This window comes from Symbiobacterium ostreiconchae, assembly GCF_055396975.1.
In genome coordinates this window covers 1,192,769-2,107,902 of the sequence record NZ_AP042454.1, presented here as the reverse complement: position 1 = coordinate 2,107,902, position 915,134 = coordinate 1,192,769, and the positions used below count along the sequence as shown (strand labels likewise).

Here is a 915,134-nt window from a genome sequence, read left to right as displayed (position 1 = left end):
GACCCGGTACCAGTCCCCTTCCCGGCCGAGCACCGTCGCCCACTGGTCGTAACCGAGCCCGCCGACGATCTCGTATTCGGTGCCCGGCCCCGACCGGACGTTGAGGCCGTCGTGGTCGATCGGGCGCAGCGTGGCAGCCTCGGCAGGGACAGACGACACCAGGACGAGCAAGAACGCTGCGGCGGCGACTCGCTTCACAGCACTACACTCCTCAATTAGCTTTATATCAAAATAGACGGAGCCAGGTCCGTCAGGTTCCATCCCTTACATACTTCGACAGCCTTCACCAAAACCTTTCCGCTGCAGGCCGGCGAGCCCCGTGCTTACGGCGCGGCACGCGGCCGCCGGTGCGCCCGCCAGGGGGGATCAGCCCGGTGGTGCTGCGGCCCGCGGCACTGCACTGGCACAAAAGGGCTAACGGGCAGGGCGGCGTCCACACCAACGGCTCATTCTGCCATAGACTGTGAAAAACATCACATGCCCTTGCCGGCACGGTGTGCGAACGTAGGGAACCGAACAGGAACCGTTCATGAAGGAGTTGAGGCCCTGTGTTCTGCAACCAGTGCGAGATGACGGCCCACGGCACCGGCTGCACCAAGGTCGGCATCTGCGGCAAGGACGAGAATATCCAGGCTCTGCAGGAGAACCTGATCTACGCCCTGAAGGGCATCGCGGCGTACACCTACCACGCCCGGGAGCTGGGGTACACGGACCCGGAGATCGACGCCTTCTTCGCCGAGGCGCTGTACGCCACCCTCACCAACGTCAGCTTCGACCTGGGCCACTTCCTGCAGCTCAACATGAAGGCGGGCCAGATGACCCTACGGGCGATGACCATGCTGAAGAAGGCGCACACCGAGCACTTCGGCGAGATGGTGCCCACGCAGGTGCCCACCGGCACCGTGGCGGGGCCGGCCATCGTCATCACCGGCCACAACCTGAAGGCGCTCTACGAGCTGCTCAGGCAGACCGAAGGGACGGGCATCAACGTCTACACCCACTCCGAGATGCTGCCCGCCCACGCCTACCCCGGCCTGAAGCGCTTCCCGCACCTGGTGGGCAACCTGGGCGTCGCCTGGTGCGACCAGAAGAAGCTCTTCGCCGAGTTCCCCGGTGCGATCGTGGGCACCTCCAACTGCGTGCAGATCCCGCTGGCGTCCTATAAGGACCGCATCTTCACCGTGGGCGCGAGCCGGCTGCCGGACGTGCCGCACATCGAGACCTGGGACTTCACGCCCGTCATCGAGAAGGCGCGCTCGCTCCCGCCCTGCGAGGACCGGCCCGGCGAGGTGACGCTCACCACCGGCTTCGCCGACACCAACATCCTGCCGATGGCCGACAAGATCCTCGCGGCCGTGAAGGCGGGCAAGATCCGGCACTTCTTTGTGGTCGGCGGCTGCGACGCGCCGGGCTCCCTGGGCAACTACTACCGGGAGTTCGTCCGGCAGACCCCGCCTGACACCGTCGTCCTCACCCTGGCCTGCGGCAAGTTCCGCTTCAACGACCTGGACCTGGGCACCATCGACGGCATCCCCCGCCTGCTCGACCTGGGCCAGTGCAACGACGCCATCGCCGCCATCCGCATCGCGGCCGCCCTGGCCGAGGCCTTCGGGTGCGAGGTCAACGACCTGCCGCTCTCCATCGTCCTCTCCTGGATGGAGCAGAAGGCGGTGGCCGTGCTCATGAGCCTGCTCTCCCTCGGGATCAGGGGCATCTACCTGGGGCCGAAGCCGCCGGCCTGGATCACGCCCGGCGTCCTCCAGGTGCTCCGGGAGCAGTTCGACCTGCGCCTCACCACCACCCCGGAGGCAGACCTGAAGGCGCTGCTGGGCTAGACGGCGGCCGCGCCGGACAGGCGCCGCCGCACGCGGCCCGGCGCACCAAGCACGAGCGCGGGAAGGCTCGACCTTCCCGCGCTCGTTTTCGTGCCGTCGGATCTGCCGGAACCGGCCCTTAGTCGTCCGGATGACCGTAGTGCTTCGTGATGCTCTCCACGGAGTCGCCCTCGATGACGTACAGCGCGTTGGCGCTCTTCAGCCGGATGACCCGGTTGTCGTAGTCGAACTCCGTATCGCCGACGTGAATCTCAAACTGCGAGCCACCCGAGGTCTTGATGATGATCTCGCCCCAGCTCTTCAGTTCCTTTTCCACGAACTCCATCTTCACTGCGGCTCAACTCCTTTCCGTTGGTGGCGCCGTGGATGTGCATCTACTACGACCATCTTACTACCAAATCTTGAACGGTTCAAGGCAAACCCCCCACGGCACAAGGGTAGTTTGCCCAGATTCGCAGGGGCCAACCACCAACGGCGCGCGCACGGCGCTCAGCGCGCCCCTTCCAGCGCCAGCAGGCGCCGCTTCACCTCGGGGCCGCCCATGTTGTACTGGCCGATGCTCCCGTCCCCCCGCACGACGCGGTGGCAGGGGATGAGCAGCGGCACCGGGTTCCGGCGCAGGGCGCTCCCCACCGCCCGGGCCGCCCGGGGCCGGCCGACGGCGGCCGCCAGCTGGGCGTAGGTGCGGACCTCGCCCCGGGGAATGGAACGGCAGGCCGAGAGCACCTCCCGGGCGAAGGGGCTGAGCGGCGAGAGGTCCACCGGGCCGCGGTAAGGCTCGCCGTCCAGCCAGCCCTCCAGCATCTGCGCCAGTTCCTCCCTGCGGCGGTCGTCGCGGACCGGGGTCTTTCCGGTATAGGCCCGGCAGCGGTCCCGGAACGCCTCATCGCTGGTCTCCTCGCCCGACAGGCAGGCGATCCCCAGCGCCGTCCAGGCCACGTAGATGGGTCCGAAGCTGGTGTGGCACCGTGTGTACTGCATTGCGCTGCTCCCTCCGTATCGTCCAACTGTCCGGCTGCGGCGCCCCGGGCGGTCAGGACGTCAGTCCGCCCCTGCGGCGCCCCGGACCCGCTGGATCTCCGCCACCGCCTCCGGGTTCTCCAGGGCCGAAAGGTCGCCCAGCTCCAGCCCCAGGTAGGCCGCCCGGACCACCCGGCGCATGATCTTGGCATTCCGGGTCTTGGGCAGGGCCCCCACGAAGAGGACCGCCTCGGGCATGAGCGGCCGGCCCATCTCGCGGCCCACCCGCTCCCGCAGCGCTTCGGCCAGGCCGGGGTCAGCCGGGACGCCCGGGCGCAGCACGACGAAGCAGACCGGGGCCGTCCCCTTCACCGGATGGGGCACGCCCACGGTGGCCGCCTCCAGCACCCGGGGGTCGCCCACCAGCACCGACTCGTACTCCGCCGGCCCGACCCGCTTGCCGGCGACGTTGATCGTGTCGTCGGAGCGGCCGTGGATGTACCAGAACCCCTCCTCGTCCACCGACGCCCAGTCGCCGTGGACCCACACGCCCTCGAACCGCCGCCAGTAGGCCTCCAGATAGCGCTCAGGGTCTCGCCAGAAGCCGCGGGTCATCCCCGCCCACGGGGCGGTGATGGCGAGCTCCCCCACCTGCCCGGGCGGCGCGGGCCGGCCCTGGTCGTCCAGCACCGTCGCCGCCATGCCGGGAACGACGGCGTTGAAGGAGCACTCCTTGATGGGCCGGATGGGCACGCAGCCCAGGATGCCGCCGGAGATCTCGGTGCCGCCCGAGTAGTTGATCATCGGGCAGCGGCCGCCGCCCACGTGCTCGACGAACCAGCGGTACGGCTCCGGGTTCCAGGGCTCGCCCGTGCCGCCGAGCACCCGCAGGCTCGACAGGTCGTGCCGCTTCACCCAATCGGTCCCCGCCGGCGCGAGCGCCCGGATGACGGTGGGAGAGAGCCCCAGGTGGGTGATGCCGTGCCGCTCCACCATGTCCCACAGCCGGTCGGGAGCGGGGTAGTCCGGCGCGCCGTCGTAAAGGAACACCGTCGCGCCCAGCAGCAGCCCGCCGTAGATGAGCCAGGGGCCCATCATCCAGCCCAGGTCGGTGAACCACATGATCAGGTCGCCGGGCGCCACGTCGAAGCAGTGGGCCATGTCCTGCGCCGCCTTGACCGGGAAACCGCCGTGCACGTGCACCGCGCCCTTCGGGCGGCCGGTGGTGCCCGACGTATAGATGATCATGCAGGGGTCCTCGGGGTCCATGCGCTCCGTCTCGAACCGGGCCGGCTGACCGGCGACCAGCTCGTGATACCACAGGTCCCGGCCGGGGGACCACGCCACGTCGGCGCCGGTCCGCCGCACGACCACCACGTGCTGCACAGACGGGGCCTGGGCGGCCGCCTCGTCGGCCACCGCCTTCAGGTTCACCGGCCTTCCGCGCCGGTAGAACCCATCCGCCGTGATCAGAAGCCTCGCCTCGCAGTCGGCCAGCCGGCTGGCCGCCGCGCCGGGCGCAAAGCCGGAGAAGATGGGCGTGAAGATGGCGCCCAGGCGGGCCAGGGCCATCATCGCCGCGACCGCCTCCGGGATCAGCGGCAGCATGATGCCCACCCGGTCGCCGCGCCCGATGCCCAGGCGGCGCAGGGCATTCGCGAGCCGGTTCGACTCAGCCCACAGCTGCCGGTAGCTCCAGGTGCGGACGGTCCCCTCCTCCCCCTCGTGGATGACGGCGAGCTGGTGCGGCCGCGTGCGGAGGTGCTTGTCGACGGCCTCGTGGGCCAGGTTCATGCGCGCCCCCCGGAACCAGGCCGCCCACGGGGCCCCGCCGGAAAGATCCAGGATCTGCTTCGGGGGCTCGTACCACTCGATCCCGATGTCCTTGACGGCCTCTCCCCAGAACCAGGCCGGATCGGCGGCCGCACGGGCCTGCAGCGCCTCCAGACTGTCCACGCCGCACGCGGCGAGAAACCGGGCGATCCGTGATGCTTTCAGCCAGGTCTCATCGGGCCGCCAGACGTACTCCGACATGTCATCGCCCACCTCCCCTAAGTCCTGCATAAACAATTTTGGCGCTTCGACGCGAATTCCTACAGGAAGCGGCCGGTTTTCGCAGACAGGGAAGGTGGATGCCGGGGAACCAGAGACTTCACGTTGAACCGTTAGCGAATAGAGTCATATAATTAAGTTGTAATCAAATCCCGGAACGGAGCGATGCCATGACGCTGCAGGCCACGACACCGGCCCTTCCGGCGAGCCGGGGCAGGCGCGCCGCGCGGCGACCGGCCCTGGCCCTCCTCTGCACGGCGCTGGTCGCGGCCGGTGCCCTCCTCTGGTGGGCCGCCCCCGGGCTGCTGGCCCCTGTGGCCGATTTCGAGCAGGGGCCCGGCGGCACCGCGGCCTACGTCGCCGTGGCGATGCAGATCCGCGAGCAGTCTGCCGCCTTCTGGACAGGCGGCGACGTTCACCTTCGCCTGAACGAGGCGGAGGTCAGCGGCATGCTCTCCTCCGCCCTGCTGAGCGGCGGTTCGCCGGAGGGCCCGCTGGCGCGGGTACGCGGCGGCGTGGACGACGGGGTCATCCTGGTGGAGGCCGTGCTGCGGCCGCCGCCCGGGCAGGTTCCGGACCGGCTTTCGGGCCCCGTCGGGCTCCGGCTGCGGCTGGCGCCCGAGGTCGACGAGACGGGGCTCATCCAGTTCCGGATCACCCAGGCGCACCTGGGGAAGGTGCCCGTGTCGCCGGCGCTGCTCCGGCTGGCCGGCCGGGCGGTCCGGCCGCAGTGGCAGGGCTACGACGCCCGGGAGGCCGCGTTCATCCTGCCGATCAGCGACATGATCTCCCAGGCCCTGGGCAGGCGCATCGAGATCCGCTCGTTCGCCGCCGAGGCCGGACAGCTTCGCCTCACCATCGCCATGCCCGAGTTTTGAGGCCGTGCGCGGGGCTCGCCCCGTTCCGGGCCTTCGGTGTGCAGGGCAACGCCCGCCGGGCGCCGAATTTCCCGGGGGAAGCCCGGCCTCCGGCGGGACCGCGGGAGGCCCGCAGGCCGGCCCGGGGCTAGTTGAGAAGCCCCCTCCGCATCGCTTCCGCCACGGCCTGCGTCCGGTTCTGCACGCCCATCTTGTCGAAGAGCAGGTTCATGTGCCGGCGCACGGTGCGCTCGCTGAGGTATAGCCGGTTGCCGATCTCCGCGTAGGACGCCCCCTCGGCCAGCATCCGGAGCATGGTGATCTCCTCCTCCCGCAGCGCCTCCTCCCCCCGTCCGGCCAGCTTCCCGGCCAGCGACGGGTGGATGACCACCCCGCCCTGGGCGGCGGTGCGCACGGCGGAGGCGATTTCAGCGAACGAGGCGGTCTTGGGGATGTACCCGCTGGCGCCCAGCGCGAGCGCGGACCGGACCAGCGCCGCGTCGGCGTAGGTGGAGAGCACCAGGATCGCGGGCGGGTCGCTGCCCTGCAGGATCTGGCGGGCCGCGTCGAGCCCGCTGCCGTCGGTCAGCTTCAGGTCCAGGAGGATCACGTCCGGCCGCAGCCGTCCGGCCAGGGCCACCGCCTCGGCGACCCCGGCGGCCTCGCCGACGACCTGCATGTCCGCGTCGCTCTCGATGAGCTGCCTGAGCCCTTCCCGCACCACGGTCTGGTCTTCCACCAGCAGGATCCGCAGTCTCACGGCGTCCACCTCCGGGCAGTCGAAATGGCACCCGAGAGCAGTTCTCAACAGCACCATCTTAACATAAGGAGGTACAGCCCGACCATGCGCTGGTCCGACGTCCCGGTGGAGAACAAGGCGCAGATCGCCTGGGGCGCGCTGGTGGTCATCTACCTGCTCCTCGCCCAGCGGCCCGAGCTCATCAAGCCGCCGGTCGCGGCCGTCTTCCTGCTCTCGGCGGCGGCCGCCTTCCTGGAACTCTGGCTGAGAGCCCGCGGCTGGCCGCACCTCCTCTGGTACGACTGCATCGTCTGGTCGGTGCTCCTGACGGCGATGGTGGTGGTCACCGGCGGCCGGGGCTCCGAGGTCTGGACCGCCTACATCCTCATGTCGCTCACGGCCCCGGTGGTGCTGAGAAGGGTGGCCCCGTACATCCTGCTGGGCGTCAACGTCACCGCCTACGGCCTGATCTACCTCCTCTACGACCCCTTCGGCGTGCCGCTGGACTGGGGGCTCTTGTTCCTGCGCATCGGCACCATCTTCCTGGTGGCCTATGTGGTCGACCGCTCCACCGCCCGGGAGCGCCAGTCCCACGCCCGGGCCGTTGCCCTGGCCCGCAGCCGGGTAAGCGAGCTGGTCCAGGCGCGCGATGCGGAGCGCCGGCGCATCGCCAACGACATCCACGACTGGCTGGGCACCGGCATCATCGCGCCGCTCCGGCGGCTGGAGATCGCTGCCCGGCAGCCGGATCTCGACGGCTGCCGCCGCCACGTGGAGGAGGCCGCGGACTCGCTCCGGTGGGCCCACGCCGAGCTGCGCCGGCTCATGGAGAACCTGCACCCGCACCTGCTGGAGCAGATGGGGCTGGCGGAGGCGCTGCGGGCCTACCTCCTCGACTGGGGCGAGGAGCACGGCGTGCGCGTCCACTACGACCTGAAGCCGGGGCCGGAGCCGCCGGCGGATGTGGCCCTGGCGCTCTACCGCATCCAGCAGGAGGCGCTCAACAACTGCGCCAAGCACGCGCACGCCACCCAGGTCTGGGTGGCGCTGGAGCTCGGCCCGGACCGGGTGCGGCTCTCGTTACGCGACGACGGCCACGGCCGTCCCGGCCGCCCGGGCCGGGGGATTGCGGGGATGCAGGAGCGGGCCGCCGCCTTCGGCGGGACGGTGGCCGTTCACGGGCAGCCGGGCCGCGGCACCACCGTCACCGCCGACCTGCCGCTCAGGGCAGGCGCAGCAGCGGCTCCAGCACCGGCAGAACCGTTCTGACCACGAGGGCGTAACCCTGCGCCGTGGGGTGGATGCCGTCGCGCTGGTTCAGGTAGGGCGAGCCGGCCACGCCCTCCAGGAAGAAGGGGATGAGAGGCAGGCCGTACTCGTCCGCCAGATCCGTGTAGATCCGGGCGAAGGCCGCCTCGTACTCCGGCCCGTGGTTGGGCGGCGCCCGCATCCCCGCGAGCACCACGGTGGCCCCCGCCTCCTGCAGGCGCGCGATGATGGCCGCGAGGTTCTCCCGCACCTCGGTGACCGGCCGGGCCTGCATGCCGTCGTTGGCTCCCAGCTCCAGGATGACGATCTCGGGCTCGTGCTCCAGCACGGCCTCCACCCGGGCGAGGCCTCCGGCCGTGAGCTCCCCCGAGACGCCGGCGTTGACCACCCGGTAGCGGTACCCCAGTTCGTCCAGGACCGCCTGCAGCTGGCTCGGGTAGTTCTGGTCGGGATCGACGCCGAGCCCCGCCGTCAGGCTGTCGCCGAACGCCACGATCACCGGCCAGCCGGTGCGGTCCAGCGTCGGATCCGGCGAAAGCACCTGGGGTGCGGCGTCCCGGGCCATCTCCGCGGCGGGCGCGAACAGGGCCAGCTTCGGGTCCGGCCGGGGGCGGTGGGCCTGGAACAGCAGCAGCGCGGCGAGGCCGGCGATTGCGAGCAGCACCAGGGGGGTGCGGCGCACGGGCGTCGCCTCCTTCGTGCGGTCATCAAGTTTAGGGTGCCCATGAGGAAAACCCGCGCCGGATGGCGAATCCTGTCACAAGGCGGTGAGACCGGTGTTCACGTTCACGCCCCAGGCGGCTCAGAAGCTGAACCAGATCATGCAGGAACGGGGCGGCAACCTGGCCCTCTCGATCGTCGCCGACCCCGAGGTGACCGGCGGCATGTGGCGGCTCACCCTGGTGCCGCGCCGGCCGACGACCCCGGTCGTCGACGGCGTGCCGGTGGAGGCCGACCCGCACGCGCGTCGGCTGCTGGACGGCGTGATCATCGACTGGGTGATGACGCCCGACGGACCGGGCCTCGGCATCTACGACCGGAACCTGGTGGACAACGATCCCCGGCGCCGCGGCAGGCTTTGACACGGTGCTGCCCGGTTGACACAGACGGCATTGGTTCGTATAATGGATGAGTCACATGCGCCCGTAGCTCAGCAGGATAGAGCAGCAGTTTCCTAAACTGTTGGTCGGGGGTTCGAGTCCCTCCGGGCGCGCCAGGAAGAAAAACCGAACGACTCCAGGATTTCGGGGTTCAGCCCCGGGAATCCTGGAGTCGCTTTTTTCCAGTCTTACAGCGGCGGAAGACCGGTCTAGAGGATGTACTCGGGATCTTCCCTGCCCGTAGCCAGCTGGCCGATGAGCCGGTCAAGCTGCCTGTCGTCCGCCAGCGCCCCCATCACGGCCGTGGCGACCGTCGGATCCTGCGCACCCCGGGTCACCGCCGCGACGCCGAGCCGGAAACCTTCCCGCTGCCCGGCGAGGAAGGCGAGCACGCCGAAGGCGCGGGCGAAGTTCCAGTGCAGGTTCGCCGCGGCATCGATGGCCGTGCGCCATTCCTCGTTCAGCGGGCCGTGTGCCTCGGTGCGGGCACGCAGCTCATCCAGGATGCGGTACACCTCCTCGTACTCCCGGCCGAAGTGCTGTTCCACCTGCCAGAGAGCGACCTGCAGGTGTGCCGCCTCGCTGCTGGTCAGCCTGCGGTGGGGAACGCGATCTTCCACGTCCAGAGGGGGCACGCCGACCTCGAAAAACGGCTGCTCATAGGCTTGAAGCTCCGCCGGCCGCAGGCCGGCGACGTGCTCGCGCGTCAGCGCATTCGCCATGTCTACGGCGACCTCCTTCGTGGCCACATCTGGATAGGGAAGCCGGGCGGGGCCGGGGCGCGAGACTCCCGGCTCCCGCCTCACGCTGCTAGCACCCGCTGCCGGCGGGGGGTGGAGGCCCACCGCTGCCGCCGTTGCAGGCCGAAGCCCTATCCACATCCAGGGCAGAGGCTAGCGCCATCAAGAGGATGAGCACTGCCGCGACCACGAGAGACCGCCGCTTCACGGGAGGAGTCACCCCCTCTCCGGCCCCGATTGAGCAGCAGAACGTACACCAGAACTTGCCACCGCTGCCGGACCGCAAGTCTTGCGGCGGAAAGGAGGAAGGCGGTTGCCTCACTCCGCGCGCCCAGGGCCCGCAGGGCCTGTGCGACCAGGAGGGCAACAGCCGCCGCGTCTGCACAGTCAAAGGCCAGCCGGCCGGGCGCCGCCAGCGCCTGCCGGCCCACACGGACCGCCTGCTCCAGCTTGCCTTCCGCGCTGAGGATGGCCGTCAGCGCCGAATCGTGGAGGTACGCGCGCGCAGGGGGAAACTCGCTGCGGTCAGACAGGCAGGCCCGGGCGGCCTCGGGCCGGCCGATGCGCGCCAGGTTGAAGGCGAGCATCGACGACACCACCGCGACCTGCTCCCACATGCCGCACCGTGCGAAGCCGTGCAGCGCACGCCGGTACCAGGCGACGGCTTCGTGGTAGCGCCCGCGCTGGTAGCAGGCGATGCCGAGGGCCTGCTCCACCCACGGGGTATAGGGTTCTGCCTCAGGGACTCCCTCGGCCAGCGAGAGGTAAACGGCCGCGAAGCGGTGGGCGAGCGCGCTCCGGCCCATGTCGGCGGCGATGGTCGCGGCCTTGGCGTAGCCCCAGAGCCGAAGGCTGCTGCCTTCGGGAGCCAGAGCGATCACCCGCCGCGCGTGTCGGAGCGCCTCGGCCCAGCGCCCCTGCTGCTGACGCGCGTGGGCCAGTTCCGCATGAACTCGGACGGCGTTCGCCAACCTGTCCACCTCCCTCACCACGCCCCGAAGGGCTGCACCACCCGCATGCCGGCGGTGTCGACCACGCAGTAGTCGGGCATGCGGATCCGGGCCCAGTCGTCCGGATCGACCCGGCTTTGCCCCTGCAGCCGGCTCAGGTACAGCGATAGCACGATGCCATGGGACACCACGACCAGGTCCCGCCCGCGGGCCGACTCGATCAGACGGTCGATCGCGCCGCTGAAGCGGGCCAGGGCGTCCGCGGCCGTCTCCCACCCGTCGGCGGCGGGCTTCTCCGGTTGCCGGAAGGCCCGGACGACCACCTCGGCGTGGTTCGCGACAAACGAGCCCTTGCGCAGCTCGCCCAGCGCGCCGACGGTCTCCGGCGGGGGAAGGCGGTGGCGGCCGGCGATGTGCGCGGCCGTCTGAGAGGCCTTCGGTTCGGCGCTGCTCACAATGCGGCAGGCCGAAGCCCAGTGGGGCAGACCGGCGAACTGTTCAAGGAGCGGTACACCGGCGGGATCGAGATCCCACTCGGAAGGGGGCCGGGCGGGATCCACCACCGGTCTGGCGTGTCTCACCAGGAACAGGCGCCCCATCGCGCAGCCCCCCTTGCCTGGGCCCTGTGCGGGTGAAACCCATCGGGACGGTATTCGGTAGGATATTCGCGATTTTATCTGTAGACGTGTCGAAAAACAAGAAGGTTCGCTCACATTGAGGCCGCTTTCTGGGCGCGCTGCACCACGTTCTTCGTGCTGCTGTAGCCGCCGACGGCGGCCAGGGCGATCAGCAGGCCGGCGCCCACCGCTGTGGCCCACTGGCCGGGTTCGAATCCTACCGCCACCCACCCGAGCGCCTGGCCGATCACCAGGGCAGCCACCGGCGCGGCCACCTGCCGGCGGGCCTCAAACCACGGGATGCGCCGGAGCAGGGCCACCAGCGCCGTCGTGACCGCAGCGAAGGTGAGCACCCGGGACAGGATCGCCTCGGGCAGGAACGCGGCCAGCGCCTCAAAGAGCACCTGGAACTCGTTCACAAGACCCCCTCCCCTGAAAGCGGCCGAGCCCGCCACCGGGGTTCCGAAGGCGGGCTCCGGGCAGGTCCAGTGCCGCTGCGTTCTGAAAAGTATTTTAGCGCGAAAACATGAGAAAAGGGAGCGGCCGCTGCAGGCCACTCCCTGAACTCTCTCTCGCTGTCGCTTACTTGCGAACGAGGTCCGCCTTCGGCGACCACTCCTGCCAGACCTTGCCGACCAGATCGGGACGAGGCCGCAGGGTCTTGCCGCCAGGCTGCCAGCCGGACGGGCAGACCTCGGTTCCGCCCGATGCGCGCACGTGCTGGAACGCCTTCAGCTGGCGGATCAGCTCATCCACATTGCGCCCCACCGACGGTGTGAGGATCTCCGCGGCCTGGATGATGCCGTCGGGATCGATGATGAAGCGCCCGCGGATGTCCACGCCGCCCACCTCGTCGTACACGCCGTAAACCTGACCGATGGCCCCACTCGCGTCCGAGAGCATCGGGTAGGGTATGCCGCCCTCCACCATCTTGGAGAGCTCCTCCTCGTGCCAGATCTTGTGGACGAAGTGTGAGTCCGTGGAGACCGCCAGAACCTGAACGCCGAGCGCCTTCAGCTCGTCATAACGTGCGGCAACTGCCGACAGTTCCGTCGGTCATACGAAGGTGAAGTCACCGGGGTAGAAGCAGAGGACGACCCACTGCCCCCTGAACTCAGAAAGCTGGTACGCCTTGAACTCACCCTGGAAATACCCTTCAGCCTTGAAATCGGGCGCCTCATGGCCCACTCTTGCCGTCGTCACGTCACTCCTCCTCTCGGACTTCTCTTCATTCTCCGGAGCGCGCTTCTCGGGCCGGATCACCCCGATCCCCGGGGTCCGCTTACCGCAGGAAACCGTCTCAGGCACAGGGGTCACCTCCTTTCTACTGATCCCTATAATAATACAAGTCGAACCGTTCGTGAATAGTGTTTTAGAATGATTCTACTTCTGTAATCGAATATTTTTGGTTACGAGATGGCCCCCGTCCTGTCCTCCCGGACAGGACGGGGGCCCTTGCGCTACACGCTGATCGCCCCGGCGCGGAAGTCGCTGCCGCCCATCTTGACGTTGACCACCGTCACCCGGTCCGCGGCCAGCGCCTGCCGCATCGCGGGGCCGATCTCCTCCGGGCGCTCCACCCAGATTCCGTACCCGCCCAGGGCCTCGGCCACCCGCTCGTAGCGGGTGTAGTCCAGCGCCGTGGCGGGGGCCCGGTCGGGGCCGAACATGTCCACCTGGCCCCGGCGGATCTGGGTCCAGGCGGCGTCGTTGCCGATCACCACCACGAAGGGCAGGTTCTGCCGCACCGCCGCCTCCACCTCCATCAGGTTCAGCCCGGCGGTGCCGTCGCCCAGCAGCAGGACGACCGGCGTGTCGGGATGCGCCAGCCGGGCCGCCATGGCATACCCCATCCCGACGCCCAGCGTGCCCAGCGGGCCCGGATCCATCCACCCGGCCGGATAGCGCCGCACCCGCAGGACGTTGGCCGCGGTGGCCACGAAGTCGCCGCCGTCGCCGATGAGGATGGCGTCCTCCGGCAGGGCCCGGTCGACCTCGGCGCAGAGGCGCAGGGGGTTGATGGGGACGGCATCGCTGGTGAGGTCGGGCTGCATCTTCCCCAGACGCCGCTCCTCCTCCGCCGCCAGCTGCTCCAGCCACGCCTGCCGCGCGGGCCGGTCGGCGCCCAGGTCGCCGTGGGCCAGGAGCTGGGCCATCACCGTCCCGCTGTCGCCGGGAATGGCCACTGCCGCATCCCGGTTGCGGCCGGGTTCCGCCGGGTCCAGGTCGACGTGAATCAGCTTGCAGTTCTCGTGCCACACCGGGGCCCCGCCGTAGCCCAGCCGGAAGTCCAGCGGGGTGCCGAACACCAGGGCGACGTCGGCCTCCGCCAGGGCCGCCTTGCGGGACCGCGCCCAGCGCGGGGGCAGCAGCCCCCGGGCCATGCCCGACACGTAGACGGGCGCGCCCACCTTCTCGGCGAAGGCGCGGGCCGCCTGCCAGTTGGGCGACCAGCGAATCTGGCTCCCGATGAGCACGACGGGCCGGTCCGCCTGCCGCAGCAGCGCGGCGGCCTCGGCCACCCGGTCCGCGTCCCCCGGCATCGCCGGCCGGCCGGGGTAGGGGGCCGGCAGGCGGACGTCGCCGTTCTCCCACGGGGCGAAGAGGAGGTCCAGCGGCATCTCCAGGTAGACCGGACCCGGAACGCCCGACATCGCCGTCCGGAACGCCCAGGCCACCAGCTCCGGAATGCGCGCCGGATCGGTGATGGAGACCTGGCCCTTGGTGATGGGGCGGACGACGGAGAGCAGGTCCATCTCCTGCAGCGCCCCCTTGCCGGACAGGCTGCGCGGCCCCTGGCCCCCGATCACGACCATCGGCGACTGGGCGCGAAAGGCGTTGGCGATGCCGGTCACCGCGTTGGTCACCCCCGGACCGGCCGTCAGGATGGCGACCCCTGCCCGTCCGGTCAGGCGGGACCAGGCGTCGGCCGCGAACGCCGCGGTCTGCTCATGCCGGACGTCGACCACGCGGATCCCCTCGTCCAGGCAGCCGTCGTAGATGGACATGACGTGGCCGCCGCAGAGGGTGAAGACGACGTCGACGCCTTCATTCCGCAGCGCCCGGGCCACCAGCTTCCCCGCATGACCAAAGCTCATTTCCCGCTCCCCTTTCAAACTTCGTACATGACTGACTATTCTTCATGGCCGGCGCCGTTCCTGTCCGCGTCCTGTCAGACCTGCCAGGATTCGCTGCCGTCCGCCACGTATGGGGCAGAGGCGGTCCACGCACACTTTGGGCAGCCTTGCGAAGCACGCAGTAAGGGGGATGGACATGCACCGCACGTGGACCCCGAAGGGCCTGCGGCTCGCCGCGCTGGTCCTGCTGACGGCCTCCCTGACGCTGCGCGCCGGGGCGGCGGCCGAGGCGCGCGTGGTGGAGCGCAACGACGCCGCGCCCGTCAGTGCGTCGCTGCAGCCCAACCTTCGGCCGATCTACTCGGCCAAGACCGATGAAAAAGTGGTGGCCCTCACCTTCGACATCTCCTGGGGAAACCAGATGGCGCCCAAGGTGCTGGAGGTGCTGCGCGCGGAAAAGGTGCCGGCCACCTTCTTCCTGTCGGGACCCTGGGCGAAGAACCACCCGGAGATCGTCAGGCAGATCCAGGCGGACGGCCACCAGATCGAGTCCCACGGCCAGGCGCACGTCGACCTGAACACCCTGGGCCGTGAGGGCGCGGCGAAGAACATCGCGGCGGCCCACGCGATCCTCAAAGAGCTGACGGGCCGGGAACCCACCTACATCCGGCCGCCCAACGGCGCCTTCAACGAGGCCTCCGTCCAGGCGGCCAAGGACCTGGGCTACGCCACGGTCATCTGGTCGGTGGACTCGCTGGACTGGAAGAACCCGGGCGTCGACCGCATCGTGAACCGCACCGTGCGCCTCACGCACCCCGGGGCCATCATCCTGATGCACGCCAGCGACTCCTGCAAGCAGACCGACCAGGCGCTGCCGGCCATCATCCGGTCGCTGCGGGAACAGGGGTACCGCTTCCTCCTGCTGGACGAGCTGATCCGGACCTACGGCGTGGACATGAACGGGCACATCCGCGTCCTGCGCTGAGATCCGGAGAGCGCGGGGAACCGCGACGCGCCCCAGCCCGTCTAACGGGAGGATGCGGCGCCGTCTGCGCGTTTGACGGGACAGGCTGTCGCTGGTAGAGTGGTCTCGTGACCGCGGCGCCGCCGCGGGTGTGTGAGTCCAACCCGGGAGGGTTCCTGGTGCTCAACTGGACCGCTGCGTTGAAGGTCATCGGCATATCGGCCGTTCCGTTCCTGGAGCTGCGCCTGGGCATCCCCGTGGGCATCGTCAGCGGGCTGGAGCCGGCCTGGGCCATCGCGCTCGGCATCGTGGGCAACGCGCTCCAGGTGCCCCTGATCATCTTCATCATGTACATGCTCCGGCGCATCGCCCAGCAGATGCCCTGGGCAGCCCGCGCGCTGGCGCGCATCGACCGCACCGCGGAGCGGCACCAGGACAAGGTGCGGCGCTGGGGCTGGGTCGGCCTGGCCCTCCTCATCGGCATTCCGATCCCCGGTACGGGCCTGTGGACGGGGGCGGCCCTGGCCAACCTGATGCGGATGCCGGTAATGCTCACGGCGATGTCGATGACGGTGGGGGTGGTCGTCGCCGGCCTGCTGGTGGGCGCCGTGACGACCGGCGCCATGGCGGTCATCGACCTGTTCTGACAGTTGGATGAGACGCGCGGGAGGGGGGGCCGGTGCAGCCCCCCTCCCGTTATGCGTATGCGACCGCCAGGAAACCTACCACACCGCCGGTGACGGTCGCAAGCAGATTGACCAGGTCGTTGCCCACGACCGGCCGCCCCCGGTGCAGCCGGGTGGGGCTGCCGCAGCTGTGTGTGCGCCGCTCCGTCTCCTTCCGGCACCGCGGGCACCAGTAGATGCCCTGCACGGTCGCCCCCAGGAGCGAGTCCAGGAACGAGCCGGCGAGGCCGGCCAGCGTCACCCAGGGGAGAAGGCGCCACCCCAGCGGGCCGGCCAGGGCCCCGACCAGCCCGATGAGCAGCCCCCCGCCCACGGCGGCCAGCGTACCGTGGAGGGAGACGGCGCCGCTGGTCCCCGGCGACACCCGGCGGAAAGTGGTGACGAGCCGGGGCGGCGTGTGTGACAGGACCCCCAGCTCCGTGGCCCAGGTGTCCGCCGCGGCCGCAGCCAGGCTGCCCAGGACGGCGCCCAGCCACGCGGCGTCGCCGGTGGCCGCGTGCGCGACGGCCGCTACGGCGGCCACGCCGCCGTTGGCCAGCGCCTGGCCGAGGTCGCGCGTGCCGGTCTTGGCGAAGTCGGCCTCAACCGCCGCCTTGCGCTGCCGGAAGAGCCTGGAGAGCAGGCTGCCCGAGACGAAGAACGCCACGAGTGCCAGCCCGCCCGGCCATCCGCTCAGGCCGAAGACGGCAGTGCCCGTGAGGATGGCGCCGAGCACACCGCTGGGCGTCAGCGCGCCCTTCAGCCAGGCGGCAAGCCCGATCAGGGCGGCCAGCAGGGCGCCCAGACCCAGAGCGGGCAGCAGCGGCGTGATGTGGTGCAGGCCGACCCAGAGCACGAGGCCCGTGCCCAGGGGCACCCACAGGTTGTCCCGCCCCTTGATGCCCAGGGCCTCGGCACAGGCCGCCGCCACGGCGGCCAGGACGGCCAGGCCCGCCAGCGCCTTCGGCGCCAGCTCCGGCGAGAGGATGCGGAGCACCGCGAGGAGGGTCGCCAGGGTGACGGCGAACATGGTGACGGAGCCCTCCAGGCTCTTCACCCGGCCTTCCACCGTGGCGTAGCGCCGCCTGCCCAGCCGCAGGCCCACCGTGGAGGCCATGGCGTCGCCCAGCGTCATGGCGAGCACGCCGCCGGCCAGGGCCGCGGGCTCGTCCCAGGCCAGCAGCACCAGCAGGGCGAACGAGACGGCGAACCAGACGGTCCCCAGGTTGTCAGCGTCGGCCTCGACCGCACCCAGGAGCCGCCGGCGGTGGATGATCCAGTTGAGGGCGGCAGAAACGGCGGGCGGCACCGCCGCCAGGTACCGGTTTTCAAACGCCAGCAGCGTGCCGATGACCCACAGCCCCGCGCCCACGTGCACGATCTTGCGGGCGATGGGCCGGGGCAAGCCCAGCCGGTATCCGGCCTCCCCCACCGCCACCACGCTGCCCACATAGGCAAATGCCGCAAGTACTGCCCAGAGGTCGCCCATCCTGCATTCCTCCTCGCTCCGACAGGAGAACTTCGCTCCAGGTCTGAAACATACCTTCAGGGAATGGCAATGGGCAACCTGAATGCGGTGCGCAGGACACCGAGTACCTATCGTTTGGAAAGGCAGGGTTGGTCGCGATGATGTGGAGAACGCTGCTCGATCTGTTCATCGGCTTCGGCCGCGCGACGCTGCTGGGGTTCGGCGGCGGGCCGTCCATCGTTCCGCTGTACGAGCACGAGGCCGTGGAGGTCTTCAACTGGGTCACCCGGGAGGAGTTCGGCACGGCGCTCGCCATCGGCAACGCGCTGCCCGGTCCGATCGCGACCAAGCTGACCATGTACATCGGCTACCGGGTGGCGGGATGGCCGGGGGCCATTGTGTCCCTGATCGCCGTCACGCTGCCCGTCGGCCTGATCATGATCGCCCTGGCGGGGCTGCTGCTCCGGTTCAAGGACAGCCCGGTCCTGAAGGGCATGGTCGCCGGCATCCGGCCGGTGGTCTTCGTGATGCTGGCCATGCTGGCGTGGGACTTCGCGGCCTTCGCCTTCCAGCCCCGGGGCACCGGGCCGCTGAGCTGGCTGCCTTTCGGCATCGCCGCCGCGTTCTTCATCTCCGTGCAGTACCTCAAGCTCTCCCCGATCTACGGGGTGCTGGCGTCGCTGGCGATCGGCGCCCTCTTCCTCCGCTAGCCGCGGCCGGCGCCGCCGCGCAGAAGTTTTTCCGGGGGCAGCAGGGTTCTGACGCCCGAAGGCGAAGAGGTATGCCGGGTCCCGTGACTCTCATTTAGGAGGCTGTCAGACTTGGCCGTTGTGAGCATTTTCGTTGGGAATCTGCCCTGGGCTACCACGGATGAGGATCTGCATGAGCTCTTCGCCCCGTACGGGGAGGTGCTGCGGTCGAAGATCGTGCTGGACCGCGAGACCAACCGCAGCCGCGGGTTCGGGTTTGTCGACATGGAGGAGGAAGCGGCCGCCCGGGCCATCGAGGCCTGGAACGGCCAGCCGTACAACGGCCGTGTCCTGACAGTCAACCTGGCCCAGAGCCGTCCCGCCCGCAGGTAACATCACCAGCCATCACAGCGGCGCCCCCGCGCATCGGGGGCGCCGCTTCTGTGCGGTTGGGGGGCCGGGTCACCACGGACGTCGGGGGCCAGGTCCTCAGGGACGTCGGGCCGGGTCCCCAGTGACGTCGGGGGCCAGGTCCCCCGTGATGTCGGGAACCGGTGGCCCCCGGGAGCCTCGGGGTCAGCTGTGCGGGGGCCTTTCCGCGGCCAGCCTGCGCGCCAGCTCCGCCTTCTGCTGCTCGTACCCGGGCCGGCCCAGCAGGGCGTACAGGTTCGCCTTGTACGCCTCCACGCCGGGCTGGTCAAAGGGGTTCACCCCCAACAGGTACCCGCTGATGGCACAGGCCTTCTGGAAGAAGTAGAGCATCTGGCCGTAGTGGTAAGGCGTGAGCTCCGGAAGCGTGAGCGTGAGGTTGGGCACCCCGGCCTCGGTGTGGGCGAGACGGGTCGCCAGGAAGGCCATCCGTCCCAGGCGGTGCAGCGTCTGCCCGCGGAGGTCGTCCAGCCCGTCGGCGGTGCCGCCCTCCGGCAGCGGGATGTCCGCGGACGGACGCTCCACGTGTACGACGGTCTCGAACAGGTGCCTCGGGCCGTCCTGGATATACTGGCCCAGCGAATGCAGGTCGGTGGTGAACACTGCGGCTGCGGGGAAGATGCCCTTGCCGTCCTTGCCCTCCGACTCGCCGAAGAGCTGCTTCCACCACTCCGCCGTCATGCGCAGGGCCGGCTCGTAGGTCACCAGCAGTTCCGTCGTCCGCCCCTTGTGGTACAGGGCGTGCCGGGCGGCGGCGTACTGGTAGCAGGGGTTCCGGGCCAGGTCGGGCTCGCGGCAGGCGGCCGCCGCGGCCGCCGCGCCGGCGATGAGCTGTTCGACGTCGATACCGGCGGCGGCGATGGGGAGAAGCCCCACGGCCGTCAGTACTGAGTAGCGGCCGCCGATGTCGTCAGGGATGACGAACCGGGTGTAGCCTTCGGCGTCGGCCAGCTGCTTCAGGGCGCCCCGGGCTCGGTCGGTCGTCACGTAGATGCGCCGCCGGGCGCCCTCCTTGCCGTACCGGCGTTCCATCCAGGCGCGGAAGAGCCGGAAGGCGAGGGCGGGCTCGGTGGTCGTCCCGGACTTGGAGACAACGTTCACCGAGACCTCCTTGCCCTCCAGCACCTCAAACAGCTCCGTCAGGTAGCGCGGACTCAGGTCCGTGCCGGCCCAGAAGATCTGCGGCCCCCCGCGCCGCTCCGGCGGGAGCAGGTTGTGGAAGGTGTGCCCCAGGGCCTCCACAGCCGCACGGGCCCCCAGGTAGGATCCGCCGGTCCCGATGACCACCAGCGCGTCGGACTGGCTCCGGATGCGGGCGGCCGCGTCCCCGATGCGGCGAAGCTCCTCCCGGTCAGCGCGCTCGGGCAGGTCGAGCCAGCCGGCAAACTCAGCCCCCGGCCCTGTCCGCTCGTGGAGCATCCGGTGGGCGATCCGGACGTGCTCCTCCAGGTACGCCAGTTCGTGGGGCTGCGGACCGGCCGGGGACGGCGAGATGGAAAACTGCAGCGCAGACGTCACGGCGACCGCCTCCGAATGACGGTATTCCCTTTCAGATTATAGGCCTGCCGCAGCGGCGGGGCCAACCCGGGGCATCTGCTGTCTGCGGGCCCCACCCGGGGCACCCGGCGTCAGAAGGTGACGGCGAGGATCGCGTCCGGCCGCACGAAGGTGGCGCGCCCCTCCCCGTCCACCAGGACGACGGGGTCGGCCAGGATCAGTTTCCCGGTGCGCAGCCGCGCCCCCACCTGGAGGGTCACCTTCCGCCCCCGGAGCCCGGCCAGCAGGTCTGCGAGGGCATCGGCGCAGGGGCCCCGGCTGTCATTGCGGCCATCGTTGCGGCCGGCGTGGTGGCCGCCGTCGCTCTGCCGCGGCGCGGCCGGCGCCCGCGCCGGCCCGGGCCCCGTCTGCCGCCGGGCGACCCGCATGCTCCTCCGGGCAAAGCGGCAGGCGTTCTGCATTCAGCCCACCTCCCTTTCCCGTCCCGCTCCTGACACACATGGGCAGGAACGCATACTGTAAACCTGGGAGAGCTGTGCCCGGGCTCTCTCAGTCGGTGTATGAGGAGGCGTCGGAACATGCCTCAGAACGGGACCATCCGACGGCTGCTGGAGGACCTGCGGGGGGGCGGGTTCAACACGAGCCTGGTCGTGGACGGCGTCGTGATCAGGCGCCAGAAGGTCGTGGCCTTCGAAAACGACGTCGTCTATACCGTGAACCGGAACGGCCTGGCCCGCGCCACCCGGATCGAGCGGATCGATAGTGTAGACTTCTGAACTTCGAGGCCCGATCCCCGATGCGCCTCACTGCCGGAGACGCGCATGGGGCATGGACGCACTGGGGGGAGCCCGTTCAGGCTCCCCCCGTGCAAACCAGGGCAAAACCGGCGGTTCGAAGCGCCCCGCCCAGCCGGTGGGTTCGTGCCGTCGGTTCTGCGCTGGTTTCAGTTGCGGTAGCGGTACACGATGCGCCCCCGCGTCAGGTCGTACGGGCTCAGCTCCACCGTCACCCGGTCGCCGGGGACCACGCGGATGAAGTGCCGGCGCAGCTTCCCGCCCAGGTGGGCGATCACCTCCGGCTGATTCTCCAGGTCAAGCTTGACGGTGAAAAAGCCGTTGGACCGGGGTTCGACAATCACGCCATCCACCTCGATCATGTCCGACCTCGCCAATACACATCACCTCCTTCCTCTGCTATTATAGTCGCATTCCCGCGATCCGTCATCCGCACATCCGGCAAATTCCATGTCAGGGGATTGCTGGGCCGGCTGCTGCGAATCTGCCTTGTCGGGTGATTCTGCTGCGTGCTACAATGTTCAACGCGAATCTTGTCGGAGGGGGTTTCACCCTTGGGCCGAAAGTGGGAGAATATCAAGCGTTCGAAAGCGAAACTGGACCAGCAGCGAGGGGCAACCTTCTCCCGCATCACGAAGGACATCATGAAAGCCGCCAGAGAGGGAGGGCCGGATCCGGAGAGCAACTTCCTGCTCAAAGCGGCGCTGGCCGCCGCGCGCAAGGCGAACATGCCCAACGAGAACATCCAGCGGGCCATCGCCCGGGGGGCCGGCCTGGACAGCGCGGAGCGGCTGGAGGAGATCGTGTACGAGGGCTACGGCCCCGGCGGCGTCGCCATCATGATGAACATCGTGACCGACAACCGGAACCGCACCGCGGGCGAGGTGCGCCACATCTTCTCCAAGCACGGCGGGTCGCTCGGTGAGACCGGCTGCGTCGGCTGGATGTTCCGAAAGCGGGGCGTCATCGAGATCGACCGCTCCGAAACGCAGATCGGCGAGGACGACCTGATGATGATCGCCCTGGACGCCGGGGCAGACGACCTGGTCACCACGGAGGAGGCCTACGAGATCTACACGCCTCCCGAGTCGCTCAACCAGGTGCTGAAAGAGCTGGAAGCCGCGGGAGTCCCGGTGGAGAAGGGCGAGATCGCCATGGTGCCCACCACGACGGTCAACGTGACGGGTGAGGCGGCCGACCAGCTCCTCCGCCTCCTGGAGCTACTGGAAGACCACGACGACGTGCAGAACGTGTATACAAACGCAGAAATCAGCGAAGGGTAGTGCGGCGGCGACCCCGCAGACAGCGGGGCGCCGCCGTTCCGCTTGTGCACGGCCCGCGGCGGCGCCGGGACGCACGATGCGCTGTCCGGTCTGCGCCCGCGCCGGAGCTCACGACGCGCCTTCCGGCTCTCGCCCCCGCCGGAGCAGCAGCGGCTCCCGGCCCGTGCGCCACACCACCTCGGCCAGCGCCGCCACCACCTCGGGCGCCACGTGGGGCTCCTGCAGCACGGCCACCGCCGGCGGGGCCAGGGGGGGACTGAAGAAGCCCAGGCTGATCACCCGGTCGGGCCGGCTGGTGGCCGCCGCCAGATAGGCGGAGGAGATGGTGGGCGAGCAGGTGGCCAGGATTGCGTGCGCTGGGGCGAGGCTGTCCAGCCTGGCAAACAGCTCCCGCTTCGCCGGCAGGTCGGCCGGCGAAGCCTCGATGACCAGGTCGGCGTCGGCCACGGCCACGTCCAGTACGGCTTCCAGCCGCACCCGCACCCGGGCCAGCTGCGCCACGGCAGCCGCCCCGCCGCCGTCGCACTCCAGCGCGTTCAGCCGGTCCTGCACCCGGCGACCGGACTCCGCCAGGCCCGCCGGGTCGGGCTCATACAGACAGGTGGCGTACCCCGCCCGGGCCATCAGCGCGGCGATCTCCACCCCCGCCGGGGTGCCGCCGACCACCGTGATCCGCTCCATCATCGTCCCCCGCCCCCTTCTCGGCCTTTGTCCGCCTTCAACCCATACACAAAACACAGGTATGCACCAAAGTACAGGTTATGCCCACCGTCCTCACACAAAGGACCCGTTTGTGGCAGGTGCGGAACCCACGTGCAGGAGTCCAGAAGTTTCTTGTGGTATCCAGTTCATTGCCAAAACACGCGCGCCTTCGGGCGCTGCAGAAGGAGGCAGACCATGAACCGATTGATGCGGCTCCTCTCATCGGGAATCGTAGCGTTAATGGTCTCGGTTCTCGCGCTGCCGGCCGGCGCGCACGCCGCTCCGGTCGTCCGTGCCGGGGTCACCGACTGCGACCTCGGGGACCACTGGGCAGCCCCCTATGCCTGCGAACTGATGGCCAACGGTATCATCGAAGAGGATGCAGCTGAAATCGACCTGAACGCCCCCCTGGCCGCGCCGGCCTTCCGCGCGCTGCTGGAGCGGGCAGGCGCCTCCCTGACCGACGACGCTGAGGGTCCGCTCACCCGGGGCGAGGCCATGCGGATGCTGGCCCAGGCCGTGGCCGGCGACCAGCTGGACGGGGCGGACCTGCGTGTGCTGGACGGCTACGCGGATGCGGCTGTGGCCGATGAGGAGACGCGCGAGGCGCTCGCGTTCCTGCTTCTGCGCGGCGTCGTGCTGGGCCGCGACACGGGCGAACTGGACCTCGACGCGCCGATCACCCTCGGCGAGGCCGCCAAGCTGATCAGCCTGGCCGTGCCGGAGATCCTGCCCGAGGGCACCGACAAGATCAGCCTGCTGGTGTACAGCGACTTCCACGGCCGTCTGGAGCCCAACGGCGCCGAGATGGGCGCAGCGCGCTTCACCACCGCCATCGCCGGCCAGCTGCTGAAGAACCCCAACACCGTGCTGATCGACGGCGGCGACACCTTCCAGGGCACCCCCATCTCCAACCTGGTGGACGGCGCCTCGGTGCAGGAGTGGCGGAACAAGGTCGGCGTGACCATCGCCACCCTGGGCAACCACGAGTTCGACTGGAGCCAGCCGACGCTGCAGGGTCTGCTGCAGCAGGCCGAGCATCCGGTGATCTCCGCCAACATCTTCTTCGAGGGCACGCAGGAGCGGCCTGAGTGGCTGGTGCCCAGCACCACGCTGGAGGTGGCCGGCTACAAGATCGGCTTCATCGGCATCACCACCCCGGAGACCAAGGGCATCGTGCTGGCTGCCAACGTGGAGGGGCTGGAGTTCGCCGATCCGGCCCCGGTGATCGACGCCGAGGCGAAGGCCCTGCGTGAGGCGGGCGCGGACCTGGTGGTCGTCGTGGCCCACGGTGCGGCCGACCAGGGCGACGAGCCCCTCGAGGTCGAGGGCGAGGTCGCGGAGTGGATGGCCCGCGTGACGGAGCGGGTGGACGCGATCACGGGTGGCCACTCCCATGAGCAGGCCGCCGGGTTCGTCCTGGACGCGAACGGCAACACCGTGCCGGCCGTGCAGTCCGGTCCGCACAGCACGGGCCTTGCCCGCATCGACCTGTACATCAACCGGGCCGACAAGCAGGTGATCCGGGCGGCCGTCGACGTGTGGAATCCGCACGAGGCGCTGGCGCCGACCCCGTGGGCCGCGGACCTGGTCGCCAAGTGGGCCGCCGAGATCGAGCCGATCAAGGCCCGGCCGGTCGGCAAGCTGGCGCACCAGCTCACCCGCACCTATGAGCAGTCCGGCGAGAGCGTGCTCGGCGACTTCATCACCGACGCCATGCTGGCCGGCGCGCCGGGGGCGCAGATCGCCGTCCACAACGGCGGCGGCATCCGGGCGCACCTCACCCCGAACGAGGAAGGCCTGGTCACCTGGGGCGACTTGTACACCACCAGCCCGTTCGGCAACACCCTGGTCCTGGTCGACATGAAGGGCAGCGAGCTGAAGGTCCTGCTGGAGCAGGGGCTGGAGGGCTACGTGAAGCGGCTGCTCAACCAGGGCGGTCCCCGGCCGCTGCAGGTCTCCGGCATCACCTTCAAGTGGGACTACAGCAAGCCCGAAGGCGAGCGGGTGCTGGAGATCAACTTGGCTGACGGCACGCCGGTCGACCCGGATGCCACCTACAAGGTGGTCGTGAACAACTTCATGGCGTCGGGCGGCGACGGCCTCGCCATCCTGGCGGAACTGACCGACAAGCAGATCGATCTCGGCATCGTCCTGCTGGACGCCCTGGTCGACTACTTCAAGGCCCTGGCCGCCGACGAGCCGCTGACCTACGAGCTGCAGAACCGCATGGAAGTCCTCAACATGCCCGAGGACCTGCGGCTGCCGCCGGAGTAAGCAGTACGAACTGCGGGGCTGTCACGGCAACTGCCGTGACAGCCCCTTCCGTTTACCGGTAGTTGACGAATTGCAGCTCCAGCCCGAAGTCCTGCGACCGCAGGAGCTGGATCACCGCCTGCAGGTCGTCCTTCTTGGGGCCCGAGACCCGGATTTCGTCGCCGCGGATCTCGGCCTTCACCTTCAGCTTGGTCGCGCGGATGGCGGCGGTCATCTGCTTCGCCTTGTCCTGCGGGATGCCCTGACGGAGCGTGATCACCTGGCGCAGCATGCCCCCCGCCGCGTCCTCCACCCGGCCGTACTCCAGGGCCCGGAGCCCCACCCCGCGCCGGACCAGCCGGGTCTGCAGGATGTCGAGGACGGCCCTCAGCTTCATCTCGTCGTCAGCCAGGATGGTGATCTGACCCTTCTTCTCGTCCAGGTCGACCGTGGACTTCGACCCCCGGAAGTCGTAGCGCGTCTTCATCTCCCGCTGGGTCTGGTCCACGGCGTTGACCACCTCCGCCATGTTGACCTTGGACACGACATCAAACGAATAGTCAGCCACAGAAGAACACCTCGTGAGACCATAGATTGCCTTGTATGTTACCACATCCGTTCAGGCGTGGGGACGTGCGTCTTCTCCCTGCGCATCGCCGGGCAGGTACTGCCACCCGTCGCTCTGCGCCGCCTCCGGGCCGCGGGTCGGCTGCCGCCACCGGTCGCCCTGCACCGCCTCCGGGCCGCCGGACGACCGCTGCCACCCGTCGCCCTGCGCCGCCTCCGGGCCGCCGGGCGGGCGGGTCCGGCCGTCATCCTGTGCTTCCGGTTCCTCCTCCAGACCGGGATACGGGTTCACGTGCACCAGGACGTCCCTGCATCCGGGCACGGCCCGCATGATGGCCGCCTTCACCCGCTTGCCGATCCGGTGCCCCTCGGCGACGGTCAGCCCGCCGTCCACGCTCACCTTGCACTCCGCGTAGATCCCGGGGCCGAACACCCGGGCCTTCAGCTCTCCCACCCTCTCCACGCCGGGCACGCGCAGGGCCGCCTGCCGCATGGCGGCCATCGTCGCCGGGTCCGGCGCCCGGTCCATCAGGTCGTGTACCGCGTCCCAGTAAAGACCGATGCCCATGCGCAGGATCAGGCCCGAGACCAGCAGGCCCATCAGGGGGTCGAGCAGGGGTAGCCCGAACCGGCCCCCCAGCGCACCGGCCAGGGCCGCCACGGAGGCCAGCACGTCGGTGCGCTGGTTGGCGGCGTCCGCGAGCACCGCCTGGCTGCCCAGCCGCCGTCCCAGCCGGGTCAGGTAGCGGGCAAGGACCTCCTTGGCCGCGATGGAGATCCCGGTGACGACAGCGGCGAGGAGGCCGACCGGCTCTCCCCCCGCCCGCAGGGCCTGCAGCGCGCCGGCTCCGGTGGCCAGCCCCGCGAAGATCACGATCATGCCTACCAGCTTGGCCGCCACCGGCTCCGCCTTCTCGTGGCCATACGGATGGTTCCGGTCGGGAGGCAGGGCGGCGATGCGGCTGCCGCCCAGCACCACCAGCGTGGCCAGGATGTCGGTGCCCGAGTTGGCCGCATCGGCCAGGACCGCCGCGGAACCGGCCAGGAACCCGGCGATCCCCCGGGCCACGGTGAGGCTGAGGTTGACCGCGATCGTGAGCCACCCCGCCCGGTTGATCAGCTGTCGCCGTCTGTCCCCCGAAATGCTGGACGCCAAAGGGCCCCCTCCCTTCCGCCTTAGTATGCGCCGGCGGAAGAGCGGGGGCCCGGCCAGGGTTGCGTTTTACATCGCCCGGAGGGCCTGATCCAGATCCGCGATGAGGTCGGCGACGTCCTCCAGACCCACATGGATGCGCACAAGGCCCGGGCTGGGCCACTGAGCTTCGGGCGCCTTGTGCATCGCGCCGATGACCGGCAGGAAGACCAGCGACTCATATCCGCCCCAGGAGACGCCTAACTTGAAGAAGCGCAGGGCGTCCACGAAGCGCGACGCCTGCTGCAGGTCCCGGGTGTCCAGCTCGAAGGAGAGCAGGCCCGACGCCCCCCGCATCTGCCGGAGCGCGAGCTCGTACTGCGGGTGAGACGGGTGGCCGGGATAGTGGATCCGGGCGACCCGGGGGTGGCCGGCCAGAAACTCCGCCACTTTGGCGGCGTTGACCTGGTGCTGCCGCATGCGCACCGGCAGCGTGCGCAGCCCGCGGCCGATCAGCCAGGCCTCGAAGGGGCCGATGATGCCGCCGAGCAGCGGATACTCGGTTTCGCCGATGCGGCGCAGCCGCTCCGCCGAACCGAGGATGGCCCCGGCCAGCACGTCCGAATGGCCGCCGAAGTACTTGCTGCCCGAGTAGACCACAAGGTCGACGCCCAGTTCCAGCGGGCGCTGCAGCAGCATGGTGGCGTAGGAGTTGTCGATGATGGTGACGATCCCGTGCCGGCGGGCCACCGCCGTCACGGCGGCGAGGTCCTGGAGCTTCATCATGTTGGACGATGGCGACTCCAGGTAGAACAGGCGGGTGTTGGGCCGCACAGCGGCCTCCCATTCGGCGGGATCGCGCCCGTCCACCAGCGTGGCCGACACGCCGAAGCGGCTGAGGTATCCGGTGATGAACGCCTTCGCCGGACCGTAGGCCGTATCCACGCAGACCACGTGGTCGCCGGCCTGCACAGAGGACAGGATCGCGGCGGAGATCGCCGCCATGCCCGAACCGAAGAGCCGGCAGGCCTCCGCGCCTTCCATGGCCGCCAGCTTCTCCTCCACCACCCGCACGGTGGGGTTCCGCCGCCGCGTATAGACGTAGTGCTCCTGCTCATCTGCAAACGCCGCGATGGCGTCGGCGACGGACGGAAACACGAATGTCGAGGTCTCGAAGATGGGCGGCGATGCGGCGCCCATGAAGCTGAACGGGTCGTCGCCCGCATGTGCGGCCAGGGTGTCCATACGGCGGCTCGGAACCGGGGCAGATCTGTGCATGGCTGCTCGCTCCTCATCCCGGAAAATCGAGGATGTAAGTATTTTCGACAACTCCACCGAACGTTCCTGCGCGGCGCCGCATCCCCCACCCCGGCGGCCGTCCGCCGTCCCGGTGCAAGCGACGGTGCGGGGGGATGCGCCCATCCCGCCGTTTCGGGCATGCTAATGCACGGCCTCACTCTGATTGGGAGGTGCCAGGCATGTCCGAAGTTCTGCCACCTGAGGTCCGGAAGCAGATCGACGAGTGGGAGACCCGGCAGCGGTACAACCCGGCGGAGGTGGAGAAGGTGGAAGGGAACCTGCGGATGACCAAAGTCCGCCGCACGGTCCCGATCACCCAGCATCACTACTCCAACCACCCGGGCGAGACATCCCAATAGGTAGGCCGCGTGGAGGGGGCGCAGGCCCCCTCCGTCGCTGCGGTGTGAGGCGTCGGCGCCAGGCCTTCACCGGCGCTGACCCGCAGACCACGCGTCACCGGCGGAGCCGGCGGGCCGCGGGATCCTGCCAACGCGCACTTATCCGGGAAAAACCCGCAGGTACCCCTTCCGCAGGACCACTTCCCAGCGCTTCTCCTCCGTCAGGTTCAGCCGCTCGTACACGTAACCCGGCAGCCTCACCTGCAGTTCCACCCCCGGCGGGTCTGACCGGAACAGCAGCAACACATCGCCGCCGTAATCGATCTCGGCCACGATCTCCCCCGCCAGCACGTTGCCCCCCGGCCTGCGAAGCGGCCGGTCCTTCCTCACCAGCATGACGTGCTCCGGGCGGATCGCACAGATAACCCGCTGACCCGGAGACACGTCCGCGGCCGGGGCCTCCAGTTCGTGGGCGCCGATGCGGACCTGGGTCGCGGACGGGCCGGCTGCGGCCACCACCCCCTCGAGCCGGTTGAGGAAGCCCATCTGAACGGCGGCGCCCAGGGTCGCGGGCGATTGGAAGACCTGCTCCCGCGGTCCGGCCTGCACCACCCGGCCGGCCTCGTACACCGCGATGCACCGGCTGAGGGCGTACGCCTCCTGAAGCTGATGCGTGACCAGCAGGGTCGGGATCTGCAGCTCGGCCAGCAGGGCGAGGAGCTGACCGTACAGCGTCCGCCGCGTCGCGTCGTCCAGCGCGGCGAACGGCTCGTCCAGAAGCAGCACCTCCGGGCGGGTGACCAGCGCCCGGGCGAGGGCGACCCGCTGCTGCTGCCCCCCTGAGAGTTCACCCGGGCGCCGCCCCTCGAGGCCTTTCAGCCCGACCCGGGCGACGGCAGAGGCGGCACGCTCCAGCCGCTCGCCCCGGGGCAGCCGGTGCAGCCCGTAGGCGACGTTCTGCAGCACCGTCATGTGCGGGAAGAGGGCGTACTGCTGCGGCACGTAGCCCACCCGGCGGGCCTGCGGCGGCAGGTGGATGCCCGCTGCGGCGTCGAACAGCGTCCTGCCGCTGAGCCGGATAACGCCCCGGTCCGGGCGGATGAGCCCGGCGACCGCCTGCAGGGTCAGGCTCTTCCCGGAGCCCGAAGGACCGAACAGAGCGGTGATATACGGCCCGGCGTGCAGATCCACCTGAAGGTGGAAACCCCCGATGCGCTTCTCGATCTGGCAGGTCAGCATGTCACCGCCTCCCCCCGTCCCCGATGCGCGCCAGCAATGCCAGGACCCCGACGCTCACCAGGCTGATCAGGAGCACCAGCTGGTTGGCCAGCGAGTACTGGCCGGCCTGCACCGCATCGTAGATCGCGACCGAAAGGGTCTGGGTCCGGCCGGGGATGTTGCCCGCGACCATCAGCGTCGCGCCAAACTCGCCCATGGCGCGGGCGAAGGCCAGCACCGCCCCGGCCAGAATGCCCCGCCACGCCAGCGGCACGGTCACTGTAAAGAAGATGGCCGCCTCCGACCGGCCCAGCGTCCGTGCAGCCGCTTCCAGGGCCGGGTCCACCGCCTCGAACGCCGCCTGGGCCGAGCGCACGACCAGCGGGAACGACACGATGGCGGCTGCCAGCACCGCGGCCTGCCAGGTGAAGACCAGGCTGATGCCCCACCCCTCCAGCAGCCGGCCCAGGGGGCTCTGCCGGCCGATGAGCAAGAGCAGGTAGTAGCCCAGCACCGTGGGCGGCAGGACCAGCGGCAGCGTGGTGAGGGCCGAAAGCAGCCCCGGCAGCGGCAGGCGCCGGCGGGCCAGTCCGTAAGCCAGGGGTACCCCCGGAAGCGCGGCAAGCAGGGTGGCCAGGACGGCCACCCGCAGCGAGAGGATCACCGGGAACCAGTCGATGGCGCTCCAGTCCGCCAAGGTCATCACTCCGCCGGAAGTCCGAATCCGTAACGCTCCAGCACCGCCCGGCCCTCAGGACCCGTGACCAGGTCTGCGAAACGGCGCGCCTCATCCGCCAGCGGGCTTCCGGCCACCACGGCCAGGGCCTGCTCCAGCGGCGAATGCAGCGACGGGTCCACCGGGACGCAGGTGATCTCGGGCACGCCGGCCAGCGAGTGCGGCACCAGGCCGGCGTCGGCGTTGCCGGTCTGGACGTACTGCAGAGCCTGCCGGGCGTTCTCGGCCAGCACAAGCTTGGGCTGGAGCGCTTCCCACAGCCCGGCGCTCTCCAGCGCCTCCCGGGCCGCGCGGCCGTACGGGGCGTGGTTCGGGTTGGCGATGGCGATGTATCCGACCGCCGGGTCCAGCAGGTCGGTCAGCTCGTCAGCCTCCGTTCCCGCCCGGGTGCTCGCAGCCAGCACCAGGTGGCCGAGGGCGTAGACCCGGCGGGTCTCGGGAATGAGCGCCCCGGCCTCGATCAGCTGGTCAACGTAGCTCACATCGGCTGCGGCAAACAGGTCGACGGGGGCGCCGTTCTCGATCTGGCTGGCCAGGTTGCCGCTGGCCCCGAAGGTGAACGTCACCTCCACCCCTGTCCGCTCCGCATAAAGCTGCCCGATCTCCGCAAAGGCGTGGTACAGGTCCGAGGCCGCGGCGACGGTGAGGGTGCGGGGCGCGCCTCCCGGGGCGCCGGGGCCCGAGCCAGATCTGCCGTCCGCGGGACCGCCCCCGGCCGGTCCCCGCGGTGCACAGCCCGCGGCCAGGGCGAGCAGGATCAGGAGGATGGAGAGCCAGCGTCGGCTTCCGCGTGGCAGCATGCCGCGTCTCTTCCTTTCGCCGCGAAGTCTCTGCTGTCACGATACCACAACGAGCCCCTCCGGACACGTCACGAGCGTGCCAGTACCCGGCTAGAGCCGGCGCCCGAGCCCCCCGGCACCGTTCCGCCGGAGCCACGCGGCCCTCCGCCCGCATAGGCTGACCCGAGGTGGTCCTCGTGCACATCACGCCCGTCTACCGCGATGTCCTGCTCAGCCTGGAGGCAGCCGAGCTGGGCTCACCTCTGTGGCCGGCTTTCTACCACATGGCCTACCTCCCCCACCGCGCCTACTTCGACGGCTTGGCAGACACGTACGGCCCGCTGCTGCTGGGACAGGGGGGACTTCCCGGCATCCTCGCCGGTCAGGCGCCGGCGCTCCGGCAGGCGCTGCGTCCGGCCCCCGGCTACCGCATGGAAGAGCGGGTGCGGTCGATCATGACCGCGCTGGGGCCGCGGCTGCCCGGACCGCTGCCGCGCGTCTTCCTGGCGACGCTGTTTTTCGCCGCCCCGGCCGCGACGATCGCGGTAGAGGGCCGGCCGGCCATTGCGCTGGGACTGGAGCGCTTCTCGCCCGCCCCGCCGGCGGGCCCGAAGTTCTGGTACCACCCGGACGAGGTGGAGGAGATGATCCCGCATGAGGCCGCGCACGTCGTCCGGATGGAGGCCCTCGGCCTGCCCGTTTCGCCCCAGGACCTCACCCTGCTGGACATGGTGATGCTGGAAGGGACCGCCCTGCTGTTCACGGATCTCCTGCTGGGCCGGGAGACCCTGGCGACGTTCCTGGACCCGGCCCGCCTGGCCTGGCACCGGGCACACGACAGCGAGGCGGTCGCCGCGGCCGCCCGGGAGTTCAACACCGGGGGGCTGGCCGCCTTTGCCCGCTACTTCGCCGCCACCGCGCCGATCAGCGGATACTGGGTGGGCTACTCCCTCTGCCGGCGCTATCTGGAGCGGTACGGCAAAGCGGCGATGCCCGAGCTGCTCTGCCTGCCCTCGGCAGAGATCCTGCGCCGCCTGCAGTGATCCCGATCCGCACCGCGGAGGGCGTGCGCCCGGGGGCTCGGGACCGAAGGCCGGCGAATCCCGGGTTGAGATGGGTCCGGCAGGCCGCTATACTGGGGAGGTGAAAGGGGGGCCTTCTCCGTGGCCGGTGATCGTTGGAAGGGCGCCACAACCGATCGGGGGAAGCCGCGGGTGTACATCCAGCAGTACCTCGATCTGAAGCTGCCTGAGGAGCGCTACAAGCGGATCTGCCAGGAAATGGGGCTGGAGAAGCCCTTTACCGAGGAAGCGGCAACCGCCGTGATGGAAGCGTTTCTGGAGGACCTGGCCGACGGGTCCCAGTGCGACACGGTGCACCTGCACCGCGCCGAGGGCGACGTCGTGCTCATGACCGTCGTCTCCTTCCCCTACAGCCAGGCGACCTACGACCGCATGATGGCGGCCTACCTGGCGAAGAAGTCCCTGGGACAGGCGGAATAGCCCACCCGCGACGAGGAGTCGCACGCTCCTCGCCGTTCTTTTTTGGAGACAAGAACCCCTGTCATGCTGTATGATAGCGGGTAGGTGGCCCGACCATCAGACCATTGTCGCCAGCTCCACCTCAGACTCCTCCAGGAAAGGAAGGCGAAACCGTGCTGAGTCCAGAAGTTCTCGCCGCCCTCAAGGCAGCGGTGGGCGAACCCTGGTGCCTCACCAGCAAGGCCGACCTCATGGCCTACTCCTACGACGCCACGCCGCTCTACCAGCGGCTCCCCGACGTGGTGGTCCTGCCCGCGACCACCGAGGAGGTCGCCGCGGTCATGCGGGTCGCCCATGCGCACCGCATCCCTGTACATACCCGGGGCGCCGGCACCAACCTCGCCGCGGGCACCGTGCCCGCAGGCGGCGGCATCGTCATGTCCCTCAACCGCATGAACAAGATCCTCGAGATCGACCAGGAGAACCTGACGGCCACCGCGCAGGCCGGCGTCATCACGGCGGACCTGCACAGGGCCGTGGAGGCGGTCGGGCTCTTCTACCCGCCCGATCCCGGCTCCATGACCTCCTCCACCCTGGGCGGCAACGTCATGGAATCTGCCGGCGGGCTGCGGGGCCTGAAGTACGGCGTCACCAAGGACTACGTCATGGGGATTGAGGCCGTCACGGCCGACGGCCGCATCTTCCGCGCCGGCGGCAAGAACGTGAAGGACGTGGCCGGCTACGACCTGATCAAGCTGATCTGCGGCTCGGAGGGCACGCTCTGCATCGTGACCGAGGTCACCCTGAAGCTGTTGCCGATGCCCGAGACCAAGCGCACGGCCCTGGCCATCTTCCCCGAGGTGGAGGCGGCCGCCCGCGCGGTCAGCCGCATCATCGCCGCGCGCATCATCCCCTGTACCCTGGAGTTTATGGACAACGGCACCATCCGCGCCGTGGAAGATTACGTCCACCTGGGCCTTCCCACCGACGCGGCGGCGCTGCTGCTCATCCAGCAGGATGGCCCCGCCTCCGTGTGCGACAACGATATCGCCCGCATCGCCGAGATCTGCCGGGAGGAGGGCGCGACGCGCGTGGAGCACGCCAGCGACCCCGCCGAGCAGGACCGGCTCATGCAGGCCCGCCGCTGGGCGCTCTCGGCTCTGGCCCGGCGCAGGCCCACCACCATCCTGGAGGACGCAACGGTGCCCCGGAGCAAGCTCGCCCCCATGGTGGCCGAGATCCAGCGCATCGCGCAGAAGTACCAGCTCGACATCTGCACCTTCGGCCACGCCGGCGACGGCAACCTCCATCCGACCTGCATGACCGACGAGCGGAACAAGGAGGAGATCGAGCGGGTCGAGCAGGCCTTTGCGGAGATCTTCGCGGCCGCGCTGGAGCTGGGCGGCACCATCACCGGCGAGCACGGCGTGGGCGAGGCCAAGTCGCCGTACCTCGAGTGGAAGGTCGGCCCGGTGGGCATCGACCTCATGAAGAACATCAAGAAGGCCTTCGACCCGCTGGGCATCCTGAACCCGGGCAAGATGTTCGCCGGCGAGACCCGCAAGCGGGTGGTGGTCCGCCAGTGAAGGCCTATATCTCCGAGGACATGGTCCTCAACTGCATGCGCTGCGGGTTCTGCCTGCCCGCCTGCCCCACCTACCGGTACAAGCAGGTGGAGTCGGCCAGCCCGCGCGGCCGCATCGCGCTGATGCGCGCGGTCATGGAGGAGAAGCTGGACATCCTGGACATCGCCGACCCGCTGGACGCCTGCCTCGGGTGCCGCGCCTGCGAGCCCGCCTGCCCGGCCGGCGTCTCTTACGGCGCGATCCTGGAGCAGGGGCGCGCGCAGCTGGCCGAGGTCCGGCCCCTGCCCGGCATCGTGCGCTGGGCCTACCGCTACCTGCTGGGGACGCCCGGCGGCATCAAGTTCTCCGCCTGGGCGCTGTGGCTCTATCAGAAGCTGGGCCTCCGCAGCCTGGCCCACGCCCTGAACCTGGTGGAGAAGATCGGCGGCAAGGGCATGGCCGACATGGAACGGGCCATTCCGCCCGTGGCCTCCCCGGCCAGGCGGGCGGCGCGCAGGCCTGTGTACCCCGCCGCCGGCAACCGCCGCTACCGGGTCGCCTTCTTCCTCGGCTGCCTGTCGGACATCGTCTTCTTCGAGACCAACCAGAACGCGATCGACGTGCTGACCCGCCTGGGCTGCGAGATCGTCGTGCCGAAGGGCCAGGGCTGCTGCGGCGCGGTGCACAGCCACGCGGGCGAGCACGCGATGGCCGTGGAGCAGGCCAAGCGGAACATCGCCGCCTTCGAGAGAAGCGGCGCCGACTTCATCGTGGGCACGGCCGGCGGCTGCGGCGCGGCGCTGCGGGAGTACGACAAGCTGCTGGCCGACGACCCGGAGTGGGCCGAACGCGCCCGGGCCTTCTCCTCCCGGTGCCGCGACTTCTCCGAGCTGGTGGAACAGCTGGGTCCGGTCCCGATGGGCGACATGACGGGCACCTACACCTACCAGGACTCCTGCCACCTGCGCAACGTGCAGAAGGTGGCCGCCCCGCCCCGCAACCTGCTGAAGTCCATGCCCGGCGCCCGGTTCGTCGAACTGCCGGAGGCCGACCGCTGCTGCGGCGCCGCGGGCACCTACATGATCACCCAGGCCCTGCTCTCCGACCAGATTCTGGACGACAAGACGGAGAAGGTCGCCGGAACTGGCGCCTCGACCCTGGTGGTGGCCAACACCCCGTGCCACCTGGAGATGCTGGAGGGCATCGCGCGCGCCGGCCTTTCGGACAAGGTACAGGTGCGCCACATCGCCGACGTGGTCGCCGAGGCCGTGCGCAAGGCCGAATCTGCCGGCGGGAAGCCGTAAGCGATCCGAAAGGGCGGTTCCGCCAGCCATGGCGAAACCGCCCTTTCCTATTCCTCCGGCTCTGCCGGGGGTTCCTCCAGTACTTCGGGAAGCGGCTTGCGCCCCATCATGCCCTCGTGCAGGCCGTGGTACCAGCGCACCTCGGGCTCGCCCGGCCGCCAGCAGAGCAGCACCTCCTGCCCGTCGATGATGGCCGGGAAATCTACGAGGTAGCCGCCCTTGAGCTCGCCGCCCAGCTCACGGATCCGGTCACACTGACCCTGGGAGAGGATCCGTAGGAAGTCGAGCTCCGCCTCCTCCTTCAGGAAGGTGTAGGTGTCCACCTGGTCGTCCCGCCGCCGGGCTTCCACCTTCCGCTGCCTCAGCCGCCAGTCCTTTTCCTGGATCTCGGCATCCAGGCGCCTGAGGTACGCGATGATGCGCTCCAGCTCGGGAATGAGACGGTTCACTTCAGCCGGCGTAAAGTAGCGGTTTCCCATACCCATCCCCACCTTCCCTCGGCGCTCGCGCACTCTGTTTACGCGCATTATACGGAGTTCGAAGGGAAGAAGTCAAACACTTGATATGGCTGGTCCCTTCCGGTGTCAAACCTTCCAAGTAGACAGTACCAGTCCGGGCGGACGGTCCGTCCAAAGAAGAGGTGGGCCCCTGGGGTCCGCCCCGATCGCGCCCCAGCAGGCGGCGAAGTCGTGACACGGAAAGGCGGTGACCACGGGTGTCCGTGGACAAGGAAAAGATTCAGCAGGCGGTCCGGATGATCCTGGAAGCGGTGGGCGAGGACCCTGACCGCGAGGGACTGCTGGAGACGCCGCGGCGAGTGGCTGATTTCTACGAGGAGGTCTTCGCCGGGCTCCACCGGGACCCGGCTGAGCGGCTTTCGGCGATCTTCAACGAGGACCATGAAGAGATGGTCATCGTTCGGGATATCTCCTTCCAGTCGATGTGCGAGCACCACCTGCTGCCCTTCTTCGGCAAGGCGCACGTCGCCTACATCCCCCGCAGCGGGCGCGTGGTCGGGCTCTCCAAGCTGGCCCGCGTGGTGGAGGACTTCTCCCGGCGGCCCCAGCTGCAGGAGCGGCTGACCTCGCAGATCGCCGACCTCCTGATGGAGCGGCTGAACCCGCAGGGCGTCCTGGTCGTGGTGGAGGCCGAGCACATGTGCATGACGATGCGGGGCGTGCGCAAGCCCGGGAGCACCACGGTCACCTCCGCGGTGCGGGGCGTCTTCCAGACCAGCGAGGCCACCCGGGCCGAGGCGATGTCGCTCATCCGGGGCTCGAAGTGAGAAAAACCAGCCACTCCCTCTGCAGCCCGTGGGCTGCAGAGGCTTTTTCTTTTCCACCAACACCCTCCGCAAGAGACGGAACCCGATTATGGCAAGCCCCGTCCAATCACATAGTGATATGGTTATTGAGGTGACACACCTTGCCAATACGGAACAAGCTGGCGGCGCTGCTTACTGCGACAACCCTGCTGGTCAGCGCTGCACCGGCCGTCGCCGCCGATGTGCAGCCGCTCTCCCTCTACGTGAACGGACGGGAACTCTACCTGCCGCAGACCCCCATCCTTCAAGACAACCGCGTGCTGGTACCCATGCGGGCGTACCTGGAGTCGCTGGGCGCCGAGGTCGGCTGGGAGCCGCCCAACCTGGTCACGGCCGCGCTGGGCGGCCGCACCGTCTCCCTGCGCATCGGCGAGCGCACCGCGCTGGTGGACGGCCAGCCGGTAGAGCTGGACGTGCCGGCGCAGCTCATCGCGGACCGCACCTACATCCCCCTCCGCTTCCTGTCGGAAGGGCTGGGGGCGGAGGTCGGGTACGACGGCGCCACGCGCACCGTGACGGTGAACCTCGCGCCTCCGCGCCAGCTGGAGGTGATCGACGGGCCGCTCAACGTGCGCCAGGAGCCGAGCACCAGCGCGCCGATCCTGACGACGGTGCCGCTGGGCACGCGGCTGGAGATCGTCAGTGAGGAGCCCGGAGCGGAGTGGACGGAGGTCGCGCTGCCGGGCGGCGTGCGCGGCTGGGTCGCGAACCGGTACACCCGCCATCTGGACAGCCAGCCGGTGGTGGAGCCGCTGCTGGCGCTGCTGGAGGACCGGGCCTTCCTCCAGGCCGGCGGGAAGTGCATCGGGGCCGTGCCCATCATCCAGAACCTGACGTTCGTCCCGCTGGTGGAGGCGGTTGAGGCCCTGGGAGGCTCGGTCAGCCGGACCGGCGACGGCACGGCGATCGCCGCCGAGCTGAACGGCCGGAGGCTGGTCCTCATCCCCGACTCCACGACCGCCACCCTCGACGGCGAAACGGTCACCCTCACCTCGGCGCCGATGCTGGTCGGCGGCCGGCCGCTGGTCGCGGCGCGCGACATCGCCGACCACCTGGGCGTGCCGCTCACCTGGTCCAACCCCACCCGGACCGCCACCCTCGGCCCGGCCGGCGGCACCACCTGTGTGCCCGACGTGGCGGCCCCCGCGTACATCCTCGTCGACGTGGCCTCCGGAGCCGTGCTCAGCGAGCACAACGCCCGCACACCCCGGGCGATCGCCTCGACCACCAAGATCATGACCGCCCTGCTGGCCGTCGAGCACGGCAACCCGGATGCGGTGGTCACCGTGAGCTGGAACGCCGCCAACCAGCCGGGCACCAGCGTCTACCTGCAGACCGGCGAGCAGCGCACCCTGCGTGAGCTGCTCTACGGGCTCATGCTGGTATCCGGCAACGACGCCGCCGTCGCCATCGCCGAACACCTCGCCGGCACCGAGGAGGCGTTCGCCCAGTGGATGAACGGGCGGGCCGCCGAACTGGGCGCCCGCAACACCCATTTCGTCACGTCCTCCGGGCTCGACGACTGGGTGAACCCGTACTCCACCGCCGAGGACCTGGCCCGCATCTCCCGGGCCGCGCTTCACAACCCGCTGTTCCGGGCCTACATGTACCCGCCGCAGTGGACGATTCCCGGCCCGTATGGCAACCGCCAGCTCACCAACAGCAACCTGTTCGTGCTGCGCTACCCGGGCGCCACCGGCGTGAAGAACGGGTGGACGGAAAAGGCCGGCTACACCCTGGTGGCGTCGGCCTGGCGTGACGGCCGGGAGGTCATGCTGGTGCTGCTGGGTCACCAGAGCCGGAGCGGGCTCTATGCGGAGGCGTACAGCCTGATGGATCACGGCTTCGTCCTGGCCGATCAGACGTGGCTCCTCAAGTAGACGCATCCAAAAGCCGCCCTCCCGCAGCACAGGAGGGCGGCTGTTATGTGCCTTCAGACCAGTTCACGGGTCGGCTCGACGAGGCGCGCGCCGGGAGGGGCCAGCCTGCAGCGGCCGGGGCCATCCACTCTGACGAGGACGGGCTTGAGCACCGGGCGCCCCCCGATCAGCCCCTGGACGCTGACCTCCAGGAGACCTGCAAAACCCGGGTTGGCATAGCTGAACTCCGCCGCCGCGACGAGCGGATCACACGGCGTCTGGATGTGCGCATCAGCCGGCCAGCGGGTGGGTGTCAGGCGCTCGAAGTAAGACACGTCCATCTCTCCTCTCCGCGACCTCGGCAGGGTCTACTTCGCCAAACATCGGCCCGCTCCTGCCTGTCCAAAGGGCCCAATGCGCGCGTCCGAAGAGAATCTGTGCGCGGGTACCGAACGGACCCGCGTATCTCCATCAGCCCATCGAAAAGAGCTGCTTCATCCGCTTGACGTTGGATCGGCTGACGATCACCTCGGAGTGCTCCTTGTCCTTCAGTTTCAAAATATACGCGCCGTTGAAGTACGGGCTGATCTCCTTCACCTGGAAGATGTTCACCAGGTACGAGCGGTGGCTGCGGAAGAACTGTGACGAGGGCAGCCGCTCCGTCAGTTCCTGCAGGGTGTGGCGCGTCAGGTAGCGCTCGGAATAGGTCTGGACATAGACGTTGTAGCCTTCTGAGAAAATGTAGACGATCTCATTCAGCGGCAGCGGGATCTGCTTGTCATCCTTCTCGCACATGAGGAAGGTCAGCGGCGGCTTGCTCTCCTCCTGCGCGCGGTCCGCGGCCTCGCCCGCCTCCGGCCGGCCCTCGCCCGCGGCGCCCGCCTTCGCGTCCCGCAGGCGCTGAATGGTCTCGGCCAGCCGCTCGCCCTCGATGGGCTTCAGCAGGTAGTCCGTCGCCGGGATCTCGAAGGCCGACACGGCGTAGTTCTCGTAAGCGGTCACGAAGACGACCTTCGGCACGACGGCGCGGCCCTTCAGGCTCTTGGCCAGCTCGATGCCGGTCATGCCCGGCATCTGCACGTCGAGAAAGATGACGTCGTAATCCAGCGCGTTGATCAGTGCCATGGCCTCGCGAGCGTTGGTCGCCTCACCGATGACCTCGACGTCGGGGAACTGGCTGAGCTGGTACCGCAGCTCCATCCGGGCCGGGTATTCGTCATCCACGATCAGGGCCCTCAGCACCATTGGCAACCTACGCTCCTTCTCCGCTGGGACTCTCGCTTCACCATTGTAGACGACGGACATGTGAACGCCAAGGGTTGTCACGTGAAACGCGGCTCAATCCCCCAGAGATGCCTGGCGGAGGGGGATGCGCAGCCGGATGGCCGTGCCCCGCCCGGGGGAGCTGCGGATGCGCAGCCGGTACTCGGAACCGTAGAGGGAGATCAGCCGCTCGTTGACGTTGGTCAGGCCCAGCCCCATGTTGGTGCCGAAGCCCTCCTCGAAGACCCGGCGCTGCGTCTCCCGGTCCATGCCGATCCCGTTGTCGGCGATCAGGATATGCAGGTGGTCGCCGACCTGTCGCGCGCGGATGCCCACGACGCCCGTGTCCTCCTTGGGCGCCAGGCCGTGCACGATCGCGTTCTCGACCAGAGGCTGGAGGGTCAGCACGGGAACGGAGGCGCCGGTGACCCGGGGATCCACCTTCAGCTTCACCTGGAGCTTCTCGCCGAAGCGGGCCTTCTCCAGGGAGAGGTAGATGTTGATGTACTCCAGCTCATCCTGGAAGGTGTTCATGTTGCCGCGGGTGGTGAGCGACCGGCGGAAGAACTGGGCGAGGCTTACCAGGAGCTCCCGGGAGCGGTCCGGATCCGTGCGGGAGAACATGATGATGGTGTTCAGCACGTTGAACAGGAAGTGCGGTCGGATCTGCGCCTGCAGCGCCTCCAGCCGCGCCCGGACCACCAGCTGCCGCTGCCGCTCCGACTCCGCCAGCTCCATCTGGATGCCCAGGAGCGCCGCGATGCCCGCGGCCAGCCGCACGACGTAGGTGGGCAGTGGCGCCTGGGTTGCCCGGTACAGCTTGAACGTGCCCACCACCTTCCCCCGGAACTTCAGGGGCGTGACGACGGCGGCCTTCAGGGGATGGGGGCAGCCGGGCTCATCGCAGGTAAGGACCCGCGGATCGTTCACCACCTTGGCCTCGCCGGTCTCCAGCACGTAGCGGGTGGCCCCGGTGAGAATGGGACCGCCCTGCTGGTGCCGCCGGCAGCCCACGCCGGAGAAGCCGAGGATCACCTTGTCGTCGGTGATGGCCACGGCGTCCATCTCCGTGATCTGCCGGATGATCTCGCAGATCTTCTGGGCGGACTCGAAGTTGAGCCCCTGCTTCAGGTAGGGCATGGTCTCCTCGCCGATGCGCAGCGAGGTGTCGAAGCTGGTGATCGACTCGAGAATGGCCGGGTTGAGCGACTCCTCGTCCTCGTGGCCCCGGAGCAGCAGCACCGCCAGGACCACCTGCGTGATGACCACCAGCGCCGCCCACTCCACCGCGTAGGGCGGACGCGCCCACACGAGCCAGACCAGAACCGCCCCGCCCACCGCCAGCGTGGCGAAGACCTGCGCCCGTGTCCTGCGGTTCATCCACGTGCACCTCCGTTCGCGAAGCCGCCGGCCCTGCCGCCTACGCCGCGGTGCGGGGACCTCCGGCACGTGTGCAGCGGTGCGGAAACCCGCCCCCAGGTACGCACGCAGCGGTGCGGAACCCCGCCTCCGCCAAGCACGCGGCAAGGCGGGGAATATCGCTCCGGCACGCTTTATCGTCAAAAAGAACATAAACTTGATATGTCTCTAATTCTCTTTCAGGCCGCTGGCGCCTGCCGCGCCCAAGAGGAGGACTGCGAGACCGTGCGTGCAAAGCCCCCGACCTACCGGCCGCCCACCGAGGTCGTCCCCGGCATCTTCCTGGTCCCGATCCCGATCCCCATCCCGCTGCGGTACGTGAACTGCTACCTGCTGCGGGACCCGTCCGGCTGGACCCTGGTGGACACCGGCTTTCACGACAGCCTGGCATTGGACGCCTGGCCCCGCGCCCTCGCCGACCTGGCCATCCGGCCGCAGGACATCCGGCAGATCGTCCTCACCCACTACCACCCGGACCACGTGGGGGCGGCCGGCTGGCTCCAGCAGCTGACCGGCGCGCCGGTCTTCCTGCCGGAGACCGAGATGGAGCAGTTCCAGCGCTTCTGGGCCGACGAGACCGGCAGCATGGCAGAGCGGCTCACCGCCATGTGCCTGGAAGAGGGAATGGACGAGGCCACGGCCCTCGCCCTCGGCCGGCATCACCTGCAGCAGGTGGAGCGGGTCCGGCCGCTGCCCGAGCTGCGCCCGCTGCCGATCGGCAGCCAGATCGCCATGGGCGGCGGCACCTGGGAGGTGATCTGGACCCCCGGCCACTCCGACGGCCTGGCGGTCTTCTGGGATGCGCGGCGGTCGATCCTCCTGGCCAACGACATGCTGCTCGCGGGCATCACGCCCAACGTGTCCGTCTGGCCCGGCAGCCGCCCCGACCCGCTGGCCGACTACCTGTACTCCCTGCGCCGGGTGGAGGCTCTGGGGGCGAAAGTCGCCCTTCCGGGGCACCGGGCGCTGATCCACGACGTGGCAGGGCGGGCCCGGGAGATCGCCGCGCACCACGTCGACCGGCTGGCGAAGGTCGCTGCGGCCGCCGACGCCGCGCCGGGCGGCGCCACGGCCTGGGAGGTCTGCCGCCGAATCTTCCCGGTCGAGGAGCTGACGCTGCACCAGATTCGCTTCGCCTTGGCCGAAACCCTGGCGCACCTGGTGTACCTCTGCAACCAGGGCCGGCTGCGGAAAACGGGGATGCATTACCGGGCTGCCGCGTGAGCGCCGCGGCCTCCGCGGGCCAGGGCGCCCGGCCCGAAAACATCTGGGCCGGCGGAAAGCTCCGCCGGCCCGTTGCGGTGCCGTCTCCTAATGCGCGCAGCCGCCGCTGCCGCACGACCTGGGGGCGCCGCCCGCGTTGGCCGTACGGAAGGACTGGCCACAGCTGCAGCTGGTGACCGCGTTGGGATTGTTGATCGCGAAACCGCCGCCCATCAGGCTGTCCACGTAGTCGATCGTCGAGCCATCCAGGTAGGGCAGGCTGGCCGGATCGATGACGACCTTGATCCCGTCGAACTCGCCCACGTTGTCGTCAGGGCGCGGGTTTCGCTCCAGGGCCATGCCATATTCGAAGCCCGAGCAACCGCCGGGACGCACCAGCACACGCAGGGCCAGATTCTCACCCTTGGACTTGATGATCTCCTTCAGCCGGGTCGTGGCCTTATCGGTCAGGGTAATGTTCACCGTTTTTTCCCTCCTTCACTCCCGTGACCCCTCGACTCCCCTGTACGATCCGCTACGAATCAACTATATGCCATCGCGCGGCGGATCGCAAGGATTCCTCTCTACCTGTTGAGACGTCAGCCTGCACCCGGGCGGTGCGGCCTGCCTCCGGTCCACGGCGACCGGTCCGGCATCTGCGTGTGGGTCGTTCCAGCCGCCTTTTCCCTGATTGGTATCAGGTGTATAGTAGTAGACGTCAGTTCCCGATCACCCCACCGGCAAAGGAGATGACTATGACCCCCATCGCGCTCACCCTCGCCATCCTCGGCACGGCGCTGCTCGCGGGGCTGGTGGGTTCCATGCTGGGGCTGGGCGGCGGCATCATCATCGTACCGGCCCTGACGCTGCTGTTCGGGTTCGACTTCCGCACGGCGGTGGCCGCCAGCGCCGTCTCTATCATCGCCACCTCCACCGGGGCGGCGGTCGCCTACCTGCGGGACCATATCACCAACACCCGCGTCGGCATGTTCCTGGAGGTCGGCTCCACGCTCGGCGCGCTGACCGGCGCCTTCATCGCCGGCTACCTGCCCGTCCGCTTCCTCTTCCTCCTCTTCGCCGTCCTCATGGCGTACTCGGCCTGGACGATGTTCCGGGCCCGGAAGTCCGAGCTGCCCGGGCACGTGGAGCCGGACAAGCTGTCGCAGCGGCTTCAGCTGCGCGGATCCTACTACGACCAGGCCCTCGGACGCACCGTCACCTACCACGCCACCGGCGCCCTGCCCGGCCTGTTTCTCATGTACGTCTCGGGAGCCTTCGCCGGGCTTCTGGGAGTGGGCGGGGGACTGTTCAAGGTGCCGGCGATGGATATGGTCATGAAGCTGCCGATCAAGGTCTCCACCGCCACGTCCAACTTCATGATCGGCGTGACGGCGGCGGCCTCCGCCACGGTCTACTTCGTCCGGGGCGACGTGAAGCCGCTGGTGGCCGGGCCCGTGGTCCTGGGCGTGCTGCTCGGGGCGCTCCTGGGCTCCCGGCTGATGATGCGGCTCAAAGGCTCGACCCTCCGCCTCCTGTTCGTCCCGCTGCTTGTCTACGTGGCCGTGCAGATGGCGTGGAAAGGGGTGACGTACTGAGTGGACAGCCTGGACACCCGTGATCATGCGGTCTCCCAGGACGTGGAACGGGTCGAGCTGGCGGTCGCGCGCCTCCTGCGGGTGGGCACCGCCGTGGCGGCCACGCTGATCGCCTCCGGCCTGGTGGTCGTCCTCTTCCAGCTTCCGCTCGCCATCGGCCCCCAGCTGGTGACGGCGGGCATCATCGCCCTGGTCTGCACGCCGCTGCTGCGCGTGGCGGCGGCCATGGTCATCTACCTGCGGCTCGGCGATGTGGTCTACGGGCTCATCTCCCTGGCCGTGCTGCTCTTCGTCTTCGCCGGCATGCTGATCGGCGAGGGCCGCTGAAGCACATCGATACACCGCGCCCACCGGCCGTGAAGCCGGTGGGCGTGTTCTATTCCTCTGCATCCGTAAGCGTGGGATATGCCCGCAGGATGTCCGTCCGGCTCAGCAGCCCGACCAGGCGCCCGGGGTCGTCGGGCGCCACCACCGGCAGCCGGCCGATGCCGTGCCGCACCAGCAGGAGCGCCGCCTCGGCAAGCGTCTGGTCCGGCGTCACGGTGACCAGGCTGCGGGACATGGCCTCGTTCACCGGCGTCTCCAGCCGCCGCTCCAGCGGCACGTCCCGGACGTCCTTCAGGGTGATCATCCCCACCAGCCGCCCCCGCTCGTCCAGCACCGGGTAACCGCCGTGGCGGGTCTCCCGCATCAGGGCGATGACTTCTTTCAGGGACATGCCCGTCCTGGCGACGGTCACCGGGTGTGCCATGGCCTGCTCCACCCGGACGTCCCGCAGGTCCTGCACCTGCCACGGCAGCAGGATCCCCTGTTCCGGCAGGTGCAGGGTGTCGATGGAGTAGGGGTTGATCCGCTGGCTGAGCACGGCCGCGACGCCGCACGCCAGCATGGCGGGCAGTGCAATGCGGTAGTCGCGGGTGATCTCGAAGATGAGCGTCAGGGCGGTGAGGGGCGCCTGGGTCGCGCCGGCGATCATGGCCGCCATACCGACGACCGCGTAGGCCCCGGGCTGCACCGCCACCCCCGGCAGCGCGAGGGCCATCAGATGCCCGTAGACGCCGCCGGCCATCGCACCCAGGAACAGCGCGGGGGTGAAGGTGCCGCCCGTCCACCCGCTCCCGCTGGTCAGGGCGATGGCGACCAGCTTGCCGCCCAGGAGCGCCGCGAGCGCCAGCAGCGGGAGGCGCCCTTCCAGAGCCTCCTGGATGGTGTCGAGGCCGGGCCCCAGCGTCTGCGGCAGGAGCAGTCCCAGCAGCCCGAACAGGATGCCGCCCAGGGCGGGTCTCAGGCTCTCCGGGATGCGAGCCAGACGCCGGCCCGCCTCCTCACTGCCGTAGATTGCGGCGATGTAGAGCCGGGAGAGCGGGGCGATGAACAGGCCGAGCCCCAGGAAGAGGGGGATCTGCCAGGGATCCTGCACGGAGTAGGCCGGGATGGGGAAGGGCGGCCCGCCGGACAGGTACCGGGAGAGCACCGCGGCCACGGTCGCGCCCAGCGCCGCCAGGGCGAAGGCCCGGGAGGAGAACTGGATCAGCACGATCTCCATCGCGAAGAAGGTGCCCGCGATCGGCGCGTGAAACGCCGTGGCGATGGCCGCTGCCGCGCCGGCCACAACCAGCGCCCGGCGCCACTGGGGCCGGATGGGCAGGAGCTGTCCCAGAGCCGAGCCGAGTCCGGCGCCGAGGAGCACCACGGGCCCCTCTCGGCCCAGCGAGCCCCCGGCGCCCAGCGTGAGGATGGACGCGGCCGTCTTCAGCAGGGTCGAGACCGGGCGAAGCCGGCCCTCTCGGCGCGCCAGGGCCAGGATCACCAGCGGGATCGCATGATGCCGGTCGGCGCGCGGGGTCAGCCGCCTGACCCCGGCGTGCGCCAGCCCCAGCAGGGCCGGGAAGAGCAGGAACGCGGACCATCCGGGCAGGCCGGCGGAGCCGAGCCAGCCCGGAAGCTGTGCATAGCCCAGGGTGAAGAGGCGGTTGACCAGCCACTCGAAGAGGCGGACCGCAAAGGCGGTGAGACCGCCGGTCAGCATCACCAGGAGCAGCAAAATGACCGCGGCCAGATCAGACGACCGGACCGGCGCCATCAGCTGACGCCAGTCCGGCCTGGGAACCCTATCGCGCATTGCCAACGGACAACCTCCCCACACTTTCCCATTCTGCATGCAGAAAGCAAGGGCAGGACCGTCTCCTGTCTCGCCAGACTCACGAGTCTCCCGGGGCGGGATCCGCCCCGGCTTTCCCTGCAGCGCCGGTTACGCCGTTACCGGCCCCCTTCCCCCCCGGGGTCGGCGCCGGCTTCCGTCGGGGTTCCGCCCGCCGAAGTGCCGTCCGGCGAAGCCGGGTCCGCGCCAGCCGAAGTGCTGTCCGGCGGCGCTGGGTCAACGCCTGCCGGAGGGCCATCTGGTGAAGCCGTGTCAGCGCCCGCCGGAGGGCCATCTCGTGAAGCCGGATCAGCGCCCGTCGGAGGGCCATCTGCCGAAGCCGGATCAGCGCCCGTCGGAGGGCCGTCTGCCGAAGCCGGATCAGCGCCCGTCGAGGTGTCGGCGCCCGGTTCGGAGCCGCCGCCCGCCGCGGCGGACGCAGCGCTGCCAGCCACCTGCGCGGCCAGCTCAGCGCCACCCTGCATGTACGCGCTGACGATGCGGGTGATGTCCGCAAGCGCCACTGCCGCAGCGGCCTCATTCACGCCCGAACTGAAGATCGCAATCGCAAAGGGCCGCTCCGGCAGGAAGACGACGCCGATGTCGTGCACCATCGCCGGCAACGTGCCGATCTTGTGCGCCACGGGCACCCCCGCAGGGGCGCCGGCTGCGATGCGGTCGGTGAAGACGGTCTGGGTCAGCAGCCCCATGAGGATGCGGTAGAGCTCACCGTCCGGCTCCGCGGCCCGGCGGTACGCCAGCTCCATGTACCGGGCCATATCTCGGGGCGTCGTGGCCCGGCGGCCGGTAGCCAGGTTCGTCACGGCGCCGCCGAGCTCCCGCATGTACGCAAACACGTTTTCGTCGCCGAAGTGGCGCAGGAGCATGTTAGTGGCGATGTTGTCGCTGACCGTCAGCGACAGGTCGACCAGCTCCGCCACCGTGTAGCAGTCACCGGGAATCGCCGCGTGGAGAACGCCGGTGCCGCCCTCCCAGTCCTCCGGGACGTAGTAGACAGGCTCCGCCAGGTCGGCCTCTCCTCTCTCGACCAGGGAGAAAACGTACATGGCCAGCGGCACCTTGAAGGTCGAGGCCGCCACGAAAACCTGGTCGCCCCGCACCGCGGCTGTCGCACCCGTCGCCAGATCGGTCACGGCCACGCCGTACGTGCCGTTCAGAGTGGCCAGGTAGGCCTCCAGCACCGGTTCGAGGCCGCCCAGGGCATCGGGCTCGGGCGTGGCCGCCGTTCCCAGGTACACTAAGGCTTCGCCCGCCGCGGCAGCCCGGGCAAAGGGGATCGCCCTGGTGCAGGTGCGCGGCGCCCGCTGCACGGCCGGCTTCGCTTCGGACTCGGAGAGGGCGTCGGAGTCAGGCTGTCCGGTCCGGGTGTTGGTCGCAGCTTCCCGCTGGGGTGGGCGGGGACGGCCCGCTTCGGCCATTGCGGCCGGGTCGGTCTCCGTCCGGCGGTTCACCGCTGTTACGGGGGCGGCGTCCTCGGTCTGCCCGTGCGCCGCGTCCCGGGCGGCGTGCTGCGCCGGCGGCGCCGCAGGCGCCGCCGGCAGCCTTGCAGCGGCCGCCAGGAGCGTGGCGACCACCGCGATGATCAGCAGCAGGCGGAACGCGTGAAACACGCCTCTGGGCCTGTGACCTGCCATACGCCTTCCCCATCCCTATACACAAGGTTTGACTCCATACTACACCTTGTGTATACATCGGGATACGCGAAATTTCAAGGTTGCGGCCAGGCGGCCGCGTGCCACAGGCGGCGAGGCGCCGCTCAGACAGGGGCCGGCACTCCCTGCGTCCTCACATCCAGCCGCGGCGATCACCAGCGAACCACCGCCGCAGCCGGCAACCTTTCGCCCCCGGAGCGCCCAATCACAACGGCCTCCGGGGACGGCTCAGCGAGGTGAAAGGTGCAGCGCTTCCGCCGACGGCTGCTCCACCTCGAGGTGCAGAACGGCGGCCACCAACCCCACCGGGAGGTATACCTGCCCGTCACAGAACACGGCGTGCGCCGTGATCACCTCGCCGTTCAGCACGGCTGACCGGATCTCCGCCCGGGCCCCGCGAAAGTGGACCGAGAGCACGTCATCGGTGCCCAGCAGGCTCACGGTCCGCCCGCTCTCATCCCAGTACACATGGGCTGCGCGGTCCACCAGCCCGCGCAGCGGCACCAGCGCCTCCCCCTCCGGGGACGTGTAACCCGTGCCCCTGTGCAGGCTTCCTCCGGTCCCCCGGACCGCTACCGCCACAGGGGTCAGGCCGGTGAGCGGGGCGCAGCCCGCCTCCGGTGAACCCGCCGCCCCCAGTCCGCCCCCGAGGCGCGGCACGAGCGCGCCAAGGGCCAGCATAACCGGCACCATGATGCCCGCCCCCATGTGCACCCAGGCCCTGCCCCGGGGGCGCTCGGCGACCTGAAAGCCTCGCCTCCGCCCGTGTTCGTCCACCCTGCTCCCTCCGTCACGGCGACCAGATGCCTCTATTTTACCTGGTTTCTATATTCTTCCGGTATAGGCGCAGTTGGCAGGGTTGACGAATCCGCGTCGGCGGCCGTGGCCCGGCACGCTGTGCAGAGTACGCCAAGGTGCGGGAGAACGGCCGGGTCATCGTCACCGAACTGGCCGCGGGCTGCTCCCGCCGCGCCTCCGAATGGGAACCGCAGCTTTTACACATGCAAGAAGGCCGCGGGCTCGTGCCCGCGGCCTTCGCCGCATCGACGCTTTCGCCTACCGCCGCACCAGGAGATCGGTGACCACCGTGTCCCCCGGCGTGAGGCGGATGATCGGTGTCATGTCCATGGCATGGGTGAGTGAGCCGCCGAAGGTGCCCGACGCCGGCCGCACCCGGAGCCACGCCCAGGTGGCCCCATTCGGCAGCGACTGCTCGATCCGGTAGCGGCCGCTGGCGTCGGTCAGGGCCGAAGTGACCTGCCCGCTGCCCTCCAGCACCAGCTCCACCCGCACGCCGGCGACGGGCTGCCGGTTCTGATCCAGCACCTGCCCCTCGACCACGGCGGTCTCCTCATAGATCATCACGGCCTTCGTCAGGGTCTGGCCGGGCGTCGGGAGCTCACGCAGCACGACGCCGCCCTGGCTGTAGCCTTCGCCCTCCACCAGCAGCAGGCCCAGGGATGCCGACGACACGTCGGCCTTCAGCGAGAAGTAGCCGTCGCTCTCGGCCTTCGTCTCCGCGACCACCTCGCCGTCCAGGCTGAGCCGGACCGCCGCACCGGCGACGGGCTTGCCCTGGAGGTTCACCACCACGCCGTCCAGCGTGGCCGTGCCCGGGATCAGCCGCACGGTGGGCAGGGCCTCACCCTGAAGCAGCGCCTCGGTCACGTTGATCTGCCCCGACGGCAGGTAGCCCTCCGCCTTCACCTGCAGCGCGGCCCAGCTGGTGTTCGCCGGCACCGTGCCCAGCCGGTACCAGCCGGAGCTGTCGGTGCGACGCTGGGCCACCACGGTGCCGTCGGCCAGCACGAGCGCGACCTCGGCCCCCTGCACCGGACGGCCGAACTGGTCCACCACCCGCCCGCTGGGCTCGGCCGTCTCCGGATTCAGGGTCACCGAGAGAATCGCCTGGCCCATGAACGGCACGTGGAATGTCACCGACCGCTGGCCCATCACCGTGACCTCACGGGTGGTGATGTAGCCGTCCTTGCTGACCCGCAGCATGTACGGCGCCGTGACGGCCCCGCCGTCCTCGCTGGCCTCCACATGCGGGAAGGTGAAGCGCCCTTCCGCATCGGTGGTCGCCGACTTCTCCACCCGGCTCCGGCGGATCAGCTCCACCGTCGCCCCCTCCACCGGCTGCCCGGTGGGGCTCAGCACGGTGCCGGTCACCGAGGACTGGCGCAGCGCCTGCTCGGCGAAGGACTGCGCCACGACCGACCGCTCCACCTTGCCGCCGGGGTTGACCGTGAACCAGTCCGTCGTGGCCAGGTCCACGTGGTCGACCGTCAGGTTGTCGATGGCGTCGTGCGCCACCAGCATGTACCGGTGGCCGGCCCCCGCCGGGACCTGCTCAAAGCGGAAGCGGCCCTGCTGGTCCACCTTCGCGCTGGCCACCTCGCCGAAGCCCTCCCGCATCAGCACCATCTCCGCCCAGGGGATGGGCCGACCCGACGCCGTCATCAGGGCGCCCTCGATGGTCGCTGTGGCCGGGTAGAGCGTGATCCGGTTCAGGCCGGAGTAGTCCAGGTACCCGCCCGAGAGGACCTGTTCGGCCTCGGTCTCGACCGGCGTGTACCCCGGCATGCTGACCCGCACCCGGTACGTGTCAGACGGCAGGTCGGTCCGGATGGAGAAGCGCCCCGTCGTGTTGGTCTCGGCCGCGCCCACCACCACGTGCTCGCCGCGGATCAGCTCCACCTTCGCACCCGCCAGCGCCCGGCCGGTGCCGCCGTCGATCACCTGGCCGGTGGCGGTGATCGTCCCCTGCTGCAGCGAGATCGCCTCCACCGTCACCCGGCCGCGGCTCACCGACACGCTCTTCTCCACCGGCGCCTTGCCGTCGGCCGAAACCAGAACGGTATACGCGCCGGGGGCCAGATCCCGGGCGATCCAGCGCCCGGCCTGCGCCTCGCCCCCGGCCACCACGCGCCCGGCGCTGTTCAGGAGCGTCACGCGGGCGCTGGCCCGGCCGTCGGCGTCACGGACGAAGACCTGCAGCTCGCCGCCCACCGGCTCCAGCGTGATGATGCGCACGCCGCCCTGGGCCGGGTCGAACCAGCCGGTCTCCTGCACCTCGTAACCCGGGGCGGTGGCGCGGGCCTGCCACAGCCGCGTGCGGCCCGATGCGAGGGGCACCCGCAGGAGCCCGTCCGCGCCGGCCGTCTGGACCGTCACCAGGCCGTAGCCCAGTTCGTAGACCTCCACCGTGGCCGAGGGCACGGGACGCCCGGCTGCGTCGGCGACGCGCAGCAGCACCTCGGTCGCCGCCTCCTGGGCCGCCGCGGGCAAGACCACCGAAGCCACGAGAAGGAGACTGGTCAGAAGGGACACCATCCTGCGCCGGATCGCCCCGGCGGAACTCCTACCATAACGGTTCACGCGCTCATCCTCCTTACTCATAGCGCAGGGCCTCAATAGGATCGAGCCGGGCCGCCTTCGAGGCCGGATAGACGCCGAAGATCACCCCGACCAGGGCAGAGAAGCTCAGGGCCAGAATCGCCGTGGGAAGGTCGATCAGCATGGAAACGCCCATCGCCCGGCCGACCAGCCACACGGGCACGGCGGCGAAGGCCACGCCGATCGCCCCGCCCACCATGCAGATCACCACCGACTCGATCAGGAACTGCGTCATGATGTTGCCGTAGGTGGCCCCAATCGCCTTGCGCAGGCCGATCTCGCGCGTGCGCTCGGTGACCGAGACCAGCATGATGTTCATGATGCCGACGCCGCCCACCAGCAGGGAGATCGCGGCGATGGAGGCGATCAGACCCGTCAGAAGGCCGGTGACGGTGGTCAGGGCCGCCGTCATCTGCTCCATGCTGAAGCCCATGTAACTCGCCCCGTTGTTGATCTTCCCGAGCAGGGCGACGGCGTCGTCCATGACGCTCTGGACGTCGGCCCCCGGGCGCACCTTCGCCACCACCATCCAGGAATCGGTGCTCCCCGTCATGCGGTGCACCGCGGCCACCGGCAGGTACAGGGCGGGATCCTGCATCCCCATGCTCTGCGAGAGCGCGCCCGTGGTGTTTTCCACGCTGCCGATCACCTGGTGGGTGAGCCCGTTGATCTTCAGGCGCTCGCCCACGGGGTTGTAGTTGCGGTCGCCGAAGAGCCGGGTCACCGCGTCCCTGGACAGGACGGTCACGCGGGCGCCGCCCTTCATCTCCTCCTCGGTGAACCAGCGGCCCTCCAGGACCTTGACGTTCACCACCCGTTCAAAGCCGGGGGAAACGGCGTAGGCGTAGGTGGAGAGCGACTCCTTCTGCCACTCTGCCCGAACGCCGATCGTATCGCCGCTGATCACGGCCTCGATGTCGGGCAGCATGGCCTCCAGCTGCTGCATGTCCCGCTCGCTGATCGGCTCCATGCGACTCAGCGCGTCGGTGGAAGTGGCCGAACCCGGAATGATGTAGAAGACGCCCGCACCGAGCCCCTGCAGCTCGCCCAGCACGGCCGCTTCGGTGCCGCGGCCGATCGCCACCACGGCGATGACCGACCCGACGCCGATGATGATGCCGATCATGGTGAGGATCGACCGCAGCTTGTTGGCGAGCAGGGCCTCCCAGGCGACCCGGAGGGTTTCGAGGATGTTCATTCCTCGGGCCCTCCCATCGTCGCAAGCCGGTCCACCGCCCGCACGGGATTGGCCACGGGCTCATCGCTGACGATCTTGCCGTCCCGCAGCCGGATGACGCGGTTCACGTGCTCGGCCACGTCGGGCTCGTGGGTGACGATGAGCACCGTCGCCCCCTCCGCGTGGAGCTCCTGGAACAGGGCGAGGATCTCCTCACCCGTGCGGGAGTCCAGGTTGCCGGTGGGCTCGTCGGCCAGGATGATCGACGGCCGCGTCACCAGCGCCCGGGCGATGGCCACGCGCTGCCGCTGGCCCCCGGAGAGCTCGTTCGGGCGGTGGTGGATCCGGTCGCCGAGCCCCACGCGCTCCAGGGCCTCCCGGGCACGCCGGCGGCGCTCCCGGGCGCCCACGCCGGCGTACAGCAGCGGCTGCTCCACGTTGCGCAGGGCCGACATCCGGGGCAGCAGGTTAAACGTCTGGAAGACGAAGCCGATCTGCCGGTTGCGCACCCGGGCCAGCTCCGACTCGTTCCTGGCGGTGATCTCCCGCCCGTCCAGGACGTAGGTCCCGCTGGTCGCCCGGTCCAGACAGCCGAGGATGTTCATCAGGGTCGACTTGCCGGAGCCGGAGGGGCCCATGATGGCCACCAGTTCGCCGGCGTGGATCTCCAGGCTCACGCCCCGCAGGGCGTGGACCTCGGTGCTGCCCATCTTATAGACCTTGGTCACATTTTCAAGCTTGATCATCGGGTTTTCCCCCAAGTCTCGTCCACCTCCTCCACCCGAACCGCGTCTCCCTCCTTCAGGGAGTTGATCAGCGTAAAGGGGCTGACGACGACCTGCTCACCCTCCGTGAGCCCCTCGAGGATCTCGATCTCGGTCTCGGTGCGGAGCCCGGCCACGACCGTCCGCACCCGGACGGTGAAGTTCTCCACCACCAGCACGCTCATCTCGCCGTTGTCGGTGCGCACCGCCGCCGCGGGGACGACGATCGCGTCATGCCGCTCGGCCGTGGCGATGGTCACCTCGGCGTTCAGGCCCGCCCGGAGCATCCCGTCGCGGTTGACCACCTCGCCCTCTACGGGGAAGTACGGCGATCCGGTGGGCGTCACGGTCGCCTGGGCCGCTACCCGGGTCACCCGGCCCTCGAACCGCTCACCCGGCGCGGCGTTGGTCTCCACCGACAGCGGCTGTCCGGCCTCCAGCTTCGTGATGTCGAGCTCGTCCACCTGGGCGGTCACCTTCAGCACGTCCAGGTCGCCGATGGTGAGGAGCACCTGGGTCTCCTGCGCGGGCATGCCGTCCTGAATGGCCACGGCCAGGACCGTGCCCGCGGCCGGGGCGGTGAGTTCCGCCTGCGCGAGCTTCTGCCGCAGGGCGTTCAGGCTGGTGCGCGCCGCCTCCAGCTCAATCTCGGCCGCCCGCACCTGCTCGGCCAGCGTGCCGCCGCTCTGGGCCTCCATCTCCGCCAGCTGCAGGGCGATGCGGGCCGCCTCCACCTGGCTTACGGCCAGCTGCACCGCCACCGCGTTCTCGCCGCTCACCCGGGCGTACTCGGCCTCTGCGGCGGCCAGCTCGTCGTAGGCCGCCCGCAGCTGGGCCGCGGCCTGCTCGGCCGCTTGCTGGCTCTGGCGCAGGACCTCGTCGTAGGCCGCCCGCGCCTGTTCATAGGCGGCGCGCAGCGCCGCACTGGCCGGATCGGCCTGGTAGGCCTTCTCCGCATCCAGCAGAGCGGCCCGCGCCGCGGCCAGTTTGTCGGCCCCCTCGGCGCTCTTGTTCTGCAGCGTCGTCACGTTCAGGCGGGCCTGCTCCAGCCGGGTGCGCAGCACGTCGTCCTGCCGCAGGACCGCGGCGAGGTTGTCCTCGGCCTGGAGCAGCTGGGCCCGCGCCTGGGCCAGCCGCTGGTTAAGCTGCAGCGGCGCCTCCTGCTGCTGGAGACGGAGGGCCGCCAGCGACGACTCCATCCGGGCCACCTGGGCCTCCTGCGCCGAGACCTGCAGGGCCAGGTCGTCGGAATCCAGGACCGCAAGCACCTGCCCCGGGGCCACCCGGTCGCCGATGCCCACCTTCAGGGCCACGGACCGGGTGTTGAAAGGCGCACGGATTTCGTGCACATCCCTGGCCTCCAGAATGCCCGGGGCGATGACCTCCTGCAGCAGGCTGCCCCGCTGCACGGTCTGCACCCGGACCTGCGGAGCGCCGGAGGGCCCCTGAACGGCTCCCCCCCGCCCCGATGCGGGCGTGTCACGGTCGATCAGGTTGAAAGCGAAAAGTCCGGCCACCGCTGCGAGGAGCGCGGCCGCGATCAGTACCTTACGCTTCACACCGGCTCCTCCTTAGTTCATGGTCATCATCAGCGAGGCGCTCACGGCAGCCGACCCCATCTGGAACAGGGTGGTCATCACGAAGAGCGCCACGGGCAGGATCCACCCCTTGCGCGGCTCACGGCCGAACAATGAGGCGAAGCCGATGCCCAGCAGGACGTAGTACCACAGGTGCAGCGGGTTGAAGGCGTGCAGCAGGGCCGCCAGGACCGGACTGGCGGTCTCGGGCAGGAGGACGGCCGGGCTCAGGTCGAACTCCAGCCGCCCGGTGATGCCCGTGAAAACGCCCATCAGGAGCGTGAGGATGGCCAAGGGCAGACGGGCGTAGCCGACCATCCCGAAGTAGGACGTGAGGGGCACGCCGCCGCCCTGGAACTGGCCGAAGAACATCGCAACGAGGGAGATGACGAAGCCTGCGACCCAGGGACCGGCCAGCGCGGAGCCGACCAGCCCGGCCCCCGCGCTCCACTGCATGACGGTGCGCATCGTTTCAAAGTCGGCCTGCTGGCCCGGGGGCATCGCGGCGAGGGAAGCCTGCAGGGCCAGGTCCAGCGTAGGACGGTAGGCGAAGACCATGTAGACCAGCCCCGCCAGCATGTGCACCACATAGGGGGCCAGGACCGGCGGCTTCTCCGCCATGGCCCGGAACGTCTCTCCCGGATCCGTAAGGACGCGCAGCACCGCCCGCCAGGGCGAGATGCGCGGTCCGGCGCCGTTGTTCATCACGGACTCGCTCACGCTGTCAACCTCCTTATACGACGTACAGGAAAAGGCACAGGTTTCCCCGCTTACTTCCGTTGATGAGACCCTCTGATGGGCAGAAATGGTTCTCTCGTAAGGTAAAACGGTTCACCTCTTTCTGTGAGGGTTCGACGTGAACAAATGGAAAACCCCCTTCACGGCAGAAGGGGGTGAACCGCAATCGGCGTTCAGGCTCTCCAGGGAATGGCCGCGAGCACCAACCCGAGCGAAGCGGCATAGGCCCAGAAGCCGGCCGCCGGCACCGAGCGCACCTGCCGGCGGCGGCCGAAGTGCGCCACCAGCATGGCCAGCACCATCGTCACCGGGTGGATGAAGGCGAAGAAGGCGTTGAGCCTCCAGCCCGTCTCCAGCGTCCAGATCACCAGGCCGATCAGCACCTGCACATCCAGGGCCAAGGTGTACAGAAATCCGGTCCGGCCGCCCCATCCTTCCTGGCCCCGGTCGCCGGCCAGCCGGGCGCCCACCAGCGCCGCGACCGCGCCGACCAGAACCACCCAGCGCATCACGCTGTGCGCCAAAATCAGGCCGAACATCAGAAGACCTCCCATTACTTTTTTGTTGCTTTTCTTCTCCCTCGCGGCTGCTTCCTCCTGCTGCACCGCCATGTTCGCCATGGCAGGAATTGTGCATAAGTATAGAGAAAACTGGCGGAGCAGAGGGGGGATTCACATGGGGAACACGGCCAGAACGCTGGACTGCCGGGAAGTGGCGGCAGCGCTGGACCGGCACCTGCGGACCGACACGTTCCCGCTGGGCATCCGGGTGTTCCGCGGCGGGGAACCGCTGCCCGACCGGGTGCGCCGCCCGTGGCGCGACATGGGAATCAAGATCGCCATCTGCCAGGGCATCGGCATGGCCCGCCGCTACGGCTGGGCGGTCGCCATGGGGCCTGAGGACCTGAGCTGCCCCATCGCGCAGGTGGCCTTCGGCTTCAAGCCGGCGATCCCGTACTACACCGAGGGCAACCTCGCGGCGGGCATGTACGTGGAGACGTGCGCGCAGGGCGCCCTCACGGAGCAGGAGATTCCCAAGTTCGCGCCGGAAGAGGCGGGCACGGTGGTGGTGGCCCCGCTCTCCCGGTGCACGTTTGAGCCCGAGATCCTTCTGATCTACGGCAACTCGGCCCAGGTGATGCGGGCGGTCACCGGCGCGCTGTGGAAGACCGGCGGTTCGGTCACCTCCACCACCAGCGGCCGGGCCGACTGCGCCGACATCGTCATCCGCACGGCCCGGGAGGACAGGCCCCAGTTCATCCTGCCCTGCCTGGGGGACCGCATCTTCGGGCAGACCCAGGACCATGAGATGGCGTTCACCATCCCCTGGCCGCAGGTGGGCGACCTGCTGGAGGGGCTGGAGGGCACCCACAAGGGGGGCGTGCGCTACCCGATTCCCACCTTCCTGCGGTACACGCCCGAGTTCCCGGCCACGTACCAGGAACTGCAGCGCCGCTGGGACGAAGGGGAGGAGACGTAGCCGGCTCGGGTTCAGGCTGCTGAGCCCCTGCATGTTCTGGCTTGTCCTGCTCCTGCTGGCAGGCGGCATCTCGGCCTTGGCCCGGCTCCCCTGGATCGGCGGCGTCATCGTCACCGCCGCCGGCATCGTCATGTCCGGCCCCTGGGTGTTCCGCGGGATGCCCCTGCCGCTCGTGGTGCTCTACCCGCTGATCGGCACGGCGGCGGGCACGGTCGGGCTGGCTGCCCTGCAGCGCCCCCGGCGGATGGCGCGGCCCCGGGACGCGATGGAGGCTGAGGAGCACGGCTCCCCAGCCTCACTTCTTGTCCCGGTCCAGGTCGATGAACGCCAGCGTGCAGCGCGACAGGCAGATCAGCCTGCCCTCCTCGTCGGTGATGCGGATCTCCCACACGCTGCTGGTGCGTCCGATGTGGGCCGGCGTGGCCACCGCCCGCACCGTGCCCTCGCGCTTGGCCCGGATGTGGTTGGCGTTGATCTCCATCCCCACGACCGTGCGCCCTTCTCCGGCGTTGAGCGCCGCCCCGATGCTGGCCACGGTCTCCGCCAGCGCCGCGGAGGCGCCGCCGTGGAGCAGCCCCATGGGCTGGCGGGTCCGGTGATCCACCGGCATCGTCGCGACCACCCGCTCCGGCGAGACCTCCTCCAGCACGATGCCCAGCGAGTCCAGCAGGGTGCCGCCCGTGTACGGTGTCAGGTCCATGTGCATCTGCTCCCTCCCCATCGTTGGATCATCAGGTTCGCCGCCCGGGGCCGGACACCCTCTTTCGACGATCCCAAAATCTATGCAGAACGAGGCCCGGGAACGCATCCCGGGCCCCGTTGCCTCCGCGCACCTGCTCAGGCCTCCCCATCGGGCGGCGGCAGCTCGCTCACCCCGTCTGCCCGGCCCATCTCGCCGTTCGACTCCCAGCGCGGCACGGGCGGCTGCCACCCGGGGCCGGAGCCGCCCACCTCCGCCCGCCTCACGGGCCAGCCCGGAACCTCGCCGGATTCCTGCCAGTCCACCCCGCTGAGTACCGCCTGCGCCGGCTGCTCCATCTGCTGGTAGAAGCGGTCCAGGTGCGGGAGCGTCCGGCCCATCAGCTGCACACCGCTCAGCGACCGCACCTCCTCGTCGCCCAGGAACCGTTCCAGGGCCTGCTGGGCCCCCTCGTAGCTCTGCCGGATCAGCTGCACCTGGTCGATGATCCCGCCGACCACATCGGGCGTGGCCCGGCCCGACAGCGCGTAGCGCAGCAGACCGCCGAGCGCGGTGGTGCCGTACAGGCCCATCATCATGTGCTGACTCAGATCCTGAAAGTGCGGGGCGCCCGCCGCCTGGCGGGCGGCGAGCCAGTGCGCCGCGTACGCCGCCTGGATTTCGGGCTGGGCCGCCTGAAGCAGCCCCTGCATGCGGGACATGGAACCGGCCACCTGCGCGGGAAGCCGCATCGGGCCTCCCATGGGCATGGGCATGGACACCTCGTGCGACACCTCCGGAAGGCTTTACAGAACTGCAGCCATCCCCATCTTATGTCGCCCGGGGCCCCGCACACCCCTCATGCCAGAATCTTCCGGACCTGGAACTCAGTCCGCGACGCGCCACCGGCGGCCGTGCCGGTCCACCACCAGCGCACCGCCTTCCGGCGCGGGCAGGACCTGCGCCCAATCACCCGCCTCCGCGGGCAGGATCCGCCGCGCCGCCGCCCCCGTGGCGAGGTCGAACCGGATCACCATCCGCTCGGGCGCCGTCACCAGGATGAGCCGCGCGTCCCCCCGCTCGCTGAGCAGGGCCGCCTGCACGGTCCCGGCCTGCCCCGGCAAGCCGCGGACTACCGTCGCCTCCTGCACCACCCTTCCCCCGCGGATGCGCACGGCCTCGACCCCCCGTCCGGGCTGCCCGGCGCGCAGCAGGAGCCAGACCGAACCGTCCGGCGCCGGCGCCACGTGGCGCACCCGGGCGAGCAGGCCCTCCGCCAGGGGGTAGCTCACCACCTTGCCGCCGGCGACGCGGTAGAGGCGGCTCGCGTCCACGGCCCAGAGCCCGCCCGCTTCATCCGGGGCGCCGTGGGTCGCCTGCCCGGAGAGGGCGTACCGCTCCAGCCGGCCGTCCCCCGCTGCCGCGAGCAGGTCCGTGCCCCGGCTGAACCAGAGGCGGCCGTCGTCCGCCACCGCCAGGGCGACGATGGGTTCGTCGCCGGACGCGATCTCCCGGACCTGGCCCGCGGCCAGCCGGTAGAGGCGGTAAGTGCCGCGCCCGTCCACGGCGCTCAGCCAGGCCGCCTGTCCCGGCGCCGGCAGAAGCGTGTAGCCCTGAAGGTCCACCTTCAGGGTGTAGCGGTGCCGGCCGTCGGAGAATGCGGGCCGCGCCGGGGCGCCTCCGTCGAGCGTCCACGTCGGTTCGCCCGGGGCGGGGTACCGCCGCGCGCCGGGCGCGGGTTCCTCCGACGTCGGCACGGCGTTCAACAGGAGGGCCGCGCGGATGCGCTGGACCATCACCAGGGCCTCTGCGCGCGTGGCGGTGCGGTCCAGGCCCACCGACCCGTCCGCATAGCCCTGCAGGATGCCCAGGTGGATGGCCTCGGCCGCCCAGGCCTGCAGCCAGTCGGGATAGGCCGCGGCGTCGCTGGCCGCAAGCGCGCGCTGCCCCACCAGGTCTTCGTGTCCCAGCGCACGCACGGCGGCCATGACGATCTCGCGGCGCGCAGTGGGCAGATCCGGCGCCAGCCAGCCTGCATAATCGGCGGGGTTGAGCACACCCGCCGCCACGGCGGCCTGCAGCTGCCCCTGGCGCGCCGACCAGTGGTCAGGCGCATACGGCGCCGCATCGCCGGGCCGCGGCGTGAGGCCCAGCGCGCCGGTCAGCAGGGTGAAGAACTCCGCCCGGGTGATCGGCTGATCCGGCCGGAAACTGCCGTCGGGAAAGCCGGAAATGTATCCTGCAGCAACGCCCGCGGCGATCTCGGCACGCGCCCAGTGGCCGGCGGTGTCCCACAGCACGGCCCCCTGCGTGGCAGGCGGCGCCGCGAACCCCAGCACGGCCAGGGCCGTCAGCGCCGCAGCTGTGCGTTTCAGGTGCTTCATCGTCATGCAGACCTCCCGTCCACATGACGAAGCCTCCGGGGCTTTCGTTTGCGCGTTCAGGCCGGTGGCAGAATGTACCGCGGCACTCTGCCAGATCAGACCACAACGCCGCCGTTGGGCGAGATCACCTGGCCGGTGATGAAGCCGGCGCCGGGTCCCGCGAGGAAGCGCACCAGCGCCGCCACCTCCTGCGGCGTGCCCAGGCGCCCCACCGGCACTTTGCTCAGCCACTCCTGCAGGTCGTCCCCCTGCAGGAAGCTGTTCATCTCGGTGTCGATGGCGCCGGGGGCCACCGCGTTCACGGTGATGCCGAAGGGGCCCACCTCCTGCGCCAGCGCCCGGGTGAAGCCGTTCTGCCCCGCCTTCACGGCCGAGTAGGCCACTTCCCCGGCCGCCCCCGTGATGCCCCAGATGGACGAGACCGTGATGATCCGCCCGTACCGCCGGGCCAGCATGTGCGGCAGCGCCGCCCGGGTGCAGGCGTACATCCCCGTCAGGTGCACCGCCAGCAGGTCCTGCCACTCGGCCGGGGTGGTGTCGAGAAGCAGCTTCTCGAGGGCCGTTCCCGCGTTGTTGACGAGCACGTCGATCCGGCCGAAGCGGCGGACCGTTCCGGCCACCGCGCGCTCACAGGCGGCCGGGTCCCGGACGTCCACCTGCACCGGCTCCGCCTCCCCGCCGGCCGCGCGGATGGCCGCCACTACCGCCTCCGCCTGCGCGCGCTGCCGGTGGAAGGCGACCATCACGCCGGCGCCGGCGGCGGCGAGCTCCAGCGCGATCGCCCGGCCGATGCCGCGGGAGGCGCCGGTCACCAGGGCAGCCTGGCCCGCCAGCTCCCTTACGGGCTGCACGGCCGGGACCGGGCGCCCTTCCTTCATCGGGTGCCGCTCCGTCACCGGGTGTTTCCTCCCTCGCCCAGCAGCGCCAGCAGGCCCCGCAGGTCGCTGACGGAGATGACCTCATGCCCCGTGGAGATGCCCGTGCGGTTCACCCACACCGGCGTGAGGCCGGCCGCCTGCGCGCAGGGCACGTCGTCGCGCACAGCCGCCGCGCAGTAGAGCGCCTCGCCCGGCGCGCAGTCCACCTCGGCCAGGGCGTCCCGCAGCAGCGCCGGGTCCGGCCAGGGCAGACCGGCCGCGGCCGAGGGGCGGATGAGGTCAAAATATCCTTCGAGCTCAAACTCGGCCAGGAACCGGGCCAGCGACGGCGCCCACCGGCCCACCGCGCCCATCAGGTACCCGCGGCGGCGCAGCTCGGCGAGGACGGGCAGCGTCTCTGCGTAGAGCGACCACCATGCCGGGTAATCGTCCCGGGCAGCGCCCAGCCTGCGCAGGACGGCGGGATCCGGCTCATCCCGGCCCAGCAGGGGCAGGAGCGCCGTCCACAGGGTCCGGTGGAATGCCCTCTCCTCCTCCGGGGTGCGCACCGCCCGACCCGCCGCCTGCACATCAGCGGGCAGCTTCGCCAGGGCCTCAGCCACCTGGTCCCGGCTCGCGGCGATCCCCTCCGCCTGCAGGATGCCGGCCAGCAGATCCGGTTCGTCGGGGCCGTAGGCCAGGGCCTGCGGGGCAAAGAACAGCGCCTTGATCACGTGCGCCGAACCTCCTCTCACGTTAGCTTTCTGCGCCGGGGCGGACCCGCCCTGCAGGAACCGCGTCTGACCGCCACGAACCGGAATCGGGGAAAGGAGAGTGAGCACGTGCGCTTCCGTCCGGACAAGCGCCCCTCCAAGTGGGGGGCCACGGCCGCCATGGTTGACCAGCAGCGCGCGGAGGCCGTGGTGGAGGCCCTCGCCGCCCTGGAGGGGACCCCCTTCGACGCCGTCATCCGGCTGTCGGACCTCACGGAGATCAAGGGCTACCGCTACGTCCTGCTTCAGGTCAGTCTCGACTTCGCCCATCCCCACTTCCCGCGGATCGCCGACGCCCTCGAAGAGATGGGCGGCTCGGAGTTTCAGCTGATCGTGGTGGAGACGCCCGAAGGCTCGGTCTACCTCATCGTCGACAAGCACAACCTGCCCGACGAGGAGATGCGCGCCGATCATCCCCTGCTGCGCCGGCTGGCCGACTGGCTGGGGGCCGCCCTGGCGTTTCCGGCCTGACCGGCGGTGGTGAGCTTGCTGCAGATGAAAAAGAATTTGCGCGGATCCTCGTGAAGAATCTGCCCATTATGGCTGACTGTGTGTTATACTCGCATGTGGATAGATACAAAGGTCCTGTTCCTGAACCACAGCCAGTCATAAAATGATTAGGCAGATAGGGGGATGACGGCAACCGTGTCCGGCACGAAAGAGCTTTTCGACGTGACCCTGATCGGTGCAGGGCCCACAGGTCTGTTCGGGGTGTTCTACGCAGGCATGCGCGGCATGAAGACCAAGGTCATCGAGGCGCTGCCCGAGGTGGGCGGTCAGCTGGCCGCGCTGTACCCGGAAAAGGACATCTTCGACGTCGCAGGATTCCCCAGCGTCAGCGCCAAACGTCTGGTCGAGCAGTGCAAGGAACAGGCAGACCGAGCCAACCCGGACGCCACCTACGTCTTCAACCAGCGGGTCGACAAGCTCACCAAGCTGGAGGATGGCACGTTCGAACTGGTCACCCATACCGGCGAACGGCACTACAGCAAGGCCGTCATCATCACCGCCGGCATTGGTGCTTTCGAACCGAACCGCATTCCCAACGAGTCCGCCCGGGAGTACGAGGGGAAGGGCGTCCTGTACAGCGTGACGAACCTGCCTCAGTTCCAGGGCAAGAAGGTCCTGGTCATCGGCGGCGGCGACACGGCCGTGGACTACGCGCTGATGGTCGAGCCGCTCGCCGAGGAGGTCACCCTCATTCACCGGCGCGACGGGTTCCGGGCCCACGAGGAGTCGCTGAAGAAGCTGGCCGCCTCGCGGGTGCACGTCAAGGTGTTCTACGAGCTGCGCCGGGTCGAGGGCGACGGCAACTGGGTCAAGCGGGCCACCATCTTCGATAACCGCACGGGCGAGGAGACGACCCTCGACGTCGATTACGTGATCATCGGCACCGGCTTCAAGGCCTCGCTGGGCAGCATGCTGGAGTGGGGCCTGGCAATCGAGAACAAGCGGCAGATCGTCGTCAACTCCAAGGGCGAGACCAACATCCCCGGCGTATACGCCGCCGGCGACATCTGCTGGTACCCGGGCAAGATCCGCCTGATCGCCACGGGTTTTGGCGAGGTGGCCACCGCGGTCAACAACGCCAAGGCCTACATCGACCCGGGTTCGGCCGCGTTCCCCGGCCACAGCTCGGAGCAGCGGAACAAGTAGCCGGGCGATGCCCGATCACGCTTCGGACGCAGGCTCTCTACGCATCGGTAGGGAGCCTGCGTCTGCGCCTGGGGCCGGCCTCGCCGCCCGGTGTGCATCGCCTGCCGCCGGGCGTGCCGGGAGGGGCGGCCCGGGTCCGGCTGCCCGGTGTGCACCATCTGCCCCGGCCCGGGGTCCGGGCGCACGGTGCGGAAGCACCCGACCCGGGCACCCTAAGGGTGGAACGGGGATGAAAGGAAGTAAGGACGACGTGCGCCTGAAGACGACACCCGAGGACTTTGTGGTGCGGGAGGCCGTGGACCTGCACATCCGCCCGAAGCCGGCCCGCTACCGGGTCTACCTGCTGGAGAAGAAAGGCTGGAATACCGCCGACGCGATCTCCGCCATCGCCCGGGAGCGGCGGCTGCCCCTTTCCCGCATCCGGTACGGGGGAAAGAAGGACCGGCACGGCCACACCTGGCAGTATGTGACCATCGACGACCCCGCCGACCACTCCCTGGAGACGCCCGGGTACCGGCTCAAAGCGGTGGGGTACGCCACCGAGCCGATGAGCCCAGGTCGGGTACTGGCCAACCACTTCGAGGTCACCGTGCGGGAGCTCCGGCCCGACGAGGCCGCCCGCCTCGCCGCCGGCGCCCGCCGGGTTGCCGCCGAGGGCTTCCCCAACTACTTCGACGACCAGCGGTTCGGCAGCTACGACCGCGAGCGCGGGTTCATCGCGGAGCACATGATCCGGGGCCGTTGGGAACAAGCGCTCCAGATCGCCCTGACCCACATCTACCCCGGCGAGAAGCGAAAGGCAAAGGCGCGCAAGCGCCGCCTGCTGGAGGCCTGGGGCAACTGGTCCGCCTGCCTCAGCCTGGCCGAGACCGCCTTTGAGCAACGGTGCTTTGCGCGGCTCCAGGAGAACCCCGCCGGTTTCCGCGAGGCCCTGGCCACGGCGCGGCGGGAGGAGTTGGAGATGTGGCTCTCGGCCTACCAGGCATTCCTGTGGAACGAGGTGCTCCGCCACCTGGTCGCCGATGCGGCCGGGGAGGGCGAGGCGCCCGCGGAGGTGCCAGGCGCCGCCGGGCCGTATCGCTTCGCCCGGCCGACGCCCGCCCTGCGTCAGATGGTCATCCCGCTGCCGGGGAGGCACATGCGCTTTCCCGCCCCGGAGGCCGGCCTGGTCCTGGAGGATGTGCTCCGGGAACGCCGCCTCCGCCCCGCCCAGCTCGAGGCGGAGCTGCTTCCGGGCCTGTTCCTGAAGAGCTCGCCCCGGGCGGCGTGGGTGATCCCCCGCTCCCTGCAGGTGGAGGAGCCGCAGCCGGACGAGCGCTATGCGGGCTGCCGGCGGGTCACGCTCCGGTTCACGCTGCCGGGAGGCGCCTACGCGACCATGCTCATCAAGGCGGCTGCTCTCTGAGCGCGCGGCGGGGAGCCCTTGTTGTAAAACGATGTGCCTACCGCCTCCTTCTATAGCAGAAACACGAACAAAGGGGGAAGATTCTATGGGAGTTGCGCCTTACGGTGATTACACCACTCAGCAGAAGGTTGCGGACATGTACAACCTGGGATGGCCGGGAGTGGCCAGCCACGATGGGCTCGGTACACGCTCGGCTCCGTACACGGAAGATCTGGGGACAGCTTACCAGGTAGCTGTAGCCATGGCCTACGCAAAGCTCTCGATGTGGTGGCTCTCCTTCTGGACGATCAGCGGACCGACTGGCGGGGACAGCTGGTACAATGCTGGTTACAAGGCCGGCACGTACGTTGCCAACGTGTTCAAGCAACTGGTCAAGGTTCCAAACTATGTCATCTTGGATGCTGAGGGCTATAATGGAGCACCGAGCAGCGCTCAGCAGTGGAGGGATTTCACCAACGGTTGGGCTGCTGGCCTCGCAACGTACGATGTGCTGAAGAACAGGGTCGCATTCTACTGCAACCAGTGGGAGTGGCGACGTCCCAGCCGCCGTGGAATTTCGTGGCGGCCTTTTTCTTCGTTTTTAGGCCGTTTGCACGGCGCTGGATGCTTCTGGAGCGGCGTGTCTACTTAGGGCTTCCGACAGCATTGGGAGCTGGCGGTATCCCTTGATGCGCCGGAAGCCCTTCTCCGCTTCCAGGAGGCCCGCGGCAGTCCAGCGCAGCACCTGCTGGCCGTTCCGCCAGCGCTTGACGTTGCGGCTAGCCATCCGTACCTTCTCGAAGGCGGACTCGATGGGGTTCGTGGAACGGAGAGTCTTGCGCAGCGCCTCGGGCAGTTCCAGCCGCAGGACGGTCAGGGTCTCCTCGAGCCCCTCGCGCAGGCTGGCGGCGGCGCCCGGATACTTGTCGTCCAGGGTCTTGGCCAGGCTGGTGAGAGCAGTCCGGGCCTTCTCGTAGTCCGTCTCCCTCCAGGCTTGCTCCAGCTTGCGGCTGACCCACGCGCGAGCCTCGTCCGGCAGGTGGTCCAGCACGTTGCGCTTTTTGTGAACTTGGCATCGCTGCACGGTCGCCCTGGCACCCAGCACGTCCCGCACGGCAGCCCTGAGGGCCTTGGCCCCATCTATCACCACCAGGATGCCTCCGTCCACCCGCAGGCCGCGTTCCACCAGGTCTGTTAGCAGGGCGCGACAGACGGTTGCGTTCTCGGTAGCCCCTTCCCAGAGGCCGAGGATCTGCTTTTGCCCGTCGTCCGTGATCCCCAGTGCGACCACCACGGTGTGGTCTGCGACTTCGATCCCGTCCAGCATCAGCACCAGGTAGCGCTGATCACCAAGCGGCCTCGCCAGCAGCTCAGCCAGTGCCTTGCGTGTGGCCGCCACGAAGTGCCGGCTTACGCTGCTCTTGGACGTAGCCACGGCCGGCAGATCGTCGCCCACCGGCTCCAGGCCATGATGGTAGCGCCGAGTGGAGAGGCCATGAAGCATCCGTTCCAGGGCGGCCTGCGTCAGCAACTGCTCATCCTGGAAGGCTTCGTAGCTCGAGAGCCTGACCTCCTGTCCGTCCTTCGTCCGCACCCGAGGCCGCTGGATGGGTACCTTCCGTCCCCCCAGCACCACCCGCCCCTCCTCGGCACCGTGCCGAAAAGCCTTTCGATTGGGGTTGTGCTTGCCCTTGGGGCCGACGATGGCCGTCACCTCTGCCTCCATCATGGAGCGCAGTACGTCAAGCCCCACAGCGACGGCCAGGGCCAGCAGACCCTCCTTGGCTGCTCCCATGAGGGCATGCAGCGTCACCTGCACCTGCTGGGGCAACCAGGGCTGTTTGTCCACCTCCAGCATCTGGCGCTTCTTGGTCTTCCCGCGGTACAATGACATCAGTGGCGGCAACCTCCTTCCTACTGTCCACCCCCGTTATACCAAACGGGGCTTGAGGGCCGCCACTTTGAATTTCCACGATTTTCGGGACAACGCCAGTGGGAGTACCAGACCTACTCGCTCTCGTCTCTCAGCCTGCCAGCCTTCGTAGCCATCAGCCCGATCCTCAACAACGAGCCGTTCGTTTCCGGGAGCAACATCAAAGGTTTCTGCGCATATTACGCCGAGTGCCCGTTGAAGCCGTATGTTGACAAGATCGAAAGCTGGGGCAAGCCCTACAATACCGTTCAGATGAGCAACAGGGGTCTGCCCACGTGTGGCCCCCGGTCCACCTAAGTTGCACCAAATATTACGTACCGCCACCCGGGATGTTCCCATCCGCGGGTGGCGGTCGATTACTTCGGTCGATTACTTTGGACGTTCGATTGCGTCGAGCCAGGAATTTCCGCCATCGTCACTGCGTAGAATGGCAGTCTTCCTATGCTCGCTATCACTCACGACCAGCCAGCCTGTTTTCGTATCCACAAACGAAATATCAACTGTCGGCTTGCGAGGGTCGCCAATGGGGATCTTATCGCTTGCGACAGGTGCTTCTCCAATGGTGACGCGTACCACCTCCAGGTGGCCAGCAGCCGGTGAGTAGACCGCCACCCAGGCAGTGTCGGCCCACGCATCAAAAGCGACCGGATACCCACCGGGGCCTTGCGGAGCCCCTGGCGCTTCCACCTCAAACGGCCACGGCCAGTCACCGATCAGTTGAGGTATCCAAGTCTGGCCCGCATCAGTTGTGCTGTAGAGGACATAGGGCTCCTGGGATCCGGCGCCCTGACCAAGAGAGAACAGAACCCAGCCGGTGTTCTCCGTTGTAAAACGCACAAAGGTGTGGCCCAGCCACTTGTCGGGTTCAGGAAGCGTGAGTTGCGCGCTCCACGATTTCCCGCCATTGCGGGTGTGCCAGATCTTTCCCTCCCCAGCTGCCCATCCTTCTTCCTCACTTACAAAGTCCAGGTCGGCAAGAGCAAGAGGCGAGCCGATCCTGTCCCAGGTCGTGCCACCGTCTCGACTGACGAGAAGGCCGTTTGCATCGGTTGCGACCACATGACCCGGACTTACGAAATCAACGGCCCGCAGCGACACTCCTGGAATCTCTGCCGTGACCCAGTCCTTTCCGCCGTCTTTCGTGCTAAGAACGGTAGATGCCTGTGTAAGGGCCAAGCCGTTTTGAAAATCCAGAAACTCCACCCGGATGACCGGGGCCTGGCTGGGGAGCTGATGGGTCCATGTCCTGCCACCATCTTCGGTGTACCAGATCCCGTCCGTAGCACCGATCCAGCCATGGGTTTCGTTCACAAAAGCAGTTGCAGTGGGGACCGATGGAATGAAGGCATTCCTATACTCGTTCTTCTCTCCAGAGACATCGTCTCTTGCTCGGCTGCACCCCGCAAACATGAGTGTTAACATCACGGCAAGTAACAGCCTTGCGATCCTGACCACAGTTATACCCTCCCTCACTCCTCTTTCAGATAAGACTAACGACAGATCTGACGGAAACGTTACACACGGCAGACCTCACTCCAACTGTCACCAAATGAAAGTGTCACGGCCGGACGAAATTTCACCCATGTAGGCCGACTGAAATTTCCCCACCCCTTGCAGCAAGGCTGGAATCACCTCCTTACAGGCACGCGTAGATGTCTACCTAGCGCTCAGGGTCACGGTGGGCAGACGGGTAAGGCGCAAAGAGACCTGCTCGCTTCTTCTCTTTCAACCTGATGTAGACACCGCCCCTTGCCAGGGATTCGGTGTCTCTGATTGCGCAGGCGCTGCCGGAGGCGCCGCCCCCGCAGGTAGTTCAAGGGCGCGGCGACGAGCTTGCGCACCAGCGGCATCACGCCGCCTCCCATCTCCCACGCGTGGAGCCCCTCGACGAAGTGCTTGACGGCCACGGCCGGGAGGCCCACCAGGTTCTCCTGGCCGAGCGTCCCCACCCCCTCGTGGTGACCCAGGGAAGCGAACTGGCCGCGCAGGCGGAACGCAAAGGGCTGCTCCGGCTGGCCGCTCAGCCGCCGCAGGATGTTCTCGGCCGCCGCCTTTCCCATTTGCACGGCTGCCTGGCCCGTCGGCGGGACCTCGCGCCCCGAGACGGGATCGGTGAAGGAGGCCGCATCGCCGATCACGTAGATGCGGTCGTCGCTGACACTGCGCAGGAAGGCATCGACCCTGGCCCGGCCGCGCCCGCCCAGCTCCAGTCCGGCCTCCGCCAGCAGCGAGTGCCCGCGCACCCCGCCGGCCCAGACCAGGAGGTCGTAACCGATCTCGCGGCCGTCCTGCAGGTAGACGTGCGTCGCATCGGCGGTGACGATGGGGCTTCCGGTCACGAGCCGGATGCCCTTCTCCTCCAGAATCCGCCGGGCGACGCGCACCAGGTCGGGGGGGAAGCCGGCCATGATGTCAGGCGCCGCCTCCAGGATGGTCACCCACAGCCGCCCGGGGTGCTCGTCGGCCAGCTCGGCCGCGAGTTCCACGCCGGTCAGCCCGCCTCCCACCACCAGCACCCGCGCCGAGTCGCCGCCGCCGTCATCCCGTGTGTTCGCCCGCTGGTCCCCCGCACCGGTTTCCACCAGCGCGCGCACCCGCTCCCGCACCTGCCGCGCGGCGTGCGGGCTGCCGATGGTGAGCGCGTGCTGCGGGATGCCGGGCAGCCCGAAGTACTCGGGTTCGCTGCCCAGGGCGAAGACCAGGAGGTCGTACACCAGCGGGCCGGAGATCTTGAGCTCCACCCGCCGTTCGGCGGGGCGCAGCCCGGCCACGTGGTCGATGACCAGCCGTCCGGGCGGTGCGACCAGCCGGCGGAGGGGAATGCGCACCGTATCGGGGTCGTGGCCGGCCGCATAGGTGTGCAGTTCGGTGGTGAACCAGTGATAGCGGTCGCGGCTGACCAGCACCAGGTCGTGGCTCCGGGGCAGGCGATCCTGCAGTTCGAGGAAGCACGTCAGCCCGGCGTAGCCTGCCCCCAGCACCACCACGCGCCGCTTGGCATTCGCAGGCTGTTCGGTCAACGTCCGCACCTCTTCATCGCGGTCATCGCTTCTTAGTCTGCCCGGGCGTAATGCCGCCACCCCGGATGCACATTCCGCCAGAGCTCCCAGCCAACTCCCAGACTGCCCGCGGGGGCTGCTGCCCAAACTAAGACCGGTCCCGATGAGACTCCAACAACCCTTGCGAGGAGGAGTTTCAGGATGGCGAAGGGTACGCAGCCTGGCGGGAACAACAACACCGCGCAGCACGCTGCCCAGCGGAACTCGGCTTCGATGCAGCGGGCGGCCGGCAAGGCCAACCAGACCAACTACGAGTTCGGCTCGCTGGGCGGCGGCCAGCAGGCCGGCCAGCAGTCGGGCGCCCAGCTCTCGGGCAGCAACATCACCGGGGTCAGCGGCGCCCAGCATGCGGCCAAGCGCAATAACGCCTCCATGCAGCGTGCGGCCCAGAAGTCCAACCAGTAACGGGATCCGCGCAGGGCACCGGCTGCTCCTGGCAGCCGGTGCCTCTGCGCGCTTGCGCGGGCTCGCCGCGGCGTGGTATAAAAGTGAATGAGCGCTCACTTTTATTGAAAGTGAGGAGGGGGCTCCCGCCCCCTCCTCACCTCCACCCCCTGCCGGTGGATACGTTTCTGCCACGGGTCAGGCCGGCGGAGCCGGCCCTCCCCGTGAAGTCTCCGGGGTGCCAATTGGCTCTCGTGAGGGGAATCCTGTCCCCTCCTCACCTCCACCCCCTGCCAGTGGACACGTCTCTGCCACGGGTCAGGCCGGCGGACCCGGCCCTCCCCGTGAAGTCTCCGGGGTGCCAGTTGGCTCTCGTGAGGGGAATCCTGTCCCCTCCTCACCTCCACCCCCTGCCGGTGGACACGTCTCTGCCACGGGTCTGGCCGGCGGAGCCGGCCCTCCCCGTGAAGTCTCCGGGGTGCCAATTGGCTCTCGTGAGGGGAATCCTGTCCCCTCCTCACCTCCACCCCCTGCCAGTGGACACGTCTCTGCCACGGGTCAGGCCGGCGGACCCGGCCCTCCCCGTGAAGTCTCCGGGGTGCCAGTTGGCTCTCGTGAGGGGAATCCCGCCCCCTCCTCACCTCCACCCCCTGCTGGCCGGCGAAGCCGGCCCCCCGTGAAGTCGCCGGGGTGCCAGTTGGCTTTCGTGAGGGGAATCCTGTCCCCCAAAAGTTCTGAAGGGGTTGAGTGCGGTGCCCAAGGTGAGTCCGGCCCACAAGGAGCGGCGGCGCCAGGCCATCCTCAACGCCGCCCTGGAAGTCTTCATCACCAAGGGCTACCAGGCCGCCACCGTGGGCGACATCGCCCAGCAGGCCCAGCTCAGCGTCGGCGCCATCTACCGGTACTTCCCCACCAAGGCGGACCTGATGCTGACCCTGGTGCGTGAGCGGCTGGGCCGGGCGCCCGAGTTGTTCGCCCGGCTCACCGAGCGCGTGGACGACCCGTGGGAACGGCTGGTGCGCTGCGTCGAACTGTTCACCACCGCCCTGCGGGTGCGCCACCCGGGCACCGGCCGGCTGCTGCTGGTCACCATGGCCGAGGCCGTGCAGCACGGCGAGATCCGCCAGGCGCTTCACGACCGGTTCGCCGGGCTGGTGGGGTACGTCGCGGGCGTCATCGCCGAGGGCGTCGCCCGCGGGCGGTTCCGGCAGGATGTCGACCCGCAGCGCGTGGCCGCGCTGCTGCTGGCCATGGCGGACGGGGTCGCCATCTACTGGGTGACCGGAACGCCGCAAGTGGAGCTGAACGCCATGGGGCAGAGCCTGCTGGCGATGCTCCGTTCCTATTTGCTTCCTGAACCCCTGTAGGAGGAGTGAACGGTATGGAACGACGGGTAGTGGTCACCGGACTGGGGCTGATCTCGCCCCTGGGCAACAGCGTGCAGGCCAACTGGGAAGCGGCGGTGGCGGGCCGTTCGGGGATCGGCCCGATCACCCGGTTTGACGCGTCCCGCCTGTCGACCCGGTTCGCCGGCGAGGTACGCGGCTTTGACCCGGCAACGGTGATGGATCCGAAGGAGGTCCGTCGGTACGATCCCTTCATCCACTACGCCCTGGCCGCCGCGGCCGAGGCGGTGCAGGACGCGGGCCTCACCTTCGAAGGCGAGCTGGCCGAGCGCACCGGCGTCGTGTTCGGCAGCGGCATGGGCGGCCTGGAAGGGATCGTGGAGAACGCGCTGATCCTGCAGGAGCGCGGCCCCAGGCGGATCTCGCCCTTCTTCGTTCCCCGCTGTATCATCAACAGCGCCGCCGGGCTGATCTCGATGAAGTACGGCGTGTACGGGCCCAACTACGGCACCGTATCGGCCTGCGCCTCGGCCGGGCACGCCATCGCCGACGCCATGCACATCATCCGGCGGGGCGATGCGGACGTGATGATCACCGGCGGCACCGAGGCCACCATCACGGAGCTGGCGTTTGCCGGCTTCAACTCCGCCAAGGCGCTCTCGACCCGGAACGATGATCCCCAGGGGGCCTCCCGCCCCTTCGACGTGGACCGGGACGGCTTCGTGATGAGCGAGGGCGCGGGCTGCCTCGTGCTGGAGGAACTGGAGCACGCCAAGCGGCGCGGCGCCCGGATCTACGCCGAGCTGGCCGGCGCCGGCATGTCGGGGGACGCCTACCACATCACCGCCCCGCATCCTGAGGGGCTGGGCGCCGTGCTGGCGATGAGGGGCGCCCTGCGCAGCGCCCGCCTTAATCCGGAAGACGTGGGCTACATCAACGCGCACGCCACCTCCACCGACCTGGGCGACGTGCAGGAGAGCAAGGCGATCGAGCAGGTCTTCGGCGACCACGCCCGCAAGCTGGCGGTCTCGGGCACCAAGTCCATGCACGGCCACCTGCTGGGGGCGGCCGGCGCGATCGAGTCGATCCTGACGGTCCTCTCCCTCCACCACCAGGTGCTGCTGCCGACCATCAACCTGCACCAGCCCGATCCGGAGTGCCGGCTGGACTACGTGCCCCACACCGCCCGGGAGGTGCGGGGCGTGCAGGCCGCGCTCTGCAACAACTTCGGCTTCGGCGGCACCAACGTGTCGCTGGCGTTCCGCCGCTTCGCCTAGCGCCGCTGCGCCGGGCGCGGTCACGTCCGGCGCAGCACGGCCTACCGCCCCTCCGCCGCCCGGATGCGCCGCATGATCGACGGGTGGGAGTAGCTCAGCAGCTCCACCAGCGGCGGCGGCGACACGTCACCCGGGTTGGCCCGGGCCAGCTTCTGGAAGCTCTGCACCAGCGCCCTGGGGTTCTGCGTGAGCTCCAGGGCGTATCTGTCTGCCCGCACCTCCGCCCGGCGGGAGAGCGCCGCCTGCGCCGGCCCGCCGGCGATGTCGCAGAGGCTGAGGAAGAGCATGAGCAGGGCGAGGCCCCGGGGCGCGTGGGGCGCCTTCAGCCCCAGCGGAGAGACGTCCCGCATCGCGCCGAGCATCCAGGCCGCCAGGCCCATGGCGGCCGCGTTCAGCACCGCCTGCAGCGCCCATCCCCTGAACAGGTCGCCGTGCACGGCGTGGGAGAGCTCATGCGCCAGCACCGCCTCCACCTCCGCCGGCGACAGCTCCCGGAGCAGGGTGTCGTAGAGCAGCACCTGCTTGGTGGGGCCGATGCCGGCGACCATCGCGTTGATCCGGCTGGACTCCTCCCCCACCCGCAGTTCGGCCACCTTCTCCACCCGCACGCCCGCCCGGTCAGCCAGCCCCTGGATCATCGCCAGTACCTGGGGATCGGTCACGGGCCGCACGGGGTGGAAGAGGGGAAGCAGGAGCACGGGATAGAGCACCGCCAGCAGCAGGCTGTATCCGGCCATGACCAGGCTGGCGCCCGCCCACCACCGTCGGGGACTCCGCCGGATGAGGGCGTAGAGCGCCAGCCAGAGCAGCACCGAGATGACCAGCCCCACGGCCTCCCCCAGCAGGTGATCGCCCAGCCAGGCCCAGGCGCTCTGCCGGGTGAGGCCGTAAGCGCGCTCGTGGGCATGGCCCAGGTAATACGCGAAGGGAAGCTCCACCGCGGCGGTGACGGCTCCCGCCCCCACCGCCACCCACGCGACCTGCCGCGGCCACCGGCCCCGACCGCGCGCCTCCCATCGGGCCAGCAGCCGGGTCCCGGCCGGGTGGAAGCAGAGCAGGGCGAGGGCGCCGAGGGATGCCAGGGTCTTCAGGCTGGCGGCCAGCCGGGCCTCCCTGGCGAAGCGGCGCCCCTGCTCCAGCAGGGCTTCCGGGAAGTAGTTCAGGGCCTCTCCGTCCAGCGGGCGCGGCTCCAGCGTGGCGAAGAGGAGCAGCAGGATGAGCCCCGTCCCGACAGCAAGCAGCAGAGTCCAGAGCCCCTTCAGGGCCAGGGTGGGCTCACGCACGGGCAGCCACCTCCGGGGAGTCCGAGTCTACCCCCTCTCTATGCGGCTCGTCCCCCGGGATAGACGCGCCGGCCCGATGGGCGCCCGGATCGTACGGACCGGGCCTCGCCCCGGCCCGTGGCTCAGTCGGTCGGCGGCGGGGATCCGTGCGGTCGGACGGGCTCGACCGGTACCTCGGGCTGGCCCGGAACGCCCTGGCGAACAGGTTCGCCGGCCATCCCGGGCGGACCCGGCGCGTCCGGCACGTCGGGCACCGCCCGCACCCGGTCGATGCGGTGCCCGTCCATGCGCTCCACCCGCAGCCGCCATCCGCCGAGGGCCACCTCGTCGCCCTCGGAAGGGATGGCGCCCAGGTTGTACAGGATGTACCCCGCCAGGGTCTCGTACTCGGGGCTGCGGGGGATGGAGATGCCCAGCCGCTCGGCCACCTCGTCGACCGGATCGCCCGCGTCCAGCTCCATCTCGCCCTGCTCCGGTCCCTGCACCGGCTCGTCCGCGATCTCCCCGATGATCTCCTCCAGCAGGTCTTCCATGGTGACCAGCCCCGCCACGCCGCCGTACTCATCGACGACCACGGCCAGTTGCTCGTCGGCGGCCTGCATCTCCTTCAGCAGGCTGAGGGCCGGCTTGGACTCCGGCACGAACCAGGCGGGGCGCATGACGTCCGCCACCCGGCGGCCGTCCGCCTGCACGCCCACGTGCCGCAGCAGGTCCTTGACGGTGACCATGCCGACGATGTCGTCGTAGTCTTCCCGGTAGACCGGGTAGCGCCAGAAGCCGTGGCGGCGGACCTCGGCCAGCGCGGCGGAGAGCGGGTCGTCCTGGTGCAGGCAGGCCATGTCCGTGCGCGGGACCATCACCTGCCGCACCGTGCGGTCGCCGAAGGAGAAAACGCCGGCGATCATCCGCTTCTCCGCCTCCTGGAGCCCCTTGTTCTCGGCGACGTAGAGCCGCAGCTCCTCTTCCGAGATGGACGGCTCCGCCGGCTCGGCCCGGCCGCCCAGGAGCCGCACGACCAGGTTGGTGGATGCGGTGAGCAGCGCGACGAAGGGCCGGGTGAGCCGGGCGATCAGCACCACCGGGCGGGCCACCAGCAGGGCGACCCGCTCCGGCGACTGCAGCGCGATCCGCTTCGGCACCAGCTCCCCCAGCACCAGGGTGAGGTAAGAAAGGAGCAGCGTCACCGCGACCACCGCCGCGCTGGCGGCCACGGCCGGACTGAGGCCCAGCCGCTGCAGCACTGCGCCCAGGTCCGCAGAGAGGCCGACGGCCGCGGAGGCGCTGGCCAGGAAGCCCGCCAGCGTGATCCCCACCTGGATCGTCGCCAGGAACCGGCTCTGGTCCTTCATCAGCTGGAGCACCGCCCAGGCCGCCTGGCTGCCCTGCTCGGCCAGCTGCCGGATGCGGACGGGCCGGGCGGAGACGACCGCGATCTCCCCGGCTGCGAAGAACGCGTTGATCAGGATCAGGCCGAAGATCAGCCCCAGCGCCCGCCAGTGCTGCACAGCCGTCCCTCCGGGTGGCTACGATCCCGACGCGGCCGCCTCCTGGCGCACGCGCTTCAGGGCGGCGCTCCAGGCGATGAGCTGATCCAGCATGGTGTTGAGCGCGGGCAGATGCATCTCTTCGTTGGGCTTGAACACCTTGAAGTCCTCAAAGTCGGTGAACAGGGAGAGCGACACCTGCTGCCGCACGTCGGCCACCTGCAGCTCCGCCATGATGGCGCGCAGATTCTCGATGGCCCGCGCGCCGCCCAGGCTGCCGTAGCCGACAAAGGCTGCCGCCTTGTTGTTCCACTCCAGGTACAGATAGTCGATCGCGTTCTTCAGCGCTCCGGATGTGGCGTGGTTGTACTCCGGCGTGACGAAGATGAACCCGTCCAGGGCGTCAATCTTCTCGGACCAGCGACGGGTGTGCTCGTGCTGGTAGTTCTTCCCGAAAGACGGCGGCACCGGCTCGTCGTACATGGGCAGGTTGAAGTCCTTCAGGTCCACGAGTTCGAACTCGGCGTCGGTCCGCTTGCGGGCGTGCTCGTACACCCAGCGGGCCACGGCCTCGCCGTTGCGCCCCGGGCGCGTGCTGCCGATGATGATCCCGATTCTGACCACGGTCTTTCCCCCTACGTACTTCTCCTGGCGGAACCTGGTCCACGCCCTTCAGGGTATGGTCGCTCGGGCACCCCGCACGGCGGGGTCCGCCCCGTACGGGAACAGTGTCACCGGCGCAGGTTGCCGATATGCGTTCAGGCGGGGCCTGCCGTGGCCCCGCCTGAACGCTCTTCCTGCATCGTTATGCCGTCGTCCGGGAAGCCCCCTCGTTGGCCGGGCAGTACCGGCCAAACCAGCGGAGGATCCTGTGGAACCGGTCCACCCGCAGCACCGGCGGCCCCTGCCGGGTCAGGTCGTGGTTCGACCGGGGATGGCGCACCAACTCCGTGGGCGCCTGGCCGTAGAACTTGATCGCCATGTAGAACTGCTCCGCCTGCTCGATGGGGCAGCGGTAGTCGAACTCCGAGTGCATGATGCAGATCGGCGTCCTGACGTTCTTCACGTAGGCCAGGGGGGAGATCCGCCAGAGCGCCTGCACCCCCTCGGGCGACCAGGGGTCCTCCACCTTGTGCTGGATCTGATTGAAGAACGGCCCGAAGTCCGGGGTGCCGCTGAAGGAGACCCAGTTGCAGATCGAGCGGTGGGTGATGGCCGCGGCGAAGCGGTCTGTCTGGGTCACGATCCAGTTGGTCATGAACCCGCCGTAGGAGCCGCCGGTGACGGCCAGCCGCTTCTCGTCCACCCAGCCGAAGGTGAGGACGTGGTCCACGGCGTCCATCAGGTCGTTGAAGTCCCGGTTGCCGTAGTCGCCTCGGACGGCATCCACGAAGGCCTGCCCGTAGCTGGTGGAGCCCCGGGGGTTCATGAAGAGCACGGCGTAGCCCGCCGCGGCCAGAAGCTGGATCTCCTGGTAGAAGGCGTGCCCGAAGCAGGTATGCGGCCCGCCGTGGATCTCCAGCACCAGCGGGTACTTCGTCCCGTCCTCAAAGCCCACCGGCTTCATGAGCCAGCCATGCAGATCCCAGCCGTCCCGGGCCTTGAAGTTGAGCTCCTGCACCTCCGGCCACTCGATCTCGGCGAAGAGCTTCTCGTTCACGGCGGTGAGCCGCCGCTCCTCGCCCGTGACCATGTCGTACACGTAGATGTCGCCGATCTCGAACATGGATCCGGCCACGAAAGCCAGCCGCCGACCGCTGCGGTCGAAGGTGCCGCCGTAGATCTCCCGCTCGCCCCCGACCAGGATCTGCGGCCGGCCGCCGCTGGTCGGGAAGGCGCAGACCGAGCACGCGCCGCGCACGACCACGGGCAGATAGATCCTCTGGCCGTCCGGCGACCAGGTGAACGTCACGCCCCCGCCGCCGGGCCGGACGTCGGCGCCGACGCTGTTGCCGATCTCCAGGTCGTGGTGCGTCAGGATCCGGGGCTCGCCCCCTTCTGCCGGGTAGAGGTAGATCCGGGGCAGCGTGGCGTTCTGGAACTCATTTTCGTGGCCGATGGCGGCCAGCGTTGCGCCGTCCGGCGAGAAGCGGGCGGCGTGGAACGGGCCGATGCCGCCGGTGACGTTCCGGGGCGCGAACGCGGCCTCGGCCTCCTCGGCGGCCTTCCGGAGCCGTTCGGACAGGGCCTTCGCCTCTTCCTCTCCGGGCTCCTCCGCCCCGGGCTCCGGCGGGGCCACCGACGCCCGGGCTGCAGGCGAGTCAGGATCCGGCACCGGCGTGATGAAGATGTCCCGGATCCGGAAGGACTCGTCCGCGGTCCGGTTGGCGGCGAAGGCGATGAACCGGCCGTCAGGCGACCACGCGGCGCCGCCGTGGTCGTAACTGCCCCAGGTCACCTGCACCGGCTTGGGCATGGGCTCATCCGGGGCCGGGACGGGCACGACCCAGATCTGCGCCCAGCGATCGGGCCGGATGCCGCCCGCGTCGCTGCGCCAGCGCATGATGGTGAACGTGCGGGCCTCATCCTTCGCCTTCTTCTCCTCCGCCTTCTTGTCGGCCTCGCTCTTGGACCGGGTCAGCAGGTCCCGCCGGTCGTCGGGCCCCACGGCGGACGTGAACGCGATGTACCGGCCGTCGGGGGACCAGACCGGGTCGCCCGCCCCGTGGCGCATCTGGGTGAGCTGCCGGGCCTCGCCGCCGTGCCGGTCGATCAGCCAGATCTGCCGGTCGCCGCCCCGGTCGGAGACGAAGGCCAGGGTGCGGCCGTCCGGCGACCAGCGGGGCGACGTGTCGTTCTTGGGCCCCCGGGTGAAGGGCACGGGCTGGCCTCCGCTCGCCGGCACCAGCCAGATGTGCGAGCGCGGCTCCTTCGATTCGGGGTCGATGTGCGTGCGGACGAATGCGACGACCTCGCCGTCGGGCGAGATCTGCGGGTCGCTCACGGTCACGAACCGGTAGAGGTCCTCCGGAACCAGGCGTCGCTTCGGTGCGGGCAAGGTTGCATCCTCCTTTGCGGGGAACTCCCTCTCTTTCTTAGGCAGCCGCCCGCTCGCTCCCTGCCCGGGCCGGGAACTGTTACTCCGGCCGCCCGCCGCGCGGACTTGCGTCCGCCCGGCGGCCCTGCGCTCCCAGCCGGCCTGCGTTTCGGCGGCCTTGCGCTCCCAGCGGCCCTGCGCTCCCAGCCGCCCTGCGTTCCCGGTCGTCCTGCGTTTCCTGCCGCCCCGCACGCCCCGCGACCCTGCGCTTCCGGCGGCCCTGCGCCCCCCCGGCGGCCGGGGACGGCGGGGGGAAAGAGGGTTGGCGCCGCGCCGAGTCGAAGTGGCTGGGGTGCCGTGCATACCCCCACTTCACCGGGAACTTCGAAAGGAGAACCGCACGTGACGGAAAGACGATTCCCTGCCACGTTCCTGGAGCGCCCTAACCGCTTCGTCGCCCGGGTCCGCCTGGAGGACGGGCGGGAGGTGCGGGTGCACGTGGCCTCCTCGGGCCGCATGAAGGAGCTCTTGCTGCCGGGGGCGGCGGTGATCGTGGCCCTGCGGGACGACGCACCTGAACCGGAGCGCCCGGCAGCTGACACGCCCGGGCGCAAGACCGTCGGCAGGCTCCTCATGGTCCGGACCGGCGCCACCTGGGTCTCAGTGGACACATCCCTGCCCGGCCGGCTCTTTCACCGGGCGGTGGCCGAGGGGACCTGCCCCCCGTTTGCCGGCTATACCGATGTGCGACCGGAGTACCGCTACGGCGACAGCCGCATCGACTTCCTGCTGATGGCGCCGGACCGGCCCCCGTGCCTGGTGGAGGTGAAGTCGGTCACCTCCGTGCTGACCGACGCCCACGGGGTCCGGGTGGCCCGCTTCCCCGACGCGCCGACGGCCCGCGGCGCCCGCCACCTGGGCGAACTGGCCGGGGCCGTGCGGGAGGGGTACCGGGCGGCCGTCTGCTTCATCGCGCAGCGCAGCGACGCCCAGGCGTTCGGGCCGTGGGACGAGATCGACCCGTTCTTCGGCGAGACCCTGCGGACGGTGGCGCAGGCCGGGGTGGAGATCCGCGCCTTCGTCATGCACGTGGCGCCGGAAGGCGCGGTGCTGGGCGGGGAGCTGCCTGTGCGGCTGGACCGCTGAGACCGGGACACGGCCCGTCCAGACGGCCCCGAACCCTTTCCCACCGGGGCGGTGTGATCAGTTTTGGGTGTCGATCAGTAACAACTAAAGTGCTCTCATGGCATAATAAGGGCAAAGCCTTTTCTTGGCATCTCAGCAGCCGGAGGTAGCTCCCATGCGCAGAAGGATCCGTTCCCGTATTGCCCTGAAGCTCCTGGCCTCGCCGATCGTCCTCATCGCGCTCCTGATCGGCATGGGATTCGTGAGCCGGCTCACCACGCAGACGGTGCTGCGGGAGCTGGCCGCCATCGACCAGAGCTACGCGCTGGCCATCGGGGCCCAGGCGCTTCAGGCCGACCTGCTGCGGGAGGCCAGCGGTATCAGCAACTACGTGCTCTACCGCGACTCCCGCGACTTCGCCGAGTACCTGAACGCCAACAAGCGGGTGGGGGACACGCTCGCCCAGCTGCTGAACATGGCGGAGGACGAGGCCGTCCGGCAGCAGCTGCAGGGCATCCAGGAGGCGCACACGGCCTACGTCGACGCGGTCGAGAGAATCCGGAAGGAGCTCCGGGGCCGCAACGACTCGCAGGCGATCGTCATCATGCGGATGGACGCCGTTCCGGCGATGACGAAGATGACCGCGGACGTGGACAGTCTGGTGGCGTCCCTGACCGAAGGGGCCTCGTCTGATCTCTCGGGCTCCCGCACGCTGGCCCGCTACATGGATATCGGCGTGATTGCGGCCTCCGTCGCTGCGGTGGTCGCGGGCGTGGCGGTGGCCCTGGTGATGTCCCGCAAGCTCAGCCGGCCGATCCGGCACCTGGCGACGGCGGCGGCGGAGATCGCCGCCGGCAACCTGACCGATCAGGAGCTGGCCATCACCACACGGGATGAGATCGGCGACACGATCCGCGCCTTCAACGAGATGGCACGGAACCTGCACGACGTGCTGCTCAGCGTGAGCCAGAGCGCCGAGTCGGTGAAGGCCGCCTCCGCGGCGCTCTCCGGCTCCGCCCGGTCCTCGGCGGAGGCCGCGGCGGCCTCGGCCAGTGCGATCGCGCACGTGGCGGAGGGTGCGTCCCGGCAGGCGCAGGAGACGGCCGAAGTGAGCACGACGGTGGCGCGGCTGCAGGAGGTGGTCGGCTCCCTCGCCGAGGCTGCGGCCCGGTCGGTGTCCGACATCCAGCAGGCGACCGAACTGCTCAACAAGATGGCCGCGGGACTGGACCAGATGGCGCAGCGGGTCTGGAGCACCGCCGAAGGCGCCTCCCTGGCCATGGAACAGGCCCGGTCCGGCGCCCAGGTGGTGGAGCGGACGCTGCACGAGATGGCGGCCGCCGACGAGGTGGTGGCCCGGGCGGCCCAGCGCCTGAGGGAGCTGGCAGACCTCTCCGGCCAGATCGGCAGCATCAGCGGGGCGATCGGGGAGATCGCCGACCAGACCAACCTGCTGGCCCTGAACGCGGCCATCGAGGCCGCGCGGGCCGGCGAGCACGGCCGGGGGTTCGCCGTGGTCGCGGATGAGGTGCGGAAGCTGGCTGAGCGGTCGGCGGCCTCGGCCGAGGAGATCACGGCGCTCATCGGGCGGATCCAGCAGGGCACCGCCGACGCCGTGGCGGCCATGGAGGCCGGTACGGCCAGACTCGCCGCGGGCAACCAGCTGGCCGCCGAGGCCGGCGACTCCCTGGAGACGATACTGGAGGCCGTGCAGAAGGCAACAGCCAACATGGAGGACGCGGCCCGGGAGGTGGACAGGGTCAAGGCGATGTCCGCCGAAGCGCTGGCCACCTTCCAGGCGGTGGCCGGGACAGTCCGGTCCAACAGCGAGGCCAGCGGGGAGCTGTCGGCCGGCACGGCGCAGGTGTCCGCGGCGGTGAACCGCATCGCCCAGGTGTCGCAGGAGAACGCCGCGGCCGCCGAACAGGTAGCCGCCTCGGTGGAGGCGATGAACACCTCGGCCGATCAGGTGGCGGAAGCCGCGCAGCAGCTGGCACAGACGGCGGAGGCGCTGGAGGCGCAGGTGAAGCGGTTCCGGATCTGACGTTGGCGCGCTGCTCCAGGCGCCGCCGGAACGGTGCCGGATCCGACGTCGGCGCGCCGCTCCAGGCGCCGCCGGAATGGTTCCGAATGTGACGTCGGAGCACCGCGCCAGGCGCCGCCGGAGCGGTGCCGGATCAAGTGTAGACGGCGGGAACGGCCCACAGAGACCGTTCCCGCCTTTTTCGCTGCGTCATCCCTGCCCCGCCTCGTCGCCCTCCTTCCGCGGTGCCCCGTCCCGCTCAGGCCTCACCGCCAGCGCCGCTCCCCGCTGCTGCCGGTCCCCGTTCCGGGCTCTGCGATATGTCTGCGCTTCCATCCCGCCGGATGAGCCGCCACGTGCCGAACTCGTACTCCGGGACGGGCGGGGGCGGTGTGTCATACGCCGGAGCCCCGGGTGTACCTGCCGCCTCCGCCTGCGGCGGGACTCCCCCTGTCCTTCCCGGGGGGGCCGGGGAGGCCGGTGGCGCCAGGGGCCCCGCTGGTGCCGGTTGCTCCAGGGGCCCCGTGGGGGCCGGTTGCACCGCGGACGCCGTCTCCCTGAGCGCGGGGCGCAGGATGATCACATCGCCATGGGTCACCCGGCGCACAGCCGAAACGCCTTCTCCTCTTGACCTCGCCACGCCGGACTCACCTCCGCTCCAGTCTATGACCGCCCCGCTCGGGCGCCGCGCGGGTCGATTTTTCTGATCTTGACTTTCTTTGACCTTGGGTGCTAGAATGGTGCTGGCAGGGGAGTGGGAAGGGATTCCCAGCCCTGCCCACTACACAACAGAAAGGGGTATGGCGAATGTTCTACCCGATGCGTCAGTGGAACCCGTTCGACGTGTTCGACCGGATGCTTTCCCAGTGGCAGCAGCACGTCCTGGGTAGCCTCTGGCCTGCCGTACCCTCTCTTCCTTCCCTGGATCAGATGGACGTGCAGCAGGGCGATCAGGACGCCGTGATCCGGATCGAAGTGCCGGGCATCAGCCCCGAGGACCTGTCCGTGACCGTGGACGGGAACATGCTCACCATCCGCGCCGTTCACCGCGCCATCCCGATGGGCGGTGAGGAAGGCGGTGCGCAGGGCGTGGCCACCTACCAGCGGTCCTTCACGCTGCCGCCCAGCGTCGACGCCGACAAGATCACCGCCCGCTACCACCACGGGGTGCTGGAGATCCGGCTGCCGCGGACCCAGGGCCAGGGCGGCCGGCAGATCCCCATCGACCTGGCGTGACCCGCCTCTAGGATCCCGGAACCCGGACTGAAGCGGCCCGCCCCTCATCAGGGGCGGGCCGCTTTCTATTCCTCCGGCACCCGCAGCACCGTCAGGTACCCGCCGTCGAAGAAGGCCACGTGCCGGCCGTCGGGGCTCGCGGTCAGCTCCTGGATGGCACCCTGGGCCAGGATGCGCTCCTCCTCGCCCCGCTGGTTGAACAGAACCAGCTCGTTGGGCAGCAACTGCCCCGTCAGGGCGGCCCGTCCACCGGCCACCAACTGTGCGCCCTCCACCGACCACGTCCCGCTCAGGTCCACCAGAGCACCGCCGCCCAGGGGGACCCAGCCGTAGCCCGCGCCGTCCGACGGCCGCGCCCAGGCCACCAGCGCCGCCTCATCCGCGACGCCCAGGATCACGATCGTCACGTCCCCCTCCACGGGGTCGCCCATGGGCGCAATCGTGCCCGCCTCCAGGTCGATCAGGCAGGGCCGGGGCCCGCGGAGCCGGGTCGTCTCATACCCCTCCCACGGACCGTCCAGCCGGACGGTGGTCCGCTCGCCGCAGACGACCGCCAGCCGCTCACCGTCCGGCGACCACACCGGGTGCGCGTAGAACGTGAGCCCGTCTATGGCGAAGTAGGTCACCCGGCCGGTCTCCGGGTCCAGCACTCCCACCCGCTCCCCGTAGGGCGGCTCCTCCCACTCCTCCGGGATGCGCGGGTAGAAGAGGTCCGCCGGCACCGAGAGGAAGGCCAGGCGCTTCCCGTCCGGCGACCAGACGCCCCGGTGGCTGTAGTAGCCGGGCTCGGCGAAGGTACCTGCCGGGTTGCCGTCCCGGTCCAGGAAATAGAACCCCGGCACCGGGTCGGTGCGGACGGACTGGACCAGGAAGCGGCTGCCGTCCGGGGACCAGGAATCGAACATATGACTGCCGCCGAAGTTCGGCGCCTGCGGCTCCGATACGGCCCCGGTCTCCCGGTCGACGAAGGTGCGGTCGAAACCGTGGAAAGAGTACACCACGGCGCGCCCGGCGTCAGGGCTCAGCAGCAGGTGCCAGCGGTCCCAGTACGGCAGATCTTCCGGATCGTGGCCCGGACCGGGCTCCAGGCCGCCTCCCGCGAGCGACACCGCCCCGTAGCGCGCCTCGCCCCCGGCCTTGGCGTAAACCCAGACCGCGTCCGGGCTCAACCACCACGCGCTCCCTGACTCGTCGAACGGGCCCAGCCGGAAGCCGCCGGGGATCTCCTCCCGCACCGGCGCTCCCGGACTGCCCGGGTCCTCCGCCCCGGCCGGGCCCTGAGCCGCCTGCGGTTCCTGACCCGCAACGGCCGGCGGTTCCTGACCCGTCGGTTCGGGCAAGCCCGCCGCCCCGGGCGCACATCCGGCCATGAGCGTCATCAAGCCAACCAGGCAACCCGCCAACCACCGCCGCATCACGATCACCCCTTCTGAAAGGTTGGACGGTTCGGGGGAGTGTGCGGGTTCCACCGCACCCCGCGGTGGTCGTCGCCGATCCCGTCTGCCCCGTGCAAGGTCGAACTGCGACGGATTTCCACTTGTGGCCCGGGCGAAGTGGAAATCTGCCGCACTTCGGCGGCGGTCCAGCCGCATCCCGAATCGTAGATAGGTGAAGGAGTCGTCCCGGAAGACCAACTGCGATGGATTGCCACTTGCGGCACGGACGAAGTGGAAATCTGCCGCACTTCGACGGCGGCCCAGCCGCATCCCGAATCGTTGATAGGTGAAGGAGTCGTCCCGGAAGACCAACTGCGACGGATTGCCACTTGCGGCCCGGACGAAGTGGAAATCTGCCGCACTTCGGTGGCGGCCCAGCCGCATCCCGAATCGTTGATGAATGAAGGAGCCCGCGTCGGCCACCGCGCAGCCGCAACCCAGATGGTCATGGACACGCCAGGCGACTGGCCCGCCCCGGCCGGCGCGTGTACAATGGCAGGAGAACCACCGGGCAAAGGGGAGGGGTTGGCCGTGCAGCCGATCACGGTGTTCTACGACGGTTGGTGCCCGCTCTGCACAGCGGCCCGGCAGCGGCTGGCCCGGCTCGACTGGCTGGGGCGGCTGGAGTTTGTGTCCATCCGGGACCCGGGCGTGGCCGAGCGAGCGGGTGTGGCGCCGGAGCGGCTCGCAGCCCGGCTGCACGTCCACAACCCCCGCACGGGACGCTGGGCGGAGGGCATCCGGGCGGTCGCCGCGATCGTCGCGCGCCTCCCCCTCCTCTGGCCGCTATGGCCGGTGCTGGTCCTGGCCGGCGTCACCGGGCTGGGGCAGCCCCTCTACGACTTCATCGCCCGCCGGCGGGCGATCGTGCCGGCCGGGCAGTGCGACGAGGCCGGCTGCCCGCTGCCGGGCCGGTGACAGCCTCCCAAAACAGACCAACCGACCCTCCCGCTCAGAGGGTCGGTTGATTTTGTCATCGCAGCTGCGGCCCGACGGTGCCCGTAGCCCGGTCGGCCTAGCCCTGCCTCCTGCGGCGGTCGCCCGCCTCGCGGATCACCCGGTCGTAGACGTCCACCAGCCGGTCGATCTCCTCCTCCGTGATCACCAGCGGCGGGGTGATCATCAGCGTGTCCCGGTACGGGGCGATGCCGGTGATCACGCCCTCCCGGAGGCAGCCGGCCTCCACGTCGAACCGGAAGGCCCGGTCCCCCTCCGGGAATCGTTCCCTGGTTTCCCGGGCCCGCACCAGCTCGGCGGCCACCATCAGCCCCCGGCCCCGAACCTCGGCGATGTAGGGATTCTCCCGGGCGATGAGCGCCTCCTTCAGCCGTTCGCCCATGCGGGCGGCCCGCTCGGCCAGCCCCTCCCGCTCGAGGATGGCGATGTTCTCCATCGCCACGGCGCAGGAGACCGGGTGGCCGGCGTAGGTGAACCCGTGCTCGAAGGGGAAGTCGGCTTCGGCGATCGCCTCGATCACGTGGTCGCCGACCAGAACCGCCCCCAGCGGAAGGTAGCCGCTGGTGAGCCCCTTCGCGGTGCACATCAGGTCCGGCACGACGCCGAACTGCTCGCAGGCCCACATCGAGCCCGCGCGGCCGAATCCGGTCATCACCTCGTCCAGGATCAGCAGCACCCCGTACTTGTCGCAGATCTGCCGCACGTGCTTCAGATAATCCCCGGGGGGCACGATGATGCCGCCCACCCCCATGATCGGTTCGGCCAGGAAGGCCGCGACCGTCTCCGGCCCCTCGGCGAGGATCCGCTCCTCCAGAAGGGCGGCGTACTTGCGGCCCGCCTCCGGGTCGTCGGCCCGGTACGGCCCTTCGAAGGTGTCCGGCGACGGGATGTGGACGAACCCCGGGACCAGCGGCCCGTAGTAGGCCCGGTGCGCCTCGAAGGCCGTTGCGGAGAGCGCCCCGAGGCTGTTGCCGTGGTAGCCCAGGTCCAGGCAGATGATCTTGTGGCCGTCCGCCCGCCCCCGCGCCCGCTGGTACAGCCGGGCGATCTTCACGGCGGTCTCCACCGATTCGGCCCCGCCCAGGGTGAAGAACACCTTCCCCAGCCCCTCCGGCGCGAGGGACGCGAGCTTCGCGGCCAGGCGCACCGCCGGCTCGTTGGAGTACTGGAAGTAGGTGTGGTAGTACATCAGCCGCTCCATCTGGGCCGCGGCCACGGCGCCCAGCTCACGCCGGCCGTAGCCGATGTTGACCAGCACCATGCCCGCCTGCGCGTCCAGGTAGGCCCGGCCGTCGACGTCCCAGATGGTCGACCCCTCGGCGCGGGTGATGACCGTCGTCCCCTTCCGGGCCAGCTCCCGGAAGCGGACCTCGTTGTGGATGAGGTGGCGCAGGTCCAGCTCTTTCAAATTCATGTGATCGCCTCCTGTACGAAACCCGGGCACCGGGACCCATTGTACCCCGGCCTCCGGCGACGGGGCCGGCGGCCGCCCCGGAGGCCGGCTGAAACGGGAAGCCGATCCTGCCCCGTCCAAGTCGGGTGAGCCCTGCTCAGCAAACACGGCAGTCAAGGAGGATGCAGACCGATGTCCCTGCCCACTGATGTCGCACAGCTCATGCAGAGCTTCGCCTCGGGCCTCAGGCTGGTGCTCGGCGAAAAGCTGCTGGGCGTCTACCTGGGCGGGTCGGCCTCGCTCGGGGATTACTGCGCCGGGAGCAGCGACCTGGACTTCCTGGTCGTCACCGACGGGCACCTCTCCCCGGAGGAGCTGGACGCCCTGGCCATCTTCCACCGGGAGTTCCTGACGGCCTACCCCTCCGCCCGCCGGCTGGAGGGGGACTACGCGCCGCGGGCGTGCATCATCCCCGAGGGCACGACGGTCCCGGTGCCCCGGTGCAAGCGGGGCGCCTTCGTGCCGCACGTGGACCAGGTGATGCTCTCCGCCGACAACATCTGCAACATGCGGGAGAACGGGATCGCCTTCTTCGGGCCGCCGCCGGCCGAGGTGCTCCCGCCGGTCAGCCCCGAACAGGTGCGGGCGGCCGTGCGGGCGATGCTGGCCGAGCCGCCGAAGCCGGCGCTGCGGCCCGACGAGCAGGCGGACGAACTGCTGGACCTGCTCCGCTCCCTGCGCGCCCTGGAGACCGGGAAGCCGACCACGAAGGCGCAGGGCGCCGAATGGGCGCGCCAGAACCTGGAGCCCCGGTGGCACCCGGTGGTCGACGCGGCGCTGGCGGTCCGCCGGGGCAGCCCCGCGGCGGGCTGGGACGAAGGCACGGCCCGCGCCGCTGCCGAGCTGCACCGGCTCCTGCGGGAGCGGTACGTGAGCACGGCGCCGCAGCTCTCCTGACCGATCCCGCTGCTAATCCGGAAGCCTTCCCCCGAACCGCTCCAGCAGGAGCTCCTCCGGCGTGAGGGCCGGCTGGGCGACGAAGTGCACGACCCGCCACCGCGCGCCCCGGGCGGCGATGGCCGGCGCTGCGGCGGGCAGGGCCGCCAGCGTCCGCTCCACCGCATCCGAGTGGTCCCTGCCCGGCAGGGCGGGGTGGATCCGCATCAGGTTGTACAGCTCACCGCCCGGCTCCGTCTCGGGGCGCGCGGCCGGGATCTCCTGGACCTCGTACCGGGCCGGCTTGTAGCCGGCCCCTTTCAGCGTCCCTTCCACGGACCGCTGGTTGGGCAGCCGGTCGACGCCCGGGAGCCCCCGGCGCAGCAGCCCCTGCCGGTGCAGCTCCTGCAGGAACACGTACTGCGGCGTCACCTGGTCCCGCAGGACGTTGAAGTAGGTGCCGGAAAGGGAGAAGCAGAAGCGCCCGGCGGGCTGGATCCGGTTCCGCCAGGCCCGGAGCACGCCTTCCGGGTCGCGGAATGAGAGCAGGGCGAGGTTGCAGATCACCCGGTCCACCCTGCCGGGGACCAGGTCGGCGGCGGCAGCGGGGTCGACGGCATGGTACGCCACGGCCCGGTCGCCGATCCGGGCGCGGGCGGCGGCGATCAGCGACGGGTTCGGCTCCACCAGGATGAGCTCCAGCCCCTCCGGCACCAGATCCAGCGCCGCCAGGCTCGTGAGCCCCGTGCCGGCCCCCAGGTCGACGACGGTCATCCCCGGCCGCAGATCCGCCAGCTCGCAGAGGCGCCGCGCCGAGTCCCGGTAGAGCGCCATCTGCGCGGCGATACCGTGTACGTATTCCCCCCAGTCGGCCATCCTCAACCCTCCTCCGCGATGAGCGCCCGCAGCGCGCGGTAGAGCCGCAGCTTCTCCGCCAGGGGCTCCCGGCTCCGCCCGCTGGGCGAGGCCGCCACAAAATCCAGCACCCCGGGAATCACTGACTCCGGCTGCAGGCCATACACCACCCGCCGGCGGCCGGTCAGCGCCGCGTAGATGCCCTTGCCGTTGTAACAGGCGACCCGGGGCCGGTACCGGGCCAGCTTGGCGAGCAGCTCCCCCCGCCCGGCCCGCAGTTCGGCCGCGGTCAGGTCGCCGCTGGACCGGGTCGACCGGCCCACCAGATCGGTGAGACCGTATCCGAGGTCCAGCAGCGCCGCGTCCTCGTGCGGGGCGTAGAGCCGCTCCGTCAGCCCGGCCTGCCAGAGGAGCCAGTAAAACCGGTTACCCGGATAGGCATAGTAGTGCCCCTCCCGGGCCGAGGTCTCGCCGGGGTTGAAGCCGACGAAGACGACGCGGAGCCCCGGAGCCAGGTAGTCCGGCAGCGCCCGGATCACGCCGGCTCACCCCCGCCCGGGGCACCGCCGGGGCCCTCCTCCTCGTCCAGCCCCGGCAGCTCCAGCGCGTCGAACTGCGAGGTGAGCCACTGCACGTGCTCCCGCACCGCCTCGTCCTGCATCAGCACCGTCCAGGCCCGCCGGGCGGCCTCGACGAACGCCGGGTCCAGTTCGTCCACCCGGTAGAGCTCCGGCAGCGGGCAGAGCCCCCGGGCCAGGAAAGAGTAGCGCATCTCCAGCTCCCCGTCGGGGCGCAGGTATGGCCAGAGCGGGTACGTGCGGCACTCGAAGGGGCGCTTGGCCCGGTCGCAGAGCCGGGTGCACTGCAGGAAGGGGACCGCGTCGAAGCGCGCCTCCCAGGACGGGGCGAACTCGTACTCGCGCGTGGAGTGGAACTGCCAGCGCGTGAAGTCCTCCGTGCCGTCGAAAAGCGGCAGTTCGCCGGGAACCAGGTACACGCCCTCGTCGGGGCCGAAGTCCGTGCAGCAGCGGTGGCCGCAGAGGGTGCCGCAGTCAAAGGGCAGCGGCGTCACGTCGGCCAGGAGCCGGCGGGCCTCGGCGATCAGCCGCAGGTCAACGCCCATGAACATCCCCCCGTTTCCTGCACTGTACCACATTCAGAGGCTTGCGTCGCCACGGTTGTGGTAGGATGTACTTGCAGTTTGCGCAGAGGAGGATGTACGGACATGGCCAACCTCGGATTCATCGGACTCGGTCGCATGGGTCGGCACATGGCGCGGAACCTGATCAAGGCCGGACACACCGTCACACTGTACAACCGCACCACATCGGTGGTGGACGAGCTGGTGGCCGAGGGCGGACAGCGGGCCGCCGGCCCGGCGGAGGTGGCCCGGAACGCCCGCGTGCTCTTCACCTGCCTCTCCACGCCGGACGTGGTGGAGAGCATCCTCAGGCAGGCGCTGGAGGGCGCGCAGCCCGGCGACATCTTCGTCGACCACTCCACCATCGGCGTGCGGGACGCCAGGCGCATCGCGGCGATGTGCGCGGAGAAGGGCGTGCAGTTCATCGATGCCCCCGTCTCCGGCGGCCCCTGGGGTGCGGAGGCCGGGACGCTCACCATCATGTGCGGCGGCGACAAGGCGGCCTTCGAGGCGGTCCTTCCCTACCTGCAGATCGAGGGCAAGCAGATCCACCACCTGGGGCCAGTCGGCGCCGGGTCCGTGGCCAAGCTGTGCAACAACCTCCTGGTCGGCATCCACACCGCGGCGATGGCCGAGGCCTTCGTGCTGGGCACCAAGGCGGGCGTGGATCCCAAGGCGCTCTACGAGATCATCTCCGGAGCGACCGGCCACTCGGCGCAGATCGCCCGCAACATCCCCCAGTTTGTCTTCCCCGGCAAGTTCGACGCGGCCTTCTCCATCGACCACCTGCACAAGGACGTGGCGCTGGCGGTCGAGCTGGGGAAGGACGAGAACGTCCGCATGGTCCTGGGCGCCGTCACGCAGCAGCTGCTGGAGGAGGCCCGTGCGGCCGGCTACGGCAGCGCCGACCAGGCCGCGCTGATCCGTCCGCTGGAGGACCTCGCCGGTGTGAAGGTGCGCGCCGGATCCTGAAGCGTATCAGCGCCTTGTGTCCCATGGAAACCCCCGGGTCCCGTCCGGCCCGGGGGTCTCCCATGCTCCGGGTTCGCTGCGGGCAGCCGCTAGTGCCCGAGGTGTTCGAGGTATTTGTCCGTCGCCTTGAGGCCCGTGCCGGTCAGCACAACCACCACGCTGGATCCGGCGCCCGCCAGGCCTTGCCCGAACAGCTGTCGGACCGCGGCAGGGGCCGCAGCGGCGGTGGGCTCCGCGTAGATCCCCTTCTCGGCCAGCGTGCGGGCCATCGACCAGATCTCCTCCTCAGTCACCGCCAGGGCAACACCTTCGCTGTTGTACAGGGCTTCCAGGATGCTCCTGCCCTTCACCGGCCGGGCGATGACGATGCCCTCGGCGGCGCTCTCCCGCTTGTCCACGGCGGGGACGTCGTGCAGCCGCTGTTGCCACGCCTGGACCACCGGGGCGCAGGCGGCCGCCTGCACGGCGGCGATGCGGGGCATCCGGGGGATGAGGCCGGCCTTCAGCAGGTCGGTGAAGCCGAGGTAGAGCCCCAGCACGAGGCTGCCGCCGCCGACGGGCGCAACCACCCAGTCGGGCGCCTGCCAGCCCCGCTGCTCGCAGATCTCGTAGGCGAGGGTCTTCAGGCCGGCGACGAAGTACGGGCTCCAGTTGTGGCTGGCGTAGAACGTCCGGCCGGCCGCCTCCAGGGCAGCCCGGGTCGTCTCCTCCCGGGAGCCGTCCACCCTGACGAGGTCGGCCCCGTACATGCGGATCTGCGCCGTCTTTCCCGCCGATGTGTAGGCCGGCACGTAGATGTGCGCCGTGATGCCGGCCCGGCGCGCGTAGGCCGCCACCGAGGCGCCGGCGTTGCCGGAGGAATCCTCCACGATCTCGCGCACGCCCCACTCCCTCAGCTTGCTGATCATGACCGCCGAACCGCGGTCCTTGAACGACCCCGTGGGGTTGAGAAAGTCCAGCTTCAGGAAGACGGGCTGGTCGAACAGCGCGTCGGCGACGAGCGGCGTGTACCCCTCGCCCAGCGAGACCGCATGCTCGCTGCGCTCGAGGCCCAGCGCTTCGTGGTACCGCCAGAGGGTGTGAGGACGGCGGGCCAGGTCGTCGCGGCGGAACATCCGGCCGGACTGCAGCAGCAGGTAGGCGCCGCACGCGCAGCGCCAGCGGGGCTCGGTCTCCGGGTACGTCTGATGGCAGTGACTGCAGGTGAGCATTTTCTCCCTCCTAGTGCACGGGTTCAGTCCTGGCCGCAGCCCAGGCGTCCCAGCCGTCCAGCACACCGGGGTCCTCGTCGCCGGTGAGCACGCCCGCCAGCGGCCCCAGCCACGCGGCCCAGGGATGGCCCCGCTCCCGGGCGATCGCCACGTGGGGCCCCAGCTGAAAGCCCGGCGAGCGGACGCCCGCCTCCAGCAGCCGGCGCAGGCGGCGCAGCGCCTCCGGCCGCCGGGCGGCGTCGCCGTGGACCACCTGGTAGAACCACACCTCCGCCGCGTCGGCGGCGGGCCGCTGCAAAGCCGGGTGACGCAGGCACGCCCCCAGCATCCGGCGCCCCTCTTCCTCCTCCCCGCCCAGCAGCAGCACGCCAGCCAGGTTGGCCATGATCGCCCCGTTGCCGGGGTAGGCCTCCAGCGCCACCCGGTAGAGGTCCGCGGCGTCGGCGTACGCCTGCTTGACGTCGGTCAGGAAGAGGGCGTACTTGAAGAGGGCATTCCGGTGCAGGGGCGCCACCTCCAGCGCCCGCTGGTACAGCGCCTCCGCCCGCCCGTGCTCGCCCCGCACCTCCGTCAGGAACGTCGCGTAGTTGGTCAGGTTGCCCGGGTGGAGGGGGTTCACCTCCAGGGCGCGCCGGTAGTAGCGCTCGGCCCGGTCTGCGTCCCCGGCCACGTGCTCCAGGAAGTCGGCGTAGTCGCCCAGCAGCGCTGGATCGTTGGGGCTGAGGCGGAGGGCGGCGCGGTACTGGGCTTCGGCCTCGTCGTACCGGCCGCGCACGGTTTCGAGAAACACGGCGTAGTTCCAGCGGGTTCGGGCGTCCTCCGGGTCCCGGACAAGGGCCCGGCGGTAGTAGGTCTCCGCCAGGTCGTACCGGCCCCGGAACCGCTCCAGGAAGAAGGCGTACCGTCCGAGCATCCGGGCGCGCGATCGCATGCGGTCACCTCCTCCCGGGACGTTGCGGCGGTCCTGTCCGGGACCGCCGGACTTCAATACATTATCATACACCCGTCACGGTGGACGCACACGATTCTGGTTTGCTCACTCGCCACGCTGAACACTGCGTGGCATTCTCCGTTTGACATAACGAGGCGTTCTGGTCGACCTGCACGGCCACCCCACCCGACCGCCGCGGTGGCAGCAGGCGGTTTTCGTGCCTGGACTCAACTGCAGGGGTAACGCCCCCGTAGGCACCGTTGAGACAATAGTAAAGGGGCCTTCGTTCGGAGGCCCCGATACGCGTCAGATCTCGGGCGGGTCGATCCCCTGCATGCGCATCAGCATGAAGATCTGGCCCCGGTGGTGGATCTCGTGCTCCATCACGTGGTAGATCACCCAGTCCATCGTCGCCCAGGGCATGTCGGGGTAAGGCATCGGCAGCTTCTGGCCCAGCTGATTGACCGGCGTGTCCTTCAGCCACTCGACGGTGACCTGGTGGATCTCGGCCCAGTACGCCAGCAGGCTGTCCAGATCAGAGAAGCGGCCGTACTCCCAGCGCGCCTCCCAGGGCACCCGTCTCAGGGCGTTGCGGTAGATCCAGATCCACTCCGCCAGCACCATGTGCTCGGCGAGCTGCCAGGCGCTGGAGTGCCAGCCCTCCGGCTTCCAGGCCAGCTGCTCCGGGGTCATGCGCCGCAGGGCGCTCACGGTGAAGGGGCGCAGATCAGTCTCCCAGTGCCGATACAGGTCAAAGGCCAGCATGTCGTGCCCTCCCTCCGAACGTGGCTACCGTCCGCCCAGGTACGCTGCGGCCGCCCGCCGGTCCCGCGCCGAGGCCGCGGCCGCCCCGGCCAGCGGGATGCGGCCCGTCCCCACCAAGCACGCCCAATGGACGGTGCGCAGGGCCTGCCGGGCATTCTGCTCCACCAGCAGGACGGTGGTGCCCTCTTCATTGATTTGCCGGATGAGCCGGAATACCTCCGCCACCACCAGCGGAGCCAGGCCCATGGCGGCGCAATCGCCCTCGCCGTTGGCGCCGGTCAGGGTATGGTTACGGATCGTGGACGGCCTCCCACGCGGCGGCCGCGATGCGTTCAATGGCCCGGTCGGCCTGGTATTCACCACCCCCGTAGGTCAGCACCACCAGGACGTAGGGCCGTTCGCCCCAGACGATGGCCCCGTCGTGGTCGTAGCCGGCGTAGGTGCCGAACTTGTGGGTGACCAGGTCGGGCCGGGGCGTGCCGGCCCGGATGCGTCCCGTGTAGGTGACCCTGCGGAGCGGCCGGAGCAGCTCCTCCGCCAGCCCGGGCTTCTCCTGGCTCAGTTCCCACAGGCGCAGCCACCAGGCGGCCTCGTCCGCGGCGCTGACGGGGGTGGAGCCCTCCTCCGTGCGGGTGACCGGCCCGCCCATCTCGGTGGTGCACGCCAGCAGCCCCTCCCACGTGAGGGTGCGGGCCAGCATCTTGACGGCGACGTTGTTGGACGAGATCAGGGAGCGGTCGACCAGGTTGCGGACGGTCCACCGGCTCCCGAAGGCCGCCGTGGCGAAGTTCCCCGCCCCCACAGGCTCCCAGTCCGCCTCCGTGTAGGTGATCAGACTGTCCCACGCCAGCTCCCCGGCCTCGATGGCCTGGAGCACGCAGAGGGTGACCGGCAGCTTGAAGGTGGAGGCAGGCAGGTACGGGTCGCGGGCGCGGAACTCGTAGCGGCTCCCGGTGGTGAGGTCCACCGCCACCACGCTGATCCGCCCGGGAAACTCGGCTGCGATGGCATAGACCGTCTCGTGCAGCCCCTGCCACGGCTCCGGGACGACGGCCGGCGGATCGGGCAGGATCGGCTCCACGGGTTCCACGTGCATCGGCTGGTAGTCCGCCAGCGGGTGCGACGCCGGCGGCAGCCCGGAAGCGGATGCCGCGGGCGCGGCCTGCCCGCGGGCCGCCCGGGCATCGGCGGCCTGTGCGCCACCGGCGTGTGCACCACCGCCCGGCGCGCCATCCGCCCGCGCCCTCACCGTGGGCGCATCGCCCGCCGGAGCCCCATCCGGCGGTTTGGAGGCCCTGTACACGGGGCCCTCCTCCCCTTCCCCCGCCTGGCCGACCGGCCCCGCGGGAGCCGCAGCAGCCACAGGGCCTGCGGTCTCCGGCCCGTCCGCCGGCGACGACGCGACCGCGGCCGGCTCCGCCGGCTGCACGAGCAGCCAGACGGCGCCGACCGCCGCCAACAGTCCCAGCACACCCCAACAGACGCCCAGGATCACCGCCCGACGCACGCGCTGCCCACCTCTGACCTCGTTCTCTCTGTTCCCTCTCCTAAGACGCCGACGTGGTCCCCAGGGTTGCGGGCAAATGCTGAGTATTCTGATTACATAAATAACAGAAAAGGGCGGTCGCCAGGACCGCCCTGCTCGCCGTATCCTTTAGGAACCAGGCTTCACCCAGCTGTCGGTGTTCTTCATCTCGGCGCCGGGATGCAGCCGGTTGAACTTGGCCGTCAGGCTCTCGACGTCGTCGACGTGATCCTCATCGGGGACGATGCACTCGACCGGACAAACGGCCATGCACTGAGACTCGCTGTAGAAGCCGTAGCACTCGGTGCACTTGTCAGGATCGATGACGTAAATGGTATCGCCCGGGCTGATGGCCTCGTTGGGGCACTCCGGTTCGCAGGCGCCGCACGAGATGCACGTATCGATAATCTTTACGGCCACGGATCTTCTCCTCCTTTGAGGCGCACGCCGACATAGCTGTGGTGTGCAGCCCGAATGGTTACTTAGCCCCTCAAACCCCACATGGGTATGCAAAACACACTATAAGGATACCGTTCGGGCCCGTAGCAGTCAAGGCCGCCGGGGGCTGTTTTCTGGATGAGAATGGTTATCAACGGCGGACGGCGCGCCCCTCAGCCTCCCTCGGACGGGCGCAGGATCACCACCTGGTCCCCCTCGGCCAGTACCCGGTCGGGCGCCGCGTTCCGGCCGTTGATCAGCGTCACCAGGTCCGGCTCCGCCAGCCCCACCAGCGCGGGCAGCTCCGCGACCGTGGTCCCGGCGGGCACCGAGGCCGTGCCGGTCCAGCGGCGGGCACCCTGCAGCGGGACGTACACCTCCAGGTGAACGGTCACCTCTCCTGCCATATGGCATCCAGCTCCTCCTGCGGAATGTCGAAGACCGCGTTGTGGGGCGGCAGGGGCACCTCCCGCATCCACTCGGGCAGCCGGTCGGTCTCCGGTCCCAGCCCCGCCCGCCGGTTGAAGGCCACCTCAGTCCGAATGGTGGAGAGCGCCAGCGCGCGCAGTTCCTCTGCCGACACCTCCGTGCCATGGCGGGCCCGGATCAGCTCCAGAAAGTGGGCTTCGTGGGGCATGTAAGCCGCCCGGGAGAAGCTGCACATGCCCAGCGCATCCAGCATGGCCGCAGTGATCTGCAGCTCCCGGCTGAGCGCCACCTTGCCGGCCGGGTCGAGATGGTCCACCCGGGCGCCGATGGTGTTGCCGGCCGTGTGGTCGGCCCCCATCGGGCTGGTCGCGTAGGTGACGCCGTTGCCCTTGATGACCCGCGGGTCATAGGCGGCCATCGCCTGGCCCTTCACGACGGGCACCTCCCGCACGCCCAGCACGCGGCCGACCGTGGCCGCGCCGGCGCCGATCAGACGGCCCACCGGCGTGCCGCGCCGCATCTGGTCGAAGAGGTCGAGCACGCCGTCGACGTCGCCGAAGGGCAGCAGCCCGCCCGCCATCGCGACCCCGATGGCCGCGCCGGTCTCGATGGTGTCGATGCCCAGGTCGTTGCACGCGTGCACGAACCGGGCGATCGCGTCGAAATCGAAGATCTCCAGGTTCGCCCCGAGCAGCGTATTCGACTCGAACTCCATGGCCGACGTGACTTCGCGGCCCTCGGGGTCAGCCCAGGTGTTGGAGCACTGAATCGCGCAGCCGGTCATGCACGCGTGGCTGACCTGCCCGCCCCGCTCCCGGATGAGGTCGGCCATCAGGATGCCCGTGATCGCCTCGGCGGCCTCGTCCTGTCCCCGGCTGAAGCTCCGGATGGGCAGGCCGCCCAGCTTGTTCACCAGCTCCAGCGTGGCCGCGGTGCCGAAGTTGCGGTACCGGGCGATGGCCGGGCTTTCCTTCAGCTCCTGCAGGTAGGGCCGGGTGTGCGCCCGCCAGGCCGCCGGGTCAGCCATCTCCGGCACGGCCCCGGCGCCGGGATCCAGCACCACCAGCGCCTTCAGCCCCTTGGCGCCCATCACGGCGCCCAAGCCGCCCCGGGCCGCGACGCGGCTGGGCCGCCCTTCCGGGTCCGTGGCGGCGATCCCTGCGACGTTCATGCGCATCTCGCCGGCGGGGCCGATCAGGGCGAGGGCGGACCGTCGCCCGAACCGGGCCAGCAGCCGCTCCGCCGCGGCGTAGCTGCCCAGGCCGACCAGATCGCCGGCGGGCTCCAGCCGGCAGCCCTCCGGCCCGACCACGGCGATGTACCACGCCCCCGGCGGCGCTGCGCCCTCGACGACCACCGCGCGGATGCCCCACTGGGCCAGCCGCAGGGCCGTGTTGCCGCCCGCGTTCGCCTCCTTGATTCCGCCGGTGAGCGGCGACTTGGCCCCGGCCGAGAGCCGGTTGGAGCTGGACAGCACGGTCCCGGAAAGCAGGCCGGGAGCCAGCACCACCCGGTTGTGCGGCCCCAGCGGGTCGCAGAGCGGGTCGACCTCATCCGCCACGATGCGGCTCGTGAGGGCCCGCCCGCCCAGCAGCCGGTACTCGCCGGGCAGCGGCTCCAGGCGCGCTGTCCCCTTCGTCATGTCGATTCGCAGGATCTGTTCCACGACCGTTGCGCCTCCCTCCTGCCGCCAGAATTCGGCGGCAGGAGGGAGACTTCCTCTTCTACACCGCCATTCCGGCCTCCAGCGCCTTGCGGTTGGCTTCCTCGGTGCCGCGGGGCACCGTCTCCAGCACTGCCGCCGCCAGCGCCTCGTCGCTGACCAGCCGGCAGATCCGGTTGAGGACCCCCAGGGCCACGATGTTGGCCGTGATCGCCCGGCCCGTGGCCTCCCGGGCCAGGCGGGTGATCTCGACCCGGTGCACCTCGCCGTCCACCGCCGGCACGGTGTGCACGAACTGCGGGTCGACGATGAAGGTGCCGCCCGGGCGCAGCTTCGTGTGGAACTTGTCGGCGGCCTCCTGGGTCATCGCCAGAATCACGTCCGCCTGCGTCACCTTCGGAAAGTCGATGACCTCCGTATCCAGGATGACCTCGGCCCGGCTGGCGCCGCCCCGGGCCTCCGGCCCGTAGGACTGGGTCTGGGTGACCTCGTAGCCGTCGCGGATGCCCGCCTTGGCGAGGATGATGCCGGCCAGGATCATCCCCTGTCCGCCCGAGCCTGTCAGCATGATCTGCTTCACTGCCGGCCACCTGCCTTCCCGATGACGGCGTCATACAGCTTCGTGTACTCGGGCCGCGGCTGGTGCCACAGCTCGCCCACCACGATCTTGCCGGCCAGCTCCTCCGCGGTCATGGAGGCCGCCCGGCTGGCGGGCACCGACCGCTCCTGCATGATCTTCATCATGTTGAACGCGTCGCCCATTTTGTTCTTCCGGCCGAAGTAGGTGGGGCACTGCACCACGGCCTCGATGAAGGAGAACCCGTCGTTCTCCAGCCCCTTGGCGATCAGCCGCTCCAGCTGCCGGGCCTGGTAGCTGGTGGACCTCGCCACGTAGCTGGCGCCCGCCGCCCGGGCCAGCTCGCACAGGTCGAACGGGGTGTCGATGTTGCCGTAGGGCGCCGTGGTGGCGTACGCCTCGGTCGGCGTGAGCGGCGAGTACTGGCCGCTGGTCATGCCGTAGATGGTGTTGTTGAAGCAGACGCAGGTGATGCCGATGTTGCGGCGGGCGGCATGGATGAGGTGGTTGCCGCCGATGGCCGCGGCGTCGCCGTCGCCGGAGATGACGATGACGTTCAGGTCGGGGTTGGCCATCTTGATGCCGGTGGCGAACGCCAGCGCCCGGCCGTGGGTGGTGTGCAGCGTGTCGAAGTCCAGGTACCCCACCGCGCGGGAAGAGCAGCCGATGCCGCTGACGATGACCGTGTTGTCCTGAGAGAGCCCCACCCGATGGATCGCCCGGATCAGGGCCTGAAGCGCGATGCCGTGCCCGCAGCCGGGGCACCAGATGTGCGGGAGTTTGGCCTGGCGCAGATAGCGCTTGACGGGGACCTTGCCTGCAATCGCCACCTCAGAACACCTCCTCGATCGCGGTGAGGATCTCGCCCGGGGTGAGCGGCTCACCGGCCACCTTGTTGACCGGCACGACCCGCGTGCCGCCGCGGGCGGCGCGCTCCACCTCACGCGCCATCTGTCCCAGGTTGAGCTCGGGCACGATGACGGCCCGCTTCCCCGCCACCGCCGCACGCACCCGCTCGTCGTGGAACGGCCAGAGCGTGACCGGCCGGTAGAGCCCGGCCCGAAGCCCCCTCGCCCGCGCCTCCCGCACCGCCCGCCGCGCCGCCCGTGCGGTGCCGCCGTAGGCGAAGACGACGACCTCGGCGTCTTCCACCAGCAGTTCCTCGGCCTCGCAGATTTCGTCCAGGTGGTCCGTCACCTTGCAGGTCAGCCGGCGCACCGCGGCCTCCACCACCCGGGGATTGCTGGTGGGGAAGCCGTCCTCGCCGTGGATCAGGCCCGTGACGTGGAACCGGTAGCCCGTGCCAAAATCCGGGACGACCGGCACGCCGTCGGGGCCGGGGCGGTACGGTCTGTGCTCTCCGGGGGGCAGGCTGGGCCGCGCCCGGTCCACGATGGTCAGCTCCGCCGGATCGGGCAGCTCCACCGACTCCCGCAGGTGGCCGATGATCTCGTCGGCCAGCAGGATGACCGGCATGCGGAACCGCTCCGCCAGGTTGAAGGCCCGCACCGCCAGCCGGTAGGCCTCGCCGACCGAGGCCGGGCACAGGACGATCGCCGCATAGTCGCCGTGGGCGCCGTAGCGCGCCTGCATCACGTCGCCCTGGGCGGGGGCCGTGGGCAGGCCGGTGCTCGGCCCCTGCCGCTGCACGTTCACGACGACGCACGGCACCTCGGCCTCGGCGGCGAAGCCCAGGTTCTCCTGCTTCAGGGAGAAGCCGGGGCCGGAGGTGGCGGTCATGGCCTTGCGCCCCGCGAGCGAGGCGCCCACCACCGCCGCCATCGAGGCGATCTCGTCTTCCATCTGGATAAACCGGCCGCCGGCGGCGGGCAGGCGCTCGCTGGCGAGCTCGGCGATCTCGGTCGACGGGGTGATCGGGTAGCCGGCGAAGAAGCGCATGCCAGCCGCAATGGCGCCCTCCACGATGGCCTCGTTGCCCTGCATGAGGACCTTTCTGCGGGTCGGTGCCGCCGGGCTAGACATGCAGGCTCACCTCCTCCAGCTCCGAGACGTCGATGGCGAAGTCCGGACAGTAGATCTCGCAGTTGAGGCAGCCAGTGCACTGCTCCGGGGCATTTGCGAAGGCCTTCTGCCGGTCGTCCAGCGCGAGCACTTTCTTGGGACAGACCTGGATGCAGATTTCGCAGCCCTTGCAGTATGCGGTGTTGATGACGATGGAAAATCTTCTGGGCTTGCTTGCCATCGGTCCTCCTCCAATCCACCGTTCTCCTCACCATCGTAATCAATCCGCCTCTGCAAGTGGTGCCTATTGACTTGATTAAGCCGACAGGTTCAAACGGTGGCACTTTCGGCGCACGTCGTGACCACATCAGCAAGTGATTTCTTTTCGTCATTCCGCATATTTGCGGCGTTAAGTACAATGCGCGTAAGGCGATTCGCGACTGTCCTATGCCGGACCTATTGGCCCCGACCACCCACCCGGCATCCGACGCAGACGTCTGGCCACCCCATCCACACACACGGCCGCAGTTTCCGGACGTGTGCACCCTCAAACAGGCTTCCGCAGCCGGCCGGGCCGGCTGCTCGATAGCAGCAAGCCATCATGCTTTGGAGGTGCTCGGATTTGAAGAAGTGGCTGAGTATCCTGGTGGCCTTCCTCCTGCTGTTCGGTGTCGGCTTCCTCTGGACCCCGTCGGGGGACCTGTCCGTCGAAGGACAGCGTGCCCTGGGCATCGCGCTGTTCGCCATCGTCATCTGGTTCACGCAGGCGATGAGCGACGCGGTATCGGGAATCTTCATCGTCTTCCTTCTGGCGGTGACCGGGGCCGTCTCGCTGAGCGGATCCCTCGCGGGGTACTCCAATACGTCCCTGTGGCTCATCGTCATCGGCTTCGTCATGGCGGCGGCCATGGAGAAGACGGGGCTCTCCCGCCGCATCGCGCTGCAGATATTGCGCGCGGTGGGGGGCCGGAGCATCGCCACCTACTGGGCCGTCTTTGCGGTCATGACGGTGCTGACCTTCCTGGTGCCCTCGATCACGGCCCGCACGCTGCTCATGCTGCCCATCCTGCTCGGCATCGGCGAGGCGTTCGGCGCGAAGGAAGACAGCAAGCTCATGCGCGGCCTGCTGTTCATCGTGGCCATCGCCGGCACGGCGCTCTCCATCGGCGTCCTGACCGCCCACGTCGGCAACCCCACCACCGCCGCCTTCATCGAGGAGGCCACGGGGCAGTACATCGGCTGGGCAACCTGGTTCAAGTACGGCTTCCCGCCCGCGCTCATCCTGGGCATCATCTTCGTCTTCATGATCATCTGGCTGTGGCGGCCGGAGCACGAGGATCTCGGCGGCGGCATCACGTATCTGGAGGAAGAGCTCCAGAAGCTGGGGCCCACCACCCGCGACGAGATCTACGTGCTCCTCGTCTTCCTGGCCACCGTCATCCTGTGGGCCACCGACTCCTTCCACGGCATCAAGGCCGTGGTCGTGGGCTTCGGCACCATGGCCGCCCTGCTGCTCCCGGGCGTGGGGCCCATCACCTGGAAGGAAGCCCAGGCCCGGGTACCGTGGAACGTCTTCATCCTTTACGGCGCCGGCCTCTCCATGGGCAGTGCGCTGTCCTCGTCCGGCGCGGCGAAGTGGCTGGCCAGCGTGGGCCTCTCGCCGATCGCCGGCCTGCCCCTGACCATCCAGGCGGTCTGCCTGATCTGGCTGGTGACCGCGCTGCAGGTCTTCTTCACCGGCGGCGGTCCCAAGACGACGGCGCTCACCCCGGTCATCATCGCCCACGCCGCGGCCATCGGCGTGAACCCGCTGTTCCTGGCTCTGCCGCTGGGCCTGAACATGCACCACCAGTACATGCTGCCGGTGTCCAACATGCCCAACGCCGTGATCACGGGCACTCCGTACATCCCCATGAAGGACCTGCTGAAGACCGGCGTCCTCGCCAGCATCGTGGCCTGTATCTTCTTCTCCCTGGTGGTCTTCACGTACTGGTCCTGGCTCGGCCTGTTCTGATAACCAAAGGATGAGGAGGCATTCCGGTGACGGCTGGACTGGCATCTGATCTGCGCCGGCTCCTGACCCCGGAGCAGGTGCTGGACTCGGCGGAAGACCGGTTCCTGTACGCCTATGATGCGACCAGCACCAAGGTGATGCCCGACGTCGTCGTGCTCGCCCGCTCGGCTCAGGACGTGTCGGCTGTGATGAAGTACGCCACGGAGCACGGGGTCCCGGTCGTGCCCCGGGGCGCCGGCTCAGGGCTCTCGGGCGGTTCGGTCCCGGCGAGGGGCGGCATCGCGCTGTCCCTGGCCCCGATGAACCGCATCAAGGAAATCGACCTGGCCAACATGGTGGCCGTCGTCGAGCCCGGCGTCATCGTCGGCGACCTCCAGAAGGCGGCCGACGAGGCCGGCGTCTACTACCCGCCCGACCCCGGCAGCCAGGCTTACTGCACCATCGGGGGCAGCATCGCCGAGAATGCGGGCGGCATGCACTGCCTGAAGTACGGGGTCACAAAGGACTACGTGATGGGCCTGGAAGTCGTGCTGCCCAGCGGCGACATCGTCCACCTGGGCGGCAAGCAGATCAAGAACGTCACGGGCTACAACCTCGTGCAGCTCTTCGTGGGCTCGGAGGGCACCCTGGGCATCATCACCGAGGCCATCCTGAAGCTCATCCCCAAGCCCCGGGCGAAGAAGACCATGCTGGCCATCTTCGACCAGCTGGATACCGCGGCCGAGGCCGTGACCGGCATCCTGCACGCGGGCGTGATCCCGGCCGCGCTGGAGATCATGGACAACCGGTCGATCGTCGCAGTGGAGGACTACCTGAACCTCGGGCTGCCCCGCGACGCCGAGGCCATTCTCCTGATCGAGGCCGACGGCATGCCGGAGGCGGTGGAAGCCGAGGCCGCCACCATCGAGCGGGTCTGCCGGGGTCTCGGCGTGCGGGAGTTCAAGACCGCCCGCAACGCCCAGGAGTCCAACGATCTGTGGAAGGCCCGCCGGGCCATCTCGCCGGCCATCTCCCGGCTGCGCCCGACCAAGATGGGCGAGGACATCAGCGTGCCCCGCAGCGCCATCCCGGAGATGGTGCGCCGGGTGCAGAAGATCGGCGACGAGTTCAACCTGCCCATCGTCATCTTCGGGCACGCCGGCGACGGCAACCTGCACCCCAACATCCTCACCGACCGGCGGGATCCGGTGGAGATGGAGCGGGTGGAGAAGGCCATTGCTGCGATCTTCGACGCGGCGGTGGAACTGGGCGGCACGCTGAGCGGCGAGCACGGCATCGGCCTCAGCAAGCAGCCCTTCCTGGGCAAGGCGCTGACCCCCGAGACGATCAACCTGATGAAGACACTCAAGCAGGCGCTCGATCCGCGCGGGGTGTTGAATCCGGGCAAGATCTGGGGGTGAGGATCGTGCAGATTACAGACCTGGCGGGACTCTACCGCTGCAACAAGTGCGGCACCTGTACGACGATCTGCCCGCTCTACACCCACACCCAGCATGAGGGCATGGCCGCGCGCGGCAAGGTCGCCCTGATCGAGGCGGTCGTCGACGGCACGCTCCAGGTGACGCCCGCGCTGCGGGACCGGCTCTCCGACTGCCTGCTCTGCGGAGCCTGCCAGAAGAGCTGTCCCTGCTCGGTGCCCACCACCGACCTCTTCCTGGAAGCCCGGGCCGAGGTGGCCAGACAGCTTGGCCTTCCTCTCTTCTCCCGGGCGGCCCTCACCGGCCTCGGCTCCCCCGCGCTGCTGAACCTCGGCACCTGGGGCGGCGCGCTGCTGCAGAAGATGGGGGCCCTCGGCTTCGCGCCGCCCATCGCCCGGCCGCCGTACCAGAGCCGGCGGCTGCCGTCCGGACCCGAGACCGGGGCCAAGATGCGGATCGCTTACTACGCCGGCTGCATGATGAACTTCGTGTACGCCGACGTGGCCGAGGCCACGCACCGGGTGCTGGTGCACAACGGCTACCGGGTGGAATCGCCTAGGGTACAGTGCTGCGGCATGCCCAACCGCTCGATGGGCGACCACGAGGGGGCGCTGCGGCACGCCCGCCACAACGTGGACGCCCTCACGGGCTACGACGCCATCGTGACCGACTGCGGCACCTGCGGCTCCATGCTGAAGGCGTACGGCCGGCTGCTGGCCGCAGACCCGGAGTACGCGGAGAAGGCCAGAGCGGTCTCCGGCCGGGTCTACGACGTCGCCGAGTTTCTGGTGAAGTTCGGTTACCGCGAGCCGGAGCGGAAGGTGGAGGCCCGGGTCACCTACCACGACTCCTGCCACATGGTGCGGGAGCAGAAGGTGGCGGCGCAGCCGCGGGAGATCCTGAAGTCGATCCCCGGCGTCTCCTACGTGGAGATGAAGGGCGCGGACGTGTGCTGCGGCGGAGCCGGTTCCTTCGCCTTCACCCACCCCGAGCTGGGCCGGAGAGTCGGGGCCACCAAGGCCGCGCACATCGCGGCCACCGAGGCGGAGGTCGTGGCCACCGGCTGCCCGAGCTGCTCGATGCAGATCGCCGCCTCGCTGCGGCAGGCCGGCGTGGACGCGGCGCTGCGCCACCCCGTGGAGCTGCTGGCCCGGTCCTACGGCCTGATGGGCGAGTAGGGGCCTGAGGAAACAGAAACGGCGCCCGGTTTCCCCCGGCGGGAGATCGGGCGCCGCCTCGTATCCGGCTATGCGCTGCACCCCGACTGGCGGCATCCGGGCGGGCGCCATCCCGACGCGCCGCTCCCGATCCACTAAGCGAGCCTGCCGTCCTCCGGCCGCAGCCGTATCGCTCCCCAGATCCCGCCCGCCGCCGCAGGGAAGGAGGCGGCGAAGGCCAGGGCGTAGAGCGGCCGGCTGGTCGCCGGCACCAGGTCGGCCACAAGGCCGTGGGCGAACAGCGCGGCGACCATGGCGACGGAGCCCGCGCCGAAGAGCCGGAACGCCCAGCGGCTGGCCGGGCCGCGCACGGCGGCCATCGCGCCCAGGAGCGCGCCCGAGACCACCAGCAGCAGCTTCAGGTGCAGGAAACCGATGACCAGGTTGCGGTTCAGGGCCCAGTCTGACCACACGGGCAGCAGGGGTGCGAACTCCAGCACGGCCTTGACCGCCAGGCTGAGCCCCGCCAGCCGCCACCAGGGCCGGGCGCGCTCCGGCAGCGGCAGCCGCCGGGCGAAGCCCAGGAACGCGAGCTGCACCAGGCCCAGCAGCGCGCCGGCGACGAGGGACACCGGCACCAGCGGCCCCTCCAGCCCCCGGGGGATGAGCATGCGCAGGGCGGCCGGGCCGTTCAGCACGAGGGCAGCGAGGGCCAGCCTGGAAAGGAGCGGCCTGCCCTCCCCCCGCACCCCGGCCAGGGCCAGCACGATGCCCATCAGCCCTGCCTCCAGCCAGCCGTCGCCGAAGTACTGCAGGAAGAGGTAGACGCCGGCCTGGTAGAGCAGCGGGAACGCGCCGTCGAGCACGGCCTCGGAGAGGATGACCAGCGTGGTGCCGGAGATGGAGAGCAGCAGCAGGAGCACCGCCGCGCCCAGCAGGCAAAGCGGGCCCGGCCACCGGCGCACCGGCACCCCCCGCACCTCCCGCCAGAAGACGACGGCGAAGAGGACCCACAGCACTTCGTTCAGCGTGGCGAAGGCGATGGAGGGACCGTTGTAGCCCCACAGGGCGAAGGTCACGAGCGCGCCGCCCACCGCCCACGGAGAAAGGCGCAGCAGCCAGGTCAGGGGCCGGGACTCGGCCACCGGCCGGCCGGTGAAGCGGGGCAGGACGTGCAGGATGAGCCCCATCAGCCCGAGGCCCGCCCAGCCGAAGTAGGCGGTGTGGCTGTGGGCGTGGATGAGATCGCCCCAGTAGAAGGGGCCCGGGGTGTAGAGCCAGACGAAGGCCGAGCGGATGAAGACGCCCAGGGGCAGCACCGCCGCCAGCCACCAGGATGAAGCGCGGAGCAGGACGTTGGCCGCGTGCATAGGCGTAGACCTCCTGTCGGGACGTACGCTTTGCTTTGACAATACCCAGATTCCGCCGGTCCGCCCCGTGACGAAGGTCACCGGACACGAGAAAGCCCCCACCGGTGTGGTGGGAGCCTCCGGCGGTCACTTCACCGACAACCGGTTGCGCTGGGGCTCGGCGATGAGGCCCCACGTCCGGAGCGACTCCAGCATGCCGTAGATCTGAATCACCGGCATGACCAGTGCGCTGATGAAGAAGGTCGTCCGGAAGAGGGACGGGTCGGCGTAGAAGGCGACGACCAGCAGGTTCATGCCCAGATAGCCCACGAGGGTGAGGCCGAGGACGCCGAAGTACGACAGGAAGAAGAGTGCGGCGCCCAGGCGGCGCATCCCGGAGAGCAGGGCCAGCACGGCCGACATGGGCACGACCAGCATCAGGAACGCCAGGGCGACCTCGTACGCGGCGCCCGGCCGCCCGGAAAGGCCGACGGTGCTCGCCGCGTGCACCGCGGCGGCCGCCACGTGGAGCACGAGCAGCGGCAGGAGATCCCGCACCGTTTTCCAGCCCATGACCGATCGCCCCCTCGCCGCGCGCCGCGGCCCTGCTGGGCTCAGTATAACCCTCGGGCGGCGCCGCTCCCATCGGTGCCCCCTGTGATTTGCGGCGCCTGCGGGCTGGAGCGGATGCCCTACGACGGGAACAGTAGCGGCCGCCCCGCTCGGGGCGGCCGCAGTAGCCCGAAAGAATCAGGCGAAAAGCTGTTCCAGCTTGGGGCCGAGGTTCTGGAGTCCCTTGTCTCCCGCGGCCCGGAAGAAGAGGTTTCCCTGGGCGTCGAAGAGAAAGAAGGCAGGGACGAACTGGTTCTGGAACGCCTGCGCCAGGGCATGCCGGTGGTCGAGCAGCACCGGCTGCGTCATGCCGTACTGCTGGATGTCGCGCTCGACCTTGGCCGTGTCGAGGTCGCCCTCCTCCTTGGGCATGTGGATGGCGACCACCTTCAGCCCCTTCGGCCCGTACTGGTCGCGGTACTGCGACACCTGGTCCATGACCTCGTGGCAGATGTGGCAGGACACCGCCCAGAAGTGGACCAGCGTCGGATGCCCGGCCAGCGAACCGGGATCGAAGCCTTCCGCGTTGTAGGAGCCCGTCGCCCCTTCGAGGGGCGGCATCGGGCTGCCAAGGCGCATGGGCATGGAGCAGGCCTCCTTCGTTACGCCTGGAGCAGGGCGTCGCCGGGCTTCCAGTTGGCCGCGCACAGGCCGCCGGCCTGCAGGGCCTCGAGCACGCGCAGCACCTCATCCACGTTGCGGCCGATGTTGTTGTCGTGGACGACCTGGTAGCGGACGATGCCCTCGGGGTCGATGATGAACAGGCCGCGCAGGGCCACGCCCTCCTCCTCGATCAGCACGCCGTAGGCCTTGGAGACCTCCTTGGTGATGTCGGAGGCCAGCGGGTAGTTGACGGGGCCGAGGCCGCCCTCCTCACGCGGCGTCCGGATCCAGGCCCGGTGCGAGTAGATGGAATCCACCGAGACGCCGAGGATCTCGCAGTCGAGGTCCTTGAACTCCTGGACGCGGTCGTTGAACGCCGTGATCTCCGTGGGACACACGAAGGTGAAGTCCAGCGGATAGAAGAACAGGACGAGCCACTTGCCCCGGTAATCGGCCAGGCTGACGGTCTGATCGAGATTGTCCAGGTCCTTGGTGGACAGCATCGTAAAGTCAGGAGCCGGCTTGCCAACCAGTCGCATGCAGCTGAGACCTCCTTGCAAATTAGAATCAATCTAAGGGACTCCGTCTTTGTGACGCCGCGCTCATGGGAAGAGTTACGTCTTGAATGTTACGACTTTATCAAGACAGGCCCACGGTCGTCGACAAGCGCGGCGCCAGACCCAGTATCTCCATTGTTGATCTTTGCCATACTGCTGTTGTGGAAAGGAGCTAGCCGACATGACGACGAGAGCGCTGGTGATGGGAGGCGGCGGCGTGCTGGGCATCGCCTGGATGGTGGGGCTGGCCGCCGCCTGGAAGGAGGCCAACGTGGACCTCGCGCGGGCCGACCTGGTGGTGGGCACCTCGGCCGGCTCCGTGGTCGGCACGCTGATCCGGTACGGGATCGACCCGGCGCAGCTCACCGCGCTGGTGGAGGCGGGCATGGGCCTCCCGCCGAGCGCGGTGGCCAAGGTGGCGACGGGGGTCGGCCTCACCGAGGCGGAATGGGTCGGGCTCTTCCAGGCGCCCCTGGGCGACGCGCCGTGGCCGCCGCAGCCCCTGCGCATCTCTGCCGTGGACGTGGAGACCGGCGAGGCCGTGATGTGGACGCGCGACTCGGGCGTGCCCCTGGCCCGCGCCCTGGCCTCCAGCTGCGCCGTGCCCAACCTGCTCCCGACGGTCGAGATCAACGGGCGCCGCTACCTGGACGGCGGGGCGCGCTCGGGCACCCACGCCGACCAGGCCGCCGGATTCGAGCGGGTGCTGATCGTCGCGCCCATGGGCGTGCCCAAGTACCCGCTGGGCCACGAGATGCTGGAGAAGGAACGGGCCGCGCTGGAGGCCGGCGGCTCCCGGGTGATGGTGGTGCTGCCCGACGCGGCGACCTTGCAGGTCTTCGGCGACAACCTGATGGATCCCGCCCGGATCTTTGAAGCCCTGACGGCCGGACGCCGCCAGGGCGGGGAGTTGGCCGGAGCCGTCAGGGCCTTCTGGGACGCGAACTAGGACCCGGCCGCCAGCGCTTCTCCGGCGGCCGGGGTGAGCCTGTATGGGGTACTACCGGACGATCAGTACCGGGCACGGCGCGGTCCGCAGGACCTTGTCCGACACGCTGCCCAGCAGGAGTTCCTTGATGGGGCTGAGGCCGCGGCTGCCCATGACGATGAGGTCGACCTCTTCCAGCCGGGCGTAATCGACGATCTCCTCGGCCGGTTCGCCCACCTGCACCTCGGTGACCACCTGCGACTCGGGCAGGCCGAGCGCGGAGACGGCCTTCCGCAGGATAGGCTCACCGGTGCGCCGGATCAGGACATCCATGGGCACTTCGGGCGTCACCTTGTTCCCGAACTCATCGGTGGCGTAATAGGCGCGGGGGACATGCGCCACGTAGAGGCAGATGACCTGCGCGTTCTGCAGCGCGGCCAGCTCCCCCGCTATCCGGGCGGCATGCAGGGAACTCTCACTGCCATCGGTCGCGAGCAGGATCTTTTTCACGACCCATCGCCTCCTCCATATACACGGTCGGGGTGCCGCGCCCCACCGGTACAGCACGATTCTTCTGTCTGAATCATAGCCGTGCCGTGGGGTAGACTGGAATCGTTCGTTGGACTGATTCCAATGTAGACTAATTTCCGGACTAATCCAAGTCACAAGAGAGCGAAAAAGACCACCTGTCTGCACAGGTGGCCTTCCTATTCTTCGTTACCGCGTCGGCGGTTCGCCGGCCAGCCCCGTCCGGATGGCGTACCCTACGGCCTCCGAGCGGTTGCGCAGATGCAGCTTCTCGAGAATATGCCGCATGTGGTTTTTCACCGTGGACTCGGCCACGTACAGCTTGGCCGCGATCTCCTTGTAGGTCAGGCCGGTGGAAGCCAGGCGCAGGACCTCAATCTCCCGGGGCGAGAGCTGCTGACCGGGCTGCTTGCCTGCGGTCGTGGCGCGCGGCTGGCGGAACTCCTTCAGCATCTTGGCCGCCATGACCGACGAGATGGGCGCCTCGCCGGAGATGGCCGCGCGCAGAGAGGAGACCAGTTCCTCAGGCCCCAGGTTCTTCAGCAGGTAGCCGTCCGCGCCGGCCTTGATGGCCTCGAAGAGGTCCTTGTCGATCTCCGAGACCGTGAGGATGACGACCTTGAGATCCGGGTACATCTGCTTCAGCTTCTTGGTCGCCTCCACCCCATCGAGCACCGGCATGTTGATGTCCATCAGCACCAGATCAGGCTTGAGCTTGGGTACCAGCTCCAGGGCTTCCTGACCGTTCGATGCCTCGCCGACGACCTCAAGATCGCTATTCGAAAGGACACTCAGTACACCCTTCCGAAGCATGAGGTGATCATCTACGATCAAGACTTTCATCGTTCGGGTGCCCTCCTCTCCATCTAGACTTTATCACGACAGGGGATACCGGACAACCGATCCCACGCCCTAGTCGAAAAGTTGCGGTCGAGCCATTTTGGCTACTTCAATGACTATTATAGCCTAGTCTTACCCATTGTGTTAGGCGGCTACTCGCGGGCCGCGCACACAAACGGGGGATACTAAGCGCGGACGTTCATGTCACCCTGGCCCGACGCGGGTTCGCACGAAACGGCGCAGAACCGTGTCCTCGCACACCCTGCAACGCACGGGAGGAGGCGGAAACGTGTTCAACGAGCTGCAGCTCAAGCTGTTGAACGGCCGCACCATCTCCATTCACGTAGAACCGGGGTTTGACGTGGACGACCTGGAGTACCTGCCGGGCCTGCGGGCCGTGTCGCTGGGCAACCTGACGGTGCTGTACGAGGGGCTGGTCTACGACGTTCGCCCCCAGCGCCGGCTGACCGTCCACGTCACGGCGCCCGGCCTCACGCGCTGAAGAGCGCCCGCTGGCGCAAGTGGCCTGCTGCCACTTGCGCCTTTCCGGTCCCGCTGCGGGATCAGATCTCGTCAAGCGGCAGCAGGCCGCTCTTGATGGCGAACTTGGTGAGCTCGACCGCGTCATGCAGGTCGAGCTTTTCCATGAGATTCGCCCGATGCGCCTGCACGGTCTTGATGGAGATGAACAGCCTCTCGGCGATCTGTTGGTTGGTCAGGCCGTGGGCGATGAGGGTCAGCACCTCCCGCTCCCGTTCGGTGAGCTGGGCCAGCTGCGCCTGGGCCTCTGAGGCGCCGCGGGGCGCCGCGGCCGGCCCCGGCGCGTTCTCCTGCTCCTGAAGGTTGTCCATGACGGTGCGGGCGACGTCCGGATGCAGGATCACCTGCCCCGAGGTCACCGCCTTCAGCGCCGAAACCAGCTCCTGCGCGGCGGCCCGCTTCAGCACGTAGCCCGCGGCGCCCGCCCGCAAGATGGGCAGCACGTACTCCTCGCTGTCGTACATCGAGAGGATCAGCACCGGCAGATCGGGGTGGCGCTTCTTGAGCTCCTTGGTGGCCTCGATGCCATTCATGCGCGGCATGGCGATGTCCATCAGCACCGCGTCGGGCTTAAGCTTTTCCACCATGTCCAGGGCCTCGACGCCGTCCTGGGCCTCGCCGATCACCTCCACCTCGCCGCTGGCGGAGAGCAGATACCGGATGCCCTCCCGCAGGATGGCGTGATCGTCAACCAGCAGCACACGAATCGGACTCAACGCACGTCCCCCCCTCTGCGATCGGGAACCGTCACCCTCACCGTGGTCCCCCGGCCCGGTGCGGACTCCACCACGACCTTGCCCCCGACGAGGGCAGCCCGTTCCTGCATGCCGAACAGGCCGAGCCCCCGGTCCCGCACCGGCTGCCCCACGGTCTGCACCACATGGAATCCCTTGCCGTCATCGATCACCAGCCCCGTGATCGCGCCGTGCTCCCGGTAGAGCCGCACGATGACGGTGCTGGCTTTCGCATGTTTCACCACATTGGTGATCGCTTCCTGCATGATCCGGAACAAAGCGGTCTCCAGCTCCTCGGGGAGCCTCGAGCCGAGGCCGCTCACCTGGAAGTCGGCCTCCAGTCCGGCGGGCAGCACCCGGTGGTGGATGAACCAGCGCAGGGCCGGGACCAGTCCCAGGTCGTCCAGCACCGACGGGCGCAGGTCCATCATCAGCCGCCGGGTCTCGTCCAGGGTGCGCTGCGCGACCTCCTTGGTCAGGCGCAGCCGCTCCCGCAGGGCCTCGTCGATGCCGCTGCCGCCGGCCAGCTGCTCGATGGCCTCCAGGTTGACGACGATGGAGGTCAGCGACTGCGACGTCTCGTCGTGCAGTTCCCGGGCGATGCGCTTGCGCTCCTCCTCCTGCGCCCGGAGGATCTGTGCAGCCACGGCCTGCCGGTGCTCCGCCAGCCGGTCGAGCATCAGGTTGGCCATCTCGGTGACCCGGGCGATGTCGGGGTCCCCGGGCACCATGGGCACCCGGGCGGAGAAGTCGCCGCGCCGCACCTTGTCCAGCGTCGCGTGCAGGGTGAAAAGCGGGCGGAAGGCTACCCGGAGCAGGGCGTAGTTGACGCCCAGCGACACCGCCAGGCCGACGGCGATCAGGCCGAACTCCCAGATGGGCGAGTGCACCTGGCTGTTCCAGAAGTGGGTCGCGATGAGCACCGCACAGATCGAGCCCATCACGACGATGGCGGCGTTGGCCACCAGCACCTTCGTGAACAGGCTGGTCCGGCTGTGAAGGTACGAGAGCAGCCGCATCTAGACCTCCGCGACCCCCAGTGCGCACCCGGGCCCGGGCGTGCGGTTCACGCCGGCGCCGGCGATCTCTGCTTTCCGCGTCACATCGCTCACCCTTTCCTCTCACCACCGCTCGGGCTCTACGAGGGGCGCCTTAGATCACGGACCGGATCCGCGCGCCTGTCGAACCCGTGTCGATAGCTCAAAAGTCTACATTCGCTGCTTCTCGCGCCGATCCCTTCCCCCGGTTCATGCGTGAAATATGAAAACGAGGTAGTAGATACAAGTATTCACGCAACACGGCGGCGGTAGACCCTGCCCCCGTCTTTTTTAGTACTTTCTCTAACCCTGCCCAAGGTTATCGCAATACTCGTGTAAGCCTCCTGCAATTCTTCGCTGGTACCCTGAACGGTAAAGCCACCCATCGGGAGGGATCTGTGTGACGAAGCGCTGGTGGATCATCGGCACCGTCGCCGCCGTCGTCGTTCTTGCGCTCCTGGCCGGTCCGACAGCCCTCACCGCGACCGGTGCGGAGCCTGCGACCTGCGCCGCCTGCCACAGCATGCAGGAGTTCCGCGCGACGCACGCCGAGTCCGTTCACGCCGCCGTCTCCTGCTCCGAGTGCCACCTGCCCCACGGGGCCGCCTCGATTCCGGCCAAGTACGAGAAGGGCATCAAGCACGTGTGGGCGACCATCACGGGCGACGCCAACATCGAGCTGAAGCCGGAGGACGAGAAGATCCTGCTGGACAATTGCATCGCCTGCCACATCTACACCGACCACGTCCAGGCCCCGGAGAACCGCGGCTGTCTCAACTGCCACTTCGACGACCCGCACGGCGTGAGGGAGGATCGGAGATGGTGATCAGCGGCCTGGTGTTCCAGTGCGATCCGGGCCGGACCGAGGCCGTCCTGGCCCGGCTGACCCGCATGCCGGAGCTTTCCGACATCACGCCGGGAGGCCAGCCCGGCTGCCTGGTGGGCGTCCTGGAATCCCCCAGCACGGAGGCGTCGGTGGAGGCGGTCAACCGCCTGCGCGCCATTCCCGGCGTCTACGCCGTGATGCCGACCTATATTCGCGCCGTTGAGGAGGATGGGACATGCAGCTCTCCCGCCGTGCTTTCGTAAAGGCATCGGCCCTCGCCGCGGCCCTGGCGGCGGCCGGATGCACGCCCAAGCCCGTTGCCCCGAAGGAGAACCCTGAAACCGAAGGCGCCACGTGGCACAAGACGGTCTGCCGCTACTGCGGCGTCGGATGCGGCGTCATGGTCGCCGCCAAGGACAACCGGGTGGTCGCCGTGAAGGGCGACACGGAGCACCCGGTCAACAAGGGCCTGCTCTGCGTGAAGGGCTACTACCTGGACCGGATCATGAACACCGAGGAAGGCCGGATCCTGAAGCCGCTCATCCGCAAGAACGGCCAGCTCACCGAGGCCTCGTGGGACGAGGCGCTGGACCTGGTGGCGGCGAAGTTCCGCGAGGCCGTCGACCAGTACGGACCCGATTCGGTCGGCTTCTACGGCTCCGGACAGAATCTGGCGGAGGAGACCTACATCGCCAACAAGCTCTTCAAGGGCTGCATCGGCACCAACAACGTCGAGGGCAATCCCCGCACCTGCATGGCCTCGGCCGTGGCCGGCTTCCTCTCCACCTTCGGCAAGGACGAGCCGATGGGCAACCTGGACGACATCGAACATGCCGACACCTTCTTCATCATCGGCTCCAACACCGCCGAGGCGCACCCCATCGTCTACTCCCGGATCACCACCCGCAAGCAGACGGGCAAGGACGTCAAGGTTATCCTGGCCGACCCGCGCCGGCACCGGGTGGCCGACATCGCCGATATTTTCCTGCCCTTCCGGCCCGGCAGCGACCTGGCGCTGCTGAACGCCTTCGCCCAGGTGATCGTCGAGGAGGGCCTGCACGACGCCGACTTCATCGAGCGCCACACCAGCTTCAGCGACGGCAGCAACCCGATCACTTTCGAACAGTATGTCGAGTTCCTGCAGGACTACACCCCGGAGAAGGTCGCCCCGATCACGGGTCTGTCGCCCGACGAGATCCGCACGGCGGCCCGTGAGATCGGCGCCCGGGGCCGCAAGACCATGTCCCTGTGGTGCATGGGCATCAACCAGCGCACCGTGGGCACCTGGCTGAACAACGCCATCTACAACCTCCACCTGCTGACGGGCAAGATCTGCCAGCCGGGCAACAACCCCTTCTCGCTCACCGGGCAGCCCTCCGCCTGCGGCTCCGTGCGTGAGGGCGGCGGCCTGTCCCACCTGCTCCCCTGCGGCCGCCAGGTGGTCAACGAGCAGCACCGCAAGGAGGTCGCCGCGGTGTGGGGCGTCGACTACACCCGCATGTCGGACAAGGTCGGCTACCACACGGTCGAGATGTTCCGGGCCGCGGGCGACGGGCGCATCAAGGCGCTCATGGTCTGCTGCACCAACCCGGCCCACTCGCTTCCCAACCTGAACGCCGTGCGGGCGGCCTGCGAGAAGACCTTCCTGGTCGTCCTCGACGCCTTCCACAACCGCACCACCGAGCTGGCCGACGTCGTGCTCCCGGCCGCCCTCTGGTGCGAGAAGGAGGGCATCTACGGCAACACCGACCGCCGCACCCAGCACCTGGCGAAGGCCGTGGAGCCCAAGGGCGAAGCGAAGCCCGACGTCTGGATCCTGCTGGAGATCGCCAAGCGCATGGGCTACGCCGAGTACTTCAGCCACTACACCTCCAACGAGGTGATCTGGGAAGAGTTCCGCAAGATGGGCGGCGGCAGCACCGGCTACGACTACGCGCCCTACGAGCGGTACCGGCAGGAGCGGGGCATCCGGTGGCCGGTGAACGACAAGCAGCCGGCCGGAACGGGCCAGCGGTACGTGGAGGGCGACGACCCCTTCGTGCCCGAGGGGAAGGGCCTCTACTTCTACGGCAAGCCGGACGGCAAGGCGGTCATCTACGCCCGGCCGCACCGGGACCCGGCCGAGATGCCGGACGACGAGTACCCCTTCTTCCTCTCCACGGGACGTATCCTCGAGCACTGGCACACCATCACCATGACCAAGCGGGTGCCCGAGATCATGAAGGGCGCGGGCGAGTTCTACTGCGAAATCCACGAGGAGGACGCCGCCCGGCTGGGCATCCGGAACGGCGATGAGGTGAGGCTGACCTCCCGCCGCGGACAGGTCATCGCCACCGCGCGCATCGGGGGTCGTGCGGTCCCGCAGAAGGGCATGGTCATGCTGCTCATGCACGATGACCGCATCGAACGGCTCGCCAACTTCCTCACCAACGACGCGGTCGACGAGACCTCCAAGCAGATGGAGTACAAGGTCTGCGCCGTGCGGGTGGAGAAGGCGTAAGCGGTGAGGGCCATGGTGAAGAAGATCGGGTGGCGCAGGCTGCGCCTCGCCACCCAGGCCCTCTTCTGGGCGCTCTTCCTGCTGCCGCTCCTCGGCTTCCCCTGGTTCCGCGGCACCTACGTCGGCTCCCGCTTCCTAGGCGTACCGCTGACCGACCCCTTCGCCGCGGCGCAGGTGCTGGCAGCCGGGGGCGCGCGGCTGGCGGCGGCGGCCGCACTCGGCCTCGTGCTGGTGGCCCTCCTCTACCTGGTGCTGGGCAGGGCCTTCTGCGCCTGGGTCTGCCCCCTGGGCAGCCTGCTGGAGTGGCTGGACGGGATCGGCGGGAAGCTCCTGCCCAACCGCTGGCACGCCCGCCGCGCCGCCTGGCCCCGCTGGAGCCGCTGGGCCGCCGCCCTCCTCCTCCTGCTCCTCTCTGCCCTCACGGGCCAGGCCCTCTTCGAGTGGATCTCGCCCCAGGCCACCCTCATGCGCTCCCTGCTGTTCGGCCTCGGCCTGCAGCTCACCATCGTCGCCGCCGCCCTCCTCTTCGACCTGTTCGTGCTGCGGCGGGGCTGGTGCCGCTCGGTCTGCCCGGCCGGAGCCTTCTATTCGATCCTGGGCCGCTGGGCCCTGCTGCGGGTAGGCCACGACCGCGCCGCCTGCGACCGGTGCGGCAAGTGCATCCAGGCCTGCCCCATGAACGGCCGGGAGACCCTCCTGGAGACGGTCTCGGGCAGAGGGCCGGCGCAGGCCGATCCATGGATCTGCGCCAATTGCGGCAGCTGCATCGACGCCTGCCCGCAAGGCGCACTCCGGTTCACCCCGGCGTGGGCGGTGCAGAAGCCGCAGGAGCCGGCCCGGAACGCGGGGTACGACCGGCGCCAGGCGCTGGGCCTGCTGGGCGGCGCCGTGGTGGTGGCCGGGGTCAGTGTGGCCCGGCCGCTGCTGGCGGCCCCTGCGCAGCAGCGCCTGCTCCGGCCGCCCGGGGCCCTGCCCGAGGCGTTCTTCCTGGGGCTCTGCCTCCGCTGCGGCCAGTGCGCTCAGGCCTGCCCGCGCTCGGCCGTCCGGATGGGCGGTCTGCAGCACGGGCTCGCCATGGGCACCCCCTACATCGTCCCCCGGGAGACGGCCTGTGACCTCTGCGGCGACGAAGAGCCTGCCTGCGCCGCCGTCTGCCCCACCCAGGCGCTCCGCCTGGAGCCCGGGGAGCCGGTGCGGATGGGCAGGGCCGTCATCGACGCCGAGCGCTGCCTCGCCCACCACGGCGACGTCTGCCGCAGCTGTTTCAACGCCTGCCCGCTGCGGGGCGAGGCGCTGGTTCTGGAGGGGGCTATGCGGCCTGCGGTCGACCCGGCGGTCTGCACAGGCTGCGGGCTATGCGAGGAGCACTGCATCCTGGAGCCCGCCGCGATCCGCATCGTGCCGCTGAATGAATGAGCCACATGCACCGGGGGAGGGGGGAGACCCCCTCCCTCTGCGCATAGGAATTCCGTGCGGCCGCGGCGAATGTCGCACGCCGGAACCCTGGAGGAGGTGGGCGAAGGCATGACGGATCCGGTCCGTGCGCTGACGGCGCTGGTAGAAGGTTTCTCCGGCACGATGGGGGTGTGGGCCCGGTCGCTGCAGACGGACGAGATCATCCAGGTGGGGGCGGCCGAGGAATCGTTCCCCAGCGCATCGACGATCAAGCTGGCGATCTTCTACGAGATGATGCGCCAGGCCGGCGAGGGGAGGCTGGACCTGGACGAGATGCGGGAACTCCGGGCCGAGGACAAGGTGCCCGGCTGCGGCGTGCTCCGGGACCTGACGCCGGGGATCCGGCTTCCGCTGCGGGACCTGGCCACGCTCATGATGACCATCAGCGACAACACGGCCTCGAACCTGTGCATCGACGCCGTGGGCATCGAAGCGGTCAACCGGGCGATGGACGCGCTGGGCCTGACGGGACTGCGACTCCGGTGGAAGTTCTTCGGCGCGCCCTCGGGCCAGCCGGTCAACTCGGCCGTGCCGGCGCAGCTCGGCCGGCTCATGGACATGATCGTCCGCCGGGAGGTGCTGAACCCGGAGGCCTGCGACCGCATGCTGGCGGTGATGAAGCAGGTGCAGAGCCCCTACGCCGCCCGCTACCTGCCGGGGGCCTCGCAGTACGACCGGCTGCCCGACGGGCCCGGCCCGATCATCGCCGCCAAGTTCGGCAGCATCACCGGCTGCCGCCACGAGGTCGGCGCGGTCTGGAAGGGCGGCCGGGGCTTCGTGTTCTGCGTGATGACCAAAGACTGCAAGGACGAGCGGCGCATCGAGGACAACGAGGGCGTGCTGGCCGTCGGCCGCGCCGTCGAGATCCTGTACCGCCGCTTTATCGGCTGATGCTGCCGCACCCCGCCGCGCGGAAGGGGGCCGCTTCGGCGGCCCCCTTCCGCGCGCCCCGGTCGGTTACGCCTTCTTGCGCTCCCGGGGCTGAACGACCACGTCGACGAGGCCGTACTCCTTGGCCTCCTGCGCCGACATCCAGCGGTCGCGCTCCGAGTCCTCCTTCACCTTCTCCAGCGGCTGGCCGGAGTGCCGGGCGATGATCTCCGCCAGCTTCTCCTTGGTGTGCAACAGCTCCTTGGCCGTGATCTCGATGTCCGTCACCTGGCCCCCGATGCCGCCCTTCACCCACGGCTGGTGGATGAGGATCCGGGCGTGGGGCAGGGCGTACCGGGTGCCCGTCCCGCCGGCCAGCAGCACCGCGGCCATGGAGGCGGCCATGCCGATGGCGTAGGTGTTCACCTTCGGCTTGATGTGCTGCATGGTGTCGTAGATCGCCAGGCCGGCGCTGGTGATGCCGCCCGAGGAGTTGATGTACATGTTGATGTCCTTGTCGGGATCGTCGCTCTCCAGGAACAGGAGCTGTGCCGTGACGGCGTTGGCCACCTGATCGTCGATGGCGGTACCCAGGAAGATGATGCGGTCCTTGAGCAGGCGGGAGTAGATGTCGTAAGAACGCTCGCCCCTGCTCGTCTGCTCGATGACAATCGGAATCAGCGGGCTCATCGCAAACTCTCCTTTTTACCGGGGCTCATCGGGCCCCGCGCTTCTCACATTCTACGACTTCGAACTGTCCGCCGGAGATCCTGCCGGGCCGGCGGTGACGATCGTCAGCCGTTCGGGCACCAGATGGCGGGCCGCCGCCTCCCGGAGCGCTTCCGGCGTGAGGGCGGCCACCTGCTGCGGGTAGCGTTCCAGCCAGTCCAGGCCCAGACCGAAGCGCTCGATCTCGGCCAGCCGCGCCGCGATGCGCTCCGGCGACTCATGCTGCACGGCCGGGTAGCCGCTGAGGAAGTCCTGCAGCGCCTCCAGCTCCGGCAGCGGTACAGGCTCGGTCGAGAGCCGCCGCAGCTCGGCGAGCACCGTCTCCAGGGCGAACTCCAGCCGGGCGGGATTCACGCCCAGGTGGGCGGACCAGGAACCCGGGCCGCTGGTGCCGCCGAACAGGGCGTACTGGTAGTAGGAGAGGCCGTGGCGCTCCCGCACGTCACGGAACAGGCGGCTGACCGCCGGCGTGCCGTTGCCGCCGAAGAGCGTGGCCAGCACGTCCAGGGCCAGGTAGTCGGGGTGACTCCGGTCCACCAGCGGCCAGCCCAGGGCGATGTCCGTCTGGGTCTTGCCCGCCAGGGGGACGTGCACCCTGCCCCCCTCAGGCGGCGGCACGGGCGGGATGGCCACCCGGCCCTTCCCGCCCCGCCAGCCGGCGAAGGCCGCCTCCAGCGCTTCGGTAACGGCATCGGGGTCAACGTCCCCGACCACGGTGATCACCGCGTCCGCCGGCCCGTAGTGCGTCTCGTGGAAGCGCTTCAGGTCATCCACCTGCAGGCCGGTCAGCGTCGCCTCCGTGCCGCCGATGGCGTGCCGGAAGGGGTGTCCCTCGGGGTAGATCCGCTCCATGAGCCGGCGGGCCGCCACCGCCCGGGAATCGTCCTCCGACCGCCGCCACGCGACCACCATCTGCGTGCGCAGCCGCTCCATCTCGTCGGCCGGGAAGGCAGGCCGGCAGACGACCTCGGCCAGCAGCCCCAGCCCCTGGGCCAGGTCCTCCGGCAGGCACTTCAGCGAGGCGACGGCGGTCTCCCGTCCGGCGTCGACCCGGAGCGACATCCCCTGGGCGTCGGTGATGACGGCCAGCTCCTGCGCGGTGTAGGAGGCGGTGCCGCGGGTGAGCAGCCCGGCCACCAACTGGGCCAGCCCCGCCTTCTCCGGCGGTTCGTGCACCGCCCCGGCCTCCATCTGCACCCGCACGAAGACGCTGGGCACCGCAGGGGCCGGAAGGAGCAGCAGCACGGCGCCGCCGGAGAGCCGCCGCCGCACGACGCGCTCAGGGGCGAGCACGGGGCGGGCAGACCCGGCCTGGGGCCGGGGCACCGGCCGGTCGGCGGGCTTCTGGTACTCGGGCGTGGTGCCCGCAGCCTGCGCCGCGTCCGGTAAAGCCGGCGGCTGCGATGCGGGCCCGGCCGTGGGTGCCGGCGCCCGGGCTGGCTCCGGCCCGGCGGGCGCCCCGTCCTCCGGCACAAAGTGGGCCACGGTGCGCCGGCGGGGGTCCAGATACGTCCTGGCGGCACGCAGCACGTCTGCCGGGGTGACCGCCTCCAGGTCTTCGAGGGCGCGGTCGAACCGTTCGACGCCGCGGGTGAGGGCCGTGCTGCCCAGCAGGACGGCCTGGTTCATCGCGGACTCCAGGGTGTACAGCCAGCTCGCGCGCAGCTGTTTCTTGGCCCTGACAAACTCCTCTTCGCTGACCTCGCCCTCCCGGAGGCGCTCCACCTCACCGAACAGCGCCTCCTCCAGCTCGGCCAGCGAAACCGAGGGCGCGGGCGCGGCCGAAAGCATGAAGAGCCCCGCGTACTGCAGCGACCGCACGTAGGCGCCGGCGGCCACGGCCAGGCCCGTGTCGATGAGGCGGCGGTGCAGCCGGCTGGAACGGCCCATCGCCGCGCCGGTGGCCGAACTGCTGCCGGAGAGCAGCGCGGCCAGCACCGTCAGGGCCGGCTGGTCGGCGTGTGCCGCCTCGGGGATGCGGTACCCCGCCTGCAGGATGGGGTGGGGCCCCGGGCGCCGCACGGTCAGCCGCCGTTCGGCTTCCTGACCGGGCTCCGCCAGAGCGGGCCGCTCCACGGGTTCCCCGGCCGGCAGGGGGCCGAAGTGGCGCTCGGCCAGGCGAAGCACCTGCTCTGCATCCACGTCGCCCACCACCACCAGCGAGGCGTTGCTGGGCCGGTAATAGCGCCGGTAGTGCGCAGCGAGGGCCTCGGCCGTGGTCGCGCGGATGTCGTCCTTACTGCCGATGATGGCATGGCGGTACGGGAGCACCTGAAACGCCGCGGCCATGAAGGCCTCGTTCAGCCAGAAGGAGGGATGGTTCTCGGCGCCCTCCCGCTCGCTCACGATGATGCCCCGCTCCCGCACGGTGAGGTCGGGGTCGAAGGTCATGCCGACCATGCGGTCGGCCTCCACCTCAAAGGCAAATGCCAGATGCTGCGCGGGCAGGACCTCGTAGTAGGCGGTGTAGTCATACGAGGTGAAAGCGTTCCACATGCCCCCGCGGCGCTTCACGCCCTCTTCCAGCACGCCGTACGGGAAGCGGGGCGTGCCCTTGAACATCATGTGCTCCAGGAAGTGCGACAGGCCGGTCTGCCCGGGCCCTTCATCCCGGCTGCCCACGCCGTACCAGACCATCGAGGTCACGACGGGGGCCTGCCGCATCTCCCGGATGTACACCTTCAGCCCGTTGGGCAGCTCAGCGACGCGGGTCGGTGCGATCTGGTAGCCCATCTGCCCCCTCCTCTACTCTCCGCGGACGCGGGTGCGCCTGTCGGCCCACCAGACGACGCCGAGCACCGCAGCCAGCAGAAGCAGCATGCTCATGCCGGATCCCAGGGCAGACCACACGTAGGGGTTGCCCGCCGTCTGCCGGAAGTACTGGATCAGCGCGACCGCAAACAGTGCGAGGACCAGAAGGCCGATCACCTTGCGGAACAGATTTTTCAGCACGGGCTCACGCCCCTCTTTACCTAATATTTCCCGGAATTCCTCTGGAAATCCCGTCACCGGTCCGCCGGATCGAACAACCGGCGGTCGTTGCTTATTAAGACGCCCGGGCATTCCGGGCGGATACCCACGCCGACACGCCAGCGTGACACGCAGAACCCCAGCGGGACCGGCCTCCGGACCGTCCGCTGGGGCGCTCGAACATCACGGTCTGCCCTTCACGACCAGGAGTTCCCGCCAGCGCTGCACCCGCCCGATCAGCCGCTCCTGGCCCACCCCGGTGTAGAGCCGTTCCAGGTTGCTCAGCATCCGGTAGAGGATCACGCGGGTGCTGCACGGGGCCAGGACCCGCTCGGGCGCGGTCACGCCCCGGCGGGCCAGGATCCGGGTGAGCGTCTCGTACCGGTAGATCTGGCCCTGGTTGAAGCAGTCGACGTAGGCGGGCTGGTCGGCCTCCGCGTACAGGGCGAGGAAGTGATCGGGCATGGCCACGCCGTAGACCGGCAGGCCCACCCGCTGACCGACGAGGATGTACACCGCCGCCAGCGCAATCGGCACCCCCCGCCGCCGCTCCAGCACGCTGGGGAGATAGTGGTGCTCGGGGTTGGTCAGATCGCCCGCCCGGAACCGCAGGTTCTCGAAGAGCACCTCGCCCATCGCCCGCAGGCCCCCCACCGCCGGCATGTGCGCCCGCACGGTGCCGGCGACGGCGTCGAGGAACGAGGCCACAGACCGCTCCCGCTCCTCGGCGCCGCCCAGCGCAGCCAGGAGCATGCAGCCCTCCTCCAGGCTGAGGGCCTCGTCGTCCTGCTGGGAGAAGCGGCGCCACCGCTCTTCCACCGCCGCGACGCGCAGCTCTTCCAGCAGGGCGCGCGCCCGGCCCCTGAGGCGCGGCTCCGGGTGGTCGAACACGGCCTGCAGGAAGGGCACGGCGGCCTCGCCCGCGCCCAGGAGCTCGTCCCAGGCCGCCCGGAAGACGGCCTCCTGCTCATCGCCGAGCAGGCTGACCAGCGCGCGGAGCTCACCTTCGGTTCGCATAGGGCCTCAGCGCTCCTCCACCTCGACGTTGTACTGCTCCAGGAACTCAATCACAGCCCGGGTGATGTGCGTCGGGGTCGAGGCGCCCGAGGTGACGGCGACTTTCCGCTTCCCCTTCAGCCAGGCCGGATCGATCTCATCCACGCTGTCCACCAGATGGGCCTCGCGGGCGGCCAGTTCCTGGGCCACCTGCACCAGCCGGTTGGAGTTGTTGGAACGCCGGTCGCCCACCACCAGCACCAGGTCGGCCTGCGGCGCCATCTTCGCCACCGCCTCCTGTCGCTGCTGCGTGGCCAGGCAGATCTCGTTGTATACCTCCGTCTGCGGCCACCGGGCCTTCACCTGGTCCATCAGCGCCCGGGTATCCCACTGCGACAGCGTCGTCTGATTGGTGACCGCGAGCTTCTGCCCGGGGCTGAACGTCAGCGCATCCAGGTCCTCCGCCCGCTCCACCAGGTGCACGTGGCCGGGGGCTACCCCCACCGCCCCCTCGGGCTCAGGGTGCCCCTTCTTGCCGATATAAATGACCTCGTACCCCCGGCTGACCAGCTCGGCGATGAGCTCGTGGGTCCTGGTCACGTCGGGGCAGGTGGCATCGACCACGTGGAGCCCCTTCTCGCGGGCCCGGATCTTGACCGCGGGCGACACGCCGTGGGCGGTGAAGATGACGGTCCCGGATTCGATCTGCTCCAGCAGGCTGAGCCGATCGTCGCCGTCCAGCGTGATCACGCCGAGCCGGTCCATCTCCTCCACCACGTGGCGGTTGTGCACGATCTGCCCCAGGACGTATATGGGCCGGGGGACATCCGGGTCCCGGGCCACGCGCCGGACGAGCTGTATGGCGCCGACGACGCCGTGGCAATACCCTCGCGGGGTAATCTTGATTACTTCCATGGAACGCCTGTCCTCCCATCCGGCCGGAGATGTTACGCAAGCCCGCCGTGGCAGAGGCTGCTACGGCGGGCTGCTGTCTGCGGTCTTAGTGATGGCCGTGTCCGTGGCCGCCCTCCGGGGCGTCGGACGGCTCGGTCTTCCCGTTGATCGACAGTGCGAAGATCACGATGACCGAGGCGACGATCCAGCCGATGACCCACAGCCAGAAGTTCACCGGAACCCCCCCTACTCGCCGGAGACTCGCACACTGCGACTCTATTCTCCCCCAGGAGAGGGGCTTTGGCAAGTCCCCGGTTCCGGCGGGCAGGTCAGGGGGTCAGGGGGCCAGGGGCCGGACCTTCAGCCCTTCGGCGGTAAGGAGCAGCAGCCGGTCGTCGGAGACGGCCACGTCCACGGGCCAGTCGGACAGCCGCTCTGCGTGACGCTGCCGGCCGGACTCGTCAATCACCCACATCGCCGGACCGTCCGCAGCCGCGACCACGATCGCCGTCAGGTCACCCCGGGCAGAACCGGAGGCCAGCAGAATGCTTCCGTCCACCACTTCCGCCAGCCACACCGGCGCCCCGCTGTCCGGCTCCACCCAGACCGCCTGCTGCAGGTTCCAGGCCAGCACGCCGCGGCCGCCGGCGAGGGTCCGCATCCAGGCAGGCGCGACCGGGAACCTCCAGACGGGGTGCCCGGTGCGGTCGTACACCGTGCTGCCCACGGCCACCTGCCGGCCATCAGCCAGGAAGCCGAACGCCTCACCGTCCGGGGCCACCGGCTGATCCAGCAGGAGCTGCCCGCCGGCGTCGTAAAGCATCAGCCGAGGTTCCCGCGGAGAGCCTGTGAGGAGGCCGAGGGTGCCGTCGGGCGCCAGCGCCAGCGCAGAGGGGCGCAGCCCGGACAGGGTGAGCACCGGCACATCCGCATCGTACACCCGAATGCCGCCGGGGTCCGCGACCGCCGTGCGGTCACCGTTCACCGCGACCAGCTCCGGAACCGTGGCCACCCGGAGCGCGCCTGCCGGGCGTCCCTCCGCCGTGAAGCGGAGCACGGCATCGGGGGTGACCACCGCCGACTCCCCTGCCGGCCCGTAGACGACCGCGGCCGGCGGCTGGTCGATGGGCGTCTCGGACACCGGGTTCCCGTGCGCGTCCACGACCTGAACCGAGCTGCGGCCGTAGACCACCACGCCGCCGTCGGGCAAAGGCTGCACATGCAGCGGCGCAGGAGACGCCGCCTCCATCGCCCCCACGGAACTGTCCTGCGCAGGCGGGATCTGTCCCGAAAGCGCGACGCTCTTGTCCTCCAAGTTGAGGTATACGTGCCAGGTGCCCCGGCTCTTGTCCGTCAGGGCCGGAAGATCCTCGGCCCGCAGGCTCACCTTGAGGGCGGACGTGACGGTCCCGCGGGCTTCGCCCTTCGAGGACGCAGCGGCTGCCTGAATTTCGTCTCCCGGGGCGGCGCTGGCAGCCACCTGGGCTTCGCCTTCGGGGGCGCCGGCCGCCGTCAGGTTCGCTTCGCCAACTTCGGGCAGCGCGTCGAGCCTCCCCTGAGGCGGGGCGGTCATGGTGCGGAACGGCCCGGCGGATTCCCCGCCGCCGGCTGCCGCAGCCGAGTCGCTGTCCGCCTCCTCGGGCACAGCAACGGAGGCCACACCCGCTCCCGAACCGGTCGTCAGCGGCTCCTCGGTTGCCATTCGCGGCCAGAGGTTGACGGCCAGCACGAAGGCCGCGGCCGCGGCGGCGAACCAGTAGGCCGGCCTGAGGCCTTTCAGCGGGGAGGAAACAGGAGTGGCCTCGGGCTCGCCTTCGCTGGCAATGCGCTCCAGCACGGCCTTGCGCATGGCCGGGGTGAAGGTCCAGCCTGCGAGCGACCGGTCGAACTCGTCCTTGATCACCTGCCGCAGTTCCTTGTCGATGTCGCTCACCGGGCCACACCCCCTTTCTGCAGCATCTCTTTCAGCATCGCCCGGGCTCGGAAGAGCCGGGTCTTGACGGTGTTCTCGTTCTGGCCCGTCACCTCGGCGATCTCCACCGTAGTGAGGTCGTGGTAGTAGTACAGGATAATGACTTCCCGGTATGCGGCGGAAAGCTGCATCACGTAGCTCATCAGCCGTTCCCGCTGATCGCTGAGGACGACCGCCTCCTCGGGATCCTCACCCGTGCTCTCCGGCTCGACGGGCGTTCCCGCCGCCCGGGGGTCGTCCGTCGGCAGCAGCCGCCGCCACCACGCGCTCCGGGCCTTGTCGCGGCACAGGTTGACCGTGATGCGGTACAGCCAGGTATAAGCCGAGCTCTCGCCCCGGAACGACTCCCAGTTGCGGTAGGCCTTGATGAAGACCTCCTGGGCCACGTCCTCGGCGAGATGCCGGTCTTTCAGGTAGGAATAGGCAAGATGGAGTACCTTCGTGCCGTACTCCCGCATCAACTGGTCGATCGCGGCCGCTCGATCGGCTGGCAGGGCTGCCCTATCGAACTGCGACATGGAGGCGTCTCCCTTCGCGTGGATCAAATCCTCAGTTTGACGAAGGTTTACGCCACGCGGTTGCCCGGCACCTGCCTCAGCCGGCCTTTCACCAAGACAGACGGATGCATCGGCCTGTCCCGTTTCATGCTGGCAGGAATCCCGTCGCGGACCGCCCAATTGTTAGCGAAACGAACCATTGGGAGGGGAGTGTCTGTGACCAGCCGCCGCAAGCTCCAGGCCGAAGACTTGCTCGCCATCAAACTGGCCGGGGACTGCCAGATTTCACCCGACGGCACCCGCGTGGCCTATGTGCTTCAGGAGATTGACAAGACGAAGAATGAGTATACCTCCGCCATCTGGGTGGCCCGGGAGGGGGCGGATCCGGTCCGCTTCACGGCCGGGCCGAAGGACACGCAGCCCCGCTGGTCCCCCGACGGACGGCACCTGGCCTTCATCTCCAACCGCAGCGGCTCCAACCAGCTCTGGCTGCTGTCCATGGACGGCGGCGAGGCCCGGCAGCTCACCCGGATCAGAGGCGGGGTGCAGAACCCCGTCTGGAGCCCCGACGGGCGCACCATCGCCTTCACGGCCAACCTGACGGAGGCGGGGCTGCAGCCGGAGGGTGAGGATGCGGAGGAGCAGGATCTGTTCCGGAAGTTCACCAGGGACGTGAAGGTGATCACGCGGCTTCACTACAAGATGGACGGCGTGGGCTTCTACACCGACGAGCGCAAGCACATCTGCGTGGTGGACATCCACGGCGGCGGGCTCAGGCAGCTCACCTCCGGCGACTTCAACCACCTGGATGTGAGCTGGACCCCCGACGGCCGCGGGCTGCTCTTCGCCGCCAACCGACGGGCGGACCGGGACTGGTATCCGGGCCACGTCGATCTGTGGTACCTTCCCCTTCCCGGAGGCGAGCCCGGGGGCGTTTCGGGAGACGGCGAGCCCGAACGCCCCTCCCCTGGCGCCGTCGACCGAGCCCTGGCCACGTCGGAAGACGGCGCACCCGAACGCCGCTCCCCGGGTGCTGTCGACCCCGCCCTGGCCACGCCGGACGACGGCGCACCCGAACGCCGCTCCCCGGGTGCTGTCGACCCGGCCCTGGCCACGCCGGAAGACGGCGAGCCCGAACGCCGCTCCCCGGGTGCTGTCGACCCGGCCCTGGCCACGCCGGACGACAGCGCTCCTGAACGCCGCTCCCCGGGATCATTCGAACCCGTGCGACTCACTCCGGGGGACGGGAGCCTCACCTGCAGCGGCCCCGTCGCCTCCCCCGACGGCCGGTTGGTCGCCTTTCTCGCCAGCGACCCGGAAGAGTCCGGCTACGGCCTGACCGGCCTCTACGTGCTGGATCGGACCACGGGCGAAATCCGCCGGCTCGCGGCCCAGCTGGACCGCCCCTTCCGGAACGAGGCGTCCCAGGACCTCGTCGCGCCCACCGGCGGACGGCTCTACTGGTCTCCCGACGGGAGGTGGATCTACGGCCTCGTCTCCGACGCCGGGCAGGTGCATCTGGTGCGGGTCGGCGTGACGACGGGCGCCGTCGTACCCGTCACCGGGGGCGACCGGGTCATCCACGCCTTCTCGCTCACGCCTGACTGCCGCCGGGCCGCCCTGGCCTTCGCCACTCCCCGTTCGCCGGGCGACATCTACCTGGCGCGGCTGGACGAACCGGACCCTTCTCCGCCCGTGCCGTCGGCGGGCACGGTGCTGCGGGGCGGCGGCGTGCGGGAGGTGCGGCTGACGGCGCACAACGATGCGCTGCTCGGGGAGTTGGAGCTGACGGTCCCCGAGCGTTTCCAGGTCACCGCAGGCAAAGGTGAGCCCGTCGTGGACGCCTGGATCCTGCCCCCCGTGGGCCGGGAGGATGGGAAAAAGTACCCCGCGGTGCTGGAGATCCACGGCGGACCCATGTCCATGTACGGCGCGAACTTCTTCTTCGAGTTTCACTGGCTGGCCGCGCAGGGGTACGCCGTGGTCTACGCCAACCCACGGGGGTCGCAGGGATACGGACACGACTTCTGCCGGGCGATCCGGGCTGACTGGGGGAACCGGGACTACGCGGATGTCATGGCCGCCATCGAGGCGGCGGTGGAACGCTACCCGTATGTGGACGGCGACCGGCTTGGCGTCGCCGGCGGTTCGTACGGGGGCTTCATGGTCAACTGGATCGTCAGCCACACCGACCGGTTCCGGGCCGCCGTGACGATGCGCTCCGTCGTCAACCGCTGGTCCGCCATGGGCACGTCGGACCTGGGTTACGACCGGCTGCGACAGTTCGGCGTGGAGAACTGGTGGGAGGTGGACAACCTGGGGCCGTTCCTGAAGCAGTCGCCCCTCGTCCACGCCTCACGCATCAACACCCCGCTGCTGATCGAGCATCAGGAAGACGACATGCGCTGCCCCATCGACCAGGCGGAACAGCTGTATGCGGCGCTGAAGTACCAGCGGAAGCCGGTGAAGTTCGTGCGGTACCCCGGGGAGTCGCACGGGATGAGCCGCACGGGGAAGCCCTGGCACCGGGTCCACAGGCTGAAGATGATCGCCGAGTGGTTTGCGGAGTATCTGTAGGCGTACCGACCCCCGACCGGAAGGCTCCGGTCGGGGGTTTCGCACGGGCATCGGCGCGCCGCCCGTGGGGGGGCTGCACGCCGCGCGTCCCTTGGGGAACGGAGGTTGCCGCGCGGGGGCTAGTCCGCGGGGCTTTCGACGCGGGGCTGGCAGATCCCCGCCCGCCCGTCGGGACAAAACGCGCAATCCGTTGGAGACAGGCGCGGAGAAAGGGCCCTTCCCGCGCCCTCCCCTTGATACCGAAGCCTCTGAGGGCGCTGTATCCACCGACAAGCGGCGGCTGGCCCGCTCAGTTGCCTCAAAATGATCCTGCGCCGCCGCTGGGGACGGCCGGAGACCGCCTGCAGGGGACCAGTCTCCAAAGGATTGCGAGTTCCGGGCCTGCAATGCGTCGGGAGCGCCCTCCGGGGCCTGTGATGCGTGATCGAGAGCACCAGGGACCCCTCCGGGGCCTGCGGTGCGTCGAGAGCGCCAGGGATGCCTCCGGAGTCTGCGATGCGTCGAGAGCACCAGGGATCCCTCCGGAGTCTGCGATGCGTCGAGAGCACCAGGGATCCCTCCGGAGCCTCCGGTGCATCGAGAGCACCAGGGACCCTCCGGGGCCTGCGGTGCGTCAAGAGCGCCAGGGATGCCTCCGGGGCTTGCAGTGCGTCGAAAACGCCAGGGATCTCTCCTGAGCCTGCAATGCGTCGGGAGCGCCAGGGACCCCTCGGGGGATGGCGGCCCCGCGTTGACCAGCGATGCCACGCCTCCGCTGACGATGTCGCTGCCGGCTGCGCGTGGATGCGGCCGTCATCCGCCGTCGACCACATCCTCCCCACCACAATCACATGCCGGCTCAGGGCCTGCTTTCCCGTGCAGGCCTGCGAACCTCGGCGGCCAATTCACCGCAGGTCCGATGCACAGGCAGATGAACTGGCAGGAAAGGCCTCGCCAGATCCAGCGCAGGTCCACTGCACCGACAGTCAAGAAGATCTGAAAGGCTTCGTCAGCTCACCGCAGTTTCGTTGCACAGACAGGCGAAAAGGCCTCGCCAGATCACGCTGGTCCACCGCGCAGACAGGCGACAAGGCCTCACCAGATCCCGCTGGTCCGCTGCGCAGACAGGCGATGTATCCCGAAAGGTGTCGCCAAGCCTGCAGCGAGGGCGGATGGTGAGGGCCCCCAGGAAGGAGACCCGGCTCGTCTCCCTCCGCCCCGCCGGGTGCAGCTGCGGCCAAACTCGCAAGTCGTTGGAAATAACCCCGCAAGACCTCCCTCGGGGCAGGTCCTCGGCCGAACATACCCTCCCGTGGCATCCAGTGACTGGCCTTTTCGCCGAGTTCACCTCCCGTCCAGCCCGCCCCACATTCCTGAACGGCCTCTCAAAGCCTGAGTCTCCAACGACTTGCGCGTTTGCCCGGGGACAGCCGGGGCGGCAACCCGAACAGAATAGAAAATCCTCCCAGAACAGGAGGAGAATAGGTGTTCGGTGGCGAATTCCAGATTCGGGAGGGGTGATCATGGAGGCGCCGTCGAACAACCGCCTGCTTCAGACAAAGCCGCTGGAAGTGCGCGTTCCGGACCTCCTGTGGAAAGACCGCAGCCTGACGGAAGGAGCCCGCTACCTCTGGTGCTACCTTTGGATGCTCCGCGACACGCAGCGGAAGTTCACCTTTGCGGAACTCCGCCGGGGGACAGGGCTCAGCCAGCGCAGCGTGCTTCGGCACCTCGACGCGCTGGCGAACCGGCTTTGGCTGCGGTACACCCGCACCGGCCGCTCCGTGCAGGTGCAACCCCTCTGGCCCCGGTCGTCCAGGTACATCGTCCTGGTCGACGATCTCCTGCTGGATCACACGCTGCCGCACGCCGCCAGGTGGGTGTGGGGCGTCATCCGCCGGCTGGGCCGCCGGTTCAGCTATCGGATGCTGATGAAGCACACCGGGTACTCCCACAACAGCCTGACCAAGTACCTGCGCCTCCTCCGAAGCAAAGGCTACCTCTCCGGAACGGTCTGCAGGGTGGGCAGGCGAAAGGCCTTCGACTACACCTCCGGAAACCCGGCGGAAGAACGGCGGTTGGCTGCGCTGGAAAGGTTCGAAAAGAGCAAGTCGCTGGTCGAGCAGTGGAAGGCCTACTCGTGGGGACAGTTCCTGTTCGCGCGCAAGGTGGAGATGCTCACCGGCGCGGTCGTGATCGAAAACGGGGCCGCCAGCTGCCTGGACAACCCCGAGACCGGCGGACGTATGCAGTTCGACCTGTTCTTGCCCAAGTACCACGTGGCGCTGGAGTTTCAGGGGCCCCAGCACACCCGCCTCACGCACCGCTTCCCCGACGAGGCGCAACTGCGCGCCCAGCAGCGCCGGGACGAACTGAAACGCCAGTTGAGCCGGGAAGCCGGCATCACGCTGATCGAGGTGTTCCCGGAGGACCTCAGCTTCGAGCGCCTGGCGGAACTGCTCCATTCGGCGGGGGTGCCGCTGCGCCCGATTCCGGATGAACAGCGGTACGTCTACCAGGCGCTGCGCCGCCACGCTGGAAAATACCGGGCAGCGGTCCTCGGGAAGCGGGCGGTTTGACGCCGCTGTCGCGTGCTATGCCTCCGGCTCCGGCCCGTCCACCTCGGGGATCATCGCGGTGCGCGCCCCCGGGCGGGGCTCCGCGGCGCCGCGCTTCACGAAGAAAGTGGCCAGTGCCTTGGCAACCAGCGTCCCCTGGATGTCCTCGATGTCCACTTCTCCCACCGCCGTGAGCCCGCCTACATGCAGGGTCCGGGCTCGGGCCAGGAGATCGCCGCGCGCCGGCGCAAGGAAGTTGATCTTCATTTCAATCGTCGCGACTGCGTCGCCTGGCCGCAGGGCGCTGCGCAGCGCCGTGCCCAGCGCCGCGTCTGCCAGCGTGCACAGCGCGCCTCCGTGCACCATGCCCAGGTTGTTCTGCGTGTGATCACTCGCGGGCATGCGCACGACGCTCCGGCCGTGCCCGGCTTCGACCACCTCGGCTCCGATCACCTCGCGGAACGGGATCCGCGCCATCTCCACGTCTCTCCTCTTCGGTACAAGAAATGTTCAGGTCACATCTTACCTAGCCGTCCGCGCACTGGCAACCCGCACGGGCCGCCCGGACCGGGCATGGGATGAAAAGGCCGGGCCACCGCCCCGGCGTAACCGCATCTCGACCCCAAATCGGCTTCCGCGCGGCCCCACCGTTTCCCCAACATGGCCTGAGCGTGGCCTCAGCACGCCCCCAGCATGCCCTGAGCGTGGCCTCAGCACGCCCCCAGCATGCCCTGAGCGTGGCCTCAGCACGCCCCCAACATGCCGTGAGCATGGCTCAGCACGCCCCCAGCGTGGTCCAGGCTTAACCCCATCTTGACCCCTCCTCGGCCGCAACGTGACCTCAGGGCGTCAGTGTGGCCTCAACGCGGTCCCAGCGTGGCCCCAGTCTGAACCCCAGCTTAACCCGGCTTCACCCCCAGCCCGACCCGGGACTCATCTCAGGATCGCGTCCGGGCCGCCCCCACTGGCGCCGGTCACCTGGACAACCACGCGATACGGCACGCAGACGATCATGTCGCCGGGCAGCGAGATCCACCCTGTGAGCACGCAGACCTGGTCCGGACAATCGGCCTCGCGCACCCGCACGGCGCCGCCGGCGACCTCGACGACGAGGTGCCCGCCCGTGGGTTCCACGGGGTAGACGCCATCCTGCGTCAGATCCAGCGTCCGCCAGGTGTTGCCTGCCACCGTCACCACGGCCTGCGCGGGTGCGCGTCCCGCATCCGGCCCCCCGGTACGGCCCACGACGAGCAGCAGGGCAAGGGCCACGACACCCCCGGAGAACACCAAGTCGGCGGGCCGGAGGAGGAGAGGACGGCGCTCCCCGGCAGCCAGACTGCCCGATGCGCCTGCGACCATGGGGAGCGGCGCCTCCAGCGCCCCGGCCGTGCGCAGCCGGCGCAGGAGGAGCCCGACGAGAATCCCCGTCAGCACTCCGACGAGCGGGCCCAGGAGGAGAAGCGGCGGCAGCAGGAGCAGAACGCCAGGGGTGGCGGTCACGGCGGCGGCTGCGGCGAGCTGGCCCACGTGATGAGCGACGGCACCGGCTGCGCTGACGCCGGCGGGCCCGAAGCGGCGGCTGCGGGAGAACAGCACCATCGACGCCCAGGCCAGCAGCCCGCCCGCGCCGCCGACGAAGAAGGCTGGGCCGAAAAAGGTTCCGGCGAAGATCTGGGTCAGGACGAAACGGGAGACCCATACAGCAAAGCCTGCCCCCGGCCCGTCCAGGGCGAGGGCAGCCAGTGTGGTCGCGTTCGCCAGCCCCCACCGGACCCCAGGCACCGGGGCCGGCGGCGGAACCTGGCGTTCGATCAGGGCGAGCGCCAGACCTGCAGCCGTGAGGAGCCCGAGCCGGGTCAGCTGGCGCGTGGTGAACCGGCGCATCCGACCGCGCCCCATACCTCTACTCCCATTCAGCTCGGCCACCCCCCGCTCGGACAGGTCTGTGCGCTCACGTCGCTCCCCCGGCAGCCCACAGGTCTGGGCGCTCACGCCGCTCCCCCGGCAGCCCACAGGTCTGGGCGCTCACGCCGCTCCCCCGGCAGCCGACAAGTCTGGGCGCTCACGCCGCTCCCCCGGCAGCCCACAGGTCTGGGCGCTCACGTCGCTCCCCCGGCAGCCCACAGGTCTGGGCGCTCACGCCGCTCCCCCGGCAGCCGACAGGTCTGGGCGCTCACGCCATTCCCCCGGGGCCGGAAGAATTTTACACCCGCAGCACTCGCCGTTTCCTCGGCAAGATGCACGGGTTCTCGCAACTCGGAAGGACCGTCGCCACCGCAACGCGGACGTGCCGTCGCGACTGAAGCCCGCACGTGCCGCCGCAACCGCGGCCCTACCATTCCCCCGGCGTGAGCTGCGCCAGGCCGGCCATGCCCGGGGTCATCCGCACCTCGCCGGCGTCGCTGACCAGGAGCCCCTCGACGCCGTGTTCCACGAGGAAGCGGTACCCCTCCTCCATCCCGAGCACGAACGCCGCGGTCGCATAGGCGTCGGCCAACTCGCCCCGGGCGGCGACCACGGTGACGCTGGCCATCCCCGGCGCCGGGTACCCGGTGGCGGGGTCGAGGATGTGGTGGTAGCGCACGCCGTCAAGCTCGAAGAACCGCTGGTAATCCCCCGCCGTGTCGGCGAACCCCGCCTCCAGCGAGAGCGTCGCCAGAAAGCCCTGCGGGTCCCGGGGGTGCTGAACCGCGATGCGCCACGGGCCGCCTTCCGGCCGCTCCCCCAGCAGCGCGATGCTGCCGCCCAGCTGCACCAGCGCCGCCCGGACGCCGGCCTCCGCAAGCCGATCCCGCGCCATGCGGGCGGCGAGCCCCTTGGCCACCGCCCCGAACTCGACCTGCATCCCGGGCCTGGCGAGAAAGAGCGTGCCGGCCTCCGGGTCCACGTGCAGGTCGCGCCAATCGACCAGCGCCCGGGCGACGGCCAGTTCCTCCTCGCCCGGCAGCCGGCCACCTTCGCCGAATCCCCACGCAGCATACACCGGCCCGATGGTCGGGTCAAAGGCGCCCCCGGACTCCCGGGCCACCTGGAGGGCGATCTGCGCCAGCTCCAGGGTCTCGGGCGCGACGGCCACAGGCCCGGACCCGGCCGCGGCGTTCACCCGCGCCACGTCGCTGTCGGCCCGCCCGGGGTGCCACAGCGATTCCAGCCGGGCGATGAGTTCCATGGCCGCGTCGGCCGCGGCCCCGGCCTCACGCCGGCTGGCGTAGACCACCACCCGCACCGGCGTGTCCATCAACAGGGCCGTGCGCTCCACCCGCTCCGTCCGGCCCTGCCACAGCACGAGCAGCAGCGCCGCGGCCGCCAGTACCGCCAACGCCGGCCGGGCTGCCAGCCACAGTGCCGGCGGAAACGGGCGCCGCCGGGCCGTGACCGCGCATCTCCTTCCCCGCACGGCGCATCACTCCCCAAGGAAGGCCTACACCGCCTCGACCACCGGCAGGGGATGCGTGAGGACGATGCACTTGGTCGGGCACTTCTCCGCGCAGATCCCGCATCCGTCGCAGCCGGCGGGATCGATGTAGGCGACGTTGTTCACCAGCGAGATGGTCTTCTGCGGGCACTGGCGCACGCACAGGCCGCAGGCGATGCACCCGGCGCTGCAGACCTTGCGCACCTGCGGACCCTTGTCCAGGTTCCGGCAGGAGACCACGGTGGCCTGCGAGACCGGCACCAGGGCCATGATGCCCTTGGGACACGCCTGCGTGCAGATGCCGCACCCGGTGCACTTCTCCCGGTCCACCACCGGAAGGCCGGCCGCCTCGTCCATGGTCAGGGCGTCGAACGGGCAGACCTTCGCACAGGTGCCCAGGCCGACGCAGCCAAAGGAGCAGGCCTTCGGTCCGCCGCCGGGCATGAGCGCCGCGGCGCGGCAGTCGTCGATGCCCTGGTACAGATAGGATCGCCGGGCTTTGGCGTCGCTACCCACGCAGTGGACGTGGACCACCAGCCGCTCGCCGGCGTCGGCCTCCAGCCCCAGCACCTCCGCCACCGCCGCGGCCGTGGACGGGCCGCCCGCCGAGCACGCGTCGGGCTTCGCCTCGCCCTTCACCAGGGCCGCAGCCAGGCCGTCGCAGCCGGGAAAGCCGCAGGCGCCGCAGTTGGCGCCGGGCAGCCGCTCCCGCACCGCCGCCACCCGCTCGTCGGGCGGAACGGCGATCTTCACAGCCACGAAGGCCAGGCCGGTGCCCAGAACCAGTCCCGCGCCCCCGAGCACAAGCACTGCTGTCAACATGCTGTATACACCTCGCTTAGAAGAGGATCCCGCGGAACAGCCCCTGGAATCCCATGAACGCCAGTGCCATCAGGCCGGCCGCGACGAAGGCGATGGGCATGCCCCGCATCGCGGGCGGGATGTGCAGGCCTTCGATCCGCTCCCGCACGCCGGCAAACAGCAGGGTGGCCACGGTCCAGCCGATGCCGGAGGCAAACCCGTTCACCACCGACGCCATGAAGCCGTAGTCCTGGCTGATGTTGAGCAGGGCGGCACCCATCACCGCGCAGTTGGTGGTGAGCAGCGGCAGGAAAATGCCCAGCGCCGCATACAGCGGCGGGCTCACCCGCTGAATGACCATCTCCACCGACTGTACCAGGGCGGCAATGACCAGGATGAAGGCCACCGTCTGCAGGTAGCCGAGGCCCAGCGGCTCCAGCAGGAGATGCTGCAGCGGCCAGGTGATGGCCGAGGCCAGCGTCATCACGAAGACGACGGCGGCGCCCATGCCGTAGACCGTCTCCAGCTTGCTCGAGACGCCGAAGAACGGGCACAGGCCCAGGAAGCGGGAGAAGATGTAGTTGTTGATCAGAATGCCGCCGACGAGGATGGCCAGAATCTCCATTTAGACCGCCTCCCCCTCTCCGCCGCCGGTGTTGCCGGCCGAACCGCCCGCCGCCGCAGCCGCGCCCGCCGGCTGCGCCCGCAGCACCCGCGCTTGCTGACGCTGCTGCAGCCACGCCAGGCCGGCCATCAGGAACCCGATGACGAAGAACGCGCCGGCGGGCAGCAGCATCACCACGACCTCCAGCGGGAGGCCGCCGCCCAGAAGGGCGATACCGAACAGCTTCAGGTTGCCGGTACCCAGCAGCTCGCGCACGCCGCCGATGGCCATGAGCGAGACGGTGAAACCCGCGCCCACGCCCACCGCGTCGGCCACCGAGAGCAGCGGACCGTTCTTGGAGGCGAAGGCCTCCGCCCGGCCGAGGATGACGCAGTTCACGACGATCAGCGGGATGAAGATGCCCAGGACCGCGTGCATGTCGGGCAAGAAGGCCTTCATCATCATGTCAACCACAGTGACGAAGGTGGCCACGATGACGATGTACACCGGGATGCGCACCCGGTCCGGGATCACCTTGCGCAGCAGGCTGATGAGGAGCTCCGAGCAGGCCAGGACGAAGATCACGGCCAGCCCCATCCAGAAGCCGTTCTCCATCGCGGTGGTGACGGCCAGCGCCGGACAGAGGCCCAGCAGCAGCCGGAACGGCGGCGCCTGCCGGATGCCATCTCGGAGGACCCCCGGGAACGTCAGCTTGGAAGTCGTCTCGTTCACGGCCTTCACCTCCCGGTCTGAATCTGGCCGGCGGCGTCGAGCGCCGCGTTGACGCCGTCGAGCACCGCCTGGGACGAGATGGTGGCGCCGGTGATGGCCTGGATCTCATTCCCGGCGGGGGGCTGGTTCTTCACGAGCCCGATCCCCGGGCTGAGGCCCAGGAACTGCTGCAGGAACGCGGGCTCGGCCGCCTTGCTGCCCAGGCCCGGCGTCTCGCCGGTCGCGCTCAGGATCTTCAGCTGGTGCACCGTGCCGCCGGACTCGACGCCGACCAGCATCACGATCGGCCCGCCGTACCCGCCGGGCGCCGCCTGCACGACGACGCCCACAGGCTGCCCGGAGGCGTCAAATCCCCGCCAGGCCGCCTGCACCGCCTTGCCCGCGTCGTCCAGTTCCGCGGCCGGCACCGCCGCGAACGAGGCCGCTTGCGGCAGCACCTGGGACAGGCCCTCCTGCAGGGCCCGGGCCTCCATCTCGGCGATGATGGGCGCGGTCACGCCGTTCACTCCGGCCAGGGCCGCCCCGGCAACGGCGGTGACCACGAGCAGCGTCAGGATCATGCGCAGAGCCTCACGCACGACCTTTCACCCCCCCGAAGGGCGCCGGAACGATGAAGCGGTCGATCAGCGGCGTCACGACGTTCATGAGCAGGATGGCAAACAGCACGCCCTCCGGATAGCCGCCGTAGAGGCGGATGAGAGCGGTGATCAGGCCGCACCCGACCGCGAAGATCCAGCGGCCCTTCGGCGTGATGGGCCCGGTCACGTAGTCGGTGGCCATGAAGAACGCACCCAGAATGGCGCCGCCCGCCAGCAGGTGGTACAGCGGGTCACCCGTGAAGAGTCCGCCCTGCCCGCCCAGCATCCAGGAGAGGGCGGCCAGGGTGCCCAGGAAGCCGGCTGGGATGCGCCAGTCAATCACCCGCCTGGCCAGCAGGTAAGCCGCCCCGATGAGCAGGAGCAGCGCCGACGTCTCGCCGAGCGATCCGCCCACTGTACCCAGGAAGAGGTCACGGTAGGAAGGCAGGGGACCCGCCAGCACCTCCGGGGCGAAGGGATTGGGCAGCACCGCCAGCGGCGTGGCCGTGGTGACGGCGTCGAAGGGGCTGGTCCAGGTGGTCATCGCCGCCGGGAAGGCCGCCAGCAGGAAGGCCCGGGCCGCCAGGGCCGGATTGACGAAGTTGTGGCCGAGGCCGCCGAAGGCCACCTTGACCACGGCGATGGCGAAGGCGGCGCCTACCACCGGCAGCCAGGGGGGCGAAGCGGGCGGCAAGGTCAGCGCCAGCAGCAGACCCGTCACCAGCGCCGAGCCATCCCCCAGGGTGGAGGGCTTGCCCATCAGCCGCATGCAGCCCCACTCGGTCAGCGCGGCGGCGCCCATGCTGAGTGCGATGACCAGCGCGGCTCGCCAGCCGAAGAACCAGATCGCACCGAGGGCGGCCGGCGCCAGAGAGATGAGGACGTCCCGCATGATGTGGCTGGTGGAGACGCCGGCCCAGAGGTGCGGACTTGACGCGACCAGCAGTTCGCCGGTTTCGGTCTTGCTCATACGCTATCCCCTCCCTGCACGGGCGCGGCGCCCGAGTTCGGATTTGGCCAGCCGGATGGAATGCACCAGCGGACGGCGGGCCGGACAGACGTAGCTGCAGCTGCCGCACTCCATGCACGCCCGCACGTGGTACCGTTCCGCCGCCGCCCAGTCCGACGCCAGGGCAGCGCTGCAGAGCTGGGCGGGCAGCAGGCCCATGGGACAGGCCTCCACGCAGCGCCCGCAGCGGATGCACGGGCCCGCAGGGGTTTCATCCAGGTCCTCCGGGCCCAGCAGGATGACCGAGCCCGTGGTCTTGGTGACCGGGACGTCCAGATCCGGCTGGGCGATGCCCATCATCGGGCCGCCGGCGATGACCCGCGCCAGCGTACCCGTCAGGCCGCCGGCGGCCTGCACCAGGTCGACGAAGGACGTGCCCAGCGGCACCCGCCAGTTGCCCGGGCTGGCCACCCGGCCGCTGACGGTGACGATGCGGTGGGTGAGCGGGCGGCCCTCAGCCAGGGCGACGGCCGCAGCGGCGGCGGTGGCGACGTTCTGCACCACCACGCCCACATCCAGCGGGATGCCGCCCACCGGCACGGCCCGGCGCAGCAGGGCCCAGACCAGCATCTTCTCGGCGCCCTGGGGGTACCGGACCGGCAGGACCTCCACCGAGATGGCGGGATCGCCCGCGACGAGCTGCGCGAGCTTCGCGGCGGCGTCGGGCTTGTTGGCCTCGATGCCGATAATGCCGCGTCTGGCACCGCTGGCCCGCATGAAGAGCCGCAGCCCCAGCACGACCTGCTCCGGATGCTCCAGCATGAGCCGGTGGTCCGAAGTGATGGCCGGCTCGCACTCCGCGCCGTTGAGAATGACGACGTCGGGCGGCGCCTCCGGCTTCGGGGTCAGCTTGACGGCGGCCGGGAAGCCGGCGCCGCCCATGCCGACCAGCCCCGCCTGCCGCACGCGGTCACGGATAAAGGCCGGGTCCAGCGACTCGGGGTCGAGGTCCCAGCCCAGCCCCTCGGGGAGACCCTCCCAGGGCTGGTCCTCGGGCGCCGCCTGGATGACCACGGCCGGCTCCACCCGCCCGGCGGGCGTAAGCCGCGGCTCCACCGCCACCACCGTGCCGCTGACGCTGGCGTGCACCGGCGCCGACACCGGGGCCTCTGCGTCGCCGACGGGCTGTCCCAGGGCCACCTGGTCGCCCTTTTTCACCAACGGCTGACAGGGCGCCCCGATATGCTGCCGCAGGGGGATGACGACCCGCTCCGGCCGCGGCAGCGGCTGCGTGGCGCAGGCCGCCGTGGTCTTGCGGGCATCGGGATGCACGCCCCCGCGAAAGCGGGCCCACAAATTCATGCGTTACGCCTCCCTCTTCGAGATGGGTTTCGGTGATGCGAACAGACGATGAACCTTCCTCGGTCTCAGGAGGGATCGCCGATCGGTTCCTGTATCGAGTGCGGACACCCCGCGCCGGCACCGCCGACGCTGACGATGCGGGCGCGCCGGCCGCGCTCCAGCACGGCTACGGCCCCGTAGGCCAGCGCGCCCCCGGCCAGGGCCGCGCCCAGGGCCGGCAAGGGCGCACCGCCGAACGCCGCGTTGCCAGCAAAGAGCCCTGCCATGAAGCCCGCCAGCGGCAGCAGGTACGCCAGCGCCACCGCACGGGCCGGAGACGGCAGGGCCACGTCCACCAGAACCGTTTGCCCCGGCTGCAGCGGAGACGGCGCTTCCGCCAGCAGGTACCTTCCGCTGCCGCCGAACCGGGCCGAGCAGTCGTGGGTGCAGGCAGAACAGGCGCTCAAGGCGATCTGCACCTGTGCAATCCCGTCTCGCCACCGCACCACGGTTCCCTGCAGCTCCACGGAGAACCACCTCGCCTCTGTCAGGCCGTTCCAGGGACCTGCAGAATACTTATTGCCCTTATATTTTCAACCTCGGAGGTAACGCGGGTCAACGCGACCTCTCCCCCATCCTGCAGTAGGCACAAGGGCCGCGCGGCACCGCCGGCAGACGGTTCGAAAGTGCTATAGACAAAAAGAAAGGCGCCACTCCGGTGGACGCCCAAGGAGGAGAATGGCCAGGTATATCCGTTTGGCGCGGGTCGAGCACAAGGATGGCGCCCAGCCTGCGCGCCTCAGCCGGTCAGTGAGTGCGGGAGTGCCGTTCACCGCGCGCGTCTCAGCCGGTCGGTGAGTGCGGGAATGCCGTTCACCCTGCGCGTCTCAGCCGGTCGGTGAATGCGGGAGTGCCGCTCAGCCCGCACGCTTCAGCCGCTCGGCGACCGCCCGGTGCAGGGCGGCGCGATAGGTGAAGAGGCCCCGGGGCGTGGCCAGCATCGCCTGTGCGATGGGACCGCAGAGCGCATCCAGCGATCCCCAGGCCACGGCCGAGATCTCCCCGGGGTCCCGGGTCGCCGGCTCCCCGTCTGCCTCGGCCAGCACCACGTGGGTGGTCCAGGGCTGCTCGCGGTCCCCGTCCGTGAAGGTGACGTGCACGCGCAGGAGGTACCGGGTGACGCGCACGTACAGGCCGGTCTCCTCCAGGGCCTCGCGCGCCGCGCCGGCGGCCAGTTCCTCTCCGGGCGCCACGCCGCCGCCCGGGGCGCGCCAGATGCCCGGCGGGTAGTTGTGCTTCCGAATGAGCGCGATCTTTCCGGCCGGGTTGAAGATGAAGAGCGTCACGTCGTGCAGGCGAGTCTGGCCTCGGGTAGAGGAGACCACCATGTCCATTTCGGCGGGCGTGATGGGGAACCGCCAGGTCAGAACGTCCGGCCTGCCCAGCGCCGCCTCCGCCCGGATCAGGACCTCACCGGTCAGGTGAGTCATGGTTCCATCGCCACCTTCCACTGGATTGCGCCCCGCGCAGGGTCCGGCGCCCTGACCCTGTCGTCGACCTGAAACCGTCGCCGCTCTGAGCCCGTCGCCGCCCTGAACCCGACGGCGCTCTGAGCCCGCCGGCGCCCTGAGCCCGTCGCCGCCTTGAACCCGACGGCGCTCTGAGCCCGCCGGCGACCTAGAGATCCGCCGGCCAGGTGCCCGAGCGCAGGGCCTCGCCGTACCGGTCGGGATCCGCGTAGAAGTCCCGCTCCCGGGCAGCCGCGACCGCGGCGTCCACGTCGTAGGGCACCCGCCGCAGCTCGAACCGGGACCGGGCGGTGTCCAGCACGGCGTAGGAGGCCCGGCCGTCGCCGTCCAGCGAGAAGCCGACGGCGCCGGGGTTGGCCAGCCAGCGCCCCTCAAACCGGAAGGCGTAGGGCTGGTGGACGTGGCCGGCGATGATCCAGTCGGCCCGCTCGCCCTGCAGCAGCGGCCGGATCTCCTCGGCGCCCATGGTGGGGACGATGCCGTTCATCGCGTCCTGCGGGGACGCGTGGACGAAGAGCACCGTCTGGCCATCGGCCTCCAGCCGGTGGGAGAAGGGCAGCCCGGCCAGGTAGTCCAGGTCCTCGTCGGTGAGCCGCGCCAGCGGCCAGGCGAGGCTGGGCGGAAGCGCCTCCGGGAGCGCGAAGCCATCCGGAAGCGGCCGCTTCGGCGTCCGGCCCGCGGCCATCACCAGGAACAGGTCCGTATTGCCGTGGATGCAGGGGATGCCCAGCTCGCGGATGCGCCGGACGCACTCGGCAGGCTGCGGCCCCTTGAAGGCCAGGTCGCCCAGGCAGACCATGGCGTCCGCCGACTCCGGCCCGATATCCGCCAGCACCGCCTCGAGCGCCGCCAGGTTCCCGTGAATGTCGGAGATGATGGCGATGCGCACAGCGACACCTCGCTTTCAGACACTTATTCCAATGGTAAGGCTCCTGTCCCGGGCGGGCAAGCCAGAAATCGCCTGGGGCAGGCGGGAATTCGGCCCGAACAGGGCGAACAGGATGAAACCGAGAAACCGACATGGGGAGGGCGAACGTGACGACACGGGAACGGGCCGCCGCCCCGTCCGGACAGGACCGGGCCGCTGCCGGCGAAGGTTACAAGTGGATGGTGCTCATCGTGGCCGGCACCAGTGCGTTCATGAGCGCGCTGGACGGCAGCATCATCAACATCATCATCCCGCAGATCCAGGCCCAGTACCAGGCCACCATGGGCGACGTGAGCTGGGTCTCCACCGTCTACCTAGTGACCATCTCGTCCCTCCTGCTCTCCGTCGGCCGGCTGGGCGACATGTGGGGCTACAAGCGGGTCTTCGGGTCGGGGTTCATCGTGTTCGGCCTGGGTTCGCTGCTCTGCGGCCTCGCCCCCACGCTGCCGGCACTGATCGCCGGCCGGCTGGTGCAGGGGGCCGGCGCGGCGATCATGATGGCGCTCTCGCCGGCCCTGGTCACCACCACCTTCCCCGGCCGGGAGCGGGGCCGGGCGCTGGGGCTCCAGGCGACCCTCACCTACACCGGCCTCACGCTGGGCCCCAGCCTGGGCGGGTTCATCTCGGGCCGGTGGGGCTGGCACTGGGTCTTCCTGATCAACCTGCCCGTCGCGGCGATCGGGGCGACGCTGGCCTTCACCCGGCTGAGGCCAACGGAGCGCCGGCCCGGCCAGCGCTTTGACCTGGTTGGCGCGCTGCTCTTCGCCTCGGGGCTGGCCTCGGTCCTGCTCGCGCTGAGCCAGGCCGAGACCTGGGGCTGGGGCGACCTGCGCACCCGGCTGCTCCTCGCCGGCGGCGCCCTGCTGCTCCTGCTCTTCCTCTGGCAGGAGCGGCGCGCCGCCCAGCCGATGCTTCCGCTGTGGATGTTCCGGGTGCCGGCCTTCACCGGCGGGGTCGCCGCGGCGCTCCTGCAGTTCTCCGCCACGTTTGTCCTCACGTTCCTGCTGCCCTTCTACCTGCAGCAGTTCCGCGGGCTCAGCCCCAGCGCCGCGGGGGCCGTGATGACGGCGCAGCCCGCCGCCATGGTGGCCGTGGCCGGGCTGGCCGGCTGGCTCTCCGACCGGATCGGCACCCGCATCCCCGCCACGGCGGGCATGGCCGCCATCGCCTGCGGGCTCTGGCTGGTGTCCCGGGCCGGCGCCGCGACCCCGGTCACGCAGGTGGCGCTCTGCCTGGCCCTGATCGGCCTGGGCGCCGGCTTCTTCAACCCGCCCAACAACAGCTCCATCATGAGCGCTGCGCCCTGGGACCGGCAGGGGGTGGCGGCCGCCCTGCTGGCCGCGGCCCGCAACGTGGGCATGGTCACGGGCATCACCATCGCCAGCACCCTGTTCGCCCACCTGAGCCAGCGCATGGACTTCCTCGCCGCCTTCCGCACCACACTGGCGGTCCCGGTGGGCCTGGCGGTGACCGGCGCCCTGCTCTCGCTGGTGCGGCCGACGGTGGCGAAGGATGCCGACAAATAGCCGGCGGTCTGGCGACCGCCGGCCGTTGACGCTTACTTAATGATGGTGACCTTTCATGTTCTGGCGCGCCCAGTCCAGGGCCAGGAGCAGGCCCAGGAGGAGCTGTGCACCCTTGCGCAGCCAGATCTCCTCGGGAAACAGCCCGGTCTGCACGAGCTGCAGCATCGCCCAGGAGAACGGGCTGAAGTAGAGCAGCGGGTCCGCCAACCGGATGGCGAGGTAGGAGATGCCCCACCACACCAGGGCGACGCTCAGGCCGGCCCGCAGGCTGATCCGCCGCGACAGCGACAGGACCACGCCCATGAGCAGTGCGGCGGGTCCCAGCGCCAGGAGCAGGTCCGGCGAAGGCGCCGGCACCGCCACGAGGAGGAGCAGCCACAGGACCACCCAGGCGAGCCGGTACACCCAGACGAAGTGGCCCGCACGGGAGCCGGCCAGCACCACCTCGCCCATGCCGTGCTGGTCCAGGCTGAGGAGCACGACGGCGATGGCGGGCCCGACCAGCGGCAGCAGGAGCTCCAGCGCGGCGGCGTTTTCGGGGCTCGTCGCATCAAACCCGGCGAAGCGCAGGAGCAGCACCGCCAGGGGCACCAGCCAGGCGAGGCCGCGCCGGCCGTGGAAGAGCACGCGGGCCTCCCGCAGGAAGTTCAGGCTCATTTCTACCCTCATGGCCTCGCCCCCACCACCTGGAGCGCCGGGTCGCGCAGCAGGCGCAGGTAGGCGTCCTGCAGCCGCTGCGCCCCGGTCCTGGCCAGCAAGTCCGGGGCGGGACCGGCGAAGAGGATACGCCCCTCGTGCAGCACCACGGCCGTGTCGGCCAGTTGGGAGACCTCCGCCAGCAGGTGGGTGGAGATGAGCACCTGCGCACCCCGCTCGGCAAGGCCCCGCACCAGGGTCTGGAAGCGGTCCTGCTCCTCGGGGTCCAGGCCGGCCGTCGGCTCGTCCATCAGGAGGACCTGGGGGTCGCTCAGGAGGGCCTGCGCCAGGGCCAGGCGCCGGAGCGTGCCGCCGGAATAGGCCCCCGCCGCCTGGTCGGCCACCCGGCTCAGCCCCGTCTGCACCAGGCACCGGTCGATTCTCTCGGCCTCCACCACGTCCCGCAGGGCCCCGAGGTACTGGAGCACCTGCCGCCCGGTCAGGTCGCCCGGGGGCCGGAAGTGCTGGGGGACGTAGCCGATCCGGGTGCGGGCGTACGCCGGCTCGCGGACGATGTCCCGGCCGTGCAGCAGGATCTGCCCCCGGGTCGGCCGGAGCAGGGTCACCAGCAGGCGCATCAGCGAGGTCTTGCCGGCGCCGTTGGGGCCCAGGAGGCCGATCACGCGGCCTTCCAGCTTCAGGTCGAGCCCGCTGAAAATTCGCTTGCGCCCCAGCGTGAGTGAAACGTCTCGGAGCTCATAGGTCAGCATCTACTCCGCCTCCCTCGGGTGCTGCAGTTTCGCCAGCCGTCCGGCGATGTAGCGCTCGTGGCCCTGCTCCTCGCCCGCCTCCCAGTGGCGCAGGACCAGGCAGGCGTCGAGGGCGCTGAACTGATGGGGCTGGTGAAACGCCGGGTTCCACCGGTGCAGCATGCTGAACAGCACTTCGTGCTGGCGCTCTTCTGCCGCCGCCACGGTCGGCCCGTCAAACTGGTACTGTTCTGCCGCCAAAGCGGGAGCTGAGACGACGCCGTCACCGGGCAGGGCAGAAAGATCGCGGGGCGAAAGATCGATGGGCCGGAACCGATCCCCCCAGGCAAGGCGCCCGAGTTCGTCGTCAGGGATGTCCCACGCCAGTGCGCCCTCGCAGGCGCCCGCGGAGGAGGTCGTCCCGGTGGCCATGTAGTGCTCCAGGAAGGCCAGCAGCGGCCGGATCTCCCTTTCCTGCCCGCCGGAGAGGAGCCAGAGCGCCAGGTAGATCCGCGCCGGCCGGTTGACCGGCAGGGGCTCGGTGAGCTTCACAGCAATCGACAGCCGGTCCGCGACGCGGAACTGGCGCAGCAGGTCCTCGTCGACGATCAGGTTGGACCCGTCAACGAAAGTTTCGACCGGGTACGAAAGGAGGTTGAAGTCGGGAAGCACCCAAACATCTGCGATGCCCGTTTCCCAGGGGGCCTGCTCAATCCACGACCGGACGGTGCGGTAGACGGGCAGGAGTTCGTCCGGCACCGGCTTCCCGGCCGGCCGGTACAGGACCCCGGTCCCGGTCGCCAGCGCTTCCATGCCTGCTTTCGCCGGGACCGGGGCGGACGCGGACCTGTGGGTGACCGGATAGCGCGTTTGGATCGCACCTGTGAATGCCACTTCTGCGGGTACGGGATCGGCAACGGCCAGGTAGAGCGGCAGGCCCCCCCAGCAGAGCAGGGTGAAGGCGGCCGTGCCGGCGCGAAACGTGCAGCGATGCACTCGCTGCACCGATGCGGCCAAGCCGAGGAGCCCCAGGAAGCCCAGGAGGAAAGCACCCACCCAGCCTGCGGCGCTCACGAAGCCGACCCCCCAGGGATTCATCGGACTCACAATGGCCGCGTCGGTCAGCACCAGGAACCGGGCCATTTCCGAGACCTTTTCGGGGAGCCGGGGGGCGAACGCCACAATCCAGGTGAGCAGGGGGAGGGCGAAGGCGCCCCACGGGCTCCGGGTCGCCGCGATCCCCGCGGTGGCCAGCCCGGTCCAGACCAGCATGGTGGCGGCACTTCGGGCCAGGTAGGCCACCGCATAGGGCCAGCCGGACCAGGTGAAGGGCTGCCCGATCTGATGGACCAGGCCCACCCCGCACACACCGAGGCCGATCGCCACCACCGCTGCCAGGGCGCCGCCCAGCGCCCGCGCCGCCAGGGGGCCCAACTCGTGGTCGGTGCGCAGTTCGACGACCTCATCCAGCGCCTGATCCAGACGAGCCAAACGCCAGAGCATCAGCGACGCGACGAGCGGCCCCAGCAGGGTGCTGAGGCCGTAGACGTGCCGGCCGAACTCCCCGACCGACAACCACCCGGCCGAGGAGCCCGGGTTCAGGTCGAGTCCGACGGCAGCAAAGGCGAGGAACGCACTCATGAGGAAGTCGGGGCTCCGCAGGGAATGGGCGGTGTAGCCTTGCAACAGGCGGGTGAAAGTGCGAACGGACATCATGGGTTGCAGAGCACTCCCCTTCTCAGGCACATGAAATCCCTTCCTCATGGGAAGGGGGACACGAGAGCCAACATCGGCGACCCCTCGTTTCCCCTTCGGCACAACGATTACCGCAGGTAAGCATGCTGCAAATTGCAGGTATACCGGTAAAGGAGCAGGTCCTTGAACTCATTCCTGCAGGGGCTGCAGCGGCTCTTGGAGTGGAAATGGGGGACACGAGAACCAAGGCAAACCGCGCCTCGCATCCCCTGTCGGAACATGGGTTATCGCGGACAAAGTTTGCTAGGGATCGCATGCACAGCTCATGTAGAGCTCGTCCCGGAACTCATTCCTTGTCTCGCAAATCCCCGAAATGGAATCGCAGCAGACTCTTGACCTCCGATATCGATCGTAATAATGTCCCTTTTGTGGTTCAAATAGGCAAGCGAATGGGGCACTCTTGCAGTAAGTGTTCGTGTACTGCCAAGGCGACCAATCACCGCAAACCCAGCTCTGCGGAGTAACACCGTAATCGGTCATCCCGTCAGACTCGGTTGCTGTAGCCGGACCACCCAGCCCTGCGACCAGCAACAGCGACAGGAACCCGGCCATCAGAGCCCTTCTCATCGACACACCGTTCAACTTCCCCAAACTGTAGCGTTCATGGTGAGTCTAAATAATCCCGTTTCAGGAGGAGCAGAACCTGCTCCAGATCCTCCCTGGGCGTTGATGCAAGATGGATTGTGCACATGTAAATCTACATTGTATTCTGATTGCAGTCAACAGTGCTAAGGCCGTAGCCGGAAAATCATCTCACAGCGAAATGACCGACAGATCGGATGGGAGGTGCGCCGTATGCCCCTCGAGACCTTCCACCCGGCGGTGCGGGCCTGGTTCGAGGAGCGGTTCGGCCGGCCCAGCCCGCCCCAGGCGCAGGGATGGCCCGCCATCGCCCGGGGCGAGAACGTGCTCATCCTCGCCCCCACCGGCTCAGGCAAGACGCTGGCCGCCTTCCTGAAGTGCCTGGACATCCTGTACCAGCAGGGCGTCCGGCGGGAGCCCGGGGTCCAGGTGCTCTACATCTCGCCGCTGAAGGCGCTGAACAACGACATCTACCGCAACCTCGAAATCCCGCTCGCCGGCATCGAGGCCAAAGCGCGGGAGCTGGGCCTGCCGCTCCCCCACCTCACGCACGCCGTCCGCACCGGCGACACGCCCCAGCAGGAGCGGAAGGAGATGCGGCGCAACCCGCCCGACATCCTCATCACCACCCCCGAGTCGCTCTACCTGCTGCTCACCTCCCGCTCCCGCGACATCCTGCGCACGGTCCGCTACGTGATCGTCGACGAGATCCACGCCCTGTGCGGCAGCAAGCGCGGGGCGCACCTCTCCCTCTCCCTGGAGCGGCTGGAAGCCCTGCTGCCCAGGCCGCCGGTGCGCATCGGCCTCTCGGCCACGGTGCGGCCGCTGGCGGAAGCGGCCCGCTACCTGGGCGGGACCGACCGTCCCGTGACCATCGTGGACGCCGGTGCGCCCCGGGCCCTGGACCTCCGGGTGGAGGTGCCGGTGGACGACATGCGGACCCTGCCCGAGAACTCCCTCTGGCCCGCGATCCACCGGCGGATCCTGGACCTGGTGGCGGCCCACCGGGCCACCATCGTCTTCGTGAACAGCCGGGGGCTGGCCGAGCGGCTCGCCGGCCAGCTGAACGCGCTGGCGGGCCGGGAGGTCGCCCGGGTCCACCACGGGTCCATGAGCCGGGAGGCCCGGGAGCAGGTGGAGGCGGAGCTGAAGGCGGGGCGGCTGCCGTGCCTGGTGGCCACCTCCTCGCTGGAGCTGGGGCTGGACGTGGGCGCCGTGGACCTGGTGATTCAGGTCGAGTCGCCCGGCACCGTGAGCCGGGGACTGCAGCGGGTGGGCCGCGCCGGCCACGCCCTGGGGGCAGTCGCCAAGGGAAGGCTCCTGCCCAAATACCGGGGCGATCTGCTGGAGACGGCCGGCATCGTGCGGGAGATGCGCAGGGGCGAGATCGAGGAGACCCGCGTCCCCACCGGCGCCCTGGACGTGCTGGCCCAGCAGATCGTCGCCATGGCGGCGATGGACGAGTGGCGGGTGGACGACCTGCTCGCCCTCGTCCGCCGCGCCTGGGGCTACCGGGACCTGACCGGGCAGCAGCTGCACGGGGTGCTGGAGATGCTGGCCGGCCGCTACCCGTCCGAGGAGTTCCGGGAGCTCAGGCCCCGCATCGTCTGGGACCGGGAGGCCGGGATCATCCGGGGGCGGGAAGGCGCCCGCGCCCTGGCGGTGCTCTCGGGCGGCACGATTCCCGACCGGGGATACTACGCGGTCCACCTGGAAGGAAGCGGCGTGAAGCTGGGCGAGCTGGACGAGGAGTTCGTGTACGAGTCCCGGATGGGCGACGTCTTCCTGCTGGGCAGCGGCACCTGGCAGATCCGGGCGATCGAGCACGACCGGGTGGTGGCCGCGCCCGCGCCCGGCCGGATGCCCCGCATGCCCTTCTGGAGAGGCGACGGCTTCGGCCGGCCCTTCGAGCTGGGGCGGAGGCTGGGCGCCTTCACCGGCGAGGTGGCCGCCCGGCTGGAGGACCCGGGCGTGTACCAGTGGCTGCAGGAAGCGTGCTGCCTGGACGAGCGGGCGGCCCGGAACCTGGTGCAGTACCTGCGGGACCAGATCGCCCACACGGGGCTGGTGCCCACCGACCGGCGGCTGGTGCTGGAAAGTTTCCCCGATGAGCTGGGCGACCAGCGGCTGGCGCTCCTCTCCCCCTTCGGCGGTCGGGTCAACACCGCCTGGGGAATGGCGCTGCGCGCCCGCATCCGGCAGGTGCTGCAGCTGGAGGCGGAGGTGACCGCCAGCGACGACGTCATCCACATCCGGCTGCCCGGGGCCGACCGGCCGCTGGACCCGGCGGACCTGGTGCGCCTCGACCCGGACGAGGCGGCGGAGCTTCTCCTGCAGGAGGTGGGCTCGACGCCGCTTTTCGGCGCGCACTTCCGCATGAACGCGGGGCGGGCCCTGGTGCTGCCCCGCCCCCGCCCGGGCAAGCGCCGCCCCTTCTGGCTCCAGCGGCTGAAGGCGGCCGATCTCCTGCAGGTGGCCCGGCGCTACCCCGACTTCCCCCTGGTGCTGGAGACCTACCGGGAGGTGCTCCGCGACGTGCTGGACCTGGAGGGGCTGCGCCAGGTGCTGACCGACCTGGCGAGCGGGGCGATCGAGCTGGCGGTCGTGGAGACCGACTCCCCCTCCCCCATGGCCAGCCAGATCCTGCTGCAGTTCGTGGCCGAGTACATGTACGAAGGCGAGGCCCCGAAGGCCGAGCGGCACGGGGCCCTGCTGGCCCTGAACCGGGAGTTGCTGGACGAGCTCCTCGGAACCGGCGCTCTGCGGGAGCTGCTGGACCCCGGGGCCATCGCCGCGGTCGCCGCCCGGCTCCGGGGACGGGCCGAGGGCTGGCGCCCCCGGAACCCCGACGAGGTGGAAGACCTGCTCCGCCGGGCGGGCGACATGACCGAGGCGGAGCTGGCAGCCGCCGGGGTTCCTGCCGAGTGGCTCGCCCGGCTGGAGGCGGAGCGGCGGGCCGTGCGCCTGCCCGCCGCAGGCGGCGCTGCCGGCGACTCCGGCGCGGGCGGCGCTGGCTCCGGTGAGGGCACCGCGGGCCCCCGGGAGGACACTGCGGGCTCCGGGGAGGGCGCTACGGACCCGGGGGCGGGCGCCGCGGGCAGCCGGGAGGACGCCGCGGGCTCCGGGGCAGACGCCGGGACGTTCGGCGGGAACCGCTGGGTCCACGCGGACGACGCCCCCCTCTACCGGCACCCCGGGGCCGACGTGGCAGCGGTCGTCCGGCGGTACGCCCGGACACACGGCCCCTTCGGGCCCGAGGCGGTGGCCCGGCGGTACGGCCTGTCCGTCCCGGCCGTCGCCGCGGCCGCGGAGGCGCTGGTGCGCGCCGGCGCGCTGGCGGCCGGCGAGTTCACCCGGGGCGCCGAGGGCCGGGAGTACTGCGACCGTGAGGTGCTGCGGCAGATCCGCCGGCAGACCCTCGCCATCCTGCGCACCCAGGCGGAGCCGGTGGACGGCGCCGCCTACGCCCGGTTCCTGCTGCACCGGCACGGACTGGCTCCCCTGGACCGTTCCGGCGGGGGCGGGCCGCCCTGGGGCGTCTCGCCTGAGGGAGTGCCGCCCGGGGGCGTCTCGCCCGGAGGAGTGTCGCCCGGGGGCGTCTCGCCCGGAGGAGTGTCGGCCGGGTACGCGCCGGACGGACCGGCGCCGGACCGGCTGCTGCGTGCGCTCCGCCGCCTCCAGGGCATCCCGCTGCCGGCCGGGCTGTGGGAACGGGAGATCCTTCCCCGCCGGGTGCCCGGTTACCAGCCGCTGTGGCTGGACCAGCTCCTGGCCGCGGGGGAGCTGCACTGGGCGGGCGCGCCCGGCGGACGCGTCGCCTTCTATCTGCCCGATGAGGTGCCGCTGTTTGCGGACCGGCTGACGGCCTCCCCTCCCGAGCCGCTCACCCCCGCCCAGGCGCGGGTGCTGGCGGCCTGCCAGTCCGCCGGCGCGGCGTTCCTGGGACACATCGCACGGCTGGCCGGCCTGACGCCGGCCGAAACGCTGGAGGCGCTGTGGGCGCTGGTCTGGATGGGCGTCGTGACCAACGACACCTTCGCCCCGGTGCGGGAGGTGCTTCGGCCCGGCCGGGCTGCCCGGCGCCCCGGGCGGCCTGCGCCCCGGCTGCGGGGCGGCACGGGCCGCTGGTGGCCCACCGCCGCCCTGGCGGAAACCGGCACCGCAGACCCGGCGGAGATCTACGCCCGGCTGCTGCTGGACCGGTACGGCGTCGTGGCGCGGGAGACCGTGGCCGCCGACGAGGGCCCGCTTTCCTGGGGCGAGGTGCTGCCGTGCCTGCGGCGCATGGAGTGGCGCGGCGAGGTCCGGCAGGGCTACTTCGTCGCCGGCCTGACCGGGGTGCAGTTCGCCCGGGCCGATGCCGTGGAGCAGCTCCGCCGGGCGAGAGACCTGACCGGCGCCCCGCCGCTGCTCCTGAACGCTGCCGACCCGGCCAACCCCTACGGAACCGTCCTCCCCTGGCCGGAGGGGGAGCGGCTCGCACGCCTGGCCGCCAACTACCTGGTGATGGTGGACGGACGGCCCGTCCTGGGCGTGGAGCGCTACGGCCGGCGGCTGGTCCCGCTGGCCCCGGTCCCGGAGGAGCAGCTCGGACCGGTGCTGGCGGTCCTGCCCGGGCTCCTGAAGGCGCCCGCGGCCGCCCGGCCGGTGCGGCGGATCGAAGTGCACCAGTGGGCCGACATGCCGGTCCAGCAGAGCCCCGCGGCCGGCCCGCTGCGCGCCCTGGGCTTCGAGCCCTCGCCGCGGGGGCTCGTCTACTACGGATAGCTGCGGATGCAGCCGCACAGGCAGGCAGAGGGGACGGCCGCGGGGAATCCTGAAACCCGCGGACCCCAGCCGCCCGAGCGGCACCGATGAGGAGTGGTGAACAAGTTGCGACTGGCCACCAGGCTTCTGCTCTCCCTGAACAGGCTCTTCCCCCCGCCCGTGCACCCGTTCAACCTGGCCAACCAGGGCACGATGCGCTACGCCGACTGGCAGTTTGAGCGGGGGCATCTCACCCTGGCGCACTACCGGCCCTTCCTCTCCCCGGAGGAGATCATGCGGGACAAGACCGTGCTGGACATCGGCTCGGGCGCGGGCGGAAAGACCCTCTACTACGCCACCCTGGGCGTGAAGAAGATCTACGGCGTGGACGTGGTGCCCCACTACGAGCACGAGGCCCGGGCGATGGCCGAGGAGAAGAACCTCTCCGACAGGGCCGAGTTCCTCACCGCCGACGCCACCGCCCTGCCCTTCCCGGACGATTACTTCGACGTGATCATCGCCAACGACGTCATGGAGCACGTGGCCCAGCCCGAGGCGGTCCTGCGGGAGGCTTACCGCGTGCTGAAGCCCGGCGGCCGGTTCTTCACCAACTTCCCGCCGTACTACCACCCCTACGGCGCCCACCTGTCCGACGTCATCGGCATCCCCTGGGTCCACGCCTTCTTCAGCGAGCCGGTGCTGATTGAGGCCTACCGGGAGCTGGTAAAGAACCTGCCGGACGCCGAGATGCGGCTCCGGCTGCGGCTGGGCGACCCCGAGACGAACCGCACCCGGATCACGTACATCAACCGCATGACCATCAAGCGGTTCCGGCAGATCGTGGAGGCGTCGCCCTTCAAGATCGCCCACTGGCGGCTGGTCCCGCTGCGCAGCTTCCTGCGCCCCCTGGCCGCGGTGGCGCCGGAGTTCTTCATGAAGGCCGTGGTCTGCATCCTGGAGAAATAGGTCGCGGGCCGGGCGCGGCGCTGCACAGGAAAGGCTCCAGGCCCTCCCCCGGCGGGAGGGCCTGGAGCCTGCCGCGCATCACCTGCCGTGCTCACACCTCCGGCGCGGCGTGCCGGGCGAGCGCCGCCTTCAGCCGCGCCGCCGTGATGCCGTAATGGGAGTCGTACCACACCGCCCGGCCGTCCTTGATCAGCAGGGCCTGGGGCGACTGGTGCGGCACCCCCACCCGGCCCGCCAGCGCGAGCGACACGGGCCGCTCCTGGATCACCCGCACCCAGAAGTGCGCCGCGCGGCCGGCCTCAGGGCTGGCAAGAAAGGCCTGCCACTCCCGGTGGGCCGCAGCCGAGATGGGGCACCGGGTGGAGTGCTTGAACACCAGCACGGGCTGCTTCCGCGACGCCTCCAGCACCGCCTCCACATCCGCCCGCGTCAGCATCTGTCTCGCCTCGGCCAAGCGTCCACCTCCTCATGTATCCTCCGGCACTCTCCCCCAGTCTATGACGTGCCGGCGGCCGCGGCCTGTGCGGCGGGGTGCTGACGGGGCTGGTCGACGGACCAGAGGGAGACCTCGGGGCTGCCGACGGCCTGCCGGGTGGTGTCGGCCCAGACCTCCTGCAGCCGCTGGACGTCGGCCGGGGTGAGGTACGGGTCGCGGCCCGCCTCGTAATCCCGCAGGGCCTGCTCCACCGCCACCACCCGGTACCGCTGCTGACCGTCAGCCCGATAAGGGTGCACCCAGGTGGGCACGAACGAGACCTGCTCGATGCGGGTCACGCCGTCCGCCTTGGCCACGTCGATGAGCAGCATCAGCCCGGCCTCCCGGTACAGCCCCTCCTGGTTGGAGATGAAGTTGCCCAGGCTGTAGATCACGGCCCGGGGGAGGTCACGGCCGAACTCGTCCCGCACCTGGCGCACCTCGATGGGCTGGATGACGTGCGGATGGCTGCCCAGCACGACGTCTGCGCCGGCCTGCAGCGCCACGTCCACGTAGTAGCGCTGGTCGTCGTTGGGCTCACGGGCGTACTCCTCGCCGAAGTGCAGCGCGACGACCACCAGGTCCACGTCCTCCCGGGCCCGGGCCCGGCGGATGTCGGCCGGCATCCGCTCATCGTCCACCAGGTTGACCGACCAGGGCTCGGGCAGCGGGATCCAGTTGGTCGTCGCGGTGTAGGCCAGCACCGCCACCCGGATGCCCGGCGCGGCCTCCACGACCAGGATCTCCTCCCGCTCCTCGGGCGTGCGGGCCGTGCCCGTGTGCGGCATCCCGTACCGCTCCAGGGCCTCGTGGGTCTTCTCGATGCCGAACGTCAGGTAGTCCAGCGAGTGGTTGTTGGCGTGGGTCAGCACGTCGAATCCGACCCGCTTCAGATCCCGGGCCAGCTCCGGCGGCGTGTTGAAGCTGGGGTAGCCGGCCCAGGGGTAGTCGGGGCCGGTAAGCGTCGTCTCCAGGTTGGCGATGGCCAGGTCCGCGGCCTCGATCCACGGGCGGACCGGCTCGAACAGGGGCGTGAAATCCCAATCGCCGTCCGGCAGCGCCGACGCGTAAACCAGGGGCAGGTGCATGAGCAGGTCGCCCACCGCCAGCAGGCGGGCGGTCTGCCGCTGCCCCGCCGCCGGGCCGGGCGGCTCATCCGCGTCCGCCCCGGGGGCCGGATTCGGGCCAGGCGCCCCCGCCTCCGCCCCGGGTGCCGGGTTCGGGCCGGCCCCCGCCTCCGGGCCGGGGGCCGGCCCCGCACCGCCGGCGGGCGGCGCGCCGGGTTCCCCCCGGTCTCCCCCACCGGCACAGCCGGCCAGGATCAGGAGCAGGAGAAGCAGCGCACACCAGGCAGCCCGGCGGCGTTTCCAGGTCAACCGGATCCCCTCCTCGGAATCACTTCAGTCTTAGGACGATGGACGGGCCCCGTTGCGTTCCAGGAAGAGGCAGGAGCCTGGCTCCCCGGTGGGTGGCTCCCCGGCGGGATCCAGGCTCCTCTGCGCGGCGCGGCTCACTCCCGTTTCGGCCAGGCCTCCTGGCATTCGCCCAGGAGCGACAGGATCTCCTGTGACAGCACGATGACCCGGTGTGCTCTCGGCCACGGAGCTCCGGATGGTCTCCAGGACCGCCTGCCCCTTCGAGGCCAGCTCGATGTTCTCGCTGATCTGCCGGGCCAGCCGGCCCGGGAACGCGGAGAGCCGCTCCGGGCGACAGAACATAGGCTGGAGAGAAGATCCTCATGCGAGGTGAGCACCGTGCCTCAGTGCCCGCCAGGATCCTTCCCGTACGCCGTGCAGCCGGGCGACAACTTCTGGACCCTGGCCTGGCGGTTCGGCACGACCCCGCAGGCCATCGCCCGGGCCAACCCGGGGGTCAACTCCTGGGCCCTGCGGATCGGCCAGCCCCTCTGCATCCCGGGCAGGTCGCCCTGGGTCGCGCCGCCGCGCCGCTGCCCCCAGGGATGGGAGACCTACCGCATTCAGCCCGGCGACACCCTGGGCCAGATCGCCTGGCAACGGCAGACCACCGTCGCCAACCTGCTGCGCGTGAACCCGGTCGACCCGCAGAACCTGCGCATCGGGCAGGTCATCTGCGTGCCGGCGCGGTAAGCAAGATGGGGAGGGGCTTCCCCCTCCCCTTCAGCTTAGCCGGCCTCCTGCGCCTCGTACTGCTGGCGGAGCTGCGCGACGACGTTCGGGTCGGCGAGCGTGGTGGTGTCGCCCAGGGCCCGTCCCTCGGCGATGTCCCGGAGCAGCCGCCGCATGATCTTGCCGGAACGGGTCTTGGGCAGGTCCGCGGCGAAGTAGATCTCCTCGGGCCTGGCCAGGGCCCCGATCTTGCTCACCACGTGCTGCTTCAGTTCGTCGGCCAGGTCGGGCGTGCCGCGCCGGCCCTCCTTCAGCGTGACGAAGGCGGTGATGGCCTGGCCCTTCACGGCGTGCGTCCTGCCGATGACGGCCGCCTCGGCCACCAGGGGGTGATCCACCAGGGCCGACTCGACCTCCATGGTGCCGATGCGGTGGCCCGAGACGTTGATGACGTCATCCACCCGGCCGATGATCCAGAAGTAGCCGTCCTCGTCCCACTTGGCGCCGTCGCCGGTGAAGTACACCGCCTCGCCGAACCGGGCGAAGTAAGTGGAGACGTACCGCTGGGGATCGCCCCAGAGCGTGCGCAGCATCGAGGGCCAGGGCGACTTGATCACCAGGTAGCCGCCCGTGCCGGGGGGAACCTCCTTCCCCTCCTCGTTGACCACGGCCATCTCGATGCCGGGGAACGGCCGCGTGATGGAACCGGGCTTGGTGGCCACCACGCCGGGCAGCGGCGTCGCCATGATGGCGCCCGTCTCCGTCTGCCACCAGGTGTCCACGATGGGGCAGCGTTCGCCGCCGATGTGCCTGTGGTACCACACCCACGCCTCGGGGTTGATGGGCTCGCCCACGGTGCCCAGCAGCCGCAGCGACGAGAGGTCGTACTTTTCGGGCCATCCCTCGCCCCAGCGCATGAAGGAGCGGATGGCGGTGGGCGCCGTGTAGAAGATGTTCACGCGGTACTTCTGGACGATCTCCCAGAACCGGCCGCGGTCCGGATAATCGGGCGCCCCCTCGTACATCAGGGTGGTCGCGCCGTTGGCCAGCGGGCCGTAGATCACGTAGGAGTGGCCGGTGATCCAGCCGATGTCGGCGGTGCACCAGTACACGTCCTCGTCCTTAAGGTCAAACACGTACCGGGCGGTGGCCGCGACCTGGGTGAGGTAGCCGCCCGTGGTGTGCAGCACGCCCTTGGGCTTCCCCGTGGAACCGGAGGTGTAAAGGATGAACAGCGGGTCCTCCGCGTCCATCTCTTCCACGGGGCAGGTCACCGGGGCGTTGCGCATGAGCGTGTGGTACCAGTGATCGCGCCCGGGGTGCCAGCCATGCTCCACCAGCGACTCGTGGCCGATGCGCTTGACCACGATCACCTTCTCCACGCTGGGGCAGTCCACGACCGCCTCGTTGACGATTTGCTTCATGCGGATGATGTTGCCCCGGCGCCAGCCGCCGTCCGCGGTGACGACGACCTTCGAACGGCTGTCGTTGATGCGGTCGCGCAGAGCCTCGGCCGAGAAGCCGCCGAACACCACCGAGTGGATGGCCCCGATGCGCGTGCAGGCCAGCATGGCCACCGCCGCCTCGGGGATCATCGGCAGGTAGATGGTCACCCGGTCGCCCCTGCCGACGCCCATCTGCCGGAGCACGTTGGCGAAGCGGCAGACCTCCCGGTGCAGGTCCAGGTAGGTGAGCACCCGCTCGTCGCCGGGCTCGCCTTCCCAGATGATGGCCGCCTTGGTGCGCGTCGGGCCGGCCAGGTGCCGGTCCAGGCAGTTGTAGGCGACGTTCAGCTTGCCCCCCACGAACCACTGCGCGAACGGCGGGTTCCACTCCAGCACCTTGTCCCACCGCCGGAACCAGTGCAGCCGCTCCGCCTGGGCCGCCCAGAACCCCTCCCGGTCCCGGGCGGCCTGCTCGTACAGGCTCTCGTCCGCCACGTTGGCCCGGGCCGCGAAGTCAGGCGGCGGCGGGAAACGCCGGTCCTCGCTCAGAAGCGCCGCAAACTGCTTTCCATCCATCAGCCGAACCCTCCCCCAAAGATCCGGTAACGCCTGCCATAGTTCGTCGGACTATATTCACTTTCCTCTAAGTTCATGCAATCACGAGCCCGGACAGGCACACCGGGGGGGCAGGGCGGGAAACGACAGGGCCTGCACCCCCCGGTGCGGGCGGGTGCAGGCCCTGTCAGACGGCGGCGGGCCGCCGTCACTGCGTCAGCAGGTTCACGATTTCGACGGGCGAGGCGTCCTTGGGGATCTCGAAGGTGCCGGCCTGCAGCCGGGTCTCGACCCCCAGCTCGGCCACGACCGAGAGAAACTCCTCCTCCGACCCGACCAGCCCGGCATCCTTCAGCAGCGCGGCGATGTCCTGCGAGCTGGAACCCATGTCCACCGTGACGGTCACGATGGCCGGCTCCGCAGGCTCCGGCCCCGGCTCAGAGCCGGAAGGCGGCTCCTCCCCGATCCCCGGCTCAGACGCGGGATCCGGGTCCGCGGGCGGCAGCGCCGGCTCCGCTGACGGATCCCCGGCCGCCCCGCCGGGATCCGGCTGGCCCGGTTCCTGGACCACCCCGGTGCCCTGCCCCGGCTCAGGTTCCGCAGAAGGCGCCGGACGGGCGACAAGGGGCAGGAGCAGCGCGGCCACCAGCAGGCCGCCGCCGAAGCCGACCAGCAGGCCCCGCTGGAAGCGCCGGTCGCCGCCCGGAAGGAACCAGGGCCGGTGATCGGGAATCTTGATCAACTCGTCATCGTACTGCACCGGGCTGGTCAGAATATCCCATGCCTCCTGGACGGTGGCCTCCCGGGGAATGCGCTCGGCCTTCTCCGGGCGCCGGCGCGTCGCCGGTCCGCCCCATACGCCGAGGACGATGAGCAGCAAGCCTGCAGCCAACAGGAACCAGATCACAGGAACGACCCCCTGTCGCGTCAGTCCTTGACCCTTTTTCGTTGTACTGGTTCAGAGCAGGATCTGTCAACCGCGGGATGGAATTGGGGGGAGAACAAACAGAGGGAGGGTCATCGGTTGGAGGGCTTCCGTTTCGTCATGGAGCAGCAGGTCGTGTTCCGCGACATTGACATGCTGGGGCACGTCAACAACGCCGTGTACGCCACCTACTTCGAAACCGCTCGGGTCGAGTACTTCCACCAACTCGCCGAGGCGCTGTCCGAACAGTTCTCCTTCATCCTCGCAGAGCTGACGATCACGTACCGGTCGCCCGCCTTCCTCCGGGAGCGGCTGCTGATCGGCACCCGGGTGAGCGAAATCCGGAACTCCAGCATGGTCATCGAAGGTCAGATCATAGAGAAGAACAGCGGGCGCCTGGTGGCCACCAGCCGTGCGGTGCTGGTGCACTTCGACTACGGCCAGCAGCGCCCCGTCCCCATTCCACAGCATCTGCGGGCGCAGATCGCCCGCTTCGAAGGGAAGGACCTATGAGCAGGATCCGATGTGCGACGCGCCTGGCACTGGCCGCGCTGCTGGTGACCGGCTGCGCCGCCGCCCCTCCGGACACCGGGGAGATTTCGACGGCGCCCCGGCCCGTCCCTGCGGAAACGGTGCAAGTCCCAGCTTCTCCCCCCGTGGTGGAGCTGCATCCCGTGCAGGTCCTGCAGGGGGACTTCGCCGTGCTGCGGGTGGACCAGCCCCTGCCCGGCGATCCCACCCTCCACGTGGAAGGCCTCGACGAGCAGCCGAAGCTGTTCCTGCTGGACCGGCAGCCCACCGCCTTCATCGGCATCCCCGCCGCGGCCCGGGTGGGCACCTATCCGGTGCGCCTCACCTGGGACGGGGGGCAGTGGGAGGGCGCCCTGGAAGTGGTGAAGAAGGATTTCACGGTCGACCGGCTGGAGGTGACCGAGGAGCAGGAGCAGATCTACTACGATCCCCGGCAGGCCGAGCAGTGGGAGAAGCTGTACCGGCTGCGGTCCGTCAGCGAGCCGGAGCCGCTCTGGCGCGACGTCTTCCAGCCCCCGCTGGAGGGCGAACTGCGGGTGACCACCTACTTCGGCGAGATCCGCATTGTCAACGGCGTCGAGACCGGCCGGCACAGCGGCATGGACTTCGGCGCGCCGACCGGTACGCCCATCTACGCCCCGGCCCGGGGCAAGGTGGTGCTGGCCGAGGAGTTCATCGTCTCCGGCCGGACCATCGTCATCGACCACGGGCTCAATCTCTTCACCGCCTACTACCACTGCGACGAGCTGCACGTCCGGCCCGGCGACTGGGTGGAGGCCGGGCAGATGATCGGCACGGTGGGCTCCACCGGCTTCTCCACCGGGCCGCACCTGCACTGGACGGCCACCGTGGGCAACACGCCCGTGGACCCGTGGCCGCTCACCCAGGGCGGCGCCGCCGGTCTGTTCACCCGCAGGGGGGACTGACCCGCTGGCTTGAAGTGTCGGGCGCGCAGGTGGTACCATTGGGGCAGCGCCTGTAGGGCGAAGGGGGGATCGCCTTGGAGTGGGGAACTGATCCGCGCGCAGACACCGCCCCGAATCAGGGCAGCGACGAGCGCGAGGCACGGCCGGCCACGGACGAGGAGGTGGAGGCCGCTGTGGAGGCGTTCTTTGCGCGTTACCGCCGGGTTCTGGAGCGGCTGGGCACATGCTGATCTGCCTGACGACGGATCACCTGATCCGGCTGCACCGCCGGATCATCGCGGAGACCGGGGGCCCGCCCGGCGTGCGCGACATCGGCGGTGTGAAGTCGGCTGCCGCCCGCCCGTTCCGCACCTACGACGGCCGGGCGCTCTACACGACCCTGGAGGAGAAGGCCGCCGCGCTGGCCGAGGGCATCTCCCGGAACCATCCCTTCGTGGACGGCAACAAGCGGGTGGCGATCGCAGCAGGGTGCCTGTTCCTGATGCTCAACGGCCGCGAGATCACCGCATCGGAGCAGGAGCTGGAGCAGACCGCCTGGGCGCTCGCGGTGAGAGAGATCGACCTGGAACAGCTGGCCGAATGGTTCCGGCAGCACAGCAGGGAGAAGGCGTACAACTAGGCAGAGGCGGCTGCCGCCCCTCGGGGCGGCAGCCGCCGTTTCACGCGGCCTGATCGAACCCGAAGCGCAGCCGCACCGCGGCCTCCGCGCGGCTGAAGCAGGCGCGGTCCACCAGGATGCCCACGGCAAGGATCACGACGATGACGGCCATCACCTGGGCGGCATCGCCCAGATCGCGGCCCATCGCCAGCAGGTGGCCGAATCCCAGGTTCAGAAAGAGCAGTTCCCCGGCCATGAGGGAGCGCCAGGCGAAGGACCAGCCCAGGCGGAGGCCGGTAAGCAGGGCCGGCAGCGCCGCGGGCAGCACGACCCGGGTGTAGAGCCGCCATCCCCGGGCGCCCATGGTGGCCGCCGCCCGCAGGTAGCCCGGCGGGATGTTGCGCACCCCGGCCTCCGCGGCCGCGGCCACGGCGAAGAGCGCCCCGGCGGTGGTGACGAAGAGCAGGGCGCCCTCGTTCCAGCCGAACCAGAGCACGGCCAGCGGGTACCAGCAGATGGAGGGCATGGACTGCAGCCCCTGCACCACCGGCCCCAGCAGGTCGCTGAGCGTGCGGGACCGGGCCATCGCCAGGCCCAGCACCAGGCCGCCCGCGGCCGAGAGGCCGAACCCCAGGCCGATGCGCTTCATGGTGTGCAGCACCGCCACCGCCAGTTCCATGCTGGAGGCGAGCCGCCACAGCGTCAGCGCAACGTCCTCCGGCCAGGGGAACACGTAGCGGGGCCAGAGGCCGGCCCAGGCGAGGCCCTGCCAGGCGGCGAGCAGCAGCGCAGCCGAAAGCAGGCCGGCCTTCCACCTAGCCATCGCGCAGCTCCTCCTCCATCGCCGCCTCCACGTCGCTGCGCAGGTCGCGGACGAGGAAGGTGCGGATCTCCAGGAGCCGCGGGTCGTCGGCCTTGCGGGGACGGGGATGCTGGAGGGTCACCTCGCGCCGGACGCGCCCCGGCCGGAAGGAGAGCACCGCGATGCGGTCGCCCAGCCGGATCGCTTCCGAGACGTTGTGCGTCACAAAAATGATGGTCTGCCCCGTCCGCGCCCAGATGCGCTGGAGTTCCTCGTGCATCATGTTGCGGGTCTGGGCATCGAGCGCGGCGAAGGGCTCATCCATCAGCAGGAGCTTGGGTTCCAGGGCCAGGGCGCGGGCGATCGCCACCCGCTGGCGCATGCCGCCGGAGAGTTCGTGGATGTAGGCATCCCTGAAGCGGGCCAGCCGCACCATGTCCAGCGCAGCCAGCGCACGCTCCCGCCGCTCAGCCCTGGGTATGTTCTGCAGGCTCAGGCCGAACTCGACGTTGCCGAGGGCGGTCAGCCAGGGGAACAGCGCCCCGTCCTGGAAGACGACCACCCGGTCGGGCCCCGGCCCGGAGATGGGTTCCCCCTCCACCAGGACCTCCCCCGAGTCCGGCTCTTCCAGTCCGGCGATGATGTTGAACAGGGTGGACTTCCCGCACCCCGAGGGACCGAGCAGGCAGAGGAACTCACCCCTCTGCACGCTGAGGCTCACCCGGTCCAGGACCTTCAGCCGCCCGCGGCGGGTCTCGAAGTGCTTGGTCACCGAGCAAACGGCCAGCTCCGGCGGCACCGGCTGAACGGCCGGCTGTCTCATGGAGCCACCTCCTGAAGCAGGGTCAGGTCGTACAGGGAGGTGAGGTCCGGCGGGCGGGCGCCCAGCAGTCCGGCCGCAAAGGCGCGCCCGGCCATCTCGGCCACCGCATCCGGCATCGGGTCCCAGGTGAAGTCGATGCGCGCCCAGGCGGACGCCATCACCTCGTCGCTCAGGGGCCGGCCCTGCAGGTCGGCCAGCGCCTGCTGCACCCGGGCGCGGCTGCCCTCCGGGTCGGCCTGAATCGCCCGGGTGATGGCCGCGTGGGCCTCCAGGAAGCGGCGCACGACGTCCGGATGCCGCTCGAGGAAATCCGGGTGAACAGCCACCAGGGTCGTAGGCACCCTCCCCTCGGGCCAGAGGTCCCGCTCATCGATGGCGAGGACGCCCCCCGCCTCCAGGATCAGCCGGCTGCCCCACGGCTCGGCGACCCAGGCGCCGTCCAACTCGCCCCGGCTGAACAGGGTCAGGATCTCCGCCGGGGCCATGGGCGACACCGCCACGTCGCCGCCCCGCTCGCGGGTGCGCCAGCCCTCCTGCAGGAGCAGGTAGCGCAGGGCGGCGTCCTGGGTGTTGCCGATCCCCGGCGTCGCGAGGCGCGTGCCCCGGAGGTCGTGCCGGTCCACACCCGGCCGGAGAACCAGGACGGATCCGCCCGACGCCGCCCCGGCGATCACCCGCAGGGCGGCGCCGTCTGAGCGCAGGTAGCCCTGAATGGCCGGGGCGGGACCCACGTAGAGCAGATCCACCTCCCCGGCGAAAAGGGCCTGGAGCGCCGCCGAACCCGAAGTGAACAGGCGCGGCCGCACCTCGGCGCCGATCTGGCGCGCGAAGGTGCCTTCGGCCACGCCGAGCACCGCCTGGGCATGGGTCACGTTGGGCATGTAGCCGATGCGGACCTCCCGCGGCGGCGCGCCCGGCTGCCCGGGCCCCTCCCCCCTGGCCGCGCAGCCGGCGAACAGAAGCACAACCAGGAGCAGTGCGATCCATCTATGCATCTGGCGTCTTCGGCCCCCCGAGTGGCTGGACTTCTGTCTGTTCCACTCTATGGACCGCCCGGGGGGAAGGTCCTGTAAGACGCCCGCCCCGGCAGACTTTGGCAAAGGAGGCGCACCATGCGTCGCGGTCCACAGCGAGACTTCACACAGGGCTCCATTCCCCGCCACATCATCCTGTTTTCGCTGCCGCTGTTTGCCGGCAACCTCCTGCAGATGCTGTATAACGTGGTGGACTCGGTCTGGGTGGGCCAGGTGATCGGCAAGCACGCGCTGGGCGCCGTATCGGTCTCCCAGCCCCTCATCTTCGCTCTCATCTCCCTCGTCGTCGGCCTCACCATGGCCACGACCACGCTGGTCGGCCAGTACCGGGGCGCGGGCCAGGACGAGCTGGTGCAGCGGACCATCGGCACCTCCCTCACGCTGCTGGCCTTCCTCGGGGCGCTCGTCGGGGTGCTGGGGGTCGTCTTCCGGTACCCGCTGCTGCGCCTGATCGACACGCCCGAGGAGATCATCCACGACGCCGCCGCCTACCTGGCCATCTTCATGGGCGGCATCCTCGCCCTCTTTCTCTACAACACGCTGGGGGCCATCCTGCGCGGGCTGGGCGACGCCACGACCCCCCTCGTCGCGCTGGCCATCGCGACCGTCCTCAACATCGTGCTGGACGGCGTGTTCATCCTCGGGCTGGGTCCGGTGCCCCCTCTGGGCGTGCCCGGGGTCGCGACGGCCACCGTCATCTCGCAGGGAATCAGCGCCGTCTGGCTGGTGCGCTGGATTCTGAAGAAAACCGACCTGATACGGCTGAGCCGCGATTACTGGCGCGTGGACTGGCGCCTGGCGGGCCGCATCTTCCGGATCGGACTGCCCGCGGGGCTGCAGCAGGCGGTCGTCTCCTTCGGCATGGTCACGGTGACGGCGCTGATCAACAGCTTCGGCCCCGACGTGGTCGCCGCGTTCGGCGCCGCGCAGCGCCTGGACCAGGCCGCCTTCCTCCCCTCCATGTCGATGGGCCTCGCGGTCACGTCGGTGGTGGCGCAGAACCTCGGCGCGGGGAAGCTGGACCGGGTCTCGGCCGCCGTCCGGTGGTGTGCGGGCCTGGGCGTGCTGGTCACCGGCATGGTCACGCTGGTGGCCGTGCTGAAGCCGACGATCCTGATCGCCCTGTTCAACCGGGAGCCCGACGTGCTGGCGGCCGGCAGCCTCTACCTGCGCATCAACGGGTGGAGCTACATCTTCTTCGCCCTGGTCTTCGTGCTGGGCGGCGTGATGCGGGGCGCGGGCGACACCATGGCCACGCTGGTGCTCACGGTCATCGGCCTGTGGGTGGTCCGGGTGCCCGCGGCCTACCTGCTGGCCCGCTCCCTGGGGATGGGGCCGGCCGGCATCTGGACCGGCATCCTGATCTCGGCGGTCGCGAGCTTCCTGCTTCACCTGGGCTACTACGCCTCCGGTCGCTGGAAGCGGAAGGTCGCGGCGCTGCAGCCGGCCACGGCCGGGCGCCCCGAGGGATAGCACGGCGAAACGGCCCTCCCGCTCACCGGGAGGGCCGTTTCCGCGCTGTCCCACGTCCCTTACGCCGCGAGGCGGGGACGGACCTCGTGCTCGAACCGCTCGATGAAGAAGTACAGCAGCAGCGGCTGGCCGAAGATGGCCACGACCAGGGAGCCGACCACCGGCACCAGGGCGATCAGGCCGAAGGCAGCGATGAAGAGCAGCATGATCAGGCCGCCCAGCACGCTGGGGCCGAACTGGGACTTCAGGATCTGGAAGCCCTGCCCCACGGCGCTGCCGACGCTGTAATCGTCGTTGACGATGAGGTACGCCGGGTAGATGAGCAGCACGATGGACGCGGTCGGCCACCAGAGGAGGAAGACCAGCTGCCCGAGCACGGGGATGATGTTCACGAGCGCGCTGACCAGCAGGATCAGACCATAGATGATACCCAGCAGAATCATCTTGCCGAAGTAGCGGACCGCACAGGACCAGAACGTGCCGAGTCCCGCATCCTCGCCGCGGCGGTACGCAGCGACCGCCCCGATCATCCCGCCGTTGGCCATGCCCATGGCCACGACGCCGACGACCATGGCCACGATGAAGAACCCGCCCATGGCCCCCACCATCGCCCCGATCCGCCCGAAGGACGGGTCGAACCCCATGAAATCCATGCTGATCAGGGAGAAGATGACGGGACCCACCATCACCACGCCCAGCACCGCGGTGATGAAACCGGCTGCCACCTGCACCAGCAGCGCACCGAGGCCGACCAGCGCAAACTTCTGCCAGTCATTGAAGTAGCGCTGGAAGATCTGCCCCACATTCACTACGCAGACCTCCTTTGTGGTGTACTGAAGCGCCCTGCGGGGGCTCCCGTACATAGGATTAGTTCGATCCCATAAATGGTTCGCCTTAAATTCGCTAATTTTCCTGCCGATAGATGAGCAATTGCGAAAGTGTGACCATTCGGATGCCCCGGGCCTCCAGTTCGGGCAGCACCTCAGCCAGCGCTGCGGCGGTTCCTTCCCTCCCCACGCCCACGTGCCCGATGCCGATGGCGGCGCCGTGTGTCTCCGCCCATTCGGCGAGTTTGTACAGCTGGGCGGTGACGACCTCCTCGCCGTTCTCATGGTCCAGGAAGAGCGAGCGCTGCATGCAGGGCACGCCCATCTCCACCGCGGTGCGGGGCACCACCGTGTTCTCGGTGGTCATGCTGTCCAGGATGTACTTCCCGTGACGGCGGGCCACCTCCAGCACGGCCCGCACCACGCGCTCGTCCTGGGTTGCGACCGTGCCCATGTGGTTGTTCATCCCGCGGGCCTCCGGCACCGCGGCCAGCCACTCCGCGACCAGCTGCTGGATCTCCTCGTCGGACTGCCGGCCGGAGATGGGCCGGCCCACGTACCACTGCGGATCCACCTGCCCCGCGTCCATGGGCAGGTGCAGGATGACCTCGTGGCCGAGCGCGGTGATGCGGCGCGCCAGCGCCCCGGCGTCGGGCCGGTCAGGCAGGATCGCGAACGTGAGCGGATACGGCAGCGCGAGCATCTCCTCCAGCCCGGGGGCCCCGGTCGTCAGGTCGTCGATGACGATGGCCAGCAGGGGAGGCTGCCCGGGAACCGGGCGCGCGTTGCAGAAGACGGAGCCGTAGCCGCCGTCAGGAGCGAAGGCGGTCACCACCGCCGGGCCCGTCCGGAGCAGCAGGACGGCCACAAACATGAACAGCACCCAAGCCACCTGTGCCCTTTGCACCTGTGTCCCTCCCTCATGAGGAAGTGGTATGCGCGGACGGGCCGTCTATGACCGCCCGAGCTGGCCGGGCTGTCCATCGCTTGCGGTTCCCCCCGGGGTAATGTACAATGGCTGCAGATGAGCATCGCCGGTGTGCGCACGACCTGATGCGGACGCATCAGGTCGTCTTGTACGCCTGCGAAAGAGTTCCGGGAGAGGGGCGTGGTTCGGCATGAGCACCCGGTCCACCGTGATCTATCGTCTGCCGGAAGGCTGGACCCTCAGGAAGGTGGCATCGGCCATGGTGCGGGAATGGCTGCCGCCCTTCAGGGCCGAGCAGCCGGCCAAGTCGGCGCGCTGGGTGATCCAGCCGGTCATGGAAGAGGTCGATGAGGACCAGCCCCCTCTCTGGGAGCCGGGAATCCCGACCGAGGAGTACGAGCGGCGGCTGGACGAGGCGAACCTCCGCTGGTGCGTACGCGCCAGCGCGGGCCGGGGCAAGGGCACGATCCTGGCCCGGTTCGACCGGTGCGAGGACCGGCCGGACGCCTTCGCCGTCACCTGCTCCTCCGATCCCGTGCCCGACTCACTCTTCGATGTGGAGAAGATCCGGGCGCACCTCGGCGACCGGGCCTGCGAGGGGCTGCAGGGGCTGTTTGAAGCGCTGCTTGCAGAAAACGGCTTCACGGCAGTACACTAGACGCCGGAGGTCATCATGACGGGAGCGGGGCTGCCCCTGGTGGGCAGCCCCGATATTGCGACGGCATCTTTCCCCGGGAGGAATGGATACGCTGGTAGAGAGAGACTGGAAGCGGAACACCGCGCTGTTCCTGAGCAGTCAGACCCTGTCCACGCTGGGCACTTCGCTGGTGCAGTACGCGATCTTCTGGCACATCACCCTGACCACGCAGTCCGGGACGGCGACGACCCTCGCCATCATCTGCGCCTTCCTCCCCACCCTGTTCCTCTCCCCGTTCGCCGGGATCTGGGCAGACCGTTACAGCCGCAAGGCGATCATCGCCGTGTCGGACGCCGCCATCGCGGCAGCAACGCTCGTGCTCGCCCTGCTCTTCGCCGCGGGGTACGACTCCCTCTGGCTGCTTTACCTCATGTCGGCGATCCGCGCGTCGGGCAGCGGCGTCCAGACGCCGGCCATCAACGCCCTCATTCCCGACATCGTGCCGCAGGCGCAGCTCACCCGGGTAAACGGCGTGAACAGCAGCATTCAGGCCGGCGTGACCCTGGTGTCGCCCATGCTGAGCGGCGTCCTCTTCGCCACCGCCCCGCTGGAGTGGATCTTCTTCATCGATGTGGCGACAGCCGCGGCCGCCATCGCCATGCTCCTGACGCTGGTGCAGGTTCCGGTCCATCCCCGGGCCCGGGAGGCGCAGCCGTCCAGCTATCTCGCAGACATGGCGGCGGGATTCCGCTACATCGCCGGCCAGGCGTACATCAAGGCGTTCTTCGCGTTCTGCGCCCTCTTCTTCGTGCTGGCGGCGCCCGTCTCGTTCCTGACGCCCCTGCAGGTGACGCGCAGCTTCGGCGAAGACATCCGGTACCTCACCGCCATCGAGGTGGGGTTCTCGCTCGGCATGATCCTGGGCGGCCTTCTCGCCGCGGCGTGGGGCGGCTTCCGCAACCGTGTCCGCACGATGGCGCTGGCCACACTGGGGTTCGGCGCCTGCACCTTCCTGCTCGGCATCGTGCACGATTTCCGGACCTATCTGGCGATCATGGGGCTGAGCGGCGTGGTCTGGCCCCTGTTCCACACGCCGGCCACGGTGCTCCTCCAGGAGAAGGTGGACCAGAACATGCTGGGCCGGGTGTTCGGCGTGATGAACATGCTCACCGCCGCGATGATGCCGCTCGGCATGCTCGTCTTCGGTCCGCTGGCCGACTTCATCCCCATCGAGTCCATGCTGGTGGGCACCGGGATCCTGATGGCCGTGCAGGGCCTCATGCTGCTGAGCAACCGGGTGCTCCTGCGCGCGGGAATCCGGGCGACGTAGGCCGCCCGGATTCCCTTGCGTTATGCATGCGGCTCGCCGTACCCGACGGGGCGTTCAGCCCGCCGGCTGCCTGGATCACGTGCCGCCTGCTGCCTGGCTCCCGTGCCACCGGCTGCCTGGATCCAGCGCCGCAAGCTGCCTGGATCCCGCACCGCCGGCTGTCCCATGCCGCCGGCTGCCTAACCCCCGTAGAACCAGCCGGTGTCCCACATCTCGAGCACCTTGGCGTCGGGGTCGTTCAGGTGCACCGCCACAACCTCCAGCACGAAGACGGTGTGGTCGCCGCCCTGGTACGTGTGGACCACCTTTGCCTCAAAGGCTGCCGGAACACCCTCCAGCAGCGGCGCCCCGGTCTCTCCCTCGGTGAACGGCACGCCGTTCAGGGTGTTCCCCTCCAGCTGGGTGGGCCGGAAGAAGGTCTCGGCCAGGCTCTTCTGGCCGGCCCCGAGGATGTTGACGGCCACGGTGGCGCCCTGGCTCAGCAGGGCATGCAGCCCGCTGTCGGCCTTGACGGCCATCATCACGAGGGGCGGCTGGAACGAGGCCTGGGAGAGCCAGTTGACGGTCGCCGCCGCGGCCTGGTCCCCCTGCTTCGCCGTGGCCACGTACAGCCCGTAGGTCAGCTTGCGCAGGACCTGCTTCTTCACCTGAGCATCCATATGGTCAGTACCCCCAGTTCGCACATACTTCCTTAACATTGTCGTTGCCTGTCCGCGGCGGGATACGGAGGCGCCGACGCGCCCACAATAGGGGAGGATTCACCACACCGACAGGAGGGCCGAGGATGCCAGACAAGCTGCAACTTCCGACCACGCCGGCGGGACAGCTCACCGCCACCATGACCAACCTCGCGAACTTCCAGGGACAGTTCAACCTCGACAAGTCGGGCTACAACCCGAACATGCCGGGGCACGGCACCAACCATGACATGGTCACCCGGCAACAGCCGCGGACGGTCAAGAAGGTGGGCGCCGGCATCGGCCTCCCCTACGAGGTCCGGCTCGAGATGGCGCTGCAGCTGGATGACCACCAGTGCGCCCTGAACGTGGCGCTCCACCAGTACCGCAAGCACCACTGGCTGACCGAGGGCGCCGAGGCGTTCCACAGCCTGCACCACCTGCTGGACGAACACATCGAGAAGACTTCCAAGCACATCGACGATATCGGCGAGCGCGTGGCGCGGCTGGGCGGCGTGCCCACGGCCCATCCCGTCACCCAGCACGAGCTCTCCTACATCAAGCACGAGGTCGAGGGCCGCCACTCCATGCGGGACTTCCTCCGCAACGACCTGGAGCACGAGCTGAAGATCCAGGAGATGCTCCGCAAGACGATCCGCCGGGCGCACGAACTGGGGGACTGGGGCACGGTGGAGGTGCTGGAGGACATCCTGGTCGAGCGGGAGGACCTGGCCTACCACCTCTACAGCGTCCTGGAGGACGACACCCTGGTGCGCGGAATGACCCACCTGCTCGACGGGCAGAACGACATGGCCGGCGACCGGCCGATGCCCCCGGACAGCAAGCTGCAGTAGGGAGGCGGAAGCCAGGTGTCCTGGGACAGGCTGGAACACATCGGTGAGGAACTGCGCCGGATCGGCCACGAGCGGCGGGAGGTCGTCCAGCAGATCATGTCGGCCGCTGAAACCGATTCGACCGAGGCCAGGCAGCTCTACGAGGCCCTGAACGAGCTCAGCGGCGAAGCGATTCAGCTTCTCCAGCAGCAGCGCGCGCTGGTGCGTGAGCAGTTGAATCTGCACTGACCTTGACGGTTTTCAGTTGGTGTAGTATCATGGGATCAGGTCGTTATGCTCGACATAGCATAACGGAATCCAGCGGGCCCCCTACCCACCCCGGGGGTGCCCGCTGGTCGTTTTCCGGGAACCCCTGTCGCTTCGGCACGCGCCCGAAGGACAGGGGTTCCCTATGGTTCACTCGGCGCAATCAGCGCCTGGAAGGGTTTCCCTCCGGTTCATCCGGCGCAGTCAGCGCCCGGCAGGGGCAGCGCCAGGCACGGGCAGCGCCAGGCCGGGGTAGCGCCAGGCCGGGGTAGCGCCAGGCAGGGTAGCGCTGTGCAGGGCTGATTCGCCCTGCACTTCAGTACGCCCCCGGTGGGCGGTAGATCTCTTCCGGGTAGCGCAGCGGCTCGTCGAACGTGAGGTAGTCGATGTTCACCATCATGATGATATACCGCTGACCGGTCTGCGGATCGCTCAGCACGACGTGGTCGCGCGCGGCGTTCTCCACCTCGCCCCGGAACACCCGGGCTGCCCATTCGGGGTTGTTGTCGTAGGTGGCGTAGACTGTTGCCACCTTCCCCCGGTTCATCCGCAGGATGTTCTCCACATAGCTCTGTTCCTGGGGAATCAAGACCTGTCCGCCGTACATCAGCTCCGGGGGCGGGCCCGGCGGCATCATCATCTGCGGGGACAGTCCCGGTGGCACCATCATCTGCGGGGGCAAGCCCTGCGGCATCATCATCTGCGGGGGCAGGCCCACCTGCGGCCCCATCGGCCAACCGGGCCGGCCCATCTGACCCATTCCGCCCATCGGCATCATTCCGCTCAGATCCATCCACCTCACCTAGGAGAAGACTCGTGGGCACGCCTGCGCATCCGCCAGGTAGAAGCAGTGGTTCTTGTACTGGCCCGCCAGCGGCCGTCCCCACCAGGTGGCGGGACACGCCTGTCCAGGGGGCCGGAAGAACCAGAGCGCAAACGTGGCCGGATGCTGCCGTTCACCCCTGGCGTTCCGCTCCGCCAGGCGAATGTCGCGCTCACGGGCGCCCTGCCAGAAGTAGGGCTTGCACACGGCCTCAAACCCCGTCCGGCACTCGGTGGCCAGGTCTCGGTTGATGATGTCCCGCACCGAGCGCAGGCCCTGAAACTCTCCGCAGTTGGCGTAGATGCGATTCGTGATCACGGTGCCGACCATGAACATGCCGAGGTCCCCTTCGCCCTCGGCCTCTGCCCGCATCAGGCGCGCCATCAGTTCCAGGTCTTCCCTCGTGGTTCGGATGCGGCCGATCGCAGGTCCCTCCTTCATACGGGCGTGTGCATTATGGTATGCGGCGGGGACGGTGGCAGGTGAACGCCGGGGGCTGGCCCCGGCCTCACGCCGCAGGAGACGGATGGGGACGGCGCACGGGGACAAAGACTAGAACCGGCCGCGGAAAAGCGAGCTGACAACACCCGAGAGCGTCCCTTTTTCGTCTAAAAAGTTGCGAAACGTCCGGTGCGCCCGTCACCGCCCACCACCCACCGGCAAAGGAGGGGGTTCTCCTGACCACCACGCCCAACCGCCTCATCCACGAGGCTTCGCCATACCTCCAGCAGCACGCGTACAATCCCGTCGACTGGCACCCCTGGGGGCCCGATGCCCTGCAGCGGGCCCGGGAGGAAGACAAGCCGATCTTCCTCAGCATCGGGTACAGCAGCTGCCACTGGTGCCACGTCATGGAGCGGGAGTCCTTCGCCGATCCCGAGACCGCGGCGGTCATGAACCGGCACTTCGTCTGCATCAAAGTCGACCGTGAGGAGCGGCCCGACCTGGACGACATCTACCAGACCATCTGCCAGCTGGTCACCCGGTCCGGGGGCTGGCCGCTTTCGGTCTGGCTCACCCCCGACCAAAAACCGTTCTACGTGGGCACCTAGTTCCCGCCCACCGCGCGCTACGGCCGGCCGGGCTTCAGGCAGGTGCTGCTCGCGCTGGCCCGGGCCTGGCAGGAGAAGCGCGCCGAGATCGAACAAGTCGCCGAGAACTGGGCGCAGGGCATCGCCCTCAGCGACGAGCTCCCGCCTCCCGGCGGCCCTACGCCCGACCGCCGGCTCATCGCGGATGCGGCCCGTGCGCTGGCCAACCGCATCGACCGCGAGCACGGCGGCTTCGGCGGCGCGCCCAAGTTCCCCAACGCTGCGGCGCTGGAGCTGATGCTGCGGCACTGGAAGGCGACCGGCGACGACCTCTTCCTGCGCCTGGTCACCCTGACCCTCCGCAAGATGGCCGAGGGCGGCATCTACGACCAGCTGGGCGGCGGGTTCCACCGCTACTCCGTGGACGCCCGCTGGGCGGTGCCTCACTTCGAGAAGATGCTCTACGACAACGCGGTGCTGCCCCCCGTCTACCTCTCGGCTTGGCAGGCCACCGGCGATCCGCTCTTTCGCCGTGTTGCCGAGGAGACCCTGGACTACGTCCTCCGGGAGATGACCCACCCCGAAGGCGGCTTCTTCAGCACCACCGACGCCGACGCCGAGGGCGAGGAAGGCAAGTACTTCGTGTGGGACCCGCACGAGGTGACTGAGGTGCTGGGCCAGGAACTGGGGCCGCTCCTGTGCCGCCACTACGGCATCACCGAAACGGGGAACTTCGAGCAGACCGGCAAGACAGTGCTGCACGTCGCCGAGCCGGCATCGGCCCTTGCGGCCAGCCTGAACCTGCCTCTGGAGGAGGTGGAGCGCCAACTGGCCGAGGGGCGGCGCCGCCTGCTCGCCGCCCGGGCCCGGCGCGTGCCGCCCTTCCGGGATGAGAAGATCCTGGCCGGGTGGAACGGCCTGATGATCTCGGCCATGGCCAGGGCGGGCCGCATCCTCCGGCAGACCCGGTACACGGAGTCGGCCACGCGCGCGGCCGAGTTCCTGCTCACGCAGCTCAGCGACGGCCAGGGCGGGCTGCTGCGCCGGTACAAGGACGGGCAGGCCGGGATCGCCGGCTACCTGGAGGACTATGCGTTCGCTACCGCCGGTCTGATCGACCTGTACGAGGCCACCTTCGCGGAGCGCTGGCTGCAGGAGGCCCTGCGGCTGGCCGACGAGACGCTCCGCCGCTTCTACGACGGCGCCGGCTCGTTCTTCCTCACGCAGGACGGGGCCGAAACGCTGATCCACCGGCCGCGCGACACCACGGATGCGTCCGTCCCATCGGGCACGGCCGTGGCCGTGATGAGCCTGCTGCGGCTGCAGCCCTACCGGCGCGACGATCGGTTCCGCCTCGTCGCCGAGGACGTCTTCCGCGCCCACCGCGACCTCATGGCGAGAGCTCCCGGCGCCACGGCGTCGCTGTTGCAGGCCCTCGACCTGTACCTGAGCAGCCCGACCGAGGTAACGCTTGTCGGCGAGGCACCCGAGTCCTGGCTGGCGGCACTGGGGCGCAGGTACGAACCCAACCTGGTGCTGACCTGCATCGACGGCCCGCGGGACGACGCACCCATCTGGGCTGGAAAGGCCGCCGTGAACGGCGCCACCGCCTACGTCTGCCGGAACTTCGCGTGCTCGCCGCCGGCCGTCACCTGGCAGGAGCTGGAGAAACACCTCGGCGGGTGACCCGGCGCGGTCCGGGGCGCCGCCCACCCCCTCTCCCTGTGACCGCCGGGCCCGTGGACGCATACACTCTACTGATGGACCCCGCTCACGACCCGAGAAGGAGGTGGCCCTCATGCTCTACGGGTCCAAGTTCCCGGCCACCAAGGTCTCCGGTTTCTCGAAGTTCGTGCCCAGCTACTACTTCAAGATCCTCCCCTGGGGATGGGCCAAGTACGGTATTTAACGCATGACGGGGCTCGCCCGAGCGCAGATTGGCTGCCGGGCAGCCCCGATTCTGTTTCTCTTTCTCGGGAGCGATGAGGCGATGCGGCGTTGCCGGGTGACTCCTCGTCGTGCTGCGGCGCGGGCCGAAATCCTCGTGCCGACGGTGCGGGCCGCGAAATCCTCGTGCCGACGGCGCGGCCCGGGTCGCCTCCGCCGGTTTTCGCGTTTGCGCTGCACGGAGATGTGGAATTTCAGCGGCCGCAACGGCGCTTGCGGCCTCCGCCGACAGCGGCATCCCCCAGCACAGGCGGATGCCGTGGCTCGGGGCCACCTGAACTCCTCAGGGCGGGCCGAAGTCCTCGTGCCGACGGCGCGGCCCGGATCGCCTCCGCCGGTTTTCGCGTTTGCGCTGGACGGGGATGTGGAATTTCAGCGGCCGCAACGGCACCTGCGGCCTCCACCGATGGCGGCACCCCCTGGAACAGGCGCATGCGGTGGTTTCGAGCCACCTGAACTCCTCAGGGCGGCCCGAAATCCTCGTGCCGACGGCGCGGCCTGGGTCGCCTCCGCCGGTTTTCGCGTTTGCGCTGGACGGGGATGTGGAATTTCAGCGGCCGCAACGGCACCTGCGGCCTCCGCCGATGGCGGCACCCCCTGGCACAGGCGCATGCGGTGGCTCGGGGCCACCTGCAATCCTCAGGGCGGCCCGAAATCCTCGTGCCGACGGCGCGGCCTGGATCGCCTCCGCCGGTTTTCGCGTTTGCGCTGCACGGAGATGTGGAATTTCAGCGGCCGCAACGGCGCTCGCGGCCTCAGCCGACGACCGCACCCCCGGCGCAGGCGCATCGGGTGGTTCAGGGCGGCCCGAAATCCTCGTGCCGACGGCGCGGCCCGGGTCGCCTCCGCCGGTTTTCGCGTTTGCGCTGCACGGAGATGTGGAATTTCAGCGGCCGCAACGGCGCTTGCGGCCTCCACCGACGGCGGCACCCCCTGGCACAGGCGCATGCCGTGGCTCGAGGCCACCTGAACTCCTCAGGGCGGCCCGAAATCCTCGTGCCGACGGCGCGGCCCGGGTCGCCTCCGCCGGTTTTCGCGTTTGCGCTGCACGGAGATGTGGAATTTCAGCGGCCGCAACGGCGCTTGCGGCCTCCACCGACGGCGGCACCTCCTGGCACAGGCGCATGCCGTGGCTCGAGGCCACCTGAACTCCTCAGGGCGGCCCGAAATCCTCGTGCCGACGGCGCGACGCGGGTCGCCTCCGCCGGTTTTCGCGTTTGCGCTGCACGGAGATGTGGAATTTCAGCGGCCGCAACGGCGCCTGCGGCCTCCACCGATGGCGGCACCCCCTGGCACAGGCGCATGCCGTGGCTCGGGGCCACCTGAAATCCTCAGGGCGGCCCGAAATCCTCGTGCCGACGGCGCGACGCGGGTCGCCTCCGCCGGTTTTCGCGTTTGCGCTGCACGGAGATGTGGAATTTCAGCGGCCGCAACGGCGCTCGCGGCCTCCGCCGATGGCGGCACCCCCTGGCACAGGCGCATGCGGTGGTTCCGAGCCACCTGCAATCCTCAGGGCGGCCCGAAATCCTCGTGCCGACGGCGCGGCCTGGGTCGCCTCCGCCGGTTTTCGCGTTTACGCTGGACGGGGAAGTGAAAACCGAGCGGTCGCACCGGCAAAGATGGCCCGTCGGCGGCGTCAGCCGGGTCCACCGGTGGCCGGGAAGGTACGGGGTACGGGCTTAGGCTGTGCCGGGCCGCCCTGTCACGCAACGGCGGCGCCCCGAGCAGCTTTCGGCGACGCTGTACCGGCGCACCGCAGCAACTCCGACGACGCTGTGGCGGCGTAGTCGAGCAGCTTCCGCAACGCTGTACCGGCGCACCGCAGCAACTCCGACGACGCTGTGGCGGCGTAGTCGAGCAGCTTCCGCAACGCTGTACCGGCGCACCGCAGCACCTCCGGCGACGCTGTGGCGGCGCACCCGAGCAGCTTCGGCACCGCTATACCGGCGCACGGCAGCAACTCCGGCGACGCTGTGGCGGCGTACCCGAGCAGCTTCGGCAACGCTGTACCGGCGCACGGCAGCAACTCCGGCGACGCTGTGGCGGCACACCGGAGCAGGTGTCAGCGTCACTGTGCGCCGGCCACCCCGGGGCAGCCACTACACGCAGCCGCAGCTGAAGTCGACGACCCGCCGCCCGGGAAGCGTCCTCCAGTTTTCGAGTTAGCGCCGGGCAGCATTGTCAAACTCAGCCGGTCGCGGGCGTGCAGACACGGCGACAGCCTCGTGCATCTGCGCGTGGCCCGAACTTGATCGAACACACCATCGAAGCAACAGAACAACAGATCGGTATCTAGAAGGAATCTGCACCAGACTTGGCGAAAATTCCCTCATGGTGAATGGCATGCGTTTGAGGCTGATCGCCGTTCCGGACCGTCTGTGGGCCGATCGCACGGTGCCCGAAGGCGCGAAGCTCGTCTGGTGCTACATTTCCGCACTGTCGCACCTCCGGACCGAGTTCACGCTGAAGGAGCTGCGCCAGCACGCGGGCATCAGTCTTCCGAGCCTGCACAAGTACCTCGGCGTGCTGTCCCAGAAGGGCTGGCTCATCTACGAGCGGGTGCGACTTCGGGTCGTCCGCTGCCAGGTGATCGGGGAAGAGAGCGGGCCCCGCCTCGTCCTGCCTTCGGACATCCTGTTCGACCACAACCTCCCGCGCGGCGCCTGCTGGACCTGGGGCCTGATCTTCCGGATGGGCGGCAGGTTTGAGTACCGGGAACTGAGGAAGGCCACGGGATACAGCCAGGATACCCTGGGCAAGCACGTCAGGGAGTTGATCGCTCACCGGTGGCTGTGCGGCGGGCCCCGCCGCAAGGCTCGGCGCGTGATCTACACCTTCCGCGGAGCCAATCCGCATGCCCTCCAGCGCGCTCAGGAACTGCGGGAACTGGAGCGCGGCCTGCAGGCTGCCCGGAGTACTCCCGGGTACTCGCAGGGACAGTACATCCTCGCGCGGCTGCTCCGGGAGATGTTCCCGGGGCTGGAGATTCTCGAAAACGTGGAGATCACCGGCCTCGACAACATCGACACCGGTGGACGGCTGCAGGTCGACGTGTACGTCTCCGCGCACAAGCTCGCCGTGGAGTTTCACGGACCCCAGCACGCCGGACCCACGGAACGCTACCCCAGCGTCGAGGAGTTCCATGCACAGCGCAGACGGGACCTCATCAAGCGAGGGCGGTGCCAGGAGATGGGCATCGAACTGGTCGCTCTTTGGCCCAAAGACCTGGGCTGTGAAGGGATCCTGCGGGCGCTCGGTCACCGTCTCCGGTTCAACGGGTTCCGGGAGAGCCGGTGGCACGTGATCCGGTTCCTCGAACAGCGGGCAGAGTGGTACCGGAAAGCGGCCACCAAGGGCCAGGCCGCGGTCTGATGCCGGGCCGGACGATGCGGGCGCGGACAAGCAAGAACCCGCGGCAGTTGTGCCGCGGGATTTGCCGATATACCCCCGAGACTGACTCAGCGATGGCGCCTGACCGCCTCCAGCGGATCGAGCCAGGCCGACTGCAGGGCCGGCGGCAGCGACGCCGCGACCGACGCCGCGGTGACCGCGGCCGAGGCCAGGCCCACCAGCGCCAGCAGGGGCATCAGTCCCAGGTGCCTGAGCGCCTCCCCCGTGGTCGGGATCAGCCACAGGGCGCCGGCGGAAAGCAGGCCCCCTGCCACCGATCCCGCCAGGGCCAGGACAGCCGTCTCCCCCAAGGTGAGGGCCACCAGGTAGCCCCGGGTGGCGCCCATCGCGCGCAGCATGCCCAACTCAGCCCGGCGCTGCCCGACCCGGATAGAGGCCAGCAGCCCCGCCACCAGAGCCGCTCCCAGCGCCGCCACCGCCGCCGCCCGCCCCAGGTGGCGCACCAGCGGCTGCAGGTCCGTCAGCACGCGGCGCGTGGCCTGTTCCCCCACGATCGATTCAGCCTCCGGCAGCGTCTCCAGGAGCGCCGCGCGGGCCATCATCGCCGATTCCCAGAACTCCAGCCGCAGGACCAGGAGGGACGCGCGCGCACCGGCCGGCACGCCGGCGCCGCCGGCCGAGAGATCCACCGCCTCCACGCCCACCAGCCCGTAGATCTGCGCCTCGGCGATCCCCTGCTCCCACCGGGCCACGTCGATCGTCGCCGGAATGGGATCGGTCGCGCCCGTCGCCAGCCACTGCTCGACCAGCCGCCGGTGCTCGGGCAGGGCCAGCACCATGTCCGCGCCCAGATGTTCCAGGCCCCGATCCAGCATGCGGGCCATCCCCTGGAACAGGCTGAGCCCGCCCACCAGCGCCAGCGCAGCCAGGAGGCCCGCCAGCAGGCCGGCGGCGGACTGCCACGGCGAGCGGCGCAGCCCGGCCCAGATCAGGTCCCGAAGCCCGGGCGGGCGACCTTCACGACGCAAGGTGGACCTGCCCCGCGCTCAGAATCAGGTGGCGGCTGGCGAGCGGGACCAACTCCGTGCTGTGCGTGACCATGACGACGGTGGTTCCGGCGCGGTTCTCCTCCAGGAAAAGGTCGACGATCGCGCGCTCCGTCTCCTCGTCCAGGTCCGCGGTGGGTTCATCGGCCAGGATCAGTTCCGGCCGGTTCAGCAGGGCCCGGGCGACGGCCACCCGCTTCTGCTGCCCGCCCGAGAGCTGCCACGGCAGCCTGTCGGCGCAGTCGGGAAGTCCCACCCGCTCCAGCAATTCCAGCGCCCGCTTCCGGTCGCCGCCTTCCCCGGGCGGCAGGAACGAGGCGGGCACCAGCACGTTTTCCAGCACGGTGAGCGTGGGAATCAGGCTGGCGAACTGGAACACAAAGCCGATGTGGCGGGCGCGGAAGCGGGCGCGCTCGGCATCGGAGAGCGCCCAGAGATCCTGGCCCATTACGGTGACCCGGCCCTCGTCTGGCCGGGTCAGCCCGCCCATCAGCGCAAGCAGCGTCGACTTCCCCGCCCCGGAGCGGCCCGTCACGATCACGAACTCCCCGCGGGCGATGCGGCCGCTCAGCGGGGCGACGGCCACCACACGCTGACTTCGGGTTCGATAGGTCTTGGCGACTTCGTAGAGCTGAATCACGTGGCACCTTCCTCCTCTAGCGCGCGTGGATGGCCTCGTGGGGCTCCAGCCGGGCCAGCCGCCGGGCCGGTCCGGCCGCCGCCAGGGCGCCGCCTGCCGCAGCCACGAGCACCACCGCGGCCGCCAGCATCCCCTGCTCGCCCGCCGGCGGGTAGAGGAACGGCAGCGTGTACGAGACCATGATGGCCTCCTTGAAGAGGCCGTAAACCGCGGATCCGCCCAGCACCCCCGCCAGGCCGCCGAGCCCGCTGAGCAGGCCGGCCTCCAGCACCAGGGCGCCGGTCGCCTGTCCGGCGGTCGCGCCCATGGCCCGCAGCAGGCCGATCTCCCGCATCCGCTCTCTGGCGATCGCGAAGAACAGGATGACGAAGAGCAGGAGCGCCACCAGCAGCAGCGAGACCGTCACGGGAAGGAGGCTGGCCATGAGCAGCGTCAGATCGTCAGCCACCGACCGGGCGATCTCGCCGGCGGTGATCACCGTCACCCCGTCCAGGGTGCGCTCGATCTCCGCGGCGACCTGGGCCGCGTCGACCCCCTCCCTCACCTTGACCAGGATGGCCGAGATGTGGCCCTCGGGAATCTCCAGCGGCTCGGTAGCCAGCTCGTGCGAGCGCTTTGCGATCTCCCACACGGCGGGCGCGGGGAGGAAGACCGTCTCGTCCATCCCCATGCCGGTGGGATCGAGGCGGGCCGCCAGGCGGAACGTGGAGCCGTAGAAGAGCAGGGGATCGCCGGTCAGCCCGAGGATGTGGTTGCCCACCAGCACCTCGTCCGGCGCAAGCTCCCGGTCCAGGTTCCGGCGCAGCCAGGGCTTCACCGTGAAGTCAGTGTCCGGGTCGTATCCCACCAGCATGAGATGCCCGGTGCAGCAGGCCGAGGAGGCCAGGGTCTCCACGAAGATCTGGGGCGACGCTGCCTCCACGCCCTCCATCGCCCGAATGGCCTGCAGACGGCTGGCCCCTTCCATATAGAAGGCCGCGGGCAGCCCCATCACCAGGGCGGTGTGGGTCTGCTCCGCCGCGCCCTCGGGCACGACCATCAAATCCGCCCCGAGCCGCTCCAGCCCGCGGCTGACGGCGTAAGACACCCCTCGGCCGATCAGGCCGCCGGCGAACGCGGTGCCCGCCACCACCATGACCGCCAGCAGCACCACCAGCGTGCGGCCCGGATTGCGCAGCAGGTTTCGGGCCGCCAGCCGGAAGATTCCCGGTGTCTCGTTAAACCGCACTCCGCTCCCCCTCCGCCACATCCAGCCTGCGCAGACGCAGGGTCCCCACCAGTCCGGAGAGTACCGTAATGCCGCCCGTCAGATAGGCCCCGGGCTTAAAGCTGAGGTTGCAGATCATCCCGGGCATGGCGCAGGTGGGCACGAGCCACATCGGGATGATGATCATCAGCAGCCCGGCGCCGGCCACGGCCAGCGACAGCCCGCGCGCCGCGTCCGGGAAGAAGAACAGGACCAAGCCGGCAAAGGCCACCAGGGCCCCCACACCCTGGAACGCCCGCTCCGACCAGTGGCACCGCATCGGCATCGTGGCGCCGTTGGCCAGTTCCACCATGTGTCCATGATCCTGGCAGGTGTGCAGGAAGAAGTGTGAAGCCAGCACGGCGCCCACGCCCAGCACGATGAACAGCAGCGGGCGCCAGTCCCAGGTCCGCTTACTCACCCCAAGATCCTCCCCCAAAACGACAGTCATATCGCATAATTCGAGTTTAGTGTGGTTGCCGAAGAGGTTCAATACGCTGAGCGCCGGACACCCCGTGCATAGACTAGGGTCGTGACCGTAGGGCACACAGCATCTCCGCCTTGGGCTGGACCCCGGAGGCACTGGGGGTCCCGGGGCGCATGCACAAAGGCCCCGGCCTCAGAGGAGACCAGGGCCGGACGGGCATGGAAAGCAGCTAGAAGAAGAGCAGGCGGAACAGGAAGTAGACGGCCACCAGGACACCGGCCATGACCAGGACGACGGGCATGAGCACCTGGTATGCGGCGATGATCATCGCCAGCGTGTCGGTCCAGGTGAACCGGGGCAGGTCGTCGTCCTCCGCCTCGCGGCGGCGTTCCGCCCTGCGCCGGGCCAGTTCATCGCCGTCGAAGTTGCGCACCTTCATCCCCTCCCGTCGCCGCCGGCTGCCACGTGCCGTAGAGCAGGCGGTAGCGTCGTTGATCCCGGAGCACGTTGGCCACGTAGTGGCGGGTCTCTGCAAAGGGAATCTGCGCGAGTGTGTCCCGCTCGCCCGTCCACTGCTGGCTGTTGAGCCATGTATACACGTTGGTCAGCCCGCCGTTGTATGCCGCCAGCGCCAGGACGGGATCGCCGGCAAACTCCCCGAGCAGCGCGGACAGATACCAGCAGCCCAGGCGGATGTTGTAGGCGGGGTCGTACAGGTAGGCATCGTCGTACGGCAGCCCCATCTGCTCGGCCACCCAGCGCCCGGTGTCGGGCATGATCTGCATCAGCCCCCGGGCCCCCTGGGGAGACGTGGCTTCAGGCCGGAAGCGGGACTCGGCCCGGATCACGGCGGCGACCAGGTACGGATCGAGGCCGTGATCCTCTGCGCAGTCGGCGATCGCCGGCCGGTAGGCCAGCGGATAGCGCTGGGTGAGCGCGGCCCGCACGCCCAGCACGAGCAGCGGCAGGGCCAGGAGGACGGCCAGACGCCGCCGGATACGGCTCCCCGGCCTCACGGTCCCCCCGCCCGCCCTTCCGCCTCCCGGCCGGCAGCCGGGTTGCTGCCCGAGCCGGCCTCCCGGGTGGCACCCGAGCCGCCCTCCGGGGTGGCGCCCGAGCCGGCTTCCCGGGTGGCACCCGAACCGCCCTCCCCGGTGGCTCCCGAGCCGCCCTCCCGGGAGGCGCCCGAGCCGACCTCCCGGGTGGAGCCCGAGCCGGCTTCCCGGGTGGCGCCCGAGCCTGACTCCCGGCCCGACGCGGCAGCCTGCCAGGCCGCGGCCACCTGCGCCCGGGTCGCCTCCAGCGTGCCCCGGTTGTCGATGACGCGGTGGGCCCGCCGGGCCTTCTCCTCCAGGTCCATCTGGGCGGCGATGCGGGCCTCCGCCTCCTCCGCCGAAAGGCCGCTGCGGGCCATCAGCCGCGCCTTCTGGGTCTCCGCGTCCACGTAGACGACCCAGATCTCGTCCACCATGCGGTCCCAGCCGCTCTCGTAAAGCAGCGGGATGTCCAGGACGACCGCGGTGCGGCCGGCCCGGCGGTGATGCTCGATCTGCCGCCAGATCTCGGCGCGGACGGCCGGATGCACGATGGCCTCCAGGGACCGGCGCCGGCCGGGATCGGCAAAGACGATGCGCCCGAGCGCCTGCCGGTCCAGCGACCCGTCCGCCCGCAGCACCCCGGGGCCGAACTCCCGGACGATCGCCGCAAACACCGGGGTCCCCGGGCGCTGCAGGTCGTGCACGATGGCGTCGGCGTCGATCACGACCGCGCCCATCTCCCGGAGCATGGTCGCCACGGTGGACTTGCCGCTGGCGATGGAGCCCGTCAGCCCGATGATGCGCATCCTAGTCGCCCTCGATGCGGTAGTCGGCGAACTTCTCGAGCGTGGATTCCCGCAGCTCCTTCTCCGTGTACATCTCCACCCGCCACTTGCCGCCGCCCAGCGGCTTGATCGACATCTCGCCGGACACGTTGTAGCCGTCCCAGAGCTTCTTCACCGTATCGCGCATCTCTTTTTCGCTGGGGAACTCGAACACCAGATACTGCACAGGGTTCACCCTCCGAATCGTACTTGGGGGCAGGACCTCACCGGTACCGGCCCGGCGGCTCTGCGGCCACCCGCACGCTGGTGCCCCGCCGGCCCGGCCGGGCGCGCCGGGACGTGAGCGTGACGCCCTCGGGAACCGGCTGGCAGCGCGGGCAGAAGTGGGTCCCCCGCTGGGCCACCGCCACCTTCCGGATGGGCGTGCCGCAGACCGGGCAGGGTTCGCCGGTCCGGTCGAAGACCTGCAGCTCGTCGTACATGTCGCCCTCGTTGCCCTCGCCGTCGCGGTAGAGCGAAAACGTGGTGCCCCGCCGCTCCACCGCCCGCAGGAGCACGCGGCGGATGCAGCCGTGCAGGCGCGCCACCTCGTCGGGGGTAAGCGACCCCGCCGGCCTCGCCGGGTGGATCCGCGCGCAGAACAGGGCCTCGTCGGCGTAGATGTTGCCCAGCCCCGCCACCAGGGCCTGGTTGAGCAGCGCGGCCTTGACCGACGCCTGCCGCCCGGCCAGCAGCGCGGCCAGCACCTCCGGCGTGAACGCCGCCGAAAGCGGCTCCGGGCCTAAGTTCGCCAGCCCCTTCGGTATGCCCTGCCGGTCTGGGCCGAGCAGGTGGAAACCGCCGAACTTCCGCTGGTCCGCGTAGCGCAGTTCCTGGCCGTCGTCCAGGTGGAAAACCACGTGCAGGTGCTTCTCCCGAGGCCGGTCCGGCCCGCACACGTACAGGTGGCCGCTCATGCGCAGGTGGGCAACCAGCAGGAGGGGCCCCAGGTGAAAGAGCAGGTACTTGCCCCGCCGGTCGATGTCCTCGAACAGAGCGCCCTGCAGCTCGGCTGCGAAGGTCCGGGGGTCGGGATGGTAGATCTGGCGGGGGGTGAGGATCTCCACCTTTCGGATGCGCCGCCCGACGACGCGCGGGTGCAAGGTGCGCCGGACCGTCTCCACCTCCGGCAGCTCAGGCATCCCGATCGCCCTCGTACGGCTCCACCGAATACCAGTCCGGCCCGGCCTTGACCTCGACCTTCAGCGGAACGTCCAGCTTCATGGCCCCCTCCATCTCCCGCCGCACCAGCCGGGCCAGCCGGTCCACCTCACCGGCGGGACACTCGAAGACCAGCTCGTCGTGCACCTGCAGGATCATCTTCGCCGCAAGCCCCTCGGCGCGCATGGCCCGCCGCACGGCGATCATGGCCCTCTTCATGAGGTCCGCCGCGGTGCCCTGGATCGGCGTGTTGATGGCCATGCGCTCGGCGTTCTGCCGGATCGTGTAGACCCGGTGCGTGATCTCGGGCAGGGGCCGCCGCCGGCCGTCCAGCGTGGTCACGTACCCCTTCTCCCGGGCCTCCGCCTTCTTCTCCTCCATGTAGCGCCTGACGCCCGCGAACTTGGTGAAATAGGTCTCGATGAACGCCCTGGCCTCCGCCCGGGAGATGCCCACCGACCGGGCCAGGCCGTAGTCCGTCTGCCCGTAGATCAGGCCGAAGTTGACGGCCTTGGCCTGCCGGCGCATTTCCGGGGTGACCTGGTCCATGGGGACGCCGAAGACCTCGGCCGCCGTGCGGGTGTGGATGTCCTGGTCGTGCAGGAAGGCCTCCCGGAGGGCCGGGTCGCCGGAGAAGTGGGCGACCACCCTGAGCTCGATCTGCGAGTAGTCGGCCGACAGCAGCACGTGGCCGGGGCGGGCGACGAAGGCCTTGCGGATGCGCCGCCCCTCCTCGATGCGGATGGGGATGTTCTGCAAGTTGGGATCCTTGCTGGAGAGGCGGCCCGTCTCGGCCACGGTCTGGGCGAAGGTGGTGTGGATGCGGCCGTCCCGGGCGATGAGCTGGCCCAGGGCGTCCACGTAGGTTCCCTTCAGCTTCGTGAGCGTGCGGTAGTCCAGGACCCTGGCCGCGATGGGATGTTCCACCGCCAGCTCCTCGAGGACCTCGGCGTCGGTGGAGTAGCCGCCGCTCTTGGTCTTCTTGCCGTGGGGCAGGCCGAGCTTGCCGAACAGCACCTCGCCCAGCTGCTTCGGGGAGCTGATGTTGAACGGCATGCCGGCCAGTTCGTAGATCTCCTGGCTCACCTGCAGGATGCGCCGCTCCAGCTCCGCCGACATCTCGTGCAGCGCGGCCGGGTCGACGCCGACGCCGGCGGCCTCCATCTCCGCCAGGATGGGCATGAGCGGCAGCTCCACCTCCCGGTAGAGCCGGTCCATGCCCTGCGCGGTGAGCTCCGCCTCCATGCGCCGGCGCAGCTCGGGCAGAACGGACGCCCGGGTCGCCCACAGGTCGGGAGTGTCGCCCGGGGGCAGTTCGCCGAGGCCGTACTGCCGGCAGAGGTCGGACAGGTCGTAGGTCGTGCGGGTGGGGTCAAGCAGGTACGCCGCCAGCGCGGTGTCAAAGGCCGGCTCGGGCGGCTCGGCGCCCCGTCCGTACACCCAGTTGTAGAAGGGCTTCAGGTCGTGGCCGACGAGCCGGGCGCCGGGTGCGAAGAGCTGTGCCGGATCGGCCAGGGCCTCGCCCTCCAGCCACGCGGGCGGATTGCCCACGGCCACGCCCACCGGCCGCGGGCGGCCGGGGTTGCCCGGATCCGTGGTCATCCGGGCCAGTATGGCCGCGTCGCCGGACAGGCACATGGCGCCGGGCCGGTCCACCACCTGCGCGGTGACGATCTCCACCGCCCCGGCCCCGGCCAGTTGGGCGACGGCCTGCGCCTCCGCGCTGCCCTCGGGCGGCGTCACCCGGTTCAGAAGCGACTTGAACTCCAGCCGCTGGAAGAGCGCGTAGGCCTCGGGATAGTTGGGCTCGCGCCGGCGGAGGGCCTCCCGGTCAAAGGCGACCGGCGCGTCCAGGGCGATGGTGGCCAGCGTGCGGGAGAGCTCCGCCTTGTCCCGGTTCTCCCGCAGCCTGGTCTGGAGCCCGCCCTTGATCTGGTCCAGGTGGGCGTACACCCCGTCCACCGTGCCGTACTGCGCCAGCAGCTTCAGGGCCGTCTTCTCGCCGACCCCCGGCACACCGGGGATGTTGTCGGAGGCGTCGCCCATGAGGGCCTTCAGGTCGATGACCTGTGACGGCGTGAGGCCGTACTCCGCCTTCAGCGTCTCGGGGTCGAACCGCACGGTGTCGGTGATGCCCTTCTTGGTCATCACCACCGTGACGCGGTCGCTCACCAGCTGGAGCGCGTCCCGGTCCCCGGTGACGATCAGGGTGTGCAACCCCTGCTCGGCGGCCTGGTGAGCCAGGGTGCCCATGATGTCGTCAGCCTCGTAGTTGTCCACCCGGAACCAGGGGATGTTCAGGGCGGTGAGCACCTCCCTGAGCAGGTCCAGCTGCGGCCGGAACTCGTCGGGCGGCGCCTTGCGGGTGGCCTTGTAGTCCTCGTACATGGCGGTGCGGAAGGTCTGCCGCCCCTTGTCGAAGGCGACCGCGACGTATTCAGGCTGCTCCTCGTCCAGGAGCTTGAAGAGCATGGTCAGAAAGCCGTAGACGGCATTTGTGTAGACACCATCGCTGGTGGAGAAGAGCCGCAGGGCATAGAACGCCCGGTTGGCCAGGCTGTTCCCGTCCAGCAGGAGCAGTTTCTCAGGCTTCGGCATGCAGGTCACCTCTCTGCTGCACCCTCGTAGCTTCACCGGGCGCGCCTGCACTTATTTCAATGCCGTGCCGCAGGAGTCCTTCCCGTCCCCGCCCGGTGCACGGACAAACAGAGAAGGGCCCGTGCGGGCCCTTCGAGCAGCTTACGGCTCACAACTCGTAAGGGCTTCCGCACCGCTGGCGGAAGCCCCCGGGTTCTCCTAGCGCGCAGGCTCTGACCGGAACATCAGCACAATGACGCTGGTCTCCACGGCCTCACGCAGGTTCTTGAAGTTGCCCTGCTCCGTGGCCAGCTGCTCTTCGACCTTGTCGAGCTGCTCCAGGCGCTCCTGGGTGACCTCCCCCTCGAGGCTGGCCACCAGGGCGTCGCGCTGTTCCTTCAGCGCCGCGATGCGGTCCGCCGTCTCGGCGAACTGGCCGGCCAGGTCCTTCTCCTGGACCGCCAGCGCGGCGCCGTAGGCAGAGAGCTCGTCATCCAACAGCGCCACGGCCTCCCGGAACGCCTCTGCGGGCACGGAGATCTGCAGTTCGACCGTGCCGTCCCGCGCGTTCTCCTGCACCTGCCACTCGTCCAGCCGCGCCCTCAACCGCTCGGCCTCAGCGGCGGGATCGGCCACCGTCACTTCGGCCATGGCGGAAAGCTGCAGCTGCGGGGGCAGATCGGCGTCCATCCCGGTCTCGCCGGACATCGACGCGGTCTTCACGCCCCGGCCCGAACTGGTGGGTCCCAGGGGCGCAGGCGCTGCTCCGGGATCTTCCTCACCGGAAGGCAGGGCCGGACCGGTGGGTTCTTCGGCGACCGTCCCCGGCTGGCCGGCGGGCGGATCGCTGGGTTCGTCAACGCTTCCTCCGGTGTTAGACGGCGGCTGCGCTTCAGGCCCGTTCGCCGGATGATGCGCTGGTTCTGCCGTGTCAGATGTGGCGGGCGGTGGCAGTGTGCCCGGCACCTCTTCCGTGCCCACGTGCGGTTCGGGCGCGACCGCGACCGACTCCCCAGGTGGCGGCTCGACCTGCGCGACAGGCGGCCCAACCCGGTTCAGGCCGGCCACGCCGATCACGAAGGCTGCGGCTGCAGCCGCCGGAATCGCCCATCGCCTGAAAGAAGGAAGCCGCGACCGGCCTCGCCCCGCCCTGCGTGCGCTCGCGATGGGCGGATCCTCAGACACCAGGCGCTGGTGAAGCTGCGCGTGGAACGTGGAAGGAACCTCTACGTCATCCAGGGAAGCGACCAGTGCAACCGTCTGCCGGAGGGCGTCCACTTCTGCCGCGCACCAATGGCACCGCCGGAGGTGCCGCTCCACACGCAGCAACTCTCCGCCGGACAACTCCTGATCGATGTACGCGGACAGGAGCGGGCGTACTCCGTCACAGTTCATGGGCTTTTCCCCTCCTAGCCCTGTAGACGACTCTCGGCGACAAAAGTTCCAGGCTCATGAACTTTTCTTTGAGGGCGCCCCGCGCCCGGCTGAGCCGCGACTTCACCGTGCCCAGGTTGAGGTCCAGCGCCTCGGCGATTTCATTGTATGAGTACCCCTGCAGCTCACGCATGACCAGCACGACCCGGTACTCCTCGTCGAGCTCCAGGATGCTCTCCTGAACCGCCCGCTGCAGCTCGACCCGCTCCAGGGCCTGCTCCGGCCCGTCGGCAGTGTCGGCGATCTGCCGGGAGACCTCGCCGTCGTCCATCTCGACGGCCTGATCCAGGTAGGTGACCTTCTGCCGCTTGCGCCTGCGCAGTTCGTCAAGACATGCGTTGTTGACGATGCGGTACAGCCATGTGGCAAAGGAGGAGTCGCCCCTGAAGTCGGCCAACGAACTGTATGCACGAATAAAGGCTTCCTGGGCGATGTCGGAGGCGTCCTCATGATTGCCGGTCAGCCGGTAGGCGATGTTGTACACCGTCTTCTCATGGTGGCTGATCAGCTGCTCGAACGCCTCAACGTCCCCCCGTTTCGCCCTTTCTACCAGGAGTTCGTCGAGGGATTTGGACACCAACTTCACTCCTCCCCCTGTGCGGGGCAATGTTCCAGACGCATTTATGGGGCACGAAGTTCCAACCCTATACTATACCGTGCATCGCGTTCACGCTGCAAAGGTCAGAAGACGGAAGGACTGGGTGCAGGTCTGCGTTTTCGAGGATACTTCGGTAGAAGCGCCCCGTTTCCCTGCGCGCACGGGGGTGTGGCACGATTCGGCAGCGGCGCGTTTCTTGCCAGCCGGTCCCTTGATGTGCTATCATATCGAAGCACTCAGGCCGAAGTGGTGGAACTGGCAGACGCGCTCGACTCAAAATCGAGTGGGGTAACCCCCCGTGCGGGTTCGAGTCCCGCCTTCGGCACCACGTGGCAACAGGGCTGCAGGGTTTACCCCTGCAGCCCGCTTCGCGCAGAGGGGAAGACTCATTTATAGCTACAGTTCCCGACGTTCAGGGCAGAAACGGTCTATAGGGTCTGGACTGTAGATCAAAACTGATCCGCACAAAGGCGCTGGATACTGGTACACTGAAGACATAGTCCCTGAACCCGATCGGGGACCGCCGCGCCCCGGAGATGGAGGGATACACCCATGGCACATATTCTGGTCGCGGACGACGACCTTGACATTGCACGGCTGGTCGCCTTTCAGCTCAAGTACAGCGGCTACGAGGTCACCCTGGCCCACGACGGCACCGAGGCCCTGGCCCGGGCCCGGGAGGCCGCTCCCGACCTGATCCTGCTGGACTGGATGATGCCCGGCATGGACGGCCTGCAGTGCCTCACGGCCCTGAAGCGCGACCCGGCCACCAGCAGCATCCCCGTCGTGCTCATGACCGCCCGCGCCCAGCAGGCGGACGTGCAGGCGGGCATCGCCGCCGGCGCCGCGGCCTATCTGGTCAAGCCCTTCGAACTGGATCACCTGATCCGCACGGTCAAGGAGGCGGTCGGATGAACCAACCGGCTTACCGCTGGGACACCGGCCTTCGGCTGCGGGTCTTCGGCCTGCTGCTCTTCCTGCTCTCCCTGCTGGTCGGGCTGGGGGTCATCCTGACCTTTACCTTCACCCAGCTCAACTCCTTCCAGGAGCGGGCCAGGCTCACCCAGGAGAACGTGCGCCGGGCCGAACAGGTCGCCACGCACTTTGCCGAAGTGACGTCCGCCCTGCGGGGCTACGTGTTCACGGGCGACGAGACCATGCTGGAGCCGTTCGAGCCCAAGATGAACGAGCTCACCGAGCTGCTGTCGGACCTGGAGGCAAGCGTCGCGGCCGACCCCGAGCAGGTCAGGCGGGTCCATGAACTCCGGGGGCTGATCGAGACCTGGCGCAGCCAGGTGGCGGAGCCGGAGATCGAACGCATGAGGCAGGGCTCCCCCGGCGCGGGCAGCATCCTCATGAACGACGGCATCAACTACACCACGCAGATCAACGACCTGCGCCGCACGATCATCGACGAGGAGAACAGCCGCATGGAGGCCGACGTGCGGAGAGCCAGCACGGCCTCGGACCAGGTGGTCCGCGTCACGTGGCTGGCCATCTCGCTGGCGGCAGTCCTGGCCCTGGGCGGCTTCCTCGTCTTCGCCCGGGGCGTCACCCGATCCACCGCCGCCCTGGCCGACGCGGCGAACCGGATCTCCCAGGGCGAGCGCGGGGTCGTGCTGGAAGCCCCGCTGGACGGCGAACTCCAGGTGGTGGCCAACGCCTTCGTGAAGATGTCGGTCACCCTGGCCGAGCAGGAGAAGCAGCTGCAGCAGCAGCAGGAGCAGCTGATCGCCCAGAACGAGGAGTTGCTCGCCCAGCAGGAGTCGGTCCGGCGGCATGCCGAGGAACTGGAGCGGAAGGAGCGCCACCTGAGCCGGCTCCACAGCCTCTCCAGCAAGATGGTGGGCTCCATCGAGATGGACCAGCTCTCCAACCTGATCCTGGACGAGTACCTGGACCTTTACGGGGGCGTGGCCGGCGCGCTGCTCATGGTCGATGAGTATTCCGACCGTCTGCGGGTGGTCGCCGAGCGCTGGCTGTCCCACGACCTGAAGGGGCAGTTCATCCCCCGGTCGGGCCCCATCGCCCGCTGCATCGAGCTGCAGGAGGTCGTGATGGCCCGCTACCCCAACACGCAGACCCGCTTCAAGGTCTGGCTCCAGGAGGTGCCGGTGGCCCAGGAGGTATACGTCCCGCTCGTCCACACCGGCCGGGCGATCGGCGTGGTCGTCATCGCCTTCGCGGAGCCCACGGAACCCGGCGGCGAGGCCCAGGCGCTGTGGCACGCCGTGGCTGGACAAGCCTCGGTGGCGCTCGCCGCCGCCCAGAACCACCTGGAAGTGAAGCGCGCCTTTGCCGCGCTGCAGGACCAGGCGGCGCAGATCGAAATGCTCAACGCCCAGCTGGAAGAGGAGCGCGACCGGGCCTCGGCGCAGCTCGACATCTACCTCTCCATCGTGTCGACCATGCCGGCAGGGGCCTGGCTCTGCGACACCGGCGGAAACTTGCTGGTCTCCAACTCCATGTTCCAGGAGTTCTTCGGCAAGACCGTGCCCGACGAACCCCTGGAGGAGATGCTGAAGCAGATCGCAGCGGTCCTGCCCGAGGGCGATCCGTTCCCCCAGACCGTCCGCGAGCTCATCCACGACCCGTTCGCCGAGGCGGAGGGGCAGCTGCGCCTCACCACCGGCTACACCCTGCAGTGGTCGTCGGCGCCTGTGGGCAAGGGGCAGAGCCGGGTCGGCCGCCTCTTCACCTTCCAGGACGTCACGGAGCTGGCGGAACTGGACCGGCTGAAGTCCGAGTTCGTGAACACGGTCTCCCACGAGCTCCGGACGCCGCTCACTTCCATCATGGGTTACCTGAGCCTGGTGCTGGCGGGCACGGCCGGTCCGCTGCAGGAGCAGCAGCGGGAGTTCCTGGAGGTGGTCTCCCGCAACACCAGCCGGCTGGCCAACCTGATCAACGACCTGCTCGACATCCAGCGCATCGAATCCGGCCGCATGCCCCTGCAGCTCTCGCCCACCTCCCTCGCCAGCGTGGTGACGCAGGTCGCCGAGACCTTCCGGGTACAGGCTGAACAGAAGGGGCTTTCGTTCACGGTCCAGGTGCCGGAGGACGTGCCGCAGATCCAGGCCGATCCGGACCGGCTGACGCAGATCATCTCCAACCTGGTCTCCAACGCGGTCAAGTACACCAAGACGGGCGGCGTCACGATCTCGGTGTCCGCCGTCGGCGACCGGGTGGAGCTGGAAGTGAAGGACACGGGGATCGGCATCTCCCCGGCTGACCAGAAGCGCATTTTCGAGAAGTTCTACCGTGCGGAGCACCCGTACGTGCGCGAGGTGGGCGGCACCGGCCTGGGCCTGCCCATCGTGCGGACGATGGTGGAGGAGCACGGGGCGGAACTGCGGCTGGAGAGCCAGCCGGGCCGGGGTTCGCGCTTTATCGTCAGCTTCCCGGCCCTGAAGGCCGACTCGTGAGACGGGAGGCATGACCCATGGGCGACGACCTGGAAGCCCGGCTGCTGCACGCGTTCATCGACCTGATCCAGGAGCGGAAGGCCGCCGGCCGCCGTGAGCTGGCGGCCACGCACGAGACCATCGCCCGCTGGCTGTCCGATCGCACGGGCCTGGCGGTGACGCCGCGCCACGTGCAGTATCTGACGCTCGCCCTGCGGGACGGTCAGATCATCGACATCGGCGGCGGCGGCATCGGCCGCCCCAACACCTACGACACCCGTGAGGCCGCGATGGGAACCGAGGCCTTCTGGGATCAGGTGGACGCCTTCCTCATGGTCTGGCGCATGCCGGGCCGCGAATCGCTGCGAAAGGCCGACCCCGGCGCCTGAGGGCGCCGGGGTCTGGCGTTTTCGCCCGGCCACCTGCCGTGTCACCATCGCGCACGCCAGACCCACCCTCCGGCGACGGGGACCGCCAGTTTTCGACTTCGTGACCGGGGCGAAAGTGAAAACGCGCCGGTCGCCGGCGGGGGTGCTGGGGTGCGGGGGTTCGGGATTCTGGGGTGCGGAGGCGCTGGGGCCGCGGTGCACCCGGGCACAGGCCCGGGACCGGTGAAACGGCGTGTTCGCGTGGGGTCTTGCGACGCGTCCGGGCATCCGGCGGGGCACGGGCGCACGCCAGACCCACCCTCCGGCGGCGGGGACCGCCGGTTTTCGACTTCGTGACCAGGGCGAATGTGAAAACGCGGCGGTCGCCGTGGCAGGGGTGCGGGGGTGCGGGGGTTCGGGGTTCTGGGGTGCGGAGGCGCTGGGGCCGCGGTGCACCCGGGCACAGGCCCGGCACCGATGAAACGACGTGTTCGCGTGGGTCTTGCGACGCGTCCGGGCATCCGGCGGGGCGTGGGACCACGGCAGACCCACCCTCCGGCGGGGCGTGGGACCACGGCAGACCCACCCTCCGGCGGCGGCGACCGCTGGTTTTCGACTTCGTGTCCAGGGCGAATGTGAAAACGCGGCGGTCGCCAGCGCAGGCTTGGGGTTGGGGATGTCTTGGAGGAGGCAGAACCAGGCGTAAGGCCGGGGTATGACGGCTTCGCGGTGGGTCTGACAGACCCGCCGCGCGTCCGGTTGCGGGGCGTGCGCACTGCGGACGCTCTGGCAACTGGATGAACCGCCAGCATTCGACTTGCGGGATTTGCCCACGTGGAAAAACGCCGATCCGCAGCGCCGGTGTGCAGGCGCTGGGGATCACAACTTGACCCCGGCGCCTGAGTGCGCCGGGGTCCTGTTGTTCAGTCCTTCTTGCTGGGCATGCGCGAAGCCATCCAGTTGACCAGGGCCTCCTCCGAGCGGGTCTGCAGGTACACCCGGCCCGGCCCCGTGAACTCACAGACGAGCCCCTCGCCACTGGCGACCGTGGCGAACCAGCCCCGGCCGGCCTTCTGCACGCTGAACCGCAGGCCATCGCTGAATCCGACCACGTGTCCCGTGTCCACCCGGTACCGCTCGCCGGGGGCAAGTTCCTTCTCGTGCAGCGCGCCGTAGGCGGTGAAGAGCAGACCCCCGGTGCCCCGAACGCGCAGCAGGAAGAGCCCGCCGGAGCCGAAGAAGCCGCGCGCCCCTCCCCACCGGGAATCGATGGTGAGGTCGGCGTCCGCGGCCAGGTAAGCCCCGGACTTCAGGTAGAAGGTCTCACCCTTCAGCTCGACGTAGCCGATGTCGCCCGGCAGCGCGGGCGCCAGGGCCAGCTCGCCGGGACCGCCCCGCGCCTGATACCGGGAGGTGAAAAACGACTCGCCGCCCAGCACCGACCGGCCCAGGGCGCTGAAGAAGCCGCCTTTCATCTCGGTCTCCAACTCCACGGTACTGCTCATGGCGACCATGGCCCCTGCCTCAGCCTGCACCTCCTCGCCCGGTGCGAGATACACCACCGCCAACGAGTAACTGGGCTGGTACCGGATCTCACAGCGCATGGACTCACCCCCCCGGTATCGTCGGATGGTTCCCTCTTCGCCTCACCGTATACCGTTCCTGCCCGCGCATATCGAAAAGGAGACGCTCCTCCGCGCCTGTGGGGCAGCGCCCAGTCCACCTCGGCGCCGGAAGCAGCAAGGGGGGCATTCCGCCCCCCTGTCGATCGCTGCTCGGGCCACAATACGGCACGAGCCGTAACCCGTCACACGAATCCGGGCCGCAACTCGCTACATGAGCCATAACTCGTCATAAGGGCTGCAACTCGCTGCACGAGCCGCAACTCGTTACACGGGCCGCAACCCTTCACACGCACCGATACCCGTCGCAAGGGCCGCAGCTCGTTCCACGCGCGGTACTCGTTACACCAGCCGCAGTTCTTCGGTCCACACCTTGGGCGGCGCCAGCTCCGCGATCTTGCGGGCCGCCTCCAGGTACGCCTGCGCCGCCGGGTGGTCCTCCTTGTCGGCGACGATCGGATCGCCCACATCGGAGCCCAGGCGCACGTCGGCCGTGAGCGGGATCTGGCTCAGGACCTCGCAGCCGAGGCTGGCGGCGAGCGCCTGGCCGCCGCCCTTGCCGAAGATGAAGTGCTTCTTGCTGCACTCGTCGCAGATGAAGTACGCCATGTTCTCGATAACACCTATGATGCGCTGGTTGGTGCGCGTCGCCATGGAGCCGACCCGGGACGCCACCTGTGAAGCGGCGGCCTGCGGCGTGGTCACCAGCACGAGGTCGGTGCCCGGCAGCATCTGGGATACCGAGAGCGCCACGTCGCCGGTGCCGGGCGGCAGGTCGATCAGCAGGTAGTCCAGCTTGCCCCACTGGACGTTCAACAGGAACTGCTCGACCATCTTGCCCAGCATGGGTCCGCGCCAGATGATGGCCTGGTCCTCGTTCACCAGGCTGCCGGCCGAGATGAACGGGATGTCGTGCCCCCAGACGGGCAGCAGCATCTGGTCGTCCAGCGCCTCGGGACGGGACATGTTGCCCATCATGCGCGGAATCGAGAAGCCGTAGATATCCGCGTCGATGATGCCGACGCTGTAGCCCAGCTTCTTCAGCGCGACCGCCAGGTTGACGGTGGCGGTGGACTTGCCGACGCCGCCCTTGCCCGAGGCGATGCCGATGATCGTCGTGCGGGTCGCCAGGGCCATGGTCGACTGGCGCGCCTCGCCGTGGGGCTCGCTGCTGCCCCGCACCTTCGCGGCGACGGCGGCCCGCTCGGCTTCGGTCATGGCGCCGAAACGGGTGGTCACCTGCTCCACGCCGGGCACCTGCTTCAGGGCCGCCTCCACGTCCCGCTCGAACCGGTGCTTCAGCGGGCAGCCCGGCACCGTGAGATTGATGGTCACCGTCACATGGCCGCCATCAATCTCGATATCCTTCACCATGTCGAGTTCGACGATGGACTTGTGCAGCTCGGGGTCGTTGACGACCTTCAGCGCTTCCAGGACCTGCTCACGGGTAATGGACATTCTGTTCGCTCTCCTCCCGGGGGCCCGATACGGGCGATTCGTCAACTCACTGTCTACAGCATACCCGGATTCCGCCACGCTCGGCGTGACGCCAGTCACACCTCGCCACAACCTTTAGACGTGGCGCGGCCGCGGGCAAATACGGGGGCAGGCGCAGTCGTGCACCACCCTGAACACAGGGCACCCACCGCCCGAAACACGGGGGCAGGCGTTACCCGAAACATGGGGCTGACGCCGCCCGAAGCACCGGGCAGGCGCTGCCCGAAACACGGGGACGCACCGCCCGGAACCCGGCAGCATGCACCGCCCGAGGCACGGGGGCACACACCGCCCGGAACGCGGGACCAGGCACTGCCCAAAGCACGGCGGCAGACACCGCACGGAACACGGGAGCCAGCGCTGCCCAAAGCACGGGGACGTACCGCCCGAAAAACGGGGCACGTACCGCTGATCAGCCTTCTCCCTGCAACCGGTCGTGAAACAGCCGCCACAGATCCGGCGCCAGCTTGGGCAGGGCGCCGGGTCGGCCGCCGGGGCCCAGGAAGCCGTGGGTGGTGGTGCCCTCGCAGCAGAGTGTGCCGTCCGCCGCACGGCATATGCGGTAGGCGAAGACGATCCGGGCGGGCGTCAGCCGCTCGATGCGCGTCTCCACGTCCAGGAGGTCGTCGTACCGGGCCGGGTGGACCCACCGGACCTGCGCCTCGGTCACCGGTACCAGGATCCCCCGCCGCTCGAAGTCGGCGTAGGGGGCCCCCCAGGCGCGCATCAGCTCGTTCCGCCCCACCTCAAACCAGACCAGATAGTTCGCGTGGTACACGACGCCCATGGCGTCGGTATCGGCATACCGTACCCGCACCTGCGTCCTGACCAACTCGGCCGCCTCCCGATTCCGCTCCGGTGCTGACACAGGGCAAGCGGCGGCGTGTCCTGCGCCGCCGCTCGTTCCCGTTCCGTTACCCAGTTTACTTGACCGTGGCCTCCCCGCGCAAGACGAGCCCGTGCGCCACATCCAGCGTGATGACCGCGTCGTCGGGGATCTGGCGGGTTGCGCCTTCCGCCCCCACGATCACCGGCTTGCCCAGGGAGATCCCGGCCACCGCTGCGTGGGAGGTCAGGCCGCCCTCCTCGGTGACGATGCCCGCCGCCCGCTCCATGGCCGGAATGAAGTCGGCGTCGGTGAACCGGGTGACCAGAATGTCGCCCTCCTCCACCCGCGCCAGGTCGGCCTCGGACCGCACCACCCGGGCCCGCCCGGTGACCGCCTGCCGCCCGATGCCCGTGCCCTTGGCCAGCACGTCGGCCACCGTGTGCACCTTCAGCAGGTTGGTGGTGCCCTGGACCCCCAGCGGCAGCCCGGCGGTGATGACGATCAGGTCGCCGTTCTTGACGAATCCGGAGATCAGCGCGCCCTCCACGGCCCGCTGGGTCAGGTCCTCGGTGCCCGTCGCCTCGGGGCGGATGACCGGGAACACGCCCCAGACCAGCCGCAGCTGCCGGGCGACGCGCGGATAGGGCGTCACCGCGATGATCGGACAGGCCGGGCGGTACTTGGACACCATGCGGGCGGTGAAGCCCGACGTGGTCGCGGAGACGATGGCCGCGGCGCCCAGGTCGTGGGCGGTGGTCACCGTGGCGTGGGAGATGGCCTCCGTCACGCTGTCCATCCGGCCGAAGCGGCCGCGGGTGGCCAGCCTGTGGGAGTGGTCCAGGGCCGCCTCGGTGCGCCGGGCGATCGTCGCCATCGTCCGCACCGCCTCCACCGGATACTTGCCGGCCGCGGATTCGGCGGAGAGCATGATGGCGTCGGTGCCGTCCATGATCGCGTTCGCCACATCGGAAGCCTCGGCCCGGGTGGGACGGGGCCGGGTGACCATGGACTCCAGCATCTGGGTCGCGGTGATCACCGGCTTGCCCATGGCGTTGGCCCGCTCGATCATCCGCTTCTGCATGAGCGGCACCTCTTCGGTGGGCACCTCGACCCCCAGGTCGCCCCGGGCCACCATCAGCCCGTCGGAGACCTGCAGGATGGCCTCCAGGTTGTCAAACCCCTCCTGGGACTCCACCTTCGAGATGATCTGCTGGTGGCCCCCCGCCTCCTCAATGACCCGGCGGATCTCCAGCACGTCCTGGGCCTTCCGGATGAACGAGCCGGCCACGAAGTCGACGTCCATCTCCACGGCAAAGCGGATGTCCGCGATATCCTTGTCCGACAGCGCCGGCAGCGAGACCTTCGTTCCGGGCAGGTTCACCTTCTTCCGGTCGGAGAGCGTGCCGCCCACGATGACCCGGCAGCGGACCTCGGTGGAGGTCACCTCCACCGCCTGGAACGTCAGGTTGCCGTCGTCCAGGAGCAGGTAGCCGCCCTCGGCCACGTCGTCCACGATCCCCGGATACTGGACCCACACCCGCTTCCGGTTGCCCGTGCACGGCTCCGTGGTCAGGGTGAAGAGGTCGCCCTCGCGCAGCTCGACCTTTCCATCTTCAAACGTGCCGATGCGGATCTCCGGACCCCGCAGATCCACCATGATCGCGACATCCTTGCCCACCCGCCGGCCGGCCTCGCGAATGTGCTCGATCCGCTGCCGGTGCTCCTCGTGGGTCCCGTGGCTGAAGTTGAGCCGGCACACATCGACACCGGCTTCGATCAGCCGCGTCAGCACGTCCAGCTGCTCGCTGGCCGGCCCGATGGTGGCCACGATCTTCGTCTTGCGCAGCATCCCGGTACCTCACCTCGTCGAAATCAAATCGCCAGAATCTCTGCCAGGTCAACCAACTCGTCGGGGATCTCCTTGCGCCGGCCGAACACCTGATCCAACGGCCGCGTCACCAGTTCCTCGTTCTCCAAACCGACGAAGAGCCCGCCCTTGCCCTCGAGCAGCACTTCCGCCGCCCGGGCGCCCATGCGGGAGGCCAGCATCGCATCCAGCGCGGTGGGGGAACCGCCCCGCTGGATGTGCCCGAGGACCATGACGCGCGTATCGTAACCGGTCATCTCCCGGATCTGCTTGCCGACGTCGAACCCGCGCCCGGCGCCCTCCGCCACGATGATCAGGGTGTGCCGCTTGCCCCGCTCCACGCCGCGCTTGAGCCGGGCCACCACCTCTTCGAGGGGCAGCGGCCGCTCCGGGAGCAGGATCGACTCCGCACCGCCCGCCAGCCCCGCCGCCAGGGCGATCCAGCCCGAATGGCGGCCCATCACCTCCAGCACGAAGGTGCGCTCGTGGGAGGTGGCGGTGTCGCGGATCTTCCGGATCGCGTCCAGACAGGTGTTGACCGCGGTGTCGAACCCGATCGTCCGGTCGGTCCCGTAGACGTCGTTGTCGATGGTGGCTGGCACGCCGACGGCGGGCAGCCCCATCTCGGTGAGCCGCAGGGCGCCCCGGAACGAACCGTCGCCGCCGATCACGACCAGGCCCTCGATCCCGGCTGCCCGCGCCTTTTCCAGGGCCTCCTGCTGCCCCTCCGGCGTGAGGAAGTAATCGCTGCGAGCCGTCTGCAAGAAGGTCCCGCCGCGGTGGATGATGTCGCCGACGGAGCTGATCCTGAGTTCCATGAAGTCGCCTGCGATGAGGCCGGCGTACCCGCGGCGAACCCCCACCACCTCCGCGCCCAACGAAATCCCGCGCCGAACCACGGCGCGCACCGCCGCGTTCATGCCTGGTGCGTCCCCGCCACTGGTCAGAACGCCGATCTTGCGAATCCTGGGCACTTTCTATCGTCCCTCCCGGCTGCGTCCGCTTGTCGGTGTGCAGCAGCATCCGGTTGCGCACCGTACAGGCACTGGCCTTAGTATACCCGCCGGCTTTTCCGCCCGGTGGAGCCGTGGCGCACCCCGGATGGCGCGTGCAATGGCAGGTATTCTCCGCGCCGATGCGGTATCTCCTTCTTGGATGGGCAAACTTTGTTAGGTTTGCCTACAGAAGTGGCCGTCAACGTCGCTGGCCGGCCGCCGCGCATCAGGCGCCGGCCGGCCAGACACCCTACGGAGTGAGGTGTTGACCCGTGTCTGACCTGCTGAAGCGCATCGAAGAGGCCCGTGCAGCCGTGGCCGCCCGGGGCGGCGTGACTCCTTCCGTCGGACTCATTCTCGGTTCCGGGCTCGGCGACCTGGCCGACCAGGTGGAGGAGGCCGTGCGGGTTCCGTATACCGAGATTCCCCACTTCCCGGTCTCCACAGCGCCCGGGCACGCCGGCCAGCTCGTCCTCGGACTGCTGGAAGGCAAGCCGGTGGTGGCCATGCAGGGGCGTGTCCACTTTTATGAAGGCTATACCATGGAGCAGGTCGTCTTCCCCGTCCGCGTGATGCGCGCACTCGGCATCGAAACCCTGGTCGTGACCTGCGCCGCGGGCGGACTGAATCCCTCCTTTTCGGCCGGGGACCTCATGCTCATCACCGACCACATCAACACCATGGGACAGGACCCGCTGCGGGGACCCAACGACGAGCGGCTCGGCCCGCGCTTCCCCGCCACCGTGGGCGCCTACACGCCCGAGCTGCGGGAGATCGCCCTGCAGGTCGCCGGCGAGATGGGCATCCGGCTCCAGCAGGGCGTCTACACCGCGATCTCGGGACCGTCGTACAACACCAGCGCGGAGCTGCGCATGCTCCAGCGGCTCGGCGGCGACGCCGTGGGCATGTCCACCGTGCCCGAGGTCATCGCGGCCCGGCACATGGGCCTGAAGGTCCTCGGGATCGCCTGCATCACGGACATGGCCCTGCCCGACGCGCCCGTGCACCTCACCCACGAGCAGGTGCTGGAGGTGGCCAACCGGACCAAGCCCTTGTTCCAGCGCCTGGTGCGGGGCGTGCTGCGCCGGCTGTAGCGCGCCGGTTCAGGGGGCCCCGAACGGCGTCCCCGGTGCGGCGCGCCCGGTGCGGACGCCCGGGCTTACCGGGCGAGGGGATCCGCCAGCAGGTCCATCACCCAGGCGCTGTTGCGGATGATGTGCTGGGCTTCTTCGTACTCCGCCTCCAGCTGCCGCAGCTGGACGTGGACCTCCGCGAGCCACCGGAGCAGCTCGGCGTAGTGCACGGAGTCCGTGGCGGTGGACGTCAGCCGCTGCGACAGCTCACTGGCCCGCGCCCGTGCGCTCGCGAGGCGGGGTTCCAGCTCCTTCAGCCGGGCGATCGCCTGGATGCGCTGTGCGATGAGCTCCGCCGGGGTTCCCGCAGCCGCCCCCCGCGCTGCCCTCGGGGCTTCCGCCGGGACCTGGTGCTGCAGATGCGCCGCCTCGTTGTCGCGCAGGGCCCGCCGTGCCCGCTCCGCGACGCTGTTCAGGGCCTCCTCTGCCTGGGCCATCTCGATCACGCCTCCCCTACCTCGCATTCCCTCTGATGGTATTATATGGATAACCCAACCGCCTGGCAAGGGGGTGATGGGCCTGGAGGATCGCACACTCCCCCAGGCGTTCGTCGCACGCATGGCCGACCTGCTGCAGGACGAGTTCGACGCGTTCGTGGCCACCTATGAGGAGCCCCAGACCCGGGGGCTGCGGGCCAACCGGCTGAAGATCACCCCGGAGGCGCTGGCCGCGCGCCTGGGGTTTGCGGCCGATCCGGTCCCCTGGAACCCGGACGGCCTCTACTGTCCGCCCGGGTTCCGTCCCGGCTGGCACCCGTATCACGCGGCGGGGCTCTATTACGGACAGGAGCCCAGCGCGATGGTGGTCGCTCCCCTGGTCGGGGCGCGGCCCGGCGAACGGGTGCTGGACCTGGCCGCAGCCCCCGGCGGCAAGACGACCCAGCTGGCCGCCCACATGGAGAACCGGGGTCTCCTCGTCGCCAACGAGATCGACCCCGGCCGTGCGCGCGCCCTGGTGGAGAACCTCGAACGGCTGGGCATCACCTGCGCGGCCGTCGTCAGCGAGCGGCCGGAGCGGCTGGCCGCCCGGCTGCCCGGGTTCTTCGACCGGGTCCTGGTCGACGCCCCCTGCTCGGGCGAGGGCATGTTCCGCAAGACGCCCGAGGTCCGCGCCCGGTGGCGCCCCGACATGCCCGCCGCCTGCGCCCGCGTGCAGGGTGAGATCCTGGACAGCGCGGCCGACATGCTCCGCCCCGGGGGCCGGCTCGTCTACTCCACCTGCACCTTCGCGCCCGAGGAGAACGAGGAGGTGCTGCTGCAGCTCCTCACCCGCCGGCCCGACCTGCGCATGGTCCCCCTCCCCGCGGTCCCCGGGATCGAGCCGGCGCGCCCGGATTGGACCCGCGACCCTGAGCGCGCCGCCGCCCTTGGCATCGGGCTGGCCGGGCGGCTCTGGCCCCACAAGGTGCGGGGCGAGGGCCACTTCGTCGCGGCGCTGGAGCGGATCCCGGACGCCGGGGGCGCCCGGCCCCGGATCAAGGGCCGGGAGTGGCAGCGGCCGGCGAAGGAGGCGCTGGCCGCGTACCAGGATTTCTGCCGCCAGTGGCTGACCCCCCGGGCCCGGGAGGTGCTCCCGCCGGAGACGGAGGTGCGCCAGTACGGCGAGTGGCTCTTCGCGCCGCCGGAGGGCAGCCCGGTGCTCAGCGGCCTGCACGTGATGCGCGCCGGGCTGCAGCTGGGGCGCGCCCGGAAGGCCCGCTTCGAGCCGACCCACGCGCTGGCCCTGGCGGTGCGCCCGGAGCACGTGCGGCAGGTGCACGATCTGGCCGCGGACTCGCCGGCGCTGCTGGCCTACCTCCGGGGCGAGACCCTGCCCGCCGCCGGGGAACAGGGCTGGACCCTGATCACGGTGGACGGCTTTCCCCTCGGATGGGCCAAGGCTTCCGGCGGCATCCTGAAGAACCACTACCCCAAGTGGCTGCGGTGGCTCCCCGGCGCGGGGGCGCCCGCAGAGCCGGAAAGCTGAAAACCGCCGGGCAGTCCTGTGCCCGGCGGTTTTCCGTATGTGTCCGTGTGCGGCGCCGTTAGCCCTGCTTCCGCTTCGCGATGCCCATGGTGGTGAGCGCCATCGGGGAGAGGATCTCGTCGATCTCCTCCTCCGTGAGCAGCCCCTTCTCCAGCACGATTTCCCGCACCGGCCGGCCGGTGAGGATGGCCTCACGTGCCACCGCCGAAGCGTTCTTGTACCCGACGATGGGGTTGATGGCGGTCACCAGGCCGACCGACTTGCTGACCATCTCCTCGCACCGCTCCCGGTTGGCCTTGATGCCCCGGACGCACCGCTCGGTGAACAGCCGGACGGCGTTGGCCAGGGAGTCGATGCTGGTGAAGAGGGCGTGGCCCATGACCGGCTCCATCACGTTCAGCTCCAGCTGGCCGGCCTCGGCGGCCATCATGACCGTCACGTCCAGGCCCATGACCAGGAAGCAGGTCTGGTTCAGCACCTCGGCCATGACCGGGTTCACCTTGCCGGGCATGATGGAAGAGCCGGGCTGCATCTCCGGCAGCTGGATCTCGAACAGGCCGCAGCGGGGACCCGAGGCCATGAGGCGCAGGTCGTTGGCGATCTTGGAAAGGGCCACCGCCAGGGCCTTCAGGCTCCCGCTGAGGCCCACGAACGGGTCGAGGCTCTGCGTGGCGTCGACCAGGTTGGCCGGCTGCCGCAGCTCCCGTCCGGTGCTCTCGCTGAGCAGCCGGGTGACCAGCGGCGGGTAGTTAGGATCGGCGTTCAGCCCGGTGCCGACAGCGGTCGCGCCCATGTTGATCTCGCACAGCCCTTCCAGGGCCTGCTCGATGCGCCGGCGGCAGCGCTTCACGGCCGTGTGCCAGGCCTCAAACTCCTGCCCGAGCCGGATCGGCACCGCATCCTGCAGGTGCGTGCGGCCCATCTTCACCACGTCGTCGAACTCCTCGGCCTTGGCGTGGAGGGCCTCCTCCAGGCCGCGCAGGCTCTCGAGCAGCACGTCGGCGCGCTCCATGATGGCCAGCCGCAGCGCCGTGGGGAACGCGTCGTTGGTGGACTGGGCGAAGTTCACGTGGTCGTTGGGCGAGACCAGGTTGTAGTCGCCCTTCTGGCCGCCCATGATCTCGATCGCCCGGTTGGCGATCACCTCGTTGGCGTTCATGTTGGCGGACGTGCCGGCGCCGCCCTGGACGGGGTCGACCGGGAACTGGTCGGCCAGCGCGCCGGCCAGGATCTCGTCACACGCCTGCACGATGGCGTCGGTGACGTTGGCCGGGAGATAGCCCAGCTGGTGGTTTGCCTGTGCTGCCGCCTTCTTCACCTGGGCCAGGCCCCGGACCAGCGCCGGGTGAATCCGCAGGCCGGTGATCTGGAAGTTTTCGAGCGCACGGGCGGTCTGGATGCCATAATAGGCATCGGCCGGAACCTGCTTTTCGCCGAGCAGATCGCGTTCAGTTCGTGTCGCTTGCATTGGGGATCCTCCTTACTCCATCGTTGCCATCATGTTAACCGTTTCTTGTTGAGCGCCCAACAGCCGCCAATGCCTGGTTCAGATCTGCGATGATATCATCGGCGTCCTCCAGACCCACCGATAGTCTGACCAAACCGTCGCTGATTCCGGCGGCCGCGCGGGCCTCCGGCGGAATCACCGCGTGGGTCATGGACGCAGGATGCTGGATCAGGGTGTCTGTGTCGCCCAGAGAGACGGCTACCGTACACAGGTGTACGGCACCCAGGAGAGTTCTCCCTGCCGCGATGCCTCCAATTAGCTCGAAAGAGAGCAGACCCCCAAACCCGTCCATCTGCCTCCTGGCCAGTTCGTACTGGGGCGAGGACTCTAACCCCGGATAGTACACGCGCATCACCAAAGGATGTTCCTCCAGGTACCGCGCCACCCGCAGCGCATTCTCGCTGTGCCGCTCCATGCGCACGGCCAGGGTCTTCAGGCCCCGGAGCAGCAGCCATGCGTCGAAGGGCGACAGGATGCCGCCGAAGTCCTTTAGCGTCGTCTTGCGGATCTGGTTCATGACGCTGGCCGGGCCCACGGCCAGGCCCGCCACGACGTCGCCGTGTCCGCCGATGTACTTGGTGGCGCTGTGCACCACGATGTCCGCACCGTGCTCCAGCGGCCGCTGCAGGTAGGGCGTCATGAAGGTGTTGTCGACCACGACCGTGATGCCGTGCCGGTGGGCCAGGTCCGAAAGGGCGCGGATGTCCGCGAGCCGCAGCGTCGGGTTCGCCGGCGTCTCAAAGAGCAGCAGCCGGGTGTTCGGCCGGATGGCCTGCTCGACCAGGTCGGGGCGGGACGCATCCACCGGGGTGGCCTCCACGCCGAAGCGGGACATCACGTCCATCAGGAAGTCAAACGTGCAGCCGTAGATGGGGCTGCCGAACACCACGTGGTCACCGGCCTTTACCAGCGCCGTCACGACGCCGGCAATCGCCGCCATGCCCGAACCGAACGCCACGGCGGCCTCACCGCCCTCCAGGTCGGCGATCTTCTCCTCCAGAGCCGCCACTGTCGGGTTCCCCAGCCGGGTGTAGATGTACCCGGGTTCGTCGCCGGCAAACCGCGCGGCACCCTGCTCCAGGCTGGCAAAGGCGAAGGTGGAAGTCTGGTAGATGGGGGGAGAAATGGCACCTGTGAGCGGGTCGGGACGCTGCCCGGCGTGGACACACCGGGTGGCCAGTCTCTGCTGCCGGATCCTCTCCATCGCGGAGCACCTCCGTTGGAACCGTTCTTCCATGCCTATGCGGCGGGGTGGTGGAAAGGGTTACGGTGAACGTGTCCGGCCGTGCTCTGGTTGTTGCGCGTGTTATGCCAACTGTACTATGGTTGTGCTATGGATAGAGTAGCCCACAGACCCCTGACGCTCGCCTCTCAGGGACACGAGGGGGTGGTCGATGTGATCACGCCGCAGCCTCCGGCCGCCGGCATCCACCTGCCGCGCCCGCGCGTCAGCGCCCTGCTGTTCGGCGGCCTCTCCCGCCGCCTGACGGTGCTCCTGGCCCCCGCCGGCTACGGCAAGACCACGGCGCTGCGAAGTTTTGTGCGTGAGACGGGGCTCCCCGCCGTGTGGCTGGAGGCGCCCGCGCAGCTCGGGTGGCGCCAGTGCCTGCATCATCTGGCGCAGGGAATCGTGCGCCAGCTGGGCGGCGGCGGGCTGCTCGCCCGCGCGCTTGAAGAAGGCGGGCTCCCGGAGGATCCCCTCCCCCTCCTGCTCTCGGATCTGAACGCCATCGCCGAAGAGCATGTGCTGGTCTTCGACGACTTGCACCGGCTCCCCCCGAACTCGCCCCTCGCCGGCCTGCTCGGCCGGCTGGTGGCGTCTGCGGGCCGGCGGACGCACTTCTTCCTCTCCTCCCGCACGGCCCTGCCCTTCCCGACGGCGCGGCTGAAGGTCACCCAGGCGGCTCTCGAGATCACCGAACTGGACCTCCGGTTCACCCGGGAAGAGGCAGTCGCGCTGCTGACCGCGCTGACGGGCCAGCCGCCGCCCGCCGACGCGCTCGACCGGGCGCTGCAGCTCACCGAGGGCTGGCCTGCGGCGCTGGTCCTGCTCGCGACCGCTGCCGTGCGGGTGGGCGGCCTCTCGGTCATCCCCGCCGTCGATGACCTGGCGACGCCCCTGCCGAGGGACCTGTGCGCGTACCTCGCCGACGAGGTGGTGGGCGGCCTGGAGCCCCGCCTCCGGTCCTTCATGGAGGAAAGCGCCATCCTGGACGTGGTCACGCCCGCCGCGTGCGAGGCCATCCTGGGCCGGCAGGACGCCGAGCAGATCCTCGACCAGCTTACCCGAACGTGCCGGCTGCTGCTGGTGGTCGGGCCGGGCGCCTATCGCTACCATCCATTACTTCAACGTTTCCTGCTGGGGAACCTGCGAGCCCGGGGAGCCGAGGTGCTGAACCGGCTCAGCCGCAAGTGCCTGGTGCCTGGCTGGCTCACCGATCCCGAGCCCGGCCGTCTGAGCCGCGTCGTGGCACAGCTGCCGCCGTCGCAGAAGGCCGAGTACCCCTGGATGGCCCTGTGCGAGGCCCGGTACCTGCTCAGCACCGGACAGGCGGAGCGCTCGCTGGGGATGGGCCGTCTGGCGCTTCATGCTTTTGAGGAGGCCGGCGACCGCCGCGGCGCCTTCTATGCGCACCTGCTGCTGAGCGACTGCCTGTTTCTGCGTTACGACTTTGCGGGGAGCCGGGCGGAACTGGCGCGCGCCGCCGAGGCGCTCTTGCCCGAGTTCCGCGACGATGCGGCGCTGCTGGCCCTGAAGCGCGCACAGCTGGCGTACGCGAGCGGTGCGGACCCCGAGGATGTGGAGGCCCAGCTGCGCAGGGCGCTCGCGCTCTACGTCGAGTCGGGCGACCTGATCGGCGAAGCCGAGGTCTCCGACCGGCTCGGCTTCGTCCGAATCCGCAAGGGCGACTACCGCAGCGGCCTGGGCCTGCTGGAGCGCTCGCACCGCATGCTCCGGTCCGCCGGGGTGCCGGAGCACGAGACGGGCATGAACCTGGCCTGGGCGTACCTGGAGGTCGGCCGGTTCCGCGACTCGGCCCGCCTGAGCCGGCCGCTGGCCACGTCCTCGCGCAAGGCCGTGCGCCGGGCGTACGCGCACGTCTGCCTGCTGAACGCCCACACCCGCCTGGGCGAGTTCGCCGAGGCCGCAGCGCTGGCGCCCGCGGCCAACGCGCTGGTGGAGGAACTCAACCTTCCCCACCTGCGGACGTGGCTCACCGCCTCGCTGGCGGCGCTGTACCGGCTGGCCGGTCAGGCGCCGGTGGCCGCGCCCTTCGTCGGCGAGGCGCTGCAGATGGCCCGCAGCGGCAACCCGGAACACGCGCATCTGCCCGCCCGGCTGGAGGCGGCCATGCTGCATCTATTCTCTACCGGAAACGCGCACGCTGCCGCGGAAATCGCCCAGAATACGCTGGAAACGCTGGAAAGCAGAGCTACCGTCAGGGAGCGGGTGCTGCTCGCGCTCACCCTGGCGGTGGCCCGGTTCCGCACCAGCCGCACCGAATCGCGGCCCGAAGCGGTCCAGACGCTGCAGCGTGCGCTGGCCGAGTGCCAGCTGCGCGGCGCGGACTTCGTCGTGCTGCACGAGTGGCACCTGGCCCTGGCGGTCATCATCTACGGACTGGCCTACGACGTGCAGGCCGCCTACTGCCTGCACCTGCTGAAGTACATGGCCGAGGGCCTGCCCCCCGCCATCCGGCAGGCCGGCATCGCGCTCGGCGGAAGCGAGCTGCGCGCGCTGCCCGCTGCGTGGCAGGCGCTGCCCGACGACGCGTCCCGGAAGCTGCTCGCCTCGCTGTTGACGCCGGAGCAGCGGCAGCGGGTGGCGGTGCTGGCTTCGGGTCCGGCGCCGCTGACCATCCGAGTGCTCGGCCCGCTGTCCGTCCAGGTGGGCAGCACCCCCGTGGACGTGCGGGCGCTGAAGCGCCGCCGCAGCGGCCAGCTCCTGGTCCTCCTGCTGGCGCACGACGGCCCGGTCCCGCGGGAGCAGATCATCGAACGGCTCTGGCCTGATCTCAGCCCCCGTGCGGCCGACACGTCGCTCAGGGTCGCGCTCCACCACCTCCGCCGGCTGCTGGAGCCCCACCTGGGCGGCAGGGTCCGCTCCCGTTACATCCAGGCGGAGGGCGGCTTGATCTGGTTCAACCGGGAACCCGAGGTGTGGGTGGATCTGGACCAGCTCCGGAGCGTGCTGCAGCAGGCTGATGCCGCCCGCGCGGCCGGCCGTCCGGAGGAGGCGGCGCGCCTGCTCGAAGAGGCCTCCCGCCTGTATAAGGGCGACCTGCTGGCGGATGATCCCTATGTGCTGACCGATCTCCGTGACTTCTGGCGGGAGCGCTGCACCGAGGCGCTGGACTGGCTCGGCTACTACTACTGGCTGAACGCCGGCTCTCCGGAGAAGGCGATCCACACCTTCCAGCGCCGGCTGGCGATCGAGGAGTACCACGAGCCCACCCATCAGGCGCTCATGCGCATCTACCTCAGCGCCGGCCAGACAGAGAGGGTGCGGCACCAGTACAAGGTGTGCGAGGCCGCCCTGGCCGTCCACCTGGGCGTGAAGCCCTCCGGGGTGACCGATTCGCTCCTCCGGCTGGCCGTCGCTCTCGAGGAGGACAGGTAGGCGAACAAACCGAGGCCCCCGGCCGGCAGCCAGGGGCCTCGGTTGTGCGTGTCTGCGCGTCGGGCGCACGGCCCGGGATCAACAGCCTGCTCAGGTGAAGCGCGGCACGGAGGGCGCAGATCCGGAGCCGCTCACCTGCGCTGCGGGAGCCGAGACCAGCACCCGGGTCTGGCCCGAGCAGGTCGGACAGACCACCTCATCGCGCTTGCTGTAGGAGACCAGCTCCTCGAAGCGATGACCGCACTTCTCGCACTCAAAGCGATAGAACGGCACCCGATCTCACCTCGCTCCCATCATCGCTCGAACAACAGCTGAAGAAGCCACCAGGCCCCTACCAGGAGCCACACGAATACCCCCGGTCACACCGGCGGCAGGCCACGCCTGCCCTTCTGCGGTACGCCTCAGGTTCCGCTGGTGCAGTTCTGTCCGCGCCGATCCACCGGTTTCCCACCCTTCAACCACTCCGTACGGGGTACGGTATTAAGATACTGTGCGTGTCCCCGCGTGTCAAGCCCCGGGCGGGGTCAGGGCCGCGGCCACCCAGGAATTGTGCGTGGCGCGGTCAGGCCTCCCCCTCCTAGAATTGAACTGATCGATCATCACAGTCGAGGTGTTGTCGTTGGATTCGGTGACCCACCTGCTGATGGGGCACGCGATGGGCGCGCTGGCGGCGGCCGCCGCGCCTGAAGCCGGCCCGGCTGTGTACTGGGCGGCGTTCCTGGGCAACTCCCTGCCCGACATCGACGTGCCCCTGAGCGTGCTCATGCGGCGCGGCATTCAGCTGCACCGCACGTATACCCATACCCTGTTGGGTGCTGCGGTGCTCTCCGCGGCGGCAGCCTGCGCCCTGTCCTCCGCCTTTCCCGAGGCCGGACCGGCGCAGCTGTTCACCTGGACGCTTCTGGGCGCCCTCGCCCACGTGGCGGCCGACTGCCTGAACCTGTTCGGCGCCCGCCCTTTCTGGCCGCTGAGCGGGCGCACGGTGGAACTCGGCGTCCTGCACATCACCGACCCGTGGCTCCTGCTGCTCCTGGGCCTGCCCGCGGCCGGCGCGGGCGTCGGCTGGCTGCCGGCCCGGTGGCTGGGCGGCGCCTTCGTGGCCATGTGGCTCTACGTGGCGGTGCGCTGCCTGACCGCCCGGCGGCTCCTGCGCGGCCTGCTCCAGGCGGGCAGCCTGCGGGCCCGGGTGGTGCCCTGGTTCAGCGGCTGGCGGTACGTGGCAGAAACGGCCGACACCGTGGAGTTCGGCAGGTGGCGCCGCGGCCGGCGCGTAATGCTGGAGAGCTTCCCCAAACGGCAGGATCCGCGGATCGCGGCATCGCTCGGGGATCCGCGGGTCGGGCAGTTCCTGCGGGAATCGGAGTATCCCGTGGCGCTGGTCCAGGAGGGCGAGGTGGTCTGGATCGACGCGCTGCGCCGCCTGCGGGCGGACTTCCGGCCCCTGCGGGTGCCCGTGGAGGCCGAGGCCTGAACCGCGCGACGGGGCCCGGTGGTCTGCCACCGGGCCCCGCAGTCTTTTCCCAACGGATGGCGGGCCGCGCCTCAGGCGACCTCCACGACCTCGTAACCCTCTTCCTCGATCGCGCGCTTGACCGCCTCGATGTCCACGCTGCCCTCAAACCGGGCCTCGCCGATCTCCACCTGCAGGTTCTCGATGCCGGGAATGGCCGACAGGGCCTTCTTCACGCCCATCACGCAGTGGCCACAGCTCATTCCCGCGATCTTCACCGTGGTCATCCGCTGCACACGCTCCCTCCGCACCGGTGTGAATGTACCCCTACGGGGTACGGGTTCTGACATCATCCTAAACCCGAACGGCAGGGCTCGTCAAGCCCGTTCGGGGAGGACTATCCGACCGAAAGCCGTTCCCGGGTCCAGCTGGTCAGCACCCGGCAGCCGGACTCGGTGACGACCACGTCGTCCTCGATGCGCACGCCGCCCACGCCCGGCAGGTAGACGCCGGGCTCGATGGTGATCACGTGGCCGGGCCGAAGCACTCTGCGGTTGCCGGCCACCACGTAGGGCTCCTCGTGGATCTCCAGCCCGAGGCCGTGGCCGGTGCGGTGAATGAAATAGTCGCCGTACCCGGCGTCCTCGATCACGCGCCGGGCCGCCCGGTCGACCTCCTCCAGGGCGACACCCGGCTTCACGGCGGCGACGGCCGCCTGGTTGGCGGCCCGCACCACCTCGTAGACCTGGGCCAGCGGCTCCGGCCACTCCCCGCAGCAGACCGTCCGGGTGATGTCCGAGCGGTAGCCCCGGTACTCGGCCCCGAAGTCCATCAGGACCACCTGGCCGGGCTCCAGCACCCGCCCGCCGGTGGAGCCATGGGGCAGGGCAGATGCCGGGCCGAACAGCACGTGGGTCTCGAAAGCGACCCCGTCCGCGCCGGCGGCAAACATGGCCTCTTCCAGGACCCGGGCGATCTCCCGCTCGGTCACGCCCGGGCGGATCGCCGCGACGGCGGCGTTCAGGGCCGGGTTCAGCATGTCGGCCGCCTGCTGCAGGAGGGCCACCTCGTCGGCGCCCTTGCACTCCCGCAGCCCCGAAATCACCGGGCTGAGGTCGGCCGCCGCGCCGACCAGGGCGGCGGGCCCGAGCCCCAGCGCCCGGGCGATCTGCCGCAGCTGGCCGACGGGCAGGTCAGCCTGCTCCAGGGCGATCCGCCCGTCGCCGGCGCCGGCCCTACGCAGGATCCCGGCCAGCGCCGTAAAGGGGTCCTCACCGTCCTGCCAGGTGACCAGACGGAGGGCGGACGCGGCCCGCACCCCCTCCGCTTCCAGGGCCGGAACCAGCAGCACCGGCTCCCCCTCCGCCGGAATCACCAGCCCCGAGAACCGCTTGCTGGGGTTGGACCAGCCCGTCAGGTAACGCAGGCTGACCGGCGCCGTCACAAGTCCGGCCGCCATCCCCTGCTCCCGCAGGGCATGCTGCACCGCGTCGAACCGGTGTGATCTGCTCTCCATCACGCGCGCCGCCTCCTCGCAGAACCTCCTTGGCAGACTCACGTGCAGGACTGCTTCTGCCCCGGGGGCCGCGGCTCCTGCCGAACAGACCCACCTGCCGGCGCCGCGCCTCCGCCGGTCCGACCCGGCCTGTCCGGCTCACGCCGCGCCCAGGCCCGCCGGTTGACCCGTTGCGGACCCGAAGATAGACTGGTCTCAACGAGGAGGAGACATAACAATGACACATCCCCGCATCCGCCTGCTCGCCCTGGACATGGATGGCACGCTGCTCCGCTCGGACCTGACGATCTCCCCGCGCAACCAGGCGGCCGTGGCGGCCTGCCTGGACCGGGGCGTCGCCGTCGTGCTGGCCACGGGCCGGTTCTACCCGGCCGCGGCGCCCTACCTGGCGTACTGGCCGGGACGGCCGATCTGGGTGGCCGCCAACAACGGCGCCCAGCTGTTTGCGCCGGGAGAAGAGGAGCCGGTCGTCTCGCGGTCGATCGACCGGGATGTGGCACACGAAGTCCTGTCGTGGATCGACGAGCAGGGGCTCTCGGCGAGGGTCTACTTCAGTGACTCGGCCGTGATCAACCGGATGACCGAACAGACCCGGGCCTTCATGCGCCGGCTGGGCGCCCGGTGCCTGCACGCGCCGCAGCTGGCCGGGGCCGTGACGGAGCCGCCGGTCAAGATCGTCCTGATGGCCGACGCGCCCCGGGCGCGCGCCCTGGAGGCGGAGGTCCGGCGGCGGTGGGGCCTCCGGCTGGAGGTGACCAGCTCGGAGCCCACGCTGGTGGAACTCACCGGGCCCGGCGCCACCAAGGGCGAGACGATCCGCGCCCTGGCCGCCCGCCTGGGCATCGACCGCACAGAAGTGGCGGCCATCGGCAACGGGCGCAACGACCTGACGATGATCACCTGGGCGGGCCTCGGGGCGGCGGTGGCCAACGCCGATCCGGAGCTGCTCGCGGCCGCGCCGCAGGTGTACGCCCACCACGACGAGGACGGCGTCAGTGCGTTCATCGAGAGCTTTCTGGGCGGGTAGTTCCCCTTAGCCCAGGGGCACGGATTCGGCACCCAGCGCGGCGATGGTGTCGGCGAGGTCGCCGGAGACCTGCTGCAGCCGCGCCGACAGTTCCCGCAGCTCGGCCTGCGCCTGGACCACCTGGCCCATCTGGTCACGGATCTCCGCCACCATGGCCGAAACCTCTCCGATGCCCCCGGAGATTCTCTCGACCGACGCCAGGGCCTGCTCGGCGGCAGCGGCCATCTCCTCGGAGGACGCGGTGTTCTCCTCCACCACGGCGGCGACGTTCTCCATCGCGCCGGCGATGGACCGCACCCGCTCGGCGTTGGCCTCTATGGCCTCCCGCACGATCTGGTCCACCGCGGCGGCCGCCGTCTGGCTGGCCTCGAGGATCTGGTCCAGCCGCTCCCGGGCCTGGCTGCTCGTCTCCACGCCTTCCTGGGCGAGGACGCGCGCCTCCCGCATGGCCGAGACCGTCTGGTCGATGAGGCTCAGGGTGGTGCTGATGAGCTGGCCGATCTCCTGGGTGGCCTGGCCGGAGCGCTCCGCCAGCCGCCGCACCTCTTCGGCCACCACCGCGAAGCCCCGCCCCTGCTCGCCGGCCCGGGCCGCCTCAATCGCGGCGTTCAGGGCCAGCAGGTTGGTCTGCTCGGCGATCTCGGAGATGGCCGACGTGATGTCGCTGATCGAGCGGGAGTGCTCGCCCAGCCGCTCGACCAGGGCGACGGAGCGGTCGGCGTTTTCGGCGATGCGCTGCACGCCTGCCAGCGTCGCCCGCAGGGCCTCGTCGCCTTCCCGCACCAGCGCGAAGGTGCGCTCGGCTGCCCGGCGGGCCGCTTCGCCCTGTGCCAGGCTCTCGCCCTGGCTCTCGTCGATCTGGCTCACCATGGCCGTCACCCGGTCGATATGGCTAGCCTGCTCCTCCGCGCCCCGCGCGATGCCTTCCGCCGCGCGGGCGAGATCCCCCATCCCGTCCGCCACCTGGGCCGACTGCTCCTTGACCTCGGTCGCGATGGCCGCCCCGCTCTCGGTGCGGGAGGCCACCGCTTCCGCCAGCGAGGCGGTCCGGTCGGCCGAGGCGGCCAGCGAGGCGCTCAGGCGGGCCACGTCGCGGGCCGCCCCGCTGACCCGGAAGGTGGCCGCGCGGACTCGTTCCAGCAAGCCGTTCAGGCTCTCGGCCATCTGCCCCACCTCGTCCCGGGAGGGGGCCGTGAAAGTGGTCGTCAGGTCACCGGCGTCCAGAGCCTGGGCGAAGCTGCGCAGCGGCCGGGTGACCCCGCGTCGGGCCAGCAGCCACGGCAGCACGGCGCCCAGCAGCAGCCCGGCGATGCCCAGCGCGAGGCCGGCCGTGGTGGCGTTGCGGAAGGCGCCGGCCACCTGTTCGAAGTGGCTCTCAGGAATGCCGACGTACGGACTGGCGATGATCTGCCCGTTCAGGTCGGTGAGCGGCGCGTAGATGGTCCGCTGCCAGTGATTCACCACGAAGGCCCGGCCCTGGTACACCTCTCCCCTGCGGATCCGCTCCATGACGGCGTCGGAGTAGACGGTGCCCACCGCCCGCTCCACGGAGTTGGGCCGGCGGACGTTGGTGGTGATGCGGATGCCGTCCAGGGCGATGGTCGCGGTCAGCGGCGTGTCGCCAGGCGAACGGCGCTGCACCTCGTCCACGATCGCCGGGTCGTTGTTCAGGATGTCGGCCACCAGCACCGCGCCGACCAGCCGGCCCCCGGACCGCAGGGGGGCGGCCGCCGCCAGGGCCAGCGCGTCGGTGAGCTGGCTCCCCACCAGCTCGTGCGTGGCCTCCTGGGTCTCTTCGACGTTGATGACCACCTGCTGCCGGACCTCCGCGCGCTCCTGCGCCAGGTCGGCCGCGGCGATCCGCACCGGCGAGGAGATGGCCCGCCCCTGGGCCAGCACCGCGTCCACCAGCCCGCCGATGGAAACCCGGTCGCCGCCCGCGCCTGCGTAGCGGTAGCGCGTGCGTCCGTTGTGGTCCAGCACCAGGAAGATGTCGGCATGGCCTCGCATCGACTGGCCCAGCCGGTCAAGGGCCTGCAGGTCGGCCTCCCCGCCCGCTGCCACACGGGCCAGGGCATCGTTGGCCGACAGGGCGGAGACCGAGCCGAACAGGGCCTGCAGCCTGCCCTCGATGACCGTCTGATGCACCTGCATCGCCAGCTCCAGCGTGGTGTCCGCCTGCCGCTCGATGTCTTGCGTGACGGCGCGATTCAGGTACGCGCTGGTGGCCACGAGGCCGACGGCCGGCACCGAAACGGCCAGCAGCGTGATCAGGATGATCCGCACGGCAATGGACATACTGCCAATACGAATGGGCCGCATCACGATCCCAGTCCTTTCGGGGCACTTTTCAGGTAATCTTCGCCAATGTAACACAGTGATCCTCTTCGACACATAGTTATTTCGGTCTAGGTAAGTATACGAAAGTCGAAAACCCGCCGAAAGGCGGTGTGCGCAAGCGCTAAGGGGACGGACTAAAGGTCCGTCCCCTTGGTACGAATGGCTCTCCGCAGGTCATCCTTTCGGGCCGGTCCCCGGGCAGCGGCCGGTCTCAGTGCGCCGCCCCGCCCAGGTAGGCCTCGCGCACCGCCGGATGCGTGCGCAGTTCGGCTGCGGGACCGGAAAGCACGACCCGGCCGGTCTCCAGCACGTACGCCCGGTGCGCAATGGAGAGGGCCATCGCCGCGTTCTGCTCCACCAGCAGGATCGTGGCCCCGCGCCGGTTGAGCTCGACGATGATCTCGAAGATCTCCTGCACCAGCCGCGGCGCCAGGCCCATGGAAGGCTCGTCCAGCAGGAGCAGCTTCGGCTGGAGCATCATCGCACGGCCCATGGCCAGCATCTGCTGCTCGCCGCCCGAGAGGGTCGATGCCCGCTGGCTCTCGCGCTCTTTGAGGCGCGGGAACCGCTCGTAGACCTCGGCGAGGTTCTTCTGGAACTGGGACGGGCTCACCAGGTACGCGCCGAGTTCCAGGTTCTCCCGGACCGTCAGGTCGGGGAAGACCCGCCGGCCCTCCGGCACGTGGCCGATGCCCATCGCCACGATCTGATGCGCCGGGGTCCGGGTGATGTCGGCGCCCTGAAACTTGATGCTGCCGCTGCGGGGCCGGTTGAGCCCGGAGATCGCCCGCAGCGTGGTGGACTTGCCGGCGCCGTTGGCGCCGATCAGCGTCACGATCTCCCCCTCGTTGACTTCGAGGGAGACCCCGTGCAGGGCTTCAATATTGCCGTACGCGACGTACAGGTCTTCCACCTGCAGGATCATCCGCCCACCGCCTTTCCGAGGTAGGCCTCGAGCACGCGCGGGTCGGACTGGATCTCCGCCGGCGTGCCCCTGGCGATGATCTGGCCGAAGTCCAGCACCACCAGCCGCTCGCAGAGGTTCATGACCAGGCCCATCTGGTGCTCGATGAGCAGCACGGTCAGGTCGAACTGCTCCTTCACCTGGCGGATCAGCTCCACGAGCTCGCTGACCTCCGAGGGGTTCATGCCCGCGGCCGGCTCGTCGAGCAGCAGCACCTTGGGCCGGGTGGCCAGGGCCCGGGCGATCTCCAGCCGGCGCTGCGCGCCGTACGGCAGCGACCCGGCCTTCTCGTGGCGCCGGTCCGCCAGCTTCATCGGCTCCAGCAGCGCCTCGGCCTCTTCCCGCAGGGTCCGCTCCTGGCGGGAGAAGCGCGGCGAGCGGAGGAAGGCGTCGAGGAGGGTGTAGCCGCAGCGGGGATGCATGACGGCCATCACGTTCTCCAGCACCGTCATCTCCTTGAAGAGCCGGATGTTCTGGAAGGTGCGGGCAATGCCCAACTGGGTGATCTGGAAGGGTTTCAGGTTGTTGAGCACCCGTCCCTCCAGCGCGACCTCGCCCGCCGTCGGGGGGAAGACCCCGGTGATGACGTTGAAGACGGTGGTCTTGCCGGCGCCGTTGGGGCCGATGAGCCCGACCAGCTCGCCCTTCTCCAGCTGCAGTTCAAAGTCCACCAGCGCCTTCAGGCCGCCGAAGTGGCGGGATACGTTCCGGCATTCAAGCAGTGCCACTGGCCTTCCCCCCCTTCGCACGGCGCAGGCGCAGCCGGTCCAGGCTGAACTCCCAGCCGCCCATGAGCCCCTGCGGGCGCATGATCATCAGCACGATCAGGACCAGGGCGTAGACCACGCCGCGCCAGTCCAGGAACTGCTGGCCAAGCACGTCGCGCAGCCACTCCTGCAGGAAGACCACGCCCATGCCGGCGACCACCGTCCCGGTGAGACTGCCCAGACCGCCCAGCACGACGATCAGGAGCACGTCAAACGACTTCAGGAACTGGAAGTTGGTGGGGTGCAGGAAGGCGTAGAGGTGGGCGTACAGGCCGCCGGCCAGCCCGGCCATGGCGCAGCCCAGCGTGAAGGCCAGCATCTTGAACCGGGTAGTGTCGATGCCCATGATGTCCGCCGCCACCTCGTCCTCCCGCACGCTGATGCACGCCCGTCCGTGGCTGGAGTGGACCAGGTTGCGGGCGATCAGGATCACCAGCACCGCGGACCAGAACACCCACGGGAAGGTGGTGATGCGGGGGATGCCGGTCATGCCCATGGAGCCGCCGAACAGCTTAGAGATCTTGTCGCTGTTGTCGAACAGGACCTTGACGATCACGCCGAAGCCCAGCGTCGCGATGCCCAGGTAGTCCGACCGCAGCCGGAGGATGGGCAGGCCGATGAGGAAGGCGACCAGGGCCGCGGCGGCCGCGCCGGCGAGCAGGGCGAGCACGAAGTTGAGCGTCGTGCCGCCGTAAGACTTGGTGATGAACGCTGCGACGTACGCGCCGATCCCGTAGAAGGCCGCGTGGCCCAGCGAGAACTGGCCGGCGAAGCCGTAGATCAGGCTGAGACCCATGGCGGAGGTCGTCGTGATCAGCGCCAGGTCGAGGATCATGCCCCAATAGGTGGAGATGATCCCCTGCTTCCTGAGCACGTACAGCACGACGAAGAGGGCGACAACCAGCGCAGCGGAGACGATGCTCTGAATCATGCGGTTGTTGCTCTGCAAGGTCGCCACCCCCTTACACCTTCTCCGGCCCGGCCTTGCCCAGCAGGCCGGCCGGACGGACCAGCAGCACCAGGATCAGCATGGCAAAAGCGACAGCGTCCTTGAAGTCGGTGGTCAGGTAGGCCGCGGTCAGCACTTCAGCCTGGCCCATCAGCACCGCGCCCAGCAGTGCGCCGGGAATGGAGCCGATGCCCCCGAGCACGGCGGCGGTGAAGGCCTTCAGGCCGGGCATGATGCCCATGTACGGCCAGATCTGCGGGTAGGCAGCCGCCCACAGGGCGCCGGCTGCCGCCGCCAGGGCCGAGCCGATCGCGAAGGTGAAGGCGATCACCATGTTGACGTTGATGCCCATCAGCCGGGCGGCGTCCATGTCCATGGATACCGCCCGCATCGCCTTGCCGATCTTCGTGCGGTAGACGACCACCTGCAGGATGAGCACCAGGAGGATCGTGATGCTTACGATCAGCACCTGGATGCTGCTGATGGTCACGCCGAAAATGTTCCACTGCGCGCGGGCGACCATTGCCGGGAACTGGCGGAAGTCGGGGCCGAAGGCGATGCGCAGGCTGGCAAAGTTCTCGAGGAACAGCGACACGCCGATCGCGGTGATGAGCGCGGCGATGCGCGGCGCCCCCTTCTCTCGGAGGGGCCGGTAGGCCAGACGCTCGATCACCACGCCCAATACGGCGCAGACGATCATGCCGATCAGGATGGCGACGGGCCAGGGAATGCCCCGGACCAGTCCGAAGAAGGTGACAAAGGCGCCCACCATGATGACGTCTCCGTGGGCGAAGTTGATCAGCTTGATGATGCCGTAGACCATGGTGTAGCCCACCGCGATCAGGGCGTAGACAAATCCGAGTTGGAGGCCATTGACCACCTGTTCTAGCAACTGGCCCATAGGCCCGCCTCCTTATCAATGCGGTGCGCCAGGGCCAGGCCGCCTTCGGCCGGGCCCTGGCACGAACCTGATTCGCTGCTTACGGGTTGACGGTCGTGACGAACTCGTAGGACTTGTCGGCGCTGACCTTCAGGATGGTCGCGGCCTTGATCGGGTTGCCCTTGTCGTCGAAGGAGATGGAGCCGCCGACCGCCTGGAAGCCCTTCAGGTCCTGGATGGCCTGCCGGATGGCGTCGGTGTCGTCGGTGTTGGCGATCCGGATGGCCTCCAGCAGGATGTTGGTGGCGTCGTAGGTCAGCGCGGCGAAGGAGTCAGGCTTGTGGCCGAACTTGGCCTCGAACTCCTGGACGAACTTCTGCACCGCCGGGCTGGGGTCGTCAGCCGAGTAGTGGGCGGTGAAGTAGTTGCCCGCCAGCGCCTGGAAATCCAGATCCTCGGAGTCCCAGCCGTCGCCGCCCAGCATGGGCACGTCGAGCCCCTTCTCCTTGGCGGCCTTGGCCAGCAGCGACACCTTGTTGTAGTAGTCGGGCAGGTAGAGCATCTCGGGCTGCAGCGCCGCTACGTTGGTCATGACGGCGGAGAAGTCGGTGTCGGCCTCGGCGTAGGACTCCCAGGCCACGATCTGGCCGCCGCCCGCCTCAAACTCGGCCCGGAAGGACTCGGCCAGACCCACCGTGTAGGGGTTGCCCTTGTCGTAGAAGACCGCAGCCGTCTTCACGCCCAGTTCCTCGAGGGCGAACTTGGCCGCCACCTGGCCCTGGAACGGGTCGATGAAGCAGGCCCGGAAGATGTACTCCTTGCGGGAGCCGTCCTCGTTCACCGTCACGCCCTCGGCGGTCGCCGTGCCGGTGATCATCGGGATCTTGTTCTCGTTGGCCACCAGGCTGACGGGAATGGTGACGCCGGAGGTGACCGACCCGATGATGGCCTTGACGCCGTCCTGGGTGATGAAGCGGGTGGCGAGGTTCACGCCCTCCGTGGAGTCACCCTTGTCGTCACCGGCGACGAACTCGATGGTGTAGTCCCCGGCCTTGTACCCGGCCTGCTCCAGCGCGAGCTCAAAGCCCTTCTTGCTGGACTCGCCGAAGGTCTTCACGCTGCCCGTGAGCGGGGCGATCAGGCCGATCTTGATCACCTTGTCCCCGGCGCTCGTGCTGGGACCCGACGAGCCGCTCCCCGTGGACGTGGAGCCCGAAGGACCGGAGTCAGAACCGGAACCCGAGGACGCCCCGCCGCATGCGGAGAGCACGAGCATGGAAACCGCCAGAAGCCCTACGAGAAAGCGCTTCATGCTGACCCCCCTCATCCTGTTTCCCCTCTCTTGTCGTATTTGTCTCCGGATTTCCCGGATATTAGCTAGTGTATATTCTCTGGGGGATCAAAAACTCCTCTAGCGAAAGCCAAAGAGATTTTGGCAAGACACCAAGTTGTCGCGGTGAAAACCATAAAGCCTTACAGCGACAAGGGGTTCACGCCTCGGGGGTTGGCGATTTTCGCTCGGTTTTTTCTATTGCGACAACAGCGCGCCCGTGCGGCCCGGGGTCCGCTACAATCTGCAGCCGCGCCCGCGCAGCCCGGGCGACCGGGCAGGCCGATCGCCTGTGGCCCGCTGCGGAAGAAGCACGGGATCCCCCTCCAGGCGAGGGGGATCCCGTTTCGCGGTTCAGTCCTCCCCCCACACCCGCAGGGGCGGCACCGCGTCGAGCTCGCCCAGCCGGCGGGCGTGCTCGTAATAGGCCACCAGCCCCCGGCGGTAGCGGGGCCCGAACTCGTGGCGGATCAGGTCGAAGTAGTCGTCGACCACGGCGGGCGGCAGCCCCCTGCGGGCCACGGCCTCTGCCACCATGTCCGGGCGGCGGTCCCAGGCGTACTCCTGGGAGGCGTGGAACACCCGCGTGATCCGGCGCAGGGCGGCCGGGTCGGCCTCCGCCAGCTCCCGCCGGGCCACCCAGAGGGCGTAGACCATGGGGTGGCCGGTGAAGGCCTTCCACTCCGCCCCCAGGTCCGCATGGGGGATCTCGGGATGCCGCACGGCCGCCAGCAGGGCGTCGTCGCCGATCAGGAGGGCGGCGTCGTGCTCCGCCAGCATCGCCTCCAGATCCGGCTCCGCCCGCCGGTACACCGGCCGCACCCCGTAGCGCAGCTCCAGAATGATGCGGGTGAGCACCACCGACGTGGCCGAGGCGGTGGTGAGCGCGACGGGGCGGCCGTCCAGCTCCTCCAGCGGCCGGCGGTGGAAGAGCAGGATGGATGCCACCCGGCCGTCGGCGCTGATGGACAGGCCGGGCATGATCACGCAGTCCGCGGCGTGGCGGGCGTACTCGATGCTGGAGATGGGCGTGACGTCCAGCCGCCCCTCCAGGAAAGCCCGGTTGAGGACGGACGGCGGCCCTTTCTGCACGGCCACCTCCAGTTCCACCGCTCCCCGCTCGATGCCGAAGTACACCGGCAGGCAGTTGAGGTAGTCGATGTAGCCCAGCCGGACCGGGGGAGCCTCCGGCGCGGCGGTCGCGGTTCCGGCCGCGGCGTGCCCCGCCCGCGGCAGGGCGGGCGCGGCGCCGGACTCCGGCCGCGGGCCGGTCCCGGGGCGCACCGCCAGGCGTCCCTCCTCCCCGGTCCGGCTCCCCGCCGGCCCGACTGCCCCGGCCCTGAACAAAGGATCACGCATATCGCTTAGCCCTCCCAGTACGTCTCCAGGATCTCGTAGAAGGTGTTGCGCTTCGCCGGGATCCGGCCGGCGTCGCGGATCAGCCGGATGGCGTCGGCCGGTGTGGCGTGGAAGACGGTGCCCGCGGCCGCCACCACGTTCTCCTCCATCATGGTGCCGCCGAAGTCGTTGCAGCCGCAGTCCAGGCTGATCTGGCCGATGCGCACCCCCTGGGTGACCCAGGAGGCCTGGATGTTCGGGATGTTGTCCAGGAAGATCCGGGCCACCGCCAGGGTGCGCAGGTACTCGTAGCTGGACGTGGTCACGCCGTTATGGAGCCCCTCGGCCACCAGCGGGGTGTTGCCCGGCTGGAAGGTCCAGCAGATGAAGGACCAGAAGACCCCGGCGCCGTGCTTCTCGGCGGTCCGGTCCTGAATCTCCCGGAGCCTGAGCAGGTGCTCCACCCGCTCCTCCAGCGTCTCCACGTGGCCGAACATCATGGTGGAAGAGCCCCGCAGCCCCGCATCGGCGATGATCTCGTAGGTCTCCAGCCAGTCTTTGGCCGGATCCTTCAGCGGGGCGATGATGCGGCGGGGCCGGTCGGCCAGCACCTCGCCACCGGCGCCGGGCACCGAGTCCAACCCGGCCTCTTTCAGCCGCTCCACCACCTCCCGCACCGGCATCTTGTACATCCGGGCGAAGTGGCGGATCTCGGAGACCGAGAAGGAGTGGATGGCGATCAGCGGGTAGTGCCGTTTGATGAGCCGGCACATCTCGGTGTAGTACTCGAAGGGCAGCTTCGGGTGGTGGCCGCCCTGGATCAGCACCTGCGTGCCGCCGCCCGCGGCCAGCTCGCCCACCTTCTCCAGGATCTGCTCGTGGCTGAGCACCCAGGCGTCCGGGTCCTTCTCGTGCCGGTAGAAGGCGCAGAACTTGCAGTCGGTGACGCAGACGTTGGTGTAGTTGATGTTCCGGTCGACGACGAAGGTCACGATGTTGTCCGGGTGGAGCCGGCGCGTGATCTCCCCGGCCACCAGGCCCAGCGACCCCAGGTCGCCCTCCCGCATCAGCACGCAGCCTTCCTCGTAGCTCAGCCGGTGGCCGTCCAGGGCCTTGTGCAGAATCCGCTCCACCGCCGGCGTGGGCTCGGGCCTCGCCAGGGCCGCCTGGATCTGCTCCAGTTCGGCGGCACTCGCCCCGGCCAGCTTCGGCTGGGGTCGGCTCGGCTCGGTCAGCTTCGCTCCGGCCTGCTGCGGCCCGGCCGGATTCCGCCCGGCCCGCTCCAGCTGTTCCATCTGCTCCAAGGCTCAAGCCCTCCCTTCCGCTGTGCGCTCGCCGGCGCCTCCGGTCTGCGGCTCATCCAGAAACTGGACCGGCACGGGCCGCCCCCGGCGGCCTCCCGGGTGGAACCGGCCCTCGGCGATGGCCCGCTCAGCCGCGGAGAGGTGTACGGTCTCGGCGGTGTAGCCGTGGATGGCGCCCGCAGCCACCAGGGCAGGGTCGGGTTCCGGCGGGTACTCCCGGATCACCTCATACACGGTGTTCCGCTCGGCGGGGATGCGCCCGGCCTCCCAGATCATGCGCAGCAGCTGCTGCAGCTCGGTGTACTGCGCCGTCTGCGCGCCGGCCATGTGGTAGATCTTCTCCTCCCGCACGGTGCCGTCGATGTCGTTGGCGCCGAAGTGGAGCGCCACCTGGGTGATCGCCGGGGAGCTGGCGATCCAGTAGCTCTTGATGTGGGAGAAGTTGTCCAGCATCAGCCGGCCGACGGCGATCACCCGCAGGTCGTCGTACCCCGTGGGGCCGGGCAGGTGGGCCAGGTGGGTGTTCTCGGGATGGAACCGGAGCGGGATGAAGGCCTGGAAGCCGCCGCTCCGGTCCTGCTGCTCCCGGAGGCGCACCAGGTGGTCCACCCGCTCCTCAGGGGTCTCGATGGTTCCGTAAAGCATGGTGGCGTTGGATTTCAGCCCCAGCCGGTGCGCGGTGTCGTGCACGTGGAGCCACTCCTCCGCCGTCTCCTTCGGCTTGCAGATCTCCTCCCGCACCCGCCGGGCGAAGATCTCCGCCCCGCCGCCCGGCAGGGAGCCCAGGCCCGCCTCCTTCAGGGTCAGCAGCACCTGCTCGAGGGTCAGACCCGAGATGCGGGTGAAGTGGATGAGCTCGATGGCCGTGAAGCACTTCAGGTGCACGTCGGGGCAGGCCGCCTTCACCGCCCGGAGCATCTCCGGATACCACTCCCACGGCAGATCCGGATGGAGGCCGCCCACCATGTGCAGTTCGGTCGCGCCCTGGGCCACGGCCGCCCGCGCCCTGGCGACGATCTCTTCGATGGATAAGGTAAAGGCCTTGGGGCTGCGCCGGCTCTGGCCGAAGGCGCAGAACTTGCAGTGGATGGCACAGACGTTGGAGTAGTTGATGTGGGCGTTGTTGTTGAAGTAGACCCGGTCGCCGACGCGCAGCCGCCTGGCCAGGTTGGCCAGCTGCCCGACGGCGAAGAGGTTCGGGTGGGTCATCAGGGTCACGCCGTCATCGAACGAGAGCCGCTCGCCGGCCACCACCTTGCGGTAGATGGGGGCCAGGCGGGCGTCCAGGGTCCGTTCCAGGAGGCTGCTGCCGCCCATGTCTCCGCTCCTTCCGTTGTGGGGGATGCTTCCTCTACTGTAGCGGGGTTGGGCGTGCGGTGGGGGCCTGCCGACCGTCATTGTCCGTTTTGTGACACTTGTCGTCCGGTCAGGCGCCGGACGCTGCGGCATGATGGGAGGAGACAGAATCCGAGGGAGGAGACGCGGTGAACGGACCCAGGCTTCCCATCCTCACCAACCGGGCAGACACGCTGAAATATGTCAACGGCATTGTGCGGATCCTGGACCGGCGGCGGCTGCCGGAGGAGATCGTCTTCGTGGCCTGCCGGGACTACCGGGAGGTCGCGCAGGCCATCGTGGACATGGTGATCCAGGGGGCGCCGCCCCTGGCCTACGCCGCCGGCTACGGCCTGGCCCTGGCCGCCCGCCAGTTCCGGGACCTGCCTGAGCACGCCTACCGCCAGTCGCTGAAGCAGGCTCACCGGGAACTGCGGTCGACCCGGCCGACCGGCGCGGACATCTTTCCGCTGCTGGACCGGGCACTGGCCCTGGCGCTCTCGGCCATCGATGAGGGGCGTGACCCGGAGGCGGAGATCGTCGCCTTCGTGGACGGGCAGATCCAGGCCGGCGACCGGGCCGCCCGGCTGAGCGGCTGGCACGCGGCCGGACTGCTGGAGGACGGAGACCGCATCCTCACCCACTGCTTCGCCGGCGCCGCCCTGAACTACATGCTCTACTTCGCCCTGCAGGCGGGGAAGAAGATCGAGCTTTACGCCACCGAGACCCGCCCCTACCTGCAGGGGGCCCGGCTGACGGCCGCCCAGGCCCGGGAGATCGGCGTGCCGGTGACCCTGGTGACCGACAACATGCCGGGGTATCTCTTCTATCGAGGGATGATCACCAAGTACGTCACGGCCGCCGACTCCATCACGCTGGACGGCCACGTCTCCAACAAGATCGGCACGTTCCAGTACGCGGTGCTGGCCCACCACTTCGGCGTGCCCTTCATCGTGCTGGGCTACGACGGCCCCGACGCCGACCGGGCCACGGCGGCCGACATCCCCATCGAGGAGCGGGACCCGGAGGAGGTCTTCTACTGCCGCGGCGTGCGCACCGCGGCGGAGGGGATCCGGGGGTACTACCCGGCCTTTGACATCACGCCGCCGCAGTTCGTGAGCGTCATCGCCACGGACCGGGGGCTGTTCACGCCCTGGAACCTGCGGGATTACTTCCAGGCGCCGGAGCCGGAAGAGCCGCATGCGTGAGGTCACGGTGAGGGCTCTCAGCTCGCCCGTCCGGACGGTGCGGGGCCAGACCGCCGACGCGGCCGCGCCGACCGGCGGCGTGCCTGCGGGCCATGCCGGGGTGCACCGGCGGGCCGCTTCGCATCTGTAACCGGGCGATCCGCCCTGAAAGGGAGAATCCAACGATGGAACCCAGACTGCCGGTTTCGGTCGACACCGTGATCATCGGGGGTACCGCTGCGTATCACCTGGCATTCGGCCCGGGCTGGACCGAGCACACGGTGGAAACCCCCTACGGCCCCGCCGGCCCGTTCCGCATCTTCGCCGTGGGGGGACGGCCCGTGGCCTTCCTCAGCCGGCACGGGGGCGACGGGCGGCTGGGGGTGACACCGCCCTTCATTAATTACCGGGCCAACGTGTGGGCGGCCCGCGCGTTGGGCGCCCGGCGGGTGCTGAGCTGGAACAGCGCCGGGTCTATGGTGCGGTCGCTGCCGCCGGGGAGCCTGGCGGTGGTCTCGGATCTGATCGACTGGACCCGCCGGCGGCCGGACAGTTTTGGTGCTTGGTTGCGAGGGGGCGCGCCGGGGGATGCGCCTTCAGCGCCGCTACGCGGGAGGCCCGCCGGGAACACGTCGGCCACGGTCGCCGGAACCACATCCCGCACGGTGGCCGGGAACACGTCCCGCACGGCCGCCGGGAACACGTCCCGCACGGCCGCCGGGACGGCCGTACCTGCCCGGCGCCAGACAGGCGCCTCGACTGCGCTGTTCGACCCCGCCCTCAGGGCGAGACTGGTGCGGGCGGCCGCCGCGTGCGGCCACCGGGCGGCGCCCGGGGCCGTCTACGCCGCCACCGAGGGCGCCCGGCTGGAGACCCGGGCGGAGATCGCCCTCCTGGCCCAGGCGGGGGCCGAACTGGTGGGGATGACGCTGGCGCCGGAGGTCTTCCTGGCCCGGGAGCTGGGGATGGCGTACGGGTCGATCTGCTGGGTCTCCAACTACGCGACGGGCGTGCCTTTCGACGGCCCCGAGCAGCGGCTCTTCGGGCCGGAGGTGGGGCAGCTCATGTTCCGCATCGTGCGGCGCCTGCTGGAGGAGGAGGCGAGCGAGGGTGAGTGAGACGCTGTTCATCATGCCGGAGGAGCTCTGGCCGGAGGGGGCTGGCGGCGGGGCGACCCCTGACCGCACCGGCGGCTCGGATGACGGAAGCCCCGTGGCCGGGCGCGCATGCGGAGGTACGCTTTACGAGACGCCTTACGGTCGGGTGACGCAGCGGGGGCTCGCCCTGGTCCGCACCGCCGACACCGACCCCCGGGCGCTCATCTACGCGGCGAAGGCGGCGGGCGCCGCCGCGGTCCTGGCAGCCGCCCGGGCCGAGGCCGTCAGCCCGCTGCTCGAGCCCGGCGACCTGGTGGTGCCGGCCGACGTGATTGACCTCACCCGCCTCCTCCCTGCCACCTTCTTCGCGGGGAAAGGCTACGGCTTCATCCGGCTCGACCCGCCCTTCTGCCCCGAGCTGTCGGCCGCCTTGTACGCGGCGGCGCGCGAGAAGACCCCCCGGGCGTTCCGAGGGGCCACGTACGTAGGCGTTGACGGGTCCAGGGAGGCGACCGAGGCCGAGCGGCGCATGTACCGCACGTGGGGCGGGGACGTGGTCGGAGCCGGCCTGGTGCCGGAGGCCTTCCTGGCGCGGGAGCTGGAGCTGTGCTACGCGGGGCTGGTCATTGTGGGCGATGCCGAGACGGACCTGCTGCCGGTGCTGGCCCGGGCCGCGGAGCTGGCGCGGCGCCACCGGGAATGTGGCTGTGGCCTGGCAATGGCCGGGGCCCGGGCCCAGGGGCTGATCAGTGAGGACTGGCGGGAGTGGGTGGGGTAGTGGGGAGCTGTTGACTGGGGGGAGATGCGATCCGGAACGATGGGTCGGGGACGCCCCGGAGAGGCTGTCGCCGTCGTTCTCGGATCACAGGTACCGGTGGGGCTGCCGTCGGGTGCTACACCTTCATACGGATCCGTCCACGAACGGCTCGTTTCCTCGTGCCCGGCGCCGTGCTTATGCTGTGCCATCGCCTTCCCGGCACAGGAGGTTCGGCTGTGACGTCAGGAAAGGGCTCCCACCCGCCTGATCGGGTGGGAGCCCTTTGTGGTCTCGCAGAAGCCAGCCCCTCCCGCCCATGGGGATCGTATACAGCGGTGCGGACGAGGAGCGGTGGGACGGCTAACGCCTCGCCCGGCGGGAACGTCCGGTTTTCGACTTCGGCCCCGAGGCGGAAGTGAAAAAGTGGCGGCTCCCAGTACGCGATGGCGAGCGCACCATAAGTACAGCGGTCGTCATGCGGCCCCCCGCCCGACTCAGCACCGGCCCCCCCTCGCGCGCCCCCGAAGGAGACATAACATAGCGACCAGTTTACATAAGCGACACGGCCAGGCGACGAGTAGCGAGACGACTAGCGTTTACCCAGTGGCAACGTCCGGTTTTCGACTTCGGTCCAAAGGCGGAAGTGAAAAAGTGGCGGCTCCGAGACCTCGGTGGCGGATTCAACGGGGATAAGGCAGCGGCAGCATGGGACGCAGTGACACACGCGTGCAGGCCCGCCCCGTGTGCACAACGCCCGAGGCGACATAAGACAACCACCTGGTTTACATAAGCGACATGGGCGGACGAGGAGCGGCGGGACGGCTCACGTCTCGCCCGGTGGGAACGTCCGGTTTTCGACTTCGGCCCGGAGGCGGAAGTGAAAAAGCGGCGGTTCCCAGTCCGCCATGGCGAGCGCACCATAAGTACAGCGGTCGTAATGCGGCCCCCAGCCGGACTCAGCGGCGGCACATCCCCCCTCGCGCACCCCCGAAAGAGACATAACATAGCGACCAGTTTACATAAGCAACACGAGCAGGCGGCGATCTGCGGGACGACTAACGCCGCGCCCAGTGGGAACGTCCGGTTTTCGACTTTGGCCCGGAGGCGAAAGTGAAAAAGCGGCGGTTCCCAGTCCGCGATGGCGAGCGCACCACAGGCACAACGGTCGCGATGCGTCCCCCAGCCGGACTCAGCGGCGGCACATCCCCCCTCGCGCGCCCCCGAAGAAGACATAACATAGCAATCAGTTTACATAAGCGACACGGGCAGGCAGCGAGTGGCGGGACGACGAGCGCGTCGCCCGGTGGAAACGTCCAGTTTTCGACTTCAACTCGATGGCGGAAGTCAAAAAGCGGCGGTTCCGAAACTGCGACGGCAGGAACAGCCGGAATGCAGCGGGAGCGGATACAGCGGGCTCGGATGCACAGGTGTGACTACGATGACCACGTGCCAGTCCCCCCTCCCCCTAGCCCTGCCGACACTGCGCCAACAACACGAGGCTCCCACCCGCCTGATCGGGTGGGAGCCTCACGTCGCTCCGCAGGCTACTCCTTATTCGGCTTCAGCAGGTTCACGATGAGCGCCGTGACCACGGTACCCACGATGATCGCCACGGCGTACATCCCGAGGTTGCCCACGACGTTGCCCATCGGCAGCACCCAGATGCCGCCGTGGGGCACCATGAGCTTGCAGCCGAACAGCATCGAGAGGGCGCCGGTGACCGCCGAGCCGGCCATGATGGCGGGGATGACCCGGAACGGGTCGGCGGCGGCGAACGGGATCGCGCCTTCGGTGATGAAGCTGATGCCCAGCACACCGGCGGCCTTGCCCGCCTCACGCTCCTCGGCGGTGTACTTCTTCGGCGCCAGCAGGGTGGCCAGGAAGAGACCCAGCGGCGGGGTCATGCCCGCGGCCATCACGGCCGCCATGGGCTCGTAGACCTGCGAGGCCAGCAGGCCGGTGCCGAAGGCGTACGCCGCCTTGTTCACCGGGCCGCCCATGTCAAACGCCATCATGGCGCCCAGGATGAAGCCCAGCACCACGGCCGAGCCGCCGGTGAGCCCCGTCAGCCAGTTCTGCAGCCCCGTCATGATCGCCGCCATGGGCTCGTTGAGCACGTACACCATGATGAGGCCCGTGATGCCAACGCCCAGCAGCGGCAGGATCAGCACCGGCTTCATGCCCTCCAGGGTGCGGGGCAGCCGGATCCACTTGTTCAGGTAGTAGACCAGGTAGCCGGCCAGGAAGCCGCCCACGATGGCCCCGAGGAAGCCGGCGCCCACCGAGTTGGCCAGGTAGCCGGCGGCCATGCCGGGGGCGATGCCCGGGCGGTCAGCGATGGAGTAGGCGATGAAGCCGCCCAGGATGGGGACCATGAAACCGAAGCCCGCCTGTCCGCCGATGACGTTGAGGACGTAGGCGAACGTGCCCTCCGTCGCGGCGGCCTCGATGCCGAACATGAACGAGATGGCGATCAGGATGCCGCCGGCCACGACGAAGGGGATCATGTACGAGACGCCCGTCATCAGGTGCTTGTACCAGCCGGTGGCCTGCGCCTTCCGCTCCTGCTTGATCTCCTCCACCTGGGCCACCAGGTCCGGCGCCTTCGCCGTCAGCGCCCGGTCGATCAGCCCGGCCGCGTCCTTGATGGCCTCGCCGACGCTCACCTGCACCAGGGGCTTGCCGGCAAAGCGCGCCGTGTCCACCGCGGTGTCGGCCGCGATGATGACCGCGTCGGCCTGGCGGATATCCTCATCCGTCAGCACGTTCTCGGCGCCGACCGAGCCCCGGGTCTCGACCTTGATCGTGATCCGCTTGGCTGCGGCGGCCTTCTGCAGGGCCTCGGCGGCCATATAGGTATGCGCAATTCCAGTGGGGCACGAGGTAACAGCGACCAGCTTCTTCGCCACGTGGGGCACCTCCCATGCAAGCGTTGCGGGAACACAGGGTCTGCGGGTTACTGGAGGGCGTCGATCACGTCGGCCGGAGTCTCTGCAGTGAGCAGCTTCTGGCGGACATCCTCATGCATGAGCAGCCGGGCCAGCTGCGACAGCGCCTTCAGGTGCAGGTCGTGTGCGCCTTCGGGTGCGGCAATCAGGAAGACCATCCGCACGGGCTCCCCGTCCAGGCTCTCCCACTCCAGCCTGGTCCGGCTGCGGCCGAAGGCGACTGCGGCCCGGCTGACGGCCCCGCTCTTGCCGTGGGGGATCGCCACCCCGAAGCCCACCGCCGTGGTGCCCTGGGCCTCCCGGGACTTCACGGCCTCCAGGTAGGTGTCCAGGTCGCGCACTGCGCCGGTGGCGGCCAGCAGGGCGCCCAGTTCCGCCATCGCCTCCTCGGGCCTTCCTGCTTTCAGATCAAGCGTAATGGTATCCGGTGTGATGAGTTCCCGGATGCTCACCTTTCGTCACCTCCTTCTTCATCACAGCTCAACGCTTCAATGCGCACCCGGGGCAGCAGCGCGTCCACCGCGTCGCGGGTGCAGACCTGCGTACCGTCGAGTCCAGCCGTGGCGGTGCCTGCGGCGGTGGCCAGCCGGAGCGCCTCGGCCAGCGGCAGGCCGCCGCTCAGCGCCACGGCGAAACCGGCGACCATCGAATCGCCGGCGCCGACCGTGCTCCCCGGCCGGATGTCGGGGGGCGTCGCCCACCAGGACTGCTCCGGGGTCACCAGCGCCGCACCCTCGGCGCCGCTGGAAACCACCACCACCTCGGGCCCCCGCCCCAGGAGCTGGCGTGCGCCCTGCACCACGGCGTGCGGCGTTTCCAGGCGCCGGCCCAGCAGCCGTTCGGTCTCGTGCAGGTTCGGCTTGATCAGAGTCGGGCGGGCCCCCAGCGCGGTGCGCATCGGCTCCCCGTCGGCATCCAGGATCGTCGGGACGCCGGCCTGCCGCGCCAGGACAATCAGGTCCCGGTAAATGGTATCCGGCACACCTGCCGGCAGGCTGCCCGCCAGCACCAGCACCGCCGTCTCCGGCAGCCGCTCCTCCACCAGCCGGATGAGGTCCCGCATCTGCCGCCCGGCCACCGTGAAACCGCTCTCGTTGAGCTCGGTCAGCTGACCGCTGCCCGGCTCGACGATCTTCAGGTTGACCCGGGTCTCGCCCGGGACCATCAGGAACTCATGGGCCACCTGCGCTTGCGCGAGGCTTTTCAGAATCAGATCGGCATTTTCCTCGCCCAGGAACCCCAGGACCTGCACCCGGGCGCCCAGGGCCTGCGCGGCCCGGGCGACGTTGATCCCCTTGCCCCCGGGGTCGATGCGGGCCGCCGCCACCCGGTTGGTGGCGCCCGCCGCGAACCCGGGCACGACCAGGGTGCGGTCGATGGCGGGGTTGAGGGCGACGGTCGTGATGGTTTTCAACGTCTAATGCATCCCCTTTACTCGGCGGTGAGAACCTGAATGCCCCGGGAGAGCAGCTCGCCCGCCAGCCGCGGATCCAGGCCCCGGTCGCTGATCAGCATGTGCATGCTGCTCACGGGAGCGACGGCGGCGAAGGCCACGCGCCAGGCCTTGCTGCTGTCGGCCACCACCACCACCTTGCGGGCGGCGGCGATCATCCGCCGCTTGACAGACGCCTCCGCCGTGGTGGGTGTGGTCAGCCCGCGCTCGAGGTCGATGCCATTGGTACCCAAGAAGACGATGTCGGCATTTACCTGTTGCAGCGCGTGCTCCGCGAGCGGGCCCACCAGCGCCAGCGTCCTGCCCCTGACCGAGCCGCCGGTCACGATCACCTCGACGCCAGGCGCATCGGCCAGCTCTGCGGCGACGGGGTAGGCGTTGGTGACCACCGTCAGGTTGCGGCGGTCCTTCAGCAGTCGCGCGATCTCCAGCGTGGTCGTGCCGGCGTCCAGGATGATGGAGGCGCCGTCGTGCACCATGCCCGCCGCCACCCGGGCGATGGCCATTTTCTCGGCCCGGTTCTGGTCGGACTTCTCGGCGTAGCTGGGCTCCGAGAGCGTGGGGTCGGCCGGCACGGCGCCGCCGTGGGTCCGCTCCAGCAGCCCCTCCCGCTCCAGTTCCCGCAGGTCCCGGCGGATGGTGGATTCCGACACGCCGAAGGCCCTGCTGAGATCCTGCACGGTGACCGACGCGCCGCTGCGCACCCGCTCAATGATGCGACGCTTCCGCTCTTCCGGGAACATATGCTCACATCCAGTCGAATTATGATGACTGATCGTGCTCGATTATGCTCAGTTGTAAGTATACGCGATCGCATGGACGCGGTCAATACGCGAGATGGGCGACAAGGCAGAGGCGACCACCCCCGGCTCCGGGGGTGCTCGCCTCTGCCTTCACAACAACGCGGCGCCCGGGACGAAGAGGTCGTCCTGGACGCCGCGCATACCGTGCGCCGCCGGTTGTCCGCGGCATGGGTAGCCCGGCTGCTGGTTGCGCTGGCCACCCAAAAATGAGAAGCCGTTTCAGGTCCTGTACACCGTGATGTGGTACGCCAGGCCCGGGGAGGACAGCCCCGCGCTGGACTTCATGGGCGTCCACCCGCCGACCCTGCAGAAGGGCATTCCTCTGTATTGCCTGGCCCTTTCGTTCCCGCTGCTCCTCCGGGCCGCGGCAGCCCGGCGGAGACAGGCTTATGGCAGGTAGATGCACCGGCCCGATGGCGAGAGGCGTACCTCGTCACGACCCCGCCGCCGCGTTGGAGCTGTCCAGGTACATCTGGTAGTACACCATGGCCGCCAGCACCGCGGCGACCAGGTAGGGTACCCCTTCCACCTGCAGATCGCAATCCTTGCCGGCGACATCGCCGCCTATGCGTCCCCTGAGGAGCCCGTTCCCAGTGGTCAGCCGCATGTCGGCCCCGACGACGCTGCCGCCGATCCGGCCGGTGATCTGGTGGCCGTCCTGCTCCAGGGCGATGTCCCAGCCGACGACGTCGCCGCCCATGCGGCCTGTGCCGGTGTTGCCGCGGATCACGAAGCGCAGATCCCGCCCGTCGAATCTGCCGCCCCAGCGGCCCCGCAGCTCCGCGCCGTCGAACTCAAGCGCCACGTCCTTGCCGATCCAGGCGCCGCCGAAGCGGCCCGTGATGCTCCCGTGCTCGTAGGACACGCGAATGTCGTTGCCCACCCACGCGCCGCCGATACGGCCGGTGACTCTCCCTGCCATGTTCCCGGCCCCCTTCTGCATCGTCCGTCGGTCCACAAAGGGGCTGTCCGCCCGCTGAGGACGGCTCCTGTCCAGATGACGCTCATGACCTCACAGATGGTTCCGCCGGAGGGCGGACTCCACATCAGCTGAGGCGCCCCGGCGCGATCTCCGCGCCGGGCCTCCCAGCCCCGGGGAGGATCGTTCTCTCTGCTCCGGTCAGCGTGCGCAGGCTGCTGCGCCTCAACCCAGCAGGTTGAGGGTGATGTGCGCCGCGGTCGGCGCGATCAGGCTTCGGGTGCGCTGAGCGAGCATCCCGAACGCCAGGCCGATGGCAGCCTGGCTGGCCACGGACAGCGCCAGGCCCGCGCAGAAGTCACCCTGGAACATGGCGGTGTCTGCACCCAGGTGCCACAGCCCGAAGAGCAGGGAACTGACGACCAGGCTCCATTCCTCACCGATGAGCGGGTTCAGCCGGGACTGCAGGGCGCCTCGGAACAGGAACTCCTCCATGAATCCGTTCTGCAGGAAGTTGTCCAGCACGGCATACGGAAGCATGGAAACGGCCCGGGTGTTGCCGAGCGCGGTCCCCACCACCGCCAGGCCGGCCCAGACGATGAGAAAAGGCACCGTCAGGGCCCAGGAGCGATACCCCTGCCGCAGACCCATCTCCGCCGGCCTGACCCCCAGCAACAGCAGCACAGCGCCGGGCAGGACCATGTACAGGACGGGGTTGCGCACCCAGTTGTCGTTTCCGAACAGCCGCCCGCCAGCCCGTTCCAGGGCCTGCTCCAGCGGCGTCCACAGCGGAATCTGCTCCCACCCCGCCGGGGCGACCTTATGGAAGACCATGGCGCTCAGGCCCGTCAGGACGATGATGACGAGGATGACGGCCACCTGCGCCCACAGGGCTGCGCGGCTGTGGCGGGGGGCGTCGCCCTCAGGAGGAGACGGGGCGAGACGGTTCAGCAGGAGGGTGACGAAGAGGAGGGACAGGCCCGCGATGAGCGCGACCGAGACGACCAGGCGGGGGTAGCCGCGCCAGACCAGCGTGGCTGCGGCCACCAGCCACAGCGCCAGGAACGTGAGCCCGGCCGGATGGGTGAGGGCCTTGCGGATCTGACGCCATACCGATGTCCGCGGTGCAGGGTGGGTCCGGTTCGGGGAGTCCAGCATGGAGCACACCTCCTCGCCAGAGAAGACTGCTCGGCCACGCCCTCGGGTTCACCCCCTTCTGCCGGCCTGGGCCACCACACGGCTGGCCGGAGCGGCAGGCCCGCCAGACGTGTCTGGGCTCCCGCCCAACCGGCCGGGTGGGAGTGGCACAGCCACGACCCAGAGGAGCAGCCGGACCATGCCAACGAGCACCCCGCATGCGCAGGGTGCTCGCATCTTGCATCTCTTTGCCCGGCTACCTGCTGAGCAGCGTGCCCACGTACCGGATCAGCTCGTTCGCGCACACCTCGCAGTACCCGTGGTCGTCGATCAGCCGCTGGACCACCTCGTTGATGCGCTTCTGCTGCTCCGGGTCCGGCGTGCGGGTCGACGTGGTGATCTTCACCACGTTCTTCATGTCCGCGAACAGCTTCTTCTCGATGGCCTCCTTCAGCCGCTCGTGGCTGGTGTAGTCAAACTTCAGCCCCTTGCGGGCCAGGGTGGAGATGCGGATCATGATCTCCTCCCGGAAGGCCTTCTTGGCGTTCTCGGTCACGCCGATCTGCTCCTCGATGGAGCGCATCAGCTTCTCGTCCGGGTCCACCTCTTCCTCCGTGATCGGGTCGATCAGCTTCTGCTTGTTCACATACGCCTCGACGTTGTCCAGGTAGTTGTTGAACACCGACCGGGCCGTCTCCTCGAAGGCATAGATGAAGGCTCGCTGGATCTCGTTGCGGGCCAGCTCGTCGTACTCCTTGCGGGCCTCGTAGATGAAGTTCAGGTACTTCTCCTTGTCCTCCCGGGTGATGCCGGTGTGCTGCTCGAAGCCGTCCTTCAGCGCCCGCAGGGCGTCCAGCGGGTTGATGCAGGTGACGCCCTCCCGCACGAGCGCGCTGGAGAGCCGGTTGATGATGTAGCGGGGCGAAATGCCCACCATCCCCTCCCGCGGCGCCTCCTCCTGCAGCTCCCGGATGTCCTTCTGGGTGAAGCCCTCCACCGACTCGCCGTTGTACAGCTTCACCTTCTTGATGAGGCTGAGCCCCGCCTTCTTGGAGGGCTCCAGCCGGGTCAGGATGGCGAACAGCGAGGCGATGCGCAGGGTGTGCGGCGCGATGTGGATGCCCTTCAGCCCCGAGTCGTTGATGAGCTTCTCGTAGATTTTCACCTCGTGGTCTACCTTCAGGTTGTACGGCACGCGAACCAGAATCATGCGGTCCTTTAGCGCTTCGTTCTTCTTATTGTTTACAAAGGCGTTGAACTCGTTCTCGTTGGTGTGGCTGACGATGACCTCGTCGGCGTAGATCATGGCGAACCGGCCGGTCTTGATGGACTGCTCCTGGCTGAGCGTGAGCAGGCCGTAGAGGAACTTCTCGTCGCACTTCAGCATCTCGATAAACTCCATCAGGCCCCGGTTGGCCACGTTCAGTTCGCCGTCGAACCGGTACGCCCGGGGATCGGACTCGGTGCCGTACTGCCCGATGGTCGAGAGGTCGACGGAACCGGTCAGCTCAGATATGTCCTGGCTCTTCGGATCGGACGGCGTGAACGTGCCGATGCCCACCCGATTCTTCTCGGAAAAGGCGATGCGTTGCACGATCACGTCCTCTACCCGTCCGTCGTACTTGTCCTTCACCATCTGCCGGCACGCCGGGCAGAGGTCGCCCTCGATGTAGATGCCGTACTCCTTGCGGATCTCGTCCCGGAGCTCGTGCGGGATCAGGTGCAGCGGTTCCTCGTGCATCGGGCAGCCCTTGATCGCGTAGATGGCGCCCTCCTCGGTGCGGGACCAGCGCTCCAGGCCCCGCTTCAGCAGCGAGACGATGGTCGACTTGCCGCCGCCCACCGGCCCCATCAGCAGCAGGATGCGCTTGCGCACCTCCAGCCGCTTGGCCGCCGAGCGGAAATACTCCACCAGCTGCTCCAGCGGCTTCTCCAGCCCGAAGATCTCGTCGCTGAAGAACTTGTAGGTTTTCTGGCCGTCCGCGTTCTTCTCGACGCCAGCCGACATGATCATGTTGTAAACCCGCGCGTGCGCCAGGTCGGCCACTGCGGGGTTGCGCTTGACGATCTCGAAGTACTCCAGGAAGGTGCCTTCCCAGGCCAGGCGCTGCTCCTCCGCCCTGTGCTGCTCCAGCCGCTCCTTCAGATCCACGGGTACCCTCCTCTCTCCTCACGCCCGCCTCCTGTCAACGGTTGGGATAAAGTATATGAGGGAGGTCTGCTCCCGTGCCACGAAAAAGCGATGGGTCAAGCTTCTGCGGGGTGCGGTGGGCTGCGGCGGGCACAGGGACCCGGGAACGCCAGGAGGGATCGCCTGGTTGACACAGGGACCGCCTTCCGTCAGACTGTTCTCAGCACTCCGGAACGAGGAGGGTCCCCGATGAACCGACGGTGGCCAGGGGCGGCTCTGCCCGCCATCCTCCTGGCGGCCGCCCTGCTGGCCGGGTGCGCCGGCGCGCCGGCCGCGGAGCCCGTGGAAGTGACGGCGCTGATCCCCGCGGACATCCCCCCGGGAATGGAGCCGCAGACGCTGGACGAGGTGCCCTTCGCGGTGGAGCCGACCCTCCGGATCCTGCGAAAACCCGGGACGCCGACGGCAGGGATCGCCGCCGTGAAGATCATGGTCACCTCCCTCGCCGACGAGACGCTGGAGAACGTGCACGCCGCGGTGTGGCTGCCGGAGGAGGTTTTCCGCATCACCCCCAGGGCCCTGCTGGGCACCAACCTGGACCCCGGGATGTGGGACGTCGACCTGACGCCCGAGCAACCCGCGATGGGGCTGCTCACCGAGTTCGATTTCGCGGACTTCAGCCGGCGGGACGAGATCATCGCCGCGTTCAACGGCGACACCCGGGTGCGGATCGTGTGGGACGGCGGCGACGTGCTGTTCACCTTCCCCGCCGAGCTGTGGACGGTGGAAGTGGTCGGGGACGCGGCGCCCTGATCGCTCACGCACCGCCTGCCTGCACGCGCAACGCGCCCCGCGTGCGGCCGCACCGGCCGCACGCGGGGCGTCTGTCTCATCCCGTGTTGTCAGCCCAGCAGCCCGGCCACGCTCTCCAGCACGTAGTCCGGCTTCCAGGGCGAGCTCTCCACCTGCTCACGGCGGGTGATGCCCGTCAGCACCAGGGCCGTGGCCATACCGGCCTCCCGCCCCATGCGTATGTCCGTCTCCAGACGGTCGCCGACCATGATGCACCGATCGGGGGTGAGCCCGAGCAGGTCCATCGCCTCCTGCACGGTGATGGGCGACGGCTTGCCGGTGATCAGTTCCACCTTCTTGCCGGTGACCCCCTCCACCGCGCCGATCATCCCGCCCGCGTCGGCCACCTCGCCGCCGGGCACCGGGCAGGTGCGGTCGGGATGGGTAGCGATAAACCGGGCGCCGTTGCGGATGGCCTGAAGGGCGTCGTTGAGCTTCTGGTACGTGAACTGCCGGTCCCAGGAGACCACCACGTACTCGCAGTCCAGCGGGTCGGTGACCAGCCGGATGCCCCGCATCCTGAGCTCGGCCGCCAGCGGCTCCTCGCCGATCAGGTAGACCCGGCAGCCGGGCGATACCCGGCTCAGGTAGCGGGCCATCACGATCGACGAGTTGAGCACCTCCTCCACCGCCGCCTGGATGCCCAGTCGGTTCAGCTTGGCCGCGTAACTCGCGGCCGGCTCGATGGGCTTGTTGGAGAGGAAAGCGATTCTCGCGCCCCGGCGGCGCAGCTCGGCCAGGGTCTCGGGGGCCCCGGGGATCACCTGGTCCCCCAGGTAGAGCGTGCCGTCCAGATCGAAGATGTATCCGTCGAATGACTTCAACCAGCTTAACCCCCATTGCGCTTCAGGCTCAGCATGAGCACAGGTTCGCTAAGGCCGCCGCAACTCCTGCCCCATAAGATGAAACATCACCTTCACCGGGGGGAAGCTTCTTGCCCATCGCCGTGGCCGGAGCAGGCTATGTTGGCCTGACCACAGCCGTCTGCCTCTGCGAACTGGGACACGAGGTACTGCTCCTGGAGATCGATGCCCAGCGCGTGGCCCGCTTGCAGCAGGGCGAATGCCCCTTTTATGAACCCGGCATGGACCAGCTGCTGCAGCGCCACCTGGGCCGCTCCCTGACGGTAACGACAGCGCTCGATGAGGCCGTGCGCCGCGCCGAGATGCTCATCGTCTGCGTCGGCACGCCGCAGACCGCCTCGGGCGCCCCCGACCTGGGAGCGCTCTGGCGCCTCCTGACCGACCTGCGGGCGCGCCGTCCGGCGCATCCTCTGACCGTCGTGCTGAAGTCAACCGTTCCGCCGGGCACCAACCGCCTGGCACAGCGCCGGCTGGGTCCGGGCTTTGCCGTGGTCTCCAACCCCGAGTTCCTGCGGGAGGGGACCGCCATCCACGACTTCTTCCACCCCGACCGGATCGTCGTCGGCGCTGAGAGTGCGGAAGCGGCCCGGCAGGTTGCCGGCCTGTACCGGGGCATCGAGGCGCCGGTGATCACCACCGGCTGGGAGGAAGCGGAGCTGATCAAGTACGCCAGCAACGCCTTCCTGGCGGTGAAGCTCTCCTTCGCCAACGAGGTCGCGGCGCTGGCCGACGCCCTCGGCGCCGACGGCCTGGCCGTGCTGCGGGGCGTCGGCCTGGACAGGCGCATCGGCAGCCACTTCCTGGCGCCGGGCCCCGGGTACGGGGGATCCTGCCTGCCCAAGGACCTGGCGGGCCTGCTCTGGACCGCCCGCCGCCGGCGCGTGCGCCTGGACCTGCTGCCGGCGGCCCGCCGCGCCAACCTCAGGCAGCGGGCGCGGGTGCTGGCCCGGCTGGGGCCGGTGGCCGGGCGGCGCATCGCCGTCTGGGGCCTGGCCTTCAAGGCCGGCACCGACGACGTGCGGGAGTCGCCGGCGCTGGCGATCGTCCCGGCGCTCCTGGCGCAGGGGGCACGGGTGGCCGCGCACGATCCCCAGGCCCTGCACACCTTTGCCGCAGCCCTGGCCGCCAGCCTGAACCCGGCCGGGGACGGGGAACAGGCGCCCCAGGGGCGCACCGCAGACGACGGGAAGGGGACCACCTGCGGGCCAGGCGGTCTGCCCAACGGGCTTCAGCTGGTCGACGACCCCTGGGAAGCTGCCCGCGGCGCCGACGCGCTGCTGGTGCTCACGGAGTGGCCGGCGTACGCCGCCGCTTCGCCGGCGCAGATCCGGGACGCGCTGGCCGGGGACCTGGTCGTCGACGCCCGGAACCTCTTTGACCCGGAGGCGATGGCAGCCGCCGGGCTGCGGCACATCGGGGTGGGACGGGGCGGCGGGCGCTGATGGACGCCCGTCCCCCGCCCGCCCGGACCGGCGGCGGGGTTCCCGCCCCGGCGGCGCCCGCGAAAACGGGGCTGCCCCGGCGTCATCCCCGATGACGGGCCGGACAGCCCCTTTGCCCTTCCTCAGAACCCGGCGCTGCCGCCGAAACCATCTTCGTCGCCCCCGGCGCCATCGTCGCCGCCGGAGACGTCGTCGTCACCGTCAGCGTCGACGCCGGAGCCATCATCGTCACCCTCGGCGGCGGCGTAACCGCCGGAACCATCGTCATCCCCGTCGGCGTCGCCTTCGTCGCCGGATCCGGCGTCGTCGGCCATGTCAGCCTCCGCGCCCGCCATGTCCGCGTCGCCCTCACCCGACCCGTTGTCGTCGTCCTCGCCGGACCCGCCGTCGTCGCCGGCGTCGTCACCGGACCCGGCATCGCCGCCGGATCCATCATCGTCCCCATCGTCCGCGGCGTCACCGCCGGCCCCATCGTCCCCGTCGGCGTCGTCCTCGTCGCCGGACCCGGCGTCGTCCTCCATGTCGGCCTCCGCGGTGACCACGTCCGCCTCCACTTCACCCGACCCGTCGTCGTCGGCGTCCTCGCCGGACCCGCCATCGTCGTCGGCGTCGTCACCAGACCCGGCATCGCCGCCGCCAGATCCATCGTCATCGCCCCCGGCGTCGTCGTCGCCGTCGGAGCCATCGTCGTCGCCCCCGGCATCCCCGCCGCCGGAGCCGTCATCATCCCCGGACCCGTCGTCGCCGCCGCCCCCGTCGGCATCGGCGCCGGCCAGGTCCGCCTCGTCGCTGCCGGACCCGTCGCCCGACCCGGAACCCGACGCGTCGCCGGAGCCGCTCTCGTCGCCCGAGCCCGAACCGGACCCATCCCCGGAGCCGCTTCCGTCCTCAGCGTCACCGGTCGCCTGCAGCAGGTGCGCCCGAACCGGCTCTTCCGCATAGAGTGATTCCATATCCCGCTTCTCTTCCTCCACCAGGTTCAGCAGACGCTCCATCAGGTTCCCGGACTGAGCCATGTTCGCATCCCTCCGCCGTGGTCATACGGTCCTGCTGCGACCTGACGGTCCATCCTATGCCCGCGCGCCGCGTTACGTCACCTGGCCCAAGTCCTGCGAAGGGTGTGAACCCATGGACTTCTGCGATCTCGACCTGGGGCCGGACCCCTGGCCCCGGCTTGCGGAGGGCAGCCTCACCGGCTCGCTCCGCTGGAACGGGGGGGCCGCGCTGCCGGTCACGGTACGCATCCGCGGGGCACACTCCCGCAAGTTCCCCAAGCGCTCTCTGCAGGTGACCCTCCGGGCGGCACCCCTGCCCGACGAGCCCCCGGCCGGACACACCGTGCGACGCATCCACCTGAACGCCGACTTCGTCGACCCCACCCTGCTCAGGTCGGCGCTCTCCTACACCCTCTTCCCGCTGTTGGGGGTGGACGCGCCCCGGTGGCGGCACGTCCTCCCGACGGTCAGCGGTGAGCCGGCCGGGCTGTACGTCGCGCTGGAATCGGTGGACCGGGATTTCTGCCGCCGGCGGGGATGGACGCCCGGTCCGATTTTCTACGCCACCAACCGCAACGCCAACTTCGGGCTGATCAGCCCCTTCACCCGGACCCTGAAGGAACCCCTGGAGCGGGGCTATCTCCCGGTGGAAGGGGCGGACCCGGAGCCCATCCGGCAGATGCTGCTGGCCGTCAACCTGGCCGACGATGCCTCGCTGATGCAGGTCGTCCACCGGTGGTTTGACCTGGACCGCTACCTGCACTGGGTGATCGGCGCGGTCTTCGTGGGCAACCGCGACGGCTTCGTGCACAACTACGCCCTCTACCTGGAGCCCGAGGAGCAGCGGTTCCGCATCATCCCGTGGGACTACGACGCCACCTGGGGCATCGACATCCACGGGCGGCCCGCCCGGCTGGACCGGGTGCCCGTCACCGGGTGGAACAAGCTGTCCCACCGGATCTTCGCGCACCCGGAGGGACGGCGCCGCTTCCGCGCGGCCTTCCGCCGGGCCCTGGACGGCCCGCTGGCGCCCGACAACGTGCTGCCGCTCATCGACCGGCTGAGCCGGGCGGTGGAGCCGTGGCGGGAAAGGGACCCATACCTGCGCAGGGCCGATTACGCCCGGGAGGTCGACCGGCTCCGCCGCTGGGCCATCGACCGGCGGGCCCTGCTGCTTCGGGAGCTGGCGGCGCTCTGACGGTGACGAGGGGCTGCCCCGGCCGGTTCCGGATGACCTCGCCATCCGAAACGGCCGGGACAGCCCCTCACGCGTTCTACTGCACGATGGAGATGCGGGGCCGCGTCGGTCCGCGGAAGTGCGCGACCGCGGTGCTCACGCGGCGGACCTCCACGGAGGCCACGGCCGCCAGGTCGGTCCGGTCGTAGGCGTCGGCCTTCGTCTCCGGCTGCGGCTCCTTGCGCGCTGCGAACTCCGCGTCCGGCTCGATGTCGGTCTCCAGTCCCGCATCCCACTCCGGCTCCGCTGCCGGTCCGGCGTCCGTCTCCCCGCCGGCGGCGGCTTCCTCGGCGCCGTCCGCTTCGGCCCACGGCTCGAATTCGGGCTCCGGTTCCCACTCGGCGTGAATCTCCTCCACGCTCTCGGAAGAGTCGCTGGTCTCCGAGCTGTAGGCGTCCAGGTCCGCGCCGTCCTCCAGGAGGACGAAGGCCTTCACCCAGAGCCGGGCCATCCCCACCGTCTCGAGGGCGACGTGCATCTCCAGCGTCAGGTGGAACAACCCGTCCCGCACCTCCGCCTCCAGGCACCGTGCGCCCCGCAGCAGGCGGCCGGTGGTCTCGGTTTCTCCGACGACCCGGGCGACCAGCGGCACATCGGCGGGTTCCGCATGTGTGCAGGCGATGCGCTGCACCCGGGTCTCGTCCCCCGCACTGCACCAGACCTCGCAGACGGCGGAAAGGCGCACCTGCGGCCCTTCGGCGCCGTCTTCCACGGTCACCTGCGGGTGGCTCACGTGGACCCCGAGCACACAGTCTGTGCCGTCCGCGGGCGCCGTGTGCGTCCAGACGACCCGGCGGTCGCACCGGCCCACGACGGCACGGGTCATGATCTCCTGCAGCCGTATGCTGGACAAGGGCAATCCTCCTCACGGGCTATGTGTTCGTATCAACCTATGCGGAACGGCGGCGAACTGCTCCCGGCCCGGACACCGGCAGCAGCGGGCCCGCCGGGGGGCCGGCCTCACGCCCGCTGCGCCAGGAGCCACTTATACTGCTGCCACAGGCCGTCCTCCAGGGAGGTCGACGGCAGGAAGCCCACCTCCCGCCACAGCCGCTCGGTGTCGGCCCGGGTCTCCCGCATGTCCCCCGGGGCGGGGGGCAGGTGCTCGACCCGGATGGGCCGTCCCGTAATGGCGGCGATGAGCCGGATCGCCTTCTGGATGCTGACAGCGCTGCCGCCGCCTACGTTGATGGGCACCCCCACCACGGGATGCAGGGCGGCCCGTTGGGTGGCCGTGACGGCATCGCCCACGTAGGTGAAATCTCGGACCTGGCTGCCGTCGCCGTAGATCTGGATCGGCTCGCCGCGCAGCGCCGCATTCAGCCAGCGGCTGAACGCCATGTCAGGACGCTGCCGGGGGCCGTAGACGGTGAAGTAGCGCAGCGCCACCCAGGGAATGCCCGCCGTCCGGCCGTACAGGTCGCAGAGCTGCTCGGCCGCGAGCTTGGTGAGGCCGTAGGGGGAGACTGGGAGGGCCGGCCCGTCCTCCCGGGCCGGCATGGGCGCGTCGCCGTACACCGACGACGTGGAGGCCAGGACGAACTTCTTCAGGGGCCGCCCCCGGAGGGCCTCCAGGAGCCGCTGGGTGGTCTGCAGGTTGCCGGAGAGGTAGGCGGGGAACTGGCTCCAGCTCTCCCGCACGCCCGGCTGCCCCGCCAGGTGCACCACGTACTCGGCGCCGTCCAGGAGCGGCGCCAGGTCCATCGTGAGCAGGTCGCCCTGGACGTCGGCCCCCGGACGGCGGTCCACACCCACCACGTCGTGCCCTGCGGCCCGGAGCGACTCCACCAGGTGCGATCCGATGAACCCCGCCGCGCCGGTCACGAGAAAGCGTGCCACATCTCACCCCTCCAGTACCGCCAGAAGTTCGGCCGCCACCCGGCTCCACCCGAACCGGGCCTCGGCCAGCCGGCGGTTCGCCTCTCCCATCCGCTGCCGAAGGGCCGGGTCATCCAGCAGCGCCCGGATGGCGGCGGCGAACGCCTCCGGGCTGTCATGGGGCCGCACCAGAAGACCGTTCCGCCCCTCCGCCACCACCTCCGCGTTGCCGCCCCGGTCGGTGGTCACGACCGGCAGGCCGCAGGCCATGGCCTCGAAGTGCACCCTGGCCAGCGGCTCCTCCCACTGGGAGGCGCACACGAAAAGATCGGCCATCCGGAAGAAGGCGTCGACCTCCGCGTAGGGCACGTAGCCCATCATCCGCACACGGCCGCCCAGCCCGGCGGCCTGTCGCGCCACCGCCTCTACGTATGCATCGGCGTCGTTGCGCCCGTACCAGCGGGAACCCACGTGCACCAGCACCGCGTCGGGGTGCGTCGCCGCCACCCGCTCCATCGCCCCCAGGACCACGTGGATGCCCTTCTTGGGCGACAGCCTGCCCACCGAAAGGATCACGGGCCGTTCCCCCAGCCCGAGCGCTGCCCGCAGCGCCCGGGAGGCCGGAGACGGACCCGGGCGGAAGCGGTCCAGGTCCACCCCGGAGTAGATGGTGCGGAACTTCCCGGCGAACTCGGCGTAGTGGGCGACGGCGCTCTGCCGGATGAACTCGCTGATCGTCACCACGCCGTCCAGCAGGGCGAGGATCCGCCGCGCCCGCCCCGGAGGGATCCGGTCCGGGGCGAGCATGGCGTTGTGCAGCGACAGGATGAGCCGGGCGCCGGGGGCGGCCCGGGCGATGCGCTCGACGAAGGCCGGGCGGTTGAAGATCTCCACCGCGTCCCAGGACTCCGTCGCCAGAAAGGCGGCCACCCGGTCGGCGTAAGCTTCCGGGCCGTCATCGGCCGCAACCCGGACGAAGCGGGCGCCGCCCGCCTCCTCCGCCTCCGGCAGCGCCGGGTCGGTCCGGCACACCACCGTCACGGCGTGCCGGGCCGCCAGGAAGGGCAGCACGCCGTCGATATACGTCTGGATCGCCCCGCCCCGTACCGGGGGCACCGGCAGCTTCTCCGTGCAGACCAGGGCGATGCGCATGCCTACCCCTGCTCCCAGACGGACCGGATCTCGGACGCCACCCGGTCCCAGCCGAAGTGGGCTTCGGCCAGCGCCCGGCCCCGGCGGCTCATCCGGGCCCGCACGTCGTGGTTGCTCAGCAGGTGCAGGATCGCCCGGGCGAAGGCTTCGGGATTCCCGGGATCCTCCACCACCAGGCCGTTGCCCTGCCCGCGCACCACCTCGGGGTTGCCGCCCCGGGCGGTGGTGATGATGGGCAGCCCGGCGGCCATGGCCTCGTAGTGCACCCGGGCCAGGGGCTCCTCCCACTGGGAGGCGCAGATGAAGAGGTCGCCCGCGGCGAACCACTCGTGCACCTGATCGGCCGGCACGTACCCGGTGGTGTGCACCTTCAGTGGCGCCCGTGCGGCCAGGGCCCGCACGTACGCGACGTAGTCGCTGATGCGGTCCTCGCCGTACCACTTGCTGCCCACGAGGACCAGGCTGGCCTCGGGATACCGGCGTGCGATCGGTCCCATCGCCCGCACGAGGATGTCGGCCCCCTTCTTCGGCGAGAGCCGCCCCACGTAGAGCAGGATGGGGCCCCGCCCCAGCCCGTGCTCGGCCCGCAGTCGCTGCCGGATCCGGCGGGCCTCCGGCGACCAGATCGGCACGAACCGCTCCAGGTCCACGCCGGAGTAGATGGTGCGCCACTTGCCCTTCGCCTCCGGGTAGAGGGCTTCCACCCCCCGGCCGATGAAGTCGCTCACGGTGACGATGCGCTCCACCGCGCCGATGGCCTCCCGGGCCTCTTCGGGACCGATCTTCTCCGGCCGGAACATCTCATTATGAAGGCTGAGGATCAGCCGGGTCTCGGGCAGGACCTTCCGCACCGGCATCACCAGCCGCGGCCGGTTGAACAGGTGGATCAGGTCAAACCGCTGCCCCACCTTGCCCAGCACGCGCACCACCCGCTCCAGGTACTGCGGGAAGGGGCCGCCGGGAATGCGCCAGTACTCGACGCCGTCGCGGATTTCCCGGTCGGGGAGCTCGGGGTCCGCCACGCCCAGCACCGTCACCCGGTGGTCCCGCGCAAGGCGCGGCGCCACCGCGTGGATATACGTCTGGATCGCCCCGCCCCGCACTGGCGGCACGGGCAGCTTCTCGGTGCAGATCATCAGGGTGCGCAAGGGACCGGTCACCTCCTCCGCTTCAGACCCAGCTCCCGCAGGGCCTGCTGCTTGCGCTCGTCGGTGACCAGGAGCCGTTGCAGGGCGGCGACCATGGCGCCGTCCAGCATGTTGGGGTCGTAGAGCACGTCCTTGACCAGCTTGTAGAACTCGTTGGGGAGATACATGTCGATCAGCATCACCTGCATCGCCTCAGGCTCGATGGGGTGCACCTCGTGGTAGGCTCTGATCATCGCCTTCATCCACGTGAGGTCCCAATCGCCCCGGTCGTCCATGGTGCCGGTGATCAGCTTTCTGAGGTCGCGGAAGGCGAGGTCGAAGGCGACGCCGTCCAGGTCGATGATCCAGATCTTGCCGTCGGGCCCCACCTGCCCGTTGGACCAGCCGTAGTCCTGGTGGGCCAGGCCCCAGGCCTGGTCACCGCGGGCGATGAGCTTGCGGTAGGCAGAGGCCTCCAGCATCCGGATCGCCTCGTCGGCCTGAGCCTTGAAGCGGGGCAGTACCTCCAGCAGCAAGGGGCTGGCAGGCATGTCGCGGTACGCGCGGGCCAGGTGCTCGAACCAGTCGAGCTTGGTTCTGAGCTTCTGGTAGACCCGGGGCCAGCGGTGGAGCCGGCTGGCGTGGGCTGCGCCCGGTGGCGGCTGGTATCCCAGCGACTTGCGGTGGAACTCGGCCAAGCCGCTGCAGAGCAGGGCTGCGCCGTCCACCGTGTCCTTCGGGGCCTGTCGCAGCCCCTCGATCCACTCCGCGACGATGAACATGCGGCCGTCAACCACCGTGAAGAGACGCCCGTCGCGGGCCGGCACCAGCGGCGCCACCCGGGCCTTGCGCCGGACCAGGTACTGCTGTGCGCCGATGGAGAAGAGGTTTCGCTCGAAGGGGCGGTGCAGCAGCTTCAGGGCGCGGGGGCCGCGGTTCGTTTCGATCCGCCAGATCGCGCCCCAGCCCTTCTCGGGCTTGGTCGCGGCGACGGTCCATCCGGTGACCTTCATGTCCCAGGCCTTCGCCGCCCGCTCGGCGAGGGCCTGAATCTCCGGCGGCACCGCGAGGTCGGGGTATGCCTCCTCCGCGGCGGGCGTCCGCGGGCGAACGGCCGGGCTCCGGGACGCCATCCGCAGCCGTGCGTCTGCGCTCCGGGGCACCGCGGGACGCCGCCCGACGTCGCCCCACGCGGACGGGTGGCGCCACACCTCGACATCGTCCCACTCCGCCGCACGCCGCTGCGTCTCGACGTCCGACTGCGCTGTGCGCCGCCGCACCTCGACGTCGTCCCCCTCTGCCGGGTGCCGTCCCACCTCGACGTCGTCCCCCTCTGCCGGGCGCCGTCCCACCTCGACGTCGGCCGAGTGCGCCGGGCGCCACCGCACCCTGTCCTCCTCGCGTCCGCGAAGCCGCCCCTCACCATCCTCCGCCTGCGTATCCGGGTGTCCGGTGCGGCTCAGTCTCTGAATGGGCTCGTCGCTCGCCGAACCGATGATCTGCACGCTGCCCGACGCGGGCACGAAGACGCCGGCGCCCGCCGGCACGTAGATGATAACGGGGCTGTTCTTCACCGGGTCACCTCCCATACTCACTGCGGCCGCAGCGGCATCGCGAGGCGGGCATCGTCGCCCACCACCAGGGTGACGGGTCCCGCCGGCCGCGCCGAGACTGACGCGCCGGCGCCCACCACCGAATCGGCGAGACACAGCCCCGGCCCCGCCAGCCGGGAGCCGGGGAGGAGAATGGAGTTCCACACCTTTGCGCCCTCCAGGACTGCGCCATCCCCGATGCTGGTGGACGGGCCGACCTCGCTGTCGGTCAGCCGGCAGTCCGCGCCGATGACCAGCGGCCCCCGCAGCCGCACCCGGCGGAGGACGGCACGCGGTCCGACCGCAACGGTCCCCTCGATTCGCACATCCTCCAGGACGGCCGTTGGATCCACCCCTGGGGTCATGGCGTTCAGCAGCCGGGCGTTGGCCGAGAGCAGCCCGTCGGCGCTGCCGGCGTCCACCCACCAGCCGGTGAGCCGGTGGCCCAGGACGGTGCGGCCATCCTGGATCAGCCGTGCGATCGCGTCGGTGATCTCCAGCTCACCGCGGGCCGAGGGCGTGAGGCCTGCAATGGCGTCATGCACGACGGGCGAAAAGAAATAGATGCCCGCGATGGCCAGGTCCGAAGGCGGCTTCGACGGCTTTTCCACCACCGCGGTCACCCGGCGGCCGTGGAGCGCCGCCACGCCGAACGCCCGGGGATCGGCCACCCGCTGCAGGGTGAGCAGCGCCGCGGGAGCCGCGGTGCGAAACAGGCGCAGGGCGGGGCTCAGGTCCTCGTTGGTCAGGTTGTCGCCCAGGTAGAGCAGGAAGGGCTCTTCTGCCAGGAAGGAGCGGGCGGCGGCCACGGCGTGGGCGATACCGCCGGGCTCGGCCTGCAGGATGACGCTGATCCGCTGCGGAGACCACCGCTGGACGCTCTCAGCCAGCGCCTCCTGGCCGGGGCCGACGACGACCCCGATCTCGTCGAATCCGTGCTTGGCGAGGTAGGCGAAGATGTGCTGCCAGATGGGTCGCCCGGCAACGGGAAGCGATGCCTTCGCCCAGGTGTGGGTCAGGGGCCGCAGCCGGGTGCCGCGGCCTGCGCAGAGAACCAGGGCCCTCACATCCATCCCTGCCTTTCCTCCTTCCACCGTATGCAGCGGAGCCGGGCGAGGTTTACGTAACAGCTGCGGCCCGCGGCGCCAAGGCCGCGGGCCGCAGCTGTTGTGATGCGTCCGGATCGGGTTCGCCCGGGGTGTACGTGCAGGGACAACACGTGCCGGCAGCGGGGGATGCTGCGTGGCGCTCCGGTCCATCCTCCCGGGCAACCCTGCTCGGAGCGTATGGCGGCTGCCGACGTGATCCCAGTTGAACCTCAACATGGGAACCCCAGGTTTTCGACTTCGGCGCCGGGGCCAAAGTGAAAAAGCGGCCTTTCCCACTCGGCTGCGTGGCCGCGCGAAGGTTCTGCACCCCAGCGTCGCCACCGACGGGTACCACCGAGATGACATAACGCGGCCTCTGCGTTGACATTACCGCCGCCGACAGCGACAGCCAACGTGATCCCGGGCCCACCTCAACATGGGAACCCCAAGTTTTCGACTTCGGCTCCGGGGCCAAAGTGAAAAACCGGCGTTTCCCACCCGGCTGCGGGGCGGTGCGAAGGTTCTGCACCCCAGCGTCGCCACCGACGGGTACCACCGAGATGACATAACGCGGCCTGTGCGTTGACATAACCGCCGCCGACAGCGACAGCCGACGTGATCCCGGGCCCACCTCAACATGGGAACCCCAAGTTTTCGACTTCGGCGCCGGGGCCAAAGTGAAAAAGCGGCCTTTCCCACTCGGCTGCGTGGCCGCGCGAAGGTTCTGCACCCCAGCGTCGCCACCGACGGGTACCACCGAGATGACATAACGCGGCCTCTGCGTTGACATTACCGCCGCCGACAGCGACAGCCAACGTGATCCCGGGCCCACCTCAACATGAGAACCCCAAGTTTTCGACTTCGGCTCCAGGGCCGAAGTGAAAAACCGGCGTTTCCCACCCGGCTGCGGGGCGGTGCGAAGGCTCTGCACCCCAGCGTCGCCACCGACGGGTACCACCGAGATGACATAACGCGACCCGTGCGTTGACATAACCGCCGCCGACAGCGACAGCCAACGTGATCCCGCGCCACCTCAACATGGGAACCCCAAGTTTTCGACTTCGGCGCCGGGGCCAAAGTGAAAAACCGGCCTTTCCCACTCGGCTGCGTGGCGGCGCAAACCAACATACCCCCGGCCGACACCCCCAGGGCCGCGCCCCCGACAGCCGCAACGCCCAAAGAGAAGACCCGCGGCCGAAAGACCGCGGGTCACAGGCGATATGTGGTCAGCGTGCGGGCACGTGGTCCTCCGCCCGAACCCAGTAGCGGGTGAGCGCCCTGGCCTCCACCTCCACGGTGACGGCCAGGTCCACATGGATCTGATCCTCCTCCACCCGCACCCCGGTGGTGCGCGGGCTGCCGATGACCCGCAGGTCATACGAAGGGTCGTTCAGCAGATTCCCCCGCACAGCGACCGCAATCGGCTGCACGGTCTGGCACGGGACCCGCGTCACCCGGGTGCCGTCCTGGCCGAGGGACCAGATGTCGACCTCGACCGTGAGCTCGGCCTGCGGCGTCTCGCCCTCCCGGCGCAGGCTGGACGCCACGCGGCCGGGCCGCACCCCCAGGACCTGGACCGCCCCCTCGGCCGGCATGGTGTGGGTCCAGGCGAGGGTGTGCTCGGCCCGCCCGACGACCGCTTCGCTGATGATCTCCAGAAGCATGGGCCACCTCCTCTCCGGCGCGGAGCACGGCTGCGTCTGGTCCAGCGTATGCACCGGGGATGCCCGTCGCCCCACGCCCGCGGCCGTCGTCAAAATTGAACAGAAATCCCGGCAAAGGAGAGGAGTTCCCATGCTGCTGACGCCCCGCCCCGAACTGGAACGCCGTATCGGCCGCCTGCAGGCCCGCCTGCAGGAGCAGGGACTGGATGGCGCGCTGCTCCACAGCACCACCTCGCTCCTCTACTTCACGGGGTCCGCCCAGCAGGGCCACCTCTGGGTGCCGGCAGACGGTACGGCGCGCTATCTCGTCCGCCGGGTGCTGGCCCGGGCCCGCCGCGAGTCGCCCCTGGGCGACATCGAGCCGCTGACCAGCCTGCGCGCCCTCCCGGAACACCTGGGCGGGGCCCGCCGCATCGGGATGGAACTGGACCGCATGCCGGTCGCGCAGTTCGACCTGTACCGGCGTTACCTCCCCGACGTGGAGGCGGTAGACGTGGGCCCGGTGCTCCGCCACCTCCGCGCCGTGAAGTCCCCGTGGGAGGTGGAGCGCATCCGGGCGGCTGCACGGGCGGCGGACCAGACCTACCGGGCGCTCTTCGAGGCGCTGCGGGAGGGCATGACAGAGCTGGAGCTGTCGGTGGTCGGCGAAAGCGCCCAGCGGCTGGCCGGTGCGCAGGGGATGATCCGCTGGCACGCGCACAACGCCTTCGAGTCCCCCGCCATGATGGTGCTGGCCGGCGAGTCGGCCCTCGCGTTCTCCTTCGCCGACACCCCCTTCGGCGGCGAGGGGCTCACCCCGGCAGCCCCCTACGGCGCCAGCCGGCGCGCCATCCGCCGGGACGAGCCGGTCTGCGTGGACTATCCCACCGTGGTGGACGGCTACGTCCACGACCAGACCCGCACCATGGTGATCGGCAGACTGGAGCCGGAGCTGGTCCGGGCCCACGAGGCCTGCCGGGCCATCCTGGACATGATCGCCGCCGAGGCCCGCCCCGGCGCCACCGGCGAGCAGCTCTGGGAACGGAGCGTCGCCATTGCCCGGGAGACAGGGCTGGAGGCGCACTTCATGGGTTGGGGCGACAGCCGGGTGCGCTTCGTCGGTCACGGCGTCGGGCTGGAGCTGGACGAGTGGCCGATCCTGGCCCCGCGCCAGACCACGCCCCTGGAGGCCGGTCACGTGATCGCGGTGGAGCCCAAGTTCTTCTTCCCCGGCTGCGGCGCGGTGGGGCTGGAGTCCACCTTCCTGGTCACCCCCGCCGGGGCGGAGCGGCTCTCCCTCACGCCCGAGGAGCTCGGCGTGAAGGACGTGTAAGCCGACGCCCCGGGTGCACCCCGACTGACCCAGCCAAAAAAGAGCAGAGGCCCCAAAAAAGAGCAGAGGCCCCCCCGGCGGGGGCCTCCTTTGTTGCACACAGGGTGCGCGCCTACTCGGTCACCAGCTCGAGCGGGACGGGGATGTACTCGTCCAGCTGCTCGCCGTTCAGGTACTTGATGGCGGCCTCGAGGCCCAGGCGGCCGATCTCCTTCGGCTTCTGGGCGACGGTGGCGGCCATCCGGCCCTCCTGCACGGCCTTCACCGCGTCGTCGGTGGCGTCGAAGCCCACGACCTTGATCTGGTCGGCCTTACCGGCGGCCTCGATGGCCTCCAGGGCGCCCAGGGCCATCTCGTCGTTGTGGGCGAAGACGGCGACGATGTCAGGGTGCGCCTGCAGGATGTTCTCCATGACCGTCAGGCCCCTGGCCCGGTCGAAGTCGGCGGGCTGGATGGCGACGACCTCGATGCCCTCCACGCCGTCGACGGCCTCATGGAAGCCCTGGCCGCGGTCGCGGGCAGCGGAGGTGCCGGGGATGCCCTCGAGCTCGGCCACCTGGCCCTGGCCGCTGATCAGCTCGACGATGAGCTCGCCGGCCATGCGCCCGCCGGCCACGTTGTCGGAGGCGACGTGGGCGACGACCTCGCCGCCGCTGGCGCCCCGGTCGACGGTGATCACCGGGATGTTGGCGGCGTTGGCCGCCTCGACGGCGGTGACGATGGCGTCAGAGTCGGTGGGGTTGATGAGCAGCGCGTCCACCTTCTGGGTGATCAGGTCTTCCACCTGGCTGATCTGCTTGGCGGGGTCGTCCTGGGCGTCCATCACGATCAGCTTGACGCCTGCGGCGTCCGCCGCCGCCTGGGCGCCGTCGCGCAGGTCGACGAAGAACGGGTTGTTCAGGGTCGAGATGGCGAGGCCGATGGTCCAGGTCTCCTCAGCAGGGGTGGGTTCCGCGGACGGAGCGGGATCGTTGCTGCCGGTGCTGGGGGTCTGGCCCGAAGGCGTCGAGCCACCGCCGGAGCAGGCGGCGAGCAAGCCGATCGTGAGCAGTGCGACGAGCATGCGAGTGAACCTCTTCATGTGACCATCCTCCTGTGTCTATGGCTTTATGTTCGGGGCCTGCCGTCACTTGCGCCGGTCCATGAGCACGGCCAGCAGGATGACGGCGCCCTGAGCCACCTGTTGGTAGAACGACGAAACGCCGAGCAGGTTGAGACCGTTGTCCAGGATGCCGATGATGAGCGCGCCCACCGCGGTGCCCAGCACGCTGCCCTGTCCGCCCGCCAGGCTCGTGCCGCCCACGACCACCGCGGCGATGGCGTCCAGTTCAAACCCGCCGCCGGCGGTCGGCTGCGCCGAGTTCAGCCGCCCGGTGAGGATGGCCCCGGCCAGGGCGCTGGCCAGCCCCGTCAGCACGTAGGTGAACAGCGTCACCCGGGCGACGGGGATGCCCGCGAAGCGGGCGGCCTCCTCGTTGGACCCGACGGCGTAGATGTAGCGGCCCACCGGCGTGTGGTTCAGCATGAGGTAGACCAGCAGGAAGACCACGAACATGATGATGACCGGGGCGGGAATGCGCCACACGTAGCCGGTGCCCATCCAGCGCAGCGCCTCGGGTAGCCCGGAGATGGGCCGGCCGCCGGTGTAGACCAGGGTCAGGCCCCGGGCGATGGCCATGGTCGCGAGGGTGGCCACAAAGGGGGCGACCCGGCCGCGGGTGATGACGATGCCGTTGAACAGCCCCAGCGCGGCGCCCAGCGCCAGGCTGGCCAGCAGCGCCACGGGCCACGGCAGCCCGCTCTTCGCCAGGCCGGCCAGCACGGCCCCGGTGAGGGCCAGCACGGAGCCGACGGAGAGGTCGATGCCGCCGGTCAGGATGACGAGGGTCATGCCGCAGGCGATGACGGCGTTGATGGAGACCTGGCGAAGCAGGTTCAGAAGGTTGGAGACGGTCAGGAACTGGTCGCTGAGCAGCGAGAGCGCCAGCCCCATCAAGATCACGGCCAGGCCGGGGCCCAGCCGGCGCACGCGGTCCTTGATGTGCAAGTTAGCCTGCATTCCGCTTCCTCCCGGTGGCAGCCTGCATGATCTGCTCCTGGTCGAACTCCCCCCGGCTCAACTCGGCGGTCACGCGCCCCTCGTGCACGACCAGGATGCGGTCCGACAGCCCCATCACCTCGGGGAGCTCGGAGGAGACCAGGATGATGCCCATTCCCCGCTGGACCAGCTCGCCCATCAGCCGGTAGATCTCGGCCTTGGCGCCGACGTCGATGCCCCGGGTGGGCTCGTCGAGGATCAGGAGCTTCGGCGACGTGGCCAGCCAGCGGCCCAGAATAACCTTCTGCTGGTTGCCGCCGCTCAGGTTCGTCACCGACTGCTCCCGGTGCGGGGTGCGAATGCCCAGCTCGGCTACGTAGCCGTCCACCAGCTGCCGCTCGGCGCCGGAGCGGATCAGCCCGGCCCGGGTGAGGCTGCGGAGACGGGCGAGGCTTAGGTTCTCCCGCACTGACCGGCCGGTGAGCAGCCCCTGCCGCCGCCGGTCCTCGGGAACCAGCACGAGCCCCCGGCGGATGGCGGCCGCGGCGTCTCCCGGGGGCAGGGGCTTCCCCTCCAGCAGCACCGTGCCGCTTGCAGGCCGGTCGATTCCGGCCACCGCCAGCATCAGCTCGGTCCGGCCGGCGCCCATCAGACCGGCCACGCCCAGGATCTCGCCCCGGCGGACGTTGAACGACACCGGGTGGGAGGAACCCCTGAGGGTCAGGTCCCGCACCTCCAGCAGCGTGTCGCCGGGCGTGACCTCCACCTTGGGGAACCGCTCGGTGAGCTGGCGGCCGACCATGTGGGTGATGAGCTCGTCCGGGGTGACCTCCCCGATGGACCAGCTGCCCACCCGCTGGCCGTCCCGCAGCACGGTCACCCGGTCGCAGATGGTGAAGATCTCCTCCATCCGGTGAGAGATGTACACGATGGCCACGCCGGCGCGGGCGAGGCCGCGCATCACCTCAAAGAGCCGCTCCACCTCCGGCCCGGTCAGGGCCGCGGTGGGCTCGTCCATGATCAGCACCCGGGCGTCCAGGGAGAGCGCACGGGCGATCTCGACCATCTGCCGGGCGCCGACGCCCAGGCTGCCGAGCGTCGCGCGCGGGTCGATCTGCGCGCCCAGCCGCTCCAGCACCGCCGCCGCCCCGCGCGCCATGGCCCGCCAGTCCACCCGGCGGAGGAGGCCCGTCACCGGCGGGCGGCCCAGGTAGATGTTCTCGGCAACCGAGAGATGCAGGGCCTGGTTCAGCTCCTGGTGGATAAAGGCGATGCCGAGGGCCGTGGCCGTCCTGGGCGAGTCGATGACCACCGGCCGTCCGTCGATGCGCACCTCCCCGGCCTCGGGCCGGTAGAGGCCGCCCAGAATCTTCATCAGGGTCGACTTGCCGGCGCCGTTCTCCCCGAGCAGCGCGTGCACCTCGCCGGGCCGCAGGTCGAAATCGACGCCCTTCAGGGCCTGCACCCCGGGGAAGCTCCGGTCGATCCCCCGCATCTCCACGACGGGAGCTGCCGGCATCAGAAGGTCACCCCCGCCCGCAGAATGACGTTGGCGTACGGGGTGCACTCGCCGGTGCGCACCAGTGCGGCGGCCCGGGCCGACATCTGCTTCAGCTCCTCGTGGGAGACGACGGTGACGGGCGTCTCCCCGAGCAGTCGCGCCAGGCCTTCCGAGACGGCCGGGTTCCGTTCGGCCGTCTCCCCGGCCACCACGGCCGCCTCCACCTGCAGTTCGGTCAGGATGGTCTCGACCACATCCAGGAAGGCCGGGATGCCGGGCCTGAGGGCCAGGTCGATGCGCCGGACCCCCGGCGGGCAGGGCAGCCCGTAGTCGCCGATCACCAGCAGGTCGCCGTGGCCCATGCCTGCCACGACTTCAGAGAGCGCCTGATTCAGCAGCGTCGTCTTCTTCATCTTTCCAACCTCCCTGTCCGCAGCAAGGACATGAGCTCGTTCAGCGTCCCCATCGCCGGCTGGGCGCCGGCACGGGTCACCGCCAGGGCGCCGGCGGCCATGCCCCAGCGCACGGCCTCCTCCAGCCCGAGGCCCCGGTGGATCGCCGCAGCCAGCCCGCCCGCAAAGGCGTCGCCGGCAGCGGTCGTGTCCACCACCGGAACCCGGAAGGCGTCGAACCAATGGCCCAGGCCGTCCCGGTACAGGTAAGCCCCCTCGCCGCCCAGCTTGATCAGCACCTGCCGGTAGCCCTGCGCCGCCAGCGCACGGGCGGCTTCCTCCGCGCCGCGCCGGCCCGACACCGGCACGCCGGTGAGCGCGGCCGCCTCGGTCTCGTTGGGGGTGATCAGCCACGTGTTGTGCCGCAGCGACTCCGGCAGCGGCGCCGACGGCGCCGGGGCGGGGTCCAGGATGACCGGCACCCCTGCGGCCGCGGCCAGCTGGGCCGCCCGCACGCAGGCCGGCACCGGCACCTCCAGCTGCAGGAGCAGCACTGAGGCCGAAGCGATCAGCTCCCCGTGGGCCTCCACCAGCTCCGGCGTCACCTCTGCGTTGGCGCCGGCCACCACCACGATCCGGTTCTGGCCCGACGCCTCCACGGTGATGACGGCCGTGCCGGTGCCGGCCGCGGCCGAGCGGGAGACCCCGCCGGTCGCCACGCCGTCCTGCCGGAGGCTCTCCAGCAGCCGGTCGCCGAACGCGTCCTGCCCCACCCGGCCCACCATCGCCACGGGGGTGCTGAGGCGCGCCGCGGCCACCGCCTGGTTAGCCCCCTTTCCACCGGGGAACTGATCGAGCCGCGGGGCGAAGACCGTCTCGCCCGCCGCGGGCGCACGCTCCGGGTTCACCACCAGGTCCAGGTTCAGACTCCCAACCACCACCACTGGCCTATCCAAGCGGCTCCCTCCTCCGGGTCGTCCCGCGCACGATGAGTTCCGGCCTGTACACCTGCCGCCGGCCGGGTCCCGCGGCCTCCCCGCGGATGCGCTCCAGCAGCATGACCATCGCCATGCGGCCCATCTCCCGGGCCGGCTGCCGCACCGTGGTGAGGCCCGGCCGCACCAGCGCGGCCATCTGGATGTCGTCAAAGCCGACGACGGAGAGATCGTCGGGCACGGCGAGGCCCGCCTCCTCGGCAGCCCGGATGACCCCCAGGGCGATCAGGTCGTTGCCGGCGAAGACCGCCGTCGGCCGGGGCGAGCGCCCCAGCAGGACCTGCCCGGCCCGGTAGCCCGACTCGTAGGTGAAGTCGCCCCACACCACGCAGGCAGGGTCGTAGGCGAGGCCGGCCTCCTCCAGGGCGACCCGGTAGCCCTGGCAGCGGTCCTGGCCGGTGCGGGTGGACTGGTGGCCCGCCGCGTGGGCGATGCGCCGGTGGCCCAGCTCGACCAGATGGCGGCACGCGGCCCGCGCGCCGGCCAGGTTGTCGACCAGGACCGTGTCCACCTCGGTGTGGTCCAGCTGCCGGTCCATCACCACCACGGGGATGCCGTCGGCCAGCAGCCGGTCCACCAGCTCACGCCGCTCGGTGGTGCCCACGAAGATGACGCCGTCTACCCGGCGCTCCCGCAGCTTCTGCACGTCGTTGGCTTCCAGCGCGGGGTCGTTGTCGCTGTTGCAGAGAAAGACGGTGTACTCCGCCTCGCTGGCGGCGTCCTCCACGCCCCGGGTGATGAGCGGGAAGAACGGGTTCGTGATGTCCGGCACCACCAGGCCGACGGTGCCGCTCAGGCGGCGCACGAGCCCCCTGGCCAGCTGACTCGGCACATAGCCCAGCTCAGCGGCCGCAGCCAGGACCCGCTCCCTCGTCTCCGCCTTCACGTATCCCGTCCCGTTGAGCACCCGTGACACGGTGGCCACGCCCACGCCGGCCCGCCGCGCGACATCGCGAATCGTCACCGACACGCCTCGTAACTCCTTCGGGAATCGTTTCCACATTACATGATGAAAAGGCTCCAAAAGTGCAGTAAATCCAGTATGGAACCGTTTCCACTTCTACCGATTCGCCCACAAAGAAAAAACTCCTGCTGGCGCAGGAGTCTTTTCCGGATGAACTTTTTAATCATCCCCGGCGGCACTGAGCACCCGGGCGCGGGCGGCCATGAGCTCCGCCCACTCCGCCTCGGCCAGCGGCCGGTCAAACGACCGGAGCTGCGCCAGCCGGAAGCCCAGCTCCTCCGCCCACTGGCGGATCTGCCGGATCATGGGCAGGTTGAGGTCGGTGCCGAGCGAGGTGTCCCGGAAGTGGTGCATGAGCCCGAGAATCATCGTCTCGGCCATGCAGGCGTAGGCGAGCCCCCGCTCGAAGCCGAAGTTCCAGCCCAGGTCGGGCCGGCCGGGCACCTCCACCACCCCGCCATCGATGACCAGGACGTCGGGGCGAGCCCCCCTCACCGCCCGGGAGACGTTGGGCGGGCGGGAGATGTCGCAGACCGCGGCGCCGAACTTCAGGTTGGCCGGCGTCACCAGCTCCTCCGCGGTGGAGGTCGCCGTGAGCACCAGGTCCGCCTCCGGCAGGGCCGCATCGATATCCGTCGTGATCCGGATGGCGCCGGCTTCCTCCAGGGCAAGCACCAGGGGCTCGAAGACCCCGGGAGCCGCCGCGGCCTCTGCCCCGGCGCCGCTCGCCGGAAGCGGCCCCATCTCCTGGAGCCGGGCGCCGATGGTGCCCGGTGCGAAGCGGTGCCCCTCCCGGATGAGGTCCGCCAGGTGTGCGACCATGTCGCCGGCCACCTTCAGCAGCCGCCTGCGGCTGGCCTCGGGCCGGGCCGGGTTGCCGATCAGCACCATCCGGCCGACGCCCTCGGCCAGCAGGATGGACGTCGCCCGGCCGATCGCACCGGTGGCGCCCACCACGGCGATGGTCGCCTCGGGCAGCCGGGTGCCCAGCCGCTCCACCGCCAGGTACATGGCCTCCACGGCCGAGACGACGGTGTACGAGTTGCCGGTGGTGAGCGGCACGCCCGGGTTCCTGAGGTGCAGCCCGCCGCGGGTGACCACCGAGGTGTAGGCCCCCAGCCCCACCAGCTGCGCGCCCCGCGCCTTGGCGATCTCCAGGGCGGCGCGCACCTCAGCGATCGCCTGCGACTGCGGCATGGCCAGCAGCTGGTCGGCGGTGCGGGGCACCACCACGAAGTCGACGAAGACCCGGCGGCCGTTGGCGGCCGTCACACGGCACGAGCCCGCCACGAAGGGCTCCAGCAGGTCGTTGAACCGGTCGGCCATCTCCGCGATCTCCGCCGTGCTGAAGACCTGGAACGACTCGTCCATCTCCGGGTAGTTGCGCCAGTCCACGGGATGCACCAGGAAGGCGACCCGGCCCTCTTCGGGATCGCCGCTGGGCTCCGGCAGCGGCGCCGGTGCCGGGGCGGGCAGGGCCTGCGGACGGGACTCGACCCCCAGCAGGTGGGAGACCAGTTCGGCGGTGTTGCCCTCGGCCAGCGGGACCAGCATGCGCTCGACGGCGTCGATGGCCTCCTGGCACTGCGCCCGCGTGGCGATGAGCGGCGGCTCGATGCGGATGACCGCCGACCCGTTCAGGGTGGGGGCCACCCGGAGGCCGCAGACGTTGAGCAGGTACGAGGAGAGGATCGGCGTCAGGTTCTCCTGCTCCGCCAGCACCCCCAGCAGGCAGGTGCGCCCGTACGTCGAGCGGTCTACGCCGATCTCCAGCCCCAGCATGAACCCGCGGCCCCGCACCCGCCGGAGCACGTGGGGGTAGCGCTGCTGAAGCCGTTCCAGCCCCGCCTTCAGGAAGGCGCCGTTTTCCGCCACCTGGCGGATCAGGGCCCGGTCGTCGCGGGTGAGCAGCTCCAAGGCCCGCAGACCGACGCGGGCGGCCAGGGTGTTCCCCGCGAACGTGGAGGAGTGCTTCATCGCGAACTCCTCGGTGTAGACCTCCTCGGTGCAGAGCATCGCCCCGATGGGAACCAGGCCGCCCCCCAGGGCCTTGGCCAGCACCATCACGTCGGGCGTCACGCCCTCTTCCTCGCAGGCGAAGAGGCGGCCGGTGCGGCCCAGGCCGGTCTGGATCTCGTCCAGGATGAAGAAGACGCCGTACCGGCGGCACAGTTCCTGCGCGGCCCGCAGGTAGCCGGGCGGCGGCTCCACGATGCCGCCCTCGCCCTGAACCGGCTCCACGATGAACCCGGCGAACGCCTCCGGATGCTGGGCCAGCAGCCGCTCCAGGGCCTCCAGATCGCCGTAAGGCACCTTGGCGAAGCCCGGCACGGGCGCGCCGAAGGCGTCCTGGTAGGTCCGGCGATGGGTCGCGGAGAGCGCGCCCAGGGTCTTGCCGTGGAAGGCGTTGTCGCAGGAAATGATGCCCATGCGCCCCGTGGCGGCCCGCACGGCCTTGATGGCCGCCTCCACCGCCTCTGCCCCCGAGTTGGCGAAGGTGACGTAGCGGAGCCCCTCCGGCGCAAGCTGGATCAGCCGCTCCGCCAGCTCCCCCGCGGCCTGCAGGGCCGACGGCTGGACGAAGGAGGGCTCCCCGCTCGCCTCCACCTCATGAAGCGCCGCCCAGATCTCGGGCGGGTTGAAACCGAAGGGCAGGGCGCCGTAAGCGGCGACGAAGTCCAGGTAGCGGCGGCCTTCACGGTCGTAGAGGTAGCACCCCTCCCCCCGGACGAAGCGCTTGTCCATGTTGATCGCTTCCAGGAGCCTTCCCAGGTGGGGGTTTACATATTCTGTAAACAAGTGCACGGAAATCCTCCTAGCGGATCATGATGGTTCAGTCAGGGGCCGGCTGCCGGGATCACACGTCGGCGGCAGTGCTGGCGCCGGCTGCCAGGATCATACGTCGGCGGCAACGTTGGCGCCGGCTGCCGGGATCATCCCCCGGCGGCGGTGTTGGCGCCGGCCTCCCGGAACCGCTCCACCCGCGGGGTGAAGCCGATGCGGTCCAGCCAGTCCTCGTAGTCGGCCGGGCGCATGTCGTCGGCGCGCTTGCCGGCTGCGGCGACGATCAGCCCTTCCATCAGGTTGGTGCCGAACGAGCGGCCGCCCAGGTTCGGCGTGGTGGTGACCAGGGTGGCGACCCCGACCTGCTTCATCCACTCGATGTCGGCCTGGGTGACCGTGTTGGTCAGGATGGTCTTCCCTTCCAGCCGGTCGGGCGCGTACCGGCGGATGTAGAGCCAGTCGCCGGCGATCACATCCGCCCACTGGTAGTACTCGGTGAACCTGGGCTCGTGGCTCTCCTGCTTGGCGCCCGTGGGGTAGAGCCAGGTGAAGGGCAGCTGGGTGATGATCGGCAGGAGGACGCGGGCCAGCACGTGGATGGTGCGGAAGCTGCGGATGGGGACCGGGATCCCCAGGGCGAACATCATGTCGCCGAAGACGATGTCGGCGCCGACCTCCACCAGGGCCTCCGCCATCCCGAAGCGGTCCACCGCGGCGGTCATGAGCACCCGCTTGCCGCGCAGGGGCATCACGTGCTGGTCGACCCACCGCACGGCCCGGCGCTCCAGGGTGTTCTTCAGCCCCGAGCCGTCGACGATGGGCGACCGGACGGCGGCGGCCGCGATGCGCCGGGCGTCCCGGAAGGCATACCGCCGGCCGTTCGCGTGGACATACAGGTCGATGCCGCCCATGCCGAAGGCGTCGACCTTGCCATCCAGTTCCCGGATGAGGGCGATGGCCTTGTCGATGGAGCCGTCGGTGCCGATGCGCTCCACCGTCACCTCCTCGCCCAGCACGGTGACGGTGGCCACGGAGTTGCGCCGGGACGAGCCCAGGCTGACGCTGACGATGCGCTTCACGGGTAAGCCTCCCTTGCGCTCAGCCCTTCAGGCTCCGGATCAGGTTCCGGATCTTCTCGGGGCTGACGTACACATCTTCCGTCATGGGTGAGCGCCCGATCTCGATGCCGATCACGTGGGGGCCGACCAGGGCTTCCACCATCTTCAGCCGTTCGTCCGACCCGATGAAGATGACGGCGTCGCAAGCCCGGGCCCGGGCGATGAGCCGCATCACCTGGTTCAGCAGTTCCACGCCGTTCTGGCTGCGGGCAAAGTCGAGCCGTTCCCGGTCCGACATGAGCAGGATGAAGTCCACGCCTTCGGCCGCAGCCATCTCCGTGAGCTCGGGGCCGTTCGCCACGGGAAAGCCGACGAGGGCGATCTTCTTCCCCTTGCGCATCTCGCCCACCGACTCCAGGCGCGAGATCAGTGTCCGGTCCACGCCCAGGATCTCCGCGGTTTCCTGCTGCGAGAGGCCCTGCGCGCGGAGCTCCAGCATCCGGTCGACCATCCGGTAGATGCGCTCGGGGTTGATGACCTTGTCGCCGATCCGGATGAGCTGCATCGCCCGTCACCCCCTCGTGTGCACAAGATTGTGCTAGCGCCTATTGTACATTCTTGTGCACAGGGCCGCAACCTATTCGCGACGAGTCGGGAAGGGAAGGCCGGATAGCCTATCGAATAAAGAGGAATGATCAAACTGAGAAAGTCCGTGACTGCCACGGGGAGGAAAGGACGGATACCGGATGAAGACTCTGCTGCAGTGGCCTAACTGGGCGCTTTGTGTGATCCTCATCGTCACCGTCATCAACCTGGTGATGAACATCCTGCTGGTCCAGCGGGTCAAGGACGTATACGCCAAGGTCGTCATGCCGCCGCTGCCCTACCGCAACCGGGAGGAGCTGGAGGCCGCGTTCCAGTCGGGCGCGATCGACCGTGCGGAGTACGAGCAGCTGAAGCGGAAGATCTCCTGAGCGGGTCAGGACCATCCCGACATCCTGCAGATGAGGCGACCCCGCCCCGGCGAAGGCCGGGAGCGGGGTCGCTTTCGTCTGCGCGCGCCGGAGGCGCCGCGGGGTGACGGCGCCTCCCGGGAACGCCTCCCTCTGGGGGTGAGGGGGCGTAGGGCCATGACCCCGGCTCGGCCGCGGGGTCTCCCCTCAGGTTTCCCATCTTCTGCCGATCCTATACACCGCCTCCAAGCCCCGTTGACCCGCATCGACGAGATCCCCGCGTCATGGCGCCGGCCGCAGAACCCGGCCCGGCCGCCCGACGGCCTGTGGTTCTTAACCTGTCCTTAACCAAAGGCTAACCAGACCAAAACCCCCGCACAACACCCGGGTGATAGCATCGGTATCGAGCTACGGAAGTACTCGGCCAAGAGCCAGCAGAGAAAGGGGATCGACACAGCCATGAAGCGGACTCTGATGACCACCGCTGCCGCTGCGGCCCTGCTCGCCATGCTGACCGCCTGCGGAGGCCGGGCGAGCAGCAACCCCGGCAGCCAGCCGGGGGCGGGCAATCCGCCCGCGTCCCATCCGGAAACGAACAACCCGGCGCCCTCCAGCAGCGGCGGATCCGCCGGCACCGAGCTCTCGGGAACGGTTACGCTGGACGGCTCCTCCACGGTGGGTCCCATCTCCATCGCCGTCGCGGAGGAGTTTCGCAAGGTGCATCCCAGGGTCGACGTCCCGGTGGGCATCTCCGGCTCCTCCGCCGGCATCGGCAAGTTCGTCAAGCGCGAGGTCGACATCGCCAACGCTTCCCGGCCGATCAAGGAGAAGGAGCTCGAAGAGGCCAGGAACAACGGGCTCGACCCCATCGAGCTTCCGGTGGCCTACGACGGCCTGTCGGTCGTGGTCAACAAGGAGAACGACTTCCTGACCTGCATCACCACCGAGCAGCTCCACAAGATCTGGGGGCCTGAGTCTACCGTGACCCGGTGGAACGAGGTGGACCCGAGCTGGCCCGATGCGCCCATCAAGCTCTACGGCCCCGGCACCGCTTCCGGCACCTTCGAGTACTTCAACGAGATGGTCAACGGCAAGGGCGACGCGTCCCGGTCCGACTTCACCGCCTCAGAGGACGACAACGTGCTCGTGCAGGGCGTGGCGGGCGACAAGTACGCGATGGGCTACTTCGGCTACGCCTACTACGCCGAGAACAAGGACACCATGAAGGCCCTGGCCATCGACGCCGGCGACGGCTGCGTCGAGCCGAACGACGACACCATCGCCGCCGGCTCCTACCCCTTCTCCCGTCTGATCTATATCTACCCCTCCAGGCAGGCCCTGGAGCGGCCCGAGGTCAAGGCGTTCGTCACCTTCTATATGGAGAATGCCGGGGAGCTCGCCGCCCAGGTCGGCTACACGCCGCTGCCTGAGAAGATGTACCAGGACAACCTGGCCAAGCTGAAGTAAACGGTCTCCCTTTCAGTGGCCGCGAGGTCCCGGGGAAGCGCCCGCTTCTCACCGGGACCTCCGGGCCGTTTCCCAAGTGCGTGACGAATCGTGCGGAGGTGGCATCATGTCTGTTACGACAGCGCAGCATCCCCCGGCCTCTGCCGCGGCGGCGCTGGCCCCGGACAGGCGCCGGGCGCGCCAGATCCGAAAGGAGCGTGCGATCGCGGGGCTCCTCCTGGCCGCCGGGCTGGTCTCCGTGGTGACCACGGTGGGCATCGTCCTCACCCTCTTCACCGAGGCGGTCCAGTTCTTCTCCCTCGTTCCGGTCCGGGAATTCCTGACCGACCGGCTGTGGACCCCCACCTTCAGCCCCGCCCACTTCGGCGTCGCGCCGCTCGTGTCGGGTACCTTCATCATCGCCGGCGGCGCCGCGCTGGTGGCCGTACCCCTGGGCCTGGGCAGTGCCATTTACCTGAGCGAGTATGCCCCCGACCGGGTGCGGCGCATCCTGAAGCCGCTGCTGGAGCTGCTGGCAGGCATCCCCACCGTGGTGTACGGCTTCTTCGCCCTCACCTTCGTGACGCCCCTCCTGAAGAAGATCATCCCGGACATCGAGGTCTTCAACGCCCTGTCCGCCTTCATCACGGTGGGCATCATGATCACGCCGATGATCTGCTCAATGTCGGAGGACGCCATGCTGGCCGTCCCCCGGTCCCTCCGGGAAGCCGGTTTCGCCCTGGGGGCCACCCGGCTGGAGGTGGCCCTGAAGGTGGTGCTGCCGGCGGCCTTCTCCGGCGTCGTCTCCTCCGTCATCCTGGCCGTCTCCCGGGCCATCGGCGAGACGATGATCGTGGCCCTCGCCGCGGGCTCCACCCCGAAACTCACCCTGAACCCGCTGGAGTCGATTCAGACGATGACCGGCTACATCGCCCAGGTGGCGCAGGGCGACCTCGAGATCGGCTCGGCCGCTTACACCTCGATGTACGCCGTCGGCATGGCCCTTTTCCTCATCACGCTGGCGATGAACCTGCTCGCCCGGGCCCTCGGCCGCCGCTACCAGGAGGGAGAGCGCGCATGAACCCCGTCGCCGCCCGCCGGCGCCTCCGGCGCCGGCTGGATGCCGCCTCGCACTGGCTCTTTCTGCTGGCGATCGTCGTCGCCCTGGCCGTGCTGGCCATCCTGCTCTGGGACCTGCTCTCGACGGGGCTGCCCCGGCTCAGCTGGTCCTTCCTCACCAGCCACGCTTCCCGCTTCGCCGACAGGACCGGCATCCTTGCCCCGCTGGTGGGCTCCTTCTACGTCATCGTGCTCACCGCGGCCTTTGCACTGCCCGTCGGCGTCGCGACCGCCGTCTTCCTGGAGTTCTACGCCGAGGGCGACCGCCCGTCGCCCCTGCGCCAGAGCCTGACGCAGTTCCTGAAGCTCAACATCGACAACCTGGCCGGCGTGCCGTCCATCGTCTACGGCCTATTCGGCCTGGCCTTCTTCGTCCGCTGGATGCAGTTCGGCCGGTCGATCCTGGCCGCCGCCCTCACCCTGGCCCTCATGGTGCTGCCGGTGATCATCGTGAACACCCGGGAGGCGATCCGGGCCGTGCCCCCCTCCCTGGCCCACGGGGCGTACGCCCTGGGCGCCAGCAAGACACAGGTGATCTTCACGGTCATCCTGCCGGCGGCGCTGGGGGGCATCCTCACCGCCACCATCCTCTCGGTCTCCCGCGCCCTGGGCGAGTCCGCCCCGCTGCTGGCGGTGGGCGCCTGGGTGTACGTCACCAGCCTGCCCAGGACCCCGCTCGACAGCTTCACCGTGCTGCCGGTGCAGATCTACTACTGGGCCGGCATGCCGCAGAAGGCATTCCAGGAGGTCGCCTCGGCCGGCATCCTCGTGCTGCTGGCGCTCCTCCTGAGCCTCAACGGCATCGCCATCTGGCTCAGGAACAAATACCAGAAGAAAGCGGAGTGGTAGCATGGCCGTCGTCCTGGCAAGCCCGGCTGTACAGGACTCTCGCGCGGGCGGCTTCGTCGTACGGAACCTCGACCTCTTCTACGGCGCCCACCAGGCGCTGCATCAGATCAGCATGACGATACCCGAGCGAGCCGTGACCGCCATCATCGGCCCCTCCGGCTGCGGCAAGTCGACCTTCCTGCGCTGCCTCAACCGGATGACCGACCTGGTGCCCGACGCCCGCATCCAGGGCCACGTCAGCTTCCGGGGCGAGGATCTCTACGCCCCCGGGGCCGACCCCATGGCGATCCGCTACCGCATCGGGATGATCTTCCAGAAGCCCAACCCCTTCCCCAAGTCCATCTACGAGAACGTCGCCTTCGGGCCCCGCATCAACGGGTACGAAGGCGACCTGGACGACATCGTGGAGGCCTCGCTCCGGCGGGCGGCGCTGTGGGACGAGGTGAAGGACCGGCTGCGGCAGCCCGCCCTGGCCCTCTCGGGGGGCCAGCAGCAGCGGCTCTGCATCGCCCGGGCCCTCGCGGTGAACCCCGAAGTGCTGCTGATGGACGAGCCGACCTCGGCCCTGGATCCCATCGCCACCGGCAAGATCGAGGAGCTCATGACCAGCCTGAAACAGGAGTACACCATCGTGCTGGTCACCCACAGCATGCAGCAGTCCGCGCGGGTCTCCGACTACACGGCCTTCTTCCTGGACGGCCGCCTGGTGGAAATGGATCGGACGGAGCGGATCTTCTCCGCCCCGTCCGACAGGCGCACGGAAGACTATATCACGGGCCGCTTCGGCTGATTTACTCCCCGGTGTAGTAGAAGCCGTCGTCCGGCAGGCCGCCGCCGATGATCTCCGGGTTCAGCTCTGCCAGCTTGGCGAAGTAGAACTCCACGTCCTCCCGGGCCTCGGCCGCCGGGACGAACCGGAACGGCGTGCGGTCCAGCGAGCGCTCGATGACCGGCGCCTTCAGCCCGTGCAGGTAGGGCTCACCCAACCTCGCCGCATCGGCGGGGTTTTCCTGTATCCAGGCGACGGAGGCCTGCAGCCCCTCCTGGATGGCGGCGATGACCTCGGGATGACCCTCGATCACGTCGGTCACCGCGATGGTGCCCAGCTGCGGGATGGCGGGCTCCCGGCCGGTGACCCGGCCCCACTCCTGCCTGAGCTCAAACAGCTCCCGCACCGGGACGTTGTTCTGCTGCCCCTGCAGGATCGCGGCGGTGGCCACGGGCTCGGGGAGCACCACAGCGTCCGCCTTGCCGGCCATCAGCATCTGCAGGGCCTCGGGGGCGGCCGAGACGTACTGCAGGTCCATCTCCTCCTCCGGCACGCCAGCCAGCTGCGCGACGGTGCGGAAGATCAGGTCGGGGGAGTCGCCCTTGAAGGGGATGTAGACCGTCCGGCCCTTGAGGTCCTCCCAGCCGCCGATGTCCGGATCGGCCGTCAGCACCGAAAGGTGGCCCCACACGACCACGTTGAGCAGCTTGACCGGCAGCCCCTTCTGGTACAGGTTGGCGGCCACGTAGGTGGGCACCACGGCCACCTGCACCGCCCCCTTCACCATGTCGGCCCGCAGCTGGTCCAGGTTCTGGAACGCCTGGAACTCCACCTCGGGGACCAGGTCGGTCAGCCGCTCCTGCGTCGCCAGGTGGGCCAGCAGGATGGAGGGCGGGGCGGCGGGCGCCTGCAGGATCAGCTGCTCAAGCGGCGCCGCGGCCGGTGCGGAATCAGTGCCCTCAGTCGTGGTCTCCTCGGCGGCCGGCGGCGTCTGCGGCTGGTTGACGGGCGGGCTTTCCGCCCCCGGGCGGGCACAGCCGAAGAGCAGGCCGAGGGCGAGCAGACAGGCGATCAGCCTGGGAAGGGTAGATCGTGTGACGCGCATGGGGCATTCCTCCTAGTCGGGATAGGCTGCAGAGACTTGCGGCCAGATCGCGGCCACGGTTCGGTGGACGTAGGCGTCGGCATCGGTGCGCGGGGTGCGCCCCAGCGGCACCCGGGCGATGATGCGGCCCGGCGCCGGCGAGAGCGCGATCAGCGCATCGCCCATGCGAACGGCCTCGGTCAGATCGTGGGTGACGAACAGGGCGGCCACCTGCCGTTCGGCCAGCAGGTCCAGCACCAGCCGCTGCATGTCGGCCCGCAGGCCGGGGTCCAGCGCCCCGAAGGGCTCGTCCAGCAGAAGCAGGTCCGGCTCGATCGCCAGGGCGCGGCCCAGGGCCACCCGCTGGCGCATCCCGCCGCTCAGCTCGTGGGGGTACTTGTCCGCCGCGCCGGCAAGGCCCAGCCGCTCGATGAGGGTCGCCGCCACCCGGCGCTGCTCGGCGGCGGAGGCGCCGTCCGCCTTCAGCCCGAAGGCGATGTTCTGCCAGGCCGTCCGCCACGGAAGCAGGCGCGGCTCCTGAAACACGTAGGCCGGGCGGCGAAACCGGTTCTCCACCCGCCCCCGAGTCGGGGTGATGAGGCCGGACGCGATCTGCAGCAGGGTCGTCTTGCCGCAGCCGGAGCGGCCCACAATCGCCAGGACCTGGCCCGGCTCCAGCCTGAGGTCGATGTCCTCCAGGACCGGGTGGCCGTCGTAGGCGTGTCCGACCCCCGTCATGGTCAGCATTTCAGCCGCCACCTCCTTCCCGGCCCCGCTGCCACGGCTCCAGCCGGCGCTTCAGCGGCCGGAGCAGCAGGTTCTCCATCGCCAGCAGGAGGATGACGACCACGGCGATCCAGGCGAACATGCCGGCCACGTTGAGGTTCACGCGCGCGGCGCCGAGGCCGGCGCCCATCCCCGTGCGGCTACCGGCCATCAGTTCGGCCAGCAGGGCGACCTTCCAGGCCAGGCCGAGACCGGAGACCAGCGCGGGGAACAGGTAGGAGAGCAGGTGGGGCAGGTAGACGTCGGTGACCAGCATGCGCCGGGGCGTGCGGAAGACGGTGGCCATCTCGATCAGGCCGCGGTCGACGGCGCGGGTGCCCTCCAGCGCCGCGGCGAAGATGATCGGCAGCACCGCGACCGTGATGGTGAACACCGGCGCCGAGCTGTTGGCGTCGAACCAGAGCAACGCCACGATGATGAGCGCCACCGGGGGCACGCCCTGAATGGCGGTGACCACCGGCGCCAGCGCCTGCCGGAGCGGCGGCAGCAGCCCCGCCAGCAGGCCGCTCAGGCCGCCCAGCAAGACGGCCAGCCCGAAGCCGGCCAGGGTGCGGACCGTGGTCACGGCCACCGCCGCGACCAGCGTCCCTTCCCGCACGAGGCGCACCAGTTCCCGGGCGACGTCCGCCGGCGTCGGCACCGCCCAGGGCGGGTACTGCCGCGCGGCCGCGTGCCAGACGGCCAGGCTCAGCCCGATGCCGAGCAGCCCCCAGAAGGGGCCGGCTGTCCGCTTCGCCACACGGTCACCTCCCCGCCGCCGTTTCCGTTCTCGCAGATGCCGCCCACGCCGGCCGCCCGGCTCACACGCCGGACACGGCCCGCAGGCCGGGCGTGGCTCGCTGATCGTGCACAGCTCACCCGCTCCCAGCCCCCGGGCGCACACGACCGTGCATGGGCGGGCCCGGGCACCGGTGCACGCCCGACCCCCGGGCGGCCTGCGTGCGTGCGTCAGGCCTCCGCCCAAATTGTAGCGCACCGCACGTCGCGGCTCCAGTGCGGGCATGAACCGGAAGGCCGGGCAGGACCAGGGCGGCCGGCCGGGGCGCTCAGACGGCCATCTCCTGCCAGCGGCCGCGCGTGAACCGGTGCCAGAACAGGATGAGCCGCACGACCCAGTCGCAGGCCGCCGCGATCCAGGCCCCGAACAGGCCCCAGCCGAAGATGTCGATCATCAGGTAGGCCAGGCTCAGCCGCACGCCCCAGCTGCCCAGCAGGGTGATGGCCGCCGCCGCCCGGGTGTCGCCCGCGCCCTGGAGGCCGCCGTTCAGGATCAGCACCAGCCCCATGGGGATGTCGGCCACGGCCGCGACCCGCAGGGCCATGGTGCCCAGGTGGATCACGTCCAGGTCGGTGGTGAAGATGCGCATGTACACCCCGGGAATGAGCAGGAAGCTGGCTGCCACTGCGAGGGTGAAGGCGCCGCCCACCCGCAGACCCTCCAGCATGGCCAGGCGGGCCCGCTCGGGATTCTGCGCGCCCAGCGACTGGCCGATCAAGGTGGCGCAGCTGGTCCCCAGGCCGAAGGCGACCAGCCAGATCAGGTCCTCGACGACGTAAGCGATCTGCTGGGTCGCGATGGCGATGGTGCCCAGCCGGTTGATGAGGATGGCGTAGACGATCATCGACAGGGTGGCGGCGGTGCGCTCGAGCGCCGATGGGGTGGCCACCCGCAGGGTGCGCCAGGCCATGTGCGGGCTGAACCGCCAGAGGGTGCGCCACCGGAGCGAAACCGGCCCCCGGCGGAGGAACAGCACGAGCGCCAGCCCCGCCGAGCCGAGGAAGCGGGCAATGGAGGTGGCCAGCGCCGCCCCCGCCAGCCCCAGGGCGGGGAAGCCGTAGTGGCCGAAGATGAGCGCCCAGTCGAGCACGACGTTCACCACGTTGACCCCGAGGGCCAGCAGCATCGGGATGCGCGTCTCGCCGACGGCCCGCAGCGCGGCAGACATGGTGATGAACCAGTACTGGCCGAGCAGACCGGGCACCAGGATCTGCAGGTAGCGCACGCCGTGCGGGTGAACGTCAGGGGGCGCGCCCATGAAGGTCACGATACGCGGCGCGCCGAAGTAGAGCCCCGCGCCCAGCAGCAGGGCCAGGACAAGGCCCAGCCAGGCGGCGGTGCTGACGGCCCGCTCCACGCCCTCGTCCTCCCGCGCCCCGGTGAGGCGGGACACCAGGGCGATGACGCCGACGCCCAGCGCGCCGGCCACGCCGAAGGTCAGCCAGAGTGGCTGGGTGACCACACCCACGGCGGCCACGGCGTAGGCGCCGACCCGGCCGACGAAGGCCATGTCCACCATCTGGGTGGCCAGGCTGAGCAGCTGCTCCATCGCCGTCGGCCACGCGAGATGGATGAGGTCGCGTCGAACCTGCTGACGCAAGCTCCTCTCTCCTTTTCCGTCGTCTGCTGTGATTGACGGGCCCTGTCGTGTGGAACGGGGTGAGGCACGAGAAAGGACCACCGCGAAGACGGTGGTCATCGCATATCCGGTGGTATAGGCAGTTCGACACTCGAACGTGCATTCCCTGCATGGCGGTGCGCGGCTGTCCGCAGCCTGCGCAGGCCGTGAAGCGGGGACGCAGGGGGTGCGCAGACGCGCCTGCCAGGCGGCGGCACGGACGAGACACGGGTCTGCCGGGGCGGCACACATGGGCCGCCGGATGCGGTACGCATGGGCCGCCGGAGGCGGCACGCGCGGACCCCCGGGACTGCGGAAGGCGCAGCCCCGGGGGTCGGCTCACAGCGGGTTACGGGTTGTTCCGGACCTGCTCGGCGCTGACCGAGAAGGTGACAGACGATGCACTCAGCCCCTGGAACTCGTTGTTGGTGCCGAGCGGCAGGCTGACCTCGAAGGTCAGGGTCAGGATGTCGCCGGGATCCAGCTCGATGGCCGGTCCGCGGAAGGGCTCGCCCTCCTCATCCAGGAAAGCGCTCAGCTTCCCGGCGGCCACTTCCAGTCCGTACTCGTCGGTGACCCGCACGTACAGCTGCTCGGCCAGGGTCTTGTCGGCGTCCTCGGGCATGGTGGCGCTGATCTTGGTCATGCGGGCGGCCAGCGTCCCGACGTTCTGGATCTCAAACCAGCGGACCTGCGTGTCGCCCGGCGCCCACTCGCCGGTGGGGTTCAGCCCCTGGTCGCCGCCCAGGTAGAACATGGGGCCCGGGACCGTGTCGCCGCCGCCGCGCCGGCCGTCAAGCCGGAGGGTGCCGGCCACGAACTCCTGCGAGGAGGGGCCCGCCTGGTCGGTCAGCAGGGCCAGCGTGGCCCCGCCGACGCCGAAGGCCGCGATGGTCGCCCCTGTCGCCAGCAGCAGGTGCAGCTTCCTCATCTTCATGCCGTCACCCCCTTAGTCCAGCGTGACCGTGATCTGGTTGCGGAGCTTGCGGTTGACGTAGACCTGGATGGTCACGGTGTCGCCCGAACCGAGGCCGTACCGCTGCGGGTCGAACGGCACCCGGTAGACGCCGTCCTCGTAGGTCAGGCCGCCGCCGTTCATCACGAAGGAGGTGACGACCGCACCGCTCCCGGCGTCCAGGATGCGCACCAGGGCCGAGGGGTTCTCCGTCGGGATGTCGTTGACCAGCCAGTGGAACTCGATGACGAACCCGTCCGCGGGCTGCACGGGACCGAAGTCATCCGGGAACACGGCCTCGGCCAGCTCGCTGACCACGATCACGTAGGCCTCGTGGACCGTGACGCTGTAGTTGGGCAGGCGCCCCTCGGGATCGTCGAAGTGTACCTTGATCGGGTAGCTGCCCTCCGGCGAGGCGGCTGTGGCGGTGGTCGAGTACCGCACCCGGATCGACTCATCGCCGGCGATCAGGCCCGTCACCGTGCCGGTCAGCTCGGGGTTGTCCTGGCCGATCAGCCGGGTGACGGAGTGCGGTGTGACCACGAGCTCGGCCTTCTGGATCGGGATGACCAGGTCGGCGAAGGCCGGCGCCTCGTCCGCACTGCCCTCAAACTGAGCCCGCAGGATGCAGTCTCCCGCCAGGAGCGGCGTCACCGTCGCGGTACCGTTCTCGGTCGGGCCGACTTCGCAGATGTCCTGCGTCAGCGAGCCGATGTGCGCGGACTCGTGCCTGGCGGTCACGGTGAACGGCTCGTCGCCGTAGGTCACCTGCTCGGGCCAGTCGACGAAGCCGGTGTTGGCGGGCGTGGCGTTGATGCCCACCACCTGCGCCCGGGTGCCCTTGCGGTTCAGGGGATGCAGGAGCAGGAGGCCCTTGGTGCCGTTCGCCTCGTAGTTGGCCCGGTTGTACTCGATCGGCACGCCGTTGCCCGGCTGGGCATCCCAGAAGGGCAGCCCGTCGTACCAGCCGAAGTACGTGAAGTCCAGGCCGGGATTGGCGTAGTCGTAGGTGTACCACGGCGTCTCGTCGATCACGCCGTATGTCCAGTGCTCGGCCACGACCCGCCACTCAAACTTCGTGGTGGTGTCGTCCAGCCCCACGTCCCCAACCCAGACGGGGAAGATGATCACGTTGTTGTTGAACATGCCCGTCTGCAGCCAGGGAGCGAAGTAGAACCCGTTGTTGTACGGGTAGCACCCGTCTTCGACGCACAGGATCATGACGTCGGTGATCTCGTACGAGGCGCCGACCTGGAACAGGGCCCGGGTGTTCACTACGGAGTAGATCTTGTCGCTGCCCTCGGGCCGCACCTGAACCTCGTAGTAAACCTCCTCCGCCGGCGTGGACCGGTCGGCGTGGGTGACGATGCCGAAGTAGAGCTCGCTGTACGACGGCGGGAGCCCCCACGGGATCCAGGCCTGGGAGTCGGTGGTGACGCCGGCATACTGGATCACGGCGGTGATCGCGCTGGGCCCGATGCCGGCAGCCTTGTCGAGGCTGTCCACCGTGCCGACGTGCTGGAGCTCGAACGGAATGACAAACGAGTAGTAGTCATAGGCGGAGAAGTCGCCGGTGTCCAGGCCGGTACCCTCCATGCCCAGGATGGCGAACTCGCTGTCCCCCGTGAACATGAGGCTGTCCTCGGTCATCCGGATGTCAGCCGCAGGCCGGGCGGTCACCCAGACAGGCACCCGCAGGGCCGCGGTGGCGCCGGGAGCGCTGTTGATCGGCCGCAGCAGGATGACGCCGCTGTGCTCCGGGATCCAGGCACGGTCAAAGCCGAACTGGGTCTCCGGGACCGTCGGGTCGTGGGTTGCGCGCATCTGGGCGGCGTCCGCGGTGAGCCGCACCCGGAAGGTGGCAGAGCCTCCGGCAGGCACCGTCACGTCCCCGTCGGGGAAGCTGTACCGCAGGCCTGGAATCTCCGCGAACATGTCCACGCTGGGCCGGTAGGTGACCGAGCGGTTGGTGTGGTTGACCACCTTCACCCGGCGCTCGAAGGTCGCCTGACCCACGACCTCGACGGCGCCGAAGGAGACGCTCACCGCCCCGGGGTCGTCGGCGCTGTAGGCCACCACCTGGTTCGCCACGGCCGCTGCGGCGTCCACCCGGCCGGCGCCGACCCGGGACTGGCCGTAGCGGCTGCCCTTCTGGCCGAGCTCCTCGTAGAGGTCATGGCCGGCGGTGTTCATGACCAGCGCCTTGATCTCCTCTACCGTCCAGTCGGGGTTCTTCTCGCGGAGCAGGGCCAGGATGCCGGCGACGTGCGGAGCGGCCATCGAGGTGCCGCTGAAGGAGACCCCCTCCGTCCCGCTGCCGGCCCACGCCGAGAAGATGGAGACGCCGGGCGCCGAGACATCCGGCTTCAGGGCGTTGCCCTTGCGGGGACCGCGGGAGCTGAAGTCCGCCAGGGTGTCATTCCGCTCCGGAGCGTTGATCGTCACGCGGCCGAGCCACTCGTTGCTCAGCGTCGCCACGACGCCCCGGTCCAGGTTGTCCTTGATGGCCTTGGCGGCCGTGCTGACCGTCAGGATGCTGGGGATGCGGTCGTTGCCGGCGATGGCCGTCGTGAGGAAGGGGCCGGGCTCGGCCATGATGATGCCGACGGCGCCGGCGTCGGCGGCATTATTGGCGCGGGCCGCCGAGCCGCACGGGAAGGTCGCCTCGCCTTCCGGGATCCAGTCGACGAAGACGATCTTGCCTTCCAGCGCCCCCTCAGGCCAGGCGCTGCAGCCGGCGGGGTTGACCGGGTCGTAGACCACCGGCGCCGTGACCGGCTCGGTCATCGCCAGCCAGTTATAGCTCTGGCCGACGGTGCCGCCGTACAGGCCGGCCACGTCTTCGGGGGCGTCGATGCGGAAGCCGTCCGCCACGTCGACGGCGTCAGCCTGCGCCGCGACGCTGATCGCGCGGGTGGCGGTCGACGGGCTGCCGGTGATGTAGAAGACGTCGCCGGAGTTGCCGGCGGAGATGGCGAGAAGCACGCCGGCCTGGGCGGCGTTGTTGGCGGCGCGTGCGCTCGGGTCGTCAGGGCCGCCGAAGAGGGAACCCAGCGACAGGTTGGCGACGTCCATGCGGTCGGAGTAGTCGCCGTCCCCGTTGGGGTCGACCACCCAGTCGAGGGCCTGGACCGTCAGGCCAGTGCTGCCCTCGCACCCGAAGACCCGCAGCGCGTACAGCTCAGCGAGCGGCGCCACGCCGGGGCCGATGCGCATGGTCTCCAGAGGAATGGTGTCGTCATAAGGCCCGGAATACGTCGTGCCGTCCGCATTCACGCCATAACCCGCGATGGTGCCGGCTACATGGGTGCCGTGACCGCCGCCCCTTTCGAGCGGGCAATCCATCGGGTTCGGGTCCGGCTGCGGAGTGTTTCTGCGGGGATCGTCGGAGCTGGCGTCATAGTCGTCGCCCGCGAAGTCCCAGCCGCCGGCCACTTTCACGTTGGGGAAGTACTCGTTGAGCTCGGTCGTGTCCAGCTCGTAGGCCTCGGGCGTGCCGGGACCGCCGAAATTGGTATGGATGTAATCAATGCCCGTGTCGATGACGGCAACCTTGATGCCTTCACCCAGGACGCCGTAGTTCCGCCACACCTCCGGCCCGCCGATGAGCGGTACAGAGCCCACGTGACCCCGCTCGTGCAGTTCCATCACCGTGACGGACTTCACGCCGGGAAGCCGGCGGATGGCCTCGGCCCCCGCCTCGTCCGTGCGCACGGCAATGCCGTTCAGCACGTTCTTCACCTGGTACAGAATCTGGACGCCGCTGCCGGCGCCCCGGAGGGACCGCATCTGCCGGATGACATCGTTCTGGGCGCTGTCGATCTTCCTGAGGTGTTCCTGGGTACGCTGCGTGAGGTTGTGGGTCTGGCCCCGCATACGTGCCTCGGCCTGCATCTCGACCCCGGACGGATCCTCGAGCTCGACGAAGTACTGGCGTGTGCCGCTCGGCCGGATGACCTCCACATTCTGCAACTTGGTGCGTTCCGTTCTCGTGGACTCACCGGTGGAGAAACGCTTTTCGACCGGCACCGCCATCCGCTCCGGATCAGCAGGATTGGCAAACGCCATCCCCGAGCTGACCGAGAGCAGCATGGACGCTGTCATCAGTCCGGACAGCAGTCGCTTCGTCCCACCCATTCACTCCCCTCCTGTCGACGGTATAATCGGATGCACAAGTCACTATAGCCTGTTTATTCGGCTGTTTCAACGAGCAGCTGGCAAATTCACCCATTCGGGTGACCCAGAATCGCGGGCCTCCGCCCGTCCGCTCGTCCAAGACCCTGTCAGAGCGCCGATCAAAGGGGTTTTCGGTGTCGCGCCCATGACTTACAGGTTCATCCCTTCTAACCCCAACAGAGTAATTTGACCATACCTGGACGATTGAAGGGCTGCAGACCACGGCCGCAGGAAGGCGGCTGGCCGCGGCCGGCGCGCGAAAAAGACCGCCGCATCGTCTGCGGCGGTCTCCAAATCAGTTTGGGCAGCGACCTATTCTCCCCCTTGCGGAGTACCTTCGGCCCTGGAGGGCTTAACTTCCGTGTTCGGTATGGGAACGCCCTATCGCCGTCCGCTGCGCGGACGGCTACCGGGCTGCGGCAACCCTTCGGGTTGCCTCCGGGTGATCCCCTCCGGCTCTGACACGCCTGCAGCAGCAGAAGACCGCCGCATCGTCTGCGGCGGTCTCCAAATCAGTTTGGGCAGCGACCTATTCTCCCCCTTGCGGAGTACCTTCGGCCCTGGAGGGCTTAACTTCCGTGTTCGGTATGGGAACGCCCTATCGCCGTCCGCTGCGCGGACGGCTACCGGGCTGCGGCAACCCTTCGGGTTGCCTCCGGGTGATCCCCTCCGGTATCGCCACCCAAAAATTGTGGACTGTAGGTAGGCGATCCTCGGAACCGCCATCGGCAGTTCCTGCGGACGCCTGGGTCCTACCCTCAAAACTGCACAGCGATCTGCACACGCTCCGGCTTCAGCGAAATCAAGCCCTCGGCCGATTAGTACCGGTCCGCTCCACGGCTTGCGCCGCTTCCACTCCCGGCCTATCTACCTGGTCATCTTCCAGGGGCCTTACTCCCTTGCGGGATGGGAGATCTCATCTTCGGGCCGGCTTCGCGCTTAGATGCTTTCAGCGCTTATCCGTTCCGGCCTTGGCTACCCAGCTGTACCCCTGGCGGGATAACTGGTACACCAGCGGGCCGTCCACCCCGGTCCTCTCGTACTAGGGGCAGTTCCCGTCAAATCTCCTCCGCCTGCGATGGATAGGGACCGAACTGTCTCACGACGTTCTGAACCCAGCTCGCGTACCGCTTTAATCGGCGAACAGCCGAACCCTTCGGACCGACTTCAGCCCGAGGATGCGATGAGCCGACATCGAGGTGCCAAACCTCCCCGTCGATGTGGACTCTTGGGGGAGATCAGCCTGTTATCCCCGGGGTAGCTTTTATCCGTTGAGCGACGGCCCTTCCACTCGGAACCGCCGGATCACTAAGCCCGTCTTTCGACCCTGCTCGACCTGTCTGTCTCGCAGTCAAGCCCGCTTCTGCCTTTACACTCCCCGGATGATTTCCAACCATCCTGAGCGGACCTTTGGGCGCCTCCGTTACCTTTTGGGAGGCGACCGCCCCAGTCAAACTGCCCACCTGGCACGGTCCACGACCCCGTTGCAGGGGCCCGTGTTAGAACTTCGATGCTGCGAGGGTGGTATCCCAACGGCGCCTCCACCGAATCTGGCGACCCGGCTTCGCAGGCTCCCACCTATCCTGTACACGCACCACCAAAATCCAATGCCAGGCTACAGTAAAGCTCCACGGGGTCTTTCTGTCCAATCGCAGGTAACCTGCATCTTCACAGGTATTGCAATTTCACCGGGTCCCTCGCTGAGACAGTGCCCAAGTCGTTACGCCATTCGTGCGGGTCGGAACTTACCCGACAAGGAATTTCGCTACCTTAGGACCGTTATAGTTACGGCCGCCGTTTACTGGGGCTTCGGTTCAAAGCTTCGGCCTTCCGGCCTGACCTCTCCCCTTAACCTTCCAGCACCGGGCAGGCGTCAGCCAGTATACGTCGCCTTCCGGCTTAGCACTGACCTGTGTTTGTGGTAAACAGTCGCTTGGGCCTCTCCTCTGCAACCCTCCCCCGCTCTGCGGCGTCTCTCCGCTCACGGTCCGAGGGCCATCCTTCTCCCGAAGTTACGGATGCATTTTGCCGAGTTCCTTAGCGAGGGTTCTCCCGCGCACCTGAGGATTCTCTCCCCGCCTACCTGTGTCGGTTTGCGGTACGGGCACCCCGGGTCTCCCTAGCGGCTTTTCTCGGCAGTGTGGCGTCAGGGGCTTCCCTACTTCAGTTCGGTCGGCATCGCGTCTCACGTTTAGCCCGGCGGACTTCCCTACCGGGCCACGCTACCCGCTTACCCCGGCTCAACCAGCGGCCGGGTCCCCCTAGCCTCCTGCGTCCCCGCATCGGTCAAGCGACCCGTAGGTGGTACAGGAATGTCGACCTGTTTCCCATCGCCTACGCCATTCGGCCTCGGCTTAGGTCCCGACTGACCCTGAGCGGACGAGCCTTGCTCAGGAATCCTTAGGCTTTCGGTGGACAGGATTCTCACCTGTCTTTTCGCTACTCATACCGGCATTCTCACTTCCATGCGCTCCAGCCGTCCTTCCGGTCGACCTTCGACGCACATGGAACGCTCCCCTACCGCGTGAGCAGTGAGATGTGAGTAGTGAGTAGTGGGCTATTGCAACCTCTGCATCAGCGCGTAAATCTGCTTCCCGAGCTGTTCGTACTCGGATATCACCTTGTCCATGGCAGCGATCTCGTACCCGAGATCCCTGGCCAGACTCAGCACGAACATCTCGTTGGCAGACCCCAACGCCATCCGCAAGAAGTGTCGGAAGTCAGCGGCCGACTCGCGCCGACCGAATCCCTCGGCGATGTTCGCCGGTATCGATACGGCTGCGCGACGCAGCTGCTGTCCGAGCTCGAACTGTTCGTGCGCCGGAAAGCTTCGGGTCAGCCGGTGTACCGTCAGCGCCAGCTCATAGCTCCGCTGGTACACCCGCAGATCCCGAAAACTCCGGACCGCACTCACTGCTCACCACTCACCTCTCACCGCTCACACCCGCAGCTTCGGTGTCCTGCTTAGCCCCGAGTATTTATGGCGCAGCGTCATTCGACCAGTGAGCTATTACGCACTCTTTCAATGATGGCTGCTTCTAAGCCAACATCCTGGTTGTCTCTACAACGCCACATCCTTGCCCACTTAGCAGGAACTTCGGGACCTTAGCTGGCGGTCTGGGCTGTTTCCCTCTTGACGACGGACCTTAGCGCTCGCCGTCTGACTGCCGGCCATACTTGCTGGCATTCGGAGTTTGACTGAGTTCGGTAACCGGTAGGGCCCCTAGCCCAATCAGTGCTCTACCTCCAGCAAGCTCACATGCCGACGCTAGCCCTAAAGCTATTTCGGGGAGAACCAGCTATCTCCCGGTTCGTTTGGCTTTTCACCCCTATCCACAGCTCATCCGATAGCTTTTCAACGCTAACCGGTTCGGGCCTCCACGGGGTCTTACCCCCGCTTCACCCTGGCCATGGATAGATCACCGGGTTTCGGGTCTACAGCCACTGACTACGCCCTCTTCAGACTCGCTTTCGCTTCGGCTCCGGGCCTGAGGCCCTTAACCACGCCAGTGACCGTAACTCGCCGGTTCATTCTTCAATAGGCACGCACTCACCCACGTACGGGGCTCGTACTGCTTGTAGGCACACGGTTTCAGGGTCTCTTTCACTCCGCTCCCGCGGTGCTTTTCACCTTTCCCTCACGGTACTGGTTCACTATCGGTCGCCAGGCGTATTTAGCCTTGGAGGGTGGTCCCCCCGGATTCCCACGGGATTCCTCGTGTCCCGTGGTACTTGGGATCCGCCCAGCGGTGCCTCGCCTTTCGCCTACAGGGCTTTTACCTTCTGTGGCGGGCCTTTCCAGACCTCTTCGGCTAGACTCGGCAGCATCGCTTTACGGGCGTCCCGCAACCCCAGCAGCGATGGCTCGCTGCTGGTTTAGGCTCCTCCCCGTTCGCTCGCCGCTACTGAGGGAATCTCGGTTGATTTCTTTTCCTCGCCCTACTGAGATGTTTCAGTTCGGGCGGTGCCCCCCCACAGCCTATGGATTCAGCTGTGGGTGACTGGCCATTACGCCAGCCGGGTTGCCCCATTCGGAGATCCCCGGATCTACGCCTGCTTGCGGCTCCCCGAGGCTTATCGCAGCTTTCCACGTCCTTCATCGGCACCTGGCGCCCAGGCATCCACCGTGTGCCCTTCCCAGCTTGATTTCGCTGAGATGCACGCTTCCCGCGTTGCCTTTGCGTGTGTTCACTGTGCAGTTTTCAAGGTACGACGCTGCTGCAGGGAACCCAAGGTTCCCGAAGCAGCACACGGCGCTGCAAAGCAGCCCGTGGTCCCGTGCGGGAGCGAAGCTCCCGCAGGCACTCACTGAGGGGTTCGAAGATCCTGAGTCAGCAAGCGTGCGGGCCGGAACAGCTCTCACTGCTCACAGCCCACTGCTCACCGCTCATCTCGAACCCTCAAAACTAAACAGTGCAGATTCGGTCCGCCCAGCGGCCGTCAGTTTCCCTCAGCCCGTTTTGATGGGCTGAGGATCGACCTCGGAGTCTCCCCTTCTCAGGGGCTGCGCTCCTTAGAAAGGAGGTGATCCAGCCGCACCTTCCGATACGGCTACCTTGTTACGACTTCACCCCAGTCACCGGCCCCACCTTCGGCGGCTGCCTCCCTTGCGGGTTAGCTCACCGACTTCGGGTGTTGCCAGCTCCCATGGTGTGACGGGCGGTGTGTACAAGGCCCGGGAACGTATTCACCGCGGCGTGCTGATCCGCGATTACTAGCAACTCCGACTTCACGCAGGCGAGTTGCAGCCTGCGATCCGAACTGGGACCGCCTTTCGCGATTGCCTCCCCCTCGCGGGTTCGGGGCGCTCTGTGGCGGCCATTGTAGCACGTGTGTAGCCCAGGACATAAGGGGCATGATGATTTGACGTCATCCCCACCTTCCTCCGGTTTGTCACCGGCAGTCTCGCATGAGTGCCCACCTTGACGTGCTGGCAACATGCGACAGGGGTTGCGCTCGTTGCGGGACTTAACCCAACATCTCACGACACGAGCTGACGACAACCATGCACCACCTGTCTCACCGTTCCTCTCCGAAGAGAGGCACCCCCGCATCTCTGCAGGGTTCGGTGGATGTCAAGCCCTGGTAAGGTTCTACGCGTTGCTTCGAATTAAACCACATGCTCCGCTGCTTGTGCGGGCCCCCGTCAATTCCTTTGAGTTTCAACCTTGCGGCCGTACTCCCCAGGCGGAGTGCTTAGTGCGTTAGCTCCTGCACGAGGGGGGTCGATACCCCTCACACATAGCACTCATCGTTTACGGCTAGGACTACCAGGGTATCTAATCCTGTTTGCTCCCCTAGCTTTCGCGCCTCAGCGTCAGTGACTCCCCAGGCAGCCGCCTTCGCCACTGGTGTTCCTCCCGATCTCTACGCATTTCACTGCTACACCGGGAATTCCACTGCCCTCTAGAGCACTCAAGCCCGCCAGTTTCAGAGGCACCCCCGGGGTTGAGCCCCGGTCTTTCACCCCTGACTTAACAGGCCGCCTACACGCCCTTTACGCCCAGTAATTCCGGACAACGCTCGCCCCCTACGTATTACCGCGGCTGCTGGCACGTAGTTTGCCGGGGCTTCCTCGCCTGCTACCGTCAAACCCCGCCCATTTCCTGACGGGGCCCTTCTTCGCAGGCAACAGAGCTTTACAACCCGAAGGCCTTCTTCGCTCACGCGGCGTTGCTGCATCAGCCTTTCGGCCATTGTGCAAAATTCCCGACTGCTGCCTCCCGTAGGAGTCTGGGCCGTGTCTCAGTCCCAGTGTGGCCGGTCGCCCTCTCAGGCCGGCTACCCATCGTCGCCTTGGTGGGCCGTTACCCCGCCAACCAGCTAATGGGCCGCGGACCCCTCCTCTGCCAGCGCCACTGACTCCAGCGCCTTTTCTCCCAGCCCCATGCGGGACCGTGAGCTTATCCGGTATTAGCAGGCCTTTCGGCCTGTTATCCCAGAGCAGAGGGCAGGTTATCCACGTGTTACTCACCCGTCCGCCGCTGGGCTTCAGGGCCGAAGCCCCGAAGCCCCGCTCGACTTGCATGTCTTAGGCACGCCGCCAGCGTTCGTCCTGAGCCAGGATCAAACTCTCCGTGGAAAGCTTGACTTTGGCTCCTTTGGAATACCGGCTCGCTCGGCTTCCCTCTTCTGCACTGTCTAGTTTTCAAGGTTCGAGATCCGCTGCCGCCGTCAGGCGACAGCTTCACCAGTTTAGCAAGTTCCCGGCGTCGTGTCAACCGGCCAGTTCGTGCCACTTGGCCGTTCCGGCCGGCCCGCCGACAACCAGAGACCATCCTACCAGTAATGCCGACCGGATGCAAGCCCCAGTTGGCAGCCTGCCTGGCAGGAGCGGCGCCGCTGGCGCAGAGCAGACGAGGCCACCCGGACCGGGCGGCCTCGCCCTCGCTGGCGGAGGCGACGGGATTCGAACCCGCGATCTCGGCCGTGACAGGGCCGCATGTTAGGCCTCTACACCACGCCTCCAACAATATAAGGCAGGCGCTCCGCAGAAGCGCCTGTCGCCTTGAAAAGCGACCTGGTGCGCGGTAGAGGGATCGAACCTCTGACCTCATGAACGTCAATCATGCGCTCTCCCAACTGAGCTAACCGCGCATTTCGTTGCGGCGACGCGGACGCCGCCGCGCTGGTGGAGCTAAGGGGAGTCGAACCCCTGACCTCTTGAATGCCATTCAAGCGCTCTCCCAACTGAGCTATAGCCCCAAACCGCTGGAGCGGGTTACGAGACTCGAACTCGCGACCTCCACCTTGGCAAGGTGGCGCTCTACCAACTGAGCTAAACCCGCAGGTTGGCTCCGGCAGTAGGATTCGAACCTACAACCCTCCGGTTAACAGCCGGATGCTCTACCGTTGAGCTATGCCGGAATCTGTGGTTGGGGATCTAGGATTCGAACCTAGACTACCTGATCCAGAGTCAGGCGGGCTACCGTTACCCCAATCCCCAGTCTGCAACAAATCCGATGGCGGAGAGGGTGGGATTCGAACCCACGGTGGCTCATCACCACACCGCTTTTCGAGAGCGGCACCTTAAACCACTCGGACACCTCTCCGGAGAAAGGTGGTGACCCCAAGGGGATTCGAACCCCTGTTTGCGCCGTGAGAGGGCGCCGTCCTAGGCCTCTAGACGATGGGGCCAGCTCTGGTGGACCGCGTAGGACTCGAACCTACAACCTGCCGATTAAGAGTCGGATGCTCTACCATTGAGCTAGCGGTCCGTCCATCAGTGTAGCAGGTATTCTGCCCGTTGTGAAGACCCAAGTTGGCGGAGAGGGTGGGATTCGAACCCACGGTACGGTTTCCCGTACACAGCATTTCCAATGCTGCACCTTCAACCACTCGGACACCTCTCCGGAATCTGGTGGAGCTAAGGGGATTCGAACCCCTGACCTCGTGAGTGCGATTCACGCGCTCTCCCAACTGAGCTATAGCCCCACGAAAGCGGCGCACCGGACCGGTGCAGCCCGGCGACCGTGACCGGCCGCCGCCAGGTGACAGCTTCACCAGTTTAGCAAGCCTCCGGCCGTTCGTCAACCGGTAACCGCATCCCAGCGCTGCCGCCCTGCAGACAACTTCGGAAGCGGACGGCGCCGCTTCCGAAGCGAGGTTGGTTGCGGGGGAGGGATTTGAACCCTCGACCTCCGGGTTATGAGCCCGACGAGCTACCAGACTGCTCCACCCCGCGGTGTTCAGTTGAGCGGGACGCCGCCGCTCCGGCCGGCGGCCCTGTTTCATCCCCGCAGGCAAGTATTGTATCAGCTCCGTTCGGCGCCGTCAACTGTAAATTCGCGGCAGACGGCGAACCGACGCCCGGCTCCCTGCAGCCGCGGACCCGCTGCACGGGGCGTGCAGCGGGTCCGCGCCCCGCACCGTTTGTCGGCACTGTTTCCTGCTCAGAAACTCTGCTCCAGTTCATCCACCAGCGAACCGACGAAGGCGATGGCCGTGCGCATCGGCCCCGGGGTCGAGAAATCGACCCCGGCCATCCGTGCCAGGTCCACGGGCTTCAGTGTGCCACCGGCCTTCAGCACCCGCAGCCAGCGCTCCACGGCGGGCTGGCCCTCGTCCTGGATGGCCTGTGCGACCGCCGTCGCGACAGTGAGTCCCGCCGAGTACGTGTACGGGTAGAGCCCCATGTAATAGTGGGGCTGGCGCATCCAGGTGAGCTTCGCATCCTCGTCGATCTCCACCTCGCCGCCCCAGAACTGCTTCAGGATCTCGCCCTTCGTCTCGGACAGGGTGACGGCGGTGATGGGCGTGCCCTGCTCCGCCAGGGCGTAGATCCGGCGCTGCAGCTCCCCTTCCAGCAGGTGGCGCACGAAGTTGTGGTGGTACGTCGAGAGCAACTGCATGATCACCCATCGGCGCAGGCGGCGGTCATCGGTGCCGCGCAGGATATGCTGGCCGACCAGCAGCTCGCTCAGCGTCGACGGCGCTTCGATGAAAAACGTCGACGGGCGCGCGTTGAGCACCGACTGGTGCCGCTGGGCCAGCGTCAGGTGGCAGGCGTGCCCCAGTTCGTGCGCGAGCACCAGCACGTTTCGCATGGTGCCGGCCCAGGAGATCAGGATAAAGGGATGGACGCCGTAGGGCGACGAACAGAAGGCCCCGGTGGACTTGCCGACGTTGTCACACCAGTCGACCCAGCGGTCCGTCAGCGCGGCGCGGACGATGTCCGCGTACTCGGGTCCCATCACGGCGAGGCCGTCGCGGATGATCTGCGCGCCTTCGGCGAAGCTGACCGAGGGGTTGTACTCGGGATCCAGCGGCGCCTCGATGTCGCAGTAGAGGAGCCGGTCCAGCCCCAGCACCCGCCTGCGCAGCCGGGCGTACCGGCGCATATGCGGGGCGAGCTCGGTCTGGATGACGTCGAGGATGTTATGGTAGACGTCGATGCTGACCTCCTGGGGCTCGAGCAGCATGTGCGCCGTGGACTCGTACCCCCGGAGCCGGGCCAGCACCACGTTCTTCTTCACTTCGGCCGCAAACGCCGCCGCGAGGGTATTCTGGTACCGGCGCAGCCCGGCGGAGAAGCTGCGGAAGGCCGCCCGCCGGATCCCGGCGTCCGCGGAACGCTCCAGGCTCTCCTCGTAGGTGGAGAAGGAGACCGGCACCGTTTTGCCGTCTGCCACAATGGGGTCAAAGCGCATGTCGCCGGCCTGGGCCTGGTTGTAGATGACGTAGGGCGCGCCGGTCACCTCGCTGAGCGCGGCCAGCGCCGACTCCGTCTCGGGATGCAGGGTGTGCGCCCGCCTGGCCAGGACCTGTTCCAGCCAGCGCCTGAACGGCCCGAGGCCGGGCTCCTCGTCCAGGTATCGCTCCACCGTGCCTTCCGGAAGGGCCAGGAGTTCAGACGGCAGGAAGGCGAAAGCCGCGCCCATCTGCGCCATCAGGGCCCGCCCGCGGGCGTTCACGGCCTGGTTGCGGGGATCGGATCCGTCTTCGGCGAAGCGCAGCGATGCGTACGCGGCCGCCCGGGTCATGCGCTCCCGCAGCCGCTCGTACTCCGTCAGGCAGGCCAGGAGCACGCCGGCCCCCTCCCCCAGCCTTCCCCGGTACTGCGTCACGCGGGTCGCGGCCGCCGCAATCTCCTCCACCTCGCGTTCCCAATCACTCTCTGTCGGAAACAGATCGGTAAGCCGCCAGGTCTGTTCCTCGGGAACCTCTGCCCGTGTCCGTCGCTTCGTCACCGCGCTGGGTCCTCCTTTCGGTCGCGGTCGCGCAGTGCGCGGCCCCGATTCGGCGCGGGCATTCAGCCGCGCGCCCCATCTCCCCGCTTGTTTCGCTGCCCAACGCCCCGACGCCTGCACGCGCACCGCATCCGGGCGGCACGCGTGCAGCGGAACGCACCCGGATTGCCGGGTTCCGCACGCCGGCGCCCGAGCCGGCCGCCCCGCCGCGCGCAGGACTGCGCGGCGCGATCAGCGAACTACTGAGGACTGCTTTGCCTACGCACTTCGGAGGTGGCTCCGTGCCGACACGCGTTCTGCTCCTTTCCGCCGAGTTCGGCTCCGGTCACCAGGCCGCGGCAGAGGCCATCGCGCAGGCCTGCCGAACCCTGTCGGCCGACTGTGAGGCTGTCGTGGTGCAGTCCCGCAGCCCGCTGCTGGGACTCGTCGTGCGCGCCTACCTCTGGCAGATCCGGCACACGCCGGGCCTTTACCGGCGGCTGTACCGGCTGCCGCCCGGACGGCCGCTGCGGTGGCTGGTCATCCGGGTGCTGAGCGGGCCCGTCCGGCGCGCCCTGGAGGCGCACCGGCCGGACGTCGTGGTGGGCACCCATCCTTTCCCGGCCGGCGCCGCGCTGCACCTCATGCGGACGTCGCAGCGGCGCCAGGTGCCCGTGGTGATGGCCCTGACCGATTTTGCGCCCCACGGATTCTGGATATGGCCCGGCGTCGCCCGCTACTGTGCGGCGTCGCCGGAGGCGGCGGGTGAGCTCGTCCGCCGCGGAGCCGAGTCCGGCGCGGTCATGGCCACGGGGATCCCCGTGCGCACGGCACTGCTGGAAAGCGCGCGCCGCGGCGACCCCGCACCGGCCGGCGCTGCAGGTTCCGCCTCCCCGCTGCGGCGGGTCCTGGTCATCGGCGGCGGACTCGGCCTGGGGCCCATCGCCAAAGCCGTCGACGCCCTCCTCGGCCTGCCCCGCCGGGAGCTGCGGGTGACCGTGGTCTGCGGCCGGAACGAGGCCCTGCTGGCCCAGATCGGCCGCCGCCACGGCGACGATCCGCGCCTCACGGCCCTCGGGTTCACCCAGGACGTCCACCGGCACATGGCCGCAGCCGATCTGCTGGTGACCAAACCGGGCGGCATCACCTGTGCAGAGGCGCTGGCCCTGGGCGTGCCGATGCTGCTGATCGATCCCCTGCCCGGCCACGAAGAGGAGAACGCCGCGTACCTCGCCTCCACCGGCGCCGCCCGGGTCGTCGGCGCGGCGCACCTCGCGGAAGCGGCGGAAGAGCTGCTCTTCCGCCGCCCCGAACGGCTTCGGGACATGGCCGCTGCGGCCCGGCAGGCCGGCTCCCCCGCCGCGGCCCTGACCATCGCCGCCGAGGTCCTGGCGCTGGCCGATGCGCCGCGCGCCAGGACGGTGAGGATAACGTCTTCATCTTAACCAAACCTTAATATCGGTGCGCTACAGTAGATGGTGGCATGCCCAACCTTGGGGAAGAGGTGACGAAAAACCCGATGGCTCGACTTCGCAGTCGCGGGCTGGCGGCCGTCCTCCTTCTGGCCTCGCTGCTCCTCGCCGGGTGCGGCAGCCGCCCGCAGGCCGATCCCAACGATCCGCTGGCGGGCACCATCACGGCCAGCGGCTCCACCGCCCTGCTGCCGCTCGCCTCGCTGGCAGCGGAGATCTTCATGGAGCAGCACCTGAACGTCACCGTGAACGTCAGCGGCGGCGGCTCGTACAATGGCCTGCAGCAGGTGGCCAGCGGGGCTGTGGACATCGGGAACTCCGACATCCCGGCCGCCGGTGAGCTGGCCGCCGCGCTGGTCGAGCACCGGGTGGCCATCGCCCCGTTCGTCATCATCGTCCACCCGGATAACCCGGTGGACGGCCTGTCCCTGGAGCAGCTGGCCGGGATCCTCACGGGCGAGATCACCAACTGGCGGGAAGTGGGCGGCCCCGACCTGGAGGTGATGGTCGTCAGCCGGCCGCAGTCCTCGGGCTCCAGGGCCACCATCGTCGAGAAGGTGCTGGGGGGCGAGGGCGACATCACCCCCCAGGCCCTGGTGCAGGACTCCAACGGCAAGGTCCTGACCACCGTGCAGTATACCCCGGGGGCGATCGGCTACATCGACGCCTCCTACTACCGGCCGTCCAAGGTGAAGGCGCTGGCGCTGGGCGGCGTGGCCTACTCCCAGGACGCCGTGGAGGCCGGCCAGTGGCCGATCTGGACCTACGAATACATGTACACCAAGGGCGAGCCCGCCGGGCTTGTGCGCGCCTTCCTGGACTTCGTGCTGAGCGAGGAGTTCCAGGAAGAGTACGTGCGCGAGCTCGGCTTCGTGCCGATCACCCAGGAGATTGCACGCTGATCTGCCCGCGCCCCCTGCGTCGGAGGTGTTCCCTGTGCCCGAGCGGATACTCGTCGTCGATGATGAGCCGTCGATCCTGGAACTGGTCGCGTACAACCTGCGCCGGGCAGGATACGAGGTGCTGACCGCGGACAATGGGGAGGACGGGCTGCGCCTGGCCCGGGAGGAGGACCCGGATCTGGTGATCCTGGACATCATGCTGCCGGGCATCGATGGCTTCGAGGTCCTGCGCGCCCTGCGGCGCCACTCCGATCTGCCGGTGCTGATGCTCACCGCCCGGGGCGAGGAGATCGACCGGGTGGTGGGGTTTGAGATCGGCGCCGACGACTACGTCACCAAGCCCTTCAGCCCCCGGGAGCTGACCGGGCGCGTGAAGGCGATCCTCCGCCGCACGCGGCGGGGCGGGGACGGGCCCGACGGGCAGAGCCTGGTGCTGGGCCCGATCACCATCAACTTCGAGAGCTACGAGGTCCTGCGCGACGGCCGGCGCGTGGACCTTACGCCCACCGAGTTTCAGATCCTGGGCGTCCTGGCCCGGTCGCCGGGCCGGGTCTTCACCCGGGACGAGCTCGTGGACCGGGTCATGGGACCGGACTTCTACGGCGACGTGCGCACCGTGGACGTGCACATCCGGCACCTCCGGGCGAAGCTGGAGGAGAACCCCTCCGAGCCGAAGCTGATTGAAACGGTGCGCGGCGTCGGGTACCGGTTCGCCGTGACCAGGCGCCGGTGAGGCGGGGACGGCCATGAGGCGGGAATACCGCCCGGCGCTGCTGTGGTTCGCCCTGCCGCCGGCCGCAGGGCTCGCGGCCGCCGCGGCCTACCTGGCCTCCGGCCGGCTGGAGGCGGCCGTGGCCCGGGGACCCGGGGCGCCGGAGCTGATCACCGGACTGGTGCTGCTGGCGGCCCTGCTGGTTCCGCCGATCTACGGGTACCTGGAGGCCAGCGGGGTGGCGCGAAGCGCCGCGCGCCGCGCGGACGCCGCCCTGCGGCGCGCCGAACGCAGCGCCCAGGAGCGGCTGGACCGGCTCCTGCTGGAGAAAGCCCAGATGGACGTGATCCTCCAGCACATGGCCGACGGCATCCTGCTGGTCGACCAGCACCGGCGGATCGTGCTGGTGAACCCGGCCGCGGCGCGCATGCTGGGCGTGTCGCCGCACGAGGCCTTGGGGCGGGACCACCTGGAGGTCACCCACCACTTCGACCTTGACGAGCGCATGGCCCGGGTGCTGGCCACCGGTGAGCCCGAGACGCTGGAGATCCGCCGGGCCCAGCCGGAGGCGCAGATCCTCGAGGCCCGGCTCGCCCCGGCGGTGAGCGGCGGGGAACGCTCCGTGCTGGTGATGCTGCGGGACATCACACGCTCCCGCCAGCTGGAGCAGATGCGCACGGAGTTCGTCTCCAACGTGACCCATGAGCTGCGCACCCCCCTCACCTCCATCCAGGGTTTCGCGGAGACGCTGCTGGAAGGCGCGCTGGAGGAGCCGGAAACCGCCCGTCACTTCGTGGAGATCATGCTGCGGGAGAGCCGGCACCTGGGCGTCCTGATCGACGAGCTGCTGGACCTCTCCCGGGTCGAGTCCGGCCGGTTCCGGATGCAGCGGCGCCCCACCGCTCCGGGGGATCTGGTCGCCACGACGGTGGGGCGGCTCGCCCAGAAGGTTGAGCGGGCGGGGCTGCAGCTCTCGGCCGACGTGCCGGAAGGCCTGCCGCCGGTGAACGGCGATCCCGACCGGCTGGTCCAGGTGCTGAGCAACCTGGTGGAAAACGCGATCAAGTATACGCCCGCGGGCGGCCGGGTGACGCTCTCGGCCCGCCACGAGGGCGGGCGGGTCCTGATCGCGGTGGCCGACACCGGCATCGGCATCCCCCGGGCCGACCTGGGGCGCATCTTCGAGCGGTTCTACCGGGTGGACAAGGCCCGCACCCGCGCCACGGGCGGCACCGGCCTGGGGCTGGCGATCGCCAAGCACATCGTGGAGGCGCACGGCGGCACGATCGCGGTGGAGAGCGAGGTCGGGAAGGGCAGCACGTTCACGGTGATCCTGCCCGCCATGGCCGGGCCGGAGTAGGCCCGGGTAACAGCACTAGCCTATGACCACGGAGGAGGGGTTCGATGGACCGGGTGCGCACCGCAGACCGCCTGGCGCGCAACGTAATCACCGCGTGTGCGGTCCTGGTTGCCCTGGTGATCGCCGCCATCCTGCTCTTCGTGGGGTCGGAGGGTCTGCGGCTCTTTGCGGACGTCTCGCCCCTGGAGTTCTTCTTCAGCCCCGTCTGGAACCCGCCCCTGGGCCGGTTCGGCGCGCTGCCCTTCATGGTGGGGTCGGTGGCAGTGACGGCGATCGCGCTCCTGATCGCCGCCCCGCTGGGGCTGGCCGGCGCCATCTTCATGGCGAAGATTGCGCCGGGCTGGATGCGCACCGTGCTCCGCCAGGCCTCCAACCTCTTCGTCGGCATCCCGTCGGTCGTCTACGGCTACCTGGGGATGACGCTCCTGGTGCCGTGGGTGCGCGACCATCTGGGCGGACAGGGCTTCGGCGTGCTGGTGGCCGGCGTCGTCCTGGCCATCATGGTGATGCCCACCGTCCTCGGCATGGCGGAGGACGCGCTGCAGGCGGTGGACCCCGCCATCGAGGAGGGATCGCTGGGCCTGGGCGCCACCCGCTGGCAGACCATCTGGCACGTGACCCTGCCCGCGGCCCGTCCGCGCATCCTGGCGGCGATCATCCTGGCCTTCGCCCGCGCGTTCGGTGAGACGACCGCCGTGCAGATGGTCATCGGCAACTCGCCGGTCCTGGTGCGGTCGCTGACCAAGGGCACGTCGACGCTGACCTCGCAGATCATCATGGAGATGGGCCAGACGCCGCCGGGCTCCCCCTGGAACCGGGCGCTCTTCATGATGGCCTTCGGGCTCCTGATCGTCTCGCTGCTGATGATCCTGCTGGTCCGCTGGGTCAGCAACCGGGGGGTGGCCCGCTGATGACCCGACAGCAGCTTGCCGACCGGGTGGCCACGGCCGTGCTCTGGGGGGCGGGGATCCTGATCCTGCTCATCCTGGCCGGCTTCCTGCTGCCGATCCTGATCGAAGGCCTGCCCGTCATCGACTGGCAGTTCCTCACCTCCCGCTCCAGCGCATTCCGGGCCGGCGGCGGCGTGGGGGCGCAGCTCTTCAACACGCTCTACATCACCGGCCTGTCGCTGCTCTTCTCCTTCCCGGTGGGCGTGGCCGCCGGCATCTACATGGCCGAGTACGCCAAGCCCGGCCGCCTGACCGACCTGATCCGGCTCTCGGTGGAAGCGCTGGCCTCGGTGCCCTCCATCGTGCTCGGCCTGTTCGGCATGATCCTCTTCGTCAACTATATGGGCTGGGGCTTCACCATCCTGGGCGGCAGCCTGACGCTGGCCCTGCTGAACCTGCCGGTCCTGGTGCGGAACACCGAGGAGGCGATCCGCGGCGTGCCCCAGTCGTACCGGGAGGGCTCGCTGGGCCTGGGCGCAACCCACTGGCAGACCATCTGGCGCGTGGTCCTGCCCAGCGCCCTGCCGGGCATCCTCACGGGCCTGACGCTGGTCGCGGGCCGCGCCCTGGGTGAGACCGCCGTGCTGATCTACACGGCCGGCGTCACCGCCTCCCGCCACTTCCCGAACCCCGACGTCATGGTCGCCGGCGAGACGCTGGCGGTGCGCATCTGGTCGGTGACGTCGGAGGGGCTGGTGCCCGACGCGGACCGAATCGCGATGGGCAGCTCCGCCCTGCTGATTCTGCTGGTGCTGCTCGTCAACTTCGTGATCGCCCTGCCGCTGTGGCGGTACCGGCGGCGCATGCGGTAGTCGAGAAGGAGGCTGACCTGACGTTGGGCGAGACGATACGGATGCGCGCGGAGGGTGTGGACCTGTACTACGGCAGCTATCGTGCCCTGCGCTCCATCAGCCTGGAGATCCCCGCCAACCGGGTCACGGCGCTCATCGGCCCTTCCGGCTGCGGCAAGTCCTCCTTCCTGCGCTGCCTCAACCGGATGAACGACCTCATCCCCGGCGCCCGGGTGGAGGGCACCATCACGCTGGACGGCACCGACATCTACGGCCCCGGCGTGGATGTCGTCGCCCTCCGGCGGCGGGTCGGCATGGTCTTCCAGCGGCCGAATCCCTTCCCCATGTCCATCTACGACAACGTCGCCTACGGGCCGCGGATCCACGGCGAGAAGCGCAAGGCCGTGCTGGATGAGCTGGTGGAGCAGTCGCTCCGGGGCGCCGCCCTCTGGGACGAGGTCAAGGACCGGCTGCACCGGTCCGCCCTGGGCCTCTCGGGTGGGCAGCAGCAGCGGCTCTGCATCGCCCGATCGCTGGCGGTGAAGCCGGAGGTGCTGCTCATGGACGAGCCGGCCTCGGCCCTGGACCCCATCTCCACGGCCAAGATCGAGGAGCTGATCCGCGAGCTCCGCGCCGAGTACTCCATCGTCATCGTGACCCACAACATGCAGCAGGCGGCCCGCATCTCCGACTACACGGCGTTCTTCCTCTCGGGCGAGCTCATCGAGCACGGACCGACCGGCACCATCTTCACCAATCCGAAAGACCAGCGCACAGAGGACTACATCACCGGCCGATTCGGCTGAGCAGAAGGAGGTTTGGGCCCATGGCTGCCCGTTCGGCGTTTGACGAGCAGCTTGCCCACCTGCAGCGGGACATGCTGCGCATGGGCGTGTTCGTGAACGAGGCGATCGACAAGGCGGTGCAGTCCCTGCAGAAGATGGACCGGCAGCTGGCCCGGGAGGTCATCGAGGGCGACGAGGTGGCCGACCGGATGGCCATCGACCTGCAGCAGCGCTGCCTCCAGCTCATGGCCCTGCAGCAGCCGCTGGCGCGCGACCTCAGGGTCATCGGTACTGTGCTGAAGGTGGTCACGGACCTGGAGCGCATGGCCGACCACGCGACCGACATCGCCAAGGTGGTGCTCCGCCTCGACTGCCCCGCCCCGCCGAAGCCGCTGCTGGACATCCCGCTCATGGCCCAGCGGGTCCAGGAGATGAACCGGGAGGCGCTGGATGCCTGGGTGCAGGGCGACTCCGAGCGGGCCCGGCGCATGACGGAGCGGGACAACGAGATCGACGGTCTCTACCGCAAGCTCTTCGACGACCTGCTCCAGGTGATGCAGTCGGACCCGAAGTCGGTCCGCACCGCCACCTACCTGCTGCTGGTGGCCCACTACCTGGAGCGCATCGGGGACCACGCCACCAACCTGGGCGAGTGGACGATCTACCAGGAGACCGGCGAGCTGAAGGACCTGAATCGATAGGTACAGTACGGCCAGGCCCGGACGGGCCTGGCCGTGGTGTTGTTGCTGCCCTCCAGGCCGCCGGGGCGGTGGTGCGGCGTCGGCGGGGCCTGCACGCTTTCGTTGGCACGAATGTGCACTTTTCTCGAACCCTTGCGCCGCAAGCGTTTCCAGCGCCGCATCCCCGGCAGCCCTTGTCCCGACTGGGGTTCACGGAAGTGCACATTCTTGCCACTCGCCTCAGTAGCCGCCGACCACCCTCCCCCCGGCGCGCATGGCGGGAAGGACAACGATGGCGGAGTCCGCGCGCAACGTGCACACTGCATGGGCGCGGCCGCGCCGGACACGCGCAGACCCCCGCTGCACGGAGGCCTTCACGGCCACCGTGCAGCGGGGGCGAAACCGTAATCACGCCCCGGGGGCGCCAACCTTCACCGGGTCTGCATCTGCCCGAGGCGCGCCCGCCACAGCCAGCGGCGCTCCCGACGCCGCATCTTCGCGGGGATGTACCGGTAGTTGCTCACCGCCTCGTCAAACAGCCGCCGCGCCAGGGCCGTCTGCCGGCTCGCCCGGCACAGATGGCCCGCACGGGTGAGGATCTCGACGCTCTCGAACTGCTCCAGCGCGCCGACAAGCTCTTCGATCCGGTCGTCATCCCGGCGCTGCGCCGCCTCCTCGATGAGGTAGAGGTAAGGCTCGCCGTAGGCGACGTTGGGCTGGAGGGCCAGGGCCTTCTCCAGCATCGCGCGCCCTTCGTCCCCCCGCCCGAGCCGCACCCAGGCGGCGCCCAGCAGGAAGTGGGCACGGGCGCTGTCCTCACCGCGCGCCAGCGCCTGCTCCAGGTACTCCGCGGCCTGTGCGGCGCGCCCGCTGCGCAGGTAGTGTTCGCCCAGTTCCACCATCGCCCGCACGTCGGAGGGATTCACCTGCACAGTGTAGCGCAGGCTGGCGATGCGCCGCCGGTGGTGGAGGAAGGCCATAACCGCAGCGCCGATACCGAAATAGCGGTGGTCCAGGTACCAGAGCACCAGCAGCAGCAGGAGCAGCTGCCCGAGCGGCGTGCGGAGCAGCCACGAGATCGCCAGCAAGAGGCCGAATGTTTTCACCGCGGGGTCCGCCCCTTCCCATGCAAAAGACGTTACCTACCACGGATTCGACGGCCTCCGAACGATCCCTCCCTCAGGCCTACGCACGAGTGGCCAGCCAACCCGTAGACGTCCTAGTGGCCGGACATGGGATGGCCGGCCGGGTCGTAGTAGATTTCCGGGTCGGGGTCGCCCTGGACGTCGATAAACGCCAGGGCCCCCTTGTCCACGGCCCGGGAGATGGAGTGGTCGACCAGCTGGTAGCGGCCGGGCACTTCCGCGGTGAACTCGATGATGACGGCCCCGCCGGCAGGGATCAGCGTGACGCCGATGTTCTCCGTGACGGTCGTGCCGCCCTCGGCGTAGACCACGTCGAAGATCTCGCCGATCACGTGCAGCGATGAGGCCAGGTTGGGTCCGGCGTTGCCGACGAAGAGCCGGATGCGCTCACCGACCCGCGCGGTCATCGCCTGGTCGCCCGTCAGCGCCTGGAAGGCACCGTTGAACACCACATAGTTGGGCTGCTCACGGTACATCAGGTCACCGTCGAAGGGCTGGTGCCCGCCGTCGGTGTGGCGTCCCGCGGCGTACACCTCCGCCTGCATGATGTAGAACTCCCGGTCGACCGGCGGCAACCCCTCCTCCGGCTCCACCAGGATCAGGCCGTACATGCCCTGCGCAATATGCGTGGGGATGTGGGGCGACGCGCAGTGGTAGATATAGAGGCCGGGGTTCAGGGCCTTGAAGGTGAAGGACTTGCTCTCCCCCGGCGCCACCTGGGTCGAGGCCGCGCCGCCGCCCGGACCGGTGACCGCGTGCAGGTCGATGGAGTGGATGTTGGCCGAGTCCTCGGCGTTCTTCAGCGTCAGCTCCACCGTGTCGCCGGCCCGGACCCGGATAAACGGGCCGGGAACCGTTCCGTTGAAGGTCCAGTAGGTGTAGGTGGTGCCGTCGGCCAGCACGCCGTCCAGTTCCACCGTCTCCAGCTCCACCTTCACGCGGGCGGGCTCACGGCGCCCGACGGGGCCGGGCAGGTCGGCCGGGCTGTGCCGGATGTCGGCAGCACCTTCCCGCGGTGTGCCGAAGTCCGTCTTCGGCTTCACGCTCCGGGACAGGTGCTCCACCTGCCACGCCAGGTCCTGGATCCGTTCCCGGCTCGTGAGGCCGGAAACCCACGCCGTCACCCCGAGAGCCAGGGCGATCAGCCCGATGATGCCTGCTGCCCAGATCTCGGATCGCTTTCCCATACGTTACCTCCTCTCCGCCTCTGAGGGCCGTTGCAAACGGTACTGCGCAGATCGCCGTGCACGGGATTTCGTCCGATGCTTGTCGCTATTGTAAGTTTCGTACTGCTTACCTATCCGTGACCTGGGTCACAGTCACGCATGACGATGGGCAACGCCGCTGAGGCGGAGGGGATGCCACAGAACGAAAGTCGGAGGCAGGTCCTTCAGGGACCTGCCTCCGGCGGCTTACTGGCCATACCCGGGAAGCTCTGAGGGCTGGGGAAGCTTCAGCTCCATCCCCGCGTAGATCTGGTCCGGATTCTCCAGGCCGTTCAGCGCTTCGATGTCTCCGGCGTAGATGTGGGTGTTGTAGTACTTCTCGCTGATCTCGTAAAGCGTCTCGTTGGGCTGCACGATGTGCACGGCGGGGACAGCCTCATGGGTCGTCATGGCCGGGGTGGCCCCGTCCTCGGTGCCGACGGCGGTTTCGCTCCCGTCAACCGGAGCGGCGGCCTGCGGCGTCGTCCCCGTGCCGGCGTCGGACGGGTTCATGGCCGTCGTCGGGTCGGAGACCGGGTCGGCGCCCAGCGGCGTGCCGTTCTCGGGCTCCGCCACCTGCTCCAGCGGGTTCGCCGTCTCCGCCGGGTCCTGTGCACGCTGGGCCCAGGCGAAGACCGCGAGGCTGACGATCAGGACCAGCGCCGCCACCCCGCCAATCACCAGCGAGGTCCGGGTCTTGGAAGTCATGGTCTGCATGGTTTCCCTCCTCTCTGCCAGCCCGTTCTTGGGCTTCAGTGAGAGTATTTCCACGCAAACCATGAATTAAACATCCAATTTGCTCTCTTCTGCCGAAGCGCTCACGCGCCCTGGCGGGCAGCCTCCTGGGCGGGACGCACGGCCAGGTAGTACCACAGCGAGATGAACCCCGCGGTCGCCAGGCCCAGCCACCCGGCGACGGTGAACGGCGAAGCCACGCCGGACAGCGCCTGGGTGACGGGCGGGCCCGAGATGGAGCCCAGGGAGAAGGCCGCGCTGAGGAGGCCGAAAGCCACGCCGCGGCGGGCGGCCCCTGCGGCGTCGGCGTTCAGGGCCGACACGGCGGGGAAGACCAGCCCGAAGCCGAGCCCGTAGATGAAGAGCCAGGCGGCGAACGCCAGCGGCGCGGTGCCGTGGGCGAGGCCGAGGTGGCCCGCGCCAGCCAGGGCCATGCCCACGAAGATGGGCTGGTGCCGCCCCCAGCGGTCCGACGCGCGGGACAGCGGCGGGACGAAGGCGATGACCGCGCCCAGGCCGAAGGCCGACAGCGTCATGCCCACGGTCGCGGAGGACAGCCCGAGCTCGTGCCCCTTCAGCGGGTAGGCCGCAAACAGCACGTTCTGCAGGAACATGAGGGCGTACGCCACCAGGGCCGCGGCGAGCATCCCCGGCATGTTCACCCGCCCGGCCGCCGGCTCGTCCCTGGCCGGACTCGCCTCACGTACGGGCGGCGGCTCCAGCCACCGCCGGATGACGAAAGTAAAGACCCCCACCGTGCCGACCAGCAGGGCCAGCATGTACACGCTGGCCGCGGCGCCCAGGCTGGTGAGCAGCCGGCCGCTTGCCGCGGAGGCCAGCATGGAGGCGACGGCGATGACCAGGCCCATCCGGGCCATCGCAACGCCCCGCTGGTTGCGGGGCAGGCCGTCGGTCACGCTCGCCATCGCCGCGGGCGCTACCCCGGCGATGGCCAGGCCGTGCAGGGCGCGCACCCCCACGAGGCCCGCGGTGGAGTCCGGCAGCAGGTGGGCCAGGCCCGTCGCGACCATCGCCAGGAGGCCCGCCCCGGCCACCGCCATGCGGTCCACTTTGTCCGCCAGCATACCGAACACGACATTACCCAGGAGGTTCGCCGCGCTGTACGCGGTGGCCGCCCAGAATACGGCTTCGGGCGCGCCGGAGCTCACCGCCAGCCACGCCAGGATGGGCGACCACGCCAACTGATCATAGAAGCTGGTCCAGACCAGCACATGTGCCAGCGTCCTACGCTTAAACACGCTCTCGCTCCTCATCTGCGCACTGCGCCCACAGGCGACGCTTATACACGCTTTCGTTCCGCAACCGCACACAGCGCCCACAGGCGACGCTTATACACGCTTTCGCTCCTCAACCGCACACAGCGCCCACGAGCGGCGCTCCGGCATGCTTTCGGGCCTCTCCTGCGCACTGCGCCCATATGCTGTCCCAGAGGTTCGCTCCCGGGACGCTGCACTCCTGCCTGCGCCGCACCCGTCCTTCGGATCCTGTCGGGACGCGAAATAGTCCTATTTTATCTAGGGTATATAGTACTTCCGATCGTTAAACTCTAGACTTATCGACCTATACAATATTTCCAGCGTTTTGTGATATCATCAAGGCGGTTGGATCGCGCGGACGGGGAAGGAGGACGCAGCAGGATGAGACGCCCGATCAGACAGCGGCCGGTAAGGCGCGAACACATGCCCAGCACCATGAGCCGCGAGCTGGACTGGCTCGTCGACCAGTGGCGGGTCTCCAGCCCGGAGGAGCGGCTGCAGATCGTGCTGGCCAAGATCCGCGCCGAAGAGCGGCTCGAACTCGAAAAGGAACTGAGCACGGCGGGCCGCTGAGGGCCCGAATGTCGAGCCCCCGCTGCACTGGCTGCAGCGGGGGCTTCCATCTGCCTGCCTCAGCCCGCCAGCCGCTCCATCTCGTCCAGGAGCCGGGCGAACACATCCAACGCCTGCTGAACGGGCTCGGGCGACGTCATGTCCACGCCGGCCTTCTTCAGCACGTTGATGGCGTAATCCGACGAGCCGCTCTTCAGGAAGGTCAGGTAGCGCTCCACCGCCGACCGGCCCTCCGCCAGCACCTGCTGGCTCAGGGCCACCGCGGCGGAGATGCCCGTGGCGTACTGGTACACGTAGAAGGCGGAGTAGAAATGCGGGATGCGGGCCCACTCGACCGCGATCAGGTCGTCCACCACCATGCCCTCGGTGCCGTAGTACCGCTGGTTGAGGTCGTAGTAGATCTCGTCCAGCACATCGGCCGTGAGGGCCTGGCCGCTTTCCACCCGCTGGTGGGCGATGTGCTCGAACTCGGCGAACATCGTCTGGCGGTACAGGGTGGTCCGGAACGACTCGAGCTGGTGGTTGATCAGGTACATCTTCAGCTTGGGGTCGTCGGTGCCCTTCAGCAGGTAGTCGGTGAGCAGCGCCTCGTTGAACGTCGATGCGACCTCGGCGACGAAGATCTTGTACCCGGCGTAGTGGTACGGCTGGTGCCGGCGGCTGAAGTAGGAGTGCATGGAGTGGCCCAGCTCATGCGCCAGGGTAAACATGGAGTCGAAGTTGTCCTGGTAGTTCATCAGGATGAACGGCTTCGTGGTGTAGGCGCCGAAGGAGTACGCGCCGGAGCGCTTGCCCTCGTTCTCGTAGATGTCCACCCACCGGTCGACGGTCAGGCCCCGGCGGGCGATCTCGCAGTACTCCTCCCCCAGGGGCGCGAGCGCCTTCAGAATCGTGTCGACGGCTTCCGGGTACGGAATCTTCTTGTCGACGTCCGGCACCATGGGGGTGTACAGGTCGTACATGTGCAGCTCGTCGAGCCCCAGCATCCGTCTGCGCAGCTGCACGTACCGGTGCAGCGAGGGCAGGTTCCGGTGCACCGTCGCGATCAGGTTGTCGTAGACGCTCTCGGGCACGTTGGTGTCCGACAGGGCCATCGCGCGGGCCGATGGGTAGCGCCGTGCCCGGGCGTAGAACACATCCGTCTTGACCGAGTTGGCATACGTGGCCGCCAGGGTGTTCCGGTACTTGCGGTAGGTGCTGTAGAGCGCCTCGAACGCCTGCTGCCGCACCGCGCGGACCGGGCTTTCCAGGAAGCGCAGGTACCGGCCGAGGGTGAGCTCCACCTCGTTGCCCTCTTCATCCCGGATGTGCGGGAACTTGAGGTCGGCGTTGTTCAGCTTGCCGAAGATGTCGCCCGCCGCGGCGCCGACTTCGGCCATCTGGGCCAGCAGCTCCTCCACCTCCGGCGAGCGGACGTGCGCCTTCTGCCGCAGGATGTCCTCCAGCTCGTGCCGGTACTCGGCCAGGCCGGGCTCCTCCTCCAGCCACGCGCGGATCGTCTCCGCCGGGATGGCCAGGATCTCCGGCGTGAGGAACGCGCCGGCGGCCGCGGCCTTGGCGTACAGCGACCGGCTGCGCGCCGAAAGCGCCTGATAGGTGGAGTTGGCGGTGTCCTCGTCTTCCTTCATCCGGGCCCAGACGACGACCTGCTCCAGCAGCTTCGAGACCTCGTCACGGGTCTTCAGGACTTGGAGCAGGTTCGCGGCCGACTCCCCGACACGTCCCTGGAACGCGGTAAGCTCGGGGAGCATGGCCTCGACCCGTTCGTAATCCTTTTCCCAGGCGTCAACGGAGGCGTAGACCGAATCCAGATCCCACTTGTGCTCGTCTGGCACCTCGTGCCGCTTCTTCAGCTTCACTGGCAACCCTTCCCTCCAGAAAGATTGACCTCTCCCAAAGGCTTATTCTACCACGGCGGCCTTCATCCTACCGGATACGGCATCGTCGTTTCAACGGCCGCCCCCACCGGCAGGCGCGCCGCCGTTCCCCCGGTCAATTTTCATTCTTCCAAGGAGTGCACAACAGCGATTAACGGAATCCAGTCTCCGAGCCGAGGCCAGCCTCTGGCCCGGCCTCATCCTCACGTTCGGGGTGGCCACGGTTGCGTGGCTGCTCGGCAAGCACTTCCCGCTGATCGGCGGGGCGGTTTTCGGCGTCCTGCTCGGCATGCTGCTGCAGGCCACGGGGCGCATCGGGGCCCGGTTCCGGCCGGGCATCCGCGTGAGCGCCAAGCAGATCCTGCAGACCTCGGTCATCCTGCTGGGCGCGGGGCTCAGCCTGCGCCAGATCGTGGCCACCGGCCTCAGCTCGCTGGCGGTCATGCTCAGCACGCTGGCCGTCTGCCTGGCCGCCGCCGGCACGGCAGCGACGGGGGCGGTCCCGCCAGACACGGCGGGACCGCCCCTTCTCTGTTTCCTGCGCCCGTCCGCTTACACGTACGAGTGCATTCCCGACACCAGCAGGTTCACGCCCACCAGGGTGAACAGGACGATGACGAACCCCAGGGCGGAAATCCATGCGGCGGGACGCCCTTCCCAGCCGCGCACGATGCGCATGTGCAGGTAACCCGAGTAGAAGAGCCAGGTGATGAGGGCCCAGGTCTCCTTCGGGTCCCACGCCCAGTAGCGGCCCCAGGCCTTCTGCGCCCAGATCATGGCGAACACCAGGCCGCCCAGCGTAAAGAGCGGAAAGCCCACCGCGATCCCCCGGTACGACACCTCGTCCAGCAGCTTCGGGTTCATGGCGCCCACCGCCCGGGAGCCCAGTTCCCGCAGGGGCATGCCGGCGATGAGGCGGACCAGGCCGTACAGGATGGCGCCGAACACCGTGGAGAGCACCAGCGTATTCAGGTTCCTGGCGGCGTAGGCCCCCCGCATCCACGCCGGGGCGTGGACCAGCGGCAGCTGGAGCCCGAGGAACGACGCCTCGCCGGGCTGGGAGCCCAGCGGGCCGATGAACGGCGGAAGCGTGTACTCCAGGACCGCCAGGCCTCCGGCCATGTTGGTCACCTGGGCGCTGTAGCCGGCGATCTTGAAGCCGAGCGCCAGGACCAGAAAGCTGGTCAGCATGGCCCCGCAGAAGAAGAAGAACTCCAGCGCCGCCTCCTCCCACTCCCGCGACTGCTCCTTCCGCACCCGGAGCAGGTACATGAGCGCGGCGCCGAACGAGACGGCAAACGCACCCTCACCCAGCGCCGCAAACGACACGTGCAGCGGCAGCCAGAACGACTGGAGCACCGGCACCAGCGGCCGGACCTCGGTGGGAAAGACCGAGGCGTAGGCGATGACCACCACGCCGACGGGGGCGACGAAGGCGCCCAGCCCGGGCATCCGGTACCAGGCCGAAAGGATCACGAAGAACAGCATGATGGACCAGCCCAGGAACGACATGTACTCGAACATGTTGGCCAGCGGCACCTGCCCCGAGCCAATCCAGCGGGCGGCAATGGCGAGCCCCTGCAGGACCACGCCCGCGACCGCCGCCTTGTACCCGTGGCCGCCCAGCCGGTCGGCCAGGTCGAAGTAGCGGGGGTCCCTGCGCCGGAGGGTCAGGCGGGTCACGTACAGGATCGCTGCCGCCAGGTAGCTCACGAAAGCGCCCAGGAACAGGTAGCTTGACACCTGGATCATCGCTCGTCTCCCTCCATTTCGTCGGCGAAGGCGTACCGCTCGGGGTCGAGGCGGTGTGCGATCTCCCGCATCTCACGCTCGAACGAGCCGGCGTTGCGGTTGGTCCAGCCGCCCACGATCACCTGCCCGTCCTCGGTGAAGGCCCACCAGCGCCGGTGTGCGATGTAGAACGTGGCGAACACCCCGAGGGTCATGACGACCAGACCGGCGTAGATGATCGGCAGCCCCAGGTCCTTCTTCACCTGCAGCCCGGAGGTGAAGACGGTGGTCACGTCCCGGGTGGCCAACCGCACCGGCGTCGTGTCGTCAAACTCCATGTCCGGGTAGAGCGGGAAGAACCAGGTGAGGAACCGTTCTCCCTCCGGCGGCGTGACCTGCAGAATCATCCCCGGGTTGTTGGCGCGGCCGGACCGGGTGGTGGGCTTGCCGTCCTCGCCGATGCTGAAATCGGGGTAGTAGGCCACGAGCTCCAGCCGGTAACCGCCCACCGTGTAGGCCGGCTGCGGCTGAATGAGGTCCAGGGCGAAGCGGCCGATCTCGTCCCCGCTCTGCCTGTCCACCAGCGCGACGTCCGCCCGGCCCAACTCGGCGGCGTACGAGGACTGGTAGAGCTCCACCCGATTGTGCGCCAGCGGACGGTTCATGGCGATCGTCCCCGTCTTGACCGCGCTTCCGTCCGGGCCGATCACCCGGGTGTGCGTCTTGTAGCTCTTGGGCTGGCCGGTCTCGTAGTACTCCACTTCGAACCCGAGGCTCTCCACGTAGAAGTCGCTGCCCGGCACCTTGACGATCTCGCCGTCCCGCACCCAGATGAACTGCTCCAGGTAAACTCCGGGCAGGGCCCGCATCCCGGCGCCGACGAGCACCAGCAGGAGCCCGATGTGCGTGATGTACGGCCCCCATCGGCCCCAGCGGCCCTTGTCGGCATAGAGCCGCCCGTCCTGCTCAATCACCAGGTAGCGCCGGGCCCGCAGGGCCTGCGCCAGTTCCCCGTAGGGCGCCTCCCCCCGAGCCGGGAAGGTGAACCCGATCTTCAGGCGCCGGACGAAGGCCTTATCCGGCGCCGGGTTCGGCTGCTGCACGGCCCGCCACAGCGGCACGAACCGCTCCAGCGAGCAGATCACCAGTGAGGCGGTGATCAGGAGGAGCAGCGTCAGGTACCACCAGGACGAGTACGCGTGGGTCATGCCCGTGCGCAGCAGGAGCATGCCGAGCACGGGGCCGTAGCGCTGCGGGTAGTACTCCTCGGGCGGCAGGCTGGAGGCGTACATGCCCTCCTGTTCGATCAGCGTGCCGCCGATGGAGGCCACGGCGATCAGGAAGAGGAGCACCGTGGCCACCCGCACCGAGGAGAAGAAATCCCAGGTCTTGTCCAGCAGGTCCTTCTGCGGCTTCACGTCCGGCCCGTCCACGGTCCACCCCTCCTACAGCATCGATTCGATCGCCGCCCGCAGCTGCTCCGGTGTCACGGCCCCCGTCCACTTCCCCCGCACCACGCCGCTGCGGTCGATGAAGTACGTGGTGGGCAGCGGAACGATCTGGTAGAGCCGCGCCACGTTGCTGCCCCGGTCGACGAGGATGGGGAACGTCAGCCCCAGCTCCTCCTGAAAGGCGGTGACGGCCAGGTCGGACTCATCCAGGTCGATGCCGAGCACGACGAGGCCCTGGTCCGCGTAGGCGCGCCAGGCCTCCTCCAGCACCGGCATCTCCGCCTCGCAGTACCGGCACCACGTGGCGAAGAAGTTCAGCACCACCGCCTTCCCCTTCAGGTCAGACAGGCGGTACGCCTCCCCGCTCACCGTCTTCAGCTCAAAGTCCGGCGCCGGCCCGCCGACGGGCACCCCGCCCGACGCGGTGGCGCCCGCGTTGGGCCAGAGCAGGACGTAGCCGAACCACACCGCCAGGAGCGCGAGCGTGATGGCCGAGGTCACCCGCTTGTACCGGGGGTAGCGCGTCAACCCTCATCCCCTCCTCCGCGCAGCCGGGCGATCGCCTCGTGGGCCGCCCCGATCTGCATGTCGATCAACTCGGGCTGCTCGGCGTACTTCAGCGCGTTCAGCCGCTCCGCCGGGGCCGTCTCCAGGTAGCGCTGGTACATGGCCACCGCGGCATCGTCGTTCCCCGTCACCTCGTAGATCCAGGCCAGGTTGAAGATGGCCCAGAGGTAGTCCGGATCCTGCTGAAGCACGCGCGCCAGGGTCTCCTCCGCCTTCGCCGCGTCCCCGGCGTAGTAGTACGTGAGCCCGAGGTAGGTCCCGGCGAAGAGGTTTTCCGGTTCGGCGCTGACCACGGTCTCAAAGGCGGTGATGGCCTTGCGGAACTCGCTGACGGCCGCCGACCTGTGCCCCTGGTTGAGCATGGCCACGCCGGTCTCCAGGAAGAAGTTGGCCTGCGCCAGGGGGGTCATCGCCGCGATGGCCGCCTGGTCGATGCCCGGGGTCGGGTAGAGGGCCGTCCCCGCCACGGCGGTGCCCCGTGCCAGCCAGATGCCGCTGATGAGGCCCAGGCCGAACAGCAGAAGGCCGCACAGCACCAGGGCGGTCACCGGTCCGAGGCGCTTCGCCATGCGGGCCGGCGCGCGGGCTGCGGCAGCCCTGGCGGCGGGCCGGGGATGCACCGGGGGCCGGGGCTTCTCCCGCCGTTCGCCCATCCGGCCGCCGCAGAGATCGCAGTAGCTGCCGGTGGTTTCATGGCCGCAGGAAGGGCAGGTCGGCATGTTCGAACCTCCTCTGACTCGCTCGCGCAATGGATCCGCCAACGACAACGTTAACAGCATCAGACAATCAAGGGCTATGGATCCGGAGGCGGATTCAGCCGATAGACAGTCGGGAGATTCACACTGTGACAAAATGCCTATCAGTCTTTCGCGCACCCCATTCGGTCTCCGGCGGCTCCCCCGCCGGGCGGACCGCCCCGTGCGCAGACCCCTTCAATATAGGCGCCCGGGCAGGGGCCTGCCGTGCCGCCTGGCACCAAAAGACCAGTCCGCCATGGGCACTATGTGCCGGTGAAGGGGGGCAGGCCGCTTCATAGGCAAACATGTGTCAGCACTTTAACATTGCGCGTAGGCATCTCTGCCCCGGGAGGTGAGCCCGTGCACACCAGCATCGCGACCAAACTCATGCTCGGGGTGACGGCCGTGCTCATCGTGGTGCTGGGCCTCAACCTGGGCCTGGACATCCGGCACCAGCGGGCCCAGGCCGAAGAGGACCTGCGGGAGCAGGCCCGGATGGTCGCGACCCAGGTCATCGCCATGCGGGAGTTCATCGCCCGCAACCAGGACCGGATCAACTGGGACAGCGAGGGCCATTTCGAGTTCAAGTACCTGAACCCGGCGGCAGTCGGCCGGGGCGTCGGCCGGATCTTCGCCGAGATGTCCGACTACCGGTACAAGCAGACCCGGCTGGAGGTGCGCAGCGCCGAGAACATGCCCGACGCCTTCGAGGTCGAGGCGCTTCGCCGCTTCGCCGCCGAGCCGGGCCTCATGGAGATCGTCGGGTACACGGAGTCCGGCGAGGGCCGCGTCTTCCGCTACCTGGTGCCCCTGAAGATGGAGGCGTCGTGCCTGCCTTGCCACGGCCCGCCTGCCGGGGAGCCGGACATCGCAGGCTACCCCAAGGAAGGGCTGCAGGTGGGGGAGCTGGCGGGCGCGCTCTCGGTCACCATCCCGACCGAGCGGTTTGAGGCCCGCCTCGCACAGGCCATCCGGAGCCGGGCCTCGGTCATCGCGCTGGTGACCGGGCTCTCGCTGGCCCTGATCGGCTTTCTCAACCACCAGCTGGTGGCCCGCCCCCTGGCCGCCCTGGCCGGGGTGACCCGGCGCATCGGGCAGGGGCAGTGGGAGGTGCCCGAAGCGGAGGTCCGCGACCTCCGGGCCCACCTGGAGACGTCGCCGCTGGTGGACGCCATCCAGGCCATGTCCGACGAGCTCCAGGCGCTCTACCGGAACCTGGAGCAGAAGGTGGAGGAGCGCACCCGCCAGCTGCAGCAGGCTCATGCCAATCTGGAGGAGCTGCACCGGAGCCAGACCGAGTTCTACTCGGCGATGACCCACGAGTTCCGGACGCCGCTGACGGCGATCATCGGCTTCAGCCAGCTTCTCCTGAGCCCCGGCGGAGAACCCCTGACCCCGGGCCAGCGCGAGCACCTCGAGGACATCCTGGAGAGCGCGCAGCGGCTCCTGCAGCTGGTCAACGACCTGCTGGACGCCTCCCGGCTGCAGTCGGGGCAGATGCGGCTCAGCATCGCCGCCGTCGACCTGGGCGAGGCCGTGCAGGAGGCCTGCGCCATCGTCCGTCCCCTGGCCCGGCAGAAGGAGATCGAGATCACCTGTGCCATTCCCGCCGACCTGCCGCTGGTGGCCGCCGATGACCTGCGGGTGCTGCAGATTCTCCTGAACCTGCTCAGCAACGCGATCAAGTTCATCCAGCAGGGCGGCCAGGTCCGGCTGACGGCCGCGGCCGCGGATGGCGCCGTGCAGGTATCGGTCCACGACAACGGGCCCGGCATCCCGCCCGGGGACCAGGAGGTCATCTTCCAGCTGTTCCGCCGGGGCTCGGCCCACGAACGGACGGGCGGGTCGGGGCTGGGCCTCGCCCTGGCGAAGCTCCTGGTGGAGCTGCACGGGGGCCGGATCTGGGTGGAAAGCGAGCCGGGATGCGGCTCCACGTTCCACTTCACGTTACCCGTTCACGGAGGTGAACCGCGTTGTCCGTAGCCCGCCGTATTCTGGTGGCCGACGATGACCCGAAGACCCAGAAGGTCCTGGAGCATGCGCTCACCGCGGAGGGCTTCGAGGTGATCAAGGCCGGGGACGGTCAGGAGGCCCTCGAGCTCGCGCTGTCGCAGCGGCCTGATCTCATCATCCTCGATGTCATGATGCCGAAGCTGGACGGCTTCGCGGTCTGCGGCCGCATCCGCGCGGCCTCGGCAGTGCCGATCCTGCTGCTGACCGCCAAGGGCGACAGCGTCGACAAGGTGGTCGGTTTCCGGCTGGGCGCCGACGATTACGTGACCAAGCCCTTCGACCTGAACGAGCTGGTGCTGCGGGTGCACGCCATCCTCCGCCGGATGCCCACCCTGCCCGAGAGCCGCACCCTGCGCTTCGGCCACCTGGAGATCAACAAGAGCACCCGCACCGTGCAGGTCGGCGACCGGACCCCGGAGCTCACCCCGAAGGAGTTCGACCTGCTCTGGCTGCTGGCCAGCCACCCGGGGCACCCCTTCACCCGGGAGGCGCTGCTGAGCCGGGTGTGGCACGGCGATGCCCCCACAGACCAGTCCACCGTCACGGTCTGCATCCGCCGGCTGCGGGAGAAGATCGAGGAGAACCCCGCGCAGCCCCGGTGGATCAGGACGGTCTGGGGAATTGGCTACAAGTTCGATCCGGCGGGCGCCGAGTGACGGCGCCCGCTGCTTGTTTGCGATTCATCAAAACCCAAGACCCGTGTAAGCCCCGTGTAATCAATGCCTGCTACGCTGAGGGTGAGGGGAAAGGAGGTGATGCAATGCAGAGCAGATGGGGCAAGGGGGCCCTGATCGCCTTCGGCGCCCTGGTCGGCGCGTTCCTGATCCTGGCGTTTGCCCTGCAGGTGCCCGCCGTCGGCCAGACGATCGGGTCGCCCGCGGCGTGCGGCACGTGCCACGTCATGACCGACCAGGTGCTCTCCCTCGAGCGGGGGGTCCACCGGGACCTCGCGTGCGTGGAATGCCACATTCCCTCCGGCTTCTTCGCCAAACCGATCGAGGAGATCAAGGCGGCCGGCCGCCATGCAGCCGTGTTCCTGACCAACTCCACCCCCGATGTCATCACGACCACCCCATCCTCGCGCGAGATCATCCAGGCCCGGTGTATCGAGTGCCACGAAGGATGGCTGCGCGACACGTCCCTGGCCGATCACCCGACCGACGGGCTCATGTGTTTCGAATGTCACCGTGACACCACGCACGGTTTACCCCTTCGCAATTGAGCAGAACAGGAGGCTGTACAGACCATGAACCGCAAGTGGACGATCGCCATCGGGGCCGCCCTCGCGGTCATCCTGGTAGGCGTGGGCGTCTTCGCCATCGTGTCCAACAAGACCGAGGCCGTTGAGGGGCCGGCCATCACGCTGTCACCGGACGAGACCGACCCGGAGGCTTTCAAACTCCTGTACCCGGCCCACTACGATTCCTGGGCCCGCAACGCGGAGCTGAATCCGCCGGCGCTGAAGTACGGCTCCACGCCGAAGAAGCACAGCCGGCTCGATCAGTTCCCCTACATGCGCACGCTGTGGGCGGGCTACGGCTTCTCGAAGGAGTACAACGAAGCCCGCGGCCACATGTACACGCTGGATGACGTCATCGGCGGCAACGGCACCGAGCCCACCCAGCGCATCAACGAGAACACGAACCTGACGTGTATGTACTGCAAGTCGGCCGAAGTGCCCGGGCTCATCGAGCAAATGGGCGACGCCTTCTACAACACCAAGCTCCTGGCCGACAACAACAAGGACCTCTTTGTCCATCCCATTTCCTGTTCCGACTGTCATGATCCCCAGACGATGGAGCTGCGCATCACCCGCCCGGCGCTGGTCGAGGCCATGGCGCGGATCGGCAGGCCCGTGGAGAAGGCCACCCGCCAGGAGATGCGCTCCCTCGTCTGCGCCCAGTGCCACGTGGAGTACTTCTTCAACCCGAACGATGCCAACCGGGTCTACTTCCCGTGGGACAAGGGCTTTGAGCCGGAAGACATGTACGCCTACTACGAGGAGATCGGCTTCTCCGACTGGACCCATCCCCAGACGGGCGGCGGCATGCTGAAGGCACAGCACCCCGAGTATGAAATGTTCCAGGGCAGCGCCCACCAGCGGGCCGGACTCTCCTGCGCCGACTGCCACATGCCCTACATGACGCAGGGGTCCACCAAGATCTCCTCTCACTGGCTGACCTCCCCCTTCCGCACCTTCGAGCAGTCCTGCGGCCAGTGCCACCGGGAGAGCCGGGAGGAGATGGGCCAGCGGGTCCTGCACACGCAGGACCGCATCAAGGAGGCCCTCGACCGGGCCGGCATCGCGAACCAGGACGCGATCCTCGCGATCGAGAAGGCCATCGCGGCCGGCGTGGATGAGGAGATCCTGAACGAGGCCCGCGCCCTGCACCGTGAGGCCCAGTTCTACTGGGATCTGGCTTCCGCCGAGAACTCCTTCGGCTTCCACAACCCGCAGAAGTTCTTCGAGACCATCGCGGACTCCATCGATCTGGCCCGTCAGGCCGAGCTGCTGGTCACACGGGCGATGAAGTAGCGGCGCCTGCAACTGCCCTGCAGCGATAGCCCCGGCCGCGCCACCCTGGCGCGGCCGGGGCCTGTTTGCACATCAGATGAACCCATATATAATGAAGAAACGCGTGGGCCGATGGACCAGACGGTAAAAATGGAGTACACAATGTGATACAATCGGTAGGAAAGTTTGCGACAGAGGAGCGACCACGCGTGCACACTTACCCCATCTCCATCGCCTCAGAAACTTACAGCCTCGCCGGCACGCTTGTCCTGCCGGAGGGTGCCAGCAGCGCCGCCCCGGTACCTGCCGCCGTCATCGTCGGCGGCCCGGACCCCCTGCCCCTGCAGCGGCGGGAACAGGATGGGACCAAGAACTGGCCGCTGCGCTGGGCCGAGGCCTTCGGGGCGGCCGGCATCGGCTGCCTCTGCTACGACCAGCGGGGCAGCGGCGAGTCCGGGGGGCTGTACGCGGACGCGGACTGGGACGACCTCTACGATGACGCGGCCGCCGCCGCCGAGCTGCTCGCGCTGCAGCCGGAGGTCAGCGAGGTGGCGGCAGTGGCCTGGGCAGACGCCGCCGGATTCGCCCTTCGCCTGGCCGCCGAGGGCAAGGTGAAGCGGCTGATCCTGCTGGCCGCCGGGGCCTGCACCGCGGAGGCCCGCTACAGCGAGCAGGTGCGCCGCCTGGCCGCCAGCCGGGGGCTCTCGGAACGGGTCGTGGAGCTGCGCGTCCGCCAGTGGCGGGCCCAGGTGAAGGCCCTGCGGGAGCGCGTCGCGGCCGGCACGCACATCGCGGAGACCGACATCGGCGGCCGCCGCATCGTGACCAACCTGCGCCGCCTCCTGGCGGTCAGCGAGTTCGACCCCGCCGCCGCTGCCCGCCAGGTTCAGGCGCCCGTGCTCCTGCTGCACGGCGGCGCCGACACCGTGGTTCCTCCCCATGAGTCTGAACGGCTGGCGGCCGCACTCCCGGGGCCGGTCGAGCGGCGCGTCTACCCGGAGGAGGGGCACTTCCTGTACCGTTCCGACCGGGCGATGGCAGACGCCGTGGACTGGATGAACCGCAGGCAAGCAGGAGTCGCTGACGACTAGCACGAAAAGTTCCGACATGACTGAGGGGGGGCTGTATGTGTCGTCGGTGAGCGCCACCCGCCTGATCATCGTGATCACGCTGGTCGAAGTGGTGACGGGCGTATGCCTGTTCGCGTTCCCCGCGGAACTGCCGACGGGGCTTTACGCACCGCTTGCCCCGGTGACCTCCCGGATGGCCACCGCCCTCCTGACCGGTGGCGTCCTGCTGATCTTTGCCATGCGCTACACCCCGCGCCGGGCCGTGCTGCGGTGGCTCCTGGCGCTGGCTGCCCTCCCCCTCGGGCTGCTGGCCTGGATCATCGGTCAGTCCGGCGGGCTGACCGGTGCCGTCGGGTACGGCCTGCTGGCCCTGAGCACCGTCGCCCTCGGCTGGGCCGAGGCCGCTGAGCCCCTGCCGGCCGCGCTGGGTGCCATTCAGCTGGCCGAGGGGCTGATCTTTCTCGCGGCGCCGGGCGCCCTGGACTCCCCGGCCTACGAGGGGATCCGGCCCATCCTGCCCACGCTGGGCGCCCTGGGCCTGGTGAGCGGCGCCCTCCTCCTCCTCAGGCGGCGGCTTCCGGCGCGCCTGCGTCCCTGGGCGGAGCGGCTGGCCGCTGTCCTGCCGGCGGTGCTGGTGTACAACTTCTGGCAGTCGCGCGCCTGGACCGGCGCACTGCTCTGGACCATTCTCGGCGCAGGGGCCCTGGTGCACAGCCTGCCCCGCAAGGCGGCTGCGGAGGGCGACGGGCAGGCCGGTCTGCGCGACCTGAACGACCAGTGGGCCGCGCAGACCCTGAAGCACACCGAGGGCGTCTGCTGGCTGCTCATCCTGCTGATGGTCGCCGTCGCCGGGGTGCTCGGCGACGAGGCTGCGGCCGCGCTGCCCAACGCCGCCCTGTTCGTGCTGCTGATTGCAGGCGGCCTGGTGCTCTCTCACTGGGGGGACTCGCTGCGGCTCAGCTCCCAGGTCCGGCTCGATCTCCTCCTCTTCCTCCTGGGGGTCGCCATCAGCCTCATGGTCAGGTCCGCGCTCGCGCCGGCCCTCCTGCCGATCCTGCCGGGCATCCCCATGGTCACCGCGGTGACGGGCGGGCAGCGGCGGGGATTCGTCATGCTGGGGACCGTGCTGACCACGCTGGTCGTGACCCACCTGCTGCTGCCGGATGCGCCGCCGTACTCCCCCCTCTTCTACGCCGTGGGGCTGGTGCTGCTGGCCACCATCGGCGCGGTGTGGGTGCAGGCCGCGACCGCGCACCGCACGCTCTTCTACCAGCTGGAGGCCGCCTCACGGGACCTGGTCCTCAACAACGATGAGCTGCAGGCCGCCAACGCGGAGCTGGCCGCGCAGCGGGAGGCCCTCGCCGCGCAGCAGGACGAGCTGCTGCGGCAGCACCGCATCCTGGTGGAGCAGGCGAGGGCGCTGAGCGCCCAGCGGGATGAGCTGGCTGAAAGCGAGGGGCGTTTCCGCACCGCGTTCGAGTCGGCGCCGATCGGCGTCGCCCTGGTCGATCTCGACCTGCGCATCATCCGGGCCAACCCCGCCCTGCACCACATGCTGGGCCACCCGCCGGGGGAGCTGAACGGAATCAGCCTCCGGGAGGTCACCCACCCCGACGACATGGCGGAGCAGGAGGGGCTCCTGGACGCCGTGCGATCGGGCGAGTGCGGGAGCTGCACCCTGGAGCAGCGGTACCTGCACCGGGACGGCAGCGTCCTCTGGGTGTCGGTGAGCACCGCCCTGGTGCGCGACCCGCACGGGGCGCCGCGCTACTACGTCGCCCAGATCATGGACGTGACCGACCGCCGCATGGCCGAGGAGCAGCTCCGGCGGCTGGCCAACTTCGACCCCCTGACGAACCTCGCGAACCGGCGCTTCTTCCAGCGGCAGCTGGAGGCGGCGCTGGCCGACCCGGTCAGCGCCCGCGGCGCCCTCCTCTTCCTCGACTTCGACGATTTCAAGTTCGTCAACGACACCCTGGGCCACCTGGCGGGCGACGACCTGCTGAAGTCGCTGGCCCAGGTGATGTCGGGCATCCTGGGGGGCCGGGGATCGCTCGCCCGCCTGGGGGGCGATGAGTTCGGCGTGCTGGTGCCGGGCGTGGACGCCGCCGGGGCCGAGGCCATGGCGAAAGCGCTGCTGGAGGGCGTCCGCTCCCAGATCGCCAGCACCCACGAATGCCCGACGTGCGTGACCGTCTCCATCGGCATCGCCCTCTACCCGGACCACGGCCGCACGGCGGACGCGCTGATGCTGCACGCCGACCTGGCGATGTACCGGGCCAAGAACAGCGGCGGCGACCGCTACTGCATCTTCTCCCCCGAACAGCCGGGGGTCCTGGACGAGGGCGAGGCCGCCTGGGAGCAGCGGATCCGGGAGGCCCTGGCCACGAACCGGTTCACGCTGCTGTTCCAGCCCATCCTGGACCTGCGGCGGAACGCGGTCACCCAGTACGAGGCTCTGCTCCGCATGGTGGCGCCGGACGGCGCCCTGATTCCCCCTGGTCAGTTCCTTCCGGCGGCGGAGGCATGCGGCCTCATGCCGGAGATCGACCGCTGGGTGATCCGCCGGGCTGTCGAGACCATCGCCGGGCTGCAGGCCCGGGGCCGGCAGATCGCCCTCTCCGTCAACCTCTCCGGCCAGGCGGTGGGGGACCCGTCGCTGGTCCCGTTTGTCCGCGAGCTGATCGAACAGCATGAGATCCCGCCCGGCGCGCTGCGGTTTGAGATCACCGAGTCGGCGGCGGTGGCGGATCTGGACCAGGCGGCATCCTGCATCTCCGCCCTGACGGAGCTCGGCTGCGACTTCGCGGTCGATGACTTCGGATCCGGGTTCTCCTCGCTGCTCTACCTGAAGCGGCTGCCCGTCCGGACGCTGAAAATCGACGGCGGCTTCATCGAGCGACTGCCCGAGAGCCCCGTGGACCAGCACCTCGTCAAGGCCATGGTGGCCATGGCGCGCGGGCTGGGGATCCAGACCGTCGCCGAATACGTGGGATGCGACCGCACCCTGGCCCTGCTGCGGGAGTGCGGGGTGGACGCGGCGCAGGGCTTCCACGTGGGTGAGCCCGGCCCCCTGCCCGCGTAGGCGGGCCCGCGAACCCCGCCTGCGTCGCGGCGCAAGGGGCGCGGGTCTTGTCCCAGAAACAGATTCAGGAGGATCAGAAAACGTGGCTTGGGTCTACTTGGTCGTCGCAGGCATTCTCGAAGTGGCCTGGGCAACGGCGATGAAATACTCCGAGGGCTTCACCCGGCTGCTGCCCTCCGCCGCGACGCTGGCGTTCATGCTGGGCAGCGTGGTCCTGCTCAGCCAGGCGATGAAGACGCTGCCCCTGGGCACCGCGTACGGCGTGTGGACCGGCATCGGCGCCCTCGGCTCGGCCCTGGTGGGCATCGCTCTCCTGGGTGAGCCCCGGGAACCGCTCCGGCTGCTGTGCATCTTCCTCATCTTCGCCGGCATCGTGGGGCTGAAGCTGACCAGTTCGTCCTGAGCGTTCAGCCGCTCACGCCGCCGGGAACGCCTCCACGACGGCGGCAATCCCCTGGCCGCCGCCGATGCAGAGCGTGGCCAGCCCAAAGCGGCCGCCCCTGCGGCGGAGTTCCAGGAGCAGGGTGAGGAGCAGGCGGGCGCCGCTGGCCCCCACGGGGTGGCCGAGCGAGATGGCGCCGCCGTTCACGTTGGTGCGCTCCCGGTCAAGCCCCAGCTCCTGTTCGACGGCCAGGTACTGGGCCGCGAAGGCCTCGTTCACCTCCACCAGGTCGATGTCCGAGAGGGTGAGCCCCGCCCGCTGCAGGGCCCTGCGGCTGGCCGGCACCGGGCCCATGCCCATGTAGTGGGGATCCACCCCGGCGACCCCCCAGCTCACCAGCCGGCCCAGCGGGCGCCAGCCCTCGGCCGCCGCGCGGCTCTCCGAGGCCAGCACCAGCATGGCGGCGCCATCGTTGATGCCGCTGGCGTTGCCGGCCGTCACGGTGCCTCCCGGCTTGAACCGGGCGGGCAGGCGGGCCAGGGCCTCGTACGTCGTGTCCGGGCGGGGATGCTCGTCCTGCTCGAGCCGGGCAGGCGATCCGCGCCGCTGCGGCAGCTCGACCGGCACGATCTCCTCCGCCAGCCGGTCCCGGGCCGCGGCCGCCCGCTGCTGGGAGAGCAGCGCGTACCGGTCCTGGGCCTCGCGGGTGATGCCGTACCGCTCGGCGACGTTCTCGGCGGTGATCGCCATGCCGCAGCCGCAGTAGGTGTCGGTCAGCGTCTCCCAGAGGGCGTCGCCCAGCTCCGGCGTGCCGATGCCCGACCCGAACCGGTTGCGCAGCACATACGGCGCCTGGCTCATGGACTCGGCCCCGCCCACCAGGGCGACGCTGGACTCACCGGCCCGGATGCTGTGGGCAGCCGAGATCGCCGCCTGCAGCCCGGAACCGCAGAGCCGGTTCACCGTCAGCGCCGGGGTTTCGACGGGCACGCCGGCGTAGAGCGCGATGTGGCGCGCGAGGTACGGCGCGTCCCTGCCCGTGTGAATCACGTTGCCCACCACCACGTCATCCACGGCCGAAGCCGGCACCCCGGCGCGCGCCAGCGCCGCCCGGGCGGCCGTCACCCCCAGGTCGACGGCGGAGATGTCCTTCAGCGACCCGCCGAAGGTGCCGAAGGGCGTCCGGGCGCCTCCCAGAATCACGACCTCTTCCACACAAACCCCTCCCCTTCCGTTGCACTTCGCACACATCTGACAGTTTCCTTTAGTTCTATGGATGCGCGGGAATCCCCTCTCCGGCGGCGGGCCGGCCGGCGCGCAGAGACCGCCGCGGAAGGCCGGGGATGCGCTTCGCAGAAAGGACCGGACGCGGCTTCCGCCGCGCCCGGTCCTGGCGTCTGTAAGCTCCTGCACTACAGCCCCCACACGTTGGGGCCCAGAGCCGCAGCGTAGAACACCGCACGGCCCATAAGTTCGCCGGCCAGCGCACCGACCAGCCCGAGGCTCACCACCGAGGTCCGGACGGCGCTCCCCCGCAGCAGCATGGCGCCGGTGACGGCGGCGGGAACCAGCAGCCCGACCACCATCCGGGCCCAGAACAGCCACGTGCCGAATGCCGCCTGCGCCGAGAGGGCCACCACGGGGTCGGCCTGGCCGCGGATGCCGAGATCCGCGAGGCTCAGGGCGATCAGCAGCAGGGCGAACAGGCCCGTCGCTCCGCCGGCCAGCGAGGCCTTGCCGGCGGCCGGCTCCTCCTTCCCGCAGGCCTGCACCAGGCAGACGACGACCAGGCTGCCCAGCAGAAGGGCCGTGGCCAGGAACGCAGCCGTGTTGCCCGCGACGGTCCAGGCCGGCCGGGCGGGCAGGGCGTAGACCATGGCCGTCACCCAGACGCCGGCCAGGCCCAGGGCGCTGCCCAGAATCCCGAGCCCTCGCCGGGCGGACCGCGCGCCGCCCTTCCACCAGAGATAGCTGTACGCCAATGAGAGCAGCGTAAGACCGGTGAAGACCCAGATCTCCCGGCTCAGCCAGGCCGAGCCCACGTTGCGGAACGCCCGCACCGCCCCCATCGGGGAGCCCAGGTGCAGCAGCGAGGCGGCCAGGGCCACGGCCAGCAGCGGGAACACCGCCATGCCGGCCAGGCGCAGCCCCTTCATCGTGCCCGCGTCCTTCTCCGAGACCATCCCTTCGATCAGGCTCACCAGCAGCAGAATGCCAATGGCGGCCTGGCCCAGTACGGTGAAGACAACCAGCGGCAGTTCGTAGACTTCCATCATGTCCTCCCCCTCCCTAGCGGCGGCGGGCCGGCAGCGTGACCAGGACGCTGGGACCGGTCATGCCGGACGGCACGCCCCAGTTCAGCAGCCGGGCCCCGGGATACTTGGCCTGAAGCTCGGAGAGCTCACCGAAGTCCAGCGCATGGCCCGGGCAGGACTCGACGCAGCGGGGCGCCAGCCCCTGGTCGAGCCGCCGCGCGCAGCCGTCGCACTTTGAGACCTTGCCCTCCTCGGGGTCGTACTGCGGAACGCCGTAGGGGCAGGCCATCATGCACATCCGGCAGCCGATGCAGGCCTCGTGGTCCTGGATGACCAGGCCGTCGTCCCGCTTGGTGTAGGCCGCGACCGGGCAGTTCTTCAGGCACTGGGGATCCGCGCAGTGGTTGCAGCCCAGCGAAAGCGTCATGCGGGAAGCCGGCTGCTCCTCGTCGAAGAAGCGCACCCGGCGCCAGCGCACACCGGCCGGCAGGCAGTTCCCGCTCTTGCAGGCAACCTCACAGGTCTGGCAGCCGTAGCAGACCTCCATGTTGACGTAGAAGGCGAGTTGCTTCACCGCCTATGCCTCCTTCCTGACCTCGACCAGCGTGCTGTTCAGCGTGTGGCCGTTGGAGAGCGGCTCGGCCTTGTCGTTGCTGAGGATGGACGAGCTGCCGCCCTCGCTGGACCACCAGCCGTTCTCCAGGCTGACGACGCCTTCGAGGATCCACTCCGTGACCTCCACCTTCACCCGGATCTCGCCCCGGTCGTTGAACACCACCACGTAGTCGCCGTCCTGAATGCCCCGGGCCTCGGCGTCGCTGGGGTTCATCAGCAGGGTGTGCTCCCGCTTGGCGACCTCCTTCAGCCAGGGCACTTCGCCGTAGCTGCTGTGCACGGTGCGGTGGTTCTTGCGGTTCGTCAGCTGGAGCGGGTACCTGGCCGCCAGGGCCTGGTCGCCCTCCGGCGATTCCGCGGGCACGTAGTAGCGGACGACGGGGTGCAGCCCCTGCGCCTTCCAGTCGGGCACGAAGAGGTGCAGGCGAGTGGTGGGCGTCTTGAACACGCCGCCCTCGAAGGGCACGTAGGGCTTGGGCATGAGGTTGACCGGACCGGATGCCCGCAGGCTCTCCACGGTGAGGCCCACCGGAGCGAGGACGTTGTTGCACATCTCCTCGTCGGTCAGGTTGAAGACGTCGGCGAAGTCAAACCGCTTGGCCAGCTCCCGGAAGATCCAGGAGTCCTGGCGCGACTCGCCCTGCGGCTCCACGCCCCTGTCCATCAGCTGGACGAAGTGGCTCCGGATCCCCGTGGAGGCCAGCACGTCCAGGTTCTCGAAGGGGAGGGTGACCGGCAGCACCAGGTCGGCCCACTCGGTGTCGGAATCCATCCGGGGATGGGCCACGACGACGAAGGGCGTCTTCTTCAGGGCCTGCTGAACCTTCCTCGTGTTGGGATACTGGGTGGTCACCGACGTGTTGGCGATCCAGATCAGCCCGATCTCGTGGGGCTTGTTCTGGAGCAGGTACTCGCCCAGCGACGGGGCGGGGATGCCGGGAATGGGGTCGGTCGGGGCGCTGGGCACGGCCGCGCCGAACTTCACCAGCTGGGTGACGCCGCCGTTGTCGAGGACGCCGGCGCCGGGCATGCCGAAGTTGCCCGTAAAGGCGTTGAGGTAGATCTGGCTCAGCACGGTGTAGGTGCCGAACTCGGTGCGCTGCGCGCCGGACATGTTCTGCACGATGGCCATCGGCTTGGTCCCTGCGATCTCGCGGGCCAGCCGGACCACGGTGGACGCGGGAACCCGGGTGATCTCCTCCACCTTCTCGGGGGTGTACGGTTCGACCTCGGCCGCGATCATGTCGAACACGGTCAGGTAGTCCCGGTGGCCGGCCAGGGACAGGACGGGCTCAGCGCCCTCGGTGTCGTACGGGACGGGCTGGCCGGTCCGGCCGTCCATCACCAGGGGTCGCCCCTCCGCATCGGCGAGCTGGTCGCCGGTAGCCCGGTTCAGCAGGAAGGCCGCGCCAGTCTTGGTGAGGAGGAAGGGCTCGTCGTAGATCTTCTCCTTGATGATGACGGCCAGCATGCCCATCGCCAGGGCGGTGTCGGTGCCCGGCTTGATGGGCACCCACTCGTGGGCCTTGGCCGCGGTCTCACTGAAGCGGGGATCGATCACCACGAGCTTCGCGCCCTTGCTGATGGCCTCCGCGTACAGCTTCCAGTAGCCCTGCATCGTGACCGCGGGGTTGTTGCCCCAGCAGATGATGTACTTGCTCTCGGTCAGGGTATCGCGGAACTCGGTGCGGGCGCCCAGGGTGGGCGTCATGGCCGCGGTCACCGCGTTGCAGCAGAGGCCGCCGACGGTGCGCGTGCAGCCCCCGAGGTAGGAGAAGAAGGCGGGACCGACGCTCATGGCCAGCGACGCGAAGTTCCCGGAGCCGCCCATGTAGAGAATGCCCTTCGGGCCGTGCTTGTCCAGGGTCTCCCGGATCTTCTCCGCGATCAGATCCAGCGCCTCATCCCACGAGATGCGCTGCCACTTGGGGTTGCCCTTCTCGCCCACGTTCAGGCGGGGATAGAGGACGCGGTCGGGCCCGTACATCATCTGCACCCGGGAGCGACCCCGCAGGCAGGGCTGCGTATTGTGCTTCGGATGACCCTTGATGTTGATGACCTTGCCGTCCTGGATCTCCGCCACCAGCGAGCAGTGAATGCACTCGAGCGTACAGCTGGAGACCACTTCGGTGATCGGCGACTCCGGCGCGGCCGCCGCGGTGGACGGCTTCCGGCCGATCTCAAGGGCGCCGGCTCCCAGCACAGCAGCGGCACCGCCGACTGCGCCCGCGGCCTTCAGGAAGGTGCGCCGCTTCATCCCGATGGGCTGCTGTCCCTGGTTTTCAGCCACGATCTACTCCTCCTCCGTGTGGTGGTCGCTGGCAAGGCAGGACGGATGTCCCCACGCACCCGTTCGGACGCCTGCAGTTGCCGCACTCGCATTTTTTCATAATGTAAAGAAGTCGGGTAGTCATCGGCCGGACAAAGATTCCCCCATCACTAAGGCGGATGCGGGGCGGCCGGTTTGATCCAGGGAGCCCAGCCGCGGGCTGGGCAGATGCGGTTGGGTCGCGGCGGACCGGGCCAGCCCGTTCTGGCCTGCCACTCCGGGATGGCGCCCGGGTCCCTTCTCGCCAGTTACAAAGACCTACGGGGACGGCTTGCGCCGTCCCCGCCTGTCACAACCTCTCTTGCTTTACCTTTTCGCCCTCGCAGGTAAGCCGCGTCGGCCTGCCCTCCACCACCGTCTCCAGGTGAACCGGCCTCCCCCAGATCTGGTAGAGGTACTGCATGGTCTTCTCGGCATACGGCAGGTCGAGGTCGCGGCCGTCGTGCTGGTGGCGCAGGAGCAGCTCCTTCCGCCCCTTGTAGTCGCCGTCCTCCACCACAATGTAGGGGTGGCCGAAGTTGGTCATCGCATCGCAGAGCGCGTCCCGCACCCGCTCCCACTGCTTGTCGGTGATCTTCCACGCATCATCCTGCAGCTCGTAGACAAACAGGTCCAGGTCCCTGCACAACTCCTCGGTCAGGTAGGTGCGCAGGAAGGAGACGTCGTTTTCCATCTCCCGCACTTCGAAAATCTTGTCGCGCCCGAACCGCTTCTCGATGTCCTCGAAGACCTTCAGGCCCACGTAGTACGGGTTGATGCGCGTGTGGCCGGGCGTGCAGACGGCCGAGTGGAGCTTGCCGAACTCCACGAACTCCTCGTCGGTGAGGTCCAGTTCCCGCATGATGCGCATGTGCCAGAACGACGCCCATCCCTCATTCATGATCTTCGTCTGCATCTGCGGCACGAAGTAGAGCGACTCCTCGCGTACGATCGCGAGGATGTCCCGCTGCCAGTCCTCCAGGTGGTCGGCGTGCTCCAGCAGGAAGAGCAGCAGGTCCTTCTCCGGCGCAGCGGGCACTTTCTTGCGCGCGGGCCGGCGCGGCTTTGCCTTCTCCCGCCGGTCGCGGGACTGCTCCCTGGGAAACAGGTCGTCGTAAGGCCCCTCGCCGGATGCCTGGGGAGCCTCCTGCTCGGGCTCCTGCGCCTCCCGCCGGGGGTACGGGTCGATGTGGTCGGCGATGGAGAGCACGGCATCGAGGAACCGCTCGACCTCCAGGTCCCCTTCTTCGATGCCGTACTGCCGGATGCGCTGGGCGTTCTGGCTGACCGTCTCCAGCATCTGGCGGTTGGTGGGCGAGAACCAGATGTTGTGCTTGAAGAAGTCGGTGTGGCCGAAGACGTGGGCCACGACGAACTTGTTCTGCAGAAGCGAGTTGGTCTCCAGCAGGAAGGCGTAGCTGGGGTTGGCGTTGATCACCAGTTCGTAGATCTTGCTCAGGCCGTAGTCGTAGGAGGCCTTCATCGTGTAGTACGCCTTGCCGTGGGTCCAGTGGCTGAACCGGCCGGGCAGCAGATACGCCCCGAACTCGTACAGGATCGTGGCCGGCACGATCTCGAAGTGGGTGGGGAACGGATCCAGGCCCAGCCGCCGCGCCGTCTCCCAGATCTCCCCGATCGCTTCCTCCAGGGCCGGCAGGTCACGGTCATCCATGGGGCTGTCTCCTCCCTCCCGATGGGGTTCTTACATTTTATGCCCCGGCGGGGTGGGGAGTACAGGTACGCTGAATCCCAGACCGTTACAGAGGCGAACCGCACTGGTCGCAGAACCGGGCGTCCTCATCGTTGAGCGCCCGGCACTTGGGGCAGCGAACCTTCACCACCGTCTGCGGCGCGGGCGAATCTGACGCGGCGGAAGGCCGCACCTCCCCGAGGGCGTCCTTCACCAGGCCGCCCGCCGTGCGGGCCCATGGGCTGAGGTCCTCCCGGGCCTTCTCCGGGTCGAGCACGAGCCCGGCGCCGGCGGCTCCCCTGGCGCCGACTCTCATCATGAAGCTTCCGATCGACAGCAGCACGATGCCCCCGACGCCCCGCAGCATCATGCCCTGCATGCTGGTCAGGGGGTCGGCGAAAAAGGGACCCGAGAAGAAAGTGGATGGGACGATGACGAAGTTGGAAAGAAACAGCAGCCCGCCCAGCACCATGATGCCCATGCCGCCGTAGTAGACCGCCTTCCGTTCGGGTGAGATCTGTGGCTTCCGCATCCGGACGCATCACTCCTATCCCTTGCTGCGCTCCCGTCAGACTATAAGACTCGCGGCCGGTCCTCTCAGGTTCAGACCGGTCCGCAGAACAGCAAGCGGCACCGGAATTTCCGGTGCCGTTGTGTGTGCGCAAGTCCACAGTGATCACGCTCCAGGCGCCGTTCCCTGGCTAGAGCCGGAACTTCTCCACCTGCGCCTGCAGCTCCTTGGCCGTCGCCGCCAGGCTCTGGGCCGACGCCGCGATCTCCTCGGCCGTCGCCGTCAGCTCCTCCACCGACGCCGACACCTCCTGCGCGGCCGCCGCGTTGCTCTGCGCCACCTCCGTGATGCGCGCCACCGCCTGCGTCACCTCGTTTGCCCCCGCCGCCATCTCCTCGGTGGCCGCCGTGTTCTCCTCCGTCAGCGCCGCCATGTCGTTGAACGTCTGCAGCACCCGCTCCGAGTCCTGCCGCACCTGCGTCGCCGACTCGGCAATCGCGGTCACTTGGGCCGCCGCCCGGTTCAGCGTCGCCAGGATCTCCGCCAGGGCCTCCCCGGCCTGCGCCGCCATCGCATTCCCCTGCGCCGCCCGGGCCGTCCCCTCCTCCACGGCCTGCACCGCTTCTGCCGTGCTCGCCTGGATCTGCTGCACCAGCTCGCTGATCTCCCGGGTCGACGCCGCCGACTGCTCGGCCAGCTTGCGCACCTCGTCCGCCACCACCGCAAAGCCGCGGCCGTGCTCCCCGGCCCGCGCCGCCTCGATCGCCGCGTTCAGCGCCAGCAAGTTCGTCTGCTCGGCGATGTTGGAGATCACCTGGGTGATCGCGCCGATCTGGCCGGAGAACCGCTCCAGCTCCCGGATCCGCTCGGCGATGCGCTGCGAAGCCTCCCCGATGCGCCCGATCTCTTCCAGCGTCCGGCCCAGCACCTCGGCGCCCGCCTCAGCGCGCTCCACGGCAGCGGCCGCCCGCTCAGCCGTCGCAGTGGCGTCGGTGACCACCTGGTCCAGGTGCTGCGCCATCTCGTGCAGCAGCGTCGACGCCTCCTGCACCTCCGCCGCCGACCGGGTCGCGCCGGAGGCGATCTGCTGAATCGCGTCCTGCAGCTGGCTCATCGTGGCACTAGCCTGAGCCGTGGCGCCGGCCTGCTCGGATGCCCCGGCGGCCACCTGCGCGATGGCCTGCGCGGAGCCGGAGGCCGCCTGCGCCGACGATTCCGCGGCGGTGGAAAGCTCGTGAGAGGCGCTGAGTACGCTCGCGGTGCTGGCCCGCACCTGCCGGAGCATGGCGCGCAGGCCCTCCAGCATGCGGTTGAAGGCTTCCGCCATCTCGCCCAGTTCATCGCGGTTTCTCACCGACAGCGGCTCCACCGTGAGGTCGCCCTCGACCATCCGCGCGGCACTCCGCGCGATGGCCGTCACCGGAACGGCCACTTGCCGGCCGATGGTCACCGCGATGATCACACCGGCGATCACGGCCAGCCCGGCGGCCCCGCTCATGACCCAGCGTGCCTGCCGGTCCGTCTGCTCCACCTGCTCCCGGGTCGCCTCCCCCATCTGGTCACCCAGGGCGATCAGATCCTCGACGCTCGCGAGGAACCTGCTGCGCAGCGGGGGCAAGGTGCTGGTCACCATGGACTGCACCACGCCCGGCGACAGCGACTCCTGGCTGAAGAGCTGTGCAGCCGTGGCCTGGTAGGCATTGTGGGCCTCCCTGACCTGCCGCAGGATGTCTTCCCCCTCTGCCGTATCCACCAGCGCCTCGATCTCGGCCAGACTGGCTTCCAGCTGCTCAGCCGCCTTCCTGTACTCCTCCTCGTAGGCGCGGTTGGCGGTCAGCAGGAACTGGTTCAGGGCCCGGGCCTGTTCCGTCATCAACTGCTGCACGATGCGCGCCTGGAGCTGCATGTGGTGTATGCGCACAGACAGGTCCTCGTATTGCTCCACCACTTGGTTGAGCGCGGTGAAGGCCACCGCGGTCACGCCAGCCAGGAGGAGCAGGATCGACAGGAATCCTGCAAGCAGTTTCGTGCGCACAGTGAACCTCATCGGTGAAACCTCCTCAGCCCCCGACACCACCACCATTACATTAAATAAGGTATCATGGTACAAGCTGGATGTTCAAGCATGTACATATTGTGCCGCCCTTCCACGGGGAAGGGCGGCGTGTCTGCGGTGCAGCGTCAGACCTGGAAACGCTCCACCTTGCTCTGCAGTTCCCGGGCGGCGTCGGCCAGCCCCCGGGCCAGCGAGGCCACCTGTTCGGAGGCGGCGGTCAGCTCCTCCACGGCGGCCGACACCTGCTGGGCCACGGCCGCGTTGTCCTCGGAAACCCTGGCGATGAGGTTCACCGACTCCGTCACCTGGCCGACGCTCGCCGCCATCTCCTCGGTGGCAGCGGTGTTCTCCTCGGTCATGGCCGCCACATGGTTGAAAGTCTCGATGGCGCGGGCGGCCGAGCGCTTGACGAGCCCGGCCTTGCGGGCGATCTCGTCCATCTGCGAGGCGGTGTGCCGGGCGACGGCCAGGAGTTCACGCAGCGCCTCGCCGGCCTCGGCCGCCAGCTGGTTGCCCGCCGCCACCCGCTGGGTGCCGGCGTCCATCGCCTGCACGGCCTCGGCCGTGCCCTGCTGGATGTTGCGGATCAGTTCCGTGATCTCCTGGGCGGACGCGGCGGACTGCTCGGCCAGCTTGCGCACCTCCTCCGCCACCACGGCGAAGCCGCGGCCGTGCTCGCCGGCCCGGGCCGCCTCGATGGCCGCGTTCAGGGCGAGCAGGTTGGTCTGGTCCGCGATGCCCGAGATCACATCGGTGATGGCGCCGATCTGCCCGGAGTACCGCTCCAGGGCCTTCATCCGCCCGGCCGCGTCCACGACCATCCGGCCGATCTGCTGCAGTTCCTCCAGCGTGCGCCCGACCACGTCCGCGCCCGCCTGTGCCCGCTCCACGGCCCGCCCGGAGGCTTCCGCGGTCCCGGCTGCCGTCTCCGCCATGTCGTCCAGCTCCCGCGCCATGCCGTTGAGCAGGTTGGCCGCCTCCTGCACCTCCGCGGCGGCCTGGCCCGCCCCTTCGGCGATCTGCGCAATCGCCTGCTGCATCTGCGCCGCGCTGGCGTTGACCTGGGTCGTGCGCTGGGCCTGCTCCGACGCGCCGGCGGCCACCTGGGTCATGGCCTGGGAAGAACCCGAAGCCGCGGCGGCTGCCTGGTCCGACGCCGCGGTCAGCTGCCGGGAGGCCTCCAGCAGGGACCGGGAGGTGGCGCTGACGCCGGTCACCAGGGCCCGCAGGCTGAGCAGCATCTCGTTGAAGGCCCGGGTGGTGTCGCCGATCTCGTCGCTGCTGGTCACGGGGAGGGGTTCGATGCGCAGGTTGCCCGCCGCGATCTCGGACGCGGCCCCCGCCAGCCGGCGGATGGGGCGGATCAGCGTGCCGGCCACCACCTGGCTCACCGCGAAGCCCACGATCAGGGCGAGGACGGCCGCGCCCACGATGATCATGCGGGCCTGATCAGCCGTCTCCCCCATCGTGACGAGGGCTTCGGCGGCATCCTGCTCCAGCACGGCGGCGATCCGTTCCGCCTCTTCAATCGTCCAGTTGATGCTGGGGATCAGCTCCGCCTCGAGGACCGCGAGCGCCTGCCCCTGGTTGCCGTCCAGCGTGTGCTTCTGAATGCGCTCCACCAGTCTGCGGTGCTCGTCCTGCTTCGCCTGGAGGGCACGGAACTGCTGCCGCAGCTGGTCATCGGCGGCCAGGTCCGTCATCCGGTTCAGCGTGCGGGTCAGGTTCGCGTAGGTCTCCTCCAGGCTGTCCAGGTCCTGCTGCCGGGAGAACAGGATGTAATTGCGCACATGAATGGCCTGGCGCAGGACATCCGCCCGGACCGTCTGGCTGCTGCGGGCCAGCTCCTCCAGACGCCCCGACCGGTCCAGATCCGCGATGACCCGGCCGATGGACTGGTAGCTCAGCAGCCCTACGATCGCGAGGATCAGGATGAGCACCGCCGGCGAGGTGAGCATCTTGATCAGGATACTGACACGTATCTTCCGCCGCATAATGTCGCCTCCAGCATCTCCACAACAGTCGGCCAGTGCAGCGCCTTCCGCGAATTCGGCTGAATACACAAACAATCCCTGCCCCCATGGTAGGGGGCAGGAGTTACAGACGAGTCACAAACGGGGCGGAGACACCCATCCCCTATTCATCGAGCACGACCGAGAGGTACTTGTACTCCAGATAATCATCCAGCCCGTGGTGACCGCCCTCTCGCCCCATGCCGCTCTCCTTGACGCCGCCGAAGGGCGCCTGCGGAACCGCCAGGAGCGAGTCGTTCACGCCCACCATCCCGTACTCCAGCGCCTCGCTGACCCGCACGGTGCGGCCGAGGTCGCGGGTGAAGACGTAGGCGGCGAGGCCGTAGTCGGTGTCGTTGGCCCGCCGGATCACCTCTTCCTCCGTGCGGAACGTCAGGATCGGCGCGACCGGACCGAAGGTCTCCTCCCGCACGATGCGCATGTCGTCGCTCACCCGGTCGAGCAGCGTCGGCGCGTAGAAGAACCCCCGGTCAAACGCGGGTCCGGTCATGCGATGGCCGCCGGTCAGCACACGGGCCCCCTTGCTGCGGGCGTCGCTGACGTGTTCCTCTACCTTTATATAGGCGGCCTCGTCGATGAGCGGCCCCACGCTGGTGCCCTCCTCCATGCCGTTCCCGACCCGCAGGCTGCGGACCGCCGCCACCAGCCGCTCGGTGAAGGCCTCGGCGACGGACTCCTGCACGTAGATCCGGTTGGCGCAAATGCAGGTCTGCCCGGCATTGCGGAACTTGCTGGTCACGGCGCCCTTCACCGCCGCGTCGAGGTCGGCGTCGTCGAAGACGATGAACGGGGCGTGCCCGCCCAGCTCCATGCTGACGCGCTTCATCTGCGCCGCCGCGCCCTGCATCAGGTACTTGCCCACCTCGGTGGAGCCGGTGAAGGAGATCTTCCGGACGAGCCGGTTCGAAAGGAACGCCTGGCCGACGGACGCCGGGTCCCGGGTCGTGATGATGTTGACCACCCCTGCGGGCAGGCCGGCCTCCTGAATCAGTTCGGCGACGAGCAGCGCGCTGAGCGGGGTCTGCTCGGCCGGCTTCAGGACGACCGTGCAGCCGGCCGCCAGCGCCGGCGCGATCTTCCGGGTGACCATGGAGGACGGGAAGTTCCAGGGCGTGATGGCGGCCACCACCCCGACCGGCTGCCGGAGCACCCAGATGCGGGTCCGCCGGGACGAGCTGGGGATGATCTCGCCGTACACGCGCCGGGTCTCCTCGGCGTACCAGTTGAGGTACTCCGCGCCGTTCAGCACCTCCCCCCTGGCCTCAGCCAGGGGCTTTCCGTTCTCCTCGGTCAGCGCCCGGGCGAGCCGGTCGGCGTTGGCCACGATCAGGTCGTACAGCTTGCGCATGTACCGGGCCCGCACGTGGGCCGGAAGCGAGGACCACGCCGCGAAGGCCCCGTGCGCCGCCTCAATGGCCGCCCGGGCGTCCTCCGGACCGGCGTCGGGGACGGTCGCCACCACCTCCCCGGTCGCGGGGTTGGTCACCTCGAACCGCCTCCCGCTGACCGCCTCACGCCACTCACCGCCGATGTAGAGCCGGAAGCTCTGCGCAGACATGCGCCACCCTCCTTTTATTGTCGCGCTAATCATACAGTTTTCGGGGATCCGTGTCAATCGTGGTCTTGCGCGGGCGATCGGTCCTCCCGGGTACGGCGTAGCCATTCTCCAGCACGGGCGATTATATTTATGGATGAAGGAGTGTGACAGGCGTGCGCACCCGAACCGCACTGTGGGCACTGCTCGCCGTGCTGACCGCCGGTTTTCTGCACACGCCCGCGGCCGCGCAGGCGCCCGCTGCGCTCCCTGCTCCGACCGCCGGCCCGTTTCCGCCCGACCGGATCGCGGAGGCCGTCAGCCGGGCGATGGCCGGTTTTCCCGGGGAGTACAGCGTGGCGCTGGAGGACCTTACCACGGGCCAGCGGTGGCTGTACAACGCCGACAAGCTCTATCACCCGGCCAGCACGGTGAAGCTGCCGGTCGCCCTCTATGCCCTGGAGCAGTACCGGGCCGGGAAGATCGGCTGGCAGGATCTCATCGAATACACCCCGGACGACTTCGAGACCCCGGGCGCGGGCGCGTTTGAAACCGCCGAGTTCGGCGAGCTCTACCCCATTGAAGACCTGGTCAACCGGTCGCTGACCTACAGCAACAACGTGGCCGTCAACATGCTGGGGCGGCGTTTCGGGTGGGGGAGCATTGAACTCTGGACCGAGACCATCGGCGGCCGGCTGCGCCACGAAAACCGGCTCCCGCTCGCCAGCGCCCGGAGCGTGCTGGCGTGGTGGCGCCACCTGCACCGCCTGTCGCTGGAGGACCCCGAGCAGGCCACACGGGTCGTCCGGCCGCTCATGGAGGCGCCCTACCGGGACCGGATCACCGCGGGCCTGCCGGAAGGCGTGCCGCACCTGCACAAGTTCGGCTCCTACGAAGGGAACTACCACGACTCGGGCATCATCTACACCACCCGGCCCTACATCCTGGTTGTGCTCACCGCCGGTGCGCCGCTGGAAGAAGCCGATGCAGCCATCGCCCGGGTATCTGCCGAGATCTACCGGGTGATGGCCGCACCGCAGCCGATATCGCCGGCGCTGCTCCGAACGTCGGAGGCGCTCGCGAGCTTCGTCGGGCCGGTGGATTTTTAGACGGCGCCCTCGACCACCATGGCGATCCCCTGCCCGACTCCGATGCACATCGTCGCCAGGCCGTAGCGGCTGCCCCTGCGGGCCATCTCGTGCACCAGCGTCGTCAGGATGCGCGCCCCGCTGCAGCCCAGCGGGTGCCCGAGGGCAATCGCTCCGCCGTTGACGTTGACCCGGGCCGGGTCGAGCCCCAGTTCCCGGATGCAAGCCACCGCCTGCGCGGCGAAGGCCTCGTTCAGCTCGATGAGGTCAAGCTGACCGGTGGAGAGGCCGGCCCGCGCCAGCGCCTTCCGCGTCGCCGGGACCGGGCCGATGCCCATGAGCGACGGGTCGACGCCGGCCACCGCCGTGGCCAGGATTCTGGCCATGGGCGTCAGCCCCAGGGCCTCGGCCCGCCGGGCCGACATCACCAGCAGCGCGGCCGCCCCGTCGTTGATCCCGCTGGAGTTGCCGGCGGTCACGGTCCCGTCCTTCCGAAAGGCCGGGGCAAGCCGGCTCAGCTTCTCCAGGGTGGTGTCCGGGCGCGGGTGTTCGTCCCGGGTGACCAGCTGCGTCCGGCCGTCCCGGCCGGGCACGGGCACGGGCACCAGCTCGGCGTCGAAGCGCCCCGCCTGCATCGCGGCCGCGCACCGCATCTGGCTCTGCAGCGCGAACCGGTCCTGATCCTCCCGGGAGACGCTCCACCGCTCGGCCACCCTTTCCGCCGTCTCGCCCAGGCTGAGGGGCGGGTACCTCTCCGCCAGCCGGGGGTTCACGAACCGCCAACCGAGGGTGGTGTCATAGACCTCCGCCTGGCGCGCCCAGGGCGCCGCCGCCTTGGCCATCACAAAGGGCGCCCGGGTCATCGACTCCGTGCCCCCGGCGATGAAGATCTCACCCTCGCCGCACCAGACCGCCCGCGCGGCCTGCGCCACCGCCTCCAGGCCCGATCCGCACAACCGGTTCACCGTCACGCCGGGGACCGTCTCGGGCAGGCCGGCCAGGAGCACGGCCATGCGGGCCACGTTCCGGTTGTCCTCCCCGGCCTGGTTGGCGCACCCGAAGTAGACGTCATCGATGGCCTCCGGCGGGACGGCGGGATTCCGCTCCGTGAGCGCCCGGATCACCACCGCCGCGAGGTCATCGGGGCGCACGTCGCGCAGCGCGCCGCCGTACCGGCCGATGGGCGTGCGCACTGCATCCACGATGACGGCTTCTGCCACAGGCGTTCGCCTCCCCCCAACAGGCACCGGCCCCGCAGCATGGCGGGCGCCGGTGCCTGTTCCCTGAGCCGCGGGCTTAGTGCGGCCCCGCGTCGCGGATCGATGCCCGCAGGGCATCGTACCACTCGCGGTTCCGGGTCCTGCCGGTGATCGGATTTCGGTCCACGATCAGGTAGATGCGCTCCCCGTCCTCCAGGTCCAGCACCAGCGGTTCGCCCCGCACGAAGAAGGACAGGTTCGGCCCCTCCGGCCCGATGCCCCCGGCGTGGGCCCTGCCGTACGCCTCCGTGAACTCGAGCCGCACCCTGCGGATCGCCCTGAGCGGCAGCCGCCGCCAGCCCGTCAGGTCCAGCTCGCCTTCGGCCAGCTGAATCTCCCCCTGGTGCGGGAAAAGCCCGGCCGGGTTGACGGAACTGAGCGTCCGGCGGAGCGCGCCGGCGCTGCGCAGTTCGGACTCGGTTGCGCCGTAGTACTTGCTCATGGTCTCCTCCTTCCGGTCTCGCCCAGCGGGTCAGGGCGGTACCAGCGGGCCTGGTCGGCATAGAAGCCCGCATACACCCCTCCCCGTGCGACCAGTTCCTCATGGGTTCCTTCCTCAACAATGCGCCCGTCCTGCATGACGATGATCCGGTCGGCCAGCCGGGCCATCGGCAGCCGGTGGGCGACCAGGACCACCGTGCGCCCCTCTGCGAACCGGTCCAGCGAGCGGAGCAACTCGGACTCCGCCTGCCCGTCCAGCCTGCTGGTCACCTCATCCAGGACCGCCAGGCGGCTGGGCGCCAGCCGCCCCCTGGCGTAGGCGAGCCGCTGCCACTGGCCCCCCGACAGGTCCGTTCCCCCGAAGGGCTTGCCCAGCGGGGTGTCCAGCGACAGGGGCTGATCGTGCCCGAGCCGCAGTCCGGCGCCCTCGGCCGCCAGGCAGAGGGCGGCGTCGTCCTGCAGCGCCGGCAGGAAGCCGCAGCCGATGTTCTCCCGGACGGTGAACCAGTAGCGCTGGAACCGCTGAAAGACCCCGCTGCGGTCGCCGAGCGCGAAGACCGCCCGTTCTGCGTCCACACCGTCGAAGGTAATGCGGCCCGACGTGGGCAGGTAGAGGCCCAGCAACAGGTGGGCCAGCGTGCTCTTGCCGCTGCCGTTGGGGCCGACGATGGCCACCCGCTCACCGGGCCGGATGTGCAGGTCGATCCCCTGCAGGGCCGGCCGGCGTCCGGTGGGATAGGTGAAGGAGACCCCCTCCAGGCGGATCTCGACCCCCTGCGGCCGGGCGGCCGCAGCCGCAGTGCTGAAGCCGGACGTCGGTGCGGCGCCCGCCGCCTCGTCCGGGCCGGGCCCCCCGGCGGGACCGGGCGGCCCGGCAGCCGTCCACTCCTCTTCCAGGAAGGCCTGGAGTTCCGCCACTTTCAGCCCCTGCCCGAACCACCCTGCCGCCATCAGGACCAGCATGCCGATGGCCTGCTGAAACATGAACAGGCCGGTCAGGAGCCCCGCCACCATGCCCGCGCTCACCCGGCCGCTCCGGTACAGGTGGACGAGAAGCAGAAAGCTGCCCAGGAGCTGCAGGCTGAGGAGCAGCCGGCCCGCCGACTGCGGCAGCGCCAGGCGGCGGGTGAGGCGCCACTCCGCCTGCCAGAGCCGGTCCACCGTCTCCCGCCAGCGGTCGTAGAACCGGGGCCAGGCGCCGAACAGCAGCAGCTCCCGGAGGCTCTGGGGCCTGGTGAGCAGGTCGGCGAAATAGGCCTCCCTGCGGTGATCGGGCGTCTGTCCCACAAAGAGGGTATGCTGCCGGGACTGCGCCAACCCCTCCACGCCGAGCTGCAGCAGCCCGCCCACCGCGGTCAGGAGCAGCAGGCTCCAGTGGGCCATCCCGAAGACCACGGCCGTGCTGAGGACCATGACCCCCGTCTGCGTCAGCCACAGGAAGGACTCAGCCCAGGGCTCCACGACCCTGGCCAGGGCGGACTGGGCCCGGGAGAGCCGGTCGTGGAAGCCGCCCTCCTCAAACAGGATGGGCGGTGCGGTCCCCAGCTTGCGGAAGAGCGCTCCGTGCAGGGCTTCCGCGGTCGACTCCCGGTAGCCCGCCTGCAGAACCGGCGCCAGGCTGTAGAGCAGGTTGAGCCCGGCCAGCACCCCGGCGAAGGTCAGCATCCAGGTCCGCAGCCCGGTGGGGTCGGCCAGGCCATCGGCCCGGAACAGGCCGATCAGCGTGTCGAACAGCCCGCGCACGACCCCAATCTGGACGGCGGGCAGCAGGCCGAGCAGGCTCATCGTCACCACCACCGCCCACGACCAGACCGGATTCAGCCGAAAAGTCGTCGCCATCAGGCGGATCAGCCGGCGCATGCGCCACCCCCCTACACATACCAGGCCGCCTGGGCCTCGTAGATGCGCGCATAGAGCGCACCGTGGGCCAGAAGCTGCCCATGCGTCCCCTCTTCCACCAGCCTGCCGCCCTCCAGCACCAGCACCCGGTCCGCGAGGCGGCAGACGCCCATGCGGTGCGACACCATCACCACCAGGGCCTCCCGCGTGGCCGCCAGGACCCGTTCGTAGACCTCCACCTCCGCGCGCGGGTCGAGCGCCGAGGTGGGTTCGTCCAGGACCAGCAGCGACGCCCGCCGGGCCAGGGCCCGGGCGATGGCCACCGCCTGCCACTGCCCCAGAGAGAGCTCCCGCCCGTTCCACAGCCGGCCCAGCAGGGTGTCCAGGCCGTCCGGCAGGTGGGCCATGTGCCGGTCCAGCCCGGACTGGCGCAGCACCGCCTCGATCGCGGCGGGCCGCTCGGGCAAGAGCAGGTTCTCCGCCAGCGTCAGCTCATAGCGTTCGAAGTCCTGGAAGATGGCGCTGCAGTGCCGCCACCGTTCCGGGGGCGGAATGGCGCGGGCGTCCCGTCCGTTGATGAGGATGCGCCCTTCCGTCGGTTCGTACAGGCCCAGGAGCAGAGCCGCCAGGGTGGACTTGCCGGCGCCGTTGGGCCCCACCAGGGCCACCCGCTCCCCCGCCCGCAGGGTGAAGGTGAGGCCGCGCAGGGCGGGCCGGTCCGCGCCGGGGTAGGTGAAGGAGACGTCCTCAAACCGGATCTCGCGCACGGGCCCCAGCCCGGCCTCTGCCGCGGCCGGCCGGTCCTCCCGCACCGGCCAGTCCGCGTGCAGGAACCCGTGCAGGAAGCCCACCTCCAGCAGGTGCCGCTGCAGGTTGCCCAGGGCCATCACCAGCCGCTGGCTCTGAGAGCCGCTCCGGTAGAGGACCTCCGCGCCCGCCACCAGCCCGCCCAGGGTCACCAGCCCGGCCTGCACCCCCTGCACCGCCTGCCACAGAGACCAGAGGGTGGCGGCGACGGCGCCGAAGTTGGCGGCGAAGAAGAGCGCCTGGTGGCGGCGGATGCGGCGCAGCCGTTCCCGCCTGAGCCGGACGGAGAGCCGGTGCCACTGGTCCCGCAGCCAGGGGCCCAGGCGGAAGAGCCAGAGCTCGTGCCGGTAGCCGGGGTCGCTCAGCACCTTGGCCAGGTAGGCCAGCCGCCTGTGGGCGGGCGTCTGCTCCCGGACCAGCTCCGTGTAGTGGGCGCCGGCGAGGAGCCGCTGGACCACCGAGGGAAGCGCCCCGATCAGGAAGGCGACCGGCAGCGACCAGTGCACCGACCCGCCGTACGCGAGGTAGGCCGCGAAGGTGATGAACTGCTCAACGGCGCCGCTCATCTGGTCGACCGCCTGAGCCATGTGCGGAATCGCCCGCCGGGCCCGTTCCAGCCCGTCGTGAAACTGCGGGTGCTCGTGGGCCTCCAGGCGCAGGCGCCCGACCCGGGTCAGCAGCTGGTCCCGCAGGCGGAAGCTGGCGCGGTAGCTGAGCCGGGCCCGGAGCAGCCCCTGGGCGATCCCGGCGCCGTGGGAGACGGCCAGGGCGCCGCCGATGATCAGCAGCGGGCCGAGGAGGGCCGGGGGCGCCGCCCCGTCGTGCCAGAGCGCATCCAGCAGCCGCTGCAGGCCCCAGAGCTCGAGGCCGCGCATGCCCGCCCCCGCCACCAGCGCCAGCAACAGGAGGACGACCGTGCCCGGGGCGGCCCGGAGCAGCTGCCGCCAGTACCAGCCGTGGATCTTCCCGACGCCGGGGCTCTGGTTCATGGCGTGATCACCAGGTTGGCAAACTCGGCGTGCAGCCTCTCCTCCACCTGCCGGTGGATCACCTGGTCACCGCGGAACACCGCCCGGGAGCATCCCAGCACCATCATCCGTCCGTAGTCCGGCACGTAGAGGGAATCCCCGTCGGGGCCGGTCACCACCATCCGCCAGGACCGGTCGTCCGCCCGCGGCCCGTCCAGGGCGACCAGGGTCAGGTCCCGCCCTTCGCCCGCGAACCCGTCCATGGCGACGCCGGACCCGGTCACCCGGATGCCCAGCCGCTCCAGAATCTGCCCGATCTCCTCCTGCTGCGCGGGGTGGCCGCAGAGGATCGCCGGCGACGGGTGCCAGTCCGGATGGGCCTCCCACTCGGACCGGGTGACCACTTCCACCCGGTACCGGCCCCAGGCGCGGGCCAGCTTCTCGTACCGGTCTGTGCGGCGCCGCCACGGGTCGGGCACGACGACGCGCATGCCCTGCGCCCAGAGCGGCAGCAGGGCGCAGCTGATCAGGTCGGGCATCTGCGGTCCGGGGGCCTCGGCCAGTCCGGTCAGCCGGGGCAGGTCGTCGCGGAAGCGGGCCGCCATCCCGGGGATCACGGCGCGGAGCGGCACGCCCTCCAGCCAGGGACCGTGCAGGTAGCGGTCCATCTCCTCCTGGAACCAGGAGATGAGGGGGAAGCCCAGCGCCGTGGCCAGCAGGGCGAAGGTGGCGCGTCCCACCCCCTGCTGCAGGAACAGGCCGTACCGGAGCCCGAGGTTCAGGTGATGCAGGAAGACGCCCTGCAAACTGCCCCCGGCGAAGGGCGGCAGCGCCGCGAGCAGGCGTCCCGCCGTCCGGGGCGGTTCGGCCAGCGCATCAGCCACGGCTGTCCCCACCCGCCCGAAGTACTCCCGGGCGGCGTAGTGCCATCCCCCCCGCTGCAGCCACAGCCGGGTGATGCCGTACTCCTCCGGCTCCCGCGTAAGGGGGAAGCCGAAGAACATGAAGACCTCGGTCCCCCCCTCCCCGGGAACCGCCGCCCCGTGCCGGCCGTCCATGGGCAGGGGCAGGAAGAGCGAAGGATAGAAATGGAAAGTGACCGGAACCGGCTCCCGGCAGAGCCGGCTCACCTCCTCGGCCGGGGCAAGCCCCTCCGCCAGCGGCCGGAGCCGCTCCGCAGCCAGCGCCCTGCCGGGGCCGGTGAGGCGCGCCCACTCGGGCCCGAGCCGCGCCTCCAGCTCTCCCAGCGCGCGGGCCAGCATCTGCCCGTGGGGCGTCGCCTGGGGACTCCCGGTCAGGGCGTGCACCAGCGCCTTGATCACCTGGTCCCGGCTCAGCGTCTCCCTGAGGCGCGCGAGCAGCCGCAGCGCGGGATGATCGGCCGCCGGGCGGAACAGGTCGAGCACCGGGGCCAGCTCCGGGTTGGCCAGGGCCGCGGCCCCGTCCGGCGACAGGGCCGCCCAGGCCGCGGCCAGCAGCTCCACAGGGTCGAAGACGGCCTGCACGGGGGCGCGGTGCCGGGTCGCCATCATGCCGTCTCCCTCCTCTGCGTGTCCTTCTTCCGGGCGAAGAACTCCCGGTTCAGGGCGATGTATCCCCGCCACTGCTCCGGCACGGCCTCCTCCGGGAAGATGGCGGCCACGGGGCAGGCCAGGTCGCAAGATCCGCAGTCGATGCACAGGTCCGGGTCGATGTAGTACTGCCGCTCGCCCTCGGCGGTCTGAATCGCGTTGGCCGGACAGTGCGCCACGCACTGGGCGTACTGGTGGCCGACGCAGGGCTCCGTTATGACCCAGGCCAATCCGCTCCCCCCTCTCCCGCCTCCGCCCGGATGAGCGCCTTCTCCCGGAGAAACGCAATAAACTGAACCACGTCCGCGGTCACCTGTTCCACCGACGGCACCTGGTACTGGGCGCAGATCGCGTCGATGATCTCCTGCACCGAGGTGTGGCCGTTCAGCCGGTTCCAGATGAAGTCGGCCAGGCCGTTGAACCGGTAGAGCTGGCCGTTGGGGGCCATCACGATCAGACCTTCGGGAGTCCGCTCGGTGAAGGCCTCCTCGTGCTGTGCCGGGCAGAGCTCCAGCGTCGTCACGCTACTCCCCTCCTGTCTGAGCCATGCGGGCCTCGTGCTGTTTGTAGGTGAGCCACATGTGCCGGCGGAGCGAGCGGCGCAGCGAGGGGCAGTCCGGGTCGTAGGTGCCGTAGAGGTCGCCGGTCATCGCCATCTGGTGGGCGCGGCAGCCGCCGCCGCAGACGTACCGGAAGGTGCAGTCCCGGCAGCCCGGCAGGTTGTCCGGGTTCACGCCCAGCATCGCCTTCAGCACCTCCGACGTCTCCCAGATCTCCCGCAGCGGCTTCTCCCGGATGTTCCCGGCCCGGAACTGCGGATCGTGCAGCAGCTTGCAGGGGTAGACGTCGCCCTTGCAGTCGATGGAGATCTCCTCGGTGCCCACCCCGCAGTGGCGCTTCAGAATGAACGGCGGCGGCGGGTTGTGGAGGAACCGCAGCCCCCGCAGGTTCACCTCGTCGATCCGCTCCACCAGGATCCGCAGCGACTCCCGCTCCGCCCGGATCCGGTCAGGAGCGGATGCGGCCATGCCCGACTCGCCCCGCCCCAGCTCGCTCACAAACCCGATGCGGTGCGAACGGATCCCGTGGTCCAGGGCCCATGAGACCATCCCGGGCAGGTGCCCGACGCTCGCCGCCGTCACCGTGGTGTTGACATCGACGGGAATGCCGGCCTCCCGGAAGAGGGCGATCGCCCGGTTCGCCCGCTCCCACGAACCGGCGCCCCGCATCGCGTCGTGGCCCCCTTCCGCGCACGGGCTGTCCATGCTCACGGTCACCGAGGTGAGCGACCTGGCCAGCCGCTGCGCTTTCTCCGGCGTCACCGGACCGCCGTTGGTGATCAGGGAGACCTGAAGCCCGCGCGCCTTCGCATGTTCGATCAGATCAATGCAGTCCCGGCGCATCAGCGCCTCGCCTCCGGTGAAGGCCATCGCCTTCACCCCCAGGTCGGCCACCTGGTCGATCATCGCCATCGCTTCGGCGGTCGTCAGGTCGCCCGCGGTCTCCGCCTGCGGCGAGGACTCGGCATAACAGTAAGCGCAGGCCAGGTTGCACCGGTAGGTGGCGACGAAGTAGACCACCTTGGGCACGGTCCGCTTCACTTCACCCGGCGGTTCGGCAAACGGCTCCCCCGGCAACGCGGCGATCTTGTTGGCCCGCAGGAGCAGGATCAGCCGGCCGACCTTCCTGCGGGCCTCGGCGGCGGAAAGGCCGCGGTGCGACACCAGCCACGAGACGGCCTCGTTGGGCGTCATCCGCTGGTACTGGAGTCGGCTGATCACGGCGTAGTCGTCCCGGCTGACCACGATCCAGCTGTGGATCGCGTAGTTGTGAACAATGTAGCTGCCGGACTCATAGTAGACCGCCGTGGTGGGTGCAAAGCGTACGGGTTGATCCCACATGCGCGATCAGCTCCTTTGGGTGCGAGATAGGGGAAAAGGCAAGGAGGAAACCCTTGCCTTTTCCGCCCGACCTCGCCCGCTTGATTACCAGCAATACCCAATAATATAGCAGATGCACCAACCCTGGGGCGTCGGATTGAGCTCCGCCGCCATCGGCGCCTCGTACAGCACGGTGTCACCTCCTCCTGCCAGAACGTTCCGGTTGCCGGCGGCCGCCGAACCCTTTCCTTGCGGGTGCATTTTCCCCGCAGGGAAACCGGCTGTGACCACAGTATAAATGCCATGAGGATTCATGTGAATAAGACATGACTGCATTTAAGCGCGATTTAAGAATCGTAATTGAATATAGAAAACGGTAGGAATCCGACGACACGGGAGGGCAAGGCCATGGAAAAGCTGCTGCTGATCGAGGACGACCTGGCCATCGGCGAGCTGCTGGTCGAACGCCTCGCCGAGGAGGGGTTTCAGGTGGACTGGGAACGCACGGGCACCTCCGGCCTGACCGCCGCCCTGAACGGGAACTACGACCTGGTGCTGCTGGACATCATGCTGCCGGGGATGAACGGGTTCGACGTCTGCCGCGAGATCCGCAGGCACCGGCGAATGCCCATTCTGATGCTGACCGCCCGCACGGAAGAAGAGGAGCAGGTGCTGGGCCTGGGGCTGGGGGCGGACGACTACGTCACCAAGCCCTTCAGCCTGGCCACCCTGGTCGCCCGCATCCGCGCGCACCTGCGCCGTTACCGGCTGGCGGCGGCCGAGACCGGCATCATCCAGGCCGGCCCGCTGGTCATCGATCCGGTCGCCTGCCGGGTGACCCGCAACGGCCGGGAGCTGAACCTGACGGCCAAGGAGTTCGAACTCCTCCTTCACTTCGCGCGGAACCCCAACCGCGTCTTCACCCGGGGCCAGCTCTACGAGGCCGTCTGGAAGGAGCCTTACCTCGGGGATGACAACACAGTCATGGTGCACATCCGGCGGCTGCGGGAGAAGATCCAGCCGGACGAGTCGGACCCCGAGCTGATCCAGACGGTGCGCGGACTGGGCTACCGCTTCGTCGGGGTGTAGCCATGCGGACCATCCGGATGCAGCTGCTGGGGGCCTATCTGGTCTCCCTGTTCCTGCCCCTCGCCAGCCTGGCCGCAGCGGGCGCCGTCACCTGGTTCCTGCTCTTTCCGGCCTCGGGCGCCCTCGACCTGAACCGGCTTGTGCGCTACGCCGCCGACCTGAGGCCCATCGTCGAGAGCCGGCTGCAGCAGGAGCCGCCCGCCGCCGTTCACCAGTGGCTGAGCGGGCGGCTCCGCTCGGAGCTGCCTCCCTACCTGCGGGTGCAGGTGGTCGACCCCGACGGCGTGGTGCTGGCCGACACCGACGGGCTGCCCGGGGAGACGCTCTCGGCGGTCACCCTCTACCGGCTGATGGATCCCCCGGGGCGGCACGGGGGCCGCTACCACGCGGTGGAGGTGCTGCAGCGGGCGGACGGCGCCCCGCTGGGGCTGATGGTGGTGAGCGTGCCGGAGAGCGCCACCGCCGTCATCCACATGGGCGGGAGCCGGCCCCAGGACCGGATCGGGTCGGTCCTGCTGGCCAGCGTGCCCCTGCTCTCCTTCCTGGCCAGCGTCTCCCTGTTCTGGCGGCTGGGCTCCGCCCTCGTCCGCCCCCTGCAGGCGCTCTCCGCGGCGGTCTCCCGCGTGGCGGAGGGCGACCTGACGGTGGAGGTGCCGGTGGAGCGCCGGGACGAGATCGGCCAGCTGGCCCTGTCGGTCCAGGGGATGGTCCGCCGGCTGCGGGCCGCCCACGAGCGCGCGGAGGCGGCCGAGCGCGCCAGGCGGTACTGGGTGGCGGCCGCCTCCCACGACCTGCGGACGCCCCTGACCGTGATCCTGGCCCAGGTGGAGACGCTGCTGCGGACCGACCGGACCCCGGACCCCGTGCGTGCCCGGCTGCACACCGTCTACCAGAAGGCGGAGCAGCTCCGGGAGATGGTGGACGGCCTCTTCGAGCTGGCGGCCCTCGACGCCCAGGCGCTGGAGTGGCCCCGGCAGGAGGCCGACCTTGCCGAGCTCATCCGCCGGGAGACCGCCCATCTGCTGCCGGCCATCGAGGGAGCGGGGATGGCGATTGAGGTCGACCTGCCCGAACACCCCTGCCCGGTCCTGGTCGCGCCGGACAAGATTCAGCGGGCCTTTCAGAACCTGGTCCACAACGCCATCCGCTACGGCGCCTCCGGCCGGCTGCTGATCGTGCGGATGCGGCGGCCCCGCCCCGGCTGGTGGCGGGTGGAGGTGGAAGACCGGGGCCCGGGGCTGGACGAGGCCCGCATCCCGCTGCTCTTCGAACACATCGCCCGCGGCGGGAACGTGCCGGGGGAGGACCGGGGGGCAGGCGGCCTGGGGCTGACCATCGTGAAGGAGATCATCCGGCGGCACGACGGGCAGGTCGGCGCGAAGAACGTGCCGGACAGCGGCGCCTGCGTCTGGTTTGAACTGCCCGCCCTGCGGTGACGGCGGGAATTTAAGCTGCTTGTAAGCTCCCGTACAACTTCATGTAAGCCCGCTGCGCTACCTTATCCACAACGGAGGTGGCGCAGATGGATGCCATATGGGTACAGGGATTGCGCAAGGATGTCGTTTCGGGCAGCGAGCGGATCTCGGTGCTCAAGGGAATCGACCTCGCGGTGCCCAGCGGGAGGATCGTGGCCATCATGGGGCCTTCGGGCAGCGGCAAGTCCACCCTGCTCTCGCTGCTGGGCGGGCTGGATCGCCCCACGGCCGGCCGGGTCGTGGTCGGCGGCGAGGTGCTCTCCGAGCGCTCCGAGGCAGAGCTGACCCGCTGGCGCCGGGAGAATCTCGGCTTCGTCTTCCAGTCCTTCCACCTGTTCCGGGCCCTGACGGTGCTGGAGAACGTGGCGGTGCCCGTTCAACTGGCGGGCCGGAAGGACGCCTACGCGCGGGCCCGGCAGCTGCTGGAGGCCGTCGGCCTCGGCGGAAGGCTGAACCACTACCCCCAGCAGCTCTCAGGCGGCGAACAGCAGCGGGTCGCCATCGCCCGGGCCTTTGCGGCCGGCCCCCGCTTCATCCTCGCCGACGAACCCACCGGAAATCTGGACCGGGCCACGGGCGAGGAAGTGATGGAACTGATGCTCCAGCAGGCCCGGGCCTCAGGGGCCACCATGGTGATCGTGACCCATGACCCTGCGGTGGCCGAGCGGTGCGACCGGACGTTCCTGATGGAGGACGGGCGGATCCGGCAGCGGGGAGGGGCGGTCAATGTACGCTAGTCTCCGTCTCGGCTGGCGGGCCCTGATGGGCCGCAAGCGGCGCCTGATCCTCCTCTCCCTCCTGGTGGCGGTGGGGATCGCCGGCATGGTGGCGGTGCGCTCCACCGTCGGCGACCTCGCCCGGCAGGTCGAGGCGCAGGCCCGCTCGCTTCTGGGCGCGGACCTGGAGCTCCGGGTTCCGGCGGACCCGCCGGCCGCCCTGTCCGGGGCGCTGGCCGCCGTCGAGCAGGCGGGAGGCGCCGTGCAGCCCGTGACCGTCGTCCCGGCCGTGGCCGAAGCCGGCGGCCGGGAAGCGCTGGTCGAGGTGCGGGCGGTCGACCCGTCCCGCTACCCCTGGTACGGACAGATCGAACTGCAGTCGGGCGCGGCGCTGCACGAGGCGCTCGGCGGGGACGAGGTGGTCGTGGCCGCCGACCTGGCCGTGCAGCTGGACCTGGAGCCCGGCTCGTCCCTCACTGTCATCGGGCGGACGTACACCGTGGCGGCCGTCGTGGAGCGGGACCCCACCGCCGCGTCGAAGCCCCCGTTTTCCGGGCCGACGGTCCTCGTGGATCGCGCCCGCTTCGAACCCCCCGCCCGGGGCGCGGATGAACGGCTCTTCGTGAAGCTGCCGGCCGGCGAGGAGGCCGAAGCGCTCCGGCTCCGGCTGGAGGAGGCGCTGGGCGAAGACCGGGTGCGCCGGTACGACGAGGCGGCCGCCGACCTCCAGCGGACGCTGGCGCTCACCGCCCGGGCGCTCACGCTGGTCGCCTTCAGCGCCATCTTCCTGGGCGCCCTGGGCGTGGCCGCCAACGTGCGTGCGTTCCTCGCGGAGGAGACCGAGGAGATCGCCGTCTGGAAGGTGCTGGGCTCCTCCACCGGTGAGGTCGCCGCGTACTACGCGGTCCAGATTGCGGTGGCCGGCACCCTCGGAAGCCTGGTCGGCGCCGGTGCCGGAATCGGAGCCAGGTCCCTGGTGCTGATGCTCTTCCGGGAACAGCTGCCCGCGGCGTCCGAGACCCTGCCGCTGGGCGCCGAGCCGATCCTGGCCGGCCTGCTCTTCGGGCCGCTCATCGCCCTGCTGGCCGCCGTGCCTGACCTGGCCACCCTGACGGCCATCCCTCCGCACCTGGCGCTGCGGGCCGGCGAGCGCCCGGCCGGGCGGGGGACGCGGATGCTGGCCGCCGGGCTGGTGGTCGCCGCTGCGGCCCTGGGGCTGGTGGCCGCCCTCACCGGCTCCGTCGGGCTCAGCGCCGGCTTCCTGGCGCTGCTGACCGCGGCCGCGGCGTCGCTGTTCCTCCTCAGCCTCTTCACCCTCTGGCTCCTCACCCGGGTTCCCGGCGGGTGGCTGCCGTGGTTCGTCGCCAAGCGCAACCTGCGGCGCCCCACCGCACCGGTGGCGGTAGTCGCCCTCAGCCTCGGCACCTTCCTCCTCTCGGGCCTCGGACTGCTCAGGGACGGGCTGGTGGCCGACCTGCAGCGGAGCGGCGGCTCCGCCCTGACGCCCAACCTCTACCTGCTGCAGGTGCCCGCCGAGGCGCGGCACGACCTGCAGCGGTACCTGGATCAGCAGGAGACGGTCGTCTGGACCCTCCCCTCCTTCGCCATGGCCAACGGCCAGGTGACCACCGCCGAAGGCGAGCGGCGCACGGCGCTCCTGGTGGAGCAGAACCAGCTGATGCGCCATGAGATCGTCGCGGGGCGGGACCTGACCCCGGACGACCTGGGCCGGCCCCATATGCTGCTGCGCGACCGGGAAGCTGCCGCCTGGGGGCTCGGGCCGGGTGACGGCGTGACGGTCACCCTCAACGGCCAGGCGCAGACCTTCACCGTGGTCGGCATCTTCGACCCCGCCCAGGGGCTGCGGCTCGACGCACCGGTCGTGCTGCCTACCGGCGCCATCGACTCGGCCGGGACCTATATCCTGCCGCTCCGGGTGCAGTCCGGCGCCGTCGCAGCGCTGCAGTCCGACCTCCTGAACCGGTACCCGGGCATGCTCCCCGTCAGCCTGGACGATGTGCTCAGCATGGCCAGGGAAGTGGTCGACCAGGCCGCCCTGCTGCTGCGGGGGGTCAGCCTGCTCGCCCTGGCGGCGGGCGCCGTGGCCGTCGCCGGCGCGGTGGTGGCCAGCCACCTGGAGCGGCGGCGGGACGCGGCCCTGTTCAAGGTGCTGGGCGTCTCCTGGCCGCAGGTGCTCACCATGCAGTCGCTGGAGGGGCTGGTGCAGGGAGCGGGCGCCGGGCTGGCCGGCGGGCTGCTGGCGCTCGTCTCCTTCGGCACCATCGTCCGCATGCTGACCGGACAGGGCCTGCCGGCCCACCTGATCTGGCAGACGCTGCTCATCTGGCCGGCCCTCACGGGGGCGATCGCCCTGGTCTCCGGCCAGGTGGCGCTCTGGGGGGTCCGGCGGGAGCCCGTCCTGCTCACGCTGCGCGGGCAGTGACCCGCAGGTGCGCAAAAACCCCGTACGTCCCGCTCCGGACGTACGGGGTTCGCGCGTGCGGGGCGGGGCGCTCTCACCCCACCGCCACCCCGCCCCGACTGAACCACTTCTGCAGGGCCGGGTACACGTCCCGCTTCTCCGTAATCGTCACGATCACGAACCGCGGGTCCTTGATCACCGAGAAGGCGCTCATCAGCGAACTGGTGTACCCGCCGTCCCGGATCTCCCCGTACCCGAACAGGTTCGAGACCTCCAGCAGCTTGTTCACGAGCTCCACGCACAGCTTGTTGTCGTTGTCGCTCCAGTTGTCGCCGTCGCTGAAGTGGAAGGGATAGATGTTCCACCGCTCCGGGTCGTACCGCTCCTGGACGATCTCCAGGGCCAGCCTGTAGGCCGAGGAGACGCGCGTGCCGCCGCTCTCGCCCATCTTGAAGAACGCTTCCTCGTCCACCTCCTGCGCCTCGGAATGGTGGGTAATAAAGACGATCTCCACGTCCTGGTATTTCGTGCGGAGGAACCGGGTCATCCAGAAGAACAGACTCCGCGTGATATACTTCTTAAACTCGCCCATGGACCCCGATGCGTCGCGCATCGCGATCACCACCGCGTTGCTGCTCGGGCGCATCTCCTGTTCCCAGACCTTGAAGCGCAGGTCGTCGTTGGTGATGTTGCCGAGCACCGGCATCCCGCGGCGGGCGTTGCGCTTCAGGTTCTCCATGATCGTCCGCCGCCGGTCCAGGTTGGCCATGGGCCCCTTCTTGCGGACCTCGGTGAAGCGAACCTCCTCGGTGGGGATCTCCTGGGTGGACTTCGGTTTCAGGTCCGGCAGGCCAAGGTCCTCGAAAATCAGCTCCGCCAGTTCGTCGACGGTGACTTCCGCCTCGTAGTAGTCGATCCCGGGCTGGTCGCCCGGCTGGCTTCCGGCCCCGGCGCCCTTGCCCGCGCCCCTGGCCCGGCCGATCACGTCACCGACCTTGGAATCGCCGTCGCCCTGTCCCACGCGCTTGCCCTGGTTGGGGTCGAAACGAAAGCGGTATTCCTCCAGCGTCCGGATGGGGACCTTGACCAGCCGCTTCCCGTCGGAGGTGATGATGGACTCCTCGGCGATGATCTCGGGCAGGTTCTGCTTGATCGCCTCCTTGACCTTCTCCTGGTGCCGCGCCTGGTCGATGGGACCCTTCCGGTGCAGGCTCCAGTCGTGCTGAGACGTCGAGGCCATACTTCTCCCCCCTTTTCGCTGTGCACCCGGGAGAGTGCACGGGTCGTACTCCAGTCTATGCGCCTGGGCTGTGCCAGACCCTGCCCCCCGGTTTCGCCCACAGCTTATTTATGTGTATATTCGGAAAATCGCAGGAATTCAAGGGCGGGTCGACGAACAACCACCCCCACGAGGACTGGGGCCCCGGCCTCGAATCCCGTTCGGAGGTGGAGCATCCATGCGATCAGGGATCCGTTTGCGGCCCGGGCGGCTGGATCCCCGCCTGATGCGCACCGGGCTGGCGCTGCTCCTGACCGCCGCCGTGCCGGCTCAGGCGGTGGCCATGGTGGGCACCGTCATTCGCCCGGGACCCATCAAGGCGGACCCCAGAAAGCCTGCCGCAGTCTCCGTGTCAGCCGATTCCAAGGCCCTCGTCGCAGCCAAGGTCCAGCCCACGGTTCTCGAGGCGTTCAAGCACAGCGACAAGGTACGCTACCTAGTAAAGATGAAGCTTCAGGCGGACGTGGCGGGAGCCGCGGCCGCGGCCCGGCACCGGGCGGCGACGCCGGCGTCTGCTGAGCTGGCCGCGCGCAGCGCGGTGATCAACAGCCTTCAGGAGGCGGCAGACCTCTCGCAGGCCGGTCTCATCGCCCTGCTGGAGAAGGGCAAGGCCGCGGGGCAGGTCGAGTCGTTCGAATCGTTCTGGATCACCAACATGGTCGCGGTGACCTCGGACAGGGCGACGCTGGAGAAGATCGCCGCCCGGCCCGATGTCGAGGCCATCTACGAGGACGAGAAGGTCCACCTCATCAAGTCCGACATCGTGGCCGTGGAGGAAGCCGTCGAAGCCCTCTCGGGCGAACCCGAGTGGAACATCGTGCGGATCGGCGCCCCGTCCGTGTGGCGTCAGTTTGAGATTGACGGCACCGGCGTCGTCGTCGCCAACCTGGACACCGGCGTCGATGCCGACCATCCGGCGCTGGCCGGCCAGTACCGGGGCGCCGGCGCGGCGGACCACAGCGCGTTCTGGTTCGACGCGGTGAACGGGCGGCCCGAGCCCTACGACGACGAGGGCCACGGCACCCACACCATGGGCACCATGGTCGGCCGCACCCCTGACGGGGAGAACCAGATCGGCGTGGCGCCCGGCGCCCAGTGGATCGCCGCGAAGATGCTGGATGAGTTCGGAAGCGGCTACGCGAGCTGGATCCTGGCGGCCGGCCAGTGGCTCCTGAGCCCGGGCGGCGATCCGGCCAACGCGCCGGACGTCGTGAACAACTCGTGGGGCGGCGGAGCCGGCATGAACGAGTGGTTCCGGGACGTCGTCATCGCCTGGCGCGAGGCGGGCATCGTGCCGGTCTTCGCCAACGGCAACAGCGGCCCCGGCGCCGGCACGGTGGGTGTCCCTGCCAACTACCCCGAGTCCATCGGCGTGGGCAACACCACCAAGGACGACACGCTCAACAGCGGCTCCAGCCGCGGGCCCAGCCCGTACGGTGAGATCAAGCCCGAGCTGTCCGCGCCCGGCACCGCCGTCCGCTCTGCCCTGCCCGGCGGCCAGTACGGCGCAGGCACCGGCACGTCGATGGCCGCGCCCCACGTTGCAGGCACGGCCGCCCTCCTCCGCCAGGTGGACGCCAGCCTGACCGTGGATGAGATTGAAGAGATCCTCACCAGCACGGCGGATCCGAGGACCGACGACCAGTACACCACGGTGCCCAACAACGGGTACGGGCACGGCATCGTCAACGCCTACAAGGCGGTCGCACGGGCGCTGGGCCTGGCCGAGGGGCGCATCTCCGGCCGGGTGATGGCTCAGGGCGACGACCTGGAGGCGCCGACGATCCGCCACACCCCCGTGACCCAGGGGTACAAGCACACCCCGACCACCATCATGGCCGAGGTCAGCGACGACGTCTCCATCACCGCCGTCTACCTGCGGTTCCGCCAGCCCGGGCTGAGCTGGTGGGGCATCGTGGACATGACCCAGGTCTCCGGTGACTTCAGGGGCGGCACCTTCGTCGGCACCATCCCCGCCGAGCTTTCGACCACCGACGCGATGGAGTACTACATCGAGGCCGTCGACTTCGGCAACAACCGCGCCTACAGCGGAACCCGGACGAACCCGCACGTCATCGCCATGGCCGACGGCGCGACGCCGGGCTTTGCCGAAGACTTTGAGGGCAACATCATCGGCTGGGCCACCGGCGGGGAGCCCGCAGACCTCTGGCAGTTCGGCGAGCCCACCTCGGGCCCGGGCGAGGCGTACTCCGGCCGGAACGTGGCCGCCACCAACCTGGCCGGCGAGTACACCAGCAACGCGCAGGCCTTCCTGATCATGCCGCCGGTCGACCTGCGGGGCGGGGCAGCCGCACTCCGCTTCCAGCACTGGTACGACCTGGAGAGCAACTTCGATTTCGGCATCGTGGCCATCACCGCTGACTTCGGTGAGACCTGGGAGATCCTGAGCACCTACACCGGCAGCAGCGGCGGATGGCGGGAGGCCGTGGTCGACCTCTCCGGCTACGCGGGGATGGACAACCTGTTCGTGGCGTTCGTCCTCGACAGCGACTACAGCGTGGTGCGTGACGGCTGGTACATCGACGACGTGGAGCTGTACGTGGACGAAGAACCGCCGGCTGTGCCCGCCAACGTCACCGCCCAGGCGACGCCGCTGGGCTTCATCGCCCTGACCTGGGACCCCAGTGAGGCCGGCGACTTCGACCACTTCACGGTCTACCGGTCCACCTCCTCCGGCGGGGGCTATGCGCCGGTCGCCACCACCACCGAACCGGCCTACACCGACACCGACGTGGAGAGCGGGACGACTTACTACTACGTGGTGACGGCCAGCGATTTCTTCGGCAACGAGAGCGGGTACTCGGATGAGGTCTCCGCCACCCCCGCGGAAGTCGTCATCCGCTTCGCCGACGACATGGAGTCGGGCCCCGGCGACTGGACCACCGAGGGCACGAACAACCCCTGGGAGTGGGGCGTGCCCACCAGCGGTCCGGGCGAGGCCTTCTCCGGTGAGAACCTGTGGGCGACCAACCTCGCCGGCAACTACCCGAACAGCGCCAACGCCTCCCTGATCTCGCCGCCCATCGACCTGAGCGGTCTCTCCTCGGCTGCCCTGACCTTCACCCACTGGTACGCCATCGAGCGCAACTGGGACTACGGCCGGGTGGAGGTGACGGCCGACGGCGGCGAGACCTGGACCCAGGTGGCCATCTACACCTCGCCGGCCTCGGGCGGCGCCCCGGTTGGCCCCGAGACCCCGATGATCGACCTCACCGACTTCGCGGGCCAGACCGTGCAGATCCGCTTCCGCTTCACCTCCGACGGCTCGGTTAACTACGCCGGCTGGTACATCGATGACGTGATCGTGGCCGGCACGGTGGACGCGACCGACCCGGTCGACCTCAGCTTCTCCGATCCCGGCGACGCGGACGCCGCGAAGGACAAGAAGCCCGCCGGCTCCGTCACCCTGAAGCACCTGCTGCACAAGGTCACCAAGTCCGAGTACCGGGTCGAAACGGAGGAGCCGATCGTCCGCATCAACGCCCTGCCGATCATGGAGGCCACGGTGACCGTGCTGGAGAGCGGCCGCGTGGTGCGCACCAACCCGGCTGACGGCTCCTACTCGGTGGACCTCCCGAGCGGCACCTACACCCTCATCGCCGAGTCCTACGGCTACTACCCGCAGACCCGGCAGGTGACCCTCGGTCCCAACGAGGACCTGACGGTGAACTTCTTGCTGCAGGAGATCCCGCGCGGGCTCCTGGTCGGCACCGTCACCGACGCCCGCACCGGTGAGCCGGTTGAAGGGGCCCGGGTGCAGGTGCTGGAGGACGCCCGGGTCGCACCGACCACCACCGACGCATCGGGCCGGTTCACCCTGAACCTCCTGGAGGGCGCCTACACCCTGCGCGTCTCCCACCGGAGCCACTACATGGAGGAGATCTCGGTCTTCGTGCCCGGCAACCAGACCACCGAGATCGAGATCGCCCTGCGGCCCTTCGCGGGGATCCCCGGCGAACTGGCCTATGATGACGGCACCGCCGAGACCGCCTGGGCCATGTACGACGCCGGCAACGGGTGGGCCGTGCGCATGTCGCCCGAACCCGGCCAGACCGTGATGGTGACCGGCGCCCGCGTCTACCTCTGGGACAGCACGTGGCCGGCGCCCGGAGGCAACGAGTTCCTGGTGGCCGTGTACGGCAGCCGCCCGGACGGCTCGCCCGGCGACCTGCTGCTGGGGCCGGTGCTGGTGGAGAACGCGATCCGGGGCGGCTGGAACGAGGTCGACCTGCGGCCGTACGGCATCACGGTGAGCGGAGACTTCTACGTCGCCGTGCTCCAGTCCACGGAGTATCCGAACGTGCCCGGGCTGGCCTTTGACGAGACGTCCGATCAGGGCCGCACCTACCAGGTGATTGACGGCGTCTTCGGTCCGTGGACCGAGCCCAGCAACGCCATGATCCGCGCGCTGGTCTCCGCGGAGGTCGGCCCGCCGGTCATCCTGAGCCCGGCCGACGGCAGCTTCACCAACCGGACGGAGGTCCCGGTGGAGGGCCGCAGCCCGGCCGGCACGACGGTGGCGATCTACGTCGACGGCGCGCTGGCGGCCGAGACTGCAGCCGCCGCGGACGGCACCTTCTCCGCCCTGCTGACCCTCGATGAGGGTGAGCACGCGCTGACCGCCGTGGCCATCACCGCGGACGGCGACAGCACTGAACCCTCGGACCCGGTCCGGGTGATCGTCGACCTGACCGCCCCCGAGCTGACCGTCGAGCAGCCGGAGGACGGCGCCGTGCAGAACCACCGCCTGCTCACCGTCTCGGGTCAGGCCTCGGACCTCTACCTGGCCGGCGTGGATGTGAACGGCACCGCGGCCGAGGTGGATGCGGACGGCCGGTTCACCGCCGAGATCATCGTCCGCGAGGGTGAGAACGTCATCACCGTCACCGCCTTCGACCTGGCCGGAAACGCCACCTCGACCGACGTGACCATGACGGTCGACAGCACCGCACCCGTGCTGACCAACCTGCAGCCCGACACCGACCTCACGCTCCGGGCCGGCGACACCCTCACCGTCTCCTTCGAGTCTGAGCCCGGCCTCGCCCTGGCTGCCTTCAGCATCGTGGCGAACCTGGGCGGCGGCTCGGCCCTCGGCGACGACGCCTCCTTCGACCTGGAGCCCGGCGAAATCGCCATGACCGAGACGGAGCCCGGGGTGTACGTGGGCGCCTACACGATCCCCGAAGGCATGAGCCTGCCGCAGGCGTTCGTCCGCTTCCGGGCGATGGACGCCGCCGGCAACACCACCCGGGCGAACGCCCCCGGCCTCCTCACCATCGTCATCGACGAGGATGAGGAGCCCGGCGAACCCGACCCCGGTGAGCCCGGCGAACCCGACCCCGGTGAGCCCGGCGAACCCGACCCCGGTGAGCCCGGTGAACCCGACCCCGGTGAGCCCGGCGAACCCGACCCCGGCGAGCCCGGCGAACCCGACCCCGGTGAGCCCGGTGAACCCGACCCCGGTGAGCCCGGCGAACCCGACCCCGGTGAGCCCGGTGAACCCGACCCCGGTGAGCCCGGCGAACCTGACCCCGGCGAGCCCGGCGAGCCGGACCTCCCCGTCGCCGTGATCAGCGGACCCACGGAGGTGGAGGTCAACAAGAACGCCCGCTGGGATGCCCACGAATCCAGCTCCGACGTCCCCATCACCCGGTATGAATGGGACATGGGGGACGGCTCCGGCACCAAGCGCGGCCGCACCGTCACGCACAAGTACAAGCAGCCCGGCACCTACACCATCACCCTCACGGTGACCGACCGCAACGGCCGGACGGCCACGACCACTCTCGAAGTGGTCGTGGCCGGGGGCCGGGATCGGGGCCCCCGCGCCGTGATCGAAGGACCCGCGTCGGTGAAGGTGAACCAGCTGGCCATCTTCAAGGGCACACAGTCCAAGTCCAGCGTTCCGATCCTCCTCTACCAGTGGGATATGGGCGACGGCACCCGGTCACCCCTGCCGGTGACGGTGCACCGCTGGACTCGTCCCGGCACCTACACAGTGACGCTCACGGTTACGGACCTCGCCGGTCATACCGATACGGTCACCATGACGGTAGAGGTCACCCGGTGACCTGATGCCCTGCGCAGGAGGGAGCGGCCCGCCGCTCCCTCTTGCCGCGTCTGCCCCTCCCGGCCCCTCACCTCCGGTCCGCCCGGGTAACCCTTAACCTCACCCGCGCGGGCGATTTCCGTCCAGCGAAACCACCCGCAGATTCACCCCTTGATCAACCGGGATGAATGTTACACTTCCAGCAGGTGCGCTGATCTGGAGGGAGGACGGAAAGGATGAAGCGCCACGTCTTGCGCCGGCTGCAGTCGCTGCTGGCCGTACTGCTCTCCCTGGCAGGGCTGACCGTGGCCGCCATTCCGGCGTTTGCCCGGGAGCCCGATACGCACGCCGCCTGGCTGCTGGCGGCGGAGGCGGGTGAGGAGCCGTGGGAGGAAGCCGAAGGGACCGGGTGCCGCAGCACCGATTACCGGCTGACGGTCCCCGAGCTCGCGGCCGAGCGATACTATATCCTTCCGGTGGAGTGTCCGGACATCAAGAACCTGGCTCCCGGCGACTCGGGCAACGTGGGGACCTATCACGTGACCAACGGCGGCAACCGTACGCTTCAGCTCCGGCTGCTCGGTCAGGTGACAGGCGCGCTCTTCACCGGGGAGGTTCCCGTGGCGCTCACCGTCCAGGATGATGCAGATCCGGCCCGGGTGTATCCCTATGATGGCAATTTTCATGACATGCTAGACCTGGAGCCGGGAAAGACCCGTACCATCACCATCGACTACTCCTGGCCCGCTACGGCGGACAACGACTACCAGGCCGAACACGGAACCATCTTCTTCAAACTCCTCGTCCGGCCCACCGGCGGCGATGACCCCGGCGGTGAGGACCCGGGGGGCGATGACCCGGGCGGCGGCGACCCCGGCGGCGGTGGCCCGGGCGGCGGCGGACCCCCGCCCAGCCCGCCGCCCACACCCGGGAATGAACCCTCCGTCCCCGCGTCCGGCCGGATCACGGTCCGGGTACTGGGCGACGGCGCGGGCAACGGGGAGCTGACGCCTCTGGAGGGCGCTGAGGTGCAGCTGTCCACCTTCACCGCCTCCACCGACGCGCTCGGCCAGGTGGTCTTCGACGGCCTGCCGTTCGGCGCTTACACGGCCATGGCCACGGCGGTCAACCCGCTCACGGGGACCGACCCCCTCACCGGAACCGGCGCGGCACAGATCACGGCCGAGGATCCGGAAGCCTTCATCACGATCATCCTGACGTGGCCGCCGCGCCCCGTCCCTCCGCCGCAGGAGGAACAGCCGGATCCCGGCGACTCGGAACCGCGCGGCTCCATCACCGTGCGGGTGCTGGACGCCAGCCCGCGCAACGGCGGCGCGGAGCTGCCCATCCCGGGGGCTCTCGTGGTGGTGGGCAACCAGGCGGGCTTCACGGATCGGTCCGGTGAACTGCGCTTCACCGATCTCCCCCTCGGGGAGTACGCCGTGTACGCTGAGGCAACCGATCCCGCCGATCCGGAGGGGCCCACCCGCAGCGGCCAGGCCCGGACCCGCCTGACGGAGGACCGGCCCGACCAGGTCGTCATCATCCGCCTGGTCTGGGAGCAGGCGGACCCGGTGGCCGCCCTCGCGCCTGGCGGCATCGCCGGACGCGTCTGTGCGCCGCGCACGGGTGCGGCGCGGGTCTGGGCCACCCGTGAGTCCGGCGAGACCGTCGCCACCGCCGTGGCCGCTACCGGCCGGATCGGCATCTGGCTGGACTACGAGCTCTCCGGCCTCGAGCCGGGCCTCTGGACGCTCACGCTGCAGAACCCCGGCGACCCGCCGGTCTCGCAGCAGATCATCGTTCCCCCCGGCGAGGTGGTGAAGGCGCCCGACTTCACGCTGGCCTGCACCGGCGACGGCCTCACCCCGCCGCCGCACGTGGGCTACTACCTCGCAGGCGGCGCCCTGCTCCTGGCCGGCTGGCAGCTGCGCAGGATGGGCAGAAGGTCCCCGGCGTGATACGATAGACACTGCCGTCTGATATGCGGCCTACACATCTACGGTTTGGAGGGCTCGTCGTTGCTTCAGAAGCTGCAGATCGTGGCGCGGGAAGGTAGCATCTCCGTCTCCGATGTCTATCTCGGCCACATTAAGCGGGACGAGGAGCGCAAGCTCCTCGTCCACGCCAATGCCTACAAGTGGAACGATCTCGATCCCCAGCTGCGGGCGATCCTGACCCAGCACCTGTACCAGGCCATCGAGGGCGCGCCGGGGGAGGTCAACTTCCCCTGCATGTACACGGGGGAGGTCCTGCCCGTCGACAAGGTGGCCTCGGCGGAGTACGACCGGGTGCACAACCGCCCGTCGGTGGAGGTGCTGGAGGCCATCCGCGACATGGACGACGTTCACCCCGCATCGCTGGTGGAGCTGGGCAACGTGCTGGCGTACAAGGTGATGGCGGCCGGCGCGATCAAGAATCACCTGGTGGCCGTCCTGCGCTTCCAGGCGGTGCCGGAGCTCGGGGCTGCGCCGATGCGCTTCAGTTTCGCCACGGTGCTGGACCTGGACGACCGGGAGGAGTCCCTGTTCGACGAGCATACGGGTCAGTTCGTCACCCAGGTGCTGCACAACGTCATCAAGCGGGCCGGCGTCTCGCGGGCGGTCTTCTTCCCCTGCCTGGACGCGGAGGGTCGGGAGATCGCCGACCTCATGGTGTACGCCGGCAGCGGGGCCGCCGCCTGGTTCAAGGCGCTGGAGGCCACCCGCCGCCTGAGCCCGCGGCGGGAAGGACAGGCGCTCCTCCGCATGATCACCGAGCAGAACGTCACGGGCGAGGTGCCCCACGACCTCTTTCAGCGCATGGGCGCCGACCTGCTGGATGAGGCGGCCGACGGGCTGAGCGCCGAATCGGTGGTGCGCAGCATGGAGAAGGCGGTGGGGCACGGCGTCGACCGGCTGGGTTTCCAGGCGCGCTGGGAGTCGGCCTTCGGCGACCTCTCGTACCGCCCCGCCTACCACTCGCTCTTCGGCAGCAGCAGCACAGAGAAGCCGACCCGCATGAAGATGCGGGCCGGCAGCATCGAGATCACCCTGACACCCGACGACCTCGAGTCCTTCCGCCAGGTCACGGTGGGCGACCGGACCTTCATCCTGTTCGCGGTTCCCGAGCGGGCGCGGGTGGTGGTGGGCAAGGACCTGGACCTGAAGATCAAGCCCGTGGAGCTGGCCGACATCCAGCGCTGGATGACCGGGGCGGAGGATCAGTCCTCCTGAGGCGCTTCATCGTCGACCTCATCCCTGAGGACCCGCGCCTGCGCAGCCTGAACCGCCTCGTTCAGCCTCCGCAGGATCCGCACCCATTTCAGCACGGTGAAGATCAGCACGGCGAGGGCTGCGAACAGGAACAGGCGCTGAAATCCATCCATGCGGCGACCTCCCCATCCCCGACGTCCCGCCCATATCCAAACGGTTCGTTCGTATACCGTTCTTCTCCGGACGGTGCGGCTCCTGCTGTGGAACGGAGGTGGTCACCATACGCCGGAATGGCCGGACTCGGTTGGGCAACCTGCTTCTCATCGCGGGCGCGCTGCTGATCGCGCTTCCGGCCGTCCGCTGGCTGCAAGCCGAACGGGATTACCGGCGTCAGCTGGCCGAGGCACCCCCTTCGCCGGTGATGCTCTCCCGACCCGGGGATGCGGCGCCCGGGGAAGACGGGCCCGGGTCCCGGGCGGCGGCCGGGCTAGCGGACGCTGCCGGCGACGAGCGCGCAGCGGGCGGCAGGGGCACGGTTGCCGACGGCACCCCCGCGACCACCGGCGACGGCGCCGCAACCGGCGGGGGAGAGCTCGTCCCCACTCTCCTGTATCACATCTCCATTCCCCGTCTCGGGGTCACGTATCCGGTGAACGAAGGGGTGGACAATCCGGTGCTGGACCTGGGGCCGGGCCACTACCCGCAGACCGTGCTGCCCGGCGAGACCGGAAACGCGGCCATGGCCGGCCACCGCACGCGGTTCGGGCGCCCATCCTTCTTCTACCGGCTGGACGACCTGGAGCCGGGCGATCTGCTCCACATCCACTACCCCGACCGGGACCTCACCTTCGTGGTCGAGCGGGTGTTCATCACCGACCCGTATGACCTGTCGGTCATCGCCGCCACCGACTACCCCGCCCTCACCCTGACCACCTGCGACCCGCCCGGCAGCGACGAGATGCGGCTGATCGTCCAGGCACGCCTGCAGTCGCCGCTGGCCGCCGAATCGCCACATGGATAGCCGCGGCATCGCCACAAGGGTTGCCGCCGCATCGCCATAAGGGGAACCGCAGCCTCGTTCCGGCACATCCGCGCAGACGCCCCCGGGCCCGTCCCGGGGGCGTTTCGCGTTCAGTCCCACGTGCGCCTGTCCTGGAAATGCGGCCCGTCGGCCGGGAGCGCTCCGGCGGGGACGACCACCACGTCCGGGTTCAGCCGGACGGCAGCCTGCACGGCCTCCCGCACCGCCCGGGGGTCCGCCTGACCGGAAAACTCGATGCGGAGCACGTCCCGGTGATCCGCGTCCCGCTCCACCACCGCACGCCACCGGTCGATCCCGCCGGCCAGGTGCGCCAGGGCCTCCTCCAGCTGCCGGGGGTAGAGGAAGATGCCCCGCACCTTGGTGACGTCGCTCACCCGGCCCAGCCAGCCCTTCAGCCGCAGCGAGGGGCGGCCGCACGGGCAGGGCTCCGCCACCATCGCGCTCAGGTCGCCGGTGCCGAACCGCAGCAGCGGGTACGTCTCCTGCAGGGGCGTGACGACCACCTCCCCCATCTCCCCCACCGGCACCGGCCGGCCATCCGGGTCGCAGATCTCCACGATGACGTCCTCATCCAGGTGCATCCCGCCGCCCTGTTCGCACTCGTAGGCGATCAGCCCCACGTCCGCGGTGCCGTACGCCTGGTAGACCGCCACGCCGTGGCCCTTGATGCGCTCCCGCAGCGTCTGGGGCAGCGGCTCGCCGGTCACCACAGCCCGGCGGATCGGCAGGGGCGGGCCCGCCTCAGCCGCCCGCTCCAGCAAGGCCAGCAGGTAGGACGGCAGCCCGACGTAGCCGGTGGCCCCCACAGCCCTCGCCACGCGGATCTGCAGGTTCTGCTGCCCCACGCCGGCGGGCACCACCACGCAGCCCAGCGCCCGGGCTGCGGCGTCGAACATGAAGCCCGCGGGGGTCAGATGGTAGCTGAAGCAGTTGAGCACCCGCTCCCCCGGCCGGAACCCGGCCGCGGCGAGGACCTTGCTGAACCGCCAGTAGTCCGGGTCGGCGCCCTGGGGATCGTAGATGTCGCCGGGGCTCACAAAGATCCGGGCCAGGTGCTCCACCGGCACGGCCAGGAGCCCGCCGAACGGGGGGGACTCAGCCTGAACAGCGCCCAGCGACTCCTTGCGGAGCACGGGCAGGGCCTGCCAGCGAGGGCCGCCGGGCGCCGCAGCGCCGGCCTCCACGCCGCCAAGCACGGCAGCGCCCGTCCCCCCACCGTCGGCCTCCACGCCGCCAAGCACGGCAGCGCCCGTCCCCCCACCGCCGGCCTCCACGCCGCCAAGCCCGGCAGCGCCCGTCCCCCCACCGCCGGCCTCCACGCCGCCAAGCCCGGCAGCGCCCGTCGCCGCACCGCCGAGGCCGGCGGCGTCCAGCCGCTCCCGCCAGACCGGGCTCCCCGCCCGGGCCGCCGCCAGCACCTTCCGCAGCCGCTCTTCGCCTCCGGGCGGCACCCAGCGGCTGACGCCGCGAGTGCCCGCTCTTGGTGCCTTGCTGTTCATGCCAACCACCGTTTCCTGCGCTTGTAGGCCTTGGCCTCCCGGTAGTTCTTGCGCCCCACCTCGCTGAGGCCCAGGTAGAATTCCTTCACGTCCTCGTTGTTCAGCAGCGTCTCCACCGGCCCTTCCAGCACGATCCGGCCGTTTTCCATGACGTAGCCGAAGTGGGCGATGGAGAGGGCCACCATGGCGTTCTGCTCCACCACCAGGAAGGTGGTCTTCATCTCCTCGTTCAGCCGCTTGATGATGTCGAAGATCTCCCGCACCAGCCGGGGGGCGAGCCCCAGCGACGGCTCATCCAGCAGCACCAGCTTCGGCCTGGCCATGAGCGCCCGCCCGATGGCCACCATCTGCTGCTCGCCGCCGGAGAGGTAGCCGGCCTTCTGGCGCCGCCGGTGCACCAGCTTGGGGAAGTAATGGTAGACCATCTCCAGGTCGCTGCGCACGTTCCTCCGGTCGGTGCGGGTATAGCTGCCGGCGAGCAGGTTCTCCTCCACGGTGAGGTGCTCGAAGACGTGCCGGCCCTCCATCACCTGGAAGATGCCCTTCCGGACGATCTCGGCGGCCTCCAGGTTGTTGATGCGCTCGCCCATGAACTCGATGGTGCCGTCGGTCACCTCGCCGTTCTCCGACTTCAGCAGGCCGGAGATCGCCTTCAGGGTGGTGGTCTTGCCGGCGCCGTTGGCCCCCAGCAGGGCCACCACCTTCCCCTCGGGCACTTTCAGCGACATCCCCTTCAGCACCAGGATCACGCGCTCGTACATCACCTCGACGTTATTCAGAACGAGCACCCGATCACCTCACATCCTACTTCCCCTTCGGCTCCACGAAGTCGGTGATGGCCACGAAGCGGCCGTTCTGCACCTGGTAGATGCGGGCCTTGTCGGTGCCGCCGTGGTCGGTGGGGGTGAAGGTCAGCGGAGCGCCGATGCCGCCCAGGTCGACCTCCGTAAAGGTCTCAAACGCGGCCTTCAGCGACTCGCCGGTGACGTCATCGCCGGCCCGCCGGATCGCCTCGGTGAGCACCCTGCCGAACACCCAGCCCTGCAGCCACTTCTGCGTCAGGTCCTCCCGCTTCATGCCGATCTTCTCGGCGTAGGCCACCGCCTCGTCGATGCCGGGCCCCTCGTCGTACGGGAAGACGAAGGCGGGTGTGCCGACGAAGCCCTCCGCCGCGTCGCCGGCCGCGGCGAGCAGCGTCTCGTCAACCGAGTAGGTCATGCCGACCACCTGGATCTTGCCGCTCAGGCCCTGCTGCTGGACCGCCTTCAGTACCTGGGCGGTGCCTTTCACCACGTTCTGGATCATGATGAACTCGACGCCCTTGTTGTGCAGGTCCAGCACCTGGGTGACCGCATCGGCCGCGGCGCCGGGCAGGGCCGCTTCGCCGACCCAGGTCAGGCCGATCTGGGCCGCGTAGGCCTTGGCGTCCTCCAGCGGCGCCTGGCCGAAGGGCGAGTCGTGGAAGATCATGCCCACCTTGGCGTCGGGCTTCTGCTCCTTGATCCAGTCCAGGAGCACCCGGGCCTGCTGCGAGTAGGTGGAGGAGATGATGAAGTTGTACGGGGTGACGGACGGATCCACCAGGCTCTCCGCGTAGGAGCCGGAGAGGTACGGGATCTTGTCCTGCGCGATCATCTCCTTCATCGCCTCGGTGTCGCCCGTGCCCCAGCCCAGGACGGCGACCACCTTGTCCTCGTTGACGTACTTCTTGTAGAGCTCCACGGCCTTGGGCACCTGGTACGCGTAGTCGCCCCAGACCAGCTCCACCCTGCGTCCGTTCACGCCGCCCAGCTCGTTGTTGAGGTAGTCGAACCACGCCCGGGCGCCGTCCGCGTGCGGCTTCCCGACGTCGCCCGTCGCGCCGGTGATGTCGAAGATGCCGCCCACCTTGATCGGCGGAAGCGCCTGCCCGCCGCCGTCGGCCCCCCCGCCGCCGGACCCCCGGCCGCCACAGCCGGCCAGCAGCGCCAGAATCAGCAGCGCCCCCACGAGAACCAGAAACCGCTTCTGCCTCCGCATCTGTCCCCAACCCCCTCTGATGTACTGTGCGGTGAGCTGTGCGTGGTGAGCGGTGAGCCGGTGAAAGTGGCGCCAACGGTCTGTCGTGAGTGGTGCGTGGGTGCAAATGGCGTCGACAGTCTGTCGTGAGTGGTGCGTGGGTGCAGATGGCGTCGACAGTCTGTCGTGAGTGGTGCGTGGGTGCAGATGGCGTCGACGGTCTGTCGTGAGTGGTGCGTGGGTGCAGATGGCGTCGACAGTCTGTCGTGAGTGGTGCGTGGGTGCAGATGGCATCGACAGTCTGTCGTGAGTGGTGCGTGGGTGCAGATGGCGTCGACGGTCTGTCGTGAGTGGTGCGTGGGTGCAGATGGCGTCGACGGTCTGTCGTGAGTGGTGCGTGGGTGCAGATGGCGTCAACGGTCTGCGGTAATCGGTACGTTGTGAGCCATGGGCGGCTGTGGGCAGCAACGGTATCCGGGCGGCTGCCGGGGCCCTGTCTCCCCTCGCTCGCCCACTTCCGGCACGCCCCACCGGCCGCGGGGCCCGGCGCCACGGCCCCCGTCGGACGACTCGCCGGTGCCCACTGCCCAAAACCGTCGGCCTCTCACCGCTCACATCTCACAGCCCATGACCCATCTCTCCGCGCACATCTCACGACCCACAACCCGTCTCACCGCTCACATCTCACCGTTCACGACCCATCTCACTGCTCACATCTCATAACCCACGACCCGTCTCACCGCGCACATCTCACAGCCCACGACCCATCTCACCGCTCACATCTCACCGCTCACAACCCATCTCACCGCGCACATTTCACAGCCCACAACCCATCTCACCACTCACATCTCACAGCCCACGACCCACCTCACTGCTCACATCTCACCGCTCACGACCCATCTCACCACTCACATCTCACAGCCCATGACCCATCTCACAGCTCACATCTCACCGCTCACGACCCATCTCACTGCTCACATCTCATAGCCCACGACCCGTCTCACCGCGCACATCTCACAGCCCACGACCCATCTCACCGCTCACATCTCACCGCTCACAACCCATCTCACAGCTCACATCTCACGACCCACGACCTACCTCACTGCTCACATCTCACAGCCCACGACCCATCTCACAGCTCACATCTCACGACCCACGACCTACCTCACTGCTCACATCTCACAGCCCACGACCCATCTCACCGCTCACGACCCATTTCACCTGCTGTATCCGAAGGGCCACAGCCGGAAGTAGTCCTTCACGTTCCGCCACAGCTTCGCCAGCCCCTCCGGCTCCAGCACCAGGAAAAGCACGATCGCGGCGCCGAAGGCGGCGTCCCGCAGCAGCAGCACCTTCGTGCCGATGGCCGGGTAGATCGGCTCCAGCATCATCGACAGCTCACGCACCACGATCGGCAGCACCGTCATGAAGGCCGCGCCGTAGACCGAGCCCATCACCGTGCCCATGCCGCCGATGATGATCATGGCCAGCAGCTCAATCGACAGGTGGATCTCGAACTGCTCCGGCGAGATGATCATCACGTACGGCGCCCAGATCGCCCCGGCGATGCCGGCGTAGAAGGCCGACAGCGCAAAGGCCGTCACTTTCGTCCGGAACAGGTCGACGCCCATGACCTCGGCGGCCAGGTCCCGGTCCCGCACCGCCATGAACGCCCGCCCCATCCGGGTCCGGAGCAGGTTCTGCGCGAACAGGCCGAGCAGGAGCGCCACCGTGAGCGCCAGGTAGAAATAGCTGAGCTCGCCGGAAAGCGTGTAGCCGAAGAAGCTGGGCCGCCTGACCGACATCGAGTGAATGCCGCCCGTGAACCAGTCGGCCCGGGTGAAGAAGAACGAGAGGATCACCTGCGCCGCCAGTGAGGCGATCGCGAGGTACAGCCCCTTCAGCCGGGCCGAGGGCAGCCCGAAGAACGCCCCCACCGCGGCGGCGGCAAGCCCCGCCAGCGGCATCGCGATCCAAAACGAGAGCCCCTGCTTCATCAGGTAGCCGGCCGTGAAGGCCCCCATCCCGGTGAAGGCGCCGTGGCCCACCGAGATCTGCCCCGTCACGCCGGTGAGCAGGTTCAGCCCCAGCGCGGCGATGGTGTAGATCGCCACCATGTTGAGGATGGAGAGGTAGTAGTTCGGCAGCAGCGGCGGGATCGCGTAGAGCAGGGCCACCAGGAGCCAGCCGCGGGCCACGGCCAGCGGCGTCTGGTGCAGGGCGTGGTCCTGCTCGTAGGTGGTGATGTACACCCCGCACTCCATGGCGAAGGGGTAGCGCAGCAGTTTCAGCACAGGCCTACACCCTTTCGATGATCTCCTTGCCGAACAGGCCGTAGGGCTTGATCAGCAGGATGATGATCATGACCGCGAACGGCACCACTTCCTTGATGCCGGTCAGGTACTGGTCCAGGTAGCCGCCCGTCAGCGCCTCCAGGATGCCGATGATGAAGCCGCCGAGGATGGCGCCGGGAATCGAGTCCAGCCCGCCGAGGATCGCCACCGGCAGCACCTTCAGGCCGTAGGAGGTGAGCAGCGGGTTGACGCCGGCGATGTTGCCCAGGAAGATGCCGCCGACTGCGGCCACCATCGCCGCCACGGCCCAGGTCGCCGCCAGGACCCGCTTCACCGAGATGCCCATCGAGAGCGCCGCCTGCTCGTCGTCCGCGGTCGCCCGCATGGCGATGCCCAGCATGCTGTACTTGAAGAACGCGTTGAGCAGGAGCAGCAGGATCAAGGCTGCCACCAGGCCCCACAGAAACACCTCGGAGATGGCCACCGGCCCGATGATGATGGGCTGGCTGCGGAAGAGCCCCTGGAAGGAGCGCATGTCGGTGCCCCAGATCGCGTGAATCAAGGCCTTGATCAGGAAGGAGAGCCCCATCGTCACCATGATGATCGAGATCGGCGGCTCGCCGATGAACGGCCGGAGCACCGCCCGTTCGATGGCCACCCCCACCAGCGCGCTGACCACGATGGTGAGCAGCAGCGCCAGCGCGAACGGGATCTTCAGCTCGGTGGTGAACGTGAGCCCGATGTAGGCCCCGAGCAGCACCAGCTCGCCCTGGGCCAGGTTGATCACCCCGCTGGCCTTGTAGATGAGCACGAAGCCCAGGGCCACCAGGGCGTACAGGGCCCCGACGACGATGCCGTTCACCAGCAGGTTCAGAAAGAAGCCGAGGTCGCTGTTCATCCGACTCCCCCTCCTCCCGCCGCGCGCGGCTCGGTCTCCCCGGCCGGCCGGGGCTGCTCGGGCACGGGCAAGAGCTCCCGCACCTGCAGCACCGTCTCGATGACGGTCTCCCGGCCGTCCCGGTAGCGCACCCGGCTCTGCACCGAAATCTCCTTCGCCCCGCTGTAGAGCCCCTCGATCACCGGCGCGTACTTCTGGTAGACGAAGCTGCGCCGCAGCTTCCGGGTACGGGTCAGCTCCTCGTCGTCGGCGTCCAGCTCCTTGTGCAGGATGACGAACGTGCGGATGCGGGCGGCCTCCGGCAGGTCGGCGTTGACCCGGGTGATCTCGCCGGCGATCAGGTCGATCACCGGCCCCTTCTGGGAGAGGTCCTGGTAGGTGGTGTACGGGATGCCCTGCCCCTCCGCCCAGTGGCCCACCGACTGCAGGTCGATGTTGATCATGGCCACCACGTGGGTGCGGCCGTGGCCGACCGTGACCGCCTCCTTGATGTAGGGCGAGAACTTCAGCTTGTTCTCCAAGAAGTTGGGCGAGAAGATCTCGCCGGTGCTGAGCCGCATCACGTCCTTCAGCCGGTCGATGACCACCAGCTGGCCCGACTCCTCCTCGATGTACCCGGCGTCGCCGGTGTGCAGCCAGCCGCCGGCCAGGGTCTTCGCGCTCTCCTCGGGCATCTTGTAGTACCCCTGGAACACCGCCCGGCTCCGGAGCAGGATCTCCCCCTCCGGCGAGATGGCCATCTCGCCGCCCGGCAGCGGCGTGCCCACCGTGTGGAAGCGGATGTCGTCGTCCCGGTGCAGGACGGCGATGCCCACGATCTCGGTCTGGCCGTAGATCTGCTTCAGGTTCACCCCCAGGGCGTGGTAGAACCGGAAGACGTCGGGGCCCAGCGGCGCGCCGCCGGTGTAGGCCCGCTTCAGCCGGGAGAGGCCCAGGTGGTCCTTGATGGCGCTGAAGACCAGGATCTCGCCCAGGGCGTAGAGCACGCGGTCCTTCAGCGGCACCGGCTTGTGCGCGAAGCGGGCGTCGGCCACCCGCAGGCCCACCGGCTGGAAGACCTCCCACAGCTTCCGTTTCAGCCAGCCCGCGTCCTGGATCCGCACCTGCACCCGGGTCACCATGTCCTCCCAGATGCGGGGCGGCGAGAACATCACGTGCGGGCCGATCTCCCGCAGGTTCTCCTGCACCGTGTCGGGCTCCTCGGGGAAGTTCACCGTGAACCCGATGGAGAGGTGCATCGCCAGGGCGGTCATCTGCTCGCCGATCCAGGCCAGGGGCAGGAACGAGAGGAAGTCGTCGTCGGGCGTCAGCGGATCCACCGTCTGGATGGTGTCGCCCATCGCGAGCAGGTTCCGGTGGCTCAGCATCGCGCCCTTGGGGTTGCCCGTGGTGCCCGAGGTGTAGCAGATGATCGCGGTGTCCTCCCCGTCGCCCGCGGCCACCATCTGCTCGAACAGCCCGGGGTGCTCCCGGCCGTACGCCCGGCCCATCTCCATCACCTTCGGGAAGTAGAGGAGCCACGGGTCGGTGTACGTGCGGAGCCCCTTGGGGTCGTAGTAGATCAGGTGCCGCACCTTGGGGATCAGGTCCCGGACCTCCAGAATCTTGTCCACCTGCTCCTGGTCCTCCACCACCACGATGACGGCGTCGGAGTGATCGATGACGTAGGCCATCTCCCTGGCCAGCGAGTCCTGGTAGATGCCCACCGACGTGCCGCCCGCCGACTGCGCGGCCAGCTCGGCGATGACCCACTCCGGCCGGTTGTCCCCCACGATGGCGATCTTGTCGCCCCGCTGAAAGCCCAGGGAGACCAGCCCCAGACAGAAGTCGCGCACCCGGTCCAGGTAGTCCTGCCACGTGTACTCCTGCCAGATGCCGTAGTCCTTCTCCCGAAGGGCCACCCGGCTGTGGCCGTACCGCTCGGCCATCGCCTGCAGCCGCTTGGGCAGCGTATCCAGCCGCTCTGCGCTCACCACTCCACCCCCCTACACAACCGCCAGGTCCTTGTCGCCGAGGTAGGCCCGGATCACATCCGGGTTCCGGCGCACGTCGTCCGGCGTGCCCTCGGCGATCTTGCGGCCGAAGTCCAGCACCGCCACCCAGTCCGAGATGTCCATCACCACGCCCATGTCGTGCTCGATCAGCACGCAGGTGACCCCGCGCTCCTGGTTGATGTCGAGGATGAAGCGGACCATGTCCTCCTTCTCCTCCGCGTTCATGCCGGCCATCGGCTCGTCCAGGAGCAGCAGCGCGGGCTCCAGGGCCAGGGCCCGGCCCAGCTCCACCCGCTTCTGCATGCCGTAGGAGAGCATGCCGACGGGCTTGCGCCGCACGTGCGCGATCTCCAGGAAGTCGATGATCTCCTCCACCGCCTTGCGGTGCTCGATCTCCTCCCGCCGGGCGGGTCCCCACCACAGCCCGCAGGCCAGCAGCCCCGACCGCATGAGGGCGTGGCGGCCGACCATCAGGTTCTCCAGCACGGTCATGTGCTTGAAGAGGGCGATGTTCTGGAACGTGCGGGCGATGCGCAGCTCCGCCCGCCGGGCCGGCGACAGGCGGGTGATGTCGCGCCCCTCGAACAGAATCCGCCCCTGCTGGGGAATGTAGCGCCCCGAGATGCAGTTGATCAGGCTGGTCTTTCCCGCCCCGTTGGGACCGATGATGCTGGTGATGGAGCCCTTGCGCACGGTCAGCGAGACCCCGTCGAGCGCCTTCACCCCGCCGAAGCCGATGGCCACGTTCTCGACTGCCAGATGCACCTCGCTCACCCTGAGCCACCTCCTTTGCGCAGACCCGGCTTCACAGTCCCCCCGCCTCGGACCGGCGGTCGACGATCCGCACCCGGCGCGGCGACCGCTCCAGCGCCCCGTAGGGCAGGATCTGGACCGAGATGTCCACCGCCAGCTCGTCGGAGAGCCGCCTGGCCAGCCTGTCCTCCAGCGACGGCGACGGCAGTTCGCCCGGCGCCGCCTCCACCTCTACCCGGCAGCGGTCCAGCCAGGTCACCGGATCCCGCTCCAGCACGATCCGGTACTCGTCGGCCAGGCTGCCGTAGCTGGAGAGCACCCGCTCCACCTGAACCGGGTAGAACTTGGCGCCCCGGATCATAACCAGCTCGTCCAGCCGGCCCCGCACGCCGCCCGGCGAGCGGGCCAGCGTCCGTCCGCAGCCGCAGGGCTCGGTGACGAGGGTCGCCATGTCCCCGGTCCAGTAGCGGATGAGCGGCATGTCCTCCCGGGTCAGGTCGGTGAGCACCAGCACGCCGGTCTCCCCCTCGGCGCACGGCGCCATCGTGGTCGGGTTGATCACCTCCACCAGCACGTGATCCTCCGCCCAGTGGAGCCCTTCCTGGAGCCGGCACTCCCCGGCGAGAAGCGGGCCCACCTCGGTGATGCCGTAGAAGTCAAAGGCGGGGCAGCCGTAGAGCCGCTCCAGCCGCTCCCGGGTGGCCGGCTCCCCGGCGCCCGGCTCGCCGCCGAAGAGGCCGTAGCGCAGCCCGATGTCCCGGGGGGAGAGGCCCCGCTCCTGGATGCGCTCGGCCAGGTAGAGGCAGTGGGACGGCGCGCCGATCAGCATCACCGGCCGGAAGTTGAACAGCATCTCCACCTGCCGTTTCACCGAGTCGGTGCCGATGGGGATGATGGCCGCTCCCATGGCCCGCGCGGCCCGGTGCCAGGAGATGCCGCCGGCGAAGAGGCCGTAGCCGAAGGCGTTGTGGATCAGCTCGCCGGGCCTGAGCCCCAGCCCCCACATGATGCGGGCGCCGATCTCCGCCGTGCGGGCCAGGTCCTGCTCGCCGTACACGGTGTAGAGCGAACCGCCCACCACGTGCACCGGGTAGACCTCCCGCCGCGCCTCGGCCGGGCTCATGGGTAGGTCGCCCAGCGGCGGCTCCCGGAGCTGCGCGTCGACCAGGTCGGACTTGTGCAGGAAGGGCAGGCGGGCCACGTCGGCCGGCGTCCGGAAGTCCAGCGGGTCGATGGGCCCCGCACCCTGCCACAGGCGCCGGTAGAACGGCGACGCCAGGGCCCGCGCCACCTGGGTCCGGAGCCGCTCGGCCTGCAGCCTGGCCAGGTCGCCGCGCGCCATGCGCTCGACGGCCGGCTGCCAGTGGGGCCGGTCAAGCTCGATCTGCATCGCACCCCTCCTTCCTGCCGGTCCGCCTTACGCAAGCGCCGTGCCAACCCCCGGCCGCCCCCGCCGCGCGGGCGGACAAAACGGGCGCTTGTCAGGCGGCAGCCCTCTCCCCAGAAGGCTTGTGCCTCCCTGAACCATCCAGGGAGGCACGGAACGGAGCGGCGCCTCGGGCGCGGGATCTAAGCACTGGCGCTTAGCCCATTCTGCACCCGAGGGCGCGCCCGCGGCCCCGCCGTCCGCGCCCGGCGCGGGATGCGGGGCCAAAGCAATTTTGCTTAGGGGGCTAAGCAGGAATAGTTTGCATTCCAGAGAATTATGATTAGTGTTTCTGGGGGAGGGATGCAGGTGGCGCCGCTTTCTGAGGCGATGGTGCGCGCGCTGCTGGACGGGCTGGCCGAAGGCGTGATGGCCGTCGCGCCGGACGGGCGGATCCGGCTGGTCAACGGGGCGATGGCGCAGCTCCTGGGCGCCGCCCAGGCTGAGCTGCTGGACCGGCGGCCGGCAGACCTGGAGGACCGGGGCGCCTGGATTCCGCCCGTGCTGCGGCGCTGCCTGGAAACCGGGGAGCGGCAGGCCATGATCCTGGAGCGGGCCGGGCGCCGCCTGGCCATGACGGCCGTTCCGCTGCCGGAGGGCTGGGTGCTGGCCGCGGCCCGGGACATCACGGAGCTGGACCGGCTGGAGCGCCAGGTGGAGCGCATGGCCCAGGAGCGGGAGCGGTACCACCACGAGCTGGCGGGGCTGCGCGCGGTGCAGGCCGGCCGCACCGAGGTGGTCGGCTCCTCCCTGGCCATGCAGCGGGTCATGGAGCTCATCCGCCGCATCGCGCCGGTGGACTCCACGATTCTGCTCCTGGGGGAGTCGGGCGTGGGCAAGGGGGTGCTGGCCGCGGAAATCCACCGGCTGAGCCCGCGCCGGGACCGGCCGTTCGTCCGCATCGACTGCGCGGCCCTGCCCGAGACCCTGCTGGAGTCGGAGCTGTTCGGCTACTCGCCCGGCTCCTTCACCGGCGCCCGCCGGGAGGGGAAGCCGGGACTCATCGAGCAGGCGCACGGCGGCACGCTCTTCATCGACGAGATCGGCGACGTGCCCCTGGGGCTGCAGGTGAAGCTGCTGCACGTCATCCAGGAGCGGCGCATCATCCGGCTGGGGGCGGTGACCCCCACGGCCGTGGACATCCGCATCATCGCCGCCACCCACCGGGACCTGGAGGCCATGGTGGCCGAGGGCCGCTTCCGGGCGGACCTCTACTACCGGCTGAACGTCGTGCCGGTCACCATCCCGCCCCTGCGGGAGCGGCCCGAGGACATCCCGGTCCTGGCCCGGGCCTTTCTGGACCGGTTCTGCGCCCGGTACCGGGTGGAGCGCACCTTCACGCCGGAGGCCGTCGCCCGGCTCATGGCCTACAGCTGGCCCGGCAATGTGCGGGAGCTGGAGAACCTGGTGGAGCGGCTGGTGGTGACGCTGGACGAGCGGGAGATCCGGCCGGAGCACCTGCCCCTGCCCGCCCCCGGCGGTTCGCCGGTGCAGGTGCGGGAGATCGTGCCACTGAAGGAGGCCGTCGCCGCGCTGGAGCTGGAGCTGGTCGGCGAGGCCTACCGGCGGTTCGGCAGCTCGGTGAAGGTGGGCCGGGTGCTGGGGATCCACCAGACCACCGCGGCCAGGAAGATCCGGGAGTGGAAGGCGAGAACGCGGGAAGCGGCCAGGTCAGAACGGTAAGCGGTGCGGGGTCCCGGCCCCCCGCCGCGAGGAAAGGGCTGCCCCGGCCGCGCACGCGGCGCCGGGGCAGCCCCTCGGTTCGCGGGTACCCTGCCTCACCCGTCAGTCATCATTGTTGCTGGGCCGCCGGGCGTGGGCGATGCGGCTGGCCGCCGCGGCGGCGATGGCGGATACCAGGTCATCCAGGAACGTGTGGCACGAGCCGTTCTTGTGGGTGTTGAGCCGGCCGATGACCAGCGGCTTGGTCTTGTCCAGGTAGCCGAAGTTGGTGAGGCCGATGGAGCCGTATATGTTGGTGATGGAGAGCGCCACGATCTCGTCGACGCCGAACAGGAAGTCGTCGCCGGCGACGATGGACTGAAGCGGCTCGGGCAGCTTCTTCTCCTCCGCGAGCATATCCAGGGCCAGACCGGTCAGAATGGCGTTCTGGACCTCCCGCTTCTTCACCACCGCTTCCACGCTCTCCAGGCACTCCTCCAGCGGGAGCGAGTCGTAGTAGCCCTTCTGGATCTCGTAGACGACCTCGGCGATCTCTTCCAGCGTCACGCCCCGGTCGGCCAGCATCTTGACGACACTCTTGTACATCCGGGTCCTCCTGTTCTGCTCCGTCTCATGGCTTATTAATTATGAGACGTCTGACAATCCCGTGCGGATTCGCGACTCATTATACGGGAAATCGGCCGCGTTGTCTCGGGAACGGCTGGGAGAGGCCCGGACCACGCGCGCAGGAAGCCACCGGGCCGCTGAGGATGACCGCTCCTCAGCCCCGGTGGCTTCGCGCGTCGGATTCCGTACCTCTTACTCCTCCGGCAGCACCCGGATGCTCGTCGCGCCGCCCTGGGCGGGATAGGACATGAGCATCGGGCCCGTGACCTCCACCTCGACGCGGGCGCCCACCTTCAGGTCGTCCACCGTGCCCTCAGCGTCGCCCACCGTGATGGCGGTCTGCTCATCCACGGCCAGCCAGGCCAGGAAGGGCTCGCCGCTCGCCATGGGCTCGCCCTCCAGCAGGATGCGGCCGTCCGCGATCTCCTTGATCACGCCGGTGAGGACGTACGCCTGCTGGTCGGGGTCCTCGGCCGGCTCCTGCTCCTGCCCCACCGTGATGCTCGCGGCGCCGCCCCGGGCCGGGAAGGACTCCAGGATCGGGCCGGTGAGCTCGGCGATGATCTGGGCGCCCACCTGCAGGTCAGCGGCCGTACCGGCCTCCTCCCCCACGGTGATCGCCGTCTCATCTGAGACGGTCAGCCAGATCAGCATCGGCTCGCCGTTGGACATCAGCGGCCCCTCCACGAGGATGCGCCCGTCCTCCACCTGGCTGATCCTGCCGACGACCCGGTCCGCCTGCATCCCCTCCTCCGGGGCCGCGGGCTCCTCCGGGAAGGTAAGGTCCACCACCTCGCCCGCGATCAGGCTCATCACGCCCTCCTCCGCCTCGATCTGGCGCAGGCCCAGCACCGTGGTGAGCGCATCGGCGGAGATCAGGGTCCGGTCGTTCACGATCTGCGGCGGCTGCGCCATGGAGATCCGGCTGCCGCTGTCGGTCCGGGCGGCGGCGTCCAGCACCTCCGCCTCCTGCTGGCCGATGCGGAAGACCACGGTCCGGTCAGGCAGGGCCACCCGGGCAAGGCGCTCGTCCTGGTCCCAGGTCACCTCGGCGCCCAGGGCCTCGGCAATGGCCCGCAGGGGCACGAACAGCACGCCGTCGGCCGTCACGGGGCTCCCCAGGTCGCCGGAGACCGGCTCCCCGAACACCCGGATCTCCCGGGGCACAGGCGCGTCGGCGCCCACATCCCACAGGACCACCGGGCCCAGGGCCTCCACCTCTCCGGCCTGGCGGATGCTGATCACCTCGATGGCGGGGACCATCTGGATGGACATGCCGGTGAACTCGGTGCCGATGACGACGACCCTCTGGCCGGCCAGCTGCCGGAACTGCTCCTGGTCGCCGATGAGCCGCATGCCGCCCACGGCCCAGAAGCCGCCCTCCAGATCGACCCACTCCACCTCGCCGACGAGCCGCAGGATGCTCCGGCCCGCATCAGGGGCGAGGATCGGCAGGGCATCGACGGGAGCCGAAATGGGAACCGCCTCGATGGGGTGCTCGACCGGCAGGTCGGCCTCGCCCGCCATGGCGGGAACGGCGGACACGGTCATCAACAGAGCGCTGAGCGCAGCGGTTTTCTTCCAACGCTTCATCGTTCTTACCTCCTTTTCACTGTGACAGACGGAGCTCACGCCCAGGCCGTTTCAACGGCGGGTCGAAAAATGTCGGCTGCGCGTCCCCGCCCTTGACGCGCGTCAAGGCGGGCGGCGGCGTCCCCGCGGTATGCTGGAGCCGAATCCAGCATGCAGCGCCTCGCCGAGAGGCCCGAGGAGGCAAGCGATATGCACGTCATCTACACCCAGTTTCCCGCAGCGCTCATGCGGCACCGCAAGCTGATCGCGCTGGCCGCGGCCGGGCTGCTCATCATCGGCGGCTGGGCGATGCCGCCGCTGCACGCACCCCTGATGACGCTGGCCGCCGCCATCACCGGCATCCCGGTGGCCCGACTGGCCTGGAGCGGCCTGACCGGCCGGCAGCTCACCATCCCCCTGCTGGTCACCATCGCCGCGGCCGGGGCCCTCTGGATCGGCGAGCCCTGGGAGGCGGCGGCCGTCACCTACCTGTACATGCTCGGCGGCTACCTGGAGGACCTGACCCTCGCCCGGACCCGGGCGGCCCTGCGCTCGCTCATCGACCTGCGGCCGCGCACCGCCAGGGTGAAGGCAGGCGAGGCGGTCCAGGTGGTCCCGGCCGAGCGGGTGCAGCCGGGGCAGACCGTCGTGGTGCTGCCCGGGGACCGGGTTCCCGTCGACGGCGTGGTCACCGGCGGCCGGGCGGCCCTGGACACCGCGGCCCTCACGGGCGAGCCGCTGCCGGCCGAGGTGGGCCCCGGCGACCGGGTGCTGAGCGGCAGCGTGAGCGTGGGCGGCTACCTGGAGATCGAGGCCGAGCAGGTGGGGGCCGACACCACCTTCAGCCGCATGGTCTACCTGGTCGCCGAGGCCCAGGAGCAGAAGCCCCGGGTGCAGCAGTTCGTCGACCGGTTCGCCCGCTGGTACACCCCGGCGGTCATCCTGGCCGCGGCCCTGGTGGCCGTCATCTCCCGGGACGTGGAGCTGGCCCTCACCTTCCTGGTCATCGGCTGCCCGGGAGCGCTGGTCGTCGCCGCGCCGGTGGCCGTGGTCGCCGGCCTGGGCAGCGCCGCCCGGGAGGGGATCCTGATCAAGGGCGGCGAACGGCTGGAGCGCATCGGCCGCATCGACACCGTCGCCCTCGACAAGACCGGGACCCTCACGCAGGGGCGCCCCCGGGTGACGGCGGTCGTGCCCTTGCCCGGCGCCGCAGCCGGCGGGCTTCCCGCCGGGGACCCGGCGGCCGCCGTGCTGGCCTTCGCCGCCGCGGCCGAGCAGCGGTCCGAGCACCACCTGGCGGCCGCCATCCTGGCCCGGGCGGCGGAGGCCGGCGTATCCCCCGTCCCGGCCCGGGACTGGCGGCTGGAGCCGGGCATGGGCGCAACCGCCCTCACGGACCGGGGCGAGGTCCTGGTCGGCAACCGGGCCCTGCTGGCCGCCCGGGGCGTGGAGCTCACCCCGGAGCAGGAGGCGGCCGTGGCCGCCCGGGAGGCGGAGGGCGAGACCATCGCCCTGGTGGCCGTCGGCGGGGAGCCGGTCGGCGTCATCGGCATCACCGATCCCATCCGGCCGGACGCGCGGGGCGTGGTCGCGGCCCTGAAGCGGGCCGGCGTACGCCACACGGTCATGCTCACCGGCGACAACCTCGCCGCCGCCCGCCGGGTCGCGGCGCAGCTGGGCATCGACGAGGTGCGGGCCGGGCTGAAGCCCGAGGAGAAGGTGGCCGCCATCCAGGCGCTGCAGGCGCAGGGCCGGGTGGTCGCCATGGTGGGCGACGGCATCAACGACGCGCCGGCCCTGGCCGCCGCCGACGTGGCCATCGCCATGGGAGGGTCCGGCACGCAGGTGGCCGTGGAGGTGGCAGACATCGCCCTGATGTCTGACCGCATCGAACGGGTGCCGCGGGCGATCGGCCTCAGCCGGCGGATCATGGGCGTGGTGCGGCAGAACGTCGCCTTCGCCGTCGCGGTGGTGCTGGCGCTGCTGGCCGGGGTTCTGACCCGCCACGTGTTCCTCGCCGGCGGGATGCTGGTGCACGAGGCGAGCGTCCTGCTGGTGATCCTGAACGGCATGCGGCTGCTCGGCCGGCCCCGGTCTGCAGCGGGGGAAGCCGTGCCGGAGGCCACCCGATCTTGACCCGCGTCAATGCGGCGGTCGCAGGTCCGTGCTACCGTACCCCCTGGAGGAGGAATGAGAAGATGAAGCGCCAGATGATCGTGCTCGAGAACCTGAACTGCCCCGTGTGCGCCGCGAAGATCGAGAAGGCCGCGCAGAACCTGCCCGGCATGAAGGAGGCGAAGGTCTCCTTCGGCACCGGATCGCTCACCGTGGCGTACGACGAGTCGCGCCTGCAGGAACAGGCGATCCGGGACATGGTCCGGAAGCACGGCGTCGGCGTGGCCGCGGTGATCGATCGCTGACCCGGCCCCGCCAGCGCGAAGCGCCGGGCGGCGCCATCCCTCAGCGGGGATGGCGCCGCCCGGCCGCATCATGTCCCGCAGACCGGCTAGCCCTGCCGCTGCCCGACGAAGGTGACCGCGACCTTCACCTCGTCCTCCACCGCCACGAAGTTGGCGATGTTGGGCGGGTTCACGCCGAAGTCCGTCATGGCAAACCGCGCCTCGGCGGTGAGCGTCAGGACGCCGTCCGCCAGCTTCGCCGTGCCGGCGAAGGTGAGGGGCCTGTCCACGCCCTTGATGGTCATGGTCCCCTTGAGCCGGATGGGCACCTCGTCGCCCTCGGTCAGGACGGGATCCCCCTCGGCCCCCTCGATGCGGAAGACCGCGCGGGGGTGGTTCTTGGTGTCCAGCACCCGCTGCACCTGATTGTCCCGGCGGGACTGGTCGCTCCGCAGGGTGGTCAGGTCCACCTCGACGGTGGAGGGCTGGATGACGCCGTCCTGCAGGACGATGGCCCCGGAGAGGGCCGAGGTCCTGCCCACGGCGGTCACGTCCAGCCGCTGCCCGAGGAAGGTCTCGTCGACGGCGTACGAGGCCTCCGACTGCGCGGTGTCCACGTAGTAGGCGTCCCCGTCCGCGGCGGCCGGCACCGCGTCCTCGGCCTCGGTGGGCGCCGGCCCTGCTTCGACCCTGCTGGTGAACGGGGGAGCCTCCGGAGCCTGGGGCTGGGCCGCGCCCCGGGCGCATCCGGCCGCCAGCAGCACCGCCAGGGCCAGGCTGAGGATCCAGGTCGGTCGCTTCAGAAGAACCCCTCCAAACACGCTTGTTGGGTCTTAGTCTGGACAAGAAACCTGAAAGCAACCTGAATGTAGCATAAGTTTTGCCTGTGGATTGCGGAGCGGTTCTTCCCACTTTCGCCGGAGGACGGGCGGCTCACCGCCCGAGAAAGGAAAGCCGGCGGATGAGCCGGGCGCTGGCCACCCACAGCAGCCCCGTGTAAGCCAGCATGACCAGGGCGTGCCGGAGCACCGGCGCCTCGTCGCCGAACAGGCCCGCCTGCAGCAGCTCCACCGCCGGACGGGTGGGCATCCAGGCCTGCGCCGCCCAGACGCCCGGCTCTGCCAGCGCCCACGGCAGCGTCGATGCGAAAAGGAGCAGAAGCTGGACGGGCGTCCCGCCGATGGCCATCGTGCGCATGTCCCGGACCAGCAGTCCCACCAGGGTGCCGCCGGCCACGGTGAACAGCGCCAGCAGCAGGTAGCTGAAGAGCCAGAGCAGCGGGCGGGCCGGCATCTGCCCGAAGATCAGCAGCACCAGCCCGCCGACGGCGGCCGTCGCGGCCACCCCCAGCGCCCCCTTCACCAGCACGACCTGCCAGGGGCGGACGGGCGTGAGAAAGAGCGCCTCCAGCTGCCGCTTCTCCTTCTCCTCGGCCAGCGTGAAGCTGGGCAGGTTCCACCCGACGAAGTAGGCGGCCATCAGCAGGAGCATCGTCAGCAGGATCGGCTGCACGCTCTCCGGCATGGTCCACCGCATGATCAACCCCATGACGGGCAGGATGCCCGCGAAAAAGGCGAAGACCGCGTTACGAACCACGTCCTGCAGCTGCGCCCGGGCCAGTGCGATCAGTCGCACCTCAGCTCCCTCCCCGTCGCCTGCAGAAAGACCTCGGCCAGCGAGGCCTCCGCGGTGTGCACAGCCAGCAGCGTCCCCTCCGCCTGGTGCCGCGCCGCCGCCTCGATCCACGCCGGATGCTCCAGCGGCCACTCGAGGCTCGCCGTCCCCTCGCCCCGGGCGACGGTCACCCGCACCAGCCGCCGGCTGTGGCGCGCCTTCAGGGCCGCCGGGGTGTCGCACGCGACCAGGCGGCCCCGGTCCAGGATCGCCACCCGGTCGCACAGGGCCTCCACCTCCGCCATGTCGTGGCTGGCCAGGACGATGGTGCGGCCCGCCGACTGCAGCTCGCGGATCCGCTCGTGAAACGCCGCGGCAGCGGCAGGGTCGAGCCCCGACGTGGGCTCGTCCAGGATGAGCAGTTCGGGCTCGTGCAGCAGCGCCCGGGCCAGGGCCACCCGCTGCCGCTCCCCCTTGGACAGACGGCCGACGCGCCGGCCGGGCAGGTGGGCTGCCCCCGCCGCGGCCAGGGCCCGGGCGATGTGCGCCCGGCCGAGCCCGTAGAGGCCGGCGAAAAGCGCGAGATTCTGATCCACGGTCAGCCGCTCGAACAGGCCCGTGGCTTCCGGCAGCACCCCCATCCGCGGCCGCACGCGGTCCGGGTCCGCCCACGGGTCGACACTGAGCACCCGCACCTGTCCCGCGGCCGGCGGGGCCATCCCGGCCAGCAGGCGCAGCGCCGTGGTTTTCCCGGCCCCGTTCGGCCCCAGCAGCCCCAGGGTCTCGCCGGGGGCCACGTGCAGGTCCACGCCGTCGAGGGCGACCGTCTTTCCGTAGCGCATGGTCACCTGGGTCAGGCGGATCACGCTCACCACCTCCGCCCCCATCCTCGCATGCGCGGGGCGGGCGGCGCCGCCGGTTCCGGACAACTGGCGGATAACGGGCGACAACTGGCGGCAGGCCGCACCCTACCCGTTGAGGCGGACCCGCAGCTCGTGGGCGCGGTGCTTGCTGAGCGGCACCTCCTCGCCGTCCCGCAGGATGAGCGAGTAGGAATCCCGGGTCCACGCGGCGATCTCCCGCACGTAGGCGAGGTTGACCAGGTAGGCCTTGTGGCTGCGGAAGAACCCGCTGTCAGCCAGCCGCTCCTCCAGTTCCGCCAGGGTGAAGCTGACCCCGCACGTTCCCTCCGGGGTCTCGATGTAGACGGCCTTGTCCCGGGCGTAGGCGTACCGGATCTCCTCGGGGCGGAACAGCCGCACCTTCTCGCCCTTCCGGGCCGCCACGTGGGGAACGGGCCTGCGGGACGGCACCGGGGGCTCGGCCGCCGGTACCCGGGGGGCGGCAGCCGCCGCAGAGGCTGCAATGGGACGGACCGCTTCCCGCGCCGCCGGCTGTGCGGCAGGCTCGATCAGGCGGCCCCCCTCCAGGTAGCAGACCCGGGAGGCCGCGGGCAGGATCCGCGGGTCCCCGAAGGTCGTCACCAGCACGGCCTTGCCCGCCTCCGCCTCCTCCGCGAGCGTGAACGCGATGAGGCTGGCGCTCTCGCTGTCGATGTCGCCGGCGGGTTCATCCAGCAGCAGCACGGACGGATCGTGCACCAGGGCCCGGGCCAGCTTCAGGCGCGCCGCCTCCCCCGGCGTCAGCCGGTCCGCCCGGACGTGGAGCCGGCCCCCCAGGTCCAGCCGGTTCGCCAGCTCCGCCGCCCGCTGCCGGGGGGCGTTCCAGATGCGCGCGTACGTATGCAGGTTCTGCCAGACCGTGAGCCGCTCCATCAGGCCCCAGGCCTCGCCCGCGGCCCCGACCCGGGCCAGGCTCTCCCGCGTGCCGGCCGGGTGCCCGGCCAGCGTGACGGTTCCGCCATCCGCGGGGTGCAGGCCCACCAGCGCCCGCAGCAAGGTCGTCTTGCCGCTGCCCCGGCTCCCGACCACGGCGACCAGCTCGCCCGGCCGCACGTGCAGATGGACGTCGGTGAGCTTGCCGGCGACCGTCAAGCCTGTTACACGAATCAAGCGAATTCCCCCACTTTCCCGTATTCGATTCCAGCCGGGCGGGCGGATTCCTCCCCGCCGCCTCCAGCCGCTTCGCCCTTCCCCGGGAGATCAGAAGCGCCACCCCCGTTCCGAGGGTGGCGCTTCGGTGTCGCTTGCCCGTTCTACCGGATCTTGTGCGGCGAGTTCCGGTCCTCGATCATCCGCTGCGCGGACCGGTTGGCGTGGCACGACGCGCAGTGGTTGACCTGCTCCCCGTGGGAGATGTGGCACGTCTGGCAGGAGAAGTCTCCCATGTTGGTGCCGTGGGGGTTCCACGAACCCAGCCAGTCCGTGCCCAGGGCGACCCACTCCTTGCTGATGTGGCACTTGGTGCAGAACGCATCGTCGTACTCCCGCTTGGGCAGCGTGCCGTCCGCCAGGATCTTGTAGTTGCCGGTCACGGCGTCGATCCCGAACTGGATCTCCTCGCCCAGCGTGACGTCGTGGCAGTCCTTACAGTGAACCCCGGCCTGGTAGTGCACGTTGTCCAGGTGGTTGCTGGTGAGGTACGACTCGACGTTGGCCTCCATCACATGGCAGGTGGCACAGAACGCGGGGTTCGTGTTGGACTGGTGGAGGGCTGCGCCGCCGACACCACCGAACAGCGCCAGCACAACGACGAAAATCCCGATCACGATCTTCCACCAGCGCCGTCTGCGCGGTGCTGGAGTCCCAGTGGTCATAACGGGCTGTCACCCTTCCCTCATGTCCTACATGGCGGCGGCTGAGCCCCCGGGAACCGGCTACACCGTGCCCTCCGCGATCGCCTTGCCGGTCAGGTAGCCGAAGGTCAGGCAGTTCATGCCGTAGTTGTGGCCGGCCACCAGGAAGTTGTAGATGTTGGCGTAGGTGTCGCCCACCATGATGCCGACGCAGTACAGGCCCGGGATCGGGTTGTCGTTCTCGTCGCACACCTGCATGTTGGCGTTGGTCCGCAGGCCGCCGCACACCGTCAGGAAGGTGAGCCCGGACATGAACGCGCCGTAGAACGGCCCCTCCTCGATGGGCACCAGCAGCTCGGGCCGCTTGTGGAAGTCCTCGTCCACGCCCTTGCGGCACAGCTCGTTGTACCGCCGCACCGTGGCGAGGGTCGTCTCCAGCGGCAGGCCCAGCTTCTGGATGACCTCCTCGACGGTGTCTCCCTTCACCATGGTGCCGTCTTCCACGGCCTGCTCCCACTCCTGCCTGACCTGCTCCGGCGGGATCGGCTCGTCCCTGACGTCCATCCCGAAGCGGTACCAGGGGCCGCCCTGTTCGGCGTAGACATGGCTCCAGATGCAGTACGCGGCCATGTCGGGCTGGCGCATCTGCTGGATGGCCGACAGCGGGCCGTTCATGTCCTCGTTCGCGTACCGGTAGCCGAGCTTGTTGACCACCAGGCCCCGGTGCGAGCCATACGGCTGGTTGGCCGCCACCCAGGAGCCCTGGATCATCGGGGCGTTCGGGACGGTCTTCTGCCACGCGGCGCCCACCCACAGGGCCATCTTGTGGCCGTCGCCCTTGTACAGGCCGCCGAACTTGAACGTCGTGTCGTAGCCCTGGGAGCCGGTGTCATCCAGCAGCGGCATGGCCCACGGGCAGTACTTGGCCATCATCTCCCGGTCGGCGGAGAAGTCGCCGGTGGCCAGGACGATGCCCTTGTGGCCCACGTACTTGGTGTACTTGCCGTCCTCGCCCTGGGCGATGACCGCCGTCACCCGGCCGGTGTTGTTGTTCTCGCGGACCAGCTGCTTGGCCACGGTCTTGTAGATGATCTGCACGCCGCTCTCCTTCGCGGTCACCTCAAGCCGCTTGGCCACGGCCTCCGCGCTCAGGCCCGGGATGCTCCACACCGGGCTGCTCTCGCTGCTGTAGAAGCCGTGCGACCCCACCGGCGTTTCCATCGGGCCGAAGTCGGGGTCCCAGTTGCCCTTCTCAAACCCCACGCGGTAACCGGCCGCCTCCATCTTGTCGATCAGCCAGTTGATCGCCGTCTCGGCGTTGTTGTAGAACTTGTACCACTTGTCCTGGTCGACCCGGTAAGAGGCGTTGGAGAACTCCCGGCGGAAGAAGCGGTCCACGTCGTACCGCTCGAGTCCGGCGGCCTCCATGGCCTTGCTCCACGGCGCGTGGAACGAGCCGCCGCGGTAAATGGGCCCCGAGCTGGCCGAGATCAGCACGACCTTGGCGCCGTGCTCGGCCGCGGAGTTGGCCGTCACCAAGCCGGAGATGCCGGAGCCGACGATGATGACGTCCGCCTCCACCGTGTTGGCGATCTCGCTTTCGGGGATCGGATCGGGGGGGATCTCGAAGCTCCACTTCTTGGATGCCAGGTCAGCCGTCATGACGTCCGGGACGCCGGCCCCGGGGGTGGGCTCAGGGGTCGTGGACGCCGGGGGGTTCTCACTGACCACCTCGGGGCTCCCGCACGCGGCCAGGATTCCGCCGCTGGCCAGGGTCACCCCGAGCAAACCCGCATCCCGCAGAAAATCACGCCTGGTGCTGCCCCTCTGCTGGTTCTTCTGGGTCGTCATCGCGGTACTCCTCTCCTTTCCCGGCGCTCCCCCGCGGCATCCCCCCTGCGTGCACTCAGGACGGCTGTTCGAGAAGCGCCAGACTGTCTAACCCCGACTCTACCCGCCGTTCCCAAGAAGATCCATGAAGCAAGTTCATCAATTTCGATGCAAAGACTAGTTCGCAGCGTGTCCAAGAGGACTAGCTGGCTGAGAGTCTACGCCGCAGCGGGCTTCCGGGCACCAAAGGCGGAGGCGCCGCCCCCCCATAGACGGGAGGCGGCGCCTGGGTCCAGTTGATTAGGGGATGCGCCTTTTCGGGGGTGCACAGGCGTTCCGGCTAGGGCAGAAGCTCCGGCTCCTGCTCCAGCGAGACGCCGAAGCGGCGCCGCACCTCGTCCTGCACCTTCTGCTTGAACCGCAGGAGGTCGGCGGTGCTGCCCGCACGGTGGTTCACCAGCACCAGGGCCTGGGCCGGCCAGGTGCCCATCCCGGTCTCCGGATCCGACACACCCCGGAGGCCCGCCCGGTCGATCAGCCAGCCCGCCGCGAGCTTGACACCGCCGCCGGGGACGGGCCAGTGCGGCATGTCGGGGTAGCGGCGCAGCAGCTCGGCGGCGTGCGCGGCCGTGACGATCGGGTTGCGGAAGAAGGATCCGCTGTTGGCCACCACCGCCGGATCGGGCAGCCGGGCGCGCCGGATGGCGATGACCGCATCCCGCACCTGCTGCACCGTCGGCTCGGTGAGCCCGCGCTCCTCCAGATAACGGCCCAGCGCCGGGTAAAACGGAGGCCGGGGCGGCTCACGGAACAGCCGGAGCGTCAGGGACGTGATGAAGAACCGTCCCCGGTCCGCCCGGTTGAAGCGGGACCGGCGGTAGCCGAAGTCGCAGTCCGCCGCCGGGATGCGCACGAAGCGCCGGGCCTGCCGGTCGTAGGCTTCGACGGAGACCAGCACGTCGGCGATCTCCTGCCCGTAGGCCCCGACGTTCTGGACCGGCGTGGCCCCCGCGGTGCCGGGGATCAGGCTGAGCCGCTCGATGCCCGACGCGCCCGCCGCGACCGCGCGCGCCACCACCGCATCCCAGTTCTCGCCGGCCCCCACCCTGAGGAGCAGCTGACCGCCCGATTCTGCCAGGGAATACCCCGGAATCCGGTTGACCAGCACCAGGCCCGTGAAGCCCTCGTCCCGCCAGATGACGTTGCTGCCGCCGCCCACCATGATCACCGGCAGGCTGCGGGCCTCGGCCCAGGCAATCCCCTCCTCCACCTCGGAGGGACTGTGCACATGGGCGAGGTACGCGGCCGGGCCGCCCAGGCGCATGGTCGAGTAGTCGCGCAGGGAAACCCGTTCCTGAATCTCCAGAGGTGCGATGCCGGTAACCTCCTTCCGGTGCGTAGCCTATGCCGTCTCCGGCCCGTTCAACCGCAGGGAACGACTTCCCCGTAAGGGCGGACGGATCCTGCCGCCGGCCGGGGAGGGAGGCCGCACCGGCGCCGATCGTGCGAACGCGCCACCCGGTTTCCGGGTGGCGCGTTCGCAGTGCGACAGGAATCACATGAACACCGAGCCGGCAGCGGTGAACCAGGCGGCGAGGCTGGCCGCCATCAAGCTGCCCAGGTACACCCGGCCGGTCCGGCGGAAGTACCAGGTGGCCAGCAGCAGCAGGACCATGAACTCGGGGATGTAGATCATGGTCATGAGCGGCCACATGGCGCTGTAGGCGGAGATGCCCAGCACCTCAAACCCGGGCGGGGACCCCGTGAAGTACGGGATGTACTGCACCGCCCAGACGATCACCAGGCAGAACACCAGCGCGAACGAGTTCTTGAGCCACCAGATCACCAGCGTCTTGCATGGCGTCCCGTACTCGGGCTGCCGCGCCTGGCCGAACAGGAACATCCCGCCGTTCAGCAGCATGAAGGCGAAGATCGGGAGCAGCAGCAGCAGGAACTGCCAGAAGCGCTCGGTGTCCCCGAACTGCCGCATGAACCCCCAGAGGAACCGGAACTCCATGCCGAAGGCCCACTGGGTGAAGCTGACCAGCGTGTAGAGGAATGCGAAGCCGATGGCGCCCACAAGCAGCGTTTTGCCCAGAATCCGCCAGTTCAGGCGGAACCCGGACTCGTCGAAACTGACGCCCATGTGGTACATGGTGACGCCCTGCTTCTTTGCGGTTGTCCGATACCAGATCGTGAACAGCACGACGAAGATCAGCGAGCAGATCATGAACCAGAAGGCCACCGCCCACCCCTGCGGCAGGTGGATGAACTTGGGCCGGATCTGCCCGGCCGTGAAGGTGGCCCATGAATAGGTGAGCGTGCCGATGACGACGTTGATCGCGGCCAGCAGCCACCACTGCTTCTTCTGCGCCACGTAGCCTTCCGGCATCGGCTGCACCACTTCGGCGAACCAGGGGATCTCAAAGAGCAGGTTGGTGAGCGGCACAAGCGAGAAGATGGCGATCAGGAGGGCCGCCAGGGTCGCCCACTCTTTCCACATGTAGATGTGCCGGTCAGCCGGGATCCAGTTCGCGGGTTCCGCGTCCTGCATGAGGGCCTGGCGCATCCACTCCACGGCCTCGGTCACCGCATGGTGACTGTGCGTGACCCCGGGGTGGACCGTCCGGATCAGCGCCATCCGACGGGCCGTGCCATCCGCGAAGCTGCCATAGGTGGTATCCCACTCCACGACGTCCTCCCGCAGGAAGCCCTTCAGGCGGTTGGGATGGGTGGTCAGCCCTTCGACGCGGCCTTCATTCTCCCGGAAGCCCAGGAACTCTTCCCACAGGGCCTGAGAGAGGAGCACGTTGTGGTACGAGGGGTCAGGTGTTGCACCGCACTGCGGGTTCAGCGCCTTGTGGTCCGGGTTCAGCCCGGCCGTCGCGTAAGTCGTCATGGACCCCATGGAGTGGCCCATGATGCCCATGTTCTCCGGATCGACGAAGGGGAGCGTCTTCAGGTACTTGTACGCCGCGTCGCCGCCCCGGGTCGGGTCATTGCCTGCCGCCGACAGGTCGATGGTGGTGTCGCCGTGACCGATCTGATCCAGGGCCAGAACGACGAAGCCCCGCCGGGAAAGCTCGATGGCAAACGCTCCCTGAGTATCCTTGTCGTTCTGATACCCGTGAAGCGCCAGCACCGCCGGTCGCGGGTCATCCGCCGAGGCGTCACGGGGTCTGTACAGTTTGCCGACCAGGATCTGTCCGGTCTGGGGATGTACGATGCGAATCTGCTGGACGTCCACCGTTCCGAAGTTGCGCTCTACACGGCTAGCGAAACAGGACAGGAGAATGATCGCAAGAACACAGATGAGTAGATTCCTGAGGTTCCTGTTCACCCTTCTCCTCCTCCTCACAAGACGCCGAGGTGGACACGCGACAGGACCGTTGGACTGGGGCGGCACGCCGGGCCAGGGCTGGCGATCTCCCCTCCTTTCCTGAAGTCACAGGGGCACCACTGGTTGTCAGTTCAGTATCGATCTTTCCGCGAACGCCTCTTCAGACCCTTCTGTTGGCGCATTATTCGCTACAGAAACTCTTCGATCGTATTCGGGTGTAGGGCAAAATGGCTACGCCCGCGCCGGGAGAGCTCTCTTTGGGTCAGTGCGCCTTCAAGACACCCCGCCGTTGGCTGCACGGCGGTCCCGGCAGGATTCGCCCCGCATCTTCCGGAACCTTGAACCAGAACCCTGGTAGGAGGGATGCGGAATGAGCACCTGGCTGGACGGACGGATCGAGATCGTCACGGCCGACATCACGACCCTGCACGTGGACGTCATCGTCAACGCCGCCAACCCCAGCCTGCTGGGCGGCGGCGGGGTCGACGGCGCGATCCACCGGGCGGCGGGCCCCGAGCTGCTGGAGGAGTGCCGCACCCTCGGCGGCGCCCGGCCCGGCGAGGTGAAGATGACGAAGGGTTACCGGCTGCCGGCCAAGGCCGTGGCCCACGCCGTCGGGCCCATCTGGCGGGGCGGGGGCCGCGGCGAGGCGGAGACCCTGGCCTCGTGCTACCGGCGCGCGCTGGAGCTGACCGAGGCGGCCGGATACCGCACGATCGCCTTCCCCTCCATCTCCACCGGCGCCTACGGGTACCCCATCGAGAAGGCGGCCCGGGTAGCGCAGACGACGGTGCGGGACTACCTGCTGGAGAAGAACTCGCCCCTGCGCGTCACCTTCTGCTGCTTCAGCCCCGGCGACACCCGGGTGTACGAGGAGGTCGCCCGTGAGGTGCTGGGCGCTTCGTAGACTAGGGGGAACAGCCCAATGCGCAAGCGAGTCGGTTTTCCGATGGTCCTGGCCCTGGTTTTGAGCGTGCTGCTGGCCGGCTGCGGCAGCCAGGGTCCCGAGGCCGTGGCCGAGAGCTTCTTCAAGGCCCTGACTTCGGGCGACTGGTCCACCGTCGCCAAGCTGCAGTCCAGCAGGAGCGGCGCGTTCGAGCCGCCGACGAAGGATGAAGAGCGCATCGTGAACGCGCTGACCGGCAGGATGAAGTTCGATCTCGGCCAGGCGGACATCCAGGGCGATGAGGCGACCATCGACGTCGAGGTGACCATGCCCGACATGGAGCGGCTCGCTGCGGCGATGATGAATGAGCTGCTCCCGCTGGCCTTCAGCGCCGCATTCAGCGAGGACATGACGGAAGAACAGATGCAGCTCTTGATCGAGGAGAAGTTCGTGGAGATCCTCAGCGATCCCAACCTGGCCATGCGCACCCACGAGGCGGTCGTGACGCTGGTCAAGGAGGCCGACGGCTGGAAGGTGCTGTCCCTGGACGGGCTGGACTTCGGCAGCGACGTCTTTGACGGATTCTGAACGCGCGAAATGGCAAAGCGGGGAGGGCCTGGCGCCCTCCCCACTGGTATTGCCGGCGGTGCGGCTCACCCTGCGGGCTGCGCGCCCGGCCGCCGGGCCCCGCCCTGGGGCCGGCGCTCCCGCTGCCGCCGGTGCTCCCCCGGCAAGCGCTCCTCCGCCAGCTGCACGACCAGATCGAATGCCCGGGCAATCGCCGCCTCGCCGCCGGAGCCGACCTGCAGCGCCAGCCGGAGGTGCGGCGGCGAGGCGCTCAGGGCGGCCGCGGTCAGCCCCGGGATCCCGCAGGCCGCAGCGTCCAGCTGCCGGTCAGCCCGGGGCGGACGGGCGAAGTCCGCCTGGATGAGCACCTGGTCCCGCCGCCCGCGCAGCCGGTTCCAGGCCAGGGCGAGGGGGAAGTCCCGAGGCTCCAGCAGGCAGAGGAGCCGGAACCCCGCGAGCGGCGGCGACGGCTCCCCCACGGCCACCTCGAACGCCGAGCGGCCGTGCCACCGGACGGTGGCCCCCTGGCCCACGGCGCCGGCCGCCTGCCGGACGGCGCCCAGCAGCTGCACGGCCCGCCGGCGGTTCAGCAGCGCGCCGGCGAAGTACCACACGAAGAACACCCCGGCCACCGCGACGACCACGATCTGTCCCACCTGCATGCCATCGCCTCCGGTCCGCCCTCAGTGCACGTGCGGGACCTCTTCGATGATCTCCCGCTCCTCCAGCTGCCGGTGCTTCCACCCCTGCAGCTCCGGCAGCACGTGGGGCAGCAGGCGCAGCCCGATGGAGGAGTTCATGAGCGGGATGCCCAGCAGCTCGCCGAAGAGGACCAGGTTGAGCACGTCGTTGTACTTGGCCCGCTCATGCTGCAGCTCGTGGTACCACTCGAAGAAGAGGAGCCCCCAGAAGAACTGCCGCACCTTCTCCCGCCAGGTGCGCGGGGCTCTGTGCAGCGGTCCGTGCTTCACCCACGCCTCGTGCCCGTGCCCGTGGCCGTGGCCGTGGCTGTGCCCATGGCGGCCATGATCTGCCCCCACCGGCTTCACCTCCGCCCGTTCCAGGTTGGCTTTCCCCATTCAGTTCTCGCACGCGCCGGCAAATCCCTGCCGGATTGCGTGTTCTTATTTTAACAGTCTCAATTCAGCAGGAATTGGCTCGATTTCGGACAATACATTGGGACATGACCGGCAACTTCCGCGACAGCCCCCGAGGTTCAGGGGGCGTTTTCGAAAGGGGGGAATGGCAGGAGGAAGCCGCAGAGACTGCGTCGTTTTCCCGCGCCCAGAACACTGAGAGGAGGTTACTGGAAGGATGAGCTCACCGGCCCTGTTCGTGCTGCTTGCGCTCGTTGCGTACGGCATCGCGTACTTCGGGTACGGCAAGTGGTTCGACCGAACGGTCTGGAAACCGGATCCGAAGCGGACGACGCCGGCCCACATGTACACTGACGGGGTGGAATACTTCCCGGTCACCAAGTACGTCCTGTGGGGCTACCAGTTCAAGAGCGTCGCCGCGCTCGGCCCCATCCTGGGCCCGTACATCGCCATCAACTACGGGTGGGCGCCGGCCCTGGCCTGGATCATCCTGGGCAACTTCTTCATCGGCTGGCTCCAGGACTACGGCTCCATCATGCTCTCCGTCCGCAACCAGGGGCGCTCCTTCGGTCCCATCACCTACGAGTTCACCGGCAACACCGGTCGGAACACCCTCCTCGGCTTCATCCTGTTCTACCTGCTCATCATCTCCGCGACCTTCATCTACTTCATCGCCCTCTTCTGGCACATCTTCCCCGCCACCTTCGCGGCGACGGTCGGCATCCTGCTCGTGGGCGTCCTGGCCGGGCAGATGCTCTACAAGCTGCGCGCCAACGTCATCACCACCACCCTGCTGGCCATCGTCCTGATGGGCCTGGTCATCTGGGCGGCCGCCTCCTTCCCGTTCCTGCAGACCCCGCAGGGCGCCTGGCCGCCCGACCCGGCGCAGGGCGTCCAGGCAGGCGGCATCGCCGGCGAGTGGTCGCTGCTCGTCTGGGGCATCGTCGCCTGTATCGTCCTCTACCTCGCCTCGGTCCTGCCGCTGCCGACCTTCATCCAGCCCGTCAACTACGTCAGCTTCTTCCCCACCTTTCTGGCCGTACTGCTGATCCTGATCGGCGCGCTGGTCTCGGGCTTCACCGGGGTGCGGCTGGAGCAGCCGGCCTGGGTTGCCTTCAACCCGGGCGGCAACAGCCCCATGTGGCCGCTGATGTTCGTCGCCATCGCCTGTGGCTCCATCTCCGGCTGGCACAGCCTGGTCTCCAGCTCCTCCACCGCGAAGCAGCTGGACGTCGAGACCGACGCCCATCCGGTCGGCGCCGGCGCCATGCTCTCGGAGGGGCTCCTGGCTCTGGCTTCGCTGGCCGCGTATATGATCATCCCCAAGGAGCAGCTCACCGGCTCCGTCGGCGCCTGGGTAGCCGGCGCCATCAAGTTCACCTCCCCGTTCCTGGGCGGTGAGGCGGCGGTCGGCTTCCTGCGGGCGTACTTCGGCGTGGTCCTGATCCTCTATGCCCTCACGGTGCAGGCCCTGGTCACCCGCTTCTGGCGTCTGGTCTCCACCGAGGTCTTCCAGGGGCCGCTCTCGTTCCTGGGCCAGAAGCACATCGCCACCTTCGTGGGCCTGCTGATTCCGCTGGCCTTTGCGGCCACCGGTTCCTGGAACAACCTCTGGCTCTACTTCGGCGGCTCCAACCAGCTGCTGGCGGGCCTGGCCCTCATGCTGATCACCATCCACCTGGCCCGCACCAAGGCGCCCACCGTCTACACGCTCATCCCCGCGACCTTCATGATCGTCACCACCATCACCGCCATCGGGTGGCAGGTGGTCAAGGTCTACCTGCCGGCCTTCCTGGGCACCACCCCCACCCTGGTGCAGTACCCCTTCAACCAGTATCCGGCCTTCAGCCGGGCCATGGACGGCATCTTCGTCCTGGTGGGGGCCGCGCTCTTCATCCTGGGCCTGGTGATGGCCTACAAGACCTACTCGGCGTACGCCGACGCCCGGCGTCCGCCCCACACGGCGCCGCGCATCGCGACCAGCGGCGACTAGCGAGACTACCCGGGCAGCGGCGGCGCAAGCGGCCGCTGCCCGGGCACCCACCATCACCGGAGGTGAGACAGGCTTGGCGGACAAGAAACAGCCGAGGAAGGGCGGCTTCATGAACGCCCTGAAGGGCGTGCTCTACGGCATGGCCAGCCACGGCAACGTGACGGCCGCGCTGCGCACGCGGATGCACATGGAGCACCTGTTCATGTTCATCACCCTGGGCGATATGCTGGGCATCCCCGTCCTGCCGCCCTACTACTCCCTGCGGATCCTGCCGTACGCGGTGCCGAACATCGAGTCCTGGAAGCAGCGGGTCTTCCGGGAGCGCGACTTCACCGACGCGATCTACTAGCCGTCACCGCCCTCAGCGCGTGACGGAAAGCGAGGAGGCAGCGAACGTGCCGAAGGGCTTGGGTGCCTACTTTGAGCAGAACCCGGATGCGGAGATCGTCATCTTCGCCGGCAAGGGCGGGCTGGGCAAGACCACCAGCTCCTCCAGCCTCGCGTACTACATGTCTCAGGTGAAGAAGAAGCGGACGCTGCTCTTCTCCACCGACCCGCAGGCGTCGCTCTCCGACATCTTCGAGCGGAACATCTACGGCCAGGGCGAGGTGGAGCTCCTGCCCAACCTGTTCGTCGTCGAGATCGACGCCGACCGCCGGGTGCAGGAGTACCAGCAGCAGGTGAAGCAGAAGATCATGGACATGTACGGGCTGCCGGCCGTGCCCAAGGAGATCGAGGAGTACATCGACTCGACGTCCGCCGAGCCGGCCATGTACGAGAGCGCCACCTACGACGCCATGGCCGAGCTGGTGGCGCGGAAGGACTACGACATCTACATCTTCGACATGCCCCCGTTCGGCCACGGGGTGCGGATGGTGGCGATGGCCGACATCCTCTCCAAGTGGGTCGAGAAGATCACCGACGCCCGGGCGAAGGTCGCGGAGTACGACGCCGTCGCCGCGACGCTGAAGGGGGAAGCCGCGCGCGAGGACGAGATCATGAAGGAGCTGATCGACATCCGCAACAAGATCAAGTCCTTCACCGATCTGCTCACGGCCAGGCGGCGGACCGCCTTCTTCATGGTGCTCATCCCCGAGCAGATGGCGATCCTCGACACCGAGCGGGCGCTCACGATGTTCGAAAGCCTGGGGATCGAGATGTCGGGCCTGGTGGTCAATCAGGTGTACCCGGCCGAGCTCCTGCACCAGGAGGGCACGTCGGAGTACCTGCGCAACCGGGTGGCGATGCAGCAGGAGCACCTGCGCACCATCGCCCGGAAGTTCGGCGACAAGGTGCAGGCCGTCGTGCCCATGTTCACCCGGGAGCCGAAGGGGTTCGACATGATCAAGACCGCGTCCGAGTACCTCATCCACTGCCAGGTGGAGCTGCCGGACGTCCGGGGAGGTGTGGCCTGAGATGGCGCAGACCCTGCGGGAGTTTCTCGACAGCCGGCCGGGCCTCCGGTACATCTTCACCGGCGGCAAGGGCGGCGTGGGCAAGACGGTGACGGCCGCGGTGCTGGCCTACCAGTTCGCCCTCGAAGGGAAGAAGACGCTGGTGGCCTCGCTCAACCCTGTCCACTCGCTCACCTCGGTCTTCGGGCAGAACCTCTCCGGCGGCCAGTTCCGGCAGGTGGAAGGGGTGCCCAACCTCTGGGCGGTGGAGGTGGACGCCTCGGACGTGGTGGCCCGGTACCGGGAGAACATCGCCACGCGGGTGCGGGAGTTCCTGAAGTACGCCGACATTCCCGTGGACTCCGGCCCCTTCGTCGACATCGCCGTCACCAACCCCGCCTTCGAGGAGTCGGCCATGTTCGACAAGATGATCGACATCATGCTGAACGAGGCCCGGGACTTCGACCGAATCGTCTTTGACACCGCGGCCGTGGCCAACGCCATCCGGCTGATCGGCCTGTCGAAGATCTACGGCCTCTGGCTCGGCCGGATGATCCAGAGCCGGAAGGAGGCGCTGTCGCTCCGGGTGCAGCTCTCCTTCCGGAAGGAGAAGGTCGAGGAAGAGGTCCGCAAGGACCCGATGCTGGCCGACCTGATGGACATGAACGAACGGTTCACGAAGGTGAAGAAGCTGCTGGTCGACCCGGAGGTCACCGCCTTCTTTTTCGTCACCCTGCCGCTGACCTTGCCCATCTCCGTCGTCCGCCGCTTCATCCAGCAGGTGCAGGCCTACGACATCCCGGTGGGCGGCGTGCTGGTCAACTCCTGCATCCGCGCCGACGAGGCCCGCAGGGCGGCCGGCGACGAATACCTCCAGAACAAGTTCAAGGAGCAGGAGGGCTACATCCGGATCATCCAGGAGGACCTGGGGCCGCTGGTGCGTTCCTACATCCCGCTCTACAAGAACGAGGTGCACGGCCTGGAGGCGCTGCAGCAGGTGGCCCGCGACATGTTCGCCCCGGCCGACGCCTCCCTCTACCTCGCCTCGTGATGCGGGAGCACCTGCTTTCGGCCCGCCACCCGCTGCTCGGGACGACCAACATCCTGATCCTGGCCGTGCCCGACGGCTGGCGGGTGCTGGACGGCCCCGCCCAGCCCGAGGTGGACCGCTGGAGCGAGCGGGAGGACCTGCGCTGGATGAGCCAGGGCCACGCGTACTACCGCCTGGCGGCGGTGGCCCCGGAGGCGCCGCACCTCGCCCGGGCGGAGGTGGAGCTGCGGCTCACCTCCACCCCCTCCGCCGCCGGCGCCCACGGCGTCCGCCACCGGTTCACCACCGTGCGGCGGGGGCTGTTGCCCCGGCGGGAGGTGCCGGCGGCCGAGGTGGAGGTCGACTGCCCCCCGACCGCGCGGCGGCTGCGGCTCCTGCTCGCCCCCGCCCTGCGGGGCGGCAAGCCGGCCGCCGGCCCCGAGGACTTGCAGCGGCTCATCGACGTGATGCTGGAAGGGCTCCGGTGCCACTGAGCACGCCCCGGTTGAGGCCTGAGCCATGCCGTGCAGAGGAGAAAGGCGGGGAGGGCGCTTGCCCTCCCCGTCCGGGTGCTTCAGCTACTTCTTCAGCGGCGGAATCGGCGGGATGACCTGGAGGTTGGCCAGCTTCTCCGCATCCAGCTTCCATTGCTTGGCGTACTTCTCAGGGTTGGTGATCTCCTCGCTCTCGGTGTTGCGCCAGGAGAAGTGGCAGGTGTTGCAGATGTAAACGGTCCACACGTTCCCCACCGGGGACTCGACCATGACCTCGACGTTCTTGCTGTCGCAGCGCGGGCAGATCATGCTGTGCACCTCCGATCTTACTTGCCGGCCAGGAGCCGCCGGATCTTCTCCTCCCACTCCGCCGTGCCGGCCGGGTCCTCCACCAGCGCGACGGTGCGCGGGTTGGGCTCAGGCGGTACGGGCGTCGTGGCGTCGATGATCATCTTGGTGTGCATGCCGGCCGGGTACGAGGACGGATCGAGCGGCATGCCCGGGCAGTTCTCGATGAGGCTGACGTCCTTGTCGGGCTTGCACCGGGTGGTGATGGCCCACATGACCTGCTCCAGGTTGAACGGGTCGACGTACTCGTCCACCACGATGATCACCTTGGTGTACGGCATGCCGTGCGGCGTGGAGAGCAGCCGCATGGCGACCGCCTTGCCGAAGCCGCCGAAGCGCACCTTGGTGCTGATGATGGCGCCGATGCCGTGGGTGTACATGGCGTTGACCGCCTGGACCTCGGGGAAGGTCTCCTTCAGCTGCTTGAAGACCGGCACCGAGGTGTTCAGGGCCATCAGGTAGTCGATCTCCGACCAGGGCATGCCCAGGTACAGGTTCTCGAAGATGGGGTTCTCGCGGTGCGTGATCGTGTCGATCTTGATCTCGCACTGGGCCCGGACGCCCGAGTAGCTGCCCGGGAACTCGCCGAACGGCCCCTCGCAGGTGCGGACCCGCGGGATGATCTCGCCCTCCAGGACGACCTCAGCCGTGGCGGGCACGTCCAGGTTGGCTGTCTCCGCCTTCACCAGCTCGACGGGCTCGCCCCGCAGCGCGCCGGCGAAGTCGTACTCCGACTGGTCGTACAGGATGGGCGTGCTGGCCATGAAGGTGATGATGGGATCAACGCCCAGGCAGATGGCCACCCGGAGCGGCTTGTTCATCTCCTCCGCCTTGCGCAGGTGGATGGCGATGTCGTGGAACGCCAGCGCCTGGATGCCCACCCGGTCCTTGCCCTTCACCTGGATGCGGTAGGTGCCGACGTTCTGCTTGTTGTAGTCGTCGGGGAACTCGGGGTCCCGGGAGACGACGCTGGCCTTCGAGATGAAGAAGCCGCCGTCCCACTGGTTGATCCGGTACAGGGGCAGGATCTCGAACAGGTTGATGTCCTTCGTGATCTTGACTTCCTTACAGGGACCGGTGGAGACGTGCTTCGCCGGCACCGGGTAGTTATCCCAGCGGCGGTTCAGCTCCAGGAACTGCTCCTTGACGGGCGTGTCCTTCGGCATGCCCAGCATGAGCGCGTGGTTGGCCCAGGAACCGTGCACGTTGGTGACCACCTGGTTTCTGTAACCGGCCACTTTCTCGAACAGGACGGCAGGTCCGTTCTTCAGGTTGGCGGCGGCCCGCCCGGCAGCGCCGATGTGCGGCTCGGGCATGACCTCTTCCTTCACGCGTACGAGTTGCCCTTCTTCTTCCAGCTTCCGGAGAAACTCGCGCAGATCCTTGTAGGCCACTGAAGACACCTCCATACACAGTGGTTGGGTATTACAGCAGGCCGGTCAGCATCCACCAGGGAACCTGGACCAGCAAGGTGACCACGAACGTTGCGACCGTGAGCGGGATGCCCAGTCGGAGGGTCTCGGCGTCGCCGTACATGCCCGCCGCATCCCCCTGGCCGACCAGCACGTTCATGTGGTGGAAGGGCAGGAGGTAGTGCATCGACACGGTGGTGTACACCAGCAGCGAAGCCACCATGGGGTTGATGCCGGCCGCCTGGGCGAAGAGGATCAGGGCCGGTGCGGCGATGCCGATCACGGCCAGGGCGCTGCCCAGGACCATGTGGATGACCATGGTCACGGCGGTGGCGATGGCGGCGAAGATGAACACGTTGCTGGGGATGGTGGAGGGCAGGACCACCGAGGCCACCCACTCGTTCATCCCGGTGACATCGCCCACCTTGCCGATGGCCTGTGCGGCCGTGAGGAAGAACAGCGTGCCGATGGGGACAGCGCTCCAGGAAGAGGGTTTCAGCACATCGCCGATCTTGGGCAGGGCCAGGCCGACGGCCATCAGGGCGGCGATCCAGCCGGGGTGGATCCCGTGGACCGAGTCGGTGGCCCACAGGAGGACCGCCAGGGCGACCCAGAAGAGCGTCCGCTTCTCCACGCCGGTCATGCCGCCGAGGTTCTGAAGTTCCTTGCGGATGTCTTCCTTGTTGACCTCAAACTTCTGGCTGGGCTTGAAGAGCCAGAGCTGAAGGAGGCAGGTGAGGACCGAGGCCACGATGCCCGGGACGGCCATCTGCTTGGCCCACTCCAGCCAGGTGAGGGTGACGTTGCCGGCCGTGCCGCCGACCATGTTGAGCACGCTGTCGCCGGTGAGCAGGATCATCGAGGTGGGCGCCGATCCGGCGAAGACCGCCAGGCCGATGATCGCGGCGTCCTTCTTGGGCATGTCCGTGCTCTTGATCAGCACCGCCATGACCGACATGATCAGGAACGACCGCGGCCAGGGGTGCGGGATCAGGAAGCTCAGCAGGGCCCCGAGGACGTAGGCCGACACGACGATGCTGGTGAACGAGTTCACGAACTTCAGGATAAACAGGTATGAGATGCGCTTGCCGAGACCGGACTCCTGAACGGCGGTGGCGATGAGGTAGCCGCCGACCACCAGGTAGACCAGCGGCGTCGACCACAGGGAGAAGACGGTGCTCGCGGGAGCCACGCCGAGGACCACCCAGCCGACCAGCATGAGCACCGACGTGTACCCGGGCTGCAGGACGCCCGCGGCCCACCACACGACACCGAACAGGCTGATCGCCAGTGCGCGGCGGCCTTCCACACTCAGACCGGGGATCGGGCTGAACATGACCGCCAGCAGGACCGCCAGGCCGAGCACGGCGCCGATCTCGCGCTTTCTGGCGCCAAGGGAGATGCGCCTGGCCTCTGTCCGCTGGGCAGCGGCAGTTGCCGAACCCATGGGAACACCTCCTCAGTTGTGGGTTGGAACCCGGGTGGAAGCGAACGCCGCGGCTGCGCTGCCGACTTCAGCGTACCACCGCGCTGTCGTCAGACCTATTGGGCAAATGGGCGAAATGTGGGGGGCGCGGCCTCATCCTCGGAAAAAGGGACTAAGCCATGCGGCGAATGGTCAGGGGGACTAGTCATGGCTTACCATAAAGAAAATGGGGCCCTTCTGGGCCCTGCCCCCCTGTCGCTGGTCCTGTTCCTGCAAGGTCGCCGCACTAGATCGGTAAGGGACGGATGAGAATGAGCCAGACTGGCAAGGCGCAGTACGCGGACCTGTTCGCCCAGCTCCAGACGATCCAGGACGAGCTTGCGGCCCGGCTGGAAGTCTGCCTGGTCCTGGTGAGCCCGCGCGGCCGGGAGGTCACGCTGCCCTCGGGGATGCCGCTTGCCTGCAACCGCCGCGAGTGCACGGCGAAGCATCCCGCGTGCCTGCAGGCGCCGGCCGGGACGGCGGAACCGAAGATCGCCCGGTGCCCCTTCGGCCTCTACTGGACCGCCTTCCCCACCTCCCTCCAATCCAGCGAGGGCGAGCTGTACCTGCACGCGGGCCGCACCGCCACCGCCGACCAGATCGCCGCGCACCTGCCGCTGCTCACCGAGCTCTACACGCTCCCCCTGGCCGTGCCGGTGGTGGCGCGCAAGGAGCCGGCCCGGGCCCTGCCCGACGCGGACCCCATCCTCACGGCCCAGGAGCGCAAGGTGCTGGCCTGTATCGCGGCGGGCATGACCAACAAGGAGATCGCCCGCCGCCTCTGCATCAGCCTGAGCACCGTGAAGTCGCACATCAGCAGCGTGTTCAAGAAACTGGGGCTCACCAACCGCACCGAGGCGACCATCTACGCGCTGAAGAACGGCATCACCCTGGAGGGAGAAGATGTTTAGGCGGTGGATCCGGCGGCAGGAGTCCTTCTCCCACCTCTGGCTGCGGACCCACATCCTGCTGACCATCCTGTTCTTCGGCCTGTTCATCGTCTTCATCATCACCGTCATGTTCACCCGGCTGGACCGCAACATCGCCTCGCTGCTGGAGCGGACGCAGACCATCTCGTGGCAGGCCATGAACAGCTTTTTCGCGACCGAACGGGCCGCGCTCGAGGCGGCGATGGCCTCCGGGGACGACCTGCCGGCCCTGGCCCGGGCCCTGGACCGCCAGCAGGCGGTGGACATCTGGTTCGTGACCGACGAAGCGGGACGGATCCTCCGGTCCAACCTGCCCGGAGAATCTGTCCCGCCGCAGTTCCTGGCCGCGGCCGCCCGGAGCCGGGAGAACGGGGAGGCCAGCGAGGTCTTCGAACTGCTGGAGCTGCGCGAACTGGCCGCCTACAGCCCTGAGCTGGCCGGGCGGGCGGTGGTGAAGAGCGCAGACCCAGGTGTCACCTACGGCGCCCTGTTCCAGGTGCTGGCGGTGCCCTACCGCCCCGCCGACGGCCCGGTGCGCGGGGCCGTCGTCGCCGCCCGCCTGCTCAACAACAACTGCGCCGTCGCCGAGCAGGTCCAGCGGGAGATCCCCGACTCCTTCTCCACCATCAGCGCCCGGGGCATCCGGGTCGCCGGGAACCTGGAGATCACCGAAGGGCCGACCTACCACGGCATCGGGCGGCAGCAGGCGGAAGAGCTGATCGCCACCGTGATGCGGGGCGAGCGGTACAACGGCCGGGTCGTGCTCACCGACCGCCTGGTGCACCTGGTCGTCTCCGACCCGATCCGCAACAGCCAGGGTGAGGTGGTCGGGGCGCTGACCACCGGCCACCCGTCGCAGGGGCTGGCGACCTTGAAGCGCGACACCACGGTCTACATCCTGGCCTCCGCCGTCCTCTCCTTCCTGGCGGCGGTGTCCAGCAGCTCCTACGTCTCGCACCGGCTCTCGCAGCCCATCGTACGGCTCGGGAACATCGTCAAGCGGCTCTCCGAGGCCGAGGAGGTCCAGCCGGAGCACATCGCCATGCTGGAGGCGCTGCCGGCGCCGCGCACCGGCGAGGTGCAGGCCCTGCAGAACTACCTCACCTTGGCGACGAAGACCCTCTACCAGAAGAACCGGGAGATCATCGGCTACCTGGAGCGCATCGAGAGCGACCGTAACCGGCTGCAGCACCTGACGGCCCGGCTACAGCACCTGAACGAGACCCTGGAGGCCCAGGTCGAGGAGAAGACCCTGGAGCTGCGGGTGGCGATGCTCGACCTGCTGGAGTCCAACCAGCTGAAGGACAAGTTCCTGGCCAACACCAGCCACGAGCTGCGCACGCCGCTCAACTCCATCATCGGCTTCTCCGATGCGCTGCTGAGCGGCCTCTACGGCGAACTCACCGACCAGCAGCGGACCCGGGTGCAGATCATCCACGACAGCGCCAGCTACCTGCTGCAGCTCATCAACGACCTGCTGGAGATGTCGGTGCTGGCCCAGGGCAGACTCCAACTGGACCTGCAGGAGATGGACGTGCACGAGGTGCTGATGTCCGTGGCCGCCATCGTCCGGCAGCAGTGCGAGGAGAAGGGCGTCCGCCTGTCGCTGAGGCTGGCCGAAGGCCGGCTCCCAATTACCGCAGATCCGACCCGGATCAAACAGGTACTGTACAACCTGCTCTCCAATGGTGTACGGTTTACCCCCGAGGGGGGAACGATTACCGTCTCGACTTCGTCTGGACCAGAAGAGGTCAAGATCGCCATAGCGGACACCGGCATCGGCATTCCGGAGAAGGACCTGTACCACGTGTTCGACGAGTTCTACCAGGCCGAGAACCGCGCCTCGACGGGGCGGGGCGGCTTCGGCCTTGGGCTGCCCCTCTCGAAGAAGCTCGTGGAGGCCCACGGCGGCCGGATTGAGCTCCGGAGCCGCGTCGGGGCAGGCACGACCGTGACGGTCTACCTGCCGGTCCGGCCCGCGGATTCCGGTTCACAGCAGCAGAGGAGATTCAGCGATGGACGAGAAGAAGGCAAGCATCCTGATCGTGGAAGATGACAAGAACAGCGCGATGCTGATCATGGACCTGCTCACCGCACACGGCTACGGCGTCACCACGGTGGAGAGCGGCAAGGCCGCCACGGCGCTGATCGAGCAGCGCCCCTTCGACCTGGTGATCCTGGACCTGCGCCTGCCGGAGCAGACCGGCTTCGTGGTGGCCGAGACCATCCGGCGCAACCCGGCCACCGCGCACATCCCGATCGTCGTGGTGAGCGCCTACACCGACCGCCAGAACCGGCTGCGGGCGTACCGCTCCGGGGTCAACTTCGTCCTGAGCAAGCCCATCGACACCGCGGAGCTGGTGCTGGTCGTGCAGAACATCCTGGCCACGAACCGCCCGAGCCCACCTCCCGGCTTAGTCCCTTAGGATGAGGCCGGCCCGCGGGCTCGGGCTTTCCCCCCATCGGCCAGTTATGTCGCCCGGAGCCGCCATGGTAGCCTGTACATAGGCAGACCGAAAGGAGGCGCAGCCTATGTCGGCTACCACGGACTCGATGAAGCTTGTGCGGCAGATCACCACCTCGGGCATCCTGTCGGCCCTGGCGGTGGTCCTGGCCCTTATCGTACGGTTCCCGCTGCTGCCCTCGGCCCCGTTCCTGATGTACGAGCCCAGCGACGTCCCGCTGCTGCTGGGCGCCTTCCGGCTCTCGCCGCTGTGGGTCACCGGCATCTCCGCCGCGGTGGCCGTGGTCATGGGGCTGACGGGCACGGGCGGCATCATCGGCATGGTCAGCCGCTTCGTCGGCAGCGCCGCCCTGGCACTCACGGCGGCCGTCGTCTACCGGCGGCTCGCAGGGCGCAGCCGGAGCAAGCTGATCAGCGTCGCCGCCGGCATCGCGGTGTACACCCTCGCCGAGATCGCGCTGACCATCATCCTCGGGCCGCTCTTCTTCGGCGACGTGCGCATGGCCCTGGCGATGATCCTGCCGGTGATCATCCCGTTCAACCTGCTGAAGGGCACGATCAACGGCGTGGCGGCGCTCATCGTCGACGCGGGCGTGAGCGCCTGGGCAAACAGAAGGAGTGCGTGATCGCATGAGCAACCAGGTGGAGCTGACCGGCCGAGTCGTCACCGGACTGGGCGTCGCGGCGCCCGCCACCTCGCTGGACTGGTTCCGGGCGGCGATGCAGCGGCTGTGGGGGTTCGAACCCGTTCCGGGCACGCTCAACGTCATCGCGGACGGGGAAGGCGACCGGCGGGAGGCCGACCGGCTGTTCCTCACCGCCAGCACGGTGCTGGTGCCCCCGACGCCGGACCTGTGCTGCGCGCTGCTGGTCCCGGCCCGGATCGGCAGGGGGGACCGCTCCCTGCCGGCGGTCATGTTCCGGCCGATGGTCCACGGCTACAACCCGGCGCAGCTGGAGTTCCTGGCGCCGGTGAACCTGCGGGAGGCGCTGGGGTTGCAGGACGGCGACGAGATCACCATCTCCGCCGTGGACGCCAAGCCCGCGCACAAGTGGGTCGCCCCCGAGGGATCGGACACCGGCGGGCAGGCGTCGTCCAACATGCCGGGCGTGCAGACCGGCCAGGCCCGCCTGGTGGTCGACCTCTCCATCGGCCCGCTGGAGTGCCAGGTACTCTGGGCGATCACGCAGCAGGGGATCACGGTGTCGCTGTTCGGCGGCATCCCGCACGTGGGCTCCACGGCGTTGGCCATCCCCCGGCCGAGCCTGAAGGACCCGTCCCGGACCAGCGCCACCTCGTCGGTGCTGAACGTGACGGGCCACAAGGACGACGAGCTGGCCCGCCGGCTGGCGGAGTCGCTGGCCGCCGGGCTGAACCGGGTCGTGGCGGTGACGGCGGGGGTGCATGCGGGCCCCGAGGGGGTCTACGACCTGCCGGTGGAGGATCTGAAGCGGATCATCGGCATCGTCGGGCGGGTGGACGAGATCATCCGCATGGCGGCGGGGCAGGGGAAGGTGTAGTACACGCGGACGATAATACCCCGGCTGGGAAGCGGAACGCTTTCCGGCCGGGGTTGTTGTTCTCAGCGGCACCCCCCAGGTGCGTGGGGCCGGCGGCGGGGCGGGCTGAGCCGGGTACGAGATCAACGGTTTACCCCCACGCGCGTGGGGACGACGTTCCAACTTCCACCTTAACGCCGCCGCTGATCGGTTCACCCCCACGCGCGTGGGGACGACGGCGGGGGCCGGGGTTTTGGGGACCAAAATGTCGGTTCACCCCCACGCGCGTGGGGACGACGCGATCTTCCGACCGTCAGCGCCAGCGGCGAACGGTTCACCCCCACGCGCGTGGGGACGACACTAACGAAAACCGCATGGGATAAGCCCTCTTTTCTGAGAACCGGGGTTCTAGTATCAGTTCAGCAACCACCTAACTATCTCCATATCACCATAATTCTCCAAGAATTGCCCGCACCCCTGCTCCAAAAACCGGTGTGCCGATCACAACTCACTCGAACGCCGCCGCCTCCATCCGATCAACACAGTAAACCCCATCAAACACCCGCCGCCAGTTCACACAGCGCTCCTGCGCGTGCTCCAGCCCACTCATCACGAACGCATCCTCCCTCTCATCCGCCCGCAGGTCCAAGAAGGCCTCCCGCAGCCCCCGCCGGTGAAGCCCAGCCTCCAGGCTGTCCGGGCGGGCCGGGGCAGTGTGCTCCGGCGTGAAAGCATTCCGCCATGCCTTGGATGCGCATTCCCCCTGGTAGCACACCACGGCAATCGAGTAGACCGCCTCGCCCAGCTCGTCTGCGAGCACCCCGCCCATCGGCCGGTCCGAGTACCGCTGCAGTTGTCGGCCGTACTCCGGGTCGACCCGGGCGATCTCCTCCGGCCCCTTGGCGGCGTGGTAGTTGTGCGTCCAGACGAGGCGTGGCGGGCCGCGCCGTCCAGGCTCCGCAGCTCCTGCCGCCAGAAGGCGGCATCCGGGCCGTCGTCCGACTCGGCCCGGCGGATCAGATCCCACAGGAACTCGAAGAAGACCTCCCGGTCCAGCGCGCACACCTTGTGCGCAATCTCCTGCGCCAGCATCCCTTCCACCAGCTGCCGGAACGTCCGGTATGGCTCCGTTTCGACCAGACCCGGGTCCAACCGCCGGACGTACGCCTCCAGTTCGGCGGCGAGGTGCTTCCTGGCATCCCGCCCCACGTGGCGCGGGTCCACGCCGCCGATGCGTAACGGCCGGTCGGTGCCCACGCGCCGCCGCACCAGGTGCCAGAGCGGCGCCATCTGCCGGGTCATGCGCCAGAACCCGTACACGTTGGGCCGCACCCGCGCATCCACGTCCGACGGGCCCGTCAGCCGCTCCCACGCCCGAGTCAGGGAGAAGAAGCACGCCTCGAAGGGCAGTACGTCGAACCCGCAGTGCAGGTGCAGGTACTCCACCAGCCGGGCCTTCGCGGCGAAGGCGCCGCCGTCCCCGTGGTTCTGCTCGCCCAGCAGGACGATCCTCGCATCCCCGATCGCCTCCCCCATGGCGACCAGCGACGCCGGGCCCGTGATCGGGTGCGCGGCCCGCAACAGATGCTCCACCTTTCCCTCTCCCCCTCACTTCACCACGACCGACTGCTCCCCCACGATCCGGGCCAGGGCGTTCACCAGCGACGGCGTCACCGTCACCCGCAGGTGCTCGTGCACCTCGATCCACTTGCCCGCCGGCTCCATCTTGATCCGTACCGGCGTCTGCCCCGGATGGGCGCGCAACACCCGCTCCACCTTGCGCATCAGCGGCGAATCCTGGTCCCGCGCCGGGACCCGCAGGTACACGCACTTCGGCTGCGGCGCCGCGGGCGGCTCGGTGCGGGCCTCGCCCATCGTCTCACCCCCGGCGGGCGGCACCGGCTGCCGAACGGGTTCACGTACGGGCTCACGCGCGGATCCGCGCTCGGGCACCCGCATCGGTTCCCGCGCCGCCCTACGCCCTGGCTCCCGCACGGGCTCCCGAGCGGGCTCACGCCCCGGCTCCCGCGCCGGCTGCCGGGCCGGCTCCCGAACCGGCACTGGCGCAGCCTCCCCGGCGGCCCCTTCCCCCGCCTCCGGCGGCGCTGGCCGCCGGGGCTTTTCGTCGTCCCGGAGCAGAGTCACCTCGTCCGCCAGCAGCTTCACCTCGTCCTCCTGCACCTGCAGCCGGCCCCGCACCAGCAGCGGCTGCTCCTCCCGAAGCACCCGGGCGCAGGCCTGCAGCACCCGCGGGAAGAGCACCACCTCCAGCTGGCCGGTCTGGTCCTCCAGCGTCAGGAAGGCCATGTTGGCGCCGGACCGGGTGGTCACCTGCTTCAGCCCGGCCACCATGCCGCCCACCGCCACCCGGGCGCCGTCCCGCTGCTCCGGCAAGGCCGCCACCGGCAGGCAGCCGTGGGCCGCGAGCGCCGCCTGGTACTGCCGGAGGGGATGGCCCGACACGTAGAACCCCAGGACCTCCTTCTCCATCGCCAGCAGCCGCTGGGGCGGGAACTCGGGGATGTCCGGCAGCGGCTCCTCGCCGGCCGTGCCCGGCCCTGCCACCCCCAGGTCGAAGAGCGAGATCTGCCCCGCCTGCCGGTGCCGCTGCAGCTTCTGGGCGTCATCCAGGATCTTGTCCAGCGCCTCCAGCATCTGCGACCGGCGGGCCGGCCGGCCGCCGGGGGGCGCCACCCGGTCGAAGGCCCCGGCCATGATCAGCGACTCCAGCGCCCGCCGGTTGAGCGGCCGCAGGTCCACCCGCTCGCACAGGTCCCGGAGGCTGGTGAAGGGGCCCCCCTCCTCCCGGGCGGCGACGATGGCGTCGACGGCGTTCCAGCCGATGTTCTTCACCGCCCCCAGGCCGAAGCGGATCGTGTTCCCGTCGGGCACGAACCGGGCGAAAGACGTGTTCACGTCCGGCGGCAGGACCTGGATGCCCAGCCGGCGGCACTCTTCCATGTAGAGCGCCAGCTTCGCCTCCTGGCCCATCACCGAGTTCATCAGGGCGGCCATGAAGGCCACCGGGTGGTGCCGCTTCAAGTAGGCGGTCTGGTAGGCCACCTTGGCGTACGGCGTCGCGTGGCACTTGTTGAAACCGTAGTTGGCGAAGCGGATCATCTGGTCGTAGAGGGCCGTCGCCACCTCGTGGCTGTAGCCCCGCTGCTCCAGGGCCTCCATGAACAGGCGGCCGTACTTCTCCATGTCCTCGCGCTTCTTCTTGGCGATGGCCCGGCGCAGCAGGTCCGCCTGCCCCAGCGTCATTCCGGCCAGCCGGTGGGCGATCTGGATGATCTGCTCCTGGTAGACCATCACACCGTAGGTCTCGCTCAGGATCGGCTCCAGGTCCGGGTGCAGGTACCTGACCGCCTCCGGGTTCTGCTTGCCGGCGATGTAGTCGGGAATGTGCTCCATCGGCCCCGGCCGGCAGAGGGAGATGGTGGCGATGATGTCCTCGAAACGGGTGGGCTTCATCTGCCGGAGCACGTCGGCCACCCAGCCCGCCTCGATCTGAAAGAGCCCCAGCGTCTCCCCCCGGGCGATCATCGCGTAGGTCTCGGGGTCGTCCAGGGGGATCTTCTCTATATCAAAGTCGGGCTGGTACCGGCGCACGAACTTCACGGCGTGGTCGATCACCGTCAGCGTCCGCAGCCCCAGGAAGTCCATCTTCAGCAGGCCGATCTCCTTGAGCTGGTCCATGTCGAACTGGGTGACGATGGAGTCGTCGCCCATCTTGTACAGCGGCACGTGCTCCACCAGGGGATCGGCGGTGATGACCACCCCGGCCGCGTGGACCGACGGGTTGCGGGGCATCCCCTCCACCGCCCGGGCGGTGTCGATGAGCGTCCGGATCTCCTCCCGCTCCTGGTAGAGGGCGCGCAGCTCCTCCGTCTTCTCCAGGGCGGCGTCCAGCGACTGGCCCCAGGGCAGGAGCTTCGCCACCCGGTCGACCTCAGCGTAGCTCATGCCGAGGGCGCGGCCCACGTCCCGCACCGCCGCCCGGGCCGCCATGGTGTTGAAGGTGATCACCTGGGCGACGCAGTCGGCCCCGTACTTGTTGTGGACGTACTCGATGACCTCGCCCCGCCGCTCGTAGCAGAAGTCGATGTCGAAGTCGGGCATGTCCACCCGCTCCGGGTTCAGGAACCGCTCGAAGAGCAGGCCGTAGCGCAGGGGGTCGACGTCGGTGATGCCCAGCACGTAGGCGACCAGCGACGACGCGCCCGAGCCCCGCCCCGGCCCCACGGGGATGGACCGGGAGCGGGCGTACTCCACGAAGTCCCAGACGATCAGGAAGTAGCCCGCGAAGCCCATGCTGATGATCACGCTGAGCTCGTGCTCCAGCCGCTCCATCGCGCCCTCGGGCGGCTTCCCGCCGTAGCGCGGCCCGATGCGCTCGTAGCAGAGCTTGCGCAGGTAGCCCGGCGCGTCGTAGCCGGGGGGCAGGGCGTAGTGGGGCAGGTGGATCTCCCCCATGGGCAGCTCCACGTTGCACCGCTCGGCGATGGCGAGGCTGTTCTCCAGGGCGCCGGGGACGTGGCCGAACCGCCAGTACATCTCCTCGGCCGACTTGACGTACATCTCGGCCGTGTTCATGCGGAGGCGGTTGGGGTCGTCGATGGTCTTGTTGGTGCCGATGCAGATCAGCACGTCCTGGGTGCGGGCATCCTGCGGTCCCAGGTAGTGGGCGTCGTTGGTGGCCACCACGGGCAGCCCCTGCTCCAGCAGGAAGCGGTTGAGCCCCTGCTGCTCCGGCAGGCCCAGGTCCTGCAGCTCCAGGAAGTAGTGGTCGGGTCCGAAGATCTCCCGGTAGCGGCCGATGGCCTGCCGGGCCTCCTCCACCTGGCCGGCGAGGAACTTCTGCGACACCTCGCCGGCCAGGCACCCGGAGAGGACGATCAGCCCCTTCCGGTAGGTGTTGAGCAGCTCCAGGTCGACCCGAGGCTTGTAGTAGAACCCCTCGGTGTAGCCGGCGGAGACCAGCTTCACCAGGTTCTTATAGCCGGTGTAGTCCTCCGCCAGCACCGTGAGGTGGTATGGCTTCTCGCCGCCGGTCTTCACGTGCCGGGAGCCGGGAGCCACGTAGAGCTCGCAGCCGATGATCGGCTTCACCCCGTGCCGGCGCATCGCCTTGTAGAAGGGAATGACGCCGAAGAGCACGCCGTGGTCCGTCATGGCCATGGCCTTCATGCCCAGTTCGGCAGCGCGCCGGGCCAGGGGCTCGATGCGGTTGGCCCCGTCCAGCAGCGAGTATTCGGTGTGCAGGTGCAGGTGCACGAACTCCGGCCGGCCCATACCTCCGTCACCTCGCTCCTGCGGCGCTCCCGCGCCGCGCTCACCCTGGGAAATGGATTCGCCGCACGCCCCGACCGAACCTGCATTCGTCCCGAGTCTGACCTGCGCCGCAGGGAGGTAGAATCCAGAGAAGGGACGGCCCCCGCAGCAGACGCCGCAGGGGGCCGGGGGCGGGGCTGTGTACCTGCTGTCTAGTTCCATGGCGGAGAGCGCTCTCCGCTGCAGGATAGCGGAGATGGCGTACAGCTGGACGCCACCTCCTTTCAGCAAGGCGCCCCGCCCTCTTTCCTGCCTTCCCACAAAACACTATATCCCGCAATATGATGCTCCCCGCGCCGCTCACGGCTGCGGGGTTCCTTTTCCCGGGGGCGCACCCATCCCTCCGGGGCCATCACCCGCTGGCGCTCACAGCATCTCCAGCGGCACTTTTCGGGTCGGCGCGGGGAACGCCTGGTCCAGCTCCGCCAGGTCCTCCGGCGTAAGCGAGAGGTCCAGCGCCGCCCGGTTCTCCCGCACGTGCGCCGGCCGGCCGGCCTTCGGGATCACCATGATGTCCTTCTGCCGCAGCAGCCACGCCAGGGCCACCTGGGCCGCCGTGGCGCCGTGGCGGGCCGCCACCCGCTGTAGGGCGGGGTTCCGCAGGATCCGCCCCTGCTCGATCGGCGAGTAGGCCATGATGGGGATGCGCCGGGACCGGCACCAGGGGAGCAGGTCGTACTCGATGCCCCGGCGGCTCAGGTTGTACAGCACCTGGTCGGTGGCCGCCCCGGCCCCGCCCGGCAGCGCCGCCAGTTCCTCCATGTCGTCGGTGTCGAAGTTGCTCACGCCCCAGTACCGGATTTTCCCGGCCCGCTGCAGTTCCTCGAAGGCCTCCAGCGTCTCCGAGAGAGGATGGCGCCCCCGCCAGTGGAGCAGGTAGAGGTCGATCCGGTCCGTGCGGAGCCGGCGCAGCGACCGCTCGCAGGCCGCGATGGTCCCCCGCCGGGACGCATTGCCCGGCAGCACCTTGCTCACCAGGAAGACCTCGTCCCGCCGGCCGGCGATGGCCTCCGCCACCACCTCCTCCGCGCCTCCGTCGGCGTACATCTCGGCGGTGTCAATCAAGGTCATGCCCAGGTCGATGCCCAGGCGCAGGGCCTCTGCCTCCTCCCGCCGGGACCGGCGGTTCTCGCCCATCATCCATGTCCCCTGGCCGAGGACCGGCACCCGCTCGCCGGAGGGCAGGCGGAGCGTCGGAACGGGATGCACAGGATCGCGCGGGGTCATGGGGCACCTCCTCACCGCAGGACTCGTCAGCCCCATGTTACCACAGGCGGGCCCATCCTGGGCCGCAGCGGTCCGCAACCCCGCGGTCCGGCAGGATGCGGCGCAGCCGGGGCAGAACCAATAAAGCCAACTACAGTCAGATTGCGAGGCATTCGGATGCTCACCGTTCACGGCAGCTTCGTCCCTTCCGGCGCCGCCGGTTTCTTCTTCCTCTGGGGGCTGGACCACGGGGCCGCGCCATCCGCCGCGCCCCCGCGGCGGCGCGGCCGCGGCGTTCCCGCCCACCCGTGCGCGGCCGCCCCGGAGGCGCTCTTCCCCGTCCTGCAGGGGCTGCCCTACCTCAGCACCCTCACGCTGGTGCAGTGGCAGCCCGACCCCGAGGGCGCAAACCCGCTCCGGGTCCCGGGGATCGCCCTGTCGCTGCCCAACGCGGTGCAGTGGCTGCTGGACCTGGGCGATCACTTCGACGGCACGCCCCTGCGGCCCGGGCACAGCCTGCAGCTGTGGAGCGTCGCCGCCAAGCTGCTGCTGGAGTTCCTGGCGCGGGGCCGCGTCCTGCCGGTGCTGCAGGCCGAGGCCGGGGTGCTTACGGCGGGCTGGACGCTGCACCTGTCCGACGCCGAGGATGTGCGCCGCCTGACCCGGCTGGCCGCCGGTCTGCCGGATGCCTGCCTGGCCCTCGTGCCGCCCGACCGGAACCCCGGCACGTACCCCCTGCCCGGCGCCGACGGCCTGGTCCACCAGTTCATGCGCACGGCTGCCGCAGGCCTGATCCGGCTCCTCCTGGAGGACGTGCCCCTGCCCGAGCCGCAGTCGCTGCAGGACACCGCCCTGCGCCACTGGCTGGCCGCCCTGGCCGGGGCGGAGGCCCGGGACCTGCCACCGGGCCTGCCCGGCGCGCAGGAGCTGTTCACCGCACTCGACCGCTGGAGCGCCCCCGCCACCGGGGTGCTGGGCCACGCGAGCCTGCGCACGGGGGTGCGGCTCAACCTGCCCGGCCCCGAGACCGACGGCGAGTGGGAGCTGGAGCTGACGCTCCACGCGCCCGGCGAAGGCGCGCTCCCCGTCACCGCCGAGGCGGTCTGGGCGAGCCTGGGCGCCGAGGTGGAGATCGGCGGGCAGCGGTACCAGGGCGCCGAGCAGCGGCTGCTGACCGACCTGCCGGCCATGGCCCGCCTCTTCCCGCCGCTGGCGCCCCTGCTGCAGGATCCCGCCCCCAGCCGCGTGCGCATCCCGGTGGACGACGTGCTGGCCCTGATCCAGGAAGGGGCCCTGCTGCTTCAGCAGGCCGGCCACCCGGTGCTGCTGCCGGCCTCCCTGGTGAAGCCCGCCGCCCTGCGGGTCGGGATGCGCCTGAGCCCCGCCGGGAGCGGCCCCTCCCTGTTCGGGCTGCACCAGATCGTCGCCGTGCGCTGGGACGTCGCCCTGGGCGACAGCCCCCTCACGCTGGACGAGCTGCGCCACCTGGCCCGGCAGAAGCGTCCCCTGGTGCAGATGCACGGCCGGTGGGTGCGGGTGGACGAGCGCACCCTGGCCGCGGTCCTCCGGCGCATCGAGCAGCACGGCGAGCGGATGGAGCTGGGCACCGCGCTGCGCCTGGCCCCCGAGGCGGACGAGGCCACCGCGACCGGCTGGATCGCCGAGCTGCTGGAGCGGCTGCAGGAGCCGGCCCGGATGGAGCCGGTGCCGACGCCGGAGGGCTTTCACGGCACCCTGCGGCCGTATCAGCAGCGGGGGCTCGCGTGGCTCGCGTTCCTGCGCCGCTGGGGCCTGGGCGCCTGCCTGGCCGACGACATGGGCCTCGGCAAGACGGTGCAGCTCATCGCCCTGCTCCTGCACGAGCGGGAGGCCGGGCTGGCCACCGGCCCCACCCTGCTGGTCTGCCCCGTGTCGGTCCTGGGCAACTGGAAGCGGGAGCTCCGCCGCTTCGCCCCGGGCCTGCGGGTCCTGGTGCACCACGGCCCCGACCGGCCGGGCGAGCCGGACTTCGCCCGGGAGGCGGCGGCCCGCGACGTGGTGCTGACCACCTACTCCCTGCTGGCCCGCGACGAGGCCCTGCTGAGCCAGGTGGCCTGGAACGGGATCGTCGCCGACGAGGCGCAGAACCTGAAGAACCCCGACACCCTGCACGCCCGGGCCCTGCGGGGGCTCACCGGCGGCTACCGCATCGCCCTCACCGGCACGCCGGTGGAGAACCACCTGGGCGACCTGTGGTCGCTCTTCCAGTTCCTCAACCCCGGGCTGCTGGGCAGCCGGGAGGAGTTCGAGCGGCGCTACGCCGTGCCGATCCAGCGATACCGGGACGAGGAGGCCGCGGCCCGGCTCCGCCGGCAGGTGGGCCCCTTCATCCTGCGCCGGCAGAAGAGCGACCCCGCCATTGCGCTCGACCTGCCCGACAAGCTGGAGAACACCGAACTGGTGACCCTCTCGGTGGAGCAGGCGGCGCTGTACGAGGCCATCGTGCAGGAGACGCTGGAGCGGGCCGCGCAGGCCGACGGCATCCAGCGGCAGGCGGCGGTCCTCGCGGGCCTCACCCGGCTGAAGCAGGTCTGCAACCACCCCGCGGCCGTCACCGGCGACGGCCCCCTGGTGGGGCGGAGCGGCAAGATCGACCGGCTGGTGGAGCTCCTGCAGGAGGTGCTGGCGGCGGGCGAGCAGGCCCTGCTCTTCACCCAGTTCGCCCGTTTCGGCGGGCGGCTGCAGGCCTACCTGGCGGAGACCCTGGGCTGCGAGGTGCTCTTCCTGCACGGCGGCACACCCCAGCCCGAGCGGGAGCGTCTCATCGCCCGGTTCCAGGCCGGCGAGGCGCCCCTCTTCGTCCTCTCGCTGAAGGCCGGCGGCCTCGGCCTGAACCTCACCGCCGCGACCCACGTCTTCCACGTGGACCGCTGGTGGAATCCGGCGGTGGAGGATCAGGCCACGGACCGGGCCTACCGCATCGGCCAGACGCGCAGGGTGCTGGTGCACCGGCTGATCACCGCCGGCACGCTGGAGGAGCGCATCGACCGGCTGCTGGCCGAGAAGCGGGCCCTGGCGGGCCAGGTGATCACCAGCGGCGAGTCGTGGCTCGGCCGGCTCTCCACCGAGGAGCTGCGGGCCCTGATCGCCCTGGACCGGGAGGCGTAGGCGATGGCGGAGTGGCTGCGCGAGCGCTGGCTCGCCTATGTGGATGAGGAGCGGCTCCTGCTGCCGATGACCGAGGGCCAGCGCAAGAGCGCCGGGCGGGGCGACGCCCGGCTGACCTTCGAGCGCGGCGAGATCGCAGCCGAGGTGAGCGTGGGCTCGACGGGGGCCATCGCCGTCGCCACGCTGCGGTTCCGGCCCTTCGGGGCGCGGGACTGGCGGCGCGTCGAGGCGGCCATCGCGGCGGATCCCGAGGGGGCCCGCCGGCTGCTGAGCGGCGCCGTGGGCCCCGAGCTGGAACAGGCCTTCAACCAGGCCGGCCTGAGCCTCTTCCCCGCCGGGCGCGGGCGGCTCCCCCGGTGCACGTGCGGCCAGCCCCTCACCTGCCGGCACGTGCGGGTGCTGGTCGTGCGGGCGGCCGCGGCCTTCGCCGCGAACCCCTTCCTCTGGCTGCAGGTGCTGGGGCGGGAGCGGGATGCGCTGCTGGCCGGGGTGCGGGCGCAGCTGGCCAACCGGGCGGAGTCCGGCGCCGGCGGCCGCGCGGCGCCCCGGTCGGGTGCCGGCGCCCGGACCGTCCCCGTGCGCCCCGTGCTGGATCCCCGGCGCTTCCTGGCGACGGACACCGACCCGGCCGGCATCCCCGTGCGGCCGGACGAGGCGGCGGTGCCCGACGCCCTGCTGCGGGTGCTGGGCCCCCTGCCCCTGGCGCCGGCGCTTAACCGCACCCGCCGGTACGCGGTCGCCCAGGTGACCCGCTGGGGCCGCACGTTCCAGGTGCACGAGCCGGTGGAGGAGACCGCCGAGCAGGTGCTGACCCGCTTCTACCGGGCCATCAGCGCCGGCGCCGCTGCGCTGGCCCGGGGCGAGCGGGCGCCGGTCTACCGGGACGAGCCGCTGCCCGGGACGCGCGTCCACCCCCGCGGGCGGGTCGCCGCCGAGATCGCGGCGCTGGTGGACCGGCGCGGCGCCTGCGTGTCCCTGGACGAGCTGACGCGCGCCTGCCCCACGGCCGCCGCCCTTCCCCCCGAGGCCGCCGCCCAGGCGGTGCGGGGCGCCGCCGAGCGGCTGCCCGAAGGCTACATCGTCCTGGCCCGCCGCTACGTGGGCCGCCGCGACCAGATCGTGGCGGGCGCCGCATTCCGCCACGTCGTGACCTGGTCCGAGTGGCAGGCCGGTTGGCTCAGCACCGAGGGGGAGTGGTTCCTGGCCCTGGACATGCTGGGGGTCTGGCCGCCGCTTACGGTGGAGATGGGCGGGCGGACGGTGGCGCTGCAGGAATGGGCGCGGGAAAACCCGTCCGCCCCCGAGCCCTTCTTCGCCCTCCTGAAGCCCGAGGTGGGCGACGAGCTCGCCGTCGCCGTGGTGGAGCCCGAGCCGCTGCGCCTGCGGGTCACCCTGCGCCGGCGGGCCTCCCGGGACCTCCTGGAGCCGCTGCCCGTCGACCAGGCGGCCGCGCGGATCCTCGCCATGGGCATCGCGGCGAACCCGTACGAGGGGCTCGCGGAGCCGGCCGCGGTCCAGCTGCTCCTGGCCGAGGGGTTCTACCGCCCGGGGCGCGTCCCCGACCCGGTCTGGCTGCTGCCCATGCCCGCCGTGGGCGAGCCCGTCCGCTGGGGCTGGGGCCGGCGGCTGGTCTCCTCGTACTGGGGCCGGTCGTCGCTGATCCCCGGGGGCCAGGTTCCTGGCGGGCGCGAGGGGCACCGCATCATGAAAGGCTTCGCCGACTACGTGGCAGGACTGCCGCTTCCGGAGCGGCGCGCCGCCTCGGTCTTTGCAGAGGCGTGGGCGGAGCGCTGGCCGGGCAACCCGCTGGACCCCGACCGGCCGCCGCCCTATAGCGCCTTCCTCCACTTCCTGCTCAACCGGGCGCCGGTGATCGCGCATCAGCTCAACCTCTCGGCCGAGGAGGCGCTCCGGGCCCTGCAGCACGGCTTCCGGTACCTGGTCCGCGCCGAGCCGGCGATGGCCCCGGCTTACGAGCCGTTTCTCCAGGCCTGCGAGGCGGTGGCGCCCTTCCGGCACCGGCTCGCCACCCTGCCGGCCCTGCGCACGCCGGAGTTCCAGGCCTGGGAGATGGAGGGCTTCCGGTGGCTGGGGCCGGCGCTGAGCCTGGAGTAAGGGAAATCACGCGCCAGGGACCAGGGTGTGCTGCACCCTGGTCCCTTCTGCCGCTCTTCGCGGTCTGCACGGCCAACGCGCGCCGGCTCGGGATCGGCAACTTCCGCTGCGTCCATGTGCCGGCGGGCCAGCCCCTGCCGTTCCCGGACAACACCTTCGACGGCGTCCTCGCCGCCAGCGCGGTGGAGCAGACGCCCGACCCCCGGGCGACCCTCCGGACGGAAAGCCGTTCGGCCTGGGCGCCCTCACGGCGGAAAGGCTGGTGCGCGCCCGCCCTGCGCTGACCGACGCCGCCTACTGGACCCTCGCCTACCCCGGCTGCCGCACGTGGCTCCGGTGGGTGCGGGAGGCCGGTTTCACCCATGCGGCGCCGACCCACTCCGGCGGGCGGGCGGCCCGGCTCGCCTTCGACGCCCTTCCTCCCGCGGCCCGGCCCGGTGACCTGGCCGGCGTCGACGCGGTCCTCCGGCCGCTGGTGGCCGTCGCCGTCGCGCTGGAGGCGCCGCCGGAGCTGCACGGGCCGATCACCGCGGTGAAGTAAGCGTCCGCGGCGTGGCCCTCACCGCACCCGCAGCGCCCAGCGGCGGGTCAGGCCGTGCATGTCGTGGAACGCCTTTCCCTCGCCGATCCCCGCGAGCGCCGCCTGGTGGTGTTCCGGCGGCCAGGTGGCGCCGGCGATCACCGTCACCCCCGTGCCGGCGAAGGCCTCGGGGTAGAGCGGGGTGCTCGGACCGATGACCACGATGTCCCGGGCCCTCCGGCACCAGGGCAGGACCGCCTCCAGCGTGCCGTTGGTCACCGCGGAACCGGTGACGAAAACCACGTCGCACAGCGGCAGCAGCTCAGGCTGCTGCTCCTCCGGGCTGATGCCCGGCTCGCCGTCCAGCGACCGGTCGAAGACGATGATCCGGTTCACCCGGCCCTCGATCCGCCGGTGGATCGAGCGGATGAAGCCGATGAGCCCCACGGTGTCGTCCGGGCGCACGGGCACCGTCGTGAGGGCGTCGGGATCCTCCAGCGACCGGGCCGGATCCGGCTGCGCCACCGCGTTGCAGACGGCCATGCCCAGCGACCGGGCCACCAGGTCCGCCTGCTTCAGCCCGGCCAGCAGCGCCAGGGCGTCCGTCCCGGCGAACCGGTCCGGGTCCGGAAAGACCGGTTCCGGTTCCTTCCGCTCCCCCGGCAGGGCGTACGCCGCCCCGAACTCGCCGCTGTCCAGCAGCACCCCGACCAGATAGCGGCCGACCCGGACCTCCCGCACCCGCTTGCCCGCCGCCCGCGGGGCTGCGGCCTCGTACAGTCGTTCCAGCAGCGTCATGCACGTTCCCTCCTATTCCACCCGCAGCGTCACGCTCGTGCGGCCACTCAGGTGCTTGAAGTGCGCCCCGGCGGCGATCTGCGCCAGCGCCTCCTCCGGGTCGGCGATCTGCCAGCGGAAGCCGGCCAGCACCGTCACCCCAGAGCCCACGAACGCCTCGGGATAAAGCGGCGTGCTGGGGCCGATCAGCACGACCTCCCGGGCCCGGGTGCAGTACGTGAGCAGCCGCTCCAGCGTGCGGTTGATCAGGGCCGAACCGGTGATGAACACTAGGTCGCACTGGGGCAGCAGCTCGGGCTGCAGGTACTCGGGGTAGACGTCGTCCTCGTCCTCCTGGGACCGGTCGAAGATGATCGTCCGCGCCGCCTCCGCCTGCACCCGCCGGACCACCGTGCCCACGTAACCCACGAACCCCACCGTGTCGGTCGGCCGGGCGGGAACGGCCGCGGCGGCGTCCGGATCTTCCAGGCAGCGGGCCGGGTCGGGCTCCGCCACCGCGTTGCAGAGGGCCACGCCCAGCGCCCGGTGGAAGGTGGACTCGCTCCGCATGCACCGCCGGGCGACCTCCAGGGCCGGCTGCCCCGCGAGGGCCTCCAGCTCCGCGGCCAGGCCGGTCCCGGTCAGCGAACCCGGCGGCCGCTCGCCCGGCAGGTGGTAGCCCGCGCCGAAACGGCCGTCATCCAGGACCACGCCCACGATCTTCTCGCCCATGCTGGCGGCCCACACCCGCCGGCCGCTCAGGCCCGGCGCGGCCGCCTCCAGCACCCGCTCCAGCAGCATCTCTTCCTACCTCGCTTCCGTCACGATGAAGCGGCGCCCGTCCGGCAGGCCCACCACGTCCACCGGCATCTGGTACAGCGCCTGCAGGTTCTCCGGCGTCATCACCTCGGCCGCCGGCCCCGCCTGAAACACCTGCCCCTCCCGCAGCATGATCACCCGGTCGGCGAACGCCAGGGCCAGGTTCGGGTCGTGCATGGCCACCAGCACCCCCACGTTCCGCTCCCGGGCGATGCGCCGCACGATGGACAGGATGGCGTGCTGGTTGGTGAAGTCCAGGTGGGACGTCGGCTCATCCATGAGCAGGTACGGGGTCTCCTGCGTCAGCGCGCGGGCGATCAGTACCAGCTGCCGCTCGCCGCCGCTGATCTGCATGTAGTCCCGGTCGGCCAGGTGGGCGATGCCCACGGCCTCCATGGCGGCCCGGGCGGCCGCGCGGTCGGCCCGGCCGGGCCGGGCCACCAGGCTCAGGTGGGGGTTGCGCCCCATCACCACCAACTCTTCGACACCGTAGGGAAAGACCCCTTGGTGCTCCTGCGGCACAAACGCCACCCGCCGGGCGATGGCGGGACGCGGGCTCTGCAGCACGTCCAGGCCGTCGATCCGGATGGCCCCCGCCCGCGGCCGCAGGATGCCGTTCACCAGCCGGATGAGGGTGGTCTTGCCCGAGCCGTTGCGGCCCAGCAGGCAGGTGATGGCCCCCTCGGGCACGGCGAAGCTGACGCCCCGGATCACCTCGGTCCCGCGGTAGCCAAAGCGAACCGATTCTGCTGTGATCGCCATCGCCTACCGCCACGCCTCCCTTCTGCCGGTGATCAGCAGGTAGCCGAAGAACGGCGCGCCGATGGCCGAGGTGAGGATGCCCACCGGGATCTCCGCGGTGGTCAGCGACCGGGCCAGGTCGTCCATCAGCAGCATGAAGCCGGCGCCGAACAGCATGGCCACCGGCATCGACCGGTCGTGGTCCGCCCCGGCCAGCATCCGGGCGATGTGGGGCACCACCAGGCCGACCCACGAGATCGTGCCCGTGACGCTCACCGCGCCGGCCACCATCAGGGTGGCGGCCGCGATCAGCAGCGGGCGCAGCACCCGGACGTTCACCCCGAGCGACAGCGCCTCCTCGTCGCCCAGCGAGAGGATGTTCAGCTTCCACGAGGTGAGCAGCAGCAGCACGGCACCGGGGACCACCGTGAGCAGCAGGCTGCCCACCGCCGGCCACGAGGCGCGGTAGAAGCCGCCCATCAGCCAGAAGACGATGGTCGGCAGCTGCTCGTAGGGATCGGCCACGTACTTCAGGAACGAGAGCGCCGCGCTGAAGAAGGCGGAGACCACCATGCCGGCCAGGACCAGCATCACCACCGACTGGCCGCGGCTGGCCTGGGCGATGCCGTAGGCCAGGGCCACCGCCGCGACGCCGCAGGCGAAGGCCCAGAGCTGGATCGAGCCGCCCGCGGGCAGGAGGATGCCGATGGCCGCGCCCAGGGCCGCGCCGGACGAGACCCCCAGCACATCGGGCGAGACCAGCGGGTTGCGGAACATGCCCTGAAACAGGGTGCCCGCCCCGGACAGGGCGACCCCGGTCAGGGCAGCCAGGAGGATGCGCGGCAGGCGGATGTAGTAGAGCACCCGCGCCGCCTCCGTGGCCGTCTGCGGGTCAAACTGGCCCGAGACGATCTGCCACAGGATCCGCACCACCTCTCCGGGGGGGATGGGGTAGCGGCCAATGGCGAAGGAGAGCAGGATCACCAGGGCGGTGAAGAGGCCGGATAGGAGGAGGGCCCGCCACCTCCGGGCGGGCCGTGGCTTCCTGCTACTCATCCAGTGTGCCACCGAGCTCCGTGAAGCTCACGCCGAAGAAGGTCTCGTGGAATTCGTCGACCTCCCCCAGCAGGTCCACGTCGGCCATCTGCTCGGGGTACAGGGTGTGGGCCAGCCAGAGCATGCCCAGGATCGAGCGGGGCTCGGGGTAGTCCCACGGGTCCATGCTGTGGGGGAACATGTAGACCCGGCCGTCCTGGACCGCCTTCACGGTCTGCAGCTGCGGGTTGCTCAGGATCTCGTCCACCGTGCAGTCGCAGTACTGCACCGCGACGATGACGTCGGGGTTCCAGGCGACCACCTGCTCCGCGGAGACCTCCGAGAAGCCGCCCTGCAGCTCCGCGCCGACGTTGATGCCGCCGGCCGACTCAATGATGAAGTGCTGGTACATGGTGCCCGGCACCGTGGAGAAGACGCCGCTGGAGCCGACCATGTAGACCCGCAGCTTCTCGGCTTCGGGGATTGTGCCCACCTTCTCCGCCAGCATGGCCAGGGTGTCGTCGTAGTACTGGATCATCTTCCGGGCCTGCTCCTGGGTCCCCAGGATCTCGCCGATGAGGGTCACGGCCTCCTTCATCTGGTCGAGGCTCTCCGGAATCAGGACGAAGGCCGGGATGCCCTGGGACTCCAGCTGCTGGATGACCGGCTCGGTGTCGGCCCCGTGCCAGATGAAGACCACGTCGGGCTTGACGGCGACGATCTGCTCGACGTTCAGCCCCTTCTTGTTGCCCACGCCGGGCAGGTCCGTGATGCCGGGGAAGACGGCGGTCAGGAACTCGGACCGCTGCGAGGAGCTGTCCACGCCGACGATCATGTCACGCCCGCCGGCCGAGATCACCAGCAGGGTGCCCGGCCGCCAGGTGGTGACGACCCGGTTCACCTCAGCCGCAAGGGTGACCGTGCGCCCCGCCTGGTCGACGAGGGTGCGGGTCGCCGGCTCCTGGGATGCGGGCTCCTGGGCTGCAGGTTCCTGGGATGCGGGTTCCGGCGTGGAAGCCGGCTCCTGCTGCTCCTGCGGCGCGGGAGCGGCCGGGCCGGTGGGCTGGGACTGCGGCTGAGGCGTGCCGGCGGACTGGGAGCCGCCGCAGGCGCTAAGCAGCGGGAGTGCCAGCATCAGCAGAGCCAGGATCGGTGCCACGATGCGAGCCTTGCGCAGACGCAGTGACATGGCAGGTCGCCCTCCATTTCCGTTATGCATGGTGCAACATAACGAGACTTCATCCTCAGATAACCAGATGTCGCCAGGACCTGTCAAGCGCATCAGGGGACACGCCGCGCCCTCCAGCCTCCGCCAATCGGCGCCACCCGCCGAATGCGCCACGGAGCGCAACCAGATAGACAGTTCGTACGGCCGGCCGATGGCAAGTGGTCGCCTGCCGGACCGGCGTACGCTCCCCGCTCGCAGCAGCCACCCCGGAAACAGAGCGAACCCCGGGGGACGCGATGCTTCTCTCTGTTGATGAAAGATCACACCCGCCCGGCCGTTCCGTTCCCCGGACCCGCAACGGCGAAGCCCACCGGGGGAGCAGGGGCCGAGGTGCAAAGGAGGGAAAGCCCGTGGCAGCCGTGCAGACCGCTCTCCGGCCGGCCGGAGGCGCCGGCGCCCTCATCGACGCCCGGGGGCTCGTGAAGCGCTACGGCGCTACGGTCGCCGTCGACGGCTTCAGCCTGCAGGTCCGGGCCGGCGAGATCGTCGGCCTGGTGGGGCCCAACGGCGCCGGCAAGACGACCGCCATCGAGATGATGGAGGGGCTGCGCGTCCCCGACGCCGGCCACTGCCGCATCTGTGGGTACGACAGCCTGCGCAACAGCCGCGAGGTCCGGCATCGCATCGGCATCGCCCTGCAGGCCGCCCGCCTGCCCGAGTACACCACCGTGCAGGAAGTGCTGACGCTCTACGCGAGCTTCTACGAGAACCCCCTGCCGGTGGGCGACCTGCTCCGGCAGTTCAGCCTGGAGGAGAAGGCCCGGACCCGGTGCGATTACCTCTCCGGCGGGCAGCGGCAGCGGCTGGCCCTGGCCGTGGCCCTCATCGGCCGGCCGTCGGTGCTCTTCCTGGACGAGCCCACCACCGGCCTGGATCCCCAGGCCCGGCGCGCCCTCTGGGACGTGATCCTCGGCCTGCGGGAGGAAGGCCGCGCGGTCCTGCTGACGACCCACTACATGGACGAGGCGGAGCGGCTCTGCGACCGGGTGTTGGTGATGGATCACGGGCGCATCCTGGCCGAGGGCACGCCGCGGGAACTCACCCGGGCGTACGCGCCCGAGGCGGCGGTGGAGATCGACCCGGGCGGCATGCCGGTGAACCTGGAGGAGCTGGGGCGGCTCGCGGCCGTCACCCGGGTCCGGCAGGAAGAAGGGCGGGTGCTGCTGCACACCGCCGACCCCGCGGCCACCCTGATGGCCCTGGCCGAGTACGCGCAGGCGCGGGGGCTGCCGCTCTCCGACCTGCGCACCCGGTCCGCGACGCTGGACGACGTCTTCATGGCTCTTACGGGAAGGAGGCTGCGGGAGTGATGCGGAGGCTCGGCCAGGTCTGGCAGATCCTGCTGCTGAACGTCCGGCAGCAGATGCGCAATCGCATCGCGTTCTTCTTCAACCTGATCATGCCGATCCTGTTCCTGTTCTGGTGGGGATGGGGCGTGGGCGCCTCCGAAGTCATCCGCGCCGTGCCGGTGGGGGTCGCGGATCGGGACGGCGGGCCCGTGGCGGAGATGGTCCGATCGGCTCTCCAGGCGTCCGGCAACTTCGAGGTGGTGGACGGCGAGGAGGACGACCTCATCCGGAGGCTGGACGGCGGGAAGGTCCGCGCCGTGCTGGTGCTGCCGCCGGGGCTCAGCGACCGGGTGGCCGCCGTCGCCGGGCTGGGCGAGGTCGTCCTGCGCTGGGATCCCACCTCCGCCGCGTCCACCGCGACCCGGGGCGCGCTGCGGTCCCTCGTCTCTTCCCTGGACCCGGCCCGAAAGGAGCCGCTGCTCGCCGTGCGCGACCGGCCGCTGGAGGCCGCCGAGACGCTGGGGCTCTTCGACTTCCTGATGCCCGGCGTGCTGGTCTGGATGCTGCTCAACGCCGGCATCATGGCCGCAGGCCCCCAGATCGCCTACCAGCGCCGGGCAGGGACGCTGCGCCACCTGTTCAGCACGCCGCTCAGCATGGGTTGCTGGCTGGCGGGCACGCTGCTCGGCATCCAGGTGATCGCAGTCCTCCAGGTCCTGGTGCTCTGGGTCATCGGCATCGCCTTCTTCGGCGTGCACCTGCCCCGGAACCCGGCCGCCACCGCCCTCATCCTGCTGCTGAGCAGTACAGCCGGACTGAGCATCGGGCTGGCCATCGCGGCCTTTGCCCGGAACGTCGAGGCCGCCGGGCCCCTGTCGATCATCGTCGCCACGGGGCTCAGTCTTCTGGGCGGCGCGTTCCTGCCTGCCAACCAGGCCCCGGAGGCCTTGCAGGCGGTGATGCGGTTCTTGCCCAGCTTCCACATGATCCATGCGCTACAGCAGGTGACGATGAAGGGCCACCCCCTGGCCACGGTGCTGCCCAGCCTCGGGGTGCTGGCCGCCACGGCGGCGCTAGGACTGGGCCTTGCGGGCTGGCGGCTGCGCCGGACCGTCGTCTCGGCAACCTGACCGCGCGCCGGGCTCACAGGACAGGCGAGAACCGGCCCCCCTTCCCGGGGGACCGGTTCTCTTGCTGTGCGATTCGCTGCAGGTGGCCCCGGCGGGCGGGCCGGACCCAGTTGCGGGTGAAAGATGCAGTACACCCCCTGGGCCGAGTGCATCCTTCGCCCGGAACTTCCCCCGAAGGCCGCCTTGGGCGCGAAGTGGAACAGGGCTCCCGCCAGGGGAGCCCTGTTCAGCAGCAGGCAGCGGCGCTTCGTCCGCGTCCCGCAGGTCCCTAGAGCTTCTCCGACACCGCCTGCGCCTGGGTGAAGAGCAGCAGGTAGTCGGGGCCGCCGGCCTTGGAATCGGTGCCGCTCATGTTGAACCCGCCGAAGGGGTGGACGCCGACGATCGCGCCGGTGGACTTCCGGTTGAAGTAGAGGTTCCCGACCATGAACTCCCGCCGGGCCTTCTCCAGGTTCTCCCGGCTGCGGGAGTACACGGAGCCCGTCAGCCCGTACGGGGTGTTGTTGGCGATGCGCAGGGCGTCGTCGAAGTCCTCGGCCTTGATGAAGGCCAGCACCGGCCCGAAGATCTCCTCCTGGGCGATGCGGGCGGTCGGGGACACTTCGGCGAAGATGGTCGGCTCCACGTAGTACCCCCCGGGCAGGGCGCTTCCACCCAGCACCAGCCGGCCCTCCGACTTGCCGATTTCGATATACTCCAGGATCTTCTTCTGGAACCGCTCCGCCGCCACGGGGCCGACGTCGGTGTCCTTCTCGGTCGCCGGCCCGATCTTCAGCGTGCGGGTCCGGGCCACCACCTTCTCCAGCACCTGGTCGTACACGTCGGCCGTCACGACCGCCCGGGAGCAGGCCGAGCACTTCTGGCCGCTGAAGCCGAAGGCGGAGGTCACGATGCCGGCGGCCGCCTCGTCCAGGTCAGCGGTGCCGTCGACGATGATGGCGTCCTTGCCGCCCATCTCCGCGATCACCCGGCGCAGGAAGATCTGCCCCGGCTGCACCTTCGCGGCGAGTTCGTAGATGTGGCAGCCCACCTTCACCGAGCCGGTGAAGTTGATGAAGCGGACCTCCTTGTGGGTGGTGAGGTAGTCGCCCACCTCCACCGGGTCGGCGTACAGCAGGTTGGCCACGCCCGCCGGCAGCCCGGCCTCCTCCAGGATCTCAAAGAGCTTGGCCGCGATCACCGGCGCCTCGGTGGAGGGCTTCACCACCACGGTGTTGCCCGTGACGATGGCCGCCGCGGTCATCCCGGTCAGGATCGCCAGCGGGAAGTTGAACGGGCTGTGGACCACCCCCACCCCCAGCGGCCGGTAGTAGAGGTGGTTCTCCTCACCGGGATAGGGAGTGAGCGGCTGCGGCGCGGCCAGCTTCAGCATCTGCCGGCCGTAGTACTCCAGGAAGTCGATGGCCTCCGCGGTGTCGGCGTCGGCCTCGGCCCAGTTCTTGCCCACCTCATGGCTCAGCCACGCCGAAAGCTCGTGCCGCCGGCGCCGCATGATGGCCGCGGCCTTGAAAAGGACCCGGGCCCGGACCTCGGCCGGGGTGCTGCCCCAGGCGGGGAAGGCCTGCAAGGCCGCCTCCACCGCCGCCTCGGCCTCCTTCAGGCCCCCCTTGGCCGCGTAGCCCACCACCTGGTCGGGCTGCGAGGGGTTGACGGACCGGATGCTCTCGGCGGCGTCCACACGCCGCCCGCCGATGATCATGGGATAGCGCTTCCCGAGCTGCGCCTGCACGGCGGCCAGGGCCTGTTCGAAGGCGGCTGAGACCGCCGGGTTGCTGAAGTCGCTGAAAGGCTCAGGGCGGAAAGGCTCCAAGTATCAGCACCTCCTGCTACCGTTTCATCAGGTTGGCCAGGACGAACCAGACGTTCGCCGGCCGCTCCGCCAGGCGGCGGACGAAGTACGGGTACCAGTGTACCCCGAACGGGACGTAGACCCGAGTGCGGTATCCTGCGCGGGCCAGCTCCCGCTGCCGCTCCTGGCGGATGCCGTACAGCATCTGGAACTCAAACTGGCTGCGGGGAATGCCCTTCTCCTGGACGAAGGACTCGGTGAAAGCGATGATGGCGTCATCGTGGGTGGCCACCGCCGTGTAGCAGCCGGCCGCAAGATGCTGCGCGATGAGCCGCTTGAAGGCGGCGTCCACGTCGGCCTTCGCCGGATACGCCACGCTGGGGGGCTCCAGGTAGGCGCCCTTGACGAGCCGCACGTTCATCCCGAGGCCGGCCAGCTCCTCCAGGTCCTTCGGGCTGCGGTAGAGATAGGCCTGGATCACCGTGCCCACGTTGGGCTCACGAGCGTACACCCGCTTCACCACGTCCAGCGTCGCGTCCACCGTGTCGCTGGACTCCATGTCCACCCGGATGAAGATCCCCGAACGCCGCGCGATGTCCTGCAGGTGCGTCAGGTTCTCCAGCGCCACTTCAGGGTCGATGGTGAGGCCGAGCTGGGTCGGTTTCACCGACAGGTTCGCGTCCAACCGCTCCCGCTCGATCGCCTCCAGGATTTCCGCGCACCCTTTCGCCATCTTCCGGGCGTCCTCGCGGCTGGTGATCCCCTCGCCCAGGAGGTCCAGCGTCACCGCCAGCCCCTGGTCGTTCAGCCGCCTGGTGGCCTCCACCGCATCCTGGAGGGTCACCCCGGCCACAAACCGGCTCGCGCCGATCTTCAGCCCGTGCCGGGTCATGGCGCGGGTCATGAACCGGTTGCCCGCGACGGAGAGAATGGCCTTGCGCGCTAGCATCGACACGTCAGTCTGCCCCCTCCCTCAGATCTCCCTCGTGTTCCATCCCACAGCCGGAACACAGACGCCTAACGATTCCTTGCAACGATCGTGCCAGATCAGGAAAGGCCGGGAGCCGGCCTCTCCGGATGGGTTTCTAGTTTCATAATGGGTGAACCGGCGTGCCCGTGACAACTGGAGAAAGGAGCCGCCGACGGTCGGGCGCGCTACCCCAGGTCCACTTCCCGGCCCATCCCCATCGCCACCGCCCGGTCGTAGATGGCCCGGCCGACCACCATGTCCATGGCGGCCAGGCCCACCAGCTTGAAGACCGTCACCTCGTCGGCCGACACCCGGCCCGGCTTCTTGCCGGCGGCGATCTCCCCCAGCTCGGCGTAGATGTCCTCCGGCCGGAACAGCCCGTCCCGCACGGGGATCACCAGGTCGCCGGTCTCCTCCAGCGCGACCTGCCGCGACTCCACCACCACTTTGGCCGACGGGCTGATCACCCCCGGCGGCAGCTCCTGCATGGTGGGCCGGAAGGAGCCGATCGCGTTCACGTGCATGCCGGGCTCCACCAGCCCCGGCGGGAACACCGGCGTGTGGGAGTCGGTGGCGGTGACGACGATGTCCGCCCCCTGCACCACGTCCTCCGGCGTGAGGCAGACGACGATGCGCGGCCGCTTGCCCGGCGGAAGCTGCGCCTCGATGGTCTGGGAACACCGGTAGGCCTTGTCCGGGTGGTGGTTGTAGAGCCGCACCTCCTCGACCTCCCGGACCGCCATGATCCCCTGGAGCTGCCAGGGGGCCTGCGCGCCGGTGCCGATGATGGCGACGGTGCGGGCGTCTTCCCGCGCCAGCAGCCGCGTGGCCAGCGCCGTGGCCGCCCCGGTGCGCAGGGCGGTCAGGTAGGAGGCCTCCAGGAGGGCGACGGGCTCGGCGGTCTGCACGTCCGCCAGGACCAGGACCCCGGTGACGGTGGGCTTGCCGAGCGCCTTGTTGTGGGGGAAGACCGAGATGAACTTCACCCCCAGCCCCCCGGCCCTTGCCACCAGGGCAGGCATGAACAGGCTGGTGCCGTTGTGCTCGGTGACGGGCAGGGCCAGGCGCGTCGGGGCGTCGGCGCGCCCGGCCGAGAACTCGATCAGGGCGGCGGCCACCAGGTCGATGGCCTCCTCCATGGTCAGAATCCCCATCTGGTCACGTGCGCTGAGGATGCGCAGGGTCGGCAATTCCGCTCAGCGGCCTCCTCCCAGATATGCTGCGATCACCTGCTCGTTCCGGGCCAGCTCGGCCGCCGGCCCTTCCAGGGTGATCCGGCCCGTCTCCAGGACGTACGCCCGGGTGGCCAGCCGGAGGGCAGACCGGGCGTTCTGCTCCACCACCAGCACGGTGACGCCCTGCTGGTTGATCTCCCGCACGGTCTGCATGATGAACTGAACCAGGTTCGGGGCCAGCCCCATGGAAGGCTCGTCCAGCATCAGGAGCTTCGGCCGGGCCATGAGGGCGCGGCCCACCGCCAGCATCTGCTGCTCGCCGCCTGAAAGGGTCCCGGCCAGCTGCCGCCGCCGCTCCTTCAGGCGGGGGAACATATCGTAGACCCGGGCCATGTCTTCCTGGATCCGCTGCTTCTGGCCCCGGGCCAGGAAAGCGCCCATCTCCAGGTTCTCCTCCACGGTGAGCGGTCCAAAGATGCGCCGGCCCTCGGGCACCTGCACGATGCCCAGCTTCACGATCTCATCCGGCGGCATGCCGGCGATGGACTGCCCCTGGAACCGGATCTCCCCCTGCCGGGGTCTGAGGAGCCCGGAGATAGTGCGAAGGGTGGTGGACTTGCCCGCGCCGTTGCTGCCCAGGAGGGCCACCACCTCGCCCTCCTCCACCTTCAGGCTGATGCCCTTCAGGGCCTCGATGGCCCCGTAGAACGTGTGGATCCCGCTGAGTTCCAGCATGGCCATGGCTACGCCCCCTCCTCCTCTTTGCCGAGGTAGGCCTCGATCACCCGGGGGTCGGTGCGCACGCTGTCCGGGTCGCCCTCGGCGATCTTCTCGCCGTGGTCGAGCACCACCAGCCTGGAGCAGATGCGCATCACCATGCCCATGTCGTGCTCAATCAGGAGCGGTGTGACCCCATCGGCGCGGATTCTGTCGATGAGCTCCATCAGCGATTCCTTCTCGGCGGGGTTGAGGCCGGCCGCCGGCTCGTCCAGCAGCAGCAGCTTCGGCTGCGCCGCCATCGCCCGGGCGATCTCCAGCCGGCGCTGGGCGCCGTAGGGCAGGTTCTTGGCGAGCCGGTTGGCCTGGTCCTTCAGGCCCACGAACTCCAGCCAGTACAGGGCCATCTCCCGCACCTGGCGCTCCTCCAGCCGCTGGGCCGGCGTGCGGAGCATGCTGGTGAACAGCCCCGCCCGGGTGCGGCAGTGGGCGCCGGCCATCACGTTTTCGGCGGCCGTCAGGTTGGGGAAGAGCCGCAGGTTCTGGAAGGTGCGGGCCATGCCGAGCTCCGTCCGCCGGTGGGGACGCAGCCCCAGCACCGACCGGCCGTCGAACACGATGTCCCCGGAGGCCGGCCGGTAGAAGCCGGTGATGCAGTTGAAGACCGAGGTCTTGCCCGCCCCGTTGGGGCCGATGAGGCCGACGATCTCGCCGGCGTAGACCTGGAAGGTGAGGTCGCGGATGGCCGTCAGGCCGCCGAAGGTGAGGGTCAGGTTCTGAACGCTGAGCAGCGGCATCCGCTACGCCTCCTTCCCGCCGCGCCGGGCGGGCCAGAGCCCGACCGGACGGAAGAGCATCAGCAGCACCAGGGCGAGTCCGAAGACCAGATAGCGCCAGTCCGCGACGTCCCGGAGCAGCTCCGGCAGCAGGATGACCAGGGCGCCGCCCAGGATCACGCCCGGCACGCTGCCCATGCCGCCCATCACCACGGCCATCAGCACCGTCACTGACTGCATGAAGCTGAAGCTGCCCGGCGAAACGGCGGTCATCTTCACGGCGAAGAACGCCCCCGTGAGCCCGCCCCAGAAGGTGCCGGTGAGATACGCCAGCAGCTTGTAGCCCAGCGTGTTGATCCCCATGGCCTCCGCGGCGTCCTGGTCCTCCCGCAGGCAGGCCCATGCCCGCCCGACCCGGGAGTTGCCGAGGCGCGCCATGGCGATGGTGGTGAGCACCACCAGGATCAGCATGACGAAGTAGATGTTGCGGGGCTGCCCCAGCGACAGGCCGAAGACCTTCGGCGCCATGATGCCGAAGATGCCCGTGGGGCCGCCCGTGATCTTCAGGTTGTTGGCGGTGATGCGGATGATCTCGCCGAAGCCCAGGGTGACCATGGTCAGGTAGTCGCTGCGCAGGCGCAGCACCGTCATGCCGATGAACAGCCCCAGGAGCATGGCGAACAGGCCCGAGGCCAGCAGGGCCAGCCAGAAGTTCACGTGGAAGGTCTTGGTCAGGATGCCGAGGGTGTACGCGCCCACGGCGAAGTAGGCGGCGTAGCCCAGATCCAGCAGCCCGGCGTAGCCCACGACCACGTTGAGGCCCAGGGCCAGGCACATGTAGAAGAGCATGAGGATGGCGACGTCCAGCACGTAGGGGCTCGAGGAGACGAAAGGCAAGGCCACCGCCGCCGCCAGCAGGAGGACGACGCCGCCGGTCCGAGCCAGGCGGCCCCGGTCAGGCGCCGCGCCGCCGACGTTTCCCGTGTTCATGGCTACATCCTCCCCGCGGTCCTCTCACCCAGCAGGCCGGTGGGCTTGAAGACCAGGATCAGAATCAGGGCGCCGAAGGCGAAGACGTCCTTCCACTGGCCGCCCAGGGCGCTGGTGCCGAAGACCTCCAGCACCCCGAGCAGCATCCCGCCCAGCATGGCGCCGGGCAGGTTGCCGATGCCGCCCAGCACCGAGGCGGTGAACGCCTTCAGTCCCACGAGGAAGCCCATGAGGAAGTTGATCTGGCCGTAGTAGAGCCCGGCCATCACGCCGGCGGCCGCCGCCATGATCGAGCCCAGGAAGAACCCCATGGAGATCATCCGGTTGGCGTTGATGCCCATGAGCTGGGCCGCCTCCCGGTCAAAGGCCACCGCCCGCATCGCCTTGCCCAGGGTGGACCGCTCGACGAACAAGTGCAGCCCCACCATGAGGCAGAGCGCCATGGCGAAGATGGCCAGGTGGGCGTAGCCGATGTGCACCCCGAACAGTTCGAACCCGGCGCGGCCCAGGGTCACGGGGTAGACCCGGAAGCTGGCGCCCCACGGCCTGAAGACCATGACGGCGTTCTCCAGGAAGAGCGACATGCCCAGGGCGGTGATCAGGGGGATGATGCGCGGGGCGTCCCGGAGCGGCCGGTAAGCCACCCGCTCCACCAGCACGCCGAGTCCGCCGGTCAGGGCCATGGCGATGAGCATGGCCAGGAGGACCCCCGTCACCCCGGCCCCCAACGAAAGCCGCCCCAGCAGCAGGAGCGCGCTGTAGCCGAAGAAGGCGCCCAGCATGTACAGGTCGCCGTGGGCGAAGTTGATCAGCCGGATGATGCCGTAGACCATGCTGTAGCCCAGGGCGACCAGCGCGTAGAAGGAGCCGATGACCAGCGCGTTGAGCAGCTGTTCCAGTACCTGTGACATAATCGCACCCTTTCATGGGGTGGGCAGGGGCCCACGGCTCTGCAGCGTGGGCCCCGCATCCAGGCCGCCCGGCTTACCGGGGCACGCCCTGCACCACCGTGAACTCTCCGTCCTTGACCTCCAGCACGATGAAGTAGCCGTCCTTGCGGTTGCCGGTCTCGGTGAAGGAGATGGGGCCGCTGATGCCTTCGATATTGATATTCCGGATCGCCTTGGCCACCGCGGCGCGGTCCGTGGTGCCGGCCTGCTTGATGGCCTCGGCCACCACATACGCGGCGTCATAGGCGTGGACGCTGTAGGGACCGGGCTCGCCGTACTTCTCCCGGTACCGCGGGATCCAGTCGCTGGAGCCGGTGAAGTCGAAGGCGCCCGGGCTGGTGGTGATGGCCACGCCCTCGGCGTTCTCGGCGCCGGCGATCTCGACCAGGGTCGGGTCGTTGGCGCCGTCGCCCACCATGATCTTGGCATCGATGCCGAGGCCGCGGGCCTGCTTGATGATCAGGCCGCCCTCCGCGTAGTAGGCGGTGAAGTAGATGGCGTCGGGCTCCTTGCCCTTGATGCTGGTCAGGATGGCGCTGAAGTCCTTCTCACCGGGGGTGATGGCCTCAAAGGCGACCACCTCGGCCCGGCCCTGCAGGTTCTCCCGGGTCAGCTCCGCCAGCTCCAGGGCGAAGGCGGAGTTGTCGTGGATGAGCGCGACCTTCTTAGCGCCCCACTGGTTCACCATGTAGTCGGCGGCCGTGCGGGCCTGGTCCCGGTTGGTGGCGTTGATGAGGTTGATCTCCTCGTAGCCCTGCTCGGTCAGGCTGACCGCGTTGGCCGCGGGCACGACGACGCCCATCCCGGCGTTGTGGTAGATGGCCTCGGTGGGCAGGAAGGCGCCGCTGCAGTAGCCGCTGATGACCGCCACCACGTTCATGCTGACGATCTTGTTGGCCGCCGCCACCGCGGTCTGCGGGTCGCACGCGTCGTCCTGCACCTCCAGCTTCAGCTTCCGGCCGAGGACGCCGCCCTGGGCGTTGATCTCCTCGAAGGCCATCTCGATGGAGTTCTGCATGTCCTGACCCATCTTGGCGCTGCCGCCGGTGATGGGAAGGACGGCGCCGATCAGGATGTCGCCCTCAGTCTGGGTGGATGTGGAGCCGCCGGACGTCTGGCTCTGGGTGCCGCCCGACGATCCGCCCGGCTGCTGCGACGTGGAACCCGAACCGCAGCCGGCCAGCACCACCATGGCGAGGGCCAGGAAGACACAGGACAGTCGACGCAGATTCCGGAAGGATACCATCGCTCTCCTCTCCTTTTCGGTATCTTTCGGGGGCCTGTGGGCCGCCCTGTTCACCCCTTCGCTCCCCCGTCTGACCGCCATCCTGTATGCAATCACCGTGCCAAAGCGCGAAAGTCCCGGAAAATGTGCTAGTGTTTTGAATAACAAGCCGTTGTGTATTGAAATTTGTACAGACCCTGTGCTAGAATTCCGACACGACTCCTGGTGTTCGGACACTCGTACAGGGGGTTTTCTGTCCATGGGCCTGGCTCTCCTGACCGTCGCAGATGTGATGTCGCACAGGTTCACCCTCCTGGAGGCGGAAAACTGGAACGGCGAGCTGCGCCGCGAGCCGGGGGTGACCGTCATCCGCACCGAGCGGGGCCGCCCCGCCGGCGCGGCGGCCAGCGATCAGCTGGCCGACTATCTGGGAGGCCACCCGGGGGCGCATCCGGACGGGTTTCCCTGGCTGCCCGTGCAGACGGTGCCCGCCACGCTGCCGCTGGGCGCGGCCATCCTGCAGCCGGGCCGCGCGGTCACGGTGGTCACCGGCGCCGACGGCGCGCCGGTGGGCATCCTCTGCTGGACCGACATCGCCCGGTTCCTGCACGAGGAGCACCGCCGGCTGCAGGCGCAGTTCACCGCCCTCATGAACACCCTGGAGGAGAGCGTGTGCATGGTGGACGAGGCGGGACGGGTGAATGGCTGGAACCCGGCCGCGGAGCGGCTCTACGGCATCAAGGCCGCGGACATCCTGGGCCGGCCGCTGGCCGACTTCTTCCCCGGGCGCGACCAGTACAGCCTGCGGGCCCTGGCCACGGGGGCCTCGGTCCACCAGAAGCTGCACGAGCCCCGCCGCGACACGTGGGTGATCATCAACGCGCACCCGATCCGGATGGGCGACCGCATCATCGGCGGCCTGGCCGTGGAGCAGGATGTCACCAGCATGGTGAAGCTGCACCGGCAGCTCGACCGCACCACGTCCGAGTACCGGGCGCTGGCGGGGGAGATGTCGCGCATCCAGCAGCACGGCGACCCCTTCCAGCGCATCACCGGAAGGGGTCAGGCGATCCAGCGCACGGTCAGCATCGCCCGCCGGGTGGCCGCCTCCGATGCGACGGTGCTGATCCGCGGCGAGAGCGGCGTAGGGAAGGAAGTGTTCGCCCGGGCGATCCACGAGGCCAGCGAGCGCCGCGACCGGCCCTTCGTGGCGATCAACTGCGGCGCCATCCCGCCCGCGCTCTTCGAGAGCGAACTCTTCGGCTACGAGCGGGGCGCCTTCACCGGCGCCGACCAGAAGGGCAAGTCGGGGAAGCTGGAGCAGGCTCAGGGCGGCACGCTCTTCCTGGACGAGGTGGCCGAGCTGCCTCTGGAGACCCAGGTGAAGCTCCTCCGGGTGCTCCAGGACCGGCGCTTCTACCGGCTGGGCAGCGACAAGCCGCGCCTCGCGGACGTGCGCATCATCGCCGCCACCAACCGGAACCTGGAGGAGATGCTGCGCCAGGGCAGCTTCCGGGAGGACCTCTACTACCGGCTCGACGTGGTCAGCCTGGAGATCCCGCCCCTGCGGGATCGGCTGGACGATCTGGCCGACATGGTCCACCAGTTCGCCCGGGAGTTCGCCATCCGCCACAAGCGGTCGGTCAAGGGCATCGAGCCCGCCGTGATGGTCGCCTTCATGGCGTACTCGTGGCCGGGCAACATCCGGGAGCTGCGCAATGTGATGGAGCGGCTGGTCGTGCTCAGCGACGACGGCATGATCAAGGCGGAGTACCTGCCGCCGGCCATCCGAACCGCATCGCCGGCTGCCCCAGCCTCCTTCGCCGGGGCCCCGGCCCGGGTCTCCGCCCCGGTCCACGCCGCCGGCCCCGGCGCAGTCCATCCCGCTGGCCCCACCCCGGTCCACGCCGCCGACTCCGGCGCAGTCCATCCCGCTGGCCCCACCCCGGTCCACGGCGCCGACTCCGGCGCAGTCCATCCCGCCGGAACCGCCCCGGTCTACGCCACCGGCTCCGGCGGTGCCCATAACCCCGGCCCCGCCACCATCCCGGCGCCGGGCAGCGCCCCCGGGCCGGCGTCCCCCGCGACCGCGGGTGTCCGTGCCCCCACAGCCCCTGGCGCGCCCGGCATCGCCGGTCCCGCGGCCCCCGGCGCAGCCGCCGCGCCGGGGTCCGCCGACCCCGTCCCGGCCGGCTCTGCCGCGCCCGTTCCCGCCGCCCCGGTCCTCGCGGGCTCTGCCGTTGCCGCCAACGGCTCCCCGTTCCCGGCCGGAGCTGTGGTCACCGACCTGTCCTCGGCAGCCCGGGAGGCGCGCCGCGCTGCCATCCTGGCCGCGCTGGAGGCGGCGGGCCAGAACCGGTCGCTGGCCGCCCGGCGGCTCGGCATCTCGCGCAGCGCCCTGTACTACCAGATGAAGCAGCTGGGCATCACTTAGGCGCCTGCGTGCGCGCCGCCCGCCAAACGCGCGAACGGCGGAGGGCTCCCGCTGCGGGAGCCCTCCGCCGTGGTTGGTGGTTGGTCGAGGGTGGACTAGTAATGCTCCGCTTCGCTGCCGGTGCCCGCCCGGCCGAACAGCCGGTAGGCCCAGATCTGCCACAGCAGGACGAAGGGGAGGAAGATCAGCACAACCATGAACATGAACTGCAGGGTGTAGTGGCTGCTGGAGGCGTTGAACGCCGTGAGGCTGTACGCCGGGTCGATCTTGGACGGGAACATGTTCGGGAAGAGCCCGATCACGCCCGCGATGACGGTGACCCCCACGGTCAGCGAGCCCATCAGGAGCGAGAGCACGTGGCGCCCCTTCTCCATGTACACCCGGGTCAGCACCAGCAGGACGACGGCCAGCGCCGGAACCAGGAAGAGGGCGGGCACCTTCACGTAGTTCTCCATGAGCCGCGTGGCGAACGGGGTGTACACCAGCCAGGCGGCGGCCAGCACCAGGACCACGGGCCAGGTGCGCTTGCCGAACGTGGAGGCCTTGGCCCGGAGCCCGTCAGTGGGGGCCTTGTGCGCCAGCCAGGAAGCGCCGTTCATCAGGAAGGCAGCGACGAACAGCACGCCCGTCAGCAGGCCGTACGGGTTCAGCAGGCTGATGATCGTGCCGTGGTAGCCCTGGTCGTCCAGCAGCATGCCCTGGAAGATGTTCCCGAAGGCCACGCCGAACAGCAGGGCCACCAGCAGGCTGGCGACGGCGAGAACCCAGGCCCAGATCTTCTGCCACTGCCGGTCGTAGCCCATGTGGTGGTAGAACTCAATCGCCACCGCACGGAACATCAGGCTGAACAGGATGATGAACAGGGGCAGATAGAGGGCGCTGAACATGGTGGCGTACAGCTTGGGGAAGGCGGCGAAGGTCACACCGCCGGCCGTGATCACCCAGACCTCGTTGCCGTCCCAGATCGGGGCCAGCGAACCGATCAGGTGGCGCTGCTCCTCGTCATCCCGGAAGATGCCGGCCAGCATCCCGGATCCGAGGTCAAAGCCGTCGAGGCCGAAGTAGATTGCCCAGAGCAGTCCCCACAGGGCAAACCAGATCACCTGCAAGAGCTCGTGGGACATCCGTGCATACCTCCTTTGCGCACAGCGGGGTTAGTCTGCCACAGCAACCTGCCGCTCGTCGTAGGCCTCGGGGCCGGCCTTGGCGTAGCGGACCAGGAGGTATACATCCAGGCCCACGAGGATGGCGTAGAAGACCACCACGAGGCTGAGGCTGATGATCACATCCGAGAGCGCAACCGGCGAGACCGAATCGGCGGTGGTGATCAGGCCGTAGACGGTCCACGGCTGCCGGCCCACCTCGGCGACCATCCAGCCCAGGTTGGTCGCGATGTAGGGCAGCGGAATCGCATACATGAGGTACTTCAGCAGACGGGTGCGCTCCATCAGCGTGCCCTTGCGGTGGTGCCACCAGGCGGCGACGGACATGATCAGCATGAGGATGCCGAGCCCCACCATGATCCGGAAGGACCAGAAGGTCAGCCCCACGGGCGGCCGCTCGTTGACGGGGACATCCTTCAGACCCAGGACCTCGGCGTCAGTGCGGCCGTAGGACAGCCAGGAGGTCAGGCCGGGGATGGTGATGGCCTCCACCGAGTTGCGCTCGTTCTTCGCATCCGGGATCACCAGCAGCGAGAAGCCGGCATTCTGCTCGGTCTCCCACTGCGCCTCCATGGCGGCCAGCTTGACGGGCTGCCGCAGGGCGACGTTCTTGCCGTTGAAGTGCCCGGTAACGGCGTTGCCCAGGGTGGAGATGATGGCGAAGACCGTGGCGAACTTGATGACGGTCTGCATCATCTCAACGTTCTGCCTGCGCAGCAGATGGTACGCCGCGACCGCCAGGACGAAGAAGGCGCCGACGGTGTAGCAGGCGAAGATGGTATGAATGTAGGTGTACCACGCGTAGGGGTTGAAGAGGACCTCCCAGAAGTTCACCAGCTCCGCACGGTTGTTGCGCAGCACGTAGCCCACGGGATGCTGCATGAAGCCATTGGCAACAATAATCCATACAGCGGACAGGTGGGTGCCGAGCGCGATCAGCCAGCCGGCCAGCAGGTGCATCTTCTTCGACAGCTTGTTCCAGCCGAAGATCCAGATGCCCAGCATGGTCGACTCGAGGAAGAACGCCATGAGGGCCTCCACGGCCAGCGGCGACCCGAAGATGTCGCCCATGAACTCCGAGTACCGCGACCAGTTGGTGCCGAACTGGAACTCCATGGCGACGCCGGTGACCACGCCCAGCAGGAAGTTGATGGTGAACAGCTTGCCCCAGAACTTCGTCAGGGCCTTGTACTTGGGATCCCCCGTACGCACGTACAGGGTCTCCATGATGACGGTGAAGATGATCAGGCCGATGGACAGCGGTACGAAGATGAAGTGGAAACCGACCGTCAAGGCAAACTGGATCCGGCTAAGCATTGTGACGCCCAACTGTGCTCATCCTTTCCCGGCATCCGCCGCTTGACTTTGGCCCATGCTTGTCTGTGACGCGCGTCACAACTCTCGACCACTTTCAGTCTAGCAATGGCGATAGGTAATTGGTATGACTCAAAGGAACGATCTCACTCATACCCAATTCTGCATTGTTAACCGTAGGTGTCCCTACAGCGGCGGTTGCAGGGCGGGTTCCGGCCAGACTGGATAAGGAGGTATCTAGGATGGAGCGGCCGATCTACCTCGATTACAACGCGACGACGCCCGTGGATCCCGCCGTGGCCGAGGCCATGCTCCCTTACCTGACGGAGCACTACGGCAACCCTCACTCGACCCACCGGCTGGGCGCGGTCGCCGCCGCGGCCGTCGCCGAGGCCCGGGAGCAGGTGGCCGGCCTGATCGGGGCCGCAGCCGGGGAGATCGTCTTCACGTCCTGCGCCAGCGAATCCATCAACCTGGCGGTCAAGGGAATCGCCTTCGCCCGGGGGCGGGGGCATATCATCACCTCGGCCATCGAGCACCCCGCCACCCTGCAGGCCTGCCGGTACCTGGAGCAGCACTTCGGCTTCGCGCTGACCGTCATCCCCGCCGACGGCCGGGGGCTGGTGGACCCCGATGCGGTGCGCCGGGCCCTGCGCCCCGACACGATCCTCATCACCCTCCTGCACGCGCAGAACGAGACCGGGGTCATCCAGCCTGTGGCGGAAATCGGCCGGATCGCCCGGGAGGCCGGGGTGCTGTTTCACGTGGATGCGGCGCAGACCTGCGGCAAGATCTCCGTCGATGTCTCCGCGATCGGCTGCGACCTGCTCACCGTCGCCGGCCACAAGCTCTACGCTCCCAAGGGGGTGGGCGCCCTCTACGTGCGCAGCGGCGTCACCCTGCACCCGCTGATCCACGGCGCCGACTACGAAGGCGGGCGGCGGGCGGGCACCGAGAACGTGCCCTACCTCGTCGCCCTGGGCCGGGCGGCGGAGATCGCCGAACTGAAGCTGGCCACGGGCGAACCCAAGCGGCTGGCGGCGCTCAGGGACCGGCTGCAGGCTCAGCTCGCCGACGCGCTGCCCCTCCGGGTGACCGGCGAGGGCGCCCCGCGGCTGCCCAACACGCTGCACATCCGGGTGGAGGGCGTGGTGGGCAACGATCTGCTGGCGGCTGCCCCCGAGGTCGCGGCCTCCACCGGATCCGCCTGCCACGCCGGGGTGAGCGAGCCCAGCGCCGTCCTGCTGGCCATGGGCCTCTCCCCCGTCGAGGCGCTGGGCTCCCTCCGGCTGAGCGTCGGCCGCTACACCACCGAGGAAGAAGTGGACGCCGCAGCCGCCGCGCTGATCCGCGCGTACCGTCAGCTCAGCCCAGCCCGCCCATAGACCCCGGCTCCCCGCCGGGACCGACGGGCGGGTACTGCGCGGGTCGTAGCTGCCGCTAGACCCAGAGCGACCTTCGGCCCCATCCGCAGGAGAGTGGTCGGAAACCGCCGGACGCGACAGGGGATTTCCCCCCGGGTGGCGAATAATCTGTTCACAGGGTAAGGAGGTGAGGGCCGTTGCACCGCACTCCGACCAGGAACTGGATTGTGCTCCAGTCCATCCGCCTCTTTGCCCCGCGCGCGTCCGTCGGACCGCGCGACAAGGGGGGCGGGCTGCGCAGCGGCCTGCCCGGAATCAGAGAGTGTGTGCACGCGATCGCCTTTGTTTCGGAATCAGAAGCCCACGCGAAGCCGGGCCTGTGGCCAGGCTGTGCGATGTGAGCGCTCTGGTTGCGAAGCAAAGGCGATTTTTCACCCTGCCGACCCTTCCCGTCGTCCGGCGCCCGGCGGGGCCTGGCGGCAGGGGCGACCAGTGGGGAGAGCGGGCGCCAGAACATGCGCCAGGGAGGAATGCCCAATGAGTCTGAGGATGTACGAAGGCATGTCGCTCCGCGAGATCTCCGAGTACCTGTTCGTCGAGGATGAGCCCACACCCGGCGACCTGATCCTGGTCTTCGGCGGCAAGCGGCTCGAGCGGGCTGAACGCGCGGCAGAGCTCTACAAGCTCGGCCTGGCCCCCCGGGTCTTCATTACCGGCGGCGACAAGCGCGGCACCGGCGTCTGCGAGGCGGAACGGCTCCGCGACCACATGGTTCAGATGGGCGTGCCGGCCGAAGCGATCGACATTGAGTGCGAGGGCCTGAACACCATCGAGCAGGTGCAGTACTCGGTTAAGCGTATAGAGGAAACGATCGGCTGGAAGAATATCAAGAACGTCCTCCTGGTGAGCGCGCCGCACCACATGCGCAGGGTGAAGCGCACCATCGCCAACTATATTCCGCGGGAGACCGTCATCACGTGCTGCCCGGACCGGCGGACCGACATCACCCGCGACAACTGGTGGCACACGGAAGAGGGCAAGAACATGATCATCCGTGAGCTGGAGAAGGTCCGCACCTACGCCATGCACGGCAACCTGTAGATGAGAACGCCCCCCTGGCCGGTGACCGGCCAGGGGGGCTGCGGATTATGGGGCTCAGGGCGGCTGCTGTACCATCACGATTTCATCGCTTTACTGCCAGGTGCGCTGCGGAAACCGGCGCAGCTCGCCGGGGCTCAGGGCGCGCGTCCGGACCAGCCGCGGGTACCGCTGCCGGAGCGCGTGGAGCACCTCCCAGTGCCAGAAAGAACGCCACCGCCGGCGGAACCGGCCCCAGAACGCGGCGAACCAGCCGGTCCGCCGCCGGTTCCGGCTGCGCGTCCAGGTTCCCCTGCGGCGCAGCCGCCCCGCACCTGACCCCGGGCGCCTTTCCCGGCCCCGGCCCGAGTCGCGCGTTCCCACGTCGCCCTCACTCCCCCCGTGCAGCCTGCCCTAACAGTGTTCCCGGACAGGGCAGGCACGATACGGGGGAGGGGCCGGGGGCTAGCGGATGAACTCCATCACCTCATCCAGCGGCCGCCGGGGCGCCCCCTGCTTCTCCTCGGCCGGGAAGCCCACGGGGATCAGGGCGACGAACTCCCATCCCTCGGGGATGTTCAGCAGCTCTTCGATCTCCCGCTTCGCCTGCAGGGGGCCGGCCATCCAGCAGGCCCCCAGCCCCTGCTGATGCAGGGCCAGCAGCAGCAGCATGATCGCCCCGCCGATCGTCTGGATGCGGGACGACCCGAACCTGCGCCACTCCATCATCTCCGCGGCCGCCGGGTCCTGGGGGCCCCGGGCGGCCAGAAGCTTGTCGGCCACCGACTCGTAGCCGCCCACCTGGACCGCGATGCACGCCGGGGCATCGCGGAAGAAGGCGCTGGTCACGATCCAGCGGTCCGCCTGCGCCCGGTACGGGTCGGCCTCGGGCCACGACGCCATGAGCCGGCTCCGGGCCTGCACGGCATCGGCGATCCGCTGGATCAGCTCCCGGTTCTTCACCACGGTGAACCGCCACGGCTGGTAGTTTCCGCCGCTGGGCGCCCAGGTGGCCAGCTCGATGGCCCTCTGCAGCATCTCATCGGGCACGTCGTCCGGCTTGTAGCGACGAATCGACCGGCGGGTGCGGACCAGCTCGAACAGCTCCTGGTACTCCATCTCGCACAACTCCCTTCCATAAATACACGCCGTGTCTGCCACGGCGTGCCCGATTCCCGTGCTCCGTTCAGTTAGGATGCGCCGTCCAGTACCCGCTCGATGTCCGCTGCGGTGAGGCGCCGTCGGTGCCCCACCAGCTTGCCCGAGCGGTCGAAGAGGACCCAGTCGCCCATCTCCGCTCTCAGTTCCTCCAGCATCACCCCGGCTTCGGGGTGGCCCACGTCCACGTAGATGAACTCGCACCGCCCCCGGTACTGGCGCTCCACCGGCGCCACCAGCGGGCGGCTGAGGAGGCAGCCGAGGGAGAAGTCGCTGTAGAAGTGCAGGATCGTCGGTCGGGAACCCCCCCGGGACCGCTTCAGCTTCTTCCGGGGGTCTGCGGGGGTGACCGCCCCCCGGCGCACCGCAACCCAGTAGATGGCGAAGGCCGCGGTCAGCACCAGGACGATGACGAATCCCGCGAGCTGCCACTGCATCCGCCAGCTCACCAGACCGAGGACCACCAGCAAGAGCAGGCTCGACAGCAGATACGAGAACCGACGGACGAAGAACATCGGGCAGGTCTACCTCCTCCGGCCGTTCTGCTTCTCAATTCCGCATTGCTTGTCGCAAACCCTGCCATTTCCGCTGGAAGCGCCCGCTATCCTGCCCGCTCCCGGCCCGGGCCGGCCCCAGGTATCCGCTCGTCCGGCGGCGAATTGGGCACAATACCCTTCAGGTACCGGGGGCCCCCTCCCCCGGCCGACCTTCGCTGGGAGGTGTCGTCGTGAACGCGCTGCCGCTCGTGCCGCTGCCCAGGCAGGCTTCATGGCACGATCAGTCTCTCAGGCTCCCGGAGCAGATCTGGGTGGCCGTGCTGAGCCGCCACGACCAGCTTCTGCCCACGCTCCGCCGCTTTCAGGCCGCCGCCCGGGCAGCGGGCATCGAGACCCGGCTCACGGCCAGCGCCGCGGGCCTGGCCGGCGTGCCCCACGTCGTCGTCGACCCGCAGAGCGGGGCGGTTGCCCAGGCCCAGGGCTATGCGCTGACCGTCGACCCGATGCGCATCACCATCGCCGCCGCCGACCCGCCCGGGGCCGCCTACGGCCTCGCCACGCTCGCCCAGCTGCTGGCGCTCGCTCAGGGGCCGGAGGGCGGCCGGGAGGTGCCCTGCTGCGAGATCCGCGACTGGCCGGACTTTCCCCGCCGGGGCGTCATGCTGGACATCAGCCGCGGCAAGGTGCCCACCATGGACAACCTCTTCCGCTTCGTCGACCTGCTGGCCGACCTGAAGATCAACGAGTTCCAGCTCTATACCGAGCACACCTTCGCCTACCGGGAGCACCGCGAGGTCTGGCAGGCCTACTCGCCGATGACGGGCGAGGAGATCATGGCCCTCGACCAGTACTGCCGTGAGCGGTTTATCGACCTGGTGCCCAACCAGAACTCCTTCGGCCACATGACGCAGTGGCTGATCCACCCCCGCTACCGGCACATGGCCGAAGCCCCGGAAGGCTTCGACCTGCCCTGGGGCGGCCGCCGCAGCGAGCCCTTCTCTCTCTCGCCGGCGGAGCCCTCGGTCATCCCGTTCCTGGCCGGGCTGTACGACGAGCTGCTGCCCCACTTCACCAGCCGCTACTTCAACGTGGGCTGCGACGAGACGTTCGACCTGGGCCAGGGGCGGTCCCGCGAGGCCGTGGCCGAGCGGGGCGAGCACGCGGTCTACCTGGAGCAGCTGCTGAAGATCCACCGGCTGGTCACCGAGCGCGGCCGCACGATGCAGTTCTGGGGCGACATCATCATCAAGTACCCGGCGGCCGTGGCGCAGCTGCCCAAGGACGTGATCGCGCTGGAGTGGGGCTACGAGGCCGACCATCCCTTCGCCGAGCACTGCGCCGAGTACGGCCGGGCAGGGATCGCCTTCTACGTCTGCCCGGGCACCTCCACCTGGATGTCTCTGGTCGGGCGCACCGACAACGCCCTGGCCAACATGCGCAGCGCGGCCGAACACGGCCTCCGGCACGGGGCCGTGGGCTTCCTGAACACGGTGTGGGGCGACTACGGCCACCAGGACTACGAGCCGGTCACCTATCTGCCCCTGGCTTACGGCGCGGCGGTGAGCTGGGCCTTCGAGGCCAACCGGGACGCGGACGTCCGCCCCTTCCTCAACCGGGTGGTCTTCCGGGACCGGGCCGGACAGATCGCGGGCGTGCTCTACGACCTGGGCAACACCTACCTGGCGGCCGGCCCCCGGCTACACAACGCCAGCGTCCTCGGCCGCCTCTTCCACAGCGCCGCCACCTGGCGGGAGTGGCCCGTCTTGCTTGACTGCGACTTCGACGCACAGGAAGAAGCGGTGCGGCGGGCGGCGGGCGGCCTGGACCGCGTCGACCTCCGGTGCGACCGGGGCCACCTGATCCTGCAGGAGCTGCGCAACTCGGTGCGGCTGCTGCTCCTGCTCTGCGACCTGGGGCGCACGCTGCAGGGCGTGCGTCAGGGCGCCCCGCCGGCCCCGGGCGCCGCGGACAGGCTCATCCAGGAGCTGGAGGCCGTCGCCTGTGAACACCGGGAGCTGTGGCTCCAGCGCAGCCGCCCCGGCGGGCTGGAGGAGATGAGCATGAAGCCCTTCCGGGCCTGGCAGGCGGAGCTCCGGCGCCTCTAAGGGCCTGGTCTAAGTGTAAAGCCGGTAGGCCAGCGTCTCCTCTGCGAAGGCCCGGGCCTCCTGGTCCCAGCCGGCCAGCACCTCCGCAAGCGGAAGCTCCCCTTCGGCGGCCCTGTAGAGCCGGTCGGAGCCGCTCAGCCGGTCCAGCGAACGTACGCTGCCCCACCTGACCCACTCGAACTGGTGGGGGTGGAGCCTGCGCACGACGGTCACCACGTGCGCCCCCAGCTCCACCGGCCGCACGGCCCGCCGGTCCACGATGTGCACCTGCACGCCCCGGCAGAACTGCCCCTGGTACTTGGACGCCCACGGGGTGAAATAGGCCGGCCGGAACAGGACGCCGGGCAGGTCCAGTGCCCGCAGCTCCGCCACCGTGTGCCGTTCGTCGAGCCAGGGCGCGCCGAAGACCTGAAACGGCAGGGCGGTGCCCCGCCCCTCGGAGAGGTTCGTCCCCTCCAGGAAACAGAGGCCGGGGTAGAGCGTCAGCATGTCCAGGCCGTTGGCGGCCGGGCTGGGGGGCACGAAGGGCAGGTCCGTGTCGTCCCACCACATCCCCCGGTTCCACCCCTCCATGGGCACGACGACCAGGTCGCAGCCGATCCGGAACCGCTCGTTCAGCCAGCGGGCGATCTCCCCGTGGGTCAGTCCGTGGCGGGTGGCCACCGGATAGAGCCCGACGAAGGACTCCAGGCCGGGCTGTACGATGCCCCCCTCCACCTGCAGGCCGCCGATGGGGTTGGGGCGGTCCAGGACGATCAGCCGCTTGCCCTGCTCCGCCGCGGCCTGCATGCAGTAGGCCATCGTCCACGTGTAGGTGTAGAAGCGCACGCCCGCGTCCTGCAGGTCGAACAGCAGGACATCCACGTTCGCGAGCATCTCGGGGGTGGGCTTCCGGGTCTCGCCGTACAGGCTGTGGACAGGCAGCCCCGTGGCCGGGTCCACCGCGCTGCCCACCTTCTCCCCCGCCGGCGCATCGCCCCGGATGCCGTGCTCGGGCGAGAACAGCGCCGTCACCCGCACCCCCGGGCTGCCCGCCAGCCGGTCGATGATGGACTCCAGCCGGCTGTCGACGCCGGTGTGGTTGGTGACGATGCCGACCCGTACCCCTCTCAGCAGCTCCCGGCGGGAATCGAGGAGCACCTCGTTGCCCAGCCTGACTTTCGCCATGTCGATCCCTCGCTTTCGATTCGTCGTTTCACCCTCTGGCCCACTTGCCCTGGCGAGTCTCCCCTCGGCCTGCCTGCGAAGCGCCATTCCCGCCCGGCCGGCGATCCCCGGTCCGGTGCAGCCTCCCCGCGTTCACCGGCCCCGGCAGACCGGCTCCACCGGCGCTCATGCAGTCGCCGCGACAACGAAAGTGTTGCCGATGTCCATCACGGAGGAGAAGGATGCACACATGTCCGCCGTACCTGTAACCGACGGCCTGTACGATACCCGCTGGCCCCCGGGGCTGTACCCGGCGGGTCCCGCTGCCGCCGGACTCGATCCAGGCCGGCTGGAAGGGGCCATCCGCCTCCTGGAGGCGGAGATCGCCGCGGAACGGCTGCCGGGAGCGGTGGTGGTCATCGCCCGGAACGGGGCGGTGGCGGTCCACCGGGCCCTGGGGTGGGCGGCGGTCCACCCCCGGCGCCGGCCGATGACGCCCGGGACCCTCTTCGACCTGGCGTCGCTGACCAAGGTGATGGCCACCCTGCCGGCCGTCCTGCGCCTGGTGGAAATGGGGGAGATCCGGCTCGACGATCCGCTTCATCTATTCTTCCCCGAGCACCGGGGGGAGGGGCGTGAGCAGATCCGCATCCGCCACCTGCTCACCCACACCGCCGGCCTTCCGCCCGGCAGCCCGGCCTTGCGGGAGCCCGCGGCGAGCCGGGAGGAGCGCATTGCACGCCTGGCCGAGATTCGGCCGGAGGCGCCTCCCGGCACCCGGATCATCTACAGCGACCTGGGGTTCATCCTGCTGGGCGAGCTGGTCTCCCGGGTGAGCGGCCGGCCCCTGGAGCGGTTCGTGCGGGAGCAGGTCCACGGGCCGCTGGGGCTGGCCGAGACGGGGTATCTGCCCCGGGGGGAGCGCGCCGCCAGCGCCGCCGCCACGGAGTTCCGGGAGGAGCTGGGCCGGTTCCAGTGCGGCGACGTGCACGACCAGACTGCCGCCGCCCTCGGAGGCGTCGCCGGCCACGCGGGCCTGTTCGGCACGGCGCCGGAGGTCGCGGCGTACGGTCAGATGTGGCTGGACGGCGGCCGCGGCGTCCTCTCGCCGGCAGCGGTCGCCGCCGCCACCCAGGACCAGACCCCGCACATTGACGGCCCCGAACATCGGGGCCTGGGCTGGATCGTCGCGCACGAAAGGGCCGCCTTCCTCAGCTGCGGCGACCTGTTCAGCATCGGATCATTCGGGCACACGGGGTTCACGGGTACGAGCCTCTGGGTGGATCCCCACCGGCGCCTGGTCGTGGCGCTGCTGACCAACCGGGTGCACTTCGGCCGCACCGACCACATCATCCGGCTGCGGCCCCGCTTCCACAACGCCGTGGCGGCGGCGCTGGTGTAGGTGGCCGGGGTGGAAGAAGTATCACTGATCTGCTCGCAAGCAGGGGGTCATCGAGGCTGAGGAGCAGGCCTTCTCAGATCCTCGATGGCTCCTCTTTTTCGGCCCTCGATGGCCGCTCTGCTGCGGATCTCCATGGCCGCTCTTCTTCCCGCCGTCGTGGGCGCTGGATGCGGACGGTTCGCCCCGACGATCCCGCAGCTATCAAGCCGCCCGCCCTCGCATTCAGCGGAACGAATGTGCACTTTCCAAGAGTTCTTGGGGCACAAGGGATTCCGGCGCTGCGAGCCCCACACGCCGCTTCCCACGCGGCTTCCACCAAAGTACACGTTCGTGCCACTGGCTGCCGACCAGTTACCGATGGCCCCCAGATATCGTTCAAGACCCCCTCCGGCGCATTCCCCACTGGAACAAATGTGCACTTTCCAGAAGCCTTGCGGCGCAAGCGATCCCGGCGCTGCGAGCCCCGAGCGCCGCTTCCCACGCGGCTTCCACGAAAGTGCACATTCTTCCCACTGTCCTCCTGCCCGCGCCGGGCTGCCCCCGGGGCCAACAGGCGCGCCGTACAACCGCCGGGACTACAACTCCAGCGGCAGCCGCTCACCGGCGAAGCGCTGCACCATGCCCCCCTTGGGCACCATCAGCGTCGCGGCGTACTTCCAGTTCAGGCCGCCGCCGAGACAGCCCCGCATGCGGGCCAGCGACTTGTAGTAGTCCGCGTACGGCCAGCCGGTGCCGCCCTCCCACAGGGCAAAGCTGGATAGGGCGTCGCAGTACTGCGCAAAGATGGGCTCCGAGATCTGCACGTAGATGTCCGGCTCATACCCCTCCATGTCTTCCCAGTTCTCCGAGAAGAAGATCCGGCGCGTCCAGTGGGCCGGCTTCCCCCGCTCGATGCGCTTCAGGGCGGCGAAGAACGCGGCGTCCATGGCGATCTTGTGCGCGTGCCGGTGGTCCCGGTGCATCGAGTTCTGCCAGTGGGTGATGATCACGTCGGGCTTGATGTCGCGGATGATGTCGCAGACCTCCAGACTGACCTCATCGTTGTAGGGCAGCTCGGCGTCCTTGTAGTCCAAGACGATCGCCTCCGCGCCCAGCTTCCGGCAGCACTCGGCCGCCTCCCGCCTCTTCTGCTCGGCGTATTCCTCCGCCGTGAGCGTGGGGTGGCCCTTCTCGCCCGGGGTCAGGCTGAGCATGAACGCCTTGTGGCCCGCCGCCGTGTACTTGGCGACGATCATCCCGGCCGCCAGCTCCTGGTCAGCTGCGTGGGCGCCGATGGTGAGAATCCGCATCTCCTTCCGGTCCGTCAACAAAGGCCCCTCCTTCATAATGGGGGCCCCGTCGCGGGGCCCCGGGGTTATCTGGATGGCGAGACGTGTCTCAGGGTCGGGTGCAGAGCATGTTCCAGGGTCGGGTGCAGAGCACGTACCACACCCGTTCGCAGGCAGCGTGACCGGCCGCCACGCCGGCGCCGCTGCCTGCTGTCGCTTACAGACAGATCTTCCCCAGCACCGCCCGCTCCCGGCAGCCGGTGGCGCCAGGCACGTTGGTGGGCAGTCCCAGGATGCAGTCGTTGGCCAGCAGGGCGAAGGCGATGGCTTCCTTCGCATCCGAGTTGATGCCCACCGCCTCGTGGTCCACCACCCGCACCCCGGGCAGGGCCGCGGCGAGCATTCGCATCAGCGTCGGGTTTCGGGCGCCGCCGCCTCCCACAATGACTTCGTCCACCGGTCCCAGAAACCGGCGGTAGGCGTCGGCGATGGCATGCGCCGTGAAGGCCGTGGCGGTGGCAACGAGATCGGTCGGATCCCCCCGGCCGTGCAGACGGGCCGCAAACTGCACGCCGAACAGCTCACGCCCGGTGGACTTGGGAGGCTCCAGCCCGAGGTAAGGATGCGCCATCAGTTCGGCCAGCAGGTCGGGCAGCACCTGCCCCTCGGCGGCGATGGCGCCGCCCTCGTCATACGGCCGGCCGAAGAAGCGGCTGGTCAGGGCGTCGATCAGCATGTTGCCCGGGCCGGTGTCGAAAGCCACTACCCTTTCCAGATCGCACCCGGCGGGCAGGTAGGTCACGTTGCCGATCCCGCCGATGTTCTGCACGGCCCGGTTCAGGCGGTCGTCCCGGAGCAGGCAGTAGTCCAGGTAGGGCACCAGCGGGGCGCCCTGGCCACCGCCGGCGACGTCCCGCACCCGGAAGTCCCCCACCGTCACCACGCCCGTGCGTGCGGCGATGACCGCCGGATCGCCGATCTGCAGCGTGCTGGCCGATTCCACCCCCGCCCGCCGCACCGGAATCGGCTCGTGCCAGATCGTCTGGCCGTGGCTGCCGATCAGGTCGACCTCAGCAGGCTCGACCCCGGCCGCCCGCATCAGCTGCAGGGCCGCGTCGGCAAACACCTCGCCCAGCACGAAGTTCATCTGACAGATGGTCACGACGTCTGAGCTCTCCGGCCGGAACAGCCGGAAGATCTCCTCCCGGACGGCGGACGGGAACGGATAGGTGGCGAAGTGCGCCAGCTCCAGCTGCACGCCGGGGCCTCCCCCGCGGATACGCACCAGCGCGGCGTCCACACCGTCCACCGACGTGCCGGACATGAGTCCGATGACGAGCCGCTCCGGCTTTGCGGCGACAGCCTTCAAACGCTCCAGCGTCGCTCCCCCCTCCGTGGCGAAGCACGATCCGGCTGCGCCCCCGCATGGCGGGAATCAACCCCACGCCCGGGCCCGCCTGCCGACTGCGTTCGTCCCGCCCACGCCCATCCGGCCGGGGTCGTCCCATCCACGCCAATCGGGCCGAGCGCATCCCGACCCTGCCTATCCCGCCGAGCTTGTCCCGCCCGCGCCGATCCGGCCGAGCACGCCTTGCCCACGCCTATCCGGCCGAGCAGGCTGCGACCACGGCGTTGTGAAAGGCCGGTCGCAGCGCGAACAGGTCTGGCCCCTTCCAGTGAGGGACCGGGTGAAGCCGGTTGGTCAGCAGGATAATGAACAGCTGCTTCTCCGGGTCGATCCAGAGCGAAGTCCCCGTGAAGCCGGTGTGGCCGAAGGCCGAGTCCGAGAGCAGCTCGCCGCAGGAGTGCGGACGGGAAGGCAGCGTCTCCTGGGGCGGTTTCTGCCACCCCAGCCCCCGGGCCTCGCCCAGCGCCGGGGTCAGGTTCCGGGTGGCCAGCTGAACCGTGGGAGGCGAGAGGATCGGCCGGCCCCCCCGCAGCCAGGCCAGGGCGTAGAGCGCCAGATCCTGCGCGGTCCCGAAGAGGCCCGCATGGCCGGCGACGCCGCCCAGCCCGTAGTGGGCGTTGCCGTCGTTCACTTCGCCCCATAGTATCTCCTGCCGCCAGCGGTCAAACTCCGCGGCCCGCAACCCCGCCATCTCCATCTCAGTGCGGTTTCCCTCCTCGGTGGCGGCGATGCGCGCCCGGGGAACCTGCGGCAGCCAGCCGGTCTCGCGCATGCCCAGCGGCTCGAACACAGCCGTGCGGCAGAAATCGGGCAGGGATTGGCCGGTGACGCGCGCCACGATGGCCCCCAGCAGGATGAACCCCAGGTCGCTGTACACCACACGCTCGCCGGGCGCCTGCTCCAGCGGAAGCCGGCCGATGGCCCGCAGGTACGCAGGAAGCCCCCGCTGGTCCAGGTAGAGCGGCAGCCAGGCGGGAAGACCCGACGTGTGGGTGAGCAGATGGCGCACGGTCACACGCCGGTCCGTGAACTCGGGCAGCAGGTCGGCCACCGGCGCATCCAGCGAGAAGGCGCCCTGCTCCACCAGCCGCAGCACGGCCGGCGTCGTGGCGACCACCTTGGTGAGCGAGGCGAGGTCGAACAGCGTATCGGCGCGCATGGGCACGCGCTCCGGCTGCAGGGCGGCGTGGCCGAAGGCGCGCACAACGACCTCGTCGCCGCGTCCCACGGCGGCCACCGCGCCGGCAAAGGCGCCCCCCTCCACCCCGCGCTGGACCACGGCGAAGGCGAGTTCCAGGCGGCGCTTGTCCAGTGAAACCATCGGCAGACCCCCTCTACAGCTGATCGCCCACCGGGACATCCGGCGTCTCCAGGCCCCGGTGCGGCAAGCCGGTCTCGTCCCCGATGACAGCCGCGGCGGCTGCCCCGCAAGCGCACGGTGCAGCGCCGCGGCGATGTCATCGCGCCCTGGAAAATGTTTAGCAGTTGTCAAAACATCGGGTTCGTGGTGTCCTGAAATGTACGCCGCCTTACACTGTCACTCGTTCCGAAGACATAGGTACAGCTTCGGGCCCGATACCCTCGAAGCCTATCATGAACGAACAGCACGGCTGTCCGTTCGGATCACGGCCTGAACGCCCCCCTCACCTGCCGCCATTCGTCCAGCACGGCCAGTTTTCCGTGCGGCCAGAAGGCAGTTCTTGGGCACGACAAGATCACGGGTCTGGAAGATTCAGACATCCCTCCTTCCGCGGGAGGAGCCGCGCATCGCCCGAGCGAAATAGTACTTCAATACATAGTTAGTTATAAACCGAATTTGATAGGGTGTGACTACCTTGCGCAAACTGATTATGGCACTCGTGACGATTCTCTTCGCGATCATCGCGATGTTCGTCGTGATCCAGAACATGCCCGGCGATCCCGTGGAGACGCTGGCCGCCGAGATCTCCCGCACCGAGAACCTCGAAATGGAGATCGCCTACGCCAAGGCCAAGAGCGTCCTGAACTACGACCCCGACGTCCCCGTGGTCCAGCGGCTGGTCGGCTACCTGGGCGGCATCCTGCGGGGCAACCTCGGCGACTCGCTGGCCTACGGTAAGCCGGTGCTGGAGCTGGTGCTCGGGGCGCTGCCGTGGACGCTCCTGGTGCTGTCCGTCTCCCTCACCCTCTCCTTCACGGCGGGCGTGGTGGCCGGCCTTTTCATCGCCTGGAAGCGGAGGCGCTGGATGAACGCGCTCCTCAACCTCTGGCAGTCCATCTTCGGCTCGGTGCCTGACTACATCATCGCGTACCTGCTGGTCTTCCTCTTCGCGGTCACCCTCGGATGGCTGCCGGCCCGGGGCCCGTACAGCGCGTCGGTGACGCCGGGCTTCAACCTGGCCTTCATCGGCAGCGTGATGCGCCACGCCATCCTGCCGGTTCTGGCCTACTTCCTGACGACGGTGGCCAACTGGACCATCGGCATGCGGGCCAACGCCCTGGGCTCGCTGGGGGAGGACTACGTCGCCTACGCCCGGGCCCGGGGGCTCTCGCAGCGGCGGATTCTCATCCACTATGTCGGCCGGAACTCGATCCTGCCGATGATCACGTCGCTGGCCATCGCCTTCGGCTTCATGTTCGGCGGCTCGCCGCTGATCGAGAACCTGTTCCTGTACCCCGGCGTGGGTTACTACCTGAATCAGGCCATCGCCCGGCGCGACTACCCGCTGATGCAGGGGATGTACTTCATCATGATCGTCGTCGTCGTGCTCTCGGGACTGCTGGCCGAGAAGCTCTACGCGGTGCTCAACCCACGGCTGAGAGAGAGGTAGGCAGACATGAAGAAGGGACGCACCGGCCGGTTCGCCGGCATCAGGGCCTTTTTCAGCGTGATCTGGAGAAACCCCATGTCGCGCATGGGTTTTCTCATTTTGCTGGTCTTCCTGCTGATGGCCGTCTTCGGGCCTATGCTGATTCCCGACCTGAAATCCGACTACGCCAACCGGCTGCAGCCGCCCTCGGCCAGGCACTGGCTGGGCACCGACCTCGCGGGCAAGGACACCCTGCTGCAGCTGATCCTGGGCTCCCGTGACGTCCTGCTGGTGGCCGCCTACGCCGGCCTCTTCGCGGTGCTGATCGCCGCGGCGATCGGCATCGTGGCGGGCCTGCAGGGCGGCATCGTCGACCGGGTGCTCATGCTCTTCACCGACGTGGTGCTGACCATGCCCAGCTTCCCGGTGACCATGATCCTCTCCATGGTCATCCGCATCACCGATCCCCTGGTGTTCGGCCTGGTGCTCGGCCTCTGGTCGTGGGCGGGCCTCGCCAAGGCCATCCGCTCACAGGTGCTCACGCTGAAGCACCGGGAGTTTATCGAAGCCAGCCGGATCATGGGCATCAGCAAGCTGAACATCATCCTCTACGATGTCCTGCCCAACCTGGTTTCGTACATCGCCGTGAACTTCATCTCCATCATGAAGGGCGCGATCACCTCCAGCGTCGGCCTGATGATCCTCGGCCTGGTACCCTTCCAGGGCAATCACTGGGGCGTGATGATCCAGGTGGCCATCTCCCAGACCGGCGCCCTCATGGGATCGGGCTCCATGGTCTACTTCCTGGCCCCGGTCCTCTGCCTCATGCTCTTCCAGCTGGGCTGCTACTTCTTCGCCAGCGGGCTGGATGAGGCGCTGAATCCGCGGCTGCGGTCCTAGAGGAGGGTCTGATATGACCGAACCCATTCTGGAGGTCAAGCACCTCACCGTGGAATTCAAGCTGCACGACCGGACGATCCGCGCCGTGGACGACGTGAGCCTCACCGTGAACCGCGGCGAGATCGTCGGCATCATCGGCGAAAGCGGCAGCGGCAAGACGACGCTGGTCTCCGGCATCCTCAACCTGGTGCAGTCGCCGGGCCGCATCACCTCGGGCCAGGTGATCTACCATCCCCGGGGCGGCAAGCCCGTGGACCTGCGGACGCTCACCCCGGAGGCGTTCAGCCGGTACCGCTGGACCCACCTGACCAGCGTCTTCCAGGCCGCGCAGAACGTGCTGAACCCCACCCTGCGGGTGAAGGAGCACTTCCTGGAGACCGCCTGGGCGCACGACCCGAAGGCGCGGGAGGAAGACGTCTTCGCCAAGGCCCGGGACCTGCTGAGCCAGGTGCGGCTGGAGGAGCGGGTGCTGGAGTGCTATCCGCACCAGCTCTCGGGCGGCATGAAGCAGCGCACCATCATCGCCCTGAGCCTCATCCTGGACCCCGACATCCTCTTCCTGGATGAGCCCACCACGGCCCTGGACGTCATCACCCAGTGGTACATCCTGGAGATCCTGAAGCGCATCCAGCGGGACCACGGCCTGACCATGGTCTTCTGCACCCACGACGTATCCATCATCGGGTCCGTCGTCGACCGGCTGGGCGTGATGTACGCCGGCGAGCTGGTCGAGTACGGCCCGGTGCTCACCATGTTCCAGGAGCCGACCCATCCCTACACCGCCGGCCTGATGACGGCGATCCCGTCGCTCCGGGACGACGTCACCAAGCGCAAGGCCATCCCCGGCAATCCGCCGGACCTGGCCAACCTGCCCGAGGCGTGCCGGTTCGCCCCGCGCTGCTTCGCCCACGCGCAGGGCCTCTGCGAGGGCGACCGGGCCCGCACGCGGCAGCTGTACCCCAGCCACCCGGACCAGTACACGCGCTGCTACAGCTGGGAGAAGGTGTTTAAGTCGTGAACCTTGTGAAGTTGGAAAACGTAAGTGTCTACTTCCAGAGCGAGAAGAACCCCCGTGAGCGGGTCGGCGCCCTGGTCGGCGTCAACCTCGAAATCGCCCCCGGCGAGATCATCGCGGTGGTAGGCGAGAGCGGCTGTGGGAAAACTACGCTCGGGAAGGTGATCACCGACATCTACCAGCCCACCGAGGGCAGGATGCTGTTCAAGGGCAGGGACATCCGCCAGCTGGACAAGCGGAGATACCGGGAGTACCGGCTCGCGGTGCAGATGATCCACCAGGACTCCTACGCGGCGCTGAACCCCAACCGCACCATCTTCCAGTCGCTGTCGCTGCCGCTTCTGCAGCACCGGCTGGTGCGAAACACGCAGCAGGCGTGGGACGAGCTGGTGGCGCTGTTCACCGAGATCGGCCTCACGCCGCCCGAGCAGTTCCTGGAGAAGTACCCGCACCAGCTTTCCGGCGGCCAGCGCCAGCGCATCCTGCTCGCACGGGCGCTGTCGGTGAAGCCGAGCCTCATCGTCGCCGATGAGCCGGTCTCGATGGTCGACGTCTCGCTGCGGATCTCGCTGCTCGACCTGATGGCGCGCGCCAACAAGAAGTACGGCATCTCCTTCGTCTACATCACCCACGATCTGGGCACGGCGCGCTACATCGCCCATCACGGCCGCATCGCCGTGATGTACCTGGGCCGCATGGTCGAGCTCAACCAGATCCAGGCGGCCCTGGATCGGCCGGCGCACCCCTACTTCCACGCGCTGATCTCGGCCGTCCCCGAGGCAGACCCCACCCGGCGCGGGCGCATGCACCAGCTTCCGCTGAAGTCGTTCGACATGCCCAGCGTGACGAATGCGCCTCCTGGCTGCAAGTTCCATCCCCGCTGCCCGTACGCCGAGGCGGTCTGCGAGCAGGACGAACCGAAGCTGCGGGAGTCTGAGGGAGGACTGGTGGCGTGCCACCTGGTGGAGAAGATCAGGGCCGGCGCCCGGAACCAGGGCTAGGCGGTCCCCTGCAGTTTCTGCGTGCGATCACCGCGGCGGCGGTCACCATCCTGGTGATCGCCTTGCTGGGACTCGTCTTCGGACCCGGGGATCCGGGCACGCGCACGCTCTACGGCCTGGTGATCGGACTCAACCTGCTGGTGGCCCTGGCCTACTGGCCGGTCGTGCGGTGGCTGCAGCGGACGAAGCGATGAGCAAAGGAGCCCGAGGCAGATGATCAGACCCATGGATGCGCAGGATCTGGAGGCGGCCGCGGCACTCTGGAACCGGGCGGCGGAAAGCCGCGACATCCTCCACAAGCCGCTGGCCCCGGAGCGGTTCCGGCAGAAGTTCGTGGCCGCCGGCCCGGCCGAGGTGAAGCACAACCTGGTCGCCGAGGCGGACGGCCAAGTGGTCGGTTTCGGCAGCGCCTACCACAAGCTGGGCGCTGACCACGGCTACGTCACGTTCGTGCTCGTCGACCCCGCCCACCGGCGGCAGGGCATCGGAAGCCGGCTCCTTGCGGCCCTCGAAACCCGGCTGCGGGAGTTCCCCACGGTGACGAGGATCATGCTGAACTTCTTCAACCCGGTCAACCTGGAGTGGTTCATCCCCGGCACGCCCGGCCACGACCACCCCAACGCCCCCGGCGTCGACGCCCGGTCGCCTGCGCTCCCGTTCTTCCTGAAGAACGGCTACGTGGAGACCGCCCGGCAGTACTCCTACTACCGGCTGCTGGCGGACTTCGAGTACTCCCCGAAGATCGCCGAGCGCGCCCGGAAACTGGCCGAGCAGGGCACGACCGTCACCTACTACGACCCGGCTGTGCACCACGGCCTGAACGAGCTGTTCGACGACCTGGGCAACGAGGACTGGCGGGAGAAGGTCATGTCGGACGTGAACAGCCCGAACCCGCACCCGCTGCTCATCGTGCAGCGGGGCGGGCGAGTTGGCGGCTTCGCCGGCCCGCTGTACGTGCAGGAGAGCGGCCGCGGATACTTCGCCGGCATCGGCGTGCACAGCGAGTTCCGCGGGGGCGGAGCGGGCTCGGTGCTCTTCTCGGCCCTCTGCCAGGGGCTGAAGGACATGGGGGCCACGTTCATGTCGCTGTTCACCGGCAAGAACAACGTGGCCCGCACCATCTACGAGTCCGCCGGGTTTGAGGTCGTGCACGAATGGGCGTGCATGCGCAAGGACCTGGGCGGCTGACCGGCCGGGTCCCCCCACTGCGGCAGTGAGCGCGCGGCCTCGGGCCGCCCTCATGTGAAATCACCCAATCAGGGAGGCATCCAGAATTGAAGAAGCTGGCAGCAGCACTGCTCACCGCAGCGATGCTCCTGGCAACCGCGTGCGCCCGCAATCAGGACACCACCCCCCCGGGCGGCGGTGGGACGCAGACGCCGCCCGCCCAGGCCCCAGCCAGCCTGAAGCTCAGCGGTGACGTCGACACCACCAAGACGCTGACGACCTTCGTGAACACCCAGCCGCCCCCTGCCTTCCACGGGAACCCCTTCGATGATGTCGCGGGCCTGAACTGGTCGGTTCAGCCCTTCCTGTTCGAGCCGCTGACGGACTACTCCGCCCTGCCGGAGAAGGAGTACCGTCCTGCGGCCCTCGAGAGCTTCAAGATGGAGGGCAAGACCCTCACGATGGTGCTGCGCGACGGCCTGAAGTGGAGCGACGGCAGCCCGCTGACGGTCGACGACGTTCTGACCTCGCTCTACATGCAGGCGGCCAAGGGCACGCTCTGGCAGGTGGCTGAGTCCGTCGAGAAGGTGGATGAGCGGACCCTCGTCGTTGAGTTTGTCAACGAGAGCCCGCTCAACCTGAACCTGGTCCTGCCCACCTACATCATGACGCCGGCGGCCACCTACGGCGACTTCGCCGCGGAACTGCGGGACTACGTCGAGCAGTACCGGGTGTGGGACGAGGCCACCGGACGGTACAAGTTCGACGCGGCGGGCCAGGATGTCATCAACGACATCAACACGCGCCTGGGCAACTACAAGCCCGATCCGCTGAAGGACGTGCTCTTCTCCGGCCCGTACGTGCTGACCGGCGTCACCAGCGCCGAGATGATCTTCGAGGCCAACCCCCACTACTACATGGAGGTGAAGATCCCGAAGATCCGCGCCCTGCGCTCGGCCGGCGGCGAGTCCTTCGCGACAGCGGTGCTGGAAGAGGCCTTCACGGTGGAGAACGGCGGCCTGAGCCCCGAGATGACGCAGCAGGTGGAGAACAAGTTCAAGGACAAGCTGCGCACCATCTTCATCCCCGAGTTCTCCCAGATCGGCTACCTGTTCAACTACCAGAAGTACCCCTTCAACATCCCCGAGGTCCGCAAGGCCTTCGCCTACATGATGGACCGGGAGACCCTGATCAAGCTGGCCGAGCCCGGCAGCTTCGTCAGCGACACCCACGCCACCGGCATGCTGCCCTCGCTGATCCCCGCCTACTCCAGCCAGGCGTTCCTGGACAGCCTGACGGACTACAGCTACAACCCGGCCAAGGCCGAGGAGCTGCTGACGTCCATCGGCTGGAAGAAGGTGAACGGCAAGTGGGCGAACGAGAACGGCGAGGTCGTCAGGATCGAGCTGGTCACCATCGGCTCCTGGCCGTCGCTGATGTTCCCGTCTGAGGCCTACGCCACCATGCTGAAGGAGGCCGGCTTCGAGGTCGAGTTCAAGCCGATGGAGTTCGCCGCCATGATCGACTACATGAACAAGGGCGAGCACCAGATCGCCTCGTACTTCGTGCCCAGCATGTCGACCTACGCCCACCCGTGGGAGGTCTACAACCAGGCCTACCTGGGGGCGTACGCCGGCCGCATGAACCTGCCTCAGCTGGAGCCCGGCGAGGACCGGATCCTCAAGGCCCCCAGCACCGGCAAGGAGTACAACGTGACCCAGCTCCTGGCCCGGCTCTACGAGGCCACCGATCCGGATGAAGTCCGGTCCATCACCGAGGACCTCATGACGCTGACCAACGACCTGGTGCCGTTCATCCCGCTGATCGAGAAGACCGCGCCGCTGCGGATCTACGACCCGAAGCTGAGCGCAGCGGAAGGCGAGCTGGGGAAGCCGCAGAGCGACTTCTTCTGGTACGGCAACCTGAACAACATGCTGACCAAGCAGCTCCGGGCCGGAGAGCTCTACTTCGTCAAGTAGGCCCTGCCGGCCGTGCGGGAGGGGGTCGCGCCCCCTCCCGCTTTTGGATCCGGAGCATTCGGGAGGTTGGTAAGATGAACCCATCCCGCATCGTGCTCGGCATCGACGGCGGCGGCACCCGCACCCGCTGCCTGGCTGCGGACCTCTCCGGCCGGGTGCTGGGGGAGGGGCACGGCGGCCCGGCCAACGCCCTGGTGGTGGGGCTGGCCCGAGCCGTGGAGAGCATCGCACAGGCTGCCCGGGAAGCGCTGGCGGCGGCGGGCCGCACGGCCGGGGACGTCTGCGCCGTGTGCGCCGGGCTCGCCGGCGCCGGGCAGCCCGGGACCCAGGCGGAACTGGCCGGTGCCATCGCACAGGCGCTGGCGCTCTCCGCCTCCGTGCCGGTGCAGGTGGTGAGCGACGCCCGCGTGGCTCTGGCCGGGGCCCTGCAGGGCGCCCCCGGCGTGATCCTCATCGCCGGAACCGGGTCGATTGCTTATGGACTGGACGACGCCGGGCGGCTGGCCCGGGCCGGCGGCTGGGGCTGGATCTTCGGCGACGAGGGCAGCGGCTTCGCCATCGGGCGGCAGGCCCTGGCGGCCGCGCTCCGTGCCCTGGACGGCACCGGACCGGCCACGGCGCTCGGCGGGCGCATCTGCGCGGCCTGGGGCCTCTCGCAGCTCACCGACGCGATTCCCCGGGTCTACGCCGATCCCGCCGCGGCCCGCACGGAGATCGCCGGGCTGGTGCCCCTGGTGGCGCAGGCGGCCGCCGATGGGGATGACGTGGCCGGCGAGATCCTCCGCAGGGCGGGCCGGGACCTGGCGGACCTGGCCGCCGCGCTGCTGCGCCGAATGGCCCTGAGACAGCCCGTGGTGGCCACCACCGGCGGCGTGCTGGAGGGCGTCCCCGCCGTGCGGGAAGCGCTGGTGGCGCACCTGGCGAAGCGGATGCCGACGGCCCGGGTGGTGGAGAGCGCCGGGAGCCCGGCCGCCGGCGCCGTGCTGATAGCCCGGGCGATGATGGAAGGCGGGGCGAAAAATCCCGGCCGGGGTAAGCCCGGATGACCTCGCCAGAGAGCGGGGGACCTCCTCGCCGCGCTTTCGCTGGCCGTGAGCAGCAACTGGATGGGCGGTCCCGCCATGCCTGGTGGGACCGCCCGCTGGTCTGCGCGATCGGCGTGCGCTATGCCCGGGTCCTACACCTCGAGCCCACGGTCGAGTGTACATTCCGCGCGCAAATCCGCCGCTCGGCCCGCCGGCAACCTCGCGAGACAGGATCTCCCCGGTGAATCTCGCCAGACCGGCTACCCGCCGCCCTCGCCAGGTCGGGTCACACCGGGGTATCCCAGGGTCCTCGGCCACCTCCCGGCCTGGTTGCGCGCAGAATGTACACCGGCGCCCGATCGTCCAGTGCACATTCCGCGCGCAAGCCGGGCATCGACCCGATCCTACGATCTCGTCTGGTTGGGTCACAGCGGGGTGCCCCCGGGTCCTCGGCCAGCTCGCGGCCTAATTGCGCGCAGAATGTACACCCGCACCCGATCGTCCGGTGCACATTCCGCGCGCAGGCCGGGCATCGATCCCAGCCGATGACCTCGTCGGGTAGGGTCACACCGGGGCATCCCGGGGCCTCGGCCAGCTCGCGGCCTGACTGCGCGCAGAATGTGCACCTGCTCCCGATCGTCCGGTGCACATTCCGCGCGCAAGCCGAGCTTCGATCCTACCCGCCGGCCTCGTCAGACAGGGTCACACCGGAATACCCCGGATTCCGGCCAGGGGCAGTACGGGGTCAAGCACGCCCGGGTCCTGGTTCCGCGCACGATGTTCACCCCTCGCATCCGCCAGGATGCACATTTCGCGCGCTCGGCCCTTCAGCCGGGGGCGCGCTCACCCCAAGAAACCTGGAGACCCGCCGGACAGATGAGGCCGCCACGTCTGCAGCTGACGAGCAGGGTCGTCGCAGAGGGGACTCGTCGACGCTGACCGGTATGCAGTCTATGGCCCTGATGATGATGGGGAGGTCATCCTGGCTGTGTCGGCTGCCATCTGCGATTTCCGCTTGGCCGCCGACGCAGCTCAGGCGCTGACCTTCCGCTCCAGGGTCACCACCAGCGTGGTGAACCCGCCGAAGCCCTCGACCACGTACTGGAACTTGCAGCGCCAACCCTCCCGGGCGTACTCGTTGAGAGCATCCTCCAGCACCTCCGCGGCGGAGAGCTTGAGAACCTTGTACTCGTACACACACGCTCACTCCTTTCCATGCTCTGTCAAAGAGATGCGCCGGCCCTGCGCAATGGTTGGCGGTAACACCCGGGAACACTCGGCAGTGCCGGGGCGTCATTTCCAGAAAGGTTATGCAAGGAGTGGCGCTCATGTACGTTCATAGCTTCAAGGACCTGCAACACGAGGTGTTCCGCCTGCACGGCCAGGGCGCCTACCGGGAGGCGCTGGCGCTGATCGAGCGGGAAGCCGCCCGATTCCCCGACCAGGCCCCGACCTTCTACTTCTGGCGGGCTTGCCTCGCTTGCCTGACGGACGGCGCAGACGACGGGCTCCGCTGGCTGCGGGCGGCCGCCGATGAAGGCTTCTGGTACCACGAGCGCATGCTGAACGATCCGGACCTCGCGGCGCTCAGGGAAGACCCCCGGCTCGAACCGCTCATGGATCTGTTCCGCGAGCGCCGGGAGGCGGCGCAGGCCCTGGCCCGGCCGGTGCTGTACACGTACGAGCCGGAAGGGGCGCCGCGGGGGCTTCTGATGGCGCTGCACGGTGCGGGAAGCAGCTTCGAACAGGAAGAGGAAAGGGCCCCCTGGACGGCCGCGACCGCGGCCGGCTGGCGGGTGGCCCTGGCCCAGTCGTCGCAGGTGTGGGCCCCGGGAAAGTACTTCTGGGGAGACCGCGACCGGGCCCTGGCGGAAGTGAAGGCGCACCTCGACGGCCTCGGCCCGCACAGCAGCACCGTGATCGCGGGGTTCTCGATGGGCGCCGCGGTGGCCATGTTCGGGGTGTTGAGCGGGACGCTCCCCGCGACGGGCTTCCTCGCCGTCGCGCCGGCCATCCGGCCGGAGACGTTCCTGCCGCTGCTTGCGGAGGCGCGCCGGGACATCCGGGGCTATATCGTCATCGGCGACGGCGACTGGGCGTTCCCGGCGGCCCGGGAGTTCGCCTCCGCCATGCGGGAAGCCGGCCTCGCCTGCGAACTGGAGGTGCACCCGGGCCTCGGCCACGAGTACCCGCCGGGCTTCGCCGATCAGCTCCCTGAGCGGCTGGCCGCGCTCATCCCGCCTCGATGAACTTGAACTGCGCCTGAATCAGGCCGTAATAGACGCCCTTGCGCGCCATCAGCGACTCGTGGGTACCCATCTCCACGATCCGGCCGTGGTCCAGTACCACGATCTTGTCCGCGTTCCGGATCGTCGACAGCCGGTGGGCGATGACGAAGGAGGTGCGCCCCTTCAGGAGCCGCGCCAGCGCCTCCTGAATCAGCAGCTCGGTCTGGGTGTCGATCGAGGCCGTGGCCTCGTCGAGGACCAGGATGCGCGGGTCCGCCAGCAAGGCCCGGGCAAAGGAGATAAGCTGCCGCTCGCCCATCGAGAGCCGCGACCCCCGTTCCCGCACCTCGGTCTGGTAGCCGTGCGGCAGCCGCATGATGAAGTCGTGGGCCCGCACGGCTTTGGCTGCTGCGATGACCTCCTCGTCGGTGGCATCCAGCCGTCCGTAGCGGATGTTGTCCATGATCGTGCCGCTGAAGATGAACGTGTCCTGCAGCACCACGCCGATCTGCCTGCGCAGAGAGTCCAGCGTCACGTCCCGCACGTCCACGCCGTCGATGCGCACGGCGCCTTCGCTCACGTCGTAGAAGCGGGAAAGCAGGTTGATGACCGACGTCTTGCCCGCGCCGGTGTGACCGACCAGGGCAACCGTCTCGCCGGGGTTCACCTTCAGGCAAACCCCGCGCAGGGCGGTGCGCCCTTCTTCGTAGGCGAAGGTGACGTTGTCCAGCTCCACCTCGCCCCGGATCCGGGGCAGCGGCCGGGCATCCGGCTTCTCGGGCACCGTCGGCTTCGTGTCCAGGTACTCGAAGATGCGCTCGCTGGAGGCCATGGCGACCAGCATCTGACCGTAGAGCTGCGTGAGCCGCAGGATGGGTTCCCAGAACTGGCCCACATACGTCACGAAGGCGACCAGCACGCCGACGGTGATGCCGCCGCCCTGCAGGATCCGGGTCCCGTACCAGTAGACGACCGCCGTGCCCAGGGCGCCCATGATCTCCACGATCGGGTTGAACAGGGCGTTCAGCCGGACGGTGTCCAGCCATGTGCGGCGCACCTCCACGTTCATGTCGGCGAAGAAGTCCTTGTTGGGCTCCTGCTGGCTGAAGGCCTGCGTCACCCGCACGCCCTGGATCGCCTCCGCCAGGTGGGCGGTGAGCCGGGAGCGCTGCATCCGCACCCGCTGCCAGCCGTGGCGCACCCGGGTCCGGAGCCGCACGGTGGTGATCATCATGAGGGGCAGGAAGGCGAAGATCACCAGCGACAGCTTCAGGTGCATCGACATCATGATGACGATGATGCCGACCAGCGTCAGCACGTCCTGCAGCAGGTTGATGATGCCGTTGGTGAACAGGTCCTGCAGGGAGTTCACGTCGTTGGTGACGCGCACGAGGATCGACCCGGCCGGCCGGGTGTCGAAGAAGCGGAGCGACAGCGACTGGATGTGGGCGAAGGTCTTCTGCCGCAGGTCATACAGCGCCCGCTGCCCGACCCAGGCGGTCAGCCGGATCCGCCAGTGGTTCGCGATCCAGTTGACGACGTGCACGGCGGCCATCGCCCCGACCAGGATGGCGAGCCGCTCAGTGCGGTCGTAGGGCTCCAGCCACTGCGTCCAGCGGGTAAAGCGCACCTCGGGCTCCAGCACCGCGTCAATCGCCTGGGCGATCAGCCACGGCACGGCCAGGCGCGTGACCGTCGCCGCCAGCATCGCGACGCCGGCGATGACCACCTGGCGGACGTAGGGCCGCAGGAAGGTGCCGAGCCGCTTGATCTGGTTCCAGTCGAAGGGCTTCTCAAAAACCTGCTCCTCCCGGTAGTAGAAGCGGTCCGCGTTCTCGCTGCGCCGGACCGGCCTGCGGCCGTGCAGCTCGCGGGCCGTGCGGTAAGTGCCCATGCCCATCAGCGGCTCCCCCCCTTCGCGGCCGCCCCCGCGACCCGCTGCGCCTCGTAGTCCCGGAACTGGATGTCGTAGATGGACCGGTACACGCCGCCCCGGGCCAGCAGTTCCTCGTGGGTGCCCCGCTCCACCACCCGGCCCTGGTCCAGCACCAGGATCTCGTCGGCGTGCTTCACCGAGGAGAGCCGGTGGGCGATGATGAAGGTCGTGCGCCCCCGCATGGCGTTCTGCAGAGCGAGCTGGATCTCGTGCTCGGTCTCCATGTCCACCGAGGCGGTGGCATCGTCGAGGATCAGGATGCGGGGGTTGTTCAGGATCGCCCGGGCGATGGCGATGCGCTGCCGCTGCCCGCCGGAGAGGCCGAGGCCCCGCTCGCCGATGATCGTGTCGTAGCCGTTGGGCGTCTCCATGATGAAGTCGTGCGCCCGGGCGAGCTTCGCCGCGGCGATGATCTCCTCCATCGTGGCCGTGCGGCGGCCGTAGGCGATGTTCTCACGGATCGTCGCCGACCAGAGGAAGGTCTCCTGCTGCACGATGCCGATGTGCCGGCGCAGGTCGTCCAGGTCCAGATCGCGCACGTCGATGCCGTCGATGGTCACCCGGCCCCGTGTGACGTCGTAGAACCGGGGGATGAGCGAGACCAGGGTCGACTTGCCCGAACCGGTCGCGCCGATCAGTCCGATGACGCTGCCGGGCGGGGCGTCCAGGTGGATGTCCGCCAGCGCTGGGTGCGGGCTGATCTCACCGGAGCCCGGTCGGGGCGAGTCGTACTGGAACCACACCCCCTCGAAGCGCACGTGGCCCGCCATCTCCGGCATCCGCACCGCATCCGGCCGGCTGCGCACGGCGACCGGGTGCTCCAGCACCTCCAGGAGTCGCTGGCCGGAGGCCACGGCCTGGGTCAGCTCGTTGATGCGGTAGCCGATCTCCCGCATCGGCCAGATCCAGTACCAGATCAGGCTGTTGAAGGCGACCAGCTCACCCAGCGAGATCTCGCTCCGGAGCACCAGCCAGCCCCCGTAGCCCAGCATCAGGGTGAGGGCCAGGTTGGACAGCATCTCGATGACCGGGAAGTACCGGGCCCACAGACCCGTCGTGGCCAGGTTCGCCTCCAGGTACTCCTGGTTGTGCGCGGCGAACTTCTCCACCTCGAAGGGCTCCCGGGCGAAGGACTTGACGGTGCGCATGCCGCTCAGGTTCTCCTGGGCGGCGGTGGAGAGGCCGGCCAGGGCCTCGCGCACCCTGCGGAAGGCCGGATGCACCTGCCGCTCGAACCGCAGCACCACCACCAGCAGGAAGGGCATCGCCAGCAGGGTGACCAGCGTCAGACGGGCCGACATGGAGAGCATGACGACCAGCGAGAAGAGAGTCATAAAGAAGATGTCCATCAGGTGGACGAAGCCGAAGGAGAGGAACATCCGGAACGCCTCGACATCCGCGGTCACACGGGACATCAGGTCGCCGGTGTGGGCGTTGTCGTAGAACTTGAAGTGCAGATACTGAAGCTTGTCGTAGAGGGCGTTGCGCAGGTCCAGGGTCGCATTCTGGCCGAACGTGTGGCCCAGGTACTGGCGCAGGAAGTTGAACAGGCCGCGCACCAGGGCCACCGCGAGCACCGCCCCGGCCCAGTACGGCAGCTCGCCGAAGCGCTGCTCCCGGATCACCCGGTCGATGAGCTGCTCCAGGAGCCACGGCCGCACCAGCCCTGCCGCCGTCAGGAAGGCCATCGCGAGCACCGAACCCAGCCCCCACCCGATGTATGGCATGTAGAACCGTTTGAGGCGAGAGAACACCTGCATGGATGAAATCCACTCCCCCAGCGCAGTACAGCGATTGCTTGTTGAGGATTCGCCCCCTCCCGGCAGCATTCCTTCACCCGGTCAATTGTCAACCCTGCTTACCATTATCTTGTTGACAGTCTTCGCCAAGCAACCTACGCTTGAAATGTACAACTATATCCTGAAGAAAGACGGGGGAATCGGATGCGCATCCGTCTCGTCACAAAACTGATTGGTCTTTCCTTGATCGGAACCGTTACGGTTGGTGTGGCGGCAGGCTCGATCTTCCTCGCGCTGAACCGCGTGGAGGCGGTCTACGGGGAGGTCGCGCTGAAGCTGCAGGCGGCCCACCAGGCGGCCACGGCCCTCAACGCTGCCCTGTACCGCATGAGTGCGGCCGCGCGCGGCTACGTGCTCGACCCGTCCCCCTCCGTCCGGAATACCTTCATCGAGTCGGCGGGCGACCTGTCCGCCCAGATCGAAAACATCCGCGCGTACACCGATGACCCCGAGGTGCTCGACCACGTCGCACGAGCAGAGGAGATGGCCGCGGCGTACATCCAGGCACTGGAGAGCATGATGGCGCTGCGGGACGACGGCCTGGTCTCCCAGGCGACGAACGTCCTGAAGAACGAGGCCATGCCCACGGGCGAAGCGATCGTCAGCGCCAGCAGCCAGGCGGCGCAGCGGCTCCAGATCCTCGCGGAAGAGGCGACACTGGAAGCCCAGCGCCAGGCCGATCTGGCCCGGCTGATCGGGGCCGCGGTCACGTCGGTGGGCGTGGTGCTGTCGGTCGCGATCGGGGTTCCCGTCGCCCGCTCGCTCGCCGGCCCGATCCGGCAGCTTTCCGAGGTCGCGCTACAGGTGGCCGAAGGCAACCTGGCGGTGGCTGAACTGCCGGTCCGGGGCAGGGACGAGGTAGCCGACCTGGCCCGGGCGGTCAACACCATGCTGGCCTCGCTGCGCACCCTGATCCAGGAGCTGACCGCCTCGGCGGCCACGCTGGGCCAGGCCTCAGATGCGCTGGGGGCGGTGGCCGCGCAGGCCACCGAAGCCGCCGACCAGGTGGCGGTCAGCATGGACCAGGTGGCCGCGGGCGGCAGCAGCCAGGCAGCGGCGGCGGACGAGGTCCAGCAGACCATGCAGCAGCTGCAGGAGGCGATCCGACAGGTCTCGGCCGGGGCCGAGCAGACCACCGGCGAGATTCAGCAGGCCGTCGCGGTGCTCGGCGCCGTGGTTCGCGAGACCGCCGAGATGGCCCGGTCGGCGTCCGCCGAGGCCGCCGCGGTGCTGGAAGGGTCCCGCCGTGCGGCCGAAGGGGTGGCGGCGGTGCAGGATGCGACCGCCGGCATGGGCCGGGTGAAGGAGGCCGCCGATCTCACCGCGCAGCAGGTCCGCCGCCTGGCCTCGCTGTCGACGGAGATCGGGAACATCACCACGGCCATCTCGGACATCGCCGAACAGACCAACCTGCTGGCCCTGAACGCGGCCATCGAGGCGGCGCGGGCCGGCGAGCACGGCCGGGGGTTCGCAGTGGTGGCCAACGAGGTGCGGCGCCTGGCCGAGGGCTCTTCCCGGTCCGCTGCGGAGATCGCCGAACTGGTCACGAAGATCCAGTCCCTCACCGCAGAGGTCACCTCAGCCATGGAGGCCGGACTGGCCGAGGTCGAGACCGGCGTGCAGAAGGCCGTCGTGGCCGGTCAGGCGCTGCAGCGGTTGCAGGAGGCGTCTGAGCAGACCACCCGGAGCGTGGAGCGGATCGCCGAGGTGGCCCAGCGCACGCAGGAGCGGCTCCAGTCGATGGACAGCCTCTTCACCAACATCGTTACGGTCGCCGAGGAGAACTCCGCGGCAGCCGAGGAGATGGCGGCCCAGGCCGCCCAGGTGAGCGCCTCCCTGGAGCAGGTGACGGACGTCGCGCAGGAGAACGCCCAGGCGGCCGCCGCCGCCTCTCAGGCCGCGTCGAGCATGGCCTTCGCCAGCACCGAAGTCTCCTCGGCCGCCCGGCGGGTGCAGAAGGTCGCGCAGCAGATGCGTGAGCAGGTGGCCCGGTTCCGGACGCCGGAGTAAGGGCGGACAGCGTCTCGGGCGCAGCGCTCCGCCCGGGGTCCGCACGTCGGGGTAGGCCCGGGCATCGTCTCGGGCCCGGCGTCACGCTCGGGTCCCGTACGACGGGGTGGGCTCGGGCATCGTCTCGGGCGCAGCGCTCCGCCCGGGGTCCGCACGTCGGGGTGGGCTCGGGCAGCGTCTCGGATACAGCGATGCGCCCGGGGCCGGATGTCGGACTAGGGCCGGGGAGCATCTCGGGCGCAGCGATGGGGCCGGGTGCCGGATGTCGGAATAGGACCGGCCGGCTTTTCGGGCCAGGCGTCACTCCCGGGGCCCGGACGTCGGAGTACGTCCAGGCAGTATGCCGGTCCCAGGGATGGGGCCGGGTACCGTACGTCGCATGAGCCGGGGGCCGTCTCTGAACGCAGTCGTGCGCCCCGCGGCGGCCCGTCCGGTCTGCTTGCCCGAACCCCCTCGGGGTAGTATCATGGGCACATAGGGCCCGAGTGATGGGAGCGGTAAGCCATGCAGCACTTGCGGAGGCACCTCTCCGCCGGCGGACTCGTCGTGCACAACGGGGCCATCCTGCTGGTCCGGAACCGGCGCGGGCACTGGGGGTTGCCCAAGGGCCACTGGGAGCCCGGCGAGCTGCTGGCCGAGACCGCCGCACGGGAGGTGCTGGAAGAGACGGGGCTCGAGGTAGAGATCGGCGACCTCGCGTTCATCACCGAATTTCGGAACGCGGAAGCCAGGGAACACCTCGTCCAGTTTTTCTTCGGGGCCAGGCTGATCGGCGGCTCGCTGGCGCCCGCTCCGGGGGAGATCTCCGGCGTGAAGTGGGTGCCGACCTCCGAGGTGGAGAAGTACATCCGCTGGCGCCCCTGGCTGGAGCCCCTGCGCCACTGGCTGAACGGCGGCAGCATCAAGTACCATGCCTTTCCCGATCCCTCCCGGAACCGTATCCGCTGACGTTCCGGGAAGCGGCCCGACCGGGGCCGCGCATGAGGGGCTGTCCCGAACGTCACGCGTGATGACGTCGGGACAGCCCCCGTTTCACGTACGGCCTGACACCCTGATCCGGTCACCCGGCACAGGATCGCGGCGCCTCACCCCCGGGCCGCACGACTGTGTCTTCACCTAACCACGACAGATTTCCACTTCGGCCGCACACCAACTGGAAATCCCTCGCAATTCCCATCCCGCATCTCCGTCCTTCAACCCTCAACTATCGGGCACAGGACGGCGTCCTCACCTAACCACGACAGATTTCCACTTCGGCTCCACACCAAATGGAAATCCGCCGCCCTTCTCACCCCGCATCCCTGTCCTTCAACCCTCAACCATCGGGCACAGGAGGGCGTCCTCACCTAACCACGACAGATTTCCACTTCAGCCGCACACCAACTGGAAATCCGTCGCAGTTCCCAGTCAGCATCCCCGTCCTTCAACCCTCAGCCATCAGGCTCAGGACTGCGTCCTCACCTAACCACGACAGATTTCCATTTCGGCCGCACACCAACTGGAAATCCGTCGCAGTTCCCAGTCAGCATCCCCGTCCTTCAACCCTCAACCATCAGGCACAGGACGGCGTCCTCACCTAACCACGACAGATTTCCACTTCGGCTCCACACCAACTAGAAATCCGCCGCCCTTCTCACCCCGCATCCCCGTCCTTCAACCCTCAACCATCAGGCACAGGACGGTGTCTCCGCCTGACCGCGCCGGCGCGCGGGGGCGAACCCGCGGGGCCTGCGGACGCCCGCAGCGCACGGTCCGGCCTTCACCGCGCCTCCGCCTGCGCAGCGGGCAGGATCGCCCGCCGTGTGCGGAAATCCACCCCCGGGTAGTACATCTCGGCCACCAGCAGGTCAGGCCCCGTGCAGCCCGCCTCCGGGCAGTGGCAGTTGAGCGGCTGGAACCGCGGGTGCCGGTGCCAGCGGCCGAACGCGTCCTCCAGCCGGTCGGTGCGGACGTCGCCCAGCGGCGGGATGTCGCCGAAGTCCGTCACCCGGATGGCCCCGGTGAAGAGATCCACGTTGACCCGGTTTCTGCCGTCGGGGCAGTTGCGCACCGACACGTTGGGCGCCGCGGCCACCGCCCGGAGCAGTTCCTGGTCCTCGGGCAGCGGGCTGCACGGCAGGAACGGGAAAGTGCCGAAGAGCACCCACATCTTGGGGTCCCGCTCCTCGAGGAAGCGGCGCACCGCCGCCCGGAAAGCCGGCAGCGGCAGGACGGGCAGGTCGGCCGCCCAGTCCACCGGGTACATGGGGTGGACCTCGTGTCGGCGGCAGCCGATCTCCGCCAGGAACCGGTTCATCGCACCCAGATGGTCGGCGGTCTCGCCGTTGACCATCGTCTCGGCGGAGACGAAGTGCCCCTGCGCCGCAAGGGCCGTGGCGTTCTCGACGATCCGGCGGTACAGCTGACGGGAGGCGTCGGGCGAGACAAACGCGCGTCCGTGGCCCCAGACGGTGCGGTGGAAGTGCGCCTCGTCCCGGTAGTTCCAGGTGATGTGGAAGACGTCCACCCACGGGGCGATCTCCTCATAGCGCCCCAGGTCGAAGGTCAGGTTGGTGTTCACCTGCGTCTGCACCCCCCGCCGCTTCGCATACTGCAGCAGGGGCTTCACCCACTCCCGCAGGACCTCCGTGGATCCGCTCAGTTCGCCGCCGGTGAGGCTCAGCGTCGTGAGCCCCTCCACCTCGTCCAGCCGCTTCAGGATCAGGTCCAGCGGCAGCCGTTCGGGATCCCGGGCCATCAGCGCCTCCCCAACGGCGCAGTGGCGGCAGCGCAGGTTGCACCAGTTGGTCACCGTGATCTCCACGCTGGTCAGCCGGAAGCGGCCGTCTGTGAGGCCGCACCGCGGCTCCCAGGGGTCGGAAAGCAGTCCCCACTCCCCCACGATTCATTCCTCCCACTTTGCAGCATCGGTCAGTACAACAGGCGGCGGACCCGTGCGGGCCCGCCTCACGTGTATGTCGGTCTCCGCATGTTCAGGCCTGGGAACGTTCGGGACAACCGCCACCGGTTGTTGCCCCGGAGCCGTGCCGGGCCCTGCGCCCCCGGAGACCACAACTCCCGCTGCGCTGCCGTCACGGCTTCTGCTGCGCAGCCGCCAGGAACGCCTCGGGCTCGGCGGACCAAAGGTCGGCGCTGCTGGTGGAGACGCCGGAAGCGCCGGCCTGCAGCGCCCGGCCCACCTCCCTCGGCGTGCGCACCAGCCCCCCGGCGATGATCAGCGTGTGAGGCAGCTGGCTGCGGATGGCCTGCACCGCCCGGGGGATGATGCCCGGCAGCACTTCCACCACCTCGGCCCGGCTGGAGCGGGCGGCCTCAATGCCCGTGATCAGCGACTGGGAGTCCAGCAGGAAGAGCCGCTGCAGCGGCGTGAGCCCCAGCCGCCGGGCCGTCTGGATCAGGCCGGTGCGGGTCGTGATCAGGCCAACGGGCCGGGCGACCCGGGCCAGGTACTCCACCGCCTCATCGTCCCGGCCGAGCCCGCCGACGAAGTCCAGGTGGATGAACAGCAGCTTACCCGCTTCCGCCGCCGCGTCCCCCACTTCCCTGAGCCGGCTGAGGCTGGTGGAGAGCAGAAACACGGTGCGGCAGCGGGACTGCAGGGCCTCCTCCAGCCGCTGCTCATCCCGCACCGCTGCGATCACCGGGTGCGCCCTGAGCGCCTCGGCGAGACGTGACGCACCCTCGCTGCGCCGCCGCTCCGCCACGGCCATCAACTCGCTTTCGTCGTCATGCGCCTTCGTCCAGAAGCTCTTCCAGGCTGGCGGCGTCGTACCCCACCACCACCCGGTCGCCCCGCACCACCACCGGCCGGCGCCAGAGGCCCGGTTCAGCCGCCAGCAGGTCGACCAGCTCCTCGTCGGTCAGCTCGCGCTCCGCCAGCCCCAGCTCCTTGTACCGCCTGCTGCGGGTGGAGAGGAGGTCCCGCACGCCGCCGGGCAGGCGGGCCGCCAGCCACCGCACCTCCTCGGGCGTGGGCTTCTGCTTGAAAAAGCGACGCTCGTTCACGGAAACCGGTTTGGTCTCAAGCAACTGCTTGGCCTTCTTGCACGAGGTTCACGTGGGATAGGTAAAAAAAGTCACCTCAGGTTTCGTTGCAGACATCTGCAATCACCCCCGAGGTGTATTCTTTCCACCCTGGCCAGGTCGGCTCCTTCTCCACCGTCACGGAGGGCGCCGGGCCCCCTGCCCGGAAACGCCCTCCGGCGTGCCGCCCCGCGCCGTCAGCACACGGGCACGGGAGCGATTACAGCTCCTGATCCCGGGCCCGGTCCGGGTCGATCCGCTCCAGCCACGCCATCTCTTCGGCCGTCGGCGGCGGCGTCACCGGGTACTCCCGGGTGGGGATGGGGAAGCCCGTGTTCTCCTGCACCTCCGCCAGCGAACTGGTCGCGTGGATGGACTCCAGCTGCAGCTCGCCGTCCACCCGGCGGAAGACGCCGAGCGGCGTGACGACCACGTCGATGTTGCCGGTGGCCGACACGAAGTCGACCTCCTCCACCAGCGCCTTGGTGTTGTGCTTACCCCGCCAGACCAGCACCCGGCCGCAGGTCGGGGCGATGACGGCGCTGCCGGCGCCCCCTGGCAGACGGACCTTCGGCCTGTCGAAGTCGCCGATGACGCTGGAGTTGATCCGCCCCCGCCGGTCGATCTGCACGCCGCTCAGGAAGGCGACGCTCAGCCCGCCCCGCATGGAGAGATCGAAGATGTCGGTGAGGCCGAACAACGAGGCCGAGCCGTCGAGCATGTTGGGTCCGTCCGTCGACGGCGCGAGGCGCGGGCTCGCGTTCACGCCGCCGGCGATGTTCACGTAAGTGACCGCGCGGCCGTGGGCCTTCTGGGCCAGAAGAATCGCCGCGGCCGGAATCGGGGAGGCCACGCCGTGAAAGGCGGTGTCGCCGTCCCGCAGCTCCCGGGCCAGGCAGACGACCATCTGGTCGGCGATCGTGTACTGCATCAGCGGCTCACCCCCTCGTGCGCGGTGTAGGCGGCCATCTGCTCCAGGTACCGGCCCAGCTCCTCGGGGCCTGTCACGGCCTGAAACGCCCTGACCTGCGCGTCATCGATATCGTAGTGGCCCGCGCAGCTGCCGGGCGCCGCGCCGCCCGGCGCGTGGACCACGGCCTCCACCAGGAAGCCGGGGATGTCGGTCCGGTCCGGCTCGGCCTCGAACCGCGCGGTCTCCACGATGCGCTCGGCGGTGAGGATCACCCTCCTGGCCGCCTTCGCCATCAGCGCGTCCTCGTACTTAGGGCCGCCGATGCGTCCGTTGCCCAGCCCGTCCGCCTCCTGCACGTGGAGAATCGCCACGTCGGGGCGGATGGCCGGGATCGCCACATACTCCCCTTCGCCGTAGGGGTTGGTCACCTTCTTGAACCCGCGGGCAGCGATCAGGTCGCTGCCGTCCAGGCCGCGCACCGGCAGAAACGGCAGACCGCAAACCGCGGCCCGAAGGCCCATGATCACGGTGTAACAGGCGTTCTCCCGCGCCTCCACCCGGCCCTCCTGCACCGCCCGCCTGAAGAACTGGCAAAGCCCGTAAGGCGGCTCGTAGGCGATGTAGCCGAAAGTCACCGAGGCCACGGCGCCGGCCGCGCAGAGCAGGTCCACGTCCATGGCCCCGGCGGTTTTCACAAGATGGAGACCCCTGCGCCCCTGGCGGGCCAGCTCCGCGGCGGCGGCCATGGGCGCCCGGTGCAGCACATTGCCGCCGAGCGCGACGGTGTCGCCGTCCTTCACTCGGGCCATGGCCTCCTGCAAGGTCGTCAGCTTGCTCATCCTCTCACTCCTCAACATCGTTGCGCGCCGCACGGCGTGTGCTCCCCGGGTCGACCGCCCGGCTGCTCGGGTCGCCCGCATGCCTCCTCAGGTCGCCCGCCCGCTCGCTCGGGTTGCCAGCCTGTCTCCGCAGGCCACCTGCCCACCTGCTCGGGTCGCCAGCCTGTCTCCCCGGGTCGCCCGCCCGCCTGCACGGGTCGCCCGCATGTCTCCCCAGGCCGCCCGCCCGCCTGCTCGGTTCGCCCGCCTGTCTCCCCAGGCCGCCCGCCCGCCTGTTCGGGTCGTCCGACCGTCTCCGCAGGCCACCTGCCCGCCTGCTCGGGTCGCCAGCCTGGTCTGAGGCTCACCGGGTCAGGGCGCTCATCGCGACATGGACGGCGTCCCACACCTGGGCAAAGGGCGGGGCATAGGCCAGATCCAGCAGGGCCGCATCCTGCACCCTCATCCCGGAGGAGATGATGGTGGCGAACACGTCGGTCCGCAGCGCAGCGCCGCGCTTGCCGGCCAGGCACGCGCCGATCAGCCGGTCGGTCCGGCGGTCCATGACCACCTTGATGCGAATCGGCTCCGAACCGGGGTAGTAGCGGGCATGGCTGCCCACCTCCACCACCGCCGTCTTCACCGGAATGCCGGCCTCCCGCGCCTCCTGCTCGGTGACGCCGGTCTTGCCCGCTTCCAGGTCGCACACCCGCACGACGGAGGTGCCCAGGGCCCCGCCGAACTCCCGCTGCGCCCCGGCCAGGTTCTCGCCGATCAGCCGCCCCTGCTTGTTGGCATTCGTGCCCAGCGGGATGTAGACCGGGCGCTGCAGGATCATGTGCTCCACCGTGGCGCAGTCGCCGCCGGCCCACACGTCGGGCACCCCCGTCTCCATGCGCCGGTTGACGACGATGGCGCCGTTCTTCAGGAACCGGAAGCCCGGCACGTCCCGGAGGAAGGCGGTATTGGGCCGCACGCCCACCGCCAGCAGCACCACGTCCGCCTTGTACTCGCCCCGCTGGGTGCGGGCCCGCCGCACGCGCCCCTGCCCCTCCAGGGCCACCAGCGCCTCGCCGGTATGCAGGGCGACGCCGTTGCGCCTCAGCGCCTCGGCGATCCACTCGCTGATCTCGGGCTCGTAGACCGGCAGGGCGCGGTCCTGCATCTCCAGCACCCGCACCCGCTTGCCCAGCCGTACGCAGGCCTCGGCCATCTCCAGCCCGATGAAGCCGCTCCCGACGATCAGCACGTCTTCAACGTCCGGCTGAGCCAGCTGCTCCTTGATATGCTCGGCATCGGGAATCGTCTTCAGGGTGACAACGCCGGGCAGGTCCACGCCGGGCAGCGGCGGCCGGATCGGCGAGGCGCCGGTGGCGATGACCAGCTTTTCGTACGGGGCCGTGAAGGTCTCGCCCGTCTCCAGGTTCCGCACCGCCACGATGCGCGCCGTCGGATCGACGCCGTAAACCTCGTGGCGCAGCCGTACGTCGATGCCCTGCTTGCGGAACTGCTCGGCGGAGCGGATGCGCATCAGGTCGGCGTCGTCGTTCTCGCCCGAGATGTAGTAGGGCAGGCCGCAGGCGCCGTACGAGACGTCCAGCCCCTTTTCGAACACGGTGATCCGGGCCTCCCTGCACGCGCGCCGCAGCTTGGAGGCGGCGCTCATGCCGGCCGCCACACCACCTACGATGACGACGTTCACTCGTCACAACCCCTTTCCGGCCCGCTCCAGCGGGGAAGGCGCCCAACCCGGTATCCGCGGGGGGCGCCGTCACCTGTGCGGGTTCTTGCGTCACTACCAGAATAACCGTAAGTGCCGTCTTATTTCTACAGGAACAGACTCAGCAGGAGGATGAAGACCAGGCTGATGACCGCCTCCAGGGCGCAGACGACGGTATAGGTCTTCAGGCCGCCCGAGGTGGTCAGGCCGGCAATCTTGGCCGTCACCCAGAAGCCGGAGTCGTTCAGGTGGCCGCCGAACAGAGTCCCGGAGAAGGCCGCCATGGCGACCCAGATCGGGCTGATGTCCATGGTGGGCACCGTAGGCGCCAGAATGGAGACGGCCGTGATCATGGCGACGGTGCCGGAGCCCTGGGCGATCTTCATCAGCGAGGCGATCAGCCAGGCCAGCAGGACCGGGTGGATGGAGACGTGCGACATGACGTCGGTGATCGCGCCGCCCACGCCCGAGGCGGTCAGCACGCTGCCCAGGGCGCCGCCGGCGCCGGTGATCAGCAGCACGACACCTGCATCGTTCAGCGACTTGCCGATGGACTTCTGAATCTGCTCCGAGGTCATGTTGCCGCGGGCCACCAGGATGGCAGCGAACACGCCCATCAGCATGGCGACGGTCTTGTCTGAGAAGAAGGAGACCCACTGGGGGACGGTGCCCAGAACCGCGCCGGTCACGGTACCCATCAGGATCAGGACGATCGGCAGCAGGATGGGGAGCATCGCGGCGCCGAAGCTGGGCAGCTTGCCCTCGGAAACGACGGTCGCATCCTTGGCCTTCGCCTGGGTCTCCTTCTCGCTGTAGTTGGCATCCTCGTCAGTTTCAGGGTTCCAGAACTTCGGGTTGCCCAGGAAGAACTTGCCATAGACCCACATGGCCAGCAGGAACGTCGGCAGGCCGACGATGATGCCCCACATGATGGTGGTGCCCAGGTCGATGTTCAGGAGCTGGGCGCCGGTGAGCGGGCCGGGGGTCGGGGGGATGAAGGTGTGGGCGATGCCCAGACCGGCGACCAGGGCGCCGATGAAGTGCGGCAGGGTCTTGGCGGTCTTGGCCATGGCCCGGGCCAGCGGCGTCAGGATGACGTAGCCGACATCGTAGAAGACCGGGATCGAGACGATGAAGCCCGTGGCGCCCATGGCGTAGTCGGCCTTGTCCTTGCTGAACCTGCGCAGGATCGCGTTGGCGATGGCCTGCACGCCGCCGCTGTCGGCCACCAGCTGGCCGAGCATCACACCGAAGCCCACCGACAGGCCGATGCCGCTCATGAGGCTGCCGAAGCCGCTGGTGATCTTGCCGACGGTCTCCACCGGCCCCAGCTGGGACGCCAGACCCATGTACACGGAACCGAGGACGAGCGAGATCACCGGGTTCAGCTTCAGCTTCAGGATCAGGAAGATGACCAGCGCAATCGTAATCAGCAGATTGACCATGATCAGCGTACTCGACATGCGGGTACCTCCTATACTAGGTCGATGGCTGGATCATGCGAGAGCTACAGGTACCGACAGAAGCACGCCAACCCTGCCGGCCGGGGCGCCGCGAGCGGTACCCGCGGCGCCCGGACCGTTCCCCCTCTCCCCCGTTGGGTCCGGAACTACTTGACGACCGCGCCCTCGCTGGGCGAGCTGACCAGCTTGGCGTACCGGGCCAGGTAGCCCTTCTTGACGTTGGGCTCCTTGGGCACCCACCGGGCACGCCGCTCGGCGATCTCCTCCTCCGTCAGCCGCACGTTCAGCTGCCGGTTGGGAATATCCACGTCGATGATGTCGCCGTCCTCCACCAGGCCGATCAGGCCGCCGTCGCACGCCTCGGGCGTGACGTGGCCGATGCAGGCCCCGCGGGTCGCACCCGAGAAGCGGCCGTCGGTGATCAGCGACACGCTGGTGCCCAGACCGGCGCCCATCAGCGCGGCGGTCGCCGTCAGCATCTCCCGCATGCCGGGGCCGCCCTTGGGGCCCTCGTAGCGGATGACCACCACGTCGTGCGGCTTGATCTGGCCGGCCAGGATGGCCTCGACCGCATCCTCCTCCCGGTCGAACACCCGGGCCTTGCCGGAGTGCTTGAGCATGGAGGGGTCGCAGGCGGACTGCTTCACGACCGCGCCGCCCGGGCAGAGGTTGCCCCGCAGCACGGCGATGCCGCCCTCGGCGTAGTACGGGTTCGAGATGGGCCGCACGACTTCAGGGTTCCGGTTCTTCACGCCGGCGACGTTCTCGCGCATGGTCTGGCCGGTGACCGTCAGCACGTCCAGGTTGAAGAGGCCGGCCTCTGCCAGTCCGGCGATGACCACCTGGAGGCCGCCCGCGGCCAGCAGGTCCTGCAGATGGTACGGGCCGCCGGGGGCGAAGTTGCAGAGGCGGGGCACCCTGCGGCTGATCTCGTCGAACATCTCCAGCGGGATCTCCAGCCCCAGCTCATGGGCGATGGCGATCAGGTGCATGACGGTGTTGGTCGAGCCGCCCACCGCCATGTCCACCGCGATCGCGTTCTTGAACGCCTCCATGGTGAGGATCTGCGACGGCCGGATGTCGTTGTTGTACAGGTACATGATCTGCTCGCCGGCCTGCCGGGCCAGGGTCTTGCGCTTGGCGGAGGTGGCCGGAATCGTCGAGTTGAACGGCAGCCCCATGCCCAGGGCCTCGGTGAGGATGTTCATGGAATTGGCGGTGCCCATGAGCGAGCAGGCGCCGCAGCCGGGGCAGGCCGACTCCTCCAGCTCGTACAGGTCGTCCATGGTCCAGTGGCCGGCGGCGACGGCGCCCACGGCCTCGTAAATCTTGCCGCCGTCGACGATCTGGCCGCGGAAGTTGCCGGTGTCCTGCACACCGCCGGCGATGACGATGGCCGGGATGTCCAGCCGGGCGGCGGCCATCAGGCACCCGGGGGTGATCTTGTCACAGTTGGTCAGCAGCACGAGGGCGTCCAGCTGGTGGCCCTCGGTCATGGCCTCGATGGAGTCGGCGATGAGCTCACGGGAGGCGAGCGGGTACCGCATGCCGGCGTGGCCCATGGCGATGCCGTCGCACAGGGCGATGACCGGGAACTCCACGGGGGTGCCCCCGGCGGCGGCGACGCCCAGCTTGATGTGGAAGGCCAGGTCCCGCAGGTGCACGTGGCCGGGGTTGATCTCGTTGAAGGAGTTGACGATACCGATGAGCGGCTTCTTCAGATCCTCGTTGGAGAGACCGGTGGCCTTGAGCAGGGACCGCTGGGTGGAGCGCTCGTAACCCTTCTTGACTACATCACTGCGCATGGACTGACTCCTCCCTCTGATCGGTGGAAAGGGACTGCGGCAACTGACTACTGCTGCCTGGCACGCTCCTGGAGCTCGAGAACCACGTCGAGAATCACGTCCTCCTGGCCGCCGACGACCTTCCGCTTGCCCAGTTCCTCGAAGATGGCCCTCGCCGGCACCCCGCTCTTCTCGGAGGCGGCGAGCACCCTCTGGTAGAAGCTGGAGTAGATGCCCGTCATGCCCAGGACCAGCGCCTCGTTGGTGACCTCCAGCGGGCGGTTGATCAGGGGCCGCACGTGCTTCTGGCCGGCCTCGGCCAGCTTGTACCAGTCCGCGCCGGTGGTGATGCCCGCCTTCTCCAGCACCGCGGCGATGTTCTGGGTCGAGGTGTTGCCGCAGCCGGCCCCCCACCCCTCCAGCGCGCCGTCGACGAACTCGGCGCCGGCGTCGACCGCCGCGAGCGGGTTGGCGATGCCGAGACCGAGGTTGTTGTGGCAGTGCACCCCGATGGGCAGGTGGGGCACGGCCCGCTGCACGGCCCGCACACGGGCCTCGATGTCGTAGGGCAGCATCGCGCCCGACGAGTCGGCGATGTAGATGATGTCCGCACCGTAGCTGGCGGCCATCTCGGCCTGCTCCGCCAGGGCTTCCGGCGTGGTCATGTGGGTCATCATGTGGAAGGCGGCGACCTCCATGCCGAGCTCCTTGCCCAGGCGGATGTGCTGTGCGCCCACGTCCACCTCGGTGCAGTGGACGGCCACCCGAACCATCTGCGCGCCGTGCTTGTAGGCCAGCTTCAGGTCCTCCATCGTGCCGAGGCCAGGAACCAGCAGCACACAGAGCTTCGCATTCTTCAGGGCCTCGGCTGCGGCCGACAGCAGCTCCTCGTCGCTGTGCTTGGAGAGGCCGTACTGCAGCACCGAACCGCCGACGCCGGCGCCGTGCCCGACGTCCACCGCGTAGACACCGGCCTCGTCCAGCGCCTTGCAGATGTTGTACACGTGCTCAGGCGTGTACTGGTAGTGCATGGCGTGGCTGCCGTCACGCAGCGTCGTGTCGATCAGCTTCACCGTTCTCATGCCAGCTCACCCCGCTCCCGCAAAAGCTTCTCGGCAAACATCTCGGCCATCTTGACCGCGGAGGCCGTCTCGATGTCCAGGTTGCCGGCGTACTTGGGCAGGAAGTCGCCCTGACCCTCGACGGTCACGGTGGTGGTGATCACGTCCCGGTCGATGACAGGGGCCACCGTCAGCTCGTAACCGGGGACGTAGGTGCGGATCTGCGCCGCCATCTCCTCCACCGACGCCCGCACGTCCTCGATCCTGAAGTCCCGGTGCCTGGGAATGCCGAAGACCGTGTTCCGCATCGCCATCTGAGGCTTGGCCGGGTTGAAGATCGTCATGACCTTCGCCCGCTCGGCGCCGCCCAGCAGCCGGAGGGCCTTTGCCGTGGTCTGGGTGTACTCGTCGATGTTCGCCCGGGTGCCGGGGCCGGCGCTGTCGCTGGCCACGGTGGTGACCACCTCGGCGTACGACAGGGGCACCACCCGGTTGATGGCGTAGACGATCGGCGTGGTCGCCTGGCCGCCGCACGTGATCAGGTTGACGTTCTTCTCGTTCAGGCAGTCCTTCATGTTGACCATCGGCGTGGCGATCTTGCCGACCGCAGCCGGCGTCAGGTCGATGGCGATCTTGCCCAGCCGCGCCAGCGTCGGGGCGTTCACCTGGGCGTGGGCCCTGGCCGTGGTGGCGTCAAAGACGATCTCGGCCATGTCCGGATTCTGCACCAGGAACTCGATGCCGTCGCTCGAGGTGGTGATGCCCAGACCCGCGGCCCGCTTCAGACCGGCCGAGCTGGGATCGATGCCGATCATGACCGACATCTCGAGAAGGGGACTGCGCATGACCTTGTACATCAGGTCCGTGCCGATGTTGCCCGGACCGATGATGCCTACCTTGATCCGCTTGCCCATCCATGGTCCTCCTTGCTGTGACGTGTGCGACAAAAGGAACCTGCGTGTCACTGGCCGAAGACGCTCACCCGGCCCAGCCGGTCGAAGACGGCTTCGACGTAGTCGCCCTTGCCGATCGGGAACACCGGGGTGAACGACCCGGACATGATGACCTCGCCCTTCCGTAGGGGCGAACCGAGCTCATACATCTTGTTGGCCAGCCAGACCACGGCATGAACGGGATTTCCGAACACCGTGGAGCCGGTTGCGGAGTCCATCAGCTTGCCGTTCTTGAAAATGGAGAGGCCGATGTAGCGCAGGTCGAAATCCTCCAAGGGCTTCATGACCCCGCCGAGGATGATCCGGGCGTTTCCCGCCTGGTCGGCGATGGTGTCGGGAACCGTCACCCGCCAGTCCTCAAACCGGGTGTCCACGATCTCGATCGCCGGCATGATGCCCTCGGTGGCCCGCACCACATCGGCAGCCGTGATCCCGGGCTTGTCCAGGTCGCTCTTCAGGACGAAGGCGATCTCGGCCTCAACCCGTGGGCTGTACAGCTTGTCGATCTCCAGCGGCTCGTGCTCCATGAGCACGCAGTCCTCGAAGAGCACGCCGTAGTCGGGTTCGTCCACGTTGAACTGCCGGCGGAGCTTCTCGCTGGTGAAGCCGATCTTCTTGCCGATGATCACGTGACCCTGAGCGAGCTTCTGCTCCACGAGGGCCTGCTGGATCCTGTAAGCGGCCGCGGTATCATACCCGGTGAACCGCTCTGAGAAGGGCTGAATGGGCGTGGCCGTGGCCTGCGCCTGCAGCAACTGTGCGGCCAGTTCACGGACCGGAGGCAGATTCTCCAAGACGAGACCTCCTTTCCGCATAGCGGAAATGCCTTCCGATATTCGGTCCAGAAAAGGTGCCCGTCGTCCGGGCACCGCTGTCACACGATCCGATCAGACCACCTTGCGGGAAAAGCCCAGGTCCCGGCTGATCGCCGCGGCGGTCTCCTTGATGTCAGCGATCAGCCCCGCCTCGTCGTAGACGAACCGGGCGACCGGAATTGAAATGCTGACGGCCCCGACGCACCGGTTGGCACTGTCGAACACCGGTGCGCCGAAGCAGCGCAGTCCGATCTCCGACTCCTCGGTCTCCATGGCCCAGCCCTGCTTGCGCACCCGTTCGATCTCATCGACCAGCCGCGCCTTTTCGGTGATCGTGTGCGGGGTCAGGGGCACCAGCTCCATCTGATCCAGGACCCGCCGGAGCTGGGCGGCGTCGTAGTAGAACGCCAGGATGCACTTGCCCGCGGAGGTGGCGTACAGCTTGTGCGTCTCGCCGATGCTCGGCGTGTAGACGAGTCTGCGGTCCGCATCCACCTTCTCGATGCAGAGCACTTCCAGGTTCCGCTCGACGACCAGGTTGACGGTCTCGTTGTACTTCGCGAAGAGCTGCCGCAGGTGCGGGCGCGCGACCGAGCGCAGGGTCTCGAGGGTCTTGACCCGGGTTCCCAGAATGAACGTCTGGATGCCCAGACGGTACCGGCCCGTGTCCGGGTTCTGCCAGATGTAGCCGAGCCCCTCCAGCGTGGCGAGGAAGCGGTGGGCCGTGCTGATCGGCAGACCGGTGCGCTCGCTGATCTCCGTGATCGACAGTTCATCCCGCTTCAGATCGAACAGCTGCAGAATGCGAAACGCCCGCTCCACAGACTGCACCCACGCGTCCCGCTTCTTCTGCTGCACACCCACCCCTCCTTTCGCTCGCTCCTCTGGATGGTCCATGCGCCATCCTCCTAACTGATGAGCACACACTCATTCTAGGGGCGAAAGGTATTCCAGTCAACAGAAAGCCCTTCCGCTATGCGGAAATTCCGCGCGGATAAGCCATTGGGACCACCGCCTCCGTCCCGCGGCAATGAAAAAGGCCCAGCGCGCTGGGCCGAAAGGAGGTCACGCCGCCACCGGGCCAAGGCCCGTGCGACCACTGAGCGAGGACGAAGCCGATGCGAGGCCGCCCCGTTCAAGCTCCACCGCTCGCTCGCATGCGCCTGCTCACCGCCTCCAGCGCCGGGCCACCACCGGCGGAATCGCCAGACCGGCGGCCAGAATGCCCGCGATCAGCAGCGCCCGCGCCAGCTGCCAGGCGCCCTCGGCGAGTTGGTTCTGCGACAGCAGCAGCATGCCCCGGTAGGCGATAATCCCGGGAACCAGCGGCAGGAGGCCGGGGATGACGAACAGAATCGCCGGCTGCTGCAGCCGCCGGGCCAGCACCTCCGAGGCGATGCCCAGGGCCAGCGCGCCGACGAACACCGCCGCGGCCTCCGGACCGCCGGCCCGCAGGGTGAGGTCGAATCCCGCCCAGCCCACGAGGCCGCAGAATCCGGTCCACAGGATGGCGGGCCGGGGCGAGCGGAAGGAGATGGCGATGGCCGCCGCCGTCACGAAGGCGAAGGGATAGGTGATCACAGCACTCCACCTCCCCCGACCAGGTACAGCGCGGCGCCGACCCCCGCGGCCAGGGCGGTCACCTTGACGAAGGCCTCCAGCCCCCGGGCCGTGGCGCTGACCAGGTCGCCGGCGATGGCGTCCCGCAGGGCGTTGGTAAAGGCCAGGCCGGGCACCAGGATCATGATGCCGCCGGCCACCACCGGGCCCACCGGAACGTCCAGCCAGCGGTTGAGCAGGGTGGCGCAGAAGACGGCGTTGGCCCCGGCGATCAGGTCGGCCACCGCGTCGGGCAGCCCGACCCACCGGCAGAGGCGCTCGCCGGCCTGCACGACCAGATTGGCGAGAAAGGCGGGCAGCACCCCGGGGAGGGAGCCGCCCACCAGCATGGTGCACGCCGCCGCGGCGAGGCCGCTGGCGGGAACGTCCAGCCAGCCGGGCAGGGGCGTCGGCTGCTCGCCGATGGCCCGGATGAGGCGCAGCGCCTCGGCCGGATCCTTCGGGTCCGCGGCGAGCGAACGGGAGAGCGCGTTCACGGCGCTGATGCGGTCGAGCGCGATGGTGCGCCGCCGCACCCGGCGCACGACGGTGGCCTCCTGGTCCGCCAGGCTGATGAAGATGCCCGTCGGCGTCGCGAAGATCTCCGGCTCGCCCACCCCGTACGCCCGGAGGATGCGCGAGACGGTGTCCTCCACCCGCGCCACATCGGCCCCGGACTGCAGCAGCACGACACCGGCCGCCGCGGCCACCTGGAGAACGGCAGTCCTGGATCCTGCATCCACGTCCACTCACCTCAGCAACGTCGGATCCCGCCAACCCCCTCGCCTGCCGTATCCCCGCGTGCCCCGCCCTAGATCACAGCCCGGTACCGGCTGAACCCCGCCGTCCGCGAGTAGCGGGCCCGCCCCTGCACCACCAGCAGGTCCAGGTGGGCCAGCACCTCGGACAGCGCGAGGAAGTGATCGAACCCCTGCACCTCTGGATAGAGTTCCCGGGTGAGCTCCCAGGGGCTCCGTCCGGCGCCCAGCCGCTGCAGCAGGCCGTCCAGCCGGCGGCTGTGCTTCTCCCGGTAGCGCGCGACCACCCGGCGGTGGTCCGTGATCACCGCGCCGTGGCCCGGCAGCACCTGCGCCACGTCCAGGGCGGCGGCGCGGTCCAGCGACCGCAGAAACTGGCCGAGCGTCAGCGCCCTCACCGGATCGTGCGGCACCGCGTCGGGATGGCCGGGCCGGACCGGCTCCAGGATGGGGTTGGGCGTGATGCCGTCCAGCAGGTGGTCCCCGCCGATCAGCCGCCGCGAGTCCCGGTCGAGGAAGCCCGTGTGCCCCAGGGCGTGGCCGGGCAGGTGGACGGCCTCCAGCGCGCCGCTGTCAAACGCGAACCGCTGGCCGTCGGCGATCGGCTTCCATTCCTGCAGGGGCACCACCAGCCGGCGGTTCAGGCGCCAGAAGTGCTCGATCAGGGCGAAGCCCTGGGCATCGACCCCGGCCTCCGCCAGGATCCGGTCCCGCGCCTCCTGCCACCACGGCGCGATCTCGGCCTTGCCGGCCTCGTCGGGGTGAAGGTAGACTTCCGCGCCGGACTGGTCCTGCACCCAGCCGGCCAGCCCGAAGTGGTCGACGTGCGCATGGGTGAGCAGCACGCGCCGGATGTCCCGGAGGCCGACCCCCAGTCCCTTCAGGGCATCGGCCAGCGCAGCGCGGCACTCCGGGGTGTTGAGCCCCGCATCGATCAGGGTAACCGGATCGCGGCGGACCAGGTAAACGTATACCGGCCCCAGGGTCTCCCAGGGCGTCGGCAGCGGGATCTGATGAATCGGCAGCATGTCCGCGAAACCCTCCCCCAACGGGGAGGCGCCGTGCCCCCCACGGCGCCTCCACACACAGTGACTTTACTCCTTTTCTCCCGGATGCGCAACGGTTGCTGCGGCCTCCGGTCCCCCGCCGGTCTCCACGGCCTGCAGCAGGAGCTCCGCCAGGTCGAGCACCCGCACCTCTTCGCTGCGCGCCTCGGCGGCCACCCCGTCGGACAGCATGGTCATGCAGAACGGGCAGTTGGTGGCGATGGTCGCCGCCCCGGTCGCCAGGGCCTGCCGGGTGCGCTCCACGTTGACGCGGGTCCCGTGGTGCTCCTCCATCCACATCTGCGCGCCGCCCGCGCCGCAGCACATGGCGGTGCACCCGTGCCGCTCCATCTCCCGCAGCTCTACGCCGGGCAGGGCGGCCAGCAGCTCCCGCGGCGCCTCGTACTCGCCGCCGTAGCGGCCCAGGTAGCACGAGTCGTGGTAGGTCACGGCCGCGGCAACCTCGTTCACCGGCCGCAGGCGGCCCTCCTTCACCAGCCGGGCCAGCAGCTGGGTGTGGTGGACGACCTCCACGTCCAGCCCCATCTCCCGGTAGTCCTTGTCGAAGGTGTGGAAGCAGTGCGGGCAGTGGGTGATGATCTTCTTGACGCCGTAGCCCTGCAGCGTGGCGATATTCTCCATGGCCAGCTGCTGGAACAGCAGCTCGTTGCCGGCCCGGCGGGCGGCGTCGCCGGTGCACTTCTCCTCGGGGCCGAGGATGGCGTAGGAGACGCCGGCCTGGTCCAGGAGCTGCACGATCGCCCGCACGATCTTCTGCCCCCGCTGGTCGAACGCGCCGGCGCACCCGGGCCAGAAGAGGTACTCGGCGTCGGGCTTGTCGGCCAGCAGCGGCACGTTCAGCCCCTCGGTCCACGCCGTGCGGGTGTGGGCGCCCATGCCCCACGGGTTGCCCTGCCGCTCCAGGTTCTTGAAGGTCTGGTTCAGCTCCGCCGGGAACTCGCCCTGCAGCATCACCTGGTGGCGGCGCATCTCGACGATCTTGGGCACGTGCTCGATGAAGACCGGGCACACCTCCATGCAGGCGCGGCAGGTGGTGCAGGCCCAGAGCGCCTCAGGATCCACCACGGGCCCCACCAGCTCGGACTCGAAGGGCTGCTCCGCGGGCCGCTCGCCCTTCATCGCCGCGAGCGCCAGCAGCGGCCCCTTCTCGTGCAGGTGGTGCTGCAGGTCGAGGATCAGCTTCTTGGGATTCAGCGGCTTGCCGGTCAGGAAGGCCGGGCAGTTCTCCTGGCAGCGGCCGCATTCGGTGCAGGCGTCCAGGTCGGCCAGGTCCTTCCACGTGAAGTCCCAGAGCGAGGCCGCCCCCAGCACCGGGTTCTCGGCCTCCAGGTCCGTGGAGGCCATCACGCCGGCCGGCCGCAGGTCGGAGAGGAAGATGTTCACCGGCCCGGTGATCAGGTGGATCATCTTGGAGTAGGGCAGGTAGGCAATCAGGGTGAACGAGATGATCATGTGGAACCACCAGAGGATCCGGTGGAGCACGAGCAGGGCCTCCAGGGACAGGAAGCCGGCCAGGATGCGCCCGTGCACCAGCCCGACGGGCGACCACGCCCCCCAGGGGTCATCGGTGGCCACGATGCGGATGCCCTCCACCCAGAAGCCCGACCACAGGATCAGCACCATGTGCAGGAGGAAGACCCAGTCGTCGAAGGGCGACGTGGGCTGAGAGACCCGGGAGAGCGCCCGGGGCTTCAGGAGCCCGCGCCGCACCCAGGCGATCACCACGCCCACCAGGGCCAGGAAGCCGGCCACGTCCAGGATCAGCGACTGGAACCAGAGATAGAACGGCCCCTGCATGATCCGGATGCGCAGATCCTCGTGAACCATCACGACCAGCGTGCCGATGAAGAGGATGACGAACCCCCAGGAGAACAGGATGTGGAACAGCCCGGCCACCCGGTTCTGCGACAGCCGCCGCTGCAGCGCCGCGTGCTGCCACACCCGGCGCAGCCGCTCCCGCACCCGGTCCCAGCGCACCTGCGGCGTGCCGACGAACCAGAGCCGGACCCGCTGCCACATGCCGTAGGCGAAGACCGCCACTGCGGCGATGAAGAAGAAGTACAGGATGTAGCTGTGCTCGATGTTCCAGTAGACAGACCTGGTCGCCAGAATCATGCTGCCTCCCCCTTATCGGGCTTCGTGCTCTGCCCCCACGTGTCCTGAATGAACACCCATTCATTCGCTCTCGCTGTATTCGTCCTTCTCGGCAAAATATCCTCTAAGATCGCCCTATTCTTTCGCAGGTTGCCGCCAAAATGGCCGCCGGAGCGGCTCAAACGCAAGGATCCGCCCCGTGGGGGGCGGATCCGCAGAACGGCGCGGCATCGGGCCACATGGGCGCCCGGGCCGCGTCATAGCCTGTCTCGGGGGGGTGATCGCATGCGGGACCTCGGGGAGCGGCTTTACCACGCCGGCTTTCCGGCGACGGCGGCCGGATGGGCCGGGTTCCTGCTGGCGGTGGCGGCGGGCACGGTGCTGACCGCCGCCGCGGCGGAGGTCGACCTGTTCCTGCTCGCCGGGCTGATCCTGCTTTCGTGGCTGGCCAACCTGGCCACCGTCCGCTGGGCGGTTCCCTGGCGGCTCGTCTGCCACGTCTTCTGCTGGGTGGTGCTCTACCGCGCCGTGCTCCCGGGGCGCGCTTGGTACCTGGTGGTGCCTGGGGCCCTGCTGCTGGCCGGCGCGGTCATCTGGGAGCAGGAGCGCCGCGCGACGCAAGCCTGACGCCGCAGTGGGGGCAGTAGCGCGCGCCCTGGGGGTAGACCGCCCCGCAATAGGGACACGGGGTCTCCGCCGCGACCAGCGGGTAGGCGGCAATGGGCCGGAACGGCGACGCCTGCTGGGCGCGGCGCACCCGCGGCAGCAGCGTCATCCACAGCGCGACCACCGCGGCGTAGAGCAGCGCCGTGCCGAAGCCGTAGCGAATCAGGTCGGTCAGGCTCTCCAGGGCCATGTCCTGGTTCAGGCTGCCCAGGTTGTAGAAGCCGTGGAGCAGGATGGGCAGCAGCCAACCCTCCAGCACGTGCAGCACCTTCTCCCGGCGGTTCCGGGAGAACCGCACCACGCCCAGGTGATAGCCCATGATCATGCCGACGATGACGTGCATGGGCACGGCGGTGGTCGTGCGCACCATCGCGGTCAGCAGCCCGGTGTAGATGTCGCCGCCCAGGAAGACGTAGACGAGGTTCTCGGCCACGGCGAAGCCCATGTGGGTCACGCCGAAGTAGACGATGCCGTCCATCACCTCGTTGAACTCCGATCTGCGCCAGCTGACGGCCCACGCGGCGATGCCCTTGCCGGTCTCCTCGGTCAGCGCGGCGACGATGAAGGAAGTGTAGACTGTAGACATGAAGCCGGTAAAGGGGCTCACCTGGTCGAGCAGGACCTCGACAGCATAGACCGGCACCGTCACCAGCACGCCGGCCACGAAGGCGGCGGCGATGTGGGTCCAGGGCTCCGGCTCGTACTTGTCCAGGTGCCGGATGTACCACAGCATGGCGACGGCCGGGGCCAGTGCGATCAGCAGGGCGAACAGGTGAAGCAGAACGCTCCCCCCCTTCGGCAGTTGTCCTTTGTGTATACGTGAACAAGCCTCGCGATCCCTGCCGCCGTCAGAGCCGGCGGCAAAAGGCGCCCCCGGCCATCCCGGCCGGGGGCGCCCTCACGCTGGCTGCGGAAGGGCTCAGGTGAGCAGCTGCTGCAGCTTCATCGCCTGGCCCATGTCGCCCCGGATCTTCAGCTTGCCCGCCATGAAAGCCGCCATGGGGTTCAGCTTGCGCTCCAGCAGGGCGAAGAAGTCGGCGGTGGCGATGGTAATCGTGCAGCCGGGGTTCTCCACCGGCCCCTCGCCGATCTCGTACTTGCCATTGTCGAACACGGCGTGGTACGTGCCCCCGCCTTCGCCGGTCAGCTCGAACTGGTAGGTGGCCTTCAGGTTGGCGATCTTCCCCGGGTTCGCATCGATGTGGGCCTTCAGCTTCTCCAGCAGTTCGGCAATCGTCATCACTCGGGTCTCCCTTCCTAGGTCTTGCGCCGCGCGCCTGGGTGATTCACTTCGCCAGCCGTCGTGCGAATTTCCTGCTCAGTCCGCCGACGCCGCCTTCCGCTCCCGCTCCGCGGCCGCCTTGCGCTCCTGCTCGGCCAGCACCCGGCGCAGCACCTTGCCCACCGTCGACTTCGGCAGTTCAGGCAGGAACTCCACCGACTTGGGCCGCTTGTAGGCCGCCAGCCGCTCCCGGCAGAAGTCCAGGATCTCCTGCTCGGTCGCCTGCGCTCCCGGCTTCAGCACCACGAACGCCTTCACCGTCTCGCCCCGGTACGCGTCCGGCACGCCCACCGCGCAGGCCTCCAGGACCGCGGGGTGCTGGTAGAGCACCTCGTCGATCTCGCGCGGGTAGATGTTGAAGCCCCCGGCAATGATCATGTCCTTCTTCCGGTCCACGATGTACAGGTACCCGTCGTCGTCCATCCGGCCGATGTCGCCGGTGTAGAGCCACCCGTCCCGGATGGTCTCGGCGGTCTCCTGCGGCCGGTTCCAGTAGCCCAGCATGACCTGCGGGCCCCGGATGAGGATCTCGCCCTCGCCGCCCGGCGGCAGGTCCTCGCCGGTCTCCAGGTCCACGATCCGCACGTCGGTGCCGGGGTAGGGAAGGCCGACGCTGCCCGGAATCCGCTTGCCGACGCGCGGGTTGGCATGGGTCACCGGTGAGGTCTCGGTCAGGCCGTACCCCTCCATGATGGTGGCGCCGGTCACCTGCTCGAAGCGGCGCAGCAGGTCCACCGGCATGGCCGCCGCACCGGTGACACAGAGCTTCAGGGAGCTCAGATCGTACTTGTTGAGGTCGGGGTGGTTGAGGAGGCCGATGTACATCGTCGGCACACCCGGGAACATGGTCGGCCGGTACTTGGCGATGGTCTTCAGCAAGTCGCCCGCGTCAAAGCGCGGCACCAGGATCAGGGTCGAGCCGGAGGCCAGCCCCATCCCCACCGCCGCCGTGAAGCCGTAGGAGTGGAACATCGGCAGCACCGCGAGCACCGTGTGGTGCTCGTCGCCCATCTGCAGCCACTCCCGGATCTGCGTGACGTTAGCGGTCAGGTTGTAGTGGGAGAGCATGACGCCCTTGGAGACGCCTGTCGTGCCGCCCGTGTAGAGCAGGACTGCGATGTCCTCCTTCGGATTGACCGGGGGGACCTGCAGCCCCTGCGGGCTCTCCTGCAGCAGTTCCATGAAGTGGGTCGCGTCGGAGGCCGGGATGCGCGGGGGTTTGGCCTTCAGGCGGTAAAGGAAACTCAGGGGGAAGTTGAGGAAGTCCTGCACCCCCGTCCAGATGTAGGCCTCGACGCCGCCGGCCTCGCGCACCTTCTGCCAGAACAGGTCCAGCGTGATCATGATCCGGCAGCCCGAGTCCTTCACCTGGTAGGCGATCTCCCGGGCCACGTACAGCGGGTTGAACTGGACCGGGATCGCGCCGATGCGCTGGCACGCCACGGTGGCGATGACGTTCTGCGGGCTGTTGGGCAGGATGATGCCCACCCTGTCGCCCTTGCGGACGCCGTACCGCCGCTGCAGCGCCGCACCGAACCGGTCGATCAGGTCCACCAACTGCCCGTAGCTCACCCGTTTACCCATAAAGATAAGTGCCGTCCGCTGCGGGTGCCTGTCGGCCTGTTCGAACAGGGCCTGATAAAAAGGAACCTCCGGGAACTCGATATCCCAGCGTACGCCCTGCGGATAGGCCTTCAGATACGGTCGCTCCACGGGAAGTGCCCCCCTTTGCCCTCAATTCCCCTATGGCCGGGTCGGATTTTTCTCATTGTAGCATGATTGTGATTTACCCTCCAGGGAGAATATGCCGGATTATTTCGTTCTTTCCTTCACATGTCGGCCGCATAACCGGTTTCAAGGCGGGGAAAATATCGCCCCGGAGGTGCCAGTGCGAACCATGGATGTGAGACACGAAGCGCTGAAGGTCATCCGGGAACAGGTGGGCGATCCCACCATCGGCCCTTCGACCCCCCTGGCGGCCCTGGCGGAGACGCACGAGGCCAGCATGGAGGCGCTGGTGGAGGCGCTGGAGGCCGAGTTCGGCGTCGAGCTTTCGGAGGAGCTCCTGGTCGACGTGGAGACCGTCGGCGAGCTCTGTTCGCTGGTCGCCCGGGACGACGAATAGGCGCACAATGGCAGAAGCCACCGAGACCGCGGGCCCTGTGCCCTCTGTTCTCGATGGCTTCTCTTGCGGCCGGGCGGCCCCGCCTCCCGGGCGGGGCCGCCGGACAAGCCCTTATTCGCCCCGGGCGATCTCCACGCAGATCTGCCCCAGGATGTCCAGCGCCTCGTTCAGCTGGTCGTCGGTGATCACCAGCGGGACCAGCATGCGCAGGGTGTTGCCGTAGATGCCGCACTTCACGGCGACGACGCCCCGCTGCCACGCCCGCCTGACCACCTCCGCAGCCTCCTTGGTGGCCGGCGCCCGGGTGGCCCGGTCGGTCACCAGCTCCACGCCGACCATCGCGCCCAGCCCGCGGATTTCGCCGATCTGCAGGGCAGAGCCGGGGACGCTCTCGAGCTGCACGGCCAGATCCTGGAACCGGCGCCGCATCAGGTCGCCGATCTCCCGCGCCCGGCTGACGAGGCTTTCCTGCTCGATCACGTCGAGCACGGCGTTGGCCGCGGCGCAGGCCACGGGATTGCCCACGTAGGTGCCGCCGATGGTGGAGTCCTCCGGCGCGTCCATCACCTCGGCGCGCCCGATCACGCCGGAGAGCGGCATGCCTGCGGCCAGCGACTTGCCCACGCAGATCAGGTCGGGCACCAGACCCAGCTGCTCGGAGGCGAAGAAGGTGCCCGTGCGCCCGAAGCCGGACTGGATCTCATCGGCGATGACCAGGAACCCGTGCCGCCGGGCCAGCTGGCTCACGCGGGCCAGGTAGTCGGGATGAAGCGGGACGAAGCCGCCCTCGCCCTGCACCGGCTCCAGGATGATGGCCGCAACCTCCTCCGGCGCCACCTGCGTCGTCAGGGCCCGCTCCAGGGCGTCGGCGCAGAAGCGCACGTACTCGGCCTCGCTCATGCCCGCTGGCCGCCGGTAGGTGTACGGCGCGGGGACCCGGTAGATCTCCGGGGCAAAGGGGCCGAACCCCTTCTTATACGGCTTCACCTTGGACGTGAGGGCCATGGCCAGGTTGGTGCGGCCGTGGAAGGCGCCCTCCAGCGTGATGATCGCCCTGCGGCGGGTGTACTTGCGGGCGATCTTCACGGCGTTCTCCACCGCCTCGGCGCCGGAGTTGAAGAAACAGGCCTTCTTGGGGAAGTCGCCGGGCGCCAGCGCCGTCAGCCGTTCGGCCAGCCGGATGTACGACTCGTACATGATGACCGAGAAGTCGGTGTGGGTGAAGCGCGCCGCAGCCTGCTGAATGGCCTCGACCACCCGGGGATGGGAGTGGCCCACATTCATGCAGCCCAGACCCCCGGCGAGGTCGATGAAGACGTTGCCGTCCACGTCCGTGATCAGGGCACCGCGGCCTTCCTGGATCGCCACGGGCACGTGAATCGAGAAGGCGTCCGCCACCACCCGCTCCTTGCGGGCCATGAGCTCCCGCGAGCGGGGGCCGGGAACCTCCGTCACCAGCCGCACGTGGCGCGTCGTCTGGGTCATGGGTATACCTCCTTTCAGGCGCATCCGGCTGTTATTGTATGCAAGAATGTATATTGGCTTCCGTCCCCGCCGGTTCCTGCTCGCGCACTCCGGCTCCGGGGCGCGAAAAGCCCCTCCGTCCTGGGAGGGGCCTTCCCGGCAACCGGTCAGAACTTATCCGGGCTGAGCCAGGTGGTGTCCGGCTTGGCGATGAGGCGGGCGTTCTGATAGGCCATGTCCAGCGTGAGGATCGTGTTTCCCCGGTACACATCGCCCATCCGCTGCAGGACCAGGGCGAAGTCGGGCGGCCCGCTGAACTCGCCCGAGAGGTAGATGGGCATCAGGAACTGAATCTGGCCCATGTAGTACTGCGGCACCACCAATTTGTAATTCCGCCTGGCCATGATGCGCCCGAACTCGATGGCCGCCTGGAACAGGGCGAAGATCTCGCTCTTCTTCCGGTTCCGGTAGGCGGGCGGGATGCGGTCGAAATTGTCGTCGATGATGTGAATGTCGTCGGTGTTGATCTTCAGGTCGGGATCGAAGATCACATCGGTGATCTTATCAAAGAAGGTGGCCATCGGGGGCTTCTGATTTTCGAAGGTCTCCAGCACCTCGCGGTCGTTCTCCAACACCGGGCGGGCGTTGATCACCCGCTGCGGGTACTCCGGATCGGCCTCGCCCAGCACGTAGATTTCTTTGAAATATACGTTGATGAGCCCCGTGTTGAAGAGCAGCTTGTTGTCGTGACGCAGGATGCGCCCCTGCTGCTTCAACCGCTCATACGTCTTTTCCACGTAGGACTTCAGAATGGGGTGCTGCTGCCTGGACTGGTACTGGCTGTAATTCCACCGCTCCGGAATGGCCATGCCGGCCAGCTCCTCCAGGAAGCGGGCGCCTTCGTTCCACGTGCGGAAGTACAGATCGCCGATCACGAAGCCCTCCCGGCGCGCCGCCTGGAAGAACAGGCCGAACCACGGCTGCCGGTTCGGATTCTTGTTCAGGATACACTTGGCCAGGATCTCCTCGCCCGTGGGCGTGGTGTGGCCGGTCGGGAAGAGGACGGCGTCAGCCTCCGCGCGGCTCTCCACAGGCTGTTCGTCCCGCAGGTAGGCGAACAGGTCCTCGCGGGCTGCGCGGTCGAGCGCCCGCTCCAGGTCTGCCGCAAGCTGGTCGAGCGGGCGGTTGGGCTCCCCCAACATGTTGGCCAGGTACCGCAGCGCCTTCTCTCTCACATCCAGAGGCAGGTACGTGAACTCCTCCAGCCGCAAGCATCATACATCCTTTCCATGCACGCCGTCGCTGGTTGGTCGTCTTGATGGATTTCTGCGCCGCTTGTCGAATCCCTGTCGAATCCGGCGATTATTATCCTTCTAAAAGTCGATTTTCCGTCAAGTGGTAATGAAACCAGGCCTCGAAGAGCACGGCCATCCCCACGGCGGCCAGCAGCCCGCCGAACCGGAGGGCCGAGCCCATCGCCCGCAGCATGAGCAGCGACCCCACCAGCAGCGCCGCGGCATCGCCGGCCAGCGCCGTGGTCCGCCCGAAGCGGGGCAGTACGATCAGGTCGCCGAGCCACAGCACGAGGGTGTGAACGGCCGCCATCATCAGCGACTGGGGAAAGGCCTTGTGCCCCTGCACAGGCAGGGCGAGCGTGAAGATGAGGATGTACGCAGCCAGCTTCAGGCAGAGCGTGTTCACATGACGCACGGTCCCCTCCTCCTTCGCAAACGGCCTCTACGAAGAAGGATACGCCCCGTCCATGCCGGCATGACGCTGCCTACGCGTCGCCCGCGGCCGTTCCGTCCAGCCCGAGGGGGCCGGCGGCTTCCTGAAGGGCCGCGATCACGTGCCCGATGTGCGCGTCCAGGTCGACCCCCAGCTCCTCAACGCCGCGCAGGACGCACTCACGGTCCACCCCAGCGGCAAACCGCTTGTCCTTCATCTTCTTGCGAACCGCCCGCACGTCCACGTCGTGGATGGACTTGGTGGGGCGCACCAGGGCCGTGGCCACCACCAGGCCCGAGAGCTCGTCCACGGCGTACAGCACCTTGTCCCGCAGCGACCGGCGCGGGTAGCGGTCGGCCACGGCATCGGCATGGGAGCAGATCGTGTAGCGGATGTCCTCGGGCACCCCCAGCCCGGCCAGGATGCGCTCTCCCTGCAGCGGGTGATCAGGCGGGTTGGGATAGCGCTCGTAGTCGAAGTCGTGGAGCAGGCCGATCACGCCCCAGGTCTCCTCGTCCTCGCCGTAGAGCCGGGCAAAGTAGCGCATGCAGGCCTCCACGGCCAGCAGGTGGTTGAGCAGCCGCGGGCTCTTTACATATTCATTCACCAGATTCCAGGCTTCTTCGCGGGTCACGCCGATGCGCCTCCTCAGAAACAGATAACATCATGTTAACCACGTCCCCGCCAAATCCTTCATCGCCGTGGTAGACTGGGGACGGAGGTGAGCCCATTGCGAATCTACACACGAACCGGCGACGGGGGAGACACCAGCCTGCGGTGGGGGGAGCGCGTGCCGAAAAACGCGCTCCGGGTCGAGGTCTACGGCACCGTGGACGAGGCCAACGCCCACGTGGGGATGGCGGTGGCCCTGATGGAGGGCGCCGCCTTCGACGCGGTGCGTGCGGTGCTGGTGCGGATCCAGAACGAGCTCTTCGCCGTGGGGGCCGACCTGGCGGCGCCGCCCGGCCGCGACCGGGGGGAGCAGCCCCGGATCACCGAGGCGTCGGTGGCCGCCCTGGAGGCCGATATCGACCGGCTGGAGGCCGCCCTGCCCCCGCTGAACCACTTCGTGCTCCCCGGAGGATGCCGGCCCGCGGCCGCGCTGCACGTGGCCCGGACCGTCGTCCGCCGTGCGGAGCGGCAGCTGGTCTCGCTGATGCAGCAGGAGCCAGTGGAGCCCGCGCTGCTGAAGTACCTGAACCGGCTCTCCGACCTGCTCTTCGTGGCGGCCCGGGCCGCCAACCACGCGGCCGGCCTGCGCGACGTGCCCGTGGACTGGAAGCGCTAGTCCGCAGATTCCAGCCCGCCGGCCTTTCCGCCGGCCGGCCCCAGCAGCTCCGCCACGAAGGGCGAGGGCCGGCACTCCCGCCCCTCGTAGGAGCGGGGCACGCTGATCCACAGCTGCTCGCGGGCGCGGGTGACGGCGACGTACATCAGCCGGCGCTCCTCCTCCACGTCCGCATTCGACCGGTGCGGCAGGAGCCGGTCGATGGCGCCGGCCACCACCACGAAGCGGAACTCCAGCCCCTTGGCGCGGTGGCAGGTCACCAGGGTGACGGCCGGCGCGCCGTCCGGGGCCCGCCGGTCCGCCTCGGCGGAGAAGCTTTCGACATGCCCCAGGTAGGCCGGCAGCAGGAGCCGCGGCGCGGTGCGCTCGACCTCGGCCAGCAGCCCCAGCAGCTCGTCCGGCCGGCCCCCCGCCCGGGCGGCGTACTCCCGCAGGTAATCGTCGTAACCGATGATCGTGCGGACGTAGCCGATCGCGTCCGGCGCCGTCATGCGGCTCAGCGCCCGCAGGTGATCCTGCAGCTCCTCCACCGGCCGCAGCTGCCAGGAGCGCAGGAGCCCCGTCTGCCCGATGGCGGCGAGCAGGTCGCCGTGGGTCCGCGCGGCGATGCGCGCCGCCTCTTCGGCCACCGCGCGGGCCAGATAGCGGTTGGGACGGTTGAGGACCGGCAGGATCGCCATGCCGTCTCCCGCCGCCGCCCGCAGGTAGGCCAGCACGTCCTGCACGGGCCAGCGCCGGTAGAGGTTCGGCAGGCCGCCCAGCACCCGGTAGGGAACGCCCTCCCCGCGCAGCACCTCGGCCAGCACATGAGCCTGCTGGTTGGTGCGGTAGATCACCGCCCAGTCGCTGAGCGGTGCCCCCGAACCCCGCACCAGCCGGGCAATCGCCTCCGCCTCGGCCCGCGTGTCCGCGGGCGTGAGGAGCTGAACCGGCCGTCCGGCGCGGCGGGCGGGGCGAATCACCTTCCCCAGTCGTCTGACGTTGTGGGCCGCCAGCCGGTTGGCGGCCTCGACGATGGACGGCGGACAGCGGTGGTTCACCGCCAGGGTCACCTGCACGGCCTCGGGATAGTGGCGCGGGAAAGAAAGCAGGAACTCCGGCGATGCCCCCCGCCAGCCGTAGATCGCCTGGTCGTCGTCGCCGACGACGCAGAGGTTGCGCGCCGGCTCGGCCAGGAGGCGGACCAGCTCGAACTGCACGGGGTTGGTGTCCTGAAACTCGTCGACGAGGATGTGGGTGAAGCGGCGCCGGTAAGCCGCCAGCAGCTCCGGGTTGCCCTGCAGGAGGGCCAGGGCCTCGTGCAGCAGGTCGTCGAAATCGCGCAGTCCCCGCTCGGCCTTGGCCGCGGCGTAGCGCCGGAGCAGCTCGCCGAACTCGCCGGGCGCAAGCGACTGCGGCCGGAACGACGCCTGTCGGGCCGGGGCGGCCCGCAGCCGGCTCAGATCGGTCAGCACGTCCTGGACCGCCTCGTCGTCGGTGTTCAGCCCCATCGCACGCATCAGCTGGCGGATGAGCTGAAACTGCTGGTCTTCCATGAGGATGGGCAGGGGATCTCCCCGCCGGGCGTGGCGGAGCATGCGGTAGGCCAAGCCGTGGAAGGTGCCGAAGAAGGCCCGCGCCGCCGCCTGCCCGACGGTCCCCGCCGTGCGGGCCTTCAGCTCGTCCGCCGCCGCCTTGGTGAAGGTGAGCACCAGCAGGGACCGCGGATCGACCCCGGCGGCGGCGATGAGGTAGCCGATGCGCCGCGCGATCACGGTCGTCTTTCCGCTGCCCGGCCCGGCGACGACCATCAGCGGGCCGGCGGCATGCGTCACCGCCCGGGCCTGCTCGGGGGTCAGCCCCTCCAGCAGGCGCCGGGCGGCGGGGTGGGATGAGCTCTGCAACAGGCTTCACCGTCCTCGCGCCCCGGGCGGGATGTGATCACCCTCAGGGTTCGGCAGGCCGGCTGCCCATCCCTTCCCGTGAATCTTCCGCTTGCGGCGGAGGCGGGAGGCGTTTCTCACTGCGCACAGACATGAGGTGACACCCATGGCCCTCGTTTCGTTTGACCTGGACGGCGTGCTCCAGCGAAACCCGTTCCACATCGGCAGGCCCCACGGTGTGTTCGGCCACATCTGCCGCACCCTGGCCCCCTGCATCGCCGATCCCGAGCCGGAGCAGGCGATCCTCAGGCGGCTCGTCGCCCTGCACCGGGCCCGGGCGGCGGGCTGGCTCTCCGTCTACGTCGTGCAGCCGCTCGCCCCCGGCTACACCGAGATGCCGCCGGAGCTGGCGGCCCTGCCGCCCTGGGAGCGCCCGACCGCGGGACGGGACTGGCTGGAGGCCCGCTTTGCCATCGACCGGCGGTGGCACGACTACCCGCCGTGCACGCTGGACGACTGCATCCCCGATGCGATCGTGCGCCACCTGGACGAGGTCCCGGCCACGATCGGGCACCTGGTGCAGGCGGCCGGGTGCCCCTGACCGCCGCCCGGCCCGCTTTCCGGGCGGCGGCGCTCAGGCTTACCGCGGGAACGCCGCGAAGCTGCTGACGACCGTGCGCTCAAAGGCCGACCCGTCGCTGAGCTTGCCGGTGACCGTGACCGTCACCGTGTAGACCCCGGGCTCCTCCGGCACGGGAACGGCCGCCGTGTGGCCGCCCCGCCCGTCAGCGGCCCCCGCGGCATCGCCCAGGACGCCGTCACGGCCGCTCAGCGTCACGGACATCCGGCTTTCCGCCACCTCCGCCCCCTGCACCCGCAGGCCCAGGTTGTGGGCGGTTCCGGGCGCAGAAAGCTGGCTGCCCCGGTCCAGCACCGCGGTCACCCCTCCCTCCAGGGCGGCGACCATCAGGTAAGCGGCGCCCTCCGGCCCGCTGGTCACCAGCCGCCACTCGCCGGCCGCGGGGGCCTCTACCTCCAGGGTGCCCAGCCAGGCGCCGGCGAAGACCTCACCGTCGGCGACCTGCGTGCTGAACGTGACCGGGTGGAGTGAGCCGTCCGGAGCGGCGAGGCTGGCCTTCACGTCGGCGTGGGACGCGAGCACGTGGAACGTCGCCGTCTTCACGCCCCGCTCCACCGGGAAGACGTCGCTGCCTGGCTCGGCGCCGGCCTTCCCGCCGCGGAGGATCAGGTCGCCGGGGGCGGACACCTGCGCGGACACGCTGCGCCCGCCGGGGGAGGCCGGGAGCCCGTCAGGAGAGGCGGCAGGACCGTCGGGAGAGACCAAGAGCCGGTCAGGGATGCCCGGGCTGCCCTCGGGCGAGACCGTCTGGCCGGACAGCGTGAGCTGCGGCGCGATGGTGTTCCAGACCCTGCTGCCCATCCGGATCTCATCGTGGTCCCAGTAGCCGTTCTGCAGGTGGACCCCGCCCGGCTTCTGGGTCGACCAGACCGGCACCACCCCGTCATCCTCGCCGGAGATGTACATGCAGCCCAGCCACAGGGCGGTGAACACGGGGCCGCACTTGTACCCGGAGACGGTGCGGTACGCGACCCCCGGGTCCAGCCCGTCGGTGACCGAGCGGAAGTACTCCATGTACCCGGTCTGCATCACGTAGGTCGCTTCGGTCCGCTGCCCGAGCAGCTCGGCCAGCCACGAGGCCCAGCTGGAGTAAGCCAGGTCGGCCAGCGGCGTGCCCCAGTGGGGCGTGCCCAGTGTGATGACCCGGCTGATCTTCGGGGCAGCGCCGTAGTGCGCCGCTGCAGCGTTGGCGTCCACGCCGCCCTTGGAGTGCGCCACGATGACCACCTTGCTGACCCCGAAGTACGCCGTGATCTGGTTCAGCAGGCTGCTGAGCAGCTGCCCGTTGTCCCACATGGTGCCCTCCGGGTGCAGGTCCACGAAGGCCGTGCGGTAGCCGTGGTTGTAGGCGTAGGTATACATGTCGTTGGCGCCGTGGTACATGGTCTGCCCCCACCAGCCGGAGGCCGAGCCGCCCTTGCCGTGCACGAACACCAGCACCGGCTTGCTGGGGTCGGCGTTGGGAGGCGTCGCGCCCACGTACCAGTCGCCTGCGGCGAGGGTCCCGCCGGCGGGCCCGCCGGCCGGCGCGGGCAGCGCGGGGGCTGCCGGCGCCGCCAGTGCTTCCGCCGTTGCCGCCAGGGCTTCCGCGGGCCCGCCCCGCCCGGCCAAGGCCGGCTGGGGGGCGGCTTGTGCGCCCGGTGCGGCGGCGGAGAGGAACATAAGGGAAGAGACCAGGAGCAGCGTGATGATCCTGCGCATGGGGATGACCTCCTTTCCCCCTGAACATAGGACATCACGCTACTCTGTGTACATAATATTCTGTTATTTTCGCTGGTGGCATTGCGCCCGGTCAGCCCGCGGCCGTGTTCAGCACCCGCCCGTCCACCATGTGGTAGATGCGGTCGCACACCTGCCCGACCACCGGATCGTGGGTCACCACCACGAAGGTCTGCCCCCGCTCCTGGCACAGCCGGCGCATGAGCCGCAGCAGCGCCCGGGCGCTCTGGGAGTCCAGGGAGCCGGTCGGCTCGTCGGCCAGCACCAGGGCGGGATTGTTCACCAGGGCCCGGGCGATGGCGACCCGCTGCTGCTGGCCCCCGGAAAGCTGGCCCGGCAGGTGGTGCATGCGGTCGGCCAGCCCCACGGCCTCCAGCATCGCCTTCGCCTGCCCGTACGGATCTTTCGGGCGCGGTCGCACGTACCGGAGCGGCAGCGCCACGTTCTCCAGCGCGGTCAGGGTGGGCACCAGGTTGTGCGACTGAAACACGAACCCCAGCCGGTTCAGCCGGATTCTGGGCAGGGCCGCGTCCGAGAGCCGGGTGACCTCCGTCCCGTCGATCCAGACCCGGCCGGAGTCAGGCCGGTCCAGGCACCCGAGGATGTGCAGCAGGGTCGACTTGCCGCTGCCCGACCGCCCCATGATCCCGACGATCTCGCCCCGGCCCACGGTGAGGCTGGCGCCGTCCAGCGCCCGGACGCCCATGGGATACTCCTTCACCAGGGACTCCGCCTGAAGGAGCGGCTGTGCGCTCACGGTTCTCCCTCCTCCCTTGTCTTTCCGCCTGACTAGATCGCCCGCAGGGCCTCCACCGGATCGAGGTTGGCCGCCCGCCAGGCGGGCCAGGCGCCGGCCACGCCGCCCAGGCCTGTCGCAAACCCCAGGGCGCCCAGGGCGAGGCGCGGCGTCAGCAGAAAGACCGGCGTGCCCTCCTGGGCCGCGTAGCCGTTCAGCGCCGCGATGAGCCCGGCGGCCAGACCCAGACCCAGCAGCCCCCCCAGGAAACCGATCAGGACCGACTCGGCCAGGAACTCCCGCAGAATAGCCCAACGCCCGGCGCCGATGGCCTTCTTGATGCCGATCTCCCGGGTCCGCTCGCCCACGGCGAAGAACATGGTGTTGACGACCGCCAGCGACCCCACGATCACGGCGATGGCGCCCGAGCCCAGAATCGCGGTGTTCAGCACGCTGGAGGCGGTCCCGGCCGCCCTGGCCAGCTGCTCCGGCGAGTGCAGCAGGTAGCCCCTGCGCAGGCTGTGGGCCAGCTGGTCGGTGAGCACCTCCCCCATGCCGGGCTCGACCAGGGCGTAGGCGTTGGTCCATACCTGGTCCGGCCCGATCCACTGAAGCAGGGACGAGCCTTCGAACAGCAGCTCCCGCGCGTCCTCCTCCGGGATCAGGGCCCAGCCGTCGGGCAGCGAGAGCGTCTCTTCCAGGACGCCCACCACCGCGAAGTCGCGTCCGCGCGCGTGCAGGGTGTCCCCCACGTCCAGCTTCATCTTGTGGGCGACGGCGCTGCCCAGCACCGCGACCTGCCGGTCGCCCGGCTGCCACCAGGACCCCCGGGCCAGCCGCAGCTGGGTCCCCCGGTCGCCCATGAGCTGCGCCCGGGCGAAATTGGGAAGGTTGACGCCCACCAGGAAGCGCGGCGCCAGCTCGAACCCGGCGGTCTCGTCCAGCGGCATCATGATGTGCGTCTCCACGTGCCGCACTCCGGGCGTGCGCTTCATGACCTCGATGTCCTCGGGGCCCAGGAGGTTGAGGCGCAGGGCGCCGCCGGTGGAGTGGATCGCGATGCGGTTGGCGAAGTAGGCCTCCCCCCCGGCGATCAGCCGGTTGAACTTCTCGGCCATCGCGCCCATGACGGTGAAGGCCAGGATGCCCACCGCGATACCCAGTACGGTCAGGCCGGTGCGCAGCCGCCGCCGATACAGGTTGCGCAGAATCTCCATGGAAGTCCTTGCCTCCCGCGGCAGTACTCCCCTATAGGATGCCCAGATCGCGCCAGTTTCAAAGGGGCTCCGCCGGCAATGCGAAGGGGCCGTCCCGGCGTGTGCGCACGCCGGGACGGCCCCCTTTCTGCCTCAACAGACCCCTACCGCCTGAGCATCGACGCGGCTTCCCCGTCCAGCAGGACGGTCGCGTCCGGGTGGAAGTGCAGGGCGGACGCCGGCACCTCCGGCGTCGGCTCGTCCTCCACCAGCCGCTTCACGATCGGCGCCTTTCCCGTTCCGCTGGCCAGCAGCAGGATCCGGCGCGCCTCCAGGATCGTGCCGATACCCATCGTGATCGCGCGCCGGGGCACCTCATCGATGCTGCTGAAAAACCGCGCGTTGGCCTCACGGGTCCGCTCGGCCAGCTCGACCACGCGGGTGCGGCCGTCCCAGGGTGAGCCGGGCTCGTTGAACCCGATGTGGCCGTTGTGGCCGACGCCCAGCAGCAGGATGTCGATCCCGCCGGCGGCGCGGATCGCCTCCTCGTACCGGCGGCACTCGGCCTCGGGGTCGGGCGCGTTGCCGTCGGGGATGTGACAGTTCTCGGGGCGCAGGTCGGTGCGGTCGTACAGCATCCGTTTCATGAAGGCGTAGTAGCTCTCGGGATGCGTGCGGGGGAGGCCCATGTACTCGTCGAGGTTGAAGGTGCGGGCCCGCGCCAGCGAGACCCCGCTTTCCACCAGCGCGTCGTAGAAACCCACCGGGGTGCCGCCGGTCGGCAGGCCCAGCACCGCGTCGGGCTTCTCTCTCAGCAGGTCGATCACGATCCGGGCTGCGCGGTGCGAAAGCGCATCGTAGCTCTCGTGCACCTCGACCTTCAGGGGATACCGCTTACCTGTCATCATACACGACCTCACCGCCTATAATCGTGGTTTTCACGTTGAGCTGCTCGTCGAGAAGCAGCAGATCCGCATCCTTGCCCGGGGACAGCGAGCCTTTCCGGCCGTCGAGCCGGAGGCTGCGGGCCGGATTGAGCGACGCCATGGCCACGGCGGCCGGCAGGTCAAGCCCCACCAGGCGGACCAGGTTCTGCACCGCCCGCTCCATGGTGAGGACGGAGCCGGCCAGCGCGCCGCTGTGCAGCCGGGCCTGCCCGTCCTTCACGATGACCGGCAGCCCGCCCAGGGTGAACTCGCCCTCCCCCAGGCCTGCGGCCCGCATGGCGTCGGTTACCGCCACCACGCGGTCCGGCCCCCGGGTCCGGATGGCCACCTGCATCGCCGCCGGGTGCACGTGGACGCCGTCGGCGATCAGCTCGACCGTCATGTTGGCGAGGGTGAGCGCGCCGCCCACGGTGCCCGGCTCACGGTGGTGCAGCCCCCGCATGCCGTTGTAGAGGTGGGTGGCATGCGTGAGGCCTGCCTCGGCCGCCATCCGGAGCTGCTCGTAGGTGGCGTCGGTGTGCCCGGCGCTCACCACGGCGCCCCGGCGCACCAGGTGGCGGATCGCCTCCAGGGCCCCCTCCGTCTCCGGCGCCAGCGTCACGTGCCACCGGTCGTCCGGCCCGCCCTCCGCCATCCAGCGGTCGATCTCCGCGATCGACGGCGGCCGCACGTACTCCGGGTTCTGCGCCCCCTTGTGCGCCAGGTTGATGAACGGTCCTTCGATATGAAAGCCCAGGACCCGCGCCCCCTTCGGAGGGGCCTGCCGGGCTGCACGGATGGCGCGGATGATCTCCTCCTCCGGCGCCGTCAGGGTGGTGGCCAGCAGCCCGACGGTCCCGTGGCGCGCGTGAGTGGTGGTGATGGCCACCACAGCTTCGGGGTCCGCGTCCATGAAGTCGCCCCCGCCGCCGCCGTGCACGTGGATGTCCAGGTAGCCCGGCGCCAGGTAGCCCTCACGCACCACCTCCGCCCCGGGCGGAACCGGCGGGGCCGCCGGATCAGCCAGGTCCCACACGTCGGTGATCCGTCCGGCTTCATAGGCCAGCAGGCCGTCTTCCACGACCCGGTCCGGAAGGATCAGCGGCGCCCTGAACCACCGCTTCATGCCGACATCTCTCCTTCGTCCGGTGTCCGGCTGCTTTCGCTGCACGTTCCCGCTTACTTGCCCTGCGCCAGCCTGATGGCCTCGCGCACGAAGCCGCCTGCCCGCTCCAGGGCGTCCCGGGCGGCCCCGGTGTCCACGCCGGCCAGGAGGGCCACGATGGCCTGCTTCACCGAACCGCCGGCCTCCTCCAGGACCCGGGCCGCCGTCGCCTCGTCGCGCCCCGTCGCCAGGACGACCATGCGGACGGCCCGCTTCCGCAGCTTCTCGTTGGAGGCCTGCATGTCAACCATCAGGTTCGAGTACACCTTTCCCAACCTGATCATCGCGCCGGTGGAGAGCATGTTCAGCACCATCTTCTGCGCGGTGCCGGACTTCATGCGGGTAGAGCCCATGATCACCTCCGGCCCCACCACGGGGGCGATAGCGATGTCCGCGGCCGCCGCCAGGGCGGAGTCGGGGTTGTTGGTCACCGCCACGGTGGCACAGCCCAGGCGCCGGGCCTCCTCCACCGCGGCCACCGTGTACGGCGTCCGGCCGCTCGCGGCGATGCCCACCACGACGTCGCCGGGACGCACCCGGGCGGCGATGTCCGCGGCGCCCTGCTCCCGGGAGTCTTCGGCCCCTTCCCGCGTCTCGAAAACCGCCTCCTGGCCGCCTGCGATCACGCCCTGCACCAGGTCCAGCGGTGCGCCGTAGGTCGGGGGGATCTCGGAGGCGTCCAGAATGCCCAGCCGCCCGCTGGTGCCGGCGCCCACATAAAAGAGACGTCCGCCGGCCCGCAGCCGCTCCGCGATGAGGTCGACGGCGCGCGCGATGTTGGGCAGCTCCTTCTCTACCGCCAGCGCCACCAGCTTGTCCTGCTCGTTGATGATCCGCACCATCTCCAGGGTGGACACCTGATCGATCTCCAGCGACTCCTGCAGCCTTCCCTCCGTCACCAGCCGGTTGATGTCCACGCTATCTCCCTTCTTTCCCGCAGAGTTGAACAGCCCACTTCTATCCATTTCCCCGGTTGCTGACCGTATGCCTGCACGGGCGGCCCAATTCCGCTGACCGCATGCCTGCACGGGCGCCGCAACGCCGCCGGGCCTTCCCGGTCAGAGGATACCCCGCGACCGATACGCAGATGTCGGTCGGTGAAGGGATTCAGGAATTTCGCGCAGGACCCCGCCGCGCAGAAAACCATTTAATGGGTTCCTTCGTAATAACTAACAGAGGGTTTGGCTCCCACGTGAACCGTGGATTGGGGGTGTTCCCGTGCTGCAAAGGGCCCTTGCTCTCCTGCGCTTCCGGGCCCCTGAGACCCCTCCCCGGGCGCCCGACCACTACGCGCTGATGAAGGCCGCGCTGAGCCGGGTCGAGACCGCGCGGCAGATGATGCGGGAAGCCCGCACCCTCGAAGAGCTGGACCTCGCCCGGTCGGCCCTGCAGCAGGCGCAGGCCGAGGTGCAGCACGTCATCCGCACGGCCAAGCGGGAGCGCGGCGTCGCCCTCCGGCCGATTGCCGAGACGGAGAAGGTCTACCGCACCCTCTGGGAGCGGCTGAAGGGCGGCCGGAGCCGGGGCGCGGCTTCGCAGGGGCAGTCCGGACAGCCGAAGCCGCCGGCGGTGGAAGGGTAACCCGGGTCACGGCCTCTGGCGCAGCATCGCCAGCCGGGCGGCGCCCACCACGCCGGCCATGGGGCCCAGCTTCGCCCGCCGGACGCGGATGGACGTGGAGCGCTCCCGGCACCCCTGCCGGGCGGTCTGCACCAGCCGGTCCCACCAGTAGCCGAGCCGCGTGATGCCGCCGCCCACCACGATCATCTGCGGGTCGAAGGCCATCTGCAGGTTCATCAGGAAGAGCGCCAGGTCGCCGGTCCACTGCTCCACCCCCAGGCGGGCGGCGCGCTGCCGCTCGCCTGCGCCCTGCTCTGCGGCGCGGATCACGTCGCGGATGCCGCGAAACGGAGTCCCCTCCGTGAGCGCCTCGTTGGCCCGGCGGGTCAGCGCCTTCGACGACACGTACCGCTCGGCGCATCCCCTGCCGCCGCACGGGCAGGGCTCGCCGCCGGGGTAGAGCGCCATGTGGCCTACCTCCCCGGCGCCAAAGCGCGCGCCGCGCCAGAGCCGGCCGTGCACGGTAAGGGCGCCGCCCACGCCGGTGCCCAGCGTCAGCATGAGAAAATCCGACGCGCCCCGGGCGGCGCCGATCCAGGCCTCGCCCGTCGCGGCCGCGTTGACGTCGTTGTCCACGACGACGGGGACGCCGAAAGCCTGGTGCAGTTCCGCCCCCAGGGCCAGGCCGGTCCAGCCGGGCAGGTTCCCGCTGGCGAAGATCACCCGCCCCCGGCGGTGGTCGATGCGGCCCGGCGACCCGACCCCGCAGGCCATAACCGGTGTCTCTGCCCGCTCCATCAGCGAAAGGCCCAGCCGCCGGATGCGCGCTAGCACGGCCCCGGCGCCCTCCGCTGCGCCGGTGGGCGCCTCGGCGCGGTGCAGGATGCGGCCCTCCGCATCCACGATGGCCGCCTTGATGCCCGTGCCGCCGACGTCGATGCCCAGGTAGACCACGGCACTCACCTCCCCCCTCCCACCTTTACCGATCGCACGCAGAGCGCTCGCCTCTGCCATAGCATGTCCGCATCCGGGACGGCCGGGGCGGCGAACAGCCGACAGAGGGATTCCCGGGCTGTCGGGCGAATCCTTTCCGCCACGGGAGGGTTTCACATGCAGTTGCTGCTGGAGAGCCCGGGGATGGTGCCCGGGGATCTGGCGGGACGCGTCGCCGCGGTGACGGGGGCGGCAGGCGGGGCGGCAGCCGGATAAGTCAGGAGTGGAATTGATGTACGTATTCGTCGCTCTGGTTTTCGCAGTGTACGGAGGAGTCGGGTTCTACATCGGCCTGCGCACGGCCCAGTGGCTGGCAGTCGTACTGCCCCGGCCGGTCCCGGCGGCGCCGTACTGGGCCGCCGTCGCTTTCCTGGCATCGGCGTTCCCGCTTTCCCGCCTCGCCGCGGCGTCCTTGCCGCTGTGGGCGGCCGAGTGGCTGGCGCGGATCGGCGGCTGGTGGATGACCGCCTACGTCTACCTGTTTCCGGCGCTGCTGATGATCGACCTGGTGCGTCTCGTGTACGGCGGGATGCGGCTGGTGGCCCCGGGCGTCCTTCCCCACCTGAACCTGGTGAAGGGCACGGGGGCCGTTCTGCTGGCCGCGTACGCCGCCGTGCTGATCTGCGGCGCCTGGTCGGCCCGCACACCGATGATGACCCGGCATGAAGTGACCATCCCGAAAGCCGCCGGCCCCTACCGGGAGCTGAATGTCGTGCTGGTTTCCGACACCCACCTGGGCCTGATCATCGGCCGGAACCGGCTGGAGCGGCTGGTGGCCGACATCAACCGGCTCCAGGCCGATATGGTGCTGCTGGCCGGCGACATCATCGACGACGACTTCCGCCCGTTCCGGGAGCGCGGCATGGCCGGAGTGCTGCGGGGCCTGCACGCGCCGCTGGGCGTGTACGGGGTCCTGGGCAATCACGACGACGGCGCCGACGACCTCCCGGCCTTCCGGGCCGCCATGGCCGAAGCCGGTGTGCAGTTGCTGGTGGACGAATGGACGCTGGTGGACGGCGCCTTCTACGTGGTCGGTCGCAACGACCGTTCGCGCGGTCCTGCGCCGCTGGAGGAGGTCCTGCAGGGCGTCGACCGGTCCAAGCCCATCCTGCTCATTGACCACCAGCCCGACCGGCTGGACCAGGCGGTCGCCGCAGGCGTCGACCTGCAGGTCTCGGGCCACACGCACCGGGGGCAGGTGTGGCCGGGCCGGCTGCTCACCGCCCGGATCTTCGAGGTGGACTGGGGCTACCTGGCCAAGGGCGGCACCCAGTTCGTCGTCTCCCAGGGGTGGGGCACCTGGGGCCCGCCGATCCGGGTCGGCACCCGCTCGGAGATCGTGCAGATCCACATCCGTTTCGAGCCATGATCGGTATGCCTCGTGATCGGCACGTGCCGTTTCGGCATGTGCCGTGTCGGCATATATCGTGATCGGGCTATACCGTGATCGGCTTGCAACTGGGGCCGGCGTGCACCGTGACCGGCGTGCACCGTGGCCTGCAGCGTGGACCACGGGTGCGCCGGCGGATGCTCCGTGCACGGCGATCCCTAGAGAACGTGGCAAGCAGCCAGGTGGCCGGGGGCAACCTCCCGCGCCACCGGCTTTTCTTTTGCGCACCGCGCGACCGCCTGCGGACAGTAGGCCGCCCAGGGGCAGCCGTGAAACGCCCGCCCGGCGGTGTCCTCATCGGGCGGCAGGGGCCCACCCTCCCGGCCGAGGAAGCGCTGGCTGAACGGGTGCCGGGGGTTCATCAGCACCTGCTCGGTGGGCCCGGTCTCGAGGATCCGGCCCAGGTGCATCACCGCGACCCGGTGGGCGAGACGGGCGATCACCCCCACATTCTGGGAGATCAGGAGGTAGGCGGTGCCCCGCTCCCGCTGGACGGCGGCGAACAGTCGCAGCAGTTCCTCCTGCAGCCGGGGGTCGACGCCTGCCACCGGTTCATCCAGGGCCACCAGGAGCGGGTTCAGGACGAGGGCCCGCGCAATCGCCAGCCGCTGCTGCTGGCCTCCGGACATCTGGCGGGGGGTGCGGCCCAGGAACTCCGCCGGCGGCAGCCCCACCTGCTCCAGGGCGCGCCGGATGCGTGCGTCGCCGTCAGGAAGGCCGTGGGCGCGGATGAGGTCGTCCAGCTGTGCGCCCACGGTCTTCTCCATGTCCAGCGAGGCCCGCGGATCCTGCCGCACCATCTGCAGACGGCGCCGAATCCGCTTGCGGTCCAGGCGCCGGACGTCCTGCCCCTGGACGTAGATCGCGCCCCGCTGGATGGGCAGGCGCAGGACGGCCGCCTCCGCCAGCGTGGTCTTCCCCGCGCCCGACCCGCCCATGAGCCCCAGGGTTTCCCCCCGGTCGACGGCGAGGCTGACGCCGTCCACGGCCCGCACCGGCCGGGCGCCCCACAGGCCGAAGGGGCCGGAAGGATCGGTGCGGCGCAGCACGACGACGTCCTCGAGCCTCAGAGCCGGTTCGGACATCCGCCTACACGACCTGGAAGGGGTCGCGGCCGGCCTGTGATACCACGACCTCGGCAGAGTGCCCGTCGGCGGCCAGCCGCTCCCGCAGGTAGTCCGCCAGCGCGCCGACGGCTCCGGCCTCCGAAGCGTAGTGGCCCACGTCGATGATGGCGAGCCCGAGGTCCAGCGCATCCTGGGCCTCGTGGTATTTCACGTCTCCGGTGACGAGCACGTCCGCGCCGCGGGAGGCCGCGGGGCGGATCAGGTCCGCGCCGGCGCCGGCCCCCACCGCGACGGTGGCAATCTCGCGGTCCGGTTCGCCCACGATGCGCACCGCCGGGGTACGCAGCGACGCCTTCAGGCGCGCCGCCAGCTGGGAGAGGCGAAGAGGCTGCGCCAGCCGCCCGATGCGGCCGTGCCCCCGCACCCTCCCGGGGTTCGCCAGCGGGTACAGGTCGTAGGCCACCTCTTCATAGGGATGGGCATCGATCATCGCCCGCACGGCGTGCTCCACCGCGGACTCGGGCACGATGGTCTCCAGCCGCAGCTCCTCGACCCGCTCCAGCTGTCCCCGCTGGCCGATGAAGGGGTTCGTGCCCTCCAGCGGCAGGAACGTCCCGGTGCCGGGCGCCTGGAAGGTGCAGTGGCTGTAATTGCCGATGTGCCCCGCCCCTGCGCCGGCCAGGGCGTCGCGCACGGCATCCTCGTGCCCCCGCGGCACAAAGACGACCAGCTTCACATACCGCTCCTCCCCGGCCTGCTTCAGCACTTCGAATTCCGTGAGCCCCGCGGCCGCCGCCAGCGTGTCGTTGGTCATGCCCGGGGCCTGGTCGAGGTTGGTGTGCGCGGCGTAGAGGGCCATGCCCCCCCGGATCAGCCGCAGCAGCCTGCGGGCCGGGCGGTTGTCAAAGCGCAGCGCCTTCAGCGGCCTGAAGATCGGCGGGTGATGGACCACCACCATATCGCAGCCCAGACTTTCGGCCTCCTCCAGCACCGGATCCGTGAGCTCCAGCGCGACCAGCACGCGCTGCACGGCGGCACCCGGGTCCCCGACCTGCAGGCCGACGTTGTCCCACGACTCCGCCCAGTAAAGCGGCGCCAGTTCCTCGATGTACGCCGCGATGTTCCTCACCGTCGTCATCCGGCAGCACCTCCCTGTTTCCCTCAGCGGTCGCCGGCGCAGATGCGCAGGGCCCGGGCCAGCAGCTCGACCAACTCGGACAGCTGGGCCGCGCGCTCCTGCGCCGCCGGCTGGTCGGAGCGGGACGCGCCCGCCAGGGCCCGGCGGGCCAGCTCCAGCTTCTCGTCCACGTAGCGCACGACCAGCGGGCCGCCCTGACGCAGCAGGAGCGGCCCCACCTCTTCCTCCATGCGGGTGAGGCCCATCCGGCCGGGCTCGGCCACAAGCACCGGATAAAGCCGTCCGCCGTCCTCGACGACCTCCTCGGCGACCAGGCGCCAGCCGTTGTCCGCCAGCCAGCGGCGCAGCTGCGCCTCGCCGCCCATTGGCTGCAGGACCAGCCGCTCCACGCCCGCCAGCGGCCCCTCTGCCAGGATGCGTGCGATCAGCGGTCCCCCCATGCCGCACACGGCCACGCACGGCGCCTCGCCGGGCGCCAGCACCGTGAGCCCCGAACCCAGCCGCACGTCGATGCGGTCCGCCAGCCCCGCGGCGGCGACGGTGGCCCTCGCCGCCTGCAGGGGCCCAGGCAGCACGTCGCCGGCGACGGCGCGCGGCACCCGGCCGGACTGCACCAGATGGACCGGCAGGTAGGCATGGTCTGTGCCGATATCGGCAAACGGCCGGCCAGCGGGCACATGGCGGGCCACGGCGGCCAGGCGCGGGGAAAGCTGAATCATCGCGTTGGCAAGCCCTCCGATCGCAGGTTAGGATTCGCTCCGCCCCCCGGTTCGTCGCCCCGAACTTCGGGAAAGCTGAGCAAAAAACCGAGGGAGGCCTGACTGTGCAGCGAATGGCCCGGACCAGACCCCTCCTGATCTGCCGGCCCGGGCTCCCGGCGGCGCTGCCGGCAGCCCTGTCCAAGTCCCGATCCCGGTTGCTGCGGACCCTGTTCGCGGCGTTGCTTGCGCTCGCTTCGGCCTGCGGCTCGCCCGCCGCGACGGGCACGTTCACCACCCTGGCCCGGGGAACTCACAGCGGCATCACCGCGCAGGAGGCTGCGCTCATCACCAGCCTGGCCGAGTGGGAAGCCCTCTGGCGGCGCCACGCCAGCCGCTTCGACCCGCCCCCCGCCCTGCCCCCGGTGGATTTCAGCCGCTCCTCGGTGGTGGCGCTCTTCGCCGGCGAGCGGCCCACCGGCGGATACAGCCTCTACATCACGGACGTGGCGCCGCAGGGCGACAGCCTGCGGGTCACGGCCCTGGAGCTGCGCCCCGCCCCGGGGCGCCCCGTCACCCAGGCAGTCACGCAGCCGTATCACGTCATCGCCGTGCCGCGGGTGAAGAAGGACACCCGCCTGGAGGTCCGGTGGCGGGTGCGGACCGACTCCGCCGGCCTACCAGCGGGCGCGGTGCTCCTCGGCCCAGCCCACCACCCGCTCGATGGCGATGCGCTCACCGGCCTCCGTCGTCACCCAGCCGCTGAACCGGCCGATCATCTGATGGACCTCCGAGCGCACGACCAGCGCGTCGGTGCACGCCACCCGCTCGAAGAAGGGCTCGAAGAGCAGGTTGACCTGGTCGGTCTCCCGGGTGCGGATGCGCCAGGGGCGCATGAAGTCCGCGGGGTCATACTCGAAGTTCAGGTCGTCGTGGATCTTCGTGACCCGACCGTCCACCACGAAGCCATTTTCGTTCATGCCGGTCCCGTCGGTCCAGCCGCCGCCCAGGTTGAGGCCGATCGTGTGGCCGCCCTGCACGCCTGAAGCGGCGGCCCAGTTCCAGAAGCCCCGGTAGGGCCAGACGCCCCGCCCGAAGTCCAGGCAGGCGAAGCCCTCAAAGGGGATGCGCCGATCGCCGAGCCGCACCTCCCCCCGGGCCGGCAGGGCCTCCTGCTTGGAGGTGAACTGGAACCGGTGCCGGCTCCACGGGATGACCACGTTCATCGACTCCTGCTCCGGCGGGCGGGTGACGGTGAAATCGGCCTGCATGGGCACCCCGCCGAAATCCGGGCTCGCCGCGGTGAGCCGGACCGTTTCCCCGTCGTCGTACATGTAAAGCCGCATCTTCTCGTCGTCGAACCGCACCTCGCCCTCCACGTCGTCCGGCAGGGTCAGCCCCCGGCCGAGGAGGTGCAGGACGGTCTGCTCCGTGAAGTCGCCGGTCCCGAAGTCGAGGAAGTACGCAAACCCCAGGCCGGCGTAGTCCAGGTCGGTCACCGTCAGCGAGAACAGATGCGTCTCGGTGGTGATGGCCCAGTAGTTCCAGCGCTTCTTCCGCAGCCAGTGTCCCCGCAGATTGCAGCGGTGCAGCGGTCTGCGGGACCAGCCCACCGCGTCGGGATTGAGCCGGCCGCGGTCGTCACAGAGCGGAACGGGCTCCAGCAGTTCGCGTTCGACGTTCATGGGGCACCTCCTGTCGGCTGGTCTGCCGCGCACCCTCCCCCGCCGCCGCCGATCCGGCGGCGGCTGTTCCGCGCCAGTTGGCTCTGCTCTGAAACGTTCTACCGCCGGACGCCAGTTCCCTCCCCGCCGAGATCCGTGTGCCAGACGTCCTGGATCGCGCGAGTCCGCGACTCAGCAGGCTCACCCGGGTCGACTGCCGGACTCTGCCGGCGGTGCGGGCGTCCCGTGCGTGGTGTAACGGCATCCCCCGTCGGGCGGCGGTGTCGCCGCGTTGTGCAGATCCCCTCGGGTTTTGCAGATCCCCCTTGACCCTGACACCCATGTCAGGGTTTACAATACCCCCCGGGAGGTTCAAATGAGATGCGTATCGGCGAGCTGGCTAGGCGGACCGGCGTGAGCATCCGGTCCTTGCGCTACTACGACAACATGGGCCTTCTGGGCGCCCAACGCCTCGAGAACGGCTACCGGGAGTTCGACGAAAGCGCCGTGAGGCGGGTGCAGGAGATCAGTGCACTCCTCGAGGTCGGGTTCACCGTGAAGGAGATCCAACAGATTGCCCACTGCCTGGGCGATCCGGTTCACGGCCACCAGCTGTGTGAGGTGGCCCGCAACATGTACCGTGACAAGCTGAATGAAATTCGCAACCGCATCCTGCAGCTCGAAAAGATCAGCTCACGCATCGCCGTCAGGATCGCGGGGGAAGGGGATGAGACCGCATGAGCGCCTCGGACGTCGCCGCCAGCGTGTCCAACGCGCCGGCAAGGAGAGGGAACCAGGAGCTTCAAGGGTTTGTCGTGATCGTGACCGGAGGCGGCACCGGCATCGGGCGCGCCACGGCGCTCGCCTGCGCACGCCGGGGTGCGAAGGTGCTCATCACAGGGAGGCGTCCTGAGCCGCTGCGGGAGACCGAGGCCGCTGCGCCGGGCATCCGGGGCGTCACGGCCGATGTGACCGTCGCATCGGACGCCCGGCGTGTTGTCGAGGAAGCCGCAAAGCTCTGGGGCCGGATCGACGTCGTGGTGAACAACGCAGGAATGTTCGCCTCCGGTCCGTTCGAGAAGGTCGGCGCGGAAACCGCCGCCCAGCTCTTCGCCACCAACGTCTTCGGCCCCATCAACCTCGTCAGGGAAGCGCTCCCGTGGCTCAAGGAGAGCCGCGGAGCGATCATCAACGTCTCCAGCACCTACGGGCACAAGGCGGCCGCCAACGTTGCCCACTACGCGGCGAGCAAGGCGGCGCTCGATCACCTCACCCGTTGCTGGGCCCTGGAACTGGCGCCCTACGGGATCCGCGTCAACGCCGTCGCCCCCGGGCCGACGGAAACGCCCATCTTGTCGAGATCAGGGCTGCCGGAAGATGTGGTGGCGTCCATCAAAGAAGCGGAGAAGAGGCAGATCCCCCTTGGCCGCCGGGGCGAACCCGACGATGTGGCAGCCTGGATCGTCGCCCTCGCCGCGCCCGGTTCGCACTGGCTGACCGGCCAGGTGATCGGCGTGGACGGCGGCCTGAGTCTCGCCTGACCAGTACGGCTCCATCCTGCCCGGAGGCGCGACGTGGCCCGGGGACTGCTGAAACAGTCTCCGGGCCACGCCCTCTCCCCCTGGATTCCTCTGGTGGGCCCTGTAGGATTCGAACCTACGACCAACCGGTTATGAGCCGGCAGCTCTGACCGCTGAGCTAAGGGCCCGCATAGAGCATTTTACGCGACGGGGAGGCGTTTCACAAGATCGCCCCGGCGGACATGCAAAAACAGGCGGTTTCCCGCCTGCACATACCTGGCTCCGGCGGTAGGATTCGAACCTACGACCCTCCGGTTAACAGCCGGACGCTCTACCGCTGAGCTACGCCGGAATCAGCACCGGTAGTATTCTACCCGGATACATGCCTAAAGTCAACAAGCAATTCATGGGGGGGTCTGTCAAGTGAAAGTGGGTACATCGCACTTCCAAAAGTGTTCTGTATGATTTTGGTTCATGAATTGGCGCCGAATGCGTCTGTTGCCTCTTCTACTTGGTGAAGCCGGCGGCCGCCCTCAGCATCCGAGAGTATCCGCCACTGGCGTTCCGACCGGCATACAAGATCGGCATGCGCCCGTGGCGGACTCCTTCAATACCCCGCCCCACGGTCTCCACGACCCGGTTCCGCACCTTTTCCCGAACTGCAGCCAGTGATTCGAGTCCCAGCTGGCGTTCCACCATCTCCACGGCCCCACGCAAAGTGCCGTGAAAATAGGCGGCCAGCACGTGCATCATCGCCTTCAAGCCTCTCGGACCAGCTCCGGCCGACCTTCCGCAGCCGTGCTGAGTACCGCTCCACCGCCCCTTCCGCTGCACCCAGGCCGCGTAACCCTTCCACGCTGACGCCCCGCTCTTGAAGTCGGACGCGGTAGTCCCGTATCGACTCCGGCATCGTCCTGAGGTCGGCCACCAGCCTGCGGATCTCTCCACGACGCTTCGAGTCGGTCTCAGCAACACGCGCTTCCTCCAGTACCGCCAGCAATCCTCCGGCGTCGTTTGTCTCCAGCGCAGCGTTCGCTCGTTCCAGGAGCCGGGGCTGGTGGCGCAGCACGTCCCGTTGATGATCACCCACGTGTCGCTGAGATCGTACTCCCTCTCCAGAAACTCGCTCAACTGCTCCCAGCTGTCCCGTCCGCTGTCGGGAATGAAATCGCGGCGGTTTACCAGCCTGTACTCCGTACCAGCCGGGGTTCGCTCTACCCAACCCTCATGAATCACGAACAGCCGCACTTCCGCCTTCTTGCCGCGCTGACGACCCGGCCAGAATCCATCCGCCTCGATGTACAGGAAGCGGACTTTGCGGGTCCCCCCTTCGGTCACCTGCCGCTGCTTCTGCGCTGCCGCAAGGGCCATTCCCGTCTCGATGCTCCACTGCCGGATCGCCTCGTGGCTGACGTAAACCTGACAGTCCCGCCGCCCCAGCTCTGCTGCCGCACCCCGAAACGATCCGGCCGTCACTGCAGCTTCAACCGCATCTGCCCTGATCGATTCACTCAGGCGACGTCCCAGCCGCCGTGGAATTTCGTGGCGGCCTTTTTCTTCGTTTTTAGGCCGTTTGCACGGCGCTGGATGCTTCTGGAGCGGCGTGTCTGCTTAGGGCTTCCGACAGCATTGGGAGCTGGCGGTATCCCTTGATGCGCCGGAAGCCCTTCTCCGCTTCCAGGAGGCCCGCGGCAGTCCAGCGCAGCACCTGCTGGCCGTTCCGCCAGCGCTTGACGTTGCGGCTAGCCATCCGTACCTTCTCGAAGGCGGACTCGATGGGGTTCGTGGAACGGAGAGTCTTGCGCAGCGCCTCGGGCAGTTCCAGCCGCAGGACGGTCAGGGTCTCCTCGAGCCCCTCGCGCAGGCTGGCGGCGGCGCCCGGATACTTGTCGTCCAGGGTCTTGGCCAGGCTGGTGAGAGCAGTCCGGGCCTTCTCGTAGTCCGTCTCCCTCCAGGCTTGCTCCAGCTTGCGGCTGACCCACGCGCGAGCCTCGTCCGGCAGGTGGTCCAGCACGTTGCGCTTTTTGTGAACTTGGCATCGCTGCACGGTCGCCCTGGCACCCAGCACGTCCCGCACGGCAGCCCTGAGGGCCTTGGCCCCATCTATCACCACCAGGATGCCTCCGTCCACCCGCAGGCCGCGTTCCACCAGGTCTGTTAGCAGGGCGCGACAGACGGTTGCGTTCTCGGTAGCCCCTTCCCAGAGGCCGAGGATCTGCTTTTGCCCGTCGTCCGTGATCCCCAGTGCGACCACCACGGTGTGGTCTGCGACTTCGATCCCGTCCAGCATCAGCACCAGGTAGCGCTGATCACCAAGCGGCCTCGCCAGCAGCTCAGCCAGTGCCTTGCGTGTGGCCGCCACGAAGTGCCGGCTTACGCTGCTCTTGGACGTAGCCACGGCCGGCAGATCGTCGCCCACCGGCTCCAGGCCATGATGGTAGCGCCGAGTGGAGAGGCCATGAAGCATCCGTTCCAGGGCGGCCTGCGTCAGCAACTGCTCATCCTGGAAGGCTTCGTAGCTCGAGAGCCTGACCTCCTGTCCGTCCTTCGTCCGCACCCGAGGCCGCTGGATGGGTACCTTCCGTCCCCCCAGCACCACCCGCCCCTCCTCGGCACCGTGCCGAAAAGCCTTTCGATTGGGGTTGTGCTTGCCCTTGGGGCCGACGATGGCCGTCACCTCTGCCTCCATCATGGAGCGCAGTACGTCAAGCCCCACAGCGACGGCCAGGGCCAGCAGACCCTCCTTGGCTGCTCCCATGAGGGCATGCAGCGTCACCTGCACCTGCTGGGGCAACCAGGGCTGTTTGTCCACCTCCAGCATCTGGCGCTTCTTGGTCTTCCCGTGGTACACTGACATCAGTGGCGGCAACCTCCTTCCTACTGTCCACCCCCGTTATACCAAACGGGGCTTGAGGGCCGCCACTTTGAATTTCCACGATTTCCGGGACAACGCCGTTCACTCACCCGCTGCCGCTTTGCGATCTGCAACACCTCATCCAGCAGAAAGACAAAGCACTTTTCCTCCTGGTCCCAGTAGTAGCGGCGCTTGAATGTGATCGGGCCAAACTTGGTCATGAGGGTGCGGGACCGCATCTCTTTGAGCACATACCGCTGGGCGTCCCGGTTTTCATACAGCAAAGTGTCCACCCGCGAGAGTGCCTCAACCAGCACTTCGCGGAAACACTCCACTACCTGCTGCCAAACACCACTTTCAAGTTCCTCAAAGGAAAAGCCGTTGTCTGCACGAATCTCAACCATGACGAGAGATGACCCTCCCTGTGTTGGTGTTTGTTTCCCAGCAACAACACTTTTGGAAGGAGCCATCTCTCGTCCTGCTTTTTCTAGCAGAAATGTTGTGGCCTACCCACGAAAACTTTACTCACACTGCCACGTCTCCCTGATTCCAGAGACATCTCCTTTGGGCAACACCATATAACGAACGCGCGATCCCGGAACTAAAGTTCGAGTTTCTTCTGCACAACAGAAGGAGACCGTAAGAGGATGGGAGAAAATCCTATCTCAGTCAGCTGCGCCCATTAGTGCGGCCAATTCGCTCTTATGGCGGCGAGCCAGCCAGCGAACAGCTATTCTTGTCACATGAACACTTAGAGACGTGGAGGCCACCCCTCTGTGTCAACATAGGTGAGACAGCGGTGGGGAACGAATTAGAGTACAAACGGGCGGAGAAAGGTGTAGTGATCCGGGCATGATCGATGAACAGAATGCTTCACCGCAGGAAGCAGGTGCTGCCGGTGGGATCGACGAGCAGACGCATGCGCCGGACCCGGAAGTCGTTGCCAAGCCCGTGACAAGGCGATTCACGGCGGGCGAGAAGGCCCGGATTCTAGCAGAGGCTGATCAGTGTCGTCGTGGCGAGTTGGGGGCACTGTGTCGGCGGGAAGGGATCTACTGGTCCACACTCCGTCGGTGGCGCAAGCAGCGAGAGAGAGCCTTGCAGGAGTGGCTGGCGCCGCAGAAGTTAGAGTCCAAAGTAGTGGTGTAAATTCCCCGGACCTTCCGGTGGGAGGGGCTGCTTGACATAAGTGGCCACCTTTGGGTTCCATGCGAAGTAGGAGCAATACATCGCAAAGGGGGAACCCGCAGGTGACCAACTTTAGGATCGCATTGGAGGAGCTTCTGCGCAAGTCCGGTGTGGACGACGTGGATTTCCTCCGGGAAGGAGTTCGGGTGCTGGCTCAGGGTCTCATGGAACTGGAAGTATCGCAGCAGATTGGCGCTGAGCGGTACGAACGGTCGTCTGAGCGCAGCAACTACCGCAACGGCTATCGGGAACGTCAGTGGGATACGCGGGTCGGGACGATCGATCTGCAGATCCCCAAACTCCGGAAGGGGTCCTACATGCCAAGCTGGCTCGAACCTCGCCGACGGGCCGAGAAGGCCTTGGTGGCTGTGGTTCAGGAGGCTTACATTCAGGGGGTCAGCACCCGGAAGGTAGATGAGTTGGTGCAGGCCCTGGGGATGACCGGCGTGAGCAAGAGCCAGGTCTCCCGGCTTTGCGCCGAGTTGGACGAGGTGGTTGAGGCCTTTCGCAACCGACCGTTGGAAGGGCGCTACCCTTACGTTTGGCTGGATGCCAAGTACGAGAAGGTTCGGGAGAACGGCAGGGTCTCCAGCATGGCCCTGGTGATCGCCATGGGTGTACGAGAGGATGGCGAACGGGAGATTCTGGGGCTAGACGTGGGTCCCAGCGAAGATGGGGCCTTCTGGACCGCGTTTTTGCGGCAGCTGGTCGCTCGGGGCCTCAAGGGCTGCTTCTGGTGATCAGTGATAACCACGTCGGTCTGCGTGAAGCGATCCGAACCGTGTTCAGTGGCGCCAGCTGGCAGCGCTGCCGGGTTCACTTCATGCGGAATCTGCTCGGCTATGTGCCCAAGAACCTGCAGTCCATGGTGTCGGCTGCTGTGAGGACCATCTTCGCACAGCCGGACCAGCAGGCAGCGAAGTCTCAGCTAGCCGTTGTGGTCGAGAACCTGCGGAAACAGTTCCCCCGGGCGGCCCAACTGCTGGAAGATGCCGAGGAGGACATTCTGGCTTACATGGCCTTCCCGACTGAGCACTGGCGGCGACTGCACTCCACGAACCCCCTGGAACGGCTCAACAGAGAGATCGGCCGGCGGACGGAGATCGTGGGCATCTTCCCCAACAGAGAAGCTCTGATCCGCCTGGCCGGAGCCGTCATGATCGAGCAGCAGGAAGAGTGGATGACCGCCCCACGAAGATACTTCAGCCAGGCGTCCATGGCGAAACTGTACGCCCATGACCCGAGCCTCGGCCGTCCTGAACTTTTGCCGCTGAGTGCCGACTAGAGCAACTACAATGCTGGAACCCGATTTACACCACTTGACGGGACTTGATCGAAGCAGGCGGAGACAATCATCGAGGTGCAAAAAAAAATCTCCGAGATGTTGCTGATTCCTCTGAATCCACCAGCGAGCGACAGCAACGACTGATCGCTGCGGTGGTTGAGCTCGGTGAGGCGACACGCTGAAGTACCGCCCGGACTTTCCAGACCGGTTCGGCTCCATCGAGGATGCCCGATCCTTCTGCCAGGGCTTTTTTACCTGGTACAACAACGAGCACTACCACTCGGGAATCTCGCTGCTGACCCCGCACATGCTGCATTACGGCAAGGCTGAGGAAGTGCTCCAGAAGCGGTCCAAGGTACTTGCGAAGGCTTACGAAGCCCACCCAGAGCGATTCGTGAACAGGCCACCGGCTCATCCGCCGGCTCCCACTGCAGTCTGGATTAACCCCCCGAAAAAGCAGCCGCAAAACAACCCCTAATTTCACCGGTCAACTGTCTCAAACTCGTTGACACGTTCCGCACAGGCTTGCAACGCTGGAGCAGGGATCATCATCGGTTGTCAAAAAGTGTACGGGTACCTTAACATGAGAGCATAGCGATAGATGCGCTCGGAACTTCCAGTCCAGGAACATACCGATCGTTGGGTTGGATCAGATGTTCTGGATAACCCTCTGACATGCCAAGGTATCTGGCACGTCATGTAAACGGTCGGTGGACGTTCTAGTTAGTTCACTAGAGGGAGAGGATAAGTAAGAAATGGCCACAGCAGACAAGGTCCCTTTGGCAGACATTTCCTTTGACATAAGAGAAAAACTACTAAGCGTTGATTGGAACTTCGAAGATAACGGCACACGGAACGGTATCCACAACATCCATCCCTATCCCGCCCGGTTCATCCCACAAATTCCCAGAGAACTAATTCGCCTATTCCACCCAGGTGATGATAGCGCTGTCTTGGACCCGTTTTGCGGATCGGGTACTACCCTCGTGGAAGCCATTATGGCCGGTAAACCGGCCATTGGCATTGACGTAAACCCTCTATCGATATTGATTTCCAAAGTAAAGACGACACCACCGACACGAAATCTTTCTCTCTTGGCCGCACAAGTCGTGGCTCAAGCCAAACGGGAGGCCGCGACCATACCAAGTATACCACGATTAAACCATTGGTTTTTACCGGATGTGCAACAGGCCCTAGCGCGAATCCTGTCCCAACTAGAGCGGATTGATGACCCAACTGCTCGGGATGCATTAAAAGTTGCCCTGTCTCGAATTATGGTGCGCGTCTCTAACCAAGAAAGCGATACACGATATGCATCCGTTAAGAAAGACGTCGACGCTCAGCTCGTCTATGACTTGTTCCTCAAATCGGCAGAACTGGTTGACAAAGCGCTGACCGACACCTATTTTGGGTTGTTCGCGCCAAATCCCAGGTGCACATTATTAAACCGGAATATTCTTGAAGTCCAACCTGATGAAATCGGACGTCGGGTTGGGTTGGTCGTGACTTCCCCTCCGTACCCGAACGCCTACGAATATTGGCTGTATCACAAGTATCGCATGTACTGGCTCGGCATGGACCCAATAGCTGTAAGGCAACAGGAAATCGGTGCACGACCGCATTACTTCAAGAAGAATCCCCAGACTGAAGTGGATTTCGAACGGCAGATGAGCCAGTGTTTTTCTCTGTTATCACGAGTGATGCTACCTAATAGTTTGGCCTGCTTCTTGATTGGTCGTTCCGTCATTCACGGGAAGACGATTGACAACGTTGCATTGCTCGAGCGCGCGGCTGCTCCCCATGGGTTTAGACGCGTTGCTCAGGTCGAACGCAGAATTCCCAGCAAGCGTAAGTCCTTTAATCCCACTAATAGCGCCATTAACGAAGAATGGATAGTTATCTTCTGTCTGGAGGGAAAAACCGGGTGAACTGGTGCCGGCTCGTCTGGGCTGACTATCGTCTGTTTTCCTATGAAAAGGAACTAGCACTTCGTGAAGTACAGACGCTTCTTCCTGGGCCCGTTGAGTTTGTCCATGACGGGCTAAGAGTTCCGTTTTCTCCTCAACATATTAAGACCTTATCAAGGTTGACCTATTTTGCTAAGGCTATCCTACCAGACGGAAATGTGATCATCCCTGATCAAGCCAGACTGGAAGCTTCTGCACGTACCGAACCGACACAGCGAAGTCGTCAGAGCACTCGCTACTCTGCCCACGGTCTTCATGAATATAAGGGCAAGTTCAATCCCCAGGTTGTAAGAGCTATCGCGAACTTGATGAGCTTAGATGAAAATGAGTGGATCTTAGATCCGTTTTGCGGTAGCGGAACCACCCTTCTCGAGGGTGCACATTCTGGGTGGAATGCCGTTGGAACCGATCTCAATCCTCTAGCCATCAAGATTTCCAACGCCAAGATCATGGCTGTGAAGGCTCCGACTGAGACCTTGGAAGCTGCGGCCGAGACTCTGATTGAAGTCCTCTTGTCTTACTCTGCGCAGTGGAATTTTGAGGTTGCCTGGACTCCCGACCAGATTAACACTGTGTTGGGACCTCAGTGGCTCGATCGCCTCCCCAACAAAGAGTATCTGCTGGCCTGGTTTCCGATATCCGTTCTTCCGCAGTTGTCCCTCATACTTGCGGAAATCGACCGGGTGGTTCCACGCGACCTGCGAGAAGTTTTTCAGATAATAGTGAGTGACTTGGTCCGCCAAGTCTCTTTGCAAGACCCAGGCGATCTACGAATCCGTCGTCGCAAAGATGCCAAGGACAACTATCCCGTGATACCGATGTTTCTAGAGGAGTTAAGAGCCAAACTCCTTGCCATCAGCCGTGCAAAGGCTGTAATTGGAACGGGGCGCGGATACCAGCAAGCCTTCCAAGCCGACAACAGGTCGGACCTTCGAAGAGTGGTAAGAAACCTGCCTAGTGAGTTTAAGGGCTTTGATGCCGTCATCACGAGCCCGCCATACGTAAGTGCGCTTCCATATATTGACACTCAACGCTTGAGTTTGGCTATCTTGGGCCTTATTAGCTCCAGAGAAATCATGTCACTGGAGCGCGCGCTGACAGGAACCCGAGAAATAGCGGATCGCCAACGCAAAGAGCTTGAAGCAAGGATCGCTACAAATCCCGATCAACATCTCCCGAAGAGCGTCGTGGACTTGTGCAGACAAATGCTGTCACTAAGCTACCTGCCAGGCAATGGGTTCAGGCGTCAAAATGTTCCGGCGCTTACGTACGCATATTTCGTTGATATGGCTAAGATGTTCCGTAATGTCCTTGAGGTGACAAGGAAAGGCGCCGTGTTTGGTCTTGTAGTAGGTTTGAATCGCACCGAACTTGGAGGAGAAAAAATACTAATTGATACTCCGCAATTATTAGCTGACGTAGCCTGCGTCAACGGATGGCGGTTGAAGGAAATCATGCGCCTGGAAACTTACCATCGCTTTGACATGCACAGCAAGAACTCCATCACCCGTGAAAATCTGCTTCTACTAGAAAAGCCGTAATGGTGTGCAAGACAGCCGCTCCAGGGCGGCTGTCTTGGTCATGTTACGGCCCATACCCATACCGATGCTTTGCTCGCTTGGTCGTTAGGTAACTGGCATAGTCCTGGTAGGTTGGATCGGAGGCTGTTATTAGACGAACAACGAAAGAGTAATCTTCATTTTCTGGGGCTCGCTCAATCACCACAAGGGAGTCTGTGCTGAATCCTGGCGGCACGTAACCTCGTATCGTCCCAATGGGCCCGAGTCGGATCCGATGCTCGGGTAAATGGCCAGGCCTTTCCGGTCTAAACCACAACACCACATCGATAAGAATGCCGGAGGGAGGAGTTTGGCTCGTTATTAACCTTCCCTTGGTCCGCCACTCTCGCCTACCAACCTTGCTGGCAGGATTCACCTGATATTTGTCAGGCCATCCCCAAAAAGACGGAAATTGGTCCCGAGCGGACTCTCCCAGATCGGGCTCAAACGTACCAGCTGCAGCGTTAACTAATTTGTTAACGTCGTTATCTGTCAAAGTGCGGACGAAAAACCGGTCCGGCAAGGGGAACGAATTCACAGGGTCCGTATCTTCGGAAGCAAATACAAGATCCTCTTCGGGATCGATTGGGAATGGGATGATCACTTCCTGCCGTGCATTACGGCGTACAGCACTAGGAGGCGCTGTTGGTAGCAGTAAGGACCCTGGCTTTCGAGATTGCCTACGTTCAAGACGACGCCGATTCTTGACTGTACTTTCTAAGACTATGTATCCTGCCTCATAGAGTTGCCTGACATCCTCGTCGCTGGACACCTTGTAGGCGAAATGCGATTGTGTAAGCTCGTCCCAAATTTTGTCTGCTGCTATTAGTAATTCTTTCCCGTACTGGGGTACTTCTGGTCCAAGATCAACGGCCAACGATGCTTCGAAGTTGGTAAGTAATCCGCCTTGCGTTAAGTTTCCTGACCCTACGATAAGCGTGGCACGTTCAGTATCCCCCTCACCGCTTTGGAAAAGGTACAATTTGGGATGGAAAGTCTGCCGATTGTGCTTATAGAACACGGTCAGAGCGCGAGCTCGTTGTAGCAGCAGGAGTAGCGCTTCGACAGTTGTGCCTTTATCGTTGACGCCTACCACCACATCGAGCTCGGCGATATGGGGGCTAATTGCTTCTAACAGCCCCAGTACACCCTCTTGTCTAGCCCAGGCGACCGCTAGACGCAGCCTCCCTCCAGTGTGTTGTTCTGCAGCAGACCTTAGTTCATCGATAAGACGCCTACGGGGACCGAACACCAACCGAACCATCATGTCACTCCCTTTGTAGAAGCATGGGGCTGTTTCGGCAACCATGGTTTGAACTGGTACGTTTCCTATTAGGTTGCAACCTCACGCAATCCTGCTGGACATAGCGGACTGTCAGATGAAAGTCCTGTACGCTGGGTCGTCCTAGGCAAGAAAACCCCGACGGAGTCGTGACGGCACCACTGTCCCTTCACGACTCCATCGGGGTAGTTTACGATGCACATCGGCCAACCTTAATCCGCCACGTTGAACTGCTCCTCCTCCGTCGACCCCCGCATCGCCAGGGTGGAGGAGTGGCCGCCCGAGATCACCTGCGCGACCTCGTCGAAGTAGCCGGTGCCCACCTCCCGCTGGTGCCGGGTGGCGGTGTAGCCCTCCCGCTCCAGCGCGAACTCCTTCTCCTGCAGCCGCACGTAAGCCGTCATGCCCTCGGCCGCGTAGCCCTTCGCCAGCTCGAACATCGAGGCGTTGAGGGCGTGGAAGCCGGCCAGGGTGATGAACTGGAACTTGTACCCCATCGCCCCCAGCTCCCGCTGGAACTTGGCGATCGTCGCGTCGTCCAGGTGCCGCTTCCAGTTGAACGAGGGCGAGCAGTTGTAGGCCAGCAGCTTGTCCGGATACCTGGAGAGGATCCCCTCCGCAAACCGCTTCGCCTCGTCCAGGTCGGGCGTGGCCGTCTCACACCAGATCAGGTCGGCGTAGGGCGCGTAGGCCAGGCCCCGGGAGATGGCGGCCTCGATGCCGTTGCGGACCCGGTAGAACCCCTCCGGCGTGCGCTCGCCGGTGAGGAACTCCCGGTCCCGGGGGTCGATGTCGCTGGTGAGCAGCGTGGCGCCCAGGGAGTCCGTCCGGGCCACGATGATGGTCGGCACGCCCAGGATATCCGCCGCCAGCCGGGCCGCGACCAGCGTCCGGATGTGCTGGCTCGTGGGCACCAGCACCTTGCCGCCCATGTGGCCGCACTTCTTCTCCGAGGAGAGCTGGTCCTCCCAGTGCACGCCGGCGGCGCCGGCCTCGATCATCGCCTTCATCAGCTCAAAGGCGTTCAGCGGCCCGCCGAACCCGGCCTCGGCGTCGGCGACGATCGGGACCATCCAGTCGATGTCGTCCTTGCCCTCGGACCAGGCGATCTGGTCGGCCCGGCGCAGCGCGTTGTTGATGCGCTGCACCACCGCCGGCACCGAGTTGACGGGGTAGAGCGACTGGTCGGGGTACATCTGGCCCGCCAGGTTGGCGTCGGCCGCCACCTGCCAGCCAGAGAGATAGATGGCCTTCAGGCCCGCCTTCACCATCTGCACGGCCTGATTTCCCGTGAGGGCCCCCAGAGCGGGGACGTAGGGTTCCGTGTGCAGGAGATGCCAGAGCTTCTCGGCGGCCCGCCGGGCCAGGGTGTACTCCACCTGGAACGATCCGCGCAGACGCACCACGTCCTCGGCCGTGTACGGCCGCTCCACACCCTTCCAGCGCGGGTTCGTCCTCCACTCCCGCTCCAGCTCTGCCGCCTGCTGGCGAACCTTCTCACGCATCTCGATGACCTCCCCAAGAACCTAGATCAGGTCGTATCCGGGCAGCGTCAGGAACTCCGGGAACTCCTCGGACAGCGCCACCTGCTCGAACAGCTTCCGGGCGGACTGGAAGCGGCCGCAGGTGAAAGCCCGGGATCCCACCTGGCGGTGGATCCGCTCCAGCTCCTCGTCGATCAGCTCCCGCACCAGGGCAGGGGTCACCTTCCTCCCGTCCTGCAGGGTCGCCCCCTGGCGCAGCCACTGCCACACCTGCGAACGGGAGATCTCGGCCGTGGCGGCGTCCTCCATCAGGTTGTGGATCGCCGCCGCCCCCACGCCCCGAAGCCACGACTCGATATACTGGATCCCCACGTTGATGTTGAGCCGGAGCCCTTCCTCGGTGATCGCCCCCGGCGTGGCCGCGAAGTTCAGCAGGTCCTGGGCGGTGACCCGGACGTCCGGGCGCTGCCGGTCGATCTGGTTGGGCCGCTCGCCCAGCACCTCGTCGAAGACGGCGGTGGCCACGGGCACCAGGTCGGGGTGGGCCACCCACGTGCCGTCGAAGCCGTCGCCCGCCTCCCGCTCCTTGTCCTGCCGCACCTTCTCCAGGGCGACCGCGTTCACGCGCGGGTCCCGCCGGCTGGGGATGAACGCCGCCATGCCGCCCATGGCGAACGTGCCGCGGCGGTGGCAGGTCTTCACCAGCAGCTCGGTGTAGGCCCGCATGAAGGGAACCGTCATCGTGACCGCGCTGCGGTCGGGGAAGCGGACCTCGGGCCGGTTCCGGAACTTCTTGATGCAGCTGAAGATATAGTCCCAGCGCCCCGCGTTGAGGCCCGCCGAGTGCTCCCTCAGCTCCCAGAGGATCTCATCCATCTCGAAGGCGGCGAGGATCGTCTCGATCAGCACCGTCGCCTTGATCGTCCCGCGGGGGATGTCCAGGTAGTCCTGGGCGAAGCAGAAGACATCGTTCCAGAGCCGCGCCTCCAGGTGGCTCTCCAGCTTGGGCAGGTAGAAGTACGGCCCGGTGCCCTTCTCCAGCAGCCGCCGGACGTTGTGGAAGAAGTACAGGCCGAAGTCCACCAGGCTGCCCGAGGCGGGTTCACCGTCGATGACGATGTGCCGCTCAGGCAGGTGCCAGCCCCGGGGCCGCACGAAGAGCGTCGCCACCTTCTCCTTCAGCCGGTAGACCCGGCCGTCGGGGCTGGTGTAGGTGATCGTGCCGCTGACGGCATCGATGAGGTTGATCTGTCCCTCGATGATGTTGGCCCAGGTGGGGGCGTTGGCGTCCTCGAAGTCGGCCATGAACACCCGGGCCCCGGAGTTGAGGGCGTTGATCATCATCTTGCGGTCCACAGGCCCGGTGATCTCCACCCGCCGGTCCGCGAGGTCAGGGGGATACGGCGCCACCTGCCACTCCGACTCGCGGATGTGCCGGGTCTCGGGCAGGAAGTCGGGCCATTCCCCGCGGTCCAGCCGCTCCTGCCGCTGCGCACGCAGCGCGAGCAGCTCCTTCCGCCTGGCTGCAAACCGGCGGTGCAGCTGAACCAGGAACTCCAGCGCTTCGGGGGTAAGCACCTCATCGTAGCGTTCGCCCAGTGCGCCCCGAATCGAAACGCCTTCCAGGGTGAGCATTCGGAATTCCACCGCCCTTCAGCCAGTTTTTCATGGTGTTAGTATAATAAGTTCACTTCTCAACGTCTCCCGGACGGCGGTCAGAGGGCCCAATTCCGCCGCAAGATGCGCGGCGCCGCATGCCTCCCCCCGGCACAGCCGTTCGTGCGCCAAAGCCGGCAGTCTATCGCAGAAAGCCGGCCATTCCGCCGAACCAAACGGGCGCTTGTCGGGATCGAGGCCCGGCCCGGCGGGAACGGGCGATGGACCGCCCGATGGTTCGGCGCGCAGACACGGCGGAGGCGCCGGCCGCTCTGGCCGGCGCCCTCGATCCATGAACCCCTACATCTGCGGCTGGGACTTGGAGAGCCCCTGCGTCACCCGGTCGATGATGATCGCCAGGATGACGATGGAGATTCCACCGGCGAAGCTCCGCCCGGTCTCGATGCGGGCGATGCCGTTCAGCACCTCCGTGCCCAGGCCGGAGGCGCCGATCATCGAGGCGATGACCACCATCGACAGGGCCATCATCACGGTCTGGTTGATGCCCGCCATGATGGTGGGCATGGCCAGCGGCAGCTGCACCTTCAGCAGCATCTGCCGCCCGGTGGTGCCGAAGGCCTTCGCGGCTTCGACCACGTCGGCCGGCACCTGGCGGATGCCCAGGTTGGTCAGGCGGATCGCCGGCGGCACGGCGTAGACGAAGGTGGCCAGCACGGCCGGCACCTTGCCCATGCCAAAGAGCATCAGGATCGGCACCAGGTAGACGAAGCTGGGCAGGGTCTGCATCAGGTCCAGGAGCGGCCGGACGGCCCGCTCCAGCCGGTCGCTGCGGGACATGGCGATGCCGGTGGGGATGGCCACGGCCACCGCCAGCGCGGTGCCGGCGATCACCAGCGTGAGCGTCCGCATGGCGTGGGTCCAGAGGCCGAGCGACCCGATGAAGACGAGGCCGAGGGCCGACCCGAGGGCCAGCTTCCAGCCGGACGTCTTCCACGCCGCCGCCGCCACCACCAGCAGGATGACCCACCAGGGCAGCCACAGCAGGAAGTTCTCGAGCCCGACCAGCGGCTTCAGCAGGACGCGCCCCAGCCAGTCGAAGAACGGCCCGCCGGTCGCCACCAGCCAGTCCACCCCGCGATCCACCCAGTCGGCCAGGGGCAGCTTGTAGCTCTGCGGAAACACGTCAGTTCACCTGCCTTTGCGACACTACAGGCTCACGCCGGCCGCCGACAAGGCCTGCTCCACCTTCTCAGCCACGTCGTCAGGCACCCAGCTCCGCCAGAGATCCTGGTAGTTGGCGAAGAACCACAGGGCGGCCCGATCGGCCTCGACGTTGTTTTCCTCCATGTAGGCCGAAATCTTGTTCAGATCCTCCGTCGGGATCATGAACTTCTCCAGGAACGCGACCACCTCGGGCGCCCGCTCCTTCAGCGAGGGGTGCACGCCCTTGACGACCGGCGCGTCTTCCCAGGCGCAGCCAGCCTCAGGCGGGATCTGATCCATCGGGATCTCCCCGGCCGCGCCCTGGCGCACCAGGGACCAGCACTGCTCGGTGTAGGGCGGCTCCTCCAGCAGGACCATGTCCAGGGCGCCCATCAGCCAGGTGGGCTCCCAATAGTAGGTCAGCAGCGGCTCGCCCCGCTGGTAGGCGCCGGCGATCGCGGCGTCCAGGGCGCCGGAGGTGCCCGGCTCCTGCAGATTGTAGAGGTCAGCCAGCCCGTAGGCGTGCAGCTTCACCCGGTTGACGTTGGCGCAGTCCCAGCCGGTGATGCAGCTGATCAGCCGGCCCTTGCCGGGATCCTCCGGATCAGCGAAAAGCTGAGCGTACCGCTTCAGGTCCTCGACCGACCGGAGGTCGGGCGCCATGGGCTCGATCCCCCGCTCGGGGTCGCCGTGCACCACGTAGGCCGGCACGTACCAGCCCTGAGTGGTGCGGTCCATGACCTTGCCGAGATCGAGCAGCTGGCCCTTCTCGATGACCTCGTTGTACCAGTCGACCATGTTGCCGGTCCAGACCTCCATCGCGACGTCCAGATCGCCCCGGACCAGCGAGAGCTGCATGATCGGGGTGGTGACCTCCACGGTCTCCACCGGGTAGCCGTAACCCTTCTCGATGATGAACCCGGCGATGGCGTTGTTGATCCAGAGCGACTGCCACTGCATGTCGCCCAGGCGGATCGCCTGCTTCTGCCCGCCGGACGGGCCGCCGCCCCCGGCGCTGTCGCCCCCGCCGCCGCAGCCGGCCGCGAACAGGAGCACACCCGCCAGGACGACCGCCGTCAGCATGCGCCATCTATGCTGCTTCCGCATGTTTCAACCTCCCAGATAGACTCGCGTGTGCATCATCCCGCCTGGCGGGGAGCTTCCGCCTCGGTCCTCCCGGCCAGCCCCGCCAGCACCGCAACCCGCGGGATGATCCCCAGCAGCCGCCGATCCTCGTCCAGCACGGCGATGGGCCAGCGGTGGCTCGCGGCGACGGGGATCAGGGCTTCCAGGAGCGTGTCGGGGCGTGTCGTCGGCACGTCCCGGATGATCAGGCTGCTCAGGCTGGTCTCGCCGTGCTGCGCGGCCCCGATGGCCGCCTCCGCCTGGACCAGCCCGACGAGCCGGTGCTCCCGGTCGACGACGAAGACGCTGGACAGGCCCTGCTCCTCCATCAGCTTCAGGGCGGCGCGCGGGCCGTCCCGCCCCACCACGGCCACCCGGGGCTGCTGCATGACCGAGCGGGCCGTCAGCACCCGGCTCCGGTTGACGTCGCGCGTGAACTCGGCCACGTAGTCGTCCACCGGGTGGGTGAGGATCTCCTCCGACGTACCCACCTGCACCACCTGGCCATCCTTCAGGATGGCGATCCGGTCTCCGAGGCGCAGCGCCTCATCCAGATCGTGGGTGATGAAGATGATCGTCTTGTTCAGCCGGGTCTGCAGCTGCAGGAGCTCAGACTGCATCTCCCGCCGGATCAGCGGATCGAGCGCGCTGAACGGCTCGTCCATCAGCAGGATGTCGGGGTCGTTGCACAGGGCGCGGGCGATGCCCACCCGCTGCTGCATCCCGCCGCTCAGCTGGCTGGGGTAGCTCCGCTCCCAGCCCGCCAGCCCCACGGTCTCCAGCCACTTCCGGGCCTTCTCCTCCCGCACCGCCTTCGGCACGCCCTGAACCTCCAGGCCGAAGGCCACGTTCTCCAGCACCGTGCGGTGCGGCAGGAGGCCGAACCGCTGGAAGACCATGGCCATCCGCTTCTGGCGGAGCTCGCGCAGGCCCCGCTCGTCCAGCGCCAGGATGTCCTGCCCTTCCAGCAGGACCTCACCGGCCGTCGGCTCGATCAGCCGGTTCAGGCAGCGCACCAGGGTCGACTTGCCGCTGCCGGAGAGGCCCATGATCACGAAGACCTCTCCCGCCTCGATCGAAAGCGACACATCCAGCAGACCGACCGTGTGGCCCGTCTGCGCCATCACCTGCTCCTTCGTCAGACCCTGGCGGATCAGGGCCATGACCTCCTGGGGCCGGGGGCCGAAGACCTTCGTCAATCCCCGAATCTCGATCAAAGCCATGGTTTCACCCCCGTGAAAACAAAACCGACAACCTGATATTACACTTTAGAGTTGGCAGTTGTCAATTCAGACCGGGCGGCAAGACAGACGAGAACCCCGCCACGCGATGTGGCGGGGCACGGAACACCAAGGCCTTCAGTCCCTTGCTGGAGACTTCCCCACATCCCAACACCCATCAAAAAAGAGCCGGTGTGTACCCGGCCCTTTTTCGCTCTATGTGACCTGCCGCACGAACTCCGGGAGACGCATCCCCGGTCGCCCTTTCGCCAAGTAGGTTATTCGAGATAGTCCTTCAGCTTCTTCGACCGGCTCGGATGGCGCAGCTTCCGCAGGGCCTTGGCCTCGATCTGCCGGATGCGCTCGCGGGTCACGCCGAAGACCTGGCCGACCTCTTCCAGCGTGCGGGCCCGGCCGTCGTCCAGGCCGAACCGCAGGCGGAGCACCTTCTCCTCACGGGGTGTGAGCGACTCCAGGACCTCCTCCAGCTGCTCCTTCAGCAGTGTGAACGAGGCGGCCTCGGCCGGCGCCGGGGCGTCCTGGTCCTCGATGAAGTCGCCCAGGTGCGAGTCCTCCTCCTCGCCGATCGGCGTCTCCAGCGACACCGGCTCCTGCGCGATCTTCTGGATCTCCCGGACCCGCTCCACCGAGATGTCCATGTGCGCGGCGATCTCCTCGGGGGTCGGCTCACGCCCCAGCTCCTGCACGAGCTGGCGGGTGACCCGGATCAGCTTGTTGATCGTCTCGACCATGTGCACCGGGATGCGGATCGTCCGGGCCTGGTCGGCGATCGCACGGGTGATCGCCTGGCGGATCCACCACGTCGCGTAGGTCGAGAACTTGAAGCCCTTCCGGTGGTCAAACTTCTCAACGGCCTTGATCAGCCCGAGGTTGCCCTCCTGAATCAGATCGAGGAACTGCATCCCCCGGCCCACGTAGCGCTTCGCAATCGAAACGACCAGGCGCAGGTTCGCCTCGGCCAGCTTGCGCTTGGCTTCCTCGTCGCCCTGCTCGATGCGCTCGGCGTACATGATCTCCTCTTCCGCGGTGAGCAGGGGCACGCGCCCGATCTCCTTCAGGTACATGCGGACCGGGTCATCGATGGCAATCCCTTCCGGCACCGACAGGTCGAGATCCTCGTCGGCTGCGGCGTCATCATCCGGTTCCACCTCGTCGACGGGCGGAGGTTCCGCAACCTCCAGGGCCTCGACGTCAGCGTCAGGCTCACCCGGCTCCTCCGCCTCGTCGGGGCGGTCGCCCTGAAGCTTGATGCCCGCCTCCGTCAGCCTGTCGAAGATGGCTTCCATCTGCTCAGCGTCCAGCTCCAGCCCCTGGAGGGTGTCGGCCACCTCATCGTAGCTCAGACATCCCTTGCGCTTGCCTTTCGCGATGAGCTGCTTCACCAGTTCGCGGGCGTTCTGCACTTTCGCTTCGTTGGACTCCATGATGACTACCCCCCCTTCCGCAGCCGCCTCAGGATCGGGACGACTTGAGCTTACGCACAAGCGCCATATATTCGTTCCATATGGCCGGGTCCACTCTCTGTTTCGCTGATGCTGCGGCCTTGATCTGGTTCTCCAAGTCCTCTAGTCTCCTCGAATCTCTATGCTTAGTTATCTTCTCGATGCAGTCTGCTGCTTCCTTTTCCGGGTCGGTGGTCAGCATCGGTTTGGCTGCCATTTCGGTGAGGACCCGTCTGGCCTCCGGATCCGACAGCCGATCCAGGAGGCGGGCGATCGCATCTCCCCCCGTCAGGGGATCTCCCTCGGCCAGAAGACGCCGCCACGCAGCGTAGACCTGCTGATGGTGGGGATCCGAGAAGGGCGCCTCTCCCAGGGCCGGCTCGACGAGGCGGAGCAGTCCAGGGTGTTCCAGTAGCAAATACAAGAGCGCCCGCTCAGCCCTCCGCGCCCCCTCCTCCGGCGTGACCGGCGCATGGGGCGAGCGATGACGCGGCGGTCCGGGCGAGGCAGGTTCTCCCGGACCTCTTCTATTATTCCTGGAATCTGGCAGATTATGCTGGAAACCCCGCCGCAGCAGGCGGTTCATCTGGCGGTCGATCGCCAGCTTCAGATCGGGCTTGGCCAGCGGGTTATCGCCTGCAAGCCGGTCGGCGACCTGGTCGACGTACGCCTCCCGCAGCACCTCGTTGCGGACGTCTGCCAGAACCTGGGCCACCGACTCCACCGCCTTGGCCATCTCCTCCGGCGACGGCCGGCCGGTGCGCGGAAGCACCAGATTGAGCCGGAACTCGATCAGCGGAACAGCCTGTTCGATTCGTTCGACGAACGCAGCCCCGCCATGGGTGCGGATGAACTCGTCCGGGTCCTTCCCCTCCGGGAGCTCGAGCACCCGGACGTCGCAGCCGCTGTCGTACAGCTTCTGCAGGCCGCGCAGGGTGGCCATCTGACCGGCGGTGTCCATGTCAAACGCGACGATGACCTGCTGCGCCTGCTGCCGGATGATCCGGGCCTGCTCGTCGGTCAGGGCCGTGCCCAGCGGGGCGACCACGTTCCGGATGCCCGCCTGGTGGGGCATGATGACATCCATGTATCCTTCTACGAGGATCGCCTGATTCCTGGCGCGCATCGCCTCTTTGGCCTGATCCAATCCGAAGAGGACGTGCCGCTTGACGAACAGCGGGGTCTCCGCGGTGTTCTTGTACTTGGCGCCCTCACCGCTGAGGATCCGCCCGCCGAAGCCGATCACCCGGCCGGCCAGGTCGGTGATGGGGAACATGACCCGGTCGAAGAAGGCGTCCATGAAGCCCGCCCCGTCGCGCCGGGGAACGATCAGCCCCGCCTTCTGCAGGATCTGGGGCGGGAAGCGGTCCCGCAGCGCCCGGTAGAGCTGGCCCCGCCCCGGGGCCCACCCGAGCCGGAAGCGCCGGATCGTCTCTTCCGTCAGCCCGCGCCCCAGCAGGTACTGCAGCCCCTCCTCGCCCGCGGGGGAGAAGAGCTGGTGCTGATAAAAGCGGGCCGCCAGGTCCAGCGCGGCATACATGTCGCGCCGCTCGCGGTAGGCCCGCTCCTGCTCCGGCGTCCGCTCCTCCTGCGGCAGGGGGATGCCCGCCCGTTTGGCCAGCTGCACCAGCGCCTCGTAGAAGGTGAGGTGCTCGCGCTCCATCAGGAAGGTGAACACGTCGCCGCTGGCCTTGCAGCCGAAGCAGTGGTAGAACTGTCCGTCGGGGACGACGTGGAAGGAAGGCGTCTTCTCGCTGTGAAACGGGCAGAGTCCCACGTATCGGTTGCCCCTGCGCTCAAGCTTCACGTAGGCCGAGATCACTTCGACGATGTCATTCCTGGCGCGTACCTCGTCCTTGAATGCCTGGTCGAACCGGGCCACCGATTACCACCCCATCGTGCCGGAACACTGCTGCCCCAATAGAAAACCCCTCGGTACCACCGGGCGAACAGGCGTGGGCGAGGGTGTCTGGCGTGCCATCTCCTTTTCGACAATGGCCGGCGCGATTCCTTCCGTATATAAGACGACCCGGCACGCAGTCAGGGTCCGCCTCCCCGCCGGGAAGCGGACCCTGACGCCTTGCGACCTGGTTAGACGGTGCTGGAGGTGGCGCGCTCACCCCTGGCCTTGGCCGCCGCCTGCGCCGCAGCCAGCCGGGCCACGGGCACCCGGTACGGCGAGCAGGAGACGTAGGTCAGGCCGACGCTCTGGAAGAACTCGATGGAGGCCGGATCGCCGCCGTGCTCGCCGCAGACGCCCAGCTTGATGTCGGGCCGGGCCTTGCGCCCGAGCTCGCACGCGATCTCCACCATCTTGCCCACACCCCTGCGGTCGATGGAGACGAAGGGGTTCTCGGGCAGCACCTTCTTCTCGACATACTGCGCCAGGAACTTGCCCTCGGCGTCGTCCCGGGAGAAGCCGAAGGTCGTCTGGGTCAGGTCGTTGGTGCCGAAGGAGAAGAACTGCGCGTGCTCCGCGATCTCGTCGGCCGTCACGGCGGCACGCGGCACCTCGATCATGGTGCCCACCATGTAGTTGAACGTGACGCCGTGCTTCTCCATGACCTCCCGCGCGACCCGGTCGGTCATCTCACGCAGGAATGAGAGCTCGGTGACGATGCTGACCAGCGGGTGCATGATCTCGGGCTCCACCTGCATGCCTTCCTTGTTGCACTGCGCGGCGGCCTCGAAGATCGCCCGGACCTGCATCTCGTAGATCTCGGGGTAGATCATGCCCAGGCGGCAGCCGCGGAAGCCCAGCATCGGGTTCATCTCGGAGAGCGCCCGGACCTTCTTCAGCAGGGCCTCCTTCTCGTGCAGCTCGCGCCCGTTCTCGCCCCGCTCCCGGAGCAGGGCGACCTCGATGGCCAGCTCCTCCTCGTCGGGCAGGAACTCATGCAGCGGCGGATCCAGCAGGCGGATGGTCACCGGATACGGATTCATCGCCTTGAAGATCTCGTAGAAGTCCTCCCGCTGCATCTGCTCGAGCTTCTCCAGCGCCGCCATCCGCTCCTCGAGGGTCTCGGCGAGGATCATCTCGCGCGCCACGGCCATCCGCTCGGGATGGTGGCCGCCCTGGCCAAACATGTGCTCCGTGCGGCAGAGGCCGATGCCCTCGGCGCCGAACTCGCGGGCCCGGGCGGCGTCCGCCGGCGTATCGGCGTTGGCCCGCACGCCCATGGTGCGGATCTCGTCGGCCCAGCTGAGCAGCGTGCGGAACTCGTCGGAGAGCTCGGGATCCACCACCGGGACTTCGCCGAAGATCACGTTGCCGGTGGCGCCGTCGATGGAGATGACGTCGCCTTCCCGGATGACCCGGCCGTTCACGGTGAACTCCCGGGCCTCCAGATCGACCTTGATGGCCTCGCACCCCACGACGCAGGGCTTGCCCATGCCGCGGGAGACGATGGCCGCGTGGGACGTCATGCCGCCGCGGGAGGTGAGGATGCCCTGCGCCACGACCATGCCGTGGATGTCATCCGGCGAGGTCTCGGGCCGCACCAGGATGACCTTCTTGCCCTCCCCGGCGAGCTTGACGGCCCGGTCGGGATCGAAGACGCAGACGCCCGAGGCGGCGCCGGGCGAGGCGGCCAGCCCCTTGGCCAGGATGTCCAGCTTGGCGTTGGGATCGATGGCCGGGTGCAGGATCTTGTTGATCTGCTCGGGATCGACCCGCAGGATCGCCTGCTCCTTCGAGATCTTGCCCTCCTTCACCAGGTCGACGGCGATCTTGATGGAGGCAGTCGGCGTCCGCTTGCCGGCGCGGGTCTGGAGCATGTAGAGCTTGCCCCGCTCCACGGTGAACTCGATATCCTGCATGTCCCTGTAGTGCGACTCCAGCAGCTCGCAGAGCTCAAACAGCTGCTGGTAGACCTCCGGCATCGTCTCCTTCAGGTGCGAGATCGGGTACGGGGTGCGGATGCCCGCGACCACGTCCTCGCCCTGGGCGTTGGGCAGGTACTCGCCGTAAAACTCCTTGGCGCCGGAGTTGGGGTTGCGGGTGAAGCAGACGCCCGTGGCGGAGTCGTCGCCCATGTTGCCGAAGGCCATGGTCTGCACGTTGACGGCCGTGCCCAGGGTGTCGGGAATCTTGTTGATGCGCCGGTAGACCTGCGCCCGGGGGTTGTCCCACGAGTTGAACACGGCGCGGATGGCCGCCATCAGCTGCTCGCGGGGATCCATCGGGAAGGGCTGGCCGGTGTGCTTCTCCACGACCGCCTTGTACTCGGGCACGATCGCCTTGAAGTGCTCGGCCTGCAGCTCAATGTCCTGGGTGAACCCGTTGCGCCGCTTGTGCTCCTCCAGGATGGACTCGAAGTGGTGCAGTTCGATGCCGAGCACCACGTTGGAGAACATCTGAATGAAGCGACGGTACGAATCCCAGGCGAACCGCTCGTTGCCGGTCAGCTCCGCCAGGGCCGTGACGGTCTCGTCGTTCAGGCCCAGGTTGAGCACCGTGTCCATCATGCCCGGCATCGAGACGGGCGCGCCGGACCGGACCGACACCAGCAGGGGATTGCGCACGTCGCCGAACTTCTTGCCCGTCCTCTGCTCCAGCGCGGCCAGGGCCGCGTCGACCTGTTCGATCACCTCGGGCGAAATGCTCTTGGTCTTCTGGTACTCCAGACAGGCCTCGGTGGTGATCGTAAAGCCCGGAGGCACCGGCAGCCCGATGTTGGTCATCTCCGCCAGATTGGCGCCCTTGCCGCCCAACAGCATCCGCATGTCTGCCCGGCCCTCGTCGAATAGATACACCCACTTCCTAGTCACCGAAATTCACCCCTCGGTTGATGATTTCCAGGACCCGGACTGCCGTCTCTTCAACCGCCTTGTTCGTGACATCAATCACCGCGCAACCGACCTTCTTGAAGACCGACTCGGCGTAGTCCAGCTCCTGGAGTATTCTCTCCATGCTTGAATAGTTTGCGTCTGATCTGAGGCCGATGGTCTTGATGCGCTCCTCGCGGATCTGATGCAGCTTCTCGGGGCTGACCCGCAGGCCAACCACCTTGTGGGGCGGGACGAGGAAGAGCTCCTTGGGCAGGCTGACCTCTGGCACCAGCGGCAGATTCGCCACCTTGTACCGCCGGTGGGCGAGGTACATCGACACCGGAGTCTTGGAAGAACGGGAGACACCGATCAGCACGGCATCGGCCCGCAGGAAGCCGCGGGGATCCTTGCCGTCGTCGTACTTCACCGCGAATTCCACCGCCTCGATGCGGCGGAAGTAGTCATCATCCAAGCGGTGCATGCGTCCGGGCTCAAGCTTCTCGGGCGGCCCGAGCAGCCGGGTCATGCCGTCGAGCATGGGCCCCATAATGTCCACAGCGGGTATATCCCACATGTCAACCAGCCGCTGGAGCTCGCTGCGGATCTCAGGGACGATGATCGTGTAGACAATCAGGGTGGGCTGCTGACGAGCTGCATCTATCACCTCCCGGAGGGATCGGGCATCGTCGATCATGGGGAACCTGCGGATTTCAACGCCCCGCTGGCCGTACTGGGCCAGCGCCGCGCGGGTGACCAGATCGGCCGTCTCGCCGACGGAATCGGAAACGATGAAGATGACCGGCTTCGCGCCCATCTGCGCCCTCCCTGCTTGTTCCCAAATGCACATCCGACGCCGTTTTTGTACATTCGTTTATAAATTTCGCCCGCGAATCCGCCTCTCCTGCCCCCGCGCCGGGGGCCCGGGGGCCCCCAGGCTCATGATGTTTTCAATCGGAGTTCAAGAGAGCGTCTATCGCCTCCGGCGCCCCGTGAGCCCCGGCGCCACAAGGGCTCCGGGGATCCGGAGTTCCGGGTCCGGGAGCCCGTCGTGGCACCGGTGCCGCGCAGGGCCCGGGACGGGGCCGCAGGGGATCCGGGCCGCGCAGGACCCGGCCCTGCGCCGGTGCCGGGGGCGGCGGGCGACCCCGGAGACCCGGAAGCGGGGACGGCATATGCTGGTGCAGCAGCCCGCCTGCGAGGGGAGGTGTTTCGGTGCACCTGTTTGCGAGTCTTTCACCCGGCGCACCGGCCGGCCTGACGATGCCCGGCGGCACGCCTGAGAACCCCCTGGCCATGGGAGGGCCGCTTTACCCCCCTGCCGTCACCCTGCCCCTCAGCCAGATGCGCCGGGTTTCCATGCTCAACCTCGAGCATGCCCAGCGGACCACCGCCCCCGTCACCGTGGTGGCGGAGGTGGACGCGACGGGGCTCGTCTCGGTGCGGGAGTCGCTGAAGCCCCTGGCGGAGCGCCACCTGGGCATGCCCCTGACCTACCTGCCTTTTTTCGCCATGGCGACCATCCGGGCGCTGAAGGCGTACCCGATCATGAATGCGATGCTCACCCCCCAGGGGTTCATCATCCCCCGGTACATCCACCTGGCGGTCGCGACCAGCGTTCCCGGCGGCGTCCTGCTGCCCGTCGTCCCGAACGCCGAGCGCATGGGCTTCTGGGACCTGGCCCGGGCCATCTACGTCCAGACCCAGAAAGCCCGGGCCGGACGGCTGACGCCGCAGGAGCTGGCCGGCCAGACGTTCGTCATCACCAACACCGGCCGGTGGGGGACCACCCTCTTCGGCACCCCCATCATCCAGCCGCCCAACGTGGGGATTCTCGCCTTCGAGGCCATCAAAAAGCGGCCCGTGGTCACCGAGGACGACCAGCTGGCGATCCGGCCGATGATGTACCTCGCCCTCACGGCGGACCACCGTGCGGTGGACGGGGCAGAGATGATCGGCTTTCTCGCCAAGGTCAAGGAGGCCCTGGAGCAGGTGGCGATGTGACCCCCTCCAGGGCCTCTTCGCCCCGGGGCAGGGGCGCCGCCCGGGCCTGCGCCTCCGCCGCGTCGATCTCCGCGGCGACCGCCCGCTCCAGCTCCGCCTCGCGCGCCGGCGAGAGCAGACCTGCCCGCCGCAGATAGTCTGCCACTTTCGGCAGCGGATCGCGCTCGCGGGCCGCGGCCAGCTCCGCCGCGGAGCGGTAGGTGGCGTGGTTGTCGTCGCAGGTGTGGGGATCCAGCCGGTGCACCCGGACCTCGATCAGCGCGGGCCCCCCGCCATCCCGGGCCCGCGCCACCGCCCGCCGCACGGCGGCGCAGACCGCGAACGGGTCCGTTCCGTCGACGCAGACCCCTTCCATCCCGTACCCGGCCGCCCTGGCGGCGACGCTGCCGCCGGCCACCTGGCGCTCCGCCGGCACCGAGATCGCCCAGCCGTTGTTCTGGCACAGGAAGATCACGGGCAGCCGGTGGAGCGCCGCCCAGTTCAGCCCCTCGTGGAAGTCGCCCTGCGAGGACGCGCCCTCGCCGAAGCTGCAGTAGACCGCGATCCGGTCGCCCCGGCGGGCTGCGGCCTGGGCGACGCCCACCGCCTGGGGGATCTGCACCCCCACCGGCGCCGAGCGCGCGACGATGCGCAGCCGCCGGTCGCCCCAGTTGTACGGCGTCTGGCGTCCCCCCGACGAGGGGTCAGCCGCGCGGCCGAACGCCGAGAGCATCACGTCCAGCGGCGTGGTGCCGGCCACCAGCACGGCGCCCAGGTCGCGGTAGTAGGGGAACCACCAGTCCACCCCCCGCTCGAAGGCCAGGGCGGCCCCGACCTGGGCCGCCTCGTGCCCCCGGCAGGAAAGCGCCAGGGGAATGGCGCCGGCGCGCTGCAGGATCGCCAGCCGCTCATCCAGCCGCCGCGTCAGGAGCATCCAGCGGTAGATCTCCACGGCCTGCTCATCGGCAAGCCCCGCTGCGCGATGATCCAGCAAGTCGTCACGCCCCCCGCGTCTCTCTTCGCACCGCTTGCACCGGCGGGACCGGCTCACAGCGCCTTCACCAGCGACAGCCGGTCCACCCGGCAGCCCTCCCGCAGGGCGTGCCGGAGGGAGGGTGCATTCCCGGGATCGATGTGCCGCCGGATGAGGCGCGCGCCCAAAGCCCGGCAGTACGCCTCGCCGGTGGCCGTCAGCCGGTGGCTGATCCCGCTTCCCCGGTGCGCCGGTTCCACGAAAATGTCGTAGAAGAGCCCGACCGGCAGCCCCGTCAGCTCATCCGGCACCAGCGCCACCACCAGGTAGCCGACCGGGGCGCCGCCCGCGCGCGCCACCAGCGCGGCGCTGCCGGGCATGGCCAGCAGGGCGCGCAGGTTCCGCTCTGCCCGAGCGGCCACCGCCTGCGGGGTCACCCCGTGCCGCAGGGCCGGATCCACGTGGGCCCAGGCCGTTGCAGCCGAACGGGCCGCCAGCCAGGACCACTCCTTCGGGGTCAGGAACCCGACGTCCACCGCCATGGGACCGCCCCCCTCCTCCGACATGGATATGCACGGGACCGGGGCCGCCGCACCTGCATAGTATGGCGAGCGGCCCGCACGGGCCGCCGCGGACCACTGCTGACCGTGAAGGAGGTGGCCGCCCTGCGGATCATCGACCTGACCCTGGGCTACAGCCACGGCATGCCGGCCTACGGCACTTCCTGGTATAAGGAGGTGGAGATCCGCCCGCTGATGACGCCCGAGACCGACCCCACCGGCCACGGGCGCCGCTTCAGCCAGTTCGTGTTCAACCCGCACAACGCCACCCACGTGGACGCCCCGAGCCACTTCGTCCCCGGCGGCAAGAACGTGGATGACCTGGACCCGGAGCGTTTCATCGGGCCTGCGCTGGTGCTGGACCTCACGCATCGCGGCCTGTACGAGCCCGTCACCGCCGACGACCTGGAGAGGGCCGCCCGGGGGAGGATGCGCCCCGGCCTCAGGCTCCTCCTGCGCACCGACTACGTCGACCGCCACTGGGGCGACCCCGACTTCTGGCAGAAGCCCCCCTACCTCGCGCCGAGCGCGGCCGACTGGTGCGTGGAGCAGGGCGCGGCGCTGGTGGGCCTCGACTTCCTCACCGAGGAGCCCGGCGACCGGGCGTTCCCGGTGCACCGCCGGCTGCTGGAGGCCGACGTCCCCATCCTGGAGTACCTCTGCAACCTGAAAGCCCTCTCCGGACCCTTCGTCTGGCTCATGGCCGCGCCGATGCTGGTGGCCGGCGCGGAGGCGGCGCCGGTCCGGGCCCTGGCCGTGGAGGGCCTGCCGGCATTCGCGGGAGGTGGGCCGGGTGGCGAAAGCTGAACCCGTCCGCCGCCTGCCCCTGCCCCCCTGGGGCCCCGCCGATCTGGCCGCGGCCCTGGGCCCCGGTCCGCTGGCGCTGCTGGACGGACTGACGTGGTCGGGCCGCAGGGTGGCGCTGGTCGCCTGGGCGCCCGCAGCCCACGCCCGCACGGTCGGAGAGGCGTGCGCGCTGGCGGGGCGGGTCCCGCTGCCTCCGGAGGCGCCGCCGCTGCTGGGCGCGGCGGTGGGCCGGCTGGACTGGGACGGGCGCTGCCGCTTCTGGGTCCCCGCCGCCGCGGCGGTTTTCGACCGGGACGCGGGCGACCTCTGGGTGCGGGGCGAGCTGCCCGCCGTCACCGGAGCCGGACGGCCTGCTGCCGATCCTGCGGCTGCCGCTCATGCGGCCCCCGGTCCCCCTGTGCGCGCCGTGCCCCTGTGGCCGTACGCGGACTACGCCGCCGCCGTGCAGGAAGCCCTCGCGGCCATGGCCGAGGGCCGGGTGGAGAAGGTCATCCTCTCCGTGCCTTTCGCCGCACCCTGCGCCGTGCCCCCGCTGGCGGTCTACCGGCGGCTGACGGCCGGCGACCCGCCCGGGCTGGGCTTCCTCCTGCAGGGCGGGGCGGGCGCGGAGAGCCTGGCCGGCCTCTCCCCCGAGCCGCTGGTCTTCCTGGAAGGCCGCCGGGCCCGCATGCACCTGCTGGCCGGCACCCGGCCGGCCGGCCGCGCGGCGGAACTTGCCGCCAGCGCCAAGGACAGGGAAGAGCACGCGGTCGCCGTGGAGCAGGCGCGACGGGACCTGTCGACGGTCTGCGTGCCGGAGACCGTCACGGTGGACGCGTTCATGGAACTGGAGCGGCACCCCGGGCTGGTCCACCTGGCCTCCCGGCTGTCGGGCACGCTCCGGCCGGAGGCGGGGCCGGCCGACCTCGTGGCCGCGTGCTTCCCGGCCGGCACGGTGGGCGGCATCCCCCGGGAGGCGGCCCGGACCCTGATCGAGCGGCTGGAGCCGGTCCCGCGCGGGTGGTACGCCGGCGCCGTGGGGGCGGTGCTGCCCGGCGGCGACCTGCAGCTCTGGCTCACCATCCGCAGCCTCGCTCTGGCAGGCGGCACCGCGCTCGTCCGCGCCGGCGCCGGGCTCGTGCCGGGCAGCGACCCTGCGGCGGAGTGGCGCGAATGCATGGCCAAGGCGCAGCGGGCCCTGGCGGCCGCGGGGGCTGCACTCCCGCCGCCGGAGGAGATCATGAACGGCTCCGGTGACGCGCATGGAGGTGATCCCCGGTGATGACGCCGGCCGAGCTCGACGCCCATGTGCGGGAGATCGTGCGCTGGCACTTCAGCCCCGGCACCGGCTCGCCGTACTGGCTGCGCAAGGCGGGGGAACTGGGCTTCGACCCCCTCACGGAAGTGCGGACGTTCGACGACCTGACCCGCTTCCCCGCCGTGGCGGAGGAGTGGCGGTACATCCCCGCGGGCGACCTCATCCCCCAAGGGTGCCCGGCGCCGTTCGACGTGTGGGAGACCGGCGGGACGACCGGGCCGCCGACGCGCATCGTAGACGCTGGGGCGCGCACCCGGGGGATCCGCCGGGTGGACCGGATGCTGGACGAACACGGCTTCCCGCGCGGCCCGGCCTCAGGCCCGACGGCCGCCGCCCGCCCGGCCTGGCTCCACCTGGGGCCCACCGGTCCCCACCTGGTGGGCACCAACGTGTCCCGGCTCGCCCGGCTGCGGGGGATGCTCTTCCACACCGTCGACCTGGACCCGCGCTGGGTCAAGCGGCTCTACCGGGAGGGCCGGGCCGACGAGGCCCGGCGCTACACGGCGCACCTGGTCGAGCAGGCGCTGGCCGTGCTGCGCACGCAGCCGGTGGTGGCCCTCTCCGCCACCCCGCCCCTGCTGCAGGCGCTCTGCGAGCACCCGGAGGCCTACGGGCTGCTGTCTGCCAAGGTGAAGGGCATCATCTGGTTCGGCACCTCGCTCACCGCCGAGGGGCTGCGGCTCCTGGAGGAGGAGCTGCTGCCCGACGCCCGCCTGGTGGGCTGGTACGGCAACACCCTCATGGGCATCGCGTGCCAGCGCCCCAGGCGGGAGGGCGACGCCCACCGCTGCGTCTTCTCCCCGCCCGGGCCGGACGCGGTGGTGCGGGTGGTGGATCCGCAGGACCCGACCCGGCGGGTGAAGCCCGGCGAGGCCGGTCAGGTGCGGATCAGCCTCCTCAACCGGGAGCTCTTCCTGCCCTGGCACCTGGAGCGGGACCGGGCGGTGCGGGTCGCCTGGCCGGGGTCGGACCTGTGGGATGAGCTGGCGGAGGTCGCGCCCCTGGAGGGGGGCGGCCCCCGGGTCGAGGGGGTGTACTGAGATGCGGGAGATCCCCATCTGGCGCGGGGGCCGGGAGCGCACCAGCCTGGACCTCCGGGTTCTCCGGGACTACCGGGGCGCACCCCTGGCGAAGGTGGCCGCCGCGCCGGCGCTGCTGGTCCACCGTGCGGTGGCCGAGCTGCGGGCAGCGGCAGAGGCGGACGCCGACCTCCCCGCCCTCTGGGACGCCATCGCCGCGGCCGGCCGCCTGCTGGACACCGCGCGACTGGGCCGCTGCACCCCGGACGAGCACGCCCGGCTGGTGACCCTGGCCACCGGGGCGCCCATCACCGACAGCCGGTGCGCGCTCGCCGAACTGGCCCGCGGCCTGGTGAACATCCGGGATGCGCTGGCGTGGCAGGCGCCCGGCGGCACGCCGGAGCCCTTCCTCACCCACCGCATCGAGCCCGCCCCGGGCAAGTCCTGCGGGTGGGTGCCGGTCGGGCGGGTGCTGGGGTTCATCGCCCCCTCCAACCACCCGGCGGTGCACCTGACCTGGGTGCTGGCCCTGGCGATGGGCTGGGCGGTGGCGGTCCGGCCCGGCGCCGACGACCCCTTCACCCCGTGGCGGGTGCTGCTGGCCCTCCGGGAGGCCGGGTTTCCGGCGGAGCGGGTCGCCCTGCTGCCCGGGGGCCACGACCTGGTGCCCGCCCTGGTGGAGCACTGCGACCGCACGGTGGCCTACGGCGGACCGGTGCTGGCGTCGCTGCTGGGCCGCGACCCGCGGGTCCTCTTCAACGGGCCGGGCCGGTCCAAGGTGCTGGTGGACGCCGATGCGGTCAGCCGCGCGGCCGGCCAGCCGCCCGGCGAGCCTGCCCGCCACCCGCCCCGGGCCCCGGAGGCGGGGGTACACGCTGCGGGCCGAACGGCGGGGCCGGAGGACCCCATCGACTTCCTGGTCGACTGCATCCTCCACGACGGCGGGCGCAAGTGCACCTGCGCCAGCGCCGTCCTGCTCCGGGGGGAGACACCGGGGCTGCTGGAGGCGGTCGCCGACCGGCTGAGCCGGCTGCCGCTGCTGGATCCGCTGGACCCGGCGGCACGGGTGCCCGCCTGGAAGGACCCCGGCGCCGCCCGCCAGACCCCGGCCGAAGTCGTGGAGGCGGACGGCCTCACCTTCGTCCGCCCCGCGCTGATCCTGGACGTCGATCCGGCCGACCCCCGCTTCGGCGCGGAGCTGCCGGCCCCGTGGGCGACCGCGGTGAGGCTCCCCGCCGGGGCCGATCCGCTGCCGCTGCTCCGGGGCTCGCTGGCGGTGACGCTCCTGACAGGAGACGCAGCGCTCGTCCGGCGCTGCCTGCGGGAGACCTCCATTCAGAAGCTGTTCGTCGGCCCGATCCCGCCCTGGCACACCGAGCCCGGAGCGCCCCACAAGGGCCGGCTGGCGGACTTCCTCTTCACGGCCAAGGCATACCGGGAGGCGGTGATCCCGTGGATCTGAGCGGCAAGCGGGCCCTGGTGACCGGGGCCTCGAAGGGGCTGGGGGCGGCGGTGGCCCGCCGGCTGGCAGAGGCGGGGGCCGACGTGGCGGTCCACTACCATCAGGACCGGGCGGGCGCGGAGGCGACGGCGAGGGCGGTGCAGGCTACGGGCAGGCGGGCGCTGGTGCTGGGCGGGGACCTCGCCGCGTCCAAGCAGGCCGAATCCGTGGTCGGGCTGGTTCTCGACGCCTGGGGCGGCCTGGATCTGCTGGTCAACAACGCCGGCGTCGCCCCCGTGCTCCCCTGGGACCAGGTCAGTCCGGAACAGTGGGCGGCCGTGCTGGCCGCGAACCTCAGCGGCCCCTTCCACGTGATGCGTGCGGCCCTGCCGCTGCTGCGGCAGGGCCGGGAGCCGGCCGTGGTCAACGTCGGCTCGGTGGTCAGCTTCAACGGCGGCGCGTTCGGCCCCGCCTACGCGGCGGCGAAGGCGGGGCTGGTGGGGCTCACCCGGTCAGCGGCCCGGGAGTGGGGGCCGCTGGGCATCCGGGTCAACTGTGTGGCTCCGGGGCCCATCGAGTCGCCGCTGGCCCGGGCGCTGCCCGCTCCGGCGCTGGAGGCGATGAAGGCGCAGACCCCGCTGCGCCGCCTGGGCACCTTCGCCGAGGTGGCAGAGGTCGTGGCCTGGCTGCTCTCGCCCGCTGCGGCGTTCGTCACGGGCCAGACCGTCGTCGTCGACGGCGGCCGGGTGATGAACTAGCGAACCGGCTGCGCAGCCATGGCGGCCGGGTGAGAAATCAACGAGCCGGCGCCACCGGCTGGCGCAGGATGGTCCTGAGCTTCTCCGGCGGGGTGCGCCGGAAGTCAGACAGGTAGACCTCGTGATGGCGCCCCCGGAGCCGGTACCCCTGCTCGGCGATGAAGGCGTGCAGCCGCTGGATCACCGGCCCCTCCTCGGCGAAGGGGCCCACGTGGAGCACCTGTGCCGCCGTGCCCTCGGCGAAGCGCTCGAACCGCACGCCCAGGATCCGCGGGTTCTTCTTCTTGGCCGCCGCCTGGGTCCGGGCGGCGGACACCTGCGCCTCGCTGATTCCTTCCGGCATGCGAATGAGCAGCTGCCACTGCCACTGGTCGCGCGGCGTCCGCGCGAAGGCCTCGGGCGGCTCGGTCCACCACAGCCCCTCCAGGGGCGGCACCTTAAAGTCCTGACCCGCCGCCTTCTGCTGGAACTTCAGGGTGTAAGCCAGACCGTAGAGCGCCTCGACGGCCTGCCGGAACTCCGGGCTCTCGGGCGCGCCGGCGCCGCTCACGGTCAGGCACCAGGTGTCGGGTATTTCAACGATCTCCGGTTCTCTGCGGGCCTTGAAGAGCACGGGCGGGAACCCTGCAGTCATGGCGGAAGCCTCCTTTGCCCTGGCCGCCATTATCCAGCCAGCTTGCTCAGGTCGGCCGGCGCCGACAGCAGGCTGCCCAGCGCCTGGAGCAAGGCGTAGCGGTTCGCCCGCACCTTCTCGTCCTCCACGTTCACCCGCACCGTGTCGAGGAAGGCGTCCACCGGCGCCTTCAGGCGGGTGGCCATCCGGTAGAAACCCCGGTAGTCCCCGGCCTCGTAGGCCCGCTTCATCTCGGGCCGCAGATCCACGAAGGCGCCGTACAGGTCCCGCTCCGCCGGCTCGGTGAAGAGCTCAGGGTCGATCTCGGCGCTCACCGCCCCGGCCTCATGCCCCTTGCCGGCCAGATTGGCGACCCGCTTGAAGGCGCCCGTCACCGCCGCGAACTCCGGCTCGCCCATCACAGCGGCCAGCGCCTCGGCCCGGTTGACGGCGTCGGTGACGTCGCGGAAACCGGCCGCCAGCACCGCGTCGATCACGTCGTAGCGGATCTCCCGCTGTTCCATCAGCACCTTCACCCGGGCCCGGAAGAACTCCATCAGGTCGCTGTGGGTCCGCACCGCCTCCTCGCCCGGCAGCCTGTACTGCTCGATCGCCATCGACGCGAGCGCGGCCAGGTCGGCCCGCAGGCCGTTCTCCACCAGGGTCTGCACCACGCCCTGGGCGGCGCGGCGCAGGGCGAAGGGATCCTGCGACCCGGTGGGAATCAGGCCGATGGAGAAGTAGCCCGCCAGGGTGTCCAGCTTGTCCGCCAGGGCGACCACAATGCCCGGGCCGGTCCGGGGCAGGTCGTCGCCGGCCCCGCGCGGCAGGTAGTGCTCGTAGATCGCCTCGGCCACGGCAGGATCGCCGCCCTGGTGCAGCAGGTACTGCTTGCCCATGTAGCCCTGGACCTCGGGAAACTCGAAGACCATGCGGGTCATCAGGTCGGCCTTGCACAGCCAGGCGGCTTTGGCGGCCTGCTCCTGCTCTTCAGGCGGCAGGCCCAGCGCCTGCGCGATGGGCCGGGCCAGGGCGACCAGCCGCTCGACCCGCGCGAACTGGGTCCCCAGCTTCTCCTGGAACACGGCCTCCTTCAGCCGGGCGTTGAACGCCTCCAGCGGCTGCTTGCGGTCCTCGTCCCAGAAGAAGCGGGCATCGGCCAGCCGGGCTGCCAGCACCTTCTCGTTGCCGGCCCGGACGATGTCCAGGTGCTCCTCGCCGCCGTTGCGGATGCCGATGAAGTACGGCAGCAGCTCATCCGAATCCTCGGACTTGTACACCGGGAAGTAGCGCTGGTGCTCCTTCATGGTGGTCACCAGCACCTCGGCGGGCACCTCCAGGAACGCCGGATCGAAGGAGCCCGTGAAGGCGGTGGGCTGCTCCACCAGCCAGGTCAGCTCCTCCAGGAGCGCCTCGTCCCGGCGCACGTGCCCGCCCAGCCGGGCCGCCTCGGTGGTCACCTGCTGCCAGATCACCTGCTTGCGGATGCCCTGGTCCACCATGACCCAGCCGCTGCTGACCTTGGCGAAGTAGTCGTCGGCGTCCTTCACCGGAATGGGCTCGGCCGGACCCAGCACCCGGTGGCCCCGGGTGGTGTCCACCGTCTCGATGCCGTCGACGTCAAAGGGTACCCGCCGGTCGCCCAGCATGGCCAGAATCCACTTGATCGGCCGGGCGTACCGGATCTCCCGGTCGGCCCAGCGCATCGCCTTGGGCCAGTGGATGGAGGTGACCAGCCCGGCCAGGAGCGGCGGCAGCACCGCGGCGACCGACTCCCCCTTGATCAGCTTGCGGGCCCAGATGTACTCGCCGCCCTTCTCATCGGGCCGGACCTCCAGGTCCTCCACCGCCACCCCCTGCCCCTCGGCGAACTTGCGGGCAGGCACGGTGGGGTTGCCGTCCGCGTCGAACGCGACCTTCCTGGGCGGCCCTTTCACCTCCATCACCACATCCCGCTGGCGGAGCGCCAGGTTGCGCACGTACAGCACCAGGCGGCGCGGGGTGCCGAAGACGTCGACCAGCTCGTAGTCCAGCCGGGCCTCCTCCAGCGCCTTGGCGGCGTTCGCCTTCAGCTGCTCCAGGGCCGGCCCGCAGAACCGGGCCGGGATCTCCTCGGTGCCGATCTCGAGAATGAGGTTGCGGGTCTCAGCCACGGCTAGTTCCCTCCTTCCGCGGTCCGGGTCTCGCCCTTCGGATCGGGGCCGTGGCCCCGCCCGCCGGCGCCGTAGCGCGCCGCCCAGGTGGGCCGCTCTTCCAGCGGCTTCAGCAGCGGGAAGCCCAGCGACTCCCGCATCTCGATGTAGGCCTTCGCGGCCGCCCGGGCCAGGTTGCGCACCCGGAGGATGTACCCCTGCCGCTCGCTGACGGCGATGGCGCCGCGCGCATCCAGCAGGTTGAAGGTGTGCGAGCACTTGAGGATGTAGTCGTAGGCCGGGTAGACCAGCGGCGGATCGAGGGCGAGCAGCCGCTTGGCCTCCGCCTCGTACATGCTGTACAGCTGGAACAGCATCTGGGTGTCCGACTGCTCGAAGTTGTACACGGAGTGCTCCCACTCAAAGCGCTCGAACACGTCGCCGTAGCGCAGGTGCTCGTTGTACATGATGTCCCACACGTTGTCCACGCCCTGGATGTAGGAGGCCAGCCGCTCCAGGCCCAGGGTGATCTCCACGGAGACGGGCTTGCACTCAAATCCGCCCACCTGCTGGAAGTAGGTGAACTGGGTGATCTCCATGCCGTCGCACCAGACCTCCCAGCCCAGGCCCCACGCGCCCTGGCTCGGCGCCTCCCAGTTGTCCTCCACGAAGCGGATGTCGTGCTTCTTCGGGTCGATGCCGATGCGCTCCAGCATCTCCAGGTAGATCTCCTGGATGTTCTCCGGCGACGGCTTCATGATGACCTGGTATTGGAAGTAGTGCTGCATGCGGTTCGGGTTCTGGGCGTAGCGGCCGTCGGCAGGCCGGCGGCAGGGCTCGATGTAGGCCACGTTCCAGGGCTCCGGCCCCAGGGCCCGGAAGAACGTCTCGGGGTTGAAGGTGCCGGCGCCTTTCTCCACGTCGTACGGGTGCCGGATGATGCACCCCTGCTCGGCCCAGAACTTGTCCAGGGTCAGAACGAGATCCTGAAAGTACATGCGCGGTCCTCCTTCTGCCAGCGGGGGTCCGATGCGAAAGGCTCTCGCCCCGGGCCACCCGATGATGTGGCCAGGGACGAGAGCCTGTGCGTGCTCCCGCGGTTCCACCCTGATTGGCGCCCTCAGGGGCGCCCACCTCTGCCGTGATGCAGTTCTCGCTCCCGGGCGCCGTTCCCCGTGCCTGCCCGCCCTGCTCGCACCGGATGCAGGGCTCTCTGCCAGAGCCGGCTGGCGGGTACTCCTCCCGTTCCTCGCTAGCAATGGATGCTAGCAAGTCGGGACGGGCGTGTCAAGGGGTGGAAGGGAGCGGGGTCTGTCAAGTGAAAGTGGGTACGTCGCACTTCCAAAAGTGTTCTGTATGATTTTGGTTCATGAATTGGCGCCGAATGCGTCTGTTGCCTCTTCTACTTGGTGAAGCCGGCGGCCGCCCTGAGCATCCGAGAGTATCCGCCGCTGGCGTTCCGACCGGCATACAAGATCGGCATGCGCCCGTGGCGGACTCCTTCAATGCCCCGCCCCACGGTCTCCACGACCCGGTGCCGCACCTTTTCCCGAACTGCAGCCAGTGATTCGAGTCCCAGCTGGCGTTCCACCATCTCCACGGCCCCACGCAAAGTGCCGTGAAAGTAGGCGGCCAGCACGTGCATCATCGCCTTCAAGCCCCTCTCGGACCAGCTCCGGCCGACCTTCCGCAGCCGTGCTGAGTACCGCTCCACCGCCCCTTCCGCTGCACCCAGGCCGCGTAACCCCTCCACGCTGACGCCCCGCTCTTGAAGTCGGACGCGGTAGTCCCGTATCGACTCCGGCATCGTCCTGAGGTCGGCCACCAGCCTGCGGATCTCTCCACGACGCTTCGAGTCGGTCTCAGCAGCACGCGCTTCCTCCAGTACCGCCAGCAATCCTCCGGCGTCGTTTGCCTCCAGCGCAGCGTTCGCTCGTTCCAGGAGCCGGGGCTGGTGGCGCAGCACGTGGTTTAGCTCCTGCTTCAGGTGAAACCGGTCGATCTGGTACAGCGCCTTCGGAAACCACGTCACGCCCTCCCGAATCCACCGGGCCCGGTCCCCGTTGATGATCACCCACGTGTCGCTGAGATCGTACTCCCTCTCCAGAAACTCGCTCAACTGCTCCCAGCTGTCCCGTCCGCTGTCGGGAATGAAATCGCGGCGGTTTACCAGCCTGTACTCCGTACCAGCCGGGGTTCGCTCTACCCAACCCTCATGAATCACGAACAGCCGCACTTCCGCCTTCTTGCCGCGCTGACGACCCGGCCAGAATCCATCCGCCTCGATGTACAGGAAGCGGACTTTGCGGGTCCCCCCTTCGGTCACCTGCCGCTGCTTCTGCGCTGCCGCAAGGGCCATTCCCGTCTCGATGCTCCACTGCCGGATCGCCTCGTGGCTGACGTAAACCTGACAGTCCCGCCGCCCCAGCTCTGCTGCCGCACCCCGAAACGATCCGGCCGTCACTGCAGCTTCAACCGCATCTGCCCTGACCGATTCACTCACCCGCTGCCGCTTCGCGATCTGCAGCACCTCATCCAGCAGAAAGACAAAGCGCTTTTCCTCCTGGTCCCAGTAGTAGCGGCGCTTGAATGTGATCGGGCCAAACTTGGTCATGAGGGTGCGGGACCGCATCTCTTTGAACACATACCGCTGGGCGTCCCGGTTTTCATACAGCAAAGTGTCCACCCGCGAGAGTGCCTCAACCAGCACTTCGCGGAAACACTCCACTACCTGCTGCCAAACACCACTTTCAAGTTCCTCAAAGGAAAAGCCGTTGTCTGCACGAATCTCAACCATGACGAGAGATGACCCTCCCTGTGTTGGTGTTTGTTTCCCAGCAACAACACTTTTGGAAGGGGCCATCTCTCGTCCTGCTTTTTTCAGCAGAAATGTTGTGGCCTACCCACGAAAACTTTACTCACACAAGGGAGCGCCAGATCAGGACAGGGATATGAAGGAACCAAACCATCAATGAGGAACATATATGCTGTTCGAAAACTATGGGGATCGGAGGGTTATCGTTGCGTCGCTTTATCGCCTTCGTACTTGCCGCGTTCATGACATTGGCCTCCTTCCCGAAGGTGGAGGCCGCCACCTACTGGCAGTTGGTGGAGGAGGGCAACCGGCTGGCCGAGGCCGGAAAGGCCGAAGAGGCCCTGCCCTACTGGCTCCAGGCCATCCCCATGATCATCGCCGACGGCAACAAGCGGATGGCCGGCTACTACGCCCAGCAGGTGGCGTACACGCTGGACAAGCTGGGCCGCTTCGAGGAAGCGCTTCCATATTATGAGATGAAGGTCCAGTTCTACCGGGAGACCGGCGTGCCCGATGAGCAGATGAAGTGGGACATCCTGCGCATCGAGCAGCTCACGCCGCGCCTGGAGGTCTTCGTCTCCCGGCCCACGGAAGGCGTCGAGCCCAAGAACCTGGGCAAGTTTGAGCCTGCGTTCGGCACCATCGTCGGCGGGACCGTGGACCAGGACCCAGCCATCTACAACCAGCTGGACAAGGTGGCCCAGGTGTACGGCAAGCCCTACGGCGTGGTACTGGTCTACAACACGGTCGCGGCCTACGACTACCTCAACGTGTCTTCACTGGTCCTGGAAAAGGGCGTCCCGCTGCAGATCGCCTGGCAGCCCGAGCTTGGGCTGGAGTCGGTGACCGAGCCCGTGGTGCGCGCCTACGCCCGGAAGCTGGCCGAGTACGGCCAGCCCGTCTTCCTGCGTTTCGGCAACGAGATGAACGGCAACTGGGTGGAGTGGTACGGCGACCCGGAGCTGTACAAGGCGAAGTTCCGGCTGGTGGCCCGCATCATGCGCGAGGAGGCGCCCAACGTGGCCATGGTCTGGGCGCCCAACTTCGTGGGCGCCGACTACATGCCGTACTACCCCGGCGACGAGTGGGTCGACTGGGTCGGGGTCAGCGCCTACCATGACGCGTACTACAGGGGCGACATGTCGAAGAGCGACATGGTGGCCGGCCTGTACCACCAGGGCCAGAAGGCCAATCCGCTGGACAAGTTCAAGGAAATCTACGAGCGGTTTGCGGACCGCAAGCCCATCATGATCGCGGAAACCGGGTACAACCACTCCAACAACACCCCCACGGCACGGAAAGACGGCCTGCAGCTTTACGACGCCTCCGAATGGGCGGCGCAGACGGCCCGCTACGTGTATGCCTACCTGCCCATGGTCTATCCCCGCATCAAGATGGTCGGCCACTTTAACAACCCGCGGACCGGGGACCCGCAGGCCTACACCATGTCGCAGAACCCGACCCTCCTGAAAGCCGTCCGCGAGGCCATCGCCGACGACTGGTACTTGTCGAGCCTGAACCAGGTGCCCGAGGACTACTGGCTCCCCATCGCGCAGGCCACCCTGCACGGGAAGACGCGCGTGGCCAGCTACGTCTGGCTGGGCGACCGGGGGCTCGGCAAGGTGGAGTACCGGCTGGACGGCCGGCTGGTGGCCACCCGCACCCAGGTGCCGTACGTCGCCGACATCGACCTCACCGGCCTGACCGGCGAGCACGTGCTCACCGTGCAGGCGTACGACAAGTCCGGCAAGCTGGCCGCGGAGCGGGAGTTCACCTTTGACGCCTCCCCGATCCGGGTGCGGCTGGACGGCCGGTTCCTGGACTTCGCCAAGCAGCCGGTGAACGAAAACGGCACGATTCTCGTTCCCTTCCGGGCGATCAGCGAGGCGCTGGGCGCCCAGGTGGCCTGGGACGCGCAGACCCGCACGGCCATCGCCAGGAAGGACGGCGTCGAGCTGCGGCTGACGATCGACGACCCGGTGCCCATCGTCAACGGCAAGCCCCAGAAGGCCCTGCCGGCGCCGGCCCGCAACGTGGACGGACACACCATGGTCCCCGCCCGGGCCATCGCCGAGGCCTTTGGCATGAAGGTCGGCTGGGACCAGGAGAACAGGACCGTGCTCATCGACTCGGCGGCGCCCGCCGATGAGCCCGCGCCGGGTGATCCGCCTGCGGACGGGACCGCGCCCGATGCTGCAACGGAGACCGGAGCCGGGATCGCGGACGACGCCACCCCGGCACCCGGCGCTGAGAACGGGGACGATACGGCCCCGAAGCCCGAACCGGTGGATGCCGGCGAAGCCGGGGACGCGGATCCGGCCGAGGCCGGCGGGGAACGCTAAAAGGTAAGCGGCCGGCAACCTGCCTCAGGTGGCCGGCCGCTCTTGCATGTCACCGCCGCAGCCCCCGCAGCCGGAAGCCTTCAGCCAGCAGGTGAAAGGCCGCTGCGGAGAGCCCCAGCGCGAGGCCGGGATAGAAGGGGATCCAGGGCGCCCCCAGGAGGTTGTACCGGTTGGCCCCCAGCATCTGCCCCCATTCAGGCAGGTACTCCATGTACCGCACCCAGCCGTCGCCGCGCACGGCCACGGTGCCGCCCACGTAGATGCCGAAGACGGCCAGCTGCCCCATCATCAGCAGTACCCAGGCCATCTCGGAGGAGAGCATCACCGCGACGTCCGCCTGCATGAGCGGCAGCACATGGCGCAGAAGGATGCGCCGCCGCGTGGCGCCCAGCGCCCGGGCGGCCTCCACGTGGGGCATGATCAGAATCTCCTCGGTCCGGCGGCGCACCTGCTCGGCCATCCGCGGCGCGCCGGAGAGCACCAGCATGGCCACGTAGACCGCCAGCCAGCCCGCCTCGCCCGGAAAGAGCCAGCGCAGCCCCGCCAGGGTCATGGCGACCAGCGCCAGCGCAGGGATGGAGCCGAAGCCCACGGCCAGCGTCTGCACCAGCTGGCCCGCCCTCCCGCCTGCCCACCCCGCCCGCAGCCCCACCGGCAGCGCGACCGCGGCGCGGAGGAGGATCACCACGGCCGCCAGGCCCAGGGTATACCGGGCGCCGTAGACCACGCGGGAGAGCAGGTCCCGGCCCGCCATGTCGGAGCCCAGGACGTAGCCGAACTGACCGGGCGGGAAGGGCGCCAGTCGCAGCCGCGTGCCCTCCATCTGCATGTACACGCCCACGTGCGGGTCGGGCAGGTCGACCACCTCCGGCAGCACCAGCAGGACGACCAGGCCCAGCGAAAGCAGCAGCCCCAGCAGGAGCGGGAAGTTCAGCCGCCTCATGCGGCGCCGCCTCCCTTCAGCAGGGGGTTGGCCATGGCGCGCAGCGTGACGGCGATCCCGTCCATCACCAGAAACCAGGCGCAGAAGATCAGCCCGATGCTCGCCACCACGTGGGGCTGGCCGTAGCTGAGCCCGCGCATCAGCCCCGACCCGATGCCATAGTGGTTGGTCAGCACCTCCACCACCAGCTGGCTGGAAAGGGTGACGTTGAGCATGGCCGGCATGCCGTTCAGCGCCCGGGGAAGGGCGTTGCGCATGGCGTGCTTCAGCACCACCCACACCTCGGGCACTCCCTTGGCCCGGGCGGTGCGGATGTAGTCCTCCCGCATCGCCTCATCCAGCGCGGTCGAGATCAGGCGTGCCGTGTACGCCATGGGGATGATCGACAGGGCCACCAGCGGCAGGAGCCAGCCCCGCTCCCCGCCCTGCGCCCCCAGCACCGACCAGAGCCGGATGCCGAAGTTCCGGTAGGACCAGATGGTGAGCATCTGCCCCAGCAGAATCAGCAGGAAGTCCGGTACGGAAACGCCCAGGACCGAGACGCCCAGGGAGAAGGCGCGGGCGCCGCGCCGGCCGAGCACCAGCCCGCCCAGGAGCAACCCCAGCACGATGCCGGTAACCAGGGCCGCGAGGAAGAGCTGGAAGGAGAGCCACCAGGTCTCCCGCAGGAGCGGAAGCAGCGGCAGGACGGTCTGCGCCGTGCCGTACCACCGCTGCACGGTCAGTTCGCCGGTGAACAGCCCGTGCAGGTAGCGCTTCACCCCTTCCCGGTACTGCGCCGACGACCACGTGTAGGTGAACTGGGCGCCCGCTTCCGGAACCGGCTCGATCCGGAACTTCTGCGTCGCGTCCGTCCTGACCTCGCCCAGGTGGCCGGGCGCGGGCGCCTCGCCGGTGACCACCACCCCTTCCGGCAGCATGGCCACCAGCACCACGATCGCCGCGGACAGGCCCAGCAGGCCGACGCGCACGCCCCAACCGCGCAATACAGCAGACCACAACCCCATAGGTTCCCCTTCTCCTGCTTGCGGACTAGATTCGGTCACGGAGATCCCGCTCGCGCAACCCCTCGGCCAGGAGGTGGAAGGTGGCGGCGGACAGGCCGAGGGCGATGCCCGGGTAGATCGGCAGCCAGGGGTACTGGAGGAGGAACTCGCGGTTCGTCCCCAGCATCTGCCCCCATTCCGCCATGTATTCGACGTAATAAATGTTCCCGGTGATCGTCTCCACCTCCACCGCCCCGCCGGGGTGAACGCCGAACAGGGCGAGCTGCGCCATGATCATCAGCACCCAGCCCATCTCAGACGGGGCCATGACCAGCAGGTCGCCTCGCATGACCGGCAGCACGTGGCGCCGGATGATCCGCGCCGGCCGGGCGCCCACGGCCACCGCGGCCTCCACGTGCGGCATGAGGAGGACCTCCTCGGCCCGCCGCCGGACCTGCTCCGCGATGCGGGGGGCGCCCGAAAGGGCCAGGATCAGCACATAGGCGATCATCCACTGGCGTCCGCCCAGGAAAAACGGCCAGAGGCCCCGGGCGGCCACCAGCACCAGCACCAGCGCCGGAAGGGCACCGAAGCCGGTGGCGGCCGCCTGAACCGCCCTGGCGGGCCAGCCTCCCCGCCAGCCGGCCCAGAGCCCTGCGGGCACCCCGGCGGCAAACCGGATGAGGTTGATCATCAGGGCCAGCCCCAGCGTCGTCCGGGCCCCGTACACGAGCCGGGACAGGTAGTCCCGGCCCACCAGGTCGGACCCGAGCGCGTAGCCGAGCTGTCCCGGCCGGTACGGCGGCGCCGCCAGCCGCGTCCCGTCCATCTGCAGGAGCACCCCCTGCTGAGGATGCGGCAGGTCGGCGAATGCGGGCAGCAGGAGCACGATCACGAGGCCGCTCACCATCAGGGCCGCCACGGCCAGCGAAGGGGGGATGCGCCGCCGCATCACGACCCCTCCCTCAGCCGGGGATTGGCCAGGATCCGCAGCGTGTTGGCCACGCCGTCGACCAGGCCGAACCAGAGGCAGAAGACCAGGCCCGCGGTGGCGACCACCGGGTGGGCGGAGCCCCAGAGAAGCGCCGCCCCGAGGCCATTGACATTGGTAAGCGTCTCGATCACGACCAGGCTGGAGAGTGCGATGCCCACCATGCCGGGCAGACCGCCGAACACACGCCCCAGCACGTTGCGCAGCCCGTGCTTCACCACGACCCGCGCCTCCGGCAGCCCCTTGGCCCGGGCAGTGCGGATGTACGGCTCCCGCATCACCTCATCGAGTCCGGTGACCACCAGCCGGGCCGTGTAGGCCATGGGACCCAGGCTCAGCGCCAGCAGGGGCAGGAGCCACCCGCGCTCGCCGCCCTGGGGGCCCAGCACCGAGTACAGCCGGATGCCGAACTCCCGGTGCGTCCAGATGGTCAGCAGCTGCAGCATGATCACCGCCAGGAAGTCCGGCACCGCCATGCCCGCCACGGTGAGACCCAGTGAGGTCCCCCGGAACCACCCCCTGCGCAGGCTGAGCAGGCCGAGCACCATCCCGGCGGCCATGCCCAGCCCCAGCGCCCGGGTGAGCAGCCGCAGCGAGACGAGGGTGCGCTCCCGCACCAGGGCCAGGACGTCATAGGTGACTTCCACGGCACCCCCGAACCGCCACTCCCAGGTGGTGTCCGTCAGCTCGCCCGAGACGAGCCCGCGCAGGTAGCCGAGCACCGCGTTCCGGTACTGGGAAAACGACCAGACGGCGCGCGGCGGTGCAGCCGCCGGCGGGGGATCGATGATGAACGGCTGCATGGGTTCCGTACGGACGCCCCAGACCACGCCCACCGGCAGGTCGCCCGCCTCGATCCAGACCACGCCGGCAGGAAGCCAGGTCAGGCCGACCACCAGCAGACCGGCGGCCAGCATCATGCCGAGGCGGCTGAACCAGAGGCGTACTACGTCGCGCATGTGGAATCACCTCTCAGCCCCTGTGTGGAATAGGACGGTGGGCAGACTGCTTGCGTTCGATATACATTTAATGTGTTGAATTCGCATACCGGAACTCGTTTGCGTCAACACAAGTAGGGGTCCCGGCCGCCGCTGCAGCCGGGACCCTCCGTCCGCTGCGGTTCCGCCGCCTCTACAGGTTGGACCGCAGCGTATCCAGAAACTCCTTCGATTTCAACCGCCGCTCCGTCCGCGCCAGGATGTAGGCCGAGAGCGCCCGGTCGACCTCCCCCGCCACCTCGCCCGCGAGGCGGATCATGTGCGCACGGCGGATGTCGCCGTCCAGGAGCCGCTTCATGCTCTCCAGGGCCCCCAGCGACAGCCGCATCGCGCCTTCCCCCTCGTCTGAGCACTGCGGGCAGAGCACGCCGCCCAGGACCGGGGCGAAGCGCGCGCGGCCGCCCTGCTGCACCTCTCCTGCCCCGCAGCCGACGCACGCCCCCAGGCTGGGGCGGAACCCGAGCATCGAAAGCAGTTTCAGTTCAAAGGCCCGCAGCAGCGGCTCGGGGGCCCGGTCGGGCTCGGCGAACAGGTGCAGGCTGGTCAGGAGCAGCAGGAAGGGCGCCTCCTGCCGCTGCCGCTCCGGCAGCAGCGTGTCCACCAGCTCGCAGGCGTACGTGGCGTAGGCCATGCGCACCAGGTCCTCCCGCAGCCCCCGGAAGGACTCCACGATCTCCACCTGGCTCAGCGTGTCGAGGCTGCGGCCCGAGAAGAGCTGGGCCCGCACGTGCGAGAACAGCTGCGTCGCCGCGGCGAACCGGTTCCGTGGGCGCCGGGCGCCCCTGGCCACCGCCTCCACCTTTCCCTCCTCACGGGTCAGCAGCACGACGATCTTGTCCGCTTCCTGGAAATTGCGCACCCGGATAACAATACCATCGACGTTGTACAGTGCCACGTCGCCACCTCCGCCGTCCTGCACTCATCATAACACGCGATGTGACGCCGGTCACTTTGCGCCTGGGGCGGAAAGGGGATACTGAGAATGAATCTCACCGCAATAGGAGGGGGTCGCCATGTCTTCACCGCCGCGGCCGAACCCGGTCCGCTTCCCCCTGCTGCTTCTCGGCATCTTCACCCTGCTCGCCGCGCTGTGGGCCGGCATGCTGCGCATCGGGCTGGCGCTGCCCCCGCTGAGCCCCACGCTTTCCGGCGGCCACGGCCCGCTTATGATCGCCGGCTTCCTGGGCACCGTCATCGGGCTGGAACGGGCGGTGGCCATGGGACGGCCGTGGATGTTCGCGGCGCCCGCCCTCGCCGCCGCGGGAGGTCTGCTGATCATCTTCGGGGCGCCGCCCGCCGCGGGCGCCCTCAGCATTGCCCTGAGCAGCGCCGTCCTCATCCTGGTCTTCACCCAGATCGTCCGGCTTCAGCCCATGCTCTTCAACTACGTCATGACGCTGGCGGCAGCCGTCTGGCTGATCGGCAACCTTTTCTGGCTCTTCGGCACGCCCGTCACGCACGTGGTCCCGGCCTGGGCCGGGTTCCTCGTGCTGACCATCGCGGGTGAGCGGCTGGAGCTGGCGCGCCTCGTCCGCATCCCCCGGGCCGGCACCGCCGCCTTCCTCGCCGTGCTCGCGGTGATCACCGCGGGCGCGTTCCTCGCGCCGTCCAACTACAGCCTGGGCTGGCGGGTGACCGGCCTTGGCCTGGCCGCCCTCTCGCTCTGGCTGCTCCGGTACGACATCGCGCGGCGCACCGTGCGGGCCCGGGGGCTGACCCGCTTCATCGCGCACTGCATGCTGGCGGGGTACCTCTGGCTGCTGGCGGGCGGGCTCATCGCGGCCTGGCACGGCTTCATCTACGGCGGCGTCTACGACGCGGCCCTGCACGCGCTGTTCCTCGGCTTCGTCTTCAGCATGATCTTCGGCCACGCGCCCGTGATCTTCCCGGCGGTGCTGGGTGTGCGCATGGTCTACACCCCCTGGTTCTACAGCCACCTGGTCCTGCTGCACGCCTCGCTGCTGCTGCGGGTGGGCGCAGGGCTCCTGGAGTGGCTGCCCGGCCGCCAGTGGGCGGTCGTCCTCAACGTCATCGCCCTGCTCCTCTTCCTCTTCCACACCGTGCGGTCGGTGCGCCGGAAGCCGGACCCACGAATGGGCACTTAGTTCGGACATGTTCTGTTGCATATGTGCGACTGTCGTGTTATAACCGAAGATAAAGATGCAGCGTATGGAGGTGGGGCATCGACCCACCTCTCTCCACGTATGGGGCCCCCCTGAGCTGGAGGGAGTGATACGGTGGCCCGGACCAGTCCTCTCGAACAGCAGAAGCGGCGGCTGCTGCTCGTCGCGCTTCCCGCGGCCTCAGCGGCGGCACTGCTGGAGTGGCTGCTCCACAGGGGAGGTGGCCAGCAGCCTCCGGGCCTCCTCCTCGGAGGCGCCGCCCTCACCCTCCTGCTGGCTCTCTTGCTCTGGCGGCGGCGGCGCAGCCTGCGGTTCGTGGAGACCGTTCTGACGACCAGCATCGTCGTCGGGCTGTTTGTGCTGCTCTACCTGGGGCTGTTCACCGCCGACTCGCTGGCGCTGCAGCGATTCGCCAGCCTGAGCCCGTGGATCTCCGTCTCGCTGGTGGGGCTCGTCCTGGTCAACGGCTCCCGGCTGGCGCCCTGGATCTGTACAGGCATCTACCTGGGCCTGCTCACCGTGGGGCTGGTCCACCTGTTCAGGATCGGACCCGAGGGGGCGCGGCCGCTCCTCCTGGGGCCGCTGGCCCAGTTCTATCTGGCCAACGCGGTGCTGCTGTGGGTGCTGCACATCTGGTCGGGGCTGCAGCAGCAGCACCACCGGACGCAGGAGATTGCCCGGTCGCTGGCCAGCCTGGCGCACACCGATCCGCTGCTGGGGATTCCCAACCGCCGGCAGATGCAGGCCCTCATCGAGCAGGAGATCCGGTGTGCCGAGGCGGGCGGGCACCCGGCCACACTGATCATGTTCGACGTGGACCGCTTCAAGGAGGTCAACGACGTCTACGGCCACGAGACGGGCGATGCGGCGCTGCGCGCGGTCACCACCGTGGTGCGCCAGGCCCTGCGCGCCACCGACCACTTCGGGCGATGGGGCGGCGACGAGTTCGTCATCCTGGCCCGCGTCCACGAGACGGCGCAGGCGTACCAGCTGGCCCAGCGCATCGGCGATGCCGTCCACCAGAAGCTGAGCGAACGCTTTTTCCGGGTGACCATCAGCCTGGGCGTGGCGCCCTACCACCCCGGCGACACCGTGGCGTCGTGGGTCAACCGGGCCGATGCGGCCATGTACAGGGCCAAGGAGTCCGGCCGGAACCGGGTGGTGGTGGGGTCGTAGCCATGCCGCAACGCCAAAGCGGTGGGAAAAGGAAAACCGTGGACCGGTGCACGCCGGACCACGGTTTTGTGATTTGCCCACCGGTCTACGCGCCCTGCTCCGGGAGCCCCGTCACGATGGCCACGCCCGCACTGGCGCCGATGCGAGTGGCGCCGGCCTCGATCATGGCCAGGGCGGTGGCCAGGTCCCGGACGCCGCCGGAGGCCTTCACCCCCATGGCGGGACCGACGGTGCGGCGCATGAGGGCCACGTCGTGAACCGTGGCGCCGCCCGCCCCGAAGCCGGTGGAGGTCTTGACGAAGTCGGCGCCGGCCTCCTGCGCGAGCTGGCAGGCAAGCACCTTCTCGTCATCGGTCAGCAGCCCGGTCTCGATGATCACCTTCACCAGCCCCTCGCCGGCCACGGCCGAGACCACGGACTTGATGTCGTTCAGCACCACGTCACGCTGGCCGGACTTCAGGGCGCCGACGTTGATGACCATATCGACCTCCCGTGCCCCGCGGGCCACGGCATCCTCCGCCTCCACCGCCTTGATTTCGCTGCGGTTCGCCCCCAGCGGAAAGCCGATCACGGTGCACACCCGCACGTCCGTCCCGCGGAGCAGCTCCGCGCACAGCGGCACCCAGTGCGGGTTCACGCATACCGACATGAACTGATGCTCCCGCGCCTCTGCGCAGAGCTGGCGAATCTGCGCCTCGGTGGCGTCGGGCTTCAGCAGCGTGTGATCGATCATCTTGGCCAGTTCCCTGCGCGTGATGCGCCTCGCATCCATGGCGTTCAACCTCCTCGTGCCCGGGCAGCAAGGCTCTGCAGCATAGTCTTCCCGGTTCATGGTGAGGTTCGTTGGCGCTTCCGCGATCACCTGCACGGGGCTGCCAGCCCTGGAAACCGCCGCTGGGCTCCAGGAGATCTGTAACATTATCACCACACATTATACATGGACCTAGTGAAGTGACATGCGTTACCCTATTAGACGACTTCGGTCAGACCATAAACGCTGAGTTCCTTAACGGAAACGGGGGACCCACTTTTCTCCAAGGGGCTAAGCGCAGTGCTGGCACTGCCCGGGCGACACTCCTGCCTCCCGCGCCCGACAGCTAACCCCGTAAGCGTTGCAGGAGGACAACAGCTCCTCCCTGACTGTGGCATCGCCAAGTCACGACTGGAAAAGGAGGAGGAACCATGCGCTTTTCGAAGATCAAGGGTCTTGCCCTGGCGCTCGCAGCCGTGGCTGCCGCGCTGATGGTGTCGGCTCCGGCCTCCGCGGCGACGACCTACGTCACCGCTTGCAAGACGCCTGTGTACTACACGACGTCGAACCTGGGGAACCGCTACGTCATCAAGCTGAACGTGCGCTGGACCGCGCCGCAGACCACCCAGACCCAGTGGCGGATCGTGCAGACGCCGCAGCCTGCGGTGAAGCAGCCGCAGCCGACGCAGCAGCCGACGCCCGTGACCCCGCAGCCGCAGCCGCCGAAGCAGACCGAGCAGCCCAAGCTCCAGCAGCAGCCCTCGACTCCGCAGACCCAGGACACCGCCGGCCTGACGACGGCCGAGCAGCAGATGCTGAACCTGGTCAACCAGGAGCGGGCCAAGGCGGGCCTGAAGCCGCTGCAGGCCGACGCGCAGCTGACGAAGCTGGCCCGGATGAAGAGCCAGGACATGATCAACCGGGGCTACTTCGACCACAACTCGCCGACCTACGGCTCGCCGTTTGACATGATGAAGAGCTACGGCGTCTCGTACCGCACCGCGGGCGAGAACATCGCCGGCAACCGGTCGGTTCAGGCGGCCCACACCGCCCTGATGAACTCGTCCGGCCACCGGGCCAACATCCTGAACCCGAACTACACCCACATCGGCATCGGGATCGTCGAGGGTGGCCCGTACGGGATGATGTTCACGCAGATGTTCGTGGGGCGGTAACTTAACGAGGCACCCTCAAGTAGGGTGCCTCTTAAATCTGTACCCGCGTCCTTTCCTACAGCGTGTTAGGAACTGTTGAAAGAGGTGTTGAGTGTTCGTCAACGAAACAGTTAACACGTCACACACTATTGAAGGTCTTTTAGCGGAGTGGAGACCTAGATGAAACATGTCTGGGAACAGCTGTCGATGTTTGAAAGCCAGGACTTGTGCCGCCGGTTCTATAAGGCAATGCACGGACGTGAACTATCGGCTGGAAAGGCCTCCGAAATCTGTGCCCACTTCTCACACGGACGGGCATATTTCGAGAGTGCCGCTGGAGCTACCGACACCGTTCGTCCCCTATTGCTTTATTATGGCGTGCAAGCACTGTCCAGAGGCTTGATTCTATTTCTGGACCCTAAGATGCGAGAATCAGGGCTAACACCGTCTCATGGCCTACAAACAGATTCTTGGACTAGCGTCCTTTCCAGGGGAATTGAACACGTCAGCGAACTACGGCTGAGACCTTCCAAAGGCACGTTCACGGAATTGGTTCGCATTACCCATAACGTGGACATTGCGGTATTAAGCCATGGTAGTCAAGCTTTCTCAGGGTCAGCATCTATCCCGGAGGAGTTTCGACCGACACTGCGAGAGGTGCTCTCCAGGATCCCAGAACTTTGGGTTCTTTATGAAGCAACGTTCAGGGAACATGCCTCGTGCTTCTTGGTTCACATTCATCCTACCTTGCAGAATCCCAGTCTAGCGGAGATCGTTTTTCCTCTCAAACAGAACGGCGTGCTAGACATCGAGGAGCTAGCCGGACGTTTAAGAATCCCTCCAGACGTCCACCTTTACGAAACTGATTACTTCACCCGGCAGGAAGTTGTCCGGGTGCCTGCACTTAGAGTTACTTGGGGTTCTTGGCACGATATGTTACATATGGTAAGCAGCCAAGACGGCGATACTTACGTGATTGCCCCCTTCTCTTCCGGCGAACGACTATCTCAACTAACCCTCTATTTCGCGGCAGCCTTTACACTCGGGATGTTGGTCCGCTATCATCCCACAACCTGGACTCAGATGCTAATGAGGGGCAACGGCGACTATGTAGTGCCTTTAATAAAGGCGACAATACGTGCCGTCGAATCCAGGTTTCCTGAACTTGTGTTCTGGTCACTCACGGGTCATCAGGACTCACAGTGAAATCTGTCACTTGCCCTCAAGCAGAAACCTCGTGTTCTGCTCCTTGCAGGGAGGGCGACAACGAACCATCCACCGCTTGGTGCACGCAGGAGAGATCATAAGACGCACTCAGTTCTAGAGAGTTTTTCCTTGACCCTGAGTCTTACATATGCGGAGACTGCTCCTATCTAGGGGGCTAGCTTGGTCACGGAACGCCGAGCACGGGTAGCTGTACGTCTAGCTCAAGTTTCACGCGAACAACTCGACATTCGTGGTGTTAAAAGGGCGTATGGGTAGGGAGTGGCCCGGTTCAGGGTAATCTCAGCTCCAGCCAGGGGAGTACCCCGGCTGAACACCAACCGCAGCGTGTCGCCGAGGCACCGAATGGTTGCTCGGCACCGGGCCGCTACTCGTACCAAGAGTCGACTCCCCGCCTCGGCCAGTTTGGGCGAGTTCGTGCTCAGAAACCGCCAAGCCCAGCGCACCAGGTTGAAGGCGAACAAGACCAGCTGCGTGAAGGCGGCGTTGGCCTCATACTTCCGCATCCGAGGAGTACCAAAGTGGAACGTTCCCTTCCACTCCTGGAACCCGGCTTCGATGGTCTGCCGTCCATGGTAGAGCTTGACGACCTCTGTCGTGGTGAGCTCCTCAGGCTGGAGCGTAGTCAGGATGACGCTGCGGACCTCCCGGCCATCGGCGTCCCAGCGGCGCATGGCGACCAGTCGCACCGGATACGGTGCGAGCAAAGTGGGGCCAGGTACGGTAACGGCTTCGGAGGCAAACCGGTTCTTCTCGACTTCAACCCAGCCCTCCGCCGGCACGGCGTCGAAGAGGCGCTTGTAGGCGGGATTGCTTCCGGAGTAGGACTTGATGGTGAACTCGTATCCCAGCTCCAGCAGCCGCTGGATCACCTCCGGCGTGCCAAAGGCGCTGTCGGCTCGCAGCACGATCCGGAGGGGAGCCGGGTTCGTCCGATTCTCCTGCCGGTACTGCCGGAGTCGCTGGTTCACTTCACGGAGGTGCTGAACCTCCTCCTGGAACTCACGCTGCAGCTTCTGCTTCCGGCGGGCGCTGCCCTTGCCTGATACCGTCTGCAGTTGCTGATACAGCTGCCTGACCCGAGCCTTCTGCTGAGCCAGGCATGCCTCGACCCATTCGACTCGCCGCAGGGGACGACCAATCCGGGCTTCGATCCTGGGAATCAGTTCGAGCAGGCAGGCGCCGGAACGGCTGTTGGCCTTGCCGGACTTGAGAAGGCCGTCGATGGCAAAGCGCTGCTGCTTCCCGCTGAGGAAGGCGGCTGCGATCTGATAGCCTCGGGCTATAGTGGACCCAGAAAACTAGACACGAAAAAGGCGATTGATAAGCTACAATCCAACCATGAGAAAGAGACACTCACCCGACCTTAAGACACAGATCGTACTGGAAATGCTCAAGGAACAGAAGACGGTGTCTGAATTAGCATCTGAGTATGGCATCCACCCCACTCAGTTGCACCGGTGGAAGAACCATGTGATAGCCAGCATGCCGCAGTTGTTTGAACGGACCGACAACGTGGCCGCCCTCAAGGCGGACTACGAGAAGAAGATCGAAGAGCTCTATACCGAGATCGGCCGGCTGACTACTCAGTTAGCTTGGCTGGGGAAAAAAGGTATCCGAGCTGACTAGGGAAGAACGCCTTGCGCTGGTTGACTTCCATGACCCTGAGCTGTCGGTGAAGGCTCAGGCCGAGCTGCTCGGTCTGAACCGCTCCAGCCTGTACTATAAGCCCGTGGAGCCCTCTGAGGACGAGCTGGCTCTCAAGCGGCGTATCGACGAGATCTACACCGAATGCCCCTTCTATGGCTCCCGCCGCATCACGGCGATACTGCACCGGGAAGGGCTGCAGGTGAACCGTAAGGCGGTTCAGCGCCATATGCGGGAGATGGGGATCGCCGGCATCTGCCCGGGCCCCAACCTCAGTCGACGAAACCAAGAGCACCAGGTCTTCCCGTACCTACTCCGAGGTCTCCAGATCACTGGCCCCAATCACGTTTGGGGGATTGACATCACCTATATCCGACTCCAGAGGGGGTGGCTCTACCTCGTCGCAATCTTGGACTGGTACTCCCGGTATGTGGTATCCTGGCAGCTCGATCAGACCCTGGAGATGCCCTTCGTGCTTGAAGCCGTGCAGCGGGCGCTCTCCACAGCTCAGCCCACCATCATGAACAGCGACCAGGGCAGCCACTTCACCAGCCCCGCCTACATTCGCCTGCTCCAAGCAGCAGGCGTACAGATCAGCATGGACGGCAAGGGCCGATACACTGACAACATCTTCACGGAGCGGCTCTGGCGCAGTCTCAAGTATGAAGAGGTCTACCTCAACGAATACGCGAGTCCCCGAGAGGCCCGTGAAGGGATCGGTAGGTACCTGAATCTTTACAATACACAGCGGGTCCATCAGGCCCTTGACTACCGGACGCCTGCCGAGGTATACGCCGCGGGCCTATAGTCCTCGTGGCTGCCCTCGGGGTCGGGCCTGGCTGATGATAGCCGGCTCCGGGTGGCCGTCAAGACCCTCCGCTGCGCTCCGGCCCTTCGGGCGGCTGACGCCGGTCCTGACCGCCCCCCCTTCGCCAGCTGAGTAACCTAACAAGCCCGCCCCTGATGGTTTCCAGGGGCAAGGGTGCGGAACCACCAGGACCTGCATTCCGACCCTGTTAGTGCCAGGTGCAGCTTTCCAAAGCTGGTAACGCAGAATGTTCTGTTTCGCACCCTTGATGCCCGCATGAGAGGAGGCGAGTGTAGCTTAACCAAGGCCAAAATCGTGTCTTGACAATGGGGTCCACCTTAGGCCAACTTCCCCTGGATGTAGCCGAAGTCGGTACCGGTGTACTGCCTGGTCTCGCCCCGAACCTTCTGGCCGGTGAGGTCAATGTCGACGATGACCATTCCGGAGCGGTCTGCACCTGCTACGGCAGCCACCTCCTGCTGAAGCAGCGGGGCCTGGATCTCAGCGAGTGCGTCGGAAAGCTGCTGAACGTTCTCCTCCGTCAGCTTGCTGAAGGTCGCACAGACGGTGGAAAAGTGAGCAAAACGTTCCTGCCCCCAGGCTTGAGCTACGGCAGGATCGGCAACCAGCGGCTCAGGGTCGAAGTTGAGATCCTTCATGTAGCGACAGTTGCCGAGAATGGCAACCAACGCCTCGACCACCTTGTCAACCGGCGTGTGGGCGTAGGTCTTCTGCTTGATGCGCAGGTGCCGATTCAGGATCTCAACCAGGTTGAGCCTTTGAGCTACCCAGCCAAGAGCGACGAGAAAACCATGTCGGGTGGTGGACTTGATGGCTTGCGCAGCGATGTTGGGTGTCGTACCATGAGACTGCATCAGTCGAACCTCCACATGGTGGTTTAGGAGGGGCAACTCCCACCATGTATCATTGGTTCTGACTGATGCTTTTTCAATGGGTTTCCATTGCACGAAGTCCGGGTTATTCACGCGAAACTTGAGCTAGAAGGCCCCCGGACATAAGCCTAGTGGCCCTGTCATAGTAGGGCAGTGCAGTACGAGCAGTATCAACAAGACAAAACTCACAAGGCTGTTAGTTGTTGGATGGCGGCTGTTTCTCTTTGTTAGAGCTAGGAGATCGGCCAGGGACACAAACACGAGTAACGCTGGCCACGCCTAGTGTTCAGCAACCGCTACCTGTTGAGCAGGCGAAGCGGAAACGAGCCAGTAGTCCTTAGTAATTGTATCCAGTTCAAGAACGATCGGTTGAGGAGACAGCGACGCCTTGCCAACCAACACACAATGCCTTGGAGGCAGGGATGCAATGGTATGAGCGAATTGGTCTCCTACGTAATTTGCAAGGAAATCCAGACCCGTCTGGTCAAACATGCGCAACGCGAAAACCGTATTGCATTGGTTAAGAATGGTCTTGGTAACATTTGCAGTACGTTGAGTGATCACCATCACTCCCAGGCCATACTTTCTACCCTGGAGAACAACCCGCGCTGTCCTGTTTACGTAATTCGAGTCGTCCCTATCGACAACCTGATTCCACTCAGGAATCAAGGAATGTGCTTCCTCAAGCACTAAGCAAAGCCTCGCTGGAACGTCTACGCTCACCTCTAGGGTCACTGAGGAGGATACATATTCGTATGCTTTTTCAACAATGGAGGAAGTAATTCGGGGAGGGGTCCAACTGTTATTAGTGTCAAACTCGTAGATACCTAAAGTGGACTCCCCTTGGATCCAAGACGGGAGCGTTTCCAGGTTGGTGATCTTTGTTGGAGTCAACTTTTGCAGGAATGGCATATACTGCCGACTCGGGTCGAGAACGAGGACTTTGATGCCCTGCGCTGCCATAGCTTCGATTAGCCTGAATGACAGATATGATTTGCCGCTACCCGTTACGCCTAAAATAGCTGTATTGTGCGTTACTAAATCGTTTATGTTAATGCCGACCCGAAACTTAGTGGAAGGAACATGTCCGATACTAAACACTCCGTTTGGAAGCGGGTCAGAGTCCTCACCGGAGTATTCGGCCACGGCATGGACGGCGCGCCCGGCGGGGGGCACCCACGGATATGGTTCAAAACAAGATTTGGTACGATTCCAGCAACCGAGTTGTGGCGCTTGGACAGCTACAACTTGGAAAGAGTCATCAGTACCTTCTACTTTAACGTTTTGAACGGTCGCCTGGGTGACCTGGTAGTAAATCCATCTCCCGTCAGGAGCTTCCACCTGCAAGAGTTGTCCTGTTCGTAGTTGGGCATCTGGCCTTACGGCAGTACGTAGTGTGGAAATGGTGGAACCGGGTTCCACCACACCTTGAATCGAAGACGGCTTCCAGCTTTCGGTCTTGAAGATCCCTAGAGGCGAATTGGCCGTGGCAAGAGCTGCCTGTACCCTTTCTCCCTGGTGATGATCCATAAGAATGATTCCTATTCTCTTTCCTACCAATGTCCTGTCCTCGACAAGAGTACCCGACACCAGGGCCTCGTCAGGGTCGATGCCTACGCCTACTCTGTCACCAACTCGCAGTGGACTGTTAGGCTCAAGTCTCACTCGCAACAGGTTAGGTTCACTGATCGATTCCACAACCCCCCACTTCTGGTTGTCATTTGCCTCTGGCGATGGGTAAAGCAAATTGTCTAGTAACCTCGAGAGTCCCAAGAGGTCGTATGTAAGGAAGACAGACCAGTAAAGAAACAAAATGTTCGATTCAAATGTATCGACTCCGAACTTCCGTATGACGGACCATAGAAACAGGGTTGAGAACAGCACTCTCGGTGACCCGACATGACGAGTGATACGTGCAAGTGCTGTAAGACGTTGAGTAGGACGCCCGTTTGCAAAGCTCTATAGTGGACCCAGAAAACTAGACACGAAAAAGGCGATTGATAAGCTACAATCCAACCATGAGAAAGAGACACTCACCCGACCTTAAGACACAGATCGTACTGGAAATGCTCAAGGAACAGAAGACGGTGTCTGAATTAGCATCTGAGTATGGCATCCACCCCACTCAGTTGCACCGGTGGAAGAACCATGTGATAGCCAGCATGCCGCAGTTGTTTGAACGGACCGACAACGTGGCCGCCCTCAAGGCGGACTACGAGAAGAAGATCGAAGAGCTCTATACCGAGATCGGCCGGCTGACTACTCAGTTAGCTTGGCTGGGAAAAAAAGGTATCCGAGCTGACTAGGGAAGAACGCCTTGCGCTGGTTGACTTCCATGACCCTGAGCTGTCGGTGAAGGCTCAGGCCGAGCTGCTCGGTCTGAACCGCTCCAGCCTGTACTATAAGCCCGTGGAGCCCTCTGAGGACGAGCTGGCTCTCAAGCGGCGTATCGACGAGATCTACACCGAATGCCCCTTCTATGGCTCCCGCCGCATCACGGCGATACTGCACCGGGAAGGGCTGCAGGTGAACCGTAAGGCGGTTCAGCGCCATATGCGGGAGATGGGGATCGCCGGCATCTGCCCGGGCCCCAACCTCAGTCGACGAAACCAAGAGCACCAGGTCTTCCCGTACCTACTCCGAGGTCTCCAGATCACTGGCCCCAATCACGTTTGGGGGATTGACATCACCTATATCCGACTCCAGAGGGGGTGGCTCTACCTCGTCGCAATCTTGGACTGGTACTCCCGGTATGTGGTATCCTGGCAGCTCGATCAGACCCTGGAGATGCCCTTCGTGCTTGAAGCCGTGCAGCGGGCGCTCTCCACAGCTCAGCCCACCATCATGAACAGCGACCAGGGCAGCCACTTCACCAGCCCCGCCTACATTCGCCTGCTTCAAGCAGCAGGCGTACAGATCAGCATGGACGGCAAGGGCCGATACACTGACAACATCTTCACGGAGCGGCTCTGGCGCAGTCTCAAGTATGAAGAGGTCTACCTCAACGAATACGCGAGTCCCCGAGAGGCCCGTGAAGGGATCGGTAGGTACCTGAATCTTTACAATACACAGCGGGTCCATCAGGCCCTTGACTACCGGACGCCTGCCGAGGTATACGCCGCGGGCCTATAGTCCTCGTGGCTGCCCTCGGGGTCGGGCCTGGCTGATGATAGCCGGCTCCGGGTGGCCGTCACGACCCTCCGCTGCGCTCCGGCCCTTCGGGCGGCTGACGCCGGTCCTGACCGCCCCCCCTTCGCCAGCTGAGTAACCTAACAAGCCCGCCCCTGATGGTTTCCAGGGGCAAGGGTGCGGAACCACCAGGACCTGCATTCCGACCCTGTTAGTGCCAGGTGCAGCTTTCCAAAGCTGGTAACGCAGAATGTTCTGTTTCGCACCCTTGATGCCCGCATGAGAGGAGGCGAGTGTAGCTTAACCAAGGCCAAAATCGTGTCTTGACAATGGGGTCCACCTTAACAAGACGAGTTTCGGCTTCCAAGATGGAGATAGGGAGGTGCCACATTGTCTCCTTCAGCCAAGTGGCTGTTGACCATCCTGATCTTCGGCTTGTTCCATCTCATGTTTCAGCTCCTTGTGATCGCAACGATGAATCCTGGTACGGTAGTTAACGTTTTTCCCTTCGGCCATCGCGACCAGCGGGGAGTGACTATCATCACTCTGGTAGAACTGTGCATCCTGGCCGTGGTGGCGCTCGCTTTCATCATCCAGCTACATCGCAGTAGTGATGACTGACCCACCGCATCCCTACCTGTGGCGACAGTGGGCCTAATTGCAGCCAAAGGATGAAAAGCCCATGGGAAAGTCTATTAACAGCGCGGCTCGGTCGCAATATCCGCGTTGAAAACCCATGGTGCATCAACAGTTTCAGGGCTTCAAGTCGCAGCAACTTTGTCGTGCAATAGAAGCATAACGCCATCGGCTCTCCCTTATGGGGGTATAGGAGCCTGTCTGAGTAAGCCAGTTCTGTAGGAGCAAAAGGGTTGGGTGTCCAATGTCTTCATCATGAGCAAGAAGACGTATCGACCGTATCGCCCAATCAGCTGTTGCTGCTGCCCCCTGCCCTGCAGGACTGGCTTCCGCATGACCATTTCGCTTATTTCCTGAGTGATGTCGTGGACTCACTCGATCTAAGCCAAATCGAACGGACATACGAGCGAGAGCTGCGAGGTTACCCACCGTACCATCCGCGGATGATGGTCAAGGTGCTGCTGTACGCCTACTGCAACGGCGTCTACTCCTCTCGCAAGATCGAACGCCGGCTGCAGGAGGACGTAGCCTTCCGCGTCCTTGCGGCCAACAACCAGCCCGACTTCCGGACGATCAGCGATTTCCGGAAGCGGCATCTAAAGGCCCTCTCCGACCTGTTCCTGCAAGTGGTCAAGATCTGCAAGAAGGCCGGACTGGTTCGCCTGGGTCATGTGGCCTTGGATGGCACCAAGATCAAGGCCAACGCCTCCAAGCACAAGGCGATGAGCTATAGCCGGATGGTGGAGGAAGAACAACGCCTGAAGGCGGAGATCGCAGAGCTGCTCCAGAAAGCCGAGCAAGCTGACCAGGTCGAGGATCACCGCTTCGGCCCACATCGTCGTGGGGATGAACTGCCCGAAGAACTCCGCTTCCGTGAGCGGCGGCTGGCCAAGATTCAAGAAGCCAAGGCTGCTCTGGAAGCCGAAGCGCGCCTGAGGGCCGGCGCTGACGAACATGAGCCTCCCGAGGAGCCGGGACCCAAGGGGCCCAAGGGCGGTCGTCGGCGGAAGCGGCCGAAGGCAGAACCCGCACCAACAGCGCAGCGCAACTTTACGGATCCCGATTCCCGGATCATGAAAGGCTCTGATAAGCAGTTCATCCAGGGGTACAACGCCCAGGCCGTCGTCGATGCCGATACGCAGATTGTCGTCGCTGCTGCCGTAACAAACCAGGCGGCAGATGCTCCGCACTTTATAGTGGACCCAGAAAACTAGACACGAAAAAGGCGATTGATAAGCTACAATCCAACCATGAGAAAGAGACACTCACCCGACCTTAAGACACAGATCGTACTGGAAATGCTCAAGGAACAGAAGACGGTGTCTGAATTAGCATCTGAGTATGGCATCCACCCCACTCAGTTGCACCGGTGGAAGAACCATGTGATAGCCAGCATGCCGCAGTTGTTTGAACGGACCGACAACGTGGCCGCCCTCAAGGCGGACTACGAGAAGAAGATCGAAGAGCTCTATACCGAGATCGGCCGGCTGACTACTCAGTTAGCTTGGCTGGGAAAAAAAGGCATCCGAGCTGACTAGGGAAGAACGCCTTGCGCTGGTTGACTTCCATGACCCTGAGCTGTCGGTGAAGGCTCAGGCCGAGCTGCTCGGTCTGAACCGCTCCAGCCTGTACTATAAGCCCGTGGAGCCCTCTGAGGACGAGCTGGCTCTCAAGCGGCGTATCGACGAGATCTACACCGAATGCCCCTTCTATGGCTCCCGCCGCATCACGGCGATACTGCACCGGGAAGGGCTGCAGGTGAACCGTAAGGCGGTTCAGCGCCATATGCGGGAGATGGGGATCGCCGGCATCTGCCCGGGCCCCAACCTCAGTCGACGAAACCAAGAGCACCAGGTCTTCCCGTACCTACTCCGAGGTCTCCAGATCACTGGCCCCAATCACGTTTGGGGGATTGACATCACCTATATCCGACTCCAGAGGGGGTGGCTCTACCTCGTCGCAATCTTGGACTGGTACTCCCGGTATGTGGTATCCTGGCAGCTCGATCAGACCCTGGAGATGCCCTTCGTGCTTGAAGCCGTGCAGCGGGCGCTCTCCACAGCTCAGCCCACCATCATGAACAGCGACCAGGGCAGCCACTTCACCAGCCCCGCCTACATTCGCCTGCTCCAAGCAGCAGGCGTACAGATCAGCATGGACGGCAAGGGCCGATACACTGACAACATCTTCACGGAGCGGCTCTGGCGCAGTCTCAAGTATGAAGAGGTCTACCTCAACGAATACGCGAGTCCCCGAGAGGCCCGTGAAGGGATCGGTAGGTACCTGAATCTTTACAATACACAGCGGGTCCATCAGGCCCTTGACTACCGGACGCCTGCCGAGGTATACGCCGCGGGCCTATAGTCCTCGTGGCTGCCCTCGGGGTCGGGCCTGGCTGATGATAGCCGGCTCCGGGTGGCCGTCAAGACCCTCCGCTGCGCTCCGGCCCTTCGGGCGGCTGACGCCGGTCCTGACCGCCCCCCCTTCGCCAGCTGAGTAACCTAACAAGCCCGCCCCTGATGGTTTCCAGGGGCAAGGGTGCGGAACCACCCAGGACCTGCATTCCGACCCTGTTAGTGCCAGGTGCAGCTTTCTAAAGCTGGTAACGCAGAATGTTCTGTTTCGCACCCTTGATGCCCGCATGAGAGGAGGCGAGTGTAGCTTAACCAAGGCCAAAATCGTGTCTTGACAATGGGGTCCACCTTACTCAGTGCCCACATTAACCCATAGGCCAGGGCCATCATGACAATACAGAGAGCAACCAATACCAACCACAAGGTTCCCCGCTCCTCCTTGGGAACCCCAAGGAGGGATATGGCAGCTGCACTTGTGTTGAGCAAGACGTTGGCATCCTTCGAAAAAAAGGGCTGGTCTACTAACGCACCTAGAAGTAGGGCAATCAACGCAGCGTTTGACCAGAAGGCCCCCAGAAAAAAGTCTAGTGACCCTGTGACATAATACCCAGCCGCCAGCAAGAGCAGTATGAACAAGACAAGACTCATAAGACGCGAACGCAGCTTCATACTCTCCACTCCTATTTGCGGCATACAGGCTTGAAGCCCGTGGGTCATCAAAACACCGGATCAGACTCAGGTCCTGCCGGAACGTGGCATCGACTCACCGGATATAGAGGTAGAATCCCTAACCAGGCTCAGAATTGCGAAGCGAACTTTGGTTCCAACTCCTCCTCCCACCTGTTCGAGTTTCCAGAGGTAAGGTACGAGAAGCCGACAAGCAAGTCCTTCAAGCCTTGTGTTAAAAGACTGGCGGGCTAGGCTGTTTCTCTGAAACAGAGTGAATCTCAATGACAGTCAAACCTTATGTGTGGACGAGTGTTCTAACGGGTCGCCGTTTGACATGATGAAGAGCTACGGCGTCTCGTACCGCACCGCGGGCGAGAACATCGCCGGCAACCGGTCGGTTCAGGCGGCCCACACCGCCCTGATGAACTCGTCCGGCCACCGGGCCAACATCCTGAACCCGAACTACACCCACATCGGCATCGGGATCGTCGAGGGTGGCCCGTACGGGATGATGTTCACGCAGATGTTCGTGGGCCGGTAACACACTCGGAAAAACCCCTGCCGCTTGCATGCGGCAGGGGTTTTTCAGGCTGCAGACAAAGGCGCCTCTTGTGGCCGCTCAGCGGCTCACAGGAAGCGCTTCTTGGTATGTACTTCCAGAAATTCGCCTGGATTTGCCTCAGTTGGGTGCTGGGGAAGTGGGAAACGGAGGGTCTTTCCCGGTATCCTTAGGCGCTCAAGGCATACGAAGATCGCCGGCTCTCTAAGAGGGCCAGCTTCTTCAAGTTCTGCGCCAGGGCCGACACCAGGCACTGGTGCTGCACACGTTTTCGGCCTCTGTATCGCGCATACCGCAGACCGTGCAACTCTTTGGCATCGGCAAAACTGCGCTCTACCGTTTCCCGCCGACGCTGTGCGAGGCGCTGCCCTTCATCCGTCTTCACAAACTCCCGCGCCTCTTCCCGCAGGTGCTCGTAGAGGTGGCGATGGATCACTTTCTGCTTCGTGGTGGAGCGAGTACACTGGCCAAGGAGTGGACACGACGCACAAACCGAAGCATCGGATCGGTAGACTCGGTAGCCGTCACGGTTGGTGGTGACGTACGTCAGCCACTGCTTGGCCGGGCAGCGGTAGGCATCCCGTGAAGCGTCATACTTGAAGCGCCACTTGCCCATCAGTTCCTTGGGCGAAGAGTGACGGCGATGCGCTACCGCAGCCTGAATCCCTCGCTTGGACAGCAGGTGCAGAGCCTCCAAGGTGTTGTACCCGGCATCGACTCCAACCTTCTCGACCTTCAGCCCGTGCCGGTCAACACGGGAAAGGCACGTGGGGTAAACCTGGGCGTCGGTCATCGCCGCCGACGTGACGAGCACGTCGAGGATGAAGCCGTGGCGACCATCGACGGTGCGGTGCTGCAGGTAGTGAAACCCGTCAGGCTTCCCCTCACGGCGAAGCATCGCCGCTTCCGGGTCCGTCAGGCTGACCGTCATCTCGTCAACCGACAGATCCGGCTGCGGGTCTTCTTTGCGTTCGGGCAAGGGCTTCAGCCCGTGGGCCTCGCGGTCAGCGTTCACTGCGGCCAGTAAGCCATCCTCCGTATCATCATTTGCCGCACACTCTTCCCGTTCGGCCCGACGAGCCGCCAGGTGCCGTTCCCGGGCTCTGGCGATGTCCTCCAGGGTAACGCCTTTCGTACCTTCTTTGGCAATCCGACGCTTGTTGGCGTTTGCCTTCAGGTGGCTGGAATCGGTGAAGATCATGCGACCATCGATGTATCCGGCATCAATGGCCTGCTTGACGACATGGTCGAACAGTTCCTCAAACAGGCCGGAGTCCTTCCACCGACGGCTGTAGTTCTTACCTGGCGTGGTGAAGTGCGGGACCGGATCGGTAAGCCCCAACCCCAAGAACCAGCGGTAGGCGACGTTGACCCGGATCTCCTCGACCAAACGCCGATCCGATCGGATGCCGAAGAGGTATGCGATGAGCTCCATCTTCACCAGCACTACTGGATCGATGGCCGGTCGCCCCCGGTCGCTGTAGAACCTGGCCGTGCGTTCCCGGATGAAGTCAGTATCAAGTATCGCTTGGATCTTCCGGAGCAAATGATCTTGGGGCACCAAGTCTTCGATCAGCACGAGCTCATACTTGCGCTGAGCATGTCCATGTTCCCGAAGCACCGCATTCACCACCGCCAGATACTGCTTATGTTGCCATTGTACAACAAAATCCGGGCACCCGCGAGGGGTTACCCGGATTTTGTCTTCAACCTGAAAAACCCCTGCCGCTTGCATGCGGCAGGGGTTGTTCGTCCCATTACGGCCGCAGCAGCCGGGCCAGATCCCGGGCGGTCATGCCCTGGATGTACCGCCCCACGTCCAGCCGCTCCAGCGCCGCCGTCAGGTTTTCGTCCAGCGGCAGCCCCACCAGGGCGGCTTCCAGCTCAGACAGCTCGGCGCTGCTGAAGAAGTCGCCGTAGATCCTTACCCCCTGGATGCGCCCCCTGTCCGCCTGCAGGTAGACGGTGACCAGCCCGAAGTCGAACCGCTCCTCCACCCGCACGTCGTAGGCCGGCGAGGCGCCGTAGTTCCATTCCCAGGTGGCGTATTTCTCGTCGCGCAGCCGCCGGACCTCCTGCAGCTGCTCCGGGGTGAGCGCCATGGGCTCGAGGCCCTCGGCTTCCAGGATGTAGCGCTTCAGCAGGCCCTTGAACTCCTCCATGGTGATCGGGCGGGGCGCATGGGCGTTGATGGTGGTCACCCGGCTGCGCACCGACTTCACGCCCTTGGACTGGAACTTGGCCTCCCGGACCTTCAGGGCGTTGGCCACGACCTCCAGGTTCGAGTCCAGCATGATGCAGCCGTGGTGCATGATGCGCCCCCGCTTGACGTACTGCGCGTTGCCGGAGAACTTCTTCCCGTCGATCGTGAGGTCGTTGCGGCCCGTGAACTCAGCCTTTACGCCCAGCCGCTCCAGGGTCTTGATGACCGGTACGGTGAAGACCTTGAAGTTGAAGTCCGGCGCGGCGTCCTTGTCCACGATGAAGGTGTAGTTCAGGTTGCCCGAGTCGTGGTAGACCGCCCCGCCTCCCGAAAGCCGCCGGACGACCCGGATGCCGTGCTCCTCCACGTAAGGCTGGTTGATCTCCTCGTACGTGTTCTGGTGCTTGCCGACGACGATGGTGTTCTCGTTCTGCCACAGGATGAAGTAGGACCGGCTCCGGTCCATCTGCTCGAAGACGAACTCCTCGAAGGCCAGGTTGAAGTAAGGATCCGTGGTGCCCGTCTCCAGGTAGATCATCCGCTCAACTCCTCCCGCGTCGGTTAGAAGGATGCGCAAGCCCCGTCAGTCATTTGACCGACGGGGCCTGTTTTTCCTGCTGATCACCGGGCGGGTTCGCCGATCGCGCCCCGGGCGGACTTCCCCTGATTTGCGCCCCCTGACTAGACTTTCGTACGCCCCCGGCCGGCAGCAGCGACCAATGGGCTCAATTCCGAAAACCACGTTGACCGCGTCCAGACGTCCACTGTATAATATACAGGAAACTGTAGACTGGAAGGGGTGGATTGGGTTGATTCGCTTCGCCATAGGCGGCCAGGTGGACAAGAAGAAGATCGCCGAGATGGTGCGCCGGCTGGGTGGCGACGCGGTGCAGGTCACGGAGACCAGCGACCTGGAGGCGGCCATGCAGGTGAAGACAGGCAAGGCCGACTACTACCTGGGCGCCTGCCACACCGGCGGCGGCGGGCTGGCCATGGCCATCGCCATGCTCGGCAAGGCGCAGTGCCTCACCGTCTCCATGCCGGGCCGCCCGCCGAAGGAGGACGAGATCCGCAGCGCCGTGGCAGCCGGGGTGAAGGCCTTTGCCTTTACGGCCGACCACGCCGAGCAGGCCGTGCCCATGATCGTCCGCGCCATCCTCGAGAGGGGCCAGGCATGATGCCGCTGGTCACGCACCCCCTCCCCGCCCTCTCCCTGGCCGAGGCTGCAGCCATGCAGTGGCGGCTGGTCGACCTGATCCACACCCACTTTGACGGCCATGAGATCCTGCAGGCCGGCGACCTGGGTGTGGCGCCCGGCCTGGGGCGGCCGCGAACGACGGCCCGCGTGGAACAGGTCCTCGCCGATTTCTTCGGCGCAGAGGCCGCTGCACTGGTGCGGGGGGCAGGCACCGGGGCGCTGCGGGCCGCCCTGCAGGCCATCCCCGGCGCCACCCGGATCCTCGTCCACCGGGCCCCCATCTACCCGACGACCCGCTGCACCATCGAGGCCATGCAACTGGACGTGCTCCAGGCCGACTTCCACGATCCGGACGAGCTGGCCCGGAAGGCAAGGGAAGCCGACCTGGCCCTGGTGCAGCACACCCGGCAGCGGATGGACGACCGCTACGACCTCGGTGAGGTCATCCGCACCCTGCGGGAGGCGGCGCCCGGACTGCCCATCGTCACCGACGACAACTACGCCGTCTGCAAGGTGCCCCGGATCGGCGTCCAGCTGGGGGCTACCGCCTCGACCTTCTCGCTCTTCAAGCTCCTGGGGCCCGAGGGCATCGGGTGCGTCGCCGGCGAGGCAGACCTCATCGCGCGCATCCACCGCGACGCCTATTCCGGCGGGCTCCAGGTGCAGGGCCCCGAGGCGATGGACGCGCTGCGGTCCCTGGTCTACGCCCCCGTGGCACTGGCCCTGCAGGCGCAAGTGGTACAGGAGGTGGTTGACCGACTCAACGCCGGCGAGGTCCCGGGCGTGGCTGCGGCCGCCGTGGCCAGCGCGCAGTCCCGCGTCGCCCTGGTCCGGCTGGCCGAGCCCATCGCCGACCGGGTGCTGGCCGCAGCGCCCCGCTACGGGGCCGCCCCCCACCCGGTGGGCGCCGAATCCCGCTACGAGGTATCTGCCATGTTCTACCGCGCATCCGGCACCTTTCTCGCCGACCGGCCGGACCTGGCTCCGTTCCTGATCCGCATCAACCCCATGCGGGCCGGGGCCGGGACGGTCCTGCGAGTGCTCCGGCTTTCCGTGGAAGCCGCCATGAAGCAGTAAAGGAGAGATGACGCGTGGATCTGCTTCAGCTTGTGGTTGCGGCCCTCATGGGCGGCCTGGCCGCCTACCTGTCCCAGCAGGGCATCGCCGTCTTCAACGACGGCCTCCGTCCCCTGATGCCCGAGTTTCTGGAAGGGCGCATGAAGCGCCGGGAGCTGGCGCTCACGTCCTTCGCCCTCAGCTTCGGCCTCGTCATCGGATTCGGCATCCCCTTCTCCCTCACCAGCCATCTCATCCTCATCCACAGCGTCTTCCTGGCCACCGACATCATCGGTACCTCATCGCCCAACAAGTGGCTGGCCGCCGGGCTCGGCGCCGCCTGGGGCGCCCTGCTGATCGTCGGCCTGCAGGCGGTGGTTGACGCCTTCGCCCTGCTGCCCGTCAACTTCCTGGACGCCCTGGGCCAGGTCAGCTCCCCCATCGTCACCGCCTTCGCCGTCTTCCCGGCCCTGGCCGTCGCCCTCCACCACGGGTGGAAGCCGGGTGCACTCACCCTGGCCCTGCAGATGCTGGTCCGCCAGCTGGTCGTTCGGTTCAGCCCGATCGCCATCGGCTCGGCCAGCATCAACCTGAACCCCGAGGGCTCCGCCCTGGTCGTCGGCATGATCCTGCTGCTTATCTACGCGGCCCGTGAGAAGGCCGAGGTCAGCACCGAGACCAGCCTGGCGGCGGTGTTCTCCGATCGGGTGAAGCGCATCAAGCAGAACGTCATCGTCCTTTCCATTATGGGCGCCCTCGTCGCCGCCGCCGCCAACCTGGGTGCGGTCGCGGGCGACCCGATCAGCCTGAACCTGGCCGCCCAGGGCAACGTCACCGACGCCGCCATCGCCGCTCTGGCCCGGGGCATCGGCTTCGTGCCGCTGGTGGCCACCACGGCCATCGCGACCGGCGTCTACGGCCCGGTCGGCATGACCTTCGTCTTCGCCGTGGGCTTCTTCTCTCCGCACTGGATCATCGCCGCCCTCCTCGGCGCCCTCATGATCTTCATCGAGGTCATGCTGCTCGACTGGATCGCCCGCTTCCTCGACCGGTTCCCGGGCGTCCGGCAGGCCGGCGAGCACATCCGCACGGCCATGACGAAGGTCCTGGAGATCGCCCTGCTCGTCGGCGGCATGATCGCCGGCAACGCCATGGCGCCGGGTCTGGGCTACTTCGTCGTCGCGGCGATCGTCGTGCTGAACGAGGCGGCCGGGCTGCCCGTGAACCGGCTGGCCATCGGGCCCGTGGCCGCCATCGTGACCGGCATCCTGATCAACATCCTGAAGGTCCTTACCCTCTTCACACCGCCTGCCTCGTAGTACAGGATGCATAGTAGGAGACAACGGAGGGGCGGGGCGCTTCCCCCGCCCCCCGAACCAGGGAGGGACGGTGCATGAACCAGTGGCAGTCGGACCTCTACCGCAAGTACGGGCGCGTGGCCGTGCAGATCGCTGCGGACCTGCTCGCCCTGCGGCCCGGCGACCGCATCCCGCGCGTGCAGGACTACGCCCGGCGGTGTGAAACCGGCCACGGCACGGTGCAGAACGCCCTGCGCTCGCTGGTCGACGCAGGGGCGGTGCAGGTGGAGGCACGGGGCCACATGGGCACGTTCCTGGTGCAGGCGGACTACCGCAAGCTCCGGGAAATCGCGGGGCTCACGTCGCTGCTGGGACTCATGCCCCTCCCCTACACCCGGCGGTACGAGGGGCTGGCCTCGGGTCTCTACGAAGCGGTGCGGCAGAGCGACATCCCCTTCAGCATCGGATACATGCGGGGTGCGCGCAGCCGCATCGCGGCCCTCCGCCGCGGGCAGGCCGACTTCGCGGTCCTCTCCCGCCTGTCGGCCGACCTGGCCGCGGCGGAAGGGGGCGTCGTCATCGCGATGGGCCTGGGGCCGCAGACCTTCGTCTCACAGCACGGCATCCTGCTGGCCGGGCCGCAGTTCAGCGGCATCACCGACGGGATGCGGGTGGGCGTCGACCCGCAGACGCTGGACCAGGCCTGGCTGACAGCGGAGGAGTGCCGGGGCAAGCAGGTGGAGCTGGTCGAGGTACCGTACTCGCACCTGCTGCAGCGTCTGCGGGAGCACCAGATCGACGCCGCGATCTGGAACCTCGACGAGTTCACTTCGGGCACGATGGACATCCATTCCATGCCGCTGCAAAGCCCGGCTGCGCGCCGGATTGCGGAGACGTCGTCGGAGGCAGTCCTGGTCATCGACGCCAACCGCCCGGACCTGGAGCGGCTGCTGCCCGAGATCATCGACCCTGCCGTGGTGCGCCGCGTGCAGGACGAGGTGCTGGAGGGGAAGCGGATCCCCTCGTACTGACAGAAGAACAGGCAGGGGAGTGAGACCCGTGTCGCTGGAACTGCGGCTCCGGCTGTTGGAGGAGAGCGGGCAGATCAGCCCGGAGGTGGCGGAGCTCACCCGGCGGATCCTGGCGCGGGTGGAGGAGCGCTACGGGATTGTCCTGACGGAGGAGAACGGTGCGATGTTCACGACCCATCTGGCGATCGCCCTGGAGCGGCTGCGCTCGGGCGAGGCCATCGAAGCCATGGTGGCCGAGGGACTGGCCGAGGTCAAGGCCTACCCGGAGGAGTGGGCGTTCGTCAGCGAGACCGTGGCCGGGGAGGCCGGGCGGCAGCTGGGCGTTGTGGTGCCGGAGGGCGAGATCGGCTACCTCACCGCGCACCTGATCACCCTGGTCCGCCCGGAGGGTCTGTGACCCCCCGCTGGCGCCGGTCGCTGGCGGCCGCCCGGGCGCAGCTGGGCCGCTCGGTGGTCGCTCTGGCGCCCGGGGCCGACGCCGCGGAACCCGGCGATGGGGTGCTCCGCCTCGGCATCAAGGACACCGCCGCCATCGGTGAGACGCTCCGCCGACGGCTGGCCGCCGAACCGGACCTGGCGTGGCTCACGGTGGACCGGGCCGCGCCCGGCGGGCGCGCGGTCGACACCGGCCTGACCAACCCGCTCACCGGCAGGCCCATGACCGGCTCGACCAGCGGCGGCCCGGTGAACATCCTGCTCGGCATCATCGACCTCTGCGTGGGCACCGACGGCGGCGGCTCCGTGCTGGGCCCAGCCCTCGCCACCGGCCTGGCCGGCGTGATCGGCGCCGGCCTCGGCCTCACCTGTCCGGTGGAGCGCGTCTCCACGGACGGCTTTTCTTTCCGGCCCTCCCTGGGGATCATCGGCCGGGACTGGGCGACCGCCCGCACCGGCTTTGCCGCCCTGCTGCGGGCCACCTGCGCCGGGCAGCCGCCTGCGGCGCCCGTGGCCGGGCTGCGCGTCGCGGTGCCGAAACCCGGCTCGGTGACCCTGCCCGACGGGGCGGACATGGCCGCGGAACTGGAGCCCTGGCTCGGGGCGCTGTGGGCGGCCGGGGCGGAACCCGTCGCTGTGGACATGGCGGGCATCGCTGCCCGCGAGCGGTCCATGACCTTGCTGGGGGAACTCTGGGACGCCGCCGACCTGGCCGTCACCCTGGAAGGGCCCGTCGATGTGTACGGCCTCGGCGACTCGGTGGTAGGCTCGCTGGGCCTGCCCGGCGCCGCGCTGCAGGCGCGGGGCGGCAAGTACCTGCTCCGGGCGCTGAACGTGATGGCCTGCACGGGCATCGCCCTGCCCGTGCCCCGCCTCGCGTCGGGCCTGATCCTGGCTGGTCCGCCCGGGCCTGTGGGTGCCGCCCGCGCCCTGGCCGCGGCGGACCTGCTGGCCCCATCCCTGCGAATGCCGCCGCTCTTTGAGCGTTACTTCTTTCAGCTTCCGTGACACCAACGCCAACACCGGGGAGGTTGCCGCATGGCCCATATCATGACCGTTCTCGGCCCCCTGGACCCGAAGGAACTTGGCCCCACGCTGATGCATGAGCACCTCTTCATCGACCTCTCCGGCCGGAAGAACGACCCGGACACCGTGCTGGACGACCTGGATCTCGCCTGCGAGGAGGTGGCACACCTGCAGCAGGCCGGTGGCCGGGCGCTGGTGGAGGTGACCTGCCACGGCATGGGGCGCAGGCCCGACCTGCTCCTGGAGGTCGCCCGCCGGACCGGGCTGCAGATCGTCGCCGCCACCGGCTTCTACCAGCAGGCCTATCACCCGCCGTACGTGGCGGAGCAATCGGCGGAGGCACTGGCCGAGCAGCTGATGCGGGAGATCGAAGAGGGCATGGACGGCACCGCCGTGAAGCCGGGGATCCTGGCCGAGATCGGCACCTCGAAGGGCGAGATCCGCCCGGACGAGGCCAAGGTCTTCCGGGCCGTGGCCCTGGTGCACAAGTGGACCGGCCTGCCCATCTCCACCCACTGCACCCTGGGGACCATGGGGCGGGAGCAGCTGGACCTGTTGGAGTCGCTGGGGGTCGACCCGGCCCGGGTGGTGATCGGCCACCAGGACCTGGCCGACGACCTGGAGACCCACGTGGCCCTGGCCCGCCGGGGCGCCACGGTGGCCTACGACACGGCCGGCAAGGAGGCCTACATGCCGGACGCCGTCCGGGTCCGGCTGATCACGGGCATGCTGGAGCGGGGCCTGGGCGACCGGGTGGTCCTCTCCATGGACGTGACCCGGCGCTCCCACCTGAAGGCCAACGGGGGATACGGCTACAGCTACCTCTTCGACCGTCTGGTGCCCCAGCTGCGGGCAGCCGGGGTGAGCGAGGCGGAGCTGGAGCAGATGCTGGTGCTGAACCCGCGGCGCATCCTGACCGTCGGCTGAGGTTCAGCCCGAGAGGAGAGAAGTGGATGTTCCTGGAGGTGACCGTGCGCCGGAACCCCCGGCTGATCGACGCGGCGCTGCGTCTGCACGCCGAGGGGCGGCTGCCGCCCAACACCTATGTACTGGACCTGGATGCCATTCGCACCAACGCCCGCGCGCTGGCCGAAGCGGCCCGGCGGGAGGGAGTTCAGCTCTACTTCATGTCCAAGCAGCTCAACCGGAACCCGCAGGTGATTGCGGCGGTGGCCGGGGCCGGGATTCCCCGGGGTGTCGCGGTGGACATCGACGATGCCCGGGCCTTCCGGGAGGCCGGCGTCCCGCTGGGCCACGTGGGCCACCTGGTGCAGATCCCCCGGGCGTTCCTGCCGCAGGTGCTTTCCTGGCGGCCGGAGGTGATGACCGTCTTCGGCCTCGGCCACGCCCGGGCGGTGAGCGATGCCGCCGTCCGGCTCGGGCTCCGGCAGGACCTGCTGCTGCGCGTGGCCGCCGGCTGCTTCCACCCCGGCCAGGAGGGCGGCATCGGGCTGGACGAGCTGCCCGAGGTGGCGAGGGCGATCCGCGCGCTGCCGGGCGTCCGGGTGGCGGGCGTGACAGCCTTCCCCTGCCTCGTGGCCGAGGACGGGCGTCCTACCCCCACCCCCAACCTGGAGGCGCTGACCCGGGCGGCCCGGCTGCTGCGGGAGGAGCTGGGGATGGAGGTTGCGCAGGTGAACGCTCCCTCCCTCACGTGCGCCGCCACGCTGCCGATTCTCCGGCAGGCGGGGGCGACCCACGGCGAACCCGGTCATGCGCTCACCGGCACGACCCCGCTGCACGCCGTCTCCGACCAGCCCGAGGTGCCCGCCATCGTCTACCTCACGGAGGTCTCCCACACCTACGGCGGGCGCGCCTACGCTTACGGGGGCGGCAGCTATCCCCGGGGCCACATGCAGCGCGCGCTGGTGGGCGCCGAGATGCGCCGCGCACCCCTGCACCGCCCCGCCGCCGAGAACATCGACTACTACCTGACCCTCGACGACCCCCGGGCCCGGGAGGGCGAGCCCGTCATCGCCGCCTTCCGCACCCAGGCCTTCACCGCCCGGGCGAACCTGGCGCTGGTGGAGGGCATTCAGTCAGGGGCCCCGCGGCTGGCCGGCCTGTACGACCGGGCCAACCGGCCCCTGGATCTGTCGCTTTAGTGGAAAGGGTTATCGTTATGGCAAGACGAGCGATCGTACTGGTACTGGACGGCTTCGGCGTCGGGGCCATGGAAGACGTGGCACAGGTACAGCCCCGGGACGCCGGGGCCCACACTCTGGCCAGCCTGGTCCGGTCCGGGGCCTCGCTGCAGATCCCGACTTTGCTGCGGCTGGGGCTCGCCCACATCGCCCCGGAGGCCGGGCTGCAGCCGCCCGGCCCGCCGCAGGCCGCCTGGGGCCGCTGCAACCTGGCCCACTGGGGGGCCGACACCTTCGCGGGCCACAACGAGATCCAGGGCAACCGCCCCCGCCGGCCCGTGACCGGACTGTTTGCCGAGGTCGCCGAGGGCGTCCGCGCCCACCTGGCGCGCGCCGGCCACCGGGTCGAGACCGCCGTTCCGGGCGGCTCCGCCCTGCTGGTGGACGGGCAGATCCTGGTGGGGGACAACCTGGAGACCGACCCCGGCCGCATCTACAACGTGACCGGCCCCCTGGACGCCGTGCCCTTCGACCGGATCCTGGAGGTGGGCCGCCTGGTCCGGCAGGTGGTGCAGGTGAGCCGGGTGATCGCCCTGGGCGGCGTCGGCATCACCGTGGAGGATATCCTGGCCCACACGCGCGTCACCCCGGCAGGCCAGACCGGCGTCGTCACGCCGGCCCTGCACATCTACAACGAGCACTACCGGGTGAGGCACCTGGGCTACGGCATCGACCCCGCCGTCCAGGCCCCCTCCCTGGTGGCGTCCACCGGGCTGCCGGTGGCGATGATCGGCAAGATGGCCGACGTGGTCGAGTGCCCCGGCGCCCGCTGGCGGGACCCGGTGGTGGACACCGACGCCGTGCTGGAGCAGGTGCTGGCGCAGCTGGAGCGGATGCCCGACGGCGGCTGCATCGCCGCGACGGTGCAGGAGACCGACCTCATGGGCCACGAGCAGGACCCGGTCCGTTACGCGGAGGTCCTGGCCCGTGCCGACCGGGGCATCGCCCGGCTCCTGGACCGGCTGCGCCCCGGCGACCTGCTGATCATCCTGGCCGACCACGGCAACGACCCGCTGATCGGCCACGCCCTCCACACCCGGGAGCAGGTGCCCCTGCTGGTCGCCGGCCCCGGCGTGCGCCCCGTTCCCCTCGGGGTCCGGGCGACCCTGGCCGACGTGGCCGCCACCGTCTGCGACCACCTGTGGGCTCCCTCGCCCGAGTTCGGCACCAGCTTCCTCCCCCTCCTGGCGGATAAGTGATCCGCCGGCGCCAGATCTGCACACGCACAGCGCCCCGTCCGTCCTTCCGGACCGACGGGGCGCTGCGCTGTCCCAGGAACCGGGTCTAGAGCAGCAGGAGGCCCATGGCGAAGACCATGTACACCGAAGCGAACTTGAACAGCCGGAGGTTCACCTGCACCGACGGGCGGATCAGGGCGTTGGCCCCGAGGCCGACCAGCGCCATCGCCAGGGCGGCGTCGACGGCGATCACGCCCAGGCGCTCCACCAGCTGCCAGGCGATGCCGGTCATCGTCGCCGCGGCCAGCACCGTGGAGAGGCTGATCGCGGCCTGGGTCGCCCGCACGCCGTACACGTTGGGGAAGACCGGCACGCCGGCGGCGGCGTAGTCCGCCGCGTACTTGATGCTGAAGGTCATGATGTGGGTGGGGATCCAGAGCAGCACGGCCAGGGCGAGCAGGAGGCCGATCCCGTCCACCTGGCCGGTGGCCAGCACCCGGCCCGCCAGGACCGGCATGCCGCCCGAGAGGCCGCCCCAGATGACCGACCAGGGGGTCCGCCGCTTGAGCCAGACGGTGTAGACCACGCCGTCCAGCAGCCACCCGGAAAGCACCACCAGGCCGAACAGCGGGTCGAGCCGGAAGGCCCACAGGAGGCCCGCGGCGCTTATCGCCCCGCCGAAGGCCAGCCCCTCCCACGGGCTGAGCCGGCCGGCCGCCAGCGGGCGGTGGCGGGTGCGGGCCATGACGGCGTCGATGTCACGGTCGTAGACCATGTTGAGCACGGTCACCCCGGAGACCGCAAGGAAGAGACTGCCCAGCAGGGGCCAGGTGAGGTCCGGGCCGGCCGCCCCCTTCATCCCGCTGGCGTAGCCCACCCACCCGGTGAAGAGCAGAAGCAGGGTCTGCTTGCCCTTGATGAGCGACCCGTAGTCCCGCGCTTTCTGCAGCATCGCACTATCCACTCCCTTCCGGAGCGCGCACGCAGCGGAAGCCGGCATTGGGGCTCACGTACTCCGGCTCGGCGCTGTTCCGGCTCCAGACCCGGAGGTCGTAGCCGTAGTTCGCCTTGCTCCCGCCCCGCAGGAACCGGTAGTGCATCATGGGGTAGTCGTCGGCGGTCCACTCGGCCACGTTGCCCGCCATGTCGTACAGGCCGTAGGGGCTGGCGGCGTCGGCCGTCTGGAACTCTCCGTACCGGGAGCCGTTGTAGAAGCCCACAGGGGTGGTGTCGCTGTAGCCCTCCGCCGTCTCGAAGGGGTCGCGGCTGTGGTAGTAGTTGGCGTACTCGGGGGCGATGCCCTCGCCCCACGGGTACGGCCGGCCATCCTCGCCCCGGGCCGCTTTCTCCCACTCGGCCTCGGTGGGCAGCCGGCCGCCGATGGCCTCGCAGTAGGCCCGGGCGCCGAACCAGCTCACCATCGTGACCGGATGGTGCTCGTACCCGGCCTTCACGGCCAGCGTGTCCCCCTCCAGGACGATGCGGCTCGCAGGGTCATCCAGGACCATGTGCAGGTAATCGCCGGCCGGGTACGCCTTCTCGTGTTTGGCCCCGTGAAACGGCTCGCCCGGGTACGGGCCCAGCACCCTGCCGCCTTCCAGCCGCACCTCGCCCTTCGCCAGGGCTTCCTCCAGGTAGGCGGCGTACTGGCCGTTCGTCACGGGCGTGACCATGATCTCGTAGTCGGCGGCGATGACGGTCTCTGCCTCGTCCCGTCCCATCTTGAAGGGGCCGGCGGGGATGCGCACCCAGGCCTCCGGATCGGCGCCGGGCTCGGTGTAGAGCCCCAACCCGGGCGGGACCGAGGGCTCCCGGTTGCAGGCCAGGAGCAGCCCTGCGAGGACCAGCCAGACCGCCGCTCTCGCATACCGCCTCATTCCGCCTTCACCTCCTCCCCGGCCTCCGCTGCCCAGCGGCCTGTCTTCCGGAACAGGTCAGTCAGCCGCCAGATGAGCAGGATGGCCAGCGTGACCAGGATGGCCCCGAGGCCGAAGTCGATGGCGAGCATCAGCCAGTTGACCATGACCTGCTGGCCGTACTCGGTCACGAACAGCCGCTTGATCGAGAAGAGCGTCGCGCCGGCCAGAGCCACGTCCGAGGCCAGGATGAGCACCCAGCCGAACCACCGGCGGACCCGGCCCCGGAGCCCCATCATGTCGGCAAAGTAGCAGAGCAGGATGGTGGCCGTGAGCAGCGACAGCGCGTGCCAGTGGCCCGTGAGGGCGATGCGCTCCTCCCGGTGGGGCCACACCCGGAAGATCTCGTCCAGCTTGATCGCCATGAAGATGCCCACGCCGCTCACGACGAAGTTCATGTAGACCATCTGCCACAGCGCCCCGAACCGCAGCGGGTCGTGGAGCAGGGCGGCCAGCTTCTGCCCGAACGTCGGCCGGCCGAGGCCCAGCTCCGCCGTGCGCTCCCGGATCAGCCGCTGCCAGCCGTAGATCACCAGGAACAGGGCGGCCAGCATCACGAAGACCGAACCCACGTAGATGATGGTGTGGGCATGGGGCGTGACCACCACCGACCAGGCGCCCAGGGTGATGACCACAGTGCCGAAGATCATGAGGGGCATGGCCATCTTGTGCAGGATGCCCTTGAAGTCGAACCAGCGGCCGATGATGAGCGCCGTGGCGATGCAGATGAGGGTCAGCATGATGTGCAGATGGCCGATGACCGCCTTCTGCAGCAGGTCCTTGACCGGCTCCCTCACCAGGTCCTCGGCCAGGAACGACTGGAACCCGTTGCCGAAAAAGGCCCCGGAGATGCCGCCGAGGGCTGCGGAGCCCAGGGTGGAGACCGCCATGACGAAGAAGGCGACTCGCTCCAGGTCCACTCCGCCCCGGGTCCGGGCATAGGCCGGGTCAGGCTGCCGGAACTCCCGTCCCCAGGGCCACAGCGCCGCCGCCAGCAGGCACCCGGCCCAGAAGATCAGGGCCTGGGCCACCAGGAAGAGGCCGTGGAAGATCCAGTTGCGGCTGAAGTAGCCGAAGATGAGCCCGGAGACCATGGCCAGGATGTAGCCCACCGTGATGGTCCCGTTGATCTGGGCCCGCTGGTGGGGCCGCATGGGGATCACGTGCGTCATGAGGTAGACGAGCACGGCCACCACGGCAAAGGCGATGGAGTGGTAGAGGGTGATGATCCGGCCTTCCCGCTCGGCCTCCACCAGCCGCATGCCCAGGGTGCGGACCACGAAGTCCTTCACGCCCCACTCCACCATCGGGCCGGAGAGGGTGCTCCAGATCGCCGTCACCAGGGCCACGAGGCCGATGGCCAGCAGCACCAGGCCCCGCGTCGAGGTGAAGAGGTAACGCAGCCGGCTCGGCGACGACCGCATGGTATCAGCTCCCTTGTTCAGGAGTTCCGCCGGTCAGGAAGCCCGCCGCGAAGCTGGCCGTCATGAGCAGCAGCAGGGGCGCCAGGATGAGGAAGATGACCTCGGCGGGGAGGATCGGCCGGCCGGTCTTCAGGAAGGCCAGGGCGATGCCGCCGATGCCGATCAGGGCGCCGCCCACGCCGACCCAGGCGAAGCCCTTCGGGGCGAGCTGCCTGAAGCTGTACCAGAGGGGCAGGCCGAAGATGATGAGGCCGGCGACGCCGTGGACCAGGATCAGGGTGAGGATGGACAGCGCCCGGGGGCCGGTGAAGCGGGTAATCGCCAGGGCCAGGAGCCCCACCACGGCGAAGAGGTTGTACAGCCGGGACCTCGCGGGCACGTGCTCCCCCACGAGCCCGCCTGCGAGCGTGACGGGGATCAGGCTGGCCACCACGACGACCAGCGGATTGGGCAGGATGTCGTAGCCGAAGATGATGAGGAGGAGACCGGAGGCGAGCAGCACGGCGAATGAAACGATGTACAAGATTCCCGAACCGGCCGGGCGCTTGCCGGACTGCAGGTCCTGGTAGAACCGCCACACCATGTAGAGGGCGGTCAGGCCCGTGATCAGCAGCACGACCTTGTCAAACAGGTTCATCAGGATCCCTCCTGCGTGCGTACTCACCGGCAGAAAAAGCCGGCTGTCACCTTCCAGTGTGACAGCCGGCGAAGTCTGTTCATTGATCCAAATCAAAATCGGGCACTATCCGTCGTCTAGACCTTCGGCGATCGCGTGTAGTCCACAAGGATCACGCAGTTCGATGCGGTTGCGGCCCCGGTCGCCGATCAGGCCGGCGGCGCGGAACTCGGCCAGCACCCGCACGACGGTCTCGCGGGCCACCCCCACCATCGAGGCGATCTCGCTGCGCGAGAGGGTGATGATGGACTCGCCCTGGTCGGTGCACTCCGTGGCGGAGAGCAGTACCTGCGCCACGGCGTTGCGGGTGGGCAGCATGGAGAGGCCGTGCAGCTTGTGGTAGGCCATGCGCACCTCCTCGGCCATGCCCGCCAGCAGCGCGTAGAAGATGGACGGATTCTCCTCGGCCAGCTGGCGCCCCCGCTCCCGGGGCAGGAAGCAGACGTCGGCCCCGAGCCGTCCCGCCCGGGCCGTTGCCCAGTGGGGGGACACGCTGCCGAGGCCCGACATGCCGCACACGCTGCCGGCGCGGGCGATGCGCACGATCTGCTCCCGCCCGGCCTTGTCGACCACGTACTCCAGCACCTGGCCGCGACGCACCAGGTACCAGCCCCGGGCGGCGTCGCCCTGGCAGTAGAGCACCTCGCCCGGCGCCAGCCGGCGGGAGACGCCGCGCGCCTCCAGCAGCGCCATCTGTGCCTGCAGGTCACGCCAGCAGACCGGAGCGCCGTGGGCGCGAACGGGACAGGCGGCACACTGCACCGGCAGGCTCTTCGCGTTCTGCACCGAGGCATCCCCCCAATCTCCGGGGTTTTCCCGCCTGACACCAACGTACCCGTGCAGCGAAAGGTGGGTCAATCCTCCATCGGTACAAGGTCCGGTTGCGCCGCGCGTACAGCGGCGGCTGTAGGGGCAGACTGCGCGCAGGACGACTTGAAGACTGAACGCGAGGTGGTTGCCCATGACTCATCCAAGGCGGCTGCGCACCGCCGTCCTGCTCGCCCTCGTTCCCCTGCTGGTCCTGGCGCTCGGCCGCCCGGCGGCGGCGCATACCGACGACCCCTTCGCCTACTGCAAGGAGGTGGGGACGGTCGATGCGCCCGACGAGCACTGGACGGGGCCGCCGGTGCCCGACGCGGTGATCGAGGGGCTCATCCGGGCCGCCGACCTGCCGAAAGACATTTCCAGGGAGCAGCTGCGGCAGTCCACCTTCTGGCGCTGCATGGGCGGCGAAGTGTACGCCTGTTTCGTCGGCGCCAACCTGCCCTCCCAGTCCAAGGCGGACACCCGCCGGATCCCCACCCTGGCCATGTGGCGCTTCTGCCGCGCCAACCCGGGCGCCGACAACATCCCGGCCGCTGTGACAGGCCGGGAGACCATCTACCAGTGGCGGTGCACGGGCAGCCGGCCGACCATCGTGCGCCAAGTGGATGCCCCCGACGCCCGGGGGTTCCTGAAGCGCATCTGGTACCGCATCAGCCCGCAGTGAGGGGACCCTGGGCAATCCCACGTGGGTTCGGGGCTCCCGCGCGCCGGAAGGTCAAGTTTTCGACTTCGCCCTCGGGCCGGAAGTGAAAAAGTGGACCTTCCGAGGTGATGCAGGGGGGATTCGGGTGGAATCGCGGTCTTCCGCCCCCGCGGACGCTCATTCCGGGTGGTCGCAAGATAACATAATTCGGCTTCCGGGTTGACGTAACGCCGGGCAGAGGCGGAAGGCGAGGTTGTCCCGGCGGCACCTTCAGATCGGAAGGCCCAGTTTTCGACTTCGGGTCGGAGCAGAAAGTGAAAAAGCAGGCGTTCCCACGACTCGCCGGCAGGCACGGCGGGTCTCGGCCCACAGTGAGGACGGTGACAGAGAGCCCTGCGGCAGGCGCCGCAGGGCTCTCCTCGTTTCGTATCAATGGCCGCTCCTCAACGCCGGACCCTACGCCTTCCCCTGCTTCCGGGCGATCGCCTTCCGCACCACGGGGGCGACCTGCGTGCCGAACAGCTCAATGGCCCGCAGGACCTTGTCGTGCGGCAGGCTGCCGACGGTGAGCTGCAGCAGGAAGCGCTGATGGCCGAAGATCTCGTGCTGGTACAGGATCTTCTCGGCCACCTCCTGCGGGCTGCCGACAAAGTCCGCCCCCCGCAGGCTGCGGGACGCCTCAAACTGCGCCCGGGTCATCGGCGGCCAGCCCCGCTCCCGGCCGAGCTGGTCCATCACGGCCTTGAAGGCGGGAAAGGCAAGGTCGGCCGCGTCCTGCGACCGGTCGGCGATGAAGCCGTGGGAGTTGATGCTGAGGGCGGGCGGCTCGTGCCCGTTCATCACCGCCGCCTTCCGGTGCAGCTCGGCCAGCGGCCGGAACCGCTCGGGCAGCCCGCCGATGATCGCCAGCGCCATGGGAAGCCCCAGCGCCCCCGCCCGGACGGCGGAGTGCTGGGTGCCCCCCACCGCCACCCAGATGGGGATCCGCTCCTGCACCGGCCGGGGATAGACCCCCTGGCCGCTCAGCGCGGGCCGGAACCGGCCCTCCCACGTGACGTGCTCGGACTCCCGCAGCCGCAGCAGCAGGTCCAGCTTCTCGGCGAAGAGCGCGTCGTAGTCGTTCAGGTCGCAGCCGAAGAGCGGGAAGGATTCAATGAAGGAGCCCCGCCCCACCATCATCTCAGCCCGCCCGCCAGAAATCAGGTCGAGCGTGGCAAACTGCTGAAAGACCCGCACCGGGTCGTCGGAGCTGAGCACGGTGACCGCGCTGGTCAGCCGGATGCGCTTGGTGCGGGCTGCCGCGGCCGCCAGGATCACCGCCGGGGCGGAGGCGACGTACTCGGGCCGGTGGTGCTCACCGATGCCGAAGACGTCCAGCCCCACCTGGTCGGCCAGCTCGATCTCCTCCAGCAGGTTGCGCATCCGCTGCTCCGGGCTCAGGCGAACGCCGGTTGCAGGATCCGGCGTCGCCTCCACGAACGTGTAGATTCCCAGTTCCAAGCCTTCATCCCCTGTCTGCCGCTGTGGGCCCACGAGCCTGCGCGCCCACACAAGTCTCGGTACCTATGTACGCCAGGGCTCCGGCAAGCGGCACGCTGCAACCCGGTTCCGGCCTCAGGAGGAGACCGGCACCTGCCGGGTCACGAACGCCTCTACCTGCTGCACGGTCTTGGCGTCGCGGCTGTAGAGCCGGTCGGTCAGCTCGCCGCCGCGGAAGACGAGCAGCGACGGGATGCCCCGCACGTCGAAGCGCTCGGCCAGGTCCGGGCTCTCCTCGGTGTCGACCACGGCAAACGCGATCTCCGGGAAGCGCTCCGGGAAGGCGGCGTAGGCGTCCTTGATCCGCCGGCAGTCCGGACACCAGTCGGCGGTGAAGTTCACGATCAGGTGCGGGTGCTCGCGCACGGCCGCGTCAAAGCTCTCGGCAGTCAGTCGCCGCATGCGTGTTCCCTCCTCTTCCCCCGGCCGGCCGCGCGGCCGGCTGTGGGACTAGTCTCCTGCTCTAGAGACGCCCGCATACCCCGTTGCGGTATGGCCCGGCCGGTGGAGGAAACGGCCGGAGGGAGGCGAAGGAATGGACAGGTGATGATGTTGACCACGCTGCTGGAGATTTCCGACCTGCACCACCCGGAAGGGCTGCACGGCCTCAGCCTCACCGTGTCAGCCGGCGAGACGCTGGCCCTGGTGGGCAGCCACGGCAACGGCAAGGATCCGCTGCTCAAGCTGCTGAGCGGGATGGGCTCCCCTTCCCGCGGACACATCCGCGTCTGCGACAGCCGGCCGGGCACCCCCGAGGCCCGGGCGAAGGTCGGCTTCGCAGGGCCGGGATGGGGGCTCACCCCTCTCCACACCGTGGCGGAGACGCTGGCGCTCTTCGCCGGCCTCTGGTCCCTGCCGCAGCGGAGGGCGGCCGAGGTGGCTGCGGCGCTCGAACTGACACCGCTCTCCGACCGCCTGTGTGCGGACCTGTCGCCGGGCGAGGCGGCCCGCCTCCGCATCGCCCGCGCGCTGCTGCACGATCCTGCGCTTCTCGTCCTGGATGAGCCACTGGGCGACAGCGACCTGGAAAGCGCGGAGGTCATCGCGGCGGCCCTCAGCGCCCTGGCCGACGAGGGCAAGGGCATCCTGCTCACCACGTTCGGGCATCCCGGCGCCCTGCGCCTGGCGACCCGGGTCTGCTATCTGGAGCGCGGCCGGCTCGTGCCGCCCGACGATCGGGCCGCCCGGCCCGGCGCGACCCATCCCGGCCCGGCCCAGGGCGCATCGACCCGGGGTGGTCCGTCGGGCGCCGGTACCGCACACGGCAGCCCGGAAGGCCGCGCCGCGGATGCCCGGGCGGTCCGGCCCCGGGTGGATCAGATCGCGGCCCGGCGCGATGAGCGCGTGGTCCTCTTCTCGCCTTCGGACATCCTGTACGCCTACGCCCAGGACAAGAGCGTCTACCTGCACACCGATGAGGGGGACTGGACCGCCTCCTTCACGCTGGCCGAACTGGAGGCGCGGCTCAGCGCCCACGGGTTCTTCCGAGCCCACCGCGGCTACCTCGTGAATCTGGCCCACGTGAAGGAGATCGTCCCCTGGACCCGCAGCAGCTTCTCGCTGCGGATGAAGGACGGCACCGACGTCCCGCTGAGCAAGCACCGCGTGGCGGAACTCAAGGAAATGCTGGGCTGGTGACTCGGCCGGGCATCCCCGCGCCGCACCGGCCGTCCGCCGCCTGGCTCACTCGTTCCCTGGTGTGAACCCGCCATCCCCGCCAGTGCACTCGTTCCCTCCTGCGCACCAGCCATCCCTGCCAGTGCACTCGTTCCCTGCTGCGCACCAGCCATCCCCGCCAGTGCACCACTCGTTCCCTGCTGCGCACCAGCCATCCCCGCCACTGCACCACTTGTCCGGACGCCGCACCGGTCGTCACCCAAATGCTGCTGCGCCTCGGGCCCGCCGGGAAAATGGGACCGAGGTGAGATGCATGATTCAGCTGATCCACGTGACCAAACGCTATGGCCCGGTGACGGCCCTGGACGATCTGAGCCTGGAGGTTCATGAGGGCGAAACCTTCGGGCTGCTCGGCCCCAACGGCGCCGGAAAGACGACCACACTCCGGCTGGTGGCCGGCCTGGCCCGCCCCACACAGGGACAGGTGCGGGTGGCCGGGCTCGACCCCTGGCGCAACGGCGAGGCGGTGCGCCGCCTGATGGGGGTCGTCCTGGAGGGCGGCCTGCTCTACGACGGCCTCACGGTATGGGAGAACCTGCTGCTCTTCGCCGGGCTGTTCGGGGTGGGGGAGCAGTCGGCCCGTGATGCGCTGGCGCGCATGGGCGTCTCCGACCTGAAGGACCGCCTGGCCGGCAGACTCTCCAAGGGCCAGCGGCAGCGGGTGGCCCTGGCCCGGGCCATCCTGCACGGCCCGCGGCTGCTGTACCTGGACGAGCCGACGTCCGGCCTCGACCCGCTGGCGACGGACGAACTGCACCGGCTGATCCGCGACCTGCGCCGCCAGGGGGTCACGATCCTGCTGAGCAGCCACGACATGGCAGAGGTCGATGCCCTCTGCGACCGGGTCTGCATCCTGCAGCGGGGACGCATGGCGGCCTGCGGAACGCCGGCCGCGCTGAAGGCGGACCACGGTCCTTCGCTGACCGACGCCTTTATCCAGCTGACGGGGAGGGCTCAGTGATGCGGTTTGCCAGCCTGGTGCGCGGAGAGTTCTGGGCGCTGAAGCGCAACCGGCGGATCCTGCTCTTCATGGCGATGATGCTGGGCATGGCGGCCATCTACGCGATGGACGCGCAGGATGCGTCCACCTTCCTGCCCGTGGTCCTGATCGTCGCCATCTACGCCGGCATCTGGCAGATGACGGTCAACTCCCTGGTGGAGGAAAAAGAGCGGCGCACGCTGGAAGCCCTGCTGGTCACCCCGGCCCGGCCGCTGGAGATCATCGGGGCGAAGGCCTTCGTCGGCGTGCTGCTGGCCTTCCTCATGTGCGCGCTGATCCTGCTCCTGTTCCACCAGCCGCCGCGGGCGCCGCTGGTGCTGCTGGTCGGGTTGGCCGTCGCCATCGGCTTCGCCACGGCGTCCGGCGCTCTCGTCGGGATCGTGGCCCGCGACCTGAAGACCTCGTCCCTCTACCGCATGCCGGTGTTGGCGGTGCTGGTCGGCGGGACCATCGTGCCCTGGCAGGAGTCCCACTGGGCCGTCGCCGAGGTCATGCGCTGGCTTCCCACCCGGCCGGTGCAGGAGCTGATCTGGGGCGGCTGGACGGGCGCGCCGGTGCCCGTGGCCCAGCACGTCGCGGTCATGGTGGCCTACACCGCCCTGCTGCTGGGCGTCGGCGCCCGGATCCTGCGGCAGCAGGCGACCAGCAGGTGACAGAGGCCTTACGGAAAGGATGATGGCGTTGCTGCACATCGTCTACGACCCCCACGACCCCACGGCCTGGTACCCCAACTTCCTGGCCGGACTCCGGCGGGGGCTGGATGCGGCGGGGGTGCCTTACGAGTACCTGACCCGCATGCCCGAGCGGCCCCGGGGACCGGTCTTCTTCACCCGCTACACCGTGCAGAAACAGCTGCTGGAAGCGCTGGAGCCGCCAGAGCACGTCATCATCCACGAGCACGACATCTGGAACCCCTTCACCAACGCCTACGACCCGGCCGACCTGTGGATCTACCGCCACCCCTCGCTGGCGGCGATCCTCGTGACCAACCCCTCCATGGTGCCCTGGGGCGAACGGTACCTGCCTGCAGGATCGCGCGCCCAGGTCGTTGCAGCCGGCTTCCCCTACGACCATTCGCTGATCGACCGGGTCATCGCTGAGGTGAAGCCCGGCCCTGACCGGGAGAGGCTGGTCGTCTTCCCCGGCCGGCTCAACGAGTTCTACCAGCCTTACCTCTCGGTGCGCCTGGCCTTCGAGCTCATGGACCGGGGCTACCAGGTCTTCATCGCCTCCCCCATCGACCCACTCTCCTACTACCCGGTCGAGCTGTGGCGGCAGATGGGCATCGAGGTGGGCCGCCTGAACCACGAGGACTACTACCGGCTGCTGGCCCGGGCGCAGGCCGCCATCTCCACCACCACCGGCGGCAGCCTGACGCTGGCCCTCTACGAGGCGCACCTGCTGGGGGCAACCCCCATCGCCCCGGCGGGCCGGCCGGACCTGCCCCCGTGGACCGAGGTCTACCACCCCCGCTACGACGCCCTGAACCCCCGCCAGGCCATCGAGATGGTGGAGCGGGGCGTGCGGGTCGAGGTGGACCGCCGGTGGTTCGAGATCCGCCACTACGTGGAGCAGCTGCTGGCGGTGGCGGGCCGCTGGATCTAGGCGGCCGTGCCCCCGCGGCAAAGAGAAACCGGGCTGTTCCCCGGCCTTCGAACGGCTGGGGAACAGCCCGGAAACGCTTCACGGGACCGGTTTCGAGGCTAGTCGTCCTCCCGCTTGCCCAGCTGGCTGTCGAGGAAGAGCAGTGCGCTCTTGCTTTCGCCGGCCATGCGGAACTTCTGCAGCACCTCGTCGGCGCTCTTCTCCTCCTCGACCTGCTCGTCGATGAACCACTGGAGCAGGGGCAGGGAGCCGTACTCCTTCTCCTGCACCGCCAGTTCGTACAGCTTGTGGATGGATGCCGTCACCTTCTGCTCGTGCGCCAGCACAGCCTCGAAGACGGCCAGCGGGGAGGCATACTCGTGGACGGGCTCGGGGATCGCCTTCAGGACCACCCGGCCGCCCCGGTCGTTGACGTGGTTGTAGAACTTCATCGCGTGCTCGAGCTCTTCCTTGGCCTGGACCTGAAGCCAGTGCGCGGTACCGGGCAGGTTGATGGACTCACAGTAGGCCGCCATCGCGAGATAGGTATAGGCGGAGCTGAGTTCCATCACGATCTGTTCGTTCAGTGCCGCCTCCATGGCCTGGTTCACGGTCATCGCCTCCTTATTCTGACCGGGTACCCCGGCTCGCCTATCACTTCCACGTATAGCCAGCACCCTCCTGCCAGACCGCAGGAAAGGCCGGCAGGACGACCATCTTGCCAGCCCGGCCCATGCCATGGTATCCTATGCCTAGGAGTCCTAGGTATAGGGGGTGGATCGTTGAACCAGGAGTTCGTGAAGGGGACTGCGGTTCCGCTTGTGCTGCGGGTCCTGACACAGGGTCCCCAGCATGGCTACGGCATCATTCAGGCAATCCGGGAGCAGTCCGGCGGCGTGATCGAGTTCAGCGAGGGGACGATCTACCCGCTGCTGCACGCCCTGGAGCGCGAAGGCCTGCTCTCGTCGGCCTGGGAAGTCCTGCCCTCGGGCCGGCGCAGGAAGCTCTATTCCCTGACCGGGCGCGGGGCTGAGCGGCTGACCCGGCTGACCGCGGACTGGCGGCAGTTCCGGTCGGCGGTGGACGCCATTCTGGGCGATGGGGAGGCGGTCCCCGGTGCCGTCTGATTTCACCGCCTTCGTGGCGCGCGTCTCCGCCCGCGTGGCGGGCGAATGTGAGCGGCGGGCGCTGGAGGATGAAATCCTGGATCACCTGCTGGAGTCCGCCCGGGAGCTGGAAGCCGGGGGCGTGCCGCCGGAGGAGGCCAGGCGGCAGGCGATGGCGCGGTTCGGCGACCCGGATCGGATCGGAAAGGAGTTGGCGAGGGTGCACAATCGGGTTCCGTTCCGGTTCTTTGCCCTGGGCGGCCTCGTATGGTACGCCCTCGGCGCCGTCTTCCTCGAGACCGGCGCCTTCTACATCAACCAGCACTGGCTCGTGCAGCTTCCCCTCCAGGTGCTCGGGCTGCCCCACTGGCTGGCGGAGGTGTCGCCCCAGATCCAGGCGTTGGCCCAGCTGCTGGCCCCTGTGGCGAGGTTCATGAGTGAGTCGCTGTCCGTATCGCCATGGCACCTGGGCGCGGCCATGAGCGCCGTCATCCTGACCCCGCTGGCCTACGGGCTGTATTGCGGGGCGCATCGGTTCATCCGGTTCATCCGGCAGCCTGAGGCGGCCCAGGCCTGGGGGCTGCTCAAGCTGGCGTGGAAGAACTGATCAGGGTCGGGACCGCCGCCGTGCCGACCCGGGAATACGTAGGCAGGCAGCGCACCCGCGCTGCCTGCGTCTCCGTCCATCACCATGCATGTCCCTGTGCACGCCGCTTACCGCCGGAACTTGCCCCGCACGTAGGGCTCCGGCCACGCCACCTCACGCCCCAGGCGGTGGGCCGCGGCCAGCAGGAAGTACGGGTTCCGGAGCAGCTCCCGGCCCAGCAGCACCACGTCGGCCTGGCCGGTGCGGACGATGCTGTCCGCCAGCTCCGGGCTGGTGATCAGCCCCACCGCGCCGGTGGCGATGCCGGCCTCCCGGCGGATCCGCTCGGCGAAGGCCACCTGGTAGCCCGGGCCGAGGTTGGCGATGTTCTGCAGGGGCGAGAGCCCGCCGCTGGAGACGTCCACCAGGTCCACGCCCCACGCCTTCATCCAGCGGGCCAGTTCCACCGCCTCGTCGACGTCCCAGCCGCCCTCCACCCAGTCGGTGGCGGAGATGCGCACCCAGACCGGCCGGTCGGCGGGGAACGCCTCCCGCACGGCCTCGAAGACCCGCCTGAGCAGCCGCGCCCGGTTCTCCAGCGGGCCGCCGTAAGCATCGGTGCGCTTGTTGGAGAGCGGCGAGAGGAACTCGTGCAGCAGGTACCCGTGGGCGGCGTGGATCTCCACCGCATCGCAGCCCAGCTGGCCCGCCCGACGGGCCGCGGCGCCGAAGGCCGCCACAACCTGCTCGATCCCCGCCTCATCCAGCGCCTGCGGGGTCACCCAGTCGGAATCCCACGGAATCGCGCTGGGGGCCACGGCCGGCTCCGGCCCCCGCCCCTTGTTCGGGGACCAGGCCTTCCGGCCGGCGTGGGCCAGCTGGATCGCGAAGGCGGCCCCCTCCGACCGCACGAACCGGGCGATGCGCGCCAGGGCCTCGGCCTGTGCGTCGTTCCACAGGCCCAGGTCATGCTCGGAGATGCGCCCGCGGGGCTCCACGGCCGTGGCCTCACTGATGATGAGGCCGATCCCGCCCGTCGCCCGGGTGCCGTAATGCACCAGGTGCCAGTCGGTGGGCAGGCCGTCGGTGCCTGCGACGTACATGCACATCGGGGACATGACCAGCCGGTTGCGCAGGGTGACCCCCTTCTGCGTGAAGGGCGCAAACAAGTGGGACATCTTGCCGAACCTCCTTACCCGTGTACTGCGAGGGCAGCGCTCAGAACACCGCCCGGAGCACCGCCGCGGCGATGGAGAAGTAGACCAGCATCGAGGTCGTATCGGTGATCGTGGCGATGAACGGGCCGGAGGCCACCGCCGGATCCAGCCCGATCCGCTGAATGATCACGGGCACCAGCGATCCGGCCGTCTTGGCCAGCATCAGGTTGATGGTGATGGAGAGCCCGACCACCAGGCCGATCCAGGGCGATCCGTTCCAGAGCGTGGCCGCGGCGCCCAGCACCAGGCCGCACAGCAGGCCGATGACCAGGCCGATCCGGGCCTCCCGCCACACCACCCGGATGAGCCGGTCCCGCTCCACCTCGCCCGTGGCCAGGCCGCGCACCATCACCGTGAGGGCCTGGGTGGCCGCGTTGCCGGCGCCGCCCGCCATGGTCGTGATAAAAATCGCCAGCGCGTGGAAGCGGTCCAGCAGCGGAGTGAAGGTCTCGATCACCTTGCCGGAGAGCAGGCTCAGGAAGAGCAGCCCCAGGAGCCACGGCAGGCGGGCGCGGATCGACGGCCAGATGGCCCCTTCCAGGTCGGTCTCCTGCTCGGCCTCAGAAACGCCGCCGGCCCGGTAGATGTCCTCCGTGGCCTCCTCCTCCAGCACGTCGATGACGTCGTCCACCGTGACGATGCCCCGCAGGATCTGCTGGTCATCGACGACGGGCACGGCCAGCAGGTTGTACTTCTGCACCACCCGGGCGACTTCTTCCTGGTCCTCGCCGACGTGCACGGACACCGGATTGGTGCGCATGATCGACCGGACTTCGGCGTCGGGAGGGGCCACGATGAGCTCGCGGAGCGAAAGCACGCCGACCAGCCGCTCGCGGGCGTCCACCACATATACGTAATAGGCTGTCTCCGCCGAAGGCGCCTCCCGGCGCAGCTGGTCGATGGCCTCCTCCGCGGTGCGGTGCGCCTGGACGGCGACGAACTCCGTGGTCATGATGCCGCCGGCCGAGTCCTCCCGGAAGCCGAGCAGCTCGCGGACGTCCGTGGCCTCTTCCGTGGCCATCAGGTCCAGGAGGGCGCCGGCCTTGTCCGGATCCAGCTCGGCGAACAGGTCTGCGGCGTCGTCGGCGGACATCTCGTCCAGGATGGCCTTGGCCTGGGCGGGCGGAAGCGCCGTGACGAGATCGACCTGCTCCTCCAGCTCCAGTTCGCTGATCGCCTCCGCCGCGGTGGGGCCGGCCAGGAGCTGCACCACGGTCGTCCGGTCCGCCTCATCCAGCTCCTGCAGCACCTCGGCGAGGTCGGCCGGGTGAAGTTCCGAGAGCAGGGCGCGCAGTTCGTCCAGCCGGTGCTGCTGCAGCAGGACGATGGTCTGGTCCAGGGTGCCGATCAGTTCCTGGTTCAATGGCCTCGCCTCCCTTTCGTGTGGAGCTTGCCGCCTCCCCGAAAAAGAGAAGACGGCCATGCGGAGGCCCGCACAGCCGTGGCGAAGCGCAGGAACAACCGGACCGGGCGAAGCCTGTCACCGGTGCGCGACGACAGACCTCACCCCGAGCGGCAGTTCGACCCGGAGGGCTGTGAGTATGGGCGGGCCTCCTAAAGGATTCCGCAAACTGTGCACATCCAGACTCAGACTTGGCCCGGCATCCATTCCCATCACCACCTCCGTTCGACACGCTCACTGGAAGAGGCGCCCTTCGAGCCAGGGCGCCCCGCAGTCGAAACGTCCTTCTGTATTGTAAACAGACGCGCGAGCAGATGCAACCATTCACGCCAGGAGTTTCAGCAGAAATTCCTTCACCGCGGCCCGCGCGTCATCTCGGTAGAGCAGCTCGGGATGTCCCGCCCGCGGCACCAGGTGGAAGCGGCCATGCGGCGCGAGCCGGGCCAGCTCCTGTCCCTGCTCCAGCGGCACCATCTGGTCCCGGTCGCCCTGCACCACCAGGACCGGGACCGGGATGGACGCCAGCCTGGCCGGGTCGAAGCCGGGCCAGGTCGCCAGCATTTCGCCGAGGGCCGTCGCCAGCGCTTCCCAGGGGGTGGCGATGTGCCGCTCATCCAGCTGCCGGGCCCAGAGCGGGGAGCGCCGCCGGATGGCAGCGGGCGCGAACACGGCGCGGGCGCCGTCCGCCGGGCGGATGCGGGACGCCAGGACGACCAGCCCCGAGACCCGCCCCCGGAGGGCCAGCTCGATCCCCACCATGCCGCCCAGGCTGTACCCGGCCACGAGCGGCCGGCCCAGGCCCAGCCGGTCGATGAGGTCTGCCACGGCGTCTGCCATGCCGCTGATCGTGAGCCGGCCGGGGAGCGCGGACCCGCCGCGCCCGGGCAGCACAGAGCGGCCGTGGCCCGGCAGGTCGACGGCGATCAGCCGCAGGCCCAGGGGGGAGAGCGCTTCGATCAGCGGCGCCATCGACTCGTGGGTCTGCAGCGCCGCGTGCAGCAGCAACACGGGCCGGCCGTCCGCCGGCCCGGACTCGGCGTACCAGAGCGTTCCGCCCGCCGGGATGGGAAGGGAAGACACCGGGTCACCTCCCGTCTTGCCCGGGCCCCGGCGTTCCGTTCGCGTCGGGCCCGGTCGTCTCCTGCTGAGGTCATCGGCTCGTCCCTTTAGTCTCCCCAGCACGGGCGGCGGATGCGTCAGCCCGTCCGTTTGGCCACGGTGAAGTTGTCGTCCAGCAGCAGCCAGTTCTGCGGGAAGTCGAGGCCCAGCTTCCAGTAGCTGATGCCCCTGAGCCCCATCTCCTTCAGCAGGCTGAACTTCGCCTGGATGGAGCGGGCGTCCTCGAACCAGACCTCGTGGGTGCGGCCCTGCTCATCCACGTAGCGGTAGAACGGGGCCTGGGCCCGCGGGTCGAACTCGATGGCCACCCCCCGCCGGGCGGCCTGGCGGATGGCCTCCTGCGGGCTGATCGCCCGGGCGTACTCGCCGCCCGGCCGGTACGGCAGGGTCCAGTCGTAGCCGTAGAGGTTCTGGCCCATCATGATCTTCTGCCGCGGGATCTGGGTGACGGCGAACTCCAGCACCCGGCGCACCTGGTCGATGGGCGACACGGCCATCGGCGGCCCGCCGCTGTAACCCCATTCGTACGTCATCAGCACGACGAAGTCCACGATCTCCCCGTGGGCGGCGTAGTCGTGGGCCTCGTACCACTGGCCCGCCTGCTCCGCGCTGACCTTCGGCGCCAGGGCGGTGGAGATGAGGGCGCCTTCGGCGTGGATGAGATCGGCCGCCCGCCGGAGGAAACGGTTGTACGCCTCCCGGTCCTCGGGCCGCAGGAACTCGAAGTCGAAGTGGACGTCGCGGAAGCCCATCTCCCGGATGAGCCGCTGCACCTCCTGCAGCAGCCGGTCCTGCGCCGCCTGGTCGTTGAGGATGACCTGGCCCAGCTCCGCGCTGAAGCCGCCCTCCTCCAGATTGGTCACCACCAGCATGGGCACCGCCCCGCCCTCCCGGGCGATCTGGAGCAGACCGTCCAGCGGCGGCGGGTTCAGGGTGCCGTCCCGCTGCACCTGGAAGCTGAACGGCGCCAGGTAGGTGAGGTAAGGCACGGCTGCCCGCGAGGCCGCGACCAGGTTGGGGCTCACGGACTCGCCGAAAGGCTCCACGTAGGCGTTGGCCTCGATGGAGGGCCGCGGGGCAGGCGGTATGTAGAGGCGCAGGCCGACGGGGAGCGTGGCGCCGGCGGGGATGCCGTTGATGCGGGCCAGCTCCTCCGGGGCGACGCCGAACCGCTGGCCGATGGACCAGAGCGAGTCGCCCGGCTGGACCCAGTAGTACCGGCCGGTGATGGGGATGACCAGGGCCTGCCCGACGACCAGGTACGGCAGGCCGTTCAGCTGATTGGCCTCGCTGATGGACTCCGGGGTGACGCTGTAGGCGCGGGCGATGCCGTAGAGCGACTGCCCGGGCTCGACCACGTGAATCTGCATCGCGCTCAGCCTCCCGCAGGGCATTCCAGATAAGATCATGGTATGCCGGGGCGGGCGCGGAGCATCCTGCGCGAACGGGCCGGGAGCGGGCGAGACGGATGGATGCCGCTTTCCACGGGCAGCGCAGTGCGGACGGAATCGCGAAAGGCCGCCAGGATCGACCTGGCGGCCTCCGTTTCCCTACAGCGACATCCGCAGGATCGCGGCCACGTCCTCCTGCGTCAGCTTGCGGAACTGGCCGATCGTCCCGCCCTCTGTGGCCAGGGCGGCCATGCGCTCGATCTGGTCGTCGCCGATGCCGTAGTCGGCCAGCCGTGAAGGCGCGCCGAGGCTCGTCCAGAACTGCCGCAGCCGCTCGATCCCCTCGAGCCCCACCTCCCGGTCGGTGAGGCCGGCCGGATCCACGTCGAAGACCCGCACCGCCAGCCGGGCAAAACGCGCCGGGTCGGCATCCAGGCAGTACTTCATCCAGTTGGGATGGACGATGGCCAGCCCGCCGCCGTGGGGGATGTCGTAGAGCGCCGAGATCGCATGCTCGATGGCGTGGGTGGCCCAGTCGCCCCCGTCGGTGCCCATGGCGAGCACGTCGTTCAGGGCCATCGTGCCGCAGAACATGAGCGTCTCCCGGGCCTCGTAGTCCTCCGGGTTGGCGACCGCCTTCGGCGCAGCCTCCATGACCGTCCGCAGCAGCGCCTCGATCCAGCGGTCGATCAGCGGCGCGTTGGCCGCCGTGTGGAAGTACTGCTCCAGCGCGTGCGACATCATGTCCACCACGCCGTAGACGGTGTGGTCCCGGGGCACCGTGAACGTGTGAACAGGGTCCAGGATCGAGAACGCGGGGTAGGTGTGAGGGGCGGCGTCCCAGCCGAGCTTCTCCCGGGTCTCCCAGTTGGTGATCACCGAACCCGAGTTCATCTCCGAGCCGGTGGCCGCCAGGGTGAGCACCGTGCCGAAGGGCAGCGCGCCGGTCGCCCGCTCCTTCCCGGTGATGACCTCCCACACGTCGCCGTCGTATTGGGCGCCGACGGCGATCGCCTTGGCGCAGTCGATCACGCTGCCGCCGCCGACGGCGAGGATGAACTGGATCTGTTCCCGGCGGCAGATCTCCACGCCCCGGTGGACGGTGGTCAGCCGGGGATTGGGCTCCACCCCCGGCAGTTCGAACACCTCGCAGCCCGCCTCCCGCAGGATGGCCATCACCTCGTCGTACAGGCCGGTGCGCTTGATGGAGCCGCCGCCGTACACCAGCAGCAGCCGCTTCCCGTACGGCTCCAGCTCCGCACGCAGGCGGCTGAGCTGCCCACGGCCGAAGATCAGTCGGGTGGGATTGTAGAAGACGAAGTTTTCCATGATGTGCGGTCCTCTCCTCTGCTGCTTGCGGAAGTGCCATGACGGAACGGAGGCTGCCAGGCTGACCTGGCGGCCTCCAAGCCGTCCACAGGGTCGGCGCAGTCCGCTATTCTTCCCGGTACCCGAGGCTCCGCAGGACCGACTCCCGGTTCCGCCAGTCCTCCTTCACCTTCACGAACAGCTCCAGGTAGATCTTGGAGCCCAGCATCTGCTCGATGTCCTGGCGGGCCCGGGCGCCGATCTCCTTCAGCATGGACCCGCGCTTGCCGATGATGATCCCCTTCTGGCTCTCGCGCTCGACGTAGATCGAGGCGGCCACGTAGACGGTGCCGGTCTCCCGGCGCTGGAGCTGCTCCACGTCCACCGCCACCGAGTGCGGGATCTCCTCCCGGGTGAGGTGCAGGATCTTCTCCCGGATGAACTCCGCGATCACGAAGCGCTCGGGCTGGTCGGTGATCATGTCCTCGGGGTAGTACTTGGGCCCTTCCTCCATCTGCTGCACGATCAGGTCCAGCAGCGCGTCGACGTTCTTGTGCTCCAGGGCCGACACCGGCACGATGTCGATCCACTCGATGGTGGGCGCGCCCGGCTCGGGCGTCTCGCTGCGCACCTGCGGATCGCCGAGGGCCTTGTAGGCGTCCATCACCGCGTACCAGTCGCCCCGCTTCACCCGGTCCATCTTGTTGACCACCAGGATCGCCGGCCGGCCGGAGCGGGCGACCACGTCGGCGACGTACTTGTCGCCCTCGCCGGGCTCCGGCACGGAGCCGTCGACGACGAACAGCACCACATCCACCTCGGGGATGGTGCCGATGGCCACCTTGTTCATGTACTCGCCGAGCCGGTGGCGCGGCTTGTGGATGCCCGGCGTGTCCAGGAAGACCACCTGCGCGTCGGGCCGGTTGTAGACGCCCAGGATCCGGTTGCGGGTCGTCTGGGGCTTGTCCGACATGATGGCCAGCTTCGCCGCGACAAAGGCGTTCAGTAGCGTGGACTTGCCCACGTTGGGCCGGCCCACGATGGAGCAGAAACCGGAGCGGAACGGTGCTTCCTTCATGCGCGGCCCTCCCCGTCGCCAGGCAGGTCTGCCGGGGTGAAGGCCCCGGGGAGGAGATCCCGCACAGACCCGGTCCAGATGTCGCCCTTCAGATTGGTCAGGATGACCCGGGCGTCGGGCCCGAACTCGGTCATCACCTGGCGGCAGGCGCCGCAGGGGCTGCAGGGCCCGTCGGTGTCGGCGATGACGGCGATGGCCGTGAAGCGCCGCCGCCCCTCGCTCACCATCTTGAAGATCGCCGTGCGCTCGGCGCAGTTGGTGAGGCCGAAGCTGGCGTTCTCAATGTTGCAGCCGGTGTAGAGCGTGCCGTCGTCGGCCACCAGCGCGGCCCCCACTGGAAAGCGGGAATAGGGCACGTAGGCCTGCCCGCGCGCGTCCCGGGCGGCGGCGATGAGTTCGGCATCAGTCAAGGTGAATCCCTCCTCACGACTCCTGCCGGGCGCCTCCGAAGAGGCCCAGGAGCCCGGCGGCGGCCGGCGGCAAGAGCCAGGCCGGGCGGTGCAGCAAGAAGCGCAGCACCGTCTGTATGGTATCGGTCAGATCCCGCCGCAGCGCGAAAAGAAGCGCCGCGGCGAACACGGCGTGCAGCGCAGTGAGCAGCACGGCGCCGGAGGCCACTTCCTTGGCGGCGCCGGCCAGCGGGTGCCGCTCCCGGCCGGCGGCCAGATCCACGGCTCGCTCCACCGCCGTGTTGACCAGCTCGGCAAACAGCACCAGGGCGATCGTGACGGCCAGGTAGGCCGTCTCCCAGCCCGCCAGCCCCACGGCGATGGCGGCCACGGTCGCGCACGTGCCGGCGAAGACGTGGAAGCGCAGATTGGGCTCCTCCCGGTAGGCCTGCACCAGCCCGCGGCCCGCGTCGCGAAACCGCGGGAGGATCGACCGGTGCCGGAAGGGCCGCCCGCTCATCGGCTCAGCCCCAGTCCCGCCAAGATCTCCTCGGTCTTGGCCATCATGGCGGCCTCCTCCTCGGGGGTCTGGTGGTCCCAGCCCAGCAGGTGAAGCATGCCGTGCGCCGTCAGGAACCCCAGCTCGCGCTCGAACGAGTGGCCGTAATCGGCCGCCTGGCTGACGCAGCGCTCCACCGAGATGAAGATGTCGCCCAGCGGCACCGGCTCGCCCTCGGGCAGGTCGCCCATGTCCTCCCCTTCCAGCTGTGAAAAGGAAAGCACGTCGGTGGGGCTGGCCAGCCCCCGGTGGTCGCGGTTCAGGTCGGTGATGGTCGCATCATCCACCAGCGTGATCGACACGGCGACGTGGGCGCCGAGATCCGACCCGGCCAGCTGCAGGGTCCGCTCAGCGACCCGCCGGACCAGGTCCTCCTGCTCCGCCGTCAGCTCCACCGTCTCCTGTTCGTTGTTGATCCAGATCTCCATCCGTCAAAGCCTCCTCGGCGCTGTCCGGACCGGGGGCCGCCTTCTGCTGCCCGCCGTTCTCCTGACCGGCGTTCTCCTCTCCGGCCCCCTCCTGCCCGGCGGCGTCCTGTGCCTCTCCGGCGCCCTCAGCGGGCTTCTGCTGGCCGGGGTAGTCGATGCGGGCATGGTGCACGCCGCTCAGCACCTTCACAAACACCCGGGCGATGGTGTCCAGCTCCTTCAGGGTGAGGTCGCAGTTGTCCAGCTGCCCCTGCTGGAGCCGGTCGTTGATGATCTTGCGCACCTGCTGCTCGATCTGGTCGTGGGAGAGGTGGCTCTTCTGCCGCATCGCCCGGACCGAGGCCTCGCAGCCGTCCGCCAGCATGCAGATGGCCGTCTCCCGCCTGCGGGGCTTGGGACCCTCATAGCGGAAATCCTCTTCCAGCACGTACTCGGACTGGTTGTTCTGCGACGCCATGTGGTAGAAGTAGCTGACCAGGGTGGTGCCGTGGTGCTCGGGGATGAAGTCGATGATCTCCTGGGGCAGCCCCGCCTCCCTGGCCAGCTCCACCCCTTCCTTGACGTGGCTGGTGATGATCATGGCCGAGAGGCTCGGCGGCAGCTTGTCGTGCGGGTTCTCCCCGCCGAACTGGTTCTCCACGAAGAACGCAGGCCGCTTGATCTTGCCGATGTCGTGGTAGTATGCCCCGACCCGGGCCAGGACCGGATCGGCGCCGATCGCCTCGGCCGCCGCCTCGCAGAGGTTGGCCACCAGGATGGTGTGGTGGTAGGAGCCCGGGGCCTCCACCATGAGCCGCTTCAGCAGCGGGTGGTTGGGGTTCGAGAGCTCCAGGAGCTTCAGCGGCGTGACGATGCCGAAGAGCGTCTCGAACAGCGGCAGGGCGCCGGTGGCGAGGATGGCCACCAGCAGGCCGTTCACCGCGCCCAGGGCGACGTCGCGCCACATCTGCCAGTCCAGCAGCGGCGCCGACTCCAGCAGGTTCAGGGCGAGCACCGTCACGGCGTTGGCAACGCCCAGCATGAGGCCGGAGCGGTACAGGTCGTTCCGGCTCTCCACCCGGGCGACGGTGTAGACCCCCACCGCCGACCCGACGACCCCGACGGCGACGGCGCCCACCTGGGCCGAGGAAGCGAAGACGCCCAGCAGCACGGCGATGATCACCGACTGCAGCAGGGCCACCCGGGGATCCAGCAGGATGGCGGCCAGTACGGCGTTGAGCGCGATGGGCATCAGGTAGGAGGCGCCCTCACCCAGCTGGCCGGAGAAGAGGTTCATGGCCAGGGAGAGGAAGAGCGTGATGAAGCCGATGAGCCCCAGGAGCATCAGCTTGGAGTCGCGTTCCAGGATCTCGGGCCGCCAGCGGGCGATGGAGATGGCCATGATGGCCACCACCACCAGCGAGATCAGGGCCGCGCCGGCCCAGGACTGATAGCTGGCCTTCTGGCCCACCAACCCCAGGTCGACCAGCGCGGCGTACTGGTCCGCGGTGATGGTCTTGCCCTTCTCGATGATCAGCTGCCCCGGCTGCCACCAGACCTCGGGGACCTCCTGCGCGGCCTTCATGCGGAGCCAGTCGGTCTGCTCCGGATCCTCCACCATGTTGGCCTCGACGCGGCTCTTCACCAGCTCCCGGACGAAGCGGCTGAGGTTCGCATCCTCGATGGCCAGCGTGAAGGGCTCCGCCCCGCTGTCGATGCCGGCCCGCAGGCGGGGGACGTCCCGCTCGAACACGTCCTCGCCCAGCACGATCTGAAGCAGCGCCAGGGCCTGCTCCTCCGCGTAGACGATCTGCGCGTCGTCGGCCGTCAGCAGCGCCGCGTAGACCTCATCGGGCAGGACCGCCAGCCGGACGCGATCGGCCAGATTCTGCACCCGCGCCTCCAGGTCGACCTCGCCCTGGCCGCGGATCCGGCGGATCTCGCTGAAGATCGCCTTCACGTACCTTTCCGCGTTTTCCAGCACGGCCGGTTCCCGCTTGTACACGGGGGTCACCGCCTGCGCCGCGGCCTCCTGCCGCTGTGAGGTCAGAATCTCGTTGAAGACCGCGCGCGGCGCGGGCACGTCCCGCGGGGCCACGTCGCCGATCTTCACGTCCAGGCGGGCAGGCACGGTCTGGTTTCCCAGGACCAGGGTCAGAAGCGCGAAGAAGAGAACCCCCCAGATCACTCTGCGGATTCGGGAGTTCTTCCACCGGTTCTGTCCTGTCAGGTTCTCGAGCCGTTCACGAAGCTGCTGCCATATACGCATAGGTCTGACTTGGGAGGGTCTGGCTTTACCGTCCCCTTACCTCCCATCTTCATCTAAGACTCCGACCCGTCCGGCTGACCGGCCCGCGGCCTGGGCGGGTGCGAGCCAGTCCCACCGCCCCCTGCGGCCTCGTAGGCCTTGATGATCAGCTGGACCAGGTCGTTGCGCACTACATCTCGCTCTGTAAGGTAATAGAAGGAAATGCCCGGGACGTTGCGCAGGACGCGCTGCACGTCCACCAGCCCGGACCGGGTGCCCTCCGGCAGGTCGATCTGCGTGATGTCGCCGGTCACGACCACCTTCGAGCCGAAGCCCATGCGCGTGAGGAACATCTTCATCTGCTCGGGCGTGGTATTCTGGGCCTCGTCGAGGATGATGAACGAATCATCCAGCGTCCGGCCCCGCATGAACGCCAGTGGGGCGACCTCGATGATCCCGCGCTCCATCAGCCGCTCGAACGTATCCGAGCCCATGATGTCGAACAGGGCGTCGTAGAGCGGCCGCAGGTAGGGATCCACCTTCTGCTGCATGTCGCCCGGCAGGAAGCCGAGTTTCTCGCCGGCCTCGACGGCGGGCCGGGTCAGGATGATGCGCGCGACCTCCTTCGCCTTGAAGGCGGCCACCGCCACGGCCATGGCCAGGTAGGTCTTGCCCGTGCCGGCGGGCCCGATGCCGAAGGTGACGCCGCTGCGCCGGATGGCGTCGACGTACTCCTTCTGCCCCAGCGTCTTGGGCCGGATCTGCTTGCCCCGGTACGTCGTCACGATCACATCGGTCAGCGCCTCGGCCAGGGGCTTCTCCTCCCCCTCCCGGGCCAGCCGCACGGCGTACCGGACATCGCGCTCGGTCACCCGGCCGCCCCGCTCCTGAATGGCCGTCAGGCGGTCGAACAGCCGAACTACCCGGCCGACCTCGTCCTCCTGGCCCTTGATGATAACCTCGTTGCCCCGGGGCACGAGGGTAACGTCAAAGCCTTCCTCGATGAAGCGCAGGTGCGAGTCGTTCAACCCGAATAACTCGCGTGCGCGCTCGTTGTCTGCGATCAGGATCCGCCTTTCCTGGGTCTCATCCAACCCGGTCACCTGCCCATGCTCAGCATCGGCCCCTCCAGCGGGGCGGAAACCTCCTCCAGCGTCTCGACGGTGACCAGAATGCCCACGTAGCCGCCTTCCTGCTGCACCACTTCCGCCCTGAGCGGCACCAGAATGCGGTCGTTCGGGCCCAGCATCCAGGCCAGCCGCCGCTCCATGGCGGCACGGGCCCGCTCCTCCAGCACCTCCACCGGCACGGGCTCCGCCCTCACCGTGACTTCCAGGGCCTCCCGAATCTCGATTTCGACAGGTGGGGTCCAATTCCTCCACTGGCCCGGGGAGATGGTCCGGGTGGTGACCTCGTAGTCCGCAAACGGAACGGGGCCGCGCCCGCGTAGTATTATGGACCGGCCTTTCCAGTTCAAAACCCACTGCACGTGCCGCCGGCCGGTGGGCTCCTTGACCTGCTCCACCGCGGGGTATTCATGGTACTGCCGGTAGGCGACGCGCGCCTTCACGCTGGCCTGGGCGACCACGGTCCGGGCCAGGTCCTCGCGCGGCGGCAGGGGCATGCCGGGGATCACGGCCGGTCGCCCCCCTGCCCAGTAGCGCAGGGCGCACTCCACCAGCATGTCCCCCGCCTGCACGACGTCGCCCTTCTTCACCAGGGGCTCCCCCTGGTACGGAATCACCTGCTCCACGACCCCGGACTTGCGGGCCACCAGGTGGACGCACAGCGCCTGGTCGGGCGGGGTCACCGCCCCCTTCTCCACCACCTCGATGACGGCACGCGTGCCGTCGACCCGCACCACCGCCCAGGAGAGCTCCTCAATCCTGGACTTGAGCTGCTGGGTCACGTGGTTGAGGTCGACCCGCGCCTTCCACGCGCCCTTGCGCAGGCCGGCCTCCGCCGCCACGGCCAGGATGGCCCGGGGGTCCAGGTAGCCGGGGCCGCTGATGCGCACGTCCACCACCCAGAAGTGGCTCCCCGCCCAGATGAGGGCGGCGAGGCCGAGGGCCGCGCCGGCCAGGAGGAACGGGCGCCGCTTGAGGCGCCTGCTGAGGAACGGAAACCCGTATCGCCCGCGGATGCGCACGCGGCACCGGCTCGCGCGGGCGACGGGCCGCAGGCGGAAGAAGTCCGCCAGCATCAGCGTGACCCGCAGCCGCCCCGGCTGCCGCTGCAGGTCCCAGAGCAGGACGCCCTCTTCCAGGCAGAGGTTGAGGAAGCGCTCGATGTCCCCTCCCGTCAGCTCGAGGCGCAGGGTGCCGAGCAGATAGCGAATCAGCCGGCGCAGCATCCACGCACCGCCTCCTTCCCGGGCAGCGCTTACGCCCTGCCTTCTTCCGGCGGCGCGCAGCGCAGCCCGTCGATGCGCCCCAGGAGCACCGCCTGGTCCGGCGAGAGGAAGCCGATGCGCAGGTCCTCGCCGTCGATGGTCATCTTCCCTTCCGGCAGCCGCAGCACCACCCGGTCGGGGCGGTACTCCACCAGCCCCCGGTGGTTCTCCACGACCAGCTCCATGTTGCCGATCAGGACCGCCCGGGGCACGTCCAGCACCGCATCCCCCGGCAGTTCGAGAAGGGAGACCAGCCGCTCCCTCAGGCCTCTGCGCCGCTGCTGCAAGGGGCTTCCCCCCTTCCTGTCGATGGCACGTCCACATGGAAGGTATGCGGACCGGGGGGGAGACTAGAAGTGGCGGTGAGCGGTGGGTGGTGGGCAGTGAGCAGTGGGTCGTGTGCGGTGGGCGGTGAGTGTGGGCTGGTGGGTCGTCGAGGGTGGGCGGCTGGGCGGTGGATCGTGAGCGGTGGGAGTGGATGGGGTCGTGAGCGGGTTGACTGCGGGATGTGACATGCGGAGGGGGATGTGCGTGGTGAGCGGTGGGAGTACGGGGGCGGGTCGGAGGCGGCGAGCGTACTGGCGCTGGGTAAGAGATGCGGCAGCAAGAAGTGGGTGATGGGTGGTCGGCAGTGCGCGGGCTGGCGACGGTGATGCCGGCGGTCTGAACCGAGTAGGCGTCAACGCACGGACGCCGGCTCCCCTTCACGCCGCAACCACCCGACACCAGTTCCCGTTCACACGGCAACCTCCCGGCGCCGACGCTGCCCGGCTGGCCAAATGCGACAGATTTCCACTTCGCTCGCCGGCCAAGTAGAAATCCGTCGTACTTCCTCCTCCGCCCCCGCTCCTCCACACTTCAACTGCGCGGCACCCGTTCCCCGTCACCTTTCAACTACCGGACGCCAGTTCCCCTTCACGCCGCAACCACCCGACACCAGTTCCCGTTCACACGGCAACCTCCCGACGCCGACGCTGCCCGGCTGGCCAAATGCGACAGATTTCCACTTCGCCCCAAGACGAAGTGGAAATCCGTCGCACGTCGTCCCTGCGCCCGACCCCTTCTGCTGCGACCACCCTGCACAGGGCCGCCTAGCCAGCTGCAAGTCGACGAGGAGCACAGCGCTGATATCCTTCTCCCACCCCGCATCGACCGCCAGGCCGTCATCCCCCGTCGCCAGCGACTCCAGTTGTCTGACCCCCAGCTCCGGTGAACAGTCCGACACAAGCCGCCGTGCCGACGGGTGTGCCGGAGCGCCAGCGGGGTATGGGCGAATCACCGCGGCGCAGCCAGTCGGCCCCACTGTAGAAACCTGCATCAGTTCACGTTCGTCCTAGAAGCCAAGTGAACAAGCACCGGTTTCCGCACGGGCAGCCGCATCTGCCTTGGTCAGGCCCCAATGATCACCCATCACCTGATCGCCCACGCCTGGCCCCGGCAGGGGCGTCCCCGCCCGTGGCCGAATCCCCCTCACGAAGGGAGGCGGACCCATGCGCATGAAAAAACCGGCCAGGCTCCTTCTGGCCGTGCTGATCCTGCTGACCGCATGCAGCCGGGGCCCGGGGCAGGAGCCCGGTCCGGGTGAGCCGCAGGGCGGTAACGCCGACCCGGGCAAGGACCGGACCACCCTGGTCCTCGCCGCGCCCGAAAGCCTGGAACTGCCCGCGCTGGAGGGCGTGGAGGTGCTGCGCACCCCCGAGCCGGCGCCTGCGCTGATGCGGGGAGAAGCCGACGCAGCCGTGATCGGAGGCGACCCGCCCCCGACCCTGGCCGCTTTTCCCCTGCGCGTGCGGGAACAGATCATCCTGCAGGGATGGCTGGACGAGCCCCTGTCGCTGACGCTCAGCGAGGCTGAGGCCCTGCTGCCCCAGTTGGGTCCCCCCGGCGAACCGGAACGGGGCGCGCTGGCGGCCGGGCGGCTCGCCGACCTGCGGCCGGGCTGGCGGGCGGTGCCGGTGGACGGCGTCGCGCCCACGCCCCAGACCGTGCGGTCGGGCGAGTATCCCCTGGCCGAGCGGCTGATGGTGGCTTACAGGCCAGAGGATGAGGCGCGCATCGCACCGCTCAGGGAGACGCTGCGGGCGGCGCTCAGCGGCAGCGCTGAAGGAAGTGCCGTCGGCGGCAGCGCCGGAGGCGCTGGCGGCGGGGCTCCCGGCGGGGAGGCGGGCGGTGCGGGTCGGGCGGACTGGATCCGGCTCTCCGTCGCCGGCGACTTCATGCTGGCCCGGGGGGTCGCCCGGGCCATGCGGGAGAACGGCACGCTCTACCCCATCGAACAGGTACGTGACCATCTGTCATCGGCGGACCTGGCCTTCGCCAACCTGGAGTCGCCCATCGGCGTGACGGGCCGCCCGCTGCCGGGCAAGCAGATCTGGTTCCGGGCGGCGCCGGAGGCCGTCGAGCTGCTGAAGGCGGCCGGGCTGGACGGGGTCACGGTGGCCAACAACCACATCATGGACTACGACGAGGAGAACTTCCTGGAGACGCTGGACCTCCTCGCGGAGGCCGGCATCCCGTGGACGGGGGGCGGGAGGAATCTGGAGGAGGCCCGCCGGCCGCTGGTGCTGGAGGCGCAGGGCGTGCGCATCGCCTTCCTGGGCTACAGCGAGTTCGCCGACCTCTTCTTCGACTGGGACTATCCCCGCAGCTTCGCCGCCACGGAGGACCGTCCGGGTGTACCCGCCATCCGGGAGGACTGGCTGGCCGAGGACATCCGGGCCGCACGGGAGGTGGCGGACGTCGTCGCCGTTGCGCTCCACTGGGGCGTCGAGTTCGTCAACTACCCCACCGAGGAGCAGCAGCGCCTGGCCCGGTACATGGTCGATCAGGGGGCGGACCTGGTGCTCGGGTACCACCCCCACGCCATCCAGGGGTTCGAGCTGTATAACGGCGGCTTCATCGCCTACAGCCTGGGCAACTTCATCATGGACCGGCAGGACACCGACCTGGCCAGGGAGTCGATGATCCTGGACTTCCTGATCGGCCCCGACGGCGTAAAGCAGGTGGAGGTGCACCCGGTCTGGATCCACGCCGAACAGCCCCACATCCTGCAGGGCGAGGAGGCCGCCCGGCTGCGGCAGAAGATGCAGGAGATCTCTGGCTGGTAGGGCGGCAGCGCCACGCCTGAGCGGGCACCCCGCACATGAGTCAGGACAACGAAGGCTACGGCAACCAGAGAGCCTGCACCCCCACCAACGGTGGTGCAGGCTTTGTTTACCCGCCTGCACTGGCTGGAGGGTCGGTCCCCGCGCATGCGGGGGAGACTGGATCGAGAACAGCAGGTCGGCCTCGATCTTGGGTCGATCCCCGCGCATGCGGGGGAGACCGTCCGCTCCTCTCATCTCACGTCCACGTCTCGGGTCGATCCCCGCGCATGCGGGGGAGACCCGGCTCGCTGAGCAGGCCGGGGAGGGGCGGACGGTCGATCCCCGCGCATGCGGGGGAGACAACCGGAGTACAGTAACCGCCTTCCGAAGCAACGGTCGATCCCCGCGCATGCGGGGGAGACCCGCCATAGGGCGGATGGGGCTCGTCAGGTGGGGGTCGATCCCCGCGCATGCGGGGGAGACGACATGCGAGCCCATCCCGAGGACGCCCCGGCGGGTCGATCCCCGCGCATGCGGGGGAGACAGGTGCGGAGACGCGCGGAGAAACGCGAGATGGGGTCGATCCCCGCGCATGCGGGGGAGACGTGCGCAACCACCGCGCACCACTCGCGCGTCCGGGTCGATCCCCGCGCATGCGGGGGAGACCTCCTCTACTCCTGTGGTGGGTGGCTGTCCTAGGGTCGATCCCCGCGCATGCGGGGGAGACCCTCTGCCACGAGGACAGGAAGAGCTATCATGAGGTCGATCCCCACGCATGCGGGGGAGACTGGCGCTCATCCGTACCAGCGGATTTGACGCCAGGTCGATCCCCGCGCATGCGGGGGAGACGGCTTCCAGCGCTGCGAGGCACATGTCCCGCGGGGTCGATCCCCGCGCATGCGGGGGAGACGCCGACATCGACAAGGAGGCCCTTTACCGGGGAGGTCGATCCCCGCGCATGCGGGGGAGACGGGCATGTAGAAAGCGGCGGGCTTCTGGAGCGGGGTCGATCCCCGCGCATGCGGGGGAGACCTCGAACTGGGCGGCCACCTCCGGCCGGTCCCAGGTCGATCCCCGCGCATGCGGGGGAGACGCCGGACGGTTGCCAGCACGGAGGACCTGGAGGGGTCGATCCCCGCGCATGCGGGGGAGACCGGCTGCTGGACGGCGTGCAACCGGTGCTGGTGGGTCGATCCCCGCGCATGCGGGGGAGACTGGATGATGCAGCGCGCCGTGGAGGGGTCGATGGGTCGATCCCCGCGCATGCGGGGGAGACGAGGGGCTGACCGGAAACGAAGGCAAACAGTGGGGTCGATCCCCGCGCATGCGGGGGAGACCGGCTGCTGGACGGCGTGCAACCGGTGCTGGTGGGTCGATCCCCGCGCATGCGGGGGAGACCTGTGGGTGCTGGGGGACGGCGAGGAGGCGAAGGGTCGATCCCCGCGCATGCGGGGGAGACAGCGTCACGGCGGTCTCCCTGGCGTGCCACCGGGGTCGATCCCCGCGCATGCGGGGGAGACATCAGGCGCCTGGGCCTGCACCACGAGTGTGGAGGTCGATCCCCGCGCATGCGGGGGAGACATAGGCCCGTCCGAAGGGGGACCGTCCCCACGGGGTCGATCCCCGCGCATGCGGGGGAGACGCGTCGGAGCCCTTCTGCCTGTAGACTTCCTTGGGTCGATCCCCGCGCATGCGGGGGAGACGCCGCAGCGGTAACAAAGCCCCTGCTCTCGCCAGGTCGATCCCCGCGCATGCGGGGGAGACTGGAGGCCGGGCATGAAGGCAAGGTGGGGTACAGGTCGATCCCCGCGCATGCGGGGGAGACTCGAACCGCTTGACCCGGGTGCGGAAGTAGACGGGTCGATCCCCGCGCATGCGGGGGAGACACTATCGGTCCGGCCGGCAGGTCCGCGTGGAGGGGTCGATCCCCGCGCATGCGGGGGAGACTTGACGTCCATGTCCAGGTCGGCGTAGAGGAACGGTCGATCCCCGCGCATGTGGGGGAGACCGCGCTCGGTGGAGTAGTCGACCCCGGTGGTGGGGTCGATCCCCGCGCATGGGGGGGAGACGTCCGGGAGCTGCGCACCACGCTGGCCCAGGGGGGTCGATCCCCGCGCATGCGGGGGAGACCGGACTCAAGTGCAACGGGTGCATGACCTCGGGGGTCGATCCCCGCGCATGCGGGGGAGACCGGGTCAGGCCCGCTTCCCGCCGTGCCGGTACGGGTCGATCCCCGCGCATGCGGGGGAGACACAGCCGGGTGGTGAACGGGACGCCCACCCGGCGGTCGATCCCCGCGCATGCGGGGGAGACCAGCCCAGCATGTAGTCGCGCCAGCCAATCTGAGGTCGATCCCCGCGCATGCGGGGGAGACCCATCGGCGTGCATACTCTTCGTATCCGCGCCGGGTCGATCCCCGCGCATGCGGGGGAGACCGGGCTCAGGAAGATCGACGACCTCCCCAAACGGGTCGATCCCCGCGCATGCGGGGGAGACCGCTGGAGTCACGTGCCCAGTTTATCAGGTGACGGTCGATCCCCGCGCATGCGGGGGAGACCATGCGCCGCACACGTCGCAGATCACAAACTCGGGTCGATCCCCGCGCATGCGGGGGAGACCCACAGTAGCAGCATGGGACGTGATCAAAGCGCGGTCGATCCCCGCGCATGCGGGGGAGACCCTAGACTTGGCGTCTGGCCGTTTCCGTGCCGGGGTCGATCCCCGCGCATGCGGGGGAGACCATGCGCCGCACACGTCGCAGATCACAAACTCGGGTCGATCCCCGCGCATGCGGGGGAGACCCACAGTAGCAGCATGGGACGTGATCAAAGCGCGGTCGATCCCCGCGCATGCGGGGGAGACCCTAGACTTGGCGTCTGGCCGTTTCCGTGCCGGGGTCGATCCCCGCGCATGCGGGGGAGACCTAGACGTCGCACACAAAATACCGTAAACGGTGGGTCGATCCCCGCGCATGCGGGGGAGACAGAGGACAAAATCGGGCACGTCCTCCGGGTCGAGGTCGATCCCCGCGCATGCGGGGGAGACTTCTCGATGGCCTTCTGAATGCGGGCCTCCAGCGGTCGATCCCCGCGCATGCGGGGGAGACCTGGTAAACCTGGTCGTCTTCCCAGCAGGCGACGGTCGATCCCCGCGCATGCGGGGGAGACCGGGGTCGGTGGGATGGCGGTACTGGTAAACCAGGTCGATCCCCGCGCATGCGGGGGAGACTCTACGCACGGATGCCATCGCGGCCCTGGACCGGGTCGATCCCCGCGCATGCGGGGGAGACGGGCCTGAACATGATTAAGTGGGCCGCCATCGGGGTCGATCCCCGCGCATGCGGGGGAGACCCCCTCATGCTGGCCCGGCGCCCTGGCCTGAAGGGTCGATCCCCGCGCATGCGGGGGAGACTCCTGCTGTGGAAGTTCGTCAACGCTGTTGTAGGGTCGATCCCCGCGCATGCGGGGGAGACTCTTGAAGTACAGCTGAACATGAGATAATATAATACTTTTACGTCTACTCTACCTCTCTTCTCCGATCCCGGCGGATGAGCCGTTCACCCCACCTCGTCTCGCGCTGCCCGTTTCGTCAAGAGAAGCCCATCCACCTCAACCAACTCCACCGGCGGCAGGCCCAGCGTGCGGACGGCATATCCGCCCGGCACGCTGGGTTCACTCCATACCATGACGATGCTGGCCTCCGTCTCGAGTTGAAACCAATCCTCAAGCACGGCCCAAATGCGTTCCCTCACCGCGGTGGAATAGCGGACGCTCATGTAGACGCCCGGGGCCAACTCCAGCATCGTGGAAGCCAGGAACCCCCGGATCCGATCAGCCACGTTGCGGGTGACGATCACCGTCATCGATCATCAGCAACTCCTTGATCCGGTCGATCATCGCCGGAATCAGCTTGTACCGCTTGAACCAGCGCGCAGCCTCATACCGCACCGCGCGTTCTAGGCTGACGGAAGGATCCTTCATCACCTTCGCGGCCACCGAGAACGCCAGCGGCAACGTGATGTCGGTCCGCCACAGGTCCGCGATGTCTAAGGTGAACGCGTTACTGGACTCCTCGTGGATGAACCCCAGGGGAGGCAAGGCTCCCACCGCGGCCACGGCGATGTCGGCCGCGGCTTCCACGAACGTAGCTGCGTGGTTAATGGCCTGGTTGGGTATGTCAGCCGCCGCGGGATGGTCACGGTCGTAGCGACGGCCCTTCCACTCCACGCCGTAGCGCTCAGCGATGAGCCGGTACATCTGCCTCAGGCGACCGCCTTCCATTCCCCGCAGTACGCTGATGTCTCGGTGCGGCAAGACCTCACCGAATCGATAGGCGTACATCCGGCGTGCCACCTGTATGCGGCTTTCCTCATCGGCCCAGAGACGGGCATGCGCACGGGCCACATCTGACCGACCCTGACCCATCGGAGGAGCGGTGTACATCTTCACGCCGCCCTCGCCAACCGCCGCGAGCAAGGTCCCGTGACGGGCCAGGAGCCGCAGCACATCGTGGGTGATGGACATGCCGGGACCCGCCAGAATCATCGACACGGTTTGATACGGGATGGCATAGTCACCCGGTGCGATATCATCACTGCCGGCGGCCAGGAAGCGCAACGTCCCATCCTCGACATACAGCTTCCCGCGGGAGAGCCATAGGAGGCCATGCCGATCCACGTGCGGTATCCGCGCCCCTGCCAAGCCCAGGCGGCCCGGGAACAGGAACGACCCGTTCATGGCGCCGGCCTCAGCAGGAGCATACCGTAGCCGAATGCCCGATGCCGCCCCACACCCCGGCGAAGCAGGGCGGAGAACGCCTCGGGATCGCCCACGGTTAGTTCCCCGCGCAGTAGGGCCTGGGGCCGCACGAGCCGCCGGAGGGAACGCTGACCACCGGTTCCCTGGTCCTTTCGAATCTGGCGCACCAGGCGGAACCCCTCCAGGCGGATGAAGGTGACACGGGCGGCAGCGTGGCGCTCCAGTTGCTCGCGCGCCCATTCGCAGTAAACCGCGTCCCTGCGCAGCCTCTGTGCTTGCGGTTCATCGGCCCGGATCAGGAACAGGTCCTTTTCCACACGGGTGCCGGCCTTGCGGCCGACCGGGCAGCCAAGAACCTCGAACGCCAGGCGCCGCCCGGTCCGCCAGTCCGAGGGCATCTCACGGCTGGCGATAGCTGCATCCGGCTGGGCGCAGACCGCCCACACGGACGGGTCAGCGAACTCCCGCAAACGTTGTCTCAGTTCCGCAGCGTCGTGGGACGTATAACCGAGCACGCGGGCCGGGCGTCCCCTTCCCGTGAACAGCCGCCAGGGATGCGGCGCCAGCTCACCGAAAGCCGCGGCCATCCAGGCATGCACCCCGTACCCCAGGTCATCGTCCTCGCCGCTCCGGTCCAGGCCCTGGCTCGCGAGAAACCGCAGGAGGGCCGGTATATCCAGCTGCAGCTCGACCATATACAACGGCTCCATCAGTCGGTCCCCCCCAGCATCCCCTCGGCACGCCACCGGGATCCCGCCGGGATGTGATTCCGCCAGTCGCGCAGATCGAACACGCGGCGTACCTCTCCACGGCCGGCCACTCCCAGTTCGGCCGGCCAGCAGGCATGGGTTGCTCTCCCCGGCCCAGGGGTGCCGTCCCGGGTCCAGACAGGCACCATACGCAGAATCGTGAGCAGGTCTTCCCCCTCCACGACCGGCGTATGGGGATCCAGCAGCGGGCGCGCCGGCAGGCAGCTCTTGCGTCCCAGAAACAGCGGCCGCGCTGGCTGCTGCAGGGCCGCCTTCACCGCCTCGAGATCGGGGGCCTCCTCCCCGGCAACGTGGAGCGCCACGGTCATGAGGCCGTCCGCCCAGTAATGGCGGTAGCGCTGGTGCGTCCCCAGCCTCGCCGCCTCACCCCCGCTGCGGTGCTCAGGTTCACCGCGGGTGGTCCAGCCGGGCTCCCGCATCTTGGGCTGACCGAGATCGACCGTATGATAGTCGACCACGTGCTCGGGGTCACTGTCCCACCGGGCCGCGAACTGGATCCTACCCTGGAGCGCCTGCAGGCGGTCAAAGTCGGCATGGTCCCATCCCAGTGCGTTGGCGATCAGGCCGGTGAGCATCGCCGTGCCCGGAAAGCGATCCGTGAACCCGTGCTGGTCCACCATCACGTATCCGAAGCTCATCAGGGGGGCGTCCAGCCGTAGAATCAACGTCTTCATGGCTACCTCCCGAAGAGCGCGTCCAGGCTTGCGTCGATGGCCGTTGCAAGGGGGGCAGTGGCCTCCCGGGACCGCGGCCAGGCGTGGAGGGTCGAAACATAGCGGTGCTCACCAGTGTCTCCGTACATCCCTTCGAGTCCGTCCAGGTACCGCGCGATAGCCGCGACCGACTGCTCCATCGGATGCTGGTCCCCTGCACCCAGACGGACCGGACGGAGGAAGGCGTTGGCCAGGCTGCGCGGCTGCGCGGTGCCGCTCTCCAACATGACGAACTCGGCCCGGGCGTAGGGTGCCGTCGAGCCCAGCTTGGCACCCGGCGTGACCTGCGCGATGGCGTGGACGAGCGCGGTGAGCGCGGAGCGGGCGTCGTGGGCATCCTGTCTGCGCCACTCTTCGCGGGAGCAGCCGGTCAGGTTGGACACCAGCAGCGGAACGTCCACCGCGACATAGCCGTAGAAGATGCCTGCGCCCAGTTCCATGTCGTTGGCATGGGCGGCCCCGGTCTCGTCGTCGGCTGCCAGGTCGTCCACTACCGTGAAGAAGTCTACCTCCGTGTTCAACTCATGGGTCGTAAACGCGTGGGCGACGTGAACGGGCGCGTCAACGCGGGCGAGAATATCGGACGTCACGAACCGCCCGAACATCGCACCGTCGAAGCCAACAGCCGGATCAGGCACGCCGGCCTCGCGCAGGAGCGCCTTGAAGTTGCCCTTGCCCTTCTTGATCTGCTGATCCAGGAAGTCCTTCGCCGCCTTCTCGTCGCCCTGCTGGGCGGCGTCTGTAACCAGGCGAGTCAGGTAGGTGGCTTCGGGATGGCCGAACAGCACCGGCTGCTTCATCGCCAGCGTCTCCTTGTCCAGCGCATCCTTCTCCCCTGCGGCAGTCAAAAGCCCGCTGGCCAGGTGCAGAATGAGACGGTGGGCCAGCTCCTCCTCCACCCCGGCCTCTACAACCCGCCGCTTCAGTTCCCGGCTGAAGAAGTGGCGGGAGCGAAGCCCGGCGGGCAGGTCGACCTGTCCCGTCATCCATTCACGCCAGTGACGCTTCTGGCACTGGCTGGAGACCCGCAGGCGCGGCACACCCCCGAAGGTGATGCGCTTGGCCAGCCCGGCGTCGTCGCGGTTCAGCAGACTCGCGTGGTAGCTCGTCAGGAAGTGGATCTGCAGAAACATGGCTTTCCCCCCATCTCGTTAACTTGCGGACTGATAATAGTCCTTTGCAATTCGCCTCTGAATCTGTTCCCGCTTGTCGGGGGCACGGGTCAGGAGCAGCTGTGCCGCATCGACCCAGTTGCAAGCGGACCCTTTCGCTGCCAGGAATCGGGCGGCCCGCAGCAGCAGCGTACGGCGAATGTCGCCATCTGCCGCCAACAGCCGTTCGAGCCTGGCTTCCGAGTAGCCCGCTTCCGCCAGCGCCGTCCCCAGCCTTCGGTCGGGCCGGTGCGCGTTGGGGCTCATCAGGGCAAGGCCGGCGACGATCGTGATCCAGTCCTTCCGCAGTTCGGCATCCGCATCCCAGCCCGCGTCGAGGTGCCGCAGGGCAAACCGGTAGAAGGTGAGGGGTGGCGCCTGGGTGGGAACCATGCGCCGGAGCGCCGCCCGCTCGCCGGTGGGGAGGCGGTCGCTGTCGATCACCTGTGCAATGCGGCCGATGGTGCTCGGCAGACCATGATCAGGAAGTGGTTGTGCCTGCATGTGACTCCTCCTTTACAAAGGGAAAGGTTCTGTACAACGCACCCCAGAAGGTTCTCTCCGCCCGAACCTGGGCCCGATAGTGCCGCCCGGCCCGCCTCGGCATCGCCGCCATGGCCTCGCCCAGAACCGTCAATCCATGATCGCGCAGCAGTTTTACCCACCCGGTGAGGACCTGCTCCTCCACGAACGGGTCAGGAACGGACCAGAGCCACGGGAAATAGGCGTCCGCCCACAGCGCCGCAAACCGCCCCGAGAACCGTTGCCACCAGGCTTGCGCGGAAACCCGGTCCAGCTGAACGGTCTCCGGCGCGCCTTCCAGGTATTGGAACACCGCCGGCTTGAGCACACGTTTCTCGAAGAGGCCGGCATATTCCAGCGCCGCCCGGCTGAGCTGCGCCAGAGGTTCCCGCTGAGCAGGCGGGCCGAAGAGGCGTGCCTGCACCTTGGGCGGAATGGATATCTCACGCTCGTGGAAGCCGTCCGTGGTGCCTTGCCCTCGGACGAGAACGGACACGGTCAGCCAGAGCAGCCCGCTCCACCCGTCCCCCGGCCTCTGCAGCGGCGATATCCGCAGTCCGTCGGCGAAGACCAGCCGGCGCAGGACCTCCGGGGTCAGCCCCTGGGGCGAGATGGTCAGGGCCTTTTCGTCGCCTGACCGTCCTCCCTTCCCGGTGCCGATGTCGATGGGCAGCCACGCATCGCCGACCACGCCTTTCAGGTCCTTGGCGGCAATGCGGTTCGATTCCGACGGGACGGTATCAGCCCGGATGTGCCCGTCCTGGCTCCGCAGTCGCACCCGCCGGCAGATCTCAATATGGAAGGGATCCAGCCTTCTGAGGGGCAGAGAATCTCGTCCATCCCAAGGATCCAACCATACAAGGACCAGGCCGTGCGGATCATAGCCGAACGCGTCCGCAAGCACCTGCTGGCGATGCCGCAGGAGTCGGGTCACCGCATCCCGCCAGCGCTGTCCCAGGCTCCGGCTGCGGACAAGCTCCACGATGGGGCGATTGCCGAATCCGCTGTTCATACGGGCGATTCCCGGGTTGCCGCGACCGAAATAGCCGCTCATCGTCTGCAGGCTGATGAGTGCGTAGACCCACTCATCCGGGTGCGAATGGGCAGCCCGGGCCTGTTTCAGGTCGTGGTTCTTGGCGGTCGGCAGCAGGTCCAGTGCGTCCGCACTGTATGCAGAAGGTTTGAGCTTCCCGTGGTCTGCTCCCGGCAGTGGCGGCTGCATGAAGGCGGGGCGCGACAGATCCGGAACCACCAGCCTCCAGGCATCGTCTCCCGCCTCACCAGCCAGCGACCGAAGCCTCTGCCGCCAGTAGTCCTCGTCCTGGACGGGATCGGTCTGCCCGTCGCGGGCCAGGATGGCCCCGGCTAGGTAGCAGAGGAACACATGAAAGGCGTCGGCCTGATGGCGTTGCAGGCCCACCAGATGGTGCACCCGGTCGTCCCCCAGCGCGGCCAGGAGGGCTGGCAGACTGAGCGGTTCTTGCCCCTGGTCGGTAACGGCTCTGAGCAAGGGGTCGACAAGCAGGTTCATGGCGCCACCTCCAATCCAAAGCGGCTGTAGTGGTAGCGACGGTTGCCACACCGCAGGAGTGCTGTGCCCTGGTTCACGTCCTCGATGACCACCTTCTCTTCCCACTCATCCGGCGCCATATGGCCGGGGATCACCAGTTCGTGGAGCGTCTGCCCGAAGGGGCTCGTCAGCGGCTCCGCCAGCGGCAGCTGCAGGCTGTCAGCGCCCAGCCGTACGGCCACCCTACCGCCCTGTTCGTTGAATGCAAACGCACCGAAGTACTCGCTGAAGGTGGCCGCGGCATGACCCGCCGCGATGGCCCGCGCGAGATCCCCGCCCTCGATGTTCTGGGCGTGCCGCTGCCAGCGGGTGCCCTCCAGTGCGGCCAGGCGCTCAGGATGCGTAACGGCTTCCACCAGACGGCGATTGTCCTGGGGGATGCACACGACCGGCCAGTCGCCCAGCGCCCGGCGGGTGAGCTCCAGTGTCCGCAGATCCGCGTAGACGCTGCCGTAACCGATCCGCCTGTATGCGCTCAGCGTCTCACCGCGCTCGTCGAGCGCTTCCTCCAGATCTCCGGCAGGCGTGAGGACCACGCAGCGCGGGTGCCCAAACCCTTCCGGCCGCGGTCGCGGGTGTCGGTGGAGACGCCCTACACGCTGCAGGAGTACGTCGGCCGGAGCGAGATCGGTGATCAGCAGATCCGCGTCGATATCCAGGCTTTGCTCCAGGGTCTGGGTGCCGATCAACAGCAGCGGCCCCGACGGGCTGCCCGGTCCGAGCCGCGCGCTCACCTGCCGGTCCAGGACGAGACGGTCTTCCGCCGCGAATCGGCCGTGGTGGGGGCAGATCACACCGTTGCACCGGAACAGCCACTCGGGGTCCACCAGCGGATGCCTCTCGACGGCCCGCAGAAGTCCGATCGCCCTTCCCACGGTGTTGAGCACGACCAACACGCGGGCACCCGCCTCCAGGGCCTCTGCAATCCGATCGATGGCCTCCTCCTGGGAAAAGGCCAGAGGGAGGGTCTCGAACCTCACCCGTTTCTGCGGGCGATCACCAGAGCCGGCAGGCTTGGGGGTGCCGTCCCCGATCGTGACGGAAGGATAGGGCGCCGCCACCGCCGAGTTGAAGCTGGGCACCTCGCCGGTCGGTTGCCGGCGGGCGATGGCGCGCACGGCCACGGCCACGTAGCGCTGTCGCGCACGGGCCCCGAGGGTGGCCGAAAGCAGCATGGCGTACCCCCCGGCCCCGAGGTGATGATCCAGCAGGAACTCCAGAAGCCGGCCCATGTACGGGTCCGATGCGTGCACCTCGTCGACGACCAGCAGGCTGCGATCGAGGCAGACGGAACGCAAGTGGGCATGCGCTGTCTGCACCGCAGAGAGCAAGACCTGATCGATCGTACCGACGGCCACCGTAGCGGCCAGAAAGCGCTTGGGATGCTCTGCGGCCCACTGCCGCTCGCGCCGCAGCAAGGCCGGGTCATCCTGCCACAGGTGACCGGCATCCGGCAGCAGCCGATCCGGCGGAAGACCATCGACCTGTGCGTAGCCCGGCACCGCCAGCAGCGTCACGGGCCGGTGCTGCGCATCCGGAAACCAGCGGCTGATCGTGCGATGGACGCGCCCGTAAAGCTCGCGCGCCGCGACCCGGGTAGGCAAGGCGAAGTAGAGCCCGTCCACCTTGCCCGCCGCGAACAGCTTGAAGAACCAGTTCAGCGCGGCCTCGGTCTTACCTGATCCGGTCTCGGACTCGGCAATAATGAGCCGGTTACGCTCGTCTGCGGGATCCAGGGCATCGACCACAGCCTGCAGCGGGCGGGGCGAGAAGCCGAAGCGCGACGCAAACGTCGAAGACAGGCCAGCGAGCTGTGCACGGCTTGGCCTGGCGTCGAGGCCCACAGCCCACAAGAGGCTCGGCACAACCCGGGTACCATGCTGTAGCCGCTCCGCCGGCGACAGGGGCTGGATCGGAAACCAGTCCGGGTGCGAGCCGAGCCAGTCAGCCAGCATGACCAGGCCGGCGAAGCGGTGGTGGAACCGGGGCGCTGCTGGCAGAGGCTCCCCACCGAACTCGAAGGCCCGCGGGAAAGCCAGGCGGGCAGCCGCGGCGATGTCGGCGATGGCATCCATGGGGTTCATCGCGCCGTCCGCGCGCCACCACTTCCGGCGCGCTTCCCAGTACGTTCCGGACATCTCTCCCTGGAAACACAGGGGCCAGCCGTGGTGCGAGAAGCTGGCCAACAGGTAACTGTAGGCAACCTGATCGTCCGGAAACCAGGCGGCCAACTCGGGAGGCAGCGACTGCAGAAACGCCGCGTGCAGCTCCGGATCGTGGACCTCGGGATCCAGGATCGGCGCCATCTCCCGGATGTGACCCGCGCGGGGGGCGTCGGCACTGAACACCTTGCGCTGAAAGCCGAGGTTCGCCTTGCCGGCGTCGTGCAGCATCGCCAGTACAGCCAGTCGGTCCAGCTGCTGATCAGACAGCGGCAACCCGCTCGTGCGGTCCAGGACCCTCCGAATCGCATCCAGGTCACAGAGGCCCCGGAAGACCAGTGCGACATCGAGACAGTGGCAGGTGAGGGGCAGCCACGTCCCCCGCGCCTGATCGTATTTGCCCCAGAAAGCCGCGCGCGACATCCCGTCTTGCCCCCTTTCTCAGTCATCTACCCGCCTTCCGCCAGGTGGATGGCTAGACTTCACAGTTGTAAGATCTATTCTGGCACACTTCGCCTGACTCCTCCGGACTGTCTGGCCACCCGCCGACATGGAGTGATCCATAGTGACACACATTTCCAAAGCGATTCTAACGCTCTCGAGTGACAACGGTGTGTCACTGGTGAGCAAGAAAAGGGACTGACAGACGTCTCAGCAGCCGAAAGCCCACCAACTCGGCCGGCACGCTCCGAGTCCCGGCCGCACGAGGGCCACACTAAGTAAAGAGCCTGCTCCCCCGTCGACGGTGGTGCAGGCTCGTTCGTATTGACCGCCTCAGGCGCCCGGTGAACGCTACCCCGGCCAGCGCCAGGACCACGGCCAGGTAGAGCGGCGCCGCGTCGCCGGGAATGCCGTAGCGAAAGAACAACCGAAACCTCCCCGGAAAGACTCCCCGCCCGCCACGGGGCCGGACTCCCTCTCCGGAAGCGGTCCGAACGGACCGTAATCCCAATATTCAGCATACAACAGAGCAGTTCGGCCGCGCCAGCCCGTTTCCTTCCGCAGCCACAGAACAAGCCATCGAGTCGCCGGGGATGGACCCTCCCCGGTCTCAAAGGCTCCTGTTCTGGCATCACGGCGCTCGGCCCGCCGGCGCCTCTACCTGTCCCGCAGCGTCGGGAACAGGATGACGTCCCGGATGGACGGCGCCCCGGTGAGCAGCATCACCAGCCGGTCTACGCCGATGCCCAGCCCGCCTGTGGGCGGCAGCCCGACCTCCAGGGCCGCCAGGAAGTCCTCATCCAGCGGGTGCGCCTCCTCGTCCCCGGCCGCCCGCTGCGCCAGCTGCGCCTCGAACCGCGCCCGCTGGTCCTCGGGGTCGTTGAGCTCGGAGAAGGCGTTGGCCAGCTCCCGTCCCTGCACGTACAGCTCGAACCGCTCGGTCAGGCGGGGGTCCCGGGGATCGCGCTTGGCCAGGGGCGAGGTCTCCACCGGATGGCCGATGACGAAGGTGGGCTGGATGAGCCGGTCCTCCGCGTACCGCTCGAACAGCTCGGCCAGGAGCCCGCCCCAGGTGGCCGCCTCGACCTCGTAGCCCGCGGCCTCCGCCGCGGCCCGCACCGCCGCCGCGTCCTTCCGCTCGTCCCCCGACGATCCGAGGGCCATCACGTCGATGCCCGTGGCCTCCTTCACCGCCTCGGCCATGGTGACGCGCCGGAAGGGGCCGGTGAGGTCGATCTCCCCCGCCTGCAGGCTGCCGTTCGCCGCCAGGGCCGCGTTCTGCACCAGCCGCTCGGTGAGGTCCATCATGTCCCGGTAGTCCGCATAGGCCTGATAGACCTCCAGCGAGGTGAACTCCGGGTTGTGCCGGGTGGAGAGCCCCTCGTTCCGGAAGACCCGGCCGATCTCGTAGACCCGCTCCATGCCGCCCACCACCAGCCGCTTCAGGTGCAGTTCCGTCGCGATGCGCCGGCTCAGCTCCCGGTCGAGGGCGTTGTGGTAGGTCAGGAAGGGACGTGCGGCCGCCCCGCCGGCCAGCGGGACCAACACCGGGGTCTCCACCTCCATGAACCCCAGTTCGTCCAGCGTGCGGCGCAGGCTGGCCACGATTCGGGACCGCGCCTCGAAGACAGACCGGCTCTCGGGATTGACCAGCAGGTCCAGGTGGCGCTCGCGGTAGCGGAGCTCCACGTCCCGGAGCCCGCCGTGCTTGTCGGGCAGCGGCCGGAGCGCCTTGGTCAGCATGGTCAGGCTCTCCACCCGCACCGTCAGCTCGCCGGTGCGGGTGCGCATCAGCACGCCTTCGGCGCCGACGATGTCGCCCAGGTCGAGATGCTCCCAGACCAGGCGGTCCTGGTCCGTCAGCTCGGGCAGGCGCAGGTAGATCTGCAGGCGGCCGGAGCCGTCCTGCAGATGGGCGAACGCGATCTTGCCGTGGGACCGCAGGCTCACGACCCGGCCGGCGATCCGCACCCGAACGGGGGCGGCGTCCAGTTCCTCCGCCGTCGCCTCTCCGTACGCACGGCGCAGGTCGCCCGTCAGGTGGCGGTCGCCGAAACGCGTGCCGAAGGGGTCGACGCCGGACAGGCGCAGGGCTCGCAGCTTGGCCCGGCGCGCCTCCTGCAGCTGTTCTTCGCGCGATAGCATGCTGAAACTCCTCCTCCTCAACAGTCGGCAAGACACAGAAAAAAGCCCCCGTCCCGGTGTCGGGACGGAGGCCTGTGCTCCGCGGTACCACCCAACTTGGCCGCCTCAGCGGCGGCCCTCTTCATCCGCGCATGTCCCGGCGGGACCGGCCCGCGCAGGAAACGCCCGGCTCCCGCTATCGGGGGAGAACCGTCCTCGTCTACTGCCCCGGGCGCGCCGGGGGTTCGGGAGGCAGCTCCGAGGCCTTGTACGCAGGTCTCTCCAGGTCGGAACTCTCACCGGCCGTTCCGCTCTCTGTGCCCGAGAAGGCCTGCGCAGCGGGGAGCCGTTCCCCGCCCTCTTCCTCGCCTTGCGCGCTGTACGAACCTATGCTATCCCTCCGCCGGAAGCGTGTCAACCAGGCAGGACGCTGGGTTCGCATGGTAAGACGTGCGCGGGATGGCAGCGGCGCCCGGGTGCGCCGCGTCGCGTACGCCCCCGCATAGGGCCAAACGCACGACAGCGGATACGTGGCGCCCAGGACGCTGCACCCGGTTCGCGGCATCCATATACCCCGGCATCAAGAAGCCATCGAAGGCCACATGGACCGGCCGCCGATGGCTTCTTCCGCTCGGACCCTACTTCGTCGCGTACAGAATCCCGATGGTGCCCGGCCCGCAGTGGCTGCCGATGACGGCGCCGGCCCTGGTCACGAGGACCTCCTGGACCTCCGGCATGATGCGCCGGACCGCCTCGACCATGTACGGCGCATCCTCGTGGGGCGAGTCCGGGCTCGTCACGAAGACCCGCTCGGGGCGCACCCGGCCCTGCGCCACATCCTCGGCGAAGCGCTCCAGCATCCAGTCCAGGGCCTTCTTGCGGGTTCCCCGGATCTTGGCGGCGACGATCATGCCCCCGTCGACGACGGAGATCACCGGCCGGATCTTCAGCAGGGTGCCGACCAGCGCCGCCACGCCGCTGCAGCGGCCGCCCTTGTGCAGGTACTCCATCGTGTCGATGACGAACGACGTCCGCACCCCGGCCTGGTAGGTCTCCAGGTCCGCGATGATCTCGTCCATCGACTTGCCCTGCCGCACCAGGTCACAGGCATGAAGCACCTGCAGCCCGATGCCGGTGGAGAGGTTCCGGGAGTCGAAGACCCGCACCTGGCCCTCGGGGAACTCCGATGCGGCGATCTGCGCATTCTGCAGCGTCGCCGAGAACTGGGACGAGATGCCGATGAACAGCACTTGGCTCCCGTCGGCCGCCGCCTCTTCGAAACACTTGCGGAAGACGGCGGGGGCGGGGCTGGCCGTCTTGGGCAGTTGATTCCGTTCGGCCACCGTCCGGAACAGCCGGTCGGTGTCCATATCGACCCCGTCCTGGAACGACTCCTCGCCGAACTGCACGAGCAGGGGCACCACCCGCACATCAAACGCGCGCAGAAGCTCAGGGGAAAGATCCGCGGTGGAGTCTGTCACGATGCGAATGGAAGGCATGGCATACGACCTCCGTATGAGCAGGTTCGCTTAGTTAATACTACCATACCTTCACGGATTCAGCGCCTGCCCCGTTCGCCCGATGTCCCGACAACCTGCCTTTCGGCGGCGCAACGGCGTCCGGTTGGCAGGTTGACCCCGCCCCCAGGGCAGAATAGAATCCTTAATGGAACCTACAGGCTTAAACAACAACCGGCCCGATTAAGATGATTCGTGAAGGGGAGAACGAAAATGACCAAGTACCGGCTCCTCAGGTTCATCGCAGTCCCCGTGCTGGCCGCCTTCCTGCTGGCCGGCTGCGGCGGCGCCCAGTCCGGCGGCTCCAACCAGACCCCGGGCACGCAGACCCAGCAGCCCGCCCCGTCCGAGCAGACACCGGCCCCGACGGAGTCCGACGCCAAACCTGTGCGCGTCGTGGTCGTGCTGCCGGACAAGATCGGCCTCAACCCGTTCCACCAGGTGACCGTCCAGGGCGTGGAGCGGGCCAAGGCCGAGTTCGGCATCGAGGCGCAGATCATCGAGTCCAAGGACTGGGGCGCCATCGAGGAAAACCTGCGGGCCGTGGCCGCCGAGGAGAAGTGGGACCTGATCTTCACCTCCGGCTTTGAGTCCGCCGAACCGCTGCAGAAGGTGGCGGCAGAGTTCCCTGACCAGAAGTTCGCCATCCTCGACACCACCGTCGACATGCCCAACGTCCGCTCCATCGCCTTCAAGGAGCACGAGGCCGCCTTCCTGCTGGGCGCGGCGATGGGCCTGGTGACCGAGACCAACATCGTCGGCATGGTCGGCCCCCTGGAGATTCCGTTCTTCCAGCGCTGGACCCAGGGCATCCGGATGGGCCTGGACGCGGTGAACCCCGACATCAAGCTGCTCATCCACTGGACCAACTCGTTTGAGGACGTCGCCCGGGCGAAGGAGCTGGCCCTGGAGCAGCACGCCCAGGGAGCCGACGTGATCGCCGCGGTGGCCGGCGGCGGCAACTTCGGCGTGTTCGAGGCGGCCCGGGAGAAGGGCTTCTACACGGCCGGCCAGGACACCAACCAGTCCGTCCACGACCCCGAGCACATCCTCTTCAGCCAGATCAAGGGGCTGGACATCGTCACCTACGCCACCATCAAGGACCTGGTGGAGGGCAACTGGTCCTTCGGCACCGCCGTGTACGGCCTGAAGGAGGGCGGCGTGGGCCTCTCCCACCTGGCCGACAAGACCCTGGAGCGGCATCCCAAGCTGACCGACGAGGTCATGCAGAAGCTGGAGGAGCTGCAGAACAAGATCCTCACCGGTGAAATCGTGGTGCCCGACCCCCTGGCCGGGTAGGGCTCCAGAGGTGGCGCTGACATGAGTCGTGCACCGGCCATCGCCGCGACCGGCCTGGTGAAGGTCTACCCGGGCGGGGTCGTGGCCAACGACGGTGTCTCCATCCAGGTGGAAGCGGGATCGATCCACGCCGTGGTCGGCGAGAACGGCGCGGGCAAGACCACCCTGATGAACCTGCTGTACGGCATGGAGCAGCCGACCGCGGGCGAGATCCGCATCCACGGGGAGAAGGTGGTCTTTCGCAGCCCGCACGATGCCATCGCCCGCGGCGTGGGCATGGTCCACCAGCACTTCATGCTCTTCCCGTCGCTCACCGTGGCAGAGAATATCGTGCTGGGGCGCGAGCCGCACCGGTTCGGCCGCCTGGACCGGCGGGAAGCCGCCGCCCGGGTGGCCGAGCTGGCCGAGCGGCACCGGCTCCCCATCGACCCTCTGGCCCGGGTGGGCGACCTGCCCGTGGGCCTGCAGCAGCGCGTGGAGATCCTGAAGACGCTGTACCGCGGCGCGGAGATCATCATCCTGGACGAGCCCACGGCGGTGCTGACGCCGCAGGAGTCCGACGAACTCCTGGCCGTCATGCGCCACCTGGCAGACCAGGGCAAGACGATCCTGTTTATCTCCCACAAGCTTGCGGAGGTGCTGGCCGTCAGCGACCGCATCACGGTGATGCGGGGCGGCCGCGTGGTCGGCGAGCGGGACCGGACAGGGACCAACCTGGACGAGCTGGCCACGCTGATGGTCGGCAGCCTGCCGGCGCCACCGGCGACCGTCCGGCGCGAACCGGGGGCGCCGGCCCTGCGCGTGGAGGGGCTGTGGGTGCGCGGGCCCCGGGGGCAGTCGGCCGTGCAGGGCGTCTCGTTCACCGTGCGCCACGGCGAGATCGTCGGCATCGCCGGCGTGGCCGGCAACGGGCAGAGCGAGCTGATCGGCGCCCTGACGGGGCTGGTGCCCGCCGCGGAGGGCCGGATCCTGCTGGACGGCCAGGACATCACCCGCCTCTCCGTGCGGGAGCGGCGTGCAGCGGGCATGGCCCACATTCCGGAGGACCGGTACCGGTGGGGATCTGCCCGGGAGGCGTCCGTCGCCGACACCGCCGCGATGGGCCCGCACTACCGGCCGCCGCTCTCCCGCCGGGGGCTGATCGACCGGTCGGCCTGGCTGCGGCGCGCCGCCGCGATCGTGGCCGAGTACCGGGTGCGCACCCCGGGCCTCTGGGCCCGGGCCGGGGCCCTCTCGGGGGGCAACCTGCAGAAGCTGGTGGTGGGCCGTGAACTCGCCGGCGACGCCCACTGCCTCATCGTCGCGGAGCCCAGCCGGGGCGTGGACCTGGCCGCCGCGGCCTTCATCCACGACCAGCTGCTCGCCCGCCGGGAGCGGGGCGATGCCATCCTGCTGGTCTCCGCGGATCTGGGCGAGCTCATGGCCCTCTCGGACCGAATCCTCGTGATGTACGAGGGGCGGATCGTCGGCGAGGTGGCGCGGGACCAGGCGGACGAGCGGCAGATCGGGTTGTGGATGGCCGGCGCGGACCTGCCCGCCGCGGGGGAAGGAGGGGACGCCCGTGAGTGACCGGTTCACCGAGGGGCTGGCGGATCTCCTGCGACCCTTGCTGGCGGTGCTGCTGGGCCTGGCCGTCGGCGCCGCGGCCATCTGGGCCACGGGCCATCCGGTGGGCGAGGCGTACGCTGCCCTCTGGAACGGCGCGTTCGGCAACCGCACCTTCTTCGGCTCCACCCTGGCCCGCTCGTCCACGATCGCGCTGGCCGGCCTCGGCGTGGCCGTGGCCTTCCGGGCCGGCGCCCTCAACCTGGGCGGCGAGGGCCAGCTGGCCCTGGGCGGCCTGGCCGCGGCCCTGTTCACGATCTACGTCCCCCTGCCCGGCCCCCTGCCGCTGGTCGCGGGCCTGCTGGCCGGCGCCGCGGGCGGCGCCCTCTGGGCCCTGCTGCCCGCCTGGCTGGAGGTGCGGTTCAGGGTCCAGCTGCTCATCAGCTCGCTCCTGCTCAACTACGTGGCCGTCTACTCGGCCAGCTACCTGGTGAGCGTCCCGTTCCGGGATCTTTCGGGCGGCGGGGCCCTGGCGCAGACCCGGCTCATCCCCGAGGCGGCGCGCATCGCCCTCCTGCCCGGCACCCGCATGCACGCGGGCATCCTGATCACCCTGGCCCTGAGCCTGGTGCTCTGGTTCGTCATGATGCGCACGGTGACCGGGTACGAGTGGCGCATGACCGGCCTCAACCCCGACTTCGCCCGCTACGGCGGCGTCGACCGGGTGCGCGCCCTGGTGACGGCAATGCTGGTCAGCGGCGCGGTCGCCGGCCTGGGCGGCGCCATCGAGGTCATGGCCGTCTACCACCGCTACATCGACGGCAACCTCACCCGGCCCGGCTTCGCCTGGTCCGGGCTGATGGCGGCCCTGCTGGCCGACAACCACCCGCTCGGGGTGCTGCTGGCCGCCTTCCTGCTGGGCGTGATCCAGGTGGGTTCCACCGGCATGGAGCGGACCACGCAGATCCCGCTGGAGATCTCCAGCGTCGTGCAGGCGGTCATCGTCCTGTTCGTGTCCGTGCGCATCGGCGCCGACCTGCTCAGGCGCTTCCGGGGAAGGAGGGCGGCCCGTGGCTGATCTCTTCGACATCCAGCTCCTGCACATGACCCTGCGGACCGTCGTCCCGGTCCTGCTGGCCGCGCTGGGCGGGGCCCTGTGTGAGCGGGCGGGCCTGTTCAACGTCGCCCTGGAAGGCATGATGCTGGCCGGCGCCTTCGGCGCCGTGGTCGGGTCGTTCTTCCTGGGCGGCGCCGGGTGGGGCGTGCTGGCGGCGATTGCCGCCGCCACGGCGATCGGCCTGATCCTGGCGGTTCTCAGCCTCAACCTGCGGGCCAACGAGATCGTCGTGGGCATTTCGCTCAACCTGCTGGTGGTGGGGCTCACCACCTTCCTCACGCGGGTGGTGCTGGGGGCAACGGGCACCTTCCACCACCCCGATCTGCAAGGGCTGCCCCAGTGGTCGCCGGAGTGGCTGCAGGCGGTCCCGGTGCTGGGCCGGCTGCTCAGCGGCCACACCCCGGTCGTCTGGGCCGCTTACCTCGCCGTCCCCGTCCTCTCCTACTTCCTGTTCCAGACGACCATCGGGCTCCGGCTGCGCGCCGTGGGCGAGCACGCCCGCGCGGCGCAGACCCTGGCCGTGAACCCGCTGCGCATGCAGTACCTGGCGGTCATCCTGGCCGGCGTGCTCACCGGCCTGGCCGGGGCACAGCTCTCGCTGGGGCAGGTCCGCATCTTCCAGGAGAACATGACCGCCGGGCGCGGCTTCATCGCCCTGGTGGCAGTGATCTTCGGCCGGGCCCACCCGACGGGCGTGCTGCTGGCCAGCCTGCTCTTCGGCGTGATCGACGCCCTGGGCATCCGGCTGCAGGGCGCGGGCCTGCCGTCGCAGGTGACCGGACTGCTGCCCTTCGTCGTCACCCTGCTGACCCTGGTCGCGCTGCGGGGCCGGGGGCTCAACCGGCAGGGCACCGCCTGAGCGAAAGGAGAGGCAATCCGATGCAGAGCGTGATTGCAGACCCCTCCCTCGCCCCGCTGGGCCATCAGAAGATCGACTGGGTCGCGGCGCACTCCCCGGTGCTCAACCGGCTCTTCGAGGAGGTGCTGAACGACGGCAGCCTGAAGGGGCGCCGCATCGCCGTGGTCGTGCACCTGGAGGCCAAGACCGCCTACCTGGCCCTGCTGCTCAAGAAGGCCGGGGCGCACGTCATCGCCGCCAGCTCCAACCCCCACTCCACCCAGGACGCGGTCTGCGCCGCGCTGGTGGAGCGCGGCGTGCAGGTCTTCGCCCGGCACGGCGTGAGCCAGGAGGAGTTCGAACGGGACCTGGAGCGGGTCCTGGAGGCCCGGCCGGAGTTCATCATCGACGACGGCGCCGAGCTGGTGAGCCGGGCGGTGCGCCGGGGCGGCGACATCCTGGCGGCCATCCGCGGCTCCTCGGAGGAGACCACCACCGGCGTGATGAAGCTGGAGGCCATGGCGGCGGAAGGGAAGCTCCCCTTCCCGGCCATCGCGGCCAACCACGCCATGTGCAAGCACCTCTTCGACAACCGCTACGGCACCGGCCACTCCACGCTCGGAGCCATCATGGCCGCCACCAACCTGTTCCTCACCGGCAAGAAGGTGGTGGTCATGGGCTACGGCTGGGTCGGGCGCGGCGTGGCCCGCTACGCCGCGGGGCTGGGCGCCCGGGTGACCGTCACCGAGGTCGACCCCGTCAAGGCGCTGGAGGCCTACGCCGACGGCTTCAGCGTGGCGAACTCCCTGGATGCCGCGGCCACCGGCGAGGTCTTCATCACCACCACCGGGTCGGTGCACGTGCTGCGCCGGGAGCACTTCGCCCGCATGCGGGACGGCGCCCTGGTGGCCAACGCCGGCCACTACGCCCACGAGATCGACCTGGAGGGGCTGGCCGCGATGGCCGTGGCCCGGCGCGAGGTCCGCCCGAAGGTGGAGGCGTTCGAACTGGCAGACGGCCGGCGCATCCACGTGATCGCCGGCGGCGAGCTGGTCAACATCGCCGCCGCCGACGGCCATCCGGTGGAGATCATGGACCTGACGTTTGCCGTGCAGGCCCTGTCCTGCCACTACCTGGTCAACCACCACGACGAGCTCCGCCCGGGCGTGCACCGGCTGCCCCCGGCGATCGACCGGCAGATCGCCGAGACCAAGCTGAAGACCCTGGGTGTGACGCTGGACGAACCCACCCCGGAGCAGGAAGCCTACACGAAGCAGTGGTAGATCAAGCGGCCCGGGGCTGCCGATGCAGCCCCGGGCCGCTTTGTGGCTGTTCGCTCAGTCCGCCGGCGCACCGGTGGTCCTCACGGCCCCCTGCGGCTCCGGCCGCAGGGTGAGGTATCCGTAGACCCCCGCCGCCAGGTAGGCCAGGGCGTAGCCCAGCATGGTGGTCGCCGCCCCGAAGCGGTCGGCCAGGGCGCCGGCCATCAGGTTGCCCGGGATCATGATGAGGGCGCTGATCGTGCCGAAGGAGCCGAAGATGCGGCCGCGCACGTTGTCGGGGACGAGATCCGCCACGGCCACCTGCAGCCCGACGTTGATGGCCCCGCTGCCCAGGCCCAGCAGCATCAGGAAGGCGGAGCTGGGGAGCAGGCTCCGGGCCACCACGGCGCCGGTGGCGGTGAACCAGATGTAGCAGCAGCCGAGGCTGAACAGGTGGCGCCAGTGGACGCGGCCCCCGATGGCCCCGATCAGGAACGCCCCGAGCACGGCCGCGCCGCCGAAGGCGGCCAGCACGAATCCCATCTGCTCCGCCGCCACGCCCAGAGTGACGGTGAAGAAGGTGACCAGCAGCACGTTGGTGCCCGAATCGCCGAAGTTGGCGATGCAGAGGCCGGTCAGCAGGTAGCGGAGGGCCGGGCGCTCCCGCACCACGGCGGCGGCCTCCCGCAGGTCGCGGACCAGCTTGGTCAGGGGGGAGACGGCCCGGCGCGGACCCGGCTGCGCGTCGGCCCGCCCCGGCGCCTCGCCCGGCGCGGCCACCGGCACCCGCATGCCCGCGTGCAGGACGGCGGATGCCAGGAAGAGCCCGCCGTTGATGGCGAACACGCCGGCCGGCCCCACCAGGACGAGCAGGACGGCGCCCAGGCCGTTGCCGAACAGCATGGCCAGCCGCTGGGTCATGACGTTCAGCGACCCCGCGGTCACCAGTTCCTCCCGCCTCACCAGGTTGGGCAGCAGGGCGGAGCTGGCCGGGCTGAAGAAGGCCGTGGCCACGGCGGCGGCAAAGTCCAGCCCGATCAGGGCCAGCGGGTCGTGCACGAAGATCATGCTGAACATGAGGGCCGCCCGCACGACGTCCGCGCAGACCATGATCGCCTTGCGGGGCAGCCGGTCGGCCAGCGTCCCGGCCACGGGGCCCAGCAGCAGGGTGGGCAGCATGTTGGCGACCACGACCAGGGACGTGTAGAAGCCCAGACGGTCTGGGTCCTGGCTGAACAGCTTCACCAGGGCGAGGGTGTTGAAGAAGTCGCCCACATGCGCCGTAGCGGCAGCCAGCCAGAACATGAGGAAGCTGCGGTTGCGGAGCAGGGCCAGATAGCGGGTCAAAAGCCGTCACTCCCCCGGGGTTGCCTCCCGCGATGTCTGGCTCCATGTTACGGGGAACCACCCCGGCGCAAATCGTACGTCGGGGACGAAAGGGCATCGTACGTTGGTACGAGTGCGCCATCGGACGGGCAGACTAGCCGCAGGGGGGTGTCGTTCTGGTCAACTTGTTTTCGGTGCGCGGCCGGCACGGCCCGCAGCTCACCCCGGCGCTCATGGCGCTGCTGGAGCACGCGGACCGGGCCGTGCTGAACGGGCTCCTGCGCCTGGCGGGCCTGGACGTTCCGGCCGGCGGCGAGGCCGCCTTCCACTTCCCGGCGCCCGACGGCGCCGACGGCGCCGGTGAAATCCACCTGGGCGACCGGCGGATCTGGCTGGCCGCGGTGGCGCCCGGCGAGGAACCGCCGCCGCTGCCGGCCGGGGGCGCGGAGCCGGTGATCATCAGCCCGGGCGCGCCCGCGGGCCGGGACGGCGACCCGGTGCACCGGCTCTCGTGGGACCGGGTCGATCGCTGGCTCGGCGAGGTGGAGGCACAGTACGACGCGAACACCCGGACCGGCTTCCTCGTGCGCCAGTTCCGCGCCTACCTGCCGGAGGCCGGCATCCGCTGCTTTCCCGGGTTCGATGCGGAGATCCTCGCCCGGGCCCCCCGGGCCTTCCGCGACCTCGCCGAGTTCCACAGCCGTGTGGAAGCGCTGTTCGAGCAGATCGGGACCGGGTTCGCCGCCTCCTGGCCCCTGCTCCGCACGGCGCGGCCGCAGGACGTGCTCGCCGGGTACTGGTTCCGGGACTACGCGGGCGCCGGGAAGGGCGAGGACGACTTCGTGCGCATCGCCCTGCACCTGGAGGCCGGCGAGCTGCAGATCGCGGTCTGGCTGTCGCCGGGCGGCGCGCCCCACGCCCGGCTGCAGGCCGCGCTGGCGGAGGAGGGCGGACTGGGCGAAGCGCTGCGGGCCCTCACACCGCCGCCCGTGCTCCGCCTCTGGTCCGCCGCGGACGAGCGGCAGATCCGGGCCGAGGAGCTGGACCCGGCCCTCCGCGGGACGGTGGACTGGACCAGCTACACCGTGGCCGTCCAGGTCGCCCGGCCCCTTTCGGATCTGGCCGGCGAGGGGCTGCCGGAACGGCTGGCCGGATGGACCCAGGAGCTCCTGGACGTCCTGGCGCCGGTGCTGGCCGACGTGGTGCACTGATGCTTCTACCGCCTGCCCCACGGCCGCAGGGCCCTGGGCTTGCCCAGCACCTCGGACAGGAGCACCGCCTGCGCGAGCCCCTGCCGGGTGGCCAGCAAGGCCAGCGCCGACCGCCGGGCATCGCCTGCAGACCCGGTGCCTGCCCCGGCGCCGGCTCGGGGCGCAGGGGACGCGGCGCTTTCCGCACGGCTCCGCAGCGTGCTCAGCGGGTTTGAGCGCACGACCTCCGCGCGGACGCCCGGGCTTGCAAGGCCCTCCGTGCGGACACCTTCGGTGCCGAAGCCTTCGCTGCGGACGCCCTCGGAACCAACGCCCTCAGCGCTGGTCCATGCGGGCCTCGGTCCCGGACCGCCGGGAACGGGGCCCGCCGCGCGCCGCGGCGCCGGGGGACGCGCCTCGGCCGGTGAAGGCGTGACCGGGCGCACCTCCGCAGGCCCGGGCGAACCCGCCCGCTGCGGAAGCTCCGTGCCTGCCGTCTCCGCCGGCCGGTCGGGCGCGAGCGGCTCGGGGTCGGGATCCTCGGCGCCGTCGATCCGCTTGCGGATCCGGCCCCAGACGAGGCCCACTACCGCGATCACCAGGAACTTGATGACGTCCTCCAAGACATTCTCCAGGGCGGATCACCTACTTCTGCTCTTCACCGCCGGCCTGGCTGCCCTTCGGACCGCCGCCCAGCGCCTCCCGCATGGCGGTGTCCGCCATGAGGTTCTGCATCTGCAGGTACTCCATCACGCCGAGCTTGCCCTCGCGCAGGGCCTGCGCCAGAGCCCGGGGCACCTCGGCCTCGGCCTCGACCACCTTGGCCCGCATGCGCTGGGTCTCGGCCCGCATCTCCTGCTCCTCGGCCACCGCCATGGCCCGCCGTTCCTCAGCCTTGGCCTGCGCCATGACCTTCTCGGCCTCGGCCTGGTCGGCCCGCAGCCGTGCGCCGATGTTGGCGCCCACGTCCACGTCCGCGATGTCGATGGAGACGATCTCGAACGCGGTGCCCGCGTCCAGCCCCTTGGCCAGTACGGTGCGGGAGATCATGTCCGGATTCTCCAGCACCTCCTTGTGGCTGTTGGCCGAACCGATGGTGGAGACGACGCCCTCGCCGACCCGGGCGATGATCGTATCCTCGCCCGCGCCGCCGACCAGCCGGTTGATGTCGGCCCGCACGGTCACTCGCGCCTTGGCCCTGAGCTCAATCCCGTCCTGCGCCACGCCGGCGACCACAGGGGTCTCGATGACCTTTGGGTTGACCGACATCTGCACCGCCTCGAGCACGTTGCGCCCGGCCAGGTCGATGGCCGCCGCCCGCTCGAAGACCAGGTCGATGCCGGCCCGCTGGGCGGCGATCAGGGCGTCGACCACCCGGTCGACGTTGCCGCCGGCCAGGTAGTGCGCCTCGAGCTTGTCGATGCTGATCTCCAGCCCGGCCTTCTCGGCCTTGATCAGCGCGTTCACGATGCGGTGGGGCGGCACCCGGCGCAGCTTCATGCCGATCATGTAGAAGATGCCGACCCGCACGTCGGCCGCGGCGGCCGAAATCCACAGGCCGACGGGGACGAAGCTGAAGAAGAGGACGAGAAGCAGGATGACCAGGAACGTGGGAATGAGAAAACCGAGTTCAGGCATGGGCAAACCTCCTCATGAACCTCCTCACACATCAGGACTGTTTCCCGACGGACCGGACCACGATGCGGGTCCCTTCGACCCGGACGATCTTCACGGGCACGCCGGCCGGCAGGAACTCCCCTTCGGTCACCACGTCCAGCCGCTTGTCATCGAACACGGCGGTGCCCGCCGGACGGAGCACGGTAAGGCTCACGCCCTCCCGCCCCACCAGCCGGCTGCGGTCCTCGCCGTGGGCGGACCATTCTTTCGCCGTGTCTTTCAGCGTAAGCATCTTGCCCAGCCCCCGCCGGCTGATCGCCCGGATCACGGCGAAGAGCACGACCGCCGAGGCGATGGTCGTCCACGTGAGGTACCGCCAGGCCAGGCCGGCCGACGGCGCCGCCAGGAAGATGGCCGCGCCGAAGGCGGCGATGCCGGCCACGCCGAAGATGCCGAACCCCGGCGTGAACAGCTCGACGCCCATCAACACCAGGCCGCTGACCGCCAGCGCGATCTCCACCCAGCCCGCGGTGCCCACCAGGGCGTTGCCCAGGAAGAAGAGCGTGAGGCAGATGATGCCCACGGCGGCCGGCCCGGTCAGGCCGGGCTGCGTGAACTCGATGCCGAAGGCGATCACGCCTGCCACCAGCAGCAGAATCGCAACCCAGGGCGTCGTGAGAAACCGCCCGACCTGCTCCGAGAAGGTCCACGCCGGCTCCACCAGCTGAAACTGCGCGATGCCCGCCTGGCGGATGGCGTCGTTCAGGCTCTCGGCGATGCCGTTGGCGTAACCGATGTCCACCGCCTGCTGGTAAGGCAGGGCGAGCAGCACGTCCGTCTGCCCGGGGATGGGATGGTCCTTGTCGACGAACGCCCGGGCGACGTCGGGATCCCGGTTCCGGGCGATGGCCGCCGAGGTGAAGTAGTTGACCACCACGGAGAGCGCCTTGTAGTCGGCGGGCTGCCCGGTGCCCGTGCGCGGCTCTGCCGCGCCGATCACAGAGCCCGGGTGCATGTAGAGGTACTCCGCGGCGGTGGCGATCAGGGCGCCCGCCGAGATGGCGTCGTTCTCGACGTAGGCGATGGTCTTGATCCCTTCCGGAACGGCCAGCAGGCGGTCCTTGATGCGGGCCGCGCTCTCCACGTAGCCGCCCGGCGTATCCAGCACCACGGCAATCCCGGCGGTGTCAGGGTCCGCCAGTGCCTCGTTGAAGAGGCGGTCGGCGAACTGGGCCAGCCCGGGATCGATGACCTGCCCGTTGTCGATGCGCAGGACGTAGACCTTTCCGGCCCCGTCCGCCGCCCGGGCTCCGGGCGCACCGGCCAGCAGCAGGGCGAGGCCCAGCAGCAGGACCGCGGCGCGCCAGAGGGCGCTTCGCTGGCGCATGAACGATCACCTCCAGGTGGGGCCGGGAACCTGCGCGGCCCCGGCCGGTTCAGCGCGATGCGTCATCGCGCCGGCCTTCATCCGGCGGAACGGCCCGCTCCACCTGCACCAGGTTGGTGTGGAACGAGGCGCCGCCGCCCATGTCGGCCGGCCGGTCCGTGGTCAGCACGTTGATGCCCGCGCCGTCCGGCATGTCGCGGGACCACCAGATGGTGGGCGAGATCGCGACGCCGGGCCGCGACCAGTCGCCCACCCGGGCCTGCAGCCGCACCGAGCCCCGGTCGTTGAAGACCCGGACCCAGTCGCCGCTGCGGATGCCCCGGGCCTCGGCGTCCGCCGGGTTCAGGAAGATGGTGGGCACGCCCTCCCGCTCCCGCATGCGGGGCAGGTTGGCGAAGGTGCTGTTCAGGAAGTGGTGCGCCGCCGGCGTGACCAGGGCAATCGGGTAGCGGGCCGCCAGCTCGGGCGAGCCGTCCACCGACTCTGCCGGGGGCGTGTACGCCACGACCGGGTCCAGCCCCATCTCCGCCAGGGCCTGGGAGTAGAATTCCACCTTGCCCGACGGCGTACCAAAACCGCCCTCGGCAAACGGCGCCGCCGGCCGGTTCACCTTGATGAATCGCTCCTGGCGGAGCCGCTCCAGGGTGATCCCCTCCAGGTATGGGCTGCCGCCCGAGAGCGCCTGCCGGATCAGATCCTCGTCGCTGTCCCGGAAGCAGGGCTCGGTGAACCCCATCGCCCGGGCCAGCCGGCGGAAGAGCTCGGTGTTGGGCACCGCCTCGCCCAGCGGTTCGATGGCCGGCTCGTTCAGCTGCACGTACAGGTGCCAGTACGAGGTCATGAGGTCGGTGTGCTCCAGCTGCGTGGTGGCCGGCAGCACGATGTCCGCCCAGCGGCAGGTGTCGGTGAAGAGCTGCTCGTGGACCACGGTGAACAGGTCTTCACGGGATAGACCGGCCAGCACCTTCGATTGGTTCGGCGCCACGCACGCAGGATTCGAATTGTACACGAAGAGCGCCTTGACGGGCGGGTCCTGCAGTTCGGTGAGCGCCTTGCCCAGCTCGATCATGTTGATGGCGCGCGGGGGCGGAGACGGCATGAGGTCGGGGCGCTCCAGCGCCGCCGAGTTCAGCCCGTAGGAGCCCGAATTGGACAGCAGGAAGCCGCCGCCCCGGTCCCGCCAGTGGCCGGTGAGCGCCGGGATCATGCAGATGGCCCGCACGGTGGAGCCGCCGTTGGTGTGCCGCTGCAGGCCGTAGCCCACCCTCAGGACCGCGGGACGGCTCTCCCACCAGAGCCGCGCCAGCCGCTCGATGTCGGCCGCGGCGATGCCGGTCACCGCCGCCGCCCGCTCCGGCGGCCACTGGGCCACCTTTTCCCGCAGCTGCTCGAACCCCAGCGTGTACCGCTCCACGTAGTCCCGGTCGATCCAGCCCTCCCGCACCAGCACGTGCATCAGCCCCAGCGCCAGGGCCGCGTCGGTGCCCGGGCGGGGTGAGAGGTGCAGGTCGGCCTCACGCGCCGCCTTGTAGCGGTAGGGGTCGATGACCACCAGCGTGGCCCCGCGCCGGCGGGCCTCCTGGATGATGGGCCACTGGTGGGGGTTGGATGAGATGACGTTGACGCCCCAGACCACGATCAGCCGGGCGTGCACCATGTCCTCGGGATCGGGCCCCATGCGGTGGCCCGTCACCGACTGCACGGCCGCCGAGCCGGCCTTGGAGCAGATGGTGCGCAGGAGCCGGCTGGCCCCGAGCCGGTGGAAAAAGCGCCGGTCCATCGAGCCGTACTGCAGGACGCCGATCGTGCCCGCATAGGAGTACGGCAGGATCGCCTCGGCCCCGTACTCGGCGATGATGGCGCGGAAGCGGTCGGCGATGGTCGTGAGCGCCTCGTCCCAGGAGATGCGCGCGAACTGCCCGGAGCCCTTCGGCCCGGTGCGCTTCATCGGGTAGAGCACCCGGTCGGGGCTGTAGACCCGCTCTTCGTAGTGGTTGGTCTTGACGCACAGGTACCCGCGCGTCACCGGATGGTCCGGATCGCCCATCACCCGGACGACCCGGCCGTCCTTCACGTGCACCAGCATGGAACAGGTATCCCAGCAGTCATGGGGGCAGACGGCCCGCTTCACGACCACCCCGTCGCCGCCGCTGCGGCTCTCGGGCCGGGTCCTCCTGGAGATCTCCACGGTTCTCCCCTCCTCCTCACACGGCGGTCCCGTCAGATCCTGAGCGTCGCCGCCAGCCGTCCGGGGCGGAGCAGAAGGTCCAGCGCATCTTCCGGCGACCGCACCACCACGTCCGCGGCCATGAGGGTCGCCGCGGCCGCGCCCTCCGCCTCGAGGACGCAGATGGAGAGCGCCGCCCGGGCGAGCATCAGCCGGTCGTTGGCCCCGTTGCCGACGGCCGCGACGGAGGCCGGGCCCAGCGTCTCCACCAGCTCCGCCTTGGCCTCGGTCTGGCCGCCCTGGCCGATGATCTGCAAGATCACGGGCAGCCCCGCCGTCTCCTTCCGGGCGCTGCCGAACGTGTCGGCCGTGATCACGTGCACCTGCAGGTGCGCGGCCAGCTCCCGGATGCGCTCCGCCACCCCCGGCCGCAGCGCGCCGTCCCGGGCCAGCGTGCCGTTGTAGTCCAGTACCAGGTGCGCCAGGCGCAGCGTCTCCCGGCCGGGGATCCGCAGTTCCAGCACCCGCCTCGCCTCCCCCGTCGTTCCGATGTCTATTTCGGCAGCAGCCCGCCGTGGCCCATGCGGACGAAGTCGGCCTTGGCCAGCCGCTCGCCCGCGAGCACCCGCGGCAGCACGTGGTCGAACACCGTCTCCTTCTCCCACATGACGGCCCCGGGCAGGCCCATCACGGGCACGTCGCCCAGGTAGGCAAACAGGAACATCGAGCCGGGCAGGAAGGGCACGCCGTAGGTCACCACGTCGGCCCCGGCGCGCCGGATGGCCCCGGGCGTCGCGTCGTCCGGGTCCACCGACATCCCCCCGGTGCAGAGCACCATCTGCGCGCCCGCCGCCACGGCCTCATGGATCTTCGCCGCGGTCAGCTCCGCCTGGTCGCTGCTGTACGCCTTGTAGACCACGGGGCAGCCGAAGCGGGCCAGCTTCTCCTCCACGACCGGGCCGAACTTGTCGGGGATCCGGCCCTTGTAGACCTCGCTGCCGGTGATCACCAGCCCCGCGCGCAGCGGGGTCAGGGGCTTCACCTCGATCCAGCGGCCCACGGCCTCGGCGCGCTGAATCTGCGCCTCCGGCACCAGCAGCGGCGTCACCTTGCACCCGGCGACGATCGCCTCCGGCTCCACCAGCGTGGCGTCGCGCAGCGTGGCGATCGTGATGTCGCCGATGGCGTTGATGGTCTCCAGCCGGGCCGCGTCCACCCGCAGGAGCCCCCGGAAGGCGGCCTTCAGGCTGACCTTTCCCTCCGCGGGCGGATCCCAGCGCAGCCCGCCGCCGGCGCCGGCCCGGGCCAGCCGCAGGGCCGCTTCCTCTTCGTGCACCATGCCGGGCTGCGGCTCCCAGACGTAGAGGTGCTCCTTCCCCATGGCCAGGAGCACCGGAATGTCCTCGGGCCGGACGATCTGCCCGCGCCGGAACGCGGGGCCCTTTCCCTCGCCGGGAACGATGCGGGTCAGGTCATGTGCGAACATCAGGCCCACGGCCTCTTCCGTGGGCACTTTGCGCAGGGTGTACATCGAATACCTCCTGTTTCAGCTGCGGGGCGTTACGGTGATGGCAGGGGGCGTGCTCACGCAGACGTAGGCGCAGAGGCCGCATCCGGTGCACAGGTCCTGCTGGATCTCAGGCTTCCCGTTCACGAGCCGCAGGACCTCGTCGGGGAAGGGACACCGCTGGTAGCACAGGTCGCAGATCGACCCCTGGTGGGCCCAGCACCGGGCCGGGTCGATGGCGGCCACGCCCATGCGCACCTGCCGGGGATCGGCGACCTGGACCAGGGCCCCCGGCTGGCAGGCGGGCATGCAGCGGCCGCAGAGGTCGCAGGCCTGCTGCAGCGGGTCGATGTAGGGGGTGCCCACAGCCGCGCCCGCGGTCTCGGGCAGGAGCCGGATGGCCCCGGCGGGACAGGCGCGGGCGCAGTCGCCGCAGCGCGTGCAGGTGAGCAGGAAAGCCGCCTCAGGCAGGGCCCCCGGGGGCCGGAGCCAGCGGACGCCGCCCGAACCGCGGGCCGCCGCCTCATCGGCCGCCGCCTGCGCGGTCTCCGCCACCGCGCGCAGCAGGCTCCGGAACCCTTCCCGGAAGAAGCCGCGGCGGTCGGTCGGCTTGTCGGCGGACACGGCACCCCCCCCTTTCCGCCAGCATTGCGCTCTTCCACTATACCACGCCTGTACCCCCTTTCGCGACAAAATAAAGAAAGCCCCGATGGATGGGATTTCATCCACCGGGGCGCCCTTGCTACCCGAGCAACTCCTTGACGATCTGCTGGACCATCTTTCCATCCGCACGGCCTCGGACCTGGGCCATCAAAGGACCCATGACCTTGCCCATGTCCCGGGCGCCCTGCGCGCCCACCTGGGAGATGACCTTCCGTGCCAGGTCGCGCACCTCATCTGCGCTCAACTGTTCCGGGAGGTACGCCGACAGGATGGCGATTTCGGCCTCGGTCTTCTCGACCAGATCCTGCCGGCCGCTCCGCTGGAAGTCAGCCAGCGTTTCACGGAGCTGCTTCACCTGCTTGGTGATGATGCCCAGGATCTCATCGTCGGAGAGGGGTGCGTGCTTCTCGATCTCGGCGTTCTTCACCGCCGCCCGCAGGAACCGAATGGTCTCCAGCCGCTGTCTGCCGGCGGGGCCGGCCTTCATCGCAGCCTTCATGTCCTCGGTGAGGCGTTCATTCAGGTTCATGGGCAGCCAGCTCCTTCGACGTTAGCGGTACTTGCGCCTGCGAGCCGCTTCGCTCTTCTTCTTGCGCTTCACGCTGGGCTTTTCATAGTGCTCCCGACGGCGCAGCTCGGCGAGCACACCGGCCCTCTGCAGCTGGCGCTTGAAACGGCGAAGGGCGCTATCCAGCGACTCATTCTTGCCGATTTTGACCTCGGACATCCCGAATTTCCCTCCCCTCCGCTGGACCTGGGGGAAAAAGAACACGCTCCGCGATTATACCGCGGGGCAAACCTTATGTCAATTCTTCAGGCCACCGGGCCGAGCCAGCGGCCGCCCAGCACGTGGAGGTGGATGTGGAACACCTGCTGACCGGCATCCTTCCCGACGTTGGTGACCACGCGGTAGCCCGTCTCGGCCACGCCGGTCTCGGCAGCCACCTGCCGGACCGCCGCGAACAGCCGCCCCAGCAGCGCATCGTGCTCCGGGCCGAAGTCGGCGACGGAGGCCAGGTGCTGCTTGGGGATGACCAGCACGTGGACGGGCGCAACCGGGTTGATGTCGTGGAAGGCGAGGACATGCTCGTCCTCATACACCTTCTTCGAGGGAATCTCGCCGGCTGCGATCTTGCAGAACACGCAATCGTGGGCCATCGGTATCACTCCAGCGCACGGCTCACGCCTGAGCGGCGTACCTGCCTATTCTCGTCGATCCCTGTCGCATTATTCTTCCCCGCCGATGGAAATTCCTTCACTCACACCGAAGTGGCGTTGCGGTTCTTGTCGGCGTGCCGCTCCAGCGCCAGCGCGATCAGCCGGTCGAGCAGCTCGCTGTAGCTGATGCCCGAGGCCTCCCAGAGCTTGGGGTACATGGAGATGTTGGTGAAGCCGGGGATGGTGTTGACCTCGTTGATGTAGATCCGGTCCGTGCCCCGCTCCAGGAAGAAGTCCACCCGGGCCATGCCCGCGCCGTCGATGGCCTTGAAGGCGACCACCGCCTGCCGCCGGATCTCCTCCATGAGGTCGTCGGGCAGGTCGGCCGGGATGCGGGTCTGGGATGCCCCGCTGAAGTACTTGTCGGTGTAGTCGTAGAACTCGGCGCCGGGGAGGATCTCGCCCGCGACGGAGGCGACGGGGTCGTCATTGCCCAGGACGGCGACCTCGATCTCCCGGGCGTCGATGCCCTTCTCGACGATGATGCGCCGGTCGAACCGGGCCGCCTCCGCCATGGCCCGGTCCAGATCCTCCGGCCGCTTCACCTTGGTGATGCCCACCGACGAACCCAGGTTGGCGGGCTTTACGAAGAGCGGGTACTCGGGCAGGTGCGCGGCGATGTCGGCGCGCACCGCCTCGGGCCGCTCCTCCCAGTCGCGCCGCAGGTAGACCCGATAGGGGCCCACCTCCAGACCGGCCTGGCGGAAGAGCGCCTTGGCCACGCCCTTGTCCATGGCCACGCTGGACGCCAGCACGCCGCAGCCCACGTAGGGCACGTTGGCCATCTCCAGGAGGCCCTGAATGGTGCCGTCCTCCCCGTATGTACCGTGCAGCACCGGGAAGAAGACCACCGGCCCGTCGTGCGCCTGCGGCTTCACCGCCTCGGAGAGGGGCACCGGAGCGGGATACGCCGGGTCGCCCAGGAGACCGACGGGGAGGCCCCCGGCCGCCGTCACCCCCTCGGTCAGGGCCCGCAGCGGGTCAGCGACCTGGAGCCAGCGGCCGTCCTTCGTGATGCCGACGGGGATCACCTCGTACTTGTTCCGGTCCAGGGCCTGCAGCACGTTCCGGGCCGACATCAGCGACACCTCGTGTTCGCCGGAGCGGCCGCCGAAGAGCAGGTAGACACGGGTCTTCGCGCACATGAACGCATCGCCTCTTTTGCGTGGGGTAGTGAGATCAGCGGCTGGGGGAACGTCCACCCGGGGTCTCCGGCGTCAGTGCCGCGCCGCAGAAGTGGCACCGCATGATCCGCGCGGGCTGGCCCAGGTGGTGGCCGCACTCGGGGCAGCGCCAGTCGCGCCAGATAAACCAGAAGTATGCGCCGAAGATGCAGCAGGCCACCAGGATCGGAATCCAGCGGGCCCCGCCCCGCGCGACCAGGGGGAGCACGACGAAGGCGGCGATGATCGTCACCCAGGCTGCCGCCGTGAGCCGGATGCGGAGTCTCTCGTAGGCTTGAAAACGGTCATGCGGCTCCATGAAAGCACCTCCTGCGGGCCGCGGCGCCTCCCTGCGGTCTGTGGGCCGCCAGGCCGCCCCTCTAGCTTCTCCGCCTCTGCGGCGCGATCTTGCGCGGCAGCATCCACGCTACTTGGACGCTCCGGAGCCCCCTTCCAGTTCCGGCGCCGGCTGACGTGCCGCCGTGTGAAACCCGGCGAGCCGGCGCATGCTACCCGGGAACACCCAAATGGAGAGGGGCCGTGACCGCAGTGGAGAGACGACCGGGGTCTGCACTCCCGTGGCTGATCGCCGGCGGGGCGGTGGCCGCGGCATGGATGGTGTGGCGGCGGATGCAGCAGCCCTACTACCCGAGCGTGGCGCTGCAGGCCGGGCTGGCGATGGTGAGCCGCCGCTGGCGGGTGCTGGCCATCGGGCCGCACCCGGGCGATCTGGAACTGTTCGCCGGCGGCACCCTCCGGCTGCTGGCCCAGAACGGCAGCGCCGTGACGATGGCCGTGCTCTCCCGGGGCGAGGGGGCCACCAACCGGGCCAACATCGGGGAGATCCGGGCGCGGGAGGCGGAGCAGGCCGCGGCGATCCTCCGGGCCGAGCTGGTGCAGCTGGACCTGCCCGATGGCGGGATCCGCCCCGGCCCCGAGCTGGAACGGGCGCTGGACGATCTCTGGCTGCGCACGCGCCCGGAACTGGTGCTGGCCTTCGATCCCAAGGGCCCGACGCCGCTGGGCCAGAACCCGGACCACGTCGCCCTGGGTGCGGCCGTGCTGGCCCGGGCGCGCAGTGCGGTGGCGCGGGGCGAGCGCGTCTACTTCTACGCCGCGCGGCAGCCCAACGTGCTGGTGGACATCACCGAGGTGCTCCAGGAGAAGCTGAGCGCGGTGAAGGCCCACCGCAGCCAGCTGATCGGGCCGGACTGGGCCGTGTCCGCGCTGGCACGCTGCGCCGGCCGCCTGCACGCCGGCCGGGTGCCGGCCCTCTACACGGAAGCGTTCTACCGGCTGGTATGAGGAGGTGGCCGAATGCCCGAGCACGTGCAGGCCCGCCCTGACCGCACGCTGGCGGTGAAACGCCGGCTGTTCTCCGGGCTCTACCGGTTCGGCCGCCTGCGGGGGGTCGAGGCCGCGGCGGCCCGCCTCCTGGCGCCGGAGCATCCCGCCCTGGCCATCGCGCAGGGGGAGCTGCTCGTGCGGACGCCGCGGCGGGTGCTGGCCTTCACCGCGCACCCCGACGACCTGGAGTTCTTCTGCGGCGGCACCCTGCGGCGCATGGCGCTGGCGGGCAGCCGCATCACGGCCGTGGTGCTCTCCGACGGCGAAAAGCGCGGCAACTGGAGGGACCTCGCCGAACAGCGGCAGGCGGAGCAGTGGCACGCCGCGCGCCTGCAGGGGTACGAGTCCGTCACCTTCCTCGGGCTGCCGGACTTCGGCCTGCCTGAGGACCCCCGGCTGGAACGGGTGCTCGCGCGGGCGTGGGACCGCACGGCGCCTGAGGTGGTCTTCGCCTTCGATCCCAAAGAGCTGGTGCCGCAGATGGCCCACCGGGACCACAAGGCGCTGGGGCGCGCCGTCATGGACTTGGCCCGGGCCCGCGCGGCCGGCGGGGCACAGGTCTACTTCTACGGCACCCGCAGCCCCGATGTGCTGGTCGACATCGCGACGGTCATCGCGGACAAACTGCGGGCGGTAAAGGCGCACCAGAGCCAGATGGTCTACCTGGATGAAGCCGAGACCGACGGGGCCGTCCGGCTGATGGCCCGCATCATGGCCGGCGGTTCGGGTCTCGCGTACGCGGAAGGGCTTTACCGGTTGATCTAGCGGTCCCCGTCAGTCCCACTCCCCGCGGGCGTACAGGATTGCGGCCACCGCAGCCAGGGGCGCCGTCTCCGTCCGCAGGATGCGGGGGCCGAGGGTGACCGGAACCGCCCCGGCCCGGCGGGCGAGGTCCACCTCCCCGGGGGTCAGGCCCCCTTCCGGGCCGATGAACAGCGCGTAGGAAGCCGCGGCGGGGTGCGCCTCCAGCACCTTGCGCAGCGGCTCGCCGCCGCCCTCCCAGGCCACCAGGGCCAGGTCATGCGCCGGAATGCGGGCCACCGCCTCCTCCCAGGTGTGCAGCGGGGCGACGACGGGCACAGCTCCCCGGCGGGACTGCTCCGCCGCCTCGCGCGCGATCCGCTGCCAGCGCTCCGCGCGCTGGGCGGCCTTGCGCGCGTCCAGCCGGACCACGCTGCGGGACGCCGCCACCGGGACGAACTCCGCGATGCCCAGCTCCGTACCGTGCTGGAGCACGAACTCCATCTTCTCGCCCTTCGCCAGCCCCTGAAAGAGCGTGATGCGGATGGCCGGCTCGCCTGCAGCCGGCCCGGCCGCGACGACGCGGCCCACGGCCAGGCCGTCCTCCACCCGCTCCAGCACGCAGTCGTAGGCCATGCCCCCGGCCAGCACGGCAAAGGGCGCGCCCGGGGCCGCCCGCAGCACCCGCAGCAGGTGGTGGGAATCCTCCCGCGGCAGGACCACCGCATCCCCCTCCACCCGCTCCAGGAAGAAGCGCGGGATCATGGCCGCATCGCCAGGATGGCCACCCAGCCGTCCTGTTCCCGCACGCCGAGAGGCAGGAGCCATGCCTCGGTCATGGCCTCGCCCACGGCGTCTTTCTTCTCCGCGATGATGCCCGAGGCCAGGAACCGGCCGCCCGGCTTCAGCCGTGCGACCACCTCGGGGAGGATGTCCACGATGACCGAGGCGATGATGTTGGCCACGATCAGATCCGCATCCCCCTCGGGGACCTGGTCCAGCGTGGCGCGGCGGACGTCGACCTCCACGCCGTTCTGGCGGGCGTTCTGCTCCGCGGTCTCCACGGCCACGGGGTCGATGTCGATGGCCACCACCTCCGCGGCGCCAAGCCGCTTCGCGGCGACGGCCAGAATGCCCGAACCGGTGCCCACATCGATCACGCGGCTGCCCGGCTGGACCAGCTCTTCCATCCAGCGCAGGCAGAGCGCCGTGGTGGCGTGGGTGCCCGTGCCGAACGCCATGCCCGGATCCAGGTAGAGGGGGATCTCGCCGGCTGCCGGCGTGTAGTCCTCCCAGGTGGGGACCACCACAAGCCGGTCGCCGACCCGGGTGGGCCGGAAGTAGGCCTTCCAGGCGTGCGCCCAATCCTCTTCCTGCACCCAGCTGAACCGGGCCGGATCGACCGCCCCCAGCCCCGCAGCCCGGATCTCATCCAGGCCCGCCTCCAGGCGGGACCGCTGCTGCTCCAGATCGTCCGTCTCGGCCAGCCAGCCGGAGACCGTCACCCACGCCGGATCTCCGGGCACCAGGTCGGTCAGGTCCCACCGGTCCCGGTTCCGCTCGATGATCAGCGGGTCGTCCACCGCGTAGCCGGCGCCGGTGAGCGTGAGCAGCAGGTGCCCCACGGCATCGGCTGCGGCCCGCTGGCAGCGAATCGCAACCTCCAGATAGCGCAAGTCGTTTCCTCCATTCACTGTCCCGAACCGGCCGCCTGCCGCACCTCGTCGGGCAGCGCGAGCGGGGCCGCGTCCGGGTAGGTCCAGTCCAGCTGGTAGTGGAAGCTGGAGCCGCGGCCGGCCGGGCGCTCCACCCGGAGGGAGAAGCGGACCGGGCGCAGGCGCCGGACATCCACCCACAGCCGGTACTCCACCTGTTCATCTTGCCCGGGCGGCGCCACCTGCATGACCGCGGGGTCGAGGTCCAGCGCGAGGACCGCGGTCTTCACGCCCCCCAGCCGCTCCCGGCCGAGCAGCTCCGCCCCCCGCACGCCCGCCAAGAGCGGGGCGGCCAGCTGGTCCGGCAGGAAGGCGGTCACGTCGGGCACGTCCGCCGTGGGCGAAAGGAGCCAGCCCCCGCCCCGCGCCTGCCGCACGTAGAGCTCCTCGCCCGACAGCCAGTACTCCAGCGGCGTCCCGACCTCGCCGCTGCCCACCTCGCCGGCCAGGTGCAGAAGGCGCGGCTCCGCCTGGAACGCGCCGGTCAGCCGCGCGCCCGGGAAAAACCCGTCGGGGGAGGTGCCCGTGATCTGCGCCGTGAAGCTGTAGCGTGGCGCGCCCAGCAGGGCCCGCCCCGCCGCCTCCGCCACCTGTTCCGGGGTGAGGCCGCGCGTGCGGTCCAGGAGGGTGTCCGCCCCCCAGACGGCACCGAGGCCCACCAGGAGGGTCAGGATGAACCCCAGCCACCGCCGCGCCCGCTGCCGCCGGCGGGCAGCCTCCCAGGCGGAAGGCGGCAGCGTGGGGTCGAGGAGCGGGTCCCGGCGGGACAGCCGCGGCATGGTCAGATCGCCTCCTCCGTCGCCCCGGCGCAATGACAGCCGGGCCTCCCCCGGTCCCAGGAGGAGGCCCGGCTGCCGCATTCAGCGGCCGCCCAGGGCGTCCTTCATCTTCTTCAGGAAACCCTTCTCTTCTTTCTGTTCCGGCAGGCCGGCGACCTTCTCGCCCCGCAGGGCGGCCAGCTCCAGCAGGAGCTCCCGCTCCCGCTCGGAGAGGCGCCCGGGCGTCCTGACGCTCAGCACCACGTGCAGGTCGCCGCGGCCGGGGGCCCGCAGGTGCTTGGTCCCCTTGCCCTTCAGCCGGATGGTATCGCCCGGCTGCGTGCCTTCCGGGATCTTGACGACCTCGGGGCCGTCCAGCGTCTCGACCTCGACCTCGGTGCCCAGCGCGGCCTGGATGAAGGAGATCTCGGCCGTGGTGAAGAGGTCGTCGCCCTCACGCCGGAAGCGCCGGTCCGGCCGGACGCGCATGACGATGAACAGGTCTCCCGGCGGGCCGCCGCGTTCGCCGGCCTCGCCGTAGCCCGGCATGCGCAGGCGGGTGCCCGTCTCCACACCGCCGGGCACCTTGACCTCCACCCGCTGGGTCTTCTGCACCCGCCCCCGTCCCCGGCAGGTGGGGCAGGGCGACTCCACGATCCGGCCCTCCCCCCGGCAGCGGTCGCAGGTCGTCACATTGACGAACCGACCGAAGACGGTGTGCTGCGTCATCTGGATCTGCCCGGTGCCGCCGCACTTGGGGCAGGTCACCGGATGGGTGCCGGGCCGTGCGCCCGAGCCGCCGCAGGTATCGCAGTCCTCGATGCGGGGCACCCGCAGCTCCTTCGTGCACCCGAAGGCCGCTTCCTTCAGGGTGAGCTCCAGTTCGTACTCCAGGTCGGCGCCCCGGACCGGCCCGCGGTGGCGCTGCTGCCGGCCGCCGCCGAAGAACATCTCGAAGATGTCGCCGAAGCCCCCGAAATCGCTGAAACCGCCGAAGCCTTCGAAGGGGTTGCCGCCGGCCCCGCCCATCTGCTCCGCGGCATGGCCGAACTGGTCGTAACGGGCCCGCTTCTCCGGGTCGGAGAGGACCTGGTAGGCCTCGTTGATCTCCTTGAACTTCTCCGCCGCGTTCGGGTCGTCCTTGTTGGCGTCAGGGTGGTACTTGCGGGCGAGATTGCGAAAGGCCTTCTTGATCTCGGCCTCGGTGGCGTTGCGGGGAACGCCCAGAATCTCGTAGTAGTCGCGCTTGGCCAGTCGGTCCACCCCCCTACGTCTTAGAAATTACCATCTGGCCGGATCCGGGGCAAGTGACAGGAGGGGGGCTCCCAAGCGGCCCCCCTCCCGGAGACTCATCCCGTCAGACCTACTTGTCGTCGTCCTTGACCTTGAACTCGGCATCCATGGACTGGCCGTCGCCGGAGCCGGCGGCGCCGCCCGCCTGAGCCCCAGCATCCGTGCCGGCCGAGCCGGTCTTCTCGTAGATGGCCGACGAGAGCTTGTAGACCGCCTCGGTCAGCTTCTCGGTCGCCTGCTTGACGGCCTCGATGTCGGTGCCCTTCAGGGCCTCCTTCACCGGGTCGATCGCGTTCTTCACGCCATCGATCACCGACGGGTCGATGCCCTTGCCCTCCGACTCCTTCAGCAGCTTCTCCGCATTGTACACGGCAGAGTCGGCATTGTTGCGGATCTCGGCCTCCTCCCGCCGCCGCTTGTCCTCGGCCGCAAAGGCTTCGGCCTCCTTGATCGCCTTCTCGATCTCCTCCTTGGACATGGAGGTCTGCGACTGGATGGTGATCTTCTGTTCCTTGCCGGTGCCCAGGTCCTTCGCCGACACGTGGACGATGCCGTTCACGTCGATATCGAACGTGACCTCAATCTTGGGCACGCCCCGCGGCGCCGGCGGGATGCCGTCGAGGATGAACCGGCCCAGCGTCTTGTTGTAGGCGGCCATCTCGCGCTCGCCCTGGAGCACGTGGATCTCCACCTGCGTCTGGCCGTCCGCAGCCGTGGAGAAGATCTGGCTCTTCCTGGTGGGGATGGTGGTGTTGCGCTCGATCAGCTTGGTGAACACGCCGCCCAGGGTCTCGATGCCCAGCGACAGCGGTGTGACGTCCAGCAGGAGGACGTCCTTCACGTCGCCCGTGATCACGGCGGCCTGAATCGCCGCGCCCATCGCGACGACCTCGTCGGGGTTGATGCCCTTGTACGGCTCCTTGCCGAAGAAGCGGCGCACGGCCTCCTGCACCGCCGGGATGCGGGTGGAGCCGCCCACCAGCAGCACCTTGTCGATCTCGTTCGGCTCCACGCCGGCGTCCTTCAGGGCCTGGCGGGTGGGGCCCATGGTGGCCTCCACCAGGTCGGCGGTCAGCTCCTCGAACTTGGCCCGGGTGAGCGTCTCGTCCATGTGGACCGGGCCGTCGGCGGTCATCGAGATGAAGGGCAGGTTGATGTTGGTGGTGGTCACCGAGGAGAGCTCGATCTTGGCCTTCTCGGCGGCCTCACGCAGCCGCTGCAGGGCCTGCTTGTCCTTGCGGAGGTCGATGCCGTGCTCCCGCTGGAACCGGTCTGCCAGGTAGTTCACGATGCGCTCGTCGAAGTCGTCGCCGCCCAGCTTGTTGTTGCCGGCGGTGGCGATCACCTGGAAGGTGCCGCCGCCCAGCTCCAGGATCGAGACGTCAAACGTGCCGCCGCCCAGGTCGAAGACCAGGATCCGCTGATCCTCGCCCTTGTCCAGGCCGTAGGCCAGCGCGGCGGCCGTCGGCTCGTTGATGATGCGCAGGACCTCCAGACCGGCGATCGTGCCGGCGTCCTTGGTCGCCTGCCGCTGGGCGTCGGTGAAGTACGCGGGCACCGTGATGACAGCCTGGGTGACCTTCTCGCCCAGCTTCTCCTCCGCGTCGGCCTTCAGCTTGGAGAGGACCATCGCGGAGATCTCCTGCGGCGTGTAGGTCTTGTCGTCGATCCGGACCTTGTAGTCGCTGCCCATGTGGCGCTTGATCGAGAGGATCGTGCGGTCCGGGTTGGTGATGGCCTGCCGCTTGGCCACCTTGCCGACCAGCCGCTCGCCGGCCTTGGTAAAGGCGACGACGGACGGAGTGGTCCGGTCGCCCTCCCTGTTCTCCAGAACCGTCGGTTCGCTGCCATCCATCACGGCGACCACCGAGTTGGTGGTGCCGAGGTCGATGCCAATGACCTTGGCCATGTACCGAAAAGCCTCCTCACTACCAGTCTGCCCGCTAGCTCCGGGTGTTCACCTTCACCATGCTCGCCCGGATCACCCGGTCGCCCAGCATGTACCCTTTGCGGAACTCCTCCAGGACGATGCCGTCTTCCTTCTCCGGGTCGTCATGGGTCATTACCGCTTCGTGCAGGTGCGGATCGAAGGGCTTGCCGACGGCTTCGATCGGCGTGACGCCCTCCTTGGCCAGGATCTCGAGAAACGACCGCAGCGTCAGCTCGACGCCCTGGCGCAGCCGCTCATCGCCGGGGTTGGACGGCGTGGCCAGCGCCCGTTCCAGGTTGTCGATCACGGGCAGGAGGTTGATCAGCAGCCGCTGGGTGCCGTACTGCGCGATCTCCTCCTTCTCCCGCTGCATCCGGCGCCGGTAGTTCTCAAAGTCGGCCTGCAGCCGGATCAGCCGGTCCATCAGCTCGGCCACCCGGCCCGACTCCGCCCCGGCGTCCGGTTCGGCTTCCGCTCCGGGTTCTGTTTCCGATGCCGGCTCCTCCGCGGGCGCCTGCTCCCGAGCAGCCGAAGCTGCATCCGCCTGCGCCGCGCCGCTCTCCCCGCTGCCTTCCGCTGCGGGTTCGGCGGCCGGGGCCGGCTCCGTCTGTGTCGTGTCGGTCTCCTGCTCCGGAGGAGGCTCTGCCCGAGGGGTCTTCTTCAAGTCATCCGCCACTGCTGCCGGTCACCTCTTCTCTCTTGTTAGCACTCTCAACACCTGAGTGCTAACGCATCCACAAATGAACATAGCACCCACCTCTACCCGTGTCAAGCCCCGCAGCGCGGCGCGCAAAGGCCCGGAGCCGAATCTGCCCCGGGCCCGCGGTCCCTAGAACCGCCGGTTCATTTCGCTGAGGTAGGAGGCGATCGCGTTGAGGATCGAGACCACCTTGGGATACTCCATGCGCCTGGGCCCGATCACGCCCATCTTGCCGATGATCCGGTCGCCCAGCCGGTAGGTCGCGGTGACCACCGAACAGTCGGCCAGCTCCCGCAGCCGGATCTCCTCGCCGATCTGAATCTCCACACCCTCTGACTCCCGGTCGACGCCGAGCACCGAGGCCACCGCCTCCTCCTGCTCCAGGAAGGAGAGGACCCCGCGCAGCTTCTCCACGTCCCGGAACTCGGGCTGGTCCAGCATGTGGGAGGTTCCGCCCAGGTAGAGCCGGTGCCGCTCGCCGGGCTCCAGCTTCTGCTCCAGGAAGTACAGCGCCTGCTCGAGCAGGGTGCCGTAGCGGACCAGCTCCCGCTGCAGGCTCTGCAGGGCCGTCCGGGAGAGCGTCTCCACCCGCTGGCCCCGCAGGTGCTCGCTGAGGAGCGCCGCCACCTGCTGCAGCTCCAGCATGGTGACCTCCAGGGGGACCTCCACCACCTGGTTCTCCACCAGGCCGCTGTCGGTGATGTAGATCAGCAGGGCGCGGTCCTGGCCGAGGGGCACCAGGCGGATCTCCTTGAACACGGCTTTCTCGAACTGCGGGCCGGAGATGACGGCCGTGAGCTGGGTCGTCTCCGAGAGCAGCCGGGCCGTCTCGCGCACCAGCGTGTCGAACTCGCGGATCTTGCGCTGGAACGTCCGGCGGATGGCCTCCTGCTCGGCGGGGTTGATGGGCCGCTCCGGCATGAGGCAGTCGACGTAGTAGCGGTACCCCCGGTCCGACGGGATCCGCCCGGCCGACGTGTGCGGCTGCTCCAGGTAGCCCATCTCTTCGAGGTCCGACATCTCATTGCGGATCGTCGCCGGACTGACGCCCAGGTTGTACTTGCGTGCGATCGTGCGGGACCCGACCGGCTCGGCGGTGGCGACGTAGTCCTCGATAATGGCCTGCAGTACCTTGTTCTTGCGGTCATCAATCACGGGGTGTCACCTCCGGATGACCCCGGAACCACGGACCATACGGGCGCTGACCCCTTTTAGCAGTCAACGCCCGAGAGTGCTAACGCGCTCAGCTTGAACATAGCATCAAACGTTCGGAGAGTCAAGGGGACCGAGGCCCGCCCGGGCCGCACCAAGAAGGAGCCGGCGGCCTGCGGCCCCGGCTCCGGCTGCTTCCGAACCTGTGTTACTCCCACTCGATGGTGCCCGGAGGTTTGGGCGTGACGTCGTACACCACGCGGTTGACGTGGGGCACTTCCCGCACGATCCGGCCGGTGATGCGCTGCAGCACCTCCCAGGGCAGCGGGTAGACGTCGGCGGTCATCGCATCATCCGAGGTCACGGCCCGGAGCACGATGGGATAGGCGTACGTCCGCTCGCCGTCCTGCACCCCGACGCTGCGCACGTCCGGGAGCACGGCGAAGGCCTGCCAGAGCCGGTCGTACAGGCCGGCGCGGCGGATCTCTTCGATATAGATGGCATCGGCCTCCCGCAGGATGTCCAGCTTGGCCCGATTGACCTCCCCCAGCACCCGCACGCCCAGGCCCGGACCGGGGAAGGGATGGCGCCCGACGATCTCTTCGGGCACGCCGAGCGCGCGGCCGACCGCCCGCACCTCGTCCTTGAACAGCTCACGGAAGGGCTCGATCAGCTCGAACTGCATATCCTCGGGCAGCCCGCCGACGTTGTGGTGCGACTTGATCACCCCGGCGGTGCCCGTGCCCGACTCGATGACGTCCGGGTACACGGTGCCCTGCACCAGGAAGTCCACCCGGCCCAGCTTGCGGGCCTCGTCCTCGAAGACCCGGATGAACTCGTTGCCGATGATCTTCCGCTTCTGCTCGGGGTCCGTGACGCCCTTCAGCTTGCTGAGGAACCGGTCGGCGGCGTCCACGTGAACCAGCCGGATGTGGAAGTGGTCGCGGAACGTGCGCACCACCTGCTCGGGCTCGCCCTTCCGCATGAGGCCGTGGTCCACGAAGATGCAGGTGAGCTGGTCGCCGATGGCCCGGTGCACCAGGACGGCCGCCACCGAGGAGTCGACGCCGCCGGAGAGGGCGCAGAGCACCTTCCCCTCGCCGACCCGCCGGCGAATGGCCTCCACCTGCTCGGCGATGAACGACTCGGTGGTCCAGGTGGGCGCACAGCCGGCGACATTGAAGAGGAAGTCCGCCAGCAGGGCCCGCCCCTCTTCGGTATCGGCCGACTCCGGGCGGAACGACTGCCCGGGGCCGAGCACCGGAATGGCGGGAGGAAAGGTTTCGGCCTCCGCAGCAGACCCGGCGCAGAGGATGATGCCCTTGACCGGCGCCTCGCGGTAGCGCGCCGCGGGCGCGTCCGCCGGCCACACCTCACAGTAGACCTGCCGCTGCCTGACGAGGCGGGCGATGCTCTGGCCGTAGCGGCCGGTGGGATCCACGACGACGATGCGTTCACGATTCTGCGCCATGCTGCTGCTCCTTTCGCTGGGACCCGCGTCAGCTGCGGTACATTTCAGGCTTCAGAACACAGATATCCCGGAGGTTCCGGTACTTCTCGGCGTAGTCCAGCCCCATGCCGACCACGAAGAAGTCCGGCACCTCGAAGCCGCGGTAGTCGATGGTCACGTCGACCTTGCGCCGGGAAGGCTTGTCCAGCAGCGCCGCCACCTTCAGCGTGGCCGGACCCCGCTGCGACAGGTACTCCTTGAGGAACTTGATCGTCAGCCCCGTGTCCACGATGTCCTCGACGATCAGGACATGACGCCCCTCCAGCGTGTAGTCCAGGTCCAGCAGGACCCTGTGCACACCGGTGGACTTGGTCGCGGCGCCATAGGAGGCGATGCGCATGAAGTCCAGTTCCGCGGGAATCGTGATGGCCCGGAAGAGGTCGGAGCAGAAGAGAGCCGCCCCCTTCAGAATGCCAACGACCACCAGGTCCTTGCCCCGGAAGTCCTCGGAGATCTGCGCCCCCAGTTCCCTGATCTTCGCCTGAATCTCTTGCTCTGAGATCAGGACGCGCTCAATATCTTGCTGCACCGCTGCGGTCTCCTCTCCTACCCTGGGGTGTCTGGTTTTGGCAACAGTCTACCCATCCTGCCAACCAGCGTCAAGGGCGCGAAAAAGGGTTCGCCGGGGGCGGCGGCGAACCTTTGCGAGATTGTGGTCGTGATCCGTCAGGCGAGGCCGGTCCGGGCGGCGGAGGGGCTCCGGAAAAGCGCCCCCGACTCGTAGGCCGCCCAGAAGGCGAGGATTCCGTCCGCGATCACCTCTGCCATGCCGACCGTCTGGTCGAGATCGGCAAACCAGATCATGAACGGGAAGTTGGCCATGCCGCCCATGATGTGGAGGTGGCCCACCTGGGGCAGGACCTTTCCCATGGCCGCGCCCGGCTTCAGCGGCCCCCGGTTCAGCGTGAGCCGCCCCGGCCGGCCCACGGCGGCGTCGACGGCGATGATGTAAGGCAGCCGCTCACGGCGCAGCGCGCGGGTCCACGCCTCAGAAAGCCGCTCCCGCAGGTTGGCGGCGTGCACGGGATCTTCGAGATCTCCCACATGTTCGCCCCGGAAGCCCTTGCGCTTCAGGAACCAGCCCGTGAACGGCCCCAGGGCATCGCCCGTCGAACTGGTGGCGCCCACCAGGAAGAAAACCGGAAAGTACCGCTCCGGCTGCGCCAGCGCGCGGAACTGCGCCGCGATGGCGCCGGCCAGGCGTTCGGGCGCCCTCGGGTCCTCGAAGTGCATGTCCAGCAGCGGCAGCCCCCCTGCTGCCGGCCCGGGGAAGTCACGGCTCACCGCCCACTCCTCCTCGTGACTGCTATTTCATACTATACCAGCTCCTTTCTATGATGTCAATTGCTGGATAAGGTGATAGTGGATGGATCTTCCCCTGCGTGTGCTCCAGCCGTTCCTCGGCGCGCGCATCCTGAAGACCGGCGTCGCGGTCTTCCTGACCCTGGCCCTGCTGCACCGGCTGGGATCGGCCTACGCGACGTTCGGCGCGGTGGCGGCCGTGCTCGCCGTGCAGCCCTCCATCACCCAGGCCAGGAACGCCTTCCAGCAGCAGCTGGTGGGCAACGCCGTGGCCGGGGCGGTGGCCACGCTGCTCGGGCTGTGGCTGCCGGTGAACCCCCTCACCATGGCTCTGGGCGCCGTCCTGACCCTGGGCATCCTGGTGCGCTTCCGCCTCTCGGAAGCCGCCGGGCTGGCCGTGGTCGTGGTCCTGTTCGTCATGGACCGGCCGGCCCACGATTTCCTCCTGTACACCCTCGGGCGCATGGGCACCATCGTCGTCGGGATGACGGTCGGCTTCCTGGTGAACCGGCTGATCCGCCCGCCCGACGCCCTCCGGCGGGCGCGCAGCGAACTGGCGGAGGCCCACCGGCACCTGGACCGGAGCCTGAACCGGCTGCTCCTCAGCCTCAGCCACCCGGAGGACGATCCCGTGGAGCAGGTCCTGGCGGATGCCGACATCGCCCGCCGGCACCTCTCCGCCGCCCGCACCCTGGTCGATTTCGGCGCGGCGGAAGGGCGGCAGGAGGAAGCCGGGATGCTGCGGCAGGTGCACGACGCCCTGGAGGGGTTCCTCCCCGCCGCCGCCGACATCCACCGGGCGGTCCGGGAGGCCGGGGGAATGGCCCACGGGCCCGAGCGGGAGGCGTTCACGGCAGCCGTGAAGGCGCTCCAGGCCTACGCCCGCGCCGTCCTGGAGGGCCTGCTGCAGGGGACGGCGATCGATCCGGATGCCGCCCGGCGCTGCGACAGCGCGCTGGCCGCCTTCGCCGGCTCCGTGGCGCACCTGATCGACCGCCGCGACCGCCGGGAATTCGGGCTGCAGCTGCATCTGATCCTGGCCGAGATGCGTCATATGGTGTGGCGGCTCAGCGGCCTCGCCCGGCTGGCCAGGACAGGCGGACGGCAGGCGCCGTAACCGGCCCTGCCGCCCGCATCCGCTCGTGTCCGTCACTGCACCTGGCCATACCCCGGGTAGTAGCCGTAGGGAATGCCCGCCATTCCCGGCGGGTACTGCTTGGCGAAGCCGCCGCCGGGCACGGGGGCCCAGCCGGGCATCTTGCCGAACCCGCCCTTGTCGAAGGGCATTCCCTTGCCAAAGGGCATCCCCTTGCCGGAAGGCATCCCCTTGCCAAAGGGCATCCCCTTACCGAAGGGCATCCCCTGGCCGAAGGGCATCCCCTTACCGAAGGGCATCCCCTGGCCGAAGGGCATCCCCTTACCGAAGGGCATCCCCTGGCCGAAGGGCATACCCGTCCCGAACAGCATCGGCGCCTGGCCGAAAGGCATGGCCGCCATGTCATCCCAGTTCATCGGGTCACCCCCTCCGTCAGGTTATGAAGCGCTCGCAGGCGGTGTCCGCAGGGCTGACCGGCCCCCGCAGCGGCATCCGCCCGCTGGGCGTCTGGAACCGGAGGACCGGGGCGCGAGCAGCCCCCCGACGTTCGGCTTTCCGGGCGTCGCTTTGCCGCGGAATCGAGTCCAGAGCATGTGGTTCACCTCACAGACCCAGCCTATGATTGAACCCCCGCGGCGGACCCGAAAAAGCGATACGTTAAGGAGCGGTTCAACGCGATGACGGCTGTGACCCGTGACTTCACCGTGGCCACCTTCGTGGTGCACGAGGGCAAGGTCCTCCTCCTCTGGCACCGGAAGCTGGGCATGTGGCTGCCGCCCGGGGGCCACATCGAGCCCAACGAACTGCCCGACGAGGCAGCCGTGCGCGAGGTGCGGGAGGAGGCCGGGATTGAGGTGCGGCTGATCTCGCCGCCCGCCCTGCCGCCCATTCCGGGGCCGCGGCAGCTCGCCCGGCCCGAGGGCATCCAGCTGGAACAGATCGCGCCGGGCCACGAGCACATCGACCTCATCTACTTCGCGCGCCCGGCCGATCCCCGGGCCGTCGGCCTCATGGCCAACCACGAGGTCGAACGGGTGGGCTGGTACGGCCCCGACGAGCTGGACCGGATTCCGCTGACCGCCGAGGTGCGGGCCTGGATCCAGAAAGCCCTGGCTGCGGCCGCAGAACGGGAGTGAGCAGCAGTGCGCCGATTCCTCATCGTGCTCGGACTGGTGCTGGCGCTGCTGGCCGGCTGCGCCCGTGCGGAACCCACGGCCGAGGCGGCCGCCGGCGCGGCCCGGAGCTTTATGGAGTCGCTGGCGGCCGGCAGCTTCGAGGGGGTCTGGGGCGCGCTGACCGCGGAGGCCCGCCGCCGCATGGATGCGGAGATCGTCGCCGCCTGGCTGGCCGGCCGCCACGTCGCGTTCGAGGGCGTGGGCGAGGCCCGGGAGATCGAGCCCGGGGTGATGCAGGTGCCCCTGGTGGGCGTCACCGTCCGCGACCCCGGCCGTTCCGTGCGCTGGCCGCAGTCCTGGCTGACCCTCCGCTGGGAGGACGAGCGCTGGGCCGTCGCGTGGGCGGAGCCGCTCTTCGAGCCGGCCGAAACCGCCTACCACAACACGCTGTACCAGGAGCAGCTGGACCTGGCCCGCGACATCGTCGCCATCGACCCTTACCACTACCGCGGCCATCTCGAGCTCCACTACGCCTACCGGGGCCTGGGGCGTTTCCGGCAGGCGGAGCACGCGCTGAACACCGCCTGGGCGCGCGCCTCGGCGGCCCAGAAAGCCGACGTGATGGCCGCCCGGGCCCGGTACAAGCTGGCGCTGGGCGCGCCGGATGACGCCCTGGCGCACGCCCGCAGCGCGGTGGAACTGGCCCTTCCGTATGTACCGGGGACCTATTCCCCGGCGTGGCAGGCCGAGACGCTGATCGTGGGCGCACAGGCTGCTTTGGCCCTGGGCGACCGCGAGGCCGCGGCAGAGCTGGCCGACCGGGCCGCGGCTGCCGATCCGGAGAGCGCCGCTCTGGCGGTCTTCCGCTACCAGCTGGCCGCAGGCAGCCTGTCGCCGTAAGCAAATACGAGGTGAGGATCTGGTGGATGGGAAGTTGGAGGCCTGCGGCGTCATCCTGGCCGGGGGCCGGTCCAGCCGCATGGGCCGGAACAAGGCCCTGCTCATGCTGGACGGGGAGACGCTGATCGCCCGCCTGGCGCGGCGGTTCTCCGCCTGGTTCCGGCAGGTGGTCATCGTGACCAACACGCCGGAGGAATACGGCTTTCTCGGCATTCCCATGGTGAGCGACCGCATTCCGGGCCTCGGGCCGCTGGCCGGCCTGGAGGCCGGGCTGCAGGCGAGCCGGTACGAGCACGCGTTTTTCTGCGCGGTGGACATGCCCTTCGTCGACGAGTCCCTGGTGCGGTTTATGGTAGAGGCAGCGCCCGGCTACGATATTGTCGTGCCGGCGCCAGACGGCGAGTATGAACCCATGCACGCCGTGTACGGCCGGGGCTGCCTGCCCAGCATCGCCCGCAACCTGGATGCGCGCCGGCTGCGCCTGGTCTCGATCTTCCCGGAGGTGCGCGTGCGGGAGATCGGCGGCGCCGAACTGGCCCAATTCGGCGATCCCGAGCGCCTGTTCTTCAACTGCAACACGCCCGAAGACCTGGAGCGGGCACGCCGCTGGCTGGAGGAAGAAGGTCGATCTCGTTGAGACGGCCCAGCGCTCTCTGGATCTCGCTCAGCTCGCTCACCCTGGTGGCCGCCGCGGCGCTCCTCCTGCCGCTGGAGTTTCCGGCCAAGGGCGAGCCGCTGCCGCCTCCCGGCGCGGCGCTGCTGCCGGTGGCGGTGATCGCGCTCCTGGTGTGGCTGGCCCAGCCCTGGCGCGTGGCCATCCGCGGGGCCAGGGGCGACATCTCGATCTCCATGGCCATCGACGTGGCGGCGATGCTCCTCTTCCACCCCTTCATCGCCGCCCTGGGCTCGGCGGTCGGCACGGCCTTCTACCACCTGGCCGGCGTCCCGTTCACCCGGCGGGTGCCCCGGGAGCACCGGCTGCCACGGGCTCTGATCCGCGGCGTGGTCACGTTTGCCGCCGTGGCCCTGGGCAGCTGGGCCGCCCGCATGATCCGCCCCGCCGCCGGCCCCATCGTCTTCACCGCCGACTGGCTGGCCCTCTTCGTCGGCATCTCCATCCGGCTCCTGGTCCGCATCATCTTCTACCCGCTGGGCATGGCGGCGCTGCGGCAGGGTCCCGTCTGGGCGTACCTGCGGAAGGAGTGGGAGCGGCTGCCCCTGGTGCCGTTCCTGCTCACCACCACCTTGGGCGGAACCGCGGCCCTCATCTACCAGTACCAGCCGGCGGCCCTGGTGCTGCTCTTCGGGCCGCTGGCCTCCACCTGGGCGCTGTCGCAGGAGTTCCACCGGATGAACCGGCTGCTGGACACGCTGGAGGACAAGATCGCCGACCGCACCGCCCGCCTGGCTCAGACCGTGACGGCGCTGGAGCGGCGCCTGGCTGAATCGGAGGCCCTGCACGCGGTGGACGAAGCCATCACCACGGCCATCCACCCGGACGAGGTGCTCACCGTGATTGCCCGGGAGTCGGTGCGCGTGACCGGCGGCTCGTCCGCCCTCATCACCCTGCTGACATCGGACGGATCGCGCCAGTTCGTGCGGGCCACCTACGGCGCGGGGATGGAGGCGTACGTCGGCCTGGAGCTGCCCATGGAGGGCAACCTGACCAGCCTGGTGCTGCAGACCGGCAAGCCCCACGTCTCGCGCGACCCCGAACGGGACCCCCGCCTGAACCAGGACCTGGTGCGGGCCGGGCAGTGGCGGGACGTCATCGAGGCGCCGATCCGGACCAAGCACCGCACGCTGGGCGTGCTGGTGGTGGCCAGCCGGCAGCCCGGGCGGTTTGACGAACAGCACCTGCGCCTGCTCACCCTGCTCGCCAACCAGGCCGGCCGCATTATCGAGAACGCGGAGCTGCACGCCAAAGCGCGCGAGGTGGCGGTCCTGGAGGAGCGCAACCGGCTGGCGCGGGAGCTGCACGACTCCGTGACCCAGGTGCTCTTCGGCCTCACCCTGAACCTGGAGTCCGCGGTGGGCCTGATGGACCGCAAGCCCGAGAAGGTCAGGGACCTGATCACCCGATCGAAGGAAATGGCCGGCGAGGCCCTGGCCGAGATGCGGTCGCTGATCTTCGAGCTGCGGCCGGCGGCGCTGCAGGAGAAGGGACTCGCGATGGCGCTGAGCAACCACATCAACCTGTTCCGCCGGCGCCACGGCGTCGAGGTGACGCTGACGCTCAGCGGCGACGAGCGGCTCGCGCCCGAGGTGGAATTCGCCCTGTACCGCGTGGCCCAGGAGGCCCTCAACAACGTGGCGAAGCACGCCAGGGCGCACCACGTCAGGGTGAAGCTGGATCTCCGCCCCGAGGAGGCGCTGCTGGAAGTCTGCGACGACGGGGTCGGATTTGACCCGGCGGCTGGCGCGCGGGGCGGGTCATTCGGTATGATCGGAATGAAAGAACGGGTGAACGAAGTGAAGGGCTCCCTGGAGATCGTATCCGCACCCGGCCAGGGGACCTGTGTTCGGGCACGCGTTCCCACAGTCTCCGGAGGTGAACCCCGGTGAACCCCATCCGCATCCTGATCTGTGACGATCACTTCATGGTCCGACAGGGACTCGCCACCTACTTCGAGCTGCAGGACGACTTCGAGGTGGTCGGCGAGGCGGCCGACGGCCGCCAGGCCGTGGAGATGGTCAGGTCGCTGAAGCCCGACGTGGTCCTGATGGACCTGATGATGCCCGAGCTGGACGGCCTGAGCGCGCTGCGGACCCTGAAGGGAACCGGTACCCGGGTGATCATGCTCACCTCGTTCCTCGACCTGGAAAAGGCGATGGCCTGCATCGAGGAAGGGGCGCTGGGGTTTCTCACGAAGGACATCGAACCCGCTGACCTGGTGGACGCCATCCGCGCCGTGCACCGGGGCGAGCCGCGGCTGCACCCCGAGGTCATGAAGCGGCTGATGATCCGCACGGCCCATCCGCAGCAGCCCCGCAAGCGGGAGCTGCTGACGCCCCGCGAGCTCGACGTGCTGCGGGCCCTGGCCCACGGGCTGACCAACCGGGAGATCGCCGAACGGCTGGTCATCAGTGAAACCACCGTGAAGACCCACATCTCGTCCATCCTGAGCAAGCTGCAGCTGACAGACCGCACCCAGGCGGCGCTGTGGGCGGTGAGGGAGGGGCTCGTGGACGACTGAGCCTTCCCGGGCCGCCTCCTCCCTGCGAAGGAGCTGCGCGTCCTCCTCGGGGAGTCGGCAAAATCCCATCCGCAGCAGGATGCCGAGACGGGGGCAGGTGCATATACTAAGGCTGTGACCAGCAAATCCCCTGTCCCCCCATGTGAGAGAAACAGGACGCCGTGCGGGAGGCGTCCTGTTTCTTTTTGCTTTTGTACGATGTCACAATCCGGAGAACTGACCCACTAGACGGTGATTCTGATAGACAAAACTAATCATATGACACTTGCATTTTCGATCACTGCAGGACAGTATTTAGAATATAGCCCTTCGCGAACCCAGAAAGGGTGGTCAGCGCATTCTATGATCGAGCTGATTAAGGTAAATAAACACTTCGGACCCCTGCACGTGCTCGTGGACGTCGACCTGACGGTGAAAACCGGCGAGAAGCTGGTCGTCATCGGTCCTTCGGGCTCCGGCAAGTCCACCCTGATCCGCTGTATCAACCTGCTGGAACGGCCCACCAGCGGGACGGTCATCGTGGACGGCGTCGACATCACGGCGCCGCGGGCGCCCCTGACCAAGGTGCGCCAGTCCATCGGCATGGTGTTTCAGCAGTTCAACCTCTATCCGCACAAGACCGTGCTGGAGAACGTCGCGATGGCGCCGGTGCTGGTCAAGGGCATCCCCCGGGAGGAGGCGGAGGCCTCGGGTCTGGAGTTCCTGGACCGGGTCGGGCTGAAGCACAAGGCCAACGCGTACCCGTCGCAGCTCTCCGGCGGGCAGCAGCAGCGGGTGGCGATCGCGCGCGCCCTGAACATGCGCCCGAAGATCATGCTGTTCGATGAGCCTACCTCCGCCCTGGACCCCGAGATGGTCCAGGAGGTGCTGGACGTGATGATCAGCCTGTCCCAGGAGGGCATCACCATGGTCGTGGTCACCCACGAGATGGGCTTCGCCCGGGAGGTGGCCGACCGGGTCATCTTCATGGACGGCGGGCAGATCCTGGAGGAGGGGCCGCCGGAGCACTTCTTCGAGGCCCCCCGCCACGAGCGGACCCGGCTGTTCCTCAGCCGCATTCTGCGCTGATGACAGATAGAAAAAGAAAGCAGAGGGGAGTATCGGAATGAAGCGCAAGTGGGGTGTGATGTTCGCAGCGATTCTGTGTGCCGCCGTTCTGGCGGGCTGCGGAGGGCAGTCCCAGGCGCCGGCCGGCGGCGGCAGCGGGGACGGCGCCTCGGACCTCCCGGCCCAGGTGCAGAAGATCAAGAACGCCGGCGTCCTGAAGGTCGGCGTGAAGGAAGACGTGCCGAAATTCGGCTACCTGGACCCCGCCAAGAACGTGCATGAGGGTCTCGAGATCGACCTCGCCAAGCGCATCGCCAAGGAGATCTTCGGCGACGAGAACAAGGTGCAGTTCACCGGCGTGAACGCCAAGACCCGCGGCCCTGCGCTGGACAACGGCGAGATCGACATGGTGATCGCCACGTTCACGATCACCGAGGATCGGAAGAACAGCTGGAACTTCTCCGACCCCTACTTCACCGATCACGTGGGCTTCCTGGTGCTGGAGAGCAGCGGCATCAAGTCCTGGAAGGACCTGGACGGCAAGGTCATCGGCGTGGCCCAGTCCGCCTCCACCCGGGCAGCCCTGACGGAGCAGGCGGAGAAGGACGGCATTAAGGTGGAGTTCATGGAGTTCGCCACCTATCCGGAGATCAAGGCGGCGCTGGACTCCGGCCGGATCGACGCCTTCTCCGTGGACCAGTCGATCCTCTGGGGCTATAAGGACGACAAGAACGTCATGCTGCCCGACAAGTTCGCGCCTCAGGAGTACGGCATCGCGACCAAGAAGTCCAACACCGAGCTGGCCGAGTTCGTCAACAACATCATCAAGGAGATGATGGCCTCCGGTGAGATGGACCAGCTGTACGAGAAGTGGGGGCTGAAGTAGCCAGTGGATCGCTTTGCCGCATTCAAGTGGCAGGCGCTCTTCCGAGACTGGCACATCCTCCTCGAGGGCCTGGGCCGGACCGCCAGCACGGCAGGTCTGGCCCTCCTCCTCGCTCTGGCGCTGGGCGTGCTGTTCGGTGTCCTCGCCACCGCCCCGTGGAGGAGCGGCCGGACTGTGAGCCGCCTGTACGTGAGCTTGATCCAGAACACCCCGCTGGTGACCCAGGTGTTCTTCCTCTACTACCTGCTGCCCCATTTTGACATCATGCTCCCCACCCCCGTGGTGGGCGTGCTGGGGCTGGGCGTCTACCACGGCGCCTATGTGACCGAAGTGGTGCGGGCCGGCATTCAGGCGATTCACCGGGGACAGCTGGAGGCCGCCCTGTCCCAGGGCTTCAGCTACGTGCAGGCCATGCGCTACATCATCCTGCCCCAGGCGGCGCAGATCGTGCTGCCCCCCATGACCAACCAGGCCGTGGCGCTCATCAAGAACTCCTCGATCCTGGCCATGATCTCCGGCGGAGACCTTATGTTCCAGGCGGACTCCTGGTCGGCCACCACCGGCTATTACGGGCCGGCGTACCTCACCGTGTGGGCGATCTACTTCGCCATCTGCTTCCCGCTGGCCCAGCTGGCCCGGCGCTGGGAGGAGCGGGTGCGGCTCAGCCGCGGCGGGGAGGTGACGGCCGCGTGATCGAAGAACTCCAGGAACTCGCTCAGTGGCACAACCTGCGGTCCTTGGGAGAGGGGCTCCTGATCACGCTGCGCATCAGCGGACTCACCATCGTCTTCTCCTTCATCCTCGGCACACTGCTGGGCGTGATGCGCTACAGCCGCCACTGGCTGTTCAGCCGTATCGCGGCCGTGTACATCGAGAGCTTCCGCGCCTCGCCCCTGATCCTGCTCATCCTGCTGTTCCGCTTCGCCACGCCGCTGAAGCCGGTCAACTCCGGCACCCTGGCCATGACGCTCTTCACCGCGGCCATCGTCGGCGAAATCGTGCGGGGCGGGCTCAACTCGGTGGACAGGGGGCAGTGGGAGGCCGCCCGGTCCCAGGGGTTCACCTGGTGGCAGACGATGCGCCACATCGTCCTGCCTCAGGCCCTGCGCAAGATGATCCCGCCGCTGACCGGCCAGTTCGTCACGGTGGTGAAGGACACCTCGTACGTGTGGGTCACCGGCGTGCACGAGCTGACCGGCAAGGGCGTCATCATCCTGGGCAAGCACGGCTCCACGGTCCAGTTCTTCGCTATCTTCGGCATGATCGGCCTGATCTACTGGGTGCTCTGCTTCATCGTGAACCGCATCGGAATCTGGCAGGAGAACCGCATGTCCTGGCTCACCCACTGACGGGCAAGGTACGGGGCTGCACGCCGGAAGCGTGCAGCCCCGCTGCTTTCCCACCGCGCAGCCCTGCGGCGCCGTGCCGTCCCCGCCGGGGCGGGCCCGTTACTTCAGCTCGACGTCGTCGATGAAGAAGCTGGTCGGCAGCAGCCAGTCGTTGGTGGCGCTGAACTCCAGACGCACCGTCTGGCCGGCCCAGCTGGCGAGGTTGACGTTCTCCTGCACCCACTGGTTCCGGGCGTCGCGGTTGCTCCGGGTGACCAGGGTGGCCAGCAGGCTGCCGTTCTGGCTGTAGAGCCGCACCCGCAGGTAGTCGTAGGCCGTGGAGCTTCCCTCGCTGGTGCTCATGTACCACCAGAACGTGAGCTTGCCGTTCTGGGGGATGGTCACCGTCTGGCTGATGGCGTCGGTGCCGTAGTTGTAGCCGCCCAGCCAGGCGCTGTAGTTGCCGGTCCGCGGCAGATAGGTGCTGATCAGCTGGTAGCCGCCCGAGGAGCTCTGCACCCAGGGGGCGGTCCCGTTCTCGAAGCCGCCGTTCTGCACCTTGTTCTCGCCCGGGTCGCCGGGTTCGGGATCAGGTCCGGGGCTGGTCTCATTCATGACGGCCCTGTAGGCGTTGATGCGGCCGGCGGCCCAGTACGTGCCCGTACCGGGGATGGGGTCGGCCGTCGCCACGATGCGGTCCCAGATCTCCTGGTTGGTCAGGTTCATCGAAGCCAAGAGGCCCGCCAGGCCGGCGACGTGGGGGGTCGCCATGGACGTGCCGCTGATGGTGTTGTAGCCGCTGCCGATCCAGGTGGAGTAGATGCTGGACCCCGGAGCGGCGACCTCCACCCAGCTGCCGTAGTTGGAGAAGGACGAGCGGGTGTCTGAGTTGGTGGTGGAGGCGACGGCAAAGCACCGGGAGTAATACGCCGGGTAGGAGGGGGCGCTGGTGTTCTCGTTGCCCGCGGCGCAGGCCAGGAAGACCCCCCGGTTCCAGGCGTAGTTGACGGCGTTCTGCAGGGTCGTAGACCCCATGGCGCCGCCCAGGCTCAGGTTGATGACGTGTGCGCCGTTGTCAGCCGCCCAGGTGATGCCGTTGGCCACATTGGCCAGCGTGCCCGAGCCCGAGTTGTTCAGCACCCGCACCGGCATGATGCGGCATTCCGGGCACATGCCGGCGCCGCCGGTACCGTTGTTCGTCTCGGCCGCCGCGGTGCCCGCGACGTGGGTGCCGTGGCCGTTGCCGTCATCCGGGGCGTTGTCCCGGTCGACGAAGTCGTAGCCCGGAACGATCTTGGCGTCCAGGTCCGGGTGGTTGCGCTGCACGCCGGAGTCGACGATGGCGATAATCGTGCTGGAACTGCCCCGGGTCACGTCCCAGGCGTCGTAGGCGTCAATGCGGTCCCACGCCCACTGCTGGGTGCGGCCAGGATCGTTGGGCGTCCACTGGACGGTGTAGATGTAGTTGGGCTCCACATACTCGACGTTGGGGTTCATCTTCAGCGCCCGGACGACCGACTCGGCAGCCTTGGGGTCACTCTTGGCGGACAGGGCCGGGAACTCCAGCACCTCGACGTCCAGCGCCGCCACCCGGTCCACCACCTTCGCGCCGGCCTCGGCGGCGATGGCCGCCCGCTGGGCCGCGGCGACGCCCGGCTTGAACTTCACGATGAACTGGCCGGGAACCGCCGGGGCTTTCAGGTCCACGCGCACGTGGTCCTTCGGGGAGACCGCATGGGGCTGCGCCAGGGCCGGATTCCACGCCGAGGCCGCCAGCACCGTGCACAGGGCCACAAGCCAGGTCACTACGCGCTTCATGGGTCCTCCTCCTTTCCTGATCTGCAGACCGCTTCCGGCCTGCACCGCGCTGCTGCGGTGTCGTTATGGTAAGGCCTGCAGTCCGGAAGGACAAGGCAGAAGCGGTACTTTTCTCTAACAGGTGAACAATATGAATGTTCACAGGGAGACCGCCGTATCCCCGCGGTGGATAGGAACGTACATTCGGTTACTGGAGGACTGAGGAGAGTGAACGCGGAACTGGCCGTACGGCAAGTGGGGCGTGCCGCCGCTGGCGGAGATCCTGCGGCGGCTGGAGGAGTTGGGGCGAAAGAGCCCGTAGACGCGCATCGACACACCAAGGACGTTGCGTCGAAACACGGCGAACGAAAAACAGAACGCACCGATGGTCTTCGACAGACCAGCGGTGCGTTTTGTCGTCATGGTCCATGGCCCCGATCACCCGGCCGGCCTCCGATGACCGCCCGGAGCATGCCGCTCAGCCCATGCGCTGCGCGAGAATGTCCGCCGCCAGCGCCATCTGCCGCTCCACCTCGGCGGGCGCGGTGCCCCCCAGCGACGTGCGCAGGTTGACGCACGTCTCGGGGGCGATGGCCTGGTAGATGTCTTCCTCAAACAGTTCCGAGAACGCCTTGAACTCCTCCAGGGTGCAGTCGGCCAGGTACTTGCCCCGCTCGATGCAGTAGAGAACCGCCCGGCCCACGACCTCGTGCGCCTCCCGGAAGGGCATGCCCTTCTTCGCCAGGTAATCAGCCATGTCGGTGGCGTTGGAGAAGTCCTGCCGCACGGCCTGCGCCATGCGCTCCCGGTTGAACCGCACCGTCGCCAGCATGCCGGTCATCACCGTCAGGCAGGCCTTCAGGGTGTCCACCGCGTCGAAGAGCCGCTCCTTGTCCTCCTGCAGGTCGCTGTGGTAGGTGAGCGGCAGCCCCTTCAGCACGGTCAGCAGGGCCATCAGGTCGCCGTAGACGCGGCCGGTCTTCCCCCGCACGATCTCCGCCACGTCGGGGTTCTTCTTCTGCGGCATGATCGACGAACCGGTGGCGTAGGCGTCGTCCATCTCCACGAAGCCGAACTCCGTGGAGGACCAGTTGACCAGCTCCTCCGCCAACCGGGAGAGGTGCATCTGGCAGATGGCTGCGGCCGCCACGAACTCGATGATGAAGTCCCGGTCGCTCACGGCGTCCATGGAGTTGGGGTACACCCCGGCGAAGCCCAGCTCCGCCGCGGTGAATTCCCGGTCGATGGGGAAGGTGGTGCCCGCCATCGCGCCGGCGCCCAGGGGCGAGACGTCGGCCCGCCGGAGCGCGTCGGCGAAACGGCCGTAGTCCCGCTCCAACATCCAGAAGTAGGCCATCAGGTGGTGGGAGAGCAGGACCGGCTGCGCCCGCTGCAGGTGGGTGTAGCCGGGCATGATGACGCCCATCTGCTCCCGGGCCCGGTCCAGCAGGGTGCCCTGCAGGTCGCTGACCAGCCGCTGCACCGCGGCGATCTCCTCCTTCACCCACAGGTGCACGTCGGTGACCACCTGGTCGTTGCGGCTGCGAGCCGTGTGCAGCCGCCCCCCGACCGGGCCGATCTTCTCGATCAGCCGCTTTTCGATGTTCAGGTGGATGTCCTCGTACTCCTGGCGGAAGGGAAACTGCCCCGCCTCGATCTCGGCCTCGATCTCCCGCAGCCCCTGCTCAATCCTGGCCGCATCCCCGGCGGAGATGATCCCCTGCTTCGCCAGCATGCGGGCGTGGGCAACCGACCCCCGGATGTCCTGCTTGTACAGCCGGCGGTCGAAGGCCAGCGACGAGGTGAAGCCCTCGGCGGTCTTGTCCGCAGGCTTGGTAAAGCGCCCTCCCCAGAGCTTGGTCATGGCACGCGGCCTCCTCGTCATCCAGATCTCGCATGATTATACTATTCTCCGCATATTTATGCAACCAGGAGTCGAAAAAACGGCCGGGCGCCAGGCCCGGCCGTCAGCGTTTCATTCAGCGGCGGCCCAGGGTGAGGCCCCGTTCCAGCTTGGAACGGCCCGCCGCCCGCAGGTGGCCGCCGGCCAGCGCAAACAGCTCGGCCTCCACCGCGCGCAGCGCCGCCGGATCCGCCAGGTCCGGCGCCGCCTCCACTTCGATGTCGTAGTACGGGTCAGGGTCCAGGCCGGGGTAGCGCACCCGGTCCAGCGCGAGCGTGCCGATGTCGCCGATCGGCCGCACGATCCGCTCCGTGTATACGTCCAGCACGGGCTCCAGCGGCCCGGCGGGGCGGCCCACCGCGAACGCGGCGAACGGCACCGCGCCCGGCCCGATGAACGGGCGGATGCGGGCCATGACCTCCCTGTGGCTGTCCAGATCCAGCGGAGCCTCGTACTCCTCCCGTTGGCTCAGGGCCCCGTCCCGGGCACGGGTCACCTTGAGCGTGACCAGGATGCGTCCGTCCTCCCGGCGCACGCGCAGGCCTGCACCGGCCCGGGCCAGATCGCCGTCATCGGTGTCGAAGTACGTATCGCGCAGATTCACCGTACGTGCGGGGCCCAGCGGGAACCCCGCCAGCGTGTCCCGCGCAGCGAGCGCTGCAAACAGCGCTCCGGGACCGCCGGGCAAGGTGGGAAGCACCTCCAGCTTGATCTCCACTTCCACAGCGGTCACCTTCCCGGACTGTGCACAGGCTCCAGTGCGAACCCCTCCACGCGCCAGGACTGCCAGGGACCGCCCTGCATCGGGCCGAGCGGCCCTTCCGGCGGCTGGCCGCCGCGCCGCAGCCACGCCCGCAGGGCGGAGAGGTTCGGCACGGCGGTGTGGATGACCGTCCACGTGTGCCCGCAGGTACATGTACCGCAGACCACCGCCCAGCGGCCGCCGTTGTCCAGCATCTGGTAAAGCTGCTCGCTGCTCCGTCCGCAGCGGCGACAGATGTTTCCCGCTTGCTGTGTCATCACGGTCTGTCCCTTTAGCCATGAATTGGACAGCAATTTCGGAGGACATCCTGTGAATACCTTGTGCACATCATGTGAACAAGCGACTTTTTTCGCGGGCAGGCACCGCCACCCTACACAAACGCCGCCCACACCACGTTGCCCAGCCGCAGGCCCCGGGGGGTCAGCCGCAGGGACCCGTCCGCCCACTCGACCAGGCCCTCCCGCTGCAACCGCTCCACCTCGGGGCCGTAGACGTCCGCGATGGAGACGCCGAACCGCGCCCGGAAGCGGGCGCCGCTCACCCCCTCCAGGAGCCGCAGCCCCATGAACATCGTCTCGGCCATCTCGTCCCGCGGGTCGATGACCTCCCCCGCCTCCACCGGCAGGCCGCCCCGCTCCAGCGCCGCCCGGTAGGCGCCCGGGTGCTTCAGGTTCCAGAACCGGTACTGCTGCCCCGGCAGGCCCGGCGCGGTCTCCACCTCGCTGCCCCCCTGAACGCGGGACGCGGTGAGCCCGGGGCGGGGGGGCCCCAGGTTGCCCAGGGGCGCCGCCAGCCGCAGAAACGAGTGGGCCCCGCAGCCGATCCCCAGGTAGTGCTCGTTCCGCCAGTAGAGGAGGTTGTGCCGGCACCGGAAGCCCGGCAGGGCGAAGTTGGACACCTCGTAGTGCTCGAACCCCGCGGCCTCCAGCAGCGCCTTGCCCTCCAGGAACATCTGCTCCTCCGCCTCCTCCGGCGGCAGGTGCAGCCGTCCGGCCTGATAGGCGTGGTAGAAAGGCGTGCCCTCCTCCAGGATCAGGCTGTAGGCGCTGATGTGGGTGGGGCCCAGGTCCAGCGCCCAGAGGACGGTCTCGCGGAAGTCAGCCGGGGTCTGGCCGGGCAGGCCGTACATGAGGTCCAGGTTGATGTTGGCGAAGCCCGCCCGCCGGGCCGCGCCCACCGCCTCCTCCACCTGCCGGGCGTCGTGGATGCGCCCGAGCCGCTCCAGCAGGTGGGGCTGCCGGGCCTGCACGCCCAGCGACAGCCGGTTGGCCCCGGCCTCAACCGCGCGGGCAAGCTTCTCCCCCTCCACGTCCACCGTGCCGGGGTTGCCCTCGAGGGTCACCTCAGCGCCGGGGGCCAGGCGGAAGTGCTGCCGGATCCCGCGCAGCACCCGGGCGATCTGCTCCCCCGCCAGCAGCGTCGGCGTTCCGCCGCCCACGTAGACGGTGGAGACCTGCTCCCCGGCCAGTTCGGGGCGGGCCGCCCACAGCGCCATCTCCCGGAGCAGGGCGTCGACGTAGCGCGCCTGCTCCGCCCGGTCGGACCCCGCATGGCTGTTGAAGTCGCAGTACCCGCACTTGTGCTGGCAGTAGGGGATGTGCACGTAGAGCCCGATCGGCAAGCCAACGCCCCCCCTCCAAGAACAGCGCCGGGCCCCGCGGAGCCCGGCCGGTCGCATCAGTCTTCGTCAGCGTCTGTGGAGAGCACCGCCATGAAGGCCTCCTGCGGAATCTCGACGGAGCCGACCGCCTTCATCCGGCGCTTGCCCTCCTTCTGCTTCTCCAGCAGCTTCCGCTTCCGGGTGACGTCGCCGCCGTAGCACTTGGCCAGCACGTCCTTCCGCAGCGGAGCGATGTTTTCGCGCGCCAGGATCTTGTTCCCGACGGCCGCCTGGATGGGCACCTCGAACAGATGGCGGGGGATGAGCTTGCGCAGCTTCTGGACCAGGGCGCGGCCCAGCTTCTGCGCCTTCTCCCGGTGCACGATGCACGAGAGCGCATCCACCGGCTGGCCGTGCACCAGGATGTCCATCTTCACCATGTCCGACGGCTCGTAGCCGGTCACTTCATAGTCGAAGCTGGCGTAACCCCGGGAGCGGGTCTTCAGCTGGTCGAAGAAGTCATACATGATCTCGGCCAGCGGCAGCTTGTAGTGCAGGTTGACCCGCTTCTCGTTCAGGTACTCCATGTTGAGGAAGGTGCCGCGCCGGTCCTGGCAAAGCTCCATGAGCGGCCCGACATACTCGGTGGGCGTGATGATGGACGCCCGGACCACCGGCTCCTCCACCGATTCGATCTTGCTCGCCTCAGGCCAGTTCGCCGGGTTCTCGATCATGATCTGCTCGCCGCTGGTCAGGTTGACCCGGTAAACCACGTTGGGCGCGGTGGTGATCAGGTTCAGGTCGAACTCCCGCTCCAGCCGCTCCTGGATGACGTCCATGTGCAGGAGCCCCAGGAAGCCGCAGCGGAACCCGAAGCCCAGCGCCTCCGACGTCTCGGGCTCGAACGAGAGCGAGGCGTCGTTGAGCTGCAGCTTCTCCAGCGCGTCCCGCAGCCGGCCGTAATCGTTGGTCTCCACCGGATAGAGGCCCGTGAAGACCATCGGCGTCGCCTTGCGGTAGCCGGGCAGCGGCTCCCGGGCGGGGTTCTCCGCCAGGGTGATGGTGTCGCCGACCCGGACGTTCTTCACCTCACGGATGGTCGCCGCGAGGGCGCCGACCTCGCCGGCCGACAGCTCCTCCACCGGGGTCAGGCCCGGCCGGAAGACGTACAGGTCGTCGACGATGAACTCCTTGCCCGTGGCCATGAAGCGGATCCGGTCGCCCCGGCGCACGGTGCCCTCGAAGACGCGGAAGTAGGTGATGACGCCCTTGTAGGAGTCGTAGAAGGAGTCGTAGATGAGCGCGCGCAAGGGAGCCCGCCGGTCACCCTCGGGCGGCGGGACGAAGTTGACCACGGCCTCCAGGATCTCCTTCATGCCGACCCCGTTCTTGGCGGAGGCCATGATGGCGATGGAGGTGTCGAGGCCGATGACCTCCTCGATCTCCTTCTTGACCTTTTCCGGGTCTGCGGCCGGGAGGTCGATCTTGTTGATGACCGGGATGATCTCCAGATCGTGTTCCAGGGCCATGTAGACGTTCGCGAGGGTCTGCGCCTCAATCCCCTGGGAGGCATCCACCACCAGCAGGGCGCCCTCACAGGCGGCGAGGGCCCGCGAGACCTCGTACGTGAAGTCGACGTGGCCGGGCGTGTCAATCAGGTTGAGCACGTACGCCTCACCGTCGTCGGCCACGTAGTCCATGCGGACGGACTGCGCCTTGATCGTGATGCCCCGCTCCCGCTCCAGGTCCATGTTGTCCAGGACCTGGTCGGTCATCTCCCGCTTCGTCAGCAGCCCGGTAAACTCGATCAGCCGGTCGGCCAGGGTGGACTTGCCGTGGTCGATATGCGCGATGATGCAAAAGTTGCGGATCTGCTTCTGGTCGACCATGTTACTTTCCTTTCTGCTCCCCCAGAATAGGCTTCAGAGTATTATATCACCACCACCGGAGCAGGCACAACCGACCCGGCCCTCACCGCCCGGGGTACTCGCCGGCCCGGAGCAGCTCGACCAGGGCGTCGGCCAGGTAGTAGACGGCCCGTTCGGCCTCCTCAAAGGTGTTGAGGGCGTTCCCGATCTCCAGCAGGATGGCCCCGGGCAGGAGGTCCTGGTTGTACCGGGCCTGGGGCGTGAGCGTGGGCAGCGTGATGCCGGGGTTGGCCTCCTCCATCTTCTCCATCAGCCTGTTGCAGAAGGCCAGGTTCTCCTGCCAGTGGGGCAGGTCCTCCCGGGCGCCGATGACGCAGCGCACCCGGGCCACCGGCAGGCCGTCGATGTAGACGGTGGAGTCCAGGTCCATGTTGCCGTCGCGGTGCAGGTCCATGAGCACCTTGACCGTCGGCGCCTCGCGCAGGATCTGGCGGGCCGTGGCCCGCGACGACTGGTAGGCGTAGTCGTAGCCCAGTTCCTGGTGCTTGAACGGAGCGTGCACCGTGGTAACGCCCAGGTCCCGGAGCCGGCGGGCCAGGATCGCCCCGATGTCGACGATGGTGCGCTTGCTGTGGTCGTAGGAGGCGATGCGCATCAGGTCCTGGTCGGTGCTGACCATGAGATCGGGGAACTCCGAGATGTAGGCCTCGTAATCGTGGGTGTGGTAGATCCCCACCAGCGGCAGGCCCTCGTTCAGCACGGTGACGGCCGGCTCCTGCCGGGGGGCGGGCCCGGCCGCCACCGCCTGCTCAGCCGCCGGGACCGGCTCCGGGCCCGGGCTCTCGCCGGCGGGCAGCGACGGATCGACGGTCATCGGGGATGCGGGCAGCGCCCCGGGCCGCAGAAAGGGCAGGGCGGCCTGGAAGAGGGTCTGGGGCCGCGGGGGCGCCTGGCCTGTCCACAGGAACCGCAGGTCGCGGTCCTCCCGGTCTCCCAGGGGGCCGGCCGTCGCCAGCGCCGGCACCGCCGCGCGCAGCATCTGCCGGGCGGTGGGCAATCCCGGCCGGAACAGGGCCATCCAGAAAGGATCCTCTGCAGGCTCGAGTTCGTGCATCCGTCCGCCGGCCTCGCGTCCGGTCATGGCCGGCAGCGAGCCGGCGTCAGGCGCCTGGCGGTTGACCAGCAGGCCGATGGTGGTGGCGATCACCAGCAGGTAGGCGACCAGCAGCGGCCTCGCCGTCCAGAGGTTGCGCTCGATGGAAACTCACCTCGCCTGCGCTCGTCGGGTCGGCCCCAAGAGCCGTATTCCAGTCTACGGACGAGCCGCAGGCATTATGACAAGCGCGCGGCACGCCGCAGCCCCGACCTGTGCCGGTCGGGGCTGCGGCCGCCATGCCTATGCTCACTTTACGTCGACGATCTCGTACTCGATCCGCCCGGCCGGCGCCTCCACCACCACGACCTCGCCCTTGGTCCGGCCCATGATGGCCTTGCCCACAGGCGATTCGTTGGAGATCTTGTTCTTGGCCGGGTCGGCCTCCACCGTGCCGACGATGGTGTACTCCAGCAGGTCGCCGTATTCCAGGTCCTTCAGCACCACCGTGGAGCCAAGCCGGATCTTGCCTGCTTCGGCCTCGTCCTCCGCGTGGTCCATCACCACGGCGTTGCGCAGCGTGTTCTCCAGCATCGCGATGCGCCCTTCCACGAAGGCCTGCTCGTTGCGGGCGTCATCGTACTCCGAGTTCTCGGAGAGGTCGCCGTACGACCGGGCTTCCTTCAGGCGCTCCGCCACTTCCTTGCGCTTCACGTTCCGGAGGTAGTCCAGCTCCTCCTGAAGCTGCTGAAGGCCTTCCGGCGACAACACGACCGGCTTGTTCTCTTCCATAACGTCATTCTCCCTCGCACCCACACGAATTGAAAAAAAGAAGAACCACGCGAACACTGCCCGCTGGCTTCGCGGCTATTGTACATCTGTTGGAAACCAGAATCAAGAGATCCCGCCGCTAATCCACCGGCCGGCCGGAGAGCTTGCCCTTCAGCCGGATCTCCAGCATCTCCACCGCCTCGCCGTAGAACGTGACCGGCTCCTGATCCGGCACGTACAGCGTCGCCTGCCAGCCGCCGAAGAACCCCGCGACGACGAAGTGGTACCCCTTCCCTCTCACCGTCACCGACTGCGCATCGGCGCCGGCCGGTTCCGCGGTGCAGTTCATCCGGCGCGCCAGCTCCTCCGCCACCTCGTGCAGCGTCATGGGACCAGGCCCCCTCCCGAAGCCAGAATGGTTTCACTAGATTACCACAATACACCTTCCGGCACCAGCGTGAATACGCGGACCGGAACCCTCACAAGCTAGCGGAAAGGCTACTTCTCCGGGTTGAGGCGGAACGCGCCCAGCCGGTGCCACCACTCGTCCGGCTCCAGGCCGACGCGCCAGACGGCGACGCCTTTCAGGTTGTACTGGTAAGCCAGGCGGAGCTTGGCGTCCAGGCTCCGCTCGTCGGGGTACCAGGCGATGCGCTCCCCTTCGTCGGTCAGGAACACCGCCTTGTTCTCGGCCGCGACCGGGTCCCACACCACCTCGGCGCCAAACTCGGCCGCGCGGCGCTGCATGCGCCCGGGGCCGTAGGCCGCGTTCGTCTCGGTCCCGAGTTCGGGGTCGAGGGACCACTCGTAGCCGTAAAACGGCACCCCCAGCAGGATCTTCTGCGACGGCATCACGCCCGTCGCATAGCGGACCACCTGCTCCACCCACCCCAGCGAGGCGACGGGGCCGGGTTCGCCGCCGAGCCAGTGCTCGTCGTAGGCCATGATATAAAAGTAGTCGACGATCTGCCCGATGGCCGCGTAGTCGGTCGCGCCGCCCCAGCCCGCCGTGGTGTCGGACGTCTTGGCCGCGGCCGCGACCGAGAGCGTGAGCCCCAGCGGCTCCAGCCGCTCCTTCAGGCGCCGGAGGAACTGGGTGTACGCCTCCCGGTCCTCGGGCGGGATGTTCTCAAAATCGATCTGGATGCCGGCGACGCCGATCCGCTCGGCCTCGGCCAGGATCGAGGACATGGCGCGCTCCTGCACCACCGGGTCCGTCAGGATCCGGTGGGCCAGTTCGGGGTCAAAGCCCGCATCGGAGAAGTTTCCGAAGAGCAGCACCCGCTTCTGGCGGCTGGTGACGCCCCGGATGAGGGTCTGGTCCTTGCCGACGGCGTTGCCCTCCCAGTCAAAGCCGTACCCGAACACGACCACCTGGTCCATGTGGGGCGCGTTCAGGCGCACCGATTCCAGGGAGTCGCTGTCGTAGTCCACGTAATAGCCGGCGATCCAGAACCCGTCGTTCGGCGCCGCGGTGTCCAGCGGCCGGTCCGTGTAGGCCCGGAGCCACAGCGGATCGAAAGGCGGATGGGGGGCGGTGTGCTGCCCCAGCAGAAACCCCCCTACTCCGGCGGCTGCCGCCGCGAGCACCGCGGCAAGCACCGCCCGTCCGGCTCGCCGCCGGGGCCGCTGCGGGGGAACGGCTATGGGCTGGTTGGCGTCGGGAAAGGACATGCTGCATCACCTCAGCGATCGCCGGGGCGCTTTGCACCGTTCGGCCGTTCGCTGATTAGGACGGTGTGCAGCGGAAAAAGGTTCGCGTCAGCGCAGTTCGGTGGGGACCACGGCGTCGGCGATCCCGATGAGGAAAGCCGCGATGAGGGCGCCCCACCAGGTCACGGTCAGCCACCCGGGGAAGAGCCATCCGGTCAGGTAGATGATCACCGCAGCGGCGATGAACCCTGCGACGCCCCGCCCGGCCGGGGAGGCGCCCCGTCCCAGCATGGCCTGGGCGACCCAGCCGAGGCCGGCGATCACCAGCGAGGCAAAGAGCGCGGCCCAGAACCCGTTCACGGAAAACCCCGGCGTCAGCCATGCGACCACCATCAGCACGACGGCCGACACCACAAAGCGCACGATCGCGCTCAGCATGGCACCTTTCACCTCCGTATCCTGCAGGGTAGTGTGACCGCGCGACAAATCGATTATTCGCCGCGAATTCCCTTGCATGGCAGTCAGGGGTATGCTAGAATTCCGATGTTAAATGCCGCTGCTTGGAGGTGAGGAATTGGCTAACACGAAGTCCGCGAAGAAGCGTGCCCTGGTCGCCGCGAAGCGCGCCGCACGCAACAAGATGGTCAAGTCCAGCCTCCGGACGGCAATTCGCAAGTACCGGGAGGCTCTTGGCACTGAGAACGCCCAGGTGCTGCTGAACCGGGCCTTCTCGGCACTCGACCGGGCTGCGTCGAAGGGCGTGATCCACAAGAACACGGCCGCCCGCAAGAAGGCGCGTCTGGCCAAGATGCTGGCCAGGGCCACGGCCGCCGCGGAGGCCGCCGCGGCCAACCAGTAGCCGGGCCGTTCGCGCAGACAGGCCGTCCTTCATAACGTACAGCGAAGCCCCAACCGCCCTCGCGGTTGGGGCTCTTGCCTGCACGGGAGCTAGTCGCCCATCAGCTCCACGACCACCGTCTCCAGGGTGAGCCGCGGGTCGAACCCGGACTTCACCGCCAGGTCAGCCTCCAGCAGCCGGCGGAGGGCGGCGGTGATCTGCGCCCGGTCCACGGCGGCCGCGTGCTCGGCCAGCTTGCCGAAGGCGTAGGGATGCATGCGCGCAAGCTGCGCCGCTTCCCGGCGGGGCAGCCGCCGCGCCGCCAGCGCCTTGACCAGGAGCAGCTGCCGGAACCGGTTGATGAGCGCGCTCAGCAACTGGAGGGGATGGTCCACCTGCTCCAGCAGCCGCTCCAGCAGGAGGACCGCGCGCGCCCGGTCCCGCCTCAGCACGGCGTCCGTGAGCCGGTAGATTTCGGTCTCCGCCAGGTTGGCCACCATCGTCTCCACGTCGGCGGGGCGGATCTCCCCGGCACGGCCCACGTAGAGCACCAGCTTCTCCAGCTCGCGGGCGAGCAGCCCCAGGTCGGGGCCGACCCGCTCCACCAGCAGGTGCGCGGCCTGCACACCGAGACGCTTGCCCGCCGACTGGGCCCGCTGCTGCACCCACATCGCCGCATCCTCCGGCTTCAGGGGCTGGCACTCCACCGCACCGCCCGCGGCGATGAGCGCCTTGGCCGTCTTCCGCCGGGCGTCCACCGCGGCCGCGAGAAAGAGGAGCACGGTCGACGGCACAGGCGCCTTCAGATAGCTGAGCAGCGCCGCGTCGCCCTTGTCCTCCCGGGGCTCCTCGTCACCGCCGGTTCTGCGCCGCGGCACGATGGCGGGGCAGTCCTTCACGACCACCAGCCGCCGGTCGGCGAAGAACGGCTGGGTCTGGGCCAGGCTCAGCGCCTGATCGACCTGGTCCGGCCCGGGCTCCAGCACGTGGAAGTTGAAGTCGGCCGTCTCGGGCCGCACGACCGCGGCGCGCAGGGCGCGGTAGACCTCCTCCACGAGGAAGGGCTCCTCCCCGTAGACGAGGTAGACCGGCCGGATCTGGCCGTTCCGGATCTCCGCCAGCGCTTCGTGGTAGTGCAATCGCGTGCCACTCCCTCACGATCTTCTGCCTTCAACGATTCGGGGACGAGGCCCGGCCTCCCTGCAGGAGCGCCAGCGCCGGAAAACGAATCTATGAGCCATCTCATCTCCGACGGGAGGCGATGACGTGCGCCGCGGCCCAGCCGTCTTGCTGCTCATCTGTCTGCTCTTCGGGGCGGCGTACGGCGCGTGGCGCGCCGCTTCGTTCGGCTATGCGCAGCTCACGGCCTTCGAACCGGCCGCGGCCCGAGCCGAGCGGCCGGTCTCGGGCTCGGCCCCCCTCGCCGACCGGGTCGTGCTGCTCATCCTGGACGGGCTGACGGCCGACCGGGTCCACCGGCTGCCCTCGCTGGACTGGCTGAGACGGCGGGGCGCAGACTACCGGCTGGACGCCGACGGCGCCGCGGGGGCAGCGAACCTGACGGCCATCCTGCTCAGCGGCGCCCCCCCTGCCCGCGCCGGGCTCCTGGCCGGGCCGGAGGCGGGCGCAGAGCGGGTGGACAGCCTGGTTGAGGCCGCCGTCCGCAGCCAGGTCCCCGCCGGCGGGGCCGGCGGCCCCGCCCTGGCGGCCGTCGCAGAGGGCGTGCTGTCGCCGTGGCACGCCGGCGACCGCCTGGCAGACCTCGAGGCGGCCGTGCACGGGATGCTGGAGCCCGGGGGCCCGCGGCTGATCATCGTGCAGGCCGCGGACCTGGCGGCGGAGGACGCCGACGAGGCTGCCCTGGCGGAGCTGGACCTTCGCCTGGTCGCCCTGTTTGACCTCATCGACTGGCGGACCACCGCGGTGGTGGTCGCGGGCACGGGTGAGGACCGCGGCGCCGGACACGGCGGGCCGCCGCTGATCCTGGCGGGCAGCGGGGTGCTCGCCGGCGGCGGAGGCGATGCGACCATCTACGACGTCGCGCCTACCGTCGCAGCCCTGGCCGGCCTGCCGGCACCGGTCTCCCCGCGGGGAAAGCCGATTCTCAGCGCGCTCGACATCGAGGGGCGGCCGCTGGACGCCCTGACCCAGGTCCACCTCACCTCACGCCGGGCCTGGGCCGCCGCCGCCCTGCAGGGCTACGGCGCGGCGGACCCGCTGCCGCCCGCGCCCGCCACGGCCGTGGAAGGGGCCGGTTACCTGGAGCGGATCGAGCAGCAGGTCAGCGCCGCACGGCAGAACTGGCTGAAGGAAGGCGCGCGGCAGCGGCTGCCTTACGTGGCGCCGGGGCTGCTGCTCGTGCTGCTCTACCTGCTGGCCGTCTACCGCAGCCGCGCGGGCGGGGCCGCCTTCCGGGCGCACCTGACCTACCTGGCGGTATTCCACGCGCTGTTCTTCGCCCTGGGAGGAACGTATGGCCCCGCTGCAGCAGGTGCGGAAGGCCCCTGGACCCTCGCGGCCTTGCGGTATGCGCCCGCGGCCGCCGCGGCCGCCCTCCTGGCGGCGCTGACTGCGGGCTTCGCGGTCTCCCGCAGGGAGTACCGGAAGGCCCGCTACGTGGCCGCCGCCGGTCTGCACGCGGCCCTGAGCGGCGCCGCCCTGCTGGCGCTGCCGGTGGGAGCCGCCGTACTCCTGGTCGGGTGGGAGTTTCCCGTGGCCCTGCCGCCGGCGGGCCTGTGGGTGTGGTTCTTCGTGACCGCGCTGCAGGTGATGGTGATCGGCGCGCTGGCGCCCGCCTGGGCGATCGTCACCGTGCAGGCCGCCCGTTTCGCCCGGCACCGTTGGCCCCCGCCCGAGGTGGGCGACCCCGAGGTCAACGCGGACCGGGTGGTCCGGCTGAAGGCCCTGCGCCGGGCCAGAAAGCGCAGCTGATGGGTTACCATGCGCCGACCAGGCGGCCGCTCCAGGGCAGGAGCGGCCGCGTTTTCGCGCCCTCCGGCCGCCCGCGGCTGCCGTCCAGCCAGAGCCGGAACCCGTCGGTCCTGACCGTCACCGTCCCGTGCCGGTCGGTGCGCCACACCTCTGCCCCGGCCCGCTGCAGCCGGCCGATCACCTCGCCGTGCGGGTGGCCGAAGGGGTTGCCGCTGCCTGCGGAGATGATGGCGTACCTCGGCCCCACCGCCTGGAGGAACCGCTCGGTGGTCGAGTGCCGGGATCCGTGGTGCGCGACCTTCAGCACATCGGCCGAGAGCGGGCGGCCACGGTCCACCAGCCGATCCTCCGCGACCGCCTCCAGGTCGCAGGCCAGCAGAAAGGCCACCTGCCGGTACACCACCCGCAGCGCCACGCAGTTGGCGTTGTCATCGGAGCGGCTGCCCGCGATGGGCGATGCCGGCGGCCCAAGCACCTGGATGGCGACCGCCTCCCCCAGGCGCAGGATCTCCCCCTCCCGGGGCACCCGCACGGGAACGCCCCGCTCAGCCGCAGCCGCCAGCGCCGCGGCGTGGTGGGCCTCCGGCGCGGCGGTCGTGCTCACCAGGACCTGCCCCACCGGCAGCGACCGCAGCACGGCCCCGGCGCCCCCGACGTGGTCCACATCAGGATGCGTGAGCACCAGCACGTCCAGGCGGCCGACCCCGGTCCGCTTCAGATAGGGCACAACGACCTGCTCCCCGGCGTCGAACCACCCACTCCCCGAGGAGAGCGGGTAGGCCGGCCCGGCGTCAATCAGCGCAGCGCTTCCGCCCGGCGCCCGCACCAGGATGGCGTCTCCCTGACCGACGTCGAGAACCGTCAGTTCCAGGGCATCGGGCGGCCCGGCCAGGGCCGGCCGCCACACGAGCAAGGCCCCCACCGCCAGGAGCGTCAGCAGCCCGGCCGCGGCGGCCGCGGTCTGCCAGGTCCGCACCCGGTGCCCCAGCCAGGCACAGAACGTGGCCGGCATGCGGCGTGCCGCCGGTGAAGCGGCCAGGAGCAGCCCGGCGTACCACGCCACGACCCACCCCGCCGGCAGGCGGCCGGCGGCGATGTGGGCGTACGGCAGCGACGCCAGGGCCTTCACGGTGTACACCAGCCCCGCCAGCGCCCACCGGCCCAGGTGGCCCAGCACCCACACCGCCGGCGGGGCGAAGAGCCCTGCCACCACCGCCCCCAGCCCCATCGGCACGAGCCAGCCGACGAACATGACGACCATCAGGTTGGCGACGGGAGCGATGGGCGAGAAGACGCCGAATGCATGCAGGCTCAGGGGCTCCACCATCGCCTGAGCGCCCAGGGTCGCCGCCAGGCCGCCGGCGATCCCGGCCGCAGCCCGCCCGGGCAGGAGAAGTGCCAGCCGCGGCGCCAGCCAGGTCTGGATGGGCCCGGCGAGGAGCAGGATGCCCAGGGTCGCGCCGACCGAAAGCTGAAAGCCCAGATCGAACAGCAGGCCGGGCGCGGCGGCCAGCAGCAGGGCGGCGGCCGCACCCAGGGTATTCAGGGCATCCCGCTCGCGGCCCAGAATCTCCCCGGCCAGCACCAGTATGGCCATGAGACCGGCCCGCAGGACCGAGGGGCTGGCGCCGGTGAGGAAGACGAAGAAGGCAACCGCCGGAAGGGTCGCGGCCGCGGCGGCCGCGCGCCCCAGCCCTGCCCGGTGAAGGCACCAACGCAGCGGGAGCACGATCATCGCCACGTTGCCGCCGCTCACCGCCAGCAGGTGGAAGACGCCCGTCGCCCGGAAGGCCGCCGCGATGTCCTCGGGCAGGCGGGTTCGGCTTCCGAACAGCAGGCCGGCCATCAGTGCCGCTTCCCGCTCCGGCAGGGCCCGGTAGAGCACCCCCTCCAGCCTCAGCCGCGTCGCCACCGCGGCCCGCCGCACCGGGTCGAGCCGGCCGGGGCCCAACCGCTGCACCGAACCGGACTCCATCACGAGGTAGACCGACTGCCTCGCCAGGTATGCGGCCTCGTCAAATGCCCCGGGATGGCGGGGGCCCCGGGGCGGAACCAGGACGCCCGACGCCGCCACCCGCTCCCCGTAGGCCGGCGCGTCGCCTCCCCGCTGCGTCACCCGCACCCGGCCCCGGGCCGGATGGCCTTCCACGGCCTCGGCCGCGACGACGTAGGCGACGCGGTCCCCGCTTGTCAGCGAGGGTTCACTCACCACCGTACCGGTGAGGGTGACGGGCTGATCGGCCCAGGCGCCGAGGCTGCCGCGGCTGAAGGTCTGCACGTAGGCGTAGCGCGCCGCCCCGAAGAGCACCAGTGCGGCAAGCAGCCACGTGCCGCCCCGCCGTCCGCTCAGGAGCGGGGCCGCCAGCGGCAGCAGCAGCGCCGCGCAGACGGCAGGGTGGGGCCGGATCCACTCGGCAGCCAGGATGCCCACGGCGAAGGCCCCGGCGATCACCAGTGCGGGACGCGCGTGCAAGGCCAGCCCTCCGACAGACATTTTCTGGAAACTTCGGCGTGCGGCCGCCGTTTCCTGCCGGAGGAAGATCTGCATCCTTTGGCGCTGGTAGGGACGGTTGGTTCGATATAGGGCATTGTGGCTATAGGCACGCCCGGGTGGGCCGTATTAGAATAAAGATGGCAAGGATCGTTCGAGATTTCACGAACACAGGCGAGGCGCCGTCGGCGAGAGGAGGCGATCGACTTGATCTTCCCAGTAACGCCCGAAACCCACGCGCTGCTCTGCCTCCTCATCATCGCCGTGGCCTTCATCGCGGCGATGGTCATCTCGGAACTGCCGGCTCCTACCCACACCGTGTCCCGGCGGCGGCAGGCCCGCCGGACCCATCACCGCCGGAAAACGCATCTGCGGGTGATCCACACCCAGAGAGCGGCAAGAATATAGGAAAAATCGCCCGAGACCGCCGGCCAGCGCTGGCGGTCGTTTATTTTTTGTGGTTTACACGCCTGACATGAAGGAACCGCCCCCCCTGGGGACGAATGATGAAGGCTGGCGTGTGGTCCTGTCGAATCGGCAGGCACACACGCCCCAACTCTTGGAGAAAGGCGTGAGGTCGCTACGGAAAACATGGTCGAGTTTCGGGGCGTGTCGAAAACGTTCGATTCGACCGAAGCCCTCAACGATCTTACCCTCGAAATTCGTCCGGGCGAGTTCCTGACGCTGCTCGGGCCCAGCGGCTGCGGGAAGACCACGACCCTCAGGCTGCTGGCCGGATTTGAGGAGCCCACCTCCGGAGAGATCTGGCTGGCGGGCAAGCCCGTTCAGGGACTCCCAGCGTACAAGCGGCCCGTCAATACGGTCTTCCAGCACTACGCGCTGTTCCCGCACATGACCGTATTTGACAACGTCGCGTTCGGCCTGCGCATGAAAAAGGTTCCCCCGGCGGAGATCCGGCGCCGGGTCGCCGAGGCCCTGGAGTTGGTTCGGCTGGGCGACCTGGGGAACCGACGCCCCCATGAGCTCTCGGGGGGACAGCAGCAGCGGGTCGCGCTCGCGCGCGCCCTGGTCATGGAGCCCAAGGTGCTGCTGCTGGACGAACCGCTGGGGGCGCTCGACCTCCAGCTCCGGCGCGCGATGCAGGTCGAACTCCGGCAGCTCCAGCGCAAGCTGGGGGCGACCTTCCTATATGTGACGCATGATCAGGAGGAAGCGCTCGCGATGTCGGACCGCATCGCGGTGATGCGCAATGGCCGGGTGGAGCAGGTGGGAACGCCCGAGGAGGTCTACCTGCGCCCGGCCACGCGCTTCGTAGCGCAGTTCCTGGGCGAGGCCAACCTGCTGGAGGGCGAGGGCATGGCCACGGGGCACCTGCGCTGGGGCGACTACCAGCTGCAGGTCAGCCGCCACCTGCAGCCCGGCAGGACGACGGTGGCCCTGCGCCCCGAGCAGGTGCAGGTTCGCTGGTCCGGCTCGACGGCGCCGCTGCGGCCCGCGGAGAACCGGGTGCACGGCATCGTGGCCGAACGGCTTTTCGTGGGCACCGGCACCCGCCTGATGGTGGAGGTGGCGGGCCGCCGCCTGGCCGCGCTCCTGCCCGCCGGACCCGGACCCGACATCGGCGACCAGGTCGAGCTCCGCTTCGCGGCGGAGCACTGCGTGGTGGTGGCGCCATGAGCCGGCGGACCGGCTGGGCCATGCTGGCCCCCACGGTGATCTGGCTGCTGGCCCTGGTGGCCGCGCCGCTGCTGCTCATGCTGGCCTACAGCTTTGCGGTGCGCATCGCTCCGGACTCGCCCTGGCCGGAGGGCTTCACGTTCGCGCACTACAGCCGCCTGCTCGACCCGCTCTACCTGCGCATCTTCGTGCGCTCGGTGGTGCAGGCCGGGCTGGCTACGTTCTTCTCGCTGCTCCTGGGCTACCCACTGGCCTACTACATCGCCCGGAGCCCGCTGAAGCGGCGCGGCCGGCTGCTCCTCTTGGTGGTCATCCCGTTCTGGACCAACTTCCTGGTGCGCACCTACGCGCTGATGGTGCTCATGCGGGCGCAGGGCGTCATCAACTCCGCTCTCATGGCCATCGGCGTGATTGACGACCCCCTCCCCCTCCTCTATAATGAGGCGGCGGTGCAGGTCGGACTCGTCTACACCCTGATGCCGCTGCTGGTCCTGCCGCTTTACGCCAACCTGGAGAAGCTGGACGACCGCCTCCTGGCCGCCGCGCAGGACCTGGGGGCGAGCCCCGTCGCTGCGTTCTGGAACGTGACGTGGCCGCTTTCCCGCCCGGGCGTCCTGATCGGGTCGATGATGGTCTTCATCTCCGCCTTCGGCATGTTCCTGGTGCCCGATCTCATGGGCGGCGCCCGCTCGATGATGGTCGGCAACCTCATCCAGAATCAGTTCCTGCAGGCGCGCAACTGGCCCTTCGGCGCCGCCATCGCGCTGACCCTCACCGCCCTGGTGCTGGTGGTCGCGCTGGTGGTGCAGCGGGCCGGGCGCATCGACGGCGGGGAGGTGAAGCGGTGAAGCGGGGCGGCGGCTGGCTGCGGCTGCATGCCGCACTGGTTTACGGGTTCCTCTACCTGCCCATCTTCCTGCTGGTCATCCTTTCCTTTAACAGTTCACGCACCAGCGCGGTCTGGAAGGGCTTCACCCTGGACTGGTACGTGCGGCTGTTCCACAACCGGCTGCTGTGGGAAGCGGTGCAGAACAGCCTGATCATCGCCGGCGCCACCGCGATCATCGCGACCGCCCTGGGCACGGCGGCGGCGCTGGCCCTGCACCGGCGCCGCGTCCCCGGCCGGCTCTGGATCGAGGGGCTGCTCTACGTGCCCCTGGTGCTGCCCGACATCGTGCTGGGCGTGGGCGCGCTGGTGCTGTTCACGGCCCTGGGGATCTCGCTGGGCCTGGGCACCATCCTGGCTGCGCACATCGGCACCTCGATCTCGTACGTGGTGCTGGTGCTGCGGGCGCGGCTCAGCGACATGGACGAGAAGCTGGAGGAGGCGGCGCGCGACCTGGGCGCCACCCCGTGGCAGACCCTGCGCCACGTGACGCTCCCCCTCCTGATGCCGGCCATCGTCGCCGCCGTGCTGCTCTCCTTCACCCTCTCGCTGGACGACTTCATCCTCTCGTTCTTCACCGCGGGTCCGGGGTCGACCACCCTGCCCCTGCGCATCTACGGGATGATGAAGACCGGCCTGACCCCTGAGGTGAATGCCCTGTCCGCCATCATGGTCCTGGTCACGGGCGTTGCCACCGCCCTGTACCTGCGGCTTACCGAAAACCGAATCTAGTTGCGATGTAGGAGGAAGAGCGGGATGAGAAAGCGTGTGGGGTTCGTGATGGCCGCGGTGCTGATGGCGGCCGTTGCCCTTTCGGGATGCTCGGTCGGGGGGAGCACGGGCAGCGCATCCGACCTTCCCCGGCCCGAACGGGATCCGAGTGTGGACATGAGCCGGCTCTCGGCCGAGCTCAACGTGTTCAACTGGACGGAGTACCTGCCGCAGTCGGTCATCCGCGAGTTCGAAGAGCTCTACGGCGTGCGGGTCAACTACGACACCTACTCCAGCAACGAGGAGATGCACGCCAAACTGAAGGCCGGCGCGTCGGGCTACGACCTGGTCTTTCCCGAGATCTACATGGTAAAGGTGCTGCGTCGGGAGGGGCTGCTGGCGGAGATCGACCACGCCAACGTCCCCAACCTGAAGAACATCGATGAGCGCTTCCGGGGGCTCGACCACGACCCGGACCTGAAGTACTCGGTGCCCTACGTGTGGGGCACCACGGGGATCGTCATCAACACGGAAAAGATCAGCCCCGACCAGGTTCAGTCCTGGGCGGATCTGTGGAACCCCGACTTCCAGGGGAAGCTGGTCGTTCCGGACGACGCCCGCGAGATGATCGGCATCGCCCTGCGCACCGAAGGCTACGGGCTCAACACCACCGAACCGGAGGCCCTGGCCCTGGCGAAGGAGAAGCTGAAGGCCCTGAAGCCCAACGTGAAGGCCTTCAACAGCGACAGCCCGAAGGACCTGCTGCTGGGCGGCGAGGTCTGGGGCGGCGTCGTGTGGAGCGGAGAGGCGGCCCTGGTGATGCGGGAGAGCGATGCGTACCAGTACATCCTGCCGCCTGAGGGCGTGACCGTGTGGATCGACAACGTGGCCATTCCGAAGGACGCGCCGCACAAGTACACCGCCGAGGTGTTCATCAACTTCCTGCTGGATCCGCTGGTCAGCGCCCGCGTCTCCGCGGAGTATCCGTATGGCAACCCCAACAAGGCGGCCCTTCCGTACATCGCCGCGGAGGACCTGGCCAACCCGGCCATCAACCCGCCGGCGGAATGGCTGAGGAACGCGGAGTCGCTGGACGACCTGGGCGACGAGATGAACCAGGTGTACGATCAGATCTGGACCGAAGTGAAAGGCTGATGCACGCGGGGAGCGGACGACCGCTCCCTGCTTCGTTCGTGCAGAAATGCGGGCAGGATCTCGTCGTTAGAGATAGAAGCTTGGTAAGATCACGGCCGTTTGCTAAGGAGGTCCTGCTATGTCCATCCATCTGCCGGCTTCTGCCGATACCGTCCTCAAGCCCCGGGACCTGGGCCAGATCCTGGACCAGACCTTCCGGGTTTTTGGGCGCTCATGGCGCTCGCTGCTGCCCATCGGGCTGATCGCCGCCATACCCGGTTTCCTTACCTCGCTCTTCATGCTGTGGGCGACGCCCGGCATGGGCGCCACGATGTTCGGCAACCCCCTGATCAACATCTTCGCCGCCGCCGAGCTTGGCGACTTCTCCGGCCTGATCACACTGGGCTGGCTGATGCTCCTCTACCCGGTGGCGTTTCTGCTGCTCTACCCGCTCTACAAGGGCGCGCTGATCGACGTCGCGGCCCGCGCCGTGCTCCACATGAATCCTGTGTCGCTGGGCGAATCGTTCCGCGTGGGGGCCGCCCGCTTCGGGTCGATGCTGGGGGCATACGTGCTCCTCGCCCTGCTGTGGATCGTCGCCATTCCCGTGCTTGCCCTGGCCGGGCTGGTAGTCCTGGCGTTCATTACCATTCCCGTGGGTCTGATTGCCCTCGCAACGTTCACGGTGTTCACGGGCCACGCCGTGCTCATCGAGCAGAAGGGCGCCGGCGCGGCGCTCGCCCGCTCCTTTGAGCTGGTCAAGTCGCGCTTCTGGCCGCTGCTGGGCACGGGCATTGTCTTCACCCTGCTCGGCACGGTGCTCAGCTACATCGTCGTGGGGCCCTTCAGCTTCGTCGCCGGCATCGTCGCAGCCCCAACCGGTTCCCTGGTGCCCATAGCCCTGACCTCCCTCATGGATGGGCTGGTGGCCACCGTCATCACCCCGTTCATGGCGGTTGGCCTCACCCTGGTCTACTTCGACACGCGGATCCGCAGGGAGGGTTACGACCTGGAGACGATGGCCCAGCAGCAGGCGGAGGCAGGCCCCCCAGGTTTCCAGCCATGAGGCGTGTGCTCATCGTCTTCGCTCTGCTGCTCTGGCTGCCGGCCGCAGCGGCAGCGGCCCCGGTTCCGGCCGACGCGTACCTCGACCGGCTGGAGGAGGCGCTCACCCTCGTCACGGAGGCGGAGCGGGACCGGCGCGCCGGCGACGAGGACGCCGCGCGCCGCAAGGTCGGCACAGCCGCCGGTCGGCTGGCGGACGTGGACCAGGTGCAGGCCGAGGCCGGCCTCACGGGGGCGGACCTCACGGACTTGGCGGACGCCCTGCGCGCGGCGGAAGCGGATCCGGCGGCGCTGCCCGCTGCCCGGCGGGTGCTGGAGGAGCATCTGCACGCCGCGCGGGAACTGGCCGCCGCCGCCCCCGTCGAGGCGCCCGGCGCCCGCGCCGCCCTGAACCGGGCGCTCGCCGCGGCGGCCAGGCAGTCCCTGCTGCAGCAGCTCCGGGAGCGGTTCTACGCCCTCCTTTTCCGCCAGGCGGAGCGGATGGACCCCGGGCCCCTGCCGCCGGCGGCCTGGTGGACCGCCGGCGCGATCGGCGCGCTGGCGCTGGCCTGGGCGGCTTTCGTCCTCTACCGCAATGTGACCGGCCACGGGGCGGGGCAAGACGGAGTGCGGCGAGCCAGTGCCGGCCCGGCGCCTGCGCGCCCGCCGGCGCCGGCGGAGCTGCTCCAGGCGGCGCAGGATGCCGCCGGCCGGAGCGACTACCTCTCGGCCTTGCGGCTGGCCCACCTGGGTCTGCTGCTGCGTCTGGACCAGGTGGGGGCCATCCGCTACCGGCCGTCGCACACCAACCGGGAGCATGAGGCCCGGCTGGCCCGGCAGCGGCCGGAGTGGGTCCCTGCGCTCCGAAGCCTGCACGACCTCGTGGAGGGCTGCCTCTACGGCGGCCGCCCTGCACAGGCCGAGGTGTACAGGCAGGCGGAGTCCCTCGTGCTCATGCTCTGGCGAGAGGGGGATGCACCATCCGGAAGCGGAGCAGCGACGCCTGGCCGATCGTCGTAGGCCTCATCGCCCTGGTCTTCCTGGCTGTGCTGTTGGGCGACGCGCAGGACCGGTCCCGGTCCGTGCGGCCCGGCTCTTCCTGGTCGCAGACCCCGCAGGGGCTCTCCGCCATCTACGCCGTCCTGGACGAGCAGGGGTTCGCGCAGCGCTGGACCCGCCCGCTGGACGGCCTGGACGGCAGGGTACAGCGGCTCGTCATCTGGAACGTGGGCAGCCTGGAGCCCGCGGAGATCCGGGCCCTGGAGGCCTGGGTCGCCGAAGGCGGCACGGCCCTCCTGGGAGGGCCGGTGGCCGGGTTCGACGGCTGGGACCCGCAGAATCAGGAAGACGTGGCCCGCCCGGCGGCGCCGCACCCGGCCACCGCCGGGGTGCAGGCGGTCTCCGTGGGCGGCAGCCGCTTTCGCGGCACCTCTCCCGAGCGGCTGGTCCACCTGAAGGACGGGCAGGGCCGGCCCGTGCTGGTGTCGTGGCGGGTGGGCGAGGGCCGCATCTTCTGGTCAGCGGACACCGAGTGGCTGAGCAACGCGCGCATCGGTGAGGCCCAGAATCTGGAGCTGGCCCTGCAGCTGCTCATGCCGCCGGACGGCGGGCAGGTCGCGTTCGACGAGTACCACCACGGCTTCACCAGCCCCTGGTGGCAGATCCTGCGGGGGCCCCTGCAGGCCTCGGGGCTGCTCCTGGCGGCCGCGGTCGCCCTGCTGTTCTGGTCGTACGGCGCCCGCTTCGGCTCGCCGCTGCCGGCGCCGGACCGGCCGCCCCGGGCCGCCGTGGAATACGTGCAGTCCATGAGCCGGCTCTACCGCCGGGCCGGGGCCCGCGCCGTGGTCCTGCGCGCCCTGCACCGTTCGCTCCGCACGGAGTTCAGCCGGCTGACCGGCGGTGCGGAGGGGCTGAGCCACAGGGAGATCGCCGGACGCGCGGCGGCCCGGTGCGGCGTGCCGGCTGAGGACATCGCCCGCCTTCTGGAGCGCACGGCTGATCCGGACGACAACCCCGCCGACGCCGAGCTCATCGAACTGGCCCGGCAGGCGGAAAACCTGCGGAGGAGAATGGAGCATGCCGGTTACCGAGACGGTTGAGACGCTGCGCCGCATCGAGGCCGAGCTGCGGAAAGTGATCGTCGGGCAGGACTGGGTGGTGGAGCAGATGCTGGTCGCCCTCCTGGCCGATGGCCACGTGCTCATCGAGGGCGTTCCCGGGCTGGCCAAGACGCTGCTGGTACGCAGCCTGGCACAGACCCTGGGGGTGAGTTTCCGCCGCATCCAGTTCACGCCCGACCTCATGCCGGCCGACGTGGTCGGCACCACGGTCTTCAACCCCAGGGACCTGACGTTCGAGGTGAAGCGGGGCCCGGTCTTCACCAACCTGCTGCTGGCGGACGAGATCAACCGCACCCCGCCCAAGACCCAGTCGGCCCTGCTCGAAGCCATGGAGGAACGGCAGGTGACCCTCGACGGGCAGCCCCTCCCCCTTCCGGAGCCCTTCATGGTCATCGCCACCCAGAACCCCATCGAGTACGAGGGCACATACCCGCTGCCCGAGGCGCAGCTCGACCGCTTCCTGATGAAGATCCAGATGAGCTACCCGGATGCCGGGGAGGAGCGGGCGATTCTGGAACGCCACTACCAGGGCTTCCGGGCCCAGGAACTGGCGCGCGCGGGGATCGAGCAGGTGCTGGACGGGCCGGGGCTGCTGGCGCTGCGCACGGCGCACCGCAGCGTCACGGTGGAGGCGAAGGTGCTGGACTACATCAACGGGATCGTGCGGGCCACGCGCGAGTGGTCGACCCTCTCGGTGGGGGCGAGCCCGCGCGGCGCGGTCGCCCTTCTGGTATGCGCCCAGTCCCTGGCGCTGCTGCGCGGGCGCGACTACGTGGTGCCCGACGACATCAAGGAGATGGCGTACCCGGTGCTGCGCCACCGGGTGATCCTGCGCCCCGAGGCCGAAGTCGAGGGGGTGCGGGCCGACCAGGTGCTGGAGCAGATCCTCCAGTCCCAGCCGGTCCCGCGCTGATGAAGGCCGGCCGCGTCATCACCCGGTTCAGCCCCTCGCCTGCGCTGCCGGTGCTGCTCGCGCTCACCGCCGTGCCCGCGCTCGTTCCGGGGCTGCTCTGGCTCAGCCTCGCCCTGGCGGCGCTCCTGGCCGGCGTGGCCCTCGCCGACCTGGCCGCCTCCCGCAGGACCATCGAAGCCGTGCGCCGGGTCGACAGCCACCTCTCGCTGGGGGAGGCCAACCCGGTGGGGCTCTCGTTCCGCTGCCACGGGGCGGCCGTGACCCTGGAGGTGCTGGACGACCTGCCCCTTCACCTGGCGCCGCCGGAGGCCTGGCCCGCGGTGCGTCTGCACGAAGGCGTCTGGGTGGAATCGGGCTACAGGGTCACGCCTGCCCGGCGCGGGCGGTACGCCATCGGTCCGCTGCACGGCCGGTACCGCTCCCCCCTGAGGCTGTGGAACCGCACCATCACCTGGCCGCTGGTCGACGAGGTCCGGGTGTACCCGAACCTGGTCCCGGTTCGCCAGTACGAGGTGGCCCTGCGCCGGGGCCGGCAGATGGAGGGGCTGAAGCGCGCCCGCCTGCGGGGCGCAGGCACGGAGTTCGAGTCGCTGCGGGAGTACCAGGACGGGGATGCGTTCCGCGCGATCAACTGGCCGGCCTCCGCCCGCCGGGGCACCCTGATCACCAACCTCTATCAGGCCGACCGCTCCCAGCCCATCATGCTCCTCATCGACGCCGGCCGGCTGATGATCCCGCACATCGGGGGGCTCTCCCGTCTGGACTACGCGCTGAACGCCGCCATGCTGCTGGCGACGGTGGCCGCGGAGCGCGGGGACCAGGTGGGCATGATGCTCTTCGGCGGCGAGGTCAGGGCCTTCGTCCCGCCCCGGAAGGGCCGCGGGCAGGTGATGGCGATGCTGGAGACGGTCTACGACGTCCAGCCGGAGCAGGTGGAGCCCGACTACGGGCGCATGCTGGCCTGGTTCGCCACCCGGCACCGCAAGCGGTCGCTGGTCGTGCTGTTCACCGACCTGGTGGACCCGGAGATCAACCGGGGGCTTACCGCCCACCTGGCGGCACTGGCGGGCCGCCACCTTGTGCTGGCCGTCACCCTCACCGACCCCGCCCTGCTCGCCCTGAGCCGGTGCATGCCCACCAGCACCCAGGAAACCTATGAAAAGGCCGCCGCGCTGGAGGTGCTGGCACAGCGGGAGGAGACCCGGGCCAGGCTGCAGCACAGCGGCGTTCTGGTGATCGACGTGCCGCCGTCCTCGTTCTCCGCGGCGGTGGTGAACCAGTACCTGCAGATCAAGGAGCAGGGCCGGCTGTGAGGCGGTCCCCGGTTCCGGGGTTTTTCCGCCCGCCCAGCGCCCAGTAGGCGAGGCCGAGCGCGCCGGTCACGGCGGCCACGGCGTACTTGCCCCACTCGGAGAGGCTGCTCATGGGGGTGATGAACCCCTCGATGGCGGCGGCGACCAGGAAGAAGGGCAGCGAACCCAGGATCAGGATTCCCGCCCGCCTGGCCCCGGCCGAGAAGGCGGCCCTGTGGGTCAGCCGGCCGGGCGCGACGATGGGCCAGCCCAGGCAGAAACCGGCGGCGCCGGCCAGGAAGATCGCCATCAGTTCCAGGACCCCGTGGGGCAGGATGAGCGCCCAGAAGGAGAGCGAGAGGCCGGCCCGGAAGTAGTGGGCGGCCAGCGCGCCGATGATCACCCCGTTGTGGAGGAGCACCAGCGCTGTGCCGATCCCGAGGGTCACACCCAGCCCGAAGGCCAGCAGCGCCACCTGCACGTTGTTGATCAGAATGGCCGTGCCGACGACCGAGCGGAGAGGCACCGGGAGTATGTCGCCGTCGGGCGCGGCGGGTTCGTGAAAGCGCATCTCCGCCGGCACCAGGGCCTCCGCCAGGTTGGGGTCGTACAGGATGGCGAAGAAGCCCGCCAGCCCGCCCAGGATCATCAGGGTGGCGGAAAGCAGCAGCGGCCGCCAGGCCCCCCGGACCGTCTCCGGAACGGTGCGGGCGAAGAGCCGCCAGAGCGAGCGCAGCCGCTGCGGCTCCTCGGCGTAGATCAAGTTGTGGGCCCGGGAGACCAGCTGGTTCAGGTACGCGGCGGCGTGGCCGCCGGGAAAGTAGGTCCGGGCGTAGGCCAGGTCGGAGGCCGCCCGGCGGTAGAGCAGGCCCAGCCGCTCCACCTGCTCCAGCGGCAGCCGCCGCGGTCCCTTTCGCTGCGCAGCAGCCAGGATGTCGGCCAGCTCCTTCCACGCCGCCTGCCGCCGGGCCACGAACTGGTCCTGGTTCACGAAAGACAGCCCTCCCCCGAGGTGAGCGCATGGATCCCATCCGCATCGATACGCCGGAAAGCGTAGATCTGGCGCTGGAGCCGGTCGGGCTCGGCAGCCGCTTTCTGGCCGCCCTGATCGACGCCGTCATCCAGTACGCCGTCGCCTTCGCCGTGATTCTCATCGGGCTTCCCGTGGCGGCCCTGTGGGCGGCGGAATCCGGCGCAGCTTCCGATACGGTCGCCCTGTTCTTCTTCGCAATTCTGTTCCTGGGCGTCGCACTCCTGTTCTTCCTCTACAAACTCCTCTTCGAGGCGCTGTGGAACGGCCAGACGATCGGCAAGCGTGTCGCCGGCATCCGTGTGGTCCAGGCCAATGGCATGCCCGTCACCTTCCTGCAGGTGGTGATCCGCAACTTCCTGCGGATCGTGGACTACCTGCCGGTCTACTACCTGATCGGCGCCGTCTGCATCCTGGCCACGGGCCGCCGGCAGCGTCTGGGCGACCTGGCCGCGGGCACGGTGGTGGTGCGTGACCGGCCCTCCGAGCTCCCCGTGGTGCCCGACCGGCTCTCCCACGCGCCGGTCACCGACCTGAACCGGCTGCGGGAGCACGTGCTGCGGCTGCGTGAGGAGGACCTCCTGCCCGCGCGGGGCTACTGGCAGCGCCGGATGCAGCTCGCCAGCCCCTCCCGAGCCCGGGTGGCGGCCAGGGTGGCGGAGGGGCTGGCGGCGCGGATGGGCTGGACGGACCCGCTGCCGCCGTACCCGGACGATTTTATCGAGGAGGTCCTTTACGTGCGGGCGCACTGACCGTTGTCGTGCGTCGCCGCCGGCAAGGCGCCAGGCTGCCGGCAAGGCAGGCGTCGCTGCCTCCCTGCGCTCCGGGGCATCCGACGGACAGCCCCGTGTTTCCGGCTCAAGAAGCAAGGTCCGCAGTGCGGAGCAGCCTGCCACTTCCGCGCTGCGGACCTTGCATTCATGGGCTCAACGGGGTGGCTTCGCGCTCCACGTCTTGCCGCCATCCGTGGAGTACCGCTTCACGCCGTCTTCCACCTTGACGAGCAGGCTCGACACCCTTGAAATGTCGGTCGGGCTGCCTTCGCTGAGGCCCTCCTCCGTGCCGCCATCTCCCTCCGCGGGAGCGGTGCCGCGCGTGATGGTCACTTTGCCGTCCGCATCCGTCACCCGCGTCACGCCTTCCGGCGCCTCAGTGCTCCACGTCTTGCCGTCGTCCGTGGAGTAGCGCGTGACGCCGTCCTCGACCTTGACCTGCAGCGTGTTGTACGGGCTGGATGCGGACGCCGACACGGCGCCGGCGGCGGCGACAAGCACTGCGCATGCGGCCAGCAGGGCCCATGTTCTGCTTCCGATCTTCAACGTCATCCTTGCCATCCCTCCGGAATCTCGATTTGCAAGCAGCGCTGCCTTGCATGACCGATCGTAACCCGCGAACCTTTGGCGAACCTTTGCCCGCGAATGCCATGCGGTCTCATTTCCCGTTAAGGTTGCCCAAAGGTTTCCGGCCTACAATGGACCTTCGGGATTACGGATGAATGGCAGGGGATGCCGATATGCGGATTCTGCTGGTCGAAGATGAAGTCCCGCTGGCGGAGGCCGTCGGCCAGGTGCTGAGGAAGAACGGGTATGCGGTCGATCTGTCTTTTGACGGGGAAGACGGATTGGACAATGGCCTGACGGGGATTTATGACATCATCGTGCTGGACGTCATGCTGCCCCGAATGGACGGTCTGCGCGTTCTGAGGGAGCTGCGCGGGAACGGGATCGTGGCACCGATCCTGCTGCTCACCGCCAGGGGGGAACTGGATGACAAGGTGAAAGGGCTCGACGCCGGCGCCGACGATTACCTGGCGAAGCCGTTCCGGACGGAGGAGTTGCTCGCCCGGCTCAGGGCGCTCGGCCGAAGGTCCCCCGACTATCACCAGGACGGGCTGCTGACTTGCGGCGATCTTGCGCTCGATCCGCTCGCTTACACGCTTCGCTCCGGCGGCGCCGAGATCCGGCTGCCGCCGAAGGAATCGCAGCTCCTCGAGTGGCTCATGCGACGGAAGAACCTGGTCACGTCCAAGGAGATGCTGATCGAGAAAGTGTGGGGCTATGACACGGATGCGGACGAAAGCCGCGTCGAGATGTACATCTCTCTTCTTCGCAAGAAAATCGGCGGGCTCGGTTCGGCGGCGGTCATCGAGACGGTTCGGGGCGCCGGCTACGTACTGAAGGTGCGGGGGTGACGGGGCGTGTTCACGCGATTGCGCAACCAGTTTCTGCTCCTGAACCTGTCTGTCACGTCGGGCGTCATCATCCTGGCGCTCGGACTTGTCTATTTCATCATGTACGGCAATCTCCAGGCGGAGATCCGGGCGCGGCTTCAGGCGCATCCGCAGGCGCAGATGCGGGTCGAATCCGTCGCGGACAGGGCCGACCGGACGGCGGAAGCGGACGGTGATCCGTCCGCGGTCTGGAGCGCAGCAGCGGCGGATGGTGCGGGGACGTTCCATGTCGAGGTGGACGAAAGCGGCGAGATCGTCCGGATCGAATCCGCCGTGCCGCTGCCCGAGTCGTCTTACCGGAGGCTCGCGGCGATCGCCTGGAACAACCGGGACGTGGACAGGGTGATCCGGTCGGACGGCCGGGAGTGGCGGTACTCGGTCTCGCCCATCCGCGTTCGGATCGTCGGGCAAGACGGCGAGCCGCTTGCCGTGGAGCAGCACAACTACAGCATCCTGTTCCTGGACGTCACGGAGATGAACCAGGCGCTCGCCCGACTGCTCACGACGCTGGTGCTGGTCGGCATCGGCACGCTGGTCGTCATTTCCGCGGCAAGCCTGCACTTCGCCAACCGGGCGATCCGGCCGATCCGGGATGCGTGGGAGAAGCAGAAACAGTTCGTGGCTGACGCCTCCCACGAGCTGAAAACGCCGCTCTCAGTCATCCGGGCAAACTGCGACGCCCTGGCCGCGAATCCGGACGACGCGATCCGGAATCAGATGAAGTGGATCGAATACATCCGGGGCGGCGCGGACCGGATGGCGAAACTCGTCCATGAGCTGCTGATTCTGGCCGGGACCGACGATGAACGCTTGCAGTTCCGCCGCGTGCGGTTCCATGTGAGCTGGATGGTCGAGGAGGTCGCCCGGTCGATGGAAGCGGCGGCGGCAGGCAAAGGCCTTACCGTCACCCGCTCGATCGAGCCGGAGTTGTTTGCGGTGGGCGACCCGGACGGCATCCGGCAGGCGGTGGAGATCCTGTTCGACAATGCGGTCAAGTATGCGGATCCGGGTGGCTGGATCACGGTCTCGCTGGCCCGGATGGGGCGGCGGATCGTTTTTTCGATCGCCAACAGCGGGCCGGGGATCGCTAGGGAGGACCTGCCGAGGGTGTTCGACCGCTTCTTCCGGGCCGACCGCTCCCGCACGCATCAGGACGGGAGCTTCGGGCTGGGCCTCCCGATCGCGCAGTCGATCGTGAGACGGCATGGAAGCGAGATCAGTGTCCGGAGCGAGGAGCATGTGTCAACCACGTTCTCGTTCGCGCTTGCGGCCGGCGGCTCGGGTGCGGGGAGATCATAGAGGCGTCGGGAGCGGCTGGATGGATCCGCTCCCGGCGAACCCGAATGAGTTTGTCGAGGAGGTCCTGTACATTCAGCGCACCGACATACCGCAGAAGGCCCGTGGAGAGTCAAACTACATTGAGGTGAAGTCAGTTGAAGCTAGGCTGCCATATCAGCATCGCCAAGGGGTTCCCCCAGGCGGTGGAGAACGCCCACAAGCTGGGCTGCGAGTCGTTCCAGTTCTTCACGAAGAATCCGCGGGCGTTCCAGGGAAAGGCCGCCGACCCCGAGGCCGCGGCCCGGGGGCGCGCCCTGATGGCGGAGTACGGACTGGTAGCGGTGGCCCATGCGCCCTACATCACCAACCTCTCCACGCCGGACCCGGAGCTGCAGGCGGTCTCGATCGCCTCGCTGAAGCAGGACCTGGAGAACGCGGAGGCGTTCGGCGCCATCGGCTGCGTGTGCCACATGGGCAAGCACGTGGGCCAGGGTGAGGCGTACGGCATGGCCCGCATGGTGGAGACCCTGAACCGGCTGCTGGAGGCCTACACCGGCCCGTGCCCGCTGCTGCTGGAGAACACCGCCGGAATGGGCTCCGAGCTGGGCACCCGGCTGGAGGAGCTCATGGAGGTGCGCAGCCGGGTGGAGCAGCCGGAGCGCATCGCCTTCTGCTTCGACACCTGCCACGCCTTTGCCGCCGGCATCTACCGGCCGGAGGACTGGGAAGACTTCGTGGCGCGCGCCCGCTCCATTGGGTACTGGGACCTGCTGAGAGCGGTCCACCTGAACGACTCGAAGTTCGACCACGGCAGCCGCAAGGACCGCCACGCCAACCTGGGCAAGGGCTTCATCGGCGAGGCGGGCATCGCGGCGCTGCTGCGCTCCGGGGCGTTCGAGGGCCTGCCCGTGGTGCTGGAGACGCCGGTGAAGGACGAGGCCGAATACGGCCCGGAGATCGAGTACGCCAGGTCTCTCCTGCAGTAGGACGAGGGTGGCCGCGCCACCCTGGTCTGCTGCTTCACACGCAGCCGGCTGGGCTGCGCCGGAGGAGGTGCTTGCGCTGTACCGCGTGTTGATCGCTGAAGATGACCCGTCCATCGCACAGCGGCTGGCCAGCCATCTGCGCAAGAACGGGTTCGAAGTCATCGTCGCGGACGAGTACGACGCCATCGACGAGACCTTCCGGGAGACCGACCCGCACCTCGTCCTGCTGGACGTGAACCTGCCCCGGTTCGACGGCTACTACTGGTGCAGGCGGATCCGCCGCATGTCCGGCTGCCCGATCATCTTCATCTCCGCCCGGGACGGGGAGATGGACCAGGTGATGGCCATCGAACAGGGGGCCGACGACTTCATCACGAAGCCGTTCTACTACGACGTCGTCCTGGCCAAGATCCGGGCGCAGATCCGCCGGTGCTACGGCGACCTGGCCGGGGCGCCGCTGGAGAGCGAGCGGGTCATCCCGTTCCACGGGCTCACCTTCTACCCGGAACGGCCCGAGGTGCTCTTCGGCGGCCGGCGGGTCAGCCTGATGAAGAAGGAGGCCGACCTGCTGGGGCTGCTCATCAGCAAGTACCCGCGCGCCGTGGCCCGGGACCAGATCCTGGAGAGGCTGTGGGATGACACCCACTTCGTCAGCGAGAACACGCTGAACGTCAACGTTGCCCGGTTGCGGCGGAAGCTGGACGAGCTCGGACTGGGCGACGCCATCGAGACGGTGCGGGGAATCGGGTACCGCATCCGCGTCACCTGGAATGGTGGGACGTAAGTGAAGACGTTTCTGCGCGAACACGCCGTTTTCATCGTGCTCACGGTCTTGCAGTTCTCGCTGCTCGCGTTCACCTTTGCGGTCCTGCGCCCGCCTCTGACGGCGGGAAACCTGCTGTACCTGTTCGCCCTGACGCTGTTCCTCACCCTCGCCGTGCTCGCCTGGCGCTTGGCGGCCAACTGGGCATACTACCGCTTCCTTGACAGCCGGCCGCAGCGCGTGGGCGAGTTCACACAGGTCCGGGCGACGGGGGCGCTGCCGCGGGCGAGCCTGGCCAGGATGGCAGACCTGCAGTCGCTCGCGGAGCGGGAGTTCCGGCAGGCCCTGCAGGAGAAGCAAGAGCACCTGGACTTCCTCCACAACTGGGTCCATCAGATGAAGACACCGATTGCGGCCCTTCACCTCATCGTACAGGACCATGAGGACGAGCTCCCCTGCGCCGGCGAACTGCAGCAAGAGATCGACCGGCTACAGCACAGTCTGGGCATGGTGCTCCACCTGTCCCGGATCGACTCGTTCCACCACGACTTCCGCGTCGAGGCCGTCGACCTCACGCGGCTCGCCTACGCCGTGGTCGGGGATCTGCGCCGGCAGTTCATCCGGCGGCGCATCCGCCCCGTGGTGGAGGCCTCCGGGGAGGAGGTCGTGCACACCGACCGCAAGTGGCTGTCCCATGTGCTGTACCAGCTGCTGACCAACGCCATCCGGTACTCCGGTGGGCCGGACAAGACCGTCACCATCCGCATCGCCCGGCAGGGAACGGACCGAATCCTCTCCGTTTCCGACGAAGGCGTCGGCATCGCCCCCGAGGACCTTCCGCGGGTGTTCGACCTGTACTTCACCGGCAGGAACGGCCGGGTGTTCGGCGAGACGACGGGCATCGGGCTCTACCTGGTCCGGAAGATCTGCGACGCCCTGGGGCATGACCTCACCATCGAGTCGGAGGAGAACCGGGGAACGACGGTGACCATCCGGTTCCGCTAGCCGGCAGTCCGAACGCGCACAGCCTGACCGCGCCGCCTTCCTGCGGCGGTGCGGTCAGGCTGCTTGTTCCGCACCGGTGCGCGCAAGGTGACAAAAGTGTAATCTCCGTGTCATCCCCGTCGATAGCCCTGCGCGGCCCGGCGGCCTACGATACAGGTGTACAGGCCACGCTACGGACAAACGGTATTCTGCGTACAACAGCGAGGTGTCACGCCATGAACATCTTGGAGGTACGACGGTTGACCAAGGTTTACGAGGGGCCGGTGCCCTATCAGGCCCTGCGCGGGATGGACTTTGCGGTCCGCCAGGGTGAGTTCGTGGGCATCATGGGCCCTTCCGGCAGCGGGAAGACGACCCTGCTGAACGTCATCTCGACCATCGACGCGCCGACCACCGGCCAGGTCCTCGTGGGCGGGGTGGAGCCGCACCACCTGACCGGAGAGGAACTGGCGCGCTTCCGGCGCACGAAGCTGGGCTTCGTGTTCCAGGACTTCAACCTGCTCGACACGCTGACGGTGCGGGAGAACATCTTCCTCCCCCTCTGCCTGGAGGGGGTCGGCGTGGCCGACATGGAGCGCCGGCTTGCGGACCTGGCGGACCTGCTGGGTATCGAGGACATCCTCGACAAGCGGCCCTACCAGATCTCGGGCGGGCAGGCGCAGCGTACGGCCATCGCCCGGGCGGTCATCCACAGCCCGGCCCTGGTGCTGGCGGACGAACCGACCGGTAACCTGGATTCCAAGGCGGCCAAGGACGTGATGGGGCTGTTCCGGACGCTCAACGAGCGGCTGGGCGTGACCATCCTGATGGTGACCCACGACCCCGTGCCCGCCAGCTATTGCAGCCGCATCATCTTCATCAAGGACGGCGCCATCTACAACGAGATTCGCCGGGGGCACACCCAGCAGGCGTTCTACGAGAACATCCTGGACGTGCTCGCCATGCTCGGGGGGAGGTAGCGCATGACCTTCACGCAGTTCGCCTGGATCAGCGTCCGCCGCAACTTCCCGGCCTACCTGGCCTACTTCCTCAGCGGCGCGTTCTCCGTCCTGGTCTTCTTCCTCTTCTCGCTGGTCTACTTCCATCCCCGGGTGGCCACGGAGTTCTCCTCGGGGCCGGTCCGGTCGCTGCTGATGACGGGCGAGGCCGTAATCGTCGTCTTCGCCGTGCTGTTCGTGCTGATCTCGGTGGCCGGGTTCCTGCGGGCCCGCTCCCGGGAGCTGGGCATCCTGACGGTGCTCGGCGCGTCGCGCCGGCAGCTGAACCGGCTCATCATGCTGGAGAACGGGATGATCGGCGCCCTCGCCATCGGGACCGCTCTGGCCGTCGGCCTGATCTTCGCCAGGTACCTGTTCCTGATCGTGGAGCGCGTCCTGGAGGTGCCGGAGCTCCACTTCTACGTGCCCACGACGGCGATGCTGCTGACGGTGGCCTGCTTCACGGCCTTGTTTCTCGGCATCGCCCGCCTGGCGCCGGCGTTGGTGGGGGCCCAGCGGGCCATCGACCTGCTGCGGGGGGCCCGAAAGCCCCAGCCGGAGCCGAAGGCCTCGTTCCTGCTCTCCGCCCTGGCGCTGCTGCTCCTGGGCGCCGCCTATACGATCGTCATTCTGCGGCTGGAGATCCCTTACGACTACCTGGTCCTCACCCTGCTGGTCACGCTGGGAACCTACCTCTTCTACACGCAGCTCAGCGTGTATCTCCTGAAGGCGGCCAGGGCATTCCCCCGGTTCTATTTCCGGCGGACCAACCTGCTGTGGCTCACCGACCTCCGCTTCCGAATCCGGGATAACGCACGCCTCCTCTTCGTGGTCACCATCATCACGGCGGCTTCGATCACCGCGATGGCGGCCGTGCACGCGGTCTACCAGACGCTGGACGAAGAGTACGCCAAGAGCTACCCCGTGGCCGTCAGCTACCAGTCGCTCCCGTCGGACCCGTCCAGGGACGCGCACACGGCGCTCATCGAGCGGCTGCTCAGTGAGCACGGCTTCGCCTACGTCAAGGTTTCCGAGCCGGTCCTGGCCGTCGATCGGCGCGGCGCACGCATCACCACGGCCGTAATCGCCGATGCGTCCTACAACCGCATGGCCGCGGTACTGGGCGAACCCCCCGTGCAGGTCCCCGACGGGCAGGCGCTGCGAGTCCCCGTCTACATCAACGAGCGCGTGACCGTATCCGGCGAAGCCGCGGACCTCGCCGGCGCCGAGTTCCGGGTGACGGGGGCGGTCGCCCGGAACATCTTCCCGGAGGGACAGTTTGACCGGCTCTATGTGGTGAGCGAGGCGGCCTTCCGGGAGCTCGCCGGGCGCCTGAAGACGGCATGGTACTACGGCTACGCCGTGCCGGACTGGATGAGCACGGGGGCTGCGGCAGCGGCGATCCGGGAGGCCATCGACGGACAACACGCGCCGGGACCCCGCGCCTTCCTGCTGCGGACCGCAGCAGACTGGTACCAGAAAGACCGGGTCACCTACCGGCTCATCTATCTGATCGGCGCATTCGTCAGCCTGATCTTCTTCCTCGCCTCCGGCAGTTTCATCTATTTCCGTCTCTACAACGACCGCCTGGAGGACGCCCGCAAGCTCCGCAGCCTGCGCAAGCTGGGGCTTTCCGACCAGGAGGCGCGCGGGGTGATCACGACCCAGCTCGGGCTGCTGTTCCTGATCCCCTTCGCCGGTGCCCTGGTCCACGCCATCTTCGCCCTGGTGATGCTCCAGTCGTTCCTCTCCACCTCGATCTTCACGTTCTCCCTCGTCGTCCTCGCCATATATGCCGCCCTGCAGGCCCTCTTCTTCCTCCCGGTGCGCTCCCGGTATCTGGAGGCGCTCCTGGAGACCCACCCGGGCCGCTGACGGCCTGTGCAGAACACGACGACCCTCACCCGCCTTGCGCCGGGTGGGGGTCGTCGGCGTCCGCGCCGCCAGCCGGGCCCCGGCGCCGCGCGTCCTCCTCCAATCATTCACGCACCCCGTTACCCCGACCCTGCCGATCCCCCTGCTACCGCCCGCACCGGCCGCCCGGCCGCGCATGCGCCTCTCACCGTTCTCGCCCGGTTCCCCTGCGAGCACGGACCGTGTCAGACCGGCCGCCAACGTACCAAATGCAGGTAGGATTTTAATCCTTTGAAGTGTAATAGATAGGGTTACTTACCTGTCCCCGGAGGTGTCCCCTATATGGCATCAACGCAGACGCTGCCCAGCCTGCCGCCGTCCACCTTTGCCGCGGGCAGCAGGGCCGCGCTGCCCATTGTGCTGGGCTACCTGCCCATCGGCTTCGCATTCGGCGTCCTTGCCCAGACGGCCGGGCTTTCCGTCGCGGAGGTGGGGCTGATGTCGCTGCTGGTCTACGCCGGCTCCGCGCAGTTCATCGGCGTGGAAATGCTGGCCGCGGGCGCGGCGATTCCCGCCATCGTCTCCACCACCTTCCTGGTCAACCTGCGGCACCTCCTCCTCAGCACCGCCCTCCTGCCCTCCTTCCGGCAGAACCGCCCGGCGGTCAACGCCCTGCTCTCCTACGGCATCACCGACGAGACCTTCGCCGTGAACGCCTCCGTGCTCCGCGGGCGTCCCATCGGACCGCAGTTCGTCGCGGGGCTGCACATCACCTCGCAGGGCACCTGGGTCCTGGCTTCGATCGCCGGGGCGCTGGCCGGGGGCATCGCGGCCAACCAGGAAGCCCTGGGGCTCGACTTCGCCCTGTCGGCGATGTTCATCGGCCTGCTGGTGCCCAACCTGCGGGGCGAGGGGGCGCGGAAGCGCCAGACGGCCGCCGCGGTGGCCGCGTTCGCGGCCGTGGCCATGGGGCTGATGGGCCAGCCCAGCTGGGGCGTGATCGTCGCCACCGTCCTCGCGGCCACGGTAGGGGTGATGCTGCGTTGATGAGCGTCCGCACCGAGGTGCTGCTGCTTTTCCTGGGCATGGCCCTGGTCACGTACCTTCCCCGGATGCTGCCCATCGTCGTGCTGAGCCGTTTCAAGATGCCGCCGCTGCTCCTCAGGTGGCTGGAGTTCATTCCCGCGGCGGTGCTCTCGGCCCTCCTGGCCCAGGGCCTGCTGCTGGACGGCGGAGAGCTGGCCCTGCCGCCGGGCAACCCCGCCCTGCTGGCGGCCATCCCGGCCTTCGCCGTAGCCATCTGGACCCGGAGCCTGATGGGCACCGTGGTGGCCGGCATCGCGGCGATGGCGCTGTTGCGCACGCTGGGCTGAGGCCTCTCACCGCCCAAAGCTTACCTCGTCACGTACGGCCGGATCTTCTCCAGCGTCTTGGGCCCGATTCCCGAGACCGCGATCAGGTCGTCGACCGACTGGAACGGCCCGTGCTCCGTCCGGTAGGCGATGATCGCCCGGGCGATGACGGGGCCGATGCCCGGGACGGTCTCCAGCTCCGCCTGGCCGGCCGTGTTGATGTTGACCAGCTGCGTGCCGGCGGCGCCCGATCCGCCGCCCGACCCGTCCAGCGTGCTGGTCACCGGCGCGTAGGTCGCTCCCTGCGCTTTCGGCGGCTGGGGCGCGTTCGGCTCCAGCTCGGATTTGCGATAGACGTAGATCTTCGCCCCGTCCACCAGCGGCGCCGCCAGGTTCAGGACGCCAGGAACCGCATCCGGCAGCGGGCCGCCCGCCGCGAGGATCGCGTCGTTCACCCGGGATCCTTCGGGGAGCGCGTAGACGTCCGGTCTGTGCACTGCGCCCTCCACATGGACGATCACCTGGCTGGCCGGGAGATCCTCCGGCAGCGCAGATGAACTCCCGTCCAACGTCACTTCAGCCGGACCGGTCCCTGCGGCCATCGCCCCCGCCTGCCCGGCCTCCAGTTCGGCCAGGAAGGCCGCTGCCTTGAGGGCGCGCTGATCCGCCTGGTAGAGGGTAAGGGCGCGCCAGCCGAGCCCGACGACACTGAGCGCCAGCAGTGCGGCGACGGCGATCCGCATCGCCGGCGTGAACGGAATGATGGAACTCAACACCGTCACCCCCCGAAGCGGGGAGTTTCGATGGAGTCCCATATTTTTCCTTCCTATTTCTTGGAAAAACCCCGCCAGCTGCCGAGCCGGCGGGGTTTCCGCTCAGTGCACCTCGTCGTCCTGGAGCATCTCGTCCTCGGAAACGAGCAACGCCTCCAACTTCGCCACGCCCCGGATGCCGCGCATCGCCGTCTTGATGCGGGTCCGGTCCGCACGCCCGGGCACGATGCCCTTCACGTGCAGCACGCCGTCGGCGGTGTACACCTGGAACTGGTCGGGATCGTACCCCATCTGCGCCAGCAGGCGCAGGGCGGTGCGGGAGACGTCGGCGTCGTCCTCCTCCTCGCCGATGCCCACCTTCACCCGGTCCGACCGGACCTCCTTCACCCCCGGGACACCCTCGACCAGCCTCACCGCGCCATCCAGTTCCTCGTAGGTGCGCGCCTCGCCCATGAGGGTGACGACGCCCTTCTCCACGCGCGCCCCGAGGCGGCTGCACTCGGGGACGCCGGCCAGCCGGGACGCGACGGCGCCCTCCAGGTCCCTGTCCGTGCGCATCTCCTCGTCGGCGACGGTGATGTCGTTGTCGATCCCGCGGACGCCGGGGATCCTCCGCACGATCTCCTCGGCGGCCGACTTGTGGGACAGGGCGTCCACCACCCCCGACAGCCTCACCCTGCCGTCCCGGGCAGACACCTGGATGTCGATCCCCGCGGAATCGGTCTGCGCCAGGAGGGCGTCCTTCACTTCCTTCTCCAGGTACTCGTCGTGGTCAAACCTCTGCTCAGGCATTCACACTCTCCTCCCCCAGCGGCTCCACGGCTAGTCTGCCCCCGCGCCGCCGGCAGTATGGGTCAGTCGCCCGAAGCGGCGATGCGCTGGGGCGCGTTCGGCCGGGTGGACACCACGAACCAGCCGAAGGCCAGGCAACCCAGGGCGAAGATGGTGTCGCCCACGATCCGCAGCCAGCGCAAGGTGTTCATGATGCTGCTCTGCATGGACTCGGCCGAGCGGGCGTACCACATGCCGTGCTCCACGCTGGCCCAAGCCTGCATGAGCCCCAGCGGGAGCAGGCTGAGCAACACCATGAGCGCCAGCCCCGCGTTGATCCACCAGAACGCGAAGCCGAGGATCCGGTCGTTCCAGCGCTGTCCGACCGTCAGGCCCCGCAGGCAGAAGAGGGTGAGCGCCATGCCCAGCATCCCGTAGACGCCGAAGAGCGCCGTGTGGCCGTGCACCGGGGTGGTGTTGAGCCCCTGCATGTAGTAGAGGGCGATGGGCGGGTTGATGAAGAAGCCGAACAGCCCGGCCCCCACCAGGTTCCAGAAGGCGACGGCCACGAAGAAGTAGATCGGCCAGCGATATTCCCGCACCCAGGGCTTGGACCTGCTCAGTGTGAGGTTCTCGTACCCCTCGAACCCGATCAGCACCAGGGGCACCACCTCCAGGGCGCTGAAGACGGCGCCCAGGGCCATGACGGCCATGGAGGTGCCGGTGAAGTACAGGTGGTGGAAGGTGCCGATGATGCCGCCGGACAGGAAGACGATGGTCGAGAAGAGCACGGTCGCCGTGGCCGTGCTGGTACGCAAAAGCCCCAGGCGGGTGAACAGGAAGGCGATGACCACGGTGGCAAAGACCTCGAAGAAGCCCTCCACCCAGAGGTGCACCACCCACCAGCGCCAGTACTCGATCATGGCGTAATGGCTCTGCCGGCCGTACATCAGCCCCGCCCCGTAGAAGAGGGCGATCGCAAACGAGGAGAGGACGAACAGCAGGAGCAGGTGGCGCTGGTCGCCGGGCCGGCGCAGGGCGGGCCGGAGGGCACGGAGCATCAGGAAGAGCCAGAGGAACAGGCCGACGAAGAGGAACCACTGCCAGAACCGGCCCAGGTCCACGTACTCGAGACCCTGGTGGCCGAACCAGAAGTTGGTCTCCAGGGAGAGCCCCTGCTGCACGGCCGCGGCCTGCCCGGCCATGGAGCCGGCGACGATGATCACCAGGCAGACCAGCAGGAAGATCACGCCCGACCGCTGGAGCGGGGGCTCGTGGCCCGATACGGCAGGAGCCATGAACAGGCCGGTCGCCAGCCAGGAGGTGGCGATCCAGAAGATGCCCAGCTGGGTGTGCCACGTGCGGGCCAGCGAATAGGGCAGCCACCGGTCCAGGGGGATTCCGTAGAAGCCGGAGCCCTCCACGCCGTAGTGGGCGGTGATGACACCCATCAGGATCTGCACCATGACCAGGGCCGCGACGATCCAGAAGTAGGGCACCGTGGCCCGCATCGACGGCGTGACCTTCAGGCCGGAGAGCAGCGGGTCATCGTCCGGTGGCTCGTGCAGCTCGCCCTCGGCCCGGTGCCGCTGCGCCGCGTAGTACCAGACCAGCGCGCCCACGCCGGCCAGCAGCAGCACGAAGCTGACCACGGACCAGACGATGGCCTCGCCGGTGGGCCGATTGCCCACCAGGTGCTCGGGCGGCCAGTTGTTGGTGTAGGTCACGTCCGACCCCGGCCGGTTGGTGGTGGCGGCCCAGGCGGACCAGAAGAAGAAGCTGCTCATCTTCGCCCGCCGGGCGGGATCGGGCACGGTGTTGGCCCGGATGGCGTAGGCTTCCCGCAGGTCCGCCAGCGCCGGCTCGTCGCCGAAGAGGCCGTCGTAGTGCGCCGCCACGGCCCGGATGGCCTCCGCCCGCACGGGCGAAACCACCAGGTCGCCCGTGTCCGGGTCGTAGGTGTTGGTCCGCATCTCCTGCATGAGCCGGGCGCGCAGGGCCGCCTTCGGCTCGGCGCCGAGATCGTCGTATTTCTTCCCGTACTCCGCCTGCGCCCACGTGTCCAGGATCCACACGGCCTCCCGATGGAGCCAGTCGGCCGTCCAGTCCGGGGCCACGTAGGCGCCGTAGCCCCAGACGCTGCCGACCTCCGGCCCGCCGCACGGGCGATGCACCCGCCCCTGCCGCAGAAGGGCCGCCCCCTGCTGTCACAGGCCCTGCGGAAAATCGGAAAAAACGAGCCAACTTGAACAGCCCGGTTGACCGGGTCAGGAGCGGCGCTTAGAATCAAGCCGCCACCCAATTCCGGCATCTTAAGGAGGCGATCACAGTGACGCTGCTGCTGACCCCCCTGTTGGCCTGCTCATCGTGACCACGGGCTCAGCGTTTCCCTCTGCACAGGCCGGGTCTGCTGGTGAGCAGGCAGGAGTTCCTCCGCCATCACAACCAGCCGAAAGGGGCCTGTTTTTTCATGTCCAAGACCGGGGCAATCCGCTTCCTCTCCACGTACCTGAAGCCTCAGCTTGCCGGCCTGGTCCTGCTCATCTCCCTCATGCTCGGCGCGACCGGCCTCCGGCTGCTGTTCCCCCAGCTCCTGCGCTCGCTGGTCGACCAGGCGCTGGCAGGCGAAGCGCTGCCCACGCTCCTCCGCACCGCCGGCCTCTTCCTGGCCGGGGCACTGCTCATCCAGGCGCTCCGCATCGGCGCGACCCTGCTCTCGGAACGCATCGCCTGGGCCGCCACCAACGCGCTGCGGCTCGACCTGGCCCGGCACGTGCTCGGCCTGGACATCGCCTTTCACAAAGCGCACACCCCCGGCGAGCTCATCGAGCGGATCGACGGCGACGTCACCACCCTGGCCGGCTTCTTCTCCCAGTTCGTCGCCCAGGTGGTGACCTCGCTGCTGCTCATCGCGGGCGTGCTGCTCTTCCTCTTTCTGGAGGGGTGGGTCCCGGGCCTGGTGGGGCTGGGCTCCTTCCTCCTCAGCGGCGCGGCGGTGCTCAGCGTCTCCTCCCTGACGGTGAAGGCCTGGTCGGGCATCCGGGCCTCCTCCACCGAGATGATGTCCTTCGTGGAGGAGCGCATCGCCGGCCGGGAGGAGGTGAAGGCGCTGGGGGCCGCGGACTACGTCGTGCGGGGAATCGTCTCCCTGTCGGCCCGGCACTGGCGGCTCCGCCGGCGCGCCCGCTTCCTGGAGTCGGCCGCCTCCAACGTCACGGTCGATGCGTGGATGCTCAGCCAGTTTGCGATGCTCGTCCTGGCCTTTTTCCTGTACCGCGACGGCGCCCTCTCGCTCGGCACCGCCATGATGCTCTTCTTCTACGCCGACCTCCTCAACGAGCCGATCACCACCATCCGGGAGCAGATGGACGAGCTGCAGCGGGCCCGTGCGGCCCTGGGACGGCTGGTGGAACTGCAGGCCGTGGAACCGGCGATCACCGACGGCGCCGGCGGCGCCCTGCCCGAGGGCCCGCTCTCGGTGACGCTGGACCGGGTCTGTTTCCAGTACGAGGAAGGGCGTCCGGTGCTCCGCAACCTCTCCTTTCACCTGGAGCCCGGGCAGACGCTGGGCATTCTGGGCCGCACCGGCAGCGGCAAGTCCAGCCTGATCCGGCTGCTCTGCCGCTTCTATGACCCGCAGGAGGGAGCCGTCCGGCTGGGCGGCGTGGATATCCGCCACGTGCCGCTCGACGCGCTGCGCAGCCGCATCGGCCTGATCACGCAGGAGGTGGGCCTCTTCGGCGGCAGCCTGCGGGACAACCTGGCGCTGTTCAATCCGGACATGACCGACGCGCAGATCTGGGCGGCCGTGGCCGGCCTGGGGCTCACCCGGTGGTTCACCGAGCGCTTCGAGGAGGGGCTGGACACCCGGATCGGTCCTGCCGGAGACGGCCTGTCTGCCGGCGAGGCGCAGCTGCTCGCGCTGGTGCGCCTGGCGCTGCGCAACCCGGGCCTCATCATCCTCGATGAGTTCACCGCGCGCATCGATCCGGTCACGGAGGCCCTCCTGCAGTCAGCGGTGGACCATCTGCTGGCCGGCCGCACGGCCATCATCATCGCGCACCGGCTGACGACGGTGGAGCGGGCAGATCAGATCCTCGTCCTGGAGCAGGGCGAGATGCTGGAGTGGGGTCCGAGACGTGACCTCGCGCACGATCCCCGCTCCCACTACAACCGGCTGCGCCGGGCGGGACGTGCGGAGGTGCTGGCCTGATGAGCGGATATGTCTTCGTCCGGCGGCTCTACCGCATGATGCTGCCCGCCGCGCTGCTCACCGCCGCCGGCTTCAGCCTGGACCTGGCGCTGACCGCCATCGGGGCGGTGATGTCCTCGCGGTTCTTCGACGCCCTGCCGGGGGGCTCGTCCGAGCCCCTGCTCTACGCCGTCGCCTTCCTGGCGGCCAACGTGCTCGCCCAGCTCTGCGACTTCATCTGGCAGGTGGGCGTCACCCTCGCGGACCGCTTCACCACCACCCTGCTGCGGGTCAACATGCTGCTGGGCATCTACCGGCGGCCGGGAGCGCTGCCCCTGCCGGTCACCCCCGGGGAGGCGGTCACCCGCTTCCGCGACGACGTCGAGGAGTCCAGCTTCCAGATGAACCGCTTCCCCTTCGCCGCGGTGCGCGTCGGCGCCGCGCTGGGCACCTTCGCCTACCTCGCCACGATCCAGCCACTGCTGGCCCTGCTCGGCGCCGTGGTGATCGCCGGGATCTTCCTGGCCATGCGGCGGCTTCACCAGAACATCGTCACCTACCGCGACCAGGTGATGGAGCGAACCGAGGCCGTGACGGGCTACCTGGGGGAGGTCTTCAGCGCTGTGGCGGTGCTGCAGGCGGCCGGCGCAGTGCCCGGCGCGCTGCGCCGGTTCCGGGAGATCAACCGCGCCCGTGAGGATGTGAGCCTGAAAGAGCGGCTGCAGTGGGGGCTGCTCTGGGCCCTCGCGGAGAACGGCTTCTACGCGGGCATGGGGCTGATCATCCTGGCCGCCGCCCCCCTCCTGGCCCGCGGACAGTTCACGCCGGGACAGTTTGCCCTCTTCCAGATGCTTCTCCAGATCCTGGGCTGGCAGATGTGGGGCCTCACCGAATCGCTCGCCCAGCTCCGGGCGATGGGGGTCTACCAGGCCCGCATGGCGGAGCTGGCCGGCGGCGATGAAGCGCTGGTTGCCCGGAGGGACCTCCGCTTTGCGGAAGCCCTGCCCCCTGACCCGGCGCCGGCCCGCCGCGCGGAAGACACCCTGGAGCGGCTCGACGTGGCCGGCCTCACCTACCGCCACCCCGAGACCGGGCGGGGGATCGAGGACGTCTCCTTCTCCCTCACCCGGGGGTCGTTCACCGTCATCACCGGCCGGATCGGCTCCGGCAAGACCACCCTGGTGCGGGCGCTGCTGGGCCTCCTCCCGGCCGCGGCCGGCGAGATCCGCTGGAACGGGCGGCGGGTATCGGATCCCGCGGCCTTCTTCACGCCGCCGCGGACCGCGTACACCCCGCAGGTGCCCCGCATCTTCTCCGGGACGGTGCGCGAGAACATCCTGATGGGGCTCGACGAAAGCGCCGTAGACCTGGAAGAGGCCGTCGCGGCTGCCGTGTTGGAGCCGGACCTGGCCGAGTTTCCCCAGGGGCTCGACACGCAGGTCGGCTCCCGGGGACTGAAGCTCTCGGGAGGTCAGGTGCAGCGCACGGCCGCCGCCCGGATGTTCGCCCGCCGGCCGGAGCTCCTGGTGCTGGACGACATCTCCTCCGCCCTGGACAACGAGACGGAGGCGGAACTCTGGCGCCGCCTCTTCGCCCGGCGCGGGGCGACCGTGCTCTGTGTTTCGAATCGGCGGGCCGCCCTGGAGCAGGCCGACCAGATCCTGCTTCTGGATGAGGGGCGGCTGGTTGCCGCGGGGCCGCTGTCACAGCTTCTGGAGACTTCGCCGGTCATGCGGGAGCTGTGGGCCGCCGTCGCACCGGAGGCCGAGGACGGCTAAAGCTGAATCGGGGCCTGCGCTGCGCAGGCCCCGATTCGCTTGCCGACACACAGTCAGTCGCCGGCCACGAGCGAGTTCTCCAGCCGCCCCAGGCCGTCGATTTCGACGGCGACCCGGTCGCCGGGCCTGAGCCAGTCTTTCTCCGGCAGGCCCATGATGACCCCCTCCGGGGTGCCGGTGGCGATGATGTCCCCCGGCTCCAGCGTCATGTACCGGCTGATGTACGCGATGAGCTCGGCCACCGGGAAGAGCATGTTGCGGGTGTGGCCGTCCTGCCTGAGCGCCCCGTTGCGCCAGAGCCGGATGCGGAGGTTCTGCGGATCGGGCACCTCGTCCCGGGTCACCAGGTACGGCCCGATGGGCAGGAACCCATCCAGCGACTTGCCCAGGAGCCACTGGCTGGTGCGCATCTGCAGGTCCCGGGCGCTCAGGTCGTTGCCGTTGCAATAGCCCAGCACGCAGTCCAGGGCGGCCTCAGCGGCCACGTGCCGCGCCCGGCGGCCCATCACCACCACCAGTTCGGCCTCGTAGTCGTACTGCTCGGCGACGCCCGGCAGGACCACCGGATCTCCCGGGCCGGCGATGGCGTTGGTGAACTTGGAGAACAGGACCGGGTGGGCCGGCACTGCCATGTCGGCCTCCGCCGCGTGGGCGCGGTAGTTCAGGCCGATACAGATGATCTTCCCCGGCCGGGGCACCGGCGGGCCCAGCCTGACTGCCGACTCGTCCAGAAACAGGTCGGCGTGCGCCTCCGCGCGGGCGACGAGGCGGGCCAGCGGTTCCAGGGCGGCGAGCCCCATCGTCATCGCCTCGTCGACCGTATCGGGGGCGCCCTGGCGGCCCAGGCGCCGGCAGGCGGCGGCGACGTCGAGTATGCCCTGCTCCGTCCTGATCCCCAGCGCCAGGCCTTCAGGGGAGCGATAGGTCACAAGCTTCATCGGTAATTCCCCCTGTTCCTGCGCCGGGCCTAGCGGGGCGTCTCCCCGAAGCAGAAGTGGTGCGGCTCGTTCTCGTAGATGACCGTCCGGATGTCAGCCACATCGGCGCCCAGCGCCTCGGCCACCGCCCGAGCCAGGGCCACCATCAGCCGGCGCTTCATCTCCAAGGTACGGCCGGACATCATCTCGACCCGGATCATGGGCAGGGCAGCGGCCGCGTCGCCGTCGCCCCGGTACGCATCCTCGGGGGCAAAGGCGCGGGTGAACACGCGCACGTTCTCGGGCGGCGCGCCCAGCGTCTCGACGACGACCTGCGCCACCCGCTGCTGCAGCTGGCGCCGGAGCTCCGGGGCCGGGCCGATGAAGTGGTCAATGGTAACGAACGGCATGGGGCGATCGCTCCTCTCTCCGTACAGCTGGTATCGGCCGCGGGGAACCGGCCCGCGGCCGATACCGCCTTCTCTGTGATTCGACCGCCGTCAGGCCGCGACCTCCCCGCCGCCCCTGTCCGCCAGCGCACAGCGCAGCCCGCCCAGGCCATAGCGCTCGCCGGCGGTGCGCAGCCGTCCTGCTTCAGCCCGCCTGTCCGCCCACACCCAGGCACATCTCGCACATCTGCGTGACGTGGCCCATGAGCTCGTCCGGGTACTCGCGGACGTACCGGAACCCCAGCGCCTCGTAGGTGCGCCGCCCGATCTGGTTTTCGGCCTCCACCTGCACGAAGAGCCGGGAAACTGGTGCGCTGGCCTGCAGCGCCTCCAGACAGGCCTGCAGCAGCCTCCGTCCGATCCCCTGCCGCTGGTGGGCGGGCAGCACGTAGAACCGCCAGAGCTCGGCGTCCCCGGCCTCCTGCCGGTGCCCCGCCTGGGCAAAGCCGACCACCTCCCCGGACCCGGTCACAGCGACGAAGAAGGCGCTCTGCAGGTTCGCGGCGGCTCGGGCCAGCCGGTCCTCCGCGTACCACTGGGGCAGCACGGCCCGCTGAATCTCCTCCGGAATGATGCCGCGATAGGTCTCCGCCCACGTCTCCCGGGCGACGGCTGCGATCGCCGACGCGTCGGCCGGCTCGGCATGGCGAACCCGATAGACCACTTCGCACCCTCCTCCCGTTTGCGCGGTCAGACCTCACACGCTGCATCCGCTATTTCACCACGATGTTGACCAGCTTGCCGGGCACCGGGATCACCTTGACCACCTGCTTGCCGGCGATCAGGGCCTGCACCTTCTCGGAGGCCCGGGCCACCGCCTCCATCTCGGCGGCGCTGATGCCTGCCGGCACCTCCATCCGGTCGCGCACCCGGCCGTTGATCTGCACGACGATCTCCACGGTCTCGGCCTTGGCGACCTCCTCGTCGTAGGCCGGCCACGGCTCCAGGTGAATCGACCGCGGGTGGCCCAGCCTCGACCAGAGCTCTTCGGCGAGGTGCGGGCAGAACGGGGCGATGATGAGCACCGCCTTCTGCACCGCCTCGGCCAGCACCAGCGCGCTGGTGTTCTGCTCCGCGTGCTGCTTCTCCCGGTAAGCGTAGATGGCGTTGGTCATCTCCATCAGGCCGGAGATCGCGGTGTTGAACGCGAACCGGTCGTGCAGGTCGGCCGTGATGCGCTTGACCGTGGCGTGGATGACCCGCCTCAGCTCGCGGTCCGCCGGCGTGAGGTTCGGAGCGGCCTTGGCCAGCCCCTCGGCGATCTCCGCCTCGGTGAGGGCGCCGGCCAGCGACGCCGGGTCGGACGGGTTGACCGGCAGCAGGCTCCGCGCGTGCCGGTAGGCGGGCAGGGCGGAGACGACCATGCGGTAGAAGCGGTTGACGAACCGGTACGCGCCCTCGATCCCGGCGTCCGACCAGTCCAGATCACGCTCGGGCGGCGCCGCGAACATGACGAACAGCCGGACGGCGTCGGCGCCGTACCTGGCGATCATCTCCTCGGGGGAGACGGTGTTGCCCTTGGACTTGGACATCTTGGCGCCGTCCTTCAGCACCATGCCCTGGGTCAGCAGCCGGGCGAAGGGCTCGTCGACCTTCACCAGCCCCATGTCCCGCAGGACCTTGGTGAAGAACCGGGAGTAGAGCAGGTGGAGCACGGCGTGCTCGACGCCGCCGACGTACTGGTCCACCGGCATCCAGTAGTCCGCGTCCTCCGGGTTCCACGCCTTCTCGGGGTTGCGCGCGTCGGTGTAGCGCAGGAAGTACCAGGAGGAGCAGACGAAGGTGTCCATCGTGTCGGTCTCCCGCCGGGCGGGGCCGCCGCACTGCGGGCAGGTGGTGTTCACGAACCCCTCGTGGCGGGCCAGCGGCGAGGCGCCCAGACCGGTGAAGTCCAGGTCCTCCGGCAGCCGAACCGGCAGCTCGCTCTCCGGCACGGGAACCGTACCGCACTGCTCGCAGTAGACGATGGGGATCGGGGCGCCCCAGGCCCGCTGGCGGCTGATCAGCCAGTCCCGCAGCCGGTACGTGACGGTCTTCTGGCCGAAGCCCTGCTGCTCGGCGTAGGCGATCACCTTCGGGATGCCCTCCAGGTTCGGGGTGCCGTCGAAGGGGCCGGAGTTCACCATGATGCCGGGGTCCACGTAGGCCTCGGTCATCTCCTCGGCCTTCAGGGTGTGCTCCGGGTTCTGGATGACCACCTTGACCGGCAGCCCGTACTTGCGCGCGAACTCGAAGTCCCGCTGGTCGTGGGCCGGCACGCCCATCACGGCGCCGGTGCCGTAATCCATCAGCACGTAGTTGGCGATCCAGAGCTGCACCTTGTCCCCGTTGAACGGGTTGGTGACATCGAGGCCGGTGTAGAGGCCCTCCTTCTCCGCCTCCGTGGAGGTGCGGGCGATCTCGGTCAGGTGCTTCATTTTCTCCTGGAACGCCCGGATGGCGGCCACCCGCTCCTCCGGAATCAGGCCGGAGGTGCAGATCTTCTCCACCACCGGGTGCTCCGGCGCGACGACCATAAAGGTGACGCCGTAGATCGTGTCGGGACGGGTGGTGAAGATGGGAATCTTGTCGCCGGTGGCCTCCAGGGTGAACTCGACCCGCGCGCCCTCAGAGCGGCCAATCCAGTTGTGCTGCATGACGCGGACCTGGTCCGGCCAGCCGCCCTCCAGCAGCTTCAGGTCATCCAGCAGTTCGTCCGCGTACTGGGTGATCCGGAAGAACCACTGGGACAGGTCCTTCTTGGTGACCTCGGAATCACAGCGCCAGCACCGGCCGTCCTCCACCTGCTCGTTGGCCAGCACGGTCTGGCAGGAGGGGCACCAGTTGACCGGAGCGGTCTTCTTGTAGGCCAGCCCCCGCTTGTAGAACTGCAGGAAGAGCCACTGGGTCCACTTGTAGTAGTCCTCCCGGTAGGTGTAGACCGCCCGGGACCAGTCGTAGGAGTACCCCAGCTGCTTCAGCTGCGCCGTCATCTCGGCGATGTTCTCCCGGGTCCACACCGCCGGGTTGGCGCCGTGCTGGATGGCCGCGTTCTCCGCCGGCATGCCGAAGGAGTCGAACCCCATGGGGTGCAGCACGTTGTACCCCTTCATCCGCCGGTAGCGGGCGATGACGTCGACGATGGTGTAGTTGCGCACGTGGCCCATGTGCAGCTTGCCGGACGGGTACGGGAACATCGCCAGCGCGTAGTACTTCGGCCGGCTCGGGTCGCGCTCGACCCGGTAGATGTCCTGCTCCTCCCACCGGCGCTGCCACCGGGGTTCTGCCTCACGGAAATCGAAGCGTTCCTCTGCCATGTTGCAGCTGGACCTCCTCTGCCTCAGACGGGGCTGAAAAACTGGAAGGCTCCCGTCCCCTGTGAAGGGACGAGAGCCATTGCTCCCGCGGTACCACCCTGCTTGGCCCGGCGCACCGGGCCCGCCTCTGGCGGCTGTAACGGGCCGTTCCCGGCACGGGCTGCGGCCCTGAAGTCGGCTTCAGGGGTTCACCCGTACGGCTCAGGGGCGAGGTTCGCCGTCCGGCCGCTGCCGCCTCGCACCGCCCGGCGGCTCTCTGGAAGCGTCGAACCGGCTACTGCTCCCCGTCATGGCCTCTGACGCTTGTGTGAATCGTCCTCTATTATCGCAAGGCCAGAGGCGGAAGTCAAGAAAAACCTGCGAATGCTACTTCTTCCTCTGGGCGGCCCGCGCCTGTTCGGCCCGCAGCGCGGTGGTGATGAAGAACGCGAGCCCGCCCCAGAGCAGCAGGATGCCGAAAACCAGCATGGCCAGGGAACCGGGCAGGAGGCCTGTCTGCGGCATGGTTAGCCCACCCCCTTGCCGGTCAGGTCAAGCTGCTGCGAGCGCCACTGCATCACCTGGGAGAAGGTGAACATGGCAATGGCCACCGTCCAGCCGAAGAGGACCAGGGCGCCGGTCGGATAGCCGGCGTAGGGCTCCCGGAACTCGCTGACGAAGTTAGAGAGGATGTTGTAGCCCAGGAGCACCGGGGTGACGTACTTGACCAGCACGTCCCACCACATGCCGACCCGGATGTCGGAGGTGAGGTTCACGTGCTCCCGGATGCGGGCGGTGCCCATGACGTAGCCCAGCACGATGGCCTCCACCAGGCCGAGAACGGCGATGGCGTAGCTGCCCACGAAGTGGTCGACGATGTCCAGGATGTGCACGCCGGCGCCGGTGGCGAAGAGGGAGCTGAAGAGGAAGCCGATGATGGAGAACCAGCCCAGCAGCTTCCGGCGGTCCACGCCGAACCGGTCGATGACGGCGGAGGCGAACGACTCCATCATCGAAATGGAGGACGAGATGCCGGCCAGGAGCAGCGCCGCGAAGAAGAGCACGCCGAACAGCGACTGGAGCCAGAAGGGGCCGGGCAGCATCGAGATGGCCTTCGGGAAGGCGACGAACGCCACGCCGGGGCCCGCCACGGCCATCTCCTCAAACGGCACGCCGGCCTTCAGGGCGGCGTAGCCCAGGGTGGAGAAGACCGCAAACCCCGCCATGAGGTCGAAGGACGAGTTCGAGAAGACGGTGATGAAAGCGTTGTTGGCGAGGTCCGAGTCCTCGGGCAGGTAGCTGGAGTAGGCGATCATCACGCCCACGGCCAGGGTCGTCGAGAAGAAGACCTGGCTGTACGCGGCCACCCAGACGCCCGGGTCCATGATCTTGCTGAAGTCCGGGTTGAGGAAGAAGTTGAGGCCGTAAGTGGCGCCCGGCAGCGTGATGCCCCGGATGACGAAGATGATCATGGCGATGACCAGGAACGGCGTCATGATCTTGCAGGCCTTCTCGATGCCGCCGGAGATGCCCCGTGAGGAGATGTAGTAGTTGGCGAGCCAGATCAGTGCGACGGCAGCGAAGATGCCCCAGCGCAACCCGCCCAGCTCCAGCGGGCCGGAGGTGATCCCCAGGAAGTCGCCGGCGAAGAAGGTCCCCGGGTCCTCGCCCCATGCCTGCGTGAAGCTGAAGATCAGGTAGCGCAGCGACCAGGAGATAATGACACTGTAGAACGTGACCACCACGACGGGGACGGTGATCTGCCACCAGCCGATCCACTCGTACTTGCGGCTCAGCTGCTTGAACGCGGTAATGGCGGCGCCGCGCATTTTGTGGCCGAAGCCGAACTCCAGGATCATGAGCGGCACGCCTGCAGTCAGCAGCGCCACGAAGTACGGCAGCAGAAACGCCCCGCCGCCGTTCTGGTACGCCATGAACGGGAAACGCCAGAAGTTCCCCAGTCCCACGGCAGCGCCGATCGTGGCGAAGATGAAGCCAGATCGGGATGTCCACTGGTCTCGCCGTTCCTCCATGTGATGCGGCCTCCTCTGTCTCAGCAAGTGAGCTTGTACGGCCCCGACTCACGCGGGAACAGCCGGGGCCGCACGTGCAAACGACACTTGAAACCCGGGGCTACGCCGGATCGAACCACGCCGTAAAGTGGCGGAGCACCTTGGGCTCCCGGGCGAACTTGACGCCGCGGATCTCCTCGCGCTTCTTGTAGGCGTTCACCACGGTCTCGGCCACGTCTTCCATGTGCTGGTTCGTGTAGACCCGGCGCGGGATCGCCAGGCGGGTGAACTCGAACGGTCCGCGCACGTTCTCGCCGGTTTCCGGGTCCCGGCCGATCATCAGCGAACCGACCTCCACCGCGCGCACGCCGCCCTCCAGGTAGAGCGCCAGGGTCAGCGCATGACCCGGGAACTGGTCCCACGGGATGTGGGGCAGGAACCTGGCCGCGTCGATGAAGACCGCGTGGCCGCCCACGGGCCACTGGATCGGGACGCCGGCGCTCCGGAGCATCTCGCCCAGGTACTGCACCTGCCCGACCCGGTACGCCAGGTAGTCCGGGTCCAGCGCCTCCCGGAGGCCCACCGCCATCGCCTCCAGGTCCCGGCCCGCCAGGCCGCCGTAGGTCAGGAACCCCTCGAAGGGCACCACCGCCGCGCCGACCTTGGTGAACAGCTCCTCGTCCCGGAAGGCCAGCAGGCCGCCGATGTTCACCAGCGCATCCTTCTTGGCGCTCATCATGAGCCCGTCGCCGTAGGAGAACATCTCGCGTGCGATGTCGATGGGCGCCTTGTCCGCGTAGCCTTCCTCGCGCATGCGGATGAAGTGGCAGTTCTCGGCGTACCGGGCCACGTCGAAGAGCACCAGCACACCGTACTTCCTGGCGATCTGGTACGTCTCGCGGATGTTGGCCATGGAGACGGGCTGGCCGCCGGCCGAGTTGTTGGTGACGGTCATGACGATGCAGGCGATGTTCTCGGCGCCGTGCTCCTGGATGAACTTCTCCAGCTTCTCGGTGTCCATGTTGCCCTTGAACGGATGGAACTCTTCCGTGGGAACGTCCAGGAGCAGGTCGACGGGGCGGCCGCCGGCCAGCTGCACGTGGCCGCGGGTGGTGTCGAAGAACATGTTGGAGAGCACGTACATGCCGGGACGGGTGATCAGCTGGGAGAAGGCGACCTTCTCTGCGCCGCGGCCCTGGTGGGTCGGGATGACGTACTCGTACCCGGTGATGTCCGTGACCGTCTCCTTCAGCTTGTAGTAACTGCTGGCGCCGGCGTAGGACTCGTCGCCCAGCATCATCGCGGACCACTGGAAGTGGCTCATCGCACCGGTGCCCGAGTCGGTGAGCAAGTCGATGTACACGTCGGACGAGCGCAGGAAGAACGGATTGTAGTGCGCTTCCCTCAGCGCCCGCTCCCGGTCCTCCCGGGGGATGAGCCGGATCGGTTCCACCATCTTGATCTTGAAGGGCTCGCCCTTAGGCACGTGAACTCCTCCTTTGACAGTGTGGACCGGTATCCAGTCATAGGATGGAACATGCGGGGTGCCCTTATGTCGGGCGAGCCCTTCTGCCGCTGTGTCAACTTCTGCAAATTCGGGCGCGGCCGGCGCGGCCAGGCCGCGCCTCAGCCTGGTCAGACCAGATCGAAGTGCGCCGTGAAGTGGCGCAGCACCTTGGGCTCCCGGGTGAACTTCACGCCGCGGATCTGCTCACGCCGCTGGTAGGCGTTCACCACCGCCTCGGCCACGTCTTCCATGTGCTGGTTCGTGTAGACCCGGCGCGGAATCGCCAGGCGGGTGAACTCGAACGGGCTCCGCACGTTCTCGCCGGTCTCCGGGTCCCGGCCCATCATCAGCGAGCCCACCTCCACGGTGCGCACACCGCCCTCCAGGTAGAGCGCCACCGTCAGGGCGTGGCCGGGGAACTGGTCCCACGGGATGTGCGGCAGGAACTTCGCCGCGTCGATGAACACCGCGTGGCCGCCCACGGGCCACTGAATCGGAATGCCGGCGTTCCGGAGCAGCTCGCCCAGGTACTGCACCTGCCCGACCCGGTACGCCAGGTAGTCCGGGTCCAGCGCCTCCCGGAGGCCCACCGCCATCGCCTCCAGGTCCCGGCCCGCCAGGCCGCCGTAGGTCAGGAACCCCTCGAAGGGCACGACCACGCCGCCCACCCGGGTGTACAGCTCCTCATCCCGGAAGGCCAGCAGGCCGCCGATGTTCACCAGCGCGTCCTTCTTGGCGCTCATCATGAGCCCGTCGCCGTAGGAGAACATCTCGCGTGCGATGTCGATGGGCGCCTTGTCCGCGTAGCCCTCCTCGCGCATGCGGATGAAGTGGCAGTTCTCCGCGTACCGGGCCACGTCAAAGAGCACCAGCAGGCCGTACTTCTTCGCGATCCGGGACGTCTCGCGGATGTTGGCCATGGAGACGGGCTGGCCGCCGGCCGAGTTGTTGGTGACGGTCATGACGATGCAGGCGATGTTCTCGGCGCCGTGCTCCTGGATGAACTTCTCCAGCTTCTCGGTGTCCATGTTGCCCTTGAACGGATGGAACTCGTCCGTGGGAACGTCCAGGAGCAGGTCGACGGGGCGGCCGCCGGCCAGCTGCACGTGGCCGCGGGTGGTGTCGAAGAACATGTTGGAGAGCACGTACATGCCGGGACGGGTGATCAGCTGGGCAAACGCGCTCTTCTCGGCGCCGCGGCCCTGGTGGGTCGGGATGACGTACTCGTACCCGGTGATGTCCGTGACCGTCTCCTTCAGCTTGTAGTAACTGCTGGCGCCGGCGTAGGACTCGTCGCCCAGCATCATCGCGGACCACTGGAAGTGGCTCATCGCGCCGGTGCCCGAGTCGGTGAGCAGGTCGATGTACACATCGGACGACCGGAGCAGGAAGGGATTGTAGTGCGCGGCCTTGATCGCCGCCTCCCGGTCCTCCCGGGGGATGAGCCGGATCGGTTCCACCATCTTGATCTTAAAGGGTTCGCCCTTTGGCATGATTCGATTCCTCCTCCTTCATGGCGAATGCGCGTCCGCCCTTTTTCCGAGCAAGGATCATACCAACGGCAGAAAGAGGGCCGGGAGGTCTCTCCCGGCCCCGATGTGTATCGATATGAGACGCACGCTGTCTCGATATGTTTCACCTTGATACACTCATCCATCCAACCCGTATCTGGCCAGCTTCCGGTACAGCGTCGCCCGCGAGAGCCCCAGGTGGCGGGCCAGTTCGGCCTTCGAGTCGAAGGCGCGCAGCCCCGCCTCCAGCACCCGGCGCTCCACCTCCTCCAGGGTGGGAAAGCCGGCGGGGTCCGTGAGATCCAGGAAGTCCCGCGGAGGACGCGCCTCCTGCGGCGGGGACGGCGCATCGGCACCGACCACGTCCGGCGGCAGGTCGCCGACGTCGATGACGTCGCCCTCCGCCAGCACCACCGCCTGCTCTACCACATTCTCCAGCTCCCGGATGTTGCCGGGGAACGGGTAAGCCATCAGCACACGCAGCGCGGCCGGGGTAAAGCGGGCGGCGGGACGCCCGAGCCGGTCGCACACCCGGCGCACGGCGTGCTCCAGGAACAGGGGCAGGTCGGCGCGCCGCTCCCGGAGGGGCGGCAGGGCCAGGCGGATGACCCGCAGCCGGTAGTACAGATCCTCCCGGAAGCGCTTCTCCCGCACCAGCTGCGCCAGGTTCTGGTTGGTGGCCGAGATGATGCGCACGTTCACCTTCTGGACGGTGGTGCCGCCCACCCGCCGGATCTCGCCGCTCTGCAGGGCACGCAGGAGCTTGGCCTGGAGCCCCGGGTCCATGTCGCCGATCTCGTCCAGGAACAGGGTTCCGCCGTCGGCCAGCTGGAAGAGCCCTGGCCGCCCGCCCTTGCGGGAACCCGTGAAGGCTCCTTCCTCATATCCGAAGAGCTCGCTCTCCAGCAGCGGACCCGGAATTGCCGCGCAGTTGACGGCGATCAGCGGCTGCGCTTTGCGCGCGCTGCGGTTGTGGATGAGACGGGCCATGACCTCCTTGCCCGTTCCGCTCTCGCCCTCGATGAGCACCGGCGAGTCCACGGTGGCCGCCTTGCAGGCGGTGAGGTACATGCGCTGCGCAGCCGGGCTCTGCCCGATGATGACGCCGTCTTCGGCGAGGGGCACGGGCGCCAGGCTCTCCCGCAGCAGGTCGATCGTGTTGCGCGCCTCGTCCAGCTGCCGGGAAAGCGCCAGAACCTCGGTGATGTCCCGGAACACCGACACCACGCCCACCATCTGCCCGCGGTCGTACACCGGGACGATGTTGGAGACCACCACGTGGTCGAAGACCCGGGTCTGGACGCCGACCAGGGGCTTCCGCGTGGCGAGCACGTCCAGGATGTGCGAGTTGGGCACGACCTCGCTGACGTGGCGGCCGATCACCTGCTCCCGGGCCAGCCCGGTGATGCGGGTGTTCGCCTCGTTGGCATAGACGACGAAGCCCGCGCCGTCGACGGCGACCACGCCGTCGTGCAGGCTGTCCAGCACCTGGATCGCGTAGCGCCGGAACACGCTGTCCATCCCTGTCCCCCCCGGCGTCCGCTGCTCGGCCGCAGGGCCGCCAGAAGGTGACTTCTGTGCACAGTGCGGGGGTTCCTTCATACCCGTCCGTTCCGATTGCTCAGTCGCCCGCCCATCGTTCCGCGCCGTCGCGGGCGTCGTAGATGTGCAGCACGCCACCGGGCTCCGGAGCCAGCGCCTCCACGCTGCCCGGCCCCGGGTCGCCGTCCCGGGCCTCGCCGTCATCCGGTGTCCCACCGTCGTCCCGGACCTCGTCACCGTCCCGGACCTCATCGCCGTCCCCGGCCTCATCGTCATCCCGGACCCCATCGCCGTCCCGGGCCTCATCGCGGCCGGGGGTCTCGCCGGCCGGCGGAACCGCTCCGGCGCCCGGATCCTCCCCGGCGTCCGATGGCTCCTCGCCGGCGGAGCCGCCGGCCTCGTCGCCCTCCGGCCAGTCGGACGGCGACAGCCACTCGCCCAGCGGCGTCAGCCAGTTCCAGAATGTGCGGGGCTGGCGCTGCTGGCTGGGCTCGCAGGTGACCGTGGGCAGTTCGTCCGCCGCGTCGGCCGGGATGTACCGGGGATTCCACGGATCGGTGGGGTGGCGCACCAGCGGCTCCGGCCGCCGGATGAACAGACGCTCCACCGGCGTGCCCGCGCACCCCGGCTGCCACAGCTGCCACTGCGTGTACGCCGGCCGTCCGTCCTTCGCCGGCACGGTGACCTGCACCGCCTTCGCCTTGACCAGCAGGTTGCCGCTGGTCGCGGGCTCGTGCCCCGCCAGGAACAGCTCCGGCACCACCTGGTCGGGCGGACAGTTGTCATCGGGCAGCATACCCGTGAGCCGGCAGACCGTGACGGTCACCACGTCCGCCGGGCGGGGCCAGTCCTCCGGAGGCTCGGTGACGGCCTGGGTCATGATGCGGTTCCAGATCTGTACCGGCACGTACGCCCCGGTCCAGGGCAGGTGGTTGTCCGGGTTGTCGTAGCCGGTCCAGACGCCGGTGACCAGTTCCGGCGTGAAGCCGATGAACCAGGCGTCGCGGTTCTCCTCGGTCGTGCCGGTCTTGCCCGCCGCGGGCCACCCGCGGAACCCCCCCGTGAAGGCGTAGGCCGTGCCCCGGCGGATGACGCCCTTCATCATGTCAATCATCAGGTACGCGGCCCCGGGGCGCACCACCTGCTCCTCCCGGGGGCGCGCCTCGAACAGGACCTCGCCGGTGCGGTCGACGATCCGGGTGATGACCACCGGATCCACCTTCACCCCCATGTTGGCGATCACGCCAAAGGCCGCCGTGAGGTCCAGCACGGTCACGCCCTTCTCGATGCCCCCCAGGGCCAGGGCCAGGTTTTCGTCCTCCGGCAGGATCGTCGTCAGCCCCATCCGCCGGGCGAGGTCGGCCCCCTCCCACGGCCCGCCGCCGAACTGCATGGCCCGGACGGCCATCGGGTTGACCGACTGCTCCACGCCCCAGCGGGCGGGCTTCAGCCCGTGGTACCGGAAATCGAAGTTCTGGGGCCACACCGTGGTGCCGTCGTTGGATAGCCGCACGGGCGCGTCGTCCAGGATGGTCGCGGGCGACAGCCCGGCCTCCAGCGCCGGCAGGTAGGCCACGATGGGCTTGATGGCCGAGCCCGGCTGCCGCAGCGCGTCGGTCGCCCGGTTGAACTCCAGCATACCCTCCCGGGTGCGGCCTCCCACCAGCGCCAGCACCTCGCCCGTGCGGGGGTTCATCACCACCGCCGCGGCCTCGGGGCGCGGCCCCTCCGCCGGGATGCCGTACGCCTCGTCCGCGGCCGCCATCTGCTCGACGATCGCCTGCTCCGCCAGCGCCTGCAGCCGCGGGTCGAGCGTGGTGTACACTCTGAGCCCTGCCCGGGCGACTGACTGCGGATCCTCCAGCCGGATTCCGTAGCGCTCTGCCAGGCCGGGCTGCGCGTCGGTGAGGATGCTGATGACGTAGTCGATGAAGTCGTTGCCCTCCTGCCGGTCCGCCTCGCCTTCGAAGGTATTGGCCAGGGTCGGCCGGAAGGCCATCGCCTCCTCGTGCTGGGCCTCGGTGATCACGCCCTCCCGCAGCATCGCGTCCAGCACCACCGCCCGCCGCGCCAGCGACGCCTCCATGTCCACGTACGGGTCGTAGATGGAAGGCCCGTTGACCATACCCGCCAGCTGGGCCGCCTCGGCGATGTTCAGCTCGCTCACGTCCTTGCCGAAGAAGGTCTCGGCGGCCGCCTGGATGCCGTACGCGCCCTGGCCGAAGTAGATCTGGTTGAGGTACATCTCCAGGATCTGGTCCTTCGAGAACTTCCGCTCCAGCTGGATGGCGATCCAGGCCTCCTGCAGCTTCCGCCGGAGGGTCACCTCCTGGGTGAGCCAGCCGCTGCGGGCCAGCTGCTGGCTGATGGTGGAGCCGCCCTCCACCCGGCCGCCGGGCAGGCCCAGCAGGTACAGGCCCGTGCGCCAGGCGGCGCGGGCGAGGCCGCGGGGGTCCACGCCGAAGTGGGAGCGGAAGCGCGGGTCCTCCACGGCGATGAAGGCGTTCCGCACGTGCTCCGGGATCTGGCTCAGCCGGACCGGGATGCGGTTCTCGCCGCCGTGGAGGCGGTAGACCTCGTTCCCCTCCCGGTCGTAGATGACCGTGCTGGTCGCCCAGTTGATCTCGCTCAGGTCGGGCGCGGCGGCGATGGTCTGCGCGACGAATACGGCGACGCCGGCTGCGGAAAGCACAGAGAGCGCCAGAACGGTGAAAAGGACGTAACGCCATGCCCGCCGCATCTTCCTCCGCCCCTTTCCGCTTCATCGCCTGGGACATATAGTGTGTACGAAAAAAGGGACGGCCTCTCGCCGTCCCGCAAATCCCCATCTCGCTAACCGACAGCCGGAGTCCCGACCGCGACCTCCACCGCGTCGCCCCAGAGCCGCTCCAGGTTGTAGAAAGACCGCTCGTCTTCCTGCATCACGTGAACCACCAGGTCACCGAAGTCGAGCAGCACCCACCGCCCGTTGCGGTAACCCTCCACATGGCGGGGTCTGAACCCCTTCTTCTCCAGCTCCTCCTCCACGTGGTCGACGATCGCCCGCACATGGGTTCCGCTGGTGCCCGAACAGATGACGAAGTAGTCGGCCACCACACTGATGGAGCGGATGTCCAGTATGCGGACCTCCCGGGCCTTCTTTTCCTCAGCAGCGATGGCAGCCCACTGGGCCAACTCGGCGGAATCCGTCAATCCGGCATTCTCCTTTCGTGCAAATTGTCTATCGATACTTCACCGTATTCGCCCCGCAACCACAGGTTCCTGCTCTACCGCTCGGGGAGCAGGACCCGCACGATCCCGGTAGACTCGGGGACGTCCTCGACCATCTCGACCGGGTAGCCCTGGGCCATCAGCGACCGGGCCACCAGCAGGGCCCCGGCCCTGTCCGGCCCGGCCGGCACGACGGTCACGGCCCCGGGCGGGCTCTCGGGCGGCTCGGCGCGGCGCACCTGAAACCCCTGCTCGGCCATCCGGCGGAGGATCGCCTCCGCGCGCGGGTCCCCGGCCCGGGCCGCCACCTCTACCCGGATCGCTGCCGCCTTCCCGGGGTCGATGCCGTTCACCAGCCGGTCGACCAGCCGGCGGGTCGCCACGGGGTCGTGCAGGTAGTAGCTGACGTACTGGCCGAACTGCTCGTCGTACAGGCTGGCGCTGGCGCCGGGCAGCGTCGTCATCTCCAGCGCTTCCGGCTTCAGGCCCGCGACCAGGGCGGCCAGGGCGGGCAGGCGGGAAGGCTCGATCGTGGACTCGACGTAGCCCGCCAGCGTCTGGGCCAGGGCCGGCAGCCGCACCAGGTTTCCGGGGCTGGTCACCTTCGCCAGCACCGTCCGCATGAACGCCTGCTGGGCGCGGATCCGGCCCAGGTCCTCGTCGGGATACCCTGTACCATCATTGTTATGTCGCCAGCGTACATATTCAAGGGCCTGCTTGCCGTCAAGTACTTGTCGCCCAGGCTCAAAGTGGATATGCAGGTCCTGGGCTGGGTCGTCATATTCCATCTTGAACGGAATGTCGACCTCCACCCCGCCGATCTCGTCGATCGCCCGCACGAAGGCCTCCATGTCGACGACGACCGTGTGGTGGATGCGCACGCCCAACAGCCCCTCGACGGTCTTCAGGGCCCGCAGGTTGGGCGGAAAGGCGGGATCGCCGTCCCGCACGCCGTAGGCGTACGCGTGGTTCACCTTCTCGATGGTCCCCTCCCCGGCCAGGAAGGCCCGGGTGTCCCGGGGGATCTGGATGGCCCCGACCCGCTTCTCCTCCAGGTCCAGAGAGAACAGGATCAGGACGTCGGTCCGCACCGCCTCCCGGTCCAGGGCCATGACGAGGACGTTGATGCGCTCGCCCGGCTGCACCGGCGCCGCCCGCAGCTCAGGGGCCACGTCGGGGTCGTTGGGCACGTAGCTTCGGTTCACCGCCGCGCCCAGCGAGCCGAACACGTACACGGCGCCCCCGGCGATGAGCAGCACCGCCACCAGGGCGACCCACCTGGCCCACCTCATCCGGGCCCATGCCTCCTTTGCAGCAGCCAGTTCCGCGCCTCCACCGACGCCGGGTGAATGAGCCAGCCCTGCCCGACCAGGTAGACCAGCGAGTTGTCGAGAGCAGCCAGCAGGGCGCGGTCCAGGTCCTGTTCCGCCAGGGCGCGGACCTCCGCCGCGCCGGGAAAGCGCCGGCCCGGCTCCGCGTAGTCCGCGACGTACAGGATCTTCTCCAGCAGGCCCATCCCCGCCCGGCCGGTGGTGTGGGTGGCGATGGCCCGCAGCACCTCGGGGTCGGTCACCAGCCCCTGCTCGGCCAGCAGGCCCGCGGCGACGGGACCGTGCAGAAGGTGCGGCTCAGCCCGTTCCACCGGGTGGACGGCGAGGCCCAGCCGCTCCGCCTCCCGGAGCAGGTCGTCAGGCCGCAGCGGCTTGGCGTAGTCGTGCATCAGGGCGGCCACGGCCACCTGGCCGTCGTCGGCGCCGTGGATCTCGCCCAGGCGGCGGGCGAACTCCAGCACCCGGTAGGTGTGCGCCAGCCGCTCGCCGGTCACCTGCCGCTGCAGCAGGGACTCCAGGGCGCGCCACTCAGCCATCGCGATCGCCCCGCAGGTAGAGCCCGTGGGCGGCGATGTACTCGGCCACCGGGTCGGGGACCAGGTAGCGGAGCGGGTAGCCCCGGGCGGCCAGCCGGCGAAGGTCGGCCGAGGCGACGGCGACCCCGGGGATCTCCAGGAGCCGCACGCGCGCGGAAAGGCACGGGCCCAGCTCCGCCAGCAGCCGGTGCGCCGCGGCCAGGTCGTACCCGGGCCGGGTGACCGCGAAGACGTCGACGCTGCGCAGCAGGCTCTCCCACTCCCGCCAGGTGCGGATCTCCAGCAGGCTGTCCAGCCCGATGACCAAGGCGGGCTCCCAGTCCGGGCGCTCGGCCGCCAGGGCCCGGAAGGTCTCGATGGTGTACGACGGCCCCGGGCGGCGCAGCTCCAGGTCCGAGAAGGCGAAGCCGGGGTTGCCGGCGATGGCCAGCCGCACCATCGCGGCCCGGTGCTCCGCCGCCGTCACCGGGAGCCCCGCCTTGTGGGGCGGCTGCAGGTTGGGCATGAAGATGACCCGCTCCACGTCCGTCAGGTGCAGCACCCCCTGGGCCGCCGCCAGGTGGCCCAGGTGGATGGGGTCGAACGTGCCGCCGAGGATGGCGACGCGCGCCATGGAACCGCCCCCCTCAGTCCGGCAGGGTGATCCTGGGCTCCTCCGGGTTCCGCCGGTACAGCAGGAAGTTCCGGCCCAGGACCTGGACCAGTGCGGCGCCGGTGCGTTCCGCGACCTCCGCCGCGATGGCCGCCGGCTCCGCCGGCGCCGTCTGCAGCACCCGGCCCTTGATCAGCTCCCGGGCCGTGAGCGCCCCGTCGGCCTGCCGGATGACGTTTTCCGTCACGCCGTCCTTGCCGATGGTCAGGATCGGGTTCATGGTCACGCCCATCGCCCGCAGGAAGCGTTTCTGCTTGCCCCTGAGCTCCATGCTCGTCTCATCTCCTCCACGCGCCGACGACCACGGCCGGTCAGACGGGGTCGGCCGTCAGTTCGAACTCGATATCGCAGATCCGCACGGTGTCGCCGTCTTCGGCGCCGGCCTCCCGCAGGGCCTGTTCGATGCCCTTCAGCCGGAGGATGCGGAGGAAGCGGGCGACGGCCTCGTCATTCTCCCACATGGTCATGGCCACCAGCCGCTCGATCTCCTTGCCCTCCACGTGCCACATCCCGCCGTAGCGGTAGATCCGCCAGCCCTCCTCCTTCGGGCGGTACACCTTCTCCACCTCGGGCGCCGCGGGCTCCGGCGGCACCCACTGCTGAATCAGGCCGTACGCCGCCTGCAGCAGCGGGCGGAAGCCCTCCCGCGTGGCGCCGGAGATGGGGAAGACACGGTACCCCCGGGCCTCCAGGGCCTCGCGCACCCGCGGCAGGTTCTCCCGCGCCTCGGGCAGGTCCATCTTGTTGAACGCCACCAGGGTCGGCCGGGCGGCCAGCTCCGGGTTGTAGGCGCGCAACTCGTTCTGAATGACGTCGAAGTCGCTGAGCGGGTCGCGGCCCTCTGTCCCGGCGCCGTCCAGCACGTGGATCAGCACCTTCGTCCGCTCCACGTGGCGCAGGAACTCGTGCCCGAGCCCCACCCCCTGGTGCGCCCCCTCGATGAGGCCGGGAATGTCGGCGATGACGAACGAGCGCCCCTCGCCCAGGTCGACGACGCCCAGGACCGGGGTCAGGGTGGTGAACGGGTAGTTGGCGATCTTCGGACGGGCTGCGCTGACCGCGGAGAGGAATGTGGACTTGCCGGCGTTGGGGAAGCCGACCAGCCCCACGTCGGCCACCACCTTCAGCTCCAGCAGCAGCCAGCGTTCCTCGCCCGGCTCGCCCTTCTCGTAGAAGGTGGGGCACTTGTTGGTGGGCGTGGCGAAGCGCATGTTGCCCCGGCCGCCGCGGCCGCCCCGGGCGACCACCGCGCGCTGGCCCGGCTCCACCAGGTCAAACAGGATCTCGCCGGTGTCGTCGTCCTTCACCACGGTCCCCGGGGGCACCTTGACCACCAGGTCCTCCCCCTTGCGGCCGTGCATCCCCTTCGGACCGCCGTGCTCGCCCCGCTGGGCCTTGAAGTGCTTCTGGTACTTGAAGTCGATCAGGGTGTTGAGGCCGGGGTCGACGACGAACACGACGTCGCCGCCGCGGCCGCCGTCGCCGCCCCAGGGCCCGCCCATCGGGACGAACTTCTCCCGCCGCACCGAGTTGGATCCCCGGCCGCCATCGCCGCCCTTCACATAGATGCGGGCGACATCCACGAACATGGTATCACGCCCCAGACCGGTTTCTCGTCGGTAGGCTTAGCCGGCCGACCGGCCCTTATGTGCCGGGCGCCGCCGTGGAAGAAGCCCCAGCACCGCCGGGTGCTGGGGCCTCCGGAATCTGCCTTACGCCTCGACGGCCAGCTCGATGGGCACCACGGAAACCTGCTTCCGGTTGGCGCCCTTGCGGCCGAACTTCACGATGCCGTCCACCAGCGCGAACAGGGTGTCGTCCTTGCCGCGGCCCACGTTCGCACCGGGGTGAATCTTGGTGCCCCGCTGGCGCACGATGATCTGACCGACGGTGACCAGCGAACCGTCACCCTTCTTCACACCGAGATACTTGGGGTTCGAGTCACGACCGTTCTTGGTCGAGCCGACGCCCTTCTTGCTCGCGAAAAGCTGAAGGTACATGGGGTCAGCCTCCCTCCGTCACGCGGACAAAATCCTTATAATCCTTCGCAATATCTTTGAGTCCGAGTACCGTGGTCTCCAGGATCGCCTGGGCCTTCAGGCGGGACTCAGGCGTGCCGCCGGGAAGCAGCCGGCACCAGGCCTTGCCGCTCCGGGCCCGCCCCTCGTGCGGGTGCCCCGCCACGCGCTTCAGCCCGATCAGCGCCGTCACCACCAGGGCCGTGACCCCGGCGCAGACGATGTCCTCGCCCGGCTCCGCGTAGCTCGCGTGCCCCTCGGTCTCCAGTGAGACCACCGAGCCGTCTTCCGCCCGGCCCACCCGAACCGTGATCACCGGATTACCCCTCGATGGACTCGATGGTGACTGCGGTGAAGGGCTGCCGGTGGCCGGTCTTGCGCCGGTAGTTGGTCTTGTTGCGGTACTTGAAGACGATGATCTTGGGGCCCTTGCCCTGCTTGGCCACCTTGGCGGTCACCTTGGCGCCCTCGACGTACGGGGCGCCGACGGTCACCTTGCCGTCGCGGCTGATCGCCAGGACCTTGTCGAAGACGACGCTCTCGCCCTCGCCGGCCGCCAGCTTCTCGACCCGCAGGGTGTCACCCTCCTGGACCCGGTACTGCTTTCCGCCCGTCTCCACGATCGCGTAAGTCAAACGGAACACCTCCGATGATGTAGACTCGCCGGCGGCCAGGTACGCCTGACGGCGATTTGCAGGACCCGCCCCGAGCGGTTGCCACCACAGGCCCCGGTGCCGACCGGAGGCCGCGCGGAGGCGACATGTAATGTTAGCATGGGTTGGCCACGCGTGTCAATGGCGCACGCCGGGTTTCGCCTGCGCACGCAGCAGCCAGACGGCTTGCCTTTTCGGAAAAGGTGTAATACAATGTCATCTCACAGGTCAGTTGCCGGCGTGGCGAGGGCGGTCCCGCCCGATGCCGCGGTCGCGGCCGGCCCGGCCGGCGGCGAACGACGACCGGCCAGCGACGGAATAGGAGGCGTGAGAACCGTGCTGCTGAACATCTCCGCGCTTCTCGCGCGCATCACCTGCGCGGGTCCGGAAGACGGCGCCGCGCGCCGCGGGGGGCTGCTCTGGCTGCTTCTCGCCGCGGCCGGGGTGTTCCTGCTCGGCGTCAGCGGCCACCTGGCGCTCGCCGGCGGCGCCGCCGTGGCCGTCGCCCTCTTCGGCTTCCGACGGGGCGGCCGCCGGGGTGACAGGCCGTGACCGCGGCTTGAGGCTGCGGCGCCCCGGCGAAGCCGGGCGCCGCGAACCGGCTCGTCTTGCCCGTGGAGAACGAAACAGGTATAATAAACTTAACCAACAAAGATCGCTGATCGATGGTGGAGAACAGGAGAGCCATCGACAGGCCCGGGGCCGCCCTGGAGGCGGGTCCCCGGCTGTCGGTGGCTCGTTTCGTCTTCTCTGAGGAGGGATCCGCAGATGAACCGCAGCACCATGCTTCAGCGCCTCGCATCGGAACGGTTCGACCTGCTGGTGATCGGCGGCGGCATCACCGGCGCCGGCGTGGCCCGGGAAGCGGCCCTGCGCGGGCTCCGGGTGGGGCTGGTCGAGGCCGCCGATTTCGCCGGCGCCACCAGCTCCCGGTCCACGAAGCTGATTCACGGCGGGCTGCGCTACCTGAAGAACTACGAGTTCCGGCTGGTCCGGGAATCTGTGGTGGAACGGCAGCGGCTGCTGACCATGGCCCCGCACCTGGTCAAGGCCACGCCCTTCCTGTTCCCGGTCTACGCGGGGGACCCCGACCCGCTCTGGATGCTGCACGTCGGCCTGACCTTCTACGACCTGTTTGCCGGCCGTCACAACCCGATCCCGCACAAGATGCTGGCGCCGGAGGCCCTCCGGGCGCGCGAGCCGCTCCTCCGCAAGGACGGCCTCCGGGGCGGCGCCCTCTACGCCGACTCCCGCACCGACGACGGGCGGCTGACGCTGGAGGTCATCCAGTCGGCGGCCGCGCACGGCGCCGCCGTCGCCAACTACCTGGCGGTCACCGGCTTCCGCAAGGACGGCGCGGGGCGCATCACCGGCGCCGAGGTGGAGGACCGGGTGACCGGCGCCACCTTCACCGTGCAGGCCGAACGGTTTCTGGCCGCCGCGGGCCCCTGGGCGGACGCCGTGCGCCGCCTGGACGATCCCGCCGCACCGGGTCTGCTCCGGCTGACGAAGGGCGTCCACCTGGTGCTGCCCCGCCGCCGGCTGCCCATCGAGCACGCGGTGGTCATGCGGGGGCGGGACGGGCGCATGATGTTCGCGGTACCCTCGGCCGGCTGCACCTACGTGGGCACGACGGACACCGACCACGACGGCGACCCGGGCGACTACCGCATCACCTGGGCCGACGTCGAGTACATCCTGGACGCCGCGAACCGGCTCTTCCCCGAGGCCGTGCTGACCCCCGAGGACGTCCGGGCCGCCTGGTCCGGCTTCCGCCCCCTGATCCGATCCGGCGCCGGCGGCGACCCCTCCGCCGCCTCCCGGGACTACAAGCTGTTCCCCAGCCCGTCGGGGCTGGTCACCGTGGCCGGGGGCAAGCTGACGGCGTTCCGGGCCATGGCGAGCCACATCGTCGACGCCCTGTTCCCCGCCACCCGCGGCGGCGCGCACGCGGCGGCCAGCACGGCCCCGCTGCCGGGGGCGGCGGCCGGGCTGCCCTCCTCCGAGCGGAAGGCGGCGCTGGCGGCGGAGCTGGGCGAGCCGGCGCTGGTGGACCGGCTGGCAGACTGGTACGGCGCGGCCCTGGAGCAGGTGGCGGACGAGGCCCGGGCGCTGGCCGGGGAAGACCCCGCCCTGCGCTGGCGGCGGGCCCAGGCCCGCCACGCCGTGAAGGCGGAGATGGCGGTGCACCTGGTAGACGTGATCGCCCGGCGCACGGACCTGATGCTCTTCACCCCCGACAACGGGCGGCCGCTCCTTGCGGCCCTCGCCGCGGAGATGGGGGCGCTCCTGGACTGGAACGAGAAGACGGCGCAGGCGGAAATCGCCCGCGCCGCCGCGCAGATTGACGCCATGTTCGCCTGGCGGGCCGACGCGCCCGCCCGCGCCTAGCCGTTCTCTGCCACCAGCCGGCCCCGGGCGTAGGTGCGGAAGACCTTGACGATCTCCACCTCCACCACCTGCCCGACCAAGCTGCCGGCCCCCTCGACATCGATGACGTAGCCGTCCACGCGGGCAATCCCGTCGGCGGGGTTGGTGGCGTGGGCCTCGTCGATGCGCAGCGCCATCACCTGGCCGACGGAGACCGGCCGGGCCCGGGCCTCCACCTCCTCCCGGGTGCCCAGGGCCTTCAGGCTCCAGGACTCCGGGTGGATCTCGCTGTTGCCCCGGATGTAGATGGTGCGGGCCAGCTCCTCCTCCAGCGCCCGCAGATTGGCGCCGCCGGGGCCGATGAGCAGGGCGGCCACCGACGGGTGCACCTCCATCAGCAGCGCCTCGCTGGAGGACTGCTTCATGATCCGCCGGATCTCGGCCCGCACCCGGTGGGCCATGGTCTCCTCGCTGAACAGCTTCCCCCGGCCGTCGCAGCAGTGGCAGGGCCTCGTCAGGGCCTCCGCCAGGTTCTGCCGCGACTTCTTGCGGGTCATCTCGAGGAGTCCCAGCTGCGTGAGGCCCAGGATGTTGCACCGCGTGCGGTCCCGCTTCAGCGCCTCCTCCAGGGCCTGAATCACCTGCTGCCGGTGGTCCTCCCGGTCCATGTCGATGAAGTCGATGATGATGATCCCGCCGATGTCCCTCAGCCTCAGCTGCCGGGCGATCTCCCGGGCAGCCTCCAGGTTGGTCCGGAAGACAGTGTCGGCGAGGTTCGTGGAGCCTACGAACTTGCCGGTGTTCACGTCGATCGCGGTCAGCGCCTCGGTCTGGTCGATGATGATGTAGCCGCCGCTCTTCAGCCACACGCGCTTGCGCAGGGCCTTCTCGATCTCCATCTCCACGCCGTAGTAGTCGAAGAGGGTCTGGTCGCTGCGGGTGTACAGCTTGATGCGGTCCCGCAGCGCCGGCGCGTGCAGCTCCACCACCTCGACCGCGGTGTCGTAGGCGGCCCGCTGGTCCACCAGGAACAGGCTGACCGTGTCGTCCAGCGCGTCGCGCACCAGCCGGTGGATGAGCCCCTGGTCGTGATAGACCAGGGAGGGGGCTCTGGCCGCATGGGCCCGGGCCGCGATCTGCTGCCAGTGGCGGGCCAGGAAGGCGGCGTCGTGGGCGAGTTCCTCCTCGCCGGCGCCCTCGGCCACCGTGCGCACGATCAGGCCCATGCCCGGCGGCTTGACCTTCTGGGCGATCTGCTTCAGCCGGTCCCGCTCCCGCTCATCGGTGATGCGCCGGCTGACGCCGATGTAGTCCACGTTGGGCATCAGCACCAGGAAGCGCCCGGGCAGCGTGATGTTGCGGGTGACCCGGGCCCCCTTGGTGCCGATGGCCTCCTTGGCCACCTGGACGAGGATGTCCTGCCCGGTCCGGACCAGCTCCCCGATCGTCGGGCGGCGGCCGGTGCGCGGCGCCGGCTCCTCCCCCTCCACCTGCGCCCGGCCGGGCTGGGCGTCGTCGACGTAGAGGAAGGCGTTCCGCTCCAGGCCAATGTCGACAAAGGCTGCCTGCATCCCCGGCAGCACATTCTCGACCTTGCCCTTGTAGATGTTGCCGACGATGCGCTGGTGAACCGCCTGCTCGATGTACAGCTCGACCAGCTGGCCGTCCTCCAGCACGGCCGCCCGGGTCTGGTCGATGTCGACCGTGACGAGTATCTCCTTGCGCATGAAAAAAGCCCCTTCTCTCTTGGGGATGGCTGCCTCTGGGGATAGTATCCCAAATATATTGGGGTTTCTTCTCAGGCCCGGCCGACTCCTGCTGAGGGCGGCAGCCGAACGGGCACAGCCCGCCGGCCTCCCGGCGGGGCTGTGCCCGTTTCCGTCCTCTAGTAGCTGCGCTCCACCACGACCGTGTAGTCCAGGGCCAGGATCACCGCCGCGCTGAGGGCGGTGAGCACCGGCAGGATCAGGGCGAATACCACCGCGCCGCTGACGGGCAGGTTGAGGATCTCCAGGCCCTTGGGGTCCCGCACGATGATGCGGTTGACGTTCCCCTCGTGCAGGATGCGCTTCAGCGTCTCCACCAGGTCCTTGCCGCTGACCTTCATCTCCTCGGTGAAGAAGCCCTTCGGCGCCTGTTCCTCCTCCAGCCGGATGGCCGCGGCCACCGCATCCCAGTCGCTGGCCTCCAGCACCTCCCGGGCCCGGGCGTACGAGATCTTGAACCGGTTGCGCAAGAGGTCCATCTTCTCCAGCTTCTCCCGTTCCTCCATCGGACGACCTCCCTCCTCCTCGGCGTCGGGTCCGAACGGGCGAACCCACTGGGTAAGACGTCTTCTCTCCGCACAATCCTTCACGGCGTCACAGTCCCCACGGCTCCGCGCACGCCCCGGTTTCGGGGTCGCGCCGGTAGAGCATCAGCCGGTGGGCGCGCACGAGCCCGAACTCCGCCAGCTCGGGCGAGAGCTGCCTGAGGGCCGCCACGACCTCCTCCGGCCGCACGTTGCCCTGCGACCCGGTCTGCACCAGGGCCCGCAGCTGGCCGGGCCCCTCCACTTCCAGCCGGTACACGTGCGGGCGGATGTCGACGGACCGGGAGCCCGACGGGCCCTCCCGGTTCACCACGACCTGCTCCGCCTCCAGGAACCGGGCCGCGGCCGCCGCCAGGGGGGCCTCGCCCGCGCCCTCCACCGTCAGCCGGTACTCGGCGGCGTTGATGCGCGACATCAGCGACGCGCCGCCCTCGGGGACGGCGCGGGCCTCCAGCAGCCGCACGTCGGGCGGCAGGGCGGCGTTGGCCCGGGCCACGAACGCCTCGGGCTCCACGGGCTCCGTCAGGTCCACGTCGATGAACTCGCCCTCACTGCTGGTCCCCGTCGCCAGGGCGGAGGCGTAGCTGATGCGCGGGTGCGGGCTGAACCCCTGGGTGAAGGCCAGCGGCAGTTCCGCCCGCCGCAGCCCCCGCTCCACCACCCGCTGAAAATCCAGGTGCGACAGGAACCTTGCCAGGCCCAGCTTAGCCAGTCGAATCCGTAACCGCAATGTCGTCCTCTCCCACAAAGCCCGCGGGCTTCAAGGTCGGCAGCACGTCGTAGCGCATGCAGACGCCGCACAGGTCGCAGTTCTCCCACCGGCAGTCCTCGACCTCCACCTCGGACATCGCCCGGCGGTGGTCGTCGATCAGCCACTCGCGGCTCAGCCCCGGCGAGAGGTGGTCCCAGGCGAACCGCTCCCCGTAGCCCTTGCGGCGGTAGGTGTAGAACGCCACGTCCACGCCCGCCTCGGCGCATGCCCGCAGCCACAGGTTGTAGTCGAAGTGCTCGTTCCAGCCGTCGAACCGGGCCCCCATCTGCCACGCCTTCAGGACCGCCGCGGCGACCCGCCGGTCCCCCAGCGAAAGCAGGGCCTCGATGTGGCTGACGTCGGCCTCGTGGTACTTGTAGTCGATGCGCCGGTCCTTCAGGAAGCGCTTGATGTACTCCTGGCGCCGGCGCGCCTCCTCCAGGGTTACCTGCGGCTCGAACTGGAACGGGGTGTGCGGCTTGGGCACGAAGACCGAGACCGAAATGGTCACCCGGACCTTCCGGGCTTCCTGCCGGCCCAGCTCCTCCTCGGCGATCTCCAGGGCCCAGCGGCCCTTCTCGGCGATCGCCTCCAGGTCGGCGTCGGTCTCGGTGGGCAGCCCGAGGATGAAGTAGAGCTTCACCGCCCGGTAGCCGCTCCGGAAAGCCGCCCGCATGGCGTCGCGGATGTCCCGGTCAGAGACGGTCTTGTTGATGACCCGCCGGATGCGGGCCGAGCCGCCCTCGGGCGCGAGGGTGATCGAGCCCTTCCGCACCTTGCTCACCGCGTCCGCCAGGGCGACCGAGAAGGCGTCGACCCGGGTGGAGGGCAGGGTCACGTTCACGCCGTCGCACCGGAGCTCGTCCGACAGCCGGCCGACCGTCTGCCGCACGTCGGTGTAGTCGGCCGTGGAGAGCGAGACCAGCGAGAGCTCGCTGTACCCGGTGTTTTTCACGATCTCCCGGGCCAGCCGCTGCACCACCTCCGGCGACCGCTCCCGCACCGGGCGGGTGATGTAGCCCGCGTGGCAGAAGCGGCAACCCCGGGTGCAGCCCCGGAAGACCTCCACCTGCGCCCGGTCGAAGACGATCTGCGTGTTGGGCACCACGGGCCGGGTCGGGTAGTCGATGCTGTCCAGGTCCTTCACCGTGGCCCGGTCGACCACCTTCGGCACACCGGGCTCGGTCGGCCGGTACTCCTGGATCGTGCCGTCGGGGTTGTAGGTGACCTCGTACAGGCCCGGCACATAGCAGCCGGTGATGCCGGCCAACCGCCGCAGCAGCTCCCGCCGGTCCTTCCGTCCCGCGTCCCGCCAGGCCTTGTAGGTGTCGAGGATCTCGTGGATGACCTCCTCGCCGTCCCCCAGCACCGCCACGTCCAGAAACGGCGCCAGCGGCTCGCAGTTGAAGGCGCAGGGCCCGCCGGCGATCACCAGCGGATCGGCTTCGGTGCGCTGGTCCGAGAACAGGGGGACGCCGGCCAGGTCCAGGCAGGTCAGCAGGTTGGTGTAGGTCAGCTCATAGAGCAGCGGAAACGCGATGATGTCGAAGTCGCGCACGGGCGTCCAGGTCTCCAGGGTGAAGAGCGGGATCCCCTCCGCCCGCATCTCCTTCTCCATATCGGTCCAGGGGGCGTACGCCCGCTCGCAGCAGGCATCGTCCCGCCGGTTGATCTGGTGGTACATGATCAGCGAGCCCAGGTGGGACATGCCCACCTCGTACGCGTCGGGGAAAGTCCAGGCGACCTTGACGTCTACCGCAGCGTGATCCTTCACCACGGCGTTCCACTCGCCGCCGGTGTAGCGGGCGGGCTTGGAGACCCGGGGGAGCACCCGCTCGATGCGCTCGCGCAGGGTCTCGGCCATGCCATCACCCCTTTTCGTGTCTGTGATTGCGGTCACCTAGGTTGATGTTACGCGAAAGCGGCGGGTAAGTAAACCGCGGTTTAAAATAAGCCGGCCCCGCCGCTTCGGGCGGGGCGTGCGGCTAGTGGTCCAGCACCTGCTCCACGGTCGCGCGGGGCCCCAGCGACTGGAACGCGTCCAGGATCTCCGCCTCGTGCAGGGTACCCACGGGGAGCAGGGACCGGTCCACTACCAGCACCAGGTGGTACCGCCGCGCGGACAGCCGGTCCAGCACCTCCTCGATGCGGGTCCCTTCCACGACGACCAGGGTACCCCCGGGAATGATCCGCTGCCGGGCCATCCGCTGCCGCTTGTGCAGGAACTGCCGGTACGACCGGAACACCGCCTCATCCCCCTCCGCCGCAGCGCCCAGCGCGAGGAACAGGCCGCCCGCGAGCGGGGTCAGGAACACCTGGCCGGAGCCGGCCAGCACGCCCAGGGCGGCGGCCAGCATGGCCGCGCCCGAGAGCATGCCCAGCCGGGCCATCCACAGGGTGGTCGGCCGGTACCCCCAGCGCTGGGCCAGAAGGCCGCGCAGGGCGCGCCCGCCGTCCAGGGGCAGGGCAGGAATCAGGTTGAAGAACGCCAGGTTGGCGTTCACCTGGAAGAAGAAGCGCACCAGGGAGGGGTCGAACAGGGCGTCGCCCATCAGGAAGCTGGCCAGACCGGCCAGCAGGAACGACTGTACCGGCCCGGCCAGGGCCACCGAGACCTCCGACTGCGGGTCAGTCTCCAGGGAGGGGTCGAGCCGGGCCATGCCGCCGAAGGGCGTGAGGACCAGCGCCTCGACGTCCACCCCCAGGAGCCACGCCGCCGTGAGGTGGGCCAGTTCGTGCGCCGCCAGCGAACCGAGCAGGATCAGGGCCTCCAGGTAGTACCCGCTTAGGGCGGCGGCGAGGAGCGCCAGAAGGAAGAGCCAGTGCACCTCGATCCGCACGCCGCCGATGCTGCCGAGCCTCAGGGAACGATTCCCCCCGGATACCGTGCTCGCCCGTCCATCGCCACCCCTCCTCCCGGAGTGTATGGACGGGCCCCGCCGTTCATGCCCGGTCCGAACCGGGGCGAAACGGGGCCGGCAGCGCAGACAAAAACGAGGCTCCGCACGGAAGCCTCGTGAGCATGCACTCGGTATTCTGTCTCGGGCTTCTAGTTGGCTGCGGCCAGATGCAGCGTGTTCAGGTCCTCGATGGCTCCGCTACCACGGCGGAGGGCTCGATAACCCGCTACCCGACCTCCCAGTGCCGCCTTGAGGTACTCGCAGGCGACGGTCGGATCAACCGTATAGCCGCAAGTGTAGCAGTCGATCGCAGCAAAGCCCTCTTCAGGGTAGGTATGGATCGAGAGGTGAGACTCCGACAGGACCAGGACGCCAGTGACGCCCTGAGGGCTGAACTGGACGAAACTCTCACCGACCACCGTGGCTCCGCACTGGGCTGCGGCTTCGTACATGATCTCCTTCAAGAACCGCACGTCGTTCAGCTTCTCGAAGGCAACCTCGCGCAGGTCCATGGTGACGTGGCGGCCATAGGTCGAGTAGGCCATGGTAGAACTCCCCCTTCGGCAATCATTTCTAGCCCTCTCAAGCTAGACGGGACCATCGTCACGCCAACGGGGGAAAAGTCGGGCACAGCCCCAACCCTTTAAGGCGTGCTAGGTTCCTATTCGGTTCCACAAGACAGTGTTGAGACGATCTCAACCTCCAGATCAGCGTGGCCTGGTCTGCTTGGCCGTGCAATAGCACGGATTGTAAACGACAAACCCCAGAATGTCAAGACCAGTATTCTCCACGCCGTCTATTCTGAGTCGTCACCACACCAGTTGGAGTGGCAACCTCTCACAATATATCGCGTTCCGCCCCCCACTGCAAGGGTTGAGGAGACAAATTCTCCGCGGTTTGCGCGCGCGCCCTGCATACCGCCGGTATGAAGGGCCGGAGAACGGCCCAGACTAGTCGGGGAGGTGAACGCGATGGCCAGTCAGCAGGTCCGCTGCACCGTCAGCAGCTGCTACTACTACGGCGCCGGCGACAACTGCGTAGCCGAGGAGATCATGGTGCGGGCCAACCCCGCCGCGATGGGCGGCGCGGACATGGAAGTCGGCGACATCGGCGGGCAGGCGCGGGAATCCAACCACACGCTTTGCGAGACCTTCATTCCCAGGGAACAGGGCCCGAAACCCGGCATCCGACGCATCTCCAAGTGATGCCAGCCAAACGGGAGGGGAATTGCCATGGCACGCAGACGCTCGCTGCTCTCCGACGAGACCAAGATGCACTTTGCGCGCCTTCAGGGTGCCGGCGACCGGGTGCAGCCAGGCGACTACGGTCAGCTTACCTCCAGAGAAGCAGGGAACATGGTCAAGTACGCCATCCAGGCGGCCCAGCAGGCGCTGGCCGGCCAGACTCCCGACCCGTCACGCAGTCAATGAAGGAGGGGGGCATCACGCCCCCCTTCCTTATTCCGGCCAGGCCACCGGGGCCTCCGCGCGCAGATCCTCGTCACGGCGTTCGTCGATGCTGATGTTGGTGACGACCCGGTGCGTGCCGTCGTGAAAGGCCGCGCGGTGCATGTCCTGCGCGATCTGCATCAGCGCGGGGACATCCCCCTCCATGACCGTGCGGGTGGGGCCGGCGGCCAGGGGGCCGTCGGGACCCACCTGCACCACGCTGATCTCGACAAGGGCCACGGGGGTTCACCTCCCGCTAGTGCAGGCCGCGCTCCTTCACCTGCCGGATCACCTCATCCACGGTCTTGCCCGTGGCGTCGATCACCGGGAACGGGTTGCCGTCGGTATCGTGAATGCCCATGAAGTTGTTGGACAGGCCGGTGACCACGGCCGCCCCGACCCCCTCCATCCTTCCGGGCGACAGCCGGGTGACCTGGTACCCTTCGGCCCGCAGGGCCTGCTTCACGTTCTCAAGCCCGTCTTCCACCGCAACGCGCATCGACAACACCTCCGCACAGGTCTGGTCTCACGAGACGGGAGGCCAGAACATAGTCTGCGCGGGGCGCAGGGTTCCATGCTCCCGGCAGGGCAGCAGGATCTGCCGGGCGGCCTACCGGTCGCCCTCACCTGAGGGGGTTTTCGCCCGGTTGCGGCGCGCCTGCCCCGACGGGGCGCCGGTCTGCGGATCGTCAGGGCTGTCCTGCGCCACGAGAGATGGCGATCCGTGTTCCAGGCCCATCGTCTGCGCCGCATCGGCGCGGCCGCCGGCCGGCGTCGCCTGGCGCTTCTTGTTCGCCACGCTCCGGTTCCTCCTTCCTGCGGGCAGCCATCCCGCAGGATTAGTCTGCCCGCTCAGGGGAGAAACTGACGACGCGGCCCGGGCGCGGATGCGCCCGGGCGCTGCGCGCTCTACTGGTTGTCCGGCCGGGCGGTGAGCGTGGCCCGGAGCGTCAGCTCCTGCCCATCGCGGATGACGGTCAGCTCGATCTCGTCGCCCACCTTGTATTCCTGCATGATGCGGTTGCGCAGGTCGTCGCTGCTGGTCACTTTCTGCCCGTCCAGCGCGATGATGACGTCGGCGCTGACCAGCCGGTTCAGCTGGTCGTACTCGGCCGAGCGCAGCCCGGCCTCGGCAGCCGCCGTGCCGGGAATCACTTGCACCACCACGGCGCCCTCGGTCCGGTCCAGGCCGAGAACCCGGGCGTACCAATCATCCACGGTTGCGATCTCGACCCCCAGCCACGGCCGCTTGACGCTCTCGCCGGCCATCAGCGTCGGCAGAATCGCCTTGGCGGTGTTGATCGGCACCGCGAAGCCGAGACCCACGTTCCCTGAGAACTGCGACGGCGTCTGGATGGCGGTGTTCACGCCGATGACCTCGCCGCGGCTGTTGAGCAGCGGGCCGCCGGAGTTCCCCGGGTTGATGGCCGCATCGGTCTGAATCGCGCCGGGGATGGACGTGGTGGGCTCGACGATCTCCCGCCCCACGGCGGAGACGATGCCCGCGGTCACGGTGAACTCGTTGCCGTAGGGGTTGCCGATGGCGATGGCCAGCTCGCCCACCTGCACCTGGTCGGAGTCGCCCAGGACCGCAGCGATGAGCTGCTTGTCACCGGGATCCACTTTCAGCACGGCCAGGTCGCTGGTGCGGTCCGTGCCGACCACCTGCGCATCCATGGTGGCGCCGTCCACGAACTTCACCGTAATGCGCCAGGCGTTTTCCACGACGTGGTAGTTGGTCAGAATGTAGCCCTCCGGGTCGACGACGAAGCCGGAACCGGCGCCTGTGGTCCGGTAGAACCCGCGGCCGGCCACCACCTCAATCGAAACCACCGCCGGCGAGACTCGCCGGTAGATCTCGGGGATGACGCTGGCCCCAATCTCGGCCACGGACTGCGCGACGGGCTGCAGCGGCGCCGACGGCAGCGGCTGCTGGTAGTTCGCGGGCTGCGCGGCCAGGTGCTCCTTCATGAGGTAGTAGGTGGAGCCGCTGGCGACCGCGGCCGAAAGCATCACCAGCGCCACGGCGGCAGCGACGAGCCGCCAGCCCCGGCCTCGGCCGCTCTGCTTCTCCCGCGGTTCAAACCGCGGCGGATCGTACAGCGGCGCCATGGGAGCGGGGGGCGCGGACGCGGGAATCTCGGGCAGCTCCAGCTCCGGGCGGGCGTCGGACTCATCCGCCGGAGGTGCCGCCGCCTCTTCCGCCCCCGCCGGCGCCCCCGCCGCGCTCACCGGCTCCTTCGGCCCCGCCTGTTCCTGCGGCCCCGTCAGCTCATCCGGGCTCACCGGCTCCTGCGGCGCAGCCGGCTCTTCCGCCCTCAGCGGCTCGTCCGGCCGCTGCTCCGGATCCGGCCCCGGTCTGCGGTCAAACTGATCATCATACATGGGTGGCGTCCTCCCTTATGTGCCCCATCGGTCTGTAGCCTGCATGTTGATCATAGGACGCCCGGCTGAAACGCAAATGAACGCACTCTTAGAGGAAGCTAAGAATTCGTCTGCGCGGCGCCCGGGCGGTAGATGGGCAGCCAGAGGCTGAATGTCGACCCTTCTCCCACTTTGCTCTCCACGGTCAGCCGGCCGCCGTGCATCCCCGCCACCCACGAGGCGATGGCCAGCCCCAGCCCGCTGCCTCCCCGGGACCGGGCCGGATCGCCGCGGTAGAAGCGGTCGAAGACACGGGGCAGGTCTTCGGGCGGGATGCCGGGGCCGGTGTCGATCACCTGCAGCACGACGCCCTCGCCCTGCCGGCCGGCCCGCACGGTCACCGACCCGCTGGGGGTGTACTTGAAGGCGTTGTCCAGCAGGATCAGCAGGGCCCGGCGCAGCCACTCCGCGTGGCCCAGCACCGTCACCCGGTCGAGCGCCGGGGGCAGCTCGACGACGAACTCCACGTCGTGGGGCAGGGCCCGGGCCTTGTCGCAGACGTCCCGCGCCAGCGGACCCAGGGCCAGCGGCTCCAGTTCCGGCTTCTGGCCCGCGTCCGCCCTCGCCATCGCCAGCAGCTCCTCCAGCAGCTGCGACATGCGGGTGGCTTCGGCCTTCATGTCGGAGAGGGCCTCGGGGTCGAGCGTGCCGGCCCGCTCCAGGTAGTCGATGTTGCCGCGGATGATCGTCAGCGGCGTGCGCAGCTCGTGGGAGGCGTCGGCGACGAACCGCTTCTGGGCGTCCACCGCCGTCGCCAGGCGGCCGTACAGCTCCTGCAGCTGGTCCAGCATGCCGTTGAAGGTATGCACGAGCCGGCCCACCTCATCCTGGGGCCCGCGGTAGGGCACCCGGAGGCTGAGGTCCGCCGACTGCCCGATGGACTCCGCGGCGGCGGCCACCCGCTGCACCGGGGCGATGGCCCGCCCGGCCAGCCACCAGGCCACGGCGCCCGTGAGCAGGGCGAAGCCGGCCGTGCCCGCGCCCAGGATCGGCCGCAGGTTCGTGAGCACCCGCTCCAGCAGCCGCAGCGGCTGCGCCACCTGCACCCAGAAAAACGGCGCGTCGTCCACGTAGACGGGCAGGGTGTACAGCCGGTAAGGCTCGCCGTTGATGTCCCGCTCCGTGGTATAGGTGGCCCGGCCCGCCCGGGCCTCCGCCGGCACGGGGAAGGTGCCGAAATCGGTGGACTGGGCGATGACCAGCTCGTCGGTGCGGACCAGGATGAAGGTCGACCGGTCCGCGAGCCCCTTCAGCGAGGGAATGCGCCAGTACCGCTGCATGTTCTCCGCGACCCGCCAAGCCACGGAGTAGAGGGAGGCGTCCACCTCCCGGATGTAGTTCCACCGCAGCGCGCCGTACATGAGAAAGCTGAACAGCAGCAGCGCCGCCGTCAGCTGCGCCGTGTAGAACAGCGCCAGCCTGAGCCGAAGCGACACGTGTGGCTCACTCCTTCAGGACGTACCCGACGCCCCGCACCGTCTGGATCAGCCGCGGCTCTCCCCCGGCCTCCAGCTTGTTCCGCAGGTAGGCAACGTAGACCTCCAGCACGTTGGATTCGCCGGAGTAGTCGTAGCCCCACACCTTCTCCATGAGGGTGTCGCGGGTGAGCACCTGGCGCGGGTGCGAGAGGAAGAGATGCAGGAGTTCGTACTCCTTGGCCGTGAGCGAGATCTGCCGCTCGCCGCGGAACGCCTCACGCGTGGCGGTGTCCAGCCGGAGGTCGGCGTACTGCAGCACGCGGTGGCCGTCGTCCCCCTGGGCGGGCGCGCCGCGGCGGCTCAGGGCCCGCAGGCGGGCCAGCAGCTCCTCCAGGGCGAACGGCTTGACCAGGTAGTCGTCGGCGCCCTGGTCAAGCCCCTTTACCCGGTCGCTCACCGCGTCGCGCGCGGTGAGCATCAGGATCGGGAACGTCTCCCCGGCGGCCCGGATGCGGCGGCAGACCTCCAGCCCGTCGACGTCGGGCATCATGATGTCCAGCACCATGAGGTCCGGCGGGGCGGCGCCGACGATGCGCAGCGCCTCCGTGCCGCTGTTGGCCACGGTGACGTCGTACCCCTCCAGTGCCAGGCTCCTGCGCAGGAAGGCGGTGATCTTGGGATCGTCGTCCACGACCAGAACCCGGAGCGACATGCGGAATCACCCCTTTGCGCGCACTTCACCTCTAGTATAGAAGACCGCCGCTGCGCGGCGAAAGGGGACAGGCGAAGGGGCCGGAGGGTCTGAGCTCCTCCGGCCCCTTCTTGCGCTATTTGCGCCCGGCCTTCTCGATGCTGTGCATCCAGGAGAGCGCCGCCTCCAGAATGCCCTCCGACAGCGTCGGGTGGTAGTGGGGCGTGAGCGCCACGTCCTCCACCTGGGCCCCCATTTCGATGGCCAGGGTGATCTCGCCGATCAGCTCCGACACCTCGGGCCCGACCATCTGCGCCCCCAGCAGGAGGCCGCTCTGCCGGTCGCCCACCAGCTTCACCATGCCGTCAGACTCGCCCATGGTGAGCGCCCGGCCCACGGCGGCGAAGTTGTACCGGGCGACGACGGGGTCGTAACCCTTCTCCCGGGCCTGGGCCTCGGTGAGCCCCACGTAGGCGATCTCCGGATCGGTGAAGATGACCGCCGGCACCGTCTGCCAGTCGGCCGCGGCGGGCAGCCCGGCGATGGCCTCGGCCGCCACCCGCCCCTGCGCGCTGGCCTTGTGCGCCAGCATCACCGGCGAGCAGACATCGCCGATGGCGTAGATGTGCGGGACGTTGGTCCGCATCTGCTCGTCGACGGGGATGAAGCCCTTCTCGTCCACCTTCACCCCGGCCTTCTCCAGCTGCAGCCCCTCGGTGTACGGCACCCGCCCGACGGAGACGAGCACCTTGTCCGCCTCGATCTCGTGGGTCTTGCCCTCGCCGTCCTGCACCTTCACCTTGCCGTCCTGCAGGCCGCCGGACGCCCGGGCGTTCAGCATTACGGTCACCCCGAGCCTGCGCAGCCGCCGCATCAGGACGTTCACCAGGTCGGGGTCGGTGCCGGGCAGCAGCTGGCCGGTGGCCTCGACGATGGTCACCTTCGAGCCCAGCTTGGCGTAGGCGATGCCCAGCTCCACGCCGATGTACCCGCCGCCCACGACCACGAACCGGGCCGGGATCTCCCGGAAGGCCAGGGCGCCCCGGGCGTCGACCACGTTCTCCCCGTCCAGCGGGAAGAAGGACGGGTTAATGGCCGTGGAGCCCGTGGCGATGATGGCGTGCTTGAAGCTGTACGCGGCCGTGCCGCCGTCGTTCAGCTCCACCTCCAGCGAGTGGGGGTCGGTGAAGCGGGCCTTGCCCTTCACCACTTCCACCTGGCCGGCCTTCATCAGCGAGGCCACGCCGGCGGTCAGCCGCTTGATCACCTTGGTCTCCTTCCACTCCTGGGTCCTGGCGAAGTCGACCTCGACGCTGCCCTTCACCACCAGCCCCCGGTCCGCGGCGTTGTTGACCCTGTGGAGCAGGTCGCCCACCGAGATCAGCGCCTTGGACGGGATGCAGCCGTGGTTGAGGCACGTCCCGCCCAGCTCCTCGCGCTCGATCAGGGTGACGTCCAGGCCCAGCTGCGACGCCCGCTGGGCGGCCACATACCCTCCGGGGCCCGCGCCGATGACCACCACGTCGGTGCCGGTCTTGATGGATCCCATGACCACGGTTTACATCGCCTCCATCATGAGCAGGGTTGGATCGCTGAGCAGCTCCGCGAGGCGGTTCAGGAAGCGGGTGGCCATGCCGCCGTCGATCAGGCGGTGGTCGAAGGAGAGCGCCAGGTAGGCCATCTGGCGGATCACGATCTCCCCGTCCCGCACCACCGGCCGCTCCTGGGTCTTCCCGATGCCCAGGATCGCCACCTCCGGGTGGTTGATGACGGGCGTGAAGAAGAGGCCGCCGATGGAGCCCTGGTTGGAGATGGTGAAGGTGGAGCCGCGCATCTCGTCCGGCGCCAGCTTCCCCTCCCGGCCGCGGGCGATCAGGTCGTTCATCTCCGCGGCGATGGTGAAGACCGGCTTGCGGTCGGCATCCTTGATGACAGGCACCAGCAGACCCGCCTCGGTGTCGAGCGCGAAGCCGATGTGGAAGCGCTTGTGCAGCACGATCTCCTGCGCCTCGTCGTCGATGGAGGCGTTCAGGTACGGGAACTCCCGCAGGGCTGCGACCACCGCCTTGATGACGAAGGGCATGAACGACAGCTTGATGCCCTTCCGCGCGGCCAGCTCCTTCGCCTGGGCGCGGAAGGCCAGGAGCTCCGTCATGTCCACCTCTTCTACTGCCGTAACGTGCGGAGCTGTATATTTCGACTTCACCATCCGTTCGGCAATAACCTTCCGGATGCCCCGGAGCGGCAGCCGCTCCTGGTCTCCCTCCGCGCGCGCGGCAGGGGCAGCGGCGGGCTGAGCGGGCGCGGGCGGAGCCCCGGCGTGCCCGGCTGCGCCGGCGGTCTGGGCCTGTGCAGGTGCGGCCCGGCCGCTGGCGAAGGCGCGCACGTCCTCGCTGGTCACGCGGCCCGCCGGGCCGGTGCCCGGCACCTGGTTGATGTCGACCCCCAGCTCACGGGCCAGCCGCCGGGTGGCCGGCGCGGCCAGGGCGCGGCGCGGAGGCTCGGCAGCCGGGGCGGGAGCGGCCGGGACTGCCGCCGCCGCAGCGGGCGCCGCGGGGGCGGCCGGCGCGGGGACGTCCAGCGACGCCTGGGGCTGCTCCCCTCCCGGCGCCGCGGCCGCAACGCCGGAGGCCACCTCCTCCGCCGTCGGCAGCGCGCCGGGCGAGCCGTCGTCGAAGATCACCACGACGCTGTGGACCTTCAGGATGTCGCCCGGCTGGCCCAGGAGCTTGACCACCCGGCCGCTCACCGGCGAGGTGATCTCCACCGCGGCCTTGTCGGTCTGCACCTCCATGATCGGCTGGTCCTCGGTGACCGTGTCGCCCTCCTTCACCAGCCAGCGCAGGAGCTCGGCCTCATGCAGCCCCTCGCCCACATCGGGAAGTCTGAACTCAAATGCCATGGCTCTGCTTCTGCTCCTTCCGTGCCTAGTAGGTCCTGACGGCCTGCATGGCCTCGAGGACCCGTCCTGCGTCGGGGATGTACAGGTCTTCGGTCAGCAGGTAGGGCATGGGGACGTCGAAGCCGGTCACCCGGGCCACGGGCGCCTCCAGGTACTCCAGGGCGTGGTCGTTGATCAGGGCGACCAGCTCGCTGTGGAAACCGCCCGTGCGCGGGGCCTCGCTGACCACCACGGCGCGGCCAGTCTTCTTCACCGAGGCGATGATGGTATCCAGGTCCAGCGGGTTCAGCGACCGGAGGTCGATCACCTCGGCCTGCCACCCGTGCTGCGCGGCGGCCTGCTCGGCCGCCTCCAGGGCCGTGTGCACGTGCACGCCGTAGCTCAGCACGGTCAGGTCGCTGCCCTCCCGCACGACGGCCGCCTGCCCCAGCGGCACCGTGTACCAGCCCTCCGGCACCTCCGCCCGGAACGCCCGGTAGAGCCGCTTGGGCTCCATGTAGAGCACCGGGTCGGGGTCGGCGATGGCCGCGAGCAGAAGGCCCTTGGCGTCGTACGGGTTTGACGGCGCCACCATCTTGAGCCCGGGGATGTTCAGGTACCAGTTTTCGATGGACTCGGAGTGGTGCTCCAGCGCCTTGATGCCGCCCCACGAGGGGATGCGGATGACCATCGGGCACGTGAAGCGGCCCCGGCTGCGGTGGCGGATGCGGGAGAGGTGATTGGCCACCTGCTCGTGGGCCGGCGCCAGGAAGCCGTCGAACTGCACCTCGACCACCGGCTTCAGGCCGTTCACCGCCATGCCGATCGCGGCGCCCACGAAGCCCGACTCGGCCAGCGGGCAGTCGATCACCCGGTCGGGTCCGAACTCGTCGATAAGCTTGTCGGTTGCGCGGAACACGCCGCCGTTGACGCCGATGTCCTCGCCCAGCAGCACGACACTGCTGTCCTGCCGCATGGCGACGCGCAGCGCGTCGTTGATCGCCTGAATCAGGGTGAGCTTAGCCACGGGCCCCGCCCTCCTTTCTCGCCAGGTACGCCTTCAGGTCCGCCTTCTGCCGCAGCAGGTTCGGCGTCGGCTCCGCGTACAGGTAGTCGAACAGATCGTCGACCGAGGGGCGCGGCATGGCCTCGGCCTCAGCCACGGCCGCGGCCACCTGCTCCCGCGCCTGCGACCAGAGCGCTTCGTCGTCGCTGTCCGACCACTGCCCCTGTGCGACCAGGTAGCGGCGCAGCCGCTCGATGGGGTCCTTCGCCTGCCACTCCTCCAGCTCTTCCTGGGAGCGGTAGCGCTTGGGGTCGTCCGACGTCGTGTGCGGCCCGTAGCGGAAGGTGACCGATTCGATCAGGGTCGGGCCGCCCCCCGACTTCGCCCGCTCGATGGCCTCGTGCATGACCGACAGCACCGCCACCACGTCCTGGCCGTCCACCCGCACCCCGGCCATGTCGTAGGCCAGGGCCCGCTGGGCGATGGTCGGCGCCTTGAACTGGCGGCTGTTGGGCGTCGAGATGGCGTAGCGGTTGTTCTGGATGAAGAAAATCGTGCCGACGTTGAACACGGAGGCGAAGTTCAGGGCCTCGTGGAAGTCGCCGGGCGAGGTGCCGCCGTCGCCGGCGTAGCCGACGGCCACGGTGTCCTCCCCCTTCAGCTTCCCGGCCCAGGCAGCCCCTACGGCGTGCAGGAGCTGGGTCGCGATGGGGATGGAGATGGGGAAGGCGTTGACGCCTTCCGGGGCACGGCTGCCCTGTTCGTCGCCCATGAAGTAACGCAGGATGCTCACCAGCGGGACACCCATCACATGCATGGCGCCGTGGTCGCGGTAGGTGGGGAAGATCCAGTCCTTATCGGGCCGGAGCAGGTACGCCGAACCCACCTGGCTGGCCTCCTGCCCGCTGAACGGGGCAAAGGTGCCCATGCGGCCCTGCCGCTGCAGGTTGAGGCACCGCTGGTCGTATACCCGCAGAAAAACCATCTTACGGTAAACGTCCTTCAACAGGTCCAGGGTCAGGAAGGCCGGCAGCGGCTCCGCGAGCGTGCCGTCCGCCCGAAGGACCTGCCGTACGGGAAAGAGCTGATCCCCCCGGGGGAGTGCGGTCTGCAGTTCCACGAGATGACCTCCTTCTGCCATCGTGCACGTCATGTATCTTGCCGCCGGAAAAGCGATTCATACCGCCTCCAGACTGCAATTCACCGGGAATCGGTTGACAGGGTTATTGTACCTCCCTATAATTTTTGTTCCTTATCTTCCTCGTGGAGATACGGACGATAGAAAAAAACAGTCGACATGGTTCGACTCTGATTGACAAGTGGCTCAATCTTCGCGATGATAATTGCAACGGGTGATAAATTTCTATTTAAGTGGCTGGTTTTCAGGGGGTGGGATTCCGTGGAGCAGGATCGGCGTATTTACGAGATGCAGGCCCGCCTCTGCCAGGTGCTGGCAAGCCCGAAGCGGCTGGAGATCCTATATACCTTGAAGGACCAGGAGATGACCGCGGGCGATCTGGCGAAAGCCGTCGATGTTACCATGCCCAACCTGTCGCAGCATCTTTCCCTGATGAAGCAGCACGGACTGGTCGAGTCCCGCAAGGAAGGGCTCAACATGTACTACAGGGTCGCTTCCGAGCAGATCCTCGAGACCCTGGCGTCGGTGCGCAAGGTACTGGTTGAGCAGCTGGCCAAGCAGTCCAAGCTCCTCGAACAGGTGCAATAGCCCCTTGCATGCGCAATGAGACCGGATGCCCCGCCGGGCATCCGGTCTTCCCTCTCCCGTTCTCGGCTGGCATAATGGGGGATGTTGAGACCCCATTGCGAGCAGAGGAGGCCCGCCATGCAACCCACTGCCTTCATCGACCCCGTGGCCATTCAGATCGGCCCGCTCGCCATCCGCTGGTACGGGATCATCATCGTGTCGGCCATCGCACTGGCCATCTGGCTCGGTGGACGGTTTGCCCGGGACCGGGGCCTCGACCCCGAGTTCGTGTCCGACTTCGCCATGGTCCTGGTGCCGGCGGGCATCCTGGGCGCGCGCCTTTACGAGGTCTTCATCCTCCAGTGGCCGTACTACCGCCAGCACCCGGCCGAGATCCTGATGATCTGGCACGGCGGGCTCGCGATCCACGGAGCGGTGCTGGGCGGGGCGATCGCCGCCGCCATCTACCTCCCCCGGCGCCGGCAGCCCTTCTGGCGGTGGGCGGATGTGGTCGGCCTGGTCCTGCCGCTGGCGCAGGCCATCGGGCGCTGGGGCAACTTCTTCAACCAGGAGGCCTACGGCGACCCGGCCCCGGAGGGGCTCGTGCGCCTCATGCCCGGCTGGCTGCGGGAGGGCATGACGATCAACGGCACCGTCATGCACCCGACGTTCCTCTACGAGTCGGTCTGGAACCTCCTGACCTTCGCCGTCCTCTATCTCCTTCACCGGCGGCGCCCGAGGACGGGGGTCATCTTCAGCCTGTACCTGATCCTTTACAACGCCGGGCGGTTCCTCATCGAATCCATCCGGCAGGACTCTTCCTTTATCTTCGGCTCGATCCGCGTGGCCCAGCTGGCCGCGGTCCTGCTGGCGGCCCTGGGTGCGGTGCTGCTGGTCTACCACCTGCGGCGGCCGGCAGATCCCCCGGATCTCCCGCAGCCCCCCGCATCCACGGACGGGTGAGGCCGCGGGCCGCGCCTCCTGCGCACGATCGGAAAGCGCCCCGGGAAACAGACCCCGGGGCGCTTGCGCGCAGAGAAGGATCTTTCGCCTAGCGCGACGAATCCGACTCCCCAAACGGACCAGGGGAGGCACCAGCCTGACGATGATCATCTCGCCTGCCGAACTTCAGCAACTGGAACCCGCGGCCCGCGCGCTGCTGGAGATGTACCAGAAGGGGGAGCACGCCGCCGTCCTGGCGGAAGTCGATCAGCAGTCCAAGTCCGGCCCGCTCCCGCCGGATGTGCTGGGAGTGGCCGCCGCCAGCCTCCTCGCCCTGGAGCGCGGCGACGAGGCCGTCAAGGCCGCCCGGCACGCCGCCGCACAGAGCCCGCGGACGGCCTGGATCCACCACGTCCTGGGCCGGGCGGAACTGCACCGGGGCGACGGCCAGAAGGCGCTGGAGGCGGCGCAGGCCGCCTGCCGGCTCATGCCGGGCCACCCCGACTACCTCGCGACGCTGGCCGCGTGCCAGCGGGAAACCGGCGACCTGGCAGCCGCGGTGGCCACGGCCCGCCGCGCGCTGGCCGGCGCGCCCGGCCACGCCGGCCTCCTGCACGAGCTGGGCCTGGCGCTGGCGGCGCAGGGCGACGAGGCCGGGGCCCTGGATCAGTTCCGGAAGGCCCAGGCGGCCGCCCCGAAGTCGCCGGCCGCCTATCTGGCGGAGGCCGACCTGCACCGGCAGGCGGGGCGAGCGGCGGAGGCCCGCCGCGCGCTGCAGCGGGCCCTGCAGGAGATACCCGGCAGCCTGGAGGCCGAGGAGCGGCTGGCCGGGACCGTCGGCCGCAGCCCCGTGCTCCACCGGGTCCTGATCCACCTGATCCACCTCTCCCGGCTCACCGTGACCGGGTGGCTGATCGTCGCCTTCCTGTACTACCTGTTCTTCCGCCTGCTGGAGTTCCTCTGGAAGTACTTCCCCGCCCTGCTCCCCGCGGGCCGCGCCCTGCTGCTGCTCACCGCCGTCTGGCTCCTGGGCGGCGCCGCGGCCGGCCGGCTCCTCCGGGCCGCGCTCCGGCGGATCTAGCCCGTCATCCAGGAGCGGATGCCGACCAGGGCGACAAACAGCGCCAGCACCGCGTGGACCAGCGGCCGGCCGCGGTACTGCTGACCGGCCGGCGTGCCGGGAAGCAGGACGAGCTGCAGCACGGCCCCGATCCCCACCAGGGTACCGTACAGCACGTGCTGCAGGTAGGGTTGCCGTCCCTGGATGAGGAAGAACATGCCGATGCCCAGCTGCACGATGCCGATGGCCGCGGACACGGGCACCAGTCTGTAGTACCCGGCAGGCAGCGCCCGCCGCTGCCGGTGGGTATGCAGGGCCCATGCGAGCAGCGCCGCGTTCACAGCGGCCAGGGCGATGACGAAGAACTGCTTGATCTGAAGCCAAAGCATAACCCGCTCATGCCCCCTTCCGCATCGGAAGGTTCTGCAAGAGCGGGTTGGTTTCCTGTCTGGGCGGTCGCTACCGGGCCGCCGCGTCCACCACGGCGCTGAGGTCAGCCTCCACCTGCCGGGCCAGGTCATCGAACCGCGCGTCGCCCATGAGCCCCATCAGCGCGGACGGCCGCGTAAGCCCGATGGTCGTCTGCCCCTCCGCCCGCTTCACCACGATTTTGCAGGGCAGGAAGTAGGCCACCATCGGGTTGGTCTCCAGGGCCCCCTTCGCCTTGGGCGCGCTGCACACCTCCAGGATGCGCACCTCATGCGCCAGGTCGAACCCCTTGGACTTCAGCGTCTCGTTGACGTTCAGCTCCCACAGCACGCTGAACTTCTTCTCCGTCAGGTGCGCCTGCACCGCGGCGACCGCCTCGTCAACGGACTTCTCTGTACGGACCTCGTAGGCGAACTCCACACGAACACCCCCATGCGTGATGCTGACACAACGCGCCTCCATAATACCCCACGGGGTAGAGTATAATCAAGCCTGACGTGATGGCCGGCTTCTGGCGCTTTTCGGACAGCGTTGAGCACAGCGCTGGGCAATGTCCGCAATTCCCGATACGATGAGGTTGAACGGCAGGGGCAAATTGGGGAGGGATCGGCTATGGCTGTCGTGATGGTGGCAGGCGGAACAGGCTTCATCGGTTCCCACATCGTGCGGCTGCTGGCGGGGGAAGGGCACCGGGTGATCGTCCTGTCCCGGAACCCCGAAAGGGCCCGAGGGAAGCTGCCCCCGGGCGTGGAGATCCGGACCGGGGACACCACCGACGCGGCCACCCTCGGCCCCGCCCTGGAGGGGGCCGAGGTCGTGGTCAGCGCGGTGCAGTTCCCGAACCACCCGGTGGAGAACCCCCGGCGCGGCTACACCTACATCCGGGTGGACGGGGAGGGAACCGTCCGCCTCGTGGAGGCGGCCAGAAGGGCCGGCGCACAGCGCTTCGTCTACCTGTCGGGCGCCGGCACCCGGGAGGGGCAGACCCGGCCCTGGTTCATCGCCAAGCTCATGGCGGAGAAGGCCATCCGGGAAAGCGGCATCCCCTACACCATCTTCCGCCCCTCCTGGGTCTACGGGCCGGAGGACCGCAGCCTGAACAAGTTCGCGACCTTCGCCCGGCTGCTGCCCTTCGTGCCGGTCATCGGCAGCGGGAAGACGCGCGTGCAGCCCCTCTTCGTCGAGGACCTGGCGAAGGCCGTGGCCGCCAGCCTCCGCACTGAGGCGGCGGTGAACCAGACGTACGAGATCGGCGGGCCCGAGGAGCTGACCATGGACGAGATCATCCGCACCATGCTGCGGGTCATGGGGCGGCGCAGGCCGCTGCTGCACAGCCCCGCCGGCCTCGTGAAGCTGGCGGCCTGGCCGCTGCAGTTCCTGCCCGCGCCGCCGCTCTCGCCCGCCGCCGTCGACTTCGTGCTCATGGAGGAGCCCGTGGACAACACGCCGGCGCTGCGTGACCTGGGGATCAAGCTGACCCCGCTCGCGGAGGGGCTGTCGTACCTGCGGGCAAGGTGATGGCGCACGGGCGGGAGGCTGCCGCATCATCCGCCGTCCGGCGCGTGGCGCTCCCGATCCTGTTCGGCCGCCCTCCGGGCGGCCTCTGCGCGCCTTCGCGCCTCTTCCTCCTCCGCGCGCCGCTGCTCCACGGTGCTGCGGGTCCACTGCTCGATCGACTCCCGGGACCCGTCGACGCAGGGGTCGCCGGGGCCGCAGCGCTCCGGCAGCCGCTCCAGTCCCCGGCGGGCACGGACCACCTCCCGCTGGGCGGGTCGGCTGCCCAGCCACTCGTGGAGAAACGCCACGGCTTCGGGGTCCAGCGCCAGGTGCTCCTGCGCCACAACCTCCAGAAGGGCGAACACGTCGGAGGGCTCGTCCACGCAGTTGATCAGCCGGTAGTACTTCTGCGGCTCGTCCGTGACGTTGATGACCGCGTCGATGGTCTTCACCAGCGTCTCCGGATCGGCGTCCCACCACCGGTGGACCCACGCGTCCGGGCGGTACCAGGCGGCCGCGCAGCTCTCGGCCCGCAACGTGACGGCGTCCGGCCGGTCGCTGCCCAGCACCGCCCCCAGCGGGGTGAGAAGCGGCACCTCCGCCTCCACCGGAAGCTGCACGTACATGAAGGGGGAGATGAAGTTCCCCATCGGCAGGACCAGGGCCTCGCCCGTCCGCACCCGGACCTGCAGGCCGGCGCGGTCCTGGTTCAGCTCCGCCAGCCGTTCCAGTTTGGGCTCCACCGGGGTGCGGAGGCCGCCCGGCCGCAGGTTGCTGAGGTGCAGCGCGTTGAGGAGAAAACCGTTGACCGGAAAGTAGCCCACGAACTCGGTCGGAATCGGAATGTGGAACTCCCGCGACTCCACTACGGCCGCGAGGGCCAGGGCGTCCGCGGTGCTGCGCAGCTTCGCGCGCCAGTAAGCCAGCACCGTAAGGTCGATCACCATCAGCGTCAGCGGCACCAGAACCAAGCTGACCACCAGCGCGACGTAGACCGAGACGTACCCCGCCTGTCGTGGCCTAGCGCTGCCCAAACGTCCGCTCACCCTGCATCACCGCCCTCGCCGCCAGCACCGCCTCGCCGGCGCCCTCCTGCCGGCACGGAAGGGGCAGAAGCTCCTCCACCGCCGCCCCGGCGAGGGCGTACGCGGCCTGCCGGGCCAGGTACGGGTCGCCCCCGGCGAGGTTGTCCGCCACCCGGCGGTACCAGACCGCCTGCTCCCCGAGCGCCACGGCCGCGTCCAGATGCGCCTCCGCCTGCCCGGCCTGCCGCTCCAGCCCGTTCAGCCACTGGCTCAGGTGCTGGCGCAGGGCGCGCACGGGCCCCAGCCACCCGCCCTTCTCGGGCGGAGCGGGATCGGCATCCGGGGGAGCATGCACCGGGGGTCTCGGCACGACCCCGGCGGGCGCCGCGCAGGCGCCCGCCACGACCAGGGGCGGGTCTGCAGGCAGATGGAAGCTGAACAGGCGCGCCTCGGCCAGGATCAGCCCGGGATCGGGGCGTGTCAGGCTGTCGCGGATGTCCTTGTAGTAGCCGGTCCAGGTCGCGTCGGCCGCCCGCTCCCGCGCGGTCTCGCTCACGAGCACCTGCAGCCAGGTCTTGTGGTGCAGCCAGAGCAGCACGGAAATGCCGCCCACGGTGAGGAGCAGCACCAGGGGCAGCGTGACGGCCGCCTCCACGAGGACCGACCCCTTCGTCTCGGCCAGGATCCTCTTCATCTTCCCCGCCTCCCTACGGTTCGAAAACGGTCTGGAGCAGGTACGCCGACCGGGCGGTCACGATGAGGGCGTTCCCTTCCCCGGCGGGCGGCGCGCACTGCCGGCGGACCGCCCGCTCCAGCCCGTCGGGGCCCTCCGGGTCGGGCACGTCCACCGGCGTGAAATCCGCCGGCGGGCCTTCGATCGCCTGCCGCCACAGGTCCGCCGCCCACCCGGCCTCCCCGGCCGCGCGCCGGCCGAGCGCGGTCAGGGCTCCCGCCCTGCGCACCAGCTCCCCCCACGCCGCGGCCTCCTCCTCGATCTCCCGCCAGACCGACGGGTGCGCCTGCAGCGCGTTCTCCGGCAGCCCGAATCTGGTCTCTTCGGCGCCTGACGCCGCCTCTGCCCGCCGGAGCGGAGCGGCGGTCCCGCCGGGCAGGGTCAGCGGCAGGCGGTAGCACATGGCCACGACCACGGCCTGATCCGAGGGGCCGTCCCCCGGGCCGGCCTTCGTCCGCATGATGAGCGCGCGCACGGCCCACCGCGGCAGGCCGAAGCTCTCGGCAAAGCCGCCGTCGAACCGGTAGGCGCGGTCCGGCTCGGCGAGCCGGCCGTGCAAGGCCACTTCGGCAGCAAAGTCCCGGGCCGCCCGGTTGGCCGCCATCGCCAGCGCCATCTTGGCATACGCCATGTATCCCGCCACCCAGCCGCCGATCACCAGCAGGCAGAGCACGGGAAGGACGAGCGCGACCTCCACGGCTGCGCTCCCCCGCTGGCCTGCGGGTCTGCGACCCACGGTGACCACCCCCAAACGCTTTATCGTCGAATCAAACCGCCATGATCAGTTGAACCATTGCGCCTCCTGATCCGTGATTAGGGACAGGAGGTGGATGGCATGCATTTCCGGATGCGCTATCTCCTGGCAGCGGCCTGCGCCGTGCTGGCCGGCGTGCTCACCCTCGTCTACCTGGGGAACGTCGGGGCGGCCGCGGGATCGGACAGCGAGGTCATCTGGGTCGCCCGCCAGGAGATCCTCCCGGGCATGCAGCTCCGGGACGACCTCCTGCAGCTGGTTGAGGTCCACAGCCCCACCCGGCGCCTGCTGGCCCGGGAGGCGCTGCCCCGGACGGCCGCCGAGATCCCGGCCGCGTGGTTCGCCACCCGCGCCATCCTCGCCGGTGAGCCGCTCCTCCCCGCCGTAAATGTCAGCCAGGAGCCGCCCGGCGGCCAGACGGCGCCGCCGGAGGAGCTGCGCGTCGTCAGCCTGCGGGCCGAACAGCCAGGCCTGCCGGAACTGCGGCCTGCGGAAGAAGTGGATCTCTACGTCGTCCCGGCGGAGGGCGGAGAGGCCCTGCGCATCCTGACCGCCGCCCGGGTGGTGCAGGCGGAGGCAGACTGGATCACCGTGCTCGTGCCCGAGGAGCAGGTGCCCCTGGTGCTCGCGGCCGCGGACGGCGTGACGGTCAAGGTGGTGCGGCGTCTGGAGGGAATCCTGCGGTGACGTTCCAGGTTGCTCTCTGCGGCCTGGCCCCCGCCCTGGCCGGCCGGCTGGAACGCTGGTTCGCGGACCACCCCGCCCTGGAACTCTCGGCGGCGTTCTCGGCACCCGACGTGGACACCCTCCTGCACCGCCTCTCCGTCTGTCCGGTTCACGCGGTGGTCTTCGACGCGGCCCTGGGGCTGGAGGGGCTCTCGTGCGCGCGGGAGCTCGCCGCGGCCGGCTACGCCGTGCTCTGCATGGACGGGGGAGCGGAACCCTCCGGGCTGCGCCGCAGGGCAACCGACCTCGGGCTGGCCTTCTGCCCGGACGCCGAACCGGCGCGGGCGGCCGTTCTGCTTCGCCGCCTGCTGGGAGTCGGCGCCGCAGGCGCGGCGGCGGGACACGTCATCGCCTTTCACTCGCCCCGCGGCGGCGCGGGCACCACCACGCTGCTCCTCCACACCGCCCGCCTGCTGCAGCGACGCGGGCACACTGTGGCGGTGGTGGAGGTCAGCGGCGGAGGCGGCGGAGCGCCGCTCCTCGGCGTCCGGCCCGGAGGCGGCTGGGCGGATCTCGCCGGTATCCCGCCGGAGGAGCTGCTGGGCGATCCTGCCGGGCCGGAGCGCCTGGCGGCCGCACTCCGGGAGGTCGAACCCGGGCTCTACCTGCTGCCCAGCGGAGGGCCGGCCGTCATGGACGAGGTGCACCCGGACCTGGTGGAAGCGGTGCTGCGGCTGCTGGGGGCCTGCGGCTGCGCCTGCGCCCTGGTGGACACGCCGGCGGAGATGACCCTTCAGGCCGCGGCCGCCCTGACGGCGGCGGACGCGATCTGCCTCATCGGCCAGCCCGAGACCGTCTCCGCCTACCGGCTGGTGCAGGTGGAGGCGCTGCTGAGCAGCCTGCAGATCCCGCCCGGGCAGGTTCACCTGGTGCTCAACCGGGTGCGGGAACCTGTGCCCCCGTCCGTCGAGGAGGTGCTGGCCTTCCTTCCGTACCGCCCGGCCGTGCGCGTGCCCGAGGAAGCCAGGCCGGTCCTCGACCCGTCCGGGCGGTTTGCCGGGTTCCGGCCGGGCAGCGGCGCCGCCCGCGCCGCGGAACGGCTGGCGGAAGCGCTCATCGGGGAGGTGCTGGGCACATGAACGGGAGTCTGCGGCAGCTGATCGAGCGGCGGCAGGGGCGCACCGCGGGCGCCGTCCCGGCGCCGCGTGCACACGACCGGTTCCGCCCCGTGTTGGAGGCCGTGCGGGAGAGGCTGCGCGCCGGCGGCCCGCCGCTGGGGGCGCTCCATGACCGCGAGGCCCGGGACTGGATGTGGTCCCTCCTGGAGGAGGTGCTGGCCGAACGCTTCCCTTACCTGAACCCCACGCACGCCGAAAAGGCGGCCCTGGTGGACAGGCTCCAGCGCCAGATCTACGGCTTCGGCATTCTGGATCCGCTCCTGCAGGACGACACCGTGAAGGAGATCATGGTCAACGGGCCGGACCGCGTGTTCGTGGAGCGGGCGGGGCACCCCGAGCCTGCCGTGGGCGAGGACGGGCAGCCCCTCAGGTTCGAGAGCGAGGCGGAGCTGCTGCACCTGATCGAGCGCATCGTGGCACGGGTCAACCGAAAGGTGGACGAGGCCACGCCCATCGTAGACGCCCGCCTGCCCGGCGGCGCCCGGGTGCACGTCGTCCTGCCCCCGGTGTCGCTCATCGGCCCCGTGCTCACCATCCGCAAGTTCCCCGGCCGTCCGCTCACGCTGGAGCAGATGGCCGAAACCGGCACCCTGACGCCGCTCGCGGCGGCGTTCCTGGAACGGCTGGTGCAGGCCAGGTGCAACCTCGTGGTCTCGGGCGGCACATCCACGGGCAAGACCACCTTCCTCAACGCCCTGTCCATGAAGATCCCGCCCCACGAGCGGGTGATCTCCATCGAGGACTCGGCCGAGCTCCAGCTCACCGGCCTGCCCAAACTCGTCAGCCTGGAGGCCCGCCCGCCCAACGTGGAGGGGAAGGGCGCGCTCACGATCCGGGACCTCGTGCGGGCGTCGCTGCGCATGCGCCCCGACCGCATCATCGTGGGCGAGTGCCGGGGCGGCGAGGCGCTGGATATGCTGCAGGCCATGAACACGGGCCACGACGGCTCGCTGACCACCGTGCACGCGAACTCTGCGCGGGACGCCCTGGCCCGCATCGAGACCATGGTGCTCATGTCGGGCGTGGACCTCCCCGTCCCGGCTATCCGCCAGCAGGTGGCCGCCGCGGTGGATTTCATCCTTCACCTGGAGCGGCTCCCCGACGGATCCCGCAGGCTCCTGCAGATCCTGGAGGTCGTCGGCGTGCAGGCTGGCGAGGTGGTGACCGAGCCCGTTTTCCAGTACGACCTGGACGCCGGGGAACTGCTTCCCGCCGGAAGGCCGGTCGCGCGCCGGGAGAAGTTCCAGATGGCCGGCGTTCCGCTCCCGGAGGGATTCTGATGCACGTACTGATCGGTCTCCTGACGGCCGGCTCGGTCTTCCTGGCCCTCATGCCCGGGGGCACAGCCCGGAGGTCCGGGGATACGCCCTCAGGACACGCCCCCTCGGCGGGACAGCGCACACCGCCGGCGGGCGTCCGGGCGCTGCGGCTGATGCCGGCCGGGGCATTCGCGCTGGTGCTCGCGCTGACGGGCAGCTGGGTGACCGCCCTCATCTGCCTTCCGGCGGGCTTCCTGCTGCAGAGGAGCGCAAGCGAGGCGCTGACCCGCCGGGAAGCGCAGGCCCTGCGGGACCAGCTGCAGGAGGCGCTGCTGTCGCTGGCCACCTCGCTGAAGGCCGGCCAGTCGCTGCCCCATGCACTGCAGCGCTGCGCAGTGGAACTGCGGCGTCTGCACCCCCGGGGCGGCGGGCTGATCCGGGAGCTCGAGCTGGCCGCCCTGGAGGTGCAGCTCGGCGCGCCGGTGGACGACGCGCTGCGGACGCTGCGGGCCCGCGTGCCCCTGGAGGAGGTCGCGGCCCTGGTGGACGCGCTGGTGACCACCCGCCGCCTGGGCGGCAACATCGTCGAAGTGATGGGCAACGTGGCCCAGATGGTCGCCGACCGCCTGGCCGTGGAGCGGGAGATCCAGGTCCTCACGGCCCAGAAGCGCACGGAGGCCGCGATTCTGGCCGTCATCCCCCTGGGCATCTACCTCATCGTGCGCATCACCAACCCCGCTTACCTGGCGGTCTTCCACGCGACCCTGTGGGGGCAGGTCGCGCTCGGCTTGATTCTGCTCTTCGTGACGGGCGGGTACTGGATGGCCCAGCGCATCGCCAGCATCGAGATGTGAGCAGGGGGGCGGTTCCGTGACGGTGATCATCGCACTGCTGGTCGCCGGCGCCGTGTTTCTCTTGCTCCTGCCCCGCGGCGACGACCCGGTCGTCCGAGGCCTGTGGGAACCTCCCCGGGCGGGCGGCATCCGGGGCCGGGTCACCGGCCGCCTGGCGGAGCGGCTGGCCTCGGGCCGGCTGGCGCGCGAGCTCGCGGTGTCGGGCCTCGGCCTGACCCTGGAGGAGCTCGCGGCGCGCAAGCTCAGGCTGGCGGGGCTCGGTCTCGCCGCTGCGCTGTTGCTCGCCCTCCTGGGGAGGCCCGTGCTGGCCTGGCTCGGCCTCGCAGGGGCGATCTGGGCCTTCCAGGGGCCGGACCGGGAAGTGGCCCGCGCCGCCGCGGCCCGGCGCAGGGCGGTGCAGAAGGACCTCCCCTACTTCCTCTTTACCCTGGCGATCCTGACCGAGTCGGGGCTGCAGCTGCTGCCGGCCCTGGACCACTACGCCCGAAACAGCCGCACGCCACTGGGAGATGCCGTCCAGGCCGCACTGGCCGACATCCGCATGGGGCAGCCGCCGGCCCTGGCCTTCCTGGACATGGCCCAGCGGCTCGACGTGCGGGACCTCACCCGCTGCGTCGGCGCCCTGGTGCAGACCATGGAGAAGGGGACCGAAGGGCTCGCCGCGACGCTGCGCATGCAGGCGGCAGAGGCCTGGGACCGGCGCCGGCGGCTGGCACAGGAGGCCGGCGCCCGGGCCAGCGTCAAGCTCCTGCTGCCGCTGGTGCTGTTTGTACTGCCGGCCGTGCTGGCCATGGCGGCAGGGCCGGCGATCTACGCCTTCCTGACCCAGTTCAGTCCGTGAGCCAAGCCCCCTGGCCGGCAGGGGGCTTGCTCCGTGCTCACTTCTTCTTCACAGCTGCCTCGAGCTGGGTGGTCACTTTGTTGAAGGTCTTGTCCAGGGCCTTGTTGAGCCCCGTCAGGGTGGTGATGAGCACCACGGCGATCAGTGCGATGATGAGGCCGTATTCGGTCATCCCCTGCCCTTCCTGGCGAACCAGCAGACGACGGAACCCCTTGGCGATCCTGCGCATTTCGAACCCATCCTTTCTTGCATTTACGCATTTATTTATTGCAGGCACGGTGAGAGCACCCGCGTCCCGCCGATCCAGGTGACCTGCCCCGGCCACTCCCGCCGGACCAGCTCCGCCGTGGTCCGGGGCCCCGGTGTGACCACGGTCAGTGCGTCCACGCCCACGAGCGGGAGCAGCAGGGTGTCGACCTCCAGGACGGCGGAAACGCCGACCCTCAGCTGCCTGGGCCTGCTCTTGCCGTCGGTCTCGATCTCGACCGTCACCGGGCCCACCGTGCGGGCCTGGCTGCCCCACCCCGCGTTCAGCTGGAACGCCTCCAGCGCGGCGGTGCGCAGGGCCGCCCAGTCGGACCGGGGCTCAATCCAGCACGCGGCCGCGTGATACTGCCGGGCGCAGCGCACGTTGTAGCGGGCGCACTGCTCCGACCAGAGGCGGTGGGCATCGGGCCACACCTGGGCCTCGGGTCCCCGGATCACCGCCGGCTCGATCTCCACCCAGTTGTCCGCCAGGCGGCAGTCCTGGCCCGGCGCCTCGCCTGGCGCCGCCGGCGGCGCCGGAGCGCACTCCAGCACCGGTCGGTTCTCCTCCCTGCGGAACCGGGCCTCGACGACGTACCGGGCCTGCTGCACGCCTGCCAGGGCGGCGGCCTCCTCGGCGGTGCGGAGCTGCTCCCGGAGGACGAAGACCCGGCCGATGTCCAGCGCAAACCCGATGGCGAGCAGGGCGACGGCCCAGATGAAGACGAAGAGCGCCGACGTCGACCCTCGCTCCCCTGTGCGGCACCGGCTCACTTCAGACTTCCCCCCTGCTCGATGAGAAAGGTCGCAGACGCCGTGATCGGCACGGTGCCGGCCCCGGCCTCGCCGGATCCCCCCAGCAGCGCGCTGAGCAGGGGCAGGTACGAAGGCTGGTGGTACGTCACCCGGACGGTCACCGCCGCACCGCGGATCTGCACCTCCACGTCCCGTGCCGGGTCGAAGTAGACGATCTCGCCGTCGGACCGCCTCAGGTACAGGTTCAGGTCGACCGCCTGACGGGCGGCGGCCTCCCGGCTGCCCTGCACCCGCAGCAGGCTGGCCTCCCGCGCCCCCGCACGGGCGGCGCCTGCCACCACCATCCAGCTGTGGGTGAACATCCCGAACACGGGAATGCAGAGAACCAGGTAGAGCAGGATCGGCGCCAGGAGCGCAAACTCCACCATCTGGCTGCCGCGCTGACTGCGGAGAAGGCGGCACAGCGTCAAGGGTCATCCCCCCGCAAACTGGCGGAGCAGCCGCAGCACGGCCGGCCCCAGGATGATGACGATGGTGGGCATCAGGATCAGCAGCGCCATGGGCACGCGCATGCGCACCGAGGCCTCCTGCGCCTTCTGCTGTGCCTGCTGCTGCTTGCGCTGCCGGATGGCCCGCATGGTGAACCGGAGCTGTTCCGCGATGGAGACGCCCCACTGGTGGCTCTGCTGAATGGCCGAGACCACCTCCTTCAGCTCCGGCGACTCGTGCCGGTCCATCAGGTCCCGCCAGGCCCGCTGCGCCGGCTTGCCCGCGGCCATCTCGTGGACCGTGCGCAGCATCTCGCCGGAGAGCACCCCCGGGCTCTCCGCAGCCACCCGCCGGACGGCCTCGGTCAGGCTGAGGCCGGCCTCCAGGCAGGTGGCGAGCAGGTGGACGAACTGGGGCAGCTCCCGCCGGATCTGGCGGGACATCTCGCCGACGCGGCGCCTGAGCCACGCCCGGGGCGCCCAGAGCCCCAACACCAATCCGAGGGCCGCGCCGGTCCAGCCGTGCAGCCCCAGGAACGCCAGAGCCAGGGCAAAAGCGAGGACCAGCTGCAGGAAGTAGAACTCCTCCGCCCCCAGACCGGCGGGACGGCCGGCCCAGAGCAGAAGCTGGCGCAGCTCCTCCAGCGATCCGACGCCGGGAACCAGCGGGAGCCGGGGCCACACGCGCTCCCGCAGCCAGTCCTGCAGCCGCCGGCCCCCGGCAGGCTGGACCGCGACGCTTCCCGCCCGCTCGACCATCGCCCGCAGCCTGCGGCGGCGGGCGGTGGCCAGGTCGTACACGCCGAAGCCAAACAGCAGCACGGCCAGAAACGACCAGGTTGCGGCCATGGGACTCACCTCTCACCAGTTGCGCACGTCCGTGATCTGCCGGATGAGCAGCCAGCCGAGGGCCATCGATGCGAGACTGCCGAGGATCAGCATGCGGCCCGCGGGATCGGCCAGGGCCTCCCCGAAGTACCCGGGATTCTGGTAGCTGACGATGGCCATCACCACCAGCGGGACCGCGGTGACCAGGCGGGCGCTGGCCTTGCCCTCGGCGCTGGCCGCTTCCAGTGCAGAAAGGAACTGGCGGTCCTCGACCAGCTCGCGGGAGATGGACTCCAGCACCCGGTCCAGGTCAGCCCCGGCCTCTCCGGCGACCTTGCACGCCACCACCACGCTGGTGAACTCCGGCAGCCCGACCCGCTCCCGGATCATCGCCAGGGCGTCACCCGCGGAGACCTGCAGCTGCATCGCCCGCTCCACCCGCAGGAACTCGCCGCGCATCGGCTGAGGGGCCTGCTGCACCACGGTCTGCACCGCCTGGTAGAGGGTGCCTCCGGCCCGGATGACGCTGGCCATGAGCCTGAGTGTCTCGGGCAGCTGCTCCGCAAACCGGGCCGCGCGGGCGCGCGCCCGGTGCCGGACCAGCAGCAGCGGCCCGACCAGGCCCAGCAGCAGCAGCGCGGCCGCACTGGTCAGGTCGCCGGCGAGGGCGAACAGGGCGGCGAGCCCGACACTGGTCCCAAAGGCCAGGGCGAGGTGGCGGCGGGTCAGGTTCAGCCCCGCCTGCCTGGCCTCCCGCTCCAGCCGCTCCAGCAGACCCGGGCCGCGGGGGCGGGCCGCACCCTCCTGCTCCAGCGGGTCCCGGTCTCTGAGGAGCCGCTCGGCCAGCCGGGAGCGCCGCCGGAGGGTGTGGGCGATCCCGCCCAGCGCCAGGGCCACGGTCAGGAACGTACAGAGTGCGGCGAGGTACGGCACGCCCTACCCCTCCTCCCACAAGTAGCGCCGGACGACGCGCTCCGGCCGCACGCCGGTGGACTCCAGCCTGTCCAGGGACGGGTTCCACCGGAACAGCGGGCGGAGGCGGTAGCTTTCCTCCTCCAGGTCCACCTCGGCGATTTCTGCGATGCGCCGCTGCCCGGAACGCAGGCGGGCGCAGTGGATGATCAGCTCGAAGGCCGAGGCCACCTGCTGCCGGATGGCCCGGATGGGCAGGCCGCTGTCGGCCATGAGGACCATGGTCTCCAGGCGGGCGAGGCCGTCCCGGGCGCTGTTGGCGTGCAGGGTGGAGAAACTGCCGTCGTGGCCGGTGTTGCAGGCCTGCACCATGTCCAGCGCCTCGCCGCCCCGCACCTCGCCGACGATGATCCGGTCGGGGCGGAGCCGGAGGGCGGTGCGCACCAGGTCGCGGATGCTGATGGCTCCCTGACCCTCGGCGTTGCCGCTCCGGGTCTCGTAGCGCAGGACGTGCGGCTGCTGCAGCTGCAGCTCCGCCGCGTCCTCAATGGTGATCACCCGCTCCTCGGCCGGAATGAAGGCCGACAGCGCGTTCAGCACCGTCGTCTTGCCGCTGGAGGTGCTGCCGGTGACGAGGATGTTGCACCGGGCCCGCACCGCCCGCCGGAGGAAGTCGGCGGCCTCGGGGGAGAGCGTGCCGGTGGCCACGAGGGTCTGCCAGTCCAGCATGCGGGGGTTGAACTTGCGGATGGCGATGGCACACCCGTCCAGGGCGGGCGGGGAGAGCGTCGCGCAGACCCGGCTGCCGTCCGCCAGTCGGGCGTCCAGGATGGGGTGCCGCTCATCGATGCGCCGCCGGATGGGCTGGGCGATGCGTTCGGCCAGGTGGCGTACCGCCTGGTCGCTCTCGAAGGCAAGCCCTTCCACCCGTTCCAGCCGGCCCTGCCGCTCGACCCAGATGTCGTCGTAGCGGTTGACCAGGATTTCGGTCACCTCGGGGTCGTCCATCAGGGGCTGCAGGACGCCGAAGCCCACCAGGTCCTGGACCAGCCGGGTGACCATCGTCTCGCGCACCGCGGCGGGGACGGAGCCCTCCCGCTCCAGCACCGCCGCGATCCGCTCACGGGCCATGAGCCGGAGGGAGGCGTCGGAGGGCCGGAGGAGGAGGTCGCCGCTGATCTCCTGCAGCAGCCGCTCCCGGACGTAATCCCGCAGCCGTTCGTACTGAACCTGGGCGGCCGGGTCGCGCACCAGCGCGGCGCCGACCCGTCTCTGCAGCAGCGCGCGGCTGGTCAATTACGCCCCCTCCCTGCCCGCGATGGGCCAGAGCCGCGACAGCAGCCCGGCCCCGAACGGCGCGGCCATCGGCTGCGCCGGCGCCTCCGTGTCGACGATGCCCCTGAGCAGCACCTGCACCGCCTTCCCAACCGGAGCCGACACGGCCAGGGCCGCCTGCAGGTCTCCCCGGTTGACCGCCTGCGCCGCCTGACGGCTGGAAGGCACCGCCCCGAGCACGGGAAACGGGCTCAGCTCCCGGATATCCGCGGTGCTGATCTCCTGCCCCTCCGTCTCGCGGTTCACCACCACCCGGAACTTGCCGGCGGGCAGCTTCAGGAAGTCCAGCTCCCGGGCGATCCGCTTCAGGGGCGTGAGGGCGAGCAGGTCGGGCGTGACGGGCAGCAGCACCCAGTCGGCCAGGTCCAGCGCCACCAGGGTGGAATCCCGAAGGCCCGCAGAGAGGTCGACGACAACATGCATGCCCGCTCCGGACAGCGACTTCACGGCGGACTCCATCGCCTCCGCGGAGAGCACCGCCTCATCGATGACGCGCGTGGGGCCCGGCAGGACGAACAGGCGGCTGGTCCAGCGCACCAGGTGGTTCTCCACCTCCTCCGGAGCCACCCGGCCGGGCCAGGTGCCGATGTTGGGCAGGCTGGCCGACTGCAGCAGGGTGACCAGGTCCGGATTGTCGGCGTTCCCGTCGATGATGACGGTCCGCTGCCGCTCGCTGAGCCGCAGCGCGACCGCCACGGCCAGGAGCGTCTTGCCCACGCCCCCTTTTGGGCTCCACAGGGCAATGACCAGTCCTTTCGCCACGGCTAGTCACCTCCTACCCGCCCCGCGACCGGCAGGGCCCCGGGTTCTGCCCGGGAAGCCACGGGCCCGGCCGACGCGGAAACCTCACCCTCAGCGGCCTCCTCCTCCACGCCCTGGCTGATGCCATACCGCTCCAGGAAGACCTGGCGGTCGACCCCTGTGGTGGCCACGGGCTCATCCGGCCCGACGTACGGGCTCGTCAGCAGCCAGATCATGCCGTTGGCGTGGGCAAAGGCGATCTCCTCCGCGGTGCGGGGCGTGACCTGAAGCACCACGGCGCTCGGGCCGCCCATGTCGTCCCGCTGCACGTGGAGGACGGGCACGCGGTGGGCGATCACCCTGGCCAGCGTGCCCCGTGGGGCGCGGCCCTGCCCGGCCTCATGGCCCTCCGCCACGTCGGCGTTGATGGCGACGAGCACGTCCACCGGATCGCCCTCCTGCAGGGTGCCGGCCACGCCAGTCGCCTCATCGACCCTCAGGGCCATGGCCCGCACCTCCCCGGACGGCTCGGCGGCCAGCCGTGCCGCCAGGCTGGACCCGCCGGCGGGCACCAGGTGCGCCTCCCGCAGGATGGTGCCGGGGACCAGAAGGGCCCGGGTGTAGCGCCCCTGGAGCGCCGCCGGGTCGGTGACAGCGTCGGCCGGCACCGCTTCACGGGGCACCTCCGCCACCTGCAGGGCCTCCGGTCCCACCGGCGTGTACGGCGGCACCTCCCGAGCGACGGTGAGCACGGCGAAGCGCTCCTGCTGCATCTGCAGGAACCGAATGTTCAACCAGGCGGCCAGCAGCGCGCACACAAAAGCGCCGAGCAGGGCCAGCCGCCCCAGATTTCCGCGCATCCTCTCTTCCCTCCAACCTGCACCTAGCGGCTCAGCCAGGCCAGCCACGGGCTGCCCGTGCCGGTCTGCGTCTGCTCCGCTCCGGCGGCGGCGAGCGCAGGTGCCACCACCTCCAGCAGGCCGGCGAGGGCCTGCGAAAGCCCCGCCGCACCCGGGTCCGCCAGCCGGGTGACCGGCTGTCCCTCTCCCGCGGCGCGCAGCGCCGCCTCCGGGCGCAGCGGGATCACCGCGGACACCGGCAGCCCGAAACAGTCCGCCACTTCCGCCTTCGTGACGTACGGCGTGTCCAGCCAGCGGGTAAGCACCAGGCGGCAGCGGTCCCGCGTCAGCACTCCCTGACCCAGCGCGGCCTCAAACCCTCTGGCGGTGTCGAGCACGTCCGGGTAGTCGCAGGTCACGGTCACCAGTACCACCTGGGCCAGGCGGGCCGCGGCGTCGCGAATGGGGCCTGGCCGTGCCTCCGGGTCGAGAATGATATAATCGAAGTGACTGCGCAGCCCGTCCACCAGCCAGGCGATGGCCTCGGGCGTCACCTTGGCGACCAGGTCGGGCCGGCCGTCCGGCCCGCTGACCAGCGCCCAGTTGGACCGGATCCAGTGCAGGCAGTCCTCCGGCGGCGTCCGGCCCCGCTCGCAGGCCTCGGCCAGACGCACCCAGCTGGGCATCTCCTGTTCCCGGCCCAGCAGCGGGGCCAGCGAGGAGTTGTAGGGATTCAGGTCGACCGTGCAGACCCGCAGCTCCCCCGAGCGGGCCAGCAGGTCTGCGAGGCCCAGGGCCAGCGTTGAACGGCCGCCGCCGGGCTTGCCGCCCCACAGCGCCACCACCTGCTGACGCAGGACCCGGATGGCGGGCCGCCGCGCCTCCGGCACAGCGGAGATTCGGGCCGGCATCGGCGGCCCGGGCGCAGGCTGGCCCTGCCTGCGTGCGGCCGGCGGAGGCGGCGCGGGCTTCAGCCGGGGCGCCGGCCCGGCCGGGGGCCGTGCGGGAACCGGCGCCGGCGGCGGCACCGGGCGGGGTGCAGCCGGCTTCTGCAGGCTCCGCACCCACTCGTCGATCACCTCTGGCGTCAGCCGCTCTGCCCGCAGCAGCGCCACGCCCTCAGGGGGTGCGGGCCTTGGCCCCTCGGGCGCACACCCTTCCTCCAGCCAACAGATGCGCGGGCCCTTCACCGGAAGGAGGGCATCGGCGTCGCTGAGGGCCGGGCTCACGAAGATCAAAGCCGGGCGCACCTCGGCCAGCAGCGGCAGGGCGTCCGCCGCCCGCTCGCACGTGAGCGGCTGCGCGAGGGCAAAGCTCGTGCACTCGCCCAACATCTGATCCAGCAGCGGGTCACCCGTGCACGCCAAGGCCGCGGGGCGCATGAGCAGTCCTCCCCTCGCCCAGGAGGCGCGCCAGCCACAGGCGCGCGCCCCCCGGTTCTTCCCGGGGTTCCGCCCGGCGGATGAACACCAGCCCAGTCCTGCCGCCGAAGGGCTGGGCGCCGGCGATGAGCGAAGGTCCGGTCAGGCCCCGCCCGGCCAGGAGATCGTCCAGGGCCCGGGCGATCTCGGCCGGGTCAGCGGACTCCGGCGGGTCGACCGCAACCGACTTGCCGGCCCAGGCTGCCAGACTCTCCAGCCGCTGCAGCAGTTCGGGCGAGCGCACGTGCCGGTGGCACAGCCGCTGCGCCTCCAGGAACGGAAAGAGCTGCTCGTACCCCTCGGCGAGCGACCCCGGGCCCAGCGCCACGTACAGCCGCGTCCCCCGGGGAACCGCATCGCCATACGTGACGATGCGCCAGGTCCGGGTCCAAATCACCGCGCCGTGCTGCGGTGCAGGCGGATTCCAGGTGGCCGATGGCACGGTCATGGATCGTCCTCCCAGCATAACCATTTCTTTCCAACCCATATTTTAGCAACTCTGCTCTCCGGCGCAAGAGGTTAACGGGTATTTTCGCTGGGAGCGTATTGCGACTACAGGAATCGTCGCTGCAGCAATCGAATTCGGTTGAAACGGGGTGAAGTGCATGCCGGCCGATTATCGCCCGCTGCTGGCGAGGGATGACCAGTTCGACCGACTCTGTGCCATTCTCAGCGCCGTGGCCCAGCACGGCTCGCTCCGGAAGGCGACGCAGGTCCTGGGCATGTCCTACCGCTATGCCTGGGGGCTGGTGCGGCAGGCGGAGGAGGAGATCGGCACCCCGCTGCTCGTCCGCAAGGTCGGCGGCCCGTCAGGCGGCGGGGCGCAGCTCACGCAGACCGGCGAGGATCTGCTCCGGCGCCACCGCCTCCTCACGCGTGAGGCCGCCGTCATCATGGGACCGGAGCGTTCGGATGCCCTGGCGGATCGCCCGCTGCTCATGGCCTCCACCATCGGGCCCGTCGAGGTCGGGCTGGTGGACGCGCTGGTGGGGGCGTACCGCGCCGAGACCGGCCACTGGGTCCGCTATATCGCCGCGGGGAGCGGCCAGGCCCTCGACCTGGCCCGGGCCGGGCGGGTGGACCTGGTGCTGGTGCACGCGCCCGAACTGGAGGCCCGGTTCCTGGCGGACGGATACGGCACCGGCCGCCACCCGCTGGCCCAGAACGACTTCGTGATCTGCGGCCCGGCGGAGGACCCCGCCGGCATCCGCACCGCCGCCTCCGCGGCCGACGCCATGCGGCGCATCGCACGGGGCGGCCACCCCTTCGTCAGCCGCGGCGACCGGTCCGGCACCCATGTGCGGGAACTCCGGCTCTGGGAGCAGGCCGGCATCATGCCTTCCGCCCCCTGGTACCAGCCCTGGGCCCTGGGCGGCAAGGGCAACATCGCGACCCTGCGCCACGCCGCGGCCGTGGGAGCGTACACCCTGATCGATTCCGCGACCCTGGTCATGGCGTGCCCCGAGGGCTACGCAGGGCTGTTCCGCGGCGACCCGGTGCTGGTCAATCAGTTCTGCCTGATCCCGGTCAGCCCCGAACTCTTCCCCGCGGTCAACGGCGAGGGCGCCCGGCATTTCGTGGCGTGGGCCACCGGCCCTGCCGGCCGGGCTGTGATCCGCGCCTTCGGCGCGGAATCGTTCGGAGAGCCGCTTTTCCTCCTCCCGTAACCGATAACGCAAAATCGTGTTGTCTTCCGCCCCCCGCTGCGCTATGCTCTAACTGGACATAACGGCGGTCGCACCGCGATGCTGGTCTCGCACCGGTTATGTTCCGTCAGGCAAGAACACGCAGAAGGGGGATTTTCGATGAAACGCCTGCGCGTTTTCGTGGTCCTCGCAGCGATCATGGCCCTCATCATCGGCTGCTCCGCGGGCCAGCAACCCACCAGCCAGCCGCAGCCCACCCCGCAGCCGCAGCAGGAGCAGCAGCCCCAGGAACCGTCAAGCCAGTCGGAGACCCCGGCCGGGTCTGAAGAGCCGGCGGCCCCCGAGAACCCCGAGGTCATTCTGGCCACCACCACCTCCACCGTGGACACCGGCTTGCTGGACGTGCTGGTGCCGATGTTCGAGGAGCGGACTGGCTTCATCGTCAAGACCGTCTCCGTGGGCACCGGCCAGGCCCTGAAGCTGGGCGAGAACGGTGAGGCGGACGTGCTGCTGGTGCACGCGCCGGAGTCCGAGCGGCCCCTGGTCGAGAGCGGCGCGGTCATCAACCGCCGGCTGGTCATGCACAACGACTTCGTCCTCATCGGCCCGCCCGATGACCCCGCAGGTGTGAAGGGGACGACCAGGACGGCCGAGGGCCTGAAGAAGATCGCCGAAAGCGGGTCCCTTTTCATCTCCCGGGGCGACGAGTCGGGCACCCACAAGAAGGAGATGGCCCTCTGGAATGAAGCCGGCATCGATCCCACGGGAAATGAGTGGTATCAGGAGACCGGCCAGGGCATGGGCGCCACGATCAACGTCGCCAACGAGAAGCTGGCCTACACCCTGAGCGACCGGGGCACCTACCTGGCCCAGAAGAAGAACATCGACCTGGAGATCGTGCTCGAGGGCGACGCGCCCTTGCTCAACATCTACCACGTGATGCAGGTCAACCCCGAGAAGTGGCCGCTGGTCAACGCCGAGGGCGCAGCCGCCTTCGTGGAGTTCATGCTGGAGGATGAGGTCCAGGAGATCATCCGGACCTTCGGCATCGACAAGTACGGCGAGCCGCTCTTCTACCCGGACGGCGGCATGACGGAGGAGGACCTTCTCGGCGGTTAGCACTGAAGCGGAAGGCAGGTATGTGGCTTGGAACTGATCGGACAGGGCATCGTGGCCGCGCTGCGGATGCTCGCGTCCGGGGATGCGGAACTCGTACGGGTTACGCTGCTGACCATCAGGGTCGCCGGTACGGCGACCCTGCTCAGCATCGTGGTGGGCATCCCGCTGGGCTGCCTGCTGGCGCTCGCCCGCTTTCCCGGACGTGAGCTGATGATCAGCCTCGTGAACGCCGGCATGGGCACGCCGCCGGTGGTCGCGGGCCTGGCCGTGTCGCTCCTGCTGTGGCGCTCCGGCCCCTTCGGTTACCTCAAACTGATGTACACCCCCACCGCCATGATCATCGCGCAGTTCATCATCGCGCTGCCCCTGGTCACGGGCTTCGCGCTGGCCGGCATCGGCCAGCTGAACCCCAAGCTGCAGGACCAGATCCTGGCCCTGGGGGCTTCCCGCTGGCAGCTGTACTGGCTCCTCATCCGTGAGGCCCGCCTGTCGCTGCTGGCGGCGGTCATCGGCGGTTTCGGAGGCGTCATCTCCGAGGTCGGCGCCTCGACGATGGTGGGCGGTAACATTCTCGGGCGGACGCGGGTACTGACCACCGCGACGGTCATGGAGGTCAGCAAGGGCAACTTCGACGTGGCGATCGCGCTGTCGATCATCCTGATGCTGCTGATCTGGCTCGTCACGTATGCCCTCACCCGGCTCCAGCAAAGGGGGCGGCCGCAATGACAGCGTTGCTGGAGGTCACCGACATCCAGGTGAAGCGGGGGAACCGCGTGGTTGTCGAGATCCCCCACCTGGCCATCCAGCCGGGGGAGGTGCTGGCGGTCATCGGCCCCAACGGCTCCGGGAAGTCCAGCCTGCTGCACGCCCTGGCCCTGCTCATCCCCGCCTCCTTCGGCAGCTACCTCTGGGAAGGGCGGCAGGTCAGCCTCCCCCAGGAGGCGCTGGCCCTCAGGCGGAAGATGGCCGTGGTCTTCCAGGAGTCGCTGCTCCTCACCGGCACCGTACTGCAAAACGTGGCCCTCGGGCTGCGGCTGAGAGGGGTGCCCGCGAACAGGCGGCGGGAGGTAGCGATGGAGATGCTGGAGCAGCTGCGCATCAGCCACCTTGCCGACCGCTCTGCCCGGCAGCTCTCGGGCGGCGAGGCCCAGCGGGTCTCCATCGCCAGGGCCCTGGCCACCCGCCCGCGGCTGCTGTACCTGGACGAACCCACGGCTTCGCTGGACGTGCTGGCCCGGTCCCGGCTGCTGGCCGACCTGCGCCGGATTCTCACCGCCTCGGGCACCGCGGCGCTGTTCGTCACCCACGACTTCACCGAGATCCCGCCGCTGGCCGACCGGGTGGCCGTGCTGGCCGAAGGGAAGCTTCTTCAGATCGGCACCCCGGCGGAGGTGTTCAACCAGCCCGCGACCCCGCTGGTGCGGGACCTGGTGCAGGTGGCGCACGACCTGGTGCGGACCCTGGATTCGCGCCCGCGGCAGGAAGCGCCTGAGCAGAGGTGGAACTGAACAGGGACGCATTCGATCAGGAGGCACCCGGATGGCTGAGAAATGGCGTCCCTTGCTCACCCTGTTGAAGGACATCCTCTACGGCGTACTGCTCTGGCTGCTGATCATCACCTTCGTCGGACAGGTGCGGGAGGTTCCCACAGGCTCAATGGAACCCACGATCCTGGTGGGGGACCGGTTCTGGACCGACAAGCTGGTGCTCCGCTTCAGACCCATCCGCCGCGGGGACATCGTCGTCTTCGATCCACCCCCGCCCGTGCAGGCGCAGTACCCCTACATCAAGCGGGTGATCGGCCTGCCCGGCGAGACGGTGGAGGTGCGGGACGGGCAGGTCTTCATCGACGGCGAGCCGCTGGATGAGCCGTACATCGCCGAGCCCCCCCGGTACCGGTACGGGCCCGTCACGATTCCCGAAGGCCACTACTTCGTGCTCGGGGACAACCGGAACCTGTCCAACGACAGCCACGAGTGGGGGCTGCTGGAGCGGAAGCGCATCTTTGCCCGGGCGGTCTACCGCATCTGGCCCGTGGACCGCATCGGATCGATCGACTGAAGGGCTCACCCCCTCCGCAGGGTGCGGAGGGGGTGTTTCGCGCCGGTATCACCCTTTCTGCAGGTGGAAATCGTAAGGAAAAGGGGCGCGCCGGGGGCAGGGATGAGGCGCGGCCGCCTCGAACTGTATTAGGACCTGCTTATAAGACTAGGTGAAGGGTGATGGCCTTGGCCGATCTCCGACTGGTTCCCTGCGGCGACCGGGCGCTGCTCTGCTACCTGGGCGAGACGCTGGATGAAGCGACCAGCCGGCGGGTCCACAGCCTGGCGGATGCGCTGCGCGGCGCCCACCCGGCCATCGTGGAGGTCACGCCGGGGTTTCATGCGCTCATGGTGGAGTACGACCCCGTGCGCATCCGCCTGGAGCAGGTGACGGCGATGGTGCAGGACGCGGCTGCCCGGGCGGACGCGCCGGAGGCGCAGGGCCGGACCGTGGAGATCCCCGTGCTCTACGGCGGCGAGCACGGCCCCGACCTCGGCGCCGTGGCCGCGCATGCAGGGCTTACCCCCGAGGAGGTCGTCGCGCGCCACGCAGGCGGCTCGTACCGGGTCTACTGCCTGGGCTTCAGCCCGGGGTTCCCCTACCTGGGCGGCCTGGATCCCCAGATCGCCGCCCCGCGCCTTGACAACCCCCGCGTGCACGTGCCGGGCGGTTCGGTGGGCATCGGCGGGCGGCTCACCGGCATCTACCCCGGCGACGCGCCCGGCGGCTGGCGGCTGATCGGCCGGACCCCGGTGCGGCTGTTCGACCCCTACCGCGATCCGCCCGCCCTGCTGCAGCCGGGCGACGCGGTGCGCTTCGTGCCCATCGATCCGGCCGCGTACGAGCAGATGGCAGGGGCGCAGCATGCACATCGCCCGGCGCTCCCCGCCTTCGCTCCGGGCCGGACCGGATTGCGCATCCTGCAGCCGGGCTGGCAGACCACCCTGCAGGACCTGGGCCGCCGGGGCTACACCGCCCTGGGCGTCCCGGTGGCCGGGGCCGCCGACCAGCAGTCCCTGATGATCGGCAACTGGCTGCTGGGCAACCGCGCCCGCACCGCGGCGCTGGAAATCACCCTCACCGGCCCCGAGGTGGAGTTCACCGGTCCGGCCGCGTTCGCGCTCACCGGCGCGCCCATCCCCGCCGAGCTGATCCCGGCGGACGGCGGATCGCCCCGCCCCGTGCCCGGGTGGACGTCGGTGCTCGCGGGGCCGGGGGACCGGCTGCGGCTGGGCACGGTGACCGCCGGCTGCCGCGCCTACCTTTGCGTCGCCGGGGGCTTCGACCTGCCGCCGGTGCTGGGCAGCCTGTCCGAAGACCTCTTCGGTCACGTCGGTCCGCTGGGCCGGCCCCTGCAGGCCGGGGACTGGCTGCCGATCGGGCTCCCGCTCCACCCTCCCGCCGACCTGGCCGGCCGGTCCCTTCCGCCCGATGCGGTGCCCGCCTTCGAGGGGAGGGTTGTCGTCCGCCTGATTTCGGGGCCGCAGGCCGACCAGTTCCCGGAGGAGAGCCTGGACCGGCTCTGCGCGGCGGAGTACCGGGTGGGCCCCCACTCGGACCGGCAGGGCATCCGGCTGGTCGGGCCGGGGCTGAATCCCGACGGGCCTGCGGAGATGCTCTCAGAGCCGATTCCGCCGGGCGCGCTGCAGGTGGTGCCCAGCGGCCTCCCGATCCTGCTGCTCAGCAACCGGCAGACCCTGGGCGGCTACCCCAAGATCGCCACGGCGGTCTTCACGGACCTGTGGCGGGCGGCGCAGCTGAAGGAGGGCGACCGGGTGACGTTCGCGCTGGCGGATGTCGCGGAGGGCCACGCGATCGCCTGGCAGGAGCGCCGCCGGCTGGGCCAGATCCGCCGCTACCTCGAACGGCGTGCCTCTGCCGCAGTCCGGCCGGCGGAGGCGGTGCAGGCGAAGCTCTCTGCAGTGGCCCCGGCAGCGCCCCCGCTGGCGCCGTCCGCCGCGCCGCCGACTGCGCCCGGAGGCGCGCCGGTTCCCGCCCCCGCGGCCGGGCCGGCGCCCGTCCGTCCCGGGGTGCGCGTCTACCGCGTCATGGTCGGGGACGTCGAGTTCCTCTGCGAGGTGGAGGAGGTCCGGGACTGATCCCACCGTTCCCGTGCGCAGAGCCGGAAAAAGCCACCGGAAGCACCGGTGGCTTTTTTCGTCTTATCGCTTGTTACCGCTTGCTCCCCACGGCCGCCCGTTTCATGCGCCGCACGGGGATATTGGCCACGAGGGCCACCTGGTTCTCGGCCGTCTGAAGGGTGACGTCCATTCCGTCTTCCTCGATCTCCATATAGCGGGAGATGACCTCGATCAGCTCCTCCTTCAGGGTCTCGAGGAACTGCGGCGACACGTTGGTCCGGTCGTGGACGAGCACCAGGCGCAGCCGCTCCCTGGCGATATCCGCACTCGAGTGATCGCGCCCGAAGACCCGGGAAATGAGATCCAGCATGAGACGCCCCCCCTTCTAGCTCCGGCCGAGCCCCACGATGCGCTTGAACCTGGACCACAGGGATTCCTCCGCGTCCAGATCCATGATCGGTACCGCCTCACCCATCAGCCGGCGGGCGATGTTCTGGAACGCCCTGCCCGCCTTGCTGTCGCGCGAGTAGACCGCCGGCTCACCCCGGTTGGTGGAGACGATGATGTGGTCGTCCTCCGGCACAACCCCCAAGAGGTCCACCGCCAGCATCTCCAGCATGTCGTCGATCTCCAGCATGTCGCCGCGCGCGACCATGCGCGGACGCACCCGGTTCACGATCAGCATCGCCGGGCTCTTCTCCCCGTCCTGGGCGTCCCACAGCCCGATCACGCGGTCGGCGTCGCGCACCGAGGAGACTTCCGGGTTCGCCACGATAATCGCCTTCTGGGCGCCGGCGATGGCGTTCTTGAACCCGTCCTCGATGCCCGCGGGGCAGTCCACCAAGACGAAATCGAACTCCCGGGCCAGCTGCTCCGTGAGACTCTTCATCTGCTCCGCCGAGACGTCCTTCTTCTCTCTGGTCTGGGCTGCAGCGAGCAGGTAGAGGTTCTCGTTGCGCTTGTCCTTGATGAGCGCCTGCTTCAGCCGGGCGTTGCCCTCGACCACGTCAACGAGGTCGTACACAATCCGGTTCTCGAGCCCCATCACGACGTCGAGGTTGCGCAGGCCGATATCGGCATCCACCAGGACGACTCTGTTGCCCAGCTGGGCCAGTGCCGCGCCCAGATTGGCCGTCGTCGTCGTCTTTCCCACGCCGCCTTTGCCCGAAGTCACCACGATGACCTGTCCCATCAACGATCCTCCTTCGCGCCGACCGCTTCCAGCGCACTCGCCTGGCGTTTCTCCGCGGACGCCTCAACCACGATGAGGTCACCCCGGATGCGCGCCACCTCAGGAAAGGACTGTGGAGCGTCACCGTCGGGCGCCCGCCCGATCACCTCTGCGATCCGGAGCTGCGTGGGTCGGAGCCTGGTCGCCGCCACGATGGCCGACCGGTTGCCGGTGCATCCGGCGTGCGCCACGCCCCGCAGCGCGCCCATGACTACGATGTGGCCGGCCGCCACCACCACTGCGCCCGGATTGACGTCCCCGAGAATGATCACGTCGCCGTTGTGCCGGATCTCCTGTCCGGAGCGCACGGTCTTGGTGATCACCAGTGCGGTCTCGGGCGGCGGCTCTGCCGGCGGCGCCCCGGCCTCCGGTGCCTGCATCTCGGCTACGGGGTCTCCCCCTTCCTTCACGCTGAGGAGCACCATCCCAGCCCGCTGCAGGGTCTGCTCGAGCGCTTCCCTGTCCGCTGCGGAGAGTTCGCGATTGCCCACGTGAACCTGGACCCTGCCGCCGGCGAAGAACCGGCCGCTGCTGGCCAGCTTCGCGGCGAGCCGCTCCAGCACAGAGGCGAACTCGCCCTCCTCGGGGAGCAGCAGCACAAGTCCCGTTCTGGTCGTCCCGCGTATGACAATATCCTGACGCATGCCCTCTTCACGACCCTGGCGGTAGTTTTATCCTCTTCGTCTAGTTCGCCTCGGGAAGCGAATCTCCTTCTGCGATTTACAAATAATGTCGGCGGCGGCTGCCACCGACATTGCTGCCACGAAACCGGCGCTTACCTGCGCCGCAGGACGATGATGCCGCGCGGATCCGGCTTGATGAAGCCGTAGAGCCGGAAAATGCGCCAGTAGACCAGCATGCACAGCACGGTGTCGTAGATCACCGAGGGCAGGAGCTTGCTGCCGAACTCGGCCAGCGAGATGCTGCGTCCGAAGATCAGGAGGCAGACCAGCACCACGGTCTGCCCGAGGAGCGACCCGACGACGCCGCCGGCGAGTGGCAGGAGCAGGTTGTCCTTGAAGACCCGCTCCTCGACCAGCCCGGCGACGAACCCCACCAGGCTCCCGGCCAGGGCGTGGCTGCCGATGAGCTGTCCGATGGTCAGGTCGATGAGCAGCCCGCCGCCGAAGCCCACCGCCAGGCCGACCTGCCAGCCGAAGAGGAGGCCGCAGGCGACCGCGACGGCGAGCACCACGTCGGGAACCACGCCGGCGATCGCCAGGTACGGGCCCAGGACGCTCTGGACGAGGTAGGCCGCCAGCACGATGCCCGTCAGGACCCAGTACCTCATGGTGCGCTCGACCCCCTGTCATGCTCGGTCGGGGTCAGCACCACCTGCACCACTTCCAGCTTGTGTACGTCCACCGCAGGGCGCACCCGGGCAGACTTCACGAACGACGAGCCGAGGTCCACCTGGTCGATCCAGCCCACCAGCAGGTCTGCGGGCATGACGCCCTGCCCGGAGGTGTAGACAGGCTGGCCCACCGTGACGTCGGGATCGGTGGACCAGAAGCGCATCCGCAGGTAGCCGCCCTCCACCGTCTCCAGCACGCCCTGCTCCCCGTTGGGCAGCTTCGCGCCCGCGCCGAAGCCCCCCTGACTGAACCCCGCGTCGCTGATCAGCTGCACCGTGGAGGTGTACGGGGTGGTGTAGGCGACCTTGCCCACGAGCCCCTGCCAGTTGACGACGGCCATGCCCTGCCGGACGCCGTCGCGGCTTCCCCGGCTGATGATGACGGTCTGGTACCAGTCCTCCGCCGACCGGCTGATGACCTCGGCCGTGAGCATGGGATACGGCGTCCGCTCCTTGAGGCCGAGCTCGCTGCGCAGCCGCTGGTTCTCGTGCTCCAGTTGCACAACGAGGGCCCGGTCCTGCGCCATCTCCGCCACCTGCTGCCGCAGGGCGGCGTTCTCCTCGCGCAGCCGGGTCAGCTCGCGTATGGAATCGACGATGCCCCGGGTCTGGTCCCCGACCCAGTCCGTGGCCACCTGAAACGGGTAGAGCAGCGTGGCGATCCCCTTTTCAAGGGGGGTGACCGCGCTGCGCTCGCGCGCCGTCAGGGCCATGGTGATGAAGATGACGACCAGCGCGCCCAGGGCCACGCCAAGAAGGCGTAGGTGTTTATTATATCGCATGGGTGACAGCTTCACGCCCTCCGGACGGCCGGCGCGGAGCTAGGAGTTGCGCGCCACCCGCTTGAGAATATCGAGATTATCCAGGCACTTGCCGCAGCCCTTCACCACGCACAGCAGCGGCTCATCCGCCACGTGCACGGGCATGCCGGTCTCCTTGGAGATCAGCAGGTCCAGCCCCTTCAGCAGGGCGCCGCCGCCGGTCATGACGATGCCGCGGTCCATGATGTCGGCCGCCAGCTCGGGCGGGGTGTTCTCGAGGGTGACCTTGATCGCCTCGACAATCGCCGAGACCGGTTCCGCCAGGGCCTTGCGGATCTCGTCGGAGGTCACCCGCAGCGTGCGGGGCAGCCCGGTCACCAGGTCGCGGCCGCGGATCTCCATCGACTCCTCTTCGCCGGTGGGATAGGCGGAGCCGATGGTCTGCTTGACCTCCTCGCCGGTGCGCTCGCCGATCAGCAGGTTGTAGTTCCGCTTGACGTACTGCACGATCGCCTCGTCCAGCTCGTCGCCGGCGACGCGGATCGACTTGGCGGTCACCAGGCCGCCCAGGGAGATGATCGCCACCTCCGTCGTGCCGCCGCCGATGTCCACGACCATGGAGCCGGTGGGCTCCTCCACCGGCAGGCCGGCCCCGATGGCCGCGGCCATCGGCTCCTCGATCACGTGCGCCTCACGCGCGCCCGCCTGGAGCGCGGCATCCTGCACGGCCCGCCGCTCCACGCCGGTCACGCCGGAGGGGATGGAGATGATGATGCGCGGACGGAAAGGGGCACGGCGGCTGCCCGCCTTGTTGATGAAGTACTTCAGCATGGTCTGGGTGGTGTCAAAGTCCGCGATGACGCCGTCCTTCATCGGCCGGATGGCCACGATGTTGCCGGGGGTGCGGCCCAGCATCTGCTTGGCCTCCGAACCGACGGCCAGCGGGGTCTTCTTGTCGCGGTCCACCGCGACCACGGACGGTTCGTCGATCAGAATGCCGCGGCCCTTGACGTAGACCAGGGTGTTCGCGGTACCGAGGTCAATCCCTATGTCGCGTGCAAAAAACTGCCAGATGGACACCGCACTGTTCCCCTTTCTTCTCTGAGCGGCCAGCAGAAACCCGGTTTCTCACCCGGTCAGAAGACCCCGCTCACGGAAACTGGTATACCGGCCCTGTCCCACCACCAGGTGATCCAGCACCTCGATGCCGATCACCCGGCCCGCCTGCACCAGCCGCCGGGTGATCTCCCGGTCCTCCCTGCTGGGGGTGGGATCGCCGCTGGGGTGGTTGTGGGCGAGAATCACCGAGTGTGCGCTTCTGCGGATGGCCGTCTTGAACACCTCGCGGGGGTGCACCAGCGAGGCGGTCAACGTCCCTTCAGAGACACATTCGACATCGATCACCTGATTCTTGGCGTTCAGGAGAATCACGTGAAACTGTTCCCGGCTGAGGTGGGCGAGGCGCGGCGCGAGAAACTCGAAGACGGCGCGCGGGTTGGAGAGGTCCACTCTCCTCAGCGGCGCCGCGCTGGCGCGAAAACCCAGGTGCAGGCCGGCCAGGATGGTGCACACCTTGGCCGGGCCCAGTCCCTTCACCAGGTCCCTGCGGTCCGCGTCCTGCAGGTACAGCAGGGCACGGAGCCCGCCGCCGGGATCTTTCGCCTCACAATGATGCAGTAAATCGCGGGCCAGTTCAATCACCGAGCGGCCTCTGGAACCGGTTCCTAGCAGAATCGCCAGGAGCTCCACGTCGGTCAGTTTCTCGGGCCCCAGCCGGAGCAGCCGCTCACGGGGCCGGTCCGCTTCGGGCAGCCTCTTCAGGGATGCCGTCACAGCCGTCGCTCTCCCTTCAGCGGGCGCCTCCCGTGAAGATCGGGTAGCCGAACTGCGTCAGCATGTGAACCGTGCGATGGAGGGGAAGGCCGACCACGTTGTAGTAGTCGCCGGAGATCGATGCGATCAGCGCAGCGGCCCGGCCCTGGATGCCGTAGGCCCCTGCCTTGTCCATCGGCTCTCCGGTCTCCACGTACCAGCGGATCTGCTCCCGCGTGAGGGGGGCGAACCGGACGACGGTCTCCTCGTGCGCCACCTGTTCCTCGGGGCCGCGAACCACGGCCACGCCGGTGAGCACCTGGTGGGGCCGGCCGGAGAGCCGCCCGAGCATCGCCTCGGCCTCCGCCCGGTCCGCGGGCTTGCCCAGCACCTCGCCGTCCACCACCACGATGGTGTCCGCGCCCAGCACCAGCGCGTCCGGGTGCCGTGCGGCCACGGCACGCGCCTTGCGCAGCGCCAGCCGCTCCACCAGCTCAGCCGGCGACTCGGCGTGCACCGCGTGTTCATCCACTTCCGGGACCTCGACGACGAAAGGAATCCCGATCTGCCTGAGCAGTTCCTGCCTCCGGGGCGAAGAAGAGGCCAGAATGAGCTGCATCGCCGTCACCTCACGTCAGCGCAGGGCCAGCCAGAGCGCCAGCACCAGCCCGATCGCGCCGCCTACCGTTAGCTTGAACGAAACCCCGAAGGTGACCACTAGAAAGTTCAGGTCGAGCGTCGCCGGCGCCATGCCCAGCGGAATGTGGTAGTTCAGGATGGGGATGTAATGCGAGAGCGCTGCGCCGATGAGCTGCCCCACGACGGCGCCGATGAGCGCCCACATGAACGCCAACCAACCGCGCTTCACGAAACTGCCCCCTTACGGTCGCCGAGGCTCTTGATAGGACGTACTTCAAACAGCCTTAGTTTCGTGGTTTCCCAGTCAGATTCCTGCGCGGGAGGCAGACCCGGCAACAGCATAGCACAGGCGCGGATGGGTTGGCAATATATGGAACAGGGGCCATCCCATGGTGATGGCCCCGTGTCAACTGCGCTCACTCACCGGCCGCATCGGCCGCATAGAAGTTGTGGTACTGCTCCAGCAGGCTGACGTATCCGTTCATCGCCCGCTGGAACTCCTCACTGCCCGGTGCGGCGGTGGCGGCCACCTCGATGTCCGCGGCGTTGGCCGTCGCCATGTCGGCCAGCCCCATGAACCGGGTGATGGCCGGGCTCTCCTCACCTGCGGCGAGCCGGGCCGCGGCCTGCCGCATCTCCTGGCCCAGGGCGACCAGGATGCCGCCGTCAGCCGGTTCGCCTGCCGCCCGCTTGGCAAACCAGGCCCCCGCCTCGTAGAGGTAGTTGTTCAGGGCGTCGAGTCCCGTCTGCAGGTCCGGGTTGACCGACCCGGTCATCGCCATGACCGCCTCGGGGGCGTAGTCCACATCCATGGCCACCGCGAAGGCGTTGGGCGAGAGTCCGGTCTCCCGCATGACATCCAGGACCTCGCCGGCCTCCTCGCCGGACATGAAGGGCCCGACGTAGACCTTGACCAGGCCCATGTCGTTGCGCGGGGTCATGGCTGCGACCACCTGCTGACCGGCCAGTTCGCTCACCAGATTGCGGGCGGCCCCTTCAGACCGGAAGGCGCCGACCTGGACGAAGTGGACCTGGAAGGGCCTCGGAACGATGGCCACCTGGGTCGACGAGCCCGACGTGCCCGAGATGCCGGACACGTCCTCCAACCCCGGTACCGGTTCGATCGCGGCGGTTTTCTCCTCGCCCAGGAGGTTCCCCAGGACGCCGCCGAGCTGCCAGGCACCCACCACGGCCAGCACGACGGCCAGGATAAACACGCCGCCCCACCGGTCATTCGCTTTCTTCTGCACGGATCGTCCAAACCGATGCATGGTGTCCCCTCCCGCTTGGGTGGTTCGCCCGCCGGTGGAGCTCACGGTTCGGGGCGGCCCATGGTGTCGGCCCCTGACCGCTTGCCTGTGCGGGTCGTTTCCCCACCATGCCTATGCGGGGGGGAGGGCTTGTATAACCGGGCGCGGGACAAGAGCGCCCCGGGCCGGTCCGACGGTGTGGAAGGAGCCCGTGATGAGCAGCAAATCGCCCGGTGCGGCCGCCGCGCGGGCCGCCTGCAGCGCTTCATGCACATCGGGGATGACCCGGGCGGGATGGCCCTGCCGCCGGCAGACCTCCGCCAGGTCGGCGGCCGGCAGCGCCCGGGGGCTCTCCGGCGTGGCCGCCCACACCTCTGCCGCCAGCGGCAGGAGCGGCGCGACCGAATCGGCCACGTCCTTGTCCGCCAGCATGCCGAGCAGCAGGTGGATGCGCCGGCCCGGGAACAGCTCGGGCACGGCCTCGGCCAGGGCGCGGCACTTGGCAGGGTTGTGCGCCGCATCCAGCAGCACCAGGGGCCCCTCGGGCAGGCGGATGAGCTCCATCCGGCCCGGCCAGGTCACGCGCCCGAACCCCGCCCGGATCGCGTCCTCCTCCACGCCCAGCAGCTCCAGGATGCGCAGGGCGACGGCGGCGTTGGCCGCCTGGTGCCGGCCCAGGAGGCTGAGCCGCACCCGCCGGTACCAGCCCCGTTCACCCCGCAGGTCCGCCACCTGGCCGGAAAGGCCCGCCTCCAGCACCCGGAAGTCTGCGGGGGTCACGTGCAGCAGCGGAGCGCCCTGCTCCCGGGCCGCCTGCTCGATGACGGCCAGGGCGCCGGGGTGGTCGGTGCCCGTGACGCAGGGCACGCCCGGGCGGATGATGCCGGCCTTGTCCCGGGCGATCTGCTCGTGGGTCTCGCCGAGCCACTGGGTGTGGTCGAGGCCGACGTTGGTGATGGCGGTGACGGCCGCCGCCTCCGCGGCCGTGGTGGCGTCGAAGCGGCCGCCCATCCCCGCCTCCAGCACCAGGTCGTCGACCGACTGCTCGGCGAACCACGCGAAGGCCATGGCGGTAATGACCTCGAACTCGGTGGGCGGCTCCAGCCCCGCGGCGGCCACCGCCTCCGCCGCCCCGGCCAGCCGGGCAGTGAGGCGGGCCACGTCCTCCTCAGGGATCTCGGCCCGGTTCACCTGCATCCGCTCCGTGAACCGCGTGAGCGGCGGCGACGTGAACAGCCCCACCCGCCGCCCGGCGGCCCTGAGCCCCGCCTCCACCATGGCCGCCACCGATCCTTTGCCGCTGGTGCCGGTGATGTGCACCACCCGTCCCACCCGGCGGTCGGGCCGGCCCAGCCGCTCCAGCAGCGCGGCCGTCCGGTCCAGGCCGGGCTTCATCCCGAAGCGCCGCAGCCCGGCCAGGTAGGCCAGGGCTGCTTCGTAGGTCATGTTCTTCATCCCTGCATGCTCCTGAGCATCGCCAGGCGGGCTTCCAGCGCCTGTTTCTTCTCCGCCAGCGCGGCGGCCTCCTCGCGGGTCTTCTCCACGATCTCCGGCTTCGCCTTGGTCAGGAAGCCCTCGTTGCCCAGCTTCTTCTCGAGCCTGGCCAGCTCGTCGCCGGTGGCCTTCAGCTCCTTGGTGATGCGCTCGATCTCCTTGGGCAGGTCGATCAGGCCGCCCAGGGGCACGTAGATCTCGGCGCCCGCCACCACCGCGGTGGCCGCATTCCGGGGCTTCTCCTCCGCCACCGGCTGAAGCGTGAGCTTCGCCGTCCTGCCCAGGTTTTCAATAAAGGCCCGCCCCTCGTTCAGGATCTCCAGCGCCCGGTCGGAGGTGGCCATGACCACCGCGTCGATCTTCGCGTGCTCGCCCAGGCGGAACTCGGCGCGGATGGAGCGCAGCGCGCGGATGGTGTCGATGATCAGCGCCATGCGGTCGCCCGCCTCGGCGTCCGTCCAGCCCTCCTGCGGGGTCGGGTACGCCGTCACCGAGATGGACGGGGGCAGCTCGGCCCGGCCCGCCGCGCGGGCGATCTCCGGGGCGATCTCCACCTGCGGCGACTGCACCGGCAGTTTCTGCCAGATCGCCTCCGTGATGTAGGGCATGAACGGGTGCAGCAGCCTGAGCGTGCCCTCCAGCACGAGGGCCAGGGTCTCCTGCGCCGCCGCCCGGGTGGGATCTTCCGGGTTGTACAGGCGGGGCTTCACCAGCTCGATGTACCAGTCGCAGAACTCGCTCCAGATGAAGTCGTAGATGGTGCGGGCCGCCTCGCCGTACTGGTACTCGCCGAGCAGCTCGTTCACCGCGCGGGCCGCCTCGTTGAACCGGTGGCGGATCCAGCGGTCGGCCACGTCGTACTGCAGCGGGGCGCCGCCTTCCGCCGGCTGCCAGTCGGCCAGGTTCATCAGCACGAACCGGCTGGCGTTCCAGAGCTTGTTGGCGAAGTTCCGGGCATTCTCCACCCGCTCGGTGTGGAAGCGGATGTCGTTGCCGGGGCTGGACCCGGTGACCAGCATGAACCTGAGGGCATCGGTGCCGTACTGCTCGATGACATCGATGGGATCGACGCCGTTGCCCAGCGACTTGGACATCTTCCGGCCCTGCGCGTCGCGGATCAGGCCGTGCAGGACCACGGTGTGGAAGGGGATCTTCCCCGTCAGCTCCAGGCTGCTGAAGATCATGCGGGCGACCCAGAAGAAGAGGATGTCGTAGCCGGTCACCAGCACGTCGGTGGGGAAGAAGTAATCCAGGTCCTTCGTCTCGTCCGGCCAGCCCAGGGTCGAGAAGGGCCACAGGGCCGAGGAGAACCAGGTGTCCAGCGCGTCCTCGTCCTGCCGGATGTTGGCGGAACCGCACTGCTCGCACTGGGTCGGGTCGGTCTCGGTGACGGTGAGGTGGCCGCAGTCGTCGCAGTACCAGACCGGGATGCGGTGGCCCCACCAGATCTGCCGGGAGATGCACCAGTCCTGGATGTTCTCCAGCCAGTGCAGGTAGACTTTGGTGAAGCGCTCGGGCACGATCCTGATCTGGCCGCTCTCCACGACCTTCATGGCCGGTTCGGCCAGCGGCTTCATCTTCACGTACCACTGCCGGGAGATCAGCGGCTCGATGGCAGTCCCGCAGCGGGCGCAGCAGCCCACGGCGTGCTGGTGCTCCTCCACCTTCACCAGCCAGCCCTCGGCCTCGGCGTCGGCCACGATGCGCTTGCGGCACTCGTACCGGTCGAGCCCGGCGTACTTGCCGGCCGCCTCGGTCATCTCGCCTTTGGGCCCGATGACCTGCGGCATCTCGAGACCGTGGCGCAGGCCGATCTCAAAGTCGTTGGGATCGTGGAACGGCGTGATCTTCACGCACCCGGTGCCGAACTCCGGATCCACGTACTCGTCGGCGATGATCGGGATCTCTCGGCCGGTAGCCGGATGGCGCAGCATCTTGCCCACCAGGTGCTTGTAGCGCTCGTCCTCGGGATGGACCGCCACCGCGGTGTCGCCCAGCATGGTCTCGGGCCGGGTGGTGGCGATGACGATGCCGCCGGAGCCGTCGGCCAGCGGATATCGGAAGTGCCACATGTGGCCCTGGCGCTCCTCGTACTCCACCTCGATGTCGGAGAGCGCGGTCTGGTCCTTGGGACACCAGTGGGTGATGCGCGTGCCCTGGTAGATGAGCCCCTTCTTGTAAAGCTGGACAAAGAAGGCGCGCACCGCCCGGGAGAGCCGCTCGTCCATCGTGAAGGCCTCGCGCGCCCAGTCCACCGACACGCCCAGCTTGCGCAGCTGGCTGGTGATCGTCGCGTGGTAGCGCTCCTTCCAGTCCCACACCTTGGCGACGAAGGCCTCGCGGCCCAGCTCATGCCGGGTCGGCCCGCCGGACTTGCGCAGGTCCTCCTCCACCCGGATCTGGGTGGCCAGGCCGGCGTGGTCGGTGCCGGGCAGGTAGAGCGTGGGGTAACCCTGCATCCGCTTCCAGCGGATGAGGATGTCGATCATGGTGTTGTTCAGGGCGTGCCCCAGGTGCAGTGTGCCCGTCACGTTGGGCGGCGGGATCACGATGGTGTAGGGCCGCTTTCCTTCGACGACCGGGGCGCGGTAGAACCCCCCGTCCATCCAGTACTGGTAGTACTCATCCTCCACCAGGCTGGCGTCGTAGCGCGGCGCGAGCTCCGTCCGGCCCTGCTTCTCTTCTTGTGCCATGCTGCAGTCCCCCCTCACGAGATCAAACCCCGGCCCGTCCCATAAGGACGAGCCGGGGCTCGCGGTACCACCTTATTTCCCCCGGAAAGCGGGGGCGCTCTTCCGCTGTAACGGGCTCACCCGGCACTCCTTCAGCGGGCGGCCCCACGGGCCGGCCCGGTTCGGGAATGCGGCATCCGCGGCGACTTCACCCGCTCCTTCCCCGGGAGCCCTTGCACCCGCGAGGCTCCCTCTCTGCGAGGCGGTCTGCAGGTTACTCCTCCGCATCAGCGCCTTTGCCATCGGTCCGTATGGATGCGTATGGCATCATGATAGGGCGACGGGGCCGCGTTGTCAACACACGACCCGCCCCGCGCGCAACCGCCATCGGGCGCGCGGCAGGCTCATGAGCAGCACCGGCGCCGGGTCCCCGCGCCGCCGGCTCGGCTCCAGGATGCCCTCGGGGCGGAAGCCCAGCCGCTCGTAGAGGGCGATCGCCCGCCGGTTGGTGGTGAAGACCCGCAGATAGACGCTCGTGAGCCCCATGGGGCCGAAGGCCTCCTCCAGCAAGGCCGACATGGCCGCGGTGCCGATGCCCCTGCCCCACAGCTCCCGCTCGCCCACGCAGACCCGGACCTCCGCGGTGCGCGACCGCCGGTTCACCTGCGCCAGCTCCACCTCGCCCACCGGTCGGCCTTCCCATTCAATCATCCAAACCCGTGCGGACCGGCTCCGCCGCACATTCTCCAGCCACTCGGCCGGCGTGAGTCCGACAAATCGCCGGCCCATCAGCGCGCGGATGACCGGGTCCGCATCCCAACGGGAGAGCAGCCCCAGATCGGCCTGCTCCACCGGCCTGAGCGCCACGTCGGGCTGCGCCGGTAACACGTCGTCGGTCGTTGCCATGTTGCGTGTATGCTCCTCGCTCGTTGTACTGATTCACTTTCCACCGGCTGAAGTTTCGACGGGCAACGACGGGCCCCCTTCAGGGAAAATGTGTTGACGGGCCGCCGGGACCGCTCCCGGCGGCCCGTCCAGACAATGGACGCAGACCGCACAATTTGCTATGATTAACGTCATTAGTATCCGAAAGGGAGGCAGGACCGGGTTGCACATCCGCACCTGGCAGGCAGATCTCGTGTTGATGGCCATCGCGGCGGTCTGGGGCGCCACTTTTCCCCTGGTGAAGAACGCCACCAGCCTTACGGCTGGCGGCGTACCCACGTACTGGTTTCTGGCGGTGCGCTTCATCATGGCGACGGTGCTGCTGGCCGTCGTGTTCCGCCGGCGGCTGCAGGGCCTGCCCCGGTCCACCTGGCGCGCCGGCTTCCTGCTGGGCATCTTCCTCTTCGCCGGCTATGCCTTCCAGACATTCGGCCTGGCCTACACCACCAGCGCGAAGGCCGCCTTCATCACCGGCCTGTCGGTGGTGATCGTGCCCGTGCTTTCGGTGGTCTGGCTGCGGTCCGCGCCGTCGGCGGGCGCCTGGCTGGGGGTCCTGGCCGCGCTCCTGGGGCTCGCCCTGCTGTCGCTGGACGGCAGCCTGCTCCCCTCGCGCGGCGACCTGCTGGTGCTCATGGGCGCCCTGGGCTTCGGGCTGCACGTGGCCGGCGTGAGCCGGTTCGGCCACCGGCACGACCGCTATGCGCTGACCGTGATCCAGCTCGGCACCGCAGGCGTGCTCTCGGTGCTCCTGCACCTGGCCGAGCGCGGCACGCTGGGCCCCGGCGTGGAAGGCGTCCTCTGGTGGAGCGGACCGGCCCACGTCACGGCGGCCATCGTCATCTGCGGCCTGCTCGCCACCGCGGCGGCCTACCTGCTCCAGAACCTGCTCCAGCCTTACACCACCGCCACCCACACGGCGCTGATCTTCGCGGCCGAACCGGTCTGGGGCGCGCTCTTCGCCTTCCTGCTCGCGGGCGAGGTCCTTTCGCCCCGGGGCTACGCAGGGGCCGCGCTCATCGTCCTCGGCATGCTCCTGACCGAGATGCCGGTCGGCCGGAACCGGCAGCCCGCGCCCGGCTAGAACCGGAACTGGGCCGCCTGCTGGCGGAGGTTGTTGGCCATCTCGGCTGCCCGCCCGGCCAGGCCCACCAGGCGCCGCATGGTCTCCCGGACCTGCACGGCGGACGCGCTCATGGCGTCCATCGCCTGCTGGCTGGCCTGGGCATGCTCCTCCACCCGGCAGATGAGGTCCGTGACCGCCTTGGCGCTGGCCAGCATCTGTTCCGCCGTGGCCGCGTTCTCCTCGGCGATCGCGGAAAGCTGCACGGTGGCGTTCACCACGTCCTGACTGGCCGCGGCCATCTCCTCGGACGCGGCAGAGATCGACTGCGCCTCCGCCTGGGTGTCGGCCACGGCCGCCAGGATCCGCTCCAGCGCCGCACCGGCCTCCGCGGAGAGGCGCACCCCCTCCTCCACCTCCTGGGTGCCGGCTTCCATCGTCTGCACCACGACCGCGGCGCTGCTGCGGAGCCCCTCGATGCGCCCGGCGATCTCGCCCGCAGCCGTGCGCACTCGCTCGGCCAGGCGGCGCACCTCGCCGGCCACGACGGCAAAGCCCTTGCCGTGCTCGCCGACGCGCGCCGCCTCGATCGCCGCGTTCAAGGCCAGCAGGTCCGTCTGGCCGGCGATCTCGGTGATCAGCTGCAGGATCTCGTCGACATGCTGCAGCGACTCGCTGAGCTGACGCACCTGGTTGGACGCGTCCAGCACCCGGTCGCGCACCTGGTTCATCCCCTGGGCGGACAGCCGCACCGCCTCGCCGCCCTGCTCGGCGGCCTGGCGGGTGCGGGTGGCGGCTTCGGCCACCACGCCGGCGCTCTCCGCTACCTGCTCGATCGCCTCGGCCATCTGCCGGACGGTGGAGGCGGCACGCTCCACCTCTTCCGCCTGGGACTGCGCCGCAGCAGCCACCTGCGAGGCCGCTTCCTCCACTTCACGGATGGCCCGCGCGCCGTCTGCGGCGTACGCCGTCTGCTGCTCCGCCATGGTGCGCACCGTCTCGATCTCCCGTGCCGAGGCCTCCGTCACCTCGCCGGCCTCCCGCGCGCTCTGGTCGAGGCCGGCCGCCGCCTGGTCGAGGTCGGACGCGGTCTGGGCGAGGGTGCGGACCATCCCGGCCAGCTGCGTCGCCATCATGTTGTAGGAACGGGTGGCCTGTCCCACCTCATCCCGGCTGGTCACCACTACCGAGGTCGCGGAAAGGTCGCCCTGGGCCACCCGGTGCATGGCCTCCTTCAGGCGGGCCAGCGGCCGGACGACCACCCAGGCGAACAGGATCGATGCGGCCACGACGACGATCACGATCGGAATCTCAACCAGCAGAATGGCTTGCAGGAGCTCAGTCTCCAGCACGTGCAGCTGCTCTGCCCCCAGCCCCACCGTCGCCGCCGTGGAGCGCAGGCGCTGGAATCCCACGTAGGCGGTGAGCGCCACGGGAAGGAGCGCCCAGGTCAGCAGGGTGGCCACAGTCCGGATGCCGAAATTCCACTGCAGTGGGTTCAGCAGGTGAGACAAGCGCATATGATTTCCCTCCGCACACAACACTTGGACGGAGTCCAGTACAGTCCATAATGTAACACATCTGAATCCGATATTGAAATAGCCTCACAAAACTAGCTGTCGACTGTCGCACTGTCCAAATGTTTGGTGATCCAGCGCCACACATCCTCCCGTCCCGCTCCGGTCTCCGCGGAGAAGAGGATCAGCGGCTCCTCGGCGCCCCCTACGCCCAGTTCCCGGGCGATGACCTGCAGGTGCCGGGCCCAGGCTGTGCGCCCGATCTTGTCGGCCTTGGTGGCCACGCAGAGGCTCGCCAGGCGGTGGTGCCGGAGCCACTCCCGCATGGTGATGTCGTCCCGGGTGGGCGGGTGGCGCAGATCGACGACCTGCACGATCGCGCGCAGGGTCCCGCGCCCGAGCAGGTACCCCTCGATGAGCCGGGCCCACTGCCGCCGCTGCGCCTCCGATACACGCGCGAAGCCGTACCCGGGCATGTCCACGAGGTAGAACGCGCCGGCCCGGGGGGCGCCGTCCGGCCTGGACTTCCCCTCCGGCCAGATGCGGTAGAAGTTCAGCGTCTGGGTGCGCCCGGGGGTGTTGGAGGTCCTGGCCAGTTTGCGGTTCTGCACGAGGGCGTTGATCAGGGACGACTTGCCCACGTTGGAGCGGCCGACCAGCGCGACCTCCGGCAGACCGTCTTCGGGGAACTGCGCCGGTGCCGCCGCGCTCAGCGCAAATTCAGCATGAACGCCCATGCAACTCCTCCTCGATCTGGCCGGCGGCCGTCAGGGACCTCCCGGTCCGGACGGAGGCCGCCGGCCCCCACGCATTACGCGACAGGCGGGAGAAACCCCGGTGAGGTTCCTCCCGCCTGTTGTCTATACGACGGGACTGCTGGGATGCGTCCCTTCCACCCCGATGGCCTCGGGCGGCGGCAGGATCCGCTCGTCGCCTTCCCTGGGTTCCAGCAGGGCGATCCGGAGCACCTCGTCCATGTGGTCGACCAGGTGCACGTGCAGCTTCTTCCGGACGTTGCCCGGGATCTCTTCCAAGTCCTTCTCGTTCTCTCTGGGCAGGATGATGTGGTGGATGCCCGCCCGGTGCGCGCCGAGCAGCTTCTCCTTCACCCCGCCGATGGGCAGGACCCGGCCCCGCAGGGTGATCTCCCCGGTCATCGCCACGTCTGCCCGGACCGGCCGGTTGGTGAGCGCCGAGACCACCGCGGTGGCCATCGCGATGCCGGCGGACGGCCCCTCCTTCGGCACGGCGCCCTCGGGCACGTGGATGTGGATGTCGTGGTGGGCGTGGAAGTCCTCCTCCAGCCCCAGGTCCCGGGCGCGGGAGCGAATGTAGGAGAGGCCCGCCTGGGCCGACTCCTTCATGACCTCGCCCAGCTTGCCGGTGAGGATCAGGTTGCCCTTGCCCTTCATCAGCGAGACCTCGATCGGCAGGATGTCGCCGCCGGTCTCCGTGTAGACCATGCCGGTGGCCACGCCGACCTGGTCCTCCTTCAGCTTCTTGCCCCACTGGTACCGCGGGGCGCCCAGGAAGGTGTGCAGGTTCTGCGTGGTCACCCGCACCGTCTGCACGTCTTCCTTGGTCGCGATCTCCCGGGCGGCCTTGCGGCAGATGGTCGCCAGCTGCCGCTCCAGGTTGCGCACCCCGGCCTCGCGGGTGTACTCCCGCACGATGCTCCGGATGACGTTCTCCGAGACTTCCAGGTTCTCCTCGGTCAGGCCGTGGTCCTTCCGCTGCTTGGGCAGCAGGTGCCGCTTGGCGATCTCCACCTTTTCATCCTCGGTGTACCCCGAGATGGTGATGAGCTCCATGCGGTCCAGCAGCGGCCGGGGGATGTTCCAGACCACGTTGGCGGTGGTGATGAACAGCACGTCCGACAGGTCGAACGGCACTTCGATATAGTGGTCGGAGAAGTTGTGGTTCTGCTCGGGATCGAGCACCTCCAGGAGCGCCGAGGCCGGGTCGCCCCGGAAGTCGGAGGACATCTTGTCGATCTCGTCCAGCAGGAACACGGGGTTCTTGGTGCCGGCCTGCCGCATGCCCTGGATGATGCGGCCGGGCAGGGCGCCCACGTACGTGCGCCGGTGGCCGCGGATCTCGGCCTCGTCCCGGACGCCGCCCAGGGAGATGCGCACGAACTTGCGCCCCAGCGCGTTCGCGACGCTCTTGGCCAGCGAGGTCTTCCCCACCCCGGGCGGGCCGGCCAGGCAGAGGATGGGCCCCTTCATCTTCTTGACCAGCTTGCGCACCGCGAGGTACTCCAGGATGCGATCCTTCGGCTTCTTCAGCCCGTAGTGCTCGCTCTCCAGGACCTCCTCGGCCCGCTTCAGGTCGATCTGATCCTCGGTGTAGTTCGACCAGGGCAGGCTGGTGAGCCACTCCAGGTAGTTGCGCACGACCACGGCCTCCGCGGCCATGGGCGGCATCTTCTCGAAGCGGTCCACCTCGCGCAGCGCCTTCTCCTTCACTTCCTCCGGCATGCCGAGCTGCTCGATCTTCTCGCGGAACTGTTCCGCCTCGGTGCCCCGGTCGTCCCGCTCGCCCAGCTCCTTCTGGATCGCCTTGATCTGCTCGCGCAGGTAGTACTCGCGCTGCGTCTTCTCCATCTGCTTGCGGACGCGCACGTTGATCTTGCGCTCGAGATCCAGGACCTCCATCTCGCGGCTGAGCAGGTCGGAAACCCGCTCCAGCCGCTCCACCACGTCGAAGGCCTCCAGCACCGCCTGCTTGTCCTTCATGTCCAGGGTGGTCATATAGGCCGCAATGGTGTCGGCCAGACGGCCCGGCTCCTCCACCTGGACGGCGGTGACCAGCGACTCCGGCGGCACCTTCTTGGCAGACTTGACGTACCGCTCGTACTGGCTGACCACCATGCGCATGAGCGCCTCGGCCTCGGCGCTCCGAGTCTTCGGCTCGGGCACCGCCGCCACCGCGACCCGCATATACGGATCCTCAAAAACATAATGGTCAATACGAGCCCGGGACACGCCCTCGAAGACGACCTTGAACGTGCCTCCCGGAACCTTCACCACCTGCTTGATCTCGACGATCGTACCCACCAGGTAGATGTCGTCGGGCGTGGGCGTCTCGTTCTTGGCGTCCTTCTGCATGGCGAGAACCATGCGCCGGCCCTCGTTCATTGCGGCCTCCACCGCCCGCATGGACTTCTCCCGGCCCACCTCAAGCGGAACGATCATGGTTGGGAAGACGATCTGGCCCTTGAGCGGCAGCAAGGGCAGGTTCAGCAGTTGCTCTGAGCGCTTGTCGGCCACCGGTCTCACCTCCTGGCAGTACCACGTGTTCCGATTCTATCATAACAGACCCCTTCAACCACAAGACGGCTTGTAAGCGACTGCCGTGTTATATTAAGACGTCCCAGAGCGGCCGGAGGTGCGCCTGGGAACCCAGAGGCTCGAACGGGAGTTAGCTTTCGCTGCCCCCAGGAGGAGTATGCGGGGCGGGGACTGCAGCAGTCCCCGCCCCGCCGCGTTCAGCGCTCGGTGCCCGTGAGGGAGACCGCCGGCTGCGGCTGCGGCAGCGGCAGTTCGAAGACCGGCACCGGCCGCGGCTCCTCCGCGACCGCGGCCTCCGGGGACCGCTCCCGCTGCAGGTCGAAGGCCAGCGCGAAGACCTCTTCCAGCCGCTCCACCGGCACGACCCGGATGCCCGGCAGCCGGGCAAAGGACTCCTGCCAGTTCTCCTGCGGGATGATCACCCGGGTGCAGCCGGCCTGGCGGGCGGCTTCCACCTTGGCCGCCACGCCGCCCACCGGCTTGACCAGCCCCCGGATGGAAACCTCGCCGGTCATGGCGGTGCGGTTGTCCACCGGCCGGCCGGTGAAGGCGCTGTAGACGGCCACGGCGATGGCCACGCCGGCGCTGGGCCCGTCGACCGGCACGCCGCCGGGGAAGTTGACATGGATGTCGTAGTCGCGCGGATCCTCCTCCAGGTACTGTTTCAGCACGGTCAGGACGTTCTCCACCGAGCCCTTGGCCATCGACTTCCGGCGCATGGTCCGGCCCGGCCCGCCCATCTCCTCCTCATCCACGACACCGGTGACGGTGACAACCCCCATCCCCGCTGCCTTGGCCGGCCGGACGTCCACCTCCAGTTCCAGCAGGTGGCCCGCGTTGGGGCCGCTGACCGCCAGTCCGTTGACGCAGCCCACCTGCGGCCTGGCGGGGATGCGCCGGTCGGGGCGCGGCTGGAGCTGGCCCGAGTTGATCACCCACTCCACCTCGGCGCGGGGGATGGTGCGCCGGCCGGTGCCGAACAGCACCCCCGCGGCGATCTGCACGATGTTGACCGCCTCGCGGCCGGACGACGCGTAGCGCTTGATGACCTCCTCCGCCTCCGGCTCCAGCTTCAGCCCCACCTTCTCCGCTGCGCGCCGCGCGACCAGGGCCACCTCTTCGGGCAGCAGCGGCCGGAAGAAGATCTCCATGCAGCGGGAGCGGAGGGCCGGGGGAATCTCGTGCGGCAGCCGCGTCGTCGCCCCCACGAGCCGGAAATCCGCCGGCAGCCCGTTCTGGAAGATGTCCTTAATATGTGAGGGGATGTTGGGGTCCTCGGGGCTGAAATACGCGGACTCCAGGTAGACCTTGCGGTCCTCCAGCACCTTCAGCAGCTTGTTCATCTGCACCGGATGGAGTTCGCCGATCTCGTCCAGAAACAGGATGCCGCCGTGTGCGCGGGTCACCGCTCCGGGTTTGGGCTGCGGGATGCCCGCCATCCCCAGCGGCCCCGCCCCCTGGTAGATGGGGTCGTGGACGGAGCCGATCAGCGGATCCGCGATGCCCCGCTCGTCGAAGCGGGCCGTGGTGGCGTCCACCTCGACGAACGCGGCGTCCGGCCCGAACGGAGAGGCCGGGTTCCGCTTGGCCTCCTCCAGGACCAGGCGCGCCGCCGCCGTCTTCCCGACGCCGGGGGGACCGTAGATGATCACGTGCTGCGGGTTGGGGCCGCAGAGCGCCGCCCGCAGCGCCCGGATGCCCTCTTCCTGGCCGACGATCTCTTCGAAGCTGGTGGGCCGGGTGCGCTCGGACAGCGGCTCGGTCAGGCGGATCGCCCGCATGCGCCGCAGTTTGTCCAGTTCCTTGCGCGACTCGCGTTCCACCGCGAGCCGGTTCCCCTGCTGGCTCCGCAGCAAGGTCCAGAAGTATACGCCGATCACGATGGCGAAGAGCACGTGGATAATCGTCAGAATGCCGCCCAGGGCCATGCTCGGAAACCCTCCTCCGCATCCGTGTTGGGCGCCGTGCGCAGTGCCGGCTTTCCGCGGCGGTTCTCCGCTAGTATTCCGCTTGCGAATGGGCCGAATGCTGGATGAACGTTCCGTACATGAAAAGAACCCCAGTGGTCATTTCGACCACTGGGGCTCCCAGCCGCCAGCTATCAGGCCGACTCCTCTTTCTTGGTCCGCCGGCTCTTGGCATCGTTGGCGGTAACCAGAATCGGCTCCTGCTTCTTCAGCACGACGTCCTTTGTGATGACGCACTTGGTGACGTCGGTGCGGGAAGGCGCCTCGTACATCACGTCCATCATGATGTCCTCGATGATGGCGCGCAGGCCCCGGGCGCCGGTGTTCCGGCGCATGGCCTCGCTGGCGATGGCCCGGATCGCGTCCTCCTCGAACTCCAGCTCGATGTTGTCCAGCTGGAGCAGCTTTTGGTACTGCTTCACCAGGGCGTTCTTCGGCTCCTGGAGGATGCGCACCAGGGCGTCCTCATCGAGGGCGTCCAGCGTGACGATGATCGGCAGGCGGCCGACAAACTCCGGAATCAGGCCGAACTTGAGCAGGTCCTCGGGCAGGATCTGCTTCAGCAGCTCGCCGACGTTCTGCTCCTGCTTCGAGCGGATGTCAGCGCCGAAGCCGAGGCCGCGCCGGCCGACCCGGTTGCCGATGATCTTGTCGATGCCGTCGAAAGCGCCGCCGCAGATGAACAGGATGTTGGTGGTGTTGATCTGGATGAACTCCTGGTGCGGGTGCTTCCGGCCGCCCTGCGGCGGAACGGAGGCGATCGTGCCCTCCAGGATCTTCAGCAGGGCCTGCTGCACGCCCTCACCCGACACGTCGCGGGTGATGGACGGGTTCTCGGACTTCCGGGCGATCTTGTCGACCTCGTCGATATAGACGATCCCCCGCTCGGCCTTCTCGATGTCGTAATCGGCGGCCTGGATCAGCTTCAGCAGGATGTTCTCGACGTCCTCGCCGACGTAACCCGCCTCGGTCAGCGACGTCGCGTCCGCAATGGCGAAGGGAACGTTCAGGATCTTGGCCAGGGTCTGCGCCAGCAGCGTCTTGCCCGAGCCAGTGGGCCCAAGCATCAGGATGTTGGACTTCTGGAGCTCCACATCGTCCAGCTTGTTGCCCAGGTTGATGCGCTTGTAGTGGTTGTAGACCGCCACGGCCAGGGTGCGCTTGGCGCGCTCCTGCCCGATGACGTACTGGTCGAGGATCGCCTTGATTTCGGCCGGCTTCGGCACATCCTTCAGTTCGAAGTCGACCTCTTCGCTGAGCTCCTCCTCGATGATCTCGTTGCAGAGCTCGATGCATTCATCGCAGATATAGACGCCGGGCCCAGCGACAAGCCGCTTCACCTGGTCCTGGTACTTGCCGCAGAACGAGCACTTGAGCTGGCCCTTGTCCTCACCCGTGAACTTGAACATTCCCCCACCCCTTTTCAGCTAGCGTGCGAAGCGGCTCGCCTTCTCCCTGGGGTGCAGCACCTCATCGACCAGGCCATACTCCACAGCCTCCTGCGCCGACATCCAGCGGTCACGCTCCGTGTCCGCCAGAATGCGCTCCAGCGGCTGGCCGCTGTGCTTGGCGAGGATCTCGGCCATGAGCTGCTTGGTCTTGACAGCCTCCCGCGCGGTAATCTCAATGTCCGTGACCTGTCCGCCCACCCCGCTCAGGTGGGGCTGGTGAATCATCACCCGGGCATTGGGCAGCGCATAGCGCTTGCCGGTTCCGGCCGCCAGGAGCAGAGCCCCCATCGAGGCGGCCATTCCCACCACAGTGGTATTCACCGGCGACTTGATGTGCTGCATCGCATCGTAAATGCCCAGGCCGGCGCTTACCGAGCCGCCCGGCGAGTTGATGTAGAGGTTGACCGGCTTGTCAGGGTCCTCGCTCTCGAGGAAGAGGAGTTGGGCAATGACGACATTTGCCACCTGATCATCGATGGGCGTGCCCAGGAAAACGATGCGGTCCTTCAACAGGCGGCTGTAGATGTCGTAGGAGCGCTCGCCGCGGTTCGTCTGCTCGATGACGTACGGAATCAGGTAGCTCATAGTCTGACCTCCTCTACCCGATACTTATACCGCAACTGGCCTAGAATCAGGCAGCGGAGTTAAGCTCTACCAGGTGCTCCACCGTCTTCTGCTTCAGCAGATCCCTGCGGAGCTGGGCCCGGTAGGCCGCACTCGCCCGCAGCGTCTTGATGTAGGACTGCTGATTCGGGTACATGGCCAGGAGCCGGTCGAACTCGGCCTCGAGCTCCGCGTCCGTCACGGTCAGACCCGCCTGCTTCGCCACCGCGGACAGCACCAGGTCCACCTTCACCAGCTTCTTCGCCTGAGGCTCGAACTCGTTGTGAAGGTCCTCATGGGTCTTGCCGGTGATCTGGTGCCACATTTCCAGGGTAATCCCCTGGTGGGCGAGCTGGTGCTCGAAGTCGTGGATCATGTCGTGCACCTTGTCGTGGACCAGCACCTCGGGCACCTCAACGGCGGCGTCGTCAGCCACGGCCTCGATGATCTGGTTGCGGAACTCCTGCTCCGCCTGCTGTGCGGCGGCCTCACTCAGACGATTCTTGATGTCCGCCCGAAGTTCCTCCACGGTCTTGAAGGGGCTGACCTGCTGGGCGAACTCGTCGTTCAGCTCGGGCAGCTCCTTCTTCTTCACTTCGTGGACCGTCACCTTGAACACGGCAGCCTTGCCGGCCAGGTGCTCGGCGCGGTAGTCCTCGGGGAAGGTGACGTTCACCTCGCGGGTCTCGCCGGCCTTCGCGCCGACCAGACCCTCCTCAAAGCCGGGGATGAAGGTCCCCGAGCCTATCTCCAGGGTATAGCCCTCGCCCTTGCCGCCCTCGAAGGGCTCGCCGTCCATGAAGCCCTCAAAGTCGATGACGGCGAAGCTGCCCTGCGCCACCTCGCCCGACTCATCGGTGACCAGGGTCGCCAGCCGCTCGCGCAGGGCGTTCAGCTGCTCTTCGACCTCTTCCTCGGTGACCTCGGGCACCTTCTTCTCAATGCCGAACCCCGAGAGCCGCCCCAGCGTCACCTCGGGAGTCACCTGCACCTTGCCCTTGAAGATGAACGGCTTGCCTTCCTCCGCCTGCACCAGCTCGATCTCCGGCTGGGCAATGGGCTCGATCTGCCCCTGCTCCAGGGCTTCGCTGTACGCCCGGGGGAGAAGCTGATCCACGGCTTCCTGGACAAGCGCCTCCTTGCCGTAGACGCGTTCAAAGATGGCCCGCGGCGCCTTGCCCCGGCGGAAGCCCGGAATGGTCACCTGCCGGTTCATCTTCCTGAACGCCGCTTCAACCGACTTGGAGAACTCCGAGGCATCCACCTCGACTTCAAACTGCATCCAGTTCTTTTCTAACTTGTCCCAGGTCGCCTTCATCTGGTTTCCCCCTCAACATTTCAGTATATGGCGCCTACCGGCCGGCCATATACACTGCATTCGGCCAGGTCCTTTGGCTGCAACTCAGGTATTATACCATGCCGCAGCCGCGCGGACAACGAAGCGCTCGCGTGCTTATAAGACGTCGCGCGCATGCGCCGAGGTTCGGTGCTGCAACGCTTTTGGACCGCGGCGGCCCGGCACTGGATACGGCAACCGACCCCCCGGGATAGTCCTTTCGCGTCAAATCCGTACACTTTCGTCACGCACGCCTTGCGTGGACAGGACCGGGCGCGGTATATTCTCTGCGCATACCCATACGGGTACAGGTATTTTCGAGGAGGGGATTCGATGGACGCACTGTCACGGCGCAGCTTTCTCAAGCGCTCCGTGGCCGCCGGCGCGGTGGGGGCCGGCATCCTCTACGGGCTGAAAGGCCGCGCAGATGCAGCCGGGCCCGGAAGCGTTCCCATGGGATCGGTCATCGACCTCACCCGCTGCGACGGCTGCAAGGGCGAGGCCGTGCCCGCCTGCGTGGCCGCGTGCCGGGCCAAGAACGCGGACCGGTTCCCGGAACCCGTGCAGCCCATCATGGACTACTGGCCCCAGAAGAAGCACGAGGACTGGTCGCAGCAGCGCGACGTCATCAACCGGCTCACGCCCTACAACTGGACGTACGTGGAGACCGTGACCGTGGAAGTGGACGGCGAAGCGCAGGAAGTCTCGGTGCCGCGCCGGTGCATGCACTGCGAGAACCCCACCTGCATGAACCTCTGCCCGTTCTCCGCCATCGAGCAGCACCCGAGCGGCATGGTGGAGATCCACCAGTCCTCCTGCATGGGCGGGGCCAAGTGCCGCGACGTGTGCCCCTGGGGCATTCCGCAGCGACAGGCCGGCGTGGGCCCGTACCTGAACATCGCCCCGCAGTACCTGGGCGGCGGCGCCATGTTCAAGTGCGACGGCTGCGTCGACCTGCTGGAGGCCGGTGAGACGCCGGCATGCGCCGCCGCCTGCCCGCGCGGGGCCATCACCTTCGGGCCCCGGGAGGAGATGCGGGCCCTGGCCCACCGCCGGGCCGAGGAGATCGGCGGCTACATCTACGGCGAGACCGAAAACGGCGGTACCTCTACCTTTTATGTGTCCAAGGTTCCTTTCGAGTTGATCGACGCGGCCATCCGCAAGCGCAAGGCCGAGGAGAACGACACCCGGCCCGGCCGTCCGGGAATGCCCGTGGGCGTGGGCAACAAGCTGGACACCCCGACCGGCCTGGCGCTCTCGATGCTCATCGCACCGGTGGCGGGCGTGGCTGCCGCGCTGGCCGGCGCCGCCCGCGTGATGAAGAAGGGGGTTGACGAGTAAATGGCAAGGCGGCCTCAGGTGCGGCGGCACACCCTCTCCGACCGCGTGGTCCACTGCGGGGTGGCGCTCTCCATCTTTCTGCTGATCTTCAGCGGGCTCGGCCAGATGCCCATGTACAAGCGCTACAAGGTGGCTGACCTGCCGGGCCTGGCCTGGTCGGCCGACTACGAGATCACGCTGATTCTTCACTACATCGGCGCAGCCGCCCTGATCGGGTTTGCAACGTACCACGTACTCTTCAATCTACGCACACGGCGGCTGGGCCTGCTGCCCCGCCGGGGCGACCTGAAGGAGTCGGCCCAGATCATCGCCGCGATGTTCACCGGCAAGCCGGAGCCGCCCTCGGGCAAGTTCCTGGCCGAGCAGCGGCTGGCTTACGCCTACATCGCCGGGTCGGCGCTGCTGCTCATCCTGACCGGCCTGGTGAAAGTCATCAAGAACCTGCCTGGCGTTTCGCTTCCCTATGCGCTCCTCAAATGGAACACCGCCCTGCACAACATCGGCACGGGGCTCATCATCCTGGGCATCGTGGCCCATCTGGCCGCTTTCCTCCTGCGGCCCAACCGGCCCCTGGTCAAATCCATGCTCACCGGCACCGTCGACGCCGAATACGCCCGGCACCGGCACCCGCTCTGGAACCCGCCGCCGGCCGACTGAACACCGAACCGGCCCCCCGCTCGGGGGGGCCGGTTCGTCTCTGCCCCTACAGCATGCGCTGTGCCCGCACCGCCTCGGCTGCCGGGAAGAGGGCGTATCCGCCGGTGAGGCTGGACACGGTGAAGCCCCGCTGCATGAGGATCCGGGCGGCCACGTAGGCCGTCGCGCCGGTGCGGTCGTAGACCACCGTCTCGCGCACCGGGTCGAGTTCGCCGATGCGCGCCCGCAGCTCGTCCACCGGGATGTTGACGGCGCCGGGCACCGCGCCCATGTCGAACTCGTAGGAATTCCGCACGTCGACCACCTGTAGGTCCTCGCCGGCCTCCAGCCGCTCCAGCAGCTCCTCAGGCGTGATCACCCGGAGCGTGCCCCGCCGGATGTTCTGCGCCACCATGCCGGCCACGACCGCCGGATCCTTGGCGGCGCCGAAGGGCGGCGCGTATGCCAGGTCCAGGTTCGCCAACTGCTCCACGGTCATCCCGGCCAGGATGGCCGTGGCGTACACGTCCGTCCGCTTGTCGACGCCGCTTGCGCCGATGACCTGGGCCCCCAGCAGCCGGCCGGTGTCCGCCTCGACGACCAGCTTGGTCATGAGCTCCTGCATCCCGGGGTAGTAGTCGGCGTGATTGCCGGAGAGAGTGTAGCTGGTGTAGACCTTCAGCCCCTCCCGGCGGGCCGCCTTCTCCGAGAGGCCGGTGACGGCGGCCACCATGCTGCCGATCCGCACGATGGCCGTGCCGATGGCGCCGGGGAAGGTGAGCGAGTCGCCCGCAGCGTTCGCGCCGGCCACCCGCCCCTGCTTGTTGGCCGGGCCGGCCAGCGGGATCAGCGCGGGCCGCCCGGTGACCAGATGGATGGTTTCCACGGCGTCGCCGGCCGCGTAGATAGCCGGGTCGCTGGTCTGCATCCGCTCGTTGACCTGAATGCCCCCCGTCGGCCCGATCGCCAGGCCCGCCTCCCGCGCAAGGCGCGTGTCCGGCCGGACGCCCAGGCCCAGGATGAACAGGTCGCCCTCCACCTCACGGCCGCTCTCCAGCCGCACCGCCGTCGCCCGTTCGTCGCCGGTGAAGGCGGCGATGCCGTCGCCGGTGATGACCTCCACGCCCATCTGCTCCAGATTCGACTGCACGAACGCCGCCATCTCCGGGTCCAGCGGCGGCAGCACCTGGTCCGCCTTCTCCACGAGGGTCACCGAGAGGCCGAGGCTCGCCAGGTTCTCCACCATCTCCAGCCCGATGAATCCGGCCCCCACCACCACGGCCCGGGCCGGGTTCTCCCGCTCCACCAGCTCCCGGATCGCGACCGCGTCCGGCACCGTGCGGACCATGAACACGTTGGGCAGATCGATGCCCGGCAGCGGCGGCCGGATGGGCTCCGAGCCCGGGGCCAGGATCAGCGCGGTGTATGTCTCAGCGTACGTCTCCCCGGTCTCCAGGTTCCGCACCGTGACCCGCCGGGCGGCCCGGTCGATGGCGATCACCTCGTGCCGCACCCGGACGTCCACGTCGAACCGGGCCCGGAAGCTTTCAGGCGTCTGCAGCAGCAGGGCGGACCGGTCGCCGATCTCGCGACCCACGTAGTAGGGAAGCCCGCAGTTGGCAAACGAGATGTAGGGGCCCCGCTCGAACAGGACGATCTCGGCGTGCTCGTCGGTACGCCGTGCCCGGGCCGCAGCCGTCGCCCCTCCGGCCACCCCGCCGACGATCAGGATCTTGCGCTGGGACATCGTCTTCTCCTCCCTGATTGCATGCACTCATGCCCTATCATACACTATACCCCTACGGGTATTGCAAGCCCTTGCGTTACGGGTACCGGTAAGGGTATTATGACTGCGTTGAGGTTTGTGCAAACGAGATCAAAGACGAAAGGGCGATGGCACGTGTTTGGGTTTGGCCCCCGAATGGAATCGATCACCACTGCGGAGCTGCAGGCTCGCCTGGAGAGGGGCGAGAAGCCGAAGATCATCGACGTGCGTGAGCCCTGGGAGTACGCCGAGGGCCACGTACCCGGCGCCATTCTGAAGCCGCTCGGGCAGATTCGCTCGTGGGCGCAGGAACTGAAGAAGGACGAGGAGATCCTGCTGATCTGCCGGACGGCCAGCCGCTCGGCCATGGCCTATCAGTTCCTGAAGCGGCTCGGCTTCACCAACGTGAAGAACGTGGCGGGCGGCATGGTGACCTGGCGCGGCAAGGTCGCCCGATAACGGACAGAGCGAGGGGACGGCTCGGGCCGCCCCCTCGTCTCGTCTGCCAGCGCCGCTACCGCCTGGCGGAGAACGCCATGCGCCGGTAGGTGTGCCGCCTGCCCTTCACGGCCAGGCAGTAGGCAAAGATGTTCTCAGGCACCGCCACGCCGTGGTAGCCGGCATCGCCCAGGTGGTGCAGGTCGACCCCGGCCATCTTGGCGTTCAGGGCCAGCTGGCGGATGGTGGTCTCGTCCGCGCCCTCCTGGGAGGTGCCGATGGCCGCCATCGCCAGGGCGCCCTTCCGGTGGGCGGCCTTCACGCAGGCCCGGACCTCGTCCACGGTGCTGCCCGGCACCGTGCCGGGGGCCGGCACCAGCAGGACGTCGGCGCCAGCGTCCACGAACGCCTCGGCCTCCTCCGGCGTGATCAGGCCCCCGTCCCCGGCGGGTGCGGCGCCGGCGGCGTGCATGCGGCCCGCGATCACGGCCGCCCGGTCGCCCACGGCCTCCCGGATGCGCCGCAGGCTCTCCAGGATGCCCGCGTTGGTCACCATGGTGTGCGGATTGCCCGTCAGACAGATGAAGTCCGCCCCCTGCTCCACCGCCCGCACTGCGTTCTCCGGGGTGGCCCGGCGGCCCGGCGGAACCAGATCGCTGGGCTCCAGGTTCACCCCCACCGGACGGCCCACCAGGGCCTTCAGTTCCCGGCAGGTCTGCCCCTTCCCCGGCTCCCCGGGCAGCCCGAGGATGGTGGGGTTGTCGCAGTCGTAGAAGTTGAGGAGCAGGATGTCCGCGCCGAAGGCAGCGGCCAGCTCCGCGTTGCTGACCCCGTCGATCAGCGGCGGGGCGACGACCACGGTCTCGGCCACCACCAGGCGGCCTTCGGAGAGCCGGGTGCCTTCCAGCAGCGCCGCGCGCGTGAGGCGGGTCAGGCCGGAGGGGGGCATGTCAAGGAGTCGCATCGCCTTTCCTCCTTTCCAGGAGCCGGCAGACGGCGTCGCGGCCGGCTGCCACGGGCCCGCTGGCCACCACCTGGACCTGGCGGCCCTCCCCGGGGTTCAGCACCACCAGCGGGACCAGCGGCGAGCGGGCCTGTGCCCGGAAGGCCGCAAGGTCCAGGCGGATGAGCGGCTGGCCGGCCTCCACCCAGTCGCCCAGCGCAACCAGCGGATGGAAGACGCCCTCTGCCCGGCTGCTGTCGACGCCGAGGTGCAGCAGGACCTCGACGCCGTCGGCCGTCCGGAGGGCCAGCGCGTGACCGGTGGGGAAGAGGGCCGCCACCTCACCGGCGACCGGCGCGACCACCAGATCGCCGCTGGGATCGATCGCCACGCCGTCGCCCAGCAGCCGGCCGGCGAACACCAGGTCGGGCACGTCGTCAAGCGGCCTGGCGAGACCGCTGATGGGGGCCAGCAGGGTGACCGCCGCGGTCATCTAGATCATGTCCTTCATGATCTGCTCGATGCGCTCGGCGGAAGTGCCCAGCACCACCTGCACCACCGTGCCCGCCTTCATGACGCCCACGGCCCCCAGCTGCTTCAGCCGCTTGTCGTCCACCGCACCGGGGTTGTTCACCACCAGCCGGAGGCGGGTAATGCACGACTCCAGCTCGACGATGTTCTCTGCGCCGCCCAGCGCAGCCAGGATCTCCTGCGCCTTCGTCCGGTCGTCCAAGATCATCACGCCTCGCTTTCAGGTGAGATAGGGTTACACGCTCGGTGCGCCGCTGTCGTCGACCTCCCGGCCCGGTGTCGGAATGTTGAACTTCACGATGACCCACCGGAAGATCACGTAATAGAGCACGCCGAAGACCAGGCCGATGGGGATCAGCAGCCACGCGTTGTCCGAGGCGATGCCGTAGTTCAGCACATAGTCGATCAGTCCTGCGGAGAAGGTGAAGCCGTGGTGGATGTCCAGGATCTGCGCCACCGCCATGGAGATGCCGGCCAGCACGGCGTGGATGACGTAGAGCAGCGGCGCCACGAACATGAAGGCAAACTCGATCGGCTCGGTGATGCCGGTGAGGAACGAGGTGAAGGCCGCTGAGAGCATGATGCCGCCCACCCGCTTGCGGTTCTCGGGACGGGCTGCATGGGTCATGGCCAGGGCCGCGCCGATGAGGCCGAACATCATGATCGGGAACCAGCCGGCCATGAAGAAGCCTGCCGACGGGTCGCCGGCGAAGAACCGCCACAGGTCGCCGGTGGCCACGGTGCCGTCCGGCTTCGGGTACTCGCCGAACATGAACCAGACGATGCTGTTGATGACGTGGTGCAGGCCCAGCGGGATGAGGAGCCGGTTCATCAGGCCGAAGACACCGACGCCGATCGCCCCGGCGGCCGTCATCCAGTTGCCGACCGCCCCGATGCCGTGCTGGATGGGCGGCCAGACGAAACCGAAGATCAGGCCCAGGACGGTGGCTGCGCCGGCGGTGACGATGGGCACGAAGCGCCTGCCGCCGAAGAAGCCCAGGTAGTCAGGCAGCTTGGTGTCCTTGAAGCGCACGTACATGTTGGCCGCCAGAATGCCGGCAATAAGACCTGCCAGGACGCCCATGTTGATCTCATCGTTGATGGTGACGGCCACCTTGGTCATGACGAAGTAGGCGACGACGCCGGAGAGGCCGGCTACTCCGGAATCCTTGGCCAGGCTGACCGAGAGACCCACGGCAAAGAGCAGGGGCAGGTTGCTGAAGATCGCGTCACCGGCGTTGGCCATCCAGGGCCAGTCCAGAACGTCCGGCTGGCCCAGGCGCAGAAGCAGACCAGCCGCCGGAAGGACCGCCACAGGCATCATGAGACCCTTACCAACCTTCTGCAGCTGAGCGAGCATCCTTCAGACCTCCTTCTCGCAGGATGGTATTCCAGACCCGGACCGGGAACCGGCGCGGCCTGCGGATCCCCCCTTTCCCCCGCTGTCCTCCGGAAACACAAAGCCAGCCAGGGAGCGCCCCACCACCCGTGCGGGTGCGGGGACTCCGCTGGCTGGCTCATGCCCGTTCACGGGGTAACGGTAACACGCCAGCTCCGCAAGTCACTGGGTCAGGTTTTTCAGGCGAAGGAGATGCAAGGCAAGGTAGCCGACCTCGTCATCGCTCACCGGCCGCCCCAGCCGCTGGGCCATGTAGTCGCCCAGCCGGCGGGCCCGGGCGAACGCGTCGGGGTACTCGCTGCGGATGCGGTCCAGAACCGGGTTCGTCTCGGCCTTTCCGGAGACGATCATCTCGATCGCCAGCCGGAGATGCAGCAGGACGCGCGCCAGGTGGGGATCGTCCTCGGACCAGGCGATGCCCGCCTCCTCGGCCAGGAACGCGGCCGACTCGCGGATGAGGGCCTGGTACCGCGCCACCACCTTCGGCGACTCCCGGCGCCGCGCCCCCAGGAGGTGCAGCGCCAGGATCCCCTGCTCCTCCTCCGGCAGGGATACGCCCAGCCGGCTGGCGATCATCTCCACCGCCTGCCCGGCCAGCTCGTACTCCTCCGGATAGAGCAGCTGAATCTGGGCCAGGAACGGGTTCGGTATCGGCATGCCCTGCCTGACCCGGTCGACCGTCGCCGCGATGTGCTCGGCCAGCGTCAGGTGGGCCTCCTCGCCCAGCGGGCCGAACCGGCCGGCGGCCAGGTGGAGGATCTCCTCGGCCACGCCGATCACACTGCCCGAGAGGGTCTCCGTCAGGCGCAGGAACCGCTTCCGGTTCCGGCTCTCGTCCAGCCGGAAGATCTTCTCGATGCGCGGGTCACCCGGGCTCAGCGGACCCGAGACCTTGAAGCCCAGCCCCCGCCCCACCACCACGACCTCCTGGCCGGACGCCGGGTCGTACGCGAGCAGGACGTTGTTGTTCAGGGCCTTGAGGGGCCGCAGGGGGCAGTCCCTGATGCTCTCCATGGTAAGAGTTATTCCATCCCCGTTTGCAAAATTCCTTCCCGGAAGTTAAACGCCTGTCTGAATGATTCGTTGCACGTGCAGTTCGAGATTCTATATTGCCCTCCATTGCATGTCGGATAAGTGACCGTTGCCCGACATCGGGGCGGCACCCTAGATACCCCTCCGCCTTCGGTTCAGCCAGCCTGTCCGGAGGGGCCGGTTTTGGGCAAGCCGGTGGAGGGGGCGGGCGGGACGCGTTACAATAAAGCTGCGCATGTGAAAGGGTGAACAAGATGGCCGTGCAGCGTACCCCTTCAAGCCAGCGCCTGCATATCGCCTTCTTCGGCCGGCGCAACGCGGGCAAGTCCAGCCTGATCAACGCCCTGAGCCGGCAGGCCGTCTCCCTGGTCTCCCCGGTACCCGGCACGACCACCGACCCGGTGCGCAGGCCCATGGAGCTGCACCCGCTGGGTCCGGTGGTCCTCATCGACACGGCCGGGATCGACGACGAGGGGGAGCTCGGCCGGCTTCGGGTGGCCCGCAGCCTGCAGGTGCTCGACCAGACAGACCTCGCGGTCCTGGTCGTGGCCGCCCGCCAGGAGCCGGGCGAACCGGAGGAGCGGCTGATTCAGGAGCTGAAGCGCCGCGGGACGCCTGCGGTGGGCGCAGTGACCCGGGCGGACCTGGATCCGGAAGGCGCCGTCCGGCACGCCGCCCGGCTGACGGAACGCTTCGGCTTTCCCTTCTGCGCCTGCAGCAGCGGGGGCCCCCCCGGCGTGGCGGAGCTGCGGCAGCGGATCGTCGCCGCCGCCCCCGCCGACGTTGCGGAGGTGCCGCTGCTGTCCGACCTCATCCGGCCCGGTGACCTGGTCCTCCTGGTCGTGCCCCTGGACGCGGGCGCGCCGAAGGGTCGCCTCATCCTCCCGCAGGTCCAGGCGATCCGGGAGGCGCTGGACGCGGGCGCCATCGCGGTGACCGTGCGGGACCGGGAGCTGCCCGGGGCGCTCGGCGCCCTGGGGCGGCGTCCGGCGCTGGTCGTCACCGACAGCCAGGTGTTCGGCCCGGTCAGCAAGGCGGTTCCGCCCGAGATCCCGCTCACCTCGTTCTCGATCCTGATGGCCCGGCACAAGGGCGACCTGACGGAGCTGGTGAAGGGCGCCCGCGCCATCGACAGACTTCGCCCCGGAGACCGGGTGCTGATCGCGGAAACCTGCACCCACCACCAGCAAAAGGACGACATCGGCACCGTCAAGATTCCGCGCTGGCTGCAGGAACGGGTGGGCGGTGAGCTCCAGTTTGAGTGGGCCCACGGCGCCGAGATGCCCGCGGACCTGGGGGCGTACCGCCTGATCGTCCACTGCGGCGGCTGCATGGCCAACCGGAAGCTGATGCTGAGCCGGATCCGCCGGGCGCAGGCGGCCGGCGTGCCCATCGTCAACTACGGCGTCTGCATCGCCTATCTGCACGGGATCCTGCCCCGGGCGCTGACGCCGTTCCCCGGGCTGGGTGACCTCCTGGGAGGGGATGCCCGATGATCCGGCCAGAAGTGCTGTCGCTGATCCGGCGCGCCGAGGCCGGCGCCGACCTGGGCCGGGACGAGCTTGCCTGCCTCCTCAGCCTGGAGGGCGAGGAGCAGGAGGCCCTGTTTGCGGCTGCGGACCGGGTGCGGGCCCGCGTCATGGGCGACGGGGTGCACCTGCGCGGGCTCATCGAGTTCTCCAACATCTGCCGCATGGACTGCTGCTACTGCGGGATCCGCCGCTCCAACCGGCACGTGCACAGGTACCGCATGGCGCCGGAGGAGATCGTGGCCGCGGCCCAGGGCGCCTGGCGGCTGGGGTACGGCAGCGTCGTGCTCCAGTCCGGCGAGGGCGATGCCCTGAACCCTGAGGAGCTGGCCCGGGTGGTGCGTGAGATCAAGGCCTTCACCCCGCTGGCGGTCACCCTGAGCGTGGGCGAGCGCACCCGGGAGGAGTACGCCCTGTGGCGGGAGGCCGGGGCGGACCGCTTTCTGCTCCGGCACGAGACCGCCGATCCTGACCTCTTCGCCAGGCTGCGGCCCGGCCGCCGCCTGGAGCAGCGGCTCCAGTGCCTGCAGTGGCTCAGGGAGCTGGGCTATCAGGTGGGCAGCGGCTTCATGGTCGGACTGCCGGGTCAGACCGTGGGGACCATCGCCGACGACATCCTGCTGCTCAGGAGGCTGAACGTGGAGATGGCCGGCATCGGGCCGTTCATCCCGGCCCCGAACACGCCCCTGGCCGGCGCCCCTGCCGGCACCGCCGAACGGACCCTGAACGCCGTCGCGTGCGTCAGGCTCACCATCCCGGACGCGCACATCCCGGCCACCACCGCGCTGGGCACCATCCACCCCCGGGGGAGGCAGCTCGCCCTGGCCTGTGGGGCCAACGTGATCATGCCCAACGTCACGCCGAGGCGGTACCGGGAGCACTACCAGCTCTACCCCAACAAGATCTGCCTGCAGGAAGAGCCGGAGCAGTGCGCGCCCTGCGTCGCTGCCCTGATCCTGGGCGAGGGTCGCTTCGTGGCCACCGGGCCCGGGCATTCGCCCCGGTGGACCGCCTGAAAGGAGGGTGTCACCATGCCAATTGCCGCTGAGAAGGCGAGCTTCATCGACGACGCCGTGCTGACCCGGCTGCTGGGCTCAGCCTCTGCGCCCGGCGCCTCCCGCCTGGGGCAGATCCTGGACAAGGCGGCTCTCGCGCGGGGGCTGGATCTGGAGGAGGTCGCGGATCTCCTGATGGTGGAGGATCCCGGCCACCTGGATGCGCTTTTCCGCACCGCCTACGAAATCAAGCAGAAGATCTACGGCAACCGCATCGTGCTCTTCGCGCCCCTGTACGTCAGCAACCTGTGCGTCAACAACTGCCGCTACTGCGGTTTCCGGCGGTCCAACGCGCAGGAGGTGCGCCGCCGGCTCACCCAGGAAGAGGTGGCCGACGAGGTGCGGGCCCTGATCCGCATGGGCCACAAGCGGGTGCTGCTGGAAGCCGGCGAGGATCCGGTCAACTGCAGCATCGACTACATCATCGACTGTATCCGCACGATCTACGGCGTGCGGGAGGGCAAGGGCAATATCCGGCGGATCAACGTCAACATCGCCGCCACCACGACGGAGGACTACCGCAGGCTGAAGGCCGCCCAGATCGGCACGTATCAGCTGTTCCAGGAGACCTACCACCGGCCCACGTACGCCCGGATGCACCCGAGCGGCCCGAAGCACAACTACGACTGGCACACCACCGCCCACGACCGGGCCATGGAGGCCGGCATCGACGACGTCGGGGTGGGTGTGCTCTTCGGCCTGTACGACTACAGGTACGAGGTCCTGGCCCTGCTGCTGCACGTGCAGCACCTGGAAGACCGGTTCGGGGTGGGGCCGCACACCATCTCGGTACCGCGGCTGCAGCCGGCGCCCGGCGTCAACCTCGCCACCTTCCCGCACCTGGTCTCCGACGACCAGTTCCTGAAGCTGGTGGCGATCCTCCGGCTGGCGGTGCCCTACACCGGCATGATCATCTCCACCCGGGAGACCCCGGAGATGCGGGCAAAGGCGCTGCGACTGGGCGTGTCCCAGATCAGCGCCGGCTCCAGCGTGGGCATCGGCGGCTACAGCCAGATGACGCAGGAGGAGCGGGCGTCCACCGCCCAGTTCGCCCAGGGCGACCACCGGCCGCCCGACGAGGTCGTCCGCTGGCTGTGCGAGGAGGGCTACCTGCCCAGCTACTGCACCGCCTGCTACCGCCAGGGACGCACCGGCGACCGGTTCATGGCCCTGGCCAAGACCGGGCAGATCCAGAACCTCTGCCAGCCCAACGCGCTGCTCACCTTCCAGGAGTACCTGGAGGACTACGCCTCGGAGGAGACCCGGGAGATCGGCCGGCGCACCGAGGCCGCCCACCTGGCGCAGATCCCCGGCGAGAAGGTGCGCGCCGAGACCGAACGGCGGCTGGCGCGGATCAAGGCCGGCGAGCGGGACCTCTACTTCTGACCCGGCCGCCCGGCCCGCGCCTCGAGGCGCCGAAACATGCAGACCACCGCCTGGCGCGCGGTGGTCTTTTTCGCGGCTACAGCAGGTTCCCCCCGGCGTCGAACGCCAGCGGCTGCGCCGGCCCGGCGGCCTCCACGTGGGGCAGCGCCCGGATCTCCTCCCAGACGGCGGGCGAGACCCAGATGCGCTCCAGCATGAGGGTGTTCCGGATGCGGATCGCCCTCACCCGGTCGGGCGGCGGGTTGCCCAGCGTCTGCAGGGCGGTGAGGATGACCTCCCGGTCCGTGTCCAGCACGATGGGCATGCGGGCCCGCTGCACGAAGGTCGCCGTCAGGGTGTTCAGGTACGTGGCCCGGAAGTCGATCTTCTCCCGGAAGCGCCGGGTGATGAAGTCGGCGAGGCCCATGCCGTTGGCGTTGCCGTGGGAGCCCTCCGACAGATCCAGCACGGCGATGCGCTGGATCGCGGGCTCGCCGTCGGGCACCCCGAAGATGCCAACGCGGCCGATGACGTTGGTGTCCATGCCCGTGCCGGAGATGTCCTTGCCCATCTCCTCGACGATGAGCAGGTCCAGCGCTTTCACCGGCAGCCGGGGAAGCAGCGCCTTGGAGCGGATGAGGAGCTCTTTCTCCCGCTCGATCATCTCTCCCGGCTCCACCGGCACCAGGGCGGCGGTCTCCTCCCGGCCGTTCTCGAGGATCGCCACCCCGCCCAGGATGGGCACCCGCTCCAGGATGGCCCGGCCGATCTCCTCCAGGGCCCCGGAGAGCCGCCCCGGTCCCAGGCTGTGGAACTGGGCGGCGCCGGCGGGGTTGCCCAGGCCCACCACCATCATCTTCACCAGGCCGCTTTCCAGCGGTCCGTGGAAGGACGTGTGCGCCTTCACGCGGTTGATGACCAGCACGCCGTCGCACTGCGCGGCAAAGGCGTCGAAGTAGACCGTCAGCCCGCCGGCCGTCCGGCCCAGCTCGACCACCTCGGCGCCGCCCACCACCTCGCATCCCATCGTCTCCGGGGTGATGCCGAGGCTGGCCAGCACCTCCAGCTGCCCCGCGGCCGTGCCCCCGCCGTGGCTGCCCATGGCCGCGACCATCACCGGCACCGCGCCCAGTTCCCGCAGGTACTGGGCGGCCGTGCGCAGGATCAGCGGGATGTTGGCGATACCCCGGCTGCCGGCGGTGATCGCCACGCGCATGCCCGGTCGGACCTTCGCCTTCAGGCCGAGCGCCTCCAGCGCCGACCGCGTGGCGGCCTTCACGTCGGCGACCTTCTCAGCCGGGAAACGCTGGGTCACCGGGATCATCAGCGGCAGACGCGGTGCGCTCACTCACCCATCTCCCCCTCCGGCTCATCCTTCCACAGGTCATCTTCCTCCGGCGGTTCGTCCGCCTCCGGCAGATCGATCTGCTCCACCGTCGCCTTCATCGCGCGACAGCGGGCACAGACAACCCACGACCATGCGCTGCGGGTTCATACACCCGGTGGTCGGTCCAGCTTCAACGTCAGCCAGCTCCGTCATCATCGTCGAGCTCTGTGATAATGACCCGGATCGCCTCGCGCAGCCCGTTCAAGGCGACGCCTGGTCCCTTCTCTTGGGGTGTGACCTCCGGCTCCGGGATGGGTTCAAACCAGCAAGCAAACAGCCGCTCCATGAACTCCCGGGCGAAGCGCCTGGTGACGATCCGGTCGCTATGGTCGGAGACCGACAGGAGCTTCTTCCCGTCACGGAAAAGGATGAAGTCCCAGAGGCGGATGCCATCCTCCTCCAGGGTTTGCAGGAACAGCGCCCTCGCTTCGGGAGTCATGCTGCCCGTCACCGCGATGGCCCCTTCCATCCCGCTCCACGGCACGACGGAAATGCCCGGGAGTCGCATGAACTCGTCTTTGCCTTCGCCCAGGCAGGGGTCGTCGGGAAAGCGGACCTCAAAGTGCGAGGCCGCGAGCACGCCATATTCCAGCACGGACTTCCATATTCCGCTGATGCCCCGAATACCATCTTCCGCACTTTCGTTGTCGCCGATGAAAAAATATTCCTTTTCACCCGACATGGTCATCGCTCCACCAACTTTATTGCGAGCATACGCCCCGTCGCATCGGCCACCCGTTGGAGTTCCTCCCCATGTGGCGCTGGCAGCCGGACCATCAGTGGCATGTACCGAAGGGCCGCTCACGCCTCTACCCGTTGGACCTCACGCTCCGCTAACCTGTTCCGAACCCCGGCATCACACTGCAACGCGAAGACCCTGCCCTGGTCATAAGCACCGGGCAAGCCCCCGGGCCCCGGCTGGCCGCTGTCCCCGAGTATTCTCCGGCACGCCGCCCCCCTCCTCTCCGTCGCGCCCGCCCCCGGAGGCCCGGCCGCCCTGCACCGGTCAGGCAAAGAGCACCCCGACCCGGCCCGGTCGGGGTGCCTCTCCAGACGTTTTACTCTGTCTGATCGGCGATTCCAGGGAGGGTGACGAGGAAATAGCAGACTTCCCCGGCTGGAACCTTCAGCCCGATCTCCTCACAGACATCGGTGAGGATCTCGTCCAGAAGCCTGTACTCCTCCGGCCGCTGCTTCCTGAGGCTCTCCCCCCACGCCGGCATCATCAGGGGGTTGCCCGTGGCCAGCCGGTCCAGCATCGACGCGGCGTGCAGATAGACCCGCACGGCCAGATCGGGTTTCAGTTCGGACCGGTAGATCTGCCCCTCGATCCGGGCGACCAGCGCCTCACACGCGCGGCTGGCGGCCTCGGGCGCCAGGGACGGGCAGAACCGGTGCACCTCGCGCGCCAGGTGCTCCAGCTGCCTCTGGCGTGAGGAGGAAGCGGTGGGTGCGGGCTTCACGTTGTCCCAGCCGCGCAGCAGGAACTCCAGCCGCTGCCAGCCGTCGGTATGGCCAGGCTTGAAGCCATTCGCCATCCGGTGGCTGCAAGGTGGCTGCAGATCCGCACGAGACACGCAGAAAGGCTACAGGGGTCCAACCCTGTAGCCCTTGTCGCTCTAAGTGGTGCGAGAGAGGGGACTTGAACCCCTACGCCTTGCGGCACAAGATCCTAAGTCTTGCGCGTCTGCCAGTTCCGCCACTCTCGCGCGCTGCCACCGCAAGTGATATGTTACCCCAGGCTTCGCGCCCGTGTAAAGGGGCACAAAGAGGCACACCCCCGGCCCGGCCGGGGGTGTGCGCCGAACGTCGCTCAGGTTCGCTGCCGGTTCCCGACCAGATCGCCGATCAGGAACACGCCGGCAATGCCCACCAGCGTGTAGACGATCCGGGAGACCAGCGACATCTGGCCGCCGAACAAGAAGGCCACCAGGTCAAACCCGAAGAGACCGATGAGTCCCCAGTTGAGCGCACCGATGATCACAAGCAGTCTTGCAATGAACACCTTCACACCGCTCCCTTTCTCGGAAGTAGGGTGTGCAGGCATGGCCCTTCGCTATTCACAACAGGCGCGCCGGCCCGCCTGCGCCGCACGCGCACGGCGAGGGTCCCCGGACACCGCCCTTGGAAGCAATTGGATCCCGGCCCCGGAGTCATCTTCCCGCCGTTCTCGCATACGGTATACCGAGACTCCCAACTGGCACAGGTCGCCCAGGCTGCAAAGCCGACTGACCGGCGCCGCAGGGAGTCTCTCTCTTTTTCGCGCCGGGCGGCTGCCGGAAGAGACGGAAAAACTCCCTCCACAAACCGTGGAGGGAGCTTTGCGCATGGTGGGCCATGTTGGATTCGAACCAACGACACCCCGCTTAAAAGGCGGATGCTCTGCCACTGAGCTAATGGCCCGTGTTGCCCAGACCCCCGCCGCATGCGGGAGCCTGGCCAGTGGCTGGGGCGGCAGGACTCGAACCTACGCATGCGGGAGTCAAAGTCCCGTGCCTTACCAACTTGGCTACGCCCCAGTGTGTGGGCTGACCGACCGGAGTCGAACCGGCGACCTCCAGAGCCACAATCTGGCGCTCTAACCAACTGAGCTACGGTCAGCGTATGCACAATCAGACCGAGGAAACCAGCTTGGTGCGCCTGGCAGGATTCGAACCTGCGGCCAACCGCTTAGAAGGCGGTTGCTCTATCCACTGAGCTACAGGCGCCTGTACAGCACCGGTTAGTGTAGCACAGGGCTAACCACAGCACAAGGCGCCCGTGCCATCAGCGTCGGGGCCGACACCATCTAGACAAAAAAGGACGAAGTACGTTCGCCCCCAGGTTGGACTCTGTGTGGAGCGGGTGAAGGGAATCGAACCCTCGTCGCCAGCTTGGAAGGCTGGAGCTTTACCACTAAGCTACACCCGCACATGGCTGTGTCGGCCCCACGCCGCAGTGGCTGCGCTGGTCGGGGTGACAGGATTTGAACCTGCGACATCCTGCTCCCAAAGCAGGCGCGCTACCAGACTGCGCCACACCCCGGCGTACCTGCACAAGAGAGTATATCCTATCACTGGCCCCGATGTCAAAACCTAAATGCTGTCTCACCGCCCAAAAACACGTGATAAGCCCGCACGGCGCCGTCCGCAATCTCCAGCACGGCGCACGACGGCGGATCCTGCGGCCGGCGGGGCATGCTGAGCGAGCCGGGGTTGAGCAGCAGCACGCCATCCACGTCCTCCAGGAAGGGAATGTGCGAGTGGCCGAACACCGCCACCCGGGCGCCCACCTCCCGGGCCCGATAGAACAGCCGCTGCGGCCCGGCCTTCACGCCGTGCTGGTGGCCGTGCACCATCAGCACCTTCACCCCGCCGAGCTCGAGCAACAGCTCGGCGGGCTCCGTCGCCGGGAAATCGCAGTTACCCGCGACGGCCCGCACCCTGTCCGCGTCCACGCCGAGCACCGCCGCGATGCGCGGGGCGTCGGTCAGATGATCGCCCGCGTGCAGGAGCCAGTCGAGCCGGCCACACTGCGCGCGCATGCTCGCCACCAGGCCGAAGCGGCGGTGGCTGTCGCTCACGACGCCGACCCGCAACATGTCAGTTCGCCTCCAGCAGGGCGGGCAGGCGCCTGAGGCACCGGGCCAGGGCGCGGGACCGGTGGCTGATGGCGTTCTTCTCCTCCAGCGTCATCTCCGCCACAGTCCTCCCGTCCTCTACCTCGAAAATCGGGTCGTAGCCGAACCCCCCCGTACCCCGGGGCGCCTCGGCCAGCCGGCCCTCCAGTTCCCCGCGGAACATCTCCTCCCGGCCGTCGGGCAGCACCACCGCGATCACCGAAACGTAGCGCGCCGTCCGCCGTCCGGCTGGAACGCCCTCCATGCGGGCGAGCAGCGCGTGCACCCGGTCCTCGTCGCTGCCGGGCACCCAGCGGGCCGAATGCACCCCCGGCTCCCCGCCCAGGGCATCCACCGCGATGCCCGAGTCCTCGGCCAGGGCGGGCAGGCCGGTCCGCGCCACCGCCGCCCGCGCCTTGATCAGCGCGTTCTCCTCGAAGGTCGTCCCGGTCTCGTCGACCTCCGGCGCGTCCGGCCCGAGCCCGATGACCTCAATGTCGATGCCCGCCCCCTTCAGGAGCGAACGGAACTCCCGCAGCTTCCCCTCGTTCTTGCTGGCCAGGACCAGACGCTTCGCTGACAAACGCACCGACCTCCGCTCCCAGGGGCCCGAGCTGCGCCCGCTGTACGGCCACCAGCTGCCGCACGCCGCTCTCCGCCAGGGCCAGCAGCTCGTCCAGCTCCCGCCGGCTGAAAGGGCGCGCCTCGCCCGTCCCCTGAATCTCCACCACGCCCCCGGACCCGGTCATCACCAGGTTCAGGTCCACCGCCGCCCGGGCGTCCTCCTCGTAGGCCAGGTCCAGCATGGGCACGCCGTCGACGATGCCCACGCTGGTCGCCGCCAGGTAGTCTCTCACCGGCAGCCGGTCGATGACGCCGGCTGCGCGCAGGCTCGCCAGCGCGTCCACCACCGCGACGAACGCACCGGTAATCGATGCGGTGCGCGTGCCGCCGTCGGCCTGGATCACGTCGCAGTCGACGATCAGCGTGCGCTCACCGAGCGCCCGCAGGTCGATGACGGCGCGCAGCGCCCGCCCGATCAGCCGCTGGATCTCCATCGTGCGGCCGCCCTGCCGGCCCCGGGAAGCCTCGCGCGGCGTGCGCTCTCCCGTTGCACGGGGCAACATGCCATATTCGGCGGTGATCCAGCCTTCTCCTCTTCCCCTCATGAACGGCGGCACCCGCTCCTCCACCGTGGCGGTGCAGATGACGCGGGTGCGGCCGACCTCAATCAGCACCGAACCCTCGGCGTGAATGTTGTACTGGCGCGTAAGGGCGACGGGGCGCATCTGGTGGGGCAACCTTCCGTCCTGCCGCATCTGGATGCTTCACTCCTGCTGCGACCAGAGTTGGATCTGTGCCGCGGCGCCGATACCGCCCGGCCACAGCCGGTCTGCCACTTCCAGGAACCGATGCGGATCGCCCGTTGTGAAGGCGCGCCGCTGCCCGGGCCCGGGTCCCGGATTTGTCAGGTGGCGCGTCCGCAGCAGGTCGGCCACCTGGGCGGCCGTGGCCTTCCCGGGATCCACCAGTCGGACTCCCGGTCCCACGACCTCCTGGATCACCGTCGCCATGTGCGGAAAGTGCGTGCAGCCCAGCACCAGGGTATCCACGTGTTCGGCCAGGAGAGGCGCGAGGCAGCGCTCCACCTCGCTCCTCACCTCCGGCCCGGAGATGACGCCCTCTTCCGCACGGATGACCAGGATGGGACAGGCCTGCTGCACCACGACCGCATCCGGGCGGAGCCGGCGGATCGTCTCCGGGTAGAGACCCGAATCACACGTGGCCTGGGTGGCCGCCACGCCGATCCGGCCGGTGGCGGAGGTGGCTGCCGCCATGGCCGCGCCCGGCTGCACAACCCCCAGTGCGGGGATCGGAAAGGCGCCGGCTGCGAGCAGGTCGATCACCGCGGCAGTGGCCGTGTTGCAGGCCACTATCACCAGTTTGCAGTGCTGCTCCGCGAAGAATTCCATGAACCGGAGGAAAAACGCCCGGACCTCGCTGAGCGGCCGGGGGCCGTACGGAAAGTGCGTGGTGTCGCAAGCGTAGAGCAGGTGTTCGTGCGGCAGGAGGCGGGCGATCTCCCTGGCGACGGTGAGGCCGCCCTCTCCGGAGTCGAACAGGCCTATGGGGCGCACGGGGTCAGGGACGGTCGGGTTCATCGGCTTGCTCTCCTTCGGTGCTGCGGGTTTCCGTGTCGTGCTGCTACCCCCAGCGTACGGGTTGGACGTGCCTGCGATACCCGGAGTTGCGCAGATAACGCGGCGCAGGCGCCGCTCCCTGGGATGCGGCGCCTGCGCGGCCGGGCCACGGGGCCTACGCTTCGCGGCTCAGCACACTGCTCAGCTGCTGCAGCGACCGGATGAGGCGGGCCTTGTCGTTTGCGCCCAGCCCCGACATCGCATGGCTCAGGTAGGCCTGGCGGGCCTCCAGGATCTGATCGATGAGCTGATCCCCCTTCGGGAGCACGCGCAGGCGGATCACCCGGCGGTCAGCCGTGTCGCGCACGCGCTCGATCAGCTGGTTCCGCTCCATGCGGTCGATCAGATCGGTAGCCGTGCTGCAGGCAAGGAACATCTTGGCGCAGAGCTCACCCATCGTCAACTCGCCGTGTTCGCGGAGCACCAGAAGGGCCTCAAACTGTGGGTTCGTGATATCGAATCCCCCCAGAATGTCACGCCCCCACTTCCGCAGAAGGCCCCCCACCTCACGGAGCAGGTTGTCGATCTCAGCGACCTGCGAACTCACAGACGGCTTCGCGAGCATACCCTGTCACCCCCACGGGAATTGCCTCCGTTCCTTACACCACGCCTTCCCTCTGTCCCCCGAAAGATAAGGGGAAGTAAAGGATAATGTGGTGATTGGCCGAGTTGACCTGAATCTCCTGCAGGAATCCCCCTACTCTCTTATACGTTTACATTTTCACTTTGGTTCGCATGATCCAAATAACTCTACGCGAACATTTCGCGTTGACGGTTTGTCGACAGAACGGCTCATTCACGTATCAAACGCCCTGCGGCCGCAGCCGCAGGGCGTTTCCCTTCTGGTGGAGGCGGCGGGCTCTGCCTCCCGCGTCCGAAGGAGATTCAAACAGGACGTCTCCGAGCGCAGCCGTCACTTTGCATCTCGCCCGGTCTGCCGCCTGACGGCGGGCTGCAGTCCGGGCCAACCGCGACAGAATCCTCGCCGGTCGGGTCCGCGGCCACCCCGACCGGAACAGCCCGTTGCGTTGACGCTACAACCCCGGCGCACGGTGCCGGCTATCCGGAGGAGCGAACGCGGCCTCAGGCCGCGCGCTGCTTACGCAGCGAGAGCGAACTCTTCGTTGGCACTTAATCTTTGCGGCCTTTTTGACGAGGCCGACCGCAACCTCGGCTCGCTTTCCTGGATGAACTCTCCCCCGTCGAACCTATTTCGCCCCCGTATGCTGGCTGGGCTCCCCCAGCGTGTGCCAACCAGGGTCGGTTCAGTCGTCGTACTTGCCCCGGAGCGCCCGGGCCATCTCGCGCTTCGCCTCGCGTGCCGCGATGTCGTCGCGCTTGTCGTACGCCCGCTTGCCCTTCGCCAGGGCCAGCTCGACCTTCACCTTCCCCTTCTTAAAGTATAACCGCAGCGGCACCAAAGTGAAACCCTTCTCGCGCACCTTGCCGAACAGGCGCAGGATCTCCGCCTTGTGCATGAGCAGCTTGCGCGGCCGCAGCGGTTCGTGGTTGAACCGGTTCGCCTGCTCGAACGGGCTGATGTGGCAGTTCAGCAGGAAGATCTCGCCGTCCTTGATCTGCGCGTAGGCGTCGCGCAGGTTCACCCGCCCGGCGCGGCAGGACTTGACCTCCGAGCCGACCAGCACGATTCCGGCCTCGTAGGTCTCCTCCACGAAGTAGTCGTGGCGAGCCTTACGGTTCTCCGCGATGGGCTGAATTTCGGCCTTCGCCCGGGTCATGTTCTCACCTCGCCAGGAATGTTGATTATACCGCGAAGGCCGCAATCTGTAAAGAAGATACGCATGCCAGGCCGCGCGCGGCCAGCGGCCGGAGCGGCGCTTCCCTGCCTGCCTCCGGCCGCCCTCGCATTCCTCGCATTCCGCCGCAGCCGGCCGCTACCCGCGCCGGCTCCCGGCGCGGCCGCGCGGCCGCTTCACCGTGCGCGGGCGCTCCCGCTCACCATCCCAGTCCGGCGGCAGCGTGAGGGAGAACGGGTTGCTCACCGTGGGATCGGTCACGTCCCGGTCCCGGCCCCGGCCGGCGGGCACGGGCACGCCCCACATGTCGTACCGGGCGCCCTCGCGGCCCCGGCCGTGCAGCCGCACCATCTCCGGCTCGGGCGGCAGATCGCTGTCCGCGGTCCCCCTGGCAGTCTCTGCCCCGGACTCGGCCTTTCGCCGGCTCTTGCTGCCCGCGGCCTTCGACTGCCCGGGCCCGCCGGTCCTGCCGGCTGCGGCCGCCTTCCGGGCCGCCCGCTGCCGGCCCTTGCGCGGCACGGCCACCACCGTCTGCACATCGCTGTCGGCGTCCAGCAGGAAGTCGATCTGCCGGTTCTCCACGTCCACCCCGTGGACCTGCACCCGCACCCGGTCGCCCAGCCGGAACCGCCGCCGGGTGCGCTCGCCGATCAGGGCGTAGTGCTCTTCGTGAAAGTGGTAGTAGTCGTCGGTCAGCGTGGAGACGTGCACCAGCCCCTCGACGGTGTTGGGCAGCTGCACGTAAAAGCCCCACGTGGTCACGCCCGAGATGATGCCCTCGAACCGCTCGCCGATCTTGTCCGACATGAACTCGGCCTTCTTCAGCTCGACCGTCTCCCGCTCCGCCTCCGCTGCGACCCGCTCCCGCTCCGAGCAGTGGTCGGCGACATCGGGCAGGGTCCGCTCCCACCGGCTCCGCAGCTTGCCCGGCAGCCCCCTGGGGTGCTCCAGGTGAGCGCGCAGCACCCGGTGGACCACCAGGTCGGGATAGCGGCGGATCGGCGAGGTGAAGTGGCAGTAGTACTCGGCGGCCAGACCGAAGTGCCCCAGCCGCACATCGCTGTACCGGGCCTGCTTCATGGTCCGCAGCAGCACGGATTCGATCAGGTTCTCCTCCGCCCGGTCCTTCGCCCAGAGCGTCACCTTCTGCAGATCCTTCGGCGTCACCGAGCCGTCCCGCGGGAGCCGGAGGTTGTACCCGAACAGCCGGAGGAACTCGCTGAGCCCCGCCACCCGGTCGGCCGCCGGCGGCTCGTGGATGCGGTACGGCACCGGCAGGTCGCGGGTGCTGCAGTGCTGCGCGACCGTCTCGTTCGCCACCAGCATGAACTCCTCGATGATCCGCTCCGAAATGCCCCGGTCCACCCGCAGGACGTCGGTGGGCCAGCCCTGCTCGTTCAGCTGGACCTTGGCCTCCGGCAGGTCGAAGTCCAGGGCGCCCCGCCGCATCCGCCGCTCCCGGAGCACCGCCATCAGCTCCGCCATCTCCCGCAGCATCGGCACCAACGGCTCCAGCCCGGCCGCTGCCCCGGGCTCGTCCGCCAGGATGCGGTTGACGGCGGTGTAGGTCAGCCGGGCCCGGGTGCGGATCACCGACGGGAAGATCTCGTAGGACCGGACCTCACCGTGGCCGTCGATCTCCATCACGCACGAGAGGGTGAGCCGGTCGACACCGGGGTTCAGCGAGCAGATGCCGTTGGAGAGGCGGGGCGGCAGCATCGGCACGACCCGGTCCGCGAGGTAGACGGACGTCCCGCGCTTGTAGGCCTCCCTGTCCAGCGCGGAACCCTCGGGGACGTACGCGGCCACGTCCGCGATGTGCACGCCCAGCCGCCACCGGTCCGGGGCCAGCCGCGCGACGCTGACCGCGTCGTCCAGGTCCTTGGCATCCTCGCCGTCGATGGTCACGATCGTCCAGGCACGCAGGTCCCGCCGCCCCGGCTCGCGGGCCGCCTCCTCCGTCACCGCCTCGGGGACTTGCTCGGCTTCCCGGAGCACGCTGGCAGGAAAGGCTTCGGGCAGTCCGTGCTTCCGGATGATGCTGACGATGTCCACGCCGGCCTCGCCCTTCAGGCCCAGCCGCTCGACCACGCGCCCCTCGGCGGCCCGCCGGGCATCGGGCCACTGCACGATCTGGACCACGACCTTCTCGCCGTCCCGGGCGCCGTTGGTCATGCCCTTGGGGATGTAGATGTCCTCGGGCAGGCGCCTGTCGTCGGGCACGACGTAGGCCAGGTGCCGGCTCGTCTCAAAGGTGCCCACCACGCGCGCGTTGGCGCGCTCCAGGATGCGGATCACCTCGCCCTCCGGCCGGCCGCCGCTCCGGCCCCCCGGGTGGAGCCGCGCGATCACCCGGTCGTTGTGCCAGGCGCCGCCCAGGGCCTCACGCCCGATGAACACGTCCTCGGCGCCAGGCTGGTCAGGGATCACGAAGGCAAACCCGCGCGGGTGCCCGTGCAGGCGTCCGACGACCAGATTCATCCGCTCGGGGGCCCCGTACCGGTCGGTGCGGGTCCGCACCACCTCGCCGGCGCTCTCCATCTGTTCCAGGGTCTTGCGCAGCCGCGCATGCTGCTTTTCCGGAATGCCCAGGGCCTCGGCCAGCTCGGCGAAGCCCATGGGCTTGTAGGCCTTTTCCCGGATAAACTCCGCGATTCGTTCTCTCACTTCACAACCACCTTGCGTCAACTACAGCCTCTGCGCCCGTGAGTACCGTCTATCCTGCACGAAAAACGGCATCCGCATGAACGCAGGCCAGAACTGCCCCGCGCGCCCGACTGCGGCGGCCGGGCCCGCCCCCGCAGGCCCGCGCCGCCGCAGAGAACAGCCGGGTAAGCGGAATCCCCCCCCCGCTCAACCGCGCGCCTCCCTGGACCGGCGGTACAGCTCACGGGCCGCCCGCAGCTTCTCCAGGGCGACATCCACGCCGAACCAGCCCTCGATGACGGTCTGCTTGCCTTCGAGCTCCTTGTAGGTGCGGAAGAAATGCTCGATCTCCAGCAGCCTGTGCGGCGGCACCCCGTTCAGGTCTGTCACCTGCGCGTAGCGCGGGTCCCGCTCGGCCACCCCCAGCAGCTTGTTGTCGACGCCCTTGTCGTCCGACATCACCAGCACGCCGATCAAACGAGTGTCGATGATGCACCCCGGCACGGTCGGGTTGCTCACCAGGACCATGATGTCGATGGGGTCGCCATCCTCTTCGAGGGTCTCGTCGACAAAGCCGTAGTCCGTCGGGTAGTGGACGGGCGAATACAGCACCCGGTCCAGGCGCAGCAGACCGCGTTTCTTGTCGACCTCGTACTTATTCTGGCTGCCCGCCGGGATCTCTATGATCGCCTCAACCAGAGTCTCCGACACCGCCATATCCCCTCTCACGCGATCTGCCAACTGCATATTACTTTGCCATTATAGTAAGACCGCTCTCAGGCCGCAAGCGGCACCCGACCCGTCCGGCCCCGGCTCCATGACCCCTCTTTCATCGTCTTTACCGGCGGCTGTGGAAGTACACCCAGCGGAAGCCGCCGGTCAGCAGGGCGGCCCCGGCGCCGATCAGCGCCAGGCAGAGCGGAATCACCAAGGACCAGCCCGCCCCCCTCATGAGGTGCTCCCAGAACGGCGTCTGCCAGAGGGATGCAGGCAGCCCTCCGAGCGCCGGCAGCACCCGGGCTGCGCCCAGCGAAAGCGGCTCTGCCAGCGGCAGCAGGACCAGCGTGCCGATGAAGGCCAGGACCGCGTGCAGCAGCCGGGCAGCGACGTAGGGCCCCATCCGGATGTCGGTGCCGCTCAGCACGCTGGCCACCTGCCCATGCACCGAGAGCCCGCTCCAGGCGATGATCGCCCCGGCGACGGCAACCTGCTGCACCAGCGGGGCCCCCGCCGCCCGTGAGGCCGCCAGGGTGCCCAGGTCGATCTCCAGGAACCCGGTGACCGCCGCCCGCACCAGGGAGCCGTCGATGCTGAACAGCGCGAACAGCCACCGGAACGGCGCGGAGATGTACGGAAAAAGGCCGGTGACATCGATCATGCGGGCCAGCGTGGCAAACAGCATGATGTAACCGCAGATCAGGGCCATGGTCTTCATCGAGTCCTTGATCGCATCCCCCAGCATCTGGCCCACCGGCCGGCCGTCCTCCCGCCGCGCCCTCGCCAGGGCGGTGAGCGCCCTTCTGAGGATGTTCCCCTCCCGCGGCGGCTCCGGCGTGCGCTCGTGCTCCTGCAGACCGTAGAAGCGGAACGTGAGCCCCACGAGGAACGCGGCGAGGTAATGCGCCAGCGCCATGGTGCCCCCCAGGGCCGGCATACCGAACATCCCCACGGCCACGGCGCCCCAGATAAAGAGCGGATCGGCGGTGTTCGAAAAGGCCAGCATGCGCTCCCCCTCGACGCGGGTGCACATGTTGCTCCTGCGGAAGCGTGCCGTGATCACGGCGTCCATCGGGTAGCCGGCCGCCAGGCCCATGGAGAGCACGAACGCCCCCTCGCCCGGCACGTTGAACAGGGGACGCATGAGCGGCGTGAACAGGACCCCGATAAAGTGCACCACCCCGAGCCCCAGCATCATCTCGCTCAGAATGAAGAAGGGCAGCAGGGAGGGAAAGACCACGGTGAAGAAGAGGTTCATCCCCTCCTTGGCCGCCTCCAGCGATTCCTTGGGGTAGATCACCAGTGACAGGGTCAGCAGGACGACCGCCGCCGCCAGGACCAGGGTTGGCAGCTTGCCTCGCATGGGGCACCTCCGGATCGCAAGATGGCACGTCCCACCGGGGACGTGCCACATACTTATGTGCCGGAAGCGGTTCCCATGCGGGCCCTTGGCCGCGAGCCGAACCTACTGCTTCTGCCAGACCATCGCCCGGTACTGCGAGGGGGTCATGCCCGTCCGCTTCTTGAAGGCCCGGGCGTGGTAGCCGCTGTACGAGAGGCCGCAGACGCTGCTGGGCAATCGTCAGGTTCTTGTCCGCGAGGGCTTCCTTCGGACGCCGGATCTTCACCTCCATGTAGTGGTGGTGGGGCGTCCGGGTGATCCCCTCCGGCTCTGACACGCCTGCAGCAGCAGAAGACCGCCGCATCGTCTGCGGCGGTCTCCAAATCAGTTTGGGCAGCGACCTATTCTCCCCCTTGCGGAGTACCTTCGGCCCTGGAGGGCTTAACTTCCGTGTTCGGTATGGGAACGGGTGATCCCCTCCGGTATCGCCACCCAAAAATTGTGGACTGTAGGTAGGCGATCCTCGGAACCGCCATCGGCAGTTCCTGCGGACGCCTGGGTCCTACCCTCAAAACTGCACAGTGATCTGCACACGCTCCGGCTTCAGCGAAATCAAGCCCTCGGCCGATTAGTACCGGTCCGCTCCACGGCTTGCGCCGCTTCCACTCCCGGCCTATCTACCTGGTCATCTTCCAGGGGCCTTACTCCCTTAACGGGATGGGAGATCTCATCTTCGGGCCGGCTTCGCGCTTAGATGCTTTCAGCGCTTATCCGTTCCGGCCTTGGCTACCCAGCTGTACCCCTGGCGGGATAACTGGTACACCAGCGGGCCGTCCACCCCGGTCCTCTCGTACTAGGGGCAGTTCCCGTCAAATCTCCTCCGCCTGCGATGGATAGGGACCGAACTGTCTCACGACGTTCTGAACCCAGCTCGCGTACCGCTTTAATCGGCGAACAGCCGAACCCTTCGGACCGACTTCAGCCCGAGGATGCGATGAGCCGACATCGAGGTGCCAAACCTCCCCGTCGATGTGGACTCTTGGGGGAGATCAGCCTGTTATCCCCGGGGTAGCTTTTATCCGTTGAGCGACGGCCCTTCCACTCGGAACCGCCGGATCACTAAGCCCGTCTTTCGACCCTGCTCGACCTGTCTGTCTCGCAGTCAAGCCCGCTTCTGCCTTTACACTCCCCGGATGATTTCCAACCATCCTGAGCGGACCTTTGGGCGCCTCCGTTACCTTTTGGGAGGCGACCGCCCCAGTCAAACTGCCCACCTGGCACGGTCCACGACCCCGTTGCAGGGGCCCGTGTTAGAACTTCGATGCTGCGAGGGTGGTATCCCAACGGCGCCTCCACCGAATCTGGCGACCCGGCTTCGCAGGCTCCCACCTATCCTGTACACGCACCACCAAAATCCAATGCCAGGCTACAGTAAAGCTCCACGGGGTCTTTCTGTCCAATCGCAGGTAACCTGCATCTTCACAGGTATTGCAATTTCACCGGGTCCCTCGCTGAGACAGTGCCCAAGTCGTTACGCCATTCGTGCGGGTCGGAACTTACCCGACAAGGAATTTCGCTACCTTAGGACCGTTATAGTTACGGCCGCCGTTTACTGGGGCTTCGGTTCAAAGCTTCGGCCTTGCGGCCTGACCTCTCCCCTTAACCTTCCAGCACCGGGCAGGCGTCAGCCAGTATACGTCGCCTTCCGGCTTAGCACTGACCTGTGTTTGTGGTAAACAGTCGCTTGGGCCTCTCCTCTGCAACCCTCCCCCGCTCTGCGGCGTCTCTCCGCTCACGGTCCGAGGGCCATCCTTCTCCCGAAGTTACGGATGCATTTTGCCGAGTTCCTTAGCGAGGGTTCTCCCGCGCACCTGAGGATTCTCTCCCCGCCTACCTGTGTCGGTTTGCGGTACGGGCACCCCGGGTCTCCCTAGCGGCTTTTCTCGGCAGTGTGGCGTCAGGGGCTTCCCTACTTCAGTTCGGTCGGCGTCGCGTCTCACGTTTAGCCCGGCGGACTTCCCTACCGGGCCACGCTACCCGCTTACCCCGGCTCAACCAGCGGCCGGGTCCCCCTAGCCTCCTGCGTCCCCGCATCGGTCAAGCGACCCGTAGGTGGTACAGGAATGTCGACCTGTTTCCCATCGCCTACGCCATTCGGCCTCGGCTTAGGTCCCGACTGACCCTGAGCGGACGAGCCTTGCTCAGGAATCCTTAGGCTTTCGGTGGACAGGATTCTCACCTGTCTTTTCGCTACTCATACCGGCATTCTCACTTCCATGCGCTCCAGCCGTCCTTCCGGTCGACCTTCGACGCACATGGAACGCTCCCCTACCGCGTGAGCAGTGAGATGTGAGTAGTGAGTAGTGGGTCACTGTGGACGGGCCGGAAACTCCGGACCGCACTCACTGCTCACCACTCACCTCTCACCGCTCACACCCGCAGCTTCGGTGTCCTGCTTAGCCCCGAGTATTTATGGCGCAGCGTCATTCGACCAGTGAGCTATTACGCACTCTTTCAATGATGGCTGCTTCTAAGCCAACATCCTGGTTGTCTCTACAACGCCACATCCTTGCCCACTTAGCAGGAACTTCGGGACCTTAGCTGGCGGTCTGGGCTGTTTCCCTCTTGACGACGGACCTTAGCGCTCGCCGTCTGACTGCCGGCCATACTTGCTGGCATTCGGAGTTTGACTGAGTTCGGTAACCGGTAGGGCCCCTAGCCCAATCAGTGCTCTACCTCCAGCAAGCTCACATGCCGACGCTAGCCCTAAAGCTATTTCGGGGAGAACCAGCTATCTCCCGGTTCGTTTGGCTTTTCACCCCTATCCACAGCTCATCCGATAGCTTTTCAACGCTAACCGGTTCGGGCCTCCACGGGGTCTTACCCCCGCTTCACCCTGGCCATGGATAGATCACCGGGTTTCGGGTCTACAGCCACTGACTACGCCCTCTTCAGACTCGCTTTCGCTTCGGCTCCGGGCCTGAGGCCCTTAACCACGCCAGTGACCGTAACTCGCCGGTTCATTCTTCAATAGGCACGCACTCACCCACGTACGGGGCTCGTACTGCTTGTAGGCACACGGTTTCAGGGTCTCTTTCACTCCGCTCCCGCGGTGCTTTTCACCTTTCCCTCACGGTACTGGTTCACTATCGGTCGCCAGGCGTATTTAGCCTTGGAGGGTGGTCCCCCCGGATTCCCACGGGATTCCTCGTGTCCCGTGGTACTTGGGATCCGCCCAGCGGCGCCTCGCCTTTCGCCTACAGGGCTTTTACCTTCTGTGGCGGGCCTTTCCAGACCTCTTCGGCTAGACTCGGCTGCATCGCTTTACGGGCGTCCCGCAACCCCAGCAGCGATGGCTCGCTGCTGGTTTAGGCTCCTCCCCGTTCGCTCGCCGCTACTGAGGGAATCTCGGTTGATTTCTTTTCCTCGCCCTACTGAGATGTTTCAGTTCGGGCGGTGCCCCCCCACAGCCTATGGATTCAGCTGTGGGTGACTGGCCATTACGCCAGCCGGGTTGCCCCATTCGGAGATCCCCGGATCTACGCCTGCTTGCGGCTCCCCGAGGCTTATCGCAGCTTTCCACGTCCTTCATCGGCACCTGGCGCCTAGGCATCCACCGTGTGCCCTTCCCAGCTTGATTTCGCTGAGATGCACGCTTCCCGCGTTGCCTTTGCGTGTGTCCACTGTGCAGTTTTCAAGGTACGACGCTGCTGCAGGGAACCCAAGGTTCCCGAAGCAGCCCGTGGTCCCGTGCGGGAGCGAAGCTCCCGCAGGCACTCACTGAGGGGCTCGAAGATCCTGAGTCAGCAAGCGTGCGGGCCGGAACAGCTCTCACTGCTCACAGCCCACTGCTCACCGCTCATCTCGAACCCTCAAAACTAAACAGTGCAGATTCGGTCCGCCCAGCGGGCCGTCAGTTTCCCTCAGCCCGTTTTGATGGGCTGAGGATCGACCTCGGAGTCTCCCCTTCTCAGGGGCTGCGCTCCTTAGAAAGGAGGTGATCCAGCCGCACCTTCCGATACGGCTACCTTGTTACGACTTCACCCCAGTCACCGGCCCCACCTTCGGCGGCTGCCTCCCTTGCGGGTTAGCTCACCGACTTCGGGTGTTGCCAGCTCCCATGGTGTGACGGGCGGTGTGTACAAGGCCCGGGAACGTATTCACCGCGGCGTGCTGATCCGCGATTACTAGCAACTCCGACTTCACGCAGGCGAGTTGCAGCCTGCGATCCGAACTGGGACCGCCTTTCGCGATTGCCTCCCCCTCGCGGGTTCGGGGCGCTCTGTGGCGGCCATTGTAGCACGTGTGTAGCCCAGGACATAAGGGGCATGATGATTTGACGTCATCCCCACCTTCCTCCGGTTTGTCACCGGCAGTCTCGCATGAGTGCCCACCATAACGTGCTGGCAACATGCGACAGGGGTTGCGCTCGTTGCGGGACTTAACCCAACATCTCACGACACGAGCTGACGACAACCATGCACCACCTGTCTCACCGTTCCTCTCCGAAAAGAGGCACCCCCGCATCTCTGCAGGGTTCGGTGGATGTCAAGCCCTGGTAAGGTTCTACGCGTTGCTTCGAATTAAACCACATGCTCCGCTGCTTGTGCGGGCCCCCGTCAATTCCTTTGAGTTTCAACCTTGCGGCCGTACTCCCCAGGCGGAGTGCTTAGTGCGTTAGCTCCTGCACGAGGGGGGTCGATACCCCTCACACATAGCACTCATCGTTTACGGCTAGGACTACCAGGGTATCTAATCCTGTTTGCTCCCCTAGCTTTCGCGCCTCAGCGTCAGTGACTCCCCAGGCAGCCGCCTTCGCCACTGGTGTTCCTCCCGATCTCTACGCATTTCACTGCTACACCGGGAATTCCACTGCCCTCTAGAGCACTCAAGCCCGCCAGTTTCAGAGGCACCCCCGGGGTTGAGCCCCGGTCTTTCACCCCTGACTTAACAGGCCGCCTACACGCCCTTTACGCCCAGTAATTCCGGACAACGCTCGCCCCCTACGTATTACCGCGGCTGCTGGCACGTAGTTTGCCGGGGCTTCCTCGCCTGCTACCGTCAAACCCCGCCCATTTCCTGACGGGGCCCTTCTTCGCAGGCAACAGAGCTTTACAACCCGAAGGCCTTCTTCGCTCACGCGGCGTTGCTGCATCAGCCTTTCGGCCATTGTGCAAAATTCCCGACTGCTGCCTCCCGTAGGAGTCTGGGCCGTGTCTCAGTCCCAGTGTGGCCGGTCGCCCTCTCAGGCCGGCTACCCATCGTCGCCTTGGTGGGCCGTTACCCCGCCAACCAGCTAATGGGCCGCGGACCCCTCCTCTGCCAGCGCCACTGACTCCAGCGCCTTTTCTCCCAGCCCCATGCGGGACCGTGAGCTTATCCGGTATTAGCAGGCCTTTCGGCCTGTTATCCCAGAGCAGAGGGCAGGTTATCCACGTGTTACTCACCCGTCCGCCGCTGGGCTTCAGGGCCGAAGCCCCGAAGCCCCGCTCGACTTGCATGTCTTAGGCACGCCGCCAGCGTTCGTCCTGAGCCAGGATCAAACTCTCCGTGGAAAGCTTGACTTTGGCTCCTTTGGAATACCGGCTCGCTCGGCTTCCCTCTTCTGCACTGTCTAGTTTTCAAGGTTCGAGATCCGCCGCCGCCCTCAGGCGACAGCTTCACTAGTTTAGCAAGTTCCCGGCGTCGTGTCAACCGGCCAGTTCGTGCCACTTGGCCGTTCCGGCCGGCTGTCTCCGCCGTGAACCCCGCCGCCCAGCTGGCGGCAAGATCGCATTCTAGCAGGCCGCACCGTCCGGTGTCAACCGACCAGATGCCGGCAGACATCCTGCCTCTCGGCAGGCGACTTCGGAAGCGAACTGGCCGCTTCCGAAGTCGCGTTGGTTGCGGGGGAGGGATTTGAACCCTCGACCTCCGGGTTATGAGCCCGACGAGCTACCTGGCTGCTCCACCCCGCGGTATGAAATTGGTGCGAGGGCCGGGATTCGAACCCGGGACCTCTCGGTTATCAGCCGAGTGCTCTGGCCGACTGAGCTACCCTCGCATGTGGAGCTGATGACCGGGCTCGAACCGGTGACCTCGTCCTTACCAAGGACGTGCTCTACCACCTGAGCTACATCAGCATGGCCCACCTGGAGCGGGTTCTCCAAGCGGTGTGGTGCAGATGGGGAGAGTCGAACTCCCACCGGGAGTGGTTACCCGACACGGTCCTGAGCCGTGCGCGTCTGCCAATTCCGCCACATCTGCAGTTCTGGCGGAGGCGACGGGATTCGAACCCGCGATCTCGGCCGTGACAGGGCCGCATGTTAGGCCTCTACACCACGCCTCCGCTTATGAAGGCAGTCAATCTTTGGAAGCGCCTTGCGGCGCTTCCTGCAGAACGCCCTGGTGCGCGGTAGAGGGATCGAACCTCTGACCTCATGAACGTCAATCATGCGCTCTCCCAACTGAGCTAACCGCGCAGGTTACTGTGGCGGCCACCGAAAACCGCCGCATGGTGGAGCTAAGGGGATTCGAACCCCTGACCTCTTGAATGCCATTCAAGCGCTCTCCCAACTGAGCTATAGCCCCATAAGAATTGGAGCGGGTTACGAGACTCGAACTCGCGACCTCCACCTTGGCAAGGTGGCGCTCTACCAACTGAGCTAAACCCGCGGAATCTGGTGGGGAGAGGAGGATTCGAACCTCCGAAGCGTTACGCAACTGATTTACAGTCAGCCCCCTTTGACCACTTGGGTATCTCCCCGCCAGTGGTGGCCCAGGCCAGAATCGAACTGGCGACACCGCGATTTTCAGTCGCGTGCTCTACCAACTGAGCTACCGGGCCATCGGTGGTAGCGGCGGCTGGATTCGAACCAGCGACACTGCGGGTATGAACCGCATGCTCTGACCAGCTGAGCTACGCCGCCATGCACTTATGCAGTTGTCGGTCTGGTGACCCCAACGGGATTCGAACCCGTGTCTCCGCCGTGAGAGGGCGGTATCCTAGGCCGCTAGACGATGGGGCCGGTATGGTGGACCGCGTAGGACTCGAACCTACAACCTGCCGATTAAGAGTCGGATGCTCTACCAATTGAGCTAGCGGTCCAATAGATTTGGGCAGCGACCTATTCTCCCCCTTGCGGAGTACCTTCGGCCCTGGAGGGCTTAACTTCCGTGTTCGGTATGGGAACGGGTGATCCCCTCCGGTATCGCCACCCAAAACTCCTGAGGTCCTACCCTCAAAACTGCACAGCGATCTGCACACGCTCCGGCTTCAGCGAAATCAAGCCCTCGGCCGATTAGTACCGGTCCGCTCCACGGCTTGCGCCGCTTCCACTCCCGGCCTATCTACCTGGTCATCTTCCAGGGGCCTTACTCCCTTAACGGGATGGGAGATCTCATCTTCGGGCCGGCTTCGCGCTTAGATGCTTTCAGCGCTTATCCGTTCCGGCCTTGGCTACCCAGCTGTACCCCTGGCGGGATAACTGGTACACCAGCGGGCCGTCCACCCCGGTCCTCTCGTACTAGGGGCAGTTCCCGTCAAATCTCCTCCGCCTGCGATGGATAGGGACCGAACTGTCTCACGACGTTCTGAACCCAGCTCGCGTACCGCTTTAATCGGCGAACAGCCGAACCCTTCGGACCGACTTCAGCCCGAGGATGCGATGAGCCGACATCGAGGTGCCAAACCTCCCCGTCGATGTGGACTCTTGGGGGAGATCAGCCTGTTATCCCCGGGGTAGCTTTTATCCGTTGAGCGACGGCCCTTCCACTCGGAACCGCCGGATCACTAAGCCCGTCTTTCGACCCTGCTCGACCTGTCTGTCTCGCAGTCAAGCCCGCTTCTGCCTTTACACTCCCCGGATGATTTCCAACCATCCTGAGCGGACCTTTGGGCGCCTCCGTTACCTTTTGGGAGGCGACCGCCCCAGTCAAACTGCCCACCTGGCACGGTCCACGACCCCGTTGCAGGGGCCCGTGTTAGAACTTCGATGCTGCGAGGGTGGTATCCCAACGGCGCCTCCACCGAATCTGGCGACCCGGCTTCGCAGGCTCCCACCTATCCTGTACACGCACCACCAAAATCCAATGCCAGGCTACAGTAAAGCTCCACGGGGTCTTTCTGTCCAATCGCAGGTAACCTGCATCTTCACAGGTATTGCAATTTCACCGGGTCCCTCGCTGAGACAGTGCCCAAGTCGTTACGCCATTCGTGCGGGTCGGAACTTACCCGACAAGGAATTTCGCTACCTTAGGACCGTTATAGTTACGGCCGCCGTTTACTGGGGCTTCGGTTCAAAGCTTCGGCCTTGCGGCCTGACCTCTCCCCTTAACCTTCCAGCACCGGGCAGGCGTCAGCCAGTATACGTCGCCTTCCGGCTTAGCACTGACCTGTGTTTGTGGTAAACAGTCGCTTGGGCCTCTCCTCTGCAACCCTCCCCCGCTCTGCGGCGTCTCTCCGCTCACGGTCCGAGGGCCATCCTTCTCCCGAAGTTACGGATGCATTTTGCCGAGTTCCTTAGCGAGGGTTCTCCCGCGCACCTGAGGATTCTCTCCCCGCCTACCTGTGTCGGTTTGCGGTACGGGCACCCCGGGTCTCCCTAGCGGCTTTTCTCGGCAGTGTGGCGTCAGGGGCTTCCCTACTTCAGTTCGGTCGGCGTCGCGTCTCACGTTTAGCCCGGCGGACTTCCCTACCGGGCCACGCTACCCGCTTACCCCGGCTCAACCAGCGGCCGGGTCCCCCTAGCCTCCTGCGTCCCCGCATCGGTCAAGCGACCCGTAGGTGGTACAGGAATGTCGACCTGTTTCCCATCGCCTACGCCATTCGGCCTCGGCTTAGGTCCCGACTGACCCTGAGCGGACGAGCCTTGCTCAGGAATCCTTAGGCTTTCGGTGGACAGGATTCTCACCTGTCTTTTCGCTACTCATACCGGCATTCTCACTTCCATGCGCTCCAGCCGTCCTTCCGGTCGACCTTCGACGCACATGGAACGCTCCCCTACCGCGTGAGCAGTGAGATGTGAGTAGTGAGTAGTGGGTCACCGTGGACGGGCCGGAAACTCCGGACCGCACTCACTGCTCACCACTCACCTCTCACCGCTCACACCCGCAGCTTCGGTGTCCTGCTTAGCCCCGAGTATTTATGGCGCAGCGTCATTCGACCAGTGAGCTATTACGCACTCTTTCAATGATGGCTGCTTCTAAGCCAACATCCTGGTTGTCTCTACAACGCCACATCCTTGCCCACTTAGCAGGAACTTCGGGACCTTAGCTGGCGGTCTGGGCTGTTTCCCTCTTGACGACGGACCTTAGCGCTCGCCGTCTGACTGCCGGCCATACTTGCTGGCATTCGGAGTTTGACTGAGTTCGGTAACCGGTAGGGCCCCTAGCCCAATCAGTGCTCTACCTCCAGCAAGCTCACATGCCGACGCTAGCCCTAAAGCTATTTCGGGGAGAACCAGCTATCTCCCGGTTCGTTTGGCTTTTCACCCCTATCCACAGCTCATCCGATAGCTTTTCAACGCTAACCGGTTCGGGCCTCCACGGGGTCTTACCCCCGCTTCACCCTGGCCATGGATAGATCACCGGGTTTCGGGTCTACAGCCACTGACTACGCCCTCTTCAGACTCGCTTTCGCTTCGGCTCCGGGCCTGAGGCCCTTAACCCTGCCAGTGACCGTAACTCGCCGGTTCATTCTTCAATAGGCACGCACTCACCCACATACGGGGCTCGTACTGCTTGTAGGCACACGGTTTCAGGGTCTCTTTCACTCCGCTCCCGCGGTGCTTTTCACCTTTCCCTCACGGTACTGGTTCACTATCGGTCGCCAGGCGTATTTAGCCTTGGAGGGTGGTCCCCCCGGATTCCCACGGGATTCCTCGTGTCCCGTGGTACTTGGGATCCGCCCAGCGGCGCCTCGCCTTTCGCCTACAGGGCTTTTACCTTCTGTGGCGGGCCTTTCCAGACCTCTTCGGCTAGACTCGGCAGCATCGCTTTACGGGCGTCCCGCAACCCCAGCAGCGATGGCTCGCTGCTGGTTTAGGCTCCTCCCCGTTCGCTCGCCGCTACTGAGGGAATCTCGGTTGATTTCTTTTCCTCGCCCTACTGAGATGTTTCAGTTCGGGCGGTGCCCCCCCACAGCCTATGGATTCAGCTGTGGGTGACTGGCCATTACGCCAGCCGGGTTGCCCCATTCGGAGATCCCCGGATCTACGCCTGCTTGCGGCTCCCCGAGGCTTATCGCAGCTTTCCACGTCCTTCATCGGCACCTGGCGCCCAGGCATCCACCGTGTGCCCTTCCCAGCTTGATTTCGCTGAGATGCACGCTTCCCGCGTTGCCTTTGCGTGTGTTCACTGTGCAGTTTTCAAGGTACGACGCTGCTGCAGGGAACCCAAGGTTCCCGAAGCAGCCCGTGGTCCCGTGCGGGAGCGAAGCTCCCGCAGGCACTCACTGAGGGGTTCGAAGATCCTGAGTCAGCAAGCGTGCGGGCCGGAACAGCTCTCACCGCTCACAGCCCACTGCTCACCGCTCATCTCGAACCCTCAAAACTAAACAGTGCAGATTCGGTCCGCCCAGCGGCCGTCAGTTTCCCTCAGCCCGTTTTGATGGGCTGAGGATCGACCTCGGAGTCTCCCCTTCTCAGGGGCGGTGCTCCTTAGAAAGGAGGTGATCCAGCCGCACCTTCCGATACGGCTACCTTGTTACGACTTCACCCCAGTCACCGGCCCCACCTTCGGCGGCTGCCTCCCCTTGCGGGGTTAGCTCACCGACTTCGGGTGTTGCCAGCTCCCATGGTGTGACGGGCGGTGTGTACAAGGCCCGGGAACGTATTCACCGCGGCGTGCTGATCCGCGATTACTAGCAACTCCGACTTCACGCAGGCGAGTTGCAGCCTGCGATCCGAACTGGGACCGCCTTTCGCGATTGCCTCCCCCTCGCGGGTTCGGGGCGCTCTGTGGCGGCCATTGTAGCACGTGTGTAGCCCAGGACATAAGGGGCATGATGATTTGACGTCATCCCCACCTTCCTCCGGTTTGTCACCGGCAGTCTCGCATGAGTGCCCACCATAACGTGCTGGCAACATGCGACAGGGGTTGCGCTCGTTGCGGGACTTAACCCAACATCTCACGACACGAGCTGACGACAACCATGCACCACCTGTCTCACCGTTCCTCTCCGAAAAGAGGCACCCCCGCATCTCTGCAGGGTTCGGTGGATGTCAAGCCCTGGTAAGGTTCTACGCGTTGCTTCGAATTAAACCACATGCTCCGCTGCTTGTGCGGGCCCCCGTCAATTCCTTTGAGTTTCAACCTTGCGGCCGTACTCCCCAGGCGGAGTGCTTAGTGCGTTAGCTCCTGCACGAGGGGGGTCGATACCCCTCACACATAGCACTCATCGTTTACGGCTAGGACTACCAGGGTATCTAATCCTGTTTGCTCCCCTAGCTTTCGCGCCTCAGCGTCAGTGACTCCCCAGGCAGCCGCCTTCGCCACTGGTGTTCCTCCCGATCTCTACGCATTTCACTGCTACACCGGGAATTCCACTGCCCTCTAGAGCACTCAAGCCCGCCAGTTTCAGAGGCACCCCCGGGGTTGAGCCCCGGTCTTTCACCCCTGACTTAACAGGCCGCCTACACGCCCTTTACGCCCAGTAATTCCGGACAACGCTCGCCCCCTACGTATTACCGCGGCTGCTGGCACGTAGTTTGCCGGGGCTTCCTCGCCTGCTACCGTCAAACCCCGCCCATTTCCTGACGGGGCCCTTCTTCGCAGGCAACAGAGCTTTACAACCCGAAGGCCTTCTTCGCTCACGCGGCGTTGCTGCATCAGCCTTTCGGCCATTGTGCAAAATTCCCGACTGCTGCCTCCCGTAGGAGTCTGGGCCGTGTCTCAGTCCCAGTGTGGCCGGTCGCCCTCTCAGGCCGGCTACCCATCGTCGCCTTGGTGGGCCGTTACCCCGCCAACCAGCTAATGGGCCGCGGACCCCTCCTCTGCCAGCGCCACTGACTCCAGCGCCTTTTCTCCCAGCCCCATGCGGGACCGTGAGCTTATCCGGTATTAGCAGGCCTTTCGGCCTGTTATCCCAGAGCAGAGGGCAGGTTATCCACGTGTTACTCACCCGTCCGCCGCTGGGCTTCAGGGCCGAAGCCCCGAAGCCCCGCTCGACTTGCATGTCTTAGGCACGCCGCCAGCGTTCGTCCTGAGCCAGGATCAAACTCTCCGTGGAAAGCTTGACTTTGGCTCCTTTGGAATACCGGCTCGCTCGGCTTCCCTCTTCTGCACTGTCTAGTTTTCAAGGTTCGAGATCCGCCGCCGCCCTCAGGCGACAGCTTTAACAGTTTATCATCCTCACCGGACCGGCGTCAACCACACAGATCTTTCCGCCTGGCCCGACCGCCGCCGCTCGAGGCTTGCCCTACCGGCGGCGACGTATAGTCTAGCCGAAAACAGGGTGATTCGTCAACACCCAACAGACGGCAATGCGCATCCATCGCGCTGCGACCAGGAGTGCTGCGCGACAGCAGTCGCTAACCCTGCCCTTCAACACGGCGGGCTCCCGCACGGGAGCCCGCCCGTCAGATTCAGCTTCTGCAGCGACTTCGCCTCTGAGGCTACAGCACGACGATGAAGAAGAAGATCACCATCAGGGCCAGCCCGAAGGGCACGCCCACCTTCGCCCACTCCCGCGAACCGATCTTGAGCTTGCTGGCCGACACGATGTTGGGGATGTTGCCGGGAATGAGCATACCGCCGCTGATCAGCAGGCCCATCAGGACCGCCTTCACCTGCGCCAGCTCCATGGCCGGGCTCAGCTCCGCGGCCGTCAGCGTCGCGTTGTCCAGGACCGCCGACAGCATGTTGATCCAGTACAGGGCCGTGCTCGGCAGGCCCAGGACGTACGTATCAATCAGTGGCTTAAAGCCGTCCCCCAGGAACGTCAGGGCCATTACGAAGAGGTAAATCTTCAGGGCCCGCACGATCACGTCCTTATAGCTCTCCCCGGCATCCTCCTGCTCACTCAGCCCGGGCCCTTCGGTCGCAGCAGCCGCCTCAGGCCGGCCCTTCAGGAAGAAGGCGCCGAAGATGCCCAGCACAACCACGGTCGGAATCACGTAGATGCCGATCGTCCGCACCAGGTACCAGAAGTCGCCGTTCATCTTGGAGACCGCAATGGTGGACAACGGCTCTCCCAGCGGCGTCAGGGCAGCCCCGAGGCCGATGCTGAAACACGCCAGAATAACGAAGTTAACCTCGGTTTTGCGGTCGAGCCGAAGGGCGCTGATGATCTCCACCAGCACCAGCGAGGCGATGATGGCCGTGATGACACTGGAGGCCAGGCCGAGAACGGTAATGACCAGGAATGCGAAGACCGGGAACGGCACCACCCGGAGGGCGGCGCGGATGCCCGCCTGCAGCTTGGTCTGAAACAGCTTGAACAGGATGCCGGCGATCAGGACGGCCGCCGTGATCATGACCGGCTCCTCGAGCGCCTTGAGGATCAGGTGCTGATCCATGATGCCGCTGATCAGCGAAGCCGCGACACCCATAATGAACAGGAAGATCTCCAACTGGTGCTCAACAGCCTTGAACGCGAACGGAAGGGTCAGAACCAAGAGCAGGATGACCACAAGCCCTGGAATAACGTATGCACCTGCCACGTCTTTGTCCTCCTCGATGTGAATCCTTTCCCATGATAGAACTGCTGCCGTGAGAGGGCAAGTGGCCTGTTCATTCGGGCGTGCAGCGGGCTAGAGCGCGCCGACCCACCGCTGGCCCGGGTTGAGGCTGCGGCTGCGGCCCATGAGGGCGAGCACGTCCTCCCGGCCATACCGCTCCCGGAAGAAGCTCCAATAGAGGAACTCTTCCTTAGAGGCAAAGGGCACGCCTCTGGGGCTCCGCTCGCCGCGGAACACCGCATCCGAAACCGCTTCCGCCGCGTAACGCTCCAGCAGCGGGGCAACCCCCGACCCGATGGCGAACTTCTGCTTCTCCCGCCAGACGATGTCCTGCGGCAGATACTGCTCTGCCACCCGCCGCAGAATCCACTTGCTCTCGCCGTCCCGACGCTTCAGACGGGGGTCAATCCGGAAAGCCAGGTCTACGACGGCGGTGTCCGTGAACGGCATCCGCCCCTCAAGGCCGTGGGCCTGGGTCATGCGGTCCACCCGCTGCAGGTTGGAGTTGTGCATGGCGGCCGTGATCTCGTACAGCTCCGCTCCCAGAGCTGCCGCATCGAGCTCAGCCAGATAATCATAGCCGCCGAACAGTTCGTCGGCGCCCTCGCCGGAGAGCACCACCTTCACGTGCTCCGCCGCCAGTTCCGACACATAATAGGTGGCCACGGCGCTGCGCACAAGCGCCGGGTCACACGACTCCAGGGCGTCGATCACGCGGGGAAGAGCAGAAGTGATCTCATCCTCCGACAGCACCCGCTCGTGGTGCCTGGTGCCCAGCTCTTCGGCCACCCTGCGCGCCTGCGCCAGGTCGGCCGATCCCTCCAGCCCCACCGCGAACGTGTGCAGCTCGCCCGTCACGTGCTGCCGTGCGAGGGCGGTGATCAGGCTGGAGTCGAGCCCGCCGCTGAGCAGGCAGCCCACCGGCACGTCCGCCGCGAGCTGCTTGCGAACCGCGTTGTGCAGCGCGTGATCGAGGGCGAGCACGACCTGGTCCGGATCGGTCAGTTCCCCGGTGTGCGCCGGAATCCGATCGTAAGCCTCTATCGGCTCCCCGACGCGCCACCGGTGTCCGGGTGGAAACGCCCGCACTTCTCTAGTCTCCCCAATCAGCGCCCTGATCTCTGACGCGAACAGGAAGTTGCCGGCGTCGTCCTCTCCCCAGTACAGCGGCTGGATGCCCAGCGGGTCGCGGGCGAGGAACAGCCCCTGCTGCTCGCCCCAGATCGCGATCGCGAACATGCCGTCCAGCCGCTCCACACAGGCCGGGCCGTACTCCTCGAACAGGTGCAGCACCACTTCGGCATCTGACTCGGTCTTGAACGCATGGCGCCCCTCCAGCTCCCGCCGGAGGGCGCGGTGGTTGTAGATGGCGCCGGTCATCGCCAGCCAGAGGCTGCCGTCCTCGTTGGACAGCGGCTGGCCACCGCCGGCAACGTCAACGGTGGCCAGTCGCACATGCCCCAGGCCGAAACCGGCTGTCGCAATCCAGATTCCCCGACCGTCGGGCCCCCGGTGCGCCTGTTTCTCCAGCATCCTCGCGATGCGGGCGTTGTCAGGTTTTCCGAGGATCCCAGCGATCCCACTCAATGCAGCGACCCCTCCTTACACGATTTCCTCCGCCATCAGGGCGGCGATCCGCTCCGCCTCGCTCACGACCCGGCCCGTGCGCCGGTCCACTGCACGGCACGCGCCGTCCGTGAAACGCACCGCCACCTCGCCCCTCGCCGCCGGGTTGCCCATCAGGTGGGGGGCATCCAGCAGGCCGATGCGGACGGCAGCCGCCAGCGTGGGCGCGTGGGTGAGGGGATCGTCGACGCCGACGGGCGCCAGGTCGGCGATCGCCTCCAGAAGCAGCCGGGCCTCCTGGACCAGCTCGGCCTTGCGGGCCTGCACCGCCTCGTCCTGCGTCATGTCCGGCAGGCCCTGCAGCGCGAGCTGAATGGCCCCGTGGACCACGTGGCACCCCTCGATGACGTCCTGGGCGGTGGCGGCATGGTGGTACTCGGAGTGCCCCACGACGTGCACGATGTCGGGCTTCACCGCCATCTGCAGGAAGGTCGACGCGGCCAGGTGCCCCTTGGCCCGGTCAAATCCCGCCGGCATCGAGGTCAGTCCGGTCCGGCACTCCCTCCAGATCCGGAAATGGGGTCCGGCCAGCGACTCGACCAGCTCCAGCTTGGCCAGCATCTTCGCCAGGTCCATCGCGGGGGAGGTGAGGGGCGGGTTGTTCCACATCAGCTGCTGGACGTAATCCGTGACGCCTGCCTGTTTGGCGTTGTAGGCCGCGATGTAGGCGGCAGCCACTGCGACCACGTCCGGGGCATCCCGCAGCGACCAGTGGTGGCTCTCATTCGACTCGACCGGAATGCCGCGTTCGGCATGCCACCGGAACACGGCCTGCACCTCCGGAATGGACTCCAGCAGCGGACGCTGCGAACGCCCGTCAAGCTGGCTGTACCAGAAGAGGGGCACCGCCGCCCAGGCGTTGTGAATGGTCTCGTGCAGCATCTCGGCCCAGGCCAGCTGGTCCCGGGTCCCGGCGTAGCAGCGCATCAGCGGGTAGTTGCCCGTCCGGGAGGCCGCATACAAGGCCCGCAGGTCGTCCGGCGTCCGGACGGGGACGCCGCCGGCCCCGTGCTCGCGCGGATCCATCTCCTCGGGCCGGAAGAAGTGCTCCTGCGCGTTCTGGTCGGTGCCCAGGCTGATGACGTCCAGCACCCCGGCCTCGCTGATCTGCCGGATCCCCTCCACCGTCGCCTCCACGGTGGGCTGCCCGAAGTGGTGCCGGAGGATCGGGAAGGGGCGCTTCCACAGGATGCGCTCCACCAGCGTCTGGGGCGGGATGCCCCCCGCTTTCTGCGTCGGCGCGCCGCGCAGGAAGTCCACGACCTCCTGCCAGTCGGACGACCCGCCGAAGACCGCGTCGAAGAACCCCAGGGCCCGGCCGTGCTCGGCGACCGGGTCGGTGGCGCCGAGCACCCAGCGGCGGCCCGCCTGCCCCCGCTCCCTCGCCGCCTGCGCCAGATGGGTCAGCACCGCGCGGCCCGACTCCGGCGTCAGCCGGTAGCCGACGGCGACGATCTCCGGGTCCCAGGCGGCCACCTCGTCCAGCAGCCGCTCCACCGGGACCGCCGGCCCCAGAAAGCGCACTTCGTATCCCAGCTGCTCGGCCATCTGCAGAAAACGGACCACGCCGCCCACGTGAACGTCGTCCCCGATGGCGGCTCCCATAATGCGTCGATTATACAAGATCCATCACATCTCCTTCCAGTGCATACTGGCAGATCTGCTCAGGCGCCCAGCCCGCCATGCCGAGCCGCTGCACCGTCCGGCCCGTCTCCCGGAAATCGACGCCGCAGACGCCGTTGGCGATCTGGATCAGCGCGTCGGTAAGGGGCGTCGGCACGCCGCAGGCGGCGCCCAGCGAGGCGATGGGCACGAGTCCGGTCGGCACGTCCTCCCAGAGGTACCGGTGGCGCAGCCTCGCCGGAGCCCCGACGTCCGCGTACGCCTGGGTAGCCTGAATCGCCTCGTACAGGGTGGGGCGCTCCACGCCGTAGGCCTCGGCCAGCCACTCCCGGGCAGTCAGCGCGCCGACCCCCAGGGCGCGGGCCACCGACACCCGCTCGTGGTCCAGCTGCTCCAGCAGCGCAGCCACCGAGGGCGTGATGCCGTCCACGTAGTGGCGGAAGGCGCCTCCGGTGGACTCGATGCGCCCCGCGTTCAACAGGGTGACGCCGGGGTGGAAGATGGCGCCCACGTTGTCCAGCGAAGTCTTCCAGACCCAGCGGGCCGGCATGAACTGGGGGAATGCGGGCTTGATCCCCTCCAGCAGTTCGCCCGTCCGCGACGCGGGCAGCGCGGCCGCCAGCACCTGGCGCTTGATGCCGTGGATGCGGGCGTGGAACGGGCCGGTCTTGCGGCTTGCATACAGGAACGTCTGCGCCTCGCCGACGATCACGTCGGCGGTGCAGCCGGCCTCCCGTATGGCGTGCCTGAACTCAATCGCGCCCGCGGTGCGGCCGGGGAGCAGGAGGATCCGCTGCCCGTCCCGCAGGTAAGGCGCGCACCTCGTGGCGATCTCCCGGTGCGCCGATGCAGGCAGCACGACCAGCACGACATCCGCCGCTTCCAGGGCCGCCTCCAGGCTGTAGGCGACCTGCACCGGGCCGAAGCCCTCCACCTGGCCTTCGAGGAAGACACCCCCGGCGGCGTCGATCGGCTCCAGCGTCTCGGGATTACGGGCCCAGAGCGCAACAGGGAATCCCATGACTCCGAGGTGGCCGGCCATGGCGAGCCCGCCGTGTCCGGCTCCGATCACGCAGTAGCGCAGCACGGTCTCCTCCCTCCTCAATGCCTTGGTTACTGGCATCCAGCCAGGCTTGGGGGAACGGAGAAGGCGCCGACCGAGTCGGCCGGCGCCCGCCTGAAAGCACAGCAAAGCTGAAGGTCTGGTGACCCCTCTACTTATGTATAGACAGCAATGACAAGGGCCCACCACCTTAGCCACGCTTACGAGGTTAGCTGACGGACTCGGGGCGCCAAAGCGTGCCCCTACGCATCCTCCTTCCGGCCTGGGCCGGAGCCTCGGTGCGATTCGCCCCAGGAATGTGGTTCCCCCGTTCCCCGCTTGCGCGGAGATTCAGCGATCAGGCGGGTCCAGCACTATTCCGTTACCACAAGCGAGACTATTCTACCAGGGCGCCGGAAACGTCGTCAAGATCGACAATGGCAATCCAGCCTGTCCATTTTTTGCCCCCCACTTCACGGCGGCCGACCGGCTCCGCCGGGAGGCGCCGTCGCAGCGTTTTCCCCCGGTTTCACGGCGGCCGACCGGCTCCGCCGGGAGGCGCCGTGGCAGCGCCTTCCCAATGCCAGGGGGTGGGGTGTGGGGAGGGGGGCTCCCGCCCCCCTCCCCACTTTGGATCAAAACGCCGGAATCACCGCGCCCCCGTAGGTCTCGTGGATGAACGCCGCGACAGCCTCAGACTGCAGCAGCTCCACCAGCTTCTTGATCTCAGGCCGGTCCTCATCCCCGCGGCGCACGGCGACGATGTTGGCGTAGGGATTGTCCTCCGCCGACTCCCGGGCCAGCACGTTGGCCTTCACGCCCAGGTTTTTCTCGGCGTCCAGGTAGTAGTTCGTGTTGATCACCGCGGCGTCCACATCCTGCAGGCTGCGGGGCAGGTACTCGGCCTGCAGCATCTGGATCTTCAGGTTCTTCGGGTTGGCCACCACGTCGTTGGGCGTCGCCTCGACGCCGACCCCCTCGGCCAGCTCAATCAGCCCGTGGTCGGCCAGCAGCTTCAGCGCCCGGCCGCCGTTGGTGGGGTCGTCGGGAATGGAGATCGTGGCCCCGTCAGGCAGCTGGTCCAGGCTGGTCAGATCCAGCGAGTAGAGGCCCAACGGCTCCAGGTGGACGGCGCCGACCGAGACCAGATCCAGGCCGCGCTTGGAGGAGAAGTCCTCGAGGTACGGCACGTGCTGGAAATAGTTGGCGTCCAGGCTGCCGTCGGCCAGGGCCAGGTTCGGCTGCACGTAGTCCGTGAAGACCACGATGTCCAGCTTGATCCCCTCCGCCTCGGCAGCATCCTTGATGAACTCCAGGATCTCAGAGTGGGGCGTGACCGTCGCGCCGACCTTCAGCGTGACCGGCTCCGTCGTCTGCTCCTGCCCCTGGTCCTGGGTCTGCTCCGGGGCCTGCTGCGCACCCTGTTCCCCCTGGGCAGGAGACTGCTTGGCGCCACCGCAGCCGGCCAACACGCCCAAAGCCAGGGCGAAAGCCAGTACGAGACTCACGAAACGCTTCATACGCTCAACCTCCTGCTGTCCCGAAATGCTATTTATGCGTAAACCTGTTGGCCAGGCTGTCGCCGATCCACTGCATGACCTGCACCATGATGACCAGGATCACCAGGCTCACGTACATGACGTCATGCTCATACCGGGCGTAGCCCCACTTCACGGCCACGTCGCCCAGTCCCCCGCCGCCGATGGCGCCGGCCATCGCGGAGTAGCCGACCACGTTGACCAGCATGAGAGCGGTGCCCCGCACCAGCGACGGCCGGGCTTCGGCCAGGAGCACCTTCGTGACCACCTGCCAGTTGGAGGAGCCCATGGCCAGCGCCGCCTCGATCAGGCCGGGGCTGACCTCGTGGAGCGCCTGCTCCACCACCCGCCCCATGAACGGCACCGCCGCGACCACCAGCGGGACGATGGCCGCCGTCGTGCCGATGGAAACGCCGACGATCGCTCTCGTGAGCGGGCTGACTGCGACCATCAGAATCACGAACGGGGTCGACCGTCCGATGTTGACGAGAACGCCAAGGGTGCGGTTGAGCGCCGGCCTCTCCCACAGGCCCCCCGGGGCGGTGATCACCAGCAGCACGCCGAGGGGCAGGCCCAGGAGAAGCGTGAAGAAGGCCGCGGCGCCCACCATGTAGAGCGTCTCCCAGGTGGCCTCCAGCATCATCGGCCCCAGCTTCGACATGCGAAGCATCAGCGACCCCAGATCAGCCATGCGGAATCACCTCCGGCGAGACCCCCTGCTCCTCCAGGAAGCGCAGGGCGGCCTGAATATCCTCTGCGCGGCCGGTGAGTTCCACCAGCAGCCGGCCCACCGTCGACCCGGCGACCCGCTCGATCGCGCCCTGCACGATGTTGGCGTCGACCTGGAACCGGCGCACCATGGCGCTGATCAGCGGCTGGTCGGCGGAGCCGCCCACGAAGAACAGCAGCACCCGCACCCCGTCGGGGTTGAGCCGGACGGCAGCCTCACGCGCCGGCTCGTAGAACAGCTCCCGCAGCCGGGAGCCCGGCCGGCCGATGAGCTCCAGCACGCCGCCCTGCTCCACCACCGTGCCGCCCTCCAGGATGGCCACGGAGTCGCAGACCTGCTTCACAACCTCCATCTGGTGGGTGATCAGGAGGATGGTCAGCCCGAGCCGCTGGTTGATCTCCCGGAGCAGGGAGAGCACCGACCGGGTGGTGTCCGGATCGAGGGCCGAGGTGGCTTCGTCGGAGAGCAGGAGCTTCGGTCCCGGGGCCAGCGCCCGGGCGATGCCCACCCGCTGCTTCTGGCCGCCGGACAGCTGGGCCGGGTACGCATCGGCCTTGTCCGCCAGCCCCACCAGGGCCAGCAGTTCCTCCACCCGCTCCCGGATGCGGGGCCGGGACCAGCCGGCCACCTCCAGCGGGTAGGCGACGTTGCCGAAGACGGTGCGGGAATCGAACAGGTTGAACTGCTGAAAGATCATGCCCATCTCCTGGCGTGCCGCCCGCAGCTCTCTGGGGGTCAGGCCGGTGATCTCCCGCCCGTCCACCCAGACCTCGCCGGCCGTCGGACGCTCCAGCAGGTTGACGCAGCGGATCAGCGTGGACTTGCCGGCGCCGCTCTGGCCAAGGATGCCGAAGATCTGCCCCCTGGGCACGTGCAGGCTCACGTTGCTCAGGGCCACGATCTCCTGCCCGTTCTGCCTGAACACCTTGGTGAGGCCCTTGAGCACAATCACCAGGACTTACCTCCGTTTCGGCAATAGAAAAGTGCGCCTGACAAAGAGGCGCACAGAATGAACACACAGATGTCTTCCGGCTGCCTCTCATCTTCGGAAGGGCAAGAAGCCCTCCCCAGGAATTGGCACCGCTGCACGCGGGGAAGCGTGCCGGTTGCCGTGGCGTCATCGGGCCAGTCCCTCAGCCTACTCTGGATAAGAGTCAACGGTATCCGATATGCTGTTGACGCTTAAGATACCACGGGCCGCGGCAGCCGTCAACACTGAAATTGTGCCTTACCCGAAGGTCATCGGGGCCAGCACCCGGGAGGCCTCCGGGCCCGCGTCCTCGTGGTGGGCGATAAGCAGGATGTTGGCACCGCAGCCCAGGCCCCTGGCCTGCACGACGGGATCCTCTGTGACCACCCACAGGTCCGCGTCCGGCAGGCAGAGCCTGGCGATGGCCAGCACCCGCAGCAGGTCCGCCGAATCGCAGGCCGACCGGACGACGGCGCCGCTCAGCCCCGCATTGCGCACGACCTCCAGGTCGTCGGCGATATCCTCGTCCGTCTGGCCTTCGATCCCGACGCAGATGCCCCCCGTGACCCGGTAGCCCAGGCCCTTCAGCCAGAGGGTCCGGGTGAGCCGGTCCGCGGGCGACTGGCCCGGGTGCAGGTGCGCGAAGAACACCGGGTTGCACGATTCGTGCGGCAGCACGTACTCGGCGGCGCCGGCCTGGTGCCACAGGGCGTAGACGTCGTAGGGCCGCTCGCCCATGCAGAGGGCGATCTCCATCCCGGTCTGTGCGGCGATGGCGCGAATCAGCTCGGCGACCGTTTCTACGGCGTCGTACTCCGGCGAGGCGCAAAGCAGCACCGACCGGCACCCCTTGTTCCACGAGTTCACGACGTGCTCACATACGCTCTGCGGGTCGTCGTTCTCGAGATCGACGAGCAAGCGCAGTGACGGCTCCTCACCTTTCGTCTGCCGGCAGATCCTGCCGGCCACCTCCAGCAGACTGCGGTACTCGTCCGCCTCGGCCCGCAGCATGAGCAGTATCTCCCGACGAGTCGGTGTACGTCCGGCTTCAGCACGACGCAGGATCGGCCCGATCACACGACCACCCGCCTTTAGTGACAGCCGTCACAAACTATCGTACCGGATTGCCTGGAAATAGCCTATTCGGGGAAAGGCTCATTTCTTTGTGGGTATTTTGGTTCATGCGTTAAGCATCATCCAGTCCGCCACGTGCGCCACCACGGCCGCCCGGCCGCGCTCCAGCGCCAGGAAGTGTCCCCGGCCGGGGAGCACCAGAGACTGCGCCGACGGCAGGTGCGCGGCCAGATAGCGGGCGCTTTCCGGTGCGATCCAGTCATCCCGGTCGCCCTGCAGGGCCAGGACGGGGACCCGGATCCGCCCCAGCTGCCGCCGCGTGAACCGGGAGAGGCGCACCAGCGATCGCAGGGCCGGCATGATGCCTCCCGCAATCCCCAGGTAAGGTGCCAGGCGCTCCGCGACCGGCGCCGCATCCCGAAGCAGAACCGGCGCCGCCAGCGTACAGACGGAGCGCACGGGATGGCGCGCGGCCAGATGGAGGGCGATCAGTCCCCCCATCGAGAACCCGACCAGGTGCACCTCGGCGCAGGCGGACCGCAGCTCCCCCAGGGCCGCCTCGGCGCCTCGGATCCAGTGCCGGAACCTGGTGCGGCCCAGGTTCGCCGCGTCAGGGCCATGCCCGGGCAGCACCGGCGCGTAGACGGTGAACTGCCGCGCTGCCAGCCCGTCCACCAGGGGCCGGATCTCCGCAGGCGAACCGCCGAAACCGTGCAGCACCAGGCACCCCGCCTGCCCGCCGTAAACGCGCACGGGCCCGGTGCTGCGCCTTGCCAACGGCATGGGCCCACCTCCCCGGGAACAGCAAAAAAGGCCGGGTCCATCCCCCGGCCCTGTACGCGCGATGCCAACCTACCCGCGGGTCTCCAGGAAAAACATGAGCAGCGAGGTCAGCACGAAGAGGGTGGCAAACGCCATGCTAAAGCGGTTGAGAATCTCGTCCATACCCTTCTTCTTGCCGAAGATCTGCTCTCCCGCGCCGGCGATGGAGCCGGAAAGGCCTGCGCTCTTGCCGGACTGCAGCAGCACCGTCGAGATGAGACCCAGGGCAAACAGGGTATGAAGCACCAGCACGAATGTTTTCATCCCTTCACCCCCTCGTGTGCGCCTTGAACGCTTGCTAATTGTACCACATCTCCCTGGGTTGGACAATCGCGGAGTCAGACGGGACCGCCAAATCTCGACAGACTTCGCGGTCCCGTCCTGCTGCTTTGACGGCGGAGGCTGGCGGCGCCCTCATTCTGCCCCGCTGCTGCCGGGGTTAGTCCTGCTTCCGGCCGCGGATCACCGACAGCCCGGCGAACACGGCCGCGTCGCCCAGCTCCTCCTCGATGCGGAGCAGCTGGTTGTACTTGGCCACCCGGTCGGTGCGGGACGGCGCGCCGGTCTTGATCTGCCCGCAGTTGAGGGCCACCGCCAGGTCGGCGATGGTGGTGTCCTCCGTCTCGCCGGAGCGGTGGGACATCACCGATGAATAGCCGGCCCTGTGCGCCATCGCCACGGCCTCCAGCGTCTCCGTCAGGGTGCCGATCTGGTTCACCTTGACCAGGATGGCGTTGGCGGCGTTCATCGCGATGCCCCGGGAGAGCCGCTCGGTGTTGGTGACGAAGAAGTCGTCGCCGACCAGCTGCACCCGGTCGCCGATGCGGCGGGTCAGTTCGACCCACGCGTCCCACTCGTCCTCCGCCACGCCGTCCTCGATCGAAACGATCGGGTACTGCCGGGTCCAGCTGTCCCACAGGTCGATGAGCTGCTCGGTGGTCAGGACCTTGTTGCCCTCGCCGGCCAGCACGTACTTCCCGTCCCGGAAGAACTCGCTGGAGGCCACGTCCATGCAGAGGAAGACGTCCTGCCCGGGCTTGTAGCCGGCCTTCTCGATGGCCTCCAGGATGACGGTGATGGCCTCCTCGTTGGACTTCAGGTCAGGCGCGAACCCGCCCTCGTCGCCGACAGCCGTGTTGTAGCCTTTGCTCTTCAGCACCGACTTCAGCGCGTGGAAGACCTCCGTCCCCATGCGCAGCGACTCGGCAAAGGAGGGCGCGCCTGCGGGGAAGATCATGAACTCCTGCATGTCCACGTTGTTGTCCGCGTGCTTGCCGCCGTTGATGATGTTCATCATCGGCACCGGCAGCGTGCGGGCGGTGAGGCCGCCGACGTGGCGGTAAAGGGGAATCCCCAGCTCAGCGGCTGCCGCCCGGGCCGCGGCCAGCGACACGCCCAGGATGGCGTTGGCGCCCAGCTTGCTCTTGTTGGGCGTGCCGTCCAGCGCGAGCATGGCCTGGTCGATCTCCACCTGCTCGGTGGCGTCGAGGCCGACGACGGCCTCGGCGATGACCTCGTTCACGTTCCGCACGGCGTTGAGCACGCCCTTGCCCAGGTAACGCTGCTTGTCGCCGTCACGAAGCTCCACCGCCTCGAACTGTCCGGTCGAGGCGCCCGAGGGCACGATGGCCCTGCCGACGGTGCCGGAGGCGAGAATCACCTCCACCTCCACCGTGGGATTGCCCCGGGAGTCCAGTACCTCGCGGCCGTGCACATTCACAATCGTCGTCATGGCACATCAGGCTCCTTCCGCATTGCTAACCAACAGCGACTCCGCATCCATCTGCGGCGGCTTGGGCAGGCCGATGATCTCCAGCAGCGTGGGCGCGACGTTGGCCAGCACCCCGGGCTTCAGCTTCGCGTTCAGCCGCTGGTCGTCCACCAGGATGCAGGGGACGAGATTGGTGGTGTGGTTGGTGTGCGGCGCCCCGGTCTCGTAGTCCACCATCTGGTCGCAGTTGCCGTGGTCCGCCAGGATGATCGCCGCGCCGCCCTTGGCCAGCAGGGCGTCCACCACCTGCCCGAGGCACTCGTCCACCGCCTCAACCGCCCGGATGGCCGCCTCCAACACGCCAGTATGCCCCACCATGTCGGGGTTGGCGAAGTTGAGCACGATGAAATCCGTGCGGTCCTCTTCAATCCACCGGACCGCCTCACGGGCCACCTCATACGCCGACATCTCCGGCTTCAGGTCGTAGGTGGGCACCTTGGGAGACGGAATCAGGACCCGCTCCTCGCCGGGGAAAACCCGTTCCTCGCCGCCGTTGAAGAAGTACGTCACGTGCGGGTACTTCTCGGTCTCGGCGATGCGCAGCTGCCGCAGCCCCGCCTCCGCCACCACCTGGCCCATCGGCACGTCGACGAACTGCGGTCCGAAGGCCACCGGGATGTCGGTGAACGTCTGGTCGTACTGGGTCATCGTCACGAGCGCAACAGGCTCAAACCCCTCGGGGCGCCTGAACCCGTCGAAGGCCGTCTCGTGCAGCGCCCGCACCAGCTGCCGGGCCCGGTCCGGGCGGAAGTTGAAGAAGATCACCCCATCGCCGGCGCGGACGCGCCCGTCCACGCCCTCGATCACCGTAGGCTGGACGAACTCGTCGGTCTCGCCCCGTGCGTAGGCCAGCTCCACCGCCTGCGCGGCCGACACGGCCCTGTGGCCGATCCCCTGCGTCACGGCCAGGAAGGCCTTCTCGGTACGGTCCCAGCGCTTGTCCCGGTCCATGGCGTAGTACCGCCCGGAGACGGTGGCAATGGCCCCCACGCCGGCCTCCTTCAGCTTGGCCTCCACCTGCTCCAGGTAGGTCAGGGCAGACTTGGGCGGGACGTCCCGCCCGTCAAGGAACGCGTGGATGTAAAGCCGCTCCACGTTCTCCCGCTTCGCCAGGTCGATGAGCGCCAGCAGGTGGTCGATATGGCTGTGAACCCCGCCGTCCGAGACCAGCCCCATCAGGTGCAGGGCTGCCCCCGGCTGCTTGGCCCGGTCGATGACCGTGCGCCACACCGGCAGGTTGTAGAACGAACCGTCGTTTACGGACCGCCAGATGCGGACCAGGGTCTGGTAGACAATGCGACCCGCGCCCAGGTTCAGGTGGCCGACGTTGGAGTCGCCCATCTGGCCGGGGAGAAGGCCGACCGCCTCGCCGGAAGCCGACAGGGTCGTGTGGGGATAGCGGGCCATCAGCCGGTCGTAGTTCGGATGCCTGGCCATCGCGACGGCGTTGGCCCGGGGGTCGGGGTTCAGGCCCCATCCGTCCAGCACAATCAAGGCCACGGGTCTGCGATAGGCGGACAAGTCCGGGTCACCTCCTGCCTTCCCGTAAAGTCTGCGCGCGACGTTACCCGCTTACCGCAGAACTTTTGCCAAGTAATTTTACCAAAGTCACCTTCGCTATTGAAGGCCTGTTCCCCTTCAACTTTTTCTGGTTCCCTCGTAGTCTGCTCGTCCGGCCGTATCCGCGTGCAAACTAAGAGCGTCCTAACGGCGAGTGAATACCCCGTGGGGTATTTCGTGGACAGGAGGGACCACAGATGGCTCAGTATACCGTTCCGATTACCGATGCCACCTTCGAGGCCGAGGTGCTGCAGTCGGACCTGCCGGTGCTCGTCGACTTCTGGGCGCCCTGGTGCGGGCCGTGCCGGATGATCGGCCCCGTGCTGGAGGACTACGCCCGGGACAACGGCCACCGCATCAAGATCGCCAAGCTGAACGTGGACGAGGAGCAGGAGTGGGCCGGCAAGTTCGGCGTGATGTCCATTCCGACGATGATCCTCTTCCACAAGGGGAAGGCCGTCGGCCAGCTGGTCGGCTTCCGGCCCAAGCAGGAGATGTACCGGATCCTGGACAGCGCCCTCGACCAGCTCGAGTCGGCCTGAGCAGGCCGCGCGACAGAACAGACACCGCAAAGGGGAACCCGACCGCGCAGGTCCGGTTCCCCTTCGTTCTGGCCGGCTCAGCCGAGCTTGATGAACTGCTCGATCACTTCATCCACGGCGGCCGTGGGATCCTCGCCGCGCCGCAGGGCCTCCGTCACCTGGTGGCCCATGTTACAGGCGGCGGCCTTCATGCCCACGCGGTTGATGGCCGCTTTCATGGCGCCGAGCTGGATGAGGATCTGCTCACAGTCCTGCCCCTCTTCCAGCATCCGCTGGATCCCGCGGGCCTGCCCCTCGATGCGCTTCAGCCGGCGCATCAGGTCCTCGTAGAGCGCCGGATTGACTTCCTTGATGTTCATCCCTACCGCCTCCTGCCATAAGATTACCGTACCCGGTATCCTGTGTCAAAGGGCGGCAGGCGTCCGGCTTCGGGCTTCCGCTACGGACGGGCGGCCTCGCAGATCGCGGCGAAGGAGGCCGGATCGAGGCTGGCGCCGCCCACCAGCGCCCCGTCGATGTCGGGCTGGGCCATGTAGCTCGCCATGTTCCCGGGCTTGACCGACCCGCCGTACTGGATGCGCACCCGCCGGGCGGCCTCGGCCCCGAAGGCTTCGGCCACCACGGCCCGCACGGCGGCGATGCGCGCCTGCGCATCCTGGGGGTCGCAGTTCCGGCCCGTGCCGATGGCCCACACCGGCTCATAGGCGATGATCAGGCCCGCGACCTGCTCCGCCGTCAGCCCCTCCAGGCCCGCGAGCAGCTGCCGCCGGTTGACGGCGTCCGCCTGGCCCGCCTGCTGCTCCTCCAGCGTCTCGCCGATGCAGAGGATCGGGATCAGGTTGTGCTGCAGCGCCGCCCGCACCTTCGCGCCGACCAGACGGTCGTCCTCGCCGAAGAGCCGCCGGCGCTCGGAGTGGCCCAGGATCACATACCGGCAGCCCGCGTCGGCCAGCATGGCGCCGGAGACTTCGCCGGTGAAGGCGCCGGACGGCTGTTCGCTCATGTTCTGCGCCCCGAGTCCGACCGCCGTGCCCTTGAGCGCCTCGGCAGCCGCCGCCAGCGCGGTGAAGGGCGGGCAGATCACGATCTCGACCCCGGTCAGGGCGGCGGCCCGGGGCAGGAAGTCGGTGAGGAACTGCCGGGCCTCCGGCTGCGTCTTGTGCATCTTCCAGTTCGCTGCAACAACGGGTGTGCGCATGGCGGGGTACCTCCCTTGCATATCGAATCCCGGTTAACGGCCCCAGTCGGCGATGAGCCAGGGCTTCCCGGCCCGCTCCCGCACCAGCACGAAGTACGCCCACTGGGGCCCCTCCACCAGCGTCGGGTCGCGCCGGGCCTCGCCGGGGACCAGTTCCAGCACGTATTCCACCCGCAGGACCTGCTGCTCCTCGTACCCCGGAACGCGGGCGACCGGCGCATCCGCAGCAGGCGTCACCCCGGTGACGCGCGCCGCCTTCACCGAAAGCCGGCGCCGGTCGAGGGTGGCGGGGCTGGTGTACAGCCGGGCGCGCTGAGGCGTCAGCGTCGCCAGGATCCACTCCAGGTCATGGGCCACCATCGCGCGGAAGTGCTCTTCCACCACCTCGGCAGGCTCCGCCTTGGCCCGCCGGCGCAGCCACGCCGCAGCCGGCGACTCCGGCTGCCGGCGCCCGAAGATCCTTCCCAGCAGGTTCATTACGCCTTCACAGCCAGACAGGCGACGCCGGGCAGCTCCTTCCCTTCCAGGAACTCCAGCGATGCCCCGCCGCCGGTGGACACGTGGGTCATCCGGTCGGCCAGGCCCGCAGCCTCAACGGCCGCCACGGAGTCGCCGCCGCCGACGATGGTCACGCCCTCGCAGTCGGCCATCGCCTGGGCCACCGCAAAGGTTCCCCGCGCGAAGGGCTCCATCTCGAACACGCCCATCGGGCCGTTCCACACGACGGTGCGGGCCGCCCGGATGACCTCGGCGAAGGCCCGGGCGCTCTCCGGCCCGATGTCCAGCGCCATCCAGCCGTCCGGAACCGCGTCGGCCGGAACCACCCGCTGCTCGGCTTCCGCCTTGAACTCGGCGGCCACCACCAGGTCCGAGGGCAGGAGGATCTTGTCGCCGCCCTTGGCGAGCAGCGCCTTCGCCGTCTCGACCCGGTCCTCCTCCACCAGCGACTTGCCGGTCGCCAGGCCCCGGGCCCGCAGGAACGTGTTGGCCATGCCGCCGCCGATGATCAGGCGGTCGACCTTGGTCAGGAGGTTCTCGATGACCATGATCTTGTCAGAGACCTTGGCGCCGCCGATGACGGCCACAAACGGCCGCTCGGGGTCGGACAGGGCCTTGCCCATGGTGTCGACTTCCTTCTGCATCAGGAAGCCGGCCACCCTGACCGCCATGTGGTCCGCCACGCCCCGGGTGGAGGCGTGCGCCCGGTGGGCGGTGCCGAAGGCATCGTTGACGAAGATCTCGCCGAGGCGCGCCAGCTTCGCGGCGAACTCGGGATCGTTCTTCTCTTCCTCTGCGTAGAAGCGGACGTTCTCCAGGAGGACCACCGACCCCGGCGGCTGCGCGGCCACCAGCTTCTCCACTTCCTCGCCGATGCAGTCCGGCGCGAACACCACCGGCCGGCCCAGCAGTTCGGAGAGGCGCCGGGCGCAGGGGGCGAGGGAGTACGCCTCGTTCCGCTTGCCCTTGGGCCGCCCCAGGTGCGAGGCCAGCACCGCGACCGCCCCCTCTTCCACCAGGTAGCGGATGGTGGGCACGGCGGCCCGGATCCGGGTGTCGTCGGTGATGCGGCCATCCTCCAGCGGGACGTTGAAGTCGACGCGCACAAACACGCGCTTGCCCTTGACATCGACGTCGCGTACGGTCATCAGCGCCATCTTGCGATTCCACCTTTCTCGTCTGGCGCCCCGGCCGGGGCAGGATGATCCCCTGACTTTGTTAAACGCCTCAACAAAAGAATTTCCACGCCGCTGGAAAAAACCCTTCTCCGCGGGTTAGTATTCATCGGGCGCATCGCGGCGATGTACCGTGCGCCGACCGTCCGGCAGCGGGCGGGGAAACCCTCCCATTCGTGGACACAGGGTCTATTGGGCGTCCGGATAGATTCTTTTTATGGTATGGTAGTAGTAGGTGAAGGGTATCGCCAGCCGGGAGGCGAGCGAAGATGGATGTGCAGGGACTGGAAGCCTTCTGGTGGATCGCCAAGACGGGCAGCTTCAACCGGGCCGCTGAGCGCCTGTTCCTCACCCAGCCGTCGGTGACGGCCCGCATTCAGGCACTGGAAAAGGAGCTGGGACAGCAGCTGTTTGAGCGCCGCCCCCGGGGGGTACGGCTGACCGACGCCGGCAGGGCCCTGCTGCCCCACGCCGAGCGCGTGCTGCAGGACATCAAGCGGGCCCGCCAGGCCGTGCTGGACCTGCAGACGGCCAGCGGGGGCACGCTTTCCGTGGGGTCCGCCCTGACCACCTCGGCCTACCTGCTTCCCGACATCCTGACGAAGTTCAAGCGCGCCTACCCGAAGGTGGAAGTGCTGGTGCACACCGGCCGCTCCCACCAGGTACAGCAGCTGGTGCTGGACGACACCGTTCAGGTCGGGCTGGTGCACGCGCCGCTGCCCAGCCATGCGGAGATCATCGCGTACCCGCTGTCGGAGGAGCCGATCCTGCTGGTGGTCCCCCCCGACCACCCCATGGCCCGCCGGAGGGAGGTCTCGCTGGATGAGCTGACCCAGGAGTCGTTCATCACCACCGACCGGGCCTCCGGGTACTGGGCCCTGGTCGAACAGTGGTGGGCCAGTCAGGGGTTCGTTCCCCATATTACAATGGAGCTCGATTCCATTGAAGCCGCCAAGCGGATGGTGCTCTGCGGGCTCGGGCTGACCATGCTCCCTTATTCCACGGTCAAGTCCGAGATCGAGCTCAGCCAGGTGGTGGCCGTGCCGCTGGCCAACAGCGCCAATCTGAAGCGGCAGAACATCCTCATCCACAGGCGGGGCAAGATCTGGAGCGGCACCGCCAAGGCCTTCCTCCGCGTGCTGGAGGAGATGTTCGGCGTCCCTCTGGGGCTGGACAAGGAGGAGTGAACACAACGGGTGCGCCGGCGTCCCTGGCGCTGCTCCGGGAGCGCTGTCCCCGGGCAGCCATCCGGGGGTGACGGCGCGTCTGCGCATACGGCAAGGGCTGCGCATCCGTGCGCAGCCCATCTGTCTGCCTGTGCGTCCTTATCCGTAGCGGCGGCGCTGGCCGGAGTTCGGCAGGCCCATCTCGTCCCGGTACTTGGCGACCGTCCGGCGGGCGATCTTGAGCCCCTGCGCCGCGAGCGCCTCCGCGAGCGCCTGGTCGGAGAGCGGCTCGGCCGGATCCTCCTGCCGGATCAGGTCCGCGATCAGCCGCTTCACCGCCTCCGCCGCCACCCCCTCGCCGCGGCCGGTCTCCACGCCGCTGGAGAAGAAGTACTTCAGCTCGTACGTGCCCCGAGGCGTCTGCGCCCACTTGCCGCTGGTCGCCCGGCTGACGGTCGACTCGTGCACGCCGATCGCCTGGGCCACCTCCCGCAGCGTCAGCGGGCGCAGGTACCGGGGACCCCGGTCGAAGAAGTCCCGCTGGAACCGCACGATGGCCTCGGTGACCTTCAGCAGCGTCAGGCGCCGCTGCTCGATGGACTTGATCAGCCAGAGCGCCGACTGGATCCGGTCCTCCACGTAGCGGCGGGTGTGGCCGTCGGCGGTGTCCAGCAGCCTGCGGTACTGGGCGGAGATCGTCAGCCGGGGCAGGGGCGCCTCGTTGACCATCACCACGTAATCCTGGCCCACGCGCTCCACCACGACGTCGGGCACCACGTACCGGGGCTCGTCCGCGCCGCCGAACCGCCGCCCGGGCTTGGGGTCGAGCGTGCGGATCGCGTCAGCGGCCGCCTGCACCTCCGCGCAGTCCACGCCCAGCCGCTCGGCAATGCGCGGGATGCGCCCGGCGGCCAGGTCCTCCAGGTGGTGGCGGATGATCTCCGGCACCAGCGGGTTCGGATCGTCCAGCGTGGCCCACTGAATCAGCAGGCATTCCTGCAGCGAGCGGGCGCCGACGCCCGGCGGATCCAGCGACTGAATCACCCGCAGTGCGGCCTCCACCTGCTCCTCTGCGGCGTTCAGCTGGCCGGCAGCCTCCTTGACGGACACCGTCAGGTAGCCGTGGTCATCCAGGCAGCCCACCAGGAACCGGGCGATGCGCGCCTGCGTCCGGTCCAGCCGCAGGAGCCCCAGCTGCCCGTGCAGGTACTCGGCGAGCGTCGGCATCCTGGGCGTGTACGCCTCGAACGAGGCCTCCTCGTCCCGGTCGGCCGGCGGGCTCGCCGCGGGCGGCTCGCCGCGGCTCAGGAAATCCAGCAGCCGGCCGACTTCCGACGGCGCACCCTCCTCAGCGGGCTCCCTGGGTTCCGCCTCCAGGCAGGGATTTTCCAGCAGTTCGCCGGCGATCAGCTCGCCCAGCTCGGCGACGGGCTTCTGCAGCACGATGATGGCCTGGCGCAACTCGGGTGTCATCACCAGGCGCTGGGTCTGCTGCATCCGAAGCTCGAAACCGAGACGCATGGCCGACACCCCCCAGCACGCTGCTCTGCTGTAGGCTATTCGCCCTCGCCGGGGCCGTTTCCTCTGCAAATCCCGTGCCAATCGCTGTGCGCCAGGAACCTCCAGGTATCTGCCTGCCGGGGCCGCTCCAGCACCTCATGCGCCGGCCCCTCTTCCACCAGACGCCCGTCCCGGAAGAACGCCACGCGGTCCGCCAGCCGGCGGGCCTGTGCCAGCGAGTGCGTGACCAGCACGATGGCCATCGATCCCCTGAGTTCGGCGATCAGCCGCTCGATCTGCTCGGTGGACGCGGGGTCCAGGGCCGAACAGGGCTCGTCCAGCAGCAGCACCTCGGGCTCCAGGGCCAGGGCGCGGGCCAGGCAGAGCCGCTGCTGCTGCCCGCCCGACAGCCCGCCCGCGTGCTGGTGGAGCCGGTCCTTCACCTCGTTCCACAGCGCCGCCCGCTGCAGGGCGGTGCAGACGGTTTGCTCCAGCGCCTCCCCGCGCACGCCCAGCAGGGCCGGTCCGAAAGCCACGTTCTCGAAGATCGACATCGGGAACGGGTTCGGCCGCTGAAACACCATCCCGATCCGGCGGCGCAGCACCTCGGGCGGCAGCCGGTCGATCGGGCGGCCGTCCAGCAGGATCCGCCCCTCCACCCGCACCCCGTGGCGCAGGTCGTGCATCCGGTTGAGGGCCCGGAGGAAGGTCGACTTCCCGCACCCCGACGGTCCGATGAGGGCCGTGACCGACCGGTCCGGAACGGCCAGGCTGACGCCCCGCAGGGCCTCGCGCCCGCCGTACCAGACCCGCAGCGCCCGGGTGGCCAGTTTCGCTGCCGGCTTCTCTTTCGGCTTCACGGCTCCCGCCTCCCGTCCAGCAGCAGATGGGCCAGCGTGTTCACCAGCAGGACGCCGCAGACCAGCGCCAGGGCCGTGGCGTGGGCCCGCCCGTCGTCGAGCCCCTCGCCCGCCAGGATGTACAGGTGCACGGCCATCGGCCGGCCCGGATCCAGGGGGGACCGCGGCAGGGCCAGATCGGTGCCGGCGGTGAGCAGCACCGCCGCGGTCTCGCCCACCGCGCGCCCCAGCGCGAGCAGCGCGCCGGTGAGGATCCCCGGGGCCGCCTGCGGGAGCACGATCCGGCAGACGGCCTCCCACCGGGTGGCCCCCAGGGCGGCCGCCCCCTCCCGCAGCTGCTGCGGCACGGCCGCGACGGCCTCCTCGCTGGTGCGGATGACCGTGGGCAGCAGCATGAGCGCCAGCGTCGCGCTGCCCGCGAGGAGCGAGGGGCCCCACCCCAGCCGCACGACGAACACCGAGAACCCGAAGAGGCCAAAGAGGATGGAGGGGACGCCCGCCAGCGTCTCGATGAGGCTGCGGATAAGCCTGACCAGGCGGCCGGGGCGCGCGTACTCCACCAGGTACAGCGCCGTGCCGAGGCCCAGCGGCAGGGCGAGGGCCAGGGCGCCTGCTGCGAGCCACAGGGTGGACAGGATCACGGAGAGGATGCCGCCCTCGCGCCCCGCGCGGGCGGGCAGGGAAAACAGGAAGTCCAGCGTGAGGCTTCCGGCCCCGCCGGCCGCGAGCGCGGCCACCAGCCCGACCATCACGCCGGAGACGGCGAGCGCCAGGGCGGTAAGCAGCGGCCTCATTGCGCCACCCTCCCGCCTGCGGCGCGCCGGGCGATCTGGCTCACCGCCAGGTTGACCAGCAGCAGCAGCGCGCCGCTGGCGAAGAGCGCCTCCCGGTGGCTGCCGGTCGCGTAGGCCATCTCCAGGGCGATGCTGCCCGTCAGCGTGCGGGCGGGATCGAGCGGTGAGCGGGGCACGGCAGCGGCGTTGCCCACCACCATCAGCACGGCCATGGTCTCCCCCAGGGCCCGCCCCAGGGCCAGGACCACCGCGGCCGTGAGCCCGCTTCTGGCCGCGGGCAGGAGCACCCGCCAGGCCACCTGCCCCGGGGTGGCCCCCAGCGCATACGCGCCCTCCCGCACAGCCGGGTCGACGGCCCGGAGCGCATCCTCCGCCACGGCGGCGATCGTCGGCAGCACCATCAGGGCGAGCACCAGGCTGCCGGCCAGCAGGCTGAACCCCAGCCCTCCGAAAACCCGGCTGATCCAGGGCACGATGTAGTCCAGCCCGAGGAAACCGTAGACGACGCTGGGCACGGCCGCCATCCCCTGGAGCACGGGCCGCACCAGGCCTGCCAGCCGCGGCGCCGCGACGTCGCTGAGGAACAGGCCCAGGCCGATGCCCGCGGGCACGGCGATCGCAAGGCTGCCCAGCGTGACCAGGGCCGATCCCGCCAGCAGCGGGAGCACGCCGAACTTTCCGTCCTCCGGGCTCCACGTCGTGCCGAACAGGCCGGGCAGGGCCGGCCAGCCCTCCACGGTCACGGTGAGCGCGATCAGGACGACGCCGGCGGAGGCGACGGCCGCCACCGCGCCCAGCACGGCGCGCGCAAGCCGGTCCCGCACGTCCATCCCTCCCGCTTGTTCCTGAAGCGATGGATATGCGGGACCGGCGCAAGTGAGACAGGCTGCCGCCGCGAGAAGCGGGCTACCGGACCGGGAGCATGCCCTCGTCCGCCACCAGCCGCTGCCCGGCCGGGCTCAGGGCGTACTGCAGGAAGGCCCGCGCCTCTCCGGCAGGGGGTCCCAGCGTGACCAGGCTGAGCGGCCGCACCAGCGGATACCCGGGTTCGCCGGGCAGGCGCCCGTCGATGCGCAGCAGCTTCACCCCGCCGGCCCGGGCAACGCCCAGGCTCAGGTACCCCACCGCGGCGGGGTCGTTCCGGACCGCGAGCCGGATGGCGCCGTTGCTGTTCTGGACCGCCGTGAGGGGATGGATGGGGCCGACGAGCTCCCGGAAGGCCTGCCGGGAGCCCGACCCCGCTTCCCGGCTGATGAGGTGCACCGGGCCCTGCGGGCCCCCGAGCTCCGCCCAGTCCCGGATCTCGCCGGCGAACAGGCGGCGCAGCTCGGCCAGCGTCATCCCCTCGACGGGGTTGGACGGGTGGACGGCGACGGCGAGCACATCCCAGGCGATGACGTGGGCCTGGAACCCTTGCTGGACCTCCTCGGGCGTCAGGCGGCGTGAGATGGTGGCGAGGTCCGCCACCCCGCTTCGGAGCGCCTGCAGACCGGCGGTGGAACCGACACCCTGGGTGGAGACGCGGGCCCCGCCGGCCGCCCGGTAGCCTTCGGCCAGCATCTCCGCCAGAGGCTGGAGCGAGGTGGAGCCGGCGATGCGCAGGCCGACGCTGGAGCGGGCGCACCCGGCGAGGAGGACGGCGAGCAGCAGCCCGAGCAGGCATGCCGCCCCGGCGCGGGCGCGCGCCGGATGGTTCAGATACATATGCATAAGGCGCCTCCCGTTCAGGCCAGTCTCTCCCTAGCCTTTCCAGGAGGCGCGCCGCGCTTGCGCCCAGAAATCTTTGTGCTGAACCCCTGCGCCAGGCGGAGCGACCGGGCCCGGGTAAGGAAACAGAAATGTGCTGAACCACTACCGCGGCTCAGCACGTTGCGTTGATCCAAGTGGGGAGTGGGGCGGAGCCCCCCTCCCCACCCCCTCCCCCTGCCAACTGCCAGGCGGTGCTCCCGGGCCCGGACGTACACGCCGTCCGGGCCCGGGTAAGAAAACAGAAATGTGCTAAACCACTACCGCGGCTCAGCACGTTGCGTTGATCCAAGTGGGGAGTGGGGCGGAGCCCCCCTCCCCACCCCCTCCCCCTGCCAACTGCCAGGCGGTGCTCCCGGGCCCGGACGTACACGCCGTCCGGGCCCGGGTAAGAAAACAGAAATGTGCTAAACCACTACCGCGGCTCAGCACGTTGCGTACATTGTACCAACACATTCCATGGTGAACAAGGCTGGTTTCGTGTTGGGTCTGTCGTTATAATGACATCCTAATGACCTGCGAGTGAGCGAGGAGGGAGACCTGTGCTCGAAGGCAAGGAGAGGCTGCTCATGGCCTGCCGCCGCCGCCAGATGAAGGTGTTCGAGACGCCTGTAAACCTGCTGGAGACGGACGTGCAGGCCGAGGGCAACCTCGACGGAATGGAAGTCGCCCTGGTGCTGAACTGCATCACCGGCATGCCGGGAGAGAGCCAGGGCACCCTCACCTTCCAGGGCAATCTGACCAGCCTGCTGGCGGTGCTGAACCGCGTCTGGCCCGTCCCGCCGGAGACAGACGAGGCCGTCTCGCCGGGGCGGCAGAGCTGGCCGGCACGCCGCAGAAAGGTGGAGAAGGACAGCCCATCCGCGTAAAGAGCCTCCTGTCAAGGCCGGGCGGGCCTGAGAGGGGGCTCTTCTTCGTTACTCGACCAGCAGGCGGCGGGCTTCCAGGTTGACCTCCAGCACGTTCAGGTCCGTCATCTGGGCGATCTGTACGGCTACCGCCTCCTGGGCCTCGCGCAGCACGTCGAAGAGGTGGAAGCCGTAGCGCGGGAGCACCTCCATGTCCACCAGCACACCCTCCCGCCGGCTCTCCACCACCACCCGGCCCACCTTGCCGACGCCCGGCACCATCTCCGCCGCCCGGGTGGCGATGGCCGCGATGACCGTGTCGGCGATGAAGAACCGCCCGAGGCTGGAGAACGTCGGGCGCACCACCGACTTCTCCAGGGTCACGGGACCCATCCCGTGGTCCCGCTTGAAGAAGTACCGCAGCGGGTCGACCATGTAGCCCGAGAAGGTCTTCTTCACCTCGAAGGTCGGGGCGGGAATGACGTGCTTGCCCTCGTGGTGCCGCTTCCGCTGGGCCAGCCGTATCTGCGCCGGGGTCGCGATCTCCTCAATGCGGATGGTGCGGTCGGGGTGCGGCAGGTCCAGCGCGTCGCAGATGCGCACGATCATCTCGTCCGACGTCCCGAGAACCAGCACCCGCTTGGGCTTCAGCGACCAGAGCGCGGACCGGACCTCCTCCCGGTGGTCCTCATTCAGGAAGATGGCCCGCCGGACGGCCGCCATCTTGTTCTCCTCGCGCTTGGCGCTGGTGCCGGCGCGGATCTTCCCGTCCCGGTCGATGAGCAGGCCGTCGTCCACGATCAGCTCACACTGGTTCTGATACGCCACGATCTGGGCGCGGTGGCTCTTGCCGCTGCCCGCGGGCCCCACCAGGGCGACCACCTCCACCCAGATCACCCCCTGTGCGCGAATGTCTCAAACCTCTATTCTATCCGACGAAAAAGACCGCCTTCCGGTTTGCCGGGCGCGGTCTCGCCAAAATTGCGGCTGGATAAACCTGGCCGGATCGTCTACTATTCTACTGTATGGAAGGATGGCTTACCCGAGCGACCCCAGGATGTTCCTGCAGTTGGGGCACTGCTCCTCCTCGGGGCTGCCTCTGAACGTGCGGCGGCAGCTGCGGCAGCGCCGGTCCACCAGCCGGATGAGCGCCTGCCGCTCCGCGCCGGCCAGCGTCCGGGCGGAAAGGGGCGCCTCGCCGATGACCCGCACCGGACAGAGCTCCACACAGGTGCCGCAGTCCACGCAGGCGGCCGGCTGGTGGGTCAGGGTCCACGCGCCGTCTGACGCTTCAGCGGCCAGGCTTCCGGTCGGACAGAACCGTGCGCAGATGCTGCACCCCGTGCAGGCCTCGCCCACGCGGCGGGCCTTCCAGGGGCCGCCGGGCATCGCGCCGTCCCGCGCCGCATCGGGGTTCACCCGGCGCAGCCAGCGGGTTCGCCGCCGGGGCAGGCGGGCGGGCAGGCGGGCGTGGTTGAGTTCCGGCTCCGGCAGGAACTGGCGTGCCACCTGGGCCGACTCCGTGCGCCAGAGCCCGAGCAGCTCCCGGCGGCTCAGGCCCGGCCCGGCCGGACCGGCGCCCCCCGCCGCCGACAGGAACACCTCGTGATCCGACCCCAGTGCGGCCAGGGCCTCGCGGACCTGCGCAACCGCCGTGCGGGCCAGTTCGCCGCCCGCCCTCCGTGCGCAGGACTCGCAGTCGCCGGAGGCCAGCTCCACCCGGGGATGGCGGAGGGCCATGGCCATCAGGTGGTCCACCGACAGGTAGCCGAGGCAGGGCAGCCGCAGGCCGGCGCCGACCGCCTTCTCGCAGTGGGCCGCGGCAGCGGAGAGCGCCGCTTCCTCATCGATCCCGCGGACGGCGATCGCGGCCGTCGGGCAGACGCCGGCGCAGATGCCGCAGCGGTCGCAGGCAGCCGTGTCCGCCCGGACCCGCCCTTCCTCCAGGCGCAGCGCCGAAACCGGGCACGCCTCGACGCAGCGGCGGCAGCGGGAGTGCCGGTGCCTGGCCGCCAGGCAGGCCTGCGCATCGACCTGGATGGGATCGGGATCGACCAGTTTCAGCAGGTGCTCGAGGTTGATCAAGCTGCTCACGCTCCCGTCTCTCCTGATCGTACCGTGGTCCTGTCGGTCACCGGAATAGGGAGAGCGGTGGATTTGCGATGGCCCGCATGGGCATTTTGGCGGATTGACCCGTAACCGGAGCGCCGTTTGTGTCGTTAGATAAACAGTAAGACCGACAAGGGGGTGTCACACGACATGCGCCGACCTCTCTGGCTGCGCGCCGCCGCACTCATACTCAGCGCCGCACTGCTGGTCGCCGGCTGTGGCGCCGCGGACAAGCCGCCGCCCTCGCCGCCGCCGCAGTCCAAACCGCAGCCGACCCCAGCCCCCACGCCGCCGGGCGAGCCCACGCGGCCGACCGACCCGGTCGATCCTCCGGAGGATCCGGCCCAGCCCGACCCGGCGGTTCCCGATCTCCCCGGCGACATCGAAGCCTTGAAGGAAGCGCTGCGGGCCCAGTCGCCCGTTACGTACACCATCGTGATCGCCCACGACGCCCCCCGCGAGATGGACAAGACCGCATATCTCGATCAGATGCTGGAAGCGCAGGGCTACCCCGGAAACAATGAGATTCTGCTGGTCCTGTTCCCCGCGGACAACTACAACATCCGCTTCGCCATGGGCGTCCTGGTCTTTGACCGCAGAATCACCCTCCAGCAGATGCTGGAGCTGGTGCAGAACCAGTACCTGCCCCTGTCGCGCCAGGGCGATCCCGCCGGGGGCCTGGCCGCGCTGATCAACGCCATCAACGCGCAGGTCAAGTAGGTTCCGGTACACAAGGCTGTGCAGGACGACGAACCCCCGGGAAAGGCCGGCTGCCTTTCCCGGGGGTTTTCCTGTCCACAGCTAGTCGTCGCCGCCGGTCAGTACCGCCTCCGCCTCCCGGCTGATCTGCTCAGGGAGGACCTTGTTCAGCACCACGCCAGCCAGGGCCGCCAGGGCCATGCCGCTCAGCTGGAGGCCGCCGGGCAGCGGCACCACGGCGCCGCCGATGCCCAGCACCAGTACCACGGCTGCGATCACCAGGTTGCGGCCGTTGGTGAAGTCCACCCGGGCATCGACCACCTGGCGGATGCCGATGGACGTGATCATGCCGAACAGGACGATGGAGATGCCGCCCATCACCGGGGCCGGAATCGCCTGCAGCACGGCCCCCAGCTTGCCGACGAACGCCAGGGCGATGGCGAAGACGGCGGCGATGCGGAGGATGCCGGGGTCGTAATTGCGGGTGACGGCCAGCACGCCGGTGTTCTCCGAGTACGTGGTGTTCGCCGGGCCGCCCAGCAGGCCGGCCAGGGCGGTGGCCAGGCCGTCGCCCAGCAGGGTGCGGTGCAGGCCGGGATCCCGGATCAGATCCTTGCCGATGACGGCGCCGTTGGTGGTGACGTCGCCGATGTGCTCCACCATCGTCACCAGGGCCAGCGGCGCGATGGCCAGGATGGCCGACAGGCTGAACTTGGGCGCCATCACCGGCGGCACGGCCACCCAGGAGGCCTCGCGCACGCTCGCCCAGTCCACCAGACCAAAGGCCGCGGCGGCCCCAAAGCCCACCACGATGCCGCAGATAATGGGCAGCAGCTTCAGGAAGCCCCGGGCGTAGACCGACACCACGACGACGGCCATCAGCGTGATGATGGCCACGAGCCAGTGGGCGGAGGCCATGTCCACCGCCACGGGCGCCAGCGTCAGGCCGATGACCATGATCATCGGACCGGCGACGATGGGCGGGAAGAAGCTCTTGACCCTGTCGACGCCGAACAGGTAGATGAGCCCTGCCAGCACCAGGTAGACCAGGCCTGCGGCGACGATGCCGCCCGTCGCGTACTCCAGCCCCTCTGTCTGCCCGACCAGCTGGATCGCGGCGATGTAGGCGAAGCTGGAGCCCAGGAACACGGGCACCTTCCGCTTCGTCACCAGGTGGAACAGCAAGGTGCCGAGACCGGCCGTCAGCAGGGCCACGCTGGGGTTCAGCCCCGTCTGGATGGGCACCAGCACGGTGGCCCCGAACATGGCCGCCACGTGCTGCAGGCCCAGGACGAACCGCTTGGTCTGCGAAAGCTCTGCCGTCGTGGAGATCGCTGCCGTCGAACCCGCCATCGCACATACCCCCTGACTGATGTTCCTGCGACGCATAAAAAAGACTCCTTACCGGCGAGGCAAGAAGTCGCGTGGCAGGCACACCCACATCAGGGCGCACCTTACCATGTGACCTTGCCAGTCTCACTGGACTGCCTTAAAGGTCGCCGGTATTTAGTTCTGTCTCAGTGTACCACGAACGGCCCTGCTTGACCAGTGTCTTCTTCTTCTCTCCCGCGGCACATTTTCGTCGAACCCGGGGAGGTATTTTATACCAGAAGTTAGGATTCCTTCCTGTCGAGAAGGAGGGGTCTATCGACATGGTGGAAGGCCGGACCACCGTCGTGATCGCCAACGACAATCACGAGGAGCGTCAGCGCCTCATGGACAAGTTCGACGGCATGGCCGAGTTCGCCGTGGTCGGCGAGGCGCGCCACGGCCTGGAGGCGGTGGAACTGGTTCGGACGTTGCGTCCGGACCTGCTCATTCTGGACGACGTCCTGCCGCACCTGGACGGGCTCGGGGTGCTGGCGGAGCTGGGCCCGGAGGAGCGCCCCCACGTCCTGCTGCTGCTTTCCTGCGCCTCTGACGTGCTGGTGCAGCACTACTACGAGAAGGGGGCCAGCTACTGCCTGCTGCGCCCCTGCCAGCCGGACCTGGTCGCCGAGCGCGCCCTCCTCGTCTGCGGCCACCCGTCCGCGTCGAACACCTCATCGGCGGGCCGCACGGTGCCCAGCTCGCGCACCATCGCGGAGCTCCTGCGCCGCAGCGGCGTGCCGGCGCACCTTCAGGGCTACCGGTTCCTGAAAGACGCCGTCCAGTACGTCCTCAGCCTCAACAAGAGCACCTGCGGCATGACCAAGGAGCTCTATCCCCACATCGCCCGTCTGCACAACACCCAGCCCAACCGGGTCGAGCGGTCCATCCGCCATGCGATCGAGGTCGCCTGGGGTCGGGCCGACATCAACGACTTGCAACGGCTCTTCGGCGCCACCGTTCACCACGTGCGGGGCAAGCCGACCAACGCGGAGTTCGTGGCCATGCTGGCCGATCATCTGCGGGGAGCGGTGGGTTCCTGAGCACCCCCGCTCCCCGCCTTGTGCGCGTCAGACCATCAGGACCCGGCGCGCCTCCTCCATCCCCCGCGAGAGCGCCTCACGGTTGACGGGGATGTACCGCGCCTTGTCCTCGCCCATGACCTTCGGCAGGACCTCCAGGATCGACTCTATCTTCACCATGGGCACCACCGCCAGGAGCGCCCCCAGGGCCACCATGTTGGCAAACCGGACGTTGCCCAGCTCCACCGCCAGGTCGGTGGCGGGCACGGGCACCACCGTGATGTCGGTCCGCGTCGGCCGCGTGGTGCAGAGAGACGTATTGACCACCAGCGTGCCCCCCGGCTGCACCGTCGGCTCGAACTTCTCCAGCGACGGCTGGTTCAGCACGATGCACGCGGTCGGCTCTGAGACCATCGGGCAGGCCACGGGGCTGTCGGAGATCACCACCGAGCAGTTGGCCGTGCCGCCCCGCTGCTCCGGGCCGTAGGCCGGCACCCACGAGACGTGCTGCCCCTCCAGGTTCCCGGCGTAGGCGAGCAGCTGTCCGGCCGTCAGCACGCCCTGGCCACCGAATCCGGCGATCAGAATCTCATGCGTGTACACCGGCCAGCGCCTCCTTCGTCACATCCTTGAACTCACCGACGGGGAAGTAGCTGAGCATGTCGGTCAGCACGTACCGGTTGGCCTCGGCCGGGGTCATCCCCCAGTTGGTCGGGCAGTTGCCGAGCACCTCCACCATCGAGAACCCGAGGCCGTTCAGCTGCGCCTCAAACGCCTTCCGGAGGTACTGCTTCGTCTTCACGATGTTCGCGACATCGGCGACGTGCGTGCGCGCGACGTAGGCCGCACCGGGCATCTGGGCCAGCAGCTCCGCCATGCGGTAGGGCTGGCCGTTCTCCTCCTTCCGCCCGTACGGGGTGGTCGCGGTGACCGCGCCCATCAGGGTGGTGGGCGACATCTGCCCGCCGGTCATGCCGTAGATGGTGTTGTTGTACATGATGGTGGTGATGCGCTCGCCCCGGGCCGCCGCGTGGATGATCTCCGAGGTGCCGATGGCGGCCATGTCGCCGTCTCCCTGGTAGGTGAAGACGAACAGGTTCGGCCGCGCCCGCTTCACGCCAGTGGCGACGGCCGGCGCCCGGCCGTGGGGGGCCTGGACGAAATCGGTCTCAAAGTAGTTGTAGGCCAGTACGGAGCAGCCGACCGAGGCGACGCCCACGGTCCGCCCCCGCAGACCCAGCTCGTCAATCAGCTCGGCAACGATCCGGTGCAGGACCCCGTGGCTGCACCCCGGGCAGTAGTGCGTGACCACGGGCGACATCGCCTGCGGCATGCCTGCGATCCGCTTCATCAGGCCTCGCCTCCCATCAGTTCCTGAATCTGGCCGAGAATCTCGCGCGGGGTCGGCACCATGCCGCCGAGCCGCCCGTAGAAGTCCACCCGGGCCCGGCCGAGCACGGCCAGCTTCACGTCCTCCACCATCTGTCCGGCGGACATCTCCACATCGAGGAACCGCCTCACGCCCCGCTCCGCCAGCCGGGCAAGCCCCTGAGCCGGGAACGGCCACAGCGTGATCGGCCGGTACAGGCCGACACGCAGGCCCATGTTGCGGGCCACATCCACGGCTGCGCGGGCGATGCGGGCCGACGTGCCGTAAGCCACCACGACGAGTTCCGCATCCTCGCAGCGGTACTCCTCCCACCGGGTCTCCCGCTGCTCCATCGCGGCGAACTTGGCCTGGAGCACACGGTTGTGCGCCTCCAGGTTCTCAGGGTTCAGCTCCAGCGAGGTGATGACCCGCTTCGGCCGGTTGTCGGCGCCCGTGAGGGCCCAGTCCTTCTCTTCCGCATTCACCTGCACCGGCGGGAAGGTGACCGGCTCCATCGTCTGGCCCAGCAGCCCGTCGCCCACGATCGCCACGGGATTTCGGTAGGCGTCCGCCAGGTCGAAGGCCAGGATGGTCAGGTCCACCAGCTCCTGCACGGTGGAGGGCGCCAGCGCGATCATGCGGTAGTCACCGTGGCCGCCGCCTTTGACGATCTGGAAGTAGTCGCTCTGGGAGGGCTGGATGTTCCCCAGGCCGGGGCCGCCCCGCATGATGTTGACCACCACGCACGGCAGCTGGCAGCCGATCATGTACGAGATGCCTTCCTGCTTCAGCGAATACCCCGGGGAAGAGGACGAGGTCATCGCCCGGACGCCCGTGGCCGCCGCCCCCAGCAGCATGTTGACCGCCGCCAGCTCCGACTCGGCCTGCAGGAACGTCCCGCCGACCTCGGGCATGCGCCGCGCCATGTACGCCGGCAGTTCGGACTGCGGCGTGATGGGATAGCCGAAGAAGAAGCGGCACCCCGCCCTGATCGCGGCCTCGCCCAGGGCTTCGTTGCCCTTCATCATCATGGTCGTCGTGGGTTCCATCGGGCATCCCCTCCTAGGCGATCTTGTATATCGTGAAGACGACCTCGGGGCAGACCAGTGCGCAGGCCCGGCAGCCCGTGCACCGCTCCGGGGCGATGGCCACGGCCGCCCGGTAGCCCAGCGCGTTGATCTGGTTGCCCATGGCGAGCACTTCCCGCGGGCAGGCCTCCGTGCAGAGCTCGCATCCCTTGCAGCGATCCTGATCCATCTCCAGCTTGATTCCGCGCAACCCCATAACCCCCTTTTCAACGTCCTTCAGAAGACCAGCGAGCGAACTACGTTCCGGCGGAGGGCGCCGCTTCCCACGGGGGCCGCATGCGGAGCTGCAGCGGCAGCACCGGCAGGTCCGGCAGCGCCCCGGCCAGGTCCGCCCGCACCGCCGTGAAGCGCACGGGCAGCCCCAGCAGCCGGGCAGCTTCCTCCACCTGTGCAAGTCCCTCCACTACGTGCTCCGGGCGGGTGAGCGGACCCAGGTTCGCGTTGTTCACCAGCCCGGTCAGCCGGATCCGGCCGATCTCCTCCAGCCACCGCGCGTACCGGACCACCTCCTCGGGTGACCGGGTATCCGGCCGGTAAGGATTGATCACCATCAGCGCCTCGTACGTGCCCGGGGGCAGACGCATGCTGCCGACCACCCGGGCGCCCTCGCCGCCGCCGATGTCCGCCACCACCGGGCCGTCATACGCGGTCATGGCCTGCACGGCGCGCGCAGCCACGACCGGCAGGTCGGAACGCCACAGTTCGCCGGCCGGTCGAACCACCTCAACCCCGGCTGCTGCAAGCTCCTCGGCCACATCGCGGGACCGGTAGTACGGCGTGATGAAATCCAGGTCCAGCAACATCGGGCGCTTTTGCTCAGCACACAACGAAAGCGAAATAGAAATGGCCACTTCGGTCTTTCCCGAACCGAAGTGACCCAATAAGAGGGTACGGGCAGCCTGCAACATGACTGATCCCCCCAGGTCCATCTTAACCGCCGCGGAGGGACGGGGGGTATCGGTACTTGGTTTTAGGCAGAAAGGGCTATAGACACAACCCGGAATATTGTGAACGGGCCTAATCCTCGTCGTCGTCCGGCAGGGACGCCTCGTCATCGTCCTCCGCGTACAGCCTGTCCAGGCCGGGAATCTCCTCCACGGGCAGGTGCAGTTCGATCAGCTCGCCCTGCCGCAGCACCGTGAGCGGCACCCGGTCACCGTAGCGGCGCGTCGAGAGGATCTTCCGGATCATGCCCGTGCTGAGGACCGGCTGGCGGTCACCCACAGCCATGATCATGTCCATCTCCTGCACGCCGGCCCGGCTGCCCGGCCCGCTGCCCGCGACGTGCTGCACCACCAGCCCCCTGTCCGTGGGCAGGTTCAGCATCTCGACCCAGATGTCGTCGATGACGTCGACCTCGCCGGAGAAGCCGAGCCAGGGGTGGACGGCGTAACCGTAATCGATAATCTGACTCGCCACTCGGGCGGCCACCGATGCCTGAATGGCCAGGCCGAGCCCGCCCTGCCAGGGGATGCCGTTGATCCCCACCACCCGCCCCTCCAGGTCGATCAGGGGGCCGCCGGCGTTTCCGGGATGGATGGCGGCGCTCGTCAGCAGGAGCCCGTCCACCGGCAGGTTTCCCCGGCCGCGCGCCTTCGGGCGGTAGACCGTGCGGTCGCTGCTGCTGATGATCCCGCTGGTCGCCGTGTGCTCCTGGCCCAGGGCAAAGCCCACGGCGGCCACGAAGAGCCCGACCGGCGTGGTGCCGTCCGGCGCGAAGGTGGGCGGGTCGTAGGGCAGCCGCTCCTCAACCTGCAGGACCGTCAGGAAGTAGAGGGGATCGACGCCGATGCACTCCGCCCGCCGCCGCTTCCCGTCCGCCGTCTTCACGGTGATCTCGTCTTCCGGCGCCACGATCTGCGCGGTGCTGATGATGTGATAATGGTCCAGGATGACCCCCGTGCCCAGGGCGATCTGCCCCGTCTTGGGCGTGACGGCGTATATGTGCACCACCGCAGGACGTACCCGGTCCAGCGCCGCGATCAGGGCCGAGGAAAACGGGTCCACGCCCACACCCCCTCATGTGTCCACACTCTAACTTGCCATTTTACGTTCGATCTCATGGGATCTCAACCCCGGGCAGGGGACTGCCCACCGAACAAACCGGCCCCCCTGAAACGTCTCTTCTATTGGATACAGCAGGAAGAAACCGGCCACCGGTGAAACCCTATAGGATACGTCTGACCTTGGAGGAATGGCCCGCATGATCGAACTCCTGAACGTCTCCAAGAGTTACAGCGGCGGGGCCAGGAAGGCCGTGGACGGCCTCACCCTCACCATACGGCCCGGCGAGATCTTCGGCTTCCTGGGTCCCAACGGAGCCGGCAAGACGACGACCATCAAGATGATCGTCGGATTGCTCCGGCCGGACAGCGGCACGGTCAAGGTGGGCGGTTACGACGTGGTCAGACAGCCGCTGGAAGCCAAGCGGCAGCTGGCCTACGTGCCCGATACCCCGGAGGTCTACGACCGGCTCACCGGCCTGGAGTACCTCAACTTCATCGCCGACATCTACGGCGTCAGCGCCCGTGAGCGGGAGGAGCGGATCGCCCGCTTCGCGGACGCCTTCGAGCTGACCCATGCCCTCCTCGACCGCATCGACAGCTACTCCCATGGCATGCAGCAGAAACTGGTCCTGATCTCCGCCCTGATGCGCGATCCGCCCGTCTGGGTGCTGGACGAGCCCATGGTCGGCCTCGATCCCCGCTCGTCCTTCCAGCTCAAGGAACTGATGGTCGAGCACACCCGCCGGAACCGCACGCTCTTCTTCTCCACCCACGTGCTGGAGGTGGCGGAGCGGCTCTGCGACCGGGTGGCGATCATCAACAAGGGGCGCATCATCGCCTGCGGCACGCTGGATGAACTCCGCAGCGGGCAGACCGGTGAAACCCTCGAATCCATCTTCCTGGAGCTGACGGAGAAATGAGGAACATCTGGCCGCTCCTGCGCGTACAGCTCATCCAGAGCTGGCGCGGCGGGATCGAGCGCATGTCGGGCACCCGGTCCCGCATGGGCCTGCTGCTGATCCCCTTTCTGATCCTGGCGTTCATCCCCGTGGTGGTCATGTTCGGCGCGATGTACGTCGGCCTCTACGGGGGGCTCGCGCAGTTCGGGCAGGCCCACCACGTGCTCACCGTCGCGCTCACGGCGGGGCAGGCGCTCTGCCTGATCTTCGGCGTGCTCTACGTCATCTCCGTCTTCTACTTCAGCCAGGATCTGCGCTTTCTCATCCCGCTGCCCCTGCGGCCGGGCGAGATCGTCCTGGCCAAGCTGGCCACCATTCTCCTGGGCGAGTACCTGACCATGGCGCCGGTGGTGCTGCCCGCCCTGATCGTCTACGGCGTGCTGGCCGACGTGGGGCTGCTCTACATCCCGTTCGCCCTGCTCATCTACCTGATGCTGCCGGTGGTGCCCCTCGTGCTGTCCGGCCTGTTCAGCCTGCTCCTGATGCGGATCACGGCGCTGCGCCGCAACCGGGACCTCATCCGGGTCTTCGGGGCGGTGATCGGCATCGCCCTGGCCGTCGGCATCCAGTTCGTCGGCCGTTTCCAGCAGGGCGGGCTGCAGGCCGAAGACGTCCAGCGGTTCATCGAGAGCAACCAGCCGCTGGTCCAGGGCGCCGCCCGGTGGCTGGTCACGTCGACCTGGGGCGCTCAGGCCCTGCAGGCCGGCGCGCCGGCCTTCGGCATCCCGGCCTTCCTCCTGTTCACCGGCGCCGTCGCCGCCTCCCTGGCGCTGCTGGTGGCCGGCGCCGAGCGGTTCTTCTTCACCGGGCTGCTGAGCGGCGGCGAGCGGGCCTCGTCGGGGCGCCAGGTCACCCGGTCCGAGCTGGCCGAGCGCACGGGAAAGGCGCAGTCCCCCCTCCGGGCGCTCTTCCTCCGGGAGGTGCGGCTGCTCAACCGGAACCCCACCTTCCTGATGACCGGCGTCATCACCCCGCTGCTGATTCCGCTCTTCATCGCGATCCCCATGGCGACCGGGAATCTGGTCGTGGAAGGCTTCGACCTTTCGGGGGTCGCCGACCTGCCGTGGACGCCGGTCGTGCTGCTGGCCATCGTCTTCGGCCTCAGCTCCACATCCGCCCTGCCTTCCTCGGCGATCAGCCGTGAGGGGCCGTGGTTCTGGATCAGCCAGTCCCTGCCGGTGGCCCCCCGGATGCAGATCCACGCCAAGGTCCTGCACAGCCTGGTGTTCAACCTGCTCAACGTGCTGGTGGTGCTGGCCGCCACGGTCTGGGTGGGTCTGGCCACGCCGCGCAATCTCGCGATCCTGCTGGCCGGCGGCCTGATCGTCAGCGCGCTGGCCGGCTACAGCGACCTGCTCATCGATGTGCTGAGGCCCAGCCTCCGCTGGACCGACCCGCAGCAGGCCATGAAGGGGAACATCAACTCGCTCCTGGCCATGCTGGTCAACCTGGGCGTCACCGCCGTGACGGCCCTGGTCGCCGCCCTGCTCTACTGGGGCCTTCGCCCGTTCTTCCTCCCCGCCCTGCTGATCGTGCTGGCCCTGGAGGTCTGGGGGCTGGCGAAAACCGTGGGAGCACTCGCCGACGTGCGCTACACGCAATACGAGCTGTAGGGAGTTGGTCGCATGGGTCGCACGCTGATGACCATTGGCGCACTGCTGCTGGTTGTGGGCGGTGCGATCTACCTGGTCGAACGCTTTCTGCCCGGCCTGGGCCGCCTGCCGGGCGACATCGTCATCCGGCGCGGCAACTTCACCTTCTACTTCCCGATCGCGACGAGCATCCTGGCCAGCATCGCCCTCACGCTGCTCTTCTGGCTCTGGCAGCGGCTGGGGCGCTGAGCGCAGGGAACCGGCAGGCTCGCTTTCCACCTTGTGCAGATAGGGGGTTTGGTCCATGCTCTTCATCAGCGGTCGCAGCCAACAGTTCTACCAACTGCTCCGGGAGGCAACCGAGAACGCTGCAGAGGTAGCCGGCCTGCTCGGGCGGCTCCTCGAAGAACCCGTGCACGTGGGAAACCTGGGCCCCGAGATCAAACAGCTGGAGTCCAAGGGCGACGACCTGACGCACAGACTGTTCGAGCTCATCCACCGGACGTTCGCCACGCCGCTGGAGCGGGCGGATCTGGCCGCGCTGGGCGTCGCCATCGACAACGTGGTCGACGCCATGGAGGCCGCCGCCGCCCGGGTCGGGATCTACCGGCTGTCCTCCTCGGACAAGCACCTGCGCGCCTTCGCGCAGATCCTGCGCGCCCAGGCCACCGAGCTGGTCGCCGCCATCGACCTGCTGGCGGGAGGCAAGCTGCTGGAGATCCGGGACCGCATTCGCCAGATCAACACGCTGGAGAACCACGGCGACGAAGAACTGCGCCTGGCGCTGTCTGAGCTGTATGACCGGAGCCAGTCCGACCCGCTCCAGTTCATCACGATGAAGGAGATCTACGAAATGCTGGAGAGGGCCACCGACGAGGTGGAAACGGTGGCCAACACCCTCGAAGGGGTGATCATGAAGCGGGCGTGACGGCCCGCGGCGCCGGTCATGCGAAAGGTCCTCGTCCCCGCTGCGCGGGACGAGGACCTCTGCGCTTTTCGGCGCGATCCCGGACCGGCGCCTGGCCAGGACCCGTGCGCCTACCCCCGCAGAGGAAGCCCTGCAAGCACCCGCTTCCGCAGGTACGGCGCGGGGCGGTACCGGTCCTCACCGGTCTCCCGCTGCAGCCCCTGCAGCACGGCCAGGACGGCCTCGGGGCCGATCGCATCCGCCCATTCCAGCGGGCCGAACGGGTAGTTGAGGCCCAGCTTCACCGCCGTGTCGATCGCCTCCGCCGTCGCCACCCCCTCCTGCAGGGTGAACGCGGCCTCGTTGATCAGGCAGGCCAGCAGCCGGGCGGCGACCAGCCCGGGGGTGTCGGCCACCACCTCGGTGTCGCGGCCCAGGGAGTGGAAGAACCGCACCGCCAGGGCCGTCGCTGCCGGATCGGTCCGCAACCCGGGCGCCACTTCCACCAGCTGCCTCCGGCTCACCCGGGGCAGCCCGCCGTAGCCCACCACCCGGGCGGGGTTGACGGTCTGGGCGGCCATCTCGGTGGTCGAGCGGGTGGAGGCGTCGACCAGGACCAGCACCTCGGGCGCCGGCTGCCGGCCCACCAGCAGGTCCGGCGCGCCCAGGACCACCAGGTCGGCGTCGGCACAGCAGTCCACCAGCCGGTACCCCGCCCGGGCGGCCAGGTCCGCCAGGTCTGCATCGCCCAGTACGGCCACGTTCCGGATCTCGGGCACCCGCGGCCCGGGCGCCAGGGCGTACTGGGCCGGGGCCGGCCCATGCACCGCCCGGCCGTCGCGGTACGAGTACCAGCCCTGCCCGGTCTTGCGCCCGAGCTTGCCCGCTTTCACCATCCGTTCCTGCAGGGGATGCGGGCGGAAGCGGGGGTCGCCGAAGAACTGCTCGAACACCGACCGGTGCACGGCGAAGTTGATGTCGAGCCCGACCAGGTCCATCATCTCGAACGGCCCCATGCGGAAGCCGCAGGCCAGGCGTGCGATCCGGTCGATCTGCGCCGCGGTCGCCGCCTGCTCCCCCAGGATGCGCATGGCTTCGCCGGAGAACGGCCGGGCGACCCGGTTCACGATGAAGCCCGGGGTGTCCCGGACCCGCACCGGCTCCTTCCCCATGGCCTCAGCCAGGGCGATGGCCGCCTGGATCGCCGCCTCGCCGGAGGCGTCGCCCTCCACCACCTCCACCAGCCGCATCGCCGGCACCGGGTTGAAGAAGTGCATGCCCACCACCCGGTCGGCGCGGCCCGCCAGGGCCCCGATCTGCGTGACGGAAAGCGCGGAGGTGTTGGTGGCCAGCACCACGTCGGCCCGGCACAGCCGGTCCAGCCGCTCGAAGAGCCCGCGCTTCAGCTCGAGGTCCTCCGGCGCCGCCTCGATGACGAAGTCCACCGCGGCGAAGTCGCCGAGGGTCGTGGTGGTGGTGATGCGGCCCAGAATCCCGGCCACCTGGGCGCTGGCGATGCGGCCGCGGCTCACCTGCCGCTCCAGGTCGGCCTGCACGCGCCGGAGGGCCCCGGTGAGGGCGCCGGGATCGATGTCGTAGAGCAGAACGTCGAAGTTGGACTGTGCCGCGACCTGTGCGATGCCGGCGCCCATCGTGCCGGCCCCGACGACGCCTATCCGCCGCAATGCCGCTACCTCCCCGTAAACCTGGGTTCGCGCCGTTCTGCGAAGGCCCGGACGCCCTCCCGGGCATCCGCGGTCTCCGCGGCAGCCTCCTGAAGGTAAGCTTCAAGCGCCAGTACCTCTTCCAGGGAGCGCTCCAGCCCCCGGTTGATCTGCCGCTTGATCCATCCCATGGAACGCGGCCCCCGCGCGAGCCGCCCGGCCCACTCGTTCACCGCCGCCTCCAGCTCGGCGTCAGGCACCACCCGGTTGCAGAGCCCCAGTTCCAGCGCCTCCGACGCGCGGATCGGGTCGCCGAACAGGGCCAGCTCCATCGCCTTGTGGTAGCCGACGAGCCGCGGCAGGAAGTAGGAGGCGCCGGAGTCAGGGACGAGGCCCACCCGGACGAACGCCTGCGTGAACGAGGCGCTCTCGGCCATCACGATGAGGTCGCAGGCCAGGGCGAGGCTCACGCCCGCGCCGGCCGCTACCCCGTTCACCGCCGCCAGCACCGGCTTCTCCAGGCTGCGGATCTGCGCGACCCATCGGTTGTAGTACCGGCGCAGGAGATCGCCGACCGCCATGTCGCCCAGGGAGGCCAGATCCTGTCCGGCGCAGAACGCGCGCCCCGCGCCCGTGATGACCACGCAGCGCACGGCCGCATTCCGCTCCGCCTCCTTCAGCGCCGCGATCAGCCCCTCGTGCTGCGCCTGGTTGAAGGCGTTGAGCCGCTCGGGGCGGTTCAGGGTGATCCGCAACACGCCCGATCCGTCCAGGTCCCAGCGCACCGCCGTCTCGCTCACCGGATTACCTCCCCTTCCACTCGGGCTTCCGCTTCTCCGCGAAGGCGCGCATGCCCTCCTTCTGGTCCTCGGACGCAAAGGCCATGGCGAACAGCCGGCGCTCGTACGCGAGCCCGGCGCTCAGGCTGCCCTCGAAGGCCTGCAGCACCGCCTCCTTCGCCAGGCGCAGGGCGACGGGCGACTTGGAGGCGATCTCCGCGGCCAGTTTCTGCGCCTCCGCGAGGTAGGCCTCCACCGGGGCCACGCGGCTGACGAGCCCGGCGGCAAGCGCCTCCTGGGCGGTGAGCATCCGGCCGGTCAGCACCATCTCCATGGCCAGCGACTTCCCGACGGCCCGGGTCAGCCGCTGGGTCCCGCCGGCCCCCGGCAGCACGCCGATGTTGATCTCCGGCTGGCCGAACTTCGCCGTCTCCGAGGCGACGATGATGTCGCAGATCATCGCCAGCTCCAGGCCGCCGCCCAGGCAGTAGCCGCTGACGGCCGCAACGATGGGCTTCTTGATGCGGGCGACCTCGTCCCACAGTTCAATGTAGTCCCGGGTATACATGTCGATCGCGCCCAGGTCCGCCATCTCCTTGATGTCGGCGCCGGCCGCGAAGGCGCGCTCGTTCCCGTGCAGCAGGAGGCACCCCACGCCAGGATCCCGCTCGAGTTCGCGGAACGCCTCCACCAGCTCCGTCATCAGGCGAAAGTTGAGCGCATTGAGGGCCTGGGGGCGGTTCAGCTGCACCCGGCCCACGGCCCCCTCACGGTAGACCAGGATGTTCTCGTACGCCACGTTCCTCATCCTCCTTTGCATCTTGGGCATGCGTTGCCTCGAAGTGCCGCTCCAGAAACCGGAGCGCCCCGGGCCGCAGCCGGGCGTAGTAGGCCTGGAACAGGCTGCGGGCGTCATGCCCCCGCCAGGAATCGGGCAGGAGCTGGCGCGGCAGCCCGGGGTCCACGAACAGGAACTTGCGGTAGTCGTGCACCAGGTGGATCTGCTCGACGAAGCGCTCTTCGTCGCTGCGCAGCGAGGCTTCGGCGGAAAGGCGGGGCGCCCAGCGGGCGATGAACTGGTCGTAGCCCGCCTGAATCGCCTCCAGGTCCCAGCAGCGCCGCACGAGGTCCGGCGCCGACCAGGGCTCGACGTAGGGCGCGACGAACAGCGTCGCGTACGGCTCCAGACCGTAGCGCCGGAGCAGCTCCCGCACCGAGTCCTCCAGCGGGTTGGGCGAGATCCAGGTGCCGGGCGACAGGTGGGCAAACCCGGTCCAGATCAGCTCGCGCCGCAGGTCATTGCGCCGGTTCCGCAGCGCCTCGGGAACCGAGTAGACCAGCACGCGCCAGCGGCCGTCCCAGTCGACGTCGCGGCCGTCGTACACCCGCCGCGACGCCTCGACGATGCGCCGGCGCCCTGCCGGGGAAAGCCCGTAGCAGGTCCGGTTCCCCACCTTGCGCACTTCCAGCCAGCCCTGGCGCGCCATACGCGAGAGCGCCTGACGCAGGGCCGTCTCGCTGACGCCGAACGGCCTGACCCAGGCGGCCAGGGTCGAGGCCCAGGCCTCTCCCCCCACGTGCTGGATGTAGTCGCCCCACAGGTTGAACAGCAGCGAACGGGCCTTCATCACCCCACCTGCCCTCAGCCGCGCAACATTCGGCCAGTGCTGACAGATTCGCCGTTTCCGCCCGCTCACCTGCCGGGGGCGGCGGGCAACGCAAGGGCGCCGGCCTCTGCAGTGGAGGCCGGCGCCCGGTGGAATCCGTTATGGCTGAATGCGGTAGCGGCAGCATTGGCCGCCCTTGGCAATGCACTCCACGCGCTCGACGTTCTCCGTCCCCAGAACGGTCTTGAAGAACTGTAGCTCGTGGTGGCAGGCGTGAGGATACTTCCGCGAAGCCAGGTGCACGGGGCAGTTGAACTCCTTGAGCACCAGGGAGCCATCCTCGTTCTGCTCATACTCGGCCAGGTAGCCGTTGGCCTGCTGGATCGCGGTGAGCTGCTGGACCCGTTCCTTCAGGGTGCCGCCGTTGACTTCCCCGCCGTAGCGCGCGACCATCTCCTCCCCCCGCCGCCGGAAGAAGGCTTCCACCAGCTCGGGGTCGGTCTGGTGCAGGAAGTCGAGGAGCTCCACCATCATGGAGCCGTACTTCTTCGGGAACAGGTTGTCGGCCGCCTCGGTGAGCGAGTAGACCCTGGTCGGCCGCCCCATGGGCAACCGCTGCTGCACGGAGGTTACCAGCCCGTCTCGCTCCAGTGACGTCAGGTGGCGCCGAACTGCGACGTGCGTAATGTGAAGCCGTTCTCCGAGTTCGCCGACCGTGAGGGGGCCAACAACCCGCAGCAGGTTGATGATCTCGCGGCGCGTGGAGGTCTCGTCCTGGCGAGGCATCAGATCAACGGACAACGCGTTCCCCTCCTCTTCGCACTCACCGACTGTAACTCGTGTACATTTTATCATATGAAAGATCAGCCGGATACTTTCTAAAGCCGTTTGTCACCAATTCTGTCCGTTCGGACTAGGGTACCCGTCCTATTGGCGGCTCCGCGAAAGGTACAGTTCGGCGTAGCGTCAAAGGCGCACGCACGATCGCGGTGCCCCGCAAACAGTTGTTGGGGTAGATAATGACGCCTATAATAACGTTGGAGCGACCACACTGGAGGTGAACCCGGGTGTTCATGTGCAAGCACTGCCTGGAGCAGTATGAGGATGAGCGCCTGGCGTACGTCCTGATGCCCGAGAACCGCATGAACCATCCCCTGGCCGACGCCTTCGCGTTCAAGTTCTGCTCGCGCGCGCACCTGGTGGAGTTCCTGCAGCGCATAAGCCACCAGAGCCAGCCGTACGTGCTCACCAGGGTCGCCGGCGCGGATCGGGAGACCTTGCCCGCGGCGCCTCCGCTGGACCTGCTGCACCAGATGAGCCAGCTCGTCTGAAGAGCCGCAGTGAGACTGACGGGGCTGTCCGGGGACGCAGCGCACGCTGCGCCCCCGGACAGCCCCGTTTCCGCGCGGGCTCAGCCCCGCGCCTCTGCACGTGCCTTCTGAATCAGCTCCCGGATGCGGTCCTTGCCCACCAGCGCCACGAAGCCGCCGACCCGGGGCCCGCTGTCGGAGCCCAGCAGCACCCCGTAGAGGATCTGGAAGAACCGCTTCGGCTGCATGCCGTGGGCCCTGGCGATGTCGAACACGCCGGTCTGGATCTCCTCCGCGTCGTCGGTCCGCTCGATCAGCCGTTCGAACTCCTCCACCATGGCCCACTCGGCCTCGGTCAGCTCCGGGGTCTTGCGCGTGGGCAGGATGAAGTCCTCGTAGTAGTGGATGGCCTTCTCCAGCAGCTCCCGCACGAAGGGCTCGTTTGCCCGGATGCGCTCGTGCCCGAAGGAGCGGCCCAGGTACTCCAAGAGCACGTCGGGGTCGGTCTCCGAGATCGCGTTGACCAGGTTGATGATGTCGGAGTAGCGCAGCCCGCCCAGATCCGGCCGGTCGCCCCGGTAGTAGATGAAGGGGTACTGCGGGTCATCGGGCGCCATCGTCAGCGTCTCGTCGGTGTACTGGATGACCGTCTCGGGGCTCAGCCGCTTCTGCTGCCGCGGGTTGCGGAACATCAGGAGGTTGAGCGAATCCTGGGTGCCCCAGCGTCCCCAGTTCTCCATCGAGATGCCGACGCCCGAAGACTTGGAGATCTTCCGCCCCTCCTCGGTCAGGAACAGCTCGTAGAACATGGTGTTGGGCGGCTGGCCGCCCAGCAGCTTCACGATCTCCTTGGAGAGCTTGGCGGAGTCGATCAGGTCCTTGCCGTGCATCTCGAAGTTGACGCCGAAAACGTACCAGCGCAGGGCCCAGTCGGCCTTCCAGAAGAACTTGCCCCGGCCGCCCAGGGCGCTCTGGGTGCCGCGGTGGCCGCAGCCGTGCACGTCCCGGAACGAGCCGGTACAGGCGTACGTCACCGTGGCCGCGTCGGGGTCGTACGACTCGACGCGCGTGGTGTACACCTTGCCGCAGTTCTCACAGACGGGCAGCCACGGGAACCAGCCCTCCCGGTTCTCCGGCCGCATGGTGGGCAGCACCAGGTCGATGATGCCCTGCATGTGGCGGAACATGTGGCGGATGCCCTCGTCGAAGGTGCCGTCGGCGTAGCAGTCGGTCGCGGAGCGGAAGGTGGCCTGGATGCCCGTCCTGGACATCATCTCCTTCAGTTCCGCGTTCATGTGGTGGCCGAAGGACGGGTGGCAGCCGTACGGATCGGGAATGCGGGTCACCGGCTTGCCCAGGTGCTCCTTCAGCCACGGCGCATCGATGTTGGTCGGGATCTTGCGCAGGCCGTCCATGTCGTCGGAGAAGACGATGATCTCCGAGTCGCGGCCCAGGTCCCGCAGGGCCTTGGCCACGTAGAAGGTGCGGACGACCTCGCCGATGGTGCCCATGTGCGGGTGGCCGGACGCGCCAAACCCGGTCTGCAGGATGTAGCGCGATTTCTGCGGCCATCGCTCGATCAGGCGCTTGGCTTCCTGGTACGGCCACAGGTTCGGCAGGTTCTTCATGCCACTTCTCCTTCCCGCACGGGTGGGTTTCTTACCCTGGTGATTATACAGAAAAGGGTTGTCCCAGACAAGTTCATGGAAGCGGCGCGCTCTGGGGCAGACTAAGCCCAAAGGAGGGCAGAGCATGGCAAAGGATCGGAACTCCCGGGAGCCCGGCGCGCAGGCAGCTGTCCGTTCCGAAACGCAGCGGCTGCTTCAGCAGATGAAGGGCGGAGAGGCCTGGAGCCATCAGGCCGCGGCGCTGGGCTACCTGGTCGGCGGCAACGAGGGGCGGTTCACAGCAGGCAACAACAGGTTCGACGCCACGTGGAACGAGGATGAGCAATAGGGAGGTTCCAGGATGCGCTTGATACCCCGTGGGTTGGCAATGATGCTGGTCTCCGTCTGGACCGTGCTGGTGCTGGGCGGCACCGCCTTCGCAGCGGGCACGGCTCCCGACACGGTTACGGAAAAAGCTGCGCCCAGACTCTCGCCGGGCATGGAGCAGCTCCTGAACGACATCCGCACGCTCCGCCGCACCCGCCTGGAGCAGCTCAACGCGGAGATCGACCAGATGATCGAGCGGGCCCACCAGTCGGGCAAGATCACCGATGAGGAGGCGGCCCGCCTCAGGGAGTGGCGGGCCGTCCGCCGGTTGGGACTCTCCCCCCACGACTCCGAGGCCGAGGTGAAGGCCAAGCTCGACGACGCCGTGAAGAACGGCCGCCTCACCAGGGAGCAGGCGAAGAAGATCCTGAAGGAGTGGGAGAAGGCCAGGCGCAGCCACCGCAAGGCCCGTCCGTAGCGCCGTTCAGCGGGCCCGAAGACTCCGCAGGGTGGTGCACGTTGGTGCACCACCCTGCACGTGTGACCAGGTCACGCCGGCTCCCAGTACAGCCTGCGCGCCTGTCGCAGCCGCCGCTCCACCGCGGGCCAGTTGACCACGTTCCACCACTGGTCGACGTAGGCGGCGCGGTCGTTCCGGTACTTCAGGTAGTAGGCGTGCTCCCAGACGTCCAGCGGCAGCAGGGGGACCACGTCCCACTGGCTCAGGTTCTGGTGCTTCTCCGCGGTCAGGATCTCCGTGCGGTTCGCCCGCGGCGCCCAGACCCAGATCGCCCAGCCGCCCCCCTCCACGTTTTCGGCCGCCTTGCTGAACTGCTCCCGGAAGCGCTCGAAGTCCCCGAAGTCCTGCCTGATCTGCGCCAGCACCTCGCCCCCGGGCTCCCCGCCGGCCCCCGGCGCCATGCTCTCCCAGAACAGGGTGTGCAGGTAGTGCCCGGCGCCGTGGAACGCCGCTTCTCGCTCCCAGTGCTTCACCAGCGCCCAGTCGCCGGACGCGCGGGCCTCCGCCAGCGCCCGCTCCGCCCGGTTGAGCCCCTCCACGTAGCTGCGGTGGTGCCGGTCGTGGTGGAACCGCATCGTCTCCGCGTCGATGTAAGGTTCCAGCGCGTCGTACGGATACGGCAGCGGCGGCAGCCGGTGGCCCCCCGGCGGCACGGGGTTCAGCCGGCCGGTTTCCTGCGGCGCCCCCCTGCCGAACGCCGCGCGCACGAACCCGTCCAGGGCCTCGTAGGCCTCCCGCATCAGGGCCGCGGCGTCCGCCCGCTCGCCGTCCTGCCCGGAGCCTGTCGCCTCCCGGGCCTCCTGTTCCAGCCGCGCAAACCGCTCCTGCCAATCCGCAAGCGCCTCCGCCGGCCCCCCGCCCGACTGCAGGTCCGCGATGCAGGCGAGCACCTGGCGGGCCCAGTCGGCAATGTGCTGGTAGACCAGGGCCGACGGGTCGTAGGGCTGAAAGCCGAACACGCCGGGCCTCCCTCCTTCCCCCACTACGCTATGCAGCAGGGGCCGGGGACTACCCGGTGCGCGCCTCAGCTCTTGGGATTGAACGTCACCGCCGCCAGGAAGGCAAACACGATGGCCGCGGCGATGCCGGTGCTGGTCACCTCGAACATCCCGGTGAGCACGCCGACCAGCCCGTTCTGGTCCAGTTCCTGCAGCGCGCCCTTCACCAGCGAGTTGCCGAAGCTGGCGATGGGCACCGAGGCGCCCGCGCCGGCGAACTCCACCAGCTTGTCGTAGAGTCCCAGCCCGCCCAGCACGCCGCCGGCCACGGTCAGGCCGGAGAGCACGTGGCCGGGGCTGAGCTTGGTGTTGTCCAGGATCACCTGCGCGATCAGGCAGATCAGCCCGCCGACGAGAAAGGCCTTCAGGTACATCATCGGGTTACGCCTCCACTGCCACTGCGTGCGCGATGGTCGGGATGTTCTCGCCCTGCTGGAAGCTGGTCGGCGAGAACAGCGCGCCGGTCGCGACCACCAGCAGGCGCCGCAGCCTGCCCCGCGCCATCTCCTTCAGCAGATGGCCGCACGTGACGATGGCCGAGCTGGCGCACCCGCTTCCCCCCGCGTTGACGTTCTGACGGGAAAGGTCGTACACCATGACGCCGCAGTCCCGGTAGTTCTTCGCCAGCCTCAGGTTGCGGTCCGCAGCCAGTTTCACGGCCATCTCGTAGCCAAAGCTGGCCAGGTCGCCGGTCACGATGAGATCGTAGTCCTCGACGCTGCGCCCGGTCTCCCGCAGGTGCGCCTCGATGGTGTCCACGGCGGCCGGCGCCATTGCAGCGCCCTGGTTGAACGGGTCGGCGACCCCGTAATCCACCACCTTGCCCGTCGTACAGTAGGTGATGCGCGGTCCCGTGCCGGAGGCGGCGAGCACCACGGCGCCGGCCCCGGTCACCGTGTGCTGGGCGTAGGGCTTTTTCTGGCTGCCGTACTCGGTGGGGTACCGGTACTGGCGCTCTGCCGAGCCCACGTGGCTGGAGACCGCGCAGAGCACCCGGTCGGCGAATCCGCCGTCAATGAGCTTGGCGCCGATCGCCAGGGCCTCGCTGAACGTGGAGCAGGCACCGTAGAGTCCGTACATCGGCACGCCGATTTCGAGCCCGCTGAACGAGGCCGTGATCAGCTGGTTCAGCAGGTCGCCGGCCAGGAAGTAGTCCACCGCCGGCGGCTTCTCGGTGATGCCGGCCCGGCGCAGGGCCAGGCGGCAGGCGTCGATCATCATCTGGCGCTCGGCCTTCTCAAAGGAGCTCAGGCCGATGGTCAGGTCAGGGTACGTCTGGTCGAACTCGTGCCCCAGCGGGCCCTGGGCCTCCTCCGGCCCCGCCACCGCCGCCGCTCCGATGATCACCGGCGGCCGGTCAAACCTCACCGTCTGAGGTCCGATGCGCTTCGTTGCCACGGCCGACGCCTCACCGCACCAGCCGCACAATGCCTGTGATGATGCCCACCAAGAAGGCCGTGACGACCCCGTAGACGATGACGGCGCCGGCCAGCTGGAACATCCGGCCGCCGATGCCGAAGATCAGCCCTTCCCGCTTGAACTCCATCGCCGACGCGGTCATGGCGTTGGCAAAGCCCGTGACGGGCACCGCCAGGCCTGCGCCCGCGTACCGGGCCAGCTTGTCGAAGTAGCCCAGGCCGGTCAGCAGCGAGGCGAGGAAGATCAGCGTCGCCACCGTCGGATCGGCCGCCTGCTTGTGCGAGATGCGCAGCACCCGCTCCCAGAAGTCCGTGATGCCCTCTCCCACCATGCAGACCAGCCCCCCGCTGACGAAAGCCATCACGGCGTTGCGCAGCCGGGGCGGGCCGGGCTCCGCCTTGAGGACCATCCGCCGGTACAGCGATTGCTGCGTGGTCTGCGACGTTCCCTCTCGGATCGTCACGCTCGGACACCTCCGGAGAGGTAGTCTGCGCCTGCACCCCCGGCGGTATGCGAAAAGGCAGGCGCTTCCGCCTGCCTTTTCGCCGAGGCATCCCCAACAGCCGATTTTCCTACCGGCCGTCGGGGATGACGACCTCTGCGTGACTCAGGGCCATCACCCCCCTTCCCATCCGATGAACTGCGCGCCGGCCGCAGTGCCAGCGTACCCGAACGGGGGTGGGGAATCAGCCCCGTGAACACTTCGAACCGTTCTTTCCGCCGATGATCTTGCGGATCGAGTCGTAACTCAGGTGGAACTCCCGCATCAGTTCTTCTATGCTCGCCCCCTCCCGCCGCCGCTGCCGGATCTGCTCGTTCCGCAGGGCCAGCTGCGCCCGGGCGCCGGTGCGGGTGCCCCAGGGCAGCCGCTCGTGCGGGCGGGGGATGTAGAGTTGCTGACCCGCCGCGTACCGCTGGACCTCGGCCAGCAGGTCGGCGGGCAGGACATCCGCGGCATTGAGGTAGCGTGCCACGCGCAAACCAGGCCTCCTTTGTCCTGATGAGCAAGACAAAAAACCGCAGGGCAACGCCCCGCGGTCAGGCCTGGCCGGACAGCTCCTTGCAGACGCAGTGCGTTCAGGCAGACCAAGCGGGGACGTGCCGGAAAACCCAAGCCGTTGGCGTGGTCATCGTGGTCATGATGGACATTCCGGCACCCCCTCTCAAAATCATCTGCCACGTACACATGATACTGACGAGGCGGGCTCCTGTCAATCCCCGTGCCTGTTGCGGCCCGTCAGCAGGTAGACCCCGAGCGCCACCAGGGCCAGCGGAAGCGCGAACCGGATGAGCGACCCGAGCAGGTTGATGGCGGCCAGCGCCAGGCAGATCAGGGCGGTTACCCGAGCCCACCGCTGCACGCCCCCCGTCTCCCGCCAGACCAGGCCGAACGTGACGGCCAGCCCGAAGAAGAAGATCCAGCCGGTGTTGACCCACGGCAGGAGCGACTCCACCAGGGACACCCCGGCGAGGGTCAGGAGCACGCCGGCGGGGATGATGGCCCACCACTGGTCCCGGTTGCCGGCGTACACGGAGGCGAAAATCAGCCCGGGAATGCCCAGCGCCAGCGCGCCCGAGAGGGCCCGCAGCGGCCAGAAGACGATGTTGAAGTTGCCCATGAGCAGGAGCAGCCCGGCGGCGATGAGCACCAGCCCCCAGATCACGCTCCGGTTGACCTGTCCTGACTGCATCTTCCCACGCCCTTTCTGCGGAGCATCTGCTGGTATGACGTCGGCCGCCCGGCGCGCTCCTTCACTTCGACTCATTTTCGACAACCTGCGCAGACCTCTTTACACCCCGGCTCTCCGCCGCTATACTGGTGACGTAGATTCTACAGCTTACAAGGGGAGTAGCCGACCTGCACCTGCAGGTGGAGCAGTCGGTCATTGCGGGCGCACGGCCCCCGGCTGTTCCGGCCGCCAGGATGACTGGGGCATGGCAAGACCTTGTTCCAAAGCGGAACAGGGCCTTGTCATGCCCCTTCTGTATCTTCCCGGCCTGCCGATGGCAGGCGGTTGCCCCGGCCGGGTAAAGCGAAGCGTAAGGAGAGGGATCGCCTTGCACACCGTGGAGCTCATCGCCTTCTTTCTGTTCGTGGTGTTCGCGACGTGGCTGGACCTGTTCGTCCTCCACAAGGACGATCACGACATCGGACTGAAGGAGGCGGCGGTGACCTCGCTGGCCTGGATCGTGCTCGCCCTGCTGTTCAGCGGCTATGTGTACTACCGCTACGGCATGGAAATGTGGATGCAGTATATCACGGCGTACACGATGGAGAAGGCGCTCAGCGTCGACAACCTGTTCGTCATCGCGACGATCTTCGGCTTCTTCGGCATTCGGGGCGGCCTCCAGCACCGGGCCCTGGCCTGGGGCGTGATCGGCGCGGTGGCCATGCGCAGCGTGCTGATCTTCCTGGGGGTGGAGGCCGTGGAGCGGTTCACCTGGCTGCTGCCGGTCTTCGGCGTCTTCCTGATCATCACCGGTTTCAGGATGATGCGGGAAAGCGACGGAGGCGAGACGTCGCTGGAGGACAACAAGGTCTACAGGCTGCTGTCCCGGGTCCTGCCCGCCTACCCCGGCTACGACGGCCAGGCCATCATCACCCGGAAGAACGGCCGCTGGGAGCTCACCCTGCTGGGCATGGCCATCGTCATGGTCGAGGCGACCGACCTCCTCTTCGCCGTCGACTCCATCCCGGCCGTCATGGGCATCAGCAGCGACTTCTTCATCGTGCTGACCTCCAACATCTTCGCCATCCTGGGGCTGCGGGCGCTCTACTTCCTGCTGGCCGGCATCCTCGACAAGTTCCGCTACCTCAGCCTGGGGCTGGCGTTCGTCCTGCTCTTCATCGGCGGCAAGATGCTGGCGATCCCGTTCGGCTTCCACGTCGAGACCTGGATCTCGCTCACCGTCGTCCTGGGCACCATCGCGGTCGCCATTCTGGCCTCGCTGCTCATCCCGGAGAAGACGCCGGCCCAGGGGGCGGACTGACCAACGGAACCCGGCCATACCCGGCGCCGCCCGGGGGCGCAGAGAAGGCCGGGAACCCGCCTGCAGGGGCGGGTTCCCGGCCTTTCGTCATTCCGGGGAAACGGTTCCTCCTCCCCGGCACATCCCGGCGCTCAGTTGTCGTAGTACATCTCGAACTCGACCGGGTGCGGGTGCGTCTCCAGCCTCCGGATCTCCTCCTCCTTCAACGCGACGAAGGTCTCGATCAGATCCTCCGAGAAGACGCCGCCCTCCAGCAGAAAGTCGTGGTCCGCCTTCAGCGCCTCCACCGCCTGCCGGAGCGAGGACGGCACCTGTCTGAGCTTCAGCAGGGTCGCCTCCGGCTGGTGGTAGATGTCGACGTCGACGGGGCCGAAGCCCGCGGCCGTCGGGTCGATCCGCCGGCGGATGCCGTCGAGCCCGGCCATGAGCTGCGCCGCCAGGGCCAGGTACGGGTTGGCGGTCGGGTCCGGCGTGCGGAACTCGATGCGGGTCGTCCGGGGCGAGAGGCTGATCGGGATGCGGACCGCAGCGGACCGGTTGGCCCGGGAGAACGCCAGGCTGGTCGGCGCCTCGTAACCGGGAACCAGCCGTTTGTAGGAGTTGGTGGTCGGGTTGGTGATGGCCAGCAGGGCATCGGCGTGGGTCAGCAGGCCGCCGATATACCAGAGGGCGAGCTGGCTGAGGTTGGCGTACCCGTCCGCATCGTGGAACAGGTTCACACCGTCCTTGACCAGCGACTGGTTGCAGTGCATGCCGTTGCCTGAGTTCTGGTAGAGGGGCTTGGGCATGAAGGTCGCGGTCTTGCCGTGCGCCCGGGCGACGTTTTTCACGGCGTACTTGTAGAGCATCGCCTTGTCGGCCGTGTCCGTCAGCGTGGAGAAGCGGAAGTTGATCTCGTTTTGTCCCGCCGTTGCCACCTCGTGGTGGTGCCGCTCCACGACCAGCCCCAGCGCCTGCAGCTGGCGCGTCATCGCCGTGCGCAGATCCGTCTGCCCGTCAATCGGCAGCGCCCGCAGGTAGCCCTGCTGGTGCTTCACCTTGTAACCGCCGTTGGGCACCCGGCCCGACGACCAGTGGGCTTCATCGGAGTCCACGTAGTAGAACGAGGCGTCCGGACCGGTCTGGAACCGGACGTTGTCGAACACGAAGAACTCGATCTCGACCCCCCAGTGCGAGGCGTCGGCGATGCCGCTCTCCCGGAGGTACTGCTCCGCCCGGCGGGCGACGCCCCGGGGGTCGCGGCTGTACGCCTTCAGCCCGGGCTCAAGGACGTCCGCCATCAGGGAGAGCGTCGGCCCCTCGACAAACGGGTCCTGCACCGCGGTCGCCGGGTCCGGCCGGAGGATCATGTCCGACTCGGCGATCCCCCGGAAGCCCCGGATCGATGAGCCGTCAAAGAAGAAACCCTCGCTCAGCTGCCCGGCGTCCACAACCTCCACCGGCACGCTGAGGTGGTGCAGCATCCCCGGCAGGTCCACGAACTTCAGATCGAGCATCCGAATGCCTTTCTCAGAGATCATCTCCAGCACGCGATCGACCATCGCCATCTGCATCTCTCCTCCGCGATTTCTTCATCGCATCTCGTCCGGGAACGAAACCCGAAATGGCGACCGGTCGCTCGGCCTCTGGAGTGGTGTGCGGTGTGTGCCGTCCTATCCAGCGCGCATCTGCCCAACCGCCCGGGTCGGAAGCCGTCTGACGACCCGATCCCGCAGACGGGCGGGCCCCTGCGCGGAGGCGGCGGCCAGTCGCCCGCCCCGCTGGAGTGGGACCGGGTCTGTCTCGGTGTAGAGGCGGTGGCGCCCCTTGTTCCTGCGCCCCTTGTTGCGGGCAGGCGGCACGTGCACCCGCTGCGCCCAGCTCCGCAGTGCACACGCGGCCAGCACGGCGATGCGGGCCCTCAGGCTCCCGGGGCGCAGCCGTCTGCGCGGGCCCCCGTACGTCACAGCTTCCACCCCCCTTTTCCCGGGCAATGCCAGTTTCTGTGACACCGCCCACTATATCTTCAAAGAATAATCGTCCTTCCTCCGGCGCGTCAACCGTTTACTCCACCGTCACGCTCTTGGCCAGGTTGCGCGGCTTGTCGACGTCGGTGCCGCGGGCCGTCGCGGCGTAATACGCCAGCAGCTGCAGCGGAATCGCCGCCAGCGCGGGCATCAGCAGCCGGTGGGCGGGAGGCAGGCAGAAAACCCGGTCACAGTGGCGGGCCGTCGCCTCATCCCCCTCCCGCGCCAGCCCCACCACAAAGGCCCCGCGCGCCCGGGTCTCCTGGATGTTGGAGATCGTCTTCTCCACCAGCTCCGGCTGCGTGTTGAGGGCCACCACCGGCACCCCGTCGGTGATCAGGGCCAGCGTGCCGTGTTTCAGCTCCCCCGCCGCGTAGGCCTCGGCGTGGATATAGCTGATCTCCTTCAGCTTCAGCTGCCCCTCCAGAGCCACGGCGTAGTCCAGGTTCCGGCCGATGAAGAAGACGTCGCTCTGCAGCGCCAGTTCCTCCGCGGCCGCCTTCACCGCCGGCTCCAGCGCCAGCACCTGTTCCGCCTGGTCAGGGAGCCGGCGGAGTCCCTGCACCAGCGCCGCGGCCTCGGCGAGGTCGATGCGGCCGTTCTGCTGCCCGAGCCAGATCGCCAGCAGGGTGAGCGCCTCCACCTGGGTGGTGTAGGCCTTGGTGGAGGCCACCGCGATCTCGGGACCCGCCCAGGTGTGGAGCACCCAGTCGGCCTCGCGGGCCGCGGTGGAGCCCACCACGTTGGTCACCGCCAGCACCTTCGCGCCCCGGCTCCGGGCCTCCCGCATCGCCGCCAGCGTGTCAGCGGTCTCCCCCGACTGCGACACCGCGACGAACAGCGTCCGGTCGTCGACCATGGGCTCCCGGTAGCGGTACTCCGACGCCAGGTCCCACTCTACGGGAATCCGGGCCAGCCGCTCGATCAGGTATTTGCCCACCAGCCCGGCATGGGCCGCCGTTCCGCAGGCCACCACCGCCACCTTGCGGAGCGCCTGCACCTCAGCTGCGCTGAGCCCCACCTCCGGCAGCCGCACCCGGCCGGCCGCCGGGTCCAGCCTGCCCGAGAGGGTGTCCCGCAGGGCCCGGGGCTGCTCGTGAATCTCCTTCAGCATGAAATGGGCGTAGCCGCCCCGCTCCGCCTGGCGGGGCTCCCAGTCCACGTGCATCACCCGGGGCTGGACCGGCTCCCCGGCTACCGTGGTCACGGTCACCCCTTCCCGGGTCAGGACGGCCAGCCAGCCCTCCTCCATCGGGATGACCTGCCGGGTGTAGGGCAGCACCGCCGGAATGTCCGAGGCCAGCAGGTGCTCCCCTTCGCCGAGGCCGATCACCAGCGGCGAGGCGACCCTTACAGCCACGATCCTGTCGGGCTCCTGCGCGCACACCACCGCCAGGGCAAACGCCCCGCGCAGCCGGGAGACGGCACGGCGCACCGCCTCCACGAGGTCCCCGTCGTAGTGGGAAGCGATCAGGTGGGGAATCACCTCGGTGTCGGTCTCGGAGCGGAAGACGCACCCCTGCCGCGCCAGCTCTTCCCGCAGCTCGGCGTAGTTCTCGATGATCCCGTTGTGCACCACGGCGAACCGGCCCGACCCGTCGGTGTGGGGGTGCGCGTTCCGATCCGACGGCCGGCCGTGGGTCGCCCACCGCGTGTGCCCGATGCCCACGCGGCTTCCGGCCGGCAGACCGGCGAGCGCCGCCTCCAGTTCGCGCAGCCTTCCCTGCCGCTTCGCCACTCGGGTCTCGCCTCCCGCGACCACGGCCACACCGGCGGAATCGTACCCCCGGTATTCCAGCCGCTGCAGGCCGTCCAACAACACGGGCAGCGCCTCGCGCTGTCCGATATAGCCAACGATGCCGCACATGGTCTGTTCCTCCTCGTGTGCATGAAAAAAGGGCCATGTCCACCCTACCCGCCTGGTCTCGCCCATCGCAGGTTACCGTGGACATGGCAAAAAGGCACAATAGGATGCCCGGGACGGCCAATGCCCGTCCTCGGCCTCACCTGGCCCCTTTGTCTCCGGGATCGCTCCCGGCCTTTGTAGAGCCGTTATCGGTCGTGAGCAACCGGGGGTCACCCGCCGAATCCTCCGAGATCCCCCACCTCGTCAACTTGCGACCCTGCCGGCCGCAAGTCCTGGCGCTTCATGGATCCAAGACGTCCCTGTGCACTTTTGCCGTCCGGAACCTACGAGACTCGCATTTCTCCCCCCTTTCCTTTTCCCAGTGTACGGAGCAGGGACGAAAACCGTCAAGAAAAAGTGGCGGGAAGCCCGTTGCCCGGAGGGCTACCCGCCGCTGTACGGAATAACCGGCTCCACCCGGAACCGCTGCCGCGCCTCCACGTCGGCCCGGGTGAGCGGGGCCGACCACTCGAAGCCGTCCAGCACGGCCGGCTTCCCACCGGCCCACAGCTGCACGGCCTCCACGCCGGGAATCTCCGTCAGGGTGTAGACCAGGGTGGCGACGACGGCGTTCACCGCCGTCTCGCCCCGCACGCCCTCCACCTCCGGCGAAAGGTCCACCACCGCGACGCCGTCCTCCAGGTTGAACCCCCGCGGCGCCGTCCCCGGCGGGAACTCGCTGAACAGCCCCAGCTCCTCGGGCGGGTGCAGCAGCTGCTCCACCGAAACCCGGATCGGGGTGATGGAAAAGGGGACCTGAATCTCCACAGGCTGCAGGGCCTCCATGCCCGCGTCAAAGTCCACGTAGTAAACCGTGACCCGCATGGTCTCCGCCGCGCCGCCGGACCGGTCGATGGCCGACCGGCTGGTGGCCAGGGGATACGCGGGCTGCTGGGGCTCGGGCGCTGCGTCCCTGGCCGGTTCGGCGGATTCGCCGCCGCCCGTCTCCGGGGCCGCCGGGCCGCCCGCTTCGTCCTCCCCGCCGGCGGGCGGGGAAGCCTCAGGCGCTGCACCGCCCGCCGGGTCCAGGACGCCCGGCTCCGCCTGCCCGGGTGCGCTCCCGGTCGAAGCCGGCACGCCGGCGCCCCGCTGTGCCCAGAGACCCGCCGCCACCACCACCAGGATCACCAGCACGACCGGGGTGAGCGGACTGCGCCACACGTCCTTCGGCGCTCCGCCCCCCCGCGCGCGGGGACGGGCGCTCCGCCTGGCCGGGGCGCCCGTGGACCGGCGGCTGGCAGGCCGCCTCTTCTTACTGGAGCTCAGTCCGAATCACCTCCGCGATGGCCACCGACAGCCGCTGGATCTGCGCCATGTCGGCGCCCTCCAGCATCACCCGGATCAGCGGCTCGGTGCCCGAGGCCCGCACGAGCACCCGCCCCTGGCCGGCCAGCTCCGCCTCGGCCCGGGCGATGGCCTCCCGGATGGCGGGGTTCTGGTCCCAGCCCTCCTTGCGTGCGACCCGCACGTTTTCCAGCCACTGGGGCAGCCGCTGCATCCGGCCCGCGAGGACCGAGAGGGGCTGCCGTTCCCGGGCGAGAATGGAGAGCAGCTGCACGGCCGTCAGAATCCCGTCGCCGGTGGTGGAGAGCGCGCCGAAGATCACGTGGCCCGACTGCTCGCCGCCCAGGCCGTAACCGCCCTTCAGCATCTCCTCCAGGACGTACCGGTCGCCGACCTTGGTGCGCACCAGGTTCACGCCGTGCGCGCGCATCAACAGTTCGAGACCCATGTTGGACATGACCGTGGCCACCAGGGTGTCGTTGGGCAGCTGCCCCCGGGCCTTCAGGTCCAGCGCGCAGATGGCCATGATCTGGTCGCCGTCCACCAGCTCGCCCCGCTCATCCACTGCGATGCAGCGGTCGGCGTCGCCGTCGTGGGCGATGCCGGCGTGGGCGCCGTGCGCCCGCACGGCCTCCTGCAGCGCCTCGGGGTGGGTCGAGCCGCAGCCGTCGTTGATGTTGAGGCCGTCCGGCGCCGTGTTCAGCGCGATCACCTCCGCGCCCAGCCGGCGCAGCACCTCGGGCGATACCCGGTAAGCCGCGCCGTGGCCGCAGTCCACCACCACCCGCAGGCCGCTCAGCGGCTCTCCGGTGGAAACCAGGTACTCGACGTACGCCTCCACCGCCTCCGCGCTCTGGCGGATGCTGCCCAGGTCCGCCCCGGTGGGACGGGGCATGGTGTCCGGCTTTGCCTTTACCTTCGCCTCCAGCTGGTCCTCGGCCTCGTCCGGCAGCTTGTAGCCGTCGGCCGAGAAGAACTTGATGCCGTTGTCAGGGGCCGGGTTGTGCGAGGCCGAGATCATCACGCCGAAGTCCGCCTTCAGGTGCCGGGTGAGGAAGGCCACGCCCGGGGTCGTGATGACCCCCAGGTCGACGACGTCGCCACCGGCGGAACAGATCCCGGCGGAGAGCGCCGCGGCCAGCATCGGGCCCGAGCGGCGGGTGTCACGGCCCACCACGGCGGTCACGCGCCCGCCCGAGCGTTCCCGGGCCAGCGCCGCCGCTGCCCGCCCCAGGGCAAAGGCCAGTTCAGGGGAAAGCGCTTCACTGTTCGCCACACCGCGGACACCGTCAGTTCCGAACATCCTGGGCATACAGAGGAAAGCCCCTTTCTACTCGATTTCAGGCAGGGAAATAGTGACCTCGACCATGGCCGGATCGATGGCCGTCTCGACGATCTCGGGCGGGTAGACCACCTTCACCGGCAGCCGGTGGGTTCCGGGACCCAGCCCCTGCACGTCGACATAGGCCATCACCGCACTGGCGTCCAGCGGGTGCACCAGGGTGTAGCGGCCCGTCAGCCGCACCTCCGCGGTGGGCTGGCTCAGGGTCACCTCCCACCCCTCGGGCGCGTTCTGCACGGCGATGGGCACCGCGCCGAACACCTTCTCGGCGCTCACCTCGCGGATCGTCACGGTGACCTCCACAGAGGTCTGCGCCAGGCTCGTGCCCGCCGGGGCCACCAGCCGGGCCACCGTGGTGAAGCTCTGGGTCTGGCCGGAGAGATCCACCGGTTCGGTCAGCACCGCCGAAACCGGCGGCAGGCTGCCGTCCAGGGTGGCCGAGCGGATGGTGACCTCGCCCGGGTCGGCAGACACCCCGACCAGCTCGAAGCCCGGCGGCAGCTCGCCGATCGTCTGCGGCGACACCGCCACCCGCCTGCCCGGGGGCAGCTCCTCCCAGGTGATCTCCACTTCGGCAAAATGCTCGGCCAGCTTCTCCACCGGCTGCATGACCGCGTCCACCAGCCGCACCGGCTTCTGCAGCCGGCTCCTGGACTCCGCCAGTTTCCCGTCCTCCAGGGGCGGCTGCAGGTCCGACCCCTGCAGCGCGACCACGGCGGTGCGCACCAGGCCCAGGTAGTCGGCCCGGCCCGACACGGCGATCGTGCCGACCACCGGGGCGGCGGTGTAGCGGAACTCACGGTCGCCCACGGCCACAATGCCCGACTCGGGCGTGACCATGACGGGCACCATCAGCGTGCGGTTCTCCACCAGGGTGACGGTGACGGTGGAAGGGTTGGCCCGGTACTCCACCTGCCCCTCGTAGCGGGGCGGGCCCGTCACCTGCACCCGGACCTCCTGGGCGCGCCCCGGCTGCTGCACGGTGCGGTAGTCCACCCGGGCCCGGAGGTCCTCGGCCTTCAGAGAGGAGACCAGCAGGTTCGGGCCGGTGACGCGGACCTCCACCTCGGTCTCCAGATCCCGGCGGCCCTCGAACACCTCGTACTCGGGGTGCGAGATCACCTCGAGCGGCACATCGAAGGTCACCGAGGTCACCTTGTTGTAGTCCTGAACCACCATGGCCCAGAGCAGCACCGAGACGCTCAGGGCCAGGAGCTTCAGCCAGAAATCCTGCCGCAGAAGGGAGAGCAGCCGCCTGATCATGACGAAGCCCCCCAGTGAAAGAGGCCCCGCACCGGGCCCGGCCGCTTGCTGCGCTCCATCAGCCTGATCAGCATCTCGCGCAGCGACTTCTCGTCGAGGTTCCGGGTGAGCTCGCGCTGGAAGGCCACCGAGATCACGCCCGTCTCCTCGGACACCACCACCACCACGCAGTCGCTCTGCTCGGTGATCCCGATGGCCGCCCGGTGGCGGGTGCCCAGGTCGTGCGGCAGGGGCGTGGCCTCGGCCAGCGGCAGCCAGCAGGCAGCGGCCGCCACCCGGTTCTGCCGGATGATCGCGGCGCCGTCGTGCAGCGGGGTCTTCTCCACGAAGAGGTTGACCAGCAGCTCCGCGGAGACCAGCGCGTCCAGCTTGATGCCGGAGTCGATGTACTCGCTGAGGCCGGTTTCGCGCTCAATGACGATCAGGGCGCCCGTCTTCGTGCGCCCCAGGATCTCCGCGGCGCGCACGACCTGGTCGATCATGCGCGTCCGCTCCTCGTCGCCAAACTCGTCGAGCCGGAGGCTCGTCTTGATCAGCCGGCCCCGGCCGATGTGCTCGAGGGCCCGCCGGAGCTCGGGCTGAAAGATGATGGGCAGGGCGACGGACGCGGCGATGAACACGTTTTCAAGGATGAACTGGATGGTATAAAGACGTAGGGCCTCGGCCACCTGGAGCGCGACCACCAGCGTGATGACGCCGTTGATCAGGGGGACTGCCCGGGTGCCGCGTATCAAGGAAAAAAGCTTATAAATGATATACGCGACCAGGCTGATGTCCAGCACCGTGCGGAGAACATCCCACGGCGAGCGCACGCCCAGGGCGGCCAGGAAGTTGACGGCGTTGGTCAGGTCTACCGGAGCCACCCCCTCGTGGGAACCCCTGCTTCTCCTCCTATGATAGCATGCGTCAATCCATCTCACTATTGGACGAACAGGTGCGCAGAAAAGTTCGGGCGGCGCCCCGTGGGGCGCCGCCGTGAGCCGCGCTACGGCTCCTCGGTCGGTTCGTCCTCGCTGGCCGAGGTGTAGTACGCCAGGCTCTGCAGTTCGATCGTCAGGTCGATGTTCTGGATGAAGACGCCGTCCAGCACCAGCTTGGCCGGTGCGAAGTTCAGGATGGCCTCGACGCCGCCCTCCTTCAGGAGCTCGGCCGTGGACTGCGCCGCGGCGGCCGGCACGGTGATGATCCCGATCTTGACGCCCAGCTTGCGACAGGTCTCGACCATCTCCGACACGTGCTGAACCCTGACGCCGTCGATCTCCTGCCCGATCTTCTCGGGGTCGACATCAAAGATCGCCGCGATGACGATGTCCTTGTGCTGGGTCAGCGAGTAGCGGGCGAGGGCGTGGCCCAGGTGCCCGAAGCCGACCAGCGCGGCCTTCACCCCGCGGTGAAGGCCCAGGATCCGGGCAATGCGGCGGCTGAGCATGGCGGTGTCGTAGCCCACCCCGCGGGTGCCGAAGGCGCCGAAGTAGGCGAGGTCTTTCCGGATCTGTTCCGGGGAGAGCCCTGTCTTCTCGGCCAGCTCCGCCGAAGAGACGATGGGAACATCAGCGGCGGCCAGGTCACTGACAACCCGCAGGTACACGGGCAGACGCTTGATCGCGGCATCAGGAATGTTGGTCCGTCGCATGCAACAGCCCCCTGATTCTCAGGTATGTCCACCGGAAGGTCAGAAGTTCCGGTTGATCACGAAGTCGGCGAGGGTCTTCAGAGCCGGCCGGGTCGCCAGCGTCGGCAGCCGGTCCAGGGCCTGCACAGCCCGGTCGATGTGCTCGCGCGCCTTCAGGCGGGCGTAGTCGAAGGAGCCGGCCTCCGCCAGGATCTCCTTCACGTGCGCCACCGCAGCGTCATCGATCGACCGGCGCTGGATGAGTTCCCGCAGCTCGGCCCGCCTCGGTGCATGCTGCAGCGCGTGGATCACCGGCAGGGTGAGAATCCCGATCTTGAGGTCGCCGCAGACCGGCTTGCCCACCGTTTCCTCGTCGCCGAAGAAGTCCAGGAGGTCGTCGGCGATCTGGAAACTGAGCCCCACGCCCATGCCGTAATCGTAGACGGCGCGCACCTGCTCCTCATCGGCCCCGGCCATGACCGCGCCCAGGCGACAGGCCTCGGCAATCAGGTAGCCGGTCTTCTGAGCGATGCGGCGGTAGTAGTCCTCCTCGGTCTGATCCACGTCGAAGTAGGACGCGATCTGCGCCAGCTCCCCCTGGCTCATCTCCCGCACCACTTCGGACATCAGCCGGACGACGCGGTTGTTGCCGGTGTCGGCCAGCAGGGTGAAGGCCTTGGCGAAGAGGTAGTCGCCCGTCAGGACCGAGACCTGATTGTTCCAGATGGCGTTGACGGTCGGCCGGCCGCGGCGCAGATCGGCGTTGTCCACCACGTCGTCGTGCACCAGGGTGGCCATGTGAATGAGTTCCACCGCCACCGCCACATCGATGACCTGCTTCAGCTCCACGCCGGGGAAGCGGCTCGCCAGGATCACCAGCGCCGGGCGGATCCGCTTGCCGCCCGAACGCAAGAGATGGGTCGAGACCTCTTCCAGCATCGTCTCCTGGGTAGACAGCGCCGCCTCGATCGCGGTCTCCACCTGCCGCAGATCCTCCGCGATGGCCGAGAAGACGTCGAGCGGCCGTGTCTTGCCGGCGAGCGGTTGCGAACTCACCTGATCACCTGCTCTTTCCGAAGTAGGACGGACCTGGTCCAAAAGGAGGAGCCAGCCTCAGCAAATCGACCTTGTGACATCATTCCTATTGTACCATGACGAATCTCAATCGCAAACTGTAAAGACTACTCATTCAGTTCTATCCGAGCGAATCGGCCAGGGCCATGAGCTGGCGCATGCGGTGCGCCGCGCCCGACTTGCCGACCGGCGGCCGGCACAGCTCGCCCAGCTCCTTCAGGCTGGCGTGCGGGTAGGCCAGCCGGAGGGCGGCCAGTTCCCGGAGCGGGGGCGAGACCTGCTCCAGGACGCCGGCGGCCTGCAGCCGCTGGATGGCCTCCACCTGCCGGGCCGCCGCGTCCGCCTGCTTCGCCATGTTGGCGACCTCGGCGTTCACCTGGCGGTTCACCCGGTTCTTCATCTCCTTGATCACGCGCACCTCCTCGTAGCGCAGCAGCGCCTGGTGCGCGCCGATGAGTCCCAGGAAGCGGATGATCTGTTCGGCTTCCTTCACGTAGAGGACCAGGCTCTCCCGGCGGGCCGCGAGCCGCGCGGAGATGCCGCAGCTGAACAGCATCTGCCCCAGCGCGTCCGCCGCCTCCGTGGCCGAGGTGGTGATCTCCAGATGGTGCTGCTTCTCGGGGCCCGCCACCCAGCCGCTGCCCAGGAACGTGCCCCGCAGGAACGCCCTGCGGCAGTGGTCGTTGGCCAGCTCCGGCGGCTCGACCCATTCGGCGGGCATGCCCGCTTCGTCGATGAAGCCCGAGAGGCGCAGCAGTTCCATGGCCTCCGGCTGGTGCGGAATGAACACGCGGTAGACGAGGTTCTTCCGCAGCTTCCGGCGCCGCATCACGATGACCTCGTACTTCACCGGCGACACGGCCTTGAGCAGCCGGATCACCTTGCGGGAAACCGGGGCGGAATCCGTGGCGAGGGTGAGGGCGATGCGGCCGCTGCCCTGGAAATGGAGCCGCCCCAGCGCCCGCACCAGCCCGGCCAGCTCCATCCGCCGGCAGCACGGCAGCTCCGGGGTCAGCAGCGCCAGCTCTCCCTTGACCGCCGCCGAGAAAGAGAGTTCGTCAGACAACCGCTACGCCTCCCGGGACTGCCCGTAAGCCCTGCGCCTGGAGAGGAAGATGCGCCGCCGCTCCTCGGCCGGCAGGATGATCGGTTCGCCCACCAGCCGCGCCAGGATGAAGATCTGGGCGGCCTCCTCCAGCGCCACCGCCGCGGCGTAGGCCCTGTCCAGCGTCTCCCCGACGGCCATGGCGCCGTGGTTCTGCAGGAGCACCGCCAGGTCCTCGCCTCCCAGCGCCTCCAGGGCGACCTCGGCGAAGGTCTCGGTGCCGCTGGGCGCGTAAGGCGCGCAGCGGATCGTGTCCCCCACCAGGGCAGCGAGCTCCGTGGAGATGACGGGGAGCTCCCGGCCCGTGCAGGCAAAGGCGGAGGCGTGGATGGAGTGCGTGTGCACCACCGCGCCCACATCGGGCCGCCGCAGGTAGGTGAGACGGTGCAGCGGGGTCTCGCTGGAGGGGCGCCGGCGGGCGTCCACGACGCGTCCTTCCAGGTCCAGGATGCAGATGTCCGCGGGCTCCAGCGCCTCATAGTCCATGCCGCTGGGGGTGATGGCGAACAGCGGGGTCCCGGGGATGCGGCAGGAGACGTTGCCCTCCGTCAGCCGCACCAGCCCGTCCGCCCGCATCCGGCGCGCCGCGGCCAGCACCGCCCGGCGCACGGCCTCGTACCGCACCCCGCCGGCCTCCGCCTCCTCCCCGAGGACCAGGGTGCTCCCGCTGATCCGGGCCGGCCGGCCGTCCCACGCCGGGGAGACCCCGTCCACGCCCCAGAGCAGCGGGACATCGCCCACCACCAGCGGCTCACCGGCGGCCATCACGGCCGGCTGCGTCCGGTCCAGCAGCTCCAGCGCCGAAAACGCCTCCCCCGCCAGAATGGCATCGGGCGGGTAGGCCATGCCCGCCAGCCGGCGGGCCAGCCACCGGGCCGTCTGCTGCAGGGCCTGTGCGCGTTCCCGGAGCTCCTCGCTCCGTGCCATGATGCTGCCCACCAGCCCGGCGGCCTCCACCAGGGCGCTGGGGGCCGTCAGGCCGTGCTGGTCGATCAGCATGGTGACCCGCTCCATGAATGCAGGGTCCTGCAGGGCTTCCCGGCAGTGCTGCAGCAGCACCCGGCCCCCGAGGGTCGGCTGCTGCTCCATCCACGCGTCCAGGTCGTCCAGGGCGCGGCTGACCGCCTCCCGCAGCCGGCCGATTTCCGCGGGCCGGTCCGCGCACACCGCCCGCTCCGGCTTCCACGCCGCGTCCACCCAGAAGATGCGCCCCTCCGCTTCCCCGGGCCATACTCCACGCGCGCTGAAAACGGCCATCTATCGACTCCCCTCCAGGCGGGAACGCTCCCGCAGTCGCTGTCGGAACAGGAAAAACTCCCAGGGCGTGTGACCCACGTGCGGCCGCCGGGCCAGGAACAGGTGCCCGATCGCCTGGGCCAGTTTCTCCGGGTCGTGGCGCACATAGTCGCCCTCCACCCGCAGGAGGTCGCGCGCCACCACCTGCACGCCCAGCCTGTGGGCGGCCGGATCCAGGACGACCGGCTCGGCGCCCTGCTCCCTGTACCGCTCCCGTACACGGGCAGGCACCGCCCGGGTGTTGACCAGGCAGATGTCCATCACGCCGTACCCGGCGTGGTCGATCATGGCCTTGATGTGGTCGGAGACCTTGAACCCGTCGGTCTCCCCCGGCTCGGTCATGACGTTGCACACATAAATTTTCAGGGCAGAGGACTGCCGGATGGCATCCGCCACCCCGGGCACGAGCAGATTGGGGATGATGGAGGTGTAGAGGCTGCCCGGGCCCAGCACAATCAGCTCGGCCTCCTGGATGGCGGCGATCACGTCGTCCAGGGCGGAAATCGGCTCGCCGCCGTCGGCCCGGTCCAGGAACACCCGCCGGATGGCGCTGCCGGCCTTGCCGATGGCCGACTCCCCGGACACCATCCGCCCGTCGGCGAGCTGCGCCCGCAGCAGGACGTGGTCCAGGGTGGAGGGCAGGACCCGTCCGCGCACGGCCAGCACCTCGCTGGCCGCCCGCACCGCCTGGTAGAAGTCCCCGGTCGCCTCGGTCATCGCCAGGATGAACAGGTTGCCGAAGGGGTGGCCGCTGAGCCCTTCTCCGCCGGTAAACCGGTACTGGAACAGGCGCTCCATCAGCGGCTCGATGTCCGCCAGGGCGATCAGGCAGTTGCGGATGTCGCCCGGGGGGAGGATGCCGAATTCGGTGCGCAGCCGGCCCGACGAGCCGCCGTCGTCCGCGACGGTGACCACCGCCGAGATGTTGGCGGTGTAGTTCTTCAGGCCCCTGAGCGTCGCCGGAAGCCCGGTCCCGCCGCCCAGCGCCACTACACGGGGCCCGCGCACCAGGAGCCGCCGCTCCAGGAACGCGTCGGCCACGCCCTCCTCGCGCGCCGTGAGCGTGGAGAGCACGGAATTCACCAGACGGCTGACGCCCACCCAGGTCAGCACCACGCCGAGGACCGCCAGCACGGCGCCGGCGACGACCGGCCCCGTGTAGAACACGGCACGGCTGGCGGCGACGTTCTCCACCAGCCACGCGCCCAGCAGCAGGTACAGGTTGATCCGCAGGGTGAGCGAAACGCCCACAACCACCAAGGCCACGCCGAGAACGGCGACGAGCAACCAGCGTTTGATGTGAAGCCCCGGCGCAAACCAGCGCAGAATGCGCATCACGGCCGCTCCTCCTCCGAGCGCTCAGGTGGGCCGGGAAGATCCCGGTGCTGGACGGACACCGAATAGCCCCGGTCCCGGATCCAGTCGGCCAGCCGCCGGGCCAGGCACACGGAGCGGTGCTGGCCGCCCGTGCAGCCGATGGCGATGGTCAGCAGGCTCTTGCCCTCCGCCACGTAGTGCGGCAGCAGGAAGCCGATCAGGCTGACCAGGCGCCGGAAGAACTGCTGCGTCGTGCTCCATTTCATCACGTACGCGTCCACCGCGGGGTCCTCCCCCGTCAGCGCCTGGAGATCGGGCACGTAATGGGGGTTGGGCAGGAAGCGCACGTCAAACAGGAGGTCGGCATCCAGCACGGCGCCGTTCTTGAACCCGAAGGAGACCACGTTCACGTGGAAGCCGGGGCTCTCCTGGTCCTGGCCGAACCGTCGGCTCAGCTCCTTCCGCAGGTCGGCCGGGGTCATGTGCGTCGTGTCGACGATGAAGGTGGCGAGGCCGCGCAGCTCCTGCAGCAGCTTCCGCTCCCGCTGGATCCCGTCCAGCAGACGGCCCTGGGGGGCCAGCGGATGGCGCCTCCGGCTCTCCTTGTAGCGGCGGACCAGCACCTCGTCCGCGGCATCCATGAACAGGATCTGATAGGCCACGCCGATCTCCGCGGTCTCGCGCAGGGCGCCCAGAATTTCGTTGAAGAACCGGCCGCCGCGGATATCGATGCCCAGCGCCAGCCGGCTAACCTTGCCTTCCGTCTGGCCGAACAGCTCGGCCAGCTTGGGCATGAGCGACGGGGGCAGGTTGTCGACGCAGAAAAAACCCAGATCCTCCAGGTGTTTCAGCGCCTGGGTCTTGCCTGCGCCCGACATCCCGGTCACGATCACCAGCCGAATGGACTGGCCCACGTCCATCACCCCCGGACTCTCACCGCCAGCATTCGCCCCTGACCGGCCCTTCTCCTGTTCCGCACCGCCGATCTAGTGAATCTCGCCCCCCTGTGCGGACCAGTCCGCCCAGTCGCTGGGCCGCCGTCCCGTACGGCTGCGGCGCGGGGCCTCTGCCCGGCCGCCCTGCCGGCTCCAGTCGGTCCACCCGCCGGGGTCAGGCAGCCGTCGCCGCTGCGCCAGCCAGCCCTCCAGGCCGCCGCGGTCGCTGTTGACCACCTGCTCCGGCGGCACCCCCGCGGCAGCGAGCAGGGCCACCGCGGCGCGGCAGTCGCCCACGTCTTCAGGCCCGCGGGCGCCCGAGGTCACGGCGAACCGCACCCCCAGCCGCGCCGCCTGGCGCAGGAAGGCCGCCGACGGCCGGGGACGCCGGGCACATACCTCCAGAACTGCGCCCCGGTCCAGGCAGGCGCGGGCCAGCTCCGCCGGGTCGACCTCCAGCCTGCCCGGGAGGGCGATCAGGTCGATGTCGTGCCGGTAGACCGCCGCGATCACCGCGTCGGTCACCGTCCGGCGCAGCGCGGGCCGGTAGCGGGGGAACCAGCGCTGTAGCGCCGGGGCCACCTGCGGCGCCGCCACCGCCAGGACCAGGTCGTGCTCCCGCGCGGCCCACCGGGCCAGGTCCACGTCGCCCTCGGGCGAGACGATCCGGCAGGCGGCGCCTGACAGCACCCGCATGGCGGGCGTGCGGCGATCGACGTCCCGGGCCGCTTCGAGAACGGGTCTCACGCTTCTGCGATCCGGTGCGAACAGCGCCACGGCCTCCAGACCGCGGGCCAGGGCCGCGGCCACCTGCTCGGCCGCGCGGCCGGAGGCCGGCCCCGTGCGCACCTCCGTGTGGAGATCTGCGATGATGCGCAATGTGCGTCCCTCCCTCGCAGCCGCTAGTATTCCCGGCAGGAATTGCGCGTCCCGGCGCCAAACCTTCCGAAACAGGGAGAGTGACCGGTGGCGCTCCGCACGGGAGGTGACGGCCGTGGGAGGTCATCCGAGGCAGCCCAGGACCGAGCGCGAGCTGCGCAGTCTCGACTTGAAGGAGTTTCTCGCGCTGGTGGAAGCCGACATCCGGGAGCTGGACCGGCGGCAGCTGGTCCGACAGAGGCTGCCGTCGCTGCCGCTCCGGGAGGTGTCGTGCTGCGGCAAGCGGCTGGGCGCGTTCCCGCCCTCCGCGCAGGTGCGCTGTCCCTTCTGCGGCACGTGGATCGTCCCCGGTCAGGATTCCCCGGCAGACTGATCTCCCCCTGCAGCGTGCATCGGGGCAGGCGCCCGCGCCTGCCCCGGTTTCCGTATTCCCATCCAACCGCACGTTCCCTCAGCGCCACGCCAGGGTCGCCGCGCCGATCAGCCCGGCGTCGTTGCCCAGCGCAGCCTGCACGACCCGGACGACGCCGGCAGGGCCGGGCATCGCCTGCTCGGCGATCGCGCGGCGCATCGGCTCCAGCAGGAGGTCGCCGGCGTAGGCGCCGCCCCCGCCGACGACGATCAGGGCGGGGTTCAGCGCGCTCACCAGCATGGCCGCGGCCTGGCCCAGGTACGCCCCGGCACGCCGCAGAATCGCGGACGCGGCGGCATCGCCCTCCCGGGCGGCGGCGATGACCACCCGGGCGTCGACCCGCCCCGCCTGCCCGGCGCTGAGGCGCGCCATGGCCGGCGACCGGCCGGCCGCAACGGCCGCCTGACCGTCCCGCGCCATGGCCGCAGCCGAGGCCACGGCTTCAAGACATCCCGTCAGGCCGCACGCGCAGCGCGGCCCGTCGGGCGCCACGCGAATGTGGCCCAGCTCCCCCGCCCAGCCGGCCGCCCCGCGGTAGACGCGTCCGCCGAGAATCAGGGCGCCGCCCACGCCGGTACCCAGGGTGAACAGGATAACGTCATCGACGCCGCGGGCGGCGCCGCACCACTGCTCGCCCCACGCGGCGCAGTTCGCGTCGTTCTCCAGCCGCACGGGCACGCCCAGCCGGTGGCGGAGCAGGGCAGCCAGGGGAACCTCCCGCCAGCCCAGGTTGCCCGAACTCACCACCACCCCCCGGGCGGCGTCGCAAATCCCCGGTGTGCCTACCCCCACGCCGTCCACGTCCCCGAGCGTCAGTCCGCAGGCCTGCAGGGCCTCCCGGGCCGTGATCGCGATCCGGTCCGCGACCCCTTCCGGGCCCGTCTCCGGCTCCGTAGCCCGTGAAGCCCGGGACAGAATCTCGCCGGCGCGGCTCACCACGCCGGCCTTGATCGCCGTGCCCCCGAGGTCGATCCCCAAAGCCAGCCCGGTCCCCGCCGGCATGCGCGCGCCTCCTTCGCCGCTAACTGCCCCGCTGCTGGCGCACCAGCAGCCAGACGCCGAGGCCCACCGCCAGGGCGCCGAAGGTGAAGCCGTTGACCGCCCGCTGCACCTCCCAGTACCTGCTCTGGAAGACCCACCTCAGCAGGTCGGTCGTGATCACCCGCCAGAGGGCAAGCGCGCCCAGGACGATCAGAGCAATGGCGGCATGACGCTGTCCGAACCGCTGGGGCAGCGTCTGCAAGTCGAGAAAACCCCGGTCCTCCACCTCCAGCCCCTGGCTGAGCCGCAGGTGGATCTCGCGGGCATCGAAGATGCTGTAGAAGATCGCGGCGGGAATATACAGGCCCAGCAGTCCGGGGAACGCCAGGTTGAGGATCATGCCGCCTGCGAGGGTGATCAGGAAAAACTGGGTGCCCCGGTTGAAGTAGCCCATGTAGAAGTGGCCGACGCCGGGCGCGATGGAGAGGACGAAGCGGACCAGCCCGTTGATCTCGCGCACGGGCTGCTGCATGCGCGCGGCCAGACACGGCTTGCAGTAGGGCTGTCCGCCGAGGTCAACCAGGCAATCCGCACACACCGGCCGTCCACAGTGGCTGCAGATCCCCCTGACCTCCCGGTCGGGGTGGTAGGTGCAGCTCATCGGTGTCTCCTCCCGCGAAAGTCAGTCGATTCAGGCCGTCAGTGCGTACCACATGCTCAGCAGCCGGTCGGACAGGGGCCCTGCCCAGGCCTGGATGGCCGCCCAGTAAGCCTGCCCCTTGGCGGTCCACACCGCCAGCCGGTCAGTGGCCTGGCTCCAGAGGAAAAACCGGTTGCCCAGCGAAACTACCACAAGAGTAGCGGCCAGGGCATAGGCGACGCTGGCGTACTGGTGGATCGACCAGTGCCCCTGCAGCCAGGGCCAGAGCAGGGAGAAGGGCCGCGGCTGCTCGGCCGCCACACGGGCCATCACCCGCTCGGTGAAGTCGTCCGGCAGCGGCGGCGGTTCGTTCAGCACCATCCGCGCCAGTTCCGGATCGGCCAGGTCGCTGAGCAGATCCCGGCCCTCCGCGAGGTCGCGGCACGCCAGGCACTCCCGGAGGTGCGCGTCGAAGTCCGCCCGCTCGGCCTCCGCCAGCTCGTCAGCCCAGTACGCCTCCAGGCGCCGGCGCACATCGCTGCACTTCAACGCGCTCACCTCCTTCCGCGTCGGCCAGCATCCGTCTCAGGTTCGCCCTGGCCCGGTACAGCCGGGTTTCCACCGTCCGCACCGGCACCCCGAGCCTGTCGGCGATCTGCTGATAGCTCAGGTGGTAGAAGTGGTAGAGCAGCACAACCTCCCGGTAGTCCGGCGAGAGCCGGTCAATCGCCTGCCGCAGGCGCCGGCGCCGCTCTTCCCGGAGCGTGAGCTCCTCCGGCCCGGCTTCCGGGCTGGGCAGGTCGGGCATCCGCTGCTCCTCCTCGCCCGGGGGCGGTTCCAGCGGCACGGTGAGCGGTCGCCGCTTGCGGGCCCGGAGCCAGTCGAACGCCATGTTCAGGGTCACCCGGTGGAGCCAGGTGGTGAACGCGGCATCGCCCCGGTAGCTCCCGAGGCTGCGGTAGACCTTGACAAAGACCTCCTGCGCCAGGTCCTGCGCGTCGGCGGCGTCGCCAACCACCTGATAAAGGGTGCGGTAAACACGCCCCTTGTGACGGTTCACAAGGGCGGCGAACGCATCCATATCTCCCTGTTGCGCTGCAAACACCAGAGTTTCGTCACGGGGAGACAATGGTTTCCCACACCTCTCAGGGGTTCTGCCGCGTTAGACGTACAGGACGGGGGCGTTCCCTTCACCGAGTTTTCATTCTCAGTTCATGTGATAAGCGGAGGATAGACGCGTGACCACAAGACAACAGGTGGCTCTGCTTCGGGTTCTCTCCTTCTACCTGACGGCGCTGGTCCTGCTGTTGTTCGCAGGCGGCGCCCTCCAGTTCACGTTCGGCCTCGCCGGTGTCGTGGCCACCCAGCTCCTGATCTTCGTCACGCTGCCGCTCCTCTTCACCCGCCTGGTGGAGAAGCGGCCCGCCCGCCCGTTCCTGCGGCTGCGCATGCTGACGCTGCGGGGCTTCGGGCGCGCCGTGCTGCTGGGCGTCGTCGGCTGGCTGGCCGCGCAGCTGATGGGCGCCGTGCTGGTGCTGCTGGTCCATCTCCTGGGCGGAGAGATGATCCAGACCTACCAGATCCTCCTGGACGCCGGGTCGACGCTGGCCCTGCTGGTCGGCGCCCTGGTGCCCGCCATCTGCGAGGAGCTCTCCTTCCGGGGCTACGTGCTCGGGGCCCTGCGCTCACTGGGTCCCACCGCGGCGGTCGTGCTGACCGGGCTGCTCTTCGGCGCCCTCCATCTCAGCATCGTCCGGCTCATTCCGCTGACCGTGCTGGGCATGCTGTGGGCTCTGGCGGTGCAGCGATCGGGCTCGATCCTGCCCGGCATGATCATGCACCTGCTCAACAACGGCATCGCGCTCCTGCTGACATTTTTCGTGCAGGATCACGCAAGTCCTGCCGAGCTGCAGGGCCTCGAGACCCTTCCCGCTGCAGCCGCCTGGACCTCGATCGCCATGCTGACCCTGATGGCCGCCGCGCTGACGGCCGCGGCCTACTTCCTCGCGGCTGGATTCAGCCCCCGCCATCTGGCCCGCCCCGCCGAGATCGACATCGAGTGGGAGTGGCAGGCCGAGGGCCAGGCGGAGCCGGGGCCGGTCGCCGAAGGGGATGCCGAGCTGCAGCGGCTCGCCGCCGAGCTCGCCGCGCTCCGGCTGCGCCGCCGCCGGATGCTGCGCGCGGCCTCGCTGCTCACCGGCGGGTTGACGCTGGGCATCTACCTGTGGGCCGCCATGCAGGAGCTGGCGGCGGTCTTCGGCTGAACCCGGGCGCCGGTCGTTCAGGGAAGCCGTGCCACCACGGTCCCGCCCCCGAACTGCAGGGCGTCACAGGCCATCCGGCGCGCCTCGGGCGGCAGCGCGTCCGGCGTCACCCAGTCGTACGCCTCGTGCTCGTGGGAGAGGCGGATGGGCTCCCCCGCCAGCCGGCAGCGGAATACCCCGACATAGGCAGCCGACCGCTCCACATAGTACAGCCCCGTCAGGGACTCCACCGCCACATCGACGCCCAGCTCTTCCCGGCACTCCCGCCGCAAGCCCTCATCCAGATGCTCGCCCGCCTTCAGCCCGCCGCCGGGCAGCAGCAGGGCCTCGGCGTAGCGCGATTTCAGGACCAGCACCCGCCCGGCTTCGTCGCAGATCACCGCATGGGCGGCCACCTTGCGGGGGTTCAGCTTCAGGAAGAGATCGTAGCCGACGGCGGCCACGGTACGGAAGAATGCTGCCAGTCTCATGCAGGCCCTCCATCACGCGCTTATGCCAACATCATACACCGAAAGGGCCGTCTCTGCCGCCCCGGGGCTTATGTCACCACCACGCCCCGGGGCATAGCATGTGATGGGAGGTGTGCAGCATGCCACATTGGCTGATGCGTGCAGTCGAACCCATCGTGGCCCACGGACTGCGGGAGATGCGGATGGAGGGCGCGAACCGCGAACATATCCTGCGTGAAGTCGCGCTCATGAGCGCGCTGGTCGGCACGGGCATGCCCGCCGCGCAGGCGATTCGCCTCGTGGAGGCCTTGGAGCCGCAACTGCTGGGCATGCCGCGGGGCGAGGCCCGGGAGCCGGAGCACGCCGGCTACGGCTACCCGGAGATGGGTGGATTCGGCAAGGGCTTCCCGGGGATGGGCTTCCCCGGCATGGGATTCCCGGGCATGGGCTACCCCGGTATGGGCTATCCGGGCATGGGCTACCCCGGCATGGGCGGCTGGGGCAAGGACGGTTTCGGCAAGGGCATGATGATGGGCCCCTGGGGCAAGATGCCCGGCGCGGCCCCCATGGGCTGGCCGCAGAACGGCCAGGATCCTATGCAGGGCACGCAGCCCCAGTAGCCGGCCTCAGTCCTTCTCCCTCCGGGCCAGCCCGCTGAGGAGCGCGGTGACGACGGCGTAGATCAGCGACACCACCAGGGCGTTGCGGAAGCCGCCCACCTCGAAGCCGGCCACCAGCGCGTCGGTCAGCATCATCACCACTGCGTTGATCACCAGCGCGAACAGGCCGAAGGTGAGACAGGTGATGGGCAGGGTGAGCCACTTCAGGATGGGGCGGACCGTGAGGTTCAGCAGCGAGAGGACCACAGCCGCCGCGACGGCGGCTTCAAACCCGGCCACGTGAAAGCCGGGCAGGATGCCCAGCGAGGGCGCGGCGTAGGCGATGGCCAGCAGGGTGAGCGCGCCGAGCGCCCAGCGGATGAGCAGGCTCACGGTTAACCCTCCTCAATGCAGGTTCGCCGCGGTCGGCGCCGCGGCGAACCCGTTTTTTCCCGACCTGAATTATTCGACGGAAATGGAGCCCAGGCCGGTGCGCACGCGAATGTCCACTTTCTGCGCTGCCATGTCGTAGCCCTCGGTGTGGGCGACGACGTGCTTGTAGCCGATGTTCCGCTCATCCAGCTCGTACACCAGGTCCGGGCGGTTCACCGAGACGCTGCCCATGCCGGTGTGCGCGTCGATGAACAGGCCCACCGCCCGGCTCATCCGGCCGGTGTCGATGGACGCTGAGCCGTTGCCGGTCTTCAGCTGCATCCGCTCGGAGCGGCGGCCCAGGGGCACGACCCGCAGCGAGCCGTTGCCCGTGGTGGCCTCCAGGTCGGCGATATCGCCCTCCACCTCCACCGAGCCGTTGCCCGACTTCAGGTAGAGGCGGTCGGCCGTCACGCCGAGGACGGTGATGCGGCCGTTGCCGCTCTTGAGGGTGCCCTCCGTGAGGCCGATCCCCTCCAGCCGGATGTGCCCGTTGCCCGTGCGGGTCTCCAGATGGTAGGTGTGCTCGCCGGGCAGGAACAGCGTCACGTGGACGGAGAGGTCCGTCCAGTCGAACCGCCGGTCGGTCTCCAGCTGAAAGCCGGTTTCCGTGGCCGTCACCCGGTACGCCTCCTCCGCCCGCTTCCGGGCGTCGGCCTCGCTGGCGCCCCGGGCCTTGACCAGAATCTGCGCCTTGTACCCCGGTTCATCCCACCGCCGCAGCTCGACGTGGCCGTTGCCGGTGAAGATCCTGAGCGGCACCTGTCCGGCGGTGAAGACCCCGCTGATCTCCGTCGGAAACTCGTACCGCTGCCCGGTGAAGTCGTTCAGGACCCCGGTGACCTTCTCCACGACCTCTTCGAACAGGCTGGACAGCCCGGAACCCAGCGATGTCGAGACGGCGGCGCGCCGCTCCCGCGGCCTCGGCGGGGGTTCGGCGCCGGGCTGCTCCTCCCGCTGGCCCTCCAGGGCCCGCAGCAGCTCCGCGCCCTCGCTGGCGGTGATCTTGCCTTCCGCCACCATCTGCAAGATAAGGAGCCGTTCCTCCTGGGACATTCAGCCGACCCTCCTCGTCTACTCTGCCAACTCGTTGAGCTTCCGGATCGCCCGGGACGCCCTCAGCCGCACGTCCTCCCCGGCCTCTTCGGCCTCCAGGGCCTCCTCCTCGGCTTCCTCCGCCGCTTCGATGGCTTCCGCCACCGCTTCCTCTGCGGCTTCGATCGCGTCCGCCACGGCTTCCTCCACCGCTTCGATCGCGTCCGTCACGGCCTCTTCCGCCGCTTCGACGGCCTCCTTCACAGCTTCCTTCGCCGTCGCCCGCGCCTCCTGCACGGCCTCCTTCGCCGCTGCCCGGGCTTCCCGCACGGCCTCCCTCGCCGCCGCCCGGTCCAGCGAATCGGCCAGCGCGCGGATCCGGCGGTAGGGCTCCCGCCGCTCCATCTCCGCCAGCCGCTCCTCCACCGACCGCACGGCCCGGTCGAGGGCGGCGTCGGCCTCGTCCAGCAACTGCTGAAGGAGCGCCTGCAGCCGCGCCCCCAGTTCGCCCCGGTCCGCCGGGGCCTTCACCGGCCGGGCGGCACCGGAGGCCGCCGGTTCGGCGTGGGCGGCGGTCTCCTCCAGCGAACGGAGCAGGGCGTCAGCCTCCTCGACAGTGATCCTGCCGTCCGCCAGCATCTGCAGGACCATCAGACGATCCTCCTGCACCGCTGCCACCCCCTCAGAGGCTCTTCAGCGCCGCCACCGCCTCTTCGGCGGTGATCTCCCCGCGGTTCAGCCGGTCGAGCACTTCCTTGCGGCGGGCCTGCTTCGCCCGGGCCTCCTCATCGGCCGCCGCGCGGTCCACCCGGTAGCCCAGGGTCTCCAGCACCGCGTCGAGCCGGGCGCGCACCGTGGGATACGAGATGGAAAGCTCTCGCTCGACCTCCTTGATGTTCCCCCGGGCCCGCAGAAAGATGGCCACGAACTCCTGCTGCTCCGGCGTAAGCCGGGCAAACGGCGACGCGTCGAAGCGGCCCTCCACTTTCGTGGCGCAGTGGCTGCACTCCAGCCGGGTGACCGTCAACTCGCCGCTGCAGACGGGGCACTGACCGGGCATCCGCCACTTCTTCAACCCCATCACCTCTTCCCCTGCGTGTGTGTGGCCCCGAAGATTAAAGGGGCACCTTAACTTCCCTGAAGCGCCGGTTTCAAGCTGATGATATGCGCGCACCATCACCGATGTCAAGCCCCTGGTTCATCGTTTTCAAGGGTGCGCCTTCACATCAGTGATGGTTCCCTTCAAACCACCCGTACATACCTGTAAGGAATTCCGGGTCGTCCAAAGGATATACGACACCGATGGGGGTCGAATCGAGGTGCTCCGGCTGCGACGGATTCACGGGATCCTCCTTGTGCTGATCTGGCTGGTGCTGCTGCTGGGCGGCGCTTTCCGGCCGCAGGGCGCCCGGGGCGGTCCGCCGCGCCCCGCCGTCGGTCACCCTGCGCCGGCGCTCACGCTGACCGACCTCAGCGGCCGGACCGTCAGCCTGGCGGACTTCCGGGGCCAGGCGGTCTTCCTCAACTTCTGGGCTTCCTGGTGCGGGCCTTGCCGCGCCGAGATGCCGGAGATTCAGCGGCTGGCCGCGTCGCTGCCCGCCGGAACCGCCGTCCTCACGGTCAACCTCACGGCCCGGGAGGCGAGCCCCTCCGCGCCGCTGGCCTACCTGACCGAGCACGGGTACAGCTTCCCCGTCCTGCTGGACCCCGCCGACGACGCCGGCGCCCGGTTCCAGGTGGCCTCCATGCCCACCAGCCTGTTCATCAGCCCCGAGGGCGTGGTGACCGCCCGCGTGGCCGGGCCCCTGACTTACCGGGCCATGTTGGAGTACCTGGCGGCCGCGGCGGCGGGGCCGCCCGCCCCCCCGACCGGGTTCAGCCTCGGGAGCCGGCTGCCCGAGTCGGTCAGCCTCGGCTCCGCCGTGCTGCCCACCCGGGCGCTGTTCTGGCTGGCCGGCCTCCTGCTGGCCTACGCCCTGGCGGGCCTTCCGGGCCCCGGCCGGGACGCGGCAGAGCCTGCCCGCGACCTGGTCGTCAACCTGGCGGTGGGCGGGGTGATCGGCGCGAAGCTGCTCTACGTGGCGCTGGACCCCGGCGCGTACCTGGGGAGCCCCCTGCTCCTGCTGACGTTCCCCTACGGCGCCCTCGCGCTTCCGGGCGCCCTGGCCGGCGGGATGGCCCTGGGCCTCTGGGGGCTGCGGGGCGCGCCCCACAGGCTGCAGGTCTGGGACCGCGCCCTGCCCGCGCTGCTCCTGGGGGCCGGGGTGGGCGCCCTCGGCTCACCCGCGCCGGCCGACTGGGCCCTGGGGCCGGCCCTTCTGGCGGCCGGGCTGCTGAGCCTCCTGGCCATCTCCCGCGCGGCCCCGGCGCCGGGCCAGGGGGCCATGACGGCCGTCCTGCTGGGCGGTCTCGCCCTGGCGCTGGCAGACCTCGCCCGCCCGTCCGGCGCCCCTGCCGGCGTCACGTCGCTGCAGCTTGCAGCAGCCGTTGCGGCGACCGCGGCCTGGCTCTGGTGGGAACGGCGGCAGCGGCGCGCAACGGCCTGAAACCGCAGGAAAAAGGGGGAGGGCTCCCTCGTCCGGGAGCTCTCCCCTTCCTTGTGTGCCGCAGGTCAAGGCAGTACCACGAACTCGTAGCCCTCCGCCCGGAGCGCCTCGATGATCATCGGCACCGCCTCGGCCGTGTGCTTCATGGTGTCGTGCGCCAGGATCACCGCGCCGGGGTGAAGCTGGTCCAGCACGTCGGCGACCACCTGGTTCGGGTCCTTGTAGCCGTCCACGACGCCCTCCCAGTCCAGCGAGCCGTTGCTCCAGTTGATGAGCTCCAGCCCCAGTTCGTCCAGGGTGGCGAGCAGTTCGTCGTTGTACGCGCCGAACGGCGGCCGGAAGTACCGCGGCGGCAGGCCGGTCACCTCCGTGATCAGGTCGATCAGCGGCTGGATCTCTTCGATCTGCTCCGCGCGGCTCAGCTGGGTCATGTTCGGGTGGGTCATCGTGTGGATGCCCAGCACGTGCCCCTCCTCGTGGATGCGCCGCACCAGGTCCGGGTGCTGCGCGGCGCCGTAGCCGGTGATGAAGAAGACCGCCTTCACGCCCGCCTCCTTCAGCCCGTCCAGCACCTCCGGCGTGTAGGCCGAGGGGCCGTCGTCAAACGTCAGCATGGCCACCTTCCGGTCGACCGAAGGGTCGCTGGGAACCAGCGGGTAGCCGATGCCGCCCGGCTTCCAGGTGACGGCCGGGAGGGCCGGATCCGGAGTGCCCGCACCGCCGGGGACCCCGGGGTCAGCCGGGTCGCCGTCGCCGGCGGGGTCGGGCGGATCGGCGGGTTCCCCCTCGCCGCCGGTGCCGGGGGACTCGCCGCCGGTGCCGGGGATTTCAGCGCCGGGGTCCGGCGGGCCGGGATCCTGCGGATTTTCGGAGGCAGGAGGCGCAGAGCCGGACGGATCCGGACCTGAGGCGGCGCCGCCGCAGCCGGCCACCAGCACGGAAACCAACAGGAGCATCGCAGCCCAACGCTTATTCCTCATCATGTTTCATACCCTTTCATTCATCGAATGGAGCGTAAACCTGTGCGGCATCCCTCAGCGCATGGGTCCGCCGAGCGCCTCCTTCACCCGCTCCGCCAGCTCCAGGGTGATCCCCGGCACCTGGGCCACTTCTTCCACGGTCGCCTCCCGGATGGCCTTCAGCGAACCGAAGTGCTGGAGCAGGGCCTTCTTCCGCTTGGGCCCGATGCCGGGCACCTCGTCCAGCCGGCTCTGCGTGCTGGCCCTCCGGTGCAGCTTGCGGTGGTAGGTAATGGCGAAGCGGTGCGCCTCGTCCCGGATCCGCTGCAGCAGGAAGAGCGCCTGGGAGCCCCGGGGAAGCGCAATCCAGCCGGGGCGGTCCTCCGCACAGAGCAGCTCCTCCTCCTCCGCCAGCCCGAAGGTGGGGATGTGATCGACCCCCAGCTCCCGCATGGCGGCCCGGGCGTAGGAGAGCTGCCCCTTGCCGCCGTCGATGATCAGGAGGTCGGGGAACTCGGCGAACTTGCCGCCGTACGCGGCGCCGCCCTCGGCCACCCGGTCCGCCTCCAGGTCCCGCACCCGTCCCTCCACCTGTGCGGCCCGCTCGGCGAGCCCCCGGCGGAAGCGGCGCGTCACGGCCTCGGCGATGTTGGCGAAGTCGTTGTTCCGGTCGACCCTCATCTTGAACCGCCGGTAATCCGACTTCTTGGGCTTGCCGCCTTCGAACACCACCATGGCGGCGACCACCTCGGCGCCCTGCACGTGGGACACGTCGAAGCACTCGATGCGGTGGGGCAGCCGTGGCAGGTCCAGGACCTGTTGCAACTCCCGGAGCGCCCCCTCGGTCGCGGCCAGCTCCAGCTCACGCTGCTGGCGGCGCTCGGCCATGGCCTCCTGCGCGTTCTGCGCGACCATGTCCACCAGCCCGCGCTTCTCCCCCCGCTTCGGGCAGCGCAGCACGACCCGGGAGCCCCGCTTGGCTGACAGCCACGCCGCGATCACATCGGTCTCCGGCATCTCCTCGCTGACAAGGATCTCCTGCGGCACAAAGTCCGTCTGGCTGTAATGCTGCTGGACGAAGGCGGCGAGGATCTCGCCCCCCGTCAGCTCATCCGCCCCGGACATGATGAACTGGTCCCGGCCTACCAGCTTCCCCTGGCGGACGAAGAAGACCTGCACGCACGCCTCGTCGTACAGCCGGGCGTAGGCGATGGCGTCCAGGTCCACCATCGTGTGCACGATGATCTTCTGCTTCTCCGTCACCTTCTCGATCGCCCGCAGCTGGTCCCGCAGTTCGGCGGCCCGTTCGAACTCCAGCCGCTCCGCCGCCTGCTCCATGCGGGTTCTCAGGCGCGCGACCACTTCCTGCGTGCGGCCCTCCAGGAAGGCCTGCAGGTCCCGCACCGCTTCGCCGTACTCCTCGTGCCGGTCGAAGTCGGGGAGGCACGGGCCCAGGCAGCGGCCGATGTGGTACTGCAGGCACCCGCGGGGATGCCGGGAGGGGTCGTTGCACGTGCGCAGCGGGAACAGCCGGCGCGCCAGCTTCATCGTTTCCCACATGGCCTGGCTGCTGGTGTAGGGGCCGAAATAGCGGGAGCCGTCCTTCTTCATGGAGCGGGTGACCATCAGCCGCGGCCACTGCTCGGTCAGCGTCAGGCGCAGATAGGGGTAGTGCTTGTCGTCCCGCAGCCGGATGTTGTACTTGGGCTTGTGCTTCTTAATCAGGTTAGACTCCAGGACCAGCGCTTCCGTTTCCGTATCCGTCACGATGTGCTCGATCTCCACAATCTGGCTGACCATCGCGAGCACTTTCGCGGTCAGGTAGCGTGACGACTGGAAATACTGGCGCACCCGGTTCTTCAGGTTCCGCGCCTTCCCCACATAGATGATGCGGCCCGAGGCGTCCTTGAACAGGTAGCAGCCCGGCCGGTCTGGCAGCAGCTTGATCTGCTCCTCCAGGCCCACGCGCACTCACCTCCCCTATAGTGTAGCATCCCAAACGACAGAAAAGGCCCCGCCGGAGCGGGGCAGCCGGGTTCCACTCAGCGCAGCAGCGTGATTTCCTGGGAAGACCAGCGCAGGTCGGTCACCGCGGGCCGGCCGGCCTCTGAACGTGCCACTGGGGCCATGGCGGCGATCCATGTGCGATCGATGCCGGCCCAGCGCCCCGGCCACGGCGCCGCCGGGCGGAAGGCAGAGCCGGCCGCGCCGGCCGCCGCCCAGAGGATGCCCACCGCCAGCGCGGCGGCCGCCGCCCGGTAGAGGCCCGGCAGCCTGCGGCGTGCGGCCCTCGGCGCCTGGCGCAGCCGGTCGCGCTCCAGCTCGCGCTCGATGCGCGCCCACATGTCCGGCGGCGGCTCCACGCGCGCCGCCTCCGAACGCAGAACCTCCCGAATCGTCCGTTCGTTGACGCGCATGGTCTCACTCCTCGCAGGGAACAAGCGGGGTCTTGGCCGACAGGCGGTGGTAGGACAGGGCGATCAGGTCCGGCCTGCCCATCTGGCGGGCCATGTGATGGCGCAGCAGCTCCCGCGCCCGGTGCAGCCGGGACTTCACGGTACCGGGCGGGCACCCGATCACCGCCGCAATCTCGGTATCGGAGAACTCGTGGAAGTACTTCAGGACGATCACCGACCGATGGACCGGGTCCAGACGGCCGATCGCCACGTGCAGGAGGTGTTTCTCCTCACTGTCCAGCACGGCCTCCTCCGGCTGCCAGGCGCGCTGCACCCGGCCGCGCTGGTGCTCCTGGCTCGTGCCCGGAGCCGGATCCAGCTCTTCCTTGATCTTGCGCCGGCGAAGGAGCGTGATGGCCTCGTTCACGGCGACGCGGTAGAGCCAGGACTTGAAGCTCGAACGGAACTGGAACTTGTCGATGGAGCGGAAGACCTTCAGGAAGGTCTCCTGCACCACGTCCTGCGCCAGGGTCGAATCCCGCACCACCAGATAGGCAAAGCGAAACACGTCGTCACGGTAGAAGGTGAACAGCTCTTCGAAGGCCTGCCGGTCCCCTGACTGGCAGCGTGCGACCAGATGCAGCTCCGCGTCGAACACGGGCTCCAACTCAGCGATGGCCGTCACCCCCATCCGGCACCCATATGTGAATTACTATACCACAATCCTTTCTATAAACGAAAGGCCCGGCGCGCCGAGAGACTGTTGTTGCTTCTCCGCGCCCGGGCCTTTTTCCTGCTAGTGCAGCAGTTCATACCTCCCGTCGACCCACTGGAAAAAGTAGACGCGCGCCGCCTGATTCTCCCCGGTGGCCGGGTCAAAGCTGATCTGCGTCGACCAGCCCTTCAGCCCCCGGGTCGACCGGACGAGGCTGGCGAACTCGTCGCGGCCGGGCACCTGCCCGGGGTGTTCCTCGCCGTAGCGCAGCAGCGCTTCCAGAATCACCCGCGCCGCGTCGTACCCGAACATGCCGTACCCCCGCGTCGGCTTGCCCAGGATGGCCTCGTAGTGGCGCACGAAGCGGGCGTCGCTGCCCTGGGTGTAGTGGGCGAAGTAGATGTCCCGCCAGCCGGTGCCTTCGGTGGTCTCGAAGGCCGGATTGTAGAGCTCGACGCCGCCGATGACCGGCAGGTCGACGCCCGCCCGGCGCAGGGCGGTCACCGCCTGGAACCCGGTCTGGCTGTTGCCGGCGTAGAAGAGCGCGTCGGGCGCGTAGGCCCGCACCGCGGCGGCCAGCGCAGAGCCGTTGACCTCTGCCGGCACGATCACGCGGCCCGCGACGGGCAGCCCCATGATTTCGGCCGCGGTGGTGAAGGAGGCGGCGCGCTGTTCAGCCTCCTCGCTGCCGTCCAGGAGGAGCAGGATGGCCGTAGCGTTCAGCTTGGCC

815 protein-coding genes, 36 tRNA genes, 8 rRNA genes, 1 other RNA gene, 12 pseudogenes, 1 CRISPR repeat array, 3 riboswitches and 1 other annotated feature (2 of these 877 running past the window's edge) are annotated in these 915,134 nt (G+C 68.8%); of the genes and pseudogenes, 281 read left to right on the top strand and 591 right to left on the bottom strand.

The genetic code is table 11. The features are described 5' to 3' along the window. A protein-coding gene (locus tag ACZ5UM_RS10215; RefSeq protein WP_464843925.1) for an N-acetylmuramoyl-L-alanine amidase crosses the window boundary here: on the bottom strand, positions 1-198 show its 5' portion. The gene continues 2,115 nt to the left of window position 1, outside the view; the window shows 198 of its 2,313 coding nt (coding positions 1-198); it begins with the start codon at positions 196-198; the stop codon falls past the left edge of the window. A 350-nt stretch (positions 199-548) separates the two neighbouring features. Between ACZ5UM_RS10215 and hcp the strand changes: the two genes are divergently transcribed. Next, the gene (gene hcp, locus ACZ5UM_RS10210; RefSeq protein WP_464843923.1) at positions 549-1,835 is read left to right on the top strand and encodes a hydroxylamine reductase; all 1,287 of its coding nucleotides are present in this window, start codon (positions 549-551) and stop codon (positions 1,833-1,835) included. 118 nt (positions 1,836-1,953) lie between these two features. On the opposite strand, the gene ACZ5UM_RS10205 is transcribed toward hcp, so the two are convergent. The 3 genes from ACZ5UM_RS10205 to ACZ5UM_RS10195 form a co-directional block, all read right to left on the bottom strand. Beyond that, on the bottom strand, positions 1,954-2,160 hold the full coding sequence (locus ACZ5UM_RS10205) for a hypothetical protein (RefSeq protein WP_464848343.1): 207 nt from the start codon (positions 2,158-2,160) through the stop codon (positions 1,954-1,956). Positions 2,161-2,324: 164 nt separating this feature from the next. Next, the gene (locus tag ACZ5UM_RS10200; protein WP_464843922.1) at positions 2,325-2,816 is read right to left on the bottom strand and encodes a methylated-DNA--[protein]-cysteine S-methyltransferase; all 492 of its coding nucleotides are present in this window, start codon (positions 2,814-2,816) and stop codon (positions 2,325-2,327) included. A 60-nt stretch (positions 2,817-2,876) separates the two neighbouring features. Further along, entirely contained in the window at positions 2,877-4,829 is a 1,953-nt protein-coding gene (locus ACZ5UM_RS10195; RefSeq protein WP_464843920.1) for an AMP-binding protein, read from the bottom strand. Between the two features lie 188 nt (positions 4,830-5,017). On the opposite strand from ACZ5UM_RS10195, the gene ACZ5UM_RS10190 reads away from it, so the two are divergent. Further along, a complete protein-coding gene (locus ACZ5UM_RS10190; protein WP_464843918.1) occupies positions 5,018-5,725 on the top strand; it encodes a hypothetical protein in 708 nt (235 codons plus the stop codon). Positions 5,726-5,852: 127 nt separating this feature from the next. On the opposite strand, the gene ACZ5UM_RS10185 is transcribed toward ACZ5UM_RS10190, so the two are convergent. After that, positions 5,853-6,464 carry a response regulator gene (locus ACZ5UM_RS10185; RefSeq protein ID WP_464843916.1) on the bottom strand — a complete coding sequence of 204 codons (612 nt, stop codon included), beginning with the start codon at positions 6,462-6,464 and terminating at the stop codon, positions 5,853-5,855. 84 nt (positions 6,465-6,548) lie between these two features. Between ACZ5UM_RS10185 and ACZ5UM_RS10180 the strand changes: the two genes are divergently transcribed. After that, positions 6,549-7,712, top strand: a complete 1,164-nt coding sequence (locus ACZ5UM_RS10180; RefSeq protein WP_464843915.1) for a sensor histidine kinase — start codon at positions 6,549-6,551, stop codon at positions 7,710-7,712. Here ACZ5UM_RS10180 and ACZ5UM_RS10175 read toward each other — a convergent pair. After that, entirely contained in the window at positions 7,666-8,394 is a 729-nt protein-coding gene (locus tag ACZ5UM_RS10175; protein WP_464843913.1) for an arylesterase, read from the bottom strand. The two genes, ACZ5UM_RS10180 and ACZ5UM_RS10175, sit on opposite strands and share 47 nt — an antisense overlap. 94 nt (positions 8,395-8,488) lie before the next feature. Between ACZ5UM_RS10175 and ACZ5UM_RS10170 the strand changes: the two genes are divergently transcribed. Then, positions 8,489-8,794 (top strand): hypothetical protein, encoded by a 306-nt coding sequence (locus ACZ5UM_RS10170; RefSeq protein ID WP_464843911.1) that lies wholly within the window; start codon positions 8,489-8,491, stop codon positions 8,792-8,794. Positions 8,795-8,851: 57 nt separating this feature from the next. Next, positions 8,852-8,928 (top strand) — tRNA-Arg (locus ACZ5UM_RS10165). A gap of 93 nt (positions 8,929-9,021) precedes the next feature. Here ACZ5UM_RS10165 and ACZ5UM_RS10160 read toward each other — a convergent pair. From ACZ5UM_RS10160 to ACZ5UM_RS10135, 6 genes are all read right to left on the bottom strand, one after another. Further along, positions 9,022-9,534: a hypothetical protein gene (locus ACZ5UM_RS10160; protein WP_464843909.1), complete on the bottom strand. Its 513-nt coding sequence runs from the start codon at positions 9,532-9,534 to the stop codon at positions 9,022-9,024. Positions 9,535-9,683: 149 nt separating this feature from the next. Further along, positions 9,684-10,523, bottom strand: coding sequence for a hypothetical protein (locus ACZ5UM_RS10155; RefSeq protein ID WP_464843907.1), 840 nt, complete (start codon positions 10,521-10,523; stop codon positions 9,684-9,686). A gap of 14 nt (positions 10,524-10,537) precedes the next feature. Next, entirely contained in the window at positions 10,538-11,101 is a 564-nt protein-coding gene (locus ACZ5UM_RS10150) for a histidine phosphatase family protein (protein WP_464843906.1), read from the bottom strand. A gap of 110 nt (positions 11,102-11,211) precedes the next feature. Further along, a complete protein-coding gene (locus tag ACZ5UM_RS10145; RefSeq protein WP_464843905.1) occupies positions 11,212-11,538 on the bottom strand; it encodes a hypothetical protein in 327 nt (108 codons plus the stop codon). A 163-nt stretch (positions 11,539-11,701) separates the two neighbouring features. Further along, complete coding sequence (gene prxU, locus ACZ5UM_RS10140; RefSeq protein ID WP_464848342.1) at positions 11,702-12,307, bottom strand: thioredoxin-dependent peroxiredoxin; 606 nt, start codon at positions 12,305-12,307, stop codon at positions 11,702-11,704. A gap of 272 nt (positions 12,308-12,579) precedes the next feature. After that, positions 12,580-14,217: a thiamine pyrophosphate-binding protein gene (locus ACZ5UM_RS10135; protein ID WP_464843903.1), complete on the bottom strand. Its 1,638-nt coding sequence runs from the start codon at positions 14,215-14,217 to the stop codon at positions 12,580-12,582. Between the two features lie 175 nt (positions 14,218-14,392). Here ACZ5UM_RS10135 and pdaB point away from each other — a divergent pair, with 175 nt between their 5' ends. Next, a complete protein-coding gene (pdaB, locus tag ACZ5UM_RS10130) occupies positions 14,393-15,181 on the top strand; it encodes a polysaccharide deacetylase family sporulation protein PdaB (protein WP_464843901.1) in 789 nt (262 codons plus the stop codon). A 158-nt stretch (positions 15,182-15,339) separates the two neighbouring features. Next, positions 15,340-15,807: a COG2426 family protein gene (locus ACZ5UM_RS10125; protein WP_464843899.1), complete on the top strand. Its 468-nt coding sequence runs from the start codon at positions 15,340-15,342 to the stop codon at positions 15,805-15,807. A 49-nt stretch (positions 15,808-15,856) separates the two neighbouring features. Here the strand turns inward: ACZ5UM_RS10125 and ACZ5UM_RS10120 are convergent, their stop codons facing one another. Next, positions 15,857-17,314 (bottom strand): DUF92 domain-containing protein, encoded by a 1,458-nt coding sequence (locus tag ACZ5UM_RS10120; protein WP_464843898.1) that lies wholly within the window; start codon positions 17,312-17,314, stop codon positions 15,857-15,859. A 137-nt stretch (positions 17,315-17,451) separates the two neighbouring features. Between ACZ5UM_RS10120 and ACZ5UM_RS10115 the strand changes: the two genes are divergently transcribed. Together ACZ5UM_RS10115 and ACZ5UM_RS10110 are read left to right on the top strand one after the other, a co-directional pair. Continuing rightward, positions 17,452-18,003, top strand: a complete 552-nt coding sequence (locus tag ACZ5UM_RS10115) for a chromate transporter (RefSeq protein ID WP_464843897.1) — start codon at positions 17,452-17,454, stop codon at positions 18,001-18,003. A 111-nt stretch (positions 18,004-18,114) separates the two neighbouring features. Continuing rightward, a complete protein-coding gene (locus ACZ5UM_RS10110) occupies positions 18,115-18,375 on the top strand; it encodes an RNA recognition motif domain-containing protein (protein WP_464843895.1) in 261 nt (86 codons plus the stop codon). Between the two features lie 183 nt (positions 18,376-18,558). Here ACZ5UM_RS10110 and ACZ5UM_RS10105 read toward each other — a convergent pair whose 3' ends face one another. Together ACZ5UM_RS10105 and ACZ5UM_RS10100 are read right to left on the bottom strand one after the other, a co-directional pair. Continuing rightward, positions 18,559-19,929: a glucose-6-phosphate isomerase gene (locus ACZ5UM_RS10105; RefSeq protein ID WP_464843893.1), complete on the bottom strand. Its 1,371-nt coding sequence runs from the start codon at positions 19,927-19,929 to the stop codon at positions 18,559-18,561. 110 nt (positions 19,930-20,039) lie between these two features. Continuing rightward, positions 20,040-20,369, bottom strand: a complete 330-nt coding sequence (locus ACZ5UM_RS10100; protein WP_464843892.1) for a hypothetical protein — start codon at positions 20,367-20,369, stop codon at positions 20,040-20,042. Positions 20,370-20,486: 117 nt separating this feature from the next. On the opposite strand from ACZ5UM_RS10100, the gene ACZ5UM_RS10095 reads away from it, so the two are divergent. After that, complete coding sequence (locus ACZ5UM_RS10095) at positions 20,487-20,684, top strand: hypothetical protein (protein WP_464843891.1); 198 nt, start codon at positions 20,487-20,489, stop codon at positions 20,682-20,684. Between the two features lie 167 nt (positions 20,685-20,851). Here the strand turns inward: ACZ5UM_RS10095 and infA are convergent, their stop codons facing one another. After that, the gene (gene infA / locus ACZ5UM_RS10090) at positions 20,852-21,079 is read right to left on the bottom strand and encodes a translation initiation factor IF-1 (RefSeq protein ID WP_464843890.1); all 228 of its coding nucleotides are present in this window, start codon (positions 21,077-21,079) and stop codon (positions 20,852-20,854) included. Positions 21,080-21,256: 177 nt separating this feature from the next. Between infA and ACZ5UM_RS10085 the strand changes: the two genes are divergently transcribed. Continuing rightward, positions 21,257-21,985: a YebC/PmpR family DNA-binding transcriptional regulator gene (locus ACZ5UM_RS10085; RefSeq protein ID WP_464843888.1), complete on the top strand. Its 729-nt coding sequence runs from the start codon at positions 21,257-21,259 to the stop codon at positions 21,983-21,985. A 108-nt stretch (positions 21,986-22,093) separates the two neighbouring features. Here ACZ5UM_RS10085 and ACZ5UM_RS10080 read toward each other — a convergent pair whose 3' ends face one another. Beyond that, positions 22,094-22,669: a 3-hydroxyacyl-CoA dehydrogenase family protein gene (locus ACZ5UM_RS10080; RefSeq protein WP_464843887.1), complete on the bottom strand. Its 576-nt coding sequence runs from the start codon at positions 22,667-22,669 to the stop codon at positions 22,094-22,096. Positions 22,670-22,882: 213 nt separating this feature from the next. Between ACZ5UM_RS10080 and ACZ5UM_RS10075 the strand changes: the two genes are divergently transcribed. Further along, entirely contained in the window at positions 22,883-24,964 is a 2,082-nt protein-coding gene (locus tag ACZ5UM_RS10075) for a bifunctional metallophosphatase/5'-nucleotidase (protein WP_464843886.1), read from the top strand. Between the two features lie 52 nt (positions 24,965-25,016). Here the strand turns inward: ACZ5UM_RS10075 and ACZ5UM_RS10070 are convergent, their stop codons facing one another. The 3 genes from ACZ5UM_RS10070 to ACZ5UM_RS10060 form a co-directional block, all read right to left on the bottom strand. After that, positions 25,017-25,511 (bottom strand): YajQ family cyclic di-GMP-binding protein, encoded by a 495-nt coding sequence (locus tag ACZ5UM_RS10070; protein ID WP_464843885.1) that lies wholly within the window; start codon positions 25,509-25,511, stop codon positions 25,017-25,019. A gap of 51 nt (positions 25,512-25,562) precedes the next feature. Then, positions 25,563-26,666 carry a cation diffusion facilitator family transporter gene (locus ACZ5UM_RS10065; protein WP_464843884.1) on the bottom strand — a complete coding sequence of 368 codons (1,104 nt, stop codon included), beginning with the start codon at positions 26,664-26,666 and terminating at the stop codon, positions 25,563-25,565. Between the two features lie 66 nt (positions 26,667-26,732). Further along, positions 26,733-27,920: a trans-sulfuration enzyme family protein gene (locus ACZ5UM_RS10060; RefSeq protein ID WP_464843883.1), complete on the bottom strand. Its 1,188-nt coding sequence runs from the start codon at positions 27,918-27,920 to the stop codon at positions 26,733-26,735. A 200-nt stretch (positions 27,921-28,120) separates the two neighbouring features. On the opposite strand from ACZ5UM_RS10060, the gene ACZ5UM_RS10055 reads away from it, so the two are divergent. Then, on the top strand, positions 28,121-28,300 hold the full coding sequence (locus ACZ5UM_RS10055) for a hypothetical protein (RefSeq protein WP_464843882.1): 180 nt from the start codon (positions 28,121-28,123) through the stop codon (positions 28,298-28,300). A gap of 138 nt (positions 28,301-28,438) precedes the next feature. Here the strand turns inward: ACZ5UM_RS10055 and ACZ5UM_RS10050 are convergent, their stop codons facing one another. Genes ACZ5UM_RS10050 through modA form a run of 3 tightly spaced genes read right to left on the bottom strand, consistent with a single transcriptional unit; the run spans position 28,439 to position 31,033 of the window. Further along, a complete protein-coding gene (locus tag ACZ5UM_RS10050; protein ID WP_464843881.1) occupies positions 28,439-29,518 on the bottom strand; it encodes an ABC transporter ATP-binding protein in 1,080 nt (359 codons plus the stop codon). Between the two features lies 1 nt (position 29,519). Beyond that, complete coding sequence (gene modB, locus ACZ5UM_RS10045; RefSeq protein ID WP_464848339.1) at positions 29,520-30,200, bottom strand: molybdate ABC transporter permease subunit; 681 nt, start codon at positions 30,198-30,200, stop codon at positions 29,520-29,522. Continuing rightward, entirely contained in the window at positions 30,200-31,033 is an 834-nt protein-coding gene (gene modA / locus ACZ5UM_RS10040; protein WP_464843880.1) for a molybdate ABC transporter substrate-binding protein, read from the bottom strand. Before modA ends, modB begins: the two co-directional genes overlap by 1 nt. Positions 31,034-31,200: 167 nt before the next feature. Between modA and ACZ5UM_RS10035 the strand changes: the two genes are divergently transcribed. The 4 genes from ACZ5UM_RS10035 (at position 31,201) to ACZ5UM_RS10020 (ending at position 35,362) form a co-directional block, all read left to right on the top strand. Then, complete coding sequence (locus tag ACZ5UM_RS10035) at positions 31,201-32,055, top strand: DUF2268 domain-containing putative Zn-dependent protease (protein ID WP_464843879.1); 855 nt, start codon at positions 31,201-31,203, stop codon at positions 32,053-32,055. 120 nt (positions 32,056-32,175) lie between these two features. After that, positions 32,176-32,514, top strand: coding sequence for a hypothetical protein (locus ACZ5UM_RS10030; protein ID WP_464843878.1), 339 nt, complete (start codon positions 32,176-32,178; stop codon positions 32,512-32,514). 152 nt (positions 32,515-32,666) lie between these two features. After that, a complete protein-coding gene (locus ACZ5UM_RS10025) occupies positions 32,667-34,079 on the top strand; it encodes an FAD-binding oxidoreductase (protein ID WP_464843877.1) in 1,413 nt (470 codons plus the stop codon). Continuing rightward, a complete protein-coding gene (locus ACZ5UM_RS10020; RefSeq protein ID WP_464843876.1) occupies positions 34,076-35,362 on the top strand; it encodes a (Fe-S)-binding protein in 1,287 nt (428 codons plus the stop codon). The genes ACZ5UM_RS10025 and ACZ5UM_RS10020 overlap by 4 nt, the downstream gene beginning before the upstream one ends. A gap of 47 nt (positions 35,363-35,409) precedes the next feature. On the opposite strand, the gene ACZ5UM_RS10015 is transcribed toward ACZ5UM_RS10020, so the two are convergent. Beyond that, entirely contained in the window at positions 35,410-35,841 is a 432-nt protein-coding gene (locus ACZ5UM_RS10015; RefSeq protein WP_464843875.1) for a DUF2203 family protein, read from the bottom strand. Between the two features lie 242 nt (positions 35,842-36,083). On the opposite strand from ACZ5UM_RS10015, the gene folE reads away from it, so the two are divergent. Together folE and ACZ5UM_RS10005 are read left to right on the top strand one after the other, a co-directional pair. Then, positions 36,084-36,647: a GTP cyclohydrolase I FolE gene (folE, locus tag ACZ5UM_RS10010; protein ID WP_464848338.1), complete on the top strand. Its 564-nt coding sequence runs from the start codon at positions 36,084-36,086 to the stop codon at positions 36,645-36,647. Positions 36,648-36,787: 140 nt separating this feature from the next. Beyond that, on the top strand, positions 36,788-38,566 hold the full coding sequence (locus tag ACZ5UM_RS10005) for a stalk domain-containing protein (protein WP_464843873.1): 1,779 nt from the start codon (positions 36,788-36,790) through the stop codon (positions 38,564-38,566). A gap of 53 nt (positions 38,567-38,619) precedes the next feature. Here the strand turns inward: ACZ5UM_RS10005 and ACZ5UM_RS10000 are convergent, their stop codons facing one another. From ACZ5UM_RS10000 to ACZ5UM_RS09990, 3 genes are all read right to left on the bottom strand, one after another. Next, the gene (locus ACZ5UM_RS10000) at positions 38,620-38,880 is read right to left on the bottom strand and encodes a hypothetical protein (protein ID WP_464843871.1); all 261 of its coding nucleotides are present in this window, start codon (positions 38,878-38,880) and stop codon (positions 38,620-38,622) included. Positions 38,881-39,016: 136 nt separating this feature from the next. After that, positions 39,017-39,790, bottom strand: coding sequence for a LytR/AlgR family response regulator transcription factor (locus tag ACZ5UM_RS09995; protein WP_464848337.1), 774 nt, complete (start codon positions 39,788-39,790; stop codon positions 39,017-39,019). Positions 39,791-39,883: 93 nt separating this feature from the next. Beyond that, a complete protein-coding gene (locus ACZ5UM_RS09990) occupies positions 39,884-41,188 on the bottom strand; it encodes a histidine kinase (RefSeq protein ID WP_464843870.1) in 1,305 nt (434 codons plus the stop codon). A gap of 264 nt (positions 41,189-41,452) precedes the next feature. On the opposite strand from ACZ5UM_RS09990, the gene ACZ5UM_RS09985 reads away from it, so the two are divergent. Next, positions 41,453-42,451 carry an MBL fold metallo-hydrolase gene (locus ACZ5UM_RS09985; RefSeq protein WP_464843869.1) on the top strand — a complete coding sequence of 333 codons (999 nt, stop codon included), beginning with the start codon at positions 41,453-41,455 and terminating at the stop codon, positions 42,449-42,451. Positions 42,452-42,538: 87 nt separating this feature from the next. On the opposite strand, the gene ACZ5UM_RS09980 is transcribed toward ACZ5UM_RS09985, so the two are convergent. After that, positions 42,539-42,913, bottom strand: a complete 375-nt coding sequence (locus ACZ5UM_RS09980) for a HesB/IscA family protein (RefSeq protein ID WP_464843867.1) — start codon at positions 42,911-42,913, stop codon at positions 42,539-42,541. A 272-nt stretch (positions 42,914-43,185) separates the two neighbouring features. Here ACZ5UM_RS09980 and ACZ5UM_RS09975 point away from each other — a divergent pair, with 272 nt between their 5' ends. Together ACZ5UM_RS09975 and ACZ5UM_RS09970 are read left to right on the top strand one after the other, a co-directional pair. Beyond that, a complete protein-coding gene (locus tag ACZ5UM_RS09975; protein ID WP_464843866.1) occupies positions 43,186-44,025 on the top strand; it encodes a sulfite exporter TauE/SafE family protein in 840 nt (279 codons plus the stop codon). Beyond that, positions 44,026-44,352 (top strand): DUF1634 domain-containing protein, encoded by a 327-nt coding sequence (locus ACZ5UM_RS09970; protein WP_464843865.1) that lies wholly within the window; start codon positions 44,026-44,028, stop codon positions 44,350-44,352. A 49-nt stretch (positions 44,353-44,401) separates the two neighbouring features. Here ACZ5UM_RS09970 and ACZ5UM_RS09965 read toward each other — a convergent pair whose 3' ends face one another. The 9 genes from ACZ5UM_RS09965 to ACZ5UM_RS09925 form a co-directional block, all read right to left on the bottom strand. After that, positions 44,402-46,147, bottom strand: coding sequence for a chloride channel protein (locus tag ACZ5UM_RS09965; RefSeq protein WP_464848336.1), 1,746 nt, complete (start codon positions 46,145-46,147; stop codon positions 44,402-44,404). Positions 46,148-46,284: 137 nt separating this feature from the next. After that, complete coding sequence (locus ACZ5UM_RS09960) at positions 46,285-47,820, bottom strand: serine hydrolase (protein ID WP_464843864.1); 1,536 nt, start codon at positions 47,818-47,820, stop codon at positions 46,285-46,287. Positions 47,821-48,066: 246 nt separating this feature from the next. Next, positions 48,067-48,615, bottom strand: a complete 549-nt coding sequence (locus ACZ5UM_RS09955; RefSeq protein ID WP_464843863.1) for a hypothetical protein — start codon at positions 48,613-48,615, stop codon at positions 48,067-48,069. Between the two features lie 279 nt (positions 48,616-48,894). Beyond that, positions 48,895-51,219: a carboxypeptidase regulatory-like domain-containing protein gene (locus ACZ5UM_RS09950; protein ID WP_464843862.1), complete on the bottom strand. Its 2,325-nt coding sequence runs from the start codon at positions 51,217-51,219 to the stop codon at positions 48,895-48,897. Between the two features lie 13 nt (positions 51,220-51,232). Beyond that, positions 51,233-52,435 carry an ABC transporter permease gene (locus tag ACZ5UM_RS09945; RefSeq protein WP_464843861.1) on the bottom strand — a complete coding sequence of 401 codons (1,203 nt, stop codon included), beginning with the start codon at positions 52,433-52,435 and terminating at the stop codon, positions 51,233-51,235. Further along, on the bottom strand, positions 52,432-53,160 hold the full coding sequence (locus ACZ5UM_RS09940; RefSeq protein ID WP_464843860.1) for an ABC transporter ATP-binding protein: 729 nt from the start codon (positions 53,158-53,160) through the stop codon (positions 52,432-52,434). The genes ACZ5UM_RS09945 and ACZ5UM_RS09940 overlap by 4 nt, the downstream gene beginning before the upstream one ends. Beyond that, positions 53,157-54,737 (bottom strand): efflux RND transporter periplasmic adaptor subunit, encoded by a 1,581-nt coding sequence (locus ACZ5UM_RS09935; RefSeq protein WP_464843859.1) that lies wholly within the window; start codon positions 54,735-54,737, stop codon positions 53,157-53,159. Before ACZ5UM_RS09935 ends, ACZ5UM_RS09940 begins: the two co-directional genes overlap by 4 nt. 12 nt (positions 54,738-54,749) lie before the next feature. Further along, entirely contained in the window at positions 54,750-55,475 is a 726-nt protein-coding gene (locus ACZ5UM_RS09930; RefSeq protein WP_464843858.1) for a Yip1 family protein, read from the bottom strand. A 191-nt stretch (positions 55,476-55,666) separates the two neighbouring features. After that, the gene (locus ACZ5UM_RS09925) at positions 55,667-56,032 is read right to left on the bottom strand and encodes a hypothetical protein (RefSeq protein WP_273382170.1); all 366 of its coding nucleotides are present in this window, start codon (positions 56,030-56,032) and stop codon (positions 55,667-55,669) included. 136 nt (positions 56,033-56,168) lie between these two features. Here ACZ5UM_RS09925 and ACZ5UM_RS09920 point away from each other — a divergent pair, with 136 nt between their 5' ends. Continuing rightward, entirely contained in the window at positions 56,169-56,972 is an 804-nt protein-coding gene (locus ACZ5UM_RS09920; protein ID WP_464843857.1) for a DUF169 domain-containing protein, read from the top strand. A 295-nt stretch (positions 56,973-57,267) separates the two neighbouring features. Here ACZ5UM_RS09920 and ACZ5UM_RS09915 read toward each other — a convergent pair whose 3' ends face one another. The 5 genes from ACZ5UM_RS09915 to ACZ5UM_RS09895 form a co-directional block, all read right to left on the bottom strand. Further along, positions 57,268-57,672, bottom strand: a complete 405-nt coding sequence (locus ACZ5UM_RS09915) for a hotdog fold thioesterase (protein ID WP_464843856.1) — start codon at positions 57,670-57,672, stop codon at positions 57,268-57,270. 137 nt (positions 57,673-57,809) lie between these two features. Further along, complete coding sequence (locus tag ACZ5UM_RS09910) at positions 57,810-58,373, bottom strand: hypothetical protein (protein ID WP_464843855.1); 564 nt, start codon at positions 58,371-58,373, stop codon at positions 57,810-57,812. A gap of 165 nt (positions 58,374-58,538) precedes the next feature. Further along, positions 58,539-60,035, bottom strand: a complete 1,497-nt coding sequence (locus ACZ5UM_RS09905) for an S-layer homology domain-containing protein (RefSeq protein WP_464843854.1) — start codon at positions 60,033-60,035, stop codon at positions 58,539-58,541. A gap of 95 nt (positions 60,036-60,130) precedes the next feature. Continuing rightward, entirely contained in the window at positions 60,131-60,931 is an 801-nt protein-coding gene (gene ymfI / locus ACZ5UM_RS09900; RefSeq protein ID WP_464843853.1) for an elongation factor P 5-aminopentanone reductase, read from the bottom strand. Next, positions 60,928-61,626 carry an HAD family hydrolase gene (locus ACZ5UM_RS09895; protein ID WP_464843852.1) on the bottom strand — a complete coding sequence of 233 codons (699 nt, stop codon included), beginning with the start codon at positions 61,624-61,626 and terminating at the stop codon, positions 60,928-60,930. Before ACZ5UM_RS09895 ends, ymfI begins: the two co-directional genes overlap by 4 nt. Positions 61,627-61,734: 108 nt before the next feature. Between ACZ5UM_RS09895 and ACZ5UM_RS09890 the strand changes: the two genes are divergently transcribed. From ACZ5UM_RS09890 to ACZ5UM_RS09875, 4 genes are all read left to right on the top strand, one after another. Next, on the top strand, positions 61,735-62,136 hold the full coding sequence (locus tag ACZ5UM_RS09890; RefSeq protein ID WP_464843851.1) for a hypothetical protein: 402 nt from the start codon (positions 61,735-61,737) through the stop codon (positions 62,134-62,136). A 174-nt stretch (positions 62,137-62,310) separates the two neighbouring features. Beyond that, entirely contained in the window at positions 62,311-63,321 is a 1,011-nt protein-coding gene (locus tag ACZ5UM_RS09885) for an NAD(P)/FAD-dependent oxidoreductase (protein WP_464843850.1), read from the top strand. A 229-nt stretch (positions 63,322-63,550) separates the two neighbouring features. Continuing rightward, complete coding sequence (gene truD, locus ACZ5UM_RS09880; RefSeq protein ID WP_464843849.1) at positions 63,551-64,726, top strand: tRNA pseudouridine(13) synthase TruD; 1,176 nt, start codon at positions 63,551-63,553, stop codon at positions 64,724-64,726. Between the two features lie 85 nt (positions 64,727-64,811). Continuing rightward, positions 64,812-65,357, top strand: a complete 546-nt coding sequence (locus ACZ5UM_RS09875) for a hypothetical protein (protein ID WP_464843848.1) — start codon at positions 64,812-64,814, stop codon at positions 65,355-65,357. Here the strand turns inward: ACZ5UM_RS09875 and ACZ5UM_RS09870 are convergent. The 3 genes from ACZ5UM_RS09870 to ACZ5UM_RS09860 all read right to left on the bottom strand — a co-directional run bounded on the left by ACZ5UM_RS09870 (position 65,307) and on the right by ACZ5UM_RS09860 (position 69,658). Beyond that, positions 65,307-66,434: an IS256 family transposase gene (locus ACZ5UM_RS09870; protein ID WP_083766174.1), complete on the bottom strand. Its 1,128-nt coding sequence runs from the start codon at positions 66,432-66,434 to the stop codon at positions 65,307-65,309. The two genes, ACZ5UM_RS09875 and ACZ5UM_RS09870, sit on opposite strands and share 51 nt — an antisense overlap. Positions 66,435-67,007: 573 nt before the next feature. Then, entirely contained in the window at positions 67,008-68,093 is a 1,086-nt protein-coding gene (locus ACZ5UM_RS09865) for a WD40/YVTN/BNR-like repeat-containing protein (RefSeq protein ID WP_464843847.1), read from the bottom strand. Between the two features lie 218 nt (positions 68,094-68,311). Continuing rightward, on the bottom strand, positions 68,312-69,658 hold the full coding sequence (locus ACZ5UM_RS09860) for an NAD(P)/FAD-dependent oxidoreductase (protein WP_464843846.1): 1,347 nt from the start codon (positions 69,656-69,658) through the stop codon (positions 68,312-68,314). 180 nt (positions 69,659-69,838) lie between these two features. Here ACZ5UM_RS09860 and ACZ5UM_RS09855 point away from each other — a divergent pair, with 180 nt between their 5' ends. The 3 genes from ACZ5UM_RS09855 to fabF all read left to right on the top strand — a co-directional run bounded on the left by ACZ5UM_RS09855 (position 69,839) and on the right by fabF (position 72,704). Continuing rightward, on the top strand, positions 69,839-70,102 hold the full coding sequence (locus ACZ5UM_RS09855; protein WP_464843845.1) for a hypothetical protein: 264 nt from the start codon (positions 69,839-69,841) through the stop codon (positions 70,100-70,102). A gap of 731 nt (positions 70,103-70,833) precedes the next feature. Next, on the top strand, positions 70,834-71,448 hold the full coding sequence (locus tag ACZ5UM_RS09850) for a TetR/AcrR family transcriptional regulator (RefSeq protein WP_464843843.1): 615 nt from the start codon (positions 70,834-70,836) through the stop codon (positions 71,446-71,448). A gap of 14 nt (positions 71,449-71,462) precedes the next feature. Further along, a complete protein-coding gene (gene fabF, locus ACZ5UM_RS09845; protein ID WP_464843842.1) occupies positions 71,463-72,704 on the top strand; it encodes a beta-ketoacyl-ACP synthase II in 1,242 nt (413 codons plus the stop codon). 41 nt (positions 72,705-72,745) lie between these two features. On the opposite strand, the gene ACZ5UM_RS09840 is transcribed toward fabF, so the two are convergent. The 4 genes from ACZ5UM_RS09840 to ACZ5UM_RS09825 all read right to left on the bottom strand — a co-directional run bounded on the left by ACZ5UM_RS09840 (position 72,746) and on the right by ACZ5UM_RS09825 (position 78,469). Beyond that, complete coding sequence (locus ACZ5UM_RS09840) at positions 72,746-73,987, bottom strand: M48 family metalloprotease (protein ID WP_464843840.1); 1,242 nt, start codon at positions 73,985-73,987, stop codon at positions 72,746-72,748. Positions 73,988-74,109: 122 nt separating this feature from the next. Beyond that, positions 74,110-75,492 carry a hemolysin family protein gene (locus ACZ5UM_RS09835; protein WP_464843839.1) on the bottom strand — a complete coding sequence of 461 codons (1,383 nt, stop codon included), beginning with the start codon at positions 75,490-75,492 and terminating at the stop codon, positions 74,110-74,112. A gap of 18 nt (positions 75,493-75,510) precedes the next feature. Continuing rightward, positions 75,511-76,095, bottom strand: coding sequence for an NADPH-dependent FMN reductase (locus tag ACZ5UM_RS09830; RefSeq protein ID WP_464843837.1), 585 nt, complete (start codon positions 76,093-76,095; stop codon positions 75,511-75,513). 181 nt (positions 76,096-76,276) lie between these two features. Further along, positions 76,277-78,469, bottom strand: coding sequence for a S9 family peptidase (locus ACZ5UM_RS09825; protein WP_464843835.1), 2,193 nt, complete (start codon positions 78,467-78,469; stop codon positions 76,277-76,279). Between the two features lie 381 nt (positions 78,470-78,850). Between ACZ5UM_RS09825 and sfsA the strand changes: the two genes are divergently transcribed. The 3 genes from sfsA to ACZ5UM_RS09810 all read left to right on the top strand — a co-directional run bounded on the left by sfsA (position 78,851) and on the right by ACZ5UM_RS09810 (position 82,832). Beyond that, positions 78,851-79,594: a DNA/RNA nuclease SfsA gene (sfsA, locus tag ACZ5UM_RS09820; RefSeq protein WP_464843833.1), complete on the top strand. Its 744-nt coding sequence runs from the start codon at positions 78,851-78,853 to the stop codon at positions 79,592-79,594. Between the two features lie 154 nt (positions 79,595-79,748). Beyond that, positions 79,749-81,617 (top strand): methyl-accepting chemotaxis protein, encoded by a 1,869-nt coding sequence (locus tag ACZ5UM_RS09815; RefSeq protein WP_464843831.1) that lies wholly within the window; start codon positions 79,749-79,751, stop codon positions 81,615-81,617. A 786-nt stretch (positions 81,618-82,403) separates the two neighbouring features. Continuing rightward, positions 82,404-82,832, top strand: a complete 429-nt coding sequence (locus ACZ5UM_RS09810; protein WP_464843829.1) for an Hsp20/alpha crystallin family protein — start codon at positions 82,404-82,406, stop codon at positions 82,830-82,832. A 65-nt stretch (positions 82,833-82,897) separates the two neighbouring features. Here the strand turns inward: ACZ5UM_RS09810 and ACZ5UM_RS09805 are convergent, their stop codons facing one another. Further along, positions 82,898-84,247: a hypothetical protein gene (locus ACZ5UM_RS09805; RefSeq protein ID WP_464843827.1), complete on the bottom strand. Its 1,350-nt coding sequence runs from the start codon at positions 84,245-84,247 to the stop codon at positions 82,898-82,900. 552 nt (positions 84,248-84,799) lie between these two features. On the opposite strand from ACZ5UM_RS09805, the gene ACZ5UM_RS09800 reads away from it, so the two are divergent. After that, complete coding sequence (locus ACZ5UM_RS09800; protein WP_464843825.1) at positions 84,800-85,186, top strand: thiol-disulfide oxidoreductase DCC family protein; 387 nt, start codon at positions 84,800-84,802, stop codon at positions 85,184-85,186. A gap of 97 nt (positions 85,187-85,283) precedes the next feature. Here ACZ5UM_RS09800 and ACZ5UM_RS09795 read toward each other — a convergent pair whose 3' ends face one another. Beyond that, complete coding sequence (locus ACZ5UM_RS09795; protein WP_464843823.1) at positions 85,284-86,639, bottom strand: aminotransferase family protein; 1,356 nt, start codon at positions 86,637-86,639, stop codon at positions 85,284-85,286. Between the two features lie 171 nt (positions 86,640-86,810). On the opposite strand from ACZ5UM_RS09795, the gene ACZ5UM_RS09790 reads away from it, so the two are divergent. Then, positions 86,811-87,575 (top strand): aminoglycoside adenylyltransferase domain-containing protein, encoded by a 765-nt coding sequence (locus ACZ5UM_RS09790; protein WP_464843822.1) that lies wholly within the window; start codon positions 86,811-86,813, stop codon positions 87,573-87,575. A gap of 12 nt (positions 87,576-87,587) precedes the next feature. Here ACZ5UM_RS09790 and ACZ5UM_RS09785 read toward each other — a convergent pair whose 3' ends face one another. The 3 genes from ACZ5UM_RS09785 to ACZ5UM_RS09775 are packed head-to-tail and all read right to left on the bottom strand — an operon-like array spanning position 87,588 to position 89,532. Further along, a complete protein-coding gene (locus ACZ5UM_RS09785) occupies positions 87,588-88,430 on the bottom strand; it encodes a class I SAM-dependent methyltransferase (RefSeq protein WP_464843820.1) in 843 nt (280 codons plus the stop codon). A 2-nt stretch (positions 88,431-88,432) separates the two neighbouring features. Next, entirely contained in the window at positions 88,433-88,948 is a 516-nt protein-coding gene (locus ACZ5UM_RS09780) for a mismatch-specific DNA-glycosylase (RefSeq protein ID WP_464843819.1), read from the bottom strand. After that, positions 88,945-89,532 (bottom strand): hypothetical protein, encoded by a 588-nt coding sequence (locus ACZ5UM_RS09775; protein ID WP_464843817.1) that lies wholly within the window; start codon positions 89,530-89,532, stop codon positions 88,945-88,947. Before ACZ5UM_RS09775 ends, ACZ5UM_RS09780 begins: the two co-directional genes overlap by 4 nt. 102 nt (positions 89,533-89,634) lie before the next feature. On the opposite strand from ACZ5UM_RS09775, the gene ACZ5UM_RS09770 reads away from it, so the two are divergent. Next, positions 89,635-90,522, top strand: a complete 888-nt coding sequence (locus ACZ5UM_RS09770; RefSeq protein WP_464843815.1) for an NAD(P)-dependent oxidoreductase — start codon at positions 89,635-89,637, stop codon at positions 90,520-90,522. 89 nt (positions 90,523-90,611) lie between these two features. Here the strand turns inward: ACZ5UM_RS09770 and ACZ5UM_RS09765 are convergent, their stop codons facing one another. From ACZ5UM_RS09765 to ACZ5UM_RS09710, 12 genes are all read right to left on the bottom strand, one after another. Further along, entirely contained in the window at positions 90,612-91,733 is a 1,122-nt protein-coding gene (locus tag ACZ5UM_RS09765) for a threonine synthase (protein ID WP_464843813.1), read from the bottom strand. A 10-nt stretch (positions 91,734-91,743) separates the two neighbouring features. Further along, positions 91,744-92,664, bottom strand: coding sequence for a tetratricopeptide repeat protein (locus ACZ5UM_RS09760; RefSeq protein ID WP_464843812.1), 921 nt, complete (start codon positions 92,662-92,664; stop codon positions 91,744-91,746). A gap of 306 nt (positions 92,665-92,970) precedes the next feature. Continuing rightward, complete coding sequence (locus ACZ5UM_RS09755) at positions 92,971-93,429, bottom strand: DinB family protein (protein ID WP_464843811.1); 459 nt, start codon at positions 93,427-93,429, stop codon at positions 92,971-92,973. Between the two features lie 24 nt (positions 93,430-93,453). Further along, a complete protein-coding gene (locus ACZ5UM_RS09750; RefSeq protein WP_464843810.1) occupies positions 93,454-93,675 on the bottom strand; it encodes a hypothetical protein in 222 nt (73 codons plus the stop codon). 43 nt (positions 93,676-93,718) lie between these two features. Next, positions 93,719-94,936, bottom strand: a complete 1,218-nt coding sequence (locus ACZ5UM_RS09745) for a serine hydrolase (RefSeq protein WP_464843808.1) — start codon at positions 94,934-94,936, stop codon at positions 93,719-93,721. A gap of 147 nt (positions 94,937-95,083) precedes the next feature. Then, on the bottom strand, positions 95,084-95,374 hold the full coding sequence (locus ACZ5UM_RS09740; RefSeq protein WP_273382237.1) for a YfhL family 4Fe-4S dicluster ferredoxin: 291 nt from the start codon (positions 95,372-95,374) through the stop codon (positions 95,084-95,086). Positions 95,375-95,565: 191 nt separating this feature from the next. Next, the gene (locus ACZ5UM_RS09735; protein ID WP_464843807.1) at positions 95,566-95,799 is read right to left on the bottom strand and encodes a MoaD/ThiS family protein; all 234 of its coding nucleotides are present in this window, start codon (positions 95,797-95,799) and stop codon (positions 95,566-95,568) included. After that, positions 95,784-97,487 (bottom strand): aldehyde ferredoxin oxidoreductase C-terminal domain-containing protein, encoded by a 1,704-nt coding sequence (locus ACZ5UM_RS09730; protein WP_464843806.1) that lies wholly within the window; start codon positions 97,485-97,487, stop codon positions 95,784-95,786. Before ACZ5UM_RS09730 ends, ACZ5UM_RS09735 begins: the two co-directional genes overlap by 16 nt. A 58-nt stretch (positions 97,488-97,545) precedes the next feature. Further along, the gene (locus tag ACZ5UM_RS09725; protein WP_464843805.1) at positions 97,546-98,064 is read right to left on the bottom strand and encodes a 2-oxoacid:acceptor oxidoreductase family protein; all 519 of its coding nucleotides are present in this window, start codon (positions 98,062-98,064) and stop codon (positions 97,546-97,548) included. Beyond that, the gene (locus ACZ5UM_RS09720) at positions 98,061-98,891 is read right to left on the bottom strand and encodes a 2-oxoacid:ferredoxin oxidoreductase subunit beta (protein ID WP_464843804.1); all 831 of its coding nucleotides are present in this window, start codon (positions 98,889-98,891) and stop codon (positions 98,061-98,063) included. Before ACZ5UM_RS09720 ends, ACZ5UM_RS09725 begins: the two co-directional genes overlap by 4 nt. A 1-nt stretch (position 98,892) precedes the next feature. Beyond that, on the bottom strand, positions 98,893-100,044 hold the full coding sequence (locus ACZ5UM_RS09715; protein WP_464843803.1) for a 2-oxoacid:acceptor oxidoreductase subunit alpha: 1,152 nt from the start codon (positions 100,042-100,044) through the stop codon (positions 98,893-98,895). Then, complete coding sequence (locus ACZ5UM_RS09710) at positions 100,037-100,264, bottom strand: 4Fe-4S dicluster domain-containing protein (RefSeq protein ID WP_464843801.1); 228 nt, start codon at positions 100,262-100,264, stop codon at positions 100,037-100,039. Before ACZ5UM_RS09710 ends, ACZ5UM_RS09715 begins: the two co-directional genes overlap by 8 nt. A 381-nt stretch (positions 100,265-100,645) precedes the next feature. Between ACZ5UM_RS09710 and ACZ5UM_RS09705 the strand changes: the two genes are divergently transcribed. From ACZ5UM_RS09705 to ACZ5UM_RS09695, 3 genes are read left to right on the top strand one after another with little or no spacing between them, the layout of a single operon-like run. After that, positions 100,646-102,037 (top strand): SLC13 family permease, encoded by a 1,392-nt coding sequence (locus ACZ5UM_RS09705; protein ID WP_464843799.1) that lies wholly within the window; start codon positions 100,646-100,648, stop codon positions 102,035-102,037. Between the two features lie 26 nt (positions 102,038-102,063). Continuing rightward, positions 102,064-103,437: an FAD-binding oxidoreductase gene (locus ACZ5UM_RS09700; RefSeq protein ID WP_464843798.1), complete on the top strand. Its 1,374-nt coding sequence runs from the start codon at positions 102,064-102,066 to the stop codon at positions 103,435-103,437. A 5-nt stretch (positions 103,438-103,442) separates the two neighbouring features. After that, a complete protein-coding gene (locus ACZ5UM_RS09695; RefSeq protein ID WP_464843797.1) occupies positions 103,443-104,633 on the top strand; it encodes a (Fe-S)-binding protein in 1,191 nt (396 codons plus the stop codon). A 134-nt stretch (positions 104,634-104,767) separates the two neighbouring features. Here the strand turns inward: ACZ5UM_RS09695 and ACZ5UM_RS09690 are convergent, their stop codons facing one another. The 4 genes from ACZ5UM_RS09690 to ACZ5UM_RS09675 all read right to left on the bottom strand — a co-directional run bounded on the left by ACZ5UM_RS09690 (position 104,768) and on the right by ACZ5UM_RS09675 (position 107,715). Beyond that, the gene (locus ACZ5UM_RS09690) at positions 104,768-105,982 is read right to left on the bottom strand and encodes a hypothetical protein (RefSeq protein ID WP_464843796.1); all 1,215 of its coding nucleotides are present in this window, start codon (positions 105,980-105,982) and stop codon (positions 104,768-104,770) included. 126 nt (positions 105,983-106,108) lie between these two features. Beyond that, positions 106,109-106,534 carry a hypothetical protein gene (locus ACZ5UM_RS09685; protein WP_464843795.1) on the bottom strand — a complete coding sequence of 142 codons (426 nt, stop codon included), beginning with the start codon at positions 106,532-106,534 and terminating at the stop codon, positions 106,109-106,111. A gap of 177 nt (positions 106,535-106,711) precedes the next feature. Beyond that, positions 106,712-107,158: a TlpA disulfide reductase family protein gene (locus tag ACZ5UM_RS09680; protein ID WP_464843794.1), complete on the bottom strand. Its 447-nt coding sequence runs from the start codon at positions 107,156-107,158 to the stop codon at positions 106,712-106,714. A gap of 17 nt (positions 107,159-107,175) precedes the next feature. Then, positions 107,176-107,715, bottom strand: a complete 540-nt coding sequence (locus ACZ5UM_RS09675; RefSeq protein ID WP_464843792.1) for a peroxiredoxin — start codon at positions 107,713-107,715, stop codon at positions 107,176-107,178. A 199-nt stretch (positions 107,716-107,914) separates the two neighbouring features. Here ACZ5UM_RS09675 and ACZ5UM_RS09670 point away from each other — a divergent pair, with 199 nt between their 5' ends. Further along, positions 107,915-108,682 (top strand): patatin-like phospholipase family protein, encoded by a 768-nt coding sequence (locus ACZ5UM_RS09670; protein ID WP_464843790.1) that lies wholly within the window; start codon positions 107,915-107,917, stop codon positions 108,680-108,682. 51 nt (positions 108,683-108,733) lie between these two features. Here ACZ5UM_RS09670 and ACZ5UM_RS09665 read toward each other — a convergent pair whose 3' ends face one another. Both ACZ5UM_RS09665 and ACZ5UM_RS09660 read right to left on the bottom strand, forming a co-directional pair. Next, entirely contained in the window at positions 108,734-109,171 is a 438-nt protein-coding gene (locus tag ACZ5UM_RS09665) for a universal stress protein (RefSeq protein ID WP_464843788.1), read from the bottom strand. A gap of 207 nt (positions 109,172-109,378) precedes the next feature. Beyond that, the gene (locus ACZ5UM_RS09660; protein ID WP_464843787.1) at positions 109,379-110,032 is read right to left on the bottom strand and encodes a response regulator; all 654 of its coding nucleotides are present in this window, start codon (positions 110,030-110,032) and stop codon (positions 109,379-109,381) included. Positions 110,033-110,318: 286 nt separating this feature from the next. Here ACZ5UM_RS09660 and ACZ5UM_RS09655 point away from each other — a divergent pair, with 286 nt between their 5' ends. Further along, the gene (locus ACZ5UM_RS09655; RefSeq protein WP_464843785.1) at positions 110,319-110,531 is read left to right on the top strand and encodes a hypothetical protein; all 213 of its coding nucleotides are present in this window, start codon (positions 110,319-110,321) and stop codon (positions 110,529-110,531) included. Between the two features lie 61 nt (positions 110,532-110,592). Here ACZ5UM_RS09655 and ACZ5UM_RS09650 read toward each other — a convergent pair whose 3' ends face one another. Continuing rightward, complete coding sequence (locus ACZ5UM_RS09650) at positions 110,593-111,285, bottom strand: response regulator (RefSeq protein ID WP_464843784.1); 693 nt, start codon at positions 111,283-111,285, stop codon at positions 110,593-110,595. Next, positions 111,282-112,322, bottom strand: a complete 1,041-nt coding sequence (locus ACZ5UM_RS09645) for a sensor histidine kinase (protein WP_464843782.1) — start codon at positions 112,320-112,322, stop codon at positions 111,282-111,284. The genes ACZ5UM_RS09650 and ACZ5UM_RS09645 overlap by 4 nt, the downstream gene beginning before the upstream one ends. Before the next feature lie 418 nt (positions 112,323-112,740). Here ACZ5UM_RS09645 and ACZ5UM_RS09640 point away from each other — a divergent pair, with 418 nt between their 5' ends. The 5 genes from ACZ5UM_RS09640 (at position 112,741) to ACZ5UM_RS09620 (ending at position 118,012) form a co-directional block, all read left to right on the top strand. Further along, positions 112,741-113,166 carry a NapC/NirT family cytochrome c gene (locus ACZ5UM_RS09640; RefSeq protein ID WP_464843781.1) on the top strand — a complete coding sequence of 142 codons (426 nt, stop codon included), beginning with the start codon at positions 112,741-112,743 and terminating at the stop codon, positions 113,164-113,166. Then, positions 113,160-113,429 (top strand): chaperone NapD, encoded by a 270-nt coding sequence (locus ACZ5UM_RS09635; RefSeq protein ID WP_464843779.1) that lies wholly within the window; start codon positions 113,160-113,162, stop codon positions 113,427-113,429. Before ACZ5UM_RS09640 ends, ACZ5UM_RS09635 begins: the two co-directional genes overlap by 7 nt. After that, on the top strand, positions 113,402-115,666 hold the full coding sequence (locus ACZ5UM_RS09630) for a molybdopterin oxidoreductase family protein (RefSeq protein ID WP_464843778.1): 2,265 nt from the start codon (positions 113,402-113,404) through the stop codon (positions 115,664-115,666). Before ACZ5UM_RS09635 ends, ACZ5UM_RS09630 begins: the two co-directional genes overlap by 28 nt. Positions 115,667-115,678: 12 nt before the next feature. Continuing rightward, a complete protein-coding gene (locus ACZ5UM_RS09625; protein ID WP_464848335.1) occupies positions 115,679-117,082 on the top strand; it encodes a 4Fe-4S dicluster domain-containing protein in 1,404 nt (467 codons plus the stop codon). Positions 117,083-117,190: 108 nt separating this feature from the next. Continuing rightward, complete coding sequence (locus tag ACZ5UM_RS09620) at positions 117,191-118,012, top strand: serine hydrolase (RefSeq protein ID WP_464843777.1); 822 nt, start codon at positions 117,191-117,193, stop codon at positions 118,010-118,012. A gap of 66 nt (positions 118,013-118,078) precedes the next feature. Here ACZ5UM_RS09620 and ACZ5UM_RS09615 read toward each other — a convergent pair whose 3' ends face one another. The 8 genes from ACZ5UM_RS09615 to ACZ5UM_RS09580 form a co-directional block, all read right to left on the bottom strand. Beyond that, positions 118,079-118,681, bottom strand: a complete 603-nt coding sequence (locus tag ACZ5UM_RS09615) for an ATP-dependent Clp protease proteolytic subunit (RefSeq protein ID WP_464843776.1) — start codon at positions 118,679-118,681, stop codon at positions 118,079-118,081. A gap of 51 nt (positions 118,682-118,732) precedes the next feature. After that, positions 118,733-121,453, bottom strand: a complete 2,721-nt coding sequence (locus ACZ5UM_RS09610; RefSeq protein WP_464843775.1) for a M16 family metallopeptidase — start codon at positions 121,451-121,453, stop codon at positions 118,733-118,735. Positions 121,454-121,465: 12 nt separating this feature from the next. Then, the gene (locus ACZ5UM_RS09605; protein ID WP_464843773.1) at positions 121,466-121,672 is read right to left on the bottom strand and encodes a hypothetical protein; all 207 of its coding nucleotides are present in this window, start codon (positions 121,670-121,672) and stop codon (positions 121,466-121,468) included. A gap of 201 nt (positions 121,673-121,873) precedes the next feature. Beyond that, positions 121,874-122,707 carry a transglutaminase-like domain-containing protein gene (locus ACZ5UM_RS09600; protein ID WP_464843772.1) on the bottom strand — a complete coding sequence of 278 codons (834 nt, stop codon included), beginning with the start codon at positions 122,705-122,707 and terminating at the stop codon, positions 121,874-121,876. Between the two features lie 6 nt (positions 122,708-122,713). Further along, positions 122,714-123,601 (bottom strand): 4-hydroxy-3-methylbut-2-enyl diphosphate reductase, encoded by an 888-nt coding sequence (locus ACZ5UM_RS09595; protein WP_464843771.1) that lies wholly within the window; start codon positions 123,599-123,601, stop codon positions 122,714-122,716. Positions 123,602-123,686: 85 nt separating this feature from the next. Continuing rightward, complete coding sequence (locus ACZ5UM_RS09590) at positions 123,687-123,815, bottom strand: hypothetical protein (RefSeq protein ID WP_464843770.1); 129 nt, start codon at positions 123,813-123,815, stop codon at positions 123,687-123,689. Positions 123,816-123,917: 102 nt separating this feature from the next. Beyond that, positions 123,918-125,513: a WD40 repeat domain-containing protein gene (locus tag ACZ5UM_RS09585; RefSeq protein WP_464843769.1), complete on the bottom strand. Its 1,596-nt coding sequence runs from the start codon at positions 125,511-125,513 to the stop codon at positions 123,918-123,920. Beyond that, positions 125,510-126,070, bottom strand: a complete 561-nt coding sequence (locus ACZ5UM_RS09580; RefSeq protein WP_464843768.1) for a sigma-70 family RNA polymerase sigma factor — start codon at positions 126,068-126,070, stop codon at positions 125,510-125,512. The genes ACZ5UM_RS09585 and ACZ5UM_RS09580 overlap by 4 nt, the downstream gene beginning before the upstream one ends. 195 nt (positions 126,071-126,265) lie before the next feature. Here ACZ5UM_RS09580 and ACZ5UM_RS09575 point away from each other — a divergent pair, with 195 nt between their 5' ends. Next, positions 126,266-128,626 carry a S9 family peptidase gene (locus ACZ5UM_RS09575; RefSeq protein ID WP_464843767.1) on the top strand — a complete coding sequence of 787 codons (2,361 nt, stop codon included), beginning with the start codon at positions 126,266-126,268 and terminating at the stop codon, positions 128,624-128,626. Positions 128,627-130,128: 1,502 nt separating this feature from the next. Next, positions 130,129-131,184 carry a hypothetical protein gene (locus ACZ5UM_RS09570; RefSeq protein ID WP_464843765.1) on the top strand — a complete coding sequence of 352 codons (1,056 nt, stop codon included), beginning with the start codon at positions 130,129-130,131 and terminating at the stop codon, positions 131,182-131,184. Positions 131,185-131,199: 15 nt separating this feature from the next. Here the strand turns inward: ACZ5UM_RS09570 and ACZ5UM_RS09565 are convergent, their stop codons facing one another. The 12 genes from ACZ5UM_RS09565 to ACZ5UM_RS09510 form a co-directional block, all read right to left on the bottom strand. Further along, entirely contained in the window at positions 131,200-131,640 is a 441-nt protein-coding gene (locus ACZ5UM_RS09565) for a PaaI family thioesterase (RefSeq protein ID WP_464843764.1), read from the bottom strand. 456 nt (positions 131,641-132,096) lie between these two features. Beyond that, positions 132,097-133,062, bottom strand: a complete 966-nt coding sequence (locus tag ACZ5UM_RS09560) for a Gx transporter family protein (protein ID WP_464843762.1) — start codon at positions 133,060-133,062, stop codon at positions 132,097-132,099. A gap of 433 nt (positions 133,063-133,495) precedes the next feature. Further along, positions 133,496-134,560 carry an FAD:protein FMN transferase gene (locus ACZ5UM_RS09555; RefSeq protein WP_464843761.1) on the bottom strand — a complete coding sequence of 355 codons (1,065 nt, stop codon included), beginning with the start codon at positions 134,558-134,560 and terminating at the stop codon, positions 133,496-133,498. 24 nt (positions 134,561-134,584) lie between these two features. Then, positions 134,585-135,400: an RnfABCDGE type electron transport complex subunit B gene (locus ACZ5UM_RS09550; RefSeq protein WP_464843760.1), complete on the bottom strand. Its 816-nt coding sequence runs from the start codon at positions 135,398-135,400 to the stop codon at positions 134,585-134,587. Between the two features lie 16 nt (positions 135,401-135,416). Further along, on the bottom strand, positions 135,417-136,004 hold the full coding sequence (locus ACZ5UM_RS09545) for an electron transport complex protein RnfA (protein WP_464843759.1): 588 nt from the start codon (positions 136,002-136,004) through the stop codon (positions 135,417-135,419). Continuing rightward, on the bottom strand, positions 136,005-136,715 hold the full coding sequence (gene rsxE / locus ACZ5UM_RS09540) for an electron transport complex subunit RsxE (RefSeq protein WP_464843758.1): 711 nt from the start codon (positions 136,713-136,715) through the stop codon (positions 136,005-136,007). 5 nt (positions 136,716-136,720) lie between these two features. Further along, the gene (locus tag ACZ5UM_RS09535) at positions 136,721-137,293 is read right to left on the bottom strand and encodes an RnfABCDGE type electron transport complex subunit G (RefSeq protein ID WP_464843756.1); all 573 of its coding nucleotides are present in this window, start codon (positions 137,291-137,293) and stop codon (positions 136,721-136,723) included. Next, entirely contained in the window at positions 137,286-138,263 is a 978-nt protein-coding gene (locus tag ACZ5UM_RS09530; RefSeq protein WP_464843755.1) for an RnfABCDGE type electron transport complex subunit D, read from the bottom strand. Before ACZ5UM_RS09530 ends, ACZ5UM_RS09535 begins: the two co-directional genes overlap by 8 nt. Before the next feature lie 3 nt (positions 138,264-138,266). After that, positions 138,267-139,604 (bottom strand): electron transport complex subunit RsxC, encoded by a 1,338-nt coding sequence (gene rsxC, locus ACZ5UM_RS09525; protein WP_464843754.1) that lies wholly within the window; start codon positions 139,602-139,604, stop codon positions 138,267-138,269. Positions 139,605-139,669: 65 nt separating this feature from the next. Continuing rightward, positions 139,670-140,110 (bottom strand): SoxR reducing system RseC family protein, encoded by a 441-nt coding sequence (locus ACZ5UM_RS09520; protein ID WP_464843753.1) that lies wholly within the window; start codon positions 140,108-140,110, stop codon positions 139,670-139,672. A 390-nt stretch (positions 140,111-140,500) separates the two neighbouring features. Then, positions 140,501-141,073 (bottom strand): NUDIX hydrolase, encoded by a 573-nt coding sequence (locus tag ACZ5UM_RS09515; RefSeq protein ID WP_464843752.1) that lies wholly within the window; start codon positions 141,071-141,073, stop codon positions 140,501-140,503. A 187-nt stretch (positions 141,074-141,260) separates the two neighbouring features. Beyond that, positions 141,261-142,001: a metallophosphoesterase family protein gene (locus ACZ5UM_RS09510; protein ID WP_464843751.1), complete on the bottom strand. Its 741-nt coding sequence runs from the start codon at positions 141,999-142,001 to the stop codon at positions 141,261-141,263. 146 nt (positions 142,002-142,147) lie between these two features. Between ACZ5UM_RS09510 and ACZ5UM_RS09505 the strand changes: the two genes are divergently transcribed. After that, positions 142,148-143,566, top strand: coding sequence for an MFS transporter (locus ACZ5UM_RS09505; RefSeq protein ID WP_464843750.1), 1,419 nt, complete (start codon positions 142,148-142,150; stop codon positions 143,564-143,566). Positions 143,567-143,602: 36 nt separating this feature from the next. Here ACZ5UM_RS09505 and ACZ5UM_RS09500 read toward each other — a convergent pair whose 3' ends face one another. Genes ACZ5UM_RS09500 through ACZ5UM_RS09490 form a run of 3 tightly spaced genes read right to left on the bottom strand, consistent with a single transcriptional unit; the run spans position 143,603 to position 146,667 of the window. Then, positions 143,603-144,235, bottom strand: a complete 633-nt coding sequence (locus ACZ5UM_RS09500; RefSeq protein ID WP_148205484.1) for a hypothetical protein — start codon at positions 144,233-144,235, stop codon at positions 143,603-143,605. Beyond that, a complete protein-coding gene (locus ACZ5UM_RS09495; protein ID WP_464843749.1) occupies positions 144,232-144,972 on the bottom strand; it encodes an ABC transporter ATP-binding protein in 741 nt (246 codons plus the stop codon). Before ACZ5UM_RS09495 ends, ACZ5UM_RS09500 begins: the two co-directional genes overlap by 4 nt. Continuing rightward, complete coding sequence (locus ACZ5UM_RS09490; RefSeq protein ID WP_464843748.1) at positions 144,973-146,667, bottom strand: hypothetical protein; 1,695 nt, start codon at positions 146,665-146,667, stop codon at positions 144,973-144,975. An 834-nt stretch (positions 146,668-147,501) separates the two neighbouring features. On the opposite strand from ACZ5UM_RS09490, the gene ACZ5UM_RS09485 reads away from it, so the two are divergent. Beyond that, a complete protein-coding gene (locus ACZ5UM_RS09485; RefSeq protein WP_464843747.1) occupies positions 147,502-152,055 on the top strand; it encodes a DEAD/DEAH box helicase in 4,554 nt (1,517 codons plus the stop codon). 96 nt (positions 152,056-152,151) lie between these two features. Continuing rightward, positions 152,152-153,000: a class I SAM-dependent methyltransferase gene (locus ACZ5UM_RS09480; RefSeq protein ID WP_464843745.1), complete on the top strand. Its 849-nt coding sequence runs from the start codon at positions 152,152-152,154 to the stop codon at positions 152,998-153,000. Between the two features lie 91 nt (positions 153,001-153,091). Here the strand turns inward: ACZ5UM_RS09480 and ytxJ are convergent, their stop codons facing one another. Both ytxJ and ACZ5UM_RS09470 read right to left on the bottom strand, forming a co-directional pair. Further along, positions 153,092-153,454 carry a bacillithiol system redox-active protein YtxJ gene (gene ytxJ, locus ACZ5UM_RS09475; RefSeq protein WP_464843743.1) on the bottom strand — a complete coding sequence of 121 codons (363 nt, stop codon included), beginning with the start codon at positions 153,452-153,454 and terminating at the stop codon, positions 153,092-153,094. Positions 153,455-153,495: 41 nt separating this feature from the next. Continuing rightward, positions 153,496-154,851: a CapA family protein gene (locus ACZ5UM_RS09470; protein WP_464843741.1), complete on the bottom strand. Its 1,356-nt coding sequence runs from the start codon at positions 154,849-154,851 to the stop codon at positions 153,496-153,498. A gap of 369 nt (positions 154,852-155,220) precedes the next feature. On the opposite strand from ACZ5UM_RS09470, the gene ACZ5UM_RS09465 reads away from it, so the two are divergent. Then, positions 155,221-155,583: a LysM peptidoglycan-binding domain-containing protein gene (locus ACZ5UM_RS09465; protein WP_464843740.1), complete on the top strand. Its 363-nt coding sequence runs from the start codon at positions 155,221-155,223 to the stop codon at positions 155,581-155,583. A gap of 35 nt (positions 155,584-155,618) precedes the next feature. Here ACZ5UM_RS09465 and acs read toward each other — a convergent pair whose 3' ends face one another. Continuing rightward, entirely contained in the window at positions 155,619-157,583 is a 1,965-nt protein-coding gene (gene acs, locus ACZ5UM_RS09460; RefSeq protein WP_464843739.1) for an acetate--CoA ligase, read from the bottom strand. Positions 157,584-157,770: 187 nt separating this feature from the next. Further along, a complete protein-coding gene (locus tag ACZ5UM_RS09455) occupies positions 157,771-158,469 on the bottom strand; it encodes a hypothetical protein (RefSeq protein WP_464843737.1) in 699 nt (232 codons plus the stop codon). 117 nt (positions 158,470-158,586) lie between these two features. Here ACZ5UM_RS09455 and ACZ5UM_RS09450 point away from each other — a divergent pair, with 117 nt between their 5' ends. From ACZ5UM_RS09450 to ACZ5UM_RS09435, 4 genes are all read left to right on the top strand, one after another. Next, the gene (locus tag ACZ5UM_RS09450) at positions 158,587-159,000 is read left to right on the top strand and encodes an acyl-CoA thioesterase (RefSeq protein WP_464843735.1); all 414 of its coding nucleotides are present in this window, start codon (positions 158,587-158,589) and stop codon (positions 158,998-159,000) included. Beyond that, the gene (locus tag ACZ5UM_RS09445; protein WP_464843733.1) at positions 158,997-159,944 is read left to right on the top strand and encodes a M23 family metallopeptidase; all 948 of its coding nucleotides are present in this window, start codon (positions 158,997-158,999) and stop codon (positions 159,942-159,944) included. Before ACZ5UM_RS09450 ends, ACZ5UM_RS09445 begins: the two co-directional genes overlap by 4 nt. Positions 159,945-160,018: 74 nt before the next feature. Further along, complete coding sequence (locus ACZ5UM_RS09440; protein WP_464843731.1) at positions 160,019-160,174, top strand: hypothetical protein; 156 nt, start codon at positions 160,019-160,021, stop codon at positions 160,172-160,174. Continuing rightward, positions 160,168-160,563, top strand: coding sequence for a type II toxin-antitoxin system death-on-curing family toxin (locus tag ACZ5UM_RS09435; protein ID WP_464843730.1), 396 nt, complete (start codon positions 160,168-160,170; stop codon positions 160,561-160,563). The genes ACZ5UM_RS09440 and ACZ5UM_RS09435 overlap by 7 nt, the downstream gene beginning before the upstream one ends. A 40-nt stretch (positions 160,564-160,603) precedes the next feature. Here the strand turns inward: ACZ5UM_RS09435 and ACZ5UM_RS09430 are convergent, their stop codons facing one another. From ACZ5UM_RS09430 to ACZ5UM_RS09420, 3 genes are read right to left on the bottom strand one after another with little or no spacing between them, the layout of a single operon-like run. After that, the gene (locus ACZ5UM_RS09430; RefSeq protein WP_464843728.1) at positions 160,604-161,365 is read right to left on the bottom strand and encodes an ABC transporter permease; all 762 of its coding nucleotides are present in this window, start codon (positions 161,363-161,365) and stop codon (positions 160,604-160,606) included. Beyond that, the gene (locus ACZ5UM_RS09425) at positions 161,358-162,167 is read right to left on the bottom strand and encodes an ABC transporter ATP-binding protein (protein ID WP_464843726.1); all 810 of its coding nucleotides are present in this window, start codon (positions 162,165-162,167) and stop codon (positions 161,358-161,360) included. The genes ACZ5UM_RS09430 and ACZ5UM_RS09425 overlap by 8 nt, the downstream gene beginning before the upstream one ends. Continuing rightward, a complete protein-coding gene (locus tag ACZ5UM_RS09420; RefSeq protein ID WP_464843724.1) occupies positions 162,164-163,162 on the bottom strand; it encodes an ABC transporter substrate-binding protein in 999 nt (332 codons plus the stop codon). Before ACZ5UM_RS09420 ends, ACZ5UM_RS09425 begins: the two co-directional genes overlap by 4 nt. Positions 163,163-163,279: 117 nt before the next feature. Here ACZ5UM_RS09420 and ACZ5UM_RS09415 point away from each other — a divergent pair, with 117 nt between their 5' ends. Further along, positions 163,280-164,674: an MATE family efflux transporter gene (locus ACZ5UM_RS09415; protein ID WP_464843722.1), complete on the top strand. Its 1,395-nt coding sequence runs from the start codon at positions 163,280-163,282 to the stop codon at positions 164,672-164,674. A 59-nt stretch (positions 164,675-164,733) separates the two neighbouring features. Here the strand turns inward: ACZ5UM_RS09415 and ACZ5UM_RS09410 are convergent, their stop codons facing one another. Continuing rightward, a complete protein-coding gene (locus tag ACZ5UM_RS09410; protein WP_464843720.1) occupies positions 164,734-165,483 on the bottom strand; it encodes a hypothetical protein in 750 nt (249 codons plus the stop codon). Positions 165,484-165,577: 94 nt separating this feature from the next. Then, positions 165,578-166,408: a divergent polysaccharide deacetylase family protein gene (locus ACZ5UM_RS09405; RefSeq protein WP_464843719.1), complete on the bottom strand. Its 831-nt coding sequence runs from the start codon at positions 166,406-166,408 to the stop codon at positions 165,578-165,580. Between the two features lie 211 nt (positions 166,409-166,619). On the opposite strand from ACZ5UM_RS09405, the gene ACZ5UM_RS09400 reads away from it, so the two are divergent. Beyond that, on the top strand, positions 166,620-167,087 hold the full coding sequence (locus ACZ5UM_RS09400; protein WP_464843718.1) for a hypothetical protein: 468 nt from the start codon (positions 166,620-166,622) through the stop codon (positions 167,085-167,087). Between the two features lie 82 nt (positions 167,088-167,169). After that, a complete protein-coding gene (locus ACZ5UM_RS09395; protein ID WP_464843717.1) occupies positions 167,170-168,396 on the top strand; it encodes an MFS transporter in 1,227 nt (408 codons plus the stop codon). 179 nt (positions 168,397-168,575) lie between these two features. On the opposite strand, the gene ACZ5UM_RS09390 is transcribed toward ACZ5UM_RS09395, so the two are convergent. Further along, complete coding sequence (locus ACZ5UM_RS09390; protein WP_464843715.1) at positions 168,576-169,055, bottom strand: flavin reductase family protein; 480 nt, start codon at positions 169,053-169,055, stop codon at positions 168,576-168,578. 125 nt (positions 169,056-169,180) lie between these two features. On the opposite strand from ACZ5UM_RS09390, the gene ACZ5UM_RS09385 reads away from it, so the two are divergent. Together ACZ5UM_RS09385 and ACZ5UM_RS09380 are read left to right on the top strand one after the other, a co-directional pair. Continuing rightward, the gene (locus tag ACZ5UM_RS09385; RefSeq protein ID WP_464843713.1) at positions 169,181-169,927 is read left to right on the top strand and encodes a Dps family protein; all 747 of its coding nucleotides are present in this window, start codon (positions 169,181-169,183) and stop codon (positions 169,925-169,927) included. Positions 169,928-169,942: 15 nt separating this feature from the next. Beyond that, the gene (locus ACZ5UM_RS09380; RefSeq protein WP_464843712.1) at positions 169,943-170,155 is read left to right on the top strand and encodes a hypothetical protein; all 213 of its coding nucleotides are present in this window, start codon (positions 169,943-169,945) and stop codon (positions 170,153-170,155) included. A gap of 334 nt (positions 170,156-170,489) precedes the next feature. On the opposite strand, the gene gerQ is transcribed toward ACZ5UM_RS09380, so the two are convergent. Then, entirely contained in the window at positions 170,490-170,966 is a 477-nt protein-coding gene (gene gerQ / locus ACZ5UM_RS09375) for a spore coat protein GerQ (protein ID WP_464843711.1), read from the bottom strand. A gap of 9 nt (positions 170,967-170,975) precedes the next feature. Next, positions 170,976-171,380 carry a cell wall hydrolase gene (locus tag ACZ5UM_RS09370; RefSeq protein ID WP_464843709.1) on the bottom strand — a complete coding sequence of 135 codons (405 nt, stop codon included), beginning with the start codon at positions 171,378-171,380 and terminating at the stop codon, positions 170,976-170,978. Between the two features lie 293 nt (positions 171,381-171,673). Here ACZ5UM_RS09370 and ACZ5UM_RS09365 point away from each other — a divergent pair, with 293 nt between their 5' ends. The 3 genes from ACZ5UM_RS09365 to ACZ5UM_RS09355 all read left to right on the top strand — a co-directional run bounded on the left by ACZ5UM_RS09365 (position 171,674) and on the right by ACZ5UM_RS09355 (position 177,346). Next, positions 171,674-172,048: a DUF255 domain-containing protein gene (locus ACZ5UM_RS09365; protein ID WP_464848334.1), complete on the top strand. Its 375-nt coding sequence runs from the start codon at positions 171,674-171,676 to the stop codon at positions 172,046-172,048. A 42-nt stretch (positions 172,049-172,090) separates the two neighbouring features. After that, on the top strand, positions 172,091-173,713 hold the full coding sequence (locus tag ACZ5UM_RS09360) for a thioredoxin domain-containing protein (protein WP_464843708.1): 1,623 nt from the start codon (positions 172,091-172,093) through the stop codon (positions 173,711-173,713). A gap of 2,604 nt (positions 173,714-176,317) precedes the next feature. Next, positions 176,318-177,346, top strand: a complete 1,029-nt coding sequence (locus ACZ5UM_RS09355) for a hypothetical protein (protein WP_464843704.1) — start codon at positions 176,318-176,320, stop codon at positions 177,344-177,346. Positions 177,347-177,432: 86 nt separating this feature from the next. Here the strand turns inward: ACZ5UM_RS09355 and ACZ5UM_RS09350 are convergent, their stop codons facing one another. The 13 genes and pseudogenes from ACZ5UM_RS09350 to ACZ5UM_RS09290 all read right to left on the bottom strand — a co-directional run bounded on the left by ACZ5UM_RS09350 (position 177,433) and on the right by ACZ5UM_RS09290 (position 188,294). Further along, entirely contained in the window at positions 177,433-178,353 is a 921-nt protein-coding gene (locus ACZ5UM_RS09350) for an FtsX-like permease family protein (protein WP_464843703.1), read from the bottom strand. Continuing rightward, complete coding sequence (locus ACZ5UM_RS09345; protein WP_464843702.1) at positions 178,343-179,011, bottom strand: ABC transporter ATP-binding protein; 669 nt, start codon at positions 179,009-179,011, stop codon at positions 178,343-178,345. The genes ACZ5UM_RS09350 and ACZ5UM_RS09345 overlap by 11 nt, the downstream gene beginning before the upstream one ends. A gap of 16 nt (positions 179,012-179,027) precedes the next feature. Then, the gene (locus ACZ5UM_RS09340) at positions 179,028-180,239 is read right to left on the bottom strand and encodes an ABC transporter permease (protein ID WP_464843701.1); all 1,212 of its coding nucleotides are present in this window, start codon (positions 180,237-180,239) and stop codon (positions 179,028-179,030) included. Continuing rightward, positions 180,229-180,678, bottom strand: a complete 450-nt coding sequence (locus ACZ5UM_RS09335; RefSeq protein WP_464843699.1) for a DUF4418 family protein — start codon at positions 180,676-180,678, stop codon at positions 180,229-180,231. The genes ACZ5UM_RS09340 and ACZ5UM_RS09335 overlap by 11 nt, the downstream gene beginning before the upstream one ends. Before the next feature lie 235 nt (positions 180,679-180,913). Next, on the bottom strand, positions 180,914-181,117 hold the full coding sequence (locus ACZ5UM_RS09330) for a hypothetical protein (RefSeq protein ID WP_464843698.1): 204 nt from the start codon (positions 181,115-181,117) through the stop codon (positions 180,914-180,916). Then, positions 181,095-181,700 (bottom strand): lytic transglycosylase domain-containing protein, encoded by a 606-nt coding sequence (locus tag ACZ5UM_RS09325; protein WP_464843697.1) that lies wholly within the window; start codon positions 181,698-181,700, stop codon positions 181,095-181,097. The genes ACZ5UM_RS09330 and ACZ5UM_RS09325 overlap by 23 nt, the downstream gene beginning before the upstream one ends. Then, complete coding sequence (coaE, locus tag ACZ5UM_RS09320; RefSeq protein WP_464843696.1) at positions 181,697-182,527, bottom strand: dephospho-CoA kinase; 831 nt, start codon at positions 182,525-182,527, stop codon at positions 181,697-181,699. The genes ACZ5UM_RS09325 and coaE overlap by 4 nt, the downstream gene beginning before the upstream one ends. A gap of 1 nt (position 182,528) precedes the next feature. Then, positions 182,529-182,732 carry a hypothetical protein gene (locus ACZ5UM_RS09315; RefSeq protein ID WP_464843695.1) on the bottom strand — a complete coding sequence of 68 codons (204 nt, stop codon included), beginning with the start codon at positions 182,730-182,732 and terminating at the stop codon, positions 182,529-182,531. 37 nt (positions 182,733-182,769) lie between these two features. Then, positions 182,770-183,687 (bottom strand): bifunctional DNA-formamidopyrimidine glycosylase/DNA-(apurinic or apyrimidinic site) lyase, encoded by a 918-nt coding sequence (gene mutM, locus ACZ5UM_RS09310; RefSeq protein ID WP_464843694.1) that lies wholly within the window; start codon positions 183,685-183,687, stop codon positions 182,770-182,772. Further along, positions 183,680-186,304: a DNA polymerase I gene (gene polA / locus ACZ5UM_RS09305; RefSeq protein ID WP_464843693.1), complete on the bottom strand. Its 2,625-nt coding sequence runs from the start codon at positions 186,302-186,304 to the stop codon at positions 183,680-183,682. Before polA ends, mutM begins: the two co-directional genes overlap by 8 nt. Before the next feature lie 198 nt (positions 186,305-186,502). After that, positions 186,503-186,991, bottom strand: coding sequence for a DUF4349 domain-containing protein (locus ACZ5UM_RS09300; RefSeq protein WP_464848415.1), 489 nt, complete (start codon positions 186,989-186,991; stop codon positions 186,503-186,505). 624 nt (positions 186,992-187,615) lie between these two features. Beyond that, positions 187,616-187,678: pseudogene (locus tag ACZ5UM_RS09295) on the bottom strand (zf-HC2 domain-containing protein); the annotation flags it as partial. Next, positions 187,668-188,294 carry an RNA polymerase sigma factor gene (locus ACZ5UM_RS09290; RefSeq protein WP_464843692.1) on the bottom strand — a complete coding sequence of 209 codons (627 nt, stop codon included), beginning with the start codon at positions 188,292-188,294 and terminating at the stop codon, positions 187,668-187,670. The pseudogene ACZ5UM_RS09295 and the gene ACZ5UM_RS09290, both read right to left, overlap by 11 nt. Before the next feature lie 261 nt (positions 188,295-188,555). Between ACZ5UM_RS09290 and ACZ5UM_RS09285 the strand changes: the two genes are divergently transcribed. From ACZ5UM_RS09285 to ACZ5UM_RS09270, 4 genes are all read left to right on the top strand, one after another. After that, positions 188,556-188,643 (top strand) — tRNA-Leu (locus ACZ5UM_RS09285). Between the two features lie 224 nt (positions 188,644-188,867). Then, on the top strand, positions 188,868-189,230 hold the full coding sequence (locus ACZ5UM_RS09280) for a response regulator (RefSeq protein ID WP_464843691.1): 363 nt from the start codon (positions 188,868-188,870) through the stop codon (positions 189,228-189,230). Continuing rightward, positions 189,227-191,740 (top strand): ATP-binding protein, encoded by a 2,514-nt coding sequence (locus ACZ5UM_RS09275; protein ID WP_464843690.1) that lies wholly within the window; start codon positions 189,227-189,229, stop codon positions 191,738-191,740. Before ACZ5UM_RS09280 ends, ACZ5UM_RS09275 begins: the two co-directional genes overlap by 4 nt. 17 nt (positions 191,741-191,757) lie before the next feature. After that, positions 191,758-192,108 (top strand): hypothetical protein, encoded by a 351-nt coding sequence (locus ACZ5UM_RS09270; RefSeq protein ID WP_464843689.1) that lies wholly within the window; start codon positions 191,758-191,760, stop codon positions 192,106-192,108. A gap of 902 nt (positions 192,109-193,010) precedes the next feature. Here the strand turns inward: ACZ5UM_RS09270 and ACZ5UM_RS09265 are convergent. The 5 genes from ACZ5UM_RS09265 to pfkA all read right to left on the bottom strand — a co-directional run bounded on the left by ACZ5UM_RS09265 (position 193,011) and on the right by pfkA (position 198,867). Next, positions 193,011-193,691, bottom strand: coding sequence for a TIGR00266 family protein (locus ACZ5UM_RS09265; protein ID WP_464843688.1), 681 nt, complete (start codon positions 193,689-193,691; stop codon positions 193,011-193,013). Between the two features lie 360 nt (positions 193,692-194,051). Beyond that, a complete protein-coding gene (locus ACZ5UM_RS09260; protein WP_464843687.1) occupies positions 194,052-195,167 on the bottom strand; it encodes an Mrp/NBP35 family ATP-binding protein in 1,116 nt (371 codons plus the stop codon). Between the two features lie 451 nt (positions 195,168-195,618). Beyond that, positions 195,619-196,038: an acyl-CoA thioesterase gene (locus tag ACZ5UM_RS09255; protein WP_464843686.1), complete on the bottom strand. Its 420-nt coding sequence runs from the start codon at positions 196,036-196,038 to the stop codon at positions 195,619-195,621. Between the two features lie 91 nt (positions 196,039-196,129). Further along, on the bottom strand, positions 196,130-197,884 hold the full coding sequence (pyk, locus tag ACZ5UM_RS09250; protein ID WP_464843685.1) for a pyruvate kinase: 1,755 nt from the start codon (positions 197,882-197,884) through the stop codon (positions 196,130-196,132). Between the two features lie 23 nt (positions 197,885-197,907). Continuing rightward, entirely contained in the window at positions 197,908-198,867 is a 960-nt protein-coding gene (gene pfkA, locus ACZ5UM_RS09245) for a 6-phosphofructokinase (protein WP_464848333.1), read from the bottom strand. A 302-nt stretch (positions 198,868-199,169) separates the two neighbouring features. Between pfkA and ACZ5UM_RS09240 the strand changes: the two genes are divergently transcribed. Next, positions 199,170-199,991: a purine-nucleoside phosphorylase gene (locus ACZ5UM_RS09240; RefSeq protein ID WP_464843684.1), complete on the top strand. Its 822-nt coding sequence runs from the start codon at positions 199,170-199,172 to the stop codon at positions 199,989-199,991. 65 nt (positions 199,992-200,056) lie between these two features. Here the strand turns inward: ACZ5UM_RS09240 and ACZ5UM_RS09235 are convergent, their stop codons facing one another. Continuing rightward, positions 200,057-200,467 carry a hypothetical protein gene (locus ACZ5UM_RS09235; protein WP_464843683.1) on the bottom strand — a complete coding sequence of 137 codons (411 nt, stop codon included), beginning with the start codon at positions 200,465-200,467 and terminating at the stop codon, positions 200,057-200,059. A gap of 76 nt (positions 200,468-200,543) precedes the next feature. Here ACZ5UM_RS09235 and ACZ5UM_RS09230 point away from each other — a divergent pair, with 76 nt between their 5' ends. Then, the gene (locus tag ACZ5UM_RS09230; RefSeq protein ID WP_464843682.1) at positions 200,544-201,995 is read left to right on the top strand and encodes an RsmB/NOP family class I SAM-dependent RNA methyltransferase; all 1,452 of its coding nucleotides are present in this window, start codon (positions 200,544-200,546) and stop codon (positions 201,993-201,995) included. 58 nt (positions 201,996-202,053) lie between these two features. On the opposite strand, the gene ACZ5UM_RS09225 is transcribed toward ACZ5UM_RS09230, so the two are convergent. Both ACZ5UM_RS09225 and megL read right to left on the bottom strand, forming a co-directional pair. After that, positions 202,054-203,463 (bottom strand): aspartate ammonia-lyase, encoded by a 1,410-nt coding sequence (locus ACZ5UM_RS09225; RefSeq protein ID WP_464843681.1) that lies wholly within the window; start codon positions 203,461-203,463, stop codon positions 202,054-202,056. A gap of 34 nt (positions 203,464-203,497) precedes the next feature. Continuing rightward, on the bottom strand, positions 203,498-204,706 hold the full coding sequence (gene megL / locus ACZ5UM_RS09220) for a methionine gamma-lyase (RefSeq protein ID WP_464843680.1): 1,209 nt from the start codon (positions 204,704-204,706) through the stop codon (positions 203,498-203,500). Positions 204,707-204,898: 192 nt separating this feature from the next. On the opposite strand from megL, the gene ACZ5UM_RS09215 reads away from it, so the two are divergent. Continuing rightward, positions 204,899-208,123, top strand: coding sequence for a BTAD domain-containing putative transcriptional regulator (locus ACZ5UM_RS09215; RefSeq protein WP_464843679.1), 3,225 nt, complete (start codon positions 204,899-204,901; stop codon positions 208,121-208,123). A gap of 90 nt (positions 208,124-208,213) precedes the next feature. Here the strand turns inward: ACZ5UM_RS09215 and ACZ5UM_RS09210 are convergent, their stop codons facing one another. Then, complete coding sequence (locus ACZ5UM_RS09210) at positions 208,214-208,396, bottom strand: FmdB family zinc ribbon protein (RefSeq protein ID WP_464843678.1); 183 nt, start codon at positions 208,394-208,396, stop codon at positions 208,214-208,216. A gap of 355 nt (positions 208,397-208,751) precedes the next feature. On the opposite strand from ACZ5UM_RS09210, the gene ACZ5UM_RS09205 reads away from it, so the two are divergent. Further along, a complete protein-coding gene (locus ACZ5UM_RS09205) occupies positions 208,752-209,594 on the top strand; it encodes a metal-dependent hydrolase (protein ID WP_464848332.1) in 843 nt (280 codons plus the stop codon). Positions 209,595-209,665: 71 nt separating this feature from the next. On the opposite strand, the gene ACZ5UM_RS09200 is transcribed toward ACZ5UM_RS09205, so the two are convergent. Both ACZ5UM_RS09200 and ACZ5UM_RS09195 read right to left on the bottom strand, forming a co-directional pair. Then, positions 209,666-209,860 (bottom strand): heavy-metal-associated domain-containing protein, encoded by a 195-nt coding sequence (locus ACZ5UM_RS09200; RefSeq protein ID WP_464848330.1) that lies wholly within the window; start codon positions 209,858-209,860, stop codon positions 209,666-209,668. 110 nt (positions 209,861-209,970) lie between these two features. Next, entirely contained in the window at positions 209,971-211,089 is a 1,119-nt protein-coding gene (locus ACZ5UM_RS09195) for a M24 family metallopeptidase (RefSeq protein WP_464843677.1), read from the bottom strand. Between the two features lie 217 nt (positions 211,090-211,306). Between ACZ5UM_RS09195 and ACZ5UM_RS09190 the strand changes: the two genes are divergently transcribed. Further along, a complete protein-coding gene (locus tag ACZ5UM_RS09190) occupies positions 211,307-212,116 on the top strand; it encodes a Cof-type HAD-IIB family hydrolase (protein ID WP_464843676.1) in 810 nt (269 codons plus the stop codon). A gap of 315 nt (positions 212,117-212,431) precedes the next feature. Here ACZ5UM_RS09190 and ACZ5UM_RS09185 read toward each other — a convergent pair. The 9 genes and pseudogenes from ACZ5UM_RS09185 to mqnE all read right to left on the bottom strand — a co-directional run. Continuing rightward, a pseudogene (locus ACZ5UM_RS09185) lies at positions 212,432-214,402 on the bottom strand (methyl-accepting chemotaxis protein); the annotation flags it as partial. A 265-nt stretch (positions 214,403-214,667) separates the two neighbouring features. Next, positions 214,668-215,381, bottom strand: a complete 714-nt coding sequence (locus tag ACZ5UM_RS09180) for an ABC transporter ATP-binding protein (protein ID WP_464843675.1) — start codon at positions 215,379-215,381, stop codon at positions 214,668-214,670. Next, a complete protein-coding gene (locus tag ACZ5UM_RS09175) occupies positions 215,378-216,148 on the bottom strand; it encodes an ABC transporter ATP-binding protein (RefSeq protein ID WP_464843674.1) in 771 nt (256 codons plus the stop codon). Before ACZ5UM_RS09175 ends, ACZ5UM_RS09180 begins: the two co-directional genes overlap by 4 nt. After that, a complete protein-coding gene (locus tag ACZ5UM_RS09170) occupies positions 216,135-217,136 on the bottom strand; it encodes a branched-chain amino acid ABC transporter permease (protein WP_464843673.1) in 1,002 nt (333 codons plus the stop codon). The genes ACZ5UM_RS09175 and ACZ5UM_RS09170 overlap by 14 nt, the downstream gene beginning before the upstream one ends. A 13-nt stretch (positions 217,137-217,149) precedes the next feature. Next, on the bottom strand, positions 217,150-218,037 hold the full coding sequence (locus ACZ5UM_RS09165) for a branched-chain amino acid ABC transporter permease (RefSeq protein WP_464843672.1): 888 nt from the start codon (positions 218,035-218,037) through the stop codon (positions 217,150-217,152). A gap of 79 nt (positions 218,038-218,116) precedes the next feature. Next, the gene (locus ACZ5UM_RS09160; protein WP_464843671.1) at positions 218,117-219,328 is read right to left on the bottom strand and encodes an ABC transporter substrate-binding protein; all 1,212 of its coding nucleotides are present in this window, start codon (positions 219,326-219,328) and stop codon (positions 218,117-218,119) included. A gap of 372 nt (positions 219,329-219,700) precedes the next feature. Further along, positions 219,701-220,705 (bottom strand): menaquinone biosynthetic enzyme MqnA/MqnD family protein, encoded by a 1,005-nt coding sequence (locus ACZ5UM_RS09155; protein ID WP_464843670.1) that lies wholly within the window; start codon positions 220,703-220,705, stop codon positions 219,701-219,703. Positions 220,706-220,710: 5 nt separating this feature from the next. Beyond that, on the bottom strand, positions 220,711-221,979 hold the full coding sequence (mqnC, locus tag ACZ5UM_RS09150) for a cyclic dehypoxanthinyl futalosine synthase (protein WP_464848328.1): 1,269 nt from the start codon (positions 221,977-221,979) through the stop codon (positions 220,711-220,713). A gap of 12 nt (positions 221,980-221,991) precedes the next feature. Next, positions 221,992-223,305 (bottom strand): aminofutalosine synthase MqnE, encoded by a 1,314-nt coding sequence (gene mqnE / locus ACZ5UM_RS09145; RefSeq protein WP_464843669.1) that lies wholly within the window; start codon positions 223,303-223,305, stop codon positions 221,992-221,994. 167 nt (positions 223,306-223,472) lie between these two features. Between mqnE and ACZ5UM_RS09140 the strand changes: the two genes are divergently transcribed. The 3 genes from ACZ5UM_RS09140 to ACZ5UM_RS09130 all read left to right on the top strand — a co-directional run bounded on the left by ACZ5UM_RS09140 (position 223,473) and on the right by ACZ5UM_RS09130 (position 226,385). Then, positions 223,473-224,531 (top strand): s-methyl-5-thioribose-1-phosphate isomerase, encoded by a 1,059-nt coding sequence (locus ACZ5UM_RS09140; RefSeq protein ID WP_464843668.1) that lies wholly within the window; start codon positions 223,473-223,475, stop codon positions 224,529-224,531. Positions 224,532-224,695: 164 nt separating this feature from the next. After that, positions 224,696-225,628 (top strand): MTAP family purine nucleoside phosphorylase, encoded by a 933-nt coding sequence (locus ACZ5UM_RS09135; protein ID WP_464843667.1) that lies wholly within the window; start codon positions 224,696-224,698, stop codon positions 225,626-225,628. Further along, positions 225,621-226,385 carry a phosphorylase family protein gene (locus tag ACZ5UM_RS09130; protein ID WP_464843665.1) on the top strand — a complete coding sequence of 255 codons (765 nt, stop codon included), beginning with the start codon at positions 225,621-225,623 and terminating at the stop codon, positions 226,383-226,385. The genes ACZ5UM_RS09135 and ACZ5UM_RS09130 overlap by 8 nt, the downstream gene beginning before the upstream one ends. Positions 226,386-227,908: 1,523 nt before the next feature. Here the strand turns inward: ACZ5UM_RS09130 and ACZ5UM_RS09125 are convergent. From ACZ5UM_RS09125 to ACZ5UM_RS09095, 7 genes are all read right to left on the bottom strand, one after another. Beyond that, positions 227,909-229,282, bottom strand: a complete 1,374-nt coding sequence (locus ACZ5UM_RS09125; RefSeq protein ID WP_464843664.1) for a PTS fructose transporter subunit IIC — start codon at positions 229,280-229,282, stop codon at positions 227,909-227,911. A gap of 38 nt (positions 229,283-229,320) precedes the next feature. Continuing rightward, a complete protein-coding gene (locus ACZ5UM_RS09120) occupies positions 229,321-229,764 on the bottom strand; it encodes a PTS sugar transporter subunit IIA (RefSeq protein WP_464843662.1) in 444 nt (147 codons plus the stop codon). Next, on the bottom strand, positions 229,761-230,726 hold the full coding sequence (pfkB, locus tag ACZ5UM_RS09115) for a 1-phosphofructokinase (protein WP_464843661.1): 966 nt from the start codon (positions 230,724-230,726) through the stop codon (positions 229,761-229,763). The genes ACZ5UM_RS09120 and pfkB overlap by 4 nt, the downstream gene beginning before the upstream one ends. Before the next feature lie 17 nt (positions 230,727-230,743). Beyond that, complete coding sequence (locus tag ACZ5UM_RS09110) at positions 230,744-231,508, bottom strand: DeoR/GlpR family DNA-binding transcription regulator (RefSeq protein ID WP_464843660.1); 765 nt, start codon at positions 231,506-231,508, stop codon at positions 230,744-230,746. A 493-nt stretch (positions 231,509-232,001) separates the two neighbouring features. Then, positions 232,002-232,490 (bottom strand): hypothetical protein, encoded by a 489-nt coding sequence (locus tag ACZ5UM_RS09105; RefSeq protein WP_464843658.1) that lies wholly within the window; start codon positions 232,488-232,490, stop codon positions 232,002-232,004. Between the two features lie 222 nt (positions 232,491-232,712). Next, positions 232,713-233,645: a lysostaphin resistance A-like protein gene (locus ACZ5UM_RS09100; protein ID WP_464843657.1), complete on the bottom strand. Its 933-nt coding sequence runs from the start codon at positions 233,643-233,645 to the stop codon at positions 232,713-232,715. Positions 233,646-233,880: 235 nt separating this feature from the next. Beyond that, the gene (locus ACZ5UM_RS09095; protein WP_464843656.1) at positions 233,881-235,776 is read right to left on the bottom strand and encodes a PrkA family serine protein kinase; all 1,896 of its coding nucleotides are present in this window, start codon (positions 235,774-235,776) and stop codon (positions 233,881-233,883) included. A 228-nt stretch (positions 235,777-236,004) separates the two neighbouring features. On the opposite strand from ACZ5UM_RS09095, the gene ACZ5UM_RS09090 reads away from it, so the two are divergent. Further along, complete coding sequence (locus ACZ5UM_RS09090) at positions 236,005-236,568, top strand: hypothetical protein (protein ID WP_464843654.1); 564 nt, start codon at positions 236,005-236,007, stop codon at positions 236,566-236,568. An 89-nt stretch (positions 236,569-236,657) separates the two neighbouring features. Here the strand turns inward: ACZ5UM_RS09090 and ACZ5UM_RS09085 are convergent, their stop codons facing one another. Further along, complete coding sequence (locus ACZ5UM_RS09085) at positions 236,658-237,431, bottom strand: HAD-IIA family hydrolase (protein ID WP_464843653.1); 774 nt, start codon at positions 237,429-237,431, stop codon at positions 236,658-236,660. A 110-nt stretch (positions 237,432-237,541) separates the two neighbouring features. Here ACZ5UM_RS09085 and ACZ5UM_RS09080 point away from each other — a divergent pair, with 110 nt between their 5' ends. Further along, a complete protein-coding gene (locus tag ACZ5UM_RS09080; RefSeq protein WP_464843652.1) occupies positions 237,542-238,912 on the top strand; it encodes a UDP-glucose dehydrogenase family protein in 1,371 nt (456 codons plus the stop codon). 122 nt (positions 238,913-239,034) lie between these two features. On the opposite strand, the gene ACZ5UM_RS09075 is transcribed toward ACZ5UM_RS09080, so the two are convergent. Further along, positions 239,035-239,928: a hypothetical protein gene (locus ACZ5UM_RS09075; RefSeq protein WP_464843651.1), complete on the bottom strand. Its 894-nt coding sequence runs from the start codon at positions 239,926-239,928 to the stop codon at positions 239,035-239,037. Between the two features lie 112 nt (positions 239,929-240,040). On the opposite strand from ACZ5UM_RS09075, the gene ACZ5UM_RS09070 reads away from it, so the two are divergent. Beyond that, positions 240,041-241,105 carry a CotH kinase family protein gene (locus ACZ5UM_RS09070; RefSeq protein WP_464843650.1) on the top strand — a complete coding sequence of 355 codons (1,065 nt, stop codon included), beginning with the start codon at positions 240,041-240,043 and terminating at the stop codon, positions 241,103-241,105. Between the two features lie 76 nt (positions 241,106-241,181). On the opposite strand, the gene ACZ5UM_RS09065 is transcribed toward ACZ5UM_RS09070, so the two are convergent. The 7 genes from ACZ5UM_RS09065 to ACZ5UM_RS09035 all read right to left on the bottom strand — a co-directional run bounded on the left by ACZ5UM_RS09065 (position 241,182) and on the right by ACZ5UM_RS09035 (position 249,585). Then, positions 241,182-241,997, bottom strand: coding sequence for a hypothetical protein (locus tag ACZ5UM_RS09065; RefSeq protein ID WP_464843648.1), 816 nt, complete (start codon positions 241,995-241,997; stop codon positions 241,182-241,184). A 107-nt stretch (positions 241,998-242,104) separates the two neighbouring features. After that, positions 242,105-242,983 carry an NAD-dependent epimerase/dehydratase family protein gene (locus tag ACZ5UM_RS09060; protein ID WP_464843647.1) on the bottom strand — a complete coding sequence of 293 codons (879 nt, stop codon included), beginning with the start codon at positions 242,981-242,983 and terminating at the stop codon, positions 242,105-242,107. A gap of 3 nt (positions 242,984-242,986) precedes the next feature. Next, positions 242,987-244,114, bottom strand: coding sequence for a glycosyltransferase family 4 protein (locus tag ACZ5UM_RS09055; protein WP_464843646.1), 1,128 nt, complete (start codon positions 244,112-244,114; stop codon positions 242,987-242,989). A gap of 2 nt (positions 244,115-244,116) precedes the next feature. Next, entirely contained in the window at positions 244,117-245,262 is a 1,146-nt protein-coding gene (locus tag ACZ5UM_RS09050; protein ID WP_464843644.1) for a glycosyltransferase family 4 protein, read from the bottom strand. A gap of 8 nt (positions 245,263-245,270) precedes the next feature. Then, a complete protein-coding gene (locus ACZ5UM_RS09045) occupies positions 245,271-246,815 on the bottom strand; it encodes a CotS family spore coat protein (protein WP_464843643.1) in 1,545 nt (514 codons plus the stop codon). 17 nt (positions 246,816-246,832) lie between these two features. Continuing rightward, positions 246,833-247,906, bottom strand: coding sequence for a glucose-1-phosphate thymidylyltransferase (locus tag ACZ5UM_RS09040; RefSeq protein ID WP_464843642.1), 1,074 nt, complete (start codon positions 247,904-247,906; stop codon positions 246,833-246,835). 1,241 nt (positions 247,907-249,147) lie between these two features. Then, entirely contained in the window at positions 249,148-249,585 is a 438-nt protein-coding gene (locus ACZ5UM_RS09035; RefSeq protein WP_464843641.1) for a hypothetical protein, read from the bottom strand. 130 nt (positions 249,586-249,715) lie between these two features. Between ACZ5UM_RS09035 and ACZ5UM_RS09030 the strand changes: the two genes are divergently transcribed. Further along, positions 249,716-250,897 carry a M24 family metallopeptidase gene (locus ACZ5UM_RS09030; RefSeq protein WP_464843639.1) on the top strand — a complete coding sequence of 394 codons (1,182 nt, stop codon included), beginning with the start codon at positions 249,716-249,718 and terminating at the stop codon, positions 250,895-250,897. 112 nt (positions 250,898-251,009) lie between these two features. On the opposite strand, the gene rbsB is transcribed toward ACZ5UM_RS09030, so the two are convergent. The 9 genes from rbsB to ACZ5UM_RS08985 form a co-directional block, all read right to left on the bottom strand. Then, positions 251,010-251,978, bottom strand: a complete 969-nt coding sequence (rbsB, locus tag ACZ5UM_RS09025) for a ribose ABC transporter substrate-binding protein RbsB (RefSeq protein ID WP_464843638.1) — start codon at positions 251,976-251,978, stop codon at positions 251,010-251,012. A gap of 45 nt (positions 251,979-252,023) precedes the next feature. Continuing rightward, positions 252,024-252,956, bottom strand: coding sequence for an ABC transporter permease (locus ACZ5UM_RS09020; protein ID WP_464843636.1), 933 nt, complete (start codon positions 252,954-252,956; stop codon positions 252,024-252,026). Then, entirely contained in the window at positions 252,946-254,454 is a 1,509-nt protein-coding gene (locus ACZ5UM_RS09015; protein ID WP_464843634.1) for a sugar ABC transporter ATP-binding protein, read from the bottom strand. The genes ACZ5UM_RS09020 and ACZ5UM_RS09015 overlap by 11 nt, the downstream gene beginning before the upstream one ends. Further along, positions 254,454-254,849 carry a D-ribose pyranase gene (gene rbsD / locus ACZ5UM_RS09010; protein ID WP_464843632.1) on the bottom strand — a complete coding sequence of 132 codons (396 nt, stop codon included), beginning with the start codon at positions 254,847-254,849 and terminating at the stop codon, positions 254,454-254,456. The genes ACZ5UM_RS09015 and rbsD overlap by 1 nt, the downstream gene beginning before the upstream one ends. Then, positions 254,846-255,784: a ribokinase gene (gene rbsK / locus ACZ5UM_RS09005; RefSeq protein ID WP_464843631.1), complete on the bottom strand. Its 939-nt coding sequence runs from the start codon at positions 255,782-255,784 to the stop codon at positions 254,846-254,848. Before rbsK ends, rbsD begins: the two co-directional genes overlap by 4 nt. Continuing rightward, complete coding sequence (locus tag ACZ5UM_RS09000) at positions 255,777-256,793, bottom strand: LacI family DNA-binding transcriptional regulator (protein ID WP_464843630.1); 1,017 nt, start codon at positions 256,791-256,793, stop codon at positions 255,777-255,779. Before ACZ5UM_RS09000 ends, rbsK begins: the two co-directional genes overlap by 8 nt. Before the next feature lie 153 nt (positions 256,794-256,946). Further along, entirely contained in the window at positions 256,947-259,592 is a 2,646-nt protein-coding gene (locus tag ACZ5UM_RS08995; protein WP_464843629.1) for an aminotransferase class III-fold pyridoxal phosphate-dependent enzyme, read from the bottom strand. A gap of 128 nt (positions 259,593-259,720) precedes the next feature. Continuing rightward, positions 259,721-260,650 (bottom strand): quinate 5-dehydrogenase, encoded by a 930-nt coding sequence (locus ACZ5UM_RS08990; RefSeq protein ID WP_464843627.1) that lies wholly within the window; start codon positions 260,648-260,650, stop codon positions 259,721-259,723. 19 nt (positions 260,651-260,669) lie between these two features. After that, positions 260,670-261,194 (bottom strand): transcriptional regulator, encoded by a 525-nt coding sequence (locus ACZ5UM_RS08985; protein ID WP_464843625.1) that lies wholly within the window; start codon positions 261,192-261,194, stop codon positions 260,670-260,672. Between the two features lie 181 nt (positions 261,195-261,375). On the opposite strand from ACZ5UM_RS08985, the gene ACZ5UM_RS08980 reads away from it, so the two are divergent. The 5 genes from ACZ5UM_RS08980 (at position 261,376) to pstB (ACZ5UM_RS08960) (ending at position 265,786) form a co-directional block, all read left to right on the top strand. Continuing rightward, entirely contained in the window at positions 261,376-261,603 is a 228-nt protein-coding gene (locus tag ACZ5UM_RS08980; protein WP_464843624.1) for an SHOCT domain-containing protein, read from the top strand. Positions 261,604-262,041: 438 nt separating this feature from the next. Then, positions 262,042-263,049 (top strand): PstS family phosphate ABC transporter substrate-binding protein, encoded by a 1,008-nt coding sequence (locus ACZ5UM_RS08975; protein WP_464843623.1) that lies wholly within the window; start codon positions 262,042-262,044, stop codon positions 263,047-263,049. Between the two features lie 106 nt (positions 263,050-263,155). Next, positions 263,156-264,109, top strand: coding sequence for a phosphate ABC transporter permease subunit PstC (pstC, locus tag ACZ5UM_RS08970; protein ID WP_464843621.1), 954 nt, complete (start codon positions 263,156-263,158; stop codon positions 264,107-264,109). Beyond that, positions 264,106-264,996: a phosphate ABC transporter permease PstA gene (gene pstA / locus ACZ5UM_RS08965; protein ID WP_464843619.1), complete on the top strand. Its 891-nt coding sequence runs from the start codon at positions 264,106-264,108 to the stop codon at positions 264,994-264,996. Before pstC (ACZ5UM_RS08970) ends, pstA (ACZ5UM_RS08965) begins: the two co-directional genes overlap by 4 nt. Position 264,997: 1 nt before the next feature. Next, positions 264,998-265,786: a phosphate ABC transporter ATP-binding protein PstB gene (gene pstB, locus ACZ5UM_RS08960; RefSeq protein ID WP_464843617.1), complete on the top strand. Its 789-nt coding sequence runs from the start codon at positions 264,998-265,000 to the stop codon at positions 265,784-265,786. A gap of 1 nt (position 265,787) precedes the next feature. Here the strand turns inward: pstB (ACZ5UM_RS08960) and ACZ5UM_RS08955 are convergent, their stop codons facing one another. From ACZ5UM_RS08955 to pepF (ACZ5UM_RS08855), 21 genes are all read right to left on the bottom strand, one after another. After that, positions 265,788-266,870 (bottom strand): ABC transporter substrate-binding protein, encoded by a 1,083-nt coding sequence (locus ACZ5UM_RS08955; RefSeq protein ID WP_464843616.1) that lies wholly within the window; start codon positions 266,868-266,870, stop codon positions 265,788-265,790. A 12-nt stretch (positions 266,871-266,882) separates the two neighbouring features. After that, a complete protein-coding gene (locus ACZ5UM_RS08950; RefSeq protein WP_464843614.1) occupies positions 266,883-267,596 on the bottom strand; it encodes an ABC transporter ATP-binding protein in 714 nt (237 codons plus the stop codon). A gap of 1 nt (position 267,597) precedes the next feature. Then, positions 267,598-268,374 carry an ABC transporter permease gene (locus ACZ5UM_RS08945; RefSeq protein ID WP_464843612.1) on the bottom strand — a complete coding sequence of 259 codons (777 nt, stop codon included), beginning with the start codon at positions 268,372-268,374 and terminating at the stop codon, positions 267,598-267,600. Positions 268,375-268,681: 307 nt separating this feature from the next. Continuing rightward, on the bottom strand, positions 268,682-270,013 hold the full coding sequence (locus ACZ5UM_RS08940) for an MATE family efflux transporter (RefSeq protein WP_464843610.1): 1,332 nt from the start codon (positions 270,011-270,013) through the stop codon (positions 268,682-268,684). A 367-nt stretch (positions 270,014-270,380) separates the two neighbouring features. Next, on the bottom strand, positions 270,381-270,968 hold the full coding sequence (locus tag ACZ5UM_RS08935; RefSeq protein WP_464843609.1) for a hypothetical protein: 588 nt from the start codon (positions 270,966-270,968) through the stop codon (positions 270,381-270,383). A gap of 12 nt (positions 270,969-270,980) precedes the next feature. Further along, complete coding sequence (locus ACZ5UM_RS08930) at positions 270,981-275,123, bottom strand: S8 family serine peptidase (protein WP_464843607.1); 4,143 nt, start codon at positions 275,121-275,123, stop codon at positions 270,981-270,983. 837 nt (positions 275,124-275,960) lie between these two features. Beyond that, positions 275,961-279,310: ribosomal RNA gene (locus tag ACZ5UM_RS08925) — 23S ribosomal RNA — on the bottom strand. A gap of 369 nt (positions 279,311-279,679) precedes the next feature. Continuing rightward, positions 279,680-281,244: ribosomal RNA gene (locus tag ACZ5UM_RS08920) — 16S ribosomal RNA — on the bottom strand. Together the 16S and 23S rRNA genes with 12 tRNA genes alongside form the textbook arrangement of a ribosomal RNA operon. A 309-nt stretch (positions 281,245-281,553) precedes the next feature. Next, positions 281,554-281,630, bottom strand: a tRNA-Asp gene (locus ACZ5UM_RS08915). A gap of 53 nt (positions 281,631-281,683) precedes the next feature. Beyond that, positions 281,684-281,759 (bottom strand) — tRNA-Val (locus ACZ5UM_RS08910). Positions 281,760-281,791: 32 nt separating this feature from the next. Then, positions 281,792-281,867, bottom strand: a tRNA-Ala gene (locus ACZ5UM_RS08905). A 7-nt stretch (positions 281,868-281,874) separates the two neighbouring features. Further along, a tRNA-Gly gene (locus ACZ5UM_RS08900) sits at positions 281,875-281,950 on the bottom strand. A gap of 4 nt (positions 281,951-281,954) precedes the next feature. After that, positions 281,955-282,029, bottom strand: a tRNA-Asn gene (locus ACZ5UM_RS08895). 5 nt (positions 282,030-282,034) lie between these two features. Further along, positions 282,035-282,108 (bottom strand) — tRNA-Gln (locus tag ACZ5UM_RS08890). Between the two features lie 17 nt (positions 282,109-282,125). Then, positions 282,126-282,214 (bottom strand) — tRNA-Ser (locus ACZ5UM_RS08885). Positions 282,215-282,223: 9 nt separating this feature from the next. Beyond that, positions 282,224-282,299, bottom strand: a tRNA-Glu gene (locus ACZ5UM_RS08880). 5 nt (positions 282,300-282,304) lie between these two features. After that, positions 282,305-282,379 (bottom strand) — tRNA-Lys (locus tag ACZ5UM_RS08875). Positions 282,380-282,424: 45 nt separating this feature from the next. Further along, positions 282,425-282,514, bottom strand: a tRNA-Ser gene (locus ACZ5UM_RS08870). A 6-nt stretch (positions 282,515-282,520) separates the two neighbouring features. Then, positions 282,521-282,596 (bottom strand) — tRNA-Ala (locus tag ACZ5UM_RS08865). 173 nt (positions 282,597-282,769) lie between these two features. Continuing rightward, positions 282,770-282,846: transfer RNA gene (locus tag ACZ5UM_RS08860), tRNA-Met, on the bottom strand. 208 nt (positions 282,847-283,054) lie between these two features. Then, the gene (gene pepF, locus ACZ5UM_RS08855; protein ID WP_464843606.1) at positions 283,055-284,851 is read right to left on the bottom strand and encodes an oligoendopeptidase F; all 1,797 of its coding nucleotides are present in this window, start codon (positions 284,849-284,851) and stop codon (positions 283,055-283,057) included. Positions 284,852-285,132: 281 nt separating this feature from the next. On the opposite strand from pepF (ACZ5UM_RS08855), the gene ACZ5UM_RS08850 reads away from it, so the two are divergent. From ACZ5UM_RS08850 to phoU, 8 genes are all read left to right on the top strand, one after another. Beyond that, positions 285,133-286,275, top strand: a complete 1,143-nt coding sequence (locus ACZ5UM_RS08850) for an MGDG synthase family glycosyltransferase (RefSeq protein ID WP_464843605.1) — start codon at positions 285,133-285,135, stop codon at positions 286,273-286,275. A gap of 74 nt (positions 286,276-286,349) precedes the next feature. Further along, entirely contained in the window at positions 286,350-287,204 is an 855-nt protein-coding gene (locus tag ACZ5UM_RS08845) for a phosphate ABC transporter substrate-binding protein (RefSeq protein WP_464843604.1), read from the top strand. Between the two features lie 25 nt (positions 287,205-287,229). Beyond that, positions 287,230-287,937 (top strand): response regulator transcription factor, encoded by a 708-nt coding sequence (locus tag ACZ5UM_RS08840; protein ID WP_464848327.1) that lies wholly within the window; start codon positions 287,230-287,232, stop codon positions 287,935-287,937. Between the two features lie 13 nt (positions 287,938-287,950). Continuing rightward, entirely contained in the window at positions 287,951-289,276 is a 1,326-nt protein-coding gene (pnpS, locus tag ACZ5UM_RS08835; protein WP_464843603.1) for a two-component system histidine kinase PnpS, read from the top strand. A 44-nt stretch (positions 289,277-289,320) separates the two neighbouring features. Beyond that, positions 289,321-290,187, top strand: a complete 867-nt coding sequence (pstC, locus tag ACZ5UM_RS08830) for a phosphate ABC transporter permease subunit PstC (protein ID WP_464848247.1) — start codon at positions 289,321-289,323, stop codon at positions 290,185-290,187. Beyond that, entirely contained in the window at positions 290,187-291,038 is an 852-nt protein-coding gene (gene pstA, locus ACZ5UM_RS08825; RefSeq protein ID WP_464848246.1) for a phosphate ABC transporter permease PstA, read from the top strand. Before pstC (ACZ5UM_RS08830) ends, pstA (ACZ5UM_RS08825) begins: the two co-directional genes overlap by 1 nt. A gap of 41 nt (positions 291,039-291,079) precedes the next feature. Further along, positions 291,080-291,823, top strand: a complete 744-nt coding sequence (gene pstB / locus ACZ5UM_RS08820; RefSeq protein ID WP_464848325.1) for a phosphate ABC transporter ATP-binding protein PstB — start codon at positions 291,080-291,082, stop codon at positions 291,821-291,823. Between the two features lie 20 nt (positions 291,824-291,843). Then, positions 291,844-292,503, top strand: coding sequence for a phosphate signaling complex protein PhoU (gene phoU / locus ACZ5UM_RS08815; RefSeq protein WP_464848244.1), 660 nt, complete (start codon positions 291,844-291,846; stop codon positions 292,501-292,503). Between the two features lie 410 nt (positions 292,504-292,913). Here phoU and ACZ5UM_RS08810 read toward each other — a convergent pair whose 3' ends face one another. The 4 genes from ACZ5UM_RS08810 to ACZ5UM_RS08795 all read right to left on the bottom strand — a co-directional run bounded on the left by ACZ5UM_RS08810 (position 292,914) and on the right by ACZ5UM_RS08795 (position 296,826). Beyond that, positions 292,914-293,588: a tetratricopeptide repeat protein gene (locus tag ACZ5UM_RS08810; protein WP_464848242.1), complete on the bottom strand. Its 675-nt coding sequence runs from the start codon at positions 293,586-293,588 to the stop codon at positions 292,914-292,916. Positions 293,589-293,701: 113 nt separating this feature from the next. Beyond that, positions 293,702-294,814 (bottom strand): copper-containing nitrite reductase, encoded by a 1,113-nt coding sequence (nirK, locus tag ACZ5UM_RS08805; protein WP_464848240.1) that lies wholly within the window; start codon positions 294,812-294,814, stop codon positions 293,702-293,704. A 225-nt stretch (positions 294,815-295,039) separates the two neighbouring features. Further along, positions 295,040-295,549 carry a LysM peptidoglycan-binding domain-containing protein gene (locus ACZ5UM_RS08800; RefSeq protein ID WP_464848239.1) on the bottom strand — a complete coding sequence of 170 codons (510 nt, stop codon included), beginning with the start codon at positions 295,547-295,549 and terminating at the stop codon, positions 295,040-295,042. A gap of 101 nt (positions 295,550-295,650) precedes the next feature. Next, on the bottom strand, positions 295,651-296,826 hold the full coding sequence (locus tag ACZ5UM_RS08795) for an MFS transporter (RefSeq protein WP_464848238.1): 1,176 nt from the start codon (positions 296,824-296,826) through the stop codon (positions 295,651-295,653). 399 nt (positions 296,827-297,225) lie between these two features. Between ACZ5UM_RS08795 and ACZ5UM_RS08790 the strand changes: the two genes are divergently transcribed. Beyond that, positions 297,226-297,417, top strand: a complete 192-nt coding sequence (locus ACZ5UM_RS08790) for a hypothetical protein (protein WP_464848237.1) — start codon at positions 297,226-297,228, stop codon at positions 297,415-297,417. A 59-nt stretch (positions 297,418-297,476) separates the two neighbouring features. Here the strand turns inward: ACZ5UM_RS08790 and pepF (ACZ5UM_RS08785) are convergent, their stop codons facing one another. After that, positions 297,477-299,276, bottom strand: coding sequence for an oligoendopeptidase F (gene pepF / locus ACZ5UM_RS08785; protein WP_464848322.1), 1,800 nt, complete (start codon positions 299,274-299,276; stop codon positions 297,477-297,479). 64 nt (positions 299,277-299,340) lie between these two features. On the opposite strand from pepF (ACZ5UM_RS08785), the pseudogene ACZ5UM_RS08780 reads away from it, so the two are divergent. After that, positions 299,341-299,745: pseudogene (locus tag ACZ5UM_RS08780) on the top strand (putative sulfate exporter family transporter); the annotation flags it as partial. 101 nt (positions 299,746-299,846) lie between these two features. Here the strand turns inward: ACZ5UM_RS08780 and ccsB are convergent. Genes ccsB through ACZ5UM_RS08760 form a run of 4 tightly spaced genes read right to left on the bottom strand, consistent with a single transcriptional unit; the run spans position 299,847 to position 303,762 of the window. Continuing rightward, positions 299,847-301,046 (bottom strand): c-type cytochrome biogenesis protein CcsB, encoded by a 1,200-nt coding sequence (ccsB, locus tag ACZ5UM_RS08775; RefSeq protein ID WP_464848235.1) that lies wholly within the window; start codon positions 301,044-301,046, stop codon positions 299,847-299,849. Further along, complete coding sequence (resB, locus tag ACZ5UM_RS08770; protein ID WP_464848234.1) at positions 301,043-302,458, bottom strand: cytochrome c biogenesis protein ResB; 1,416 nt, start codon at positions 302,456-302,458, stop codon at positions 301,043-301,045. The genes ccsB and resB overlap by 4 nt, the downstream gene beginning before the upstream one ends. Before the next feature lie 12 nt (positions 302,459-302,470). Then, positions 302,471-303,004, bottom strand: a complete 534-nt coding sequence (locus ACZ5UM_RS08765; protein WP_464848231.1) for a redoxin domain-containing protein — start codon at positions 303,002-303,004, stop codon at positions 302,471-302,473. Further along, positions 303,001-303,762 carry a tetratricopeptide repeat protein gene (locus ACZ5UM_RS08760; RefSeq protein ID WP_464848230.1) on the bottom strand — a complete coding sequence of 254 codons (762 nt, stop codon included), beginning with the start codon at positions 303,760-303,762 and terminating at the stop codon, positions 303,001-303,003. The genes ACZ5UM_RS08765 and ACZ5UM_RS08760 overlap by 4 nt, the downstream gene beginning before the upstream one ends. A 378-nt stretch (positions 303,763-304,140) precedes the next feature. Here ACZ5UM_RS08760 and ACZ5UM_RS08755 point away from each other — a divergent pair, with 378 nt between their 5' ends. The 7 genes from ACZ5UM_RS08755 to sugE all read left to right on the top strand — a co-directional run bounded on the left by ACZ5UM_RS08755 (position 304,141) and on the right by sugE (position 312,866). Next, the gene (locus tag ACZ5UM_RS08755; protein ID WP_464848229.1) at positions 304,141-305,763 is read left to right on the top strand and encodes a sensor histidine kinase; all 1,623 of its coding nucleotides are present in this window, start codon (positions 304,141-304,143) and stop codon (positions 305,761-305,763) included. Further along, a complete protein-coding gene (locus ACZ5UM_RS08750; RefSeq protein WP_464848228.1) occupies positions 305,754-306,449 on the top strand; it encodes a response regulator transcription factor in 696 nt (231 codons plus the stop codon). Before ACZ5UM_RS08755 ends, ACZ5UM_RS08750 begins: the two co-directional genes overlap by 10 nt. A gap of 104 nt (positions 306,450-306,553) precedes the next feature. Then, positions 306,554-307,015 carry a cytochrome c3 family protein gene (locus ACZ5UM_RS08745; protein WP_273382166.1) on the top strand — a complete coding sequence of 154 codons (462 nt, stop codon included), beginning with the start codon at positions 306,554-306,556 and terminating at the stop codon, positions 307,013-307,015. A 24-nt stretch (positions 307,016-307,039) separates the two neighbouring features. Further along, positions 307,040-308,329, top strand: a complete 1,290-nt coding sequence (locus tag ACZ5UM_RS08740; RefSeq protein WP_464848227.1) for an ammonia-forming cytochrome c nitrite reductase subunit c552 — start codon at positions 307,040-307,042, stop codon at positions 308,327-308,329. 188 nt (positions 308,330-308,517) lie between these two features. Then, positions 308,518-309,399, top strand: a complete 882-nt coding sequence (locus ACZ5UM_RS08735; RefSeq protein ID WP_464848226.1) for an alpha/beta hydrolase — start codon at positions 308,518-308,520, stop codon at positions 309,397-309,399. A gap of 37 nt (positions 309,400-309,436) precedes the next feature. After that, complete coding sequence (locus ACZ5UM_RS08730; RefSeq protein WP_464848225.1) at positions 309,437-312,463, top strand: putative bifunctional diguanylate cyclase/phosphodiesterase; 3,027 nt, start codon at positions 309,437-309,439, stop codon at positions 312,461-312,463. Positions 312,464-312,545: 82 nt separating this feature from the next. Beyond that, positions 312,546-312,866 carry a quaternary ammonium compound efflux SMR transporter SugE gene (gene sugE / locus ACZ5UM_RS08725; protein ID WP_464848224.1) on the top strand — a complete coding sequence of 107 codons (321 nt, stop codon included), beginning with the start codon at positions 312,546-312,548 and terminating at the stop codon, positions 312,864-312,866. 12 nt (positions 312,867-312,878) lie between these two features. Here sugE and ACZ5UM_RS08720 read toward each other — a convergent pair whose 3' ends face one another. The 9 genes from ACZ5UM_RS08720 to ACZ5UM_RS08680 all read right to left on the bottom strand — a co-directional run bounded on the left by ACZ5UM_RS08720 (position 312,879) and on the right by ACZ5UM_RS08680 (position 325,871). Further along, the gene (locus ACZ5UM_RS08720; protein ID WP_464848223.1) at positions 312,879-314,060 is read right to left on the bottom strand and encodes an acetyl-CoA C-acetyltransferase; all 1,182 of its coding nucleotides are present in this window, start codon (positions 314,058-314,060) and stop codon (positions 312,879-312,881) included. Between the two features lie 197 nt (positions 314,061-314,257). Further along, positions 314,258-315,121 (bottom strand): dimethyl sulfoxide reductase anchor subunit family protein, encoded by an 864-nt coding sequence (locus ACZ5UM_RS08715; RefSeq protein WP_464848222.1) that lies wholly within the window; start codon positions 315,119-315,121, stop codon positions 314,258-314,260. Positions 315,122-315,134: 13 nt separating this feature from the next. Continuing rightward, positions 315,135-315,674 carry a 4Fe-4S dicluster domain-containing protein gene (locus ACZ5UM_RS08710; RefSeq protein ID WP_464848219.1) on the bottom strand — a complete coding sequence of 180 codons (540 nt, stop codon included), beginning with the start codon at positions 315,672-315,674 and terminating at the stop codon, positions 315,135-315,137. A gap of 3 nt (positions 315,675-315,677) precedes the next feature. Next, positions 315,678-318,005, bottom strand: a complete 2,328-nt coding sequence (locus ACZ5UM_RS08705) for a molybdopterin-containing oxidoreductase family protein (protein WP_464848218.1) — start codon at positions 318,003-318,005, stop codon at positions 315,678-315,680. A gap of 328 nt (positions 318,006-318,333) precedes the next feature. Continuing rightward, positions 318,334-319,695 (bottom strand): SpoVR family protein, encoded by a 1,362-nt coding sequence (locus ACZ5UM_RS08700; RefSeq protein WP_464848216.1) that lies wholly within the window; start codon positions 319,693-319,695, stop codon positions 318,334-318,336. Positions 319,696-319,780: 85 nt separating this feature from the next. After that, positions 319,781-320,245 carry a zinc ribbon domain-containing protein gene (locus ACZ5UM_RS08695; RefSeq protein ID WP_464848214.1) on the bottom strand — a complete coding sequence of 155 codons (465 nt, stop codon included), beginning with the start codon at positions 320,243-320,245 and terminating at the stop codon, positions 319,781-319,783. Positions 320,246-320,414: 169 nt separating this feature from the next. After that, positions 320,415-322,271 (bottom strand): methyl-accepting chemotaxis protein, encoded by a 1,857-nt coding sequence (locus ACZ5UM_RS08690; RefSeq protein ID WP_464848213.1) that lies wholly within the window; start codon positions 322,269-322,271, stop codon positions 320,415-320,417. Between the two features lie 134 nt (positions 322,272-322,405). Further along, positions 322,406-324,274, bottom strand: a complete 1,869-nt coding sequence (locus tag ACZ5UM_RS08685) for a methyl-accepting chemotaxis protein (RefSeq protein WP_464848212.1) — start codon at positions 324,272-324,274, stop codon at positions 322,406-322,408. A 142-nt stretch (positions 324,275-324,416) separates the two neighbouring features. Beyond that, positions 324,417-325,871: an NAD-dependent succinate-semialdehyde dehydrogenase gene (locus ACZ5UM_RS08680; RefSeq protein WP_464848211.1), complete on the bottom strand. Its 1,455-nt coding sequence runs from the start codon at positions 325,869-325,871 to the stop codon at positions 324,417-324,419. Between the two features lie 152 nt (positions 325,872-326,023). On the opposite strand from ACZ5UM_RS08680, the gene ACZ5UM_RS08675 reads away from it, so the two are divergent. After that, positions 326,024-326,956 (top strand): serine hydrolase, encoded by a 933-nt coding sequence (locus ACZ5UM_RS08675; RefSeq protein WP_464848210.1) that lies wholly within the window; start codon positions 326,024-326,026, stop codon positions 326,954-326,956. On the opposite strand, the gene pcaF is transcribed toward ACZ5UM_RS08675, so the two are convergent. The 8 genes from pcaF to ACZ5UM_RS08635 form a co-directional block, all read right to left on the bottom strand. Continuing rightward, positions 326,953-328,155, bottom strand: coding sequence for a 3-oxoadipyl-CoA thiolase (gene pcaF / locus ACZ5UM_RS08670; RefSeq protein ID WP_464848209.1), 1,203 nt, complete (start codon positions 328,153-328,155; stop codon positions 326,953-326,955). The genes ACZ5UM_RS08675 and pcaF overlap by 4 nt on opposite strands. 76 nt (positions 328,156-328,231) lie before the next feature. Further along, positions 328,232-328,636: a hypothetical protein gene (locus ACZ5UM_RS08665; protein ID WP_464848207.1), complete on the bottom strand. Its 405-nt coding sequence runs from the start codon at positions 328,634-328,636 to the stop codon at positions 328,232-328,234. Continuing rightward, positions 328,633-330,495 (bottom strand): ABC transporter ATP-binding protein, encoded by a 1,863-nt coding sequence (locus tag ACZ5UM_RS08660; RefSeq protein WP_464848206.1) that lies wholly within the window; start codon positions 330,493-330,495, stop codon positions 328,633-328,635. Before ACZ5UM_RS08660 ends, ACZ5UM_RS08665 begins: the two co-directional genes overlap by 4 nt. A gap of 11 nt (positions 330,496-330,506) precedes the next feature. Continuing rightward, the gene (locus ACZ5UM_RS08655; RefSeq protein WP_464848205.1) at positions 330,507-332,270 is read right to left on the bottom strand and encodes an ABC transporter ATP-binding protein; all 1,764 of its coding nucleotides are present in this window, start codon (positions 332,268-332,270) and stop codon (positions 330,507-330,509) included. Beyond that, positions 332,267-333,781, bottom strand: coding sequence for a hypothetical protein (locus ACZ5UM_RS08650; protein ID WP_464848204.1), 1,515 nt, complete (start codon positions 333,779-333,781; stop codon positions 332,267-332,269). Before ACZ5UM_RS08650 ends, ACZ5UM_RS08655 begins: the two co-directional genes overlap by 4 nt. Continuing rightward, entirely contained in the window at positions 333,778-334,050 is a 273-nt protein-coding gene (locus ACZ5UM_RS08645) for an indolepyruvate ferredoxin oxidoreductase subunit alpha (RefSeq protein WP_464848203.1), read from the bottom strand. Before ACZ5UM_RS08645 ends, ACZ5UM_RS08650 begins: the two co-directional genes overlap by 4 nt. After that, the gene (locus ACZ5UM_RS08640; RefSeq protein ID WP_464848202.1) at positions 334,035-334,343 is read right to left on the bottom strand and encodes a PqqD family protein; all 309 of its coding nucleotides are present in this window, start codon (positions 334,341-334,343) and stop codon (positions 334,035-334,037) included. The genes ACZ5UM_RS08645 and ACZ5UM_RS08640 overlap by 16 nt, the downstream gene beginning before the upstream one ends. A 1-nt stretch (position 334,344) precedes the next feature. Beyond that, positions 334,345-335,721 (bottom strand): radical SAM protein, encoded by a 1,377-nt coding sequence (locus ACZ5UM_RS08635; protein WP_464848201.1) that lies wholly within the window; start codon positions 335,719-335,721, stop codon positions 334,345-334,347. A gap of 387 nt (positions 335,722-336,108) precedes the next feature. On the opposite strand from ACZ5UM_RS08635, the gene ACZ5UM_RS08630 reads away from it, so the two are divergent. From ACZ5UM_RS08630 to ACZ5UM_RS08615, 4 genes are all read left to right on the top strand, one after another. Then, complete coding sequence (locus ACZ5UM_RS08630) at positions 336,109-336,789, top strand: response regulator transcription factor (protein WP_464848200.1); 681 nt, start codon at positions 336,109-336,111, stop codon at positions 336,787-336,789. Between the two features lie 2 nt (positions 336,790-336,791). After that, a complete protein-coding gene (locus tag ACZ5UM_RS08625) occupies positions 336,792-338,225 on the top strand; it encodes a sensor histidine kinase (RefSeq protein WP_464848198.1) in 1,434 nt (477 codons plus the stop codon). Between the two features lie 86 nt (positions 338,226-338,311). Beyond that, a complete protein-coding gene (locus ACZ5UM_RS08620; RefSeq protein ID WP_464848196.1) occupies positions 338,312-339,001 on the top strand; it encodes an ABC transporter ATP-binding protein in 690 nt (229 codons plus the stop codon). Further along, positions 338,991-341,423, top strand: a complete 2,433-nt coding sequence (locus ACZ5UM_RS08615) for an ABC transporter permease (protein WP_464848195.1) — start codon at positions 338,991-338,993, stop codon at positions 341,421-341,423. Before ACZ5UM_RS08620 ends, ACZ5UM_RS08615 begins: the two co-directional genes overlap by 11 nt. A gap of 73 nt (positions 341,424-341,496) precedes the next feature. Here ACZ5UM_RS08615 and yhbH read toward each other — a convergent pair whose 3' ends face one another. Next, positions 341,497-342,642, bottom strand: a complete 1,146-nt coding sequence (gene yhbH, locus ACZ5UM_RS08610) for a sporulation protein YhbH (protein ID WP_464848194.1) — start codon at positions 342,640-342,642, stop codon at positions 341,497-341,499. A gap of 217 nt (positions 342,643-342,859) precedes the next feature. Here yhbH and ACZ5UM_RS08605 point away from each other — a divergent pair, with 217 nt between their 5' ends. From ACZ5UM_RS08605 to ACZ5UM_RS08595, 3 genes are all read left to right on the top strand, one after another. Further along, positions 342,860-348,772: a S8 family serine peptidase gene (locus tag ACZ5UM_RS08605; RefSeq protein ID WP_464848192.1), complete on the top strand. Its 5,913-nt coding sequence runs from the start codon at positions 342,860-342,862 to the stop codon at positions 348,770-348,772. 215 nt (positions 348,773-348,987) lie between these two features. Beyond that, entirely contained in the window at positions 348,988-350,712 is a 1,725-nt protein-coding gene (locus ACZ5UM_RS08600; protein WP_464848191.1) for an MSCRAMM family protein, read from the top strand. 60 nt (positions 350,713-350,772) lie between these two features. After that, positions 350,773-351,966 (top strand): hypothetical protein, encoded by a 1,194-nt coding sequence (locus ACZ5UM_RS08595; protein WP_464848190.1) that lies wholly within the window; start codon positions 350,773-350,775, stop codon positions 351,964-351,966. On the opposite strand, the gene ACZ5UM_RS08590 is transcribed toward ACZ5UM_RS08595, so the two are convergent. Then, positions 351,954-352,118: a hypothetical protein gene (locus ACZ5UM_RS08590; RefSeq protein ID WP_464848189.1), complete on the bottom strand. Its 165-nt coding sequence runs from the start codon at positions 352,116-352,118 to the stop codon at positions 351,954-351,956. The genes ACZ5UM_RS08595 and ACZ5UM_RS08590 overlap by 13 nt on opposite strands. 131 nt (positions 352,119-352,249) lie before the next feature. Between ACZ5UM_RS08590 and ACZ5UM_RS08585 the strand changes: the two genes are divergently transcribed. Continuing rightward, a complete protein-coding gene (locus tag ACZ5UM_RS08585; protein ID WP_464848188.1) occupies positions 352,250-352,966 on the top strand; it encodes a sortase in 717 nt (238 codons plus the stop codon). Between the two features lie 110 nt (positions 352,967-353,076). Here ACZ5UM_RS08585 and ACZ5UM_RS08580 read toward each other — a convergent pair whose 3' ends face one another. The 8 genes from ACZ5UM_RS08580 to ACZ5UM_RS08545 all read right to left on the bottom strand — a co-directional run bounded on the left by ACZ5UM_RS08580 (position 353,077) and on the right by ACZ5UM_RS08545 (position 363,813). Continuing rightward, on the bottom strand, positions 353,077-354,486 hold the full coding sequence (locus ACZ5UM_RS08580; protein WP_464848187.1) for a phenylacetate--CoA ligase family protein: 1,410 nt from the start codon (positions 354,484-354,486) through the stop codon (positions 353,077-353,079). Then, positions 354,483-355,274, bottom strand: coding sequence for an ABC transporter ATP-binding protein (locus tag ACZ5UM_RS08575; RefSeq protein WP_464848186.1), 792 nt, complete (start codon positions 355,272-355,274; stop codon positions 354,483-354,485). Before ACZ5UM_RS08575 ends, ACZ5UM_RS08580 begins: the two co-directional genes overlap by 4 nt. 16 nt (positions 355,275-355,290) lie before the next feature. Next, the gene (locus ACZ5UM_RS08570) at positions 355,291-356,505 is read right to left on the bottom strand and encodes an ABC transporter substrate-binding protein (RefSeq protein ID WP_464848185.1); all 1,215 of its coding nucleotides are present in this window, start codon (positions 356,503-356,505) and stop codon (positions 355,291-355,293) included. 1,196 nt (positions 356,506-357,701) lie between these two features. Further along, positions 357,702-358,778, bottom strand: a complete 1,077-nt coding sequence (locus tag ACZ5UM_RS08565; protein WP_464848184.1) for a branched-chain amino acid ABC transporter permease — start codon at positions 358,776-358,778, stop codon at positions 357,702-357,704. A 4-nt stretch (positions 358,779-358,782) separates the two neighbouring features. Next, positions 358,783-359,676, bottom strand: a complete 894-nt coding sequence (locus tag ACZ5UM_RS08560; protein WP_464848183.1) for a branched-chain amino acid ABC transporter permease — start codon at positions 359,674-359,676, stop codon at positions 358,783-358,785. Next, positions 359,673-361,649 (bottom strand): AMP-binding protein, encoded by a 1,977-nt coding sequence (locus ACZ5UM_RS08555; RefSeq protein WP_464848181.1) that lies wholly within the window; start codon positions 361,647-361,649, stop codon positions 359,673-359,675. Before ACZ5UM_RS08555 ends, ACZ5UM_RS08560 begins: the two co-directional genes overlap by 4 nt. Before the next feature lie 12 nt (positions 361,650-361,661). Further along, positions 361,662-362,444, bottom strand: a complete 783-nt coding sequence (locus ACZ5UM_RS08550) for an ABC transporter ATP-binding protein (protein ID WP_464848180.1) — start codon at positions 362,442-362,444, stop codon at positions 361,662-361,664. A 31-nt stretch (positions 362,445-362,475) separates the two neighbouring features. Continuing rightward, positions 362,476-363,813, bottom strand: a complete 1,338-nt coding sequence (locus ACZ5UM_RS08545) for a phenylacetate--CoA ligase family protein (RefSeq protein WP_464848178.1) — start codon at positions 363,811-363,813, stop codon at positions 362,476-362,478. 345 nt (positions 363,814-364,158) lie between these two features. On the opposite strand from ACZ5UM_RS08545, the gene ACZ5UM_RS08540 reads away from it, so the two are divergent. Continuing rightward, the gene (locus tag ACZ5UM_RS08540; RefSeq protein WP_464848176.1) at positions 364,159-365,532 is read left to right on the top strand and encodes a sigma-54 interaction domain-containing protein; all 1,374 of its coding nucleotides are present in this window, start codon (positions 364,159-364,161) and stop codon (positions 365,530-365,532) included. 102 nt (positions 365,533-365,634) lie between these two features. Here the strand turns inward: ACZ5UM_RS08540 and ACZ5UM_RS08535 are convergent, their stop codons facing one another. Together ACZ5UM_RS08535 and ACZ5UM_RS08530 are read right to left on the bottom strand one after the other, a co-directional pair. Beyond that, entirely contained in the window at positions 365,635-366,117 is a 483-nt protein-coding gene (locus tag ACZ5UM_RS08535) for a phosphatidylglycerophosphatase A family protein (protein ID WP_464848175.1), read from the bottom strand. Between the two features lie 213 nt (positions 366,118-366,330). Continuing rightward, the gene (locus ACZ5UM_RS08530; RefSeq protein ID WP_464848173.1) at positions 366,331-367,731 is read right to left on the bottom strand and encodes a stalk domain-containing protein; all 1,401 of its coding nucleotides are present in this window, start codon (positions 367,729-367,731) and stop codon (positions 366,331-366,333) included. Positions 367,732-367,920: 189 nt separating this feature from the next. Here ACZ5UM_RS08530 and ACZ5UM_RS08525 point away from each other — a divergent pair, with 189 nt between their 5' ends. Both ACZ5UM_RS08525 and ACZ5UM_RS08520 read left to right on the top strand, forming a co-directional pair. Then, positions 367,921-369,846, top strand: coding sequence for a heavy metal translocating P-type ATPase (locus tag ACZ5UM_RS08525; protein ID WP_464848171.1), 1,926 nt, complete (start codon positions 367,921-367,923; stop codon positions 369,844-369,846). Positions 369,847-369,908: 62 nt separating this feature from the next. Further along, positions 369,909-370,130 (top strand): heavy-metal-associated domain-containing protein, encoded by a 222-nt coding sequence (locus ACZ5UM_RS08520; protein WP_464848169.1) that lies wholly within the window; start codon positions 369,909-369,911, stop codon positions 370,128-370,130. 86 nt (positions 370,131-370,216) lie between these two features. Here the strand turns inward: ACZ5UM_RS08520 and ACZ5UM_RS08515 are convergent, their stop codons facing one another. From ACZ5UM_RS08515 to ACZ5UM_RS08480, 8 genes are all read right to left on the bottom strand, one after another. Next, a complete protein-coding gene (locus ACZ5UM_RS08515) occupies positions 370,217-370,930 on the bottom strand; it encodes a YceI family protein (protein ID WP_464848168.1) in 714 nt (237 codons plus the stop codon). A 112-nt stretch (positions 370,931-371,042) separates the two neighbouring features. Further along, positions 371,043-371,744 carry an ABC transporter permease gene (locus ACZ5UM_RS08510; RefSeq protein WP_464848166.1) on the bottom strand — a complete coding sequence of 234 codons (702 nt, stop codon included), beginning with the start codon at positions 371,742-371,744 and terminating at the stop codon, positions 371,043-371,045. Further along, the gene (locus ACZ5UM_RS08505) at positions 371,735-372,595 is read right to left on the bottom strand and encodes an ABC transporter ATP-binding protein (protein WP_464848165.1); all 861 of its coding nucleotides are present in this window, start codon (positions 372,593-372,595) and stop codon (positions 371,735-371,737) included. Before ACZ5UM_RS08505 ends, ACZ5UM_RS08510 begins: the two co-directional genes overlap by 10 nt. Before the next feature lie 96 nt (positions 372,596-372,691). Beyond that, a complete protein-coding gene (locus ACZ5UM_RS08500; RefSeq protein WP_464848164.1) occupies positions 372,692-373,735 on the bottom strand; it encodes an ATP-binding cassette domain-containing protein in 1,044 nt (347 codons plus the stop codon). A gap of 143 nt (positions 373,736-373,878) precedes the next feature. Continuing rightward, positions 373,879-374,391 (bottom strand): cytochrome c3 family protein, encoded by a 513-nt coding sequence (locus tag ACZ5UM_RS08495; protein WP_464848163.1) that lies wholly within the window; start codon positions 374,389-374,391, stop codon positions 373,879-373,881. 108 nt (positions 374,392-374,499) lie between these two features. After that, positions 374,500-376,269: an FAD-dependent oxidoreductase gene (locus ACZ5UM_RS08490; protein ID WP_464848162.1), complete on the bottom strand. Its 1,770-nt coding sequence runs from the start codon at positions 376,267-376,269 to the stop codon at positions 374,500-374,502. Between the two features lie 319 nt (positions 376,270-376,588). Further along, positions 376,589-377,614: a UDP-N-acetylmuramate dehydrogenase gene (murB, locus tag ACZ5UM_RS08485; RefSeq protein ID WP_464848320.1), complete on the bottom strand. Its 1,026-nt coding sequence runs from the start codon at positions 377,612-377,614 to the stop codon at positions 376,589-376,591. Between the two features lie 189 nt (positions 377,615-377,803). Next, positions 377,804-379,588 (bottom strand): alpha/beta hydrolase, encoded by a 1,785-nt coding sequence (locus tag ACZ5UM_RS08480; RefSeq protein ID WP_464848161.1) that lies wholly within the window; start codon positions 379,586-379,588, stop codon positions 377,804-377,806. A 370-nt stretch (positions 379,589-379,958) separates the two neighbouring features. Between ACZ5UM_RS08480 and ACZ5UM_RS08475 the strand changes: the two genes are divergently transcribed. Together ACZ5UM_RS08475 and ACZ5UM_RS08470 are read left to right on the top strand one after the other, a co-directional pair. Further along, a complete protein-coding gene (locus ACZ5UM_RS08475) occupies positions 379,959-380,495 on the top strand; it encodes an O-acetyl-ADP-ribose deacetylase (protein WP_464848160.1) in 537 nt (178 codons plus the stop codon). A gap of 18 nt (positions 380,496-380,513) precedes the next feature. Further along, positions 380,514-381,062 carry a nuclear transport factor 2 family protein gene (locus tag ACZ5UM_RS08470; RefSeq protein WP_464848158.1) on the top strand — a complete coding sequence of 183 codons (549 nt, stop codon included), beginning with the start codon at positions 380,514-380,516 and terminating at the stop codon, positions 381,060-381,062. 65 nt (positions 381,063-381,127) lie between these two features. Here the strand turns inward: ACZ5UM_RS08470 and ACZ5UM_RS08465 are convergent, their stop codons facing one another. Together ACZ5UM_RS08465 and ACZ5UM_RS08460 are read right to left on the bottom strand one after the other, a co-directional pair. Next, entirely contained in the window at positions 381,128-381,703 is a 576-nt protein-coding gene (locus ACZ5UM_RS08465) for a hypothetical protein (protein ID WP_464848156.1), read from the bottom strand. Positions 381,704-381,724: 21 nt separating this feature from the next. Continuing rightward, on the bottom strand, positions 381,725-382,120 hold the full coding sequence (locus ACZ5UM_RS08460; protein ID WP_464848155.1) for a DUF7990 family protein: 396 nt from the start codon (positions 382,118-382,120) through the stop codon (positions 381,725-381,727). A 235-nt stretch (positions 382,121-382,355) separates the two neighbouring features. Here ACZ5UM_RS08460 and ACZ5UM_RS08455 point away from each other — a divergent pair, with 235 nt between their 5' ends. The 5 genes from ACZ5UM_RS08455 (at position 382,356) to ACZ5UM_RS08435 (ending at position 387,049) form a co-directional block, all read left to right on the top strand. Further along, positions 382,356-384,131: a carbon starvation CstA family protein gene (locus tag ACZ5UM_RS08455; RefSeq protein WP_464848154.1), complete on the top strand. Its 1,776-nt coding sequence runs from the start codon at positions 382,356-382,358 to the stop codon at positions 384,129-384,131. 73 nt (positions 384,132-384,204) lie between these two features. After that, entirely contained in the window at positions 384,205-384,480 is a 276-nt protein-coding gene (locus ACZ5UM_RS08450; RefSeq protein WP_464848153.1) for a DUF7990 family protein, read from the top strand. A 46-nt stretch (positions 384,481-384,526) separates the two neighbouring features. Next, complete coding sequence (locus tag ACZ5UM_RS08445) at positions 384,527-385,546, top strand: ArsA family ATPase (RefSeq protein WP_464848151.1); 1,020 nt, start codon at positions 384,527-384,529, stop codon at positions 385,544-385,546. 1 nt (position 385,547) lies between these two features. After that, positions 385,548-386,576 (top strand): ArsA family ATPase, encoded by a 1,029-nt coding sequence (locus ACZ5UM_RS08440; RefSeq protein WP_464848150.1) that lies wholly within the window; start codon positions 385,548-385,550, stop codon positions 386,574-386,576. Next, entirely contained in the window at positions 386,576-387,049 is a 474-nt protein-coding gene (locus ACZ5UM_RS08435) for a hypothetical protein (protein ID WP_464848148.1), read from the top strand. Before ACZ5UM_RS08440 ends, ACZ5UM_RS08435 begins: the two co-directional genes overlap by 1 nt. 84 nt (positions 387,050-387,133) lie before the next feature. Here the strand turns inward: ACZ5UM_RS08435 and ACZ5UM_RS08430 are convergent, their stop codons facing one another. Genes ACZ5UM_RS08430 through ACZ5UM_RS08420 form a run of 3 tightly spaced genes read right to left on the bottom strand, consistent with a single transcriptional unit; the run spans position 387,134 to position 390,256 of the window. After that, a complete protein-coding gene (locus ACZ5UM_RS08430; RefSeq protein ID WP_464848147.1) occupies positions 387,134-387,358 on the bottom strand; it encodes a non-oxidative hydroxyarylic acid decarboxylases subunit D in 225 nt (74 codons plus the stop codon). Positions 387,359-387,375: 17 nt separating this feature from the next. Further along, entirely contained in the window at positions 387,376-388,791 is a 1,416-nt protein-coding gene (locus ACZ5UM_RS08425) for a non-oxidative hydroxyarylic acid decarboxylases subunit C (RefSeq protein WP_464848145.1), read from the bottom strand. A 31-nt stretch (positions 388,792-388,822) separates the two neighbouring features. Continuing rightward, positions 388,823-390,256, bottom strand: a complete 1,434-nt coding sequence (locus ACZ5UM_RS08420) for an SLC13 family permease (RefSeq protein WP_464848144.1) — start codon at positions 390,254-390,256, stop codon at positions 388,823-388,825. A 290-nt stretch (positions 390,257-390,546) separates the two neighbouring features. Here ACZ5UM_RS08420 and ACZ5UM_RS08415 point away from each other — a divergent pair, with 290 nt between their 5' ends. From ACZ5UM_RS08415 to lpdD, 5 genes are all read left to right on the top strand, one after another. Continuing rightward, positions 390,547-391,188, top strand: a complete 642-nt coding sequence (locus ACZ5UM_RS08415; protein ID WP_464848141.1) for a response regulator transcription factor — start codon at positions 390,547-390,549, stop codon at positions 391,186-391,188. Then, a complete protein-coding gene (locus ACZ5UM_RS08410; RefSeq protein ID WP_464848138.1) occupies positions 391,181-393,262 on the top strand; it encodes an ATP-binding protein in 2,082 nt (693 codons plus the stop codon). The genes ACZ5UM_RS08415 and ACZ5UM_RS08410 overlap by 8 nt, the downstream gene beginning before the upstream one ends. Then, positions 393,222-393,632, top strand: a complete 411-nt coding sequence (locus ACZ5UM_RS08405) for a response regulator (protein WP_464848137.1) — start codon at positions 393,222-393,224, stop codon at positions 393,630-393,632. The genes ACZ5UM_RS08410 and ACZ5UM_RS08405 overlap by 41 nt, the downstream gene beginning before the upstream one ends. A gap of 106 nt (positions 393,633-393,738) precedes the next feature. Beyond that, positions 393,739-394,296, top strand: coding sequence for an ECF transporter S component (locus tag ACZ5UM_RS08400; protein WP_464848135.1), 558 nt, complete (start codon positions 393,739-393,741; stop codon positions 394,294-394,296). Positions 394,297-394,300: 4 nt separating this feature from the next. Beyond that, positions 394,301-395,191, top strand: coding sequence for a prenylated flavin chaperone LpdD (gene lpdD, locus ACZ5UM_RS08395; protein WP_464848134.1), 891 nt, complete (start codon positions 394,301-394,303; stop codon positions 395,189-395,191). A gap of 655 nt (positions 395,192-395,846) precedes the next feature. On the opposite strand, the pseudogene ACZ5UM_RS08390 reads toward lpdD, so the two are convergent. The 3 genes and pseudogenes from ACZ5UM_RS08390 to ACZ5UM_RS08380 all read right to left on the bottom strand — a co-directional run. After that, positions 395,847-396,197, bottom strand: a pseudogene (locus ACZ5UM_RS08390) (erythromycin esterase family protein); the annotation flags it as partial. A gap of 581 nt (positions 396,198-396,778) precedes the next feature. Continuing rightward, complete coding sequence (locus ACZ5UM_RS08385; RefSeq protein WP_464848132.1) at positions 396,779-400,465, bottom strand: DNA polymerase III subunit alpha; 3,687 nt, start codon at positions 400,463-400,465, stop codon at positions 396,779-396,781. Positions 400,466-400,870: 405 nt separating this feature from the next. Next, positions 400,871-401,731, bottom strand: coding sequence for an aldo/keto reductase (locus ACZ5UM_RS08380; RefSeq protein WP_464848129.1), 861 nt, complete (start codon positions 401,729-401,731; stop codon positions 400,871-400,873). Between the two features lie 156 nt (positions 401,732-401,887). Between ACZ5UM_RS08380 and ACZ5UM_RS08375 the strand changes: the two genes are divergently transcribed. Genes ACZ5UM_RS08375 through ACZ5UM_RS08360 form a run of 4 tightly spaced genes read left to right on the top strand, consistent with a single transcriptional unit; the run spans position 401,888 to position 407,513 of the window. Next, the gene (locus ACZ5UM_RS08375; protein WP_464848128.1) at positions 401,888-404,857 is read left to right on the top strand and encodes a DEAD/DEAH box helicase; all 2,970 of its coding nucleotides are present in this window, start codon (positions 401,888-401,890) and stop codon (positions 404,855-404,857) included. Between the two features lie 3 nt (positions 404,858-404,860). Then, the gene (locus ACZ5UM_RS08370) at positions 404,861-406,972 is read left to right on the top strand and encodes an SWIM zinc finger family protein (RefSeq protein ID WP_464848127.1); all 2,112 of its coding nucleotides are present in this window, start codon (positions 404,861-404,863) and stop codon (positions 406,970-406,972) included. After that, a complete protein-coding gene (locus ACZ5UM_RS08365) occupies positions 406,942-407,256 on the top strand; it encodes a methyltransferase domain-containing protein (RefSeq protein ID WP_464848126.1) in 315 nt (104 codons plus the stop codon). Before ACZ5UM_RS08370 ends, ACZ5UM_RS08365 begins: the two co-directional genes overlap by 31 nt. Next, complete coding sequence (locus ACZ5UM_RS08360; RefSeq protein ID WP_464848125.1) at positions 407,235-407,513, top strand: hypothetical protein; 279 nt, start codon at positions 407,235-407,237, stop codon at positions 407,511-407,513. Before ACZ5UM_RS08365 ends, ACZ5UM_RS08360 begins: the two co-directional genes overlap by 22 nt. Before the next feature lie 18 nt (positions 407,514-407,531). Here ACZ5UM_RS08360 and ACZ5UM_RS08355 read toward each other — a convergent pair whose 3' ends face one another. Genes ACZ5UM_RS08355 through ACZ5UM_RS08335 form a run of 5 tightly spaced genes read right to left on the bottom strand, consistent with a single transcriptional unit; the run spans position 407,532 to position 412,053 of the window. Further along, positions 407,532-408,290, bottom strand: a complete 759-nt coding sequence (locus ACZ5UM_RS08355) for a Rossmann-like domain-containing protein (protein WP_464848124.1) — start codon at positions 408,288-408,290, stop codon at positions 407,532-407,534. 12 nt (positions 408,291-408,302) lie between these two features. Continuing rightward, complete coding sequence (locus ACZ5UM_RS08350; protein ID WP_464848122.1) at positions 408,303-409,070, bottom strand: Rossmann-like domain-containing protein; 768 nt, start codon at positions 409,068-409,070, stop codon at positions 408,303-408,305. Positions 409,071-409,076: 6 nt separating this feature from the next. Continuing rightward, positions 409,077-409,850 carry an ABC transporter ATP-binding protein gene (locus ACZ5UM_RS08345; protein WP_464848121.1) on the bottom strand — a complete coding sequence of 258 codons (774 nt, stop codon included), beginning with the start codon at positions 409,848-409,850 and terminating at the stop codon, positions 409,077-409,079. A 3-nt stretch (positions 409,851-409,853) separates the two neighbouring features. Beyond that, the gene (locus tag ACZ5UM_RS08340) at positions 409,854-410,885 is read right to left on the bottom strand and encodes a FecCD family ABC transporter permease (protein ID WP_464848118.1); all 1,032 of its coding nucleotides are present in this window, start codon (positions 410,883-410,885) and stop codon (positions 409,854-409,856) included. Beyond that, complete coding sequence (locus ACZ5UM_RS08335; protein WP_464848116.1) at positions 410,878-412,053, bottom strand: ABC transporter substrate-binding protein; 1,176 nt, start codon at positions 412,051-412,053, stop codon at positions 410,878-410,880. Before ACZ5UM_RS08335 ends, ACZ5UM_RS08340 begins: the two co-directional genes overlap by 8 nt. Before the next feature lie 389 nt (positions 412,054-412,442). Here ACZ5UM_RS08335 and ACZ5UM_RS08330 point away from each other — a divergent pair, with 389 nt between their 5' ends. Both ACZ5UM_RS08330 and ACZ5UM_RS08325 read left to right on the top strand, forming a co-directional pair. Beyond that, the gene (locus ACZ5UM_RS08330; protein ID WP_464848115.1) at positions 412,443-413,402 is read left to right on the top strand and encodes an ABC transporter ATP-binding protein; all 960 of its coding nucleotides are present in this window, start codon (positions 412,443-412,445) and stop codon (positions 413,400-413,402) included. Then, positions 413,402-414,511 (top strand): ABC transporter permease, encoded by a 1,110-nt coding sequence (locus ACZ5UM_RS08325; protein ID WP_464848318.1) that lies wholly within the window; start codon positions 413,402-413,404, stop codon positions 414,509-414,511. Before ACZ5UM_RS08330 ends, ACZ5UM_RS08325 begins: the two co-directional genes overlap by 1 nt. A 268-nt stretch (positions 414,512-414,779) precedes the next feature. Here ACZ5UM_RS08325 and pruA read toward each other — a convergent pair whose 3' ends face one another. The 8 genes from pruA to ACZ5UM_RS08285 form a co-directional block, all read right to left on the bottom strand. Beyond that, on the bottom strand, positions 414,780-416,321 hold the full coding sequence (gene pruA, locus ACZ5UM_RS08320) for an L-glutamate gamma-semialdehyde dehydrogenase (protein ID WP_464848114.1): 1,542 nt from the start codon (positions 416,319-416,321) through the stop codon (positions 414,780-414,782). A gap of 16 nt (positions 416,322-416,337) precedes the next feature. Beyond that, complete coding sequence (locus ACZ5UM_RS08315; RefSeq protein WP_464848316.1) at positions 416,338-417,249, bottom strand: proline dehydrogenase family protein; 912 nt, start codon at positions 417,247-417,249, stop codon at positions 416,338-416,340. A 206-nt stretch (positions 417,250-417,455) separates the two neighbouring features. Further along, positions 417,456-418,460, bottom strand: coding sequence for an ornithine cyclodeaminase family protein (locus ACZ5UM_RS08310; protein ID WP_464848113.1), 1,005 nt, complete (start codon positions 418,458-418,460; stop codon positions 417,456-417,458). 6 nt (positions 418,461-418,466) lie between these two features. Continuing rightward, positions 418,467-419,186 carry an ABC transporter ATP-binding protein gene (locus ACZ5UM_RS08305; RefSeq protein WP_464848112.1) on the bottom strand — a complete coding sequence of 240 codons (720 nt, stop codon included), beginning with the start codon at positions 419,184-419,186 and terminating at the stop codon, positions 418,467-418,469. Between the two features lie 2 nt (positions 419,187-419,188). Beyond that, positions 419,189-419,959, bottom strand: coding sequence for an ABC transporter ATP-binding protein (locus tag ACZ5UM_RS08300; RefSeq protein WP_464848111.1), 771 nt, complete (start codon positions 419,957-419,959; stop codon positions 419,189-419,191). Between the two features lie 3 nt (positions 419,960-419,962). Continuing rightward, positions 419,963-420,928: a branched-chain amino acid ABC transporter permease gene (locus ACZ5UM_RS08295; RefSeq protein WP_464848110.1), complete on the bottom strand. Its 966-nt coding sequence runs from the start codon at positions 420,926-420,928 to the stop codon at positions 419,963-419,965. A gap of 2 nt (positions 420,929-420,930) precedes the next feature. After that, complete coding sequence (locus tag ACZ5UM_RS08290; RefSeq protein ID WP_464848109.1) at positions 420,931-421,839, bottom strand: branched-chain amino acid ABC transporter permease; 909 nt, start codon at positions 421,837-421,839, stop codon at positions 420,931-420,933. Positions 421,840-421,912: 73 nt separating this feature from the next. After that, positions 421,913-423,124 carry a branched-chain amino acid ABC transporter substrate-binding protein gene (locus ACZ5UM_RS08285; protein WP_464848108.1) on the bottom strand — a complete coding sequence of 404 codons (1,212 nt, stop codon included), beginning with the start codon at positions 423,122-423,124 and terminating at the stop codon, positions 421,913-421,915. A gap of 238 nt (positions 423,125-423,362) precedes the next feature. Here ACZ5UM_RS08285 and ACZ5UM_RS08280 point away from each other — a divergent pair, with 238 nt between their 5' ends. Continuing rightward, positions 423,363-425,537, top strand: a complete 2,175-nt coding sequence (locus ACZ5UM_RS08280) for a sigma 54-interacting transcriptional regulator (protein WP_464848107.1) — start codon at positions 423,363-423,365, stop codon at positions 425,535-425,537. A 95-nt stretch (positions 425,538-425,632) separates the two neighbouring features. On the opposite strand, the gene cydB is transcribed toward ACZ5UM_RS08280, so the two are convergent. Beyond that, the gene (gene cydB, locus ACZ5UM_RS08275) at positions 425,633-426,661 is read right to left on the bottom strand and encodes a cytochrome d ubiquinol oxidase subunit II (RefSeq protein ID WP_464848105.1); all 1,029 of its coding nucleotides are present in this window, start codon (positions 426,659-426,661) and stop codon (positions 425,633-425,635) included. 30 nt (positions 426,662-426,691) lie between these two features. Next, entirely contained in the window at positions 426,692-428,029 is a 1,338-nt protein-coding gene (locus ACZ5UM_RS08270) for a cytochrome ubiquinol oxidase subunit I (protein ID WP_464848103.1), read from the bottom strand. Positions 428,030-428,256: 227 nt separating this feature from the next. Here ACZ5UM_RS08270 and ACZ5UM_RS08265 point away from each other — a divergent pair, with 227 nt between their 5' ends. Next, positions 428,257-429,399: a cysteine desulfurase family protein gene (locus ACZ5UM_RS08265; protein ID WP_464848102.1), complete on the top strand. Its 1,143-nt coding sequence runs from the start codon at positions 428,257-428,259 to the stop codon at positions 429,397-429,399. Between the two features lie 516 nt (positions 429,400-429,915). After that, complete coding sequence (locus tag ACZ5UM_RS08260; protein WP_464848101.1) at positions 429,916-430,479, top strand: YdcF family protein; 564 nt, start codon at positions 429,916-429,918, stop codon at positions 430,477-430,479. Positions 430,480-430,569: 90 nt separating this feature from the next. Here ACZ5UM_RS08260 and ACZ5UM_RS08255 read toward each other — a convergent pair whose 3' ends face one another. From ACZ5UM_RS08255 to ACZ5UM_RS08245, 3 genes are all read right to left on the bottom strand, one after another. Next, complete coding sequence (locus tag ACZ5UM_RS08255) at positions 430,570-430,839, bottom strand: hypothetical protein (protein ID WP_464848099.1); 270 nt, start codon at positions 430,837-430,839, stop codon at positions 430,570-430,572. A gap of 81 nt (positions 430,840-430,920) precedes the next feature. Further along, complete coding sequence (locus tag ACZ5UM_RS08250) at positions 430,921-431,574, bottom strand: nitroreductase family protein (RefSeq protein ID WP_464848098.1); 654 nt, start codon at positions 431,572-431,574, stop codon at positions 430,921-430,923. Between the two features lie 71 nt (positions 431,575-431,645). After that, positions 431,646-432,128, bottom strand: a complete 483-nt coding sequence (locus ACZ5UM_RS08245; RefSeq protein ID WP_464848097.1) for a thioredoxin domain-containing protein — start codon at positions 432,126-432,128, stop codon at positions 431,646-431,648. 212 nt (positions 432,129-432,340) lie between these two features. Between ACZ5UM_RS08245 and ACZ5UM_RS08240 the strand changes: the two genes are divergently transcribed. Beyond that, complete coding sequence (locus ACZ5UM_RS08240; RefSeq protein WP_464848096.1) at positions 432,341-434,215, top strand: beta-N-acetylhexosaminidase; 1,875 nt, start codon at positions 432,341-432,343, stop codon at positions 434,213-434,215. Positions 434,216-434,224: 9 nt separating this feature from the next. Here ACZ5UM_RS08240 and ACZ5UM_RS08235 read toward each other — a convergent pair whose 3' ends face one another. Beyond that, positions 434,225-435,382: an exo-beta-N-acetylmuramidase NamZ family protein gene (locus tag ACZ5UM_RS08235; RefSeq protein ID WP_464848095.1), complete on the bottom strand. Its 1,158-nt coding sequence runs from the start codon at positions 435,380-435,382 to the stop codon at positions 434,225-434,227. Between the two features lie 229 nt (positions 435,383-435,611). Between ACZ5UM_RS08235 and ACZ5UM_RS08230 the strand changes: the two genes are divergently transcribed. Further along, positions 435,612-436,763 carry a serine hydrolase domain-containing protein gene (locus tag ACZ5UM_RS08230; RefSeq protein ID WP_464848094.1) on the top strand — a complete coding sequence of 384 codons (1,152 nt, stop codon included), beginning with the start codon at positions 435,612-435,614 and terminating at the stop codon, positions 436,761-436,763. A 575-nt stretch (positions 436,764-437,338) separates the two neighbouring features. Here ACZ5UM_RS08230 and ACZ5UM_RS08225 read toward each other — a convergent pair. The 3 genes from ACZ5UM_RS08225 to ACZ5UM_RS08215 all read right to left on the bottom strand — a co-directional run bounded on the left by ACZ5UM_RS08225 (position 437,339) and on the right by ACZ5UM_RS08215 (position 440,760). Beyond that, complete coding sequence (locus tag ACZ5UM_RS08225) at positions 437,339-438,070, bottom strand: PIG-L deacetylase family protein (protein WP_464848093.1); 732 nt, start codon at positions 438,068-438,070, stop codon at positions 437,339-437,341. Positions 438,071-438,248: 178 nt separating this feature from the next. Next, on the bottom strand, positions 438,249-439,400 hold the full coding sequence (locus ACZ5UM_RS08220) for an anhydro-N-acetylmuramic acid kinase (protein ID WP_464848091.1): 1,152 nt from the start codon (positions 439,398-439,400) through the stop codon (positions 438,249-438,251). Positions 439,401-439,632: 232 nt separating this feature from the next. After that, complete coding sequence (locus ACZ5UM_RS08215; protein WP_464848090.1) at positions 439,633-440,760, bottom strand: serine hydrolase domain-containing protein; 1,128 nt, start codon at positions 440,758-440,760, stop codon at positions 439,633-439,635. A gap of 514 nt (positions 440,761-441,274) precedes the next feature. Here ACZ5UM_RS08215 and ACZ5UM_RS08210 point away from each other — a divergent pair. The 8 genes from ACZ5UM_RS08210 to ACZ5UM_RS08175 all read left to right on the top strand — a co-directional run bounded on the left by ACZ5UM_RS08210 (position 441,275) and on the right by ACZ5UM_RS08175 (position 449,336). Further along, positions 441,275-442,249 carry an ABC transporter permease gene (locus ACZ5UM_RS08210; protein ID WP_464848089.1) on the top strand — a complete coding sequence of 325 codons (975 nt, stop codon included), beginning with the start codon at positions 441,275-441,277 and terminating at the stop codon, positions 442,247-442,249. Between the two features lie 6 nt (positions 442,250-442,255). Next, complete coding sequence (locus ACZ5UM_RS08205; protein ID WP_464848088.1) at positions 442,256-443,128, top strand: ABC transporter permease; 873 nt, start codon at positions 442,256-442,258, stop codon at positions 443,126-443,128. A gap of 13 nt (positions 443,129-443,141) precedes the next feature. Continuing rightward, positions 443,142-444,146 carry an ABC transporter ATP-binding protein gene (locus ACZ5UM_RS08200; protein WP_464848087.1) on the top strand — a complete coding sequence of 335 codons (1,005 nt, stop codon included), beginning with the start codon at positions 443,142-443,144 and terminating at the stop codon, positions 444,144-444,146. Then, on the top strand, positions 444,143-445,144 hold the full coding sequence (locus ACZ5UM_RS08195; RefSeq protein ID WP_464848086.1) for an ABC transporter ATP-binding protein: 1,002 nt from the start codon (positions 444,143-444,145) through the stop codon (positions 445,142-445,144). Before ACZ5UM_RS08200 ends, ACZ5UM_RS08195 begins: the two co-directional genes overlap by 4 nt. Further along, a complete protein-coding gene (locus ACZ5UM_RS08190; protein ID WP_464848085.1) occupies positions 445,096-445,338 on the top strand; it encodes a hypothetical protein in 243 nt (80 codons plus the stop codon). Before ACZ5UM_RS08195 ends, ACZ5UM_RS08190 begins: the two co-directional genes overlap by 49 nt. Positions 445,339-445,357: 19 nt before the next feature. Further along, entirely contained in the window at positions 445,358-446,332 is a 975-nt protein-coding gene (locus ACZ5UM_RS08185; RefSeq protein ID WP_464848084.1) for a GNAT family N-acetyltransferase, read from the top strand. Positions 446,333-446,418: 86 nt separating this feature from the next. Beyond that, entirely contained in the window at positions 446,419-448,290 is a 1,872-nt protein-coding gene (locus ACZ5UM_RS08180) for an ABC transporter substrate-binding protein (protein WP_464848083.1), read from the top strand. Positions 448,291-448,364: 74 nt separating this feature from the next. After that, positions 448,365-449,336, top strand: coding sequence for an N-acetylglucosamine kinase (locus ACZ5UM_RS08175; protein ID WP_464848082.1), 972 nt, complete (start codon positions 448,365-448,367; stop codon positions 449,334-449,336). 1,011 nt (positions 449,337-450,347) lie between these two features. On the opposite strand, the gene ACZ5UM_RS08170 is transcribed toward ACZ5UM_RS08175, so the two are convergent. Beyond that, on the bottom strand, positions 450,348-450,512 hold the full coding sequence (locus ACZ5UM_RS08170; RefSeq protein WP_464848080.1) for a DUF4177 domain-containing protein: 165 nt from the start codon (positions 450,510-450,512) through the stop codon (positions 450,348-450,350). Between the two features lie 131 nt (positions 450,513-450,643). Between ACZ5UM_RS08170 and ACZ5UM_RS08165 the strand changes: the two genes are divergently transcribed. Then, positions 450,644-451,564, top strand: a complete 921-nt coding sequence (locus ACZ5UM_RS08165; protein ID WP_464848079.1) for an alpha/beta hydrolase — start codon at positions 450,644-450,646, stop codon at positions 451,562-451,564. On the opposite strand, the gene ACZ5UM_RS08160 is transcribed toward ACZ5UM_RS08165, so the two are convergent. Together ACZ5UM_RS08160 and ACZ5UM_RS08155 are read right to left on the bottom strand one after the other, a co-directional pair. Continuing rightward, positions 451,548-453,443 carry an ABC transporter ATP-binding protein gene (locus tag ACZ5UM_RS08160; protein ID WP_464848078.1) on the bottom strand — a complete coding sequence of 632 codons (1,896 nt, stop codon included), beginning with the start codon at positions 453,441-453,443 and terminating at the stop codon, positions 451,548-451,550. The genes ACZ5UM_RS08165 and ACZ5UM_RS08160 overlap by 17 nt on opposite strands. Continuing rightward, a complete protein-coding gene (locus ACZ5UM_RS08155; protein WP_464848077.1) occupies positions 453,443-455,239 on the bottom strand; it encodes an ABC transporter ATP-binding protein in 1,797 nt (598 codons plus the stop codon). The genes ACZ5UM_RS08160 and ACZ5UM_RS08155 overlap by 1 nt, the downstream gene beginning before the upstream one ends. 222 nt (positions 455,240-455,461) lie before the next feature. Here ACZ5UM_RS08155 and ACZ5UM_RS08150 point away from each other — a divergent pair, with 222 nt between their 5' ends. Both ACZ5UM_RS08150 and ACZ5UM_RS08145 read left to right on the top strand, forming a co-directional pair. Beyond that, positions 455,462-457,288: a methyl-accepting chemotaxis protein gene (locus ACZ5UM_RS08150; protein WP_464848075.1), complete on the top strand. Its 1,827-nt coding sequence runs from the start codon at positions 455,462-455,464 to the stop codon at positions 457,286-457,288. A gap of 504 nt (positions 457,289-457,792) precedes the next feature. Further along, positions 457,793-458,236: an NUDIX domain-containing protein gene (locus ACZ5UM_RS08145; protein ID WP_464848074.1), complete on the top strand. Its 444-nt coding sequence runs from the start codon at positions 457,793-457,795 to the stop codon at positions 458,234-458,236. Between the two features lie 811 nt (positions 458,237-459,047). Here ACZ5UM_RS08145 and yfkAB read toward each other — a convergent pair. The 16 genes and pseudogenes from yfkAB to ACZ5UM_RS08065 form a co-directional block, all read right to left on the bottom strand. Continuing rightward, positions 459,048-460,169, bottom strand: coding sequence for a radical SAM/CxCxxxxC motif protein YfkAB (gene yfkAB, locus ACZ5UM_RS08140; RefSeq protein ID WP_464848072.1), 1,122 nt, complete (start codon positions 460,167-460,169; stop codon positions 459,048-459,050). A gap of 190 nt (positions 460,170-460,359) precedes the next feature. Continuing rightward, the gene (locus ACZ5UM_RS08135; RefSeq protein ID WP_464848314.1) at positions 460,360-460,998 is read right to left on the bottom strand and encodes a glycerol-3-phosphate responsive antiterminator; all 639 of its coding nucleotides are present in this window, start codon (positions 460,996-460,998) and stop codon (positions 460,360-460,362) included. A gap of 16 nt (positions 460,999-461,014) precedes the next feature. After that, positions 461,015-461,329, bottom strand: a pseudogene (locus ACZ5UM_RS08130) (ArsC/Spx/MgsR family protein); the annotation flags it as partial. Between the two features lie 202 nt (positions 461,330-461,531). Then, entirely contained in the window at positions 461,532-462,242 is a 711-nt protein-coding gene (locus ACZ5UM_RS08125; protein WP_464848071.1) for a CoA-transferase subunit beta, read from the bottom strand. Further along, entirely contained in the window at positions 462,242-463,063 is an 822-nt protein-coding gene (locus ACZ5UM_RS08120; RefSeq protein ID WP_464848070.1) for a CoA transferase subunit A, read from the bottom strand. Before ACZ5UM_RS08120 ends, ACZ5UM_RS08125 begins: the two co-directional genes overlap by 1 nt. Before the next feature lie 343 nt (positions 463,064-463,406). After that, entirely contained in the window at positions 463,407-464,744 is a 1,338-nt protein-coding gene (locus ACZ5UM_RS08115) for a CoA-disulfide reductase (protein WP_464848069.1), read from the bottom strand. 125 nt (positions 464,745-464,869) lie between these two features. Continuing rightward, positions 464,870-466,225, bottom strand: coding sequence for a GntP family permease (locus ACZ5UM_RS08110; RefSeq protein ID WP_464848067.1), 1,356 nt, complete (start codon positions 466,223-466,225; stop codon positions 464,870-464,872). 146 nt (positions 466,226-466,371) lie between these two features. Continuing rightward, positions 466,372-468,030 (bottom strand): dihydroxy-acid dehydratase, encoded by a 1,659-nt coding sequence (ilvD, locus tag ACZ5UM_RS08105; RefSeq protein WP_464848066.1) that lies wholly within the window; start codon positions 468,028-468,030, stop codon positions 466,372-466,374. A 47-nt stretch (positions 468,031-468,077) separates the two neighbouring features. Continuing rightward, the gene (gene dmpG / locus ACZ5UM_RS08100; RefSeq protein WP_464848065.1) at positions 468,078-469,091 is read right to left on the bottom strand and encodes a 4-hydroxy-2-oxovalerate aldolase; all 1,014 of its coding nucleotides are present in this window, start codon (positions 469,089-469,091) and stop codon (positions 468,078-468,080) included. Then, positions 469,088-469,984 carry an acetaldehyde dehydrogenase (acetylating) gene (locus tag ACZ5UM_RS08095; RefSeq protein ID WP_464848064.1) on the bottom strand — a complete coding sequence of 299 codons (897 nt, stop codon included), beginning with the start codon at positions 469,982-469,984 and terminating at the stop codon, positions 469,088-469,090. Before ACZ5UM_RS08095 ends, dmpG begins: the two co-directional genes overlap by 4 nt. Before the next feature lie 47 nt (positions 469,985-470,031). Beyond that, entirely contained in the window at positions 470,032-470,817 is a 786-nt protein-coding gene (locus tag ACZ5UM_RS08090; RefSeq protein ID WP_464848063.1) for a 2-keto-4-pentenoate hydratase, read from the bottom strand. A gap of 93 nt (positions 470,818-470,910) precedes the next feature. Next, on the bottom strand, positions 470,911-471,696 hold the full coding sequence (locus ACZ5UM_RS08085) for an IclR family transcriptional regulator (RefSeq protein WP_464848062.1): 786 nt from the start codon (positions 471,694-471,696) through the stop codon (positions 470,911-470,913). A gap of 309 nt (positions 471,697-472,005) precedes the next feature. Continuing rightward, positions 472,006-472,419 (bottom strand): threonine/serine exporter family protein, encoded by a 414-nt coding sequence (locus ACZ5UM_RS08080; protein WP_464848061.1) that lies wholly within the window; start codon positions 472,417-472,419, stop codon positions 472,006-472,008. Continuing rightward, positions 472,416-473,180 carry a threonine/serine exporter family protein gene (locus ACZ5UM_RS08075; protein ID WP_464848060.1) on the bottom strand — a complete coding sequence of 255 codons (765 nt, stop codon included), beginning with the start codon at positions 473,178-473,180 and terminating at the stop codon, positions 472,416-472,418. Before ACZ5UM_RS08075 ends, ACZ5UM_RS08080 begins: the two co-directional genes overlap by 4 nt. Positions 473,181-473,248: 68 nt before the next feature. Then, positions 473,249-474,223: an MBL fold metallo-hydrolase gene (locus tag ACZ5UM_RS08070; protein ID WP_464848059.1), complete on the bottom strand. Its 975-nt coding sequence runs from the start codon at positions 474,221-474,223 to the stop codon at positions 473,249-473,251. Positions 474,224-474,289: 66 nt separating this feature from the next. After that, positions 474,290-476,377, bottom strand: coding sequence for a heterodisulfide reductase-related iron-sulfur binding cluster (locus ACZ5UM_RS08065; protein ID WP_464848058.1), 2,088 nt, complete (start codon positions 476,375-476,377; stop codon positions 474,290-474,292). Between the two features lie 264 nt (positions 476,378-476,641). Between ACZ5UM_RS08065 and ACZ5UM_RS08060 the strand changes: the two genes are divergently transcribed. Then, positions 476,642-476,983: a hypothetical protein gene (locus ACZ5UM_RS08060; protein ID WP_464848057.1), complete on the top strand. Its 342-nt coding sequence runs from the start codon at positions 476,642-476,644 to the stop codon at positions 476,981-476,983. On the opposite strand, the gene ACZ5UM_RS08055 is transcribed toward ACZ5UM_RS08060, so the two are convergent. The 3 genes from ACZ5UM_RS08055 to ACZ5UM_RS08045 all read right to left on the bottom strand — a co-directional run bounded on the left by ACZ5UM_RS08055 (position 476,946) and on the right by ACZ5UM_RS08045 (position 480,017). Further along, positions 476,946-477,755, bottom strand: coding sequence for a PrsW family glutamic-type intramembrane protease (locus ACZ5UM_RS08055; protein WP_464848056.1), 810 nt, complete (start codon positions 477,753-477,755; stop codon positions 476,946-476,948). The genes ACZ5UM_RS08060 and ACZ5UM_RS08055 overlap by 38 nt on opposite strands. A gap of 186 nt (positions 477,756-477,941) precedes the next feature. Then, positions 477,942-478,262, bottom strand: a complete 321-nt coding sequence (locus ACZ5UM_RS08050) for an SCP2 sterol-binding domain-containing protein (RefSeq protein ID WP_464848055.1) — start codon at positions 478,260-478,262, stop codon at positions 477,942-477,944. A 78-nt stretch (positions 478,263-478,340) separates the two neighbouring features. Next, the gene (locus ACZ5UM_RS08045) at positions 478,341-480,017 is read right to left on the bottom strand and encodes a long-chain-fatty-acid--CoA ligase (protein WP_464848054.1); all 1,677 of its coding nucleotides are present in this window, start codon (positions 480,015-480,017) and stop codon (positions 478,341-478,343) included. A 184-nt stretch (positions 480,018-480,201) separates the two neighbouring features. On the opposite strand from ACZ5UM_RS08045, the gene ACZ5UM_RS08040 reads away from it, so the two are divergent. Then, positions 480,202-480,429, top strand: coding sequence for a phosphopantetheine-binding protein (locus ACZ5UM_RS08040; protein WP_464848052.1), 228 nt, complete (start codon positions 480,202-480,204; stop codon positions 480,427-480,429). Between the two features lie 111 nt (positions 480,430-480,540). Here the strand turns inward: ACZ5UM_RS08040 and gabT are convergent, their stop codons facing one another. The 4 genes from gabT to ACZ5UM_RS08020 all read right to left on the bottom strand — a co-directional run bounded on the left by gabT (position 480,541) and on the right by ACZ5UM_RS08020 (position 484,255). Next, positions 480,541-481,914 (bottom strand): 4-aminobutyrate--2-oxoglutarate transaminase, encoded by a 1,374-nt coding sequence (gabT, locus tag ACZ5UM_RS08035; RefSeq protein WP_464848051.1) that lies wholly within the window; start codon positions 481,912-481,914, stop codon positions 480,541-480,543. A 146-nt stretch (positions 481,915-482,060) separates the two neighbouring features. Further along, positions 482,061-483,164 (bottom strand): DUF3825 domain-containing protein, encoded by a 1,104-nt coding sequence (locus ACZ5UM_RS08030; protein WP_464848050.1) that lies wholly within the window; start codon positions 483,162-483,164, stop codon positions 482,061-482,063. A gap of 94 nt (positions 483,165-483,258) precedes the next feature. Then, positions 483,259-483,603 carry a DUF2512 family protein gene (locus tag ACZ5UM_RS08025; RefSeq protein ID WP_464848049.1) on the bottom strand — a complete coding sequence of 115 codons (345 nt, stop codon included), beginning with the start codon at positions 483,601-483,603 and terminating at the stop codon, positions 483,259-483,261. Positions 483,604-483,673: 70 nt separating this feature from the next. Next, a complete protein-coding gene (locus tag ACZ5UM_RS08020; protein WP_464848047.1) occupies positions 483,674-484,255 on the bottom strand; it encodes an HDIG domain-containing metalloprotein in 582 nt (193 codons plus the stop codon). Between the two features lie 87 nt (positions 484,256-484,342). Between ACZ5UM_RS08020 and ACZ5UM_RS08015 the strand changes: the two genes are divergently transcribed. After that, entirely contained in the window at positions 484,343-484,909 is a 567-nt protein-coding gene (locus ACZ5UM_RS08015; RefSeq protein ID WP_464848046.1) for a cob(I)yrinic acid a,c-diamide adenosyltransferase, read from the top strand. On the opposite strand, the gene ACZ5UM_RS08010 is transcribed toward ACZ5UM_RS08015, so the two are convergent. Then, positions 484,906-486,792 carry an ATP-dependent helicase gene (locus ACZ5UM_RS08010; protein ID WP_464848044.1) on the bottom strand — a complete coding sequence of 629 codons (1,887 nt, stop codon included), beginning with the start codon at positions 486,790-486,792 and terminating at the stop codon, positions 484,906-484,908. The two genes, ACZ5UM_RS08015 and ACZ5UM_RS08010, sit on opposite strands and share 4 nt — an antisense overlap. A 145-nt stretch (positions 486,793-486,937) precedes the next feature. On the opposite strand from ACZ5UM_RS08010, the gene ACZ5UM_RS08005 reads away from it, so the two are divergent. Next, positions 486,938-487,372 (top strand): hypothetical protein, encoded by a 435-nt coding sequence (locus tag ACZ5UM_RS08005; protein ID WP_464848042.1) that lies wholly within the window; start codon positions 486,938-486,940, stop codon positions 487,370-487,372. Between the two features lie 39 nt (positions 487,373-487,411). Here the strand turns inward: ACZ5UM_RS08005 and ACZ5UM_RS08000 are convergent, their stop codons facing one another. The 6 genes from ACZ5UM_RS08000 to murQ form a co-directional block, all read right to left on the bottom strand. Continuing rightward, positions 487,412-489,112, bottom strand: a complete 1,701-nt coding sequence (locus ACZ5UM_RS08000) for an esterase/lipase family protein (RefSeq protein ID WP_464848040.1) — start codon at positions 489,110-489,112, stop codon at positions 487,412-487,414. Between the two features lie 91 nt (positions 489,113-489,203). After that, positions 489,204-489,887 carry an ABC transporter ATP-binding protein gene (locus ACZ5UM_RS07995; protein ID WP_464848039.1) on the bottom strand — a complete coding sequence of 228 codons (684 nt, stop codon included), beginning with the start codon at positions 489,885-489,887 and terminating at the stop codon, positions 489,204-489,206. 32 nt (positions 489,888-489,919) lie between these two features. Next, positions 489,920-491,083, bottom strand: coding sequence for an ABC transporter permease (locus ACZ5UM_RS07990; RefSeq protein WP_464848037.1), 1,164 nt, complete (start codon positions 491,081-491,083; stop codon positions 489,920-489,922). Between the two features lie 143 nt (positions 491,084-491,226). Then, positions 491,227-491,946, bottom strand: coding sequence for a glucosamine-6-phosphate deaminase (gene nagB / locus ACZ5UM_RS07985; RefSeq protein ID WP_464848313.1), 720 nt, complete (start codon positions 491,944-491,946; stop codon positions 491,227-491,229). Between the two features lie 10 nt (positions 491,947-491,956). Then, positions 491,957-493,114: an N-acetylglucosamine-6-phosphate deacetylase gene (gene nagA, locus ACZ5UM_RS07980; RefSeq protein WP_464848036.1), complete on the bottom strand. Its 1,158-nt coding sequence runs from the start codon at positions 493,112-493,114 to the stop codon at positions 491,957-491,959. Positions 493,115-493,167: 53 nt separating this feature from the next. Continuing rightward, positions 493,168-494,118: an N-acetylmuramic acid 6-phosphate etherase gene (murQ, locus tag ACZ5UM_RS07975; protein ID WP_464848035.1), complete on the bottom strand. Its 951-nt coding sequence runs from the start codon at positions 494,116-494,118 to the stop codon at positions 493,168-493,170. A 253-nt stretch (positions 494,119-494,371) separates the two neighbouring features. Between murQ and ACZ5UM_RS07970 the strand changes: the two genes are divergently transcribed. Next, a complete protein-coding gene (locus tag ACZ5UM_RS07970) occupies positions 494,372-494,734 on the top strand; it encodes a hypothetical protein (RefSeq protein WP_464848034.1) in 363 nt (120 codons plus the stop codon). Positions 494,735-494,740: 6 nt separating this feature from the next. Here the strand turns inward: ACZ5UM_RS07970 and ACZ5UM_RS07965 are convergent, their stop codons facing one another. After that, positions 494,741-495,676: an ROK family protein gene (locus ACZ5UM_RS07965; protein ID WP_464848033.1), complete on the bottom strand. Its 936-nt coding sequence runs from the start codon at positions 495,674-495,676 to the stop codon at positions 494,741-494,743. A gap of 262 nt (positions 495,677-495,938) precedes the next feature. On the opposite strand from ACZ5UM_RS07965, the gene ACZ5UM_RS07960 reads away from it, so the two are divergent. Then, positions 495,939-497,075: a metallophosphoesterase gene (locus tag ACZ5UM_RS07960; RefSeq protein WP_464848032.1), complete on the top strand. Its 1,137-nt coding sequence runs from the start codon at positions 495,939-495,941 to the stop codon at positions 497,073-497,075. Between the two features lie 179 nt (positions 497,076-497,254). On the opposite strand, the gene ACZ5UM_RS07955 is transcribed toward ACZ5UM_RS07960, so the two are convergent. From ACZ5UM_RS07955 to ACZ5UM_RS07945, 3 genes are read right to left on the bottom strand one after another with little or no spacing between them, the layout of a single operon-like run. After that, the gene (locus tag ACZ5UM_RS07955) at positions 497,255-498,181 is read right to left on the bottom strand and encodes an ATP-binding cassette domain-containing protein (RefSeq protein WP_464848031.1); all 927 of its coding nucleotides are present in this window, start codon (positions 498,179-498,181) and stop codon (positions 497,255-497,257) included. Between the two features lie 4 nt (positions 498,182-498,185). Then, complete coding sequence (locus ACZ5UM_RS07950) at positions 498,186-499,301, bottom strand: Nif3-like dinuclear metal center hexameric protein (RefSeq protein WP_464848030.1); 1,116 nt, start codon at positions 499,299-499,301, stop codon at positions 498,186-498,188. Positions 499,302-499,324: 23 nt separating this feature from the next. After that, positions 499,325-500,020 (bottom strand): tRNA (adenine(22)-N(1))-methyltransferase, encoded by a 696-nt coding sequence (locus tag ACZ5UM_RS07945; protein WP_464848029.1) that lies wholly within the window; start codon positions 500,018-500,020, stop codon positions 499,325-499,327. Positions 500,021-500,133: 113 nt separating this feature from the next. Here ACZ5UM_RS07945 and ACZ5UM_RS07940 point away from each other — a divergent pair. Then, positions 500,134-500,604, top strand: a pseudogene (locus ACZ5UM_RS07940) (protease complex subunit PrcB family protein); the annotation flags it as partial. Positions 500,605-500,676: 72 nt separating this feature from the next. Here the strand turns inward: ACZ5UM_RS07940 and ACZ5UM_RS07935 are convergent. Then, positions 500,677-501,684: a DUF2804 domain-containing protein gene (locus tag ACZ5UM_RS07935; RefSeq protein ID WP_464848027.1), complete on the bottom strand. Its 1,008-nt coding sequence runs from the start codon at positions 501,682-501,684 to the stop codon at positions 500,677-500,679. Positions 501,685-502,044: 360 nt separating this feature from the next. On the opposite strand from ACZ5UM_RS07935, the gene ACZ5UM_RS07930 reads away from it, so the two are divergent. Next, positions 502,045-502,404, top strand: a complete 360-nt coding sequence (locus ACZ5UM_RS07930; RefSeq protein ID WP_273379394.1) for a MerR family transcriptional regulator — start codon at positions 502,045-502,047, stop codon at positions 502,402-502,404. After that, the gene (locus tag ACZ5UM_RS07925; protein ID WP_464848024.1) at positions 502,401-503,204 is read left to right on the top strand and encodes an SDR family NAD(P)-dependent oxidoreductase; all 804 of its coding nucleotides are present in this window, start codon (positions 502,401-502,403) and stop codon (positions 503,202-503,204) included. Before ACZ5UM_RS07930 ends, ACZ5UM_RS07925 begins: the two co-directional genes overlap by 4 nt. Before the next feature lie 91 nt (positions 503,205-503,295). Here the strand turns inward: ACZ5UM_RS07925 and ACZ5UM_RS07920 are convergent. From ACZ5UM_RS07920 to ACZ5UM_RS07900, 5 genes and pseudogenes are all read right to left on the bottom strand, one after another. After that, positions 503,296-503,371 (bottom strand) — tRNA-Ile (locus tag ACZ5UM_RS07920). An 89-nt stretch (positions 503,372-503,460) separates the two neighbouring features. Continuing rightward, a tRNA-Asn gene (locus ACZ5UM_RS07915) sits at positions 503,461-503,535 on the bottom strand. A 255-nt stretch (positions 503,536-503,790) separates the two neighbouring features. Beyond that, positions 503,791-504,659: pseudogene (locus ACZ5UM_RS07910) on the bottom strand (UPF0236 family transposase-like protein). 88 nt (positions 504,660-504,747) lie between these two features. Continuing rightward, a complete protein-coding gene (locus ACZ5UM_RS07905; RefSeq protein WP_083766174.1) occupies positions 504,748-505,875 on the bottom strand; it encodes an IS256 family transposase in 1,128 nt (375 codons plus the stop codon). A gap of 263 nt (positions 505,876-506,138) precedes the next feature. Beyond that, positions 506,139-506,507 (bottom strand): annotated as a pseudogene (locus ACZ5UM_RS07900) (UPF0236 family transposase-like protein); the annotation flags it as partial. Positions 506,508-506,889: 382 nt separating this feature from the next. Here ACZ5UM_RS07900 and ACZ5UM_RS07895 point away from each other — a divergent pair. The 5 genes and pseudogenes from ACZ5UM_RS07895 (at position 506,890) to ACZ5UM_RS07875 (ending at position 512,018) form a co-directional block, all read left to right on the top strand. After that, the gene (locus ACZ5UM_RS07895; protein WP_464848022.1) at positions 506,890-507,186 is read left to right on the top strand and encodes a transposase; all 297 of its coding nucleotides are present in this window, start codon (positions 506,890-506,892) and stop codon (positions 507,184-507,186) included. A 101-nt stretch (positions 507,187-507,287) separates the two neighbouring features. Continuing rightward, positions 507,288-508,510 (top strand): annotated as a pseudogene (locus ACZ5UM_RS07890) (IS256 family transposase). Positions 508,511-508,685: 175 nt separating this feature from the next. Continuing rightward, positions 508,686-508,988 (top strand): annotated as a pseudogene (locus ACZ5UM_RS07885) (integrase core domain-containing protein); the annotation flags it as partial. Between the two features lie 277 nt (positions 508,989-509,265). Then, positions 509,266-510,438 carry a TRM11 family SAM-dependent methyltransferase gene (locus ACZ5UM_RS07880; RefSeq protein WP_464848021.1) on the top strand — a complete coding sequence of 391 codons (1,173 nt, stop codon included), beginning with the start codon at positions 509,266-509,268 and terminating at the stop codon, positions 510,436-510,438. Next, a complete protein-coding gene (locus ACZ5UM_RS07875; RefSeq protein ID WP_464848020.1) occupies positions 510,435-512,018 on the top strand; it encodes a TRM11 family SAM-dependent methyltransferase in 1,584 nt (527 codons plus the stop codon). The genes ACZ5UM_RS07880 and ACZ5UM_RS07875 overlap by 4 nt, the downstream gene beginning before the upstream one ends. A gap of 1,512 nt (positions 512,019-513,530) precedes the next feature. Here the strand turns inward: ACZ5UM_RS07875 and aceA are convergent. From aceA to ACZ5UM_RS07830, 9 genes are all read right to left on the bottom strand, one after another. Further along, positions 513,531-514,823 (bottom strand): isocitrate lyase, encoded by a 1,293-nt coding sequence (gene aceA, locus ACZ5UM_RS07870; protein WP_464848019.1) that lies wholly within the window; start codon positions 514,821-514,823, stop codon positions 513,531-513,533. A 21-nt stretch (positions 514,824-514,844) separates the two neighbouring features. Then, positions 514,845-516,437: a malate synthase A gene (gene aceB, locus ACZ5UM_RS07865; RefSeq protein WP_464848018.1), complete on the bottom strand. Its 1,593-nt coding sequence runs from the start codon at positions 516,435-516,437 to the stop codon at positions 514,845-514,847. A 321-nt stretch (positions 516,438-516,758) separates the two neighbouring features. Beyond that, positions 516,759-517,601, bottom strand: a complete 843-nt coding sequence (locus ACZ5UM_RS07860; RefSeq protein ID WP_464848017.1) for an ABC transporter permease — start codon at positions 517,599-517,601, stop codon at positions 516,759-516,761. A 24-nt stretch (positions 517,602-517,625) separates the two neighbouring features. Further along, positions 517,626-518,729, bottom strand: a complete 1,104-nt coding sequence (locus ACZ5UM_RS07855) for an ABC transporter substrate-binding protein (protein WP_464848016.1) — start codon at positions 518,727-518,729, stop codon at positions 517,626-517,628. Positions 518,730-518,761: 32 nt separating this feature from the next. Beyond that, positions 518,762-519,970, bottom strand: a complete 1,209-nt coding sequence (locus ACZ5UM_RS07850) for a quaternary amine ABC transporter ATP-binding protein (RefSeq protein ID WP_464848014.1) — start codon at positions 519,968-519,970, stop codon at positions 518,762-518,764. 275 nt (positions 519,971-520,245) lie between these two features. Next, positions 520,246-521,412: an RNA polymerase sigma factor RpoD gene (gene rpoD / locus ACZ5UM_RS07845; RefSeq protein ID WP_464848012.1), complete on the bottom strand. Its 1,167-nt coding sequence runs from the start codon at positions 521,410-521,412 to the stop codon at positions 520,246-520,248. 28 nt (positions 521,413-521,440) lie between these two features. After that, positions 521,441-523,312, bottom strand: coding sequence for a DNA primase (gene dnaG / locus ACZ5UM_RS07840; protein ID WP_464848011.1), 1,872 nt, complete (start codon positions 523,310-523,312; stop codon positions 521,441-521,443). A 209-nt stretch (positions 523,313-523,521) separates the two neighbouring features. Beyond that, a complete protein-coding gene (gene ppdK / locus ACZ5UM_RS07835; protein WP_464848010.1) occupies positions 523,522-526,200 on the bottom strand; it encodes a pyruvate, phosphate dikinase in 2,679 nt (892 codons plus the stop codon). Next, a complete protein-coding gene (locus tag ACZ5UM_RS07830; RefSeq protein WP_464848009.1) occupies positions 526,193-527,014 on the bottom strand; it encodes a pyruvate, water dikinase regulatory protein in 822 nt (273 codons plus the stop codon). The genes ppdK and ACZ5UM_RS07830 overlap by 8 nt, the downstream gene beginning before the upstream one ends. A gap of 398 nt (positions 527,015-527,412) precedes the next feature. Here ACZ5UM_RS07830 and ACZ5UM_RS07825 point away from each other — a divergent pair, with 398 nt between their 5' ends. Beyond that, positions 527,413-528,201 carry a 2-oxo acid dehydrogenase subunit E2 gene (locus tag ACZ5UM_RS07825; RefSeq protein WP_464848008.1) on the top strand — a complete coding sequence of 263 codons (789 nt, stop codon included), beginning with the start codon at positions 527,413-527,415 and terminating at the stop codon, positions 528,199-528,201. Here the strand turns inward: ACZ5UM_RS07825 and ACZ5UM_RS07820 are convergent. Both ACZ5UM_RS07820 and ACZ5UM_RS07815 read right to left on the bottom strand, forming a co-directional pair. Further along, complete coding sequence (locus tag ACZ5UM_RS07820) at positions 528,170-529,174, bottom strand: thiamine pyrophosphate-dependent dehydrogenase E1 component subunit alpha (RefSeq protein ID WP_464848007.1); 1,005 nt, start codon at positions 529,172-529,174, stop codon at positions 528,170-528,172. The genes ACZ5UM_RS07825 and ACZ5UM_RS07820 overlap by 32 nt on opposite strands. Positions 529,175-529,227: 53 nt before the next feature. Next, positions 529,228-529,695: an N-acetyltransferase family protein gene (locus ACZ5UM_RS07815; protein ID WP_464848006.1), complete on the bottom strand. Its 468-nt coding sequence runs from the start codon at positions 529,693-529,695 to the stop codon at positions 529,228-529,230. Positions 529,696-529,800: 105 nt separating this feature from the next. On the opposite strand from ACZ5UM_RS07815, the gene ACZ5UM_RS07810 reads away from it, so the two are divergent. From ACZ5UM_RS07810 to ACZ5UM_RS07790, 5 genes are read left to right on the top strand one after another with little or no spacing between them, the layout of a single operon-like run. Continuing rightward, positions 529,801-530,520 carry a cyclase family protein gene (locus ACZ5UM_RS07810; RefSeq protein WP_464848005.1) on the top strand — a complete coding sequence of 240 codons (720 nt, stop codon included), beginning with the start codon at positions 529,801-529,803 and terminating at the stop codon, positions 530,518-530,520. Beyond that, complete coding sequence (locus ACZ5UM_RS07805) at positions 530,507-531,781, top strand: chorismate-binding protein (RefSeq protein WP_464848003.1); 1,275 nt, start codon at positions 530,507-530,509, stop codon at positions 531,779-531,781. The genes ACZ5UM_RS07810 and ACZ5UM_RS07805 overlap by 14 nt, the downstream gene beginning before the upstream one ends. Next, on the top strand, positions 531,778-532,857 hold the full coding sequence (locus tag ACZ5UM_RS07800) for a hypothetical protein (RefSeq protein ID WP_464848001.1): 1,080 nt from the start codon (positions 531,778-531,780) through the stop codon (positions 532,855-532,857). The genes ACZ5UM_RS07805 and ACZ5UM_RS07800 overlap by 4 nt, the downstream gene beginning before the upstream one ends. A 1-nt stretch (position 532,858) precedes the next feature. Then, positions 532,859-534,298 (top strand): aldehyde dehydrogenase family protein, encoded by a 1,440-nt coding sequence (locus ACZ5UM_RS07795; protein WP_464848000.1) that lies wholly within the window; start codon positions 532,859-532,861, stop codon positions 534,296-534,298. Next, positions 534,289-535,035, top strand: a complete 747-nt coding sequence (locus tag ACZ5UM_RS07790) for an SDR family NAD(P)-dependent oxidoreductase (protein WP_464847999.1) — start codon at positions 534,289-534,291, stop codon at positions 535,033-535,035. Before ACZ5UM_RS07795 ends, ACZ5UM_RS07790 begins: the two co-directional genes overlap by 10 nt. A gap of 37 nt (positions 535,036-535,072) precedes the next feature. On the opposite strand, the gene ACZ5UM_RS07785 is transcribed toward ACZ5UM_RS07790, so the two are convergent. From ACZ5UM_RS07785 to ACZ5UM_RS07770, 4 genes are all read right to left on the bottom strand, one after another. Then, positions 535,073-535,669 carry a GyrI-like domain-containing protein gene (locus tag ACZ5UM_RS07785; protein WP_464847998.1) on the bottom strand — a complete coding sequence of 199 codons (597 nt, stop codon included), beginning with the start codon at positions 535,667-535,669 and terminating at the stop codon, positions 535,073-535,075. Positions 535,670-535,698: 29 nt separating this feature from the next. Then, on the bottom strand, positions 535,699-537,801 hold the full coding sequence (gene glyS / locus ACZ5UM_RS07780) for a glycine--tRNA ligase subunit beta (RefSeq protein ID WP_464847997.1): 2,103 nt from the start codon (positions 537,799-537,801) through the stop codon (positions 535,699-535,701). Positions 537,802-537,803: 2 nt separating this feature from the next. After that, positions 537,804-538,778 carry a glycine--tRNA ligase subunit alpha gene (gene glyQ / locus ACZ5UM_RS07775; protein WP_464847995.1) on the bottom strand — a complete coding sequence of 325 codons (975 nt, stop codon included), beginning with the start codon at positions 538,776-538,778 and terminating at the stop codon, positions 537,804-537,806. A 404-nt stretch (positions 538,779-539,182) separates the two neighbouring features. Further along, positions 539,183-540,643 (bottom strand): ISLre2-like element ISSyth4 family transposase, encoded by a 1,461-nt coding sequence (locus tag ACZ5UM_RS07770; RefSeq protein WP_464845110.1) that lies wholly within the window; start codon positions 540,641-540,643, stop codon positions 539,183-539,185. A 158-nt stretch (positions 540,644-540,801) separates the two neighbouring features. On the opposite strand from ACZ5UM_RS07770, the gene ACZ5UM_RS07765 reads away from it, so the two are divergent. Continuing rightward, entirely contained in the window at positions 540,802-542,937 is a 2,136-nt protein-coding gene (locus ACZ5UM_RS07765; protein ID WP_464847994.1) for a stalk domain-containing protein, read from the top strand. A gap of 49 nt (positions 542,938-542,986) precedes the next feature. On the opposite strand, the gene ACZ5UM_RS07760 is transcribed toward ACZ5UM_RS07765, so the two are convergent. From ACZ5UM_RS07760 to recO, 5 genes are all read right to left on the bottom strand, one after another. Further along, on the bottom strand, positions 542,987-543,880 hold the full coding sequence (locus tag ACZ5UM_RS07760) for an ABC transporter permease (RefSeq protein WP_464847993.1): 894 nt from the start codon (positions 543,878-543,880) through the stop codon (positions 542,987-542,989). Beyond that, on the bottom strand, positions 543,877-544,866 hold the full coding sequence (locus tag ACZ5UM_RS07755; protein ID WP_464847992.1) for an ABC transporter permease subunit: 990 nt from the start codon (positions 544,864-544,866) through the stop codon (positions 543,877-543,879). Before ACZ5UM_RS07755 ends, ACZ5UM_RS07760 begins: the two co-directional genes overlap by 4 nt. A gap of 46 nt (positions 544,867-544,912) precedes the next feature. After that, positions 544,913-545,818 (bottom strand): ABC transporter permease, encoded by a 906-nt coding sequence (locus tag ACZ5UM_RS07750; protein ID WP_464847991.1) that lies wholly within the window; start codon positions 545,816-545,818, stop codon positions 544,913-544,915. After that, the gene (locus ACZ5UM_RS07745) at positions 545,818-546,816 is read right to left on the bottom strand and encodes an ABC transporter permease subunit (RefSeq protein WP_464847989.1); all 999 of its coding nucleotides are present in this window, start codon (positions 546,814-546,816) and stop codon (positions 545,818-545,820) included. The genes ACZ5UM_RS07750 and ACZ5UM_RS07745 overlap by 1 nt, the downstream gene beginning before the upstream one ends. Before the next feature lie 172 nt (positions 546,817-546,988). Continuing rightward, a complete protein-coding gene (gene recO / locus ACZ5UM_RS07740) occupies positions 546,989-547,750 on the bottom strand; it encodes a DNA repair protein RecO (protein ID WP_464847987.1) in 762 nt (253 codons plus the stop codon). Positions 547,751-547,868: 118 nt separating this feature from the next. Between recO and ACZ5UM_RS07735 the strand changes: the two genes are divergently transcribed. Next, positions 547,869-548,960: a hypothetical protein gene (locus ACZ5UM_RS07735; protein WP_464847985.1), complete on the top strand. Its 1,092-nt coding sequence runs from the start codon at positions 547,869-547,871 to the stop codon at positions 548,958-548,960. Positions 548,961-549,092: 132 nt separating this feature from the next. Next, positions 549,093-550,154, top strand: a complete 1,062-nt coding sequence (locus ACZ5UM_RS07730) for a GGDEF domain-containing protein (protein ID WP_464847983.1) — start codon at positions 549,093-549,095, stop codon at positions 550,152-550,154. A gap of 85 nt (positions 550,155-550,239) precedes the next feature. On the opposite strand, the gene deoC is transcribed toward ACZ5UM_RS07730, so the two are convergent. Then, positions 550,240-550,926: a deoxyribose-phosphate aldolase gene (gene deoC, locus ACZ5UM_RS07725; RefSeq protein ID WP_464847982.1), complete on the bottom strand. Its 687-nt coding sequence runs from the start codon at positions 550,924-550,926 to the stop codon at positions 550,240-550,242. 213 nt (positions 550,927-551,139) lie between these two features. Then, positions 551,140-551,280, top strand: a riboswitch (cyclic di-AMP (ydaO/yuaA leader). A 56-nt stretch (positions 551,281-551,336) separates the two neighbouring features. Here deoC and ACZ5UM_RS07720 point away from each other — a divergent pair. Together ACZ5UM_RS07720 and ACZ5UM_RS07715 are read left to right on the top strand one after the other, a co-directional pair. After that, positions 551,337-552,080, top strand: a complete 744-nt coding sequence (locus ACZ5UM_RS07720) for a CAP domain-containing protein (RefSeq protein ID WP_464847981.1) — start codon at positions 551,337-551,339, stop codon at positions 552,078-552,080. 159 nt (positions 552,081-552,239) lie between these two features. Beyond that, positions 552,240-553,265, top strand: coding sequence for a YaaC family protein (locus ACZ5UM_RS07715; protein WP_464847979.1), 1,026 nt, complete (start codon positions 552,240-552,242; stop codon positions 553,263-553,265). Between the two features lie 221 nt (positions 553,266-553,486). Here the strand turns inward: ACZ5UM_RS07715 and ACZ5UM_RS07710 are convergent, their stop codons facing one another. Then, positions 553,487-554,254 carry a transposase gene (locus ACZ5UM_RS07710; protein ID WP_464847976.1) on the bottom strand — a complete coding sequence of 256 codons (768 nt, stop codon included), beginning with the start codon at positions 554,252-554,254 and terminating at the stop codon, positions 553,487-553,489. Between the two features lie 370 nt (positions 554,255-554,624). Here ACZ5UM_RS07710 and ACZ5UM_RS07705 point away from each other — a divergent pair. Continuing rightward, positions 554,625-555,738, top strand: a protein-coding gene (locus ACZ5UM_RS07705; protein ID WP_464848312.1) for an IS3 family transposase whose coding sequence is annotated in 2 segments (ribosomal slippage) — positions 554,625-554,896 and positions 554,895-555,738 — 1,116 coding nt in all. Because the reading frame shifts where the segments join, the coding sequence is not laid out codon by codon here. Between the two features lie 341 nt (positions 555,739-556,079). On the opposite strand, the pseudogene ACZ5UM_RS07700 reads toward ACZ5UM_RS07705, so the two are convergent. Together ACZ5UM_RS07700 and ACZ5UM_RS07695 are read right to left on the bottom strand one after the other, a co-directional pair. Then, positions 556,080-556,613: pseudogene (locus tag ACZ5UM_RS07700) on the bottom strand (transposase); the annotation flags it as partial. Between the two features lie 297 nt (positions 556,614-556,910). Continuing rightward, on the bottom strand, positions 556,911-558,161 hold the full coding sequence (locus ACZ5UM_RS07695; protein WP_464847973.1) for an ATP-binding protein: 1,251 nt from the start codon (positions 558,159-558,161) through the stop codon (positions 556,911-556,913). A gap of 488 nt (positions 558,162-558,649) precedes the next feature. On the opposite strand from ACZ5UM_RS07695, the gene ACZ5UM_RS07690 reads away from it, so the two are divergent. From ACZ5UM_RS07690 to ACZ5UM_RS07670, 5 genes and pseudogenes are all read left to right on the top strand, one after another. After that, positions 558,650-559,763, top strand: a protein-coding gene (locus ACZ5UM_RS07690; protein ID WP_464848312.1) for an IS3 family transposase whose coding sequence is annotated in 2 segments (ribosomal slippage) — positions 558,650-558,921 and positions 558,920-559,763 — 1,116 coding nt in all. Because the reading frame shifts where the segments join, the coding sequence is not laid out codon by codon here. Positions 559,764-560,150: 387 nt separating this feature from the next. Then, positions 560,151-560,381 carry a hypothetical protein gene (locus ACZ5UM_RS07685; RefSeq protein WP_464847972.1) on the top strand — a complete coding sequence of 77 codons (231 nt, stop codon included), beginning with the start codon at positions 560,151-560,153 and terminating at the stop codon, positions 560,379-560,381. 270 nt (positions 560,382-560,651) lie between these two features. Further along, a pseudogene (locus ACZ5UM_RS07680) lies at positions 560,652-561,592 on the top strand (IS1182-like element ISSyth1 family transposase); the annotation flags it as partial. Between the two features lie 54 nt (positions 561,593-561,646). After that, positions 561,647-562,760, top strand: a protein-coding gene (locus ACZ5UM_RS07675) for an IS3 family transposase (protein ID WP_464848310.1) whose coding sequence is annotated in 2 segments (ribosomal slippage) — positions 561,647-561,918 and positions 561,917-562,760 — 1,116 coding nt in all. Because the reading frame shifts where the segments join, the coding sequence is not laid out codon by codon here. A 930-nt stretch (positions 562,761-563,690) separates the two neighbouring features. Beyond that, a complete protein-coding gene (locus ACZ5UM_RS07670; RefSeq protein ID WP_464847971.1) occupies positions 563,691-563,960 on the top strand; it encodes a CAP domain-containing protein in 270 nt (89 codons plus the stop codon). Positions 563,961-564,147: 187 nt separating this feature from the next. Here ACZ5UM_RS07670 and ACZ5UM_RS07665 read toward each other — a convergent pair whose 3' ends face one another. Continuing rightward, positions 564,148-565,599, bottom strand: coding sequence for an IS1182-like element ISSyth2 family transposase (locus ACZ5UM_RS07665; protein WP_464848308.1), 1,452 nt, complete (start codon positions 565,597-565,599; stop codon positions 564,148-564,150). Positions 565,600-565,735: 136 nt separating this feature from the next. Beyond that, positions 565,736-566,719 carry a lipoate--protein ligase gene (locus ACZ5UM_RS07660; protein ID WP_464847968.1) on the bottom strand — a complete coding sequence of 328 codons (984 nt, stop codon included), beginning with the start codon at positions 566,717-566,719 and terminating at the stop codon, positions 565,736-565,738. Positions 566,720-566,990: 271 nt separating this feature from the next. Between ACZ5UM_RS07660 and ACZ5UM_RS07655 the strand changes: the two genes are divergently transcribed. The 9 genes from ACZ5UM_RS07655 (at position 566,991) to ACZ5UM_RS07615 (ending at position 575,568) form a co-directional block, all read left to right on the top strand. Next, positions 566,991-567,359: a DUF2620 domain-containing protein gene (locus ACZ5UM_RS07655; protein WP_464847964.1), complete on the top strand. Its 369-nt coding sequence runs from the start codon at positions 566,991-566,993 to the stop codon at positions 567,357-567,359. Continuing rightward, positions 567,356-568,456 (top strand): aminotransferase, encoded by a 1,101-nt coding sequence (locus ACZ5UM_RS07650; protein WP_464847962.1) that lies wholly within the window; start codon positions 567,356-567,358, stop codon positions 568,454-568,456. The genes ACZ5UM_RS07655 and ACZ5UM_RS07650 overlap by 4 nt, the downstream gene beginning before the upstream one ends. A gap of 14 nt (positions 568,457-568,470) precedes the next feature. Further along, on the top strand, positions 568,471-569,754 hold the full coding sequence (locus ACZ5UM_RS07645) for a YhfT family protein (RefSeq protein WP_464847961.1): 1,284 nt from the start codon (positions 568,471-568,473) through the stop codon (positions 569,752-569,754). Between the two features lie 74 nt (positions 569,755-569,828). Beyond that, on the top strand, positions 569,829-570,764 hold the full coding sequence (yhfZ, locus tag ACZ5UM_RS07640) for a GntR family transcriptional regulator YhfZ (protein WP_464847960.1): 936 nt from the start codon (positions 569,829-569,831) through the stop codon (positions 570,762-570,764). A 28-nt stretch (positions 570,765-570,792) separates the two neighbouring features. Further along, complete coding sequence (locus ACZ5UM_RS07635) at positions 570,793-571,161, top strand: PRD domain-containing protein (RefSeq protein WP_464847959.1); 369 nt, start codon at positions 570,793-570,795, stop codon at positions 571,159-571,161. Next, a complete protein-coding gene (locus ACZ5UM_RS07630; RefSeq protein ID WP_464847958.1) occupies positions 571,158-572,207 on the top strand; it encodes a hypothetical protein in 1,050 nt (349 codons plus the stop codon). Before ACZ5UM_RS07635 ends, ACZ5UM_RS07630 begins: the two co-directional genes overlap by 4 nt. 30 nt (positions 572,208-572,237) lie before the next feature. Further along, entirely contained in the window at positions 572,238-573,152 is a 915-nt protein-coding gene (locus ACZ5UM_RS07625) for a phosphotriesterase family protein (RefSeq protein WP_464847957.1), read from the top strand. A 26-nt stretch (positions 573,153-573,178) separates the two neighbouring features. Next, positions 573,179-574,330, top strand: coding sequence for an alanine racemase (locus ACZ5UM_RS07620; RefSeq protein WP_464847956.1), 1,152 nt, complete (start codon positions 573,179-573,181; stop codon positions 574,328-574,330). A gap of 17 nt (positions 574,331-574,347) precedes the next feature. Continuing rightward, a complete protein-coding gene (locus ACZ5UM_RS07615; protein WP_464847955.1) occupies positions 574,348-575,568 on the top strand; it encodes a phosphopentomutase in 1,221 nt (406 codons plus the stop codon). 85 nt (positions 575,569-575,653) lie between these two features. On the opposite strand, the gene ACZ5UM_RS07610 is transcribed toward ACZ5UM_RS07615, so the two are convergent. The 5 genes from ACZ5UM_RS07610 to ACZ5UM_RS07590 form a co-directional block, all read right to left on the bottom strand. Continuing rightward, positions 575,654-576,499 (bottom strand): UbiA family prenyltransferase, encoded by an 846-nt coding sequence (locus ACZ5UM_RS07610; protein ID WP_464847954.1) that lies wholly within the window; start codon positions 576,497-576,499, stop codon positions 575,654-575,656. 4 nt (positions 576,500-576,503) lie between these two features. After that, the gene (locus ACZ5UM_RS07605) at positions 576,504-577,424 is read right to left on the bottom strand and encodes a formylglycine-generating enzyme family protein (protein ID WP_464847953.1); all 921 of its coding nucleotides are present in this window, start codon (positions 577,422-577,424) and stop codon (positions 576,504-576,506) included. After that, positions 577,421-578,887: a hypothetical protein gene (locus ACZ5UM_RS07600; RefSeq protein WP_464847951.1), complete on the bottom strand. Its 1,467-nt coding sequence runs from the start codon at positions 578,885-578,887 to the stop codon at positions 577,421-577,423. Before ACZ5UM_RS07600 ends, ACZ5UM_RS07605 begins: the two co-directional genes overlap by 4 nt. A gap of 4 nt (positions 578,888-578,891) precedes the next feature. Continuing rightward, complete coding sequence (locus ACZ5UM_RS07595; RefSeq protein WP_464847950.1) at positions 578,892-579,524, bottom strand: hypothetical protein; 633 nt, start codon at positions 579,522-579,524, stop codon at positions 578,892-578,894. A gap of 105 nt (positions 579,525-579,629) precedes the next feature. Then, positions 579,630-580,349 (bottom strand): Crp/Fnr family transcriptional regulator, encoded by a 720-nt coding sequence (locus ACZ5UM_RS07590; RefSeq protein ID WP_464847949.1) that lies wholly within the window; start codon positions 580,347-580,349, stop codon positions 579,630-579,632. Between the two features lie 175 nt (positions 580,350-580,524). Between ACZ5UM_RS07590 and ACZ5UM_RS07585 the strand changes: the two genes are divergently transcribed. Further along, a complete protein-coding gene (locus tag ACZ5UM_RS07585; protein ID WP_464847948.1) occupies positions 580,525-581,052 on the top strand; it encodes a hypothetical protein in 528 nt (175 codons plus the stop codon). Between the two features lie 435 nt (positions 581,053-581,487). On the opposite strand, the gene ACZ5UM_RS07580 is transcribed toward ACZ5UM_RS07585, so the two are convergent. Next, positions 581,488-582,531 carry an LLM class flavin-dependent oxidoreductase gene (locus tag ACZ5UM_RS07580; protein WP_464847947.1) on the bottom strand — a complete coding sequence of 348 codons (1,044 nt, stop codon included), beginning with the start codon at positions 582,529-582,531 and terminating at the stop codon, positions 581,488-581,490. Between the two features lie 114 nt (positions 582,532-582,645). Beyond that, entirely contained in the window at positions 582,646-582,972 is a 327-nt protein-coding gene (locus ACZ5UM_RS07575) for a thioredoxin family protein (RefSeq protein WP_464847946.1), read from the bottom strand. Positions 582,973-583,116: 144 nt separating this feature from the next. Between ACZ5UM_RS07575 and ACZ5UM_RS07570 the strand changes: the two genes are divergently transcribed. The 4 genes from ACZ5UM_RS07570 (at position 583,117) to ACZ5UM_RS07555 (ending at position 586,852) form a co-directional block, all read left to right on the top strand. Beyond that, positions 583,117-584,208, top strand: coding sequence for a LytTR family transcriptional regulator DNA-binding domain-containing protein (locus ACZ5UM_RS07570; protein ID WP_464847945.1), 1,092 nt, complete (start codon positions 583,117-583,119; stop codon positions 584,206-584,208). A gap of 292 nt (positions 584,209-584,500) precedes the next feature. Beyond that, complete coding sequence (locus tag ACZ5UM_RS07565) at positions 584,501-585,208, top strand: ABC transporter ATP-binding protein (protein ID WP_464847944.1); 708 nt, start codon at positions 584,501-584,503, stop codon at positions 585,206-585,208. Beyond that, a complete protein-coding gene (locus tag ACZ5UM_RS07560) occupies positions 585,208-585,900 on the top strand; it encodes an ABC transporter permease (RefSeq protein ID WP_464847943.1) in 693 nt (230 codons plus the stop codon). Before ACZ5UM_RS07565 ends, ACZ5UM_RS07560 begins: the two co-directional genes overlap by 1 nt. Positions 585,901-585,922: 22 nt before the next feature. Beyond that, positions 585,923-586,852 (top strand): hypothetical protein, encoded by a 930-nt coding sequence (locus ACZ5UM_RS07555; RefSeq protein WP_464848307.1) that lies wholly within the window; start codon positions 585,923-585,925, stop codon positions 586,850-586,852. Between the two features lie 98 nt (positions 586,853-586,950). On the opposite strand, the gene ACZ5UM_RS07550 is transcribed toward ACZ5UM_RS07555, so the two are convergent. Next, entirely contained in the window at positions 586,951-587,442 is a 492-nt protein-coding gene (locus ACZ5UM_RS07550; RefSeq protein ID WP_464847942.1) for a ferritin, read from the bottom strand. Positions 587,443-587,613: 171 nt separating this feature from the next. Between ACZ5UM_RS07550 and ACZ5UM_RS07545 the strand changes: the two genes are divergently transcribed. Further along, positions 587,614-587,958 carry a PadR family transcriptional regulator gene (locus ACZ5UM_RS07545; RefSeq protein ID WP_464847940.1) on the top strand — a complete coding sequence of 115 codons (345 nt, stop codon included), beginning with the start codon at positions 587,614-587,616 and terminating at the stop codon, positions 587,956-587,958. Further along, on the top strand, positions 587,948-588,544 hold the full coding sequence (locus tag ACZ5UM_RS07540; RefSeq protein ID WP_464847937.1) for a permease prefix domain 1-containing protein: 597 nt from the start codon (positions 587,948-587,950) through the stop codon (positions 588,542-588,544). The genes ACZ5UM_RS07545 and ACZ5UM_RS07540 overlap by 11 nt, the downstream gene beginning before the upstream one ends. 107 nt (positions 588,545-588,651) lie before the next feature. Here the strand turns inward: ACZ5UM_RS07540 and namA are convergent, their stop codons facing one another. From namA to yqfC, 13 genes are all read right to left on the bottom strand, one after another. Next, positions 588,652-589,701, bottom strand: coding sequence for an NADPH dehydrogenase NamA (namA, locus tag ACZ5UM_RS07535; RefSeq protein ID WP_464847936.1), 1,050 nt, complete (start codon positions 589,699-589,701; stop codon positions 588,652-588,654). Between the two features lie 40 nt (positions 589,702-589,741). Continuing rightward, positions 589,742-591,103, bottom strand: coding sequence for a magnesium transporter (gene mgtE / locus ACZ5UM_RS07530; RefSeq protein ID WP_464847935.1), 1,362 nt, complete (start codon positions 591,101-591,103; stop codon positions 589,742-589,744). Between the two features lie 363 nt (positions 591,104-591,466). Beyond that, positions 591,467-592,222, bottom strand: coding sequence for an alpha/beta fold hydrolase (locus tag ACZ5UM_RS07525; RefSeq protein WP_464847933.1), 756 nt, complete (start codon positions 592,220-592,222; stop codon positions 591,467-591,469). 116 nt (positions 592,223-592,338) lie between these two features. Further along, positions 592,339-593,631, bottom strand: coding sequence for a glycoside hydrolase family 18 protein (locus ACZ5UM_RS07520; protein WP_464847931.1), 1,293 nt, complete (start codon positions 593,629-593,631; stop codon positions 592,339-592,341). Positions 593,632-593,811: 180 nt separating this feature from the next. Beyond that, positions 593,812-594,981, bottom strand: a complete 1,170-nt coding sequence (locus ACZ5UM_RS07515; protein ID WP_464847929.1) for an iron-containing alcohol dehydrogenase — start codon at positions 594,979-594,981, stop codon at positions 593,812-593,814. A gap of 106 nt (positions 594,982-595,087) precedes the next feature. Further along, positions 595,088-596,038 (bottom strand): GTPase Era, encoded by a 951-nt coding sequence (era, locus tag ACZ5UM_RS07510; protein WP_464847927.1) that lies wholly within the window; start codon positions 596,036-596,038, stop codon positions 595,088-595,090. Next, entirely contained in the window at positions 596,035-596,448 is a 414-nt protein-coding gene (locus ACZ5UM_RS07505; RefSeq protein WP_464847926.1) for a cytidine deaminase, read from the bottom strand. The genes era and ACZ5UM_RS07505 overlap by 4 nt, the downstream gene beginning before the upstream one ends. A 13-nt stretch (positions 596,449-596,461) precedes the next feature. After that, the gene (locus ACZ5UM_RS07500; protein ID WP_464847925.1) at positions 596,462-596,947 is read right to left on the bottom strand and encodes a diacylglycerol kinase family protein; all 486 of its coding nucleotides are present in this window, start codon (positions 596,945-596,947) and stop codon (positions 596,462-596,464) included. Further along, the gene (gene ybeY, locus ACZ5UM_RS07495) at positions 596,944-597,414 is read right to left on the bottom strand and encodes an rRNA maturation RNase YbeY (RefSeq protein WP_464847923.1); all 471 of its coding nucleotides are present in this window, start codon (positions 597,412-597,414) and stop codon (positions 596,944-596,946) included. Before ybeY ends, ACZ5UM_RS07500 begins: the two co-directional genes overlap by 4 nt. Further along, the gene (locus ACZ5UM_RS07490) at positions 597,335-599,581 is read right to left on the bottom strand and encodes an HD family phosphohydrolase (RefSeq protein ID WP_464847920.1); all 2,247 of its coding nucleotides are present in this window, start codon (positions 599,579-599,581) and stop codon (positions 597,335-597,337) included. The genes ybeY and ACZ5UM_RS07490 overlap by 80 nt, the downstream gene beginning before the upstream one ends. A gap of 134 nt (positions 599,582-599,715) precedes the next feature. Next, entirely contained in the window at positions 599,716-600,735 is a 1,020-nt protein-coding gene (locus ACZ5UM_RS07485; protein ID WP_464847918.1) for a PhoH family protein, read from the bottom strand. Positions 600,736-600,740: 5 nt separating this feature from the next. Further along, a complete protein-coding gene (yqfD, locus tag ACZ5UM_RS07480) occupies positions 600,741-601,994 on the bottom strand; it encodes a sporulation protein YqfD (protein ID WP_464847917.1) in 1,254 nt (417 codons plus the stop codon). A gap of 29 nt (positions 601,995-602,023) precedes the next feature. Beyond that, positions 602,024-602,320, bottom strand: coding sequence for a sporulation protein YqfC (gene yqfC, locus ACZ5UM_RS07475; RefSeq protein ID WP_464847916.1), 297 nt, complete (start codon positions 602,318-602,320; stop codon positions 602,024-602,026). 1,203 nt (positions 602,321-603,523) lie between these two features. Between yqfC and ACZ5UM_RS07470 the strand changes: the two genes are divergently transcribed. Continuing rightward, positions 603,524-605,140: a CapA family protein gene (locus tag ACZ5UM_RS07470; RefSeq protein ID WP_464847914.1), complete on the top strand. Its 1,617-nt coding sequence runs from the start codon at positions 603,524-603,526 to the stop codon at positions 605,138-605,140. Positions 605,141-605,269: 129 nt separating this feature from the next. Beyond that, positions 605,270-608,591: a CRISPR direct-repeat array (repeat unit 28 nt; unit sequence GGTCGATCCCCGCGCATGCGGGGGAGAC). Positions 608,592-608,675: 84 nt separating this feature from the next. On the opposite strand, the gene cas2e is transcribed toward ACZ5UM_RS07470, so the two are convergent. The 10 genes from cas2e to ACZ5UM_RS07420 form a co-directional block, all read right to left on the bottom strand. Further along, complete coding sequence (gene cas2e, locus ACZ5UM_RS07465; RefSeq protein WP_464847913.1) at positions 608,676-608,981, bottom strand: type I-E CRISPR-associated endoribonuclease Cas2e; 306 nt, start codon at positions 608,979-608,981, stop codon at positions 608,676-608,678. Continuing rightward, positions 608,950-609,855 carry a type I-E CRISPR-associated endonuclease Cas1e gene (gene cas1e, locus ACZ5UM_RS07460; RefSeq protein ID WP_464847912.1) on the bottom strand — a complete coding sequence of 302 codons (906 nt, stop codon included), beginning with the start codon at positions 609,853-609,855 and terminating at the stop codon, positions 608,950-608,952. Before cas1e ends, cas2e begins: the two co-directional genes overlap by 32 nt. Further along, complete coding sequence (gene cas6e, locus ACZ5UM_RS07455) at positions 609,852-610,586, bottom strand: type I-E CRISPR-associated protein Cas6/Cse3/CasE (RefSeq protein WP_464847911.1); 735 nt, start codon at positions 610,584-610,586, stop codon at positions 609,852-609,854. Before cas6e ends, cas1e begins: the two co-directional genes overlap by 4 nt. Continuing rightward, on the bottom strand, positions 610,586-611,320 hold the full coding sequence (gene cas5e, locus ACZ5UM_RS07450) for a type I-E CRISPR-associated protein Cas5/CasD (RefSeq protein ID WP_464847909.1): 735 nt from the start codon (positions 611,318-611,320) through the stop codon (positions 610,586-610,588). Before cas5e ends, cas6e begins: the two co-directional genes overlap by 1 nt. Before the next feature lie 2 nt (positions 611,321-611,322). Next, positions 611,323-612,492, bottom strand: a complete 1,170-nt coding sequence (gene cas7e, locus ACZ5UM_RS07445; RefSeq protein ID WP_464847908.1) for a type I-E CRISPR-associated protein Cas7/Cse4/CasC — start codon at positions 612,490-612,492, stop codon at positions 611,323-611,325. An 18-nt stretch (positions 612,493-612,510) separates the two neighbouring features. Then, the gene (gene casB, locus ACZ5UM_RS07440; RefSeq protein ID WP_464847907.1) at positions 612,511-613,014 is read right to left on the bottom strand and encodes a type I-E CRISPR-associated protein Cse2/CasB; all 504 of its coding nucleotides are present in this window, start codon (positions 613,012-613,014) and stop codon (positions 612,511-612,513) included. Further along, positions 612,992-614,563: a type I-E CRISPR-associated protein Cse1/CasA gene (gene casA / locus ACZ5UM_RS07435; protein WP_464847906.1), complete on the bottom strand. Its 1,572-nt coding sequence runs from the start codon at positions 614,561-614,563 to the stop codon at positions 612,992-612,994. The genes casB and casA overlap by 23 nt, the downstream gene beginning before the upstream one ends. Beyond that, positions 614,560-617,187, bottom strand: coding sequence for a CRISPR-associated helicase Cas3' (gene cas3 / locus ACZ5UM_RS07430; RefSeq protein ID WP_464847905.1), 2,628 nt, complete (start codon positions 617,185-617,187; stop codon positions 614,560-614,562). The genes casA and cas3 overlap by 4 nt, the downstream gene beginning before the upstream one ends. Before the next feature lie 675 nt (positions 617,188-617,862). Next, on the bottom strand, positions 617,863-619,350 hold the full coding sequence (lysS, locus tag ACZ5UM_RS07425) for a lysine--tRNA ligase (protein ID WP_464847904.1): 1,488 nt from the start codon (positions 619,348-619,350) through the stop codon (positions 617,863-617,865). Positions 619,351-619,967: 617 nt separating this feature from the next. Continuing rightward, positions 619,968-620,828 (bottom strand): DegV family protein, encoded by an 861-nt coding sequence (locus ACZ5UM_RS07420; protein WP_464847903.1) that lies wholly within the window; start codon positions 620,826-620,828, stop codon positions 619,968-619,970. 231 nt (positions 620,829-621,059) lie between these two features. On the opposite strand from ACZ5UM_RS07420, the gene ACZ5UM_RS07415 reads away from it, so the two are divergent. From ACZ5UM_RS07415 to ACZ5UM_RS07395, 5 genes are read left to right on the top strand one after another with little or no spacing between them, the layout of a single operon-like run. Beyond that, on the top strand, positions 621,060-622,145 hold the full coding sequence (locus ACZ5UM_RS07415) for a BMP family lipoprotein (RefSeq protein WP_464847902.1): 1,086 nt from the start codon (positions 621,060-621,062) through the stop codon (positions 622,143-622,145). 21 nt (positions 622,146-622,166) lie between these two features. Next, positions 622,167-623,714: an ABC transporter ATP-binding protein gene (locus ACZ5UM_RS07410; protein ID WP_464847901.1), complete on the top strand. Its 1,548-nt coding sequence runs from the start codon at positions 622,167-622,169 to the stop codon at positions 623,712-623,714. Then, positions 623,707-624,768, top strand: coding sequence for an ABC transporter permease (locus tag ACZ5UM_RS07405; RefSeq protein ID WP_464847900.1), 1,062 nt, complete (start codon positions 623,707-623,709; stop codon positions 624,766-624,768). The genes ACZ5UM_RS07410 and ACZ5UM_RS07405 overlap by 8 nt, the downstream gene beginning before the upstream one ends. Further along, complete coding sequence (locus ACZ5UM_RS07400; protein WP_464847899.1) at positions 624,761-625,666, top strand: ABC transporter permease; 906 nt, start codon at positions 624,761-624,763, stop codon at positions 625,664-625,666. Before ACZ5UM_RS07405 ends, ACZ5UM_RS07400 begins: the two co-directional genes overlap by 8 nt. Positions 625,667-625,686: 20 nt before the next feature. Beyond that, positions 625,687-626,928, top strand: a complete 1,242-nt coding sequence (locus tag ACZ5UM_RS07395; RefSeq protein WP_464847898.1) for an adenosylhomocysteinase — start codon at positions 625,687-625,689, stop codon at positions 626,926-626,928. Positions 626,929-626,982: 54 nt separating this feature from the next. Here ACZ5UM_RS07395 and ACZ5UM_RS07390 read toward each other — a convergent pair whose 3' ends face one another. After that, positions 626,983-628,254, bottom strand: a complete 1,272-nt coding sequence (locus tag ACZ5UM_RS07390; RefSeq protein WP_464847897.1) for an MFS transporter — start codon at positions 628,252-628,254, stop codon at positions 626,983-626,985. A 164-nt stretch (positions 628,255-628,418) separates the two neighbouring features. On the opposite strand from ACZ5UM_RS07390, the gene ACZ5UM_RS07385 reads away from it, so the two are divergent. Further along, positions 628,419-629,444, top strand: coding sequence for a hypothetical protein (locus tag ACZ5UM_RS07385; RefSeq protein WP_464847895.1), 1,026 nt, complete (start codon positions 628,419-628,421; stop codon positions 629,442-629,444). 5 nt (positions 629,445-629,449) lie between these two features. Here ACZ5UM_RS07385 and ACZ5UM_RS07380 read toward each other — a convergent pair whose 3' ends face one another. From ACZ5UM_RS07380 to ACZ5UM_RS07325, 12 genes are all read right to left on the bottom strand, one after another. Further along, positions 629,450-630,046 carry a hypothetical protein gene (locus ACZ5UM_RS07380; protein ID WP_464847894.1) on the bottom strand — a complete coding sequence of 199 codons (597 nt, stop codon included), beginning with the start codon at positions 630,044-630,046 and terminating at the stop codon, positions 629,450-629,452. A gap of 22 nt (positions 630,047-630,068) precedes the next feature. After that, the gene (floA, locus tag ACZ5UM_RS07375) at positions 630,069-631,067 is read right to left on the bottom strand and encodes a flotillin-like protein FloA (RefSeq protein ID WP_464847893.1); all 999 of its coding nucleotides are present in this window, start codon (positions 631,065-631,067) and stop codon (positions 630,069-630,071) included. A gap of 25 nt (positions 631,068-631,092) precedes the next feature. Then, positions 631,093-632,427 carry an NfeD family protein gene (locus tag ACZ5UM_RS07370; RefSeq protein WP_464847892.1) on the bottom strand — a complete coding sequence of 445 codons (1,335 nt, stop codon included), beginning with the start codon at positions 632,425-632,427 and terminating at the stop codon, positions 631,093-631,095. Positions 632,428-632,476: 49 nt separating this feature from the next. Then, positions 632,477-634,615, bottom strand: a complete 2,139-nt coding sequence (locus ACZ5UM_RS07365; protein WP_464847891.1) for a molybdopterin oxidoreductase family protein — start codon at positions 634,613-634,615, stop codon at positions 632,477-632,479. Between the two features lie 32 nt (positions 634,616-634,647). Continuing rightward, positions 634,648-635,118, bottom strand: coding sequence for an HAD family hydrolase (locus ACZ5UM_RS07360; RefSeq protein ID WP_464847890.1), 471 nt, complete (start codon positions 635,116-635,118; stop codon positions 634,648-634,650). 29 nt (positions 635,119-635,147) lie between these two features. Further along, on the bottom strand, positions 635,148-636,125 hold the full coding sequence (locus ACZ5UM_RS07355; RefSeq protein WP_464847888.1) for a molybdopterin-binding protein: 978 nt from the start codon (positions 636,123-636,125) through the stop codon (positions 635,148-635,150). A gap of 15 nt (positions 636,126-636,140) precedes the next feature. Next, a complete protein-coding gene (locus tag ACZ5UM_RS07350) occupies positions 636,141-636,725 on the bottom strand; it encodes a 4Fe-4S dicluster domain-containing protein (RefSeq protein ID WP_464847887.1) in 585 nt (194 codons plus the stop codon). 118 nt (positions 636,726-636,843) lie between these two features. Then, positions 636,844-637,293, bottom strand: a complete 450-nt coding sequence (locus ACZ5UM_RS07345; protein ID WP_464847886.1) for a GatB/YqeY domain-containing protein — start codon at positions 637,291-637,293, stop codon at positions 636,844-636,846. Between the two features lie 21 nt (positions 637,294-637,314). Then, a complete protein-coding gene (rpsU, locus tag ACZ5UM_RS07340; RefSeq protein WP_464847884.1) occupies positions 637,315-637,491 on the bottom strand; it encodes a 30S ribosomal protein S21 in 177 nt (58 codons plus the stop codon). Positions 637,492-637,577: 86 nt separating this feature from the next. Then, entirely contained in the window at positions 637,578-637,922 is a 345-nt protein-coding gene (locus ACZ5UM_RS07335; RefSeq protein WP_464847883.1) for a histidine triad nucleotide-binding protein, read from the bottom strand. 101 nt (positions 637,923-638,023) lie between these two features. Further along, a complete protein-coding gene (locus ACZ5UM_RS07330; protein WP_464847881.1) occupies positions 638,024-639,127 on the bottom strand; it encodes a D-alanine--D-alanine ligase family protein in 1,104 nt (367 codons plus the stop codon). 34 nt (positions 639,128-639,161) lie between these two features. Beyond that, a complete protein-coding gene (locus ACZ5UM_RS07325; protein ID WP_464847880.1) occupies positions 639,162-639,464 on the bottom strand; it encodes a hypothetical protein in 303 nt (100 codons plus the stop codon). 230 nt (positions 639,465-639,694) lie between these two features. Here ACZ5UM_RS07325 and ACZ5UM_RS07320 point away from each other — a divergent pair, with 230 nt between their 5' ends. Next, complete coding sequence (locus ACZ5UM_RS07320; RefSeq protein WP_464847879.1) at positions 639,695-640,450, top strand: PIG-L deacetylase family protein; 756 nt, start codon at positions 639,695-639,697, stop codon at positions 640,448-640,450. Between the two features lie 12 nt (positions 640,451-640,462). Further along, a complete protein-coding gene (locus tag ACZ5UM_RS07315) occupies positions 640,463-641,257 on the top strand; it encodes a PIG-L deacetylase family protein (protein WP_464847877.1) in 795 nt (264 codons plus the stop codon). Positions 641,258-641,266: 9 nt separating this feature from the next. Here ACZ5UM_RS07315 and ACZ5UM_RS07310 read toward each other — a convergent pair whose 3' ends face one another. The 10 genes from ACZ5UM_RS07310 to ACZ5UM_RS07265 all read right to left on the bottom strand — a co-directional run bounded on the left by ACZ5UM_RS07310 (position 641,267) and on the right by ACZ5UM_RS07265 (position 651,575). Then, a complete protein-coding gene (locus tag ACZ5UM_RS07310) occupies positions 641,267-641,998 on the bottom strand; it encodes a 16S rRNA (uracil(1498)-N(3))-methyltransferase (RefSeq protein ID WP_464847876.1) in 732 nt (243 codons plus the stop codon). Beyond that, positions 641,995-642,909 carry a 50S ribosomal protein L11 methyltransferase gene (gene prmA / locus ACZ5UM_RS07305; RefSeq protein ID WP_464847875.1) on the bottom strand — a complete coding sequence of 305 codons (915 nt, stop codon included), beginning with the start codon at positions 642,907-642,909 and terminating at the stop codon, positions 641,995-641,997. Before prmA ends, ACZ5UM_RS07310 begins: the two co-directional genes overlap by 4 nt. A gap of 14 nt (positions 642,910-642,923) precedes the next feature. Further along, a complete protein-coding gene (locus ACZ5UM_RS07300; RefSeq protein WP_464847874.1) occupies positions 642,924-643,727 on the bottom strand; it encodes a LolA-like protein in 804 nt (267 codons plus the stop codon). An 81-nt stretch (positions 643,728-643,808) separates the two neighbouring features. After that, on the bottom strand, positions 643,809-644,960 hold the full coding sequence (dnaJ, locus tag ACZ5UM_RS07295) for a molecular chaperone DnaJ (protein WP_464848306.1): 1,152 nt from the start codon (positions 644,958-644,960) through the stop codon (positions 643,809-643,811). A 109-nt stretch (positions 644,961-645,069) separates the two neighbouring features. After that, a complete protein-coding gene (gene dnaK / locus ACZ5UM_RS07290; protein ID WP_464847873.1) occupies positions 645,070-646,908 on the bottom strand; it encodes a molecular chaperone DnaK in 1,839 nt (612 codons plus the stop codon). A gap of 34 nt (positions 646,909-646,942) precedes the next feature. Then, positions 646,943-647,593, bottom strand: a complete 651-nt coding sequence (grpE, locus tag ACZ5UM_RS07285) for a nucleotide exchange factor GrpE (protein WP_464847871.1) — start codon at positions 647,591-647,593, stop codon at positions 646,943-646,945. 165 nt (positions 647,594-647,758) lie between these two features. Next, entirely contained in the window at positions 647,759-648,784 is a 1,026-nt protein-coding gene (gene hrcA / locus ACZ5UM_RS07280; protein WP_464847869.1) for a heat-inducible transcriptional repressor HrcA, read from the bottom strand. Between the two features lie 205 nt (positions 648,785-648,989). Further along, positions 648,990-650,252, bottom strand: a complete 1,263-nt coding sequence (guaA, locus tag ACZ5UM_RS07275; RefSeq protein WP_464847867.1) for a glutamine-hydrolyzing GMP synthase — start codon at positions 650,250-650,252, stop codon at positions 648,990-648,992. A 28-nt stretch (positions 650,253-650,280) separates the two neighbouring features. Continuing rightward, positions 650,281-650,820: a hypoxanthine phosphoribosyltransferase gene (gene hpt, locus ACZ5UM_RS07270; RefSeq protein ID WP_464847865.1), complete on the bottom strand. Its 540-nt coding sequence runs from the start codon at positions 650,818-650,820 to the stop codon at positions 650,281-650,283. A 137-nt stretch (positions 650,821-650,957) separates the two neighbouring features. Next, entirely contained in the window at positions 650,958-651,575 is a 618-nt protein-coding gene (locus ACZ5UM_RS07265; protein WP_464847864.1) for a DUF1256 domain-containing protein, read from the bottom strand. A gap of 82 nt (positions 651,576-651,657) precedes the next feature. On the opposite strand from ACZ5UM_RS07265, the gene ACZ5UM_RS07260 reads away from it, so the two are divergent. Further along, positions 651,658-652,710 (top strand): FUSC family protein, encoded by a 1,053-nt coding sequence (locus tag ACZ5UM_RS07260; protein ID WP_464847861.1) that lies wholly within the window; start codon positions 651,658-651,660, stop codon positions 652,708-652,710. Positions 652,711-652,742: 32 nt separating this feature from the next. On the opposite strand, the gene ACZ5UM_RS07255 is transcribed toward ACZ5UM_RS07260, so the two are convergent. Then, positions 652,743-653,105 (bottom strand): hypothetical protein, encoded by a 363-nt coding sequence (locus ACZ5UM_RS07255; RefSeq protein ID WP_464847857.1) that lies wholly within the window; start codon positions 653,103-653,105, stop codon positions 652,743-652,745. 261 nt (positions 653,106-653,366) lie between these two features. Between ACZ5UM_RS07255 and ACZ5UM_RS07250 the strand changes: the two genes are divergently transcribed. From ACZ5UM_RS07250 to ACZ5UM_RS07210, 9 genes are all read left to right on the top strand, one after another. Next, a complete protein-coding gene (locus tag ACZ5UM_RS07250; RefSeq protein WP_464847854.1) occupies positions 653,367-653,825 on the top strand; it encodes an NUDIX hydrolase in 459 nt (152 codons plus the stop codon). Positions 653,826-653,831: 6 nt separating this feature from the next. Next, positions 653,832-654,704, top strand: a complete 873-nt coding sequence (locus ACZ5UM_RS07245) for a hypothetical protein (protein ID WP_464847851.1) — start codon at positions 653,832-653,834, stop codon at positions 654,702-654,704. Positions 654,705-654,726: 22 nt separating this feature from the next. Beyond that, the gene (mobA, locus tag ACZ5UM_RS07240) at positions 654,727-655,341 is read left to right on the top strand and encodes a molybdenum cofactor guanylyltransferase (RefSeq protein WP_464847848.1); all 615 of its coding nucleotides are present in this window, start codon (positions 654,727-654,729) and stop codon (positions 655,339-655,341) included. Then, the gene (locus ACZ5UM_RS07235) at positions 655,338-657,269 is read left to right on the top strand and encodes a GAF domain-containing sensor histidine kinase (RefSeq protein WP_464847845.1); all 1,932 of its coding nucleotides are present in this window, start codon (positions 655,338-655,340) and stop codon (positions 657,267-657,269) included. Before mobA ends, ACZ5UM_RS07235 begins: the two co-directional genes overlap by 4 nt. Beyond that, positions 657,266-657,901, top strand: a complete 636-nt coding sequence (locus tag ACZ5UM_RS07230; RefSeq protein WP_464847843.1) for a response regulator — start codon at positions 657,266-657,268, stop codon at positions 657,899-657,901. Before ACZ5UM_RS07235 ends, ACZ5UM_RS07230 begins: the two co-directional genes overlap by 4 nt. A 342-nt stretch (positions 657,902-658,243) precedes the next feature. Beyond that, positions 658,244-658,969 (top strand): amino acid ABC transporter ATP-binding protein, encoded by a 726-nt coding sequence (locus ACZ5UM_RS07225; protein WP_464847841.1) that lies wholly within the window; start codon positions 658,244-658,246, stop codon positions 658,967-658,969. Positions 658,970-659,006: 37 nt separating this feature from the next. Further along, the gene (locus ACZ5UM_RS07220) at positions 659,007-659,834 is read left to right on the top strand and encodes a transporter substrate-binding domain-containing protein (protein WP_464847839.1); all 828 of its coding nucleotides are present in this window, start codon (positions 659,007-659,009) and stop codon (positions 659,832-659,834) included. Positions 659,835-659,837: 3 nt separating this feature from the next. Then, positions 659,838-660,527: an amino acid ABC transporter permease gene (locus ACZ5UM_RS07215; RefSeq protein WP_464847838.1), complete on the top strand. Its 690-nt coding sequence runs from the start codon at positions 659,838-659,840 to the stop codon at positions 660,525-660,527. Next, positions 660,524-661,183 (top strand): amino acid ABC transporter permease, encoded by a 660-nt coding sequence (locus ACZ5UM_RS07210; protein ID WP_464847836.1) that lies wholly within the window; start codon positions 660,524-660,526, stop codon positions 661,181-661,183. The genes ACZ5UM_RS07215 and ACZ5UM_RS07210 overlap by 4 nt, the downstream gene beginning before the upstream one ends. Before the next feature lie 99 nt (positions 661,184-661,282). Here ACZ5UM_RS07210 and ACZ5UM_RS07205 read toward each other — a convergent pair whose 3' ends face one another. From ACZ5UM_RS07205 to ACZ5UM_RS07160, 10 genes are all read right to left on the bottom strand, one after another. Then, positions 661,283-662,980, bottom strand: a complete 1,698-nt coding sequence (locus ACZ5UM_RS07205; protein WP_464847834.1) for a S8 family peptidase — start codon at positions 662,978-662,980, stop codon at positions 661,283-661,285. Between the two features lie 457 nt (positions 662,981-663,437). Then, on the bottom strand, positions 663,438-664,823 hold the full coding sequence (argH, locus tag ACZ5UM_RS07200) for an argininosuccinate lyase (protein WP_464847833.1): 1,386 nt from the start codon (positions 664,821-664,823) through the stop codon (positions 663,438-663,440). Positions 664,824-664,938: 115 nt separating this feature from the next. Then, entirely contained in the window at positions 664,939-665,586 is a 648-nt protein-coding gene (locus ACZ5UM_RS07195; RefSeq protein ID WP_464847832.1) for a CYTH domain-containing protein, read from the bottom strand. A 409-nt stretch (positions 665,587-665,995) separates the two neighbouring features. Next, the gene (gene hemW / locus ACZ5UM_RS07190; RefSeq protein WP_464847831.1) at positions 665,996-667,246 is read right to left on the bottom strand and encodes a radical SAM family heme chaperone HemW; all 1,251 of its coding nucleotides are present in this window, start codon (positions 667,244-667,246) and stop codon (positions 665,996-665,998) included. A 56-nt stretch (positions 667,247-667,302) separates the two neighbouring features. After that, positions 667,303-669,114 (bottom strand): translation elongation factor 4, encoded by a 1,812-nt coding sequence (gene lepA / locus ACZ5UM_RS07185; protein WP_464847830.1) that lies wholly within the window; start codon positions 669,112-669,114, stop codon positions 667,303-667,305. Between the two features lie 82 nt (positions 669,115-669,196). Continuing rightward, the gene (locus tag ACZ5UM_RS07180; RefSeq protein WP_464847829.1) at positions 669,197-670,300 is read right to left on the bottom strand and encodes a stage II sporulation protein P; all 1,104 of its coding nucleotides are present in this window, start codon (positions 670,298-670,300) and stop codon (positions 669,197-669,199) included. A gap of 195 nt (positions 670,301-670,495) precedes the next feature. After that, the gene (greA, locus tag ACZ5UM_RS07175) at positions 670,496-670,978 is read right to left on the bottom strand and encodes a transcription elongation factor GreA (protein ID WP_464847827.1); all 483 of its coding nucleotides are present in this window, start codon (positions 670,976-670,978) and stop codon (positions 670,496-670,498) included. A 118-nt stretch (positions 670,979-671,096) separates the two neighbouring features. Then, the gene (locus tag ACZ5UM_RS07170; RefSeq protein WP_464847826.1) at positions 671,097-671,345 is read right to left on the bottom strand and encodes a hypothetical protein; all 249 of its coding nucleotides are present in this window, start codon (positions 671,343-671,345) and stop codon (positions 671,097-671,099) included. 110 nt (positions 671,346-671,455) lie between these two features. Beyond that, complete coding sequence (locus tag ACZ5UM_RS07165; RefSeq protein WP_464847825.1) at positions 671,456-672,631, bottom strand: glycosyl hydrolase family 18 protein; 1,176 nt, start codon at positions 672,629-672,631, stop codon at positions 671,456-671,458. A gap of 87 nt (positions 672,632-672,718) precedes the next feature. Continuing rightward, positions 672,719-673,048 (bottom strand): phage holin family protein, encoded by a 330-nt coding sequence (locus ACZ5UM_RS07160; RefSeq protein WP_464847824.1) that lies wholly within the window; start codon positions 673,046-673,048, stop codon positions 672,719-672,721. 136 nt (positions 673,049-673,184) lie between these two features. On the opposite strand from ACZ5UM_RS07160, the gene rpsT reads away from it, so the two are divergent. After that, entirely contained in the window at positions 673,185-673,469 is a 285-nt protein-coding gene (gene rpsT / locus ACZ5UM_RS07155) for a 30S ribosomal protein S20 (protein ID WP_464847822.1), read from the top strand. A gap of 89 nt (positions 673,470-673,558) precedes the next feature. Here rpsT and holA read toward each other — a convergent pair whose 3' ends face one another. Continuing rightward, positions 673,559-674,587 carry a DNA polymerase III subunit delta gene (gene holA / locus ACZ5UM_RS07150; protein WP_464847820.1) on the bottom strand — a complete coding sequence of 343 codons (1,029 nt, stop codon included), beginning with the start codon at positions 674,585-674,587 and terminating at the stop codon, positions 673,559-673,561. 127 nt (positions 674,588-674,714) lie between these two features. On the opposite strand from holA, the gene ACZ5UM_RS07145 reads away from it, so the two are divergent. Then, positions 674,715-676,379: a hypothetical protein gene (locus tag ACZ5UM_RS07145; RefSeq protein WP_464847818.1), complete on the top strand. Its 1,665-nt coding sequence runs from the start codon at positions 674,715-674,717 to the stop codon at positions 676,377-676,379. A 4-nt stretch (positions 676,380-676,383) separates the two neighbouring features. Here the strand turns inward: ACZ5UM_RS07145 and ACZ5UM_RS07140 are convergent, their stop codons facing one another. After that, positions 676,384-678,852: a DNA internalization-related competence protein ComEC/Rec2 gene (locus tag ACZ5UM_RS07140; protein WP_464847816.1), complete on the bottom strand. Its 2,469-nt coding sequence runs from the start codon at positions 678,850-678,852 to the stop codon at positions 676,384-676,386. A gap of 225 nt (positions 678,853-679,077) precedes the next feature. On the opposite strand from ACZ5UM_RS07140, the gene ACZ5UM_RS07135 reads away from it, so the two are divergent. The 10 genes from ACZ5UM_RS07135 to ACZ5UM_RS07090 all read left to right on the top strand — a co-directional run bounded on the left by ACZ5UM_RS07135 (position 679,078) and on the right by ACZ5UM_RS07090 (position 688,629). Further along, positions 679,078-679,278, top strand: coding sequence for a hypothetical protein (locus tag ACZ5UM_RS07135; RefSeq protein ID WP_464847815.1), 201 nt, complete (start codon positions 679,078-679,080; stop codon positions 679,276-679,278). A 183-nt stretch (positions 679,279-679,461) separates the two neighbouring features. Next, complete coding sequence (locus ACZ5UM_RS07130; protein WP_464847813.1) at positions 679,462-680,508, top strand: ABC transporter ATP-binding protein; 1,047 nt, start codon at positions 679,462-679,464, stop codon at positions 680,506-680,508. Beyond that, positions 680,505-681,356, top strand: a complete 852-nt coding sequence (locus tag ACZ5UM_RS07125) for an ABC transporter permease (RefSeq protein ID WP_464847811.1) — start codon at positions 680,505-680,507, stop codon at positions 681,354-681,356. The genes ACZ5UM_RS07130 and ACZ5UM_RS07125 overlap by 4 nt, the downstream gene beginning before the upstream one ends. Beyond that, positions 681,353-682,126 carry an ABC transporter permease gene (locus ACZ5UM_RS07120; RefSeq protein WP_464847810.1) on the top strand — a complete coding sequence of 258 codons (774 nt, stop codon included), beginning with the start codon at positions 681,353-681,355 and terminating at the stop codon, positions 682,124-682,126. Before ACZ5UM_RS07125 ends, ACZ5UM_RS07120 begins: the two co-directional genes overlap by 4 nt. Before the next feature lie 24 nt (positions 682,127-682,150). Next, a complete protein-coding gene (locus tag ACZ5UM_RS07115) occupies positions 682,151-683,260 on the top strand; it encodes a polyamine ABC transporter substrate-binding protein (RefSeq protein WP_464847809.1) in 1,110 nt (369 codons plus the stop codon). A 118-nt stretch (positions 683,261-683,378) separates the two neighbouring features. Next, on the top strand, positions 683,379-684,305 hold the full coding sequence (locus ACZ5UM_RS07110; RefSeq protein WP_464847807.1) for a DUF7847 domain-containing protein: 927 nt from the start codon (positions 683,379-683,381) through the stop codon (positions 684,303-684,305). Further along, entirely contained in the window at positions 684,302-685,303 is a 1,002-nt protein-coding gene (locus ACZ5UM_RS07105; RefSeq protein WP_464847806.1) for a DUF4129 domain-containing protein, read from the top strand. Before ACZ5UM_RS07110 ends, ACZ5UM_RS07105 begins: the two co-directional genes overlap by 4 nt. Positions 685,304-685,329: 26 nt before the next feature. Beyond that, a complete protein-coding gene (locus ACZ5UM_RS07100) occupies positions 685,330-686,382 on the top strand; it encodes a DUF4350 domain-containing protein (protein ID WP_464847805.1) in 1,053 nt (350 codons plus the stop codon). Then, entirely contained in the window at positions 686,360-687,316 is a 957-nt protein-coding gene (locus ACZ5UM_RS07095; protein ID WP_464847803.1) for an AAA family ATPase, read from the top strand. Before ACZ5UM_RS07100 ends, ACZ5UM_RS07095 begins: the two co-directional genes overlap by 23 nt. Beyond that, on the top strand, positions 687,316-688,629 hold the full coding sequence (locus ACZ5UM_RS07090; RefSeq protein WP_464847802.1) for a DUF58 domain-containing protein: 1,314 nt from the start codon (positions 687,316-687,318) through the stop codon (positions 688,627-688,629). The genes ACZ5UM_RS07095 and ACZ5UM_RS07090 overlap by 1 nt, the downstream gene beginning before the upstream one ends. On the opposite strand, the gene ACZ5UM_RS07085 is transcribed toward ACZ5UM_RS07090, so the two are convergent. Beyond that, positions 688,607-689,599, bottom strand: coding sequence for a stage II sporulation protein M (locus tag ACZ5UM_RS07085; RefSeq protein ID WP_464847801.1), 993 nt, complete (start codon positions 689,597-689,599; stop codon positions 688,607-688,609). The two genes, ACZ5UM_RS07090 and ACZ5UM_RS07085, sit on opposite strands and share 23 nt — an antisense overlap. Before the next feature lie 29 nt (positions 689,600-689,628). Here ACZ5UM_RS07085 and ACZ5UM_RS07080 point away from each other — a divergent pair, with 29 nt between their 5' ends. Beyond that, positions 689,629-690,390, top strand: coding sequence for an RDD family protein (locus ACZ5UM_RS07080; protein ID WP_464847799.1), 762 nt, complete (start codon positions 689,629-689,631; stop codon positions 690,388-690,390). 174 nt (positions 690,391-690,564) lie between these two features. Here the strand turns inward: ACZ5UM_RS07080 and ACZ5UM_RS07075 are convergent, their stop codons facing one another. Further along, positions 690,565-690,963 (bottom strand): hypothetical protein, encoded by a 399-nt coding sequence (locus ACZ5UM_RS07075; protein ID WP_464847797.1) that lies wholly within the window; start codon positions 690,961-690,963, stop codon positions 690,565-690,567. 188 nt (positions 690,964-691,151) lie between these two features. Between ACZ5UM_RS07075 and ACZ5UM_RS07070 the strand changes: the two genes are divergently transcribed. The 9 genes from ACZ5UM_RS07070 (at position 691,152) to ACZ5UM_RS07030 (ending at position 700,104) form a co-directional block, all read left to right on the top strand. Further along, positions 691,152-691,829 (top strand): response regulator transcription factor, encoded by a 678-nt coding sequence (locus tag ACZ5UM_RS07070; protein ID WP_464847796.1) that lies wholly within the window; start codon positions 691,152-691,154, stop codon positions 691,827-691,829. A gap of 6 nt (positions 691,830-691,835) precedes the next feature. Then, positions 691,836-693,167 carry a sensor histidine kinase gene (locus tag ACZ5UM_RS07065; protein WP_464847795.1) on the top strand — a complete coding sequence of 444 codons (1,332 nt, stop codon included), beginning with the start codon at positions 691,836-691,838 and terminating at the stop codon, positions 693,165-693,167. Between the two features lie 134 nt (positions 693,168-693,301). Beyond that, on the top strand, positions 693,302-694,132 hold the full coding sequence (locus tag ACZ5UM_RS07060) for a deoxyribonuclease IV (RefSeq protein WP_464847794.1): 831 nt from the start codon (positions 693,302-693,304) through the stop codon (positions 694,130-694,132). A 76-nt stretch (positions 694,133-694,208) separates the two neighbouring features. Beyond that, positions 694,209-694,916, top strand: coding sequence for a response regulator transcription factor (locus ACZ5UM_RS07055; protein WP_464848305.1), 708 nt, complete (start codon positions 694,209-694,211; stop codon positions 694,914-694,916). Then, positions 694,917-695,900, top strand: coding sequence for a sensor histidine kinase (locus ACZ5UM_RS07050; RefSeq protein ID WP_464847793.1), 984 nt, complete (start codon positions 694,917-694,919; stop codon positions 695,898-695,900). It begins immediately after the preceding gene. 215 nt (positions 695,901-696,115) lie between these two features. After that, entirely contained in the window at positions 696,116-696,859 is a 744-nt protein-coding gene (locus tag ACZ5UM_RS07045; protein WP_464847791.1) for an ABC transporter ATP-binding protein, read from the top strand. A gap of 3 nt (positions 696,860-696,862) precedes the next feature. Continuing rightward, entirely contained in the window at positions 696,863-698,752 is a 1,890-nt protein-coding gene (locus ACZ5UM_RS07040; RefSeq protein ID WP_464847790.1) for an FtsX-like permease family protein, read from the top strand. A gap of 321 nt (positions 698,753-699,073) precedes the next feature. Continuing rightward, positions 699,074-699,778, top strand: coding sequence for an AzlC family ABC transporter permease (locus tag ACZ5UM_RS07035; RefSeq protein WP_464847789.1), 705 nt, complete (start codon positions 699,074-699,076; stop codon positions 699,776-699,778). Then, on the top strand, positions 699,778-700,104 hold the full coding sequence (locus ACZ5UM_RS07030; RefSeq protein WP_464848304.1) for an AzlD domain-containing protein: 327 nt from the start codon (positions 699,778-699,780) through the stop codon (positions 700,102-700,104). The genes ACZ5UM_RS07035 and ACZ5UM_RS07030 overlap by 1 nt, the downstream gene beginning before the upstream one ends. A gap of 20 nt (positions 700,105-700,124) precedes the next feature. On the opposite strand, the gene ACZ5UM_RS07025 is transcribed toward ACZ5UM_RS07030, so the two are convergent. From ACZ5UM_RS07025 to ACZ5UM_RS07015, 3 genes are all read right to left on the bottom strand, one after another. Beyond that, positions 700,125-700,856 (bottom strand): helix-hairpin-helix domain-containing protein, encoded by a 732-nt coding sequence (locus ACZ5UM_RS07025; protein WP_464847787.1) that lies wholly within the window; start codon positions 700,854-700,856, stop codon positions 700,125-700,127. Positions 700,857-700,958: 102 nt separating this feature from the next. Next, on the bottom strand, positions 700,959-701,648 hold the full coding sequence (locus ACZ5UM_RS07020) for a BON domain-containing protein (protein WP_464847786.1): 690 nt from the start codon (positions 701,646-701,648) through the stop codon (positions 700,959-700,961). Between the two features lie 62 nt (positions 701,649-701,710). After that, positions 701,711-703,801 (bottom strand): nitric-oxide reductase large subunit, encoded by a 2,091-nt coding sequence (locus tag ACZ5UM_RS07015; RefSeq protein WP_464847785.1) that lies wholly within the window; start codon positions 703,799-703,801, stop codon positions 701,711-701,713. A gap of 296 nt (positions 703,802-704,097) precedes the next feature. Between ACZ5UM_RS07015 and ACZ5UM_RS07010 the strand changes: the two genes are divergently transcribed. Together ACZ5UM_RS07010 and ACZ5UM_RS07005 are read left to right on the top strand one after the other, a co-directional pair. Continuing rightward, on the top strand, positions 704,098-705,840 hold the full coding sequence (locus ACZ5UM_RS07010; RefSeq protein ID WP_464847784.1) for an ABC transporter ATP-binding protein: 1,743 nt from the start codon (positions 704,098-704,100) through the stop codon (positions 705,838-705,840). Then, the gene (locus ACZ5UM_RS07005) at positions 705,840-707,597 is read left to right on the top strand and encodes an ABC transporter ATP-binding protein (protein ID WP_464847783.1); all 1,758 of its coding nucleotides are present in this window, start codon (positions 705,840-705,842) and stop codon (positions 707,595-707,597) included. Before ACZ5UM_RS07010 ends, ACZ5UM_RS07005 begins: the two co-directional genes overlap by 1 nt. A gap of 53 nt (positions 707,598-707,650) precedes the next feature. On the opposite strand, the gene ACZ5UM_RS07000 is transcribed toward ACZ5UM_RS07005, so the two are convergent. From ACZ5UM_RS07000 to rplU, 19 genes are all read right to left on the bottom strand, one after another. After that, the gene (locus ACZ5UM_RS07000; protein WP_464847782.1) at positions 707,651-708,535 is read right to left on the bottom strand and encodes a fumarylacetoacetate hydrolase family protein; all 885 of its coding nucleotides are present in this window, start codon (positions 708,533-708,535) and stop codon (positions 707,651-707,653) included. Positions 708,536-708,564: 29 nt separating this feature from the next. Further along, positions 708,565-708,924, bottom strand: coding sequence for a tautomerase family protein (locus ACZ5UM_RS06995; protein WP_464847780.1), 360 nt, complete (start codon positions 708,922-708,924; stop codon positions 708,565-708,567). A gap of 184 nt (positions 708,925-709,108) precedes the next feature. Beyond that, on the bottom strand, positions 709,109-709,627 hold the full coding sequence (locus tag ACZ5UM_RS06990; RefSeq protein ID WP_464847779.1) for an N-acetyltransferase family protein: 519 nt from the start codon (positions 709,625-709,627) through the stop codon (positions 709,109-709,111). A gap of 49 nt (positions 709,628-709,676) precedes the next feature. After that, entirely contained in the window at positions 709,677-712,259 is a 2,583-nt protein-coding gene (gene leuS / locus ACZ5UM_RS06985) for a leucine--tRNA ligase (protein WP_464847776.1), read from the bottom strand. 62 nt (positions 712,260-712,321) lie between these two features. Beyond that, positions 712,322-712,559, bottom strand: a binding site (T-box leader). Between the two features lie 66 nt (positions 712,560-712,625). Further along, positions 712,626-712,763: a MetS family NSS transporter small subunit gene (locus ACZ5UM_RS06980; protein WP_464847775.1), complete on the bottom strand. Its 138-nt coding sequence runs from the start codon at positions 712,761-712,763 to the stop codon at positions 712,626-712,628. A gap of 2 nt (positions 712,764-712,765) precedes the next feature. Continuing rightward, complete coding sequence (locus ACZ5UM_RS06975) at positions 712,766-714,271, bottom strand: sodium-dependent transporter (protein WP_464847773.1); 1,506 nt, start codon at positions 714,269-714,271, stop codon at positions 712,766-712,768. A gap of 100 nt (positions 714,272-714,371) precedes the next feature. Then, complete coding sequence (locus ACZ5UM_RS06970; protein ID WP_464847772.1) at positions 714,372-715,736, bottom strand: tryptophanase; 1,365 nt, start codon at positions 715,734-715,736, stop codon at positions 714,372-714,374. A 149-nt stretch (positions 715,737-715,885) separates the two neighbouring features. Further along, on the bottom strand, positions 715,886-717,250 hold the full coding sequence (locus tag ACZ5UM_RS06965) for a tryptophanase (protein WP_464847771.1): 1,365 nt from the start codon (positions 717,248-717,250) through the stop codon (positions 715,886-715,888). Between the two features lie 156 nt (positions 717,251-717,406). Then, the gene (locus tag ACZ5UM_RS06960; RefSeq protein ID WP_464847770.1) at positions 717,407-718,789 is read right to left on the bottom strand and encodes a sigma-54 interaction domain-containing protein; all 1,383 of its coding nucleotides are present in this window, start codon (positions 718,787-718,789) and stop codon (positions 717,407-717,409) included. Positions 718,790-718,889: 100 nt separating this feature from the next. Continuing rightward, the gene (locus ACZ5UM_RS06955) at positions 718,890-721,550 is read right to left on the bottom strand and encodes a transglycosylase domain-containing protein (RefSeq protein WP_464847767.1); all 2,661 of its coding nucleotides are present in this window, start codon (positions 721,548-721,550) and stop codon (positions 718,890-718,892) included. A 92-nt stretch (positions 721,551-721,642) separates the two neighbouring features. Continuing rightward, positions 721,643-722,002, bottom strand: a complete 360-nt coding sequence (rsfS, locus tag ACZ5UM_RS06950; RefSeq protein ID WP_464847766.1) for a ribosome silencing factor — start codon at positions 722,000-722,002, stop codon at positions 721,643-721,645. Between the two features lie 74 nt (positions 722,003-722,076). Further along, positions 722,077-723,312, bottom strand: a complete 1,236-nt coding sequence (locus ACZ5UM_RS06945) for an LCP family protein (protein WP_464847762.1) — start codon at positions 723,310-723,312, stop codon at positions 722,077-722,079. Beyond that, the gene (gene yqeK, locus ACZ5UM_RS06940; protein WP_464847760.1) at positions 723,309-723,887 is read right to left on the bottom strand and encodes a bis(5'-nucleosyl)-tetraphosphatase (symmetrical) YqeK; all 579 of its coding nucleotides are present in this window, start codon (positions 723,885-723,887) and stop codon (positions 723,309-723,311) included. The genes ACZ5UM_RS06945 and yqeK overlap by 4 nt, the downstream gene beginning before the upstream one ends. Then, a complete protein-coding gene (gene nadD, locus ACZ5UM_RS06935) occupies positions 723,880-724,500 on the bottom strand; it encodes a nicotinate-nucleotide adenylyltransferase (protein ID WP_464847759.1) in 621 nt (206 codons plus the stop codon). Before nadD ends, yqeK begins: the two co-directional genes overlap by 8 nt. Before the next feature lie 13 nt (positions 724,501-724,513). Next, positions 724,514-724,810, bottom strand: coding sequence for a ribosome assembly RNA-binding protein YhbY (yhbY, locus tag ACZ5UM_RS06930; protein ID WP_464847756.1), 297 nt, complete (start codon positions 724,808-724,810; stop codon positions 724,514-724,516). Positions 724,811-724,850: 40 nt separating this feature from the next. Then, on the bottom strand, positions 724,851-726,128 hold the full coding sequence (gene obgE, locus ACZ5UM_RS06925; protein ID WP_464847754.1) for a GTPase ObgE: 1,278 nt from the start codon (positions 726,126-726,128) through the stop codon (positions 724,851-724,853). Positions 726,129-726,251: 123 nt separating this feature from the next. After that, positions 726,252-726,539 carry a 50S ribosomal protein L27 gene (gene rpmA, locus ACZ5UM_RS06920; protein ID WP_464847753.1) on the bottom strand — a complete coding sequence of 96 codons (288 nt, stop codon included), beginning with the start codon at positions 726,537-726,539 and terminating at the stop codon, positions 726,252-726,254. A gap of 4 nt (positions 726,540-726,543) precedes the next feature. Then, positions 726,544-726,873: a ribosomal-processing cysteine protease Prp gene (locus tag ACZ5UM_RS06915; RefSeq protein WP_464847751.1), complete on the bottom strand. Its 330-nt coding sequence runs from the start codon at positions 726,871-726,873 to the stop codon at positions 726,544-726,546. Positions 726,874-726,877: 4 nt separating this feature from the next. Next, positions 726,878-727,192, bottom strand: coding sequence for a 50S ribosomal protein L21 (rplU, locus tag ACZ5UM_RS06910; RefSeq protein WP_464847748.1), 315 nt, complete (start codon positions 727,190-727,192; stop codon positions 726,878-726,880). A gap of 354 nt (positions 727,193-727,546) precedes the next feature. Between rplU and ACZ5UM_RS06905 the strand changes: the two genes are divergently transcribed. Next, positions 727,547-727,762 (top strand): hypothetical protein, encoded by a 216-nt coding sequence (locus ACZ5UM_RS06905; RefSeq protein WP_464847744.1) that lies wholly within the window; start codon positions 727,547-727,549, stop codon positions 727,760-727,762. A gap of 216 nt (positions 727,763-727,978) precedes the next feature. Then, positions 727,979-729,601: a glycerol-3-phosphate dehydrogenase/oxidase gene (locus ACZ5UM_RS06900; RefSeq protein ID WP_464847742.1), complete on the top strand. Its 1,623-nt coding sequence runs from the start codon at positions 727,979-727,981 to the stop codon at positions 729,599-729,601. On the opposite strand, the gene ACZ5UM_RS06895 is transcribed toward ACZ5UM_RS06900, so the two are convergent. The 6 genes from ACZ5UM_RS06895 to speD form a co-directional block, all read right to left on the bottom strand. Next, positions 729,598-731,307, bottom strand: coding sequence for an Rne/Rng family ribonuclease (locus ACZ5UM_RS06895; protein WP_464847740.1), 1,710 nt, complete (start codon positions 731,305-731,307; stop codon positions 729,598-729,600). The genes ACZ5UM_RS06900 and ACZ5UM_RS06895 overlap by 4 nt on opposite strands. A 158-nt stretch (positions 731,308-731,465) precedes the next feature. Further along, positions 731,466-731,852, bottom strand: coding sequence for a DUF4342 domain-containing protein (locus ACZ5UM_RS06890; protein WP_464847736.1), 387 nt, complete (start codon positions 731,850-731,852; stop codon positions 731,466-731,468). An 88-nt stretch (positions 731,853-731,940) separates the two neighbouring features. Then, positions 731,941-732,621: a TIGR03936 family radical SAM-associated protein gene (locus ACZ5UM_RS06885; RefSeq protein WP_464847735.1), complete on the bottom strand. Its 681-nt coding sequence runs from the start codon at positions 732,619-732,621 to the stop codon at positions 731,941-731,943. Continuing rightward, positions 732,596-734,506 carry a TIGR03960 family B12-binding radical SAM protein gene (locus ACZ5UM_RS06880; protein ID WP_464847732.1) on the bottom strand — a complete coding sequence of 637 codons (1,911 nt, stop codon included), beginning with the start codon at positions 734,504-734,506 and terminating at the stop codon, positions 732,596-732,598. The genes ACZ5UM_RS06885 and ACZ5UM_RS06880 overlap by 26 nt, the downstream gene beginning before the upstream one ends. A gap of 121 nt (positions 734,507-734,627) precedes the next feature. After that, on the bottom strand, positions 734,628-735,482 hold the full coding sequence (locus tag ACZ5UM_RS06875; RefSeq protein ID WP_464847731.1) for a site-2 protease family protein: 855 nt from the start codon (positions 735,480-735,482) through the stop codon (positions 734,628-734,630). 209 nt (positions 735,483-735,691) lie between these two features. Beyond that, on the bottom strand, positions 735,692-736,087 hold the full coding sequence (gene speD, locus ACZ5UM_RS06870) for an adenosylmethionine decarboxylase (protein ID WP_464847729.1): 396 nt from the start codon (positions 736,085-736,087) through the stop codon (positions 735,692-735,694). Positions 736,088-736,513: 426 nt separating this feature from the next. On the opposite strand from speD, the gene ACZ5UM_RS06865 reads away from it, so the two are divergent. Beyond that, a complete protein-coding gene (locus ACZ5UM_RS06865) occupies positions 736,514-736,747 on the top strand; it encodes a DUF1540 domain-containing protein (protein WP_464847727.1) in 234 nt (77 codons plus the stop codon). A gap of 27 nt (positions 736,748-736,774) precedes the next feature. Next, complete coding sequence (locus tag ACZ5UM_RS06860; RefSeq protein WP_464847725.1) at positions 736,775-736,972, top strand: small, acid-soluble spore protein, alpha/beta type; 198 nt, start codon at positions 736,775-736,777, stop codon at positions 736,970-736,972. Positions 736,973-736,999: 27 nt separating this feature from the next. On the opposite strand, the gene ACZ5UM_RS06855 is transcribed toward ACZ5UM_RS06860, so the two are convergent. The 10 genes from ACZ5UM_RS06855 to pdhA form a co-directional block, all read right to left on the bottom strand. Further along, entirely contained in the window at positions 737,000-737,230 is a 231-nt protein-coding gene (locus ACZ5UM_RS06855) for a thiamine-binding protein (RefSeq protein WP_464847723.1), read from the bottom strand. A 16-nt stretch (positions 737,231-737,246) separates the two neighbouring features. Then, positions 737,247-737,489 (bottom strand): YkuS family protein, encoded by a 243-nt coding sequence (locus ACZ5UM_RS06850; protein ID WP_464847722.1) that lies wholly within the window; start codon positions 737,487-737,489, stop codon positions 737,247-737,249. Between the two features lie 111 nt (positions 737,490-737,600). Continuing rightward, positions 737,601-737,789, bottom strand: coding sequence for a hypothetical protein (locus tag ACZ5UM_RS06845; RefSeq protein ID WP_464847721.1), 189 nt, complete (start codon positions 737,787-737,789; stop codon positions 737,601-737,603). A 110-nt stretch (positions 737,790-737,899) separates the two neighbouring features. Next, a complete protein-coding gene (locus tag ACZ5UM_RS06840; protein WP_464847719.1) occupies positions 737,900-739,375 on the bottom strand; it encodes a S1C family serine protease in 1,476 nt (491 codons plus the stop codon). Between the two features lie 98 nt (positions 739,376-739,473). Then, on the bottom strand, positions 739,474-740,850 hold the full coding sequence (locus ACZ5UM_RS06835; RefSeq protein ID WP_464847715.1) for a sensor histidine kinase: 1,377 nt from the start codon (positions 740,848-740,850) through the stop codon (positions 739,474-739,476). 7 nt (positions 740,851-740,857) lie between these two features. Further along, a complete protein-coding gene (locus tag ACZ5UM_RS06830; protein ID WP_464847714.1) occupies positions 740,858-741,544 on the bottom strand; it encodes a response regulator transcription factor in 687 nt (228 codons plus the stop codon). Positions 741,545-741,659: 115 nt separating this feature from the next. Further along, on the bottom strand, positions 741,660-743,072 hold the full coding sequence (gene lpdA, locus ACZ5UM_RS06825) for a dihydrolipoyl dehydrogenase (RefSeq protein WP_464848303.1): 1,413 nt from the start codon (positions 743,070-743,072) through the stop codon (positions 741,660-741,662). Positions 743,073-743,081: 9 nt separating this feature from the next. Next, positions 743,082-744,425, bottom strand: a complete 1,344-nt coding sequence (locus ACZ5UM_RS06820) for a dihydrolipoamide acetyltransferase family protein (protein ID WP_464847712.1) — start codon at positions 744,423-744,425, stop codon at positions 743,082-743,084. A 25-nt stretch (positions 744,426-744,450) separates the two neighbouring features. After that, positions 744,451-745,431, bottom strand: coding sequence for an alpha-ketoacid dehydrogenase subunit beta (locus tag ACZ5UM_RS06815; protein ID WP_464847711.1), 981 nt, complete (start codon positions 745,429-745,431; stop codon positions 744,451-744,453). Continuing rightward, positions 745,424-746,530, bottom strand: coding sequence for a pyruvate dehydrogenase (acetyl-transferring) E1 component subunit alpha (gene pdhA, locus ACZ5UM_RS06810; protein ID WP_464847710.1), 1,107 nt, complete (start codon positions 746,528-746,530; stop codon positions 745,424-745,426). Before pdhA ends, ACZ5UM_RS06815 begins: the two co-directional genes overlap by 8 nt. Positions 746,531-746,809: 279 nt before the next feature. Between pdhA and ACZ5UM_RS06805 the strand changes: the two genes are divergently transcribed. The 3 genes from ACZ5UM_RS06805 (at position 746,810) to ACZ5UM_RS06795 (ending at position 749,138) form a co-directional block, all read left to right on the top strand. Then, the gene (locus ACZ5UM_RS06805) at positions 746,810-747,136 is read left to right on the top strand and encodes an ArsR/SmtB family transcription factor (RefSeq protein ID WP_464847709.1); all 327 of its coding nucleotides are present in this window, start codon (positions 746,810-746,812) and stop codon (positions 747,134-747,136) included. A 117-nt stretch (positions 747,137-747,253) separates the two neighbouring features. Continuing rightward, positions 747,254-748,078: a prolipoprotein diacylglyceryl transferase gene (gene lgt, locus ACZ5UM_RS06800; protein WP_464847707.1), complete on the top strand. Its 825-nt coding sequence runs from the start codon at positions 747,254-747,256 to the stop codon at positions 748,076-748,078. 142 nt (positions 748,079-748,220) lie between these two features. Continuing rightward, positions 748,221-749,138, top strand: coding sequence for a tetratricopeptide repeat protein (locus ACZ5UM_RS06795; protein ID WP_464847705.1), 918 nt, complete (start codon positions 748,221-748,223; stop codon positions 749,136-749,138). On the opposite strand, the gene ACZ5UM_RS06790 is transcribed toward ACZ5UM_RS06795, so the two are convergent. Together ACZ5UM_RS06790 and ACZ5UM_RS06785 are read right to left on the bottom strand one after the other, a co-directional pair. Then, positions 749,135-749,506 carry a hypothetical protein gene (locus ACZ5UM_RS06790; RefSeq protein WP_464847704.1) on the bottom strand — a complete coding sequence of 124 codons (372 nt, stop codon included), beginning with the start codon at positions 749,504-749,506 and terminating at the stop codon, positions 749,135-749,137. The genes ACZ5UM_RS06795 and ACZ5UM_RS06790 overlap by 4 nt on opposite strands. Before the next feature lie 70 nt (positions 749,507-749,576). Then, positions 749,577-749,966 carry a DUF302 domain-containing protein gene (locus ACZ5UM_RS06785; protein WP_464847701.1) on the bottom strand — a complete coding sequence of 130 codons (390 nt, stop codon included), beginning with the start codon at positions 749,964-749,966 and terminating at the stop codon, positions 749,577-749,579. A gap of 192 nt (positions 749,967-750,158) precedes the next feature. On the opposite strand from ACZ5UM_RS06785, the gene ACZ5UM_RS06780 reads away from it, so the two are divergent. Further along, positions 750,159-751,064: a complex I NDUFA9 subunit family protein gene (locus tag ACZ5UM_RS06780; protein WP_464847699.1), complete on the top strand. Its 906-nt coding sequence runs from the start codon at positions 750,159-750,161 to the stop codon at positions 751,062-751,064. 26 nt (positions 751,065-751,090) lie between these two features. Here the strand turns inward: ACZ5UM_RS06780 and ACZ5UM_RS06775 are convergent, their stop codons facing one another. Genes ACZ5UM_RS06775 through ACZ5UM_RS06765 form a run of 3 tightly spaced genes read right to left on the bottom strand, consistent with a single transcriptional unit; the run spans position 751,091 to position 753,537 of the window. Next, positions 751,091-752,089, bottom strand: coding sequence for a hypothetical protein (locus ACZ5UM_RS06775; RefSeq protein WP_464847698.1), 999 nt, complete (start codon positions 752,087-752,089; stop codon positions 751,091-751,093). Beyond that, positions 752,064-752,762, bottom strand: coding sequence for a TadE/TadG family type IV pilus assembly protein (locus ACZ5UM_RS06770; RefSeq protein WP_464847694.1), 699 nt, complete (start codon positions 752,760-752,762; stop codon positions 752,064-752,066). Before ACZ5UM_RS06770 ends, ACZ5UM_RS06775 begins: the two co-directional genes overlap by 26 nt. Positions 752,763-752,775: 13 nt before the next feature. After that, the gene (locus tag ACZ5UM_RS06765) at positions 752,776-753,537 is read right to left on the bottom strand and encodes a TadE/TadG family type IV pilus assembly protein (protein WP_464847690.1); all 762 of its coding nucleotides are present in this window, start codon (positions 753,535-753,537) and stop codon (positions 752,776-752,778) included. Between the two features lie 99 nt (positions 753,538-753,636). Here ACZ5UM_RS06765 and ACZ5UM_RS06760 point away from each other — a divergent pair, with 99 nt between their 5' ends. Genes ACZ5UM_RS06760 through ACZ5UM_RS06740 form a run of 5 tightly spaced genes read left to right on the top strand, consistent with a single transcriptional unit; the run spans position 753,637 to position 758,353 of the window. After that, entirely contained in the window at positions 753,637-754,242 is a 606-nt protein-coding gene (locus ACZ5UM_RS06760; protein WP_464847688.1) for a hypothetical protein, read from the top strand. After that, entirely contained in the window at positions 754,239-755,360 is a 1,122-nt protein-coding gene (locus tag ACZ5UM_RS06755) for an AAA family ATPase (protein ID WP_464847686.1), read from the top strand. The genes ACZ5UM_RS06760 and ACZ5UM_RS06755 overlap by 4 nt, the downstream gene beginning before the upstream one ends. After that, entirely contained in the window at positions 755,357-756,679 is a 1,323-nt protein-coding gene (locus tag ACZ5UM_RS06750; protein WP_464847685.1) for a CpaF family protein, read from the top strand. Before ACZ5UM_RS06755 ends, ACZ5UM_RS06750 begins: the two co-directional genes overlap by 4 nt. After that, the gene (locus ACZ5UM_RS06745) at positions 756,679-757,512 is read left to right on the top strand and encodes a type II secretion system F family protein (protein WP_464847684.1); all 834 of its coding nucleotides are present in this window, start codon (positions 756,679-756,681) and stop codon (positions 757,510-757,512) included. Before ACZ5UM_RS06750 ends, ACZ5UM_RS06745 begins: the two co-directional genes overlap by 1 nt. A 16-nt stretch (positions 757,513-757,528) precedes the next feature. Next, complete coding sequence (locus ACZ5UM_RS06740) at positions 757,529-758,353, top strand: type II secretion system F family protein (protein WP_464847683.1); 825 nt, start codon at positions 757,529-757,531, stop codon at positions 758,351-758,353. 37 nt (positions 758,354-758,390) lie between these two features. Here the strand turns inward: ACZ5UM_RS06740 and ACZ5UM_RS06735 are convergent, their stop codons facing one another. Genes ACZ5UM_RS06735 through ACZ5UM_RS06690 form a run of 10 tightly spaced genes read right to left on the bottom strand, consistent with a single transcriptional unit; the run spans position 758,391 to position 766,367 of the window. Then, positions 758,391-758,582, bottom strand: a complete 192-nt coding sequence (locus ACZ5UM_RS06735) for a Flp family type IVb pilin (protein WP_464847682.1) — start codon at positions 758,580-758,582, stop codon at positions 758,391-758,393. 35 nt (positions 758,583-758,617) lie between these two features. Beyond that, entirely contained in the window at positions 758,618-759,373 is a 756-nt protein-coding gene (locus tag ACZ5UM_RS06730) for a Tad domain-containing protein (RefSeq protein WP_464847681.1), read from the bottom strand. Further along, positions 759,370-759,825 (bottom strand): TadE/TadG family type IV pilus assembly protein, encoded by a 456-nt coding sequence (locus ACZ5UM_RS06725; RefSeq protein ID WP_464847678.1) that lies wholly within the window; start codon positions 759,823-759,825, stop codon positions 759,370-759,372. The genes ACZ5UM_RS06730 and ACZ5UM_RS06725 overlap by 4 nt, the downstream gene beginning before the upstream one ends. A gap of 3 nt (positions 759,826-759,828) precedes the next feature. Beyond that, complete coding sequence (locus tag ACZ5UM_RS06720) at positions 759,829-760,692, bottom strand: type II secretion system F family protein (protein WP_464847677.1); 864 nt, start codon at positions 760,690-760,692, stop codon at positions 759,829-759,831. 12 nt (positions 760,693-760,704) lie between these two features. After that, positions 760,705-761,604: a type II secretion system F family protein gene (locus ACZ5UM_RS06715; RefSeq protein WP_464847674.1), complete on the bottom strand. Its 900-nt coding sequence runs from the start codon at positions 761,602-761,604 to the stop codon at positions 760,705-760,707. 3 nt (positions 761,605-761,607) lie between these two features. Further along, on the bottom strand, positions 761,608-762,879 hold the full coding sequence (locus ACZ5UM_RS06710) for a CpaF family protein (RefSeq protein ID WP_464847673.1): 1,272 nt from the start codon (positions 762,877-762,879) through the stop codon (positions 761,608-761,610). Continuing rightward, complete coding sequence (locus ACZ5UM_RS06705) at positions 762,880-763,680, bottom strand: AAA family ATPase (protein ID WP_464847671.1); 801 nt, start codon at positions 763,678-763,680, stop codon at positions 762,880-762,882. Positions 763,681-763,682: 2 nt separating this feature from the next. Then, positions 763,683-764,519 (bottom strand): Flp pilus assembly protein CpaB, encoded by an 837-nt coding sequence (gene cpaB, locus ACZ5UM_RS06700; RefSeq protein ID WP_464847670.1) that lies wholly within the window; start codon positions 764,517-764,519, stop codon positions 763,683-763,685. 23 nt (positions 764,520-764,542) lie between these two features. Beyond that, a complete protein-coding gene (locus ACZ5UM_RS06695) occupies positions 764,543-765,880 on the bottom strand; it encodes an AAA family ATPase (protein ID WP_464847669.1) in 1,338 nt (445 codons plus the stop codon). Then, the gene (locus ACZ5UM_RS06690) at positions 765,849-766,367 is read right to left on the bottom strand and encodes a hypothetical protein (protein ID WP_464847667.1); all 519 of its coding nucleotides are present in this window, start codon (positions 766,365-766,367) and stop codon (positions 765,849-765,851) included. The genes ACZ5UM_RS06695 and ACZ5UM_RS06690 overlap by 32 nt, the downstream gene beginning before the upstream one ends. 157 nt (positions 766,368-766,524) lie before the next feature. Between ACZ5UM_RS06690 and ACZ5UM_RS06685 the strand changes: the two genes are divergently transcribed. From ACZ5UM_RS06685 to pxpB, 6 genes are all read left to right on the top strand, one after another. After that, positions 766,525-767,586 carry a substrate-binding domain-containing protein gene (locus tag ACZ5UM_RS06685; RefSeq protein ID WP_464847666.1) on the top strand — a complete coding sequence of 354 codons (1,062 nt, stop codon included), beginning with the start codon at positions 766,525-766,527 and terminating at the stop codon, positions 767,584-767,586. Positions 767,587-767,724: 138 nt separating this feature from the next. After that, positions 767,725-768,684 carry an ABC transporter substrate-binding protein gene (locus ACZ5UM_RS06680; protein ID WP_464847664.1) on the top strand — a complete coding sequence of 320 codons (960 nt, stop codon included), beginning with the start codon at positions 767,725-767,727 and terminating at the stop codon, positions 768,682-768,684. Positions 768,685-768,711: 27 nt separating this feature from the next. After that, positions 768,712-769,410 (top strand): ABC transporter permease, encoded by a 699-nt coding sequence (locus tag ACZ5UM_RS06675; RefSeq protein WP_464847662.1) that lies wholly within the window; start codon positions 768,712-768,714, stop codon positions 769,408-769,410. Continuing rightward, positions 769,407-770,192, top strand: a complete 786-nt coding sequence (locus ACZ5UM_RS06670) for an ABC transporter ATP-binding protein (RefSeq protein WP_464847661.1) — start codon at positions 769,407-769,409, stop codon at positions 770,190-770,192. Before ACZ5UM_RS06675 ends, ACZ5UM_RS06670 begins: the two co-directional genes overlap by 4 nt. A gap of 31 nt (positions 770,193-770,223) precedes the next feature. Further along, positions 770,224-770,745 carry a signal peptidase I gene (gene lepB, locus ACZ5UM_RS06665; RefSeq protein WP_464847660.1) on the top strand — a complete coding sequence of 174 codons (522 nt, stop codon included), beginning with the start codon at positions 770,224-770,226 and terminating at the stop codon, positions 770,743-770,745. Between the two features lie 167 nt (positions 770,746-770,912). Further along, on the top strand, positions 770,913-772,826 hold the full coding sequence (gene pxpB, locus ACZ5UM_RS06660) for a 5-oxoprolinase subunit PxpB (protein ID WP_464847659.1): 1,914 nt from the start codon (positions 770,913-770,915) through the stop codon (positions 772,824-772,826). Between the two features lie 73 nt (positions 772,827-772,899). On the opposite strand, the gene minE is transcribed toward pxpB, so the two are convergent. From minE to ACZ5UM_RS06595, 13 genes are all read right to left on the bottom strand, one after another. Next, positions 772,900-773,178, bottom strand: a complete 279-nt coding sequence (minE, locus tag ACZ5UM_RS06655; protein ID WP_464847658.1) for a cell division topological specificity factor MinE — start codon at positions 773,176-773,178, stop codon at positions 772,900-772,902. Between the two features lie 15 nt (positions 773,179-773,193). Beyond that, complete coding sequence (minD, locus tag ACZ5UM_RS06650; protein ID WP_464847657.1) at positions 773,194-774,000, bottom strand: septum site-determining protein MinD; 807 nt, start codon at positions 773,998-774,000, stop codon at positions 773,194-773,196. Continuing rightward, positions 774,000-774,683, bottom strand: coding sequence for a septum site-determining protein MinC (minC, locus tag ACZ5UM_RS06645; protein ID WP_464847655.1), 684 nt, complete (start codon positions 774,681-774,683; stop codon positions 774,000-774,002). Before minC ends, minD begins: the two co-directional genes overlap by 1 nt. A 131-nt stretch (positions 774,684-774,814) precedes the next feature. Next, positions 774,815-775,330, bottom strand: coding sequence for a rod shape-determining protein MreD (mreD, locus tag ACZ5UM_RS06640; RefSeq protein ID WP_464847653.1), 516 nt, complete (start codon positions 775,328-775,330; stop codon positions 774,815-774,817). Next, positions 775,327-776,190: a rod shape-determining protein MreC gene (gene mreC / locus ACZ5UM_RS06635; protein ID WP_464847652.1), complete on the bottom strand. Its 864-nt coding sequence runs from the start codon at positions 776,188-776,190 to the stop codon at positions 775,327-775,329. Before mreC ends, mreD begins: the two co-directional genes overlap by 4 nt. Before the next feature lie 24 nt (positions 776,191-776,214). After that, on the bottom strand, positions 776,215-777,234 hold the full coding sequence (locus tag ACZ5UM_RS06630) for a rod shape-determining protein (RefSeq protein WP_464847651.1): 1,020 nt from the start codon (positions 777,232-777,234) through the stop codon (positions 776,215-776,217). Positions 777,235-777,282: 48 nt separating this feature from the next. Further along, a complete protein-coding gene (gene radC, locus ACZ5UM_RS06625; RefSeq protein WP_464847650.1) occupies positions 777,283-777,987 on the bottom strand; it encodes a RadC family protein in 705 nt (234 codons plus the stop codon). 16 nt (positions 777,988-778,003) lie between these two features. Next, positions 778,004-778,585: a Maf family protein gene (locus ACZ5UM_RS06620; RefSeq protein WP_464847649.1), complete on the bottom strand. Its 582-nt coding sequence runs from the start codon at positions 778,583-778,585 to the stop codon at positions 778,004-778,006. Between the two features lie 15 nt (positions 778,586-778,600). Next, entirely contained in the window at positions 778,601-778,834 is a 234-nt protein-coding gene (locus ACZ5UM_RS06615; protein ID WP_273382273.1) for a DUF4321 domain-containing protein, read from the bottom strand. A 187-nt stretch (positions 778,835-779,021) separates the two neighbouring features. Beyond that, complete coding sequence (locus ACZ5UM_RS06610; protein WP_464847648.1) at positions 779,022-779,876, bottom strand: SPOR domain-containing protein; 855 nt, start codon at positions 779,874-779,876, stop codon at positions 779,022-779,024. 111 nt (positions 779,877-779,987) lie between these two features. Then, positions 779,988-781,310 carry a bifunctional folylpolyglutamate synthase/dihydrofolate synthase gene (locus ACZ5UM_RS06605; protein ID WP_464847646.1) on the bottom strand — a complete coding sequence of 441 codons (1,323 nt, stop codon included), beginning with the start codon at positions 781,308-781,310 and terminating at the stop codon, positions 779,988-779,990. Further along, positions 781,307-784,042 carry a valine--tRNA ligase gene (locus ACZ5UM_RS06600; protein ID WP_464847643.1) on the bottom strand — a complete coding sequence of 912 codons (2,736 nt, stop codon included), beginning with the start codon at positions 784,040-784,042 and terminating at the stop codon, positions 781,307-781,309. The genes ACZ5UM_RS06605 and ACZ5UM_RS06600 overlap by 4 nt, the downstream gene beginning before the upstream one ends. Before the next feature lie 333 nt (positions 784,043-784,375). Continuing rightward, a complete protein-coding gene (locus ACZ5UM_RS06595; protein ID WP_464847640.1) occupies positions 784,376-784,927 on the bottom strand; it encodes a GNAT family N-acetyltransferase in 552 nt (183 codons plus the stop codon). 202 nt (positions 784,928-785,129) lie between these two features. Between ACZ5UM_RS06595 and ACZ5UM_RS06590 the strand changes: the two genes are divergently transcribed. Beyond that, positions 785,130-786,047, top strand: coding sequence for a DMT family transporter (locus ACZ5UM_RS06590; RefSeq protein WP_464847638.1), 918 nt, complete (start codon positions 785,130-785,132; stop codon positions 786,045-786,047). On the opposite strand, the gene ACZ5UM_RS06585 is transcribed toward ACZ5UM_RS06590, so the two are convergent. From ACZ5UM_RS06585 to tig, 7 genes are all read right to left on the bottom strand, one after another. After that, positions 786,044-787,546: a methyl-accepting chemotaxis protein gene (locus ACZ5UM_RS06585; protein ID WP_464847636.1), complete on the bottom strand. Its 1,503-nt coding sequence runs from the start codon at positions 787,544-787,546 to the stop codon at positions 786,044-786,046. The genes ACZ5UM_RS06590 and ACZ5UM_RS06585 overlap by 4 nt on opposite strands. A gap of 92 nt (positions 787,547-787,638) precedes the next feature. Further along, positions 787,639-788,280, bottom strand: a complete 642-nt coding sequence (yihA, locus tag ACZ5UM_RS06580) for a ribosome biogenesis GTP-binding protein YihA/YsxC (protein WP_464847635.1) — start codon at positions 788,278-788,280, stop codon at positions 787,639-787,641. A 123-nt stretch (positions 788,281-788,403) separates the two neighbouring features. Beyond that, entirely contained in the window at positions 788,404-790,815 is a 2,412-nt protein-coding gene (gene lon / locus ACZ5UM_RS06575) for an endopeptidase La (protein WP_464847631.1), read from the bottom strand. 218 nt (positions 790,816-791,033) lie between these two features. After that, positions 791,034-792,764, bottom strand: a complete 1,731-nt coding sequence (gene lonB / locus ACZ5UM_RS06570; protein ID WP_464847629.1) for an ATP-dependent protease LonB — start codon at positions 792,762-792,764, stop codon at positions 791,034-791,036. A gap of 173 nt (positions 792,765-792,937) precedes the next feature. Continuing rightward, positions 792,938-794,212: an ATP-dependent Clp protease ATP-binding subunit ClpX gene (clpX, locus tag ACZ5UM_RS06565; RefSeq protein WP_464847626.1), complete on the bottom strand. Its 1,275-nt coding sequence runs from the start codon at positions 794,210-794,212 to the stop codon at positions 792,938-792,940. An 18-nt stretch (positions 794,213-794,230) separates the two neighbouring features. Beyond that, the gene (locus ACZ5UM_RS06560) at positions 794,231-794,839 is read right to left on the bottom strand and encodes an ATP-dependent Clp protease proteolytic subunit (protein WP_464847623.1); all 609 of its coding nucleotides are present in this window, start codon (positions 794,837-794,839) and stop codon (positions 794,231-794,233) included. Positions 794,840-794,885: 46 nt separating this feature from the next. Further along, positions 794,886-796,175 (bottom strand): trigger factor, encoded by a 1,290-nt coding sequence (gene tig, locus ACZ5UM_RS06555; protein ID WP_464847619.1) that lies wholly within the window; start codon positions 796,173-796,175, stop codon positions 794,886-794,888. A gap of 351 nt (positions 796,176-796,526) precedes the next feature. On the opposite strand from tig, the gene ACZ5UM_RS06550 reads away from it, so the two are divergent. Then, positions 796,527-797,534: a 4Fe-4S dicluster domain-containing protein gene (locus tag ACZ5UM_RS06550; protein WP_464847616.1), complete on the top strand. Its 1,008-nt coding sequence runs from the start codon at positions 796,527-796,529 to the stop codon at positions 797,532-797,534. Next, complete coding sequence (locus ACZ5UM_RS06545; RefSeq protein WP_464847612.1) at positions 797,535-798,191, top strand: formate dehydrogenase subunit gamma; 657 nt, start codon at positions 797,535-797,537, stop codon at positions 798,189-798,191. It abuts the gene before it with no gap. A gap of 46 nt (positions 798,192-798,237) precedes the next feature. Here the strand turns inward: ACZ5UM_RS06545 and ACZ5UM_RS06540 are convergent, their stop codons facing one another. Further along, positions 798,238-799,917 (bottom strand): FAD-dependent oxidoreductase, encoded by a 1,680-nt coding sequence (locus tag ACZ5UM_RS06540; RefSeq protein WP_464847611.1) that lies wholly within the window; start codon positions 799,915-799,917, stop codon positions 798,238-798,240. Between the two features lie 174 nt (positions 799,918-800,091). Here ACZ5UM_RS06540 and ACZ5UM_RS06535 point away from each other — a divergent pair, with 174 nt between their 5' ends. Continuing rightward, complete coding sequence (locus ACZ5UM_RS06535; protein ID WP_464847610.1) at positions 800,092-800,394, top strand: rhodanese-like domain-containing protein; 303 nt, start codon at positions 800,092-800,094, stop codon at positions 800,392-800,394. A gap of 55 nt (positions 800,395-800,449) precedes the next feature. Here ACZ5UM_RS06535 and ACZ5UM_RS06530 read toward each other — a convergent pair whose 3' ends face one another. The 5 genes from ACZ5UM_RS06530 to ACZ5UM_RS06510 all read right to left on the bottom strand — a co-directional run bounded on the left by ACZ5UM_RS06530 (position 800,450) and on the right by ACZ5UM_RS06510 (position 804,260). Beyond that, positions 800,450-801,337, bottom strand: a complete 888-nt coding sequence (locus tag ACZ5UM_RS06530) for a DUF7916 family protein (RefSeq protein WP_464847607.1) — start codon at positions 801,335-801,337, stop codon at positions 800,450-800,452. Further along, a complete protein-coding gene (locus ACZ5UM_RS06525; RefSeq protein WP_464847605.1) occupies positions 801,324-801,809 on the bottom strand; it encodes a PTS sugar transporter subunit IIA in 486 nt (161 codons plus the stop codon). Before ACZ5UM_RS06525 ends, ACZ5UM_RS06530 begins: the two co-directional genes overlap by 14 nt. Next, entirely contained in the window at positions 801,810-802,055 is a 246-nt protein-coding gene (locus ACZ5UM_RS06520; protein ID WP_464848301.1) for a PTS transporter subunit EIIB, read from the bottom strand. Between the two features lie 27 nt (positions 802,056-802,082). Continuing rightward, positions 802,083-803,207 carry a PTS transporter subunit EIIC gene (locus tag ACZ5UM_RS06515; protein WP_464847603.1) on the bottom strand — a complete coding sequence of 375 codons (1,125 nt, stop codon included), beginning with the start codon at positions 803,205-803,207 and terminating at the stop codon, positions 802,083-802,085. Between the two features lie 201 nt (positions 803,208-803,408). Beyond that, complete coding sequence (locus tag ACZ5UM_RS06510; protein WP_464847602.1) at positions 803,409-804,260, bottom strand: BglG family transcription antiterminator; 852 nt, start codon at positions 804,258-804,260, stop codon at positions 803,409-803,411. Between the two features lie 272 nt (positions 804,261-804,532). Here ACZ5UM_RS06510 and hydF point away from each other — a divergent pair, with 272 nt between their 5' ends. Genes hydF through hydG form a run of 3 tightly spaced genes read left to right on the top strand, consistent with a single transcriptional unit; the run spans position 804,533 to position 808,248 of the window. Continuing rightward, on the top strand, positions 804,533-805,774 hold the full coding sequence (hydF, locus tag ACZ5UM_RS06505; RefSeq protein ID WP_464847601.1) for a [FeFe] hydrogenase H-cluster maturation GTPase HydF: 1,242 nt from the start codon (positions 804,533-804,535) through the stop codon (positions 805,772-805,774). After that, positions 805,771-806,823 (top strand): [FeFe] hydrogenase H-cluster radical SAM maturase HydE, encoded by a 1,053-nt coding sequence (gene hydE / locus ACZ5UM_RS06500; protein ID WP_464847599.1) that lies wholly within the window; start codon positions 805,771-805,773, stop codon positions 806,821-806,823. The genes hydF and hydE overlap by 4 nt, the downstream gene beginning before the upstream one ends. A 15-nt stretch (positions 806,824-806,838) precedes the next feature. Further along, positions 806,839-808,248: a [FeFe] hydrogenase H-cluster radical SAM maturase HydG gene (hydG, locus tag ACZ5UM_RS06495; RefSeq protein ID WP_464847598.1), complete on the top strand. Its 1,410-nt coding sequence runs from the start codon at positions 806,839-806,841 to the stop codon at positions 808,246-808,248. Positions 808,249-808,324: 76 nt separating this feature from the next. Here hydG and ACZ5UM_RS06490 read toward each other — a convergent pair whose 3' ends face one another. From ACZ5UM_RS06490 to gpmI, 52 genes are all read right to left on the bottom strand, one after another. Beyond that, a complete protein-coding gene (locus ACZ5UM_RS06490) occupies positions 808,325-809,575 on the bottom strand; it encodes a nickel pincer cofactor-dependent isomerase, group 22 (protein ID WP_464847597.1) in 1,251 nt (416 codons plus the stop codon). 175 nt (positions 809,576-809,750) lie between these two features. Next, a complete protein-coding gene (locus ACZ5UM_RS06485; protein ID WP_464847596.1) occupies positions 809,751-810,296 on the bottom strand; it encodes a hypothetical protein in 546 nt (181 codons plus the stop codon). 376 nt (positions 810,297-810,672) lie between these two features. Next, on the bottom strand, positions 810,673-811,152 hold the full coding sequence (locus ACZ5UM_RS06480; protein WP_464847595.1) for a PRD domain-containing protein: 480 nt from the start codon (positions 811,150-811,152) through the stop codon (positions 810,673-810,675). A gap of 86 nt (positions 811,153-811,238) precedes the next feature. Beyond that, positions 811,239-811,323 (bottom strand) — tRNA-Leu (locus ACZ5UM_RS06475). A gap of 104 nt (positions 811,324-811,427) precedes the next feature. Continuing rightward, positions 811,428-811,619, bottom strand: a complete 192-nt coding sequence (locus ACZ5UM_RS06470; RefSeq protein ID WP_464847593.1) for a DUF378 domain-containing protein — start codon at positions 811,617-811,619, stop codon at positions 811,428-811,430. A 323-nt stretch (positions 811,620-811,942) separates the two neighbouring features. Further along, positions 811,943-812,017 (bottom strand) — tRNA-Lys (locus tag ACZ5UM_RS06465). 40 nt (positions 812,018-812,057) lie between these two features. Next, positions 812,058-812,133, bottom strand: a tRNA-Gln gene (locus tag ACZ5UM_RS06460). Between the two features lie 5 nt (positions 812,134-812,138). Next, positions 812,139-812,215: transfer RNA gene (locus ACZ5UM_RS06455), tRNA-His, on the bottom strand. A 31-nt stretch (positions 812,216-812,246) separates the two neighbouring features. After that, positions 812,247-812,322: transfer RNA gene (locus ACZ5UM_RS06450), tRNA-Arg, on the bottom strand. Between the two features lie 128 nt (positions 812,323-812,450). Then, a tRNA-Gly gene (locus ACZ5UM_RS06445) sits at positions 812,451-812,524 on the bottom strand. A 37-nt stretch (positions 812,525-812,561) separates the two neighbouring features. Continuing rightward, positions 812,562-812,638 (bottom strand) — tRNA-Pro (locus ACZ5UM_RS06440). A 43-nt stretch (positions 812,639-812,681) separates the two neighbouring features. Beyond that, entirely contained in the window at positions 812,682-813,194 is a 513-nt protein-coding gene (locus ACZ5UM_RS06435; RefSeq protein ID WP_464847590.1) for a metallophosphoesterase family protein, read from the bottom strand. Position 813,195: 1 nt separating this feature from the next. Continuing rightward, positions 813,196-813,795, bottom strand: a complete 600-nt coding sequence (gene rdgB, locus ACZ5UM_RS06430; RefSeq protein ID WP_464847588.1) for an RdgB/HAM1 family non-canonical purine NTP pyrophosphatase — start codon at positions 813,793-813,795, stop codon at positions 813,196-813,198. Further along, a complete protein-coding gene (gene rph / locus ACZ5UM_RS06425) occupies positions 813,704-814,531 on the bottom strand; it encodes a ribonuclease PH (protein WP_464847587.1) in 828 nt (275 codons plus the stop codon). The genes rdgB and rph overlap by 92 nt, the downstream gene beginning before the upstream one ends. A gap of 9 nt (positions 814,532-814,540) precedes the next feature. Next, on the bottom strand, positions 814,541-815,374 hold the full coding sequence (gene murI, locus ACZ5UM_RS06420) for a glutamate racemase (protein WP_464847585.1): 834 nt from the start codon (positions 815,372-815,374) through the stop codon (positions 814,541-814,543). Positions 815,375-815,528: 154 nt separating this feature from the next. Next, positions 815,529-815,978 (bottom strand): MarR family winged helix-turn-helix transcriptional regulator, encoded by a 450-nt coding sequence (locus ACZ5UM_RS06415; protein ID WP_464847582.1) that lies wholly within the window; start codon positions 815,976-815,978, stop codon positions 815,529-815,531. A gap of 278 nt (positions 815,979-816,256) precedes the next feature. Further along, positions 816,257-816,634: a transfer-messenger RNA gene (ssrA, locus tag ACZ5UM_RS06410) on the bottom strand. A gap of 44 nt (positions 816,635-816,678) precedes the next feature. Beyond that, positions 816,679-817,152, bottom strand: coding sequence for an SsrA-binding protein SmpB (smpB, locus tag ACZ5UM_RS06405; protein ID WP_464847580.1), 474 nt, complete (start codon positions 817,150-817,152; stop codon positions 816,679-816,681). A 156-nt stretch (positions 817,153-817,308) separates the two neighbouring features. After that, positions 817,309-819,837 carry a ribonuclease R gene (rnr, locus tag ACZ5UM_RS06400; RefSeq protein ID WP_464847577.1) on the bottom strand — a complete coding sequence of 843 codons (2,529 nt, stop codon included), beginning with the start codon at positions 819,835-819,837 and terminating at the stop codon, positions 817,309-817,311. Positions 819,838-820,023: 186 nt separating this feature from the next. After that, complete coding sequence (locus ACZ5UM_RS06395) at positions 820,024-820,533, bottom strand: inorganic diphosphatase (protein WP_464847575.1); 510 nt, start codon at positions 820,531-820,533, stop codon at positions 820,024-820,026. A gap of 121 nt (positions 820,534-820,654) precedes the next feature. Next, positions 820,655-821,896, bottom strand: a complete 1,242-nt coding sequence (gene ylbJ, locus ACZ5UM_RS06390; protein WP_464847573.1) for a sporulation integral membrane protein YlbJ — start codon at positions 821,894-821,896, stop codon at positions 820,655-820,657. A gap of 367 nt (positions 821,897-822,263) precedes the next feature. Further along, positions 822,264-822,371: ribosomal RNA gene (gene rrf / locus ACZ5UM_RS06385) — 5S ribosomal RNA — on the bottom strand. Between the two features lie 112 nt (positions 822,372-822,483). Further along, a 23S ribosomal RNA gene (locus ACZ5UM_RS06380) occupies positions 822,484-825,515 on the bottom strand. A gap of 350 nt (positions 825,516-825,865) precedes the next feature. Next, positions 825,866-827,430, bottom strand: a 16S ribosomal RNA gene (locus ACZ5UM_RS06375). Between the two features lie 325 nt (positions 827,431-827,755). After that, positions 827,756-827,832 (bottom strand) — tRNA-Met (locus tag ACZ5UM_RS06370). Positions 827,833-827,841: 9 nt separating this feature from the next. After that, a tRNA-Ile gene (locus ACZ5UM_RS06365) sits at positions 827,842-827,918 on the bottom strand. 3 nt (positions 827,919-827,921) lie between these two features. Next, positions 827,922-827,997 (bottom strand) — tRNA-Thr (locus tag ACZ5UM_RS06360). Positions 827,998-828,030: 33 nt separating this feature from the next. Further along, positions 828,031-828,121 (bottom strand) — tRNA-Leu (locus ACZ5UM_RS06355). A gap of 5 nt (positions 828,122-828,126) precedes the next feature. After that, a tRNA-Asp gene (locus ACZ5UM_RS06350) sits at positions 828,127-828,203 on the bottom strand. A 57-nt stretch (positions 828,204-828,260) separates the two neighbouring features. Next, positions 828,261-828,336, bottom strand: a tRNA-Val gene (locus tag ACZ5UM_RS06345). A 33-nt stretch (positions 828,337-828,369) separates the two neighbouring features. Further along, positions 828,370-828,445, bottom strand: a tRNA-Ala gene (locus ACZ5UM_RS06340). An 8-nt stretch (positions 828,446-828,453) separates the two neighbouring features. Further along, positions 828,454-828,529: transfer RNA gene (locus tag ACZ5UM_RS06335), tRNA-Gly, on the bottom strand. Between the two features lie 6 nt (positions 828,530-828,535). Continuing rightward, positions 828,536-828,620: transfer RNA gene (locus ACZ5UM_RS06330), tRNA-Tyr, on the bottom strand. 5 nt (positions 828,621-828,625) lie between these two features. Beyond that, positions 828,626-828,701: transfer RNA gene (locus ACZ5UM_RS06325), tRNA-Phe, on the bottom strand. Between the two features lie 5 nt (positions 828,702-828,706). Further along, positions 828,707-828,783 (bottom strand) — tRNA-Met (locus ACZ5UM_RS06320). Between the two features lie 23 nt (positions 828,784-828,806). Continuing rightward, positions 828,807-828,882, bottom strand: a tRNA-Glu gene (locus tag ACZ5UM_RS06315). A gap of 4 nt (positions 828,883-828,886) precedes the next feature. Then, positions 828,887-828,962: transfer RNA gene (locus tag ACZ5UM_RS06310), tRNA-Lys, on the bottom strand. 6 nt (positions 828,963-828,968) lie between these two features. Next, a 5S ribosomal RNA gene (gene rrf / locus ACZ5UM_RS06305) occupies positions 828,969-829,076 on the bottom strand. 59 nt (positions 829,077-829,135) lie between these two features. Then, positions 829,136-832,167: ribosomal RNA gene (locus tag ACZ5UM_RS06300) — 23S ribosomal RNA — on the bottom strand. 349 nt (positions 832,168-832,516) lie between these two features. Continuing rightward, a 16S ribosomal RNA gene (locus ACZ5UM_RS06295) occupies positions 832,517-834,083 on the bottom strand. A 385-nt stretch (positions 834,084-834,468) separates the two neighbouring features. Next, positions 834,469-835,515, bottom strand: coding sequence for a DUF1646 family protein (locus ACZ5UM_RS06290; RefSeq protein WP_464847570.1), 1,047 nt, complete (start codon positions 835,513-835,515; stop codon positions 834,469-834,471). Between the two features lie 90 nt (positions 835,516-835,605). Then, the gene (gene asnB, locus ACZ5UM_RS06285) at positions 835,606-837,120 is read right to left on the bottom strand and encodes an asparagine synthase B (RefSeq protein ID WP_464847567.1); all 1,515 of its coding nucleotides are present in this window, start codon (positions 837,118-837,120) and stop codon (positions 835,606-835,608) included. A 15-nt stretch (positions 837,121-837,135) separates the two neighbouring features. Next, positions 837,136-838,782, bottom strand: a complete 1,647-nt coding sequence (locus tag ACZ5UM_RS06280) for a cobalamin B12-binding domain-containing protein (protein WP_464847564.1) — start codon at positions 838,780-838,782, stop codon at positions 837,136-837,138. Next, positions 838,775-839,869: an NAD/NADP octopine/nopaline dehydrogenase family protein gene (locus ACZ5UM_RS06275; RefSeq protein WP_464847560.1), complete on the bottom strand. Its 1,095-nt coding sequence runs from the start codon at positions 839,867-839,869 to the stop codon at positions 838,775-838,777. Before ACZ5UM_RS06275 ends, ACZ5UM_RS06280 begins: the two co-directional genes overlap by 8 nt. Positions 839,870-840,027: 158 nt before the next feature. After that, positions 840,028-840,191: riboswitch (cyclic di-AMP (ydaO/yuaA leader) on the bottom strand. A gap of 268 nt (positions 840,192-840,459) precedes the next feature. Beyond that, positions 840,460-841,344: a MetQ/NlpA family ABC transporter substrate-binding protein gene (locus tag ACZ5UM_RS06270; RefSeq protein ID WP_464847558.1), complete on the bottom strand. Its 885-nt coding sequence runs from the start codon at positions 841,342-841,344 to the stop codon at positions 840,460-840,462. A 28-nt stretch (positions 841,345-841,372) separates the two neighbouring features. Next, complete coding sequence (locus ACZ5UM_RS06265) at positions 841,373-842,053, bottom strand: methionine ABC transporter permease (protein ID WP_273381962.1); 681 nt, start codon at positions 842,051-842,053, stop codon at positions 841,373-841,375. Beyond that, entirely contained in the window at positions 842,046-843,044 is a 999-nt protein-coding gene (locus tag ACZ5UM_RS06260) for a methionine ABC transporter ATP-binding protein (protein ID WP_464847556.1), read from the bottom strand. The genes ACZ5UM_RS06265 and ACZ5UM_RS06260 overlap by 8 nt, the downstream gene beginning before the upstream one ends. Before the next feature lie 84 nt (positions 843,045-843,128). Continuing rightward, positions 843,129-843,246: riboswitch (SAM riboswitch) on the bottom strand. A gap of 74 nt (positions 843,247-843,320) precedes the next feature. Continuing rightward, on the bottom strand, positions 843,321-844,139 hold the full coding sequence (locus ACZ5UM_RS06255) for a biotin synthase BioB (RefSeq protein ID WP_464847555.1): 819 nt from the start codon (positions 844,137-844,139) through the stop codon (positions 843,321-843,323). Positions 844,140-844,241: 102 nt separating this feature from the next. Then, the gene (locus tag ACZ5UM_RS06250) at positions 844,242-844,919 is read right to left on the bottom strand and encodes an alpha/beta hydrolase (protein ID WP_464847554.1); all 678 of its coding nucleotides are present in this window, start codon (positions 844,917-844,919) and stop codon (positions 844,242-844,244) included. A gap of 69 nt (positions 844,920-844,988) precedes the next feature. Continuing rightward, complete coding sequence (secG, locus tag ACZ5UM_RS06245; protein WP_464847551.1) at positions 844,989-845,222, bottom strand: preprotein translocase subunit SecG; 234 nt, start codon at positions 845,220-845,222, stop codon at positions 844,989-844,991. 175 nt (positions 845,223-845,397) lie between these two features. Further along, entirely contained in the window at positions 845,398-846,690 is a 1,293-nt protein-coding gene (gene eno / locus ACZ5UM_RS06240) for a phosphopyruvate hydratase (RefSeq protein ID WP_464847550.1), read from the bottom strand. A gap of 6 nt (positions 846,691-846,696) precedes the next feature. Next, positions 846,697-848,250: a 2,3-bisphosphoglycerate-independent phosphoglycerate mutase gene (gene gpmI, locus ACZ5UM_RS06235; protein WP_464847547.1), complete on the bottom strand. Its 1,554-nt coding sequence runs from the start codon at positions 848,248-848,250 to the stop codon at positions 846,697-846,699. A gap of 236 nt (positions 848,251-848,486) precedes the next feature. On the opposite strand from gpmI, the gene trxA reads away from it, so the two are divergent. Beyond that, entirely contained in the window at positions 848,487-848,831 is a 345-nt protein-coding gene (gene trxA / locus ACZ5UM_RS06230) for a thioredoxin (RefSeq protein WP_464847545.1), read from the top strand. Positions 848,832-848,908: 77 nt separating this feature from the next. Here the strand turns inward: trxA and ACZ5UM_RS06225 are convergent, their stop codons facing one another. From ACZ5UM_RS06225 to ACZ5UM_RS06210, 4 genes are all read right to left on the bottom strand, one after another. Next, entirely contained in the window at positions 848,909-849,190 is a 282-nt protein-coding gene (locus ACZ5UM_RS06225) for a metal-sensitive transcriptional regulator (protein ID WP_464847544.1), read from the bottom strand. 80 nt (positions 849,191-849,270) lie between these two features. Continuing rightward, the gene (gene tpiA / locus ACZ5UM_RS06220) at positions 849,271-850,029 is read right to left on the bottom strand and encodes a triose-phosphate isomerase (RefSeq protein WP_464847543.1); all 759 of its coding nucleotides are present in this window, start codon (positions 850,027-850,029) and stop codon (positions 849,271-849,273) included. 33 nt (positions 850,030-850,062) lie between these two features. Continuing rightward, complete coding sequence (locus tag ACZ5UM_RS06215; protein ID WP_464847540.1) at positions 850,063-850,506, bottom strand: DUF4829 domain-containing protein; 444 nt, start codon at positions 850,504-850,506, stop codon at positions 850,063-850,065. Continuing rightward, complete coding sequence (locus ACZ5UM_RS06210) at positions 850,506-851,684, bottom strand: phosphoglycerate kinase (protein ID WP_464847539.1); 1,179 nt, start codon at positions 851,682-851,684, stop codon at positions 850,506-850,508. Before ACZ5UM_RS06210 ends, ACZ5UM_RS06215 begins: the two co-directional genes overlap by 1 nt. Before the next feature lie 287 nt (positions 851,685-851,971). Between ACZ5UM_RS06210 and ACZ5UM_RS06205 the strand changes: the two genes are divergently transcribed. Then, positions 851,972-852,889, top strand: coding sequence for a LysR family transcriptional regulator (locus ACZ5UM_RS06205; RefSeq protein WP_464847538.1), 918 nt, complete (start codon positions 851,972-851,974; stop codon positions 852,887-852,889). 138 nt (positions 852,890-853,027) lie between these two features. On the opposite strand, the gene rpoN is transcribed toward ACZ5UM_RS06205, so the two are convergent. From rpoN to ACZ5UM_RS06180, 5 genes are all read right to left on the bottom strand, one after another. Continuing rightward, positions 853,028-854,389: an RNA polymerase factor sigma-54 gene (gene rpoN / locus ACZ5UM_RS06200; RefSeq protein ID WP_464847537.1), complete on the bottom strand. Its 1,362-nt coding sequence runs from the start codon at positions 854,387-854,389 to the stop codon at positions 853,028-853,030. A gap of 35 nt (positions 854,390-854,424) precedes the next feature. Continuing rightward, positions 854,425-855,228, bottom strand: a complete 804-nt coding sequence (locus tag ACZ5UM_RS06195; RefSeq protein WP_464847534.1) for a phosphate ABC transporter ATP-binding protein — start codon at positions 855,226-855,228, stop codon at positions 854,425-854,427. Continuing rightward, positions 855,225-856,022, bottom strand: coding sequence for a phosphate ABC transporter permease PstA (gene pstA / locus ACZ5UM_RS06190; RefSeq protein ID WP_464847532.1), 798 nt, complete (start codon positions 856,020-856,022; stop codon positions 855,225-855,227). The genes ACZ5UM_RS06195 and pstA (ACZ5UM_RS06190) overlap by 4 nt, the downstream gene beginning before the upstream one ends. Further along, positions 856,019-856,852: a phosphate ABC transporter permease subunit PstC gene (gene pstC, locus ACZ5UM_RS06185; RefSeq protein ID WP_464847530.1), complete on the bottom strand. Its 834-nt coding sequence runs from the start codon at positions 856,850-856,852 to the stop codon at positions 856,019-856,021. Before pstC (ACZ5UM_RS06185) ends, pstA (ACZ5UM_RS06190) begins: the two co-directional genes overlap by 4 nt. Before the next feature lie 76 nt (positions 856,853-856,928). Beyond that, a complete protein-coding gene (locus tag ACZ5UM_RS06180) occupies positions 856,929-857,732 on the bottom strand; it encodes a phosphate ABC transporter substrate-binding protein (RefSeq protein WP_464847527.1) in 804 nt (267 codons plus the stop codon). A 578-nt stretch (positions 857,733-858,310) separates the two neighbouring features. Between ACZ5UM_RS06180 and ACZ5UM_RS06175 the strand changes: the two genes are divergently transcribed. Next, the gene (locus ACZ5UM_RS06175) at positions 858,311-858,637 is read left to right on the top strand and encodes a hypothetical protein (RefSeq protein WP_464847523.1); all 327 of its coding nucleotides are present in this window, start codon (positions 858,311-858,313) and stop codon (positions 858,635-858,637) included. A gap of 48 nt (positions 858,638-858,685) precedes the next feature. On the opposite strand, the gene ACZ5UM_RS06170 is transcribed toward ACZ5UM_RS06175, so the two are convergent. Continuing rightward, positions 858,686-859,504, bottom strand: coding sequence for an Asp23/Gls24 family envelope stress response protein (locus tag ACZ5UM_RS06170; protein ID WP_464847521.1), 819 nt, complete (start codon positions 859,502-859,504; stop codon positions 858,686-858,688). A 150-nt stretch (positions 859,505-859,654) separates the two neighbouring features. Continuing rightward, on the bottom strand, positions 859,655-860,710 hold the full coding sequence (locus tag ACZ5UM_RS06165) for a 4Fe-4S binding protein (protein ID WP_464847520.1): 1,056 nt from the start codon (positions 860,708-860,710) through the stop codon (positions 859,655-859,657). Positions 860,711-860,875: 165 nt separating this feature from the next. Here ACZ5UM_RS06165 and ACZ5UM_RS06160 point away from each other — a divergent pair, with 165 nt between their 5' ends. Then, entirely contained in the window at positions 860,876-861,445 is a 570-nt protein-coding gene (locus ACZ5UM_RS06160) for a TPM domain-containing protein (RefSeq protein WP_464847518.1), read from the top strand. An 81-nt stretch (positions 861,446-861,526) separates the two neighbouring features. On the opposite strand, the gene ACZ5UM_RS06155 is transcribed toward ACZ5UM_RS06160, so the two are convergent. After that, complete coding sequence (locus ACZ5UM_RS06155; protein ID WP_464847516.1) at positions 861,527-862,777, bottom strand: uracil-xanthine permease family protein; 1,251 nt, start codon at positions 862,775-862,777, stop codon at positions 861,527-861,529. 299 nt (positions 862,778-863,076) lie between these two features. Between ACZ5UM_RS06155 and spo0A the strand changes: the two genes are divergently transcribed. Next, positions 863,077-863,835 carry a sporulation transcription factor Spo0A gene (gene spo0A / locus ACZ5UM_RS06150; protein ID WP_464847515.1) on the top strand — a complete coding sequence of 253 codons (759 nt, stop codon included), beginning with the start codon at positions 863,077-863,079 and terminating at the stop codon, positions 863,833-863,835. Positions 863,836-863,862: 27 nt separating this feature from the next. On the opposite strand, the gene ACZ5UM_RS06145 is transcribed toward spo0A, so the two are convergent. From ACZ5UM_RS06145 to ACZ5UM_RS06120, 6 genes are all read right to left on the bottom strand, one after another. Continuing rightward, the gene (locus tag ACZ5UM_RS06145; protein ID WP_464847514.1) at positions 863,863-864,417 is read right to left on the bottom strand and encodes a 2-oxoacid:acceptor oxidoreductase family protein; all 555 of its coding nucleotides are present in this window, start codon (positions 864,415-864,417) and stop codon (positions 863,863-863,865) included. Further along, positions 864,404-865,165, bottom strand: a complete 762-nt coding sequence (locus ACZ5UM_RS06140; RefSeq protein ID WP_464847513.1) for a thiamine pyrophosphate-dependent enzyme — start codon at positions 865,163-865,165, stop codon at positions 864,404-864,406. The genes ACZ5UM_RS06145 and ACZ5UM_RS06140 overlap by 14 nt, the downstream gene beginning before the upstream one ends. Then, positions 865,165-866,232: a 3-methyl-2-oxobutanoate dehydrogenase subunit VorB gene (locus tag ACZ5UM_RS06135; RefSeq protein WP_464847510.1), complete on the bottom strand. Its 1,068-nt coding sequence runs from the start codon at positions 866,230-866,232 to the stop codon at positions 865,165-865,167. Before ACZ5UM_RS06135 ends, ACZ5UM_RS06140 begins: the two co-directional genes overlap by 1 nt. Positions 866,233-866,245: 13 nt before the next feature. Then, positions 866,246-866,467 carry a 4Fe-4S binding protein gene (locus tag ACZ5UM_RS06130; protein ID WP_464847507.1) on the bottom strand — a complete coding sequence of 74 codons (222 nt, stop codon included), beginning with the start codon at positions 866,465-866,467 and terminating at the stop codon, positions 866,246-866,248. 40 nt (positions 866,468-866,507) lie between these two features. Beyond that, positions 866,508-867,074 carry a hypothetical protein gene (locus ACZ5UM_RS06125; RefSeq protein ID WP_464847505.1) on the bottom strand — a complete coding sequence of 189 codons (567 nt, stop codon included), beginning with the start codon at positions 867,072-867,074 and terminating at the stop codon, positions 866,508-866,510. A 214-nt stretch (positions 867,075-867,288) separates the two neighbouring features. Beyond that, positions 867,289-868,278, bottom strand: coding sequence for a S1C family serine protease (locus tag ACZ5UM_RS06120; RefSeq protein ID WP_464847504.1), 990 nt, complete (start codon positions 868,276-868,278; stop codon positions 867,289-867,291). Positions 868,279-868,474: 196 nt separating this feature from the next. Here ACZ5UM_RS06120 and ACZ5UM_RS06115 point away from each other — a divergent pair, with 196 nt between their 5' ends. From ACZ5UM_RS06115 to ACZ5UM_RS06100, 4 genes are read left to right on the top strand one after another with little or no spacing between them, the layout of a single operon-like run. Continuing rightward, on the top strand, positions 868,475-869,197 hold the full coding sequence (locus ACZ5UM_RS06115) for an ABC transporter ATP-binding protein (RefSeq protein WP_273382109.1): 723 nt from the start codon (positions 868,475-868,477) through the stop codon (positions 869,195-869,197). Then, positions 869,194-870,849 carry a putative ABC transporter permease subunit gene (locus ACZ5UM_RS06110; RefSeq protein ID WP_464847503.1) on the top strand — a complete coding sequence of 552 codons (1,656 nt, stop codon included), beginning with the start codon at positions 869,194-869,196 and terminating at the stop codon, positions 870,847-870,849. Before ACZ5UM_RS06115 ends, ACZ5UM_RS06110 begins: the two co-directional genes overlap by 4 nt. 12 nt (positions 870,850-870,861) lie before the next feature. Beyond that, positions 870,862-871,077 (top strand): DUF2905 domain-containing protein, encoded by a 216-nt coding sequence (locus ACZ5UM_RS06105; protein ID WP_464847502.1) that lies wholly within the window; start codon positions 870,862-870,864, stop codon positions 871,075-871,077. 55 nt (positions 871,078-871,132) lie between these two features. Then, a complete protein-coding gene (locus tag ACZ5UM_RS06100; RefSeq protein WP_464847501.1) occupies positions 871,133-871,756 on the top strand; it encodes a DUF47 domain-containing protein in 624 nt (207 codons plus the stop codon). Between the two features lie 110 nt (positions 871,757-871,866). Here the strand turns inward: ACZ5UM_RS06100 and ACZ5UM_RS06095 are convergent, their stop codons facing one another. From ACZ5UM_RS06095 to ACZ5UM_RS06075, 5 genes are all read right to left on the bottom strand, one after another. Next, positions 871,867-873,420: a 3-hydroxyacyl-CoA dehydrogenase gene (locus tag ACZ5UM_RS06095; protein WP_464847500.1), complete on the bottom strand. Its 1,554-nt coding sequence runs from the start codon at positions 873,418-873,420 to the stop codon at positions 871,867-871,869. Between the two features lie 5 nt (positions 873,421-873,425). After that, positions 873,426-874,199 carry an enoyl-CoA hydratase gene (locus ACZ5UM_RS06090; RefSeq protein ID WP_464847499.1) on the bottom strand — a complete coding sequence of 258 codons (774 nt, stop codon included), beginning with the start codon at positions 874,197-874,199 and terminating at the stop codon, positions 873,426-873,428. Between the two features lie 4 nt (positions 874,200-874,203). Continuing rightward, complete coding sequence (locus tag ACZ5UM_RS06085; protein WP_464847497.1) at positions 874,204-874,986, bottom strand: enoyl-CoA hydratase-related protein; 783 nt, start codon at positions 874,984-874,986, stop codon at positions 874,204-874,206. Then, positions 874,946-875,806 carry a PaaX family transcriptional regulator gene (locus tag ACZ5UM_RS06080; protein WP_464847496.1) on the bottom strand — a complete coding sequence of 287 codons (861 nt, stop codon included), beginning with the start codon at positions 875,804-875,806 and terminating at the stop codon, positions 874,946-874,948. Before ACZ5UM_RS06080 ends, ACZ5UM_RS06085 begins: the two co-directional genes overlap by 41 nt. Positions 875,807-875,944: 138 nt before the next feature. Continuing rightward, positions 875,945-876,586 carry a helix-turn-helix transcriptional regulator gene (locus tag ACZ5UM_RS06075; protein WP_464847495.1) on the bottom strand — a complete coding sequence of 214 codons (642 nt, stop codon included), beginning with the start codon at positions 876,584-876,586 and terminating at the stop codon, positions 875,945-875,947. A 266-nt stretch (positions 876,587-876,852) separates the two neighbouring features. On the opposite strand from ACZ5UM_RS06075, the gene ACZ5UM_RS06070 reads away from it, so the two are divergent. Further along, positions 876,853-877,116: a hypothetical protein gene (locus ACZ5UM_RS06070; RefSeq protein ID WP_464847493.1), complete on the top strand. Its 264-nt coding sequence runs from the start codon at positions 876,853-876,855 to the stop codon at positions 877,114-877,116. Positions 877,117-877,196: 80 nt separating this feature from the next. Here ACZ5UM_RS06070 and lysS (ACZ5UM_RS06065) read toward each other — a convergent pair whose 3' ends face one another. Further along, positions 877,197-878,723 (bottom strand): lysine--tRNA ligase, encoded by a 1,527-nt coding sequence (lysS, locus tag ACZ5UM_RS06065; protein ID WP_464847492.1) that lies wholly within the window; start codon positions 878,721-878,723, stop codon positions 877,197-877,199. A 124-nt stretch (positions 878,724-878,847) separates the two neighbouring features. Between lysS (ACZ5UM_RS06065) and ACZ5UM_RS06060 the strand changes: the two genes are divergently transcribed. Further along, positions 878,848-879,051, top strand: a complete 204-nt coding sequence (locus ACZ5UM_RS06060; RefSeq protein ID WP_464847490.1) for a hypothetical protein — start codon at positions 878,848-878,850, stop codon at positions 879,049-879,051. Positions 879,052-879,063: 12 nt separating this feature from the next. Then, the gene (locus ACZ5UM_RS06055) at positions 879,064-879,507 is read left to right on the top strand and encodes a hypothetical protein (RefSeq protein WP_464847489.1); all 444 of its coding nucleotides are present in this window, start codon (positions 879,064-879,066) and stop codon (positions 879,505-879,507) included. 71 nt (positions 879,508-879,578) lie between these two features. Here ACZ5UM_RS06055 and ACZ5UM_RS06050 read toward each other — a convergent pair whose 3' ends face one another. From ACZ5UM_RS06050 to ACZ5UM_RS06025, 6 genes are all read right to left on the bottom strand, one after another. After that, positions 879,579-880,202, bottom strand: a complete 624-nt coding sequence (locus ACZ5UM_RS06050) for a superoxide dismutase (protein WP_464848300.1) — start codon at positions 880,200-880,202, stop codon at positions 879,579-879,581. A gap of 371 nt (positions 880,203-880,573) precedes the next feature. After that, complete coding sequence (gene spoVAE / locus ACZ5UM_RS06045) at positions 880,574-880,924, bottom strand: stage V sporulation protein AE (RefSeq protein WP_464847488.1); 351 nt, start codon at positions 880,922-880,924, stop codon at positions 880,574-880,576. 4 nt (positions 880,925-880,928) lie between these two features. Next, positions 880,929-881,945 carry a stage V sporulation protein AD gene (gene spoVAD / locus ACZ5UM_RS06040; protein WP_464847487.1) on the bottom strand — a complete coding sequence of 339 codons (1,017 nt, stop codon included), beginning with the start codon at positions 881,943-881,945 and terminating at the stop codon, positions 880,929-880,931. Between the two features lie 10 nt (positions 881,946-881,955). Further along, positions 881,956-882,429: a stage V sporulation protein AC gene (spoVAC, locus tag ACZ5UM_RS06035; RefSeq protein ID WP_464847486.1), complete on the bottom strand. Its 474-nt coding sequence runs from the start codon at positions 882,427-882,429 to the stop codon at positions 881,956-881,958. 223 nt (positions 882,430-882,652) lie between these two features. Further along, a complete protein-coding gene (locus tag ACZ5UM_RS06030; RefSeq protein WP_464847485.1) occupies positions 882,653-882,940 on the bottom strand; it encodes a CD3324 family protein in 288 nt (95 codons plus the stop codon). A 237-nt stretch (positions 882,941-883,177) separates the two neighbouring features. Beyond that, positions 883,178-883,657, bottom strand: coding sequence for a hypothetical protein (locus ACZ5UM_RS06025; protein ID WP_464847484.1), 480 nt, complete (start codon positions 883,655-883,657; stop codon positions 883,178-883,180). Positions 883,658-884,033: 376 nt separating this feature from the next. On the opposite strand from ACZ5UM_RS06025, the gene ACZ5UM_RS06020 reads away from it, so the two are divergent. Continuing rightward, complete coding sequence (locus ACZ5UM_RS06020) at positions 884,034-884,957, top strand: TerC family protein (protein WP_464848299.1); 924 nt, start codon at positions 884,034-884,036, stop codon at positions 884,955-884,957. A 131-nt stretch (positions 884,958-885,088) separates the two neighbouring features. On the opposite strand, the gene glnA is transcribed toward ACZ5UM_RS06020, so the two are convergent. From glnA to ACZ5UM_RS05950, 14 genes are all read right to left on the bottom strand, one after another. Continuing rightward, on the bottom strand, positions 885,089-886,504 hold the full coding sequence (gene glnA, locus ACZ5UM_RS06015) for a type I glutamate--ammonia ligase (RefSeq protein ID WP_464847482.1): 1,416 nt from the start codon (positions 886,502-886,504) through the stop codon (positions 885,089-885,091). A 105-nt stretch (positions 886,505-886,609) separates the two neighbouring features. Further along, entirely contained in the window at positions 886,610-886,903 is a 294-nt protein-coding gene (locus ACZ5UM_RS06010) for a hypothetical protein (protein WP_464847481.1), read from the bottom strand. 97 nt (positions 886,904-887,000) lie between these two features. Further along, positions 887,001-888,830 (bottom strand): glutamine--fructose-6-phosphate transaminase (isomerizing), encoded by a 1,830-nt coding sequence (glmS, locus tag ACZ5UM_RS06005; protein WP_464847480.1) that lies wholly within the window; start codon positions 888,828-888,830, stop codon positions 887,001-887,003. Positions 888,831-889,253: 423 nt separating this feature from the next. After that, on the bottom strand, positions 889,254-890,030 hold the full coding sequence (locus ACZ5UM_RS06000) for a GerMN domain-containing protein (protein ID WP_464847479.1): 777 nt from the start codon (positions 890,028-890,030) through the stop codon (positions 889,254-889,256). 91 nt (positions 890,031-890,121) lie between these two features. Beyond that, positions 890,122-891,465: a phosphoglucosamine mutase gene (gene glmM / locus ACZ5UM_RS05995; RefSeq protein ID WP_464847477.1), complete on the bottom strand. Its 1,344-nt coding sequence runs from the start codon at positions 891,463-891,465 to the stop codon at positions 890,122-890,124. An 18-nt stretch (positions 891,466-891,483) separates the two neighbouring features. Then, positions 891,484-892,758, bottom strand: coding sequence for a CdaR family protein (locus ACZ5UM_RS05990; RefSeq protein ID WP_464847476.1), 1,275 nt, complete (start codon positions 892,756-892,758; stop codon positions 891,484-891,486). Continuing rightward, positions 892,755-893,621 carry a diadenylate cyclase CdaA gene (gene cdaA / locus ACZ5UM_RS05985; RefSeq protein WP_464847473.1) on the bottom strand — a complete coding sequence of 289 codons (867 nt, stop codon included), beginning with the start codon at positions 893,619-893,621 and terminating at the stop codon, positions 892,755-892,757. The genes ACZ5UM_RS05990 and cdaA overlap by 4 nt, the downstream gene beginning before the upstream one ends. A gap of 122 nt (positions 893,622-893,743) precedes the next feature. Further along, positions 893,744-894,391 carry a redox-sensing transcriptional repressor Rex gene (locus tag ACZ5UM_RS05980; RefSeq protein WP_464847472.1) on the bottom strand — a complete coding sequence of 216 codons (648 nt, stop codon included), beginning with the start codon at positions 894,389-894,391 and terminating at the stop codon, positions 893,744-893,746. A gap of 39 nt (positions 894,392-894,430) precedes the next feature. After that, positions 894,431-895,426 (bottom strand): polyprenyl synthetase family protein, encoded by a 996-nt coding sequence (locus ACZ5UM_RS05975; protein ID WP_464847471.1) that lies wholly within the window; start codon positions 895,424-895,426, stop codon positions 894,431-894,433. A gap of 139 nt (positions 895,427-895,565) precedes the next feature. After that, positions 895,566-896,510, bottom strand: coding sequence for a DNA-binding protein WhiA (gene whiA / locus ACZ5UM_RS05970; RefSeq protein ID WP_464847470.1), 945 nt, complete (start codon positions 896,508-896,510; stop codon positions 895,566-895,568). A gap of 3 nt (positions 896,511-896,513) precedes the next feature. Further along, on the bottom strand, positions 896,514-897,806 hold the full coding sequence (locus ACZ5UM_RS05965) for a class II aldolase/adducin family protein (RefSeq protein WP_464847469.1): 1,293 nt from the start codon (positions 897,804-897,806) through the stop codon (positions 896,514-896,516). Next, positions 897,807-899,180, bottom strand: a complete 1,374-nt coding sequence (locus ACZ5UM_RS05960; RefSeq protein WP_464848298.1) for a gluconeogenesis factor YvcK family protein — start codon at positions 899,178-899,180, stop codon at positions 897,807-897,809. Next, positions 899,180-900,085: an RNase adapter RapZ gene (gene rapZ / locus ACZ5UM_RS05955; protein WP_464847468.1), complete on the bottom strand. Its 906-nt coding sequence runs from the start codon at positions 900,083-900,085 to the stop codon at positions 899,180-899,182. The genes ACZ5UM_RS05960 and rapZ overlap by 1 nt, the downstream gene beginning before the upstream one ends. Positions 900,086-900,148: 63 nt before the next feature. Next, positions 900,149-900,976 (bottom strand): hypothetical protein, encoded by an 828-nt coding sequence (locus tag ACZ5UM_RS05950; protein WP_464847467.1) that lies wholly within the window; start codon positions 900,974-900,976, stop codon positions 900,149-900,151. A gap of 115 nt (positions 900,977-901,091) precedes the next feature. Between ACZ5UM_RS05950 and ACZ5UM_RS05945 the strand changes: the two genes are divergently transcribed. Further along, complete coding sequence (locus ACZ5UM_RS05945) at positions 901,092-901,349, top strand: hypothetical protein (RefSeq protein WP_464847466.1); 258 nt, start codon at positions 901,092-901,094, stop codon at positions 901,347-901,349. A 78-nt stretch (positions 901,350-901,427) separates the two neighbouring features. On the opposite strand, the gene ACZ5UM_RS05940 is transcribed toward ACZ5UM_RS05945, so the two are convergent. The 4 genes from ACZ5UM_RS05940 to ACZ5UM_RS05925 are packed head-to-tail and all read right to left on the bottom strand — an operon-like array spanning position 901,428 to position 904,090. Continuing rightward, positions 901,428-902,390: an ROK family protein gene (locus tag ACZ5UM_RS05940; RefSeq protein WP_464847465.1), complete on the bottom strand. Its 963-nt coding sequence runs from the start codon at positions 902,388-902,390 to the stop codon at positions 901,428-901,430. 19 nt (positions 902,391-902,409) lie between these two features. Next, positions 902,410-903,030: a B-box zinc finger protein gene (locus ACZ5UM_RS05935; RefSeq protein ID WP_464847464.1), complete on the bottom strand. Its 621-nt coding sequence runs from the start codon at positions 903,028-903,030 to the stop codon at positions 902,410-902,412. Between the two features lie 30 nt (positions 903,031-903,060). Further along, positions 903,061-903,558, bottom strand: coding sequence for an anti-sigma factor family protein (locus ACZ5UM_RS05930; protein WP_464847462.1), 498 nt, complete (start codon positions 903,556-903,558; stop codon positions 903,061-903,063). Further along, the gene (locus ACZ5UM_RS05925; RefSeq protein WP_464847461.1) at positions 903,512-904,090 is read right to left on the bottom strand and encodes an RNA polymerase sigma factor; all 579 of its coding nucleotides are present in this window, start codon (positions 904,088-904,090) and stop codon (positions 903,512-903,514) included. The genes ACZ5UM_RS05930 and ACZ5UM_RS05925 overlap by 47 nt, the downstream gene beginning before the upstream one ends. 157 nt (positions 904,091-904,247) lie before the next feature. Here ACZ5UM_RS05925 and ACZ5UM_RS05920 point away from each other — a divergent pair, with 157 nt between their 5' ends. Continuing rightward, positions 904,248-905,273, top strand: coding sequence for a CPBP family glutamic-type intramembrane protease (locus ACZ5UM_RS05920; protein WP_464847460.1), 1,026 nt, complete (start codon positions 904,248-904,250; stop codon positions 905,271-905,273). A gap of 17 nt (positions 905,274-905,290) precedes the next feature. On the opposite strand, the gene ACZ5UM_RS05915 is transcribed toward ACZ5UM_RS05920, so the two are convergent. Beyond that, positions 905,291-905,743, bottom strand: coding sequence for an NUDIX domain-containing protein (locus ACZ5UM_RS05915; RefSeq protein WP_464847459.1), 453 nt, complete (start codon positions 905,741-905,743; stop codon positions 905,291-905,293). A 119-nt stretch (positions 905,744-905,862) separates the two neighbouring features. Between ACZ5UM_RS05915 and ACZ5UM_RS05910 the strand changes: the two genes are divergently transcribed. Beyond that, positions 905,863-906,342: a hypothetical protein gene (locus ACZ5UM_RS05910; RefSeq protein ID WP_464847457.1), complete on the top strand. Its 480-nt coding sequence runs from the start codon at positions 905,863-905,865 to the stop codon at positions 906,340-906,342. A 6-nt stretch (positions 906,343-906,348) separates the two neighbouring features. Here ACZ5UM_RS05910 and ACZ5UM_RS05905 read toward each other — a convergent pair whose 3' ends face one another. The 4 genes from ACZ5UM_RS05905 to ACZ5UM_RS05890 form a co-directional block, all read right to left on the bottom strand. After that, positions 906,349-906,714 (bottom strand): phage holin family protein, encoded by a 366-nt coding sequence (locus ACZ5UM_RS05905; RefSeq protein WP_464847455.1) that lies wholly within the window; start codon positions 906,712-906,714, stop codon positions 906,349-906,351. Between the two features lie 69 nt (positions 906,715-906,783). Then, entirely contained in the window at positions 906,784-907,809 is a 1,026-nt protein-coding gene (locus ACZ5UM_RS05900; protein WP_464847453.1) for a DUF4097 family beta strand repeat-containing protein, read from the bottom strand. A gap of 18 nt (positions 907,810-907,827) precedes the next feature. Then, positions 907,828-908,457 (bottom strand): SHOCT-like domain-containing protein, encoded by a 630-nt coding sequence (locus ACZ5UM_RS05895; RefSeq protein ID WP_464847451.1) that lies wholly within the window; start codon positions 908,455-908,457, stop codon positions 907,828-907,830. A gap of 13 nt (positions 908,458-908,470) precedes the next feature. After that, positions 908,471-908,869: a DUF2089 family protein gene (locus ACZ5UM_RS05890; protein WP_464847450.1), complete on the bottom strand. Its 399-nt coding sequence runs from the start codon at positions 908,867-908,869 to the stop codon at positions 908,471-908,473. A gap of 238 nt (positions 908,870-909,107) precedes the next feature. On the opposite strand from ACZ5UM_RS05890, the gene ACZ5UM_RS05885 reads away from it, so the two are divergent. Continuing rightward, the gene (locus ACZ5UM_RS05885; RefSeq protein WP_464847449.1) at positions 909,108-910,334 is read left to right on the top strand and encodes a TlpA family protein disulfide reductase; all 1,227 of its coding nucleotides are present in this window, start codon (positions 909,108-909,110) and stop codon (positions 910,332-910,334) included. Positions 910,335-910,399: 65 nt separating this feature from the next. On the opposite strand, the gene ACZ5UM_RS05880 is transcribed toward ACZ5UM_RS05885, so the two are convergent. From ACZ5UM_RS05880 to ACZ5UM_RS05860, 5 genes are all read right to left on the bottom strand, one after another. Further along, complete coding sequence (locus ACZ5UM_RS05880; RefSeq protein WP_464847448.1) at positions 910,400-911,317, bottom strand: polysaccharide deacetylase family protein; 918 nt, start codon at positions 911,315-911,317, stop codon at positions 910,400-910,402. A gap of 51 nt (positions 911,318-911,368) precedes the next feature. Further along, positions 911,369-913,258: an excinuclease ABC subunit UvrC gene (uvrC, locus tag ACZ5UM_RS05875; RefSeq protein ID WP_464847447.1), complete on the bottom strand. Its 1,890-nt coding sequence runs from the start codon at positions 913,256-913,258 to the stop codon at positions 911,369-911,371. Positions 913,259-913,335: 77 nt separating this feature from the next. Further along, positions 913,336-913,710, bottom strand: coding sequence for a hypothetical protein (locus ACZ5UM_RS05870; RefSeq protein WP_464847446.1), 375 nt, complete (start codon positions 913,708-913,710; stop codon positions 913,336-913,338). Positions 913,711-913,714: 4 nt separating this feature from the next. Then, entirely contained in the window at positions 913,715-914,374 is a 660-nt protein-coding gene (locus tag ACZ5UM_RS05865) for an RNA polymerase sigma factor (RefSeq protein ID WP_464847445.1), read from the bottom strand. 111 nt (positions 914,375-914,485) lie between these two features. Then, a protein-coding gene (locus ACZ5UM_RS05860) for an ABC transporter substrate-binding protein (protein WP_464847444.1) crosses the window boundary here: on the bottom strand, positions 914,486-915,134 show its 3' end. Its footprint extends 1,355 nt past the window's final position; the window shows 649 of its 2,004 coding nt (coding positions 1,356-2,004); the start codon falls outside the window, past its right edge — the gene reads right to left on this strand; the stop codon is at positions 914,486-914,488.

What these genes read in the sequence shown, in the direction of transcription:
- ACZ5UM_RS10205 (WP_464848343.1), bottom strand. Translation starts at nt 2,160, where the DNA reads ATGGAGTTCGTGGAAAAGGAACTGAAGAGCTGGGGCGAGATCATCATC.
- ACZ5UM_RS10200 (WP_464843922.1), bottom strand. Translation starts at nt 2,816, where the DNA reads ATGCAGTACACACGGTGCCACACCAGCTTCGGACCCATCTACGTGGCC.
- ACZ5UM_RS10195 (WP_464843920.1), bottom strand. Translation starts at nt 4,829, where the DNA reads ATGTCGGAGTACGTCTGGCGGCCCGATGAGACCTGGCTGAAAGCATCA.
- ACZ5UM_RS10190 (WP_464843918.1), top strand. Translation starts at nt 5,018, where the DNA reads ATGACGCTGCAGGCCACGACACCGGCCCTTCCGGCGAGCCGGGGCAGG.
- ACZ5UM_RS10180 (WP_464843915.1), top strand. Translation starts at nt 6,549, where the DNA reads ATGCGCTGGTCCGACGTCCCGGTGGAGAACAAGGCGCAGATCGCCTGG.
- ACZ5UM_RS10160 (WP_464843909.1), bottom strand. Translation starts at nt 9,534, where the DNA reads ATGGCGAATGCGCTGACGCGCGAGCACGTCGCCGGCCTGCGGCCGGCG.
- ACZ5UM_RS10150 (WP_464843906.1), bottom strand. Translation starts at nt 11,101, where the DNA reads ATGGGGCGCCTGTTCCTGGTGAGACACGCCAGACCGGTGGTGGATCCC.
- ACZ5UM_RS10135 (WP_464843903.1), bottom strand. Translation starts at nt 14,217, where the DNA reads ATGAGCTTTGGTCATGCGGGGAAGCTGGTGGCCCGGGCGCTGCGGAAT.
- pdaB (WP_464843901.1), top strand. Translation starts at nt 14,393, where the DNA reads ATGCACCGCACGTGGACCCCGAAGGGCCTGCGGCTCGCCGCGCTGGTC.
- ACZ5UM_RS10120 (WP_464843898.1), bottom strand. Translation starts at nt 17,314, where the DNA reads ATGGGCGACCTCTGGGCAGTACTTGCGGCATTTGCCTATGTGGGCAGC.
- ACZ5UM_RS10115 (WP_464843897.1), top strand. Translation starts at nt 17,452, where the DNA reads ATGATGTGGAGAACGCTGCTCGATCTGTTCATCGGCTTCGGCCGCGCG.
- ACZ5UM_RS10100 (WP_464843892.1), bottom strand. Translation starts at nt 20,369, where the DNA reads ATGCAGAACGCCTGCCGCTTTGCCCGGAGGAGCATGCGGGTCGCCCGG.
- ACZ5UM_RS10095 (WP_464843891.1), top strand. Translation starts at nt 20,487, where the DNA reads ATGCCTCAGAACGGGACCATCCGACGGCTGCTGGAGGACCTGCGGGGG.
- ACZ5UM_RS10080 (WP_464843887.1), bottom strand. Translation starts at nt 22,669, where the DNA reads ATGATGGAGCGGATCACGGTGGTCGGCGGCACCCCGGCGGGGGTGGAG.
- ACZ5UM_RS10075 (WP_464843886.1), top strand. Translation starts at nt 22,883, where the DNA reads ATGAACCGATTGATGCGGCTCCTCTCATCGGGAATCGTAGCGTTAATG.
- ACZ5UM_RS10060 (WP_464843883.1), bottom strand. Translation starts at nt 27,920, where the DNA reads ATGCACAGATCTGCCCCGGTTCCGAGCCGCCGTATGGACACCCTGGCC.
- ACZ5UM_RS10055 (WP_464843882.1), top strand. Translation starts at nt 28,121, where the DNA reads ATGTCCGAAGTTCTGCCACCTGAGGTCCGGAAGCAGATCGACGAGTGG.
- ACZ5UM_RS10050 (WP_464843881.1), bottom strand. Translation starts at nt 29,518, where the DNA reads ATGCTGACCTGCCAGATCGAGAAGCGCATCGGGGGTTTCCACCTTCAG.
- modB (WP_464848339.1), bottom strand. Translation starts at nt 30,200, where the DNA reads ATGACCTTGGCGGACTGGAGCGCCATCGACTGGTTCCCGGTGATCCTC.
- modA (WP_464843880.1), bottom strand. Translation starts at nt 31,033, where the DNA reads ATGCTGCCACGCGGAAGCCGACGCTGGCTCTCCATCCTCCTGATCCTG.
- ACZ5UM_RS10015 (WP_464843875.1), bottom strand. Translation starts at nt 35,841, where the DNA reads ATGGGAAACCGCTACTTTACGCCGGCTGAAGTGAACCGTCTCATTCCC.
- ACZ5UM_RS09995 (WP_464848337.1), bottom strand. Translation starts at nt 39,790, where the DNA reads ATGGTGCTGAGGGCCCTGATCGTGGATGACGAATACCCGGCCCGGATG.
- ACZ5UM_RS09990 (WP_464843870.1), bottom strand. Translation starts at nt 41,188, where the DNA reads ATGAACCGCAGGACACGGGCGCAGGTCTTCGCCACGCTGGCGGTGGGC.
- ACZ5UM_RS09975 (WP_464843866.1), top strand. Translation starts at nt 43,186, where the DNA reads ATGACCCCCATCGCGCTCACCCTCGCCATCCTCGGCACGGCGCTGCTC.
- ACZ5UM_RS09965 (WP_464848336.1), bottom strand. Translation starts at nt 46,147, where the DNA reads ATGCGCGATAGGGTTCCCAGGCCGGACTGGCGTCAGCTGATGGCGCCG.
- ACZ5UM_RS09960 (WP_464843864.1), bottom strand. Translation starts at nt 47,820, where the DNA reads ATGGCAGGTCACAGGCCCAGAGGCGTGTTTCACGCGTTCCGCCTGCTG.
- ACZ5UM_RS09945 (WP_464843861.1), bottom strand. Translation starts at nt 52,435, where the DNA reads ATGAACATCCTCGAAACCCTCCGGGTCGCCTGGGAGGCCCTGCTCGCC.
- ACZ5UM_RS09940 (WP_464843860.1), bottom strand. Translation starts at nt 53,160, where the DNA reads ATGATCAAGCTTGAAAATGTGACCAAGGTCTATAAGATGGGCAGCACC.
- ACZ5UM_RS09925 (WP_273382170.1), bottom strand. Translation starts at nt 56,032, where the DNA reads ATGTTCGGCCTGATTTTGGCGCACAGCGTGATGCGCTGGGTGGTTCTG.
- ACZ5UM_RS09920 (WP_464843857.1), top strand. Translation starts at nt 56,169, where the DNA reads ATGGGGAACACGGCCAGAACGCTGGACTGCCGGGAAGTGGCGGCAGCG.
- ACZ5UM_RS09915 (WP_464843856.1), bottom strand. Translation starts at nt 57,672, where the DNA reads ATGGACCTGACACCGTACACGGGCGGCACCCTGCTGGACTCGCTGGGC.
- ACZ5UM_RS09910 (WP_464843855.1), bottom strand. Translation starts at nt 58,373, where the DNA reads ATGTCCCGCATGCAGGGGCTGCTTCAGGCGGCCCAGCCCGAAATCCAG.
- ACZ5UM_RS09905 (WP_464843854.1), bottom strand. Translation starts at nt 60,035, where the DNA reads ATGAAGCACCTGAAACGCACAGCTGCGGCGCTGACGGCCCTGGCCGTG.
- truD (WP_464843849.1), top strand. Translation starts at nt 63,551, where the DNA reads ATGAAAGGAAGTAAGGACGACGTGCGCCTGAAGACGACACCCGAGGAC.
- ACZ5UM_RS09875 (WP_464843848.1), top strand. Translation starts at nt 64,812, where the DNA reads ATGGGAGTTGCGCCTTACGGTGATTACACCACTCAGCAGAAGGTTGCG.
- ACZ5UM_RS09870 (WP_083766174.1), bottom strand. Translation starts at nt 66,434, where the DNA reads ATGATGGAGGCAGAGGTGACGGCCATCGTCGGCCCCAAGGGCAAGCAC.
- ACZ5UM_RS09855 (WP_464843845.1), top strand. Translation starts at nt 69,839, where the DNA reads ATGGCGAAGGGTACGCAGCCTGGCGGGAACAACAACACCGCGCAGCAC.
- fabF (WP_464843842.1), top strand. Translation starts at nt 71,463, where the DNA reads ATGGAACGACGGGTAGTGGTCACCGGACTGGGGCTGATCTCGCCCCTG.
- ACZ5UM_RS09815 (WP_464843831.1), top strand. Translation starts at nt 79,749, where the DNA reads ATGCGCAGAAGGATCCGTTCCCGTATTGCCCTGAAGCTCCTGGCCTCG.
- ACZ5UM_RS09810 (WP_464843829.1), top strand. Translation starts at nt 82,404, where the DNA reads ATGTTCTACCCGATGCGTCAGTGGAACCCGTTCGACGTGTTCGACCGG.
- ACZ5UM_RS09805 (WP_464843827.1), bottom strand. Translation starts at nt 84,247, where the DNA reads ATGCGGCGGTGGTTGGCGGGTTGCCTGGTTGGCTTGATGACGCTCATG.
- ACZ5UM_RS09795 (WP_464843823.1), bottom strand. Translation starts at nt 86,639, where the DNA reads ATGAATTTGAAAGAGCTGGACCTGCGCCACCTCATCCACAACGAGGTC.
- ACZ5UM_RS09790 (WP_464843822.1), top strand. Translation starts at nt 86,811, where the DNA reads ATGTCCCTGCCCACTGATGTCGCACAGCTCATGCAGAGCTTCGCCTCG.
- ACZ5UM_RS09785 (WP_464843820.1), bottom strand. Translation starts at nt 88,430, where the DNA reads ATGGCCGACTGGGGGGAATACGTACACGGTATCGCCGCGCAGATGGCG.
- ACZ5UM_RS09775 (WP_464843817.1), bottom strand. Translation starts at nt 89,532, where the DNA reads ATGGGCGTTGACCTGCGGCTGATCGCCGAGGCCCGCCGGCTCCTGGCC.
- ACZ5UM_RS09770 (WP_464843815.1), top strand. Translation starts at nt 89,635, where the DNA reads ATGGCCAACCTCGGATTCATCGGACTCGGTCGCATGGGTCGGCACATG.
- ACZ5UM_RS09765 (WP_464843813.1), bottom strand. Translation starts at nt 91,733, where the DNA reads ATGCTCACCTGCAGTCACTGCCATCAGACGTACCCGGAGACCGAGCCC.
- ACZ5UM_RS09760 (WP_464843812.1), bottom strand. Translation starts at nt 92,664, where the DNA reads ATGCGATCGCGCGCCCGGATGCTCGGACGGTACGCCTTCTTCCTGGAG.
- ACZ5UM_RS09755 (WP_464843811.1), bottom strand. Translation starts at nt 93,429, where the DNA reads ATGCTGGCCTTTGACCTGTATCGGCACTGGGAGACTGATCTGCGCCCC.
- ACZ5UM_RS09750 (WP_464843810.1), bottom strand. Translation starts at nt 93,675, where the DNA reads ATGGGCCTGGCTCCGCTGGTGGTGGCGGAGGTATTCCGGCTCATCCGG.
- ACZ5UM_RS09735 (WP_464843807.1), bottom strand. Translation starts at nt 95,799, where the DNA reads ATGGCAGGAGAGGTGACCGTTCACCTGGAGGTGTACGTCCCGCTGCAG.
- ACZ5UM_RS09715 (WP_464843803.1), bottom strand. Translation starts at nt 100,044, where the DNA reads ATGTCTAGCCCGGCGGCACCGACCCGCAGAAAGGTCCTCATGCAGGGC.
- ACZ5UM_RS09710 (WP_464843801.1), bottom strand. Translation starts at nt 100,264, where the DNA reads ATGGCAAGCAAGCCCAGAAGATTTTCCATCGTCATCAACACCGCATAC.
- ACZ5UM_RS09690 (WP_464843796.1), bottom strand. Translation starts at nt 105,982, where the DNA reads ATGCACGCGGCCAACGTCCTGCTCCGCGCTTCATCCTGGTGGCTGGCG.
- ACZ5UM_RS09685 (WP_464843795.1), bottom strand. Translation starts at nt 106,534, where the DNA reads ATGGGCTGGAAAACGGTGCGGGATCTCCTGCCGCTGCTCGTGCTCCAC.
- ACZ5UM_RS09680 (WP_464843794.1), bottom strand. Translation starts at nt 107,158, where the DNA reads ATGCCCATGCGCCTTGGCAGCCCGATGCCGCCCCTCGAAGGGGCGACG.
- ACZ5UM_RS09675 (WP_464843792.1), bottom strand. Translation starts at nt 107,715, where the DNA reads ATGCGACTGGTTGGCAAGCCGGCTCCTGACTTTACGATGCTGTCCACC.
- ACZ5UM_RS09670 (WP_464843790.1), top strand. Translation starts at nt 107,915, where the DNA reads ATGACGACGAGAGCGCTGGTGATGGGAGGCGGCGGCGTGCTGGGCATC.
- ACZ5UM_RS09660 (WP_464843787.1), bottom strand. Translation starts at nt 110,032, where the DNA reads ATGAAAGTCTTGATCGTAGATGATCACCTCATGCTTCGGAAGGGTGTA.
- ACZ5UM_RS09645 (WP_464843782.1), bottom strand. Translation starts at nt 112,322, where the DNA reads ATGCGGCTGCTCTCGTACCTTCACAGCCGGACCAGCCTGTTCACGAAG.
- ACZ5UM_RS09635 (WP_464843779.1), top strand. Translation starts at nt 113,160, where the DNA reads ATGGTGATCAGCGGCCTGGTGTTCCAGTGCGATCCGGGCCGGACCGAG.
- ACZ5UM_RS09630 (WP_464843778.1), top strand. Translation starts at nt 113,402, where the DNA reads ATGCAGCTCTCCCGCCGTGCTTTCGTAAAGGCATCGGCCCTCGCCGCG.
- ACZ5UM_RS09625 (WP_464848335.1), top strand. Translation starts at nt 115,679, where the DNA reads ATGGTGAAGAAGATCGGGTGGCGCAGGCTGCGCCTCGCCACCCAGGCC.
- ACZ5UM_RS09620 (WP_464843777.1), top strand. Translation starts at nt 117,191, where the DNA reads ATGACGGATCCGGTCCGTGCGCTGACGGCGCTGGTAGAAGGTTTCTCC.
- ACZ5UM_RS09615 (WP_464843776.1), bottom strand. Translation starts at nt 118,681, where the DNA reads ATGAGCCCGCTGATTCCGATTGTCATCGAGCAGACGAGCAGGGGCGAG.
- ACZ5UM_RS09610 (WP_464843775.1), bottom strand. Translation starts at nt 121,453, where the DNA reads ATGGGCTACCAGATCGCACCGACCCGCGTCGCTGAGCTGCCCAACGGG.
- ACZ5UM_RS09600 (WP_464843772.1), bottom strand. Translation starts at nt 122,707, where the DNA reads ATGCGAACCGAAGGTGAGCTCCGCGCGCTGGTCAGCCTGCTCGGCGAT.
- ACZ5UM_RS09595 (WP_464843771.1), bottom strand. Translation starts at nt 123,601, where the DNA reads ATGGAAGTAATCAAGATTACCCCGCGAGGGTATTGCCACGGCGTCGTC.
- ACZ5UM_RS09580 (WP_464843768.1), bottom strand. Translation starts at nt 126,070, where the DNA reads ATGTCGCAGTTCGATAGGGCAGCCCTGCCAGCCGATCGAGCGGCCGCG.
- ACZ5UM_RS09570 (WP_464843765.1), top strand. Translation starts at nt 130,129, where the DNA reads ATGGAGGCGCCGTCGAACAACCGCCTGCTTCAGACAAAGCCGCTGGAA.
- ACZ5UM_RS09565 (WP_464843764.1), bottom strand. Translation starts at nt 131,640, where the DNA reads ATGGCGCGGATCCCGTTCCGCGAGGTGATCGGAGCCGAGGTGGTCGAA.
- ACZ5UM_RS09560 (WP_464843762.1), bottom strand. Translation starts at nt 133,062, where the DNA reads ATGGGGCGCGGTCGGATGCGCCGGTTCACCACGCGCCAGCTGACCCGG.
- ACZ5UM_RS09550 (WP_464843760.1), bottom strand. Translation starts at nt 135,400, where the DNA reads ATGTTGACAGCAGTGCTTGTGCTCGGGGGCGCGGGACTGGTTCTGGGC.
- ACZ5UM_RS09545 (WP_464843759.1), bottom strand. Translation starts at nt 136,004, where the DNA reads ATGGAGATTCTGGCCATCCTCGTCGGCGGCATTCTGATCAACAACTAC.
- ACZ5UM_RS09530 (WP_464843755.1), bottom strand. Translation starts at nt 138,263, where the DNA reads ATGAGCAAGACCGAAACCGGCGAACTGCTGGTCGCGTCAAGTCCGCAC.
- rsxC (WP_464843754.1), bottom strand. Translation starts at nt 139,604, where the DNA reads ATGAATTTGTGGGCCCGCTTTCGCGGGGGCGTGCATCCCGATGCCCGC.
- ACZ5UM_RS09515 (WP_464843752.1), bottom strand. Translation starts at nt 141,073, where the DNA reads ATGACTCACCTGACCGGTGAGGTCCTGATCCGGGCGGAGGCGGCGCTG.
- ACZ5UM_RS09500 (WP_148205484.1), bottom strand. Translation starts at nt 144,235, where the DNA reads ATGAGGGTAGAAATGAGCCTGAACTTCCTGCGGGAGGCCCGCGTGCTC.
- ACZ5UM_RS09495 (WP_464843749.1), bottom strand. Translation starts at nt 144,972, where the DNA reads ATGCTGACCTATGAGCTCCGAGACGTTTCACTCACGCTGGGGCGCAAG.
- ACZ5UM_RS09490 (WP_464843748.1), bottom strand. Translation starts at nt 146,667, where the DNA reads ATGATGTCCGTTCGCACTTTCACCCGCCTGTTGCAAGGCTACACCGCC.
- ACZ5UM_RS09485 (WP_464843747.1), top strand. Translation starts at nt 147,502, where the DNA reads ATGCCCCTCGAGACCTTCCACCCGGCGGTGCGGGCCTGGTTCGAGGAG.
- acs (WP_464843739.1), bottom strand. Translation starts at nt 157,583, where the DNA reads ATGGATGGAAAGCAGTTTGCGGCGCTTCTGAGCGAGGACCGGCGTTTC.
- ACZ5UM_RS09445 (WP_464843733.1), top strand. Translation starts at nt 158,997, where the DNA reads ATGAGCAGGATCCGATGTGCGACGCGCCTGGCACTGGCCGCGCTGCTG.
- ACZ5UM_RS09435 (WP_464843730.1), top strand. Translation starts at nt 160,168, where the DNA reads ATGCTGATCTGCCTGACGACGGATCACCTGATCCGGCTGCACCGCCGG.
- ACZ5UM_RS09430 (WP_464843728.1), bottom strand. Translation starts at nt 161,365, where the DNA reads ATGGCTAGGTGGAAGGCCGGCCTGCTTTCGGCTGCGCTGCTGCTCGCC.
- ACZ5UM_RS09425 (WP_464843726.1), bottom strand. Translation starts at nt 162,167, where the DNA reads ATGAGACAGCCGGCCGTTCAGCCGGTGCCGCCGGAGCTGGCCGTTTGC.
- ACZ5UM_RS09420 (WP_464843724.1), bottom strand. Translation starts at nt 163,162, where the DNA reads ATGCATAGATGGATCGCACTGCTCCTGGTTGTGCTTCTGTTCGCCGGC.
- ACZ5UM_RS09415 (WP_464843722.1), top strand. Translation starts at nt 163,280, where the DNA reads ATGCGTCGCGGTCCACAGCGAGACTTCACACAGGGCTCCATTCCCCGC.
- ACZ5UM_RS09400 (WP_464843718.1), top strand. Translation starts at nt 166,620, where the DNA reads ATGAGCACCCGGTCCACCGTGATCTATCGTCTGCCGGAAGGCTGGACC.
- ACZ5UM_RS09395 (WP_464843717.1), top strand. Translation starts at nt 167,170, where the DNA reads ATGGATACGCTGGTAGAGAGAGACTGGAAGCGGAACACCGCGCTGTTC.
- ACZ5UM_RS09390 (WP_464843715.1), bottom strand. Translation starts at nt 169,055, where the DNA reads ATGGATGCTCAGGTGAAGAAGCAGGTCCTGCGCAAGCTGACCTACGGG.
- ACZ5UM_RS09385 (WP_464843713.1), top strand. Translation starts at nt 169,181, where the DNA reads ATGCCAGACAAGCTGCAACTTCCGACCACGCCGGCGGGACAGCTCACC.
- gerQ (WP_464843711.1), bottom strand. Translation starts at nt 170,966, where the DNA reads ATGGATCTGAGCGGAATGATGCCGATGGGCGGAATGGGTCAGATGGGC.
- ACZ5UM_RS09370 (WP_464843709.1), bottom strand. Translation starts at nt 171,380, where the DNA reads ATGGCGCGCCTGATGCGGGCAGAGGCCGAGGGCGAAGGGGACCTCGGC.
- ACZ5UM_RS09355 (WP_464843704.1), top strand. Translation starts at nt 176,318, where the DNA reads ATGCGTTTGAGGCTGATCGCCGTTCCGGACCGTCTGTGGGCCGATCGC.
- coaE (WP_464843696.1), bottom strand. Translation starts at nt 182,527, where the DNA reads ATGCGCATCATCGGGCTGACGGGCTCCATCGCCAGCGGCAAGTCCACC.
- mutM (WP_464843694.1), bottom strand. Translation starts at nt 183,687, where the DNA reads ATGCCTGAGCTGCCGGAGGTGGAGACGGTCCGGCGCACCTTGCACCCG.
- polA (WP_464843693.1), bottom strand. Translation starts at nt 186,304, where the DNA reads ATGCCGAAGCCTGAGAAACTGCTCCTGCTGGACGGGAACAGCCTGGCC.
- ACZ5UM_RS09300 (WP_464848415.1), bottom strand. Translation starts at nt 186,991, where the DNA reads ATGTCCGGCGAGACCGGGATGGACGCCGATCTGCCCCCGCAGCTGCAG.
- ACZ5UM_RS09280 (WP_464843691.1), top strand. Translation starts at nt 188,868, where the DNA reads ATGGCACATATTCTGGTCGCGGACGACGACCTTGACATTGCACGGCTG.
- ACZ5UM_RS09275 (WP_464843690.1), top strand. Translation starts at nt 189,227, where the DNA reads ATGAACCAACCGGCTTACCGCTGGGACACCGGCCTTCGGCTGCGGGTC.
- ACZ5UM_RS09270 (WP_464843689.1), top strand. Translation starts at nt 191,758, where the DNA reads ATGGGCGACGACCTGGAAGCCCGGCTGCTGCACGCGTTCATCGACCTG.
- ACZ5UM_RS09265 (WP_464843688.1), bottom strand. Translation starts at nt 193,691, where the DNA reads ATGCGCTGTGAGATCCGGTACCAGCCCAGTTACTCGTTGGCGGTGGTG.
- ACZ5UM_RS09260 (WP_464843687.1), bottom strand. Translation starts at nt 195,167, where the DNA reads ATGTCCATTACCCGTGAGCAGGTCCTGGAAGCGCTGAAGGTCGTCAAC.
- pyk (WP_464843685.1), bottom strand. Translation starts at nt 197,884, where the DNA reads ATGCTGCGCAAGACGAAGATCGTGGCCACCATCGGGCCGGCCAGCGAG.
- ACZ5UM_RS09235 (WP_464843683.1), bottom strand. Translation starts at nt 200,467, where the DNA reads ATGGCCCAGGCAGAGGAGGCCCTGAACAGCGTCGCGGAGCGGGCACGG.
- ACZ5UM_RS09230 (WP_464843682.1), top strand. Translation starts at nt 200,544, where the DNA reads ATGGGCCTGGAGGATCGCACACTCCCCCAGGCGTTCGTCGCACGCATG.
- ACZ5UM_RS09225 (WP_464843681.1), bottom strand. Translation starts at nt 203,463, where the DNA reads ATGCAAGCGACACGAACTGAACGCGATCTGCTCGGCGAAAAGCAGGTT.
- megL (WP_464843680.1), bottom strand. Translation starts at nt 204,706, where the DNA reads ATGGAGAGGATCCGGCAGCAGAGACTGGCCACCCGGTGTGTCCACGCC.
- ACZ5UM_RS09200 (WP_464848330.1), bottom strand. Translation starts at nt 209,860, where the DNA reads ATGACCACGGTGAAGATCGCGGGAATGAGCTGTGGCCACTGCGTGATG.
- ACZ5UM_RS09195 (WP_464843677.1), bottom strand. Translation starts at nt 211,089, where the DNA reads ATGGAGAGCAGATCACACCGGTTCGACGCGGTGCAGCATGCCCTGCGG.
- ACZ5UM_RS09190 (WP_464843676.1), top strand. Translation starts at nt 211,307, where the DNA reads ATGACACATCCCCGCATCCGCCTGCTCGCCCTGGACATGGATGGCACG.
- ACZ5UM_RS09180 (WP_464843675.1), bottom strand. Translation starts at nt 215,381, where the DNA reads ATGATCCTGCAGGTGGAAGACCTGTACGTCGCGTACGGCAATATTGAA.
- ACZ5UM_RS09165 (WP_464843672.1), bottom strand. Translation starts at nt 218,037, where the DNA reads ATGGGCCAGTTGCTAGAACAGGTGGTCAATGGCCTCCAACTCGGATTT.
- ACZ5UM_RS09160 (WP_464843671.1), bottom strand. Translation starts at nt 219,328, where the DNA reads ATGAAGCGCTTTCTCGTAGGGCTTCTGGCGGTTTCCATGCTCGTGCTC.
- ACZ5UM_RS09155 (WP_464843670.1), bottom strand. Translation starts at nt 220,705, where the DNA reads ATGCGTGATCCTTTGTTCAGGGCCGGGGCAGTCGGGCCGGCGGGGAGC.
- mqnC (WP_464848328.1), bottom strand. Translation starts at nt 221,979, where the DNA reads ATGGAACAGCTGGAGCGGGCCGGGCGGAATCCGGCCGGGCCGCAGCAG.
- mqnE (WP_464843669.1), bottom strand. Translation starts at nt 223,305, where the DNA reads ATGGGCGGCAGCAGCCTCCTGGAACGGACCCTGGACGCCCGCCTGGCC.
- ACZ5UM_RS09135 (WP_464843667.1), top strand. Translation starts at nt 224,696, where the DNA reads ATGGAACCCAGACTGCCGGTTTCGGTCGACACCGTGATCATCGGGGGT.
- ACZ5UM_RS09110 (WP_464843660.1), bottom strand. Translation starts at nt 231,508, where the DNA reads ATGTTCCCGGAAGAGCGGAAGCGTCGCATCATTGAGCGGGTGCGCAGC.
- ACZ5UM_RS09105 (WP_464843658.1), bottom strand. Translation starts at nt 232,490, where the DNA reads ATGGCAGGGAGAGTCACCGGCCGTATCGGCGGCGCGTGGGTGGGCAAC.
- ACZ5UM_RS09100 (WP_464843657.1), bottom strand. Translation starts at nt 233,645, where the DNA reads ATGCTGGACTCCCCGAACCGGACCCACCCTGCACCGCGGACATCGGTA.
- ACZ5UM_RS09090 (WP_464843654.1), top strand. Translation starts at nt 236,005, where the DNA reads ATGAACCGACGGTGGCCAGGGGCGGCTCTGCCCGCCATCCTCCTGGCG.
- ACZ5UM_RS09075 (WP_464843651.1), bottom strand. Translation starts at nt 239,928, where the DNA reads ATGGCTCAGTCCGGGAACCTGATGGAGCGTCTGCTGAACCTGGTGGAG.
- ACZ5UM_RS09070 (WP_464843650.1), top strand. Translation starts at nt 240,041, where the DNA reads ATGGACTTCTGCGATCTCGACCTGGGGCCGGACCCCTGGCCCCGGCTT.
- ACZ5UM_RS09055 (WP_464843646.1), bottom strand. Translation starts at nt 244,114, where the DNA reads ATGCGCATCGCCCTGGTCTGCACGGAGAAGCTGCCGGTGCCCCCGGTA.
- ACZ5UM_RS09040 (WP_464843642.1), bottom strand. Translation starts at nt 247,906, where the DNA reads ATGGATGTGAGGGCCCTGGTTCTCTGCGCAGGCCGCGGCACCCGGCTG.
- ACZ5UM_RS09035 (WP_464843641.1), bottom strand. Translation starts at nt 249,585, where the DNA reads ATGCTTCTGGAGATCATCAGCGAAGCGGTCGTCGGGCGGGCCGAGCAC.
- ACZ5UM_RS09030 (WP_464843639.1), top strand. Translation starts at nt 249,716, where the DNA reads ATGCTGCTGACGCCCCGCCCCGAACTGGAACGCCGTATCGGCCGCCTG.
- rbsB (WP_464843638.1), bottom strand. Translation starts at nt 251,978, where the DNA reads ATGAAGAGGTTCACTCGCATGCTCGTCGCACTGCTCACGATCGGCTTG.
- ACZ5UM_RS09020 (WP_464843636.1), bottom strand. Translation starts at nt 252,956, where the DNA reads ATGCAGGCTAACTTGCACATCAAGGACCGCGTGCGCCGGCTGGGCCCC.
- ACZ5UM_RS09015 (WP_464843634.1), bottom strand. Translation starts at nt 254,454, where the DNA reads ATGCCGGCAGCTCCCGTCGTGGAGATGCGGGGGATCGACCGGAGCTTC.
- rbsD (WP_464843632.1), bottom strand. Translation starts at nt 254,849, where the DNA reads ATGAAGAAGACGACGCTGCTGAATCAGGCGCTCTCTGAAGTCGTGGCA.
- ACZ5UM_RS08985 (WP_464843625.1), bottom strand. Translation starts at nt 261,194, where the DNA reads ATGCAGCTCATCCGGATCGGCGACAAGGTCATCAACCCCGAGCGCATC.
- ACZ5UM_RS08980 (WP_464843624.1), top strand. Translation starts at nt 261,376, where the DNA reads ATGAAGACTCTGCTGCAGTGGCCTAACTGGGCGCTTTGTGTGATCCTC.
- ACZ5UM_RS08975 (WP_464843623.1), top strand. Translation starts at nt 262,042, where the DNA reads ATGAAGCGGACTCTGATGACCACCGCTGCCGCTGCGGCCCTGCTCGCC.
- pstC (WP_464843621.1), top strand. Translation starts at nt 263,156, where the DNA reads ATGTCTGTTACGACAGCGCAGCATCCCCCGGCCTCTGCCGCGGCGGCG.
- pstA (WP_464843619.1), top strand. Translation starts at nt 264,106, where the DNA reads ATGAACCCCGTCGCCGCCCGCCGGCGCCTCCGGCGCCGGCTGGATGCC.
- pstB (WP_464843617.1), top strand. Translation starts at nt 264,998, where the DNA reads ATGGCCGTCGTCCTGGCAAGCCCGGCTGTACAGGACTCTCGCGCGGGC.
- ACZ5UM_RS08955 (WP_464843616.1), bottom strand. Translation starts at nt 266,870, where the DNA reads ATGCGCGTCACACGATCTACCCTTCCCAGGCTGATCGCCTGTCTGCTC.
- ACZ5UM_RS08950 (WP_464843614.1), bottom strand. Translation starts at nt 267,596, where the DNA reads ATGCTGACCATGACGGGGGTCGGACACGCCTACGACGGCCACCCGGTC.
- ACZ5UM_RS08935 (WP_464843609.1), bottom strand. Translation starts at nt 270,968, where the DNA reads ATGAAGATGAGGAAGCTGCACCTGCTGCTGGCGACAGGGGCGACCATC.
- ACZ5UM_RS08930 (WP_464843607.1), bottom strand. Translation starts at nt 275,123, where the DNA reads ATGGGTGGGACGAAGCGACTGCTGTCCGGACTGATGACAGCGTCCATG.
- ACZ5UM_RS08845 (WP_464843604.1), top strand. Translation starts at nt 286,350, where the DNA reads ATGGCTCGACTTCGCAGTCGCGGGCTGGCGGCCGTCCTCCTTCTGGCC.
- pnpS (WP_464843603.1), top strand. Translation starts at nt 287,951, where the DNA reads ATGAGGCGGGAATACCGCCCGGCGCTGCTGTGGTTCGCCCTGCCGCCG.
- pstC (WP_464848247.1), top strand. Translation starts at nt 289,321, where the DNA reads ATGGACCGGGTGCGCACCGCAGACCGCCTGGCGCGCAACGTAATCACC.
- pstA (WP_464848246.1), top strand. Translation starts at nt 290,187, where the DNA reads ATGACCCGACAGCAGCTTGCCGACCGGGTGGCCACGGCCGTGCTCTGG.
- pstB (WP_464848325.1), top strand. Translation starts at nt 291,080, where the DNA reads ATGCGCGCGGAGGGTGTGGACCTGTACTACGGCAGCTATCGTGCCCTG.
- phoU (WP_464848244.1), top strand. Translation starts at nt 291,844, where the DNA reads ATGGCTGCCCGTTCGGCGTTTGACGAGCAGCTTGCCCACCTGCAGCGG.
- nirK (WP_464848240.1), bottom strand. Translation starts at nt 294,814, where the DNA reads ATGGGAAAGCGATCCGAGATCTGGGCAGCAGGCATCATCGGGCTGATC.
- ACZ5UM_RS08800 (WP_464848239.1), bottom strand. Translation starts at nt 295,549, where the DNA reads ATGCAGACCATGACTTCCAAGACCCGGACCTCGCTGGTGATTGGCGGG.
- ACZ5UM_RS08790 (WP_464848237.1), top strand. Translation starts at nt 297,226, where the DNA reads ATGAGACGCCCGATCAGACAGCGGCCGGTAAGGCGCGAACACATGCCC.
- ccsB (WP_464848235.1), bottom strand. Translation starts at nt 301,046, where the DNA reads ATGATCCAGGTGTCAAGCTACCTGTTCCTGGGCGCTTTCGTGAGCTAC.
- ACZ5UM_RS08760 (WP_464848230.1), bottom strand. Translation starts at nt 303,762, where the DNA reads ATGCCGACCTGCCCTTCCTGCGGCCATGAAACCACCGGCAGCTACTGC.
- ACZ5UM_RS08745 (WP_273382166.1), top strand. Translation starts at nt 306,554, where the DNA reads ATGCAGAGCAGATGGGGCAAGGGGGCCCTGATCGCCTTCGGCGCCCTG.
- ACZ5UM_RS08740 (WP_464848227.1), top strand. Translation starts at nt 307,040, where the DNA reads ATGAACCGCAAGTGGACGATCGCCATCGGGGCCGCCCTCGCGGTCATC.
- ACZ5UM_RS08715 (WP_464848222.1), bottom strand. Translation starts at nt 315,121, where the DNA reads ATGATGGAAGTCTACGAACTGCCGCTGGTTGTCTTCACCGTACTGGGC.
- ACZ5UM_RS08700 (WP_464848216.1), bottom strand. Translation starts at nt 319,695, where the DNA reads ATGGATGACCGTGACCTGCCGGCCCTGGAGGAAGCGATCGGGGAGATC.
- ACZ5UM_RS08695 (WP_464848214.1), bottom strand. Translation starts at nt 320,245, where the DNA reads ATGCGGAAGCCACAGATCTCACCCGAACGGAAGGCGGTCTACTACGGC.
- ACZ5UM_RS08690 (WP_464848213.1), bottom strand. Translation starts at nt 322,271, where the DNA reads ATGAGGTTCACTGTGCGCACGAAACTGCTTGCAGGATTCCTGTCGATC.
- ACZ5UM_RS08685 (WP_464848212.1), bottom strand. Translation starts at nt 324,274, where the DNA reads ATGCGGCGGAAGATACGTGTCAGTATCCTGATCAAGATGCTCACCTCG.
- ACZ5UM_RS08680 (WP_464848211.1), bottom strand. Translation starts at nt 325,871, where the DNA reads ATGTCTGCGCAGAGCTTCCGGCTCTACATCGGCGGTGAGTGGCGTGAG.
- ACZ5UM_RS08665 (WP_464848207.1), bottom strand. Translation starts at nt 328,636, where the DNA reads ATGAGCAAGTACTACGGCGCAACCGAGTCCGAACTGCGCAGCGCCGGC.
- ACZ5UM_RS08660 (WP_464848206.1), bottom strand. Translation starts at nt 330,495, where the DNA reads ATGCGCCGGCTGATCCGCCTGATGGCGACGACTTTTCGGCTGAATCCG.
- ACZ5UM_RS08655 (WP_464848205.1), bottom strand. Translation starts at nt 332,270, where the DNA reads ATGAACCAGAGCCCCGGCGTCGGGAAGATCCACGGCTGGTACTGGCGG.
- ACZ5UM_RS08650 (WP_464848204.1), bottom strand. Translation starts at nt 333,781, where the DNA reads ATGATGGCGACCCGGCACCGCGCCCCCGTGCAGGCCGTCTTCGACCCT.
- ACZ5UM_RS08635 (WP_464848201.1), bottom strand. Translation starts at nt 335,721, where the DNA reads ATGTGGGATCAACCCGTACGCTTTGCACCCACCACGGCGGTCTACTAT.
- ACZ5UM_RS08630 (WP_464848200.1), top strand. Translation starts at nt 336,109, where the DNA reads ATGGAAAAGCTGCTGCTGATCGAGGACGACCTGGCCATCGGCGAGCTG.
- ACZ5UM_RS08625 (WP_464848198.1), top strand. Translation starts at nt 336,792, where the DNA reads ATGCGGACCATCCGGATGCAGCTGCTGGGGGCCTATCTGGTCTCCCTG.
- ACZ5UM_RS08620 (WP_464848196.1), top strand. Translation starts at nt 338,312, where the DNA reads ATGGATGCCATATGGGTACAGGGATTGCGCAAGGATGTCGTTTCGGGC.
- ACZ5UM_RS08615 (WP_464848195.1), top strand. Translation starts at nt 338,991, where the DNA reads ATGTACGCTAGTCTCCGTCTCGGCTGGCGGGCCCTGATGGGCCGCAAG.
- yhbH (WP_464848194.1), bottom strand. Translation starts at nt 342,642, where the DNA reads ATGGCCTCGACGTCTCAGCACGACTGGAGCCTGCACCGGAAGGGTCCC.
- ACZ5UM_RS08605 (WP_464848192.1), top strand. Translation starts at nt 342,860, where the DNA reads ATGCGATCAGGGATCCGTTTGCGGCCCGGGCGGCTGGATCCCCGCCTG.
- ACZ5UM_RS08600 (WP_464848191.1), top strand. Translation starts at nt 348,988, where the DNA reads ATGAAGCGCCACGTCTTGCGCCGGCTGCAGTCGCTGCTGGCCGTACTG.
- ACZ5UM_RS08590 (WP_464848189.1), bottom strand. Translation starts at nt 352,118, where the DNA reads ATGGATGGATTTCAGCGCCTGTTCCTGTTCGCAGCCCTCGCCGTGCTG.
- ACZ5UM_RS08580 (WP_464848187.1), bottom strand. Translation starts at nt 354,486, where the DNA reads ATGAACAGCAAGGCACCAAGAGCGGGCACTCGCGGCGTCAGCCGCTGG.
- ACZ5UM_RS08570 (WP_464848185.1), bottom strand. Translation starts at nt 356,505, where the DNA reads ATGCGGAGGCAGAAGCGGTTTCTGGTTCTCGTGGGGGCGCTGCTGATT.
- ACZ5UM_RS08560 (WP_464848183.1), bottom strand. Translation starts at nt 359,676, where the DNA reads ATGAACAGCGACCTCGGCTTCTTTCTGAACCTGCTGGTGAACGGCATC.
- ACZ5UM_RS08545 (WP_464848178.1), bottom strand. Translation starts at nt 363,813, where the DNA reads ATGCAGATCGAGCTTGACCGGCCCCACTGGCAGCCGGCCGTCGAGCGC.
- ACZ5UM_RS08535 (WP_464848175.1), bottom strand. Translation starts at nt 366,117, where the DNA reads ATGTACAAGAGTGTCGTCAAGATGCTGGCCGACCGGGGCGTGACGCTG.
- ACZ5UM_RS08530 (WP_464848173.1), bottom strand. Translation starts at nt 367,731, where the DNA reads ATGAAGCGTTGGAAGAAAACCGCTGCGCTCAGCGCTCTGTTGATGACC.
- ACZ5UM_RS08525 (WP_464848171.1), top strand. Translation starts at nt 367,921, where the DNA reads ATGCACGTCATCTACACCCAGTTTCCCGCAGCGCTCATGCGGCACCGC.
- ACZ5UM_RS08520 (WP_464848169.1), top strand. Translation starts at nt 369,909, where the DNA reads ATGAAGCGCCAGATGATCGTGCTCGAGAACCTGAACTGCCCCGTGTGC.
- ACZ5UM_RS08490 (WP_464848162.1), bottom strand. Translation starts at nt 376,269, where the DNA reads ATGACGACCCAGAAGAACCAGCAGAGGGGCAGCACCAGGCGTGATTTT.
- ACZ5UM_RS08475 (WP_464848160.1), top strand. Translation starts at nt 379,959, where the DNA reads ATGAGCACCTGGCTGGACGGACGGATCGAGATCGTCACGGCCGACATC.
- ACZ5UM_RS08470 (WP_464848158.1), top strand. Translation starts at nt 380,514, where the DNA reads ATGCGCAAGCGAGTCGGTTTTCCGATGGTCCTGGCCCTGGTTTTGAGC.
- ACZ5UM_RS08465 (WP_464848156.1), bottom strand. Translation starts at nt 381,703, where the DNA reads ATGCAGGTGGGACAGATCGTGGTCGTCGCGGTGGCCGGGGTGTTCTTC.
- ACZ5UM_RS08460 (WP_464848155.1), bottom strand. Translation starts at nt 382,120, where the DNA reads ATGGGGAAAGCCAACCTGGAACGGGCGGAGGTGAAGCCGGTGGGGGCA.
- ACZ5UM_RS08455 (WP_464848154.1), top strand. Translation starts at nt 382,356, where the DNA reads ATGAGCTCACCGGCCCTGTTCGTGCTGCTTGCGCTCGTTGCGTACGGC.
- ACZ5UM_RS08440 (WP_464848150.1), top strand. Translation starts at nt 385,548, where the DNA reads ATGGCGCAGACCCTGCGGGAGTTTCTCGACAGCCGGCCGGGCCTCCGG.
- ACZ5UM_RS08435 (WP_464848148.1), top strand. Translation starts at nt 386,576, where the DNA reads ATGCGGGAGCACCTGCTTTCGGCCCGCCACCCGCTGCTCGGGACGACC.
- ACZ5UM_RS08430 (WP_464848147.1), bottom strand. Translation starts at nt 387,358, where the DNA reads ATGATCTGCCCGCGCTGCGACAGCAAGAACGTCGAGGTCATGGTCGAG.
- ACZ5UM_RS08420 (WP_464848144.1), bottom strand. Translation starts at nt 390,256, where the DNA reads ATGGGTTCGGCAACTGCCGCTGCCCAGCGGACAGAGGCCAGGCGCATC.
- ACZ5UM_RS08415 (WP_464848141.1), top strand. Translation starts at nt 390,547, where the DNA reads ATGAGCCAGACTGGCAAGGCGCAGTACGCGGACCTGTTCGCCCAGCTC.
- ACZ5UM_RS08410 (WP_464848138.1), top strand. Translation starts at nt 391,181, where the DNA reads ATGTTTAGGCGGTGGATCCGGCGGCAGGAGTCCTTCTCCCACCTCTGG.
- ACZ5UM_RS08405 (WP_464848137.1), top strand. Translation starts at nt 393,222, where the DNA reads ATGGACGAGAAGAAGGCAAGCATCCTGATCGTGGAAGATGACAAGAAC.
- ACZ5UM_RS08400 (WP_464848135.1), top strand. Translation starts at nt 393,739, where the DNA reads ATGTCGGCTACCACGGACTCGATGAAGCTTGTGCGGCAGATCACCACC.
- lpdD (WP_464848134.1), top strand. Translation starts at nt 394,301, where the DNA reads ATGAGCAACCAGGTGGAGCTGACCGGCCGAGTCGTCACCGGACTGGGC.
- ACZ5UM_RS08385 (WP_464848132.1), bottom strand. Translation starts at nt 400,465, where the DNA reads ATGGGCCGGCCGGAGTTCGTGCACCTGCACCTGCACACCGAATACTCG.
- ACZ5UM_RS08380 (WP_464848129.1), bottom strand. Translation starts at nt 401,731, where the DNA reads ATGACCCCGCGCGATCCTGTGCATCCCGTTCCGACGCTCCGCCTGCCC.
- ACZ5UM_RS08375 (WP_464848128.1), top strand. Translation starts at nt 401,888, where the DNA reads ATGCTCACCGTTCACGGCAGCTTCGTCCCTTCCGGCGCCGCCGGTTTC.
- ACZ5UM_RS08370 (WP_464848127.1), top strand. Translation starts at nt 404,861, where the DNA reads ATGGCGGAGTGGCTGCGCGAGCGCTGGCTCGCCTATGTGGATGAGGAG.
- ACZ5UM_RS08355 (WP_464848124.1), bottom strand. Translation starts at nt 408,290, where the DNA reads ATGACGCTGCTGGAACGACTGTACGAGGCCGCAGCCCCGCGGGCGGCG.
- ACZ5UM_RS08350 (WP_464848122.1), bottom strand. Translation starts at nt 409,070, where the DNA reads ATGCTGCTGGAGCGGGTGCTGGAGGCGGCCGCGCCGGGCCTGAGCGGC.
- ACZ5UM_RS08345 (WP_464848121.1), bottom strand. Translation starts at nt 409,850, where the DNA reads ATGGCGATCACAGCAGAATCGGTTCGCTTTGGCTACCGCGGGACCGAG.
- ACZ5UM_RS08340 (WP_464848118.1), bottom strand. Translation starts at nt 410,885, where the DNA reads ATGAGTAGCAGGAAGCCACGGCCCGCCCGGAGGTGGCGGGCCCTCCTC.
- ACZ5UM_RS08335 (WP_464848116.1), bottom strand. Translation starts at nt 412,053, where the DNA reads ATGTCACTGCGTCTGCGCAAGGCTCGCATCGTGGCACCGATCCTGGCT.
- ACZ5UM_RS08325 (WP_464848318.1), top strand. Translation starts at nt 413,402, where the DNA reads ATGCGGAGGCTCGGCCAGGTCTGGCAGATCCTGCTGCTGAACGTCCGG.
- ACZ5UM_RS08315 (WP_464848316.1), bottom strand. Translation starts at nt 417,249, where the DNA reads ATGCTAGCGCGCAAGGCCATTCTCTCCGTCGCGGGCAACCGGTTCATG.
- ACZ5UM_RS08305 (WP_464848112.1), bottom strand. Translation starts at nt 419,186, where the DNA reads ATGGCCATGCTGGAACTCAGCGGGATCCACACGTTCTACGGGGCCATC.
- ACZ5UM_RS08300 (WP_464848111.1), bottom strand. Translation starts at nt 419,959, where the DNA reads ATGCCGCTGCTCAGCGTTCAGAACCTGACCCTCACCTTCGGCGGCCTG.
- ACZ5UM_RS08295 (WP_464848110.1), bottom strand. Translation starts at nt 420,928, where the DNA reads ATGAACACGGGAAACGTCGGCGGCGCGGCGCCTGACCGGGGCCGCCTG.
- ACZ5UM_RS08290 (WP_464848109.1), bottom strand. Translation starts at nt 421,839, where the DNA reads ATGTCACAGGTACTGGAACAGCTGCTCAACGCGCTGGTCATCGGCTCC.
- ACZ5UM_RS08285 (WP_464848108.1), bottom strand. Translation starts at nt 423,124, where the DNA reads ATGGTATCCTTCCGGAATCTGCGTCGACTGTCCTGTGTCTTCCTGGCC.
- ACZ5UM_RS08280 (WP_464848107.1), top strand. Translation starts at nt 423,363, where the DNA reads ATGGGCCTGGCTCTCCTGACCGTCGCAGATGTGATGTCGCACAGGTTC.
- cydB (WP_464848105.1), bottom strand. Translation starts at nt 426,661, where the DNA reads ATGTCCCACGAGCTCTTGCAGGTGATCTGGTTTGCCCTGTGGGGACTG.
- ACZ5UM_RS08265 (WP_464848102.1), top strand. Translation starts at nt 428,257, where the DNA reads ATGGAGCGGCCGATCTACCTCGATTACAACGCGACGACGCCCGTGGAT.
- ACZ5UM_RS08260 (WP_464848101.1), top strand. Translation starts at nt 429,916, where the DNA reads ATGAGTCTGAGGATGTACGAAGGCATGTCGCTCCGCGAGATCTCCGAG.
- ACZ5UM_RS08250 (WP_464848098.1), bottom strand. Translation starts at nt 431,574, where the DNA reads ATGGAGTACCAGGAGCTGTTCGAGCTGGTCCGCACCCGCCGGTCGATT.
- ACZ5UM_RS08245 (WP_464848097.1), bottom strand. Translation starts at nt 432,128, where the DNA reads ATGTTCTTCGTCCGTCGGTTCTCGTATCTGCTGTCGAGCCTGCTCTTG.
- ACZ5UM_RS08235 (WP_464848095.1), bottom strand. Translation starts at nt 435,382, where the DNA reads ATGGCGAAAGTCAGGCTGGGCAACGAGGTGCTCCTCGATTCCCGCCGG.
- ACZ5UM_RS08230 (WP_464848094.1), top strand. Translation starts at nt 435,612, where the DNA reads ATGTCCGCCGTACCTGTAACCGACGGCCTGTACGATACCCGCTGGCCC.
- ACZ5UM_RS08215 (WP_464848090.1), bottom strand. Translation starts at nt 440,760, where the DNA reads ATGGTTTCACTGGACAAGCGCCGCCTGGAACTCGCCTTCGCCGTGGTC.
- ACZ5UM_RS08205 (WP_464848088.1), top strand. Translation starts at nt 442,256, where the DNA reads ATGAAGAAGGGACGCACCGGCCGGTTCGCCGGCATCAGGGCCTTTTTC.
- ACZ5UM_RS08200 (WP_464848087.1), top strand. Translation starts at nt 443,142, where the DNA reads ATGACCGAACCCATTCTGGAGGTCAAGCACCTCACCGTGGAATTCAAG.
- ACZ5UM_RS08185 (WP_464848084.1), top strand. Translation starts at nt 445,358, where the DNA reads ATGATCAGACCCATGGATGCGCAGGATCTGGAGGCGGCCGCGGCACTC.
- ACZ5UM_RS08175 (WP_464848082.1), top strand. Translation starts at nt 448,365, where the DNA reads ATGAACCCATCCCGCATCGTGCTCGGCATCGACGGCGGCGGCACCCGC.
- ACZ5UM_RS08165 (WP_464848079.1), top strand. Translation starts at nt 450,644, where the DNA reads ATGTACGTTCATAGCTTCAAGGACCTGCAACACGAGGTGTTCCGCCTG.
- ACZ5UM_RS08160 (WP_464848078.1), bottom strand. Translation starts at nt 453,443, where the DNA reads ATGGGCATGGGCACTTACCGCACGGCCCGCGAGCTGCACGGCCGCAGG.
- ACZ5UM_RS08155 (WP_464848077.1), bottom strand. Translation starts at nt 455,239, where the DNA reads ATGCAGGTGTTCTCTCGCCTCAAACGGTTCTACATGCCATACATCGGG.
- ACZ5UM_RS08145 (WP_464848074.1), top strand. Translation starts at nt 457,793, where the DNA reads ATGCAGCACTTGCGGAGGCACCTCTCCGCCGGCGGACTCGTCGTGCAC.
- ACZ5UM_RS08135 (WP_464848314.1), bottom strand. Translation starts at nt 460,998, where the DNA reads ATGGCCGTGGCGGAGCGGCGGCGCAGCGAGGGTGCGTCACGTCTCGCC.
- ACZ5UM_RS08125 (WP_464848071.1), bottom strand. Translation starts at nt 462,242, where the DNA reads ATGCAGTACACGATCGCCGACCAGATGGTCGTCTGCCTGGCCCGGGAG.
- ACZ5UM_RS08120 (WP_464848070.1), bottom strand. Translation starts at nt 463,063, where the DNA reads ATGAGCAAGCTGACGACCTTGCAGGAGGCCATGGCCCGAGTGAAGGAC.
- ACZ5UM_RS08110 (WP_464848067.1), bottom strand. Translation starts at nt 466,225, where the DNA reads ATGTCGAGTACGCTGATCATGGTCAATCTGCTGATTACGATTGCGCTG.
- ilvD (WP_464848066.1), bottom strand. Translation starts at nt 468,030, where the DNA reads ATGCGCAGTGATGTAGTCAAGAAGGGTTACGAGCGCTCCACCCAGCGG.
- dmpG (WP_464848065.1), bottom strand. Translation starts at nt 469,091, where the DNA reads ATGAGAACGGTGAAGCTGATCGACACGACGCTGCGTGACGGCAGCCAC.
- ACZ5UM_RS08095 (WP_464848064.1), bottom strand. Translation starts at nt 469,984, where the DNA reads ATGGGCAAGCGGATCAAGGTAGGCATCATCGGTCCGGGCAACATCGGC.
- ACZ5UM_RS08070 (WP_464848059.1), bottom strand. Translation starts at nt 474,223, where the DNA reads ATGCTGCCGATTCATCAGATCCCGCTGCCGACGCCCTGGGAGACCCTG.
- ACZ5UM_RS08065 (WP_464848058.1), bottom strand. Translation starts at nt 476,377, where the DNA reads ATGATTCTGGCGACCAGGTCTGTCTACTGGAACATCGAGCACAGCTAC.
- ACZ5UM_RS08060 (WP_464848057.1), top strand. Translation starts at nt 476,642, where the DNA reads ATGCGGGACCTCGGGGAGCGGCTTTACCACGCCGGCTTTCCGGCGACG.
- ACZ5UM_RS08055 (WP_464848056.1), bottom strand. Translation starts at nt 477,755, where the DNA reads ATGCTGTGGTACATCCGGCACCTGGACAAGTACGAGCCGGAGCCCTGG.
- ACZ5UM_RS08050 (WP_464848055.1), bottom strand. Translation starts at nt 478,262, where the DNA reads ATGACGATTGCCGAACTGCTGGAGAAGCTGAAGGCCCACATCGATGCG.
- ACZ5UM_RS08040 (WP_464848052.1), top strand. Translation starts at nt 480,202, where the DNA reads ATGGATGTGAGACACGAAGCGCTGAAGGTCATCCGGGAACAGGTGGGC.
- gabT (WP_464848051.1), bottom strand. Translation starts at nt 481,914, where the DNA reads ATGACCCAGACGACGCGCCACGTGCGGCTGGTGACGGAGGTTCCCGGC.
- ACZ5UM_RS08005 (WP_464848042.1), top strand. Translation starts at nt 486,938, where the DNA reads ATGGCCCTCGTTTCGTTTGACCTGGACGGCGTGCTCCAGCGAAACCCG.
- ACZ5UM_RS08000 (WP_464848040.1), bottom strand. Translation starts at nt 489,112, where the DNA reads ATGCGCAGGATCATCACGCTGCTCCTGGTCTCTTCCCTTATGTTCCTC.
- ACZ5UM_RS07990 (WP_464848037.1), bottom strand. Translation starts at nt 491,083, where the DNA reads ATGGAGATTCTGCGCAACCTGTATCGGCGGCGGCTGCGCACCGGCCTG.
- nagA (WP_464848036.1), bottom strand. Translation starts at nt 493,114, where the DNA reads ATGAAGCGGTGGTTCAGGGCGCCGCTGATCCTTCCGGACCGGGTCGTG.
- murQ (WP_464848035.1), bottom strand. Translation starts at nt 494,118, where the DNA reads ATGGATAGAAGTGGGCTGTTCAACTCTGCGGGAAAGAAGGGAGATAGC.
- ACZ5UM_RS07960 (WP_464848032.1), top strand. Translation starts at nt 495,939, where the DNA reads ATGTACGTATTCGTCGCTCTGGTTTTCGCAGTGTACGGAGGAGTCGGG.
- ACZ5UM_RS07955 (WP_464848031.1), bottom strand. Translation starts at nt 498,181, where the DNA reads ATGTCCGAACCGGCTCTGAGGCTCGAGGACGTCGTCGTGCTGCGCCGC.
- ACZ5UM_RS07950 (WP_464848030.1), bottom strand. Translation starts at nt 499,301, where the DNA reads ATGACGACGGTGAGGAACATCGCGGCGTACATCGAGGAACTGGCGCCG.
- ACZ5UM_RS07945 (WP_464848029.1), bottom strand. Translation starts at nt 500,020, where the DNA reads ATGATTCAGCTTTCCCCGCGCCTGGCCGCCGTGGCCCGCCATGTGCCC.
- ACZ5UM_RS07935 (WP_464848027.1), bottom strand. Translation starts at nt 501,684, where the DNA reads ATGAACGTCGAACGCGAACTGCTGGAGCCCGTTCCGCTCTGTGACGAC.
- ACZ5UM_RS07930 (WP_273379394.1), top strand. Translation starts at nt 502,045, where the DNA reads ATGCGTATCGGCGAGCTGGCTAGGCGGACCGGCGTGAGCATCCGGTCC.
- ACZ5UM_RS07925 (WP_464848024.1), top strand. Translation starts at nt 502,401, where the DNA reads ATGAGCGCCTCGGACGTCGCCGCCAGCGTGTCCAACGCGCCGGCAAGG.
- ACZ5UM_RS07905 (WP_083766174.1), bottom strand. Translation starts at nt 505,875, where the DNA reads ATGATGGAGGCAGAGGTGACGGCCATCGTCGGCCCCAAGGGCAAGCAC.
- ACZ5UM_RS07895 (WP_464848022.1), top strand. Translation starts at nt 506,890, where the DNA reads ATGATCGATGAACAGAATGCTTCACCGCAGGAAGCAGGTGCTGCCGGT.
- ACZ5UM_RS07880 (WP_464848021.1), top strand. Translation starts at nt 509,266, where the DNA reads ATGGCCACAGCAGACAAGGTCCCTTTGGCAGACATTTCCTTTGACATA.
- aceA (WP_464848019.1), bottom strand. Translation starts at nt 514,823, where the DNA reads ATGCGTGAGAAGGTTCGCCAGCAGGCGGCAGAGCTGGAGCGGGAGTGG.
- aceB (WP_464848018.1), bottom strand. Translation starts at nt 516,437, where the DNA reads ATGCTCACCCTGGAAGGCGTTTCGATTCGGGGCGCACTGGGCGAACGC.
- ACZ5UM_RS07855 (WP_464848016.1), bottom strand. Translation starts at nt 518,729, where the DNA reads ATGCGGAAGCAGCATAGATGGCGCATGCTGACGGCGGTCGTCCTGGCG.
- ACZ5UM_RS07850 (WP_464848014.1), bottom strand. Translation starts at nt 519,970, where the DNA reads ATGGCTTTGATCGAGATTCGGGGATTGACGAAGGTCTTCGGCCCCCGG.
- rpoD (WP_464848012.1), bottom strand. Translation starts at nt 521,412, where the DNA reads ATGGAGTCCAACGAAGCGAAAGTGCAGAACGCCCGCGAACTGGTGAAG.
- ACZ5UM_RS07830 (WP_464848009.1), bottom strand. Translation starts at nt 527,014, where the DNA reads ATGGGCGCGAAGCCGGTCATCTTCATCGTTTCCGATTCCGTCGGCGAG.
- ACZ5UM_RS07815 (WP_464848006.1), bottom strand. Translation starts at nt 529,695, where the DNA reads ATGGCGGTGGACGTCGGGTTCCTGACCCCGAAGGAGTGGTCCTGGCTG.
- ACZ5UM_RS07795 (WP_464848000.1), top strand. Translation starts at nt 532,859, where the DNA reads ATGCGGGAGATCCCCATCTGGCGCGGGGGCCGGGAGCGCACCAGCCTG.
- ACZ5UM_RS07785 (WP_464847998.1), bottom strand. Translation starts at nt 535,669, where the DNA reads ATGACTGCAGGGTTCCCGCCCGTGCTCTTCAAGGCCCGCAGAGAACCG.
- glyQ (WP_464847995.1), bottom strand. Translation starts at nt 538,778, where the DNA reads ATGTACTTTCAGGATCTCGTTCTGACCCTGGACAAGTTCTGGGCCGAG.
- ACZ5UM_RS07770 (WP_464845110.1), bottom strand. Translation starts at nt 540,643, where the DNA reads ATGGCCCCTTCCAAAAGTGTTGTTGCTGGGAAACAAACACCAACACAG.
- ACZ5UM_RS07760 (WP_464847993.1), bottom strand. Translation starts at nt 543,880, where the DNA reads ATGAGGCGGCTGAACTTCCCGCTCCTGCTGGGGCTGCTGCTTTCGCTG.
- ACZ5UM_RS07750 (WP_464847991.1), bottom strand. Translation starts at nt 545,818, where the DNA reads ATGCGGCGGCGCATCCCCCCTTCGCTGGCCGTGGCGGCCCTGATGGTG.
- ACZ5UM_RS07745 (WP_464847989.1), bottom strand. Translation starts at nt 546,816, where the DNA reads ATGCGCGACGTAGTACGCCTCTGGTTCAGCCGCCTCGGCATGATGCTG.
- ACZ5UM_RS07735 (WP_464847985.1), top strand. Translation starts at nt 547,869, where the DNA reads ATGTCTTCACCGCCGCGGCCGAACCCGGTCCGCTTCCCCCTGCTGCTT.
- deoC (WP_464847982.1), bottom strand. Translation starts at nt 550,926, where the DNA reads ATGGATGCGAGGCGCATCACGCGCAGGGAACTGGCCAAGATGATCGAT.
- ACZ5UM_RS07720 (WP_464847981.1), top strand. Translation starts at nt 551,337, where the DNA reads ATGCGCTTTTCGAAGATCAAGGGTCTTGCCCTGGCGCTCGCAGCCGTG.
- ACZ5UM_RS07715 (WP_464847979.1), top strand. Translation starts at nt 552,240, where the DNA reads ATGAAACATGTCTGGGAACAGCTGTCGATGTTTGAAAGCCAGGACTTG.
- ACZ5UM_RS07695 (WP_464847973.1), bottom strand. Translation starts at nt 558,161, where the DNA reads ATGGATCATCACCAGGGAGAAAGGGTACAGGCAGCTCTTGCCACGGCC.
- ACZ5UM_RS07660 (WP_464847968.1), bottom strand. Translation starts at nt 566,719, where the DNA reads ATGATCTACCTGGAGACGGGCACCACGGATCCTTACTTCAACCTGGCC.
- ACZ5UM_RS07650 (WP_464847962.1), top strand. Translation starts at nt 567,356, where the DNA reads ATGATGCCGCTGGTCACGCACCCCCTCCCCGCCCTCTCCCTGGCCGAG.
- yhfZ (WP_464847960.1), top strand. Translation starts at nt 569,829, where the DNA reads ATGAACCAGTGGCAGTCGGACCTCTACCGCAAGTACGGGCGCGTGGCC.
- ACZ5UM_RS07625 (WP_464847957.1), top strand. Translation starts at nt 572,238, where the DNA reads ATGGCCCATATCATGACCGTTCTCGGCCCCCTGGACCCGAAGGAACTT.
- ACZ5UM_RS07620 (WP_464847956.1), top strand. Translation starts at nt 573,179, where the DNA reads ATGTTCCTGGAGGTGACCGTGCGCCGGAACCCCCGGCTGATCGACGCG.
- ACZ5UM_RS07615 (WP_464847955.1), top strand. Translation starts at nt 574,348, where the DNA reads ATGGCAAGACGAGCGATCGTACTGGTACTGGACGGCTTCGGCGTCGGG.
- ACZ5UM_RS07610 (WP_464847954.1), bottom strand. Translation starts at nt 576,499, where the DNA reads ATGCTGCAGAAAGCGCGGGACTACGGGTCGCTCATCAAGGGCAAGCAG.
- ACZ5UM_RS07605 (WP_464847953.1), bottom strand. Translation starts at nt 577,424, where the DNA reads ATGAGGCGGTATGCGAGAGCGGCGGTCTGGCTGGTCCTCGCAGGGCTG.
- ACZ5UM_RS07600 (WP_464847951.1), bottom strand. Translation starts at nt 578,887, where the DNA reads ATGCGGTCGTCGCCGAGCCGGCTGCGTTACCTCTTCACCTCGACGCGG.
- ACZ5UM_RS07595 (WP_464847950.1), bottom strand. Translation starts at nt 579,524, where the DNA reads ATGAACCTGTTTGACAAGGTCGTGCTGCTGATCACGGGCCTGACCGCC.
- ACZ5UM_RS07585 (WP_464847948.1), top strand. Translation starts at nt 580,525, where the DNA reads ATGACTCATCCAAGGCGGCTGCGCACCGCCGTCCTGCTCGCCCTCGTT.
- ACZ5UM_RS07575 (WP_464847946.1), bottom strand. Translation starts at nt 582,972, where the DNA reads ATGCGGCGACTGACTGCCGAGAGCTTTGACGCGGCCGTGCGCGAGCAC.
- ACZ5UM_RS07570 (WP_464847945.1), top strand. Translation starts at nt 583,117, where the DNA reads ATGATGTTGACCACGCTGCTGGAGATTTCCGACCTGCACCACCCGGAA.
- ACZ5UM_RS07565 (WP_464847944.1), top strand. Translation starts at nt 584,501, where the DNA reads ATGATTCAGCTGATCCACGTGACCAAACGCTATGGCCCGGTGACGGCC.
- ACZ5UM_RS07560 (WP_464847943.1), top strand. Translation starts at nt 585,208, where the DNA reads ATGCGGTTTGCCAGCCTGGTGCGCGGAGAGTTCTGGGCGCTGAAGCGC.
- ACZ5UM_RS07555 (WP_464848307.1), top strand. Translation starts at nt 585,923, where the DNA reads ATGGCGTTGCTGCACATCGTCTACGACCCCCACGACCCCACGGCCTGG.
- namA (WP_464847936.1), bottom strand. Translation starts at nt 589,701, where the DNA reads ATGTCCCACTTGTTTGCGCCCTTCACGCAGAAGGGGGTCACCCTGCGC.
- ACZ5UM_RS07520 (WP_464847931.1), bottom strand. Translation starts at nt 593,631, where the DNA reads ATGCAGATTCACGTGGTCGAGCCCGGGCAGTCGCTCTACGGCATCGCC.
- ACZ5UM_RS07515 (WP_464847929.1), bottom strand. Translation starts at nt 594,981, where the DNA reads ATGGAAAACTTCGTCTTCTACAATCCCACCCGACTGATCTTCGGCCGT.
- era (WP_464847927.1), bottom strand. Translation starts at nt 596,038, where the DNA reads ATGAAGGAAGCACCGTTCCGCTCCGGTTTCTGCTCCATCGTGGGCCGG.
- ACZ5UM_RS07500 (WP_464847925.1), bottom strand. Translation starts at nt 596,947, where the DNA reads ATGAGCGGGCGGCCCTTCCGGCACCGGTCGATCCTCCCGCGGTTTCGC.
- ybeY (WP_464847923.1), bottom strand. Translation starts at nt 597,414, where the DNA reads ATGGAGATCTGGATCAACAACGAACAGGAGACGGTGGAGCTGACGGCG.
- yqfD (WP_464847917.1), bottom strand. Translation starts at nt 601,994, where the DNA reads ATGCTGCGCCGGCTGATTCGCTATCTGCTCGGCACCCTGCGCCTCGAG.
- ACZ5UM_RS07470 (WP_464847914.1), top strand. Translation starts at nt 603,524, where the DNA reads ATGCGCATGAAAAAACCGGCCAGGCTCCTTCTGGCCGTGCTGATCCTG.
- cas2e (WP_464847913.1), bottom strand. Translation starts at nt 608,981, where the DNA reads ATGACGGTGATCGTCACCCGCAACGTGGCTGATCGGATCCGGGGGTTC.
- cas1e (WP_464847912.1), bottom strand. Translation starts at nt 609,855, where the DNA reads ATGAACGGGTCGTTCCTGTTCCCGGGCCGCCTGGGCTTGGCAGGGGCG.
- cas6e (WP_464847911.1), bottom strand. Translation starts at nt 610,586, where the DNA reads ATGGAGCCGTTGTATATGGTCGAGCTGCAGCTGGATATACCGGCCCTC.
- cas5e (WP_464847909.1), bottom strand. Translation starts at nt 611,320, where the DNA reads ATGAAGACGTTGATTCTACGGCTGGACGCCCCCCTGATGAGCTTCGGA.
- cas7e (WP_464847908.1), bottom strand. Translation starts at nt 612,492, where the DNA reads ATGTTTCTGCAGATCCACTTCCTGACGAGCTACCACGCGAGTCTGCTG.
- casB (WP_464847907.1), bottom strand. Translation starts at nt 613,014, where the DNA reads ATGCAGGCACAACCACTTCCTGATCATGGTCTGCCGAGCACCATCGGC.
- casA (WP_464847906.1), bottom strand. Translation starts at nt 614,563, where the DNA reads ATGAACCTGCTTGTCGACCCCTTGCTCAGAGCCGTTACCGACCAGGGG.
- cas3 (WP_464847905.1), bottom strand. Translation starts at nt 617,187, where the DNA reads ATGTCGCGCGCGGCTTTCTGGGGCAAATACGATCAGGCGCGGGGGACG.
- lysS (WP_464847904.1), bottom strand. Translation starts at nt 619,350, where the DNA reads ATGCTATCGCGCGAAGAACAGCTGCAGGAGGCGCGCCGGGCCAAGCTG.
- ACZ5UM_RS07420 (WP_464847903.1), bottom strand. Translation starts at nt 620,828, where the DNA reads ATGCCTTCCATTCGCATCGTGACAGACTCCACCGCGGATCTTTCCCCT.
- ACZ5UM_RS07415 (WP_464847902.1), top strand. Translation starts at nt 621,060, where the DNA reads ATGACCAAGTACCGGCTCCTCAGGTTCATCGCAGTCCCCGTGCTGGCC.
- ACZ5UM_RS07410 (WP_464847901.1), top strand. Translation starts at nt 622,167, where the DNA reads ATGAGTCGTGCACCGGCCATCGCCGCGACCGGCCTGGTGAAGGTCTAC.
- ACZ5UM_RS07395 (WP_464847898.1), top strand. Translation starts at nt 625,687, where the DNA reads ATGCAGAGCGTGATTGCAGACCCCTCCCTCGCCCCGCTGGGCCATCAG.
- ACZ5UM_RS07370 (WP_464847892.1), bottom strand. Translation starts at nt 632,427, where the DNA reads ATGCGCCAGCGAAGCGCCCTCTGGCGCGCCGCGGTCCTGCTGCTGGGC.
- ACZ5UM_RS07355 (WP_464847888.1), bottom strand. Translation starts at nt 636,125, where the DNA reads ATGTACACCCTGCGCAAAGTGCCCACGGAAGAGGCCGTGGGCCTGATG.
- ACZ5UM_RS07345 (WP_464847886.1), bottom strand. Translation starts at nt 637,293, where the DNA reads ATGAACCTGAATGAACGCCTCACCGAGGACATGAAGGCTGCGATGAAG.
- rpsU (WP_464847884.1), bottom strand. Translation starts at nt 637,491, where the DNA reads ATGTCCGAGGTCAAAATCGGCAAGAATGAGTCGCTGGATAGCGCCCTT.
- ACZ5UM_RS07335 (WP_464847883.1), bottom strand. Translation starts at nt 637,922, where the DNA reads ATGGCCCACGATTGCGTGTTCTGCAAGATCGCAGCCGGCGAGATTCCC.
- ACZ5UM_RS07330 (WP_464847881.1), bottom strand. Translation starts at nt 639,127, where the DNA reads ATGTGCGCGAAGACCCGTGTCTACCTGCTCTTCGGCGGCCGCTCCGGC.
- ACZ5UM_RS07325 (WP_464847880.1), bottom strand. Translation starts at nt 639,464, where the DNA reads ATGGAGCCGCATGACCGTTTTCAAGCCTACGAGAGACTCCGCATCCGG.
- ACZ5UM_RS07315 (WP_464847877.1), top strand. Translation starts at nt 640,463, where the DNA reads ATGCCCGAGCACGTGCAGGCCCGCCCTGACCGCACGCTGGCGGTGAAA.
- ACZ5UM_RS07310 (WP_464847876.1), bottom strand. Translation starts at nt 641,998, where the DNA reads ATGATCCCGCGCTTCTTCCTGGAGCGGGTGGAGGGGGATGCGGTGGTC.
- ACZ5UM_RS07300 (WP_464847874.1), bottom strand. Translation starts at nt 643,727, where the DNA reads ATGCCGCGGCTGTCCCGCCGGGACCCGCTCCTCGACCCCACGCTGCCG.
- dnaK (WP_464847873.1), bottom strand. Translation starts at nt 646,908, where the DNA reads ATGGCCAAGGTCATTGGCATCGACCTCGGCACCACCAACTCGGTGGTC.
- guaA (WP_464847867.1), bottom strand. Translation starts at nt 650,252, where the DNA reads ATGGCGCAGAATCGTGAACGCATCGTCGTCGTGGATCCCACCGGCCGC.
- ACZ5UM_RS07260 (WP_464847861.1), top strand. Translation starts at nt 651,658, where the DNA reads ATGGATCTTCCCCTGCGTGTGCTCCAGCCGTTCCTCGGCGCGCGCATC.
- ACZ5UM_RS07255 (WP_464847857.1), bottom strand. Translation starts at nt 653,105, where the DNA reads ATGAACTGGGATGACATGGCGGCCATGCCTTTCGGCCAGGCGCCGATG.
- ACZ5UM_RS07250 (WP_464847854.1), top strand. Translation starts at nt 653,367, where the DNA reads ATGACGGCTGTGACCCGTGACTTCACCGTGGCCACCTTCGTGGTGCAC.
- ACZ5UM_RS07225 (WP_464847841.1), top strand. Translation starts at nt 658,244, where the DNA reads ATGATCGAGCTGATTAAGGTAAATAAACACTTCGGACCCCTGCACGTG.
- ACZ5UM_RS07220 (WP_464847839.1), top strand. Translation starts at nt 659,007, where the DNA reads ATGAAGCGCAAGTGGGGTGTGATGTTCGCAGCGATTCTGTGTGCCGCC.
- ACZ5UM_RS07205 (WP_464847834.1), bottom strand. Translation starts at nt 662,980, where the DNA reads ATGAAGCGCGTAGTGACCTGGCTTGTGGCCCTGTGCACGGTGCTGGCG.
- argH (WP_464847833.1), bottom strand. Translation starts at nt 664,823, where the DNA reads ATGACCAAGCTCTGGGGAGGGCGCTTTACCAAGCCTGCGGACAAGACC.
- lepA (WP_464847830.1), bottom strand. Translation starts at nt 669,114, where the DNA reads ATGGTCGACCAGAAGCAGATCCGCAACTTTTGCATCATCGCGCATATC.
- greA (WP_464847827.1), bottom strand. Translation starts at nt 670,978, where the DNA reads ATGGAAGAGAACAAGCCGGTCGTGTTGTCGCCGGAAGGCCTTCAGCAG.
- ACZ5UM_RS07170 (WP_464847826.1), bottom strand. Translation starts at nt 671,345, where the DNA reads ATGACGCTGCACGAGGTGGCGGAGGAGCTGGCGCGCCGGATGAACTGC.
- ACZ5UM_RS07165 (WP_464847825.1), bottom strand. Translation starts at nt 672,631, where the DNA reads ATGTCCTTTCCCGACGCCAACCAGCCCATAGCCGTTCCCCCGCAGCGG.
- ACZ5UM_RS07160 (WP_464847824.1), bottom strand. Translation starts at nt 673,048, where the DNA reads ATGCTGAGCGCGATCGTGCGCTTTGTGGTGTCGGCCGTCGTGCTGATG.
- ACZ5UM_RS07130 (WP_464847813.1), top strand. Translation starts at nt 679,462, where the DNA reads ATGGTCGAGTTTCGGGGCGTGTCGAAAACGTTCGATTCGACCGAAGCC.
- ACZ5UM_RS07125 (WP_464847811.1), top strand. Translation starts at nt 680,505, where the DNA reads ATGAGCCGGCGGACCGGCTGGGCCATGCTGGCCCCCACGGTGATCTGG.
- ACZ5UM_RS07115 (WP_464847809.1), top strand. Translation starts at nt 682,151, where the DNA reads ATGAGAAAGCGTGTGGGGTTCGTGATGGCCGCGGTGCTGATGGCGGCC.
- ACZ5UM_RS07110 (WP_464847807.1), top strand. Translation starts at nt 683,379, where the DNA reads ATGTCCATCCATCTGCCGGCTTCTGCCGATACCGTCCTCAAGCCCCGG.
- ACZ5UM_RS07105 (WP_464847806.1), top strand. Translation starts at nt 684,302, where the DNA reads ATGAGGCGTGTGCTCATCGTCTTCGCTCTGCTGCTCTGGCTGCCGGCC.
- ACZ5UM_RS07095 (WP_464847803.1), top strand. Translation starts at nt 686,360, where the DNA reads ATGCCGGTTACCGAGACGGTTGAGACGCTGCGCCGCATCGAGGCCGAG.
- ACZ5UM_RS07090 (WP_464847802.1), top strand. Translation starts at nt 687,316, where the DNA reads ATGAAGGCCGGCCGCGTCATCACCCGGTTCAGCCCCTCGCCTGCGCTG.
- ACZ5UM_RS07080 (WP_464847799.1), top strand. Translation starts at nt 689,629, where the DNA reads ATGGATCCCATCCGCATCGATACGCCGGAAAGCGTAGATCTGGCGCTG.
- ACZ5UM_RS07075 (WP_464847797.1), bottom strand. Translation starts at nt 690,963, where the DNA reads ATGACGTTGAAGATCGGAAGCAGAACATGGGCCCTGCTGGCCGCATGC.
- ACZ5UM_RS07070 (WP_464847796.1), top strand. Translation starts at nt 691,152, where the DNA reads ATGCGGATTCTGCTGGTCGAAGATGAAGTCCCGCTGGCGGAGGCCGTC.
- ACZ5UM_RS07045 (WP_464847791.1), top strand. Translation starts at nt 696,116, where the DNA reads ATGAACATCTTGGAGGTACGACGGTTGACCAAGGTTTACGAGGGGCCG.
- ACZ5UM_RS07040 (WP_464847790.1), top strand. Translation starts at nt 696,863, where the DNA reads ATGACCTTCACGCAGTTCGCCTGGATCAGCGTCCGCCGCAACTTCCCG.
- ACZ5UM_RS07035 (WP_464847789.1), top strand. Translation starts at nt 699,074, where the DNA reads ATGGCATCAACGCAGACGCTGCCCAGCCTGCCGCCGTCCACCTTTGCC.
- ACZ5UM_RS07030 (WP_464848304.1), top strand. Translation starts at nt 699,778, where the DNA reads ATGAGCGTCCGCACCGAGGTGCTGCTGCTTTTCCTGGGCATGGCCCTG.
- ACZ5UM_RS07020 (WP_464847786.1), bottom strand. Translation starts at nt 701,648, where the DNA reads ATGCCTGAGCAGAGGTTTGACCACGACGAGTACCTGGAGAAGGAAGTG.
- ACZ5UM_RS07010 (WP_464847784.1), top strand. Translation starts at nt 704,098, where the DNA reads ATGTCCAAGACCGGGGCAATCCGCTTCCTCTCCACGTACCTGAAGCCT.
- ACZ5UM_RS07005 (WP_464847783.1), top strand. Translation starts at nt 705,840, where the DNA reads ATGAGCGGATATGTCTTCGTCCGGCGGCTCTACCGCATGATGCTGCCC.
- ACZ5UM_RS07000 (WP_464847782.1), bottom strand. Translation starts at nt 708,535, where the DNA reads ATGAAGCTTGTGACCTATCGCTCCCCTGAAGGCCTGGCGCTGGGGATC.
- ACZ5UM_RS06995 (WP_464847780.1), bottom strand. Translation starts at nt 708,924, where the DNA reads ATGCCGTTCGTTACCATTGACCACTTCATCGGCCCGGCCCCGGAGCTC.
- leuS (WP_464847776.1), bottom strand. Translation starts at nt 712,259, where the DNA reads ATGGCAGAGGAACGCTTCGATTTCCGTGAGGCAGAACCCCGGTGGCAG.
- ACZ5UM_RS06980 (WP_464847775.1), bottom strand. Translation starts at nt 712,763, where the DNA reads ATGCCGCAGACAGGCCTCCTGCCCGGTTCCCTGGCCATGCTGGTTTTC.
- ACZ5UM_RS06975 (WP_464847773.1), bottom strand. Translation starts at nt 714,271, where the DNA reads ATGGAGGAACGGCGAGACCAGTGGACATCCCGATCTGGCTTCATCTTC.
- ACZ5UM_RS06965 (WP_464847771.1), bottom strand. Translation starts at nt 717,250, where the DNA reads ATGCCAAAGGGCGAACCCTTTAAGATCAAGATGGTGGAACCGATCCGG.
- ACZ5UM_RS06960 (WP_464847770.1), bottom strand. Translation starts at nt 718,789, where the DNA reads ATGGACAGCGTGTTCCGGCGCTACGCGATCCAGGTGCTGGACAGCCTG.
- ACZ5UM_RS06955 (WP_464847767.1), bottom strand. Translation starts at nt 721,550, where the DNA reads ATGCGGCGGGCATGGCGTTACGTCCTTTTCACCGTTCTGGCGCTCTCT.
- ACZ5UM_RS06945 (WP_464847762.1), bottom strand. Translation starts at nt 723,312, where the DNA reads ATGAGGTGGGCCAGGTGGGTCGCCCTGGTGGCGGTGCTGCTCATCGCC.
- yqeK (WP_464847760.1), bottom strand. Translation starts at nt 723,887, where the DNA reads ATGGCTGAGTGGCGCGCCCTGGAGTCCCTGCTGCAGCGGCAGGTGACC.
- nadD (WP_464847759.1), bottom strand. Translation starts at nt 724,500, where the DNA reads ATGGCGCGCGTCGCCATCCTCGGCGGCACGTTCGACCCCATCCACCTG.
- yhbY (WP_464847756.1), bottom strand. Translation starts at nt 724,810, where the DNA reads ATGGAGCTCAGGGGCAAGCAGAAACGCTTCCTGCGGGCGATGGGCGTG.
- obgE (WP_464847754.1), bottom strand. Translation starts at nt 726,128, where the DNA reads ATGTTCGTGGATGTCGCCCGCATCTATGTGAAGGGCGGCGATGGCGGC.
- rpmA (WP_464847753.1), bottom strand. Translation starts at nt 726,539, where the DNA reads ATGTACCTTCAGCTTTTCGCGAGCAAGAAGGGCGTCGGCTCGACCAAG.
- ACZ5UM_RS06900 (WP_464847742.1), top strand. Translation starts at nt 727,979, where the DNA reads ATGAACCGCAGCACCATGCTTCAGCGCCTCGCATCGGAACGGTTCGAC.
- ACZ5UM_RS06895 (WP_464847740.1), bottom strand. Translation starts at nt 731,307, where the DNA reads ATGCGCAAGGAGATACTCGTCACGGTCGACATCGACCAGACCCGGGCG.
- ACZ5UM_RS06890 (WP_464847736.1), bottom strand. Translation starts at nt 731,852, where the DNA reads ATGGAGGAACGGGAGAAGCTGGAGAAGATGGACCTCTTGCGCAACCGG.
- ACZ5UM_RS06880 (WP_464847732.1), bottom strand. Translation starts at nt 734,506, where the DNA reads ATGGCCGAGACCCTGCGCGAGCGCATCGAGCGGGTGCTCCCCCGGGTC.
- speD (WP_464847729.1), bottom strand. Translation starts at nt 736,087, where the DNA reads ATGGCCTACTCGACCTATGGCCGCCACGTCACCATGGACCTGCGCGAG.
- ACZ5UM_RS06865 (WP_464847727.1), top strand. Translation starts at nt 736,514, where the DNA reads ATGGCCAGTCAGCAGGTCCGCTGCACCGTCAGCAGCTGCTACTACTAC.
- ACZ5UM_RS06860 (WP_464847725.1), top strand. Translation starts at nt 736,775, where the DNA reads ATGGCACGCAGACGCTCGCTGCTCTCCGACGAGACCAAGATGCACTTT.
- ACZ5UM_RS06850 (WP_464847722.1), bottom strand. Translation starts at nt 737,489, where the DNA reads ATGCGCGTTGCGGTGGAAGACGGGCTTGAGAACGTGAAGCAGGCCCTG.
- ACZ5UM_RS06840 (WP_464847719.1), bottom strand. Translation starts at nt 739,375, where the DNA reads ATGTATGATGATCAGTTTGACCGCAGACCGGGGCCGGATCCGGAGCAG.
- ACZ5UM_RS06830 (WP_464847714.1), bottom strand. Translation starts at nt 741,544, where the DNA reads ATGTCGCTCCGGGTTCTGGTCGTGGACGACGATCCCAAGATCACCGCC.
- lpdA (WP_464848303.1), bottom strand. Translation starts at nt 743,072, where the DNA reads ATGGGATCCATCAAGACCGGCACCGACGTGGTGGTCATCGGCGCGGGC.
- ACZ5UM_RS06820 (WP_464847712.1), bottom strand. Translation starts at nt 744,425, where the DNA reads ATGGCATTTGAGTTCAGACTTCCCGATGTGGGCGAGGGGCTGCATGAG.
- lgt (WP_464847707.1), top strand. Translation starts at nt 747,254, where the DNA reads ATGCAACCCACTGCCTTCATCGACCCCGTGGCCATTCAGATCGGCCCG.
- ACZ5UM_RS06795 (WP_464847705.1), top strand. Translation starts at nt 748,221, where the DNA reads ATGATCATCTCGCCTGCCGAACTTCAGCAACTGGAACCCGCGGCCCGC.
- ACZ5UM_RS06790 (WP_464847704.1), bottom strand. Translation starts at nt 749,506, where the DNA reads ATGCTTTGGCTTCAGATCAAGCAGTTCTTCGTCATCGCCCTGGCCGCT.
- ACZ5UM_RS06780 (WP_464847699.1), top strand. Translation starts at nt 750,159, where the DNA reads ATGGCTGTCGTGATGGTGGCAGGCGGAACAGGCTTCATCGGTTCCCAC.
- ACZ5UM_RS06770 (WP_464847694.1), bottom strand. Translation starts at nt 752,762, where the DNA reads ATGAAGAGGATCCTGGCCGAGACGAAGGGGTCGGTCCTCGTGGAGGCG.
- ACZ5UM_RS06760 (WP_464847688.1), top strand. Translation starts at nt 753,637, where the DNA reads ATGCATTTCCGGATGCGCTATCTCCTGGCAGCGGCCTGCGCCGTGCTG.
- ACZ5UM_RS06750 (WP_464847685.1), top strand. Translation starts at nt 755,357, where the DNA reads ATGAACGGGAGTCTGCGGCAGCTGATCGAGCGGCGGCAGGGGCGCACC.
- ACZ5UM_RS06745 (WP_464847684.1), top strand. Translation starts at nt 756,679, where the DNA reads ATGCACGTACTGATCGGTCTCCTGACGGCCGGCTCGGTCTTCCTGGCC.
- ACZ5UM_RS06735 (WP_464847682.1), bottom strand. Translation starts at nt 758,582, where the DNA reads ATGCGCAGGATCGCCAAGGGGTTCCGTCGTCTGCTGGTTCGCCAGGAA.
- ACZ5UM_RS06720 (WP_464847677.1), bottom strand. Translation starts at nt 760,692, where the DNA reads ATGGCCGCAACCTGGTCGTTTCTGGCCGTGCTGCTGTTTGGCTTCGGC.
- cpaB (WP_464847670.1), bottom strand. Translation starts at nt 764,519, where the DNA reads ATGCGCGGAAATCTGGGGCGGCTGGCCCTGCTCGGCGCTTTTGTGTGC.
- ACZ5UM_RS06695 (WP_464847669.1), bottom strand. Translation starts at nt 765,880, where the DNA reads ATGCGCCCCGCGGCCTTGGCGTGCACGGGTGACCCGCTGCTGGATCAG.
- ACZ5UM_RS06690 (WP_464847667.1), bottom strand. Translation starts at nt 766,367, where the DNA reads ATGACCGTGCCATCGGCCACCTGGAATCCGCCTGCACCGCAGCACGGC.
- ACZ5UM_RS06685 (WP_464847666.1), top strand. Translation starts at nt 766,525, where the DNA reads ATGCCGGCCGATTATCGCCCGCTGCTGGCGAGGGATGACCAGTTCGAC.
- ACZ5UM_RS06680 (WP_464847664.1), top strand. Translation starts at nt 767,725, where the DNA reads ATGAAACGCCTGCGCGTTTTCGTGGTCCTCGCAGCGATCATGGCCCTC.
- ACZ5UM_RS06670 (WP_464847661.1), top strand. Translation starts at nt 769,407, where the DNA reads ATGACAGCGTTGCTGGAGGTCACCGACATCCAGGTGAAGCGGGGGAAC.
- lepB (WP_464847660.1), top strand. Translation starts at nt 770,224, where the DNA reads ATGGCTGAGAAATGGCGTCCCTTGCTCACCCTGTTGAAGGACATCCTC.
- minE (WP_464847658.1), bottom strand. Translation starts at nt 773,178, where the DNA reads ATGCTGGATCTCATTTCCCGGGTCTTCGGGCGCGATCACTCGAGTGCG.
- minD (WP_464847657.1), bottom strand. Translation starts at nt 774,000, where the DNA reads ATGGGACAGGTCATCGTGGTGACTTCGGGCAAAGGCGGCGTGGGAAAG.
- minC (WP_464847655.1), bottom strand. Translation starts at nt 774,683, where the DNA reads ATGCGTCAGGATATTGTCATACGCGGGACGACCAGAACGGGACTTGTG.
- mreD (WP_464847653.1), bottom strand. Translation starts at nt 775,330, where the DNA reads ATGAGGTACTGGGTCCTGACGGGCATCGTGCTGGCGGCCTACCTCGTC.
- ACZ5UM_RS06620 (WP_464847649.1), bottom strand. Translation starts at nt 778,585, where the DNA reads ATGCAGCTCATTCTGGCCTCTTCTTCGCCCCGGAGGCAGGAACTGCTC.
- ACZ5UM_RS06610 (WP_464847648.1), bottom strand. Translation starts at nt 779,876, where the DNA reads ATGCATCGGTTTGGACGATCCGTGCAGAAGAAAGCGAATGACCGGTGG.
- ACZ5UM_RS06605 (WP_464847646.1), bottom strand. Translation starts at nt 781,310, where the DNA reads ATGAAGAACATGACCTACGAAGCAGCCCTGGCCTACCTGGCCGGGCTG.
- ACZ5UM_RS06600 (WP_464847643.1), bottom strand. Translation starts at nt 784,042, where the DNA reads ATGGCACAAGAAGAGAAGCAGGGCCGGACGGAGCTCGCGCCGCGCTAC.
- ACZ5UM_RS06595 (WP_464847640.1), bottom strand. Translation starts at nt 784,927, where the DNA reads ATGGCAACGACCGACGACGTGTTACCGGCGCAGCCCGACGTGGCGCTC.
- ACZ5UM_RS06585 (WP_464847636.1), bottom strand. Translation starts at nt 787,546, where the DNA reads ATGCGCTTGTCTCACCTGCTGAACCCACTGCAGTGGAATTTCGGCATC.
- yihA (WP_464847635.1), bottom strand. Translation starts at nt 788,280, where the DNA reads ATGGGCGTTCATGCTGAATTTGCGCTGAGCGCGGCGGCACCGGCGCAG.
- lonB (WP_464847629.1), bottom strand. Translation starts at nt 792,764, where the DNA reads ATGGCCCTGGGCGGCATTCTGACGATTATCCACGTGCTCTTCGCCATC.
- clpX (WP_464847626.1), bottom strand. Translation starts at nt 794,212, where the DNA reads ATGTTCAAGTTCACGGGTGAGGACAAGGGCCAGCTCAAGTGCTCGTTC.
- ACZ5UM_RS06560 (WP_464847623.1), bottom strand. Translation starts at nt 794,839, where the DNA reads ATGAGCTACCTGATTCCGTACGTCATCGAGCAGACGAACCGCGGCGAG.
- tig (WP_464847619.1), bottom strand. Translation starts at nt 796,175, where the DNA reads ATGAAGGCGACCTGGGACAAGTTAGAAAAGAACTGGATGCAGTTTGAA.
- ACZ5UM_RS06550 (WP_464847616.1), top strand. Translation starts at nt 796,527, where the DNA reads ATGGACGCACTGTCACGGCGCAGCTTTCTCAAGCGCTCCGTGGCCGCC.
- ACZ5UM_RS06545 (WP_464847612.1), top strand. Translation starts at nt 797,535, where the DNA reads ATGGCAAGGCGGCCTCAGGTGCGGCGGCACACCCTCTCCGACCGCGTG.
- ACZ5UM_RS06540 (WP_464847611.1), bottom strand. Translation starts at nt 799,917, where the DNA reads ATGTCCCAGCGCAAGATCCTGATCGTCGGCGGGGTGGCCGGAGGGGCG.
- ACZ5UM_RS06535 (WP_464847610.1), top strand. Translation starts at nt 800,092, where the DNA reads ATGGAATCGATCACCACTGCGGAGCTGCAGGCTCGCCTGGAGAGGGGC.
- ACZ5UM_RS06530 (WP_464847607.1), bottom strand. Translation starts at nt 801,337, where the DNA reads ATGCGACTCCTTGACATGCCCCCCTCCGGCCTGACCCGCCTCACGCGC.
- ACZ5UM_RS06525 (WP_464847605.1), bottom strand. Translation starts at nt 801,809, where the DNA reads ATGACCGCGGCGGTCACCCTGCTGGCCCCCATCAGCGGTCTCGCCAGG.
- ACZ5UM_RS06520 (WP_464848301.1), bottom strand. Translation starts at nt 802,055, where the DNA reads ATGATCTTGGACGACCGGACGAAGGCGCAGGAGATCCTGGCTGCGCTG.
- ACZ5UM_RS06515 (WP_464847603.1), bottom strand. Translation starts at nt 803,207, where the DNA reads ATGCTCGCTCAGCTGCAGAAGGTTGGTAAGGGTCTCATGATGCCTGTG.
- ACZ5UM_RS06510 (WP_464847602.1), bottom strand. Translation starts at nt 804,260, where the DNA reads ATGGAGAGCATCAGGGACTGCCCCCTGCGGCCCCTCAAGGCCCTGAAC.
- hydF (WP_464847601.1), top strand. Translation starts at nt 804,533, where the DNA reads ATGGCCGTGCAGCGTACCCCTTCAAGCCAGCGCCTGCATATCGCCTTC.
- hydE (WP_464847599.1), top strand. Translation starts at nt 805,771, where the DNA reads ATGATCCGGCCAGAAGTGCTGTCGCTGATCCGGCGCGCCGAGGCCGGC.
- hydG (WP_464847598.1), top strand. Translation starts at nt 806,839, where the DNA reads ATGCCAATTGCCGCTGAGAAGGCGAGCTTCATCGACGACGCCGTGCTG.
- ACZ5UM_RS06485 (WP_464847596.1), bottom strand. Translation starts at nt 810,296, where the DNA reads ATGTCGGGTGAAAAGGAATATTTTTTCATCGGCGACAACGAAAGTGCG.
- ACZ5UM_RS06480 (WP_464847595.1), bottom strand. Translation starts at nt 811,152, where the DNA reads ATGGCGAATGGCTTCAAGCCTGGCCATACCGACGGCTGGCAGCGGCTG.
- ACZ5UM_RS06435 (WP_464847590.1), bottom strand. Translation starts at nt 813,194, where the DNA reads ATGTTGCGGGTCGGCGTCGTGAGCGACAGCCACCGCCGCTTCGGCCTG.
- rph (WP_464847587.1), bottom strand. Translation starts at nt 814,531, where the DNA reads ATGCGGCAGGACGGAAGGTTGCCCCACCAGATGCGCCCCGTCGCCCTT.
- murI (WP_464847585.1), bottom strand. Translation starts at nt 815,374, where the DNA reads ATGAACCCGACCGTCCCTGACCCCGTGCGCCCCATAGGCCTGTTCGAC.
- ACZ5UM_RS06415 (WP_464847582.1), bottom strand. Translation starts at nt 815,978, where the DNA reads ATGCTCGCGAAGCCGTCTGTGAGTTCGCAGGTCGCTGAGATCGACAAC.
- smpB (WP_464847580.1), bottom strand. Translation starts at nt 817,152, where the DNA reads ATGACCCGGGCGAAGGCCGAAATTCAGCCCATCGCGGAGAACCGTAAG.
- ACZ5UM_RS06395 (WP_464847575.1), bottom strand. Translation starts at nt 820,533, where the DNA reads ATGGCGGTGTCGGAGACTCTGGTTGAGGCGATCATAGAGATCCCGGCG.
- ylbJ (WP_464847573.1), bottom strand. Translation starts at nt 821,896, where the DNA reads ATGCGAGGCAAGCTGCCAACCCTGGTCCTGGCGGCGGCGGTCGTCCTG.
- ACZ5UM_RS06270 (WP_464847558.1), bottom strand. Translation starts at nt 841,344, where the DNA reads ATGAAGCGTTTCGTGAGTCTCGTACTGGCTTTCGCCCTGGCTTTGGGC.
- ACZ5UM_RS06265 (WP_273381962.1), bottom strand. Translation starts at nt 842,053, where the DNA reads ATGGCTGATCTGGGGTCGCTGATGCTTCGCATGTCGAAGCTGGGGCCG.
- ACZ5UM_RS06250 (WP_464847554.1), bottom strand. Translation starts at nt 844,919, where the DNA reads ATGCCGTTGGCAAGGCGCAGCACCGGGCCCGTGCGCGTTTACGGCGGG.
- secG (WP_464847551.1), bottom strand. Translation starts at nt 845,222, where the DNA reads ATGAAAACATTCGTGCTGGTGCTTCATACCCTGTTTGCCCTGGGTCTC.
- eno (WP_464847550.1), bottom strand. Translation starts at nt 846,690, where the DNA reads ATGACGACGATTGTGAATGTGCACGGCCGCGAGGTACTGGACTCCCGG.
- trxA (WP_464847545.1), top strand. Translation starts at nt 848,487, where the DNA reads ATGGCTCAGTATACCGTTCCGATTACCGATGCCACCTTCGAGGCCGAG.
- ACZ5UM_RS06225 (WP_464847544.1), bottom strand. Translation starts at nt 849,190, where the DNA reads ATGAACATCAAGGAAGTCAATCCGGCGCTCTACGAGGACCTGATGCGC.
- tpiA (WP_464847543.1), bottom strand. Translation starts at nt 850,029, where the DNA reads ATGCGCACACCCGTTGTTGCAGCGAACTGGAAGATGCACAAGACGCAG.
- ACZ5UM_RS06215 (WP_464847540.1), bottom strand. Translation starts at nt 850,506, where the DNA reads ATGAACCTGCTGGGAAGGATCTTCGGGCGCCGGCAGCCGGAGTCGCCG.
- ACZ5UM_RS06210 (WP_464847539.1), bottom strand. Translation starts at nt 851,684, where the DNA reads ATGGCGCTGATGACCGTACGCGACGTCGATGTCAAGGGCAAGCGCGTG.
- ACZ5UM_RS06205 (WP_464847538.1), top strand. Translation starts at nt 851,972, where the DNA reads ATGGATGTGCAGGGACTGGAAGCCTTCTGGTGGATCGCCAAGACGGGC.
- rpoN (WP_464847537.1), bottom strand. Translation starts at nt 854,389, where the DNA reads ATGCGTCTCGGTTTCGAGCTTCGGATGCAGCAGACCCAGCGCCTGGTG.
- pstA (WP_464847532.1), bottom strand. Translation starts at nt 856,022, where the DNA reads ATGAGGCCGCTGCTTACCGCCCTGGCGCTCGCCGTCTCCGGCGTGATG.
- pstC (WP_464847530.1), bottom strand. Translation starts at nt 856,852, where the DNA reads ATGGACGTGCGGGACCGGCTTGCGCGCGCCGTGCTGGGCGCGGTGGCG.
- ACZ5UM_RS06180 (WP_464847527.1), bottom strand. Translation starts at nt 857,732, where the DNA reads ATGCATATGTATCTGAACCATCCGGCGCGCGCCCGCGCCGGGGCGGCA.
- ACZ5UM_RS06160 (WP_464847518.1), top strand. Translation starts at nt 860,876, where the DNA reads ATGCGCCGACCTCTCTGGCTGCGCGCCGCCGCACTCATACTCAGCGCC.
- ACZ5UM_RS06155 (WP_464847516.1), bottom strand. Translation starts at nt 862,777, where the DNA reads ATGGCGGGTTCGACGGCAGCGATCTCCACGACGGCAGAGCTTTCGCAG.
- spo0A (WP_464847515.1), top strand. Translation starts at nt 863,077, where the DNA reads ATGGTGGAAGGCCGGACCACCGTCGTGATCGCCAACGACAATCACGAG.
- ACZ5UM_RS06140 (WP_464847513.1), bottom strand. Translation starts at nt 865,165, where the DNA reads ATGAAGCGGATCGCAGGCATGCCGCAGGCGATGTCGCCCGTGGTCACG.
- ACZ5UM_RS06135 (WP_464847510.1), bottom strand. Translation starts at nt 866,232, where the DNA reads ATGGAACCCACGACGACCATGATGATGAAGGGCAACGAAGCCCTGGGC.
- ACZ5UM_RS06130 (WP_464847507.1), bottom strand. Translation starts at nt 866,467, where the DNA reads ATGGGGTTGCGCGGAATCAAGCTGGAGATGGATCAGGATCGCTGCAAG.
- ACZ5UM_RS06125 (WP_464847505.1), bottom strand. Translation starts at nt 867,074, where the DNA reads ATGTTGCTGGACCTGGATTTCATCACGCCGTACTACCGGTCCCGCGAT.
- ACZ5UM_RS06115 (WP_273382109.1), top strand. Translation starts at nt 868,475, where the DNA reads ATGATCGAACTCCTGAACGTCTCCAAGAGTTACAGCGGCGGGGCCAGG.
- ACZ5UM_RS06110 (WP_464847503.1), top strand. Translation starts at nt 869,194, where the DNA reads ATGAGGAACATCTGGCCGCTCCTGCGCGTACAGCTCATCCAGAGCTGG.
- ACZ5UM_RS06105 (WP_464847502.1), top strand. Translation starts at nt 870,862, where the DNA reads ATGGGTCGCACGCTGATGACCATTGGCGCACTGCTGCTGGTTGTGGGC.
- ACZ5UM_RS06100 (WP_464847501.1), top strand. Translation starts at nt 871,133, where the DNA reads ATGCTCTTCATCAGCGGTCGCAGCCAACAGTTCTACCAACTGCTCCGG.
- ACZ5UM_RS06085 (WP_464847497.1), bottom strand. Translation starts at nt 874,986, where the DNA reads ATGAGGAACGTGGCGTACGAGAACATCCTGGTCTACCGTGAGGGGGCC.
- ACZ5UM_RS06080 (WP_464847496.1), bottom strand. Translation starts at nt 875,806, where the DNA reads ATGAAGGCCCGTTCGCTGCTGTTCAACCTGTGGGGCGACTACATCCAG.
- lysS (WP_464847492.1), bottom strand. Translation starts at nt 878,723, where the DNA reads ATGAAGAACCTGCCGAACCTGTGGCCGTACCAGGAAGCCAAGCGCCTG.
- ACZ5UM_RS06060 (WP_464847490.1), top strand. Translation starts at nt 878,848, where the DNA reads ATGGCAAAGGATCGGAACTCCCGGGAGCCCGGCGCGCAGGCAGCTGTC.
- ACZ5UM_RS06055 (WP_464847489.1), top strand. Translation starts at nt 879,064, where the DNA reads ATGCGCTTGATACCCCGTGGGTTGGCAATGATGCTGGTCTCCGTCTGG.
- spoVAE (WP_464847488.1), bottom strand. Translation starts at nt 880,924, where the DNA reads ATGATGTACCTGAAGGCCTTTCTCGTCGGCGGGCTGATCTGCCTGATC.
- ACZ5UM_RS06025 (WP_464847484.1), bottom strand. Translation starts at nt 883,657, where the DNA reads ATGCAGTCAGGACAGGTCAACCGGAGCGTGATCTGGGGGCTGGTGCTC.
- glnA (WP_464847482.1), bottom strand. Translation starts at nt 886,504, where the DNA reads ATGGCGATGGTCGATCGCGTGCTGGAGATGATCTCTGAGAAAGGCATT.
- glmS (WP_464847480.1), bottom strand. Translation starts at nt 888,830, where the DNA reads ATGTGCGGCATCGTTGGCTATATCGGACAGCGCGAGGCGCTGCCCGTG.
- glmM (WP_464847477.1), bottom strand. Translation starts at nt 891,465, where the DNA reads ATGCCCAGGATGTTCGGAACTGACGGTGTCCGCGGTGTGGCGAACAGT.
- ACZ5UM_RS05990 (WP_464847476.1), bottom strand. Translation starts at nt 892,758, where the DNA reads ATGATCAGGCGGCTGCTCTCCCTTCTGCGGCAGGATTTCTGGCTGAAG.
- ACZ5UM_RS05980 (WP_464847472.1), bottom strand. Translation starts at nt 894,391, where the DNA reads ATGCGACGGACCAACATTCCTGATGCCGCGATCAAGCGTCTGCCCGTG.
- ACZ5UM_RS05965 (WP_464847469.1), bottom strand. Translation starts at nt 897,806, where the DNA reads ATGGCCGTTTTCAGCGCGCGTGGAGTATGGCCCGGGGAAGCGGAGGGG.
- ACZ5UM_RS05960 (WP_464848298.1), bottom strand. Translation starts at nt 899,180, where the DNA reads ATGCGCATTCTGCGCTGGTTTGCGCCGGGGCTTCACATCAAACGCTGG.
- ACZ5UM_RS05940 (WP_464847465.1), bottom strand. Translation starts at nt 902,390, where the DNA reads ATGCCGGCGGGGACCGGGCTGGCTTTGGGGATCGACCTCGGGGGCACG.
- ACZ5UM_RS05935 (WP_464847464.1), bottom strand. Translation starts at nt 903,030, where the DNA reads ATGAGCTGCACCTACCACCCCGACCGGGAGGTCAGGGGGATCTGCAGC.
- ACZ5UM_RS05925 (WP_464847461.1), bottom strand. Translation starts at nt 904,090, where the DNA reads ATGGATGCGTTCGCCGCCCTTGTGAACCGTCACAAGGGGCGTGTTTAC.
- ACZ5UM_RS05915 (WP_464847459.1), bottom strand. Translation starts at nt 905,743, where the DNA reads ATGAGACTGGCAGCATTCTTCCGTACCGTGGCCGCCGTCGGCTACGAT.
- ACZ5UM_RS05910 (WP_464847457.1), top strand. Translation starts at nt 905,863, where the DNA reads ATGCCACATTGGCTGATGCGTGCAGTCGAACCCATCGTGGCCCACGGA.
- ACZ5UM_RS05900 (WP_464847453.1), bottom strand. Translation starts at nt 907,809, where the DNA reads ATGTCCCAGGAGGAACGGCTCCTTATCTTGCAGATGGTGGCGGAAGGC.
- ACZ5UM_RS05890 (WP_464847450.1), bottom strand. Translation starts at nt 908,869, where the DNA reads ATGGGGTTGAAGAAGTGGCGGATGCCCGGTCAGTGCCCCGTCTGCAGC.
- ACZ5UM_RS05880 (WP_464847448.1), bottom strand. Translation starts at nt 911,317, where the DNA reads ATGATGAGGAATAAGCGTTGGGCTGCGATGCTCCTGTTGGTTTCCGTG.
- ACZ5UM_RS05870 (WP_464847446.1), bottom strand. Translation starts at nt 913,710, where the DNA reads ATGCGCGTCAACGAACGGACGATTCGGGAGGTTCTGCGTTCGGAGGCG.